The following is a 916834-nucleotide window of genomic DNA, read 5'->3' as shown; positions in this document are numbered from 1 at the left end:
AACGCCACCGCCCGGCCCGTCGTGGTGTAGAGGCCGAACGCGACACCCTCCTTACCGGGCGGCGACATCCGCAGCATCAACGTGCGTGCCGAGGACTGCGTCGGGCCGATGAACAGGCACAGCAGCAGACCGCACACCCAGAACGCCGACGGGCCCGACAGGCTCAGCAGCGTCAGACCGACCGCGATCATCGCGGTCAGCGACACCACGATCACCGGTTTCGAGCCCACCCGGTCGTCGATCAGACCACCGATGACCGCCCCGACCGCGGCCACCACACATGCGCTCACACCGAACAGCAGGACGTCGGCCTCGGAGATGCCGTAGACGCTCACCCCGAGCACCGCACCGAAGGCGAACACCCCGGCGAGTCCGTCGCGGAACACCGCACTGGCGAGCAGGTAGTAGACGATGTTGCGGTCGCGCCGCCATTCGCCGGCGATCTCCGTCCACAGCCTGCGGTAGGCGGCGAACACCCCGGAGGGCTGATCCGGGTCGACCTCGTCGGCGCCGGGCAGATGTGGCGGCACCGTGAGCAGCAGGGGCAGCGCGAAGAGCAGGAACCAGGCGGCGGCAAGCAGCATCGCCGCGCGGATGTTCTGACCGTCGGAAACCGGGATGCCGAGCAGGCCACGGGTGTCGCCGTCGCCGGAGACAAAACCCACGTACACCAGCAGCAGCAGGAAGACGCTGCCGAGATAGCCTGACGCCCAGCCTATTCCGGAGATCCGTCCCGACCGCTGCGGGCCGGCCAACTGCCGCAGCATCGCGTTGTAGGGGACGCTGGCCAGATCGCCGCACGCCGCGGTGCAGGCCAGCAGCACCAGACCCGCCCACAGGTAGCGGTGGTCGTCGCGGATCAGGCTCATCGACGCCGTGAGCAGGACCGCGGTGCCGGTCAGCACGGTCAGCACCACCCGTCGCCGGCGTGGGGCCTGCACCCACACCCCGGTCACCGGGGCCAGCACCGCCACCACCAGACCGGCCACGGTCATCGCGCGGCCCAGCCAACTGGTGGCCGAGGTGTCGCCGGGAAGATCCGAACCCACCGCGCCGGTGAGGTACACCGCGAACACGAACGTCGCGACGATCGCGTTCATCCCGGTGTTCCCGCAGTCCCACAGGGCCCACGCGACGATGCGGGCTCGGCCGGCGGTCGGCGCCGAGGGCGGGGGTTTCGGCGCGTGTTGGGTCACGGTCGCCCACGATATAGACCACGGACGCGAGGTGACCGCGCACGCGGCCGTCCCGATATAGTCCCGCCCATGCCAGTACCCGCACCCCGCCCCGATGCCCGCGCGGTCGTGACCGGCGCGTCCCAGAACATCGGCGAAGCGCTGGCCACCGAGTTGGCCGCGCGTGGACACCACCTGATCATCACGGCGCGCCGCGAAGAAGTGCTCACCACGTTGGCGACCCGGCTGACCGAGCGCTACGGCGTGACGGTCGAGGTGCGCCCGGTGGACCTGGCCGATCCGGCCGCCCGCACCGCGCTGTGTGACGAGCTGGCCACCCGCGAGATCTCCATCCTGTGCGCCAACGCCGGGACCGCCACGTTCGGGCCCGTCGCGCGGCTCGACCCCGCCGACGAGAAGGCGCAGGTCCAGTTGAACGTGCTCGGCGTGCACGATCTGGTGCTCGCCGTGCTGCCCGGGATGGTGGCGCGTCGGTCCGGCGGCATCCTGATCTCCGGATCGGCGGCCGGGAACTCCCCCATCCCGAACAACGCGACCTACGCGGCGACCAAGGCGTTCGTCAACACCTTCAGCGAATCGCTGCGCGGTGAACTCAAGGGTGCCGGTGTGCACGTCACGCTGCTCGCGCCCGGCCCGGTGCGCGAGACCCTGCCCGACGAACACGAGCAGTCGCTGGTGGAGAAGCTCATCCCCGACTTCCTGTGGATCTCGACCGAGTACACCGCCAAACTCTCCCTCGACGGGCTGGAGAGCAACAAGATGCGGGTGGTTCCGGGGGTGACGTCGAAGGCCATGTCGGTGGCCAGCGGGTACGCCCCGCGCGCGATCGTCACGCCGATCGTCGGCGCGGTCTACAAGAAGCTCGGCGGCGACTGACGACGGCTTACCCGCGCCGTCGCCTACTCGCGCCGGAATAAGGTTCCGGTACGCATATGGGCGCCCCGGCGTGTCAGAAGTCTGATGTCGGCGAGGGTGTCGACAACTAACGACGGCGGCGCCGGCGACCGGTGCCGAAGATGCTGCGGGTGATCTCGCGGCCGATGACGGTGCCCGCTGACCGCATCGCGCTCTTGAAGGCCGGGCTGTCCATCACCTTGTCGAACAGACCCGGCTCCGGCGCGGGCGCGGGCATGGGCGGAATATCGTACGGCGGCGGAACCGGCGGCAGGTCCGCGGGCGGCGCGGCCGGCGGCGGCGCCAACCGGGCGGCCAGCCGCTCGTAGGCGGATTCACGGTCGACGGTCTGGCCGTACTCGGCCTGCAGCGGGCTGGCCGTGGCGGCGGCCGTGATCGCCTCGGCGCCGATGGTGTCCATCAGCGACCGCGGGGCCCGCATCCGCGTCCACGCCACCGGCGTCGGGACGCCCTGCTCGGAGAGCACCGTGACGATCGCCTCGCCGATACCCAGCGTCGACAGCGCCGACTGCAGGTCGTAGACATCGGTTTTCGGGTAGGTGCGGACGGTCTTGCGCAGCGCCTTCTCGTCGTCCGGGGTGAACGCGCGCAACGCGTGCTGCACCCGCGCGCCGAGTTGTGACAGCACGCCGTTGGGTACGTCGGTCGGCAGTTGCGTGCAGAAGAACACGCCGACGCCCTTGGACCGGATCAGCTTGACGGTCTGTTCGACCTGTTCGAGGAACGCCTTCGACGCGTCCGCGAACAGCAGGTGCGCCTCGTCGAAGAAGAACACGAGCTTCGGCTTGTCGAGGTCACCGACCTCCGGCAGCGTCGTGAACAGATCGGCCAGCACCCACATGAGGAAGGTGGAGAACAGCACCGGGCGGGCGGCCTGGCTGCCCAGTTCGAGCAATGTGACGACGCCGCGGCCGTCAGCGTGGAGGCGCAGCAGATCGTCGGGTTCGAACTCGGGTTCACCGAAGAAGGTGTCCGCCCCCTCGGCCTCGAGGTTGATCAGCGTGCGCAAAATCACCCCGGCCGTCGTCGAGGACACAGCCCCGAGCGCCTTGAGTTCGGGTTTCCCCTCTTCGCTGGTGAGGAAGTGGATCACCGACCGCAGATCCTTCAGATCGAGCAGCGGCAACCCCTTCTGGTCGGCCCAGTGGAAGATCAAACCGAGCGTCGACTCCTGAGTCTGATTGAGCCCCAACACCTTCGACAGCAGGATCGGGCCGAAGCTGGACACCGTGGCGCGCACCGGCACCCCGACACCGCCGGTTCCAAGGGTCAGGAACTCGACCGGGTACGCCGTCGGAGTCCAGGCGTCGCCGGTGTCGGCGGCCCGTTCGGAGACCTTCTCACCGGGTTCACCGGGCCGGGCCAGCCCGGACAGATCGCCTTTCACATCGGCCATCAGCACCGGCACGCCCGCGGCCGACAACTGTTCGGCGAGCACCTGCAGCGACTTCGTCTTGCCGGTGCCGGTCGCGCCGGCGACCAGGCCGTGACGGTTCACGGTCGCCAGCGGGATCCGCACCCGGGCGGCCGGATCGGCCACGCCGTCGACGACGACGGTGCCCAACTCCAGCGCCTGGCCTTCGGTGGCGTAGCCCGCGGCGATCCCGGCGGCGCGGCCGTCAGTCGACTCACTGGTCATGGCGCTGACCCTACTGGGGACGGTCCGCAGTGACGGGTGTCGGCGCACATCCGCGGCGGGGGCGAATACCCTGATTCGCTGTGCGTGACGAACTGGTGTGGATCGACTGCGAGATGACCGGCCTGGATCTGAGGTCGGATCTGCTCATCGAGATCGCGGTGCTGGTCACCGATGCCGACCTGAACATCCTCGGCGACGGGCTCGACGTGGTGATCCACGCGCCCGACGAGGCGCTCGACGCCATGATCCCGGTGGTGACCGAGATGCACACCCGCTCGGGGCTGATCGAGGAGGTGCGTGCCTCCACGGTCGACCTCGCGACGGCCGAGGAGATGGTGCTCGACTACATCCGCGGGCACGTCAAACAGGCCAAGACGGCGCCGCTGGCCGGGAACTCGATCGCCACCGACCGCGGGTTCATCGCCCGCGACATGGCCAAACTCGACGACTATCTGCACTACCGAATGATCGACGTCAGCTCGATCAAGGAGTTGTGCCGCCGGTGGTATCCGCGGATCTACTTCGGTCAGCCCGAGAAAGGTCTTGCGCACCGCGCGCTGGCCGACATCCACGAGTCGATCCGCGAGCTGAAGTACTACCGGCAGACGGCGTTCGTCGCTCCGCCCGGCCCGTCGACCAGCGATATCGCCGCGATCGCCGCCGAGCTCGGCCCGCCCGGCAAGGACGCGGCGGATACCGATTCGGCCGCAGGGCACACGACCGGTTAAGATCGACGGGCTGCGCGGCCCGGTGGGTCCGCAGCGATGGTGGCTGTAGTTCAGTTGGTAGAGCACCAGGTTGTGATCCTGGCTGTCGCGGGTTCGAGTCCCGTCAGCCACCCGAAGTACGAAGAAGCGCCTCACCTGAAAAGGTGAGGCGCTTCTTTCGTCTCGGGGTCAGACTCCGGCGTTACCGGCCTGCCACTGCTCCCACGGGATGTTCCAGTCGCCGAGACCGTCGGTGCCCGGCAGTACCGAACCGACGGTGTTGACGACCTCGACGATGTCCCCGCGCTTGGTGTTGTCGAAGAACCACTTGGCGTTCGACGGGCTGACGTTGAGGCACCCGTGGCTGACGTTGCTTTGCCCCTGCGAGCCCACCGACCACGGCGCGGAGTGGACGTAGATACCGCTGTAGGACATCTGGGTGGCCCAATCCACCTCGGTGCGATAACCGTTGGGCGAGTTGACCGGCACCCCGTAGGTCGACGAGTCCATCACCAGATGCGAGTACCGGTCGCCGATGATGTAGGTCCCGTTGTTGGTCGGGGTGCTGTTCTTGCCCATCGAGATCGGCATGGTCTTGACGACGGCGCCGTTCCGCCGGACCGTCAGTGTCTTCGTCGAGTCGTCGGCGGTGGCGACGACCTGGTCACCGACGGTGAACTGGGTCTTGACGTTGTCCTGGCCGAACAGCCCGTCACCGAGGTCGACGCCGTAGGTGTTCACCTCGACCTGGACCTTGGTGCCCGGCTCCCAGTACTCCGCGGGACGCCAGCGGACCTCCTGGTTGCTCAGCCAGTAGAACGCACCCTCGACGGGCGGGTCCGTCTTCACCGAGATGGCCCGCTGCGCCGCCAACCGGTTGGTGATGTTCTCGTCGAACCGGATCGCCACCGGCTGACCGACGCCGACGACCTCACCCTCGTTGGGCAGGACGTAGGGCATCGTCAGGTTCTCCGGCGAATGCGTCTCGAACGTCATCTGCCTGCTGGTGACACCGCCGAGGCCCATCGACTTCGCGGTGAGCGTATAGCTCTTGTTGTAGCCGAGCGGCTCGGTGGTGGCCCAGGTCAGCCCGTCCTGGCTCAACTTGCCCGAGACGGCCTCACCGTCCTCGTTGACCATCGTCACCGAGCCCAGGACGCCACCTTCGGCCGCGACGGTGACCGGACTGTCCACCGCGACGCCCACGGCCCCGTCGGTCACCGAAGACGTGAGCTTCGGCACCAACAGGTCACCGAACGGGGTGCCCTTGTCGGTGATGACCTGCTGAGCCTGTTCCTCCGAGTCGCTCGAACACGAGGTGAGCCCCAGCACCATGGCGGGAACCACCAGCATGCCCGCCCACCAGGCTCGTTGCCGCCGCGGACGGGTCACCGAACGGACCTGCCACATTGTCTTCTCCACCTCACACCCAGGGTTCTACTCACACGGATTTCTCAGTGCCACAGTCTACTGGCAGCACCGACATGCAGCCTGCCGGTGAGATCCGTGGATACCCACGCGACGACGCGATTTCACCTCACGGCCGAAGTCCTGTTATCGTCTTCCCCGCGCGCCGTTAGCTCAGTTGGTAGAGCAGCTGACTCTTAATCAGCGGGTCCGGGGTTCGAAACCCTGACGGCGCACCACCACGAAAGCCTCGCCTCGGCGGGGCTTTCGTCGTTTCGGACCGTTGCTTGGCTTGCCCCAGGTCGGTCGGCGCCCAGTACGCGCCGACCGACCCAGTGTGATGCCTTAGGTGCCGTTCGGCCCCTCCTCGCCGTGGTCGCCGGGCGCCCCGGCGGACGTGCCGGAGCCGCCGGTGCCACCGATGCCCGCGCTGCCGCCGCTGCCCGGCTGTCCAGCTAAGCCTGGATTGCCGGGTCCGCCGGGTTCGGCGCCCCACTGGTTTCCCGTTCCGCCCAGCCCCGCCGCGCCGCCGCTCCCGCCGGCGGCGCCGTCCCCGCCGTTCCCGCCGGCCCCGCCCGCGTCGGCGCCGGAGTCGCCGCCGTCGCCGCCCCAGCCGCCATTGCCGCCCGCACCACCGTTACCGCCGTTGTGGCCTTGGCCGCCGTAGCCGGGGGATGTCCCGAACAAGCCGCCGAAGCCGCCGGTGCCGCCGTTACCACCGTTACCGCCTTTGCCGCCGGCGTTGGCGTTGCCACCGGTGCCACCGGCGCCTGCGGGTCCGAGCGCGGAATCGCCGCCGTCGCCGCCCAAGCCACCGCTCCCGCCACGGCCGCCGTCGCCGGCCTTGCCGCCCCCAGATGCTCTGCCGTTGTTGATGTACGCGCCACCGTGACCGCCGTCGCCGCCGAGGCCGCCGACACCGCCGACGTCACCCGCGCCACCGACGCCACCGCTCCCCGTTCCGTGCGCGGCACCGCCGGCACCGCCGGCTCCGCCCCCGGAGGCGTCACCGCCGTCACCGCCCCAGCCGCCTAAGCCGGACATCCATCCTTCACTGGAACCGCCGTCGCCACCTCTGCCGCCGACACCACCGTTGGCGCCGGCCCCGCCGTCGCCGCCGGCACCGCCGTTGCCTGCACCCATGGCCGCTCCGCCGGCGCCGCCGGTACCGGCGAAGCCGCCGGGCCCGCCGTCGCCGGCGCTGCCGCCGTGGCCGCCGTACGTCTCGTAGTTGTCCTCATCGAGTCCGCCCGCTCCGCCGCTACCGCCGGAGCCACCGGCGCCGGCCGCTCCTGCTTTGCCGCCGGCTCCACCGTTGCCCGAGCCGTGAGCCGCACCGCCGGCGCCACCGCTGCCGCCGAAGCCGCCGTGACCGCCGCTCGCGCCGGTGCCGCCATGGCCGGCGTCGGGAGCAACGCCGCCTATAGGGCCGTCCGGGAGCGGCTGATCTCCGTTCTGACCGCCGTGGCCGCCGGCCCCGCCCTTCCCGCCGATGCCGCCGGAACCGCCGACCCCGCCCGCGCCGCCATCACCCGAACCCAATGCCGCGCCACCCGCTCCGCCGACGCCGCCGTCACCGGCGAAACCACCTTCGCCGCCATTGCCGCCTTGCTGGCCGGGGTCGAGGTACCCATCACCCGACTTGCCGTTGCCGCCGTTACCGCCGAGACCGCCGTTGCCGCCGTTGCCGCCGGCACCACCGTTGCCGCCGTTGCCCGACGTCGATCCACCGAGGCCGCCTGCCCCGCCGTTACCTCCATCCATACCCGCCGATCCAGAAGTGCCCGCACCACCGCCTCCGTGGGCAGCGTGAGCGCCCGCCGCGCCGGCCGCGCCGTCGCCCCCGTTGCCGCCGTTGCCGCCGTTGCCGACCGCCCCGCCGTTGCCGCCGTTGCCGCCGTTGCCGACCAGCTCGCCGTCGGCGCCGTTGCCGCCGTTGCCGCCGTTGCCACCGCTCGTGACCGCGGCGCCGTCGACGCCCGCGGCGCCGGCATTGCCGCTGTCGGCGTAGCCGCCGGTGCCCGCCGCGCCGCGCGAGCCGCCCGCTCCGCGGGTGCCCGGGTCGCCGCCGTTGCCGCCGTCGGCACCGTCACCGAAAAGCCCGTTGCCGCCGTTGCCGCCGTTACCGGCCGACCCGGCGTTCCCGCCACGCCCACCCGCGCCGCCGTCGCCGTTACGTCCCGCCTGGCCCGACCCGCCCGCCGCGGTGCCGCCGCCTGCTCCACCCGTGCCGCCGCTGCCGCCGCTGCCGCCGTCGCCGCCATTCGTCCCGTCACCGCCAGCGCGTGGGTTGGGCGCCAGGAAGCTGCTGTCCGCGCCGTGCACTCCATTGCCCCCGGCGCCGCCGTTCCCGCCGGCCCCGCCCGTGCCGCCGGTCCCGCCGGTGCCGCCGTCGCCGGAGATCGAGCCGCCCAAGCCGCCCGCACCGCCGACTCCACCGTTCCCGCCGGCAGTACCGTTCTCCGCGGGGATGACGCCGAGTTGAATGACGTTCTGGGTCAACACAATCGCGTTGGAACCGTTGGTGCCTGCCGCCCCGTTGCCGCCCGCTCCGCCTGCACCGCCGTTGCCGATCGCGCCGCCATGACCGCCCGCACCGCCGTCACCGCCACTGGCCCCGGCGGCAGTGGGACTGAATCCGGCGCCGCCGTCTCCGCCGTTGCCAACCGGGCCGATCACCGCTTCGCCGGCGTCACCACTTGCACCCGCCGTGCCGCCGCCGAGCCTGCGGGTGCCGGCGGCGCCGCCTATTCCGGCGGCGCCCACCGTGCCGGGGTTGCCACCGTTTCCGCCAGCTCCGCCGTTGACGATCACGGCATCGCCGGCCTTGCCGTCCCCGCCGTCACCGGGAGTGCCCGCATCGCCACCCCGCGCGCCGGCGCCGCCGTCGCCGTTGGCGCCGACCCGGCCGAACCCGCGTTGCGCTCCGGCGCTGCCGCCGGCGCCGCCGATCCCACCCGCTCCGCCGCTACCGCCGTCGCCGCCTCGACCGCCTGCGGCGCCCGCGATGGTGGCGTCCGCGCCATTCACCCCGTTGCCGCCCCTGCCTCCGGTACCGGCCGCGCCGCCGATACCGCCGTCGCCGGCGTACCCGAACAGCATGCCGCTGCGCCCACCGACACCACCGGCACCACCGGCGCCGCCGCCGACACCGCTGGTGCCCCACTCACCCGCTGCCACACCGTCGATGCCGTCCGCACCGTTGGCGCCCATCCCACCGGCCCCGCCCGCGCCGCCGGTTCCGTATATCGACAACAACCCGGCGTGACCGCCCGCGCCGCCTGCGCCGCCGTCTCCGCCGCGAACACCGGCTACACCGGCCGCGCCCGCGCCGCCTGCCCCACCGTTGCCGACGAGCAGGCCACCCCTGCCGCCACGCCCGCCTGCACCGTTGTTGCTGCCGGCCTCCCCGGCCCCGCCTGCCCCACCGTTACCGATGAACCCGGCGTTGCCGCCGTTGCCGCCGCGAAAGCCATTGCCGCCGTTGCCTATCAGCAGACCGCCGTGGCCGCCGGAGCACACCGTGCTCGCCGGGCACGTGGTCGCGGTGTAGCTGTAACCGTTGCCGAGCAGCAATCCCGCGTTGGGGCGATCAGCGGTGCCATTGCCGACGAACAGCCCGACGACGTTCCCGATCACGACAGCCGGGTCCTGTCGAGTCAGCGGCTTCGCGGGCGTTCTCGCCGCGGTCGCTGCCAGGACCCGGTTGGCGGCGGGGGCGTCGGCTGAGGGGGCCGCTGGCGCGGTGTCGCCATCGGATGCGGCGCCCTCGTTCGCGGGGCTGCCGGTGCCGGTCGTCCTCGCATCTGAACTGTCGTCCGCCGCCCGCGACCGCGACGCATCCGCGAGGGATTTCTTCAGGTCCCTGATCGACTTCGTGTCGCCGTCGTCGTCCTTCGCGCGGCGAGTGTGTCCGCGCGGTCTCTCGTCGGCGTCGTCGCGATCGATCCTGGAAATCGTCGCGCCGAATCGCCTCTTGCCGTCCCCGTCGTCCCGTGACGACTGATCGCCGTCAGTGGACGCGCCGGTATCGCCCTTGGCCGGCTGTGAGGCTGACGAGGAATCGCTGCCCGAGGTCGAATCGGCCTGCGCCAATCCGGCACCTGCGATCATGGCCGCACCCATCGCGACGGTGACCGCCCCCGCGCTCAGCCACCCCGACACCGGAAGGACGCGTGGCCCCTCCGCCTTGCGTCGGTGCTGCCCCTTGCCACTACTGCGATGTCTGCCCGCCACGAAATCCCTCTCCTATATGACCCGGATCCAGGCGGCTCGAGCCGTGTCCGGTACTGAGCCGCGGCCGGAGCCGCTCACCCATATACGAGATTTGCTGTATGACGCCTCGGGTGAGGGTAAGCGAACAGCGCCTAATTGACGACCCCGTTGGCCGAATTGCCTTAATTTTGGCTGAGAGCCCCACTTCTCCGAGGCAATCGCGCTCGGCCGAGGGCCCGACCTCGCGCCCGCTGCAGGACACCGACGCGGTCGCCACTCGCCACGAGCACCGGTCAGCGACCACGTTCAAGGAGCTAAAGAGTTCGCCGACTGATCCACCGACGCGCGGCGGGCGGCCAGCAGTCAATTCCGCTCGTTCCGCACGGGAACATCGAGTCGACTTCTGCTCCACCCCTGGCCGGTTTCGCCCGCAATGTGCTGACTGACCATAATGCAACTTACTCTGGTACGCCAGCGGACTACCTTAAGGTTGCCGCGGCAAGCGCACATCCCGCAATTTCGGGCAACGAACTGGCCAGTCGCGATCCTGGCAGGTACCGTCATGCGTTAGCTGACGGTTTTGCCACTGCCACGCACCGAAAGATCGAGGACTTAGCTGATGACGCCAGTGCAAATTCCGACCGTGCCGTTCCCGGCACCGGGTGACCGCACCGGCGCGTCCACCCCGGTCGCGGTGGTGAGCTGCAGCCGCATCGGCCTGCGCGCCAATCCGCCGAGGCCGTCCCTCGTCGACTGGCTGCTGCCGTCCCGGCGCCGCTGACGACCGTCAGCGGCGGCGGCGCACCGCCACCACGACGATGAGCAGGGTCACGCCGGCCAGCGACACCGCCACCGGCGGTTGGGACACGAACCGGATCACCTGAGTCTTGATGTCGTCGGCCAACCTGCGTGGGTTGGCCCGCTCGGCCAGCGAATCGACGGTCAGCGCCAACTGGTCGCGAGCAGCGTCGATGTCCTTCTTGATGGCCTCGGGATCCCGGTCCGCCACGTTTGTCCTCCAACTCCCGTGCTGGGTCCCCAGTCTGGTCCCCGTCCTGCGGAACTACCCTAGATCAGCCGGTGTGACGCCGACGGCACCGGTCGACCAGAAGGGACAGCCATGCCTCAGACCCCCCGCCTGGCGGTAGGCGACACCGCACCGGACTTCAGCCTCCCCGACGCCGACGGGAACACCGTCAACCTCTCAAACTACAAGGGCCGCAAGGTCATCGTGTACTTCTACCCGGCCGCGTCCACGCCGGGCTGCACCAAGCAGGCCTGCGACTTCCGGGACAACCTCGCCGAACTCAACGACGCGGGTGTCGACGTGGTGGGCATCTCACCCGACAAACCGGCCAAGCTCGCGAAGTTCCGCGACAAGGAGGGCCTGACCTTCCCGCTGCTGTCCGACCCGGACAAAGAGGTGCTCACCGCATGGGGCGCGTTCGGCGAGAAGACGATGTACGGCAAGACCGTTCAGGGCGTCATCCGCTCGACGTTCCTCGTCGACGAGGACGGCAAGATCGCCGAGGCGCAGTACAACGTGCGCGCCACCGGTCACGTCGCCAAACTGCGCCGCGATCTGTCGGTCTAACTGGCGCCGAGTTTCTCCAGCAGCAGCGCCTCGGCGGTGGCCGCCCGCTCGAGCACACCGAGGTGCAGGCTCTCGTTCACGCTGTGCGCCTGGGTTCCCGGATCCTCGACACCGGTCACCAGGATCGTCGCCTGCGGGAACGCGGCGGCGAACTCGGCGATGAACGGGATCGACCCGCCCATGCCCATGTCCACCGGTGTGGCGCCCCACGCCTGGGTGAACGCCGCACGGGCGGCGTCGTAGACCGGGCCGGCCGCGTCGATCGCGTACGGCTGGCCGGTGTCCCCCGGCGTCACGGTGAGCCGAGCACCCCAGGGGACGTGCGCTTCGAGGTGGCGGGTCAGCGCGTCGAGGTGTGCCTTCGCGTCACCGCCCGGCGCCACCCGCATGCTGATCTTGGCCCGCGCCCGCGGGATCAGCGTGTTCGACGACTTGTCGATCGGCGTGGTGTCGATGCCGATGACGGTGATCGCCGGCTTGGCCCACAGCCGTTGCACCACTGAGCCCGAACCGATCTCGGACACACCGGGTAGCAGTCCGGACTCTTCGCGCACCCAGTCCGGACCGCGGTCGACATCCGCAGCAGAGCCCTCGTGTAGGCCGGCAACCGCCACATTCCCGTCGTCGTCGTGCAGGCTCGCCAACAACCGCACCAGCACGGTCAGGGCGTCGGGCACCACACCGCCCCACAGGCCCGAGTGCAGACCGTGATCGAGGGTGGCGACCTCGACGACGCAGTCGGCAAGACCGCGCAGCGAGACGGTCAGCGCGGGCCGGTCGGTGCTCCAGTTGTCGGAGTCGGCGATCACGATGACATCGGCAGCCAGCGACTCCTTGTGCGCGGCAAGCAGATTCGCCAGCGACGGGGAACCCGACTCCTCCTCGCCCTCGACGAACACCGTCACCCCGACCGGTGGCTTGCCGTCGAAGGCGCGGAACGCCGCCAGGTGGGTGGCGATGCCGGCCTTGTCGTCGGCGGTGCCGCGGCCGTACAGCCGTCCGTCGCGCTCGGTGGGTTCGAACGGGGGCGACGACCACTGGCCGGGGTCACCCTCCGGCTGTACGTCGTGATGGGCGTAGAGCAGCACCGTCGGTGCACCGGGCGGCGCCGGGTGCCGGGCGATCACCGCAGGCGCGCCGCCCTCGGCGACGATGCTGACGTCGTCGAAACCGGCCGCCCCGAGGAGATCTGCCACCGCCCGCGCGCTGCGCTGCACCTCGTCACGGCGCGCCGGATCGGCCCACACCGACTCGATGCGGACCAGATCCTCGAGGTCGGACCGGACCGACGGTAGGACTTCCTGCACCCGGGCCACCACGTCGCTCATGGGCACGAGCGTAGTGGGTCTCCGCTTCACCGCGAGCAGACGCAAATGTGCCCGGAAATCCCCGGCGCGACGGACATTTGCGTCTGCTCGCGGGAAAGGCCGGGCTCAGCTCAGTCGGTCTCCGCGTCCCGGCGCTCCTCCTGCAGCCGGTCCTTGCTGCGGAGCAGGCGCAGCAGCGTCACCAGGCCCAGCCCGCCGACGATGTTGCCGACCAGCGTGTAGCCGAACCACCGCAGCCAGTCGAGATATCCGAACGGCGCGTCACCGGCGATGAACGCGCCGAAGATCAACAGCGAGTCCAGTATCGAGTGGAACATCTGCAGCCCGGCGAGCATGAACGCACCGGCGACGGCCGCGGCGATCTTGCCCAGCACCGAATCGGTGCCGTGCTGCATCCGCGTCATCAGCGTGATGACCATGCCGCCGAGCAGCGCGAGGGCGAAGGTCTTCGCCGACAGCGGTGCGGTGGCGAAGTGGCCGGCCGATTCGATGGTCTGCTCGTGCAATTGGGGGAACGCCGTCATGATCAGGAGCATCAGCACCCAACCGCCGATCAGGTTGGCCGCCAGCGTGCCGCCCCACAGCTTGAACAGCTGAGCGACGCTGGCGCGTTTGGCCGCCACGGTGGTGACGGGCACCAGGAAGCCCTCGGTGAACAGTTCGCTGCGTCCAAGCAGTAGGGCGAGGAATCCGATCGAGAACGCCAACCCCGCCAGCAGCGAATTCTGCGTCTCGTGCAGCACGTACAGGTAGGCCAGCACACCGATGGCGATCTCGGTGCCACCGAAGAATCCGGTGACCAGCACTTCGCGCCAACTCCGGTGCAGCCGCTGGGTGCCCTCGTCCACCATCCGGCGGAAGGCGTGTTCGAGGGCATCCTCGATCGGGCTGTCGGACTCCCCCAGCTGACGCTGGCTGGTTCCACTCACGATGGGTCCTCACGGTAGGCGAACCGCACGGGTACCCGATGTGCGAACCGTCGAAGCGACGCCGCGCCGCTCAGGGCTCCTCGATGACGGCGACGGCCGCCGCCGTATCCCCTTCGTGGGTCAGCGACACGTGAATCGTCGCCTCCCGCAGGTGTTCGGCGATGTCCCCGGTGAGCCGCACCTTCGGCCGCCCCCACATGTCGGTGACCACCTCGATGTCGCGATGGATGCCTTCCGGCAGCGCGGGCCGTTTGGCGAACCGCGAACCCGACCACGCCTTGATGACGGCTTCCTTGGCGGCCCACCGCGCGGCGAGATGCCGCGCCGCCGACGAACTCTTGTCGGCGGCGTCGCGGCGCTCACCCGGGGTGAACGTCTCGGCGAACACCGTGCCGGGACGGTCCACCTGCTCGGCGAAATCCGGAATGGATACCAGATCGATGCCCACTCCCACTATCGCCACGCAGCGACCCTAGCGGACGCCCGGACGCTCTTCGCGCAAGCGCTCATCGCACGTAGACGTCGCCGTCGCCGAGCCGGGATGCCGCGTCGAGCAGCATCGCCGCCTCCTGGCGCTTCTCGGGCTCGTCGTGGCTGAACCGGCGGCCGTCGGGGCGCTCGTACATCGGCCGCCCGCCGGCGATCGCCGACGCCAGCCTGCGCTGACCGGCCAGCGTGCGCTGTTCCGCGCGCGCCACGTAGTCGTCGCGCTGCTCGGGAGCGAGCGTCGACAGGAACGCCTGCGGATGCACCAGTGCGATCAACCCGGAGACGTGGCCGAACCCGAGGCTGGTCACCAGACCGGCCTTGAGCGGGAACTTCTCCCCCATCCGCAGGGTCTCCCGCGGCCAGACGAAGTGCCCGGAGGTGGCCATCTCGTCGTCGACACAGTCCAGGCTGCGGTTCGGCGGGATGACCCCGTCGCGCAGCACCTGGCACAGCCCCATCATCTGGAAGACCGCCGCGCCGCCCTTGGCGTGCCCGGTCAGCGTCTTCTGGCTGACGATGAACAGCGGCGCCCCGTCGGACCGGCCCAGCGAGTCGGCGAGCCGCTCGTGCAGTTCGGTCTCGTTGGGATCGTTCGCCAGGGTCGACGTGTCGTGCTTGTAGATCACCGAGATGTCGTCGGCGCCGACGCCCAGCTTGTTCAACGAGCGGGCCAGCACCGAATCCTTGCCACCGCGACCGGCGCCCAGTGCGCCGAGCCCCGGAGCCGGGATCGAGGTGTGCACACCGTCGGCGAAGCTCTGCGCGTAGGCCACGACCGCGAGGACCGGCAGACCCATCTTGACCGCGAGGTCACCACGGGCCAGCAGGATCGTGCCGCCACCCTGGGCTTCGACGAAGCCCAGCCGGCGCCGGTCGTTGGCGCGGGAGAACTTCGAATCGCTGATCCCCTTGGCGCGCATCATCTCGGTGTCGGCGGTGGCCGCCATGTCACCGAACCCGATGATCGCCTCGAGTGTCAGATCGTCGAATCCGCCCGTCACCACCAATTCGGCCTTGCCGAGCCGGATCTTGTCGACACCCTCCTCGACCGACACCGCCGCCGTTGCGCAGGCGCCGACCGGGTGGATCATCGCGCCGTAGGAGCCGATGTAGGACTGGACCACGTGTGCGGCAACGACATTCGGCAGGACCTCCTGCAGGATGTCGTTCGGCTTGTTCCGGCCGAGCAGGTTGCCGTGGTACATGGTCTGCATCGAGGTCATACCACCCATACCGGTGCCCTGCGTGCTGGCCACCAGGCTGGGGTGCACCCAGCGCATCAGCTCGGTCGGGGTGAAACCGGCCGACAGGAACGCATCCACGGTCGCGACGATGTTCCACAGCGCCACCCGGTCGATCGAGTTGGCCATGTCGGGCGTGATGCCCCACACGGTCGGATCGAAGCCGGTCGGGATCTGCGCGCCCACCGTGCGCGACAGCTTGGTCTTGCGCGGAACGCGGATCTCGGTGCCCGCCTTGCGGATCACCTGCCAGTCCGAGGAATCCGGCACCGGGCGCACCACGGTGTGCTCGGGGTCGAAGTCGACGAATGTGCGCGCCTCCTCCTCGGAGGACACCACGAAGCTGAAGTCCTTGTCGAGGAAGACGCTGACCAGCAGCGGTGAGGCGTGATCGGGGTCGATCGCACCGTCGTCGACGAACTCACGGATACCGCACCGCTCCACGACCGCGTCATGGTAGCGCTCGACGAGTTCCTCCTCGGGCACCAGATCACCGCTGGCGGCGTCGTACCACCCGGGCTTGGGATCGTCCTCCCACTTGATCATGCCTGTGGTCCAGGCCAATTCGAGGACACCGGCGGCCGACAGCTCGTTGTCGACCTCCATCTCGTAGCGGGTGCGCGACGACCCGTACGGGCCGAGTTCGGCGCCGCCGACGATCACCACCAGATCGGCGGGGTCGACGTCGAGGTCAGCCCACTCAGGCGGCGGGGCCGGGGTGTATCCGCGCGGCGGCGACGGCAGCGCGGCGATGGTGCCCGGCGCTGGTGCGTCGGCGTCCTCGTCGGCGGCGTCGGCGGACATCTCCTCGCGGGCCTTGGCGGCCAGCGCGGCCATGTCGAGCTCGATGTCACCGAGGCCGCCGGTCAGATCGGCCTTGATCGGCTCGCGGGCCGCGGCGACCTTCGACTCGATATCGCACAGCGACAGCAGCATCGAGGCCATCTCCGCGGTGGTGTATGTCGTCACGCCGGCTTCCTCGACCGCACCGGCGATGGCGTCGTTGTGCCCCATCAACCCGGTGCCCTTGGTCCAGCCGATCAGCGCGTGCGCCAGCGAAACCCGTTGCGCCCAAGACGTTTCGGCCTTCCACCGGTTGACGAGCGCATCCAGCGAGGCCTTCGCCTCGCCGTAGGCGCCGTCCCCCCCGAACATGCCGCGGTTCGGCGAACCGGGTAGCACGACGTGCAGACGGGAGGCGATGTCACGCTCGGCGCCGATAGACGACAGCCCGCCGATGAGCCGTTGCACGGCCCACAGCAGCACCTTCATCTCCATCTCGGAACGCGAACCGACCTCCGACATGTCCCCGGCGACGCGCGGCGCCGCGAACGGGAACAGCAGCGTCGGGGTCTGGGCGTCCTTGAGGTGGATCGACTGCGGCCCAAGGCTTTCGACCTGCTCCGTACCGACCCACTTCACCAGCGCGTCGATGTCGGAGTACGACGCCATGTTCGCGGGCACCACCCACAGCTTCGCGTCGTAGCGGGCGTTGTCACGGTAGAGCGTCTTGTAGAACGCCAACCGGGCGTCGTCGAGGCGCGACGTGGTCGCGATGACCGTCGCACCGCCGTCGAGCAACTGCCCCACCACGGCCGCGGCAATCGAACCCTTCGAGGCACCGGTGACCACCGCCACCTCGTCGCTGTAGCGCCCCTTGCCGGGGTTCTCCGCGCCGGCCGCGATGCGGCCGAACAGCGACGCGTGCACGTTCCGGCCCGCCGCAAGCGCACGCCCCTGCCACCAGTTCGCCTGCGTGGCAACGACATGGCCGGCGCCCTCGAAACGCTCGGACAGCTTCGGCCAGTCGGTGTCGATGTCGTCCTCGTCGGCCAGCCAGATCTTGACCAGGTCCTCACGTGCGCTGGCCCACCGGTCGTCGAACACCACGGCCTTGCGGCCGTCGAACGCCGGCGCCACCAGACGCGGCCAGTCCGAACCGAGTTCGGCGGTGACCAGGTCGATCAGCTCGGCGTCGGTCGCCGATTCGGACGGGGTGACCGGCGTGTCCAAGCCGAGCTGGCCCAGCACCAGGCGGGCCGCGTTGGCGAGCACACCGTCGCGTCCGGTGACCTGTTCGGCGAACTCGCCGAGCGCCGCCGAATCGACCACGCCGCCACCGCCACCGCCCGCAGAGGGCAGGGAGACCGCGACGCCGCGGCGCGCTGCCACCGCCGCGACGGCGGCGTCGATCACCTTGTCGACGGTCGCCGCGTCGGCCAGGGCGCCGTCGTGCAGACCGCCGAGGCTCCCGCCGCGGACGCTGCTGCCCTCACGGGTGCCCAGCGCCACCTCGACGGTCACGTGCTTGGCCCAGCCGGCGCCGAGTTCCCATGCCTTACCGACGCGTTCGGCGATGTAGGCCGGACGCTTACCGGACGGCCCGAGCACCGTGCGGAGCTGATCGTTGATCGCGTCGCTGAGCACCGGACCGAACGGCTTGTAGGTGCGGGCCAGCTTGGTGACCTGACCCTTGAGGGCACCGAGGTCGGCCTCGGCCGCACCGTCGATGGCGCCGAGGTTCAGCTCCGAACCCAGGTCGACCAGCATCTGGTTGCGCCGCGACGACGCACCGTCGGTGATGGTCTCGATGGAGTCGAGCGCCTCGATCTGGTCGAGACGCATCTTGGCCGACAGCGCGACCAGCGCCACCGTCGCGTCCGCGGCGTCGAACGTGATGTCGTCGGGACGCGGTCCGCCCGACGGTGCGGCGGGTGCGGCCGCGGGTGGCGGGCTCTCCGCAGTCGGAGCGGTCTCGGCGGCCGGCGCCTCGGCTTCGGGTTCCGGATCGACGACCGGATCTTCATCCGTGGCGAACAGCACCGCGGCGTCGCGCTCGCTGTTGAGCACCTCGACCGTGCTGTGCGAGTACTCCGGCAGTTTGAGGGTGTTGGTGGCCAGACCGGCGACCGTCGGGGCCGACTTCACGCCGATCTCGACGAACCGCTCGACCCCGAGTCCGCCCGCGGCCTCCTCGATGAACAGCAGATCCTGCGTCTCGATCCACCGCACCGGGCTGGCGAACTGCCAGGCCAGCAGCTCGATGACGATCTTGCGGCACAGCTCCTTCGGCTTCTCGTTGCGCCAGGTGTCGTAATCGGCGAGCACCTCGTCGAGCGGTTCGGCCGGCACCAGATCCCGGATCTCCTCGACGAAGTCACGGTCCAGCGTGAACGGCCGCGGCACCAGGTTCGGGATGTACTTGCCGATCAGCAGTTCCGGATCGGCGTCGCGCGGCATGACCCGCTCCAGGGATCGGCGGAAGTCGGCGACACCGACCCGCAGCACCGAGGAGTGGAACGGCACGTCGATACCGGGCACGAGGATGAACGAGCGCTTGCCGCCGCTGAGTTCGCGACGCCGTTCGATCTCCTCCTCGAGCGCCTCGAGCCCGCGGACGGTGCCCGCGATGGCGTACTGCGCGCCACGCAGGTTGAAGTTCACGATCTCGAGGAATTCTCCGGTGCGAGCGGCGATCTCGGCGACGAAGTCCTTGACGTCGGCGTCGTCGAGATCGATCTGGCTCGGCCGGATCGCGGCCAGCCGGTAGTTGGACCGGCCCAGCTCGTCGCGGGGCACGATGTCGTGCATCTTGCTGCCGCGGTGGAACACCACCTCGAGCAGTGCCTCGAGTTCGTAGACGCCCGAGACACATGCCAGCGCGGTGTACTCGCCGACGGAGTGACCGCAGGCGATCGCCCCTTCGACGAACGCACCCTGCTCACGCATCTCGGCGACCTGCGCGGCGGCGACGGTGGCCATCGCGACCTGGGTGAACTGCGTCAGGTACAGCACGCCCTCGGGATGCTGGTAGTGCACCCCGGACGCGATGAGGCTGGTCGGGTTGTCGCGCACCACGTGCAGCACGGAGAAGCCGAGCGTCTCGCGGGTGAACTTGTCCGCCGAATCCCACACCTTGCGGGCGGCCTTGCTGCGGGCCCGGACCTCCATGCCCATGCCCTTGTGCTGGATGCCCTGCCCCGGGAAGGCGTAGACGGTCTTCGGCGCCGCCAGGCGGGCGGTCGCCGACATGACCAGATCGGTGCCCACCTTCGCGGTCACCTCGAGCACCTCGGCGCCGACGTCGATACCGACGCGGTCGACGCGGAAGTCGATCTCGTCACCGGGCAGCACCATGCCCAGGAATCGGGCGGTCCAGCCGACGAGACGGGCCGGCGGGACGGCCTTGCCGTCGGTGGCGGTGACGACGTGCTGGGCGGCGGCCGACAGCCACATGCCGTGCACGATCGGCGACTCCAGGCCGGCCAGCAGCGCGGCGGCGCGGTCGGTGTGGATCGGGTTGTGGTCACCGGAGACGACCGCGAACGGCCGCATGTCCACCGGCGCGGAGACCACGACGTCCCGGCGACGGCGACGCGGGGTGTCGGTGGCGTTGTCGGAGATCGCGCCGCCGGCACGCGCCGGATCGCTCAGCTCCGCCGCACCGGTCCGCCCGCGGATCGCGAAGCGTTCCTCGAGCGTGGCCAGCAGGGTGCCGTCGGCGTCGGTGACGGTCACCGACACCGGCACGACCCGGCCGACCTCGGTGTCGGTGGCGGTGCCCGCCGTGGCCGTGACGGTCAGGTCGGTGCGGTCCTTGGGCAGCGCCGCGACGAGCTGGGCGCCGTGGTCGAGGTGCACCAGGCTCAGCAGACCCTCGACGACGGGGAAACCGCTGTCGGTCGCCGCGGAACCGATGGCGGCGAACACGGCCGGCCAGCAGCGGCCGACCAGCGCATCCGGCACGACCGTCAGCGTCGGCGCCAGCGGGGCGCCGAACGTCGCGGTGACGCCGGTGTGGTCGGCGACCAGTTCCGGATCCCAGACGACGGTGGCCGTCGCGGTTCCGTCGTGGACGGGCGGAAGGCCGGACGGACCTTCTTCCACGCCGGCGGCGATCGCCAGCACGGAGCGCATCGCGGTCGCCGCGTCCTCGGTGGTGACCAGCGGGGCGCCGCCGGTCCGGATGACGTCGGTCAGCGTGAAGCGGATGTCGATCCAGGTACCGGACAGCGGGACGCTGAGCACCACGTGCTGGTCGTCGGCCACCTCGAGCCGGGCGCCGGTGGACGCGTGGGTGGCCGTGCGGCCCTCGTCGCGCACCTGCCAGTCGGCGGAGGCGGCGATGCGGTGCACGGGGTTGACCGCGGTGCGGCCGGCCCACAGCACGTCGGGGGCGTCGAGCAGCACGGCGAGCGGACCGACCACATCGGTGCGGCCCTGGCGACGGCTGGTCACCGGCCGGGGTCCACCGTCGGCGGCGAGGACCTCGTCGACCGCCGCCTGCTCGAAGCGGTCGAGCAGCTCACCGACGGGCTCGTCGACGCGGGTGATGCCCGCGACGGCGGCGGTGCCGGGAATGATGCAGACCTGGTCGGCGGTGTAGCGGGCGTCATGCGCCTGCCACAGCGAATCGCTGCGCCACCACCGGCGCACGTCCTTGTCGATGACCGGCACGAAGTTGACCGGTTTGCCGAGCGTCTTGCACAGCTGGACGAAGAACGGCACGTCCGCCGGGTGCAGCAGCACCGTCTCGGCGTCCGGGTAGCGGTTCACCAGCGCGTCGATCGCGGCCTGCGGGGTCTCCAGCAACTCTGAGCCGGCAGAACCAGAAAACACAGTGTCGATCGGACCGTGGTCCTGCGGGTGCAGCCGCGCCTCGGCGCGCTGCAGCATCTGGGCGAACCGGTCGCGCCAGGTGATGTCGAGCCACGGCGAACCGGCGCGGCTGGTGTCGGCGGTGCTGTCGCCCTCGCCGATGGCGAGTTCGACGTAACGGGCCAGCCATTGCAGGTACGTCATCTCCGCGACGTCACCGAAGTAGGGCTTGGCGGTCGCAGCCATCGCGGCGATGATCTCGTCGCGGCGCTCGGCGACCGCGTCGGCGTCGCCGGCGACCTCGTCGAGCAGCCGACCGCAGCGCGACGCGGCGTTGTCGATCTCGTGGATGTCGGCGCCGAGCTGGCTGCGCCCGGAGGCCATCCCGCCCTGCGCCTTACCCGCCCCGACCCACTGATCGGTGCCGGTGGTGTCGACCAGCAGCTGTTTGACCGCCGGTGAGGTGGTGGCCTCCAGTGCGGCCATCGCCGCGGTGCCGACGAGGATGCCGTCGACGGGCATCACCGGGAACCCGTAGGCCTGCGACCACCGGCCGGACAGGTACTCCGCGGCCCGTTCGGGGGTGCCGATCCCGCCGCCGACGCAGATGGTGATGTTCGAGCGCGAGCGCAGCTCCGAGTACGTCGTCAGCAGCAGGTCGTCGAGGTCCTCCCACGAGTGGTGGCCACCGGCGCGGCCGCCCTCGATGTGCACGATGACCGGTTTGGTGGGGACCTCGGCGGCGATCCGGATGACCGAGCGGATCTGCTCGACGGTGCCCGGCTTGAAGACGATGTGGCTGATGCCGATGCCGTTGAGCTCGTCGATCAGGTCGACGGCCTCTTCGAGCTCCGGGATACCCGCGGTGACCACGACGCCGTCGATGGGGGCGCCGGCCTGGCGGGCCTTCTGCACCAGCCGCTTGCCGCCGAGCTGCAACTTCCACAGGTACGGGTCGAGGAACAGCGAGTTGAACTGGATCGCGCGGCCCGGCTCCAGGAGTCCGGCCAACTCGTCGATGCGGGCGTTGAAGATCTCCTCGGTGACCTGCCCGCCGCCGGCGAGTTCGGCCCAGTGGCCGGCGTTGGCCGCCGCGGCGACGATCTTGGCGTCGACGGTCGTCGGCGTCATCCCGGCCAGCAGGATGGGCGAGCGGCCGGTCAGGCGGGTGAACTTGGTGGACAGCTTCACCGAGCCGTCGGGCAGCCGGACGGCGGTCGGGGTGTAGCTCGACCACGGGCGGGCCACCTCGGGCACGGCGCCGACGGTGAACAGGTTGCGCTGGCCGCCGCGGGTGGCGGCGGGCACGATGCCCACCCCGAGTCCGCGGATCACCGGGGCGGTCAGCCGGGTCAGGATGTCCCCCGGCCCCAGGTCGAGAATCCAGCGGGCGCCGGCGTCGTGGAGTTCGGTGACCTCGTCGACCCAGTCGACCTGGTTGACGAGGATGGCCTCGGTCATCTGGCGCGCGAGCGCGACGTCCAGCCCGACCGCCTCGGCCCACCGGCCGACGATGTCGATGCCGTCGGCCAGGCGCGGGGTGTGGAAGCCGACCTCCACCTGGACGGGGTCGAAGGCCGGCGCGAAGACCGCGCCGCCGCGCAGCTTGTTCTTGCGCTCGGCCTCTTCCTTCTCGGCGATCTGGGTGCAGTACAGCTCGAAGCGTGACAGTTGCTCGGGGGTCCCGGTGATGACGACCGAGCGGCGGCCGTTGCGGATCGACAGCACCGGCGGCAGCACCGTGCGCACGTCGGTGGAGAACTCCTCGAGCAATTCGTAGATGCGCTCCGGGTCGGCGTTGGTGACCGAGACCATGGGCGGTCGGTCCCCGAGGACCGTGATGCCCCGACGACGGGCCACCAGCGTGCCCGCCGCACCGATCAGCTGCGCCAGCGCGAGCAGTTCGACGTCCTTGGCGCCCTGGGCGGCGAGCGCCTCGACGGCGAGGACACCCTGGGAGTGCCCGGCGGTCGCGACGGGCGGCGTCTCGAACAGGTCCATGCCCTGGCGGGCCAGCGCGCGTACGGCGGCGACCTGGGTCAGCAGGACACCGGGGACCGACACGGCCGCCGACGTCAGCTGCTTGGCGGTCGGGACCGGTTCCTCGGCGGCCAGCGCGCGCACCCAGCGCAGCGGCTCGAAGCCGATCGGCCGGACGACGACCAGTTCCCTGGCCACGGGCTCGAGCAGCAGCTCGGCCTCACCGGCGAGGGTGGCCAGCTCCGATTCGATGCCGGTCGAGGACACCAGCTCCTCGAGCGTCTCCAGCCACGCACTGCCCTGCCCGCCGAAGGCCACCGCGAACGGTTCACCCGCGGTCAGGCGATCCACCAGTGCATGAGTGGTCTTGGCTCCGGACTCGTCGTCCCAGCTCGTGGAAACCCTGTCATGCTCGTAGATCGTCACTTCGCGTTATCTCCCTCGGTGGTGCTCTCGCGCCCGCGTGTACTGCTCGCGTGGTCGGTGTATCGGGTGGTCGTCTGCGGCCGGCCCGCGCTGCCCTGCGGCGGCCGACGGCGATTCGGCGTCGAATCCGGCTGGTCGCTGTCGCGAGCGGACCTCTCGTGGAGTCCGCCTGCGGACAACCCAGCCCCACTAAGAGTGGCATAAGAAGGAGGGGCTCCCGGGTCGCCGAATCGGTTACTGGCGAGTTCTACGCTCGGGTAACCATCGCTTGGGTAACACCCTGTTCGGAAGGCGCGCACGGCTTCCGGGACAAACGTCCTGCTGGCGGGTGGTTACGGTCGAGTAGCTATAACTACGCTGATCAAAGCATTATCGTTACCAAATCGTTATCTAAATTTTTCGGCGTCCGAATGGCGAGTTCAGGGACGCAAATGGGTCGACAGCACAGGCCGATCTGTTCGGTCAACGCCCGAGCGGACGTCGCCAAGTTTGCTGTGCCTACTTACTGATCGGTAAGGTTTTCAGTCCCACTGGCCGAATTGAGGCCGCAGGATGTGGTTGATGTCGACACCGACGCCCGCGACCGTTCGCGCGTCGATCTCCACCTGATGAAGGTGTGCAGCCGGGTGGGCGACCCGGCCCGGCGAACCCCAGTTGTGTTGCCAGAAGTAGGTGCCGATGCCGTCCTGCAGCGCCCACTCGATCGTCTTCGAGTTGGCGTAGATGCCCACGCGCTGACGACCCAGCACCGCCTCCCACCCCTTGAGGTAGGGCGCCACCTGCTGTTTGTACTGTTCGAAGGTGGGGTCGTCGTCGATGGACGCGTAGATCGGGGCGCCGTAGGAGCCGCCCGCCGCGACGTGCAGTTCCCAGCCGCGTTTGGCGTGCTGGACGCCGGCGTTCTGGCCGCCCAGCCAATCGGCGGTGTCCGCCTTCCCGAACTGGTAGCACGAGACGATCTTCAGCCCGTTCTGGTACAGATCGCGCGCCTCGGATAGCAGGATCGGCTTGCCCAGCATCCATGCCCCGCCCGGCCGACGGTCCGATACGTAGCGGATAGCTCCGATGGCCCCGGAGGCGCGGATGTCGGTGGCTTTGAGCACGCCGGCGGCGTAGTCGAGCAGGACACCCAGGGGTGCGGCCGCGGCCGTCGGCGCCAACGCCGAGGCGACGGCCTGCAAGCCGGCGCTCATGCCGAGCACAGCGGGAGCGGCCGCTTTCAACACCTGACGCCGCGAGATCGACACGCGTCACAGAGTACGACGGGCGCCCCAGGAATCACTTCAACGCCACTGGTCACATCCGTCTCAGTTTGCCCCGTGGACCGGGCGCGGCGGCGCGCTCCGGTCGACGGGCACTTCACCCCGCCACCAGGAGACCTGCGCGTGCAGCGCCTCGTCGAGGTGGCGTGCGACGAGCCGGTTGGCCAGTTCGCGGTAGTCCTGCACCATGCGGTGCATCTCCAGCGGGTCCGGCGTCCGATCACGCCCGAACCGTGCCTCGATGCACTCCTGCAGCGCGTCGGCCACCACCCCGGCAAGGGTGTCGACGTCGCGTCTGGTGGACGCCACGATGCGCACGATGGCCCGGATGTAGAGCATCGGATCCGCCGCCCGGCCGACGATCTCGGCGATCGACGGGTCGAGGAACACCACCCTGCCGTCGACGACCTCGGCGAGGCCGTACGCGACGAGCTCGCCGGCTTCTTCGGAAGACGGATCGAGGTCGAGGTCACGGCCGGCCGAAAGAGTCTCGTCACGGCCGTCCTCGGCGGTGAACAACGAGCGCTGCAGTCCCAGGATGTCGGCGAGGTCGGCGCCTGCCCGCATGCTCGCGAAGAACTCTGCGATGTGCGCGGAGCTGAACCCTCTGCGCAGCAGTTGGTTGATCGTGTCGAGCTGCGCGAGGTGGAAGTCGTTGTAGTAGGCCGACCGTCCCTGACGCCGCGGCGGGTCGAGCAGGCCGCGTTCCCGGTAGGCGCGGATGTTGCGGGTGCTGACGCCAGAGATCCGCGACAGCTCGTTGAGCCGGTACTCGACCACGTCCACGCTCCCTCCTCCCGCGCGTCGTGCCTCGAACCGCGGCACAAATCACTGTACCCGCGGTATGGGAAAACTAGCGAACTCACGTCGACTTCGGCGGAGAATCGGATGCCTGGGCGACCATGCCCGATGATCAGGAACGATATTGATCATCATCGGCGATAACTGACGCGTGTGCGCATTTTCAGCCAACTCGGAGGCGGCGCGCAGCTGTCTCCGCCAGCGCACTCACAGCGAATGTCACAGCTGAGCGGTTCGTCGGTACCGGTCTGCGTGGGACACGATGGAAAGGACACATCAGCCAATCGACGGAGGGTCCGAGTGCGCCCCTGGATCGTGTGGGCCACCGGACTGCTGGCCTACATCGTCGCGGTGATGGACCGCACCACCCTGGGGGTTTCCGGTCTCGACGCCGCCGAACGGTTCTCGGCCACTCCGAGCGTGCTGGCCACGTTCGTCGTGCTTCAGGTCGTGGTGTACGCCGGTGCGCAGGTGCCCGCCGGGGTGCTGCTGGACCGGTTCGGGTCGAAGGTACTCATCGCCGCCGGGGCGGCGTTGATGGCCGCCGGACAGCTCACCCTGGCGGTGAGCGAAGCGTTGCCGGCCGCCATCGCGGCCAGGGCGGTTCTCGGACTCGGGGATGCGCTCACGTTCATCTCGGTGCTGCGCCTCGTGCCGCACTGGTTCACGCCGAAACAGGTCCCGTTGGTCACGCAGCTGACCGGGATCTGCGGCCAACTCGGCCAGGTGCTCTCCGCCGTGCCGTTCCTGGCGATCCTCGGCGTCGCCGGCTGGACGACGGCCTACACGTCGGTGGCCGCGCTGGGCCTGGCATCCCTGGTGCTGACGCTCGTGCTGGTCAAGGACACCCCGTCGGGCAGACACGTACCCGAATCGAGGGGCACGGTCGGTGACACGTTGCGCAGCGTCAAGACCGTGTGGCTGCGGCCGGGCACCCGGCTGGGTTTCTTCACCCACATGGGCACACAGTTCTCGGTGACCGTATTCGCGCTGATGTGGGGCGTGCCGTACCTGACGGTCTCGCAGGGCCTGTCGACGTCGGCGGCCGGCACCCTGCTGTCGGTCTCCGTGGCATCGGCCATCGCGTCGGGCATCGTGATCGGCGTGCTGACCGGCAGGCACCCGCACCGCAGGTCATGGCTGGTCCTCGGGATCATCGGGTCCAACGCGCTGGTCTGGACGGTCGTGCTGGCCCTGCCCGGCCGTGCGCCGCTGTGGTTGCTCGTGACGCTCGTGATCGTCATCTCGGTCGGCGGCCCCGGCTCGATGGTCGGCTTCGACTTCGCCCGCACCTTCAATCCGAGCGCCACGCTGGGCACCGCGCAGGGAATGGTCAACATGGGCGGGTTCCTCGCCTCGCTGCTCGTGATGCAGGCCATGGGCCAGATCCTCGACGCGACGGGCGGCTACTCGTTCGAGTCGTTCCGGTGGGCGTGGACGGCCCAGTACGCGGTCTGGACGCTGGCCACCGTCGGCATTCTCATCACTCGCGGCAAGGCCCGGCGGGTGATGAGACTGGAGCAGGAGCGCATGCTGCTCGAGAGTTTCGAGGCGCACCCCGCGCCGCGCTGTGAGGGTTAACGCTTCCGGGCGGACTCGCGCCGGTTGGCCTTCTTGATCGCCGAGACGAGTTCGTCCTTGCTCATGGTCGACCGGCCCGAGATGTCCAGGCGCCGGGCCACGTCGAGGAGGTGCTTCTTCGACGCGTTGGCGTTGACGCCTTCGGCGGACTCGCCCTTGGGGTTCGGACCGCCGCTCTCGGCGCGCTTGTCCGACGGGCCCTTCTCGTCCTTCGGCTCCCAGTGGTCGCCGACCTTCTCGTAGCTGTGCTTGAGCGCGCTGTACGCCACCCGGTGCGCCCGCTCCCCCTCGCCGTACTCGTCGGCCGCCGAATCGTGGGCCTTGGCGAACGTCCGCTGCGCCTTGGCGTCCGATTTCTTCAGGGTGCTGGGCAACTCACTCTTCTTGGCCTGACCGCTCTTCGTGGTCTTCGGCATCGCGACCTCCCGCGGTCTCTCGACTACTTCGGGGTTTCTCGACTACATCGGGCGAGATACCCCTGGGCCGCCGCGAGCAAACCGGGGTGCAGCCGCCGTGACCGAAGCAGGATCACACCGGGTCGAACGAGGAGATCTTCCAGGCGCCGTCGATCTTCGTCATACCGACTTTCACGCTGCTCGCCGCATACGCTCCGTCGGGATTCTCCTTGCTGGTCGTCGTCTGGTTGATGAACAGCAGCACCTCGGCCGACTCGGGGCTCAGTTGCGACAGGGCGGCCTGGACGACCGCCGCACTGGTCTTCACCTGCTTCTGCTTGGCGGCGGGGGTGACGATCTTCTCGGTGAAGTCCGTGTAGTAGTCGAGGAAATCTCCGGTCAACTGGGTTTTCGCCGCAGCGAAGTCCTTGTCGAGCGTCTCGGGAGAGTAGGTCAGCAGCGATACCGACGCTTGACTCGCCGCATCGATCGCCACCTTCGCCGCCTCGGAATCGGTCTCCTGGTCGGGCCGGAACTGGAAGAAATACAACCAGGCCGTCGCCCCCACGGAGGCGATCAGCGCGATGGCGAGGACAGCCATCCCGACTGCGCCCACGACGCGTCGGCGCGACTGCACCGCGCCTTCGGACTCTCCCGCAGAGGCGTCCTCGAGCGACTCGTCGCGCCTGTCGATCTCGTCGACGGATGGTTCGACGTCGGTGACGCTGGCATCGGTGACGCTGGTATCGGTGACGCTGGTGTCGTCTTTCTCGGTCACGGCACGAACTCGACTTTCGACATCTTGATCTGGTCACCTTCGCGACTGAGCTCCACGGCCAGCCGCCACGCGCGGGGCTCCTGTTTGGCACCGGCGGCATTCGTGACTCGGGACGTCGCCGAGACGAGGACGGACGCCGAATCGTCGGTCATCGACTTGACGGCCGCCAGGTTGACGTTGACCTCGGTGACGACCTTCGAATCCTGGGCGACCTCTGCGAAGGCCTCGGCCTGCTGCTCGAAGTCCTCTTTGAACTGGCCCGTCGAGTTGTCGATGATGCGCTTGACGTCTTCTTGCGCCTTGTTGAAGTCGAGCGACATCAAGGTCACCACGCCCTGCCGGGCGGCAGCGGCGTACTCGGCCCGCTGCTCCCGCTCGGCGACGGCCTGACGGTGGTGCCAGAGCATGTAGCCGCTGGCGGCGAGCGAGGCGCAGATCACCAGCACTGCGATGGTGACCGCAAGTCGCTTCCACGTCAGTCGGGGCAGGCGCAGGCGGGGCCGCCGGCGCGCACCACGCTTCTTGTCGGGTTTCGATGGGATCTCATCGCCGTCCGTTTCGGGCGCGGTCGTCGACTCGACCTCCGGATCAGCTACTGCAGCGGTTTCGGTGACCGACTCGTCCGACTCTTCCGGCTCCCCGTTCGCCGGCTTCCCGTTCGCCGGCGACGCGCTGGCGGCCGCAGCCTCACGGCGCAGTCGGATCGCGCGAGCCCGGGCGCGTGCCGCGGCCGCGGCAGCTTCTGCTTCGGCGGCTTCCGCCTCGGCTTCTTCGGCACGCGCGAGTACGTCAGCGTTATCGGCGTCGCGAGCAGGTTCCTGCGCCGGCGCAGCGACGCGGTCAGCGTCGAGCACCGATGCACGGCGCCTGAATGACGGCACGACGACCTCCTTGGGTGTACGGAGCCCAGTGCTCAGAGAGCGCTGTTCAATGAGAATAACGTTTTCATTTTTCGAGTATGAGGCTGACGATACCGCATCTGCGGGACCCGATCCGTCGCACTTTGCCTGCGGAAATGACGTTTACGGGCTGTGCGCGCGCTCAGCGTAGTTGGTCCTTCATCACCTTGCCGGTGGCGTTGAGGGGCAGTTCGTCGAGGAACTCTACATACCGCGGCACCTTGAATCCGGCCATTCGCTCACGACTCCAGGCGATGAGGCCCTCGGCCGACAGCGGCCCGGCGTGCCCCTCGCGGCGCACGACGAAAGCCTTGCCCACTTGTCCCATCCGCTCGTCGGGGACGCCGATCACCGCGGCCTGCGCGACATCCGGGTGCTCGAGCAGGAAGCCCTCGATCTCTGCCGGATAGGCGTTGAAGCCGCCGACGATGAACATGTCCTTCTTGCGGCCCACGATGCGCAGGCGCCCGGCGTCGTCGAGCGTGCCGAGGTCGCCGGTGTGCAGCCATCCGTCGGGGTCGATCGCTTCGGCGGTCGCCGCCGGATCGTCGAGGTAGCCCTGCATGACGCTGTAGCCGCGCACCAGCACCTCACCGTCGTCGGCGATGCGGACCTCGACGCCGTCGCACGCGGTGCCGACCGTGGTCGCGATGTCGGCGAACGAATCCCCCGGACGCGACAACGTGGCCGTCCCCGCCTCGGTGAGGCCGTAGCCGGTCGCCAGCGTCTGGAACGGCAGCTCCTCGAGCACGCGCCGCACCAGTTCGACCGGGATGTCGGCCGCGCCGGTGACGCCGGCGCGCAAGGTGGCGAGCTTCGACTTGTCCGCGACGGAGAGAAGCGAGTGATACAGCGTCGGCGGTCCGGGCAGCATGGTGATGCGTTCGGCGGCGATCAGGTCCACGACACGGTCGACGTCGAACACCGGCACCGGCACCATCGTCGCCCCGCGGATGAACGACGCGATCAGCCCGGCCTTGTAGCCGAAGGTGTGGAAGTACGGGTTGACCATCAGGTAGCGGTCGCCCTGCCGCAGATCGGCGAGGTTGCACCACTCCTCGTAGAGCCGCAGGTTCTGCCGGTGGTTCATCATCACGCCCTTGGGACGCCCGGTGGTGCCCGAGGTGAAGATGATGTCGGAGATGTCGCTGCTCTCCACGGTGCGACTGAACGGCTCGCCACCGGCCAGGAAGTCCGACTTCAGGTCGATCACCGGAACCCCTTCGGGGGCGGCGTATTCGACCCCGAGGAAGCACTGCTGCACCAGCACCGCCTTGGCGCCGCTGCGCGTGATGACGTCGGCGGCCTCCTCGCCCTTGAACCGCGTGTTGACGGGTACGAGCACACCACCGGCGGTCAGCAGGCCGAACGCCGCGATGATCCACTCGGCGGAGTTGGGCGCCCAGATCGCGACGCGATCACCCTTCCCGATCCCCAGGTCGGCGAATGCGCCTGCAGCACAACGAATTCTGTGGACAACCTCCGCAAATGACAAGCGCAGCGGACCGTCGACGACCGCTTCCGCGTCGCCGAAGCGGTCCGCTGCACTCAGCACCATCTCGGGGATGGTCGACCACTCGGGAACGTACGTCACGTCGTGACGAGACGTCCCAGGTTGCCGCCCATGATCTTCGCCTGATCCTCGACGGACAGGTGCTCGAGCGCAGTCACGTAGTGCGTCGGCTCCGCCAGACCCTCCGGGTGCGGCCAGTCCGAACCGTAGAGCACCTGGTCGACACCGATCAGGTTGATCAGGTCGTCGATGCCCTCCTCGTAGAACGGGCTGACGTAGATCCGGTTCTTGATCTCCTCGATCGGGTTGCCCAGGAATGCCTCGGGAGCCTTCTTCCAGACCTCGGCCATCGAGTCCAGCAGCGGGAACATCCACTTCGAACCGGCCTCGACGATGCCGACCTTGAGCGTCGGAAAGCGGAACAGGGCACCATGGATGACCCACGAGGCCACCGCGTCCTGGATCGGACGCCACTCGTTGAGGATGCCCATCGCGTTGGTCTGGAACGGCAGCATCTCCTGCTGGGCGCCATCCCACTCGGAGGTGTAGCGCGAGTAGCCGCTGTCGCTGGAGTGCATGCCGACGAAGATGTCGTGGTGGACGACCCGCTCCCAGAACGGGTCGAACTCGGGCAGCGCGAACGAACGCGGGCCGCGGAAGCCGGGCACCGGTGCGGGACGGATCAGGATGGCGCGGGCGCCACGCTTGACGGCCCACTCCAGCTCCTCGATCGCCTTCTCCACGATCGGCAGCGTGATCACCGGCGTGGTGAAGATGCGGTTCTGGTAGTTGAAGCCCCACACCTCGTGCAGCCACTCGTTGAGCGCGTGGATGATGACGTGGATGGCGACCGGGTCGTCGGACAGCCGCTCCTCGATCAGGCTGGCCAGCGTCGGGAACATCAGGCTGCGATCGACACCCAGTTCGTCCATCACCTTGATGCGGGGTTCGGGCTCGAAGAACGCCGGGATGGCCTTCATCGGCTCACCGAACAGCTCACGCTTGCTCTTACCGTCGGGGTTGCCGAACTTGAAGTACTCCTCCCACGCCCCCGGCTTGGCGACCACCGAGAAAGTGGGGTTGGGGATGTAGTTGCTGATCTGCCCCTTGAGCGCGATCTTCGTCCGGCCGTTGACCTCGACGTACTGGACGACGTCCTTGTACTCCTTGGGGAGGTACTTGGTCATCGCCTCCGGCGGCTCGTAGAGGTGGTTGTCCGCATCGAACAACGGGAACGGGATGTCGACCCGGTGTGACAGTTGACCCATGGAAAACTCCTTTGCTTATCGGGAGAATCGTATTCTCATTTCGAGAAGGCTGCAATGTCCCGTGTCGGGCTGCATTGACGGATCTGCTCGCGGATGAGCACCTTCTGGACTTTGCCGCTCGCGGTGCGGGGGAAGTCCTCGTCGACCTGATGCAGCTCCTCGGGCCACTTCTGCCGGGCGACCCCGGCGTGCTCGAAGTGCGCGCGGACGTCGTCGAGGGTGGGCATCGGATGGCCGTTCCGCAGCCGCAACACGGCGGCGGCGTGTTCGCCGAGCCGCGCGTCGGGCGCCGCCACCACCACCGCCTCGGCGACGGCCGGCATGCTCAGCAACACCTCTTCGACCTCGAGTGCGCTGATGTTCTCGCCGCCGCGGATGATCACGTCGGCCTTGCGGTCGGTGATGGTCAGGTACCCATCCGCGTCGAGGACGCCGACGTCACCGGTGTGGTACCACCCGTCGTCGTCGAAGGCCCGGTCGGTCAGGGCGTCGTCGGTGTAGCCGAGACAGAGGTCGGGGCCCCGCGAGAGGATCTCGCCGTCGTCGGCGAGTCTGATCTCGACGCCGGGGCGGGGATCGCCGTCGGTGTAGAGGCGTTTGTCCTCCGGCGCGGTGGGCCGTGACCCGGTGATCGACGGGTGTTCGGTGCTGCCGTAGGACCGGAACACGAACAGTCCGAGGTCGGCCAGTCGGCGCGTCACCGCGGCCGGGACCGTCGAGCCGCCGAGCCCCACCGTCGAGAAGCGCGCGATGTGCTCCGGTGTGCAGTCGGAATGGTCGAGCAGGCTGGTGACGAAGTACGGCGGTCCCCCGCCGACGGACAACCCCTCGGTCTCGATCAGGCCCAGCACCTTGCCGGGGTCCCAGACGTCACACAGGTCGATGGGGGCGTTCTCGAGCACCGGGATGAGAAAGGCGCCGACCATCCCGATGAAGTGTCCGACCGGTGTTGCCGTCAACTGGCGGCCGCGGTCGGGGGGATAGTTCTCGAGCAGCTGACGGGTCTCGAAGCCGAGGGTCTGGTGACTGTGGATGACGCCCTTGGGATCTCGAGTGGTGCCCGACGTGAAGGCGATCAACGCCGGCCCGGCCGGATCCGTATGGACCGTATCGGTCATCGGCTCGTCGTCGAACAGTTCGTCGAAGCCGGCCTCGCCGACCAGTCCGACGATCGGCACGTCCGCGCACAGATCGGGCTGGAACGTCATCCGGCCGAACTCGGCGACGGTGATGAAGACCTTGGGGCGCGCCGTCGCCATGATGTGGGCGAGTTCCTTGCGGCCGTAGAAGTGCACGATCGGCACGACCACGGCCCCGAGGAATGCCGAGGCCCAGAACGCCATGGCCGCCTCCGCCCAGTTGGGCAGCTGGAATGCGACGACGTCGCCCGGCCCGACCCCGCGCCGGCGCAGGCCGGCGGCCAGCCGGCGGGCCTGTAGTTCCACGTCGCCGAAGGTGCCGCGGTAGGGCCGCACGTCGGAGTACACGCAGAAACCGGTGTCCGGCCCCGTCGCCAGGTGTCGCGCCAGGAGTTCGCCGAGCGTTTCGGGTGTCCACCACCCCTCCTGCTCGTACCGTTTGATCAGCTCAACCGGGATTTCGCGCATGGTCCCCAAACTGTCGGCGGCAAGCGGTGCGCCGCCGCTGTCGCTCGCGCCGGCGCCCTCTCGGTGATGCTATTCTCCGCAGCCGAGAATGCCAATACCGAACTGGGAGAACGTCTGATGGTCGACCTCGAGATCCAGGACGGTCTGGCCGTCATCACGATCGATCGCCCGCATGCCCGCAACGCGATCTCGCTGGAGACGATGGGGCAGCTGGAGAAGGCGCTCGACGGCGCGCAGGGAGCCAGGGCGCTGGTCGTGACCGGGGCCGGTGACCGCGCGTTCGTCTCCGGCGGGGACCTCAAGGAACTCAGTGCGCTGCGCACCGAGCCCGAGGCATCGGCGATGGCGCTGCGGATGCGCACGATCTGCGACCGGATCGCCGAGTTCCCGGGTCCGGTCGTCGCGGCGCTGAACGGCCACGCACTGGGCGGCGGAGCCGAGGTGGCGGTGGCGGCCGACATCCGCCTCGCGGCCGACGACATCCGCATCGGCTTCAACCAGGTCTCGCTGGAGATCATGCCGGCCTGGGGCGGCGCCGAACGGCTGGCCGGCCTGGTCGGCAAGAGTCGGGCGCTCCTGCTGGCGGGCACCGGCCGGATCCTGACTGCCGCGGAGGCCTACGAGCTGAATCTGGTGGACATGGTGTTGCCGCGCGAGGGATTCGCCGAAGGCTGGCGCACGATCGCCCGTTCATTGGCCGGCCGACCGGCCGGCGAGATCAAACGGGTGATCGACGGCGTGCCCGCCACCGAGGCCGTCGCGGCGTTCGCACGGCTGTGGGTGGCCGACGAACACTGGGCGGCCGCCGACAGGGTGATGAAACGCGCCAAGTGATCCGACCGCCCGGAGGTGCCGGTTCTCTCTAGACGAGAATGGCATTTCCCACTAGGGTCACCGGTGTGCAGGTTCGCGGGGTTGCGGCCTGCCCGGACACGGAGGACGACGCATGGCGAAGGCGCTCGCGCCCGAGATCTCGACCTGGCCCGAGGACCAACCTCAGCTGATCGGCAGCCGCTGCGGACGCTGCGAGGCCACCACCTTCCCGGTGCAGAACCACTGCCCGAAGTGCAGCGCCGGCGAGATGTCACCGGTGCTGCTGCCCCGGCGCGGCACGTTGATCGCCTGGACCACGCAGGGCTTCCCACCCGGAGCGCCCTACAAGGGACCGACCGGCAAGGACTTCGTCCCGTTCGGCGTGGGCCTGGTGCAACTCGGCATCGGAAGTGACGCGGTCATCCGCGTCGAGGGCCGTCTCACCGAGAACGACCCAGCCAGGCTCGAATTCGGCATGCCGGTCGAGCTGACCATGATTCCGTTCACCAAGGACGAGGACGGCGAGGACATCGTCACCTTCGCCTTCCAGCCGGTCTGAGGCCGACGAGAGGAACAGTCGAGACATGAACGACGTAGCCATCATCGGCGTCGGCCTGCATCCCTTCGGCCGGTTCGACAAGACCGCGATGGAGATGGGCGCCGAGGCGATCCAGTTCGCGCTGGCCGACGCGAAACTGGAGTGGAAGGACATCCAGTTCGGCTTCGGCGGCAGCTACGAGGTGTCCAACCCCGATGCCGTCACCCGACTGGTCGGCCTCACCGGTATCACGTTCACCAACGTGTTCAACGCCTGCGCCACGGCGGCCAGCGCGATCCAGCAGACCGCTGACACGATCCGCCTGGGCAAGTACGACATCGGCATCGCCATCGGACTAGACAAACACCCCCGCGGTGCGTTCACCGACGATCCGGCCAAACTCGCCCTGCCACAGTGGTATGCCGAGAACGGTCAGTTCGTCACCACGAAGTTCTTCGGCATGAAGGCCAATTACTACCTCCACAAGCACGGCATCTCCGAGGAGACGCTGGCGCGGGTGGCCAACAAGAACTTCCGCAACGGCGAACGCAATCCGAATGCGTTCCGCCGCAAGGAGATCTCGGTCGACGAGATCATGGCGTCACCGGTTCTGAACTACCCGCTGCGGCAGTACATGTTCTGCGCACCCGACGAGGGCGCCGCCGCGGTGATCATGTGCCGCGGTGACATCGCCCACCGCTACACCGACAAGCCGGTGTTCCTGCGCGCCAGCGAGATCCGCACACGGACGTTCGGCGCCTACGAGGTGCACGCCACCTCGGCGCCGCTGGACGAGGACGCCTCCCCCACCGTCTACGCCGCGCGCGCCGCCTACGAGATCGCCGGGATCGGACCCGAGGATGTCGACATCGCCCAGCTGCAGGACACCGACGCCGGCGCGGAGGTCATCCACATGGCCGAGACCGGATTGTGCGCCGACGGTGAGCAGGAGAAGTTGCTCGCCGACGGGGCCACCGAGATCGGTGGCAGCATCCCGGTCAACACCGACGGCGGCCTGATCGCCAACGGCGAGCCCATCGGCGCATCCGGTCTGCGCCAGGTGCACGAACTCGTCCGCCAACTGCGCGGGGAGGCCGGCGACCGTCAGGTACCCGGCGAGCCGAAAGTCGGTCTGGCACAGGTGTACGGCGCGCCCGGCACCGCCTCGGCGACCATCCTGACGGTCTGACGTCGGTGACGAATCGGAACCCGGCGCGAGACTATCGTTCTAGGATTCGCAAATGAAGCTTTCGCAGACGAACGGGCGGACGCGGCGGTCCGTTTTGCCGACACTGATATCGGCGACGGCGATTGCGGCCGGCGGCGTGCTGTTCACGCCGGCGCAGGCGGGAGCTCAGGGACCACCCCCGCTTCCACCCCTGCACAACGTCAAGTACACGGTGTTCGCAGAGCAACCGTTCTTCGTCGACATCTATTACCGCGACGTCGACCCGGAGAACTGGGCCGCGTACAGCCACAACCCCTACGTGTACAGCCCCAAGGTCGCGGCGCAGGTCGGCCCGGATCAGCAGTGGAACCTCGACGTGCAGCTGGCCAAACCCGACCAGTGGGCAATGGTCACGGCGACCAGCGGTCCCGGCGAGCAGACTCCGAACATCCACTGCGTGCTCGCGGTCGACGGAGTGGTCGTCGCCACCCATCAGGGACCGAAAGGTGCGCTCTGTTCCATTCGGAAGTGGTGATCGCCGGTCGGGGTCACACCGTCGGCGGGAAGCGGTTCGCCTTCCAGCCGACGGATCCACTGCTCGCAGAACGCATACGTTTCCGCGTGGCCGGTCGTCATGCCCAAAGCTCGCTCCACCACCAGGCTCTGCGACACGCTGGTCGCGAAGACAGTCCATACGACGGGCGGAACGTTGGCCGCATCGACCCCGTAGCGCTCGAGCGCGGTGGCGATCGCCTTGTTCTGCTCTTCCCTGAATCTCTCGGCGTAGTAGATGATCTCGGCCCGTAACTCTCGACGATGAGTCGCCAACCCCATGAACTCCATCGTGAGCCGGGTGGCCTCGGGTTGGTTGCTGAACCGCCACAGGGCCCACAACGGCTGCGGCGACGCGAGCGCCTGGGAGAGCACCTCCAGGCCGGCCTCCGCCATGCGGCGGAACACCGCCCGGAAGAGGTCCTCCATGGTGCGGAAGTAATAGTGCACGAGTTGGGGTTTGAGACCGGCCTTCTCCGCGACGCGGCGCGAGGTGACCGCGACGTAGCCCTCCTCGAGAAGCAGTTGTTCGGCGGCGTCGAGCAGCACACCGCGGTTTTTCGCGTCCGGCGCCCCGATGCGTCGCGACTCTCCGGCGCGCGTGGTCATGCGATCACGTTCCTTTCCCGATTCACGAGTGTTCGACACGCCGATCGTAGTGGCGGCCCGCCGCCCATCCTTGACCCTGACGTTCACGCCATGCTAAGCAAGTGCTCAGCACATTGCATAATCAGCTGGCGGCAGCCATGCACAACAACACGCCGGCAAGCGCCGAATATGGAGGGCTTACGACCATGACCGCGGACTTCGATTCGGTTGACTACTTCACCGACCCCTCCCTGGTCCCCGACCCTCATCCGTACTACGACCACATCCGCGAGAAGAACCCCGTGTGCTGTCCGATCAACAACGGCGTGCTCGCGGTCACCGGCTGGGAAGCGGCCAACACGGTCTACAAGGACTCGGAGAACTTCTCGTCTTGCGTTGCGGTCATGGGGCCGTTCACGCCGATGCCCTTCACCCCGGAGGGAGATGACATCTGCGCGCAGCTGGAGGCGCACCGCACCGAGATTCCGATGTACGAGCACATGGTCACCATGGATCCGCCGCAGCACACCGACGCCCGTTCGATCCTGTCACGGCTGCTCACTCCGAAGCGGTTGAAGGAGAACGAAGACTTCATGTGGCGGCTCGCCGACCGCCACATCGACGAGTTCATCGCCGACGGTCAGTGTGAGTTCCTGGCCGCATATGCCAAGCCCTTCTCACTGTTGGTGGTCGCCGACCTCCTCGGGGTGCCTGAGGAGGATCACGAGGAGTTCCGTGAGGCCTTCGGGGCCGAGCGGCCCGGATCCAACATCGGTGGTCTCGACCACGAGGTGATCGCCGCGAATCCGCTGGCGTGGGCGGACGAGAAATTCTCGCGCTACATCGAGGAACGCCGTGAGTCCCCCCGCGACGACGTACTGACCTCGATCGCCACCGCCAAGTACCCGGACGGATCGACACCCGAGGTCGTCGACGTGGTGCGGACCGCGACGTTCCTGTTCGCCGCCGGTCAGGAGACGACGGCGAAGCTGCTCGGCGCCGCAATGCGGGTGCTGGCCGACCGGCCCGACATCCAGCAGCAGCTGCGCGATGACCGCAGCCTGATCCCGGTCTTCATCGAAGAATGCCTGCGCATGGACAGCCCGGTGAAGAGCGTGTTCCGGATGGCCCGTAAGACAACGACTCTCGGCGATGCGGCGGTGCCCGCGGGCACCACGGTGATGGTCAGTCCCGGGGCCGCGAACCGCGATCCGAAGCGGTTCGACAACCCGCACGAGTTCTCGCTCGACCGCAAGAACGTCCGTGAGCACATCGCGTTCAGCCGCGGAATCCACTCCTGCCCGGGCGCACCGCTGGCGCGGGTGGAGGGGCGGGTCTCCATCGAGCGCATCCTCGACCGGATGGCCGACATCACCGTCAGCGAGGAGAAGCACGGGCCGATCGACGCCCGCCGGTACGTGTACGAGCCGACCTTCATCCTGCGCGGGCTCACCGAGATCAACATCGAGTTCAAGCCGGTCGGCTAGGCTCCATCCGCCGAAACTCCGGGCAGAATGCGCCGAGCCCGCATCTGCGCAGTCTGTTCGGAGTCGGCGGGTGACGCTGCTGCCTGCGCCTCGTCCGCCCGTGCGTGGAGTCCGACCGCCCGCCGCCGAGCGCGCGCCGTGGACCGCTCAGCACCACGTTCATCATGTCGAAGCGGTTGGCGTGCAATCACATCCGGCCGCGGTATGGCCACACCGGCCTAGTCGCCGCGCTCCCAGTAGGAACGGCCGTCCTTCGCCACGCAGGTGAGGAACAGGCCATCCGGCGCCTGGGCGACCTCGCCTTCGAGGGCGGGACACAGGTCGAACTGGTTCTTGACGCCGTGCATCTCGGGCGAGCGGAACCATCGGGGTTCGTATCGGCGCGGGGACCCGCAGAACACCAACCGGCCCCATGAGGTCACACCGAAGGCGTAGTAGGTGTTGTTGCTGCAGTAGGAACCGAGGACGACGCCCGGCTGGATGCCGGGTGTGCAGTTGGGATGGTTGCACTCGGCACCCGGCGGTGGCAGCGGTGGGTTCGGCAGCGGCTGCGCTGACGCGGGTGGTGCGGCAGTCACCAACGCGGAGGTCATCAGGGCAGCGAACGCTGCGACAGCGGATCGCACCCCGCCATTCTCGCACAAGCTGAGGACCAGATTCTCGTTTTCAGCAGGGATGTACACCAGCCGCGATAAGCTTGCGGCATGCGAGGATTCGACATCGCCGTGGGCGCGGCGGCAATTGCTCTCGTGGCAAGCGTGGGCGTCGCAACGCCGGCGGCCGCGTCGAATTTCGGTGTCGAACTCAACGGCACCTACAGCGTGATGTCCGACGGCGAGTGGGCGCTGAGAAACGCCGGTCCGTTTGGCATGGGTGGCGCCCAGAGTTTCTTCGACCAGCAGACGGTCGTCGAAACCTGGACAGTGACGACGGAATGCGTCAGCCCGATCGAATGCTTCGGTGAAGTGAAGAGCGATCGGGGCTACACCGCCACTATTCGACTCGAAGATTTCTGGCTGATCGACCACGACGTGCCGAACTGGTTGCCGTGCCCGAACGGCACCTTCGCCCCGGGTCATCAGAAGTTCATTCTCGAGGGAGTCAATCCCGCCCGGAACGAATTCGTCAACAACCCCGACTTCCTGGTCGGCCGGAACGTGACCAAGAGCGCGAGCGGCGCTTGCGGCAGGAACCAGCCCGTCGTCGTCGAGATGCCCGTGAAGATGCAGAAGCTGTCCTGACAACTCCTGCAGCCTCATGTCGAGGCGCAGTGAACCAGAGCTGAAATCGGATTCACGGCCCGACAGACCGGCAACGGCTCGAACTCACCCCGAAGTCGCCCGATCGCCGATTACCGAGGCCACCTCCCTCGATTTCGGCGGTCTCGTTCCCGATACTCGCGCAGCGTGTACCTAAAAGTGTTGCGCAGGAATCGAATCACTTACTCAGGCACCACCTGGCCAGGCCGTCGCCCGGTGGTGGCCGTCGGCCTGATCCACCGTCACTCCCCGACAGCCACCTCAGGTCGGCAACAGGTCCTGCCAGGACTTGGGCGCTCGCAGCGCGGAATTCGTCTGGCGCTCGAGTCGACCATCAGGGGTCAGATACTCGCCGGTGGCCGGGTCGTAGTGCGCCACCGCGAGTGACGGTCCCCCCGTTCCGTTGCCGCCGAAGGCGCTCGGCGCAGCGGGGACCGCACCGCCGCTGGGAGGCACTTCGGCCGCCGCGGGCGGTACAGGCGGAAGGGGCGTCCCGTTGATCGAGTTGCCGGGCGGTGGCGGAGGCGCCACCGCGGCCGGCGCCGCCGCGGGGGCGGGCGGCCCTGCGGGGACCGGCGTCGTGGCCGGGGCCGGCGCGCCGGGCGGAGGGGCGACCGGCGGTGTGCCCGCCGGAACCGCGCCCGGGGGTAGCGGTGTGCCTTGCAGCGGGGCGTAGATCCGGTCCTGGAAATCCACCCGCTCGTCGACCGGGACGCCCTGCGAGACCAGATTCGGGTCGAAGGGATACGGACCAAGACTGTGCTCACGGATCGCGAGTGGCTGATATCCCTTGGGGTCGTTGCAGAGTTCGACCGTCGGCGCCCGCTTGCCGGGGTGCTCGATACACGGGTAGTTACGGGCACCACGGACGCTGATCGGCGAGTCCTGCGGCAACTTGCAGTACAGCCCGTCAGGCGTGTCGACCGTCGTCATGTCCTCCGGGCTCCGCCACTGCGAGGGCGGCAGGAAGCCGACTGTGCACGCCACCGGGTCGCTGATGGTGAGCGCGAAGTCACCCGAAGGGAGGCCGGTGGGATTGTTCTGCGGGAGCCCGAATGACTGCTGTGCGGCGATGATTCCCGGAAAGATCACCAAGAGTTGCTCGAGCGCCGGATTGTAGGTGAGCAGAACCTGAGTCACGCTGGTCAGATTCGCCAGCAATATCGGCAGCGTCGGCTTGATCTGGGTGAGGAGCTGCGAAACCTCCTGCGCGAAGCCGGGTCCCTGCTGCAGGACCGTGCGCAGCTCGGGGTCGTTCTGCACCAGTTGTTCGGTGACCCCGGCGAGGCTGCGCGCCCACGTCCGGATCGCCTCGGTGGATTCCACTTGCGAATCCAACAGTGGCCCAACGTCATCGATGAGCTGTCGCGTCTGGTCGGAGACAGCGTTCACGTCACCCGCCAGCGTCGAGGCCGAGTCCAGAAGCGACTGGAAGTCGGGGCCGGCCCCGTTGAGGGCCTTGAATGTCTCGTCGAGCAGATCGGGGATCCTGTCGCTCGGGATGCTGTCCACCAGCGCGCTCAGCTGGTCCAACATGGGACCCACCTCTTGCGGAATGGTGGCTCTGTCCCTGGAGATTCGCGAGCCGTCCTCCAGGTAAGGCCCCGAGTCGGTTTGGGGCAACAGCTCCACGTACTGCTCACCGACCGCGGACACGCTGCGCACCTCGGCCAGCAGATCTGCGGGGACCTTCGGCGAGGTGTCGAGTGACATCGTGGCCTCTGCGCCGTTCTCGGTCAGGTTCACTCCCATGACCTTGCCGATCTGGACACCCCGGTAGGTCACATTGCTGAAGCGGTAGAGCCCACCGGCCGCAGGCAATTCCAGCGTCACCGTCAAGCGGCCGATGCCGAGCAGGGTGGGAACCTTCATGTACGCGAAGATCATCACCGACACGCCGACGATCGAGGCGATGGTGAAGATGATCAGCTGGGTTCGTACAAAGCGGGTCAGCATCAGCCACCGCCTCCCGGTTGGGCATCGGCCGGAGCCGGCAGTTGGGCGTCGGCCGGAGCCGGCAATTGGGCGTCGGCCGGAGCCGGCAATTGGGCGTCGGCCGGCGGAGCCGGCGGTTGAGCATCCGCCGGCGGAGCCGATTCGGCTCCGTACGGTCCTGCGAAGATCTGCGAAGAGGTACTGACCGGTGCCTGCGGCAGCCACGGCGCAGCCGGCGGGGGTGGCGACACCGGGAGCAGCGGTCCGGACACCGGCGGCATGGTCGCCCCCGCTGGCGCCTCCGCCGGTGGCGGTGCCACACCGATCGACATCGGACTGTACGAATAATTCAAGTAGTAGGGGTCGCCCGGGGCCGGTATGAGTTTGGCATTTTCATCACCCCATCGGGTGCCCAGCAGGAGTGTCTTCTTCAGGCGCGGATAGGTGATGTCGAAGGTGGCGAACAGGTTGATGTAATCGCCACGGGTGATCCGGTCGGCGAACGTGGGGCCGTACGGGAACGCGGACGCCCACAGGAGCGCGAGGTTGAGGTCGGGTCCGATGTCGGCGAGTGCCCCGAGAGCCGGCCCCAGATTCTCCAGATCCTTGACCAGATCGTCACCGGCGTCCTCAACCAGAGCGGTTGCGGTGTCACCCAGTTTCCCGAGCTTGTCCAAAGCGGCCGTCAGCCGGGGCCGTTCGCTGATCAGCACGTCCAACGCCGGCGGAATCTCTTTGAGCGCCCGGTCGATCGTGTCGCGCTGACCGGCGAACGTGCCGGCAACGCGGTTCAACTGCTGGATCGACGCGATGATGTTCTCACGCTGCGCATCGAGGACTCCGACGAAGTTGTCGAGCCGGGTGATCAGTTGGCGGATCTCGGGTTCACGACCGGACAACGCGAGGTTGAAGTTGTGAATGATGTCGCCGATCTGTCCGAGCCCGCCGCCGTTGGCGACGACCGACAGTGACGACAGCGTCCGTTCGGTGCTCGGATAGGTCGACGAGTCACTCAGGGGGATGGTGGCACCGGCTTGCAGTCGACCCTCCGGCGATTCCCCCAGCGGCGGGTTGAGCGCCAGGTGCATCGACCCGAGCAGGCTGGTCTGGCCGACCGTGGCCACCGCGTTGGCAGGCACCACCACGTCGGGTTTGACCGAGATCTGCACTTCGGCATGCCAGTCGTCGACGGTCATCTTGCGGACGCTGCCGACGACGACGTCGTCGATCAGCACCGGCGCATTCGATTCCAGCGTCGCGACATTCGCGATCTCGACCGTGTAGGACGTGGCGCCCGGCCCCGTCCCCTCGGCCCCGGGCAGCGGCAACGAGTTCACCCCCTGAAAGGAGCACCCGGTGAGCGTCAACGCAAGACATGACCCAGCGACCGTCAATCGCTTCATATAGCTCCCGTGGATCATCACGGAGCCTCCGCAGGCAGCGGCGGCCCGCTGGGCGGCGGCGGGTTGGCCGGCGCCGGGGTGGGTGGAAGCAGCATCCCATCGACTGTCTGCGGTCCCGGCGCGATGTTGCTCAACACGTTCGGCGGCGCTGGGATCGGGGCGCCGGGGTACAACGCCGGTGATGGGATGGCCGGCGCGTCGTCGTCCGGCGTATAAAGCCCGGGGGGACCCGGCGGTTGATTCCAGCCCGGAGGCGGCGGGATGTCCCCGGCTCCGAGGTAGGCGGACACCGACGGGAACGGCTCGGGCGGATCGCCCGGTCCTGCTCCCCCAGGTGCGAGCTTCGGGTCGGTGTAGATGATCCGCTCCGGATTGACCGCGGGCCTCAAGTAGGCGTTGATCGGCAGAGGAATGTTGTTGAAGTTGAGCAGGCGCAATGCGGGACCGAGGTACTGCGCGCAGAGTTTCGCCGTCTCGGGTGCGGTGGTGTTGGCGACGCCGCCGATCAGGCCGCAGACGAAGTGCACCGGGTTGGCAAAGTTGACAAGGGAGAACGCACCCGTCACCGCTCCGCCGTTCGGGTAGTAGATGTTCTGGAAATTGGCGATCGCATTGGGGGTGATGTGGAGGACATTCTCCAATGCCGTGCGGTTGTCGACCAGGACCTGAGTGACGTTGGCCAGTCGCTGAATCTGTTCGGCGGTCAGATCGCGGGTGCCCGCGACGAAGCGCTGCACCTCGCCCAGGGCGACCGACAGTTCAGACAGAACCGCGTCCAGATCGGACCTGCTGTCGTCCAACACACTGGTCAGGGTGGCCAGTCGATTCTCGAACTGGACGATCTGCTGCTTGCTGTCGCGTAGGGCGGTGACGAAGATCTGCAGGTTCTTGATGATGTCGACGATGTTCCCGCTGCCCTCGGCGAAAACCCGGGCCACTCCGGAGAGTTGGGCCAGGGTATCCCGGAGTTTCTCGCCGTTGCCATCCAACGCATCGGCCGCGCTGTCGATGAACCGCGAGACGGACGTGTCGGACACTCCGGCCTCCGGCCCCAGCGCGGTAGCCAGGCGCGTCAGCTGTTCCTTCACTTCGTCCCACTCCACGGGAACCGCGGTTCGGTCGCTGGGGATCACCCCGCCGTCGGGCATCTTCGGTCCGTCGCCGGTGCGGTAGGCGGGCGTGAGCGCGACGAAGCGTTCCGCCACCAGATTCTGCGCGACGATCACCGCCTTGGCGTCTGCCGGTACCGGCACGTCGCGGTCGACGCTGAGAAGCATTTTCGTCTCGGTGCCCTCGGGGGTGATGGCCTCGATCTTGCCGACCTTGACGCCCGACACCCGTACCTCGTCACCGGGATAGATTGCCGTCGCGGTGGGGAAGTACGCCGTGATGGTGTTCGGCCCGAAGTACAGCTTTCGCACCAGGAAAACCGCGCCTGCGACCAACACGAGGGCCAACAGGACCGCCGTCCAGGCCGCCAGGCGCTTACGGGGTGCCGTCATCGGGAAGGTCTCCTGGCTGCGGAATGGCGTTGATCGGGAAGGGAAGCTCGGCCCGCGGTCCGGCGTCGTCCGGCGGCTGGCCGGCGTCCATCCCGCGGCGGAATCCGAAGGCGTAATCGAGGAAGGGCTGCAGAAGCTGCGCCGGTTGGATGTTCGGCACCAGCGCGTTGTAGTACGCACCGTTCGACACGATCTCGCCCTGTGTCAAATAGTATTTCGCCGCGCCCGGCAGGATCTTGGCGAGGTTGTCGCGGTTCCTCTCCAGCATCGCCATCACCTCGTTCAGGTGTTTCAGCGTCGGCGCCAGCTCCTGCTCGTTCTCGGCGACCACCCCGGTCAGTTCGCGCGACACCGACGCCGTCGATCTGAGCAGGCTCGTGATCGCGTACCGGCGTTCGTTCAGCACCGCCAGCAGATCGTTGGAGTTGAGGATCAGCGAGTTGACCTGTTGGCTGCGTTCGCTGAAGATCCCGGTGACATCGCCGGCCGTCTTGAGCAACTCGGCAAGGCTTTCGTTGCGGTTGTTGAGCGACCGCGACAACCGGGAGACCCCGTCGAATGTCGGACCGAGCTGTGGGGCGATCTGGTCGAGCGTCTCCGAGAGAGTGTCCAACGATCGGTTGAGCGAATCCGTGTCGGTCTCTGCGGTATTGGCCGTCAGTTCACTGACCGCATCGGTCAACGAAAACGGCGACGACGTACGCGACGTCGGAATGGGCTGGTCGCGGTCCAGCGTGCCGCTCCCCTCGGACTCCAGCGCCAGCACCCGCTCTCCGAGAAGCGTTCCGGTGCGGATGTGCGCGGTGGTGTCGGAACCCAGCGCGTATTTGCCGTCGACCGTGAATGAAACCAGCGCATCGCCGTTGACGAGTTCGACCGACGACACCTGGCCGACCTTGAGGCCGGACACCGTCACGTCGTTGCCGCCGGCGATGCCACCGGCCTCGGTGAACAGCGCCTGGTAACGCAGGGCTGTGGCCCAGGACAGCAGTCGTATCGGCTGCAGCCCGATCATGATGACGAGGATCATCAGGACGACACCGATGATGCCTGCCTTGATGAGTTGGGACCCGCGGTATTTGTCCATCTACTGATCCACACACCTTCCCGTCTCTTGCTTGATCCAGGGGAACACCACGGTGCGGCCCTCGAGATCACTGGCGCGGAAGGTGATTCCGCAGATGTAGTAGGGGAAGAACGCGCCATAGGAACCCACCCGGGCGAGCTTGCGGTAGATCTCGGGTAGGCGCTGCAGGGTTGCGTCCAGGCGCGGTAGATCGGTATTCAGCAGCGGAGCGAGCCGATTCAGCTGGTCGATCGTGTTGTTCAACGGCGGCCGTGCCCGGCCGAGAAGGTCGGCCAGCGACGAGGTTCCGTTGTCCAACGCCTCGATGGCGGTGCCGATCGGATCGCGGTCCGCGGCCAATCCCTCGATCAGCTGATCCAGTCTGTCGATCGCGCCGGAGAACTCCTCGCCGTCTTTGGACAGCGTGTCCAGCAGCGTTCGCAGCTCGTCGATCAACTGCTCGATCACCTGGTTGTTGTCGGCGAGTGAGTTGGTGAAGGACGACGACTTCGAGAACAACGAATCGAGTGTTCCGCCTTGACCCTGCAGGATCTGGACAAGCGACGTGGTGAGGCCGTTCACATCCTCTGGATTGAGGCCCCGGATAACCGGTTTGAGGCCGCCGAGCAGTACGTCGAGGTCGAGTGCCGGTGCGGTGCGAGCCAAGGGAATCTCGGAGCCGGCCGGGAGAATTCTCGTTGAACCGGGGCTGTCGATGAGTTCGACGTACCGATCGCCGACCAGATTGAGATAGCGGATCGCCGCTTTGGTGCTGGTGGTCAGCTTGGTGTTCTTATCGGTGTCGAACTCGACCACGACTTTTCTGTCGGCCCGCAGCGACACGCTCTTGACGGTGCCGACCCGAATGCCGGCGATCCGCACACTCTCGCCCGCCTTCAGCCGCGACGCATCTTCGAAGACAGCCGAATACTTCTCGGTCGCACCGGTCCTCGAGTCACTGAACACCAAGAACAGGAAGGCGGTCAGCACCACCATGATGACGCCGAAGATGAGGAACTTGATCAGCGTGCCAGTCGATCGCGTCATCCCGGCATTCCAATCTGTGCGGTGTTTCGAGGCGGCCCGTCGAGTGGTCCGAAGAGCCAGTTCTTGAGTCCCTCGGAGTTCAGCAGGATTCCCGCGTTGCCATATTGCGCCGGATTGGAGCCGACGTCGCCGACGACCATCGGCGGCACGAACTCAGGGGGTAGTTCGGGCAGTCCGAGTTCCTTGCAATAGTCACGCCCCCCGCTCTTGGCCGCGACCTTCGGCAGGTCACCGGGATACCGGTACCGCTCGACGCCCAGTGTCAGGCCGGCCGAGACCATGATGCCCGAGTACTGCGGTCCTGATTTCGCGAACGGGATGAGGCCGCCGATGCCGCACCACAACGACTTTTTGTAGGTGTTGAGCAACTCGGCGGTGGGCACGAGATTCTCCAGGACGTCACCGAGGGCCTCGCGGTTGCCACCGATCACCTCGTTGCCGATGTCGGCCAGACCGATTGCGCTGACCAGGAACTCGTCGAGGTTCTGCTGCTGGTCGACGATCGTGTTGCTGAACTGTGTCGTGTTCTGCATCGCAGAGATCAGGTCCGGCGCCGCGTCTCCGTAGGCCGTCAGCGTGGGCACGGAGGCCTCGATGTCTTGGGCCAGATTCGGCAGGCTCGGTTCGATCTTGGCGAGCACCGCATTCAGATCGACCAGCGTCTGACCGAACTTCTCGCCGCGGCCGTTGAATGCCGACGAGATCGCACCCAGCGTCTCGTTGAGCTTCGCGGGATCGATCTTGTCCAGCACCTCCACGAGCTGCTGGAACACCGTATTGACCTCGACGGTGACATGCTGGCCTTCGATCACCTGCCCCTTCCGCAACTTCTCCGGAGAGGGGTCCTCCGGCGGGAAGAACCGCACGAACTTGGCCCCGAAGACAGTCGTCGAGGCGATGTCGACGTTCACGTTGGACGGAATGAGGTGGAGCTGTGACGGATTCATCGCCAGATGGAGAACCGCCTTGCCGTCGGGCCGCCGCTCGATCGTCTCGACCCGCCCGACTTCGACGCCGCGCATCTTGACCTCGGCATCGGGGTTCATCACGAGGCCGGCCCGGTCGGACACGACCGTTACGGGAACGGTTCGGGTGAATGTTCCCGCGAACAGACCGATGGCCAGCGCGATGATCAGGCCGATGGCCACGAGCAAGGCCAGCCCTGTCAGCGGACGTACTGCGCTCCCTTTCACCGTTGCTCCCCTATCCCGACAGGTTGAAGTTGCCGTTGCGGCCGTAGACGGACAGGGAGACCAGCAAGGTGACCGACACGACCAGGATCAATGACGTGCGCACCGCGTTGCCGACGGCCACGCCGACACCGGAGGGCCCGCCGGAGGCGAAGTATCCGAAATACGTGTGTACCAACAGGATTGTGATGGCCATCAACACCGCTTGCAGGAACGACCACAACAGATCGATCGGGTTGAGGAACGTGTCGAAGTAGTGGTCGTACAGTCCGGCGGACTGTCCGAACAGCATCACGGTGGTGAACTGGCTGGCCACGAAACTCAAGATCACCGCGATGGCGTACAGCGGGGTGATCGCGATCATCCCGGCCGCGATCCGCGTGGAAACCAGGTACTCGACGGGCCGGATGGCCATCGACTCGAGCGCGTCGATCTCCTCGTTGATGCGCATCGCCCCCAGTTGCGCGGTCACCCCGGCGCCGAATGTGGCCGCCAACCCGATGCCGGCGACCGTGGGAGCGGCGATGCGCACGTTGATGAATGCGGCGAGGAATCCGGTGAGGGCTTCGATGCCTATGTCGCCCAGTGAGGAGAAACCCTGCACCGCGAGCGTTCCGCCCGCGGCCAGCGTGAGGAAGCCGACGATCACCAGCGTGCCGCCGATCATCGCCAGCGTGCCTGCGCCCATGGAGATCTCGGCGATCAGCCGGATGATCTCCTTCCGGAAGTGCAACGTTGCGTGCGGCACCCCGCCGATCGCCCTGATGTAGAACAGCATGTGGTCGCCGAGGCGCCCGAGCACGTCGACCGGCCGGCGCACACCGCGCGCGAGGCGGGGGTAGTTGCTGCGAAGAACTGTCAAGGTACCCATCGATACGCCCCGATCACTCCGACGCCATGTGGATGCCGACCGTCGTGACGAGCACGTTGATCGCGAACAGGGCCATGAACGCGTAGACCACGGTCTCGTTGACCGCGTTCCCCACCGCCTTGGCCCCGCCGCCGGAGACCGTCAAACCGCGATAACAGGCGACCAGTCCGGCGATCAACCCGAAGAGCAACGCCTTGACACAGGAGATGATCATCTCGGGCACCCCGGTCAACAGGGTGATGCCCGCAGCGAAGGCTCCCGGGTTGACGTCCTGGATGAAGACCGAGAACGTGTAGCCGCCCAGGATCCCGATGATCACCACCAGGCTGTTGAGCAGCAGGGCCACCAGGCCCGAGGCCAGCATCCGGGGGGTCACCAGGCGCTGCACCGGGTCGATGCCCAACACCTCCATCGCGGAGATCTCCTCGCGTATGGTCCGCGACCCGAGATCGGCGCACATCGCCGTCGCCCCCGCGCCGGCCACGATCAGCACCGTCACGAGGGGCCCCACCTGCGTCACGGCGCCGAAGGCGGCACCGGCGCCGCTCAGGTCGGCTGCACCCAACTCCCGCAACAGGATGTTGAGCGTGAACGACACCAGGACGGTGAACGGGATCGCCACCAGCACCGTCGGCGCCAACGACACCTTCGCCACGAACCACGACTGCTCGAGGAACTCCCGCCATTGGAACGGCCTGCGGAACACATTCCTGATGGCGTCGGCCGACATGGCGAACAATCCGCCGACCGCGGCCATCGGCCCCGCCAGGTTCTTCACCTGCGGTAGGCCAGGGGTCCACCGCTCCGGCCCGCTACCTCGTGCCATGTGCAGTTCCCTTCGAGATGGTCACAGCGAACACCGGAATCACGGCTTCGCCGCGAAGGTGCGCAGACAAACCGGAGTGGTGCGCGACTCCGGTCGCGCCGGGCGAATGCCCCTTGCTTCCCCGCTCGTGTTCACGGGCAGCTCCCCGCCGTTAGTCGTGACCACCGTTTCGACGAGTTTGTGGTCCCCGAACCTCTCGGCGAATGTCACATCTTCATAGCTCATGCGCCCGATTCCCGTGATTGATTCGTCAACTCCAGCCACATGGATATCTCCAGAAACAAGACCTGCCGTCTCAAACGCCTGCTCGGCCGACGGAGTCGTTCCGACCGAAGATGTGAACGGCATTCAGATCTCCGGGGTCACGTGACGGCGCCGGCCGTCTTGAGCTCGATGATGCGGTCCCAGTCGAGGCCGAGTTCGACGAGGATGTCGTCGGTCTGTTCGGCGAACCCGGGCGCGGCGGCGGTCTGTGGAGCGGCGACGTCGAACTGGACCGGGTTGGCCACCAGTTCCAGTTCGCCGGCCTGCACGATGTACTCGTTGGCCCGGATCTGCGAGTCCTTGGCCGCCTGCAGTGTGTCCTGCACGGGCGCCCACGGACCGGCCAGCGTCGCGAACCGCTCACTCCACTCCGGCAGTGGACGCTTACGCATTGCCTCGGTGAGGATCTCGACGGCGGCCGGGGTGTGCTCGGCGAAGGACTCCGCGGACGCGAAGCGCGGATCGTCGGCGTACTCGTCGAGATCCATGTGCTTGCACACGTCGGCCCAGAACTTCGTCGGCTGCATCATCACGAACGAGATGTAGCGGTCGTCGGCGGTCGGGTACACCCCCACCAGCGGGTTGATCGGCGAACCGTGCACCCCAGGAGGCGGCTGCACCATCAGCTGGTTCAGGTGCGAGGTCAGCGCAACGGTGTGGCCCATCGCCCACAGACCGCTGCCCAGCAGCGAGACGTCGACCACCGACGGCTCACCGGTGCGCTCCCTGCGGAACAGCGCCGCCGCGATGCCGCCGGCCAGATTCGTCCCGGAGATGGTGTCGCCGTACGCCGGTCCGGGCGGGCCGATCATGCCCTCGATCCCCGGCGGGGTGATGGTGGCGGCCGTACCGGCCCGGCACCAGAACGCGGTCATGTCGTAACCGCCCTTCACCGACTCCTCACCGCGCGGTCCGAGCGCGCTGCCGCGGGCGTAGACGATGTTCGGGTTCACCGCACGGATGTCGTCGACGTCGATGCCGAACTTCTGCCGATGTCCGGGCAGGAAGCTGGTCAGGAACACGTCCGCGCGCCGGGCGAGTTCGAGCAGGACCTCCCGGCCCTCGGGCACCGACATGTCCAGCCCGATGCTGCGCTTGCCCCGGTTGGCGTGTTCGATGTTCGGGTTCGGATCGCCCTCCACCCGCAGCGGTCCGGTCTGACGCAGTCCGCGCTGAGGATCGCCGGTCACCGCGTGTTCGACCTTGATGACCTCGGCGCCCCACTCACCGAGCACCGCACCGCACGACGGGACGAACCCGTACATCGCGACCTCGAGGACGCGGATGCCCTCCAATGGCCTGCTCATCAACGCACTCTCCTCTTCGCGCAAGCGCTCATCAGCCCACCACCGTCGCGAATGTCTTGGATTCGAGGAACTCCTCGAGGCCTGCGGTGCCCATCTCGCGGCCGATGCCGGACTGTTTGTAGCCGCCGAACGGGCTGTCGGGGCTGAAGTAGTTGCCGCCGTTGATCGAGAACGTCCCGGTGCGGATGCGGCGGGCGACCGCCAGCGCTCGCTCCTCGCTGCCGAACACCGCGCCGGACAACCCGTAGATGGAGTTGTTGGCGATGCGGACGGCGTCGTCGTCGTCTTCGTAGGCGATCACCACCAGGACGGGGCCGAAGACCTCCTCCTGTGCGATCTCGCTGTCGGGGTCGACATCGGCGAGCAGCGTCGGCGAGTAGAAGTAGCCGGGGTCGACCTTCTCGCCGCCGGTGACCAGTGATGCCCCTGCGGCGACGGCCCTTTGGACCATGCCGTCGACCTTGTCGCGCTGCTTCTCACTGATCAGCGGACCCATGTAGGTGGACGGATCGGCTGGATCTCCGAAGCGCACCAACCCGAAGTTGTTCTTGATCTTCTCGACGATCTCGTCCTTGTGCCGGGCCGGCACCAGCAGCCGGGACGTCAGCGCGCAACCCTGGCCGGCGTGGGTGACCATCGAGAACGCCGAGAACAGTGCCGCGGTGTTGAAGTCGGCGTCGTCGAGCACGATTGCCGCGGACTTGCCACCGAGTTCGAGGAACACCTTCTTGAGCGTCTCGCTCGCGGCGGCCATGATGCGGCGCCCGGTGGGGGTCGAACCGGTGAAGGTGACCATGTCGACGTCGGGGCTGGTGGTCAGCACCGCGCCCACCTCCGGGTCGGCGCCGGAGAGCACGTTGACGACACCGGCCGGGATGTCGGTGTGCTCGGCGATCAACTCGCCGAGGGCCAGGGTGATCAACGGCGTGTCGGGTGCGGACTTGAGGACGACGGTGCAACCGGCGGCCAGCGCCGGCGCGAGTTTGGCCAGCGCGAGTTGGTTCGGATAGTTGTAGGCGATGATCGCCGCCACGACGCCCGCGGCTTCCTTCTCGACCCAGCGGTGGTGCTGCATGCCCCGGCTCTCGATGTTGCCGAGGTCTTCGGTCATCGGGTAGTCGGCGAGCAGGTCGGCGTAGTAGCGCACGATCGCGATCGGCTGGTCGAGTTGCGCGCCCTGGCACAGCGCCTCGGTGGCGCCCACCTCCGCGATCGTCAGTGCGGCCAGTTCGTCGCGATGCTCGACCAAGGCGGTGTGCAACTGGTCGAGGCAGCGCAACCGCAGTTCGACGTTCGTCGCCCAATCGGTCGTGTCGAAGGCGCGTCGCGCCGCGGCCACGGCGGCTTCGGCGTCGGCGACGGTCGCATCCGGCGCGTACCCGAGCACCTGGCCGGTGGCGGGATTGAGGGAGGGAAACACCCGTCCGGTGTCGACCAGCCGACCGTCGATCAACAGCCGCCGATCCGCCTGCACGTCACCGGCCCGGGAGCCGGCGGCACTCTGGCGATCCGCGCTCACCGTGGGCGTCTGAGCCATCATCCTCCTCCGTGCGATGGAAATTCCATTCTCATTCCCGGCGAATCATACATTCGGCACGAGAGAACTCAAGGAAACCTAGAGTGGCTAGTCATGGGCTTGGGGAGCCGGATTGGAGCATAGGTGGGCGCCGAGCGCGTCCGTGCGATTTCTTGCAGAATGATCGACATCGAGAGTACGGTTCTCATAATCGGAAGGATGATTCTTGATGCTTGAGACGACCGAGACAGCCCCGGCCGCCGGACAGGACAGAGCACTGTGAAGACCGCCGTGGTCACCGGCGGAGGGTCGGGTATCGGACTGGCCATCGTGCAGCGGCTGCAGGCCGACGGGCTCCACGTCGCCACGATCGATCTCAAACCGGGCGACGGCGAGTTCGCCCACGCCGCCGACGTGACCGACCGGTCCGCGGTCGAGGCCGCCTTCACCGCGATCCGCAAACAGCTCGGTCCGATCACCGTGCTCGTCAACGCCGCCGGGCTGGACTGCTTCAAACGCTTCAGCGACGTGACCTTCGACCGCTGGCAGAAGGTCATCGACGTCAACCTCAACGGCGTCTTCCACACCATCCAGGCCGTGCTGCCCGACATGCTCGAGGCGGGGTGGGGCCGCATCGTCAACATCTCGTCGTCGAGCACCCACTCGGGCGCCCCGTACATGTCGCCGTACGTGGCCGCCAAGTCGGCGGTCAACGGCCTGACGAAATCGCTTGCGCTGGAATACGGGCCGAGCGGTATCACGGTCAACGCCGTACCGCCCGGCTTCATCGACACCCCGATGCTGCGCGCCGCCGCCGAGCGCGGCTACCTCGGCGACATCGACGCCACGATCGCCGCCACCCCGGTGCGGCGCATGGGCAGACCAGAGGACATCGCCGCCGCCTGCGCGTTCCTCATCAGCGAGGAGGCCGGCTACATCACCGGCCAGATCCTCGGCGTCAACGGCGGCCGTAACACCTGACGGTCATGCATCACCAACGGAATCAACCGGTTACACGAGAGGACAAGCTGTGGGGCGCGTAGAAGGCAAGGTCGCATTCATCACGGGCGCAGCGCGCGGGCAGGGTCGCAGCCACGCCATCCGACTGGCCGAAGAAGGCGCCGACATCATCGCCATCGACATCTGCGCCGACATCGAGACCGTGGGTTACCCGCTGGCCACCCGGGAAGATCTCGAGGAGACCGCCCAGTACGTGGAGAAGGCGGGCCGCAAGGCCGTGATCGCCCAGGCCGACGTCCGTGACGCCGCCCAACTGAAGCAGGCGGTGGACAACGGCGTGGCCGAACTCGGACACCTCGACATCGTCGTCGCGCAGGCCGGCATCGCGGCGATGAAGGGCGCCCCGCCGATGCAGGCGTGGACCGACGGCATCAACACGAATTTCGTCGGGACCATCAATGCCATCCAGGTGGCGCTGCCCCACCTCAAGGAGGGCGCCTCGATCATCGCCACCGCCTCGGCGGCCGCGCTGATGGACGCCTCGAAGAAGGACCGCCCGGGCGCCGACCCCGGGGGGATGGGCTACATGACCTCCAAGCGTCTCATCTCCCAGTACATGCACGACCTGGCGACCGAGTTGGCGGTGCGCAACATCCGCGCCAACGTCATCCACCCCACCAACTGCAACACCGACATGCTGCAGAGCGAGCCGATGTACCGCTCGTTCCGGCCCGACCTCGAGAAGCCCACGCGCGCCGACGCGGAGCTCGCGTTCGGTGTCCAGCAGGCCATGCCTGTGCCGTTCATCGAGCCCGAGGACATCAGCAACGCGGTGCTGTGGCTGGCCTCCGACGAGTCACGCTTTGTCACCGGCATGCAGTTGCGCGTGGACGCTGGCGGCTACCTCAAGTGGTACGACTACCACGTCTGATCCGAACACCGTTGTACCGCAGCGACTTCGAGGAGAGCAGTGAAGGTAAGGGTTGACCCGGACCGTTGTCAGGGGCACACGCTGTGCTCGATGATCGCACCGGATTCCTTCGTGTTGAGCGATATCGACGGCACCGCGTCGCCGGTCAACGAGGTCGTGCCCGACGATCAGCAGAACGCCGTCCGCGAGGCGGCGTCCTCCTGTCCGGAACAAGCGATTTCGATCGAAGACGACTGACTCGGAACGGATGTCTGCAGACCAATGACCCAGGGAGCCAACAACGACGTGAGCAGCGTCGACGATCTCCGCGGCGAGCCCGCCTCCAGTGATCGCAAGAAGAACAGCTACCACTTCGACCGGCACACACCGGAGTACCGGCTGCAATTCGAGAAGATCACCGAGGAGATGCAGACCAAGTGCCCGATGGCGTGGAGCGACACGTACGGCGGGCACTGGGTGGCCGCCGACAGCAGGCACGTGTTCGAGTTGGCGCGCTGCCCGGCGGTGTCCAACCACCACGACATCAGCGGTGAAACGCCGTTCCAGGGCATCACCATCCCCAAGGCGAGTCGGGCCACCGTCGTCCGCGGCGGCATCCTCGAGATGGACGAACCGGAACACAGCGCCTACCGCGGCGCTCTGAACCCCTATCTCTCACCCGCCGCGATCAAGCGCTGGGAACCGTTCGTCGACGAGATCACCCGCGCCGCCCTCGACGAGCACATCGAGTCCGGCCGCATCGATTTCGTCGAGCATCTGGCGAACGTGGTGCCGGCGGTGTTCACGCTGGCGATGATGGGCATCTCGCTGAAGAAGTGGAACGTCTACAGCGAGCCAACCCACGCCTCGGTGTTCACCCCCGAGCACTCCCCCGAACGCGAGAAGATCAACGAACAGCATCGCGAGATGGGGATCGACCTCATCACCAACATGATGGAGATCCGGGAGAATCCGCGTCCCGGTCTGGTGAACGCGCTGGTGCAGTTGCGCATCGACGGTGAGCCCGCGCCGGACATGGAGATCCTCGGCAACCTCGGTCTCATCATCGGTGGCGGTTTCGACACCACGACGGCGCTCACCGCGCACGCACTGGAGTGGCTCGGCGAGCACCCCGACCAACGGGAACGGCTCAGCCGTGAGCGTGCCACGCTGCTGCATCCGGCCACCGAGGAGTTCCTGCGCTTCTTCACCCCGGCCCCCGGCGACGGCCGCACCTTCGCCGACGACGTCGAGGTGGAGGGTCAGCAGTTCAAGAAGTACGAGCGGCTGTGGCTGTCCTGGGCGATGGCCAACCGCGACCCGTCGGTGTTCACCGCACCCAACGAGGTCATCCTCGACCGGAAGGGCAACCGCCACTTCAGCTTCGGTATCGGTGTGCACCGCTGCGTGGGCTCCAACGTGGCCCGCACGGTGTTCAAGTCGATGCTGACCGCGGTGCTCGACCGGATGCCGGATTACGTGTGCGACCCCGAGGGCACCGTGCACTACGACACCATCGGCGTCATCCAGGGCATGCGCAATCTGCCCGCGACGTTCACGCCCAGCAAGCCGCTGGGCCCGGGTCTCGACGAGACGCTGGAGAAGTTGCAGCGCATCTGCGACGAGCAGGAGCTGGCGCGCCCCATCACCGAGCGCAAAGAAGCCGCCGTCATCGACTGATCCGCACTTGCGATCGGCGCCAAGATGTTTTGATGACAGCGGTCAAGTACCGGAAGGGACGACGATGAAGCGCTTCAAACTCTTCGTCGCGGCAGCCGCGATCATGATGGCGGCGGGCGTCGTCGCACCGCCGCCCGCGCACGCCATGATGGTTCTGGGCAACTATGACCTGCAGACCAACCGTTACACGCAGGCGTCATGGGTCTGGTTCGTCACCAACTGCTACCCGGACAAGCAGCCGGACTGCGCCTATGTGCGGGCGAGGCCGCGCCTGAAGTTCTACGCGTACTACGAGGGTACGGCGCAACTGGTCAACGGTCGCTACACCATGACCGTCGACGTACCCGACGGCCTGCGCTGCCCGGGACACAGCATGCCGACCCGCGAGACGTATTCGTGGGACGAGGTGAGCCTCGTCGGGACCATCGACTCGGTGTACAACGTGGGCTGCTTCAACGGCCCGCCCGGAACTCAGTTCTGGACGTTCAAGCTGCAGAGGCTGTAGCGGCCCACGCCGGGGACTCGGCACCCGTCAGGTTTGCTCGAGGGGATGAAAAGGTAACAGTTCCACTGTTATCGTCGATATATCTGCTGTCGGGTGATCTTGTGCCCGGTGAAGCGCTTCGACAAGAGAAATTCCGAGAAAAGGGTGTACGCATGCTGAAGCTGTCGCGCAAGAACATCGCCATCACGCTCGGCGGCCTCGCCGTGGCGATCCCACTTTCGGCAGGCGTTGCGTCGGCGCAACCCAACCTGGGGCCGATCATCAACACCACCTGCACCTATGACCAGGTGATCGCGGCGCTCAACGACCAGCACCCCGACCTGGCCGCACAGTTCGCCCAGCAGCGCAGCGGCCAGCAGGCGGTGCGCAACTTCCTCGCCGCATCCCCGCAGCAGCGGCAGGCGACGGTGGCGTTCCTCCAGAGCAACCCGACCGCACAGGCCTACTTCGGGCCGATCTCGAACGTCGCCGCCACCTGTAACAACTACTGACGCGGTGGCCGCGCGGCTGAACTCAGGCGCGCGGCAACCCCAGTACCTGCGTGGCGATGATGTTGCGCTGGATCTCCGAGGTTCCGCCGGCGATGGTGCCGGAGAAACTGCGGGCGTAGCGCTCGAACCAGCTGGCGAAGTAGTGGTCGAGGTTCATGTGCTCATAGCGCCCGGTCGTCGAGGGGTGCACCAGCCCGGCGGACCCGGATGCCGTCAGCGCCGCATCAGCGGCCCGCATCTCGGCCTCCGAGCCGAACAGCTTGAGCACCGACACCGATGCGGTGTCCATTTCCCCGCGGGCGGCGCGCGCCAGCGCGGCCGAGCCCATCGCCCGCAGCGCCTGATAGTCCATGATCATCGACGCATACTGGTCGCGCTCGATTTCGGTGGTCGGCCGGAAGTCGGCGATCACGTTGTCGATGCGGTCGGCGAAACCGAGCCACATCATCGTGCGCTCGTGACCCAGCGAACCGTTGGCCACCTTCCAGCCCTGGTTCAGCGGGCCGACGAGGTTCTCGGCGGGCACCCGGGCGTCGGTGAAGAAGACCTCGTTGAAGTCCTTGTTCTCCTCGCCGCACAGATCGGCGAAGGGACGGCACACCACCCCCGGCGTATCGGTCGGGATGATCAGCGCACTGATGCCCCGGTGCTTGGGCGCATCCGGATCGGTGCGCACGAACGCCAGCAGGTAGTCGGCGTCGTGGGCGCCGGAGGTCCACACCTTCTGCCCGTTCACCACGAAGTGATCGCCGTCCTGCACCGCGCGTGTCCGCAGTGACGCGAGATCCGATCCGGCGCTGGGTTCACTCATGCCCAGCGAAGCGGTGAGTTCCCCGCGCAGCACCGGCACCGCCCACCGGTGTTTCTGCTCGTCGCTGCCGAAGGTGATCAGCGAGGCGGCGACGATGTTGACGCCCTGCGGGTTGAAGCTGTGGTAGATCCGTCGCCGGCACAGTTCGTCGAGGTGGACGAACTGCTGGAGCACGGAGGCGTTGCGGCCGCCGAACTCCGGCGGCTGTGCGGGCAGCAGCCAGCCGTTGTCGAACAGCAGCCGCTGCCAGTCGCGCGCCCACTGCGGCATGTGCGAGACCGACCGCGGCCGTTCGAGCGTGGCCGATTCGGGCGGCAGATTCTCGTCGAGGAAGGCCGCGAACTCGGCGCGGAACTGCTCGACGTCGGAATCAAAAGTCAGCTGCATGGAATTCCTCCGCGATCGTCGCACGGTGCTCGGCCGCACCGCCCAGCAGCAGTTCGCCGGCCTTGGCCCGCTTCAACGCGAACTGCAGATCGTTCTCCCAGGTGAACCCCATCGCGCCGAAGAGCTGCAGGCCGTGCCGGAACACCAGCGACTGGCACTCCCCCGCCGCCGCCTTGGCCATCGACGCGGCGAGCCGGCGCCGCGGGTCGTCGGCCGCGATGGTCAGCGCGGCGAAGTACGCCAGGGCGCGAGCGCGTTCGACGGCCACGTGCATGTCGACAGCCTTGTGCTGGACGGCTTGGAACGACCCGATGGGCACCCCGAACTGCTGGCGTTGTTTGACGTGGTCGAGGGCCAGGTCGAGGATCCGCTGGCAGGCGCCGACGGTGGTGACCGCGATACCGGTCAGCGCGAGGTGACGCGCCCGTTCGGAGTCGGTGCGCACCCGGTCGGTGTCGGGCACCCGGACAGCGTCGAACGAGACGTCGGCGACGTGCAGCACCGGATCGAAGACCGGGCTGCGGCGTCGGATCGCGACGGCGGCGTCGACGACGAAGACACCGGCGTCGGTGACCACCGCGAGACGGTCGGCGCGGTCACCGTCGAGCACGTAGCGCGCGGCCCCGTCGAGCACCCAGCCTTCGGTGTCGCGCACGGCGCTGATCCCGTCGTAGACTGCCGCACCCGCCTGCTGCGGATCGAACCGGTCCGCCGCCAGCGGCGCGTACTGCGTCATCGTCGACAGGAACGGCGTCGGATCGGTGGCCCGCCCCATCTCCTCGCACACGATCGCCAGCTCGACGGCGTTCTCGGGATCGGTCAGCTCCGTCCATCCCGCGTCGACGTAGCTCTTCCACAGCGGCGTCGGATCGACGCCGTTCTCGGCGATTTCGCGGACCAGCGAGGCCGGGCACTGTTTGGTGACCGCGTCACGCACGGTCTCCTGCCACAGTCGCTGATCCGCATCGAACTCGAGTAGCATCCGGCGCCTCCTGGTGCGGTGTCACGACCATGCGAGAATAGCATTCTCATTATCCGTCCACCCGTTCTCCCTCTCCGACCGTCAAGTTTCCTAAGCGCACCGCTGCGCGACTGACCAGCACATCCGTTCACCTGCGGTGATGGCAGGCAGGGTAATGAGAACTCGGTTCTTGCCTTTGAAGAACTTCGATTTACACTGGCTGTGAGTCCGGTCATCGCCGCACACGCGCGAAGCCGTCTGCGCTCCGGACGAACATCGGAGGACAACCTTGGTCACAACGCATCCGGACGGGACGCGCTCACCCCTGATCGACGCCAGCGTGCACATCTTCGTCAAGTCGAACAAGGACCTGCGACGCAACTTCCTGCAGGAGCCATTCCGGAGCCGCGGGTTCCCCGACTACGAGATGGACTGGTACGGCGCGCCCGGCGGCGAGTACGCCAAGGGCACCGAGGGTCCGGACGGCCAGTACCCCGGCTCGGATCCCGACGTAGTGGCCAAGCACCTGTTCGACGACCGGGGGGTGGACGTCGCGATTCTGCATCCGATGACCCGCGGCATCATGCCCGACCGCCACCTCGGCACGGCGATCGCCGCGGCGCACAACGAGATGATGGTGACCCGCTGGCTGGAGCATTCGCTCCACGGCGACCGCTTCCGCGGGACCATCCGCGTCAATCCCGACGACATCACCGGCGCCCTGCGGGAGATCGAGAAGTACCGCGACCATCCGCGCGTCGTGCAGCTCGGGGTGCCGCTGCAGTCCCGCGAACTGTATGGCAAGCCTCAGTTCTGGCCACTGTGGGAAGCGGCGGCCGACGCCGGATTGCCCGTCGCCGTGCACTTCGAGGTCGGCTCCGGCGTCATGCTGCCGCCCACACCCAACGGACTGACGCGCACCTACGAACAGTTCGTCGGCTTCACCGCGATGAATTTCCTCTATCACCTGATGAACATGATCGCGGAAGGGGTATTCGAAAGGATGCCCGCGCTGAAATTCGTCTGGGCCGATGGCGCCGCCGACCTGCTGACCCCGTTCATGTGGCGGATGGACTGTTTCGGGCGGCCGCACCTGGAGCAGACGCCCTGGGCGCCGAAGATGCCCAGCGATTACCTGCCCGATCACGTCTACTTCGTGGAAGGCAGCCTCGACGGCCCCGGTGACGTCGACTTCGCCGGTGAGTGGGCCGGGTTCACCGGCAAGGACGACATGGTGATGTACGGCTCGAGCTACCCGCACTGGCAGCTCAACGAACTGTCGGTGCCGAGCGCGTACACCGCCGAGCAGCGCGACAAATTGTGCTGGCGAAACGCCGCGCAGCTGTACGGCATCGAGTTGCCGGCAATCCCGGCCATCGCGTCCGCGATTCCGGCACAGTACGTCCGCGATTCCGGCACAGTAGAGGTAACGAGGAGGCCTTCATGACTGTCACAGCCAATCCACGGGTACCTGCCGCCGAACGCATCGCCGTGCGGTGCGTGGACAGCGACGTCCACCCGACCCCCCGTAGCGGCGAACTCGGTCAGTACATCCCCGAGCCGTGGCGCAGTAGGTATTTCGGCACCCACAAGGTGGGCGACCAGATCTACTACGACGCGCCCGACTATGCCCACTCCTACGCGATGCGCGTCGACTCGTTCCCGCCCGACGGCGAATTCGCTTGCAGCGATCCTGATCTGGCGTTCAAGCAGCTGATCATGGAGGCCGGCGCGGACATTGCGATCCTGGAGCCCGCCGCCTACCCCGCGCGCATTCCCGAAGCGCAGCACGCGATGTCCGTCGGGCTCAACGACTGGCAGGCCAATCACTGGCTGGACAGCCACAACAACTGGCACGAGCGCTGGCGCGGGTCGATCTGCCTGGCCATCGAGGAACCTGAGGCGAGCGTCGCCGAGATCGAACGCTGGGTCGGGCACCCCTACATGGCGCAGATCCTGATCAAGGCCGAACCGCGTCCCTCGTGGGGTAACCCCAAGTACGACCCGATCTGGGCGGCGGCTGCCAAACACGACATCACCGTCGCCTGCCACCTGTCGCGCAGCCACTACGACGAACTGCCGATGCCGCCGGTCGGGTTGCCCAGCTACAACCACGATTTCATGGTCACGTACTCGCTGCTCGCGGCGAACCAGGTGATGAGCCTCATCTTCGACGGCACATTCGATCGCCACCCCAATCTGCGCATCGTGTTCGTCGAGCACGCGTTCTCGTGGATCCTGCCGCTGATGTGGCGGATGGACGCGCTCTACGAGGCCCGCAAGTCGTGGCTGGACATCAAGCGCAAGCCGAGCGAGTACGTCAAGGACCACATCAAGTTCACCACGCAGCCGCTGGACTACCCCGAGGACAAGACCGAACTCACCCGTGCGTTCGAGTGGATGGAGTGCGAGAAGATCCTGCTGTTCTCCAGCGACTACCCGCACTGGACGTTCGACGACCCGCGCTGGCTGGTCAAGCACCTGCCCGAACATGCCCGTGAAGCAATCATGTTCCGCAACGGCATCGAGACCTACAAGCTGCCGGACACCGTGCCGGCTCTCGAGGGCCAGGTGCGGGTTTTCTGACACATGGACAAGGACAAGACGCCCCGCCTGGCGCAGGGGCGTGAACACATCGTCGCCACCGTCGACGAGATCCCACCCGGCTCACACAAGATCGTGCCGATCGGCCGCCACGGCGTCGGCGTCTACAACGTCAACGGCACCTTCTATGCGATCGCCAACTACTGCCCGCACGAAGGCGGTCCCCTGTGCCTCGGCCGCGCCCGCGGGCGCACCGTGGTCGACGACGACGTGCCCGGCGACGCGGTGATGGTGCGCGACCTCGAGTACATCTACTGCCCCTGGCACCAGTGGGGTTTCGAGTTGGCGACCGGAACCACCGCGGTCAAACCGGAGTGGAGCATCCGCACCTACCCGGTCCGCGTGGTCGGCAACGACGTGCTGGTGATGGCATGACGACAACCGACGACACCACCGAGCAGGTGGGCCCGCAACTCAAGCGCGGCGAGAAGGTCATCGAGATCAACGGCGGCAGGGTCGTCTACGAGATCCTCGGCAAGACCGGCGATTTCATCGCGCTCACGCCGGGTGGACGGTTCAGCAAGGACATCCCCGGGTTGCGACCGCTGGCACAGGCGCTGGTCAAGGGTGGCTACCGGGTCCTGCTGTGGGACCGCCCGAACTGCGGGAAGTCCGATGTGCAGTTCTACGGCCAGAGCGAATCGCACATGCGGGCCGAGACGCTGTACCAACTGATCACCACGCTCGACATCGGGCCGTGCATCCTGGCCGGCGGATCCGGCGGGGCGCGCGATTCGATGCTCACGACGATGCTGTACCCGGAGATCGTCACCAAGCTCGTCGTGTGGAACATCGTCGGCGGCGTGTACGGGTCGTTCGTGCTGGGCTCGTACTACATCGTGCCGAGCATCCTCGCGGTGCGCGGTGCGGGGATGAAGGCCGTCGCGCAGGTGGCCGAATGGCAGGAACGCATCGCGGAGAACCCCGCCAACCGGGACCGCATCCTGAGCCTGGACGCCGACGAGTTCCTCAAGTTGATGTTGCGCTGGCTCAACGCTTTCGTGCCCAAACCCGGGCAGACGATCCCGGGTGTGGAGGACGAGATGTTCGACGACATCCGGGTGCCCACGCTGATCATCCGCGGCGGGGAGAACGACCTCGACCACCCCAAGCGGACCTCCCTGGAGGTCAGCTGCCTGATCAAGGGCTCGACGGTCATCGACCCGCCGTGGCCGGAGGACGCCTGGGAACGCGCCGGCGAGAAGCGGGCATCCGGGAAGGTCAAGCGGTTCAACATGTTCGACACCTGGGTGCAGGCCGCCCCGGCCATCCTCGACTTCCTGGGCCGGTGAACGTGTCAGACGGTCCGGATGTGCACCTCACAGTTGAGCGAGGCCTCCAGCGCGGTGTGGATGCGGCTCTCCGGGATCCGCTCGAGGTCGGCCTTGCGCAGCGTCACGTGCACGACGTCCCACCCAGCATCGTCCGCGGTGCGGGTGACGTCACCGGCCAGACCGAAACCGGCCAGCACGCCGTGCGCGTCGTCGTCGGTGCCGCGGCTGATGTAGGTGAGCACACCGGCGACCGGTTCGGTGCCGAACGCCTCCGCGCACAGACCGAGCGCCGTCTGGGTGAGACTGCCGGGGTCGTCGCCGGCGATCAGCAGCTCGGCTTCGCGCCGGCCCGGCGGCATGGCGGGCAGGTTGTTGTCCACGATGTCCGCGCCCGCCGCGCCCCCGAGTTCGCGCAGGCGCGACATGCCGTCGGCTAGCTGCGCGGGTGTCAGTTCGCCCGCCGGGTCCACCCCCACCCGCACCACCGCAGTTCTCATGTCGGCCAGCCTATCCGCGAGGACAAAGTAGAAGCAGATGAACCCCACCGCCGCAACCGATCTCACCACCGCCGTCTGGCCGGGCACCACGCCGCGTCTGCTGCACGTGCCCGCCGGGCGGGAGGACTACGCCGACTACGCGCAGTCCGGCGGCTACCGCGAGCTGCCCGACCCCGAACGACTGCTCGAGGAAGTCGAACTGTCCGGCCTGCTCGGACGTGGCGGTGCCGCGTTCCCGATGGCGGTCAAACTGCGCTCGGTGCGCGATCACGGCCGTACCCGCGGCGGCGCCGTCGCGATCGCCAACGGCGAAGAGGGCGAACCCGCGTCGATCAAGGACCGGTGGCTGCTGCGGCACCGCCCGCACCTTGTGCTCGACGGTCTGCGCCTGGCCGCGCGCGTCGTGGAGGCCGAGCGCGCAATCGTCTACGTCTCCGATCCGGAGTCCGCCCGCAGTGTCGAAACCGCGCTGACACAGGTCGATTCACCGGTTCTGGACGGTGTGTCGATCAGCGTCGTGGTCGTCGACCCCGGTTACGTCGCCGGTGAGGAGACCGCCGCCGTCCGTGCCATCGACGGGGGGCCCGCCAAACCGACGGACAAGCCGCCGCGGCCGTTCGAGGAGGGGGTGGGTGGGCTGCCCACACTGGTCAGCAACGTCGAGACGCTCGCCAACCTGCCGTATCTGCACGAGCACGGGGCGCGGGAGTACCGGTCGGCGGGCACACCGTCGTCCCCCGGCACCTTCCTGGCGACCGTCACCGGCGGTGGCGGGCCACCGGCGCTCTACGAGTTGCCGCACGGTGTCGCCCTCGCCGATGTGCTGACCTGGCACGGGATCTCGCCCGATTCGGTCAGCGGCGTGCTGATGGGCGGTTACTTCACCGGGCTGCTCAACCGTGACGTCCTCGACGCGACGCTCGACCACGAGGCGCTGCGCCGCCTCGGCAGCGGTCTGGGCTGCGGGGCGGTCGGGGTGCTGACCGACGAATGCCCGGTCGCGGTGGCCGCATCGGTGCTGGCCTACTTCGACCGCGAGAACGCCGGACAGTGCGGATCCTGTTTCAACGGGACCGCCGCCATGGCGGCCGTGGCTGTGGCGCTGCGCGACGGCGTGGCCTCCGACGACGATCTGGCCCGGCTGGAGCGCTGGTCGGTGGTGCTGCGGGGGCGGGGTGCGTGCGGGACGCTCGACGCGGCCACGAACGTCGCCGCCAGCCTGCTCACCGCGTTCCCGCAGGCGGTGGCCCGGCACCGGGAGGGCAGCTGTGATCGCTGCGCCGTCGACCTGTACGACGTCCGACGACCCTACGAAGTGGAGGCGGTGGTGAGCGCGTGAGGATCCGACTCGATCGCACGATGTGCGACGGCTTCGGCATCTGCGCCAAGCACGCACCGGAGTACTTCTCGCTCGACGACTGGGGTTACGCCTCGCTGATCGGCAACGGCACCGTGCCCGAGGCCGATCGACCCGCAGTGCTGCGGGCGTTGCTGGACTGCCCCGTCCACGCCATCATCGAGATGCACGAAGGAGAGCCGGTGCACGACAGGCCATCCCAACCAACACCGGGTGCGGTATCGGCGGATGACGACGCGAACGGCGACCACGCGGACGCCGTCCGCGACGAGCGCATGCTTCCGGGACTGTAGACATGGCCGACATCCCGGGCCGGCCGCTGCCGCAGGTGACCGCGCAGAACGAGTTCTTCTGGACCGCGGGCGCCGACGGTGAACTGCGCATCCAGCAGTGCCAGGACTGCGAGTCGCTGATCCACCCGCCCCAACCGATCTGCCGGTACTGCCGCAGCCAGAAACTGGGCGTCCGCACGGTGTCGGGGCGGGGCACACTGGCGGGTTTCACCGTCAACCACCGGTTCGGTTTCCCCGACCTGCCGCCGCCGTACGTGGTGGCGCAGGTGGCGATCGACGAGGACCCGCGGGTCCGGTTGACCACCAACATCGTCGAATCCGACCCCGACGGCCTCGAGCTGGGCCAACCCGTCGAGGTGGTGTTCCAGCAGGCCGACGACGTCTGGCTGCCGCTGTTCCGGCCGGTCGCCGGCGACCCGGGCGAGTTGCCTGCCGACGAGATCGCCCCCGAACGTTTCGGCGACCACATCCGGCCGATGCTGCGCACCGAGAAGTTCGAGCAGCACTCGGCGATCACCGGTATCGGGGCCTCGCGGCTCGGTCGCCGGCTGATGGTGCCGCCGCTGTCTTTGACCATCGAGGCGTGTGAGGCCGCGGTCGCCGATGCGGGGCTGACCCTGGACGACATCGACGGGCTGTCGACCTATCCGGGACTCGACGTCGCGGGCATGGGCGAAGGCGGGGTCACCGCACTCGAGGGAGCGCTCGGGCTGCGGCCCACGTGGATCAACGGGGGTATGGACACCTTCGGTCCGGGCGGCTCGGTGATCGCCGCGATGATGGCCGTGGCCACCGGGATGGCGCGGCACGTGCTGTGCTTCCGCACGCTGTGGGAGGCCACGTTCGGGCAGCTGCTCAAGGAGGGCAAGATGGCGCCGCCCGGGGGCGGGCGGACCACCAGCTGGCAGATGCCGTTCGGTGCGACATCGGCGGCCCACACCCTGGCGCTCAACGCCCAACGGCATTTCCACCGGTACGGCACCACCCGCGAGACGCTGGGCTGGATCGCGCTCAACCAGCGGGCCAACGCCGCGCTGAACCCGACGGCGATCTACCGCGATCCGATGTCGATGGAGGACTACCTGTCGGCCCGGCCCATCACCACACCGTTCGGCCTCTACGACTGCGATGTGCCGTGCGACGGTGCGGTCGCGGTCGTGGTCTCGGCGGTCGACGCCGCCCGGGACATGCCGAAGAAGCCGGTGTTCATCGAGGCCGTCGGCACCCAGATCGTCGAACGCACCGACTGGGACCAGACGACACTGACCCACGAACCGCAGGTGCTCGGCCAGTCCGCACACCTGTGGACCCGAACCTCGTTGCGGCCCAGCGATGTCGACGTCGCCGAACTCTACGACGGCTTCACGTTCAACTGCCTGTCCTGGATCGAGGCCCTCGGATTCTGCGGGATCGGCGAGGCGAAGGACTTCCTCGACGGCGGCCACAACATCGCCCGCGACGGCGTCCTGCCGCTCAACACCCACGGCGGTCAGCTCTCCCACGGCCGCACCCACGGGATGGGCCTGATGCACGAAGCCGTCAGCCAGTTGCGGGGCGAGGCCGGGGATCGCCAGGTGGCCGACGCACGGGTGGCCGTGGTCAGCAGCGGCGGCCTGACGCCCAGTGGTGTGCTCCTGCTGAGGAGCGACGCGTGACCGCGCACGTGAGGAGCGAAGACGGCACCGCGCACGCGAGGAGCGAAACAGCACCAGCACCGCGTCCGCGGGTGGTGATGGTCGACGGCGTGCCGATGTCGGGACTGGTGGCCGAGGCCGACGGGCAGCCGCGTGCGGTGGTGGTCGCGCTGCACGGCGGGGCCAGCACGGCGGCCTACTTCGACTGTCCCGGTCACCCGCGACTGTCGCTGCTGCGCCTGGGCGCGCGGCTGGGGTTCACGATGATCGCCCTCGACCGGCCGGGCTACGGCAGCTCCGCCCCGTATCCGGACGCGATCGAACACCCTGAGCAGCGGGTCGCGCTCGCCTACGGTGCAGTAGATGCGATGCTCGGCGAAAAACCGCGGGGCGCAGGTCTTTTCGTGGTCGCACATTCGAACGGATGCGAACTCGCGCTGCGGATGGCCGCACACGACCGCGACGGCCTGATCGGGCTGGAACTGGCCGGCACCGGGCTGCGCTATCAGGACGCGGCGCTCGACATCCTGCGCGACGCGGGTCCGACCCGGCGTCCGCCGGGTCTGCGGCAACTGCTCTGGGAGCCCGCCGACCTGTATCCCCCGGCGGTGCTGACCGGGATCACCAACTCCTCCACGGGCGCACCGTACGAGGCCGCGATGGTGCGGGACTGGCCCGGTCGGGACTTCCCGGCAGTGGCCGCCGGGGTGCGGGTTCCGGTGCGGTTCAGCCACGCCGAGCACGAGCGAGTGTGGTGCTCCGACGCCGAGGCGCTGGCGGGGATCGCGGACGTGTTCACCAACGCACCGCGGTTCGTCACCGCCGAACAGGACAACGCCGGGCACAACCTCAGCCTCGGGGTGACCGCCGCGGCCTATCACCTGAAGGTGTTGTCGTTCGTCGAAGAGTGTGTCGTCTCGCAGGGCGCCGAACAGCAGGTAGCCGAGAAGAAGATGGAGGTGGGTTAGATGCGCGTCGGATTCATCGGCCTGGGCAGTCAGGGTGGCCCGATGGCGCGGCGGATCGTCGAAGGCGGTTACGAGCTGACCCTGTGGGCCCGGCGCCCCGCCAGCCTCGAACCGTACGCCGACACCGCGGCCAAGACCGCGGGCAGCCCGGCCGAGCTCGCCGCCGCCAGCGATCTGATGTGTGTGTGCGTGGTCGGCGACGACGACGTCCGCGAGGTCCTCTACGGCGACACCGGTGTGCTCGCGGGTCTCGCGCCTGGAGCGATGATCGCCATCCACAGCACCGTGCACCCCGACACGTGCAGAGAGATCGCGGAAAAAGCGGCGGCCCAGAATGTTTCGGTGATCGACGCCCCCGTGAGCGGCGGCGCCCCCGCCGTCGAGCAGGGCAAGCTGCTGGTGATGGTCGGCGGTGAGGAGGCCGACGTCGAGAAGGCGCGTCCGGTGTTCGCGACGTATGCCGACCCGATCGTGCACCTGGGGCCGCTGGGCAGCGGTCAGGTGACCAAGATCCTGAACAACCTGTTGTTCACCGCCAACCTCGGCAGTGCGCTGAGCACACTGGAACTCGGCGAATCGCTCGGCATCCCCCGCACCCAGCTGGCCGAGGTCCTCAACGGCGGGTCGGCGACCAGCAAGGCGCTCGGCAGCATCAGCATGTTCGGCGGGACGGTCGAGGCGCTGGCGCCGATCGCCGGTGCGCTGCTGCAGAAGGACGTCCGCCACGCGGCCAGCATCGCGGCGAGGGCGTCGGCCCCCGAGGGCTCCGTCTTCACCGCGGCCGACACCGCCCTGGAATCGATGGACCACCCGAGGTGAGCCGGGTCGGCTTCGTCGGTGCGGGCCGCATGGGCGCACCGATGGTGCGCCGCCTTGTCGGCGCCGGCCACACCGTCACCGCACTGGGCCGCACCCCGGAGAAGCGCGCGGCGGCATCGGATTTGGGCGCCGCCACGGCGGCGGAGCCGGTCGACGTCGCCACCGGCGCGGACATCGTGGTCGTCTGCGTGTTCACCGACGATCAGGTGCGCGCGGTGTGCCTCGACGGCGGCCTGCTCGCGGCGATGGCGCCGGGCGCGACCCTGGTGATCCACACGACGGGCAGCCCGGACACCGCCCGGCTGCTCGCGGCACGGGGACGCGACCACGGGGTGGACGTCGTCGACGCACCGGTGAGCGGCGGACCGCATGACATCGCCGCCGGGGCGGTGACGCTGTTCGTGGGTGGCTCCGAGGCCGCCGTCGAGCGGGCGCGTCCGGTGTTGGCCGCCTACGGCGATCCGATCCTGCACGTCGGGCCGCTCGGCGCCGGGCAGAGCGTGAAGCTGGTCAACAACACGGTGTTCGCCGCGCAGATCGGGCTCTTGCGCGAGGCGGTCCGGCTCGGCGGTGCGCTCGGGGTGGCCGAACCCGATCTGCTGACCGCGCTGACCCACGGCAGCTCGTCGAGCCGCGTGTCGAACATGATCGCCGGGCGCGGATCGGTCGATGCGTTCATCGACATGGCCGGCGCGTTCGTGGGCAAGGACGTCGATGTGGTCAGGGCGATCGCCGCCGCCGCGGGTACCGACCTGGGTCTCCTCGACGAGGCCATCTCGGCGGGCATCGGCGACCGGAACGCCACGCCGACGTGATCGCCGAACTCGCGTCCGGAAGAGACGAAAACTGTTAGCTTTACAGTAAATATGCTTTACGTAACGCTTCCGGCTATCAGCCCGCCGCGAAGGAGGAGCCCATGACCAAGCCACGACTGAAGTTCGACCCGGTCTCGCAGGAGTACTTCGACAACCCGTACGAGATCTACCGGCGGATGCGCGACGAGGCCCCCGTCTACTACGACGAGGCAGAGGACTTCTACGCCCTGACCCGTCACGAAGACGTGGCCGCGGCGCTGAAGGATCACGAGTCCTTCTCGTCGTCCCGCGGATGCGACCTGGCCATGGTCAGGTCCGAAGAGGGACCCGCGAAGTCGATCATCTTCATGGACCCGCCGGAGCACCGGCACATGCGCAGCCTGGTGAACAAGGCCTTCACTCCCCGCGCCATCCAGTCCCAGCGCGAGACGATCACCGAACTCGTCGAGCACTACCTGTCGCAGGTCGATCCCGACGGCTTCGACGTCGTCCAGGACTTCTCCGGCCCGTTCCCCGTCGAGGTGATCACGCGGATGGCCGGCGTGCCCGAGGCGTTCCGCCAGCAGGTGCGGCACTGGATCGACAAGGGCCTGGAACGCAAGCCCGGCCAGCTCGCGTGGTCCGACGAGAACATGCAGGCCAACATCGATTCCGGGGTGTACTACTACGGCCTGGTGCAGGAGCGGCGGCGCAACCCCCAGGACGACATGATCAGCCGGTTGATCGCCGCGGAGATCCCCGGCGAGAACGGCGAGATGCGCAAGCTGGACGATATCGAGATCACCGGCTTCACCTCGTTGCTGGGCGGGGCCGGCGCCGAGACGGTCACCAAGCTGGTCGGCAGCGCAGTCGTGGAGTTCGCGCGCAACCCCGAACAGTGGCAGCTGCTGCTCGACGACCGCAGCCTGATCCCCGCCGCCGTCGAGGAACTGCTGCGTTATGTCGGTCCGGTGCAGTACAACGTGCGGTACACGCTGAAGGAGGCCGTGCTGCCCAATGGCACCGTCCCCGCGCACAAGCCGGTGTTCCTGATGAACGCCGCTGCCAACCGCGATCCGCGGGCGTTCGACAACGCGGAAACGTTCGACATCACCCGTGACCGCGCGCAGGCGCAGAACCTCGGCCTCGGGTACGGCATCCACAGCTGCCTGGGCGCGGCGCTGGCCCGCATGGAGACCGCGATCGCGCTGGAGCATCTGCTCGACTTCATGCCGCGCTACGAGGTCGACTTCGACGGGTTGGAACGGGTCCACATGCAGAACGTCGCGGGGTACCACCATGTCCCGGTGAGGGTGCTGAAGTGACCCGCAGAATAGAGGTCGATTTCGGGCTCTGCGAGAGCAACGGGGTGTGCATGGGCATCATCCCCGAGGTCTTCGACCTGGACGACGAGGACTACCTGCACGTGCTGACCGACGAGGTCACCCCCGAGAACGAAGAACAGATCAAAGAAGCGGTGCGCCAGTGCCCGCGCCAAGCCATTTCAATCCGCGAAGAATGAGATGCATCGCGGCCGACCGGGAGAGTGAATGACCACCCCGAAGACCAATTCCGATCTCGTATTCGACCCGTTCTCCGAGGAGTACTTCAACGAGCCGTGGGAGATCTACCGGCGCATGCGCGAAGAAGCGCCGGTGTACTACAACGAGGAACTGGACTTCTATGCGCTGTCCCGGCACGCCGATGTGGCCGCGGCGTTCAAGGACTATCAGACATTCTCTTCGGCCTATGGCCTAGACTTGTCGATGGTGAAAACCGGTGAACCGGCTCCGTTCAAGATGATCATCCTGATGGATCCGCCGGAGCACCGGCAGATGCGCAGCCTGGTCAACAAGGTCTTCACCCCGCGCCAGATCGCGAAGCTCCAACCGATGGTCGAGGAGACCATCGACTCGTGCTTCCGCGCCGCCGATCCGGAGCACTTCGACGTCGTGCAGGAATTCGCGGCGTTCTTCCCGGTGGAGGTGATCACCCGGATGCTCGGCGTCCCGGAGGATCGCCGCCAGCAGGTGCGCCAGTGGGTGGACACGTCGCTGCACCGCGAACCCGGCCAGGAGGAGATGTCCCCGGAGGGTATGCAGGCCATCGCCGACGCGATGGGTCTGTACTTCGAGCTGATCGCACAGCGCCGGGAGAACCCGCAGGACGATATGTTCACGGCGTTGGTCCAGGCCGAGATCGAACGTGAGGACGGGCGCATGGAGCGCCTCGACGACCTCGAGATCGCGGGTTTCGCAACGCTTCTCGGCGGCGCAGGCGCCGAGACCGTGACCAAGCTGATCGGTAACGCGGCGGTCACGTTCGCCCGTTTCCCCGACCAGTGGCAGAAGCTGCTCGACGATCGCAGCAAGATCCCCGCCGCCGTCGAGGAACTGCTGCGTTACGAGGCGCCGGCACAGTACAACGTCCGTCGGTCGATGCAAGACGTGACGATCCACGGGGTCACCATCCCGGCCGGCAAACCCGTGTTCCTCTTGGGTGGTTCGGCCAACCGCGATCCCGAGGCGTTCACGAACGCCGACACCTTCGACATCGACCGTGACCGCACCGAGGCGCAGAACCTCGGCTTCGGGTACGGCGTGCACAGCTGCCTGGGCGCGGCGCTGGCCAGGATGGAGAGCGCGATCGCGCTGGAACGCCTGCTCGACTTCATGCCGCGCTACGAGGTGCTGTGGGACGAGTGCCGCCGGGTGGCGATGCAGAACGTCGCCGGCTGGTCGCACGTCCCGGTGCGTGTGCTGCGTTAGCGCCATGCGATTCGTGTTCGTGCACGGCGGGTTTCATGCCGCGTGGTGTTGGGAGGACACGATCACCCAACTGCGGGCACTCGGTCACGACGGCGTCGCCGTCGACCTGCCCGGCCATGGTGCCCGAATCGGCGAGGAGTCGACGCTGGCCAACCGCCGCGACGCGGTGGCCGCGGCGCTGACAGACGGCGAGCCGGACAAGAGCGTCCTCGTCGGGCATTCCGGCGGCGGTTTCGACGCCACGCTGGCAGCTGATGCCCGCCCGGATCTGGTCAGCCACATCGTCTACCTCGCCGCTGCACTCCCTCGCGAGGGGCGCACCTATCCGGAGGCGATGGCGATGCGTGACTCCGAGGCGGGCGAATTCGATGCCGATGTCGGAGAGATGTTGAGCTATCTGCGATTCGACGACGACGGCGCGATGTGGTTCGCCGATTTCGACGGTGCCTGGCGCTACTTCTACCACGACTGCGACGAGGACACCGCGCGGTGGGCGTTCGAGCGGCTCGGCCCGGAGCGGTTCGGCGACACGACGGTCACACCGGTTTCGGTGCCGACGTTCTGGGCGGCCGACCTCCCCCGCAGCTTCATCCGCTGCCTTCAGGATCAATCGATGCCGCGCTGGCTCGCCGATACCGTCACCCGCAGGCTCGGCGTGGAACAGTTGACCATCGACGCGTCCCACTCGCCGTTCCTCAGCAGGCCGCGCGAACTCGCCGAACTACTGGTGGACGCGACCGCCACGAAACCGGTCGCACCGCTGCAACCGCACTAGTCGCCCTGGAAGTCGGGCAGCGTGGCGGGGTCGGGGAGCTGCATCTGCAGGTAGACGGCGATGTACCGAATCTTGTTGTCTGCGTTGAACTCGTACACCGAGGCGCTGTTGACCACGCTGCTGAAGTCACCGATCCGACTGCGCTCCTCGAGTTCGAGGAACGCCACGTCGGCCGTCTCGGTGAGACGCTTGAACGAGCAGTCCCAGTCCGAGGACTTCGCCCAGTTGGTGAGGAACTCGACGTACTCGTCCCAGTTCATCACCTCCTTGAAGGGGCCGATGCGGATGAACTCGTCGACCGCGATCAGCTCGGCCAGCGGGGCCCAGCTGTCCACCGAGAATCCGGGATCCTTCGCACTTTTCACCAGACGGCCCATCGTCTGGCTGTACTCCAGCACCGCCCGCGACCGTCCGGTGCTCTCGCCGATGACGTCCTCGATCGTGGTCACACCGTCTCCCCCGCGGCCGCGAGCGTGCGCTCGAGGGCTTCGACGTACTCTCCGGTGCCGTTGAACGGCCCGTGCACACCGATCGCGACGTCGAGGAAGGCGTTGTACTCGTCGTTGACGTGGGTCTCCCACCGGGTGATCTGACCGTCGTCATCGGTCTTGATGAAGCTGTACGAGTAGAAGCCCATCTTCACACCGTCGGTGGTGTGGCCTTCCCACCGCGTCTTCATCACGACGCCGTTTTCGGCAGGCCAGTAGTCGAAGCTGGCCGGCTTCCAATCCGGGAAGCTCAACGAGTACGCCTTCGCCTCCATCGTGGAGGCCTTGGCGGTGTCGGTGGGGAACTCGCTGAGCTTGAACACCTGGTCGCCGGTGAAGTACGGCGATACGTACACGCCGTCCTCGGCGAATTTCCACGCGTCGGCGAAGGCTTCGCCGTCCTTCACACCCTGGCGCAGATAGGCGTCGCGATACGCCTCGGCCATCCGGACGTGGTGGGCGATGCGCTGTTCGAGGTTCAACGTGTCCTGCTTTCCATGTAGCGGTCGACGACCGAGTGGTAGTGGGCGATGACGACTTCTTCCTTGACCAGCGACATGTGATCGAGCCGGTCGTTGCGCAGGCCCTTCTGCTGCCGGGGCATCTGCTCGTAGTCCTGCTGAAGCGCCTCGAAGTACTTGTGGCTTCCCGGCGTGTCCACCACGATCGCCTCGGCCCGGACGGCGTCGCGGAACTCCTGCGGCACATACATGTAGCTGGCCACGTGCCAGATGCATCGGTTCGGGTCACCGTCGGGGTGCGGCGCCGACATGATGACGTGGCATTCGCCGGCGCGCACCGTCATGAAGTAGTTCGGGAACAGCACCCAGCCCTGGTTGTCGACCATCTGGTCATCGGTCAGGGCGCTGACGTCGAGCCCCATACCGGTCAGCACCTCACGGGTGGCCTGCTGCAGCAGGAGACGCGCGGTGACGCCCTCCGGGAAGTCCACGTTCCCGTCCGAATCCTGGTAGGGCGCAATCAGTTCCTGGAAGCGCGGGATCACCGCGACGGTGCCGGGGAAGGTTTCGGGCAACGCCAGGATCCCTGCGACCTGATCCTGCACGCCGGCACCGACGACTTCGAAGGGGGCCATCGCGACGCTGTGGTTCTCGAAGAACCGGTAGCGCGCGGTCCTGGGATTGATGTGCAGCACCTGCAGCAACTGGGGATGGATCCCGTTGATGTGGTAGCCCTCTTCGAAGGCGTCCATCACGACTTTCCAGTTGCAGTCGATGGCCTCGGTGACGTCCATGACCGTGGTGAACTGCTCGATGTTGTACGGCTCCAGCAGGGTGACGACGTCCTCGCCGAGGTACTCCCGCAGTGGTTCCGCATCGGGATCCGGATTGAGGAAGAGGAAGCCGGCGAAGGTGTCGACCGAAACCGGGAGCAGAGAGTTCTCGGTCTTGTCGATCGGCCCGGCGAGGTCTTCGCGCAGCATTCCTTTCAACCTGCCCTCCAGGTCATAGGACCAGAGGTGGTACTGGCAGAGGAATCCGCGCTTGGCGTTGCCGGTCTCGGTGACGCACAGCGCGTTGCCGCGGTGCCTGCAGGCGTTGACGAAACCCCTGAGCGTGCCGTCCTTTCCACGGACGATGATGAAGGACTGATCGAGGATCTGGTACTTCTTCCAGTCGCCGGGCTTCGGCAGGTCCTCGACGCGGCCCGCGATCTGCCAGACGCGCATCCAGATCGCATCCCGCTCGCGCGCCGCGTAGTCCCGACAGGTGTAACGGTCGGTGGGGATGGTCGTGTTGAACGTCCCGGGCTCCACGTCATCCAGACTCGAGCCGAGACCGGATGCGGGATCGAGCCAGTCTCCTGGGCGAGTTGCCGGCAACAAGGTGGTCCTCCTCTGTCGAGGGCTTTGTCGAGGGCTTTGTCGAGGACGCTCCCGGCGGTGGAGGTTTCGTCCGGGCGAGGGCTGCCCGAGGAAGCCTCACGCCGGCTGTCCTGGAGCGAACCAGTGCCCACTGCGTGTGACGCGACTCACTTTATACACTTATGTATCTCAGATACAACGCCGTATGTAAAGTGGTGGAGATCACATCGCGAGGGTGGCCGCATCTGTCGAAAGGCCACACTCGGGCCGGGTCACGGTCACCAACCGTGATGGGAGGATGTCCCCGTGGCTGAACGCTGGACCAAAGAGCGCCGTACCGAGCACACCCGGCAGATCTTGTTGGACGCCGCAGAGGAAGTCTTCGCGCGCAAGGGATTGACCGGCGCGGCGCTCGAAGAGATCGCCGAGGCCGCGGGATTCACCCGCGGCGCCATCTACTCCCAGTTCGGCGCGAAGGAGAAGCTGTTCCTGGCGGTCGTCGACCGCCAGCGTCAGCGGTTCCTCGACGGTTTCGCCGAGGTGATGATGTCGTTTCACCGCCTCAGCGACGTCGACATCGACGAGTTGGCCGAGCGGTGGCGCCAGTTGAGCAGCGGAGCCGACCGAGCGGCACTGGGGTACGAGCTGACCTTGTTCCTGCTGCGCCACCCCGACGCGCGGGAAAGCGTGGCCACTCAACGCCTGGAAACCGTTCGCGCACTGGGCGAATTCATCAGCAAGAACGTCGCCCGGATCGGCGGCACGCTCACCATCGAGGCGGAGACACTGGCCCGGGTCGTCCTGGCCGCCAACGACGGCATCACCCTCGACAGTCACCTCGACGGCGAGGACCTCTACCGCCCCTACCTCCAGCTCGTCATGTCGAGCGTCCGAACGCCGCAGTGACAGACGAAGCGGCCGCTACCGCTATCCCAGGCCGGAAACGATGACCCCGTTGCAGTCGGCCGCCGCCTGGCGCAGTTTCGCGGCCGCCTGGTACTCGTCGGAGTAGTACCACTGCTTCGCGGCGTCGACGGACTCGAATTCCAGCAGCACCGTCTGGTTGCCGTGCCACTGCCCTTCCAGGTTCTCGACCGCCGGACCGAACGCCAGCACCTTCGCGGTGCCCATGGTCTGGCCGGCGAGCTTGCCGTACTCGGCCATACCGGCCGGGTCCTTGACGTCCTCGGTGAGTAGCACGTACGCCTTGGGCACTCTGATTCTCCTTGTCGATCAGTCGATTTCGATGATGGCACGTTCGGGGCAGTTGGCGACGGCGTCGCGGGCCGCGCTTTCCAGTTCGGCTGGAACCTCTTCCGGATCGGCGACCGCCCAGCCGTCGTCGGTCATCTCGAACACGTCGGGACAGAGCGTCAGGCACATCCCGTGTCCGGCGCAGCGGTCCTCGTCGACGCGCACCTTCACGGCTTCTCCTCCGCTTCGACGCCGGTGGTGTCGAACTCCAGGTGCAGCTCTGTGAGGCCGCGCAGGATGTAGGTCGGGATGTAGTCGTACCGGCGTTCGCCGGCAGGGCCGTGGTGCGCCTCGCTGATCCGGATGTCGGTCGTGCGGTCGAGCAGGCGCTCGAGGCCGACGCGGGTCTCCGCGCGGGCCAGCGGTGCACCCGGGCAGCTGTGGATCCCGCGGCCGAACGCCAGGTGCTGGCGCGCGTTCTTGCGCTGCGGGTCGAATGTGTCCGGATCCTCGAAGCGGCGCGGATCCCGGTTCGCCGCACCGTTGATCACCATCACGGTCGTGCCCGCGGCGAGCGTCTCGTCACCGACGGTGGTGGGCACCCGAGACAGCCGGAAGTCACCCTTGACCGGGCTCTCGATGCGCAGGCACTCCTCGATGAAGTTCGGCAGCAGGCTGCGGTCTTCGCGCAGCGCGCGCTGGATCTCGGGCTGGTCCCCCATCACCTTCAGCGCGGTGGACAGCAGTCGCACGGTGGTCTCCTGACCGGCCGAGAAGACGTTGGTCGCCACCCGCACGACGTCACCGACCTCGGGCATGGTGCCGTCCGGGAACGATGCGGTCGCCAGGCCGGTCAGCACGTCGTCGCGGGGTTCGCGCCTGCGGTCCTCCACGTACTCGGCGAACACGTCGTAGAGGTACTCCAACGGCGTCTTCGTCAGCGCCTTGTCGGCGCTGCCCAGCGCGCCGCCGTGCGTGCCCTTCGCGAGCCGTTCGAGGAGTTCGGGCCGGTCCTCGTCGGGCACCCCGAGCAGGTCGGCGATCACCCGCAGCGTGAACGGGGCCGCGAACCCCTTGATGAACTCCCCCTGCCCCGGCGCCAGGAACTCGTCGAGGATGTCGTCGGCCAACTGCCACATCGCATCCTCGTTCTCCTTGAGGCGCTTGGGCGTGATCAACCGCATGAGCAGGGCCCGGTGGTTGGTGTGTGTCGGCGGGTCCAGCGTCGGCAATTGGTCGCTGAACGGGATCTCGTCACGGTGCTTCTCGATGAGTTCGGTGACGTCCCCGTCCTTGAAGTCCTCGAGCGGGATCGGGAACCCGGGGAACGGCCCCGTCACCGAGATGCACGAGGAGAAGGTCTCGGCGTCGTTGTAGACGTCCACGGCCTCCTGCCAGCCGGTGACCATGGTGACGCCGTAATGGTCTTCACGCGTGACCGGGCATTTGTCGCGGAGCGCGGCATAGAAGGGATAGGGGTCGTCGGTCAGACGACCGTCCCGGAAGAAGTCGACTGAGGTGAGATCCTCCGCCATGTGCTGCTCCATTCGATCCAAGAAGCGAGAACGTGATTCTCATCTTTGCGTATCAGGTTTTCACACCGGCGATGCGGCGTCAACGACAGGTCGCTCACACGTCCTCGGGCTCGATGCCGAAGGCGTTCACCGCCACCGCGAGCAATTGGTATCCGCCGATCGTGAACACCAGGTCCATGCATTGGCGGTCGTCGAGGTGACCGCCCAGCGCGGCCCAGGTGTCGTCGGAGATCGTGCTGTCCGACTCGAGTTCGTCGACCACCCTGATCACCAGCCCGTCCAGCCCGTCGCCCATGGCGCCGCTGCGGATGCCGGCTATCTCATCGACCGTCAGACCGGCGCGCTGCGCGAGGACGACGTGGTGGTCCCACAGGTAGTCGCACCGCCGCCACAACACCGCGCGCATCAGCGCCACCTCCCTGATCCGAGGGGTCAGCGTCGACTCCCGCAGGAGGTAGGCGTTGAACTCCAGATAGGCGCGGGTGAGCGGTTGGTGCCGGACGAGCGTGGCCAGCACGTTGCCCGCATCGCGTGGGTTCGCCCGGTCGGCGCCGAGCAACGGGCTCAACGCCCGCCGGACGTCGTCGTCCCAGCGGTCGGGCGGGAGCGGCGTCAGACGCGTCACTGGATCGGTTCGTCGCCGAGCACGGTGGTGCGCAGCATCTCCCGCGGTGAGTTCTCCGGATACGGCGCCGCGCGGTGCAGTACGCCGCGGTTGTCCCAGATGACGGTGTCACCGACCGACCAGGTGTGGCTGTAGACGAGTTCGGGTTGCGTGGCGCGGTCGAGCAGATCGGCCAGCAGGGCCCTGCCCTCGTCGAGGTCCATGCCGACGATGTAGTCGGCGGAGGCACCGAGGACCAGGGACTTGCGGCCACTTCGGTGGGTCCAGACGAGGGGATGTTCATGCGTGGGACGGGACCGCCACCGCGCCAACAACTCCGGCGACGGGTCGGGGGTGACGCGGCGCTGTGAGGCCTCCAGCGAGTGCACCACCCGCAGCGATGCCAACCGCTGCTTCTCGTCGTCGTCGAGGTGATCGTAGGCGCCGTAGGAACTGGCGAACTCGGTCTCCCCGCCACTCTCGGCCACCCGCCGCGCCGAGAGCACCGTCGCCATCTGTGGGTACTCGTCGCCGGTCGGGGTGCACCCGTCGATGTGCCAGTCGAACGTGGCGCGCAGATAGGCCGCCGAGGAGTTCTTCGACTTGTCGAGGGTGACCGGATAGATCCCCGCCACCGGATGGTGTCCGTCGGAGGAGTGGTCGACCTCGCCGAGGCGCCGGCAGAACTCGACCTGTGCCTGCGGGTCGAGGTGCAGACCCGGGAAGACCAGCACACCGTTGTCCTCGAGAGCCTCGAGCACCGCGGCACCCAGTGCCTCGTCGCCGGCCAGCGCATCCGGATCCAGCCCGGTCACCTCCGCGCCGACAGATGCGGTGAGCTTGTTGATCGTCAGCACAGTCATGGTCGTCCCGTCCCGGTTGTCATGGCACCGGCGCGCTGACGCGATGCATGACCGCGTCGGCGGAGTCGGTGGGTTTCTGCGTCCCGAAGATCTCGACGGCCATCGAGACCATGATCATCGAGTAGATGAGGTGCAGCAGGTTCAGCGCGTCGTCGGGCACGTCGTCGAGCGGGAACTTGTCGCAGTAGTCGATCGCCTCCTCGAACCGCGGCGAGAACGCGTCGTAGAACTCGCGGATCTCGGGCATCGGGGTGGCCAGCCGGGTCTCCCACCGCTCGGCTTCGGTTGGCAGGCACCACTTCTCGGCAAACGGCTCGAATTCGGCGAAGGCACTCGGTAGACGGCTCATGCTCGCACCCCCACCGGTGCGCGTTCGGCCCGGTAGTCGTCGACCCACTTGACAGCCTCGTGGTGCAGATGGCGCACCAGAATCTCCTGATCGCTGAGCGGATAGTCGTCGATTATCGGCTCGTCCAGGCCGTACTCCAGCGCCGCCTGCGTGCCGCCGAGCATGCCGGCGTCCTGCAGCGCGAACTCCTTGAGCACGACGGAGGCGACCTCGTGTTCGATCCGCTCGCGCACCGTGCGGGCCGGATGGAAGGCGTTGTACGCCTCGAACTTGTGGGTGTTGTGCGAGGTCGGCCAGTACCGGTACAGCAGGTACCAGCCGTGGTAGATGAGGATCTCCAGGTTCGGGAAGATCTGGAAGTTGGTGATACCCCATGGCTCGATACCGCCCGGGTTCAGACCGGCCGACTGGAGGGTCTCCGGAGTCCGCCATGGCCCCACGAGCCCGCTGCGGGTGATCCGTTCGACGGGGTACATGAATTCCGGGTCGAGCAGCCACCGCCGGGTACCCGCGGTGGACACCAGGCGGTGCGGACCGTCGATCTGGAAGTGCCCGCACTCGAACGTGGCATTGGGTTGGCGCACCGCGCTGGGCACCTGCTGCGAATGCAGCGACGGCACGTGGTAGTACTCCTGGAACGCGTCGGCGAAGATTTTCCAGTTGCTGTTGTTGTGCGCCTCGAACTCGTAACGCTCGGTCATCAACTCGAACGGGTAGTCGTCGAGCGCGGTGATCATCGGGCCGAGGAACTCGCGCAGGCTCCACCGCGGTTCGGGATCGAGGTTGATGAAGATGAACCCGTTCCACACGTCGCACTGCACGGGTGCGAGTCCCAGCTTCTCGGTGTCGAGGTCGAAGAACTCCCCGGGTTGCTGGACGAACTTCAGCGCACCGTCGAGGCCGTAGCGCCAGCCGTGGTATTTGCACGTGAACTGCCGGCAGGTGCCTTTGACCTCCTCACCCGGAAAGTCGTTCCACACCAGTTTGTTCCCGCGGTGGCGGCAGATGTTGTAGAAGGCGCGGATCTGCTCGTCGCGGCCCTTCACCACGATCACCGAGACACCTGCGACGTCGATCTGCTTGGTGAGGTAACTGCCGACCCGCGGCAGTTCCTCGACCCGGCCGACGTTGAGCCAGGCCCGTTTGAACACCGCCTCGCGCTCGAGTTCGTAGAACTCCGGCGAGACGGAATCGCGGAACGAGATCGGTCCGGTGCCGAGTTCGGGATAGTGCTCCGTCCAACTGCCTTCCGGCGGTTTAGGCCAGCGCCCCATGCGAACCTCCCTGTCGTTGCATTGCGTGGTGCGGCATCACAGCACCGATCCGCCGTTGACTCCGAGCACCTGACCGGTGATGAATCCCGCCTCGTTGGAGCACAGGAAACCGACCGCGGCGGCGATGTCGTCGCCGGTTCCGAGGTGGCCCACCGGGATGCTGGCGGCCATCTGCTCGTTGGGCGGCAGGTGACCGGCGGCCTGCGAGTGGTGTTGCATCGGCGTCTCGATACCCGACGGCGGGACGTTGTTGACCGTGATGCCGGTCGGTCCGTATTCGCGCGCCAGCGATTTGGTCAACGAGATCAGCGCACCTTTCGATGCGGCGTAGTGCGCCATCTTGGGCGAACCGCGCTGGGCGCTCGACGACGAGATCATCACGATCCGCCCCCACCCCGCCTCGAGCATGTCCGGCACCGCGACCTGACAACAGTGGAACGTTCCGGTGAGGTTGACGTCGATGAGCTTCTGCCAGGCCTGCGGAGTGATCTCGAGGAACGGTGCGAAATCCACCAGCCCGGCACTGGTGACCAGGATGTGCACCGGGCCGAGTTCGGTGCGTACCTTGGCGAAGGCCTCCTCCACCGCGGCGCGGTTGCTGACGTCGGCGGCCACGCCCAGCGCGGTCACGCCCTCGGCGCGTAGGTCTTCGGTGACACGTTGCGCCGCATCGCCGTTGAGGTCGAGCACGGCGACCCGGTGTCCGCGCCTGCCGAGCTCGTGACAGATCGCCTCCCCCATGCCCGAGGCGCCGCCGGTCACCACCGCTACCCGTGTCATCGCTTCACCTCTACTCGTAGACCACGTGCACTGATCGACTCGTCGGCAGCGATTGGCAGGTCAGCACCCAGCCGTCGGCCACCTCGTCGTCGTCGAGCGCATCGTTGTTGAGCATCCGCGCGCTGCCGGACACCACCTGGGCCATACACGTTCCGCAGGAACCGGTCTCGCACGACGAGGGTGCGCGCAGACCGGCCGTGCGCGCGGTCTGCAGCAGGGTGTTGCCGGACCGGTAGGGCACGGTGGTGGTCTTGCGGTCCAGTTCGATGACGATCTCTTCGGTGGCCTGCGCCTCGGATGCGTCTGCGCCGGCGGGCACCTGCGCCACCTGGAAGCGCTCGAGGTGCACGCGGTCGCGGGGTGCGCCCCTCGTCGCAAGTGCTCCCTCCACCGTGTCCATGAACGGTCCCGGTCCGCAGATGTAGAAATCGGCATCTCCGGCGCCTGCCACGAAGGATTCGATCGCCGCAGGGGTGACGACGCCGCTGTCGTCGTCGTAATGGTGTGTCAGCACCAGTCGGTCGGCGTTGTGTTCGACGAGGCGAGCCAGGTCATCGGCGAAGATGACCGATCCCCGGTTGCGGTTGGCATAGAACAGCCGGATGGACCGCGCCGACGTCGCGAGCGCTGTGCGGATCAGCGACATGATCGGCGTGATCCCGCTACCGCCGGCGAAGGCGACAATCTCGGAGTCGGTGTCGCGCAACAGGAACCGACCCTCCGGCGGCGCGGCGTGGATCTCCGCCCCTTCCGACACGGTGTCGTTCAGCCAGTTCGACACGAGTCCGCCGGGATCGCGCTTGACGGTGATCCGGAGTTCCTCCTCGACCGGAGCCGACGACATCGAATAGCAGCGACGCAACTCCTGGCCGTCGAGGTTGACCCGCAGCGTCAGGAATTGACCGGCCTGGTAGCGGAACCGCCCGGAGCAGTGGCGGGGCACGTCGAGCACCAGCGACACCGCATCAGAGGTCTCACGTACGACCCGCTTGACGCGCAGCGGCGAGAAATCGGCGACTGGTTCGGACATCGTGGCCCACAGTATCAAGTACTTGTCATTGGGATCAAGGGGCCGGCCGTGGTCGAATACCGGCGTGAACGACACACCGCATCATCAGGTCATCGCATGGGGCACCGGCGCGGTGGGCATCGAGATCCTCACCGCAATCATCGACCACCGCACCGACCTCGAGATCGTCGGCGCACACGTCTATTCCGCCGACAAGGACGGCATGGATGTCGGCGCGCTCGCCGGCCGGGATCCGATCGGTGTGACGGCGACCGTCGACGTCGAACGCGTGCTGGCGTTGGAGGCGGACTGCGTGCTCTACACCCCTCGCAACACCGACCTCGATGAAGTGTGCGCGATCCTGTCCAGCGGCAAGAACGTCGTCACGACCGCATTCCTGTTCCACCCGCACCGCGCCAGGACCGCCGACCGGGAGCGCCTGCTCGCCGCCTGCCGGACCGGCGGGACCTCGGTGCACGGGAGCGGCCTGAACCCCGGCAACCTGTCCGGCGTCCTGCCGTTGGCGCTGTCGGGGATGAGCCGCACCATCGACAGCATCACCCTGCAGGAGCGGGCGGACTGGTCGGTGTACGACAGCACATCGATCACGTTCGACAACATGGCCTTCGGGCAACCCGTCGAGGACATCAGCCCCACCGGGACGGAATTCCTGGCCTTCAACAGCGCGATCTTCAGCGAGCAGGTCTGGCTCATCGCCGACGCCCTCCACGCCGGCATCGACGAGGTCACCGCCACAGTGGAGGCCGTGCCCGCCGCCTCGGATCATCAGATCTTCGACCGGCTGCTGCGGGCGGGAACCACTGCGGGACAACGGTGGAAGTGGTCAGGGCGACGCGACGGCGAGACGTTGGTCGAGATCGAGACCCTGTGGACCGTCGGGGGTGAGTACCCAAGGGACTGGCCGCGGCCACAGCACGGGTGGACTCTGACGATCGAGGGCGACCCGTCGATGCGCACCCACTTCTTCTCGCTGGCGAGCTTCAGCCGGGACGCGAGCATGGCCGACCACGTCCGATCGGCCAACGTCGCCACCGCCATGCAGGTGCTGAACGCGGTGCCCGCGGTCTGCGCCGCACCCGTGGGCTTCGCGACGTCGGCCACGCTGCCGCTCATCCGCAGTCACGTCGGATTCGGCAACCGCTGAGGGTCACTCCCCCACGTGGTCGTCGGCCAGCGTGTGTCCGGTGCCCTTCACGACGACCCGGGCCAGCAGGTCGCGTAGCGTCTTCTGTTCGTCGGGGGTGAGCACTCCGAACACCGCTTCGTGCGCGGCGATCGCGTCGCTGACGACCGCGGCGGCGACTCGGCGGCCCTCGGCGGTCAGGTAGGCCTGCAGGATTCGCGCGTGCTGCGGATCAGGTCTGCGCTCGACGAACCCCCGCTGCTCCAGCGCCTTGACCGCCAGCTGGACCCCCTGCGGGGTGATCAGCAGCCGCCGCGCGAGTTCGGCGCCGGACAGGCCGGGTTCGTTCGACAGCTGTCGCAGCACACCGATCTGCGCGGTGCTCACACCGTGCTCGCTCACGGCCTCGTTCACCGTGGTCAGCGAGAAGTAGAACGCCTGTTTGAGCAGCCACAGGATGTTGTCCGTGAGTTCCATGCGAGGCTCCTGGCGCGCGTTCATAGGCCCGACGCTAGCGCTCTCAGACGGTGCCGCGCTTGTGGACGACACCGTCCTTCATCACGAACCGCACGTCGAGCGTGGTCGCGATGTCGCTCGACGGATCGCCGGGCACCGCGATGATGTCGGCGAGATAGCCGGGGGCGAGCCGGCCGAGTTCGCCGTCGGCCTCGATGAGCTCTGCGGACGTGATGGTCGCCGCGCGCAGCGCCTGCATGGGCGTCATGCCCCGGGACACGAGCGCACACAGCTCTTTGGCGTTCTGTCCGTGCGGCACCGCCGGGGCGTCGGTGCCGCACGCGATGCGCACACCGGCGGCGATCGCCTTCGGCAGCATCGCCTGAGCCCGGGGAAACACCTCCTCGGCCTTGCGGCGCAGCTCGGGTGCGATGCGGTCGACCGCCATCGCCTCGGTGAGATAGGTGGTCGAGACGAGGAACGTGCCGTGATCGACCATCATCTGGATCGTCTCGTCCGTGGCAAGGAAGCCGTGTTCGATGCAGTCGATCCCGGCGCGGATACAGGCGCGGATCGCGCTGTCCCCCACCGCATGTGCGGCGACCCGTACCCCGGCGCGGTGGGCCTCGTCGGCGATCGCGGCGAACTCGTCGTCGGAGTACTGCTGCGCGCCGGGGGCGGTGCTGTGCGACATCACCCCACCGGAGGCCGAGACCTTGATCAACTTGGCGCCGTGGCGGATCTGGTAACGCACGCAGGTCCGCACGTCGTCGACGCCGTTGGCGATCCCCTCGGCCACCGACAGCGGCATGATCCCCGGTGCCAGGCGCTGGAAGACCGTCGGATCCAGGTGGCCGCCGTACGGGGTGACGGCGTGGCCGGCCGGGTAGATCCGCGGGCCGGCGTGCCAGCCCTGGTCGACGGCGCGTTGGAGCGCCACATCGAGCAGGTAGCCGCCGGTCTTGACCATCAGCCCCAGATTGCGCACGGTGGTGAATCCGGCGTCGAGTGTGGTGCGAGCGTTCACCGCCGCCCGCAACGTGCGGTACACCGGGTCGTCCTGCACCCCGTGCATCGGACTGGGCAGACCCTCCGGCCCCCCGGGTCCGCCGATGAGCAGGTTCAGCTCCATGTCCATCAGGCCGGGCAGCAGGGTGACGTCGCCGAGGTCGATCTCCTGAGCCGGATTCTGCGGCGGCTCAGCGGGATTCACGGACTGGATGCGGTTACCCTCGATCACCACGACGGCCGGTGCGCGGACGACGCCGGCCTCGACGTCGGCCCAGCGGGCCGCTTTGAGAACGGTCGGACCGGTCACGGAAAGGGCTCGGCGTCGCAGTCGAGCGTGGTGGCCCCCGAATCCGGCACCTTGGGCTGTTTCCAGCATTCGACCGGAAAGGACACCTGGATCATCGAATAGAGCAGGTGCATCAAATTCAGCACGTCGTCGGGCATGTCGTCGAGAGGGAACTTGTCGCAGTAGGAGATCGCCTCCTCCGCCCGTGCGGTGATCGCGTCGTAGAACGCCTGCATCTCGCGCATCGAACTGTTCAGCCGCTTGGCGTAGCGTTCCGCCTCGCTGCCCAGACACCAGTCGGAGAACTGTTCGAGATCGGCGAATTCCGGCGGCAGTTTCGCGGTCGTCGTGGCGGTGTCGGACACGGTCACACCCCCTGCCCGACGTGCTGGGCCTTGCGCTGGTACTCCTCGACCCAGGCCGCGGTCTCCTTGTGCAGGTGGCGGATCAGCACCTCCTGATCGCAGAGCACGAAGTTGTCGAGCACGCGCGACTCGATCATCGACTGGGTGGCCTCCAGGGTGTTGGCGTCCTGCAGGCCGTACTCCTTGAACGACACCGCGGCCAGTTCCTGGGCGATGCGTTCGCGCGCCGTGCGGGGCTGCGGGAAGTACACCGTGCCCTCGAAGATGTGCGTGTTGTGCGACGTCGGCCAGTAGTGGTACGTGAGATACCAGCCCTGCCCCCAGAACAGGACGACGAAGTTGGGGAACAGCTGGAACGAATCCAGGCCCCAGGGATCGCATTTCGCCGGGTTGAGCCCCGCGGGCATCTCCCCCAGATCCGGTTTGTCCCACGGGCCGAACAGCCCGCTCTGGCAGATGTCCTCGATCGGCTTGCGCATCTCGTCGGCCATCTCCCAGGCCCGCACGCCCGAGGTGCTGACCAGCCGATGCGGTCCTTCGATGCGGTAGTGCGGCGCTTCGAAACCGGCTTCGGCCGCGGCCTTCGAGTACGCGGTCGGTGACTGGTTCGCATGCAGCACCGGTGCGTGGTAGAACTCCTGGAACGCGTCCATGTAGAGCTTCCAGTTGGCCTTGACCTCGGAGCGGTAGTGGAACCGCGAGGTCATCCGGTCGAACGGATAGCCTTCGAGATTCGTGATCATCGGTCCGAGGAAGTCGCGCAGTGTCTGCTCGGGCTGTTCGGCGAAGTTGACGAAGATGAAGCCCTCCCACACGTCGCAGTGGACACCGACCAGCCCGTAACGGCTCTTGTCGAGGTCGAAGAACTCGCCCTCCTGCTGCACGAACGTGAGGTTGCCGTCGAGGTCGTAGCGCCAGGCGTGGTACTTGCAGGTGAACTGCCGGCAGACTCCACTCGTCTCTTCCAGCGGCATGTCGTTCCACACCAGCTTGTTGCCGCGGTGCCTGCAGATGTTGTGGTACGCCTTGACCTCACCACTGCCGGTGCGCACCACGATGATCGAGGTGTTCGCGACCTTCAGTTCTTTGGTGAAATAGCTGCCCTTGCGCGGTAGCTGTTCGACCCGTCCCACGTTGAGCCAGGCGCGCTTGAAGACGGCCTTACGCTCGATCTCGTAGAACTCGGGATCGATCGAGTCCTCATAGGACACCGGCCCCGTCCCGAGCTCCGGATAGTGCTGCGTCCAGCTGCCCTCTGGCGGTTTGGGAAACCGGGCCATGTGTCGTCTCCTGTCTAGCGGCAAACAGCTACGCACAGCTGCCTTTTCGGCATTCCGCTCAGAGCGTGCACTGCCGACGGTATATGCTTCACAGGTCAATCGCAAGTAGTTGATATTGCGGGTTCGCGGAGAGGCTGAGACGTTGGCAGTGCGTGGCGACGAGTTGTTCATCGGCGGCACCTGGTGTGCACCGAGCACCGACCGGCGGATCGAGGTCATCTCCCCGCACACCGAGACGACCGTCGGCCACGTCGCCGCCGCCGCACCCGCCGACGTCGACCGGGCCGTGGGCGCCGCCCGGGAAGCGTTCGACACCGGCGGGTGGCCGCGGACGTCGCCGGCAGGCCGGATCGATGCGGTGCGCCGGCTCGCCGCGAACTACGCACGGCGCCGCTCCGAGATGGCCGAGCTCATCACCTCCGAGATCGGCGCGCCGATCAGCTTCTCGCAGCGGGCCCAGGTGGCACTGCCGTGGTCGATGATCAACGCCTTCTGCGATCTGGCGCAGACGTATCCGTGGCGAGAGGCCCGCCCCGGTAGGTACGGCTCCGACATCCAGGTGCTGCGTGAGCCGGTCGGCGTCGTCGGCGCGGTCGTGCCGTGGAACATGCCTCAGTTCCTCATCGTCACCAAGCTGATCCCGGCGCTGCTGGCGGGGTGCACCGTCGTCGTCAAGCCCGCTCCCGAGTCACCGTTGAACGCTCTACTGCTCGCCGAGGTCATCGCCGAGTCCGGCTTGCCGCCGGGCGTGGTCAGCGTGCTGCCCGGCGACGGGAGCGTCGGCGAGTACCTGGTGGGCCATCGCGGCGTGGACAAGGTGTCGTTCACCGGGTCGACGGCCGCAGGCCGGGCCGTCGCCACCGCATGCGCGGCCGACCTGCGGCGGGTCAGCCTCGAACTGGGGGGCAAGTCGGCGGCCATCGTCCTCGACGACGCCGATCCCGTTGTGGTCGCCGCGGGCGTGCGGTCGGCGAGCCTGTCCAACAGCGGTCAGATCTGCAATGCGCTCACCCGCGTTCTCGTCCCCAGGTCCCGCGCCGGGGAGTTCACCGATGCGTTGGCCGCGGAGGTCAGCGCGCTGGTCGTCGGCGACCCCACCGACGGTGCCACCCAGGTCGGCCCGCTCGTGGCCAGACGGCAACAGCAGCGGGTCACCGGCTACCTCGAGCAGGGTGTGCGGGACGGCGCGCGGGTGGTCACCGGTGGCACGGGCATGCCCGACGGACTCGACCGCGGGTGGTACGTCAAGCCCACCGTCTTCGACCGGGCGGACAACTCGATGACGATTGCGCGCGAGGAGATCTTCGGGCCCGTGCTGACGGTCGTCGCCTACGACAACGAGGACGAGGCGGTTGCCATCGCCAACGACTCCGACTACGGCCTGGCTGGATCGGTGTTCACTGCGGACACCGACAGAGGGCTGGCCGTCGGCGCGGCGATCCGCACCGGCACCTTCGGCGTCAACCAGGGCTACACGATGGATCCGTTCGCCCCGTTCGGTGGCGTGAAGTCCAGCGGCTACGGGCGTGAGCTCGGCCGAGAAGGCATCGACGGGTACGTCGACACCAAGTCGATCTCCGTTGCGCCGAAACAGGATCTCGCCACGGCGGCCGCGGGCAAGGGAGCGTGACGCTGTGACGATGCTGGAGACCCGCGAACCGAATTTCGCCCGGCCGGTCGCAACGCACCGGGGCCGCATCTACCTCGCTGTCGGACTGCTGACGGGAGTCGTGTTCCTCGGCATGACGGTCGCCGTCCAGTTCGGAATCATCGCCCCGTCCTTCACCGCCGACGTCATCGCCAACCTGCTCTTCGGTGTGCCGGTGCTGCTCGTTCCGTTCGTCATTCTGTGGAATGCGCCGGGCGAGAACCGGACCCGGCTCGACAAGGCGGCCGAACTGACGTTGTTCTACCTGCCGTTCACCGCATGCAGCCAGATCGGCTACGAATTGATGTTCCTCGTCGGCCACCCACTCGGTTGGTGGACGCCGACGGCGGATCCCGGCTGGAAGTGGCTGTGGTGGCAGTACGCACTCGCCGACACCCGCTACGTCAGCGGGAACCCGTGGATCTTCGCACTCGAGGTGGTCGGCGTGATCACCGGCATCATTGTGTTCACCGTCTGGACCAGGTTGATCCAGGTCGATCTCCCCACGGAGTCGCGAATTCGTTGTCTCTGGGTCGCATTCGCGGGCTGTGCGGTGTTGATGAGCAGCACCGCCGTGTACTTCCTGGCCGAGGTGGGAGCGGGTTTCGAGAACATCGGTCAGGGGGCGTTCGGGCTGGGATTCAAATTCATCGCCGAGAACGTCCCGTTCATCGTGCTGCCACCGCTGGTGCTCTACGCGATATACCTGCAGATCGACTACCTGACGCGGCGGGCGGCCACCGCGGCCGCCTAGATGCGGGCAGGCATGCTGTCCCATCCCCGCACCGCCGATGCCGGTGACATGACGGCGTTGTCGATGTCGACTTCCCAGTCCGGGAAGCGAATCAGGATCTCCTCCAGCGCGATTCGGCCCTCGATCCGTGCCAGCGCGTTGCCCAGGCAGTAGTGTGCGCCGACGCCGAACGTCAGATGCTGGCGCACCGGACGAGAGATGTCGAAGCTCTCCGCGGTCTCGCCGAAGCGACGGCGATCGCGGTTCGCGGCGCCGATGAGCATCAGCATCGCCGAACCCGCGGGCACCGTCTGACCGTAATAGTCGACGTCGCGGGTGACGTAACGCGCCGCCTGCAGCGCCGGCGGTTCGTAGCGCAGAATCTCCTCGATCGCGCCGGGAAGCAGCGCACGGTCCGCCACGAGCTGTCTCCGTTGATCGGGATGGTCGGACAACAACTTGCCGGACCACCCGATCAGCCGCGTCGTCGTCTCGGCGCCGGCGACCGCGACGACGTTCATGAACATGAGGAGTTCGTCGCGGTGCAGCTTCCGGACGGTGCCGGTTTCGTCCTCGAACTCAGCGTGCAGCAGTTCGGTGGTCAAGTCGTCGGCGGGGTGCTCGCGCCGCCAGTCGATGAACTCGGCGAACACCTCCCCGTCGGTGATGGCACCGTCCGGGTTGTCTGTCATCGATCGGCCGTGCTCTACACGGACGTGCTTGTCGCCGTCTTCGGCAACGAGTTTCTGGTAGTCCTCGGGGATCCCGAACAACATCCCGACCACCCGCATCGGCATGACCGAGCCCAGGTGCGTGACGAAGTCGAAGTGGTCCGCACCCACGAGCGGGTCGAGACAGCGTTGGGTGAGCTCACGGATCTTGGGCTCGAGCGCGTTGATCTTGCGTGGTGTGAACGCCCTGGACAACAGGTTGCGGTGGATGTCGTGCAGCGGCGGATCCTCGAAAACCAGTGTGCCTGGTGGGATCTCCATGCCGGACTGGATGATCTCGAGCACCGCACCGCGCGCGGAACTGAACGTCTGGTGATCGACCAGCGCCCGACTCACGTCGTCGAAGCGGCTCAGCGCGTAGAAGTCGTGGTCGGCGTTGTAGTACAGCGGTGCCTGCTCGCGGATCCGGTTGAACATCGGATACGGGTCGGCGTTGAGTTCGACGTTCCACGGGTCGTAATAGATTCCCTCGGTCGCGGTGATGGTCACCGGCGCTCCCTTCGAAGTTCTTGCTCAGTGATCGGGCAGTTTGATCGCGGACATGTACATCTCGATGACCGGCCGGTAGAGGTCGACATCGTCGAGTTCGCTACCCAGCACGACGGAATCGCTGGTCGCGACCAGCACCTGAGCCAGCGTCATGGGCGGAATCAACAGCGCTCCGCCGAGCCTGTCGATGCCCTCGACGATGAATGCGGCGAGCGCCTCGACGACTTCGGACCTCTTCTCGGCCACACGCTTGCGCGCCTCCGGGTTACGGATCAGGTAGAGCGCGAACTCGTGGCCCAGCGCGGCGTGTTCGGCGCCGCGGTCACGGCTCAGTTCGCGCCACCGCGCGGCGATCTCATCGAGTTCGCGCGATCCGACCTGTTCCGATGACGACATCACTTCGGCGAAGTTCTCGAAGTACCGGCGCCAATACCGGTCGCTCACCGCGAGGAAGAGTTCCTCCTTGGTGGAGAAATGCTTGTAGATGGCGCCTTTCGTGTAGCCCGCCGCGTGCGCGATGTCGTCGAGAGTCGCAGGTGCGAAACCCTTTTCGGCGAACACGTCCTCCGCGGCATCGAGAAGCAGCGAGCGCGTGTGCTCGAGACGCCGTTCCCGTGTCCACCGCTCGACCATGCCAAAAGTGTGCCACAGAATCTGAGAATCCATCTGGACATTGAGATACTCGCTGGTATCTTTCCGAGGGTGAGCCGCGGAGGGACGCGGGGATTCCAGGAGGCGTCGTGAGCGATCTGTCGAACAAGAAGCCCGCACTGACCGAGTCGCTCGGCGGGACGGGCGAACTCGGCGCCCAGGTTCAGCCCAAGCCGATGGCGGTCAAGATCTGGGCAACGGTCGGCGCCGCTTTCCTGGCGTACACCCTCTATGTGCTCATCCGGTGGGTCAGCGGACCCTACTTCGAGCCGGTGGCCGGAGGCCCGAGCGAGCCACCGCTTTACATGAAGATCCCGTTGATCGCCAACGCGGTCGTGCTCTGGATCGGCCTGCCAATCGCCCTGTGGTTCTTCATCATCCGGCCCTGGGTGCGGGAGAGGCGCATCACGCTCGACGGCATGCTGCTGGTGTCGATGGCCCTGATGATGTTCCAGGATCCGATGCTCAACTACTACAACACCTGGTGCACGTACAACGCCTGGCTGTGGAACCAGGGTTCCTGGGCACCGCACATTCCGGGCTGGGTGGCACACGAGGAGCCGGGCCATACCGTGCCCGAACCGCTGCTGACCAATATCCCCGGCTACATGTACGGCGTACTGCTGCTCACCATCGTCGGGTGCGCGATCATGCGCAAGATCAAGAACCGCTGGCCGACCATCAGCAATCTACGGCTGATCCTGGTCACCTACGCGATCGCCTTCGTCTTCGACTTCGTCATGGAGGGACTCGTCCTGCTGCCGATCGGCTTCTATTCCTACCCAGGCGCCATCCAGTCGTTGTCGTTCAACGCCGGCACCTACTACCAATGGCCGGTCTACGAGGGCTTGATGTGGGGCGGCGTCCAGGCGGCGCTGTGCTGCCTGCGCTTCTTCACCGATGACCGGGGACGCACCGTGGTCGAACGCGGCCTCGACAGCATCCGAGGCGGATTCGTCAAGCAACAGTTCATCCGCTTCCTGGCGATCTTCGGCGGTGTCAGCGCCTGCTTCTTCCTGTTCTACAACGTTCCCGCGACCTGGCTCGGCATGCACGGCGACCCGTGGCCGGAAGACGTGCAGAAGCGCTCGTACTTCAACCCCGGCATCTGCGGCGAGGGAACCGACCGACCGTGCCCGAATCCTGAACTGCCGCTGCCGACCAAGCACTCCGGCTACATCAACCACGACGGCGAACTCGTACTACCCGAGGGTGCAGAGGTGCCGCCGATCGTTCCCGTCGAACCGGGCAGGTGACGGGCAGGTGAGGTGTCAGGGCATCTTGACGGCCGACACGTACATCTCGACGATCGACTGATAGAGATCGATATCGTCGAGGTGACTGGCCAGCTCGACGGCATCGGTGGTGGCGATGATGATGTGGGCGAACGTCGTCGCGGGGATCAGCAGCGTCGCACCGAGACTGTCGATGCCCTCGACGATGTACGCGGCGAGTTGGTCGACCACCTCTGATCGCTTGGCGGCGACCCGCTCTCGCGCCTCCGGGTTGCGCAACAGGTAGAGGTTGAACTCGAGGCCCAGTGCCGCATGCTCGGCGCCGCGGTCGCGACTCAGCTGACGCCACCGCTCGCCGATGTTCTCGAGCTCGCGCGCCCCGATGTGATCCGACGACGACATCACCTCGGCGAAATTGTCGAAGTAACGGCGCCAGTACCGGTCGCTCGCGGCCAGGAACAGCTCTTCCTTCGTGGCGAAGTACTTGTAGATCGCACCTTTCGAGTACCCGGCCGCCTTGGCGATGTCGTCGAGAGTCGCTGTCATGAAGCCCTTTTCGGCGAACACCTCCTCGGCGGCATCCAGTAGCAGCGAGCGTGTGCGCTCCAGACGTCGCTCCCGCGTCCACGGCTCAACCATGCGGCAAGTTTGCCACAGTTGTTTTTCGGACTATTGGTCATCCAGATACTCGCTGGTATATTTTCGACGCATCGGCCACTTCGGGAGGGAATCCCGAGGTTCATGCGATCGACAAGCGCAGAGGAGACAGTGTCGTGAGCGATCTGTCGAGTAAGAAGAAGCCCGTTCTCACCGAGTCGTTGAGCAGCGCGTCGATCGGCACGCAGCCTCAGAAGAAGATCACCCCGGTGCGCGTCTGGGCCGCGGTCGGCGGACTGATCCTCGCTTTCCAGCTGTACGTGTGGATCCGCTGGGTGACCGGCCCTCACTTCGAGCGGGTTCCACCGGGGCCGACCGACCCACCGACGTTCATGAAGGCGATCCTGTTCACCTGGACCGCCGTGATCGTCGTCGGAATGCCGATTGCGATCTGGTGGTTCCTCATTCGGCCCTGGCGCAGGGAGCGGCGAATCACCCTCGACGGCATGCTCTTCGTGTCCTGTGGCCTGCTCTGGTTTCAGGATCCGCTGCTGAACTACTTCAACACATGGAGTACGTACAACACCTGGATGTGGAACATGGGCTCGTGGGTCCAGGACATTCCGGGTTGGGTGTCATACGGAGAACCGGGCGCCATGATGGCCGAACCGGTCCTGATGAACGCGCCCGGCTACTTCTTCGTCCTGCTGTGCACGATGCTCGGCTGCTGGGTCATGCGCTTGGCCAAGAAGCGGTTCCCCAACATCAACACCTTCGGCCTGATCGGCGTGGTGATCGCCTGGACCTTCTTCTTCGATTTCGTCATCGAGGGCCTGTTCCTCATGCCGATGGGGCTGTTCACCTATCCGGGCGCCATCCAGGCGCTGTCGGTCAATGCCGGCACCTACTACCAGTGGCCGCTCTATGAAGGCCTCATGTGGGGCGGTGTCCAGGCCGGTCTCTGCTGTCTGCGCTACTTCACCGACGATCGTGGCCGGACGTTCGTCGAGCGGGGGCTCGACCAGGTCCGAGGCGGGTTCGTCAAGCAGCAGCTCACCCGCTTCCTGGCGATCTTCGCCGCGTGCAGCGCCTTCTTCTTCGTGTTCTACAACATCCCGGCGCAGTTCTTCGCGATGCACCAGGATCCGTGGCCGGAAGACATCCTCAAGCGCTCGTACTTCCTGATGGGCATCTGTGGTGAAGACACCGATCGACCGTGCCCCGACCCTGCGCTACCGATGCCCCTGACGAATTCCGGCTACATCAACCACGACGGTGAACTCGTCTTCCCGGAGGGCGTCGAGCTACCCACGAACGTTCCGCTCGAGCGAGGAAACTAGATGCTGAACAGTACTGCTGCGGTGACCACCCCCGTGTCGAACGCGCCGTTCTACCGCGCGGTGCGCGACGAGGTGGAGGTCTTCCGCGCAGCAGCCCGCCGCGGCCTGCCGGTGTTATTGAAAGGCCCCACCGGCTGCGGTAAAACGCGATTCGTGGAGGCGATGGCCCACCAGTTGGGCCGGGATCTGATCACCGTGGCGGGCCACGAGGACATGACGTCGGCGGATCTGGTCGGCCGATTCCTGTTGAAGGGCGGTGAGACCGTCTGGGTCGACGGACCGTTGACCCGTGCGGTGCGCGAGGGCGCCATCTTCTATCTGGACGAGGTGGTGGAGGCGCGTCAGGACACCACCGTGGTGATCCATCCGCTCGCCGACCACCGCCGTGAGCTTCCGGTCGACCGGCTCGGCACGACACTGCAGGCGGCACCCGGGTTCCAGCTGGTGATCTCCTACAACCCGGGCTACCAGAGCGTCCTGAAGAACCTCAAGGAGTCGACCCGTCAGCGCTTCGTCGCCATCGAGCTGGGCTACCCATCCCCCGACGTCGAAACCGAGGTGGTGGCCTACGAAGCGGGGATCGACACCCAGACCGCACGTGCGTTGGTCAAGCTCGCATACGCCATCCGGAACCTGGACGGCTCACCGTTGCGCGAAGTGTCCTCCACCCGCATGTTGATCCTCGCCGGCGGCCTCGCGGCCGAAGGTCTGAATCTACGCAGCGCCGTCCACGCGGCCGTCGTCCAGGTGCTCTCCGACGATGAGGACGTCATCCGCGCCCTCGACGAACTCGTCGACACGGTCCTGCCCCGGAGCCGCGGCGGCGGCGACATTCAACCCGAGACGTGACCGACGCCTCCACCCCGGGGAACCCAGACCGGTTCCGGTTCCTCGCCACCTACATCGCCGGCAGGTCCGTCGAAGTCACCGAGGCAGCGGACGGCCAACCCGTGCACACCGACGGCCAGTTCATCTTCGTCTCGGCCGGAGGTTCGATCGACCAGCAACGCCGCGAGATGATGGTCCAGGCCGCACTTCTCGGTGCGGGCAGCCTCGATCCGCGATTGGTGAAGGGACTCCGGGCTCGGGCCACGACGGCGCGCCGTTACCTGACGCTCGAAGGACAGCGCGCTCTCGCCCAACTCGCGCAACGGATTCCGCTCGATGCCGCGCTGCTGGCCGACGGCCGACCCGCCACTGCGACCGCCGAAGAGTCGCTCGAGGTGGCCAAGAGCCGAGCCAAGGTCGCCGACCCCCCGGAATGGTTCGGCGTCATCAAACCCTCCCGGCTGATGGCGGCTCCCGCCGGACCGGGTGGACAGGCCACCAACAAAGACCTCAAACTGCAGTTCGACCCCATCGACATGCCCGAGTCGGATGACGACGACGAGGACCAGGACGATGACGGCGGGAAGTCCGGGGACAGCAAGATCCTCAAGCTGTTCGAGAGTCCGATCTTCAACAACCAGTCGATGTCGGACTACATGCGAAAGATGTTCGGCGGTAAGCGTTCCGAAGGGGAGGGTGCCGCGGGCGCGGAGATGACAGTTCGCTCCACACGGCGAGTACAGGAGATCGGAGCGAATGCCCGTCCCCTGCCCACCCGGATCCAGTTCACCGACGACGGCAAACCCGGTGCGGCGTTGGGCGTGGGAGGCGCCCTCTATCCGGAATGGGACGTCTTCAACGACCGGTACAAGCCGGACTGGTGCCGGGTGATCGACTTCCCACTGACAGTCGCCGCCGACGTCTCGGACGCCGGTGTGGCGCACGACGACGTGTTGCGGCGCCGCCTGGCTCGCGTCGGGCTCGGCCCAAAGGTGCTGCGGGGCCGCGCCGACGGCGACGACCTCGACATCGAGGCGCTCATCGACCTGTTCGTCGACCTGCAGTCCGGCTTCTCCGGTGCCGAACACGTTTATCTGGAGCGCCGTAAGCTCGCCCGCAATCTCGGGGTGCTGATCCTCATCGACGCGTCCGGGTCGGCCGTCGACGCCGATACGGACGGCCTCGCGGTGCACGACCACCAGCGACGGGCGGCCGCCACCTTGGCCGTCACCCTCGAGGAGCTCGGTGACCGCGTCGCCGTCTACGCATTCCGCTCGCAGGGCCGGCACGCTGTCCATCTGCCGGCCATCAAGACGTTCGACCAGAGTTTCGGCGCCGTCGGGCGGGCCCGGCTCAACCAGCTCGAGCCGGCGAGCTACACCCGCCTCGGGGCCGGAATCCGGGGTGCGGGCGAGGTTCTCAAGAACGAGGCCGGCACACCGAACCGACTGCTGCTGGTCCTCTCGGACGGATTTCCCTACGACGACGGCTACGAGGGCCGCTACGCGGAAGCCGACGCGCACAAGGCTCTCGAAGAGCTCCGCACCGAGGGCGTCGCCTGCCTGTGCCTGTCCATCGGCGCCGCCACGGAAACCGATGTGCTCGAACGCGTCTTCGGTTCCGCCAGCTTCGCCAGCGCCGCAGATCTCTCCGAGTTGAGCCCCCAGATGGACGAGTTGTTCATGTCCGCGCTCGCCGAACTCGCCGCGCCGAAACCCGCGCGGGTGTGACCGGTCGGTCCGTCATCCGTCGAGCGAGTCCCAGAACCGGGTGAGGGCCGCGGCACCGGCGGTGGGGTCCTCCACCATCCACCAGTGTCCCAGCCCGTCGAGCACCTCCGTTCGGGCGCCGGCGCGGTCGGCCGCCCGACGCCGCATCTCCTCGGACCCGACAAACGGGTCCTCGGTGGCCACCAGCGACAGTCCCGGCCGGGCTGCGGCGTTCTCGAGTGCCCGCCCGGCATCGGCCAGGGCGGGTTGGCGTGCGGAGCGGTACAGCGCCAGAATCGCCCGGCCCATCTCCGGCCCCAGCGCCGTGGCGAACGACGCCGCGACGTCCGCGGGAACGCCGAAGCCGACCAGCTGTTGCGTCCGGTCCTGTACCGACCCTTCCTGCATCATCGCAACCAGCTGCTCGCCGGTCTCCGCGGTCTGGAACCCCTGGGCCATGTCATGCCACACGTAGTCACGGTCGAACAGGCCGACGACGTCACTGGCCCAGCTGCGCACGAGCTCGGGGCGATGCATCATGACGTTGACCACGTGACCTCCACCCCAGTCGTGTCCGACGAGGTCGACGGGTTCGCCGATGCTCTGCAGCTCTGCGACGAGCCAATCGCGGTACGCGATGAAGGTCGCCGGGAAGCCGCCGGGTAGCGGGGCGCCGAATCCCGGCGGCGACAACCGCACCACATCCGTGCGGCCGAGTGCGTCGACGAGTGGGTCCCAGACCGCGTCGGTCTCCGGATTCCCATGTACCAGAACCACAGTCAAGGCGGCCCTCCTCGCCGAACGACGTGGTGTGGGACCAAGCCGTAGGTACGACACCACACCAGATGGATATCAAGTACTTAACATTTACCACGTGGTGCGATATGACTGGAAGGTGCTCACTGGCGAGAAGATCCTGATCACCGGCGCGACGGGCAAGATCGCCTTTCCGATCGCGCGGGCCCTCGCCCCGAACAACGAGGTGTGGGGTGCGGCCCGGCTCCGGGATCCCGCGGACCGAGAGCGGCTCGAGGCGGCGGGGATCATCCCGCTGGCACTCGACATCAGCACCGGCGACTTCTCCACACTGCCCGACGACTTCAGCTACGTCTTCCACGCGGCGGTCGACACCGGCCAAGGCGACTGGACCCGATGCGTCGACACCAACGCGCAGAAGTCCGGCGATCTGCTCCATCACTGCCGCGCGACCAAGGGATTCGTGTTCTGCTCGACCGGTTCCGTCTACGGCTACCAGGGGCAGCGCCCGTTGCGCGAATCCGACCCGCCGGGGGTCCCACTGCGCGCCAACTACAGCTTCTCGAAGATCGCCGCCGAGGCGGTGTGCACCTGGGTCTCCGAGAGGTACCGGATACCTCTGACCATCATCCGCATCTGTTCGACCTACGGTCCGGAAGGCGGAGCACCCGCCGACCGCCTCGAGATGATGTTGGCAGGCAAGCCGATTCGGCTGCACCCCGACAGGCCGAACAAGTACAACCCGATCTATGAGGACGACTACGTCGAGCTCGGTATCCGCGCCATGGAGGTCGCGTCCACACCGCCGATCGTGGTGAACTGGGCGGGCAGCGAGACCGTGAGCGTCGAGGAGTATTGCGCGTATATGGGCGAACTGGTGGGCGTCGAGCCGGCTTTCGACTACTCCCCCGAGGCGCACACCCCACTCTGGCCCGACGTCACCTACATGCACGACGTGCTCGGGCGAACGAAAGTGCCCTGGCGCGAGGGCATGCGGCGCATGGTCGCGGCGCGCCACCCGGAACTCGTACTGAGCCGACCGTGAGAGGGCACCCGATGGAGCTACCAGGCACACCGTCCGACGACGTGCCGGCCGTGCTCGCCGAAGGCCGGGGAGACATCGGCACGCTGTTCGTGTCGATGGCGACGCGGCATCCGGACGGCGCCGACGCCGACTACCTGCGCTGGCACACCCTCGACCACCGGCCCGAACAACATCGACTGTCCGCTGTGCGCGCCTCGTTGCGGTTGGTCTCGACGCCGGCGTGCCGGTCTGCGCGTGCGGTGAGCACCGGACCCTACGACGCCATCGATCACGTCATGACGTACTTCTTCACCGACCCCGGCGGTATGGAACCGTTCCTCGCGTTGTCCAAGGCGCTGGGCGACGCGGGTCGCAAGCTGCCGCTGCTGCCGCCCGTCGAGCGGGGCGTGTACGAGGTCGGCGCCAAGGCGGCGGCGCCGCGCGTGAAGGTCGGCGCCGATGTGCTGCCGTGGTGGCCGGTCCGCGGCGTGTACCTGCTGCTGGAGCGCGGCGCCTCGACCTCGACGGACCTACTCGGCGTCGACGGCGTCGCCGGCGTGTGGACGGCCACGTCGCTGCCCGTCGGTGCGCGCCTGGCCAGTGCGCCTGCGGGACAGACGCTCTCGTACTGTTTCCTCGACGAGGACCCGGTTGACACCGCGGGCCGCCTCCTCCCGGTGTTGCAGCAGCGCTGGCGCGAACCCGGGGTCACACCGTTGTTCGCAGCACCGTTTCACCCCGTCGTGCCCTACGAGTGGGACCGCTATGTGCCGTGAGTGGAGGATGTGATGCGGATCGGGTTGATGGTCGGCTCCGACCGGGAACGCACACGTGCGGACCGGTTGGACGGGCTGCTCGACGACGGGCGGGCCGCCGAGGCGCAGGGGTTCGCGTCGTTCTGGTTCCCACAGGTGCCCGGTTATCTCGACGCGATGACCGCGGTCGCACTGCTCGGCCGCGTCACCGAACGCATCGAGATCGGCACCGCAGTCGTGCCCATCCAGACGCGGCACCCGCTCGTCATGGCACAACAGGCGGCCACGACCCAGGCGGCCTGCGGCGGACGATTCACCCTGGGGATCGGCCCATCTCACGACTGGATCATCTCCGGGCAGCTGGGGCTGCCCTACGACCGGCCTGCCCGACTGGTGCGCGACCATCTCGACGTCCTCGGCGCGTCGCTGTCCGGTGCGGGTCCGGTCGACGTGGACAACGACAGCTACCGCGTGCACGGCTCGATCGACGTCACCGACTACGAGGTTCCGGTACTGCTCGCCGCACTGGGCCCGGTGATGCTGCGCCTGGCCGGTGAGCGTGCGGGCGGCACCATCCTCTGGATGGCCGACGAGCGGGCGATCGAGAGCCATATCGCTCCCCGCCTCACCGCCGCCGCGTGCGCCGCGGGTCGCCCGGCGCCGCGCATCGTGGCCGGTGTCCCGGTCGCCCTGTGCTCACCAGGAGAGGTCGACGACGCTCGCGCTCATGCCGGCGAGGTGCTCGGCCACGCGGAACTGTCGCCCAACTACCTTCGGCTGCTCGAGCACGGCGACGCCGACGACGTCGGCGACACCATGGCCGCGGGAGACGAGGCGTCGGTTCGCGCCCGGTTCCGGCGCTACCGAGATGCGGGTGTGACAGACCTGGCCGCGCGCGTGATCCCACTCGGTGAGGACGCCGCCGCGCGGCGGGACTCCCGTTGCCGTACAAAGGATTTCGTGGCATCACTGTGCGCGGAGTTCGGTTGAGATCTCAGGTGCGCTGCGGAGGTCGTCGGGGTGATCAGTTCGCTGCTTGGGGTGGGGGTTGGAAGGGTGTGTACCACCACCAGTCGGCGCGCTCGCCGGATGGTCCGCGGTAGAGCGGCACGGTGGGTGGTGGTGTGGTGGGTGGACGCGCCAACGAGCCCGAGTGCAGTTGTCGGCCGGTGGCGTCGGTGACGGTGAGCTTTGATGCGGGTCCGGTGATGGTGATGATGCCGCGGTGGTGCAGGCGGTGGTGGTAGGGGCAGACCAGGACGAGGTTGTCGAGGTCGGTGGGTCCGCCGTCTTCCCAGTGCTGGATGTGGTGGGCGTGCAGTCCGCAGGTGGATTCGCAGCCGGGGACCACGCAGGTGCGGTCGCGGTGTTCGAGGGCGCGCCGCAGGCGGCGGGTGATCAGGCGGGTGGTGCGTCCGGCGCCAATGGGTTGTCCGTCGCGTTCGAACCACACTTCGCAGGTGGCGTCGCAGCCCAGGTAGCGCCGGTCGGCATCCGAGAGTAGCGGGCCGAGGTGGAGGGCGGCGATGCGGTCGTTGATGTCGAGGTGCATGACCACGGTGGTGCGGTCTCCATGCGGGCGGCGGGCGGCTTCGGCGTCCCAGGCGGTGTCGATGAGGTCCATGAACGCGTCAGCCAGCCGCGGCATCGGCGGCCGGCCGAACCCCCGGGCGTCCTTGTGGTCGGTGTCGCCGTGGTCGCCGTGGTCGCGTTTCCATTGGGCGATGAGCCCGTCGAGGCGGGAGTGCAGGGCGGCGTCGACTTTCGCCGCGTCGACGTGGGGCACCTTGATGTGCCAGTGGATGTACTGCTCGTCGGAGGTTGTGGTGATCGAGGGCTGTAGGTCTGCCGGATCGGGGAGGGGTTTCGGTTCGACGTCGGCATCGCTGACAGGTTCAGGTTCGGGTTGGGGTTGGGGTGGGGGTTCGAGTTTGATGGCGGTGCGGAGTTGGCTGACTGAGGCGTGGGTGGCCAGTTCGGCGTAGTGGTCATCGGATCCGGTGGTGGCCCGTTCGGCGATGGCGCCGACTTGATCCAGGGACAGTCGGCCCTCGCGGAGGGCTTGGGTGCAGCGGGGGAACTCGTCGAGTCGGTGGGCGATGGCGGCGATGGTTTTCGCATTCTTCGACGACAGTCCGAGTTTCCATGCCACCAGTGCGGGGATGGAGCGGGCACCGGTGGCGCCCCACAGTTGGTCACGGTCGATCTCGGCCACGATTTCCACGATGCGCCCGTCGATGGCGTTGCGCTGGCCCGTCAGTTCCGCGAGTTCCTCGAAGCACGCCTCGAGCCGCGCAGCGCGAGGTGCGCTGGGAACGAAACCCGGTGCGCTCGAAGGCATGACACCATCATGACAGGACGGTCTGACACGAATCAGCGGCCCGGTCAGCCGAACACACGGATCGGATCGGTGCCGTCCCAGTCGGCCGCCGCGCCGCGGACCATGGCGGCCATACCGTCGAACATGTCTGACCGCTCGGTGATTTCGTAGATCGCCGCGGCGCCCGCCGCGGGCTCGGCAGGCTCGATATAGGCGAAACGGACCCCACCCTCCTCACCACCCGACCACACCACCGGCCACCCGGCGGCCCCGGCACTGCGCACCGCCGCGTCGTAATCGTCGACCCACCAGGCGAGTTGATGAAAACCGCCGTCACCGCCGCCCAGGAACTCAGCGTAGATCGACGGAGCGCCGTCCTCCTGTGCGATCACCTCGATCTGCATGTCCCCGATGTTCGCCAAGCCGATGGAGAGGGTGACGTCGCAGGGCGCGCCGCGATAGGACCCGTGCTGGCGCAGCCCGCGGATCACGAACCACGGGCCGACCCCGGCTGCGATCCAACCCTGCAGCGCACGGTCGAAATCACGGACCACATAGCCCAACTGACGGACCGGGCCGGGGAACGGCGCCGATGCGCGAGACGGATCCATCGCCCGACCATAGGCTCAAAGTTTGTCACGGGTCAACTATTCCCATACGCAGAATTGCCCTGTAGTTTCCGTCTTATGCCTCGCCCCGCCACCCCGATGCCGACTGACCGTGGTCAGCGCCGTACGTCGCTGCAGCAGGAGCGGTCGCGGGAGACCAAGCGGATGCTGGTGCAGGCCGCGATGGCGCTGTGGCGGACCAACGGGTATGCGAACACCACGGTCGCCGACATCTGCACCGCGGCCGGGGTGTCGAAGGCGTTGTTCTACTTCTACTTCCCGCGCAAAGAGGACGTTCTGTTCGAAGTGGGTGTGATGTCCACCCGCTCGGCGCGGCAGACCGCCGATGCGCTGCTGGCCAAGCCCTATGAGGTCCCGGCGGTGATCGCAGCGGCACTGGCCGACCTCGAGAGGTCGATGGCGCGCAACCCACCGGAACTGGTCGTCGCGGCGATACTGGAGGGCTACCGTCACGAGCACCGGATCCTGGCCGGCGCCGAAGCCGTCGAGGACGACGGTGGGATGTTCACCGCACTGTTCGACCGCGCCCAGCGCGACGGCAAGTTGGCCCGGCACATCGATGCCGGCCATCTGGCGTATCTGGCGCACACGCTGGTCAGCGAGGGCGCCCGGCACTGGGCCGTCGGCGCGTTCGGCGACCGGTCGTTCACCGAGGTGGTGGGCGCCGACATCGACGCTTTGATCGCGGGTCTGAGCCGCGAACCCTGAGAAGACGAAGGAGTCACGATGGCGTGGGATTTCGAGACCGACCCCGAGTACCAGAAGGTCCTCGACTGGGCCGATGAGTTCGTGCGGGAGGAGGTCGAACCGCTCGACCTGGTCTGGCCGCACCAGCAGTTCGTACCACTCGACGGCGAACGGCGTCGCGCCATCGACCCGCTGAAGGAGGAGGTGCGCCGCCAGGGCCTGTGGGCCACACACCTGGGACCCGACCTGGGCGGTCAGGGTTACGGCCAACTCAAACTCGCGCTGCTCAACGAGATCCTCGGGCGTTCGCAGTGGGCGCCGATCGTGTTCGGGTGTCAGGCGCCCGACACCGGCAACGCCGAGATCATCGCGCACTACGGCACCGACGAGCAGAAGGAGCGGTATCTGCGGCCACTGCTCGACGGTGAGTTGTTCTCCTGCTATTCGATGACCGAACCGCACGCCGGCGCCGACCCGACGTTGTTCACCACCCGCGCGGTGCGCGACGGTGACCACTGGGTGATCAACGGCCAGAAGTTCTTCTCGTCCAACGCCTCGACGGCCGCCTTCCTCATCGTGATGGTGGTGACCAACCCCGATGTCAGTGCCTACCAGGGCATGTCGATGTTCCTGGTGCCCACCGACACCCCCGGCGTGAACATCGTGCGCGACATCGGCCTCTACGGGGAGGCCGAAGGCCACGGCGGTCACGCGCTGATCCACTACGACAACGTGCGGGTGCCTGCGGACGCACTGCTCGGCGGGGAAGGTCAGGCGTTCGCGATCGCGCAGACCCGCCTGGGCGGCGGCCGCATCCACCACGCCATGCGCACGATCGGGCTGTCCCGCAAGGCGCTGGACATGATGTGCGAACGCGCGCTCAGCCGCCAGACCCAGGGCAGCCGGCTGTCGGACAAACAGTTCGTCCAGGGCTATATCGCCGACTCCTACGCCCAGCTGCTCCAGTTCCGGCTGATGGTGCTCTACACCGCATGGGAGATCGACAAGTACAACGATTACAAGAAGGTGCGCAAGGACATCGCCGCGGTCAAGGTGGTGATGCCGACCGTGCTGCACGACATCGCGTGGCGGGCCATGCAGGTGCACGGCGCGCTCGGGGTCACCAACGAGATGCCGTTCATGGGCATGGTCACCGGCGCGGCGGTGATGGGCCTCGCCGACGGCCCCACCGAGGTGCACAAGACGACGGTCGCCAAACAGGTGCTACGCGATTACCGGCCAGCCGAAGGCACCTGGCCGTCGGAGTGGATTCCTGCCAAACGTGAAGCGGCGCGCGCCAAGTACGCCGATTTCCTCGAGCACGAAGTGCGCAACCTGTGACGCAATCCGATTCTGCTCCTCACGTGCGCGACATCGACACTGCCCGCCTCGCCACGTGGATGGACGAGGCGGCGTTGCCGGGTAAGGGCGAACCGCTGCAGACCTTCTTCCTCTCCGGCGGCACGCAGAACGTCATCTACGAGGTCCGCCGCGGCGAACACCGGTGCGTGCTGCGGATGCCCCCGCCCGGCGCGCCCCCGGACCGGGACAAGGGCATCCTGCGCGAATGGCGGATCATCGAGGCGCTCGACGGCACCGACGTCCCGCACACCGCCGCGGTGGGGGTGTGCGACGACCCCGGCGTGCTCGGCAGGCCGTTCTACCTCATGGGGTTCGTCGACGGGTGGTCCCCGATGGACACCCATGCGCGCTGGCCGGAACCCTTCGACAGCGACCTGTCGGCCCGCCCCGGCCTGAGTTACCAACTGGCCGAGGGCATTGCGCTGCTGTCGAAAGTCGACTGGCGCGCCCGCGGGCTGGCCGATCTGGGCCGCCCCGAAGGCTTTCACGAGCGGCAGGTGGACCGGTGGATCGGGTTCCTCGAGCGGATCAAACGGCGCGATCTACCCGGCCTGGACGTGGCCACGGCATGGCTGCGCGCCCGCAGACCGCTCGACTTCATCCCCGGTCTGATGCACGGCGACTACCAGTTCGCCAATGTCATGTACCGCCACGGCGCACCGGCGCAGCTCGCGGCGATCGTCGACTGGGAGATGGGCACCGTCGGTGATCCCAAACTCGATCTGGGCTGGATGGTGCAGTCCTGGCCGGACGACACCGACGCCCCCGGAGAGTCGGAGATGAGCTACGTGGACATGCGCGGGATGCCGTCGCGTGACGCTGTCGTGGCGCATTACGCCGAGGTGTCGGGGCGCCAGGTCGACGACCTGGACTACTACCTGGTGCTGGCCAAGTGGAAGCTGGCGATCGTGCTGGAGCAGGGCTTCCAGCGCGCCGGCGACGACGAGAAGCTGCTGGCCTTCGGCCCGGTGGTGACCGATCTGATGGCCTCGGCCGCCGAACTCGCCGAATCCAGCGACTACCGGTGAGAGCCGCGGTCTGCGCGGCCCCCGGACCGCCGGAGGGGGTGCGGATCGAGGAGCTGCCGTCCCCCGTGCCCGGACCCGGTGAGGTACTGGTGCGGGTCGGCGCGGCGGCGGTGAACTTCCCCGACGTCCTGTTGATCGCGGGCCGCTATCAGGTCAGCGTGCCCACACCATTCGTCCCGGGCAGCGAGTTCGCCGGCACCGTGATCGGGATCGGTCCGGGGACAGCGGGATTCGCGGTGGGCGATCGGGTGACCGGAACCGGCATGCACGGTGCGTTCGCCGAGGAGGTGGCGGTCGCGGCCGACGCGCTGAACCCGATCGCTGACGGTGTCGACGACCGGACGGCCGCCGCTTCCGGGGTGGCGCACCGCACGGCGTACCACACGCTGCGCTCGGTGGCGCGGACCCAACCCGGCGACGAGGTGGTCGTCCTCGGCGCCGGCGGCGGGGTGGGCCTGGCGGCCGTGCAGCTCGCGGCGCACCTCGGCGCCCGGGTCACCGCGGTGGCCTCGTCGGCCGAGAAGCTGGCCGCGGCAACGCAACACGGCGCGAACCGGGTGATCAACCACCGTTCCGGCCCCCTGCGGGACGCCCTGCGCGACGCGGTGCCCGGCGGTGCGGCGGCGGTGGTCGACCCGGTCGGGGGCGAACTGTCCGAACCTGCCCTGCGTTCACTGCGCCGGGGTGGGCGCTTCGTCACCGTCGGCTTCGCCTCCGGCGTCATCCCCCGGATTCCGCTGAACCTGGTGCTGATCAAGGGCGTGACGGTGCAGGGCTTCCAGTTCGGCGACATCCCCGCCGACGAATTCGAACGTAACGAGCGGGAACTACGGAAGTTGCTCGCCGACAGCATGATTCGTCCGCACATCGGTGAGGTCTACGCACTCGAAGACGTCACCGCCGCGCTGCGGCAGGTGGCCGACGGACGTGCCGTCGGCAAAGTGGTGATCGACCTCTCCGGGCGCGGAGGCTAGCTCGCCGGGATGAGGTCCGCGGCCACCGACGGGCGGGCCATCATGCCGCAGCGGAAGGTCTCGATCTGACCGACGAACGCGGCCTCGATGTCGTTGACCGCGGCGAGCGCCTGCGCCTTGAACGCCCGCGCGGCCGCGCTCAGCTCGTGACGGACCGCGTCCACGTCGTCGTCCAGGTCGGCCGGACAGCGCTCACCCCACAGCGTCACCTCGGTGTAGCCGCTGTCGAGCGCGGTGCGCACATGCCGGCGGACCCGCTCGTCGCAGTCGATGAGGTCGGCCGCCACCGCGACGGTCTGCGGGTGCGGGCGGTCGGTCCACGCCTCGAGGACCGGCTGCAGCGGCAGGACCGTGGCGCCGAGGATCTCCAACGGGCGCACGTCCTCGTCCGCGGCGTCGATCAGCACGGTGACATCCCAGCCCGCCATCGACCGGTCGTAGAGCCAGCCACCGGCGAAGCGCACGGCGTCCCGCACGTTCGGAGAGACGATGTCGAGGCGGTAGCGCATGTCGGGCTGTTCGGTCATCTGATGATCTCCTCGTGCGGCGTCGGAACGGGGCTGAAGTCGCGGGCCAACATGTCGGCGTAGTCCTTGAACACCTCGGCCAGTGGGATCGACGGGTCGAGCAACCACGACGTCTCCATCCCGTTGACGAAGGCGAGAATCTCGACGGCCTTGGTGGCCGCGTTGAGGTCTTGGCGGTACCGGCCGGCGCGCTGTTCGCGCCGGATGATGCTGGTGACTATCGACACCGCGGCCCGCTGACGGTCGAGCAGCCGGTCGTGCAGCGGGGCGTCGGGCGCGATGTTCTCGGCAAGCAGGACGGTGAAGGTGCCGACCAACTCGGGTGCCCGCTCGAACCGCTCGGCCACCCGGGTGATCTGTTCGAACAGGTCGCCGGTGCGGTCGGCGTGGGTGTCGTCGTCGGTGTCGCGGACATCGAGCACCGCGTTGAGCAGCTGTTCCTTGGACTGGAAATGGTGCAGCAGGCCCGCGGGGGTGACACCGGCCTCCCTGGCGATCTGCGCGAGCGACGTATTGCGCCACCCGTTGCGGGCAAGGAGCCGCTCGGCGACCGCGAGTATCCGCTGACGGCGGTCCTCACCCTTTGCCAGCAACGTGGCATAGGGCCTCGAAGACTCCAGCGCGGACACTCAACTCCCTCGGTCGAACCAACCTAGTGAACACACAGTAGGTAGGTTTGGCCGATGTGACAAGGGTCTCAGAGAAATTAGGTTTGGACGCGCGTCACACTGCTGGTCAGGCGCTCAGCAGAGTGCTTAAAGTCCGAGCGATTTGGCGATGATGACCTTCATGACCTCACTCGTGCCCGCGTAGATCCGGGCCACCCGGGCGTCGTTGTACAGGCGCGCGATCGGGTACTCCATCATGTAGCCGTAGCCGCCGAAAAGTTGCAGGCAGCGGTCCACAGCGCGGGCCTGCATCTCGGTGCAGAAGAGCTTCACGCGAGCAGCGTCCTCGCGCGACAACACACCGTCGACGTGGTCGAGCACGGCCCGGTCCAGCATCGTCTGGGCCGCTTCGATCTCGGTGGACACGGCCGCCAACTCGAACTTCGTGTTCTGGAACGACGCCACCGGGGTGCCGAACGCCTTGCGGTTCTTGACGTAGTCGATCGTGGCGTGCAGCGCCGAACGGGCCTGCGCCACCGAGCCCACCGCCACGGTCAACCGCTCCTGCGCGAGGTTGTGGCCGAGGTAGCTGAACGCCTCGCCCTCCTCCCCCAGCAAATTCGCCGCGGGCACCCGGACGTCGGTGAACGACAGTTCGGCCGTGTCCTGCACCTTGCAGCCCATCTTCTCCAGCTCCCGGCCACGTTCGAACCCGGGCATCCCGTCCTCGACGACGATCAGCGACAGGCCCCTGCGCCGGTTCTCCGGATCGGTCGAGGTGCGGGCCACCACGACCACGAGGTCGGCCTGGATGCCGCCGGTGATGAAGGTCTTGGCGCCGTTGACGATGTAGTCGTCGCCGTCCCGCACCGCGGTGGTCCGCACCCCGGCCAGATCCGATCCGGTGCCCGGTTCGGTCATCGCGATCGCGGTCAGCAGGGTGCCGTCGGCCAGCCCGGGGAACCACCGCTTGCGCTGTTCGTCGTTCGCGTAGTGCAGGAAGTACGGCAGGATCACCTCGAGCTGGGTACGCACGGTCGACAGCGTGACCAGCGCCCGGGCCGCCTCCTCCTGCAGCACCACGTTGTAGCGGTAATCGTCGATCCCCGCTCCCCCGTACTCCTCCGGGATCGCCATGCCCAGCATGCCGAGTGCGCCCATCTGCTTGAAGACGTCGCGCGGCATGCGGCCGGCCTTCTCCCACTCCGGGTACTGCGGCACCACCTCCTTCTCGACGAAGTCGCGGGCCAGCTGCCGGAAGGCGTCGTGGTCGTCGGTGAACAGGTCTCGGCGCACGCTCGGGTCCTCCTGGTCGGCGGAAGTGGTCTAGGCGATGAGTTCGACGAGGGTCGCGTTGGCCGTGCCGCCGCCCTCGCACATGGTCTGCAGTCCGTACCGGATGCCGTTGTCACGCATGTGGTGCACCATCCGGGTCATCAGCACCGCGCCGGAGGCGCCGAGCGGGTGGCCGAGTGCGATGGCGCCACCGAGCGGGTTGAGCCGATCCTCTGCCGCACCGGTGTCGGCGAGCCACGCCAGCGGCACCGGCGCGAACGCCTCGTTGACCTCGAACACGCCGATCTCGTCGATGCCGACGCCCGCCTTGTGCAGCACCTTCTCCGTGGCCGGGATGGGCCCGGTGAGCATGAGCACGGGGTCGGCGCCTGCCACCGCGCCGGCGCGGTACCGCACGATCGGCGTCAGCCCCAGCTGGACGGCGTTCTCCGCGGTCATCACCAGCAGCGCCGCCGCACCGTCGGAGATCTGCGAGGAGTTCCCCGCGTGGATCACCCCGTCGTCGCGGAACGCCGGCTTCAGTCCGGCCAGCTTCTCCACCGACGTGCCGCGCCGCACACCTTCGTCGGCGACCACCGGTGCGGTGTCCTCCCCGGTGAACACCGGGACGATCTGCGCGTCGAAAGCCTTCGCGTCCTGCGCCTTTGCGGCCAGCTCGTGCGATCTCGCCGAGTACTCGTCGAGGCGGGTGCGCGAGAAACCCCACTTCTCGGCGATCAGCTCGGCCGAGATGCCCTGGTTGAAGCTGAAGTCGCGGTACCGCTCGAGCACCTTCGGCCCGTACGGCATGCCGGTGGCTCGCGCCGAACCCAGCGGCACGCGGCTCATCACCTCCACACCGCCGGCGACGACGATGTCCTGCTGACCCGACATCACCGCGTGCACGGCGAAGTCCAGCGCCTGCTGACTCGAACCGCAGGCGCGGTTCACGGTGGTGCCCGGGATGTGCTCGGGCCAGCCGGCGGCGAGCACGGCGAACCGGCCGATGTTGCTGGACTGGTCGCCGACCTGGGAGACGCAACCCCAGATGACGTCGTCGACGACATCGGGTTCGATCCCGGCCCGCAGGACCAGTTCGTTGAGGACGACGGCCGACAGGTCCGCGGCGTGCATGCCGGACAGGCCGCCGTTGCGCTTGCCCACCGGCGTGCGGACGGCTTCGACGATGACGGTTTCGCGCATGGGGTGCTCCTGGTTCGTACGCGTGGCGGCTATGACTGTGCCGGACCGACCGCGCCCTGCTCACGCAGCGCGGCGATCTCGTCGGCGGACAGGCCCAGCCCGCCCAGTATCTCGTCGGTGTGCTGACCGAGTCCGGGCACCGCTCCCATGGGTTGTTCGAACCCCTCGATCACCGGGGGCGGCAGCAGCGCGGAGATCTCGCCGTTGGGCGTCTCGACCGGCCGCCAGCGGTCGCGGGCGGTCAGATGCGGGTGGGCGACGACCTCACTCGGCAGGTTGTAGCGGGAGTTGCCGATACCGGCGTCGTCGGCCTTCTTCTGGATGTGCGCGCGATCGTGTTGCGCACACCAGGATCCGATCGCCTCGTTGAGGATGTCGCGGTGTGCGCACCGGTCGGAGTTGCTCGCGAACATCGGATCGTCGGCCAGGTCCCGGCGCTCGATGATCTCCCGAGCCAGCCGCTGCCACTCCCGGTCGTTGGTGGTGCCCAGCACCACCGTCTGCCCGTCCCTGGTCGGAAAGGCGCCGTAGGGCGCGACCGCCGGCGAGCTCATCCCCAGCGGTTGCTGGTCGACACCGGAGTGCTGGGTGTAGGTCAGCTGGTAACCCATGATGTCGGTCATGGTGTCGAACAGGCTGACCGCGACCGCGGGGGCCGGTTCGGCGCCGTCCCCCTTGCGCGCATACAGCAGCGCCAGGATGGACAGCGCGGCGTACAGCCCGGTCGAGATGTCGGCCACCGGTGGACCGGGTTTGGCCGGCATCCCCGGGTAACCGGTGACCGCACACGCACCCGATTCGGCCTGGATCAGCAGATCGTAGGCGCGCTTGTGCGAGATCGGCCCGCCGGCGCCGTACCCGTCGATCTCGACCGGGATCACCCGCGGATGCCGGTGTTTGAGGTCGGCGGCGCCGATGCCCATCCGGGCCGTCGCGCCGGGGGCGAGGTTGGACACCAGCACGTCGGCGCCGTCGAGCAGCCGGTGCAGGATGTCCATGCCCGCGGGCGATTTCAGGTCGAGGCTCAGCGACTCCTTGCCGCGGTTGGCCCAGACGAAGTGGGCAGCCTGACCGTGGACCACGTCGTCGTAGTGGCGGGCGAAGTCACCGCCCTTGGGGTTCTCGATCTTGATCACCCGGGCACCGAAGTCGGCGAGTACGCGCGTGCACATCGGTGCGGACACCGCCTGTTCCAGCGTCACGACGGTGATGCCGGCCAGCGGAGGGAGGGTCTGCATCACATCACCATGCCACCATCCACCGGAAGCACCTGACCGGTGATGTAGGACGCGGCGTCGGACGCCATGAACACGAAGGCCCCGGCAACCTCCTCCGGTCCGGCCCAGCGCTTGAGCGGGATGCGGTTCATCATGTTCGCCGCGAACTTCTCGTTGGTCCGGATCGTCTCTGTCATCGGCGTCGCGGCAAGCGGCGCAAGGGCATTGACGAGGATGTTCTTTGTGGCCAGCTCGCGGGCCAGCGATTTGGTCATCCCGATGATCCCGGCCTTGGCGGCCGAATAGTTGACCTGCCCGAGGGTTCCGGTGATACCGGCGGGCGACGTCACGTTGATGACGCGTCCGGTGCCGTCGGTGGGTAGGTACGGCAGCGCGGCCTGCGTGCAGTGGAACGTGCCCATCACGTGCACGTCGAACGTCAGCCGGAACGCCTCCTCGGTCAGCTTCGGGAACATCGCCGGTGCGGTCACGCCGGCGTTGTTGACCAGGATGTGCAGCGAGCCGCCACCGAGACCGGCGGCCTGTGAGGCGGCGGCGTCGGCGGCGCCGCGGTCGGCCACGTCGAGCGCGCACGAGTCGGCCTTGCCGCCGTCGGCCCGGATGCGCTCGGCGACCGCAGCCGCGGCGTCACCGTCGATGTCGGTGACCAGCACGGCTGCGCCGGCCTGAGCCAGGGCCGCGGCGACCGCGGCACCGATCCCCCCGCCCGCGCCCGCGCCGGTCACCATCGCGGCCCGTCCGGTCAGGTCGAAGTAGCTCATGTCAGTAGCTCCTTGGCAGGCCGAGGACGTGGGAACCGAGGAAGTTGAGGATCATCTCCTGGCTGACGGGGGCGATCTTCATCAACCGCGCCTCACGGAAGAAGCGTGCGACGTGGTACTCCTCGGCATACCCCATCCCGCCGTGGGTCTGCAGCGCGCGGTCGGCCGCGGTGAATCCCGCGTCGGCGCACAGGTACTTCGCCGTATTCGCCTCGCGCCCACAGGATTTGCCGTTGTCGTAGAGCCAGGTCGCCTTGCGCAGCATCAGTTCCGCGGCATCGAGGCGCGCCAGCGAATCGGCCAACGGGAACTGGATGCCCTGGTTCATCCCGATCGGGCGGTCGAAGACGTGCCGGTCATTGGCGTACTTGACGGCCTTGTCCAATGCGATCCGGCCGATGCCGAGCGCCTCGGCGGCGATCAGCATGCGCTCGGGGTTGAGGCCGTCGAGGATGTAGAAGAACCCCCTGCCCTCCTCGCCGACGCGGTCCTCGACCGGGATGCGCAGATCGTCGATGAACAATTCGTTGGAGCTGACCGCGTTGCGGCCCATCTTCGCAATCGGGCGGATGTCGACGTGCGCGCGGTCGAGGTCGGTCATGAACAGCGTCATACCGTCGGTCTTCTTGGTGACCTCGTCATACGGTGTGGTGCGGGTGAGCAGCAGGATCTTCTCCGACTCCAGCGCCTTGGAGATCCAGACCTTCCTGCCGTTGACCACATAACTGTCGCCGTCCCGCTTGGCGAACGTGGTGATGCGCGACGTGTCCAGTCCCGCACCGGGTTCGGTGACGCCGAAGCAGACGTGCAGATCACCACTGGCGATGCGCGGCAGGGTGCGGGCCTTGAGCTCGTCGGAGCCGTGTTTGACCACCGGGTGCATCCCGAAGATCGACATGTGGATGGAACTGGCCGCGTTCATCCCGCCGCCCGATCGCGCCACCGCCTCGGCGAGCAGCGTGGCCTCGGTGATCCCGAGCCCGTGGCCGCCGTACTCCTCGGGAATCGTCATCCCGAGCCAGCCGCCGCCGGCGATGGCGTCGTAGAACTCGGTGGGGAACTCGTGGTTGGAGTCCTTCTCCATCCAGTACTGGTCGTCGAACCGCGCGGCGAGCTCGCTGACCGATTTGTAGATCAGCTGCTGGTCTTCGGTCAGTTCGAAATTCATACCGCCCGACACTTGGTTCTCCTCTGTGTTCGAAAAAGACTGTTGCACAGCAGTTCACCGGCGCGATCAGCTGCCGCCGCCGCACCGGTGAACGTCCCCGCAGATCAGTCGCGGGCGCCGGTGACCGCCTTGGCGTTGGCCTGGAAGTCGGCGAAGCTCGACCCGCTGCGTTCCTTGTGGGCACTGAGCGCACGGATCGACACGTCGTGGCCCTCTGCGGCTTTGCGCAGCGCACCGACCGTGGCCTGCTCCTTGGGGATGTGCTTGAAGGGTTCGAAGTGGTACCAGCGCATGGCGTTCTCGTGGGTGATCTTGTTGATCTCCTCGTCGGTCACCTCGTAGGTGTCGAACACCGCGCCGAGTTCCTCGGGGGCACCCGGCCACATCGAATCGCTGTGCGGGTAGTCCATCTCCCAGCAGATGTTGTCGATACCGATCATGTGGCGGTTCTTCACCCCGACCGGATCGGAGATGAAGCACGTCAGGAAGTGGTCCCGGAAGACCTCCGAGGGCAACTTGTCACCGAAGTTCTGGTGCGTCCACGTCGAATGCATCTCGTAGGTGCGGTCCACGCGGTCGAGGAAGTACGGAATCCAGCCGGTGCCGCCCTCGCTGAGCGCGATCTTGAGCGTCGGGAACTCCTTGATCGGCGCGGACCACAGCAGGTCGGCCGCGGCCTGCACGATGTTCATCGGCTGCAGCGTGATCATCACGTCCATCGGCGCGTCCGGCGCGGTGATCGCCAACTTGCCCGACGACCCGATGTGGACGTTCATGATGGTCTCGGTCTCCACCAGCGCCTCCCAGAGCGGCCGCCAGTGCTCGAGGTCGTGGAAGCTCGGATAACCCAGCGTCGAGGGGTTCTCGGTGAACGTCAGCGAGTGCACCCCCTTCTTCGACACCCGGCGCACCTCCTGGGCGCACAGTTCCGGATCCCAGATGGCCGGGATCGCCATCGGGATGAAGCGGCCGGGGTTGCTCCCACACCATTCGTCGATGTGCCAGTCGTTGTAGGCCTGGACCAGGGCGAGCGAGAAGTCGGGGTCCTCGGTGGCGAACAGGCGGGCAGCGAAGCCGGGGAACGACGGGAAGTTCATCGTCGCCAGCACGCCGCCGGCGTTCATGTCCTTGACCCGTTCGTTCGGGTCGTAGCAGCCCTTGCGGATCTCGTCGAGGCCCTGCGGTTCGAGTCCGTACTCCTCCTTCGGCCGGCCGGCCACCGCGTTGAGCGCGACGTTGGGGATGACCGTGTCGCGGAACTGCCAGGTGTCCGAGCCGTCCGGATTGTGCACCAGCCGGGGCGCATCGTTGATGTACTTCTCCGGCAGGTGGTTCTTGAACATGTTCGGCGGTTCGATGATGTGATCGTCCACGCTGATCAGAATCATGTCGTCGTACTTCACGGCTGCGTCCTTCCGTTGAGCGGCTGCGTGCTCCGGCGAGGTTCTCCCTCTCAGGAAACTATCTTCTCACTACGGGAGAATCAACGTCGGTGAACAATTGACGCAGTCTGCGCCACCTGCCGCCCATGGCCGGTGACCCGCCCGCCGGTGCTCGCGTGTTGACCATCATGCACCTTTGTGGAAACCTCTTAGTCAGAAATGAGAACCTGATTCTCACCCGCGAGAGGAGGCGCCTGTGCGAGTGGCCCCGTTGCCGGCGGATCAGTGGGATGACGACGTGCGCCGCGCGCTGTCGGTCATGCTCCCTGACGAGCGGCTCAACCCGGAGGGGGCGGGAAACCTCCTCACGACGCTGGCCCGTCATCCCCGCCTGACTCGCGCGTTCCTGCGCTTCAACGTCCACCTCCTGTTCCGGTCCACGCTGCCGGCCCGGCTGCGCGAACTGGCGATCCTGCGGGTGGCCCACCTCCTCGGCTCTGAGTACGAGTGGGAACACCATGTCGCGATGGGCCGCGAGGTCGGGCTGAGCGACGCGGCCATCGAGGGCGCCGCACGAGGTGAGGGCGCCGACGAACTCGACCAGGCAATCCTCGACGCGGTCGATCAGCTCCAGGAGAAGGCGAACATCTCCGATCACACGTGGGCGCAGCTCAGTGCCCATCTCGACGAGCGTCAACGGATGGACCTCGTCTTCACCATCGGCTGCTATGGCGCACTCGCCATGGCCATCAACACGTTCGGCGTAGAACCCGACCAGGAGAGGTAACGAACCGTGGCACATTTCCCCAAACCGGCCGCCGGTAGCTGGACCGAGAACTGGCCGGAGCTCGGCACGGCACCGGTGGACTACACCGACTCGATCGACCCGGAGCAGTGGAAGCTGGAGCAGCAGGCCATCTTCCGGAAGCTGTGGCTGCACGTCGGTCGCGTGGAGCGGCTCCCCAAGACCGGCAGCTACTTCACCAGGGAGATGCCCTCCGTCGGACCGGGCACCTCGATCATCGTCAACAAGGACAAGGACGGCACCATCCGGGCGTTCTACAACCTGTGCCGCCACCGCGGAAACAAGTTGGTGTGGAACGACTATCCGGGCGAAGAGGTCTCGGGCAGCTGCCGCCAGTTCACCTGCAAGTACCACGCCTGGCGTTACGCCCTCAACGGCGACCTGACGTTCATCCAGCAGGAGGATGAGTTCTTCGACGTCGACAAGGCCGACTACCCGCTCAAGCCGGTGCGCTGCGAGGTGTGGGAAGGCTTCATCTTCGTCAACTTCGACGACGACGCCGAACCGCTGGAGGACTACCTGGGCGAGTTCGGGCAGGGCCTCAAGGGCTACCCGTTCCACGAGATGACCGAGGTGTACAGCTACCGCTCCGAGATCAAGGCGAACTGGAAGCTGTTCATCGACGCGTTCGTCGAGTTCTACCACGCGCCGATCCTGCACATGAAGCAGGCGACCCCGGAAGAGGCGGCCAAGCTCGCCAAGATCGGTTTCGAGGCGCTGCATTACGACATCAAGGACCAGCACTCGATGATCTCGTCCTGGGGTGGCATGAGCCCGCCCAAGGACCTCAGCATGGTCAAGCCGATCGAGCGGATCCTGCACAGCGGTCTGTTCGGCCCCTGGGACCGTCCCGACATCAAGGGCATCCTGCCCGACGAGCTGCCGCCGGCGGTCAACCCGGCTCGCCAGAAGACGTGGGGCCAGGACTCGTTCGAGTTCTTCCCGAACTTCACGCTGCTGCTGTGGGTTCCGGGTTGGTACCTGACGTACAACTACTGGCCCACCGGTGTGGACACCCACATCTTCGAGGCCAACCTGTACTTCGTGCCGCCGAAGAACACCCGCCAGCGCCTGTCGCAGGAACTCGCGGCCGTGACGTTCAAGGAGTACGCGCTGCAGGACGCGAACACCCTGGAAGCCACCCAGACTCAGATCGGCACCCGCGCCGTCACCGAGTTCCCGTTGTGCGATCAGGAGATCCTGCTGCGCCACCTGCACCACACCGCGCACAAGTACGTCGACGAGTACAAGCTCGAGCAGGCCGCGAAGGCGGCGACGAACGGAAAGGTCAAGGACGAGGCACATGTCTGACACGCAGGAACGTCTGCTGCCCGAAGAGTTCGCCGACCTCGAACGCTTCAGCGATTGGATTCTGCCCACCGAACCGGAGCGCTACGCCAAGCGGCTGGCCTCGACGATGGAGGAGATGCAGGATCTCTATGACGTCGGGATGGCGCGACTCGAAGAGGTCATGACCTACCTCGACGCCCGATTCCCGTTGCACGGCATGCCCGATGACGCGAAACGGCTCATGCACCTGATGCAGTCGGTGGTGATGGTGTCGTTCCCGGTGGAGGTGTGGAAACAGCCCCGCGTCCTCGACAGCGGCGCCGCCTGGGTCGAGATCATCCGGGAGCCGGTGGTCTAGCGGTGCACGGCGCTCTGCACAGACCACGGTTTGTGGGGAAGGTCGCCCGAACTCCGTCGAGCACCGTAGTGTCGGCGCGAACATGCTGACACTGAAGGCGGCCGGGTACGTCGACGTCGATGCCGGGGAGATCATCCGCCCCGGCATCGTCCGTGTCGACGGTGACCGGATCGTCTCCGTCGGCGGATCGCCGGTCGACGGTGACGAGGTGATCGATCTCGGCGACTCGATCCTGTTGCCCGGCCTGATGGACATGGAGGTCAACCTCCTGATGGGCGGCCGGGGCGAGAACCCCGGCCTGTCCCAGGTGCAGGACGACCCCCCGACCCGGGTGTTGCGCGCGGTGGGCAACGCCAGGCGCACCCTGCGCGCCGGGTTCACCACAGTGCGCAACCTCGGTCTGTTCGTCAAGACCGGCGGATACCTGCTCGACGTCGCGCTCGGTAAGGCGATCGACGCCGGCTGGATCGACGGGCCGCGTGTCATCCCGGCGGGACACGCGATCACGCCGACCGGCGGCCATCTCGACCCCACGATGTTCGCGGCGTTCATGCCGGGCGCACTGGAGTTGACGGTCGAGGAGGGCATCGCCAACGGCATCGACGAGATCCGCAAGGCCGTGCGCTACCAGATCAAACACGGCGCCCAGCTGATCAAGGTGTGCGTATCCGGCGGCGTCATGTCGTTGACGGGTGAGGCTGGCGCACAACACTATTCGGACGAGGAACTGCGCGCCATCGTCGACGAGGCGCACCGGCGCGGGCTGCGGGTGGCTGCCCACACCCACGGCGCCGAGGCGGTCAAACACGCAGTGGCCTGCGGTATCGACTGCATCGAGCACGGATTCCTGATGGACGACGAGGCCATCCAGATGCTGGTCGACAACGACCGATTCCTGGTGACGACGCGGCGGCTGGCGGAGTACATGGACGTGTCCAAGGCGCCGCCGGAGTTGCAGGCCAAGGCCGCTGAGATGTTCCCCAAGGCGCGCACGTCGATCAAGGCCGCCTACGAGGCGGGCGTGAAGATCGCCGTCGGCACCGACGCCCCGGCGATCCCGCACGGCCGCAACGCCGACGAACTCGTCACCCTCGTCGAATGGGGTATGCCGCCGGCCGCGGTGCTGCGGGCCGCGACCGTCGTGGCCGCCGATCTGATCAACGTCAGCGACCGCGGCCGCCTGGCCGAGGGACTGCTCGCCGACATCATCGCCGTACCGGGAGATCCGTTGTCCGACATCACCGTCACCCGGCACGTGAACTTCGTCATGAAAGGCGGAAAGGTCTTCAAGAATGACAGCGCCAATTAGCGAATCGCGTCTCGCGGACCACATCGAGATCCAGCAGTTGCTGGCCAAGTACGCCGTCACCATCACCCAGGGTGACATCGACGGGCTGATCTCGGTGTTCACCCCCGACGGCACCTACAGCGCATTCGGGTCCACCTACACGCTGGCCCGGTTCCCCGAACTCGTCGACGCCGCCCCCAAGGGTCTGTTCATGACGGGGACGGCGCTGGTGCATCTGGACCCCGACGATCCCGACAAGGCCACCGGCACACAGCCGTTGTGCTTCATCGAGCACTCCAAACACGACATGCGCATCGGGTACTACAACGACACCTACGTGCGCACCGATGGCGGCTGGCGTCTGCGCACCCGCGCCATGACGTTCATCCGGCGCAGCGGCGAACACGACTCCGGTCGCCCCCACGCCATCGGAAGGCCCGAGGCCGGATGACCGAAGCCGTTCAGTACTCCGATCCCGCCGAGTTCCGGTCTCAGCTGGTGGCCTGGCTCGGCGAGAACGATCTGACCCCACCCGAGGACCATTCGCTGGAAGGCCACATCCGGCAGTTCGCCCGGGTGCAGAGGGCGCTCTACGACGCGGGCTGGATGCGCTACGGGTGGCCCGAGAGCGCGGGCGGCCTCGGCGGACCGGCGATCCTTCGGGCCATCGTCGGCGAGGAGGTGGTCGGTCGCCGACTGGCCGAACCTGGGCCGTACTCGATGCTCGAGGTGCTGGCGCCGACGATGATCGACTACGCCGCCCCCGATCTGGCCGCCGAGATGGTGCCGAAACTGCTCAGCGGCGAAGAGCAGTGGTGCCAAGGGTTCTCCGAACCCGGTTCGGGTAGCGATCTGGCATCGCTGACCACCCGCGCCGTGCTCGATCCCTCATCCGGGGGGAACACCTACGTCGTCAACGGCCAGAAGGTCTGGACCAGCTTCGCGCAGTACTCCCACCGGTGCATCCTGCTGACCCGCACCGGCGATGCGAACACGCCGAACCACGAGGCGATCACCGCGTTCTTCGTCGACCTCGACACCCCGGGTATCACCGTGCGGCCGCTGCGCACCATGCACGACGTCGACGAATTCTGCGAGGTCTACTTCGACGACGTCAGGGTGGACGCGAGCCGGATGCTCGGCAAACCGGGCGACGGTTGGCGGCTGGCGATGGATCTGCTGCCTTACGAACGCTCCACGTGCTTCTGGCAGCGCATCGCCTACCTGTACTCGCGGTTCGACGCGCTCGTCGAGGAAGTCAAGCGGGTCGGTCAGGCCGTGGACACCGACATGGGCGACGTGTACCTGGCGCTGCACACGCTGCGGTGCCGTTCCCGCGCCACCCAGCACCGGCTGGCCGACGGTCAGAAACTCGGGCCGGACACCTCCATCGACAAGGTCCTGCTGGCCGGCGCCGAACAGCTCCTCTACGACACCGCGCGTGATCTGCTGCCCGGCGCCATCGAACTCGACGAGACCGAATGGCGCACCGAGTACCTGTACTCGCGGGCGGCCACCATCTACGGCGGCACCGCCGAGGTGCAGCGCAACATCATCGCCCGCCGCCTGCTCGACCTCGGGAAGGAGTGATCGTGGACCAGCAGTCACTCGAGATGCTCGAAACCTCACTGCGCAAGACCATGCTGTCGACATCGGGGCCCGATCTCGACGCCGCGCTCACCGAACTCGGCTGGGCCGAGATGCTGACCGACATGCCCGATACGGCGGTGCCGCTGGTGTTCCGCCTGCTGGGTGAAACCGGTTCGCACGCATCGGCTCTCGTCGACGTGGTGTTGCACGCGACCGGGAACACGATCGGCGACACCGTGGAACTGCCGCTGCCGTACGCGGGTAACTCGTGGGTGGTGTGGGACCGCGTCGGGACGGCCCCGAACACGACGCTGGGCGGCCTGCCGCTGCGCCGCGAGGAGGAGGGCTACCCGATCCGGGTCGCCGAGGCCCGTCTGGCCGTCGGCTGGTGGCTGGTCGGATCGGCGCGGGCGATGCTGAGGCTGGCCTGCACGCATGCGCGCGACCGGGTTCAGTTCGGTAAGCCGATCGCCCAGTTCCAGGCCGTCCGGCACCGCCTGGCCGAGACGCTGGTGGCCATCGAGGGCGCCGAGGCGACGCTGACCCTGCCCGGATCCGAGAATCCCGACCTGACCGCGCTGCTGGCGAAGGCCGCGGCGGGTAAGGCGGCCTTGACGGCGGCCAGGAACTGCCAGCAGGTGCTCGGCGGCATCGGGTTCACCGAGGAGCACGAGTTGCACGTGCACGTGAAGCGGGCGCTGGTCCTCGACGGATTGCTGGGTAGCGCAAGGGAACTCACCCGTAAGGCCGGAGCGGGGCTGCGGGCCCGCGGCTCGGCGCCGAGGCTGGTCAGCCTCTGATTGCTCCGCGAGCGAGAATTCGGGGCGCTACTGGACGGTGCCCTTCATCTTGTCGAGGTCGACCAGCACCGGCCATCCGCCCACGCTCAGCGCGTTGCCGTGCCCGGTCTGGTGGATGTCGAACACCGACTGGATCGCCGCGTAGAACCCCTGTACGTCGAGGGTCTGGTTGACCGCACGTTTGGCCTGACGCAGGGCGAACGGCGGCATCGCGGCGATCTGCTCGGCCAGCGCGCGGGTCTCGGCGTCGAGATCGTCACGGGGTACGACCCGGTTCACCATGCCGGTGCGTTCGGCCTCCTCGGCGGTCAGCGGCCGGCCGGTGAACAGGATCTCCTTGGCCTTGCGCGCCCCCAATTCCCAGGTGTGGCCGTGGTATTCGACACCGCCGATGCCCATCAGCGCCACCGGATCCGAGAACAGCGCGTCATCGGCGGCCAGGATCAGATCGCAGGGCCAGCACAGCATCAGCCCACCGGAGATGCAGCGGCCCTGCACCGCGGCGATCGACGGTTTGGGCGTATTGCGCCACCGCAGCGTGTACTCGAGGTAGCGCTTGGACTCGTGGGCGATGATGAACTCGAGTGTGATCTTGTCCGGAACCGGCCCGCCGCCCCGCAGGTCGTGACCCGCCGAGAAGTGTTTCCCGTTGGCGCGCAACACGATCACCACCACCTCGGGATCCTCGGCGGCCCGCGTCCACGCGGCGTCGAGTTCGTCGAGCAGTTCGGTGTTCTGCGCGTTGGCCACCTCGGGGCGGTTCAGCGATATGGTCGCGATCTTGTCGGCGACCTCGTAGTCGATGTACACGTTGCTCCTCTAGTTCCTGGGCAGCCCGAGCAGGCGCTGGGCGATGATGTTGCGTTGGATCTCGGAAGTCCCGCCGGCGATGGTCCCCGCGAAGGTCCGGGTGTACCGCTCGAACCACCCGCACGAGTAGGCGTCGAGATTGAGCGGGGTCCACGGCCCGACGGTGGTGGGGTGGGCCAGCCCGTCCACCCCGACCGCCTCCAGCGCGTGTTCGGTGGCCCGCTGCCCGGTCTCGGAGCCGAGCAGCTTGAGCACCGACAGCGCCCCGGCGTCGTCGACTCCCCTGGCGGCCCTGGCGAGCGCGACCGAACCGAGCAGGCGCACCGCCATCGAGTCGATCACCATGGTGGCGTAGCGGTCCCGGTCCAGTGCGGTGTGGGCCGGGAAGTCGTCGATGAGGTCCTGCAGGCGGTCGGCGTAGCTGAGCCACAGCATCGTCCGCTCGTGTCCCAGCGATCCGTTGGCCACCCGCCAGCCGTCGTTCTCGGGACCGATCAGGTTCTCCACCGGCACCTCGACGTCGTTGAAGAAGACCTCGTTGAAGTCGAGTTCCCCGGCGTCGCAGATCGAGGCGAACGGCCGGCGGATCACGCCGGGCGAGTCGGTGGGGATCATCAGCACGCTGATCCCGCGGTGTTTGGCCGCATCCGGATCGGTCCGCACGAAGGTGAGGATGACGTCGGCTTCGCTCGCCCCCGACGTCCAGACCTTCTGCCCGTTGACAACGTAGTGTGCCGCATCCGGTGCGCGCACCGCCCGGGTGCGCAATGATGCGAGGTCGGAGCCGGCCCCCGGTTCGCTCATACCCAGCGCGGCGGTCATCTCGGCGCGCAGGATCGGCACCGCCCACTTCTGCTGCTGTTCGGGCGTGCCGAAGGAGATCAGCGACGCGGCGATGATCCCCACTCCCTGCGGGTTGAAGCTGTGGTAGATGCGGCGCCGCGACAGTTCGAGCTGATAGGCGTACTGCTGCAGGATGGTGGCGTTGCGGCCGCCGAACTCCGGCGGATGGCCGGGCAGCAGCCAGCCGTTGTCGAACAACAGGCGCTGCCAGCGACGGGCCCAGTCTGGCAGGTCGGCCGACGACCGCGGGCGCTGCGCCGTGTCGGCCTCGTCGGGTTGGTTGGCGTCGAGGAATGCCACGAACTCAGCCCGGAAGGCTTCGACGTCGGCGTCGAAAGTCAGTTGCACGGCACTCCCGGGTTTGCTCTCTGGGGAAACGCTTCAATAATGCCCAATCTGAGAATACTATTCTCGCCATGAGGAAGGCACAATCTCCGACACGTGGGCCGCGAGGGGGGCTTCGACCGCAATGCCCAGACATTCTCCGGTACAGTTCATCCATGTTCTCCCGACCCGGCCAGGCTATGAGCTGCCGGTGAGCACCCCCAGCGAAGAGCCGGCCTGGAAGCAGCGGGCCGTCGAACGGTCGATCAAGACCGCCAAACTGCGCGCCGCGCAGCGCGTCCAGCGCTTCCTCGACGCCGCCCAGGCGATCATCATCGAAAAGGGCAGCACCGACTTCACGGTGCAGGAGGTCGTCGACCGCTCGCGCCAGTCGCTTCGCAGCTTCTACCTGCAGTTCGACGGTAAACACGAGTTGCTGCTGGCCCTCTTCGAGGATGCGCTGAGCCGGTCGGCCGACCAGATCCGGGCGGCCACGGCCAGCCACACCGATCCGATCGAACGCCTCAAAGTCGCCGTCCAGCTGCTTTTCGAGACCTCCCGGCCGGACCCCGCCGCGCAGCGGCCCCTGTTCACCGACTTCGCGCCCCGACTCCTGGTGTCACATCCCGCGGAGGTCAAGGTGGCGCACGCCCCGTTGCTCGTGCTGCTCGCCGAGTTGATGGAAGAGGCCAGCGCCGCAGGCCAACTACGCGAGGGCATCAACCCCAAGCGGATGGCCGCGATGACGATGCAGACGGTCATGTTCGTCGCACAGTCCAGCGGCGGCGCCGACGACGGCTCCGTCCACCCGATCACCGCCGACGAATGCTGGGACTTCGTCGCGCACGGTTTCGCCAAGATCTAGCACACCTCCACCGCCCGCCGGCGGCCTCGCCGATGCGCGGCGTGGCCTCACCCGCGGGCCCATCCGTGCGCCCTCGACATTCTCGCGGAAACGTCATTCTCCTAAGCGGACAGTAGAAACTGCCCGATTCGAGTGCGACGTTGACACAATGGAATGCCGGTGGGAAGGTGCTGAGCAGGTGCACAGCGCATGACGAACGAGGAATCGAGGAACCGATGGCAGGACGGGTAGAAGGCAAAGTCGCATTCATCACGGGTGCGGCCCGCGGACAGGGCCGGGCCCACGCGGTGCGACTGGCGCAGGAGGGCGCCGACATCATCGCCGTCGACATCTGTAAGCAGATCGACAGCGTCCGGATCCCCCTGTCGACCCCCGAGGATCTCGCCGAGACCGCCGATCTGGTGAAGGGACTCAACCGCCGCATCTACACCGCCGAGGTCGACACCCGCGACTTCGAGGCGTTGAAGGCCGCTGTGGACGCCGGTGTGGAGCAGCTGGGCCGGCTCGACATCATCGTCGCCAACGCCGGTATCGGCAACGGCGGGGAGACGCTGGACAAGACCAGCGACGGCGACTGGGAAGACATGATCGACGTCAACCTCGGCGGCGTGTGGAAGACCGTCAAAGCCGGCGTACCGCACATCCTCGCCGGCGGGCGTGGCGGTTCGATCATCCTCACCAGCTCCGTCGGCGGCCTCAAGGCCTATCCGCACACCGGCCACTACGTGGCGGCCAAACACGGTGTGGTGGGCCTGATGCGGACGTTCGCCGTCGAGTTGGGGGCGCAGAACATTCGCGTGAACTCGGTGCATCCGACCAACGTCAACACGCCGCTGTTCATGAACGAAGGCACCATGAAGCTGTTCCGTCCCGACCTGGAGAACCCGGGCCCCGAGGACATGAAGGTCGTCGGGCAGATGATGCACACGCTGCCGATCGGCTGGGTCGAGCCGGAGGACATCGCCAACGCGGTGCTGTTCCTCGCCTCCGACGAGGCCCGCTACATCACCGGCGTCACGCTGCCCGTCGACGGCGGCAGCTGCCTCAAGTAACCCACCTCCCACCGACCGGGGACCTCGCCACAGGCGAGGTCCCCGGTTCGCGTTCACGGCACGGGGCGCCCATTCGGGCGAAACATGCGCCACCGTCGCGCCCGGATGGTTGCATGGACTTGCGCAATCGCGGGGATACCTCCTTTACCGGCGGCGAAGACGGAGGTGGGGCGTGAAGCGACTCAACGGCATGGACGCGATGCTGCTGTACAGCGAGACCCCGAATCTGCAAGGTGGCGATCATCGACGCCACCTCCTACGACGCCACGCACGACAGCCCGTACTCCTTCGAGGTGTTCCGCCGCACCATCGCCCGCCGACTGCACCTCCTGGACCCGCTGCGCTACCGACTGATCGACATCCCGTTCCGCTTCCACCACCCGATGTGGCTGGAGAACTGCGATGTCGACCTGGACTACCACGTCCGCACGGTGTCGGTGCCCGCCCCCGGCGGCCGCCGGGAACTCGACGAAGTCATCGGGCGCATCGCCAGCACCCCGCTCGACCGCGACCGGCCGCTCTGGGAGTTCTACTTCGCCGAGGGGATGGCCGACAATCGGTTCGCCCTGATCGGCAAGGTGCACCACACCCTGGCCGACGGCGTCGCGTCAGCGAACTTGCTGGCGCGGCTGATGGATCTGGGCGGTACCGTGACCCCCGAACGCGACGAGTACACCACCTGTCAGCCCCCGACGAAATCGCAGTTGCTCGCCGAAGCCAGCCGCGACCATCTGCAGAAGGTGGCCGAGTTCCCCGGCCTGGTCGGCGAGGCGGTGCGCGGCACCTTCCGGGTCCGGCGGCGCACACACGATCAGCGCGGTGGCACCGACGAGATGGCCAAGATGTTCCGGACGCCGCCCACCTTCCTCAACCACGTGGTGTCGCCCGGGCGAACCTTCGCCACGGCATCGGTGGCGCTGGCGGACATCAAGGAGACCGCCCGGCACCTCGGGGTGACGTTCAACGACGTGGTGCTGTCGGTCAGCGCCGGCGGGTTACGCGAACTGTTGCTGCGCTACGACGGCCGCGCCGACCGCCCCCTGCTGGCGTCGGTGCCCGTGGCCACCGACCGCTCCCCCGACCGGGTAACCGGGAACGAGATCAGCGGGCTGGCGGTGTCGTTGCCCGTCCACGTCGACGATCCGTTGCGCCGGGTGCGGTTGACCGCGTTGGCCACCAAGCGCGCCAAGGAAGTTCACGATCTGATGGGGCCCCGGCTACAAGGGAAGATGATGGAGTACCTGCCGCCGTTCGCGCCCACGGCGTTCCGCTGGCAGTCCGAGCACGCCACCCACAACCGCATCATGAACGTCGCGGTGTCCAGCGTGCCGGGCCCGCGCGAACACGGACACATCGGCGGCGGCGACGTCACCGAGATCTACTCGGTCGGGGTGCTTTCGGCGGCGAGCGCCTTCAACATGACCGTGTGGAGTTATGTCGACCAGGTGGACATCTCGGTGCTCTCCGACGACCAGACCTTCCGCGACATCCACGAGGCGACCGATGCGATGCTGCACGCGCTGGTCGAGATTCGCAGCGCCGCAGGGCTGCCCGCGGAACTCCGCCGGGTCGACACCGCCATGGCGCCGGCGAGCGCCGGCGTCGGCTAGTTCAGGTGGGCGCGCAGTTCGTTGCGCAGCACCTTGCCGGTGCCACCCCGGGGTAGCTCGTCGAGAATCACGATGTCGCGCGGCACTTTGTAATTCGCCAGGTTGTCGCGCACGTGTTCCTTGAGCTCGTCCGGTGTGAGCGCCGCTCCGGCGGCGGGCACCACGAACGCGGCGAGGCGCTGGCCGTACTTCTCGTCGTCCACGCCGAGCACCTCGGCCTCGGCCACCCCGGGGTGCGCGGCGAGGGTCTTCTCGACCTCGATCGGATAGACGTTCTCACCGCCGGAGACGATCATCTCGTCGTCGCGGCCGACCACGAACAGCCGCCCGTTCTCGTCGAGGTACCCGACGTCGCCCGAAGCCATGAAGCCGTCGTGGAAGTCCTTCGTCGACCCGGAGGTGTATCCGTCGAACAGGGTCCCGCTGCGCACGAAGATGCTGCCGGTCTCGCCGGGCGGCAGTTCGCGGAAGTCGGGATCGAAGATGCGGATCTCGGTGCCGTCGGCGGGTGTTCCGGCGGTGTCGGGTGCCGCGCGCAGATCGGCGGGTGTCGCGGTGGCGATCATCCCGGCCTCGGTGGCGTTGTAGTTGTTGTAGATGACGTCACCGAACTGGTCCATGAACGCGGTGACGACATCGGGGCGCATCCGCGAACCGGAGGCGGCGGCGAACCGCAGCGACCGGCCGCTGTAGCGCGCGCGCACCTCGTCGGGCAGATCCATGATCCGGTCGAACATCACCGGCACCACGATCAGCCCGGTGGCCTTGTGCTCGTCGACCAGCGCCAGGGTGGCCTCCGGGTCGAACCGGCGACGGGTGACGATCGTGCACGCCAGCAGGCCGGCGAACAACAACTGGGAGAACCCCCAGGCGTGGAACATCGGCGCGACGATGACGGTGGTCTCCTCGGCGCGCCACGGCGTCCGGTCCAGCACGGCCTTGAGGTCGCCCGCGCCGCCACTGCCCGCAGAACGCTTGGCGCCCTTGGGGGTTCCGGTGGTTCCGGAGGTCAGCAGGATGATCTCGCTGCTGCGTTCGGCGGGCCGGGGGCGCTCGCCGCGGTGCGCCTCGATCAACGCGTCCACCGTGGTCTCGGCGCCTCCGCCTGGCTCGTCGGTCCAGGCGATGATCCGGACGGCGTCGGGGAGACCGGACAGGGCGCGTTCGACGGTCTCGCTGAACTCCTCGTCGTAGATCACGACGTCGGCGCCCTCGCGTTCGGCGACCTCGGCCAGCGCCGGTCCGGCGAAGGACGTGTTCAGCAGAAGTGCGTTGGCGCCGATGCGGTTGGCGGCCAACAGCGCTTCGATGAACCCGCGGTGGTTACGGCACATGATCGCCACGGTGCCGGGGGTGCCACCCGGCAGCCCCTGCAGCGCCACGGCGAGCGCATCCGAGGCGTCGTCGAGTTCGGCGAACGTCAGCATGCCGCGTTCGTCGATCAGCCCCGGCCGGTCGGGGCAACGCTGTGCCGCGGTGGCGAATCCGACCGTCGCCGTCATCCCCACCCTGCGCACGGCCGCACCCATCTTCAGGTAGCGGTCCGGACGCATGGGGGCGATGAGCCGGGAGCGCCACAGTGTCTGCATCAACCCGACGCTCGCGCCTACTTTCGCCGCGGTGTCGCCCAGCACCGGGATCATCCCAGCACCGGGAATCGGCGTTCGCGCGCGAGCTCGTCGAGCGCCTCCTGCATGACGGTGCGCACGTGCGCGTCGACCTCGGCCACGTCTGGATCCTCCCCGAAGTGTGCGGTGATGTCGATCGGGTCGAGCACCCTGGTGACGACCTTGGCGGGCAGCGGCAGGTTCGGCGGGAAGATCGCCGACAGCCCGAACGGGAAGCCGAAGCTGACCGGCAGGATCTCCATCCGGATCTTCTTCAACCCCAACCTCCTGGCCAGCGAGTCCCCGCGGGCGAGGAAGAGCTGGGTCTCCTGTCCCCCGATAGACACCACGGGCACGATCGGCACACCGGCCTCGATCGCGGTGCGCACGTAACCGGTCCGGCCGGCGAAGTCGATCTTGTTCTCCGCGAACGTCGGCCGGTAGGAGTCGTAGTCACCGCCGGGGAACACCAGGACCACCGCGCCGGAGCGGAGCGCGTCGGCGGCGTTCTCACGGCTGGCCTCGATCACCCCGGCCCGGCGCAGCAGGCTGCCCAGCGGCGGGACGAATACGCCGTAGTGTGCCAGCGTGTACACCGGCCGGTCGTAACCGAACTTCTTGTAGAAAGCCGGCGCGAAGATGAGGACATCGGGGGTGAGCATGCCGCCCGAGTGGTTCGCCACCACGAGTGCACCACCGGCGGACGGGATGGCGTCCAGCCCGCGGACCTCCGAGCGGAAGTAGCGCCTGATTGCGGCCCCGGCCGTCTTGGCGATCGCCGCGGTGAACTCCGGATCCCACTTCGCCATCTCGGGCCGGTCGGGCGGCACCCGGGTGTCCTCGCCCCTGTCGTCGTCGCTCATCGGCTCCCCCTGACGGCTGTCGATCCTTCCGGATCAGCGAATACGTTACTCTCGCTAAAGGAGAACACCATAATCACCTGTTCTTGCTGACTGACCTCGTAGGAGAACAATGTCAGATGCGGTGCTCGTAACCGGCGGTTTCGGCCTGGTCGGTTCGCAAACGGTGCGGCGACTCGTCGAACTCGGCCGGCGGGTGGTCGCCACCGACCTGCAGACCGACGCCAACCGGAAGGCCGCCGGGTCTTTGCCCGACGGCGCCGAGGTGCGCTGGGCGGACCTGACCGACTCGGACCAGGTCGACCAGCTCCTCACCGAGGTGGCTCCGTCCGCGATCATCCATCTGGCCGCCGTGATCCCGCCGCCGATCTACCGCAACCCGAAGGTGGCCCGCAAGGTCAACGTGGACGCCACCGCGACGCTGGTGCGGGCGGCCGAAGCGCTGCCGCAGCCGCCCCGTTTCGTGCAGGCTTCGAGCAATGCGGTGTACGGCGCGCGTAACCCGCACCGGCACAAGGCCCCGGTGACCGCGGAGACCCCGCCGAACCCGACCGAGCTGTACGGCGCGCACAAGCTCGAAGCCGAGGAGATCGTGCGCGCGTCGAGCCTCGAGTGGGTGGTGCTGCGCCTCGGCGGTGTGCTCAGCGTCGATCCGAAGGCCATGCCGTTGACCACCGACGCGTTGTTCTTCGAGAGCGCACTGCCCACCGACGGCCGGCTCCACAGCGTCGACGTGCGCGACGTGGCGTGGGCGTTCGCGGCGGCCACCACCGCCGACGTCGTCGGCGAGATCCTGCTCATCGCCGGCGACGACACCCACAAGCGGCGCCAGGGTGAGGTCGGACCCGCCCTCGCCGGCGCGCGCGGGTTGGCCGGCGCGCTGCCGCCAGGCCGTCCCGGTGATCCCGAGCGGGACGACGCCTGGTTCATCACCGACTGGATGGATGCCACGCGCGCACAGGAAGCCCTTCAGTTCCAACATCATTCGTGGCCCGACATGGTCGCCGAGATGAGCGGCCAGATAGGGTTGCTGCGCTATCCGCTGCAGCTGATCGCACCGCTGGCGCGGGTGTTCGTCGCCCGCCAGGGCGCCTACCGGAACAAGCCCGGCAAGTACGCCGACCCGTGGGCGGCGATCCGCTCCCGGCTCGGCGACCCGGGACTCGACCGGCCCCGTTAACCGGGGCCCAGGGTGGCCGCACCGGTCCGCGGATGCCGGTACCAGCCGCCCGCCGCGTGGGTTCCGCCGTCGACGTGCAGCGTCTCACCGGTGATGTATCCGGCCAGATCGGACGCGAGGAACACTGCGGCCCCGGCGATCTCGTCCACGGTCCCGGGCCGGCCCATCGGTATCGCGTCGCCGATTCCGGCGGGCAGCCCACCGGGCGAGAGCGCCACCAACCCTTCGGTGACGACGACGTCGGGCGCCAGCGCGTTGACCCGGATACCGTGCGGGGCCAGTTCGAAGGCGGCCGTCTGCGTGTAGTTGACGACGCCGGCCTTGGCCGCCGCGTAGGCCGCGTAACCCGGGGCGGCGCGGACCCCTTCGATCGACGTCACCGTGATGACGCTGCCGCCCACCCCGGCGGCCACCATCTGCTGCGCGACCCGCTGCGTGCACAGCAGCACATGTCGCAGATTCGCCTTGTACAGTGCGTCCCAGGCGTTTTCGCTGGTCTCCAGCAGCGGTGAGGAGAACGTACCGCCCGCGTTGTTGACCAGGATCGTCACCGTGCCCAGTTCGGCGACCGTGCGGTCGAGGGCCGCCGTCACCGCGGCGCTGTCGCGGACATCGGTGACGATACCGAGCCCGCCGACGGATTCCGCGGCGACCGCACAGCGGTCGGCGTCACGCTCCCAGATCGCCACCCGGGCGCCGAACGCCGCCAGACCCGCGGCGATACCGAGGCCGATACCGGCGCCGCCGCCGGTGACCACGGCGACGCGGTCGGTGAGCAGGATGCCGGACGGGTCGATGGCCATGGCGCCAGTCAACCAGTCAGACGGTGTGGCCGATCACCTTGTCGGCGGCGAGTCGGGCGATGTCGTCCGCGGTGAGGCCCAGTTCGGCGAGAAGCTCTTCGGTGTGCTCCCCGAGCAACGGCGCCGGATGACGGTGGAATCGCTGCGGCCCGGCCGACAGCCGGAACGGCAGCGAACTGTGCGGGGCGGGCGGGTTCACCGGGTGGGCGACCTCTTCGAAGAACCCGCGATGGGTGAGTTGAGGCAGTTCGGTCTGCCGGTGCGGCTGCATGACCTTCGCGACCGGAACCCCAGCCGTCCAGAGGATTTCGACGATGTCGTCGGCGCTGCGCTGACCGCACCACCGCTCGAGCCGTTCGTCGATCTCGTCGTGTGCGGCGCGGCGGCCGGCCTGGGTGGCCAGCGCGGGGTCCGAGGCCCAGTCGGCGGCGCCGATGGCCGCGCACAGCGCATCCCATTGCGCGTCGGTGGCCACCGCGATCGCGACCCAGATGTCGGGACGGCCGAATTCGTCGATCCCATCGCTGAGGTAGAGGTTCTGCGGGGCCGCGGTCGGCCCGCGGTTGCCCGACCGGCCGAGCAGCGCGCCGTAGGCGCTGTACTCGATGACCTGTTCGGCGGCGACGTTGAGTGCGGCGTCCACCATCGCGGCCTCGACCAGGACGCCCTGCCCGGTGCGGCGCCGGTGTTCGAGCGCCAGCAGCAGGCCGTTGAGTGCGTGGATGCCGGCGTTGGGGTCGCCCACCGAGTACGGCTCGTTGGGGTTGCGGTCGGGATAGCCGGTGAGCCAACTGATCCCGGCCGCGGCCTCGATGACGTAGGCGAACGCGGGGTTGTCCCGCCACGGCCCGTCGAGGCCGAAACCCGGCATGCGCAGCATGATCGCGTCGGGGCGCAGCGCCTGGACGGCGGCGAAGTCGAGGCCGAGGTGGTCGAGCACCCTGGGGGTGAAGTTCTCGGCGACCACGTCGGCGGTCTCGATGAGCCGGTTGAGCAGTTCCCGTCCGCGCGGGGTGTGCAGGTCGAGGGTCAGACCCTTCTTGTTGGTGTTCAGCCCGGAGAAGATCGGCGAGCGCTCCCACCACTGCTGCTCGGTGGCGGGGATGCCTGCGATCAGCCGGGTGCCGTCCGGGCGCCGCGCCGACTCGACGTGGATCACCTCGGCGCCGAGCAACGCCAGGATGTGGGTGCACGACGGACCCGCCCAGAACGTCGTCAGGTCGAGCACCCGCAACCCCTCGAACGGCAGCTGTGCGCCCGTCGGTTGCGCCGAAACAGGATTCCCTGCTGCCAAGCCGCCGGCTTGACGACCGGGAATGCTGTTTCGGCGGTAGGTCTCGGTGTGCTCGCCGAGGCGCGGCGCGGGCTGTGGGGTCCGCAGCACCGGCGGGTTGAGCCGGTAGGGCGGGCCGGGCTGGGTGAACCCGTCGCGGGGGTTGGTCACGAACGATCCACGTTCGACGTAGTGGTCGAGGGTCGCCACGGTCTCACCGTTGGCCACCGGCGCGTTGGGGATGCGGAAGGCCGACGCGAGGTCGCGGATCTCGTCGACGGTCTGCTCGGCCACCCAGGCGTAGAGCTCCTTGGCCTTCTCGTTGGCCTGTTCGGTGATCGACAGCGGCGAATCCTCGTCGATCCACTCGTCGTGTCCGGTCATCGCGCACAGGTCGAACCACTGCTGCGCGGTCCCGCAACCGATGTCGACCAGACCGTCCTTGGCGCGGGCGATCCCGGGCACGGTGAGCTTGCGGGCGTCGCGCCACGGCCGGCCCAGCATCTGGTGGTAGGTCACCGGGTAGTAGGTCAGCCCGAGGATCTGGGTCTCGAGCATCGACAGGTCGATCAGCTCGCCGACACCGCGGAGACGGACGGCCAGCGTCGCGGCGCTCGCGTACGCACCGGCGAGGTACTCACCGACCTGTCCGCCGACGTACACCGGCGCCCGGTCCGGGGCGCCGCGGCCCAGTCCGACGATCCCGCCCGACCACGCCTGCAGCGTGAATTCGGTTGCCGGGCGGTCGGTCCACGGTCCGTCGAGGCCGAACGGGGTGATCGCGGTGACGATCAGGCCCGGGTGGCGCCGGTGGATCGCCACGGGCGCCACGTCGGGGTGCTCGGCCAGCGCCGACCCCCGCGACCACACCACCGCGTCGGCCGATGCCAGCAGATCCTCGACGAACGCGATGTCCGAGGATTCGGCGGGGTCGGCCACCACACTGTGCTTGGAGCACGCCAGGTACGAGAACAGTGCGCCGTCACCGCCGGTGTCCGCGCCCGACGCCGACCACCGCCGCAGCGGGTCGCCCTCGGGCGGTTCGACCTTGACCACCTCCGCGCCACCGTCGACGAGCAGCTTCGTGCAGTAGGCGCCCGCGATCCCGGTCGACAGGTCGACGACCCGGAAACCGTCGAGTGGCCCCCGCTGGGGATCACTGTCGACATCCGCTCCCATCGTCACTCCGGTTTCGCGCGGTTCGACTTCGACAGTCTGAAGTCCGGTGGGAACTTGCTGTCGTTGTCGTTCACCGCGTCGGCCAGGCCGCTGTCGATGGCCTCGTGCATGTCGAGGTCGCCGGCGTCGTCGTTGGCGACCCCGCTGCCCATCGACTCGAAGAACGCCGACAGCAGACTGCCCATGTATTCACCCTGGTGCTGTTTGAACACCTCGAAGAACAGCTTCTGCTGGAACACGGTGTCCACCGGCCGGTTACGGGCGCACGCACGTGCGTACTTGTCGACCTCGGCCTCCAGCTGGTCACGCGGCACCACGCGGTTGAGGAAGTTGCAGTCCTTCATCTCCGCGGCGGTGAACGGCCGACCCGTGAACACCATCTCCTGGAACGCCCGCAGGCCCATCATCTGAATCCAGGTCCACATCCGCGGACCCCAGCCGTAGTAACGGAACGACGGGTGCCCGAACAGTGCGTCGTCACTGGAGATCACCAGATCCGCGTCGGCACACTGGTAGAAGTGCCAGCCGTAGCAGTACCCCTTGGCCTCGACGATGCTGATCTTCTTGAGCTCCTGCAGCGGCCGGTTGCCCGCCTGCACGTTCGCATACCACGCGCTGATCGTGGCGCCGTTTCGGAACGTGCCCTTCGGCGGGTACGTCACGTCGCCGACACCCTCGTCCTCGAGGCGCAGTTCGGCCAACCGCAGGTCTGGATTGTCGTTGCCCTCCATGAACTCCGGCAGGTCGGCGCCGCTGCCGAGGTTGTCCCCGACACCACGGATCACCACAACCTTGACGTCGTTGTCGACGGTCGCCGCGCGGCACAGATCGGCGTAGCGCAACCGGGCCGCCGACGTCGGCGCGTTGAGGAACTCCGGCCGGTTGAAGGTGATCGTCGCGATCTTGGTCTTCGGGTCCTTCTCGTAGAGGATGATCTCCTCCGGCTTGGGCCGCTCCGCGGCAGGGGGCTTGGGCCGGTCAGCCATGGACGGCCTCCCCGTAAGCGGGGGCGGTCGAAAGGATTTCGGCGCCGTCGGCGGTGATCAAAACGGCATCGCGGGTGAACACCGCGCCCACCCCCTGTTCCCACACGTAGGCGGTGACCGCGAGCACCATGCCCTCCTCGAGGACGTCGGCTTCCGCGGTCGCGCGCAGAGCCGGTGACACCACCGGCGGGTCGAACCCCAGCCCGAGTCCGTGTGCCACCGGCATCGCAGGCAGACGCTCACCGGCCTGCTCGTAGGCGGCCAGCAACCCGCTTGTCGTCATACCGGGTCGGCAGGCCTCGATCAGCCTTTCCCACAGGCCATCTCGTCGTCGGAACAGCGCGCGCGCGGCGTCTGTCGGCTCCCCGACACAGAGCGTTCGGGCCACCTCGGCGACATATCCGTCGGCCAGTACCCCGGCCGACAACGCCACCAGGTCACCCTCGCGCACCAGGCCGTCACTGTCGGCTCGGCGCCACGGATGCTCCTTCGACGTCACCCAGGCCGCGTCCTGGGTCGCCGGGGTGCTCACCCCACCGGCGGCCTCGGCCTCGAGCATGGCACCGGCGAGCGCCTTCTCCGTGGTGCCCGGACCCAGCGCCGCAACGCCTGCGGCCAGGCCCTCCTCGGCGACGACCAGTGCCCGACGCAACGCCTGCACTTCCTCGGGTGTCTTGATCCGGCGAGCCGCCTGCATGGCCTGCTCGGCGTCGACCAGCTCGGCGTTCGGGAAGGCCATCGGCAACAGTTTCGCGAACGTCGGTGTCAGAGCATCGGTTCCGACCCGCCGAACGGTGTCGGCGCCCTTGATGTTCTGCAGTATGCCGACCAAGGTCATCGGGTTCCACGCGAACCCGTACAGATTCTCGTGCGGGATCTCCTCCGGGATGCCCTCGTCCCACGTGCTGTTGAGGTGGATCTCCCCGGTCGCACGGACGAACTCGCAGATCGGCCCGAACGGGCGGGTGCCCACCACCCACAGCTGCGGGGCACCGGAGATGTAGCGGACGTTGGCTTGCCGGCCGAGCACCAGCATGTCGAGGTCGTAGGCCTCCATCTGCGCGAGGGCGCGCTCCCGACGGCTGTGGCGCAGCGCCCGGCCGTCGGCCTCGATCTCAATTCCCACGGGTCACCTCGTACGGGTCGTATGGATACTCGGTCAGCGGCATCCAGCCGCCCTCGGTGACGACCACGATCTCCTCGCCGCGGTAGCCGCCGGTGCCGTCCTCCCAGACCACCGGCTCGAACACCAGGAGCATGCCGGACGGGAAGACGAAGTTGTCGTCCCACTCCTGACCGAGATCCGTTCCGATCATCGGCATTTCGGCCGCGCTGGTTCCGATGCCGTGGCCCAGGTAGAAGTGCGGCAGCCACGGCTTCTGCCCGCCGGCCGCCGCGGTGGCCGCGCGCCCGAGGTCGCCGCAGGTCGCACCGGCCTTGGTCACCGCGAGCACCGCGTCGACGATCTCGCTCCACCTGTCGAACTGCTTCTGCTGGGCCGGCGTCGGATCCTGACCGACGATCCAGGTGCGTCCGTGATCGGAGCAATAGCCCTGGTAGGCGATGGACACGTCGGTCCACAGGACGTCGCCCTGCTGGATCTCACGTTCGGTCGTCAGCAGGGGCAGGGCCAGATCGCCGGTGGTGGTCCAGGTGCCCTCGGCCTTCGACGCCGGCATGGCCTGCCAGATCGAGTCGAACATGTTGGTGGTGGCGCCGAGTTCGAAGGTGCGGCGCACGAATTCGGCGGACAGGTCGATCTGACGCGCACCCGGGGCGAGCGATTTCTGGATCTCGGCGACGGCCTGTTCGGTGATCTGACACGCCCGCCGGATGCAGGCGATCTGGTCGATGGTCTTCACGATCTTGGCCGCGCCGATCACCGGGGCCGCATCGATCGGCGCGTCGGGGAACAGCGCACTGCCGGCCCGCCGCATCGCCCCGGTCAACTCGTCGGTCGCGACTGTCGCGCCGGCCGGGATCAGGCGGGCCAGGATCTTCGCGAATTCGGCGACGCCTTCGTCGAACTCCAGATAGACCGGCCCGTGCAGGTGGTCGTCGGGCAGGTCCGACTCCATCGCCGCACCCTCGCGGAAGGGCAGGAACAGGTGCGGGTGCTCGTCGTCGGCCAGCACGACCGCCACCGGCCGCTCGACGTGTGACAGGCCGGCATCGGCCAGCGGCCAGCTGATACCGGTGGCGTACATGACGTTTCCGTTGCCCAGCAGAACCAGCGCGTCGACACCCTGTTCGGCCATCGCGGCGTGCAGACGTGCACCGACCTCACTGCGCAGCCGGGTGAAGTCGGGCTCCTGCGGGATGTCCAGCCACGTGTACCCGGTCCGGGCGATCTGGGTGACGCCGGTGTGAGTCGACGTCGTCATCAGACCCCCAGGAACTTCCGCACATTGGTGCTGACGATCTTGACGGCGTTCTCCGGGCCGACCGCGTCGACGACGGTGGCCAGCGACTTCTCCGAATACCCGAACGTCGATTCGTTGTGCGGGTAGTCGCTCGACCACATCACGTTGTCGACGCCGATGCGGTCGATCAGCTGCAGGCCAAGGGGATCGACCATGAACGACGCGCTCATGTGGTTGTCCCAGTAGTGACGCACGTCGTGTTCGAGCTGGTGGTTGAACATGTGCCGGTAGGAGGCCAGCATGTGCTCGGCGTCCTGCAGCGCGGTGGGGACCCAGGCGATCCCGCCCTCGAACCAGCCGATCTTCAGCGACGGATGCCGGTCGAGGATGCCGGAGAAGACGTACTTGGCGAACTGTTCGCGGAACGAGTCGACGTTGACCATCATGCCGACCACGACGCTGTTGTTCTGGCACGGCGTCTTGGGCGGCGTCTCACCGATGTGGTGGCTGACCGGGATACCCGAGGCCTCGATCTCGTCCCACACCGCGTCCATCGCGGTGCTGCCGTAGTCGTAGATGTTGCCCTCGTCGTCCTTGCCGGGGTTCAGCGGCAGCAGGAACGTCTTGAGCCCCAGCGACTTCAGCTCTTCCAGTGTGCTGCGGGTCCCCTTCGGGTCCCACCAGTTGATCAGGCCGACACCGTAGAAGTGCCCATTGCTGCGCTCCTGCAGATCGGCGATGTGCTCGTTGTAGATCCGGAACACCCGCTCGCGCAGCGCCTTGTCCGGGTAGTGAAACAGGGCCAGGACAGCGTTCGGAAACGCGAGCTCCTTGTCGATACCGTCCTCTTTGAGCTCGCGGATGCGCGCCTCGATGTTGTTCGAGGCGGCCCCGGCGAGGTCGTCGTACTGCATGAGCACGCGGCCGAAATCGCCACCGGTCCAGGCCTTGCCCTTCATGCCGACCATGTAGGCGCCGTCCTCGTACCAGATGCGCGGGGCGGCGCCCTTGAGCTCCTCGGGGAAGCGTTCGTAGAAGATGTCGTCGGCGACCGAGATGTGGTTGTCGGCGCTGAAGATCTCGGTGCCTTCGGGTAAGCCGGTCACCGCGCCGGCGGAGTGGCCGTGCCGGTGCTTGGGGGCGCCGAAACCTTCGGGGGGATAAAGGGTCTGAGTGGGGCTGGGGGCTGACATCTTTGGCACTCCAATCGGGCTGTGGGAAACCTGTTACCAGGTCACGGGAAGTTCGTAGACGCCGTAGGCGAGGCGGTCGTGTTTGAACGGCACCTCGTCGAACGGGATGCCCAGCCGCATGGTGGGGATGCGGCGCAGCAGCGTGTGGAAGACGATCTGCAGTTCGGCGCGGGCGAGCTGCTGGCCGACACACTGGTGGCGGCCGTAGCCGAAGCCGAGTTGCTGGCCGGCGTCGCGGCGCAGGTCGAGCTTGTCGGGTTCGGGATAGGCGGCGGCGTCCCAGTTCGCGGGCGCGAGGTCGATGATGATGCCTTCGCCGGCGCGGATGGTCTCCCCCGCGATCCCGATGTCCTCGATCGCGACGCGCCGCTGCCCGTTCTGGATGATCGACAGATACCGCATCAACTCCTCGACGGCGTTGGCGATGGCCTTGGGATCGTCGGTGTCGCGCAGGAAGTCGGCCTGTTCGGGGTTCTCGATGAGCGCCAGGATGCCGATGCCGATCATGTTGGCGGTGGTCTCGTGGCCGGCGATCAGCAGGCCGGTGCCCAGCTGCGCGGCCTCCTTGACGCTGATCTCGCCCGCCGTGACCCGTTCGGCCAGATCGGACACCGCATCCTCGGCCGGATGCGCCATCTTCTTCTCGACGAGGTCGATCAGGTACCGGTGCAGGCTCATCGCACCCTTCTGGCCGTCGGCGGCCGACGCGTAGCGCGCCAGCCCGACGTTGGCGTGGTGCTGGAAGAACTCGTGGTCCTCGTAGGGCACGCCGAGCATGTCGCTGATCACCCGGGTGGGCACGGGCAGCGCGAGTTTGGCGACCATGTCGGCGGGTTGCGGTCCGGCGAGGATCTCGTCGATGCACTCGTCGGTGACCTGCTGGATGACCGGTCGCAGACCCTCGACGCGTTTGAACGTGAACGGTTTGGACAGCATCCGGCGGAAGCGGGTGTGCTCCTCGGCGTCGGAGGTGAACACCGACCGCGGGCGCTTGTTGACCGTCGAGAGCATGTGCTCGTTCCAGTGCGGGAAACCCGACCGGCGGTCATCGACGCTGACGCGGGAGTCGGCGAACAACTCGCGGGCCGCCGCGTGTCCGGTGATCAGCCACGGGGTGCTGCCGTCCCAGATGCGGACGCGGGAAAGCGGTCTGACCGCGCCCATCTCGAGCATCCGGGGCGGCGGTGCGAACGGGCAGGCCGCCGCGCGTTCCATCGGATAGTCCGGGATGTCAGCCGAGACTTCGGCGGTTCCGGTCAACGTGTCCGACACATCACTCCTCGAGGTGGATGGCAAGGGCTGGGCAGGCGGCGGCCGCCCGGCGGACGTCCTCCTCCTGATCGGGGGCTGGGTGGTCGACGAGCAGTTCGACGACCCCGTCGTCGTCACGCTGGTCGAAGACGTCCGAGGCGTTGAGCACACACTGGCCCGACGACACGCATTTGTCCTGATCGACCGTGACCTTCATCAGGGCACCTCGGTGACGGGGGCCTGCCAGAGTCCGACGATGGCGTCGATGAGGCCGGACGCCGCAGCGGCCCAGGATGCGCGCGGCACCGCCGCACCCTCGGCGAGGGCGCGTTCACGTTCGGCACAGCTGTGCATCAACAGGTTTCGGCCCATGACGTTGCGTTCGGCGCGGACGTAGGGCGGCAGGTCGGGCAGGCAGCCGGCGATTCCGTTGATGACCTCGACCAGCGACGCCGACGACAGCGCGTCGCGCACGATCATGCTGTGGTAGGCGGGGTCGGTCATGACCTGCGCGGCGAAGCGCGCGTACCAGCTGGGGTTGCCGAGCTCTGCCAGGTGGTCGGTCAGGGGCCGGACCAGACACGCCACCCAGTCGCGCATATCGGGGGCCGGACCGAGGTCGGCGACCATCTTCTCGCGCAGCCGCTCGATGGGGCCCCGGTGTTTGAACTCGATGGCCCGGACCAGGTCGGTCTTGGTGCCGAAGTGGTAGCCGACCGCGGCGTTGTTCCCCTGCCCCGCCGCCTCGCTGACCTGGCGGTTCGACACGGCGAACACACCGTGTTCGGCGTAGAGACGTTCGGCCGCCCGCAGGATCGCCTCCTGGGTGCTGTTGGCCCGCTCGGCCCGCGCGGTCCTCGCTGTGGTCACGCTCACAGTCAACTCGGCGCACCGGCTTAAGTCAAGCGACTGATTTAAAGTCACGTCTGGGCGCCGTTGACCGTCGCTCCGGGCTCGGCCTTGCGCGGGATGATCTTTCCGGCGATGGTCCCGCCTTCCACGGGCAGCACGATGCCGGTGACGTAGCGCGAGCGATCGGTGGCCAGGTAGAGCGCGGCTTCGGCGACGTCGTCGGGGGTGCCCTCGCGTTTGAGCGGCCGGTCGTTGCGCATCTGCGCGCGGATCCTGGCCTCGAACTTCTCGAGACGTTCGCGGTCCTCCCCGGTGGCCGAGCTCTGCAGGATCGGTGTCGGGATGTTGCCCGGGGCGATGCAGTTCACGCGGATGTCGTAGTGCGCCAACTCGATCGCCGCACACTTGGTGAAGTGCAGGATGGCCGCCTTCGACGCGCGGTACACCGGTACCCCGCCACCGGCCTGGATCCCGCCGATCGAGGACAGGTTGATGATCGACCCGCCGCCGTGCTCGGACATGTACCGCCCCGCATCGCGGGTACCGGCCATGACGCTGAGCAGGTTCACCCGCATCACCCGGTCGAACTCCTCGAGATCCTCGTTGAACAGGCCGCGCCGCAACGGGCTGGAGATCCCGGCGTTGTTGACCATGACGTCCAGCGCCCCGAACCGCTCCACCGCGACGTCCACCAGCCGGCGCATCTGTTCCTGGTCGCCCACATCGGTGTGGTGGAACAGGGCGTTCGGCCCGCACTGTTCTGCCAGCGCCTCGCCGAGTTCGTCCTGCACGTCGGCGATCACGACCTTGGCGCCCTCGGCGACGAACCGTTCGGCGACGCCGCGGCCGATCCCCGACGCGCCACCGGTGACGATCGCGACCCGCCCTTGCAGTTCGTCATTGGGTCTAGTGACCATCAGGCGGACACCTTTCGTTGAGGGACGTCGGCGAAGAATTCGAGGAGCAGATCGGTGACCGCGGCCGGTTGTTCGATCTGCGGGCAGTGCCCGGCGGCCGCGACGACCGCGGACCGCGCACCGGTGATCTGTCCGGCGATCTTGGCGGCCCACCCGGCCGGCAGCAGTTTGTCGCGTTCCCCTTCGACGATCAGCGTGGGCACGGTGATGCGCTCGTACGGCCGGGTGGCCGACGGGGGCGGTGGCGGTTCCAGACCGGGCCTGCGAAACCGGGCTGCCGCCAACGACTCCCAGGCGCCCGGGGCGATCGACGACTCGTAGCGTCGACCGACGTAGTCGTCGTCGGCCGGATACGACGGATCGGCGAACAGCGCGGTGACGATCCTGCGCATCCCGTCCGGCGTCGCGTCGTAGTCGTAGAGGGCGTTGGCGTGTTCGTTGCGCTGGATGGTCCCGCCGCCGCACAGCGCGACGAGGCTGCGCGCGGGCAGCACGGGCGCGCCCGACGTGGCGTCGACGAGCAGGTTGATCGCGCCCATCGAGTTGCCGACGAAATGCGCCGACCCCACGTCGAGGACCTCGCAGAAGCGCGCGATGTGGCGGATGCGCATCCCGCGGCCGTCGGTGAAGTCGACGACCTTCGCCGACCGGCCGAACCCCAGCATGTCGGGCGCGAGCACGTGATACCGCTCGGCCAGTGCGCCGATCACCCGCTCCCAGCCGAGTTCGGCCGACGCGCCGAACTCGCCGCCGTGCAGCAGAACCACCGGATCGCCCTGCCCCGCTTCGAGATACCCGGTGGTCAGCCCGTCGACGGCGACCGACTTCCGGTGGAAGCTCACTTCGCGGTCCGGTGCGCCGCGGCGAACGTCAGCACCTGATTGGCCAGCAGGTCGAGCTGATTGCGCACCGGCTCGTCGACCAGCAGACCGTCGCCGTCCCAGATCGGGTCGGCCGAGTTGATCGCCACGCCGAGCGGGGTCGGCCAGGCCCGCAGCGCATGGCCGATCGAGCGCAGCTGCCCGAGCGTGTTGACCGCCGCCTGCCACCCGTACGCGCAACTGATACAGCCCCACGGCGTGTTGTCGAGGTACACCCGCGGGTCCTCCCGCAGATCCTCGATGTAGTCGAGCGCGTTCTTCACCAGACCCGAGATGGCGCCGTGGTATCCGGGTGATCCGACCACCACCGCGTCGGCGTCCCGAAGCGCCGCAACGAGTTCCAGCGCACCCGGGGTGCGCTCCAGTTGATGCGGTGCGTACATCGGCAGGTCCAGATCGGGACCGGCGAACATCCGGGTGCGCCCACCCTGCCGCTCGACGGCCTCGAGGCAGTACCGCACCGCCCGCTCGGTCGACGAGTTGGCGCGCAGGGTGCCGCCGAGCCCGACGACGAATGGGATCTCACCTGGGTCGGTCATCGTCTCCCCGTCACTTGATCGCGATCGGATTCAGCGGTGCTCCCACCGCACCGGTGACCCGCAACGGCGGTGCGATGAGCTGGAATTCGTACACGCCGTCGGCGGCGCAGTCGGCGGCCAGCGCGCCGAGGTCCCAGTACTCCCCGAGCATCAGCCCCATATCGCGCAGGCACAGCATGTGCATCGGCAGGATCGTGCCCTCGACGCCGGACACCGGGTCCTCGACCATGAGGTTGTCGGCGGCCACCGCGGCGATCTCACGTTCGTGCAGCCACGATGCGCAGCGCCAGTCCAGCCCGGCGTACGGTTCGGTGCCGTCGCCGGCCTCCAGGAACCTGTCCCACCATCCGGTCCGGATCAGCACGATGTCACCGGTGCCGACCGAAACCCCCTGAGCGCGGGCCACTTCGTCGAGTTCGTCCGGGGTGATCGGCTCACCGTGTTCGACGAACACGTCGGCCCCGCGGTGGCGCACCAGGTCGAGCAGTACGCCGCGCGAGGTGATGCCCTTGCCGTCGACCTTGTCGATACCGCAGTGGAAGGCACCCTGGCTGGTCACCGAATCGGCCGGGAACCCGTTGTAGAGCTTGTCGTCGTAGTAGACGTGCGACAGCGCATCCCACTGGGTGGCGGCCTGCAGCGGCATGATGATCATGTCGTCGTTGAACCGGAACGGGTTGTCCACGAAGTACCCGGCGAGCTGCTGGGCGACGGTGTTCTTCAACCACTGCGGGCCGTACTGCACCAGGGTGTTGGCGTCGCCACCGTCGACGGTCATCACGTGCATCGGGTTGGGCCGGTACTGGAACGCACCCTGCGGGCCCGAGGATCCGAAGTCGACGCCGAGGGGAAAGACCTTGCCGTGCCGCACCAGGCGCGCCCCCTCGGCCACCTTGTCGGCGGTGATGAAGTTCAGCGTGCCGAGTTCGTCGGCGTCGCCCCAGCGTCCCCAGTTGCGCAGGGACTCCCCCGCGCGGCGGAACTCGTCGAGTGTGGCCACGTCACTTCCCTTCCGAAGTCGCGTCTAGACTCGCGGCCACCCGGCCGGCGAGGTTCCCACCGTCGACCCAGATGACCTGGCCGGTGATGTAACTGGCGGCGTTGCTGCCGAGGAATGTCAACACCGCGGACTGCTCCTCCGGATCCGACACCCGGCCGAGCGGTTTGGGGATGTCGTCGAGGAAGGCCGGACCGTACGCGGTCCGCAACTGATCGAGGATCGGCGTCTCGGTCACACCGGGCCCCGTGCAGTTGATGCGGATGCCGCGCGCACCCAGCGGGCCGGCGCTGCGCATGGTGTAGAGGATGAGCGCCTCTTTGGCCAACCGGTAGCCGCCGTCGGCGAGCGCCTCGGGATGTTCGGCGCACCAGGCGATCCCGTCCTCCATGGTGGCTGTGCGCACCAGACCGGCGGTGGTCGGCGCGTTGTCCAGGTACGACGCCGCCGCGAGCGAGGAAACGCTGACGATCGACGATCCCGGCCGCATCCGCGGCAGCATCGACTCGGTGAAGTGCCGGGTGCCGAGGAAGTTGATCCGCACCACCAGTGGCGGATCTCCGATGCCCGAGGACACGCCGGCGACGTTGAACAGCACGTCGACGTCACCGCCGATCGCCGCCACCGCGGTGTCGATCGACGCCCGGTCGGAGAGGTCGATCTCGCCGAACTCGTCGAGGTCCGCCGCGGGGCGTCGCATGTCCAGACCCACCACCCGGGCGCCGAGTTCGCTCAGCTGCCGCACGAGGTGCGCGCCGATCCCCGACGCGCAGCCGGTGACGACGACCCGCTTGCCGTCATAGCGCCACAGCTGCTCGATGTGGCTCACGGGTGGTTTCAGCCCGCCTGCTCGCGGGCCCGCTTCTCCGCCTCCGCGGCCTTCACCCGGCCCTCGTTGATCTCGGCCATCGCCTCGGGGATCTCACCCGCGGTGAACTTGCCGCCGCGGCCGGTCGGCAGGCCGCCGAACGAGTAGGTCTCGTCGAACATCGGCGCATCCGACGGCTGGCGGCGGGACTCGACCTTCTCGACGACCGGTTCCAGCCGCTTGGCCTTGTCCTTGACCGCCTTCTCGTCGCGCTCGATGAACTCGGGCAGGATCTCCTTGCCCATGATCTCGATGGACTCCATCGTGCCCTCGTGGCTGCGGGGGTTGAGCAGCAGGATGATCTCGTCCACGCCGCTGGCTTCGTAGCCGCGCAGGAACTCGCGGACCGTGTCAGGCGAGCCGATCGCGCCGCGTCCCGGACCGTAGGCGAGCGTCGGATCCTCCTTGACGGCCTTCTCGTACAGTTCCCACACACCGGTTCGGCCGGGGGTGTGCATACCGGTCAGGTAGTAGTGCATGATCCCGAACGAGAAGAAGCCGCCGCCGATGCCGAGCCGTTTGAGCGCCTCCTCGTCGGACTTGGCGACCATCATCGACAGGTCACCGCCGATGGCCAGCAGGTTCGGGTTGATCGCCGGGGTGATCGGCGCACCCTTCTCCTCGAACTCCTTGTAGTAGCCGTCCACCCGATCCTTCAACGCTTCGGGACCGGTGTAGGCGAAACTCAGTGCGCCGATGGCCTTCTGGGCGGCCATCTGGACCGAGGACGGGCGGGTGCACGCCACCCAGACCGGCGGGTGCGGACTCTGCAGCGGCTTGGGGATCACGTTGCGGGCGGGCATTTCGACGTGCTCGCCCTTGAATCCGGTGAACGGCGCCTCGGTCATACAGCGGATCGAGACCTCGAGGGCCTCCTCCCACTGCGCGCGCTTGTCGGCCGGGTCGATGTTGAAGCCGCCGAGTTCGGCGACCGACGATCCCTCACCCGTGCCGAACTCCACCCGGCCGTTGGACAGGTGGTCGAGGGTGGCGATCCGCTCCGCGATGCGGGCCGGATGGTTGATGGGCGGCGGAAGGTGCATGACGCCGAACCCGAGCCGGATGTCCTTGGTGCGCTGGCTGGCCGCCGCGAGGAACATCTCCGGCGCGGTCGAGTGGCAGTACTCCTCGAGGAAGTGGTGCTCGGTCAGCCAGACCGTCGAGAAGCCCGCCTTGTCTGCGGCCTCGACCTCGTCTAGTCCGTGCTGGAACAACTGGTGCTCGTCATCCTCCGACCACGGCCGCGGCAGCGGGAATTCGTAGAACAGCGAGATTTTCATGTGCTTCCTCCGATGGGTGACGGCCCTGGACTGGGTTGAGCTTGGTGGTCGACGTGCGCGGTGCCGGAATCCGGCTGCGCGGCGGCGTCTTTCGCCGCGATGTGTCTGGCGGCGACGTAGCCGAACGTCATGGCGGGCCCGATCGTCGCGCCCGCACCGGCGTAGCTGCGGCCCATCACGGCGGCCGAGTTGTTGCCCACCGCGTACAGGCCGGGCACCGCCGAATCGTCGTCGCGCAGCACCCGGGCGTACTCGTCGGTGCGCAGGCCGCCCGATGTGCCGAGGTCACCGAGGATGATCTGGAACGCGTAGTACGGCGGCTTGCCCAGCGGGTGAAGGTTGGGGTTCGGCAGCGTCGGGTCGCCGTAGTAGTTGTCGTACGCGCTGTCGCCACGGTTGAAGTCGTCGTCGTGTCCCTTGCGCGCGAGCTCGTTGAACCGTTCGGCTGTCCGGCGCAGGTTCTCGGCAGGCACGCCGATCTTGGCGGCCATCTCGTCCCACGAGTGGGCTTCCTTGACCACCCCGGAATCCAGCCAGGCCCTGGGCACCTTCCACCCGGTGGGCACCGGCGCGAAGGGCACCTTCGGGATGGGCAGGTGCCCGCCCACCACATAGCGGCGGAACGACCGGATGTCGGTGATCAGCCAGCACGGGATGTGCTCCACACCGGACCGCTGGCCGTCGATCATCGCGTGCGCGAAATCCATGTACGGTGCGGCCTCGTTGATGAAGCGCTTCCCGTCGCCGTTGACGACGAACTGCGCGGGCATCATGCGTTCGTTGAGCATGAACTGCAGCCGCCCGTCGGGCCAGCACATCGCCGGGAACCACCACGCCTCGTCGAGCAGTTCGGTTGCGGCGCCGACCTTCTCGGCCGCGCGGATACCGTCGCCCAGGTTGGCCGGGTTACCGAAGCTCCAGTCCTTCTCCAGAACCGGCAGATGCTCTCTGCGCCAGTCCATGTCGTGGTCGAACCCGCCGGCGGCCAGGATGACGCCGCGGCGCGCGCCGATCCGGACCGCGCGCCCGGCCGTCTCGACGACCGCACCGACCACCTCGCCGTCGGGACCGGTGATCAACTCGGTCATCGGCGCGTCGAGCCACAGCGGGATGTTCTCCTGCTTCATGGCCAGCCGCATCCGCGCGGCCAGGGACTGGCCGATGGCGGCCATCCGGTCGCCGAACACCCGCGCCCGCACCATCCGCCAGATCAGCTTGACCAGGACGGCCTTGCCGCGCCAGTTCTGCCGCACCTGATAGAAGAGGCGAAGGTCCTTGGGCGCGAACCAGATTCCCTTCGGCGCCAGCGCCAACGGCTGGAGCAGGTGCTGTTCGTCCTCCTCGAGCCGGCGCAGGTCGATGGCCGGCACGTTGATCGTGCTGCCGAGTTCGGAGCCGCCCGGCAGTTCCGGGTAGTAGTCGGCGTAGCCGGGCTTCCAGACGAATTCGAACCACGGGCTGAGGTTCTCGAGGAACTCCATCATCTGCGGGGCGGCGTCGACGTAGGTGCGCAGGCGCGCATCGCTGACCAGCCCCCCGGTGATCCGCTTGAGATACCCGAAGACCGCGTCCGGGTCGGGTGTGTAGCCGGCCTTGCGCTGCGACGGCGCACCCGGCACCCAGATCCCGCCGCCCGAGAGCGCGGTCGATCCGCCGAAGTGCGCGGCCTTCTCGACCACCAGCGTGTCCAGCCCGCACGAGTGAGCTGTCAACGCGGCGGTCATCCCGCCGCCGCCCGAGCCGACCACCAGCACGTCGACGTGCCTGTCGAAGTTCACGCGAGCACCGCCGTCCGGATCGCGAAACCCGCGATCAACTCGGGTGCGGCACGGTAGAAGCGCAGGCCGGTGCGGTAGTCACCGCCGGCCGCCAGCGCCGCGAAAGCCGCTACCCAGGTGCGGATCTCGTGTGCGGAGTTCCCACCCTCGCGGGCGATGAACGCGTTGGACCAGCCGTCGAGATCCGAGAGCCAGCCCTCGTCGAGGATCTCCAGGAACGTCGCATCCCACGCCGGATTGAGCGGCTGCAGGGGGCTTTCCCCGTGCGCGAACGCGTGCGCCGCGTCGATCACCGCGGACTGCCGGGCCATCCGCTGTTCGGTGCTCATCGGTGCGCCGTGCACGATGCGGTCGAGCGCCGCCGGCGGGGCGGTCGCCAGGGTGGGCACCGGCGGGTCGTGGGACAACCCACCCGAACCGATCACCAGGACACGCTTGTCGAGGGTCGCGAGGTACCGTCCGATCGCCGTACCCAGCGCACGGGTGCGCCGCAGCGGGCCCAGCGGGGTGGCGACGGAGTTGATGAACACCGGGATGACGGGACGGGCCATCGCATCGCCGAACAGATTCTGCAGCGGCTGCACGGTGCCGTGGTCGACGTCCATACTCGCCGAGATCGCCACGTCCACACCGGCTTCCAGTACGGCGGTGGCCAGCTCGTTCGCGAGGTCCTCCGGCACGTCGAGCGGTCCGGCGTGGGTGCCGTAGTCCCCGACGCCCTGCGCGGAGGTGCCGACGCAGAACGGGGGCATGACCTTGTAGAAGAACCCGTTGTAGTGGTCCGGTGAGAAGGTGACCACCAGGTCCGGGTCGAACTCGGTGACGAAATCACGGGCGACGGCCAGCGCCGACCCGATGTCGTCAAGGAGTTCCCGCGACGGTCCCGGAAGGTTCAGTAGCGGACTGTGCGACGTGCAGCACAGGGCGATCTGCGCCATGGTGACCATTGCCTCCTCCCTGGGTCAGATGGAGCACCCCGAACAGGGCGGTGCTCACTTCGGGGGCACGCTGCGCGATGCAGGCGCCGGCGATACAACGGTCGGGGCGCAGGAACAGCACCGATTCGGCGTGGGCGTCGAACCAGCCCTTCAGCGCGCCGGTGCGGTCGCCGATCACGGTGACGTCGGGATCGTCGTGACCGGTCCAGTGCAACTGTGTCAGAGGGCGGGCCGCGACGAATCTGGCACCGAGCGCCTTCCACCGGTCGAAGAGGTCGGCACCCAGGAGTGCGCGCGGGTTGTTGTTCCAGCACAACACCGCGAACCCGGTGCCGAGCACCTCGTCGAGCAACACGTTCTGCGCGTCGCGGCTGTCGACGCGCGGTTGGATGAACAGCGTGCCCGCCGGCGAGGTGGGCGAGGGCGCCTCCGGATGGAAGACCGCGCCCTGCTCGTAACGGGGCATCGGCTTGAACCGCATCTCCAGCACGTAGCGCTTGAGGGTGGGTACCACCGATGCGCCGCGAATCAGCTTGTCGCGCACCGCCGCGACGTGCCGGTTGGTCGGTGAGATGACCCGTCCGACCATGGTGGACAGGTCGATCATCGCCCTGGCGTGTTTGCGGCGCTCGACGTCGTAGGTGTCGAGCAGGGCGTCACCGGCGCGCCCGTCGACCACCGCGGCGAGTTTCCAGCCGAGGTTCGCGGCGTCGCGGATTCCGCTGTTGTACCCCTGGCCCTGCCACACCGGCATCAGGTGCGCGGCGTCACCGGCCAGGAACATCCGGCCCTTGCGGAAGGCGCCGGCGATCCGGGAGTGGTGGGTGTAGACCCGGTGCCGGATGACCTCGACACGTTCGGGATGGGGCACCAGCAGCCCCAGCATCCGGTGGATGAACGCGGGGTCCTCGGCCTGTTCGTCGGTCTCGTCGGCGTGGATCATGAACTCGAAGCGGCGGATTCCGTGCGCGATCGAGATCGATGCGTACGGCCGGGCCGGATCGGCGCCGACCTCACTGTTGGGGTGGCCGAGCGGATCGTTGGCGATGTCGACGACCAGCCAGCGTGTCGGGGAGGTGGTGCCGTCGAAGGACACCCCCATCAGGCGCCGGGTCGCACTGCGTCCACCGTCGCAGCCGACCAGATAGCGCGCCCGCACCGGTGTGGGGTCACCGTCCAGTCGCACCGTCACACCGTCCGCGGTCTCCTCGCATTCGGCCATCCTGTGCCCCCAGCGCACCTCGACGTGGGGGAATCGCGCCAATCCGGCGTGCAGTTCGGCATCCACCATGGGTTGCACGAAACCGTTGCGTTTGGGCCAGCCGAACCGTGCGTCCGGCGGCGCCATCTCCGCGAGCAGTCGCCGGTTGCCGTCGAAGAATCGCAGGATCTGGTTCGGCACGGTGTGCGGCAGGACCTTGTCCACCAGTCCGATCGCCTGGAAGGTCCGCAGCGCCTCGTCGTCGAGCCCGACTCCGCGCGGGTAGTCGATGAGCGTGGCGCGCTCCTCGACGATCATGGTGCGTACGCCCTGGAGGCCGAGGATGTTCGCCAGCGTCAGGCCCACCGGGCCGGCGCCGACGATGACGACGTCGGTGTCGGTGTCGTCTCGTTCGGTGGCCGGGGTCATCAGCGTCCCAGCAGGAAGTCGACGTGTAACCGGTTGAAGGTCTTGGGGTCTTCGTACTGCGGCCAGTGCCCGCAGCCGGGCATCACCTCGAACCGTGCGCCGGGGATCATCGACGCGATCCGCCGGCCCTCCTCCACGTCGGCGGTCGGATCGTCACTGGTCCACACGACCAGCGTCGGCGCGCTGATCGCGCCGTACTGCTCGGGGCCGAGCAGGTTGCGGGCGCGGATCTCCGGATCCTGCAGCGCCATGATGTCGCGCATCGCCGTCACGAATCCCGGTTGGCGGTAGACGCGTTGGCGGCTGGCGACGATGTCGTCGTACGCCTTGCTCTTGTCGGCCATCAGCCACTTGATGCGGGCCTGGACCGTCTCCCAGCTGGGATCCTCGGCGGCCGCCATGGACAGCGTGACGATGCGCTTCATCACCTCGGGATCGGCCTGCGAACCACCGGCGGTGTTGAGCACCAACCGCATCACCCGGTCCCCGTGGTCGGCGGCCAGCCGGGCCGCCACCCACCCGCCGAGCGATTCGCCACTGATGTGGGCCTTCTCGGCGCCGATGGCATCGAGGAACGCGCGCAGATGGTCGACGTAGTGACGGACCTCGAGAGGATGGCCGGGTTTGTCGGTGTACCCGTGCCCCAGCATGTCGATCGACCACGTCGAGAAGTGCTCGGCGTGCGCCTCGAGGTTGCGGACATAGGCCTCGGCGTGGCCGCCGGAACCGTGCAGGAACACCAGCGCCGGCTTGCTGGTCTCGCCGGCGTGCAGGTAGCGCGTGCGCACCCCGCCGGCGTCGAGATAACCCTGCGAGAACGCGACGCCCTGCAGGTCGCTCCAGACGCTTTCGTACTCGGCCACGGGGGCTCGGTCTCCCTTCCGGTGCGGAAATGCCATTCTCGCTCCGCGGTAGCGATGCGTGCTAATATCGCTCACTAATGTGCACTATGTTAAGAGCATCACTCTCGCGATGACGTCTGTCAAGGGATCGGGCGGCACGGGAGGCGGTATGGGAGACGGGAAGGTGCCCGACAAACTCGCGGCGGGATCGCAGACCCTCGCGAGGGGTCTGTCGGCGCTGCAGGCCGTGGCCACCGCGCCGGGCGGGCTTACGGTCCAGCAGGTGGCCGACTACGTCGGCGTGCACCGGACGATCGCCTACCGACTGCTGGGCACGCTCACCCAGTTCCGCTACGTCGCCAAGGGCGAGGACGGCCGGTACCGGCCGGCGGCCGGACTCGCGCTGCTCGGTTCGTCGTTCGACAACAACGTGCGGGCACTGAGCGTGCCGGTGCTGCGCGGGCTGGCCGACGAACTCGGCACCACCGTCTCCCTGCTCGTCGCCGAGGGCGATCAACAGGTGGCGGTCGCGGTGATAAGCCCGACGAATGTGTACTACCACTTGTCTTTCCACGAGGGCAGCCGTTATCCGCTCGACCGCGGTGCGGCCGGTATCGCGCTGCTGGCGAGCATGCCGCCGCGTCCCGGCGAACGGGAACTCGTGCCCCGGGCCCGCGAACAGGGCTGGGTGATCACCCACGGAGAGGTGGAACCCAACACCTACGGCCTGGCCGTACCGGTGCGCCGGCGGCCGCCGTCACCGCCGACGTGCATCAACCTGATCTCGCACCGGGAGGACGTCGTGCTGGACGGGAAGGACGCGGTGATCGCCGCCGCCAAGGAACTCGCCGCCATCCTCTGACCGGGTGTGGCGCCGACAGGAAGGACCTCGCGTGAGCGCTTGGGACCATGAGACCGATGTCGTCGTGCTGGGCAGCGGCGGCGCCGGACTGGCCGCGGCTCTGACCGCCGCCGTACACGGCGCCGCGGTCGAGGTGTACGAGAAGGCTCCGACGGTCGGCGGGACCACGGCGGTCTCCGGCGGGATCGTGTGGATTCCGTCGCACGACAGGGCCGCCGACGAGTTGACCGTCGAGGACGCGCTGGCCTACCTGCGCGCACAGTCACTGGGGGTGATGGACGACGACCTGGTGGAGACGTTCGTGCGCACCGGGCCGCAGATGCTCGAGTTCGTCGAGGCACACAGCGGCCTGCGCTTCTCGGTGGCCGAAGGCTTCCCGGACTACAAACCCGAACTGCCGGGCGGACGCCCCGGCGGCGGCCGCTCACTGTCGGCGGCGCCCTTCGACCTCGCGCGCCTGGGTCCGTGGCGGGACCGGATCACCTCGTTCCCCGCGGATTTCAGCAACGTGGGGATCGACGCCGAGACCCGCGCCCGCATCCACGCCTCGGTGGACGAGACGCTCGAGGATCCCTGCGTCGCCGGGACGGCGCTGATCGCCGGCCTGCTCAAGGGTCTGCTCGACGCCGGCGTCACGCCGCAGACCGAATCCCGCGCCGTCGAGTTGATCGCCACCGACGGGCGCATCGTGGGTGTGCGAATCCAGCAGCGCGACAGAGAGATCCGCGTACATGCCCGACGCGCGGTCATCCTCGGCACGGGCGGGTTCGAATGGGACCGCGCACTGGTCGAGGCGTTCCTGCGTGGGCCGATGCGCGGTCCGGTCTCCCCACCGAACAACACCGGCGACGGTCTGCGGATGGCGATGGCGCACGGCGCCGATCTGGCCAACATGGGCGAGGCGTGGTGGGTGCCGATCGTGCAGATCCCCGGCGACACCATCGACGGACACCCCCGCAGTCGCAGCGTCCGGCTGGAGCGCACCCGGCCGCGCAGCATCATCGTCAACCGGGCCGGTAAGCGGTTCGTCAACGAGGCCGGTGAGTACAACTCGATGGCCGGGGCGTTCCAGTACCTCGACCCCAAACACGGCTACGTCAACGATCCGGCCTGGATCGTGTTCGACTCGCTGCACCTCAAGAAGTACGGATTCCTCGCGGTGGAACCCGATGGCCCCGCCCCGGACTGGTATTCGAAATCGGGCGACCTCGGCGAACTCGGCGAGAAGACCGGGATCGACGCCGACGGTCTGGCCCGCACGCTGGCCGACTGGAACCATCACGTCGCCGAGGAGCGCGACCCCGACTTCGGCAGGGGCGCAAGCGCTTACGACGGCTACTGGGGCGACCCGCAGGCGCCCACGCCTGCGTTGCAGACCCTGGGGCCGATCGACACGCCGCCGTACTACGCCGTGCCGGTGGGCATCGGTGCGATGGGCACCAAGGGCGGCCCCCGCACCGACCGCGACGGCCGGGTGCTGCACGTCAGCGGTGCGCAGATCCCGGGGCTGTTCGCGGCGGGCAACGCCATGGCCGGCGCGACGGGTAAGGCCTACGGCGGTGCCGGCGGAACGCTGGGTCCGGCAATGGTTTTCGGTTACCGCGCCGGCCGGGCGGCCTCCGGGGCATCCTGACGCGGTTCTGCAGGCCGACGGATGTCCTAGGCCGACAGCGCCGCGCCCACGAGATATGTGCCGATCAAGGCGGTTCCGATGAGGACGACCCACCCATCGGTGAGTCGGCACAGCCATGCGGGGGCATGGCGCACCTCCATGAACTCCCGAAAGATGATGCGCACCTTGATGAGCGCGATGACGATCGCGCCGACGGTGACCACACTGCTCGCCTTGAGGGTCCCGTCTTGATCAGCGCCGTGATCCAACCAGACGTACACCACGGTCAGCGCCGACAGCACGACCCAGACGAGCAGCAACCTCATGTTGACCGAAACGCTCACAGCTCACCTCACGACGTAGAGTGACGCAAAGATCAGGACCCACAGGAAATCGACGGTGTGCCAATACGTCGCACCCGTCTCCACCAGCTGCTGGGATCGCCGCAGCGGGCTCCGCAACTGGTACACGACCACACCGAGAACCACGAAGCCGATCAAGACGTGTATGCAGTGGATCGATGTCAGGAAGAAGTAGTGCTGGAAGAACTCGTCGCTGGTGAACGTGTTGCCGATGCCGATCTCCTTGACCCACTCGATCACCTTGGCGACCAGGAACGCCAGCCCGAAGAGGATCGTCAGGAACGCGTTGGTCAACGCCGACCGGTAGGCGCCCGCGCGGGACGCCTGCACGCAACGGGCGATCGCCCACGAACTCAACAGCAGGGCGATGGTGTTGAAGACTCCGATGCGGAGATCCAGATCCGCCTGCGACTGCAGGAAGAGCTCTTGATTGTGTGTGCGGGAGAAGAGGTAGACCGAGAGATATCCGGTGAAGAGCAACGACTCGAACAGCACGAACAACCACATGTCCGGCTGTCCGGGTACGGATTTCACCGGGTCCTGGTCCAACTGACGCGGCCTCGAGCCGGCGAGGTCGGTCATCGGACTGCCTCCACGGTGTCCGAGTCCTCCCGGATGCCTTCAGCCGGCAGGTCGGGTAGTGGGCCGGTGCCGAAATCCTCCCGTTGGATCATCTTGCGCAGCAGCATGATGAATGCCGCGGTGTAGAGCAGGAAGACGACCATGTTGATCCACCAGGCGATCGCCCCGTTCCATGCGAAGACGCCGCGCTGGAACATCCACGCCGGCGCGACGACGACTTCGGTCAGCGCGTTGCAGAGACCGAGGTACCCGAACCATTTGGGCAGCACGCGGTTCTTGTCCAACAGAATCGCGACCATCCAGACCAGCGAGCCGATCAGGAACACCCCCATCGTCCCGCTGAACGACAGGAACGCGAAATCGTAGAGCCAGTGGATCAACTCGGGATCGCGGTCGGGCCGCAGCGCCGCAACGGTCATCGCGATGGCCATCACCAACATGCCCGGGATGGCACTGAGCGCGTACATGGCCAGGTACGAATACCCGAAGATGGGGCTGACCGACATGCGCCGCATCGAGTACGCGAGCAGGGCGTTCATCGGGCCGCACATACCTGAGATGAGGAACACGACGCCGAACCCGGCGAGAATGCCCAGATGACGGTCGTCGAACCACTGAACGACCGTCGGGATGTCCCACGCCGGGCTCGGCGGGGGCTGGACCCGCGTGACGAGGAAGAACAGCACGCCGTACAGCTGGTAGAAGACGACCATCACCCACCACGCGAACCACAACTCCTTCTTGGGGTGGTGGCGGACGTTCCAGAAGAACCGGCCGATGACGGAACTGGGCGGCGGCTCGACAATCGGCGGACTCATGCGACGACCCGCTCTTGCGTCCGCTGGCGTCGGATGGTCTGGGCCACAACGAGTCCCATGACGACGATCCACAAAGCGATGGCGACGTTCTTGAGCCAGAACGACAGCACCCCGTCCCAGGCAAACGGCCCGGTCCAGGCCAGCGCGGTGAAGGCGGCAGGCGCCAGCGCGGCCGCGACGAGGAGATTGAAGTGTGCCACCCACGGTTTGAAGACCGGTTGCGCCTGGTGATCCCAGTAGATCGCGAGGGCCAGCAGCAGGCATTGGGCGATCAGGTACGGAACCAGGATGGTGAAGGTGATCCAGGCGAGATCGTTGAACAACTGCGTCAATTCCGGGGCGCGTTCCGGGCGGAAGGCGCCGAGCAACCAGAACATGTTGGCGACCAGGAAGAGCGTGGGCGGGCCCGCGGAGCAGGCGAGCAAGCTGTAGGACAGGATCGGCGTGCGGTGAGCCATCCTCCGCACCTGCACCACGATGAGCATCACCAGGGGAATCAGGCCCACGCCGAACCAGTTGAACAGGATCATGCTGTACCGGATCCGTGCCGTCTCATCGCGATAGAACGCCGCGACCTCCTCCGCCGACATGGTCGGCGACATCGGGTGGACGAAGCCGGGAAACAGGAAGAACGCCGATACCCAGATGAGCACCACCGCCGGCAAGGTCCACAACAGGATCACTTCGCCGTCAACACGTCTCGTCATCGCAACCCCTCACCCTGAGCACCCGTTGCCCCGACGGTTACCCAGGCTAGCCGATCGGCTACTCGTGTCAATAGCCGATCGGCTATCCTGAGCGGGTGCCTTCCGTGCCGCCCGTACACGACCGCCCGGCGGTCCGACGCAGCGCCGCGCAGATCCGGGTGCTGGACGCCGCGCTGGATCTGATCGCCGAGAACGGGGTCAGCGGCACGTCGCTGCAGATGATCGCCGACCGCATCGGCGTCACCAAGGCCGCGGTGTACCACCAGTTCAAGACGAAGGAAGAGATCGTCATCGCGCTCACCGAGCGGGAGCTCGCGGGGCTCGAGGATGCGCTGGCGGCCGCCGAAGCCGAGGAGAACCGGTCACGTGCGCGTGAGGTGCTGCTCACCCGGGTGGTGGACCTGGCCATCAACCGGCGCCGGGTGGCCAGCGTGCTCCAGTTCGATCCCGTCATCGTGCGGTTGCTCGCGGAGCACGAACCGTTTCAGCGGTTCATCGAACGCCTCTACAGCGCGATGCTGGGCAACGAGACGGGTACCAGGGCCCGTGTCCATGCCGCGATGCTCTCCGGCGTCATCAGCGTGGCGGTCATGCATCCGTTGGTCGTCGACATCGACGATGACACGTTGCGCGACGAAGTGCTGCAGACGATGCGGCGAATCGTCGACCTGCCGGGGTGACTCAGGACTCGATGCGGACCGCGAACAACTGCTCGGCCGCACCGTAGGGATCGTGGGTGCCCTCGGCGACGAGTTCGGCGAGGCGGTCGAGCTCCGGATGGGTGCGCAGCAGGGTGTGCGCCAGCGACAGGATCTGAGTCCTGGCCCGGGCGGTGCGCCGCTGTGCGGTGTCGTCGCGGTGGTGGGCGTCGATCGTGTCGACCAGCTCGGGGACCCCCTCGCCCTGTGCGGCAACAAGTTTGAGGATCGGCACGCTGACCTCACCGCGCAGGTCGCGCACCGTCTGGTCGGCGCCGTCGCGGTCGGCCTTGTTGACCACGACGATGTCGGCGACTTCGAGCAGACCGGCCTTGGCGGCCTGCACCGCGTCACCGGCGCCGGGGTTGAGCACGACGACGGTGGGGTCCGCGATCGCGGCGATCTCGATCTCCGACTGACCGACACCCACGGTCTCGAGGATGATCAGGTCGAACGCCAACGCGGCCAGCAGCCGGATCGCGGCGGGGACCGCGGCCGCCAGACCGCCGAGATGTCCGCGGGTGGCCACCGACCGGATCAGCACATCGGGGTCGTTGATGTGGGCGGCCATGCGGATGCGGTCGCCGAGCAGCGCGCCGCCGCTGTAGGGCGAGGACGGGTCGACGGCCAGCACCGCCACCCGCAGTCCGCGTTGCCGGTACGCGGTGACCAGCGCCGCGACCGTCGTCGACTTGCCCGCACCCGGCGGACCGGTGAGACCGACGACGCGGGCCCGGTGCGGAGCGAGCGCGGCGAGCACCTCGTCGCGGCGCGTGCCCTCGACCAGGCTCAGCAGCCGGCCGGCGGCACGGGTCGACCCGTTGCGCGCGGCGGCGATCAGCTCGTCTACATCCATGTGTGCACCAGCCTAGGGTGCCGGCACCTCGATCACGGTCGCGGAACCCATACCGCCGCCGGCGCACATGGCCGCGACACCGATCCCTCCCCCGCGACGGCGCAACTCGTGGACCAACGTGACCAGCATCCTGGCGCCCGTCGCGGCCACCGGGTGGCCCAGCGAACAACCGCTGCCGCTGACGTTGACCTTGGCCGGATCGATGTCGAGCATCTTGACGGTGGCCACGCACATCGCCGCGAACGCCTCGTTGATCTCGAACAGGTCGACGTCGGAGAGCGAGATGCCCGCCCGCTTCAATGCTTTCGGGATGGCCTCGACGGGCGCCAGTCCGGTGAAGGCCGGATCGACGCCGACCGACGCCCAGGCCTTCACCGCGCCGAGTGCGGGTAGCCCGAGCCGGTCACTGGCCAGCGCCAGCACCGCGGCTCCGTCGTTGGCGCCGCAGGCGTTGCCCGCCGTGATCGAGAAACCCTCGATCTCGGGGTGCAGCGGCTTGAGTGAGGCGAGCTTCTCGATGCTGGTGTCGCGTCGGGGGTGTTCGTCGGTGTCGAAGAGCCCGTAGGGCGTGTCGATGGGGACGATCTCCTCCTTGAAGCGGCCCTCGTCGATGGCCTGGATCGCCTTGCGGTGGGAGTCGAGAGCCCACTGGTCCATCTCCTCGCGGCTGACCCCGGCGCGCACGGCGGCATTCCAGCCCACGGTGATCGACATGTCCATGTTCGGGGCATCCGCACGGTCGGGGTGCGTGGGCGGGAACCAGTCGAGCATCGCGGCGTCTTTCGCGCTGCTGGCACGGCGGGTGAAGCGCGGTGTGGTGGACGCCGAGTTGACCCCGCCTGCGATCACCAGCTGGTCCATGCCCGCGCGGATGCTCGCCGCGGCGCTCTGCACCGCGGCCTGGCCCGCAGCGCAGTGCCGGTTGTTCGACAGGCCCGGCACGGAGATCAGGCCGGCGGTGATCGCGGCGTGGCGGGCGATCACTCCCCCGCCGTAGAGCCCCTCGCCGAGGACGACGTCGTCGATCTGGCCGGTGGGCAGGTCTTCGGCTGCGGCTGCGACGACGTGCTCGGCCAACCGGTAGGCGTCGGTATCGCGGAGCGTGCCCTTCATGGCGGTCCCGATGGGCGTGCGCAGCGCAGAGACGATGACGGCTTCTGGCATGAGTTGACTCCGTTTCGGCGTCGGATGAGAATAGTATTCTCTCAGGACGAGAGTCATCGTTGCAAGAAGGAGAAGCGCATGCAGATTGCCGGTAGCTCAGCGATCGTCGTCGGGGGCGCAGGTGGACTGGGTGAGGCGACGGTGCGCCGACTGCAGGGCGCCGGCGCGAAAGTGGTCGTCGCCGACCTGGCCGACGAGAAGGGTGCGGCGCTCGAGAAGGAACTCGGTGTGCGGTACGTGCGCACCGACGCAACCTCCGAGGAGTCGGTGAACGCCGCGATCGCAGAGGCCGAATCGATGGGCCCGCTGCGGATCTCGGTGGACACCCACGGCGGCCCCGCCAGCGGCGGCCGGCTGATCGGCAAGGACGGTTCACCCCTTGACCTCGACGGATTCAAGAAGACGATCGAGTTCTACCTGACGGCGGTGTTCAACGTGATGCGGCTGACGGCCGCGGCGATCGCGAAGTCCGAGCCACTGGAAGAGGGCGGCCGCGGCGTCATCGTCAACACCGCGTCGATCGCCGGGTACGAGGGACAGATCGGCCAGCTCCCGTACTCGGCGGCCAAGGGCGGGGTGCTCGGGATGACGCTGGTGGCGGCGCGTGACCTGTCACCGTTGGGCATCCGGGTCTGCACGATCGCGCCGGGGACGATCAACACGCCCGCCTACGGCAAGGCGGCCGACCAGCTGGAGCAGTACTGGGGTCCGCAGGTGCCGTTCCCCAAGCGGATGGGCCGCTCGACGGAGTACGCGCAACTGGCGCAGAGCATCATCGAGAACGACTACCTCAACGGTGAGATCATCCGCCTCGACGGAGCGCTTCGGTTCCCGCCCAAGTGAGTCTCGCCGGGAAGGTCGCCTTCGTCGCCGGCGCCAGCCGTGGCATCGGCGCGACGGTGGCGAAAGCCCTCGCCGCAGAAGGCGCCGCCGTGGCAGTCGCCGCCCGGTCCGAGCAGCCGGGCAAGTTACCGGGGACCATCCATACGGTGGCCGAGTCCATCACCGCGTCCGGCGGCCGTGCGCTACCGGTGTCGTGCGACGTCACCGATGAATCGTCGGTGGAAACCGCAGTGGCCCAGACTATTTCGGAATTCGGCGGAATCGACATCCTGGTCGCGAACGCCGGGGTGCTGTGGCTCGGCCCGATCGAGTCGACGCCGCTGAAGCGTTGGCAGCTGTGCCTGAACGTCAACCTCACCGGCGTGTTCCTCGTGACGAAGGCAGTCATCCCCCACGTGCGCGCGCGTGGCGGCGGATCCCTGATCGCGGTGACGACCACCGGCGTGACCATGACCGACCAGGGTTCGAACGCGTACTGGGTGTCCAAGGCCGCCGCCGAACGGCTCTACCTCGGGCTGGCGGCCGACCTGCGGGCCGACAACATCGCGGTGAACTGCCTGAGCCCCTCGCGCGTCGTGCTCACCGAGGGCTGGCAGGCCGGCGGCGCGGGCATGGAGATCCCACCGGAGATGGTCGAGCCCCCGGAGGCCATGGGGCGCGCGGCCGTATTACTGGCGGCCCAGGACGCCAGCGGGATCACCGGAACGATCCAACGCTCCGAAGAGGTTGTGCGCTAGTCGGGTTCGTCGTCGTCTGCCTTGTCGGTCAGGTAGCGGTGGGGGTGGAAGTGGTTGTTGATGCGGGGTTGGCCGGTGTCCTGTTCCTTGGGTGGGGTCCATTGGGTGCGGCCGTTACCGGGCCGGTGGGTGGTCCATCCGGTTTTCTCGATGAGCAGGTTGGCGGGTTGACACGCCAGGGTGAGGTCGTCGATGTCGGTGCGCCCACCCTGGGAGTAGTCGTCGGTGTGGTGGGCTTCGGTCCAGTAGAACGGCACGGTGCAGCCGGGGTGGGTGCAGCCTCTGTCGCGAGCGAACAGCGCGAGGCGTTGGGCGGTCGACGCCGTGCGGCGGGCGCGGCCGAAATACAAGATTTCTTCGGTGTGGTCATCGAACACCGCCAGGTAGTGCCGCGAGTGGGCGGCCATGCGGATCAGATCCCGGATGGGGATCTTGTTGCCGCCGCCGGTGTGGGCCCACCCGGCGGCACGTTCAAGCTCGCTGAGCGTCATCGTCGCGACGATGCTGGCGGGAACGCCGGCGATGTGACCAAGGGACCCCGACTGCACATGGTCCCGCATTGCTCGGGTGAGGGCGTCGTGGTTGCGCTGGCCGGTGGTGCGGTCGTCGCGGCCGGTGTGGGCGTCATCGTGGGGCAGGTTGGTGCCGGGGGCGGCGTATTTGGCGGCGATGACGTCCCAGTGCGCGCGGGCTTCGGGGGTGAGCCAGCCCGAGACCCGGCTCATCCCGTCGGCCTGCTGGCGCCCGACGGTGAACTCACGGCGGCGTTGCTGGGTCTGGTGGTCAGGTTCGGCGCCGTCCTGATCGATGAACCCCAGCAGGGTGTCGGCGACCTTGCGGAAGTCCTCGGGCCGCAGTGCGCTGGCGTGACCGACCAGGTCGCGTTCGTAGCGGTCGCGGCGCTCCCAGGACACCCATGCCGGCAGTTTCTTGACGAACTCCTGAATGATCCGCACATGGGCGGTGCCGATGTCGCCGCGGGCGACCGCATCCGCGGTGTGGGCCAACTCGGTCTGCACCCGCTCCCCGGTCAAGGTGTAGCGCGGCCCCAACTGGCGCGCGTCGGTGAGCCGCTCGCCGGCGGTTTTGTCGGAGATGCGCAGGCTGCTGGTGAGCAGTTTCTTCAACGATGTGGCACCCCAATCCCGGGGGTTGGCCTGATCGACCAGGCGGGCGGTCAACGCGTGGTCGATCGCCAGATCGCGGCGGTGGCCACGTTCGCGCAGTTCGATGACTTCCAGGGTTTGAGCGGCGCTCAGCGAGTCCACCGGCAGCGCGGCGAGTGCGGCGCGGGCGGCTTCGAATTCGGCGAATGCCGCGACGACTGCTGCCCCATCCATACTTCGAACACTAGTTCGAACCACCGACAAAACGGCCGGCGCTGTGACTGTGGAAACCACTGTGACGAAAGAGGTTTCGAGACTCGGCGCGGGTGCGCAACTGCTGCGAAATCCGCGGCGCGTCAGTTGTTCTTGGCGTTGAGCTTTCCGACGATCGTGCGGAAGTCCTCCGTCTGGAACGACTGCTCTTCTGCGGTGTTGGCGTAGTCGAGGCTTGCCAGCACGGCCCGCTCGAGGTGGATGTTGAGCAGCCGCTTCGTCGACTCGAGCGCCTGGCGCGGCATCTGCATCATCTTCTCCGCGCAGGCGATGGCCTCGGCGAGCGGATCCTCGACGATGTGGTTGGCCAGGCCCAACTCGGCGGCGCGCTGCGCCGGGATGCGGGTTCCCGTCATGGCGAACTCCTTGGCCAGCAGCAGGCTGATGTGCAGCGGCCACGTCAGCGGACCGCCGTCGGCGGCCACCAGGCCCACCTGCACGTGCGGATCGGCGAAGTACGCCGTCGGCGCCATGTAGACGATGTCGCTCAAGGCGACCAGGCTGCAACCCAATCCGACGGCGGGCCCGTTCACCGCGGCCACCACCGGAATCCGGGTGCGGGTCATGCCGAGCACGATCTCGCGACCGTGCAGGATGGTCTTGGCCCGCAGCCTCCCGTCCTTACCCAGCTCGTCGAGGTAGGCGAAGTCACCGCCGGCCGAAAACGCCCGTCCCGCACCGGTGATCACCGCCGCCCGCGCGTCGAGATCCTCGTTGAGGCGCGGCCACAGTTGCGCCAGGCCACAGTGCAACGAGTCGTTGACCGCGTTGAGCGCATCGGGCCGGTTGAGCGTGATGATCCGCAGCGGACCGTCCGCGGTCACTTGGATTTCGTCAGGCATGTCGTACATGTCAGGCTCCTCTGCTCTTCGCGCGGGCGCTCATCGCACTCCCAGTCCCAGGATTCGTGACGCGATGATGTTCTTCTGGATCTGCGACGTCCCACCCATCACGCTTTGCGCGCGACTGTAGAGGTAGGCGCTCAACAGGTCCGGATCCTTGGTTCCGCTGACCGAGAGCGCGGCGTGGCCCACCGACTGTTCGGTCCACGTCATCAGCAGCTTGTCCAGCGAGCCCTGCGGGCCGTGGGTGATGCCGTCGAGCTGCTCGGACAGCCGGCGGCGGACGTGCAGCCGCAGCATCTCGGCCTCGACCGCCGCCCACACCAGATCCTCCGGCGGCCGGCCGTCGACCCGGGCGGCCATCTGCCGCACCAGCTTTCCGTACCTGGCCGAATAGCCCAGCGTCGACGGTTCGCGTTCGTGGCTGACGACCGTCATCGCCAGCGCCCAACCCTCCCCCGGCGCGCCGATCATCTGGTCGGCGGGCACCACGGCGCCGTCGAATGCCACCTGTCCGAATTCGGTTGTCACGCCGTTGATCATCTTCAGCGGTCGCTGTTCGATCCCCGGCTGGTGCATGTCGACGATGAACGCCGAGATGCCCTTGTGCCGCGGCACTTCCTTGTCCGTGCGGGCGAGCACCAGACACCAGTCGGCGATGTCGGAGTAGCTCGTCCAGATCTTGTGGCCGTGGATGAGGTAGTTGTCACCGTCGCGCGTGGCGGTGGTGGTCAAGGACGCCAGGTCCGAGCCCGCGCCCGGTTCGCTGAAGCCCTGGCACCAACGCTCGGTGCCGTTGATCATCCCCGGCAGGAACCGCTGCTGCAGTTCCTTGCTGCCGTGGTGTCCCAGGCCGACGACGAGGTAACCCAGGCTGGGCCGCGGCGGGGCGCCGGCGCGTGCGAGCTCCTCGTCGACGATGACGTCGTAGACCGGCGGGAGGTCCTGCCCGCCGAACTCGCGCGGCCACGAGGTGCCGAAGAACCCGGCGGAGTACAGCGCCTGATGCCACTCCCCCTGCCGCGCCCAGTAGTCGTCACCGGAGGCCGCGAAGGCCTTGGCGTTGTCGGTCAGCCAGTTCCTCAACCTGTCCCGGAAGGCTGCCTCTTCGGGTGAATCACGAAAATCCAAGATCGATGTCCTCCAGACGTACCGGCCACAATTCGGTCGAAGTCAGAACGCGCCGCAAGTACACGTGCGCAAGGCATTCCCAGGTGTTCCCGATGCCGCCGTGCACCTGGATCGCGGTCTCGCACACGGTGCGTGCGGCACGGGCGCAGTAGAGCTTGGCGTACCGGCCGGCGCGCACCGCCTCGGCGCCGGGAAGTTCGTCCACCGCCCATGCGGCGTGGCGCTGGATCGACACCGACCCCTCGATCAGCGCGAGGCCCTCGGCGAGCAGATGCGCGATCGCCTGGTAGGACCCGATCGACTTACCGTACTGTTCACGGACTTTCGCATAATCGACGGCCAGCGCGTGGGCGCCCCTGGCCGCGCCGAGGATGTCGGCCGACGTGGTGGCCAGCGCGAGGGCATGCCAGCGCTGCGCGTCTTCCGGGGAGAGCTCGGAGAGTTCGGCGGGCGCTTCGGACACTCCGGCCGCACTCCCCGTCAGGTCGACATCTCCGGGTGCGCCGGCAGGCGTCGACGGTGCGCGGCCCAGTAGCCGGCCGAGGTCGTCGGACAGGGCGGGGCCGAGGAACGGCACATCGACCAGGCCGCGCCCGAATTCCTCCGCCACGACGGCGACTTCGACGCCCGACGCGCCGTCGGAACGCAGCGCCCGCCACCCCGTCGATTCGACCGTCTTCTCCAGACGGGCGAGCCGCGCGGAGTCCGCGAGATCGGCGACCGAGCCCGGCCCGAGATCGTCGGCGAGTTTGGCTGCGGCGTCGCGCAATTGCTGCTGTTCAGCTGTCAGACGTACATCCATGCTGCTCCTTCAACACTCGGCGCAGGACCTTCCCGGAAGGCAAGCGCGGAATCGCCGGGACGAAGACCACCCGGCTCGGTCGCTTGTAAGACGCCAGCGTTCCGGCGACGAGTTCGGTCAACTCGTCGGCGGGGACGTCGCTGTTGGTGGTCACGGCGGCGACCACGGCTTCGCCGTCGGTGGGGTGGGGTTCGCCGAAGACCGCACAGTCCTCCACGGCGGGGTGTCCGTGCAGCACCGCCTCGACCTCGGCCGGCGCCACTTGGAAACCCCTGACCTTGATCATCTCCTTGGAGCGGTCGGTGATCCGCAGCCAGCCCTCGGCGTCGAGGCGTCCGACGTCGCCGGTGCGGTACCAGCCGTCGGCGAACGCCGCCGACGTCGCTTCCCGCGGCAGGTAGCCGGCCATGACCGAATCCGACCGCACCTGGATCTCCCCCACCTCGCCCGGACCCAGTGGCGTGCCGTCGTCGAGCGACACGATCCGCACCCGCACACCGGGCACCGGCTTGCCGACGGTGTCCAGTCGCGCACCGGTGACGGGATTGGCTGCGATGACGGGCAACTCGGTGGTGCCGTAGGCGGCCACCCACTCGACTCCGGTGCGCCGGGTGACGTCGTCGGCGACACTCTTGGTGACCGGCGTGGCGCACCACATGATGTAGCGCAGCGACGACAGGTCGTAGCTCTCCAGCTTCGGGTGCGCGGCCAGTGCCAGCGCGATCGGCGCGACGGCCATCTCGATGGTGATCCGGTCGGATTCGACGTGGTGCAGCATCGTGTCGATGTCGAAGCGGGGGTGCAGGCGGAGCCAGGTGCCCGTCTCGAGCGCCATGACGATGTTGAGAAGGCCGAGGATGTGCGACGGCGGCGTCATGATCTGCATCCGGTCGGCCGACGACAATTCCAGTGCGTCGCGCCAGTGCCGCACCGCGGCCGCGAACGCGCCGTGCGTGTGCCGGACGGCCTTGGGCATCCCAGTCGTTCCGGAACTGAACACGAACAGCGCGTCGGCGCCGGGATCGACGGCGTCGAATTCGCGGCGCCCCGGTGTGACGGGTTCGTCGAGGTGCAGCATCGGCATGTGCTCGGCGAGGACCGGATGGTCACCGACGGCGTGACTGGGCCGGGTCAGCTCCAGCGCGTGGGCGACCTCGGCGTGTTTCCACGCGGGGCTGATGAGTACGGCGGCGGCGCCCAGGTTCCAGATTCCGCGCAGTGCGGCAACGAATTCCGGCCGGTTCGACGACATCATCGCCACCCGGTCGCCCGCCCGGACGCCACGCTGCTCCAGGCTGGTCGCCATACCGCTGGCGAGCGCGTCGAGTTCGTTCAGGGAGTACTCGCGCTCCCCGAAGGCGAGGGCGGCAGCATCCGTCACGTGTCGGCCATCGCTCACCGCCGCCGGACCCCTCCTGGACGCCGTACATTGCACTTGAGAACAGCCTATCATTTCGGGAGAATAGAGTTCTCCATATATCAGAACCACCATGCTCGAAGGAGTCACATGACGGCCGATCCGATGCCCGCGGTGCCCGACGGCGGGGCCGGCACCGAGGTCACCATCGTGCTCGACCGCAAGACGCTGTCGGTGGCCCAGGTGCCCGGCGAAACACTGCTCGAGAGCGCACGCAGGGCCGGTATGTCGCCGCCGTTCTCCTGCGAGGCCGGCAACTGCGGGACCTGCATCGCCAAGCTCACCGAGGGCACCGCCACCATGCGGGTCAACGACGCGCTCGACGACGACGAGGTGGCGGACGGATACGTGCTGACCTGCCAGGCGGTTCCGGACACCGCCAGAGTGTCGGTCACCTACGACGACTGACCGGTGGCCGCCTCCGGAAGTTGTGGCGGCGGGCGGTAATCGGGTCGGTAACCGGCGATGCGGATGGGGCTGCCGACCAACCGGAAGTCACCGGCGGTCACGAGTGCCTCCGGTGTCTCGTCGAGCGCGTCGGGTAACCCGCGAACGGCCGCGGCCGGGATGCCGAGGGGGCGCAGGCGCGCCTCCCATCCCTTCGCGGTGTCCTTCGCGAGCGCCTCGGTGACGACGGCGAGCACCTCCTCACGCTGCGCTGCCCGTTCGGCCATGGTGGGGTAACCCTCGAGCCCGGCCTCGGACGCGAACAGCCGCCAGAACCCGTCGTGGGTGATGAACAGCGCCAGATAACCGTCGGCGGTCGGGAACAGTTGCGCCGGAACGTAGAACGAATGCGCGCCGTTGGGATGGCGACGCGGCGCCACCCCGTCGTTCAGGTATGCCGCCGCCCGGTAGTTCAGCTGCGAGAGCATCACATCGCGCAGGGAGACGTCGACCTGTCCGCCGCGACCGGAGACGATCATCGCGAGCAGACCGAGGGCGGCGGTCAGCCCGGTCGAGTTGTCGGCCGACGAATAGCCCGGAAGCGTCGGGGGGCCGTCGGGCTCGCCGGTCATCGCCGCGACGCCGGTGGCCGCCTGGATCACGTAGTCGAACGCCGGATCGTCCCCGCCGTCCAACCCGAACCCCGTCATCGCCACGCACACGATCTTGTCGTTGTGCTTCCGCAGCGCCTCGTAGGTCAAACCGAGGCGGCGGATCACCGACGGTTTCATGTTCACCAGCAGCGCATGCGATTCCGAGACCAACTCGCCCAGACGTCGTTGCCCGTCGGCGGACTGCAGATCCAGACAGACGCTGCGCTTGTTGCGGTTGAGGCTGGCGAAGTAGCTGTCGCTGACCTGGCGCGAAATCTCACCGCCGGGCGGCTCGACCTTCGTCACCTCGGCACCCAGGTCCGCGAGCATCATCGTCGCGTACGGGCCGGCCAGCATGACACCGACCTCGAGGATCCGGATGCCGGCCAGCGGGCCGTTCACCGGGACCCTCGGCTCTTCGCGCAAGCGCTCATCGGGACCCTCGGCTCTTCGCGCAAGCGCTCATCGGGAGCCTCGGCTCTTCGCGCAAGCGCTCATCGGGACCCTCGGCTCTTCGCGCAAGCGCTCATCGCACCTGCTTGCCGAGCTCGGCGATCACCTCACGGGTGCGGTACTTGGAGGCGATCAACTCGTCACGGGTGTCACCGATCGGCAGCAGCCGCACGGACAGATCCGTGACCCCGGCATCGGCGAACTGCTTGAACCGCGCCAGGATCGCGTCTTCGTCTCCCGCGGCGCACAGATCACCCACGTTGCGCGCGTCGCCGCGGTCGAGCAGCCGCTGATAGTTGGGTGACGTCTCGGCCTCGGCCAGGATGCGATTGGCCCGCTCTTTGGCGGCGTCGATCTCGGAGTTGGCGCACAGGCACACCGGGATGCCCGCGACGATGCGCGGCGCCGGCCGGCCCGCGTCCGCCGCAGCCTTGGTGATCTTCGGGGCGATGTGGTCACCGATCGCCTTCTCGTCGGCCATCCACAGGACCGTGCCGTCGGTGAGTTCACCGGCCAGCTGCAGCATCACCGGACCGAGTGCGGCCACCAGGACCGGCATCGGCGTATCGGCCTGCAGCACAGTGGGATTGTGCACGGTGAAGGAATCGTTCTCGACGTCCACGTCGCCGGGTCCGGCCAGTGCCGCGTTGAGCACCTCGAGGTAGTCGCGCGTGTAGGCGGCGGGCTTCTCGTAGGGCAGGCCGAGCATGTCCCGCACGATCCAGTGGTGCGACGGACCGACACCGAGCGCCAGGCGGCCACCGGCCATGGCGTGTACCGACAGCGCCTGCCGCGCCAGCGCGATCGGGTGCTGTGCCTGCAGCGGCACGACGGCGGTCCCGAGTTCGATGCGCGACGTGTGCGCGGCCATCACCGCGACCATCGTCAGACAGTCGAAGTCGTTGGGCACCTGCGGCATCCATGCGGTGTCCATCCCCGCCGATTCGGCCCACTGGATGTCGGACACCAGTTTGGTGACCTTGCGCGCCATGTCGCCGCGCTCGGCACCGATCATCACACCGAGTCTCATCGGTACTCCTCCGCCGAACGTGCGGTCAATGCGAAAAATCGGCCGAAAAGTCGCAGTGGGCGCACGTTCGGCGCCAGAACCGTCACTGGGCAACCTCACCGGTCAGCTTGCGCACCTCGGTGACCAGCGTCTCCAACGGTGTGCCGGTCGGGAAGACCGCGGCCGCACCGGCTTCGAGCAGCTTCGGCACGTCGGCCTGCGGGATGGTGCCGCCGACCACGACGGCGATATCGCCGGCGTCGGCCGCGCGCAGCGCGTCGACCGTCCGCCGGGTCAGGGCCAGGTGGGCACCGGAGAGGATCGAGAGCCCGACCACCGCGACGTCCTCCTGCAGCGCAATCGACACGATGTCCTCGATGCGTTGACGGATACCGGTGTAGATGACCTCGAAGCCGGCGTCGCGCAGGGTGCGCGCGACGATCTTGGCGCCTCGGTCGTGGCCGTCCAGGCCGGGTTTGGCGACGAGAACACGAGTCGGCATCCAGAACACCCCCCTTCTAAAAGACGACAGGCTGCTGGAATTCGCCCCACACCGCTTTGAGCGCCGAGACCATCTCGCCGACGGTGCAGTACGCCTTCGCGCAGTCGATCAGTTTGTGCATCAGGTTGTCATCACCTTCGGCCGCCCGGGACAGTGCCGCCAACGTGGCCGCCACCGCATCGGCGTCACGGTCCGCCTTGACCTTCGACAGCCGCTTCAGTTGCAGATCGCGGCCTTCGGCGTCGAGTTCGTAGGTGTCGATGTCCGGTGGTGGTTCGTCGGTGACGAACTTGTTCACCCCGACGACGGGCCGCTCTCCGGACTCGACCTCCTGGTGGAGCTTGTAGGCCTCGTCGGCGATCAGCCCCTGCAGGTAGCCGTCCTCGATCGCGCGGACCATACCGCCGTGCGCCTCGAGGTCGTGCATGATCTCGACGATCTTGGCCTCGGTGGCATCGGTCAGCGCCTCGACGAAGTAGGAGCCGCCGAGCGGATCGGCCACCCGGGTCACGCCCGTCTCGTAGGCCAGGATCTGCTGGGTGCGCAGGGCGAGGGTGGCGGACTCCTCGCTGGGCAGGGCGAACGGTTCGTCCCATGCGGCGGTGAACATCGACTGCACGCCGCCGAGCACCGAAGCCATCGCCTCGTAGGCGATCCGCACGACGTTGTTCTGCGCCTGCGGGGCGTACAGCGACGCGCCGCCGGAGACACAGCCGAACCGGAACATCGACGCCTTGTCGCTGGTCGACCCGTAGCGCTCCCGCACGATCGTCGCCCAACGCCGCCGTCCGGCACGGTATTTGGCGATCTCCTCGAAGAAGTCGCCGTGGGTGTAGAAGAAGAACGAGATCTGCGGTGCGAACTTGTCGATCGACATCCGGCCGCGTTCGACCACCGTGTCGCAGTAGGTGACGCCGTCGGCCAGCGTGAACGCCATCTCCTGCACGGCGTTCGCGCCCGCGTCGCGGAAGTGCGCCCCCGCCACCGAGATGGCGTTGAACCGCGGCACCTCCGCGGCGCAGAACTCGATGGTGTCGGCGATCAGCCGCAGCGACGGCTCCGGCGGCCAGATCCAGGTGCCGCGGGAGGCGTACTCCTTGAGGATGTCGTTCTGGATGGTGCCGGTGAGCTTCTCGCGCGGCACGCCGGACTTCTCCGCGGCGGCGACGTAGAACGCCAGCAGGATCGCGGCGGTGCCGTTGATGGTGAAGCTTGTGCTGATCTTGTCGAGCGGGATCCCGTCGAACAGGATCTCCGCGTCGGCCAGGGTGTCGACGGCGACACCGACTCGGCCGACCTCCTCGCCGAACTCGGGATCGTCGGAGTCGTACCCGCACTGGGTGGGCAGGTCCAGCGCCACCGACAGGCCGGTACCGCCCTGATCGAGCAGGTACCGGTAACGGCGGTTCGACTCCTCCGCCGTGCCGAAACCGGAATACTGCCGGAAGGTCCACAACTTGCCGCGGTATCCCGACGCGAAGTTTCCGCGCGTGAAGGGATAGGTGCCGGGCGCGGGCGGTTCGCCGCTCCGATCGCCCGGCCCGTAGACGGGCTCGAGCGGGAGGCCCGAGGAGGTCTGCACGAGGTCGCTCATCAGTGGATAACGTACTTGCAAAAAATGAGAATGCCAATACCGCAATCGGGAAGGGCGAGACAGCGGCACCTGTTCGGCACCCGCCGGCGGTTGACCCCACACCCGTCGACACCCCAGCGCCCACCTGCACCGGCGCATGCGACACAATCGCTGGATACGTCACTTGCAGAAAATGAGAATGGCAATACCATCGAGGTGAGTCGAGGAGGCCCATGCCCAGCGAACAACGGGTGCCCAGCCAACGGACGTTGACTGATCGCACCCTGGTGGTGTCCGGTGGAAGCCGCGGCATCGGTCTGGCGATCGCGATCGGCGCGGCCCGCCAGGGCGCCAACGTCGTCTTGCTCGCCAAGACCGCCGAACCGCACCCCAAACTGCCCGGCACCGTGCACACCGCCGTCGCCGACGTCGAGGCCGCCGGCGGTAAGGCCGTCGCCGTAGTCGGGGACGTCCGCAAGGAAGAAGACGTCGCGCGCGCCGTCGACACCGCGGTCGAGCACTTCGGCGGCATCGACATCTGCGTCAACAACGCCAGCGCCATCGCCACCGAACCGACCGAACAGCTGTCGGCCAAGAAGTTCGATCTGATGATGGACATCAACGTCCGCGGCACCTTTCTGCTGACGAAGGCCTGCCTGCCGCATCTGCGCGAATCGCCCAACCCGCACGTGCTCACGCTGGCACCGCCGCTGAACATGAACCCGCACTGGCTGGGCGCCCACCCGGCGTACACCCTGTCGAAGTACGGGATGACACTGCTGTCGCTCGGCTGGGCTGCCGAATACGCCGAGGCTGGGATCGCGTTCAACTGCCTGTGGCCGGAGACCTACATCGCCACCTCGGCGGTGGCCAACATCGGCGCCGACGCACTGAAGACGTCGCGTGATCCGCAGATCATGGCCGACGCCGCGGTCGAGGTGCTGTCCCGCCCCGCGCGCGAGACCACCGGTCAGTGCTTCATCGACTCGGCCGTGCTCGCATCGGCCGGGGTGAGCGACCTGTCGCGTTACGGTGGCGGAGACAACCCGACCCTCGACATCTTCGTCGACAAGGCACTGGACAAGTCATGAGTATCTCGCTGCTGCTCGAGATGTCGGTCTCGGCCGACCCGGAGCGGACCGCCGTCGTCTCCGACGGCCTGCGGTTGTCCGTCGAAGAGCTGTCCGCACTGGCCGACGGGGGCGCCGGCGTCATCGCGAAGTCCGGCGCGGCGCACGTCGCCTACGTCGGCACCGGCGGAGTCCTGCTGCCGCTGCTGTTGTTCGCCTCGGCCAGGGCCGCGATCCCGTTCACCCCACTCAACTACCGGCTCAGCCGCGAGGGCCTGCACGAACTCATCGCTCGGCTCCCCGATGCCCTGGTGATCGCCGACCCGGAGTACCGGGAGGTCGTCGCGGGTGCGGGCAAGCAGCTGATGGACTCCGAGGAGTTCCTCGCCGCCGCGCGGACGGCCGAACCCACCGCGGAGTTCGCCGACCCCGACTCGGTGGCCGTCGTGCTGTTCACCTCGGGTACCACCTCACGCCCCAAAGCCGTTGAGCTGACCCACAACAACCTGACCAGCTATGTGACCGGCACCGTCGAGTTCGCCTCTGCCGACCCGGAGGACGCCGCGCTGATCTGTGTACCGCCGTACCACATCGCCGGCGTCGGCGCCGCGATGTCGAATCTGTACGCGGGCCGGAAGATGGTGTATCTGCGGCATTTCGACGCGCGCGAGTGGATCCGGCTGGTCAGCACCGAGGGCGTCACCACCGCCACGGTCGTGCCCACCATGCTCGACCGCATCGTGTCCGCGCTGTCCGAGGAGCCGGTGGCGCTGCCCACGCTGCGCAACCTGGCCTACGGGGGTTCCAAGGTGGCCCTGCCGCTGGTGCGCCGAGCCCTCGAACTGCTGCCCGGCGTCGGATTCGTCAACGCCTACGGGCTCACCGAGACCAGCTCCACGATCGCGGTGCTCGGCCCCGACGACCACCGCGCCGCACTCGCCTCCGACGACGCGGCGGTGGCGCGCCGACTCGGCTCGGTGGGTCAGATCGTGCCCGGTATCGAGGTACAGATCCGCGCCGACGACGGCACCGTGCTCGGCCCCGGGGAGACCGGCGAGCTGTTCGTGCGGGGCGATCAGGTCTCGGGTCGCTACACCGACATCGGCTCGGTGCTCGACGCGGACGGCTGGTTCCCCACCAAAGACGTTGCCTCCCTTGATGAGGACGGCTACCTGTTCATCGGCGGCCGCTCCGACGACACCATCATCCGCGGCGGGGAGAACATCGCACCCGCCGAGATCGAGGACGTGCTCGTCGAGCACCCCGACGTGCGTGACGTCGCCGTCGTCGGCCCCGAGGATCCGCAGTGGGGGCAGATCATCGTCGCGGTGGTGGTGCCGGCTCCCGGCGCGGACCCCGACGCCGACGATCTGCGCGCGCACGTGCGCAAGCACCTACGCGGCTCCCGCACCCCCGACCGGGTGGTGTTCCGCGCCGAACTACCCACCAACGCCACCGGCAAGGTGCTGCGCCGCGAACTGATCGAGGAATACGCTGCCGCAGCAAGAGACCCCGAGAAGGAGCCCGCATGATCAAGAACGGCACCCGCCTGAAGAGCCAGGTGTGCGACACCCAGGTGATCGTGGTGCGAAGCGCCGAGAGTCTCGACGATCTGCGCGCCGGCGGTGCGCCGATGGTGCCGCTGGACAGCGCGAACGGGGCCGACCCGTCCGACCTCGCCATCGACCCGGCCCTGTCGGACGGCAACGTGATGGGTAAGCGCTACGTCGACGACAACGGCGCCGAGGTGCTGGTCACCAAGGCGGGCGCCGGCACCCTGTCCGTCGGCACCACCCCGCTCAACCTCAAAGAGGCCAAACCGCTTCCGGCCAGCGACTGACCCACCGGTCGGTGCGCGCCAGGTACGCGGCGGGTCTGGCGACCGCATTCTTGCTGACGGCCGCCGAGGTGACCGCGATCGTCGTCACGCTCGGTGTCGAGCGCGTCGCGGGCGCGGAGGCGCTGCTGACCGCGCGCAACCTGTTCGCGGTGGTGGGTCTCATCGCCGCGGGAGTGCTGGGCACCACGGTGGGGGGTCTGGCCGCGCTGGCACCGGCGTTCCGGCGGTTGTCCGACGGGCGAGACTCGCCCGAATCCCGACGTGCCACGACGAACATCACCGCGCGGCTGTCCGCGGCTCTGCTGACCCCGTGGGCCGTGGCGGCCGGTGTGCTGATCGCCCTCAACCTCCGGGCGGGCGCCGAGCCCCTCCTCGTGATCATCACGGCCGCGATGTTCGGCGCCACCGCCACCGTGTGCACCGGTTTCCTGTTCACCCAGCGCACCCTGCGACCGTTGATGGCCGTGCTGACCACCGAAGTCGACCAGGCCGAGGTGGTACCCGGTGTGCGCGGGCGGCTGGTGCTCATGTGGACCGTGTGCACCGCCCTCCCCGGTGCGGGCATCGTGACGCTGGTGGCCCTGCAGCGCCTCGGCCTGCTGGTCGACGATCCCGCGTCGATCGAGCTGCCGGTGCTGGTGCTGGCGCTCGTCGCCGTGCTGCTCGGCCTGCGGACGTTGATCGTGGTGTCCCGGTCGATCTCGGATCCGGTGCACGACGTGGTCGAGGCGATGGGTGAGATCGAGCGTGGCGGGGCCGGACGGCTGGTCGACGTCTACGACCGGTCCGAGATCGGGCATCTGCAGAGCGGTTTCAACCGCATGGTGATCGGATTGCAGGAGCGCGATCGCCTCCGTGACCTGTTCGGCCGCCACGTCGGACCGGAGGTGGTGCGCCGCGCCGAGGCGGCGACCGGCGCCGAGGGCGGCGTGCGTTACGCGGCAATCCTTTTCGTCGACCTGGTCGGCTCGACCCGGCTGGCCATCGGGCGCGACCCCCAACGGGTCGCCGAGTTGCTCAACGACTTCTTCCAGGTCGTCGTCGCCGCGGTCGACCACCGGCACGGACTGATCAACAAGTTCCAGGGCGATGCCGCCCTCGCCGTGTTCGGCGTACCGCTTGCCATCGACCGCCCCGCCGACGCAGCCCTGGCGACCGCCCGCACTCTGGCCGCTCAGTTGCGAAGCCGGCCATTGGATTTCGGCATCGGCGTCTCGGCGGGCCCGGTCTTCGCCGGGAACATCGGCGCGGAGAACCGCTACGAGTACACCGTGATCGGCGACCCGGTCAACGAAGCCGCGCGCCTGGCCGACCAGGCCAAGGCCTCCGATGAGCGCGTGCTGTGCTCCGGGGCGGTCTGCGAACGTGCCGATCCGCAGGAACGGTCGCACTGGAGCGCGCAGGGTGAGGTGCTGCTGCGCGGCCGGGTGGATCCGACGCCGATCTTCACCCCGTGTGAGAACACACGTTAGTTTCCGGACAAGATCGGGAATGCTCGGTCCCAGCAGTGCTGGGGTCGACGTCGCGATCGAGGAGCAGCCATGGCCACCATCGACGGACACCGCCCGCGGGAGGCAGAACCGCTCGCGGTGCGGCGCGCGGTGCGGGGCGCCGCGATCGGCAACACCGTCGAGTGGTTCGACTTCGCGATCTACGGCTTCCTCGCCACCTACATCGCGGAGAAGTTCTTCCCCACCGCCGATGACACCGCCGCACTGCTCAACACCTTCGCGATCTTCGCCGCCGCCTTCTTCATGCGGCCGCTCGGCGGGTTCTTCTTCGGCCCCCTCGGGGACCGGATCGGGCGTCAGCGTGTGCTGGCCCTGGTCATCCTGCTGATGTCGGCGTCGACGTTCGCGATCGGCCTGCTGCCGAGCTACGACGCCATCGGTGTCGCCGCCCCGCTGCTGCTGCTCCTGCTGCGGTGTCTGCAGGGATTCTCCGCCGGCGGCGAATACGGTAGCGGCGCCTGCTATCTCGCCGAATTCGCACCGGACCGCCACCGCGGGTTCGTCGTGAGCTTCCTGGTGTGGTCGGTCGTGGTCGGATTCCTGCTCGGGTCATTGACGGTCACCGCGCTCGAGGCGGTGCTCGACGAATCGGCGATGGACTCCTACGGGTGGCGCATCCCGTTCCTCATCGCCGGCGTGCTGGGCGGCGTCGGACTCTACATCCGGTTGCGGCTGGGTGACACACCGGATTTCGAGGAGCTCAAGGAATCCGGCGAGGTGTCCACCTCACCGCTCAAGGATGCGGTGAGAACCTCGTGGAAACCGATCCTGCAGATCGCCGGGCTCGTCATCATCCACAACGTCGGCTTCTACACGGTGTTCACCTACCTGCCGAGCTACATGACCGAGACGCTCGACTTCACCAAAACCGATGCGTTCCTCTCGATCACCGTGGCCAGTGTGGTCGGATTGGTGCTCATCCTCCCGCTCGGCGCACTGTCGGACCGCCTCGGCCGCAAACCGTTGCTGATCGCGGGTGCGGTGGGCTTCGCCGTCTTCGCCTATCCGCTGTTCGCACTCTTCAACACCGGATCGCTGCTCGGCGCGATCGCCGGACACGCCGGTCTGTCGGCACTCGAGGCGCTGTTCGTCGCGGGCTCACTGGCCGCGGGCGCGGAGTTGTTCGCCACCCGGGTGCGCTCCAGCGGCTACTCGATCGGCTACAACACGTCGGTGGCGCTGTTCGGCGGTACCGCACCGTATGTCGCGACCTGGCTCACCGACCGCACCGGAAACGAACTCGCACCGGCCTACTATCTGATCGTCGCCGCCGTCATCTCGTTGGCCACCATCCTGACCATGCGCGAAACCGCCACCCGCCCACTACGGATGCGGGTCTGACCGACCCGCGAAAAGCCTTGCCGGGCCGTGGATCGGCCGATAGTGTCCGAATGCATGGCAGCGACCAGTGCCACCGCCACCGTCGGCACGTCGCCGCTGCGGGTCGCGTCGGCCAGTTTCATCGGAACGACCGTCGAGTACTACGACTTCCTGATCTACGGCACCGCGGCCGCGCTGGTGTTCCCCAGACTGTTCTTTCCCGACGTGTCGCCGGCCACCGGACTCCTGTTGTCCTTCGCGACGTTCGGGGTCGGCTTCGTCGCCCGCCCGTTGGGCGGCATCGTCTTCGGCCACTACGGCGACCGGGTGGGACGCAAGCGGATGCTGGTCTACTCGCTGCTCATCATGGGCACCGCGACGGTGCTCATGGGTGCCCTGCCCACCTACGCGCAGATCGGTGTCGCGGCGCCGATCCTGTTGACGCTGTTGCGGTTGGCACAGGGCTTCGCCGTCGGCGGTGAGTGGGGCGGCGCCACCCTGATGGCCGTCGAACACGCCACACCGGACCGCAAGGGGCTGTACGGGGCGTTCCCGCAGATGGGCGCCCCCGCCGGTACGGCCACCGCGACGTTGGCGTTCTACGCCGTCTCGCTGCTGCCCGACGAGCAGTTCCTGTCCTGGGGTTGGCGGATCCCGTTCCTCGCCAGCGCCGTGTTGATCGTCATCGGCCTGGTCATCAGGCTCTCGCTGGCGGAGAGTCCCGAATTCGCGGCGGTGCAGGCCCGTGCCGCGGTCCTGCGGTTGCCGATCGCCGTGGCGTTCAGAAGACACTGGCGGCAGATCCTGCTCGTCGCCGGGGCGTATCTGTCGCAGGGGGTGTTCGCCTACATCTGCGTGGCGTACCTGGTGTCCTACGCCACCACCGTGGCCGGGATCGACCGTGCCCAGGCACTTCTCGGTGTCTGTGTGGCCGCCGTGGTCGCGGTCGTGATGTATCCGGTGTTCGGCCGGGTGTCCGACGCCGTCGGCCGCAAACCGGTCTTCCTGGCCGGCGTGATCGCGATGGGCATGTCCGTGCTGCCGGTCTTCGCGCTGATCAACACCGGTAGGCCGGGGCTGTTCCTGCTCGCGCTCGTGCTGGTGTTCGGGTTGGCGATGGCACCGGCGGCCGGCGTGACCGGATCGCTGTTCAGCCTGGCATTCGACGCCGACGTGCGCTACAGCGGTGTCTCGCTGGGCTATACGCTCTCGGCGGTGGTCGGATCGGCATTCGCACCGACCATCGCCACGGCCCTGTACGCGGCGACCGAATCCAGCGATTCGATCGCCGCCTACATGATCGCGGTGTCGGTGATCTCGGCGGTGTCGGTCAGCCTGATGCCTGGGCCCTGGCGGCAGCCCCGGGTCAGGTGACACCGACTCAGGTGTCGATGTCGGCCAGCGCCTCGGAGGTCTGCAGGTCGGCGTACGCCGCCGAATACCGTTGCGCCAGTGCGATCGCGATATCCGGACGCTGCCACAACTCGCCGGCACTCGCGGTGCACATCCACAGCGTGAGCCCGTGCGCCACCGACGCCCGGTAGCGCAACCAGATCTCCCCGAGTGACGGCAACTCGTCGGCGGGCAGGCCGAGCGCATCGCGGTACTCCTCGAGGAGGTGGCGCTCACTGCGGCGCCGGTCCTCGATCGTCAACGCGCCCTGCAGGAAGTACCCGAGGTCCAGCGACCAGTTCCCGCGCCGGGCGACCTGCCAGTCCAGGAAGCCGACCTCACCGCCGGGCAACAGGTAGGTGTTGCCGATGTGCGGATCGCCGTGCAGCAGGGTCTGCGGCGCCTTGGTCAGGCTACGGATGTACGGCTTCCAGATGTCGTCGATGAGTTCACCGATGGTCAAGGCCATCACGACGTCCGGCGCATCGTCGCCGAGCCGTTTCTGGGCCTCGGACAGCGGCGCCGCGCCCATCCCCTCCCACGGGACGAACGGCTCCAGCCAGTCGAGCGCGGGCTCCTCGAGAACCCTTCTCCCCCAATACCGTCCGTGCATCCGCGCCAAGCCGCGCACGCCCGTCGCGGCCTGTTCCACCGTCAGCGGACGGGTGGCGTCACGCGGATCGGCGTCGCGCGCGGTGAGATCCTCCATCACCAGGATGAAGTCCTCGGCGGCCTCGTCGACCAGCGCGGTGAACACGGTCGGGTGTTCCAGCGGCAGGTCCACCCCGCAGGTGAACAACCGCGGTTCGTGGAACAGACCACTGGTGAGCCGCACGAGATCGCGGTGCGCCGGATCGACCGCCTTGACGAACACCGTCTCCGGACCCGACCCCGCCGAGTAGGTCAGGCGCAGGCGCGCACGCCGGTTGGTGCCGTCGTCGCGCAGGTCGACGCCGACCGAGTCGACGACCGCATCCGGATGGTGCGCTGACAGCGCGGCGGTCATCCACTCCGGGGTGATCTCGTCCCAGTCCTTCGGAACGATCAGTGCGGCACTCGTCATCGCACGACCGCCGGCATCGAATCCCAGCCCCGCACAGTCGATGTCGGGGAGAGCGCGGCGTTGGCCATGTCGACATCCCACTCCGGGAAGCGTTTGAGGATCTCCTCGAGGGCGATCCGCCCCTCCAGTCGCGCCAGCGCCGAGCCGAGACAGTAGTGCGTGCCGACGCTGAACGCGAGGTGCTGGCGGGGTTCGCGGTGGATGTCGAAAACGTCACCGTCCGGCGGGAATTGGCGGTGATCGCGGACCGCGGCCCCGATCAGCATCAGCATCACACTGCCCTCGGGAACCGTCTGGCCGTGGATCTCGATGTCGCGGGTCACGTAACGCGCGACGTGCGGGGCGGGCGGCTCGAACCGCAGCAGTTCCTCGACGGCCTGCGGGATGAGGGCCGGGTTGTCGACCAATTCCCTGCGCTGGTCGGGATGTTCGGCCAGCACCTTGGCCGCCCAGCCGATCAACCGCGTCGTGGTCTCGTTACCCGCGCCGGCCACCACGTTGAGGTAGACGAGCAGTTCCTCGCGCCGCAGCCGACGCACGGTCCCGGTCTCGTCGGCGAACTCGACGTTGAGCAGTTCGGTCATGATGTCGTCGGACGGATTGTCCTTGCGCCAGTCGATGTAGGCCTCGAAGACCTCGCCGGTGACCATGCCCTGCTCGGCCGCCGACATCGGCTTACCCGCCTCGGTGCGTAGCTGGGCGTTGCCGTAGTCGCGGATCATCTCCTGGTCGTCTTCGGGGATGCCGAGCAGCGAGCTGATCACCTTCATCGGCATCTGGGCGCCGAAGTCGGTGATGAAGTCGAAGCGCCCGGCTCCCACCAGCGGATCCAGGCTCTGGGCGCAGAACTCGCGGATCTTCGGTTCGAGCGCGTTGATCTTGCGCGGCGTGAACATGCGCGCGAGCAGTTTGCGGTGCACATCGTGGATCGGCGGATCCTCGAAGATCACCGTGCCCGGCGGGATGTCGATGTTGGCCTTGATGAGCTCGATGATGGCGCCGCGCGCGGAGCTGAAGGTCTCGTGGTCCACGAGCGCCCTGCACACGTCGTCGTAGCGGCTCACGGCGTAGAAGTCGTATTGCGTGTTGTAGTACAGCGGCGCCTCCTCGCGGAGGCGTTTGAACATCGGGTAGGGGTCGGCGTTGAGTTCGACGTCGTAGGGATCGAAGTAGGGATCGAAGTAGACGTCGGGGCTGGCACTCACGGTCACGGACAATCCGCCTCTCTGTACGCGCGGTATGGAGCTTACACGCGTAAGCGTGCCTGGAAGCAACAAATTCGCCGACAGATGTAACGCTCAGGTTGAGGCGCGCTGGATCAGTCCGGCGACCTTGCGGGCGTTGGGCTCGTACTCGATCGGGTAGCCGAGTTCGGCCATCATGGCCGCCACCGCGACGTCGACGATCTCTTTGGCGTCGAAGCCGACCGAGGTCAGCGGCGGACCGCTCACCGCGCCGAGAAGGCGCGCGTCGACGCCCATGACGGCCAGGTCGGCGGGGCACCGCAGACCGGCTTCGCGCAGCCCGTGCAACACCACGAACGCCGTCTCGTCGCTCTGCGCGCACACGGCCGTCACACCCTGTTCGACCCATCCGGTCACCACCCGGGCGGCGTCGCTGCCGTCGGTCGCGAGCATCCCCACCGTGAGTTCGGGCAACCCGTGGTCGCGAGCGGCGACCTGCAGGCCGGCGAGCCAGTAGTCACCCAACGGGCGGAGCTTGTCGACATCGGAGTACGCGAACGCGAGCCTGCGGTGACCGCGGTCCTTCAGATGGGTGATCCGCAGTTCACCGATGGACAGGTGCAGATCACCCAGCGCGCGCAACTGTGCGCTGCCGACATGGATCTGCGGGATTCCCGCCGCGTCGGCGGCGGCGAGCGCCGCACCGGTCAGCGGGAACACGCTCGTGACCGCGACCGGGTTCAGATCGTTGATCGCGTCGACGACGTTGCGGTCGTCGTCGGTCTCGAACTGCAGCGACAGGACGATGCCGTGGCGGGCCAGCGCGGTGGTGAGCCGGCTGCCGACCTCCATCGGCAGCTCGCCGAGCGCGATCCGGGGCACGATGTAGAGCACCACCCCGCTACCCCCGACGGCGAGGTTGCGTGCGGCAAGATTCGGCCGGTAGCCCAGCGTCTCGGCGGCCTTGCGCACGGCGTCGCGGGTGCGCGGCGAGATGCGCTGACTCTCGACGTTGTTGAGGACGTAGCTGACGGTGGCCGTCGACACGTTGGCGAGACGGGCCACGTCGGCCTTGGTGGGCCGCGCCGTTCCCCTACCGTTCACCAGCTCATCGTCGCACGTCAGCGGCCAGTGTCGCGGCCAGCGGCCGGCCGGCGGACTCCCGCAGGGTGAGCAGCGTCGCCAGCGATACGACGGCCGCGACGATCAGGTACAGCGCCGGGGCGAGGTTGTTCTCGGTCGTCGCGGTCATCCACGTGACGACGTAGGGCGTCGTCCCGCCGAACGCCGCGACCGACACGTTGTAGCCGATGGAGAACCCGCTGTAGCGCACCCGGGTGGCGAACAGTTCGACGCCGGCGGTGACCGCGGTCGACACGTAGATCGACTCGATGGCCGCCAGCACGCAGTGCGCGGTGATCGCCGCGGCGAGCGAACCGGAATTCAGCAGCAGGAACAGCGGATACGCGAAGATCACGAACGCCACCGCCCCGCCGATCAGCAGCGGACGCCTGCCGATGCGGTCCGACAGCGCGGCCAGCGGCAGGATCAGCACCAGGGCGACCAGACTGGCCAGCGACATCGAGACGAACGCCGCCGTCTTGCCGAATTCGAGGGTCTTGATGAAGTAGGTCGGCAGGAACGTGAACACCACGTAGTAGCCGACGTTGAACACGATGAACAGGCCGATCACCTGCAGGATCGGCCGCCACGCGGTGGTGGCCGCCTCACGCAGCGGCGACGACGCCACCCGGTCGGTCTCCGACAGCGCCGCGAACTCGGGCGTGTCGTCGAGGCGTAACCGGATGTAGAGGCCGACCAGGCCCAGCGGTGCGGCGATCAGGAACGGGATCCGCCAGCCGTAGCTGTCCATCGCCGCGGTGGGCAACAGCGCCTGCAGCACCGTCACCGTCACCGAGCCGAGCAGGAAGCCGACGACACCGGACCAGGCGATGAACGTGACCGTCAACCCGCGGTTGCGGTCACGGGCGTACTCGGCGAGATAGACTGCGCCGCCACCGTATTCGCCGCCCGCGGAGAACCCCTGCAGGCATCGCAGGAACAGCAGCAGCAGCGGTGCGGCGACGCCGATGCTGGCGTAGGTCGGCAGCAGGCCGATGCCGAGCGTGGCCACCGACATCAGCAGGATGACCACCGCGAGCACCCGCTGACGTCCGATCCGGTCGCCGAGCGGGCCGAAGACGAACCCGCCGAGGGGCCGCATGAAGAAGGCCGCGGCGAAGATCGCGAACGTGTTCAGCAGGGCGGCCGTGTCGTTGCCCGCCGGGAAGAACTTGGCGGCGATGAAAGTGGCGAGGAAGCCGTAGATGGCGAAGTCGAACCATTCGACGGCGTTACCGATCGACGCGCCTGCGACCGCTTTGCGGATGGCCGCCGTCTCGGCGGGTGCAGGCGCGGATGTCTGACTCTCCATGGCGAGAGGCACACTACCGCTTATCCGCGTAAGTAGGTGGTCGTTTCAGTCCGTACGCACGACGAGCGTGGGGCTCAGCCGGTCCGCCGGGATCTCGCGACCGGCGGCCAGATCCCTCTCCAGGGCCTCGGCGTAATCGATCAGACCGGCGACGTCGATGCCGTAGGGGCCGGCCGGCGCCGTCGTCAGCCGCCCGACGGCGCGGCGGAGCAGCGCGCGGGCACCGTCGACGTTGCCCCGCTGCACGTGAGTGATGCCGACCATCAGCTGGGCCAGACCCTGCCAGAGCGCCTTCTCGTGGTCTGGTCCGTCCTTCCACGCCGCCTCGAGCACTTCGTGGGCGTTGAACGCGCGTCCGTCGTCGACGAGACGCTGGGCGTAGTCCAGCGTCTCGGCCGGCGGCAGGTGCAGGTCGTCGGGGATGCGGTCGACGCCTTCGCTCCCCGGTGGCAGCGGCCGGCCGAGCGCATCACGCGGGCGACTGTTGCGGGGCCGCCCGGCCTCGTCGCGGTCACGCCCGGACATGCGGATCCTCCTCGGCCGACGCGCGCCGGCGCCAGGCCGCCCAGGCGCCGGTCGACCACAACGCCCAGACCACGAGGACCGGCTGGAAGAGCAGTCGGACAGCGCGGTCGCGGTCGGAGTCGAGGCCGAACGCGTCGGTGTGGGTGAGGTACTGGGAGATGTTGCCCGGGAACACCAGCACGAAGAACGCGGCGGTGATCCAGCCGAGCGGGACCCGCCACCGATGCAGCACGATCAGCGCGACGCCGAGCGCGATCTCCACGACACCCGAGGCGATCACCACGAGGTCGACGTCCAGTGGCAGCCAGGGCGGAACCTGGGCGTAGAAGTCGGTGCGGGCGAACGTCAGGTGACCGATCCCCGCGAAGAGAAGGGACGCGCCGAGAAGCACCCGGGCGGTCAGGCGGAGGAGTGTCACCAGGCCATGGTGCCTGGTCCGGTGACATGGAGTGCGGGCGGAGGGACTCGAACCCACACGCTCTTTCGAGCACGGACACCTAAAGACCGCGCGTATACCTGTTTCGCCACGCCCGCAGCGTGGCCATCGTACCGTCCGAACGCTACGAGCTGTCGGTGGCGGTCTTTACGCTGTGCCCATTACGAGGGAGGCGATGGTGTGGTCAGCGGCTCAATACGATGCGGCGAAGCGCCTCTTCACAATTGGGAAGAACAACAGTCAGATCGCGCGCGAGTTGGGCATACCGCGGACGACCGTACGCGATTGGCGCCGCGACCAGCGGCGGCCGAGGCTCAGTGACGGCACGCCGTGCGGCACCAGTCATGACTTCACAAGCGTTCTCGCGGAGCCCTACTGCTATCTGCTCGGTCTATACCTAGGCGACGGATGCATTTCCCGGAGTGGGCGCGTATGGCGGCTCCGCATCACCTTGGATGACAAATACCCTTCGATCATCACGCGGTGTCGGGAAGCCATCAACTTACTGATGCCGAGCCAACGCGCTGCTTCGCTGCAACGCGCCGGGTGCGTCGAAGTATCGCTTTACTCAAAACACTGGCCGTGCTTCTTTCCCCAGCACGGTGTAGGCCGGAAACACCAACGGGCCATTGTGCTGGAGCCGTGGCAGCAGACACTCGTCGATCAAGCAACCCAAGAGTTTGTAATGGGTCTGATACACAGCGACGGTTGCCGCGTGGTCGCCAACGACCGCGGCGTCGCCAGTATTCGCTACCACTTCTCTAATAGGTCCGAGGACATCCTCGGTTTGTTCACCGCCGCCCTCGACAGCCTCGCGATTCCATGGACCAGGTCGAGCCCACACATCGTCTCCGTCTACCGGAAAGCCGCCACCGCACGTCTCGATGAGTTCGTCGGCCCCAAGGACCAAGCGGTACCGTGGAACCGTGTCCACTACACGGCGTAGGAGACCGGCGCTGATCCTGCTGGTCGTGGCGGCCGCCGCCGGCTGCCTCGCGCTCGCGTGGTGGCAGTGGACCCGCTGGGAGTCGACGACGGGCTCGTTCCAGAACCTCGGCTACGCGCTGCAGTGGCCCATGTTCGCCGGGTTCTGCGTGTACGCGTACTACAAGTTCGTCCGCTACGAAGAAGCCCCGCCCGAGCAGAATCCGCGCGGCGCCCTCACCGAGATCCCGGCCGATCTGCTGCCCGAACGCGGGACGACGGCCGCCGCCCCCGCCCCGGACGACGACCCCGCGCTGCGCGAGTACAACGCCTACCTTGCTGATCTCGCCGAAGCCGACAACGAAGGCAGGACCACACCATGACCGCACCGGAGACGCCCACTACCGCGCCCGCCGGAGTGTCCATCGAGACCATCGCCAAGGCGGTCCGCAACTACCGCATCCTGGCCTGGGCAACCGGTATCTGGCTGATCGTGCTGTGCGCGGAGATGGTGCTCAAGTACATCGTGAAGGTGGACTGGCCGTTCCTGTGGCTGGTCGCCCCCATCCACGGCTGGGTGTACTTCGCCTACCTGTTGTTCACCGCCAACCTCGCGGTGAAGGTGCGCTGGCCGATCGGCAAGACCATCGGCGTGCTGCTCGCCGGCACGATCCCGCTGCTCGGCATCATCGTCGAGCACTACCAGACCAAGAATCTCAAGGCGCGCTTCGGCCTGTGACCGGCCGGACGCCCCGGCGGGCACCGTCGATGTCGTCGCTCAGCCGAGTGACGTAACCGACCAACGCCTCGACGTCGGCGTGGTCCCAGCCGTCGACCGCGCGGCGCAACCCCGCCACCTTGTGAGACCGCTGCCGCCGCAGGCGATCCCGGCCTCCCACGGTGAGCGCGAAGCGTGGCGTGCGCCCCGACCACGCGGGTGGGCTGTCCTGCGCCACCGGTGCGACGAGACCGTCGCGTAGCATGACGAACGCCTCACTGCCCACCGTCGCGGCATCGACGCCCAGCGCGTCGGCGATCTCCTCGACCGATGCGGGCCCGGCCTCCTCGAGATGGGTCAGCAGCACGTAGGTCCGGCGCCCGAGGAACGGCGTCGACGTGCCGTCGGCGTAGGTGCCCAGTGCGGAATGCCGGCCCAGTCGCGTCAGCACCGCCTCGAGATCGTGCACGGGGGGACCCGGTTCGGAGTGCACCTGCGCGATCGCGGGAGCGGGTTTCGGGATGGCCAGCGCGATCAGCCCCGCCACGCCCGCCGCGCAGGCGGCGATGATCAGCGCGGTGTGGAACCCCTCCAGCGACGGGAGCACCCGGCCGGCGAACGACGTGGTCATCCCGGCCAGCACCGCGCCCATCACGGCGCTGGAAACCGAGGTTCCCAGGGACCGGGCCAGGGCGTTGATGCCGTTGGCGGCGGCGGTCTCCGCGATCGGAACCGCCGCGTTGATCAGGGCGGGCAACGAGGCGAATGCGAATCCGACCCCGACGCTGACCGCGACATTGAGGATCAGCACCTCCACGGGACTGTCCAGGAGTTGGAGGCCGGCCAGGTAGGACACCGAGATGATCGCGCATCCGATGACGAGGGTGAGCCGGGGTCCGGTGACCGCCGCGATCCGCGCGGCGATCGGTGCGGACACCATCATCGCCAGCCCGCCGGGCGCCATCCACAGACCTGCGTGCAGCATCGACTGCCCGAGCCCGTACCCGGTCTGCGTCGGCAGTTCGAGCACCTGCGGTGCGACGAGCGACAACGCGAACAGGCCGAAGCCCACGCCCACCGATGCGAGGTTCGTCGTCAGCACCGGCCGACGGACCGTGGTGCGCAGGTCGACGATCGGTGCGGGCGCACGCAGCTGCCACCAGGCGAAGACCGCGAAGATGACGGGTGAGGCAGCGAACAGGCTCACCGTCGTCGTGCTGGTCCACCCCCAGGTCTGCCCCTTGGAGATCGCCAGCAGCAGCGTGGTCAGGCCGCCCGCCAGACCGACCGCACCGAGCAGGTCCACCCGTTCCGAGGTTCGCGATCCGACCGGCGGGACCAGGACGGCGAAGCAGATCAGGGCCGCCGCGCCGAGCCCGGCGGCGAACCAAAACAGCACGTGCCAGTTGAAGTTCTGCGCGATCACCGCCGACAACGGCAGGCCCAGGGCACCACCCACCCCGAGCGAGGCGCTCATGATGCCCATCGCCGAACCCACCCGGTCGGCGGGGACCGCCGCGCGCAGCACGCTGATCCCCAGCGGGATGATCGGCATCCCGAATCCTTGCAGCCCGCGGCCGACGATCACCGGGATGAGCGAGGTGCTGACCGCCGCGATCACCGAACCCGCCGTCAGCAGCGCCGCACAGGTCATCAGCACGGGTTTGGGTCCGTAGATGTCGCCGAGCCGGCCGAACAGCGGCGTCGCGACGGCCGCGGTGAGCAGTGTCGCGGTGATGGCCCAGGATGCGTTGGCCGGACCGGTCCGCAACAGGGTCGGCAGTTCCGGGATCAGCGGGATGATCAGCGTCTGCATCAGCGACACGCTGATGCCTGCGGCCGCGAGGACGGCGACGAGCACGTTCGGGCGGACCCGGGCGGCCACCGCCGCCGCATCCGCCGCTGACGTCTCCACACCGTGCCGAGCCACGACGGGGATGCTACCCATTAGGTTATCTATCTAAAACCTCGCGGCGGCGTGATCTCAGCCGCCGAGCTCCCGTAGCGCCGGGACCAGCTGGGCGAGCGCGCGACCGCGGTGGGACGCGGCGTCCTTTTCGGCGGGCGTCAACTCGGCGGCCGTGCGATCGGAGTCCTCGGGCAGGAACACCGGGTCGTAGCCGAACCCGCCCTCCCCGCGCGGCGCCCGGGTGATCGCCCCGCGCCACACGCCGCGGACCACCACCTCGTGCGTGCCGTCGACCAGCGCGCAGGCCGAGACGAAACCTGCGCCGCGCCGCTCGTCGGGAACGTCGCGCAACTGCGCGAGCAGCAGTGCGGAGTTCGCAGCGTCCTGCCCATGGGTGCCGGCCCAGCGCGCCGACAGCACGCCCGGCATCCCGTTGAGCGCGTCCACCTCGAGCCCGGAGTCGTCGGCGATGGTGGCGATACCCGTCGCGCGGAACGCGTCGCGCGCCTTGGCCAACGCGTTCTCCTCGAACGTCGCCCCGGTCTCGGGCGCCTCGTCGAACGGTGCGACGTCGTCGAGCGAGAGCAGGGTCAGCCCGGACACCCCCGCGGTGTCGAGCACCCGCCGAAGCTCGGCCAGCTTCTTGCGGTTGCGTGAGGCCACCAACAGTTGCGTCAGCTTCCGAACGCCTTCTTCGGCGGCGACGTCGGCTCGGGGAGCGCACCGGGATACGGCGCGTCGAGGGCTTCGCGTTGCACGACGAACAGCTGGTCGCAGGAGGCGAGCGCGAGGTCGAGCAGCTTGTCCAGCGTCGAGCGCGGGAACGTCGCCCCCTCACCGGTGCCCTGGATCTCCACCAGCGTGCCGGTGTCGGTGGCGACGACGTTCATGTCGACCTCGGCGCGCGAATCCTCCGAGTACGGCAGGTCCACGCGGACCCGGCCGTCGACGACGCCGACGCTGACCGCGGCGATCGCACACGACAGCGGCCGCGGATCGGACAGCTTCTCGGCCGCGGCGAGGTAGGTCACGGCATCGGCGAGCGCGACGTACGCACCGGTGATCGCCGCGGTGCGGGTGCCGCCGTCGGCCTGCAGCACATCGCAGTCGATCGCGATCGTGTTCTCCCCCAACGCATTCAGATCGATGCACGCACGCAGCGACCGGCCGATCAACCGGCTGATCTCCTGGGTGCGGCCACCGACCCGGCCCTTGACCGATTCGCGGTCGGAGCGATCGTGCGTGGCGGCGGGCAGCATCGCGTACTCGGCGGTGAGCCAGCCCTGCCCCGTTCCCTTACGCCAGCGCGGCACTCCCTCGGTGACGCTGGCCGTGCACATCACGCGGGTCTCACCGAACTCGACCAGCACCGAACCGGCGGGATGCGAGGTGAAACCGCGGGTGATGCGCACCGGACGCAACTCGTCGTCAAGCCGACCGTCTTCTCGTCTGGACACGGGCCAACCCTAACCGGTGGCCCCGTCAGCGATGCGTGACGTCGAACGACTCGTTGCACACCACGGCGTGCACGGGACCGTCGAACTCCGCCTTGGCCTCGCTGATCACGTCCTCGCGTGAGGTCCACGGCGGGATGTGGGTCAGCAGCAGTTCGCCGACCCCGGCGAGCGCCGCCGCCCGGCCGGCCTCCGTACCCGACAGATGCAGTCCGGGCGGATGCTCCGGCGAATGCGTCCACGACGCCTCGCAGAGGAACACATCGGCCCCGCGGGCGAGTTCGATGAGCGGATCGCAGAACCCGGTGTCACCGCTGTAGACGAACGTCGCGCCGGACGGGTCGGTCAGGCGCATCCCGTAGGACTCGGTGGGGTGGCAGACCAGTCGCGGCAGCACCGACAGCGCCCCGATCTGCACGGCGGAGTTGTCCGACCAGTTCCGCACCTCGAAGATGTCGGAGATGTCGTCGATCTCGCCGCCCTCCGGTGAGGATGCGGCGCCCAACCGGGCCCACGTGTTGGCCGGACCGTAGAGCACCCCGCGATCCGGAGCCGGCGACGGGTGGTACCTGCGCCACACGAACAACCCGGGCAGGTCCAGACAGTGGTCGGCGTGCAGATGGCTCAGCAGCACGTACACCGAGTTGGGGTCGGCGTGGCGCTGCAGCGCGCCCAGCACGCCGCCACCGAAATCGAGCACCAGCGGCGGGGTGTCGGGCGCGGTCACCAGGTATCCGGACGCCGGCGAATCAGGCCCGACGACACTGCCGGAGCAACCGAGTACGGTGATTCGCACGCCCACTAGCTTGCCATGCCCATTACCCCGTTGACGAAAACATCGCCGGGTTTCCCGTCCCCGGCCACGGGTGCGGCGATCCTCAAGCCTCGATGCGGCGTTGCACGGGCCGCACCCCGTTCAGGCTCGGGCCGAGGAAGCGGGTCGCCAGGGTCGCGAAAGCCTCAGGGTCGCCGGTGGATTCGAACACCCGGGTGGCCGGGGTGGCCCCCGGATCGGCCGGATGCGGGCGAAGCAGGTCCAGTTCGGTCAGCACCCGCAGCAGATCCTTGGCGGTCTCCTCCGCGCTGGACACCAGGGTGACCTGATCGCCCATCGCGAGCTGGATCAGACCCGACAGCATCGGGTAGTGCGTGCACCCGAGCACGAGGGTGTCGACGTCCGCGCGCTGCAGCGGTTCGAGGTACCCCTCGGCCAGTCCGAGGACCTGTCGTCCGCTGGTGACGCCGCGTTCGACGAAGTCGACGAACCGGGGACACGCGACGCCGATGACCTCGATGTCGCGGGCGGCGGCGAACGCGTCCTGGTAGGCGCCCGACGCGATGGTCGCCGCCGTGCCGATCACCCCGATGCGGCCGTTTCGGGTGGTGGCCACCGCCCGGCGCACCGCAGGCAGGATCACCTCCACCACCGAAACCGGCGCGTAGCGCTCGCGGGCGTCGCGCAGACACGCCGACGACGCCGTGTTGCAGGCGATCACCAGTGCCTTGACGCCGCGCTCGACGAGGTCGTCGCCGATCGCGAGGGCATGGGCGCGGATCTGCGGGATCGTCAGCGGGCCGTACGGCCCGTTGCCGGTGTCCCCGACGTAGACGATGTCCTCGTCGGGCAGCTGGTCGATGATCGCCCGCGCGACCGTGAGCCCCCCGACACCGGAATCGAAGATCCCGACGGGCAGCAGCCGATCGTCCACCGCGTCGGTCACGAGGTCAGGTACGGCGGAGCGGTCCGCGACCGGCGAAGTTCGCGGGCCTTGCGTTCCGGACTGGACAGGACGTAGGCGGCGACGACCCCGGCGACCGCACCGCACAGGTGTCCCTGCCAGGACACTCCCGGGGTGCCGGGCAGCACGCCGAGCAGGATGCCGCCGTAGACGAACAACACGATGACCCCGACGACGATCTCCCAGGCCTTGCGCGTGAAGAAGCCGAACACGATCAGGAAGGCCAGCCAGCCGAAGATCAGGCCGGACGCACCGATGTGGTTGACCTCGCAGCGCACGCCGACATAGGGGCAGTGCGTGCCGAGGTTCCCGATCAGCCAGGTGCCGAGGCCGCCGAGGATCCACACGATGGCCGTCGCGTAGATGAACCGGGACAGCCCGGCCAGGGTCATCAGGAACCCGAGCACCAGCGCGGGACCGGTGTTGGCGAGCAGGTGTTGCCAGTCGGCGTGCAGCAGCGGCGAGAAGACGATGCCCCACAGGCCGTCGGTCTCCAGCGGGCGGATGCCGTTCTCGTCGAGCCGGTGCCCGGTGAGCGAATCGACCAGTTCGATGACGTAGAGCAGGACGACGAAGCTGACGATCGTGGCGCCGCCGACGATCCAGGCGGGCCGCTTGCTGGACGGCGCCGGGTACGCGGGAGACCCCGTCGGCCCCGTCACGCCCATAGCTGCCCTTCCAACGCGTCCTCTGCGTCGTCGAGGCTACCGGTGTACGCACCGGTCGACAGATACTTCCAGCCGGCGTCACACACGGTGAACGCGATGTCGGCGCGTTCGCCCGCCTTGATCGCCTTGGCGGCCATCCCCAGCGCGGCGTGCAGGATCGCCCCGGTCGAGACACCCGCGAAGATCCCCTCCTTGGTGACCAGTTCGCGGGTCCGCTTGATCGCGTCGAACGACCCCACGGAGAACCGGGTGGTCAGCACGTCGGGGTCGTACAGCTCGGGGATGAAGCCCTCGTCGATGTTGCGCAGCGCGTAGACGCCTTCGCCGTAGCGCGGCTCGGCGGCCACGATCTGCACACCCGGCACCTTCTCGCGCAGGAACCGGCCGGTGCCCATCAGCGTCCCCGTGGTGCCCAGACCCGCGACGAAGTGGGTGATCTCGGGCAGGTCGGCGAGCAGTTCGGGTCCCGTGCCGTAATAGTGCGCATCGGCGTTCGCGGGGTTGCCGTACTGGTAGAGCATCACCCAATCCGGGTTGGCCGCCGCCAGTTCCTTGGCGTGCGCGACGGCGGTGTTGGAGCCGCCTTCGGCCGGCGAGAAGATGATGCGGGCGCCGTAGAGTTCGAGCAACTGCCTGCGCTCGATCGAGGTGTTCTCCGGCATCACGCAGATCATCTGGTAGCCCTTGAGCAGCGCGGCCATCGCCAGCGAGATCCCGGTGTTGCCGCTGGTGGGTTCCAGGATCGTCGAACCGGGGTGCAGCAGCCCGTCGCGCTCGGCCTGTTCGATCATCCGCAGCGCGGGCCGGTCCTTGATCGAACCGGTCGGGTTGCGGTCCTCGAGTTTGGCCCACAGCCGCACATGCGGTCCGTTCTCGTCGTCATCCCATCTCGGCGACAGGTGCGGGCACCCCACCAGCGGGGTGTTGCCGAGGGCCTCGAGCACCGAGTCGTAACGCGCCAAGGTCACCCACCTGCCACGGCGGGCAGGATCGTCACCGAGTCCCCGTCGGAGATCGGGGTGTCGAGTCCACCCGAGAAACGCACATCCTCGTCGTTGACGTAGATGTTGACGAACCGGTGCAGCTTGCCCGGCTTGTCGGGGTCCACGAGCCGCTCGGAGATGCCGGAGTAGTTGGCCTCGAGGTCGCCGATGACGTCGGCAAGGGTGCCGCCGGAGGCGCTGACGCGCTTCTCCCCGCCGGTGTGGGTGCGCAGGATGGTCGGGATGGACACCGAAACGGTCATGTGACGGACTCCTTCGATTCTCGGTAAGCGTGATTTCAGTAGGTGTCGACGATCTTGACGGGCTCTTCGCTCACCACGCCGTCGACGATGCGGTAGCTGCGTAGTTCGTGTTCGTCCGGGTCGCGGGTGGACACCAGGACGTAGTGGGCGTCGGGTTCGGACGCCAGCGCGATGTCGGTACGGCTCGGGTAGGCCTCGGTGCCGGTGTGCGAGTGGTAGATCACCACCGGCACCTCGTCGGCCTCGTCCATCGAGCGCCACACCTTGAGCTGCTCCATCGAGTCGAACCGGTAGAACGTCGGCGACCGTTCCGCGTTGAGCATCGCGACGTGCCGTTCGGGCCGGTCGGACCCCTCCGGGCCGGCGATGACGCCGCACGCCTCGTCCGGATGGTCGGCGCGGGCGTGCGCGACCATGGCGTCGACCAGATCGGCACGGATCACCAGCACTGCACTCCCCTATCGCTGCACGGACTTCTCACCCGAACGCTCCGGGCAACAGGTCCCGGTACGTCGGTATTCCGGCCGCACCCTCGGCGGCCAGCACGCCGACCATCACGGCGCGGGCCAGACAGTCGGCCGCGGCCGCCCCGATCGCGGTCATCAGCGGCACCTCGGGTGACATCGACGCCGGTGTGGTGGGGTCGGGAGGCACCTCGACGGCACCGGTGGCCAGTGCGAACACCGTATCCCCGTCGAGTGGGGTGTGACACGGCCGCAGGGTGCGGGCCAGCCCGTCGTGCGCGGCGACCGCCACCCGGCGGCAGCCCGCCGGGCTGAGTGCGGCATCGGTGGCGACCACGGCGATCGTGGTGTTGAGCGGGCTGAGCTCCTGATGGCGGCCCGCATAGGCCGCGATCTGGTCGGCGGGCGGGTCGACGAGTCCGAACTCACGCCGGTACTCGGCCATCCACGGCAGTCCGGTCGCGGTGTCGAAGGCCTCGCCGGCCGAGTTGACGACGACGATCGCGCCGACCGTCACCCCGCCGTCGAGGATCACCGAGGCCGTCCCCACCCCGCCCTTGAGGACGCCGGCCCGCGCCCCGACCCCCGCGCCGACGGTCCCCACCGCGACGTCGACACCGGCGCTCGCGGCGGCGGCGTAGCCGAACTCCGCGGTCGGCCGGCACGCCCAGCCGCCGACCGGCAGATCGAAGATCACCGCGGCGGGCACGATCGGCACCACGCCGCCGTCGAGCGCCACCCCGCGGCCCTGCTCCTCGAGCCACGTCATCACGCCGTCGGCGGCGGCCAGCCCGTAGGCGCTGCCGCCGGTGAGCACGACGGCGTCGGCATGGCGCACCGAATTGCTCGGATCCAGCAGATCGGTCTCCCGGGTCCCCGGCGCACCGCCGCGACCGTCGACGGCCCCGACGGTGCCCGGTGGGGTGAGCACGACCGTGGTGCCGCTGGCCCACCCGCTGCCCAGGGCGGCGTCGGCGTCCAAGCGGTCGTGGTGGCCGACCAGGATGCCCCCGACGTCGGTGATCGATCCGCTCATCGCAGGGGTTTCCCCACCAGGCTGAGCACGAGGTACTCCTGCAGCACCGTCAGCCACTGGTACACGTCCACATGTCCGGCCATCGGATGGTCCGGGGGCAGTTCGTCGCTGCCCATGGCGTCGATGTCGAGCATCGTCCCCAGGGCCAGCCGGACGTCGTTGACGGCGGCGGCCCAGGCGTGCGCATCGTCCTCGGTGAGCTCGAACCGCCCGCCGCCGGCCGGCAGGGTGTCCAATAGCCGTTGTGCCGCATCGCGTTTGACGGCCAGGATCTCCGGTTCGTGCAGGCTGCGCAACGCACTGTTGAGGCTCTCCGCGGTACCGGACCCGGCCGGGTGATCGGTGGCCGCACGGAAGAAGTCCGGCAGCAGCCGTTTCATCGTGGCATCCTGCGGCGGTGCGTTGTGCCCCGTGCGCATCCCGGTGATCTCCTCGAGTTCGTCTGCGGGAGCGGACGATTCACGTTCGTCGAGCATGCCCTTCACCGAGCTGACCAGGCTCTGCAGCAGTGCCGCCTCGTGCGGTTCCAGCGCGGACCGGAACCTCGCACCGTCGGCGGTCTGCACACGCTTCCATTTGCGCACTCCAGCGTCCCCGTCAGCGATCCTGCTGCATGGTCGCCCACAGCCCCGCGGCGTGCAGCTTGGACACGTCGACCTCCATGGACTCCCGGCTGCCCGCCGATACGACGGCCTTGCCCTCGTTGTGCACCTGCAGCATCAGCTTGGTGGCGTGCGGTTCGCTGTACCCGAACAGCTTCTGCAGGACGTAGGTCACGTAGGTCATGAGATTCACCGGATCGTCCCAGACGATGGTCACCCAGGGTGCGTCGGTGGCCTCGTCCTGATCCGGCACCGTGGCCACGTCTCGCTGCTCGCGGGTTCCCGGGGCTTTCGCCGGTGTGACCATGCCCGTCAGGATACCGGGGCGGCCATCCGGGTTACGGTGGCAGCTGTGACAGCCGCGCTGCTGACCGACAAATACGAGCTGACAATGCTGGCAGCCGCGCTGCGCGACGGGACCGCACACCGGCGCGCGACGTTCGAGATCTTCGCCCGGCGGCTGCCCGACGGTCGCCGGTACGGCGTGGTGGCCGGCACCGCCCGGTTGGTCGAGGCGTTGCGCGAGTTCACCTTCGACGACACGGCGCTGGCCGCCGTCGCCGACTTCCTCGACGACGAGACCCTGGGGTACCTCGCCGGGTACCGCTTCGGCGGCGACATCGACGGCTACCCGGAGGGCGAGCTGTTCTTCCCGGGCTCGCCGGTGCTGTCGGTGCACGGCACGTTCGCCGAGTGCGTGGTGCTCGAGACGTTGGCGCTGTCGATCTTCAACCACGACAGCGCGATCGCCGCGGCCGCCGCCCGGATGGCCACCGCGGCCGACGGCCGACCGCTCATCGAGATGGGGTCGCGGCGCACCCATGAGCAGGCGGCCGTGGCCGCCGCCAGGGCGGCCTATCTGGCGGGATTCGCCGGCAGTTCGAATCTCGAGGCGCAGCGCCGTTACGGGGTGCCCGCCATGGGGACCAGCGCCCACGCCTTCACGCTGCTGCACACCACCGCCGACGGGCCCGACGAGGTGGCCGCGTTCCGGGCCCAGGTCGAGGCCCTGGGAGTGGACACCACGCTGTTGGTCGACACCTACGACATCACCGCGGGCGTCGCCAACGCCGTCGAGGCGGCCGGTCCGCGGTTGGGTGCGGTGCGCATCGACTCCGGCGACCTCGGTGTGCTGGCCCGCCAGGTGCGCGCCCAACTCGACGGCCTCGGCGCGACCGGGACCCGCATCGTGGTGTCCGGCGACCTCGACGAGTTCTCGATCGCCGCCCTGCGCGCCGAACCGGTCGACTTCTACGGAGTCGGCACCTCGCTGGTCACCGGCTCCGGCGCACCGACGGCGGGCATGGTCTACAAACTCGTCGAGGTCGACGGCCTGCCCGTCGAGAAACGCAGCAGCCACAAGGAATCCCACGGCGGACGCAAACAGGCGGCCCGGCTGGCGAAACCGTCCGGCACCATCGTCGAGGAGGTGGTGCACCCGTTCGGTTCCCCACCTGAGGCCACCGCCGGTTACGACCTGCGCCCGCTGACGGTGCCGCTGGTCCGCGACGGTGAACCGGTCGGCGACGTCGACCTCGCCGCCGCGCGTGAGCGGGTCGTCGCCGGACTGCACAGCCTGCCGTGGGACGGGCTGAAACTGTCCCGCGGCGAACCGGCGATCCCGACCCGCATGATGGCCCCTGTCCGCGGCGCCGGACGACCCTAGGAGTGGCCACGGGTAACGACGACGCCGGCGAAGGCGTCACCGATCTGTTGGCCGCGGCCGTCGCTGCGGTGGGCGGTGCCGAGCGGCCCGGTCAGGTCGAGATGGCCAGGGCCGTGGCGACGGCGTTCGACACCGGCCGGCACCTTGCGGTGCAGGCCGGCACCGGCACCGGCAAGTCGCTGGCCTATCTCGTGCCCGCGATCGCCCACGCGATCGCCGTCGACGAACCGGTCGTGGTGTCGACCGCCACGATCGCCCTGCAGCGCCAGCTCGTCGACCGCGACCTGCCCCGCCTCGCCGACGCCCTGAGCGGTTCGCTGCCGCGCCGACCGCAGTTCGCGTTGCTCAAGGGCCGTGGAAACTACCTGTGTCTCAACAAGATCCACAACGGGAGCACCGGAATCGGCGACGCCCCCGACGACCGGCCCCAGGAGGAGCTCTTCGACGCGGTCGCGGCCACCGCCCTGGGCCGAGACGTGCAGCGGCTGACCAAGTGGGCGTCGGACACCGAGACCGGTGACCGCGACGAACTGCGACCCGGCGTCCCCGAGCGGTCGTGGCGTCAGGTCAGCGTGTCGGCGCGGGAGTGCATCGGCGTCTCCCGATGCCCGTACGGCACCGACTGCTTCGCCGAGAAGGCCCGCGAGAAGGCGGCCGACGTGGACGTGGTGGTGACCAACCACGCGCTGCTGGCGATCGATGCGATCTCCGATGCCGCGGTGCTGCCCGAACACAGCGCGGTGGTGATCGACGAGGCGCACGAACTGGCCGACCGGGTGACGTCGGTGGCGACCGGTGAGCTCTCGGCGACCTCGCTGGGCATCGCCCACCGCCGGGTGGCGCGGCTGGTCGAGGGTGAGCTCGCGGATCGGCTGGAGGCCGCCGTCGCCACCGTGTCGTCGGCCATCCACGACGGCACGCCCGGACGCATCGACCGCCTCGACGACGAGCTGGCCACCTACCTGACCGCGCTGCGCGACGCGGCCGACCGGGCCCGGTCGGCGATCGACACCGCACCGAGCGATCCGAAGGCCGCCGCCGCGCGGACCGAGGCGGTGACCGCGCTGAGCGATGTCAGCGACACCGCCAACCGGATCCTGGACTCCTTCGTTCCGGCCATCCCCGACCGCGTCGACGTCGTGTGGCTGGACCACGAGGGCGGCGGCGCCGGTTCGGTCAGCGCGATCCTGCGGGTGGCGCCGCTGTCGGTGGCCGGGCTGCTGCGCACCCGGCTGTTCGAGCACGCGACCACGGTGCTGACGTCGGCGACGCTGACCGTGGGCGGCAACTTCGAGGCGATGGCCCGGGCCTGGGGGCTGGCCGACACCAAGTGGCACGGACTCGACGTCGGCTCACCGTTCGACCATGCCAAGGCCGGGATCCTCTACGTCGCCGCCCACCTCCCGCCGCCGGGCCGCGACGGCACCGGTTCGGCCGAACAGCTCAAGGAGATCGAGGCCCTGATCACCGCCGCGGGCGGACGCACGCTGGGCCTGTTCTCCTCCATGCGGGCGGCGAAGGCCGCCGCGGAGGTGATGCGCGACCGGCTCGACACGCCGGTGCTGTGCCAGGGTGAGGACACCACCTCGGCGCTGGTGGAGCGGTTCGCCGACGATCCGCAGACCTCGCTGTTCGGCACGCTGTCGCTGTGGCAGGGCGTCGACGTGCCGGGGCCGTCGCTGTCGCTGGTGCTCATCGACCGGATCCCGTTCCCGCGGCCCGACGATCCGTTGCTGACGGCCAGGCAGCGGGCGGTGACCGCACACGGCGGCAACGGTTTCATGGCCGTCGCGGCGTCACACGCCGCACTGCTGCTCGCCCAGGGGGCCGGCCGGTTGCTGCGGCGCACCGACGACCGCGGTGTGGTCGCGGTCCTGGACTCGCGCATGGCGACGGCCCGCTACAGCGGTTACCTACGCGCCTCGCTGCCGCCGTTCTGGGCCACCACCGACCCGGCCCGGGTGCGCGCGGCGCTCGAACGCCTCCGCGCCGGGTCCTGACGTCACTATCCTTCGAACGAAGTGACACGGAAAGGCGCCAGCATGAGCCGACGGCGGGTGTTCGGCGTCCAGGTCACCGCGGCGGCGGTGCTGGTGGTCGCCGGCTGCTCGACCACGCTGCAGGGCCGTCCGGTATCGGTGTTCGACGACCCGTTCCGGGTGGCCGGCATGGTGGCCACCGACGGGCCGACGGGTCTGCGCCCGGATGCCGAGGCCCCCGGCCGCGACGTCGTGGGCTCCGACGGCGGTGACATCGACAAGCTCGCCGCGGCGGCGGTCAGCGACGTCGAGGAGTTCTGGACGCAGGCCTATCCGGAGACGTTCGCCGGTGAACAGTTCACCCCGATCGAGACGCTGATGTCGTGGAACTCAAGCGAATTCGACGGGATGTTCTGCGGCATCGACACCATCGACCTGGTCAACGCCGGGTTCTGCCTCGAGGAGAACACGATCGGGTGGGACCGTGGTGAACTCCTGCCCGCACTGCGGGCCGCGAACGGGGACATGGGTGTGGCGATGGTGCTCGCCCACGAGTACGGGCACACGATCGTGCGCCAGGCCGAGCTCAACGATCCCGACACCCCGGTGCTGGTGCCCGAACAGCAGGCGGACTGTTTCGCCGGGGCCTACATGCGCTGGGTGGCCGAGGGGTCGTCGCCGCGCTTCACCCTGAGCACCGCCGACGGTCTCAACGGTGTGTTGTCGGCCGTCATCGCGTTCCGCGACCCGTTGTTCAGCGAGGGCGATCTGTTCGCCGCGCTCGACGAACACGGTTCGGCGTTCGAACGCGTCTCGGCCTTCCAGTTCGGCTTCACCGACGGCCCGTCGTCGTGTGCGGCGATCGACCTGCGCGAGATCGGCCAGCGGCGCGGCGATCTGCCGGTGCTGCTCGCCGAGGACCAGACCGGCGAACTGCCCGTCACCGCCGAGTCCGTGCGGTCGATCGTCGACGCGCTGACCATCACGTTCGAACCCGCCCGCCCGCCGCAACTCGACTTCGACGCCGACGCCGCGCAGACCTGCCCGGACGCGCGCCCGAGCCCGCCGGTGTCCTACTGCCCGGCCACCGGCAGGCTCGTCGTCGACCTCGCCGAACTGCAGATCATGGGCGCCCCGCAGGAGGAGGTCGACACCAACGGGCTGGCGAACGGCGACAACACGGCGTACTCGGTGCTGATGTCGCGGTATCTGCAGGCGGTGCAGCGCGAGCAGGGTCTGGTGCTCGACACCGCCGAGGCGGCCCTGCGCACCGCCTGCCTGACGGGGGTCGCCACCTCGTTGCTGTCGCGCGACGTCACCACCCCCGACGGGAGCACTATCGCGCTGACGGCCGGCGACCTCGACGAGGCGGTCTCGGGCATCCTGACCAACGGGCTGGCCGCCAGCGACGTCAACGGCGATTCGGTGCCGTCGGGGTTCTCCCGGATCGACGCCTTCCGGGTCGGGGTGCTCGGCGACGAACAGCGGTGCCTGACCCGCTTCCCGTAGGGGTCAGACAACCTTGGTGGTGCCGTACCACGCGAGCACCGCTTCGGACATCTCGGTCTCGTGGGTCAGGATGGCGTATGACCGGATGAACGACTGCCCGACGCAGCCGTCGATCTTGATGCGGAAGTTGCTGACCATCACCCACGGCGCGGCGCCGGTGAACTCCTTCTCGGTCACCGGGACGACGTTGATGATGCCGGGTTTGAGGCCGACGGTGACACCGCCGCCGATGTTGCCGCCGATGCCCGGCAGGATGCCGTCGGGGATCGGTGAGATGACATCGGTCCCGATCACGCCGAGCGACGGGTTCAACCCCGCGGTCCCGGTCAGCGACACGCCGTTGGACGTGCTCATGTCGATGCCGCAACCGATTTCGTAGCCGACCTCGAGGACGCCGGTCGGCGGGTCGGCGGCGTCGGGGCCTGCGAGGTCACCGGAGAAGGTGCCGCCCACGACGTACTCACGCGACGACAGCGCGGTGGTCAGCGGCGGGATCACCGCCTGGGTCTCGTCTTTCGCCGACAGCGTGAGCGTCCAGCCGTCGGGGGTCCCGGTGTGCGAGGGCGGCGTCGAGGGAACCGCACCCTCGGGCGGCGGCGGCGCGGCATCACCGGCCACGGGTTCGGCGGCGGGCTGGGCCCATCCGTATGCAGGTTGGGCGGTTGCCAGCAGACCGCAGATCGCCAGCACCGTGAAGCCGCGTTGCCACACCGTTGTAGCCCCCTAGCTGACTAGACGCACTAACCGAGGAACCTACATGGCGGTGGGTGGAGGTTCGACGTGCGTCCCGGTCAGTCGGGCATCCGCAGGACGAAGCCGGACTCCAGCGCGACCCACAGGCCGCCGTCGGGGCCGAACGCCAGACCGTGCGGTTCACTGCCGGGCGGCAGGTCGAAGGTCTCGATGTCGCCGTCGGCGCTGACCCGGGCCAGCCGGTCGGCGCCCCACAGGCTCACCCACACGCCGCCGGAAGGGTCGGCGACCACGGCGTGCGGCTTGCCGGGCAGGTCGATCTCCTGCAGTGCCCCGTCGAGTGGGATGCGGCCGAGTTTGTCGGCGAGGATCTCGGTGAACCAGATCGCGTCGTCGTGGGTGGCGGTGATGCCCACCGGGCCGGCCCCGCGGGTGGGCAGTTCGCGCATCGTCACCCCGTCGCGGGGATGCAGTCGACCGATTGCGTTGCCCTGGTTGAGGGTGAACCACACCGCGTCGTCGGGTCCGCGGGTGATCATCGACGGGGTTCCGCCGACCGACGCCCACCCGCTGGTCTCGCCGTCGACGGTGATGCGTCCGATACCGCCCGACCCCATCTCGGTGAACCACAGGGCGCCGTCGGCGCCTGCGCAGATGCCGAACGGCGCGCTGCCCTCGCTGAGCGGGAACTCGGTGAGTTCCCCTGCGGTGGTGAGGCGCCCGATCCGGTCGTCGCCGTTGCGGGTGAACCACAGCGCCCCGTCGGGTCCGGCCGAGATCAGCGACGGGCGGGAGCCGTCGGCCACCGGGAAGCGATCGACCGCTCCGTCGGCCCCCACCCGGGCGATCGCACCGTCGTGCACGAGCGTCACCCACATCGCCCCGTCGGGTCCGGCCGCCAGGGCGTAGGGGCCGCCCGCGATCTCGCGGATCAGGCTCACGCCAGCGCGACCAGGCCGAGTTCGTTGTCGGCGGCCAGCAGCCGATGGTGCGGCAGCACGCGAACGGTGTAGCCCACCGGCCCGGCCACCGGCAGCGGCGTCGTCGTCGCGAAGACCTCCCTGCCGTCGTCGGCGGTGCCGGTGTGCTCCATCGGTGCCGTCACCGGATCGAGCAACGTGTCGCTCGCGTCGACGCGGCCCAGGACCGCCTGCACGGACACCTCGTCGGGCCGCAGACCGGCCAGCGCCACCGTCGCGGTCAACGTCAACTCGGAATTGATCAGCGGGGTGTCGGGCAGTCCGGAGCTGTCCACGTCGGTGATCTCGAGCTTCGGCCACGCCGCCTGCACCCGGCGCCGGTAGGCGGCCAATTCGCTCGCCGCGCCGAACGTCACCCCGTCGGCGTCCTCGACGGTGCGCCGCAGCGACTGCGCGGCGGGGGCGTAGTACTTCTCGGTGTAGTCGCGCACCATGCGGGAGGCCAGCACCTTCGGGCCCAGCACCCTGAGGGTGTGGCGGACCATCTCGACCCAGCGGATCGGGATGCCGTGTTCGTCGCGCTCGTAGAACTTGGGGGCCACCGATTGTTCGACGAGGTCGTAGAGCGCGGCCGCCTCCAGATCGTCGCGGCGCGCCTCGTCGGCCAGTCCGTCGGCGGTCGGGATCTCCCATCCGTTCTCACCGTCGAACCACTCGTCCCACCAGCCGTCGCGGATGGACAGGTTCAACCCGCCGTTGAGCGCGCTCTTCATCCCCGACGTGCCGCACGCCTCCAGCGGGCGCAGCGGGTTGTTCAGCCACACGTCGCAGCCGTAGTACAGCTGCCTCGCCATCGACATGTCGTAGTCCGGCAGGAACGCGATGCGGTGGCGGACGTCGTGACGGTCGGCGAACCGGACCACCTGCTGGATGAGCGCCTTTCCGCCGTCGTCGGCGGGGTGCGACTTACCCGCCACGATCAGCTGCATCGGCCGCTCCTTGTCGAGAAGCAGCTTCTCCAGCCGTGCCGGATCGCGCAGCATCAGCGTCAACCGCTTGTAGGTGGGCACCCGGCGCGCGAACCCGATCGTCAGCACGTCCGGGTCGAATGCGGTTGCGATCCAACCCAATTCAGCCTCGGCGGCGCCGCGCTCGAGCCAGGACCGGCGCAGCCGTGCGCGGACGTCGTCGACCAGCGCCCGGCGCAGCTGCGAACGGATCCACCACAGGTGACCCGGATCCACCTCCTGCAGGCGCTCCCACGTGGCGGTCTCGCGCAGCAGTCCGAGGTCGTGGCTGCCGAGGAGTTCGCGACCGAGTTCGAGCCACTGCGGTGCGGCCCACGTGGGGGCGTGCACACCGTTGGTGATCGAGCCGATCGGCACCTCGTTCGGATCGAACCCCGGCCAGAGTTCGTTGAACATCTCCCGGCTGACCTGTCCGTGCAGCAGTGAGACGCCGTTGGCCCGCTGGGCCAGCCGCAGACCCATGTGGGCCATGTTGAACTTCGACGGATCGTCCTCGGCGCCGAACGCGACGATCCGGTCCAGCGGCACCCCCGGCAGCAGGTGCGAGCCGCCGAAGTACCGCTTGATCATCTCCACCGGGAACCGGTCGATACCCGCGGGCACGGGGGTGTGCGTGGTGAACACCGTCGAGGACCGCACGACGGTGAGCGCGGTGTCGAAATCCAGTCCGGCGTCGATCAATTCGCGGATGCGCTCCACCCCGAGGAATCCGGCGTGGCCCTCGTTCATGTGGAACACCTCCGGTGAGGGCAACCCCTCCACCTCGGTGAACGCGCGGATCGCGCGGACGCCGCCGATACCGGCGAGGATCTCCTGTTTGATCCGGTGCTCCTGATCGCCGCCGTAGAGGCGGTCGGTGACGCCGCGCAGTTCGTGTTCGTTCTCCGGGATGTCGGAGTCGAGCAGCAGCAAGGGAATCCGCCCGACCTGCGCCACCCAGACCCGCGCGCGCAGGGTGGCGTCGTCGGGCAGCTCGAGTTCGACGAGCACCTGGTTGTCGTCGGCGTCGGTCAGCAGCCGCAGCGGCAGCCCCTGCGGATCCAGCGACGGATAATTCTCGTGCTGCCACCCGTCGGCGGTCAACGACTGCCGGAAGTAGCCGGAGCGGTAGTACAACCCGACGGCGATCAGCGGCAGCCCCAGGTCGGACGCGGACTTGAGGTGGTCGCCGGCCAGGATGCCCAGACCGCCGGAGTAGTTCGGCAGCACCTCGGCCACGCCGAACTCCATCGAGAAGTAGGCGATCCCGTTGGGCAGCACCTCACCCTGTTCGAGCTGCTGCTGATACCACAGCGGCCGGCTCAGGTAGTCGTCGAGATCGGCGGCCAGCCCGTCGAGTCGGCGCACGAACGATTCGTCGCGGGCGAGTTCGTCGAGCCGGCCCGGCTTCACACCGCCGAGCAGCGCGACCGGATCGCAGCCGATCTGCTGCCACAGTTTCGGGTCGATGTCGGCGAACAGATCCTGGGTCGGTTTGTCCCACGACCAGCGGAGGTTGATCGAAAGCCGCTCCAGCGCGGCAAGCCGGTCGGGAAGGTGTGCTCGGACGGTGAACCTGCGCAGGGCTTTCACGTGGGTTTACCTTACTGACTTCTCCGAGCGCCGCAGCCCCTCGTCGATTCCTTGGCCGGCTTCGGGTTGGGCCGCGCACTACGGTGGGTATAGGGCGCGGAGAAGGTCTACGACAACCGACCGAGACAGAACCAACCGACAGAGTGGCCACATCGACGATGCTGGTGGTCGCGCCGATTCGAAGAGGAGTGGTGGTGGCCGGCCGTATCGGAATCGATGACGTCGCGCCCGTGGTATCCGGCGGCAGGTATCCGGCCAAAGCGGTGGTGGGTGAGGTGGTGCCGGTGAGCGCCACGGTGTGGCGCGAGGGCCACGAAGCCGTCTCCGCAACGCTGGTGGTGCGCTATCACGGCACGTCCTATCCCGAACTCGCCGACGCTCCGGTCGGCCGGGTGAGCACCACCGAGGCCGTGCCGATCGACGAGGTCGTCAACCCTTCGCCGCGGAAGAAGCCGCAGGCGCTGCCGATGAGCCTGGGCCGCACCCCCGATGTCTTCCACGGGCACTTCGTACCGGACGCGGTCGGGTTGTGGACCTACCGTGTCGACGGCTGGGGCGATCCGATCGCCAGCTGGCGCCACAACGTGATCGCCAAACTCGACGCCGGCCAGAGCGAGTCCGAACTGGACAACGATCTGCTCGTGGGCGCGCGGCTGCTGGAGCGGGCCGCCACCGGTGTCCCCCGTCAGGACCGCTACCCGCTGGTGCAGGCCGTCGAACGACTGCGCGAACCCGGCGATCCGTTCTACCGGGCGGGGGCGGCGCTGGCGGCCGACGTCACCGCACTGCTCGACCAGTATCCGCTGCGCGAATTGGTCACCCGCGGTGAGCAATACGGCGTCTGGGTGGACCGCCCGCTGGCCCGCTTCGGCTCCTGGTACGAGTTCTTCCCCCGCTCCACCGGCGGTTGGGACAGCCAGGGCCACCCCGTGCACGGCACGTTCGCCACCGCCACCAAGGCGCTGCCCCGGGTCGCCCGGATGGGCTTCGACGTGGTCTACCTCCCGCCGATCCACCCGATCGGCAAGGTGCACCGCAAGGGCCCGAACAACAGCGTGACCGCGGGCCCGAACGACGTGGGGTCACCGTGGGCGATCGGCAGCGACGAGGGCGGCCACGACGCCGTGCACCCGGAGTTGGGCACCATCGAGGACTTCGACGACTTCGTCGCCGCGGCCCGTGACGAAGGCCTCGAGGTGGCGCTGGACCTGGCGCTGCAGTGTGCGCCGGACCATCCGTGGGCGCGCGAGCATCCGGAGTGGTTCACCGTGCTGCCCGACGGCACCATCGCCTACGCGGAGAACCCGCCGAAGAAGTACCAGGACATCTATCCGCTGAACTTCGACAACGACCCGACGGGGTTGTACATGGAGGTGCTGCGGGTGGTCCGGTTCTGGATCTCCCACGGCGTCAAGGTCTTTCGCGTGGACAACCCACACACCAAACCGCCCAACTTCTGGGCGTGGCTGATCGGGGAGATCAAGAACGAGGACCCCGACGTGCTGTTCCTGGCCGAGGCGTTCACCCGGCCGGCCCGCCTGTACGGGCTGGCGAAACTCGGCTACACGCAGTCGTACACGTACTTCACCTGGCGGACGTCGAAACACGAGTTGACCGAGTTCGGCAGGCAGATCGCCGAACACGCCGACTATGCGCGGCCCAACCTGTTCGTCAACACCCCCGACATCCTGCACGAAAGCCTCCAGCACGGCGGCCCCGGCATGTTCGCGATCCGCGCGGTGCTGGCGTCCACGATGAGTTCGGTGTGGGGGGTCTACTCCGGTTACGAACTGTTCGAACACCGACCGGTGCGGGAAGGCAGCGAGGAGTACCTCAACTCCGAGAAGTACGAACTGCGTCCGCGCGACTTCGACGCCGCCCTGGCCGACGGGGAGTCACTGGAGCCGTTCATCACCCGGCTCAACGAGATTCGGCGGGTGCATCCGGCGCTGCACGAACTGCGGACCATCACGTTCCACTACCCCGACAACGACGCCGTCCTGGCCTACAGCAAGTTCGACCCGGCCACCGGTGATCAGGTCCTCGTCGTGGTCACGCTCAACCCGTTCGGGCCCGAAGAGGCCACAGTGTGGTTGGACATGCCCGCATTGGGAATGGAGCCATACGACAGGTTCTGGGTCCGCGACGAGATCACCGGAGAGGAATACCAGTGGGGGCAGTCGAACTACGTGCGCATCGAACCGGCGAAGGCGGTCGCGCACGTGCTCAACATGCCCCAGGTGCCCGCCGACCAACGCCTCAACCTACTGCGTAGGGAGTGAACACACGCATGGCCAAGACAAAAGGACTGCCGAAAGACACCGCGGTGACCCCCAGCCCGCATCTGCGGCCGCACACCGCCGACCTGAACCGGTTGCTCGCCGGTGAGCACCACGACCCGCATTCGATCCTCGGGGCGCACGAATACGACGACCACACGGTGATCCGGGCGTACCGTCCGCACGCGACCGAGGTCGCGGCCGTCGTCGGCGGCGAACGCCACGTGTTCACCCACCTCGAGGCCGGCGTGTTCGCGGTGACGCTGCCGTTCACCGGCCTGATCGACTACCGCCTCGAGGTCGGCTACGACCACGGCGGCGACCAGCCGCACATCCACCACACCGCCGACGCGTACCGGTTCCTGCCCACGCTGGGCGAGATGGACCTGCACCTGTTCTCCGAGGGGCGCCACGAACGGTTGTGGGAGGTGCTCGGGGCGCATCCGCGCACCTTCGAAACCCCCGACGGCGTCGTCGAAGGCGTCTCGTTCGCCGTCTGGGCGCCCAACGCCAACGGTGTGCAGCTGATCGGCGACTTCAACCACTGGGACGGCAACGAGGCGCAGCTGCGCGTCCTCGGTTCGACCGGGGTGTGGGAGCTGTTCTGGCCGGACTTCCCGGTCGACGGGCTCTACAAGTTCCGCATCCACGGCGCCGACGGCGTGGTGAGCGAGCGGGCCGACCCGATGGCCTTCGCGACCGAGGTGCCGCCGCAGACCGCATCGCGGGTCACCACGAGCAGCTACACGTGGAACGACGACGCGTGGATGACGCAGCGCGCCGCCCAGAACCCGGTGTTCGAGCCGATGAGCACCCTCGAGGTGCACCTCATGTCGTGGCGGCCCGGCCTGTCGTACGTGGAGCTGGCCGATCAGCTGACCGAGTACGTCGTCGAGCACGGGTTCACCCATGTCGAGATGCTGCCGGTGGCCGAGCACCCGTTCGGGGGTTCGTGGGGTTACCAGGTCACGTCGTACTACGCGCCGACCTCGCGCCTGGGCACCCCCGACGAGTTCCGCTACCTCGTCGACCGACTGCATCAGGCCGGCATCGGGGTGATCGTCGACTGGGTGCCCGCGCACTTCCCGAAGGACGCGTGGGCGCTGGGCCGGTTCGACGGCACCGCACTCTACGAACACGCCGACCCCCGCCGCGGTGAACAGTTGGATTGGGGCACATACGTCTTCGACTTCGGCCGGGCCGAGGTGCGCAACTTCCTGGTCGCCAACGCGCTGTACTGGCTGCAGGAGTTCCACGTCGACGGACTACGCGTGGACGCCGTCGCCTCGATGCTCTACCTGGACTACTCGCGGCCCGAGGGCGGCTGGACGCCGAACATCTACGGCGGCCGCGAGAACCTCGAGGCGGTGCAGTTCCTCCAGGAGATGAACGCCACTGTGCACAAGGCCAGTCCGGGCATCGTGACGATCGCCGAGGAGTCGACGTCGTGGCCCGGCGTGACCCGTCCGACCAATCTGGGCGGGCTGGGCTTCTCGATGAAGTGGAACATGGGCTGGATGAACGACACGTTGGCGTTCATCAGCCGCGACCCCATCCACCGCAGCTACCACCACCACGAGATGACGTTCTCGATGCTCTACGCGTTCAGCGAGAACTACGTGCTGCCGATCAGCCACGACGAGGTGGTGCACGGTAAGGGCACGCTGTGGGGCCGGATGCCCGGCGACGACCACCGCAAGGCCGCGGGCGTGCGGCAGCTGCTGGCCTACCAGTGGGCGCACCCCGGTAAGCAGTTGCTGTTCCAGGGCCAGGAGTTCGGCCAGCGCGCGGAGTGGTCGGAGGAGCGGGGCGTCGACTGGTACCAACTCGACGAGAACAGCTACTCGGGCGGCATCCTGCGGATGATCTCCGACATGAACGGGATCTACACCAGCCACCGGGCGCTGTGGTCACACGACACCAGCCCGGAGGGGTACTCGTGGATCGACGCCAACGACTCGACGAACAACGTGCTGAGCTTCCTGCGCTACGGCGACGACGGTTCGGTGCTGGCGTGTGTGTTCAACTTCTCCGGCTCCGAGCACAGCCACTACCGGCTGGGCCTGCCGCACGCCGGGACGTGGCGTGAGGTGCTCAACACCGACGCGGCCGACTACAACGGCGCGGGCATCGGCAACTACGGGGCGGTGCAGGCCACCGACGAGCCGTGGCACGGCCGGCCCGCCTCGGCGGTGATGGTGCTGCCGCCGCTGTCGGCGCTGTGGTTCGAGCCGGTGGCCGCCGAGGCGCCCGTCGTCCAGGAGCCCCCGACTGCGCCGCCGCTGTCCTGACGGCGCTCAGTACAGGGCGTTGGCGAGCTTGCGCCGGCCCGCGATGACCTCGGGATCGGCCGGGTCGAAGAGCTCGAACAGTTCGATGAGCCGGGTTCGCACCCGGGTGCGGTCGTCGCCCGCGGTGCGCTTGACCAAGGCGATCAACCGCTCGAACGCCGCCTCGACCTGCTGCTGGAGGATCTCGACGTCGGCCGCGGCGAACGCGGCGTCGACGTCGTCGGGTGCGGCGTCGGCGACGGTCACCGCGTCCGGGCGCTGCGTCGTCGCACGTTGGAGGAACACGATCTGCCGGACCGCGCCCTTGGCCTCGGCGTGATTCGGCTGGGCGTCGAGGATCGCCTGGTAGGCGCTCAGCGCGGCGTCGAAGTCGCCGTTGTCGAGGAAGGCGCGTGCCTGCGCGACCTCGGGGTCGACCTGCTCGGGCTGGTCGGGATCACCGGATCCGGCGAGCTTGCCTGCCGTCGCTTCGAGGAGCGAGTCGATCCAGCGCCGTAGCTGATCGGCGGGCTGCGGCCCCTGGAAGCTCGAGATCGGCTGGCCTCCGGCGAGCGCGACGACCGTCGGCACCGCCTGCACGCCGAACATCTGCGCCACCCGCGGCGTGGTGTCGACGTTGACCGTCGCCAGCGACCACTTGCCGGCGTCGGCGTTCGCCAGCTCGGCGAGCGTCTGCCCCAGTGCCACGCTGGAGTCGCTGCGGGGTGACCACAGCAGCACCACCACGGGAACCTGACTGGAGCGGATCAACACCTCGGCTTCGAGGTTCGCCTCGGTGATCTCGACTCCGCCCGGGCCGCCTGCCCCGGCGGGCCCGGCCGCCTCGGCGGCGGGGCGTTGTTTGAGCGCGGACAGATCAACCGCACCGGCCAGTGCCGGCCCGATGGAAGGTCGTGGACGTGTCACGCGTGCAAGTCTGTCACGTTGTTTCGGGTGCGGGGCGGCCCGCCCGACCCGCCGCGGAGACGGTGTCGCCGTCGAGCCGACCCGTGCGATCGGCCCATATGAGGAAAATCACAGTTCCGAGCGGGACGATGCTCGCCAGCCCCGCCAGCAACCATGTCCAGGCCCGCCACTTGAGAGTGAACCCGGTCACGACGGCGGCCGCGAGGAACGCGACGAACACGCCGCCGTGGATGGGTCCGAAAATCTTGACCCCGATCTCGGTGCTCGGGCTGGCGAGGTACTTGAAGTACATCCCCAGCAGCAGCCCGACCCAGCTCGCCGCCTCGAGCAGGCCGACGAGCCGGAGCCAGCCGACGGGGTTACGCAGATCGAAAGCACCAGACATGGCCGCCATTGTGCCGGAAGCCGGCCGCGATTACTACAAGCCGTCGTAGAGGCCGGGCCGACGCGTCAGGGGCGACGCAGGATCAGCGCATCGCCCTGACCGCCCGCACCGCAGAGCGCGGCCACCGCGTAACCGGAGCCGCGGCGGGCCAGCTCGAGGGCCGCGTGCAGCGTGATCCGGGCACCGGACATCCCGATCGGGTGGCCGATCGCGATGGCACCGCCGTTGACGTTGACCCGCTCCGGATCCACGCCGAGTTCCTGGGTGGACGCCAACGCGACCGCCGAGAACGCCTCGTTGATCTCGATCACGTCGAGCTGATCGGTCGAGATGCCCTCGCGGGCGATCGCCTTCTTGATCGCGTTGGCCGGCTGGCTCTGCAGGGTGGAGTCGGGGCCGGCGACCACGCCGTGCGCGCCGATCTCCGCGAGCCAGGTCAGGCCCAGTTCCTCGGCCTTGGCCTTGTTCATCACCACCACTGCGCAAGCGCCGTCCGAGATCTGCGACGCCGAACCGGCGGTGATGGTGCCGTCCTTGCGGAACGCCGGCTTGAGCCCGGCCAGCGACTCGGCCGTGGTGTTGGCCCGGATGCCCTCGTCCTCCGAGAACTCGATGGGGTCACCCTTGCGCTGCGGGATCGACACCGGCACCACCTCGTCGGCGTATACGCCGTCCTTCCACGCCGCGGCGGCCTTCTGATGCGAGGTGGCAGCGAACTCGTCCTGCTGGGCGCGGGTGAACTGGTCGACGTCGTTGCGCTGTTCGGTGAGCGCACCCATCGGCTGGTCGGTGAACACGTCGTGCAGGCCGTCATAGGCCATGTGGTCGAGCGCGGTCACGTCGCCGTACTTGTATCCCGAGCGGCTGTTGACGAGCAGGTGCGGGGCCTGGGTCATCGACTCCTGACCACCGGCGACCACGACGTCGAACTCACCCGCGCGGATGAGCTGGTCGGCCAGCGCGATCGCGTCGATGCCCGATAGGCACATCTTGTTGATGGTCAGCGCAGGCACGTCCCACGGGATACCGGCGGCCACGGCGGCCTGGCGGGCGGGCATCTGCCCGGCGCCGGCGGTGAGCACCTGGCCCATGATCACGTAATCGACGGACGACGGTGCCACACCCGCCTTCTCCAACGCGGCCTTGATCGCGATCCCGCCCAGATCACTGCCCGAGAAGTCCTTCAGCGAACCCATCAACTTGCCTACCGGCGTGCGGGCCCCAGCAACGATCACCGACGTCGTCATCAATACCTCCAAGCGGGTTTCGGGCGGTTCCGATGAGGCTATACAGGTGACCTGAAGTGTTCGGAACCGATGCCGTTAGGTTACCTTTGCGATATGACTGCCGAGCAAATTGACGCCCGTCCAGTGCTGGCCACCGCCCTGGTGACCGCGATCGATCACGTCGGTATCGCGGTGCCGGATCTGGACGAAGCGATCAGGTGGTACCACGACCACCTCGGCATGATCGTGCTGCACGAAGAAGTCAACGAGGAGCAGGGCATCCGCGAGGCCATGCTGTCGGTGCGGGGCGCCCCGGTGGGCAGCACCCAGATTCAGCTGATGTCACCGATCGACGACTCGTCGACCATCGCGAAGTTCCTCGACAAGCGCGGCCCCGGCCTGCAGCAGTTCGCCTACCGCGTCAGCGACCTCGACGGCCTCTGCGAGCGGTTGCGCGAGCAGGGCGTGCGGCTCATCTACGACGAGCCCCGCCGCGGCACCTCGAACTCGCGCATCAATTTCATCCACCCCAAGGACGGCGGCGGCGTGCTCATCGAGCTCCTCGAACCCGCCGCCGAGCACTGATCCGCTAGGACCATCTACGCGTCGGGCCCCGCGTGGCCCGGTGCGTCCAGCACGGCGTGTGCCAGTGGCGGCGGTCCTCGACCGCCGACTCCCCCGAATCCGCCGGCCAGACCACGAGATGTGCTGTGCCGGGCCGGATCTCATGATCACAGCCAGGGCACCGGTAAGTCTTCGTCGCGCGCGAGCCGACCACCGGTCGAACCTCGTACTCGTACCCGTCGGGCCCGGTCTCGACCCGCCGTTGCTCGAACACGGCAGGCAGCGGACGCGACCGCCGCGGCGGAGGGCGGCGCCTGGGCATGAGGGCAGTCTAAGCGCTCAGAACAGCCGGTACTCGTCGCTGTCCATACCGCGCATCTGGTCGTAATCGAGTATCAGACAACGAATCCCACGATCGTTGGCCAGCGTGCGGGCCTGCGGTTTGATCTGTTGGGCGGCGAACACGCCGGACACCGGCGCCAGCAGGGTGTCCCGGTTGAGCAGTTCGAGGTAGCGGGTGAGCTGTTCGACCCCGTCGATCTCACCGCGGCGTTTGATCTCCACGGCCACCGAACGACCGGTCTCGTCGCGGCACAGCAGGTCGACCGGCCCGATCGCGGTCATGTACTCACGGCGCACCAGCGTGTAACCGGCGCCCAGCAGCTCGACGTGTTCGGCCAGCAGCTTCTGCAGATGCGCCTCCACACCGTCCTTGACCAGCCCCGGATCCACCCCGAGGTCGTGGCTGGAGTCGTGTTCGATCTCCTCGACGGTGATCCGCAGCTGCTCGCCGGTCTTGTTCTCCACCACCCACACGGGGTGCGGATCACCGGACTCCTCCGACAGCCGACACGGTGGGCTCATCCAGTTCAGCGGTTTGTAGGCCCGGTCGTCGGCGTGCACGCTGACCGAACCGTCGGATTTGATCAGCAGCAGCCGGCGGGCGGACGGCAGATGGGCGGTCAACCGGCCGACGTAGTCGACCGTGCACTGGGCGATGACGAGACGCACCCGCACAACATTAGGGTCTGCGGACCCGCGCAAATTAGGCTGGCGGCACAATGGACGCCACGACGACCGCCAAGAAAAGCGTTCCACAACGCCTGGGCCTGCTCCTGGAGAAGGTGACCAGGCAGAGCGGGCGGCTGCCGGACACCCCGCATTACGGCTCGTGGCTGCTGGGCAAGCCGGAGGAGAACCAGCAGCGCCGGCGCATCCGCATCCAGATCATCCTGACCTTCTTGATCCTCGTCACGAACATCCTGGGCATCGGGGTGTCGTTGCTGCTCAACGCCGTCGCCATCCCGGTGCCGAGCGTCTTCTCCGACGCGCCGGCCTGGCTGACCTGGGGTGTGGTCCCCGCGTACATGCTGGTCGCGCTGCTGTTCGGCACGGCGTGGATCACCTCGCACATCGTCCGATCGTTGCGATGGGCGATCGAGGAGCGCACACCCACCCGCGCCGACCAGTACAACGTGTTCCGGGCGCCGTGGCAGGTGGCGAGGATGCTGCTGCTCTTCTGGGGCGTCGGTACCGCGCTCCTGACGCTGCTGTACGGCCTGCAGGATTCGGCGTTCATCCCCCGGTTCTTGTTCGCGGTGGGCTTCCCCGGAATCGTCGTGGCCACCGCCTGCTACCTCGTCACCGAGTTCGCGCTGCGGCCGATCGCCGCCCAGGCGCTCGAAGCCGGCCGCCCACCACGCCGGCTCGCACAGGGGGTCATGGGCCGCACCATGACGGTCTGGCTGCTCAGCTCGGGTGTGCCCGTGCTCGGCATCCTCCTGCTCGCCGTGTTCTCGCTCTCGATGCAGAATCTGAGTGCCACGCAGTTCGGGATCGCCGTGATGATCATCGCGGTGGTCGCGCTGCTCTTCGGGTTGATCCTGATGTGGCTGCTGTCGTGGCTCATCGCCACCCCGGTGCGCGTGGTGCGCGCCGCGCTCAAGAACGTCGAACGGGGCGACTTCGACTGTCAGCTGGTCGTTTTCGACGGCACCGAACTCGGTGAGCTGCAACGGGGTTTCAACAAGATGGTGGAGGGGCTGCGCGAACGCGAACGGGTGCGCGACCTGTTCGGCCGCCACGTCGGCCGTGAGGTCGCCCTGGCGGCGGAGAAGGAGCAGATCGAGCTGGGCGGCGAGGAACGCCACGCCGCGGTGATCTTCGTCGACATCATCGGATCGACGCAGATGGTCACCAGCAGGCCTGCGTCGGAGATCGTCGAACTGCTCAACCGGTTCTTCGCCGTGATCGTCGACGAGGTGGACCGCCACCACGGCCTGGTCAACAAGTTCGAAGGCGATGCGGTGCTGGCCGTGTTCGGCGCCCCGGTCGCGCTCGACAACGCCGCGGCCGAGGCGCTGGCCGCCGCCCGCGCCATCGCCGAGCGGCTCACCTCCGAGGTGCCCGACTGTGAGGCGGGGATCGGGGTGGCGGCGGGTCAGGTGGTCGCGGGCAACGTGGGCGCCAAGGAGCGTTTCGAGTACACCGTGATCGGCGAACCGGTCAACGAGGCCGCCCGGCTGTGCGAACTCGCGAAATCGGTGCCGAACCGGTTGGTCGCGTCCTCCGACACCGTCAAGGCCGCGACGGACGCCGAACGCGCGCACTGGACTCTCGGCGACACGGTGACCCTGCGCGGCCACGACGAGCCGACGACGCTGGCGCTGCTGGCTGACGCCTAGTTCGCGCGCAGCGTTCCGTCGACGTATTCGGCGCGACAGGCCCGTCGGGCCAGCTTGCCGCTGGTGGTCCGCGGGATGGCGCCGGCGGGGACGAAACGCACGTCGGCGACCTCGACTCCGTGGCGCTGCCGCACCGCGGCGCGGATCGCCTCGACGGCAGGCGCCGGGTCGGCGCGGCGGGTCCCCGATGCGCGCTCGGCGATGATCACCAACTGCTCGCCGGAGACGGTGAACGCGGTGGCGTGGCCGCGGCGCACCAGCGGGGAGGCGTCCGCTGTGGTGGCCTCGATGTCCTGCGGATAGTGCCCGCGCCCGTCGATCACGATGAGGTCCGCCAGCCGGCCGGTGACATAGAGCTCGCCGTCGAGATAGGTGCCCAAGTCGCCCGTGCGCAGCCAGCGACCGTCGTCGGGAACGCCGTCGGCATGACCTCCCGCCCTCGATGTCAGTGCGGCGCAGAATGTCTCGCGAGTCTCGTCGGGTCGACCCCAGTATCCGCGGCCGAGGTTCTCACCGTGCAACCAGATCTCGCCGACATATCCGTCGGGCATTTCTTCACCGGAGTCGGGGTCGACGATCACCGCCCACTGGCTCCGGGCGATCTGACCGCACGACACCTGGGCCACCGCGTCCTGCGCGTCGGCGGCCACGCGGACCGCCCGGCCTGCGGCCAGTTGTGCGCGGTCGAAGTGCGCCACCGACGGTTCCGCGTCCGGGGCGATCGTCGCGACGAACAGCGTCGCCTCGGCGATGCCGTAGGACGGTTTGACCGCCGTCGGCGGCAGCCCGTATTCGGCGAAGGCCGCGGTGAAGGTGTCGATGGCCGCCATGCTCACCGGTTCGGATCCGATGATGAGGACGACGTTGGCCAGATCGATGTCCTCACCTTCGTCGGGCAAGCCCCGCTGGGCGGTCCACTCGAAGGCGAAGTTCGGCGCGGCGGTGACGACGCGGCCCTGCCGGGACCCCTCCGACAGCGCGCGGATCCAGCGCTGGGGCCGGCGCAGGAACGCCGTCGGCGACATCAGCGTGGAGTGCCCGCCGTAGACGGCCGGGAAGCCGATCATCGACAGCCCCATGTCGTGGAACAGCGGTAACCAACTGACGCCGTGGGTGTTTCGGTCCAGCAGGTCGATCGACAGGATCATCTGCAGGAGGTTCGTGCCGACGGCACGGTGGGTGATCTCGACGCCGGCCGGGGGCCGGGTCGCGCCGGAGGTGTACTGCAGGTGCGAGACGTCGTCGACGTCGATCGGCGTGGTCACGAACGACTCCCCCGCGGAGTCGGGAATGTCGTCGATCAGCACGACGTGCGGACGCGTGACGCCCACGAGGTCGGCGAGGAAACCTTCGACGGCGCCGGCCGCCGCCGAGGTGGTCAGCACGACGGTTGGGCGGGCGTCCTCGAGCGCGGTCCGGAGGCGTTCGGCGTGGCCCTGCAGTTCGGGCGCGAACAGTGGCACCGCGATGGTGCCCGCCTTGATCGCGGCGAAGAACCCGGTGACCCAGTCCAGGCCCTGGGGCGCGAGGATCGCGACGCGGTCGCCGCGGGAGGTGAGCTGCTGTATCCGCGCACCGACCGCGCGTAGCCGCACGCCGAGTTCGGTCCAGGTGAGCTCCGCGACCCGCACCTCGTCGGTGCCGGTGTGGTCGAGGTAGCGGTACGCCACGGCGTCGCCGACAGCGGCGATGTTGCGGTCGATGAGCGAGATCAACGTGACGCCCGGCGGGAGCACGATGTTGCCCGCGGCGTCGAGGCAGTCCTCGATCTTCAGCAGACCTTCGTGAACCATCTGCCCGGTACCGCCGCTCATGGTTTCGAGTCTAGGGATGCGGCCGCACGGGCAGCATGGCGCACGACCATGTCGGATTTCCGCCGGTGGTGTCGGTGGCGGCGTGTAAGTCTGACAGCATGTACGACGATTTCGACCGCTGCTACCGGGCCGTGCAGTCCAAGGACGCGCGGTTCGATGGTTGGTTCGTCACGGCGGTGCTGACGACGCGGATCTACTGCCGCCCAAGCTGTCCCGTCCGGCCGCCGTTCGCCCGCAACGTGCGCTTCTATCCGACCGCCGCGGCCGCTCTGGCGGCGGGATTCCGCGCCTGTAAGCGGTGCAGGCCCGACGCGTCGCCCGGTTCTCCCGAGTGGAACGTCCGCGGCGACGTGGCCGCCAGGGCGATGCGCCTGATCGCCGACGGCACGGTCGACCGGGACGGTGTCACGGGTCTGGCCGGCCGGCTCGGCTACACCACGCGGCAGTTGCAGCGCATCCTGCAGGCCGAGGTGGGGGCGAATCCGCTGGCGTTGGCCCGTGCGCAGCGGGCACAGACCGCACGCGTGCTGATCGAGACCACCGACCTGCCGTTCTCCGATGTGGCGTTCGCCGCGGGGTTCTCGAGCATCCGGCAGTTCAACGACACGGTGCGCGCCACCTCCGCGTGCACCCCGACCGCGATGCGGGAGCGGGCGCGACGCCGCTTCGGGGCGGCCACCGCCGGCGCGGGGTCGCTGGCACTGCGCCTGCCGGTGCGTAGGCCGTTCGCCTACGAAGGGGTGTTCGGGCACCTGGCGGCCAGCGCCGTACCGGGTGTCGAGGAGTTCCGTGACGGGGCCTTCCGCCGCACGCTGCGGCTTTCGCGGGGCCACGGCATCGTCGGCCTCACCCCCCGCGACGGTCACGTCGACTGCGTGCTGCACCTCGAGGACCTTCGGGACCTGTCCAGCGCCATCGCGCGGTGCCGGCGCCTGCTGGACCTCGACGCCGACCCGGAGGCCGTCGTCGACGTACTCGGCGCCGACCCGGACCTCACCGCGTTGGTGACGAAGGCGCCCGGGCAGCGCATCCCGCGCACTGTCGACGAGGCGGAACTGGCCGTGCGGGTGGTTCTGGGCCAACAGGTCTCCCTGAAGGCCGCCCGCACGCACGCCGCGCGGCTCGTCACCCACTACGGTCGCCCGATCAGCGATCCACACGGTGGCCTGACCCGCGTGTTTCCCACCGTGGAGGAACTCGCCGACATCGCTGCGCCCCATCTGGCCGTACCGCGCAGCCGGCAGTCCACCGTGCGCTCGCTCATCGCGGCACTGGCGTCGGGCGACGTGCGACTCGATCCCGGATGTGACTGGAACGAGGCACGGGCACAACTCACCGTACTGCCCGGCATCGGCACATGGACTGCGGAGGTGATCGCGATGCGCGGACTCGGCGATCCCGACGCCTTCCCCGTCACCGATCTGGGCGTGCTCACCGCCGCTCGCCACCTCGGCCTGGCCGAGGATGCCCGGGCCCTTGCAGCGCACGGCGCCCGGTGGCGTCCGTGGCGGGCCTACGCGACGCAGCACCTGTGGACGGCGCTCGATCATCCGGTCAACGACTGGCCCCCGAAGGAGATCCGACAGTGACGATTCGATTCCGTACCGTCGACAGCCCGGTCGGTCTGTTGACCCTCGCCGGCCGCGACGACCGGCTCAGGCATCTGCGCATGGTGGATCAGACCTACGAACCGAGCCGCCAGGGTTGGGAGCCCGATCCGACCACATTCGGTGACGTCGTGGCGCAACTCGGCGCCTACTTCGCCGGCGAACTCACGACGTTCGAACTCGAGCTCGACCTGGCCGGAACGGCGTTTCAGCGTCGCGTCTGGGAAGCGCTGCTGACCATTCCGTACGGGGAGACGCGGTCGTACGGCGACATCGCACGACAGATCGGTGCACCGGGCGCATTTCGGGCAGTCGGACTGGCGAATGGCCACAATCCGATCGGCATCATCGTGCCCTGCCATCGGGTGATCGGCGCGAATGGCAGCCTCACCGGATATGGCGGCGGAATCGAACGGAAGCGGATGCTCCTCGGAATGGAAAGGCAATTCCATTCCGCGGTTCCGACACTATTCGATTGATTCCGACTGGGCCGTTGAATAAAAAGGCCGTCAAACAAAAAAGACCTCGGCCCTCCGATTGTGGTCGGAGGGCCGAGGTGTAAAGGGTGTTCGGCGGTGTCCTACTTTTCCACCCGTGGTGGGTAGTATCATCGGCGCTGGCAGGCTTAGCTTCCGGGTTCGGGATGGGACCGGGCGTTTCCCTGCCGCTATGGACCGCCGTAACTTTATTTTCACTCGTTTCTGAGTGCCCCCACAGGTGGTGTGGGGGAAGTGTTTTTGGTGGTGGGGTGTGAATCGTGTCCGATTCTGGTGTGGATGCGTGGTTGCGAGGCGTTTGTGTGCACACCTTTTGTGGGTGTGTGTAAGTTTTCGGCCGGTTAGTGCCAGTTCCCTGCACACATTGCTGTGCTTCTAGGTCTGGTCTATCGATCCCGTGGTCTGCGGGGGGCCTTATCCCACTTAAATGGGTGAGAAGCCTGGTCTTGGAGGGGGTTTCCCGCTTAGATGCTTTCAGCGGTTATCCTGTCCGAACGTGGCTATCCAGCGGTGCCCCTGGTGGGACAACTGGTGTACCAGAGGTTCGTCCGTCCCGGTCCTCTCGTACTAGGGACAGATTTCCTCAAGCTTCTGACGCGCGCGGCGGATAGAGACCGAACTGTCTCACGACGTTCTAAACCCAGCTCGCGTGCCGCTTTAATGGGCGAACAGCCCAACCCTTGGGACCTGCTCCAGCCCCAGGATGCGACGAGCCGACATCGAGGTGCCAAACCATCCCGTCGATATGGACTCTTGGGGAAGATCAGCCTGTTATCCCCGGGGTACCTTTTATCCGTTGAGCGACACCCCTTCCACTCAGAGGTGCCGGATCACTAGTCCCGACTTTCGTCCCTGCTCGACATGTACGTCTCGCAGTCAAGCTCCCTTGTGCACTTACACTCAACACCTGATTGCCGTCCAGGTTGAGGGAACCTTTGGGCGCCTCCGTTACATTTTAGGAGGCAACCGCCCCAGTTAAACTACCCACCAGGCACTGTCCCTGAACCGGATATACGGTTCGAAGTTAGAAGCCCAATACGATCAGAGTGGTATTTCAACAACGACTCCACAACCACTGGCGTGGCCGCTTCACAGTCTCCCACCTATCCTACACAAACCGAACCGAACTCCAATACCAAGTTGTAGTGAAGGTCCCGGGGTCTTTTCGTCCTGCCGCGCGTAACGAGCATCTTTACTCGTAATGCAATTTCGCCGAGTCTATGGTTGAGACAGTTGAGAAGTCGTTACGCCATTCGTGCAGGTCGGAACTTACCCGACAAGGAATTTCGCTACCTTAGGATGGTTATAGTTACCACCGCCGTTTACTGGGGCTTAAATTCTCAGCTTCACCCCGAAGGGTTAACCGGTCCTCTTAACCTTCCAGCACCGGGCAGGCGTCAGTCCGTATACATCGTCTTGCGACTTCGCACGGACCTGTGTTTTTAGTAAACAGTCGCTTCTCACTGGTTTGTGCCACCCCCTCCCGCTGCCCCGGGTAAACCGGTTGACGGTATGGAGGTCCCCCTTCTCCCGAAGTTACGGGGGCATTTTGCCGAGTTCCTTAACCATAGTTCACTCGTACGCCTTGGTATTCTCTACCTGACCACCTGTGTCGGTTTGGGGTACGGGCCGTGTGTGCACTCGCTAGAGGCTTTTCTTGGCAGCATAGGATCACCGAATTCGCCTCAATCGGCTATGCATCACCTCTCAGGATATGTGACATCCGGATTTGCCTAGATGTCTCCCTACAGGCTTACCCCAGTACAACCACTGACTGGTACGGCTACCTTCCTGCGTCACCCCATCGCTTGACTACTACCAACGAAGGTCCCGCGCAGCCCCACAATCCCTCACCCCGAAGGGATCGGTGACCGTGGTTTTGGGCGGTTAGTACCGCTGATTCATCAGGGACGCTCACACACGGGTACGGGAATATCAACCCGTTGTCCATCGACTACGCCTGTCGGCCTCGCCTTAGGTCCCGACTCACCCTGGGCGGACTGGCCTGGCCCAGGAACCCTTGGTCTTTCGGCGGGCAAGGTTCTCACTTGCCTTATCGCTACTCATGCCTGCATTCTCACTCCCACACCCTCCACAGCTAGATCACTCTGCTGCTTCACCGGATGCAGGACGCTCCCCTACCCAACCAGACATATATCTGATTGCCGCGGCTTCGGCGGTGTGCTTGAGCCCCGCTACATTATCGGCGCACAATCACTTGACCAGTGAGCTATTACGCACTCTTTCAAGGGTGGCTGCTTCTAAGCCAACCTCCTGGTTGTCTTCGCGACTGCACATCCTTTTCCACTTAGCACACGCTTAGGGGCCTTAGCCGGCGATCTGGGCTGTTTCCCTCTCGACGCACGGAGCTTATCCCCCGCCGTCTCACTGCCACACTCTCACTTGTCGGCATTCGGAGTTTGGCTGACGTCAGTAACCTTGTGAGGCCCATCGGCCATCCAGTAGCTCTACCTCCAACAAGAAGCATGCAACGCTGCACCTAAATGCATTTCGGGGAGAACCAGCTATCACGGAGTTTGATTGGCCTTTCACCCCTACCCACAGCTCATCCCCTCAGTCTTCAACCTAAGTGGGTTCGGGCCTCCACGACGTCTTACCGTCGCTTCACCCTGGCCATGGGTAGATCACTCCGCTTCGGGTCCAGAACACACCACTACACCACACACTGTTGTGTGGATACGCCCTATTCAGACTCGCTTTCGCTACGGCTACCCCACCCGGGTTAACCTCGCGACATGTCCCTGACTCGCAGGCTCATTCTTCAAAAGGCACGCCATCACCCCACGACAAGTCGAGGGCTCTGACGGATTGTAGGCACACGGTTTCAGGTACTCTTTCACTCCCCTCCCGGGGTACTTTTCACCATTCCCTCACGGTACTAATCCGCTATCGGTCACTGGGAAGTATTCAGGCTTACCGGGTGGTCCCGGCAGATTCACAGCAGATTCCACGGGCCCGCTGCTACTCGGGGACACATCACTACAGAGCACGTGTTTTCACCTACGGGACTCTCACCCTCTACGGTCGGCCATCCCAAACCAGTTCGACTAACACGAGCTTTTCTCACTGCAGCCCAGACCGGCAGATCTGAGAACAATGCACCCACAACACCGCACACACAACCCCTGCCGGGTATCACATGTGCACGGTTTAGCCATCCTCCGCTTTCGCTCGCCACTACTCACGGAATCACTTTTGTTTTCTCTTCCTACGGGTACTGAGATGTTTCACTTCCCCGCGTTCCCCCCCGACACCTATGTATTCAGTGCCGGGTGACACGACATCACTCGTGCCGGGTTTCCCCATTCGGACATCCTCGGATCCACGCTCGGTTGGCAGCTCCCCGAGGCATATCGCAGCCTCCCACGTCCTTCATCGGCTCCCAGTGCCAAGGCATCCACCATGCGCCCTTAAACACTTACAACACAAAACCAAAAAATGAGTCAAAAAAAGAAATTGCATACAAACAGATGACCAACCCACACCAACACACCCACCCCACAAAAGAGGGTGAGCCCATTCGCGCAAGCCGCCATCTAGATGCTCGCAACCACTATCCACAAATCAAACACCACACCCCACCACCAAAGCAGGGCAGCAACACAAACCCCCGAACCAACGCTCGAGAGCCGGCACCCACCCCCACAAGGGAGTGAGCCCGCGGGCCTGTTGCCTCAGGACCCAACAGTGTGTCTGGCAATCCTTCGCATCAACCGGTTTCCCTCCGGCCAACACACGTTTGTTGTGCACCAGACCCGCCCCCACTACAGAGACAGGCCATCTTCACGAATCGCTCAACTCACCGAACCCCACACGATGTGGGCGGGGCCAAGTCTCGTGGTGCTCCTTAGAAAGGAGGTGATCCAGCCGCACCTTCCGGTACGGCTACCTTGTTACGACTTCGTCCCAATCGCCGATCCCACCTTCGACGGCTCCCTCCCACAAGGGGTTAGGCCACCGGCTTCGGGTGTTACCGACTTTCATGACGTGACGGGCGGTGTGTACAAGGCCCGGGAACGTATTCACCGCAGCGTTGCTGATCTGCGATTACTAGCGACTCCGACTTCACGGGGTCGAGTTGCAGACCCCGATCCGAACTGAGACCGGCTTTGAAAGGATTCGCTCCACCTCACGGCATCGCAGCCCTTTGTACCGGCCATTGTAGCATGTGTGAAGCCCTGGACATAAGGGGCATGATGACTTGACGTCATCCCCACCTTCCTCCGAGTTGACCCCGGCAGTCTCACGAGTCCCCACCATAACGTGCTGGCAACATGAGACAAGGGTTGCGCTCGTTGCGGGACTTAACCCAACATCTCACGACACGAGCTGACGACAGCCATGCACCACCTGCACACAGGCCACAAGGGAACTGATATCTCTACCAGCGTCCTGTGCATGTCAAACCCAGGTAAGGTTCTTCGCGTTGCATCGAATTAATCCACATGCTCCGCCGCTTGTGCGGGCCCCCGTCAATTTCTTTGAGTTTTAGCCTTGCGGCCGTACTCCCCAGGCGGGGTACTTAATGCGTTAGCTACGGCACGGATCCCAAGGAAGGAAACCCACACCTAGTACCCACCGTTTACGGCGTGGACTACCAGGGTATCTAATCCTGTTCGCTCCCCACGCTTTCGCTCCTCAGCGTCAGTTACTGCCCAGAGACCCGCCTTCGCCACCGGTGTTCCTCCTGATATCTGCGCATTCCACCGCTACACCAGGAATTCCAGTCTCCCCTGCAGTACTCAAGTCTGCCCGTATCGCCCGCACGCCGAGGGTTAAGCCCCCGGTTTTCACGAACAACGCGACAAACCACCTACGAGCTCTTTACGCCCAGTAATTCCGGACAACGCTCGGACCCTACGTATTACCGCGGCTGCTGGCACGTAGTTGGCCGGTCCTTCTTCTGTAGGTACCGTCACTTGCGCTTCGTCCCTACTGAAAGAGGTTTACAACCCGAAGGCCGTCATCCCCCACGCGGCGTCGCTGCATCAGGCTTGCGCCCATTGTGCAATATTCCCCACTGCTGCCTCCCGTAGGAGTCTGGGCCGTATCTCAGTCCCAGTGTGGCCGGTCACCCTCTCAGGCCGGCTACCCGTCGTCGCCTTGGTGAGCCGTAACCTCACCAACAAGCTGATAGGCCGCGGGCCCATCCCACACCGCAAAAGCTTTCCCCCACCAGGCCATGCGACCAGCAGGGTGTATTCGGTATTAGACCCAGTTTCCCAGGCTTATCCCAAAGTGCAGGGCAGATCACCCACGTGTTACTCACCCGTTCGCCACTCGAGTACCCCGAAGGGCCTTTCCGTTCGACTTGCATGTGTTAAGCACGCCGCCAGCGTTCGTCCTGAGCCAGAATCAAACTCTCCAAACAAAACCCAAAAAGGCCATTCAGAAAAATCTGATCAAACAACAAGACACCAAAAACTGGCATCCAAAAACAACCACACCCCTAAACGGGAAAAAGAGGCGCGGCCAAAACAAAAACAACAAACAAAAACCACCAAACACACTATTGAGTTCTCAAACAACACACCCGCTGAGCAGGCAACCCCGATACTGTACTGCATTGTTTCGAGGAAGTCAACCAGGTTCCTCCCGGGCCTTTCGGCCGGGGGCCTTCGGTATGTCCGTTAGCTTACGCACAGGTTGCGCCGAAGCCAAAATCGCCTGGTCAGAGGCGTGACAACCGCGATTTCCGCGGCGTCAGACCGTCGGCGACTACACCACGCGCTCGATCTCGGCGCCCAGACTCTTCAGGTTCTCCACGAAGAGCGGGTAGCCGCGGTCGATGTGGAACACGTCGTGCACCTCGGTGTCGCCGTCGGCGACCAGACCAGCGAGCACCAGGCCGGCGCCGGCCCGTATGTCCGATGACCACACCGGGGCACTCGACAACTGCGGGATTCCGCGCACCACCGCATGGTGTCCGTCCGTGCGGGCATCCGCGCCGAGCCGGATCATCTCCTCGACGAAGCGGAATCTGGCCTCGAAGACGTTCTCCGTGATCATCGACGTGCCGTCGGCGATCGACGCGAGCCCGATGGCCATCGGTTGCAGATCGGTCGGGAATCCGGGGAACGGCAGGGTCGCGACGTTGACCGCCTTCGGCCGTTCGTACTGCACGACCCGGAACCCGTTGTCGTCCTGGGTGACGGTCGCCCCCGCGTCGTGCAGTTTGTGCAGGACCAACTGCAAATGCTGTGGGTCGACGCCGGTCACCGAGATGTCCCCTTGGGTCATCGCCGCGGCAATCCCCCACGTCGCGGCGACGATCCGGTCCCCGATCACCCGGTGTTCGGTCGGATAGAGCCGGTCCACGCCGGTGATCGTCAACGTCGACGATCCGGCGCCCACGACCTGGGCGCCCATCTGGTTGAGCATCGCGCACAGGTCGACGACGTCCGGTTCCCTGGCGGCGTTGTGGATCGTCGTCACCCCTTTGGCCAGCACCGCGGCCATCAGGATGTTCTCGGTCGCCCCGACCGACGGGAACTCCAGCTGGATCTCCGCGCCGTGCAGTTCGTCGGCCTCGGCGACCACGCAGCCGTGCTCGATGTTGCAGCGCGCACCGAGCTGGCGCAGACCGGCCTGGTGCATGTCCAGCGGGCGCGATCCGATCGCATCGCCGCCGGGCAACGCCACCCGGGCCCGCTTGCACCGCCCGACCAACGGGCCGAGCACGCAGACCGACGCCCGGAACTGGCGCACCGCGGCGAAGTCGGCGTCGTACTTCGGTTCGTCCGGGGAGGTGATGCGCACGACGTCACCGTCGAGCTCCACCGTGGCACCCAGGCCCCTGAGCACCTCGGCCATCAGCGGGACGTCGAGGATGTCGGGGCAGTTCGTGATCGTGCTCGTCCCCTCGGCCAACAGCGATGCGGCCATCAGTTTCAGCACGCTGTTCTTCGCTCCGCCCACCGCGACTTCGCCCGATAACCGGTTGCCGCCGGTCACCACGAATCGCTCGCTCACGCCGGTCAGTGTAAACAGCGGCTCCGGCCGTGTCAGTTTCCGAAAGTCCCCGTGCCTTCCGAAAAGGTCACCTGCCGGGCGCCTAGTACGGTTTGACCCATGGCAGTGCACCTGACCCGCATCTACACCCGCACCGGTGACGACGGGACCACGGGACTCAGCGACTTCAGCCGCGTGAGCAAGAACGACCCTCGCCTGATCGCCTACGCCGACTGTGACGAGACGAACGCCGCGATCGGCGTCGCGATCGCGCTCGGCGATCCGCCCGCGCGAATCGCGGCCGTGCTGCGCCAGGTCCAGAACGACCTCTTCGACGCGGGCGCGGACCTGTCCACCCCGGTCGCGGAGAACCCCGAGTACCCGCCGCTGCGGATCACGCAGCCCTACATCGACCGGCTCGAGTCCTGGTGCGACGAGTTCAACGAGCCGCTACCCGCGCTGACCTCGTTCGTCCTGCCGGGCGGGACACCGTTGTCGGCGCAGTTGCACGTCGCGCGCACGGTGGCGCGGCGTGCCGAGCGGTCGGCGTGGGAGGCGGTGGACGCGCACGGCGACACCATCAGCGTCCTGCCCGCGAAATACCTCAACCGGCTGTCGGATCTGCTGTTCATCCTGTCGCGCGCGGCCAATCCCGACGGCGACGTGCTCTGGAAACCCGGCACCGATCAGTAACTGCGGCGCCGGGCGCGCGGCGACGGCCGCGATTCGAGCCACGACAGGAATGCGGTGAGCGCTCCCCGATCGAGCGCGATCTCGTAACCGCGCCGACGCTCGGGGCTGGTGTCGCGCAGTTCGAGCACGACGATCTCGTGGGTCATGATGTCGAATTCGTCGCCGCGCGGACTGCGCCGGGACACGATCTCCAGACCCCGCCGGCTAAGCCGGCGATCGGGCCACCAGCGCAGGCTGGACAGCCGGTAGAAGCTGGCTTCGCCGCCGCGGTACCGCACGACCCCGTGCCGCCAACCGTGACCGCCGACTGCGGGCACGTCACGCAGGATCGCCGCAGTACCGCCGACCTGGCGCAGCTTCCACAGGCGGTAGGTCAGCGCGATGACGACAAGCAGCAGCACGCCGATGAGCGCGACCATGCTCCACATGGGCGCGCTCATCGGTACCGCTAGTCGATCTGGCCCAGCGCGCGCAGTCGCGCGCGGCCCCGGGCGGCCGTCGCCGGGTCGTCGGACTCGGAGTCGCGACGCGCCTCGTCGGCGTTGATCTCCGATTCCAGCTCGGCGGTCTCGGCGAGGATGATCACGCCGGACTCGGTCACGGACATGAAGCCGCCGCCGACCGCGACCCGCAGGTCTTCCTCACCCTCGCGTTCGACGCGCACCATCGCATCGTCGACGAGCTGAGCCACCAGCGGGATGTGCCGCGGCAGGATGCCGATCTCACCGGAGGTGGTGCGGGTGAAGACGAATGTCGCCTTACCCGACCAGATCTCCCGCTCGACGGCGACGATGTCTACGTCAAGGTCGGCCATCGTTAGGCGTCCTTGTCTGCGTCGTCGCCCTTGTCGTCAGCCTTGGAGTCGCCCTTGCCCTTGTCCTTCGAGTCGCTCGGAGGCGGGGCGCCATCGCTGCCGCCGTCGTCCATCTTGGCGCCCATGCTCTCGGCCTTGCGCTGCAGATCCTCGAGGCCGCCGATGAGGAAGAACGCCTGCTCGGGCAGGTGGTCGAAATCGCCCTTGCTCAGCTTGTCGAAGGCCTCGATGGTCTCCTTGAGCGGAACGGTCGAACCCGGCTGACCGGTGAACTGCTCGGCCGCCATCATGTTCTGGCTCAGGAAGCGCTCGATGCGGCGCGCGCGCTGCACGAGCTGCTTGTCCTCCTCCGCGAGCTCGTCGATACCGAGGATCGCGATGATGTCCTGGAGGTCCTTGTAGCGCTGCAGGATTCGGATGACTTCCTGGGCGACACGGTAGTGCTCGTCACCGACGACCGACGGGTCGAGGATGGTCGAGCTGGAGGCCAGCGGGTCCACCGCCGGGAAGATGCCCTTGGAGAACACCGAACGGCTCAGCTCCGTCGTCGCGTCGAGGTGCGCGAACGTGGTGGCCGGGGCCGGGTCGGTGTAGTCGTCGGCGGGCACGTACACGGCCTGCATCGAGGTGATGGAGCGACCACGGGTCGAGGTGATGCGTTCCTGGAGCTCACCCATCTCGTCGGCCAGGGTCGGCTGGTAGCCCACCGCCGACGGCATACGGCCGAGCAGCGTGGAGACCTCCGAACCGGCCTGGGTGAACCGGAAGATGTTGTCGATGAACAGCAGCACGTCCTGCTGCTTCTCGTCGCGGAAGTACTCCGCCATCGTCAGCGCCGACAGGGCGACGCGCATACGCGTGCCGGGCGGCTCGTCCATCTGGCCGAACACCAGGGCGGTGTCCTTGAGCACGTTCGCGTCGGCGAGCTCGACCCACAGGTCGTTGCCCTCACGGGTGCGCTCACCCACACCGGCGAACACCGAGGTGCCGCCGAAGTTGCGGGCGATGCGGTTGATCATCTCCTGGATGAGCACGGTCTTGCCCACACCGGCGCCACCGAACAGGGCGATCTTGCCGCCGCGGACGTAGGGGGTGAGCAGGTCGACGACCTTGAGGCCGGTCTCGAGCATCTCGGTACGCGGCTCGAGCTCGTCGAAGGCCGGCGGCTTGCGGTGGATGGACCACTTCTCGAAGTCCTTGCCGTAGCCGGGGTCGTCGAGGCAGGCACCCAGGGCGTTGAACACGTGGCCCTTGACGCCCTCGCCGACGGGCACCGAGATCGAGGCACCGGTGTCGGTGACGTCGACGCCGCGAACCAGGCCGTCGGTCGGCTGCATCGAGATGCAGCGCACCAGGCTGTCGCCGAGGTGCTGGGCGACCTCGAGGGTCAGCGTCTTGGCGAGGTCCTTGTAGGAGATCTCCGCGTGCAGTGCGTTGAACAGCTCCGGCACGGACCCGCGCGGGAACTCGACGTCGACGACAGGCCCGGTGACCCGCACGACGCGGCCGACGTTGTCGGTGCCGGTCTTCTCTTTTTGTTCGGTGGCAGCAGTCATTCTCTTATTCGCTTCCTGGCTCTATCGCTGGGCTTCAGGCCGGTTACTTCTTGGCGGCGTCCGCGAGCGCGTTCGCGCCACCGACGATCTCGCTGATTTCCTGGGTGATCTGGGACTGCCGCTCGCGGTTGGCCATCAGCGTCAGGTCCTTGATCAGGTCGTCGGCGTTGTCAGACGCCGACTTCATCGCGCGCCGGCGCGAAGCCGACTCCGACGCCGCCGCCTCGAGCATCGCGGCGAAGATGCGTGTCGACACGTACCGCGGGAGCAGGGCGTCGAACAGCGTCTCGGCACTCGGTTCGAAGGAGAACAGGGTGTGCGGTTCGTTCGTGTCTTCCTCGCTGTACTCCACCACCATCGGCGCGATCCGGCGGGCGATCGCGGACTGCGACAGCATCGACCGGAACTCGGTGAAGACGATGTGCAGTTCGTCGAGGCCGAGTATCCCGTCCGCCCCGGCGTCATCGCCCTCGTCGTCGACGCCGGCCATGAACGCCTTGACCAACGTCTCGCCGATCTCCTGAGCGTGCTCGTACTCGGGCCGCTCGGAGAAGCCGCTCCACGACTCGGTCACGTCCCAGTTACGGAAGCTGTAGTAGGACAGTGCCTTTCGGCCGACCACATACAGGACGGGCTCCTTGCCCTCTTCGCGCAGGAGCGAGAACAGCTCTTCGGACCGGCGGAACACGTTGGCGTTGTACGCACCGGCCAACCCGCGGTCCGAGGACACGACCAGCACCCCGGCGCGCCGCGGATTCTCGCGCTGCACGAGCAGCGGATGGTCCAGGGCGCTGGCGGTGGCGAGTTCGGTCAGCATGTTGGTGATCTCGCGGTCGTAGGGCCGAGCCGCCTCGACTCGGGCCTGCGCCTTGGCGATACGCGAGGTCGCGATCATCTCCTGGGCCTTGGTGATCTTCTTGATCGACCCGGCGGAGCGGATGCGGCCGCGCAGTTCGCGCAGTGTGGCAGCCATGGGTTATGAGCGCCTTACTTCTTCTTCGGGGCGGGCTTGCGGACCTTCACCGATTCCTTCTCGACGTCGTCCTCGGACATGGCCTCGACGTTCTCGTCCGGAACCACGGACTCACCGGAGGTGGTCTCGAAGCCCTTCTTGAACTCGTTGACCACATCGGTCAGCGTCTTCTCGAGTTCGTCGGAGAGCTTCTTGCTCTCGCGGATCTCGGTGAAGATCTCCTCCTTGGACGAACGGACGTGTTCGAGCAGCTCCTGCTCGAAACGCTGCACGTCCTCGACCGGCACCGTGTCGAGGTGACCCCTGGTGCCGAGGAAGATCGCGACGACCTGCTCCTCGACGGGCATCGGGCTGTTCTGCGGCTGCTTGAGCAGCTCGACCAGCCGGGCGCCGCGGTCCAGCTGCGCCTTCGACGTCGCATCCAGGTCGGAGGCGAACGCCGCGAACGACTCCAGCTCGCGGTACTGGGACAGATCCAGTCGCAGTGAGCCCGCCACCTCTTTCATCGCCTTGATCTGCGCGGCGCCACCCACACGCGACACCGAGACGCCGACGTTGATGGCGGGACGCACACCCTGGTTGAACAGGTCGGTCTCCAGGAAGCACTGCCCGTCGGTGATCGAGATGACGTTGGTCGGGATGTAGGCCGAGATGTCGTTGGCCTTCGTCTCGATCAGCGGCAATCCGGTCATCGAGCCGCCGCCGAGTTCGTCGGACAGCTTCGCGCAGCGTTCCAGCAACCGCGAGTGCAGGTAGAACACGTCGCCGGGGAAGGCTTCGCGGCCCGGCGGGCGGCGCAGCAGCAGCGAGATCGCGCGGTAGGCCTCGGCGTGCTTGGTCAGATCGTCGAACACGATCAAGACGTGCTTGCCGTCGTACATCCAGTGCTGGGCGATCGCCGAACCGGTGTAGGGCGCAAGCCATTTGAAGCCGGCCGAATCCGATGCGGGCGCCGCGACGATGGTGGTGTAGTCCATCGCGCCGCCCTCTTCGAGCGTGCGGCGCACGCTGGCGATCGTGGTGCCCTTCTGGCCGATCGCGACGTACACGCAGCGCACCTGCTGGTTCGGGTCGCCCGTCTCCCAGTTCTGCCGCTGGTTGAGGATCGTGTCGACGCAGACCGCGGTCTTGCCGGTCTTGCGGTCACCGATGATCAGCTGGCGCTGGCCGCGGCCGATCGGGGTCTGCGAGTCGATCGCCTTGATACCGGTCTGCAGCGGCTCGCTCACGCCCTGGCGCTGCACCACCGAGGGCGCCTGCAGCTCGAGCGCACGACGATCGGTGGTCTCGATCTCTCCGCGGCCGTCGATCGGCTGACCGAGCGGGTTGACCACGCGGCCGAGGTAACCGTCACCCACCGGCACCGACAGCACCTCGCCGGTGCGCTTGACCTGCTGGCCCTCTTCGATCTTCTCGAAGTCACCGAGGATGACCGCACCGATGCTGTGCTCGTCGAGGTTGAGCGCGACACCCAGGACACCGCCGGGGAACTCGAGCAGCTCCTGCGTCATCACCGAGGGCAGGCCCTCGACGTGCGCGATACCGTCACCGGCGTCGATGACGGTGCCGATCTCTTCCCGCTCGGTGTCGGTGGCGAAGTTGGCGACGTAGTCCTCGATCGCCCCTTGGATGTCAGCAGCCGAGATAGTCAACTCTGCCATGGGTTCGTCTTCCTGCCTTTGTGTTGAGTCTGGTGGGGTTCGGAGTTAGTCGGGCAGCTGGGTTTCAGCCGAAGCCAGCCGCGAAGCCAGTGACCCGTCGATCACCTCGTCGCCCACGGCGATGGTGAGGCCGCCGAGCATGTCGGGATCGATGTGCAGCTGCAGGGATGCCGGGCGACCGTAGATCCGGCCGAGCACCTCGGCGAGCCGGGTGCGCTGTGCATCGCTGAGCTCCGCCGCGGCGTTGACGTGCGCCACGACCTCGCCGCGCCGCGCCACCGCGAGCTCGGCCAGTTCGCGAACCGCCTCGTCGGCGCGTTCGCCGCGCAGGAGCTCGACCGTCTGGGCCAACAGCGCCCTGGTGGTCTCGCCCGCCCGGTCGCCGAGCAGCCGGTCCAGCAGTCCGATCCGGCCGTCGACGGGGGTGGTGTAGTCGCTGAGCACCCCGCTCAGCCGCGACTCGGAGTCCAGGATCCGGCTGAACCGGAACAGCTGGTCCTCGACCTCACTGGTCTCGTCGTTGCGCTCCGCACGCACCAGCAGTGCCAGCCGCGCGGTGTGCCGGACGGCGTAGTCCAGATCGGATTCGTCTGACCACCGTTGGGCCACTGCGGCTTTGACGACCTCGAGCGCGGTGTCGGAGATCTTGCCCGACAGCACCGCTTCCGCGAGGTTCGCCTTCCCCTCGCCGTCCTCGGTGGGTTCACCGAAGTGCTTGCCCAGGACCGGTTCGGTCTTGAGCAGCTTCGCCACGGCGGCGAGCTCGTCACCGAGTGAGGTCAGACCGTCGGCGTCGACGTCGGCGGTCAGCTCGTCGAACCGCGACACCAGCGCCTTGAGTGACTCCCGGCTGGTCGAGCGCATCCGGGATCCCACGGCGTCGTCGAGCGTGGCGTCCGAGGGCGCCATGGCGTCGAGTTCGTCGAGGAATCGGTCCACGGTCGCCGACCGGTTGTCGTCGTCGGAGACGTGATCGCGGACCAGTTCGCGGGCCCGGGCCACCGACTCGGTGCCGAGGTGCGAACGGAGTTCGCGGATCAGCTGCTGGCGCAGCAGCTGCACCTGCGCCTGCCCCTGCACCTTGATGCGCTCGACCTCGGCGTCGGCCTGTGCACGCATCTGCTCGGCGATCTTCTCCGCGTCCGAACGGGCCTCTTCGACCACCCGCCTGGCATCGGCCTTGGCCTCTTCGACCGCCTTGGCGTGCTGCTGATCCGCCTGCGCCACCTTGTTCGCCGCGGTCGAGCTCTCCTCGAGCTGACGGCGCACCGTCTCCTGCTGCGCGGTCATCATGCGCCGCACCGGCGGCACCACGAAACGCACGAGCAGGAACACGATGACCGCGAACCCGACGAGCTGCCCGATGAATGTCGACATGCGCTACCGTCCCTGGCTCGTCGCGGCGGCGCTGGAGATGTCGACCCCGAGGACGCGGCTGGCCAGGGTGGCCGACAACGTCTCGATCGACGACTGCAGTTCGGCCGCGGTCTGCTGGCCCTGACGGGACAGCTCTTCGTTGGTCTTCTGCAGAGTGGCCGCCGACTCCGCGCTGGCGCGGGATCGCATGTCCTCGAGGATCTTGCGACCCTCGCCGCGGGCCTCGTCCCGGATGCCCGAGGCCTCACGACGCGCCTTGGCCATCACCTGCTGGGAGTCGCCCTGTGCGGCGGCGAACAGATCGGCCGCCTTGCGGTTGTCCTCAACCGTCTTGGTGACCATTGCTTCGCGCTCTTGCAGCACCTTGCTGATCGGGGGCACCACCCACTTGGCGATGACGCCCAACACGATCAGGAAGATGAGCAGCACGAAGAAGAAGGTGCCGTTGGGGACGAGGAAGTTACCGCCCCCGCCTTCTTCCGCGGCCAAGATGGTCGTGCTCAGGTCACCCATGACTGAAGATTCCAAACTGACTAAGCGACCGGGGTTGCGAAGACGAACAGCGCCATGAACGCCAGGTTGATGAAGTACGCGGCCTCCACCAGACCGACCGTGATGAAGAACGGCGTGAACAGGCGACCCTGGGCCTCCGGCTGGCGGGCGATACCGGCGATCAGCGCGTTACCGGCGATACCGTCACCGATACCGGCACCGATCGCACCGCCGGCCATGATGAGTCCACCGCCGATGAGCGCGCCGGCAGCGATTGTGGGATCCATTCCTTATCCTCCTTGATATCTGGTAGTCGCCTACCAGGACGTGGGTCGAGCGTTGGATTCGAGCGGGTCGTGCTGGTCAGATGTCCGGTCAGTCGTGGTGGTCGTCGAGCTCCATCGACTGGCTGAAGTACAGGATGGTCAGCAGCGCGAAGATGAACGCCTGGATCGCGCCGACGAAGAGGTCGAAGCTCTTCCAGATCGCGTTAGGCGCCCACATGATCCACGGCGGGAACAGCGCGATCAGGGCGACCAGGATGCCGCCGGCGAAGATGTTGCCGAAGAGTCGCAGTGACAGCGAGATCGGCTTGGCCAGTTCCTCGACCAGGTTGATCGGGGCGAGGATCGCGACGTGGCCCTTCAGCAGCTTCTTCGGGTGGCCGAGCAGGCCACGGCGCCAGAACCCGGCGGCGTGGTAGGCGATGAACACAAACAGCGCCAGCGCCAGCACGAAGTTGATGTCCGAGGCCGCCGGCTTGAGCAGCTCGTGGATGCCGGTCTCGTCGGAGTACTGGACGGGCAGCACCGACAGCCAGTTGGCGATCAGGATGAACGCGAACAGCGTGACGGCCAGCGGGAGCACGAAACCGGCCACCCGCATCCCGATGGCGCTCTCGATCTGATTGCGCATCTGCACCGTCAGCGCTTCCCAGAACAGCTGAACGCCGTTGGGCACCCCGGTCGACGTCACCTTGGCGCGCAGGAAGAACGCCAGCCCGAGCACGATCGCGGCCGCGATCGCGGTGGACAGGATCGTGTCGGTGTTGACCGTCAGCCCGAACCAGTTGGCCTCCGTGTGGTGGCCGACCTGAATACCGCTCTCGGCGGCGAGGAACGTCTGCGTCATTGCTGTGGAGTCTCTCCTTCGAGTCCGTCAGCGGCCTGGGCTTTGAGTTTCTTGACCACCGGCAAAGTCGTGGACGCCACCAGGATCACCTGGAACAGCGCCATGCCGAACACCACGCCGAGCCCCTGGGGCTTGAAGACGTAGGCGATGGTCAGGCCGATCACGGTCATGATCAGCAGTCGGGTGGCCGAGTTCAGGGCCATGTTGCGTTTGAGGGGATGGTCCTTCGAGGTGATCGACTCGACCGAACGCTGGATCATCACGGCGTTGGCCAGACCGAGTCCGAGGCCGATCGCGAAGAACAGACCCACCATCGGGACGCCGAGCAGTGCCGCGGCGACGGCCGCGACGGCGGCCAGAGCAACACAGATGACGAGCAGACGGACAGGCCGGAAGGCCACTGCCGGCAACACCAACGGCGCGTCCTGCGCTGGCGTCGTCACTGCTTCACCTCGATCCGCGGTTCGTGGGGGCACCCGGTCTGATTCCTGTGAGTAACCTGCCGAGCGTATCGGAGGGCTACGGGCTCGCTGGAATCACCCAAGGGGTACTCCCTTTTTGTCGGTCTGAAACGGCCCGAATCGGTGCGAATCCGACGGGCCGGTGGCCGGCAACCCGCGAGGTGTGAAACTTGCCCTGGCTGGGTTCTAGCAGCACGTTACCACATGGTAGGCAGCCCTAAACGGGGCCTACTACTTTTCGTCGTACACGCTCTCCGCTGCCACTTCTCGGCGCCGGACCAGTGGAACGAGGGTCACCACGACGGCCACCGCGGTCGCGCCGAGCATGACCATTCCGGTGTGCCGGGGATCGAAGAATATGGTGCTCGCCGCACCGAGGGCGACGATGCCGACCCACATGTAGATCAGCAGCACCACGCGGCGGTGGGAGTGGCCGATCTCCAGCAACCGGTGGTGCAGATGCATCTTGTCGGGGCTGAACGGGCTGAGGCCCGCGCGGGTGCGCCGGATGATCGCCAGCAACATGTCCAGCGCCGGGACGAACATGACGGCGACGACCAGCAGGAAGGGCGACAGCAACGCGAACACGTCGCGGGCGCCGTACGCCGTCTGGGAAATGGGCCCGGCCGCCGTGGTCGAGGCCGCGGCCAGCATGAGGCCGATCAGCATCGACCCCGAGTCCCCCATGAAGATCCTGGCCTTGTGGAAGTTGTGCGGCAGAAAGCCAAGACAGGCCCCGGCGAGCACCACCGAGATGACCGCGGGCGGGTAGAACAGCACATCGCCGCCGTGATCACGCAACAGCCCGACGGAGAACAGGCAGATGGCCAGCGCCGTGATCAACCCCAGCCCGGCCGCGAGTCCGTCGAGTCCGTCGACGAAGTTCATCGCGTTCACGATCGCCACCGTGAGCGCCAGCGTCAGCAGGATCGAGGCGACCTGGTCGAGCACGATGGTGCCGACGCCGCCGATGGGGATGTACAGCACGCTCCACGCCACCCCCATGGTGACCATCACGCTGGCCGCGGTGAGCTGGCCGGCGAACTTGGTGAGCGCGTCGAGTCCCCACCGGTCGTCGATCAGCCCGATCGCCATGATGAGCCCGCCGGCGACCACGACCGCGGGCATACCGGTGGAGTAGACGAAACCGCGGGTGAGCGCGGGCAGTTGGGAGGCCAGCAGTACCGCCGCGGCGACGCCGACGTACATCGCCAGCCCGCCCATCCGCGGAGTGGGCTCCACATGCACGTCGCGCTCACGCGGGTAGGCCACCGCACCCAGCCGCGTGGCGAGGACACGGACCCACCCGGTGGCGAAGTAGGTGATGATCGCGGCCGTCAGGCCGACGAGGACGAGCTCGCGCAGCGGCACGCCCGCGCCGCGATCGGAGAGCGCAAGGTACTCGACCATCACCGCGAAACGTTACTGCACGCAGCTGTGGTCACTGCGTGAGCAGGCTTTCGGTGTTGACCCCGAGGACCTCGGCGACGGCCTCGGCGGTGACGGGCCCGGTGCGCAGGATGCGTGGGTGGGCGCCGCTGAGGTCGACGATCGTCGACGCCGCCTGCTGTTCGGACGGACCGGCGTCGAGATAGACGTCGACCAGGTCGCCGAGCTGCTCGCGCGCGTCGGCCGCCGACACCGCGGCGGGCCGGCCGGAGATGTTGGCGCTCGACACGGCCATCGGGCCGACCTCGCGCAGCAGCTCGATTGCGACCGGGTGCAGCGGCATCCGCAGCATCACCGTGCCGTGCGCATCGCCGAGATCCCAGGGCAGCGAGGGCGCCTGCCGCACCACCAGGCTCAGCGCGCCCGGCCAGAACGCGCGGATCAGTTCCCGCGCGGTGTGCGGCACCGTGTAGACGAGGCCCTCGATGGTGTGCCACGAGCCGACCAGCACCGGCACCGGCATGTCCCGGCCGCGGCCCTTGGCGGCCAGCAGTGCGGCGACGGCCTCGTTGTTGAACGCGTCGGCGCCGATGCCGTAGACGGTGTCGGTGGGCAACACCACCAGCCCGCCGTCTTTGAGCGCGCTGACGGCGGCCGCGATACCGGTCGCCCGGTTGTCGGGGTCGGTGCAGTCGAACAGTTGGGTCATCGCGCCTCCGGGGTGGCAGTGGTGGCCGGTCGACGCCGGGCGGTGACGAAGCGCGGGCGGCCGGTCAGGTCGGTGTGGGTGGTCACGCCGTCGAAAACAGCGTCCCCGAGAGCAGCGTCCTCGAAAACAGTGCCGGTGCGGCGGAAGGCCGCCGCCGTGAGTTCCGAGGTGGTGTCGTCGTGTTCGACCGCGACGCGGCCGCCGGACCGCAGCCAGCGCTGCGCGAGGCCGACGATCGCGTCGATCACCACCATGCCGTCGGGTCCGCCGAACAGCGCCTGGGGCGGATCGTGTTCGGCGACCTCGGGGTCGAGGGCGGCCCCCTCGGGGATGTAGGGCGGGTTGGCGACGACGAGGTCGACGGCACCGTCGAGGTCCGGGCGCAGGTCGGCCGCGGTGACGTCGGCGTCGAGCAGTTCCACGTCGCTGCCTGCGAGGTTGCGGCGGGCGTAGCCGAGCGCGTCGGCGGAGTTCTCGACGGCGATCACCCGCGCCTTCGGCAACGCGGTCGCGATCGCCAACGCCAGCGCTCCCGAGCCGGTGCACAGGTCGACGATCAGCGGCTCGTCCGGAAGTGCCTGGCGGACAACCCATTCGAAGAGCGCCTCGGTCTCCGGGCGCGGGATGAAGACCCCCGGACCGACGCTGACCTGCACCGGCCCGAACGCCGCCGTGCCGGTGAGGTGCTGCAGCGGGATGCGCTTCGCGCGGGCCGACACGAGGTCGGCGAAGCGGATGCCGAAGTCCGGCGGGAGGTCGGCGAACATCAGTCGCCCGCGGTCGGTGCCCGCCGCGTGCGCGGCCAGCAGTTCCGCGTCCACCCGAGCCGAGGCGACCCCGGCCGCGGCCAGCACCGCCGCGGCCTCGTCGATGACCTGGCGCAGCGATGACGCCGGCGCCCGGGTCATGAGCTCTGCAGTCGCGCCTGTTTGTCGGCGGCCGCCAGCGCGTCGAACAGCGGGTCGAGATCGCCGTCGAGCACCTGGTCGAGGTTGTGCGCCTTGAAGTTGATGCGGTGGTCGGCGATCCGGTTCTCCGGGAAGTTGTACGTACGGATCCGCTCGCTGCGGTCGACGGTGCGGATCTGGCTGGCGCGGTCGGCCGACGCATCGGCCGAGGCCTGCTCCTCGGCGAGCGACTGCAACCGGGCGGCGAGCACCTGCATGGCACGCGCCTTGTTCTGCAGCTGAGAGCGTTCGTTCTGGCAGGTGACGACGATGCCGGTCGGCAGGTGGGTGATCCGCACGGCCGAGTCGGTGGTGTTGACGCCCTGACCGCCCTTACCCGAGGACCGGTAGACGTCGATGCGCAGGTCGGACTCGTCGATCTGGACCTGTTCGACCTCTTCGGGTTCGGGGTAGACGAGCACGCCGGCCGCCGACGTGTGGACGCGGCCCTGCGATTCGGTGACCGGCACCCGTTGCACGCGGTGCACGCCGCCTTCGAACTTCAGCCGCGACCACACCCCGTCGGCCGAGTCGCCCTTGCTGCGGATCGAGAGCGTTGCGTCCTTGTATCCACCGAGGTCGGACGTCGTCTCGTCGAGGATCGTGACCGACCAGCCGTGCCGTTCGGCGTACCGGATGTACATCCGCGCGAGGTCGGCGGCGAACAGGGCCGACTCCTCGCCGCCCTCCCCCGACTTCACCTCGAGCACGATGTCGTCGGCGTCGTGCGGATCACGCGGCGCCAGCAGATCCGACAGCTGGGTCTCGAGTTGGTCGACGGTGGCCTCGAGTTCGGGCACCTCGGCGGCGAACGACGCATCGTCGGCGCCGAGCTCACGGGCCGCCTCGAGGTCACCGCGGGCGGCTTCGAGTTTTCGGTACGTGGCGACGATCGGCGCCAGCTGCGCGAACCGGCGACCGGCCTTGCGCGCCTTGCCGGCGTCGGCGTGCAGCGCGGGGTCGGCGAGCTGACGCTCCAGGTCGGCGTGCTCGGCGAGCAACGCGTCAATCGCTGTGGTGGGAGCACTCATGGCGACCTCCTTCCCCGAAGACTTCCCCGAACGCAAACCGACGCCCGGCCTGCGCGCGAGGCGGCAGAGCGGGCGTCGGAGTGGTAGCTACTTGTCGGCAGAGTCCGTGTTGGCAGCCTTGTTGGCGCCACGCTTGCCGTAGCGCTTCTCGAAGCGCGCGACGCGGCCGCCGCTGTCGAGGATCTTCTGCTTGCCGGTGTAGAACGGGTGGCACTGCGAGCAGACCTCGACGACGATGTTGCCGGTCTTCTTGGTGCTGCGTGTGGTGAACGTGTTGCCACAGCCGCACTGGACCGTGGTCTCGACGTAGTCAGGGTGAATACCCGTCTTCATTGGTGTCCTCTTCGATCGTGGGCCGCCGGGTCGCCCGCTCATGACCTGCGCTGAGGTGGGCGTGAACCGGAACCGAGGGTGTGACTAGCGGTCAATTATGCCAGGTCAACCGCCAACAGCCTAAACGCGCGGCAGCACGGGGCTATTCCGGCCGGACAGAGCCAGCACGATGTCGCGGATCGGGGCGCTGACCAGGCGGCCCTGCCCCACTGAGAAGTCGGCGTCGGTCGCCTCGAGCTGCACCCCGGTGAACCGTCGGCGCGCGTGGAACGGGAAGCCCATCGTCCAGAGCCGTCGGGCGGCCACGACGGCGGGCGCCGGCGGCATCTCCCGGTCGACGCCGAGTGGGATGGCGATGTCCTGGCCGTGCACCAGCACGTCGGTCAGCGGGTCGGCGACCGCGGTGCCGGGCGGCCTGCGCCGGACCCCGGCCATGCCGCGCAGCGCCGCGATGATCTCGTCGGGTCCGCGCGGGTCTTCCCGTGCCACCCGCGACACCATGGTGTTGAACCGGAAACCCGACCGCACGGCCTCGAGCACCATCCGCGGCCAGGCCGTCGTCGACTGGGTGAGGTGGACGGCGACGTCGCGCACCGACCAGTCCGGGCACAGCGACGGGGTGGCCCATTGCTCGGGTGTCAGCGTGTCGAGAAAGTCGGCGAGGTCGGCGCGTTGTGCGTCGATGTGGGTCCAGATCTCGGCGTCGTCCACGACCCCTCCTATAGTCAGCTTCCCTGACTAAATTAGTCAGGGAAGCGTACTAAAGTCAATGGGGTGGCTGAGACCCCGAGCGTCGCGATGCTGATGTTCGTCGCACACCGTGCCGCGGAGACGCGGATCCATGAGGCGTTGCGCGCGGCGGGATTCGACGACCTCACGCTGGCCCAGAGCAGGTTCGGCCAACGGCTGCGTCCCGACGGCATCCGCCTCACCGACCTGGCCGAGGAGGCCCGGGTGACGAAGCAGACCGCCGGCGCGCTGGTCGACGAACTCGAACGCGCCGGTTACGTCGTCCGCAGGCCGGATCCCACCGACGCGCGGGCCCGACTGGTGATGCTCAGCGACCGGGGACAGAAGCTGTGCGCCGCCGCCGCGGCCGAACTCGCCGAGGTCGAACGGGAGTGGCGGGCGCACCTGGGCGCGGAGACGTTCGACCGGTTGCGCGATGCGATGGTGTCGCTGCGCGAGATCACCGACCCGTACCGCTGAGCACCCGATACGAGGTCCGGTCGCGGATCCAGATGTGGCGTCCGCGCGGATCGGTGCCCATGGCGACCAGTTCGCGTTTGAGGATCTTGTTGGTCGCGGTGCTCGGCAGATCGCCGGCGATCCACACGTACCGCGGCCAGCCCTTCGTCGAGAGATCGCGCTGGGCGGCCAGGAACTCCTCGAACTCCTCCGGCGTCAGTTTCGCGTCGTCCTGCAGCACGACGGCCGCCATCACCTGGTCGCCGACGTGTTCGTCGGGCACCGGGTAGACGGCTACCCGGTTGATCGCGGGCAGGCGCAACAGGATCCGCTCGATCGGCGCCGCGGTGAGGTTCTCCCCGTCGACACGCATCCAGTCACCCGTGCGGCCGGCCAGGTATATCCATCCGTCGGCGTCGCGGTAGGCGAGGTCACCGGACCAGTACATGCCGTGGCGCATCCGGTCGCCGGTGGCGTTCGGATCGTTGTAGTAGCCGCGGAACAGTCCGCCGCCGGCGGTGTTGACCAGCTCCCCCACCGCCGTGTCGGCGTTGAGCAACGCCCCGTTCTCGTCGAAGCGGGCGACCTCGCATTCGCGGACCGTGTCGGGGTCGTAGATCGCCACACCCGGGAAACCCTTGCCGATCGATCCGTGTGGGCAGTCGTCGGGCCGGGTGATGATGACCGCGGTCTCGGTCGACCCGAAGCCGTCCCAGACCGTGCAGCCGAACCGTCGGCCGAACGCCTCGATGTCACGGTCGGCTGCTTCGTTGCCGAATGCGATGCGCAGCGGGTTGTCGTGATCGTCGGGCTTCTCGGTGGTCGCCAGGATGTAGGCCAGCGGTTTGCCCACGTAGTTCATGTAGGTGGCGCCGTACCGGCGGATGTCGGACAGGAAACGTGACGCCGAGAACGTCGCCGGGGCCATCGCCGCGCCGGCGCCGACCGCGACGCTCCACCCCGCGTAGACGGCGTTGGAGTGGAACAGCGGCATGGCCAGGTAGCAGACGTCGGCCTCGGTGAGCCCGTAGCGCTCCACCAGCGCGCCACCGGCGAACAGCACCATCGCATGGGGCACCTGGACGGCCTTGGGTTCACCGCTGGTGCCCGAGGTGAAGATCATCATGAAGGTGTCGTCGGGACCCACCTCGCGATGCGGGGTGAGCTCCGGCGCATCGGCCATGCGCTGGGCCCAGTCATCGGTGGAGACGTCGAAGACGGTGACGCCGGGCAGGTCCAGCCCGTCGATCAACGCCCGGTGCTCCGGGTTGACCAGCAGGATCTGACAGTCCACCCGCGCGACGTCGCGGGCGAGCGCCTCGCCCCGACGGGTGGTGTTGACACCGCACAGCACATAGCCGCCGAGCGCGGCGGCGGCCAGCGCGGTGAGCATGTCGGGGCTGTTGCCCAGCAGCACACCGACGTGCAGGGGGCGGGCCGGATCGGCGGCGGCGATGACGGCGGCAGCCTGCCGGGACGCCTCGGCGAGGTGTTCGCGCCAGGTCCAGCTGCGGTCGCCGTAGCGGACCGCGATCGCGTCGGAGTCGGCGCGCTCGCGCAGCAATCCCTGGAGAGTGTCCGGCACGGATCCACCTCGTTCGTTCAGTGAACAGATCTCTGAATCTGTCTACCATGTTCGCCCGGCGCTCCGGACCGGCGCGCCTGTTGGCAGAATGCACTCGTCGCGGTTGTCCGCGCGGCGAAATGCTCGAAGGGGGACCGAAGCCCGGTGACGGCCATGACGCCCGCGCAGTCCGTGCGTGACCGCTTGATGGATGCGGCGGAATCCTGCTTGCGCGCCAAGGGGATTCGGGCCACGACAGTGTCGGAGGTCGCGGAGGTCGCCGGGGTGTCCCGCGGCTGGCTCTACCGGCACTTCCCCGACAAGGTGTCCCTGCTCGGCGCGGCGATCGTGCGGCTCAACGAGGCCTACTGGTCCGAGGCGCACGCCGTTCTCGAGCCCATCGACGGGCTGGCCGAGCAGATCGTGGCGGGCATCCGGCACGGACGGCTGGCCTACGACGACCCCGGTGCCCTGCTGATGAAGCTGCGCCTCGAAGAACCCGAGGAGTTCGCGGCCTGCGCAGGCGCCGGCGTGCAGGGGCTGGTCCCCGACCTCGCCGCCTTCTGGAGCCGCTACCTGCTGGCCGCCCGCGAGCGGGGTGAGATCCATCCGGCCACCGATATCGCCGAGGCGTCGGAGTGGGTGGCGCGTTCGGTGATCTCGCTGGCGACGGTGCCGGGCAACACGCTCGATCCCGCCGACCCGGCGGCCCTGCTCACCCACATCCGCAGGTATGTGATGCCGGGGTTGACGGCCGATCCCGCGGTCTGACCGCGAAAAAGGCCCCCACCTCGACGGCGGGGGCCCTCCTCGTAGCACGGATCAGTCGTTGTCCACCGACCCCGGTGTGTTCTTCGAGACCTGCACCAGGAACTCGTAGTTCGTCTTGGTCTTGCGCAGCTGACTCATCAGCAGGTCGATGGCCTGATGGCTGTCGAGACCCGACAGCACCCGGCGCAGCTTGTGCACGATCGCGAACTCGTCGGGGCCGAGCAGCAGCTCGTCCTTACGGGTGCCCGACGGGTTCACGTCGACCGCGGGGAACACCCGGCGTTCGGCGATCTTGCGATCGAGCTTGAGCTCGGCGTTACCGGTGCCCTTGAACTCCTCGAAGATGACCGTGTCACCGGTCGAACCGGTCTCCACCATCGCGGTCGCGACGATGGTCAGTGAGCCGCCCTCTTCGATGTTGCGTGCGGCACCCAGGAAGCGCTTCGGCGGGTACAACGCGGTCGAGTCCACACCACCGGACAGGATGCGGCCCGAGGCCGGCGAGGCGTTGTTGTAGGCCCGGCCTAGGCGGGTGATCGAGTCGAGGAGCACCACGACGTCCTTGCCCTGCTCCACCAGGCGCTTGGCGCGCTCGATGGCCAGTTCGGCGACCGTGGTGTGGTCGGACGGCGGCCGGTCGAAGGTCGAGGCGATGACCTCACCCTTGACCGAGCGCTGCATGTCGGTGACCTCTTCCGGACGCTCGTCGACGAGCACCACCATCAGGTGGCATTCCGGGTTGTTGCGGGTGATCGCGTTGGCGATGTCCTGCATGATCGTGGTCTTACCGGCCTTCGGCGGCGACACGATCAGCGCGCGCTGCCCCTTGCCGATCGGCATGATCAGGTCGATGACGCGGGTGGTCAGCTTGTCCGGAGAGGTCTCCAGACGCAGCCGCTGATTGGGGTACAGCGGGGTCAGCTTGCCGAATTCGGGACGCTTCCTCGCATCCTCGACCGGCCCGCCGTTGACGCTGTCGAGACGCACCAGCGGATTGAACTTCTGGCGCTGGTTCTGACCGCCGCCTTCGCCCTCCTTGGGCACCTTGACCGCACCGGTGACGGCGTCGCCGCGGCGCAGCCCGTTCTTGCGCACCATGTTCATCGACACGTAGACGTCGTTCGGACCGGGCAGGTAGCCCGAGGTGCGGACGAACGCGTAGTTGTCGAGGACGTCGAGGATGCCGGCGACGGGCTGGACGACGTCGTCCTCGCGGATCTCGGTGTCGCCACCGCCGCCGCCCTCGCCACCGCGCTCACCACGGCGCCGGCGGTCGCGGAACCGGCGGCCGCGGCGGCCACCCCGGCCGTCGCCGTCGTCGTCGCCATCGGCGCTGTTGTTGCTGTTGTTGCTGTTGTTTCGGTTGCCCTGGCCCTGCTGCTGGTCACTGTCGGACCGGTCGTCGGACCTGGTGTCGGACTGATCGCCCCGCGGACGATCGGACCGGCGCTGATCGCCCCTGGACTGCTCGCCCTTCGGCTGGTCTCCCTTGGGCTGCTCGCCGTCGGGCTGCTGCGCCGCGGGCTTCTCGGCCTTGGTGCGGTCGTTCCTGGGCCGCTCGGTCTTGGGCTCCGCAGCGGCCTCTTCGGCCGGTGCATCAGCCTTCACCTCGGGGGCCTTCACCTCGGGGGCCTTGGCCTCGGGGGCCTCTGGAGCCTTGGCCTCGGCGGCGCCGGCCTGACGGGATGCGCTGCGACGCTCACGGCGCGGGGGCGTCTGCGGTGCGGCGGCGCTCTCCGCATTGGCGGCACCGCCGTCGCCGCGGCGTTCGCGGATCGCGGCGATCAGTTCGCTCTTGCGCATGCCGGAGGCGCCTTCGACGCCGATCTGGCGCGCCAGGGCGCGCAGTTCCGGCAGGACCATCGAGGTCAGCGAGGCGGCACGGTCACCCGACGCCACATCGGCGGTCGGGGCGGACTCCGCGGTCGTCGTGGTGACGGCCGGGCCCTCCGACGCCGTGGAAGTTTCGGTGTTCACGACGTTCGGCAACTCTGTTCGCTCAGCGCTGTCGGCCGTGAAGAGGTCCGTATCGGTCACGGATTTCCTTTCTTTCCCTCGCTGATTGCGTTGGCGCGAGGGCTCAAAATGTCCTCGGCGTTCAGCCGATCCGCCGAACGCGAAGGTTCCACCGTCGCCTGTGCAACGGTGATCGCCGGGATTCGCCGCCATGGGGCGAACCGTCGGTCCACGAGTGAAACACGGGAAAGATGAGGATCGTCCTAGTGTCGGCGCAGGCAGAGACGCTGCAATTGCTGGACGAAAGCGAGAATAACCCGCTTACGTGTCGGAAGCAAGAAACCTCCGCAACCCGAGTGACGCGTGTCAACCCTCAGCGGCCGGCGGCCACGCCGGTTGACCAGCGCACACCGTCCCCCACCGCCATCTCGGCGATGGTGAACCCGTTCGCGATGCCGAACTCGACCGCCTCGGCGGGCAGCTCCGGCTCGGTGCTCAGTGCGATCACCGCAGGTCCGGCACCGGACAACACCGCTGCCACACCACAACCTCGAAGCACGCGCAGAAATTCCGCCGACGCCGGCATCGCCGCCGCCCGCTGCGGTTGGTGCAGGACGTCCTCGGTGGCGGCCATCAGCAGGTCGGGGCGCTCGGTCAGCGCCACCACCAGCAGCGCCGCCCGACTGAGGTTGAACCGCGCATCGGTGTGGCTGACCGTGTCGGGCAGCAACACCCGGGTCTCGGCGGTGGAGGACCGCTGCTGTGGGATGGCCGGGAAGAGGTGGATGTCAGGATGCACCCGCAACGGTGCGGCCGCGTAGCGCGCCTGGGCACCCGCACCGTCGGTCCAGGTGACGACCGCCCCGCCCAGCACGGCGGCCGCGGCGTTGTCGGGGTGACCCTCGAACGCCGACGACAGCTGGATCAGCTGCTCCACCGTGAGTGGCGTCCAATCAGTTTGGGAGACAAGGCCATTGGCGGCAGCAAGTCCGCCGACGACGGCCGCTGCCGAGGAACCCAGCCCCCGGGAGTGCGGAATGTCGTTGCGGCACCGCACCACGAGTCCCGGCGCGACGCATCCGGTCGCGCGCAGACCGGCTTCGATCGCCCGCACCACCAGGTGCGACGAGTCCAGCGTGACCTGACCGGCACCCTCCCCCTCGACGGTGACGGTCAAGCCGGAATCGACTGTCTCCACGACGATTTCGTCGTAGAGGCTGAGCGCAAGGCCGAGGCTGTCGAAGCCGGGGCCGAGGTTGGCGCTCGACGCCGCGACCATGGCCGTCGCCGTCAGACCGGCGGGGAGAGTCTGGGTCACCGACACGTCCCGTCAGACCAGACCGAGTTCGGCCGCCACCGCCACCGGATCCACGGCGAGCGGTGTGACGGTGGGCATTCCCTTGAGCGCGGTGTCGGGATCCTTGAGTCCGTTGCCGGTGACGGTGCACACCACGGTCGATCCCTTGGCCACCCAGCCGTCCTCGACGGACTTGAGCAGCCCGGCGATGCTGGCCGCCGAGGCCGGTTCGACGAAGACTCCTTCGGTGCGCGCGACCAGGTGGTACGCCGCCAGGATCTCCTCGTCGGTCGCCGCCAGGAAGCGGCCGTCCGACTGCTGCTGGGCTTCGACCGCCGACGCCCACGACGCGGGGGCGCCGATGCGGATCGCGGTGGCGATCGTCTCCGGGTTCTTCACGGGCTCACCGGTCACCAGCGGCGCGGCCCCCGCCGCCTGGGTGCCCAGCATCCGGGGCAACCGGTCGGACAGGCCGTCGCGGTGGTACTCGCTGTAGCCCTTCCAGTAGGCGGTGATGTTGCCCGCGTTGCCGACCGGCAGAGCGTGGATGTCGGGCGCGGCGCCCAGGACGTCGACGATCTCGAACGCGGCGGTCTTCTGACCCTCGATGCGGTAGGGGTTGACCGAGTTGACCAGTGCGACGGTCGGGAAGTCGGCGGTCAGCTTGCGGGCGAGTTCGAGGCAGTCGTCGAAGTTCCCGTCGATCTGAATGATCTTGGCGCCGTGCATGACCGCCTGGGCCAGCTTGCCCATCGCGATCTTGCCCTGCGGGATCAGCACCGCACACGTGATGCCGGCGCGGGCCGCATACGCCGCTGCCGAGGCGGAGGTGTTGCCCGTCGATGCGCACAGCACCGCCTGCTTACCGCTGGCCGCCGACTCGGTGACCGCGACCGTCATCCCGCGGTCCTTGAACGAACCGGTCGGGTTGAGCCCCTCGACCTTCAGATGCACTGTGCAGCCGGTGAATTCGCTCAACCGCTTGGCGTGTATCAGCGGCGTGCCACCCTCGAGCAGGGTGACCGGCGTCCAGTCGTCGCCGACGGGAAGCCGGTCGCGGTAGGCCTCGATCAGGCCCGGCCAGCGCCGGTGCACCGCGTTCACGGGCGTGCTCATTCGCTTGTTCCTTCCATGCGCAGCACGCTGTTGACGCTCTGCACGACGTCGAGTTCGGCCAGGGCCGAGACGGTTTCGGACAACGCCGCATCGGTCGCACGGTGGGTGACGACGACGATGCGCGCACCGCAGGGCTGTCCGCCCTCGTCGACCACACCCTCCTGGCGCACCTCGGCGATGCTGACCTCATGCCTGGCGAATTCGGCTGCGACCGTGGACAACACGCCAGGACGGTCGGCGACGTTCATGTTGACGTAGTACCGCGTGGGGATGAACCCGATCGGCGACACCGGCAGCTTGGCGTACTTCGACTCCCGCGGTCCGCGCCCGCCCTGGACGCGGTTGCGCGCGGCCATCACGAGATCGCCCATGACCGCCGATGCGGTCGGCGCGCCACCGGCGCCCTGGCCGTAGAACATCAAGCGGCCGGCAGCCTCGGCCTCGACCACCACGGCGTTGAACGCGCCGTTGACCGATGCCAGCGGGTGGTCGAGCGGAACCAGCGCCGGGTAGACCCGGGCCGAGACGCGCTGTTGGCCGTCGTCGGTGGTCAGCCGCTCACAGATGGCGAGCAACTTGATGGTGCACCCGAGCGAGCGGGCGGATTCGAAGTCCTCGGCGGTGACCTTGGTGATGCCTTCGCGGTAGACGTCGTCGGCCGTCACCCGCGTGTGGAACGCGATGGACGCCAGGATCGCGGCCTTGGCCGCGGCGTCGAAACCCTCCACGTCGGCGGTCGGATCCGCCTCCGCGTAGCCGAGCGCACTGGCATCGGCCAGCGCACTGTCGTAGTCGGCGCCGGTGTCGTTCATCGCCGACAGGATGTAATTCGTTGTGCCGTTGACGATCCCGGCCACCCGCAGCACCGTGTCGCCGGCCAGCGACTGGGTCAGCGGGCGGATCACCGGGATGGCACCGGCCACCGCGGCCTCGAAGTACAGGTCGACCCGGGCGGCCTCGGCGGCCTGCGCCAGCTCACCGGTCGACTGGGCCATCAGCGCCTTGTTCGCGGTCACGACCGACTTGCCCTGTTCGAGCGCGGAGAGGATCGCCTTGCGGGCCGGTTCGACCGGACCCATCACCTCGACGACGATGTCGACGTCCTCGCGCGAGACCAGTTCTTCGATGTTGTCGGTGAGCATGTCGACGGGCACCCCGCGGTCGCCGGCCACCCGGCGCACCCCAACCCCGCGCAGTACGAGGGGGGCGCCGACACGCGCCGCCAGGTCGGTCGCGCTCTGCTCGATGATGCGGACCACTTCACTGCCCACATTGCCGAGGCCCAGGACGGCTACGCCCACCGGTGTGTCGCCTACCGATTTGTCACTGTTCATTGACCACTCACTTCCAGACTCAACAGATCGTCGACCGTCTCGCGGCGCAGGATCAGGCGCGCGTGCCCGTCGCGCACCGCCACCACCGCGGGGCGGCCGATCAGGTTGTAACGGCTCGACATCGAATAGCAGTAGGCGCCGGTCGCGGCCACCCCGAGCAGATCGCCCGGTGCCACATCACCGGAGAGCCAGGCGTCCCGGACCACGATGTCGCCGCTCTCGCAGTGCTTTCCGACCACGCGGCTCAGTGCGGGGTCGGCGTCGCTGACCCGGGAGACCAACCGGACGTCGTATTCGGCGCCGTAGAGCGAGGTGCGGATGTTGTCGCTCATCCCGCCGTCGACGCTGACGTAGCGGCGGTACCTGTCCGACGCCACGGCCACGTCCTTGACGGTGCCGACCTCGTAGAGCGTGATCGTGCCCGGTCCGGCGATCGCCCGGCCCGGCTCGACCACGAGTTTCGGGGTGGGCAGCCCGACGGCTGCCGACTCCTCGCGCACGATGGCGCTCAGCTTGGCGGCGAGGTCGGCGACCGGCGGCGGATCGTCCTGCGGCAGATAGGAGATGCCGAGGCCACCACCGAGGTCGACGGTGGACATCTGGGCGGTCTTGTCCACCCCGAATTCGGCGACGACATCGCGCAGCAGGCCGATCACGCGGTGCGCGGCGAGCTCGAACCCCGCGACGTCGAAGATCTGCGAGCCGATGTGGCTGTGCAGGCCGACCAACCGCAGGTTGTCGGTCTCGAACACGCGGCGCACGGCGGCCATCGCGGCCCCGCTGGCCAGCGAGAGCCCGAACTTCTGGTCCTCGTGCGCGGTCGAGATGAACTCGTGCGTATGGGCTTCGACGCCGACGGTCACCCGCACCAGCACGTCCTGGACCACGCCCGCCGCGGCGGCGATCTCGTCGAGGCGTTCGATCTCGATCATCGAGTCGACCACCACGTGGCCCACGCCGGACTTCACGGCCAGCGCCAGTTCGTCCGGCGACTTGTTGTTGCCGTGCAACGCGATCCGCTCGGCCGGGAAGCCGGCGTGCAACGCGACCGCGAGTTCTCCGCCACTGGCGACGTCGAGGGCGAGCCCCTCCTCGTCGATCCAGCGCGCCACCTCGGTGCACAGGAAAGCCTTTGCGGCGTAGCGCACGTACTCGCCGCCACCGAACGCGGCGGAGATCTCCCGGCAGCGCGAGCGGAAGTCGGCCTCGTCGATGATGAAAACCGGCGTGCCGAACTGGGCCGCGATGTCGGTGACGGGCACCCCGGCGATCGACACGACACCGTCGGCGCCGCGAACGGCGTTGCGCGGCCACACATTCGGGGCGATCCGCAGGACCTCGTCGGGTCCGGCGGGACGCGGTGGCGCGCCGCCGTGGTGGATCTCCTCGGCGTGCCGGGGGCCGGCGGGGTGGGCGTTCACATCCGCTCCGGGGCGCTCACGCCGAGGATCGCCAGACCGTTGGCGATCACCTGACGGGTGGCCTGACACAGCGCCAGGCGGGCCTGATGAAGGCTGCCCGGAGCCTCATCGCCCTGCGGCAGCACGCGGCAGGAGTCGTAGAACCGGTGGTAGTCACCGGCGAGGTCCTCGAGGTAGCGGCACACCCGGTGCGGTTCGCGCAGCGCGGCCGCCGACTCCAGCACCCGCGGGAACTCGCCGAGGTTGCGGATCAGCGTGCCCTCTTTGTCGTGGGTGAGCAGGTCGAGGCGCGCGGTGTCGGCGACGACGCCGAGGTCGGCCGCGTTGCGGGCCAGCGCCGACAGCCTTGCGTGGGCGTACTGCACGTAGTAGACCGGGTTCTCGTTGGACGCCGAGGACCACAGCGCCAGGTCGATGTCGATCGGGGTGTCCACCGAGGAGCGGATCAACGAGTACCGCGCGGCGTCGACGCCGATCGCCTCGACCAGATCGTCGAGGGTGATCACGGTCCCGGCCCGCTTGCTCATCCGCACCGGTTGACCGTCGCGCACCAGGTTGACCATCTGGCCGATCATCACCTCGACGGTGTCCGGATCGTCGCCGAGCGCCGCCGCGGCGGCCTTGAGCCGGGCGATGTAGCCGTGGTGATCGGCGCCGAGCATGTAGATGCACAGGTCGAATCCGCGCTGCCGTTTGTCCAGGAAGTAGGCGAGGTCACCGGCGATGTAGGCGGGGGCGCCGTCGCTCTTGATGACGACGCGATCCTTGTCGTCCCCGAAGTCGGTGGTGCGCAGCCAGGTGGCGCCGTCCTTCTCGTAGATCGCGCCGTTCTCCCGCAGCCGGGCGATCGCCTCCTCGACCCGTCCGCTGGTGTGCATCGAGTCTTCGTGGGTGAACACGTCGAAGTCCGTGCCGAAGTCGTGCAGCGAGATCTTGATGTGGTCGAACATCAGGTCGACGCCGATGGCGCGGAAGGTCTCCCGCATCTCGCCGTCGGGCAGTTCGAGCGCACCCGGATCCTTGGCGAGGACCTGCGCCGCGATATCGCCGATGTAGCTGCCTGCGTACCCGTCCTCGGGGGTGGGCTCCCCCTTGGCCGCGGCGATCAGCGAGCTGACGAACCGGTCGATCTGCGCGCCGTGGTCGTTGAAGTAGTACTCCCGCACCACCGCGGCGCCCTGGGTGGCCAGCAGCCGGCCCAGCGCATCGCCGACGGCGGCCCACCGGGTGCCGCCGATGTGGATGGGGCCGGTGGGGTTGGCCGAGACGAATTCGAGGTTGATGTTGCGCTCGGCCAGCGCGGCGGAGTGTCCGTAACGCTCGGCACTCGTGATGATGTCGCCGACGATCACGTTCTGGGCCGCCGCCTCGATGCGCAGGTTGACGAAACCCGGGCCGGCCACCTCGGCCGAGGCGATGCCCGCGGCGGCCGTCAGCGCCTCGGCGAGCCATCCCGCCAGTTCGCGCGGGTTCACGCCGACCTTCTTGCCGACTTGCAACGCCAGGTTGGTGGCGTAATCGCCGTGCTCCGGATTGCGGGGACGCTCCACCGTGACCGTCGCGGGCAGCGCGGCCGTGTCGAGGTCGCGCTCGGTCAACACAGCGGTGGCGGTGGTCCTGAGCAAGTCGGCGAGGTCGGCGGGTGTCACGGGGGTCCATCCTATGGTCTGGGGTGGTCAGTGCCCGAATCCATTCCTCGGGCCGTGATGCGTTACGCTGTGCACGCCCAATGGCGCGGTACGTCTGAACGCGCCCCCGTAGCTCAGGGGATAGAGCGTCTGCCTCCGGAGCAGAAGGCCGCAGGTTCGAATCCTGCCGGGGGCACCAGGTCAGACCCTATTTTTGACTGCGGCGTGCGATATACGTGCAAGATAAGCGTTCAGACGACCGTTGTCCCTGGCGGGAGCCGGACACGCGACGTGACCAGGTTGACGGTGCGCTGCCAGTCATCATGTTGCCGCCAGGCTTAAACGTCGGCGAACGGGCGGCGAGCCGTCGGGCGTTACCCCTAATATTGCTCGGACTGGCAGAGTTTGGGCCAGCGGCGCAGTGAACAGGGGGGTGGATAGTGGCCCGAGCACCCATTGATCCGTCCGCCCTGACGTGGGCGCGCGAGACCAGCCGTGTGACGGTGGACGACCTTGCTCGCGCCATGAACGTCAAACCGTCCCGAGTCATCGAGTTCGAGTCCGGCGACGCGGAACCGACCTTCCGGCAGCTAACCCTCATGGCAGGGAAGCTCGACCGACCATTGGGTTTCTTCTTCGCGCCGCCGCCCGCTGCATCTGATGTGCCGGACACCGCAGACTTCCGAGGGCGGTCCGACGGAAGTCTTCCGCCGGACCTGGCGAAGGAGATGCGCCGGGCGGAGCAACACCGAGATGCGATGCTCGAACTTGGCGGCCGTCCCGAGCGCCGCGTGGAGGTCGGACCCGTCACCTGGGAAACCATCGCTGAGCGCGCATCTGATCTGCGGGGGAAATTCGGCCTCACCGACACATTCGTACCCCCTGAATCCTCCAACAATCAGGTGTTCAGTTTCTGGCGCGGACTACTCGAAGACAACGGAATTCTCGTTCTTCAGACGACGAAAATACCACTCGAAACCTTCCGAGGGCTGTCCGTTCATCATGATGAATTGCCCGTGGTGATTGTTAACGGGGGTGATAGCCCAGCCGGGCGCACATTCACCCTATTTCATGAGGTCGCACACCTAATCAACAGAACTAGCGGGCTGTGTGCGCTACGGGAGACCGTGAACGAGGAGGCGCTCGCCAACAATTTCTCCGCTGCTTTCCTTATGCCGGAGACTGCGGTGCGAATGAACATTCTGGATGACGTGGAACCTGGCAAGGTTGCCGACCACCTGGCGCGGCATTTCAAGGTGAGTGCGTTAGCGGCGGCAGTTCGGCTGCGCAGGCTTGGGTTCATCTCCGACAGCGATCTCGATGGCATCAGAGCGGCGAGCGAAGAACAGTGGGAGCAGGCTCGACAAGCGCAGAAACAGGGCACGGGGTTCGTGCCGCCTTGGCGACTCCGCTATCGCGATCTGGGGCCGAGTTACATCGGCACGATTGCGCGCGCTCTCGAAGATCGCCGGGTCGATCTGGTGGATGCGACCTACCTGCTCAACGCACGTCTGCCGATGGTTGAGCAGATGCTCGATGAGTATTACCGAACCGGCGGCGCTGAATGAAATTCACGCTCGACACGAATATCCTCATCGGTTTGCAACGGAACTATCCGCGAGATATTTTTCCAGGACTTTGGGAGAGCATCGAGGCGTCAGTCTCATCGCAGGATAGCTGTGTATGCGAGGCGGTTCTCCGTGAGATAAAGCGCGGCGGCGACGATCTCCATAAGTGGGCGAAGGACCTACCGGGGTTCGTCTGTGCGGTCTCCGGTGCTGAGTTGACGACGGTTGCAGAAATTGCCCGTGCCCATCCTGGGTGGGTGCAGGGCCAACTCAACGAGGCTGATCCGTTCGTTGTTGCTCACGCAAAGGCGGAGCGGTCAGTCATCGTCACCGAGGAGAGCCGCAAAGGTCCGAACACGGACGACAAGAATCAGAAGATTCCGAATATCGCCGATGAGCACTCAGTTGCAACGATGAAGTTCTTCGACTACGTGCGGACGAATGGCTGGGCGTTCGCCCGCACATAATGCGCACCCTCGGACTCCCGGATAAGACTCAGCCGACTAGGCGACCTCGGTGAACGTCGGCACCCACCCACCGCATTCGTCGCAGCCGCGAAGGCGGACCACCGTCACGTCGCCCCGCGCGTAGGCCACCGCGTCCTGATTCGACACATGGCGTAGTGCGCGCTGAGCCTCGATGTCGGTCAACGGTTCTGGGCAGCATCGGGCGCAGTAGCAACCGGCGGGCTCCGCGGCGGTCGCGGGATGGGTTAAGTCGGTGCGCAGCTTCGCCCGGCCCGCCCTGGCCAGTCCCCCGCCGCCGGACGGGCCGACGGTGCGCGCGGTGGCAATGCAGCCTGTCATCGCCCACCGATCTGGCGCGTCATCCACTGCGGCGGCGGTGGCACCTTGCCCTCCCGCGCGCGGCGGGCGACGTCCATGGGGCTGACGATTCTGATGGGTTCGGTGATGGCGTGGGCCAGTACGTCGTAGGCCACCACCGCCGCCGCCACCCGGTCAGGCTGGTGCTGCCCGGCTTCCCACGTCACGGCCTGCGCCTCGAAGTCCGGCAGGAACCCCGCCACCCGTGCGCGTCCGGTTTCCAGCGCGGCGAGCAGGCCGGTGGAACGGGCCACAGCGTCGCCCTTGCCCCGGTCGGTGCCCTTGGGTGGCCACCCGGTGACGCGGATGGGCCGGTCCACGCGGAACCGGGCCAGCACCTCGGTGACGAGCCGGGTGTAGGTGGCCCGCGCCGCAAACGCCTCCACCGCGATCTCTGACGCACCCACGTCTGCGGCGAGTTGCACGGCGCGCACCGCCCAGGCGTCCGATGTCATCCGGGCCGACACGTCGGCGATGAGCGCCACCACCCCGTCGGCGGTCAGCGCGGCGGCGATGATGCCGGTCTCGTCGCCCTCGCCGGAGTCGGCGGGGTCCACGCCGACGACGATCTTGACCGTCCCCGGCGGGGCGGCGGGCAACCGCCACGTGTCGATCCACGCCGCCTTAATCAGCCCGCCCTCGGGCGTCGTGGGGGTGCCCAAATACATTGCGGCCCATGCCCGCGACCCGACCTCGGACTTGATCTCGCGGAACTGCTCGGCGGTGCGCCCCACCGCGCTGGTCATAGCCACGCCGCTGCGTTCGCGGCCCAGCGCGTCGGGCACCCCGGCGGTGCTGATGGCCGGGATGTTCACACACCGCCACCGGCTGCCGGGTTCGGCGAGCAGCGACCCGGCGAGGTCGTCGGGGTGCCACCGCGTGAGCACGACGATGGCCGACGCGCCGGGCATCAGCCGGGTCATCAGGCTGGCCTTGAACTCGGCGGTGAGCCGCCGCCGGTAGGCGTCCGAGTCGGCCTCCTGCGCACCCTTCACCGGGTCATCGACCAGCAGCACCGACGCGCCGAACCCGGTGGTGCTGGACAGGATTCCGCCCGCCAACATGCCGCCCCGGTGTCCGGCCACCCGCCACCGACCGACAGCCTGCTTGTCCGCCGCCAACTCGATGCCGACGACGGCGGGGTTCTCGGCGATCAGCCGTCGGGCGGCGGCGCTGTGCTCCTCGGCCAGGGCGTCGCCGTAGGACTTCACGATGACCTCGGCGTCGGGGTCGCGCGACAGCAGCCACACCGGGAGCACCTGCGAGGTGAGCACCGACTTGCCGGTCCTGGGCGGCATGGTCACGATCAGCCGGGCGTCCGGCATCTCCACCGCGCGCACCAGTTCGTCGGACAGCAGCTTGATGGCCGGGGTGACCACGTAGCCGGGAATGAGCCGCCGGGCCAATTCCGCCGGGGTCGCGGGCCGCCGCCGTTGGCGCGCTGACGCGATGGCACGGGCGGCGGTCATCGACACGATGGGGTCGCGTCGGCGGTCGGTCGTCGCGGTCACGCGGCCCTCCGTTGCTTGGGATTGAAACCGGCACACTCGGCGGTCCACAGGTCGGCCCGCCGCCACTGGTGCCCGCAGCCGTCGCACACGTAGTCGCACACCAACCCTCTGCCGCCGCGCCAGGTGACGGCATCCGGCTCGGTTTGGGTGGCCAGGCGCACGCAGCGGTCGGCGTGATGACCCGCCGGGTTGCACCGGGGGCAGTAGTCCGGCAGCCAGAAGTCGTGGAACGGGTCAACTGACGGGGTGGCGGTGGGGGTTGTCACGGTGGGCTCCTCGGGTGTGTCGTCGTTGGGTGAGGTGGAGTCCCTGCGTGGTTGTGGTCGTCGGTTAGGTCATGCGGGAACCGGACGCATACCGGCCCGCAGCCCCGCGAGTTGCGAACTGCCCGGCCCGCCGCCGTCGGTGATGCCCAACGCCGCGCACACGTCAGTGTGGGTCGCCTCCCCGGTGTCGTAGAGCCGTCGGGCCACGCGGATGACGGCGGGCCATGTCCGCTCGACCAGCGGGGTGACGGCGTGCCCGAGATGCGTGCCGCCGGAAGCGATCAGCATCCGGTCGTCCTTATAGCCGCCCGCGTTGAGGATCGCGAACACCTGGCGCTGCGTCGGGCGGTTGTCACGGCCACCGGCGCGGAACTTCGCCTGCGCCCACGGCCCCGCATACGCGATCTCGGGGTCACGCCCGTGGGGCGTGTCGGCGAACGAGGCGAGACCATCGACACCCCACACGCGACTGTTGGACACCACCGCGCTGCGGAGTTCGCCGCCGAGGGCGACACCAGCGACGGCGTGGGCCGCTTCGTGAACGCACACTTCGAGGTGATGCCGTTCGCGCGTGGTGAGGTCGGCCATCGTCAACGGGCGTCGGCGGGCATTGGTGGTGCCGGTCATCGGTCTGTCCCTTCGGGTGTGGTGGTCATTGCGGCGCGTCGGAGGTGGTGGCCGACGCCGGGACAGCGGTGCGGAACACATCCGGTCCACCACCGTCCCGACCCCGACCGTTCGCCGACACGGGAGACTCTGAGTCGTTGCGTAGCAACAGTTTCCGCGCGTTCTTCTCGCGCTCCTTGGCCATGCGGACAGCCCACCGCGCCGCGCCCGCATCGAGGTAGGCGTCCAGACACGCCGTGCACGTCCAACCGTGGACCGATCCCTTGTAGGTCAGGCACGGCCCACCGCAGCGCCAGCAGACGGCGATGCCGTCGTCGGTGGCGGTCATCGTGTCGGCTTCGGGTTCGGCGGTCATCGTGGTCACGGCGTCGCCGTCACCGCCGCCACGACAGCCTCGTAACCCACCAGGACGGTGCGTTCGGCGAGGGCGGCGAAGGTGTTGTGCCGCTCGTCAATCGCGGTGCGAACCTGCACCTCGTCGCGCCAGCCGAACGGCTGGCTGGTCGCCACGATAGTGTCGCCCAGCCCGGCGACGTACCCGCCGCCGACGACCCACGTGTGCCCCGACGGCGACAGCCGGGCCGTCCCCGACTTGGCGAACAGCGCGGCCTCGATGGCGGGCAGATGCGCGCCGATGTGGAAGAACCCCACGGTGTTCGTCTCGGCCATCGCACCTTCGAGGTAGGCGACAGCCTCCTTGAGGGTGGGCCGGATGGCGATGCCGCCGGGAAGGTCGGCGGCGTCCACCAGCAACCGGGCGGCGAACTCGCGCTCCACCGTCGGCTGTTCCTCCAACCGGAACACCTGCGCCGCACGCGCCTGCACCTCGGCCCGCGATGGCTCGGTCAGGTCGCACTCGTCATACGCCCACACCGTCATCGGGTCGAACGGGTCCAAGATCGGCGGACGCTGACCCTCCTTGCGCTCGGCGTTGTCGATGGGCGGGACCGAACACCACGGCGCGCCCCACACGCCGGAAGCGTCGGCACCGCCGTAGTTCGGGCCACGGACCTCAACGCCGTTGAGGTGACGCGACGGCTCGCCCGCGCCCACCTCGGTCCAGAACGTCGCGGCGTAGAGGCCGGGGATGGCCGGGTTCACCGCCGGAACCTCGAAATGCGTTGGCAGCATCGCGGTGTGGGTCGTCGCGGGGAAGTCGGGCAGGCCGGTGGTCATGGTGTCACCAAGGGATTCGAGTTCGGCGCGGGCGCGGTCGGCGTCGGTCGAGGCGGTCGGGTGGTGGTCGCCGTGGTCGTCGCGGTCGAGACGCCGTTCCAGCGCCAAGGCGGCGTGGTCGATGGTGCGGGTCAACAGCCGCGCCAGTTGGTCGGAGCGGGAAGGCTGGCCACGCAGCGCGGCGGCGTTGGGCGGATGAGAGTGCGCGAGCAGGTCGGAGAACGCGGCATCGACGGCCATCGCCATCGCCACCACCGCCGCCGCCCACGAACCGGACGCCATGTCCTTGTCGGCGATGTCGGGCAGCGCCGGGCGCGGCGCGAGGTCCACCAATGTGGTCATGGCGTACTTGCGCTTGCCCGGCTCGTCGGCCAGGTGCGCGGTGCGGCGGCGGGCATCCGTCTCGGCCACCCACCCGACGATGACGCCGACCGCCTCGTGGACGCCTTCGGCCAGCCACGGCACCGAGGCAGCGGTGCGCATGAACCGGGTGGGCCGGTCGTCGGCGGCGATCCGCTGCGCCAACGGGCCGACGACATCGGCGATCTCGCGGGCCAGCGACCAGGTGCCGTCGTAGTGGGCGGCGGGCAGCCCGGTGCGCCGCCGCTCGCGGTGTTCGGACGGGGTGTACGTGCGCGGCGGCTGCGGGCGTTGGGCGGCGAGCGCGGCGGGTGTGCGGTTGCGCGCCATGACCCCGGCCTGAATGGCGGTCATCGGGCCACCGCCTCGCGCAACCGGGCGGTCAGAGCGTCGAGGTGGATCGGCGCGATCTGGCCCGCCTCGGCATCGATGGCGCGGCGGGCGCGCCAATAGCTCAGCGCCGCCCGACACGCAATGACATCGGGGTCATCGTTGCCGCGACCGCGCGCCAGGTACGCCGCCAACCGACCCGACCACTGCGCGGGGGTCAGCGACGTAGGGTCGGTGAGGAATGTGGTCTGCATAGTGGCGACCATAGACGCCGACCGTGCACCGACGGTCGAGGCTAACGCCGTCGGCGTGTCCCGAAATATGTTGTGGGATAGGAAGATAACCCGTAAACGTCGGGAAACTGAACGTACCTCCGCCGGGCCGGTTCAAGACTTTCGGGCAGCACCGACGAACAGCATTCCGCCGAGATGTTGCTCGATCCGCGCAGTGCCGTGCAGACCGTGGCGGGCCAGTTCGGCGGCGAACTCGGCTGCGTCGAAACGGTTCTCGCGCGGGTGCACTGTGAAGGTGCGGAACGCCCACGTTTCAAGCATGTGGCGCGGAACCTCCTCGAACAGCAGTTGCCCGCCGGGGCGCAGCACGCGGGCGATCTCGGCTACGGCCTCCTGCCATTGCGGAACGTGGTGGATGATGCCGAAGTCGATCACGGTGTCCTGGCTGGCGGCTGGTTGTTTGATCTCGCAGGCGTCGCCGACTGAGAGCGACACTGGACGGTTGTGTAGGCGTCGGCGCGCAAGCTCGACCATGCTGTCGTCAAGGTCGAATGCGGTGACCCGGTTGGCGTGGAGCCGGTCGAGGATGACCTCGGCCCCGACGCCGCGACCGCACCCGACTTCGAGCACGTCTTGGCCCGCGAGGTCGCCACCGGCAAGACGGCGGAACCACGCCGCTTCCCGGCGGTGTTGGTGGGCGGCGCGGATGGGGTTGTTCATCGCGGCCCGTTCGATGGCGTTGAGCTTCATTGGATACCTCGCCTCATCGGCTGTCGTCGTTATCATCGGCAGAAGTTGATTAATCTCGTTGAGAAGTTATCATCGTGAAATGCCGATGAAAAGTAGTAGCGTCCCTCCGGCCACGCGCGACGACTTAGCGGGCGCGGTCGCGTTGTTCCACGGCCTGTCCGATCCGACCCGGCTGGCCATCGTCGGCCACCTGGCTGGCGGTGAAGCACGGGTAGTTGACCTAGTGCGGGCGCTCGGCCTGCCGCAATCTACGGTTTCGTCGCACCTGGCCTGCCTGCGCGACTGTGGCCTGGTCAACGGACGCCCCGAAGGCAGGCAGATGTTCTATTCGCTTGCCCGCCCCGAGTTGCTCGACCTGCTGGCGTCCGCTGAAACCCTCCTCACCGCGACGGGCAACGCCGTCGCCCTCTGCCCGACCTATGGCACCGACAGGACGACCTGATGAGCACACCCGACACCACGCTGACCGCCGCCGAGACCGAACGGCTCACCCGCCGGGGACTGCGCCTGGCTCAGTTCACGGTCGGCTACAACGTCATCGAAGGCGCTGTCGCCATCACCGCCGGGCTGATGGCCGGGCTGGTGTCGGTGGTCGGGTTCGGCATCGACTCGGGCATCGAATCCATCGCCGCCGTCCTGGTCGCTCTCCGGCTGTCGGCGCGGCTGCGCCACGGCCACGCCGATGAACGCAAGGAGCGCATCGCCCTCAAGCTGGTCGCCAGCACGTTCTTCCTGCTCGCCGGCTACGTCACCATCGAGGGCATCCGCAGCCTGATAGGCGGCGAGGAACCCGAAAGCTCGCCGCTGGCCATCGGTCTGCTGGTGGCGTCGATCATCGTGATGCCAGTGCTGGCTGCCGCCAAGAAGAAGGTCGGTACCCAGCTCAAGGACAACCTGATCCTCGCCGACGCTGCCGAGACCAAAATCTGTGTGCTGCTGAGCATTTCCACGCTGCTCGGCGTCGGCCTGTTTGCGCTCACCGGCGCCGCCTGGCTCGACCCCGTTGCTGGCTTCGTCATCGCCGCGTTCGCCATTCACGAAGGTAGGGAAGCCTGGGAGGGCGAACTGGTCGAGGACGACGACTGAACGGACCGTGCCATGACCCGAGTGACCGACCATAGTCCCGCGTCGCCGGGTAGAGGCGGCTGAACAAAGACGACACTGTCCCGCGCTTTAGGGGCACAAATGCCCTACACCTCCGATTCGACAGTCCGCGACGATTGGACGATGACCGAATCTCGTGAGTCCGGGACAGAACGTGCCGCAGCAGCAGTAGGGGAGCGGCGCGTCTTTGAGTCGCCATCGCCTTACGACGATGGCAGGCGCAACAGGTCGAGCTCGATTTTGGTGTGGGTGGGCATCGTCGCCGGTGTCGTGTTCATCGTCGCTGTGATCTTCTTCTCGGGGTTTTCATCGGTAGGCACTCAGACGGCAATTTCCGTGGTGGATATCACCAGCCGGGGATGATGGGACCGAGTCAGATGGGACCGTACGGCCAGATGGGACCGGGCATGATGGGACCCGGCGGCATGATGGGTCCCGGCGGCATGATGGGTCCCGGCGGCGCGTGGCCGGGTCAGCAGACGCCGACGACCACGGCTCCGACCACCCCTCGGCCATAGGGTTGGTCGTAGTGAGGTCACGATGGCGCAGTTGATGAATCGCCGTGCGGCTCGCCGCACTCGGCGCATTGGCGGCGGGCAGTGTTCTTGGCGTTGGATACGTCATCCGCAACGTGTTCGAACCGCGGACGCCGGACCTCCGGCTCACCAACGGACCCGGCGACGGCGGCATGATGGGCGGGCCAGCGGACATGCGGGTCTATATGGACATGTTCGCTCGGCACAATGAGATCAGGCGCACGGTGGAAGAAATACCAGGTGGCGTGCGCACCACCACCGAATCAGATTCGCCCGACCTTACTGCTCAACTACAGGCGCACGTTTCGAGCATGTATTCCTCGGTGGCGGTCATCGTGTCGGCTTCGGGTTCGGCGGTCATCGTGGTCACGGCGTCGCCGTCACCGCCGCCACGACAGCCTCGTAACCCACCAGGACGGTGCGTTCGGCGAGGGCGGCGAAGGTGTTGTGCCGCTCGTCAATCGCGGTGCGAACCTGCACCTCGTCGCGCCAGCCGAACGGCTGGCTGGTCGCCACGATAGTGTCGCCCAGCCCGGCGACGTACCCGCCGCCGACGACCCACGTGTGCCCCGACGGCGACAGCCGGGCCGTCCCCGACTTGGCGAACAGCGCGGCCTCGATGGCGGGCAGATGCGCGCCGATGTGGAAGAACCCCACGGTGTTCGTCTCGGCCATCGCACCTTCGAGGTAGGCGACAGCCTCCTTGAGGGTGGGCCGGATGGCGATGCCGCCGGGAAGGTCGGCGGCGTCCACCAGCAACCGGGCGGCGAACTCGCGCTCCACCGTCGGCTGTTCCTCCAACCGGAACACCTGCGCCGCACGCGCCTGCACCTCGGCCCGCGATGGCTCGGTCAGGTCGCACTCGTCATACGCCCACACCGTCATCGGGTCGAACGGGTCCAAGATCGGCGGACGCTGACCCTCCTTGCGCTCGGCGTTGTCGATGGGCGGGACCGAACACCACGGCGCGCCCCACACGCCGGAAGCGTCGGCACCGCCGTAGTTCGGGCCACGGACCTCAACGCCGTTGAGGTGACGCGACGGCTCGCCCGCGCCCACCTCGGTCCAGAACGTCGCGGCGTAGAGGCCGGGGATGGCCGGGTTCACCGCCGGAACCTCGAAATGCGTTGGCAGCATCGCGGTGTGGGTCGTCGCGGGGAAGTCGGGCAGGCCGGTGGTCATGGTGTCACTCCAAGGGATTCGAGTTCGGCGCGGGCGCGGTCGGCGTCGGTCGAGGCGGTCGGGTGGTGGTCGCCGTGGTCGTCGCGGTCGAGACGCCGTTCCAGCGCCAAGGCGGCGTGGTCGATGGTGCGGGTCAACAGCCGCGCCAGTTGGTCGGAGCGGGAAGGCTGGCCACGCAGCGCGGCGGCGTTGGGCGGATGAGAGTGCGCGAGCAGGTCGGAGAACGCGGCATCGACGGCCATCGCCATCGCCACCACCGCCGCCGCCCACGAACCGGACGCCATGTCCTTGTCGGCGATGTCGGGCAGCGCCGGGCGCGGCGCGAGGTCCACCAATGTGGTCATGGCGTACTTGCGCTTGCCCGGCTCGTCGGCCAGGTGCGCGGTGCGGCGGCGGGCATCCGTCTCGGCCACCCACCCGACGATGACGCCGACCGCCTCGTGGACGCCTTCGGCCAGCCACGGCACCGAGGCAGCGGTGCGCATGAACCGGTGGGCCGGTCGTCGGCGGCGATCCGCTGCGCCAACGGGCCGACGACATCGGCGATCTCGCGGGCCAGCGACCAGGTGCCGTCGTAGTGGGCGGCGGGCAGCCCGGTGCGCCGCCGCTCGCGGTGTTCGGACGGGGTGTACGTGCGCGGCGGCTGCGGGCGTTGGGCGGCGAGCGCGGCGGGTGTGCGGTTGCGCGCCATGACCCCGGCCTGAATGGCGGTCATCGGGCCACCGCCTCGCGCAACCGGGCGGTCAGAGCGTCGAGGTGGATCGGCGCGATCTGGCCCGCCTCGGCATCGATGGCGCGGCGGGCGCGCCAATAGCTCAGCGCCGCCCGACACGCAATGACATCGGGGTCATCGTTGCCGCGACCGCGCGCCAGGTACGCCGCCAACCGACCCGACCACTGCGCGGGGGTCAGCGACGTAGGGTCGGTGAGGAATGTGGTCTGCATAGTGGCGACCATAGACGCCGACCGTGCACCGACGGTCGAGGCTAACGCCGTCGGCGTGTCCCGAAATATGTTGTGGGATAGGAAGATAACCCGTAAACGTCGGGAAACTGAACGTACCTCCGCCGGGCCGGTTCAAGACTTTCGGGCAGCACCGACGAACAGCATTCCGCCGAGATGTTGCTCGATCCGCGCAGTGCCGTGCAGACCGTGGCGGGCCAGTTCGGCGGCGAACTCGGCTGCGTCGAAACGGTTCTCGCGCGGGTGCACTGTGAAGGTGCGGAACGCCCACGTTTCAAGCATGTGGCGCGGAACCTCCTCGAACAGCAGTTGCCCGCCGGGGCGCAGCACGCGGGCGATCTCGGCTACGGCCTCCTGCCATTGCGGAACGTGGTGGATGATGCCGAAGTCGATCACGGTGTCCTGGCTGGCGGCTGGTTGTTTGATCTCGCAGGCGTCGCCGACTGAGAGCGACACTGGACGGTTGTGTAGGCGTCGGCGCGCAAGCTCGACCATGCTGTCGTCAAGGTCGAATGCGGTGACCCGGTTGGCGTGGAGCCGGTCGAGGATGACCTCGGCCCCGACGCCGCGACCGCACCCGACTTCGAGCACGTCTTGGCCCGCGAGGTCGCCACCGGCAAGACGGCGGAACCACGCCGCTTCCCGGCGGTGTTGGTGGGCGGCGCGGATGGGGTTGTTCATCGCGGCCCGTTCGATGGCGTTGAGCTTCATTGGATACCTCGCCTCATCGGCTGTCGTCGTTATCATCGGCAGAAGTTGATTAATCTCGTTGAGAAGTTATCATCGTGAAATGCCGATGAAAAGTAGTAGCGTCCCTCCGGCCACGCGCGACGACTTAGCGGGCGCGGTCGCGTTGTTCCACGGCCTGTCCGATCCGACCCGGCTGGCCATCGTCGGCCACCTGGCTGGCGGTGAAGCACGGGTAGTTGACCTAGTGCGGGCGCTCGGCCTGCCGCAATCTACGGTTTCGTCGCACCTGGCCTGCCTGCGCGACTGTGGCCTGGTCAACGGACGCCCCGAAGGCAGGCAGATGTTCTATTCGCTTGCCCGCCCCGAGTTGCTCGACCTGCTGGCGTCCGCTGAAACCCTCCTCACCGCGACGGGCAACGCCGTCGCCCTCTGCCCGACCTATGGCACCGACAGGACGACCTGATGAGCACACCCGACACCACGCTGACCGCCGCCGAGACCGAACGGCTCACCCGCCGGGGACTGCGCCTGGCTCAGTTCACGGTCGGCTACAACGTCATCGAAGGCGCTGTCGCCATCACCGCCGGGCTGATGGCCGGGCTGGTGTCGGTGGTCGGGTTCGGCATCGACTCGGGCATCGAATCCATCGCCGCCGTCCTGGTCGCTCTCCGGCTGTCGGCGCGGCTGCGCCACGGCCACGCCGATGAACGCAAGGAGCGCATCGCCCTCAAGCTGGTCGCCAGCACGTTCTTCCTGCTCGCCGGCTACGTCACCATCGAGGGCATCCGCAGCCTGATAGGCGGCGAGGAACCCGAAAGCTCGCCGCTGGCCATCGGTCTGCTGGTGGCGTCGATCATCGTGATGCCAGTGCTGGCTGCCGCCAAGAAGAAGGTCGGTACCCAGCTCAAGGACAACCTGATCCTCGCCGACGCTGCCGAGACCAAAATCTGTGTGCTGCTGAGCATTTCCACGCTGCTCGGCGTCGGCCTGTTTGCGCTCACCGGCGCCGCCTGGCTCGACCCCGTTGCTGGCTTCGTCATCGCCGCGTTCGCCATTCACGAAGGTAGGGAAGCCTGGGAGGGCGAACTGGTCGAGGACGACGACTGAACGGACCGTGCCATGACCCGAGTGACCGACCATAGTCCCGCGTCGCCGGGTAGAGGCGGCTGAACAAAGACGACACTGTCCCGCGCTTTAGGGGCACAAATGCCCTACACCTCCGATTCGACAGTCCGCGACGATTGGACGATGACCGAATCTCGTGAGTCCGGGACAGAACGTGCCGCAGCAGCAGTAGGGGAGCGGCGCGTCTTTGAGTCGCCATCGCCTTACGACGATGGCAGGCGCAACAGGTCGAGCTCGATTTTGGTGTGGGTGGGCATCGTCGCCGGTGTCGTGTTCATCGTCGCTGTGATCTTCTTCTCGGGGTTTTTCATCGGTAGGCACTCAGACGGCAATTTCCGTGGTGGATATCACCAGCCGGGGATGATGGGACCGAGTCAGATGGGACCGTACGGCCAGATGGGACCGGGCATGATGGGACCCGGCGGCATGATGGGTCCCGGCGGCATGATGGGTCCCGGCGGCGCGTGGCCGGGTCAGCAGACGCCGACGACCACGGCTCCGACCACCCCTCGGCCATAGGGTTGGTCGTAGTGAGGTCACGATGGCGCAGTTGATGAATCGCCGTGCGGCGCTCGCCGCACTCGGCGCATTGGCGGCGGGCAGTGTTCTTGGCGTTGGATACGTCATCCGCAACGTGTTCGAACCGCGGACGCCGGACCTCCGGCTCACCAACGGACCCGGCGACGGCGGCATGATGGGCGGGCCAGCGGACATGCGGGTCTATATGGACATGTTCGCTCGGCACAATGAGATCAGGCGCACGGTGGAAGAAATACCAGGTGGCGTGCGCACCACCACCGAATCAGATTCGCCCGACCTTACTGCTCAACTACAGGCGCACGTTTCGAGCATGTATTCCCATATCGGCCAGGGCGACGAGGTCATGTGCATGAGCTCGACGCTGCCGACCCTGTTCCGAAACGCAGGCGGCTACCGACGCCAACTCACGCTCACTCCGACCGGAGTGATTGCCGAGGAAACGGCAGACGATCCCAACCTGATAGAAGTGATCCGCGCACACGCCCGCGAGGTCACTGGCTTCGTCCGTGACGGAATGCCAGCGATGATGCAAGGCATGATGGGACCCGGCGGCATGATGGGACCCGGCGGCATGATGGGACCCGGCGGCATGATGGGACCCGGCGGCATGATGGGACCCGGCGGCATGATGGGACCGCCGCGCTCCTGATGTGGCGCGCCGGTTGACCCGGCACTCCCTGCCTATCCGTGGGAGTCACGCCGCCACTCGCTTGTGGATTCGGGCCACCGTGTTCGGGAACCACTTCGATCCGCCCTGGCCGGTCGGCGTGCCGTCGGCGTTCAGGCTGTCGGCGATGGCTGCCCACGTCGCCCCTGCGGCGCGTTCGCGGGCGATGCGCTCGACCACCGACGGCGGCACGGTGGTCGGGCGTCCGAGCCGCACCCCCTGCGCCTTGCGGACGGCCAACGCCGCCTTGGTCCTGTCGCTGATGAGGCCGCGTTCCAGTTCGGCCACGCTGCCCATGATCTGCGTGGTGAACCGCCCCGCCGCCGTGCTGGTGTCCACCGTGCCATCGACGGCGACGACCACGCCGCCCGCGCGCTGGGTGCGGTCGAGCACGTCGAGGAGGGTGGGCAGGCTGCGGGCCAGGCGGTCGGACTTGGCCACCATCAACACCGCCGCCTGTGCCGACTCCACGGCGTCGATGGCGGCGGTGAGGGCGGGCCGGGCGTCGATGGCCTTGCCGCCGCTGACGCCCTCGTCGGCGTGCCACCCGACGATGGTCCAGCCCCGGCGGTCGCACTCGGCGGCGATGGCGGCGCGTTGCGCGTCGAGCCCGGCACCGCTGGCCGCTTGCTCCTCGGTGGACACGCGGATGTAGGCGACGACGGTGCCGACGGGCGCGGTCTGGACGCGACGGCGGCGGGTGCGGGGCGTGGTCATGCTCCCATCGTATAACGCAAACGACCGTTTGCGTTAAGAGTCGCCGCCCGACATTACGTCGAGTGCCGCCGCCGCACCTTCGAGGCGGGCGCGTTCGGTCGCGGTGGCCTCCAACTCCCCGCGCTCGATGGCGTCGAGGATCAGCCTGACTTGGCGTGCGGTCGTGGCGATGTCGGCGCGCTTCATGTCGTCGTCAGTTCCGCCGGGTGTTGCCCGCCAGCCACGCCGCTGTCGGGTCGTAGTGGTCGGGCCGGGGCGATGTCGGCATCGGGCTGCGCCGTCTCGGGGTAGTGCGCCACGCTGACGAGTGAAACCGGGTCAGGTCGGGTGTCGGCAGGGCCGGGCGTGCCGACCGCCTCACCGGCCCGTTGGCGCGCGACGGCCACCCACTCGGCCAACTCGTCGGCGGGGATGCCGTCGAGGGCGAGCACCTGGCGGGCGATGTCGCATTGCAGCGACCACGCGGGGTCGTCCGGCGCCGCGACGGTGCCGACCATCTCGCGCAACTCGGCGACAGCCTGGTCCTCCAACGCCGACGGCGACAGCGTGCCCTCGGCCACGTCGCGGGCGATTGAGGATGCCGCCTTGATGACGTCCTCGGTCGTGGTGGTGCTCATCGGATTACCTCCGCGTCGATGACGTTGCCGCTGGCGATTGCCGACGGCTGCTCACGCTGGGCGACCAACGCCAGCAGTTCGGACTCCATGCGGTCGATGATGGCGGTGGCGTCGTGGCTGACGTTCACGTCCACCTGCTGGGCGACGGGCACGTGCAACCCGTTGATCTTGGCGTCCTTGTCGATGTTGTCGCCGATGGCGCGGGCGTAGGACACCACCGCCTGGTGGTCGCCCGACTGCTTCGCCTCGGCGAGACCGGCGAACAGCACCGACTTGGTGATGCGCAGCCCGTCGGTGGCGGTGCGGCGCAACGCGGCGGGGTTGTCGGCGGGTTCGGACTCGACCAGGCGGGCCACCGCCAACTGCGCCGCCCGCCGCGACCGGAACCCTTCGGAGTCGGCGATCTGCTGCCACGTCTTGCCGGTGCCGCGCAGCCAGCGCGCACGCTCGGCGCGGCGGCGGCTGTCCTCGCGGCTCATCGCCGGTCCTGGTTTGGCCATGTGGCCATTGTGGGGCAATTAGGTCCGTCTTCGTCAGTACCCGACGTTTACGGGATTGTGGTGTGGCTGCGGTCATTTCGGTGCCACCGCCCGCCCGCACCGCCGCCGCCCGGTCCACTGTCCGCCGCCACTGTCCGCCGCCACCGCGCCCGTCGGATGCGGTGTCGAGGTCGATGTTCGGTTTCGACGGCCACCCTCCAAACCCGGCCCTCTCGGGTGCGTCCCGCTATCCCTATAGCGGGGCCGCGAACACCCGCGAAGCGGGAACTGTTCATCGGCAAAACCGCGAACATACGCGAACCCCAGGTCAGAGGGCATATTTAGAGCACGTCGGCATTGCCGCGAATGCCGTGGACCCCGATTTCGCGGCTCATTTCGCGGTGACCCGATGCCGCGAAGTTGCGATGCTCTGACCTGCGCAAACGCATATTCGACGCGCGCCGGGTGACCGTTGCGCCCATGATTCACCTCCGTGGTTAACATTTAGAATGACGCTGACCAGGTGTTCGCGGGTTGCTGGCTAAGTTCGCGGCTGCGCCGCGAAGTTTGACGTCGACGCTCTGACCGCATGTTTGCTGCGCGCTCAGTCGGTCGGCGGCGGCGTCTCCGGCGACTTCGGGGTGGCCTTCTGCGACGACTTCCCACCGCGCCGCCGTGTCGCCAGGTCCACCACCTCGGCGCTCACGTCGGCGGTGTCGTCGGCGTCGGGCGGAGCCGACTTCGGCGAGTAGGTGCGCCGCCCGTTGGTCGGGTTGACGTGCTGGGTCACCAGACGCCCGTAGTTGTCCTTGGCCAACCGCGCGAGGTGCGTGCCCACCGCGTCCTTGCCGAGTTCGCACCCGCGCGCCTGGGCGCGGCGGGTCACCTCCGCAGGCGACAGCGGGCCGTCGTCGGCGTCGTTGACGACCGCCACCAGAATCTTGTCGTCTTGGGCCAGCGCCGCCGCCACCTTGTCGGCGGTCTCGTTCATCGTCAGCGGGTCGCGCGCGGTGGCCACCAGGGTCGTGTAGCCGTACCCGGCTCGGCCCTCGGTGGGCGGCATCGTCCCGGCCACCTTCTCGACCTTCACCGGGTAGCGCGTGCCGGTGGCCTCGGATTTGTGCTTGTCGATGACGAACTCGGCCTCGTTCGGGCCGGTCGCCTTCTGCACCACCGTCGCGTCGGTGTCGTCCCGCCCCACGCTGGACCCTCGGGCGTGGTCCTGGCCGCGCGCGGTGTGGTGGATGACGATGACCGCCGCGTTCGCCTCCATCGCCAACTTCTGGGCGTTGGCCAGCGCCGCGCCGATGTCGGTGGACGAGTTCTCCTCGATGCCCCTGGTGGCCTTGCGCTGGGTGTCGAACACGATGAGTTTGATGCCCCGCGCCTTCACGAACTCGACCAACTCGGCCATCCACTCGTCGTCGGCCAATTGCACCACGTCGTCCCAACCGAGGAGGTCCAGGCTGGCGATGTCGAGCCCGGCGCGCTGGCACCACGCGGCGACATCCGCGCCCATGCCGTAGTGGCGGCGCTCGGCGCAGAAGTACAGCACCGAGTGCTTCTGCGGCACCTTGAGTTGGTGGGTGAAGTCGCGGCCCGCCGCCACCGAGCACGCCAGTGCGAGCACGGTGAACGTCTTGTAGGTGCCGCCGTCGCCGACCCAGTGAGTGACCGTCTGCTCGTAGATCAGCCCGTCGATGAGGGTGCCGGTCGGCGGGTCGTTGGCCATGTCGGAGACGTGGCGGATGACCTCGGCCAGGGGGTGGCGCGGGGTCGCCATCGCCGCAGCCTTCCGGCGCACCTGTGCCCGGTGGTACTCGCGGATCGCCGCCGCCTCGATCTTCAACGCGCCGATCTCTTCGGGCGTCAGTTCCGGCATCGCGGTGAGGTGGGCGTCGGTCGCGCCCACCTTCACCGCCTTGTCCCCGCTGAACATCACGTCCGGCGCGTCCTTGACCGGATCGCGCCCGGCGTTGCGGCGCGCGATGTCGGCGGCGATTGCGCGCGCCCACGGCTCGGTGCGCCCGTCGAGAATCGACACCGGGTAGCGGCGAGACGCCCACCGTTTCAGCCGTTTCTCGCTGGCCTCCTGCGCCTTCGCAGCGGTGGCGTGCTTGGCGTTGGCGCCCCGGGTGTTGAACGGCTGGTACCCCTCGTCGCCGGGGCGCAGACCGTTTACGTCGGTCTTGCCATCGTCCTCGGCGGCGGGCGGCGCATCGTCGGCCCGCCGCCGGGCGGTGGCCTTGCCGAAGTCGGCGGGCATGGCGGCGAGGAGGGCGTCGGCACGGCTGCGGTGACCGTTGATGGCGGTGGCCTCATCGGTGGCGCCGGCCTGCTTGCCAGTCGGGGAGGTATTCTCGGTCATGTCTCCTACTTCGCGGCGATGGGGAGTCCTTGGAAGTGGTGCCGCACCGGCACATCGCGGGCGAAGCCAAGCACGCGGCTGGTGCGGCACCACTGCGTTACGGGTATGTGCGCGTTGAGTTTTAATGTGTGGCCACTCACCGCGCGGCCTGAATCTCCACAGGAATGACCGGGCGCAGCAGCGCGTTGACATCGGCGACTTTGACGCGCATCGCGCTGCCCGGCTTGTCGCTGATCCGGTAGGCGGGCAGCTCGCCGCTGGCGATCTTCTCGCGGAACGTGAACACCGAGTAGCCGGTGCGCGCGGCGGCAGATCGCAGCGATTCGTACTCGGGGGTGGGTGTGGTTGTGCGGGTGGACACTTCGGGTCTCTCCTCTGACCTCGCCGTAATCCGAGGAGGCCGGGTTGGACGCCTCGGGTCATGGCGGGCCAATCCCGCGCTGTAACGCCGCAAATATAGCGCGGGTTCGCGGGGTTTCGCCACATTCCGCGCGGAACACGCCGAACGAATTAGGTTGTGCGCGTTGGAGTTTAGTTTCCCGACGTTTACGGGTTTGTCGCGGCTAGCGCGGAAAGTTTGTCGGCAAGCGCGGCGGCACGTCCTTCGGCGGTGTGTTGGTAGCGCATGGCCATGTTCGGCGAGGTGTGGCCGAGCCGGTCCATCACTTCGCGCAGCGTTGCGCCCGCCTGCGCGGCCATCACGCCACCCGCATGGCGCAGGTCGTGGAAATGCAACTGCGGCTGCCCGATTGCCTCGCGCGCGGCCTCCCACGCCGTGCGGAACCGCTTCTCCCCGGCGAACGATCCGGTGGACGGTTCGGTGAACACCAGCGCCTCGTCCCCCTCGCCGACGTGGCGCGCGAGGTGGTCCACAACGGCGGGCCGAACGTGCGGCGGCACCGACACCACGCGCCGCGACTCGCGCGTCTTGGTCGGCCCCACCTCGAACTTGCCCTCCCGGTACGTCACGGCCCGTTCGATGCGAACGGTGGACCCGTCGGCGGCTATGTCGCAGCGGCGCAGCGCGAACACCTCCCCCTTGCGCAACGCGCACCACCCGGCCAGCAGCACGGCCAGGCGCGCGTCGTCGGGCATCGCCGCCGCCAACTCGGTCAGTTGGGCGGCGTCGAGCAACACCACCGAGCGCTTGGCGTGCTTCACCTGTGCCGCGCCCTTGATCCGGCACGGATTGCGCTCGATCAGGTCGTCGGCCACGGCGGTGTTGAACACCCCGTTGAGGATCGCGTACGCCTGCGCGTTGCGCGTGTCATGCTCGGTGCCCAACCCGGCGAACCACGTGCGGACGTGCTCGGGCGTGATCTCGGCCAGTCCGAGGTCGCCGAGGACGGGGAGGATGTGGTTGTCGAGGTGGCCCCGGTAGTTGTCGCGGGTGCGGCGCGCCAGCTTCGTCTTGTTGTCCAGCCACGTGTTGGCGTAGGTGCGCAACGTCAGCTTCTCGGCCTGTCGGCGGGCGGCGCGTTCGGCGGGCGGTGTCCACTCCCCCGGTCGGCGGCGGTCGAGGTCGATTAGATCCTCCTCGGCCTGCAACCAATGACCCGCGCTGCTCTTGGTGGGGAACGTGGCCAGCGCCTTATAGACCGCGCCGTTGTGGAGGTAGCTCGCCTGCCACCGGCCCGAGGGCAATTGGCGCATCCGCCCGAACGACCGCCGCGTGCGCTCCGACTTCGCGGCCGCCCGCTGTCCTGCCATGCTCCACTCCCGTCGCCGTGCAATCTCCGTGCAATAGTCATCCTATAGGAACCCGACAGAACCTCGCAGTTCGCAAAGGCGATATCCGCTGGTAAATGCAGGTACGGGCAAGTTCGTGGTGGTCACCGGCAGGATTGCGCGGTGCTGATCGGCAAATTCGAATCCTGCCGGGGGCACCACACCGAAACCGCCATTTACCAGCGGGTCTGAGCCGCAGGCGGCTAGCCGCTTCCGGCGGCAGCGGCCACGCCACCCGGCCGACCTCGTGACACCCACATGCGCCACAAGTAGACAGCCACGCCACCCGATGCGAGCAACGCCAGCAACCCGTCGAGGCGCGTCGCGTTCATGATGAGGATCGTCGCGACCAAGACCGCTCCGATGACGTTCACCGTCAGTGCAGCACGCCGGCCGTCGCGGTAGGACAGGCGCGCGCACGCGATCGTCGCCGCCAGGAAGCTGGCGAAGACGGCCACGGCATAGAAACCCACCAGGCGCTGCTCGCGTCCACCGGCGGCGACGAGGGCCGCTGAGGACACCAAGACCAGGGCGACACCCCACTCGGGTACCAAGAACCTGTTGATTCGCGCGAACCGGATCGGAACCAGGCCTTCGCCGGGCCTGCCGAAACTCGCCAACGCCTTGAGTACGCCCGATCCGGCCAGATACGAGGACGCAGCAGCGGAAAGGAGAAGCAGTGCGCTGCTGGCCTGAAAGGCCGCGAACAGCGGGCCGCCGCCGGTTGCGCGCCGCGCGACTTCGGCGATCAAGGTGGAATCACCCGGGGGAAGATCCGTCCCGAGTCTGACGGCGAGCGCGGCGAAGGAGACCGTCAATGCGCCGACGATCCCGATCATCAACCAGAGCGTGAGGCGTCCGAGCCGGCGCCGTCCGCGATCGTCGAGCTGCGGCAGCTGGGCGATCGCATTCGAGGGCGCCTCGACTCCGGTTGCCAACGCCATACCCAGCGGGATGGCGAGGAGCACAGGGGCCAGTCCCGCGCCGTACAGCATGGGTGTCGTTTCGACGCTGACACCGTCTGGCGCAGGAGAACTCGTCGACGCGGTGACACCGGAAAAGATCACCCACATCGACAGCACGATGAAAGCCAGGGTCGCAACCGCGAAGACGATCCGTCCGGCTTGGCCCAGCAGGACGCCGGCGGCGACCACGACGACGAGCCCGAGTCCGATCGGCATCCTCAGTGAAGCCAGGCCGGGGAGATAGGCGATGAGGGCCGATGCGCCCGCCGCGCAGCTGACCGCCACGGTGAGCGTGAAGTCGACCAGCAGTGCTCCCAGCGGGATGAATGCCCAGCCCTCACCGAAGGCGTGGGCAACGCCGTCCGGACCACCACCTCCCTCGGGGAAGCGTCCGATCAACTGGTGATAGGTCGCGGATATGACGCCGATGATCGCAATGACCGCCGCCATGGCGGGAAGCAGTTGTGCCAGATCGCCGTTCAGCGAACGCAGCGTCGCCTCGATCGCGTAGGCGACGGAGGAGACCGGATCTGCCATCACGGTGAAGGCGAAACCGAGGGTGAGCGTGATGCGGCGCGCCCTCATGCCCGCGATGGTAGGTGAACCGTCACGCACGCGCGGGCGCCGACGAATTCCGGGGAGTTAACTACGCGAGGACGCGCGCGCACGTCGACCCGGTCGCCCACTCGCCCGCATTCGCGTTGATCAGCGTGTAAAAGTGAGCGGGTGGATCCTGATCAGGGGGCGCTGGGAGATCACCGGGTTCGCTCACGAAAACCGGCCGTGGTGTTCGTCGTCGGGTGTCTGTTCGCCGTCCTCGTCGTCGGGTGGCTGTCGCTGGTGACCCAGCCGACGGCGCTGGCCAGCACGGCGTGGTGGCCCGTCGCCGGGATCGCGGTCGGGTTGGGCATCCGCTTCCCGCGCCGTCACGTGTGGGCGCCGGCCGCCGCCGTCGCCGCGATCACCCTTCCGCTCCTGCTCTGGGCGGGACGGCCCGCCGCGCTCGCGACCGCGCTCGCATTCGCCGTCGCCCTCGAGATGGTGATCGCCACCCTCATCCTCAGGGGGCGCCACGATCGCCTGCCGAGCCTGTCGGAGCCGCGCGACCTCGGCCGGTTACTGGTGGCCGTCGGCTCGGCGGCGATCGTCTACGACGTGGTCGGCGCCGGCGCCACCTACCTGCTCGCCGATTCCACCGAGGCGTGGATCCGGTTCGTCACGTCGGCGCCGAAGCACGCGGCCGGGATGCTGCTGCTGGTCCCGCTGTTCATGCACCTGCCGCGCCGCCCCCGGCCTGCGGGTCCGGTCGAGACCGTCGCGCAGGTCGTGACGACCCTGGGCCTGGTCACCTTCGTGTTCGCGTTCAACCCCGGAATGCCGCTGTCCTTCCTCCCCTTCATGCCACTGGTGTGGGTGGCGATCCGACTGACGACCCGGGAACTGATCCTGCTGATGCTGGCGATCGCCGTCATCGCCTCGGCCGGCAGCGCGTACGGCACCGGGCCGTTCGCGTTCAACCTCCTCGCACCGGAGGTGGGCAACCTCGTCCTGCAGGTCTTCGAGCTGTCGATGGTGGTCGTCTTCCTCTCGCTCTCGCTCGCGGTCGGCCACGAGCGGACCACCGCACGGCGCCTCAACGAGAGCGAGGAGTTGTTCCGCCGGATCTTCGAAACGTCGGTGGCCGGGATGCTGATCGCCACCCGTGCCGCCACGGGATGGAAGGTGTTGCGCGCCAACGAGTCCGCGGTGGCCATCATCCCCGGTCTCGCCGACGCGTCGGCCGAGCTCACCGACCTGTTGGGCGAGGAGGCCACCGCCGCGCTCTCGGCGGAAGCCGACGCGCTCACCGAGGGCAACGCGCGCCTGACGCTGACCACCGGCACCGAGCGGATCCTCAACGTCAGCATCTCCCCGATCAGCGTCGACGGGGACAGCAGGACCCTCGCGCTGCAGTTCTACGACATCACCGAGGCGATGCGCGCCCGCAGGCTGGAACAGGAGGAACTCGAGCGCGCCGCCGAAGTGCAGCGTGCCCTCCTGCCCGGGACGCTCCCACCCACCCCCGGGTGGACTTCCGGTGCGGCTTCGGTGCCGGCCAGACAGGTCGGCGGGGACTTCTACGACATCCGGGTTCAGGTCCCGCACGTGGTCCTCAGCCTCGGCGACGTCATGGGTAAGGGCATGGGCGCGGGAATGCTGGCCGCCGCGACCAGAGCCGCGCTGCGCGCCACCGACCCCGAGCTCAGTCCGTCGGCCGCCGTGAGCCACATGGCCGGGGTCGTCGATCACGACCTGCAACGCACCAGCGCCTTCATCACGCTGACCTACGTCCTCGTCGACCTCGTCACCGGCGACTTCCGCGTCGCCGACGCCGGGCACGGACTGCACTTCGTCGTCCGGACCGGATCGGGTCTGGTGGAGCGCACCGCCTCCAGCGATATGCCGGTGGGGCTCGACAGCGGCTGGGGCGAGAAGCGCGGAGCGCTCCAGCCCGGCGACGCGATCCTCCTCGTCAGCGACGGCGTGATGGACCTGTGGGGCGGCTCCGTCGAAGGGCTGTCGGATGCCGTGGCACAGTGCGCCCGGAAGCACGGCACGAGCCCGCAGGCGTTGGTCGACGCCCTGTGCGCGCGGGCGAACGGTGATCTGGACCGCGATGATGTGACGGCCGTCGTCCTGCGGCGGGAACCGGTGGACGTGGCGGCACGCTGACCGCGAACTTCGAACCATCCTGCCCTGAGTTTGCTGAACACCGACACAGTTGCGTTTGTTCGCAAAGATCGGGGCCCACCTGAAAGGGAGGCCTTTGCCCTGCCTGGGCACGGGTGTCGATATCGCGAATCGAGCACATCAACGCTGTTCGCGAGGTGTTTCGCAGAGGTAATCAAGTGCCGGCGTTCGCGGTTCGACGAGGTGGGAAGCCGACACACGATTTGCTCTGAAGCGATACGATCTAAGAGATTTCCTATCCGAGGGGTTGAACGTGGATATCAAACGAGTACTGGCCGGGGCATCGATCGTCGGTGTCGTCGGCCTTCCGGCCTGGTTCCTGGGCGTGGGGGTCGCCTCAGCTGAACCGGTCGCCGGCCAGGAGTGCGCCGACCCGGCCACCTGCGAGCGGGCACCGGAAGAGCAGCCGGCCGAGAAGAAGAACAACGCGAACGAGGCGCCGATCCAGATCCCCGAGTCCTGGTCCCGCGAGGTCGCCAAGAATGTGGCCAACCTGCCGTCGCCGGTCGAGGCGAACGCCAGCGTGCCAATCTCGGTCGGCCTGCCGGACGTGGTTCCGGACATCGGTTTCAGCGCCCCGGTCCATCTGCACCCGCCGGCCCTGGGCGGCATCGGTCTGCCGGCCGTCAGCATGCCCAGCCTGAACCTCCCGGCGCCGAAGCTCGGCCCGCCGAACAACCCGCTGAACCTCGGCCCGCCGACCAATCCGTTCAATCTGCCGAAGATCGGCTTCTGATCCGGAGCTGACAGACGACAGTGCTGACAGACGACAGTGCTGACAGACGACAGTGCTGACAGACGACAGTGGCCGCCTCGCTGATGCGAGGCGGCCACTGTCGTCTCCGGCTTACTTGAACCAGTGCGCCGGCTTGTCCCACTGCCCGGGCGGCGGAACGAACGGCAGTTTCGCAATCTGCCCCGGCGGCGGTACGAACGGCAACTGGGAGATCTGGCCCGGCGACGGCACCGGATCCCACCACCTGAACTCGTCGGCCTGCGCCTGACCCGCACCGAATCCGACGGCGGCGAAGCCGAACGCTCCAGCCATCGCCGTTCCGACCACCAACTTCTTGAACTTCATCGCGACCTCCTCATCGCCTGGCGGCAGCGGTGCTGCCCATGAGTCGATACTGCTTATGAGCCCCCCGATATCTTCATCGCGCCGACGCGGCGGTTCGTTAGCAAAAGAAAACGATTTGCAGACCCTCGTGCCGGTTGGTCGCCAGGCGGCCCAGGGTGCTCGGCGCCTCGACCAGCGGTGCGTAGTCGGTGATCAGATGCGCCTTGATGTCGCGTCCGCGGGCCTGTAGGAAGTCGACCGTCTCCGCGCTCAGCCGGTCGCGGTCCCACAGGTGGGCCGTACCCCGCGGCACCCGGCCGATCTGCGCGCAGCGCACCGACAGCCCGTTGTGGTGGAATTCCTCGCCGAGCCGGACGTCACCGCACCCGTCCTGATAGAAGGCCAGGTCGATGACGGTGCCCTGGGGTCGCAGCAGCCGCAGGGCCAGGGCCAGCGCGCTGCCCCGCCCGCGGCACTGGAAGACCACGTCGGCGCCGCGCTCACCGGATCGGCCCCACTGCTGCTTGACCGCGACCGCCGGGTCGCCGCCGCCCGGATCCAGCGTCGCCAGGTCGAGCCGTTCGGCGATGTCGCGCCGCGCCGCGGTCTCGTCGAGCACGAGCACGTCCGCCGCGCCGTGGTGGGCGGCCAGTAGCGCGGTCAGCAGCCCCACCACCCCCGCGCCGACGACCGCCACCCGCCTGCCGCGTACGCCGTCTCCCAGGGTCCGGACATCGGCGCCCACCACGTCGGCGGCGGCGTGCAGCAGTCCGTTGGCGCAGATCGGCCCCATGTGGGCGACGTAGATCCCCAGCACCGCGTCGAACCCGGCGGGCAGTACGACGAACCGGTCGCGCAGCGCATCCGCGCGGTAGCAGCTTCGGTGGCCGTAGGTCATCGCCACCAGCCGCCCGGGGGCAACCGAGGGCACGCGGCTCGCCGTCACCCGGCCGACCTGCATGTAGCCGAACCGCTCCACGGGGTAACCGGCGTTCGGTTCGCCGGCCAGGAACAACCCGAGGTCGGCATCCCAGTTCTGGTGCAGCGCCGGGTTCGTGCCCTTGACCCAGCTGAGGTCCGTCCCGGCGGACAGTCCGCTGAACACGGTGGCGACGTCGAACTGCCCCTCGGGCAGGGCGCCCTGCGACGGTTGCGCCCTGCACGTCACCACACCGGGCCGCTCGACGACCACGGTGTAACCGGCGTCAGACATGGACCGCCACCGGCCATGCCAGGTGTGCGGATTCCGCTATCGCACAGGCCAGTTCGTGGGTACGCAGGGCGTCGGCGTAGTCGACGAGGATTCCGTCGCGGCCGGCCCCGCGGTCCATCACGGCGTCGATGAACGCGCGGTCTGCGGATCTCTTGGCGTCGTCGGGGTCCAACTCGCGCTGCAGCGGTCCGTCGGCCGTCCGTGCCGTGATCGCGTCTTCGCGGACCGCGACACTCAGCCCGTCCGCGTGGATGTCGATACCGGCGAGGTGCTTCCAGGTCAGGCAGCAGGCGGCGGCAACCGTACCGACCGCACCCGAGGCGAAGCGCAGGGTCGCCGCGGTCGCCCCGTCGATGTCGGCGTCGGGCGCGCTCGGCGGGGCGGCGTTGGCGTAGGCGCTGACCTCGGCGACCTCGCCGACGAGGTACCGCAACATGTCGAGCACGTGCACCGCCTGCTCGACGATCTGCCCGCCCGAAAGGTCCCGTCGGCACCACCACGCCACCGGCGGCACCCGGTCCAGCCACGATGCGACGGCGAGCCGAACGACGCTGTCGCCCAACATGTCCCGTACCAACCCGACGGCCGCCGAATACCGCCAGTGGTGGCCGACGGCGCTGGTGACACCACGCTCGCCGATCAGACCGGCGATATGTCGGGCGGTGCCCGGGTCGGTACCCAACGGTTTCTCGACGAACAACGCGACGCCCGCCTCGACGAGCGACTCCTCGATCGGACCGTGCGCATGCGGCGGAACGCAGACGTAGACGGCATCCGGCGGGTCGGCCAGGAGTGCGGAAAGGTCGGGGACCACCGCCGCGCCGGTGGCCCGCGCGAACGCGTCGGCGGCAGGGCCCGCGGGATCGGTGACCGAGGCGATGGTCACGTCGGGCAGTTCGGCGAGGTGACGGGCATGGCGGACGGCGACACCGCCGGCTCCGACGAACGCGACTCTGCAGTGACCCATGCCAACCTCCCGGTGCTCGCGCTGAATACCCGCGACTTGCGGCGGTATGCACGTTTGACGCATACGTCGATAGGGCCCGGGTACTCGCCTGCCATGTCGCTGACGGTGCTCATCAACGCCGGCCCGTGGCTGACCGTGCCGCCGCACGGGTACGGCGGGATCGAGAACATGATCGCGACGTTGATCCCCGAACTGCGCAGCGCCGGCGTGCGGGTGGTGCTGGCCACCGTGGCGGGCAGCACGGTCGACGTCGACGAGAAGATCGTCGGCTTCGACGAACCGCAGTTCCGGCATCTCACCGAGCCGTACAACCAGGTGATGGGAATCGCCGCGACCCATATGCACCGGCTGGTGACGGAGTTGGCGGCCCGCCATGACGTCGACCTGGTCCATGACCACCTCGAAGCGGTGGGGCCCACGGTGCTCGCGGCGGCCGGCTCCCGGCTACCACCGGTTCTGCACACGCTGCACTGGGATCTGTCCAAACACCCTGGCCTGTACGGGAACCTGGCGGTCGACCACCTCTGGGTGAACGGCGTGTCCGCCGCGCAGATCGCGCTCGGTCCGGCGCGACTGCGGCAGCGCAGCCTCGGTCACGTCCACCTGGCGACGCCGCTGACCCGGATCCCGCACAACCCGGTGCGAAAGCGTCGCCACGTCGCGCTCGTCGCGCGGATCTCGCCGACCAAGGGGCAGCACGTGGCGGCACGGCTGGCCCACCGGGGCGGTTTCGAGCTGGTGCTGGCCGGTCCGGTGGGGCCCTACGCGGACGCCGCGGAACTGGCCGCCGACCCCCACGCGGAGCGGTATCCCGATGTTCGGTACTACCGCGACGCGGTGGCACCGCTCGTCGACGACCGGCGGGTGCGCTGGGTCGGGACCCTCGAGGGCGAGGCCCGTGACCGCCTGGTGGCCACGGCCCGCGCCACGCTCTTCCCCCTCACCTGGAATGAGCCCGGGGGGACCGCGGTGATCGAATCGCTGGCGCTGGGCACCCCGGTGGTGGCCTATCGGCGGGGTGCCTTCCGGAGTTGGTGGCCCCGGACACCGGCCGCCTCGCCGAACCGGGCGACGAGGCGGCGCTGGCCGAATTGCTTTCGCAGGTCGACGAGATCGAACCGGCGCGGTGCCGGGCCGAGGCGCAGCGCCGGTTCTCACCCGCGGTCATGGCGGCCGGGTACCTGCGGATGTACGAGGAATGCGTCACCCGGGGTCGCACATCGGGGCCGCTCAATACGCGTCGTGCAGGCGGATCCACTCGTAGGGCGGTCGCTGGGGCCACCCGGCGGGCGAGTCCTCCCAGGTCTCCTGACGGCCGTACGGGGTGAGGTCGAGCAGGTCGAACACGACCATGAACGGTTCCTCGCCGCGTTTGTAGGTCGACCAGGTGTGGAACACCCGGTCCCCGTCGCGCAGGAACACGCTGATGCCGTGGCGCTCCTCCCCGTCGACCGTCACGTGGAAGTCCTCGTTGAACGTCGACGCGCCGGAGGACACCCACGGCAGATCCCAACCCATCCGGTCACGGAAGGCGAGCAGCTTGCCGAGCGGTGCACGGGACACCAGCACCAACGAGGTGTCCTTGGCGTGCAGGTGCGACAGCGGGCCGAGGTGGTCGGCCATCATCGAGCAGCCCTCACAACCCTGCTCCCAGTCGCGGCCGAACATGAAGTGCTGCACGATCAGCTGGCGCCGGCCGTCGAACAGGTCGATCAGGCCGACCGGGCCGCTCTCGGTGTCGAACACATACGGTTCGACCACCTCGACCATGGGCAGGCGGCGCCGCGCCGCACTCACCTCGTCCTTCAGCCTCATCAGCTCCTTCTCCCGAACCAGCAGTTCGGCGCGGGCGTGCTCCCACTCCGAGCGCGAGACGATCGGAGGAAGGTGGTCGGCGGCCATGGGCTACACCCGGTCTTTCACCACGTCGGCGATCCGGGTCAGCTGCTCGACGTCCGAGCTGGTCGGGATCAGGTGCACCTCGTCGGTACCGATCCGCTCGAACTGCTCGAGCACCGCGAGCAGATCGTCCTCGGTGCCGGCGAACCCCGTCGCCGGGGCCATCGCGTCGACGTACTCACCCGGGATCCAGTTCATGTAGCGGCGCAGATGCCGATGCACCTGCGCCCGCGCCTCGTCCCGGTCACCGAGGGCGAACCAGAACGACGTCGCCAGGTGTGGCCGCGGTTTACCCGCGTCCGCCCAGGCGGTGCGCGCGACGTCGAACAACTCGTTCTGCTTGACCGGGTCGAGGTCGAGGATGGTGCCGGCCATGCCGTCGGCCCACGCCGCCGCGCTGCGCACCGTCTTGGGTCCGATGGTGCCGACCAGCAGCGGCGGGCCACCCACCTGCACCGGCGGCGGCCCCACCGGCAGCACCGACTCTGTCACCTTCTCCCCCGCCCAGACCCGCTTCATCACCGCGACCCGCTCCGCCAGCTGCCGCATGGTCTGCGTCGCCGGATCCGCGCCGACCGCCTCGTAGTCCTCGTGCCTGCCGCCGACGCCGATCCCCACCGTCAACCGGCCACCGCTGATGAGGTCTCCGGTCGCGAGCGCCTTGGCGAGCATGACCGGATCGTGCAACTGGGGCACGATCACCGTCGTCACCAACCGGACGCGCTCCGTCCACGCCGCCACCGCACCGAGCAGGGTCAGGCTCTCGGGGTTGTCGAAGGCGATCCGCTCACCCCAGCACAGCGCGGAGAACGGCCCCTCGTCGATCACCCGGGCCCACGCGCGCAGCGTCGCGGAGTCGAGATCGGGTTCCATCACCGGCAGGGTCATTCCGATTCGCACCCCGCGATTCTGGCATTCGGGGGTTAACCCCCGGCGAGCTCGGCGGAAAACGCTGTGTCGCAGCGGACGCGCACTCCATAGGTTGGACACATGGTCGCAGTCACCGCCAGCCCCCCACCCGCGTCCGTCGCGGTCAATGACACCACGTCACCACCCCGCACCGTCGGCATCGTGCCGACGGCCTCCATGGTGATCGGCGCCGCCATCGGCGTGGTGTGGTTCTGGATCCCGTTGGGCCTGCTGGTACTCGGCACCTCCTCGATCCCGTCGGTCATCGGATTCATCTTGGCGGCAGTCGTTTTCATCTACCTGGTCCGCGGGGTCGACTGGGTCGAGCGCGTCCGCAGCGAAGCGGTGTTCGGGATGCGGATCGGGCGCCCGTTCCGGCGGATGACCCAGTACACCGGATTCCAGGGTTGGCTGCACCAGCTGTGGCTGGACGTCAGCAGCGCCCGGTTCTGGAAGACGTTCGCCCACCACTACCTGCGGATGATCTACGACATCCTGGCCACCGCGCTGGCGTTGGCGCTCCTGGCGTTCGGGTTCCTGGCGCCGGCCGCCGCCCTCGCCATCGACCACAGCGACGATGCGGCGGGTCTGTCGTTCCTCCCGCCGGCACTCGCGTGGCCGCTGGCCGTGGTGGCGGTGGCCGCGTCGGTCGCGATCCTGATCTTCGCGCCCGCACTCGACGCGATCATCGACCGCTGGCTGCTCACCCCGTCTCCCACCGCGACGCTGAAGTATCAGGTCAGCGCGCTCAGCGACGCCCGGGCGGGCGCGGTGTCGTCGGCCCAGACCGAACGTCACCGCATCGAGCGGGATCTGCACGACAGCGTCCAGCCGCGGCTGGTGTCGCTGGCCATGGCGATCGGCCTGGCGCAGACGAAACTCGACAGCGATCTGCCCGCGGCCAAACAGCTGATCGCCGAGGCGCACGACGAGGCGAAGAACGCTCTGGTCGAACTGCGCAACGTGGTGCGGGGTATCGCGCCGACGATCCTGGCCGACCGCGGGCTCGACGCGGCGTTGTCCGCCGTCGTGCAGCGGGCCGACAACTCGGGTGTGCCCACGACGTTGAACCTGCACCTGCCGCGGCGCCTGCCCGAGGAGACCGAATCCGTCGCCTATTTCGTTGTCGCCGAGGCCCTCACGAACGTCGCCAAACACGCCGGGGCCAGCCAGGCCGTTGTCACCGTCCGGTACGACGAGCCGTCGAACTCGCTGTACGTCTCCGTCTTCGACGACGGCCGCGGCGGTGCGGCGATCGCCGACGACGACAACGCCACCGGCCTGCGGGGGCTCGACGAACGGGTGCGCGCAGCGCGCGGCACGTTCACCGTGTCCAGCCCGACGACCGGGCCCACCATCGTCACCGCGGTGCTGCCATGCGCATCGTGATCGCCGAGGACTCCGCGCTGCTGCGCGCCGGAATCGAGCGCATCCTCGCCGACGCCGGCCACGAGGTGGTCGCCGGAGTTCCCGACGCCACCAACCTGTTACGACTGGTCAACGAGACCCGGCCCGATCTGGCGATCCTCGACGTCCGGATGCCGCCGACCTTCACCGACGAGGGCATCCGCGCCGCCGCGCTGCTGCGCAGCCAGAACCCGGAGTCCCCGGTCCTGGTCCTGTCGCACTACGTCGAGCAGCGCTACGCCGCCGAGTTGATCGCCTCGGACACAAAGGGTTTCGGCTACCTCCTGAAGGACCGGGTGGCCGACGTCCCGGCATTCCTCGACGCGGTCGAGGTCGTCGGCCACGGCGGTACGGTGCTGGATCCGGAGGTGGTCTCCCAGATCCTGGTGCGGTCACACCGGCGCGCGGCACTCGACCAGTTGACTCCCCGTGAGCACGAGGTGCTCCAACTCATGGCGGAGGGCAAGACGAACTCGGCGATCGCGAGCGGGATGCACATCTCGGTCGGATCGGCCGAGAAGCACATCGCCTCGATCTTCACGAAATTGAACCTCGCCCCCGACGAGACCGAGAACCGCCGCGTGCTGGCCGTCCTGCGGTTCCTCGAATCCTGAACGTGCGGAAGGACTTCCGATGACAACCATCGCTCCCCCACCCCCACCCCCCGCCCCGGTCGGTCCGCCGCCCGAGCTGTCCCCCGGCGGACGGACCGCATTGCGGGGTGTGCTCATCGCCGCCGCAACCATCCTCGTGGTCGCCGCTGTCGCGGCGCTCGGGGTGGCGGCGTGGGGTCTGAGCACGGTGCGGGTGCTCAGCGACAGCCACGCGCTGCCCTCGGCGATGCGGTCGCTGGTGATCGACACCGCCGACATCCCGGTGGCCGTGCGCATCACCAGTGATCCACGGGCCGAGGAGGGCCGCGCGAACCTGCGCCTGGTGAATACCGCGAGCAGCGGGGAACACCGACTCGCGATGACCACCACCGGGCCGGAGACCCGGATCGTCCTCGAGGGCCGCCCGTCGAGGACGTTCGGCTGGGCCCGGGGCGGGGAGATCACGGTGACACTGCCGCCCGAACAGGCGCGCCGCCTCAGCGTGCGCACCCAGCAGGAGACCGGGGTGGTGCTCGCCCAGGCCGACATCGACCAACTGACCGCGCGCACCACGCACGGCGCGGTCGTGCTGAGCGGGTCGGCCCGCCGGGTCGAGGTGCAGACCGCAGACGGGGCCGTGACGGCGCGGGATCCGATCTCGGTGCGGGAACGGTTCTCGGCCACCACATCCGAGGGCGACATCGCCGTCGACTTCCGCGATGCGGCGCCGCGCACCGTGGAGGCGATCAGCCGCGACGGAGACATCGTGCTCGGGCTGCCCGACCGCGGTCCCTATCTGGTGCGCGCACAGTCCGGCGATTCGACGCGGGTGCGGGTGCCGGAGACCTCCGATCCCGCCGATGCGACGAGTGAGATCACCGCGCGCACGGACAACGGCAGCGTCGTGATCGAGGAGAGCGACGACGGCTGGCGCCGCTGAGGGCATCGATCCTGCCAACCGCCGGTCAATCGCTGCCAGCGGAAATGATTGCCCTGACGTGCTGGTTTGAGGAGACAGAGAACAAAGAAACCGTCCGAACCGCGACGACCGCCACGGCTCGAACACCACCGGAGAGAAGTGAGAGAAATGACGAAGTTCGCAGCCACCACCCTGTTCGCCGGCGCCGCCGCCACCGCCTTCTTCGGACTGGCCGCCCCCGCCCAGGCCGCCCCGGCCGGACCGGGCAACGCCCAGAACACCATCGAGCAACTCGACGACCGCGGCTACGCGGTACGGGTCAACCATCAGGGCATGGTCAAGCCGCTCGATGAGTCCAGCATCGTCGCGGTGCGTTACGACAACGACGACCGCGTCGTCTACGTCACCGTCCGCTGACGCGGCCCACCTGCTTCACTGAGTGGACATGTCCGTCACGTTCAACCACACGATCGTCGCCGCGAAGGACCGCCAGCAGTCGGCCGACTTCTTCACCGAACTGTTCGGACTCCCCGCCGCCCGGGAGTTCGGCCCGTTCCTCGCCGTGGAACTCGAGCACGGCGTCAGCCTCGACTACGCGCAGGTGTCCTCCGGCGAGGACGTCCGGCCACAGCACTACGCATTCCTGGTGTCCGAGGACGAGTTCGACGCCATCTACGGCCGCATTCAACAGCGCAACCTGCAGCACTGGGCGGATCCGCACGGCCGGCAGCCGGGAGAGATCAACCACCACGACGGCGGCCGCGGCGTCTACTTCCAGGACCCCGCCGGGCACTACCTCGAGATCATCACCCGGCCGTACGGGTCGGGTGCTCAGACCTTCTCGTAGGGAACCGGATCAGGTGCCTCATCTGTGCCGGGGGTCACGGTGCCGTTGATCGGACAGCGCGCGGTCTCCGGGACCTTGATCAGCGCCAGCGCACCGATCACACACGCGGCCATCATGTAGTACGCCGGGAACAGCACATCGCCGGTGGTGTTGGTGAGCCATTCGTTGACCGCCGGTGCGGTGCCGCCGAAGAGTGAGGTCGACACGTTGTAGGCGATCGCGAATCCGGCGTAGCGCACCTGGGTGGGGAACATGGCCGGGAAGGTGGCCGAAATGGTCGCCAGCTGCGGTACGTAGAGCAGCCCCAACACCGCGAACCCGATCACCGCCCCGGCCAGGTTGGTGCCCATCAGCAGGAACATCGGCACACCGGCCACGAAGAGGCCGATCAGCGAGAACCACCACAGGGGTTTGCGCCCCACCCGATCGCTCAGCAGGCCGACGAACGGCACGAACACCATCATCGCCAGCATGCCGATGATCGGTACGAGCAGCGACTGGTCCGCCGACAGCCCGATCTGGGTCTCCAGATAGGTCGGCATGTAGCTGAGCAGCGTGTAGTTGACGACGTTCAGCGCCACGACCATGCCGCCGAGCTTCAGGATCGGCCGCCAGTAGCGGGCGAGCAGATCGCGGAACGCCGCGGTCACCTGAGGCTCGGCCTCACCCTTCTCCTCGAGTTCACGGAAGACCGGGGTGTCTTCGAGCCGCGACCGCAAATAGACGCCGACGAGTCCGAGTGGGGCGGCGAGCAGGAACGGCAGCCGCCAACCCCAGTCGTGCATCTGGTCGTCGCCGAGCACCAGAGAGCAGCCCAGCATGAGCAACGCACCGATCGCGAACCCGCCGAGGGTCCCGAATTCGAGGAAGCTGCCGAGCAGTCCACGGCGGCGGTTCGGGGCGTATTCGGCCATGAACGTGGCGGCGCCGCCGTACTCGCCTCCGGTGGAGAAGCCCTGGATCATCCGCAGGAGGACCAGCAGGAAGGGCGCCCACATCCCGATGGCGGCGTATGTGGGCACCAGCCCCACGCAGAAGGTCGCGCCGGCCATCAGCACGATCGTGATCGCGAGCACCCGCTTGCGGCCGAGGCGGTCGCCCAGCGGGCCCCAGACGAAGCCACCCAGCGGTCTGACCAAGAACGACACCGCGAACGTCATCAGCGCGAGCAGCGTCGCGCGCCCGGCCTCCCCGGGGAAGATCGCCGCGGAGATGTAGCTGACGCCGTAGGCGTAGATGCCGTAGTCGAACCACTCGGTCGCGTTGCCGATCGCGGACGCGGCGATCGCCTTCTTCACGACTCCAGGGTCGGGGTGGCCGTCGGCGGTGGTCGGTCGATCATCTTGCCGATCATGTTCGGAATCCACAGGTTCCTCTCGCTGGTCGGCAACCGACGTTACCGCTCCGCGTTTTCACCATCCGAGGGGCCTGCGGACGCCTCGTCGTCGTCGTCCGCCGAATTCTTGACCTTCGGTTCGAGGGCCACGCTCCATGACCGCCGGTGCGGGGTACGTGCCTGCTGCTGGCCGGCGGACGGCCGCAGCGCAACCACATTGCCGATCGCCCGGCGAAGCCCGGGCGGCCCTTCGACGCGCAGGAAGTCGCCGATACGCCCGGCGCGGTAGCGCAGCGGGGAGCCGAGCAACTCGCCCATCACGACACCGGCCCCGATGGCCAGTGCGATGGCGGCGGCACCCAGCGCCTGGGCAATCCCACCGGGGATGTTGCGGTCGACGGCGAAGAAGAACACCGCACGGAACACCGCGAGGCCCGGCAGCATCGGGGTGATGCCCGCGGTGGCGGTGACCAGGGCCGGAGCCTGCCGGCGAATCGAGATCAGGGTGGCCAGCAAACCGACGCCGACGGCGGCGGTCCCGGTGGCGACCACCCCGCCGACCCCGGCTGCGCCCAAACCGATCAGCACCGCCTCCGCCAGGCCCGCCGCGACACCGGCGGTGAGCACCGAGCGCAACCGCGCATAGCTGGCGATCGTCAGGCAGGCGCCGGCAAGCGCGGCGCCCAGCACCGCGAGCAGGATCGGCACCGGCCGGGTCGGCATCACGAACGACTCCGTGGCGTCGACGTGGAGCTCGATCTGGATCCCGGCGAGCGCGGCGACCTGCAGCCCGGCCAGGATGCCGACGACGATGCCCGCGGTGAGGAACAGGACGTCACCGAGGCGGGCCACCGCGGTGACCATGTAACCGGTCAGCGCGTCCTGCACCGAACCCACCAGGGTCAGACCCGCCAGCAGCATGACGATCCCGGTCGCCACCAGGGCGGTGGGCCCCACCCCGGCGTAGAGGTACGCCGCGACGGCGATCATCGTCGCGATGAACGCGCCCGCCGCCTGCTGGAAGAAGAACGGCGTGCCCCACCGGTTGAGCACCCGGCCGACCCGATCGATCAGCGCCGAGGAGACCGCGGCCAGGATCCAGGTCAACCAGCTTCCGCCGAGCAGCATCGCGATGCCCAGGGCGAAACCGGCCCACCCCGCGGTGGCGACCCAGCGTGGATACGGGTGGGGCCGCTCGGTCAGCTCGTCCATCGCCTCGTGGGCCTCGTCGACCGATACGCCGCCGGAGGTGATCCGCCGGACGAGCAGGTCGAGTTCGGCGAGCCGCGAGTAGTCGGTCGAGCGTGCGTGGACTGCCCGCACGATCGTCACCGGCGGGCTGTCGGCGGTCGGCAGCGCCGATACGAAGATGGTGGTGACGAAGACGTCGACGACACAGTCGGTGAGCTGGTAGGCCTGCGCGACGTCCTGCGCCGTCGCGACGACGTCGGCGGTACCCGACCCGGAGGACAGCATCACCTCGGCGAGGCGGACGGTCAGGTCGAGGACCTTGCGGGTGTGCCGCTCGCTCAGCCCACCCGACACCCGCCGGCGCTGGCCCGCACCCGATGCCGGGTCGCGTCGGCCCCGCAGCGCGAGATTCAGTGCGCGCCGACGCCGGGGCGGTCCGTCAGATCGTTCGGAATCCACTGCCACGACGATACTGATGCCGCGAATGAGCTCAGGTGCAGACTATTTCGAGTCCACGCGGTGGTGGTGGCCGCGTTTGCGCTCCTGGTCGAGGTAGTCACCGGCCATCGACGCCACGTGCGCAGGCAGCGCACCGGACGCCACGTCGGCGAGGCTGGTCTGTTCGAGCACCGAACGCATGCTGGCCCGCAGCGCGCGCCACACATCGGTCAGCGCCGCGGTCGGGCCGGAGTACGGCAGGTCGCCGAGGCCGATGTCGCGCACGCTGGCCAACGGGCCGTCGATGCAGCGCAGGACGTCGGCGATGCTGATGTCGGCGGCCGGCCGGGCGAGTTCGTAACCGCCGTCGCGGCCGCGCTGGCTGCGCACCAGCCGGTCGGTGCGCAGATCGGAGAGGATGTCGACGAGGAACTGCGCCGGAATCCCCTGGGCTTTCGCGAGGTCGTCGGTTTTGACCAGCACACCGTCGTCGGCGGTGGCCAGCTGCACCATGGCCCGGACGGCATACTCCGCCTTGGCCGACATCCGCATGATCTGAGGCTAGTCCGGGATGTCCTGCGAACTGGGCACCACCACCGCGAACAGGTCGGCCATCCCGGCCAGACTGGCTGCCTGCATCGCTGCGGCGGGCACGGTGTCGTCGCTGCCGAGGCCCGGCAGCGCGCGGGTCGCGGTCGCCGAGGCCACCACCGTCGGCGCGTAGCCGAGGTTGAACGCGCCGCGCGCGGTGGAGTTCACACACATGTGGGTCATGAAGCCGGCCAGCACGAGGTTCGAGGCGCCGACGGCCTTGAGCCGGTCGTCGAGGTCGGTCTGCACGAACGAGTTCGGGTACTGCTTGACCACGACGGGCTCACCCTCACGCGGGGCGACGATGGGCACGATCGCCCCGGTCTCACCCTCGATGTCGTAGAGCGAATCCGGTCCGTCCGAATGCTGGATGTGGATGACCGGGATCCCGGCGGACCGCGCCCGCTCGAGCAGCGACGCCGCCTCCTCCAGCGCGGCCTGGACGCCCTCGAGTTCCATCACACCGCGGGTGTAGGTGTTCTGGCAGTCGATGAGCACCAGGGTGGACTGGGAGAGGTTGACCGGCTGCTGGGGCAGATCGGCCAGGACGCGCAGGGTTGGATTCGCCACGTCCGCGAGCCTACTCAGCGGGTGACGGCCAGCACCGCCTCGGCCAGTTCCGGACGGCACACCACCAGATCGGGCAGCTTGGGGTCCTCGCGGTTGTAGATCAGCGGTGAGCCGTCGATGCGGGAGCAGTGCAGTCCGGCGGCGCGGGCCACCGCGACCGGCGCGGCCGAATCCCACTCGTACTGTCCGCCCGCGTGCACGTAGACGTCCGAGAGCCCTTGCATGATCGAGGCGACTTTCGCTCCGGCCGAACCCATTTCGACGAGCGTGCCACCGAGTGCGTCACGCACCGCGAGCGCGATGGCGGGTGGGCGGGTGCGCGACACCACGATCCGCGGTGGCCCGTCGAGCGGCCTGGGGGCGGCGACGTCGGGGGTGGCCAGCGTGGTGTTCTGCGCGGGCAGCGCGACCGCCCCGGCCACCAGTTCACCGGACTGCCACAGCGCCACATGGACCGCCCAGTCGTCGCGGTCGAGTTCGGAGAACTCCCGGGTGCCGTCGAGGGGGTCGACGATCCACACCCGCTGCGAGCGCAGCCGCACGGGGTCGTCGGCACCTTCCTCTGACAGCACCGCGTCACCCGGCCGTTGCTCGTTGAGTTCGGCCATCAGGAAATCGTGAGACCGCTTGTCGCCGGCCGCTTTCCGCTCCTCGGCCGAGGTGTCGGCGAACTCCGCACGCACGTCGAGCAGCAGGTCGCCCGCCCGGGTGGCGAGCCGGGCGGCCAGCTCGTGATCGTTCACCGGCTGCCGTCCAGCATGTCGATGACCAGCTGGGCCAGGTCGTCGACGTCGCGGTCCGGGGTCAGCCGCAGGTCCGGGTTCTTCGGGCGCTGGTAGGGGCTGTCGATCCCGGTGAAGTGGGTGATCTCACCGGCGCGCGCCTTGGCGTAGAGGCCCTTGGGGTCGCGCCGTTCGCAGTCCTCCAGCGGGGTGTCGCAGAACACCTCGAAGAAGTCGTAGCCCTGGTCGACGTGTACCGCGCGCGCGAGTTCGCGATGCTCGGCGAGCGGGCTGATCGCAGGAACCAGCACGGTCAGGCCGGAATCGGCCATCAGCGTCGCGATGTGGGCGAGCCGCCGCAGGTTCTCCGCCCGGTCGGCCATCGAGAAGCCGAGGTCGGCGTTGAGGCCGTGGCGCAGATTGTCACCGTCGAGAACATAAGCGGGACAACCCCGTTCGAGGAGCTTCTGCTCCACCCGCACCGCCACCGAGGATTTGCCGGAGCCCGAAAGCCCGGTGAACCACACGGTGCGGCCCCTGGAGAGCCGGTCCTTGGCGCTGACCAGCGACTGATGGCGCACGGTGTTCGGGGTGGCGGTGCGCGCGGCCACCGGGGTGGTGTCGCGGACCATGCCCGCGGCGACCGTGCCGTTGGTGTCCGGGTCGATCAGGATGAACGAGCCCGTGGCGGCGTTGCGGGAGTACTCGTCGAGCAGCAGCGGCTGCTGGGTGCGCAGCGTGACCCGGCCGAGTTCGTTGAGCTTGAGCGCGGTGGCCGATTTGTCGCGGTGCAGGGTGTTGACGTCGAGGCGGTAATCGAGCGACGCGACACGGGCGCGGGTGACCCGGGTGGTGTGCTTGATCAGGTATTCGCGGCCGGGTTCGAGCGCCGAGGCGTCGGCCATCCAGCAGACGGTCGCGTCGAACTCGTTGGACACGTGCGGCTGGTTGTGGACGCGGGCGATCACGTCGCCGCGGCTGATGTCGATGTCGTCGGCCAGGCTGACCGACACCGCCATCGGCGGGAACGCCTCGCCGACCGGACCGGTCGGCGAGTCGATCGCGGTGATACTGCTGGTCTTACCGCTGGGCAGCACGACGATCTCGTCGCCGACGCGCATCACGCCGCTCGCAACGGTGCCGGCGTAGCTGCGGTGGTCGGCGTGGTCGCGGGTCTGCGGGCGGATGACGTACTGCACCGGGAAGCGGACGTCGGTGAGGTTGCGGTCGCCGGCGATGTAGACCTCTTCGAGGTGGCTCAGCAGCGCGGGCCCGTCGTACCACGGGGCCTTGTCCGATTTGGTGACGACGTTGTCCCCGAGCAGCGCCGACATCGGGATGGTGGTGACGTCGTGGATGTCCAGACGTGCGGCGAAGGCGTGGAACTCGTCGCGGATGTCGTTGAACTTCTCCTGATTCCAGTCGATCAGGTCCATCTTGTTGACCGCGAGCACGATGTGCTGCACGCCGAGAAGCGACGCCAGGAACGCATGCCTACGCGACTGTTCGAGCAGCCCGTGGCGGGCGTCGACGAGGACGATCGCCAGCTGCGCGGTCGACGTGCCGGTCACCATGTTGCGCGTGTACTGCAGGTGGCCGGGGGTGTCGGCGATGATGAATTTCCGCTTGGCCGTGGCGAAGTAGCGGTAGGCCACGTCGATCGTGATGCCCTGTTCCCGCTCGGAACGCAGGCCGTCGGTCACCAGTGCGAGGTCGGTGTAGTCGTTACCGCGTTCCTTGGAGGTGCGCTCGACGGCGGCGAGCTGATCCTCCATGACGGCCTTGGAGTCGTAGAGCAGCCGGCCGATCAGCGTCGACTTACCGTCGTCGACGGACCCGGCGGTGGCGATGCGGAGCAGCGTGGTGGTTTGCGTCATCAGAAGTACCCCTCGCGCTTACGGTCTTCCATCCCGGCCTCGGAGATGCGGTCGTCGGCGCGCGTCGCACCGCGCTCGGTCAGCCGCGACACCGCGGTCTCGGCGATGATGTCCTCCACCGTCGACGCGGTCGATTCGACGCACCCGGTGCAGGTGACGTCGCCGACGGTGCGGAACCGCACGCTGGTCTCGAAGACCTCTTCGTCGTCGCGCGGCTGCATGTACGGGTGCACGGCCAGCAGCATCCCGTCGCGCTGGAACACCGGACGGGTGTGCGCGTAGTAGATCCCCGGCAGCGTGATGCCCTCGGCGCCGATGTAGGCCCAGATGTCGTACTCGGTCCAGTTGGACAGCGGGAACACCCGGATGTGCTCACCCTTGCGGTGCCTGCCGTTGTAGATGTTCCACAGCTCCGGCCGCTGCGCCTTCGGATCCCACTGGCCGAACTCGTCGCGGAAGCTGAACACCCGCTCCTTGGCGCGGGCCTTCTCCTCGTCGCGGCGAGCGCCGCCGAACGCGGCGTCGAAGCGGTTCTCGCGGATGGCGCGCAACAGCGTGACGGTCTGCAGCGAGTTGCGCGAGGGCCCGTTGTCGACCACGCGGCCCGCGTCGATGTCCTCCTGCACCGAGGCGACGACCAGGCGGACGCCGTTTTCGGCGACCAGGCGGTCGCGCGTGGCGATGACCTCGTCGAAGTTGTGGCCGGTGTCGACGTGCATGACCGGGAACGGCAGACGGGCCGGCGCGAAGGCCTTGATCGCCAGATGCAGCATGACGATCGAGTCCTTGCCGCCGGAGAACAGCAGCACCGGACGCTCGAATTCGGCGGCGACCTCGCGGATGATGTGGATGGCTTCGGCCTCGAGCAGGCGCAGATGGCTCAGCTCGTATTGGCCCGGCTCCGGAGCGGCTACATGAGCGGCTGTCATCGGATTCCTCGTTAAGTTGGTTGATCTTGCCAGATTTACGCGGATTACCGAAAATTACCGGCGAGACGATGGCGGTGTCAAGGCGGCCCGAGCGCACGCCCCAGCAACGCGGAGATTGTCACCCCGTCGCGGTAGAGTCGAACGCATGTTCGATACGGTGTTTGCGGGGCTGGAGGAGTCCGCGCTTCTTGCTGCGATCGAGCAGTCCGCGCGTGAGGAGGCGCAGGCCGGGGCGCGGAAGTTGGCCGCGATCGCGGAGCTGGTGCATCTGACGGTGACCTGTGACGAGGAGTGCGACGGGTGGGTGTATGACTCGTGGGCTGCGGCCGCCTCCGAGGTCGGGGCGGTGTTGAACATCGGCCACAAGCGGGCGTCGGGGCAGATGCGGATCGCGGTCGCGCTGCGTGACCGGTTGCCCAAGGTCGCGGCGCTGTACCTGCAGGGCCGGTTGAGCGCCCGGTTGATCTCCGAGATCAGCTGGCGCACCCGCCTGGTCGACGACGAGCAGGTACTGGCGCTGGTGGATACGGCGCTGGCCGAGGCGGCGTTGCGGTGGGGGCCGTTGTCGGAGGCGCGGTTGACCCGTGCCCTCGATGCGCTGATCCACCGGTATGACCGGGATGCGGTGATCCGAGCCAAAGAGACCATCAAGACCCGCGACTTCCATATCGGATCCGGTGATGATCCCGACGAGTTGGTGTTGGTCTGGGGTCAGCTGCTGGGCTGTGACGCCGCGGCGTTGTCGGCGCGGATCACCGCGTTGCTCAAAGGGATCTGCGACAACGATCCGCGCAGCGTGGGTGAGCGGCGCTCGTGTGCGGTGGGCGCCATCGTCCAGGGCCACGACCATCTACCGTGCCGCTGCGGCTCCCCCGCATGCGCGGCAGCAGCGCCGGAGAAGTCGAATGTGGTGATCTCGGTGATCGCCGATCCGGCCGCAATCGAGGCGGCCCAGAAGCTGATCGCCGCCGAAGACCAACACCACGCCGAGCCCGACCCCACGCCCGAACCTGCCGGGTCGGAACCCGTCCCGTGCCCGCAGGATTCAGGGGTGGCGTTGCTGCCCGGGGTGAAGCTCCTGCCGATCGTGGCGTTGGCCGAGGCGATCCGCGGCGGGGCGGCGATCAAACCGTTGTGGCTACCCGGCCCGGACCCCGAACCGCACTACCGGCCCTCGGCCACGCTGGCCGCGTTCGTGCGCGCCCGCGACCTGTTCTGCCGCTTCCCCGGCTGCGACGTCCCCGCCGAGCGCTGCGACATCGACCATGTCATCCCGTGGCCGTACGGACCCACCCACGCGTCGAACCTGAACTGCAAATGCCGCACCCACCACCTGGGAAAGACGTTCTGGGCCGGCTGGCATGACGAACAATCACCTGACGGCACGGTGACCTGGACAACCCCGACCGGCAAGCGCCACACCACGGTGCCGGGCAGCCGGCTGTTCTTCCCCGAATGGGACACCACCACCGCCGAGTTACCGCCGCTGGAACAACCGCCCCCCGACCCCGACCGCACCGCGAAGATGCCCAAGCGACGACGCACCCGCGCCGCCGACAACGCCGCCCGCGTCAAAGCCGAACGCGAACGAGCGATGGCCGACCACGCAGCCAACGCGGACCCACCGCCACCCGCGCCGCACCCCAACTACGGCGACGACCCGCCACCGTTCTGACAGAACTCCGATGACATCGTCGGGGCGCCGCGGTCTAGACCGTCACCTCGGTCAGCCGTCCCGTCGCGACGTCGAAGACAAAGCCGCGCAACGACTCGTGCTTGGTGACGAACGGGCTGGCCTCGATCCGCCGGATGGATTGCCGCACATCCTCTTCCAGATCGCCGAAGGACTCGGCCGCCCACTCGGGTTTGATGCCGGTCTCGTCCTGGATCGACCTCTTGAACTCGTCGTCGGTGAAGGTCAGCATGCCGCAGTCGGTGTGGTGGATGAGGATGATCTCCTTCGTCCCGAGCAGCCGCTGGCTGATCGCCAGCGATCGGATCTCGTCGTCGGTGACCACACCGCCCGCGTTGCGGATGACGTGCGCTTCACCGTCGGCGAGGCCGAGGACCCGGTAGACGTCGAGCCTGGCGTCCATGCACGCCACCACCGCGACGTGCTTGCTCGGTGGCAGCGGCAACGGACCGGTGAAGGTCTTCGCGTACTCCTCGTTGTTCTTCAGGTACTCATCGGTGACCGACATGGCGCGACCATAGCAACAACCGTGGCTCGTGACACCGGTCAGAATCAGCCGGATTGCAGGTCGTAGACGGTCGCTCCACCAACCTGAACGGGGGTGAAGTTCTCCTGCACCCACGCGGTGATCTCCGCGGCGGTGCCGTCGCGCCCGAAGCCGGGTGGACCACCCCTGTCACTGCCGATGAAATACCGGACATCACCGTCGGCGACGTACTGCTGGAACTGCGCGAGTGTCGGCGAGGCGTCCGAGCCGGTGAACCCGCCGATCGCCATGATCGAGGCCCCGGAGTCCAACTGCAGACCCGCCGATCCCATCGACCCGACACTGGCTGCCGCCCAACGGCTGTCGACACCTCGGACCAGCTCCGCCACGGCGGCGTCGTCCCGGTCGCCGCGGGGGCCTCCCGGTGGCATTCCTCCGAAGGCGTCGCCGCGTGCGGGACCGGACATGGTGCCGGGACCACTCGCGGGGTGCGCCACGTTGTAGACCGCGAAGGCGGTGGGCGCGGCGAGGCCGGCCAGCGCCGCGGCGACGACGACGGCTGTCGCGGCCCGCTTCAGCCGGTGCGCACCGACCACCAGGATCGCCGCGACCAAAATCGCGAGCGCGAGCACCACCCAGCGCAGCCACGGCAGCCAGTCCGGGGTGCGGACGAGCAACACGAACGCCCAGACGCCCGTCGCCGCCATCATCGCGGCCAGCGCGAGGCGGGGCTGAAGGTAGCGCCTGCCGCGCCAGCACTCCACGACCGCGATGCCGACCAGCGCGGCCACCGCGGGCGACAGCGCCACCGTGTAGTACGGGTGGATCGTGCCGTCCATGAAACTGAACACGACGCCGGTGACCAGCAGCCACCCGCCCCACAGCAGCAGGCTCGCGCGTACCGCGTCGGTGCGCACGGCGCGGCGGGTGAACCAGATGCCGGCGGCCAGGCCGATCAGCGCCGCGGGCAGGAGCCACGAGGCCTCGACACCCATCGAATGCCCGAACAGGCGTCCGATCCCAGGCTCACCGCCGAAGAACAGATTCGCGCCGCGACCCGGTCCGTCCCCCGGACCGCCGCCGGGCCCGCCGCCCGGTCCCCCGCCACCGGCGATTCGCTGGATGCCGTTGTAGCCCAGGGCCAACTGCAGCAGGCTGTTGTCGGTCGAACCGCCGATGTAGGGACGCGACGACGCCGGCCACACCTCGACCAGAGCGATGAACCATCCCGCCGACACCACCATCGACACCGCGCCGACGGCGAGCGTGCCGATCCGCCGCCACAACGCCACCGGCGCCGCCACCAGGAACGCCAGCGCCAGACCGGGCATCACGAGGAAGGCCTGCAGCATCTTGGTGAGGAACGCGAACCCCAACGCGCAGCCGACGAGGACCATCCAGCGCGTACTCGCGGTCTCGATCGCCCGCACCATGCAGTACGCGGCGACGACGAGCAGCAGCACCAGCAGCGCGTCGGGATTGTTGAAGCGGAACATCAACGCCGCCACCGGCATCGTAGCCATCACCGCACCGGCGACCATCCCGGCGCCCGCACCGCTGACCCGTCGCACCGCGGCGAACAGCACCGCCACCGTCGCCACACCCATCAGCGCCTGCGGTAACAGCATCGCAAACGCGCTGAACCCGAACAACCTGGCGGACAACACCATCAGCCAGAGCGAAGCCGGTGGCTTGTCGACGGTGATGGAGTTGCCGGGGTCCAGCGACCCGAACAGCCAGGCCGTCCAGTTCTGGGTGCCGGCCTGCACGGCCGCGGCGTAGTATTCGTTGGCCCAGCCCGAGGAGCCCAGCCCCCACAGGTAGAGCACGGCGGTGGCGGCGAGCAGGGTGAGCAGCGCCGGCCGCTCCCAGCGCGCGCGGCCTCCGGAGGTGGCGGGCGCCGCCGCCGGTGGTGCCTCGGTGGTCACTGTCATTGGGGAGTCCTCGATGTCGGTGGGAGGTGAATTCAGCGGGTGCGCCGCGGGTGGAAGACCCAGCCGCGCAACAGAACGAACCGCATGACGGTCGCGGCGAGGTTGGCGGCCACCAGGACGCCGAGTTCGACCAACCGGTGCGGTTCGGCGGAGACGGAGTGCAGCAGAGCCAACGACCCGCTGGTGATGCCGAGCGCGATCGCGAACACGATGAAACCTTCGAAGTGGTGGCGCGCGGCGCCGCGGCGACCCGCGACGCCGAAGGTGAAGCGCCGGTTGGCCGCCGTGTTGCCGACCGCCGTCACCGCCAGCGCGATCAGGTTGGCGGCCTGAGCGCCGAGCCAGCCGCGGGTCAACATGAACAGCAGTAGATAGGCCAGCGTGGACACCACACCCACCGCCCCGAACCGGACGGCCTGGCGCAGCAGTGATCGGGGTGCCGCCGCCGACCGCGACGGCGCCAACTGGTCGGCGAGCAACTGCACCGGGATCGACCCGTTCGCGAATCCGCGCAGCAGTCGACCGATTCCCTTGAGGTCGGCGGTCGCGGTGGCGACGATGTCGACGCGGCTGTCGGGGTCGTCGACCCAGTCGACCGGGACCTCGTGGATGCGCAGACCGCTGCGTTCGGCCAGGACCAGCAGTTCGGTGTCGAAGAACCATCCGGTGTCGGAGACGTACGGCAGCAGCTGACGGGCGACGTCGGCGCGAATCGCCTTGAACCCGCACTGGGCATCGGAAAAGCCAGCGGCCAGAGTCGATTTCAGGATCAGGTTGTAGCACCGCGAGATGAACTCGCGCTTGGCGCCGCGCACCACGCGCGAACCGCGGCTCAGCCGGGTGCCGATCGCTAGGTCGGAGTGCCCGGAGATCAGGGAGGCGACCAGCGGTGCGAGGGCGGCCAGATCGGTGGACAGGTCGACGTCCATGTAGGCCAGCACCGGTGCGTCGGACTGCGACCAGACCGCGTGCAGGGCACGACCGCGGCCCTTCTCCTCGAGCCGCACCACCCGCACATCGGGCAGTTCGGCGGCGAGCTGCGCGGCGATCCGCGGGGTGGCGTCCACGCTGGCGTTGTCGGCGATGGTGATGCGGGCCGGGAACGGGAAGTGGTCATGCAGATGCCGGTGCAGGCGGCGCACCGACGCGGCCAGCGCGGCCTGCTCGTTGTAGACCGGTACGACGACGTCGAGCACCGGCACACCGGCGGCGCGGGCCGCCTCCACGACGTCGGGACGGGGCCCGAAGCCGGCGCGATCAGCGTCGAGTTCCACGGCGAGTTCTGTCATGAGAACCATGTTCGCGGCGCAGCGTGAGCCCAGGGTGGGGCCGAGCTATGCGCCCGCTGTGAGTCACGCCGGGGCCTCGGTGAGGTCGTAGACGACGACACCGTCGACGGTTCGCCCCGGGTAACGCGCCTGCACCCAGTCCGCGATGTCCGCGGCGGCCCGGCTGCCGCTCTGCTCGGCGCCGCGGCCGAAGCCGAGGGGTGAGCGGCTTTCGATGAAGTAGTGCACATCGCCGTCGGCGACGTGACGCTGGAACTGTTCGAGGGTGGGTGACGGATCGGTGCCGTTGAACCCGCCCAGGGCCATCACCGATGCGCCGCTTGCCAATTGGTAGCCGGCCGCGTTGTTCGACCCGACCACCGCGGCGGTCCACCGGTACGCGTGGGCGTCGCGGGCCAGCAGCGCGGTGAGCTGTTCACCGGGCTCGGGTGAGCTCAGCAGTCCGGGCGGTCCGCCGAAACCCCCGCGCGCCGGCCCCACCGACGGGATGGCGCCGGTGTGCGGGGCCGCCGCGGTGGCGACCGAATAGGCCGCGGGCGATGCGAGACACACCACGACGGCCAGTCCGGCGACGGCGCGGACGACACCGTCGGGCAGCCGGGCCGCCACGATCAGCAGCACCGCAGCACCCACTCCCCCGACCGCGACGGCCGCCCGCAGCCACGGCATCCAGTCGGCGTTGCGCGACAGCAGCACCGCGGCCAGCACCGCGGTGACGAGCACTGCACCGGCCATAGACACGGCACACCACGGTCGGGACCTGTTGCGCCACAGCAGGTGTGAGCCGATGCCGATGACCGCGGCGATCGCCGGTGCCAGCGCGACCGTGTAGTACGAGTGCACGATGCCGTTGGCGAAGCTGAACACCACGGCCGTCACGACCAGCCACCCGCCCCAGCTGAGCAGGGCCGCGCGGGTGGTGTCGGTGCGGGGTGTCCGGCGGGTGAGCAGCAGCGCGGCGCCGAGGCAGATCAGCGCCGCGGGCAGCAGCCACGCGATGTCGAGACCCATCCCGAAACCGAACAGCCGCCCCGCCCCGACGTCGTGGTTGAGGTTGCCCAGCCCACCCGGTTCGTCACCGGTGAGTCGGCCGAGACCGTTGTAACCCAAGGCCAGTTCGACGATGCTGTTGTGTTGCGATCCGCCGATGTAGGGCCGGGAGTCGGCCGGCCACAGCTCGGCGAGCAGCAGATACCAGCCGGCGGCCGCCACCATCGCCGCGGCCGCGCCGGCCAGGTCGAGGATCCGGCGGCCCACCGGACGGCTGCCGGCGAGCAGATAGGCCGCCACGAAACCCGGGAGCACGAGGAACGCCTGCAGCATCTTGGCCAGGAAGCCGAATCCGACGGCCACCCCGGCGGCGATCAGCCACCATCGGCGCGCATCGGGTTCGCAGGCCCGGGTCACGCAGTAGCCGGCCACGACGAGCAGCAGGACCAGCAGCGCGTCGGGGTTGTTGAACCGGAACATCAACGCGGCCACGGGGGTCACCGCGAGCACCGCGCCGGCCAGCAGCGCGGCGCCCGGTCCGCTGACACGCCGCACCGCCGCGTACAGCACCGCGACGGCGGCCACTCCCATCAGGGCCTGCGGCGCCAGGACGCTCCACGAGTTCAGCCCGAACACCCGTACCGACAGGTCCATCACCCACAGCGCCGCGGGCGTCTTGTCGACGGTGATGGCGTTGGCCGCATCGCTGGACCCGAACAGCATGGCCGTCCAGTTCTGGGACCCGGCCTGCGCGGCGGCCGAATAGAACGCGTTGGCCCATCCGCTGGCCGACAGGTTCCACAGGTACAGCACAGCGGTCGCGGCCAGCAGCACGCCGAGCCCGATCCTCGGCGACCAGACAGAGAATCGCGCTCTCGGGCGATCATTCGGGCGATTCTGCGTCTGCTCGGCGTCAAGGGTCAGGGTCACTCGACCCATGGTGGCCACCCGGACTAGGCGCCGGATTGGTCTTCCCTGTGTGTCAGCTGTGCGCCCGGCAGCCTCACGACGAATTCGGTGCGGCCCGGCGCGCTGTCCACCTCGATGGTCCCGCTGTGCGCCTTGACCACCGCCGCGACGATGGCCAGGCCCAGCCCGGTGCTGCCGCCGCGGCGCGACCGCGACGAGTCACCGCGGGCGAACCGCTCGAAGATCTCCGGCTGCAGCGACGGCGGGATGCCGGGGCCGTCGTCGGTCACGGTCAGCACGGCGCCGCCGTCGGCACCGACCGCCAATGCCGTGACGACGGTGGTGCCCGCCGGTGTGTGGACCCGCGCATTGGCGAGCAGGTTGCCCAGCACCTGATGCAGTCGCGCCTCGTCGCCGTCGACCACCACCGGCTCCTCGGGCAGCTCCAGCGACCAGACGTGGTCGGGACCGGCGGCGTGCGCGTCGCTCACCGCGTCGACGACCAACCGCGACAGGTCGACCGGCTCGCGCTCCAGGGGCCGGCCGTCGTCGAGGCGCGCCAGCAGCAGCATGTCCTCGACCAGGCGCGTCATCCGCGCCGTCTCGGATTCCACCCGGTTCATCGCGTGCGCGACGTCGCCGGGCAGCGCATCGGAATGCCGCTGCGCCAGTTCGGTGTAGCCGCGGATGGCGGCCAGCGGGGTGCGCAGCTCGTGGCTGGCGTCGGCGACGAACTGACGCACCCGGGTCTCGCTGGCGTGCCGCGCCGACAGCGCACCGGCGATCCGGTCGAGCATCCGGTTCAGCGACGTCCCGAGCTGGCCGACCTCGGTGTGCGCGCTCGCCGGGTCGACGGTGACGATCGGCGTGGGTAACCGCACCTCGCCGCGGTCGAGTTCGAGGTCGGCGACCTCGCGCGCGGCCGCCGACACCCGCGACAGCGGCGCCAACTGCCTGCGGATGATCCACACCCCCGCCGCGGTGGCGCCGATCAGCGCGATCGCCGCGACCACGCAGAAGATCACGAGCACGGTGAGCAGGGTGTCGTCGACGTCGGACATCGGCAGTCCGGTGACGATCACCTCCGCCGGACCCCGCGCCGGCAGCGCGATCACCCGGTACCGGCCGAGGCCGTCGAGTGTGAGGGTGCGTGGGACCTCGTCGGCGGGCACCCCGGCGAGCTGCCCGGCCGCGGCGCCGCTGACCTCGACGCGTTCGCCGTCGGCGGTGATGACACCGGCGTCGACGGCGGTGCCGCGGTCGACGACCGCACCGACCGTGCGCGCCGCTTGGCCCGGCGCGTTGAGGAACGCCGGCCCGGGTCCGCTGTCGTCGCGGATGATCCGCCGGTGCGGGAAGCCCGGCGGCGGCGGGAACCGCGGCGCGGGCAACATCAGCGGCGGTGGCGGCGGGCCGAACGCGAACAGGCCGACCGACCGGCGGGCCGTCTCGTCGAGCTGGGTGTCGAGCTGGTTGACCAGGAACCGCTGCAGCGCGAGTTCGGTGCCCACCCCGACCGCCGCGCACACCAGCGCGAGCAGCACGATCTGGGTGGCCAGCAGCCGTCCGCGCAGCGACCAGGTGCGCGGCGAGAACAACCGCGTGCGGCCGACCGGCTCAGCGGGCGGCGGGTTTGAGGACATAGCCTGCGCCGCGCAGCGTGTGGATCATCGGCTCGCGGCCGCTGTCGATCTTCTTGCGCAGATACGACACGTACAGCTCGACGATGTTGGACCGGCCGCCGAAGTCGTAGCTCCACACACGGTCGAGGATCTGCGCCTTGGAGAGCACCCGTTTGGAGTTGCGCATCATGAACCGCAGCAGTTCGAACTCCGTCGCGGTCAGCGTGATCGGGTCACCTCCGCGGGTCACCTCATGGCTGTCCTCGTCGAGCACCAGATCGCCGACGACGATCTTCGCCCCGCCGCTCTCGCTCACCCCGGTGCGGCGCAACAGCGCACGCAGCCGCAGCACGACCTCCTCGAGCGAGAACGGTTTGGTGACGTAGTCGTCGCCGCCGGCGGTCAGCCAGGCGATGCGGTCCTCGACCGAATCCTTGGCGGTCAGCAGCAGCAGCGGCAGTCCGGGAATCTGCTCGCGCAGCTTGGCCAGCACGTCGAGCCCGCTCATATCGGGCAGCATGACGTCGAGCACCACCACGTCGGGCGGGTTCTCCCGGGCCAGCGCGATCGCCGTCGCGCCGTCACCCGCGGTCGCGATGTCCCAGCCCTCGTAACGCAGCGCCATCGAGACGAGTTCGGCGAGCACCGGTTCGTCGTCGACGACGAGCACCCGCACCGGGTTGCCGTCGGCGCGGCGCATGACCGACCGGTCGGTGTCGGTCTGGTTCGGGCTCATGGTCTCCATTATTCGCACGGTCATGGGCCCGAACTGTGCGATGTCTATGCGCCCGCTGTGAACGCCTAGACGCGGAATTCACACCCCGCGCACAGCCGGCACCCACACTCCGGAAGCACAGTGGGTCCATGAGCACCGATCAGGTATGGGGTTCGCCCGGCGACGGGCGCTGGAGTCTGCGCGAGACCGCGGCGGCGATCGCCGCGGCCGCCGTCATCGCCGCGCTGGGCGGCGGCGCGATCTATGCGGCCACCGACGGAGGCGCCGGGGTGCCCGGCCCCGGCTCCCACCAGCCGTTCGGTCTGCCGCCCGGCGGTTTCGGCGGGCCGGGCGCCCCGCCGCCGCCACAGCCCTGAGCCTGCGGGCGGGGAGTTTTCTTCTACCCTCTAGCCCATGCAGCCCTGCACCGGCAGTCGCCGATGACGCGGTTCCTCGCGCGCCGGCTGCTCAACTACGTCGTGCTGTTGGCGCTCGCATCGTTTTTGACGTTCACGCTGACCTCGCTGACCTTCGAACCGCTCGACAGCCTGCTGCAGCGCAACCCGCGGCCCCCGCAGTCGACCATCGACGCGAAGGCGGCCGAACTCAACCTCGACAAGCCCATCCCCGTGCGCTACGCGCAGTGGCTGGGTGACGCGGTGCGCGGCGACTTCGGCACCACGATCACCGGGCAGCCGGTCTCCGACGAGCTGGGCCGCCGGATCGGGGTCAGCCTGCGGTTGCTGGTGATCGGGTCGGTGCTGGGCACGGTCATCGGGGTCGTGGTCGGCGCGTGGGGCGCGATCCGCCAGTACCGGCTGTCCGACCGGGTGATCACGCTGTTGTCGCTGCTCGTGCTGTCCGCCCCGACGTTCGTCATCGCCAACCTGCTGATCCTCGGGGCGCTCAACGCCAACTCCTGGCTCGGCGTGCAACTGTTCGAGTACACCGGCGAGACCTCACCCGACGCCGTCGGCGGCCCGTTCGACCAGTTCGTCGACCGGTTGCAGCACCTGATCCTGCCGACGGTCACGCTCGCGTTGGCGGCCATCGCCGGGTTCAGCCGCTATCAGCGCAACGCGATGCTCGACGTCCTCGGCCAGGACTTCATCCGCACCGCGCGCGCCAAGGGTCTGACCCGGCGCCAGGCACTGTTCAAACACGGTCTGCGCACCGCGCTCATCCCGATGGCGACGCTGTTCGCCTACGGGGTGAGCGGACTCGTGACCGGCGCGGTGTTCGTCGAGAAGATCTTCGGCTGGCACGGGATGGGCGAATGGGTGGTGCAGGGCATCGCCACGCAGGACACCAACATCATCGCGGCGATCACGGTGTTCTCCGGCGCCATGATCCTGTTGGCCGGGTTGCTGTCCGACGTGATCTACGCGGCGCTGGACCCGAGAGTGCGGGTGCAGTGATGATGAGCGATTCGACGAGTACGACGGCGCGCTCGGGGCTGGACACCTCGCGGTTCGCCTCGCGCCGGACGCTGGTGACGCGACGGTTCCTGCGCAACAAACCGGCGGTGGGCGCGCTCGCGCTGCTGGTGCTGATGTTCGCCGGCTGCTATCTGTTGCCGCCGCTGCTGCCCTACAGCTACACCGATCTCGACTACTACGCGCTGCAGCAGCCGCCGACCACCGAGCACTGGTTCGGCACCAACGCGCTCGGCCAGGACCTGCTGGCCCAGACGCTGCGCGGTATGCAGAAATCGATGCTCATCGGCGTCGCGGTGGCGTTCATCTCGACGATCATCGCGGCCACCGTCGGCTCCATCGCCGGCTACTTCGGCGGATGGCGCGACCGCACGCTGATGTGGCTGGTTGACCTGCTGCTGGTGGTGCCCAGCTTCATCCTCATCGCGATCGTGACACCGCGGACCAAGGAGTCCGGCACCATCCTGTGGCTGATCCTGCTGCTGGCGGCGTTCAGTTGGATGATCAGTTCCCGCATCGTGCGGGGTCTGACGATGAGCCTGCGCGACCGCGAATTCGTCGTCGCCGCCCGCTACATGGGGGTGCCGCACTGGCGGATCATCGTGCGCCACATCGTGCCCAACGTCGCGTCGATCCTCATCATCGACACCGCGCTCAACGTCGGGTTGGCGGTGCTCGCCGAAACCGGGCTCAGCTTCCTGGGTTTCGGGGTGCAGCGACCCGACGTCTCACTCGGCACGCTGATCGCCGACGGCACCGGTTCGGTCACCACCTTCCCATGGGTGTTTCTGTTCCCCGCCGGGGTGCTGGTGCTGATCATCCTGTGCGCCAACCTCATCGGCGACGGCCTGCGCGACGCACTCGACCCGGGGATCCGCCCGGCCCGGAAAGGGCGGAAGACATGAGCCTGCTCGAGGTCTCCGGGTTGACGGTGACGTTCGCGACCGACACCGAGCGGGTGGCCGCGGTGCGCGGCCTGGACTACCGCCTCGACGCCGGTGAGGTGGTGGCGCTGGTCGGCGAGTCCGGGGCGGGCAAGTCGGCGGGCGCGATGGCCGTCGCGGGGCTGCTGCCCGAACATGCCGAGGTGGCCGGGTCGGTGCGGCTCGACGGCACCGAACTGCTCGGGCTCTCCGACGCCGAGATGTCGAAGATCCGGGGACGCCGGATCGGCACGGTGTTCCAGGACCCGATGTCGGCGCTCACGCCGGTGTACACCGTCGGCGACCAGATCGCGGAGGCCCTGCGCGTGCACAACCGCGACCTCGACCGCCGCGCCGCGCGCACCCGCGCGGTCGAACTGCTCGAACTGGTCGGCATCGCCCAGCCGGAGCGCCGCGCCCGGGCGTTCCCGCACGAACTGTCCGGCGGCGAACGGCAGCGGGTGGTCATCGCCATCGCCATCGCCAACGACCCCGATCTGCTGATCTGCGACGAGCCGACCACCGCGCTGGACGTGACCGTGCAGGCGCAGATCCTCGAGGTGCTGCGCACCGCGCGCGACGTCACCGGGGCAGGCGTGCTCATCATCACCCACGACCTCGGCGTTGTCGCCGAGTTCGCCGACCGGGCGCTGGTGATGTACGCCGGCCGGGCCGTCGAGATCGCCTCGGTGTCGGAGCTGTACACCGAGCGGCGGATGCCCTACACGGTCGGGCTGCTCGGGTCGGTGCCACGGCTCGACGCGCGCCAGGGCGAGCGCCTGGTGCCGATTCCCGGTGCACCGCCGTCGCTGGCGGCCCTGCCACCCGGCTGCCCGTTCGCACCGCGCTGCCCGCTGGCGATCGACGAGTGCCGCGCCGCCGAACCGGAGCTCATCGAAGTGGGGCCGGGTCACCTCGCGGCGTGTATCCGCACCGAACACGTCGCGGGCCGCAGCGCCGCCGAGGTGTACGGCGTGTCGACCGCAGCGGCCGCGTCGCCGCCGTCGGCCGACGATCCCGTGGTGCTCAAGGTGAGCGATCTGGTGAAGACCTACACGCTGACCAAGGGCACCGTGTTCCGGCGCCGGATCGGCGAGGTGCGCGCCGTCGACGGCATCAGCTTCGAACTGCAGCAGGGCCGCACGCTGGGGATCGTCGGCGAATCCGGATCCGGCAAGTCGACGACGCTGCACCAGATCCTGGAACTCGAACCGCCGCAGGGCGGTTCGATAGAGGTGCTCGGCGAGGACGTGGCCGCGCTCGACACGAGGGCGCGGCGTGCGCTGCGCGGTGACCTGCAGGTGGTGTTCCAGGATCCGGTGGCCTCGCTCGACCCCCGCCTACCGGTGTTCGAGGTGTTGGCAGAACCGTTGCAGGCCAACAACTTCGACAAGGCCCGCATCGACGAGCGGGTGGCCGAACTGCTCGGCATCGTCGGGCTGCGCCGTGAGGATGCCAGCCGCTACCCCGCCGAGTTCTCGGGCGGGCAGAAGCAGCGCATCGGCATCGCGCGGGCACTGGCCACCCAGCCGAAGATCCTCGCCCTCGACGAACCCGTCTCCGCGCTGGACGTGTCCATCCAGGCGGGCATCATCAACCTGCTGCTCGACCTGCAGGAGCGGTTCGGGCTGTCGTATCTGTTCGTCTCGCACGACCTGTCGGTGGTGCGGCACCTCGCCCACCGGGTGGCCGTCATGCACAAGGGCGCCATCGTCGAACAGGGCGACGGGGACCGGGTCTTCACCGCGCCGCAACACGACTACACGCGCCGCCTGTTGGCGGCGGTACCCCAGCCGAGCGTCCCGCAACGTTAGAGTCCATATGCATGACGTTGCGACGCCTGATCTCGGCCGCCCTCGTTGCCACCCTCACCCTCGCCGCGTGTTCCAGCGGTGACGAGGAGACCCCGTCGGCCGGCGGTAGCGCGGAGGTGGGCGCCACCAACGACGTCAATCCTCAGGACGTGTCCAACCTGCGCCAGGGCGGCAACCTGCGCTTGGCGCTGACCGCATTCCCGGCGAACTTCAACAGCCTGCACATCGACGGCAACGTCGCCGATGCGGCCGGGATGCTCAGGGCCACGATGCCGCGCGCGTTCCGGATCGCCGCGGACGGTTCGGCGACGCTGAACACCGACTACTTCACCGGCGCCGAGATCACCGGCACCGACCCGCAGGTCGTCACCTGGACGATCAACCCGAAGGCGGTGTGGAGCGACGGCACCCCGATCACCTGGGAGGACATCGCCGCCCAGGTGAACGCCACCAGCGGTAAGCAGGAGGGGTTCGCCTTCGCCAGCCCCAACGGCTCCGACCGCGTCGCGTCGGTGACCCGCGGGGCCGACGACCGGCAGGCCGTCATGACCTTCGCCAAGCCCTACGCGGAATGGCGCGGCATGCTCTCGGGCAACACCATGCTGCTGCCCAAGAGCATGACCGCGACGCCCGAGGCGTTCAACCGCGGCCAACTCGACGCGCCGGGCCCGTCGGCGGGTCCGTTCATCGTGTCGAACCTGGACCGTACGGCCCAGCGGATCACGCTGACCCGCAACCCGAAATGGTGGGGTGAGCCGCCACTTCTGGACAGCATCACCTACTCGGTGCTCGACGACGCCGCCCGAATCCCCGCGCTGCAGAACAACGCGCTGGACGCCACCGGTCTGGCGACCCTCGACGAGTTGACGATCGCGCGGCGCACCAACGGTGTGGCGATCCGGCGGGCGCCGGGCAACAGCTGGTACCACTTCACGTTCAACGGGGCACCGGGGTCGATCCTGGCCGACAAGGCGCTGCGGCAGGCGATCGCGAAAGGCATTGACCGCCAGACCATTGCGGCGGTCACCCAGCGCGGCCTCGCCGACGACCCGGTGCCGCTCAACAACCACATCTTCGTCGCGGGCCAGCAGGGCTACCAGGACAACAGCGGTGTGGTGGCGTTCGACCCCGAGAAGGCCAAACAGGAACTCGATGCGCTCGGATGGCGGCTCAACGGGCAGTTCCGGGAGAAGGACGGCCGCCAGCTGGTGATCCGCGACGTGCTGTTCGACGCGCTGAGCACCCGTCAGTTCGGCCAGATCGCGCAGAACAACCTCGCCCAGATCGGTGTGAAACTCGAACTGGACGCCAAGGGTGCGGCCGGCTTCTTCACCGACTACATCAACACCGGCGACTTCGACATCGCGCAGTTCTCGTGGGTGGGTGACGCGTTCCCGCTCTCGGGTCTGACGCAGATCTACGCCTCCAACGGGGAGAGCAACTTCGGCAAGATCGGCAGCCCGCAGATCGACGCGAAGATCGAGGAGGCGCTGGAGGAACTGGATCCGGCGAAGGCTCAGCAGAAGGCCAACGAGGTCGACAAACTGCTGTGGGACGAGGTGTTCAGCCTGCCGTTGACGCAGTCGCCGGGCAACGTGGCGGTGCGTGCCAACCTCGCCAACTTCGGGGCGTTCGGCCTCGCGGACGCCGACTACTCGAAGATCGGCTTCGTGAAGTAGCCGGGTTCGGGTCCCGCTGATCCAAACGGTGCTGCCCGGCAGGCGGCCTCGGTAGAACCGAGGACATGACGACTGTGGAGAACGCCAGGGCCCTGCCCGGCTCACCGGAATTCGCTGTCCTGCTGGCCCAGATCGCGGCGGGCGCACGCGACCGGGACCGCGACGACGAGAACCCCTTCGACCAGGTGGCCGCACTCAAACGTGCCGGGTTCGGCGCGCTGCGGCTGCCGGAGTCTCTGGGTGGCGCCGGACTGACTGTGCCGCAGTTGTTCTCGACGATCATCGACGTGGCCGCCGCCGACCCGATCGTCGCGCACATCTTCCGCGCCCACTTCTGGTTCGTCGAGGAGCGGCTGCGCACCGCCGACGACCCGGCGTCGCGGCGCTGGCTGGACCGGGTGCTCGACGGCAAGATCGTCGGCAACGCGTTCAGCGAGAAGGGCGGGTTGGCCGTCGGCAGCCTGGTGTTCAACACCCGCCTGCTGCCCGACGGGCAGGGCGGCTACCGGCTGACCGGTGAGAAGTACTACAGCACCGGCACGTTGTTCTCCGATTATCTGACGGTGACCGCGACCACCGACCACGATTCGGTGGCGACGGTGGTGGTACCCGCCGACCGCGAAGGCGTCGGGATCGTCGACGACTGGGACGGCTTCGGGCAGCGCCGGACGGGCACCGGCACCACGACGTTCACCGATGTCGCGGTGGCGGCCGACGAGGTGCTCACCGATGCGCCGTACGACGCCGAACCGCAGCCGACGGTGCAGTTCGCGTTCCTGCAGTTGTTCATCCACGCCGTGGTCGCGGGGATCCTGGAGAACGTGGTGGAGGACGGGGTCGCGCTGTTGGAGTCGCGTGAGCGCAACTTCAGCCATGCGGTGGCGGAGCGGCCGGTCGACGACCCGTTGCTGCAGCGGCAGCTCGGCGAACTGGCCAGCACCGCCTACGTCGCCCGGGCGGCCGTGCTGGATGCCGCCGCGATCATCGGTGCGGCCACCGATTCGGCGGTCGACGGGGTGCCGGACGCGACGCTGGCGCAGGACGCGCAACTCGCCGTCGCGAAGGTGAAGGTGCATCTGGACCGGGTGGCGCCGGACGCCGCCACCCGCCTGCTGGAACTCGGCGGGGCCAGCGCCGCAAGCCGGACACGCAATCTCGACCGGCACTGGCGCAACATCCGCACGATCACACTGCACAATCCGGTCGCGTACAAGGCGCGGGTGGTCGGCGAGAACCTGCTACACGGCACGCCGGTTCCCGCCAACGCATACTTCTGAGGGCTTCGCGCTCTCAGGTGGGGTTGCCGGGGCGCTTGACCGCCTTCTTGGCCGGCGCCTTCTTGGCGGGCGCCTTCTTGGCCGGGGTCTTCTTGGCCGGGGTCTTCTTGGCGGCGGCGGCCTTGGCCGGTTCGACCGCCTTCTTCGCTGGGGCCTTCTTCGCGGGAGCCTTCTTGACGGGCGCCATGTTGGCGGCTTCGGTCTTCGCCGTAGTCGCCTTCACCGCCGTCTTTTTTGCGGGAGCCTTCTTTACGGGAGCCTTCTTTGCGGGCGCCGTCTTCTTCGCGGGAGCCGTCTTCGCAGCCGTCTTCTTGGCCGGGGTCTTCTTCGCCGGAACTTCGATCGGCGCCGCCCGCCCGGAACCCGTCGCGGCTTTCGCACCGGACGGCAAGGCGGCCGGGCCGCCCGCGTCGTCCGACGACGATCCGATACCGACGCGACCGGCCGCTCCCTCCACCGCGTCACGCGCCTTCTGCGCCAAATCTCCCAGCGCCGCTCCGACCGTCGCGAGCAGATCGGTGACGCGCTGTTGCAGCGGCGCACCGTTGTCTCCCGACGAAGCGTTGTCTCCTGATGACACCTTGTCTCCTGATGACGCGTTGTCTCCTGATGACACCATGGCCTCCCGTTTCACGTATGACTCATGGCCCCATACCCGTTTTCGCGAATACCTCACGTATCGCGCGCAACGGCATGCGTCGAGAGGGCGAAAAACGTCGCTCAGACGGTCAACTCGATGTGGTGCGCATCCGGCACCGAGGCGTACCGCTGGGGGCTGCACGTCAGCACGATCACCTGGCCGTCACCGCCGATGACGTCGAAAACCGTGCCCATCTTGGTCAACCGGTCGGGATCGGTGAATCCGAGCGCATCGTCGATGACGACCGGCACCGAGTCCTCCTTGGCCACAAGGGCGGCACCGGCCAGACGGGCCACGATGCCCAACTGTTCCTTCGCCCCGCCCGACAGTGACTCGTAGGGCACCGTGCGGCCGGCGAGTGTGCGGTTGTGGATCCGCAGATCGCTGTCGACCTCGACTTCGAAGCTGTCGCCGAACACCAGCCGCCCCAGGCGTTCGACCTCGCGGCGGTACGGCTCGACATAGCGTTCCCGTGTCGCGGTGCGGTGTCTGCTCATCACCGAGCGCAGCAGATCCACCGCCCGCGCCCGGCGGTGCACCCGCAGGTAGTCGGACTCGGCGTGTTCGCGTTCGCCATGCGCGCTGTCGAGTTGACCCTGTCTGCCCTCGGTGCCGTACACCTTCAGGGCGGCCGTCACTTCGCGCAACGCCTCGGTGGTGTCCTCGTGCCGGGCCTGCAGCGCCCGGTCGCGCGCGGTCACCTCGGCCAGGTGGGCCTCCACCGCCTCGGGCGCGGACTGCGCCAGTTCGTCGCGCAGCCGGGCGGTGCGTGCGACGGCACGCTCGGCCACCTCCCGATCGGCTTCGGCGGCGACCGACAGCGCCTCGTCGGCCACGGTGTCGCGCGCTGCGACCAGTCGCTCGGTGGCGCTGTTCAGCTCCGCCTGGGCGGCGGCGAGCTTCTCCCGCACGACGCCGAGTCGAGTGGCCTTCTCCCCCAGCTTGGCCGACGCCGCGACCGCCACCTTGCGATGCGTCTCGCAGTCGCCGATGGCCCGCTGGTGCGCCGCGACGGCGGCGGCCAGGGCCTCGCGCGCCGCGGCGGCATCGGCCGGGCCGTCGAGTTCGAACAGCGCATCGGTGTCCGGCTGCCCGTTGCGCAGTTCGGCCAACCGTGCCCGCAGTTGCGCCTCGGTGTCGTCGCCGGTCAGTGCATCGACCGTCGCGCGCAACGTGGCCCGGGTCTGGGTCAACTCCCGGCGCCGGTCGTGCAGCGTTCGCGCGGTCGCGACGTCGGCGGCGCCGACGGCCTGCAGCGCAGCCGCCAGATCGGCGTTGGCCTCGTCGAGCCGCGCCTGGGTCTGCGCCGCCGGGGTGCCCGGAACCACGCGCGCCGTCAGCAGTCCGGGGACGGTGATCTCGGTGGGCGTCGTCGCGTTGACCGACCAGCCCTCGCCGGCGACGACCCGCACCAGCTCGTCGCCCACCCGCACGTCGACGTCGGCGACGGCATCGAGTTCGATTCGCGCAGAGGCCAGTTCGGCCTGTCCGGCGGCGCGTTCGACGGCGAGGGCGGCGGTTTCGACGACCCGCATCGAGGTGTCGGTGACCGCGATCCCGGCGAGTTCGGTGTCGACGGCTGCCAGCTCGCGCACCGCCGCGTCGATCTTCGCCAGCCGCGCCGTCAACCGGTCGGCCTCGTCCCGATCGGAAAGGCGTTGCGCCACAGCGCGTGCCGCGTCGACGCGCGCGTGGTGTTCTTCCACCGCGGCCCGCGCCCGCTCCGCAGCCTGCTGCGCCGCCTGGTCGACCGCGCGGGCGGTGGCCTCCTCGTCCACCGCTGCGGCGACCGCGGCCTCCAGATCGGTGATTGCCGCACGGCGTTCGTCGATGTCGGCGCGCAGGCGGCGGCGTTCGGTGACCGCGGCCAGCGACGCCGTGCGGGTGGCCTGAGCCGCCTTCGCGATCACGTCGGCCTCGTCGACCTGCCTGCGCAGCGCCGCCACCGCCTGTGCGGCTTCGCGCGCGGCGGTCACGTCACGAGTGAGCGCGGCCCGCTGCTCGGCCGATTCCGCCAGTTGTCCGGTCAGCGCCGCATGCCGGCGCACCGCCTCGTCGACCTCACCGACCGCGGCCGCGCAGCGCGCCACTTCGGCCTCGGCGGCCTGCAACCGCTTGATCGCCGCGGCCCACTCACCCGTGGGCCGACCGGTCGCGGTGAAGTACCGGCCGTACTCCTCGTCGATGCGGTCGACGAGCAGCGGTTCGGCACCCGAGGTGGTGGCCGCCTCACCGGCGGCCGCGTCGAGCGCACGGGCGAGCGCATCGGAACCGGAGAAGTCGGCCGCGGCGGTGGAGGCGGATTGCCAGACCCGTTGCGCCTGCCACAGATCCATGTCGACGGTCTCTTCGAGGAGGGCCAGCGCGCGCTCGTGCGCCTCGTCACCGGTGAGCTGCTCGCGGTGCGGGGCGAGGATGGTCAGCTCCGTCTCCGCGCGTTTGTGAAAACGCTTGCGGTAGACGAACCGATAAGGGCCTGTGGAGATCTCGGCGCTGATCTCGGCGCCCACGTCGGCGTGGGTGGGTTTGACCTGCTTGACTTCCTTCTTCGTCGAGCGGTCCTTGGCGGCGAAGAGCAGGTCCAGCGCCTCGATCATCGACGATTTGCCGATCTCGTTGGCTCCGCTGATCACCACGACACCGCGATCGGGGAACTCGATCTCGCGACGGCTGATGCCGCGGTAGTTGGTCAACACCAGACGGTGCAGCTTCATGCGACATCGCTCCGTTCGACCAGGCGCAGCAGCAGTGCCAGCGCGGCGCGGGCGTCGTCGGCGCGGTCCCCGTCGGCCCGGGCCGCCTCCACCAACTCGTCGACGGCCGCGGCGGCGAACCCGCCGATACCCAGATCGTCGAATTCCCCGTCGGCGGGCAGGACGGCGATGTCGGTGCCGCGCTCCCACTCCGTCAGCGCCGCGAACAGCCGGGAGTACTTGAGCAGACAGTCATCCAGCGCGGCCTTGTCGGTGACGGTCAGCGACCCCGTCAGCCCGAGGCGGACGACCGTGCGCTCCTTGTCCGGCATGAGATCGAGGTTGAGGTCGAGATCGGCGACGTCGCGGCCGTTGTCGACCGAACGGGTCAGCGTGACGAACCGCCAGCGCCCCAACCGCTCGGGGCGCACCCGCACGGGCCGCCGCGCGTCGTCCTCGTCGATGTCGACGACCAGGGCGTGGCCCGAGTCGGTCTCGATGTCGTCGTAGTTGGTGACCTCAGGCGACCCCGAATACCAGACCCGGCCGGTGGCGCCGACATCGGTGCGGGAGTGCTTGTCCCCCAACGCCACATAGTGCACCGCACCGCGCGCCAGGGCGGCCTCGACGGCGGCCAGCCGGATCAGCGCCGCCTTGTCCTTACCCGGGTCGATGAGGTCCACCGCGCCGTGGCCCACCACGATGCGGGTGACACCGTCGGCGGGTAGGCCGGCGAGCACGTCACCGACCAGATCGCTGGTCGGGGCCTTGGACCGCCACGGGGCCGCGACGAGTTCGAGCCCCGGCCGCACCGGGTGGACACCGGCGCGGTCGAGCACGGTGACGTTGTCCGGGCATTCCGCGGTGAACAACGCGCTGGTGTACACCGAGGAGGCGTCCAACGGGTCGTGGTTGCCGGGCAGCAGATACACCGGGACACCGATGGTCCGCGTCGCCTCCAGCGACTGGCCGACCTCGCGCGGGGAGAGCTGATTGTGTTCGAACACGTCACCGGCGACCACCACGAACTCCGCCTTCACCTCGGCCGCCAGCGCACCGACCGCGACCACGGCCTCACGCCGCGCCGCCGAATACCGGGGCTGCGCCTCACCGTTGAGGAAGTGGCGGGTCATCCCGAGCTGCCAGTCGGCGGTATGCACAAATCGCATGTGGCCCCGTCCCTTTCCCCTCGTCGTCGTGGTGCATGGCGAGTGTAGGACCGGACACCGACAAGTCAGCGGACCTCGTCCGGCATGTGGCCGCGGCACCTAACGTGAAGGGGGTGAGCACGAACATCCGCACCCTGGTGCTGCTCCGGCACGCCAAATCCGACTACCCCGACGGTGTCGACGATCATGAGCGGCCGTTGGCCGCGCGCGGCATCCGCGAAGCCGGCCTGGCCGGCGACTGGTTGCGCACCCACCTGACGCCACTGGACGCGGTGCTCTGCTCGACGGCGACCAGGACGCGGCAGACCCTGGAGCGCGCACGCATCGACGCACCGGTCCACTACGCCGACCGGCTCTACGACGCCACGCCGGGCATGGTGATCGACGAGATCAACATGGTGGCGCGGCGTTTCGACCACCCGGTCGACACGCTGCTGGTGATCGGGCACGAACCGGCGATGTCGCACGTCGCGCTGGGGCTGGCCGCGGTCGAGGTCAGCAACCGTGAGGCCGCCACAGGCATCGCCACCAAGTTCCCGACGTCGGCGCTGGCGGTGCTGCGCACCGAACAGGGGTGGGACCGGCTGGCGCTCGGCGGCGCCGCGCTGGTCACCTTCCACGTCCCCCGCTAGCGTGCGATTTCGGCGTGCGCGGTCGCGCTCAGCGCGACCCAGCACGCCGAAATCGCCCAGCTACGAGTTGGTGGCGAGGGTGAGTTCCATCAGCTTGATCGCCATCCCGCAGGCGTCGATCCCGGGGGCCTGCGGATTGACCCACCAGCCGACCACGCCGCCGGCGTCGCTGGCCACCCCGCACGCGCCGTTCGGATCGCCGGGCCGCATCACGATCGACGGCACACCGGCCACCGACCGGTTCTCGATCTGATACTCCAGCTTCTGGGCCGTCTGCTGCTCGTTGTCGAGGCTGCCTTCCTCGAACCAGAAACGGGTGATGTCGACCAGGCCCGCGGGATTGGCGGCCTGCCAGCGGCAGACGGCGCCCACGAAGGTGCTCTGGATGTCCAGCGGATCGGCCCCGACGGTCTCGGCGAGGATGTCCTCGGTCAACACGTCGCACTCCTTGAGCAGGTTCGGGTACTGCCGTTCGGAGTCGTTGTTGCTGGGCCCGCCGCCGGAGCCGGCGCGCGCGGCCGTGCCCTCGACGGTGCGCGTGCAGCCCAGCAGCATCGTCAGGGCGGCCAGCAGGGCGGCCACGGCGGCCAGAGTCCGTGCGGAGCGGCTCATCGGGAGTTCACAATCGATTGACGGGTGAGCTCTTTGGCGACCTCACACGGATCCGGGAAGGGTTTCTCGGCGAAGCTGACCGACCATTCGATGAAGTCGTTGTCGAACTGGATGCCGATCTCACACAGGTTGGTGCCCAGCGCCAGATCGTCGCCGGTGGCGATGAACCCGTCGTGACCCTCGATGTTGATGTCCTCGACGCTGGTGCGCGACAGTTCCTCGGTCTTGCGCTCACGCCCGATCGGGCTGCCGCGGAAATGGGTGAACGAGAAGTGCGGCCCGACGATGCTGCCGCCGGCCAGCCACTGGCAGCCCACCGATGTCGTCGCGGTGTTCACCAGACCCGGCACCTCGGTGAGCTGGCTCATGGTCTGGTCGCTGATCCCGCCGCACTGCGGGAAGAACGGGCCGTGCTTGATGTCCTGCTGGGCCTGGGTGCTCTGCGGCGACTCACCCGGCGCCGCGGGCTCCGAATCCGACGAACAGGCGGCCAACAGCGGAAGCGCGGCCGCCGCCAGCGCAGCCAGCGCTTTCGCGTGGCGGGTCCGTCCCGTCGTGCGCGTGCTGGGGTTCACGCCATGCACTGTAGCGGCAGCGCTGATCGTGAACCACCGACATGCCGGTTGACCTGCAAGTTTCTTCGGTGTGCGACAGTAGCGAGATGCTCTGGGGCCTGCTGCGGCAGTACGTGCGGCCGTATCGCGGACTGCTCTCCGTGGTCGCCGGACTCCAGGTCGTCAGCACGCTCGCCTCGCTCTACCTGCCGACCGTCAACGCCGCGATCATCGACGACGGCGTCGCCAAGGGCGACACCGGAACCATCGTCGAACTCGGCATGGTGATGCTCGGCGTCACCGCGCTGCAGGTGGTGTGCGCGGTCGGCGCGGTGTATTTCGGGTCGCGGGCCGGTATGGGGTTCGGCCGCGACCTGCGCTCGGCGATCTTCGACCGGGTGACGCGGTTCTCCGCGGAGGACACCGCGCGGTTCGGCGCCCCGTCACTGCTCACCCGCACCACCAACGACGTCGGCCAGATCCAGCTGCTCGTGCAGTTGACGTGCACCATGCTCATCACCGCCCCGATCATGTCCGTCGGCGGCATCTTCATGGCGATCCACCAGGACGCCGGGCTGTCGTGGCTGCTGCTGGTCAGCATCCCGGTGCTGGCCGTCGCGAACTACTGGATCGTGTCCCATCTGCTGCCGATCTTCCGGCGCATGCAGCAGCTCATCGACAATATCAACCGGGTGCTGCGCGACCAGCTCACCGGCATTCGGGTGATCCGCGCCTTCGCCCGCGAGCCACTCGAACGCGACCGCTTCGCCGACGCCAACCAGACGCTGTCGGACACCGCGCTGGACGCCGGCCGCTGGCAGGCGCTGATGCTGCCGGTCACCACGCTGGTCATCAACATCTCCAGCGTCGCGCTGATCTGGTTCGGTGGCCTGCGCATCGACGCCGGCCAGATGCAGGTCGGCTCGCTGATCGCGTTCCTGTCCTACTTCATGCAGATCCTGATGGCCGTCCTGATGGCCACGTTCATGCTGATCATCATCCCGCGGGCGGCGGTGTGCGCCGAACGCATCGACGAGGTGCTCCAGACCCGGCCGGGGATCGACACCCCGCCCGACGCGGTCCGGCCGGACGCGGTGCGCGGTGAGATCCGCCTGGAGGCGGCCACCTTCTGCTATCCCGGCGCCGACCAGCCGGTCGTCGAGGACGTCTCGTTCACCGCCCACCCCGGGACCACGACGGCGATCGTCGGCTCGACCGGATCCGGGAAGTCGACGCTGATCTCACTCATCTGCCGCCTCTACGACGTGACCGCGGGCGCGGTACGCATCGACGGAATCGACCTGCGCGACTACGACATCGAACGGTTGTGGTCGCTGATCGGGTTGGTGCCCCAGCGCGGCTACCTGTTCACCGGCACGGTCGCCGACAACCTCCGGTACGGCAGAAGCGACGCCACCGAAGACCAGATGTGGGAGGCGCTGCGGGTGGCCGCCGCCGACGATTTCGTCCGCGCGCACGCCGACGGTCTGCAGATGCGGGTCGCACAGGGCGGGATGAACTTCTCCGGCGGGCAGCGGCAGCGGTTGGCGATCGCGCGGGCCGTCATCCGGCGGCCCTCGGTGTACCTGTTCGACGACGCGTTCTCCGCCCTCGACGTGCACACCGACGTCCGGGTGCGCACCGCGCTGCGCGAGGTGTCGGCCGAGGCCACCGTCGTTGTCGTCTCGCAGCGGCTGTCGACCGTCGCGCAGGCCGATCAGGTGATCGTCGTCGACGACGGCCGCGTCGTCGGCGTCGGTACGCACGACTCGCTGCTGGCCGACTGCCCGACGTATGCCGAGTTCGCCGAATCGCAGTCCGTCGGCGCCGATGTGGGCGGCCGCCAGTGACCCGGCCGATGGGCGGCCCCATGCGCGGTCTGCCGCAGGCGCCGGCCGAACGCACCCGCGACTTCAAGGGCTCCGCCCTGCGCCTGGTCCGGCGGCTCACCCCGCAGCGCACACTCACCGCGTCGGTGATCGGCCTCGGCGTGGCGGGTATCGCGCTCGGGGTGCTGGGCCCGCGGATCCTCGGACACGCGACGGATCTGTTGTTCAACGGCGTGATCGGCCGTCAGCTGCCCGCGGGGCTGACCAAGGAGCAGGCCGTCGAGGCGGCCCGGGCCCGCGGGGACTCGACCTTCGCCGACCTGCTGTCGGGGATGGCGGTGGTTCCCGGACAGGGTGTGGACTTCGGCGCCGTCGCCCGCACGCTGGCCCTGGCGCTGGGCCTGTATCTCGTTGCGGCGCTTCTGGTGTGGATCCAGGCCCGGCTGCTGAACGTCGTCGTGCAACGCACCATGGTGCGGTTGCGCGCCGACGTCGAGGACAAGGTGCACCGGCTGCCGCTGTCGTATTTCGACACCCGCCAGCGCGGTGAGGTGCTCAGCCGCGTCACCAACGACGTCGACAACATCCAGACCTCGCTGACGATCACCATCAGCCAGCTGCTGACCTCGGTGCTGACGATCGTCGCGGTGTTGGTGATGATGTTGACGATCTCACCGTTGCTGGCCCTGCTCACCGTGCTGACCGTGCCGCTGTCGCTGCTGGCGATCCGCTGGATCACCCGGCGCAGCCAGCGGTTGTTCGTCGCGCAGTGGCGCAACACCGGCCGCCTCAACGCCCACATCGAGGAGACCTACAGCGGTTTCACGATCGTCAAGACGTTCGGCCACCGCGCCGCCGCCCAGCAGAAGTTCCGCGAGCTCAACGACGAGGTCTACCAGTCGAGCTTCGGCGCCCAGTTCTTCTCGGGTCTGGTCTCCCCGGCGACGGGGTTCATCGGCAACCTCAGTTACGTGGCGGTCGCCGTCGTCGGTGGCCTCCAGGTGGCAGGAGGGCAGATCACGCTCGGCAACATCCAGGCGTTCATCCAGTACGTCCGCCAGTTCAACCAGCCGCTGGGCCAGGTCGCCGGCATGTACAACACGCTGCAGTCGGGCATCGCCAGCGCCGAACGCGTCTTCGACCTCCTCGACGCCGAGGAAGAGTCCGCCGATCCGATGCGGGATTTGCCCGCCAGCGGGCGCACCGGACCGGGCCGGGTGGAGTTCGACCACGTGCACTTCGCCTACACGGCAGGCACACCGGTCATCGAGGACCTGTCGCTGGTGGCCGAACCGGGTAGCACGGTGGCCATCGTCGGGCCGACCGGTGCGGGCAAGACCACGCTGGTGAATCTGCTGATGCGGTTCTACGACGTCGATTCCGGGCGCATCCTGATCGACGGCGTCGACATCGCCGCGGTCAGCCGCCACTCCCTGCGCTCACGGATCGGGATGGTGCTGCAGGACACCTGGCTGTTCGCCGGCACGATCTACGACAACATCGCCTACGGCCGACCCGACGCGACCGAGGCCGAGGTGATCGAGGCGGCCAGGACCGCGCACGTCGACCGCTTCGTACACACACTGCCCGACGGGTATGCCACCAACGTCAGCGACGACGGTGGCTCCATCAGCGCAGGTGAGAAACAGCTGATCACGATCGCCCGCGCGGTGCTGGCCCAGCCGCAGCTGCTGGTACTCGACGAGGCGACCAGTTCGGTGGACACCCGCACCGAACTGCTCATCCAGCAGGCGATGGCCGAACTGCGCCGCGACCGCACGAGTTTCATCATCGCCCACCGGCTGTCGACCATCCGCGACGCCGACCTGATCCTGGTCATGGAGGCGGGCCGCATCGTCGAACGCGGAACGCACGAGGAACTCGTCGCCTCGCGTGGCGAATACTGGTCCATGACACAGGTCTGAGCGGCAGGATGCGCGTTATGCCCAGCACCACCGTGCACACCTTCTGCCGTTACTGTCTGGCGTCGTGCGGGGTCGAGGTGACCGTCGAGGACAACCGGGTCCGCAAGATCTCCGCCGACCGGCTCAACCCGCACAGCTGGCACGACTTCTGCGCGAAGGGGCGCACCGCGGCGGAACTCGTCGACCACCCCCGCCGGATCCGCGCGCCGATGCGGCGGGTCGGTGACCGCTACGTCGAGGCGACCTGGGACGAGGCGATCACCGACATCGCCGCGCGGATGAACGCGGCGATCGAGGCCGACGGCCCCGACGCGGTCGGCGCCTACTACGGCAACCCGACCGGGTTCTCGGGGTCCAACGTCATCTTCATGAACGCCTGGCTCGACGCCGTCGGCACCCACAACCGCTACTTCGTCGGCTCGGTCGACCAGAACGCGATGCACGTCGTCGCCGAGGCGATGTACGGCTCGATGCTGATGGCGCCGGTGTCCGACATCGACAACTGTGACTACTTCCTGCTCGTCGGCACGAATCCCGCTGTGAGTGCGTGGAATTGGCTGGAGACGGTGCCCGGCGGGTGGCGGCGGGCGCTGGAGCGCCAGAAGCGGGGCGCGACGCTGGTGGTGGTCGACCCGGTCCGCACCGAGAGTGCCGACCATGCCGATGTGCACCTCGCGGTCCGGCCGGGTCAGGACTGGGCGCTGCTGCTGGCGATGGTGAAAGTCGTTCTGGACGAAGGGCTCGAGCACCGGGGCGACTGCACCGACCTCGCGGTCGGGGTGCCCGAGCTGCGCAGCCTGGTCGCCGAGGCCGACCTGGACGACCTCGCACAACGCTGCGGTGTCGACCGCGCGACGATCGAACGGGTGGCGCGCGACTTCGCGGCGGCCCGGGGCGCGATGGTGGTGACCCGCACCGGGGTGTCGCTGCACGCGGCGGGCACGGTCGCCGAATGGCTCGGCCACGTGCTCAACGTCGTCACCGGCCGGATGGACCGGCCCGGCGGACGGCGATTCGAACCTGGCTATGTCGACGCGCTGCGACTCGCCGCGCTGGCGAAGGGCAAACCGCATGTGAGCCGGGTGGCCGGGCGTGAGATGGTCTCGGGCGCACACGCTTTGGCGGAGCTCCCGGACGAGATCACCACACCCGGGCCGGGGCAGATCAAGGCCATACTGATCAACTGCGGCAACCCGGTGGTGTCCGGTCCGGACGGCGCCAAGCTCGACCGGGCACTGGCCACGCTCGACCTGCTGGTCGTGATCGACCTGGTGCAGCGCGAAAGCCACCGCCACGCGCACTGGCTGCTGCCCGCCGCGCACTGGCTCGAACGCGACGATCTGCTGGCGTTCACCAGCAGCATGCACGACGAGCCGTTCGTGCAGTACGGGCGCCGTGCCGTCGAACCCCCGCCGGGCGCCCGCGAGGAATGGCAGATCTTCACGGACCTGGCGCTCGCGATGGGCCTGCCCCTGTTCGGCGTGCGGGGAATGAACGGTTTCGTGCGGGCCACCCGGCGGGCCGCCGCGCTGACCCGCCGTCCCGCACTGGCGTTCGGGCCGCAGTGGCTCAATCGCATCCTGGTGGCGACCTCACGAAAGGTCAACGGCCGCAAGTTACGTTGGCGCGACGTGGCGAACAGTCCGCACGGGCTGGTGCTGGGGCCGCGCGAGTTCGGGCACTTCCGCGACGCGCTGCGCACGCCCGACAAGAAGGTGCACGCCGCCCCGCCGGAGTTCGTGACGCGGACGCGCGAACTGCTCGCCGCACCGCATCCGTCGGCGCCGGCCGGCTATCCGTTCCAACTCGGCAACCGCCGTCACCGCCACTCGATGAACTCCTGGCTCAACGACCTGCCGGGGCTGCATCCGGGCGGTAAACGCAATGAGGTGGTCATCCATCCCGAGGACGCGGCAGCGTTGGGTGTGGCCGACGGCGACCGGGTGCGGGTCTTCTCCCCCGTCGGCGCCGTCGAGGTGCATGCCACGGTCAGCGACCAGCCGCGCCGCGGCCTGGTGGTCCTCGACCATGGCTGGGGCTCAAGGGTTTTCGACCCGCGCGGGGATGCGGAACCGCAGTCCTACGGCGTCAACCGCAACCTGCTCGTCGACGGCACAGGACTCGATCCACTGTCGCAGACCTCGACGCTGAGCGAGGCGTGGGTCGGGGTGCAGAAGGTCTAGAGCTGCGGGCCTTCGGCGCGCAGATCGTCCACCTTCGCCATCGCGTCGCGCAGTTGAGCCAGCCACTCGTCGGCGTGCTGACCGACCAGCCGCACCGACCAGGCCAGCGCGTCGGAGCGGGACCGTGCCACCCCGGCGTCGACCAGGGTGTCGAGTACCTGACGCTCGGGTTGGCGTAGCCGCGTCATCACCGGAACGGCGATGTGGGTGAACAGGATTCGCTCGGCATCCGCCCCGGACCCGATCTCGACGCCCCAGGCGACCTTGCGGCCGTATCGCGCCTCGGCCTCGTCGGCGATCTGCATGCGCTCCGGGCGGGTCTGCTCACGGAAGCGCGCGGCGCGTCCGGAGGCGCGGGCTTCGCTCTCCTGTTCGGCGGGTTCGGGGAGTCGGCCGATGACGGTGATCTCCTCGCGGTCGACGACGACAGTGGGGTCCCCGGCGAACCAGCCGTCGGGGAGGCGGCCGGCGAACCAGTCCGCGGCGTCGCTCGCGTCGGGTTGCTCGGCCTGTTGCCACCCGCCTGCCCGTCCGGGTCGGCGATGATGATGTGTCTTCATGATTACATGATTACACCGTTGCACAGCAGGTGGTGGAGTGTTCACCACGGGTGAACACGCTCAGCCGGCCTGGGCGGGCCACCCCGGCACGGCGGGTTCGAACGCGGGCGGTTCGGTCGGTCTCGATGCGGCGATGATCCCCATGTCGTGCGGGGAGTCCGGCATCTTGTCGAGGCAGCGGCGATGATTCTCGGCGCTGGTCCGGGATTCGCTCGGGTCAGCGCCGGTGTTCGGCACCCCCTCGAAGCCTCCCCACCGCGCCTTGTTGCCGGCCAGAATCTGCGCGCCGTCGAAGACGTCGTCGGCGGGCGCCGGGTTCGGACCGCGCTGCGGCCCACGCTCCGGCAGCTCCCTGTGGTTGCGCACTTCCACCCGCCACACGAAGACGTAGTCGAATTTCCCGAAGCCCACGCCCTCGGTCGTCTCATACGCGTTGCCCTTCGCCTTCTTGACGAAGAGGTTGTAGCGCCCGTCGCAGACGTACGCGCGGTAGCCCCCGTCGATCGGGTCGAGTTGCAGCAGGTGGAAATACTCGTTGCCGAACAACTGCTTTCCCGCGATGTCGATCCTCGCGTCCGGATAGGCGTCCCAGACCTCCACCGGATCCGGCCCTTTCCACGGGAGGCCGGTGGGTCGCTTCACGGTGCTGCCGAACCCCGGATAGGACTCGAACTGCGTCGGCAGGGAACTGCCTGTCCCAGCCGTGAATTCGGCGACCCGCCGCCCCTCCAGATAGGCCCGGATCGGAACCGCCGCACCGGTGAGGAGGTCGATTCCCGGCTCCGCCGTCCACCGGAACCGGAAGCTGTCGAGCGTCGCCGGCCAGTTCGGGTACGTCTGCCCGGGCGCAGGCGGGCCGGACGGCTCCGGATCGGCGGAACACCCGGCACAAACCAGCGCAACCGCACACACGACGGCGGCGATGCCGCCACGGGGTCCGCTCACGAAACCCAACACTGCCACGCCCCGCGTGTCGGTCGGTGCACTGATTTAGGGTCGAGCACAGCGATTCTCAGGGCGAACAGGAGTGATTCGATGACCGGTCAATGGCTGCCCGACCCCGACGGCCGCCACGAATTCCGCTGGTGGGACGGGCAGCGCTGGACCGACCAGGTGTCCAGCCGGGGTCAGGTGACGCAGGCACCGATGGCCGGGACGCCCGCACAGGCCCCCGCGGGTGGTGACGGATTCGCCGGCATCTCCGGCGATCTGGTCGACGGACGCTTCAGCGAGAAGGAAGCCACCCCGATCGCCAACCAGAACACCAAGATGCTGCGGGTGCGCCTCGGCGAACCGTTCATGGCGCGCCAGGGCGCGATGGTCGCCTACCAGGGCAACGTCGACTTCTCCTTCGAGGGCGGCGGCGCATCGAAATTCCTCAAGAAGGCGCTGACCGGGGAGGGTCTGCCGTTGATGCGCTGTCAGGGCCGGGGCGACGTGTTCCTCGCCGAACGCGCCTACGACGTGCACCTGCTCAAACTCACCAACAGCGGCCTGTCGATCAGCGGTAAGAACGTGCTGGCCTTCTCGGCGGGGCTGGACTGGAACATCGAACGGGTGCGTGGCGGCAGCATCGCCACCGGCGGCCTGTTCAACACCACGCTGCGCGGGTCGGGGTGGGTGGCGCTGACCACCGACGGCCCGCCGGTCGTGCTCGACGCCGCCGAAGCGCCGACCTTCGCCGACACCAACGCCGTCGTCGCGTGGTCGGCCAACCTGCAGACGCAGCTCAAGGCGAGCTTCAAGGCCGGCGCGCTGATCGGGCGCGGATCCGGCGAGGCACTGCAGGTCGCCTTCCACGGCCAGGGTTTCGTGATCGTGCAGCCCTCCGAGGGCATCCAGGTGCCGACGCAGTGACCGACCTTCGACCCCACTGGGACACCGAGGCGTTCAGCGGTGTCTACGCCGGCCACCCCGGCCGCCTCGACCGCCGCGGCCCCGCCACGATCACCGACCTCATCGCGGGCACGCGCTGCTGGACCGACCGTGAGTTCCTGGTCCACGGCGAGCGCCGGATCTCCTATGCCGCATTCCGCGGCGCACTCGGCCCGGTCGGCGCCCATCTCGCCGATCTCGGGGTGCGGCCGCGCGACCGGGTGATGGTCTTCGGCTACAACAGCCCGGAGTGGATCGTGGCCGTGTTCGCCCTCCTTCTGCAGGGGGCGGTTCCGGTGCTCGGCAACCGGTGGTGGAGCCCCGCCGAGGTGGCCCATGCCGCCGAACTGCTCGACCTGCGGCACATCTTCACCGACACCGCGCTCGACACCGATCGCCCGGCCAGCCCGCTCGCCGACCTGGCGTACGCATTCGACGCACCGGCCGGTCCGGCGTCGCACGCCGATGAAGACGTCGACATCGACCAGGTCGCGATCGTCCTGTTCACCTCCGGCAGCTCCGGGCTGCCGAAAGCCGTCGAGCTGTCCCGCCGTTCGGTGATCGCCAACCAGCAGAACATCCTGACGCGCAACGGCAGGCTGCCCCACCTGCTGAACGCCGACTCCCCGCAGGCCGTCAGCCTCGCGAGCACGCCGATGTTCCACATCGGCGGCCTGTCGAGCCTGCTCACGCATTTCCTGACCGGCGGCCGAATCGTGTTGGCGCAGGGCCGGTTCGACCCCGGCCAGGTGATGGCGCTCGTCGAACGCGAACGGGTGCAGGTCTGGGGCGCGGTGCCCACCATGGCCGTGCGCGTCCTCGAACACCCCGAGTTCGGGTCCCGCGACCTGAGCAGCCTGCGGTCGTGGCCGCTGGGGGGCGCTCCGGTGAGCCCCGAACTCCTCGAACGCATCCGCACGCAGCTGCCCACCCTGCGTGAGCGTGGGCTCTCCAACACCTGGGGCATGACCGAGGCCGGCGGCTTCCTCACCGTCGCCGACAGCCGGGACCTGCGCGCGAGGCCGGGCACGGTGGGCAGGCCCTATCCCGTCGTCGAGTTGCGCATCGACCGGCCCGACGACGACGGCGTCGGCGAAGTGCTGGCCCGCTCCCCCACCGTGATGCTGGGTTACGCGGGTCGCGCGGACGACGACACCGTCGACGCCGACGGCTGGTTGCACACCGGCGACCTCGGCCACCTCGACGACGACGGCTATCTCTACATCGACGGCCGCAGCAAGGACGTCGTGATCCGCGGCGGTGAGAACATCGCCTGCCCGCACGTCGAGGCGGCGCTCGCCAGCCATCCGGCCGTCGTCGAGGCCGCGGCCCTGGGCCTGCCCCATCCCGACCTGGGCGAAGAGCTCGCCGCGGTGGTCGTCTACCGCAGCGGTGCACTGCCGCCGACCGACGACGAGCTGCGGCGCCACCTCGCGGGCATCGTGTCGTCGTTCGCCGTCCCGACCCGCTGGCTCATCCGGACCGAACCGCTCCCCACGCTCGCCGGGGAGAAGATCGACAAGAAAACCCTGGCGACCGCATTCGACTGACGACCGCGCGGTTTACCCATACCCCCTATGGGTATATGCTGGGGTCATGAGCCTGAAGCTGGAAGTCGAAGGTATGAGCTGCGCGCACTGCGTCGCGAGCATCACCAAGGCCGTGCAACCGTTGCCCGGTGTCGCCGACGTCTCGGTGGACCTCGAGGCCGCCGCCGTCACGGTCACCGGTGAACCCGACCAGGCCGCCGTCGTCGCCGCCATCGAGGATTGCGGATACGACGTGCGCCCCGCGGCATGAGTTCGGTCGTCCTCGCCGTCGGCGGCATGACCTGTGCGTCCTGCGCGGCCCGCGTCGAGAAGAAGCTCAACCGGATCGACGGGGTCAGCGCGTCGGTGAACTACGCGACCGAACAGGCCACCGTCTCCTATCCCGACACCGTGCGGCCGGAGGATCTGGTCGCCGCGGTCGAGGCGACCGGATACACCGCGACCCTGCCCACCCCCGAACCCGAGGAACCGGAGCCACGCGGGGAACCCGACGAGGCGGCCGCATGGCGACAGCGGTTGACCATCTCGGCGGCGCTGAGCCTCCCGGTGGTGCTGCTGTCGATGATCCCGGCGCTGCAGTTCGACAACTGGCAGTGGTTGGCGCTCACCCTCGCCTCCCCCGTGGTGGTGTGGGGCGCATGGCCGTTCCACCGGGCCGCATGGATGAACCTGCGCCACGGCGCGGCGACCATGGACACGCTGATCTCGGTCGGTGTGACCGCCGCGTACCTGTGGTCGCTGTGGGCGCTGTTCTTCACCCACGCCGGCATGCCGGGGATGACCATGTCGTTCGACCTGCTGCCGTCGGACACCGGCGATGTGCACCTCTACCTCGAGGTCGCCGCCGCGGTGACTACGTTCCTCACCGCGGGCCGCTACTTCGAGGCGCGCGCCAAACGTCAGTCCGGCGCGGCGCTGCGTGCGCTGCTCGACATGGGCGCCAAAGACGTTGCCGTGCTGCGTGATTCCCGTGAGGTGCGGATCCCCGTCGGCCAGCTGACCGTCGGCGACGAGTTCGTGGTGCGGCCGGGCGAGAAGATCGCGACCGACGGGGTCGTGGTGTCCGGCTCCTCGGCCGTCGACCAGTCGATGCTGACCGGTGAATCGGTGCCCGTCGAGAAGGGCCCCGGTGACGACGTCGTCGGCGCGACCGTCAACGTCGGCGGCCGCCTCACGGTGCGCGCCACCCGGGTCGGCGCCGACACCCAGCTGGCGCAGATGGCCCGGCTGGTCAACGAGGCGCAGAGCGGTAAGGCCGAAGTGCAGCGGCTGGCCGACCGGGTGTCGGCGGTCTTCGTCCCGGTGGTCATCGGGCTGTCGCTCCTGACCCTGGCCGGATGGCTGCTGGTCGGCGGACCGGTCAGCGCCGCGTTCACGGCGGCGGTCGCCGTGCTGATCATCGCCTGCCCGTGCGCACTCGGCCTGGCCACCCCGACCGCGCTGCTGGTCGGCACGGGTCGCGGCGCCCAGCTGGGCATCCTGATCAAGGGTCCGCAGATGCTGGAGTCCACCCGCCGCGTCGACACCGTCGTGCTGGACAAGACCGGAACCGTCACCACCGGCCAGATGTCCGTCATCAGCACCCATGCCGACGAGGCGACGATGCGGCTGTTCGGCGCCTTGGAGAGCGCGTCGGAACACCCCATCGCCCGTGCGATCGCCGCGCACGCCGCCGAACGCGGTCAGCTGCCGGCGGTCGAGCAGTTCGAGAACCACGGGGGCAGCGGGGTCAGCGGAGTCGTCGACGGGCACCGCGTCGCGGCCGGGCGGCTGGCCTGGCTGTCCCGGGACACCGCGGCGCCGGTGCCCCCGGATCTGCGCGAGGTCGCCGAGGCGGCCGAGGCGGAGGGACGGACCCCGGTGTGGTTCGCCCTGGACGGGGAGATCTGCGGGGTCGCCGTCGTCTCCGACACGGTCAAGGACCACGCGGTCGACGCGATCGCCGACCTGCGCGCGCTCGGGCTGACCCCGGTGCTGCTGACCGGAGACAACCGGCGCGCCGCGCAGGCGGTGGCCCGGCAGGTCGGTATCGACGTCCGCGACGACACCGTCATCGCCGAGGTGCTGCCGCAGGACAAGGTCGACGCCGTCCGGGCGCTGCAGCGCGACGGCAAGGTGGTCGCGATGGTCGGTGACGGCGTGAACGACGCCGCCGCGCTGGCACAGGCCGACCTCGGCCTGGCGATGGGCACGGGCACCGACGCGGCGATCGAGGCGTCGGACCTCACGCTGGTGACCGGCGACCTGCGCGCCGTGCCGGACGCGATCCGGCTGTCGCGCGCCACGTTGCGCACGATCAAGGGAAACCTGTTCTGGGCGTTCGCCTACAACGTCGCCGCGCTGCCGTTGGCGGCGTTCGGTCTACTCAACCCGTTGATCGCCGGTGCGGCGATGGCGTTCAGCTCGGTGTTCGTGGTCACCAACAGCCTGCGGCTGCGGCGGTTCACCCCGTCGCGGTGAGGTTCACCCGCCGGGCCGGCGGGCGCGGAACAGTTTCACCTCACCCCTGATGCCCTTGAGGTGACGGGCTCCGGCGTAGGACCAGGAGAACCGCTCGTCGTCGCCCACGGCCTCGCGGACCGATTCGGAGACCAGCACCGTGCCCGGCCGGGCGGCCCCGGTGACGCGGCTGGCGAGGTTGACCGGGCTGCCGAACCAGTCCCCCGCCCGGCTGACCGCCTGCCCGACGGCCAACCCGACCCGCAGCCGGGGGAATTCCGCATCGCTGGTGGCGGCGTCGAGCAGGGCCAGCGCCGCCTCGAGCAGCGCCGCGGGATCGGTGCTGACCAGCATCACCGCGTCACCGATCGTCTTGACGAACCGCACCGGCGCCACCGCGAGTTCGCGCGCCAGGTCGCCGAGCCGGCGGGCGAGCTGCTCGAGCTTCTCCGGTGGCACCGCCTCACCGAGCCGGGTGAACCCGACCAGATCGGCGAACATCACCGTCACCTCACGGGCGCCGGGCAGCGGCAGACCCTCGGCCCGCTCGGTCGCCGACACCGCCTCGGTCTCCATCGCGTGACGCAGCTGCAGCAACAGCATGTCCTCGACCATCGGGCCGAGCATCGGGGCGAGTTCCCGAACCAGCGCCTCAGACTTCTTGGCGATCTGCAACTCCGTCGCACCGGGGGTCAACACGGCCGCGAACGCGGTGTACCGCATCACCTCGGCGGCCTTCGCCAGCCCCTCGGACAGCACGCGGACCACCTGGACGACCTGATCCGGGTCGAGGCCGAAGTCGATGAACCGCTGGGCGCGGGCGGCGGCCTCCGCATCGGCGCGCAGGTGCACGACCGCGTCCGGGTCGTCCTCCCGGGACAGACCCATGGCCCGCTGGACGCGCTGCAACAGGTCAAGGTCGATACCGAACTTCTCACTGGTCTCGCGGGCGGAGACGTAGACGCCGTCGTCGCCGACGTGTCGCCGCGAGGCGAGCAGCATCGGGGCGATCGCCTCGTGCACCTCCGCCATGGTGAATCCACGGCCGAGCAGCCACTCGATCAACTCGGCGCGTTCGGAGCGCGCCGTTCCGGTCAACCCGACGAGGAGCCCCTCGATGTCTTCGGTGTCGCGCGCTTCGGTCACGCCACAACGTATACCCAGCCGCGCGTCGGGCATCATGGTCGGCGATGTCCACACCGGACCTGGTGCAGGGTTTCGCACCCATCGTCGGCGGTGCACCCCGGACGCTGGTACTCGGCAATGCGCCGAGCGTGCTGGCCCTGGCGAAGCACCAGTACTACGGCAACCCGCGAAACGCCTTCTGGCGGATCGCCGGTGCACTCTACGGATTCGACGCCGATGACCCGTACGCCGTACGCACCGCCGCGTTGATCGCCCACGGCGTGGCGGTCTGGGACGTGCTGCGTGAGTGTCGCCGCGCCGGCAGCCTCGACTCGGCGGTGCAGCCGGACAGCATGGTGGCCAACGACTTCGGCTCGTTCTTCGGTGAGCACCCGACCATTCGGCGGGTGCTGTTCAACGGCGCCGCCGCCGACCGGAACTTCCGGCGGTTGGTTCCGGGGGCCTTCGAGGTGGAGTTCTCGCGGCTGCCGTCGACCAGTCCCGCGCAGACCATGCGCTACGAGCGGAAGCTGGCCGCGTGGCGCGAGGCGTTGGCGGATTAGTTGTGATGTCCAGGCCGTCGCCGAGACTGCTGCCAGATCAAGGAAATCGGCGAAACGGTGATCTCCGCGCAGTTTCGGCGCAGGTGGGGAACGTCCGACCGATCACTTCCTGCCAGTCGTCGGTCAATCACTGCCAACGGGATGGATGGCGCTGACCTGCAGGTTGATGCAGTCAGACCGGCCAGGAAATCCCTCCAGACCGAACGGACCAAGAAGAGGTACGGAAATGAACAAGTTCGGATTCGCCACCATCATCGCCGGCGGACTGGCCACCGGATTCCTGGCCTTCGCCGCCCCCGCCCAGGCCGCGCCCAGCGGGACAGGCAACGCCGCCGACACCATCAGCTCGCTCGACGACCGCGGCTACCAGGTGCGCGTCACCCAGCAGGGTATGAACAAGCCGCTCGACCAGTCCAGCATCGTCTCGGTCCGCTACGACAACGACGACCGCGTCGTCTACGTGACCACCCGCTGACCAAACCCCGCCGAAACTGCTGGGAGATCACCGAAACTTGCGAAACGGTGATCTCCCAGCAGTTTCGGCGTGTTCAGGCGCCGTGGCGGGAGGCGTATTCGCCTGGCGTGCAACCCAACATCGCGCGGAAGTCGTTGGTGAAGTGGGCCTGGTCGTACCAGCCGAGGCGTGCGGCGAGGTCGGCGAAGTCGACGTCGGGGGTGCTCTCGATCTCCAGCGCCGCCTGCTGCAACCGGTATCGGCACAGCACCCACTTCACCGGTACGCCGACGTAGCGGCGGAACACCCGCTGCACCGTGCGCTCGCTCCACGGCGACGCGGCCACCACGTGCTCGACGCGCTGCAGGCGGTCGTCGTCACGGATCCGGTCGACCAGCGCCGTGAGCACGCGGTAGGTCGGGTCGAGCGCACCCGAACCGGCGCCGATGGCGTCGTCGAGCGCGGCACCGGCGCGCTGGGCGTCGCAGGGCAGCGCCAGCGGACCTCCGAACAGGTCGTCGTTGATCGGGTCGACGCGTCCGGTCAAGGCGGAGGCGTCGCGGTCGAAGCGGGCCGCGAACCCGCCGGGACGGAACCGCGCGCCCACGACGGCGCCACGCTCCCGCACTGTCACGCGGAAGACCCGCTCGACCACGCCGTGCACCAGGGTGGCGGGCAGCCGGTGGCCGTGGCGCACCTCGTCCTCACCCCATTCGCGGGTGAGGTGGACCGACGGGAACGTGATGACCGTGCTGTCGACGGGCGGGCGCCCACGCAGATCCCAGCTGACCGACCAGAAGTGTTCGACGAACACGGCGGCGCGCGGCGACGGCGTCCACCGCCTGAGGTCGTATGCCGACGCGCTGCCGGCGCGGCCGACCACTCCGCGCACCGGAGTCGCTGGCGGGTTTTTCCAAGCCCCCATGCCGCAAGGCTACAAAGCTTTCAGTCATGAGCGTTTCACCCATTCCGGAGGGCTACACCAGCCTGACCCCGTTCCTGGTCATCGACGGCGCCGCCGCGGCGATCGACTTCTACACCAGCGTCTTCGGCGCCACCCTCGTCGAACGGATGGACGGCTCCGACGGCTCGGTCGCGCACGCCGAACTCGACTTCGGTGACGGGCGCCTGCAGCTGTCCGACCCGAACGCCGACTACGGGCTCGCGGCGCCGCCGCGCGGAGAATCGGTGACCCATTCGATGGTGTTGTACTGCACCGACGCCGACGGGGTCGTGGCGCGTGCCGAAGCCGCCGGGGCAACCGTGCGCGAGGCGGTGCAGACGTTCGTCACCGGCGACCGGTTCGGGTCGATCGTGGACCCGTTCGGTCAGCGCTGGGCCGTGATGACCCGGGTCGAGGACGTCTCGGCCGCGGAGCGCGATCGCCGGTTGGCCGACTGGGCCCGCGAGAACGTCTAACCGGTCCGGCTACCGTGGCGGGATGTCCTGTGTGTTCTGCGACATCGTCGCCGGCGACGCCCCCGCCATCCGCGTCTACGAGGATGCGGACTTCCTGGGCATCCTCGACATCCGCCCGTTCGCCCGCGGCCACACGCTGGTGATCCCCAAACGCCACACCGTGGACCTCACCGACACCCCGGCCGACACGGTCGCGGGGATGGCCCGCATCGGACAGCGCATCGCGAAGGCGGCACGTCGCTCGGGATTGCACGCCGACGGCAACAACGTCGTCATCAACGACGGGAAGGCGGCCTTTCAGACCGTGTTCCACATCCACCTGCATGTGCTCCCCCGCCGCAGCGGCGACAAGCTCTCGTTCGCGAAGAACATGGTGCTGCGGCGCGATCCGGACCGGGAGGAGTCGGGCCGGCTGCTGCGCGAGGCGATCGCCGAACTCGACAACGCGCCGTAGACGTCACCACGCGGGTCCGTGCAGGCCGACACCCTACGGGCGCGCAGGCTGACACACTGGGGCAATGAGCCACCTCACCTCGCTCGAACAGGTCGGCGCGCGGCTGCTTAAGTTGCACGACCTGCTGTACAAGAAGACGAACGGCCGCATCGGGCACCATTTCCCCGGCGCACCGCCGAGCCTGCTGCTGCACACCGTCGGCGCCAAGACCGGTCAGGCCCGCAGCAACACCCTCTCCTACGCCCGCGACGGCGAGGACTACCTCATCGTCGCGTCGCTGGGCGGGGCCCCGCGGTCACCGGGCTGGTATCACAACCTCAAGGCGAACCCTGACGTCGAGATCAACCTCGGCACAAAGCGATTCGCGGTGACGGCGCACCCGGTACTGCCGGACGACCCGGACTACGCCCGGTTGTGGAAAATCGTCAACGACAACAACTCCAACCGCTACGACGCCTACCAGAAACGTACGACGCGGCCGATCCCGATCGTCAAGCTGACGCCCTAGAACAGCTCCTTGGCGAGCAGTTCCAGCGTGGTGTCGCGGGCCGGCGCCGTCGCCGGGTCGGTGCCGCGGCGCGCCGAGGCGACCGGGTTGATCATCACCTCGTCGACGTCGAACTCGGCGGCCAACGCCCGCACCTGATCGGCCGCCTCGGTCGGCGACCCGACGACGGCGCGCTGCAGTCCGTGCCGGACGACGGCCTGGGCCTGCGGGCTGAGCTCCTTGGCCTGCGCATCCTCCACGAGGTCGAGCGCGGTCAGCGGCTGACCGGTGCGCAGCTGGGCCATCATGTGCAGGTTCGGCAGCATCAGCGCCATCGCCTCGTCGTGCGTCTCGGCCACGACGGCGTTGACGGTCAGGAACGTGACCGGTTCGGCGGCGACGTCGCTGGGCCGGAACTCCGACCGGTAGGTCGCCAACGCCTCGGCGGTGCCCTGCCCGGAGAAGTGGTGGGCGAACACGTACGGCAGCCCCTTGGCCGCGGCCAGATGCGCGGAGTACATCGACGAACCGAGCAGCCACAGCCGCGGTTCGGTGGTCGCCGCGGGGGTGGCCTTGAGGATGTAGTTCTCGCGCATCAGGTTGCGCGGCAACGAGACCCGCACCCCATGGCGGCTCATCAGCGCCGCGACGTCGTCGAGGTAGTCGGGGAAACGTTCGATGTCGGTGTCGTCGCGGCCGGCGGCGCCGCGCAGGGCCATCGACGTCACCGGATCCGATCCGGGGGCCCGGCCGATCCCGAGGTCGATGCGGCCGGGATGGGCGGCCTCGAGCAGGGCGAACTGCTCGGCGACGGCCAGCGGGGCGTGGTTGGGCAGCATCACGCCGCCGGAACCGAACCGCACCTGCGACGTCTGCGCGGCGAGGTGGGCGATCACGACCGGTGGGCTGGTCGCCGCGACGGCGGGCATGTTGTGGTGCTCGGCGATCCAGTAGCGCGTGTAACCCAGCCGGTCGGCGGTCTGTGCGAGTCGGGTGGTCGCCGCCAGCGCATCCGACGTGGTCTGGTCGGTTCGCACGGGGATGAGGTCCAGGACAGAAAGACGCATGGCAACGTCAACGCATTCCGGCCCGGCTACGTTCCCGGTCTAGCGTCCCGCCAGCTCACGGGCCCGGATGAAGACGGCGTCCATCATCGCCGGGGTCAACTTCCCGGTGAACGTGTTCTGCTGACTGGGGTGATAGCAGCCCATCAGCGTGACGCCGTCGATCGCGGCCTCGGCGAGGTGCCCGAACTGCGGCGCGGGGACCGGCACGGACGCCCCGCCGCGGCGCAGCATGTGCAGTGCCGCCTTCCACGCGAACCCGCCGAGGGCGATCACCACCCGCACGTCCCCGCTGACCAGGCGCCACTCCGCGTCCAGCCACGGTGCGCACGTCGCCCGTTCGGCCGGCGTCGGCGCGTTCGCCGGGGGTGCGCACCGGACCGCGGCCGCGACGCGAACGTCGTTGAGCGACAACCCGTCTGCGGCGTCCACGCACAGCGACTGGTTGGCCAGGCCGGCGCGGTGCAGTGCGGCGAACAGAAAATCGCCGGAGCGGTCGCCGGTGAACACCCGCCCGGTCCGGTTGGCGCCGTGGGCGGCCGGGGCCAGGCCGACGACCATGATGCGCGGATGGGTGTCACCCCACCCGGGTGCGGGCCGGCCCCAGTACGGCTGATCGACGAACGACTTGCGTTTGACGGTCGCAACCTCCTCCCGCCACTCGACCAGGCGCGGGCACGCTCGGCACACCGACACGAGCGCGTCCAGTTCGTCGAGTGACCCGACCGCGGCCGCCAGCGACTCGACCGCAGCGGCGGAGGCGGCGACCGCCGTGGCGGGGGTGGCCGGGTCACCCGGCCACCCGGTGCCCGGCGGCACGGGTGAAGAGAAGGGGACGCCGGTGCGCGGGTGAGGTGATTGCACGCCTCCACTGTGCCGCCCGCTGCTACATTCGGCCGCGATACCCATGATCGCCAGCAAGCGCGTCCCGCTGTACCTCATCTACTTCTCGGCCTTGACCGCCGGAGCGGGTAACGGCATCTCGCTGGTCGCCTTCCCCTGGCTGGTGTTGCAGCGCAACGGCTCAGCGGTCGACGCGTCGATCGTCGCGATGGCCGGAACGCTGCCACTGCTGGTCGCCACTCTGATCGCCGGCGCCGCGGTCGACTACCTGGGCCGGCGCCGGGTGTCGATGATCGCTGATGGTTTGTCTGCCCTGTCCGTCGCGGCGGTGCCCGTGCTGGCGTGGACGTTCGGCGTGCAGGCGGTCAATGTGGCGGTGCTGGCCGGACTCGCGGCCCTGGGTGCGTTCTTCGATCCCGCCGGGATGACCGCCCGCGAGACGATGCTGCCCGAGGCCGCGCACCGGGCCGGGTGGACGCTCGACCACGCCAACAGCGTGTACGAGGCCGTGTTCAACCTGGCCTACATCGTCGGGCCGGGCATCGGTGGTCTGCTGATCGCGACGATGGGCGGCGTCAACACCATGTGGGTCACGGCCGCGGCGTTCGTCCTGTCGATCGGCGCCATCGCCGCGCTGCAGCTCGAGGGTGCGGGACGACCCGACCGCGACCAGCTGCCCGAGCGGGTGTGGTCGGGCATCGTGGAGGGTCTCGGATTCGTCTGGCGCACACCGGTGTTGCGCACCCTGGCGGTGGTGGACCTGGTCGCCACCGGGCTGTACATGCCGATGGAGAGCGTGCTGTTCCCGAAGTACTTCACCGACCGCGACGAACCCGCGCAGCTGGGCTGGGTGCTGATGGCGCTGTCGATCGGGGGGCTAATGGGCGCCCTCGGCTATGCCGCGCTGTCGCGATACGTCAACCGCCGCACGGTGATGCTGGCCGCCGTGCTCACCCTCGGCGTCGCGATGACCGTCATCGCGTTCCTTCCGCCGCTGCCGGTGATCCTGGTGCTGTCGGCGCTCGTCGGGCTGGTCTACGGGCCGATCGCGCCGATCTACAACTACGTCATGCAGACGCGCGCGCCGGCCCACCTGCGCGGCCGCGTGGTCGGGGTGATGGGGTCGCTGGCGTATGCAGCGGGCCCGCTCGGCCTGGTGGTGGCCGGTCCACTGGCCGACGGCGCCGGACTGTCCGTGACGTTCCTCGCGCTCGCGCTGCCGATGCTCGCCCTCGGTGTGGCGGCCGTCTTCCTGCCCGCCCTGCGCGAACTCGACCGGGAACCGGCCCGACCCCTCAGAGGCGAACCCGGGGCGGGGTGAACACCTCGGCGATTTGTCGAACCGCTTCGGGGGCGCCGGCGACGTGCAACCTGCCCGCGGCGACCAGTTCGTCGACGCGGGCGGGGTCGGTGGCGGCGGCCAGCACGTCCACCTCACCGGTCAGCACCACATCCGGGGCGACCTCATCGCCGACCAACTCCACCCGCCGGGTGCCGATCAGGATGGTCGCCCCGCCCTGCGGGGTCGCCAGGCGCAGCACCAGATCGGGTCCGGTCCGGTCGTCACGCACATAGGCGCGCACCGCGCGCGCCAGCCATTCGGGGCGCACCAGATCCGTCGGGGTCCGCGTGAACAGAAGATGCCTGCCCCACCGCACGAACGCGTTGATGACGTCCTCGAGCGCGCGTCCGTCGTCGGTGAGGTCGTAGACGTTTCCCGACCCCGGTTTGGGGAGTTCGCGTTTGACCACCAGCCCGTTGCGCTCGAGATCGCGCAGCCGCCCGGCGAGCATGTCGGTGGCGATCGGCGTGAGGCTGTTCAGCAGGTCCCCGTAACGCCGTGGCCGGTCGAGCAGCTCGCGCACGATCAACAGCGTCCACCGGTCACCGACCAGGTCGAGACTCTTGGCCAGCGCGCAGTGTTGGCCGTAGGAGCGGGACATGCGTCGAAACTAGTGCAGGTCAGCCTTCCCTCAACGCATACTTGTTTTTTCCAAGCGATACTCCTACCGTGAATTCATGACCGCAGCACCGCTGGTCGCCATCGACGCCGAACCCGCCCTCGAGCACCTGCTCGACATCCGCATCGCGTTCTCGGCCGTCGAAATCTTCCAGACCCCGGTCGGAACGCGGTTGACCTACGTCATCGCCGACGGCCGCTGCGAGGGCCCGCGCATCTCCGCCGACGTGCTGCCCGGAGGTGGCGACTGGGTGGTGATCGGCACCGACGGTGTCGCCCGCCTCGACGTGCGGGCGACGCTGCGCACCGACGACGGTGCCCGCATCCACCTCACCAACACCGGCCGGGTGTCGATGTCCGACGCCGCCACGCAACGCTTCTCGGCCGGGGAAATGCTCCGCCACGACGAGATCTACGCCCGGTCGAGTCCCCTGTTCGACACCGACGACGACCGCTACCGTTGGCTCACCGCCCTGCACACCGTGGCGATCAACGAGGTGTCGCTGCGCGCCGTGCACTACCGGGTCTTCGCGGTCCGCTGAGCACCGGTTGCGCACCGACCTAGCATGGCGGACGTGAACTCCGCGCTCGCCGAACTGATCGCCGACCTGTCCGACGGTGTCGTCGTCACCGACCCCGACATCGTGGCGTCCTACCGGCAGGACCGCGCGGCCGATCCGAGCGCGGGAACCGCGCTGGCCGTCGTGCGCCCCACCCGCACCGAGGAGGTGCAGACGGTGTTGCGGTGGGCGTCGGCGCACAAGGTGGCCGTGGTCCCACGCGGCATGGGCACCGGACTCTCCGGCGGTGCGACCGCGCTCGACGGCGCGATCGTGCTGTCGACCGAGAAGATGCGTGACATCACCGTCGACCCGGTCACCCGCACCGCGGTGGCCCAGCCCGGCCTGCTCAACGCCGAGGTCAAGAAGGCGGTCGCCGAATACGGACTGTGGTATCCGCCCGACCCGTCGTCGTACGAGATCTGCAGCATCGGCGGCAACGTCGCCACCAACGCCGGCGGGCTGTGCTGTGTGAAGTACGGCGTCACCACCGACTACGTGCTCGGCCTGCAGGTGGTCCTCGCCGACGGCACCGCGGTGCGCCTCGGTGGGCCGCGCCTCAAGGACGTGGCGGGGCTGTCGCTGACCAAGCTCTTCGTCGGCAGCGAGGGGACGCTCGGCGTGATCACCGAGGTGACGCTGCGCCTGCTGCCGCCCCAGCCGTCGCCGTGCACGGTGGTCGCCACATTCGACTCCGTCGAGGCGGCGGCGGGCGCCGTGGTCACCATCACCGGCAGAATCCGGCCGTCGATGCTGGAGTTCATGGACGCGGTCGCGATCAACGCGGTCGAGGACAAGCTGCGGATGGGCCTGGACCGCAACGCCGCCGCCATGATGGTCGCCGCCTCCGACGACCGGGGCGCCGCCGGCGCCGAGGACGCCGAGTTCATGGCGAAGGTGTTCACCGAAGCCGGTGCGACAGAGGTGTTCTCGACCTCGGATCCCGACGAGGGTGAGGCGTTCGTGGCAGCCCGTCGATTCGCGATCCCGGCCGTCGAGGCCAAGGGCGCGCTGCTGCTCGAAGACGTCGGCGTGCCGGTCCCCCGGCTCGCCGACCTGTGCGCAGGCATCGAGAAGATCGCCGCCGACCGTGACGTGATGATCTCGGTGATCGCTCATGCCGGCGACGGCAACACCCATCCACTGATCGTGTTCGACCCGGCCGACGCGGCGATGGCCGAACGTGCCGAGACGGCCTTCGGCGAGATCATGGACCTCGCCGTCGGCCTGGGCGGCACCATCACCGGCGAACACGGTGTCGGTCGGCTGAAGCGGCCGTGGCTGGCCGGCCAGATCGGGCCGGAGGCGATGGAACTCAACCGTCGCATCAAACAGGCGCTCGACCCCGACGCGATCCTCAACCCGGGCGCGGCGTTCTAGCCAAGCAGTAGAGACCGGACCACGGGCCGTGGTATCCATGAGACATGACGACGAATGTGTCTCATGCGGCCCGGTTCGAATTGGCGACGGCCGAGACGTGGACGAACCCGTGGCCGATGTACGCCGCCCTGCGCGACCACGACCCCGTCCACCACGTGCTCCCGCCCGCGGCCCCTGAGCGCGACTACTACGTGTTGTCGCGTCACGCCGACGTGTGGCGCGCGGCCCGCGACCACGAGACGTTCTCCTCCGCGCAGGGCCTGACCGTGAACTACGGCGAACTCGAGATGATCGGGCTGGCGGACAACCCGCCCTTCGTCATGCAGGACCCGCCGACGCACACCGAGTTCCGCAAGCTGGTGTCCCGCGGCTTCACCCCACGGCAGGTGGAGGACGTCGAACCGGCGGTGCGCGAGTTCGTCATCGAGCGAATCGAGCGGTTGCGCGCCGACGGCGGCGGCGACATCGTCCGCGAACTGTTCAAACCGCTGCCGTCGATGGTCGTCGCGCACTACCTGGGCGTGCCCGAGGCCGATCGGGCGCAGTTCGACGGATGGACCGAGGCGATCGTCGCGGCCAACACCGAATCCGCCGGGGTGACCGGTGCCGGCGATGCGATCGGCGCCATGATGGGGTACTTCGCCGAACTGATCGAGCGCCGCCGCCGCGAACCTGGTGACGACACCATCAGCCACCTGGTGGCCGCCGGCGTCGACGTGCTGCCGGTGCTGGCGTTCACGTTCACGATGGTCACCGGCGGTAACGACACCACCACCGGAATGCTGGGCGGCACGGTCCAGCTGCTGCACCAGCGCCCCGATCAACGCCGACTGCTCGCCGGCGATCCAGGGCTCATCGCCGACGCCGTCGACGAATTCCTGCGGCTGACCTCACCGGTGCAGGGGTTGGCGCGCACCGCGACCCGTGACGTCACCGTCGCCGACACCACCATCCCGGCGGGGCGCAAGGTGCTGCTGCTCTACGGGTCGGCCAACCGGGACGAACGCGAATTCGGCCCTGACGCAGCCGAACTCGACGTCACCCGACGGCCGCGCAACATCCTGACGTTCAGCCACGGCGCGCACTTCTGCCTCGGCGCGGCCGCCGCGCGCATGCAGTCTCGGGTCGCGCTGACCGAACTGCTCGCCCGCTGCCCTGACTTCACCGTCGACGAGGCCGGAATCGTCTGGGCCGGCGGCAGTTACGTGCGGCGTCCGCTGTCGGTACCGCTCGCGCTGTAGATGCTTGCCGACCGTATTCTCGACGCGGCCGAACGGCTGTTCACCGAACGCGACGCCGCGAGCGTGGGCATGAAGGACGTCGCCGAGGCGGCCGGGTGTTCCCGCGCGACGCTATACCGCCACTTCGACAGCCGCGACACCCTGCACACCGCCTACGTGCACCGCGAGGCGCAACGGCTCTACCGCACGCTCACCGAACACCTGGACGGAGTGTCCGACCCGGCCGAACGGCTCATCGAGGGCACGCTGCTCACCCTGCGCAGTGTCCGCGAAAAGCCCGCGCTCGCATCGTGGTTCGCGCCGACCGCGCGGCCGATCGGCGGTGAGTGGGCCGAACGGTCCGAGGTCGTCAGGGCGATGGTCGAGGCGTTCGTGCGGTCGCTGGGCGACTCCGGCGACGTCGAACGACGGGCCCGCTGGCTGGTCCGGGTGCTCACGTCGCTGCTGCTGTTCCCCGGCGGCGACGAGGGCGAGGAACGCGCGATGCTCTCAGAGTTCCTGGTACCGGCCATGATCGGAGTCGCAGCCGGCGGGCTGATCACTGCCGCGACATCGCGATGTTCAGCTTGTCCTCCGCGGTGATCAGGTGGTCGTGGTCGGCGGCGCCGATATCGATCTTCACCCAGTCGATTCGGCCGGTGAAAGCGTTGTCGTGCGGCCCGTAGTCGGGTGACGTCGGCGAGCCGCTGTCCGAGCCGACGTCGCACATCTCGTCGGCGGAGAACGCCATCGGCTCGCTCTGGTCGACCCGCCCCGTCCCGACGGCTTCACCGTCACAGAAGAGCGTGACGGTGCCGCCCTTGCCCAAACCCCCACCGTCGTAGGCGAATTCCATACGCAGGAGGTGATCGCCGGCCGAGAGCGGAGCCTCGGCGGTGACGTAGTAGTACTCGATGCCGAGGAAGTTGTAACAGTATTTCAACCGGCCCTCGTGCGCGTACAGACACCAACCACCGACACCGCCGCCCTGGCTGACCACCACCCCCTGCGCACCGGACTCGGGCACCGACAGCTCGGCCGTCACCGAATGCGACTTGTTCTTGATGTTGAGCACGCAGCTCTCCATCAGCCGCATACCGGGGAAGATCGTCTGGGTGCTGCCGGTGATGAGCACCGGCCGCCCGGAGATGTCCGGGTTGAAGCGCTCGTACGACCTGTCGTCGATCGGCAACACGTCGTACTTGACCGCCTCGATGAGCCAGAGACGCTGTAGTTCGGCGAGTTTCGCCGGATCATCGGCCGCCAGGTCGTGCGCCTGGGTCCAGTCGCCCGGCCCGTACAGCTCCCAGACGTCGTCCTCGAGCGCCGGCTGGTCGGACAGCCACGGCGTCCGGTGTTTGGTGACCGCCGTCCAACCGTCGTGGTAGATGCCGCGGTTGCCGAACATCTCGAAGTACTGCACCCGGTGGGTCTCGGCGGCATCGGCGGCCCGCAGCGTCGACATCATGCTGAAGCCCTCGATGGGCGCCTGCGCGATGCCGTTGACCATCAGTGGTGCGGGGATGTCGGCCGCCTCGAGAATCGTTGGCACGACGTCGATCACGTGGTGGAACTGGTCGCGGGTCTGGCCGACGGCGTCGATCCCCGCGGGCCAGTGCACGATCGTGCCGTTGCGGGTGCCGCCCCAGTGGGAGGCGACCTGCTTGGTCCACTGATACGGCGCGCACAGGGCGTGCGCCCAGCCCACCGCATAGTGGTTGTACGCGTCCGGCGTGCCGAAGTCGTCGATCTTGGACAGCAGGAAATCCTCGGTCTCGATCCCGGCCAGCCCGTTGAGCGTGCACATCTCGTTGAAGCACCCGTTCGGCGTGCCCTCCGCCGACGCGCCGTTGTCGCCGATGATGTAGTAGATCAGCGTGTTGTCGAGTGCGCCGAGGCCGTCGACCGCGTCGATCAGCCGCCCGACCTCGTGGTCGGTCTGCTCCATGAAGCCGGCATAGATCTCCATCTGCCGGGCGAGCACCGGCTTGAGCCGGTCGGGCATGTCGTCCCAGCCGGGGATCTCGTCGTGGCGCCGGGTCAGCTCGGCGTCCTGCGGGATCACCCCGAGTTCCTTCTGGCGGGCGAAGATCTGCTCGCGCAACACGTCCCAGCCGGCGTCGAACTCGCCGCGGTACCGGTCGGACCACTCCCGGGGCACGTGGTGTGGCGCATGGGTGGCACCGGGCGCGAAGTACATGAAGAACGGCTTGTCCGGGGTGAGCGCCTGCTGTTGGCGCACCCAGGTGATCGCCCGGTCGGCGAGGTCCTCGGTCAGGGTGTAACCCTGCTCGGGCGTCTTGGCCGGTTCGACGGGTGTGGTGCCCTCGTACAGTCCGGGGTAGTACTGGTTGGCCTCGCCGCCGACGAACCCGTAGAAGTGCTCGAACCCCGACCCGGTGGGCCACTGGTCGAACGGCCCGACCGGCGACACCTCCCACACCGGGACCTCGTGGCATTTGCCGAACTGACTCGTCGAGTATCCGTTGAGCCGAAGCGTCTCCGAGATCGGCGCCTTGTCCTTCGGCCGGATGCTGCTGTATCCCGGCGCGGACGTCGCGATCTCGGTGACACCGCCCATCCCCACCGAGTGGTGGTTGCGTCCGGTGAGCAGCGCCTGGCGCGTCGGCGAGCACAGCGCGGTGGTGTGGAAGCGGTTGAGTTTCACGCCGTCGGCCGCCAGCCGCTCCGCGACCGGTGTGCGGCACGGGCCGCCGAAGGCCGAACTCGCGCCGAAACCGACGTCGTCGATCAGCACGATCAGCACATTCGGCGCGCCGTCGGGTGGGCGCAGCCGCGTGATCGGCGGATACGTCGTGTTCGGATCCTTCGCGTCGTACGTCGTCAACCCGACGTGCCGGGGATCCGGGATCGGAAGCACGTCACGCCGCACCGCGGCCGCTGCCTGCTGTTCGTTGTTCTGGGGTGACGAATCGGACATGGTCGGCCTCCGCGGTTTCCCGGACCACGCTCTTGGAGCCCGGGTTCGGCCCACCATATGCCGCACCGAGTCGGCGATTCGGGGTTTTCGACGCGGCGTCACACCTGCGCCGGGCCCCTCAGACCTGCCAGTACGCCTGCGCCTTGATGGACTTCTTCGGGATCCTGTAGTCCTCGCGGAACACCCTCGACACCGCGCGGGTGGTCCGGTTGTCGCAGGCCACCCAGCCGAAGTGGTCGGCCGCGTCGAACGCCGCCGCGGCGACGGTCTCGATGAGCGCCTCTCCGGCGTTCTTGCGGTCCACCCAGGTGACGTCGGAGGTGCGCGCGACCGGGAGTTGCTTGTCCTCCTCGTGGCCCGCCTCGAGGAACACCCGCGCCGGGGCGTCACCGATGGCGGCCAGCAGCGAGTTGATCGCGGGCAGCGACGCGGTGTCGCCGACGATCACGTAACCGGCCGGACGCGGTTCGGGCAGTGCGAAATTGCTGCCGAGGACGGTGATCTCGAGGGTGTCGCCGGGCCGCGCGTCGCGCGCCCACTGGGACGCCACGCCGTCGTGCAGCGCGAATTCGATGTCGACGGTGTCACCGGACGGGTCGGGGTTGACCAGGGTGTAGCCGCGCTGATGCTGTTTGTCGCCGTCGGCGAACCACACCCGCACCCACTGCGTCGGGTGTGGCGCGTGCTCGGCGAGCATCCCCCCGGCGGTGAAGCTGAGCCGCAGGTAATAGGGGCCGATCGCACGCTTACCGGTGACCGTGAACGTGTAGTCGCCGGCGCGCATCAGCTTGAGCACGGCGCCGCTGAACCCGCGCGACGGCTTCCTGTCGGCCATACATCCGCCCTTCGTAGACAACTTAGGGCAGCTTAACCTAACGCCGCGGCGGAGCGGGGGGTCCAATCGGCGTAGGGGCGCCGCAAGTTCAGCCCGGGCGCACCCGGGTGAACCGGTGCAGCACCCACGCCAGCGGAACCGTCAGCACCAACGTGCCGACGAACAACCACAGCATCGAACCGGTGTAGATCGGGTAGCGCAGGATCTCCACCATCACAACTTCCATCGTGACCAGGTGGATCAGGAAGATCTCGTAAGAGATCTCGCCGAGGAAGACCATCGGCCGGCTGGCCAGCACCTTCGCGTACAGACCCCGATCGCCCAGAGCCAGCGGCGCCACCGTCAGCGTCGCGATGACCGCGTAGAACGCCGTCTTCACCACGGCGTCGCGCAGCGCATGCGGTGAGGTCGTCGGCTCCCCCGCGATCGGCGTGGACGCGATGAGGTAGCAGACCACCGCCAGCGGGATGGCGGCCAGCGCGTAGACGCGCACCCTCATCGCCTGCAGCACGGCCAGCAGCATGCCGCCGACGAACCAGACCAGATACGTGGGCAGCCAGAGTCGGGCGCCGTCGGGCAGCCAGTCGACGCTGTGCACCAACCACAGCCACAGCGGCGAGACGGCGGCGAACAGTGCGAGCCCCACCAGCAGCACACCCGGACGCCACGCGCGCCGGCACAGCACCACCAGCAGCGCGTACGCCAGTGCGGGCAGCACCACGTAGAAGGCCGCCTCCACCGCGAGGCTCCACATCTGCGTCAAACCCTGGTGCAGGAACGAGTACAGGTAGTCGTCGGTGTAGATCTGCGTGAGGGTGAGGTTGCGGAACAGCCCCTCCCACGTGTGTCCGGGATTCGGACCGGCGGTGCGGAAGTGGTAGACGAGGTAGGCCGCCACCACCGTGACCGCGTAGGCGGGCATGATGCGCCGCACCCGGTGCCAGGCGTAGCGGCGCACCGAGGGCGGCGGACCGCCGCGGGCCGCCGCCTGCACCCACGGGCGGAACAGCAGGAAACCGGAGAGCACGAAGAAGATCGGCACCCCGATCTCCATGCGCGAATAGACCAGACCCGCGAACCCCTGCGGATACTTGCCGGTGGTGTAGGCCGCGTGGGTCAGCACCACCAGCAGCGCGGCGACCGCCCGGATCCCGGTCAGCGATGCGACCCGCTCAGCGGTGGAGACCGATTCCAGTCCGCCCTGGACCGGATCGGCCGAGACGGAGTCCTGCACGCCCCGGGGTGCGGTCACTTGCCCTTGTAGCGCGCCTTCGGCCCGCGATCGGGCTCGAGATTGATCAGCACACCCTGGATGCGTGTGCGCTCGAGCTTCTTGAGGGTGTCCTTCGGCAGGTCGGCAGGCAGCTCCACCAGCGAGTACTCCGGCTTGATCGCGATATGACCGAAGTCGCTGCGGTTCAGGCCGCCCTCGTTGGCGATCGCGCCGACGATCGCACCGGGCATCACCTTGTGCCGCTTGCCCACCGCGATGCGGTAGGTCGCGAGGTCCGACCGCGTGCGGTCGCGCGCCTTGCGTGGGCCGCTCTCATCCCGGACGGGCCGCTCCCGCCGCTTCTCCGGCGGCGGTTCGGTCATCAGGAACTCCTCGCCGTTGCGGGACTGCACGGCCAGCGCCGCGGCGATGTCGGCCAGCGGCACGTTGTTGTCGCGTTCGTAGTCCTCGATGAGGCGGCGGAACAGGTCGATGCCCGGAGCGTTGAGGGCCTCACCGATCGAGTCGCGGAACTTCTCGACCCGCTGGGCGTTGACGTCCTCGACCGACGGCAACTGGATCTCGACGAGCTTCTGCCGGGTGACCCGCTCGATCGAGTTCAGCAGGTGCCGTTCGCGCGGGGTGACGAACAGCAGCGCGGTGCCCGAGCGGCCTGCGCGCCCGGTGCGCCCGATGCGGTGCACGTAGGACTCCGGGTCGTGCGGGATGTCGAAGTTCACCACGTGCGAGATCCGCTCGACGTCCAGACCACGGGCGGCGACGTCGGTCGCGACCAGGATGTCGATCGAACCGTCCTTGAGTTGCGAGATGGTGCGTTCACGCACCGCCTGCGGGATGTCGCCGTTGATGGCCGCCGCCGCGAACCCGCGCGCCCGCAGCTTCTCGGCCACCTCCTCGGTGGCCTGTTTGGTGCGGACGAACACGATCATCCCGTCGCCCTGCTCCGTCTCCAGCAGCCGGGTCAGCGCGTCCATCTTGCGCGGGTACGACACCTGGATGTAGCGCTGCGTGATGTTCTCGGCGGTCTGCGTCTTGGACTTGACCGTGACCTCGACCGGATCGTGCAGGTACTTCTTGGTGATCTTCTTGATTCCCGGCGGCATGGTCGCGGAGAACAGCGCCACCTGCTTGTACTCGGGGGTGTCGGACAGAATCCGTTCGACGTCCTCGGCGAAACCCATCTGCAGCATTTCGTCGGCCTCGTCGAGCACCATGTAGTCCAGGTGCGACAGGTCGAGGCTGCCCTTCTCCAAGTGGTCGATCACCCGGCCCGGGGTCCCGACGACGACCTGCGCGCCCCGTTTCAGCCCGGCCATCTGCGGTCCGTAGGACGAGCCGCCGTACACCGGCAGCACGTTGACCGGCAGATGCGCGCCGTAGCGGCCGAACGCCTCGGCGACCTGCAGCGCGAGCTCACGTGTCGGCGCGAGGACCAGGGCCTGGGTGGCGCGGCTGTTGGGGTCGATCTTCGACAGGATCGGGATGGCGAAGGCCGCGGTCTTGCCGGTGCCGGTCTGGGCGAGCCCGACGACGTCGGAGCCGGCGAGCATCGCCGGGATGGTCGCGGCCTGGATCGCCGACGGCGTCTCATAGCCGACGTCGGTGACGGCCCGCAACACCTCCGGGTGAATCTGCAGATCAGCGAAGGTGGTTTCGGTACCGGGGGCGTCCGGCTCAGGCGACGTCATAACGTGGCAAGTCTAGTGCGCCATCGGACGACTTCTGCCCAGCGCGCCTGTTCGAACCTCACATCCGATCCCGGTACGGTGCGTCGTTGTGAAACGGGTGGTCGTGATGGCGGTCGGGACGGCCGCACTGTCGGCCCTCGTCGGCTGCGGTTCCGGCGATTCGACGGTGTCCAAGACCCCCGAGGCGACCGGACCCTCACCGGCGCCCACCGCCCCCGCCACCCCGAGCATCGCCCCGACCGTCGGGCCGCCGCCGGCCGCCGGGCCGTCGGACCCGTGCGCGGTGAACCTGGCCGCCCCCGAGATCGCCAAGGCCGTCTCCTCGCTGCCGCGCGACCCCCGCAGCAACCAGGCGTGGAGCCCCGAACCGGTGGCAGGCAACTACAACGAGTGCGCGCAGCTGTCGGCGGTGATCGTGCGCGCCAACACCAACGCCGAGAACCCCAACACCCGCGCGGTGATGTTCCACCTCGGCAAGTTCATCCCGACCGGGGTGCCCGACACCTACGGGTTCAACGGCCTCGACCCGGCCGGCACCACCGGCGACACCGTCGCGCTGCGTTACTCCGGCGAGGTCGACGGGCTGGCCAGCATCGTGCGGTTCCGGTGGAACGGCAACGGTGTCGAGTTGATCGGCAACACCGGCTAGCTGTCGGACCGCTGCCCTACAGTGGCTGCGTGTTCGTCGAATCCGTTGGGGCGCACGACGAGGCCATCTACAGCGCTTCGGATCTGGCCGCCGCCGCGCGCTGCGAGTACGCGCTGCTGCGTTCATTCGACGCCCGGCTGGGATGGGGTCCGTCCGTGGCCACCGAGGACGAGCTGCTGGCCCGCACCGCCGACCTGGGTGACGAACACGAGAAGCGCCACCTCGACACACTGAGGACCGACAGCGACCACAACGTCACCGTCATCGGCAGGCCGCCCTACACCGTGGCCGGGCTGACCGCCGCCGCCGAGGCCACCACCCGCGCCGTCGCCCGCCGCGCCCCGGTGATCTACCAGGCCGCGATGTTCGACGGCCGGTTCGCCGGTTTCGCCGACTTCCTGATCCTCGAGGGCGACCGCTACCTGCTGCGCGACACCAAGCTGGCGCGTTCGGTGAAGGTCGAGGCGCTGCTGCAGCTGGCCGCGTACGCCGAGGCGCTGACCGCGGCGGGGGTGCCGGTCGCCGACGAGGTGGAGCTCGTGCTCGGCGACGGGGCCACCGCCCGCTATCCGCTCGAGGAACTGCTGCCGGTGTACCGGCCGCGGCGGGCCGCGCTGCAGCGGCTGCTCGACGACCATCTCGCCGGCGGGACGCCGGTGCGCTGGGAGGACGAGACCGTCCGGGCGTGTTTCCGCTGTCCGGAGTGCAGCATCGAGGTGCGCGCACAGGACGACCTGCTGCTCGTCGCGGGCATGCGGGTCAGCCAGCGCGCCCGGTTCCACGAGGCGGGGATCACCACCGTGGCCGAACTCGCCGCGCACCAGGGTCCGGTGCCGGAACTGCCGGCGCGCACCGTCACCGCGTTGAGCGCCCAGGCCCGGCTGCAGACCGCACCGCGCGTCGACGGCAAACCGCCCTACGAGGTCGCCGATCCGCAGCCGCTGATGCTGCTCCCCGAACCCGACAAGGGTGACCTCTTCTTCGATTTCGAGGGCGACCCGTTGTGGACCGACGACGGCCACGAGTGGGGCCTGGAGTACCTGTTCGGTGTGCTCGACACCGCCGACGGGTTCCACCCGCTGTGGGCGCATGACCGGCCGCAGGAACGGAAGGCGCTCGAGGACTTCCTCGAGTTGGTGCGCAAGCGGCGCAAACGCCATCCGAACATGCACATCTACCACTACGCCGCATACGAGAAGACCGCGCTGCTGCGCCTCGCCGGGCGCTACGGCGTCGGTGAGGACGCGGTCGACGACCTGTTGCGCAGCGGGGTGTTGGTCGACCTGTACCCGTTGGTGCGCAAGAGTTTTCGCATCGGCACCGAGAACTACAGCCTCAAGTCACTGGAGCCGCTGTACATGGGTGGGCAGCTGCGCACCGGGGACGTGACCACGGCCGCGGCGTCGATCACCGAGTACGCCCGCTACTGCGAGCTGCGCGCCGAGGGCCGTGACGACGACGCCGCCGTCGTCCTCAAGGACATCGAGGACTACAACCGTTACGACTGCACCTCGACGCGCAAACTGCGCGACTGGCTGGTGTGCCGGGCCATCGACTGCGAGGTGCCGCCGCGGGGGCCGCAGCCGGTCCGCGACGGCGCCGAGCCCGAACCCGTCGACGCCCTCGACCGCACGCTGTGCCGTTACGCGGGCGACGAACTGGAGGGCCGCACCCCGGAGCAGTCGGCGGTCGCGATGGTCGCCGCCGCCCGCGGCTACCACCGTCGCGAGGACAAACCGTTCTGGTGGTCGCATTTCGACCGGCTCAACAACCCGGTCGACGAATGGGCCGACAGCACCGACGTCTTCCTCGTCGACCCCGGCGGCGCACAGGTCGAGGTGGATTGGCACACGCCGCCGCGGGCCCGCAAACCGCAGCGCCGGGTCCGGTTGAGCGGCGCGATGGCCGCCGGCGGGCTCAGCCGCGACATGTACGCCCTCTATGAACCGCCCGCCCCGGCCGGGCTCGGCGACGATCCGGACCGTCGCGCGGCGGGCAGCGTCACCGTCGTCGAGTGCAACGCCCCCGACGTCCCCACCGAAGTGGTCGTCGTCGAGCGCACCCCACGGGACGGCGGGGTGTTCGACCAGTTGCCCTTCGCGCTGGCGCCGGGGCCGCCGATCCGCACGACCGCGCTGCGTGAATCGATCGAGGCGACGGCCGCCGACCTGGCCGAGCGCCTCCCCCGGCTACCCGAAACCGCGGTCACCGACATCCTGCTGCGCCGCCCGCCGCGGACCCGCAGCGGCGCCCCACTGCCCACCGGGCCCGACGTCTCGGCCGCGATCACCGCCGCGCTGCTCGACCTCGACTCGTCCTACCTGGCCGTGCACGGCCCACCCGGCACCGGCAAGACGTTCACCGCGGCGGCCATCATCGCGACGCTGGTCAACACGCACGGCTGGCGGATCGGGGTGGTGGCGCAGTCACATGCGGTGGTGGAGAACCTCTTCCGCGGGGTCATGGACGCGGGGGTGGACGCGGCGCGGGTGGCCAAGAAACGGGGGCACGGCGACGACGCCAACTGGACCGTACTCGAGGAGGCGGGGTTCCCCGGCTTCGTGGCGGACCGCGACGGTTGCGTGATCGGCGGCACCGCTTGGGATTTCGCGAACGGCAACCGGATTCCGCGCGGCTGCCTCGACCTGCTCGTCATCGAGGAGGCCGGGCAGTTCTGCCTGGCCAACACGATCGCTGTGGCGCCGGCGGCGGCGAATCTGCTGCTGCTCGGTGACCCGCAACAGCTACCCCAGGTCAGCCAGGGCACGCACCCCGAACCGGTCGACACCTCCGCGCTGGGGTGGCTGGTCGACGGTGCGCACACGCTGTCCGCCGAACGCGGCTACTTTCTCGACGTGTCCTGGCGGATGCATCCGGCGGTGTGCGCGGCGGTGTCCCGGCTGTCCTACGACGGGCGGCTGCAATCGAATGAGGCGGTGACCACCGCGCGCACGCTCGAGGGCTGGTCACCCGGGGTGCACGAGGTGACCGTGCCCCACGACGGCAACGCCACCGAAAGCCCGGAGGAGGCCGACGCGATCATCGCGCGGATCGGCAGGTTGCTCGGTTCGGTGTGGACCGACGAGAAGGGTTCCCGACCGCTCGCACAGGACGACGTGATGGTGGTGACGCCGTACAACGCCCAGGTGGTGCTGCTGCGCCAACGTCTCGACGCGGGAAGGCTGACCGACGTGCGGGTGGGGACAGTCGACAAATTCCAGGGCCAGCAGGCGCCGGTGGTGTTCATCTCCATGGTGGCGTCCTCGATCGACGACGTGCCGCGGGGAATCTCGTTCCTGCTCAACCGGAATCGGCTCAACGTGGCGATCAGCCGCGCGAAGTACGCCGCCGTGGTCGTGCGCTCGGAGGCCCTCACCGAGTACCTGCCTTCCACGCCGAAGGGACTGGTCGAACTCGGCGCGTTCCTGTCGTTGCCGAGTCAGGGTGCGGGCGCTGACCCGGATTGAATATTTGCGGCGACGCCAAATAGCAACCTTGGTCCCGACGGTCGGTGGACTTTCGTCCCTCGAGCCGAGTGCTGACCGCCCTATGCGTTCGACCTGCTCAGGAGCAGTGTTGATGGCGTAAGGAAAGCACTTGGGGAATCCAGGGGGAATGATGAAGACCACCGAACTTATTGTCGTGGCAAACAACCCGAACACCCGCTCGCCGACTCGGATGCTGTCACTCCTGGCCGTCGGCCTCGTGATGGTTCTCTCGGTGTTGGGCCATGCCCTGATGAGCGCGCCGGAGGCGTCGGCGGTTCCGGCGTTCTCGGACGAGGATCGCCAGTACATCGAACTGCTCGCCGACGCGGGCATCGATGCGAGGCGCACCTACTACGACGTCGCACTCGAGGGCCGTCAGATCGCCAACGATGTGCGTTGGGGCGCAAGCCCGTTGGCGATCGCGAACGATTACTACTACGGGAGTGACCTGACGTGGTACCAGGCCAAGTACCTGGTGACGGCAGCGATCGTCGTCTACGCCCCCGAGATGCTGCCGCCGTCGGTGGGTGGGCCGTCGGAACTGGCCTGAGTGTGCGGGATGGCCAACGGGTGCGACCCGTTGGCCGTCCCGTTCGTCAGTCGCCGTCGCGGCGTGAATGACGGCCGCCGGAGGGGGTGTCCGTTCCGCGGCGCGAGCGTTCACCGAACTCGCGCAGCCATGCGGGTGCAGCGTCGCCGGCGTCTCGGTATCGCCGGCCCCGTCTGTCGTCGACCGGCGTCTCCTCTCCCTCCACATGGAAACCGTTGTGCGCGAAGCCGATCGGCTCGACCTCGGGCCGGGCCGGCGGCTCCGGTAGCAGTTCGTCGAGCACACGGCGCCACGGATCGTCGGCACCGGACGGCTCGGCGGCCGCCTCCGCGCGGCGGCCCCGCGTTGCGAGCGGCGTCGTGACACTGTCGTCGGCGCCGACCTCAGGACGGGTCGAGATGGGTTCGGTGAACTGAAGATCGTCCCAGCTGACGGCGTACTCGAGGTAGTCGTCGTCGTCATAGCCGTGGCTGTCGTCGACGGAGTCGTCCCGGGGGTCGGCGCGCGCCACCGGCGCGGCGACAACCGGCGCCGATACCTCGCCGAAGCCGCGCAGGAAGATCGCCGCGACCACCCCGATCAACGCCACGAACGCCGGCAGCAGCAGCGACTGCGACATCGCGGCGGCGAACGGCACCTGAAGGAATTCGGGGAGCGCCGACACCGCCCCCTCCCCGCGCGGCGCCCCGCCCTGCGCCGACGGCATCTCCGCGCTGATCCGCGACGTCATGAACGCCGCCATGCCGGCGCTGCCCAGCACCGACCCGACCTGACGCGTCGCGTTGTAGACGCCGGACCCGGCGCCGGCGAGATGCGGTGCCAGATTCCGGGTCGCGGTGGCCGCCAGCGGCGACCAGATGAACGCCATACCGATACCCATCACGAGGAACGGCAGGACCAGCCGCCAGATCGGCGTATCCGGCGTCATCTCGATCGACAACCAGGTCAGCCCGATCGCCAGCGCCGAGAACCCGAACCCGACGATCGGTCGCGGATGGGCGCGGTCGACGATTCGCCCGACCGCGGGTGCCAGCACTCCACTGGCGATGGCCATCGGCGCGGTCAGCAGCGCCGACTCGGTCGGCGACAGCCCACACACCGCCTGGGCGAAGAACATCGCGGGCACGATCATGCCGGTCACCACGAAGCCGATGACGGCGACGCCGAAGCTGGACAGCGAGAAGTCGCGGTCACCGAAGATCCGCAACGGGATCAACGGTTCGTGGGGGTTGACCGACTGCCAGTAGACGAACCCGGCCATCACCGCGACGCCGGCCACGATGACCACCCAGATCCAGGGCTGCCAGCCGTGGGACTGCCCCTCCTGCAGCCCGAAGACGATCGCGAACATCCCGACCCCGGACAGCAGCACCCCGAGCAGGTCGAACCGGTGCGCGGTGGTGGTCAGCGCGGGCACCCGCCAGAACGCCAACGCCAGGCCCGCCACCCCGACCGGCACGTTGACGAAGAAGATCCACTGCCAACCGAGGTGGTCCACCAGCACGCCACCCGCCAGCGGCCCCACCAGCGTGGCCACCCCGGCCGTCGCACCCCACACACTCATCGCCACACCGCGCCGCTCGGGCGGGAAGATGCGGGTGATCGTCGACAGGGTCTGCGGCGTCAGCAGTGCCGCGCCGACGCCCTGGACGACCCGTGCGGCGATCAGCGTGTCGATGGACCCGGCCAGCCCGCACCACAGCGAGGCGGCGGTGAATACGGCCAGACCGACCAGGTAGACGTTCTTGGGCCCGAACCGGTCCCCCAGCCGACCCGCTACCAGCAGCGGGACCGCGTAGGCCAGCAGATAGGCGCTGGTCACCCAGATCACCGCGTCGTAGTCGGCGCCCAGCTTCTCCATGAGCACCGGGTTGGCGACCGCCACGATGGTGGCGTCGACCAGGATCATGAAGAAGCCGACCATCATGGCCCACAGCGCATGCCATGGGTCACCGGTCACCGGTCGCGCTTCGGACGTGGAGAACATATCGGGTCGACTCGCCTATCGAAGGATCCAGCCAGCCGACGCTACGTACCCGGCACCCGAGGAAACAAGTCCACAAGTGGTCGGGTTCTCAGGCGGGTTCGGCGGCGCTCGCCAGGGCCCCGTCGGCGACCTCGACGGCGTCGTCGGTGACCTCGTCGGGGTTGTCGGAGTCCTCGCGGTTGCCGCGCAGCCCCACCGCCATCAGCGCGACCAGCGCCACGACCGTACCGACCGTCATGACCAGGGCGAGCGCGAACTCGTCGTTGCCGAGCACGCCGACCAACGGCGCCACCGCCGCACCGAGCCCGAACTGCCCGGCGCCGAGCAGGGCCGCCGCCGTGCCGGCGGCCTCGTTGTGCCGCGACAGCGCGACGGCCGGCGCATTCGGCAGCACCAGGCCCATCGCGGCGAGGATGGTCCACACCGACACCAGGAACCCGGTCAGACCACCGATGTGGGCGACCGTCAGACCGACGAAGACGACACCGGCCAGCGACGCCACGGCCAGCGCCCACACCATGATCTGCTGCGGTGCGAACCGGCGCAGCAGCACCACGTTGAACTGCGTGGTGCCGATCAGGGCGACCGCCCCGGCGCCGAACACCAGCGCGAAGGTCTGCTGGTCCAGCCCGTAGTCACCCTGCAGCACGAACGCCGCGCCGGCGATGTAGGCGAACAGTCCGGACATGCCCAGTGCCGCCACCAGCACCAGCACCACGAACCGCGGGTCGCGCAGCAGCGAGGCGTAGGTGTCGGCGATGCCGCGCACCTTCAGCGGACGGCGGTGCGCCACCGGCAGGGTCTCCGGCAGCACCAGGGCCGCCACCAGGAGCAACCCGCCGGCGAGGACGACCAGCGCGGCGAACACCCACTGCCACGACGCGTGCAGCAGCACCGCCGCGCCCAGCGACGGCGCCAGCACCGGCGCGACGCCCAGGACGAGCATCAGCCGCGACATCACCGTCGCCGCGGCGGTCCCGGAGAACAGGTCCCCGACGACGGCGATCGCCACCACGGTCGCGGCGGCAGCGCCCATCCCCTGCAATCCGCGCGCCACACCCAACACGGTGATGTCGGGTGCCAGCATGCACAGCACCGACGCCAGCATGTGCAGCACGATCCCGGCCATCAGCGGGCGTCGCCGCCCGAGGGAATCCGACAGCGGACCCACGAGCAGCTGGCCGAGCGCCAGGCCCGCCAGGGTTCCGGTGAGCGTGAGCTGCGCGACCGACGAGGACACGCTCAGTTCGTCGGCGATGCTCGGCAACGCGGGCAGATACATGTCGATGGTGAGCGGACCGAGCGCGACGAGAGCGCCGAGCACCACGATCATCCGCGCCCGGCTCGGCGCGACGGGCACCGGCGCGCTGAGGGCAGGGTTCTCGTCCACGTGCGGGGATGTTGCCATGGACTAGGTCAGCGAGTCGCGTCGATATTTTCTTCCATCAGCCCCCCAACAGTGACCGCGGTCACTGCTCGGCACCCCGCGGCGGTGGCCGTTCGTTGACATCGCGTTAGCCTGGGAAGTCAGGCGGCACGGCAGAGGGAGGCCTCGCAATGAGCGCTCGATCGGACCGCAAGAAGCAACTCGCACTCGTCGGCGCGGCCGACGACGAGAAGCCCGGTGCGGCAGCCAAGGTGCTGTCGCGGATCATCGAACGCAGTTCCCGCGTGCAGGGGCCCGCGGTGAAGGCGTACGTGGACCGCGTCCGCGCCGGCGACCGCACCGCCTCCCCGGCCGAGATCATCACCAAGCTGGAGAAGCACTACATGGCCGCGGTGATGACCAGCGGAGCCGCGGTCGGCTCCACGGCGGCGTTCCCAGGGGTCGGCACGATCGCGGCGATGTCCGCGGTGGCCGGCGAGACCGTGGTGTTCCTGGAGGCGACGTCGCTGTTCGTGCTCGCCGTCGCCGAGGTGCACGGCATCCCGGCCGCCGAACGGGAGCGGCGCCGTGCGCTGGTGCTCTCGGTGCTGGTCGGGGAGGACAGCAGGCAGGCGGTGGCCGATCTCCTCGGCCGCGGCCGCACCAGTGGCGCGTGGATCAGCGAGGGCGCGGCGACGCTGCCGTTGCCGGCGGTGTCGCAACTCAACTCGCGCCTGGTGCGGTACTTCGTCAAGCGCTACACGCTCAAACGCTCTGCGCTGGCGTTCGGCAAGGTGCTGCCGGTCGGTGTCGGCGCCGTCGTCGGCGGAGTCGGCAATCGGATGATGGGCAAGAAGATCGTCGAGAACGCCCGGTCGGCTTTCGGTCCGCCACCGTCGCGCTGGCCGTCGACACTGCACGTGTTGCCCTCGGCACAGCCGAATCCGTGACCACTGTCCATGACCACTACGACCAGAACTCCCCCATGGCGGCATTGCCGTGGTCCGGTGTTGGCCGGAGCGCTAGCCTTTAGGCGGCGCCAAAGCGGGTAACCCGCAGAACAGAACATGAGCGGCGAGCATCCTTGCCATGCTCGCCTGAGACGACGGAATCGAGGCGAGTAGCTGCCGTGAGCAGTTCACCTTCACCATTCGGCCAGAACGAATGGTTGGTCGAGGAGATGTATCGCAAGTTCCGCGAGGATCCCTCGTCGGTAGACCCCAGTTGGCACGAGTTCCTCGTCGACTACAACCCGGAACCGACCACCGACTCCAGCGCGAGCGAGAACGGTCAGCAGACGCGCACCGCGGCGCCCAAGGCCCCGCCGGAGCCGGCGCCCGCCCCGGCGCCGAAGACGCCGGACTCGAAGACGCCGGACTCGAAGTCGCAGGCCCCCAAGCAGGATTCGAAGCCTCAGGAGTCCAAGCCGCAGGCGAAAGCCAAGCCCGCCGAATCGAAGTCGTCGACCAAGCCGGCCGACGCCAAATCCGAGAAATCCGGCAAGTCGGGCACCAACGGCGCTGCCAAACCCGCCGCCCAGCCTGCCGACGACAGCGATCAGAACCAGGTGCTGCGCGGCGCGGCCGCGGCCGTCGCCAAGAACATGTCGGCGTCTCTGGACGTGCCGACCGCGACCAGCGTGCGCGCCATCCCGGCGAAGCTGATGATCGACAACCGCGTCGTCATCAACAACCACCTCAAGCGCACCCGCGGCGGCAAGATCAGCTTCACCCACCTGATCGGCTATGCGATCGTGGCGGCGGTCAAGAAGTTCCCGAACATGAACCGTCACTTCGCCGAGGTCGACGGCAAGCCCAACGCGGTCACCCCGGCGCACACGAACCTGGGCCTGGCGATCGACCTGCAGGGCAAGGACGGTAACCGGCAACTGGTGGTCGCCGCCATCAAGAAGGCCGACACCATGCGGTTCGGCCAGTTCATCGCCGCGTACGAGGACATCGTGCGGCGCGCGCGCGACGGCAAGCTCACCGCCGAGGACTTCTCCGGTGTGACGATCTCGCTGACCAACCCGGGCACCATCGGCACCGTGCACTCGGTGCCGCGGCTGATGCGCGGTCAGGGCGCGATCATCGGCGTCGGCGCGATGGAGTACCCGGCGGAGTTCCAGGGGGCCAGCGAGGAACGCATCGCCGACCTCGGCATCGGCAAACTCATCACGCTGACGTCGACCTATGACCACCGCATCATCCAGGGCGCGGAATCCGGTGACTTCCTGCGGACGGTGCACCAGCTGCTGCTGTCCGACGACTTCTTCGACGAGATCTTCCGCGAACTCGGCATCCCGTACGAGCCGGTGCGCTGGCGCACCGACAACCCCGATTCGATCGAAGACAAGAACGCCCGCGTCATCGAACTGATCGCGGCCTACCGCAACCGCGGCCACCTGATGGCCGACATCGACCCGCTCCGGTTGGACAGCAACCGCTTCCGCAGCCACCCCGACCTCGACGTGCTCACCCACGGGCTGACGCTGTGGGATCTGGACCGCGAGTTCAAGGTCAACGGATTCGCCGGTGCTGAGCGCAAGAAGCTGCGCGACGTGCTCGCCGTGCTGCGCGACGCCTACTGCCGCCACATCGGCGTCGAGTACACCCACATCCTCGAACCCGAACAGCAGCAGTGGCTGCAGGAGCGCATCGAGGGCAAACACGAGAAGCCCACCGTCGCGCAGCAGAAGTACATCCTGAGCCGGCTCAACGCCGCCGAGGCCTTCGAAACCTTCCTGCAGACCAAATATGTTGGGCAGAAACGGTTCTCGCTCGAGGGCGCGGAGACCGTCATTCCGGCGATGGACGCGGTGATCGACCAGTGCGCCGAGCATGCGCTCGACGAGGTCGTCATCGGTATGCCGCACCGCGGCCGGCTCAACGTGCTGGCCAACATCGTCGGCAAGCCCTACAGCCAGATCTTCAGCGAGTTCGAGGGCAACCTCAACCCGTCGCAGGCGCACGGCTCCGGCGACGTGAAGTACCACCTCGGCTCCAGCGGCACCTACCTGCAGATGTTCGGCGACAACGACATCACGGTGTCGCTGACGGCCAACCCCAGCCACCTCGAGGCCGTCGACCCGGTGATGGAGGGCCTGGTCCGCGCCAAACAGGATCTGCTCGACAAGGGCGACACCGAGGACGGATACACCGTCGTCCCGCTGATGCTGCACGGCGACGCCGCATTCGCCGGACAGGGTGTGGTGGCCGAGACGCTGAACCTGGCGCTGCTGCGGGGCTACCGCACCGGCGGCACCATCCACCTGATCGTCAACAACCAGATCGGCTTCACCACGTCACCGGCGGCCGCGAAGTCGTCGGAGTACTGCACCGACGTGGCGAAGATGATCGGTGCGCCGATCTTCCACGTCAACGGCGACGATCCCGAGGCCGCGGTGTGGGTGTCCAGGCTGGCCGTCGACTTCCGGCAGAAGTTCAAGAAGGACGTCGTCATCGACCTGCTGTGCTACCGCCGCCGCGGGCACAACGAGGGTGACGACCCGTCGATGACCCAGCCGTCGATGTACGACGTCATCGACACCAAACGCGGGGTCCGCAAGAGCTACACCGAAGCGCTGATCGGCCGCGGCGACATCTCCATGAAAGAGGCCGAGGACGCGCTGCGCGACTACCAGGGTCAGCTGGAGCAGGTCTTCAACGAGGTCCGCGAGCTGGAGAAGCACGAGATCGAGCCCAGCGAATCGGTGGAAGCCGACCAGCAGATCCCGGCCAAACTCGCCACCGCAGTGGACAAATCGCTGCTGGCCCGCATCGGCGACGCCCACCTGGCGGTGCCGGAGGGTTTCACCGTGCACCCCCGCGTCAAGCCGGTGCTCGAGAAGCGTCGCGAGATGGCCTACGAGGGCAAGGTCGACTGGGCGTTCGCCGAACTGCTGGCCCTGGGCACCATGATCTCCGAGGGCAAACTGGTCCGGCTCAGCGGTCAGGACACCCGCCGCGGCACGTTCACCCAGCGGCACTCGGTGGTGATCGACCGCAAGACCGGCAAGGAGTTCACGCCGCTGCAGCTGCTGGCGACCGACTCCGACGGCAACCCGACCGGCGGCAAGTTCCTGGTGTACGACTCGCCGCTGTCGGAGTTCGCCGCGGTGGGCTTCGAATACGGGTACTCCGTCGGCAACCCGGACGCAATGGTGTTGTGGGAGGCGCAGTTCGGCGACTTCATCAACGGCGCCCAGTCGATCATCGACGAGTTCATCAGTTCGGGTGAGGCCAAGTGGGGTCAGCTCTCCGACGTCGTGCTGCTGCTGCCGCACGGCCACGAGGGTCAGGGCCCCGACCACACCTCGGGCCGCATCGAACGGTTCCTGCAGCTGTGGGCCGAAGGGTCGATGACGATCGCGCTGCCGTCGACCCCGGCGAACTATTTCCACCTGCTGCGCAGGCACAGCCTCGACGGGATCCAGCGGCCGCTGATCGTCTTCACGCCGAAGTCGATGCTGCGCAACAAGGCCGCGGTGTCCGACATCCGCGACTTCACCGAGCAGAAGTTCCGCTCGGTGCTCGAGGAGCCGACCTACACCGACGGCGACGGCGACCGCAACAAGGTCACGCGGATCCTGCTCACCAGCGGCAAGATCTACTACGAGCTGGTGGCGCGCAAGAACAAGGAGAGCCGCGACGACGTGGCGATCGTGCGCATCGAACAGCTCGCACCGCTGCCCAAACGGCGGCTGGCCGAGACGCTGGACAAGTACCCGAACGTCGAGGAGAAGTTCTGGGTGCAGGAGGAGCCGGCCAACCAGGGTGCATGGCCCACGTTCGGGCTGACGTTGCCCGAGATGCTGCCGGACCACTTCACCGGCATCAAGCGGATCTCGCGACGCGCGATGTCGGCGCCGTCGTCGGGTTCGTCGAAGGTGCACGCCGTCGAACAGCAGGAGATCCTCGACGAGGCCTTCGCCCCGTAGGACAGCGCAGCGGGTGCCGGCGGACTACAGGCCGGGGAGCGGAAGCGGCGACTTGCCGTAGGCGAGCGCCGCGACCGCGCCCGGGCAGAACACCTGGATCGCCAGGCCGGTGAACATCGTGGCCGGCCCCAGCGGGCGGCCGATCATGTCGGAGACGTCGGCGGCCACGTTCGCGACGTTCTGCCCCGGCTCGGCCAGCATCGGGCACACCGACTGGCCGACGCGCACCGCGGTGGCCGTGTCGACCCCGGTGACGCCCGAACCGGCCAGTGCGGACAGGAACATGTCGGTGGCCGTGTCGGCACCCGCCGACCCCGTGCCCAGCGACATGGCGGACCCGATCAGACCGGATGCGGCGAGCGACGCGACGGCCGCGCGGTGAAAGCGCTTCATGACAGGACCATCGCGGCACGGTCACGGACCGTTACCCCGCTGCACCGGTACCGCGAGTACCGACTAGCCTCGACGCGAGTCGAACCGACACGAGGAGTGCGTATGCAGGGCTTCGCCGGAAAAGTCGCCGTGGTGACGGGCGCCGGATCGGGAATCGGGCAGGCGCTGGCGATCGAGTTGGCCCGTTCCGGGGCCAGCGTCGCGATCAGCGACGTCAACCTCGAGGGCCTGGCCGTCACCGAGGAGCGCATCAAGGCGATCGGCGCACCCGTGAAGTGCGACCGCCTCGACGTCACCGAGCGTGAGGCGTTCCTGCTCTACGCCGACGAGGTCAAGGAACACTTCGGCAAGGTCAACCAGATCTACAACAACGCCGGCATCGCGTTCACCGGCGACATCGAGATCAGCCAGTTCAAGGACATCGAACGGGTGATGGACGTCGACTTCTGGGGCGTCGTGAACGGCACCAAGGCGTTCCTGCCGCACCTGATCGCCTCCGGCGACGGGCACGTCGTCAACGTCTCCAGCGTGTTCGGCCTGTTCGCGGTGCCCGGCCAGGGTGCCTACAACGCGGCCAAGTTCGCGGTGCGCGGTTTCACCGAGGCACTCAACCAGGAGATGACCGCGGCGGGCCACCCGGTCAAGGTGACCACCGTGCACCCCGGCGGCATCAAGACCGCGATCGCCCGCAACGCCACCGCCGCGGAGGGCCTCGATCCCGAGGAACTGGCCAAGCTGTTCGACAAGAAGCTCGCGAACACCACCCCCGAGCGGGCCGCGCAGGTCATCCTCGACGGCGTCCGCAAGAACAAGGCGCGGGTGCTGATTGGCACCGACGCCAAGGTGCTCGACGCGGTCATCCGGGTCGTCGGGCCGCACTATCAGCGGTTGTTCACCTCGGTGACGTCGAAGCTGCTGCCCCGCCCCCACTGAGGCCCGGTCAGTCCCGCAGCGGGTGCTCCGCCAGCCACTCGCCGGCGACCACCGCGGGATCGTCCCCGGCACGGACCCGGGCGCGCATGTCGGCCAGCGCCGCCGTGTCGAGCACGCCGGCGACCTCGTTGAGCGCGAGCACCTGCGATTCGCCGAGGGTGTTGCGCCGGTACAGCGGTACGACGTTCTCGGCGCGCACCAGCGAGGTGCTGTCGGCGAGCACCACCAGGTCCGGCGGGATACCCGGCGACGCGGTCGTCGTCCATGCGGCGTCGACCTGTCCGGTCTTGACGGCGGCGACCAGCGCCGCGGCGTCCGGGAAGTCGCGGGGGGCGGGCAGCCGGCAGGTGCCGATCGTCGCTGGCGTGCGCGCCCCGCGGACCCGGCCCGGGCGGACCTCACCGCAGTTGCGCACCACGGCCAGGAGGTCCTGACCACCGAGTTCGGCGACGGTGGACTCGGTGACGGCCAGGGCCGGCTTGTCCTCGGCGGCCGTGGTGTAGTCGCCGGCGGCGATGCCCTCCGGCAGCGCCGAGACCATGTCCCGGTACACCTGCTCGTCGGCGCGCGCGGTCGCCTCGGGCTGGAAACGGTCCAGCAGCCGACCGGTGAGGCCCGGCACCACGGCGACCTCACCGGCGTCGAGCGCGGCCAGCGGATCGGCGGTCGGCTCCACCCGGGTGCCGGTGCCGTAGTGGCGCAGCGCCGCGGCATACAGATGTGCGGTGACCAACGACGCGTCGTCCTGCGCGGAGCCGATCGTCAGGGACGGTCCGGCCTGCGGAGCACCGCACGCGGTCAGCGCCACTGCGCACAACGCGATCAGCAGGCGGCGCACAGCGACTCGGCGGCTCAGCCGACCTGCGAGGCCGCACCGACCGCGGCGGCGACCGCAGGGGCCACCCGCGGATCGAGCGCGCTCGGCACGATGTGGTCGACGGCCAGGTCGTCGCCGACCACCGAGAAGATCGCCTCGGCCGCGGCCACCTTCATCCGCTCGGTGATCCGGCGCGCCCCGGCGTCGAGCGCACCGCGGAACACGCCGGGGAACGCCAGCACGTTGTTGATCTGGTTCGGGAAGTCGCTGCGCCCGGTCGCCACGACGGCGGCGTACTTACGCGCGAGGTCCGGGTGGATCTCCGGATCGGGGTTGGACAGCGCGAACACGATGCCGCCCGGCGCCATCGTCGCGATCAACTCCTCCGCGACGACACCGGCCGAGAGTCCGAGGAACATGTCGGCGCCGTCGAGGGCCTCGGCCACACCGCCGGTGCGGCCGGCCGGGTTGGTGCGTTCGGCGAGTTCGGCCTTGAAGGAGTTGAGGTCGTCACGGCCGCTGTGGACGATGCCCTTGCTGTCGAGCACGGTGACGTCGCTGATGCCGGCGGCCAGCAGGATGTTGGCACACGCGACGCCCGCCGCGCCCGCACCGGAGATCACCACCCGCAGCGTGGCCGCGTCCCGGCCGAGGACCCGGGCCGCACCCATCAGCGCGGCGAGTACGACGATCGCGGTGCCGTGCTGATCGTCGTGCATGACCGGGCAGTCGAGGGCCTCGATGACGCGGCGTTCGATCTCGAAGCAGCGCGGCGCCGAGATGTCCTCGAGGTTGACCGCCCCGAACGTCGGGCGCAGCCGCACCAGCGTCTCGACGATCTCGTCGGGGTCCTTGGTGTCGAGCACGATCGGGATCGAGTCGAGGCCGCCGAATGTCTTGAACAGCGCGCTCTTACCCTCCATCACCGGCAGCGACGCGGCCGCGCCGATATCGCCGAGGCCGAGCACCGCACTGCCGTCGCTGACCACCGCGACGAGCCGGTTGGCCCACGTGTACCTCGCGGCCAGGGCCGGGTCTTTGGCGATGGCGCGGCTGACCTGGGCGACACCCGGGGTGTAGGCGATCGACAGGGCGCGCTGCGTGTCCAGCGGTTCGTTCAGTTGCACCGCGAGCTTGCCGCCCTCGTGAGCGGCGAAGATCTCGTCGTCACTGATGACGACCTGTGAGGAACCAACAACAGTTTCAGCCACGAGTGAACACTATCGGACCCCGCGTTCTCACCGACCGGGCTCACCCCTCGGTGAGGTCCGGTGGCCGGGCCGGACGCGTACCATTTCCGGATGCCGTCCTTCCACGTCCCGGTGGCCCGGGCGGTCGTGGACTGCGCCGTGTACTGCGACGGGGAGCGCGTGGCCGGCAGGTTCACCCACGCGTCGGCGCTGCAGCAGGCCCGCGAGTTGGGCAACGAGGGGCGCGCGGCGTTCGTGTGGATCGGGTTGCACGAACCCGACGATCACCAGATGCAGACCGTCGCCGAGGTGTTCGGCCTGCACGAACTCGCGGTCGAAGACGCGGTGCACGCCCATCAGCGGCCCAAGGTCGAACGCTACGACGACACCCTGTTCCTGGTGCTCAAGACGGTGAAGTACGTCGAACACGAGTCGATGGCCAAGGCGCGCGAGATCGTCGAGACCGGCGAGATCATGGTGTTCGTCGGATCCGACTTCGTCGTCACGGTCCGCCACGGTGACCACAGCGGGCTGACCGGCGTGCGCAGACGCCTCGAAGCCTCCCCCGCGGCCCTCGCCCTCGGCCCGTACGCGGTCATGCACGCGATCGCCGACCAGGTGGTGGACAGCTACCTCGAGGTCACCGAGATGGTGGAGACCGACATCGACGCGATCGAGGAGGACATCTTCTCCCCGCGGTCGCGCACGAACATCGAGAACATCTACCTGCTCAAGCGCGAGGTGGTGGAACTGCGCCGTTCGGTCTCACCCCTGACGCCGGCGCTGCAGCGGATCAGCGACTACGACGACCTCATCTCCATCGAGATCCGCCGGTACATGTCCGACGTCCTCGACCACAACATCCGCGCCTCCGACCGCATCAGCAGCTACGACGACCTGCTCAGTTCGCTGGTGCAGGCCGCGCTGGGCAAGGTGGCGATGCAGCAGAACGTCGACATCCGCAAGATCTCGGCATGGGTGGCGATCGCCGCGGTGCCGACCGCACTGGCTGGCATCTACGGGATGAACTTCGACCACATGCCCGAATTGCATTCGCCGTGGGGCTATCCCGCGGTCCTGCTGGTGATGTTGACCATCTGTTCGCTGCTCTACCGCACCCTGCGCCGCAACCACTGGCTCTAGGAGGGGCTGGCGGCCCTTCGGTGGGGATCCAGCACGTCGACACCGTCGGCCGTCCACGCCTCGCGCATCGCGTCGGCGCCCTTGAGGCGCACCCACGCCGCCTCGGTCGGCGTGATGGGGGTGGCGGAGAAGACCGTCACCGCGGGCAGCGGACCGGGTAGCGGGACGTCGTCGATCTCGCTGTCACCCAACAGGAATGCGGTGAACGGTGACTGCTCCCACAGCGGCGTCTCCAGGTCGATCAACGCACCGGCCTCCAGCACCAGGCCTTCGACCGCGGGGGCGGCGGCCAACACGGCGACCGAGCGGGCCAGCCCCGTGGGGGTCGGACCGCGAAGTGCGACAACGACTTCGGCACGCGGCCCGTGGATCGCGTCGGTCACCAGCTCGGTCGGGTCGAACATCGGATGCCGCGAACAGCCCAGGGACACATAGTGTGCGACCCCGTCATCGCCGGGCCCGTACCGCAGTACCTCGATCCGCTCGGTGCCCAGGAACGTGACGCTGGCGGCGGCGGGTTCGGCGGTGATCCCGGCCCGCCGGAAGTGCTCGCCCAGGTGGGCGCGCACCGCGGTCAGGACATCGGTCACTCGGCGGGCTTGGCCGGTTCCACGATCGCCGGCGGCTCCTCGGAGCGCTCGTCGGGGATGGTCAGGTTCTCCCCCGAATCACCGTCGAAGATCACCAGTTTCGAGGTGTCGAGCGCCAGCTCGATCGTGTCGCCCTGCCGGACCGGGGATTCGGTGGAGACCCTCGCGACGAACTCGTTCTCACCCTGACCGGATTCGACGGTGAGCTGCTCGAGCTGGGCGGACCGGGCGCCCGCGCCCTCGGTGCGGAAGTGCACGTACTTCTCCGCGCCCAGCGACTCCACCATGTCGGCGGTGACCTCGAAGTTCAGCGCGCGGATCCGGGCGTAGCCGTCGAGCACCGAGGCGTCCTCGAGGTGTTCGGGCCGGACACCGACGATGATGTTCTTGGGCTTACCCCGCCGGTTGATCAGGTCGTACGCCTCCTGGGTCAGCGTGACCTCGCCGAACGGCAGGCGCACCCCCACGTCGGTCAGCGACGCCGGGAAGAAATTCATCGCGGGCGAGCCGATGAACCCGGCGACGAACAGGTTCGCCGGCCGGTTGTAGAGCTCTTCGGGCGAGCCGATCTGCTGCGCGACCCCGGCGAGCATGACCACGACGCGGTCGCCGAGCGTCATCGCCTCGGTCTGGTCGTGGGTGACGTAGACGGTGGTGGTGCCCAGCCGGTTCTGGAGCCGGGAGATCTCCGAGCGCATCTGCACACGCAGCTTCGCGTCGAGGTTGCTCAACGGCTCGTCCATCAGGAATGCCTTGGGGTTGCGCACGATCGCGCGTCCCATCGCCACGCGCTGGCGCTGCCCACCGGAGAGTTGACCGGGTTTGCGGTCGAGCAGTTCGGTGAGGTCGAGGATCTTCGCGGTCTCCTCGACCTTCCGGTTGATCTCGTCCTTGTTGACCTTCGCCAGCGTGAGCGGGAAGCCGATGTTCTGCCGCACGCTCATGTGCGGGTACAGCGCATAGGACTGGAACACCATCGCGATGTCGCGGTCCTTGGGCGCCTTGTCATTGACGCGCTGCCCGCCGATGCGCAGTTCACCGGAGGTGATGTCCTCGAGTCCGGCGATCATGTTGAGCGTCGTCGACTTCCCGCAACCGGACGGTCCGACCAGGATGATGAACTCGCCGTCGGCGATCGTGATCGACAGTTCCTTCACCGCCGTCGCGCCGTTCGGATAACTCTTGGTCACCTTGTCCAAGACGATTTCGGCCATCGCGCTACCCCTTCACCGCACCGGACGTCAGCCCGGCGACGATCCGTCGCTGGAAGATGAGAACAAAGACAATGATCGGGATCGTGATGACCATCGCGCCCGCCGCGATCGACCCGGTCGGTTCCTCGAATTGCGAACTGCCCGTGAAGTTCGCGATCGCCACCGGCGCTGTGATCGCCCGCTGCGTCGCGGTCAGCGACAGCGCGAGCAGCAGATCGTTCCACGCGAAGATGAACACCAGGATCGCGGCGGTGACGATGCCGGGCGCCGCCAGCGGCGCAATGACTTTCCGGAACGCCTGCGCCGGCGTCGCACCGTCCATCTTCGCCGCCTTCTCCAGATCCCAGGGGATCTCGCGGAAGAACGCCGAGAGCGTGTAGATCGCCAACGGCAACGCGAAGGTGATGTACGGGATGATCAGGCCGGGCCACGTGTCGAACAGGCCGATCGAGCGCTCGATGTTGAAAAGCGGTGTCACCAGCGAAATCTGGGGGAACATTGCGATCAGCAGCGCAACGCCGACCAACAGGCGCTTACCGGGGAACGTCAACCGCGCCACCGCGTATGCGGCCATCCCGCCGACCACCACCGCGATCACCGTGGTGATCAGACCGATGCCGATGGAGTTGATCAGCGCGGACGTGAACGCGTTGCCCTGGAAGATGCCCTTGTAGTTGTCGAAGGTGATCTCGGTCGGGATCAGCTTGCCGTCCTTGACGCTCGACGTCGGCTTGAGCGACAGGCTCAGGATCCACAGCACCGGCAGCAGCGCGTAGATCACCACGAGGATGTTCACGACGGCCCATCCGCTCGCGCGACCGGCGGTCACCCGCTCGTTCATCTAACGCCTCTCCTCGTCCGAGCCGGGCGCAGACGCTCCGAACAGCTTGATGTAGATGAACGCGATGATCGCCACGCACAGGAATATCAAGACGCTGAGCGCCGAGCCGAGCCCGAGGTTGAACGCCTTGAACAAGTTGTCGTAGCCCAGGATCGACACCGACCCGGTGTTGTTGGCGCCGCCGGTGAGGATGTAGATGTTGTCGAAGATCCGGAACGCGTCCAGCGTGCGGAACAGCAGCGCCACCAGGATGGCCGGTTTGATCAGCGGCAGGATGACCTTCACCAGCCGCTTCCACGGCCCCGCACCGTCCATCTGGGCGGCGTTGAGCAGATCCTGCGGCACCAGCGCGAGCCCCGACAGCAACAGCAGCGCCATGAACGGCGTCGTCTTCCACACCTCGGCGAGCACCACGATGGCCAGCGACGGCAGCTGCTCCGTCAGCGGCGCGCTGCCCTCCGGCAGCAGGTTGGCCAGGTATCCGGTGCCGGGCGTCCACGCGTAGTACCAGCTGTAGGAGGCCGCGACGGTGACGATGCCGTACGGGACCAGGATCGCCGTGCGCACCACCCCCTTGCCGAAGATGGTCCGGTGCATCACCAAGGCCAGGGCCATCCCGAGCACGAACTCGATCGCGACCGAGACGACGGTGATCGCCAAGGTGACGGCGAACGCGGTCCACCAGTATTGGTCGCTCAGGACCGTGACATAGTTCGACAACCCGACGAATTCGGTGTCACTGGGTTCGGCGAGGTTGTAGCGCTGCAGGCTGAGCCACACCGCGTACCCGATCGGATAGGCGGTCACCGCGAGCATGAGCACGACCGCCGGGGCGATCAGCATGAAGGCCAGCCGGCGGTCCGAACGGGAGTCGTCGCTGCCGCCGCGCACCTCGGTCGGCGGGGCGGGCGCTGCGGTGGCCGTCACGGGATCAACCCCTTGCCGTCGATGGCCTTCTGGACCTGCTCGGTGAGTTCATCGGCGGTCCGTTCCGGATCGATGTCCGATATCGGTGCCAGCGTCACCGTGATCCGCGTCGACATCGCCTGGTACACCGGTGAGGCCGGCCGGACCGCGGCGTTCGTCAACTGATCGCGGATGATCTCGTACTGCGGGTATTTCGCCTGGAACGCCGGATCGTCGTACAGCGACGCCCGCACCGCGGGCAGTCCACCCTCGACCGAGGTGTACCGCTGGTTCTCGACGTTGCGCAGGCACCGGATCGCCTCGAAGGCCTCGGCGCGGTGCTGGGTCGTCCTGGCCACGGCCAGGTTCAGACCGCCCAGCGTGACCCGCGCCGGGTCGCCGGGTTGCACCCCGGGATACGGCGCGAAGCCGAACACGGGCCGGCTCGCGTCGAAGGCGGTCCGGAACTGCTCGTCGCTCGGTGAGAAAGAGCCCACGTCGTTGATCGCCCCGGTCAGCGACGGGTCCTGATTCAGCGGCAGGAACGGCACGCCACCCTTGACGGCGTTCTCCAGCAGCGACGGCAGCACGTAGGGCCAGTTGACCTCGAGCGCGGCCTTGCCCTGCTCGAGCGCGAGGCGTGCGGTCGTCTCGTCGGTCTGGGTGATCGACGGATCCGCCCCCGGGGCGGTCGCCACAGACTTGATGATCTGCAGCGCCTTGACCGTGGCGGCCCGGTGCTCCGGGGTGTCGGTCAAGGTGACACGCTCACCGTCGTCGGAGAGCACCTGCCCGCCGGCGCTCTCCAGTAGCGTGTTGAACCAGACCATCAGGCCCTCGTACTGCTTGCCCTGCACCGCGATCCAACTCGGACCACCCGCGGCATGCAACCGGGTGGCCTCAGCGACCATCCCGTCCCACGTCGTAGGCGGTTGCGGGATGAGATCGGCCCGGTACCACAACAACTGGGTGTTGGTGGTGATCGGCGCCGCGTAGAGCTTGTCCTGCCATTTCGCGGTCTCAAGGGGTCCGGGCAGCGTGTTGGCGGTGGCATCGGCCTCGGCAAGTCCGGCCGGATCGTCCGAGAGCGGCAGCGCCCAGCCTGCTTCGGCGAATTCGGCGGTCCACACCACGTCGAGCGCCATCACGTCCAGTGAGGTGTCGTTGCCGGTGAGCCGGCGCGCCAGCTGTAGGCGCTGGTCGTCGGCGCCCTTCGGCAGGTTGCGCTGTTCGATCCGGAACCGGCCACCCAGTTCTTCGTTACAGCGGTTGGCGACGGCGGTGAACGTCGCCGCCTCGTTCGCCGGGGTGTAGTAGTTGATGACCAGCCCACCGCCGCCGGATCCACACGCCGAAACCATCGACGCGGTCGTCAGCGCGGTGACTGCTGCAGCACAGAGCCGCCGAGCGCGCACCACCAGCCTCCCGTCTGTTCCCCTCTGGCCGCGTCGAGCGGCCCGGGCGGGGAACTTCCCGCGGGCAAACCGTAGAGGGAGACGCGCGTGATGTGCAACACTTCGACTGGTCCGGCGGTGGATTCACCCCCGATCGTGACCTCGCCGTGTCATCTCAGATCGTCAAGCGCGCCAGCAGATCCCGGCCTTGTTCGGCGTTCTTCGGGTCGCACAACACGTCGTAGCGGCCGGCCACCAACTGCATGGTCGAGCTGAAATCCCTTGTCCCGCGGGCCATCGCGTACGGGATCGCCGAGGTGATGAGGCCGAAGAAGACACCCGCGATCAGGCCCGTGAGCAGTGCGCTCCACGGGTTCGGGCTGAAGAAGCCCAGGATCAGGCCGATGAACAGACCCAGCCACGCGCCGGTCAGCACACCGCCGCCGAGCACCTTCGGCCACGACAACCGGCCCGTCACCCGTTCCACCTGCATCAGATCCACGCCGACGATGGTCACCTGCTGCACGGGGAACTGCTGATCGGACAGGTGGTCGACCGCGCGCTGCGCCTCGGCATACGTCGAGTAGGACCCGATCGGCCACCCCTTGGGAGGCGTGGGCAGCGCGGCGGGCACCCCACGCGCACCCGCGGGTGAGTTGGGCGGCGCGCCCGGTGTCGGCCCGGATTGGAAAGGACTCGTCATCGCTGGTCATTCTCCTCTAGGACGCCGGTTTCGGCAGCAGGTTCCGACTAGATCAACGTCTCGGGCGCCCCATTCGTGCCCACTCGGTGCGCTAGGTTGAGATCATGACGAACCCGGAGCGCGACCCCGAGCCCTCGTCAGCGGCCGAACCCGGTGCGAGCGGCTCCGAACCGCCCGCCGGCGGTTACGAGACACCGGCTTACGGCGAACAGCCGAGCTATCCGCCGCCGCCACCCGGTTTCGAGCAGCCCGGCTATCAGCCACCCCAGTATCAGCAGCCGGACTACCAGCAGCCGCAATACCAGCAGCCCCAGTACCCGCCGCCGCCGCCCGGGTACCAGCCCTACGGCTCGTACGGCTCCCCGTACGACGCCCCCGCCGGGTATCCCCCGCCGCCGCCGCCCGGATATCCGCCCTACGCAGGTGGATACGGTGCGGGCCCGAAGACCAATGCGCTGGCGATCTGGTCGCTGGTGGCGTCGCTGATCGGCTTCGTGTGCTGCCTCGGCTCCGTGGCCGGCATCGCGCTGGGCCTGGTGTCGCTCAACCAGATCAAGCAGAACCAGGAAGAGGGTCAGGGTCTGGCCATCGCCGGGATCGCCGTCGGCGCGGTCTCGCTGCTGGCCGGTCTCGTCATGGCCGTCGTCCTCATGGGCGCCTGACGTTCAGGCGGGCGGCCGGAACGGTTCGCCCTGCCGCGTCATCCCGGCGGCCCGGCCCTTGCCTGCGACCACCCGTGCCATCTTGCGGCTGGCCTCGTCGATCATCTCGTCGCCCAGCATCACCGCGCCGCGGGCGCCGCCGGCCCGCGAGGTGTGCCATTCGTAGGCCTCGAGGATCAATTCGGCATGGTCGTAGTCCTGTTGGCGCGGGCTGAAGATCTCGTTGCCAGCAGTGATCTGATCGGGATGCAGCACCCACTTGCCGTCGAAGCCGAGCGCCGCCGAACGCCCCGCCACCCGGCGGAACGCCTCGACGTCGCGCACCTTGAGGAACGGTCCGTCGATGGCGTGGATCCCGTGTGTGCGGGCGGCGATCAGGATGCGCATGAAGATGTGGTGGTAGGCGTCGCCGACGTCGTATCCCTCGGGTTGTTCGCCGACGACCAGCGTGCGCATGTTGAGGCTGGCCATCAGATCGGCGGGGCCGAGCACCAGTGCCTGCACCCGCGGGCCCGCGGCGATCGCGTCGACGTTGGTCAGGCCGACGGCGTTCTCGATCTGCGCCTCGACGGCGATGCGCCCGACGGGCAGTCCGTGCGTCGTCTCCAGCTGGGTGAGCAACAGGTCCAGCGCGTGGATGTGGCTGACGTCGGTGACCTTCGGCAACACGATGAGGTCCAGGTGCGCACCGGCGGTCGACACCACCTCGATGACGTCGGCGTAGGTCCACGGCGTGGTCCAGTCGTTGACACGAACACCGCGTAACTGTCCGCCCCAACCGGATTCGGCCAACGCCAACGCGACCCGGGTGCGGGCCTCGGCCTTGGCCTCCGGCGCGACGGCGTCCTCCAGATCGAGGAACACCTCGTCGGCAGGCAACCCCTTGGCCTTGGCGATCATCTTGGCACTGCTGCCGGGCACCGACAGACAGGTCCGGCGCGGCCGGGCGGAATCGTCGAGTTCGCGGGGTCGAAGCGCGTGGTTCACGGCTCTACTCTCTACCCTTTGAGTCATGGCGGCGGTGAACAGGGTCTACGCGGCACGACTGGCGGGAATGGTCGTGCTGGGTCCCGACGGTGAGTCGATCGGCCGTGTGCGCGATGTCGTGATCAGCATCAGCATCGTCCGCCAACAGCCGCGTGTCCTCGGCCTGGTCGTCGAATTGCTCACCCGCCGAAGGATTTTCGTCCCGATCCTGCGGGTCACCGCGATCGAGCCCAGCGCGGTCACCCTCACCACGGCCAACGTGTCGCTGCGCAAGTTCGTCCAGCGCCCGGGCGAGGTGCTGGTGGTCGGTCAGGTCCTCGAGACCCGGGTGCGCGTCGACGACCCGGACCTGTCGCAGCTCGCCGGAATCGACGTGGTGGTGGTCGATCTCGGCATCGAGCAGAGCCGCACCCGCGACTGGCTGGTGACCCGCGTCGCGGTGCGCACACAACGGCGCCTGGGCCGGCGGTCCAACATCCACGTCGTCGAGTGGGCGCACGTGCAGGGCCTCACACCGTCAGGTCTGGCGATGCCCGATCAAGGCGTGGCCTCACTGCTCGAGCAGTTCGAGGGTCAGCGGCCGGTCGAGGTCGCCGAGGCCATCCGGGAACTGCCCGCCAAACGCCGCTACGAGGTGGTCAACGCCCTCGACGACGAACGCCTCGCCGACGTGCTGCAGGAACTGCCGATGGACGATCAGGCCGACGTGCTGCGCCAGATGAAGACCGACCGGGCCGCCGACGTCCTCGAGGCGATGGATCCCGACGACGCCGCCGACCTGCTCGGGTCGATGACCCCCGCCGACGCCGAGACCCTGCTGCGCCGCATGGATCCCGAGGACTCCGAGGACGTGCGCCGCCTGCTGAGCCACTCCCCCGACACCGCGGGCGGTCTGATGACCTCCGAACCGGTGGTGCTGGCCCCGGACGTCACGGTGGCCGAGGCGCTGGCCCGGGTACGCGACCCCGATCTGACCCCGGCGCTGGCGTCACTGGCGTTCGTGGCGCGCCCGCCCACCGCGACGCCGACGGGCCACTATCTCGGGTGCGTGCATCTGCAGCGGTTGCTGCGCGAACCGCCCGCCACGCTGGTGAGCGGGATCCTCGACACCGACCTGCCGAGCCTGAGTCCGCAGGATTCCCTCGGCGCGGTGACGCGGTACTTCGCGGCCTACAATCTCGTCTGCGGTCCGGTCGTCGACGAGGAGAACCACCTGCTGGGCGCGGTGTCCGTCGACGACGTCCTCGACCACCTGCTGCCCGACGACTGGCGCGAGCGGGTCACCGAACCCGAACTGACCGGCACCGAAGGGAACTCATGAGCGACCTGTCGGCGCGCGGGCGGCTGGACACGCCGCGCAGCCCGCGTCGCATCTCGTTCAACGTCGACCGGGAGGCGGTCGGCCAGGTCGGTGAGCGGGTCGCCCGTTTCCTCGGCACCGGTCGCTATCTGGCGGTCCAGACGATCATCGTGATCGTCTGGATCGCACTCAACATGTTCGCGATCTCGCTGCAGTGGGATCCGTACCCGTTCATCCTGCTCAACCTCGCGTTCTCCACCCAGGCGGCGTACGCGGCACCGCTGATCCTGCTGGCGCAGAACCGCCAGGAGAACCGCGACCGGGTGTCGCTGGACGAGGACCGCAGGCGCGCCGCCCAGACCAAGGCCGACACCGAGTACCTCGCCCGCGAGCTGGCCGCGTTGCGGTTGGCCGTCGGCGAGGTCGCCACCCGCGACTACCTGCGCCGTGAGCTCGAGGAGCTGCGCGAGATGGTGGCGACGCTGCTGGCAGCGAACGACGTCGACGACCGGCGGTCCAAGCGATCCGGATGACACGGGTTTGTCGCATTGCTGCAACGGACGTGACACGAGGTATGTATGGTGACTTGGTTCACACACCTGGGTCGGGCCAGCGCAGACGCTTAGGACGGTTGGAGTGCACATAGGGGGAGCAGCCGCGGTGGCCGCGGCCCGGCGCCGCGCGGGAAAGGCACTACGCAAGCCTGCCGCCGGGGTCTTCATCCTCGCGCCGCTCGTGCTGGCCGGGGCTGTCGGCGCGACGTCACCGGCGTTGCAGCATTCGGTCAGCAACGCCGCGGTCACGCCGCTGGCGGCCGTCGAGACGTCGCCGCGCAACTCCGCGGGTCCGTCGGTCGTGGCGGTCAAGAAGTCGCCGAGCGCCTTCCGCATCGCCGCGTCCACCGTGTCCTCGCCGCCCCCGGCCGTGGTGGTCAACTCCCCCGGCAGCCTGAAGATCCCCGCGATGGCGCTGAGCGCCTACCGCAACGCCGAGCGGATGATGGCCGCCGCCGTCCCCAACTGCGGGGTGAGCTGGAACCTGCTGGCCGGTATCGGCCGCATCGAGTCCGGACACGCCTCCGGCGGTGCGACGGATTCCCGCGGTACCGCGGTCACCCCGATCTACGGACCCGCCCTCGACGGCACCCTGGCCGGCAACGAGGTCATCGAACTCAGCCGCAGCGCCAACCGGGTGACCTACGCCAGGGCGATGGGGCCGATGCAGTTCCTGCCCGGTACGTGGGCGCGCTACGCCTCCGACGGTGACGGCGACGGCAGGGCCGACGTGCAGAACCTCTACGACTCGACGCTGGCCGCCGCGCGTTATCTGTGCAGCGGCGGGCTGAACCTGCGCGATCCGTCGCAGGTGATGTCGGCGATCCTGCGGTACAACAACTCGGTCGCCTACGCGCGCAACGTGCTCAGCTGGGCGGGCGGCTACGCGACCGGGGTCGTCCCGGTGGACCTGCCCCCGATCAACGGACCCGTTCCCGCGATGGGCGATTCCCACCTGGAGGCCAACAAGGGCCTCGGCCCCGGCGCCCCGGTCAACGCGACGGGCCTGCCCGCCGACGACCCGCTGGCCCTGGTGCCGCTGCTCAGCCGCAACGACGCCAGCCGGATGCCCGGCACCAACGTGCCCGGTTTCGCACCCGGACAGCGGCTCGGCCCCCTGCCCGGCCCGGCCCCGGAGGCGCCGGCGTCCACCGCCCCGGCGCCCACCGCGCCCGCGCCGTGGGTGCCGCCGTGGATGGCTCCGCCCCCGGCACCGCAGCCCAGTTGCGTGGTGTTCTGTCTGGAAGACGCTCCGGCGCCGGCCGCCGCGCCCGCTCCCGGCCCGGTACCGCCTGCGGCACCGGCCCCAGGGCCCGCCCTTCCCGGACCGCCCGCCGCACCCGCGCCGGGTCCCGTCCCGCCGCCCGCTCCCGCCGCGCCGGCAGCTCCCCTGCCGGGTCCGGCACCGACCGGTCCCGCGCCGGGTCCGCTGGCCTGAGCGGCGGCACCGGCCGCGTTTGGGAACCGGCTGTCGGGTCGGCCTAGACTCGCAGGTGATGTCCCAGAATCCCGATGAGCGCCAGACGGCGATCCGTGCCGCACTGGCCAAGGTGATCGACCCCGAACTGCGCCGACCGATCACCGAGCTCGGCATGGTCAAGAACGTCACCGTGGACCCCGGTGATGGTTCGGTCCACGTCGAGGTGTACCTGACCACCGCGGCGTGCCCGAAGCGCAGCGAGATCACCGAACAGGTCCAGCGGGCGGTCGCCGATGTGCCCGGCACCGGCGCCGTCCGGGTCAGTCTCGACGTGATGAACGACGAGCAGCGCGCCGAACTGCGCAAACAGCTGCGCGGCGACTCGCGTGAGCCGGTGATCCCGTTCGCCCAGCCCGGTTCGCTGACCCGCGTCTACGCCGTCGCGTCGGGTAAGGGCGGGGTCGGCAAGTCAAGCGTCACGGTCAACCTCGCCGCGGCGATGGCGGCCCGCGGGCTGTCCGTCGGGGTGCTCGACGCGGACATCTACGGCCACTCCGTGCCCCGCATGATGGGCACCACCGACCGGCCCACCCAGGTCGACTCGATGATCCTGCCGCCCATCGCGCACGAGGTGAAGGTGATCTCGATCGCGATGTTCACCCAGGGCAACACCCCGGTGGTGTGGCGCGGTCCGATGCTGCACCGGGCGTTGCAGCAGTTCCTCGCCGACGTGTTCTGGGGCGATCTCGACGTGCTGCTGCTCGACCTGCCCCCCGGCACCGGTGACGTGGCGATCTCCGTGGCCCAGCTGATCCCGGGTGCGGAGATCCTCGTGGTCACCACACCGCAGCTGGCGGCCGCCGAAGTGGCCGAGCGGGCCGGGGCGATCGCCCTGCAGACCCGCCAGCGCATCGTCGGCGTCGTCGAGAACATGTCCGGGCTGCTGATGCCCGACGGTTCGACGATGCAGCTCTTCGGCGAGGGCGGCGGCCGCCAGGTCGCCGAGCGGCTGACCCGCGCGGTCGGCGCCGACGTCCCGCTGCTCGGTCAGGTGCCGCTGGATCCGGCGCTGGTCGCCGCGGGCGACTCGGGGGTGCCGCTGGTGCTGTCGGCGCCCGACTCACCGGCAGGCAAGGAACTGCGTGGCATCGCCGACGCGCTGTCGGCCCGCAAACGAGGGCTGGCCGGAATGTCGCTCGGCCTGGATCCCGCGGGCCGCTGATCTCTCAGGTGGCGTCGCTGTCGAACGGCGTCGCCGTCGACTCACTCGGCGGTGTGGCCGTCACGGGCGGATTCACCGGGGTGACCGGCTTCTCCTGACCGGCGGCCGGTTTGCCGTTCTGCTGGTCGAACTTGCCGGTGAAGAACGAGTCGTCGCCGTCGAGCAGGTGTTTGGTCAGCGCCGCACGCGGCGTCATACCGCGCAGCTTCTGCAGTTCGGTGATGGGTTCGCGCAGGTCCTCGAACTCGGGACCGAAATCCTGACGCAACTGGGTGGTCGCGCCGCTGACGTAGTCACGGGCCTGGCGCAGCGCGTTGGAGGTCCAGCGGATCGCCCCGGGCAGCCGTTCCGGTCCCAGGATCACCAGCCCGGCGATCACCAGGATCAGCATCTCCCCCCAGCCGATGTTGGCGAACATCAGTCGGTGGCGGCGTCTGGCGTCGGTGTCACGGTGAGCGTCACCGGACGGCCGTCGCGGACGACCTCGATCGGGGCGGGTTCATTGATCTTGAGCTGACGCACCGCGACCACGAACTCGTCGGCGTCCGCGACGTCGCGGTTGCCGACCTTGACCACGACGTCGTTCTCCAGGATGCCGGCCCGCTCGGCGGCGCTGCCCGCCTTGACGTTGGCGACCTGGGCGCCGGAGGCCACGTCGTTGCTGACGGACTTCGCGGTCAGGCCGAGTGTCGGATGCTCGATCCTGCCGTCCCTGATCAACGCCTCGACGACGGTCTTGACCTCGTTGACCGGGATCGCGAAGCCCAGACCGCTGGCGCTGTCGGACAGCGACTTACCCGCGGTGTTGATGCCGATCACGTTGGCGTCCATGTCGATCAGCGGGCCGCCGGAGTTGCCGTGGTTGATCGACGCGTCGGTCTGCACCCCGTCGATCACGGTGTCGGTGTCGGATCCGTCGCCCGACAGCGGAACCGGCCGGTGCAGGGCGCTGATGATGCCGGAGGTGACGGTGCTGCGCAGACCCAGCGGGGCGCCCGCGGCGATCACCTCCTCACCGACCTGCAGTTTGTCCGAGTCACCCATCTTGGCCACGGTGAGGTTGTCGACGTTGTCGACCTTCAGCACGGCGAGGTCGGTCTTCGGGTCGCGGCCGACCAGGTTGGCGGGGACCTCTTTACCGTCGTTGAACACGACGGTCATCTTGTACTTGGCGGGGTTGTTGGCGGCCTCGGAGATCACGTGGTTGTTGGTGACGATGTAGCCGCGACCGTCGATCACCACACCGGAACCCTGGGAGCCCTCCTGGTCGCTCTTGGCCTCGATGGTCACCACGGAGTCGGCGACCGCGTCGGCCACCTTGGTGATGCGTCCCTCGGGCGGGTCCCCGCTGTCACTGGTCTCCAGCGTGACCTTCGACGTGGTGAACGCCTGCACGGTCTCGGCGGTCTTGTTGCCGACCCAGCCGCCGAGCGCGCCGACCATCAACGCGGTGAGCAGCAGGATCGCCAGCCCGACATAGGACACCTTGCGACCGAACAGCACGTCGCGCACACCGAGTTTGCCGGTCTGTGCCGGACCGTGGACGGGTGCGGGTGCCTCGACGGCGGGGGTGCCCAGCGCCACGGGCGCGTTCGGGTCGCGCCACGGATCGGGTTCGACGTCGCCGGTGTCACCGGCCCGTTCGGCGTCGAGCGCACCCGAGTCGGCGGGATGGCGCTGCAGGGAGTCGGCACCGGCGTACGGCGGACGGCCGAACGCCTCGGCGAGCACCGGGTCGGGCGCCTGGTCCTTCGGGGCGTACTCCCCCTGGCCGCGGTGCTGGTCCACGCCGAGGAACGAACCGCTGACCCCCCTGGGCCGGCCGAAGACGCGTTGGGCCGTCGGGTCGACCGGAGGCCGCTCGACGGGGCGAGGTGCCATGCGACGGCTGGCCTGGTCCTGATTGGTCACCGGTGGTATCACTCTCTATCGGAGCACCCGGCATGACCGGGCGCAGTCGCTGCTCGACTCCAGAACCCAGCCTACCGGCGTCTGCGCCGGTCCCGCGTTTGGTCGTCAGCAAACTTCGGCTGATCTGCTTCCTCAACCGGTGAGTGCGGCATGTGCTGAGGGATCTGCGACAACATCCCGAGCAGCGTGTTCGGTATGGCGATCGGCTGGGAGTCCCGCAACGCTGAGCGGGCCTGACTCTGGGCATCGACCTCGGCAGCGCACTGCGGGCACAGCGACAGATGGCTGGCCGCCCGCATGTGCGCGGTCATGCTCAGTTCCCCGTCGACGAAGGCCGCCACTGCCTCGATGGACAGATGCTCCGTGGAGCCGAACTGGCGCGGCGCGCCCACCGGGGCGTTGCTCTGCGAGGCGAATTGAGCGGGAAGCCAGGAGAACGCTCGCCGGAACACATGCCCGGGATCGACCATCACCTGACTCCTCTCGGTTCGTCACCGATTTGTAAGACGCCGCTCCCACGAATGTAGCGCGGACCGGTCCACCAGGACATGGTGATGATCAGGCGGATGTGGCGGCGTCCGGCGCGTGACGGGCCAGGTGGTCACGCAACGCCTGCCTGCCGCGGTGGATCCGGCTGCGAACCGTGCCGAGCTTGACGCCGAGCGTGGCGCCGATCTCCTCATAGGACAGACCCTCGATGTCGCACAGGACGACCGCGGCGCGGAACTCCGGGGGCAGCGAGTCGAGCGCGGCCTGCAGGTCCGGGCCCAGGCGGGAGTCGTGGTAGATCTGCTCCGGGTTCGGATCGTCGGCGGGCACCCGGTCGTAGTCCTCGGGCAGCGCCTCCATGCGGATGCGGCCGCGGCGCCGGACCATGTCGAGGAACAGGTTCGTGGTGATGCGGTGCAACCAGCCCTCGAAGGTGCCGGGCTGATAGTTCTGCACCGACCGGAAGACGCGGATGAAGGTCTCCTGGGTGAGGTCCTCGGCGTCGTGCTGATTGCCCGAGAGACGGTAGGCCAGCCGGTACACCCGGTCTGCGTGCTGACGCACCAGCTCGTCCCAGGACGGCATCGTCGTCCTGTCGCCGGTGGCGTCGAACACTGCCGTCCCCGTGAGCTCGTCGGTCGGCTCGACCCAGTCCGAATCGCTGAACTGTTCGAGATGCGCCATCGAGACGGGAGCGGCTTGGGCTGCCGCAGTCGTGGTGGTCGTCGGATCCTCCAAGTCAGGGCCGGCAGAGTCATGGCCGGCGTCGGTCATGGTCGTCGGCTGGTCATTTCGCGCAACACGATCGGCGGTGTTCCTATTCCCGAAGCGCAGGCGCCTCCCGTGTTCCATGCCAGCCACCGTTCCCGAGCGGGGTGTGGTAGCGATATGAGCAATATGAACGTTCCCTGAGAATGCCGGATACCCGTTTGTTCACCAGGGAAAACAGGCCGAATCGGACGTACATCACACGTTGCCGTGCGGGCGTGTCGCGGACCCGCGCCTCGCGGCCGCGCTCTACAGTGCGGGCATGGCCAGCACCGACGACCCGGCGGGTCAGCGACCGAGCCGCGCCGAGGCGATCGTCGCGCACGCCGAACAGTCCATATCCGAGGACGCGATCGTCGCGGCCGCCCGCGAACGCGCCGTGGACATCGGCGCCGGGGCGGTCACTCCCGCGGTGGGCGCGCTGCTGTCGGTGCTGGCGCGGCTGACCGAGGCGAAGGCCGTCGTGGAGGTCGGCACCGGCGCAGGGGTGAGCGGGCTGTGGTTGCTGTCGGGCATGCGGGAGGACGGCGTGCTGACGACCATCGACGTCGAACCGGAACACCAGCGCATCGCCAAGCAGGCATTCATCGAGGCCGGCATCGGCCCCAGCCGCACCCGGCTGATCAGCGGACGCGCACAGGAGGTGCTGACCAGGCTGGCCGACGAGTCCTACGACCTGGTGTTCATCGACGGCGACCCGGCCGACCAGCCGCAGTTCGTGGTCGAGGGCGTCCGGTTGCTGCGCCCCGGCGGCGCGATCGTCGTGCACCGTGCCGCGCTCGGTGGCCGCGCCGGGGATGCCGCCGCCAACGACGCCGAGGTCAGCGCGGTCCGCGAGGCCGCCCGGCTGATCGCCGAGGACGAGCGGCTGACGCCGGTGCTCGTCCCGCTCGGCGACGGCCTGCTGGTCGCCGCCCGCGACTGACCGACTGCGCCGAAACGAACAAACGGGCGCAAAAGTACGAGTAGTCGCCGCCATTTCGTCGATCTCGCCGAAATCGCGCCACCCCCTTGACCCGCGACTGAACGCGCGTTTAGCCTATTGAACATGCGTTCAGTTGCCGAGGACCGGACCGCCGTCGCCCGCATCCGCGATGCGGCGATCGAGCAGTTCGGGAAGCATGGCTTCGGGGTCGGCGTCCGCGCGATCGCCGAGGCCGCCGGGGTCAGCGCCGCGCTGGTGATCCACCACTTCGGCTCGAAGGACGGGCTGCGCGCGGCATGCGACGACTACGTCGCCGAGGAGATCCGCAGCGGCAAGTCGGCGGCGATCCAGAGCAATGACCCGGCGACCTGGCTCGCCCAGCTGTCGGAGATCGAGTCGTACGCACCGCTGATGGCGTACCTCGTGCGCAGCATGCAGTCCGGCAGCGACCTGGCCAAGATGCTCTGGCGCCGGATGATCGACAACGTCGAGCAGTACCTCGACGAAGGGGTCAGGGCAGGCACGATCAAGCCCAGCCGCGACCCGAAGTCACGCGCCCGCTTCCTCGGGATGGCCGGCGGCGGCGGCTTCCTGCTCTACCTGCAGCTGCACGAGGATCCGACCGATCTGCGCCGGGTCCTTCGCGACTACGCCGACGACATGGTCCTGCCCGCGCTCGAGCTCTACACCAACGGGCTGATGGCCGATTCGACGATGTACGAAGCCTTTCTCACATACCAAGGAGACGGTGATGACGGTCCAGACGAGCAGGTCCCCGCGACGGCCTGAGGGCACCGCTGCCCACGCGATCGAAATCCACGGCCTGGTCAAGACATTCGGGCGCACCCGTGCGCTCGACGGTCTCGACATGAGCGTCTCCCCCGGCGACATCGCCGGCTTCCTCGGCCCGAACGGGTCCGGCAAATCGACCACCATCCGCGTACTTCTCGGCCTGCTGCGCGCCGACGCGGGCACGGTCCGGGTGCTCGGCGGCGATCCGTGGCGCGACGCGGTGGACCTGCACCGCCGCATCGCCTACGTTCCCGGCGACGTCACGCTGTGGCCCAATCTCACCGGTCTGCAGGCCATCGACTTCCTCGCCCGGTTGCGCGGACCCGGCGCACAGGACACCCGTCGCCGCGACGAGCTGATCGACCGCTTCGAGCTCGACCCGCACAAGAAGGCCCGCACTTACTCGAAGGGCAACCGCCAGAAGGTCGCCCTGGTGGCCGCGTTCAGCACCAGAGCCGATCTTTACATCCTCGACGAACCGACCTCAGGCCTGGACCCGTTGATGGAGAAGGCTTTTCAGGGCTGCGTCAAAGAGGTCGCGCACGGCGGGGCCGCGGTCCTGCTGTCCAGCCACATCCTCGCCGAGGTCGAGAAGCTCTGCGACACCGTGACGATCATCCGGGCGGGGCGGACCGTGCGCTCCGGCCCGCTCGACGAACTGCGCCATCTGATGCGGACGACGGTGACCGTGCGGACCCGCCACGACGCCGCGGCACTGAGCAGCGCCCCGTTCGTGCACGACTTCACGGCGGTCGACGGCGGCGCCCGGTTCTCGGTGAACCGTGCGGATCTCGACGCGGCGATGGCGCGGTTGACCGAATTCGGGATCGTCGAGCTCACCGTGACGCCGGCCTCGCTCGAGGACATGTTCCTGCGTGAGTACTCGGGAGCCGGGCGATGACCACCGAAGCGCCCGTCCGCGCACGCGCGGAGACTGCATCCTCCTACACCGGCGTGGGCGAACTGATCCGGCTGGCGCTGCGTCGCGACCGCGTCCGGCTCAGCGTCTGGATCGCCGCGCTCACGCTGATGATGGTGTACGCGCCGAATGCGGTGAAGCTGGCCTATCCGGACGAGCCACAGCGGATGGCCCGCGTGAACCTCATGAAGACCCCCGCGGGAATCATCATGGGCGGCCCCATGTTCGGCGTACGCGAGACCGACCTCGGCACGATGATGGCCAACGAGCTGATGCTGACGCTGATCGTCGCCGCCTCGATCCTCTCCATTCTCACCGTGATTCGCCACACCCGTGCCGAAGAGGAAAGCGGCGCAGCCGAATTGGTGCTGTCCTCGGTCGTCGGCCGGTACGCGCGCACCACCGCGGCGCTGATCCTGGTCGGCGCGGTCAATGCGGTGCTGACCGTCACGATGACCGTGGCCATGTCCGCGTCCGGCTTCCGGCTCCTCGACACCCTCGCGATGTGCCTGGGCGTCACCGCGGTGTCGATGCTGTTCGCCGGTGTCGCCGCGGTCACCGCACAGCTGTGGCGGCAGGCCCGCGCCGCGACCGGGGCGGCGATGGCGGTGCTGGCGCTGGCGGCGCTGGTCCGCGGGATCGGCGACGTCATCGACAACTCCGGCAGTGCGCTGAGTTGGTTCTCCCCCATCGCGTGGGCGCAGCAGATGCGCGCGTTCGTCGAGCTGCGGTGGTGGCCGCTGGCGCTGCTCGTCGCCGTCACGGTGGCGCTCATCGCGCTGGCCGCGCGCCTCGAGAGCCGTCGGCAGTACGACGACGGCACCCTGCCCACCACCGCTGAGCGGCCCGGCGCCCCGCCGATCCGTGGTGTCCTCGGGCTGCACCTGACGCTGCAGCGCGGGCTCACCGTCGGCTGGGGCATCGGCATGTTCCTCGGCGGGCTCGCCTTCGGCTCGATGACGAAATCGCTCATCGACGCCGCGAAGACGAACGAGTTGCTGGCGCGGGTCCTGGCTGCGCAGGGCCACGAGGGCGTCTACACCACGATGACGCAGTTCCTCGCGGCCGCCGCGACGGCGTACGTGGTGAGCGCGGTGTTGCGGGTGCACAACGACGAACAGTCCGGCGCGGGTGAGGCGGTGCTGGCCGGTGCGGTGTCCCGGTGGCGATGGCTGCTGAGCGCGGTGACCGCGGCGATGCTGGGGGCCACGCTGCTGATGGTCGGCGCCGGCCTCGGCAACGGCCTCGGCGCCGGACTGACGCTCGGCGAGCCGGACACCGTCGTCAAGCTCACCGTCGCCGGGCTGGCGTTCGTCCCCGCGCTCGCGGTGGTCGCCGGTGTCGCGGCGTTGGCGGTTGCCGTGCGCCGGCCGTGGCTCGCGTGGCTGGCGGTGGCGTTCATCGTCATCTCGCTGTACCTCGGTGCGCTTCTGCGTCTGCCACGGTGGCTGCTCGACGCCTCACCGGTCGGGCGGACGACGGCGCCCACCGACTATCCGGTGTCCGCGCTGGTGGTGATGTGCGTTGTCGCCGCGGCGGTGACCGCGGCGGCCGGGTGGCTGTACCGCCGCCGGGACGCGGTGTGACGGGACAGGGGCATTTGGTGAAGATCGCACTACAGAGCGCCGCAACGGCAGTGCTGGGTCTGCTCTTCTTCGGTGTCACCCTGTTGGTGCCCGCAGACACGCTTCACTACTGGCAGGCGTGGATGTACATCGCGGTGTTCATCGTCGGGACGATGGGGCCGAGCCTCTACCTCGCGGTGAAGCAACCCGCCGTCCTGCAGCGGCGGCTCAATGCCGGCCCGCTGGCCGAGACGCGGCCCGCCCAGCGGTTCGCGATGTGGGCCACCTTGTTGACGGTCATCGGGGTTCTGGTGATCAGCGCGCTCGATCACCGTTTCGGGTGGTCGTCGGTGCCGACTCCGGTCGTGATCCTCGGCGTGGTGCTGGTTGCGGTCGGCCTCGGGATGACGCAGCTCGTCATCCTCCAGAACGGGTATGCCGCAGCCACGGTGACCGTCGAGGCCGGCCAGCAGTTGACCACCTCGGGTTTGTACGGACGGGGGGCACCCGATGTATCTCGGCGCAGTGGTGATGATGATCGGCACCCCGCCGGCATTGGATTCGTTGTGGGGCCTGGCCGCGTTGGTACCCGGCGGGCTCGCGTTGCGCATCCGCATCCTCGACGAAGAGCAGTTGTTGCGTGAGCAACTCGACGGCTACGACGACTACACCAGGCAGGTGCGCTATCGGCTGTTCCCCGCCGTGTGGTGACCCTAGTCAGGATTCGGGTCCAGGGTTCACCTCTCGAGTTCGCTGTCGCGTTGGCATCACCCCCACCGCCCGCAAAACATTAAATGTTTAGCGATTTATGCTGATGTTCACGCAGGGCCATTGCGGCCGGCCCTGACCAAGCAGCCATCGCCGACCCCCGGTCGATGTTGAAGCCCGCAAGAGCCGCGGCGGAAGGCACATCATGTCGCTCTCAGGAAAGACCATGTTCATATCCGGCGCCAGCCGCGGTATCGGGCTGGCCATCGCCAAGCGCGCTGCCGCCGACGGCGCCAACATTGCGCTTGTCGCCAAGACCGCCGAGCCGCATCCGAAGTTGGAGGGAACGGTGTTCACCGCGGCCAGGGAGATCGAAGCCGCCGGCGGCCAGGCCCTGCCGATCGTCGGCGACGTGCGGGACGGCGACTCGGTGGCCGCCGCGGTCGCCAAGGCCGTCGAGCAGTTCGGCGGCATCGATATATGTGTCAACAACGCCTCGGCGATCAACCTCGGCTCCATCGAGGAAGTTCCGCTGAAGCGTTTCGACCTGATGAACGGTATCCAGGTCCGCGGCACCTACACGGTTTCGCAAGCCTGCATTCCGCACCTCAAGAGCGGGGACAACCCGCACATCCTCACGTTGTCGCCGCCGGTCCGGCTGGAGGCGCGGTGGCTCAAGCCGACCGCATACATGATGGCCAAGTTCGGCATGACCCTGTGCGCACTGGGCATCGCCGAGGAGATGCGCGAATACGGCATCGCCTCCAACACGCTGTGGCCGAGAACCCTGGTGGCCACGGCGGCGGTGCAGAATCTGCTCGGCGGGGACGAGGCGATGGGCCGCGCCCGCCGGCCCGATGTCTATGCCGACGCGGCATACGTGGTTCTCAACAAGCCTGCCCGCGACTACACCGGCCACAGCCTGCTGTGTGAGGACGTACTGCTGGAGTCCGGCGTACGGGATCTGTCGGCCTATGACTGCGTACCCGGCGCTGAACTGGGACTCGACCTGTGGGTCGACTCTGCCAACCCGCCCGGCTACACCGGCCCGCCAGCCTGAGAGCTGCCGGCGATATGCCCTTCGCCTGCTCGCTGGGATTTCGCCAAAGCGATAAATAGTTTACGGTTTAGGGCGTTGGGGCGAATCGAGGAGGCCAAGCGGCGTGCGGATTATTGTCACCGGCGGGAACAGCGGCGTCGGACGGGCGACCGCTAGCGCGATGGCTGCCGAAGGACACGAGGTCGTGATCGCTTGCCGGACGATGAGCAAGGGATACGACGCCGCCGCGTCGATGTCCGGCAGAGTCGATGTGCGTGAGCTGGACCTCGCCGACCTCACCAGCGTCCGTAAGTTCGCCGACACCGTCGACTACGTCGACGTGCTTGTCAACAACGCCGGCGTCCTCGGCCTGCCGTTGACTCGCACCGCCGACGGTTTCGAGGCGCACATGGGCACCAACCACCTCGGCCACTTCGCGCTGACGTGCCTACTGGGCGACCGGATCCGCGATCGGGTGGTGTCGGTCGCCAGCACCAACTACACCACCGCCCGCATGCACTTCGACGACCTCAACTGGCAGCAGCGGAAGTACAACCCGTGGTCGGCATACGGTGAGTCCAAGCTGGCGAACCTGTTGTTCGTGCACGAACTGGTCGCCAGGGGCAAGACCGCGTACGCCTCGGACCCCGGGATGACGAATACCGCGATCACGCGGGACGGCTCGGGGGTGCTGCAGTGGGCCGGCCGCGTCATCTCCCCGCATATCGCCCAAAGTCCCGATGACGGCGCCCGCTCGACCATCCAGGCGATCACCACAACGTTGCCCAACGGAACTTATCTGGCGCCGCGGGGCCTGATGCACCAGTGGGGCAAGCCCAAGCCGACGAAGTTGAAGGCGAAGGCCCGCGACGCCGACAGCGCCCGGCGGCTGTGGGACCTGTCGGCCGAGTTGACCGGATGCGCCTGGCAGGAGGCCTGAGGCGTGGCCGTCGACCGCCTGCTGCCCACCGCCGAAGCACGCGAGCTGATTCAGCTGGCCGCCGATGTCGCCGACAAGGTGCTGAAACCGGTCGTCGATGAGCACGAGAGGTCGGAGACCTACCCCGACGGGGTGTTCGCCGCGCTGGGTGAGACCGGACTACTGACCCTGCCGCACCCCGAGGAGTGGGGCGGCGGCGGACAGCCGTACGAGGTGTACCTCCAGGTCCTCGAGGAGCTCGCCGCCCGCTGGGCGGCCGTGGCGGTCGCTGTGAGTGTTCACGTTCTGTCCTGTCATCCGCTGATCGCGTTCGGCACGACCGAGCAGAAGCAGGCTTGGCTTCCGGCCATGCTCAGCGGACAGACGATAGGCGCCTACAGCCTGTCCGAACCGCAGGCCGGTTCCGACGCGGCCGCACTGGCCTGCAAAGCCACCGCCGTCGCTGACGGTTACCGCATCAACGGCGCCAAGGCCTGGATCACCCACGGCGGCATTGCCGACTTCTACAGCCTGTTCGCCCGCACCGGAGAAGGAAGCGGGGGCATTTCGTGCTTCCTGGTGGAAAAGGACACCGACGGGCTCTCCTTCGGAAAGCCCGAGGAGAAGATGGGCCTGCACGCCGTTCCGACCACGACGGCCCATTACGACGACGCATTAGTGCCCACGCAGCGCCGGATCGGCACTGAGGGCCAGGGTCTGCAGATTGCCTTCAGCGCACTGGATGCCGGTCGGCTCGGCATCGCGGCCGTCGCGGTCGGACTCGCGCAAGCGGCGCTCGACGAAGCGGTCTCCTACGCACAACAGCGTACGACGTTCGGGCGCAAGATCATTGACCACCAGGGCCTGGCATTTCTGTTGGCCGACATGGCCGCTGCGGTCGACTCCGCCCGCGCCACCTACCTCGACGCTGCACGCCGCCGCGACGCCGGCTTGCCGTACTCCCGTAACGCGTCGGTCGCGAAACTCGTCGCGACCGACGCGGCAATGAAGGTGACCACCGACGCCGTGCAGGTCTTCGGGGGCTACGGTTACACCCGGGACTATCGCGTCGAGCGCTACATGCGCGAGGCCAAGATCACCCAGATTTTCGAAGGCACCAACCAGATTCAGCGGCTGGTCATCGGCCGGTCGCTGGGCCGATGAGCAGTACCGTCGCGCACCTGCAGGAGGTCTATCCATGACAGCCGACACCGGATACCAACGGCCCCAGCTGCGGCTGGCACCCAGCCCGACCGCGGAGTCGCGAGCCTTCTGGACGGGGGGCGAGCGCGGTGAGCTTCTGATCAACCGCTGCCACAGTTGCGGGCACTTCTTTCACCCGCCCGGCCCGGCCTGCTGGCGTTGCCGCAGCACCGATGTCGCACCCGAGCCGGTATCCGGGCGGGCGACAGTGGCGGCATACACGGTCAACCGCCAGACCTGGATCCCAGGATTCGAGCCGCCCTACATCGTGGCGATGGTCGAGCTGGACGACGAGCCCGACGTGCGGCTGATCACCAACGTGGTGGGCGTGTCTGAGGACGACATCGAGGTCGGTATGGCCGTCGAGGTCTTCTTCGAGGACTGGACAGCGCTCTCGGGCGAGGAGGAGAGCCGGGTGTGGCTGCCGCTGTTTCGTCCGGTGGATACGGCCGCCACCACCTGATCCCTGGGATTCGGGGATTTCGACCGCGCCGATTCACGTCGCTGTAATGTGACAGTGGACTGTCATATCAGCTTTGTGGAAAAGGATGCCGATGACCAGCCGAGCCCTGCCCGTGACCCTGCAATCCCCCGAGGACCTCACACCGGAGGTGTTGACGTCCCTGCTGCGTCGCCACCAACCGGGGGTGACCGTCACCGACATCCGGGTGCGCAGCACCTGGCAGGGCACCACCTCGCACCTGCACCTCGACGTCGAGTACGCCGAACCCGAAAGCGCGCTGCCCCGACAGCTTTTCGTGAAGACACAGTTGAGCACCGTGCACGATCTGCCTGCTGCCGTCGACGAGTCGCTGTCCCAGGGCGGCGGCGGCACCGTGCTGCTGGACGACGAGACGACGTTCTACCGCGACCTGCGTGGCGACCTCGACGTGGAGACGATGACGACCTACTTCGCCGACCACCTCGACGGTCCGTCGCAGTTTCTGGTCGTCGGTGAGGACATCACGCTGCGGGGCGCCCAGGTCCCCGACGCCGTCGCCGGGCTGTCGGTCGAGCAGGTCGACGAGCTGTTGGCGACGTTGAGCCGGGTACACGCCCCGTTCTGGGACAGCCCCCGGTTGCGCGACAACGGTGATCTCGCCTGGTTGCAGCATCCACTCACCGGCGGCTTCGCGGAGTTCCTGCGCAGCAACGGGTTCAGCATCATTCGCATGTTCCTCGAACTGCCCTACAAGCAGGCGCTGCTGGATGCCACCGGCGAGGACGCGGATTCGATGGAAACGGCATTCTGGAAGCTCCAGGAGTACGTCGCCGCTGACCCCATCACGCTGCTGCACGGCGACCCGCACCCGCGCAACACCTACGCGCTGCCCGACGGCCGGATGGGTGTCCTCGACTGGCAACTGGTGCGGCGAGGTTCGTGGTCACACGACGTCGGCTACGCGCTGGTCGGTGCACTGACACCGGAGCTGCGGAGGGCACACGAGCGGGAACTGCTGGACAACTACCGCGGTCGGCTCCTCGACGCCGGCGTCACCTCGCTGCCCGACCGCGAGCAGATGTGGACCACCTACCGGCAGAGCCCGGCGTGGGGCTTCTGCATGTGGGCGATCACGCCCGACCAGATGTACTCCGTCGAGATCGTGAAGGCGGTGCTGGGGCGCTTCGCCGAGGCCTACTCGGATCTCGGCACCGGCGCGCTGTTGCGCTGACTGAATGCAGTTGCGCACCCTCGTGAGGACGAGGGTGCGCAACCGCCTGACTGAAGTGGCGTGTCGCCCGCAGACGCGCACGCTCGCGGGGATCAGGTCATGTTCATACCGGCGTCGAGCATCAACGTGGTGCCGGTGTAGTACTTGCCGCTGTCGCTGACGAGGAACAACACCGTCTCCGATACGTCGGCCGGTTCGATGACCTGGACGGGTAGCGCGTTGGTCATCGCCTTGGCCAAGTGCTCATGCGCCGCGATCACTTCGAAGAGCGCCGGGTTCTCCACGATCATGGCGGTGTTGACTCCCGTCGGCGCGATCGCCATGACGCGAATGTTCTTGGCCGCCAGCCGTTGAGCGTATGCTCGGACCAGCCCGGTGACGCCGATCTTCGCCGCGGCATACGCGTCCGCACCACCGCTTCCGTCGGTCAGCGCCTTCAACCCGGCCATCGAACTGGTAGCGACGATCGCGCCACCACGGTCGGACTCCACCATGTGGGCGCTGGCGATCTGCAGGGTGTTCCACACCCCGGTGAGCAGCACGCCGATGCCGAGCTCCCATGCCGCCTCGGGGTCGGGCTCATCGACGCGGTTGAGCACGATGCCGGCATTGGCCACCACCGTGTCGATGTAGCCGAACTCCTCGACACCGTCGTCGAACGCGGACTGCAGCGCCTTGCGGTCCCGGACGTCGGCGTGGCGGGCGATCATCCGCCTGCCGGTCTTCTCCACCAGGTTGACGGTCTCGTCCAGGTCCTCGGGGGTTGCCATCGCGTACATCACGCCGTCGAGTTGGCGGCAGATGTCCACGCCCACGATGTCGGCGCCCTCCTCGGCCAGCCGAACGGCGTGCGACCTGCCCTGGCCCTTACCTGCGCCGGTGATGAAGGCGACGCGCCCGTCCATTCTGCCCATGTGGTGCTCCTGGTTCTTACTTGACAACGAATTCGGGGATGCGGTAGCCGCTGTCCCCCAGGTCGACGATCCGCAGCTGGACCTGCTGGCCGATTCGAACGTCTGCCGGATCGGCGTCGATGACGGCGTTGATCCGCAGGCCAGGCTGCTCCGCCAGCTCGACCAATCCGACGACATACGGCGGAATTCGCCCCGGCACGAGCGCCTGTCGAACCACGATGTAGCTGTAGATCGTGCCGTCGCCGCTGACTTCCTCGAAATGCACAGGGCCGCCGGTGTACCGGCTGCGCTCCAACGGTGGATGGATCCACTTTCCGGTGTCGTCGCAGCGGCACAGCATCAGCTTGCCGTCCTTGAGACCCTCCCAGTACGGCGCCGTATCGGGATCCGGCACCGGAACCGGTGGCAGGAGTGCGTGGTTCGTCGCTGCCGTTGATGTCATGGCTTCTCCCTGCTGTAGACGTTCGCGCCGCCGAACGGGCCGCCGCCCGCGGTGACCAGCGCCAGTTGAGCATCGTCGACCTGGCGCACGCCTGCGTCCCGACGCAGCTGCAGCACCGCCTCATAGTGGTGATTCAGCCCGTGGATGTAACCCTCCGACAACAGGCCACCGTGCGGGTTGACCACGACGTCACCGCCGTAAGTGGCGCGTCCGGTCGAGAAGAACTTGCCGACCTCGCCTTTCTCACAGAAGCCGAAGCCCTCCATGGTGGCCATCACCGTGTAGGTGAAGCAGTCGTACATGCAGGCCAGATCCATATCGGCCGGACTCAGGCCAGTCTTCTCCCAGATCTTCGGACCCGCTATGCGGGAATACATCTCCGTGGGATCGTCCCACTCCGTCCAGCCGGAGCCGCCCTGCGAGTTCGACGAACCGACCAACCACACCGGCGGTTTCTTGGCATTACGCGCGATGTCCTCACCGGTGATCAGCACGGCCACCGCGCCGTCCACCTCGGACGTGCAGTCGAGCACCCGGAACGGTTCGTTGATCCAGCGGGCGGCCAAATAGTCGTCCATGGTGAGCGGTTCGCGGCGCAGTGCGTGCTCGTTGGGACCGGCGTGTGCACGTTGGGTGATCGCGATCTGCCCGAGATCCTCACAGGTGGAACCGTATTCGTGCTGGTGCCGACGGGCCCACATGGCGAACCACTGCGGCGGCACCATGTAGCCCGAGGCGGTGTCGAACTGGTCGTGATGCTGCACCTGCATCGGCCCCTCTATGTGGCCGAACCGGTAGCCGGACCGGCCGTTGAGCGAGCGGTACACCAGGACGGCTTTACAGATCCCGGCCTCGATCACGGCGGCGGCCGTGGCGATCTGGTCGGCGACCAGGTTCCCGCCGCCGTACATCGCGTTCGCCCAGGCCAATTCGTCGATTCCCAGTGCCCAGCCGACGAAGATCGGCTGCTCGGAGTCGTTGGCCATGAACGTGCAGATTCCGTCGATGTCCGCCGTGCTGAGCCCCGCATCCTCGATGGCGTCCCGGCACGCGGCAACAGCCATGCCACGAGTGGTGCGGCCGGACTTGCGGCTATAGGTGGTGCGCCCGATGCCGACGATGGCACAGGTCATGTGGTTCTCCGATCTACTTGGGCGCCGGGTCGCGCGGCAGGCCGAGAATGCGTTCCGCGACCAGGTTTCTGACGATTTCCGAGGTACCGCCCGCAATCGTGAGACACCTGCTGAACAGGTAGTCGTGCACGACGGCGGGTTCCTCTCCGACCAGGAGGGCCGGACCAGCGATTCGCAGCGCGAGTTCCGCGACGCGCTGAGCGTGCTCGGCACCGAAGAGCTTGGCGATGTTGCCCTCGATGCCTGGCCCGGAATCGAAGACCGCCCGAGCGGCCTGCCGCAGATTCAGCGCGGCCAGGGTGTACGCCTCGATGAGCAGCGCACCGACATCGCGCGCGAGACCGGTGTCGCCGGAGCGGTGGCGCGCCAGCAGATCGATCAGCGCGTCGGCGGTCATGGTGACCGAACCGCCGCCGATGGACACCCGTTCGTTGCCGAACGCCGCCATCGCCACGGTCCAGCCCGCGTTCACTGCGCCGACCACGTCGCGATCGGGCACGAAGACGTCGTCGAAGAACACCTCATTGAAGAGGGTCTCGCCGGTGATCTCGGTGAGCGGGCGGATCTGCACCGCCGGATCGGCGAGGTCGATGACCATCGCCGTGATGCCCTTGTGTTTGGGCACATTCGGGTCGGTGCGCACGGTGGCGAGACCGCGCTGGCAGTTCACCGCATCGCTGGTCCACACCTTCTGACCGGACACCACCCAGCCGCCGTCGACGCGCCTGGCCTTGGTGGCCACCGCCGCGGCGTCTGAGCCGGCGCCGGGCTCACTGAAGAGCTGACACCAGCGAATCTCGCCCTCGAGGCTGGGCCACATCAGCCGCTCGATCTGTTCGGCGCTGCCGTGCTGCAGCAGGGTGGGCACCACCCATTCGCCCAGCCCGAGGCTCGGCTTGTCCAGACCCTGCAGGACGTCCTCGATGATCAGCTGCTCGACACTGTCGGCACCCCGGCCGTAGGGCTTGGGCCAATGCGGTTGCAGGTAACCGCTGCGCGCCCAAAGCTTCTGGCGGTCATCGGCACCGGCCGTGTCGAGTTCGGCGCGGAAGTCCTCCGCTGCCTGCCGGTACTGCTCGGCTTCGGGCGGCAGGTCCACCGAATGACCGCGCCGCACTCCCCGGGACTGCAGCTCGATGACCCTGTCCCGCAGGGCATCCTGGTCGCCGGCAAAGGCCTGCAGGACCGTGGCGCGCCTGATGTAGAGGTGGGCGTCGTGTTCCCAGGTATACCCGATACCGCCGTGCACCTGGACGTTCTGCAGGGCGACCCGCTGGTAGGCGGGGAGCGCGTGGCCGGCGGCCATGGTCACCGCCAGGTCGGCCTCCGCACCGCCTGCGCGTGCGGCGTCCCAGGTCACCGCCACCGCGAGCTCGGTGTCCACGAGCATGTTGGCGCAGTGGTGCTTGACGGCCTGAAACGAGCCGATCGGCCGGCCGAACTGTTGGCGGGTGGCGGCGTACGCGGCCGCCATCTCGGTGCAGGCGGCCAGCCCGCCGACGGCCTCGGCGGTGGCCAGGAGCCGCAGCATCCGGACGGCCGTGGCGCCCGCGCCGGGGAAGACGTCGGTGACCGCAGCGGAGTCGAGGCGCAGCACAGCGACCGGCTGCAGGAGTTGGTCGACCGAGTCGATGGTCCTCGTGCTCACCCCGTCACCGGCTTGGACGAGCACCAGATCGTCCCCGACCGGAAGCAGGAACACGTCGGCTGCCGCCTCGGCGAGTACGGGCACCGCAGTGGCCGAGACCCGCGAATCCTGCACAGCCGCATCACTCTTCGTCCCGATGCCGGCCACGACATCACCGGACACCAACTGCGGCAGCCAACGCTGACGCTGCTCGTCGGTGCCGATTTCGGCGATCACGGCCGACGCGGCGACCGTGGGCAGGAACGGTCCGCCGATCGCAGCGCGGCCGAGTTGTTCGGCCACAATGGTCAGCTCGGGCAGTCCGTAGCCCTGGCCCCCGAACTGTTCGTCGACGTGCAGACCGAGCCAACCGGTCGACACGATCTCCTTCCACAGCCCGTCGTCGGTCCACCACCGGCCGCCGGTCTCCGGTTCGAGCAGGATGCGGCGAGCGTTCGCGACCCCGCCGCGGCCTGCCACCATCGACTTGGCCACATCGGCCAGCGCGCGGTGATCTTCGGTTATTGCCAATGACATGTAGCGACCTCACTGGTCGGGGAGAATCCGGTCACCATGCGGTGCCGAACTTCTCGCGGTAGGTGACCTCGGTGGCGGGGCGACGACGGGGCGGTGACAGCTTGCGCGCCGGCCGGCCGACGTACACGGCCGCCATCGGGATCAGGTTCTGTGGCAGGTCCAGCAGTTCGCGGACGCGGTCGACTCCGAAGGTGGTCAGGCCGGTGGTGAGACATGACCCGTAGCCGAGGTCGGCGGCGGCGAGCAGCATGTTCTGCACAGCCGGATAGATCGAGGACGGTGCGTAGATCTCTGCGACCCGGTCGGTGTCGGCGCAGACCACCACCACGACCGGTGCCGCAGCGAACCCGCCTCTGGAGAAACCGTATTCGAGGTCGGCGACGAGCACCTTGTCCTCGACGCTCTGCTTGACGAAGTCGCCGCCTCCGGCGTTCCACGTCTCCGTCCACCAGTCCGCCAGCAGTTTCCGGTTCTCCTCGTCGCGGACCACCACGAACGACCACGGCTGGGTGTTCTCGGCGCTCGGTGCGTGCACCGCGATCTGCAGCATCTGCTCGATGTCGGAGTCGAGCACCTTGCCGTCCGGGTCGAATCGCCTGCAGGCGCGCTGCGCCTGCATCACCGTACGGAGTTCGGACATCTCAGTCGGCCAACCGTCGGTCGCCGCGCGGCGTCCAGCCGGTCATCGAGACCGTGGACAGGTCGAGCGTCTCCCCCAGCGACAACTTCCCCGACATCACCCGCTCGAGGAACTCCGCCATCACCACTTCGGGCTCGCGATCGAGCTCGTAGATCACCATGTACCGGTGGGTGGGTGGAGGCAACTGTGCGGGCAGATCCTCGTCGTCGGGGATCTTCAGCTCGGCGATGTCGTAGCGCTGCGCCGCCACCACACCCGGAACATCAAGCACCTCCGGCACATGCACTTCGTCATACCACTTGTTGAAGGAGTCGTCCTGGCCCTCAATGGGATTGCTCAGGACAACGAATCGATTCTCGGCCACGGTCACGCCTTTCTGACAGAGCCCACCCAACTCGGGGCACCGGGCAACAGTATGACAGTCGACTGTCACAGTCAACGAGCGGGGACACCGGTGAACGCGGACCGTTCGATGTAGGCGTAGCCCGTCTCGCCGCCCCACTGCACCTGCGCCCAACTGACGGTGTAGGCGCGCACCGGGTCCATGACTCCATAGGGCAGCCCATCGGCCATGGATATCCACAATGACGAGCGGATGGTGCCGTTGATCGTGTGCCCGCCGTCGAGCGCGAACGTGTACGTCTCGCCGTCGCGGGCCAGTACCGCGGCCGGTGGCGCCGACTCGATGCCGACCTGGTGCAGCGCGCCGCCCTCGACCACGTAGGCACCCTCCAGCGTGGTACGGCCATCGCGGGCCCAGTAGCGGCACATGCCGAATGCCCGTCCGCTCGGGAGAACACCGCCGGTGATGACGTGCCCGCCCCAGTCCTTGAGGGTGTCGGCACCGCGCGGACCACGTGAATGGTCGCGCCAGCCACCGCCGTTGAAATCGGTTGTCACGCCGTCGACGGTCAGCTGACCGGTCACCTGGATGAGTTGCTCGTAATGCTCGCGGGCCCAACTCTGTTCGGCCATGCCGTCTCCGGCGGTCGCGGCGTCCCACACCGGGGTCAGGCATTCCACCTCGAGGTCCAGACGGACGTGGGTCTTGGGGCCGTCGGCCAGCAGACCGGTGCGCATCTCGTCATAGGACGAACGCACGCAGAAGCCGTCGAACGTGATGCGCCACTTGTGAAACGGCTGCTCGCACTGAAACTGCAGATTGGCACCGGCCGGCTGGCGGTCAGGAACCGTGCGGTGATAGGCCCACATGCTGAGCACGCCCTGGTCCTCGGGAAGCGCGATGAGCACGCGGTCTTCCCACATCTCCCACATGTCGGCGACGGTGCCCAGATGCAGCCACATCCCGATGTCGCTGACCGGATCGTACGGAGTGAACAGCAGGTTCTCCGTCCACCCGGGCACATCGGGGCAAGCCCGCACCGTGCTCTCGCTGTCCGGACTCAGTCCGGCGGACATCTGACGTATCCCGCCGCTCAATGTGGGTTCCCTTCCCTATTCGGCCCAGTCATCCGGCTGAGCTATCCGGCCGACCGCGCCAGCACGGCGACCTCGCCGGTGGAGCCGTCGACCCGCACCACATCACCGCTGCGCAACACCTTGGTGCCGTTGCCGGTCCCTACGACGCAGGTGATGCCGAGTTCACGCGCCACGATCGCCCCGTGGCTGGCTGGGCTGCCGATATCGGTGACCAACGCACCCGCGAGTGAAACCAGTGCCGTCCACCCGGGGTCGACGAACTTGCACACCAGAACCTCGCCGTCCTCGAGAACGTCATCGGAATCGGCGTCGAGCACCACCCGGACGGTGCCCTCGACCACGCCGGGCCCGGCCGGCGTGCCGCGCACGCTGCCGTCACCCGTGCCGGCGGCGTCTCCGGCCGCAACCGGTTCCGGCATCCCGGTGAAGATGACCGGGATCTCCAGTGCCCGATACTCGTCGCGTCGCTGCCTGCGAAACGCCACGAGTTCGCGGGCGTTACACGGCAGCGATCCGAGTAGCTCGTCGATGGTGAGGTAGAACGTGTCGTCCGGACGATCGAGCTCGCCGGCCTCGACCAGGTCCCTGCCCAATGTGGCCGCCCCGGCGCGGCACCCGTCGACCGCGGTCAGGAAGGCGGCCTTGGTGAGTTCCACCGACCGCACCTGAGCTCCGGTGAACTGGAGCAGTCGCCGGAACAGCTGCCGCCGCACCGCTGGCAACCCGGCCAGCAGGTCGGATTCCGCCCGCTCCCGGGCGGCCACCGCGCGCTCCGCCCGCACTCGCGGTCGCTCGGCTTCGGGCCTGCCCGCGTGGGCCGCAGCGATGCGGATCACCGCCTCGGGATCCTCCCGCCACGAATGCCCGATGACGTTGCCCTCGTTGGGGCCGTGGAATCCGTGGCGTTCCAGAAACTCGGTGACCGTGAGTTGGCCCTGCCCCAGTGACCACACGTCGTCGGCGAGCCGGGTTTCGATGACGCCCCCGTATCCGGCGAGCAGCGTCGGCACCAGGTCCGAGCGGCCGAGCCGGGCAGTGATCGCCTCCACTTGGGAGCGGAGACCGTTCAGGATCATCCGGGTGCGCACGTGTGCCCGCATGACGGCGGTGAACCGGCGCGACGATTCCGCCAGCAGGGCGCGGGGATCGGCGGGAGCACCCGGCAGAACCTCGGCACGCCACCAGTCCATCTGCTCGTCATGGGTGCGCTGCGGCACCCACCGCTGCCGTATCGCGGTGAGCGGCGCCTTCACCGCCACGAACGGCAGCCGGGTGGGGTCACTCCTGGTGGGGGTGGCATCGGCACGGACCGAGCCCAACAGGTCGCGTTCGAAGTCGTCACCGGTCATCCCGGGGAGGAGTCCGGCCAGCTCGCGGGCGCGCTCGATGTTCATCGCCTGCCTGCCGTAGAAGCACGCGGTCGCCCACTGATTCGGATCGTCGGGGACGAAGATCTCCGAGCGGGGCAGCACGCCGAAGTCGTACAGCCCGGCCCTGGACGCCAGTTCGACGCCGTTGCCCCAGAGGGACCAGCACAAGGGTGAGAGGATGTCCGGCGTCGCCTCGCCCACGTTGGTCAGGGTCCACATCCGGTCCGGCTCGCTGCTCCCCCGAATCGGGTCCGTCAGGTCGGCGGGCACACCGAGGTCCGTCATATTCCTCCTGAGCGACTGATGACAGTTCACTGTCAATATCGAGTTTGAATTCTGACACGGCCGGTCGCCACTCGTCAGGGTTTTACCGATCCCTTCGGCCGCTGTTGACTGTGGCAGTCCACTGCCATAGTGTTCTCGGTCACATGGCCCGTGCGGTCGCGGACGGCGCACGCCACTCGAAGGTCATCTAATCCAAATCGAAAGGCTGACAATGAGATTCACTGTCTACCTGCCCAACTGCATGCATGTCGCCGCCATCACCCAGCCGTGGGAGCATGACCTGGGTGGGCGGGACATCGCGAAAGTGGCGCAACGGGCTGAAGAGCTCGGCTACTCGATGGTCTTCCTGCCCGAGCACTTCTTCACGCCGACGTCTCATGTCGAACTCTCGGGGAACCACTACTTCGACGCCACCACCGCGCAGGCCTACATCGCCGGTGCCACGTCGACGATCACCATCGGGTCGATGGTCACCATCCTGCCGTTGCACAACCCGATCGTCGCCGCGAAGCAGATTGCGACGTTCGACTGGTTCAGCGGCGGTCGTGCGCAGACCACCGTCGGGGTGGGTTGGCTCAAGGAGGAGTTCGACGCCATCGGCGTTCCCTTCAACAAACGCGGCCGGATAGCGGACGAATACCTCGAAGCGATGTTCGAGCTGTGGCACAGCGATTCGCCGAGCTACGACGGCGAGTTCGTCAAGTTCGATGACATCGCGTTCGGGCCGAAGCCGATCTCCAGTCCCCACCCGACGGTGTGGCTCGGCGGGGACGCCGACGCAGTGCTGCGCCGGGCGGCCCGCTTCGGCGACGGTTGGGCGCCGTGGCTGACCAAGCCCGAGGAGTTGCCCGCCAAGCTGGATTACCTGCGCTCGCAACCCGGATTCGACGACCGACCCTTTTCGGTGTTCTACAGCCTGGCCGTCCTGTCCATCGGTCAGGAGCACGCCATCGTCGACGACCCGAATGCGCAGTTCGGCCAGAGTGCTCAGCAGGTCATCGACAACTGCAACATGCTGGCCGAACTCGGGGTCACCGACACGTGGGTGAACCCGCCGCCACTGAACGACTTCAACGCCTACCTTGACCACATGCAGTGGGTGGCGGAGGAGATCATCCCCAAGGTGGGATAGGTCTGGGAGCCCCTGGACGACGAAAAGAGCCCGGCCGAGCAGCCGGGCTCTTCTCGTTGGCAGGGGCTATGCCGGCCGGATGTTCAGCGGCACCGACTGCAGACCCATGGTTCCGGTGGGCCATGGCACCTGCGGCGGATTGCCGTCGACCAAGGTGTATTCGGGAATGCGGGCGTGCCACTCCTCGAGAATGAGTCGCAGCTCCAGGCGGGCCAGGTGGGAACCCAGGCACCTGTGCGGGCCACGTCCGAACGCGAAGTGCACCGCCTTGCTGTCGACGTGCACTTCGTCGACGTCGTCATAGCGCCGCGGATCGCGGTCGGCACTGCCATAGCTCAGCATCACCCTGGTGTCCTTCGGTACCACTCGGCCGGCCACCTCCACCTCCTCGGTGGTGACGCGCGGGGCGAAGGGTACGGGACCGTCGACGCGCAGCAGCTCCTCGATGAAAGCGGGAATCAGCGAGTAGTCGTTGCTGATCCGGCGGCGCAGATCAGCATCTTCGGCCAACTTCGCCAACGAGAACCCGACGGCTGAGGTGACGGTGTCCAGGCCGGCGAGCACGAACATGAAGCACAGCCCGAGAATCTCGTTGTCGTCCATGCCACCCTCGTCGGTGTCGTGGATCAACTGGGTGAGCATGTCACTGCCGGAGGTGTCCGTGCGCCGCTCGGCGATGTGTTCGTTGAGGTAGGTGAACAGCTCGAGCGCATAGGTGAGGACCTCGGGCGTCGGCTCTCCGCTGCCGGGGTCGGTGAATTGCAGGATCGCGTCCTTCCAGTGGACCAGCCTGTCGCGGTCTGCCATCGGCAGTCCGAACAGCGTCAGGAACACCTGCGACGGGAACGGCGTGGCCAGGTCAGCCACCACTTCGCACTCGCCCTTGGCCACGATCGCGTCGATGAGTTCACCCGCCTGCCGGCGCAGCTCGGGCTCACGCTCGGCCATCCTCTTGGGACTGAAGAACGGGTCGAGCATGCGGCGGAACCGGGTGTGGTCGGGCGGATCAATCGCGATGGGCACGAGAGGGACCGGGCTGCCCAACACGTCGAAAGCCTTCGCCGAGGAGAAAATCTGCGGCCTCTTGGCCGCGAATTCCACTGCCTCGGCACTGGTGAGCACAATCTCCTCACCGGACAACACGGCCTCGCCCGCTTCGCGCAGTTCCCGCCACGCGCGCGAACGGTCTTCCGTGAACGGCAGATCGTTGATGTTCAGGGTGCCGTTCACGCTGAGCTCGGTCATGTAGGTGCAGATCCTCTCACGTACGCCAGACTGGCGATCCGAAACAAACTATGACAGTAAACTGTCACATGTGGGAAAGTATCGTCGGCGCGGCGAGCGGTGTCAACGATGTGCCATATCCGCTCTGGTTGTAATGTCAGAACACCCGACACGGCCCAGGAGGATCGCAGATGGCACGGGGTGACCGTTCGCCACGAAACGAGCATGCGGACCGGACCCGGATGGCACTGCTGGAGGCGGCACTGAATCTGTTCAGTGCCAAAGGCTATGACGAGACGACGACGGACGAGATCGCCGCTAGCGCAGGCGTGTCCCCGCGGACGTTCTTCCGTTACTTCCCGACCAAGGAGTCGGTCCTCTTCTTCGGCGAATACGACTTCATCGACGCCGTCGGTGGCGTGTATCTCGCGCAGCCCGAAGGCGCATCCGACTTCGAGGCGATGGCGAACTCGTTCGCGTTGCTTGCTCCGGGGCTCAAGCGCATCCGTAAGCGGATCGCGCAGTATCACGAAGCGGTTGCGTCATCGCTGGTCCTGCTCGGCCGCGAGCGCAAGAACCACGAGGCCAACGCCGAGACCGTGGCGAAGATCATTGCGCAGCGGCGCCACCTGCCGTCGCCCGACAGCGAATGCCGACTGCTCGCATCAGTCGGGATGCTGCTCGTGGAGCGCGCACTCAATCAGTGGTTGGCGGCGCCGGGCCGCGCCCTCGACGACATCATCCGGCAGGAGTTCGCGGCGCTGCCCGCCGTCTTGAAGTAACGAAGCCGCGACCTACTGGTCGTCGAACAGGGTGCCGTCGGGGCAGGCCCGCGGGGTGTCCGGTCCGCAGTACTGCGTGCGCATATAGCTCGGGTAGGTCTCGGTCGGTCCGGCGTAAAGACCGGCGAGGTTCACCGGCAGGTCATACACGCCGATCGCCACCACGTGCAGAAAACCGGTGACCGCCAGCACCCGCAGCAGCGCCTTGACGCGCGGCCCGGCCCAGCGCAGGGTCTCCACGCCCGCCTCCACCCGGATCTGGCCGTTGCGGTTACGGAAGAACATCAGCGCCCCGCTGGAGCTGAGCACAAGGGACCAGAGAATGGGACCGTAGAGCGGTATCTGCACCGTCTGGCCGGCCCACAGCGTGGCACCGGGAATCGACGCCGGATACGCGACCAGGCCGTGGTGCACCGCAAAGATCTCGAGGGGAAACTCGATGACGTACACCGCAAGCCAGCCGGCGAAGAACGTGCGAACCGGCCCCAGCGTCGGCCAGCGGCGGCGCGCCCTACGCATCGCCCACCCGGCCAACTTGCCCATGGCCAGCGGCATCCAGATGTAGATCATTCCGATCATCAGCACCGGCTCGGCCATCAACCGACTGCCGGGGCTCAGCGATCCGGGGACGTTCTCCATCCAGTTGCCGAAGTTGACCAGGCCGGCGTTGTAGAACAGCACCGGCTGAAACCAGTTGATCAGCGGATCGTGCCACCAGGCGATGGCCGACCCGATCACGACGGCGGCCTCGACGCAGAGCTGCCGCTCGCGCAGACTCTTGCGGACGACGTAGACGATCGCGACCAGAGCCAGTGTCGGGCACGCGATTTGGAAGATCGTCATCGCCAATTGGGTGCCGCCGGGGATCGGATCGGGACCCGGGTCCGCCGGCGTCGCGTTCCCAGACACGATCCACGACGTGTAGACGTAGGCGGCGAAAAGGATGCACACCGCACCGACTCCCGACCAGAACAGCACCGGCCGAACGGTTTTGATCTGCGCCGGCTCGACCGCTGACTCGACGCGGCCGACCTCGTCGGGGCTTTTGAGATCTGTCACTGCAACGCCTCCTTTGGCGACGACCTACCAAAGATGGCAGTTCACTGTCACAGTGTCAACGCCTTGTCCGAATGCCGTGGCTATCGGCCTTCGGCAGCACCGCCGCCACCAGTTCACTCAGAGCGGTCGCGTTGGCGTTGATGGTCACACCGTCAGGAAGTAGACGACGATGCCCAGCAGCACGATGCCGGCGACGCAGCCGCCCAGCAACCGCACCGTCTCGGAGATCAACCCTTCGCGGGTCGGCGGGGGTAGGAAACTCATGTGTGTGCCTTCCGGTTGTGTTGGCGTGCGGTCACGGCGCGTAGATGCTGTCGTTGCCGGTGACGACCCGCATGACCACGAGGGGCACCACCAACAGCAGAGCGAAACTCACCTGGAAGACCACGAACCAGGCGCCGAACCGAGCGAGTTCGAACTTCCACCGCGGGATCGTCACCTCGTAGTCCAGGAGATCGTCGTATTCCTGTTGCCTGGAGCGTCGCGTCGACGCTGGGGTGGCGGTCGCGGTCGCGGTCACACCGCCCGAGCCGGCTGTTGACGACAGCGGCGCATCGCCGATGGCTTTGGGCCGGGTGAAGCGCTCGAGTCCGAAGAAGCGCTCGAAGTGGTTCAGGCCACGAACCGGCGGCTTGCCGGCCCAATACGCGATCAGGTTGGGCCAGAAGCACATCAGGCCGATGGTCCACAGCAACGTGATCTGCCCGCCATTGGAGAACGTCATCACCGGGCCCATACCCGGGTCATATGTCCACCAACCCATGGCCGCAGCGATACCCTCGACGAAGAAGTCCCAGGCGTAGTTCACGGGAATCGCCAAGACCACAATGGCTTTCAGCATGCTCCAGCCGAACTTTTTCACGAGTAGCTGGCCGAGCCAGAAGATGACGAGGGCGTGCACGGTCCAGTAGACGGCGTAGGCGAACGGCATGAACATCGGGTCGTACGGCGTCTTGAGCGGCAGCCAGTCCATGACGTGGTGCTGCATGAAGGTGGGGCTGTAGATCAGCTGCTGACCCCAGTCGCCCACCGATTCCATCCAGTAGACCAGCATGCTGTTGACGAGGAACAGCAGTCCCCAGGTCAGCCGCCTTCGACGGACGGAGTCCGCGATGGCGAGCAGGATGACGAGCCCGCCCACGATCGGAATGACCCAGTTGAAGAACCACGTGCCCGACGGGTCCACCAACGCGGGGGGGATCGGCGGATCGGCTAACAGGAGCGTCACGGAACCTCCGTCTCGAGGGGGTTTCAGATCTGTAACCTAGTTCACTATATGTTGCGGGCGCGCATCGTATGCAGGTTCCGGCACACTCCCCGTTTCTGACGTCATGTACATGCCAAATAAAGGCATATGAACAGGGGTTTACCCCACGGCTACTTGTCTTGATCTGACAGCGATGGCACACTCCGGTGTAGCCGGCGTCACAGCAGGCTATCGAGTGCCGCAACCGAATCGAGGACGCGTTTTGACAACCGACTCCCTGCCCAAGGTGTCCACCGAGACCCTTCCGATGCCCGCGGCGCGTGATGAGGCCTGGCGCACGCTGGACGAGCATCCGCTCGTGGAGGTGGAGGACGGGTACGCCGCCACCAGCCGGGACTTCGTGGAACTGGTGCTGAAGAACCCGTCGGTGTTCTCCTCCAAGAGAGCCTTCGACGTGCTGGCCAGTCCTGTACCGCTCGTCCCCATCGCATTCGACCCACCCGAGCAGGCCCGGTACCGACGCATCCTGCAGCCGTTCTTCAGCCCGCGGGTGATCAAGCCACTCGAAGCGGATCTGCGCGCGCAGATGGTCGAACTCATCGAGCCGATCGTGGCGCGCGGTGAATGCGACTTCGTTGCGGAGGTGGCTTCGGTGTTCCCCACGCAGGTGTTCCTCACCCTCTTCGGGCTGCCTCTGGAGATGCGGGACCAGTTCATCGAGTGGAAGAACGCCGTGCTGAACCTGAGTGCTGCCGCGGGGCAGACCACAATCGATGAAGCGGCCCAGGAGGGCATGCTCAAGGCCGCCGAACTGTTCATGTACCTGACCGAGCTGATTCAGCAGCGGCGTGGGGTACCGGGCGACGACGTGCTCAGCCAAGTGCTCAACATCGAGCCACCCGACGCGCTGTCCGACGAAGAAGCCATCGGGCTGTGCTTCCTGTTCATTCTGGCCGGCCTCGACACCGTGATGGACTCGCTGGGCTTCGGCATGCAGCGGCTCGCCGAAAACCCTGACCGGAGAAGGGAAATCGTGGAGGACCCGGCCCTGATTCCGGTCGCGATGGAAGAATTGCTGCGACTGGATCCGCCGGCCCCGTTCATCCCCCGCGTGACCACCCAGGACACACAGGTGGGGGCGCACACCCTGCCGGAGGGCAGTCGCATCACCAGCTACCTCGCCGTGGCCAACCGCGACGAGAAGCTCTTCCCCAACCCGTATGAGATCGATTTCCACCGCAGCGACAACCGCCACATCACCTTCGGCACCGGTGTCCACCGTTGCCTCGGTTCGCATCTGGCCCGTCTCGAGATGCAGGTGGCTTACGAGGAGTGGCACAAACGCATCCCGCACTACCACATCACCGAGGGCACCACACCGCACGTGCACTGGCCGCGGGGCACCGTCGGTCTCGATTCGCTGCATCTGACCGTCGGAGATCCGTCGTGAAGGTCGCCATCGATTCCGACAAGTGCATGGGTCACGGAATGTGCTACGCCTTGGCGCCCGACGTCTACACCGACGACGAGCACGGCTACGGCCACGTGATCGGTGACGGCACTGTCCGGGACGACCAGGCTGAGGCAGCTCGTCACGCCGCGGCCAACTGCCCGGAATCGGCAGTCGCGGTGGATGTCTGACGGCGTTCCACAGACGCGTTCACTGATCTGATGGTCCTGGTCCGGGGAAATCCCCACGTCGTTGGCAGACGTGCACAGTCCTGCAACCACATCGGGTAGCTCAGCCGCACCGCTCCAAGACCCTCAGACGCCCGTCGCAGATTTTTTGCGGAACAACTCGAGGCGAAGTCGCCGGCGAAAGACGGGTTTCGGTGACCGCTACCGTCAACGTGAGGTGTGCAGGTTCGGCACACCGGCTTGCGGCACAGGACGGTGATTCGGTGTGCTCCGTGGACACGACAGCTCATCTAACAGTAGTGTCACTTCCGTGGAGGTGCCAGTATGAGGTCTGATCGGCTGGTTGTGTGCGCAAGCCACAGCCCGGGCAAGGAACGCGATGTCGAGCACGCGTTCGGTCATCGGTTTCGCTCGGCGCTGGCGGCGGCGGCCGAGGACGTGCAGCGCTTCGATCCCGACGTGGTCATCGTGTTCGGCGGAGACCACCGGCGGGCGTTCCGCCATGTGGTTCCGGCCTTCGCCGTCGCCCTGTCAGCGTCGATCCTCGCCGAGGGGGGCCACCCCGCCGGTGGCCTCGACGTCCCGTCGCACGTGGCCCGAGGGTTGTGCGAGCACCTGCTCGCCGCGGGATTCGATGTCGCCGCATGCCGCGATATCGGGCTGGATCACGCGTTCGCGCAACCGGTTCGGGACCTGCTGGGCGAGCTCGCGGTCAAACCGGTGATCCCAGTGCCGGTGAACTGCGCGACGGCTCCGCTCCCGACCGGACGCCGTGTGGCCGAATTCGGAGCTGAGGTCGGGCGTTTCCTCGACAGCATCGACGAGCGGGCACTGGTGATCGGCACCGGCGGGCTGTCGCACTCACCACCGAGCCTGGAGGTCGACACCTACGCTCTCACCGACGACGAGCGGGCGCGGATCATCGCCGACGGTATGGCCGAGGCGCGCAACAAGATCCGACCCGACTGGGACCACGAGGTCTTAGACGCGATGTTGCACTGGGACGTCGAAGCGCTGATCGGGCTCGTCGACAGTGCGCATGCACGCGGGGGCGCGGGTGCCAACGAGGTACGCACCTGGGTTGCCGCGGGTGCTGCGGGCGGCGGCCGGCCGTTGACGCCGCTGGTCTACGAGCCGGTCCCGGAATGGATCACCGGGATGGCGGTGGCGATGTCGGCGTGACCGGCATGGCGCGCGGCGGCGCAGGCGGTGGCGCGGGGGTACGCGAGAAGAGCGGAGCCGGCCCGGGCTGACGGACCCCGTTGACGTCGACGAACACGCCGCGTGCGCTCAGGTGGGAATCCTCCATCGCTTCGGCAATGGTCAGGACCGGCGTCACGCACGCATCGGTGCCTGCGAACACCTCCGACCAGTGGTCACGCGGATACTCCCGGAATCTGTCGGCCAGCAGCCGACCCATGGCCGGCCACCCGGCGCGGTCCCGTTGCGGGCCAAGCGTTTCCGGGTCGATATCCAAAAGCCGCAGCAGCTCGGCGTAGAACTGCGGTTCCAGTGCGCCCACCGCGACGAAGCCCCCGTCGGCGCATTCGTAGGTGCGGTAGAACGGCGCGGAGCCGTCGAAGATGTTGGCGCCCCGCTCGCCGGACCACCGGCCGTCGGCGCGCATGGACCACAGCACGTGTGCCAGCAACGCCGTACCGTTGACGATGGCGGCGTCGATGACCTGACCGCGGCCGGAGGTCTGCCGTTCGACCAGGGCGGCCAGCACGCCGACGACCGCGAACAGCGAGCCGCCGCCGTAGTCGCCGACGACGTTCAGCGGCGGCGCGGGCGGGCGGTCCGGCGCGCCGATGGCGTGCAACAGTCCGGTGAGGCCGATGTAGTTGATGTCGTGGCCGGCCTGCGCGGCACGGGGGCCGGTCTGCCCCCACCCGGTGACGCGGGTGTAGACCAGTCCCGGATTGCGGCGGCAGCATTCATCGGGCCCCAGGCCCATTCGTTCCGTGACGCCTGGACGGAATCCCTCGATGAGAACGTCGGACCGGTCGATCAGCCGGCGCACCTGATCGAGGTCACCGGCGTCCTTGAGATCAGCAGAGACGATCCGGCGCCCGCGTAGCTGGGCGCCGCCACCGCCGCGTCCCGGCCGCTCGACGCGCACCACCTCCGCGCCCATGTCGGCAAGCAGCATCGCGGCGTGTGGGCCGGGCCCCATGCCGGCCAGCTCGACCACCTTGACACCGGCCAGCGGGCCGGCCGGAATTGCAGGCAAGCCGTCTACCACGGCCCCATCCTAGCGCGTATCTGACGGATCGTTCACCTCTGTCTGGCCAGTTATGGCTCAATACAATGAGGTTGAAACTGCTGGTAGTGCATATCTGACAAACATGTCACGAATGCCGAGCGCCGGCACCGCAAATTGACCGAGGCGCCATTGGCCGGCGTCGCCGGCTGCGTCACGACGGCATCGGCGGGTGCGCGCCCACTACGTCGGGAGGCCGAAGAAGCCGCGCCGGATCAGCGTCACCAACAACTCCACGATCTCGTCGTCGTGGATCGGCTCGGGCAGATCCAGCGCGGCCTGCCGGACACGGGTCACCAGTGCGCGCAGGATCAGCGCTGCGACTACCGGGTCGAACGAGTAGGGGCCCGGTCGGCCGGTCAACATCCTTGCCGCGCCGACATCCATCAGGACCTGGCCGTTCTCCCCGATCCCGACGATCGTGGGGTCGTCGGTGGCGCCTTCCGCCCACGCTTCGATGCAGCCGGAGTACCGGTCGTAGAACTCAACGTAGGTGGCCAGCCAGTTCCGCAGCGTCTCCTCGTCCGCCACGGGGTCCACGTCGGCGATGCGCTCGGCGAACGCCATTGCAGCGGTATAGATCTCGGCGGCCACCGCGGCCAGTAAATCCTGCTTGTCGCTGAAGTACTTGTAGAAGGTGCCCCGGGCGACGGCGGCCGCCTCCACGATGTCGTCCACACTCGTGCTGCGGTAGCCGTGGGCACGGAACTGGGCGGCGCCTGCGGCGGCCAACGCCGTCACGGTACTCACGGCTCGCTTGCTGAGGGTGGCGGTGCGATCGCTGATGGACAGTCCTTCAATGTCCGGAGCCGCAGGCACCTCGACGGCGTCCACGTCGGCCGCCGGGTCAGCGCTGGCGCGCAGACGCAGCGACGTCAGCACCGACGGCGGGGTGTCGGGGAACAACGCCAGCTGCAGGAACACCGAAAGCGTGTCGACCGCGTCCTTCGCGCTTCGGCCATAGGCACGGTCGGTGTGCACGAACAGGTTGATGCGGTGCACCAGCGCGGTCATGGTCATGGCCGCCACCTCCGGGTCCAGACCCTGCAGTCCGGACGCGGCCAGCCGCTCGGCGACGCGGTGGTTGTAGCTACGGACGAAGCGGGTGATCTGCGGCCGCACCTTCGTGTCCGACGAGGCGATCGCCGTCCACTGCACGAACATGGTGGAGTACTTCTCGAACACCCAGCTCCACTCGCCCAGCCACCAGTTCAAATTGTCGAAGCCGACTTCGTCGGGGCCGAGTGGACCGATGCGGCGGGCCACCCGGAACAGCGCGCTACCGCACTCGTTGAGCAGCTCGAGGAAGATCTCGTCCTTGCCCTGGAAGTACTGATACAGGGTGGCCCGGGACACACCTGCCGCCTTGGCGATCGCGTCGACCGAGGTGTCGAAGTACCCGAGTCGGCCGAACAGCTCCAGCGACACCTCGGTGATCCGGCTACGCGTGGTGGCGCCGCGGGCACCCACAGCAGGGCTGGAGGGGCCGTAGCTGGCTCGGCGGACGATCGAGGCTTCGGCCATGATGTTTCTAGCCTATGGCCTATCCGGGCCGGCCGCGTCACCCTCGGGCGCGTTTCGGGGGAGGAGAAACTCCGCCGTGCCGGTGATCGCGACGCCGCCCGTCTGCCGGGTCGCCGTCAACTCCACCGTGACCCGGTCGCCGTCCGGTTCCGCGGACACCGCGGTCACGGTCCCCGAGCAGGTCAGCACGTCGCCGGGCCAGACCTGCTCACGAAAGCGCACGCCGAAGCGGCGCACAGGCCGTGCACCCAGCCAGTCGGTCGCGAAGCCGGCCAGCAACGCTGCGGAGAACATGCCCTGCGCGAACACCGACGGGTACCCCGCGGACCGGGCCAGTTCGTCGTCGTAGTGCATGGGGTTCAGATCGCCCGACGCCCCGGCATAACGAACGAACATCTGGCGTGTCAACGGTCCGTACTCGCGGGACGGTGCCTGCACGCCTACGCGCAGCACGGAGGTCGCGGTCATCGTGCGGCCGTCTCGATGAACGTGGCCCTCGCCTCGGCGACCAGCACGCCTGCAGCGTCACGGTATTCGGTGACCACCGTGGCGAAGCGCATCGTCCCGCCCCGCTTGCCCGGTTTGGAGAACCGGTCGACGACCTTCTCCTGTGCAGTCAGCACGTCGCCCGCAGCCGGCAGGTCGCCGTGGAAGGTGTACTCCTGTTCACCGTGCAACAACCGCTTGCGGTCGAAACCGACGCTGACCCGGACTCCGGGCGGCGCCCAGCAGGCGGCGCTCGTCAGGAACGTGGGCGGGATGATCGCGCCGTTTCCCCGGTAGGCCGGGTCATCGGACTGCATGGCCTCGGCGAACTCTGCGATCTTGCCGCGCTCCACCACCAGCTCCCATGGCTGTCCCACGCTCAGGTCGGCGGCGCTGTCGGACGATACGGTCATAGTGACCAATAGTGTCAGAAAAAGTGGTGTAGTGAAACCGGAAGACGGCATCAGCACTAGGAAGGCGGCTTGTCCAAAGATGACATTGCTGCCAGAATCAGTGCCCATGGTCGACTTGGCGGCGAGCTACGTCGCGGGCAAATGGGTGTCGAGCGGCAGCGCAGAGCAGATGGACGTGACGTCCCCCACCACCGGTAAAGTGCTGGGCACCGTGGGTATCGCGGGCAGCGACGAGGTGGACGCCGCCGTGGCGGCCGCTCGCGGGGCGTTGCGGTCGTGGGGACGCACCTCCCCCGCTGATCGCGGCGCCGCACTGGGCCGTCTGGCCGACGCACTGACCGCACGCAAGAGTGAGCTGGCCGATCTGGCCACCGCGGAGATCGGCTCGCCGCGTTCCTGGAGCACATTCGGTCAGGTCATCACCGCCGCCGGCGTGCTGCGCGCCTACGCCACCATCACCCCGGGCCATCCGTTCTCGTCGAGCCGCCCCTCGATGACGGGCGGCAGTGTCGAGGTCCGCCAGCTGCCCGTCGGCGTGGTGGGTGCGATCGTGCCGTGGAACACGCCGCTGTTCATCGCCGCGCTGAAGCTCGGTCCCGCGCTGGCCGCCGGCTGCACGGTGGTGCTCAAGCCTGCGCCAGATGCGCCGCTCGGTTTCGGCGTGCTGATGGAGGCGATCGAGGAAGCCGCGATACCCGACGGAGTGGTCAATCTCGTCAACGGCGGTGCCGCGACAGGCGAGATGCTGACCGAGCATCCGGGCGTGGACAAGGTCAGCTTCACCGGATCGACGGCCGTGGGCGCCAAGATCGCCGCGTCGTGCGGCTCCCGCATCCGCCGCTGCAGCACCGAACTCGGTGGCAAGTCGGCGGCCATCGTGCTGCCCGACGCATCGCTGACGGAGACCGTGACCGGTCTGGTCAGCGGCGTGATGGGCAATAACGGCCAGCTCTGCGCCGCGCTGACCCGAATCCTCTTGCCGCGCAGCCGCTACAGCGAGTTCGTGGACGCACTGACCACCGCGGTCGCCGATCTGACGGTCGGAGATCCGGCCGACCGGTCCACCGACATCGGGCCGCTGATCAACGAGGCTGCACGCAACAGGGTCGAGGGGTTTCTGCAGCGGGCGCGTGCCGAAGGCGCCACCGTGGCGACCGGCGGCGAGCGGCCCGAAGGCACCGGCTGGTTCGTCACCCCCGCCCTGGTCGAGGCGACCAACGACATGGAGATCGCCCGCGAGGAGGTCTTCGGTCCAGTCGCGGTGGTCATCGCGTATGACGACGACGGCGACGACGTGTCGGAGGCGGTGACCATCGCCAACGACTCGCGCTACGGGTTGGTCGGCGCGGTGTGGTCGGCCGACGAGGAGCGTGCGGCGTCGGTGGCGGCACAACTTCACGTCGGATCGGTGGCGGTCAACTCCACGGCCGTGCTGGACTTCGCCAGCCCGTTCGGCGGCTTCAAGCAGTCCGGCATCGGCCGCGAGGGGGGGCCGGAAGGCATCACCGGCTTCATCGAATATCAGGCCATCATCCGCTAGGCGGAAAGGAACAATCGCATGCAGACCCAGGCAGCGGTGCTGTGGGAGCGCAACACACCATGGTCGATCGAGACCATCGATCTCGACCCGCCGAAAGCGACCGAGGTACTGGTCGAGTTGCACGCGTCCGGTATGTGCCACTCCGACGACCACCTCGTCACCGGTGATATGCCGATCCGGCTGCCCTGCATCGGCGGGCATGAGGGCGCGGGGGTGGTCAAAGCCGTCGGCGACCACGTGTCCTGGCTGGCGCCCGGTGACCACGTCGTGTTCAGCTTCATCCCGTCCTGCGGCCGCTGCCAGTCGTGCTCAACCGGCCACCAGAGTTTGTGCGACCTCGGGGCAAAGATCTACTCCGGGATGCAGATCCACGACAACACCGCCCGGCATCACGTCAACGGTGAGGATCTCGCCCTGGCCTGCGGTGTCGGCTCATTCGCACACCACACCGTGGTGCACGAGGCGAGCTGCGTGAAGATTCCGCAGCACTACCGGCTCGACCGGGCGTGCCTGCTCGGCTGCGGCTTCATCACCGGTTGGGGTTCGTCGGTGTACGCCGCCGAGGTGCGGCCCGGCGATACGGTGGCGATCGCCGGAGTCGGCGGCATCGGCGCCGCGGCGGTCCAGGGGGCGCGGCTGGCCGGCGCACGAACCATCACCGTCATCGACCCCTCGGAGTACAAGCGGGGTGAAGCGGTGAAGATGGGTGCAACGCACACCGCTGCGAACTGGGACGACGCGAAAGGCGTTGTGGCCGAAGCCACTTGGGATAGGGGTGTGGACAAGTTCATCTGTGCGATGGGCGTGGGCGACGGACAGCTGGTCGGGCAGGCACTGGCCATGACGGCCAAGCGCGGCAGATTGGTGGTCACCAACATCCACCCGATGTTGGAGCGTGAGATCAGGGCCAACCTGATGGACCTCACGCTGACCGAGAAGCAGATCATCGGAACCCTGTACGGCTCGGGCAATCCGCGCGCGGACATTCCGAAGATCCTGGAGTTGAGCAGTGCCGGACAAGTGGATCTGGATTCCATGGTCACCCGCACCTACCCGCTGGAGAAGGTCAACGACGGCTACGCGGACATGCATGCGGGCGCCAACATCCGCGGCGTGTTGATCTACCCGCCGGCCGAGTCGTCGCTGGGCTGACCGCACGGTCAGGGCAGCGCCCATGCCGCGACCGTTCTGTCTGCTCGGCGTTGGGACCGAGCAGACGGAACGGATGGGTGAGCACACCGGCGACGAAAGTCGCCGGGAAGAGCGCTGATCCGGTCGCGCAGCACCGCTACCCGACGGCCGGCGGCGCTCCGCGCCGATCGGCCGGCCTGGTGGGGTGACCCTCGGGACGAATCGGCCTCGGCGAGTGCCCGCATGGCTTCAGGGGCCGAGGTCACCGACGATGCCGCGGCATCCCCGAGAACACCACCACAGTGCCTCGCGGAGCAGCAGCTCAGACGGTCGGATGCACGGCCTCCCAGCCGCCCCCTTCGGCCGAGCGACGGGCGGCGTCGATCACCGCAAGGGACAGCAGGCCGTCGTCGAACGTGGCCGCGGTGCTCGGGGCGCCCTCGAACGCGGGCAGCCAGTCCTCCAACATCAGCGCCATCGCCCTGCTCGCGTGGCCTGCCAGCCCCTTCGGCAGGTACTCCGGGTGGGCGGGTTCGCGCTCGTTGACGGGCAGCGGGCTCATCCCATCGTCGGCCGCGGCGCCGGCCAGATACTCAGCCGAACGCAGAGCACCGTCTCCGGTGATCGTGCCGTCGGAGCCGAACAGTTCCAGGCGGTAATGGTCGGCGTGGGCACCCATCACCGAAATACTCAGGATGGCAGTCACCCCGGATTCCATCCGCATCAGCAGTGCCGCTGTGTCGTCTGCGGTGATGTGCAGGGTCTCCCCGTCGGGCAGCTCGCGGACCGGATCGCTGGTGCGCACCTCGGCACACACGGACTCCGGACGCCCGAGCACACTGCACAGGAAATCCAAGTCGTGCACCAGCATTCCGGCCAGATACCCACCGCCCTGATCCCGGTCGTACATCCAGCGGGCCTGCGGCTGACGGCTGGGATGCCAATAGGACGCGCTGCGGCTGACGCGCGCGAGGTACGGGCTGCCCAGGAATCCCGACCGCAGCTTGTCGGCGACTGCCAGCCAGTCCGGATTCCACCGGTTCTCGAAGCAGCAGGCGGTGGGCCGGCTCGACTTGTCCGCCGCGCGCACCATGTCGCGCGCCGCGTCGAGATCCCCGGCCAGCGGCTTCTCACACAGGACGGCTTTGCCCGCATCCAGCGCGGCCAGGGTCATGTCGCGGTGCAGCACGGTGGGCGTGGCGACCGAGATGACGTCGAGGTCGTCACGAGTGACGAACGACTGCCAATCGGTGGAGGTCTCGTCGATACCCAATCGACCGGCGACCCGTTCCAGCCGCTCAGGCGTGCGCGCGCACAGCGCGACCGGCTCGAAGCCCTGTGCCGCCCGGAACCCGGGCACCTGCACATGAGCGCCCCACCCCACACCGATGATGCCGACGCGCAGGCTGGTGGGTTCTGTCATGCGTACTCCTACGGTTGTGCGACACCGACAATGGTGACACTGATGTTAGATAACCACGATCACGAGGGGAACACTTTCCACGCAATTGAGGAACTGTCGAGCACCCCGACATTGCCATGAGGTGACACGAGTGCCAGAATCGGTAGTTGTGAGCGCCATCGACATCGATGAACAGCAATTCGCACCGCTGATCGATCTGCGGTGGTGGCAGGACCGACCAGGTGAACGCACCGAGCTCTACCGGCGGCTTCGCGACGCCGGCGGTCCGGTGTTCGTGCGCACCAACCGCCCGGATGCTGCCCGGCCCCGCGGGTTCTGGGCGGTCGGCGCGCATCGCGACATCGCCGACATCAGCCGCCGGCCGGAGGAGTTCAGCTCCGGTCAAGGCACCCAGATCTTCGATCAGACCGCCGAGATGCGCGAGTACCGCGGTTCGATCATCGACATGGACGACCCCGAGCACATGCGGCTGCGCAAGATCGTCTCGCGCGGCTTCACCCCCCGCATGCTCTCCGAGATGCGCGGTCTGGTCGAGGAGACCACCGCAGAGATCCTGGAGGAGATGCCGGCATCCGGCGAATGCGACTTCGTCGCCGCGTTCGCCACGCTGCTGCCGCTGCGGATCATCGACAACATGCTCGGCGTGCCACGCGAGCACGAGCAGTTCATCCTGCAGGCGACCAACGTGGTGCTCGGCGCCTCAGATCCGGAGTATGTGCCCGACCAGAGCGTCGCGGGCATCGAGGCGGCAGTCGCCCGCACCAGTGAGCAGCTCATCGAACTGCTCAAGGGCATTGCCGAAGACCGCATCGCACATCCCCGCGATGACGTGATCAGCAAGCTGGTCACCTCCGACGAAGAGAACCTCACCCCGCAGGAACTGGCGAAGTTCTTCATTCTGCTGATCGGCGCGGGCAACGAGACCACCCGAAACGCGCTCACGCACGGGCTGTTGATCCTCAGCGCACATCCCGAGCAGCGGGAGCGGCTGTTGGCGGACTACGACGAGCTGGCTCCGACGGCGGTCGAGGAGATCCTGCGCTACTCGAGCCCGGTGATTCACATGCGCCGCACCGTGACCCGTGACGGGGTGACGTTGACCGATGGGGCGGGACAGGTCACCCATACCTTCAACGCGGGCGAGAAGGTCGTGCTGTGGTACCCGGCGGCGAACCGCGACCCGGCGGTCTTCGACAACCCCGAGACCTTCGACGTCGCCCGTAAACCCAACAACCACATCGCGTTCGGCGGTCCCGGTCCGCACTACTGCCTCGGCGCGCACCTGGCCCGCCTCGAGCTGAACGTGGCCTTCCGGATGCTCTACGCGCGCTATCCAGACATCACCGCGGCCGGCGAGCCCGTCATGCTGCGATCGAACTTCGTCAACGGCATCAAACACCTGAAGGCCACCTACACACCATGAGCACAGAGGCGGCGGTGCTGTCCGACATCGCGGACGGCGTCATGACGATCACCCTGAACCGGCCCGAGGCGGCCAACGCGGTACGGCCCGACGACCGCGATGCGCTCATCGGGTTGCTGGCCACCGCCGACGCGGACGAGCAGGTCCGCGTGGTGGTGCTGCGCGCCAACGGCAAGCACTTCTGCTCCGGCGCAGACGTGGGGTCGCTGGCCGAGCGACGCGCGCGGGTGGAGAAGCGGGTGCTGGACCCGACCCGACGCATCATGAACGGAGCCCAGAAGCTGGTGGCCAGCGTGCTGGACTGCACCAAGCCGGTGATCGCCGCGGTGCACGGCGCGGCGACCGGCTTGGGCGCCCACGTGGTGTACGCGTCCGACCTGGTGATCGCCACTGAGAACGCCTACTTCGCGGAGTCCTTCGTCAAGCGCGGGCTCGTCGTCGATGGCGGCGGCTGCTACCTGCTGCCTCGAAGAATCGGCATGCAGAAGGCCAAGGAGATGGCGTTCTTCGGCGAACGGCTCACCGCCGCCGAGGCGTTCACCCTGGGTCTGGTGAACCGGGTGGTCGGCGCCGCCGACTTCGACGCCACGGTAGCCGACTTCGCCGGGCGGCTGGCGGGGGCGCCGACCAGCGCGATCGCGTTAACCAAGCGGCTGCTCAACGACTCCCCCGACACCGACCGGTCGGGCGCGTTCGTCGCGGAGGCGATGGCGCAGGAGATACAGTCCTATGCGCACGACTCCACGGAGGGCGTGCAGGCGTTCATCGAGAAGCGTCCGACCGAGTTCACCGGGTGGTGAGGATGGCTCGCGCCGACATTCCCACGATCGACTCCGCCAGCGCTCCTTACTGGGATGCCGCCCGGCAAGGACGACTACTGATCGCTCAGTGCACGGCGTGCGGCAGGGTGCACCACTACCCGCGACCGTTCTGCCCGTACTGCTGGAGCGAGAACGTGGCGCCCGTGCAGGCCAGCGGAACCGGAACGCTTTATACGTATTCGACCGTCTACGTCAACGATCTGGCGCCCTTCAAGGAGCGGCTGCCCTACGTGGCGGCGATCGTGGAGTTGGACGAGGGACCACGCCTGATGACGACGATCGAAGGCGTTGAGCCCGAACAACTCCGGGTCGGCATGCCGGTTACCGCGGTCTTCCGCCCTGTCGACGACGCGGATCCCGACAGCCCCTTTCTGACCATCTTCACACCCGTAGAGGAGCCCGCATGACTGGACTACTGGACGGCAAGGTCGCCCTGGTGACCGGCGCAGGCCACGGCATCGGCCGTGGCCACGCGCTCGAACTGGCCAAGCACGGCGCCACCGTCATCATCAACGACCTGGGCACCAGCCTGTCCGGCGAGGGCAGCGGCAAGGTGGCCGACGAGGTGGTGGCGATCATCGAAAGCCGGGGTGGGACGGCAGTTTCCGACTTCAGCGACGTCGGCGACGAGGAACAGGTCGACCTCGCGGTGGAGCGCGCTTACTCACAGCTGGGCCGGCTGGACATCGTCGTCAACAACGCAGGTATCGTGCGCGACAAAGCGATCTGGAACATGACCGTCGACGACTTCGACCTGGTGATGCGGGTACACGTCCGTGGCAGCTGGCTGACCAGCCGTGCGGTGGCCCGCAAGTGGCGGGCCCAGGCGAAGGCCGAGGGCGGAAAAGTGTACGGCCGCATCATCAACACCACCTCCGGCGCTGGACTGCACGGCCACTTCGGGCAGACCAACTACAGCGCAGCCAAGGCCGCGATCGTGGGACTGACCCAGACCCTGAGCCTGGAGTTGGCATCGATCGGTGCCACCGTGAACGCGATCAGTCCCGGCGGGCGCACCCGGATGTCCGCATCCATGCCCGGGGCGGCCGCGCCGATCGAACCCGACGAGCGCGACGAGGACGACTTCGATCCGAAGGACCCGTCCTTGGGTTCCCCGGTGGTGGCCTGGCTTGCCAGTCCCGAGGCCGGACACATCAGCGGTCAGGTGATCCGCGCGATGGGTGAGAACCTGCAGCTGCTCAAGGGCTGGCATGCGGCTGCGTCGGTGTCCAACGGCCAGAAGCGCTGGGATGCAAACAAGTTGGGGGCGATCATGGCCACCGACATCTTCGGCACCCGCAACACGGGACTGCGTCTGGGCGGCTGAGCCGGTCGGAGTACACGCTCCACGCGTCACCGATTCGGCGAAGCGACTCAGCCCGTCGGCCCGAAGAGCGAGTGGAGCCGGTCGGGCGTGCTGCCGTGCAGTACCAGTTCGTCGGCACCGGCCGCACGGTAGCGCTGGAAAACGTCATGACAGGCGCGTGCCGATCCGATGGCGGCAGCACTGCCGGTCCACGCCGCGGGTAACACCGAAGCGACCTCGACGAGTTCCTCCCGGGTGAGTACAGAGTCCGCCGAACCCCTGATCCCGGCGAGCAGCGGATGGGACCGCAACCGAGCCAACGGTTCCGGATCCCACTCGTTGACTGCCGCCAATCGCTCCCCGAAGCCGGGAATCTGGTAGTAGGTCACCGCCCGCGCACCTACCACGGCGACCTCCTCCGCCGGGGGCAGATCGCACGCGACGACGACGGTGGCGTACACCCGGACGCTGCCCGGCGGCCGACCCGCCGCCCGTTCGGCGGCACGGACGATCTGCACCGACCGTCCCACCGCCGCAGGGGTCAGGAACGGATGCAGCAGCACCCCGTCGAAGTGGCGGCCCGCAAGCCCGAGGCCTTTGGGGCCGATCGCCGCGAACACCAGCGGCGGCACAGGTTGCTCGGGTACGTCGTTGAGCCGCAACGACGGATAGGTGCCCGCGGGTCCGTCGTAGCGCACCTTCTCCCCGCGGCAAAGGCGCCGGAAGATGTCGGCGTGATCGACGATCGAGGCATTGCTGGAACGGGGTAGGCCGACCGCCGTCCACATGGCGTCGACCGAACGTCCGACGCCGAGGACGAAGCGCCCACCCGAGAGCGCCTGCGCCGTCATTGCCAGGGACGCCAGCAGCGCGGGATGCCGGGATTGCAGATGCGTGATGCCCGAGGCGATCCGGATCGTCTCCGTAACCTGGCTTACCGCGCCTGCGATCACCCCGAGGTCCTTGGTCCCCCACCGCTCGCTGAGCCACACCGTGCGCAGGCCGAGGCGCTCGGCCGCACGCGCCTGATCGACCACGGCACCGGGATCGGTGACTCGTCCGGGTAGCACGTAGGCGCCGAGCGGGACGCCGCTGGGCTGGTTGCCGTCCATACCCGCTATTCTGACAGTAGTGTCCAGGTCGGCGGCGAGGGAATCCTGATGGCGTACACATCGGCGCGCGGCGACGTCGGCGACCGGGTGGTCGAGGTGCTGCACACGTGGCTGCCTCCCCGGTTGGCGCCGGCCGGCATGACCACCTTCGATATCTCCGAATTCACCTCGCCTCAGGCCGGCTTTTCGGGCAGGACGGCCTTCTTCACCGCGTCCTGGACCGACCGAACCGGCACACATCACGCGGAGGACCTGGTACTGCGCGCACAGCCCGACGATCACCAGTTGTTCACCGCGCCCGACGCTCCGCGGCAGGCCGAGGTCATGCAGCGGCTTGGCGCACAAGGCATTCCGGTGCCACACGTCGTCGGCATCGAACGCGACGCGTCGATCCTGGGGACGCCGTTCTATCTGATGCGACGGGTGTGGGGGCGGACGCCCTCGGACGTTCCGAGTTGGCACAAGCGGGGCTGGACCGTCGAACTCTCCCCGGCGGAACGGGGGTTGCTGTGCGACAACGGCTTACGCGCATTGGCTGCCGTGCACCGCATCGACGACCCCGACACGCTGCGGTTCCTCCGCGGCGAGGCCGACCCCGATCGGACACCCCTTCAGCGCTATCTGGACAAGCTGCGAGGCTGGCACGACTGGTGCCGTGCCGACCTGACGGTGGGCGCGAACACGCTCACGCAGGCCCTGCGGGTGATCCTCGAGGCGGCCCCTGATACCGATGCCGAGACGGTCGTCTGGGGGGATGCACGGGTCGGGAACATGTGCTTCGGCGACGACCTGTCGGTGGTGGCGCTGTTCGACTGGGAGACCGCCGGGACGGGGCCGCCCGACATCGACCTCGGCTGGTGGCTCATGTTCGAGCGTTTCCTATGTGAATCGCTCGGATTCACCCGCCCACCGGGCGTTCCCGACGATGACGAGACGGTGCGCCGCTACCTGCGGTTCGGCGGCTCACTCACCGGCGACATCGTCTACTACCAGCTGCTGGCCGCGTTCGTCCTGTCGCTTATCAACAATCGGCTCGCCCGGCTGCTGGTCCGCGACGGGTTGGATGCCGAGACGGCCACCAGCTATCCGCGGGCTTCAGTCGCGCTGGTGGAGCGGTACCTCGACCAGATCTGAGGCGTCGACTAGAACTGCGCCATGCCCTGGTCGACGGACAGCCGGGTGGCCGTCACGAAGCGCGACTCGTCCGACGCCAGCCAACACACCGCCGCCGCAACGTCTTCCGGCTCGCAGGCCCACTGCGGCAGGAACGGCGTACCCATGTTGTTGAGCGTGGGATTCGTCTCGATGGCGGAGAACAACGCCGCGATCATGTCCCCGCCGCCCATCGGGGTGTTGACTGGCCCAGGGTGCACGCTGTTGACCCTGATGTCGTGCTTGCCCAGCTCCGCGGCGAAGGCCCTTGCCATCCCGGTCACCGCATGCTTGCTCGCGGTGTAGTGCACCATGTACGGCTGCACCTTCACACCGGCGTAGGAGCTGATCAGGATGATGGATCCACCACGGCCCCCGTCGATGATCCGCTGCGCCCCGGCCATCACCGTGTTCCAGGTACCCGTCACGTTGACGTCGATGATGTCGCGGAACGACTCGGGTGTGATCTCGTTCCACGGCGCAGGGATGCAGATGCCGGCGTTGGCCACGATGACGTCGAGTCGCCCGTAGGCCTCGACGCCCTCGTCGACGGCGGTCCGCAGCGCGTCCAGATCACGAATATCCGCCGCGGTGGCCATGATTCGGCCACCTGCGGCCTTCACCTCCTGCACGGTCTCCTGGAGGTCATCTGGGGTGGCGGACGGGTAGCGCACCGAGTCGGGCAGCGGTCCGGCCAGGTCGACGGCGATGATGTCGGCACCCTCCTCGGCCATCCGCACTGCGTGCGCGCGGCCCTGCCCTCGCGCGGCGCCGGTGATGAACGCGACCTTCCCCGTCAGTCGACCTGTCATCATCGTGTCCTTTCGGTTGTCGAGTCGACGTCATCGAGGGCGAGCGGGCCCTCCCGGACTGCGGTACCCAACAGGCCTAGGCCAACGCGGGCCTCGGCCGCAGCCTCGCGGCACGCCGCGATGTCCTTTCGCAAGAAAGGTCCGGCCAGCTCAGCGAATCGGTCCATGCCACCGATGCGCTCAGCGTGCGCCGCCGCATGGCTACCTGCGCTGCACACCTGCAGCGTGGACAACAGCACGTCCGGGTCGACGCCCAGCTGTGTGCCCAGTTCCGTTGCCGCTGCCAGGAGTTGAGCGTTGGCGGCGAACAACAGGTTGTTGATCAGCTTGAGCGCCAAAGCACTGCCGAGCGTGCCGGTCGGTACCACCGGATCGGCGTAGGCGGCCAGGACTGGCGTCACGGCGGCAACGGCGTCCCCCGGCCCCCCGAGCAGCACGGTCAATGTGCCTGCAGCGATGTCGTCCGCGGTACCGCTGACGGGCGCGTCGAGCACGACCGGGCCGGAGGACGAATGGTCCCGCAACGCCGCGAGGGTGGCCACGGTCCCGGTGGTGTGTGAGACGAACACAGCACCGGGCTTCGCGTTGGCGATGAATCCGTCTGGGCCGAGCCCGGTTTCGCGAAGCTGCGCATCGGAGAACAGGCACGAGATGAGCACGTCGCTTCGGTGGGCCAGGTCGGCGACCGAATCGGCCAGCGCCGCGCCCTTGGCTTCTAGTCGGCGCCGGGCGTCCTCGCGTCTGGCGTACACCAAGACGTCGTGGCCGGCGCCGAGCAGACGCTCGACCATCGGTTCTCCGAGTTGCCCCGCACCGAGGAACCCGACTGTATCGGCCACTGCGCTCCTAAGCGTCGACTGTTTCGCCGACCGGGACGACGGTCGGCACCCATCGAGCGATGCGGTCCCACAGCCGGCTGCGGTGGCTTGAAAAGTTGTGACAGTGCCCCGAATGCGGTACGACGTGCAAGGTCACGTCCGGGGAACCGATGTAGTTGATCGGCTCGGCATGCGGGTTCGGCGATACGTCCAGTGCCGCGCCAAACGCGAGGAAGACGGGCACGTCAAGCTGCGAAGCGTAATTCGCAACGAATCCCGGGGTGGTGACCTCGGCCGCCGCTCGCACCGGTACCCGGCTTTGTGCTGCGGTGTCCGCATCGATGACGTCCTGCGGAACCTCGCCTGCATAGAACAGATCCGCGAGGTACGCCCGAGGCGCGAAGGTGTGGATGTCGGTGGGCTTGGCACCGGTCAACTGACAAGCCGCGGCGATGGTCTGTTGAATTCGAGCTTCCAGATCGGCCTCGTCGGCGGTGTCCTGGTACACGTTGGTGATCTGCACGCCGTAGCCCAGCAGCGCGACGGCGTCGTACGGGTGGCCCATAGCCTGCACCATCGTCGTCAGACAGGCGCCCATCGAATGGCCGACGCCCACCAGCGGGAGGGTGACCGGAAGCTGGTCGTGAATCTCACCGCATCGCAGTCGTTCCCGAACCTGGCGGGCAACTTCGGCATCGCCCTTCGCGAGTAATTCCAGGCCCAGGGATCCCGACGCGATCGGGTCGTCACTCTCCCCGATCCCGAGGTGGTCGACCGCGATCACGACGAACCCCGAGTCGGCCAGGTGTTCGCCGAAGCTGTATCCGGGATGGCCGTCGACATCGAGGTGCCAGTACTGCTTGTCGTACGTGCCTCCGGCCAAACACAGAAGCACGGCACGCGCGTCGTCGGGTCGCTCAGGCAGGAACGCCCACGCCCTCTGTGTCAGCTGCTCGCCGGACCCCACGGCATCGGTGACATCGAATGTCAACGAAAGTCGCATGCGCTGATCTCCGGGGCGAAGCGGGCGACCGCATTCTCGACGGCGAGCCGTACTTCTGGTCTTGGTCCGAGGGTCTCGCCGGAAGCCCGTCGTCGTGCCACATGCGTCCAGCGTGCGCCGCACGCTCGCGTCAGCGCCACGTCAGGTTCAGCGAATCCACGCCGAACACCTGTCCGCCGTGCTCGATGGGCTCCCCAGCGAGTTCGTAGTCCGGAATGCGCTTGTGCCACTCCTCCAGGACGACGGCCAGCTCCTGCCGGGCGAGGTGCGAGCCGAGGCAACGGTGTGGGCCGCCGCCGAAGGACAGGTGACGCGTGACGCCGCGGTCGAGGTCGACTGTGCGGGCGTCCGGGTAGGCCTCCTCGTCCCGGCCTGCGAATGCCAACGAAAAGGACGCCATGTCGCCCGCCTTCACAGGGCAGCCGTGGAAGTCCATGTCCTGAGTGGCTTTTCGGGCGGTCTGCACGATGGGATAGACGCGGAGGATCTCCTCGACCGCTCTTGGGATGAGCTCTGGGTCGGCGACGATCCTGGCGCGGTCGCCCGGATGGGTGGCCAGGTGCAACATCGCGTAGGACAGCTGGTTGGAGACCGTGTCGAGTCCGGCCATGAACAACAGCAGGAGGCAGTTGAGCAGCTCCAGGTCGTTGATCGGTTCCCCGTCGATGGTCCAGTCGATGGCCTTGCTGACGATGTCGTCGGCATCCGGGTCCCGGTTCTCACGGCGCTGTTGAATCAGCTCGGAGAAGTAGCCCATCACGTGCGTCATGCCCTCGAGCCGGGTGGCGTTGACCTCCTCGCCCACGCCGCTCTGATGCAAGATCATGTCCTCCCACGCCAGGAACTTCTCGAGATCCTCGACGGGCATGCCCATGATCGTCAGGAAGACGGTCGACGGGAACACCCGCGCGATCCGTTCCACGAAGTCGCACCCCTGCTCGCTTGCGAGCTGGTCGATGAGTTCGCCGGCCAGCTTCTGCTGTGCCCCGCGCAGACCCTTGACGCGGCCGGGCGAGAAGTACTCCGCCAGCACCTGGCGCCACTTGGCATGGTCGGGCGGGTCGATCATGATCGGGATCCACTTGTAAGGCGGCTCCGGCTCCGTCGGCACGATGACGCTGCTGGACCAGAGCTCCGGATGCTGCAATCCGTCCAGGATCACCGCGTTCTCGGTGAACACCCAGTAATCCATGCCGGCCTCGGTGTTGCGGAAGACCGGCCTGGCCTCGTCCTGACATTCGTCTAGCAGGCGGAAGTGCGTCAGCGCCGGCGAGTCAGGAGTATTCATGTCGATGTTCTTGACGGGACATGCTGCGGTGGGCTGACTCTCGCTCATGTTGTCCTTCCGTAGCGGCCGCGACCGAGCACGATGTCGAAGCTGATTCGTCCGCCATGCTACGGCAGTCGACTGTCACATTTGATCGAAACCAAGGCCGTTGTCAACCCAACGACTCATCACACTAGGTTAGCTATGTCATGTGACCGACGCAATACCCGCCGACTCCACCCGGGATGTCAACGAACGGCGAAGCCGGCGTCGAGCGGCCAGGCCACGCGCCGACGAGGTTGACGTCGATGATGTCTGCGCCGTCCGCCGCGAGTCTGACCGCGTGCGCGCGCAAATCTGGCCGCGGGCGGCTCAGGTGATGAAGGCAACTTTGCCGTTCAGATGTCCCACACGTCCAGCACCTGGTGTCTAGAACGCACTTCCGGTGTGAATGCGGGCCAGCCGCAAGCCTTCCTGTGGATCATCGACTTCGATGTCCCAGTTGCCGCAGGAGCACGTGCAGCGGTAGTGACCATTGAGCGGCAGGATCGCCTGGCCGTCACACGATCCGCCGGTGTTGGCGATACTGGTGAGGAACTCCAGCGGCTTTTCGTGCAGTGCGCTGTCATCGGACATCGAACTACTCCTCAATCCTGTCGGCTGTGCCGACCCGGAACACCGGCAGCATCCACCCGTCGGCGATCGCGGTGAAGTCCACGCGCACCCGCATGTCGATCTGCACCTCGGCGGGTGCGACGTCAATGATGTTGGACACCAGTCGCGCACCCGGGGCGTCGGGCAGGTCGAGCACCGCGGGCACGAGCACGAGATCGGGCATGCCGGGGAATCCGTGCACGACGGCGAAGCTGTAAACGACGGCCTCGCCGCTGAGTTCGACCCAGTTGACGGTCTTCGACTGGCAGGAGGGGCAGAACGGGGTCGGCGGCAGGCGGAAGGTGTGGCAGTCGGCGCACTGCGGCGCGACCAGCCGACGTTCCTTCGCAGCCTGCCAGAACGGCTCGGTGTCCTTGTTGACCGCGATCCGGACGTGCTCGCCGGGGAGCGTGGTGGACCGGTTGACCGCAGCGGTGCTCACGCGGCCTTCCCCAGGATCAGCCCACTGACGGGCAGGCTCGCCGGTCCGCCAGTGACCAGCGCGAGTTCGGCGTCGAGGACCTGATTAACGGCGGTGCCGCGCATCTGCTCGACTCCTTCCATGATGTGGGTCATCCCGATGATGTAGGCCTCGGAGAGCTGACCGCCGTGGGTGTTGACCGGAATCGAGCCGCCGTCATACCGGATGGCGCCGCTCTCGACGAACGCGCCACCCTCCCCCTTGCCGCAGAACCCGTAGTCCTCGAGCTGCATCAGGACCATCGGGCTGAAGTGGTCGTAGAGCAGGGCCACGTCGATGTCGGCCGCGCTGATACCCGCCTGCTCGTAGAGCCGCTTGGCGATGGGCGCATTGCCCGAGGATGCGAAGTATTCGTCGGGCATGCCCATCCAGGCGAACGCCCTCCCCCAGTCGCGAACCCCGCCGTGGGCGGCGGCGACCACCGGCACCGGAGGCTGCTTCAGATCCTTCGCCCGATCAATGCTGGTGGTGATCACCGCGACGGCGCCGTCCGTCTCCTGGCAGAAGTCATAGAGACACAGAGGTTCTGCGATCATCCGCGCGTTGAAGTAGTCGTCCAACGTAAGTGGTTGGCGGTGCATGGCCTTCGGGCGATTCAACGCATTGCTCCGCGTCGAGAGCGCAATCTCGGCGAATGCCTCACGGCGGGTGCCGTAGAGGTGCATGTGCCGGCGCGCCAACACCGACATCAGCTGACCTGGGCCGAACAGTCCCGACGGCTGCAAGAACGAGTTGATCGGATCAGGGTCCATCGCCGAGAACACCGACCCCAACCGCTGTTTGGACTGCTGCAGTGCCATCACCGTGACCACCACCGAGGCATCGCCCGCCACGATGGCCGCCCGGGCCAGCCCGATCGCGCCCGCCGAGCCACCCCCACCGGAGGTCAGCGCGGCGGTGAACCGGACCTCCGGAATGCCCAGGGTCTCAACGAAGTCGGCGGTGTCCATCTTCTCGGTGTAGCCCGCGCTGGCGCCCGAGTAGTACGCGAAGCCGTCGATCTCGGCGGCCGTCAGACCGGCGTCCTGGCAGGCGGCCAAGATCGCCTCGCCGGCAAGCTCGGTGATCGACTTGGGCAACGAGCCGCCCCGCTTGTAGTAGGGCGTAGCACCGATGCCGACGATGGCGACGTCGCGCAAGCCGGTCTTCATTCCGGAAGTCGTCACGGACTCAGAACTTTTCGGCTGGGACGGGCGGGACGTCGGGGAACAGTTCGTAGAACGTGCCCTGGGTGATGCGCAGTCGAGTCTCGTCACTGATGCCGTCGAAGAGTCCCTTCAAGGTGTCCTGGGTGTGACCGAAGGTGCCCTCCATATGCGGGTAGTCGCTGCCGAACATCACGTTCTTGTAGCCCATGTGCTCGAACGCGGCGACCGCGGTCTCGTCGTGCTGGAACGACGCGTAGACCTGGCTGTAGAGGATCTCCTTCGGGTTGCGGCTCAGCTTGGGCCGCACGGCCATGTGGTGCTGCCGGTAGCCCTCCAAAAGGCGGTCACCGAGGAACGGCACCCACGTCGCCCCGCCCTCGGAGATCAGCACCCTGAGGTTTTCGTGGCGGTCCAAGGCGCCGGAGGCCACCATCTTCATCGCCGCCCGCTGACCGGAGAACGTCGTCTCCGCGTAGTTCATGATCGCGCCACCCGGGCCGCGATACACCTGCCCCGCCCCGCCCGATGCGCCGCCCACGGTCATGTCGACGGGGTCGGTGCCGATGTGGAAGGCGATGACCATGCCCGCTTCCTCGGCGGCGGCCCAGAACGGTTCCCACTCCTTGCGGTGCCAGTCCGGCGCGCTGGGATGCGGTGTGGTCGGCAGGAAGACCGCCTTGAAGCCGTTGTCCGCGGCCCAGTGCAATTCCTCGACCGCATCCTCCACGACCAGGGTCGACACCTGTGCGGTCACCACGTACCGCGGCGACACCGCGCAGATCTCCTCCAGGGCCCACTCGTTGCTGGCCCGCATGCACGCCTTGAGGAGTTCGGGGGTGCGGAAAGTGGAGGCCCACATGCCCAACGACGGGAAGATCACCTCCCCCCAGACACCCTCTTTGTCCAGGTCGCCCAGCCGTGCCCTGGCGTCGCGGATGCCTTGCGGCTTCATGCTTTCCTCGATGAAGGCTGTCATCGCCGACGACGGCAGCTTGCGCCGGAAGATCTGGCCGTCGACCGAGACGGTTTCGTACTCGCCGTCGGGATCCTTCTCGGCATGTGGCGTCAGCTCGGCGAGCCGTTTGGGTAGCCGGGACCGCCACAGGTCATCGGGTTCGAGGAAGTGGGAGTCGCCCGAGTTCGTCCAGATCATGCTCATTGATCCTCCGTGGGTCCGGTTGCTCACCTGATGATGTCAGCTGATCCGCCTCAAGTCCAGCATTTCTAATGCATCGACATTATTATTTTGGGAGACGATGAACCGCCGGTAAGACTGAGGTGGACTGGGAGGAAATTCATGACGGAGCTGGGCATTGAATCGGGCGCTGGTGCGCGCCGGCGCAATGCCTCGGGTGAGTCGACGCGGGTGATGCTGATGGAGGTCGCCGAGCGGCTGTTCGCGACGCGCGGCATCGAAGCGGTGACGCTGCGGGAGATACAGCAGGCCGCCGGGCAGTCCAACACCTCGGTCATCCGCTACCACTTCGGCTCTCGCGACGGACTGATCCGTGCGCTCGTCTCATACCGCCAGGCGTCCCTCGGGAAGGATCGCCGCGAAATGCTCGCGACCATGCGTGAGCAGGGCAAGGAAGCCGATCCCCGCGCGGTGGTGTGGCTGCTGGTTCGCCCTATGGCGAACAGCATCGCGAACGGCGAGATGTTCGTGCCTTTCCTGGCCCGGCTGAGCGAGGATCCGCGGGCGCGCAACGACTACTGGCCGGATCACGTGGACGACGATTGGACCCAGGAGAAGCTGGAGGAACTGGTCGACGCCGCGTTGCAGGACCTGCCAGAGCGGGTCCGGCGTGGACGGACGTTCCAGCTGTACATCAGCCTGATCAACGTGCTGGCCGCGGCCGCCCGGTCGGGGCACGGACTCAGTGAGGCACAGCTGCACAACTACGTGGACACCTGGGTCGGCATGCTGACCGCGCCGGTGTCGTACGAGACCCGTGCGCTGATCGCCGACGACCACTCCTGATTCATCAGCTACCGCCGATGACCTCCTTGGCTCTCAGGTCGGCGATCGCGGCCTCGTCCAGTCCCAGCTCACGAAGCACCGCATCGGTGTGCTGGCCGATGGTGCAGCCCGCCTCGGCCTTCGTGCGCGACCGCGAGAACCGGCACAGCGGCGCCAACCGACGGTGCTCCTCGAAGATCGGGCTGACCGCTTCCACCGCGTATCCGGCTTCGAAGTACGGATCGGTCTGCAGCACCAGTTCGGAGTTGGCCTCGACGACCTCGACGCAACCGACGTCCTGAGCGGACAGTTCGCGCTCCCACTCCAGCTTGGTCTTGGTCGCGAATACGGGGGTCAGCGCAGCGACCAGGTCGTCGTCGTGGGCGGCGCGGGAGTCGGCGTCGGCGAAGCGTTCGTCGGCATGGAGGTCGACGTAGGGCGACAAGGCCTTTGCCAACGCGGGCCATTCACGCGGTAGCGGCGCGGCGAGGAAGACGTAGCCGTCGACCGCGGGGTACATCCGGTAGAGCGCGCTCATGCCGAAGAACTGGTCGTCGGCGGCCGGATTCGCCGGGCGCGCGGCATAGCTCGCGTTGTAGGGGATCATCGCCTGCTGCACGGTGCCGAGCATGGTGGTGACCACGTTCGACAGAATCGTTCCGCGACGCTTGGCGTACAGCGCGACCAGCAGAGCCGAGCCGACACCGTGCGCCGCGATGCCATCAGACTGCACGGCCGGGACGGCTCCGCCCGCGTGGAGTTGGACCGCCCGGCGGTGGAGATCGTCGAGGTCGGCGGGAGCATCGCCCGGATCGTGGCTGTCGATGAGCGCAATCCCGGATGCCGCACCGACGGACGGTGCGTAGGCGGCGCGGTGCGCGAACGGCCCGTCGACGCCGTACCCGGACGTCGTCACGAAGGCCAGGTCCGGGTTGACCGCCTTGAGTGAGGCCTCATCGATCTTCGACCGTTCGGCTGCCTTCCCGCGGAAGCACTGCAGCACGATGTCGGACCGCTTCGCAAGTTCGTAGACCAGGTCGAGACCCTCGGGCTTGGTGAAGTCGATCGCGACGCTTTCCTTGCCCTGCAACACCTTTGCGCCGCCGGCTTCGGGGAACGCGACTAGGTTGCGGATGTTGTCGCCCTCAAGCGGTTCGACCTTGATGACGCGGGCACCCAGATCGGCCAACAACGTCGCGCCGTACGGGCCTGCGAACATGCTGCCGAACTCGAGCACCGTCACGCCCTTCAGCGGCGGGTCATCGGGGGCAGAGCCAGGGACACTCGGCACGGGTTCATCCCAATTCGCGACGGACAAGGCCTCGTTGTGCTCGCCGAGTCGCGGAGCCGGTCGAAGCTCGGTCAACGGCCTGCCGTCTGCGTGAATGAGGGTCGACGGCTGGCGCACCGGCCCGAGCTCGGGGTCCGTCACGGTGACTGACCGGCCCTCGTATGCCGTTTGAGGGTGGTCCAGGGAATCCTCGGGAGTGCGGAACAGTTCGCCGCTGAGGTCGGGGTTCTCCGCCATCGCCTGCTGCCATTCGGCGAGCGTGCGCGACCCCACCCGCTCGATCATCATGTCCCACCACTCGGTGCGCAGCTCGGCGGTCGGCAGCATGGGGAAGCCCTGCCACTTCGGGTTGGCGAGTTCCTTCAGCAGGTCCAGCTCGGTGAGCCACGCGCCGATCAACTTGGGTGACACCTGAGCGAACTGCAGCCACCGACCGTCCTTGGTGGGACACACCAGGAGTGCGTAGATGAGGTAGGCCTGGGGCCGGCCCTGATCGTCGTAGGCGGCGTCCATCGGCTCGAAGGCCCCCGGATACCGTTCGAGCACCATCTCGTAGAACCAGTTGTACGGATCCATCGAACCCATGCCGGTGACCAGGTTGGTCTCGACGGCCTGGCCGCACCCGCTGGTCTCCCGCTCGAGAAGCGCGGCCAGCACGCCCTGGACGGCGGCGTGAGCCGCGCCCCAAGACGCGTAGGCGAAGGTGATGTACGCCGGCCCGGGCCGCGGGGCAAGTCCCCGTTTCTCGTGCATGACGCCGGTCTTCGCCATCACCAGGGCCTCCCAGCCCTTGTAGTCGCGGAACGGTCCGGTGGAACCCCACCCGGTGATCGTTGCCACCACGAGTCGCGGGTACGCCGCCGACAACGCGTCGTGGGTGAGGCCGAGGCGCTCCGCCGTGGTGGGCCGCATGGTGTTCACCATGACGTCGGCCCGACCCAGCAGGGTCCGCAACCGGTCCAGGTCGGCGTCGTCGTGCAGATCGAGAGTCACGCTGCGCTTGCCGCGCAACAGTGCGGGCCAACCGGCGAGGTCCCGCAACGGGCTACCGTCCGGCGGCTCCACCATGATCACCTCGGCACCGCAGTCGGCGAGGAACTGCGTCGCCTGAGCCCCTGGCAGGGTCGTCGACAGGTCGGCGACCACCAGGCCGGCCAGTGGACCACCCGACGCCGAGCCGACTTCCGGCATATTCGCTCCCTACGCAGCGCTCGCAGATCTCGTCAGCGTGTTGTGACGCACGCCACGCCAGCATCACAGCGTCCAAGATTAATGTCAATGCATTACTCTTGCGAAAATGACGGATGCGTCCACGCTATGACCGACGAGCACGCCGAACGGGGCGGATTCCCGCCGATCCGGACCTGGCACGAACCGAACCTGCGCAATCCGGGCGGCGGCGCCGAGTACGGCGACATGATCTCCGAACTGCGCGACTTCCTCGACGGTGTGGCCGCCGCAGCGCCGGACACCGCCACGACGGTGGAGTTGACCGAAGACCTCCGACGGTGGGCCGATCGACTGGCCGACGCCGCGGTTCCCGAACGGCGACAGATCTTCGCGCGGCGCCTTGATCTGCCCGGCCGCGGGCAGACCATGTCCCCCAACTTCATTCCGATTGCGGGCGACCACTTGAGCGTGGAGGGCACCGTCACGTTCGGCCGCTACTTCCTCGGTGGCGGCGGAGCCGTGCACGGCGGCGCCATTCCATTGCTTTTCGACGAGGTGCTCGGTCGGCTGGCCAACTCCGGTGATCGGGCGCCGTCGCGAACCGCGTATCTGCACACGGACTTTCGGTCCATCACTCCGGTCGGCGAAGAACTCGCGGTGCGCGGCTGGTTTGTCAGCGAGCAGGGTCGCAAACGCGTCCTCCGGGCGGAGATCACCTTCGGCGACACCCTATGCGCCGAAGCGGAGGGACTGTTCGTGGCCCTGCGCGCCGACCAACCGTGAGCCGCCGAACTCAGCGCACCGCGAAACCGGCATCGAGCGGCCAGGCCACCCCGGTGATGAACTTGGCCTCGTCGGAGACCAACCACGCCACCGCGCCGGCGATGTCCTCTGGCATCAGCACCTGAATGGGCAGAGCATTCTGCATCGCCGAGACGGCCGTGTCGTTGGCCTCGAGCAGCTTGGCCATCGTCTCATTCATCACCATGCCCGTCGCCACGCCGGTCGGGTGGATGGTGTTGACCCGGATCCAGTGCTGCGCCAACTCGTTAGCCCACACCTGCATCAGGCCGACCAGGCCGCGCTTGGCGGCGGTGTAGGCCTGTCCGCCGGCGCGGTCGGTGCCGGTACCCTTCAGACCCGCGCTGGAGCTGGTCAGCACTATCGATCCACCGCGACCGCCGTCGATGAGCGCCGGTAGCGCGGCCTCGACGGTGTTCCACACCCCGATCAGGTTCACGTCGACGATGTCGCGGAAGATCTTGCGTCGGTCCCCGTCGCCGCTCAGCCGGATGATGCCTGCGTTGGCGACCACGATGTCGAGGCGGCCGAACTCGCGGACGCCCTCGTCGACGGCCTGCTGCAGTGCATCGGCGTCGCGGACGTCGGCCTGGTGGGCGATGATCCGCCTGCCCTGGTTCTCGACGGCCTTGATGGTCTCGTCGAGATCGTCGGGGGTGGCGTTCGGGTAGTCCATCGAGTCGATGTCGCGGCAGATGTCCACCGCGATGATGTCGGCGCCTTCAGCGGCGAGTCGGACCGCGTGGGCGCGGCCCTGGCCCCGTCCCGCACCGGTGATGAACGCTACCCGTCCGTCCAGATTCCCCATGGTTGAATTCCTCTCATCGTGTCGGTTGTCGACGTTGAATATCGCTGTCGTGCTTGGTGATCAGCTCGCGCAGTGCGAGCCGGTCCGGTTTGAGCATCGCCGTCAGGGGCAGCTCGTCGACGACGAGAAGTTCGTCGGGCGCCTTGTAGTCGGCCAGTTCTGCGGCCACGTGGGCGCGCAGCTCGGCCAGTGTCGGCGGATCGGCGGCGTCCACCGGGACCACGAACGCGACACCGATCTCGCCGATCACCGGTGCGGGCCGCCCGACCACGGCGGCCTCTCTCACCCCGGGATGGCCGGTCAGCGTCCGCTCCACCTCGCCCGGATGCACGTTGTACCCGCCGCGGATGTACATGTCACCGCGGCGTCCCACCAGCACGAGGTTGCCGTCGTCGCCGAGCACGCCGATGTCGCCGGTGCGCAGCCAGCCGTCGCGCAGCACCTCTGCGGTGAGTTCGGGATTGCGCCAGTAGCCGCGCATCACGCACGGACCGCTCACTTCGACGTCCCCGTCGGGGCCGACGCGCACGGTCATTCCGTCGGCCGGCCGCCCGACGGTGCGGAACTGGACCTCGGCGGCATCGCCGGGTTCGGTGCCGCAGATGGTGGGGCATTCTGTCATCGCGTACCGGACCACCAGCGGGACACCGATCCGTTCGGCCACCCCGCGGACCAGTTCGGGGGGCGCGGGTGCCGTCGCTGATACCCCGACCCGCAAATGTGGCAGAGCCTGCGGGCTCACGCCCTCGAGGTCCAGGAGTTTGGCCCACTGGGTCGGGACTGCGCCTGCCACGGTGACGCGCTCGTCGCGCAGGATGCCGAACATGCCCGGTGCCGACCACGGCGTTGGCGGGATCACGAGCGTGACGCCCCACACCAGCTGATCCCATAGCTTGAACATGTAGCCGGCGTGGGCGAACGGGGTCGACGTGAGACGGCGGTCGTAGGGCGCGCTCATGACGCCCGCTGCCAAGGCGCCGGCCGCCAACCGCTCGGCGTCGAACACCGCGCCCTTCGGTGCTCCCGTCGTCCCGCTGGTGAAGATGAGCGCGACCGGGTCACGCGGCCCGAGGGCGACACTGGGTGGGACGGCACCGGTCGAAGAGGTCGACAACGCGGACCGCCGCAACACCCGCTGACCTCCGGCGGGCAGGTCCGGGAGCTGCTCGTCGACGACGATCAACGCTGGATCTGCCTGCTGCAGAATCGATTCGATCTCCCGACGGCCCAGTCGCGGGTTGAGTCCGGTGGTGATCGCCCCGATCATCGCCGCCGCCGCGTAACACGTCGCGTAGTCGACGCCCGAGGGCAGCCACAGCATCACCACGTCGCCCTTGCCGATGCCGAGGCCGGCGAACTGGGCCGCCACGCTGCGGGCGCGGCCGATCCATTCGGCGAAGGTGGTCCGTGCACCCGGCTCGACGTAGGCCTCCCGGTCGCCGTGGGCCGAGGCGGCCGCCTCCAGCATCGATCGGGTGTCACCGACGTCCGCGCGCAGCGGTGCACGCTCCACCTAGGGCTCCTCCGCGCCGAGAATCATTGTGCCGCTTGAGCAGAACCACCCGCCGGTGCCGCTGACGCAGGCAATCCTCGCGTCGGGTGTCTGCCGCGGGCCGCATTCTCCCCGCAGTTGGCGTACCGCCTCCACCAACAGGAACAACCCGCGTTGACCCGGGTGGCACGCCGAGAGGCCGCCGCCGTCGGTGTTGGTGGGAAGTTCGCCGCCCAATCGCAACGAGCCCTTCTCGACAAAGCCGCCGCCCTCACCCTTCGGGCAGAAGCCGAGGTCCTCCAGCGTGAGCAACAGCATGTAGGTGAATGCGTCGTAGATCTCGGCGACGTCGACGTCGGACGGCGAGACGCCGGCACGGTCGAAGGCCAGTGGCCCGCTGACCGCGGCGGGGCCGACGGTGAGGTCGTCCCACTGCGAGGTGAGCATGTGCGAGGTGGTCTCGGCGGCACCGAGCACCCAGACCGGCTTGCTTCGCAGATCCTTCGCACGCTCCGCGCTGACGAGTACTGCGGCCGCACCACCATCACTGCGAATGCAGCAGTGCAGCTTGGTGAACGGGTCGGCGATCATCGGGCCGTCCAGGACGTCGTCGATGGTGATCGGGTCGCGGTAATAGGCCTCTGGATTGGCAGCCGCATTGAACCGGGCGGATACGGCGACCTCGGCCAGCTGTTCGATGGTGGTGCCGTAGGTGTACATGTGTCGCCGCGCGGCCATGGCGTACTTGGATATCAGGGTGTGGCCGTAGGGCGCCTCCCACTGCAGAGGTCCGCGCGCACCCCAGTTGATGCTGGCGCCCCGCAGTCCCTTCCGGAGATCCGAGCGGGCCGTCGAACCGTATGTGAGCAGCACCACGTCGGCATGTCCGGCGGTGATGGCATCCGCCGCGTGTGCGGCCATCACCTCCCACGACGCGCCGCCGACTGCAGTGGAGTCGATCCAGCGCGGCTGCAGCCCGAGGTACTCGCCGACGTCGACCGGGGGCAGCGTGCCCTGTCCGGTGGAAGCCAGGCCGTCGACGTCGCCGGGGGTCAGCCCGGCATCGGCCAGGGCGCGCCGACTCGCCTGGGCCATCAGCTCATAAGGACCCTTGTCGTCGACGCGGCCGACGTCGGACAGGGCGACGCCTGCGATGGCGACGGTGCCGCTCACTGGGCGCGGTCCTGCGCCAGCAGCTCAGCGAGCACGTCGGTCGGCTCGCCGAAGAGATGCCGAAACACGTGGGCGCGCTTCAGATAGAGGTGCATGTCGTTTTCGAACGTGTAGCCCATCCCGCCGAACACCTGGATGCCCGCGGCGGCGTTGTCGACGGCCGCCGAACCCGCCACCGTTGCGGCGGAAAGCACCTGCAGCAGCGCGTCCGCGCGTCCGCTCGCGAGCGTGATCGCGGCGAACAAGGTCTGTGCCTGGGCGGCCTCAGCCGCGATCTCCATGTCGACGCAGGAATGCTTGATCGCCTGGTGCACACCGATCGGCTTGCCGAACTGCTCGCGGGTCTTGGCGTGTTCGGTCGCCCGCGCCGCTGCCGCCGCGGCGAGGCCGGTGAGGTAGGCCGCAGCCAGTACCGTGGCTCGCGCCCAGATCCACTCGTCCTCGGCGGGCAGCCAGTGTAGGGGTTCGGCGGACTCGACTGTGGCGGAGGCGATTCGGGTGCCCGGGTCCGCCGCTTCCACGCGGGTCAGCGAGCCGAGCGAATCGATGTCGAGAAGTGCGGCGCCGCTGCGGGCCACCACCAGCGCATGCGAGGCGCCTGCCGGGTCGAACAGGTCGAAGGTGCCTTTGACCGGCCGGGCGTCGCCGTCGCCGCGCAACACCGCGAGCGCCACCGAGGCATGTCCGGAACCGATCCGCTCCGCCAGCGCGACGTCCCCGCAGCCGGCGGCCACTCGGGCCGCCAGCGTGCACGCAAGGAACGGGCCGGGCGCGAGTCGCTTGCCGAGTTCGATGAACAGCAGCACCTCGTCGTCGAACGGACGGCCCGACCCGCCGGACTCCTCGTCGAGTCCCAGTGTGAGCAGGCCCATCTCGGCGCCTTCGCGCCAAAGTTCTTCGCTCACTGTTGCTTCCGCGCGTCGACCGGCGCGGATTCGTTCGACAGGCATCCGCTCGGCGAGAAATTCTCCCGCCGCCTGAATGATTTCGAGTTGCTCAGTTTCGGGCAGCAGGTTCACGACCATCTCCTATCATCGCGGCAGTCCCAGCACGCGTTCGCCAACGATGTTGCGCTGAATCTCGGATGTGCCGCCGCCGATGGCCTGGGAGAAGCTGTAGTAGTAGTAACCCACCCAGCCGTCGGCGTCCCAGCGCGACGTGTGCCGAATCGAGGCGGGACCGACGACGTCCATCGCCAACTTCCCGATCTCCTTGGCCAATTCGGCGTACATCAGCTTGACGATCGAGCCACGAGGACCGGGGGTCTCGGTCTTCATCGCCTCACAGATGTTGGTGTAGGTGAGCGCCCTAAGCGAAGCCACCGAGGCGCGTGCCCGCGCCAGCCGCCGCGCGATGTCGTCGTCGGCGATGGCGGGCCTGCGGCCATCCGGACCGACGTGGTCGCGGGCGTAGTCGATGAGATCCTCGATGATCTTGGCCAACCGCACCTGGTTGGCCGTGAACGCGGTGCCGCGCTCGAAGGACAGCGTCGCCATCGCGACCGACCAGCCGCCGCCGAGCTCGCCGACCACGTTGGACAGCGGGATGCGCACGTCGTCGTAGAACACCTCGCAGAACTCCGCTCCACCCTCGATGGTCTCGATGGGTCGCACGTCGATGCCCGGTGTGCGCATGTCGCAGATCACCCAGGTGATGCCGGTGTGCTTGCTCCCGGTGTTGTCGGTGCGCACCAACAGCTCCTGATAATCGGCGACCGTCGCGAAACTGGTCCACAGCTTCTGCCCCGACACCACCAGGTGCTCCCCGTCGATCACTGCCTTGGTCCGCAACGCCGCCAGGTCCGACCCGGCGTCGGGCTCGGAGAACCCCTGACACCAGATCACCTCGCCGCGAAGGATCTTCGGCAGGTGAAAGGACTTCTGCTCGTCGGTGGCACGGGTGATCAGGGTCGGCCCGGCGTGCGAGTTACCGACGAAGCACGCGTCGATGCCTGGGAACCCTCGGGCGGCATATTCCTCGTACCAGATCAGCTGCTGCAGCAGGGTCAGGCCCTTACCGCCGTACTCGGTGGGCCAGGCGATGCCGGCCCAGCCGCCGTCCCACTGCGTGCGCTGCCAGGCCAGGTCGTATTCGCGGATGCCGGCGTCGTCGCGGGGGCGCGGTTCGGTCGGCTTGTTCTCGTCGAGCCAGGTCCGTACCCGGTCACGGAACTCGATCTGATCGGGCGTGAAGTCGAGGTCCATGATCCGAAAGTATAGGTGACACGATAGTCAGAAATAAAGGTCATTGCTCCAATTGCCGATAGGCGGCCGCCAGCCGTTCCGCACCGCGTGCCAGCAGCGTCACGTCGGCGCCCACGAGCACGAAACTCGCGCCGGCCCGCAGGTAGCGCCGCGCCACCGACTCGTTGAACGCGTTCACCCCGGCGCTCTTTCCGTGTTCCACGATCATCGCCAATGCGTCTTCTATGGTGCTCACGACTTCCGGAGACTCCGGCCGGCCGAGTTTGCCCATCGACGCCGCCAGGTCGGCGGGACCGATGAACACCGCGTCCACCCCGTCGACGTCCGCGATCTCGCCCAGCTGCGCCAGGCCTGCGACGGTCTCCACCTGAACGGTCAACGACACCGTCGCGTCGGCGGTGACAAGATAGTCAGAAATGCGGTTCCAGCGGGAAGCGCGCGCCAGGGCGCTCCCGACCCCGCGGACGCCCTCGGGCGGATACCGGGTGGCAGCCACTGCGGCGGCCGCCTCAGCAGGACTGTCGATCATCGGGACGATGAGGTTCTGCGCACCGATGTCGAGCAGTTGCTTGACGAACACTGGGTCGGCCGATGGCGGCCGGACCAGCACGTCGACGTCCGGGTATCCGGCCAGCACCTGCAACTGCTCGAGCGTGGTGCGGAGGTCGTTGGGCGCGTGCTCCTGGTCCAGCAGCAGCCAGTCGATTCCGGACCCGGCGCAGATCTCGGTCACGTAGCCGCTGCCCGAGGCGAGCCACATCCCGAACCGCGGTGCTCCGTCACCGATGCGCTGCGTCCACCGGTTCGTCACGGCGCGTCGCTCCGATCGAACGACACGGACACGGTGCCCAGCAGCCCGTAGTCGGCGACGAAGGTGTCCCCCGGCTCCGCGAACACCGGTTTGGTAAACGATCCGGACAGGATGACCTCACCGGGCTGCAGCGAAACACCGTGCGGCGCAAGCCGATTCGCCAACCACGCGACGCCGTTGCCGGGATGGTTGAGCACGGCGGCGGCCACCCCGGATTCCTCGATCGTGCCGTTGCGCAGCAGGAGCGCCGCCACCCAGCGCAGGTCGACGTCCAACGGCCGGAACACCCGCCCGCCCAGGACCAGGCCCGCGTCCGCGGCGTTGTCGGCGATGGTGTCGACGATGGTGCGCAGGTGACCGGTCTCGGGGTCCGACATCTGGACCCTGGCGTCGAGGATCTCGAGCGCGGGGGTGACGAACTCGGTGGCACGCAATACGTCGAACAACGTGACGCCCGGCCCGCGGAGCGCCTCGCCGAGCACGAATGCCAACTCGACCTCGACGCGGGGCCGGATGAAGCGATCGGGCGGGACACGACCGCCGTCGTCGAAGAACATGTCGTCGAACAGCGCGCCGTAGTCCGGCTCGTCGATCGACACCGCCCGCTGCATCACCTTGGAGGTGAGTCCGATCTTGCGGCCCTTGACAACCCGGCCGTCGGCGACCTTGAGCTCGACGAGCGCCCGCTGCACGGCGTAGGCGTCCTCGATCGTCATGTCCGGAAAGTCCAGTGACAGTTGCCGAATCGGCGTGCGGGTCTGCTCGGCCGCATAGAGCCGGCGCGCTATGTCGGCGAGCTCGGCCTCGGCGGGCCTACCCACTGTGCCTGATCCTCTTCGCGCAAGCGCTCATCGCGTGAGAAACTCGACCGCGGCGGCGTTGAAGGCTTCGGGATCCTCGAAATGCGGCCAATGTCGCACCGACGCCATCTCGAACACCTCGGAGTTCGGGATCAGGTCCGCGATGGTGCGCGCGGTGTCCTGGTACACGCCGTGGTCCTTGCCTGAGGCCACGATCATCACCGGCGCCTTGATGCTGCGCCACTTGTCGTCCGGGATCAGGTTCCGGTGGCGCGCTGTCTCGTCCTGCAGGATCAGCAGTCGGTCAATCGTCTTGCGGGTGTCTTCGCGCCGGTAGACCGCCTGACGCAAACCGATGAGATCGGGCAGCCGATTGCCCTCGTCGGCGATCAAGTGGGCGAACACGGCGTGCAACGACTCCCACGTCGGTTCGTTGACCGCCTTCGTTCGTTCCTCACGAATACGCGCCATGTTCGACGCCGACGCCTCCCGTCCGGCCGGCGACATCAGGATCACCTTGTCCACCCGGTCGGGGTGGCCGACCGTCACGGCCGAGGCGACGAACGCGCCCAGCGACATGGCGACGAAGCTGGCCGAGGGCATGCCGAAGTGGTCCAGCACGCCCAGGACGTGCTCGACGTAGATGGGAATCTCGTAGTCGTAGTCCGGCTTGCCGGAGAACCCGTTACCGACCATGTCGATGGCCACGCAGTGGAAGTGCTCGGACAGCGCGGCGAGGTTGGGCGCGAATGTCTCCCAGTGCCCGCCCGTGCCGTGCAGGAATATCGCGTGCGGTTTGTCGGGCCGGCCCGCCTCGGCGTAGCGGGTGCGCACCGCGGCGCCGTTGACCGTGATGTCGACGAAGCCCTGCCGGAACTCCAGATCCTTCAGAAACATCCAGATGCTGCGGTAGTTCGCGGTGTCGACCACTGCCTCGGTATGCGATGCCTGCGCCTCGGTCATCTCGCCCCTTCAGTCGTTTCTGACAGCGTTGTCAACTTCTGCTGTCATCGCCCAGCACGTGCCTCCATGTTCGCATAAGCGGGAAGTACGCATGTAGGAAACCCCTACACGCCCGCATCGAGTCGTTGTCAGGCCGACGAGCAACAGATGGCGGTCGATTGATTCTGACACTTGTATGCGGTAAGACTTGGAGTGTGAACACCCCGGCGGGACGCCGCGTGCTCGCTGAGTTGGTCAACGAGTTCGCGGCCGTGCGGTTGTCGTTGGACGTCAACGGCAACGGCCCTCGCCTGCTCGTCGAGGACCTCGAAAGCGGCGAGCAGGTCTTTCTGTGCCCGTTGGAGTTGGCCAGCTTCACCCTGGCCACCCCCGAAGACCGCGACGAATGGCTGCGGGTGGGCAACTACCGCGGCGAACGTGGAGGGACGGAGCAGCCTTGAGCGTCCCACACGTCGACCTCGTCGGCCTCGGCATGACGCCCATGTCGTTGCGCCCCGGCAAGACACCCGTGGAACTGGCCACTCAGGCCAGCGGCGCCGCGCTGGCCGACGCCGGCATTGCGCGCGGTGACGTGGACGGCCTGCTGGTCGGCTCCTCGCAGGGCGTGCGGCCGGATCGGCTCGGTGTCGGTTTCGCCGCCCAGGGTGGCTTCGCCGACCTACGCCTGCTCGAACACGTCGAGATCAAGGGCGCCACCACGATTGCCATGATCCAGCGCGCGCGCCACGCGATCGCCACCGGCGAGGCCTCCACCGTGCTGTGCGTATTCGCCGATGCCCCGCTGGTGGCCGGACGGGGTGCCGGATCGACCTACGCGCAGAGCGGCGGCAACAACGGAACGCGCGGCCTGGAGCGGGCCTCCGGCCTGCTCGGCTCGGTGCCGACCTACGCGCTGCTGGCCCAGCGGTGGCTGCACGTCACCGGAACCGGCGCCGAGGCGCTGCGTTCGGTGGCCACCACGGCGCGACGCTGGGCGCAGGACAATCCCCACGCGGTCAACCGTGAACCGCTCGACGACGACGGCTACCAGCGAAGTCCGATGATCGCCGAACCGCTGCGGCTGCTGGACTGCGCAAGACCGGTCAACGGCGCTGTCGCGGTGGTGCTCACCGGTCGAGCTTCGGTCGGCACCACGCGCGTTCGCGTGCGCGGTGCCGGGAGAGACCATCCGGTGCGTCGCCGCCGGGCAGGCGCCGAGTCGTGGTTCGGTGGCGGCGGCCGGGCGGTGGAGGACGCGCTCGACCAGGCCGGCATGTCCCGATCGGACCTCGATGTCGCCGAGCTCTATGACCCGTTCTCGATCGTCACCCTGGTGCTGCTCGACGAATACCGTCTCACCGGCGGCGTACCCGCAGGCGCCTTCGTCCGCGACGGCCACACCGGCCCGGGTGGCACGCTGCCCACCAACACCGGTGGCGGTCAGCTCTCCGGCTTCTACCTGCAGGGCATGACGCCGCTCGCCGAGGCCGTGATCCAGTTACGCGGCGCCGGCGGGCAGCGCCAGGTCCCCGATGCCGCCGTGGCCCTGGTCGGCGGCATCGGCGGCCGGCTGGACCACCACGCCGCACTGATTTTGGAGCGGGCGGCATGAGCACTGCGGCCGACCACGCCGACCAGATCCTCGACGACTGGCTACTGGATCCCTCGCTGGCCCCCGCCGCCGGTGACGAGGTGTTGGCGCCGCTGTACGACGCGGCGCAGCGGGGCGAGGTGATGCTGCCGTTCTGTGCCGCATGCGCGAAACCACTGGAACTCGAGCAGGACATCTGCGACGGCTGCGGGGGCGGTGATCGCAGCTGGCGCGCGGTGGCTCCGCACGGCACCGTGCACGCCGCCACGCTGATGCACCGGCGCGAGCCCGGGCTCGTGCACGCACGTGGCCCCTACCCGATCGTCGACGTCGAACTGGACAGCGGACATCGCCTGGTGATGACGACCGCGCGGCCCACCGATACGGCCCCGCGCATCGGCACCGCCGTGCACATCGCCTTCCGCCGGCTCGGCGACGTCGTGATACCGGCCATCGACACCCTGGAGGAAGACGCGTGACGACTCTCGAAACAGGAAACGCCATCGACGATTTCGATGTGAATTCGATCATCCGGACTGACCGGGTACACGGGTCGGTCTACACGTCGGCCGAGATTTTCCGCCGCGAGATGGACACCATCTTCAAGACCGGCTGGGTATATGTCGCGCACGAGAGCGAGGTGAGCGAGCCCGGCGACTACCTCACCCGGATGATCGGCCGCGACCCGGTGGTGGTGGTACGCGGCAAGGACGGCGTCGTACGCGTGGTGCTGAACCGCTGCACACACCGTGCCAACAAGCTGTGCAACGCCGAGAAGGGCAACGCCAACTCGTTCCGGTGCCCGTATCACGGCTGGACATTCAACAACACCGGTGCGCTGCAGGGTGTTCCGATGCGGGAAGGTTACGGCGAGGCGTTCAACGAGGTCCGCTCCGAACTGGGCCTCGCTCAGGCGCCCCGGGTGGACAACTACGGCGGCTTCGTCTTCGCGTCGCTGGCGGCCGAGGGCGTCTCGCTGCGTGAGCACCTCGGCAACGCGACCCACGCGATCGACCGACTCCTCAACCTGTCCCCTACCCGCAAAATCGATCTGCGGGCCAACTGGATGAAGCACCTTCACCACGCCAACTGGAAGATGGTGGTGGAGAACAACGTCGACGGATATCACGCCCTGTTCACGCACGCCTCGGTGTACGACGCGATCAAGCCCGCCAAGGTGTCACATGTCCCGACCAAGGTCGACGTGCTCGTCCGCGACCTCGGCAACGGTCATTCGGAGATCGATTACAGCGACGAATACCGGAAGCTGGACGAGGAGTTCATCTGGTACGGCCGTATCCCGCGCGCGAAGCTGGCCGGTTACGTCGCCGACCTGGAATCGGCGTACGGTCCCGAACAGGCGCACGATGCGCTGGTGGTGGGGCCGCCGCACACGCTCATCTGGCCCAACCTGTTCCTGGCCGAGATGAACGTCATGTTCGTCGAACCGCAGGCGCCCGATCGGACGGTCGCCTACACCACCGCGGTGCTGATCCCCGGCCAGGACGACCTGAACGTGCGCACGCTGCGGCGCTCCGAGGGGGCGATGGGCCCCGCCGGCTTCCTGATCGCCGACGACGGTGAGATCGGCATGCGCAACCAGGCGGGCCTTGCCGCCGAACTGCCGGAGTGGCTGGTGCTGGCGCGCGGCGTGGAGGGCGACATCACCGACGAGACCGGGATCATCAACCGGGACAAGAGCGCCGAGACGCCACAGCGGGGGTTCTACTCACAGTGGGCGACCGTCGTCGGCGGGAAGGCGTGAACATGACCGCGAACACTGCGCCCCAGACACGGCCCACGCTGCGGCCCCTGCCGGACAACGAGATCCTGTCGTTCCTCTATCTGGAAGCGCGCCTGGCCGACGAAGGCCGCTACTCGGAGTGGGAGGCGCTGTGGGCCGATGACGACGCCGGGGTCGAATACCGGGTACCGATGCACCCAGAGGACGATCCGCGCACCACGTTGGCCTACATCAACGACAACCGACGACGGATCAAGAGCCGGGTTGCCCAGCTCAACACCGGCAATCGCCACTCCCAGACCCCGCCGTCGGTCCTGCGCCGCGTCATCTCCAACAGCGAAGTGGTCGACGAGGGCGCCGATACCGTCACAGTGGAGTCCAATTTCGCGCTGTTCGAATACCGTCTTCGACAACGCTTCTGGGCCGGGCGGGTGAGCCACACCATTCGGCGATCGCCGGACGGGCTGCGGCTCGTCCGCAAGATCGTGCACCTGGTCGACGCCGGTGGACCGGTCGAGACATTGGCCTTCTTGATCTGATGCTGATTTCAGACATCGCCACCAACAACGCGCGCCGCTATCCGAACAAGCGCGCGCTCGTCGAGGCCGACCGGGTGCACACCTGGGCTGAGGTTGACGCGCGGGCCCGGCGGCTCGCTGGTTTCCTCACCGGCCGGGGCCTCATGCCCGGCGACCGGGTGATGGTCATCGCCCGCAACTGCATCGAGTGGCCGGAGATCTCGTTCGGACTGGCCAAAGCGGGACTGATCGCCGTGCCGGTGAACATCCGGCTCGCCCCCGACGAGGTGGCCCACGTCCGCGATGACTGCGGCGCGCGTGCGGTGGTCATCCACGCCGATCACCTCGAGCGGTTTCTCGGCGAACTGACCGACCTCCCACTCGTGCTGGGCATCGGCGCCCGGTCTTCGACCGGTGCCGACGAGGTCGTCACCGACTACGAGACCGCCCTGGCCCAGGCGCAGCCCGCCGCTCCTCGAAGCGACGTCTCACCCGACGACGTCGCGGTGATCCTCTACACCAGTGGCACCACCGGTCGTGCGAAAGGGGTCATGCACACCCACCGCGGTCTGCTCTACCAGGCGGCGGACACGAATCTGGTCACCGAAGCCAACCGGTCGGACGTCATGCTGGCCACCACGCCGTTCTTCACCGCGGGAGGAATGGTACGGACTGTGTCGTGGCTCTACCTCGGCCAGACCATGGTAATTCACCAGCGTTTCGACCCACAGGCAGTGATCGACGAGATCGAGCGCAGCGCCATCACTTTCACGACCTTCATCCCGACGATGCTGCACCGCACGCTGGCGATTCTCGAAGACGGCCCGCCCCGCGACATGTCGAGCCTACGGCGGATCTCCTACGGCTCCGCGCCGGTGCCTCCGGGATTGGCCCGCAAGGCGATGGACCTGCTCGGCTGCGATCTCCAGCAGCGCTACGGGCTCACCGAATGTGGCGGGCAGGCCACCATCCTGACCCCGCAGGATCACCGCGAGATCCTCGCGGGCAGAACCTCGATCGCCACGTCCTGCGGCCAGGAGACGCCGATGTGCGCGATCCGCGTCGTCGACGTCGACGGCAACGACGCCCCGGCCGGGGAGGTCGGCGAGATCGTGATCGTGAGCCCCGCCAATGCGATCGGCTACTGGAACCGGCCCGAGCAGACCGCCGAGACGTTCCGCCCCGACGGGCTGTACAGCGGCGACCTGGGATACCTCGACGAAGACGGGTACCTCCACATCACCGGCCGCAAGACCGACCTGATCATCTCCGGCGGCTTCAACGTCTATCCCGCCGAGATCGAACGGGTGATCGCCCAGCATCCTGGAGTGGACATGGTGGCGGTGGTCGGCGTGCCGGACCCGGAATGGGGTGAGACGCCGGTCGCGGCGGTGATTCCGAAGACGCACGTCGAGGACCGAGACGCGCTGACCGCCGAACTCGTGTCGCTGTGCCGCGCGGAGCTGGCCGGCTACAAGCAGCCACGCCGCTTCGTGTTCCGGAAGGAGTTTCCGCTCGGCCCGGCCGGAAAGATCTTGAAACGCGAGATCGCTAACCAGGTGACCGAAGTCGCCGCCGCCGGTGCGAAGATGCCGGTATCCACCGGATCGACTGAGGAGCGGCCGTGACAGACAAGCCCGACCTGCGCACCATCGAATTCGACGTTGCCGACCACGTCGCCACCGTGACGCTGAACCGGCCCGAGAAGTTGAACAGCTTCACCGAGGAGATGGCGGCCGAGCTCGCGACCGTCTGGGCCCGCGTACGCGATGACGACGACATCCGGGTCGCCGTGCTGCGCGCAAACGGTGAGCGCGCTTTCTGCAGCGGACTCGATGTCTCCGAGGGCACATGGTGGAAGCACCTGCCGATCTTCAATCAGGAGGATCCCGGCGCGTTCCTGGGCCCCAAGGGACACAAGGTGTGGAAGCCGGTGATCGCCGCCCTGCACGGCATCGTCGCCGGCGGTGCGATGTACTTCGTCAGCGAATGCGATTTCGCGATCTGCGCCGAGAACGCCACGTTCTTCGACCCGCACGCCAATGCCGGCATCGTCTCGGCGCTCGAGCCGATGGGCATGCTGGCCCTCGGCGTGCCCTACGGCGAGGTGATGCGCTGGGCATTGCTGGGCAGCGAGGAGCGGATGACCGCTGCGACCGCGCTGCGTGTGGGCCTCGTGACCGAGGTCGTACCCGACGATCAACTGCGCATCCGCGCAGCGGAATTGGCGGCAGAGATCGCCACACGCCGGCCGCAGGGCATCCAGGGCACGGTGCGCGCGATGTGGGAAGCCCGGGACCTCCCACCCAGCATCGCCGCCCGGCATGGGCTGTCCTACACCCACATAGGCAATGCCGGTGCCACCCCCGATTCGCTCAACAACAAGAAGCGACCCCGCACTCGCTGAGGAGGCGGCATGACTGACATCACGACCGAGCAGCTGGCCACATTCGACCTGCTGATCGGCGGCGAACCGGCGGCGGCCGCATCCGGCGCGACCTACGACAGCGTGGACCCGTACACCGGCCGCCCATGGGCGCGTGTCCCCGACGGCGGCAGCGCCGACGTCGACCGCGCAGTGGCCGCGGCGCGCGCCGCGCTGGAGGGGCCGTGGGGCACCCTCACCGCGACCGCCCGCGGGAAGTTGCTGTGGCGCCTCGGCGAGATCATCGCGCGCGAAGCGGAGCAGCTGGCGGAGTTGGAAGTGCGAGACGGCGGCAAGCTGATTCGCGAAATGGTCAGCCAGATGCGTTCGTTGCCCGAGTACTACTTCTACTACGCCGGGTTGGCCGACAAACTGCAGGGCGAGGTGGTGCCCACCGACAAGCCGAATTACCTGGTCTACACCCGCCATGAGCCGGTCGGCGTGGTCGCTGCAATCACGCCGTGGAACTCACCGCTGCTCCTGCTGACGTGGAAGCTGGCCGCCGGCCTCGCCGCGGGCTGCACGTTCGTCGTCAAACCCAGCGATCACACCCCGGCGTCGACACTCGCGTTCGCGAAGCTGTTCGCTGAGGCCGGCTTTCCGCCCGGCGTCATCAACGTCGTCACCGGCTGGGGTCCGGAAACCGGCGCTGCGCTGGCATCCCACCCGGGTATCGACAAGGTGGCTTTCACCGGGTCGACCGCCACCGGCATTCAGGTCGGCAAGGCCGCGATCGAGAACATGACGCGGTTCTCCCTGGAGCTCGGCGGCAAGTCCGCTCAGGTGGTCTTCGACGATGCGGACCTCGACGCAGCCGCGAACGGCGTGATCGCAGGCGTGTTCGCGGCCACCGGCCAGACCTGCCTGGCGGGCTCGCGCCTGCTCGTCCACGAGAGCGTCGCGGACGCGCTGGTCGAGCGCATCGTCGCACGCGCGGCGACCATCAAGCTCGGGGACCCGAAGGATCCGACGACCGAGATGGGCCCGGTGTCGAATCAACCGCAGTACGAGAAGGTGCTGTCGCACTTCGCCTCCGCGCGCGAGCAGGGCGCCACGGTGGCCTATGGCGGCGAGCCCGCCGCCGAGCTCGGCGGCTTGTTCGTCAAACCGACGGTGCTTACCGGGGTGGATCCCTCGATGCGGGCGGTCGCCGAGGAGATCTTCGGGCCGGTGTTGGCGGTGATGACCTTCACCGACGAGGACGAGGCCGTCGCCGCGGCCAACGCCAGCGAATTCGGGTTGGCCGGCGCGGTGTGGACCAAGGATGTCCACCGCGCGCACCGGGTGGCCGCCAAGCTGCGGGCCGGAACGGTGTGGGTGAACGCCTATCGCGTTGTCGCTCCGCATGTTCCGTTCGGGGGCGTCGGATACAGCGGGATCGGCCGCGAGAACGGCATCGATGCCGTGAAGGATTTCACCGAGACCAAGGCGGTGTGGGTGGAACTGTCCGGGGCGACCCGCGACCCATTCACGCTCGGATGAGCGTGCCGACCAGCAAGGAGAAACACATGACGATCGACCTCGCTGCCGCGGACAAGGTCCTGGCCGGTCTGCGGCCGTTCCCGGTGGCGGTCACCACGATCGACAACGGCTTCGCCAACGGCCTGATGTCGCTGTCGGCCGGCTCGGCCAGCATCGTGCCGGAGCTGCCCCGCGCCACAGTCAGCCTGACCAAATACAACAAGTCGCACGACATGCTGGTCAACTCCGGCATTTTCGTGATGCATATGTTGTCCGCCGGCCCCGACGAGATCGACAAGTCGATGGAGATCCTGATGACCCTCGGCGGCAGCTCTGGCCGCGACGGTGACAAGATCGCCAAACTGCGGACGAAACCCGGTGTCACGGGGGCACCGATCCTGCTCGATGCGCACAGCTACGTCGAGTGCAGGATCACTGGCTCACTGGACAACGACGAGAACACCATCTTCGTCGGCGACGTGGTGGCCGCGGAGGTGTTCAGCTCCGAGCAACGGCTGCGAATCGGCGAGGCGTGGGGCAGGTTGCCGCACGAATGGGTCGAGCAGTACGAAGCGAATCACGAGCCGCAGCTGCAGAGTGCACGCGATCTGCGGGCGGCGGCCGCGGCACGGGTCTAGTGGCCGGCGATTCTCCGTCTGGCGCATGGGAGCTGCCGGACGAACTGGTGATGCTGCGCGACACGGTGCGCCGGTTCATGGCTGCGCACGTGCATCCGATCGAGGAGACGCTGGGTCACGACGCGACAGGGCTGCCACTCGAACTGCTCGTCGAGCTGCAGGCGAAGGCCCGCGAGCTCGGGCTGTGGTCGCTGCAGACACCCACGGAGTACGGCGGCGCCGGGCTCGGCGTCCTGGGCCAGGTGGTGGTCGCCGAAGAGGCGGCGAAATGCCGGATGGGAGCATTCTTTCCGGCGCTCGGCGCTTTCGGGGGCAACCCGCCCAACATCATGTTCAAGGCGTCTTGTGAACAGTTCGAGAAATACGCCCGCCCGATCATCGACGGCACAATGTCGAAGGCCTACACCGCGATCACCGAAGCCTCCGGCGGCTCGGATCCGGCGCGGGCGATCCGGCTCAAGGCGACCAGGCACGGCGATGGCTACGTACTGAACGGCTCCAAGATGTGGATCTCACATGCGCCGGGCGCCGACTGGGGAGTGGTGTACGCGCGCACCGGCGAAGGGCGCGACGGTATCTCGGCGTTCATCGTCGAAAAGGACACCCCCGGTGTGACGTTCAGCCGGATTCCGGTGATGGCCTCCTTCGCGCCCTACGAATTGAATTTCGACAACGTGGCGATACCCGCGGAACAGCTGATCGGCGTCGAAGGACAAGGCTTCTCGATGGCCAGTGACTTCCTCATCCACGGTCGGATCATCTACGCCGCCGGGCCGATCGGCATCGCACAGAGCGCGCTGGACTTGGCCTGCCGGTGGGCGAAGGACCGCGACGTGTTCGGCGGAAAGCTCGCAGACAAGCAGGGCATCCAGTGGATGCTGGTGGAGAGCGAGGTGGAATTGCGCGCCGCGCGGCTCCTGATGTATCAGGCGGCGTGGAACGCCGATCTCGGACACAACGTCCGGGTGGATGCGTCGGTGGCCAAGATGTACGGGACGGAAGCGGCGTACCGGGTCCTGGACCGGTGCATACAGATCCACGGTGCGCTCGGCATCTCCACCGAACTGCCGCTGGAACGCTGGTTTCGCGATCTGCGCGTCAAACGCCTCGGCGAAGGCGCCACCGAAGTCCAACGCGAAGTCATCTCCCGGTCACTGTTGAGATAGTCGTAGAGATAGGAACAATGTGCGCTACAACCTGATGTTCCCGATGCGTGCGGTCAAGCACTGGAGCCGATGGTGCGAGGGTGCCACGATCGGCGATGTCGCGAAACTGGTCGAAGAGGCCGGCTTCGACGGTTTCTCGATGTCCGAGCACCCGTATCCCGACAAGACCTGGCTGGCCCACGGCGGCCACCACGCCTTCGACCCGTTCGTCTCGCTGAGCTTCGCCGCCGCCGCGACGAGCCGCATGCGAGTGATGACCTACATCCTGGTATCGGGTTACCGCAGCCCGTATCTGACGGCGAAGGCGGCTGCGAGCATCGATGTGCTCTCCGGCGGCCGCTTCACACTGGGCACCGGGGCGGGCTACCTGAAATCGGAGTTCGAGGCGTTGGGCGCCGATTTCGGCCGCCGCGGCGCGCTGCTGGATGAAGCCATCGGCGCATGGCGGGCGGCCTGGGCGGGTGACGACCACGAGGGCCCGGAGTTCGGGGTGAGTGGACACATCGCGCTGCCGCCACCTCTGACGACCGGCGGGCCTCCGATCTGGATCGGGGGCAACAGCGCAGCCGCGCAGCGCCGGGTCGTCGAGGTGGCCGACGGCTGGATGCCGATGGCTGCATCGGGCGAGATGGCTGCCATCACCCGCGCCCGCCCGCTCGAAGACATCGCGACCCTCGGCGACTGGATCGCAACCATCAACAAGCGGCGCGCCGAACTCGACCGGGCCGCGGCCGACGTGTCGTTTGTCCCGTTCGAGGCCGACCTGCTCGTCAGCGGCGACTGCGCGAAATTCTGCACGTCGGTGCAACCACGCCTGGGCGCCTACGCCGAGGCGGGGGTGACCTGGATTACCATCGAGCCGGCCAGCAGGAGCTTCACCGACTTCCGCACCGACATCGATGTGCTGGCGTCCCAGCTGATTCATCGCTGACCGCACGGAGGGATGGCGCAGCATGGCTCTACCCGACCTCGTCCTCGTCCACGGCGGCGAGCACGCAGCCGACTGCTGGGATCTCGTCCTCGCCGAAATACACCGTCAGGCACCGGAACTGCGCACTCTCGCAGTCGATCTCCCGGGTCACGGTGACAAGCCGGGAGACCTCGCGACCGCCACGATCGGCGAGTGGGTGGAATCCGTCGTCGCAGACATCGAGGCCGCGGGTCTGGGTGACGTCGTGATCGTGGGCCACTCGATGGCCGGGGTGACGGTACCCGGCGTCGTCGCCAAACTCGGTTCCTCGCGGGTGCGGGAGATGATCCTGGCCACCGCATTCGTTCCGCCGCAGGGCCTCTCCATCGCGGACACCCTCGGCGGTCCGTTGGCGGTCTTCGCCCGACATGCCGCACGAATCGGCAGGCCGATGAAGATTCCGGCTCCCGCGGCGCGGTGGGCGTTCTGCAACGGCATGACACCCGCACAACGCCGATTGACGCTGTCGAAGTTGTACGTTGAATCCGCTCGTATACCAGGCGAGCCCGTGGACCGCAGCACACTTCCCGAGGACGTCCCGCGCACCTGGATACTGACCACCCGCGACCGGGCGTTGTCGGTCAAGTCCCAGCATGCGAGCATCGCCGCGCTCGGTGGCGTGCAGGAGGTGATTCCGGTCGACGCCTGTCACGAGCTCATGTTCAGCCACCCCGTCCGCCTGGCGGAAGTCCTCGTCGAGCGGTGCCGGCTGCGGAGCGTCTAGGGCTGACCGGGCAACAATTCGACGAACAACCCTTCGGCGTCTGCGACCGTCACCGTCCCGTCGAGCAACCGTCCCGAGACGAATCGCTTACGCCCGTCGATCCGGTCGAGCGTCGCTTCTATCGCGAGCCTGCGCCCGATGGGAGTCACGCTGCGATAGTTGACGTGGACGTAGGCCGTTCGCGACAGTGGGCGGCCGCCACCGGCACTGAGCCGCCCGAGGATCTCGTTGAACAGCACGGCGTGGGCTCCCCCAGTCGCTGCGCCGTTGCCGCCCAGGTGATAACGGGCGAACGTGACGTGCGCACGCACGCGTGTTTCGGTCCATTCGTCGACGACGTGCGGCGGCAGAAACGGGTGTCCCCGCCCGGGCAGATCCAGCCGCGCACCCGCCGGGGCGTCGAGCGGCGCTACCTGATGAGCTGCCAGAGTGTCGGCGATGTCCGAAAGTTGCTCCAGCACAACGGCTCCGGTTTCCGAGGGCAGTCGGGCACCCACGAATCCGTCCTGCACCCGGCGGAGCTGCTCGACGAGGTCGGCGAAGTGCGGTCCGCCACGTTGCGGCATCGGTCCCTGATGCCGCCAATGATCGGTCTGTCCTGTATCGGTCACAACTCTCCTACGGTGCGCCGCCGTCGGCGTAAATGGTTTGGCCGGTGACGAATCCGCAGACATCGGACAGCAGGAAGGCGATCAGTGCCCCGATCTCGTCGGGCTGACCGGGTCGCTTCAATGCTGCGTCGAAGCCGAAGTCCTCGACCAGTGCGCGCTCCAGCGCTTCCTCGTACGGGTAACCCTTGCTGTCGGCGACATATCCCCGGATCGCGTGCAGAGCGTCGGTCTCCACCGCGCCGGGGGCGATGCTGTTCGCACGGATGCCGTCCTTGCCGTGCGTGCGGGCGATCCCCCTTGTGAACGTGGCCACCGCCGCCTTGAGGCTCGCGTAGGGCAGCCGCGGCTCGTGCGGCGAGCGCGCCGAGTACGCCGCGGTGGTGACGATTGCGCCCCGGGTGGCTGCCAGGTGCGGCAGGGCGGCCTGGACGCTGCGGGTGGTCGCCAGCAGCACGTCGCGGAACGCCTGCTCCCAAGCGTCGTCGTCGGAGTCGATCGGCATCATGCCGGCCGTGCCCATGGTGATCGCGATCCCGTCGAGCCTACCGAGGAGTGCCACGGCCTCTTCGACAGCGGCGACGGCCACGCCGGGCTGGCTGACGTCATGGACGAGGCCGTGCGCCGCCGCGGCGCCGATGTCCGCCACGGCGACTGCCGCGTTCTTCGCCTTGGCCTCGTCGCGTCCGATCAGTACGACGGCGGCGCCTTCGCGGGCGAGTGCCCGCGCGGCGGCCAAACCCATCCCCGCCGTGCCGCCGACGATGGCGTACCCCTTGCCCGCGATCCCCAGATCCACCGACCATTCCCTCCAAACATGACGCGACTGTCAGAAGATTACGCCATTTACACGCCGGGCGAAGTCACCGCGCGCGAAAATCTCCCTGCCGGTGGAATAGCATCGCGTCGCAGCCCTTCGGCAGGTGACACTACTGCCAGATTCAGGTGATCGCGCCTTCGATCTTCAGCTCGACGAGGTCGAGGTCGTCGAGTCCCAGTTCCCGCAGCACCTCGTCGGTGTGCTCGGCGAACATCGGCGCCCGGGTGAGCTGTGCGTCCGCCTCGTCGAATTTCACGGGATTGGCCACCAGCTTGCGCTTGATGCCGTGGACGTCCACCACGTCGGCGATGCGCCCGTTGGCGATCAGCGACTCGTCGTTGGCCACCTCCCAGGCGTCCTGCACGGGCGCCCACTGTCCGCCGAAGGAATTCAGCAGCCGCTTGCACTCATCGAAGGTCCTGGTGCCGATCGCCCCGGAAATCAGCCTCATCGCTTCGTCGGCGTGCGCCGCCAGCGACTCCAGGGATCCGAACCGCTCGTCGTCGGCGGCCCCGAACAGGCCGAAAAGGCGGCACAGCGGAGCCCAATATCGGGTCGGTTGCAGCATCGAAAGCTGAATGTAGCGGCCGTCGGAACAGCGATACGCACCGGTGAGCGGGTTGCCCGGCGCCTGTGTGCGGATGTCGATCTTGGGCAGCGGGCAGCCGTAGAGCATGGCGAGATTGACGCTGAACTGGTTGGCCCATGCTCCCACCGCCAGCAATGACACATCGATGACCGACGTCTGGCCCGTCGTCTGTCTGCCGTACAGCGCTGCGGCCACCGCGCCGGCGATGGTGATGCCCCCGATGTTGTCGCCGAAGCCCCCGGCGGGCATGCCCGTCGGCACTTCGGAGTCGACGGGCGTGACACCCTCGGCGCTGCCCGCACGGGCCCAGAACGCCGTCACGTCGTGCGCACCTGTCTCGCTGTCGGGCCCTTCGCTGCCGAAGCCACTGCCCGCGACGTAGATGATCGCGGGATTGATGCGCCGTATCTCGTCGAGGTCGATGCGGAGCTTGGCCCGTGCCTGGGGCAGGTGGTTGGTGAGGAAGACATCGCTGCGACGGACGAGTTCCTCGAAGACCGGTCGCGACTCGTTGAGCGCAAGCGAGAGGCCGACGCTGCGCTTGCCGCGGTTGGGCGCCTCGATCGTGGGTGCGAACGACACCCCCGGTGCGGTAGCGGACCGTCCCTGAACGCTGACCAGTCCGCGCTGCGCATCTCCGGTCACCGGGTTCTCGATCTTGACGACGTCGGCACCCCAGTCAGCGAGCACCGCACCTGCGGAGGGCACGAAAGTGAACTGGGCGACTTCGAGGACGCGCACACCGGTCATCGGCTTTTGCATTTAGCCCCACATCCATTTTGGTTGCCGGGCTGAATTCGTCCGGCGCCATATGCGCTCATGGATCCAAACCGACTCACCGATGCGACATTGACCGAAGACAGTATCAGTGCTCATCGGGCATGTCGAAGCGTGAAGCACATCGTCACATAGGTTACTAGGTAAGCATTGTCGTGCGAAGCGAACCGCACCGACTGACCGTGTCTCGACACCGCGCCTCCTACACCACAAAGTCGACAATAATGTGGTTCCGGCCACAGGCTAGGTACTAACGTGGTTATGCGTCAAGAACGTCAGCGATGGTCAGGGGTTGAAAGGATGGCGGACATGCCGACGCGGACAGGTGCGGGCCGGGCCGGGTCCTGGGGCACCGATTCGCCCGTGGGCCAAGAGCAGGCCAGGGAGCGACTGCTGGCCGCCGCTGATGCGTGTTACGCGGAGCGCGGGCCGACCCGCACGCGCATGAGTGATATCGCGAACAAGGCCGGCGTGCATCGCCGGACGGTCTACGACTACTTTCCCACCAAGGACGCACTGCTGGCGGCATCCTTCGTGCGCGCGATCAGCGCGGTCCTCGACGTCGCGGAACCTCATTGGCACACCGACGAACCTTTTTTGGAGCAGCTGGTGAACGCGACACTGGTCGGACTGCAGGCGGCGCGCGACTCCCCCGCCATGGCGCTGCTCATCAGTGAGGAGGCCCTCGGACGGACGTTCCGGGCCGCAGAGGCGTCCGAGGCCTGGCGGGAGAACCTCGCCGAGGGGCTCGGCCGACGTATCGAGGTGGCCATGTCTGCCGGCGAGGTTCGCGACGACGTCTCCGCCGACACCATGGCGCACTGGGTGACCCGCATTGCGTTCAGCCTCGCCGCCGAACCTGGCAGACCGGAGGACGGCGGCGACGAGGGGCTCATCCGCGCGTTCGTGCCTGCCTCCCTGGCTCCGCGGCGTGGCACGAGCTAGCCGCCGACCTTGGCGGCATGGATCATCTCGGCGATATCGACGAACTTGAGCCGCGGGCGCGACCCTTCGGCGCCACGCTTGCGTTCCGCGGCGTCTATCGCGCGCCAGCCCCGCCAGTCGACTGGATCGACGCCGCGGTCCTTGAGCAGCTCGCGTAGGGCCGCCCGGTCTTTCACCTCGCGAGACAGCTTGCCGTCGTCGTAGTCCGTCCACAGGTGGGCCACCGTCTCCTGTGCGCATGTCCGGTTGGTCCCGATGACACCTCTGGCCCCACGCTTGATCCACCCCGTCACGTAGGCCCCCGCCACGGGCTGACCGTCGTCGTCGATGACGCGGCCACGGTCGTTGGGCACGATGCCTTTCACTGGATCGAACGGCAGGCCTTCGACGGCAGACCCCTGGTACCCGATCGAGCGAAGGATCAGCGAGGTCTCGATGAGCTCGCCCTCTGCGTCGGGCGAGCCCGTGACGAGTCCGCCGTTCTCGTCGAGGCTGTTGCGCACGACGCGGAGTCCTTCGGCCCGCCCGTCACCGACCACCTCGACCGGCGATCTCAGGAACCGGAACACGATTCGCTTGTTCGCAGGCGACGGTTGTCGGCTCGCATACTCCCGCGCGATGTCCAATTTCAGCGTCGTCTCGACGTCGTCTTCGGAGTTCGCCTCCAACTCGTCGCTGTCGATCACGATGTCGATCCCGGGCAGGTGACCGAGGGCGAGGAACTCCCCCGCCGAGAACGCACTGTCCCGCGGACCGCGCCGGCCCAGGATGACCACCTCTCGGATCTCGCTGCGCGACAAAGCCTCCAAGGCATGTTGGGCGATGTCGGTCTGGGCGAGATCTTCCGGTGCCATCAGAAGTATCCGTGCCACATCCAGTGCGACATTGCCGTTGCCGACGATGACCGCACGGTCGGCTGACAGATCGAATTGACGGTTCACGTGGTCGGGATGGCCGTTGTACCACCCGACGAAGTCCGAGGCTGCATCATTACCCGGCAGATCGTCGCCGGGAATGCCGAGGTCCCGGCTCCGGGACGCACCGACCGCGTAGATCACTGCATGGTGGTGGGCCAGCAGGTCGTCGTGGCTCAGCTGGGAGCCCACCTCCACATTGAGGTAGCAGCCCATCCGCTGATTGCTCAACGCGGCGTCGAAGATGCGCGTGACAGATTTGGTGCGCTGATGATCAGGAGCCACGCCGGCCCTGATGAGTCCGAACGGAGTGGGTAGGCGCTCGAAGAGGTCTACTTCCACGCCATCGACCCGCAGCAGCTCACTAGCGGCGTAGCACGCCGCGGGGCCGGCGCCGACGATCGCCACCCGGAACGAACCGGCGGCGACGCCACCATGTTGGACCGCGGGGGACGAGACTGCCGGCGCCAACGGATGCCGCTGGAAATAGCTGGCGTTGATCTCGCGGAACCTCTCCTGGTCGGCAGGAAGATCCTCGTCGTAATAGATCGCGTCGACCGGGCACTCCTCCAGACATGCCCCGCAGTCGATACACGTCTCCGGGTCGATGTAGAGCATCTCGGTACCGACGAACTGCCCCGCTTCCCCCGCGGGACGGATGCAGTCGACCGGACACACCGGCACACAGCTGGCGTCCTTGCAGCAGTTCTGTGTGATCACGTAGGCCACGGCTGTCCTCTATCGGCAGGTAGGAGCATTCTGCTCGATCTAACATGATTTCTGACGCCATGTACATATTGATGGCGTGCTGATAGCCAGCAAACAATGGTGATTCGGGACAAATATCGGCAGTTGATGCGATGATCTGACGTTGGTGACCACAAATATTTGGAGTGCCGGGGAAGCGAGGCCAGCGTGACGGACGTCAACCGTGATCTGGGTGTGGTGCGTTACGAGCGCGACGGAGCGATCGCCCGCATCGTGCTGAACTGGCCCGAGCGGGCCAACGCGCAGTCCTCCGAAATGGTCGAGCAGGTCGATTGCTGTCTCGACGAGGCACGCCGGGACTACGGGGTCAAGGTGGTGATCGTCAAGGGCAGCGGTAAGGGCTTCTGCGCCGGACACGTGATCGCGCCCGACGCGTACCCCGAGTTCGCCGAGTCGCAGGCCAACATGGGCAGCAATTATCAGGGCAGCAAGGAGTTGTTCCTGTGGCCCACGCTGCGGTATTGGGAGTTCCCGAAACCGATGATCGCCCAGGTCCACGGTTACGCAATCGGCGGCGGCACGTACTGGGCGCTGCTGCCCGAACTCACCATCGCCTCCGACGACGCCTACTTTCAGATGCCGCTGGTGCCCGGTCTCGGCTTCGCCGGTGGCGAGACGATGATCGAGCCGTGGGTGTTTATGAACTACAAGCGCGCGGCCGAATACCTCTACACCGCGCAGACGCTGACCGCCGACGAGGCGCTGCGGATGGGCCTGGTCAATCGCGTCGTCTCCCGCGACGAACTCGAGCCCGTCACGGAGGCGTTGGCGGCCAGAATATCCCGTGCTCCGCTATCGACGTTGATGGCGACCAAGACCATGCTGGTCCGCGCGTGGGAGCAGATGGGCATGCGCCAGCATCTGCAGCTGTCGGCGGACCTGATGACGGTGCTGGAGCAGACCTCCGACGCGCAGGCGCTGCGCGCTGATCTGCTGGCCCGGGGCCGACTCCCCCGCCAGCAGGCGGACGAGCATCAGCGCGAGAGATAGCACGCGACGGCGCTGCGGATCGAGTCGTGGATCGGCGCAGGGTGCCGGTCGAGTTCGCGCTCGGCCTTGCAAGGCGTACATGCCCTTCAAGGGAGCTCTGCGGCCGCCCTGCCGCTATCGCAGGCCCGCCGGCCTGGGAAAATGTTTGGCGCGTAGTTCGGCTTTACGCACCTTGCCCAGGGAGGTGCGGGGCAGTGCGTCGACGATGACCAATCGCTCGGGTACCTTCTGCTTCGCCAGACCCGCGGCGGTGAAGTGGTGCCGCAACGCGGTGAGGTCCAGGTGCGCACCGGTTTTCACGACGACGACCGCTGCGACGACCTCCCCGACCCTGGCATCGGGCGCGGCCACCACCGCACCCTCGGACACCGCGGGGTGGGTGGCGAGCACGTCCTCGACCTGAGCCGACGAGATCGTCTCACCACCGCGGATGATGACGTCCTTGATGCGGTCGGTGATGGTGAGCCTGCCTTGGGCGTCGACGCGACCGAGGTCTCCGGTGCGGAACCATCCGTCGTCGGTGAAGACCTCGTCGTTGAGCAGCGGGTCGCGATAGCCGATGAACTGCTCCGGCCCGCGCACCACCACCTCACCGTCGACGTCGGCGGGTAACTCCACCCCGTCGGGGTCGAGGATGCGCACGACGGACCCTGGCATCGGCTTGCCGTCCGTACCCAACCGTGCCCAGCCGGGCTCGCCGGCGTGCACGCCGCTGACGGTCGGATGCTCGGTTGCGCCGTAGGAGCGGAACGTCGCGATGCCCGCCGCGGCAGCCCGTTCGCCGAGTTCCCGCGTCACGGGCGCGGCACCGACGAGGAACTCCCGGAGCGTCGCGAGTTCGCCTTCACCGCAGCCGAGTTCGAGGATGCTCTGCAGATGAGTGGGAACGCCCGCGGTCGACGTGACCTGGTAGTCGCGAATCACCTCGACTGCGCGCCGGGCGTCCCAGCGCTGGAGGAACACCGTCCGCGCTCCCGACATCAACGCACGCAACATACTGCCCACCCCCGCGATGTGGCCTGGCGGAAAGCTGACCAGCGACACGTCTTGTGGCTCGCCGGCGATCAGAGCCGGCATCGACGCCTGCTCGGCCAACACGGTGTTGTGTGTGTGCTGCACACCCTTGGGTGCCGAGGTGGTGCCCGAGGTGTACATCAGGAGGCACACGTCGTCGGCGTCGACCTCGGGTCGGACGTATTCGTCGCACGGAACCAAATCCGACCAGCTGAGCCATGGTGAAGGCCTCCCCGGCTCGGCGTCGACGAGGACGACGTCGACCACAGCGGAATCCACTGACGCAGCATTGGACTCGTCGGCGGTGATCAGCACCGAGGCCCTCGACTGGGAAACGATGAACCCCACCTCACCGGCTCGGTAGATGTGCACGATCGGCACCAGCACCGCGCCACTCAGCAGCACCGCCTGATAGGCGATGGCGCATTCCGGACGGTTGGTCAGCTGCACGGCCACCGCGTCGCCCGCGCGGACGCCGAGCCGCTGCAGAGCAGCCGCCAGCCCGACCGCGGCATCGTGGAGCTCGGCCACGGACGTCCTGTGCACCGAGTCGGCCGCCACGAAGTCGACCGATACCGAGCCGTGCTCGCGCGCGCCCGCTTCGAAAGCGTCGACACACGTCGTCGACGAGAACCAACCCTCCCGATACCACATGCTGCGTAACGCTGCATAGTCGAAGGACATCAGCGGTACCCACCCACCTCGAAGAACATTGTCAACTACGTTATTCCAGGGGTGCGCCGTCCCGGGCACGGGTTTGCGGGATCGTGGCAGGCGACGCCTCGTCATCGGTCCACAGCGCCCCATCGCCCGGCGAAGGCGCCACCGAAGTCCAACGCGAAGTCGTCGCCAGGGCACTGTCGAAATAGTTATATAGTTATCTAGCTGTCGGTGAATGGGAGTCACGTGCGCTACAACCCGATGTTCCCGATGCGGGCCGTCAAACACTGGAACCGGTGGTGTGAGGGCGCCACGATCGGCGATGTCGCACGGCTGGTGGAGGACGCGCGCCTGGCACAGTTCCTGCTCGAGCGGTGCCGGTTGCGCGGCTGAGGGCCTGACGACCCGGCAGGTAAATGGTTGACGAAAGGTTCTTGAACCCAATGGCATTGCAACCCGGCCCGTCAGTCGGCCATCGGCGAATCCCGTGATCTCCGTGCCGACGTGCTTCTTCGTCACCGACGGCGAACACTATGTGCCAACCCCGTTGGCGCGAGGACCGTGGGGCCCGTCACTCAGCGGTAACTACATCGGCGGGTTGCTCGGGCGTGCGGTCGAGCGGGAAGTCGACGACGATCTCGACATGCAGCCGGCCCGGCTGACGGTCGACCTGCTCAGGCCGGTGGCGTTGCAGCCCGTGCAGCTGCATTCGTCGGTCGTGCGTGACGGCCGCCGACTTCGACTGGTCGACGCGGTCATGACGCAGAACGACGTCATGGTGGCACGAGCCAGCGCCTTGTTCCTTCGCCGCTGCGAGCAAACCGTGGACAGGGTGTGGACGTCACCCGTCACAATGCCCGCGGTCCCGGCTGAACCCGACGAGTTGGCTGATGATCTGCCCATGGTGTTGCGTTCATACGGTCGCGACCCGGTCGAGGGCAGTCCGGGTGTCGGCGTCACCGAGTGGCGACACGACGGGCAGAAATTCGCGTGGCTGCGGGAGACGAAGCTGCTCGTCGACGACGAGCCACTGTCGCCCTTCACCCGCGCCGTCATGGCCGCAGACGTCACCAGTTCGCTAACCCATTGGGGCACTGCTGGACTGCAGTTCATCAACGCCGACTACACGGTCACACTCAGTCGGTTGCCCGAAGGTGTCTACATCGGTTTGGCATCGGTGACGCACTACAGTCACGCCGGAGTCGCCACCGGCGTTGCGGCGCTGTTCGACGAAGCCGGACCCATCGGCAGCGGTCTGGCAACCGCATTGGCGAACCCCGGCTTCACGCCACCGCCGTCCATGGTGTCAACCTGACCGACGCCAGCGGTGCCGACCAATTCCGGCTCAGGTGATGGCTCCATCGATCTTCAGTTCGGTCAGTGCGCAGTCGTCGATGCCCAGCTCCGTAACACCTCGTCGGTCTGCTCGGGCGATCAGCGACCCGTCGTGGGCGACCTCCCAGGCTCCTGCACCGTGGCTCACTGGCCGCACTGCCGATTCAACGCCGCCATCGACGGAATGCTGTTCGGCGGTGTGGGTCAGAGCGGCTCAGGTGGACATCACGGCAAGACCGGGTCGCCGCCCTTCAGCCACTATCGCACCGGCTGCGAATCCCGCCTGCCAGGCGCTATGACCGCGCTCCTGGCGCCGCCGACCTGGCCGCGAGTTGATGCGGTCATGAGCTGGGCGGCGCGCGAACAGGCAGTTCGAATACGCAGGCGGATCGAGCGATACCGACGCGACAACTCGGCAGGACCGCAGCGCGGACACGAGGCATATCCCAGCTGCGGTCGTCACCGCCCCCGAAACTCGGTGGCGCGCCGCTCCCGAAAAGCACGCACACCTTCCCTGAAGTCATCCGTACCGATCAGGGCCACCTGCCCCTCGGCTTCAATTGCCTGCACCGCCTCCAGCTGGTCGAGCGCAGCCGCTGCCAATGCGCGCTTGGTCCAGCCGAACGACAGCGTCGGCCCCGCTGCAACCGACTGCAGTACGTCTTCGAGCACCGCCTGATAGTCGTCCTCGCCGGTCAGGTACGAGATCATCCCCCAGTCGAATGCCGTCGCCGCATGGATTTTCTCGGCGGTCATCGCCATCCGTGTTGCCCGCGCCCGGCCGATCAAGCCAGGCAGCAGCGCGCTTGCCCCGCCGTCGGGCATCAGGCCGACCTTGCTGAATGCCAGCTGGAAGAACGCCGACGGCGCGGCCACCACCAGATCGCACGCCAGTGCCAGCGGGCAGCCGAATCCGGCTGCGGCGCCATGCACTCCGGCGACGACGGGCTTGGGCAGCGCGACGATAGCGCGCACCACCCGGTTGGCCGCCTCGGCGGCACCGGCGGTGTCCCGACCGGTCAGGTCGCCGCCCGAGCAGAACGCGCGTCCGAAGCCGGTCAACAGGACGGCGCGAACCGAGTCGTCGACCGCGGCGGCGCCCAATCGAGCCGCGAGCTCGTCGAGCATCGGAGTGTCGACGGCGTTGAGCTTATCCGGCCGATCCAACCGGATCCGCAGGACCGCGCCGTCCTGCTCAACTGAGATGCCGTTCACCGCAACGCTACAAACCCAGATCGCGACCGATGATGTCCTTCATGATCTCGGTGGTGCCACCGAAGATGGTCATGATTCGGTTGTCCATGTAGTCCCGGGCCACCCGGTACTCGGTCATGTATCCGTAGCCGCCGTGCAACTGGACGCAGCCGTCGATGACCTTCTTGGCGGTCTCGGTGCACCACCACTTGGCCTTGGATGCCTCGACCGCGGTGAGTTCACCGTCTACCACTGCCTGCAGGCACCGGTCGATGTACTGCTCGCCGATCTCGAGTTCGGTGTCCATCTCCGCCAACAGGAACCGGTTGTGCTGGAAGTTGCCGATCGACTGACCAAAAGCCTTGCGGTCCTTGGCATATTGCAGAGTCTGCCGGAAGGTCTCGCGCGCTCCTGCGATGGCGGAGATCGCAATGGACAGCCGCTCCGACGGCAGGTTGTGCATCAGGTGATAGAACCCGCGCCCCTCTTTGCCGAGTAGGTTAGCCGCCGGAACCCGGACGTCCTCGAAGAACAGTTCGGCGGTGTCCTGGTAGTGCAGTCCCATCTTGTCGAGCTTGCGGCCGCGCGTGAAGCCCTCCATGCCGTCCTCGACGACCAGCAGGGTGAACCCCTTGTGGCCGGCTTCGGGATCGGTGCGACACACCACCACGACGAGATCGCAGTTGATGCCCGAAGAAATGAATGTCTTCGAGCCGTTGACGATCCAGTCGTCTCCGTCGCGGACAGCGGAGGTCTTGATGCCGGCCAGATCGCTGCCTGCCCCAGGCTCCGTCATGGCGACGGCGACGATCAGCTCGCCGCTGATGATGCCGGGGAGCCAGCGCTTCTTCTGATCGTCGTCGGCAAGCCCGGAAAAGTACGGGCCGACCACATCGTTCTGCAGGCTCAGCGACGGAGCGGGCCCGCCGTAGCGCGCGATCTCCTCGTCGATCACGGCATTGAACCGGAAATCGTCGACGCCGCCACCGCCGTACTCCTCGGGCATGTTGAACCCGATCAGGCCGTACTTGCCCGCGGCGACATACGCCGAGCGGTCGACGATGCGATCGCTCTCCCACCGCTCGGCGTTGGGCACGAGCTCACGCTCGATGAACTGCCTGACGGTGTCGCGGAACGCTTCGTGTTCGGCGTCCAGAACAAGTCGCTTCATCTGTCTGTCTCACTCTCCGTACAGTCGACGCATCTCGTCGCCGACCCTGCCCGACATCCGCGAGACAACCTGGGCCCCGCGCCTTCTGAGATCCGTATCCGGAACCGGTAACACCACGGCCCCGGTTGTCCTCGACGGTAGCAACACCTTCGCGGTCCCGCGCGTGGTGGCCTCGTCGCGCTGGCTGGTGGCCGAGACGTCGAGTGAGACGACGTCATCGGCGTTCTCTCCCTTGGCCGTCACCTTGCCGGCGCAGCGGTGGACGTCCCCGTGGTAGTTGAACCCGCGCAGCTGGAGATCCAGCTCAGCCAGCCAGCCGTCGTCACCGATCCAGTTCGTCAGCAGGTGACTCACCCACGCCGCGCGCATCTGGCCGTAGTCGTAGGGCGCCGGGATGCCCAGGGCCTGTGCCCGCGCGGCGTCCCAGTGCAGCCGCTGAACGACGTCGGGGACGCCGTACTCATCTGGTTGGTAGAACGCGGGCATCCGCTTGCGCAGTTGGTGGGCGAACTTCAGCGGCCCGACGCCGTAACCGCCCCAGCCCCAACCCATGTGCATGGAGATGATGTCGACGACGGTCAACGGGCCCTTGATGATTCCAGGCAGCTCGTCGCCGACGGACACGTCCTCCCACCACTGCGGGTCTGCGCCGCGACGCTGCTCCGCCTCGTACTCGGCCTCGACCTGGTCGAGTTCCTCGGCGGTCCAGTGTTTGCGCTGGATGTCCTTGAGCTTGCCGGACTTCTTGGAGCCCTGGCGTTCTGCGTTGATGTAGGACTCGTCGCGGGTGGCGATCGGGTTGCCGTCGGTGTCGACGTACAGGTAGCGGAAGGTCTCCTTGACCGAACGCCCACCGGAGAATTCGCTTTCCTTCACTTGGACGTCGAGCGTGTAGTTCTCCACCAGGACCGGTCGTCCCGCGTAGATCGGTCGGTACCACGTCCACTTCACACCCGAGTAGTACTTGCCCGTGCCACGGAACAGACCGCGGAACAACTTCTTGCGCTCCGGATCGGTGAACTTCGGGGTCTGATCCAGGCCTGTCGTGATCGGGAATGTGGGTGGAGCGATCTGCCCGTGCCAGCGGGTGGACGGTCCATAGGTAGGGTCGTAGAACAGTGGGTTGTCGTCGCCGCAGCCGAAGGCGAAGTGTGTGATGGCGTCGGCGGAGGGGAGCTTGTTCCACGCCTCGTCCCGCTGAAATACCGGGATGCCGATCTGCGCCCTGGCCCGTTCGATGTCCTCGTCGGTGATCCGGCCCTCTTCGGCAGCGGCGTCGGCGCCGGACTTCTCGGTGGCGGTCACTGGTTCTCCTAGAACTTCAGCATGGCGCCGGCGTCGACCTTGAACTGCAGGCCGGTTACGAAGCGGGATTCGTCGGAGGCAAGGAAGCAGACCGCGTTCGAGACGTCCGAGGCTTCGACGTACGGCGTGGGCATGGCCTGCATGGCTGGGAATGCCAACAACGCGTCCTCGCGGGTCGGTGATTCCAGGTCAGGCCGGAACTGCCGGTACATCGGCGCACTGTTGAGCATGTCGGTGTTGACGTTCGTGGGATGAATGACGTTGGCGCGGATGGATTGTGGCGCCAGCTGACCCGCAAGCTGAAGGGTGTAGGAGTCCACCAGCTGCTTGGCGTAGCTGTAGCCCGCCCCGCCCGGGCCCTGCGGACCGGCCGCCCCGGGCGGCATCTTGGACGCGATGAGCCCGGCGACCGACCCCGTGGTGATGATCGACGCGCCCTCCTTGAGGTAGGGCAGCGCGGCGTGCACCGTGTTGACCACGCCGACGAAGTCGACGTCGAACGCGTCGGCGAAGGCTTGCACCGGGAGCCCGCCCCCCAGCGGGCAGATGCCCGCGTTGGCCACGACCACGTCGAGCCGGCCGCCGAATTCCGCCACGGCGTTGGCGAGTTCGCGGGCCAGCGCCGAGCGGTCGCGGACGTCGACCTCGGCCGTGTAGGCCTTGCGGCCGGTCTTCTCCACCTCGAGACCGGCTTCTTCGAGATCGCGCGACGTCGCGAGCGGGTACTCGTTGGTCTCGATGTCGTGACAGATGTCGAAGAGGATGACGTCCGCCCCCTCCTCGGCCAGCTTGACCGCGTGGCTGCGGCCCTGACCGCGCGCCCCCCCGGTGACTAGAACCACTTTGTCCTGTACGCGGCCCATTTCAGCGTCCCTTCCATACGGGTTGACGTTTCTGCGCGAAGGCCAACGGGCCTTCCATGGCGTCTTCGGATTCCAGCAACGCAGTGAATTCGCGTGTAGTGCGGTCCCACTTGGGTTCCTCGGTGGCGATGATGTCACCGTCGGCGCCGTATGCCACCCGCTTGCTGGCCTGGACCGACAGCGGTGCGTTGACGGTGATCCGCTCGGCCAGCGCCAGTGCGGCCTCGACCACGGCGCCGTCGGGTGCTACCTGGTTGATCAGGCCCCAACGCAGCGCGTCGGCAGAGGACATCGGCTCCCCGGTGAAGATCAACTCCAGTGCAACCTTGCGCGGCAGTTGCTCGACGATCCGGAACACCCCTCCGGCCCCTGCCATCAGTCCACGCTTGACCTCCGGTAGCCCGAAACTGGCGCTCTCGCAAGCGACGACGAGATCACTGGCCAATGCCAGCTCGGAGCCACCCCCCAGCGCAGTGCCGTTCACCGCGGCGATGGTCGGCTTGTCGATGAAGTGGTGCACATACCCGGCGAAGCCCCATTCCGGGTGCTCGGCGTGGTAGAGGTTCTCGCCGCGCGAAACGGCCTTCAGATCCGCCCCGGCGCAGAACGACTTGTCCCCCGCACCAGTGATGACCACGGCCCACACGTCGGGATCGCCTTGGGCTGCAGCCAGCGCATCGCCGACCGCCGTACTGACCGCGCCGTTGACGGCGTTTCGTGCCTCAGGCCTGTTGATGGTGATCAGGGCGACGTTGCCTCGCCGCTCGACGAGCGCCGCGGGGTTCGTCATGGTGTCTGTCATGAAATGCCTTCCTTTCCATTGCCATTGCGTGATCCGGTTCCGGTGTCGAGTTGCTCCACCATCGCAAGCAGTTGACGACGGTCCACCTTCAGAGCTGCGCCTCGGGGCAACGCGTCGACGACGAGGACGCGGGCGGGCACCTCGTAGGGAGTGAGTGTCGCGCGGCAGTGCTGACGCAGGGTCTCTTCGTCGGCGTACTTGCCCGGGCGTAATTCGACGGCAGCGATTGGGATCTGGCCCAACCGTTGATCCGGGATGGGGGCCACGGCGGCGTCGGCGACGGCCTGATGCGCGCGCAGTGCGCGGATCACGGTTTCCGGTGCCACCTTGAACCCGCCGCGCACGATGACGTCGTCGGCGCGGCCGTCGATGTAGAGGAACCCGTCGACGTCCAGGTGCGCCAGGTCGCTGGTGGTCACCCAGGTGTCGCCCGACCCGCCGGCTTGCAGCGTCGCGACCTGCAGCCTGCCGGTCTGATCGGCTGCCAGCACGGTGCCCTCGTCGTCGACGACCCGCAGCCGGACCCCGGGGAAGGCGCGACCGACGCTGCCCTTCTTGTCGGCCCAGCGCGCGTGGAAGTCCTTGACGGTCCATCCGGCCACCGCGCCGGAGAATTCGGTGGCGCCGTACACGACCAGAATTGGTATGCCGTAGCGGTCAAAGAACGCGTCGACCAGTTCGGGGTCGACCGGGCTGGTGCCCGCGTTGATCGCGCGGATGCTGGCCAGATCCTCGGCCGGGATGTCGGTGTCGAGCACGGATCGGATGGCCGCGGGGGGCAACCCGGCGACAGCGGGCCGGTGCTCTTTGACCGCGGCGTGCCAACCCGGCACCGTGAAACGGTCGAGCATGGCGACCGGACGCGCCGCCACCAGTGATTGCAACAACGACCACAGGCCGCCGATGTGCACGATGGGCAGTGTTACCAGGCCCACGGTGCCCGACAGCGCCGGCCTGGACCGCGACTCGGGTCGTTCGTTGTGCTGCAACGCCGCAGCGAGGGATGCCTCCAATTGCGTACGGGTCAGGGGGATGCGTTTCGGGGCACCGGTGGTGCCCGATGTCAGCATCTCGATGGCGACCGAGTCATCTGCGGGTTCACCGTTCGACACGTCCGTCGTCGCCCAAGTGCGCATGTCGAGGTGACCGGGGTCCAGGCTCCAGCCGGTGGCTCCGAGGTCGGCGACGGCGTCGGCGAAGACCTGTTCGGACCACAACGCAGACGGCGCGAGCACGAACGGCGCAGCCGCCGCAGTCAGGTCGGCGCTGAGCCGTTCCGGGGGTTGCAGCGGACTGACGGTCACCAGCGTGCGTCCGCCGCGGAAGATCGCGATCAGCGCGGCGACGGACTCCATGCGGTTGGTCAGCACGACCGCGACCCGGCCAGTCGGGCCGCACCCGGCGGCGGTGAGCTCCCGGTCGATGAGATCGACCAACGCCCGCACCGAACCCCAGGAGACCCAGTGCCCGTCGCACTGCAGCATGCGCGCGTCGTCGTCGGCATCCCAGAGTCGCCCCAACGCCTCGCTGATGGTGGTCATGGTCACTTCCGAATCGATTCGTGTGGCGGTCGCCGTTCTCCTGAACCTAGATGACATGGTTTACTAGGTCAACCTAGTGGAGGGACTGCAATGGACTTCGGATTGACCGATGAACAGGATCAGCTCGCCGAGGCCGAGCGAGCCTGGCTCAACCGAAACGATCCCGTCGCCCGGGTCCGCGCGACACTGGACTCGGAAGCCATCACCATCGACAGGGCAGCAGTCGCCCACGCTGCGGAATCGGGCCTGTTGGCACTGCTCACCCCGGAAATCGGGGGGTGTCACGTGGATCTCGCCGTCGTGGCCGAGGCGCACGGCGCGGCGGCGAGCTCGCTGCCCATCGCCGACCTGGCGGTCGCCGCCTGGGTGCTCGACAGCGTCGGGATGCCCCACGCGGAGGCCGCCGCCGCGGGCGACACACTGGTCGGCCTGACGTTTGGCCCGACCGTTGCCGCCGACGGCGACGCACTGCACCTCGTCGGCGCGAGCAGTCCAGTGCCCATGGCCCGGGGCATGGACGCCGTGGCCGTGGCCGGACGCGTCGGCGGACGGGAGTACCTGACGGTGCTCACCGCACCCACCTGGTCGGGGATGTCGACGTTCGACCTGACCCGCTCGTGGGCACGGGTGAATCTCGACGCCGCGATCGACGATTGGACGGAGCTGCCGCCGGGGACGCTGGCCATGCTGTGCGACGCGCTTGCAGTGCATCGGGCGTTCGACGCGCTGGGCGCCGCCGCGCGCCTGCTCGACATGACGGTGTCCTACGCCGGGCAACGAGAACAGTTCGGCACCCCGATCGGCTCGTTCCAGGCTGTCAAGCATCACTGCGCCGACATGACCCTCGCCGTGGAGGCAAGCAGGGCGACACTGTGGGCCGCAGCGCTCGCGCTGGACACCTCTTCTGGCACAGCACGATCCCGCGCTGCGTCGGCCGGGGTGGCGTACGCGAAGTCGGCGGCCGCCCGGGTCGCGGGCACTGCGTTGCAGGTGCACGGCGGCATCGGATTCACCTGGGAGCACGACCTTCATCTGCTCCTCCGCCGCATCAAGGTCGACGAGGCCTTCGACGGCACCGTCGCCGAACACCGCGCGGCACTGATCACGGCCTGACTCACCGCCGCTCACGCGGCAGCGCCAGACCCCGCTCGGCAATCAGGTTGCGCATGATCTCCGAACTGCCACCCGCGATCGTGTAGGCCCGGGCGTACAGCCACTCGTCCTGCCAGCGGCCGTCGTCGAGCACGTCTTGGTCACCTTCCACCAGAACGCCTGACTCGCCGCCGAGTTCGACGGCGAAGCGCGCGATCTCGAGGTTCAGCTCGCTGAACATCAACTTGGCCATCGCGGCGTCGTGCATGCGCTCGGCGCCGCGCAACCACCGCGTGAGGTTGGCGTAGGTCAGCGCCGACAGCGCCTCCACCTCGGCGCTGAACTCGCCGATCCGGTCACGGACCCGATCACTGTCGATGGCCGCACGGCCCTGGATGCTCACGCGGCGGGCGAGGTCGACAAGTCCATCAATGGCCAGTCTCAGCTTGACCACCGCAGCGCCCACACTGGTGCGCTCGTGGCCCAGCGTGGCATTCGCGATCGCCCAACCCTGCCCGGGCGTCCCGATCATCGCCTCGGCTGGAACCTCGACGGAATCGAAGAAGACCTCGTTGAAGTCCGAGGTGCCGGTGAGCTCGCGCAGCGGACGAACAGTGAGGCCCGGGCTGGACATGTCGACGATGAACGCGCTGATGCCCTTGTGCTTCGGCGCGTCGGAATCGGTGCGCGCCAACAGATAGCCGTAATCAGCCCAATGCCCGTCGGTGGTCCACACCTTCTGACCGCTGACGGTATAGGTGTCGCCGTCGAGCACCGCGCGAGTACGCAGCGACGCCAGGTCGCTGCCGGCGCCGGGCTCGCTGAACAGCTGGCACCACAACTGCCGACCGGTGCGGATCTCGGGCAGATGCCTGCGGCGCTGCTTGTCGGTGCCGTAGTGGATCAGCGCATGGGAGGCGAGCACGCAGCCGCTGGGCACACCGGGCGCTCCGGCGCGCGCCAACTCCTCGCTGACCACGATGGCGTGCTCAGCTGAGCGGTCGTCACGGCCGCCGAACTCCCCCGGCCAGTCCGCACCGGCGTAGCCCGCGTCGAACAACCGGGCCGTCCAGTCTTTGAGCGCGTCCAGTTCTGCCTCGTTCGCGGCGCTGCGCACACCTGCCCGTCGGGGGACGGGCGGCGCGTGCTCGGCGATGAAGTCGCGCACCTCGGCGCGGAAGGTCTGCAACTCGGGTCCCATACCGTATTCCACGTCGTCGTCTTCCTTGTCGGTGTGAGTCGGTGTCAGTTCGTCAGCGGTTCAGGGTCCGCTCTGGGCGCTTCTGCGTGAAGAGCTGCATCAGTTCCGTAGCGGCGCGGTCGCGCAGCACGTCGGCGCGGCCCACCAGAACAGCGTTGGCCTGCGCACGGCGCAGCAACAGGTGGGCGGGGTGCTCCCAGGTGAAGCCGATGCCGCCGTGGATCTGCAGTGCCCCCTCGGCGGCGGCGAGGCCGGCATCGAGCGCCGCGGCGGCGGCGAGGTCGGCCAGGTACTGCGAGTCCTCGACGTCGGCCTCGGCTGCAGCGAGAATCTGGCTGCGCGCACCCTCCAGCGCAACCAGCATGTCAGCGCACCGGTGGGAGATCGCCTGGAAACTGCCGATGGGCCTGCCGAACTGCTCACGCTCGCAGGCCCAGCCGACGGCCATCGCCAGCGCGCGTGAGCCGACGCCCACCGAGTCCGCCGCCACCGCCAGGAGGGCGTGGCGGCGTGCGCTGCGCAGCGCCCGGCGTGTGTCGGTTCCGACGGCCAGGACCTCGCCGGTGGCCCCTGTCAGTGTCACCGTGCCGATGGTGGCCGTCAGGTCGAGCGGTTGCCGGGCTGCCACCTCGACCCCGTCGGCGGCGGGATCGACGGCCACCAGCACTTCCCCATCGGCGGTGCACGCCAACACGATCAGCACTTCGGCGCTGGGTGCGCCGGCCACGATGGGGACGACGCCGTGAAGGGCCGTCCCGTTCCACTCGGGCAGTTCGGCGCCGCCGGTGATCCAGCCGCCGTCGTGTAATGGCACGGCGAAGGCTGCGGTCGTGCCCGCGGTGATGCGCGCGATCAGATCCCTTGCGCCGCATTGCACGGCAACGTCGAGCGCCGTCACCGTTGGGACGAGCGGTGCAGGCGCAAGCGCCTTGGCGGCTTCTTCGATCGCGGCGTAGAGCAGTCGCGGCCGCGTACCCGCGCCGCCGAGCGATTCGTCCACGGCCAGACCGGGCAGGCCGAAATCGACCAGCGCCGACCACACCGCGGTATCGGTGGCATCAACGGGGCGTTTCCGATCGAGCAGAGTCGACAGGTCCACCTTGGCGTGCAGCGTCTTCGCCAGCACGTCACGCAGTTCGCGTTCGTCCTCCTCGGGGACGGCCAATGGTGCACCGGGGGTGACCGCGGCGGTCCGGGTGCCCTCGCCGCGATGCGACGGCAGTCCGAGCACGCTCTCGGCGATGGTGTTGCGCTGGATCTCGGCGGTGCCCGCGCCGATGGTGGTCGCCCGGCTCATCAGGTATCCGAAGGTCCAGCGGCCGCTGTCCACGGCGTCGGGCGCCCGACTGCCCAGCGCTGCGTGCGGCCCGGTCGCGCGCAGCGCCAACGCATGCATGTGTTGTTCGAACTCCGATTTGACCAGCCGGTTCACCGACGCCACCCCGCCCGGATCCTCGCCACGCAGCACGGCGGCCAGTGCGCGGGCGCTGTTGGCGGCGATGGTGCGCACGCCGGACTCCAGCCGAGCGACGTCTTGGCGAACCAGCGGGTCGGTGTCCAGGCTCCGGGACGCGACCAGTTCGATCACCCGGTCGGCGGTGCGGCGGTATTTGAACTCGTCGGCGAGGAACGCGGTGGCCCGCTCGTGGCCCAGCGAGGTCCGCATGATCGACCAGCCGGCACCCTCGTCGCCCACCCGGTTCTCCACCGGGACCGGCACGTCATCGAGGAACACCTCGGCGAAATGGGCCGCCCCGCTGATGTCGCGCAGCGGCCGCACGGTGATCCCCGGGCTGTTCATGGGAATGAGCAGGTAGGTGATGCCGTCGGTCGAGCGGCCTGCCGGCCCGGTCCGCACCAATGCGAACATCCAGTCTGCCCGGTCGGCCATCGTGGTCCACACCTTCTGGCCGGTCACCCGGTAAACGTCGTTGTCGCGGACCGCGCGGGTGGACAGCGACGAGAGGTCGCTGCCGGCTCCCGGTTCGGAGAACCCCTGGCACCAGAATTCGTCCGCCCGCAGCAGCGGCCGAAGGAAGCGGTCCTTCTGTTGCGGGGTGCCGTGGGCGATGAGCGTGGGCGCGACGATGAACGACAACGGGCACGGGTGCGGCGGTGCGCCCGCGTCCGTCGTCATCCGGTAGTAGTCGAGCTGGTCCTCCAGCGACAGCTCCAATCCGCCGACCGAGCGCGGCCAACCGGGCGCAGCGAGCCCGTGGTCGACGAGCTCGGCATGCCAGGCGCGGGCCGCGTCGATGCGCTCGGGTTTGACCCCCGAACGTGCGGCCTCGTCACGACGACGGCGAAGATCCGCGAGGAGGCGCTCCAGCCGGGGGCGCCAATCACCTGTCTGCATCACACCCCACATAGTAAACCTGGTTAGTTATGTGGAGTGTGACCGTCAAGCTTGCGATTGGCAAGTGCGCCGTCAGTCCTCCTCGAGAACCAGCGCGAGTTCCGGACAGGCGGCGACGCCGTCGCGGGTGAGCTGCTCGTCTTCGGGCCGTACCTCGCGTTCCTCGAGAATGCAATAACCCGAGTCGTCGATGGGGAACAGCTCCGGATCGACGGCGTAGCACTGCGCGTGCCCGACGCACTTCGACTGTTCGAGACGAACCCTCATGCGAACTCCTCCACTTGACCGCCCCAAAATGGGGTGCAGACCGGGTAACTTCCTATGACAGCATCAGACTAAATGATTAACTATTTAGGTCTGGGCGTAAGTCATCGTTAACCAGGTTGGATATGTGGCATGCTACGGACTGTGACACAGGTCATGGGTGAGAACGTGCCGCCGTACCTCCGGCCGCCGGTAGTGCTCCTCGACGGCCACTGCCCGTTGCCCCGCGAGGTGCTGGGCAACAAGGGCCATGGACTCAATCTGATGCGCCGGCTCGGGCTGCCGGTGCCGCCTGCTTTCTGTCTCACCACCGATGTGTGCGCGCAGTTCCTCGCCGGTGAGGACCACGTGCTGGACCGCATCTGGCCCGACGTGCTCGACAATTTGCGCTGGCTGGAACATGAAACGGCACGCACCTTCGGTCAGGGCCCTCGGCCGCTGCTGGTCAGCGTGCGCTCCGGTGCGGCTCAGTCGATGCCCGGGATGCTCGATACCGTGCTGGACCTCGGCATCGACGACGACGTCGAGAGCGCACTGGCGCAGGAGGCGACACCGCAGTTCGCCGCGGACACCCGCAACCGGTTCCGCGCCATGTACCAACGAATCGTCCTCGACGACGACGAGTCCGAACCGGTGCCCGACAACCCGTTCCTGCAACTGCGCGGCGCGATCGCCGCGGTCTTCCGCTCCTGGCACAGCGCCCGGGCCGAGGCCTATCGCCGGCACCACGGACTGGGCGACGGTGGTGGCACGGCTGTCGTCGTACAAGCGATGGTGTTCGGCAACCTCAGCCGCGACTCGGGCACCGGGGTGCTGTTCACGCGCAATCCGATGACCGGCGCCAACGAGCCGTTCGGTGAATGGTTGCCGCGCGGTCAGGGCGAGGACGTGGTGTCGGGCAGCTACGACTGCGAACCGCTCAGCGCGCTGCGCGAGCAACAGCCTGGCGTGTACGCCGACCTCATGACGGCGGCCGAAACTCTCGAGGACCTCGGCCGCGACGTACAGGACATCGAATTCACGGTCGAAGAAGGCAGGCTCTGGCTGCTGCAGACCCGCGCCGCCAAACGGTCGGCCCAGGCCGCCGTGCGGCTGGCCCTGACACTCCTCGACGAGGGGCGCATCGAGGAAGACGAAGCGCTTCGGCGTGTCACGCCGGTGCACGTGCAGACCTTGTTGTCGCCGTCGCTTCAGCCCGAAACCCGGCTCGCCGCACCGCTCTTGGCCAAGGGGTTGCCCGCGTGCCCAGGAGTGGCGTCAGGCCGCGCCTACACCGACGTCGACGCCGCGCTCGATGCCGCCGACAACGACGAGGATGTCATCCTGGTCCGCACCTCGACCAGTCCCGACGACGTTGCGGGCATGCTGGCCGCACGTGCCATCGTGACCCAGATCGGCGGCGCCACCTCCCATGCCGCGGTGGTCAGCCGCGAGATCGGCAGGCCGGCGGTCGTCGGCTGCGGCGCCGGCGTGACGGCCGCCCTTGACGGCCGGTTGATCACCGTCGACGGCAATGCGGGCGAGGTGCGAGAGGGCGTGCTGCCCCTCACCGCGTGGTCGGAGGCCGACAGCCCCGACCTGCGTCGGCTCGCCGATATCGCGCGCAGGCGCAGCCCGCTTCGCGCGCACCGCGCAGGTGACTATCCGGTACTGCCGGCCGGCTCCGATGCCGCGGTGCGCGATGCGTTGGCCGCCGGCCACGCCGACGTGGTGTCGACGACTCCACTGATCACCATGCTGACGGCGTTACGGCTCGTCGGCTGAAGCGTTGAGGACGACGATGGATGAACTGAGCATTTTGCAAGCGACGCGGCTCAAGGGCCGGGTCAGCCCGGAAGCCTTGGCGGCGACGCTGAACCGCGACCAGGCGACCGTGACGGTGGCCATCGCCGAACTCGGCGAGGCGGGTCTGCTCGTCGAGGGCAAGTCCATCCGGCTGACACCGGCGGGTCGCGAGCGACTCAACGACCTGCTGGCTGAGGAGCGCCTGGGCGTCGACGCCTCTGCGATCTCGCACACGTACAACGAGTTCCGCGATGTGAATGCCCGGTTCAAGTCGCTCGTGTCGGAGTGGCAGCTCAAGGGCGGAGAGCCGAACACCCACGAGGATGCCGACTACGACGCCGATGTGCTCGCCAGGCTCGAGCGGGTGCACGACGCCGTGCTGCCGATCATCGGCTCGGCCGCCGAGCAACTTCCTCGGCTGAGCGCCTACGCCGACAAGCTCTCCACGGCGATGGAGAGGGTATCCGCCGGGGAGACGACATGGTTCACCCGACCAATCATCGACTCGTACCACACAGTGTGGTTCGAACTGCATGAAGAACTGATACTGGCCGCCGGGTTGACCCGCGACCAGGAAGCCAAAGCCGGTGCTGCCGAATAGGAGTAGTCGAGTGACTCAGAACTTCTTCGCCAAAACCGTCGGTCGACGGTACCTCGCCAGAACCCGACGGCTCGGCACGCTCGCCGCGGCAGTGACGGCCGCGACGACTGCCGCGACGATCGGCGCAGCTGTCGCCGCAGCGACGCCCGGCGCGGCTGATGTGTCCGGGGAAGGGTTCTGCTCGTTCGAGATGTCGCCGCCGAAACTCATCGAGCTTCCCGGCGGGGGCAAAGCGGTGAACGCGACGATCAACCCCACAGGTTGTACCGGCGACTACGTTTCGCCGCGGTCCGCCACCATCTGCGTGTCGACTCCCGACGGACCGGGCAAGTGCAGTAACGCCCCCGGCTACGCAACGGGAGAGGTTTTCGTCACCGCGACGCGGTACACCGGCACCTTCACCGCCACAGGGCGAGGATGCTGGGCGGTCGTCAACATCCCCAGAGGAGACGTCTGCACACCGCTCGCCCCGATGAGCTCGACGTTCTGACGCCGGACTCCAGCTGTACCCGGTCATGAGGTTGCTCGCAGGCGGCTGAGGGGTGTGAGACCGGCGAAGCAAGGTGGTGCGGGCATTGCGGTGGGTCAGCAGAACCTCCGGGTCGGTGATGGGCCTTCGACAAGCCACACCCCACCCGGAGGTTCTCCTCCCATCGAGCCAACACGCCCGTCACCAGTGTCCTGACCGAGTACGGCTAGCGCGGGAAGTTCAGCATCCGCCTAGCGTTCTCCTCGACGATCAGCGAGCACTCGTCGTCGGGCACGTCGGCGAGCACCTCGGCCGCGCGCTTGCGCGAGTTCGGCCAGTTGGAGTCGCTGTGCGGGAAGTCGATCTCCAGCATGATGCGGTCGACCCCGATGCTGTGCCGGTTGGTCAGGCCGTGCTCGTCGTCGATGAAGCAGCCCCAGAAGTGCTTCCTGAACAGATCCGACGGCCGGGTGTCGAAGTCGATCGCCTGGTAGTAGCGGTGCCGCTCCCACACGTAGTCGGAGCGCTCCAGGATGTAGGGCACCCAGCCGATACCACCCTCGGCCAGTGAGAACTGCAGATCCGGGAACTTTTGAAGCTTGCCGGAGAACAGCAGGTCGACGGTCGTCCACATCAGATTGGACGAGAACAGCGTGGTGGCCACGGCGAACGGGGCGTCGGGGGTCTGCATCTGCCCGGGAATCGGCTTCATCGACGAGAAGGAGAAGCCCGGCACGTAAGACCCGGAGCCGAAGTGCAACGACACCGGCATCTGCGTCTCGGAGCAGACCCGCCAGAGGCCGTCCCAGTGATCAGAATGGAACGACGGCAGGCCCAGCGGGACCGGGCTGTCCGGGAACGACACCGTGCGCGCGCCCTTGGCGGCGACCCGCTGCGCCTCGGCCACCGTCGCGTCGATGTCCCAGACCGGCAGGATGGCGAGCGGGATGTAGCGCTCGGGCGCGGTCGCGCACCATTCGTCGATATAGAAATCGTTCCAGGCCTTGACGCACAACAGCGCCAATTCCTTGTCCTGAGCTCGGATGAAGGTGCCACCGCCGAAGCCGGGGAACGAGGGGAAACAGAGCGCCGACTGCACGCCGTCGAGGTCCATGTCCGCGACTCGTGCAACCGGGTCGTAGCAGCCGGGGATCATGTCCTCGTACCGGACCGGGTCCATGCCCCATTCCTCGGGCGGCTTGCCGGCCACCGCGTTGAGTCCGATGGTCGGAAAGATCTGGCCGTCGTAGGACCACAGATGGTTGCCGTCCTGCTCGACGATCCGCGGACCGGCCTCGCGGAACTTCTCCGGCAGGCGGTCCTGCCACACCCGGGGGTGTTCAACCAGGTGGTCGTCGACGGAGACGATCTGGTGATGATCCTGAAGTGGCATGGCAACTCCCAGTTTCTGACAGCTAGTCTTAGTTTCTGACGCTTCGTCTCAACGCTATATGATGCAAGCCACAATCGTCTAGAGCTGAGAGGTGCGACATGTCCACGACGCAGGATCCCGACGGTCAGGCCAACATCGGCCGGGAAAAGTCGGACGAAGACGACCATGATCTGTTGACCTTCTCGGAAGCAGGCGAACGCCTGAAGGCGGAGATCGCCGCCGCGGCCGAGGCGGTGAAGCGGTTGCGGGCCTCCGGCGACGCCGACGATGTCGAGAAGGCGGACGCACGACTGAGCGCGCTGAAGGCGGCCGCCAAGCGCAACACGGCGCAGCCCATCAACGACGCGAACTTCGAGAAGTTCTTCGGCTATCCCGGGAAGGCCAAGCGCAACCTGCCCGCACCGCCCGCCGCGCAGTGACGGCCGATTCGGCCGACGGTTCGCCGAGGCGGATACTGCACTGATGACGAAGGTGACGCCTCTCGGGGACGGGCTACGCCGCCCCGGGTACGCGCCACCGGCGAGCACGGCGGTCGGGCGACGGGGTCTGCACACCCGTGACCGGATCGTCACATGTGCGGCGGAAGTGTTCCTGTCACAGGGCTTTCACAGCACGTCCATCGACACGATCGCGAAGGCCGCCGGGGCGTCGCGGGCGGCGATCTACCAGTACTTCGCCGGTAAGGAGGACATCTTCGGCGAGCTGAGCAGAATGGCGGAACGAGCGGCGCTAGAGCACGCGGGACAGCTGGGTCGGCTCGGCCCGACGGCTGACGGGTTGGCGAACCTGCGCCGTTGGTTGCACGAGTGGGCGGATGTCTACGACGCCCATGCCGCCGTGTTCGCCGAGTTCCCCGGGATCGGCACGGCCACCGGTCTATCCGTCATCGACGCCGGATCCGTCACCGAGAAGTTCGGCGACCGAGTCGCCGGCCGATTGCTGGCCTCGCCGGCGCCAGGGCTCGAGCACGACGACGCCCTGGCGGCACTCATGCGGATCCCGCACATGGTGAACCTGTACCGGCACCGCGGAATGTTCCCGCTGCCCTCCCGCGAAGGCGTATCCGACTCGCTGGCAATCGCCTTGCAGCTCATGCTCTATCCCGATACACCCGTCGACATCATCTGCGCGGCCTTCCCCGACCGCAGCGGTGGATCGGCCGCGCCCCCCACCGCTGTCGCTCCAGTCGATGGGGCCGTCGAGTCTGCCGGTGACCTGTCACCGGTTCGTCGTGATGTCCTGGCGGCCAGTTCCCAGCTGTTTGCCGAGCACGGCTACTACGCGGTCAGCATGCAAGACATCGCCGCGGCCGCCGGCATCAGCCGGGCGACGCTGTACCGCTACTTCAGCACCAAGGACCGAGTCCTGGCCGAGCTCACCCGGCGGGCAGTGATAGAGACCGCGGGACACGCCGCCGCGCTGCACGGGTTCGCCGGCGAGCAGTTCGACGCCGACCGATTCCGCCGCTGGATGCTCGATTACGTCCGCTTCCACCGCAGCTACCGCGGCGTCATTCGGGCGTGGTTCGACGGGACAGTGTCAGAGCAGCTTTCCGACACGTCGATCGCCCACGGTATCGGCTCGATGCATGGCGCGGTGAGCACGCTGCTTCGCACCGCAACGCTGCCGCCGGGCATGGATCCGGCCGTCGCGGCTGCGGTCTTCCTGGCGACTCTTGGCCGCATGACCGAGCCGACCGATCGCGATCTCGACACCGACCAGCACGCAGCCGAACTCATGGTGATGCTGATTCGGCGGTCGCTCCTACGGGCGGCGTGATGCGCAATATAGATCAACTAGCGGCCGGTCGGTAGCCGGCCGCCGAATTGCGCAACTGCCAGATAAGACTCGGGCACAGCTCCTGTGCGGCCTGGCTGATCAGGTATGACGCTTGGAATTCATCGGAGGTGCGGAAGTCGGCCTTGATATCGCCGACCAGCTGCGCGTATCCCCGGCCCTGGGCGATCTTGTCGCAGATGCCGCGGCCGTAGGCCAGCGCGTGATCGGCATTGGCGAAGTTGTACCCCGGCCGGACCGTCACATTGACCAGATAGGCGACCGTGTCCGCGGCGGCCGTCGGCGCGCCGACCGTCAGCATGCCGCCCATGGTGGCGAATGCGGCGACCAGACCGGCCAACAGCTTCCGATGCGTCATGAAGAGAAATCTTAATTCATTTAGCTCATTTCGAGGTAGTCTCACCCGACATGACAGTGAGTTGCAGAGTCCGACGCTTCGTGGCGGCGCTTCCGGTCGCCGCCGTAGCCGCGGGTATGGTGCTGGCCGCACCGTCGGCGCAGGCCGACAATCGGCGGCTCAACGAAAGCGTCTACAGCAACATCTTCTCCGCGCAGAGCATCAACGGCTGCACGACCGACCCGAAGAGGGACCGCCGACTCGACGAGGCCGCGCGACGGCACACGCTCGACGTCCGCGCCAACCGCAATATCAACGGCGACATCGGTTCGGATGGTTCGACGCCACAGGACCGAGCAAATGCGGCGGGCTTTGTCGGCAAGGTCTCCGAGACCATCGCGATCAACCCGGCGCTGGCCATCAGCGGCCTGGAGATCCTCAATCAGTGGTGGCACAACCCGGTGTCGCGGAGCATCATGCAGGACTGCAGCAACACCGCCATCGGAGTGTGGTCGGAGAACAGCCTCGATCGGACGGTCGTGGTGGCGGTGTACGGCCAGCCGGGAACGCCCAGCTAGCCGCGGGCGAGTTCGGCGCGCAGCAGCTTCTTGTCGACCTTGCCACTGGCCAGCACCGGCAAGGCGTCGACGGTGACCAGCCGTCGCGGCACTTTGTAGCCTGCGAGTCGGCGCCGGACGAACGCCTGCACAGCCTCCAGCGTGACAGTAGCGCCGGTATGCGGCACGACGACGGCGCAAACAGCTTCGCCCCACCGCTCGTCGGGTGCGCCGACCACCGCGCAGGCCGCCACCCCGTCGGCTCTGCTGATGACGTCCTCGACCTCGGGCGAGTAGACGTTCTCGCCGCCGGTGATGATGACGTCCTTCTTGCGGTCCACCAGATACAGCAGGCCATGTTCGTCCAACCGACCCACGTCGCCGGTGTGGCACCAGCCGTCTTGCAGCGTGACCAACGTGGCCGCGTGGTCGTCCCAGTATCCGCGGAACAATGCGTCGGAATGAACGACGATCTCACCGGTCTCACCGGCGGGCACATCGCGGCCATCGTCGCCGAGGATCCGCACCCGCGCACCAGGAAATGGAAAGCCCACGGAGCGCAACCGCTCGGTGGCGCCTGGCGCCTCCAGCGAGTGCATTTCGCGTGGCAGCCCGGACACGATCGCCTCGGTCTGCCCGTAGAGGTTCAGGAAGCCCGCGCCGGGGAGCGTGGCCAGCGCGCGCTGCAACGTAGCCGCAGTCATCGGTGCCGCCGAGTAGACGACTGTGCGCACCGACGCCACGGTGGCGGGGTCGCTGATGTCGTCGAGCAGCGCCTTGAGCATGACCGGCGCCAGGTGCAGCACCGTGATCTGCTCGGCGGCGATCAACCGCACCGCTTCCGCCGTTTCGAACTGCTGTTGCAGCACCACGGTTCCGCCGCGGGCGTGCAGGCCGCCGACGATGGCGAGCGCGCCGACGTGAAACATGGGCATGTTGATCAGACCACGATCGGCACTGCCGCAGCGCATTTCGTTGTTCATGGTGAACGCCACCCGGCGCAGCTCGCGTTGCCCGAGAATGCAGCACTTGGAGGCGCCGGTGGTGCCGCTGGTGAACAGCAGGCAGGCGATGTCGTCGGGCTGGGCGATGAACTCCGGCTCGCCGCCGCGGCCGCTGTCGAGGAACTCCTCGTAGTGCGTCATCCCCGGCTGGCAAGCCCCGCCGATGGTGACCACTCGGGGCGGCGACGGCAACCGGGCAGCGAAGTCGGCGACCACCGGAGCGAATTCGTCGGCGCAGAACACGATCGAGGGGGTGACCCGGCTCAGCACCTCATGCGTCTCGGGCGGCGAGAGCCGGAAGTTCACTGTCGCCATGATGATTCCGCTGAGTTGAGTGGCCGCGACCAGCTCTCCGAACTCGATGCTGTTGCGGCTCAACACCGCGATGCGGTCCTGGCGTCGTACGCCGGCGGCGGCCATCGCCGAGATCAGTCGAACGGCCCTGTCGCGCAGTCGCCCATGGGTGATGCTGCGTCCGCCGTGCCGGTAGGCGGGCACGTCGGCGAACCGCACCGCGTTGTCGGTGATGATGTCGCCCAACGTCATGTCAACGTCGGCGCCGGCCCGCGTCACTGTTCCCCTGCCCGCAGCGTTGCGATCACGGTGTGCACCGGCACAGCAGCGAACGCAGGTCCTTGGTTCCGGTCATCGCCAGGCCTACTCCGGCTAGCGGCTGCTCAGCAGCATCGACCCCGCCACCGGTCCGCCGCCCACAGCCACGGCGACCACCTCGGGAGTACTCGGGACCTGCCGCTCGCCGCCCTCGCCCCACATCTGAACGCAGGCCTCGTGCAGGAAACCCATACCGTGCAAACGGCCGCCCGAAAGTTGCCCGCCGCTGGTGTTGATCGGCAGCGCGCCGTCCAACGCGATGCGCGAACCGTCGTCGAGGAACTCGCCGACCTTGCCGTGCTCACAGAAACCCATCGCCTCCAGCCACATCACGGTCAGGAAGGAGAAGCCGTCGTAGAGCTGCGCCATGTCGACGTCGGCCGGGGTCAGCGTCGTGTTCTGCCACAGCGTAGCGGCCGAATCGTGGGCGGCCATGGTGGTGATGTCCGAGCGCTGATCCCAGGTGGCGCGCTCGAACATGCCGGGGCCGACGGATTCCACCGTCAGCGGGTGGCGGGGCAGGCCGGCCGCGGCGTCGCGGCGCGAAACCACGACCGCCGTCGCGCCGTCGCAAGGTACGTCACAGTCGTAGAGGCAGAGCGGCTCGGAGATCATCCGAGCGCCGAGGTAGTCGTCCATCGTCATCGGCTCGCGGTAGATCGCGTCAGGATTGCGGCCGGCATTGGTGCGCGCGTTGATCGCGATGTAGCCGAGATGCTCACGGGTCAAACCGAAGTCGTGCATGTAGCGCTGCGCCGGCATCGCCAGCCAGTTCGCCGCCGACAGCGCACCGAACGGCGCGACCCATTCCAGGTGCGGCGGCAGCTTCCCACCACCGAACAGCACTGACGCGCGGCCGCCGCCGGCCTGCTGCGCGGCAGTGGACTCCCACACCGACCGGTACACCACGACATGGTTGGCCAGGCCGAGACTGACTGCCATACACGCCTCGATCACCGGCCCGATCTGGCCCGCGGTCTCCATCGCCGAGACATACCACCGGCAGCGCAGCCCCAGCGAGTTTCGAACCTCTTGAATGGTGGCGCCGGAGAATCCGGCGTCGGGCACCCCGGGACCCGGGTAGCTCGCGATGCCGTCGATGTCGTCGACACTGAGCCCGGCATCGCTGATGGCCCGAAGTACCGCTTCGAGGGTGAGATCCAGCCCTGTTCGGCCGAGACGCCGGCCGACCTGGGACTTACCCGCGCCGGTGAGAACGGCCTTTCCGTCGAACGGACCGCCGGTCATTCGACCGCCTCCTTCGGTGCGGCTTCAGCGCCCGTCACCCATGCATACATACTTTCATCGCTTTCATTCGGCGCCGGAGCCATCAAAACACCCACCGGGAGATGAGTTCGACGACGGCTGCCGGTTTGTCGGCGCCGTCGACCTCGACGGTGTGCCGCACGGTCAGGTTAACGGTGTCGTCGGCGACCTTGTCGGCGGCGGCGAGGTGAGAAAGCACCCGGATACGACTGCCCGCCGTGACTGCAGACAGGAATCGCACTTTGTTGAGCCCGTAGTTGATGCCCATCTTCGCGTCCTCGACGCGGTAGTTGTCCTTGCTCAATGCGGGGATCAGCGAGAGGGTGAGGAAGCCGTGCGCGACGGTCGCGCCGTAGGGGCTTTCGGTCTTGGCCTTCTCCACGTCGACGTGAATCCATTGATGATCCATCGTGACGTCGGCGAAGGCGTCGATCCGGCTCTGGTCGATGTCCACCCAACGGCTGACTCCGAGTTCCTCGCCGATCAACGCCAGCGCGTCGTCCACGGACCTGATCACCTTCACTTGCTGCTCCCAACTCCGTCACCCGATATACCGCTATCTATATAACGGTATAGACTAGCCCCGATCACCGGGCACCAGCCCCTGAAACGACTTTGGGAGAAACATGGCCGCATCGACGTCCAAGGCAGTGATCGTCGCCGCTGCCCGCACACCGATCGGAACGTCACGCCGGGGCACGCTGGCCAACATGCCGGCGGTCGAACTCGCGAAACCAGTGGTCACCGCGGTCGTGGACCGGTCCGGCCTGGCAGGCGCCGATTTCGACGACCTCGTGCTCGCCGAGAGCCTCCAGGGTGGCGGTGACAGTGCCCGCTTCATCGCGGTCGACCTCGGCATGACCGACATCCCCGGGATCGCTGTCAACCGCCAGTGTGCGTCCAGCCTGTCGGCGATCGCCGTCGGCGCGGGCCAGATCGCTGCGGGCATGAGCCGCGCCATCCTGGCAGGCGGCATGGAGTCCTGCTCCACCACACCGCTTCTGCGCAAGCGCAAGCCGTTCACCACCGGCAAGTCACCCGAGGACTACCAGGATCCCTGGTTCCCGTTCTCCCATCCCCCCACCGACGATGCTCCCGCCCTCGACATGTCCATCACCGTCGCCCACAACTGTGCGGTGCAGTACGGGATCTCCCGTGAGGCGCAGGACGAATGGGCGTTGCGCAGCCACCAACGCGCCGTCAAGGCCATCGACGCCGGCTCCTTCGTCGATGAGATCGTGCCGGTCGAGGTCCCGCAGGCCGACGGGGGCACGATCACGTTCGCCCAGGACGAGCATCCTCGGCGCGAGTCGACGATCGAGACCCTCGCGGGGCTCAAGGTGCTGCACCCCGAGATCGACGGATTCACGGTCACGGCCGGCAACTCCTCGGGCATCAACGACGCAGCCGCCGTTGTCGCACTCACCACCCCGGACACCGCCAGTGAGGTGCTGGCACATGTGTTGTCGTGGAGTGCGGTCGGCGTGGCGCCGAACCGGACCGGCAGCGGGCCCATCACGGCCATCCCGAAGGCGCTCGAGTTGGCCGGCCGCAAGCTCGAGGATGTGGCGTTGTTCGAGATCAACGAGGCGTTCGCCGCCCAAGCGGTGGCCTGCGCCCGCGAGCTGCAACTCGACGAGGACATCGTCAACGTCTACGGGTCCGGCATCAGCCTGGGCCACCCGATTGCGGCGACCGGTGCACGCATGGTCACCTCGGCAATCTACGAACTGCGCCGCCGCGGCGGTGGCATCGGCGTCCTGTCCATGTGCGCCGGCGGCGGCATGGGCGCGGCGATGGTCATCGAGGTGGCCTGACATGACCGCACTGATCACTGAGGGATTGTTCCGGGTCGACGGCGACCGTGCGGTGTTGTTCGGCTCGCGCCGACGATCGACCGGCGTGGTGAAGTTCCCCGCCGAGCGACCCGAGCTCTTCGATGGGGACGCCGACATTCAGCAGGACATCGAGGCGATCGAATTGTCCACCACGGGAACGCTTTACACCTACACCACCCAGGAGTTCCCGCCGCCGCTGCCGTACAAGGGCAACCGCTCCCCCGACGTGTTCAAGCCCTACGTCGTCGGCTTCGTCGAATTGCCCGAGGGCGTGCTGGTCGAGTCGTTGATCGTGGGCGCCACCCCCGACCAGTTGCAGATCGGTCAGCGGCTGGTGTCGACCACGACCAATCTGGAGACCGAAGACGGCCGGTCGCTGGCGACCTTCGCTTTCCGGCCCGAAGGATAGGCTCCGGGGGTGACCGGCCTGGGCATCCCGTCCCTCGGGCTCCATCCCCTACACGGGGTGCACGAACCCACTGTCGGTAATCCACCGCGTCGGGCCGGTTCCGCGCGGCGCACCACGTCGATCGACATGACCCGCGCCGGGGGGACGCTGGACCCGGTTCACCTCGAGGGTCGAGCCCGCGACGTGCGGACGGCGCAGGACGGTACCGCCTCCGTGCTCGGCGAGGCCGAGATGTCGGCCACCATCGAGTTGGTCGCCCGCGTCGTCCGCCACGTCGAGGTCACACCGCCCGTCGATGGGATATCGCACCTTTCGGGCGCGCCGGCGATGAGCGGTTTTCGCGCCGCGGCCGATAAGGCCGCCCCGGGCTTGCGCGCATCCCGCGACCTGCGCTATTCGCTGCTCGACGACATTCCGGTCGCGACGCTGGTCTCCGGTCATGCGCTCTCGGCCTCGGGTGCGCTCGGCGACGTCTCCAAGTCCGGGTATCTGCCGGTTGCCGATCAGTGCGCGGGCTTCGCGACCGGCGGGTTGCTGATGACCTCGTTCGAGGCCGGCGATCCTGCCGTGGTCACCGGGCCGGTGGCTCCGGACCTCGACCACGATGTCGACGACTGGGCGTGGCACCCGATGAAACCGTTGCCGTTGCATGGCATGCGCCGGCGCCGGCGCATCGACGTCTACGAGGACGGTGACGGGCGGATCGGCATCGACGCCATGTTCCGCGACACCTATGTGCGGACCGACGCCGTGGAGACGATCATCCACGAGTACACCCTGGCCGCGGCTGTCGACGCCGACACCGGAGTGATCCTCGAGTCACACGCCACTCCGCGAGTGCTGCCCTGGCAGGAATGCCCGGGCGCAGTGGCCAGCGCCGAGCGGATCGCCGGAATGACGCTGCGCGAACTGCACTTCCGGGTTCGGCAGGAGTTGTTCGGCACCAGCACGTGCACCCATCTCAACGATCTGCTGCGCAGCGTCGCCGACACCGAGGCGCTCATCGACCAGATGCGCAGCGCCTAGCTCCGTGACGTCCCGGCCGATGTCCGCGGGGCGAGCGATGCCGCGAGCAGATTGCGGAGTATTCCTTCCTCGCCGCCGTCTTCTGCGCCGGCGGGCTCCGACATGAGGCTGAAGTTGACTCGAGTCACCCAACGGGCCAACGTGTCCGGGGAGAGATCATCGCGGACCTCCCCGGCCGCCGCAGCGCCGGCGATGCGCTGACCGAGCGCTTCTGCGAGCTTGTCACGCCATAGCTCTGAGTGCTCGGCCGCGTGGTAAGTGTGCGCCGCTTCGTCGTTGTGAATGAGTAGCCGGATGGCCGGCGATGTGCGGGCTGCGGCATTTCCGGCAAGACACGCCGCGACCAGACGATCGAGGAAAGGCTCGTCTGTACGCCAGCAATGGTCGGCGGCGGCGAGCACGCCGTCAAGGGCACGAACGAACGAGGCAACGAGAATCGCGTCTTTGGTCGGGAAGTAGTAGTACACCGTGGATCGGTTGACGCCCGCCTTCTTGGCGATGTCACTCATCCGGGTGCTGGTCGGTCCGCGCTCCGCATAGCACGCTTCGGCCGCTGCCAGCAGGCGCTCTCGCGCTTGCTCCTCGTTGAGCGGCAGGTCCGCGCCCCAGGCGGCAGCCCGACTCACCTGCGGATGCGCGGTCACGGTTGCAGAGCTTACCTGCAGATATTGACCCTGTCCGACACAGTGGCCTATTCTGTCGGACATCCCACACTGGAGTCATATGTGTCCAACGCGACGTCTTTGGCGGGAACGACTGCGGCAGAGGAGCAGACATGTGGAACGGCTTCGACCAGCTTTCGACGCGGGCGGATCTCATCCCCAAGGATCCGGCACCGGAACTGATCAAATCGACGACGTGGCAAGTCTCCATGCTGGCCGTCACAGTGATCCTGGCAGCGCTGGTCTTCGGCTACGCCATCAGGACGTGGCGCACTACTAGACGCTCCGAAATGTTCTGGATCACGCTCGGAGCGCTGGCCGCGGTATTCTACGAGCCTCTCGGTGACTACATGGTCGACATCACCTATCACCAGTCCGGCGCACTGACCTCGCTGACCGGTTTCAGCGGCACCATCCCGCTGTGGGTGTTGTTCATGTACCCCGTCTTCTGGGGCCCGGCGATCCTGTACTTGGTCACCCGCCTCGAGACCGGCCTTGCCGTGAAGCGGTGGATGGGCCTGTTCGCCTTGGCCATCCCCTTCACGTTGTTCTTCGAGGTGCCGATGCTCCAACTCGGCCTCTACCAGTACTACGGAACGCAGCAGCCCATTGCGGTCTGGGGATACCCCCTCTGGATGGCCTTCTCCAACACCGCCGCCATCTTCGTGGTGTCCCTGCTGGTCCATGCCGCCAGGAAGACCACGCTCGTGCGTGAGCGCCCCGCCTACCTCGTGCTCCTCGTGCCGAGCTTCATCATCGGCGTCGGCGTGACCACCATCGTCCCGATCGGCTTGGCTATGAGCTCCACCACCTCGCTGCTCATCATCAACCTGTGCGCCACGGTGTCAGCGATGCTGTCGGTCGCGTACGCCTGGGTCGGGTTCAAGATGGTCATGCCGTCGACCCGGACGCAGTCGCCGGCCGCCGAGAAGGACACCGTCGCAGCCTGACCGACGCCGAGGGGGACTGTCCAACACAAGTGAGATGATGTTGGACCGTCGACAATATAGATTCTTGTAGGAGCGTGAACGCGCTCGGTGCCTAACGAGCGGGCTTGCGCTACAGCGGATCCCGCGATGCAACGATCATCGTCAACGACGTACGGTGTCGCCGGCGGGTCGGGGCCGACCCGGCGTCAGAATTCGATCCTGATGCGCTCAGAGGCCGGCCGGGCTTGGCATCCCAGCACAATACCGTCCGCGATATCGTCGTCGTCGAGCGCGCCGTGGGTATCCATCTCGACCTTCCCGTCGATCAGAACGCATTGGCATGTGCCGCAATCGCCTTCACGGCAGGAGTAGGGCGCTTCGATTCCCTGATCGACGAGCAGGTCGATCAAAGTGTCTTTCGGTGTCCATGTCAGCGTGTGGGTCGAACCGTTCAGCTCAACGACCACCTCGGCGGTCAGCGGGTCATCGGCAGAATCGCCGATTTGATCGACACTCACCGGCCTGTCGACGAACGGATCCCCGGACAGGGAAACAAAGTTCTCAATGTGGATCTGGGTGCGCGGTGTCCCCAGACCTTCGATCGCACTGCGCGCGCTCTTCATGAATGGTGCTGGGCCGCAGATGAAGACGTCGTGGTCCGCGAATGGTGCGAGGAGCGGCGTCAGGGTCGCGTCATTGGGCAGGCCCTGCACACTCTCCAGCCAATGGATGACTGTCAGCCGATCAGGATGCTCCGCAACGAGTTCGCGCAGCGCCGCGGCGAAGATGATGGCATCAGGGTCCCTGTTGGCGTAGATGAGCACCACTCGCCCGTGACTCTGGACCAACACGGACTTGGTGATCGACATCATGGGGGTGATGCCGCTGCCGCCGGCGATCAGCAGTAAATCCCTGTCCAAGTGGTCGGGACTGAAAACGCCAGCAGGCGGCAAACACTCGAACTCATCACCTGAACGGACGTTGTCGCACAACCAATTCGACGCATACCCCTCAGCCGTACGCTTCACCGTCACAGCCAGCCGCTTGTCGGTGTCCGGCGAGCTGCACAATGAATAGCACCGGGCGACGAACCCCGTCCGCTCGCTCGGCACTCGCAACGTCAGGAACTGGCCAGGCCGGTAACCGACATCGCAACCATTGGGTGGGTCGAACACGATGGTGACGGCGTCGGCGGTCTCGGCGACGACGTCGGCCACTGTGAGTGGCCAATTCGGAATGGGCACTGGGTGTTTGGGCCGAATCAGTGGGCGCCGGAGGGCGCGAGTTTGTCCTCAGCAGGCTCCGCGTCGGGATAAAAGCCACGCGCCCACCGGCGCAATTGCCGGAACCCTGCGGCTTCGGAGGCGGTGAGGCCCGGCGGATCCATGTACACCTGACTGTCCCAAATCGCGATGTCGTCCGGCAGCGCGGCTTGTGCAGCCGTCAGGCGCTCGTCGTAATTGCCGTTGGCCTCGTCAATCCAGTACGTGGAGAATATGTCTGATGTGTGATCGTCGACGGGAGTGGTGCAGATGGCGATGACGCGAAAGCCCTCGCGGGTGTGCTCGCCGTTGAACGATATGCCGAGGCCCGACCAGTAGATCTCCAAGGTGTTGGTCGTCTCGCCCGGCTGGTCGACGCCCCCACTCCACCGTCGGCCGAAACCCACCTTCGCCGACCACGTCACGTCGTCGGTGTCCTCCCGTAGCACGACCGGACTGATCGGGGTCTTGTGCACGAACCGGAAGTGATGCGGATCGACGGCGTTCTCGGCGATGACTTGCGGATGCACGTGGATTCCGGCGAATTTGAGCCGGGCTTCCGGACCGACTGGGAAGTAGTCCCGATCGTGAATGTGTTCGCCGAGCACCCGCAGTCCGTCGGGCACCTCCCACATCGGAGCGCGCCCGGCGGCGTCGTGCCATACGTAGATGGACTCGTTGAGTTCGGTGACCGGCCATGACCGAACCTTACGACCTCGATTCGGCCGGTTCTCGTAGGGAATCCGCACGTTGCGGCCCTCCCCGTTCCACACCCAGCCATGGAACGGACACTGGATACCGTCCTCGACGACGCAGCCACCCTTGGACAGGTTGGCGCCGAGATGCTGGCAGTGGGCATTGAGTACGTGCACCGCCCCCTGCAGGTCTCGAAAGGCGACGAGTTCGACGCCGAAGTAGCGCAACGGGATGACGTCGCCCTCGGCCAGGTCGGCACTCCACGCGACCTGGAACCACCCGGTCGGCTGCATGCTGGGTAGACCGTTCACGATTACTCCTTCATCGATTGGGATACGCCATCGACACTATTTCTCAACCCTAGCGGGAATGGCGTTCCCAGGCAATGATGATGCTACGTTGGAAAATGTATTCGCAGGAAATGGAGCCGCCCCATGAGCGACGACGGTCACCAGCCGGAACGGGATGCGATCCTGCGGGCGGCATACCGGTTGATCAGTCATGGCTCGACCACCGGAACGACGTCGATCGAGAACATCCTTCGAGCCGCCGGGGTGAACCGGCGGATCTTTTACCGGCACTTCGCCTCCAAGGACGACCTGATCATCGCGATGCAGGAGTGGGCAGGCGACCTGATCTTGGCTGACCTGCGCATAGCGGTCGCTGCCGCCGACACGCCAGCAGCGGCAATCACCGCCTGGATCGAGGACTATCTGAGCATCGGCTGGCAGGAGGCACGATTCCGCGATGCCTTGGCGTTCATGTCCACGGAGGTCACGGGAGCGCCGGGTATCGCAGCGGCATTGGAGGCGACGTACGCGCGGCACCGCGAGCCGCTGGCCGCGGCGTTGGCCGCCGGCCTGGCCGACGGCAGCCTGCCCAACGCGCGCCCGGAACTCGATTCGTTCGCCATCCACGCGGTCGCCGTACGTCACCTCGAAGCCCGCATCCGCGGGCGGCTCGACACCGACTTCGACGAGGTGCGCAATCAGGTCGTCGAGCTGATCCTGACGGGGCTGTCCGCCCCTGCGGTGCACCCCAACCCGGCCGGAATCGCTGCTCGGTGAGTGCTGACGAGAGTCTGAACCGCCGTCGACGTTGAGGGCGGCGCCGGTGGTGTAGGTGTTGCGCCGCGGCCCGAGCATCGTGATCGTCGGCGCCACTCCTGGGCAACCCCGCCCGACCGAGCTGACTCAATGCGTCGCCGAACATGTCCTCGAGGATCACGGCCACATCGACGGGGTGTTCGAGGCTGTCCGCCATCATCTGAAAAGGGTGGAAATCCCACTTGCCACCGGTTACTGTCGGACCCTAGCGGGAATGGCGTTCCCGGACAACGTCCCGATTATCGGGAAAGCCATTCCCGACACAGGTCGGAAGCCCGGTTTGACGGCCGATGCACAGCGATCGTCGATGCCAACCACTCGACGAGGAGATGCCGATGTACGGTTTCGAGGGCCCGGCCGAGACGTTTCAAGAGCGCGGTTTCCCACATGCCGACTACCCCACGGGCTGGTTCCAGGCGGGCTGGTCCGCCGGGTACGGCCCTGGGCAGGTCGTGCCCGAGCGATTCTTCGGACAGGACCTCGTCATCTACCGCACCGCTTCCGACGACCAGCCGTCCGGTGGCCGGCTCGTCGCGCTGGACGCGTACTGCCCTCACATGGGCGCCCATCTGGGTCACGGCGGCACGGTGGAAGGAACCTGTGTGCGCTGCCCGTACCACGGATGGGTGTGGGACGCCGACGGCCGGAACGCGGAAATACCCTATGGTGACCGCGACTCGATCAACGCGAGCACTCGTAGTTGGCCCGTGCGAGAACACAGCGGCATCGTCTATATCTGGCACGCCGCCGACGGTTCGGGCCCCAGCTGGGATCCGCCACGCTTCCCCGAGGCCGGCACCGGGGACTTCTACCCGCCCTACCCGTGGGCCACCCATCGCGAACCCATGCGAATGCATCCTCAGTTCGCCGCCGAGAACTTCCCCGACCTCGCGCACATGCGGTACGTCCATCGCTGGGAGGAGATTCCAGATATCTCTCTGTGGCAGGAGGACGGCCCCGTGTTGCGGGTCGACTACGACGGCATGATCTCCACGCCCAAGGGTTCGGTTCGAGTTACCACCGAGAACACCGCCCACGGCGTCGGGCTCAACATCAACCGCGTCAAGGACGGACTGCGGTCGACCACGCTGGGCGCCTTCACTCCGATCGACCAAACCCGCAGCGAGGGTTTCATCACCGTTTGGGTCGCCAACCGCGACCTTGGGTCCGCCGAGCCGGACGGTCTGGCCCGCAGCATTGTTGCAGCCAACACCAAGGAATTGTTCGGGCCGACGGCTGACCGGCGGGTGTGGGAGAACCAGCGCTACCGCGAGCATCCGCTCGCGGTCGGGTACGAAGCGAAGTACACCCGCGCGTTCCGCAGCTGGTCTCGACAGTTCTACCCGGAGCCGTCACTGGCCGAGGTGGTCCACCCATGACAACGGATCGTCGATGGTCGGCCCCCGAGCCAGGCCGCACCGCAGTGGTCTGTGTCGAATGCCAGAACGGCGTGCTGGGACCCGACTCGATGCTGCCTGCGCTGGCGGCCGACGCAGAACCGGCGCTGGCAGTGATCGAGTCACTTCTCACCGGCGCTCGGGGCGCGGGTGTGCTCGTCGTGCACACCCCATTTGCCGGGCGCCTGGGCGGTGACCCGGGAACCACCCCGCTGATGCGTTCAACCGCTCCTGCGACTGCCGAGTGGAGGCCGGGCCACCGTGCAACTCAGGTCCTGCCGCAACTACTCGATCCGTCGGACCTGATCGTGCCCCGACATCAGGGCGTGTCGCCGACGTGGGGTACCGAACTCCTACCGCTCTTGCGCGCCCGGAAGCTCGACACTCTGGTGTTCGCGGGCGTATCGCTGAACGTCGCCATTCCGCTGGCCGTCGGACAAGCGGCTCACGAGGGATTCAACGTCGTCGTCGCCGGTGACGCCGTCGTGGGCACCCCTGCCGAGTACGGCCGCCTGGTCCTGCGCAACACGATTTCCCTACTGGCTCAGGTTGTTTCAGTCGCCGACCTCACACGGGCCTGGCAGCAAGCGATGGACTTGCGCCAAACGCCTTGAGCCACAAGTACTTGACACCCAACCTCCCAGAAAGGCGTGACTTCCAATGACGATCACAGGAGCCCATCTCGAGCACTTCATTCGACGCTGGTACGAATTGTGGAACGACCAGGACAAGCAGGGGTGGCTGCGGCATTGGAAGGACGCCGCGCCAGGCGAACCGACGCTCGAGGACCCGGTAGGAACACCGGTCAAACGGGGCTGGGAACTGGCCGCCGAACTGTGGGATCGCACCGGGCCGAATCACCCGGCCGTCCGCATCGAGCAGATCATCCTCGGCGGATCCGAAGCCGTCGTCGTGTGCCACAACGAAGGCACCTACCGTGGCGAGGCACTCGTCATCCCCAGCGTCGATGTGTGGCGATTCAATGCCGACGGCACCAGCTCCGTGCGCAGCTTCTGGGAGATTCCCGACCACATCCCGTACGGAAAGTGGACCGCGAAAACCGGCAGCGCCCCGGCCAGCTGATCCGAGGATCCGGTCATGGAGGAGATCTGTCGCGAGTGCGGTTTCGATCAGTCCGAGACGCTACCGTCGGACGTCGCCATGGAGTTGTACCCGGCGGTTCGGGCGATCGGCGTCAGCGTCCTCGCCGTCTCTGGTGATGAGCTTCGGCGCAGACCGGCAGCGACGGTATGGTCCCCGCTGGAGTACCTCGGGCACCTACGGGAGTCGATGGCGTTCCACCGCTGGCTGATCGAGCGTGCGCTGTCCGAAGACAATCCGCTGATACCAACGGTGGACCCGGACGAGTCAGTCGTTCAGGCCGCCTACAACGACGCCGATCCGCTCGAACTGCTCGCGCAGTTCGAGCGGCGGATCCAGCGGCTCGCCGATGTGCTGATTGCGTTGGACGACGATTCGGCCACCCGCACCGTGACGCTCGACGGTCGGGAGATCTCAGTTGCGCTCATCGCGCGCAGCGCCTGGCATGAATGCCACCATCACCTCGGTGACATTCGACGCCTGGGAGGTCTTGACCCGTAGAGCTTCTGAGGTTTGCCCGTCAGCGGGGGCCGGGCGTGGCGTCACCGAGTTGGTCCGACTCGGCAGATTCGGGATCGCCGGCGGGGGCCGCGCCTCGTGTGTCAGCGGGGTCGATGTCCTTCAGCGACTTCTCGTCGGCAATCGGCTGACTCGTGTCGAAACCTGACATGTGGTGCTCCTTCGGTGTCCAAATGAGCCGGCGCGAGGCTGGACCGGCGTCGTCTACGGTTCCACGGTTACCCACAGCGGCCGGTGGTTAGACGGCTGATTCCGACGCGCCGAGAACCGCCATCGCCGAGATCATTTCGGCGACCACCGCGATCATTTCGTCGCGGTCGACGGCGACGGTCTGCCTATTCACGGTGTGCCAGGCCCGGTCGAGCAATCCCATCACCGCAACGCCGATGACGTCCGGCGAGTGCGCGCCGGCCCTGGAGATAGCCTGCCCCAACTTCCACGACGCGCGAGTCACCATGCGATTGCGTGAGTTTCGAAACGAATCGTCGTCAGGGGCGGAGTGCGCCGACGCCAGCACGAACGCACCGTGCTGGTCCATGTAGTCGAAGTAGTGGCCCACCCACACCCGGATGTCGGCGGGGCTGAACGGCGCCTCCGCCTCCGCCCATTCGGCGATGACGGCCAGGACGTCGTGATACGCCGTCTTGCCGAGGACGTTGAAGATCTCGCGCTTGTCCTTGAAGTACGTGTAGAACCCGGCGCGCGAGATACCGCATGCCTCGGTGATCGCGTTGATGGGCGTGCCGGAGTATCCGCGCTCGAGAAAGAGGCGCCGGCTTGCTTGCAGGATTGCCGCGCGGGTGCGCTCACCGCGGGTGGCGTCCTGTGGCGACGCGTCAGGAGCACTCGAGGTGACCGCCATGTGGCAACGCTATATGACAACATCGTCAAGTGCAATAAGTACACGTGGAAACAGCTATCGGACCTCCTCTAGCGCAGCACTTGACACAATCGTCAAGTTGCGCCAGGCTCATTGGCAAGCCCGATGTAGAGCAGCGAGAGGCACAACGATGACCCAGTTCACCGACGCACCGATCTTCGACGCCGATCAGCACATGTACGAGACCCCGGATGCACTGCTGCGGCACCTGCCGGAGAAGTACCAATCGAAGGTGCAGTTCGTCCAGATCGGTAAGCGCACCAGGATCGCGATCCTGAACAAGATCACCGATTACATGCCCAACCCGACTTTCGAGCGGGTGGCCGCCCCCGGTGCGCACGAGAAGTTCTATTCCGGCCAGAATCCCGAAGGTCTGACCATGAGGGAGATGTCCGGCCGCGGGATCGACTGCCCGCCCGGCGCCCGTAATCCCGACGACAGGATTGCCGAGCTCGACCGTCAAGGCGTCGACGCTTGCATCAATTATCCGACGCTCGCCAATCTCGTTGAGCACTCCGCGGCCGAAGATCCCGAATTGACGGCGGCGATCATCCACTCGCTGAACCAGTGGATGCTCGAACACTGGGGCTTCAGCCATCAGAACCGGATCTATTCGACGCCGGTCCTCACGCTGGGACTCGTCGACAACGCGCTACGGGAGCTCGAGTACATCCTGGAAAACGGCGCCAGGGTCGCCCTGATCAAACCGGCGCCGGTGAACGGTTACAAGGGCTGGCGCTCACCGGCGCTGCCTGAATTCGATCCGTTCTGGCGGGAGGTCGAGGCAGCGGGGTTGCCGATCGTGTTGCACGCGAGCCAACCGCCGCTGCAGGAGTACATCGAGAAGTGGGAGCCGGCGGAGACGCAGAGCGCCTTCGAGATGTCGGCGTTCAAATGGACGGCGCTCGGCCACCGGGAGATCGCCGACATGCTCACCAGCCTGATCTGCCATGGCACGCTGACTCGGTTCCCGAAGCTGCGTATCGCCAGCGTCGAGAACGGAAGCGCTTGGATCAAGCCGCTTTTCGACGACCTCGCTTCGACGTATCACAAGATGCCGCAGAACTTCCCCGAGCATCCGCATGAGGTGTTCCGTCGCAACTGCTGGGTCAGCCCGTTCTGGGAGGGCTCCGTGGCGGACGTCGTCGAGACCGTCGGATGGGACAGGGTGATGTTCGGGTCGGACTGGCCGCATCCGGAAGGACTGGAAACTCCCAAGGGCTACTTCAAGTACGCCGAGGGAATGGACAAGCGGCGTACCTACGACTTCATGGGTGACAACGCCCGCCGCTTCATGGGACTCCCACTGGCCAACCCCGATCCGGAGGCGGTCAAGCCCCCCGCGCTGGCGAACGCTTGAATCAGTGATCAACTTCTGCCGCGGAATAGCTTGTAGCCCAATACAAGCTATTCCGCGGTTGGGTTGACGACCTCAGTCCGACGTACTCCACTGGGTGACCGACGAAGTGAATCCGTTGCCGAGTTTGGCAAGAATCCACGGCGGCAGACGTTTGGGCATCGGTAGCGGGACCGGTCGGGCCCCACGCTCCTCGAGGAGCGCTTCGTAGGCGGATGTGTCACCGCTGAACGGCTGCCCCTCGCCGGCGATGAACCCGTACAGCTCACAGCCCTGCGGGCCGGCCTCCCACGGGCCGAAAACGTCACCCCACTCCAGCATGATGTGCGTGCCAGCGCGGGCGACGAGGTCGCCACAACGAATCTCACCGGCCAGGATGAAGTTGCTGTGATCGCCGGTGTGGCCGTGCTGCGAGGAGATCGCACCCGGATCCCACTTGTTCCAGAACGCGAAGTAGCGCGGTGTCAGCTCGATCCACTTCTCCCAGATCGACGCGGTGCGACCATCCGCGAACTCGTAGCGCAGCATCTCCTCAGCCGGTACGTCGTCGAGGTGCTTGATCGACGGTCCACCTCTCACGAACACTTCCTTTCTTTTCGCGGACAACAGATGAACTTCACGTTGACATCACCCTGTCAAGCCGAACCTGCCTCATGAGGTGGTGGACTGTCCAGTGACTCAGCGGGCCGCCCGGCCGCCTCACGGATGAGCGCGAACGCTTCGACCATCGCGTCGGTCACCTCGCGTGGGTCGCCGAAGGTCGCGTCGTCGGCGAGAACCGAGATATTGAGTTGGTCGACGTAACTCCAGACCGTGATGTTCAGCCCCACGCCGAAAGTGAGTGGTCCGACTGAGTACAACTCCACCATCGGAGCGCATGCTATCCGGCCGTACTCGCGCGGACCCGGCACGTTGGAGACGGAAACGTTGATCAGCTTGTTGGGCGAGTCACTGGTCGCGATGCGGCGAAACCCCCACTCGCTCAACGCCGGTAGCGCATAGTGCGACCAGCGGCTCACGAGCTCGTTTCCGAGAAGGCGGGCGTTCTCTTTGCCGATCATCGCCCCGGTGTGAGCAAGACGTACCCACTCGAGTGGATCGGCCAGGTGCACGGGCAGCGACACCACAATGGTCCCGATCGCGTTGCCCGAGATGCGCTCTGGTGACGTGTCGATGCTCAGCGGCACCCCGCACAACAACGGCTCGTCGGCGCGACCGTCATACTTCAGTAAAAGGGTGCGGAGAGCGCCCGTACTGATGGCCAGCACCATGTCGTTGATCGTGACACCGAGTTGCTTGCCGATTCCCTTCACCTCATGGAGGTCGAGCTTGACACTTGCGAACGTGCGGCCAGGTGTCACGACATGGTTGAGGAAGGTCCTCGGCGGGCGGAAGTTGCGGGCCTGCCCAGGTACCGAAACGGATTTGCGGCGGACACGCCGGACTCCCGTGACAGTATCCCGCACCAAGCGGGGAAACTCCCGTAACAGGACGATGTGATCCGCCAGCGCTGCCCGGAGCAACTGCGCACCGGAGGGGTGGGGATCACGCCGGTAGTCGTCCCTCTCCAATTGTGAAGAACCAGGCAGGTCCAACGCGCGCGCCATCAAGTTCGCCGACGCGACGCCATCTGCGAGCGCATGATGGACTTTGCCGATGATGGCGAACCGGTTGTCCGCCATGCCCTCCACGAAGTGGAACTCCCACAGCGGTCTGCTCCGATCCAGTGGGGTACTGGCGACCTCACCGATTGCGACATCGAGTTCGCGGTTACTCCCGGGAGGGCTGACCTGCATGCGCCGAACGTGGTAGTCGAGGTCGACGTCGCAGTTCTCCAACCACATCGGATGGTGCATCCTGCCCGGAATGTCGACAAGTTGGTAACGCAGCGGTTCGAGCAGGTGCAGACGCCGCGCCAGCGTCTGCCGGAAGCGGTCGAACCCGAACTCGTCGCACTCCGAAGCATCCACGACCGCGACCTTCAGCGTGTGCTGATGCAGGTTAGGGGTCTCGTTGTACAGCAGTACCGCGTCCCAGCCTCCCAGCCTCTTCACCGCTCCTCCATGCCATGCATCGCTGTTCGATGTGCCGCATTCAAGATATTCGGGTAACCGCCGTGTGCGCTGGATAACATCTAAATGTCTAACGATTTTTACTAGGAGGTCGAGTGAACGCGCCTGACACCGAGCCGTCGGCCATCACGAAATGGGACCCGGCCCTGACCGAACAGTTGATGGGTCTGATCCGCCCGGTGATAAAGGGCTGGCACCGCGCCGAGGTACGTGGACTCGACCAGTTCCCGGCCGGTGGCGCGCTGGTGGTGGCAAACCACTCGGGTGGGCTGTTCGCCATGGACGTGCCCGTGTTCGCCACCGACTTCTACGCGAAGTTCGGCTACGACCGACCGGTCTACACGCTCAGCCACGACATCCTCTTCGCCGGTCCAACCGGCGACTTGTTCAAACGAACCGGGTTCATTCCAGCCAGCCATGAGAACGCCGACAAGGCCTTGCGCGCAGGTGGCGTCGTCGTGGTGTTCCCCGGCGGCGACTACGACGTGTACCGGCCGACCGCCTCGGAGAACACGATCGACTTCGGCGGGCGCACCGGTTACGTCCGGGCCGCGCTCAACGCGGGCGTGCCGATCGTGCCGTCGGTGTCGATCGGTGGCCAGGAGAATCAGCTGTTTCTCTCCCGCGGCGAGTGGCTGGCCAAGGCCGTGCGGCTGGACAAGCTTCTGCGGGTGAAGATCCTGCCGATCTCATTCGGCTTCCCGTTCGGGTTCTCGGCCGTGCTGCCGGTCAACCTGCCTCTACCGACGAAGATCGTCACTCAGGTGCTGACGCCGATCGACATCACCGCGGAATTCGGCGAGGACCCGAACGTCGACGAGGTCGATGCCCACGTGCGCCAGGTCATGCAGCGGGCGCTCGACGAGCTCGCGGCCGAACGTCGGCTACCGGTGATCGGCTGAATCCGATGATGAACCGCCTCCGTAAAACGGCCGGAATCGTCGGCACGATGTACCGCGCAAGAGTGATCGCGCCGCTGCGGCCCGACCGCTACCTCCGCATGGGAGCGGCAGTGCGGCGTGCTGGAATGTCGGTGACCACAGGCTTCGCCCTCGCAGCGCAGCGATGCCCCGACCGGCCCGGGCTCATCGACGAACTAGGCACGCTGACCTGGCGGGAACTCGACAGCCACAGCGACGCGCTCGCCGCCGCCCTCCAGACACTGCCCGGTGGACAGCCGGAGGTCGTCGGCATCATGGCGCGCAACCACCGCGGGTTCGTGGAAGCGCTTGTCGCGGCAAACCGGATCGGTGCCGATGTGCTGTTATTGAACACCTCGTTCGCGGGTCCGGCGCTGGCGGACGTGGTGGCCCGAGAGCAGGTTGACGCCGTCATCTACGACGAGGAGTTCGCGCCCTCCGTCGCCCAGGCGCTCAAGGACCGCCCCAAGGCGGCAAAGATCGTGGCGTGGACGGATGATCCGGACGCGCAGGCCGTCACCGTCGCCGGCCTGATCGACGGGCACATCGGTCAACGACCCTTGCCGTCCGACCGGACATCCAAGCTCATCCTGCTGACGTCGGGCACCACCGGCTCACCCAAGGGCGCCAGACATTCCGGCGGCGGAGCCGATGCGCTGAAGTCAATCCTCGACCGTACGCCCTGGCGGGCCGAAGAGGTGACGGTCATCGTTGCGCCGATGTTCCACGCCTGGGGCTTCGGGCAGCTGGTGTTCGCGGCCATGATGGCCTGCACCATCGTCACCCGCCGGAAGTTCGACCCCGAGGCCACCCTCGCCCTCGTCGACGAACACCGCGCCACCGGGCTCTGTCTGGTGCCGGTCATGTTCGACCGCATCGTCGACCTGCCCGAGGACGTACTCTCCCGCTACAGCGGCCGCACACTGCGCTTTGCGGCCGCGTCGGGGTCGCGGATGCGCCCCGACGTCGTCATCAAGTTCATGGATCGCTTCGGCGACGTCATCTACAACAACTACAACGCCACCGAGGCCGGCATGATCGCGACAGCCACGCCCGAGGACCTGCGCGCCGCGCCCGACACTGCTGGGAAGGCCGCCGAAGGAACCGACATCCGAATCCTCGACAGCGATTTCCACGAACAACCCCGCGGTGAAGTCGGCACCATCTATGTCCGGAACTCAAGCCAGTTCGACGGCTATACGTCCGGTGCCAACAAGAACTTCCACGACGGATACATGTCCTCGGGCGACGTCGGGTATCTGGATGAAGCCGGCAGGCTGTTCGTGGTGGGCCGCGACGACGAGATGATCGTCTCGGGCGGCGAGAACGTGTACCCGATCGAGGTCGAGAAAGCGCTGGCCACCCACCCCGAGGTCAACGAAGCGGCGGTCATCGGCGTCGATGACGAGCAGTACGGCCAACGTCTGGCGGCGTTCGTCGTGTTACGTGACGGAGCCTCCGCCACACCCGAGGATCTGAAGGCGCATGTGCGCGAAAACCTCGCCAATTACAAAGTGCCGCGAAGTATCACAGTGCTCGGCGAATTACCGCGCGGCAGCACGGGCAAGATCGTCCGTCGCGAGCTTCACGCCCTCATCGAACCCGACTGAGCATGGAGCGCGAACCCAGATCCGGCGACTGGTCGTACGGGCGCACAGACCCCGAAGTCAGTCGCTGGCCGGCAGCGGCTTGGCTTCCTTGAGTGTCAGTGCGGTCGTCCCGACGCTGAGCGACCCGACGCCGGCCTTGGTGACCAGCACTTCCGCGCCCCCGTCGTCGACATACCGCTTGCCCATCGCCGCCCCGCCTGCGAAGGCATCGTCGAGGGTGGCCCCGGCGGGTCGTTCTGCGCCCAGCGGCAGCATCGGTTGACCGCCACACCGCAGATCGTCCAGGCTCTCGGCGGTTTTGACGACGATCACCTGCGTGTCACAGACCTGGCTCTGCAACCGCGTGCCGTTCTTGATCATGTTGAGCTCCTTGCTGTTCGGTGGTCAGTCTAGGCAGTCGCCGGCTTGAGGTCGTCGAGGATCTCGCGGCGCAGAACTTTGCCGGTGGCGGTGGTGGGCACCTGGTCGCGGAACACGATGCGATCGGGAGTGCGTGATCCGCGCAAGGTTTTACGAGCGAAGTCGCGCAACTCTTCGGCCATCGGCTCGGCCCCGGGTTCAGGCACGACCACCGCGACGATGATCTGGCCCCATTCTGGGTCGTCCATACCGACGACGACGACCTCACGGACGTGCGGATGCTCGACGAGCACTTCCTCGATCTCCGAGGGGGCGATGTTCTCGCCGCCCCGAATGATCGTGTCGTCAGAACGGCCGCCGATGAACAGGTACCCGTCGTCGTCCAGAGTGGCGATGTCTCGGGTGGGGAACCAGCCTTCGGCGTCGAGCACCGAACCGATCTCGGCGTACCGGCCCGACACCTGAGGGCCGCGGACGAACAGTTCGCCGGTTTCGTTCGGGCCGAGCACCGTGCCGTCCTCGGCCCGGATCTGCACCTCTATGCCGGGCACCGGACGACCGACCGAGCTCAGCCGCCGCGCGACGGCTTCATCGCGCGCGCCGTGCGCCAGTCGATGGTCCTCGGGGGTGAGCACCGCGATGGTGGAGCTCGTTTCGGTGAGACCATAGGCATTCACGAAGCCCACCTGCGGCAACAGGTCGAGCGCCTTGCGCACCAGCGGCTGGGCCACTTTCGAACCGCCGTAGGCGAAGTTCCGCAGCGAAGGCAACTCGACGGGCTCCTCCTCGAGTACCGCGACGATCCGGTCGAGCATCGTCGGCACCACCGTCGCGGTGGTCACCTTCTCTGTACGTACCAGACGTACCCACTCGCGCGGATCGAACCGGCGCAGATAGACGATGGTCCGTCCAGCGTAGAGATTCGACAGCGCAGCACCGACACCGGCGATGTGGTACGGCGGAACGCACACCAGCGCCGCGTCCGCGGGATCGGCCGACGCGAACTCGACGGTTCCGGTGACGTAACTGGTCAAGTTGTTGTGCGTCAGCTCAACGGCTTTCGGCCGCGACGTGGTGCCAGAGGTGAACAACACGACGGCCACGTCGTCTGGATCGGCGAACTCGACCACGGGTTCCGCCGATCCCGCGGCGGCGAGGAACTCCTCGGAACCGGTCAACCGGCCACTCGCGGTCGTCACCGTGTCGCGGTAGTCGTCGTCGACGACGACAAGTGGGTCGGGCAGCCGGTCGATGAGCTGGCCCAGCGCCTCGGGGCTCAGCCGGTAGTTCAACGGAGTGAAGGGGACGTTCGCACGGGCGGAGGCGAAGATCAGCAGAGGCAGCATCGCTCCCCCGGTCCCGACGTAGACAACGTGGGCAGCACCCGACGCGGCGATCACTCCGGCGCCTCCGTCGGCAAGTTCACTCAACCTTGCAGCGGACCACCGAATGTCGCCGTCCATCAGGGCGGACCGATCGGGATCACCTGATGCCGCCATCTCAAGTAGCAATGAAATACTCACACGCCCTCAGCCCTTGTTCGCGAAGTCCGCCGTACCGCCTTTCGGCCGGTGACGTGATTCTAGACTCGAGCCCTAGAATCCGATATATAGTTATAGGCTTAGGAGCATCAAGTCAACGCGCACTCCTGCTGCAGCAGTACTGAGCCGCGCCTGCCGAGAGGAACGCAATGAGCAACACGCCCGATATCGCCATTATCGGTGTGGGACTCCATCCCTTCGGACGGTATGAGGACCGGTCCGCGCTGGAGATGGGGGCGGTCGCGATCAGTAGGGCGGTGCGTGACGCCGGAGTGAACTGGTCGGACGTGGGCAGTCTGTACGCGGGCAGCCTGGAGGTGTCCAATCCGGAGGCGGTGACCGGCCTGGCCGGGATGACGGGAGTGCCTGCGCGCGCAACGCTCAGCGGTTGCGCGACCGGCAACTCGCTGTTGACGCTGGCGGCCCGCGACGTCCAGCTCGGCAACGCCGACATCGCCGTCGGCGTTGGGCTGGACAAACATCCGCGTGGCGCCTTCGGCGCCGACCCGTCGGTGTCGGGCTTGCCCCAGTGGTACGGCGATCAGGGCATGTTCCTGACCACCCACTACTTCGGCACCAAGATCATGCGCTATATGCACGACCACGGCATCAGCGAGCAGACGCTGGCCCGCGTCGCGGCCAAGAATTTCGACAACGGCGCGCTGGCCCCACACGCCTGGCGACGCAAACCGATGAGCATCGAGGCGATCCTGGCTTCGCCGGTCGTCAATGCCCCACTGCGTCAGTACATGTACTGCAACCCGAATGAGGGTGCCGCCGCCGTCGTGGTATGCCGCGCCGATAAGGCCAAGCAGTTCACCGACACCCCGATCTACCTGCGCTCCACCGCGCTGCGCAGCCGCCGCGAAGGCGCCTACGAGTTGCTGCGGACCTCGATCGAGTTGCCGCTGGTGCCGGGCACCACCGCAGAGGCCGCCCGCGCCGCCTACGAGTCGGCGGGCATCGGTCCCGAGGACATCGACGTCGCTCAACTACAGGACACCGACTCCGGCTCGGAGATCATCCACATGGCCGAGACCGGCCTGTGCAAAGACGGCGAACAGGAGGCACTGCTCGCCGACGGTGCCACCAAGATCGGCGGCCGGCTGCCGATCAACACCGACGGCGGACTGCTGGCGAACGGCGAACCGGTCGGTGCCTCGGGCCTGCGCCAGGTGTACGAGCTCGTGCAGCAACTGCGCGGCACCGCAGGCGACCGCCAGGTGCCCAACGATCCACGGGTCGGGCTGGCCCAGCTCTACGGAGCGCCCGGGACCGCGGCAGTCGCCATCCTCTCCAGATAGCCCGACAAAAGGAGCAGTGCCGATGACCGACATCCAGGCCGAATCGCGTCCGCGCGCCGAGGTGGACCTCGATCACCATTCGCCGGAGTTCCGCGAGGATCCACACGGCACTTTCAGGAAGATGCGTGAGTCGGGTTGCCCGGTCGCGTATTCCGACCACTACGAGGGCTTCTGGGCGTTGGTCGACTACGCGTCGGTGTTCGAGGCGGCCCGAGACGACGCCCTGTTCAACTCGTTCCCCTCAGTGGGTGTGCCTGCCAGTGAGCTGCCCCTGCCGATCCTGCCGATCGAATCGGATCCGCCCGAGACGCAGGAGCTGCGCGAGGTCACTCTCAAGCGGTTCTCCCCAGGATCGGCCGAACGGTTCCGCGACGCCGCCATCGCGATGACCGACGAGGCGATCGACGCGTTCATCGAGCGCGGCCAGTGCGACCTGGTGGGTGAGCTCACCACCCCCTTGCCGGCACGGTTGATCCTGCGGCTGCTGAACTTCGACGAATCCCGCGCCATGGACTGGGTGCACTGGGTGCACACCACCGTGCACGACCGCGCGCACGACCCCGAGAAGGCCGGGACCGCCGGCCTGGAGATGTTCGGCGAGATCGTCAAACACATGGAGGAGCGGCGCGCCGAGGGCCTCGGCGACGACCTGTTCAGCGACATCCTGCGTGGCCAGTTGAACGGCGAACCGCTCGACGACGGCCAGATCACCATGTACACGGTGCTGATGATGCTGGGCGGCATGGATACCACCAGCGGCTTCACCGGCAATGTGCTGCTGCGGCTGTGTGAGGACACCGAGCTGCGTCAGAAGTTCATCGCCGATCCGGGTCTGGTCAAGAAGTCCACCGACGAACTGTTGCGGCTGTACACGCCGACCCTCGGGTTGGCGCGGACGGTATCCCGCGACGCCGAGTTCCACGGGCAGCAGCTGTGCCAGGGCGACCGCGCGATTCTGATGTGGGCAGCGGCCAACCGCGATCCCGCGATGTTCGAGAACCCCGACACCCTCGACCTCGATCGTGCGAACGCCAAGAAGCACATGGCCTTCGGGGTCGGAATGCACCGCTGCCTCGGCTCGCACTACGCCAAGATGATGTTCGATGTCATGGTCACCCGGATCCTGACCCGCCTGCCGGACTTCGAGCTGGCCGGCGAGCCGAAGATGTTCGAGGACGCCGGTGAGGTGTTCGCGGTGCGCGAGCTGCCGGTGAAGTTCGCGCCCGGCCCGCGGACGAGTTGACGCCGGCCGGTGAGTATTTCCTCCGCCACGGTGCACGTGGACGGTGCGGCGATCGAGTACACCCAATCCGGCACCGGGTCTCCTGTGGTGTTCGTGCACGGCGCCTACGTGACCGGGGCACTGTGGGACGACGTCGCGCAGCGGCTGTCGGACACACATCGATGCGTTGTCCCCACCTGGCCGTTCGGTGCTCAGCGGAAGCCGGTCGCCGAGCCGGTCGACCTCTCCGTGGCAGCCGCCGGACGGCGCATCCTGGGCTTGCTCGAGGCGCTGGACCTGTCCGGCGTGACACTGGTGGCCAACGACACCGGCGGTGGCATCGTGCTCGCCGCGTTGGGTGACACCACCCTGAACTGGGGCCGGGTGTCACGGCTGGTGTTCACCAATTGCGATAGCTACGAACACTTTCCGCCCAGCAACTTCGCACCGATCGTGCGGCTGTGTCGCAGCCGCCTCGTCGGCGCCGCGCTGATGCGATTGCTGACCACGCCGCCGGGCCTCAGGGTGTTCGCCGGTGCGGTCACCCGCAATGGCATCGACGCGCAGCGCCGCACCGCGATCTTCGGCGGGTTCCTGTCGTCTGCGGCCGTTCGCCGTCAGGCGGTGCGCTTCACCGCCGGACTGCATCCCCGCTACACCCTGGCGGCCGCCCCGGCGATCGAGGCGTGGGCCAAGCCGGTGCTGCTGGCGTGGGGTGATGCCGACAAGATGTTTCCGATGGCCCACGCCCAGCGGCTTGCCGAGGCGTTCGCCGACTCAACGCTGGCGCCGATCCACGATGCTTCGACCTACGTCATGCTGGACCGTCCCGACGAGACCGCAGCGTCGATCCGCGCCTTCGCGGAGAGTTGACATAGCCACGCCCTGATGAGTGACATGTTCATACCTTCTCGAGTGAGGCACGGAGAAACGGTGAAGGCTGGCACGATCGCTGGTCTGCTGGACGGTTGCGCCGCCAGCCGACCGGATCGTCCCCTGCTGCGGGACACCGAAGGCACGACACTGAACGTCGGCGAGGTCGCTGCCTTGTCGTCGGCGGCCACCGGGTGGCTGTGGGATGCCGGCGTGCGACCGGGCATGACCGTCGCCTGGCAGCTGCCGTCGCACGTCGGCGCCGCGGTGCTGATGCTGGCGCTGGCGCGGACCGCCGTCACCCAGGCCCCCGTGCTGCACCTCTACCGGCAGCGCGAGGTGTCCGCGGCCGTAGACGTCGCCGAAGCCGACATCCTCCTGGTGGACGAATCGACCGCGGGGAACGCCGCACCCGGGATGCGCACCGTCGTCGTTCCCGCCGACCTGATCGAGCGGCTCCGCAACTCTGCGGCGGCACCGGCACCCGAATTGAACGGCCCACGCGGAGCTGAGGATTCGCGCTGGGTGTACTTCACCTCCGGCACCACCGGCCGACCCAAGGGCGTGCTGCATTCCGACGCCACACTGCTGGCCGCCGCGCGCGGATACACCGAGCACCTCGGTGTGGGCACTCATCCGCAGGAGCTCGGCACCATCGCCTTTCCCATCGCGCACATCGGCGGGATGGTCTACCTCGCCTGTGCCCTGTTGGGCGACTTCCCGGTGCTGATGATCCCGAAGGTCACCGCCGACAGCCTGCCCCACCTGCTTGCCGAGCACCGGGTGACGGTGACGGGTGCCAGCACCGCCTTCTATCAGATGCTGCTGTCGGCCCAATTAGCTGCTCGGACAACTGATTTACTGATGCCTTCACTGCGAATGCTGATCGGCGGGGGTGCTCCCTGTCCTCCCGAAGTCCACCGGCAGGTACGCGAGCATCTCGGCATCCCCATCGTGCACGCCTACGGGATGACCGAGGCGGCGATGGTCTGTGTCAGCGAGGCGGGCGACAGCGACGAACAACTGGCCAACAGCTCGGGCCGGCCGATTCCCGGATCCGAAGTGCGGATCAACGCGAACGGCGAGATCGAGCTTCGCGGTGACAATCTGACCACCGGATACGTCGATGCCGGCCAGTGGGCCCGAGCACTGACCGGCGACGGCTGGTTCCGCACCGGCGACCGGGGACAGTTACGTGCCGACGGGCGCATCGTGGTCACCGGCCGCACCAAGGATCTGATCATCCGCAAGGGCGAGAACATCGCACCCGACGAAATCGAGAACGAGTTGCTGGCCCATCCCCTCGTCGACGAGATCGCGGTGCTCGGCCAGCCCGACGAACTGCGCGGCGAGCTGGTGTGTGCGGTGGTGCGACGGTCGTCGCGACACCGCGACGTCACTCTCGACGAGTTGTGCGCATTCCTCGACCAACGCGGTTTGATGAAGCAGAAATGGCCCGAGCGGCTGGTGATCGTCGACGAGTTCCCGCTCACCGGGTTGGGCAAGGTCGCCAAATCCGAGCTTGGCCGGCAGATAGCAGGAGGAACCAGATGACGGCGTTGGCAGAAGACGAACGTCAGGAGCTCGCACACTCCGTGCGTTCCGCCTGCGAACGAACCGCGCCAGAGGATCGGGTACGCGAGGTGGCCTACGGCGAGGGTCACGACGGTGGCGGCGACGCCGGGTCCGGCTTCGACACCGCGCTGTGGAACGTGCTGTGCAACCAGGTCGGGGTCGCAGCCATCGCGCTACCCGAGGACCTCGGTGGCGCGGGATACGGCGCCTCGGCACTGGGCGTGGTCGCCCACGAACTCGGCCGCGCCCTGGCGCCGGTGCCCTTCCTCAGTTCCACCGTGCTGGCCACCGGCCTGCTCGTCGCGTTCACCGAGAGTGACCCCGGCGCGGAGAAGCGGATCACGGGGCTCGTCGAAGGCCGCCGTACCGCCGCGGCGGCACTCACCGGCGACGGTGGGCCGTGGCGCCCCGACGCGGTGACGCTCACCGCCGCATGCACCCGCGACGGGTGGCGCGTCGACGGCGCCGTCCGCCATGTCCTGGGCGCCACCGCTGCCGACGATCTGGTCGCCGTTGCCAACGTCGGGGACGGTGAACTGGCGGTGTTCCTCATCGATTCCGCAGCCGACGGCGTCGTCACCGACCCCGAACGGGTGCTCGACGGAACCCGGCCGATGGCCACCCTCACCTTCAGCGGCGCGCAGGCGGTTCGCCTCTCCGGGGACGGCCCCGTCGAGGACGTGATCGACCGAAACGTCAACCTGGCGTTGGCGGTGTTGTCCGCAGAACAGGTCGGCGCGTGCGAGCGGGTGCTGGAGATCGCGACGGATTACGCCCGTACGCGGGAGCAGTTCGACCGCCCGATCGGCAGCTTCCAGGCCGTCAAGCACAAGTGTGCGGACATGCTGGTCGACCTCGAGTGGGCGCGGTCGGCATCACAGGCGGCGCTGCAGGCCCTCGACGGCGACGCGGGACTCGCAGGCGAGGCGGCCTGGCGCGCCAGCATGGCCAAGGCGGTGTGCTCGGAGTCGTTGCGGAGCGCGGCGCACGCGAACGTACAGATTCACGGCGGCATCGGCTTCACCTGGGAAGACTCTGCGCACCTTTACCTGCGCCGGGCGCGTACCGACGAGGTGATGTTCGGTGCGCCCGCCCAACACTGGGACCGACTGGCCGCCCAGGCCAAGCTGCTGTGAAGCGGCCTACGTAGTTACCTGAGTCCACTTGCCTGCCTGACACGCGGGTGACTAGACTCACAAGAAATAACTAAATGTTTTTCTGTTTAGACACCACTACAACCGTCCTTACGAGGAGGCAGCAGTGCCGCTACAGCCCTGGATGGAAATGATTTCCGTCGACGACCACCTGATCGAACACCCGAAAGTGTGGAGCGATCGGCTCCCCACCAAGTTCCTGGAGGCCGGCCCGAAGATCATCGAGTGGGAGCGGCCTGACACCGGCCAGATGTGCCAAGTGTGGGAGTACGAGGGCCGGATCTACCCTTACATCGGCCTGAACGCGGTCGCCGGCAAGAAGCCCGAGGACTACGGCATCGAGCCGGTGCGCTATGACGACATGATCCCCGGCTGCTACGACCCCAAGGCGCGGGTGGCCGACATGGACATCGACGGCGTGCAGGCGATGACCTGCTTCCCGTCGTTCCCCCGGTTCGCCGGCGCCGTCTTCGCCGAGGGTGAGGACAAGGAACTCGCCAGGCTGTGCTCGGCCGCGTGGAACGACTTCGTGCTCGACGAGTGGTGCGCCACGGCACCCGACCGCTTCATCCCGGTAGTCATGCTGCCGTTCTGGGACGTCGAGGCAAGCGTCAAGGAGATCCACCGCACGGCGGGCAAGGGCGCCAGGGCGGTGACCTTCCCGGACCTGCCCGATCGCCTCGGTCTGCCGTCGGTGCACTCGGACCACTGGGACCCGCTGCTGTCGGCGCTCGAGGAGACCGACATGGTGCTCGCGCAGCACTTCGGTTCCGGCGGCTTCCCGCCGCCGATCGCCCCGGACGCACCGTTCGCAGTGTTCGTCACGCTGATGGGCACCATGTCGATGACCGCGATGACGGACTGGCTGTTCTCGCACACCCTCTATCGGCACCCGAAGCTGAAGATCGGGTTGTCCGAGGGTGGCATCGGCTGGATTCCCTACATCCTGGAGCGCTGCGACAGCGTCTGGCGCAAGCACCGGTTCTACAACAACATCAACCAGGACCACCCGCCGAGCTACCTGTTCAAGAAGCACATGCACGGCTGCTTCATCGAGGACGACTTCGGGGTGGAGATGCGGCACATGATCGGCATCGACAAGATCACCTGGGAGTGCGACTACCCGCACTCCGACTCCTACTGGCCGCAGAGCCGGGAGCGCGCCGCTCAAGCGCTGGAAAAGGTGCCCGACGACGAGGTGCATCGCATCGTCGAGTTGAATGCCCGCGAGCTGTACAACTTCCCGCGGGCGGCGTGACCGAGGGCGACGGCGTGGACCGCATCGAGCAGCTTCCACAGTCGGACTGGACCGACCAGGATCTCCTCACCAAAGACGAGGCGCGCGAGCGCCTCGTCGAGGAGATCGGTCGGACCCAGGCCCGGCTCGATGAGGTGAAGGCGCGCACGGGCGACCCGGCGGAGTTCGACGCTGAGATCACCATGCTGGCCCGCCGGCTCAATGCGATGGAGTCGGTCCGCGATGAATACAACGACTATCTCGACGGGAAGTGACTCCGACCCGTCTGCCAAGGAGTGATGGTGCCGGCTTCCTCTGACGTCGTCGAAGATATCGACGCACTACGGGCGGAGATCCGCGCGTTCCTCGACGGCGCGCCGAAGCCGGCAGGCCTGCGCAACTACGGGCCCACGCCCACGGCCGCCGATGTCGAGCCGGGGCGACAGTGGCACCGCTACCTCGCCGATCACGGCTACACCTGCCTGCACTGGCCGCAGGAGTACGGCGGCGCCGATGCCAGCGTGGCCTACCAGGCCGTCTTCGCCGAGGAGTGTGCCCGAGCGGGGGTGCCCCGTCAGCTGAACATCACGGGCGCGGATCTGGTCGGCCCGGTGATGATCAAGTTCGGCAGCCCAGATCAGAAAGAGCGCTACCTGAAGCCGATTCGGCTCGGCGACGCAGTCTGGACGCAGCTGTTCTCCGAACCGGGCGCGGGCTCGGACCTGGCGGGCGTGCGCACCCGGGCCGAGCGCACCGCCGACGGGTGGCGGATCGACGGCCAGAAGGTCTGGAGTTCGGCGGCGGCTTCGGCCGACTACGGTCTGCTACTGGCCCGCACCGGCCCGGACAAGCACCGCGACCTGTCGATGTTCGTTGTCCCGATGGATGCCCCTGGAGTCACGGTGCGGCCGTTGGTCCAGATGGATGGCGAGAGCAAGTTCAACGAGGTTTTCCTCGACGGTGCCGAACTCAGCGACGATGCACTGATAGGTGAGGTCGGACAAGGCTGGGCCGTGGCGATGGTGACGTTGGGCCGCGAACGCCTGACACTGGGCACCCAAGCCGTGGCGATGTTCCAGCTGCATGAGCGGATGGTCAAGGCCGCGCGAGACCACGACCTGCTGGACGGCGTGCTGTCGCGGTCCATGACGAAGTTGTGGGCGCGGATGTGGCTGCTGCGGTTCACCTGGCAACGCGCCATCGACTCGGGCGACCTCACCTCACCGGCGTTCTCGGTGCTCAAGCTGATGACGTCGGAGACCGATCAGGACCTTGGCGACGTGGCCACCGAGGTCCTCGGCACCGACGCCTGCGTCGACCCGGCTGACAACGAAATAGTGCACCACATGCTGGTCGGGCGGGCGCAGACCATCCTCGGCGGCACCAGTGAGATCCAGCGCAACATCCTCGGCGAACGGGTGCTCGGACTTCCCAAAGAACCGCGATGAGCGCTTGCGCGAAGCGCAGACCACCACGGTGACAGCTCCTTTGACCGCAGCCACCCTGTCGAGTGCGCTGCGGCAGGCGGTACGTCCGGGAACGACCGTGGCCCTCGGCGACGGCGTCGGCGCACTGTCCTGTCTTGATGACGGCTCATCGGTGGGCGCTGCACTCAGCGGTGTAGCGCGCGCGGTGGGTTCGGTGCGACTCGTACTCGGCTGGCTGCCCGCCGCGGTCGCCGGCCTCGAGGCCGACGCATTCGGCGAGGTGGCCGCCTTGATGCCCGGGTGGGGCGTCCGTGACCTACTCCGAACCCCGACAGCACGTTTCGTACCCACCCGACTCTCGGCCGTCGGCGCTCTGCTCGCCGGGGCCCTGCGGCCCGGCCTGCTGATCACGCGGGTCGTCGAACGGGGTGGCGAACTGCATTTCGCCACCGAAGTGTCCTGGCAGCATGAACTCGTCAAGGCCGGAGTGCCGGTGCTCGGGATCGTCGACGGCGCAGCGCCGATGGCCAGCGCCCTGCCTGCGCTCGACCCCGCTCAAGTGACGGTGGTGGGGCGCAGCGCCGACGGTCCGGTGCGATTGCCGCCCAAGGCGCCCGAAGCGGTGCACGACGCTCTCGCCGACTCCGTGCTGCGGTTCGTCCCGGAGGGAGCCCGGCTGCAGTACGGGCCAGGCCAATTGGGTACGGCGCTGTTGAACCGCGCAGCGGTGCCGCTGCAGATCGACACGGGGCTGCTCACCGACGCCGTCGTCGACCTCGAACGGCGCGGACTGTTGGCCGCGATGCCGTCCGCGACGTATCTGATGGGCAGCGACGTCCTGTACGACTGGGCAAACGGCAAGCCCATCCTGCGCGGCATCGAGTACACCCATGACTTCGTCCGACTTGCCCATGGCGCACCGTTCATCGCCGTCAACACCGCCATCGAACTCGACCCGTACGGCCAGATCAACGTCGAAGGTGTCGGCGAGAAAGTCGTCGGCGGAATCGGAGGACACCCGGACTACTGCGCCGCGGGCGCAATGAGCCGGGGCGGTTTGTCCATCATCGCCGTGCCGTCCTCGACGAACGGCCGCTCACCCCTGGTGGAGCAACTGAGCCGTCCGGCGTCGACCCCCGCCCACGATGTCGACGTGATCGTCACCGAATCCGGTCACGCCGACCTGCGGGGCGCCGACTGGTCGCAGCGACGGCACCTGATCACCGAATTGTTCTCGAAATGAAGGAGTTGACGAGCGATGCCTGAAGGCCCTCTGACCGGCAAGGTGGTGCTGGTCACCGGAGGCGGACGCGGCATCGGCCGCGGCCACTGCCTCGAGTTGGCCCGCCAGGGCGCGGCCGTCATCGTGAACGACCCCGGGGTTGGCCGGGACGGCTCCAGCGGTGACGGAGCAGGTCCCGCGGCCGACGTCGTCGCCGAGATCGAATCGGCGGGCGGCAAGGCCATCGCGCATACCGGTTCGGTGTCCTCGTGGGACGACGTGGCGGACATGGTCTCCACCGCCGTCGACACGTTCGGCTCCTTGACTGGTGTGGTCAACAATGCCGGCATCCTGCGCGACTCCATGGTCGCCGCGTCCAGCGAGGCCGACTGGGACAGCGTCATCGCTGTGCATCTCAAGGGCACGTTCGCGGTCACCCGGCATGCCTGTGAGTACTGGCGGGCGCAGTCCAAGGCGGGCAATCCGATTGACGCGCACATCGTCAACACGGTGTCCGGTGCGGGCTTGTGGGGCAACGTCGGGCAGAGCGCCTACGGCGCGGCGAAGGCCGCCATCGCGAACCTGACCATCGTCACCGCGATGGAAGCACAGCGCTACGGCGTTGCGGTGAACGCGATCTCGCCGCTGGCCATGTCACGGATGACCCAGGAGGTGTTCGGCGGCCGCGCTGACGACCCCGCCCTGGATCCCGCTCGCAGCTCCCCGGTCGTGGCCTGGTTGCAGTCCGCGCAGTCGTCGTGGCTGACCGGACAGATCCTGCGTATCAATGGCGACAAGCTCACCCGGATCAACGGCTTCACCGAGGCACCCGGCGCCTACCACGCCAAAGACGGTACATCCCTTGCATTTTCGGAGATCGGTCAGGCCGTCAGCTGGCTCTACGGCACCGCACCGCGGGGACTGGCCGGGCCGCTACCCGCTGACTAGCAGCGCCGAACGTGAAGGTATGACCGAGATCTGCGCCGAAGCTGACACATAGGTTCACGTTCGGCGGGGAAGTCCAACGCGTGACGTTGTTGGACGGACCGCCTGTCAAGCAACGACAGCAGGTTCTCGGACCGGTTGATCGTCGAGCTTCGCGTGACGTCCGTACGGAGCAGGCTCGCGTTCCGGAATCCACAGCGCCAGCACGATTGCGCTCACCACGGTCGCGGCAGCCAGAACAAGAGCGGCCTGACTGTGACCGTGAGTGAAGGCGGCTTTTGCCGCGGCGGCGAGTGGTTGAGCAGCAGGTCCCCCGCCCTCGACGACCTCCAGAGCCGCGGCAAGTGAGTCAGAGAACGGACCTCTGGCCTGCGGAGGCATCTGGGTGAGCACCGAGTGGATGCGGCTCGCATACCCAGCCGCCAGCACGCTTCCGGCGATGGCGATGCCGATTGCTGCGCCAACCTCGCGCGCGGCGTCGTTGACCGCCGCCGCCACACCCTGATCCTCCGCCGAAGTCGCGTTGACGATGGCTGTCGTGGCAGGCGCCATGCACAGGCCCAGCCCCGAGCCCATGAGTAGCAAGGGCCACAGGAGGTCGACGTACACCGCGTCGACGGTGATGCGGCTCGTCAGGTAGAGCCCGGCTGCGACGAGAAGGAACCCGGGAACAGTGAGCAAACGGAGGCCGATGCGCGGCCCCAACCAGGGCGCCAGAGCGGACACCGCGACCAGGGGGACGCCGATAGGCGCCATCGCCAGCGCCGATTTCATGGGCCCATAACCGAGGACCAGCTGCACGTACTGCACGATCAAGTAAGCGACGCCGAACATCACCATGAACTGCAGTGCCACTGCCAACGCGCCGCCGCCGAAGCTGCGGTCGGCAAACATCCGCAATTGCAGGAGCGGATGTGCGATGCGCAACTCGACAAGAACGAACACCGACGTGGCGAGCGTTCCACCCCCGAACAACGCCAGGACCAGAGGGTCGGTCCAGCCCCGTACCGGGGCCTCGATGAGAGCTGTCACGATCAGTGCAATGGCCGCCGCCACCAACACCGATCCGACCAAATCCATTGAGTGGCGCGTCTTCTGGCGAGATTCGGGCAACGTGCAGGCAGCTACCAACAAGGTGCATCCCGCTGCGGCGAAACCGATGAAGATCGACTCCCACGACCACCACTGCAGCAACAGTCCGGAACACAGCATGCCGAGCACCGCTCCGGATCCGGCTACACCAGCCCACACTCCGACGGCGCGGCCACGTTGTGCCACTGGGAAAGTCGCGGTCATGATCGACAGCGTCGAGGGCATCATGAAGGCGGCGCCGGCCCCGGCGAGGGCGCGCGCGGCGATCAGCCAGAGGGTCGGAGGCGAACAGCGGGATCGTCGAAGCTGCGGAGAACACGGCCAGCCCGGCGATGAGAACTGCCTTACGCCCGTGGCGATCACCGAGTGCGCCAGCCGGCAGCAGCAGGCATGCAAGCGCCAAGGTGTATCCATCAATGACCCACGTCAGCTGGGTCTGAGTGGCGCCGGTCTCGGCGGCGAGGTCCGCCAGTGATGTGTATAACGCGGCCATCGACCCTACAACGAGCGCGACGGTCAGGCATGACACCACCAAGGTCCACTTCTGCGTCCAGGACAGCTGGGTTGACTCCAAACCACGCTCCCGCCAATCAAGCTACGTTCCGTAGCGCTACGCTACTATCAGTAGCACAGACGCGGAGACGGGAGAAAGTCATCGCCACTGGCACACCCGCGGTCGACGATCACTACGAAGACGTCGATCCGCGGCTACAGCGGTCTCGGGCCCGGCTGCTCGACGCCTCAGCGCGACTGCTGTCCACCGGTGGCGTCGAGGCCGTCACCGTTGATGCCGTCACGCGCGCTTCCCGGGTGGCCAAGACCACCTTGTATCGCCATTTCGGCGGTGCCACGGAGCTTCTCGCCGCGACTTTCGAGCGGATCCTGCCTCAGGTGATCCCCCCGCCCGCGACGGGTCCGCTACGGGACCGGTTGATCGAGTTACTCAGCAGACAGGCCACCCTGCTGGACGAGGCGCCTCTGCATCTGACGCTGCTGGCCTGGGTCTCGCTGGGTCCCGAACAGAGTAGCGATGCTCATCACAGCGGAGCCGTCGCACGTAATTCGCTACGTGCCAAGGTGATCGAGCAGTACCGGCAGCCGTTTGACCAATTGCTCGAGAGCCCGCAGGCCCGCGCCGAACTCGGCGACTTCGACCTCACGCTGGGACTGGCGCAACTCCTGGGACCGCTGCTATTCGGTCGCCTGACCGGTATCCGCGCCATCGACCGCGACGACTGCATCCGGATCGTCGACGACTTCTTCGTCACCCACCAGCCGGGCGCTGCCTCCCGATGACACCGCCCGGCTGCGGCCTAGAGCGACGGATGGCGTGCCACATCCCCGCCGAATCGCCGACGACGTAGCACTTTCCTGTCATCGTTGAGATCCACGGGTCAACTCCCCGACTTGGTGAAGAAGCTCAGCGGCCGTTCGACGAACTCGAAAACCACGCCCTCGGGGGACCGCAGGAACGCGATGTGCAGGCCCTCGATCTTGGTCCCCGGCAGCGGGCACCACACCGGATCACCCATGCGCTCAACGGAGTCAGGCACCTGGGCCAGGGCGTCGTGCACGTTGTCCACCCGAAGAGCGCAGCGATAGAGACCCTGGCGGTTGCCACCCCACGGCACCGGAGTGGGCTCGGTGTCGGGGTGCTGGACCACCACGAGCGAGAACTGGTGCCCGTCCTCCGCCAACGCGTACCGGGCCACCACACAGTCCACCGCGTCGGCCGGCCCGCCAGGTCCGAGTTGTTCACCGGCGACCGGCAGCGTCCGCGGCGCCTGCACCTCCTCGAACCCGATGGCGGTCAGGAACTTCCCGGTGGCGGCCGCGTCGATCGCCGCGATCCGGATCCCGTTGAACAACGAGCCTCTGGACGCGTCCGCGTCGGCGGGCAGCTCGGTCAGCTCGATCACCACGCCGTCGGGGTCAGCCGCAAGCACCGACTTCCGGCCACTGATCAAGCCGTCGACGGGATTCCCCACCGTGCAACCCGCGGCGCGCAATTCGCCCGCTGCGCCGTCGACGTCGGCGACCGCGAGTTGTGCCGAGCGAATCCCCGGCCGCGCCGGATCGGTGCCGGGATCGCGGGCCAGCGGAGGTGAGCGGTATTCGATGGCCTCAAGCGCACAGCCGCCGCGGCCGCCGCGGCCGTCGTAGAGAAACGCGGTGGCACAGTACGTCTCGCCGGCGAGACCCAGAATGGAGCCGTCGGTGGCGACTTGCGGATCGGTGCGCATCCGCGCGGTGAGGCCGAGCACGTCGCCGTACACCCGCTCGGTGGCGTTCAGCGATTCACAGTTGAGGTTGACGTGCAGGAACCGCCGGGCCAGTACCTCCGACACCACTACAACACGACCGAATTGATCTTGAAATCGATGATCTCGTCCTCGCTGAAGCCGAGCTCGGCGAGCAGCGCATCGGTGTGCGCGCCGTGTTCCGGCGCGCACGTCAGCTCCAGCGGCGTCTCGTCGAACTGCACCGGGCTGGCCGCCAACGAGAATTCGTTGTTCTTGGCATCCGTGACGCGGGGCAGGTATCCGTTGGCGATCGCCTGCGGATCGCTGTGCAGCTCGTGGGCGGTGCGCATGACGTCCCACACCCCGTCGAAGCCGGCGAACGCCTTCTCCCAGTGGGCAAGATCCTCGGATTCGAAGCTGCGGCGCAGCTCGGCGATGCAGTCCTTGCGGTTGCCGAAGCGCACCACGGCACTGGCGAACCGTTCGTCGTCGATGAGTTCGGGCCTGCCCAGTCGGGTACAGAAGTCCGCCCAGAACCGGTCGGCCTGCAACAGGACGAACGAGATGAACCGGTTGTCGCGGGTCCGGTAGATGCTGGCCACCGGGTTGGGCATCTCGTCCAAATTGAACTTCGGGATGTCCTGACCGGTGACGCCCGCACCCACGATGTCGGGGCCCAACTGCCAGATGGCGGCGTTCAGGAGGGATACGTCGACGACCGACGGCTCGCCGGTGCGTTCGCGTTTCACCAAGGCCGCGGCGATCCCGCCTGCAATCGCCAGGCCGCCGTAGGAGTCGCCGAACGCCGGCCGCTGGATCGGCGGATAGGAGCCGTCGCCGTCGGAGTACGCGTCGCCGATTCCGCCGCGCGACCAGTACGCAGCGAGGTCGAAGCCGCCCTGGGACGCCTGGTCGCCCTTGATGCCGTACCCGTGCCCGCGCGCGTAGATGATCTTCGGGTTGCGGGCCCGGACCTGCTCGACGTCGATGCCCATCCGCTGACGGGAATCCGGTAGCAGGTTGGTGACGAACACGTCGGCCGTCTCGAGCAACTTCATCAGCAGCTCCAGTCCCGCGGGGGTGGAGGTATCGAGCCCGATGCTTCGCTTGCCGCGGTTGGGCTGCTCGATGAAGTGGTTCACTCCCCCCGCACCGGTGACGATGCCAGAGCTGATGAGCCCCCGCTGGGGATCACCGGTTTCGGGATGCTCGATCTTGATGACGTCGGCGCCCCAGTCGGCAAGTACGGCACCGGCGGCGGGAACGAACGTCCATGCCGCCAGTTCGACGACACGGATTCCGTTGAGAATGTCTGTCATTGGTTCCTTCGATCGGGGTATCAGTCGACGGGGTAGGCGATGACTTTGGTCTGCAGATGTTGCTCGAAACCCTCGGTGCCGTTCTGCCTGCCGATGCCGCTCATCTTGTAGCCACCGAACGGAGCGTCAGCGCCATAGAAGATGGCGCCGTTGACGTTCACCGAGCCGGTGCGGATGCGGCGGGCGACGGCCATCGCGCGCTCGGTGGAGCCCAGCACAGTGCCCGCCAGCCCGTAGATCGAGTTGTTGGCCATCTCGACGGCACCGTCGTCGCCGCCGTCATACGGGGTGATGGTGATGACCGGTCCGAAGATCTCCTCCTGGAACACCCGGTGCTCAGGACTGACATCAGCGAGAACCGTTGGGGCCACGAAATATCCGCGGTCCAGGCCGTCGGGCTTTCCGCCGCCGACGGTGACTCTGGCACCCTGTTCCTTCGCGACGCGGATGTACTCCATCACGCGGTCGCGCTGCTTGGCCGACACCAGCGGGCCACAGAAGTTGGCCGGGTCACTGGGGTCGCCGATGGTGACCGAGGCGAACGTCGCGGTGGCCATCTCCACGGCCGCCTCGTAGTGCTGCCTGGGCACCAGCATCCGGGTGGTCAGGGCGCAGCCCTGCCCCGAGTGCATCAACGCGCCGATGCAACCGGGGACTGTCGCAGCGAGATCGACGTCGTCGAGGAGCAGGTAGGCCGACTTGCCGCCCAGTTCCATCAGATTGCGCTTCATGGTCGAGGCCGTGAGGCGCTGGATCAACTCACCGACCGCGGTGGAGCCGGTGAACGAGATCATGTCCACCCGCGGGTCGGTCAGCAGGCGCTGTGCGACGTCGTTGTCCGAGGCGGTCACGATGTTGACCACGCCCGGCGGGATATCCGTCTTCTCGGCGATGATGCGGCCCCACCGCAGCACGCTCCACGGGGTCTCGATGGCCGGCTTGAGCACCATCGTGTTGCCGGTGGCCAGGATCTGTCCCACCTTGTTGGCGACGATCTCGACGGGGAAGTTCCACGGCGTGATCGCGCCGACGACACCCATCGGCTCCTTGACCACGGCGCGGTGGTAAGGCACGCCCATCTTGGCGTCGACGTCGAGTTGGCGTTCCCAGGCGAACTCCGAGATGTGTTGCGCGGGCCAGCGGATCGCGTCGGCCAGCGGCCAGTCCAGTTGGGCGATGTAGGTCATGCCGAGCGGCGTGCCGGCCTCGGCGACCAACTCGGCGCGCATCTCCTCCTTCTCCAGCTGCAACGCCTCGTGCAACTGCATGAGGCAGTGCTGGCGGAACTCGCGATTGGTCGACCAGTCGGTGGTGTCAAAGGCACGCCGGGCGGCGGCAATCGCCTCGTCCATGTCCTCCGCACCGGCATCCGCGGTGACGCCGAGCACCTCCTCGGTGGCCGGGTTGATGTTGTCGGCGGTCCGACCGGTCGATGCGTCCCGCAGCCGACCGTCGATCAACAGCCGGGTTTCGGGGTGGGATTGGACGGTGGTGGTGGAGACCGGTGAAGCCGTCATTGGCGCTTCCTCTCGCAGAAGTGTCAGCGTGGGCTATTGTAGCCTCTTATAGATAACTGTTTAGCGGATTCGGTCCAGCAACCGGGTTCTGCACGACCATGGAGGGGGATCCGGTTGTCCGCCCCTGTCGAGAGCGCCGTACACGGCGACCGCCAACTCGAATACGTCTCAGACGTTGCGCTGTTCCGTCAAGATTTCCGACGATACCTGCGCGAACTGGATGTGGCCGACGAGTGGCGCACCGCTGCGTTCACCAGCGCCGAGGACGGGCTCACGCACGACGCCCAGGTCATGGCCCGGCTCAACACCGACGGCTGGAACCGCTACGGCTGGCCGGAGGCCGCAGGCGGCCTGGGTGGCAGCGAGATCCACCGCGCGGTGTACTACGAGGAACTCGGCCACGCGATGTTGCCGATTCCCGCGCAACACTGGACCCTGGAAACCCTCGGGCCTGCGCTGTTGAAGTTCTCACCTGGGCTGGCCGCTGCCTACCTGCCGGGCTACCTCAGCGGTGCCGAGTGGTGGGGTCAGAGCTTCTCCGAGCCGGAGTCGGGCAGCGACCTGGCCACCCTGCGCACCCGCGCGGTCGACGACGGCAACGGCGGATTCGTCCTCAACGGCCAGAAGATCTGGACCAGCCAGGGACCGACGGCGACGCGACTGCTCGCGCTGGTGCGAACCGGGGCGCCCGAGAGCCGCCACCGCGGGCTGACCATGATGATGGTCGACGCCGACGCCCCGGGTGTCACCATCCGCCCCATCGCGTTGGCCAGCGGGCGCCGCGAACTGGCCGAGGTGTTCTTCGACGACGTGCGCGTGGACGCCGGGCGTGTCGTCGGCGATGTCGACGGCGGCTGGGCGGTAGCCATGCACCTGATGCAGTACGAACGGGGCATGTACGGCTACGCCGTGCTCAACAAGGTGCTCACCGAGCTGGGCCGGCTGCGGGCGGACATGGTGACCGTCGGCGCGACCGAGGCGCAGCGCCAGCGCTTCGCGCGCGTCTACGTCGACGTGGTGTCGGCGCAGGCTCGCACCGCGACGACGGTCCGTAGGCTGGCCGAGGGCGAGCCGGTCGGCGCGGACAGCAGCATCGACAAGCTTCTGTTCGGCCGGGCCGAGAAGGAGGTCAACGACCTCATCCTGGACGTCACCCGCGACCACATGATCGCCGGGACCGGTCGCGGCGGCGCGGCGCTCGACACCGCCCGCGCCGAGTGGTGGTACTCGCGTGCCGCCACGGTGATGGGCGGAACCGCCGAGGTCCAGCGCGGCATCATCGCCGACCACATTCTCGGGCTGCCCAAAGAAAGGAAGGGCAAGTGACCGACGAATCATGGCCGATGGTCGAAGAGGCGGTATTCCGTCTCTTCGCCGAGCTGGCCGGCAAGACCGGGACCGACGCACATGTGGCAATCGGTCCGCGGCTGGCCGAACTGGGCTGGGCCGACATCGAGGCGGAGTTTCCGGTCGAGGCAAGCGAGCTGCTGTTCCGCGCCCAGGGCCGAACGCTCGCGCACACCGACTGCCTCGACCGGGTGATGCTGGCCGAGCTGGCGGCACGGCTCGGGGAATCCGTGGACGGCATCGTGCTGCCCGACGTGGCCTCGGGCTATACCCCCGGTTCCGATGACCAGCGGGTGTCCGGCATCCTGCTCGGCCCGCTCCAGGGGCGGCTCGCCGTCCCGGTGTCGACACCGACGGGCATGGTGTCTGTCGGCGTGGTCGACGCGTCGCGGCTCGACGGCGAACGGATGGACACCTTCGACACGTCGGCGTTCTGGACCCGGGTGAGCGGACCACTGGACGCCGCTCTCGTCGAGGCATCCACCGAATGGGAACTGGCGATCAGTGCAGCGCACCGGGCCCTGGCCACCGAACTGGTGGCACTGGCCGAGCGAGCGCTGCAGATCGCGATCGACCACGTCACTGTCCGGGTGCAATTCGGCGCCCCGATCGGGTCCTTCCAGTCACCGCGCCACGCCTTGGCCGACGCCTCGGCGGTGCTCGCGGGCGCCCGCGCGTTGCTTGCCGAGTCGTGGCGCTACGGGGGGCGGCTTTCGGCGTTGACCGCCAAGATTGCCGCAGGCCGGGCACACCGTGCGGTGAGCGACGTGGCGCTACAAGTGTGCGGCGCGATCGGTCTGACCGCCGAACACGACCTGCACCGCTATGTCACGCGAGGGTTCCAGGTCGACTCGCTGTGCGGGTCACACGATCAGCTCGAGGCGCGGCTCGGTGAGCGGCTCTTCGAGAGCTACGCTCCCGGCCGCGCGCTACCCGCGGCCATCTCTTGGGCTGAATAGAGGAAACTACATGCGCCGCAACATCTTCGAGGAGATCCACGACGACTTTCGGGCCACCGCCCGGGAGTTCTTCGAACGCGAATGCGTGCCGAACGTCGAGAAGTGGGAGCGCGACGGCAAGGTGAGCCGCGAGGCCTGGCTGGCTGCGGGCGAACACGGCCTGATCGGCTGGGAGTTCGACGAGAAGTACGGCGGCCTCGGGGTCAGGGACTTCCGGTTCAACCAGATCATCTCCGAGGAGATGTTCCTGACCGGATCGGTCGGCATCGGCCTCGGCGTGCAGAACGACATCCTGATGCCGTACCTGAATCACCTCACCACCGACGAACAGAAGGCGCGGTGGCTGCCCAAGTTCGTGTCCGGCGAGTACATCGGCTCCATAGCGATGTCCGAACCTGCGGCCGGATCCGACCTGGCGGGCATCAAGACCACCGCCCGTGACGAGGGCGACCACTGGGTGGTCAACGGCCAGAAGACCTTCATCAGCAACGGCCTGCTGTCCAAACTGGTGCTCACCGCGGTCAAGACCGACCCGTCGGCCCGCCACAAGGGCATCAGCCTGCTGATGATCGAGGACGGCATGGAGGGGTTCACCCGCGGCCGCAAGCTCGACAAGATCGGTCAATACTCCGCCGACACGGCCGAGTTGTTCTTCGAAGACGTCAAGGTGCCCAAGGAGAACCTGGTCGGCGAGCTCAACCGCGGCTTCTATCACCTGGTTTCCAACCTGCCCAGTGAGCGGGTGGGCGTGGCCTGTTATGCACTGCCCGCCGCCCGCCGCGCACTGGAGCTGACGAAGGCGTATGCGCTGGAACGCACCGCGTTCGGCCAGCCGATCGGCAAGTTCCAGGTCAACCGCCATTTCATCGCCGAGATGCAGACCAAGCTCGATGCCGCCCAGACCTACCTGGATCAGTGCGTGCTCTCGGTCAACGACGGCACTCTGACCGATCAGGATGCCGCGGGCCTGAAGTGGTGGACTTCCGAGGTCCAGTGGGAGATCATCGACCGCTGCCTGCAGCTGCATGGCGGCTACGGCTACATCAACGAGTATGAGGTGGCCAGGCTCTGGCGGGACTCGCGAGTGCAGCGGCTCTACGCCGGCACCACCGAGATCATGAAGGACCTCATGGGCCGCGCGATGGGATATTAGCGATGATCTTGCTCACTGCCCCAACGCCGAATACCCGGTCGAAATGCGAATTCGTATAATCTGCCAAATGGTTAGTTGATTCGTGCACAGGCACATACCGGTGGAGGTTGCAATGGAGGTCACCAGTCTTCGGGAACCGAAGATGGCCGATCGGGTGGCCACGGTGCTGCGTCGGATGTTCATCCGGGGCGAGATCTCCGAAGGCACCATGCTGCCACCGGAATCGGAGTTGATGGAGCGCTTCGGGGTGTCGCGGCCGACCCTGCGGGAAGCGTTCCGCGTGCTCGAGTCCGAGTCGCTGATTCAGGTGCAGCGCGGCGTGCGTGGCGGGGCCCGCGTCACCCGTCCCCGGCGCGAGACCCTGGCCCGCTACGCCGGCCTGATCCTCGAGTACGAGGGCGTCACGGTGAAGGATGTCTACGACGCCCGCGTGGCCCTCGAGGTCCCGATGGTCGAGCAATTGACCAAGGACCGGAACCCCAAGGTGATCGCCGAACTCGAGGAGATCGTCGAACGCGAGTCGCAGTTGAGCCCCGGCAGCGAAGCCGTCGACCAGCTCACCGACTTTCACGCCGCCATCGCGCGGTTGTCGGGCAACAGCACCCTGCAGATCGTCAGCGACATGCTGCACCACATCATCGAGAAGGCCAACCGGTCGCTGCAGCCCACCAAGGGTGCCCGCGCCGAGCAGGCCGTCCGTCGCTCGGCCAAGACGCACCGGATGGTGCTGGACATGATCAAGGCCGGCGACGCCGAGAAGGCAGGCGAATTATGGAAACGGCATCTGCAGAAGGCAGAGGAGTTCGTCCTGTCGGGATCGGAAATGTCGACGGTGGTCGACCTTCTCGAATGAGCGGCTTGATTCATCGAGCGACCGACCGCGACATCGAGACCCCGGATTCGATCCAGATTCGTTTCGGCATCGAGTTCCTCGAACAAAACCCGTCAGATGCAACTGCCGTGCTGACCATGCCGATGTCGGGATTCCGTAATCCGTTCACCGGGTCGCCGGCGGTCGGCCCGCTGGCGATCCTGGTCGACGCGGCCGGCGGTATCGTCAATCACTATCGACGCCGCGACGATCAGTGGACCGTTTCGAGCGAGCTGTCTCTGGAACTGAGCTCTCACATCGGATACGACAGCGACGGGCCGGTGGTCGCCACGGCACGCACGCTCGGGCCGACCGGCCCCACCTCGTTGTCGATCTGCACACTCAGCTGCGGTGACATCGTCATCGGCGGCGGCACGGTGAGGTCGTACTACATTCCGACCGACGGCGTCATCCCCGACCGGCCAGAGGAGACGCTGGTGCGGACGGCGCAGACCACTCTGGCTGATCTGATGGCCGTGGCCGTATCGGTGGATGGCGGCGACGACCGCACATCGGTGCTGCGCCAGGGCATCGATCGCAATCTGAACAACGACATCGGAATCGTGCATGGCGGTGTGGCGGCGGCCGGCCTGGAACTCGCGGCGTCGGCGGCGATCAACCAGGGCCGGACCGGCGGACTGCTACAGACCGCCTCGCTGCGGGTGAACTTCCTGCGCCCGTTCTTCGCGGGACAGACTTCCCGGTATGAGGGAGCAGCGTTGCGGGTCGGCCGCAGCACCGCCGTCGGCGATGCGCAAGCTATCGGTGACGACGGCAAGGTGGCGATCACCGCGCGGGTGACCGCCTACCGCTGATCCGAACCCGTCACTTCTTGGAGCGCGCCCGGAAGGCTGCGACCCGCTCCTTGAACTCCGGGGTGGAGAACGACGTCAGCTCCTCGGCGAGTGCGTATTCCAGCACGCCTTGGGCGGCGCGGCTCAGATGCATGTTGAGTGCCACCTTCGATGACCGCAGCGCCTGCGGCGGCAGGGCAGCCATTCGCTCGCCCAGCGCCAGCGCCTCGTCGAGGACGGTGTCATCGCTGACCACCTTGGTGACCAGGTTGAGCTTCTCGGCGATCGGCGCGGTAATCCGATCCCCCAGCAGGACATACTCTTTCGCCTTCATCATGCCGATCAGCAGGGGCAGCATTGCCGCGCCACCGTCACCGGCCGTCAACCCGATGGCGACGTGCGGGTCGGCGAGGTAGCTGCTCTCCCCCATCACCAACAGGTCGGACAGCAGCGCGATTGAACAGCCGAGTCCGACAGCGGGCCCATTGACCGCGGACACCAGTGGCTTGGGGAAGTTGATCACCTCGAGGAAGACCGTCCTGGCCTCGTGGATCTGGAACGTCCGCGCCACCTGGTCCTCGATCAGGCGACCGAACATCACCATGTCGCCACCGGCCGAGAACGCCTTGCCCACACCGGTGGTCACCACCGCGCGCACGTCGTCGTCGGCGTCGAGCACCTTCCAGATGGTTGCGAACGCGTGGTGCACCTCCTCCGTGACAGCGTTGAGCGCTTCCGGCCGGTTGATGCTCACCACGTGCACGTTGCCGCGCTTCTCCACGCGGAGCCACGGCGCAAACTGCTCGTAACCGGCGAGGGTGGCGATCTCAGAGGTCGTCATGTGATGTTCCTGTCAGTTCTTGTCGCTGGAAAGGATGGTGACCGCGGAGACCGCAGTCGGGCCGCCGATGTTGTGGGCCAACGCGACTCGGGCCCCGTCTACCTGATTCTCGGCTTCGCCGCGCAATTGGTTGAACAGTTCGTAGCACTGTGCCACGCCGGTCGCGCCCGGCGGGTGGCCTTTGGCCTTCAGCCCCCCGCTCGGGTTGATCGGTATCGACCCGCCGACGTAGTGCTCGCGGCCCTCGACGAGTTTGTAGGCCTCGTACCGGTTGGCGAACCCGAGATCCTCGTAACTGATCAGTTCGACACCGGTGAAACAGTCGTGCACCTCGGCGACGTCGATGTCGCGGGGCGTCACGCCTGCCATCTTCATGGCCGCCTTCGCGGCGCGCACCGTCGCGGGGAACGTCGTCATGTCCTGCTTGTGCTGATGCATCACCCGGTCCATGCCGAGCCCGACGCCGCGCACCCACACCGGTCGGTCGGTGTAGCGGTCGACGACGTCCTCGGCGGCCAGGATGACCGCTGCGGCGCCGTCACTCTGCGGGGTGCAGTCGTACAGCCCGAACGGTTCGACGACGATCGGGGCGGCCAGCGCTTGCTCGACGGTGATCTCATAGCGCAGTTGGGCTTTCGGGTTTTTCAACGCGTGGAAGTGGTTCTTGACCGCCACCATCGCCATGTGCTCCTTGGTCGCGGGCGACTCGTGGAGGTACCGCATGACGTGCAATGCGAAGTTGGCCGGCGCGACCAGTCCCAGCGGATAGTCCCAGGCGTTGTCGCGGGTCATCGCCGCCCAGTCCCAGAACGTCGTGGTCGAAGACGTCTCGCGGACCTTGTCGGCGCCGACGACGAGCACCACGTCGTAGAGGCCGGACGCGATGGCCATCACTCCGTTGCGAATCGCGTCATTGCCTGTGGCACAAGCGTTCTCGACGCGGGTCACCGGGATATCGGTGAGATCGAGGGTGTCGGCCAGGATGCCCGACGGGAACCCGTCGGTGGTGGACAGCTCGCCGAACCACGCCGCCTCGATGTCGTCCTTCTGGATGCCCTTGTCGACATTTCCGACGGCCTCGGCGTAGGCCATCGGGATCAGGTCCTTGATGCCCAGTTCGAAGTGTTCGGCGAAGGGTGTCATCCCGGCACCGACCATGGCGACGTTTCTCATGCGATTGCTCCTTCGCGCGTGCGACCGGGCCAGAACGCATAACCGTAATCGGGGACGCCTGACCGGTTTGCGATCTTGCGCAACACCACAGATCCCCCCTGTCCGATCGTGGCCTCGCCCGCCGGCACGCCGGTGACCTTGAGCAGCACCCGGACCGGGCTGTCGTCGAGCTGGACGACCGCCAGCGAATACGGGCTGGGCAGGTCGGGTACGGGGATGCGCACGGTGGTGTGCGTGTACACAGTTCCGGTTCGCGGCAACGGCTCGAGGCGGTATTCCCTGGCCAGCTTCCCCGCGTTGTCCACACGCATCCGCGGTGGGAACTGCGGAGCGGAGTCGATACCGGGAGTCTCGTCGAAAATGGCGGCTTCCCAACGGATCTTCGGCTCGAAGGCACGGGAATAGGCAGGCATCGAGATGGGAATCCCGATCCCGTCCGCGGTGCGGGTCTTCGGAAGCTCCCGTGCCGGGAACTCGTCGCGGACGATCTTCGGCGTCTGTCCCTCGATGGTGAGCTCGGCGGCGCTGATGCTGGACTGTTCGACCGCGAGGAGCAGACCTGCCGACCCCGCCTCGACCGCGTCGGCCAGCAACCGGATGGCCGCGGCTGCCGAAGCCGTCGAGTCCCCGACGGCGGCCGAGGTGTCGAAGTCACCGCCGAGATGAGCGAGCGGCACGCCGGCAACCGCGGCCACCGTGGGGGTTCCGGTCAGGCCCAGTCGGGACAGGGTGGAGCGCACCCCGACCTCGCGCTGCAGCCGCGGATCGACGTAGGCGTGGCGGAGGCCGTCCCCGCCGCGGGCGATCAGCGGCAGGCTGCGCGTCTGACGGGCGGCCGGGGCCAGTGCCGCGCCGCCTGCGCCAGTCAGCACCGCCGCTGCCCCCACTGCGACATCGTTGTCGTCAGCGGCGATCACGAGCGTTGCCTCCGCCGCGTTCACCACCTGATCCACCACGGCCGGAGCCCCGCCGAGCACCTCGGCGACCGGAGTGTCGGCAGGCAACGACAGGCCGGCCAGCAGGACCGCGCCGTTGCCGCCCTCCAGCAGTGGGAAGTCCCGCGACACCAGCACGACACGTTGCGCCGTCACATCGGGGTCTGCGGCCCGGCCCGCGGCGACCGCCATGGTCAGCGCATCCTCGTCGGGCCCTTTGGCCCGGCGGCCGCCGACGGTCCATGGCGGCAGATAGGTCCCTATCGAGACGACCTGTGTCATCGAGCCTCGCTTTGGGTGAATGGCCGAGTGACGACCCTCAACTAATGAGCTATATAGTTATAGCATTCGAGGGCCTAGCTCAGCGACACCGGAAGGGTCAGACAACGTGAATACTCCCGATCCTCGCACCTTGAGGAATCGCGTCGTCGTGGTGACCGGAGCCAGCCGCGGCATCGGTGCGGCCATCGCCGTCCGCGCCGGTGCCGACGGCGCGGCCGTGGCGCTGCTGGCCAAGACCGAAACGCCCAACCCCAAGATCGCGGGCACACTGGCCGAGACCGCGGACGCCGTGCAACGCGCCGGCGGGCGGGCGCTGTCGGTGGCCTGCGACGTGCGAGACACCGGCGCCGTGGCGTCCGCGATCGCCAGGATCGCTGAGGAGTTCGGTTCCATCGACATCGTGGTCAACAATGCCGGCGCCCTGGACCTGCGGCCGACCGCACAACTTCCGCCGAAGAACCTGCGTCGGCTGTTGGAGGTCAACGTCGAAGGGCCGTTCGCTGTGGTGCAGGCCGCCCTTCCCCATCTGCGCCAGTCGGGCAACGCGCACATCGTCAACATCTCACCACCGCTGAACCTGGAGCCGAAATGGGTCGGCGCGCATGTGGGACACACCGTCGGCAAGTACGCTGAGAGCCTGCTGACCCTGGGCTGGGCCGAGGAGTTCGCGTCGGTGCCGATCGCGGTGAACTCACTGTGGCCGGCCACCACGATCGCGAGTACCGGCATGATGGTCGCGATGGGAGAGGCGGCGGTTCGCGCGCAGGCCCGCAGCCCGCAGATCATGGCGGACGCGGTGCACGCCCTGGTCACCCGGCCCGCCGCAGCCTGCAGCGGCCACTTCTACACCGACGAGGAGATCCTGCTCGAGGAGGGCGGCGGAGACTTGTCGGACTACCGGCTGGCCGAGCGCGACGAGGACCTCACGCCCAACTTCTACCTCCCGTCGAGCCCGTTGCCCGCCCGATGAGTGACGTGTTGAGCGCCCACGAGCCGGAATTGATCAAGCTGCGGTGCGCGGTGCGTGATTTCCTGCGCTCCGACCGCGCCGAGTTCGGCTGGGCACCTGCCGTCGACTCGTGGCTGGGTGGATGGGACGAGGGGTTCTCGGCGCGGTTGGGCGACGCCGGGTTCGTCGGGCTCACCGTCCCGAAGCGCTACGGCGGCCACGGACTGGGCCATCTGCACCGCTACGTGGTGACCGAGGAATTGATCAGGGTGGGCGCCCCAGTAGCGGCGCACTGGACCGCTGACCGGCAGGTCGCGCCCAGCCTCCTGAACTATGGCACCGAGGAGCAGCGCGAGCGGCTGCTGCCGCGCATCGCGGGGGGCCGCTTCTACTCGTCGATCGGAATGAGCGAGTACGGCGCCGGATCGGATCTGGCTGCGGTGGCGACAAAGGCGACCAGAACCGATGGCGGCTGGCTGGTGTCCGGCACCAAGGTGTGGACCAGCGGCGCCCACCACGCACACCAGGTCGTCGTGCTGGCCCGCACCAGCCCACCGGATGCGCAGCGCCGCCACGCCGGCTTCAGTCAATTTCTGGTGCCCTGTGACGCCGACGGTGTCCGGATCGAGCCCATCCCGTTGATGTCAGGTGCGCATCACTTCAACGAGGTCAATCTCGACCAGGTCTTCGTCCCCGACGCCGACGTACTGGGCGAGGTCGGCAACGGCTGGCATCAGGTGACCGCGGAGTTGTCGTTCGAGCGCAGCGGCCCCGAACGGATTCTGTCCACTGGCCCGCTGCTGTTCGCGGCGATCCGGGCGCTGGGTGCCGGGCCAGCACCTGATGACCGCACGGCCGCCGACGTCGGCGATCTGGTGGCCCGGTTGATTTCGCTGCGTCAGCTCTCGGTGTCGGTGGCGCGCACGCTGGCCGCCGGTGGCGACGCGGCGAATCAGGCCGCGCTGGTCAAGGATCTCGGCACCCGCTTCGAGGCCGAGTCTGTTGAGTTGATCGCCGAACTGCTGGACGGAACGCCGTCGAACCCGCAGCTCGACGCCATGCTGACCACCGCGTGGCTGCACAAGCCGATGTTCACCCTGCGCGGTGGCACCAATGAGGTACTGCGCGGCGTGGTCGCCCGCGGAATGGGGTTGCGATGAGCGCTTGCGCGAAGAGCCGAGGGCCGCGATGAGCGCGCTCGCCGGCGGCGTCTTCGGCGCGGACAGCCCGCAGGACGACAACGTCGAGCTGCGCCGGCTCGTCGACGAGCTGGGGCGGCGCTCGTATGACGCCGGGCTGGGAAGACGCGGCCTGCCCGAGCAGTTGGACGGTGATTTGTGGCGCAACCTCACCGACACCGGGCTCGCGCGGCTGACGAGCACACCCGACATGGGCGCGGGTCCCGAGGAGCTCGCGATCGCGCTCTACGGTGTGGCGCGCCACGCCGGCGCGGTGCCATTGGCCGAAACCGACGCTCTCGCAGGCTGGCTGGGACGGCAGGCCGGCATCGAACTACCCGACGGCCCGCTGACCGTGGCGATCGCCGACGCCGACGCCGACGGTGGGCGGGTCACCGGCACCGCTCAGGCCGTGCCGTGGGCGCGGGCATGCGCGGCGGTACTGCTGGCCGTCAACGGTCGCGACGGCCTGCGGGTCGGTGTGCTCGACGTGACGCCGGACAGCATGCGGGAAAAACACAACCTTGCCGGCGAGCCGCGCGACGACATCGCGTTCGACGTGGCGGCCGACCGACTGCACACCGTTGACCCGACACTGGGTGTCGAGTTGCAGCGGCGCGGGGCGTGGGCGCGCTGCGTGCAGATCGTCGGCGCACTCGACGCCGCGGCAGCGCTGTCGGTGCAACACACCCGCGAGCGCATACAGTTCGGCCGCCCGCTCAGCGCATTCCAATCAGTGCAGCAGACACTGGCCGGCATGGCCGGGGACATCGAACGGGCCCGCGCCGCCGCCGCTTTCGCGGTCGACGCGGCCGCAGCACACGGCTTCGATTCTCGCTACACCGATCACGCAGTCACCGTGGCGAAGGTGTCGGTCGGCCGCGTGGTCGGCCCGGTGACGACCGCCGCCCATCAGTTGCACGGCGCGATCGGGGTGACCCGCGAGCACCCGCTGTGGTTGTTCACGCTGCGTGCGCAGAGCTGGGCCGGGGACTACGGCAGCACTGTGCATTTCGCGCGCCGGCTGGGGCGCCTCGCGCTGACCGCCGACGACCCGTGGGACCTGGTAACAGGCGATCTGACCTAGCTCGAACCCATAGTGAGAAAAGGAGATCTGGTGACGGTACAGCAATTCGAAGGCGCGTCGGCGATTGTCAGCGGCGGTGCGGGTGGTCTCGGCGAGGCGACGGTACGGCGGTTGCACGCCGACGGTCTGGGTGTGGTGATCGCCGATCTCGCCGAAGACAAGGGCAAGGCCTTGGCCGACGAGCTGGGCAGCCGCGCCCTGTTCGTCAGCACCGACGTGACGAGCGAGGTCAGCATCCTCGGCGCCATCGAGCAGGCCAACCAGCTGGGTCAGCTGCGCTACGCAGTGGTCGCACACGGCGGTTTCGGTGTGGCGCAACGGATCGTCCAGCGCGATGGCACCCCGGCCGACATGGGCGGCTTCACCAAGACCATCGACCTCTACCTCAACGGCACGTACAACCTGACCCGGCTGGTGGCCGCTTCCGTCGCCGCCGCCGAACCGCGCGACGGCGGCGAACGGGGTGCCATCGTGATGACCGCCTCGGTGGCGGGCTACGAAGGCCAGATCGGGCAGACCGCCTACGCCGCAGCGAAAGCAGGCGTCATCGGGTTGACCATCGCGGCCGCCCGCGACCTCAGCTCGGTGGGTATCCGGGTCAACACCATCGCACCGGGCACGATGAAGACGCCGATCATGGAGTCGGTCGGCGAGGAGGCCATCGCCAAGTTCGCGGCCAACATCCCGTTCCCGAAGCGGCTCGGCGCTCCCGACGAGTTCGCCGACGCGGCGGCGTTCCTGCTGACCAACGGCTACGCCAACGGCGAGGTCATGCGCCTCGACGGCGCACAGCGCTTCACGCCGAAGTAATCCGCTCCTGCGCCGACCGTCGCGGTCTGGCCAATCCCCCGCTGCCAGACCGCGACGGTCCCAGAACGACTTTCAGAGCCTGCCGTCCACCTGAAGCTCCGGGTGGACCCATGCCGGCGAGTTCTTCTGCTTGAACGCCCGGAAGCCCTCGCGCGCCTCGGGTCCGAAGAGGCTGGTCTGCATGCCGATCCGGTCGAACAGGCCCAGGTAGTTGTCGAGGCTGGCCTTGATCACGCCTCTGGCCGCCGGCGCGGTCCGGCAGCATTGTGCTAGAAGCTCTTTGGCCGTATCGAGTAGGTCGTCGTGGGCGACGACCCGGGCCACCATGCCCCAGTCGAGCGCTTCTTCGGCGGTCAGCGTCCGGCCGGTGAACATCAGGTCCTTGGTGCGCACCGGCCCGATCATCCGGGCCAGCACCTGGCTGTAATAGGTGTCGGCGATTCCGCGGAACAATTCCGGCACCCGGAAGGTGGCCCGATCGCTGACCACCGCCAGGTCACTGCACATCGCAATCTGCAGTCCGCCGCCCTGGCACAGACCGTTGACCGCCGACACCACCGGCTTGGGCGACTGACGCAGGATGTCGAATGGCGTGACATCCATGCCCATGGTGGACGCGAAGTCCATCCAGTTGTCTTCGGCGGCCTGCCCCAGGTCGCCACCGGGTGCGAAGACGTCACCGGTGCCGGTGATGAGCAGACCCGCGAGATCGGGATCGGCGTTCACCCGGCTGATGGCGTACCGGATTCCGAAGTACATCGCGGGCGTCATCGCGTTTCGCGCCTCTGGGCGGTCCAGCGTACAGATCGCGAACGCCCCTTCGCGTTTGAAGGTGAGGTAGGGGGTTCCCAACCAGTCGCCGTCGGGTGGACGCGGACTGCCGTTGTGGGTGTCGGACATGTGGGGACCCTTTCCAGAGCGTCGGTAAGCCTAGTTTCCTCAAATTAGCCAAATAGTTGTACGATTCCAAACTCTCGGCGTAGCATCCACGGCGTGGCGAAATTCACACGCCACTACCGGATGGCCGCCCAACTGGGCGCGGCCACTCGATCACCACCGGAGGAATACGGAATGGGTTCACTCGACGGTCGCGTCGTCTTCATCACCGGAGCCGCCCGCGGGCAGGGCCGCTCGCACGCAGTGATGTGCGCCGAACAGGGCGCCGACATCGTTGGTGTCGACATCTGCGAAGACTTGGACGTCGTCCCCTACCACCTGGGAACCGAGGACGATCTGGAGGAGACGGCCCGTCTGGTCGAGAAGACCGGCAGGCAGATGATCACCCGCAAGGCCGACGTCCGGGACATCGCCGCGCTGCAGGAGGCATTCGACGCGGGTGTCAAGGAGTTCGGTCACGTCGACACCGTGATCGCCAACGCCGGGGTCGTGCTCACCAATGCCGACGAGCGCGACGCCTCCGAAGCCCTGCGGCTGGGGCTGGACATCATGCTCATCGGGGTGTGGAACGCCTTCCAGGTCGCGATCCCGCACATGAAGGAGCGTGGCGAGGGCGGCAACCTCATCGCGACGAGCTCGATGATCGCACTGCTTGACCTGACCGATGGCCGCGGTGGCAGCGACGCCTACCTGATGTCCAAAGTCGCCGTCGTCGGCCTGGTCCGTGCCTACGCGGCGATGCTCGCCCCCGACCGCATCCGCGTCAACGCGGTGGCGCCGACGAATTGTGCGACACCGATGATCACCGAGAACCCGGCGCTGTTCAAGGTGATCGAGGACAACCCCCGCATGGTCAACGCCGTGCAGACCGCGCTGCCGGACCTGCCGTTGATCGAGCCACGCGACGTCAGCAACGCGATCCTGTTCCTGCTCAGCGACGCCGGGCGCTCGTTCACGGGAAGCATGTTGAAGGTGGACGCCGGCATGGACGTGCGGCGGGGCTAGGCGGCACTCGCGATGCACTATGGGATCGACGGCCGCTCGGCGCTGATCGTCGGCGGCAGCAAGGGTATCGGCTTCGAAGTAGCCAAAATGCTTGCCGCAGAAGGTGCACGGGTCGCGGTGATGGCCCGCACCAAGACCGACGTCGATGCCGCCGTCGAGGCGATCCGCGAGCAGAGCGGTACCGCGATCGGCGTCACCGCCGACGTCAGCAACTCCGACCAACTCGGCGATGCCGTGCGTGAAGTGACGGCTCAGCACGGACCGCCGTTGATCGTCGTCGGCCAGTCGAAATATCAGCGACCAGGGGACTTCGCCGACATCACCGACGTGAACGTGTACCGCGAGTCGTTCGAGTCGCACACCATGAGCCAGATCCTGCTCCTCCAGGCGGTGCTGCCGGCGATGCAGGAAGCGGGCTGGGGCCGCTTCGTACACGTCGGCTCGGCCACCGCCAAGGAGCCCGCGGGCAACATCCACCATGCGGTGGCCAACACCAGTCGGCCGTCGACCATCGGAATGCTCAAGACCGTCGCCGACGAGTACGCCCAGTACGGCATCACTGTGAACACCGTTGCTCCTGGCTGGATCGAGACCGACAACGCACTCGCCTACCTCGAGAACCATCTCGGCGCGAGCTCGCAACAAGAGCGGCGCGAGTTCATGCTCAAACAGGCCCGGGTTCCCGCGGCTCGGATGGGGAGACCAGACGAGATCGCTTCGCTGATCGCCTATCTGTGCTCGGAAGCCGCCGGTTACGTCACCGGAAGCTGGATCGAGGTCGACGGCGGTCTGCACCGGTCGGCGTTCTAACCCGCGAGGAGTTCGAGTGGAAACCCATGGCGCCCCGCGACTCGCCTACGCAAGCCTGCCGATGGCCGCCGACCGGCAGGTGGGCTGGAACACGCTGCGCGACGCCGGACCGGTGGTATTCGTCGACGGCTGGTTCTACCTGACCCGACGCGACGACGTGCTCGCCGCCCTGCGCAACCCCGAGCTGTTCTCGTCACGGAAGGCTTTCGACGTCCTGGGGAGCCCACTGCCGCTGGTGCCCATCGCCTTCGACCCACCCGAGCACACCAGGTTCCGGAAGATCCTGCAGCCGTTCTTCAGCCCGCACACTCTGTCCGAAGCCCTGCCCGCCCTGCAGAAGCAGGCGCTCGACATCGTCGAGTCCGTCGCCGCGAAAGGCGAGTGCGAGGCCATGGCCGACATCGCGATTCCCTACCCGTCTCAGGTGTTCCTCACGCTGTTCGGGCTGCCCCTGGAGGACCGCGAGCGTCTGATCGCCTGGAAGGACTCGGTCATTGCGCTGGCGGACCGACCATCACTCGAGGGCGCCGACCTGACGCCGGCACTTGAGCTGTTCGCTTACCTCACCGAGGCGATCAATGCGCGACGCGCCGACCCGGGACCAGACGTCCTGTCCCAGGTGCTCACCGGCGATGATCCGCTCGACGATGCCGAGGCGATCGGCTTGAGCTACCTGTTCGTGCTGGCCGGGCTGGACACCGTCACCTCGGCGATGGGCTCGGCGCTGCTCGCGTTGGCGCGCGACCCCGGGCTGCGGGCCATGCTTCGCGCTGACCCCGGCCAGCTCGGCGTGTTCGTCGAGGAGATCGTCCGGTTGGAGACACCCGCACCACTCGTACCGCGCGTCACCACCGCCGAAGTGACCATCGGGGACATCACCCTGCCGCCGGACACCCAGGTGCGGTTGTGCCTGGGCGCGATCAACCGGGACGACAGCGACGCGATCTCGGCCAATCACGTGGTCATGGACGGCAAGGTGCACCGCCACTGGGGGTTCGGCGGAGGACCGCACCGCTGCCTGGGCTCTCACCTGGCCCGCATAGAACTGACGCTGATCGTCGGCGAATGGCTGCAGCGCATCCCCGACTTCTCGCTGGCCGCCGGCTACGAACCCGAAATCGTGTTCCCGGCCAACACCTTCGCCTTGGACCGACTGCCGCTGCAGTGGGGCTGATCGGTCACGGCGTCGAGTACCTACTGACGAGCGCTTGCTTGTAGAGCTTTCCCGTGTCGGAGCGCGGCAACTGCGCCTCGAACGACAGCGATCGCGGACACTTGTAGTGCGCCAACCGGTCTCGCAGCCACTTCAGCAGCTCATGGCCGAACTCTTCGGTGGCGTCGGCCGGGTCGACGGTCTGCACCACGCCCTTGACCGACTGACCCATCTCGTCGTCGGGGACACCGAATACCGCAGCATCCATCACCTTGGGATGGGTGACCAGTAGGTCCTCGGCTTCCTGCGGGTAGATGTTCACCCCGCCCGAGATGATCATGTGGTGTCGGCGGTCGGTGAGGAAGAGGTAACCGCCTTCGTCGAGATAACCGACGTCTCCGACGGTCACCCAGCCGTGCGCGTCGCGCGATGCCCTGGTTTTGGCGTCGTCCTTGAGGTATTCGAAAGAGTGACCGCCCTCGTAATAGATCTCTCCGATTTCACCTGCCGGCAGCTCAGCGCCGTTCTCATCCAGGATGTGCGGCACGCCGACGAGCGGACGACCGACCGACCCCGGGTGGTCAAGCCACTCCTCGGCCCGGATGAACGAGGCGCCAACTGCCTCTGAAGAGGCGTAATACTCATCGATGATCGGGCCCCACCAGTCGATCATCCGGCGTTTGATCTCGACGGGGCAGGGCGCCGCAGCGTGCACCACTCTGCGCAGGCTGGAAAGGTCGTAGGACTTCCGTACGGCCTCGGGCAGTTTGAGCATCCGCACGAACATCGCTGGAACGAATTGACCGTGCGTGACGCCATAGCGTTCGATGCACTCCAAGGCCCGCTCAGGATCGAACTTTTCCATGACAACCGTGGTGCCGCCCATCGATTGCACCACCATCGACCAGAACGACGGGGCGGTGTGATAGAGCGGTGCCGGACTCAAGTAGACCGATTCGCTGGTGATTCCGACCGCGTTCATCAACGGCATGAGGATGCTCGGCGCGTCGACAGGTGCGAGATGCGGAAGTTCGCGACGGATGCCCTTGGGTCGCCCCGTGGTGCCTGAGGAGTACTGCAGCAGGTCTCCCTCAGACTCGTCGGGAATCGGTGTCGACGGTAGATCGGCAACACATTCCGGGTATCGCTGCCACCCCTCCACATCGTCGTCGGCGAGAAGCAGCAGATCCGGCAGACCACCGGGCAAGTGCTCGGCCAGCCCTTCGCACACCTTTCGCGTGGCGCTGGAGCCGATGACCGCCTTTGCGCCGCTGTTGTCGACGATGTAGGCGGCCTCGGGAGCGGTGAGATGCGTGTTGATCAGCGCGTAGTACAGACCACTGCGCCGTGCCGCCCACATCACCACGTGGACGTGTTCGTTGTTCTCCAGGATCGCCGCCACCGTATCGCCCTCACGCAGGCCGGCACGGCGGAAGAGGTGCGCCAGTCGATTGGCCCGCGCCTCCAGCTCCCCGAAATCGATCACGTTCCCGGAAGGGTAGAGAACAACGGCCGGCTGGCCGGAATCGATGTGCTCGCGGATTTGCATTCGTTCACCATACTTTCTGCCGCGGGGCATCGAGCCGAATCACTTTAGGCGTAAACGGTTTATCTCCCGGGCGACAGAGTCGAAAGTTTTGGCACCCATGTCAAAAATGTTCTAAGTTATGTGCAGCGGACATGCGTCCTGCGCGACAATCAGCGTGACTGGCTGTAGGAGAAGAGAATCCGCGGCCAGCCCACCGCTGCCCGACCACACCGAGGACACCAATGTCACCGTCATCTCGCAACCCCGGGGCCGCATCAACCGTCGCGGTTCTCTGCGTCGAATGCCAAAACGGCGTCCTGGGGCCGGAATCGGTGTTGCCGACGTTAGCCGCCGACAGCGGTGATCTGGTAGGCAACCTCGCTCGTTTGCTCCACGCTGCCCGCATCGCCGGCGCACAGGTGGTTCACGCAACCTACGAGGGCACGCTGGGCGGCGACCATTCTGGCGCCGCGAGGATATGGCGGGCACTGGGACCTGCCACAGCCGACTGGGCGCCGGGAACCGCTGGAACGCAGGTGATTCCCGACCTGCTGGCGGAAACCGACCTGGTGATTCCACGGCATCACGGCCTGTTCCCCACGCTCGACACCGAACTGTTGCCCGTCCTCAAGGGGCTGGGCGTGAGCACAGTCGTCCTGACCGGGGTATCGCTGAACCTGGCGCTGCCGCATACCGCCGGACACGTCACACAAGCGGGATTCCGGCTCGTGATCCCGTCCGACGCGGTCGGCGGCACGCCGGCCAGCTACGCCCAACAGGTACTGGACAACTCGTTGAGCGCGCTGGGCAAGATCACTACCGTCGACAGCCTCATCGCGGAATGGACCGGGCAAAAGTAACTTTCGCCCGGTCCATCAAGCCGCCCGACGATCAGATCGGGTCGAAACCGGAGATCAACCAGCGGTTGTCGACCTTTTCCATACTGATCCGGACCGCTGACGCCGTGTCCGTAGGGGCATCCTTACCCACGATCACTGTCTGGTTCACGAATACCATCACGACAGCGTGATCCGCGTCCGCGGACACCGAACCGGCCGCCGGCACCGTCGCTGTAGCTGAGATCTGCTTCTGCTTGGCGCCCGGTATCACCACTTCGTTGGTCAACTGCGAGTACGAATCCCGGAAGCTACCGGTCAACCGATCCCGTGCAGCGGTCAACTCACGTTCGGCGGTGTCAGGCTTGTACGAAAGAAGGGCGACAGTGGCGTCCTTGGCCACCTGCACCGTTTCGATCCGAGCGACCTCCGCCTGCGTCGCGGCGGTGTCCTGCCATTTCAGGAAACCCGCCACCAACGTCAGCACCAAGGCCAAACCGGGCAGCGCGCCGAAAATCAGTACCCGGCCCCAGTCGATGCGCCTGCGCCCGGCTTTGACCACTGAGCTGTCTCCGGATGTTGCCGCCTCAGCGGCGTTGGCATCCGGCGAAGAGCCGATCTCGTCCGAAGCGGCCGGTGCCTCAACGATCTCAACGACGTCGTCCGCTTCGGACGGTGCCTCAACGATGTCGTCCGCTTCGGACGGGTCGCGCTCTGCTCGGTCGCTGCGGCTCAACTTCAGCTTCATCACGGCACAAACCCTACGTTCGAAACTTTCATGTCCTCGCCCACCTTCTGCACTGTCAGCCGCATTCGCCACGCGCGTGGCTCCTGTTCGGCTGCGCCGACGTTCGAAGTCTTCACCGTCACCGCGACGATCACCTGCGCCTCATCACCGCTCTCGGATTCCAAAGCGGCCTCGGTAATCGTCCCGACAGATTTGGACTGTGCCTGCTTGACGACGTCGAGGAACGGTTGGGACCGCTGCGCGAAATCGTCGTGGAACTGGCCCGTTGCAGACTCCAGTATCCGCTGCACATCGGTGTCCGCGTGCTCGTAGTCGATCGTCGTGAGATTCAGCGCCCCCTGCCGCGCCACCTGCACGAACTCTCTGCGCTGCTTATCGGCTTCGTGCGACTGGTAAGCCTGATAGCCGAGCCACCCGGACAGTGCGCCCAGAACGATCACGAGGCTCAGCCCCGCGACCAACGCCAGCCGTTTGGGGGCCGCGGCCCGTTCGCGGGGGCCATCGATGTCCTCTTCGGTGGCGTCCGCCTCGTCACCGCCGCCCGACGACGCCTCGGACAACTCTTCGGACGAACTTTCGGATTCCACAACTGATTCATCGGGCGCCACGGCGCCACCGCTCGGTGCGCTCGATTCCGTTACTGCCCCGTCGGGGGTATCAGCATTTGTTGCCATGTCTGTTCCTCGTTAGCACTTCTGGCCAGATTCGATTGTGTGTAGACGTGCCCGTCTGGTCCGACGTACGTGCCGGTGGCCGGGTCATAGTCGGCCGCCGCAATCGGCGGCGCAGGGGCGAGTGTAGGTGCTGGCGTGTTCGGCAAACTTCCCGCGGGAGGCTGAGGAATATCCTGCCCGCTCGTTGTGGCGTTGGGGTCGCCCTTCCAGTTGTGACCGTCGTTCAGCGGAACATACTCTTCGTCGCTCTCGCACATCTTCACCGTGGGGGCGCGCTTGCCCGGCCGCGTTACACACGGTGTGTTTCGCGCACCACGCACGTTGAACATCGAGTCCTGCGGAATGCGGCAGTACAGATCCTCGGCGGGGCGCTCGGGCGAGTCGAGCTCCGCAGCGGGCCGCATCTGCTGAACCGGCAGGAATCCTGTGGTACACGGCGGCGGAATGTTGACATTCAGGTTGAACGCCAGGAACGCGCCTTCGAAATCCATCTTGGTGTGCCGGTTCGGCACACCGATCGCCTGCATGATCGAAGTGGCCTGGGGCAACAACACGAGTAGCTGTTCGAGGTTGTCCCGGTAGGTGACCAGCACCGGTTCGATGCTCACCAGGTTGGCCAGCACGATCGGCAGCGTGGGTTGCAGCCGGTCGAAAAGCGCTCGCGCCTCGTCGGCCGCCCCCGGCCCGTTATGCAGGATCCCCTGCACAGCAGCATCGTTGGATTGCAGTTGCTTGGTGACGCCAGCGAGGTGAGAGGCCCACGCCTGGATCGAATCCGACGTGTCGGTCTGCGTATCCAGAATCGGAGCGACATTGTCGACCACATTGGTCAGGTCATCCAGGTTCTTGCGCGCGTCGATCGCCAAGGCGGTAGAGCCCTTGACGAATCGGTTGATCTCCGGTCCGAGACCACCGACTGCCGTATAGGCCTCGTCTACCGCGGTCTTCAGATTGTCGCCGGGGATGGCCTCCAGGCCGCGGTTGGTAGCGTCGAGCAGCGAATTGATATCCGGCGGAACCGTCGTCCTCTCCTGCGATATCACGTCACCGTTCTTCAGCACCGGACCGCCGTCACCTTGCGGGAGCAGTGCGACGTACTGCTCGCCGACCGCGCTCTGACTGTGCACCTCAGCTATGAGGTTCGCCGGGATCTTGACATCGGACTGCAGAGACAACTCCGCCTCCACGTCACCACTCTCGGTCAGGCGGACGCTCTTGACCTGCCCTACCTCGGTGCCGCGGTAGGTCACATTGCCCCGTTCGTACAGTCCGCCGGCCTCCGGCAGCTGCAGTGTGACCGAGTAGCGACCGATGCCGAACAACAGGTTCGGCAACTTCATGTAATTGAATGCCATGATCGAGAAGGCGGTCAGCGCAACCGCGAGGAAGACCCCCAACTGGATCCAGATTCTTCTGGTGATGTGCATGCCTAGGGCCCCTGATCCCAACGGTATGGAACGACAAGCGGATTGCCGGCGGTGTACGGGCTCGGCATCTGACCGATGGTGCGACCCCACTGCATTTCGAGCCTCGTCAACGCCCCCTCGAACCGGGTGCCGGTGAACAGGCCCGCATCAAGGCGGCTCAGGGTCAGGTCGATGACCGCAGAGAGGTTGGCGTAGTCGCCTCGAATCCAGTTCGGAATTGTCTCCTTCTGCCACGGGAGGACAGAGAAGAAGCTCATCGAACGGGTCAGCGCCGGCCCGGCGTTGGCCAGCGACTCCAGCACCGGTCCGAGGTCTTTGAGCTCCTTGACCAGGTTCTCTTTGCTCTGGTTGACCGAGTCGGCGGCCAACGCACTGAACTGGCCCAGCCGGTCGAGCGCATCGGCGAGGGTTTGTCGCTGATCCCGTACCACGGCCAGCGCGTCGGGAATCGTCTTGAGCGCATTGTCGATCACCGGTTTCTGGTCGGCAAACTGACCGACCAGATCATTCAGACTCTCGGTGGCCGCGATGATGTCGTCGGTCTGTTCGTTGGTGTACCGGATGAACGTGTCCAGTTGGCTGATCAGACTGCGCAGATCCTCTTCCCGGCCGCGAAAGGCGGTGCTCAACGCCTGAGTGATGTCGTGAATCTGGCCGATACCGCCACCGTTGAGAATCAGTGACACCGCGGCCAACGTCTGCTCGGTACTGGGGTATCTGCCACCAGACGACAACGGAATCAGCGAGCCGTCGCGCAGCCGGCCTTCCGGCGGGACGGCGGTCGGGCTGGCCAGTTCTATATGCAGCGACCCAAGGAGACTCGTCTGGCCGACTGTCGCGGTCGCGTTGGCCGGAAGGTCGACGTCTTTGTCGATGGCCATGGTCACCAACGCATTCCAGCCCTGCCGCTCGATCTTGGTGACATTGCCAACGGTCACGTCACCGACCCGGACGCGGGAATTGCGCTCAATGTTGTCGACATCGGGCAGTTGCGCCTGAACGGTGTACGCGCCGTCGCCACCACCTTCGGTGCCGGGCAGGGGCAAGGAATTGGCGCCGCGCCAGTCGGCGCAGCCGCTGAGTACCACCGCGGCCATCACGAACACTGTGACACCTGGGGCACCGCGCATCCATGAGCGGCTCATGAGCCGGCTCCCGGCGGCACCATCATGCCCTGGAGACCATCGGACGGATTCGTGGGCTGCGCCTCGGCCGGCAACGGGGGTGCGGCGTCGGTCGGCACCTGTGCAGAGTCACCAGCCGGGGACGCGACCGCCGGCCGCACATCCGCCGGTGGCGGCGGCGATTGTGGCGGAACGTAATCCGGACGCAACCAGTCCTCGCTGTAGGTCAGCTCGTTCGGACGCGCGCTCTGACCGACGAAGGGGTTCGCGCCAATGGGCGGGAAGTTGAACTGGCGGTTCTTGACGATGGGCGCCAGATACTGCACGCACAGCTTCGCCGACTGCTCGGCGTTGAGCCTCGACGCCGCCTGGATCGCCCCGCAGATGAACGAGATCGGGTTGGCGAAGTTGTTCAACGCCAGCGCACCGGTAAGAGCACCCTGCGAGGGTTGATAGATGTTGACGAAGTTCTGGAACGTGGTCGGGGTGAGGTGCAGTGTCTGCTTGATGTCGTCGAGGCTCTGATTGAGGGCCGTCGACACCGACGCCAGCTTGTCCGAGGTGGTGCCCAACGATTCCCGGTTCTCGGCCACGAAGGTCTGCACGTCGCCGACTACCGAGTTGATGTCGGCGAGCGCGGCGCCCACTTCGTTGTCGCCGTTGGCGAGCAATCCGGTCACCGAGGCCAGGCTCTGATTCAGGTCACGCATCAAGTCGGTGCTGCTCTGCAGGGCGGAAACCAGCACTGAAAGGTTCTTGACAGTGGTGAACAGGTCGTCGCTGTGGTCGCCGAGGGCCGAAAACGCCTGAGACAGCTTGATGACGGTTTCGCGGATATTGGCGCCCTCGCCGCGGAGGTTGTCCGCCGCGGTGTTGACGAAGGACCCCAGTGTGCTGACCCCGCCCGGCTCCGTGGGCTGGAGTGTCTCGCTGAGCTTTTCGAGCTGCTGGCGGAAGTCGTCCCACTCCACCGGTACGGCGGTGCGTTGTTCGGGGATTACCGCCCCGTCCTGCATCGCCGGTCCACTCGTGTAGGCAGGCGTCAGCTGAATCGCCCGGACGGACACCAACGACGGTGACAGGATGACCGCCTTCGCGTCCGCGGGCACCTTGTACTTGTCGTCGTAGGACATGGTGATCTTGACCTGCTTAGGTTGCGGCTCGATCTTGTCGATCTTGCCGACGGCCACCCCAAGGATGCGCACCTCGTCGCCGACGAAAATGCCGTTGCTGTTGGCGAAATAGGCGATTACCTGGGTGCGATTGAGCCCGCCCGCCGGTCGCGTTGCGGTCACGACGCCCACGGCCGAAATCACCACCAGCGCCACCGCCAGCACGAGCCGCAAGGTTCGCTTACTCATCATTGACCATCCTCCGCGGGCGCGGGGTCACCGGTCGCCGGTGCCAGGGGTGCCGGCGCGGGTTCCCCAGGGGCCGGCACGCTGCTCGGCCCGGCCCCCGGCAGTCCGGGTATCTGCTCGGTGGGGATCGGCGGGCCGGGCGGCGGTCCGCCGGGAGGCGGCGCGGGCGGCGGCTCCCGATACGGATAGCGCGGATCGCCGGGCTTACCCGTAATGGCGTCGGGGATGGTCATTCTCGGCTCACCGCCCTGGCCTGTGCGCGGGAAGGGGATAGGAAGCGCAGGCGTCGCCTTCTGACCAACCTGCGGATCGACCCGATCGGTCGGCAACAAAACGTTGGGATCGAGGCCCAGATCGGAAAACGCGGCGTCGATGGCCGGCTGCAGGAACTGGCCGGGCAGCAGATTGGCGACGTAGGCCTTGTAGAAGGGTCCCGAGGACACTGCCTCGCCCAGCCCGAGCGCATAGCTGTTCAGACCTTTGATGGCCTGCTGCACCTGTACTTTTCGGTTATCCACGACCGCGAGCACCTCGTTGAGCTTGTCTATCGCGGGCTTGAGCGTCTCGCGGTTCTCCCCGATGAATCCCTTGAGCTGCTGCGTAACCGCCGAGATGTTGCCGGAGATCTGGTCCAGCGCGGCGCTCTGGCCCTGCAGTTCCAGCAAGAGCGCATTGGTGTCGGCGATCAGGCTCACCACCTGATCGCTGCGCTGCGCCAGCACAGCAGTGGCCTTGTTGGCGTTGGACAATAGATTTCGCAGGTGTTCGTCGCGCTTGTTCAGCGTATCCGCGAACCGTGCGACACCCTGGACCGCGACCTTGACGTCCGGCGGAGTGTCGTGGAAGGTATCCGCCAGCACGGCAAGCGATTCCGAGAGTTGATCGGTGTTCAGCCCGCTGATGGTGGTCGTCAGATCACCCAGGGCGTCGGGCAACTGATAGGGCGGCCGGGTCCGATCCATCGGGATGGCTTCGCGCTGCTCGCCGTCCCCGCGGGGGCTTACTTCCAGTATTTTTGCGCCGAGCAAGGTCTTGGTCTTGATCGCCGCCTCGGTGCGATCGCCGAGCCGAACGCCTTTGTCGACGCCGAACTTGATCAGGACCCGCGGGCCGTCCAGTTCGACGCTGGTGACTTCACCCACCCGGAAGCCCGAAACCTGCACCGGCGCACCGGCAATGATGCCACCCGACTCGGCGAAATACGCCGAGTACCCCTTGCTGTCGTCGAAGAAGGGCAACTTGTCGTAATTCAGCGCGGCCACCACCATGCCGGCGGTCAGCGCACAACCGATGGCGCCGATGACGATCGGACTGCGTTCAGAGAACGTCTTCATCGCGGCGCACACCTCCCGGTATCTTGACCGGCCACCTTGATGAACACCGGCTGCCCGCCCTTTCCGTTGACCTTCAGGATCGCGTCGCACAGGTAGAACCCGAAGAAGTCGCCGTACAGACCCTCACGACCGAGAATTCGATACGTATCCGGCAGCGTGTTGAGGAGATTGTCGACGTAGTCCTTGTCAGCCAGCACCGTTGAGGCCGTCCGATCCAGCTCGTGGACGGTCTTCTGCAGCGGCGGCCGTGCCTGCGCCAGGAGGTCACTGATCGAACCGGCAGCCGCGTTCGTATAAGCCACCGAATTGCTGATGTCCTGTTTCCGGCCGGCCAGCGTCGCCACCAACTGCGACAGCGACTCGACCGCCTTGGCAAACTGCGTGCTCTGGTCGCCGAGCGAACCCAGGACCGTGTTCAGGTTTCCGATGACCTGCCCGATCAGTTGATCGCGGTCGGCCAGAGTGTTCGTCAACGCCGCGGTCTGCGACAGAAAGGAACTGATGGTCGCGCCCTGACCCTGGAAGGCCCTGATCAGCTGGCTGGACAAAGCATTGACCTGGTCGGGGTCCAGCGCACGGAACAGCGGGCGGAACCCACCTATCAACGCGTCCAGGTCCAGCGCCGGCGACGTCCTGGCAACCGGAATCGTGCTGCCGGGGTTGAGCTTCTTGGTGTCGCCCACCCCTTCCTCGAGACCGAGGTAACGTCCGCCGATCAAGTCGTCATAACGGATGACGGCCCTGGTGCCTTCGGTGAGCACGACTGTGTCGTCCGCGCTGAACTCCACCAACACCGTGGTGTCCGGCTGGATCGAAATCGCCTTGACCTTGCCGACCTCCACCCCGGCGATACGGACGAACTGGTCCGCCTCCAAACCCGAGACGTTGGTGAACACCGCGCGATATGTCCGCTCGGACTGGAACCGAAGCTGGGCGAAAATGGCGAACATCGCGAACATGCCGAACAGGCACACGACCATGAAGATGGCAAGGCGCCAGATGGCGCCTCCCAAATTGTCTTTCACGGCTTCGGCCTCTCATAGGTTTCAACGGACACGATTTCGGACCGCTCACGGCGACGGTGTGACGGCCTCGGGCAGCAGGGGGGTTGGGGTGGGTTGCCCCAGCGCCGGATGCGGCACGACGAACGGCTCCGCCCCCGGCGGTGGGGGCCCCGGATCCCGCGGCGCCCCCGGCGGTGGAGCCGGCGGCAGACCCGGGTACAGCGGAGTTCCGTCGGGCGCGTACTGCGGTGCGCCGTAGGGCGGGGCACCCGGGTACGGGATCGGTCCCGGCGCCGGGCCACCCGGATAGCGAATGCTCGGCGGTTCGGGCACGCCGCGGGTGACGGGGAAGTAGTTGGCCCACCCGGGGAACCCGATGCCAGGATTGGGCCGCAGGTCCAGCCCGGTGCCCCAGCCGGTGTTGGTGACCAGGTGGCGGACCGGCCAGTCGTCGTCGACGATCGGGAGTCCCCCGCAGCCGGGCTTGCCGCCCGGTCCGCCCTTGGCGCCGACGATCGGGAGGTTGTCGGGGTATCGGTAGGGGTCGTCACCGAGCAGGATGGCGGTGTCCAGAATCGCCGACTTGCCGTTCTGGCCGCCCCCCCACTTGTAGCCGCCGTTGTCCAGGAACCACTTACCTCCGACGAGCGTGCAGGTGAACGACGGGCTGTACTCCATCAACAGGCTCGTCGTCGGCTCGAGCGTGTTGATGGCGGTGACCAGGTTTTCCTTGTTCGGACCGAGCACTTCGATGCCGCTGTTGGACAAGCCGAGCAGATTGACCAGCAGGGCGTCCAGCGCCGGCGCGTTGTTGGCGATCGTCGCACTGGTGGTGCTCGCCGCGTTCAGCACAGTGACGATGTCCTGAGCAGCGACGCTGTAGGTGTCACTGAAGTTGCGCAGCGACTGCCAGTCCCGTTGCACCGTGTCGGTGCGCGAGTTGAGGGCGATGAGGACCTGGTTGGCGTCGGTAGTCGCTTCGCCGATCCGCTCCCCCTGGCCGCGCAGACCCTCCGACAGGGCCGAGAGGACACCGTTGAGCTTGGCCGGGTCGATCTTCTGCAGCACGCCGGTCAGGTTCTGGAAAACGGTGTTGACTTCGGTGCTGACATTCTTCGACGCGACCACGGCCCCGGCGGAGATTCGCTTCGGGCTGGGGTCGCTCGGATAGATCAGGTCGACGTACTTGGCGCCGAACGCTGTGGTAGCCCGAATGCGCGCCTCGACGTTGGCGGGAATGTACTTGATCTGATCGGGGAACAGGTCCAGCTTCAGCCTGACCGGATCGTTGCCACCCGTGATTTCGCTGACCCGGCCGACGACGACACCGCGCAGCTTCACTTTGCCGCCCGGCTCCATCACGAGGCCTGAGCGATCCGAGGTGAGTGTCACCGGCACGAATCGCTTGAACGTGCCCGCGAACATCGCCGAGGTCACCATGACGATGGTGACCAGCACCACGAGAAGGATCAGCGTCCACCATGCCGGGTGCAGTGCGCGGTCGTGTCTCCTGGATTCCACAGCGCTATCCCGAGAGGTTCAGATTGCCGGACTGGCCGTAGATGGCCAGCGATACGAAAAGGGTGACGAACACCGCAGCCACCAAGGACGTGCGCACGGCGCGCCCGACCGCCTCGCCGACGCCGGCCGGCCCACCCGTGGCGGTGAAACCGTAATAGGTGTGCACCAGCATCACCACGACCGCCATGGAGATGGCCTGTAGGAACGAATAGATCAGATCGGTCGGGTTCAGGAACGTATAGAAGTAGTGGTCGTAGACGCCGGTCGACTGCCCGTAGACCAGCGTGGTGCCCGTTCGGGTCGCCGCGAAAGCCGCCAGCACGGCGATGCAATACAGCGGGATGACGACGATCACGCCGGCGAGCACCCGGCTGGAGGCCAGGTAGGCCACCGAGCGAATGCCCATGACCTCGAGCGCGTCGACCTCCTCGCTGATCCGCATGGCGCCCAGCTGCGCTGTGGCGCCGGCCCCGATGGTCGCTGCCAGGCCGATACCCGCCACCAGTGGCGACACCAGTCTCACGTTGAGGAAGGCGGAGGTGAAGCCCGCCAGTGCCTCGACACCGACCTGCTGCAGCTGGGAGTAGGCCTGCACCGCGATGAGTGAGCCGGCGGACAGGGTGAGAAACCCGACGATGACGATGGTTCCGCCGATGACCGCCAGGGCTCCGACGCCGAGGCTCATCTGCGCGATCAGCCGAACGACTTCCGTCCGGTAGTGGACGACGGCGTCCCAGATGCCTTTGATGGTCTCGCCATAGAACTGGGTCTGGGTGCCGATGCGGTTCCAACCGTTGACCCATCCATCGACCTTGCGCCGCAACCGCGGGAACTGTGTGCTCGGGGCGCCCTGCGTCATGTCGTCGCCTTCACGGCAACCGCGGTGGCGATCACATTGATGACGAACAGCGCCATGAACGTGTACACGACTGTCTCGTTGACGGCGTTGCCCACGCCTTGGGGCCCACCTCCGACGGAGATGCCCTTATAACAGGCGATCAAGCTCGCGGCCAACCCGAATATCGCCGCCTTCAGCAGGTTGACGACCACTTCCGGCGTCCCGACCAGCAGGGTCAACCCGGCGGCGAACGCGCCTGGGGTCACGTTCTGGAAGTAAACCGAGAATATGAAGCTCCCGACGATTCCCACCATCGTCACCAACGACGTGAGCATCAGGGAGACGACCGTGGCCGCCACTATGCGCGGTACCACCAGCGCCTGAATCGGGTTGATACCCAGCACCCTGAGTGCATCTATTTCTTCGCGAATCGTCCGAGCACCCAGGTCGGCACACATCGCGGTCGCACCCGCACCGGCGATCACGAGCACCGTGACGATCGGACCGATCTGGGTCACCGCGCCCAGCGCGGCACCGGTGCCGGAGAAATCCGCGGCCCCGATCTCCACCAGCAGCACGTTGATGGTGAAGACCGTGAGCACTGTGAACGGGATTGCCAGCATGATGGTGGGAAACAGCGCCACCCGTGCCACGAACCACGTCTGAAGCAGGAACTCGCGCCATGCGAACGGCGGACGGAACATCTGAACGAAGGCGTCCAGGGACATGGCGAAGAAGCCACCAAGGGCGCGCATCGGCTTGGCGGCCACGCTCTGTGCTACCAAAGCCAACCTTCCGCCAGGCCCCTCATTGGGTTCATAGACTGCGATTCCCTTCGTAAAGCTCGCACGCGCGCCGGTTCAGGCCTGTGATTCAGGGCACAGCGCACTGTGCCGAGAAAGGTACACCACGCTTTCCCGCCGTAGCAACAAGCTTGAATCTTCGTCATCTCCGGAACCTGGCCTACCTAGTTGGATACGTACACTTTGCTCGGAGCCATCGTTGATCGTTTTCTGGCTGCCCACGCCATGCTGTAGCCAGCCGGGCTCGACCCATCTGAGAACGCCCAGCAGACGCCGGAGCTCCATGCTGGACGCTCTCATCCCTGCAGTTGAAGCGTCTATTGACGCGAGCGTCGACACACGGGTTCACGCGCTTCCCAGCGCCCCCGGCGACGGCCCACCCACCATGCCAAGCGTCAGGTGACCTCCGCACACTCAGACGTTGCTACCGATGCTGCACGCGCACTCCGGCGAATTGATCTACAAATTGCTAGCAAGGTCGTTCAATTATTCTGACGACCATTGAATGATGTCGGCGATGTATTCAGAACAAGTGCTCAGAAAGAAATCTATTCAATGCTCGAGAAGAATCTTATTCGCCTCAGTTCGTGGCTTTTTCGGAGCACAATGCGGATCGCAAGATTCTCGCGGCGCAGACCAAGAAATCACACACGAGCCCGGTCGGCAGCCGCCGGGACTGTCCCCGGACAGCCGGCGGTATGGCTGTAGCCTCGGGAAACGGACCGGTCGCATGATGTTGCGGTCACCGAGCCCGCCAGATGCGGCGGATCGTCGAGTGGCCTTCGTTCGCGCACCGACCGGTTGTAGATCCGTCAGTCGGACTCGGGAACTTCCGTAGTCGCCTCTTTCCGGACTGCGAAAATGGGGGCTTGTCGGACGCCGCTTGAGACGCGGAAATAGGTATCTATATAGATAATTGAACGATGTTGCCGGCGACAAATGATTTTCGCCCAGCACACTTCGGAGCGGTCCGGCCTCTGCGGCGGGGGCGTTGCCTATGCAAGTAGACGATCTGCCCTCAGCCAGCGTGGTACCGCGCTCCTGCAGGCCGAATGGCCACCAAGGGGCCGCCGATGGGTCGCCGGCGCGTCAATTGACGGTTCGCCAGAGCAATTCGGTCGCCGCGCCCACCACGGCCGCGCGCGAGGTGGACGAGACCTCGTTGTGGATCACCATCGACCAGGAGCGTTCCAGCATTGCCATGATCACCACCCCTGCGGCCACCGGATCGGAGTCGGGGGCGGTCTTCGAGATCGCTGCGATGCCCTCACCAAGCGCCGCGGCCGTCCGACGATGCGAGCGGGACACCGCCGACCGGAACTTCCGATCCGTCGGCATGTCTTCGGCCGAGCGGACGACGAAGGCGTCGTTGTGGTCAAGGTAGTCGAAGTACCTGCTGACCCGCTCCTCAATATCCTCGCGCGAGGTCCGGCCGCTCAGGCCACGGACAGCTTCGACCACCTCGAGGGCTTGCCGGTAGGTCTGCGTGCCGAGTTCGATGAAGAGTTCTGCCTTGTCCCGGAAGTAGTAGTAGAAGTTCGCGCGCGTGACGGACGCCAGGTCGGTGATGTCACGGGCCACCTGGAACCAGCCGGTGGGCACCATGCTCGGCAATGTCTTCGTCGTCATCAACGCGTCCTTTCCATCGGGGGCGCCGGCTCTCACCACATCGATTTTTTGACATCTGTGTCGAAAAATGACTGTCTGCTATCCTACGTGTATTACTAGGTAATCGATGTAGCTCAGATGGGTTGGCGAAGATATGAAATGGGGTCTGCCGTGGCCCGGGCCTGCCCTCGCGGCGCAGGCCGAGGCTGCCGGGGCCGGTGCGTTCTGCGCCGGCGAATTCGCCGACCTGAGCGCGTATGTGACCGCAACGGAGATGGCACACGAAACTTCGACGGCGATGATCGGCCCGGGCATCGCGTACGCGTTCGCGCGATCGCCGTTCGTACACGCCGCATCGGTGCGTCACCTGTCCAGGCATGCTGCGGACAGGGTCTTCCTCGGCCTCGGGTCGGGCACCGCTCGAATGAACCGGGACTGGTTCGGCGTCGATGCTGCGCGTCCGGCTTCCCGAATGGCCGAGTTGATCGAAGTGATCAGGGCGTTTCTGCAGGCGGAGAACGGCGAACCGGTCCGATACCGCGGCGAGTTCTACACCATCGACGCCGATATCCGGGCACCGGTGCTGGGACGGCTGGAGGTGCCCATCCTCGTCGGAGCATTCAACAAGATAATGCTGCGCACTGTGGGGCGGGTTGCCGACGGGGTGCTGGGCCACGGCCTGTTCACCGATCGCTGGTGGACTGAGATGGTGGAGCCGGAGCTCGCCCGTGGCGCAGAATCGACCGGACGCGACGCCGCGGACCTGCTGCGGTGGGGATGGCTGATCACCGCCATCGACGACGACGACCCACCGCGCGCCGTTCGGGACGCGCGCATGCAGATCGCCTTTTACCTGACCGTGAAGACATACGACTCTCTCGTGGAAATGCACGGCTGGCAGGACCAGGTGGCGGCGATACGGAGGGCGTTCCGCAGTGGGCAACCGGATACGATCGCGGACCATGTCACCGACGACATGCTCTGGTCGATCGCGATATGCGGGAGTACCGAGCAGGCGTGCGAGATGCTCGCCGCCCGCAAGCGGCTGCCCGATCTGGCATTCGTGTCGCCGCCGAGTTTTCTGGTTGGCCGCCGCCGACGCGCCGACTACGACGCCGCGGCCATCCGAGTGGCGTCGCAGCTGCCCTGAGCGATCCGAATTCCGAGTAGGGACACGCTGACATGGTTTACTGAGTAGTACTGCTAAGGATCCACCAGGAAGGTCGCGATGCCTCGACAGGAACCGCTCGCGCCGCTGACCGCACCAGAGACCTCCGCGAATGCCGTCCGGTCGCCCAAGACAGCAGAACTCGTGGCCCATACGTTGCGGAAGATGATCGTCGACGGTCAATTGAAGGACGGTGACTTCCTACCGTACGAGGCCGATCTCATGGCGCATTTCCAGGTCAGTAGGCCTTCTCTCCGGGAAGCGGTGCGCGTGCTGGAGTCCGACCGCTTGGTGGAGGTTCGGCGGGGGTCGCGGACGGGCGCCAAGGTCCGCGTCCCCGGCCCCGAGGTCGTCGCGCGACCCGCCGGCCTGCTGCTTGCCCTATCGGGGACGTCACTCACCGACGTGATGACCGCACGCATCGCTATCGAACCGTACGCAGCCGGACTGCTCGCCGAGAATGGCAGCCAACAAGCGCATCGCGAGCTGCAGCGGCTGATCGACGAGATTCCCACGGCTTGGGAGACCGGGGGGCTCGCGGCGGCGTCTACCGAGTTGCACCGCAGACTGGTGGAATTATCCGGCAACGCAACACTGACCATGATCGCCGGCATGCTTCACGAGATTTTCGAGAAGCACATGACCACCGCGTTCCAGGGTGTCCAGAACGTGGTGCCGAAGGCGCAGTACTCCAAGCTGATGCGGTCCTACGTCCGCCTCGCGGTCCTGGTTTCGGAACGCAAAGGTGCTGAGGCGGAAGCTCATTGGCGTAGACACATGGAGAACGCCAGCGCAGCGCTGCGAAAGGGCTACGAGAAGACCCGGGTCCGAGACATCATTTATTGACCTCACCGGTCGGTCCTGCCCATCGCCGCGAATGTGGCGTGGATCTCCCTTTAGCGAGGCGAGACTGATACTGTCCCCCTAAGAAGTCGCAGATATGCGTCATCGATTGACGATAATCGCAGGCAAGGAGGCGGCGGCGTGGCAACAGGCGAGCGGACCGGAACGGTCCCCGTGGTGACGTTCGATTACACGACGACCGAGGCCGAAGGCACTTGGTTCGCCAGATACGACGAGCTACGACAGCAATTCCCTTGGTACCGGAACGAATTCGGCCCCGGTTTCTGGACGGTGTGCAACTACGAGGGAATCCTGGAGATCATGCAGAACCCGCAGGCGTTCTCCAACAGCGTGGTCACTGCCCTCGAGCCGAATCCACCGGTCAAATGGATCCCCGAGATGCTCGACGGCGACGAGCACAAGCAGTGGCGGCGCCAGCTGGGTTCGCTGTTCTCCCCCGGCGCGGTGGAGCGCCTCGAATCGACGGTGCGGCAACGGGCGATCGACATCATCGACGGATTCGTCGGCCGCGGGTCCTGCGACTTCATGGCCGACTTCGCAACGCGCTTTCCGACCACGATTTTCCTCGAAATGATGGGTCTCCCGGTCGACGAACTCGACCGGTTCCTCGAATGGGAGCACGACATCCTGCATGCCGGGGGCAGTGATGAGGAGAAGCTGCAGAAGCAGATGGCCGCGATGATGGCGGTGATGGGTCGGTTCTCGACGGTCATCGCCGAGCGCCGTGAGGAACCGCGCGACGACATCGTCAGCAAGGCGTTGACCTACGAAATCGACGGAAAGCCGGTCACCGACGAGGATCTGCTGTCGTTCTGTCTGCTGATGTTCATGGCCGGTCTGGACACCGTCTCGGTCACGCTCGGCTGGATGTTTCTTCACCTGGCCCGCAACGACGGCGACCGCGAGCAGATCCTCGCAGAGCCAGTCGTAATCCCCACGGCGGTCGAGGAGTTCGTACGCGCGTACGCGATAGTCATTCCTGCCCGCAAAGTCATGGAGGACATCGAGATTCAGGGATGTCCGATGAAGGCAGGTGACATGGTGAACATCCCGCTGAACGCCGCCACCCGGGACGAGGCGGCCTTCGCCGACGCGTCCACGGTGGACATCAATCGTAAACCGAACAATCACATCGGGTTCGGCGCTGGTCCGCACCGCTGCCTCGGTTCGCACCTGGCCCGCCAGGAGCTGAGAATCGCCATGGAGGAGTGGCACAAGCGGATACCTCACTATCGGGTGGCTCCTGATGCGCAGATGTTGGAAAGCGGTAGTCAGTTGGGCCTCGAGAGCCTGCCGCTGGTCTGGGACCTCTGATGCGCAAGCCACTCAACGGTGTTCGGGTGCTCGAGGTCGCACAGTTCACATTCGTGCCGTCGGCGGGCGCGGTGCTGTCGGATTGGGGCGCCGAGGTGGTCAAGATCGAGCATCCCGTGACCGGCGATGCGCAGCGCGGTCTGGTCAAGGTGCTGGGCACGGCGGCCAGTGCGCCGGGATCGAGCTTCGCACCGATCATGGAGGCGCCCAACCGCGGAAAGCGCAGCGTCGGGCTTGCGCTCGACAACGCCGAGGCCCGACCGGTTCTCGACGAGTTGATCCGCCGAAGCGACGTGTTCCTCACCAACTATTTGCCGTCGGCGCGGGAGAAGTTGGGCATCGACGTCGACGACGTCCGGCGCGTCAATCCCGACATCATCTATGTCGCGGGTAGCGGATTCGGCATGAAGGGGCCCGACCGCGACGCCGGCGCCTACGACGCGACGGCGTTCTGGGCCCGTGGCGGCAGCGCCGACGGACTCACACCGCCCGATGCCGCACACAGCGCGTTCATGCCTGCCGGTGCCTACGGGGACAACATCGGCGGAATCACCATCGCCGGCGGCGTGGCTGCGGCGCTCTACGGGCGGCACGTGACGGGTGAACCGTCGGTCCTGGATGTTTCGCTGCTGGCGGTCGGCGCCTGGACCACCCAGTTCAGCGTCAACATGGCGATGCTGATGGGCGGACCGCTGCCCAAGGTCGAACGCCGGACGCAAGCGCCGGGCAACCCGCTCACCGGGGCTTATCGCACCGCAGACGGCAGATTCGTCCAGCTGTCGATGTTGCAACCGACACGGTACTGGCCGGAGTTCTGCCGGTTGATGGGCCTAGATCAGTATGCCGAGGATCCTCGGTTCGCCTCGCTGGCGGCGATGGCCGAGAACAGCGAGACCGCGTACGGCATCGTGCGGGACCGCATCGCCGAGTTGAGTTTCGACGAGTGCAAGGCCATTTTGAGCCGCGGCACGGGCCAGTGGGCTCCGGTCCAGGATGCCTGGGAGATCGCCAACGACGAAGCGCTGCGCGCCAACGGCCGTATCTCTGAAATCGTTGATGCAGAGGGTGTTTCGCGAGAACTGGTGGCCAATCCAGTGAAGTTCGACGACGACCCGGCGGCACTGGCTCGAGCACCGCAGTTCGCCGAGCACACCGACGACGTGCTGCGCGAGCTCGGCATCGATGACGACCGCCTCATCGAGCTGAAGATCGCTGGTGCGATCACGTAGTCTCAGCGCCGTGACCGCCGGCGACATCAATTCCCGTGACGACGGCAGCGTCAGGGACCGATTGATTCGCGCAGCCGACGCGGAGATCGCGGCCCGCGGAATCAACGCGGTGCAGATGGAGGTGGTCGCCAAGACCGCGGGCGTATCCCGTGCCACCGCGTTTCGCCAACTGGGCAGCGTCTCGGAGATGTTGGTGCAGGTCGCGCTGCTGCGGGCCCGCAGACACGTCGCGGCGGTGGCGGCGGTGATGGCCGCCAAAACCGGGGTCTTCGCCAAGTTGGAAGCGGCTCTGGTGTACACCACCCGTGAGCTGCCGTCCGACCCGTCGATATCGGCACTCATCGCCCAGCACTCCGCGTCGATGCGCGATCCGCGCGTTCATCAGGTCGCGGTGGAGGCGGTCGGACCGGTGCTGCGGGAGGGGCAGACCAGCGGGCAGGTGCGAACCGACATCGAGATCGGCGAGATGGTGGACTTCCTCGTCGAGCAGACCTACCTCGCCGCAGAGGAAATAGATCGCTCAGAAGACGAGGTACGACGTCGCTTCCGTCACTTTGTCATCCCCGGCTTGGCTGCATCAGATGGCGGGAGCGGTGAGCGCGTCTCCCGGACGATGGAGGTCCAGGACGCAGTCGGCGTGGCGATCGAGGCGCTGAGCAACCTCGCCGACCAGTTGCGGCGCGAACACCCGCGGTAAGTGGGTCAGCCGGCCAGGTAGCCGCGGGGCGCGGGCATGTCGAGCACGGAGACGAAGCCCGGCGCCGCTGCGACGAGTTGAGGTATGAAGTTCACCGCGCGGGCGGCGTTGAGCGCCGGCGACGAGTCGACGGGTTGATCGGTGCCTGCGGTCAATTCCAGTTGACAGCGGATCGAGGGGTGCCCGTCGACCTCGACAGTCCAGTTCGGTTCGTCGATCTGCTGGCGCCATCCGGCACCGAGCCCGAGGGCGACGGTCTGTTCGTTGACGACGTCGAGGAACGGATACCCCTCGGCGGTAGTCGTGGTGAACGTCCACCGAACCCCGGCGACTGTGCCCGCGGGCACGGTGAGACCGCTTGACTCCAAGGTGATTTCGACAGGCGTGAGCGCGAATTCTCTCGTGCTGATGGTGGTCTGGCCGTAGGCCGCGCCCAGCCCGGCTGCGACGAGCTTGGCCGATTCGGACTGCGCGGTCAGCCAGATTGCGTCCACAGCGGTGGCGTGCTCGGCCTGCTCCCGTGGGACACCCATCATGAGGTACTCGTGGAGTTGGTGTGCCGACGGGTACTCGGCGACGTGGTTGCGCTGAGTCGCCCGGATACGTCGGATGTTGCCGGTGTAGCCGCTGAGGAACAGCGGCAGCACGTCGCTGATGAGCCCGGGGATGTTCCCGCCGCTGGCCAGGCTGGCGCCGCCGGCCTGGCATGCGGCCCGGAGCTCCTCGTCCTCGGCGAGCGGGACGGAGAAGCCCGCCATGCCGGTGTAGACGTTGACTCCCGACCGCAGGAAGCGGGCTACAGTCTCGCGGTCCCAGGCCGCTCCGTGCCAGAGCGCGCAGTCGGGTCGTAGCGCGAGGATCTGATCGACGTCACAGGTAGCGGCCACGCCGATTTGAGCGGTGTTCGTCAGCTCGCCGACGTCGCGGCCCTCCTTCGCCCGATCGTGGACCAGCACACCGACCAATTCGTGGTCGGGGTGCTCGCCGAGCAGCCTGATCACCTGGGAGCCGACGCCGCCGGTGTAGCAGACAACAACTTTCATTCGTGAACCTTCACTATCGGGGGCCCTCCTCGTCGGCGCGCCGGGCGCGGTAGAAGTCGACGGCTTTTCGGATCGAGTCGACGATGGGCTCGGGGCGCCACCCGAGCTCGCGTTCCGCTTTTCCGTGATCCATCGGCGACATGATGTGCATCAACCGGACGCTCATGGACGAAAGCAGAAGGTCCCGTCGCAGCATCGCGGCCGCGAGGTCACCGGCAAAACCCAACGCATACATGATCTTCAGCGGAACTCCCCACCGCGGGCCCCGGACGCCCGCTGCCGCAGCAGCAGCGGTGTACAGTTCGCGCGCGCTGATGAATCTGTCGGAGATGATGTATCGCTCACCGGGTCGGCCGCGCTCGGCGGCCAGGACGAGGGCGCGCGCAGCGTCCTCGATGCCGACCACCTCCATCGCCATGCCCTTGACGTAGAAGGGCATCTTCCCGGCCGCGGCGGCCGCGACGAGTGAGCCGTGTGGCGTGGGTTGCCAATCCCCCGGCCCGTAGGTGTTCGACACGCACATCGCCACCGCGGGCAAGCCGCGATCCCTTGCGTAGCCGAGCACCAGGTTCTCGGCCTCGACGCGCGAGCGGATGTAGGCGCCGCCCTTGTCGATCCAGTTGAACGGCATGTCCTCGGTGGCTGCACCGTCCGCGTTCAGGGCGATCGTGCCGATGCTGCTGGTGAATACGAACCGGTGCAAGTCTGCCTCGGCGGCGATGTCGAGAATGTGCCGCAGGCCGTCGACATTCGTGCGAAAAAGGGGCGCCGGGTCCCGCAGCCACGCCCTGGCGTCGACGACGCAATAGAACACATCGTCGCAGCCGGTCATGGCCTCGCGGACCGCCTGGTCGTCGAAGATGTCGCCATAACAGCGCTCGACGTCGAGGTCGTCGAAAGCCTTCGTGGAACTGGTGGCCCGAATGAGGACTCGGACGCGCTCGCCGCGTTCGACGAGCTGCCGCACGACGTGTGAGCCGAGGAATCCGCTCGCACCGATCACCAGCTTCGTGCTTCCGGGCACCGCCATCCCTTCTCGCTGTCGTGACCATCGGCAGGCATCTCGCAGTGTGCCACACCGTGATCAGCGTGTCAGATTCACGAACGGCCTGGCGGCGACTTCGATGATTCCCTATTAGTGAGACCGCGTCTTATCGGCGGTCGGGCATGTCCCCGGATGTCAGATTCGACTATGGGTTTGCACCTATGGAAAATACACGATGCATAAGATGACGCGCATGTCAGATATTGCGGAAGTCGAGCGGGAGTTTCGGCGCTATTTCATGACCGGCCCGGTGCTCGAAGACTGGGCGGCCTGGGCCAATCTGTTCACCGACGACGCGACCTACTTCGACCACTACTACGGCACCTTCACCGGTCCACAGGAGATCACCCGGTTCCTCGAGGGCACGATGGGCGCCGCACCCCAGGTCTACAGCCCGCTCGTGTGGTACGTCGTCGATGGCACGCGCGTTGCCTACAAGGTGCTCAATCGAGCTGACAACCCACAGCCGGGCGGACGTCCCATCGACTTTCCGTCATACCAGTTCATCGAGTACGGCGGCGACGGCAAATGGCGTTCCGAGGAGGACGTCTGGGTGCTCGCAGAGATGAAACGATTCGCGCAGCGCTACACCGACGCAGCGACGGAACACCCGCAGTCCTTGCAGCAGAAGTTGCGTCGCGGCGACTGGGGGTCCTGGGTGGACTGGGCGCGGCCAGAACCGGAACACCACGCCGCGCCGTCGTGGCTCGGAAAGAACGGTTTCACTCCGTTCTCCGGCATTCACGACATCGACTTCGGTGTCCGGTCTCATTGACGGAGTATCAGGGGAGCACCTCGGCGGGGCAGACGCGTCTAGCGCATTCCCTTGGTCACACTCGACGGCGAAGGTGCCCGAGGCATCCGGACGGAGACCATAATCGTCGAGTATGAAGCGATGTGCGCCCGGTTTCGATGCGCGGGCGAGCCGGCAAGCTGCCACGCGGGCAGGGTACCGGCCTGCCGATGGGCTGTGAGGTGAAGCTGAGTGACCGTTGACAGCCCGCAAGCCGATGCTGCCGTACGTAAAATCCTAATCGGCACGATGAAGGCGTTGAGCAGGCAAGGCACCCAGAAGCTGTCCGTCAGCGATATCTGCAAGGCGTCACACGTCGCTCGTGGCACCTTCTACCGATACTTCAACAACAAAGAAGAGGTGCTGTCAGCTGTCGGCCGGCATTTCGAGGTCGGCATCACCGCGGCGTTCGAGGCGGCGATTGAGGCGGATCCCGACCCGGGACGACGGGTCGCTGTCGTGCTGAACACACTGATCGACTATCGCGCCTCCGGCGGCGACTTGAACCGAATGCTCGACGTGGCACCGGAGTTCACGCTAGCGCTCATCCGCGACACCTTCCCCAACCTGGTCGACGTGGTCACCGAGGCGCTGGGCCCGGCCGCCGATGAGTCTCCACTGGTGACCAGCGGGGCTCTGACCAAACGTCAGCTCGGCGATCTGTTTCTGCGCAGTGTCATGTCGATGCTGCTGCTGCCGGGTAGTCATTCCGATGAAGTCCCCGCGCTGGTGGCTTCGCTGTTCAACGACCCTCCGGCCGGAAACCCTCGTCCGAGACGTCGCACCGGCGCCGGCTGACGCCCCGGTTTCGTTGAGTCACAGTCGCGCCTCACGGCGACGGCGGCAGCAACATCGACTGCCACGTCTTGTTCTGGTCGGCGCTGTGAGCAAGGTTGGACTGCGTGTAGACCCGGCCATCGGGTCCCAGGTACGTGCCCGTCGCAGGGTTGTACGCCGCTGCCGCTACCGGCGGCGGCGGAGCGGCTTGAAGTGCGGGCGGCGATCCCGGCGGCAACTGCGGAACCGACTGCCCCGTAACAGTGGCGTTCGGGTCGCCCTTCCAGTTGTAGCCGTCGTTGAGGGGCACGTAGTTCTCGTCGCTTTCGCACATCTTCACTGTCGGCGCGCGCTTGCCGGGCACGGTTGTGCAGGGGACGTTGCGCGCCCCGCGGACGCTCAGCGGTGAATCCTGAGGCACCCGGCAGTAAAGGTCGCCTTCCGGACGCTTGGGGTAGTCCACTTCGCTGGCCGGCCGCCGCTGCTGAGCGGGCAGAAAGCCGGTGGTGCACGCCGGCGGCACGTTCAGATTCAGGTTGAAGTCGAGGTAGAAGCCCCGGTAGTCCTGCTTGGCGTGAAGATTCGGTACCACGCCGCCGCCCATGATGGCGGTTCCCTGCGGGAGCAGCACCAGTAACTGCTCAATGTTGTCCTGGTAGGTGATCGCGACATCGCCGACGGTGACGAGGTTGGCGAGCACGATGGGAATGGTCGGCCGCACTCGCTCGAAGAGTTGCCTCACTTCCTCGGCAGCGGGTGGCCCCTTCTCCAGGATGCCCGCGACCGCGCGGTCCTGCTTCTCGAGCTGGCCAGTAAGGTCTGCCAGGTTTGCGGCCCAGGCCTGGATGGAGTCCGCCGACTCGGCCTGGGAGTCCAGTACGGGCGCCGACTGGTCGATCAGGCCGATCAAGGGAAGCAGCTCCTTCCTGGCGTCGATGGCCAGGGTCGTCGACCCCTTCACTATTCGGGAGAGTTCGGGCCCGAGGCCACCGATCGCGGTGTAGCTCTCGTCGACAACGGTTTTCAGGTTATCGAGAGGGATCGCACCCAGCGCGGTGTTGGTCGCGTCGAGCAGCGAATTGATGTCAGCGGGCACCGATGTCCGCTCCCGCGGTATCACGTCACCCTGACGCAGCGGCCGGGCATTGCCATCGCGCGGCAGCAACGCGACATACTGTTCACCAATTGCCGATTGGCTGTGTACCTCGGCGTCGAGGTCGGACGGGATCTCGATGTCGGATTTCAACGAGAGTTCGGCCTCGACACCGGTTCCCGCCACTCGCACGTCGACGACTCGCCCCACCTCGCTGCCGCGGTAGGTGACGTTTCCGCTCTTGTACAGGCCACCGGACTCGGGAAGCTGGACTGTCACGGTGTACTGGCCGACACCGGGCACCAGGTTGGACAACTTGATATAGCCGAAGACTGTCACCGCGACTGCAACAGCTGACACCGCTGCGAACACCGCGAGCTTGATCCGTACTTGACGCTCTAAGCGCATTACGGTCCTTGATCGTGCTGGTAGGGAAAAGTGAGCGGATTACCCGCGGTGTAAGGACTGGGCTGCTGGCCGATCGTGCGACCCCACTGCGCCTCTAGCTCGGTCAAACTGCCCTCGAAGCGGGTGCCGGTCAGCAGCGCCGAGTCGAGGCGGCTCAATGTCAAGTCCAGCACCAGCGTGAGGTTGGCGAAATCGCCGCGAAACCACTTGGGAATCAGTTCTTTCGCCCACGGAAAGGTTGTGAGAAAGCTCAACGATCTGGTCATCGACGGGCCGGCGTTGGCCAGCGACTCAAGCACCGGCCCAAGATCCTTCAGCTCCTGAACCAGGGCTTCCTTGGTGAGGTTCACCGAATCTGCGGCGAGCGCGCCGAACTCACCGAGCTTGTCGACCACTTCGGCCAGCTGTTCTCGCTGCTCCTTCAGGACGGCCAGTGCGTCGGGAAATGTGCGCAGGCCACGGTCCACCACGGGTTTCTGCTCGGCAAACTGGCCGACCAGCTCGTTGACGTTCTCAGTGGCGGCGATGATGTCGTCGGTTTGCGCACTCAGCCGGCCGATGAACACGTCCAGCTGTTCGATCAGACTCCGAAGATCCTTCTCTCGGCCGGCGAACGCGGTGCTGAACGCCGCGGTGATGTCCTGGACTTGGCCGATCCCGCCACCGTTGAGCACCAACGACAGCGCCGCCAATGTCTCCTCGGTGGTCGGGTAGCCGCCCGCCGCGGACAACGGGATCAGCGATCCGCTGTGCAGCCGGCCCTGCGGCGATGCGTCGACCGGGGGCGCCAGCTCGATGTGCAGTGAACCCAGGAGACTGGTCTGACCGATCGTCGCGGTGACGTTGGCGGGCAGCGACACATCACCGTCGAGTCGCATAGTGACCAGTGAGTGCCAGTCCTGCCGCTCGATGGCGGTGACGTTGCCAACCGTCACGTCACCCACCCGCACGCGCGAATTCTGTTGGATGTTCGTCACATCCGGGAGCTGAGCTTTGATCTCGAACGAGCCCGGGCCACCGCCCGCGGTTCCGGGGAGCGGAAGAGAGTTCAGCCCGCGCCAGCCGCAGCCCGAGAGTCCGACGACAGCGGTGAGCACCAGCACCAACCCCGACGCACGGGCGTGACGGGACCGCGTCACGACCCGTCTCCGGAGGGGACCATCAAGCCGGGCAGGCCGTCGGCGGGGTTGGTGGCGATCGTCTCGGCGGGCAGTAACGGAGCGCTGCCCGCTGGCGTTGAGGTGACCGCCGGTGGCGGTGTGTCAGGCACCGGCGGAATGTGACCGGGACGCAGCCGGTCCTCGCTGTAGGTCACCTCGTTCGGCCGGGCCTGGGCGCCGATGAAGAGGTTCTCCCCCAGTGGGGGAAAGTTGTACTGGCGATTCTTGATGATCGGAGCGAGGTATTGCGCGCACAGCTTGGCCGATTGCTCGCCGTTCATCCGTGACGCCGCCTGCACAGCACCACACAGGAACGAGATGGTGTTGGCGAAATTGTTGATGACCAGTGCGCCCGACAAGGCGCCTTGGGCAGGCTGCCAGATGTTGTTGTAGTTGTTGAGCGCCGTGGGTGCAATGTGCAGCGTTTGCTTCACGTCGTCGAGGCTGTCGGTGACCGCCTGGGAGACGGACGCCAACTTGTCCGATGTGACGCCGAGTGCTTCCCGGTTCTCGGCCACAAAGCTCTGGACCTCGCCCACTGCGCCGTTGAGGTCCTGCATTGCAATACCTACCGCTCCCGGATCTGCTGTCAGCAGTGCGGTAACCGCGGCAAGGTTGCCGTTCAGTTGCTGCATCAGATCCGAACTGGCTCGCAGAGCCGCCACCAGAATGGACAGGTTTTTCACGGTGCCGAAGATGTCGGTGCTGTGGTCGCTGAGCGCAGAAATCGCCCGCGAGAATTTGATGATCGCGTCGCGGATGTTGGCGCCCTCACCGCGGAGGTTGTCCGCGGCCGTGTTGATGAAGGCGCCCAGCGGAGCAACGCCGCCGGGTTCGCTCGGCTGCAGCATCTCGGTGAGCGAGTCGAGTTGCGCACGGAAATCGTCCCATTCGACGGGGACGGCGGTGCGATCTTCGGGGATCACGGCGTTGTCCTGCATGATCGGGCCGCCCGAGTACGCCGGAGTCAACTGAACGGCGCGCGCCGTCACCAGCGCCGGTGAGAGGACCGCAGCGTTGGCGTCGGCGGGCACCTTATACCTGGCGTCGTACCAGAAGATCACCTTGACCCGGTCGGGCTGCGGTTCGATCTCGACGATCTCGCCGACCGGAACGCCCAGGATCTGTACCTCGTCGCCGGCGAACAGACCGTTGCTGTTCTCGAAGTACCCGACGACGGTGACCCGGTCGGCGGCCTTCAGCGCGGGCGACACCGTAACCAGGCCGGCGATCAGCAGCAGCACCAGGACCGACGCCAAGCCGATCCTTCTGCCGCGCAACGCGGTCACGCCCCATCCTCGGCAGGCGGTCCGGGCGGTGGGCCCCCCGGCGGCGGTTGTGGGAGCGGTGGACGGTACGGGTAACGAGGATCGCCCGGCTTGCCCGTGATGGCGTCGGGCAGCGTCAAGTTCGGCTCCCCGCCCTGCCCGGTACGCGGATACGGCACCGGCAGGGGCGGTGTCCCCGGCTGGCCCACTGAGGGATCGGAGAGTTCCGATGGCAGCAGGACGTTGGGGTCCAGACCGAGGTCGGAGAAAGCCGCGTCGACGAAGGGTTGGATGAACTGACCGGGGAGCAGATTGGCGACATAAGCCTTGAAGAACGGACCAGCGGCCACCGCCTCACCCAACGACATCGCATACGCGTTGAGTCCCTTAATCGCTTCCTGCACACGCTCTTTCCGATTGTCCACGATCGTCAGCACACCATTGAGCTTGTCCAGCGCGGGCTTCAACTGTGCGCGATTGTCGGCGACCAACCCCGACAGCTGCCGTGACATCGCGGAGATGTTGGATGCAACCGTCTGCAGTGCGTTGCTCTGATTCTGCAGCTCCACCATCAGCGCGTTGGTGTCGGAGATGAGGCTGACGATCTGGGTGCTGCGTTCCGACAACACAGCCGTGACCTTGTTGACGTTGGCGAGCAGGTTGCGCAACTGTGCGTCTCGGGCATCGATCGTCTGCGACAGTCGGGCCACACCCTGTACCGCGACCTTGAGTTCGGGTGGCGTCTCGGCGAAAGTCTGTGCCAACACCGACAGCGAGTCGGATACCTGATCGGTGTCCAGACCGCTGATCGTGGTCGTCAGATCGCCGAGTGCGTCAGGCAGCTGATAGGCCGGCGTGGTCCGATCCAGCGGAATCGTGCCCGCCAGGCGGCCGTCGCCGCGCGGTGTCACTTCGAAGATCTTGGTGCCGAGAAGGCTTTTGGTCTTCACCGCCGCTTCCGTGCGGTCGCCGAGCGTTATCTCCTTGGACACGTCGAAAGTGATCAGTACCTGACGTCCGTCCAGCTCAATGCTCGACACCTGACCGACGCGGGTGCCGAAGACCTGCACGGCGGCCCCTGCTCTCAGACCGCCGGCCTCCGCCAGGTGAGCCGTGTAGGTATGGTTCCGCGTGATGAACGGAAGCTTGTCGTACAGCGTTGCGGCCGTGACGATTCCGGCCGTCAGGGCACAGCCGACGGCGCCGACGATCAACGAATTGCGTTCAGCGAAGGATTTCACTGAGGTGCACACCTTCCGGTTGACTGGCCGGCCAACTTGACGAACACCGGCTGACCGCCCTTGCCGTTGACCTTGACGATCAGGTCGCACAGATAGAAGCTGAAGAAGTCGCCGTACATCCCCTGCCTGTTGAGTTGCTGGTAGGCGTCGGGAAGCGTGTTGAGCAGATCGTCGACGTAGGCATGGTCGGCGACCACGATCCCCGCGGCACGGTCGGTCTGTGCGACGGTGTTCTGCAACGGTGGACGAGCCTGGGTGAGGAGGTCGGCGATCGACGCCGCGGCCGAGTCGATGTTGGCCAGCCCATCGCTGATCTCGCTTCTCCGTTCAGCCAGTCCCGCCACCAGTTCCGACAGTGAATCGACAGCCTTGCCGAACTGGTCGCTCTGACCGGCCAGCGAGCCCAGCACGGTGTTGAGGTTATTGATCACCTGCCCGATCAGATCGTCGCGGTCGGCCAGCGTGCTGGTCAGCGCTGACGTCTGCGCGAGGAACGAGGTGATCGTGGCGCCCTGACCTTCGAAAGCCGAAATCAATTGTCGAGTCAGCGTATTCACCTGGTGGGGGTCCAGGGCACGGAACAGGGGCCGGAAACCGCCGATGAGCGCATCCAAGTCGAGCGCAGGCGCCGTGCGGTCCAGCGGAATGGTCTGCCCGGATTCGAGCCTGGCGGCGGCTCCGGCCCCTTCCTCCAAAGCCAGAAACCGGCCGCCGATGAGGTTGTCGTATCTGACGACGGCCTTGGTGCCCTGGGTGAGAACCACCGAGTCGTCCGTTGTGAACTCGACGAGCGCGAACGCGTTTCGCTGCACCGAAACCTTCTCGACCTTGCCCACCTCGACACCGGCGATGCGGACGAAGTTGCCTCTCTCCAAGCCGCCCACGTTGGTGAATTCTGCGTTGTACTTCTTTTCTGCCTGGAACCGCCACTGTCCGAAGACCGCATAGAGCCCGAACAAGGTCAGGCCGCACACCGTGACGAAGATGGCCAGTCGCCAGATGGCGCCTGCGAAATTGTCTCTCACGGCTGCGGTCCTGACGTGTCCTGCGGAGGTGGTGGCGGGCCGACGGGCAGCGGGAGCGGCCCGGGTGCAGGCGCGGGACCCGGTGCGGGCGGCCCTTCGCCACGAATGCTCGGCGGCTCGGGCACGGCGCGTGTGACGGGGAAGTAGTTGACATACCACGGGTGGCCGATGCCCGGGTTGGGCCGGAATCCACCTCCGGTGCCCCACCCTGTGTCCGTGACCATCTGTCGCACCGGATAGCTCTTGCTGGCGTCGGGGAGGGAGCCGCAGCCCGGCTTACCACCGGGCCCGCCCTTGGCGCCGATGACGGGCAGGTTCTCCGGGTACTTGTACTCGTCATCGCCGAGCAGAAAGGTGCTGTCCAAGATGCCTGTTCGGCCGTCCCCCTCACCGAGGGCATGTCGTCCACCGTTGTCGAGGAACCAGGTGGCGCCGAGAAGCATGCAGGTGTAGGAGGGGTTGTACTTCATCAACAGGTTCGTCGTGGGCTCGAGCCCATTGATGGCTTGGACCAGGTTGTCCTGGTTCGGCGCCAGGAGATCGGTGCCGCTGCGCGAGAATCCGATCATGTTGAGCAGCAGCGCGTCGAGATCCGCGGTGTGAGCGGTGATGGTCGTACTTGTGGTGCTCACCGCCGAAAGGCTTTTGAGGAGGTTCTGCGCAGCCGCACTGTAGGCGGCGCTGAATCCGCTCAGCGACCGGAAGTCCTCACGCACGGTTTCCATTCGCGGATTCACCGCCAGCAGAACCTCGTTCGCGTCGCTGGTCGCCTGCCCGATGATCTCACCCTTGCCGCGAACCCCCTCCGCCAACGCCGTCAGCGTTGCGTTGAGCTTCGCAGGATCGATTTGTCGCAACAGGAGGACGAGGTTTTCGAACACAGTGTTGACCTCGGTGCTGACGTTGACCGCTTGCAGCGCCGTCCCCGCCGTGATGCGTGCGATGGCGGGATCGTCGGGATAGATCAAGTCGACGTACTTGGCGCCGAAGACCGTGGAGGCCCTGATCTGTGCTCTCGTGTTGGCCGGCAAATTCTGCACTTCGTCCGGGTCGATCTCCAGCTGCAGGCTGACCCGTTCTGTCCCTGCGGTCACCGAGCCGACCCGTCCGACCTGTACCCCGCGGAACCTGACCTTGTTACCGGTCTCCATGATCAAACCGGAGCGGTCAGACGTCAATGTGACCGGGACAAACGACCGGAACGATCCCTTGAACAATCCAGCCGACAACAGCATCAGGGCGACGATGACGACGAGCAGGATCGCCGTCCACCATCCCAGGTACCTCTCGCCGCCAGAGGATTCCATGCTCAGTCCCCGACCGAGCTGAGGTCGCCGGCGTCGTTGATCAGAGACACCTCAAGCCCCCGAGAATTGGAAATTGCCGCTTTGCCCATAGATGGCAAGCGAAGCGAACAGAATCACGAACACCGCTGCGATCAGCGACGTACGAACCGCCCGACCAACAGCTTCGCCGACGCCCGCGGGCCCTCCGGACGCGGTGAAGCCGTAGTAGGTGTGCACCAGCATCACGACGAAGCCCATCAACACCGCCTGGAACAGTGACCAGAGGATGTCGGAGGGCTGCAGAAACGTCGAGAAGTAGTGGTCGTAGATGCCAGTCGCCTGCCCGTAATACACGGTGGTGGCGAAGCGCGCGGACATGAAGGACATCCATACCGCGATGCAGTACAGCGGGATGACCACGATGACGCCGGCGATGACCCTGGTCGAAGCCAGGTAGGCGACGGAGCGGATACCCATCACCTCGAGTGCGTCGATCTCCTCGTTGATTCGCATCGCACCCAATTGGGCGGTCGTGCCCGCGCCGATGGTGGCGGACAGGCTGATGACGGCGGTCAGCGGGGTGACGATACGGCCATTAACGTAGGCGGACACAAAACCGGTCAGGGCCTCCACGCCGATGTCGCTCAGCGAGCTGTAGCCCTGGATCGTGACAAGCGAACCCGCTGTCAGCGTGAGGAAACCGACGATGCCCACTGTGCCGCCGATCATGGCGAGCGCGCCGGCGCCCAAGCCCATCTGCGCGATCATGCGCAGGGTTTCGCCCCGGTAGTAGACCAGGGCCTCCCACATAGCACCGAGCGTCTTGGCGTAGAACCGCGCCTGCGCACCGATCCGTCGCCAGCCGGCCACCCAGCCGTCCAAGCGGTGCGTCAGGCCGGGAAACCGCGGGCCGGCCACGCTGAGGCTCATGCCGTCGCCTTGATGCCGACAGCGGTGACGATGACGTCGATGACGAACAGTGACACGAACGAATAGACCACCGTTTCATTCACGGCATTGCCGACGGCCGCCGGTCCCCCACCGACCGAGATTCCCTTGTAGCAGGCGAGGAGACTGGCGGTCAGACCGAAGAGCCCAGCCTTGACCAGAGCTATGCCCAACTCGGGTGCGCCGGTGAGGAGTGTGATGCCGGCGACAAAGGAACCCGGTGTCACGTTCTGGACGAATACCGAAAAGCCGAAGCCACCGACGAGGCCCGTCACGATCACCACGCCGGACAGCAGTAAAGACACCAACGTGGCTGCGAGCACTCGAGGTACCACCAGCGCCTGAACGGGATTGATCCCCAGGACGCGAAGCGCGTCGAGTTCTTCGCGGATGGTGCGGGAGCCGAGGTCGGCGCACATCGCGGTCGCGCCCGCACCCGCGACCACCAGAACACTGACGAGGGGACCGATTTGGGTGACAGCGGCAAGGGCTGCACCGCTTCCGGAGAAGTCGCCTGCACCGAACTCCAGCAATAGGACGTTCAACGTGAAGACCGTGAGCACAGTGAACGGAATGGACAGCATCAACGTCGGAACCAGCGATACCCGGGCGACGAACCAGGTCTGCAGGATGAACTCCCGCCCGGCAAATGGCCGGCGCGGAATCAGCATCATGGTGTCCGCCGCGAGCGCGAAGAAATCCCCGAGTGCGCGGACGGGCTTCGCCGCCGAGTGAGACGAGATCACCGTGACCTCTCTGATGAAACACTGATGACGTTGCTGACACGCAGCGCAAGGTGCTGTCCGGTGACACCGTCCGCGGAGGGCCTCGGTCGCACGGAGAGTGGGCCGCACCGGCGCAGGCGCTGCCAGGAGACATGTGCACGAGACGGGTGAAGTGTCATTGCGACGATACTTTAGTTTCATAACAATAGTGGGTCAAGGGGCGGCGGAGATCTGGAACGCAACACCTGCGCCGGCCACCGCCTGTCCAAGATGCCTCGACGTGACAGCAGGCGCCATACACGTTGTCTGCCAGCGGATTACGTGACGAAGTTCGGGGGATGTCGCTCCGCGAATACGGTCATCCGCAACCATCTCGGACGCCTTCGATCCTCCTTCATAGGGCGCCAGCGTATGGCTGGAACCAGCCGACGTCGGTCGGCATCGCGGGGATCGGCTGCGCTCCCAAGCGCGCGCATGAAGGGATGCCCGACGGGGGCGCCGTAGCAACCGCCGGATAATCCCTCGATGCGATCAGAAGATGTTCGGCCAGGGGCGCGTCTATGTTGCTGAACTGCATTCAGCACAGGCTGAAACGGACTTCACGTTTTGTCATCGGGGACGACATTTGAACATATACCGCTGTATATGTTCATCAGGACGAATTGCGATATTATTCCTGTACCAGGGACTGTTTTCCGCATCCGCGGTGAACTGGACGCGAAAGGCCGATCCGGTGGCAACTAGGGCGACTACACAGGCGCGCATCTTCGACGGCGCCCTCCACGCGCTCGCGCGGCAGGGACCGAGGAAGCTGGCAATGAGCGATATCGCCGACGAAGCCGGGTTGTCGGTCGGCACGCTGTACCGGTATTTCAAGAACAAGGACGAACTGATGCGCTCGCTGGGCGATCATTTCGTCGAGAAGCTGCAGTCAGTACTTCAGCAGACCATCGAAGACAATCCCCGACCGGCTGACCGGCTGCAAATCGTTGTCGACGTCATGCTGCGATTTTGGCTGGAGAATCCGGCGACCGTACAGATCGGTCAACTCGAACCCGGATTCGTACTGGACTACATCAAACTGGTGACCCCCAAACTGTCGACAGTGCTGCACGACGCCATCGAGCCCGTGCTCAAGGACAGCACCGCCGTCCTCAGTGGATCAGTGACCCTGGACGAGGTAGTAGATCTGATTGTGCGCATGGCTGTTTCGCACTACTTCATGCCCTCGAACGATTATCGAGAGTTCCGTGACGTCCTGGTCCTCCTCGGTGCATCAGCCGGGCTCGAACCCAGAAGGGCCCGCGCCAGAACCGCCAACAAAGCCGCCAGCTGAGGCGGTCACAGCGACTTTTCACCCACGATGTTGCGAAGAACGCCCACGCCTTCTACCTCAGCCTCGACGACGTCGCCCGCCTGCAGATATCGGCCATCTTCGAACCCGACACCGTGCGTCGTGCCGGTGAACACGATGTCGCCGGCAGCCAATGGCATCCTGGCGACGACATAATCCAAGCACTCATCGATGCTGAAGATCATCTTCCCGGTGCGATCATGCTGGCGCTGCTCACCGTTGACACGCAGTGAGATACCGACATCGATCTGACCGGATCCGCCGAATTCGTCCTTGGTGGTGATCCACGGTCCCACCGGCGTCGTTCCCCCGAGAGCTTTGATGGAGAACAGATCCAGTCCCCCGCTCATCGGTACGGCGGCATCACGAGCGCTGACGTCGTTGCCCACCGTGTAGCCCAAGACGGCTTCGGTAGGTCGTCCACCGGGGTGACTCACCGACTGCGCCAGCACCACGACAAGTTCGACCTCGAAGTCCAACTGCTCGGTGATGACGGGATTGGCCAGGACGTCACCGTGACCGATGATCGCCGCGCGGGGCTTGAGGAATCCGAGCGTGCTTTTCGGCCGCTCGGTGACGCCCAACTTCTCCAGGTGAGACCAATAATTCATGCCGACTCCCACGACGGTGGACGTCGGCGTGATCGGCGGCAGCAGCCGAACATCGTCCAATTTCAACGGCGGTCCACTGAAATCGAAGGACGCCCGACCTTCCGCGGCTGCCGCACCCCACTCAGCGATGTCACCGAAGAAGGGCTGCACTGTCGCGTTGTCGACGTCCACCACCGCCCAGGAGTCGTTGTCCGGCAGGCCAATCCTGGCGATCTTCAGTGCCCTGTCCCTTCACTCGACGCAGTAGGTGAACCCTCGAGACGAATATCGACGGTGACGGTCTGTGATATCGCTCGGTCGAGGAACTTCGGACGCACCTGGTAGACGAAGCCGAAGTCCCGGCGCAGGAATTCCGCGCGGCCCGTGACGATCGGTCTGGGCCGACCGTCACCGGGAGCGAAGCGCTCCAGTCGAATTCGTAGTGGCACTTGTCTTGTCACGTCCAGGAAAGTGAGCTCGCCAGACATCAGGTACTCACCCGGACCAAGGCCCGCGGCAATACCGGTGGAGCGGTACGTCGCCGTCGGGTGCTTGTCGACGTCGACGAGATGCGCCGAGAGGATCGCGCTGTCACGACCCTTGCTACCAGTTCTCACCGAGCCCAGATCAATGGTGGCGGTTACGGACGAATCGAGCGGGTCCTCGGCCACCACGATCCGACCCCGGACGGCGAGCGTGCCGTGTACGGTGTGCAGACCCAGGTGACCGACCGAGAACTTCAGCTCCGACCGGACCGTGTCCACGGGCCACATTCCTGGCATGTACCCCGGGATTTCCGATGTCGCAGACGACATTGGTACCTCACTTGTGTAATTGCCGGCCAGCTGGACGGCACTCGGCTGTTGTCTCCAGAAATCCGGCTACAGATAGACCGCCAGGTTCTGTACCCCCAGCGTGGCCTGATCGAAATAGATTGTCCGCGCGGCGAGTTTCCACTCATCGCCTACCCGGATTCTGTCCACCCGTCGAGCCGGGAGGAACTCCAGCTGCGGTTCGTCATAGCGGGAGCGGATCAGGACGATCGAGCTGAAGACTTCGTACTCGTCGGCTTTGTCGGTCTCGTAGCTTCGCACCTTGTGCACGATCCGCTGGGTGCGCGACAACGGGTTTTCTGACCAGGCACTGTCGGTCTGGGTCAGCCGCATGAGCTTCAACATCAGGGTCATGATGTTCTCGTTGAAGTGGTACATCTCCGCCTCGAACACCCCCTTCGATCGATGATCGCGGGTGGTGCGTACCGGCGCCCGGTAGATGATGTCGGGCGCCAGCAGGGCCAGCCAGCCAGTCAGATTGTCGTCGTCCAGCAGCGACGACTCGTCTTCGAGCCATTCCACGATCTGGGCATGGCGCGGGTCGGTTGCCGGCAACCGCTTGCCTTGCGGCAGCGGGTAATCGACGGTGCCCAGGCCGGCATGGGCGGGGGGAACAACCTCTTCTCGGGTCGCTTCAGCGGTCACCATGCTCTCCCTTCCATCATCTCGGTGTAGCGGACCCAGAAGTTCCACTGCGTGTCGTCCTTCGGGAACCCGGCATAGATCTCGCCGGGACCCGGCCAGTCATCTGGCTTGTGCTCGCCGGTGATCGCCTGGTACCGCAGCTTCTGGTCCTTGCCGAGGGCACCACGGGCGGCATGGGTCTGCATCGGCCAGGTATCAGTGTCGTCGGCCTCGACGAAACCACTGATGCCGAATGTGGCCGCTGTCATCAGATTCACGGTGTCGCGGAGTTCCTGCGGCGCGTCGCGCTCAACCAGGCTCCAGTGGAAAAGCTCGAAATGCTCGGGACCGCGCGGCACCCATACCCGCCAGCTGAGGAAGGCCGACGGCGTGCCGTCGGGGAACTGGAACGGCATGCAGAGAGCGGCTACGTTCGGCCACAGTTGGCCGACCTGCGGAGTGAACTCCGCAAGGATCTTGAGCTGTCCGTCGTCGAATCGTTCGGCCAGGCCGTCGACCATGTCGGGTGACATCCCTGGCGGCGGGACCAGGTGCAGCCGCTCCATTGGCGTCATCTCAGCGAGGTTCTTGCCTTTGAGGGCGTTGACGTAGTGCTCCTGGGTCAAGTCGAAGCAGCGCACGAAATGGCCGTTGTAGCTGGCGCTCACGCCGGCCATCGCCGGCTCCTGTGTCTCGCCTTCAGTCGACAGCAGCTGCAGTTCCTGCATCGACCGGTGCAGCGACAGGGTATGGAAGATATCGCCGGCGAACTGCTCAGCGGCACTCTTCCAGTTTGCCTTGATGATGAACCGCTGGGGATGACCAAGGACCGTCATACCACCGCGGGTGCGGTTGAACATCAGATCCCAGTAGTACGTCATCGGGCCGAGGTACTCCCGCAGGGTCGGCGCATTATCGTCGAAGGTCACAAAGATCATGCCGCAGTAGGTTTCTACCCGCCCCTTGGCCAGACCCAGTTCGGACTTGGGACGCAACAAGCCGTGCATGTCTTCACGGGCGATGGGGGCCCCGACGAAGGTGCCGTCGGGCTTGTACACCCAACCGTGGTAAGCACATTGAAACGTCTTGGCGTTTCCGGCCTCGAACCGGCACACCTTGGCTGCACGGTGGGCACACACGTTGAGCGCCACCGTGAAGTTGCCGTCCGCCGCCCGGCTGATGATGACCTCGTCCTCGCCGACGTAACGCAGGACGTAGTCGTCCACGTTGGGGATCTCATCCTCGTGCGCCACCGCGGTCCACGCCTTGGCGAAAATATGTTTCAACTCCAGCTGGTAGAGCTCTGGGTCGACCAGGACCCGCAGCGAAACTTCCCTGAAGTCCTTGTCAATCAGCTCCGACAACGGGGTCCCGTCCGAAAGGACCGGTCCGGTCGGGGCGTGTTTCACCTCATCTATGGTCACGCCAACTTCTCCTTTTCCTGTGATTTCATTGCCCGGGACTGGCGGGCGGTGAGTCGAACACCGAGGGATCCGGCGGCCGGGTGTTCAACCTCGGCACATGCAGGCCACCGTCGACCGGAATCGTGGCCCCGGTGATGAAGCGGGCTTCCTCGCTGGCCAGAAAGGCGACCACGGGGGCGATGTCGTCTTCCGGGTCACCCATCCGTCCCATCGGGATCATCATCGGAATCGCCTCCGCGAGTGCGGGGTTGTCGGCCACCATCTGTTCGAAAGCGGCTGAGGCGGCGATCGGCGCGATGGCGTTGACACAGATGTTGTGGCGTGCCCACTGGAAGCCGGCCGTGCGGGTCAGTGCCTGCACACCGCCCTTCGCGGTGTTGTAGTCACCGTGGACCCAGTTGCCGTTGTCGGCGTCGATCGAATAGAAGTTGATGATCCGTCCTCCGCCGCGGGCCTTCATCAGCGGGAACGCGGTCTGCATGCCCCACCAGACACTCCACAATCCGACTTTCATCGTCTGCTCGAGCATTTCGTCCGTCTTGTACTCCAACGGGACGTCCGGCGTCAGCGCGATGGCGTTGTTGACCAGGATGTCGAGTCCGCCGAAGGACTCCTGCGCGGCGGTGATAGCGCCCTCGATATCGGTCTTCCGGGACACATCGGTCTGCACGAACAGCCCTTCGCCGCCGAGCTCACCGATGTCCTCCACCACCTGCTTGCCCGCATCCCGATCTAGCTCAGCGGCAATGACTTTCGCGCCCTCGCGGGCGAACCGGCGAGCGATGCCCCGGCCGATGCCCTTGCCGGCTCCTGTGACGACGGCGACCTTACCGCCCAACCGACTCATTACGCGGTGCTCTCCGATCCGGCTCTGGCTTCGACGACCTCACGGACCCGCGCGCGGAAGTTTGGGTCGTGGGTGTGGCTGAAGTTCACGTTTCCGCTCTCGCCGTCGAACTCATGCAGACCGGTGAGATCGCGGTCACGATCGGCGAAGTCCGCAGCGTAGCCGTTCTCGCGAACCGCCACGATCTCCCACCAGTTGCCGTCGGGATCGGTGAAGTAGAACGACGTGTCCCCATGCATGTGACGGGGCTCGGTGATCTGCTTGATTCCCCACTGGTCTTTGATCTCGACCAACTTCTTGTGCGCGGCGTGGACTTCTTCCACGGTGCCGACGTCAAGCCCGTTGTGCGCCAGCATGGTCATCGTGCTCTCCTTCCCGGTCTCCACCACGGCGTAGGCGTGGTTGGTCCCGAGCCGGATCATCATCGACCTGCTGCTCGGCTGAATCACCTCCAGCCCGAGCACTTCCTCGTAGAAGCGGCGCGCCCTGGCCAGATCCACGGTCTCGAGGGTGCCGTGACCGAGGCGCTGAAGCTTCAGGACAGGTTCACCGGTGAACTTGTCTGTGATTGCGGGCATCAGGGGTTCCTTCTCATCGATGGGAATATCTCTTCGGTCACACCGGGGTCTGCGGACTGGTTTGGAGCGCTTGCATTGCGGTCGCCATCTGGGCTGAGTCCATGTATTCGTCGATCCGTCGAATCTGGCCGTTTACCACGGAGATCCGCTGAATAGCCGGGATGGATGCCGGCTGTCCTCCGGGCAGAGTGATGTGCACGACGTGGCGTTGAACGCAGGCACTGTCCACCAGGTCACGCCCTGCAATCTCGTAGCGGGGCGCAAGCGCCGCCAGTCCGGCGAGTGCCGCCAGCGCCTCTCTGGCCGGCTGCCCGACCTGGTCGTAGTTGTGCCAGATCACTGCGTCGTGCGTGAAGAGGGCGTCGAGAGCGCCTGCGTCGCCCGCCGTCAGCGCGGCGACGAACTTCTCCACGGTGCCCAGAACGTCATGGTGGTTCTCAGCCATGTGACTCGCTTTCGTTGTCCGGCCCGGTCACGGCCATACCTTGGGGGTGAAGATCGGGCGTGCGATCCGTGACGAGATGCGCCAGCCCTCTGCGGTTTTGGTGTAGGTGTCGTGAAACTCGATGACCCGTCCGTTGTCAGTGGCGTAGACCACCGGCCCACCGTCTTCCGCGAGCGGACCGTGATAGACCATGGCGCACACCACCGCTTCTGCGGAGTCGTCGTCGGCCCTGGTCAGGTGGAAGTTCGTCAACAGGTGACGGGTGGTCACCTTCGGCCGCTCGCGCATCCCCTGACGCATCTCCTCGTGGCCGTGATGGACGATTCCGGCCCGGTCGAACACCGCGTCCGGGGTGAACAGCCCGATCATGGAATCGAATTCACCGTTGTCCATGAAGTAGGCGAAAGCGTTGTTGAGGCGGCTGAGCTCCCAGTGGGTGGTCACGGCCTGTGGCGTCATCGTGGCTGTCATGGCGTCGGTTGTCATCCTGTCGGTTGTCCCGGCCGCTAGGCCAAGGCGGCCGGCGGGACGTCCTCTCCGACGAGCAGCGCACCGACGATCGTGTAGATCTCCGCACTGGCGGCGGCGTGCTGCGCCGCCGTCCGCACATCGCGAAGGCGTCGCTGCAGAGTGGACGTGTTGTACATGGCGTTGCTGCCTGCCAGTCCGAACGCCTCGTTGACGATCTCGACACACTCCGTGTGGGCCCGCGCCACCATCGCCCGCTGGCGTGTCGCCTGCAGCGGCGACATGGGTTCACCTGCCGACGCCGCGTCCCACATCAGACGGACCTCCTTCTCGGCCAACGCACGGACCGAGGCCAACCGGATGTCGAGTTGCCCCAGCCGGTATTGGAATACGGGGTCCTCAGCCAGTCGCATGGTGGGGTTGAACGCGGGTCGTTTCGTCTTGGCCAGCGCTCGAAGATCGCCCAGGGCGCCCTCGGCGATGCCCATGACCACCGCGACATGGGTCGGGCCCAGCGCCAAGCGGACAGGCAGCCGAAACAGCGTGGTGTCCACGGTGGCTGGTCCAAAGAAGTTACCAATGTGCTGATCGGGAACGAAGACATCCCTGAGCACGAAGTCGTTGCTGTTCGTCCCGCGCAAGCCAACGGAATCCCACGTCTGAACGAAGTCAGCCTGCTGCGCCGGCACCATCGCCAGCACCATCTGGGGCACCCCCGCGTCGGTCATGACGGGCGCACCTTTCTGCAGCACGATGCAGCTGCCCATCATCCACTGATGCTCATAGCTACCGCTGGCGAGAGGCCACTGCCCGTTGACGACATAGCCACCGTCGGTGCGGATCGCCACCCCTTTGGGGGCGAACGCTCCGCGGGCCATGGTGTCGGGTCCTTCGGGATAGATCTCCCCGTCGAGGACGTGCTGGGGGAAACGGCCGAACACCGGCGCGAAGTCAGCACCGATCATCACAGTCCAACCCGCTGACGCGTCGGCCTTCGCCACCTCCTCGATGACAGCCATGGCATCGAGCATGCTCATCTCTTCACCGCCGTACTGGCGAGGCACGAACATCCTGAATGCCCCTGCGTCCGTGAGCCGCTGGATCAAATCGGCCGGGATAAGCTTCGCCGCCTCGATCTCATTCGCTCGTTCGGCGATCTCGGGAACGATCGCCCGGACGGCGTCCAAGACGGTGGTGGTGTCGGCCTCGACGGCTGTCATGTATGTGTCCTCCAATTGGCCAATCGCCCGGGCGCTTACGCCGGCGTCGGTTAAACGAATAGTTCGCGTTGAACAGTAGTAGTATTATGTGTTCAGTATCACCGCGGCGTCAAGGCATCAGGCGAAGTTCCTTCGCACCGATCCGCGGCGCGCCTCACATCGGACTGCCCGGGGAGCCCGATGCGACCTCGGTGTCCACAGCCACTTCCAGACGGCGAAATGCACTGCCGTGGAACACCAGCGGAGCAACGCCCGGCTCGGTGTGCAGCCGATGAATCTCCAACATGGCGATTGTGTGATCGCCTCCCGGGACCTCATTGAACAGGGAGCACTCCAGCCACACCGAAGCACCTGACACGAATACGGCGCCGTCGGCCGTAGGCACCCAGTCGATGTCGCTGAAGCGATCGCCCTTGCCCGACAGCCGCACGCACGCGTCCTCCTGGTCCTGCGCCAGCACGCTCAATCCGAGTCGACGCAGCCGTCGCAGCCGGGGCCAGGAGGTGGATGTTTTCTGTATGCAGACCGCCACCAGAGGCGGATCCAGCGACAGCGAAACGAACGAGCTCGCCGCCATCCCGACTGGATCGCCGTCTGCGCCCACACCGCACACGGCAGTCACGCCGCTGGGAAAGGACCCAAAGGCCGTACGTAGGACCCGTCGGTCCGTTGATATCGGATCTAGTTCTGTGACACGTTGTTTCGGGTCAGCCAACCTGCGCTCCTCCGGCGATCGCGCTAAGTGCCACCCAAGCGGGCGACATATGCGATTAGGACACAATCTGTATAGACTGTTCAGCACAGGACACTACCTCACAAAGTTTCACTTCCCAGGCCATCGGAGGAGCCGAGCATCATGGCAGACAGCCAGCTACCACTTGTGATCACAGTCGACCGGTCGAAGTGCTGCGGATACACCCTGTGCGCCGCTGAAGGTCCCGACGTCTACACGATCGACGACGCTGGATACGCCGTGGCACCTGAGAGCGTGCCGCTTGAACTCGAGGCGCAGGCCCGCCGAGGAGCGCAGGCCTGTCCTGCCGAAGCCATCACCGTGCGTCGCGCCGAAGCCGGCAAATGATGGCGACGCTTCGGGTCGACTGAGGTTTCAGACCAGGTACAGGTCGGGAGTCCACCGGGCCAGACACGGCAACGCCAGGATCGCCCGGGGCACGTCGGCCAGATCAGGGGTCGGCAACACGTACGCCGACATCACGATGCGGAGGATGAGTTCACTGAGCTGACCACTGGTCACACCCATGGACCGAACGGCACGGGTCATGTTGAGAGCCGGCGCCAGCAGCTCGTCCAGCAGGCAGACGAACTCCGGAAAGATCTGCTGCAAGAAGTCCACGCCGAAGCCCGGTTCAAGGGCGATCACCTGCATGATTTCCGGATGGTCGCGGCCGACGTCGGCCATCGCCTCCACGACCACCCGGACACGAACGTCGAGTTCGGGCCGCTCTTCTACGGCGTTGACGATTCCGTCTTCAAAGAGCTTCACGACTCGTACTCCGACCGCATTCGGGAGGTCTTGCTTCCCACTGAAATAGCGATACAGCGTTCCGCGGGCGATCCCCGCCTCAGCGCTGACGTCGGTCATCGACAGCCTTCTCGCACCGCTGCGTGCCAGCGCCGTAGTGGTCGCGTCGAATATGCGCGCAAGCATGTCGTGGTTCGCCGCCATCGGTCCTCCTCTGCCTTCCACTCTGCAGAGCGTATTCCCGACGTGCAGAAGAAGACGTGGAATCGACAACATTACGCATATCTGTCCTAGGCGGCTCACGGCTGCCTGGTACGGCGGTCCCGTAGATCGACCGCCCGTGCAGCGCGAGAACAGCGAGTACTCAAGTTACGTTTTAGACAGAATCATTCTTAAGTGTCTTGTCGTGCGCCGCGGCCGGTGCTAGCGTCGGCGCTGCGTCGTCATCACCGGGAAGCGGTCCCGCGGGCTCGAGGCATCGACACTCGAGGCCGCCGTGGACGTTTCGGCCGACCGGCGACGACGGGTCGAGCGTGAGCTGCTCCGACTGCCACGGTTTCCTACGAGGACAAGGGATTATGACGACCACACAGGAGTCCGTGTCGGATCTGGCACTGTTCGACAAGAAGCTCGACGAACTGCACCTTCGTGGCCAGTGGCAGTATGACGCGCAGCTGGTCCAGCTCACCGACGGACCCATCCCGGCGGGTGTGCCGTTCCGGTGGTCATGGGAACTCGCGGATCGCGCGCTGACCGAGATGTGCGCGGCGGTGTCGGGCGAAACCGCCCGCAGAAACTTCACTTTCATCAACCCGGCTCCTGACGTCAACGGCACGTCGCAGACCTTGGCAATGGGCATGCAGATCACCCTTCCGGGCGAGATCGCCCCGGCACACCGGCACTCCATCAACGCTTTGCGTTTCGTCGTGGACGGCAGCCCCGACCTGTTCACCGCGGTCGACGGGGAGAAACTGCCGATGGAAGACGGTGACCTGATCATCACGCCGGCCTATTCTTGGCACGATCACCACAACGAAAGCGATAAGCGCGGCGTCTGGGTCGACATCCTCGACGTGCCGCTCATGGGTTATCTGCGTCAGATGTTCTTCGAACCCTTCGGTGGTCGCACGCAGCCATTGCACGAAGACGCTGCCTCCTGCACGAGCACTCGCGCCGCCCATGTACGCCCTGCGTGGGAAGCTCGGCAGAGCTCTCGCATTCCATTCCGGTACGCGTGGAGCGAGGTTCGGGCCGCCTTGGACACACATCGCCACAGTGACGGCAGCCCGTTCGACGGTGTCATCCTGCACTACGCCCACCCGATCACCGGCGGACCGACGCTGCCCACCATCGACTGCTTCGCACAGCTGCTCCGTCCGGGGCTGCGCACCGAACGCCACCGCCACACTTCCAGTGCGGTGTACTACGTCGTGGAGGGCACAGGCACCACAGTTGTAGGTGACGAGGAAATCGACTGGTCTGCCGGCGACTCGTTTGTGGTGCCCAACTGGATGTGGCATGCCCACATGAACCGGTCTTCCGACGTCGACGCCGTGCTCTTCTCCGCGACCGACGCTCCCGTGCTTCAGGCGCTCGGAATGTACCGCGAGGAGCCGCACCACTCATTCGGTACCCAGCCATATCCCATCGTGCCCGGCGATCTCGTATCCGCGGCGAAGACACGGGCATGACCATGGCGATCACCCGTGCGGACATCAGAGGGATCGTGGGCATCGTGCCGACACCTGCGACCGAGGACGCCGATGACTGGCGTTGCCTGAACAGCGTCAATGTCACTGAGACAGAGAAGATGGTCGAGCAGGTCGTCGACGCGGGGATCGATATCGTGATGACCACCGGAACCTTCGGTGAGTGTGCGTCGCTCACTCATCAGGAATGGCTTCAGTTCTCGGCCTGCGTTGCCGAGACGATCCGGGGCCGCGCGCCGTTCTTCGCCGGCGTGACGACGTTGAACACCCGCGACACCATAGCGCGGGGTCGCGAAGCGATCGACGCCGGCGCCGACGGTCTCTTCGTCGGTCGTCCGATGTGGCTGCCGCTCGATGACGCCGGCGTCGTGCGCTTCTATCGCGATGTCACCGAGGCGTTGCCCGGGGTGCCGGTAGTGATCTATGACAACCCCGCCGCGTTCAAGGGCAAGATCAGCGTCGACGCCTACCAGCAACTTGCCGATGCGCCCGAGATCGTTGCGACCAAGCACGCAGGCGGGCCGACTCTGGAGGGCGACATCGAGGCCTTCGGCGACAAGGTCGCCGTGCTGCCCCTCGACAGCGACTGGGTCCGCGTTGCCAAACGCTTCCCGGCCAGGGCAACGGCGTGCTGGTCGGGGAACGTCGCCTGTGCACCCTCGCCGTTGGCCTTGCTCTCGCGCGCCGTGCTGTCGCAGGACTGGGCACAGGCGGACGACATTTCCGAGCAGGTGAACTGGGCATTGGCCCCGCAGTTCGGCGGTGACATGTCGCGCTTCATGGACTACAGCATTCCGGTCGGGCGCGGCCGGTTCCGCGGAGCGGGCTTGATCGACTGCGGGCCCAGCCGGCCGCCCTATACCGATGCACCGGCCGACATGGTCGCCGGCGGTGAGGAAACCGGCCGCCGGTGGGCCGCCCTGGAGGAAAAGTACCGCGCCTTCCGCTGAGCCGAGCGAGTTGTGTGACCGCCGGTGGCCGGTGACACGTGGGGCCCAGGTGATTCGCCGCAGTCCTTCATACGAGTCTGTATCAGTGCTGCCTATCCAGAAGCCACGGCGTGGGCGGTGATGCTCTCGATGTGATCGCCGAACGCGGCGCTGTGGCTGTGCACCGCGATCGCGCGTCACGCCGGCCGGGTCGAGCCGCACCGCTACTGCACACCATCACCCACCTGCTGGGGCTACTCGACGAGAAGTACCTGGGCCCCCCGGAAGGGGCCCCACGGGAGTGAAGCCATCAGCACGCCACAGCCGGGCGGTTGAGGTGGCGGTACCGAACGGCCAGAGCGCAGGAACCAGCCCAACCGTCAGACCGATGTGGCGTGGACCTTGGCGCAAGCAGTGTGAGATCGACCCGCGCCGCATCACCTCGGGCGGGGTGACCGTCGAGCAGTGTGACGGGCTGGAGCCGTGCAATTCTTTGGCGCAGCACACGACCCGCGACCCGCCAATCCCATCAGGAGCTGGAGCTGTTAACCACTTAGTCACTCTGGACGTGAGCGGACGCAATGTCACTGATCGCCATCACAACCGCCTTCGGCTCGGTGAAGAACTCACGGCTGAATGTGCCACCCTCACGCCCGATTCCGGAGTCGCCCACCCCGCCAAACGGCGCGCGAAGGTCGCGAACGAAGAAGCAGTTTACCCAGACGGTGCCCGCGTTCAGCGCGGCTGCCACGCGGTGCGCCCGGGAAAGATTCTCGGTGAACAACATCGCGTTCAGCCCATACGGTGTGTTGTTGGCTGCAGCAATGCCGTCTGCTTCGGTGTCGAAGGGCGCGACGACCGCGACCGGGCCGAATATCTCTTCACGGCAGAGCCGCGCGGTGGCAGGTAGATCCGTCACGACGGTCGGGCGGATGAGCCATCCCTCCCCCGGACCACCCGTGCGCATGGTGCCCCCATCGGCGGGGATCCCCTCGACGTACGAGCGGACCTTCTTCCAATGTTCTTCCGACGCCAGTGGACCGAGCTGAGTGCCGGCGAGTTTGGGGTCACCGGCGATCAGTGATTCGGCAGCATTGACAAAACGGGACAAGAACTCATCGTAGATCTCCCGCTGGACATACAGCCTGCTACCGGCGAGACACACCTGCCCGGCGTTGGAGAAGATCGCCCGGATCGACCAGCTCACCGCGCTGTCGAGGTCGGCGTCGGCGAAGACCAGATTGGCACCCTTTCCCCCCAGTTCCAGGCTCACCGGGGTCAGGTGTGCCGCTGCCGCGGCGGCGATGGTTCTGCCCGTGCCGGTTTCGCCAGTGAAGGTGATCCTGTCGACGCGGGGATCGCCGGTAAGGGCAGATCCCACCGAGCCGGGGCCGTACCCGTGCACGACATTCAGGACGCCATCGGGCATTCCGGCCTGCAAAGCAAGTCGCGCAAGGATGGTCGCGGACGCGGGAGTGTCCTCGGCAGGTTTGAGGACGACGGTGTTTCCCCAGGCGAGCGCCGGTGCGACCTTCCACGTCTCGAGCATCAGCGGGAAGTTCCACGGCGCGATCGCGGCGACGACACCCGCCGGCTCGAATCTGGTGTAGGCGTGGTGACCGGTGTCCATCGGCAGTGCCTCACCGGCTGAGAGCCGCGCATGGTCTGCGAAGAACCGGAAGTTCTGCGCAGACCGCGGCACGTCGTTGCCGCGGGTGTCGGTGATCGGCTTTCCCATATCGGTGGTGTCGGCGAGGGCCAGCTCGTCGCGATGCTCGATGATCAGATCGGCCAGCCGGTGCAGAACTGCACCCCGTTCCGCCAGACCCATTCGTGGCCAGGGCCCGTCGTCGAAAGCGCGGCGCGCCGCCGTTACGGCGCGGGCGGCCTCCTCATGCCCGCCGAGCGCCACCCTGGCCCACGGCTGGCGGGTCCACGGATCTACGGTGTCGAAGCATGCCCGACTGGCCGACTCGGTCTCTTCACCGTCGATGACGTGAGGTATGAGCTCGGTCATGAACCCTTGTTCCGCTCCGCGATGGTCACGTCACCGGCGGCCCAGTGAGTATCGGGAACTTCACGCAGGACCACACGGATGGTGGAGCGCGATGCGCCCAGCGCGGTCTCGACCGCGTCGGTGAGCTCGGTGATCAGCGTACGTAACTGATGCGGCGCGCGGCCCTGGACCAGGGTGACTTCGACTAACGGCATCGCGTTACTTCCCTCCGTGGACGACGAGTGAACCCAGGTTCGAAAAGTGCATTCGCACCGCGGTTTTCGGACCGAGCGCCACCGCGTCGGTCATCCCGCCGGTGAGCACGATCCAGCCGCGCTCGATCACCATGTTCCGATCGGCGAGCACGTTTGCCGCCAACGCCAGCGCCTCGGCGGGGTGGCCCTGAACCGCGGCACCGGTGGCGCTGTCGACGATGACGCCGTCGACTTCGACCAGGCACGCCTCCAGTGAGAGGTCCAGTTCCTCCGGCGGCAAGCCGATCGGACCCGTCACATACCGACCCGATGACGCGTTGTCGGCGACCACGTCGGGCAGGGTGAACCGAAAATCGCGGTAACGGGAGTCGATGATCTCCATGCCCGCGTAGACATGCCCTACCGCTGACATCGCCTGCGCCGCGGTGACACCCGGACCGCTCAACCTATCCTTCATGACGAAGACGAGTTCCGGCTCGACGCGGGGGTGAATCAGCGCGCCCTCCGGTAACGGCGCCCCGGCTGGCAGCGTCATCGCATCGGTCAGCCACGCGACCAGCGGCGACGAGATACCCATTCGCTGCTGCTTGGCCCGAGACGTCAGGCCGAGCTTCACACCCACGACGGTTTCACCACGCTCGACTCGGCGGCACAACGTCTCATCCTGAATTGCGTAGGCCGTCCGCAGATCCAGGTCAGGCCAATCGTCGGTGATCGGGTTGCGGGCAGTTCGCGTGTCCTCGGCGTCGAGCAGCTCGGTCGCCGCTCGGTCAACGGTCCATGTGTTCATGACTGTCCTTCGGCGAAACATGCAGTGACGTGCCCGAGTTGAGCGAACTGTGCGGTCCATACATCGCCAGGGCGCACCGCTTGTGCCGCGGTCACCGAACCCGGTAGCACGACGTCGCCGGCCCTCAGACAGTCGTTCTGCTGACCCAGGGTGTTGGCCAGCCATGCCAGCGATACCACCGGAGAACCGAGCGCCGCTCCACCGGCTCCCGTTGCGACCACCTCGCCGTTGCAGTACAGGTTGCACCCGAGGAGTCGGAGGTTCGCATCCGTGGGCCGAACAGGATGCCCGCCGAGCACGACCCCCCCGGACGACGCGTTGTCGGCGATCGTATCGGCGATGCTGATACGCCAGTCGGCGATGCGGCTGTCGATGATTTCCAGTGCCGGCAGCACGAAGTCCACTGCAGCCACGGCCTGGGCGACTGTCACACCCGGACCGGCGAGGTCGCGCTTCATGATCAGGGCGATCTCCGGCTCGACACGCGGCTGCAGGAAGGCGGTCACTGCGATGGGATCGGACTCCGAGTAGAACATCTCGTCGTGCAGGACACCGAAATCCGGTTGACTCACCCCCATCTGACGCTGCATGGCCGCCGAGGTCAAGCCGACTTTGTGGCCCTTGATGGCGCGGCCTCCGGCCGTCCACCGGTCGACCTGGGCTCGCTGGATGGCAAAGCCCTCCGCAACGGTCAAGTCGGGGATTCGGTCGGTCAGCGGGGCGATCGGGCGGCGCGTCGCATAAGCCGCAAGTAGATCCTCCGCCATCTGACGGCACTCTTCGGTGCGCATCACACGCCGAGCTCAGGCGCAGCGACGGAATGCGGTGCAGTCGAGCGGGCGGCGAGTTGAGGCTGGGAGACGGTTCGCTGGGTCGGCCCCAACCACATATCGATGGAGCCCGGCTCCGCGAGGTCGAACATGCGCGGAGTCCACGCCTCGTCGTCGATCAACTGAACTCCGAATGAGTACTCGTAGGTCAGGTTGTCCGGCCCGAGGAAGTAGATGAAGATGGCCGTCGACGTCGGGTGGCGGCCTGGCCCATGCAGGATCTGCACGCCGTTCTGTTGCAGGAATCGCCAGTTGCGCATCACATCGTCGAGAGTCCCAACTTGGAAGTTGATGTGGCAGAAACCCGGTCCGGCGTCGTTCTGGAAGAACGCCAGCTTGTGATGGACGGGGTCGATACGCATCAGGCAGGCTCCGTCACCGATCCAGTCGGACACCTTGGCGCTGAACACCGTGGACCAGAAGGCGTGCGCGGCCCGCACATCGGGTGCGTCGAGGCACAGGTGGCCGAACTCCGCAATGCCTGCGGCGGGTCGACCGAAGTTGATCGGACGGGCCAGAGTGCTCTGGCCGGTGACCAGTTCGACGTGGTTGCCGAACGGGTCGTCGAAGGCGATGAAGTTGCGGACATGCCGGTGCCGCGCTTCCTGTTCGGAGCCACGCGTTACCGTGCAGCCGTACTGCTGCAACTCGACTTCGGCTGACTCGAGCGCGGCATCATCCCGCAATGAGAACGCCGATGCGAGGACCCCTGGCCGGTTGGATTCAATCAGGGCCAGGCAGTGATGACGGGCGTCGGCCCTCAAGTAGGTGACATCGTGGTCCTCGGCTACCGGATCCAGCCCCACGATGTCCACCGCGAAGCGGGTCGCACGCTGGAGATCCGTCACCCCGGATCGCACGTAAGCGATGTCCTGCAGTTCGATCATCTCCGACCTTCCTGGACCTACCGACGCAACCCGGTCCGCACTACAGTGCCGCACGCGCGCCTCCGGTATTACTTATACTCTTGAACTATATTGCGCACTACCCCTTCGGGTCAAAACCGTCCTGGCACTCCTGCTGAGTCGGCGAGCGCAAAGGGCAATTGGGTAAACTGTTGGTCAGACTCGTCGGATTAATCTGTGCAACAGGTTATTACGTGTCCTGAGCGCGATCGGGCGGCGGGCACTGTAGCGTCCAGCTTCATTGTCCTCCAAAATTATTTTGGAACATGAACTTTCTGGCGGCGTTGGGCACTAGAGTTGCATCAGACAAGTAATACTTCAGGAAGTGAGCATCTGCACGTGCAATCCTCTCTCGATAGCAACAAGACGTATGTCGCGGCCCTGCTCGACCGTGACTGGCGGATGTTGATCGGGGGCGACCGCGTCGCCGCCGGTGACGGCGCGACGATGGAGATCACCGCCCCGCACGACGGCTCCACGATCGCCCGCGTGCCTGCCGCCAGCCCCGCCGACGTCGACGCGGCTGTCGCGGCCGCGGCGGCGGCGTTCCCGCAGTGGCGCGCCACCACCTTGCTCGAGCGCGCGGAGATGATCAGGTCGTTCGCGCAGAGACTGCGCTCCCGGGCAACCGATTTCGGCTTGCTCGACGCCGTCGACACCGGTAATCCCGTCACAGCCATGATCGGCGATGTGATGATGGCGGCCCGGTGGCTCGACTACCACGCAGCGGTGGCGTTCAGCATCACCGGCGACACTCTTCCGTCGATGACGCGCAGCTGGCTGATGACCCGCAAAGAACCGTACGGCGCGGTGGCGCGGATCATTCCCTACAACCACCCGATCCTGTTCGCCGCCGCCAAAGTGGGCGCCCCGCTGATCACCGGTAACACCCTGGTTCTCAAGGTGCCTGATCAGGCTCCGCTGTCCTCGCTGCTGATGGCCGAAGTGGTACTCGAGTCGTTTCCCCCCGGCGTTGTCAACATCATCTCGGGAAGCGGCGCGGTGGCCGGAGATGCCCTGGTGCGGCACCGCGACGTCAAGCGCATCGCACTCATCGGCAGCGTCCCGACTGGCCAGAAGGTGATGGCGGCGGCAGCCGAGGCCGGCATCAAACACGTCACCCTGGAGCTTGGCGGCAAGAACGCGATGATCGTCTGCCCGGACGCCGACCCGAGCGCCGTCGTCGAAGGCGCCGCTTTCGGCATGAACTGTCATTGGAGCCAGGGGCAGTCCTGCGGATCGACTACCCGACTCTTTCTTCACGAGTCACTTCACGATCAGGTGGTCTCCGGCCTGGTCGAGCGATTGAAATCGATCAGGATCGGCCACCCGCTGGATCCGGCGACTGAGATGGGTTGCCTGGTGTCGGAAGCCCAGTTCGACAAGGTGAACCACTACATCGACGTCGCGAAACGCGAAGGGGCCAGGCTGGTCACCGGCGGCGGACGGCCGCCCGGAAAGGAATTCGAGGCGGGCTTCTACGTCGAGCCGACGGTCTTCGCCGACGTCGACATGTCGATGACCGTTGCGCGTGAGGAGATTTTCGGTCCGGTCTTGTCGGTGCTGCGATTCACAGACCTTGACGCCGCCGTCGCTCAGGCGAACGAACTACCGTTGGGCCTGACCGGCGCGATCTGGAGCAACGACATCACCACCGCCGTCTCGGTGGCAGACCGACTCGACACCGGCTACGTGTGGATCAACGGCAGCGGCAGCCACTTCCTCGGTGCGCCGTTCGGTGGTCACAAGAACAGCGGAACGGGTACCGAAGAGGGAGTCGAGGAATTGGAGAGTTACCTCCAGACCAAGACCGTCAACATTCCTCTCCGCTGAGTCGCCCGACCCGCCCGACACCGCGATGATTGGTTGACCTCGATACTGTACAGAGTCAGAACTATCCACCAATTCATCGGGAGGCGACCCCATGCCGCGACGGCCCCGTAACCCACCTTCGATCGCCGAGCAGATCGCAAGGGCGGCCGACCGGGAGGGTCCGGAATTCGACACCGTCGTCCTCGGCCTGACGCTGGCGCTGTTTCGCACCGCGACCGCCTTTGAGCGCGCTCACGTCACCGAACTGGTCCCGCACGACCTGAATATCAGCCAACTCAATATCCTCACGGTGCTCGACCGCGCCTCCGAGCCGCTGACGATGGGGGCGCTGGGCCAGGAGGTGTCCGTGCTGCCGGCCAACCTGACCGGTGTCGTGGACGGGTTGGCACGGCGGGGTTACGTCGAGCGCATAACGAATCCCGACGACCGTCGGTCGTTCCTGATCCGCATCGGGAGACCTGGCCGTAACTTCCTCCGCAAGTTTCTACCCGGACATTGGGCATACCTGCAGACCCTGATGAGCGATCTGACACCCCCGCAGAAGCGTCAGCTGCAGACGTTGCTGGGCAAGTTCCTCGACTCGATCGAACAGAACAGCCAGGCCGTCGCCGATGGCGCTGACGTCAAGCGCCCCCGTCCGAGGCGCCGTGGTGAGGTGTCGTCATGAGACTGTCCGCGTCGGATCAGGCGACAGCGTGATCGACCTGCACACCCACGGGCTGCCGCGCTCCCTGCCCAACTTCGGCCGACGATTCGCGGGTTCATGGCCCGAACTGGTGGAAACCGGCCCGTGCAGCGCTGACATCATGCTGGGCGACCGGCACTTCCGTTCGGTCACGGAGCAATGCTGGAACCTGGAGCGACGACTCGCCGACATGGAGGCTGACGGTGTTGCGCGCCAAGTTATCTCGCCTATACCGATAACCTTCTCATACCACCTGGGCGCCGATGGCGTGGCTGAGCTGGCGCGGGTGCAGAACGAATGGATCGCCGATGCCGTTCGCGCATATCCGACGCGGTTCAGCGGACTGGGCACAGTTCCGCTGCAGGATCCGGACCGGGCCGCAGAGATGGTCGTCGAAATCCGGCAGGTTCTCGGCCTCGCCGGTGTGGAGATCGGCTCGAATGTGTGCGGAGCCAATCTCGACGACCGCGCACTGGATCCATTCTTCGCCGCTTGTGCCGATCACGGCGCGCTGGTCTTCGTGCATCCGTGGCAGGTGCTGGGCTCGGATCGACTCCAGAAGTACGGTCTCGCCGAATCCGTCGGAATGGGCGCTGAGACGGCGACGGCCGCAGCGTCATTGGTGATAGGCGGCGTCTTGGACCGCCATCCCGACCTCGATATTCTGCTCGCTCACGGTGGCGGTGCGTTCCTGGCGCTACTGCCGAGAATCGAGCGATTCTGGGAAAACTCGTCGACAGCATCGGACTGCGGCGACCGCCCGTCGAGTTATGCCGGTCGCTTCTATTACGATTCGCTGCTCTTCGACGCGGACGCGGTTGCGGCTCTGGTCGGGCGCGTCGGGGCCGATCGGGTGGTGGTCGGCACCGATTATCCGTTCGCCATCGCCGAACGACCGGCAGGGGCGGCCCTGCTCGGCGCCGGTCTACCGGAGGCGGTCACTTCGTCGGTCAGCGTGCTGACCGCCGAGAGGATCCTTAGGCTCGCCTGAGCATCAACGGATTCCGTGCGACTATATCCGTGCTGCGCTGACCGTCGACGGTACGAACACGTCCTCGAGTCGCAACGGGCGTTTGCTGAACCCCTGCTCGTGCGCGTAGACCAGCAATGCCCGCAGGGCGGGGAGGTTCTCGGCGACGCCGCACCGGAACGGATCGCCGAGAATATCCTGTTCCGCTTCTGCGTAGGAGGACTCCCAGACCAGGCTGGTCGTGCAGACTGCGGTGTCGATGAGCTCCCGCTGTACGGGTTCGCGGGCCCGTTCGAACGCATCGACGAGATTGTTGGCCACCCAGGGATGAGCGGTGAGCACCGAACGCTTGATGACCACCACATGCATGATCGGAACGACCTGCGTCACGTCGAAATAGGCGCGCTCCGCCGTACGGAAGTCGGGCCACAGCCGTCGAATCCGCGGATCGCCTTGCAGGAACGCCCGTGGGGCACGCGCAGTGATCAGCCCGTCCAGCTCGCCGCGAATCAGCTGGGCGCTGAGGGTGTCCTCGTCGCCGATGTGGGAGACGTCGAAATGGCCGGGAGGTGTCACCGGCGCCTTCTCCTCGCGACCCGGTTGCTCGAGACCACCTGTACGCCAACGGATCGATGCAAGATCGACGCCGTGATGTTCGCCGAGGATGCCACGCATCCACAACGAGGCGGTCATGCTCCATTCGGGGGTCCCGATGACGCCACCGTTGAGGTCGGCCGCCTCGACCACATCCGCGTCGGCGCCGACGTACACGCTGGAGTGCCGGAAGAGCCGCGACGGGAATATCGGGAGCGCGACGAAGGGCCGATCGGGATCGTCGACCGTGGACAGGTATGCACCCATCGAATACTCAGCCACGTCGAATTCGCCGTACTTGCCCTGGCGCCAGAAGAGGTCTTCGATCGCGGTGTGCAGGTAGCGGATCCGAATGCCTTCAGGCGCGACCTCGCCGGTGTAGAGGCGGCGCGTTCTGTCGTAGAGTTCGCCACCGTAGGTCAATTCGAGACGCTCTGAGCTGTTCATGGCAGCATTGCCTCGATCTCGTCGGCGGCCGCATTCAGCTCGCTGAGCACCGTTCTGCGCAAGCTCCTGGTCATTCGGCTCACCGGCACCGAGGCATTCAGGGCGTACGCTCCGCTGCGCAGCGGTACCGCGATGGAGATCACGCCCACCTCGCCCTCTTCATTGCTGATGGCGTACCCGCGCCTGCGCACCTCGGCCAGCGCGGCGTGGAGCGCCGCCCTCGACGCGATGGAGTTCCGCGTCATCTGGACGAGATCCGGCTGGGGATAGAGCCGGTCGAGCTCCTCGGGCCCGAGCGCAGACAGCAGTGCCTTGCCGGTCGACGTGCAGTGCGCGGGCATCGCCACGCCCAGACGATTGGATACCCGCAGCGCCTGTGGGCTCTCGATGGACGCGACGAAGTCGACCTCGGCGCCTTCCAGACGTCCCAGATGCACGGTCTCCCGCAGCGTGGCGTTCAGCTTCTCCAGGACCGGCCGGGCCCGGTCGCCGACATCGAGCCGGCGCAGCACGCTGAAGGCGAGCAGATCCAGGCCCGGTCCTGCGCGGTAGGCCTTGGTTTTCGGATCCTGGCGGATCAGTCCGCGGTACGACAGCATGGCCAGAAGCCGGTGCGCCGTCGAACTGGCGAGGCCGAAGTGAGCACTCACATCGGTGAGCCGCAACTCATTCCGCGTTGCGAGGAGCATGACGATCTGCAAGGCGTTGTCGACCGATTCCACCGGGTACTGGGGTGTCGGCCCGTATGCCCGGGTGACAATCGGTTCTGCTTCCATCGTCATCAGGCGATCACCCTCCGGCTGCGGGCGCGGCCGTGAGCCGCGGTAGGCTTTCCACTTCCGACAGGCAGTCGGCGACGGTCGTTCCCGCGCCGATCATCCGGCGGCACATCATCAGGGCCTTCGGCCAGTTCACGGTCACGGCCGCCGTCAAGATACCGGACTGATCGCCAAACACCGCTGCGCCCTGAGGTCTTTCGGCGTCAAGGTCGCCGACGATCCGATCAAGCACCGCTCGGTGGGGCCGTCCGGCGATCTGAATCTTCCAGTCGTACTGGTCGCTCCAGACGTATTCGGTCGGCGCATAGGAACGTAGCTCGTTGGGGTGGCTGATGTTGTGGGCTACGCAGGCAGCCTGCTCGGCGGCATTGGTCCAGTGCTCGACACGGACGTCTTCCTGATGCCCGGGATGGTGCCAGCGCGCCACGTCACCGACGGCATAGACGCCGGGATGCCCGACTGCGCGGCAGAATTCGTCGCACACCACGCCATCGTCGATTAGCAGTCCTGAGGAGGACAGCCAGCCGTCGTTGGGGATGGCGCCGATACCGACCACGACGGTGGCGGCGGGCAGCGTCTCTTTGTTGGTGAGGGTGACCCGCAGGTCGCCCTCACATCCGTCGACCGACTCGACACCGACGCCGAACCGCGTCTGCACCCCGTGCCGCGCGTGCACGCCGGTGAGGATGGCTCCGAGTTCAGCCCCGACGATCCGGCCGATCGGTGCGGTGAGCGGATCGACGATGGTCACGTTCCGCCCCGCGGCGTGCGCGGTCGCGGCCACCTCGGCGCCGATGAACCCGCCGCCGACGACCACCACCGGTCCGGCGGCCGCCAGCGCGCGAGCCAGGCCACGGCTGTCGTCGAGCGTCCGCAGGAGATGGACGCCGGAGGCCACCGGCCACGGGGACGGTCGCGCATCGGCGCCGGTTGCCACAACGAGGATGTCGAATGGGACGCGCGCGCCGTCGGCGAGGAGCACCGCTCGATCAGCGAGGTCCAGGTGCTCAGCCGCGCTGCCGAGGCGCAATTCGATACCCGCCTCGTCAGCTTGCTCAGCGGTGAGCATCGTCAGCCGGCTCTCATCCCACTGGCCTGCGAGGAACTGCTTGGACAGGGGTGGCTTGTCGTAGGGCAGTCTGCGGTCACCGCCGATCAACACGATCCGGCCGCTGAAGTCCTGGGAGCGCAACGCCTTTGCGGTGCGCACCCCGCCGACGGATGACCCGACGATGACGACGGTCTGCCCGGACATCAGTCGGTCTCGATGCTCAAGGCGTTCACAGGGCAACTGCGCACGGCGTCCTCGATTCGTGAGCGCTCGGGCTCTGCGAAGGTGTCGCGCAACAGCACCACCACGCCGTCGTCGTCGACATCGAAGGTGTCGGCAGCGCCGGTCACGCAGTTGCCGTAGCCCTGGCACGAGGGGTAGTCAGCGTGGAGTCTGGGCATGATGTTCCCTCTCTTCCGATCGTGGGCGCGCGTGCTCAACTGCGCTTTTTCGGTGCCGCGGCGACACTCATGCCTCCGTCGGGGTGGATGACGTCGCCGGTGATGCCGCGGGCGCGATGCGATGCCAGGAACACGTAACTCCACGCGTGATCCTGCGCGGACAACGCGACCTGCAGGGGAACACGCGCCGACATCTCTTCGGCACGACCGGGCACGTTCGAGATGCTGCGGTCCGCCATGCCAAGCCCGGCCAGACCCCGAAGGTCGGTGCCGAGTGTGGCGCCGGGTGCGACACCATTGACCCTGATCTGCGGCGCCAGGTCGTGCGACAGCGCGGTGACCAGTCCGCGGACAGCGAATTTGGAAGCGACGTAGAGGACTCCACCTCGCCCCGCGTAGTACCCGGAGGTGGACTCTGTCAGCACGATGACGGGCCGGGCGGCCTCCCGCAGCGCGGGAAGTGCCGCCTTGACCGAATGCAGATAGCTTCTGACGTTGACACGGAAAATCTCGTCGAATGCCTCGTCGAGCACGTCCGCGTCGATTTCTTCGATGCTGCGGTAGAAGTCGAACACCCCGACGCAGTTGACGAGCACGTCGAGACCACCGAACGCCTCAACCGCGGCGGCGACGGCCTCGTCGTTGGCGGCGCGGAAGCTCGCGTCGCCACACACCACGGGCACATCGGGATGGTCAGCGCTCAGCGCCGAGCACTTCTGCTCATCGCGGTCCAGAACGGCCACGCGCGCCCCCTCATCGAGGAAGGCGTCGACCACCGCCCTGCCGATCCCCGAACCGGCGCCCACGACAAGGGCCCGCCGACCGGTGAGCCAGCCGGTCACCGCGACTCCGGAGCGGACTCGCCGGACCGCTCGTCGACCAGGGATCCGAAGGGGTGTCCGATCATCGCCGAGAATGTCGCGGTCGACTGCCACGTCAGGGCCTCGACTTCAAGAGGGCAGAGCGACACCCACTGCCCCGACTTCTGAGATTCGATCAGCAGCCGCGAGCCGTTGCGGGTGTCGACGCGGGTGAGGCGCACCTCACTGAACTCGTTGCCGATCGTGATCGGTTCGCCGACAACATGTCTGAGCAGCTCACTGCGCACTACGCTCGCCGGGCCCGTCTGCTGTTCCTTGGGAGGCGTCACAGAAACACCGCCAGATTCTGCATGCGGATGACCGACTCATCGACGGAGATGACGCGACGGGCCAGCCGCCACTGCTCGCCCTCGAGCCGCAACAGGTCCTCCCGGCCCGCCGACAGAAAGGCACCCTCCCGAACGTCGCCTCTGCTCCGGAACAGCAGGGTGGCGGACTCGACGATCAGGTGGTCGGGGTCGTCGGTGGCGAAGGTGCGCACGTTCGACAGGTGGTGGCGCAACCGGGACGGCGGATCCTCGGTCCAGGCGTGTTCGGTGAGGAAGCGGGCCACCCGGCGAGACAACGAGTACTTGTCTTCGTCGAAATGCGCCATGCCGGGCGAGGTGTCGTAGCCGGCGGCCAGCGCCGTCGTGACCCTGACCGGCATCAGATAGTGGATGTCCTCGCAGAGACTCTCGAGCCACTCCGAATACGACTGTGCGTCCAGCAGATAGGTCTCGTCGACCAGCCACTGGTGGGCGAGCAAGTGCCGCTTGTCGTCGAATCGCAGCGTCTTGCCGGTACGGGTGACGCGCGATGCCGACCCGCCGAGGCGGGACCGGCTGGAGTCGGTGTCGGCGGCATTGCTCATACGCGCGTCACCGCCCCGTGGTCGCCGTTGACCGTCACACCGTCGGATGATCCGGGACCTACCGTCTCGGCAGAACCGGCTTCGAGGTCATTGGCCCAGCGTCGCAGCAACTCTCGCTGATTGAACTCGCTGTAACCCTGACGGGCGATACCCGGTCCGCTGAATCGGTCGTCAGGCAGTGGAGGCGCTACCTCCGAGTCATCGGCGAGCAGACCCATCCGGCTGTTGAGCAGTAATCGCCGCGCCATCGAGCCGGCCGCCGTGTTGGTCAGCGACACCCAGTTCTCGACATCGTCCTGTTCGAACATGCCGGTACTACCGAAGCACATGAGATAAGCCTTGTAGGACAGCGCCTTGAACTCGTCCGGGGCGTCGGCGTCCACGGCGAACCAGGACAGCACCTCGGTTTCATCTTCGCTGATCGGCTGCCATTGCCGGAGCGTGATGAACGGCAGCACATCGTCGCTGTCGGCGACCTTCGGCCAGTTGTGCACGAATGACAGGTTGGGATACAGCGTTGCGGCACTGAACATGAAGCCGTCGGTGCCGACAATGGCGAGCTGCTCCGGCGACCAGCTCCGCTTCATCCGCTCGATCATCTGGTCGGGATAGCCGACGTACCGAAGCCGCTCCTCCAGCGATCCGTCAGGCAGTTTGTAGGTGGTTCCGCCGCCGTTGCCGGCCCAGTACAGCGCACCCTCTTTGCGCTTCTGCGCGTTGGGCTCCCGGAAGAGTCCGATCTCGACCACCGAAGTGTGCGTTTGGGGCGTGTGGTACATGTCGCCGGCGAAGTTCTCGGCGCCGATCTTCCAGTTCGCCTTGATCCGCCACCGTTGTGGTCCGTGCAACTCGATGCCACTCGAACTCTGCCGCGTGTAGAAGTCGAGGTAGAACTTGAAGTCCCCCAGGTAATCCTCCAGCGGTGGCGCCTGAGCGTTCAGGCTCAGAAAAATCATGCCGTTGTAGATCGCGAGGTTCGGAGCCGGCAACAACCGCTGTCCCTTGCGGGCAAATCCTTCCTCGCCGCCGTAGGCATCCTGGTGGAACGGCAACCCCACAATCCTGCCGTCGTTGCGGTAGGACCAGCCGTGATACGGACAACGGAAGTGTGAGGCGTTGCCCATCTCCGCCCGGCACACCTGCATACCGCGGTGCAGACACATGTTGAAATGCGCGCAGACGGTGCCATTTTCGTCACGGGTGATGATGAAAGAGTCCTCGAGAATCCGCCGCACGACATAGTCTCCTGGCTGTGCGATCTCCGATTCGTGGCCAACGAAGACCCACGCCTTGGCGAAGATGTGCCGCTTCTCCAGCTCAAAGATCTCCCGGTCGTTGTAGATATGGGCCGGGATCATGCCTCGGCGAACGTCGTCGAGTACCCTGGACTGGTCGGTCATGACACCTTTCTTCTGCGCCGCAGTGACGCCCCCTGGTAGCAGGACCGTTCTCTGCAGGCAGAGATGAACCGCAAGTTGAGTCGGATCCTGTGATCGGCAGCTACGTCGAACCACACAACGACGGACTCGATACCCATGAGTGGTCGTAACTCTCCGTTCGTTGGATCCAACGTACGAATCACGTCGGGTCAGCTGGTGAGACGTCTAGTAGAGATAGTACAGATATCCTCATATATGTTCAACAGGCCACTTCCGCCGGGTGCGCTAAAGACGCGAACAGCCCCAGATCGCCAAGGCTCATTGCCTTGGTGTCGGCGTCGACCGTCCCCACCCTGCATTGCGAGTGATGTTCTTGAGCAGCGGCATCGGCCGAAAGGTCAACGGAGTCGTCAGCGCCAGCGTCGTCGTCGAGTGCACAACACCCGGAATGGCGACCACCTGCTCGATCAACTGCTGGAGTCCGGCCTGCGTCTCGGTAGCGACGCGCACCAGAAGATCCTCGCGCCCTGTCGTCGCGTGTATCTCCAGCACCTGAGGTATTCCGACGAGAGCATCCACGATTGAGGAGAGACGACCCTGTTGCACCTCGAGTCCGATGAAGGCCTGCGTGGCGATCCCGGCTTGCGCGAGGTCGAGTTCGGGGCGGTAGCCGGCGACCAGCCCGCTCTCCTCCAACCGCTTCAGGCGCGATTGCACGGTGTTACGCGAGATGCCCAGCCGCGACGCCAGTTCCACGACTCCGACCCGCGCGTCGCGTGCGAGCATCTCGAGCAGGTCGACGTCGAGCCGGTCGATGCTGAACATTCGAGTCACCTCACCACGTTGCCATACCCGCACAAGTGAACCATCAGTTCAGTTAATGCGAGATTAGTTGACCTGAAATCCATTCCAAACCAACCTGATGGGTACTTCGGACCAGATGCCATCGGGCATCTCACCAACCACATGGCGGGGCATCACGATGACAGATCTTCGTTCAGCCGGGCCTGACCGTGACCTCAACGCGCGGTACCGGGCGTCCTCGGGTCCGGTTCTGCTGACCGGAGTTCAGGCGATCGCTCGACTGATGGTGGAGCAGCACGAACGGGACACCCGCGAGGGACGCCACGTCGCTACCTTCGTCTCGGGATACCAGGGCAGTCCGCTTGGCGGACTCGATCAGCTGTTGGCCGGCCTGCCGGAGCTCGAATCCGAACATCATGTCCACCTCCAGCCTGGGATGAACGAAGAACTCGCCGCGACGTCGGTGTGGGGAAGCCAGAATGACCTGCCCTCGGGCACCCGTGACTACGACGGGGTGATCGGCGTCTGGTACGGGAAGGGCCCTGGGCTCGACCGCGCCAGCGACGCCCTGCGTCACGGGGCGATGTACGGGGCAAACCCTGCCGGCGGTGCACTCGCCCTGGTCGGTGACGATCCCGGTGCGAAATCCTCGTCCCTCCCGGTCGCCAGTGAGCGGTCTCTGGCGGCCCTGTCAATGCCGATCCTTTTCCCTCGCAACGCCGAAGAGATCATCGCGTTCGGCATGTACGGCATCGCCTTGTCGCGCGCATCGGGATGCTGGCCTGCCATGAAGATCGTCGCCGACGTCGCAGACGGCGTCTGGACGCTGGACCGCGACTTCTCCGACTTTGACATCACCACCCCGACCATCGAGTGGGACGGCCGGCCCTGGAGCTACCGTCAGCGCATTTGCTCCGCTCCGCCGGACAGCCTGTTCGCGGAGGCCGACCTGTACGGACCCCGCTGGGCGATGGTGCGGGCGTTCAATGCCGCCAACGACATCGACCGTATCGAGGTTGATCCGGCGCAGGCATGGCTGGGCATCGTCGCGGTCGGCACGGCCTACGACACGGTCCGCGAGGCTCTGGTCGACCTCGGGTTGACTGATCGTGATCTGACCCGATCAGGCATCCGAATACTGCGCATCGGGATGCCCTATCCCCTTGACCCGCAGGTGGTTTCCCGCCTCGCAGACGGGGTTGAGCGGATACTGGTGGTCGAGGACAAGTCGGCGTTCGTCGAGACACAGCTCAAAGACATTCTCTACGGCCACCGTGCAGCGCCCGAGGTCCTGGGTAAGCACGCGGCCGACGGGGGCACGCTGATCCCCCCGGACGGCGAACTCACCACCACCCGCCTGCTCGCACCGCTGCGCGCGGTGTTGAAGGACAGGGTGACGCTGGCACCCGCGCCGCCGCCCACGCTCGACCTGACGGTGCTGTCCACCACCCGAACCGCGTACTTCTGCTCGGGCTGCCCACACAACCGCTCTACCGCGGTGCCGGACGGCTCACTGGCCGGCGGCGGGATCGGCTGTCACACGCTGGTCACGATGTCCTCACGAACAGATTCGGCGGTCACCGCCCTCACCCAGATGGGTGGCGAAGGGGCGCAATGGATCGGCCAGGCGCCGTTCACCGATGTCAAACACATCTTCCAGAACATCGGCGACGGAACGTATTTCCATTCAGGACAGCTCGCGGTGCAGGCGTGTGCCGCCGCCGGTGTGAACATCACTTACAAAATCCTCTACAACGGCGCGGTCGCGATGACCGGAGCCCAGGATGTCGAGGCAGGGCTGACGGTTCCCGAACTCACCCACAAGCTCGTCGCCGACGGTGTATCCAAAGTGATCGTCTGCGCCGACGAGCCTGAGCGACAGAAGGGCGCGGTGTTCGCCAAAGGAGTGCTGTTGTGGCCGCGCGATCGCCTCGACGAGGCTCAGTGTCTGCTGCGTGACACCGAAGGCGTCACGGCACTGATCTACGACCAGCAGTGCGCGGCGGAAGCGCGCCGCAAGCGTAAGCGCGGAATGCTGCCGCCCCGGCTCACCCGGGTGGTGATCAACGAGGCCGTCTGCGAAGGATGCGGCGATTGCGGTGTCAAGAGCAACTGTCTGTCGGTTCAGCCGGTTGAAACCGAGCTCGGCCGCAAGACGCGAATCGACCAGAGCACCTGCAACACGGACTACTCCTGCCTGGACGGCAACTGTCCCTCATTCGTGACCGTGGAACTGCCCGCCAAGAACGGCCCGCCCACTGCGCCCGAGCGACCCGTCCCGCCGGATGTGCCCGACCCCGCGGTGACGCCGATGTCGGGTATCTACAACGTCTTTCTGGCCGGCATCGGCGGAACGGGCATCGTGACCGTCAACCAGGTGCTGGCGATGGCCGCGCTGCGCGCCGGTTTCTACGCCGAGGGCCTGGACCAGACGGGCCTGAGCCAGAAGGCCGGACCGGTCACCTCCCACCTACGGCTCAGCACCGAACCCGTCCCCTCATCCAACCGGATCAGCGCCGGGGCCGCCGATTGCATCCTGGCCTTCGACCTGCTCACCGCCGTCGATGCCAAGAACGTCGGCTACAGCAACCCCGATCGCACCGTCGTGATCGCCTCGACGAGCAGGACGCCCACCGGCGACATGGTCTACGACGCCGCCGTCGAGCATCCGAGTGATGAGTCGCTGTTGTCCCGGTTGGACGTCCGGAGTCGGTCGCTGGTTTCCTTCGACGCACTGGCGGCCGCCGAACGACTCTTCGGCAACACCACCACCGCGAACTTTCTCCTGGTGGGTGCCGCGTACCAGGCCGGTGCGCTCCCGATGACCGCCGCCGCGATCGAGGACGCGATTTCGATCAATGGGGTTGCCGTGCACGCGAACAAGGCGGCGTTCCAGTGGGGGCGGGTAGCCGTGGCAGTCCCTGAGGTGTTCCGAACCGCCACGACCGACCCGGCCGACGAACGACCGCCGCAGGTGCCGAGCCATCTCTTCACGACGAGCCCGGTCACCGGCGCCGTGCGTGAACTTCTGGAACGGCGGGCGGCGGATCTTGTCGCGTACCAGGACGACCACGCGGCTGCTCGCCTGATCAATCTGGCGCAGCGTGCGTGGGATCAGGAGCGCAGCCTCACCGACCGCACCGACCTGTCCGAAGCCATAACCCGGAACTTCTTCAAACTCATCGCATACAAGGACGAGTACGAGGTCGCCCGGATGCTCACTGACCCGGCGTTCCTCGCATCGGTGCGAGCACAGGTCCCCGGCGGAGAGAACCTGACCTTCAAGCTACACCCACCGGTGTTGAAGGCACTCGGACGCAAAAAGAAGATCAGCATGGGCCCACGTACCCACGTAGCGCTTCGACTGCTGGCGAAGGCCAAGAAACTCAGGGGAACGCCTCTAGACCCCTTCGGGTACACCGAGATGCGACGGATTGAACGTCAGTTGATCACCCACTACGAAGCAACCATCAACGACCTTCTGCCCTCGCTGACACTCGACTCCTATGAATGGGCACTGGCCGTCGCCTCGGCTCCCGACCTCATTCGCGGCTACGAAGAAGTCAAGGTGCGTAATCTTGGCGTTTACCTTTCACGCCTCGGCGAACTCGGAATCCCCACCGATCTGCTGCCGCTGCCGTGACGTGCTGCCGGCGGCATGTCGTTTGGCGCAGCTGAGTCCGCATGCTGGGACATGACGATGCCGCGGGAGCGGGCGCACCGACGGCGTTCCGGTCAGCTGCGCCGAATAACTTTTATGCTGGTTCCCGAATTTGTTGTGCAACAACATATGTCGAACATCACGCGCGGCGCAGGGATCGTCGCTGGCTGGTACGCAGCGGGTGATGGCTGAAACCTGTTCGTCTCGACACTGCCCGCCACATCAGAGGAGAACCCATGCCTGACAAGGCTGGACGGAAAATGCAGGTCGCCATCGTCGGATCGGGCAATATCAGCACCGATCTGCTCTACAAGTTGTTGCGTTCGGAGTGGCTGGAGCCGCGCTGGATGATCGGGATCGACCCGCAGAGCGAGGGTTTGGCCCGCGCCCGCACGTTGGGGTTGGAGACCTCACATGAGGGTGTGGACTGGTTGTTGGCCAGAGACGAGTTGCCGGACATGGTCTTCGAGGCCACGAGTGCCTATGTGCACCGTGATGCCGCGCCCCGGTACGCCGAGGCCGGTATCCGCGCGATCGATCTGACCCCCGCGGCGGTGGGTCCCGGGGTGATCCCGCCGGCGAATCTGCGTGAGCATCTCGACGCGCCGAACGTGAACCTGGTGACCTGCGGCGGGCAAGCCACGATCCCGATGGTCCACGCGGTGTCGCGCGTGGTCGGGGTGCCCTACGCCGAGATCGTGGCGTCGGTGTCCTCGGCGTCGGCGGGACCGGGCACCCGGGCCAACATCGACGAGTTCACCAAGACCACCAGCAAGGGGGTCGAGACCATCGGCGGCGCGCGTCGCGGCAAGGCGATCATCATCCTCAACCCGGCGGATCCGCCGATGATCATGCGCGACACCATCTTCTGCGCGATCCCCGAGGACGCCGACCAGGACGCGATCACCGCCTCGATCAAAGAGGTGGTAGCCCAGGTGCAGACCTACGTGCCGGGTTACCGGTTGCTCAACGAGCCGCAGTTCGATCCGCCGTCGGTGAACTCCGGGGGCCAGGCGCTGGTCACAACATTCGTCGAAGTGGAGGGTGCCGGTGACTATCTTCCGCCTTACGCTGGAAACCTGGACATCATGACCGCGGCAGCGACGAAGGTCGGCGAAGAGATCGCCGCGAAGTTGGCCGGCGCCAGCCTTTCCGCATCATCAGGAGGCCGATCATGACGAGCGACATCTTCTTCGACCCGATCTGGGACGTGCGGATGACGGATACGTCGCTGCGTGACGGTTCGCACCACAAGCGCCACCAGTTCACCAAGGACGAGGTGGGAGCCATCGTCGCCGCACTCGACACGGCCGGGGTGCCGGTGATCGAGGTGACCCACGGCGACGGTCTGGGCGGGTCCAGCTTCAACTACGGATTCTCGAAAACCCCTGAGCAGGAACTGATCAAGCTCGCAGCCGAGACCGCCAAGGAAGCCAAGATCGCCTTCCTCATGCTGCCCGGTGTGGGCACCAAGGAGGACATCAAGGAGGCGCAGAACAACGGCGGGTCCATCTGCCGCATCGCCACCCACTGCACCGAGGCGGACGTGTCGATCCAGCACTTCGGGCTGGCGCGCGAACTCGGACTCGAGACCGTCGGGTTCCTGATGATGAGCCACACCATTCCACCGGAGAAGCTCGCGCAGCAGGCGCGCATCATGGCCGACGCCGGATGCCAGTGCGTGTACGTCGTCGACTCCGCGGGCGCGCTGGTGCTCGAAGGGGTGCGGGACCGGGTCGCCGCGCTGGTCGCCGAACTGGGGGACGACGCGCAGGTCGGTTTCCATGGCCACGAGAATCTCGGCCTCGGCGTGGCCAATTCGGTCGAGGCCGTGCGCGCCGGCGCCAAGCAGATCGACGGATCCTGCCGCCGTTTCGGCGCGGGCGCGGGCAACGCACCCGTCGAGGCGCTGATCGGGGTGTTCGACAAGATCGGCGTCAAGACGGGCATCGACTTCTTCGACATCGCCGACGCGGCCGAGGAGGTCGTCGCACCGGCCATGCCTGCCGAGTGCCTGCTCGACCGCAACGCCTTGATCATGGGTTACTCCGGGGTCTACTCGAGCTTCCTCAAACACGCCATCCGGCAGTCCGAGCGGTACGGGGTGCCCGCGCACCAGCTGTTGCACCGCGCCGGGCAGCGCAAACTGATCGGCGGCCAGGAAGACCAGCTCATCGACATCGCGCTGGAGATCAAGCGCGAAATGGAATCTGATGCGGCGGGTAGGCAGTCGCATGCTATCGGTGGTTCGCCAAGGAAAGGCTGACTGTTGCGGTCATGACGTTGCAGACACCAATACTGGGTTGAGGCGCACGCAATGCCGGCGTAGACGGCACCGGCTTGTCGGCCCTCTACGGGATGTACGAGACCAGGGAGGGACGCGTGTTCCTTGCCGCGCCCCAGCCAAAGGAGTGGCAACGGCTCGTCGCAGCACTTCGGCACTTCACGGACTTCGCAGACCGTCTGGCCGCTGTCCTCAGCCGGGAATCGACCGCCGCGTGGGAAAAGCTGTTACACGCGCACGGAGCGGGCGGTGTGTCAGAGGCCCAGGGACCCCCGAGAGTTGGAACTCGCCGCGATCCTCCACCGGGGTCGCGCCGACGGCACGTTCACCCATTGCTCACCCGAAGCCGACGCCCTATCCATCCGCGCGGCATTCGAGGCGGCATTCCTGAGACTTCGGCGCGCATCGCGAAAAAGGATCACCGCTCAGGATCCCCGTCAGTCACCCGTCTTGGTGGGTGGACGGTAGAAGATCGCCAATTGGCCGACACCACCGGCCAGCCCGAGCCCGACCGAGATCAGCAGACCCCACCAGCCCCGCAGCAGGTCGTAGAAGCCGGTGCCGTGGAAGAGGGCGTAGTCGAGGCTGAGCCTGCCGGACCCGATGGTCGCGACGGCGACCGCGGCAGTCGCGAGCACCAGGTTGTATTCCCAGCCCTCCTTGACGATGAAGAAGCCGTTGTCTCGGTGCACGGTCCACGCGGCGACGAGCATGAGCGCCACGAAGCCCGCGGCCGGAATGGGAGTGAGCAGGCCGACCACCAGGCCGATGCCCGCGGCCATCTCAGTGGTCGCGGCGATGCGAGCGTGGAACATGCCGGGCTTCATGCCGATGCTGTCGAACCAGCGCGCGGTTCCGGGGATCCGTCCGCCGCCGAAGAACTTGTTGTAGCCGTGGGCGGCCATGGCCAGGCCCAGCACCACCCGCAGGATCAGGACTCCGACGTCGTAGGCAGTCATGGCAGACGAATCTAGGGCATTCCTCGGATGACCGCCGCGGCACCTCGGCCGGCGCGCCGGCAAAGCCGACGCGGCGCTCACGCATCGACCGGGTCGTACACCGGCGTGCGGATCCGGGCTCCTTCGCGCACAACTGACCCGTCTCGAGTCGGCCCACCCTCGATCAGTTCGGCAGATGGCCAGGCACCGGAGGCAACGACTGAGTGAATGACCTCGACCAGCTCGTGAGCCACTGTTTCGACCGCCGGCGGGATTCTCCCGCTGCGCTGCCGGCCCAGCACCACCAGGCGTGACATCGTCGGCGCAGACACCGGCGCGGCGCTCAGGATCCCGCGGGCCACGTCGTCGGCGACGCCGGCGGAAGGCAGAATCGTCCAGCCGTAACCGGCGATCACCAGCTGTTTCTGCAGGCGCATCGAGTTGGTTTCGACAGCCACGTCCAGGCTGACGGTCGCGCGGGCACACGCCTGGTCGATGATGACGCGCAGGCCGTGCCCGGCCACCGGCATCACGATCGGGTGTCTGGCGAGTGCCGCCAAATCCACCGGCTCATCGGTGCGCAGTCCCGCGTCCGGTGGCGCCACCGCCCACATCGCCTCATGCAACAGCGGACGCGCATGCACCGATGATGTACTGCGCATGTTGTACAGCAGAGACAGGTCGACGTCCCCGGCGTCCAGCCACTGCTGCAGATGACCGGAATACGCTGTGAGTAACCGCAATTCGATCCCTGGATGACGTCGGGTGACGGCCGCCGTGAACGGCGCTGCCACGACGTCCAGCACGCTCTCGAGGAGCCCGACCGTCACGATGCCGGTCACGTGGTCGGCCCGCGGCCGAAGCTCGGCTCGGGCGCGCTCCAGTTCGGTCAAGGCTCGCCGTGCCCGCTCCACCATCGCTACGCCCGCCGGTGTCGCACGCATGCCCTGCCGCGTCCGCTCGAACAGGTCGACGCCGAGCTCGTCCTCGAGAGCGCGGATCTGGCGCGTGACCGCCGGCTGCACGAGATGCAGCAGCGCAGCGGCCTTCGTTATGGACCCCACCTCGGCAACCGTGACCAACGCTTGCAACTGTTTGATCTCCACGAGCTGCGTCCTCTCATGCGTTCGCGACATCGCACCATCATCAATCGCTATTTCACATCATGAATCATCAACGACCATGATGGAGCGGCGGGGCGGGTGATGGCGAGGAGCACAAGCAGCGGATGTACACGTTCAACGAAGAAGAAGCCGCGATTGTCGCGCTCGTGGGCCAGTTCGTCGACCGCGAAGTCAAACCCGTGGTCCGGGAGCTCGAGCATGCAAACACCTATCCGGAAGCACTCATCGACCAGATGAAGCAGATGGGCATCTTCGGGTTGGCGATTCCCCAGCCCTGGGGCGAGGCCAATGTCTCCGTGCCCTGCTACGCAGCCGTCACCGAGGAGCTCGCGCGGGGCTGGATGAGTTTGGCCGGCGCAATGGGCGGACACACCGTGGTCGCGAAACTTCTCCTGACCTATGGCACGGAGGAGCAGAAGGACCGTTACTTGCCTCGGATGGCCACCGGCGACATTCGCGCCACCATGGCGCTCACCGAGCCCGGCGGCGGCTCGGATCTGCAGGCGATGACCACCCACGCCCGGCGCGACGGCGGCCACTACGTGATCAACGGCGCCAAGACATGGATCACGAACGCCCGCCGCTCACAACTGATCGCGCTGATGTGCAAGACCGACCGCACCGCGGTTCCCGCGCACCGTGGTGTGAGCATCCTGCTCGTGGAGAAGGGGCCCGGCTTCGAGGTGTCCCGCGACCTTCCGAAACTCGGTTACAAAGGCGTCGAGAGCTGCGAGCTGTCTTTCGACGACTTCCGCGTTCCGGAGACCGCCCTGCTGGGCTCGGAGGAAGGCCACGGCTTCGCGCAGATGATGCGCGGCCTGGAGATCGGCCGTATCCAGGTGGCCTCTCGTGCGCTGGGGGTGGCCAGGGCCGCCCTGGAGGACTCGCTGCGCTACGTCCAGGAGCGCGAGACGTTCGGAAAGCCGATCTGGCAACACCAGTCGATCGGCAATTACCTCGCCGACATGGCAACCCGGCTGACCGCCGCCCGCCAACTCGTGCAGTTCGCCGCGCGCCGTTACGAGTCCGGCGACCGAGCCGACATGGAAGCCGGAATGGCCAAACTGTTCGCCTCGGAGACGGCCATGCAGATCGCGCTGGACGCCGTCCGCATCCACGGCGGCTACGGCTATTCCACCGAATTCGATGTCGAACGGTATTTCCGTGACGCACCGTTGATGATCGTCGGGGAAGGGACCAACGAGATTCAGCGCAATGTCATTGCCCGGGAGCTCATCAGACGACACCCGATCAAGTCATGACGGGACTCGCGCAGCCCCTGGAGGGCATCACGGTGGTCACTCTCGAGCATGCGGTGGCCGCGCCTTTCGCGACGCGGCAGCTTGCGGACCTAGGGGCCCGGGTGATCAAGGTGGAACGCCCCATGGTCGGCGACTTCGCCCGGACCTATGACCGGACGGTGCACGGCGAATCGAGCTACTTCGTCTGGCTCAACCGTGGTAAGGAAAGCGTCGAGATCGACATCAAGGACGCCGCCGATCGCCGATTGCTCGACAACCTCATCGACCGTGCCGACGTCTTCGTTCAAAATCTCGGCCCTGGGGTAGTCGACCGGATCGGCCTGGACGCTTCGACGCTGCGCGCACGCCGCCCCGGCCTCATCCACTGCTCGATATCCGGTTACGGACCCGGCGGCCCATACACGTCGAAGAAGGCCTACGACTTGCTCATCCAATGTGAGGCCGGACTGCTCGCCACCACGGGAACAGCAGACACCCCGTCGAAGGTCGGTATCTCCATCGCCGACATCGCCACCGGTATGTACGCCTACACCGGCATCCTGACGGCGCTCTACACGCGCGGGCGCACCGACGAAGGTGCCACGATCGACGTCGCGATGCTCGATGCATTGGGCGAATGGATGATGCAACCCGTGTACTTCAGCGTCTACGGAAGTCAACCGACGCGACGCACCGGGGCGCGGCATGCCTCGATCGCTCCCTACGGGCCGTATCGAGTGGGCGAAACTTCAACGGTGTTCTTGGGAGTGCAGAACGACCGTGAGTGGAAAGCGTTGTGTGAGCGCGTCATCAACCGCCCGGAACTCGTCGAAGACGAGCGGTTCGCCACCAATACGGCGCGGGTCACCAATGACGCCGAGATCACGGGACTCCTCGAAGAGGCATTCCGCGCGAGCACCGCAGACGATGTGACAGCGCGCCTGGACGCGGCCGGTATCGCCTGCGCGGAGTTGCGCAGCCCGGCCGGCTTCGCCCAACACCCTCAACTCGCGGCCAGGAACCGCTGGCGCGCAGTGGCCACCGCAGGAGGGACGGTGAACGCGTTGCTTCCGCCGGTCACGATCGCCGGGCATGAGGCACCGATGCGGCCGGTGCCGCGACTCGGTGAGCACAACCCCGCCATACGTGCCGAGTTCGGCACGACCCGCTGATATAGGTCGAGGCAGTCCTTCTCAAACGTCGCCGGAGGTTAAAGGAAGGGATCTGTAACTAGATTCCTTTCGTTGTCCGCGTGTTGACGCGCGTGGACCTCCTGACACGCCCCGGAGGTGTCGTTGTGTCTGCGCATGTAGCTCCAGTCACGTCGTCCACGATCAGTTGCCGTCGATGTCGGCAAGACCTGGTACGGACGCCCGGTGACGATCGCGATGTCGTGATCGTGAGGTGGGCGTTTCCTCGATTGACTCTGGCCGCTGGTAGCGGCGGCTCCGATGCTTTGCCAGGCCCACGACGCTGTGATCGCGCGCCGAATTTGACTGCCGACCTGGAGTTGTTGACGATCAGTCACAACCCCCGTCGGTAGTTCCACGCTAAGCAAACGGGACGAAGGGCCGGATCAGATACCGTACCCGCTATGGCGGACCCCCTCGGGTTACGCAGCGTCTAGCTTGGCACGCGACCCGTCGCCTCCATGGCAGCCCGAACGACGCCAGATAACCCACACTGGGGTTGCATACGTCAGCGTGGGCGCCAGGCACCCGCCCCTCAACAGCATCACCACCGACCGCTCGAAGACGACACCCCACGCAGGGGTGTCGACCCACCCACGGCGTCGACCCCTGCCGACTCGACCTACAGCCAGCTAGATCCAGATGCCCTTGCCGACCGCCACGACGCCACCGGCGCTGACCGAGAACCGCTCACGGTCCTTCTCGAGGTCCACCCCGACCATCTCCCCCGGCCCGACGACGACGTTCTTGTCCAGGATCGCGTGCCGCACCACGGCGCCGCGTCCGATCCGGGTGCCGGGCATGATGACGCTGCCCTCGACGATCGCGCCGTCGTCGATGTAGACGTTCGACGACAACACCGAATTGCGCACCGACGCCGCGGAGATGATGCTGCCCGCCCCCACCACGGACTCCTGGGCGGAGCCGCCGTTGACGAACTTCGCCGGTGCCAGGTTCTCCGACTCGCCGCGGATCGGCCAGCGCTTGTTGTAGAGGTTGAAGATCGGGTGCACCGACACCAGATCCATGTGCGCGTCGTAGAACGCGTCGAGCGTGCCGACGTCACGCCAGTAGCCGTGGTCGCGTTCGGTCGCGCCGGGCACCTCGTTGTTGCTGAAGTCGTAGACCGCGGCCATCCCGTCGCCCACCAGGCGCGGGATGATGTCGCCGCCCATGTCGTGGTCGGAGTCGTCGTCGTCGGCGTCGGCGCGGATCGCGTCGATCAGCACCTTGGTGGTGAAGATGTAGTTGCCCATCGAGACGAACGCCTCGTCGGGGTTGTCCGGCGTCCCGGGCGGGTCGGCCGGCTTCTCGACGAAGCTGCGGATGCGACCGGATTCGTCGGCGTCGATGACCCCGAACGCACTCGCCTCCGCGCGGGGCACGCGGATGCCCGCGACGGTGGCCCCCGCACCGCTCTCGATGTGGAACTGCACCATCTGCTCGGGGTCCATCCGGTACACGTGGTCGGCGCCGAACACCACGATGTAGTCCGGATCCTCGTCGTAGATCAGGTTCATCGACTGGTAGATCGCATCGGCCGAACCGGTGTACCACCGCGGCCCGAGGCGCTGCTGGGCCGGAACCGGGGTGATGTACTCCCCCGCCAGGCCGCTCAACCGCCAGTTCTGCGAGATGTGCCGGTCCAGCGAGTGCGACTTGTACTGGGTGAGGACGCAGATCCGCAGGTAGCGCGCGTTGACCAGATTCGACAGCACGAAGTCGATGAGCCGGTAGGCCCCACCGAAGGGAACCGCCGGCTTGGCCCGGTCCGCCGTCAGCGGATACAGCCGCTTGCCCTCCCCGCCGGCCAGGACGATGCCCAGCACGTGTGGCAATTCCCTCATGTCTCAAACCTATCCGCCGGTGGTGACTGGGGCCAGCCATTGACACCATTGATTACGCGTCTGCGGGTGGTAGAACGCGGGTTTCGTCTCCTGAATACCCGTCGGGATTCGTCGCAATCGCGTTCGTGAACGGGATCGCGTCAGCGCGGCGCGACCACTACCGTCGTACTCATGCGGGTGGCGATGATGACTCGGGAGTATCCACCCGAGGTCTACGGCGGAGCAGGCGTACACGTCACCGAACTCGTCGCCCAGTTACGCCATCTGTGCGAGGTCGACGTGCACTGCATGGGCGCACCCCGCGCCGACGCCTTCGTCGCCGCGCCGGATCCGGCACTGGTGGGCGCCAACCCGGCGTTGTCGACGCTGTCGGCGGATCTGAACATGGTCAATGCGGCCGGGCAGGCCACCGTCGTGCACTCCCACACCTGGTACACCGGGCTGGCGGGGCATCTGTCGGCGCTGCTGTACGGCATCCCCCACGTGCTCACGGCGCATTCGCTGGAGCCGATGCGGCCGTGGAAGGCCGAACAGCTCGGCGGCGGCTACCGGGTGTCGTCCTGGGTGGAGAAGACCGCGGTCGAGGCGGCCGACGCGGTGATCGCCGTCAGCAACGGGATGCGTGACGACGTGCTCAAGACCTATCCCGCGCTCGATCCCCACCGGGTGCACGTTGTGCGCAACGGCATCGACACCGACGTCTGGTACCCGGTCGAACCGGATCCGAGGGAGTCGGTGCTCGCCGAACTCGGGGTGGATCCGACGCGGCCGATCGTGGCGTTCGTCGGCCGGATCACGCGGCAGAAGGGCGTGGCCCACCTCGTCGCGGCCGCCCACCACTTCGCCCCCGAGGTGCAGTTGGTGCTGTGTGCCGGGGCGCCCGACACCCCGGAGATCGCCGCGGAGGTGACGTCCGCGGTGCAGCAGCTGGCCCGCGCCCGCACCGGGGTGTTCTGGGTGCGGGAGATGCTGCCGATCGGCAAGATTCGCGAAATCCTCTCGGCGGCAACTGTTTTCGTCTGCCCGTCGGTGTATGAACCGCTGGGCATCGTCAACCTCGAGGCGATGGCATGCGGGACGGCGGTGGTCGCCTCGGACGTCGGCGGCATCCCCGAGGTCGTCGCCGACCACCAGACCGGGCTGCTGGTGCACTACGACGCTGCCGACACCGCCTTCTTCGAGACCCGGTTGGCCGATGCGGTCAACTCACTGGTCGCCGAACCGCAGCGGGCGCGCGCATACGGCGCCGCAGGCCGTGAACGGTGCATCGCCGAATTCTCGTGGGCGCACATCGCCGAGCAGACCATGGAGATCTACCGCAAGGTGTCGGGGTAGCCCGGCCGGCGTCGTGCGGCCATCCGGGAACCGGCGCGGGACCCGAAAGCCGCCGCGCCGGTATTGCCCAAAACCGCTAGCTGGTGACGTTCTTCAGTTCGTCGCCCAGCGCGGCCGCCTCGTCTGGAGTCAATTCGACGACGAGCCGGCCACCACCTTCCAGTGGTACCCGCATCACGATGCCGCGCCCCTCCTTGGTTGCTTCCAGGGGACCGTCACCGGTCCGGGGCTTCATCGCCGCCATCGAGAGCTCCCTCCACACTGAACCAACCGCCAGGCCGCCCACCTCTCGGCGGAACCGGCACTCAACTCCTCTATTGTTCCCTATCCGCGCGACCACGTGTGCAAAGACCCGTTTTAACCGCTGTGTCGAGGCACCTCGACGGCCGGTGGCACCCAGCACGTCGCGATGTGGTCGTCGACCATTCCGGTCGCCTGCATGAGCGCGTAGGCCGTCGTGGGACCGACGAACCGGAAGCCGCGGCGTTTGAGTTCCTTGGCCATGGCGGTCGATTCGGGGGTGACCGCGGGTACCTCGGACAGCCCCGCCGGCCTGCCCCGCCGGGCCGGTGCGAACGACCACAGCAGCTGCGCGAGATCGACCCCGGCGTCGGAGAGGGCGGCCGTGGCGCGCGCGTTGGCGATGGTCGCCTCGATCTTCGCGCGGTTGCGGACGATTCCGGTGTCGGCCATCAACCGCTCGACGTCGCGGTCGGTGTACCCGGCGACGCGGTCGATGTCGAAGCCGTCGAACGCCCGCCGGAAGTTCTCCCGCTTGCGCAGGATGATGAGCCACGACAGACCACTCTGGAAGGCTTCCAGGCTGATCCGCTCGAACAGCGCAGGGGACTCGAGAACCGGTTGCCCCCACTCGAAATCGTGGTAGTCCCGGTAGAGCTCGAAATCCGCTGCGGCAAGCCGGGATCCGTCCAACCAGCCGCACCGGACCCGGCCGTCGTCGACGACCCTTTCCTCGGCGGCGACGGTCACGGGGACTCCTCGGCCAGCTCCGCGGCGGCGCGCACCGCGGCCAGTTCACCGCGCAGCGCGTCGATCTCCTGACCGAGCCGGTCGAGCACCCAGTCGACCTCGCCGGGTTTGTAGCCGCGCAGCGTCTGCGTGAACTTCACCGCGTCGACATCGGCGCCGGTGACGCCGGAGGCCGGCAGCACCGTCGCGGTGGTGGCGCGTGGCAGTGGCGGCAGCGACTCCCCGCGGCCGAACAGCACGCTGCCGACCCCGAACAGCACGACGCCCACCAGGACGAGGACCACCAGGTAAAGCAGTATCAGCGTCACGACACCGATACTGCCTGACCGGTGTGACAGACCTCAGCGGGACTGGCGGCTCTTCGCGCCGGCGCTCAGGGGTCGCAGCGTGGCCATCGGCGGCCGGTCCTCGAGCGAGACGCCCGACGCCCGCGGGGTGAAGCCCTCCCCGTCGGCGAAGAACTGGGTGAGCCCCACACCGGAGTCACCGACGCCGACCCGCGACATCAGCGTCGCGATGACCTGACGGCTCATCGACGCCAGTTCGGTCAGCGGACGGTTGCGGTGGGTGCGCACGCCGAGGTTGACCTGGGCGATGCCGTCGAGGCCCAGCCGGTCGTAGGTGTCGACCACCAGGCCGATCTCCACGCCGTATCCGGGTGCGAACGGCACCGAGGTCAGCAGTTCGCGGGTGCCGGCGTACTCGCCGCCCAGCGGTTGCAGCAGGCAGGTCAGCTCGGGCCGCAGCGACGCCAGCAGTGGGCGGGCCACCAGTTCGGTGACGCGGCCGCCGCCGTTGGCGTCCTCACGCCCGCTCACCTTGAGCGGGCGCCGGTAGAAGCCCTTGACCAGGTGCACACCCGGGGTGAGCAGCAGCGGGCCGAGCAGTTTCGGCACGAACATCGGATCGGGGTCGAGCAGATCGGAGTCGACGAAGGCGATGACGTCGCCGGTCGTCGCGGCCAGCGAGCGCCACAGCACCTCGCCCTTACCGGGTTGCGGCGCCACCTCGGGCAGCGCGGTCTCCCGGCTGACCACCCGCGCCCCGGCGGCCAGGGCCCGGATCGCGGTGTCGTCGGTGGAGCCGGAGTCCAGCACGATCAGCTCGTCGACCAGACCGCCGAGCAGTGGGGTGATCGTCTCGATCACCCCGGCCACGGTCTCCTCCTCGTTGAGCGCGGGCAGGACCACCGATACGGTGCGCCCGGCCTTGGCGGCCTCGAGTTCGGCGATCGTCCACGTCGGACGGTTCCAACTGTGGGTGTCGAACCAGCGGTGCCGCGCGATCGCGTCGGCGGAGTGCAGTTCTGGTGTCTCCAGTTCCGGTAACCGCGAAATAACAGTCATGCCAGTCCCCTCACCGTGCGCGTCGGCGGACGCACGCCTTGGATCGACGCGACCATCTCCAGTACGCGCCGAGTGGGCCCGACCTCGTGCACCCGGAACATCGCCGCACCGGCGTGCGCTGCCAGCGCGGTTGCTGCGAGGGTGCCCTCGAGGCGTTCAGTCAAACCCACACCCAGAGTCTCCCCGACGAAATCCTTGTTGCTCAGCGCCATCAGGACCGGCCATCCAGTTTTTACAAGCTCTTCCACGTGCCGCAACAAACTAAGACCGTGGTAAGTGTTCTTGCCGAAATCGTGCGTCGGATCGATGAGAATCCGGTCCCGCGCGACGCCCGCGGCGACCGCCCGCTCCGCCGCCGAGGTGACCTCGGCGATGACGTCGTCGACCACGCCGCGTTCGGTGATGCCGTAGTTGACGCGGAACGGGCGGGTGCGTGGCACCGCTCCCCCGGTGTGGGAGCAGACCAGCCCGGCGTTGAACTCGGCGGCGACCTCGGGCAGTCCGGGGTCGCTACCGCCCCAGGTGTCGTTGATCAGATCGGCGCCGGCGGCGCAGGCCTGTTTGGCCACCGAGGCCCGCCAGGTGTCGACGCTGATCACCACGTCGGGGAACGTGCCGCGCAGCCATTCGATGAACGACACGACGCGGGCGATCTCCTCGTCGGCGCCCACGGTCTGACCCGGACCGGCCTTGACCCCGCCGACGTCGACCACGTCGGCCCCGTCCTCGACGACGCGATAGGCGGCGGATTTGGCGGCCTCGTCGGTGAACGTCGCGCCCCGGTCGTAGAACGAGTCCGGCGTCCGGTTCACGATCGCCATGATCATGGCGCGGTCACCGGCGACCGGACGTCCGCAGAAGGTCGACTCCACCCTGCCAGGCTACGGGCGGGGTGATTTCGGCGTGTTCGGTCGCGGTGGGCGCGACCAACCACGCCCGAATCGCCGCTACTTCGGCTTCTTGCCTTCCTTGACCTCTTCGGCGTACTCGTCGTAGTACTCGACGTAGCCCTCGTCGCGGCTCTTGAGCACGTACAGCGGATCCTCGATGTGGCTGCCGTGGCCCTCCTTGCGCAGGTCGACCTTGAGGCTCTTGAAGGTCGAGGTGTGCTCGAGTTCGCCGACGACGCGGACGAACAGCGGTACGGCGTACGAGGGCAGCCGGTCGTAGAGGGTCTGCGCCAGCGTCTTGCCGTCGAAGTCGCAGCCCTCGTTGAGCTTGATCGCCGCCATACCCGCCCGGCCGCCTGCGCCTTCCACCTCGACGCCGTAGACCGTGCACTCGTCCACCGTCGGGTCCAACGACAGCGCCGCCTCGACCTCGGTGGTGGCGACGTTCTCCCCCTTCCACCGGAAGGTGTCGCCCAGGCGGTCGACGAACGCAGCGTGCCCGAGACCCTGGTAGCGCATCAGGTCGCCGGTGTTGAACCACACGTCGCCGTCCTTGAAGGCGTCGCGAACGAGCTTCTTCTCGGACTCCTTCTCGTCGGTGTAGCCGTCGAAGGGCTGGAAGTTGCTGACCTTGCTCAACAGCAGCCCCGGCTCACCCGTGCGGACCTTCTTGACCCGGCCCTTCTCGTCGCGGACCGGATCTCCCGAGTCGCCGTCGTATTCGACGAACGCGACCGGGGTCGGGCACATGCCGGTGGTCTTGTCGACGTTGAGGGCGTTGACGAAGGCGGTGTTGCCCTCGCTGGCGGCGTAGAACTCGCACACCCGGTCGATACCGAACCGGTTGGTGAACTCGTCCCAGATCGCCGGGCGCAGACCGTTGCCCGCGATGACGCGGACCTTGTGCTTGCGGTCGGTGTCCTTCTTCGGCTGGTTGAGCAGGTAGGTGCAGATCTCACCGATGTAGACGAATGCGGTGGCGTCGTAACGGATGACGTCGTCCCAGAACTTCGACGCCGAGAACGACTTGCCCAGCGCGAGTGTCGCGCCGGAGTTCAGCACCGACGACAGCGCCACCGTCAGCGCGTTGTTGTGGTACAGCGGCAGGCAGCAGTACATGGTGTCCTTGCTGCTCAGCCGCACACCGAGCCCGCCGAAGCCGGCCAGTGCGCGCAGCCAGCGGTAGTGCGTCATCACGCTGGCCTTCGGCATCCCGGTGGTGCCCGAGGTGAAGATGTAGAACGCCTTGTCCTTGGCGAGGACGGCCGACGCCGATTCCGGGTCGTCGGTCGGGGCGCCCTCCGCGAGCTCCTCGAACTCCTCGATCGTCAGCAGACCGTCGGTGTCGGCGCCGCATTCCTTGATCGGGTCGACGAAGTCGGGGTCGGCGATCACGACCTTGGCCGAGAGCAGGCCGAGGCTGTGCTTGAGCACGTCGCCGCGCTGGTGGAAGTTGAGCATCCCGGAGATAGCGCCGCATTTGACGGCCGCCAGCATGAGCAGCACGGGTTCGGGTGAGTTGCGCAGCATGATCGCCACGACGTCACCGCGGCCGACTCCGCGGTCGGCCAGTACGGCGGCGTAGCGGTTGACCGTCTCGTTGGCCTCCCGGTAGGAGATGTCGCGGTCCTCGAACCTGAGGAAGGTCTTGTCGGCGTACTTGGCGGCCCGCTCCTGGAAGACCTTGCCGATCGACGTCTTCGCCGACGGCCTGGCCCCGAACCCGGTGACGACGCCGCCCAGGATCGTCGGCACGTCCATGAGGAACCCCGGCAACCTCGCGGCGATGTCCAGCAAACCGACGCTGCTACGAGTCCCCGATTTCTCGTCGCTCATGTGGTGCAACCCCTCCGATCGTCGTGCGTGCGCACCACCTAACCACGCTCACTCAGAGGCGAGGGGCGCACGCTGCCATCGCCTCGTCGATGTTGTCGACGACGATCAACCGGTCCAGCGCACTGCGGGCGACGTAACCGCTGTCGACCAAACCGTGCAACCAGGCCAGCAGACCCTCGTAGTGACCGATCGGATCGAGCATCACCACCGGCTTGTCATGCATACCCAAATACGCGGCAGTCCAGGCTTCGAAAAATTCCTCGAGTGTGCCGATGCCCCCGGGTAATGACAGAAACGCGTCGGCGCGGTCCTCCATCACCTGTTTGCGCTCACGCATGGTGTCGGTGACGACGAGCTCGTCGGCGTCGACGTCGGCGACCTCCCGGTGCACCAGCGCCTTGGGGATCACCCCGACCGTCCGGCCGCCGTGCGCCCTGGCGGCGTGGGCGAGGGCGCCCATCGCGGAAACGTTCCCGCCGCCGGAAACCAGCGTCCAGCCGCGGTCGGCGATCGCCTCTCCGACGCGAGCGGCCAGGCTCAGCAACCTCTCGTCGGTCGGGCTGGAGGCGCAGTACACACAGACCGCCCACGGGCGGTCGGGTCGATCGGGCACACGCACAACCTAGACGGTCCTACAATCCGGCGGTGCCTGTCGACTGGGTTGTGGCGCCGCACGAACCGGCACTGGAATCCATCGAGGCGGGCGTCCGCACGCGCTCCGGCGCCGTGGTCATCGGCCCGGCCGGGGTGGGTAAGACGACGTTGTTGCGGGCAGCCGCCGAGCGCCTGGGGCCGGGCGGGTCGGTCACGGGAACCGCCTTCGACGCCGCCATCCCGTTCGGCGCGTTCCGCCGTCTGATCGACATCCCGGCCACCGGCAAGACGGCGGCGATCGTGCGCGCGGCGCGCGAGAGACTGCGCGATCAGGTGCTCTACGTCGACGACGCGCATCTGCTCGACCCGTTGTCGGCGACCCTGCTGTATCAGCTCGGGCTGACCGGCACCGCGAGCCTGGTGGTGTCGGTGGCCGCCGGGACGCCGGTGCCCGCGCCGCTCGCGGCACTGTGGGAGGACGATCTGCTGGCCCGCATCGACCTGCAACCGCCGGGGCACGACGACACCCGGGTCGCGGCGCAGGTCGAGTCCTTCATCGCCGATCTCCCGGCGCCGGCGCGGCACGCACTGGAGTACCTGGCGGTCTGCGATCCGCTGCCGGCGGCCGAGTTGCGTGCGCTGGCCGGTGACGAGGCCGTGGTGGCGGCGACGGCTGCGGGTGCGGTCGCCGTCGAGGGTGACGTGGTGCACGCGGGACATCCGTTGTTCGTCGATGCCGTCCGGGACCGGATCGGCGGACCGGACCTGCGCAGGCTGCGCACCGAGGTCGTCGCGCGGCTGTGGGCAGCCCGACCGACCGGCGTCCTGGAGCGGCTGCAGGTGGCGGCGATGGCGCTCGACTGCGACCACGACGTGCCCGCCGCGGAGTTGACGGCCGCCGCCGAGGAGGCGCTGCGGCTCGGTGACCTCCGGCTGAGTGAGCGCCTGGCGCGCGCGGCGCTGCAGGATTCGGGTGAGCTGCGGGCCCGGTTGGCGCTGGGCTACGCGCTCGGCTGGCAGGGCCGCGGACGCGAAGCCGACGAGGTGCTCGCCGCGGTCGACGAAGCCGCGCTCGACGAGGGCGACCTGATGGCGTGGGCGTTGCCGTGCGCGGCGAACCGGTTCTGGATGCTCTCGGAACCCGAACGGGCGACGGCGTTCCTGCGCACGGTGCGCAACCAGGTGGTCAACCCGGCCGCCAGGACGACGATCGATGCGCTGTCGTCGACCTTCGCGATGAACGCGGGTACCCCGGCCCGGGCGGTGGAGATCGCCTCCGAGGTGCTCGACTCCGCGGACGCCGATGACACGGCGATCGGGTGGGCGGCCGCCGCCGCGGCCCTCAGCTGCGCCCGGATGGGCCGGTTCCTCGAGGTCGACGCGCTGGCGGAGCGGGCCGCGGCCGCCGATCACCCCGGCCTGCTGCGCTTCACCACCGGATTCGGGCAGACGACGGCGCTGATGATGTCCGGTGAGCTGGACCGCGCACAGGAACTGGCCCGGCGGATCACCGAATTCGCCGAACTGCAGCAGCCGGGGCGGGCGATCGGCGAGGTGCTGATCGCCGACGTGCTCATCGCCCGCGGCGACGTGGACGGCGCGGCGGCGCTGCTGCGTGACGCGGCAGCGGCCCTCGCACCGACGGGCTATTCGTGGGGCCCGTTGGCGTGGATGCTCCTCGCGCAGGCGCTGGGCGAGCGGGGCGCCGCCGTCGAGGCCGGTAAAGCGTTGGCCCGCGCGGAGTCTCGGCACGGACTCAAGTCGATGCTGTTCGCTCCCGAACTCGGGCTCGGCCGGGCCTGGACGATGTCGGCGCGCCGCGACACCCACGGCGCGGTCGCCGCGGCCCGCGATGCGGCGCGCACCGCCGAGCGGGGTGGTCAGCTGGCGGTGGCGCTACGGGCCTTGCACGTCGCGGTGCGCCTGGGTGATGCGCGCGCGGCCGACCACATGGCCCGCCTCGGCGTCGACTGTGAGTTCGGGCGGATCGCACTCCTGCACGCCAGGGCGTTCACGGCGGCGGACCCGGTCGGGCTGGACGAGGCCGCCGGGGCGTTCGCTGCGATAGGCCTGCAGGGCTCGGCCGCCGATGCCGAGCGGCAGGCCGACGCCGTGCGGGCCTGAGTTTTGCCGCCGTCCGCCCCACCCGGCGGCACTTAAACTGACCCCATGACCGGTGGGCCGCTGTTCGTGCAGACCGATGGTCTGCGCCAGTTCTCGCAGACACATGCCGAGATCGCCGCGGGAGTATCGCAGCTCGTGGGCGGCGCACCGACCGTCGCGGGTGTCGAGGCCTCCCACGGTCAGATCGCCTTCGCGGTCCAGAACGCCCTCACCGGCCTGCTCGGTGCGCGGCAGGGCACTTTGCAGACCACCGCCCGAAGCGGTGACAAGATCGCCGAGCTGCTGCAGAAGGCCGCCGCCGCCTACGACAAGGGCGACGAGCGCTCGGCGGGCAAGCTGAAGGCCGCGATCGAGGGGGCCGGCGGCCCCGGCGGCCCGGCCAGTGGCGGCGGCGGGGCGAACACGGCAGCCGGTGCGACGGGAGCGATCGGCCAGGCACTCGGGCAGCTCGGCCAGATGGGTCAGCAGGGCAGCGGCGCGGTGCAGGGTCTGGTGCAGGGGTTGCAGCAGGTGCCGCAACAGGTCATGCAGGGAGTCCAGCAGATCGTCCAGGCGGCGACGGGCGCCGCCGGTGCGGGCGAGTCCGAGAGGGCGCCGGTGGAAGAGAACCGCGACGGCGGGCCCGACGCGCCGACCCCCACCCAGCAGGTCTGACCCTCACCTCTCGACCAGCACCCCATCGGCCAGGCGAAGCCACCGGTCCACGCCGATCTGGGCCAGGAACCGCTCGTCGTGGCTCACCACCACGAACGCACCCCGGTAGGCATCGAGGGCCGATTCGAGCTGGCCGACGCTGACCAGGTCGAGGTTGTTGGTCGGCTCGTCGAGCAGGAGCAGCTGCGGCGCAGGTTCGCCGTAGAGCACGCACGCCAGCGTCGCCCGCAGCCGCTCGCCGCCCGAGAGCACCGACACCGGCAGATGGATGCGGTCACCGCGGAACAGGAACTGCGCCAACAGGTGTCGGCTTCTGGTCACGGTCATGTCCGGCGCGAAGCGGGCCAGGTTCTCGGCCACCGACAGGTCGTCGTCGAGCAGGTCCAGCCGCTGGGAGATGTAGGCGGTTCGGCCGTCGGCGCGCTGCACGGCACCCGCGTCGGGCTCGACGGCGCCGGCGATGATCCGCAGCAGCGTGGATTTGCCCGCCCCGTTCGGTCCCGTGAGGGCGGCCCGCTCCGGCCCCCGGAGCGAGAGGTCGATTCCGTTGTCCGCGAACAGCTCCCGGCCGCCGCGGGCGATGCGGAGCCCGTGCCCGGCGAACAGGTTGCGGCCGGCGGGCACCTCGGTGTCGGGCAGGTCGAGCGCGATCGCATCGTCGTCACGCAGCGAACGCTCGGCGTCCTCGACCCGAACCCTGGCGTCACCCACCCGCCTGGCGTGTACGTCGTCGGCCCTGCCTGCGGACTCCTGGGCCCTGCGCTTCCTGGCCCCGGCGAGGATCTTCGGCAGACCCGCGTCGGCGAGGTTGCGCACCGCGGTGTTCGAACGCCGCCCCGCGCGCTCGCGGGCCTCCTGCATCTGACGCTTCTCGCGTTTGAGCTGTTGCTCGGCGTTGCGGAGGTCGCTTTCGGCGGCCTGCTGCTCGGCTGCCACCGCCTCCCGGTAGGCGGTGAAATTGCCGCCGTAGAAGACGATTTCGCCACGGCTCAGTTCGGCGATCCGGTCCATCCGGTCGAGCAGCACCCGGTCGTGGCTGACCAGCAGCAGGGTGCCGGCGAAATCGTCGAGCGCGGCGTACAGCGCGTTCCTGGCGTCGGCATCGAGGTTGTTAGTCGGCTCGTCGAGCAGCAGCACGTCGGGCCGCTCGAGGAGTTTCGCCGCCAGGCCCACGGAGACGATCTCGCCGCCGGACAGCGTTTCGAGGCGACGGTCGAGCGCTACGTGCGCGAGCCCCAACCGGTCCAGTTGGGCGCGGGCGCATTCTTCGGCATCCCAGTCGTCGCCGATGGCCGTGAACACGTCGTCACCGGCATCACCTTCGGCGAGTGCGTTCAGCGCGGCGATCACCGGAGCGACACCGAGCACGTCGGCGACGGTGAGGTCGGCCGCCAGCGGCAGGGTCTGCGGGAGGTGACCGAGTGTCCCGGTGACGCTCACGGTCCCGGCCGACGGCGACAACTCCCCCGCGATCAGCCGCAGCAGAGTGGATTTGCCCGCACCGTTGGGCGCGACCAGGCCGGTGCGGCCGTCACCGAAAGAGGCGGTCAGCTCGCTGAAAACCGTGGTGCCGTCGGGCCAGGCGAACGACAGGGAGGAACAGACGATCGATGACATGCGGGGACTTTCGAGGAGGGTACGAGTACGGACGAGCAGGTTTTCCGGATCACCCGGAGATGTCGTCGTCTCCCCACATGTCTTCGAGGGTAAGTCAGCGCGTCAAGCGGTTAAATACCGGCGCAGCACCTCGGTGGTCGCGGTGATCTGGCCGACGTCGACCCGTTCGTCCGCGCGGTGGGCGAGGTTCGGATCCCCCGGACCGTAATTGACGGCCGGGATCCCCAGCGCCGCGAACCGCGCCACGTCGGTCCACCCGTACTTGGCCCGCGCCTGTCCGCCGGCGGCCTCGACCAGCGCCGCGGCCGCCGGCCTGGTCAGCCCCGGCAGGGCTCCGGCGGCGGCGTCGGTCTGCTCGACGGTGACGTCGAGTCCGTCGAGGACCTCGTGGACGTGGGCCAGCGCCTGGTCGACGGTGCGGTCGGGGGCGAAGCGAAAGTTGACGGTGACCGAGGCGGCGTCGGGGATCACGTTGCCCGCGATGCCGCCGTCGATGCGCACCGCGGAGAGTCCCTCGCGGTAGACGCAGCCGTCGATGTCGATGCTGCGGGCCTGGTAGGCGGCCAACCGGTCGAGGACCGCGCCGAGTTTGTGAATGGCGTTGTCGCCCAACCAGGATCGCGCGGAGTGCGCCCGGGTTCCGGTGGCGCTCACCACGACTCGCAGCGTGCCCTGGCAGCCGGCCTCGATGAAACCGCCGGACGGTTCGCCGAGGATCGCGACGTCGGCCTGCAGCCACTCGGGCAGTTCGCGTTCGATGCGGCCGAGCCCGTTGGCCGACGCCTCGATCTCTTCGCAGTCGTACATCACCAGCGTGAGGTCGTGTGCGGGGTCGGCGACAGTGGCGGCGAGGTGCAGGAACACCGCGTCCCCGGACTTCATGTCGGAGGTGCCGCAGCCGTGCAGCTCGTCACCGACCCGGCGGCTGGGGACGTTGTCGGCGGCGGGCACGGTGTCGATGTGCCCGGCCAGCAGCACGCGTGACGGGAGCCCCCGGTTGGTGCGGGCCAGCACCGCGTCGCCGTTGCGGATGATCTCGAAACCGTCTGTCTGTTCGCGCAGTGCGGCCTCGATCTCGTCGGCGATGCGCTGCTCGTGGCGCGACTCGCTGGGGATGTCGACGAGTGCGGCCGTCAGCTCGACCGGGTCACCACGGAGATCCAGCGATGAGCCGCTTGCGCGAAGAGCCGATGATGGGGCCATGAGGTCAACGGTAATCTCTAGCTCCGTGACTTCTGCTGCAGGAATCGGCCTGGCCACCATCGCCGCCGACGGAACCGTCCTCGACACCTGGTACCCGGCGCCCGAACTGGGCGCCGACCTCGGCGAGTCCGGGACCGTCCGCCTGTCGGTCGCCGAGGTTCCGGCCGAACTCGGTGAGCTCACCGGCCGCGACGAGGACCGCGACGTCGACATCGTCGTCGTGCGCACGGTCATCTCCTCGCTGGAGGACAAGCCGGCCGACGGCTATGACGCCTACCTGCGGTTGCACCTGCTGTCCCACCGGCTGATCCAGCCGCGCGGCGCCAACCTGGACGGCGTCTTCGGGGTGCTGGCCAACGTGGTGTGGACCAACTTCGGGCCGTGTGCGGTCGAGGGCTTCGAGACCGTGCGCGCCCGGTTGCGGCGCCGCGGGACCGTGACCGTGTTCGGGATCGACAAGTTCCCGCGGATGGTCGACTACGTGACGCCGACCGGTGTGCGGATCGCCGACGCCGACCGGGTGCGCCTGGGTGCGCACCTCGCGCCGGGGACGACGGTGATGCACGAGGGTTTCGTGAACTACAACGCGGGCACGTTGGGCTCGTCGATGGTGGAGGGCCGGATCTCGGCGGGCGTGGTGGTCGACGACGGATCCGACGTCGGTGGCGGCGCGTCGATCATGGGCACCCTGTCCGGGGGCGGCAAAGAGGTCATCTCCGTCGGCAAGCGCTGCCTGCTCGGCGCGAACGCCGGGCTGGGCATCTCGCTGGGTGACGACTGCGTGGTGGAGGCGGGGCTGTACGTCACCGCGGGCACCAAGGTGCAGACGTCAGACGGGCAGACGGTGAAGGCGCGTGACCTCTCCGGTGCAAACAACCTGCTGTTCCGCCGTAACTCCGTCTCCGGTGCCGTCGAAGTGGTCCGGCGCGACGGCACCGGTGTCACGCTCAACGAGGCGCTGCACGCGAACTGAGCGGCAACTGACCGGCGTTGCCGAAGTCGTCGTCGATCAGCACGACATCGTGGCCGGCGCGGTCGAGGTACGACGCCGCGATGGACGACCGGTAACCCGAGGCGCAGTGCACCCAGATCGTTCCCGCGGGAACCTCGTCCAGCCGTTGCGGGAGTTCGTGCAGCGGGATGTTGACCGCGCCCCGGACGTGGTCTTCCTCGTATTCGCCGTGCTGCCGCACGTCGAGTACCGCCACCGTGTCATCGTCCAGATGCTCTGCCAGACCGGCGAAGTCGGACACTGCATAGCTGCCGACCTCGGCCCCGTCGCGCAGTTCGTCGATGTCGCCGGTGGCCGAACCGGTCAGGCGGTCCACCCCGATGCGCACCAGTTCCCGTTTGGCGTCGGCGATCTGGTCCTGCGACTCCCCGATCAGCGTCACCGGGGCGCCCCACTCGTAGAGCCAGCCGAAGTAGCTGACGAACGATCCGGACAGCTCGAAACCCAGCGTCCCCTGCAGATGTCCTGCGGCGAACGCGGTGCGGTTGCGCAGATCGACCACCCACTCACCGGCCTCGATCCGGCGGCGTAGTTCGGCCGGATCGACCGGTGCGGGCGGTGTGAGGTCCACCGGTGCAGGGCCTTCGCGGTTGATCACGCCCATGTGCGCGTAGTAGGCGGGGTACGCCTCCAGTCCGGCGAGCAGTTCGTCGACGAAGCTCTGTTCGTCCTTGGTGAGCGCCGGATTCGCCTGCCACTGTTCGCCGATGGTCGACGCGTCGCCGGAAGCCGGTGTCGCCGAGCAGAAACTGCCGAATCCATGGGTCGGGTAGACGACCGTGTCGGCGGGCAGCCGGTCGGCGATCTTGCGCACCGAGTGGTATTGCGCGTGCGTGAGCTTCTCGGTGTCGTCGGGCCCGACGAGATCGGTGCGTCCGGTGGTGCCGAACAACATCGAGCCTCCGGTGAAGACGCCGTGGACCGTTCCGGTGTCGTCGCTCAGCACATAGCTCACGTGGTGGTGGGTGTGCCCCGGTGTGTGGAGGACCTCCAACCGGATCGGCCCGGCATCGATGACGTCACCTTCGGTGACGGCGCGCCTGGGGTAACCGACGTCGTCGCCCGCGGGCACCACGTATTCGGCACCGACCGTGCGGGAGAGCTCCAGGCCCCCGGTCACATAGTCGTTGTGCAGGTGGGTCTCCAACACATGGGTGATCCGCGCCTGGCGCTCGTCGGCGAGTGCGAGTACCCGGTCGATGTCGCGCTGCGGATCGACGACGACGGCGGTGTCGCGGTCGCTGATCAGGTAGCTGCGATCCCCGAGGCCGGAGGTTTCGATGATGGAGACGTGCATGTGATTTCCCTTTCTACGTCACTGTAGGAAGACGGTGTCGACGATTACGTATGCGGCAACGGCGAATACGAGGTAGGCGAACCACCGCTGCAATCGGGTGGTGTCGACCTTGGTGCCGAGATGTCCGGCCACCAGCGACGCCGCCATCGCGGCGGCGACGAACACAGCGATGACCGTCCAGTCGACGGTGATGGCGCCGAGATGCGAGAAGATGCCGGCGACGGAGTTGGCGGTGATGATCAGCAGCGATGTGCCGACGGCGACTGACATCTCGACGCCGAGCACCACCACGAGCGCGGGGATGATGAGGAACCCGCCACCGACGCCGAACAGGCCGGTCAACAGTCCGACCAGCAGGCCGGCGCCGATCGACCGGGGTGCGCAGCGGCGCCAGTTGACCCGGCCGGCTTCGACCTCGCATGCCGTGCCGGTGTTCTCCTGGTCGGTGAGCATGCGGATCCCGGCGAACACCATCACCGCCGCGAATCCGATCATCAGCGCCGGCTGCGGTAGATGCCTGCTGATCGCGCTGCCCGCGACGGTCGCCGGGATGCCCGCCGCCGCGAAGATGCCGGCGAGCCGCCACTGCACCTGTCCGGCACGGATTTTCGGCAACGCCCCGACTGCGGAGGCGGTGGCGACGACGATGAGCGAGATGGGGATGGCCTGTTCGATCCCGAGGCCCATCCCGTAGACCAGCGCCGGAACGGCGAGGATCGAACCGCCGCCGCCGAGCAGCCCCAGCAGAACGCCGATCAGCGCACCGAGGCCCAGGCCTATCGCCACCGCCATATGACTCCCTCTACCCGATCACCGGCGCCAGAACCGGCCGGCGGTCCGGCGTGGGGTTTCGGTCACTCGCTCACAGCGACAACGGTCCGCGGTCGGAACCGACCGCATCACGTCGTCGACGTGCTGGCCGCAACCGTCCCACGTGGTCTTGCCGCAGGACGGGCACGTGACGGCGTAACACATCTGCCTCTCCTTCTCTGGTCGGACTGGTCGCCGGGGCATCCTGCAGCGTTCGCCCATGGATACCCCGATCGGTATGTTCTACAATACCCCATAGGGTATTTATTCCGGGCCCGGTCCGCGCTATCCGCGGTCGCCGTCCCGCCGGCGGTGCGCTGACCTGGACGTATACCCCCACCGGTAACATGGAGCGACGGAACGAAAGGAACAGCCATGGTCGGCGACCAAGAAGCCATCGACGCGGTCCTCAATCGGCTCCGCCGGGCCCAGGGCCAACTCGGCGGCGTGATCTCGATGATCGAGCAGGGCCGCGACTGCAAGGACGTCGTGACACAACTCGCGGCGGTGTCTCGCGCACTCGACCGCGCCGGATTCAAGATTGTGGCCACCGGATTGCGGGAATGCGTTGCGGGTGAGGGTGCCGACGGGAGAGACCCGATGTCGGTCGCCGAGCTCGAGAAGTTGTTCCTCGCACTGGCCTGATACATCGACAAAGGACGACAAAGGAGTCGTAGATGAGTATCGCATTGTCCACCAGCCTGAAGACGAACTTCGACGACGCGGTGACCCGCACGCGGGAAGCGTTGTCGGAACAGGGTTTCGGTGTGTTGACCGAGATCGACGTCAAGTCGACGCTGAAGGCCAAGCTCGACGAGGACATGGAGAACTACCTGATCCTCGGCGCCTGCAATCCCCCGCTGGCCCACCGTGCGATCGGCGTCGACCGGCAGATCGGCCTGCTCCTGCCGTGCAACGTGGTGGTGCGCAGCGATCCCGACGACCCGCAGACCACGCTGGTCGAGGCGATGAACCCACAGCTGCTCGTGGACGTCACCGGCGAACCGCAGCTGCAGCCGATCGCCGAAGACGTCACCAAACGGCTGCAGGCGGCGATCGACGCGCTGGCCGCCGGCTGACGGCGCTTCAGCTCTGCGCAGCGAGCACGCAGAACTCGTTGCCCTCGGGGTCGGCCAGCACCACCCAGCTCTGCTCGCCCTGCCCGATGTCGACGCGGCGGGCGCCCAGTGCGAGCAGCCGGTCGACCTCGGCCTGCTGATCGTCGGGGGTGAGGTCGACGTGCAGGCGGTTCTTGACCACCTTCTCGTCCGGCACGGCGAGGAACAAGATGTTCGGGCCGGCACCTGAGGGCGGCCGCAGGATCACGTCACCGTCGTCGGTGACTTCCTGGGCATATCCGAGGACCTCGGCCCACCAGCCCCCGAGCGCGTGGATGTCGGCGGCATCGACACACAGATCGGTGAACCTCAAACCCATTGCGTCAGCTCCTTCTTGAGCACCTTGCCCATCGCGTTGCGGGGCAGGCTGTCGACCATGCGGACTTCCCGGGGCCGCTTGTGCACCGAGAGTTGTTCGGCGACATAATCGATCAACGCCTCGGGTGTCGCATCACCGACGACGAACGCGACGATGCGCTGGCCGAGATCGTCGTCGGGCATCCCGACCACCGCGGCCTCGGCGACGCCGTCGTGGCCGAGCAGGACCGTCTCGATCTCACCGGCCCCCACTCGGAAGCCGCCCGTCTTGATCAGGTCGACCGACTCACGGCCGACGATGCGGTGCATACCAACCCCGTCGACAACAGCGACGTCACCGGTGCGGTACCAACCGTCCACACCCAGCACATCGGCCGTCGCATCCGGCCGGTTCAGATATCCGTCGAACAACGTCGGGCCGCGAACCTCTAGGCGCGCAATGGTTTCGCCGTCGTGGGGCACCGGTGCGCCGTCGTCGCCGACCAGGCGGGTCTCCACCCCGGCCAGCGGGAGTCCCACCCAGCCGGGCCGGCGCTCCCCGTCCGCGCGGGTGCTCAGGGTGATCAACGATTCGGTGCTGCCGTAGCGCTCGACCACCTCGTGGCCCGTCGACGCCGCCAACCGGTCGAACACCGGGACCGGCAGCGGCGCACTGCCCGAGACGAGCAGCCGCGCCGTCGCCAGTGCGCGGGCGGCGTCGTCGTCGGCGGCGATGCGGGACCAGACCGTCGGCACCCCGAAGTACAGCGTGCCCTGCGCCTGTGCGTAGGCCTCGGGGGTGGGCCGACCGGTGTGGACGAACCGGTTCCCGATGCGCAGCGAACCGAGAAGTCCGAGCACCAGCCCGTGCACGTGGTAGAGCGGCAACCCGTGGACGAGGGTGTCCTCGGCGGTCCACTGCCACGCCTCGGCGAGCGCATCGAGGTCGGCCGCGATCGCGCGGCGGCTGATGACGACGCCCTTGGGCGGGCCCGTCGTGCCGGAGGTGTAGACGATCAGCGCGGCCGAGTCGGGATGCGGTTCGGCGTAGCGGTGCCAGGACCGGGCGTGCAGGCGGACGGGGATGTGCGGCAGCTCAGTGTCCTCGGGCTTGTCGCCGAGCCACGCCTGCGCGCCGGAATCGGTGAGGATGTGGCGGCGTTCGGCCACACCCACGTCGGCGGGCACGGGCACGACGGGCACGCCGGCGATCAGGCAGCCGGTGATCGCCAACACCGTCGCGGGCGTCGGCGTTGCCAGCACCGCGACCCGCTGCGCACCGCCGACCCGCTCGGCGACCGACGTGGCCGCCCCGACCAGATCGCTACGGCTGAGCACCGCCTCCCCGATCGTGACGGCGTCGGCGATATCGGCGCCTGCGGCGACCGCGGCGGGGTTCAGCGAGGTCAGCAACACGCCGACGAGGCTACTCGTCCGGGCTGGGCAATACTGGTCGCGTGGATTCGATCCGGCAGGTGTCGTCGCGCGAGGTGTACCGCAACGACTGGCTGACGTTGCGCGAGGACGACATCCAACGCCCGGACGGCAGTGACGGGATCTACGCCGTCGTCGACAAGCCGAACTATGCGCTGGTGATCGCCTGTGACGGTGACCGGCTCAAGCTGGTGGAACAGTTCCGCTACCCGCTCGGGTTGCGCCGGTGGGAGTTCCCGCAGGGCACCGCCCCGGGGCGGGCCGATATGGAGCCGCTCGACCTGGCTGCGCGGGAGTTGCGGGAGGAGACGGGACTGCGGGCCGGGACCGTCACCACGCTGGGCCTGCTCGACGTCGCGCCGGGGATGAGCAGCCAACGCGGCTGGGTCTTCCTCGCCACCGACCTGACCGAGGGCGACCACGACCGTGAACACGAGGAGCAGGACATGCGCAGCGCCTGGTTCACGCGCGACGAGTTCGAGCGGATGGTCGCCGACGGAGAGATCACCGACGCCCAGAGCATCGCGGCGTACGGGATGCTGCTGCTTCGGGAGCGCTTACTCGGCTGAGTCATCCCGGTTGTCCCCAGCGGTGAATTCATCCACAGGCGTGGGGTTTTCGGGGGTTGCGTGTCAGACCCGTCTGTCAGAATCGAAGACATGTTCGATGGTTCGTTGCCCGGGATCGGCGACTTCTCCGCGCTCAGTGACGCGGAGTTGGTGGCCGCCTCGGCCGGCTGGGGACGCGCCGAAAACGCGGCCGCCGCCCGCAAACTGGCCGCCATGGCCGAACTGTTCCGCCGCCGCACCGGCTGCGACACCGCCACCGACCGCCACAACTGGTTCGTCGACCCCGACGCCAACGCCGTCAGCGAACTGGCCGCCGCCCACAACATCACCGAACGCCTGGCCATGTTCCAAACCCACCGCGCCGTCGCCCTGGCCGACCGACTCCCCCAGGTCGCCGCCCTGTTCACCGCCGGACTGATCACCGACCTGCTGGTCCGCGCCATCGTGACCCGCACCGCCCTGATCACCGACCCCACCCTGATGGCCGCCGTCGACACCGACCTGGCCGCCCAGATCACCAGCTGGGGACCCCAATCAGAAAAGAAGACCCTCGCCGCCATCGACGCCATCGTCGAAACCCACGACCCCGGCGCGCTACGGCGGGTCAAAGACGCCGAAAACGACCGCGGCCTGCAATTCGGCTTCATCAGCGACGCCGCCGGCTTCATGACCGTCTGGGCCCGCATGTACGCCCCCGACGGCGCCGCCTTCGAACAACGCGTCACCGACATGGCCCACACCGTCTGCGACGAGGACCCCCGCACCGCCGACGAACGCCGCAACGACGCCCTGGCCGCCGTCGCCACCGGCACCCACCTGCGCTGCGAATGCCCCAACCCCGACTGCCCCGGCCACCGCGACACACAACCCACCAAAGACGTCGTCGTCCACATCGTCACCACCGAAGAAACACTCGACGCCGCCCGCACCCAAACCGAAACGCAGCCCGAACCCGAAGCGGAACCGCACGCGGAGACTGAGCCCCAGCACGAGCCGGAGGCCGAAGACGAGGCGCAGCCGGAGCCCGAGGCGGAGCCGCAAGCGGAGCCTGAGCCAGAGCCGGAGGCCGAAGCGGGGCCGACCCCCGAGGCGGAGGCTGAAGCGACGCCGGAACCGGAAGCGACCCCCGAGGCGGAGGCGGCGCCCTTGGCCGAGGCCGCTGCGCAACCACCGTCGGCCCCGCAGCAGTCAGCCTGCCGCGCACCGGCATTCGTCATCGGCGCCGGAGTCACCAACCCCACCGTGCTCGCCGCCTTCCTCCGCCGCGCCCGCCTCCGCACCATCCAGCACCCCGGCAACGCGCCACCCGAACCCCACTACCGACCCTCGGCAGCCCTGCAGGACTTCGTGCGCTGCCGCGACCTGACCTGCCGATTCCCCGGCTGCGACGCCCCGGCCACCCGCTGCGACATCGACCACACCGTGCCCTGGCCGGCCGGACCGACCTGCGCCGCCAACCTCAAATGCCTGTGCCGAAAACACCACCTGCTCAAAACCTTCTGGACCGGTGAAAACGGTTGGCGCGACGAACAGTTCACCGACGCCACCATCGTGTGGACCTCCCCGAGCGGGCAGACCTACACCACCCGCCCCGGCAGCGCGCTGTTGTTCCCGACCCTGTGCACCCCGACCGCCGAGGCGCCGATCCAACCCACCGAGACCACCACCACCGACCGCGGCCTCAAAATGCCCAAACGCCGCCGCACCCGCGCCCAAAACCGCGCCCGCCGCATCCAAGAAGAACGCCGACTCAACGACGACCTCGTCGCCGAACGCAACAAACCACCCCCGTTCTGAGGTTCGGCGATGACTTACACCCGGCCGCCGGGTCATATCGGTATGAGCACCGAGACAACGATCCGCCAGCTGATCACCCGATGGGTCGACGCCGTCGCGGCCTGCGACATCGACGGCGTGCTGGCCGACCACGATCCTGACATCGTGATGTTCGACGTGCCGCCGCCACATACCGGCGTACGCGGCCTCGACGCCTACCGCGGCACCTGGCCGGACTTCTTCGAATTCCTCCGCGGCGGCGCCAGGTTCGAACTCCTCGAACTGCACGTAACCGCGGGCACCGACGTGGCGTTCGCATACGGCCTGCTGCGGTGCGGCACCCAGGAGATGTGCGACCAGAACCCCGACACCCGGCTGAGGATGACCATCGCTCTACGCCAGCACGACGGTCGCTGGTACGTCACCCATGAACACCACTCCTTCTGCATGACGTGACCCCCGACGCGGTAACAAGATCGACAATTTCGGGTAACAGCGCAGGTCAGCCTGAATTCCACTGCTACGCTGGCGCTTCCGGCATGAAGAGTGTCATGAAGAGTGCGAGGCAGACGATGGCTACCCGTCGAGCGTTAGTGGCGTTGTCGACCGCCGCCGTCGTGTTGCTCGCCATGGTCGGTACGCTCGTCGGCCCGTTGGACACCGCATCCGCGGCTCCCGTCGGCCAGATCTGGACGGGCAGGTTCTCCGTGGTGAGCTATGCCTCGCAGAAGGCCGGCACCAGCCCGGCGGCCCAACAACCCGAAGCCGACTTCACCGGTCAATACGTCTTCAAGACCGACTGCTCGAGTGGGGTGTGCATCGCCACCGTGGTCAGTGGTCCACGCTCGTCGAATCCCACCGTTCCGCAACCGCTTCGCTACACGTGGGACGGCGCCCGTTGGACGCAGTCCTACGACTGGCAGTGGGACTGCTTCATGGGCGACGGCGTACCGAAGGTATGGGCGCCCGCGCGCAGTTTCGTCTACTACGTGCCGCAGCGCGACGGTTCACTCGAAGGCAGTTGGCGCACCGACATCCTCGGCGGCCCGTGCAGCGGCAACGTCACCATGGCCGTCGCGGCCTTCCCGGTGTGGTGACCCACCTGACGGCGCCCGTGGCCTGACCGACTCCACCGCGTTCCCCCGAACCCAAGGCGGGCACGGCCAGACACGGCGCCGATCATGATCATGACAGACGTGTCAGCGACCCGCCAGGGCTCTCAGGAAGAACGCCATGTTTGCCGGCCGTTCGGCGAGCCTGCGAACGAAGTAGCCATACCACTGCGTGCCGAACGGAACATACACGCGAACAACGTTTCCGGCATCGGCCAGCCGTTGCTGCTCCTGGTCACGGATGCCGTACAGCATCTGATATTCGTAACTCCCGGATGCCCGTCCCTGCGCCGCCGCCAGCCCCGGCACCGCGTCGATCACCACCGGATCGTGTGACGCCACCATCGGATACCCGCGTCCTGCCATCAGCGTCTCCAGACAGCGCAGATAGTTGTCCGTGACCTCGTCCGCATCGCGGAACGCCACTGAAGCCGGTTCGTCATACGCCCCCTTGCACAACCGGATCCGCGCCCCGGAGGCGGCGAACTCCGCACAGTCGGCCTGCGTGCGGCGCAGGTAGGCCTGCAGCACCGTGCCCAACCAGTCGAACTCCGAACGCAACTCGCGCACGATCGACAGCGTCGAGTCGGTGGTCGTGTGGTCCTCGGCATCGACGGTCACCCACGCACCGACGCGTTGGGCGTGCGTGCAGATCGTGTGCGCGTTCTCCAGTGCGATCTTCTCGCCGTCCCGCGGCAGCGCCTGACCCAGCGCGGAGAGCTTCAGCGACACCTCCAGCGGCCTGACGGCACCGGCCGGCTCGTCCCGGCGGCCAAGTGCGTCGAGCAGTTTCACGTACGCCTCGACGGTCGCGTTCGCGGTGTCGACGTCGGTCACATCCTCGCCGAGGTAGTCGACGCTGACCATGCGGCCCGAGTTCCGCAGTCCCGTAACGCAGTACATCGCCTCTTCGACGCTTTCGCCAGGTACGAAGCGGTGCACCACATTCCGTGTCACCGGCAGCCGCTCCGCCGTGTGCCGCAGCGAGTCCGACCGGGCGGCCGCCAGGATCACCGGACGTGCTACGCGCTGGAAGGCACCCATTGCTCACACCTCCATGTGGGGATAGTCGTGGTCGGTCGGCGGGACGAAGTTCTCCTTGATCGACCGCGCCGACGTCCACCGCAGCAGGTTCATCGGCGACCCCGCCTTGTCGTTGGTGCCCGATGCGCGCGATCCGCCGAACGGCTGCTGACCCACCACCGCGCCGGTCGGTTTGTCGTTGACGTAGAAGTTGCCCGCGGTGTGGCGCAACCGCTGCTGGGCGGTAAGCACCGCGCTGCGATCGTCGGCGATCACCGCGCCGGTCAACGCGTACTTCGCTCCGGTGTCGACGACGCCGAGGATGCGCTCGTAGTCGTCGTCGGGATAGACGTGCACCGACAGGATCGGCCCGAAGTATTCGGTGCTGAACGACTCGTCGGACGGATCGTCGGAGAGCAGCACCGTCGGCCGGACGAAATAGCCCTCGCTGTCGTCGTACTCGCCACCGACCGCGACCGTCACCGAGGATGCGCTCTTCGCCCGCTCGATCGCCGCGACGTTCTTGGCGAACGACCGCGAGTCGATCAGTGCCCCACCGAAGTTCGACAGGTCGGTGACGTCGCCGTAGCGCACCGCCTCGGTGGCCGCGAGGAAGTCGTCACCCATCCGCTGCCACACCGAGCGAGGGATGAACGCCCGAGAGGCCGCCGAGCACTTCTGCCCCTGGTAGTCGAACGCGCCACGGATCAGCGCCGTCCGCAACACGTCCGGTTGTGCGCTCGTGTGTGCGACGACGAAGTCCTTCCCGCCGGTCTCCCCGACCAGACGCGGATAGCCGTGGTAGCGCTCGATGTTCGCACCGACCTCACGCCACAGATGCTGGAACGTGGCCGTCGACCCGGTGAAGTGGATGCCCGCCAGCCGCGGATCGGCCAGGGCCACATCGGACACCGCCCTACCGTCGCCGGCCACCATGTTGATCACGCCGTCCGGCAGGCCCGCCGCCTCGAGCAGCTGCATCGTCAGGTACGCGGCGAACGTCTGCGTCGGCGACGGCTTCCACACGACGGTGTTGCCCATCAACGCCGGCGCCGTCGGCAGATTCCCGGCGATCGCGGTGAAGTTGAACGGGGTGATCGCGTAGACGAACCCCTCCAGCGGCCGGTAGTCGGTGCGGTTCCACACCCCTCGGGCGCTCACCGGCTGCTGTGTGAGGATGCCGCGGGCGAACGCCACGTTGAACCGCCAGAAGTCGATCAGCTCGCACGCGGCGTCGATCTCGGCCTGATAGGCCGATTTGGACTGGCCGAGCATGGTCGCCGCGGCGAGCTTCTCCCGCCACGGCCCGGCAAGCAGATCGGCCGCGCGCAGGAAGACCGCCGCGCGCTCGTCGAACGGCGTCGCCTCCCACGCCGGTTTCGCGGCGAGCGCGGCGTCGACGGCGGCGCGGGCGTCGTCGTGCGAGGCGTTGGCGAACGTGCCCAGCCGCTCGGCGTGCCGGTGCGGCTGCACGACGTCCATGCGCTCGCCGTCACCCATGCGGTGGTGGCCGCCGATGACGTGCGGCAGATCGAGGGGTGTGGCGGCCAACGCGTCGAGGGCGTCGGTGAGGCGGGTGCGTTCACCCGACCCGGGGGCGTAGTCGTGCACCGGCTCGTTGGCCGGCAGGGGTACGTCGGTGATCGCGTCCATGGCTCAAGAATCCCCGAGACGAGACCTGCGTCACTTAGCCGATCGGCCAAAGAAACACCGCCAGGCCATTACGATCGGACAATATGCGCGCCGCCCGGATCCGGCTCGGCGAGCTGCTGCTGGCGCTGGATCGCACCATGGTCACGCTGCAGCAGGCGCCGCGGGGTCTCGACCTGCCGGTGGCCTCGGTCGCGCTCGTCGACGCCGACGACGTGCGGCTCGGCATCGCCCCATCGGCGGGTAACGCCGACCTGTTCTTCCTCCTCGGCGTCCCGTCGGACGACGCCGTGCGCTGGCTGGCCGCGCAACCACGCCCCCCGGTGGCGGTGTTCGTCAAGGACCCGGCGCCCGAACTCGTGCGGCACGCGATAGCGCGCGGCGCGGCCGTCGTCGCGGTCGACCCGCATGCCCGCTGGGAACGGCTGTACCGCCTGGTCAACCAGTTCTTCGACCACCGCGGCGACCACGGCGATCCGCCGCTGCCCGGCGGCACCGACCTGTTCGGTCTCGCGCAGTCCATCGCCGACCGGGCCCGCGGCATGGTCAGCATCGAGGACGCACAGTCGCACGTCCTCGCGTACTCGGCGTCCAGCGAGGAGGCCGACGAGCTGCGCCGGCTGTCGATCCTCGGCCGCGCGGGACCGCCCGAGCACCTGGCCTGGATCGGGCAGTGGGGCATCTTCGACGCGCTGCGAGCCGGTCGCGACGTGGTGCGGGTGGCCGAACGGCCCGAGCTCGGGCTGCGCCCGCGTATGGCGGTCGGCATCCACCTGCGATCGGGGGCCCGTCGCACACCCACGTTCGCCGGCACCATCTGGCTGCAGCAGGGTTCGGCACCGTTCGCCGACGACGCCGAGGAGGTGTTGCGCGGCGGGGCGGTGCTGGCGGCGCGGGTGCTCGGCAGGATGGCGGCGACCCCGTCCACGCACACCCTGCGGGTGCGGGAGTTGCTCGGGCTGTCCGACACCGACACCGACATCGGCGCCATCGCCCGCGAGCTGGGCGTCGACGCCGACAGCCGCGCCGCGCTGATCGGCTTCGGCACAGCGGCGCCCACTCCTCCCGCCGATGTCATCGCGCTGAGCGCCACGGCATTTCGCGCCGACGCCCAGGTCGCCTCGGCCGGTGACCGGGTGTACGTGGTGCTCCCCGAGATCGGCGCGCCGTCGGTGACGTCATGGGTGCGCGGCGTCGTGGGTACGCTGCGCCGTGAGGCCGGGTTGACGCTACACGCGGTGATCGCCGCGCCGCTGCCCGGGCTGGCCGACGTCGCGGCCTCGCGAGCCGAGATCGACCGCGTATTCGACAGTGCCGCACGCCATCCCGGCGCCATCGGACAGATCACCTCGCTGGCGGACGCCCGTGCCACGGTGCTGCTGGACGAGATCGTCGCGCATGTCGCCGGCCGTCCCGGGCTCGTCGACCCGCGGGTGCGGACCCTCCGTGAAAAGGATCCGCTGCTGGCCGAGACGCTGCACGCCTACCTCGACGGCTTCGGCGACATCGCGGCCGTCGCAAGTCGGATGCACGTGCACCCCAACACGATTCGCTACCGGGTCCGGCGCATCGAGACGCTGCTCGGCACCTCGCTCGACGACCCCGACGACCGGCTGGTGCTCGCCCTGGGTCTTCGCGCCACCGAAAGTGCTCAGCCGCTGAACGCGCCGTCGACCAGCTCGTCGAACCGCTCCAACGCCTCGTCGCGATCGTCGTCGATACCGCGCAGCGGGCCGGGATCGTCGAGGTAGCGCCGGGCATACAGCCGGGCGACCAACGCTTTCCGCTCACCGCCGCGTTCCGCGCGTTCCCACGCCGCCTGCTCGGTCAGCAGAGCGCCCGCATACACGTCGGCCATGAACTGCGCCAGCGGGAACAGGCGTGCCTCGGCGACCGCACCGTGGAGCTTCGTCCAGGCCGTGATCGCGGCGTCGAGATCGTCGACGCGCCGGGACACCAGCGCGGTGGTCGCCTCGTCGTCGGACACCGACACCGCGTCGTGCAACCGGCTCAGCAGCTGTTCGTGCGCGTGAGCGCGCCGGATGCCGCGCGCGACGTCGAGGCACAGGATGTTGTCGGGGCCCTCCCAGATGGTGTTGACCTGTGCATCGCGCAGCAACCGGGCCACCGGCCAGTCCTCGATGTAGCCGTTGCCGCCGTGGATCTCGACCGCATCGGACGCGGCCGTGATGCCGAGCCGGCACACCTTGAGTTTGGTGACCGGCACCGCGATGCGCTGCCGCACGCGCCGCGGCTGACGGTGATTGGCCAGCCCCGTGCAATCGAACACCAGCGCCTGGGCGGCCTCGACGTCGACGATCATCTCGGCGAGTTTGCGCCGCATCAGCGGTTTGTCGATCAGCGCGGACCCGAACGCGTGCCGATTCCGCGCATAGGTCAGCGATTCGACCAGGGCGCGTCGCGCATTCCCGACGGCGAACAGTGCGATGCCGAGGCGGGCGGCGTTGGTGAGTTCCATCATCCGGCCCAGCCCCTTGCCGTCGGACGGTCCCGCCTCGGTGCTGGGCTCACCCGAGAGCAGGAACGCCTCGGCGTCGACGAACTCCACCTCTCCGGAGGCCACCGAACGGGTGCCGAGTTTGTTCTTCAGCCGCCGGATGCGCACCCCGTTGCGGGAGCCGTCGCGCCGGGTGCGCAGGACGAGGAACGAGGCGACACCGCGCCCGGAGTCGGGCGCTCCCTCGGGTTTGGCCAGGACGACGAAGGCCTCACCGTCGCAGTTCGACGCGAACCACTTGAACCCGTCGAGCCGCCAGGCATCGCCCCGGCGGGTCGCCGTCGTCTCCAGCGCGCCGAGGTCGGAACCTCCGGTGCGTTCGGTGAGCATCTGGGCCGTCTCCCCCGCCCACTCACCGGACTCGAACTTCGCGAGCACGTGGTCGCGTACGTCGGCGGGTGCATACGCGGCCACCAGGGCAGCCACCATGCCGCCACCGGTGCCCAGCGCGCAGCCCAACCCGATGTCGGCCTGGTTGAGCAGGTAGTTCGCGGCGAACATCGGGATCGACGAGCGGCCCCCGGCGGCGCGCATATCGTCGCGTAGCGCCTGTTGGGCGTCGAGCACCGCGCGCTTGGCTGCGGTGAACGACGGTGGCATGACGACCCGGCTGACGTCGTGGCCCCACTTGTCGTAGCGCTCCAGCCGCGGCGGGTTGCGGTCGGTCTCCTCGGCCCATCGGGCGACCGCACCGCCCATCAACTCCCCGATGCGCGTCAGATGTGTTTCGGCAACGGGCAATTGGTCCGGCGGCACGTAGTAGGCGAGCGTGAACTGCAGCGTGGGATCGGTCGTGTACCAGTTCAGGCCGACGGCCCCGGCGAAGCGCTCGGTGCGGTAACGCTCGGCTTTGTCGGCGGTACTGAACGGAAGCCGGTCCACGGCATCGACGGTATTACGGGTGCCGGCGGGCTAACCCTGATTCGCCGAAAGCCGTTCGGCGGCGGCGGCGATCCGCTCGTCGGTGGCGGTCAGCGCCAGTCGGACGTGCTGTGCGCCGCGTGGTCCGTAGAACTCCCCCGGCGCGGCGAGGATCCCGAGCCGCGCCAGCCGGTCGACCGTCTGCCGGCACGGTTCAGCGCGGGTGGCCCACAGGTACAGCCCGGCCTCGGAATGGTCGACGGTGTAACCGGCGGCCTTCAGCGCGGGCAACAGCACCTCGCGGCGGCGCGCATAACGCTCGCGTTGCTCGCGTTCGTGGGCGTCGTCGTCGAGGGCGGCCACCATCGCCGCCTGCACCGGGGTCGGCACCATCATCCCGGCGTGCTTACGCACCGCGAGCAGTTCGGCGATGACCGCCGGGTCGCCTGCGACGAAGCCGGCGCGGTAGCCGGCCAGCGACGACGTCTTGGACAACGAATGCACGGCCAGCAGGCCGGTGTGGTCGCCGTCGCAGACCGAGGGGTGCAGCACGGAGACCGGTTCGGCGTCCCAGGCGAGGCCGAGGTAGCACTCGTCGGAGGCGACGAGCACCCCGCGGTCGCGGGCCCAGCCGACGACCTTGCGGAGGTGGTCGACGCCCAGCACCCGTCCGGTCGGGTTGCTCGGCGAGTTGAGGAAGATCAGCGCCGGCCGCTGCGGGCCCAACTGGGTGAGCGAATCGGCCCGGATCACCTGGGCTCCGGCCAGCCGGGCGCCGACGTCGTAGGTGGGGTACGCGAGTTCGGGCACCACCACCAGATCGTCCGATCCCGCCCCGAGCAGCGTGGGCAGCCACGCGATGAGCTCCTTGCTGCCGATGACGGGCAGCACGGCGTCGTCCCCCAGGCCGGTGATGCCGTAGCGGCGTTCGAGCGCGGCCTTCGCCGACGCCCGTAGCTCGGGTGTTCCCGCGGTCGTCGGATACCCGGGCGCGCCACTGGCCGCCGCGAGCGCCTCACGGATGACGGGCGCCACCTCGTCCACAGGGGTGCCGACCGACAGGTCGACGATGCCGTCCGGGTGCGCGCGAGCCTGCGCGCCGGCCGCCGCCAGCGTGTCCCAGGGGAACTCCGGCAGCTTCGCGGAGACCGCCCGGCGGGCTACCTCAGGGGCGGGTTCGTGCGGAGGCGTGTCAGTCCTCGCCCTGCGGGGGCAGGTCCTTCACGGCCTGCGGATCGTTGTCGGTCTGGCCGACCTTGGACGCACCGCCCGGGGAGCCGAGCTCGGCGAAGAAGTCCGCGTTGTACTGGGTGTAGGCACTCCACTGGTCCGGGACGTCGTCCTCGTAGTAGATCGCCTCGACGGGGCACACCGGTTCGCAGGCTCCACAGTCGACGCATTCGTCGGGGTGGATGTACAGCATGCGTGCGCCCTCATAGATGCAGTCGACGGGGCACTCCTCGATACATGCCTTGTCTTTAACGTCGACACAGGGTTCGGCAATGGTGTACGTCACCGGATTCTCCTCAGTGTTCCTCGGTCTAACTGTCCAGTGGGCTGCCGGATCAGGTCGGGCGCCCCGAGGCAGTTCCGCCGATCCGCCTGGAAGTATCCCAGCCGATACCTGGACGGTTGTCTCAGTGTGCCCTAACTTTCACGCGCCAACCCGGACTGGAGCCGCGCGTGGTTACTGATACTAAACGTCGCAGATACAAACCTGCCACCCGCCACACCTGATGCGCGTAAGCGATTGTGCGCTGGGACAACGCGTGGACAGAAACGACGCCACGGTGTCGTACACCGTGCGGCACCGTGGCGTCGGGAAGTCGGTATCAGGCCTGCTTGAGGGCTTCGATTTCGAGGGTGACGGTGATCTTGTCACCGACGACCGCGCCGCCGGTCTCCAGCGGGGCGTCGAAGTCGATGCCGAAGTCCTTGCGGTTGAGAACCACGGAGGCGTCGAATCCGGCAACCTCGCCGTGACCCATCCCCGGGTTGGTGCCGTTGAACTCCAGGTCGAGGGTGATCGGCTTGGTGACGCCCTTGAGGGTGAACTCGCCGTCGATGACGTAGCCGTCGCCGTCGGCCCGTACGCCGGTCGAGGTGAAGGTGGCGACCGGGTGGTTCTCGACGTCGAAGAAGTCGGCCGCGCGAAGGTGGGCGTCACGCTGTTCGTTGCGGGTGTTGACCGAGGCGACGGCGATCTCGGCGGTCACCGATGCGGTGCCGTCCTCACCCACCGTGATGGTCCCGCTGTAGTCGTCGAAGGTGCCGCGCACCTTGCTCACCATGAGGTGGCGGACGGAAAAGCCGATGGTCGAGTGCACCGGGTCGATGGCCCAGGTGCCTGCGCTCAATGCCGTGGTGGTTGCAGCGGTCATGTGTGTGTCTCCTCCGGTCGCGCGCCGGCCCGGTGCCGGCACTCCCCCGGTGAAACGGACCATGGTCCGGTTGTATTCCACCGGCTCCGCCGAACGTGCGTCCACTGCGAGATACCGGCCCGGAATTCGCAGTCAGCGCACGTTCGGCGCGAAGGCCTACTGCCCCGACGATCAGGCCGCCAGGGGTGCGTACGTGGTGGTGCGTTGCCGCGCCGGCCTGCCGATCCCTTCGGCGATCGCGACGAGTTCGGCGACCGTCTTGGCCGAGCCGTTCTCCGAACCGGCCATCCGCGAGATGGTCTCCTCCATCAGCGTCCCGCCGAGGTCGTTGGCGCCGCCCTGCAGCATCACCTGCGTACGTTCGACGCCGAGCTTGACCCAGCTGGTCTGGATATGAGAGATCCTGCCGTGCAACATGATTCGCGCCAGCGCGTGGACCGCCCGGTTGTCGCGGTGCGTCGGTCCCGGCCGGGCGCCGCCGGACAGGTACAGCGGTGAGGACTGGTGCACGAACGGCAGCGGGACGAACTCGGTGAACCCACCGGTGCGGTCCTGGATCTCGCGCAGCACCCGCAGATGACCGACCCAGTGCCGGGGCTGGTCGACGTGGCCGTACATCATCGTCGAACTCGACCGCAGCCCGACCTCGTGGGCGGTGGTGACCACGTCGATCCACATCGACGTCGGCAGCTTGCCCTTGGTCAGCACCCAGCGCACCTCGTCGTCGAGGATCTCCGCGGCGGTGCCGGGGATGGTGTCCAGACCGGCTTCGCGCAGCGCGGTCAGCCATTCGCGCACCGACAGACCGCTCTTGGTCACGCCGTTGGCGATCTCCATCGGCGAGAAGGCGTGCACGTGCATGGACGGCACCCGCTTCTTGACCGCCCGCACCAGGTCGGCGTAACCGGTCACCGGCAGTTCGGGGTCGATCCCGCCCTGCATACACACCTCCGTGGCACCGGCGACGTGCGCCTCCCAGGCGCGGTCGGCGACCTCGTCGGTGGACAGCGAATACGCGTCGGCGTCACCCTTGCGCTGCGCGAACGCGCAGAACCGGCACCCGGTGTAGCAGATGTTGGTGAAGTTGATGTTGCGGTTGACCACGAACGTCACATCGTCGCCGACGGTGTCGCGGCGCAGCGAATCAGCAAGCGCGGCAACGGCTTCCAGAGCAGGCCCGTCGGCGGTGGCCAACGCCAGGTAGGCGTCGTCGGACAGCGACGCCGGGTCGCGCTCGGCGGCGCGCAGTGCCGCCAGCACATCGGTGTCCACCCGCTCCGGCGCGCGTGCGGCCAGTTCGTGGACCTTCTCGCGGATCGACTCCCAGTCACCGAAGGCGCTGCCGAGGTCACTGCGGGTCTCGGTGAGCCGCCCCTCGCTGTCGATGGCCTCGTGCAAGTCGATGCGTCCCAGCGACTGCAGTGCCTCGTCGGGCTCCTGCCACGGACGGCCCTCCGGGTTGACGTCGAGGGCGAGCCCGGTCTCCGGATCGGCGAGCGCGTCGACGTGGCCACGCACGCGCGGATCGATCCACGCCGCACCGGCCTGTACGTACTGCGGTTGCGCGGTGAGCCGCTGCACCAGGTCGTAGCCGGCCTCGGCGGTCACGTCGGACAACTCGTCGAGGGCCGGCCACGGCCGTTCCGGGTTGACGTGATCGGGGGTCAGCGGTGAGACGCCACCCCAGTCGTCGACCCCGGCGGCGATCAGGGCCAGGCACTCGTCGCGCGACACCAGGTTCGGGGGCGCCTGGATGCGCATCTTCGGGCCGAGCACGAGGCGGGTGGTCGCGACCGTCGCGAGGAAGTCGTCGATACCGGCGTCCGGTGTAGACGCCATCGCGGTGTGATCCTTGGCCCGGAAGTTCTGCACGATCACTTCCTGGACGTGACCGAATTCCTTGTGCGACTTGCGAATCGCATGCATGGTCTCGGCCCGCTCGGCGAGCGTCTCGCCGATCCCGACGAGCAGACCCGTGGTGAACGGGATCGAGAGCCGGCCGGCGTCGTCGAGGGTGCGCAGCCGGACGGCCGGATCCTTGTCCGGGCTGCCGTAGTGCGCCAGCCCCTTGGTCTCGAACAGACGCCGCGACGTCGTCTCGAGCATCATCCCCATCGACGGCGCAACGGGTTTGAGCCGCGAGAGCTCCGACCAGCTCATCACGCCGGGGTTGAGATGCGGAAGCAGCCCCGTCTCCTCGAGCACGCGGATGGCCATCGCGCGGACGTAGTCGAGTGTGGAGTCATAGCCACGCTCGTCCAGCCACTGCCGCGCCTCGTCCCACCTGGCCTCAGGGCGGTCACCGAGCGTGAAAAGCGCTTCCTTGCAGCCCAATTCGGCGCCGCGACGCGCGACCTCGAGGATCTCGTCGGGCTCCATGTACATACCCGCACCCTGGGCGCGCAGGCGTCCGGGCACGGTGACGAACGTGCAGTAGTGGCAGGTGTCGCGGCACAGATGCGTGACCGGGATGAAGACCTTGCGGGAGTAGGTGACCGGCAGCCGCCCGGCGGGTCCGCGGCGGCCCGCCGATGTGAGCCCGGCATCGCGCACCCGCGCGGCGCTGGCGCAGAGATCGGCCAGATCCTCGCCGCGCGCGGTCATCGCGATCGCGGCTTCATCGACGTTGAGGGCGACGCCGTCCCGGGCCCGGCGCAGTACGCGCCTCATCGCGGCGGGGGTGGGCACTGCAGACTTCGGCGGGACCGCCGGGCTGGGAAGATCAGCGCCGTGCTGGGGGTTCAGGGCCACTCCCCTGTAACCCCGGCGATGGCAACTTTCATCCGCGTGTCTCACATCCTGGAAGCACTGGGTCCGGCATATCGGCCACAGTAGTCCGCGACCGGACGAGTCGGGCGTGGGCGGGGAGGTTTCAGCCGGTGCGGAGGCCGCGGCGCCAGAGCAGCCAGGCGGAGGGAGCGACGCCGACGGCGGTGTAGATCAGAACGCCGAAAGCCATGACGTCACGGCCTCCGAAGACGACATCCCCGCCCGGACCCCCGACCGTCAGGACGGCCAGGGTGGCCAGCCAGGCCCAGAGCGGTAACGCCGCGAGCCGGCCGGAGTCGGTCCACTGGAACGCCGCCCACACCAGCGCGGCGTTGACGGCGCCGACGACGAAGGCGCTCAGCGGGAACGGCGCGACGCCGATGCGCAGGGGCAGGAAGAAGGCACCGAGGACGGCGGTGAGCACACCGTCGAGGGTGAGCAGCGCCAGGATGACGCCACGGAGCAGACCTGCGGCCCGACGGGAGCCGCGCGGCGGTGCCGTCAGGTCGGGATGCTGTCGAGCAGCCCCACGAACGAACCGACCACCCACTGGAAGTTGTCGAGGCGGTCCTGCCAGTGCTGCAGGTTCGGATCAAGGTCGGGATCCATGAATGCCCCTTCGATGTCGCCGGATGCCGTGGAGCTTACCGCGCGCCGAATTCGCTACGCCAGGTTCACGCCGGCGAGCAGGTCGGTTTCCCAGCCGCGTGCGTCGCGTGGGCCCGGCGCACCGGAGACGAGTACATAGTGCTCCACGCCGGGGATCGGCATCGCGATGTTGTTCGACAGCGCGCAGGACTGGCCGTTGGGCGCGACCGAGATCTGCGTGGCGTGGGCGCGCATGGCGGCGACCTTCGCCTCGATGCTGTCGCTGACGTCGACGACGGCGTCGATCCGGTCGTCGGTATAGAGGAAAGGCACGTCGTCGACGCTGACCTGCAACCACTCCTCGGGGACGTCGCGGGCAACGGCGAAGGCGTCGCCCATCCCGCTCTTGGACATGACGGTCCAGTAGAACTTGGGCACCTGCCACTGCGCACGCTCGACGGCCGCGGTGGTGACGCGGTGGGTCTGGACGTGGTCCGGGTGTCCATACCCTCCGTCGGGGTCGTAGGTGACCACGACGTGCGGGCGGAAGTCGTCGAGGATCGCGGCGAGCAGGCCGGCGGCCTCGGCCATGTCGGCGTCGACGAAGCGCGGCTGGTGGCGCGCCGGGGTGTCGGCCATCCCGGAGTCGCGCCAATGGCCGGGGCCACCGAGGAAATGCGGTGCGTCCACTCCCAGCGCGGCGAGCGCGGCGGTGAGTTCGGCGATCCGGTAACCGCCCAACTGGTCGGCGTGGTCGACGGCGAGCTGGGCGTACTGCTCCCCGATCACCTCACCTTCCTCGCCGAGCGTGCAGGTGACCACGCGAACGTCCGCACCGCGGCGGACGTAATGAGCGATGGTGCCGCCGGTCGTGAGCGTCTCGTCGTCCGGATGGGCGTGGACGAACAGCAGGCGAGGGACGAGTTCTGACATCAGCGGTGAATCTACGCCAACGGCCCGCAGCGCCGAGATGACGCACGCGACCGCCGAATCGGCGAACATTTACACCCGACGACCCGCCCTATTCGCCGGATGTTCCTTGAATACGGATGTTCGCCCTTTTCGCTGGTAAGGCGGGCCGGCTGCGCGTGAGGCACAAATGATTGTCTTTTCGCAATCATCGACATCTGCAATCACAGCAATGTTCCGTCGGCACACGATGCCTCATGATCGAGACGTGAAGGGAGATCAAGGATTTCGAGACGATCAACCGACGCCGAGCGGATGACCCGGCAACCGCCCTGCACGCGAGCCCGCGCCGGTCGGTTTCTAAACGTGTGCAGCGACATTCTCAGGAAAGAACCATTTCATGCTGCTGTATTCTCAGGTCAGTCTCAGCTACTCTTTACCGATTGAACGCTGCGCACGTGGGGAGGGCGCCATGCGGCGGGCCATCGCCCCTTTTCTGGCCACCGGGGTCGTACTGTCCGGTGCGGCCGTGGTCGTGGCCAATCCCGTGGTCCCACTCCCCAGCGATATCCGCGTCTCCGCGTCGGACTTCACCGCCGACGGTGACCGGCTCGACGTCCTCGACCCCGAGTTCCTCGAATCCATCGGCGCCATCCGTCAGGACTGGCTGAGTTCCATAGAAGAACTGCAACGCCTCTTCAACGACGTGTCGAACACCGGCCGCGATTCCGTGATCTCCGCTTTCAGCGCCGGCGTCAGTGTCACCGAACCATCCGTCGCGCTGCCGGTCGAAGAGTTCACCGCGGCCCACGAGCGGACGCTCGTCCCCAACACAACGATTCCGCCCGGTGTCCCCAGCGAGACGCTCGAGGGCGTCGTCGGAGCGCTGACCGACATCGGCACCAGCTTCGGCGAGGCCGGCATCACGTTCGTCAAGCAGGTCACCCTGGTTCCTGCGGTGGCGTTCGTGCTGATGAAGCAGGTTGCGACGGGGTTGCTCACCGGGGAAATGGGGCCGATCGAGGCGCTGCACCGACTCATCGTCGAACCGCTCAGCGCTCTCCTGGTAGGGGATCCTGAACTCACCGGCATCGAGGCGATCGACAAGGCCTTCGCCGAGAGCGCGCTCAAGCCGCTCATTCGCGCGTTGATCCGGAATCTGCCGAAGCCACTCGGTAAGGAAGGCGGCCTGATCGATCAGGTCGACCAGACCGTGGACGGCGTCGTGGTCGACATCCGCGACGGCGTCACACCGCCATCGGCAGTCGGCGCGAAACCCCAGCAGGTGGAGTCCGGTACAGACCTGGAGGTGCCGCTACCGGCACTCGAGGTCGATCCCGACGGGGAGTCCGACACTCCGAGTGCGACGACGCAACCGGGAGCTCCCAAACTGCCGAAACCCGGTGAGTTGGCGCGTGAGCTCGGCGTCCGGGTTCAGCAGGGCGTTCAGCAGGGCATCGACAACTTCCACTCGACGATCAAGCGGTTCACCACTGGCGGCAAGAAGACCACCCCCGCCAAAGACGGCGACCAGGCCGGCGACGCGGGCGGACAAGGCGACACCACCGGCGGCAAGCAGCCCACCCCCGGATCCACGAATGACGCGTCTTCCCCGGCTGACGACAAGACAACGGTCGACCGCGAGACCGACTCTGAAAAGTAAGTAGCCGTCTCGAATCGTCACTGTGACGACTCGCTGTGCCGTGCGCGTGTTGGCTCCCGCGCGGGCCCGGAGCGGCCCCCGACGGAGCGCACCCGGACGTTCAGCAAGCCCTCGTGAACGCGTTTGTGCCGCCTACCTGACTGTTCGCTGCGTGCGGCTAAAAGAAGTTAACTGAGCGACTCAGCTGCTTCTCAGATTCGGAGATCTTTGACAAGGTGGCTAATCCATTAAGCGAGCAGAATTTGCCCGTCAGCTACCTGCCAGCAACGTCTTCTCAATAGCGCCTCAGCGGGCGCGAACTTGGAGCTTCGACACGAGGCACATAGACCGAACCGACAGGATAAACCTCCCCCTCCGGGTGCCGCCATGCGAACGAAGCGCTGGACAGATACCCACTTTCGTCGGCGTCAAAACACGTCCGCTAGCAGCAGCATCACGAGTGGAATCGACGGCGGGTCGCGTCGCGTTACGCCCGTCGGCGTGCTTGCAGCACCCACCCCGTCGGGCCGGCCGGCGCCGCATCGGATCCGCCGCGGGGCCATGTCGCCAACTCCCCGGTAACCCGAGAATCAGCGAAGAGCTGCGGAAACGCCCACATCCGCGACGGACCCTTGCTGAAACGCCGCATTCGCGAGCGCTCCGGACCCACGCCTGGGATGCCGCACCGGAAGTGTGCATCAGAACACAGATTCGGCAACAGCGCCTGTCGGTCACACTGGCGCCACTGTACTGGTTAAACTTCCCCATTCAACGATCTCAGCAATCTTGGCGACCGCTGTTCACGTGGCGCGTTCCGTAGCATCCGGAGACGGCCCGGATCCCGTCGGAATTTGCCGTTCACGCCTTGATTTGCTTGCCATCACCGTCGAGGCTAATTCGCATCGCGAAGGGTCAGGCAAACGCTGTCCAGCTCCTTAGAAAACAGTCATAGAAAAAGGCGTAGATCGCTTTGTTACTTAGGTAGTTCTCAGGTATGTTTTGCTCCGTCGGGCTGTTTTTGACTCTGAGGGGATGTCATGGAAGTTGCTGTTCGGTCATACTTGACCGCCGGTGTGGCTGTTGTAGGCGCTACATCGATCGCGTTGGCTCCGGTCGAAGTGCTGCCGCCGGACTTCCAGATTCGTGGCGACCGGATGGTCGCGGTGCTCGAAGATGTCTCGCTGTCCTCACTGGCTGATCTGATCGCCGCCGCGCAGGCTGCGTGGGCGCCGGTCGGCGGTGCGGTGGACAGCGCCTCTCAGGCCGCCCAGGCCGCCATCGTCGGGCTGGGTGGGGCCCTCGAAGCGGCACTCGTGAGCGCCGTCGAAGAAGGCAACAACGCCTTCCAGGCGGTCGTCGAAGGGCTGCTCGACGGCGGCAGTGTGCTCGCGACCGCAATCGACAACGCGATCGCCAACTTCCCGTCGCCGCAGGCGTTCGTCGATGCCGTGGTGTCGGCCTTCGCCTCCGTCAACCTCGATCTCGCGGGCGTCATCGAGGTCGCGCTCGAGGCCGCCCTCGAACTGGGCATCGAGATCGACGCCGGCGCCATCGGCGAGGCGTTCCTCGAGGCCGGGGCCGCGCTGGAGGCCGCGTTCAACGCCGCCCTGGCCGCCTTCCCCACGCCCGAGGAGTTCGTCGCCGCATTCGAGGCCGCGCTCGGTGATGTGATCCCGGGCTTCAACGCCGTCGCCACGGCCGCGGTCGAGGCGTTCACCGAACTCTCGGCCGAACTCGCCGCCGCGATCGATGCGGGTATCGCCGCGGGCGTCACCGCATTCGACGCGTTCGTCGCAGGCCTGCTCGACGCCGGTGGTGAACTGGCCGCGGCGTTCAACGCCGCACTGGAAGCCTTCCCGACCCCCGAGGCGTTCATCGACGCCCTGGTGTCGGCCTTCGGCGCCATCGACGTCGACCTCGGGGCTGCCCTCGACGTCGCACTCGAGGCGCTCGTCAACCTGGGCATCGAGATCGACGCCGGCGCCATCGCCGACGCGTTCATCGAGGCCGGCGCCGATCTGGCGGCCGCCTTCGAGGGAGTCTTCGAGGGCTTCCCGACCCCGGCCGAGTTCTTCGCCGCCTTCAACGCCGCGATCGCGGGCGTCCTGCCCGGGCTCAACGCGTTCGCCGAAGCCGCCGCCGCATCGCTCACCGAGCTGTCGGGTGCGCTGGCCGCGGCCATCGACGCGGGCGCGGCTGCCGGCATCGAGGCGTTCGACGCGATCGTCACCGGCCTGCTGGACGCGGGTAGCGATCTGTCCGCCGCGTTCGCCGCGGCGATCGAGGCCTTCCCGACACCCGAGGCATTCCTCGACGCGCTGGTGAACGCGTTCGCCGCCATCGACGTCGACCTGGGTGCCGCGCTCGACGTCGCACTCGAGGCGCTCGTCGACATCGGCCTCGCACTCGACACCACGGCCATCGCCCAGGCTCTCATCGAGGCCGGCGCCGACCTGGCCGCCGTGTTCGAGGGTGCGATCGAGGGGTTCCCGACCCCGGCCGATTTCTTCGCCGCCTTCAACGCCGCCATCGCCGGACTCGTCCCGGGCTTCAACGCATTCGCCGAAGCCGCCGCCGAGGCGTTCACCGAACTGTCGGGTGCGCTGTCGGGCGCCCTGGAGGCCGGTTTCGCCGCGGGTCTGGACGCCTTCGAATCCGTCATCGCCGCGCTGCAGGACGCCGGGGGTGAGCTCGCCGCCGCGTTCGCCGCGGCGATCGAGGCCTTCCCGACGCCCGAGGCGTTCGTCGACGCCCTGGTGTCGGCCTTCGGCGCCATCGACGTCGACCTCGGCGCCGCGCTCGACGTCGCGCTCGAGGCGCTCGTCGAGCTCGGCATCGACCTGGACGCCGGTGCGATCGCCGACGCGCTCCTCGAGGCCGGGGCCGACTTCGCCGCACTGTTCAACGGTGTGCTGGAAGGCTTCCCGACTCCGGAAGAGTTCATCGCCGCCTTCAACGCCGCCCTCGAGGGCGTCGTCCCGGGCTTCGACGCGCTCGCCGCGGCCACCGCCGAGGTGATCGCCGATCTCTCGGGCGCCCTGACGACGGCGCTGGAGACCGGTTTCGCCGCCGGAGTGGAGGCGTTCGACGCCATCGTCGCGGGTCTGCTCGACGCGGGCAGTGAGCTCGCGGCGGCGTTCAACGCGGCCATCGAGGCCTTCCCGACGCCCGAGGCGTTCATCGACGCCCTCGTCACGGCCTTCGGGGCCATCGACGTCGACCTGGCCGGCGCCATCGACGCCGCGCTCGAGGTCTTCGTGGAGCTGGGGCTCAACCTGGACGCCACCGCGCTCGGCGAGGCCCTCGCCGAAGCGGGTGCGGAGCTGGCGGCGATCTTCGATGCCGCGCTCGAAGGCTTCCCGTCACCCGCGGAGTTCGTCGCCGCCTTCGAGGCGGCCCTGGAAGGTGTGATCCCGGGGCTGACCGCGCTGGCCGATGCCACCGGCACGGCGATCGCGAACTTCTCGAGCGCGCTGACGGCCGCGATCGAAGCCGGCATCGAGGCCGGCGAGACGGCCTTCGAGGCGGTCATTGCCGGACTGCAGGACGCGGGCGGCCAGCTGGCCGCGGCGTTCGAGGCCGCGCTGAGCGCGTTCCCGACGCCGGAGGCGTTCGTCGAGGCCCTCGTCAGCGCACTGGGTGCGATCGACGTCGACCTCGGCGCCTCCCTCGAGGCGGCGCTGGAGCTCATCGTCGACCTCGGCATCGACCTGGACGCGGGGCTCATCGCCGACGTGCTCCTCGATGCCGGAGCAGAACTGGCAGCTGCCTTCAACGCGGCGTTCGAGGGCTTCCCGACCCCGGCGGAGTTCGTCGCCGCGATCGAGGGCGCCATCGAGGCTTTCGCACCCGGCTTCAACGCGATCGCCGATGCGACTGCCGAGGCCATCGGCAACCTGTCGGCCGCGCTGACCGCCGCCATCCAGTCGGGCATCGACATCGGCGGCGCCGCGTTCAGTGGCTTCCTCGAGGCCCTGGTCGAGGGCGGTGGCACCCTGGCCGCCGCGTTCGAGGCCGCCCTGGAGAACCTGCCCAGCCCGGAGGTCTTCATCAGCGCCCTGATCGAGGCGTCCGCCTCGCTCGGACCGGTGCTGGCCGACCTCGGCGCCTCACTGCAGGCCGGCCTGGAAGCGGGCCTCGACCTGGGTGCCGCAGCGCTGGAGGGCTTCGCCGAGATCGGCGGAGAGATCTCCGCCGCGATCGGCGCGAGCCTGGAAGGCCTGCCGACGCCCGCCGAGTTCGTCGGCTCCTTCGCCGAAGCCGGTGCGCAGTTCGGTGCGGCGGCGGATGCCATCACCGAGATCGGTGTCGACGCGGTCAACAACTTCGCCGCGGCGGCCGACGCCGTCGTCGAAGCGTTCCGCGCCACGGCGGTGTCGGCCCTGGAGAACGGCAACGATGCGCTCCAGGCCATCGGCGCCGGTATCTACGCCGCGGTGAACGCGTTCGCCGAGGCCGCGAGTGACGTCAACATCGGCGGTGCCATCAGCGCCGCGATCAGTGGCGCCATCCGCGGGGCGCTGGGTGGTTTCGGTGGCAGCATCGGCGGTGAGCTCGGCGGCGGGATCAACACGCTGAGCGCCGGTACGGGTGAGGTCGCGTCGCCGGAGGTCACTTCGACCCGGATCGCGCCGGAGTCCCGGACGTTGTCGGTGGCCACGGCCCCCGTCGAAGAGAAGGCACCGGCCGCCGAGGCGAAGCTGCCTGAGGTGAAGGTCAACCCGGTGTTGCCGGCTCCTCCCGCGCCGGTGGCCGACCTGCAGAAGCAGATCCAGAAGGGTCAGGTGCAGCTGCGCGAGGCCTTCGACACCGCGGGCAAGCAGGTCAACGACGGTCTCAACCAGACCCGCAAGAACCTCGAGGGGGCCGCGGAGCAGACCCGCAAGAACCTCGAGGGGGCCGCGAACCAGACCCGCAAGAACCTCGAGGGAGCGGCGAACCAGACCCGCAAGAACCTCGACGGGGTCCGGAAGAACATCGAGAACGCTGTCGGCGGTAGCAAGAAGCCGGCCGGCGAGTCGACGAAGAAGGAATCGGCTGACACCTCCTCGAAGAAGAAGGAGTCCGCCAGCTCCAGCTCCGCCTCGGAGTAATCAGTAGCACCGACGCAGGCGGCCCCGGACATCAGTCCGGGGCCGCTCTGCGTTGTCACCGGTCGGTGTCTTTGCCGGTCGACGCGGAGGTTGCCGTCACACGGGACTGACATCGGACGAAGCCGCCCACTCCGCAAAGGTCCTGCCAGCTAATTAACGGCCGCGTCACCTGCGAAATCCGCGAGGTATACGTTCGTATAGCAAAACTCTTTGTTTGCTCAAACGAATTATAACGATCTTGAAATTGCCAGCTACTGACATATGACATGGACAGACACCATGTGGCCGCATCGATTCCAGCGTTGATCATGGCTCTACCTGCGTTTTACTTTGTTCTCCAACAGGCGTGCGGGTTCATCGCAAAGCCTTTGCGTCAGCGCAAGAAGTTTGCCAATTCATGATCATGTGATCTTACTGAGAGGTAAGTTGTGGAACGGAAAAGATTTACCTCGATGTAAGGAGACCCATGCAAATCGCAGCCCGTTCGTATCTCTCCGCCGGCGTGGCGCTGGTCGGAGCCGGAGCGATCGCGATCAGCCCGATTGCGCCGCCGTTGCCCGATGCGAAGGTGCCGACGCTGTCGACGATCGGCGTCGAGCTCAACGCCGCCGTCAACCCGATCCAGACCTGGATCGAGGTCTTCGGCCAGGCGGCGGAGAACCTCGCGGTGCTCGGGCAGACGGTGGCGCAAAACCCGGCACCGATTCTGCAGCAGGTGTTCGAGAATCAACTCGCGAACATCGAGACGCTGGCGCCGGCGCTCGAGGAGTTCTTCACCGGGGTCGTCGCCTCACTCGATCCGACCAACCCCGACGGAATCCCGGCAAATCTACGGGAGGCGTTCGAACTGATCGTCGGCGGTAACCCGGCCGAGGGGATCCCGGCGATCATGCAGGCCTTCCTGCAACCGATCCTCTTCCCGTCGCTCGCACTCCTGATGCCGGTACAGGGCATCATCACGCAGACGGCGCAGAACGTCCTCGACGTCGCCAATCAGGCGCTCACGGTTTTCGCGGTCGGCGCGATCGCAGTGCTCACCCCGGTGTTCAGCGGGTTCAATGCGGCCGGAGCCGCAGCACAGGCCGTGGTCGACGCCGCCAACGTCGGAGACATCGCGGGCGTGATCACCGCGGTGCTCGACATCCCGGGCGTCGTGGTCGGCGGTGTGCTGAACGGTTTCGGGTTCGACGGCGGGCTTCTCACCCCGGAATCCGGCACTGTCGCTGCGTTTTTGACCCTGCGCCAGATGATCGCCGACGCGCTCAAGCCCGATCTGCCGGCGTTGCGCGTCGCCGACGTCTCGTCGACGAAGACGGAGGCCACCGAGACGGTGACCCTGGACCTCACCGATTCGGGCGTGACTCCGGCCGCGTTCAAGACCGAGGTAGCCGGTGGCGAGGAGGCTCAGAGCCCGGGCGCCGAGCCGGGCGACGGTGTTCCCGTCGTGGACGAGAAGTCCGGCGATGAGGTCGTCGACGAGACGCCTGCCGAGGAGGCTCCCCAGGAGGAAGCGCCCGACGAGGATGCTCCCGAAGAAGAGGAAGCCCTCGACGAGGAGACGCTCGAGGACACGCTCGAGGAGGACGCATCCGAAGAGGAGACCGGAGGCGACGACACCACCGAGCAGGAACCGTCCGAAGAACAGAACGCGAACGATGACAACGCCAACGACGACAACGCGAACGACCCCGGTGAGAAGGAGACCGGAACCGAGAACACCGGCGGCGACGCCGGAGGCGCCGAGGCCTGATCCGACCACCAACGGGCCCTCACCCTTCGGGGTGGGGGCCCGTATGCGTCACTGCGGGGTTTTCACCCAACTGCCTGCATCGCCGACGATGCCGACCGGCACGGCCCCCGTGAGGCTCACGTTGCGCACGCTCGGCCCCGCCGCGACGATCGTGGTGTCCTGCAGGATCGGCAACACCGTCCACATGTTCCACAGCCGTGGCTCGACGGCGTCGATCACCTCGGCGATCGGTTCGCTGCCGTCGAGGGCCGCGTCGATCTTCGGCTGGATGCTGCGGTCACACACTCCGGTGATGTTGCTCGGCGCCTGCACCAGCGCGCCGGATTCCGGTGCGGGGCTGGGTGTGGTGGTGGGGGTGGCCGTCGGGGTGGCGGGAGCCGTCGTCGCCGGAGCCGCGGTCGTGGTCGGCCGCGACGATCCGGGCGGCGCCGCAGGCGCGGTCTGCACGGGCGTCGCCTCCAGCGCGGGACAGCCGTACCGGGAGGCCAGCGCGGTGGCCAGGTCTCCCCCGGCCTGGTGCCACCCCACGACGGCGTCGACCCGGTTCTCGGCCAGCGCCTCCCCGTAGAGCTTCACCGGATCCAGCGCCAGCACCGACGCCTCGATGCCGACACTGCGGAGTTGGTCGGCGGCGGTGTTCGCCACGGCGACCGACGTCGGATCGTTGGCGGCCACCCCGAGCACCAGGGTGAGCGGGGCACCGTCTTTCGAGAGGCGTCCGCGACTGTGGTCCGGTGCGGGAGCCCCCGGTGCGCCATCCCCCACCGGCGCCATCTGATAGCCCGCCTCGGCCAGTAGTTCGAGGGCCGCCTCGGTGCCCAGCGCGGGTGGGGCCGTCGGCACATACCCGGGATCGGACGGTGAGCGCACCTGCGCCTGGGCCAGGGTGACGGTGTTGTCGTCGCCGGCACCCACCGACGCCAGCAGGTCGACGTCGAGCAGGCCGAGGATCGCCCGGCGAACCGACGGATCGGCGAGTTTGGGCAGCTGACCGCGCAGCGTCACCTGCATGACCCGCGGCGTCACGATGCGGGCCGTGCGCACATCCGGGATCGCGCTCAGTTGCGCGAAGGTCGCTGCGCCGCCGTGCACCTGGGCGACCTGGGTGTCACCGTTGCGGATCGAGTCCGCCAGCGCCGCCGGGGCACCGCCGCGGCGGAACAGCACGAGGTCGGGTTTGGCGGGTGCACTCCAGTACCGGTCGTTGCGGGCCAGCAGGATCTCGTCACGCTGCGGATCGATGCTCTCCACCCGGAACTGTCCGCCCGTCACCGGCATCGCCTCGGCCAGACCCGCTCCGAAACCGCCGGGCACGTCCTTGACGATGTGCGCGGGCAGGATGTTGTTGAACAGCTCGCGCCACGCGGGGTAGGGCTGGGAGAACGTGACGACGACCTGCTTGGCGCCCTCGACGGACTGCACCCCGGTGATCAGGTCGTAGCCGGCGGGGTCCACGACGCCGGGCTGGCTGACCATCTGACGCCACAGATACCAGTAGTCGTCGGCGCCGATCGGCGCGTTGTCGGTCCACTGCGCCTCGGGCCGGATGTTGTAGGTGACGGTGAACGGGTTCTCGTTGGTCACCTCGGCCGATTCCAGCAGCGTCGGGTCCAGCTCCCACCGCGATCCGGTCGGCGTGTTCGGATCCGGGATCGGCCGGAACGAACTCGGCAGCACCAGGGCGGCGATCGCCGCGTTGACCGGCGACTGATCCGACAGCAGATGCGGGTTGAACCCCGGACCGATCGAATCGATCGCGACGATGATCTGGGTGGCCTTGGGCGCCGGCGGCGGGGTGGTCTGCGGCGTCTCGGTGCTCTGCGGTGCCGGCGGCGGGCTCACGGTGCACCCACCGAGCAGCAGTGCGACGGCAGAGACTAACGCCCCCAACGTCACGCGGTGGCGGCGGGGACGGGTCGGCACGCTCCTCAGAGTATCGACCGCTGAAGCTTGATCAGTTCCGCGCCTTCGCCCGCGAGCGCGCGCGGGCCCGCAGGGTGGCGTCGAGCTCGACCTTGCGCACCCGCACCACCTCGGGGGTGACCTCGACGCATTCGTCCTCGGCGCAGAACTCCATGGCCTGTTCGAGGCCGAGCTCGAGCGGACGGGCCAGCGTCTCCATCACGTCGGCGGTGGAACTGCGCATGTTGGTCAGCTTCTTCTCGCGGGTGACGTTGACGTCGAGGTCCTCGGCACGCGGGTTGATACCGACGACCTGTCCCTCGTAGGTGTCGTCGCCCGGCTCGACGAAGAACTGGCCACGGTCGGAGAGCTGAATCATCGCGAACGGCGTCACCGAGCCGCTGCGGTCCGACACCAGCGAGCCGGTGTGGCGGGCGCGGATCTCCCCCGCCCACGGGCGGTAGCCGTCGAACACCGCGTTGGCGATGCCGGTGCCGCGGGTCAACGTCAGGAAGTCGGTGCGGAAACCGATCAGGCCACGGCTCGGGACGATGAAGTCCATCCGCACCCAGCCCGCGGCATGGTTGGTCATCTCCTCCATGCGGCCCTTGCGGGCGGCCATCAGCTGGGTGATCGCGCCGACGAACTCCTCTGGGCAGTCGATCGTCAGGGCCTCGAACGGCTCGTGCAGCTTGCCGTCGATCGTGCGGGTGACCACCTGCGGTTTGCCGACGGTGAGCTCGAAGCCCTCGCGGCGCATCTGCTCGACGAGCACCGCGAGCGCCAGCTCGCCGCGGCCCTGCACCTCCCAGGCGTCGGGCCGGCCGATGTCGACGACCTTCAGCGACACGTTGCCGACCAGTTCGGAGTCCAACCGCGACTTCACCATTCGTGCGGTGAGCTTGTGACCGGACACCTTGCCTGCCAACGGTGAGGTGTTGGTGCCGATGGTGACCGAGATGGCGGGCTCGTCGACGGTGATGCGCGGCAGTGCGTGCGCATGGTCCGGATCGGCCAGCGTGTCGCCGATCATGATCTCGGGGATCCCGGCGACGGCCACGATGTCCCCGGCGACGGCTTCGTCGGTGGCGGTGCGCTCGACGCCCACGGTGACGAGCAGTTCGGTGATCTTGGCGTTGGTCACGACCGGGTGGCCGTCGACCTCACGCATCCAGGCCACCTGCTGACCCTTGCGGATGCGCCCCTTGTAGATACGGATCAGCGCGAGACGGCCGAGGAAGGCCGACGCGTCGAGGTTGGTCACCAACGCCTGCAGCGGCGCCTCCGGATCGCCCTGCGGCGGCGGGATGTGCTCGAGCAGGACGTCGAAGAGCGGGTCGAGGTTCTCCCCGTCGGGGTTCTCACCGTTCGCGGGTTCGGTGGTGCTCGCGATACCCGCGCGGCCGGAGGCGTAGAGGACCGGCAGACCGAGCGCCTCCTCGGCGGCCTTCTGCGCCTCGTCGTCGAGGTCGGAGGCGACGTCGAGCAGCAGATCGTGGCTCTCGGAGACCACCTCCGCGATCCGGGCGTCGGGGCGGTCGGTCTTGTTCACCACGAGGATGACGGGCAGGTGCGCGGCCAGTGCCTTGCGCAGCACGAAGCGGGTCTGCGGCAACGGCCCCTCGGAGGCGTCGACCAGCAGCAGCACGCCGTCGACCATGGACAGCCCGCGCTCGACCTCGCCGCCGAAGTCGGCGTGGCCCGGGGTGTCGATCACGTTGATGACGGTCATCGTGCCGTCGGGGTGATGCCGGTGCACCGCCGTGTTCTTGGCGAGGATGGTGATGCCTTTTTCCTTCTCCAGATCCCCGGAGTCCATCAGGCGTTCGACGGCATCGTCGCCGCGGTGACTCAGCGCACCGGACTGCCGCAGCATCGCATCGACCAGCGTCGTCTTGCCGTGGTCGACGTGGGCGACGATGGCGACATTGCGGAAGTCATTGGGTAAATCCACGTCGGTGATTGTCGCAGTGCGGTGACTCGATCGCGAAATGCACAGCCGGGCACGCGAGGGAGGCCACCGCGGCCCGATCGCGCCGTGGCAATGTAATGGCGCCCGAGCCCGCCCGTCCCCAGCCTCCGTCAGGATCCCGTCCGCACCGTGAAGTCCAGCAAGTTCGCCGAGCTCAAACCGAAGAAGAAGTGCTGCCGCAGCAAGCCGCGGTGCAAACGGTGCCCGCTGGTGGTGCACAAGGTGCTCAAGGCCGAGCACATGGGCATCCGGGGCAAGGAACTGGAGAAGGTGTACAAGCGGGCGCGCAAGGCCTGAGAGCGCCGTTGACCTGCCGCGACAGCGGTTCGGCGAGTACCGTTGGTGTCATCCGTCGAGATCCGTCGTACAGGCTTGGAGGTGCGATCATGGCGGTTTACGAGGCACTCACCGTCGCCTTGATCATCGTGTTGGCCATGGCCTCGATCGCCGCGCTCTACATTGGGTTGATGAACTGGGCCGGCGCCGCACACGTCGTGCGGTGCAGCACCTGTCATCACCTCACGGTGGCGTCGGCCCGACAGCCGCAGCAATCGTGCCCGCACTGCCGCCATCCGGTGTTGACGCATCCGCTGTATGCGGTACATCACGCGCGCGGCCCCGAACGCGTGCGGGTGATCGACGACCGCCTGCGGTACTGACCGCCCGCTATCCGGCGCCGTTGCGCAGCGCGTGACCGAGCGCCCCGAGCCAGGCCCGGTCCGCGGGAACCCACGGCAGGTCGTCGAGTTCGTGCACCGCGACCCAGCGCAGGGCGCGGTGGTCGATCGGCCGCAGGTCCCCGCCGAGGTGGGTGACCAAATACGCGCGCAGCACGGTCGTCGCGCTCAGGGCGATGTCGTCGCCGATTCGTGGACCCACCGCGACGTCGATGCCCAACTCCTCCTGCAACTCCCGCGTCAGCGCCGCCGAGTCGCTCTCCCCACGCGCGACCTTCCCGCCCGGGAGTTCCCACAACCCGGCCAGCTCGGGTGGCCGGTCGCGCTGCGCGACCAACAGTTGCGACCCGGTGATCAAGGCTCCGGCCACGACGATCTGCTCTGCCATCAGCGGTGACGGTATACCGTCGAAGGCATGGCTGTGTTGACCGACGATCAGGTGGACGCCGCACTGCCGGAGCTGGGCGGCTGGGAGCGGGCCGACGGGGTGCTGCGCCGCTCGGTGAAGTTCCCGGCGTTTCTCGACGGCATCGAAGCGGTGCGCCGGGTGGCTGAGCGCGCCGAGGCGAAAGACCACCATCCCGATATCGATATCCGTTGGCGGACAGTGACTTTCGTACTCGTCACACACTCAGAGGGCGGTATCACGGAGAAAGATCTGCAGATGGCTCGGGAGATCGACGAGATCCTCGACCGGTAGCGCCGGTAGTCGCCAGCCACGCCAGCGTCACCAGCGTGGCGACGATGTAGATCAACCCGGCCCAGGCCAGGTACCACGGCCGGCCGATCTCCCAGATCGTCGGCTGGGCGAAGCTGAGCAGCCACGGCACCCCGATCAGGGTCAGCGCCAACCAGCCCCAGCGCAGCGCCCGCGCGCCGGCCCGGCGCCGCAGCGGCCCGTGCCACAACCAGATCATCAGCGGCAGCACCCACACCCAGTGGTGGGTCCACGAGATCGGCGAGAGCAGCAGGCCGAACAGTTGGACGATGACGATGGCGCCCAAGCGATCCGCGCTGCCCCCGATCGCCCGCCACGCCAGTAGCGCGAGCACCGCGGTGACGAGGATCGCCGCCACGACCAGCGGACCGTAGCCGGCGTCGTGCCCGACGATCCGGGAGATGCCACCGCGCCAGGACTGGTTGAACGACGTGCCGATCGGGCCGACCCGGTCGGCGTCGCCGAGCAGGTCGGTGAAGTAGTACCGCGCCTGCGGACCGACCACGGCCACGGACACCGCCACGGTGCCGGCGAACACCACCGCCGAGAAGACCGCTGCCTTCCAGCGCCGCGCACCGACGAAGTACAGCCCCGACACCGCGGGGGTGAGTTTCACCCCGGCGGCGAGGCCGACCAGAAGTCCCGACCACCACCACCGCGAACTGTGCACCGCGGCCAGCACCGCCAGCACCAGCAGCACGTTGACCTGCCCGTAGTCGAAGGTGCTGCGCAACGGTTCGAGCCAGATGCCGATCGCGGTCCACAGCATGGCGGTCCTGCGGTCGCCGCCGTCGGCGAGTAACCGCTGGCTGAGGCGCACCACGCCGTACAACGCGGCAACGATGCCGATCTGCCAGGCGAAGGCGACGACCCCGAACGGCAGCAGGTGCAGCGGGTAGAAGAGCAGCGCGGCGAACGGCGGATAGGTGAAGGGCAGCGGGAAGTCCGGCGTCTGGTCGGCGTAGACGTAGTCGTAGAGCGTCCCCGGCGCGTCGAGCGCACCCGCTCCGCCGACGTAGACGTGCAGATCGACGAAGTTGGCGCCGTTGGCGGCGAGATAGGTCCACGCGAGCCGCGCGGCGATGCTCAGGACGAGCAGCACGGGCGCCGCCGCAGCCAGTCGGCCCGGCAGTCGGGTGGGGTTCGCCCCGTCGGCGGTGGCGGCGGGGGCGGCAGTGGAGTCGCTTATCGGCCCGACTCTACTGATCCGGTAACCGATTCCCGTCACCTCCGTAACGGTTGAATAAATGCCACACATGTCACTTGAGTAACACCAGTAACTGCGTAGCGTCGGTCGCAGACGTGCTGTCAACGGATTGGGAGATCCATGAAACTCACCAGAAAAACCCTCGTGACCAGCGTGATTGCTGCGGCTGGGGCGGTTCCGATCGTGCTGGCCCTCAGTGCGCCCGCCGCTGCCCAGCCGGCGGCCCCCGCACCGCCCGCGCCGGCCATTCCGTTCCTCGATCAGCTCGGCAACGCGCCGCAGTTGCTGCAGACCTTCGCCTCGGCCCTGACCGGCAGCGGGATGCCCGCCGCGGCACCCGCGGCACCCGCCGCGCCGGCCACCGCACCCGGTGCGACGGCGTCGATCACACTGCCGCAGACCCCGGCCCTGCCCGGTACCGCGTCGGCGCTGCCCGGCACGCCGGCCGCCACGTCACCGCTGCCCGGGGTGAACGTGCCGACCGGACTGGCCTCGCTGATGCCGGCGGGCTCACCGCTGACGAGCCTGCTGCCCGCGGCGACGCCGGCCGCACCGCCCGTCGGCGCACCGCCTGCGGGAGGACCGGCGGCCCCGGCGATGGCGCCGACGATCTTCCCGGTCTCGGCCCTGCCCTGATCACCGCTGTCGATCGTCTGTGCCCTGACCGAAACTCGCGAGGAGTGACATGTCACCGACTCGAACTCTGTTGACGACCGCGGCCGGGGTCGGCGCGTCCGTCGCACTGCTGTTCAGCAGTGCGATGGCCACCGCCGAACCCGCACCCGGGCTTCCGATCGACACGCTTCAGGCGCCCGGTCTGCCCGCGATGGAAAGCCTCGGTCCGGTCATCCAGCAGGCGGCGGCGGATCCGAACAACGCCGCCTCGATGCTGATGGCCGCAGCCGCCGTGTTCGCCGGAGATGCGGCGGCGCCCGCGTCGTCGCGCGATGTGGCCTCGGCGGTCAACCAGTTCGTGGCCGACCCGGCGGCGCATGTGCCCGCACCGGGTGCGGTGCCGGGGACACAGGCGCACCTACCGGCCGGGGTCAACCCGGCGCACGCGGTCGGACCGCTGCCCGCGGGCGCCACGCCGCCCGCACCGGGTCCCGAGGTGGCCGCCGCTCCGGTGGTCGATCCGGTCGCCGTCCCCGCGGCCGCACCGGCACCCGTCCCCGGGGCTCCGGTCGCCACGCCGGTGGCCGCTCCGGTTGCCGCTCCTGTTGCGGAGGCCGCCGGAGCGCTGCCCGGACCCGCGCCCGCGCCTGCGCCGGCCCCCACCCCGGGTCCGCCGGGATTCGGTCCGGACGCCCCGCCCACGCAGGACTTCATGTATCCGTCGATCAGCAACGGATGCCTGAAGGACGGCGGAAACGTCCTGGCGACCGCGATCTCGGTGGCCGGCCCGGCCAAGATCCCCGCACCAGGACCGGGACCCGGTCAGACGGCGTACGTGTTCACCGCGGTCGGCACGCCGGGACCTGCGGCCGAGCAGAAGCTCCCGCTGAACGTGACGTGGGTGAACCTGACCACCGGTAAGTCCGGCAGCGCGACGCTCAAACCGCGGTCGGACATCAACCCGGAGGGGCCGACGACGCTGACCGCCATCGTGGACACCGGATCGGGCAGCATCATGTCGACGATCTTCGGCCAGGTCACCACCACCGAGAAGCAGTGCCAGTTCATGCCGACCATCGGATCAACGGTCGTGCCCTGACGCTCAGACGACAAATCCCCGGTCGCGGTTGCGGCCGGGGATTTTTCGTTTGTGGGCTGGTGCGTCGAGTTCTACGTCAGGGTCGTCGATCGGCGATCGGCACAGCCCTGGTGTCGAACTCGGGGAGGCAGGGTGGCCTAGTAGGCCATGAACAGGATGGCGTCGCGGTCGTATTCGCGGCCGGGATGCGCCTCCGACAGGTGCTTCTGCGCCTTCTCGACCAGATCCTCTTCGTCCTTACCGGTGATCGCCTCACCGCACGGACAGTTCAAGTGTGTCTTCATGTGCCTCAGCCTATTCGCACGTCGGCATATGAGTCAGCGAGACTGCGCACAGATCGCGAATTCGTCGAGAATCGCGATCTGGCAGCAGTCTCGGCGTCAGTTCTTCGCCTGATCCTTCGCGGCGGCCTTCGCCTGCTTCTTGTACGAGCGCACCTTTTCGAGTGCGCCCGGATCGGTCACGTCGGCGATCGACATGTACGTCCCGGCCTTGCCGTAGTCGCCCGCGGCCTCCCGCCAGCCCTGCGGTGTCACGCCGTACTGCTTGCCCAGCAGCGCGAGGAAGATCTTGGCCTTCTGCTCGCCGAACCCCGGCAGCGCCTTGAGCCTGCGCAGCACCTCGGCGCCGTCGGGATCGCCCGAGGTCCACAGCGCGGCGGCGTCACCGTCGTAGCGGTCGACGATCAGTTGGGCCAGCGCCTGGATGCGTTTGGCCATCGACCCGGGAAACCGGTGCACCGCAGGCGTCGTCGAGCAGAGGGCGGCGAACTTCTCGGGGTCGTACTCGGCGATCTCGCGGGCGTCGACACCACCCATGCGGTCGGCGATCTTCTTCGGCCCGGCGAACGCCGCCTCCATCGGGTACTGCTGATCGAGCAGCATGCCGACCAGCAGCGCGAACGGGTTTGATTCGAGCAGCGCGTCGGCCGCCGGATCCTGGACAAGCTGCAGTTTCGCCACCCCGCCAGTTTAAGGTGGCCGAAAACCCGTGAGGTGACGCGGACGCGAGGAGCACCTACAGCAGATGTCCGGCGAGCTCGCGATAGTCCTGGCGGCGGTGCTGATCGTGACAGCCGTGGCCGCCGCGGTCGTCGTGCGCACCCGCCGGGTGGTGGCGACCCCCACCGAACGCGCCGTCCACGCCGCGTTGCACACCGCATCGCTGGCCGCGCGCGCGTTGCGCCAGGGTCTCGACACCACCTCGGCCGAATCGGCGGCGCCGTTCCTGCGCGAGCTCACCGGCACCGACGGGATCGCGCTGTTCGACGGCGAAGGCCGGCTGCTCGCCCGCGAACCGGAGGACGACGCGATCTGGACGTCCGACGTGGTCGACGACGCGGCACGCACCGTCCGCGAGTCGATCGCCGGGGAGCGCCGCGTGCTCACGTCCGTGCGCGCGGCCACGGTCATCGCCCAACCCCTGCTGACCGATGCCGGGGACCTACTCGGGGTGCTCGCCGTCGTCACCACCCGCGATCCGGGGCCGGGCATGCTCGGCGCGGTCGGCGAGGTCGCGCGCTACGCCGCAGGCCAACTCGAACTCGCCGAACTCGACGCCTCCCGCGCCCGCCTGGACCGGGCCGAAGTGCTGGCCCTGCGCGCGCAGATCAGCCCGCACTTCATCTACAACGCGCTCAACACCATCGCCTCGTTCGTGCGCACCGATCCCGACCGGGCCCGCGAACTCATCCTGGAGTTCGCCGATTTCACCCGCTATTCGTTCCGCGCCGCCGGGCAGTACACGACGCTGGCCGAGGAGTTGCGCAACATCGACCGCTACCTGACGCTCGAGCGGGCCCGGTTCGGGACGTCGCTGGACGTTCGCCTGCAGGTGGCCCCCGAGGTGCTCGGGGTCGTGGTGCCGTTCCTGGCGCTGCAACCGCTCGTCGAGAACGCCGTGCGGCACGGGCTGGCCGGGCGCGGCGGCGGGTCCATCGAGATCATCGCCCGCGACGAGGGTTCCGACTGCGTCATCACCGTCGAGGACGACGGTGTCGGGATGGACCCCGCCGCCCTGCGCACCGGGCCGGGTGACGCGCTGGGCGGTGACGGTTCCCCCGCCCCCGGCGACAGCGCGCACGTCGGCCTGACGAATGTCGACCATCGCCTGCGGGCGGCGTTCGGCAACGATTACGGTCTGGTGGTCGAGACGGCGATCGGGGCGGGCACGAAGGTCATCATGCGGGTACCCAAATTCCGGTCCGGCGTGCGGGCCGGCGGAGGTGCGTACGGGTGAACAGGTCCGGCCTGACCGTGCTCGCCGTCGACGACGAGATGCCCGCCCTCGACGAGCTGGCCTACCTGCTGGGCCGCCATCCCGACATCGGCGAGGTGCTGCGCGTCAACGACGCCACCTCGGCACTGCGCGAACTGAACCAGCGCACCATCGACGCGATCTTCCTCGACATCAACATGCCCGGCCTGTCCGGTATCGAATTGGCCGGTGTGCTGGGCAATTTCGCTCAGCGGCCGGCCATCGTGTTCGTCACCGCCCACGACGACAAGGCCGTCGCCGCCTTCGACGTCGGGGCGATCGACTACCTGCTCAAACCCATCCGGCAGGATCGCCTCGACGAGGCGGTCCGGCGGGTGGTCGCGGCGCGCAGCGCCGAATCGGCCGGTGCGGCGCGCAGCGCCGAACCGGCCGCCGACGAGGAACCCGACTCCGACGTCGTACCCGCAGAACTCGGCGGGATCACCCACCTGGTCCCCCGCGACAGCATCGGCTGGGTGGAGGCCGAGGGCGACTACGCCCGGCTGCACTCGGCGTCGGGATCACACCTGGTGCGCATTCCGCTCAGCACCCTCGAAACCCGTTGGCGGGAGCGGGGTTTCCAACGCATCCACCGCTCCTACCTGGTGGCGCTGCGGCTGGTGACGGGGCTGCGCACGAGCGACGGCGCGGTGCTGGTGCGGTTGCGCGCCAACGGTTCGTCGCCGGCCGTCGAGTTGCCGGTGAGCCGCCGTCAGGCCCGTGAGCTGCGTGACCGGTTGGTGCGCGATCCGTTGCGGCATCTGCGACCCGCCGGCGGCGATGACTGAGCCGGGCCGCCCGCAACGCGAACGGGTGGTGCTGGCCCACCGTCGCGGTGCGCGCATGGTGCGCACCAGGGTCGAGGTGCAGGAGCAGACCCAGGTGGGTGACGCGCTCGTGCGGGGTCTGGTGCGCGCACAGCTGGGGCTGGCGCTGCGGCTGGCCACGGTGGTGGTGTGCGTGGTCGCGGCGATCCCGTTGCTGACGGCGGTGTTCCCCGGCTGGGCGGCCCTCACCGTCGCGGGCATCCGGCTCAACTGGCTGGCGCTCGGGCTGCTGGCGTACCCACTGATGTACGGGGTGGGCAGGCTCTACGTCCGATTGGCCGAACAGGCCGAGCGCGACTTCGTCCGCGTCATCGACAGCGAGCCATGACCGGTTCGGCGTTGACGGCGGCCGCGCTGCTCGCCGCGGCGGTGGCCACCATCGCGATCGGCGCCTACGGTGTCCGGTTCTCCCGCACCACCTCCGACTTCCTGGTCGCCTCCCGCACGGTCGGGCCGCAATGGAACGCGGCCGCCATCTCCGGCGAATACCTCTCCGCTGCATCGTTTCTCGGCGTCGCCGGGCTGATCGCGAAATACGGCGCCGACGCGCTGTGGTATCCGGTCGGTTTCACCGCGGGCTATCTGGGCCTGCTGCTGTTCGTGGCGGCGCCGCTGCGTCGTTCCGGGGCCTACACGGTGCCCGACTTCGCCGAGTTCCGGCTCGGGTCACGGCGGCTGCGCAAGGTCGCGATGCTCGTCGTCATCGTGATCTGCGTGGTGTATCTCGTCCCGCAGTACCAGGGCGCCGGCCTCGCACTCAAGACCCTGCTGGGCATGCCGGTGTGGATCGGGCCGGTGGTCGTCGGCGGCATCGTCATCACCAACGTGGTCGCCGGTGGCATGCGCTCGATCACCTTCGTGCAGGCCTTCCAGTACTGGCTGAAACTGACGGCGATCGCCATTCCCGCGATCGCGCTGCTCGGACTGTTCTTCACCGACCGGGGCGAACTGGGTGGGCCGCTCCCGCCGTCCGTCACCCAGGACACGACCGTCGCCATCGAGACCGACGTCGTCGTGCAGGTCACCGAACCGGCCGGCATCACGGTGACGGGCACGCTCGACGGCCGGCCGGTCATCGCCGCACCCATCGGCGCGCCCGGGGAACATGAGTTGGGCGCGGATTCCACGATGACGCTGGCCGACGGCGCGGCCACGCCCGTGCTGGCGGGCACCCCGGCGGCCGGCGGTGAATGGCTCGCCTCCGGCGGCGGCCTGGGTGGCGCGCATCCGCTCTACCAGGTCGTCTCGATCATCGTGGCGACGTTCCTCGGCACGATGGGGCTGCCGCATGTACTGGTGCGCTTCTACACCAACCCCGACGGCAGGGTCGCCCGGCGCACCGCGCTCGCGGTCATCGCGCTGCTGGGGTTGTTCTACCTGTTCCCCACGCTGATCGGCGTGTTCTCCCGGCTCTACGTACCGCAGCTTCTCATCACCGGCGCCGCCGACGCAGCGGTCCTGCTCGCCCCCGCCGCCGCGATCGGCGGGGTGTTCGGGCAGCTGCTCGCCGCACTCGTCGCCGCCGGGGCGAGCGCGGCGTTTCTCGCGACGTCGTCGGGTCTGCTGGTGAGCATCGCCGGTGCGTTGGCGACCGACGTGCTGCGTGGCCGGGTGCGGGACTTCCGGATCGCCGCGCTCGTCGGCGGGCTGATCCCGATCCCGTTGTCGCTCATCACCTCCGGACTGGAGTTGTCGCGCAGCGTCGGGCTGGCGTTCGCGGTGGCCGCATCCACGCTGTGCCCGCTGCTGGTGCTGGGCATCTGGTGGCGGGGGCTGACCGCGGTCGGTGCGTCCTGCGGCCTGGTGGTCGGCGGGGCGGCCTCGGGGACGGCGGTGGCCCTCGCGATCGCGGGTGCGGTCGACGAAGCGGCGCTCGGCGGGTGGGCCGCGGTGGCCGTCGGCTATCCCGCCGCGATCACCGTCCCGCTGGCCTTCGTCACGATGATCGCCGTCAGCCGGCTCACCCGGCGCAGCGTCCCGCCCGATGTCGCCCAGATCTTCGCGCGGATGCACGTGCCCGAACGGCTGGGCATGGGCATCGAACGCGTACCCGGCGACTGACCTCGCGCCTGCGCGGGCGCCGCCGTTCGTCGCCGGCATCCGACCGCTCACCGCACCGCTGTCGGCCTTCACCGTGTGACCTCCCCGAGGTGCGGGTATGTGACCTGCATCTCATCTAGTTTCAGTCGAGAACTGGTTCACACGACGAGGTCAGGAGTCACGGTGTCCGAGACGGATCTTCCACCGCGGGAGGCAGCGATGCCCAGCGGTGACGAGTATCTGGCCATGCAGGCCAGCCCCGAATTCCAGGAGTTGCGGAAGAGGTTGCGCGGCTTCGTGTTCCCGATGAGCGCGGCGTTCCTCATCTGGTACACCACCTACGTGCTGCTGAGTACGTTCGCCACCGACTTCATGGCGATCCGGGTGTTCGGCAACGTCAACGTCGGGTTGCTCATCGGCATCGGTCAGTTCATCACCACATTCCTCATCACGGGGATCTACGTCCGCTTCGCCAACAAGGTGATCGACCCGCGCGCGGCGGCCATCCGCGCCGAACTGGAAGGCCACGCACCGTGACCGTGCTCGCCGCCGAGACCATCGGCAACCCCGTCGCCAACATGTCGATCTTCGCCCTGTTCGTCCTGGTGACGCTCTTCATCGTCATCAAGGCGAGTAAGAAGAACGCCACCGCCACCGAGTTCTTCACCGCGGGCCGCGCCTTCACCGGTCCGCAGAACGGCATCGCGATCAGCGGTGACTACCTGTCGGCCGCGAGCTTCCTCGGCATCGCCGGCGCCATCGCCGTCTACGGCTACGACGGGTTCCTGTACTCGATCGGATTCCTGGTCGCCTGGCTGGTGGCGCTGCTGCTGGTCGCCGAACTGCTGCGCAACACGGGAAAATTCACCATGGCCGACGTGCTGAGCTTCCGGCTCAAACAACGTCCGGTGCGGTTGGCCGCGGCCACCAACACCCTGGCGGTGTCGTTGTTCTACCTGCTCGCCCAGATGGCCGGCGCCGGCGTGCTGGTCGCACTGCTGCTCAACATCGAAAGCGACCTCGGACAGTCGATCGTGATCGCCGTCGTGGGCGTGCTGATGATCGTCTACGTCCTGGTCGGCGGGATGAAGGGCACCACCTGGGTGCAGATCATCAAGGCGGTCCTGCTGATCGGCGGCGCGGGGATCATGACGATCATGGTGCTGGCGAAGTTCAACTTCAACTTCTCCGAGATCCTCGGCAGCGCACAGGCGATGGTGAGCAGCAGCGAGGACGCCAAGGTCGCCTCGCGCGACGTGCTTGCCCCCGGCGCGCAGTACGGCGCGTCGCTGACCACGCAGATCAACTTCATCTCGCTGGCGCTGGCCCTGGTGCTCGGCACCGCCGGCCTGCCGCACGTGCTGATGCGCTTCTACACGGTGCCCACCGCCAAGGAGGCCCGCCGGTCGGTGGTCTGGGCGATCGCGCTCATCGGCGCGTTCTACCTGTTCACCCTGGCCCTGGGTTACGGCGCCGCGGCCCTGGTCGGACCCGACCGCATCCTGGCCGCCCCCGGTGGGGTGAATTCCGCTGCGCCGCAACTGGCGTTCGAACTCGGCGGCGTAGTGCTGCTGGGCGTCATCTCCGCGGTGGCGTTCGCGACGATCCTCGCGGTCGTCGCCGGTCTGACCATCACCGCGTCGGCGTCCTTCGCGCACGACATCTACGCCAGCGTGATGAAGAGCCATCAGGTCACCGAGAGCGAGCAGGTCAAGATCTCGCGGATCACCGCGGTGGTGCTGGGCACGCTGGCGATCGGGTTGGGCATCCTGGCCCGCGAGCAGAACGTCGCGTTCCTGGTGGCGCTCGCGTTCGCGGTGGCCGCCGCGGCGAATCTGCCGACCATCCTCTACTCGCTGTACTGGCGGCGTTTCAACACCCGCGGTGCGCTGTGGAGCATGTACGGCGGGCTGATCTCGACGATCGTGCTGATCGTGTTCTCACCCGCGGTCTCGGGCACGGCGACCTCGATGATCAAGGGCGCCGACTTCGCCTGGTTCCCGCTGGCCAACCCGGGCATCGTGTCGATCCCGCTGGCGTTCATCCTCGGCATCGTCGGCACTCTGACCTCACCGGACGACGAGGATCCGACGATCGCCGCCGAGATGGAGGTGCGCTCGCTGACCGGGGTGGGTGCGGAGAAGGCCGTCTCGCACTGAGGCCGGCCCGCTGAGCCCAGGACGTCTCGCGCCGGGTGTGTGAATAACGAGGCCGCCGAACGGCGTTGCACCTCGCATGTCCCACACTCGGCGCGAAGCCGTTGTCGACCGTCCCCTACCGTCGGATGCCGTGCCGCGTCCCCTGAGCCGATACGCCTTCGCGTTGCTGGCCTACGCGTTCGCGGTGACCATGGTCGGCACCACGGTGCCCACTCCGCTCTACGCCCTCTACGCCGACCGGATGGACTTCGCGGTGTTGACCACCACGGTCATCTATGCGGCGTACGCCGGCGGCGTGCTCGTCGCACTGCTGGCCTTCGGGCGGTGGTCGGACGCCGTCGGCCGACGCCCCATGCTGTTGGCCGGTGTGGGGTTCGCGATCGCCAGCGCGCTGGTGTTCCTGGTCGCCGATTCGGTGGCGGTGTTGCTGATCGGGCGGGTGCTGTCCGGTCTGTCGGCGGGCGTCTTCACCGGGACGGGAACGGCGGCCGTCATCGAGGCCGCCCCGCAAAGCTGGCGCTCCCGGGCGGCCGCGGTGGCCACGGTCGCCAACATCGGCGGGCTGGGCGCGGGCCCGTTGCTCGCCGGCCTGCTCGTCCAGTACGCACCGCAGCCCCTGGATCTGGTGTTCGCCGTCCACATCGCGATGGCGGTGCTGGCCGGTGTCGCGGTGTTCGTCGTCCCCGAGACCTCACCGCGCAGCGGCCGCATCGGGCTGCAGCGGCTCTCGGTTCCGCCCGAGGCGCGGTCGGTGTTCGTGATCGCCGCCCTGGCGGCCTTCGCCGGCTTCGCGGTCACCGGGTTGTTCACCGCCGTGGCGCCGTCGTTCCTCGCCGACGTCGTCGGCATCGAGAACCATGCGGTGGCAGGCGCGATCGCCTGCTCGATCTTCGCCGCCTCGGCCGTCACCCAGGTGGCCGCCAACCGGGTCGCCCCGTCGCGGGCGGTGGCCGCCGGTTGCGCCATCCTCGTGGCCGGGATGGCGGTTCTGGCTGTGGCGCTGCACTTCTCGTCGCTGCCGGGTCTCATCGCCGCGGCGGTGATCGCCGGTGTCGGTCAGGGGATGAGTTTCAGTCGCGGGCTGGCCGCGGTCGCCGAACGCACCCCACCCGAGCGGCGCGCCGAGGTCAACTCCACCTACTTCGTCGTCGCCTACGTGGCGATCTCGCTGCCGGTGATCGGTGAGGGTCTGGCCGCGCAGGCGGTGGGGTTGCAGACCGCGGGCGTGGGCTTCGCGATCGCCGTCGCGGCGCTCGCCACGGTGTGCCTGATCGCCATCCTGTTGCGGGAGAGGACCCGCGCGGGTTAGCCGCTCTTACGGCGGAATTCGCGGCGGTTCTCCACCGGGCCGTGGCCGTGCGCCTTGGCCTGCTGCGGTCCGCCCTTGCGCTGACCCGCGGAGTCCGTCGAGTGGGCCTTCTTACGTTCGAGGGCTTCCCGGAACTTGCGCTTGGTGTCGTCTTCCGGTTGTTCAGCCATGCCGGCAGCGTAACGCGTCCGAGTGCCTGCCGCCCCTGTTCAACTCGCCCGGTTCACCGCAGGCCCGGCGGCATCCCGTACAGGTGGGTGATCGGCAGGGTCAACAGCACCCGGCGGTCGTCGACCATCGCGCGCCGGTAGTCGTCCCAGTCGGGGTGTTCGCCGGCGATGTTGCGGTACAACGCGATCAGCGCCTCGACGGTGTCGTCGTCCGGTGAGGCGGCCGGTGGGGTGAGGATCGCATCGCCCTCGGCGACGGCGTATGCCCATCCATCGTCGGCGCTGACGTGGATCGACGCCCGCGGATCGCGGCGCAGGTTGCGCGTCTTGGCGCGGGGTTCGGTGATCGACACTTCGATCGCGACCGCCCTGGGGTCGAAGTGGTAGGAGACGTTCGACAACTGCGGTCGGCCGTCGCGTTTGATGGTGGCGAGCACCCCCAGCGAGTTACCGCTGATCACGGCCAACAACTTGTCGTCGAACACCTGGCGCACCATTCTGCGAGCCTACGTTCCTCGGTACCGTCGCGTCATGACACGTTTCGTGGCGTTCCTGCGCGGCGTCAACGTCGGCGGCGTCAACCTCAAGATGGCCGAGGTGGCGGCGGCGTTCGAAGACGCCGGATTCACCGCGGTGAAGACGATCCTGGCGAGCGGCAACGTGCTGCTCGACAGCGACGGCGACGTGACGACCGTGCGCCGCACCGCCGAGCAGGCGCTGCGCGAGCGATTCGGCTACGACGCCTGGGTGCTGGCCTACGACGCCGCCACCGTGGCGGCGGTCTCGGCGGGGTACCCGTTCGAGCGCGAAGTCGAAGGCCACCACTCCTACGTCACGTTCGTCACCGACGAGCAGGTGCTCGACGAACTGGCCGCGTTGGCGGCCGACGCGGGACCCGAGGAGAAGATCGAGCGCGGCGAGGGTGTCGTGTACTGGCAGGTGCCGAAGTCCGCCACGCTGGACACCACCATCGGCAAGACGATGGGCAAGAAGCGCTACAAGTCCTCGACCACCACCCGAAACCTGCGCACCCTGGACAAGGTGGTGCGTTCGGTAGATTCGGCGAGGTGACGAACACACCGCCGAAGGTGGACGGCAGCGCGCTGACCGGGGTCTCGGAGACGGCGTTGCTCACCCTGCAGGTCCGGGCCAACGAGGCCCGCCGCCGGGACGCGCTCATCGACGACCCGATGGCGATCCGGTTGGTCGACTCGATCGATTTCGACTTCGGGAAGTTCGGCCCGAGCCGCCGCCAGGACATGGCGCTGCGGGCGAAGGGGTTCGACGAGTACACGCGCCGCTATCTCAGCACGCATCCGAGGGCGACCGTCGTCGCGCTCGCCGAGGGACTGCAGACCAGCTTCCACCGGCTCGACGCCTCCGGGGTGGGCCACGAGTTCCGGTGGCTGACCGTCGACCTCCCGCCCATCGTCGAGTTGCGCACCAAGCTCCTGCCGCCGTCGGAGCGGGTCCGGGTGTGCGCGCAGTCCGCCCTGGACTTCACCTGGATGGACGAGGTCGATGACTCCGAGGGCGTGTTCATCACCGCCGAGGGACTGCTGATGTACCTGCAGCCCGACGAGGCCATGTCGCTCATCCGGGCGTGCGCGCAGCGGTTCCCCGGCGCTCAGATGATGTTCGACCTGCCGCCGTCGTGGTTCGCCTGGTGGGCGCGCCAGGGTATGCGAACGTCGTTGCGCTACAAGGTGCCTCCGATGCCGTTCAGCCTCACCCCCGGTGAGGCCGCCGCGCTGGTGGACACCGTGCCCGGCATCCGCGCCGTACACGACGTGCCGCTGCCCGAGGGTCGCGGACGGGTGCTCAACGCGCTGCTGTGGACGGTTCAGCGGATTCCGGTGTTCGATGCCGTGCGCCCGGTCTGGACCCTGCTCGAATTCGGCTGACCGACGGCGGAGAGCGTCAGTCGAACGCGGACTCCACGTACCGCAGCGCCGCCGACTTCTCGACGCCCAGCGCCCGCGCCGTCTCGACGTAGTTCTGCGCGGCGGTCGCCATCGCCGTGTCGGCTGGGTCGACACGCGAGACGAAGGTGCCGAACCGTCCACGTGTCTCGAGGACCCCCGCCGTCTCGAGTTCGCGGTACGCCCGCGCCACCGTGTTGACTGCGAGGCCCATCTGGCCGGCGAGTTCACGCACCGTCGGGAGCCGGGTCCCCGGCGAGAGTCTGCCGTCGCGGACGGCGTCGATGATCTGGGTGCGCAACTGGTCGAACAACGGCCGGGCCGCTCGCGCGTCGAGCGACACCCACTCCGCCAAACCGGCCACGTGCCCAGTATCTCCCACACCGGCTAAATTGGTCATGTGCAGGTGACGGTGCTCAGCGGGGCCGGCATCTCCGCGGAGAGCGGGGTGCCGACCTTTCGTGACGTCGAGACCGGGCTGTGGGCCAAGGTCGATCCGTACGAGATCTCCAGCGCCGACGGATGGCGGGCCAACCCCGAGAAGGTGTGGGCCTGGTACCTGTGGCGCCATTACATGATGGACGCGGTGCAGCCCAACAACGGCCACCACGCGGTCGCGGCGTGGCAGGACCATGCCGACGTGCACGTGGTCACCCAGAACGTCGACGATCTGCACGAGCGGGCCGGCAGCCGCAACGTCTACCACCTGCACGGCAGTCTGTTCGAATTCCAGTGCGACGCTTGCGGTTCCCGCTTCGAAGGCAATCTGCCCGCCATGCCCGAGCCGGTCGAGGCGGTCGATCCGCCGCAGTGCCCGTGCGGTGGGCTGATCCGCCCCAACGTCGTGTGGTTCGGCGAGGCGCTGCCGGAGGCCGCCTGGCAGCGCTCGGTCCACGCGGTGCTCACCGCCGACGTGGTGGTCGTGGTGGGCACGTCCTCGATCGTCTACCCGGCGGCCGGTCTACCCGAGATGGCACTGGCCCGCGGGACGGCGGTCATCGAGGTCAACCCGGAACGCACACCGCTGTCGGACAGCGCGACGGTGTCGCTGCGCGAGACCGCCGTGGGCGCGCTGCCCACCCTGCTGCAACGCCTCCCCGATCTACTGCCGTAGGACGCCGGCGCTCAGGCGGGCCGCACCGCCCGGCCCACCGCCAACTCCGACACCGGCAGCGGCACCCACGGCGGGAACATTCGTTCCCGCCGGGCGTCCTCGACCCGGAAGCCCGCCACGGTGATCGCCGTCTCGGTGTGGCGGTGGGTATGGCAGTTGCCCAGCATCCTGGGCCACACCGTCGCATCGGCGACCTTCTGCAGCCGCGCCCGCGCACCGGTCTCCGCGATGTGCTCGAGGTAACGCAGTTCGCCGCCGGGCCGCAACAGCGAGAACAGTTCGCGCAGAACGCCGTCCGGGTCGTCGACCGAACACAGCACGAGCGAGCACACGACCGCGTCGAACGGTTCTGCGGTGCTGAAGTCCTCGACGCTGTCCATGGTGACCGTCACCGGAACGGGGGCGTGCGCCGCGGCCTCGCGGGCGTGCGCGGCCAGGCGGCGTTCCGGTTCGATGGCGACCACTTCGGTCACCGACGGCGGATAGTGCGCGAAATTGGTCCCGGTGCCGGCGCCGATCTCGAGCACCCGGCCCGTCAGGCCGGCGAGGTTGGCCGCGCGCAGTCGCCGCATCTCCTCGGTCTCGTGACCGGACATGACCGTCCACAGGCGGGCGAAGAACGGGTTGTCGACGTCGGCGCTCACCGGCCCCATCCTCCGCTCAGGCCGGGCGCGCCGCCACCGGTTCGGCGTACTCGGGTTCGGCCGATTCGCTGATGCCGAAGCGTTCGTGCAGGCGTGCCAGCGGCTTGGGTGCCCACCAGTTCCAGCGGCCCATCAGATGCATGAAGGCCGGCACCAGCAGCATGCGGATCAGCGTCGCGTCTGCGAGCACGGCCAGCGTGAACCCGACGCCGAACATCCGCATGAACGACACCTGCGCGGCGATCAGCGCGGCGAACGAGATCGTCATCAACAGGGCGGCGGCGGTGACGACGCGGCCGGTGCGGGCGAGGCCGAGCGCCACGCTCTCGTCATTGCGGACGCGAGGAGCAGGTACGGTCCCGTCTGAGCGGGTGCGGCCGGACTTCAGCCAGAACTCCCGGATCCGCGACATCAGGAAGACCTCGTAGTCCATCGACAGACCGAACGCGATACAGAACAGCAGCACCGGCATGTTGGCGACCAGCGTCCCCGTCGGCGTCGTGCCGAGCGCCCCGAGGTGGCCCTCCTGGAAGATCCAGACCAGCGCACCGAACGCGGCCGACAACGACAACACGTTGAGCAGCAGCGCCTTGAGCGGGAGCACCACGCTGCCGGTCAGCAGGAACAGCAGTACGAAGCTGATTCCCGCGATGATGCCGAGCACAAGCGGCAGCCGCGAGGTGATCGACTCCGAACTGTCGCGGTTGATCTGAGCAGTGCCGGTGAACTGGACGGCAGTCCCGCCGGGTGGCGCGACGGCGTGAAGCGCGTCGAGTTGTCGTTCCGACTCGTCGGAGAACAGTTCGGTGTTCGTGGCGACGGTGAGGTAGGCGCTGCCTGCGCCCAGCCCGCTGGCCGCCGAGGGCGGGCCGACCCGGGCGCCGGTGACGTAGGTGCCACCCGGGGCGGCCACGCTCAGCACGTCCGGGACACGCGAGAGGTCCGCGGCGTAGCGGTCGATGTCCGCCGGTGTCAGTCCCCCGGTGTCCGGGACGACGACGGTGACGTCGGTGGCGGTGTCGACGGCGAAGTTGGTGCGCAGTTCGTCGCCGACCTGACGCGCCGACGAGGACTGCGGCAGCACCCGGTCGTCGGGGAAGCCCCACTTGATGCTGAGGAACGGTGCGCCGAGCACCAGCAGCAGCGCCACGATCGCCACGCCGATCGGGATGGACCGGCGCTGGACGTACTTCGTCGACCGGTACCAGAACGTCTCCTCGACGGACTTGGGCGTGGGCTCGGGTCTGCCGAGCAGGCGGCGCGCGAGCCGGCGCACGTCGAAGTCGTCGAGCCGGTTTCCGAGCAGCGCGATCGCGGCCGGGGCGACCACGATCGCGGCCGTCGCGGCGAACCCGACGACCGCCAGCCCGGCGTAGGCGAACGACTTCAGGAAGTACATCGGGAACAGCACCATCGTGGCCATCGACAGCGCGACGGTCAGCGCGGAGAACAACACGGTCCGGCCCGCGGTCACCATGGTGCGGATCAGTGCGCGGTCCCGGTCGACACCGTCGGCGAGTTCGTCGCGGAACCGGCTCACGATGAGCAGGGTGTAGTCGATCGCGAGGGCGAGACCCATCGCGATGGACAGGTTGAGCGCGAAGATCGACACGTCGGTGACCATCGTGAGCAGCCGCAGGACGGCCATCGTGCCGACGATCGCGAACAACCCGACCACCACCGGCAGCGCCGCGGCCAGCAGCCCGCCGAAGACCCACACCAGCACGGCGAAGCTGAGCGGGATCGCGATCAGCTCCATGGTCAGCAGGTCTTTCTCGGTCTGCCTATTGATCTCGACGTAGGTCATGGCCTCGCCGCCCGCGCGCACCGTCACGCCGTCGCGGTCGTACACCAGCCGGTCGGTGAGCTCCTTGGCGTGCTTCTGCGCACCGCTCTCGCCGCCGGTGATCCCGGCGATGATCAACCCGGTCTTGCGGTCCTTGCTGAGTAGCGCCGGCACCGCCTCGCGCGGTGCGGTCCACGTGGAGGCCACGCCGGCGACGTCCGGTGAGGCCTCGAGTTCGGCGGCGATGGCGGTGCCGACCGCGGTGGCCGCCGGGCTCTGGGCGCCGTCGTCTGAGGTCACGCTGATGATCAGGTCCATGTCGCCCTGGTCGAACTTCTCGACGAGCGTCTGGGTGGCGCGCGCCGACTCCGACGTCGGGTCCTGGAAACCGCCCGCGGACAGGGTCTGGCTCACCGGAAGGCCGAGCAGCCCGGCCGCCGCCATCACCAGCGCGGCGACGAACAGGATCCGTTTCGGCGAGGCGATCGCCGACCTGGCAATTCGTGACAGCAACGTCCGCGTCCTCTCGCCCAACCGATTCGCTACTTGTAACCACGAAACGGGCCCGAGAATCTTTCAAACCGGTGACGCCGCTTCTGGCGATGAGAAATGACGCGCTGGCCGGTCTAGACGATGATGGGACCGGCGCCCAGGTAATCCACGGCACGAGGTACGGAGACCATGGCCAGCACAGATGTGAGAACCACCGTCACCACCCCCACGTCCACCGGCACCGACATCGCCCTGTTGGTGCTGCGGATCGGCGTCGGAGCCACCATGATCCAGGCGGGGCTGCGCAAGGCCGTCGACTTCGACACCGTCGTCGGTTTCATGGAGGCCGGCGGGTGGCGGCTGCCCGGCCTGGCGGCGTTCATGGTCACCGCGTCGGAGACGCTCGGCGGCATCGGCCTGGTGCTCGGGGTGCTCACCCCGCTGGCGGCGACCGCGGTGATCGCCGCGATGCTCGACGCCTGGGCGGTCAACGTCTCCGGTGCGGCGTTCTGGTCCGAACCGTTCAACGTGCCGTTCCTGGTGGCGATCGGCGCGACGGCGCTGTTGTTCGCGGGGGCGGGCGCCTACTCGGTCGACGCGCGGGTGGCGACCCGGATCCGCTGGTCGACGCGCATCGCGGTGATCCTGCTGGCGGTGGCGATCGTGGCCGCCGTCGTGACCTGGATCGCCCTCAACGGGACCAATCCCATTCACCTCACGACACCTACTGGCTAGAAACCTACCCAAAAGTAGGATTGCCACCATTTTCCGAATCGTGACTCAATGATTCCTTAAAGGTGACTCATAGGCTCAGTGCCATGTGGATCGACGACACCAGTGCCGATGTCATCAAGGTTGATTTCGAGGCTCTCTACCACGGCGATTTCCTCGTCGAGGGAGACACCTCCGAACAGTTCGACGACTGGAGCCCGCTCGCTCAAGCCGGATGAACACGCGCGCCAGTTCCGGCGCGCGTGTCCATAGGCTGTTTGCTGACCCTTGCAGGGTCAACGGTTGACCAGCGTCAGACCGCAACCGGCTCTTCTGCGGGCTTAACCAGCCCGGCCAGCCGATCGGTGATGAGCTGTTCGGCCTCCTCGACCATCCGACTCACCAACTCACCACAGGTTGGGATGTCGTTGATCAATCCCATCGACGTGCCGACACTCCAGATGCCGGCATCCAGGTCGCCGATCTCGTAGACCTTCACGCCGCGCTTCCCGGCGACCAGATCCTTCACGTCCTCGAACTGACCGCCCCGGTTGAGGATTTCCACGACCTCACGGGAGACGGCGTTACTCGCCACCCGCGCGGTGTTGCGCAGCGGCCGGAAGATGAGTTCCGTGTCGAGTTCGGTGCCCGCGACGATCGCTTCCTTGACCTTCTGGTGGATCGCCGACTCCTCGGTGCACATGAACCGCGAGCCCATGTTGATACCGTCGGCCCCGAGCGCCAGCGCCGCGACCAGGCCGCGGGCGTCGGCGAATCCGCCGGAGGCAATCATCGGGATGTCGATCTTCGACGCCGCCGCCGGAATCAGCACCAGGCCCGGGATGTCGTCCTCGCCGGGGTGACCGGCACATTCGAAACCGTCGATGCTGATGCCGTCGACACCGAGGCTCTGCGCCTTCACCGCATGGCGCACCGAGGTGCACTTGTGCAGCACCTTGATGCCGTTGTCGTGGAACATCGGCAGGTGCGGCGCCGGGTTGGAGCCCGCCGTCTCGACGATCTTGATGCCGGCGTCGACGATGACCTGGCGGTACTCGTCGTACGGCGGCGGGTTGATGGTCGGCAGGATGGTCAGGTTCACACCGAACGGTTTGTCCGTGAGGTCCCGGCAGCGGGCGATCTCGTTGGCCAGGTCGGCGGGGGTGGGCTGGGTGAGCGCGGTGATGAAGCCGAGCGCACCGGCATTCGCCACGGCCGCGACGAGTTCGGCGCGTCCGACCCACTGCATCCCACCCTGGACGATCGGGTGTTCGACACCGAAGGTCTCGGTGAACTTGGTGTGCAGGGTCATTGCGGCTACCTCGGCCCTTTCTCTTCGCGCAAGCGGCTCATCGGGGTTGTCTCCTCTTCGCGCGAGCGCTCATCGGGGCGCCATCCGGATCGCGCCGTCCAGGCGGATCGTCTCGCCGTTGAGCATCGGGTTCTCGACGATGTGGACGGCCAGCGCGCCGTACTCGTCCGGATCGCCTAGCCGCGCGGGATGCGGGACCTGCTGGCCGAGCGACTTCTGCGCCTCCTCGGGCAGCGAGCCCAGCAGCGGGGTCTTGAACAGACCGGGGGCGATGGTGCAGACGCGGATGAACTCGCGCGACAGGTCGCGGGCGATGGGCAGGGTCATGCCGACGACGCCGCCCTTGGACGCCGAGTACGCGGCCTGGCCGATCTGGCCCTCGAACGCGGCCACCGAGGCGGTGTTGATGATGACGCCACGCTCACCGTTGATCGGTTCGGTCTTGGCGATCCGCTCGGCGCTCAGCCGCAGCACGTTGAAGGTGCCGACCAGGTTGACCTGGATGACCTTGTTGAACTCGTCGAGCGGGAACGCGCCGTTCTTGCTCAGCGTCTTGATCGCGTTGCCGATACCGGCGCAGTTGACGTTGATGCGCAGCGGGCCCATCTCCTCCGCGGCGTCCAGCGCTGCGCTGACCTGCTCGGGATCGGTGACGTTGGCCTGCACGAACTTGGCGCGGTCGCCCAGTTCCTTGACGGCCTCTTCACCTTTGAGGTCGATGACCACGACCGAGGCGCCCCGGTCGAGCAGCCGCTTCGTGGTGGCCAGGCCGAGACCCGATGCTCCGCCGGTGACGACGGCGGCGGCGTCTTTGATTTCCACTCGCACATACCTTTCTGTTGGTTGAGATCGACCGTTCGAATCAGACCTTGAGATCAGACCCAGTCGTTGAGGACCGCTTCGGTGTCGGCGCCGGGCACGCCGGGCGGCGTCGGCGTCGTTGTCGTGGTCCGGGAGAACCGCGGCGCGGGCGCCGGGAACAGGAAGTCGCCCTCGCGGTAGAAGGTGTCGCGTTCGGTGTTGTGCGGTTCGGCTTCCACCTCGCCGAAGGACAGCACCGGCGTGACGCACGCGTCGCTGCCGGTGAACACCTTCGCCCAGTGGTCGCGGTCGTGTTCGGCGAACGCCTTGGTGAGCACGGCGCGAAGTTCGGGCCAGCGGCTCATGTCGTTCTGGTCGGGCAGTCCGGCCGGATCGAGGCCGAGTTTGTCGAGCATCTCGGCGTAGAACTGCGGTTCGATCGCGCCGACCGCGACGTAGCGGCCGTCGGAGGTCTCATAGGTGTCGTAGTAGGGCGCACCGGTGTCGAGCATGTTGACGCCGCGCTCGTCGGACCACATGCCCATCGCGCGGAACGCCCACATCATCTGCGCGAGCACGCTGGAGCCGTCGACCATGGCCGCATCGACGACCTGACCCTTACCGGAGCGTTCCCGCTCCCACAGCGCGGCGAGGATGCCGACGAGCAGGAACATGGACCCACCGCCGAAGTCGCCCGCCAGGTTCAGCGGCGGCACCGGCCGCTCGCCGGCGCGGCCGACGGCGTGCAGCACACCGTTGAGCGAGATGTAGTTGATGTCGTGACCGGCCTGCTGACTGCGCGGACCCGTCTGACCCCAGCCCGTCATCCGGCCGTAGATCAGGCGTTCGTTGACCTTCGCGCAATCCTCCGGGCCCAGTCCGAGGCGCTCGGTGACACCGGGGCGGAAGCCCTCGATGAGCACGTCGGCCTTGGCGATCAACCGCAGCACCAGCTCGCGGCCCTCGTCGGTCTTGAGGTTGGCGCCGACCGATCGACGGTTACGGAGCAGTTGGTCGCTGCCCTTCGTCGGGATACCGGGTCCCTTGCCGGGGCGCTCGATGCGGACGACGTCCGCACCCAGGTCGCCGAGGATCATCGCCGCGTGCGGACCAGGACCGATACCGGCCAATTCCACGACACGCAGTCCCTGCAGTGGTCCCGCCATTTCTACCGCCCCTTCGGAGTAGTTGACCGCGACATAGCTTACTTGTATAACCTTCTCGACCGGCCACGGGCTATCGGCCCCTCATGCGAAGGTGTAGCCATGACGACCACCGACTCCGGTACCGGCACCTACGTCAGCATCGACGACCTCATCGTGCGGCTCGACGACGGGGTGCTGTCGGTGACGCTGAACCGGCCCGACAGCCTCAACTCGCTGACCGCCGACATGCTCAACGGCGTGGCCGATGCGCTGGACCAGGCCGCCGGCGATCCCGCCGTGAAGGTGGTGCGACTCGGTGGTGCCGGGCGCGGTTTCAGTTCCGGTGCGGGCATCAGCGAAGACGATCAGACGAAGAAGGCCGAGATCGGGATCAACGCCGTACTCGATGCGGCCAACCGCGCGGTGCGCGCCATCGTCGCGGCGCCCAAACCGGTGGTCGCCGTGGTGCAGGGGCCGGCGGCCGGGGTCGGGGCCTCGCTCGCGTTGGCCAGTGATGTCGTGATCGCCTCGGAGAAGGCGTTTTTCATGCTGGCGTTCACCAAGATCGGGTTGATGCCCGACGGGGGTGCGTCGGCGCTGTTCGCCGCGGCGGTGGGCCGGATCCGTGCGATGCGGATGGCGCTGCTGGCCGAGCGGATCTCGGCTGCGGAGGCCTATGACTGGGGCCTGGTGACCGCGGTGCATTCCGCCGAGGGGTTCGACGCCGAGGTCGACAAGGTGTTGGCTGCGCTGAAGGCGGGTCCGGCGGTGGCGCTGCGGAAGACCAAGCAGGCGATCAACGCGGCGACGCTGACCGAGCTCGAAGGCGCGCTGGGTCGGGAGAGCGAGGGTCAGCTGGAGCTGCTGGCGTCGCACGACTTCCGCGAGGGCACAAGGGCTTTCCAGGAGCGCCGCAGCGCCTCGTTCACCGATCACTGAATCGCGCTGGCGGCACCCACCCCCTCCGAGATCCGATATCACCCGCGATAGCTGATAGCGCCCGCGACATCAGATCTGACAAGCACCACACACCCGGAGCCGCGAAACCCGCGCCGCAGACCGCCGTGTCGGACCCTCGCGCCATGATCGGCCCATGCCCTCCTACACCTATCGCGCCGAATGGTCCCCGCGCCGTGGCGAATACGAGGCTCGGTGTCTGGAATTCCCCGGCCACTTCTGCCACGCCCCCACCCCGGCACATGCCGTCGAAAACCTCGAGCGCGAAATCAGCGACAGCGTCGCCGAGCGCCTCGCCGGATCTGCACAGCCGTCTCTCGGTCGAAGCAGCCGAACAGGGCGTGTCGCTGAACCAGTGGGCGATCACCAAACTCGCCGGCAGGCTGCCGTCCCTCGACGACCTCTTCTGACCCGAAAATCGTTGGACTGAGGCCGACTCCGTCGACGACCATCGAGAGATGAGTACGCCGACCCTCGACCAGAAGCCAGCGCGTGGCGCCGGTCGATGGCGCGTGCTCGCCCCGTTCGCCGTCCGCGAGTACCGGCTGTTGATGGCGGCGGTCTCGCTGTCGATCTTCGCCGAGGGCATGTGGACGGTCGTGATGGCGCTGCAGGTCATCGCCCTCGACAACGACCCCGCCGCGCTGTCGCTGGTCGCCACCTGCCTCGGCGCCGGCTTGGTGGCGTTCGTCCTCGTCGGCGGGCTGGCCGCCGACCGCTTCAGCCAGCGCGCCATCATCATCGTCGTCGAAGCGGTGAACTTCCTGACCGTCGGCATCGTCGCCACACTGGGATTGATTGACGCCCTTCGCATTTGGCATCTGGCCGTCGCCGCCGGGGTCCTCGGCATCGCCGCCGCGTTCTTCTTCCCCGCCTACAGCGCGATCCTCCCGCGCATCCTGCCCGCCGAAGCGCTGCTCGCCGCCAACGGCGTCGAGGGTGTGGTGCGGCCGGTGTTCCAGCGGTCGGTGGGACCCGCGGTCGCCGGCATGGTGGTCGGCGCCACGCTGCCCTCGGTCGGGGCACTCGTGGTCGCCGCCCTGTTCGGGCTCGGCCTGCTCCTGTTGGTCGCGACGCGCCCGGCGCACGCCAGGCCGAAGGCCGCGAGCACACGTGTCCTGCACGACCTGCGCGACGGTTTCCGGTTCGTGCTCCGCACCCCGTGGCTGCTGTCGACGCTGCTGTTCGCCAGCATGTTCGTCCTCGTCGTGCTCGGACCGATCGAGGTGCTGCTGCCGTTCATCGCCCAGCAGCGCTTCGCCGACGGCGCACGCGCCTACGGATTCATCCTCGCGTTCTTCGGCGTCGGCAGTGCGCTTGGCGCCCTTGCCGTCTCGTCGGTGCGGATGCCGCGGCGCTACCTCACCGTCATGATGACGATGTGGGGGGCGGGCTCGATCCCGCTCGTCGTCGTCGGGACGACGTCGTCGTTCCCGGTGATGGCCGCGGCCACCTTCGCGATCGGGGTGACCGACGGTGCCGGCATGGTGATCTGGGGGACGCTGCTGCAGCGCCGGGTGCCGACCGACATGCTCGGCCGGGTCTCCAGTCTGGACTTCTTCGTCTCGCTGGCGTTCATGCCGGTTTCGTTCGCGATCGTCGGCCCGCTGTCGAAGGTCGTGTCGATGGAGACCATCTTCATGGTCGCGGGTATCGCGCCGGTGCTGCTCGCCGCGGTTGCGGTGACGGCAGCGCGGATGCCGCGCGACGAAATCGCCCATCCCCTCGGTTGAGGGGTCAGACCCCGAAGATCGGGGGCAGTGCGAGCACCATGACCAGGCCCCAGAAGAAGTGGGTGAGCATGGGTGCGAGCACTCCCCCGGTCGCACGGCGTTCGAGCGCGCACACGGTGCCGAGCACGATCGCCGCGATGGCCAGCATGAAGTTCTGCGTGCTCACACCCGTCACCACGACGTACACCGCCGTCGACCAGAGCACCGCCCACCACCCGTTCCAGCGGTTGCCCAGTGAGGTGTACAGCGCGCCGCGGAAGAACAGCTCCTCGGCCAGGCCGTTGACCACGGTGATCACGACGACCAACCACAGCGCCCCCTGGTTGGCGTGTTCGAGCACCCGCACGGCGTACTCGGCCATCAAAGGGATCTCCCGGGCCACCAGGGCCGCCACCACGAACGCACCGCCGAGCGCCAACCCGACGACGGTGCCGGTGATCACCGGCCGCTGGTTGCGACTCCGATAACAGATTCGGCCCAGGTGAAGTGGGCCGGAGAGGAACGCGCCCGCGGTCCAGAAGACGGCGAGTCCCGCGGTGAACCAGTAGAAGTCGGGGTCCCCCGGCGGGATCGACAGCGAGTAGCCGAGCAGACCGAAGCCGATCACGACGAAGATCGCGACGATGATCCGGCGGCGACGGATCACCGCCGGCCACTCACCGGCCGGGGCGGCGACGCTCATCACGACGCCGCGTGCCTCCCGGAGAAAACCGGTCCGTTCGTCGCACGGCGCGGGGGTCGGTGACGATCGGTCGGTTTCGGTCATGCCGAATTCCCTTTCGGTACCAGGTTGACGAGGGTGTCCAGGCCGGTGCGCATCGCGGCCGCCACCGGTCCGGGGACCAGACAGAGCAGTCCGAGCGCCGGCCGGGCGATGGGCGGGGTGACGGTCCGCACCAGCCGCGTGATGCGTTCGTTGTCGCCGCCGGCCCAGTCCGGATCGGTGTCGGCGAGGTGGTGCACGTCGACCAGCCGGTTGACCGGTCGCGGGCGTTGCGGGGACAGGGAACGCCGGATCGCCTCGTCGATTCCGGTCAACCCGCCCGCCGGATCCTCGACGAAGTCGCGCAGCCCCTCCTTTGACGCGGTCATCGGGTGGTCGAGGCTCTCGATGAGGTCGCCGGCCAGCCCGCCGGGCACAGGCAGCACCAGCCCGCTCAGCTGCGCGACCACCGACGTGTCGATGCCGCGCACGGGCAGCGGGGCGCGCCACCTGCCGGCCAGCCGGGCGTACTTCTGCAGCAGCTCCCCGTAGGTGGTGGTGTCCGGGCCGTGGATGTCGTAGGCGCCCGCGGGCACCTTGTCGATGTCAGCGGCCGCCACCAGGTAGTGCAGGGCGTCGCGGATCGAGATCGGGTCGATCGGGTGGGCCGCCCACTTGGGCATGGGCAGCACCAGGAAGCGGTCGGCGACGTAGCGCAGCATCTCGAACGACGTGGACCCCGCGCCGATGATGATCGCCGCCCCCAGCCACACGACGTCGGGACCGCCCGGGACGGTGAGCGCCTCGGCGACCTCGGCACGCCCGGCCAGATGCTCGGAGAGCGTCTCGTCGGTGGGGACGAAGCCGCCGAGGTAGACGATCCGTTTGACGCCGGCCTCCCGGGCGGCTTCGGCGACGTTGGTGGCGGCGCGGTTGTCGGTGTCGCGGAAGTCCGGTTGACCGATCGCGTGCACCAGGTAGTAGATGACGTCGACGGGTCCCGCGTCGGCGAGCGCCTGCTTGACCGACTGGGGTTGCTGGGCATCGAGTGCGACCGAGGTCACATCGTCGTACCACCCGAAGGAGCGCAGCCGGTCGGGGGTCCGGCTCGCGACCACTACGTCGGCGCCGACGTCGACCAGGGCGCTGACCAGGCGGGATCCCACATATCCCGTGGCGCCGGTGACCAGGACTCGCACGTTTTTCACCGTGTCTAGGTACCCAGGTCGGGCGAACGGGAACCCCCCGGTCTCCGTTTGCTGACGACGAACACACCGGCGGCAACGGCGGCAACGGTGGCCGCCACGGCCCGGTCGGCGTCGCGCGTGCTCAACGGTGTCGTGGTCGTGAGGAACTGGTAGTACAGCGGCGCGGACAGGTGGCGGATGACGGCTGCGCCGTCGGTGCGCGTCGGCGCCTCCCCGCGGGCCACCGCATCGGTGACGCATGCGGACCACTCCGCGACGCGGCGGTCGTAGAACCGCTCGAGGGCCTGCGCCGTCCGCGGGTCGTAGGTCGCTGCGGCGATGACGGCGCCGAAGAGCCGGCCCTGGCGGGGATCGGTCAGCGTGCGTCGCACGAGGCGGGCATTGGCCCGCAGATCGCCGCGCAGCGTGCCGGTACGGGCCCGAGACACGGACTGTTCGGCCATCTCGTGCAACACGTCGGCGACGAGGACCGGCACGGTCGACCAGCGGCGGTAGACGGTCGACTTGCCGACCCCCGCCCGCTCCGCCACCGCGGTCAACTCCAGCGCGTGCAGACCACCCTCGACGAGAAGGTCTTCGGCGGCCCGCAGCACGGCGGCGCGCACCGCCGCGGTGCGTCCGCCGGGTCGCCGCACCGCCAGCTCCGTCACCCCACCACCCTAACGGGAATGGATTCCCATCAAGACTCGTTGCGGCTCTATCGAGACAATCGTTTCATTAAGGAGGATTCATGGAGTATCGACGGGTTGGCGAATCGGGTCTGACGGTGTCGGAGATCAGTTTCGGCGCAGCGACATTCGGCGGGGTCGGCGACTTCTTCGGCGCCTGGGGCGATACCGGCGTCGAGGGCGCGCGTCGCATCGTGGACATCTGCCTGGAGGCCGGTGTCACGCTGTTCGACACCGCGGACGTGTACTCCGACGGCGCCTCGGAGGAGGTGCTCGGCGAAGCCCTACGCGGCCGGCGCGACCGGGTGCTCATCTCCACCAAGGCCGCGCTGCCCACCTCGACCGGGTGGGGCACCTCACGCGCCCGGTTGCTGCGTGCGGTCGAGGATGCGCTGCGGCGGTTGCGGACCGATCGCATCGACCTGTTCCAACTGCACGGCTACGACGCGGGGACGCCGATCGAGGAAGTCGTGGCGACCCTCGACACGCTGGTCACGCAGGGCAAGGTGCGCTACACCGGCGTGTCGAACTTCTCCGGATGGCAGCTGATGAAATCGCTGGCGGTCGCCGACGGCGCGCACCGCACCCGCCACATCGCCCATCAGGTCTACTACTCGCTCGTCGGGCGGGATTACGAATGGGAACTCATGCCGCTGGGCCTTGCCGAGGGCGTCGGCGCGCTGGTGTGGAGTCCGCTGGGCTGGGGACGGCTCACCGGCCGGATCCGGCGCGGACGACCGCTGCCCGAGCGCAGCCGCCTGCACGCGACCGCTGACGCGGGTCCGCCCGTCGACGAGGATCGCCTCTACTCCGTCGTCGACACCCTCGACGACATCGCCGCGGAGACCGGACGCACCGTGGCGCAGATCGCGCTCAACTGGCTCCTGCGGCGGCCGACCGTCGCCTCGGTGATCATCGGAGCCCGCAACGAGGAACAGCTGCGCGAGAACCTGGGCGCCGTCGGCTGGCGACTCGACGACGAGCAGATCGCCCGGCTGGACGCGGTCAGCGCCCGGGAGGCGCCGTATCCCTACTTCCCGTACCGCAGGCAGGAAGGTTTCGCACTGCTCGATCCGCCGGTGGCGGGTTAGCGGTGCATGTCCACCAGGTGCTGATAGAGCGTGGCGTTGGTGCGGTTGCCGTCGACCTCCGCCTCGCTGAGTTCGCGCCGAACCTTGCCCGGCACGCCGGCGACGAGTGATCCGGGCGGAACCTCGACACCCTGGGCGACCACCGCCCCGGCGGCGACCAACGAACCGCGACCGATGCGGGCTCCGTTGAGGACGACGGCGCCCATGCCGATCAGGCAGTCGTCCTCGATCGTGCATCCGTGCAGCACCGCGTTGTGCCCGACGCTGACGTTGGCGCCGACGGAGGCGGGGAAACCCGGGTCGACGTGCATGGTGACCCCGTCCTGGATGTTGCTGCCGGCGCCGATCTCGATGGGCTCGGCCTCGGCGCGCAGGGTGGCGCCGTACCAGACGCTGGCCTTGGCGGACAGTTTCACCCGGCCGATCACGGCGGCGTTCGGCGCCACCCATGCGGTGTCGTGCAGTTCGGGTGCGTGCTCGCCCACGGCGACAATCAGCGGTTCCGGCATGGCGTCATCGTAGGGGGCGGACGGAACTGTGAGACAACCAACGTTACAAACCTCATCACCGCAGGTCACCGCCGTTCCGACGGCTCCGCGGCAAGGGTCCGAGTTGGCCGTGACCAATTCGTGCCCTTACGATCCGAGACGGCGCCGCATAGGTAGCCGGCCCGACGCCGCCCATCGGCAGGCGTCCTGACGAGCTGAGGAGCCGATCGTGAAGACCCGTACCAGGACCCTGGGCGCAGCCGTGGGCATCGCCGCCATCGCCGTGTCGCTGCCCCTTTCGGTCACCGCCAACGCCGAGCCGGCGACGGTGGAAACCCCGCTGCCCAACCTCGAGGGCGACTGTGATCCCTTCCGCGCCGAGGTACCGAACTGGAAGACCTTCGTCAACCAGCCGGTCAGCCAGGTGCTCGCCCAGATCCCGGACATCAGCACCTTCAGCGCCGCGGTCTCCGGTGGGCTCAACCCCGCCGTGAACGTCGCCTCGGTGCTCGACAACGGGCCGTACGTCGTGTTCGCCCCGACCGACGAGGCGTTCGCGAAGCTCCCGCCGGAGCAGCTCGAGGCGCTCAAGTCCAACCCGGCCGCGTTGACCGACCTGGACTACTACCACGTGTTCCTCGGCCTGCTCGGCCCGGCCGACGTGAAGGGTCAGCGCGCCACCCAGCAGGGCGCCGACATCAAGGTCGTGGGCACCAACGGCGACATCAAGGTCAACGACACCGCCAAGGTGATCTGCGGCGGCATCGCGGCCCAGAACGCCCGCATCTACCTGATCGACACCGTGCTCGACCCGGCGGCCGCGCCGGATGCGGTCAGCCCGTCCGGCACCTCGACGACGGCGACCACCTCGTCGACGGAGAGCACGCCGACGACGGAGCCCACCCCGCTGCCGGCCGAGCAGACCCCGGCCGCGGCGGCCGACATCCCCGCCGCGGACGCGCCGATCGGCTGAGTTACAGCCCAGCAGTCCCCCGCAAGCGGGAGGCGCCCCGTACAGAATCGCCCCTTTTCCGAGGAAAAGGGGCGATTCTGTGTCTGCTGGGCGGAGTCAGACGCCCAGGTCGCGGCCGATGATCTCCTTCATGATCTCGGTGGTGCCACCGAAGATCGTCTGGATGCGGCCGTCGACGTAGGCGCGTGCCACGCGGTACTCCAGCATGTAGCCGTAGCCGCCGTGCAGCTGCACGCAGTTGTCGACGATCTTCTTGGCGGTCTCGGTCGCCCACCACTTGGCCTTGGCCGCCTCGACGGCGGTCAGCTCACCGTCGACCACGCCCTGCAGGCAGCGGTCGATGTAGTTCTCGGTGACGTCCAGCTCGGTTTCCATCTCGGCGAGCAGGAAACGGTTGTGCTGGAAGCTGCCGATCGGCTGACCGAAGGCCTTGCGGTCCTTGCAGTACTGCAGCGTCTCGTCGAACACCGCGCGGGCACCGGCGATCGCCGAGATGGCGATCGACAGCCGCTCCGAAGGCAGGTTGGTCATCAGGTGGTAGAAGCCGCGACCTTCCTTGCCGAGCAGGTTGGCGTTGGGCACCCGGACGTTCTCGAAGTGCAGCTCGGAGGTGTCCTGGCTGTGCAGGCCCATCTTGTCGAGCTTGCGGCCCCGGGTGAAGCCCTCCATGCCGCGCTCCACCACGAACAGGGTGAAGCCCTTGTGGCCGGCTTCCGGATCGGTGCGCGCAACCACGACGCACAGGTCGCAGTTGATGCCCGAGGAGATGAACGTCTTGGACCCGTTGATGATCCAATCGTCACCGTCGCGCACCGCCGAGGTGCGGATGCCCGCCAGGTCGCTGCCGGCGCCGGGCTCGGTCATCGCGATCGCGATGATCAGCTCGCCGCTGGTGATGCCGGGCATCCAGCGCTGCTTCTGCTCGTCGTTGGTCAGCTCGTTGAAGTACGGGGCGACGACGTCGTTGTGCAGGCTCAGCGCCGGACCGTGCACACCGGCCTTGGCGATCTCCTCGTCGATGATCGCGTTGAACCGGAAGTCATCCGAGCCACCGCCGCCGAACTCCTCGGGCATGTTGAAGCCGATGAGCCCGTACTTGCCGGCCGCGGTGTACGCGGACCGGTCGACCAGACGCTCGGTCTCCCACTTCTCCGAGTTGGGCACGAGCTCACGCTCGATGTAATCCTTGACGGTCTGGCGGAAGGCTTCGTGCTCCGCTTCGTAGATCGTTCGCTTCATCTTCTGTTCCTAACGTCTTGTCGTACTTGGCTTACTTCGCCTTCCAGACCGGCTCGCGCTTCTGCGCGAATGCCAGCGGTCCTTCCATGGCGTCCTCGGTCTTCAGCAGCGTCGAGAACTCGCTGAACGTCTGCTTCCAGAACGGCTCGTCGCTGCCGACCACACCGTCGACGGCGCCATAGGACACCCGCTTGCTGGCCTGCACGGCCAGCGGCGCGTTGCAGGTGATCCGCTCGGCGAGTTTGAGCGCGGCGTCCACCACGGTGCCGTCGGGCACCACATCGTTGATCAGACCCCAGCGCAGCGCATCGGCCGCACTGATCGGCTCACCGGTGTAGATCAGCTCGAGCGCGACCTTGCGAGGGAGCTGCTCGACGATGCGGAATACGCCGCCGGCACCGGCGATCAGGCCCCGTTTCACCTCGGGCAGACCGAATTTCGCACGTTCCTCGGCCACCACCAGATCGCTGGCCAGCGCGAGTTCGGTGCCGCCGCCCAGTGCTGTGCCGTTGACCGCGGCGATCGTCGGCTTGTCGATGAAGTGCCGCACGTACCCGGCGAAGCCCCACTCCGAATGCTCGGGGTGGAACAGGTTCTCACCGCGTGAGATCGCCTTGAGATCGGCTCCGGCACAGAAGGACTTGTCTCCGGCGCCGGTCAGGATGACGGCCCGGATCTCCGGATCCTCCTGCGCGGCCTGCAGGGCGTCGCCCACGCCGATGGACACCGACGCGTTGACGGCGTGGCGGGCCTCGGGGCGGTTGATCGTGATGATCAGCACGTTCCCCCGGCGCTCGGTGAGAGCGCCGGGGGCGGTTGCCGTTTCGGTCACAGCAGTTCGAGGATGGTCGCGTTGGCCTGGCCGCCGCCCTCGCACATCGTCTGCAGGCCGTACTGAATGTTGTTGTCGCGCATGTGGTACAGCAGCGTCGTCAGGATTCGCGCACCGGAGCCACCGAGCGGGTGGCCGAGCGCGATCGCGCCTCCGTTGGGGTTGAGCTTGGACTCGTCGGCCCCGATGTCCTTCAGCCAGGCCATCGGCACCGGCGCGAAGGCCTCGTTGACCTCGAACGCGCCGATCTGGTCGAGGCTCAGACCCGACTTCTTCAGCGCCTTCTGGGTGGCCGGGATCGGCGCGGTCAGCATGATGACCGGGTCGGCGCCGGCGAGCACCGCGGTGTGCACCTTGGCCAATGGCTTGAGGCCGAGGTCCTTGGCCTTCTCCGCCGACATGATCAGCAGCGCGGCCGAACCGTCGGAGATCTGGCTGGAGTTGCCGGCGTGGATCACGCCGTCCTCACGGAACGCGGGCTTGATCTTGGCCATCGACTCGACGGTGCCGCCGCGGCGGATACCGCCGTCCTCGAGCACGACGGTGTCGTTGCCGTCCGCGTCCTTGGTCTCGATGCCGACGATCTGGTCCTTGAAGGCACCGGAATCCTGTGCGGCGGCGGCCTTCTCATGCGAACGCAGGGAGAACTCGTCGAGCTCGGTGCGGCTGAAGCCCCACTGCTCGGCGATCATCTCGGCGCCGACGCCCTGGTTCGGGGTCTGGCTGTAGCGGGCCTTGAACGACTCGCCGTACGGGTTTCCGCCGTTGGCCAGCGAGGAACCCATCGGGGTCCGCGACATCGACTCGACGCCGCCGGCGACGACCACGTCGTAGTGACCCGCCACCACGCCGGCGACGGCGAAGTGCAGCGACTGCTGGCTGGAACCGCACTGGCGGTCCACGGTCACACCGGGGACGGTCTCGGGCCAGCCTGCGGACAGCACCGCGGTGCGGGCGATGTCGAGCGCCTGCTCACCGGCCTGCATGACGCAGCCCCAGATGACATCGTCGACCAGCGCGGGGTCCACCCCGGCGCGCTCCACCAGGCCGTTGAGCACCTGAGCGGACAGTTCGGCCGGGTGCACCCCCGACAGACCGCCGTTGCGCTTGCCGACGGGCGACCGTACAGCCTCGACGATGACGGCTTCAGCCATGACACTTCTCCTTCGAAGTCGGATACCGCTCCACACACTTGGACACGACGGTAGAGGACAAGGTTTACTAGGTCAACCTACTGGTTGGTGGGGTCAGCCTCCGGCTGTGGACCCCCCTCAGATGGTTTACTGAGTTGTACAGCTGGCCGTCGGCCGGCGTGGCGCGGACCCGGGAGATCAGGTGGCTCGAACGACACCGCTGGCCCCCATGATCGGGGCGAGCCCTTCGACGACCGCTGTCCGCTCCCCCAAGACCGCGGAACTGGTCGCCGGCACCCTGCGCCGCATGGTGGTCGACGGCAAGCTCAAAGAGGGCGACTTCCTGCCCAACGAAGCCGAGCTGATGGCCCACTTCGGCGTCAGCAGGCCGACACTGCGCGAGGCCGTGCGGGTCCTCGAATCCGAGCGCCTCGTCGAGGTGCGCCGCGGTTCGCGCACCGGCGCCCGCGTGCGGGTGCCCGGTCCGGAGATCGTCGCCCGCCCGGCGGGTCTGCTGCTGGAACTGTCCGGCGCGACGATCGCCGACGTGATGACCGCCCGCTCCGGCATCGAGCCGATGGCGGTGCGGCTGCTCACCGAATCCGGCGACACCGCCGCCTTCGACGAACTCGAGCAGACCCTCGACGAACAGGTCGCGCACAGCTGGCAGTCGGGCCGGCTCGCCGAGACGACCGGCGACTTCCACCGCCGCATGGTCGAACTCTCGGGCAACGCCACGCTGACCATCATGGCGGGCATGCTGCACGAGATCACGGTGCGCCACACCGCGTTCGCGATGAAGGAGAGCAATCCGCCGTCGAAGGCCGACTACGAGAAGCTGATGCGCTCCTACCGCCGGCTGCTGCAGTTGATGCGGTCCGGGGACGGCGCCGCGGCCGAGGCGCACTGGCGTAAACACCTCGACACCGCACGCGCACTGCTGCTTCAGGGCCTGGAGGATGTCAAGGTCCGCGACGTCATGGGCTAGCGGCTCGCCGAAACTGCTGGGAGATCACGTCATTGCGCCGATTCGCGATCTGACCGCAGTCTCGGCGCATCGTCGCCGTCCCGCCGCCACGTCACGTGCACCGGGATGTCGTCGGTCCACGGCTGTCCGGTCACCATGTCGGACACGTTCACGTAGCCGCGCTCGAATTCGCCGGGGGCGGCGTCGACCAACCGGTACTCCTGTCGCTGCCGGTGAATGGGTTGCGCGTCGAGGAGGATGACACGCACCTCACCCGGTTCGAACTGACAGCGCCGCTGCATCGCCGCGATCAACTGCTCGTTGTGCATGTGGCCGTCGCCGAAGTTCCAGCCGACGGCGGTGCTGCACAACCGTTCACCCTCGGTGATGACGTAGTCGTCCTCGTTGCGGCCGGCGAGCGCGTTGTGCACCAGCGTCAACAACGCCTTGCCGTGAGAGTTGAAGCCGCGGAACGCATATCCCTTGTACAGATAGATCATCGCCTGTTCCGGGCTGCCGTAGACCTTCTCGAGCTGGGAGGCGGGCATGCTCGCGATCGCCACGAGTCCGCGCTCGATCTTCTCGTTCGCCGACGGTTTGATGCACCACCACGTGGTGTCCCAGTTGCCGGCGTAGTACCGCATACCGGGCAGGAAGGAGATCTTGCGCGGGAACAGGTTTCCGAGCGCCACGGTGAGCGCCAGAACGGCGAACAGCACCACCGGCAGCGGTGTGCTCAGCTCGGCCAGACCGAGATCGGCGTGGCCGACGAAGAGCGTGATGACGCAGAACATCATGAAGACGTTCCACTCCAGTGGGACCCCCATCGGGATCGCCGACAGGATGCCGAAGTGGAAGACCAACATGACGAAGGCGGCGATCGCCGTCGGCCAGCCGCCATGGGAGAACAGCAGCACCAAAGGCACCAACATCTCGATCGCGGTGCTGAAGTGGGCGATGACCCTCGAGACCCGGCCCGGTCGCAGGTCGTCGGGGAACTTCTCGAAGAACCTGCGCTTGAGCGACTTCGTCCGGATCAGCGGATTGTTCGACATCATCGTCGAGATCACGAACGGAAAGTGCTTGTTGAGCTTCGAGGTCGCCGCACCCATCCAGATCGCGACGCAGACGAGTTTCGCCGCCAGGAGCATGTCGACGCCGTAGCCGACGAAGAGGAAAGCCACGGTGAACGAGCCGTAGACCTCGCCGCGGGCGGCCAGGAAGATCACCTTGTCGCGCAGGCCGAGCACCGCCAGCAGTCCCAGGATGGTCCAGATCTGCCACAGCGGCAGGACGCCGATCTCGGTGCCGAGCGCCGGCACCGGACCCGTGCCGTCGGAGAACAGCGCGACCAACAGCACCACGAGCAGCGCCCCGTACAACGCGGCATCGAAGGGCGTGCGGGTGTCGCCCTTCGTCAAGGGCACCCGGTCAGGCCAGGGCGGCAGGCGGATGGTGCCCGGGCGCAGCCAGTACAGGATCGATCCCATCGGCGGGAAGAACCGGTTGTTGAGCGGTCCGAATCCACAGCCGAGGCCGACCACCTCGAACAACATCGTGTACAGCACGACCTTCTGGAACACGATCGGTTCGGTCCACCACTGCGCCACGTCGGTGAAACCGTCGACACCGTGGGTCGCCAGTGCGAACAGCCAGCCGCCGAGGATGTAGAGCAGGATCTTCACCACGTAGAACAGGTGCATCACCACGGGGGTGCCGAACCCGACCTCGGCCCAGTGCCGGGCCATCGGCCGGATCTTCTCCGAGCGCGTGCCCTTGCTCCACTCGGCGAAGTCGACGACGGGCATGTCGGGCTTGAGAAATCCCATGCCCAAAGACTAGAACGCGTTCTAGTTCCGGGGGAAGGGTTGGCGTCAGGCGCCGGTCTTGGCCGGCGGGCGGTAGAAGATCGCCAGCTGGCCGATGCCACCGCCGAGGCCGAGGACCAGCGCGATCACCAGACCCCACCAGCCCTGCACCAGATCCCATACGCCGGTGCCGTGGAACAGGGCGTAGTCCAGGCTGAGCTTGCCCGGGCCGATCGCGGGGATGGCGACGGCCGCGGCGGCGAGGACGAGGTTGTACTCCCAGCCCTCCTTGACGATGAAGAAGCCGTTGGCACGGTGCACGGTCCACGCGGCGACCAGCATCAACGCCACGAATCCGGCGGCAGGCACCGGGGTCAGCAGGCCGACGGCCAGGCCGATGCCCGCGGCCATCTCCGTGGTGGCGGCGACGCGGGCGTGGAACATGCCCGGCTTCATACCGATGCTGTCGAACCAGCCGGCGGTGCCGGGGATCCGGCCGCCGCCGAAGAACTTGTTGTAGCCGTGGGCGGCCATGGTCAGGCCCAGCACCACTCGCAGGATCAGAACGCCGACATCGTAGGCAGTCATGCAACAGAATCTAGGCCATCTGTTAAGTCGGCGCCCACCCCCCTGTGCCTATTCGGGTGCCTATTCGGGCCGGTCCAGCGCGGCCGCCAGCCGGTCGACGTAGGCGTCGATGTCGCCGACGGCCGACTCGGCGGCGTGCACGCTGACCGCGACGGTGTCACCGATTCCGTGCACGCCGTGGGTCAGGCCCTGCATCGGCGACAACGACGGACAGCCGGTCGTCAGCACCACCGGCGCCCCGCCGAAGTGCAGGTCGGCGGCCCCGCGGTGGACACTCGACACGACGGTGTTGCCGATCGCCGTCGGTGAGCGGACCGTCGGGTCGAACGCCGCAACCCCCCACCGCATGAGCGGCGCCGGAACCGCGGCCGACGCCAGGGTGGCCGCCCGCATCGCGGGGTGGGCGGCCCGCTGTCTGCGTCGCGCCAGTTCCGCGGCGATGCGGGAACTGCGTTCGGCGTGCGGCAGATCCGGGTGCAACCCGACCCCGACGTTGCCGAAGTGGTTGTGCGCCCGTCGCGGACCCGGACTCGCCATCGGCACCTCGGCGCCGAGCGTGGACGGATCGTCGCCGAGTTCGCGCAGATGGTCGGCCAGGGCACGCGAGACGGCGGCCAGAACCGACACGGTGACGGTGCCTGTCGGCAGGTCGGCGCGACGGCGCACCACGGTGCGCAGGTCCCGGGCGCCGTCCGGGCGGGCGTTGCTGCGTAAGGCGGGACGCGAACCTGCCTGCGCCGCAACGGTTCCGGCTGTCACGTCGCGCATCAGCTGCCGGTGTGCGCGCGCCGCGCTGACCGCGCGCAACGGCAGCGTCGCCGACTCCCACGGCGCCACCGTCACCGCGTCGACCGGCGCAGGCCTGCCGAACAGCCACGCCGCCAACGCCGCGGACCGCAGCCCGTCGGCGAGCGCATGCGACACCTGCACCACCGCCACGGTGCCCGCACCCTCGACGCCGGGTATCGCCCGCACGGGGCTGAAGACATGCAGCCGCCAGGCGGCCGTCCGCGCGTCGAGTTGGTCGCCGGTCAGCGCCGTGACCGCGGCCAGACACTCCGACCAGTCGTCGGCCGCATGCGTGCGCACCTGGGCGTCGTCGACACCGCCGTCGACCCACTCCGGATACCTCAGCCGACCCCGGTCGCGCACCCGCAGCCGCAGTTCTCCGCAGGACGGGGCCCGCTCGAGGATCGCGGCGATGGTGCCCGGCAGGTCTCCGGGTAGCCCGGCGAAGCCGTAGACCAGGAACTGGTCGTCAGGCATCTTGGCCGACATCCACAGGTTCTGGGCGTCGACCGCCGCGAGCCGGCGCGCCGTCATAGCGTCCGAGGTTAAGCTTCGCCGCATGCTTCCGGCCAGCAGCAGCACCGGGGTGGCGCTCGTCACCGGCGCCTCGTCGGGGATCGGCGAGCAGATCGCCCGCGAATTAGCAAGGCGCGGATACGGTTTGGCGCTGGTCGCCCGTCGCGGCGATCAGTTGCGGGCGCTGGCCGACGACCTCGGCCCGCACGCCCACGCGCTGCCCACCGACCTGTCGCGCCCCGATGAGCGCGCCGCGCTGCCCGCCCGGATCGCCGCACTCGGCGCCGAGGTCGACATCCTGGTCAACAACGCGGGTATGGCGAACCTCGGCCGCGTCGCCGCATCCGATCCCGCCGCCGAGCTGACGCTGGTGGAACTCGACGTCGCGGCGGTGGTCGACCTGTGCAGCCGCTTCGTTCCCGGCATGGTCGCGCGCGGCCGCGGCGCGGTGCTCAACGTCGCCTCGGTCGGCGCGTTCGGCCCGGTGCCGGGGCAGGCCACCTACGGTGCGGCCAAGGCGTTCGTGCTGTCCTACACCCACGCGTTGCGTGAGGAGTTGCGCGGTACCGGCGTCTCGGCGGCGACCCTGTGTCCCGGACCGGTCCGTACCGGATTCGGCGAGCAGGCGGGTATCCCCGACGACGAGGCGGAGAAGATGTTGCCGAAGTTCCTGTGGGAGCGCCCGGACACGGTCGCGAAAGTGGGACTCGACGGGCTGGCCGCGGGCCGGGCGGTCATCGTGCCCGGCACACCGAACCGGGTCGCCGCGGCGCTCAACCACCTCACGCCGCGGCGCCTGCTGCTGCCGATGCTGGGCCGCGCCCACCCCGGGATGAAGCGCTCCTAGCGGGCGGTCCCGATGAAGTCGACGATGTGGCGGCCGACCACGTCGGGCTGTTCGAGCGCCAGGAAGTGCCCGGCGTGCTCGACGACCGCGACCGCACTCCCCTCGGGCAGCACCCGTTGCACCCAGGGGGTGAAATTCGCTGTGGCGCAGCCGTCGTCGTGGCCGTGCAGGTACAGCGTCGGCAACACCGGCGCCGACAGCCAGTGCCGGTGCAGTTCGGCGTATTGCGCCGGTGGCCGCGAGTTGCGGACGGTGGCGCGGTAGTAGCCCAGCGCGGCCCGCCACCGCCGGCGCACCCCGATGGCGGCGTCGACGTGTCGCAGGTCCTCGGCGGCGTGGTAGCCGGGCGACCACTGCCGCCACAGCCAGGGCACCACCCATGACGCGGACCGGTCCGGCAGCCAGGGCAGCTGGAAGTAGAAGATGTACCAGCTGCGCAGCATCTGCCGGGGCAGCTCGGCGGCCAGCCGCCACCTGTCCGGTACGCGGCCGAGCGGACGGAACGCCGCGGCCGGCGGCACCGACATGATGACCGCCCGTTCGAAGGGGCTGTCGGGCATCGCGGCCAGACCGGTGCCGGCGATCGCACCCCAGTCGTGTCCGATGATGACGTCGCGACCCGTCGGCCCCGCCGCGGCGAGCACGCGCAGGGCGTCGTCCATCAACGCCCCGACGTGATAGCTGCGGTCGGACGGGACGGACGACGGCACGTATCCACGCATGAACGGCGCCACCACCCGCCATCCGGCAGCGGCGAGCGCGGGGGCGAGTTTGCGCCATCCGTAGGCGGTGTCGGGGAAGCCGTGCAGGCACAGCGCGACCGGACCGTCCTCCGGACCCCAGACCAGCGCCCGCAGCTGCCCGGCCGGGGTCGCCACATCCAACCAGCGCGGCGTCATCAGATCGGCTGGAACTCGGACACGCGCCACTGGTCGCCGACCTTGTCGAGGGTGACCCGGACGCTGGAGGCCGTATTGGTCGGGGGTTCCGAGCCGACGGTGACCGTCTGGTTGACGAACAGCAGCACCACCGCGTGATCGGGCTCCGCGCTGACCGACGCGGCCGCGGGGACGTCGGTGACGGCCGAGATCTGTCGCTCCTTGGCACCCGGTACGACGACGGTGTCGATCAGCGAACTGTAGGTGTCGCGGAAGGTTCCGGTGAGCTGCTCTTTGGCGGCCCCGAGTTGCTGTTCGACGGACTGCGGCTCGTAGGTGAGCATCGAGATCGCGATGCTGCGGGCCGCGGCGACCGAATCCTCCCGCGCCTGCTCCGCCGCGTCGGCGGTGTAGTTCCGCCAGAACAGGTACCCGCCGGCGACGGCGAGCACGAGGGCGAGCGCGGGCACGACGCCGTAGGCGAAGACCCGCTCCCACGGGATCGAGCGGCGCGTGGCGACCGCCGGGGCAGCCGCGGGCTCGTCGGCCGTCGACGACTCGGCAGTGGGTTCCTCGACGGCGGTCGCCTCGGGTTCGAACTGCTCGACCGTCGTCTGCTCCTCTTTCGGGGTGTCGGTCACTGCACGAACTCCACCTGTGAGACCTTCGCGCGGTCGTCGACCCGCTGCACGGTGAGCCGCATCCGCCACGCGCGCGGGGGCTGCTCCGGCGCGCCGGCGTTCGACGACTTCACCGTCACCGCCACCAGCACCTCCGCCGTGTCGCCGGAGACCGACTCCAGCCCGGCTTCGCCGAGGGTGCCCACCGACTTGGACTTCGCCTCCTTGACCACCTGCAGGAACGGTTCGGCCCGCTTCTGGAAGTCGTCGTAGAAGGTGCCGGTCGCCACGTCGAGTACGCGCTGCACGTCGGCGTCGGCCCTCTCCCAGTCGATGGTGGTCAGGTTCTGTGCGGCCTGGCGGCCCACCTCGAGGAACAGGTTGCGCTCCTTGGTGTCCTGGTCCGACCGGTAGGCCTGGTAGCCGAACCAGCCGGTCACCGCGGCCAGGACCACGACGAGCGCCAGCCCCGCGAGGAGCGCCTTCCGCACCGGCGAGCGGTCGGCCGGGCCGGCCTCACCGGTCTCATTAGCCTCATCGGCCTCAGAGGTCTCGGGGTTCTCGGGGTTTTCGGGGTTCTCGACGTCGACCGCGGTCTCGTCGTCGACGGTCACGGTCGGTTCGCCGTCGGGGGCGGGGGCGGGGGCATCGTCTGCCATGTCTGCTCCTCTGCGGCACCCGGGATCACCTCATCCCGGCCTTCCGCCAAACGTTACGTGGCGGGCCGCAGGCGTCAGTCGGCGACGTACCGCACCGCTGAGGCCACCCGATCACATGGCGACGACGGCCTCCTCCAGTTCGGCGATGATGATCTTGCGCATTCCGAGCATCGCCTTCGACGCGGCCGCCGCGCGCACCGGATCGGGGTCGTCGAGCAGTTCGGTGAGGCGGTCGGGCACGATCTGCCAGCTGACTCCGAAACGGTCCTTGAGCCAGCCGCACATCGACTCCTCGCCGCCGTCGACCAGCCGGTCCCAGTAGTAGTCGACCTCCTCCTGGTCCTTGCAGGCCACGGTGAACGACACCGCCTCGGTGAACGGGAACTGCGGTCCGCCGTTGATGCCGATGAACCGGGTGCCGTCGAGGACGAACGTCGCCGACACCACCTCACCGGTCGGCCCCGGACAGGCCTCGGTGAAACGGCTGAGGCTCTCCACCGTGGAGTTGGGGAAGATCGACGTGTAGAAGGCGACGGCCTCCTCCAGGTCGTCGTCGAACCAGAGCGACGGGGTTATCTGGGGCATCGGAGTTCTCCTTGCTCGTGGACTACTGCGATAACGACCGCCTGCGGTGGGCGAACTCATCGCGATCGGCCCGATCGGCCGCGAGTAACGTGACGCCCGTGTCCGTGAGTACCGCAGAGACCGTGTCGTTCCGGGGTGCAGAAGGGCTCACCCTGGTGGGCGACGAATGGAACCGCGGCGCGGAGTCGGCCGCCGACCGGCCCACCGTGCTGATGCTCCACGGCGGCGGCCAGAACCGCTTCTCGTGGAAGAACACCGGGCAGATCCTGGCCGACGCGGGGTTGCACGTCGTGGCGCTGGACAGCCGCGGCCACGGCGACAGCGACCGGTCCCCGGAGGCCAACTACTCGGTGGAGATGCTGTGCGCGGACACGTGCGAGGTACTCGACCAGATCGGGCGGCCCGTGGCCCTGATCGGCGCCAGCATGGGCGGGCTGACCGGCATCCTGGTCGCCCGGGAGGCGGGGCCGCAGCGGGTCACCCAGTTGGTGCTCGTCGACGTGGTGCCACGCTTCGAGAAGGACGGCAGCGCCCGCATCCGTGACTTCATGTTCAACCACGTGCACGGTTTCGACACCCTGGAGCAGGCCGCCGATGCGGTGGCCGCCTATCTGCCCCACCGAACCCGGCCGAAGAGCCACGAGGGCCTCAAGAAGAACCTGCGCCATCGCGACGGGCGGTGGTACTGGCACTGGGATCCGGCGTTCCTGACCAAACCCGGTGACGACCCGTTCGTCCGGGCCGACAAACTCGAACAGGCCGCGGTCGAGTTGACCATTCCGATCCTGCTGATCCGTGGCAAGCTCTCCGACGTGGTCAGTTCCGAAGGCGTGCAGGAGTTCCTGCGCAAGGTCCCCGGTGCCGAGTTCGTCGAGCTGTCCGATGCCGGCCACACCGCGGCCGGTGACGACAACGACGCGTTCACCGAAGCCGTCGTCGGTTTCGTCAGCCGGTGACCGCAGGACGTCGCACCGCCGGGTTCGACTTCCTCGAACAGCCGGCGCTTCCCGCCCCACGGGTCAGCGAAGCCGAAGCGCAGGGCATTCTCGCCACCCACTACGGCATCGAGGGCGATGCCGTCTCCCTGGGCAGTCAGCAGGACAAGAACTTCCTGGTGCGCCGCACCGGCACCGGTGAGGTCGCGGGCGTACTGAAGGTGGCCAACCCCGCGTTCACCGCCGTCGAACTCGCGGCGCAGGACGCAGCGGCGACGCTGATCGCCGAGGCCGAACCGGGCCTGCGGATCGCGGTGCCGCTGCCCAACGCCGACGGCGCGGAGGTGACGACGGTCGACGGGCTGTTGGTCCGGTTGCTGCGGTACCTGCCCGGCGGCACGCTGATCGACGCCGATCACCTCGGTCCGGCCGCGGTCGCGGGGCTCGGCGAGGTGGCGGCGCGCGTCAGCCGGGCGCTGACGGGCTTCGAACACGCGGGTCTCGACCGGGTGCTGCAGTGGGATCTGCGCTACGGCGCCGACGTCGTCGCCGCCCTGATCGGCCACGTCGCCGATCCGGTGCAGCGCGAGCGGCTCTCGACCGCCACCCGCGACGCCGCGGAGCGCATCGGCCGCGTCGCCGACGCACTCCCCCGCCAGGCGGTGCACCTCGACATCACCGACGCGAACGTCGTCGTGTCGCGGGCGGCCGACGGCACCCGCCGACCCGACGGGGTGATCGACTTCGGCGATCTCACCGACACCTGGGCGGTGTCGGAGTTGGCGATCGCCGCCTCGTCGGTGCTGGGGCACAGCGGCACCGAACCGGTCTCGATCCTGCCTGCGGTGCGCGCGTTCCACGGCATCCGGCCGCTGACGGTCGAGGAGATCGACGCACTGTGGCCGATGGTGGTGCTGCGGACGGCGGTGCTCATCGTCAGCGGAGCCCAGCAGGCCGAACTCGACCCGGACAACGCCTACGTCACCGACCAGTCCGACGGCGAGTGGCGGATGTTCGAACAGGCGACGTCGGTCCCGATCGACGTGATGACCGCGGTGATCCGGGCCGATCTCGGATTCGCCGCACCACCCGCCGATGTCACGGCCACCGTGCCGATGATCGCCGGTGTGACCGCCGAAGACGTTGTCACACTTGATCTCTCACCGACATCCGACGCCTACGACTTCGCGTTCACACCAGGGGGCTGGCTGCCGCCGGACGTCGACGACCGGCTCGCCCGACGCGCCGTGGGTGACGGTGCGGCCGTGGTCGTCACACGATTCGGCGAGCCGCGACTCGGTCTGGCGCCCGCGCTGAGCCAACGCAGCGGCGACGTCGTGCCGACCGGTGTCCGGCTCTGGCCGGCGCAACCGCTGACCCTGGTGGCGCCGTGGGACGGTGAGGTCGGCAGCGACGGCGCAGGCGACACGGTGACGGTCCGCGGCGACGCCCACGAGGTCACGCTGACCGGTGTGCGCCCCGTGGGCGGCGCTTCCGCGGTGCGGGCCGGTGACCCGATCGCGCAGGCCGACGCCGCGCAGTGGGCGGACGTCGCGGTGCGCCCGGTCGGCGGGGTGACGGCCCCACCGCTGGTGCGTCCCGAGGTGGCGACGGGCTGGTTGGCGCAGGCGCGCGATCCGCGCCCGGTGCTCGGCCTGCCGCCGGACGCCGTCACCTCCCCCGCCGCCGACCTGGTCGAGCGGCGTGACCGCAGCTTCGCGCCGGTGCAGGAGCACTACTACCGCAGGCCGCCGCAGATCGAGCGCGGCTGGCGGCACTATTTGATGTCGACGGCGGGGCGCTGCTACCTCGACATGGTCAACAACGTGACCGTGCTCGGGCACGCCCACCCCCGGGTGGCCGACACCGCGGCCCGCCAACTGCGCAAGCTCAACACGAATTCGCGGTTCAACTACGCCGCGGTCGTCGAGTACAGCGAGCGGCTCGCCGCCGAACTGCCCGATCCCCTGGACACCGTGTTCCTGGTCAATTCCGGTTCGGAGGCAAGCGATCTGGCGATCCGGCTGGCGCTGGCCGCCACCGGCCGCCGCGACGTCGTCGCGATGCGCGAGGCGTACCACGGCTGGACCTACGGTACGGATGCGGTGTCGACGTCGACCGCCGACAACCCCAATGCGCTGGCCACCCGGCCGGACTGGGTGCACACCGTCGAATCGCCGAACAGCTTCCGCGGCAAGTACCGCGGGGCGGAGGTGGGCCGCTACGCGACCGAGGCCGTCGCGCAGATCGAACGACTCGTCGCCGACGGTCGCGCCCCGGCCGGGTTCATCTGCGAGTCGGTGTACGGCAACGCCGGCGGGATGGCGCTGCCCGACGGCTATCTGCAGCAGGTGTACGCGGCGGTGCGCGGCGCCGGCGGGCTGGCCATCGCCGACGAGGTCCAGGTCGGTTACGGCCGTCTCGGACACTGGTTCTGGGGGTTCGAGCAGCAGGGCGTGGTGCCCGACATCGTCTCGATGGCGAAGTCGACGGGCAACGGCTATCCGCTCGGCGCGGTGATCACCAGCCGTGAGGTGGCCGAGGCGTTCCGCTCCCAGGGATACTTCTTCTCCTCGACCGGCGGCAGCCCGCTGTCGTGTGCGATCGGCCTGACCGTGCTCGACGTACTGCGCGCAGAAGACCTGCAGGGCAACGCCGTCCGGGTGGGCGGACACCTCAAGGCGCGGTTGGAGGCGCTGGCCGACAGGCATCCGATCATCGGCACCGTGCACGGGGTCGGCCTGTATCTCGGTGTCGAGATGGTCCGCGACCGGCAGACGCTGGAACCGGCGACCGAGGAGACCGCGGCAATCTGCGAGCGGATGCTCGAACTCGGCGTCGTCATCCAGCCGACGGGCGACCACTCGAACATCCTCAAGACCAAACCGCCGTTGTGCATCGACACCGAATCCGCCGACTTCTACGTCGATGCGCTGGACCGGGTGCTGACCGAGGGGTGGTAGTCACGTGACCGGACCCGAGATCGCCGCCGTGGTGCTCGCCGTCGTCGCGGTGGCCGAGGCGGTCGGCCTCGTCACGCTGTGGGTGCTGTTCACCCGCGCCCGCGGTGAGGCCGACGAACTGCGCGCCCGCGTCGACACGAGGAACATGCTGCTCAGTGGTGGACGGGAAGCGGTCAAACATGTGTGGCAGACGGCGAACCTGGTGCGGGAGAAGGGTTTCGGCGGCGCGATCACGTCATCGATCGAGGATCTCGCCGACTGGTTCGAGGTGGAGCGCCCCGACCTCGCGCGGCTGGCGCCCCACGGCCGGGTGGCGATCCTGTTCTCCGACATCGAGGATTCGACGGCGCTGAACAACCGGATCGGTGACCGGGCGTGGGCACGGCTGATCGGCCGTCACGCCCGCTCGGTGCAGCGCCACGTCAGGGAGCACGACGGGCATGTGGTGAAGAGCCAGGGCGACGGTTTCATGGTGGCGTTCGCCTCACCCGAGAACGCGGTGCGCTGCGCGATCGCGCTGCAGCATTCGCTGCGGCGGCGGCCCAACGGGATTCGGGTGCGCATCGGGATCCACACCGGTAAGTCGGTGCGGCGCGGGGAGGACCTGTTCGGCCGTAACGTCGCGCTCGCGGCGCGGGTGGCCGCCGAGGCCGACGGCGGCGAGATCCTGGTCAGCGAGGCGGTGCGCGATGCGGTCGCCGGCGCGGACGGGGTGTCGATCGGCGACGGCCGGGAGGTGTCGCTCAAGGGCTTCTCCGGCAAGCACCACCTGTACGTGGTGAGCGCTCAGCGCGGCGGTTCGGATTCGTCGAGCCGCTGATGCAGCCGCGCCCGGATGTCGTCGGGCGTATACGCCCGGCGCCGGCGCTGATCGCGCGCCACGAGGGCGCCGCCGGCGACGACACCGGCGACACCGGCCAGCCCGACCCACTTCCAGATGCTGCGCATGCCATGAGTGTGCCTAAGCTGCGCTGGTGAACGCGAACTCCGTGTCGCTGGCCCGGGCGCTCGACGACACCCGCACCGGGGACATCTGGCTGTTCCGCGGGGCGTCGGGACCCGACCGGGCGATCCAGGCGATGACGAATGCGCCGGTCAACCACGTCGGCATGACCGTCGCCGTCGACGATCTGCCGCCGCTGATCTGGCACGCCGAACTGGGCGACAAGCTGCTCGACCTGTGGACGGGCACCCATCACCGCGGTGTGCAGCTCAACGATGCCCGCGAGGCCGTCGAGCGGTGGATGCAGACGTACGGGCAGCGGTGCTGGCTGCGGCAGCTGACGCCGGATGTGACCCGCGCACAGGAGGACCGGATGCTGCGGGTGATCGCCCGCATGGACGGCACGCCGTTTCCCAGCACGGCGCGGCTGACCGGACGCTGGCTGCGCGGACGCCTGCCCGTGGTCAGCGACTTCACCCGCGGAATCCCCTACGTGCACCGCAGGGTCCGCGAATCGGCCGAACGCGCCAAGGCCCGCAAGCGCACGGCGCTGCAGACGGCGTACTGCGCGGAGACGGTGGCGATCACCTTCGAGGAGATGGGCCTGCTGTCCACCGAGAAGCACGACAACTGGTTCGATCCGGGCTCCTTCTGGAGCGGTGACGCGCTGCCGCTGGCCGACCCGTACCGCCTCGGCCCGGAGATCGCGGTCGTCGGCTAACGGCGCCGCCCCGCGAGCAGCAGCGGGAATCGCACCACGGCGAGAAGCTGATTCATCCGGCGCCGACGGGCGCGCACCTTGAGCATGACCCGCACCCCGATACCCAGCGCGGCGACCACCACGACGATCCACAGAGTCGCCGCCACCAGATAGATCATCTCGACCACCGCCACCCCAACGAGCGTTCACGGTCCCCGTCGCGGTCAGGTCACAGGTGCGACACACGTCGGCGGCTGATGTTCATCCCAGCGACAACCCGGCGTAGATCTGCTCGAGCATCGGGGCCAGCATCGCCTGGGCGGTGGTCCGGCCGTCCGGCGACAGCGTGAGGTTCGTCCAGATCACCAGGGTCACGTCGTTGTCCGGGTCGTAACCCATGAACGAGTTGAAACCGGGCAGTTCCCCGCCGTGGTAGTACATCGCGGCGTTCGGGCCGAACCGCTGATAGGAGATCCCGTACCCGTACTGCTGACCGTCGGGGGCGGCCGGGTCCTCGGGGCGCAGGCTGGCCTTCCACTGGCGGTGGTGGTCGGCGTCGAAGACCTTCCCGGTGACGAGCGCCTTCATCCAGGTGGCCAGATCGTCGGCCGTCGAGATCGCGCCACCCGCGGCGGTCGCGTACGAGGAGTTCTGGTTGGTGTAGTCGACGGGCTGCAGTGTCCCGGCGCGGGCGGCGGCCTGCATGTCGGCGGGATACGGCTCGTCGGCCAGGGCGTAGAAGCTTCCGCCGTACATGTAGCCGTGCGAGTAGGGCGTGGGCATGGTGGTGTCGTCGGCGGCGGGCAGGGACGTCTGGGTCAGGCCGACGGGGCCGAACAACCGGTCGCGGAACTGCCGGGCCAGCGGTTGGCCGCCGGCCTTCTCGGCGATCAGGCCGAGGAGCGCGTAGTTGGTGTTGCTGTACTCGTAGGCGGAGTCGGGCGCGAACTGTGGCGGATGCCGGAAGGCGATGGCCAGCACTTCCGCCGGCGTCCAAGGCTTTTGGGGGTCGGCGTCCATGGCGGCCGACAGCGCCTCGTCGCCCGTGTAGCCGTAGAGACCGCTGCGCATGGTGAGAAGCTGTGCGACGGTGATGTTCTCGCCGTTCGGCACGTCCGGGACCCAGTCGGTGACGGGGTCGTCGAATCGGACCTTGCCGTCCTGGGCGAGCAGCACGATCAGCGCCGCCGTCATGGTCTTGGTGTTGGAGGCGATGCGGAAGTGGGTGTCGGCGGACGGCGGATCCTGCGCGCCGAGTTCGGTGGTGCCGGCCGCGGCGGTGAAACGGCCCTGCGGGGTGTGCACGAGCACAAGAGCGCCGGGCACCGTCAGTTCGCGCGCGAGTCCGTCGACGACCTGCTGGAGCTCCTGCGGGTCGATCGTGCGCAGTGCCTGCGGTTCCGGGGAGGAGCAGCCGGCGAGCAGGAGGGCCGTCACCAGCGCCGCAAGGCTCAGCAGGTGCCGGGTACCCCTCTTCATCACGCCACCGCCTCGGTGATGGACCCCCTCAGCCGGACCTTAACCCCGGCGCGCGCTCACCGTCGGGTTTCCACACAGGCGGCGAGGTTGGCGAGCGAGGAGTCCATCCCCTCCGCATGGTCCTCCGCCGAAATGCCGGGCGGGACACCGTCGGCACGGAAGTCGACCCGGGTTCCCGCGTCGACGGCGGTCACCGACCAGGTCATGGTCATCGTTCCCGCGAAGCGCGGATCGTCGGATTCGAAGGCGACCTCCTGGACGACGCGCTCGTCGGGAGCGATGTCGAGGAAGCGGGCCTCCACGACATCGGAGTCCGCGCCCGACTTGCCGCCCGCCTCGGGCGCCTCGAGATAGGTCAACCGCAGGCGGTACGACCCGCCGGCGCGGCCGTCGAAACGCTCGAACTCGCCGCGCATGCCGCGTGGCGGCAGCCATTCGAGGAGCGCGTCGGGGTCGACCAGCGCGCTGAAGACCCGGGTGAGCGGCGCCGCGATGATCCGGGAGGCGCGGTCCGTGCGCCGGGAGACCTGTTCGCGGACGTTCTCTATGTCGATGAGGGACCAGACATCGGCGATCCGCCGGTCGGTGAACCGGTAGAAAACGTGCTCCGCGAACGCGATTCGCGCACCGGTCGGCTCGAAACCGAGGAACTCCTGTTGCGGGGTGCACTCGAAGAAGAGCCGGCAGGCCACGATGCGAGCGTCGGCCAGCAGGATCTCGGGGACGTACCGCAGGTCGGGTATCGCGCGGGTGTCGGCTTCGAGCATCGAGCGGTAACCGCTGAGCCCCACAAGTTCTCCGTTGTAGGAGACGTCGTCGGCCACGAACTGCCCGAGGTCGTCCCACCGGCGCTCATTCAGGCAGGCCAGGTAGGCGCGGTAGACGTCACGCAGGTCGCCGCCGTTCATTCGGTCCATACTGCAGGGCGGCTACACCCGATTGCTATCTCCGGTTGACCCTGACCGCCTCTTGGATCAGCGCCTTGAACGCGTCCGGGTCCAACTCGTCGTCTTCACGAAGGTCGATGAAGCGCCCGACGGGCGCCTGAAGACTCGCGTTGAACAAATTGTCCGGGTCACTGATGGACGATCCCTTGGCGAAGTTCACCTTGACCTTGCCCTTGTACATCTCCAGTGTGCAGATCAGACCATCCAGCGAGAACGCAGGCACTCCGTCGGGATTCGACGGCTTGCGCCACTTGATCTCCTCGACCACGTCGGGCTCGGCCTGCTTGATCAGCGACCGAATCTCATCGACCCGGTCGATGCGCCAATCTCCAGTCACAGCCCCGAATATACGACCGCGTCTCGCGCACGACGTCACCAATCTTCACGCCCGCTCGTCGCATCATCCCTTATTCAAGTATTACATTGAATAGGTGAACAGCACCACGACGGCTCCGAAGCGCGCCTTCAAGGACCGGCTCTACACGGAATTCGCCCGGATCGGTAAGGCCGTGTCCAGCCCGCACCGACTCGAACTCCTGGAAGTCCTCGCACAGGGCGAACGCACCGTCGAGTCGCTCGCCGGTGAGACGGGGCTGTCGGTCGCCAACACCTCGCGTCACCTCCAACAACTCCGGCAGGCCCAGCTCGTCATGACCCGTCGGGAGGGCCTCTTCGTCCATTACCGCGTCGCGGGCCCGGAGGTGGTGGCGCTGATCGTGGCCCTGCGCCACACGGCAGAACAGCACCTGGCCGAGGTGGACCGCGTCGTGCACGACTTCTTCGGTGACCGCGACGGGTTCGAACCCGTGACGCCCGATGAACTGTCGCGGCGCATGAGCAGCGGAGACGTCGTGTTGCTCGATGTGCGACCGGAACAGGAATACGTCTCGGGGCACATCGCCGGCGCCAGGTCCATGCCGGTCGCCGACATCGCTGCCCGCATCGACGAACTGCCCGGCGACGGCGAGTACGTCGCCTACTGCCGCGGCCCCTACTGCGTGTACGCCGACGATGCGGTCGCAGTGCTGCGGGCCCATGGCCGGAAGGCCACCCGCCTGTCCGAGGGCTACCCCGAGTGGTGGCTGTCGGGGCGTCCCGTGCAGACCGGCGTCTCGACCGATCACCAGAGTGTCCCGTGAGCACCGCGGGCGAACCCCGACTCGGATTGCGCGCCAACCTCGCTCAGTTCTCGCTGCTGGTCGCGGTCAACGCCCTGGTCGGCGGAATGGTCGGCCAGGAGCAGACCGTGCTCCCCCTGCTGGCCGAACAGCAGTTCCATCTCCAGGGCTACACGTTCCTGCTGACCTACGTTTTCGCCTTCGGGGTCACCAAGGCGGCCACCAACTATTTCGCCGGTACCTGGTCGGACCGGTTCGGGCGGAAACCGGTACTGCTGGTGGGCTGGCTGCTCGCCATTCCGGTACCGCTGCTGCTCATCTGGGCACCGTCGTGGACCTGGGTGATCGTCGCCAACGTCCTGCTGGGCATCAATCAGGGCATGACGTGGTCGACCACGGTGATCATGAAGATCGACCTCGTGGGACCCCGACAACGCGGCCTCGCGATGGGGTTCAACGAGGCCGCCGGCTACGTCGCGGTGGCCCTGACTGCGCTGCTGGCCGGACACCTCGCCGCCCGGTTCGGACTGCGGCCGGCGCCGTTCCTGCTCGGCTTGTCCTACGCGCTCATCGCCGTCGGACTCACTGCGGTGTTCGTGCGGGAGACGCGTGGCCACGCGGAGCTCGAAGCGACCACCCACGGCGACAGCAAGGCCGATGCCGCACTGACCAACCGGCAGATCTTCGTCCGCACCAGCTTCACCGAACCCGCCCTGTCGTCGGCCAGTCAGTCCGGCCTGGTGAACAACCTCAACTTCGGCCTGTCGTGGGGACTGTTCCCGATCCTGTTCGCCACCACCGGAATGCCCGTGGACCGCATCGGGATCCTAGTGGCCGCATATCCGGCCGTGTGGGGTATCGGGCAGTTGGCGACCGGTGCGTTGTCCGACCGGTGGGGCCGCAAGCACCTGATCACCGCGGGGATGTTCACCCAGGCCGGTGGGCTGGCGATGATCGCGACCGGCGACACGTTCCTGTGGTGGCTTGCCGCGGCGTCGCTGCTGGGCGCGGGCACCGCCATGGTGTATCCGACGCTGCTGGCCGCGGTCGGCGACGTCGCCCATCCACGGTGGCGCGCCCGCGCAGTCGGCATCTACCGACTGTGGAGAGACAGCGGATACGCCGCCGGGGCTGTCGTCGGTGGCGTCACCGCCGATCTGTGGGGTCTGCGTGCGGCGGTCTGGGCGGCCGCCGCCATCACCGTGGCCTCCGGCCTGATGGTCGCCGCCCGGATGTACGAAACCCACACGGAGAGAGCGTCGTCGGGCACGGGATGATCCCGCACAAAGCTAGACGTTGAAGCAGAAGTCCGAACGTCGCCGTCACACAGTCCCGCGGGCGGCCCACGCGTTGGCGGTAACCCTGAACGGCCCACTACCCAGGCGGTCGCGAGCCACGGATTCGAGCACCGCGCGACGCTCGTCATCGAGTCGCTGGACGTAATCGCCGGCAGGACCCACTCCGAACGTGTAGGGCTCCCACCACTCCTCGAATGTCGGGTGCACGACCTCGGCCGCAATCGAAGCTTCGTCCACATTGCGCAGGCCGGCCGCTTCGAAAAGCTCAGTCAGGTGCCCCATGTGCGCGCCCGAAAGCAGCGCCTCGTCCTCAGCTTCGGGATCGATCACGTGAACCGCATCCCAGAACGGCGCCAGTGCGCCGGTCGGCCCGTCCCACACGCAGGCTGCAATGACACCGTCACGGCGAGTCACACGCGCCATCTGTCTGATGGCGACCACCGGATCCGTCATGAAATGGACCACCAATTGCGCGAGGGCAGCGTCGAAAGCGCCGGTGTCGTACGGCAATTCCTCCGCCGTACCGAGACGCACGTCAATGTCCGGGAAGCGTGTACGAATCGCGTCGATGAACGGTGGTGATGGATCGATTGCTGCGACCTCGGCTCCGACCGACAACAGATGAGCCGTCAACGCGCCTGGCCCGGAGCCGACGTCGAGCACACTGTCGTCCGCGCCGACCCCGGCGAACGCCACGAAGACCTCCGCGAGAGGCTCGGCGTATCGGCCCATGAAACGGGCATAAGCCTCGGGCGAAACAACAAAACTCACCGCAGAATTTTACGACGACGGCCCCGTCACGCGGCCAAATCGGCTTGGCAAGGTCCACCACGTCACCGTTGGTTGATGAGGTTCCGTCGGGGTCTCGGAACAACAGCGCACGGTTCCCCCATACAGCGGAGACTCCGGTAACCGTCTCATGAAAGTCGACGAGTCGATTCACGTCGGCCGTGATGACGCGGGTTGAGGCGAACTTCATCGGGAAGTCTCCGGACACACCCCGACAAGTCTGTGCGGTCAAGCTTCCCTCTGCTGGCCAGACGTTGGTTGGAACCGGACTCCACCACGTCGCAGCGAAACTTGATGTGCGAGGCGGCATGATTACCGCCATGAGCGTCTTCGCTGCGATAGCCGCCGTCGTGGCCTTGATAATCAGTGTCGTCAATTTCGGGTTGGGTTTTTACGACCGCCGTCGGGCGACTATACGGATCGATGACGCGGCGCGGCGCAGCGTGCGCATGGAGAACCGGAAGAAGCTGGACGCGGTGCTCGAACAGGCAAGGCAGGTTGTCACCGAACTAAAGAAACAGGTGGGACCGGCTGGCGCACCGGTGCCGGAACCCTTTCCTGAGCCCGATGAGGACAAGATGGATGCCGTGTCGGCGGGTTTCGCAGCTCACCAGACGGTAGTGAACCCCGACTTAAAAGCGCCGACAATCAACCTGCTTCATCCGCCTCTCTACCGGTTGAAGCGAGATTGGACGCGTGCTTGGAATGTTGCTCAGCGCATTGGGCCGCGCAACACGAGTTCGGATTGGAAAGAAGCGTCCGACAGGCTTCGCCAACGTTTAGAGACATGTACGAGGGAGATTGACGACTTGCAGGCCTGGTTGGCCAGCATGGGCTAGGCAGACGCCAAGACTGCCTAAGCCTTGCTTCTAGACGTTGAAGCGGAACTCCACCTGGTCAGCCTTCACCCGCAGCGCTCGCTTCGATCCAATTCGAGAACTCGATGGCAAGGTGCCAACGGTGCCCACGGAGGATGGTTGGCAGAGTGAGAGCGGGAAACTCGACTGTCAGCAGAGCGCGGAACCCTTCCCCCTCGTCGCGGAACTGGTGTCGCACCCCGCCGATCGCCAAACCGTCTCGCAATCGTGCCACGCCCGCGAGCTGGACGGGATACTCGCGATCCACAGGAGTCTGCAGCGACGACGTGTCGTCGTAGTCGATGAAGAACCTCGCCGCCAGGGGTGATCCCCCGTTGGTCTCCCACACCTCCTGACGACCCTCCGCATCTGTGCGGAACAGGAAGTGGTCTGGATGAGCGGCGAGCATGGCTGCCTCGTCATCCGCGCTGGTGCGTTTTTCGAACCAATCCACGAAGCCGTTCGCCGATCCCTGCGAAGCAACCATCTCGATCGTGCTCAGCGCTCGGCGGCCCCGCGACGCTGTCGCGGTCAACCGCGCCACTCGGGTCGACCAGCGAACGTCACGGCCGAGCGCCCCTTCGATACCGCTGTGACCCAGTTCCGCCTTACGCTGGCGGAGGGCCTCACGGAGTTGGTCGACTTCTGCAGAGGAGACTGGCGCGCCCAGCTTCGAAAGTGCGCGTCGCGCCCGCTCACGTTCTCGTTCGAGGACATCCAAACGCGTGAAGCGGCTACCGCCGAGGATCGCGGTGATCTCGGGAACTCTCGCCATCCGCGCCTCCGGGTGTCGACGTAGTCGGGAATACCGCGCTAAGCCTTGGCTTTCGACGTAGATGGTTGTCCATGGCGGAACTCCACCACGTCGCCGTCGGCCATCACGTAGTCCTTGCCCTCCATGCGGACCTTGCCGGCCGCCTTCGCCGCGGCCATCGAGCCTGCCTCGGCCAGATCGTCGAACGAGACGATCTCGGCTTTGATGAAGCCCTTCTCGAAGTCGCTGTGGATCACGCCCGCGGCCTTCGGTGCGGTGTCGCCCTGGTGGATCGTCCAGGCGCGCGCCTCCTTCGGGCCCGCGGTGAGGTAGGTCTGCAGTCTCAACGTGTGGAACCCGGCCCGCGCCAGCGCGTCCAGACCGCGCTCGGTCTGCCCGATCGACTCGAGCAGCTCGGCGGCCGACTCGTCGTCGAGCTCCTGCAGTTCCGCTTCGATCTTCGCGTCGAGGAACACACAGTCGGCGGGCGCAACGAGCTCCCGCAGTTCCGCCTTGCGCGCCTCATCGGTCAGCACGGACTCGTCGGCGTTGAACACGTAGAGGAACGGTTTGGTGGTCATCAGGTTCAGCTCACGCAGCAGGCTGACGTCGGTACCGGCCGCGAACAGCGTCTTGCCCGAATTGAGCACCTCCTGCGCGGCGAGGGCCGCGTCGAGGACGGGTTTGCGGTCCTTGTGGGTGCGGGCTTCCTTCTCGAGCCGCGGCACGGCCCTCTCCAACGTCTGCATGTCGGCGAGGATCAGCTCGGTCTCGATCACCTCGATATCGGATTTCGGGTCCACCTTGCCGTCGACGTGGACGACGTCGTCGTCGGCGAAGACGCGCACGACCTGGCAGATCGCATCACATTCGCGGATGTTGGCGAGGAACTTGTTGCCCAGTCCCGCCCCCTCCGAGGCGCCCTTGACGATGCCGGCGATGTCGACGAACGTCACCGGCGCAGGCACAATCTTCTCGGAATGAAAGATCTTCGCGAGCGCCTCGAGCCGGGGGTCCGGCAGCGCGACCACACCTTCGTTGGGCTCGATCGTCGCGAACGGGTAGTTCGCGGCGAGCACGTTGTTGCGCGTCAGCGCGTTGAACAGGGTCGACTTACCGACATTCGGCAGTCCGACGATTCCCAGGTTGAGCCCCACAGGGATGACAGTCTGCCAGAGTCCGGCGGGCACGCCCGCGCGCGCTGGGCGCGCACACTCCGGATCAGCCGGTACGGTCTACCTGTGTCCGGACAGCGCGCACGGTCGGCAGTACCGGCCGACCACCGCTCTGTGCACCCACTCTTTCCAGGCCTGCCGTGGTGGGGTGCGGTGGTGTTGGCATTCACCGTCACCGCCGTCGGCTTCGCCTTCGACGCCGGTTCCGGGAGCCGTGAACTCGGTTCGGTCTTCTCCGCGTGCTACGTGCTCGGCTGCCTGCTCGCCGTCCTCGCGGTCCGTCAGGCAGGCCTGTTCACCGCGGTGATCCAACCGCCGCTGCTGCTGTTCGTCACGGTGCCCGGCGCGTACTTCCTGTTCCACGGCTCCGAGATCCACGGCCTCAAGGATCTGGCGATCAACTGCGGCTACCCGCTCATCGAGCGGTTCCCGCTGATGTTCTTCACCTCGGCGGCGGTCCTGCTCATCGGCATGGGCCGCTGGTATCTGGGGATGTCGTCGCGCCACGCGACGGGCACCTCGGCTCCCGCGGCGAAGGGGGCGAAGGGGACCACCAGAGACGTTTCCAAGGGCGCTTCGGCCGCCGCGGCGGCCGGTGGTCTGGTCGCGGCGCTCAAGACCAAGGTGTCCGGGCTCCTCTCCGCGCCCGCCGCGACCGACGATGGGCATGGGCAGGACGAGGAGCCGCCGCGCCGCAGGCGCAGCTCCGAACGACCGCGCCGGGCGGCCAAACCGGCCGCCGAGCGGACCCGGTCGAGCCGTGACGCCGCCCGCGGCGCCGCGGCGCGCAAACCGGCCAAACGCGCCGCCACCCCGTCACGTTCGCGGCACAACCGCCCGCCCGAGACCGAGATCATCGAACCGGTCGTCGACCGGCCGCGCCGGTCCCGCTCCACGCCGCGCACCCCGGAATCCCCCGAACCGCGCCGGCGGTCCCGTACGCAGGCGCCCCGCGAGGCCCGCGAACCGCGGGAGACGCGCGATGCCCGCAAGCTGCCGCCGCGGGAACGGCGCTCGTCGTCCTACGACCGGCCGGAACGCCGTCCCGAACGCTCGCGCCGCCTCGACGACTACGAGCCCTACGAACCGCTGGAGCCGCACACCCGCAACGGCAGCTCCAGCCACCACCCGATCTCCCGGGTCCGGTACCGCGGCGCCGACGAGGACGATCAGCGCAGCGAGTACCGCAGCCGTCCGCGCGTGCGGCGCAGCTGGGATGCCGACGCCTGGGAGTACGACGTCTAGCTCAGAGGGCGACTGACGTGCCGCAGACGCCGCACACCTCGAACTGACGCCGCTTCCACCGCGCGACCGGGATGAAGAACAGCGTGAACTGCTTGAACTGACGCATCTGCGTCCACTGGGTGGTGTTGTGACAGCGCGGACAGGTGCGGGTCTGCCCGGCGCCGAGGTACTGCTGCTTGGTGGACAGGCCGAACAGGAAGAAGAACACGCCCCCAGCGTAGGGAAGCGACTCAGCTGCGAGCGGGCCGGATCTCCCTGGGCAGCGCGAACACCAGTGTCTCGTTGGCGGTCGTCACCGGCTGCACGGTTCCGTACCCGTATTCGGCGAGCCGGTCGAGCACACCGCGCACCAGGACCTCCGGCACCGACGCGCCCGAGGTCACGCCGACCGTGGTGACACCATCGAGCCAGGTCGGATCGATGTCCTCGGCGTAGTCGACCAGATGTGCCGCGTCGGATCCGGCGCCGAGGGCCACCTCGACCAGCCGCACCGAGTTCGACGAGTTCTTCGAGCCGACGACGATGACGAGTTCGCACTCCGGCGCCATCGCCTTGACCGCGACCTGGCGGTTCTGGGTGGCGTAGCAGATGTCGTCGCTGGGCGGGTCCTGCAGCGTCGGGAACTTCTCCCGCAGCCGGCGCACCGTCTCCATGGTCTCGTCGACGCTCAGCGTGGTCTGGGACAACCAGATGACCTTGTCGGGGTCGCGCACGGTGACCTTGTCGACCGCGTCGGGGTTGTCGACGACCTGAACGTGGTCGGGCGCCTCACCGGCGGTGCCGACGACCTCCTCGTGGCCTTCGTGGCCGACGAGCAGGATGTCGTAGTCGTCGCGGGCGAAGCGTTTGGCCTCGTTGTGCACCTTCGTCACCAGCGGGCAGGTGGCGTCGATGGTCTTCAGGTTGCGCGCGGCCGCCTCGACGTGCACGGTCGGCGCCACGCCGTGGGCGGAGAACACGACGATGGCGCCCTCGGGCACCTCGTCGGTCTGTTCCACGAACACGGCGCCGGCCTTGGCGAGCGTGTCCACGACGTAGCGGTTGTGCACGATCTCGTGGCGTACGTACACCGGAGCGCCGTGCTTCTCGAGCGCACGCTCGACGGTCTCCACGGCGCGGTCCACCCCTGCGCAGTATCCGCGCGGCTCGGCCAGCAGAACTCGCTTACCGGAGACACCGCCCGTCACCGAGCTGGACGCACCCGGAATCCCCATGTTGATCGTCGGCGGCATGACTCCAAGGGTACTGACCGATGCCACCGTCCGCCCAGCCGTAGGCTGTCGGCATGGCTACCGCACCCTATGGGGTTCGTCTGCTGGTCGGCGCCGCCGTCACCGCGGTCGAGGAAACCCGCAAGCTGCCACACACCATCCTGATGTATCCGATGACGGTGGCCAGTCAGGTCGCCAGCATCGTGATCCATTTCCAGCAGAACCTCGCCGACCTGGTCAACAAGGGTGACGAGACGCTGGAGAACCTCTTCCCGCCCAAGGACGAGCAACCGGAGTGGGCGACGTTCGACGAGGACGACGGCGCGGCGCCAGCCACCGACGGGGAGCGGCGCACCGAGGGGCGCTTCGCACTGTTCTCCACCGGTGAGCCGGAGACCACAGACACCGGGGACACCGGCACGCGGCAGGCCTCGGCCGCGTCCGAGACCCCGGCGATCGTCACCGAACTGGATTACGAGTCGCTGACCCTGGCACAGCTGCGCGCGCGGCTGCCGTCGCTGAGCGTCGACGACCTCGAGGCGCTGCTCGCCTATGAGGGCGCCACCCGGTCACGCGCGCCGTTCCAGACCCTGCTGGCGAACCGGATCACCCGCGCCACCGCGAAGTGACCACCCCGGCCGACGACCAGGGCAAATCCCCTGAGAATCCCTGGCCGGTCCGGGCTGTGGCCACCCGTGTCGCCAAGTACATCGACCGGCTCGGCATGGTGTGGATCGAGGGCCAGCTGACCGAGCTCAAGATCCGCCAGACGACGGCCTGGATGGTTCTGCGCGATCCGGCCGCCGACATGTCGCTGTCGGTGAGCTGCCCGCGCGACCTCGTCGCGAACGCGCCGGTGCCGCTGTCGGAGGGCACCCAGGTCATCGTGCTGGGCAAACCGCAGTTCTACACCCGCAACGGCTCGTTCAGCCTGCGGATCAGCGAGATCCGCGCGGTCGGCATCGGCGAACTGCTGGCCCGCATCGACCGCCTGCGTCGGCTGCTCGACGCCGAGGGCCTGTTCGATCCCCGGCTCAAACGGCCCATCCCGTTCCTGCCCGGCACGATCGGCCTGATCACCGGCCGCGCCAGCCATGCCGAACGGGACGTGATGACCGTCGCGGCCAACCGGTGGCCCGCGGTCCGCTTCGCCGTCCGCAACACCATCGTGCAGGGCCCCAACGCGGTGCCGCAGATCGTCGGCGCGCTTCGCGAACTCGACCGCGACCCCGGTGTGGACGTCATCGTGCTGGCCCGCGGCGGCGGCAGCGTCGAGGATCTGCTGCCGTTCTCCGACGAGACGCTGTGCCGGGAGATCGCGAGTTGCACGACCCCGGTGGTCAGCGCGGTCGGCCACGAACCGGACAACCCGCTGTGCGACCTGGTCGCCGACCTGCGCGCGGCCACCCCGACCGACGCGGCCAAACGCGTCGTACCCGACGCCGCCGCCGAACAGGCGTTCGTCACCGACCTGCGCCGGCGCAGCGCCCGCGCGTTGCGCCAGTGGGTGCACCGCGAACAGCACCACCTCGACCAGTTGCGCAGCCGCCCGGTGCTGGCCCGTCCGCTGCAGGCGATCGATGCGCGCGCCGACGAGGTGCACCGCGCCGTGGCCGCGGCCCGTCGCGACGTGCGCCGGATGGTGACGGTGGAATCCGAACGCGTGGGCCATCTGTCCGCCCGGCTGACGACGCTCGGTCCGGCCGCCACACTCGCTCGTGGCTACGCGGTCGTACAGACCATGCCCGATACGAACGTTCTGCGGACGACTGCCGATGCGCCGGCGGGTACGCGCCTGCGCATCCGGGTGGCCGACGGCGCGATCACCGCGGTGAGTGAGGGGACCGATGAAGCCCATTAGTGAGATGGGGTACGAAGAGGCGCGCGACGAACTGATCGCCGTCGTGCAGCAGCTCGAACAGGGCGGTCTCGATCTGGATGCGTCGCTGAAGTTGTGGGAACGCGGCGAAGAGCTGGCCCGATGCTGCGAGGAGCACTTAGCCGGAGCTCGTCAGCGCATCGAAACGGCGCTCGGCGAGCGGGACGCCGACGACGGTTGACTCGGCAACCGAAATCCGACCAAGGGGTTCTGAACTAGAACACGTTTCAGTTATAGTCGCGCCATGGCTGATGCAACGCTGACCACAGAACTGGGCCGCGTGCTGGTGACCGGTGGGTCCGGCTTCGTCGGCGCGAATCTCGTGACCGAACTGCTCGAGCGCGGCCACCACGTGCGTTCGTTCGACCGCGCCCCCTCCCCGCTGCCGCCCCATCCGCTGCTGGAGACGCTCGAAGGCGACATCTGCGATCCGGAGACGGTGGCCGCCGCGGTCGCCGGCGTCGACACCGTCTTCCACACCGCGGCGATCATCGACCTGATGGGCGGGGCGTCGGTCACCGACGAGTACCGCCGCCGCAGTTTCGCGGTCAACGTCGGAGGCACCGAGAACCTCGTGCGTGCGGGCCGCGCCGCCGGGGTGAAGCGGTTCGTCTACACCGCGTCCAACAGCGTGGTGATGGGCGGACAGCCGATCGTCGCCGGCGACGAGACCCTGCCCTACACCGACCGGTTCAACGACCTCTACACCGAGACCAAGGTGGCCGCGGAGAAGTACGTCCTGGCGCAGAACGGGATCGACGGAATGCTGACGTGCTCGATCCGGCCGAGCGGCATCTGGGGCCGCGGCGATCAGACGATGTTCCGCAAGGTGTTCGAATCTGTCCTGGCCGGACACGTCAAGGTTCTCGTCGGGAGCAAGAACGTCAAACTCGACAACTCGTACGTGCACAACCTCATTCACGGTTTCATCCTCGCCGCCGAACACCTGGTGCCCGGCGGCACGGCACCCGGTCAGGCGTATTTCATCAACGACGGGGAGCCGGTCAACATGTTCGAGTTCTCCCGCCCGGTCGTGGAGGCGTGCGGTGAGCGTTATCCCCGGCTGCGGGTGCCGGGCCGGCTCGTGCACTTCGTGATGACGGTCTGGCAGCAACTGCACTTCCGCTTCGGGCTGCCCAAACCGTTGCTGGAACCGCTTGGCGTGGAACGGATCTACCTCGACAACCACTTCTCGATCGCGAAGGCGGAACGGGATCTGGGCTACCGCCCGCTGTTCACCACCGAGCAGGCGATGCAAGCCTGCCTGCCGTATTACGTCGAACTGTACGAGAAGATGAAGGCCGACGGAGCGGAAAACCCTGCCGTACAAGCGGTGCGGACCACACCGCCGGCGGGTTGATCCCGCCGGTCAGCTCGCCCCGGTGTCGGCGGTCAGATCGCCGTCGTCGACGAACTCCAGACCACCGTCGTCGAGTGAGACCGCCCAGCGGCGCGCGGCGTCGGCGATGTGGTGCTCACCGATCTCGACCGCTTTCCCCGCGACGTCGGCGAAATCCTCGACGACGACGCCGCGCTTTTCATGATCGGTTCCCGGATGGACCAATACCCGCGAATTGATGGCGATCTGCGAATCGCCATTTCCGGCGTCCCCCTTGTCGCGTTTCGCCATCCCCGCACCTCCGAGCGCATCTGAGTTCTTAAATGAAGTGAACCACGCCGCCACATGCACAGCGCCGTTTCCTGTTATTCGGCGCGCGGCGCAAAAACGCTACGAATTGATATCGACTGCGGCCCGTATAACGCCTACGGCCGTGCGAGGCCGCTCGCCTCTTCTTCCGGAATGTTCCACCGCACGGAGGTCACCCGCGCGTCGACCGCGAGCACTCCGACGATCTTCTCGAGCACCGCGTCGTCGCGCGCCAGCGCCGACACCCCGGCCGCGATCTGGAGCTTCCCCCCGTCGGCGGCGACCGACCGCAACGACGTCAACTGCAGGTGGGAGTCGATGACCGCCTGCACGAGCAACGCCCGGATATCGGTGTCGTGGTCTTCGCGACAGACCACCGTCAGCAGATAGTGCACCGGCGGATGCTCCCTGCCGCCCCAGTTCTTGCGGCGGTCCATCGCCTCCGCCAGCGGGTGCAGCGCCAGGTTGACCGCGACCACGATGACCGCGCTGGCGAGCGCCTCCCGCCACAGCCAGGCGCCGGCCAGCGCCCCCACCGCGGCCGTCGACCACAGCGTGGCCGCGGTGTTGAGCCCCGTCACCGACAGGCCCTGCTTCATGATCACGCCGGCGCCGAGAAAACCGATCCCCGAGACGATCTGCGCGGCCACCCGGGTCGGGTCGGCGTCGGGGAAGCTGTAGGCACCCAGGATGAGGTACAGCGCCGAGCCCGTACTGACCAAAGCCATGGTCTGCAGGCCGGCCATCCGCGAGCGCCACTGCCGCTCGAGTCCGATCGCCACGCCCAGCACGGTCGCCAGCCCGACACGGGTGAGCAGGTCGACGGCGAGCATGCTTGGGATTGTCGCCGGTCCAGCGCCGTGCGGGCACTCGGACACGCAAAAAAGTGACGGTTGAGTGATAGCCGAGACGGCGCGATGCGGCACTTCTACGATCGGAACCTACGCAAAGGCAAGGGAGCCGCTGTACCCGGCGGTGCACCCGACATCGACCGCATCGCCGCCGAAGGCATGCGGTTCCCTCCGCAACAGGAGCCCGGTGGCTTCACCATCGACCAAGCGGTCGTCGACTCGAGGTGTTTCTCCGCAAGGGTTGACACTCCCGCCTCCCGAACTCGGCCGCACAGTTCAAGAAAGGGCCTTGCACATGCCGAACGGACAGCCCAACATCCTCGTGATCTGGGGTGACGACATCGGGATCAGCAACCTCAGTTGCTACAGCCGCGGGATGATGGGCTACCGCACACCCAACATCGACCGGATCGCCGACGAGGGCATGCTCTTCACCGACTCTTACGGCGAGCAGAGCTGCACCGCGGGCCGGTCGTCGTTCATCACCGGCCAGAGCGTCTACCGCACCGGCATGAGCAAGGTCGGGATGCCCGGCGTCGACATCGGACTGCAGAAGGAGGACCCGACCATCGCCGAGCTGCTCAAACCGTTGGGTTATGCCACCGGGCAGTTCGGCAAGAACCACCTCGGTGACCTCAACAAGTACCTTCCGACCGCCCACGGGTTCGACGAGTTCTTCGGCAATCTGTACCACCTCAACGCCGAGGAGGAACCCGAGAACGCCGACTACCCGACCGAGGAGGAGGCACCGGTGATGCGTCGGGCATTGTTGCCGCGCGGCGTCATCCACTCCTGGGCCACCGAGGAGGATTCGGACGAAGTCGATGACCGGTACGGCCCGGCGGGAAAGCAGCGCATCGAGGACACCGGACCGCTGACCAAGAAGCGGATGGAGACCATCGACGACGAAACCACGGACGCCTGTGTTGATTTCATCACCCGTGCGCACGGGACCGGCACCCCGTTCTTCGTGTGGATGAACATGACGCACATGCACTTCCGGACGCACACCAAGCCGGAGAGCCTGGGACAAGCCGGGCGCTGGCAGTCGCCGTACCACGACACGATGATCGACCACGACCGCAACGTCGGTCAGCTACTCGACCTGCTCGACGAACTGGGTATCGCCGACGACACCATCGTCATCTACTCCACCGACAACGGCCCGCACGCCAACAGCTGGCCCGACGGTGCCACCACACCGTTCCGCAGCGAGAAGGCCACCAACTGGGAGGGCGCTTTCCGGATCCCGGAACTCATTCGCTGGCCCGGCAAGATCGAACCGCGCAGTGTGTCCAATGAGATTGTGCAGCATCACGATTGGCTTCCGACCTTCCTGGCCGCCGCCGGTGACCCCGACATCGTCGACAAGCTCAAAGCCGGGCACACGATCGGGGACATCACCTACAAGGTGCACATCGACGGGTACAACCTGGTGCCCTATCTGACCGGCGAGGTGGCCAGGAGCCCGCGCCGCGGAATGATCTACTTCTCCGACGACTGCGACGTACTCGGTATCCGCGCGGAGAACTGGAAGGTGGTCTTCCAGGAGCAGCGTTGCCAGGGAACCCTGCAGATCTGGTTCGAGCCGTTCACCCCGCTGCGGGCGCCGAAACTGTTCAACCTGCGCACCGATCCGTACGAGCGCGCCGACATCACGTCGAACACCTACTGGGACTGGGTCATCGACCGCATCTACCTGGTGCTCTACGGATCTGCGATCGCGACTCAGTTCCTCGAGACGTTCAAGGAGTTCCCGCCGCGCCAGGAACCGGCGTCCTTCACCATCGACCACGCGGTCGATGAGCTCAACAAGTTCCTGTCCACCCGAGGCGGCTGATGCTCGACACGTGGACCGACGGGCCCACGCAGTCCGCCATCGTCGATTTCGTCAACCGGGCAGCCGCCGACATCCCACCCGAGGAGCGCGTCGCGGTGTTCGACAACGACGGCACGCTGTGGTGCGAGAAGCCGATGTACATACAGCTCGACTTCATCGTCCGCCGGCTTGCCGAAAGAGCATCGGCCGAAAGCACTTTGGCGTCCCGGCAGCCGTATCAGGCGGCCAGCGCGGGCGACCTGAGATGGTTCGGCAATGCCATCACGAACCACTATCAGGGCTACGACTCCGACCTGACGATCCTCGCCGAGGCGGTGATGTCGCTGCACCAGTCGATGTCGGTCGAGGATCACGCCGCACTGGTCGCGGACTTCTTCGCCGAGGCAACCCACCCGACGCTGAACCGGCCCTACCAACGCTGCACCTACGTGCCGATGGTGGACCTGCTGCGCTATCTGGAGGACAACGACTTCACCTGTTACATCGTCTCGGGCGGTGGCCGCGACTTCATGCGTCCGATCACCAGCACCATCTACGGAATCCCGCCCGAGCGGGTGGTCGGCAGTTCCCAGGGACTGAAGTTCGACGGCCGAGACGGCCACGGGGATCTGCTGATCCAGCCCGCGCTCGACGTCTTCGACGACGGGCCCGAAAAGCCCGTGCGCATCTGGAACCGGATCGGCCGCAGACCCGTTCTGTCCGCCGGGAACTCCAACGGAGACGACGAGATGCTGCAGTACGGCGGGCGCCCCGGGGCGGCGGCGTTGCGGCTGCTGATCCTGCACGACGATGCCGATCGCGAATTCGCCTACACCGCAGGCGCCGAACGCGTGCTGGCGCATGCCGACGCCTGGGGGTGGACGGTCGTGAGCATGAGAAACGATTGGGCGACCATCTTCGGTGACTGAAGACCTCGTCCGGATTCCCGCGCAGAGCGCGACGATCGGTTCCGACCGGCACTACCCCGAAGAGGCGCCGGCCCGCGACGTGACCGTCGACGGTTTCTGGATCCAGGCACATGCGGTCACCAACGCCGAGTTCGCCGCGTTCGTCGACGCCACCGGCTACCGGACCGTCGCCGAACGCCCCCTCGACCCCGCGAACTATCCCGACGCGCCGGCACAGAATCTGCAACCGGGGTCGATGGTGTTCCGCCGCACCGCCGGACCCGTCGATCTGCGTCACCTGAGCCAGTGGTGGTACTGGACGCCAGGCGCGTCGTGGCGCCACCCGATCGGGCCGGGCTCCTCGATCGTCAACCGAGCCGACCACCCCGTCGTGCACGTCGCCTACGACGACGCCGAGGCATATGCGTCATGGGCAGGGCTGGAACTACCCACCGAGGCGGAATGGGAGGTCGCCGCTCGGGGCGGGCTGTCCCGCGCCGGCTACACGTGGGGCGACGAGCCCGAGGGGCCGGGGCACAAGCTCGCCAACTATTGGCACGGCGAGTTCCCCTGGCGTCCCGACCGGGGCTATGGCCGCACCGCCCCCGTCGGCAGCTACCCACCCAACGGCTACGGGCTGTACGACATGGCGGGCAACGTGTGGGAGTGGACCACCGACTGGTACACCGACACCGGTGGTTCCGCGTGCTGCGCCGAGGACAGCTACGACCCGGCCCAGCCGCAGTTCCCGGTGCCGCGCCGCGTTGTAAAGGGAGGGTCGTTCCTCTGCGCCGACTCGTACTGCGCCCGCTACCGTCCCGCGGCGCGGCGCCCGCAACCCGTCGACACCGGTATGAGCCACATCGGCTTCCGCTGCGTGCGCCACTGAGATGGTGCGTTTCGACGACGGCGCCTGAAACCTGTTCTAGTTTGAGTGATTGTGACCATCAACCGCAACGCCGTCGTGATCGGCGCCGCCTCGGGTATCGGCTGGGCGACCGCCCGGGCGCTGGCCGCCGACGGTTTCCGCATCGTCCTGGCCGACCGCAACGCCGACGGCGCCCGTGAGCGTGCCGCCACCCTCGGCGAACCCCACACATCGGCCTACGCCGACGTCACCGACGAGGCGTCGGTGCAGCGCGTCTTCGACCAGACCGGCCCCCTCGACGCGGTGGTGAACTGCGCCGGGTTCAGCAACGTCGGCCTCATCACCGACATGCCGGTCGACCAGTTCCGCGAGGTCGTCGACGTCTGCCTGACCGGAGGCTTCGTCGTCGCCAAACACGCCGGCAGGCAGCTTCGCGAAGGTGGTGTGCTGGTGCAGATCTCGTCGCTCAACGGCCGCCAGCCGGCCTCCGGGATGAGCGCGTACTGCGCCGCCAAGGCCGGCCTCTCGATGCTGACCCAGGTGGCGGCGCTGGAGATGGCGCCGCGCGGCATCCGGGTCAACGCCGTCGCCCCCGGCTTCGTGCACACGCCGCTGACCGATCCCGCGGCCAGCGTGCCGGGTGTGGTCGAGGAGTACCTCGAGAACACCCCGCTCGGCCGGGCCGGGCAACCCGAGGACGTCGCCGCCGCGGTGGCGTTCCTTTGTTCACCCGGTGCCTCGTGGATGACCGGGGAGGTACTCGACCTCAACGGCGGGGCCCACCTCAAGAGGTATCCCGACATCCTCAGCCACGTCATGAAACTCGCGGGGGCATAAATGGACTTCGCGGGCAGGCAGGCGATCGTCACCGGCGCCGGTTCGGGCATCGGCGCCGCACTGTGCCGGGCACTGGTGGCGGCCGGGGCCGAGGTGCTGTGCACCGACATCGACGCCGACGCCGCCGAGGCGACCGCGCGTGGGCTCGGCGCCCGCTGGTCTCCCTTGGACGTCACCGACGCCGCCGCGGTGCAGCGGACCGTCGACGAGGTGGTGGCGCGCGCCGGTCGACTGGACCTGATGTTCAACAACGCGGGTATCTCCTGGGGCGGTGACACCGAACTGCTGACCCTCGACCAGTGGAACGCGATCATCGACATCAACATCCGCGGCGTGGTGCACGGAGTCGCCGCGGCGTACCCCCAGATGATCCGCCAGGGGCACGGCCACATCGTCAACACCGCCTCGATGGCGGGCCTCACCGCCGCGGGCCTGATCACCAGCTATGTGATGACCAAACACGCGGTCGTCGGCCTGTCACTGGCGCTGCGCTCGGAGGCCGTCGCACACGGTGTGGGGGTGCTCGCCGTCTGCCCGGCCGCGGTCGAGACGCCGATCCTCGACAAGGGCGCCGTCGGCGGGTTCGTCGGTCGCGACTATTACCTGCAGGGCCAGCGGGTCAAGGCCCCCTACGACGCCGACCGGCTGGCGCGCGACACCCTGCGCGCCGTGCAGCGCAACAAGGCCGTGCTGGTCAAACCCCGGCAGGCCCACGCCGCATGGGTTTTCGCGAGGCTCGCGCCCGGGCTGATGCAGCGGATGGCCGCGCGGTTCGTCGCCGAACAGCGGGCCGGGCAGCGGGCACAGACCGTCGGCACCGGGTAGACCGCGTGTCCGACGACGTGTCCGGTGATGTGGAAACCGGTTTCACCACCACCCAGAAGCGTGCGCTCAGCGTGGTCACGCTGCTGGCCGTGGCGTTCGGGGCCTACTTCCTGCGCGGGTTCTTCATCCTGATCGTTGTCGCCGCCGTCGGCGCGTATCTGTTCGCCCCGCTCTACGAGCGGCTGCGGCGCCGCTTCGGCACCGGGCTGTCGGCGACGCTGACGCTGTTGGCGGCCATGCTGACGGTGATCATCCCGGCCACCCTGGTGGTGTTCCTGGCGATCGTGCAGATCACCCAGATGGTCACCACCGTCAACCAGTGGATGGCGACCACCGATGTCAGCACCCTGGGTGACCGGGCGATGACGTTCGCCAACGACCTCATCGAGAAGGTGCCCTTCCTCGACTTCCGGCTCACCCCGGACACACTGCGCGACGGTGTGGTCACGGTGTCGCAGCGCGTGGGCGAATGGCTGCTCGGGGTGTTGCAGGGTGCGGTCGGGGGCGTGCTCGGCGCGCTCGCGGCCACCGTGATCTTTCTCTACGTGTTCATCTCGCTGCTGGTGAACCGGGACAAGATCCGCACGCTGATCCGCAGGCTCAACCCCCTCGGCGAGGACATCACCGACCTGTACCTGGCCAAGACCGGGGCGATGGTGAAAGGGACCGTCAAGGGTCAGTTCGTCATCGCGCTGTGCCAGGGCGTCGCCGGCGCCATATCGATCTATGTCGCCGGTTTCCACGACGGCTTCTTCTTCTTCGCCATCGTGCTCAGCGCGCTGTCGGTGATCCCGCTCGGCAGCGGGATCCTGAGCATTCCGTTCGGAATCGGCATGGCGTTGTTCGGCAACGTGATCGGCGGGGTGTTCGTGGTCGCGTTCCACCTGCTCGTCGTCACGAACATCGACAACGTCCTGCGTCCGATGCTGGTGCCCAAGGCGGCCCGCCTCGACCCGGCGCTGATGCTGCTCGCCGTGTTCTCCGGCATCGCGATGTTCGGCTTCTGGGGCATCGTGCTGGGGCCGGTGCTGATGATCATCATCGTCACGACGATCAGCGTGTACCTCGCGGTCTACAAAGGTGTCCCGCTGTTGAAGGACGAGGACGTCGAGACGAGACCGCCCGGCAAACCGGCGTGGGTGCGCGCGATCACGAACCTGGTGCGCCGCCGCAGGCCGGTGGCTACGCCTCGACCAGCCGCTGAGTGAGGAATTCGACGACGCGCTTGCGGGCCTCGTAGGCGGGGTGGCCGTCGACCTCGCGGATCTGGTCGGTCAGCACCGAATGCGCGGTCGGCGAGATTCCGTGCGGATTCCCCTTGGCGGAGTCGATCTCGATGACCTCGAACGCATCGCCCAACCGCGCCTTGAGCGTCTCGAACCGCTCGGCCGGCGACATCCAGTCCTTGCTGAAGCGCAGGGCCAGCGCGCACAGCCCGTCCTCGGCGGCACGCCGCTCGATGGTCCGCAGTTCACCTTCGGACAGGCCGGGGTCGCGTTTGTGCTTGGGCGTGACCGGCAGCGGCAGCGACGGCTGGCTGAGCACCGGCGCGAGCACGCTGTCGTCGACGGCGGCGGCCAGCGCGAAGCCGCCGGTGAAGCACTGCCCGATGACGCCGACGCCCTTGCCCGGGGTGCGGGCGTTGAGGTCGCGGGCCAGGGCCCGCAGGTAGTGCGCCACCGGGCGGTCGGCGTTGGTGGCGAACGCGGCGAACTCCTTCGACACGCAGCCCTTGAGCAGGACGGGCAGCGCGCCGGGTCCGAGCGGGGGTTTCATCGGCGTGCCGAACAGCGAAGGTGCGGCGACGGTGAACCCGTTGTCGACCAGGTGGTTGCCCAGCGCCAGCACGTGCGGGTGCAGCCCGGGCATCTCGGGGATGAGGACGACACCGGGTCCGTCGCCCTTGCGGTACACGTCGTGGGTGTAGCCGGCGGCGGTGAAGGGTTCGGCGGTCCAGCCGCTCAGGTCTGCGGCCGGAGCCGCCCCGGCGGCGACATCGGGGTTGCGTGCGGTCATGCGCCTACCTCGGGGTCAGTGGCTGCTGCTTCTGGGTCGCGGCGGCCAACGTGCGGTACTCGTCGGTGCTGCCCGCCCCGGTGATCGCGATCTGTACGTTGCCGGGCAGCCGTGTGGTCCACACGGGCTCCACCCCTTCGCCGCCCTGATAGACCACCCAGCTCACGCCGTCGACATCCTGTGCACCGGCCGGGATGAGGCCGGGGCTGATGGACTCGACGAGTTTGTCCTCGTCGGCGTTGCTCTGGGTGAGGCTCAGGTACTTACCGCTCGGCGCCAGGTAGCCCACCCGCGAGACCACCGCACGCGTGGGCGCCCCGGTGCCGGGGTCGGCGGCGCCGCCCTCGATGCCCGACCGGCCGCCGGAGTTCGACCGCCAACCGTCGGGCAGCGCGGGCAGCCGGATCGGGATCTTCAGTGCGTCGGCGTCGGCCTGCAGCGCCGACGCCGCGTCGTGGGCCGGTGCAGGACCCTCCGTCGGGCCGCGGCCCTGGAACGAGCACATCCCGAGCAGACCCGCCAGCACGACACACGCCACCACCAGCGGGGCGAGCGACCAGAACATGTCCCGGCCGTCCTGCAGCACCCGCGGTTTGGCCTCCTTGGGCGCCGGCCCGGACCACTCCTGCGGGGGCGGTTCCGGCTGGCCGGGGTCGACGGTCATGACAGCCAGTATCCCAGCCTCCCGACGGTGATCGGCTTCTGGGACAATCTGCGCATGCCAGCTGACCCTGATGCTCTTCGCGCAAGCAGCTCATCGCGCCGCAGAGAAGCCCCCGACCGCAACCTCGCCCTCGAACTCGTCCGCGTCACCGAGGCCGGCGCCATGGCGGCGGGCCGCTGGGTGGGGCGCGGGGACAAGGAGGGCGGCGACGGCGCAGCGGTCGACGCGATGCGCGAACTGGTCAACTCGGTGTCGATGCGCGGCGTCGTGGTGATCGGCGAGGGCGAGAAGGACAACGCGCCGATGCTCTACAACGGCGAGGAGGTCGGCAACGGCGACGGGCCGGACTGCGACTTCGCCGTCGACCCCATCGACGGCACCACGCTGATGAGCAAGGGCATGCCGAACGCGATCTCGGTGCTCGCCGTGGCCGAGCGCGGCGCGATGTTCGACCCGTCGGCGGTGTTCTACATGAACAAGATCGCCGTCGGTCCGGACGCCGTCGACGCCATCGACATCACCGCGCCGATCGGCGAGAACGTGCGCGCCGTGGCCAAGGTCAAGGGGCTGTCGGTGCGCGACGTGACGGTCTGCATCCTCGACCGGCCGCGTCACGAACAGCTCATCGCCGACGTCCGCGACGCCGGCGCCCGCATCCGGCTGATCTCCGACGGTGACGTCGCGGGTGCGATCTCGGCGTGCCGGCCGAATTCGGGTACCGACATGCTGGCCGGTATCGGCGGCACCCCCGAGGGCATCATCACCGCCGCCGCCATCCGCTGTATGGGCGGCGCCATCCACGCCCAGCTCGCCCCCAAGGACGACGAGGAACGCCAGAAGGCCATCGACGCCGGCCACGACATCGATCGCGTCCTCAAGACCGAGGATCTGGTGTCGGGCGAGAACGTGTTCTTCTGCGCGACCGGCGTCACCGACGGCGACCTGCTGCAGGGTGTGCGCTACAGCGGCGGCGGGTGCACCACCCAGTCGATCGTGATGCGGTCGAAGTCCGGCACGGTCCGCATGATCGAGGCCTACCACCGGCTGTCCAAGCTCAACGAGTACTCCGCTGTCGACTTCACCGGCGACAGCAACGCCGCCTATCCCCTGCCGTAACCGATCAGAAGGGCATCCATGACCGCCGACAGCGCTGTCGACCAGAACACCGAGTACCGCATCGAACACGACACCATGGGCGAGGTCCGGGTGCCCAAGGATGCGCTGTGGCGGGCGCAGACCCAGCGCGCCGTCGAGAACTTCCCGATCTCGGGCCGCGGCCTCGAGCGCACCCAGATCCGCGCGCTGGGACTGCTCAAGGGCGCCTGCGCGCAGGTGAACAAGGATCTCGGCCTGCTCGCTCCCGAAAAGGCGGATGCGATCATCGCCGCGGCCGCCGAGATCGCCGACGGGCGTCACGACGACCAGTTCCCGATCGACGTGTTCCAGACCGGTTCGGGCACCAGCTCGAACATGAACACCAACGAGGTCATCGCCTCGATCGCGGCGGCGAACGGCGTGACCGTCCACCCCAACGACGACGTGAACATGTCGCAGAGCTCCAACGACACGTTCCCGACGGCCACTCACATCGCGGCGACGGAAGCCGCTGTGCGCCACCTGATCCCGGCGCTCGAGGTGCTGCACGAATCGCTGGCCGGCAAGGCGCGGCAGTGGCGCACGGTCGTGAAGTCCGGCCGCACCCACCTGATGGACGCGGTGCCGGTGACGCTGGGCCAGGAGTTCGGCGGTTACGCCCGTCAGATCGAGGCCGGTATCGAACGGGTCAAGGCGACGCTGCCCCGACTGGGTGAGCTGGCCATCGGCGGTACCGCCGTCGGCACCGGGCTCAACGCGCCCGACGGTTTCGGCGCCAAGGTCGTCGAGGTGCTCGTCGACCAGACCGGTCTGGGCGAATTGACCACGGCCAAGGACTCTTTCGAGGCGCAGGCCGCCCGCGACGGGCTGGTCGAGGCGTCCGGCGCCCTGCGGGTGATCGCGGTGTCGCTGACCAAGATCGCCAACGACATCCGCTGGATGGGTTCGGGCCCGCTGACCGGCCTGGCCGAGATCCAGCTGCCGGATCTGCAGCCGGGCAGCTCGATCATGCCGGGCAAGGTGAATCCCGTTCTGCCCGAAGCCGTCACGCAGGTCGCCGCCCAGGTGGTCGGCAACGACGCCGCCGTCGCATGGGGTGGCGCGGCCGGCGCGTTCGAGCTCAACGTGTACATCCCGATGATGGCGCGCAACCTGCTCGAGTCGTTCAAGCTGCTGACCAACGTGTCGCGGCTGTTCGCCGAGCGGTGCATCGACGGCCTGGTCGCCAACGAGGAGCACATGCGTGAGCAGGCCGAGTCGTCGCCGTCGATCGTGACGCCGCTGAACTCGGCGATCGGTTACGAGGAGGCGGCCAAGGTCGCCAAGGAGGCGCTCAAGGAGAAGAAGACGATCCGCCAGACGGTCATCGACCGCGGGCTGATCGGCGACAAGCTCTCCGAGGAGGAACTCGACCGCCGCCTCGACGTGCTGGCGATGGCGAAGGTCAAGCAGGGCAAGTAGCGATTTCGGCGTGCGCGGTCGCGCTGGACGCGACTGCGCACGCCGAAATCACGGGACTTTGCGGTCGGTGATCGGGCCGGCGCGCAGATCCCGCAGCACGCTGGTCAGCGGGCCCCGGTAGGACAGCACCGGGCTCTCGGTGTCGGCGCAGTTCTTGAACCCCTCGCCCATGTCGACGAGGGCTTCGATCGACGTGCGGACCGGCTTCCAGCCGAGCTCCGACTGCGCGCGGCCGGTGTCGAGCAACGGCACGCTGAACGCCATGTCCAGCCAACCCTCGTCCATCGGTTGCAGCCGCGCCCGCCACGACAGCGCCACCGCCGGACGCAGCAGACTCGACGGCACGTGCACCGGATACGCACCGAGGGCCTCGGCGAGATCGTCACGGCGCACCGGGGGTTCGGCCATCAGGTTGAACGGTCCCGCAGCGCGGCGCTCGACGGTCCGGGCAATCGCGTCGGCGACGTCGTCGGCGTGGATGATCGGCACGACCAGGCCGCGGTCGAGCGGAAGCACCGGCAGGAACCGCAGCCACCGCGGCTCGATGAACGCGGGCAGCGTGTAACGACGCAAACCCCCTGCGGCGCTGCGCTGCACGATGAACCCGGGCCGCATCCGCGCGATCGTCAGACCGTCGCGGTGGCTGCGCTCGTAGTCGTCGAGCAGCGCCTCGGCGGCGGACTTCGCGCGGCTGTAGGGCGAGGTGTCGATACCCGCGGTCGACCAGGTCTCGTCGACGTACTGCCCGTAGCGCCCGGCGGCATAGGTGCCCACCGACGACATGTGCACCAGCTGGCCGACGCCGGCGACGTCGGCGGCGCGCAGCACCGCCCGGGTGCCCCCGACACCGACGGCGTCGAGGTACTGCACGTTGCGGGTCGGCTGGAACCCCCAGGCGAGGTGGACGACGGCGTCGGCGTCGCCCATCACGGCCTGCAGCCTGGTGGTGGCGTCGTGTTCGGCCAGGTCGAGCTGACGCCACTGCGCGGAGCGGTAGATGCCGGACTCGGGAGGCTTGCGGCGGGTCACCCCGGTGACGGTGTAGCCCCCGGCATCGGCGAGCCGCTGCAGCAGGGCGGTTCCGACGTTTCCGCTGGCTCCGGTGATCACGAGGCGTGTGGACATACTCGGGTGACTACCCGGCGTCTTCCCGATCAATCACGCGTTCGGGCCTTTGTGCCCTACCGACGCGCCGCCCGCCGCGTGAACCTGGGAGGGTGACCAGCTTTCCCGACGCGGACACGCTGCGGGCGGCACTGGCGTCGGCCGTGCGGGCCCCGTCCGTGCACAACAGCCAGCCGTGGCGCTGGCACGTCGGCGCCGACCGGCTGGATCTGTTCGCCGTACCCCGCCTGCATCTGCGTCACATCGACCCCGACGGTCGCGACTTCCTGCTCAGCTGTGGCGCGACGCTGCACCACGCCGTCGTCGCGCTCGCGGCGCTGGGCTGGCAGGCGCGGGTGCAGCGGTTCCCCGATCCGTCGGACACGAATCACCTTGCGGTGCTGACGCTTTCGCCGCAGGCACCGACCAGTCAGGAGCTGGCGCTCGCCGCGGCCATCCCGCGCCGCCGCACCGACCGCCGACGCTACAGCAGCCGTGAGGTCTCCCCCGCCGACATCGCCGTGATGGGGGCACGCGCAGCCCGGTTCGGAGTGTCGCTGCGCCGGGTGGAGTCGCTGACCGGTCTGCGCGCCGCGGTGGACCTGGCGGTACGCGAACACCTGCACGACGACGCCTATCTGCGCGAGCTCACCGCGTGGACCGGCAGGCACGGGTCGGTGGCCGGGGTGCCCGCGACCAACATTCCGCCCGCCGACACCGCCGCGGCGGTACCGCCACGGGTGTTCGCCGGCACCGCCATGGCGCAGCCGTCGGGCTCCGCCGACGATGCCGACAATGCGGCGGTGCTGGCCCTGGGCACCCGCGACGACGATGCGCCGGCCCGGTTGCGCGCCGGGGAGGCCACCAGCGTCGTCCTGCTCACGGCGACGTCGATCGGACTGGCCAGCTGCCCGGTCACCGAACCGCTGGAGATCGCCGCGACCCGGGCGACGTTGCGCGAGGAGATCTTCGAAGTGCAGGCGCATCCGCAGATGCTGCTGCGCGTCGGCTGGCTGCCCCGCGACGCGGTCGCACTGCCCGCCACCCCGCGCCGCCCGCTGCCGGACTGATCACGCCAGAGGAGCACACCACCGCAGCAGCGTTCCGCCGCCGGCGCTCTCACCGAGGGTCAACGTGCCGCCGGCGTCCTCGGCCCTCGCGCGCAGGTTGCCCAGGCCGCTCTCGGTGATCGACCCGTCGATGCCGCAGCCGTTGTCGGCCACCTCGATGCACAGGTCGTCGGCGACGGTGACCCGCACCGTCAACTCGGTCGCCCTGGCGTGCCGGACGGCGTTGCTGACCGCTTCGCGCACCACCGCCTCGGCATGGTCGGCCAGCGTCGCGCCGACCACCGACAGCGGTCCGACGAACTGCGCGGTGGTGTGCAACCCGGCGCCGGCGAACTGCCCGATCGCCTCGTCGAGGCGTTGGCGCAGGCGGGTCGCGCCGGACGAACCGCCGTGGAGGTCGAAGATCGTGGTGCGGATCTCCTGGATCACCGCCTGGAGGTCGTCGACGTTGCCCGCCAACCGCTGCTGCACGTCGGCGTCGCGCACCCGGGCCAAGGTGCCCTGCAGCGACAGACCGACCGCGAACAGCCGTTGGATGACGTGGTCGTGCAGGTCGCGGGCGATGCGGTCGCGGTCGGTGAGGATCTCGAGTTCCTGCATGCGACGCTGCGAACTCGCCAGCTGCCATGCCAGCGCCATCTGGTCGGCGAACGCGGCCGTCACGTCGAGTTGTTCGGCGGTGAACTCCTGGGCGCCGGGAACCCGCGCCGCCACCAGCACACCGGCGACCGTGTCGGCGGCGCGAAGCGGAAGCACAAGGGCCGCACCGCATTCCGCCGATCCCAGGGTGAGCCGGTCCACCCGCACCGGGGTGCGCTTGCGGAACGCCAGCCCGATCGGGGATTCGTCGAGCGCGACGGTGACCGCGGCACCGGTGAACATTCCCGCGGACTCGACCACCACCAGGTCGTGGACCTGGTCGGGTGGGGCCTCGGTGTCGCCGGGCACCGCGACCAGCGTGCCGTCCGCGCCGGTGAGCGTCAGCGCCTGATCGACCACCCTGCGGAACACGGTGGCCGGGCTGGCTCCGGAGAGCATCTCGGTGGCGATGTCGCGCGTCGCGGCGATCCACGCCTGCCGCGCCCTGGCCTGTTCGTAGAGCCGGGCGTTGTCGATGGCGATACCCGCCGCGGCGGCGAGCGCCTGCACGAGCACCTCGTCCTCCTCGGTGAACGGCTGCCCGCCGACCTTGTCGGTCAGGTAGAGGTTGCCGTACACCTCGTCGCGGATCCGCACCGGCACACCGAGAAACGTCCGCATCGGCGGATGGTTGGCCGGGAACCCGACCGACGCGCTGTGGTGGCGGATGTCGTCGAGCCGGATCGGGCGCGGATCGTCGATGAGCACGCCGAGCACGCCGCGCCCCTCGGGGAGGTGCCCGATCAGGTCGCGGGTGCCGTCGTCGATGCCCTCGTAGATGAATTGGACGAGATCGTGGCCGTGCCCGCGCACCCCGAGCGCGCCGTAGCGGGCATCGACGAGCTGGATGGCGGTGTGCACGATGGTGCGCAGTGTGACGTCGAGTTCGAGGCCCGCCGTGACGACGAGCATCGCGTCGACCAGGCCGTCGAGGCGGTCGCGGCCCTCGACGATCATCTCGATGCGGTCCTGCACCTCGGTGAGCAGTTCGCGCAGCCGCAGCCCCGACAGCGTGTCGCGCAGCGGACCCGGCCCGCGCGGCTCGTCGGGACCGATCGGCTCGGTCATCCCGCCAACCTAGCTGTCACGCTGCCCGGGGCGGTCGAGCTTCGATACGAACACCGCGGCCTGGGTGCGCCGCTCCATCCCCAGTTTGGCCAGCAGCCGGGACACGTAGTTCTTGACCGTCTTCTCGGCCAGGAACATCCGCGCGGCGATCTGCTTGTTGGTCAGACCCTCCCCGAGCAGGTCGAGCAGCACCCGCTCCTGGGCGGACAGTCCCGAGAGCGGATCGGAGCGTTCGACGTCGCCGCGCAGCTTGGACATCAGCGCCGCCGCGGCGCGGTTGTCCAGCAGCGAACGGCCGGCCCCGACGTCCTTGATCGCCTGCGCCAACTCCATCCCCTTGATGTCCTTGACGACGAATCCGCTGGCCCCGGCCAGGATCGCATCGAGCATCGCCTCGTCGGAGGTGAACGAAGTCAGCATCAGGCACCGCAGGTCGGGCAGCCGGGACAGCAGGTCGCGGCACAGTTCGATGCCGTTACCGTCGGGCAGCCGCACGTCGAGGACCGCGACGTCGGGTTGCAGGGTGGGGATGCGGGCCAGCGCCGAGGCCACCGAGTCGGCCTCGCCCACCACGTCCAGTTCGGGATCGGCGCTCAGCAGGTCTATGAGCCCGCGACGCACCACCTCGTGATCGTCGACGAGAAAGACCCTGACCATGGTCGACAGTCTCACAACCGATGCTGCCGATGGCAAGTGAGCAGCGTGCATCCGGCCTCCCGCAGCACCGACCGTCCGCGCGGGTCGGTGAACTCGCCTGGGCCGCGCGCTCTTTCAGCACCGACGACGACGAGCTGCACCCGGCCTGCGTCACCGGCCAGAAAGTCCACAACCCCGTCGTCGCTGGTCAACAGGTCGATCTCGAGATCGGGATGGCGTCGTCGCCAGCCGTCCAGGGTGCGGGCCGCCGGCGCTCGCGCCGACTCCGAGCCCGGCGTCAACACCCGTAGCGGAACGCGGCGCAGCAGCGCCTCGTCGACCGCATGGCGCAGCACGGCGCCGCTGTCGGACCAGTCCTCGACCTCGGCCAGGACGTAGCCGTCGGTGTTGTGGCGCACCAGCGCCACCGGGCAGTGCGCCGAACGCGCCAGCGTGGCGGCGGTGGAGCCGATACGGCCCGGGATGGCGTCCTGTAGACCGACCGCGCCGACGCACACCAGCGCCGCCGACCGGGACGCCGACGCAAGTGCCCGCACAGCGCTGTCCTGCACGATCTCCACCTCGATGCGAACCGGACGCTCGGTCGCCTGGATGGCGGTGAACACATCGCGCACGGCGAGGTCCGCGATGGCGAGTCCACGCGCCGCCGCCGCGACATCGTGGTCGGCCGGTTCGATGGCGTACAGCAGCCGCAGCGGGGTGTCGCGGCCGACCGCCGCGTCGACCGCCCACAGCGCCGCGTCCAGTGCGGCCCGGGATCCGTCGATGCCGACGACCACCGGGTGACGCTCTGTCATGGCGGCCTCCTAACCGAACTGCAGGACCTCCTCGAGGGCCCTGCGTGGCGTGGGCGGGGGCACCTGTTCGATCGCGGGTGCCAGCCCGATGCGTATCAGTACCTGTGGCCGCGCCTCCCGCTCGAGCAATCCGCCGACGAGCGCGCGACTGGACTCCAGTTCGGTGACGTGGGTGACGGTGCAGGTGGCCAGCCCGGCCATGGTGGCCTCGAGCAGCACCGCGGACATCGCCTCACCGCTGCGCAGCGCGTCGAGGCGGTCGTCGCCATCGGTGGACAGCACGACGATGGTGGCGCGGTCCTCGTCGATGGCCGCGCGCCGCTCCGCGCCCCGGGTGACGGGGAAGCTCCGGCCGAGGTCGACCCGTTCGCTCTCTTCGGCGGACACCAGCGCACTCTGCGGGATACCCGCGCTGATCTCGAACGGCGCCGTCCACCAACTGAGTTCGGCGTGGTACGACGAGTCGTAGAGGCGCAGGGCCTCGGTCATGTGAGAGGTCTCGGCGAGCCGGGGGCGGGCGTGGTCGGCCAGCACGTCGAGTTGGACGTCGGCCTCCAGGCGGGTGCGCATCCACTGTTCGAAGGACTCCCAGGCCGGCGCGGCCGCCATCGGGAGACGGTCGGTGCGGCGCAACAGGATCGCGTCGGCACGCCGCCGGTGGGCCTCGGTGACGAAGTCCATCGACGTCACGGTGACCGTCGCCAGGTGGTCGCGGTGGTTCGGGTCCGGCAGCCGGTCGACGTGGGCGGCAAATCCCGCGGCCGCCAACGCGACCCGAAGATGGTGAAGTACCGCGCCGCAACTGATCACGGCCTCGCGGCCGGAACTGTCCGCCGAGAACATCAGCCGCGCGGGGTCGAGGAACAGCTTCAGCCCGTCGGTGTCGACGACCCAGCGCCAGGGTTGGCTGTTGTGCAATGACGGCGCACGGCAAGCCAATTGGACAGCGCCCCGGATGACCTCGCTATCGACCATGGTGTCCGACATGACTCCAGCATGGCCGACACCGAAGCAACTGCCTAGGGCCTTAGGTCCTGTGATTTCGGCGTGGTTGGTCGCGCTGGGCGCGACCAACCACGCCGAAATCACCACGTCACGGCAGCGCGCCGGGGCTGATCTCCTCGAGCATCTCGGTGACCAGTGCGGCGATCGGCGAGCGTTCGCTGCGCTGCAGGGTGATGTGGGCGAACAGCGGGTGGCCCTTGAGCTTCTCGATCACCGCCGCCACGCCGTCGTGACGCCCGACCCGCAGGTTGTCGCGCTGGGCGACGTCGTGGGTGAGCACCACCCGCGAACCGGCGCCCAGGCGGGACAGCACCGTCAACAGGACGTTGCGCTCCAGCGACTGCGCCTCGTCGACGATCACGAACGAATCGTGCAGCGAGCGACCGCGAATGTGGGTGAGCGGCAACACTTCGAGCATTCCGCGCGCGAGCACCTCTTCGAGCACCGCGGGGCTGGCCAGCCCTTCGAGGGTGTCGAAGACGGCTTGCGCCCACGGACCCATCTTGTCGCTCTCGCTGCCCGGCAGGTAGCCCAGATCCTGTCCGCCGACGGCGTAGAGCGGGCGGAACACCACCACCTTGCGCTGGGTGCGCCGCTCGAGCACCGCCTCGAGGCCCGCGCACAGCGCCAGCGCCGATTTACCGGTGCCCGCCTTACCGCCGAGTGAGACGATGCCCACCGATTCGTCCTGCAGCAGGTCGAGGGCGACGCGTTGTTCGGCGGACCTTCCCCGGAGGCCGAACACTTCGCGATCACCCCGCACCAACTGCACGCGCTTGGCGGCGTTGACCCGCCCGAGTGCGTGCGAGCTACCGCCCAACAGCCGAACGCCGGTGTGGCACGGCAGATCCCGCGCCGCGGCCAGATCGATCTCACCGTCGGCGAACAGCGCGTCGACCTCGTCGGTCGTCACGTCGATCTCGTCCATGCCGGTCCAGCCGGACACCACGACGTCCTGGGCGTGGTACTCGTCGGCGGTCAGCCCGACGGCACCGGCCTTGACGCGCAGCGGGATGTCCTTGCTGACCAGCGTGACGCATTTCCCCTCGGCGGCGAGATTCGCTGCGACGGTGAGGATCCGGGCGTCATTGCTGTCGTTCCGGAAGCCGGCGGGCAGCACCGACGGGTCGCTGTGGTTCAGCTCGACGTGCAGCGTCCCGCCTTCGGAGCCAACGGGTATCGGCTGATCGAGGCGACCGTGTTCGAGGCGGAGGTCGTCGAACAGGCGCAACGCCTGCCGGGCGAACCAGCCCAACTCGTGGTGGTGCCGTTTGGCTTCCAATTCACTGATGACCACCAGCGGGACGACCACCTCGTGCTCGGCGAACCGCGTTGTTGCCCAGGGATCGGACAGCAATACGGAGGTGTCGAGCACGTAGGTCCGGAGAGGCGAATCGGTCACGTAGCGCTCCTGGTATCCGCGGGTCCCCCGCGAACCTGTCGGCGGACACTGCGGCACCAGGGCCGGGGCCGGCCCTCTCGTGATCGCAACGATCGGGTACCGCCCGGACAGCAGAGCAATTCGCTAGCCATCGGAGCCGACGCTACTCCCGTCGCAGGGACTGCGCCGCGCAGGCGCGCCGGTGTGTGGCGCGCGCCAGGTTAAGCGTTCGTGAACTCCTGCAACACCGGTTCACCGGACAGTTCCCAGGCGCTGATCCGGTCGGAGATGACCTTGCGCAACTGGGCCTCGTCGAAGATGCCGTGTTCGGCCATCGCGGCCACCTTGTCCTGGTAGGCGTCGATGTCACCGCCGACCACCCCGAGTTCGCGGGCCCGCGCGGCGATCGCCGCCACGGTCTCGTCGCGGTGGGTCTGCAGGCAGTGCGCGACCAGGTTGGCGAAGAACACCTCGTGGCGCTCCTCGTCGGCGGCGACCCGGCCGACCAGTCCCTTGAGGACCGGCTCGGCGATCTGCGCCTCGAGGTTGCGGGTGAACACGGCGTGGGACCGCTCGAAGAACGCCATGAACACCAGCGTCTCGATCTGGCTGAAGCGGTCGGCGCGGTAGCCCTTCATGACGTGCTCGACGCGCACGTCCTCGTTGGCGACCGGGTCCACCTCGCGGGTGACGACCAGGTAGTTGCGCAGCGCGACGGCATGCAGATGTTCCTCGGCGGTCCAGCGGCCGATCCAACGGCCCCACTTCTCCTCGAGGATGAAGTGCTCGACGAGTTCGCGGTGGTAGCCGGCGAGGTTGTCCTTGGTGATCAACAGGATCTCGAGCGCGTCGGTGACGTGTTTGGGCAGCGTCACCTGCGACGGGTCCCAGTCCCGACCGCCGAGGAACGCGAAGTTCTCGCCCTGGTCGAACGGCACGTAGTCGTGCGCGAACCAGAGGTCCTCGGAGTCGAGGTGGCGACGCAGTTCGTCCTTGACGACCGGCTCCAGCTCGAGGGTCAGCGCGTTAGGGACAGGTTTCTGTGCCATGCGGTTACAGTAACCCAATCCTGTGGGAATCGTAAAATTCCCGCGGCGCGTCGCGTCAGAGCGTGAGACCCGGATACAGCGGGTTGGCGTCGAGCATCTCCGCCGACGCCGCGTGGACGCGTTCGGCGGTGCCGTCGGCCAGCGTGTACTTGGCCTTGGAGAACCCAGTGGGTCCGGTCGAATTGGGCTGGGTGTTGTTCAGCACGTCGACGACCAGTTCGGCGACCCGGTCGAACTCCGCGGCGCCGAAGCCGCGGGTGGTCAGTGCCGGGGTGCCGAATCGGATGCCGCTGGTGTACCAGGCGCCGTTGGGGTCGGCCGGGATCGAGTTGCGGTTGGTCACGACGCCGGCGTCGAGCAGCGCCGACTCGGCCTGCCGGCCGGTCAGACCGAAGCTCGTCACGTCGAGCAGCACGATGTGGTTGTCGGTGCCGCCGGTGACCAGCCGGGCGCCCCGCTTGAGGAAACCCTCGGCGAGCGATTTGGCGTTGTCGGCGACGCGCTGGGCGTAGGCCTGGAACGACGGCTGACGCGCCTCGGCGAGCGCGACCGCCTTGGCGGCCATGACGTGCGAGAGCGGACCGCCGAGCACCATCGGGCAGCCCTTGTCGACGGCGTCGGAGTACTCGGGTTGGGCCAGCACCAGACCGCCGCGCGGGCCGCGCAGCGATTTGTGCGTGGTGGTGGTGACGACGTGGGCGTGCGGCACCGGATCCTCGTCACCGGTGAAGACCTTGCCGGCGACCAGACCGGCGAAGTGGGCCATGTCGACCATCAGGGTGGCGCCGACCTCGTCGGCGATCTCGCGGAGCTTGGCGAAGTTCACCCGGCGCGGGTAGGCGGAGTAGCCGCCGACGAGGATCAGCGGTTTGAACTCGCGGGCGGCGGCTGCGAGCTTGTCGTAGTCGAGCAGCCCGGTCTCCGGATCGGTGCCGTAGCTGCGCTGGTGGAACATCTTGCCGCTGATGTTGGGGCGGAAGCCGTGGGTGAGGTGCCCGCCGGCGTCGAGCGACATGCCGAGCAGCCGCTGGTTGCCGAGCTTGTTGCGCAGGCTCTCCCAGTCCGCCTCGGACAGGTCGTTGACGTGTTTGGCGCCGAGTTCGGCCAGTCCGGGCGCCTCGACGCGGGTGGCCAGGATGGCCCAGAAGGCGACCAGGTTGGCGTCGATGCCGGAGTGCGGCTGGGCGTAGGCGTAGGGCGCGCCGAACAGTTCGCGGGCGTGTTCGGCGGCGACGCTCTCGACGACGTCGACGTTCTGGCAGCCCGCGTAGAACCGGTGGCCGATGGTGCCCTCGGCGTATTTGTCACTCAGCCAGGTGCCCATGGTCAGCAGCACGGCCGGGGAGGCGTAGTTCTCGCTGGCGATCAGCTTGAGTGAATCCCGTTGATCGGCCAGCTCTTTGCGGGTGGCCGCCGCGATCCGGGGTTCGACGGACTCGATGACCTGGAGCGCGGCCTGGTAGGCCGTGCTCGCGGTGGCGGCGTACTCGGCGCCCGGAGCGGCCGCCGACGAGGTCACGGAGTCTGCAGTCATGCTGTCGAGCGTAATCGCGCAGGGCGCCGGGGCAGAAATCGCCCGCCATCTGCGCCGAGTGTGCGAACTGATACGCCCCACCCCGCGTGTCGCGGATGAAATCGCACACTCGGCGAAAGTCAGGCCACGCGCAACGCCGACGGGATCAACGGCTCGTCGAGCAGCCGGCCGAACCGCTCGGTCAGCCCGACCCCGGCGGGCCGCGCGTCGAGCCATCCCCGCAGCAGGCGGTACCCCTCGACGTAGGTGCTGGTGTACGCCCGCCACAGCGGCGACGACAGGAACCGCAGCATCTGCCGCGCCCGGTCGTCGTCGACCAGCAGCCACCGCTTGAGGAACGCCACGACGTCGTCGACCGGGCGGTGTTCGTCGTGCAGCATGATCGCCGCGTCCTGACGCACGTCGGCCAGCGCCGTCGTCGCCGCCGACACCGCCTCGGCGCGCGCCCCGTCGAACCGCAGCCCGAGGTCGGCGTAGATCTCCGCGGCCCAGCTCCCCCAGCCGTGCCCATCCCCCGTCGCTTCGCTCGCCCTGTCCCCCATCGCCGCGTACAGCGCCAGATCCGCCAGCCCCTCTGCCATCAGGCACTGCGGCGTGTTGACCAGGAAGATCGTCTGCTCGGCCTGGCCCTTACCGTCGACCAGCCCGAATTCCTTGCGGCAGTGCTCGGTGTGGTGACCCGGATACGACTCGTGGGCGACCAGTCGCGGCAGGTTGGCCATCTGCTGTTTGAGGTCGGCGTTCACCGCGACCGTCGACCGGTAGTTGCCCAGGTAGTAGTTGAACCCCGACCACGGTTTGTCGGTGACGACCTCGTAGGTGATGGTCTCGGTGTCGGGCAGCGGATACGTCGCCCGCACCCGGTCGCGCAGCGCGCTGGAGAACGCGTGGATGCACTCCTCGAGACGCTCGGGCGGGATCTCGTCGGCGGTGCGGTGCGCCTGGATCCGCTCGGCCAGCGGTCCACTGCCGCCGAGCGCCTCGTCCAGCGCGACATGCGCCTGCCGATAGGCCTCCGGATCGCCCTTGGTGATCCGCACGTCGAAGTACGCCTCGACTTCGTCGACGAACCCGACGTCCTCACCGGCGAACTTCCGGCCCGCCAGCGCCAGCGCCCGCAGGTGCGCGGCCAGGTAGTCGGCGCGCGCCTCGTCGAATCCGCCGGTACGCGGGGTGTCGGGCACCGCGGCCAGCAGCCGGTCGGCCTGGCGGGCGAGATCGGCGGGGTCGGGTGCGGGCTCGTCGGCCACCGCGCCCCGCAGCGCGGGGTCACCGGTGAAGGAGTCGACGTAGCCGTCCTCGACGCGGTCGAAGCGCAGACCGAGGAGCAGATATTCGCGGATCAGGGTGTCGGGCTCCATGCCCGCAACGCTAATCTCCTCGCCCCAGGCGTTCACCCCGGAGCCCGTACTGCAAGACTGATCCCATGGCGCGGCTGAGCGAACCGAGCCCCTACGTGGAGTTCGACCGCACCCAGTGGCGTGCGCTCCGGATGTCTACGCCGCTGAAACTGACCGAGGACGAGCTCAAGAAGCTCCGCGGTCTCGGCGAGAAACTCGACCTCCTCGAGGTCGAGGAGGTCTACCTCCCGCTGGCCCGGCTGATCCACCTGCAGGTGGCCGCCCGGCAACGGTTGTTCGCCGCGACGTCGGAGTTCCTCGGCGAACCGCAGCAGAACCCCGACCGGCCGGTCCCGTTCATCATCGGCGTCGCGGGCAGTGTGGCCGTCGGCAAGTCCACCACCGCTCGTGTGCTGCAGGCGCTGTTGGCGCGGTGGGGTAACCACGCCCGCGTCGACCTGGTCACCACCGACGGGTTCCTCTACCCGAATGCGGAGTTGGGCCGCCGGAACATCATGCACCGCAAGGGTTTTCCGGAGAGCTATGACCGCAGGGCGTTGATGCGCTTCGTCACCGCGGTGAAGTCCGGCGCCGATTACGCCTGCGCGCCGGTGTATTCACACCTGCTCTACGACATCGTGCCCGGCGAGAAGCAGGTGATCCGTCATCCCGACATCCTGATCCTCGAGGGTCTCAACGTGCTGCAGACCGGCCCGGCGCTGATGGTCTCGGACCTGTTCGACTTCTCGGTCTACGTCGACGCGCGCCTCGAGGACATCGAGGGCTGGTACATCTCGCGGTTCCTGACGATGCGGTCGACGGCGTTCGCCGATCCGGCGTCGCACTTCCATCACTACGCGACGCTGACCGACGAACAGGCCGTCTTCGCTGCCCGCGACATCTGGCATTCGATCAACCGGCCGAACCTGATCGAGAACATCCTGCCGACCCGGCCGCGGGCGACGCTGGTGCTGCGCAAGGACGCCGACCACGCGATCAACCGGTTGCGCCTGCGCAAGCTCTGACTCACCGCCCCCCGCGAGCAGACGCAAATGTCCCCGACAGCTCGGCGTGTCGGGGACATTTGTGTCTGCTCGGCAAGTCAGAGGCGGCGCCAGCCCACGTACTGCAGCTCGGCGAACACCGCGGTGTAGACCCCGGTGGCCAGCGTCAGCACCACGCCGACGGTCGTCATCGACCACACGTCGCTGACGACCACGACCACCGCGGCGACGGTGTAGGCCAAGTTGGCCGCGATCACCGCCAGACCCGCGCGGTGCAGCGACGGCAGCGTGGAGAGCCCGAACACCACGAGGCCGTAGACGATGAAGAACGCGGCGAGCGAGTACTCGATGGTCGTTGTGGTGCCGGACCATTCGGCCGCGGTGTCGGCCAGCGGGACCGCGGCGACACCGACGAGACCGGTCAGCACGGCGTCGGCACGCATGGCCAGTCGCAGCAGGCGGTCCCGGGTCTGGGTGGGGGCGGTGACGGTCATTTCTTCTCCTTCGGTGGTGGGTTCATTCGTGAGATCAGGGGGGCCGGGTGCGGGCGTCACACCAGACGGCGCACTCCGAGGTACTGCAGGTAGGCGAGGGCCAACGTCAGCGCGGCGAACGTGGCGGTCATGGCCACCCCCGCCGGGGTCAGCGGCAACCACCCGCCGATGAGCACGGCCGCGACGGCGATCGCGAAACCGACGTTGCCGGCCAGCGCACCGACCCCCACGCGGCGCACGTCGGGTACGGCGGCCAGCACGTAGAGCAGGGCGCCGTAGCCGACGAGCAGTGCGCCGCCGATCCATTCGGCGGTGGCCGACAACCCTGAGAGCCGCGACAGCGGATCGGCGGCCATCGCGACGAACAGGCCGAGCGCCGCGCACAGGGTCGCGTCGGCGCGCAGCGCGAAACGCAGCAGCGAATCGGTGGAGTCGGACAGCGGGCGGGTGAGGACGGAGTTGTGGACGGCGGTCATTGCTGGCTCCTCGGCGTTGAGGCTTCCTCGGACACCACCGATGCTGCGAGAAGCGCACTGCCAGATCGACACCGAACGCTGCCGACTACTGCCAACCGCAGGTCAGCGGGTTCTTGTCAGCCGCGGGCGCTGACCAGATCGCTGCGCAGATCGGCGGCGATCACCTTGGCCGCGGCGGTCTGCCAGTTGTGCAGGGACCGCTGCGGCACCTCGGTGACGAACCACTGCCAGGCCCGCCGGGCGACGGGGTCGAGTCCCGCGGGCGTGGCGTTCTGGGCGTAGGCCCGCACCCCGGCCACGTAGGGGAAGTACAGCGAGTTGTAGTGCCGCCACTGTTCGGTGGTGCCGAAGTCCTCGCCGTCGCGCGGTTTGAGCCGGGCGATCCGCTCGGCGAGCAGTGCGCGCAGTTCGTTGGCCCGCTCCAGCGGCTGATCGGGCGCACCCCGTGCGGCGAGCCGCTCGTCGATGACGGGCAGCGCCGTCAACGGGTTGGCCATCAGCTTGGCGAGGTCGCCGTAGTGCCCGAGCGCGCGGCGGGTCAGCCGGGCGAAGGTCTCGTCGTCGACGTCGTCGAGCGGGTTGGCCGCACGCCGCGGCAGCGCAGCCTCGGTGCGGCGAAGCACCGCCCGGTCGGCGCGCAGGTCCGGGGAATGGGAGAACGCCAGCCGGTCCAGCACCCCGGCCAGCGGATCGGCGAGCACGTTGACCGCGATCGCCAGCGCGAGGCTGGTGAACAGCAGCACCACCAGCGCGGTGCCCGGACCCGCGAGCACCATCCCGACGAGCACCTGACCGCCGAACAGCAGCGCCACCGCCGTGGTGGCGACGAAGGACCGTCGCATGTCGGCCCGCAGCGCCTGCCCCTCGTCGAACGCATCCCAGATCGCCACGGCGACACCGAGCAGGGCCACGTCGAAACCCGTTGACGCCAACGCCAGCCAGCTCGGCACCAGGCCGAGCGGTATCACCAGGATCGCGTTGCCCAGCGCGAAGAACAGGGTCGCGATGACGAGGAAACCCACCACCGGAACGGGTTTCACACCGCGGCGCACCGCGAGCACCATCGCGGCGAGCGCGGAGACCGAGACCGCGGCGAACATCACCCAGTGCCCGGGCCGCAGCGGACCCTCGACGCTGCCGGCCATCGCGGCGCCGGCCAACGCCGCTGCCGCCACGCACAGCACGGCGATCAGCTCACCGGTCCGGCCGCGGGCGGTGTCCGGCGGCCGCGACAGTTCGAGCAGCACCGCGAACCACGCGACGCCCGGTACGACGACGAGGTAGATCTCGACCCGGCCGAGCACGTCGGCGCCGCTGGCCACGCGCACGGCATCGAGGGCCACCACGACGGCGAACCCGGTCAGCCCGACCGCGGCCGACAGCAGGACCGGCTTACGCGGGTTGCGCGCGAGCAGGTACAGCCCCAGCCACCAGCTCAGCGCGAAGACCACGGCGGACAGCGCAGCCATGGCACAAGTGTGGCACGCGTCTCAGGTGCCGTAGCGGCGATCCCGGCGGGTGTAGTCGCGCAGTGCGCGCAGGAAGTCGACCCGCCGGAACGCCGGCCAGTACGCCTCGGTGAACCACATCTCCGAATAGGCGCTCTGCCACAGCAGGAACCCCGACAGCCGCTGCTCACCGGAGGTCCGGATCACCAGGTCCGGATCGGGCTGACCGGAGGTGTAGAGGTTCTCGGAGATCGCCTCGGCGGTGACCGCCTCGACCAACTGCTCCCCCGTGACTCCGTCGGCGAGCTTCTTGCTGAGCAGCGCGCGCACCGCGTCGACGATTTCCTGCCTGCCGCCGTAGGCGACGGCGACGTTGACATGAAAGGCAGTGCCGTTGCCCGTCGTGGATTCCACCGCGTCGCGCAGTCGCCGCGCAGGTTCGTCGCCGAGCAGCGAAAGGTCGCCGACGGTGCGCACGCTCCACCGGTTGGCCGGTGCGCAGATCTCCTCGACGACACCGGTGATGATCTCGATGAGCTCGGCGAGTTCGTCGGCGTCCCGTTGCAGGTTCTCGGTCGACAGCAGATAGACGGTGGCCATCTCGATACCCGCGGCCTGACACCAGCGCAGCATCTCGGCGATCTTCGCCGCACCCACGCGATAGCCGTAACTGACGTCGTCGTGACCGGCGTCACGCGCCCACCGGCGGTTGCCGTCACACAACACCGCAATGTGGCGCGGCAGTTGTGATTTGGACCGCATCAGCTCCTGACGCAACCGCATCTCATAGAGCCGGTATGCAGGCTCCTTGAGACCGCGGGGAATGATGTCCATGAGTATTCAGACTACTGTGGCGGCCGAGTGCCCCAACCGAGTTGACGGAGGTGACATGACGACCCCGTCCACACCGATCGACGCCGACGAGCCGCGTTCGCCGGCCGATCCGGAGGACTTCCCCGAGGCAGTCGCCGAACGGGTGGCACAGTTCATCGGCAAGCCGCGGGCGCGCGGCTGGATCCACGTCTACTCCGCCGTCGTCGCGGTGATCTGCGGGGCGACGCTGGTGTCGGTGTCGTGGGCGGTCGTGTCCACCCGCGCGGGGATCGCGACGCTGATCTACACGCTCACGATCGTGGCGATGTTCGCCGTCAGCGGGACCTATCACCGGGTGAACTGGCGTTCCCCGGTGGCGCGCAAGTGGATGAAACGCGCCGACCACTCGATGATCTTCATCTTCATCGCGGGCAGCTATACACCGTTCGCCCTGCTGGCCCTGCCCGAGGGCAAGGGCATGGTGCTGTTCTGGATCGTGTGGGGCGGTGCGCTCGCCGGAGTGCTGCTCAAGATGTTCTGGCCGTCGGCCCCGGCGTGGGTCGGGGTGCCGCTGTACCTGCTGCTCGGCTGGGTGGCGGCCTGGTTCATCGGCCCGATCATGGACGGCGCGGGGGTCTCCGCGGTGGTGCTGCTGATCGTCGGCGGCGCGCTCTACAGCATCGGCGGGGTGCTCTACGGGCTGAAGTGGCCCAATCCGTGGCCGACGACCTTCGGCCATCACGAGTTCTTCCACGCGTGCACCGCCGTCGCGGCGATCTGCCACTACATCGCGATGTGGTTCGCGGTCTTCTCGAGCTAGGCGATTTCGGCGTGCGCGGTCGCGCCCAGCGCGACCCAGCACGCCGAAATCACAGCTGGGTGACGTCGTCCGGACCCCAGTAGGCCTTCATCGAGGCGATCTGCCCGTCATGGTTGAACGTCATGATCTCGATCGGTTCGATGCGCATGGCGCCGCCGACGGTGATCGCGAACAGGAACGCGGCCTCGTTACCGCCGACGCGGATCGTCAGCAGTTCGGTGCTGATCTCGACGCCGTCCGTGTTCTTGTAGAAGCCGGCGATCGCGTGCCGTCCGATGTGCACCTCGCCTCCGCCGACGGGGTCCTCCAGCGTGGCGTCCTCGGCGTACAGCGCGGCGACATCGTCGGCGGTGCCGGAGGCGACGGTGTCGAGGTAACGCTGAACCAGGGCTTTGGGGTCGACGGCCATGTGCCGCAGGTTACACGGTGAGCGCGGCGGCCAACTCGTCTTGGGTCGTCACCGGGAGGTCGCACACCCGGCCCCGGCAGACGTACGCGGCGTCGGCGCCGCGGACACGGTCACGGTCGGTCAGCAGTTCCGACGAGCCCACCGGACCGCCCACCACGATCGCCCCACCCGGTGCGAGTACCCGTGCGGCAGCCAGCAATTCGGAGGCGGCCGGGTCACAGGCCACCGCGATCTGGATCGGTCCGCGGACGGCGGCCTCGGCCACCGCGAGCCAGTGCCCGCCGGATCGCGGCGCCCGTTCGAGGATCAGCGCCGCGGTGGCCAGCGTGGCGTCGGCGGCAGCGCCGTACCGCCCGGCCCGCGACGGCGGCGCCAGGTGCGCGGCCAGTTGCAGCGCCTCGGCGATCAGCGACGCACCCGACGGTGTCGCACCGTCAAACGGATCCGAGGGCCGCAGCACCAACGCCTCGGCGTCGTCGGCGGTGTCGAACCAGTACCCGTCGCGCTGCGGGTCGGCGAAGTGGTCCAGCGCGACATCGACGAGGTGCAGACCGGTCTCGAGCCACCGCGCTTCCCCGGTCGCCTGGTGGACGGTGAGCAATCCGGTGGCCAGCGCGGCGTGGTCTTCGAGGATCGCCGCGCTCTCCCCCACCCGGCCGCCGAGGCTGGCGCGGCGCAACCGGCCGTCGACCACGTGCAGATCGACGACGGCACGTGCGCAACCCGTTGCGGCGTCGAGCAATTCGGGGTCCCCGAGGGCGACGGCGGCCTCGGCGAGTGCGGTGATCGCCAGCCCGTTCCACGCGGTGACGACCTTGTCGTCACGGCCGGGCTGCGGACGGGTCGACCGCGCGGCCCGCAGCGCGGTGCGCACCCGTTCCAGGCGCGCCGGGTCGTCCGCGTCGGCAAGTAGTTGCAGCACCGAGGTGCCGTGTTCGAACGTCCCGGCGTCGGTGACACCGAAAACCGTTGCGGCCCAGCTTCCGTCGTCGTCGCCGAGCACGTCGCGAAGCTGCGCGGGTGTCCACGCATAGGTGAGGCCCTCGACGCCATCGGCATCGGCGTCGAGCGACGAGGTGAACATCGCGTCCGCACCCAGGTCGTGGATGAGGAACCGGGCCGTCTCACCGGCCACCCGGCGGGCCAGCGGAGCACCCGTGCGACGCGCCCAGTGGGCATACGCCCGCAGCAGCAGCGCATTGTCGTAGAGCATCTTCTCGAAGTGCGGCACCACCCATTCGGCGTCGACGCTGTACCGCGCGAAGCCGCCCGCCAACTGGTCGTAGATACCGCCGCGGGCCATCGCGGTCGCGGTGCGCTCCACGGTGGCGAGCGACTCCGGCGACCCGGTGCGCTCGTGGTGGCGCAGCAGGGCCTCCAGCAGTGCCGACGGGGGGAACTTCGGCGCATCCCCGAAACCGCCGCGGGCGGTGTCCTCGTCGCGCAGCACCGCGGCGACCGCGGCGTCGCAGAGTTCCGGCCGCACCGGCGGTCCGCCCCCGGGGAGCCCGCCCGCCATGTTGCGCAGTTCGCCGGCGATGCGGTCGGACGCCTCCTCCACCTCACCGCGACGTTCCCGCCACGTTTCGGCGACGGCGGCCAGCAACTGCAGGAAGTTCGGTTTCGGGTAGTACGTGCCGCAGAAGAACGGCCGCCCGTCGGGGGTGAGGAAACACGTCATCGGCCAACCGCCCTGACCGGTCAGCGCGACGGTGGCGTTCATGTACACCGCGTCGAGGTCCGGCCGCTCCTCGCGGTCGACCTTGATGCACACGAAGTCGGCGTTGGCGGCGGCCGCGACCTCGTCGTCCTCGAACGATTCATGGGCCATGACGTGACACCAGTGGCAGGCCGCGTATCCGATGGACAGCAGGATCGGCACGTCACGTTCGGCGGCCTCGGCCAGCGCGGCCGGGGTCCACTGACGCCAGTGCACCGGGTTGTCGGCGTGCTGGCGCAGGTAGGGGCTGGTGGCCCCGCCGAGTTCGTTACCCGCCGGACTCACGCGGGGGGTTCCCGTTCTCGGCAACGCTGCGGGGGCCCGCGCCGGGATCGCCACCGAGGTCGACGGTGCCGTCGTCCACGGCCTGATCGGGTTCGGGATGTTCGGGGTCGAACGACTCCGGTAACCGCTTGAGGTGCCGGTTCATCGACCACACCAGCAGGAAGACCGCGACCAGAAGTGCCGCGACGATGAGCAGACCGAACGGGCTGGCCTTGCCGAAGTCCGGGCCGGTCTCGCGGGGCTGCTCCTGGGCCAGCCATTCCGTCGCCAGCAACACCGTCTCGATCATCGGTCCACCTCGACGCCCTCGAAGAGATCGGTCTCGGGCAGGGTGACCGGAATGCGTGAGCGGGCCAGTTCGAACTCCTCCGTCGGCCAGAGCCGTTCCTGCCACTCGAGCGGCGCCGCGAAGAAGAAGCTGTTCGGGTCGATCTGGGTGGCGTGTGCCCGCAGCGCATCGTCACGCTGCGGGAAGTACTTCGCGCACTCCACCCGGGTGGTCACCCGCTTGGCGAAGATGTCGCGGTCGGGGTTCCAGTGCTCGAGCCATTTCGCGAACGGCCCTTCGAGCCCGTGCTTGGCGAACTCGTCCTGCAGCGTCTGCATGCGATCCCGCAGGAACCCGTGGATGTAGTACAGCTTCGACACGTTCCACGGCTCACCCGCGTCGGGGTACCGCAGGTAGTCGCCGGCCGCCTCGTACGCGGCCACCGACACCTCGTGGCAGCGGATGTGGTCCGGGTGCGGATAACCGCCCGTCTCGTCGTAGGTCGTCATCACGTGCGGCCTGAACTCCCGGATGACCCGCACGAGCGCCTCGGTGGACTCCTCGAGGGGAGCCAGCGCGAAACAGCCGTCGGGCAGCGGCGGCAGCGGATCACCCTCGGGCAGTCCGGAGTCGACGAATCCGAGCCAGCGGTGTTCGACGCCGAGGATCTCGGCGGCCCTGGCCATCTCGTCACGCCGGATCTCGGCCATCCGGCCGTGCACCTCCGGAATGTCCATCGCCGGGTTCAGGATGTCGCCGCGCTCACCACCGGTCAGCGTCACCACCATCACGCGGGCGCCCGCGTCGGCGTATTTGGCCATGGTGGCGGCACCCTTGCTCGACTCGTCGTCGGGGTGCGCATGCACCGCCATCAAGCGCAGTTCACTCATCTCATCTCATCTAACTACGGCATCGTCGCGACTATGCCCCGGGCAGTTTCGGGCCCGGGCTCGTCTTCGAGGTCGCACCCGTTGCGCTCTATAGTCTCAGTCCTGACAGAGCACGCCGACCGACGGGCACCCCAAACGCATGATCGAACGTCCCGCCGCCCGTTACGGGCGGCAGCGGGTCTCACGCCGGACGCGTCGGCTGGTGGCCGCCGTCCTGGCCGCCGGCGTGGTCGTCGCGGGGGTGATCCTGGCGATCGTGGCCTCCCAGCGGTTGGGCACCCAGGAGGTCGAGGGTGAGCTCGGGGCCTACCGGATCATCGACGACCGCACCGTCGAGGTGACGGTCAGCGTCACCCGCGAGGACCCTTCGCGACCCGCGGTGTGCATCGTGCGGGCGCGGTCCAAGGACGGGAGCGAGACCGGCCGTCGCGAGATCCTCGTGCCACCGTCGGAACAGGCGACGGTGCAGGTCACGACGGTGGTCGAAGCCAGCAAACCGCCGGTGATCGGAGACGTCTACGGATGCGGGCTCGACGTGCCGCCCTACCTGGTGGCACCGTAGCGCGTGGCGCCCGGCGAACGAACGACAGCGAAATCGTGAACGTCCGCTGACGCGTCGGTGGTAGGATCGACCGGTACACGGTTCCGGCTGGGGCCGTGTATTGCTGCATTTACACGCATCTTCGTGCCGGGGGAGGCACGAGTCGGGGGCTGCAGCGATACACGCCACGAGCGCCCGGCCCTCGACCCCAAAGACTTCGTACGCGAACACAGCGCGAGACAACGACGACAGGAGCGCGAAGGACATGACTGACACTCAGGTCACGTGGTTGACCCAGGAGTCATACGACCGGCTGAAGGCGGAGCTGGACCAGCTGATCGCCAACCGCCCCGTCATCGCCGCCGAGATCAACGACCGCCGCGAGGAGGGCGACCTCCGCGAGAACGGCGGCTACCACGCCGCCCGCGAGCAGCAGGGTCAGGAAGAGGCGCGCATCCGCCAGCTGCAGGAGCTGCTCAACAACGCCAAGGTCGGCGAAGCGCCCAAGCAGTCGGGCGTCGCACTGCCCGGCTCCGTGGTCAAGGTGTACTACGACGGTGACGAGAAGGACACTGAGACGTTCCTGATCGGCACCCGTGAGCAGGCCGTCAACGACGGCAAGCTCGAGGTGTACTCCCCCGCGTCGCCGCTGGGCGCCGCGTTGATCGACGCGAAGGTGGGCGAGACGCGCACCTACACCGTCCCCAGCGGCAGCACGGTCGAGGTCACCCTCGTCAGCGCGGAGCCGTACCACTCCTGACGGTCCATGGCGCGCATCGCCGAAGACCTGTTACTGCTGCTGCTGGACAACGCGTCCGCGCAGCCGTGCCTGGACAAGCCGCGCCGCGAGCGGGTACTCGCCGCCGCGGTGCTTCTCGACCTCGCACACGCGTGCCTCATCCGGCCCGCCGTCGACGGTGACCCCGCGCCGGCCGGCCGGCTCGTCGCCTTGACGCCCCGCGGCCCGCTCGACCCCGTCGCCGAACCGGCCTTCCGGCTTCTGCAGCGCCGCGCCCTGCGCCCGCCGGTGGCGATCGACCGACTGCGCAGGCACACCGAGGACGCGCTGCTCGCCCACCTGGAGGCCACCGGCCAGATCGGTCGGGTCGAACTGCCCGGTAAGCGGAGTAAGCGGATCGGCCACCAGTACGGGTGGCCGGTGGCCAACCGCGACCGGGCCGCGCACTCCCGCTCCCAGGTGCTCTCGGCGCTGTTCGACCGCACACCGCCCACCCCCTCGACGGCGGCGGTCATCACGCTGCTGCACGCGGTGGACGGGCTGGGCGCGCTGCTGAGCCTCAACGACCGGGGCTGGCGGTGGGTGCACGGCCGGGCCGGTGAGATCTCGCTCGGCAGTTGGGTCGACGAGTCGCCGACCGGGCTGGCCGAGGTGAACCTCGCGGTCACCGCGGCGGCGCTGCGCGCGGCGTTAGGCTAGCGCCTGCTCCAGGTCGGCGATCAGATCCGCGCGGTCCTCGATGCCGACCGACAGCCGCACCAGATCCTCGGGCACCTCGAGTTGGGATCCGGCGGTGGACGCGTGCGTCATCGCACCCGGATGCTCGATCAGCGACTCCACCCCGCCCAGCGATTCGGCGAGGATGAAAATGCCTGTGCGGGCGCAGAATTCGCGAGCCGCCTTGGGCCCGCCGTGTAGCCGCACCGACACCATGCCGCCGAACCCGCTCATCTGCTTGGCGGCCACGTCGTGGCCGGGATGGCTGGGCAGACCGGGATAGAGCACCGTGTCGATCGCCGGGTGGCCGTCGAGGAATTCGGCGACCGCCGCAGCGTTCTCGCTGTGTCGCTGCATCCGCACCACCAGCGTCTTGAGTCCGCGCAGGGTGAGGTAGGCGTCGAACGGTCCTGGGACGGCGCCCGATCCGTTCTGCAGGAAGGCGAACGCCGTGTCGAGTTCCTCGTCGTTGGTCAGCAGCGCGCCGCCGACCACGTCGGAGTGTCCGCCGATGTACTTCGTGGTGGAGTGCAACACGATGTCCGCGCCGAGCAGCAACGGCTGCTGTAACGCGGGCGAGGCAAAGGTGTTGTCCACCAACACCTTCAGCCCCGATTCGGCCGCGATGCCTGCGATACCGGCGATGTCGGCGATCGACAGCAGCGGGTTGGTCGGCGTCTCGACCCAGATCATCTTGGTCTGCGGGGTGATCGCCGCCCGGACGGCGTCGAGGTCCGACAGCGCGACCGCCGTGTAGCTGATGCCCCACTGGGAGAACACCTTGTCGATCAGCCGGAACGTGCCGCCGTAGGCGTCGTCCGGGATGACGAGATGGTCACCGGGGCGCAGCACCGCGCGCAACGCACAGTCGGTGGCGGCCATCCCGGAGGCGAAGGCCCGGCCGTACCCGGCTTCCTCCACCGCGGCCAGCGCCGACTCCAGGGACTGCCGCGTCGGGTTGCCGGTGCGGGCGTACTCGAAGCCGCCCCGCAGCCCTCCGACACCGTCCTGGGCGAAGGTCGAGCTGGCGTAGATCGGCGTGTTGACCGCACCGGTGCGGGGGTCGGGGGCGTACCCGGCGTGGATGGCCTTCGTGGCGAGTCCAGTGGCGAGTCCGTGGGCGGGTCCGTGGGCGCTGCGCTGTTCAGTCATAACACCGTCGAGCCTATCGAAGCGCCGTGTAGACATGGGTTCATGACGGTACGTATCGACGATCTGCTGGACACCGACGCCATGCTCGCCCCCGAGGAACGCGAGCTGCGTCAGACCGTGCGCCGCTTCGGTGAGCAGCGCCTGCGCCCCCACGTCGGCGAGTGGTTCGAGGCCGGTGAGGTGCCGGTGCGCGAGCTGGCCTCCGAGTTCGGCAAGCTCGGTCTGCTCGGCATGCACCTCGAGGGGTACGGCTGCGGTGGGTCGACGGCCACGGCCTACGGGTTGGTGTGCCAGGAACTCGAGGCCGTCGACAGCGGGCTGCGCAGCATGGTCTCGGTGCAGGGTTCGCTGGCGATGTTCGCGATCCACAAACACGGAAGCGAGGAGCAGCGCAAGCAGTGGCTGCCCGCGATGGCCACCGGCGACGTGATCGGTTGCTTCGGCCTCACCGAACCCGATTTCGGATCGAATCCCGCGGGGATGCGCACCACCGCGCGCCGCGACGGATCCGACTGGATCCTCAACGGGTCGAAGATGTGGATCACCAACGGTTCGGTCGCCGACGTCGCGGTGGTCTGGGCGCGAGCCGAGGAGGGCATCCTGGGGTTCGTCGTCCCCGCCGGCACCGAGGGCTTCTCGGGGCGGGAGATGAAGCACAAACTGTCCCTGCGGGCGTCGAACACCTCGGAACTGCACCTCGACGACGTCCGGCTGCCCGCCGAGGCCCAGCTCCCCGACGCGCGCGGGCTGTCCGGCCCGTTGGCGTGTCTGTCGGAGGCGCGGTTCGGCATCGTGTTCGGCAGCGTGGGCGCGGCCCGGGACTGTCTGGAGACGACGCTGGACTACGTCGGCAGCCGCGAGGTGTTCGACAAACCGCTGGCGGCCTACCAGCTGACCCAGGCCAAGATCGCCGACATGGCCGTCGAACTGGGTAAGGCGCAACTGCTCGCGCTGCACCTGGGCCGGCTCAAGGACGAGGGGCGGATCCGTCCCGACCAGGTCAGCTTCGGCAAGCTCAACAACGTCCGCGAGGCGCTGGCGATCGCACGCCAGTGCCGCACCCTGCTGGGCGCCAACGGGATCACGCTCGAGTATCCGGTGCTGCGCCACGCCAACAACCTGGAGTCGGTGCTGACCTACGAGGGCACCTCGGAGGTGCACCAGATGGTCATCGGGGAGGCGCTGACCGGGGTCAGCGCCTTCCGCGGATGACGTGGGCTACTGCTTGGGTGCGACCTGACCGCCGGTGAGGACGCGGTAGGTGTAGACGAGGATCAGCGTGGCGACGGGGGCGGCCACCAGTAGGCCGACACCGCACAGCAGGGCTCCGACGAACACCGTCACGACCATCACCAGCCAGGCCAGGAAGACGCTTCCGAAGTTCCCCTTGCTGATGTCGAAGCTGGTCTTGACGGCCTCGATCGGCGCGAGGTTGCGGTCGAGCAGGCTGACCACCGTGAACATCAACATGATGCTCGCGATCAGGCCGGGGATGACGCACAGCAGGAAACCCACCGTGGTGATGACGCCGACGATGAGGCCCGCGATGATGACGCTGCCGATGTTGCGCGGCCGGAAGAAGGACCCGATGGAAACCTCTCGCCCGTCGGCGATGTCGAGCATGCCGCCGAGGTAAGCGGATTGCACGGCCGCGGCGACCACGAGTGAGATCAGCCAGCCGATGAACGCGACGATGATCCCGGCCGGGCTGTCGATGGTGTAGGAGAACTCGAAGCCGCTGCCGTCGGACATGTAGTTGGTGGAGTCACCCGGATCCACCGCCGCCGACAGCGTATTGGTCAGCGCCTGGATGACGATGATGATGAGGCCGTAGGCCAGGGTGGCGACGAGGAGCGGAACGGCGTTCTTGCCGAACTTGTTCCACGCCCACGAGAAGGCCTCGCCCACGCTGTAGCCACCGGGCCCGAAGCCGGCGGGCGGGTAACCACCCTGGGGCCCAACGGGATAACCGGCAGGCGGGTAGTTGCCCTGTGGGGGTGGCGGATACCCGCCCTGCGGCGGCGGCGGTGGCGGGTAGCCACCGGGGGGCGGCGGCGGATAACCGCCCTGGGTGGGCGGAGGCGGGTAGCCACCGGGCGGCGGGGGCGGCGGGTAACCGCCCTGAGGCGGCGGCGGATAGTTTCCGGGCGGTGGGGGAGGTTGGTCGGTCATGGTCGCTCTCCGATGTGCGGTCAGCTGTGAACGAGCGAGCTAACAGTACCGAAGATCACGCCCGGCGCACCGGATTCACCACAACGGCAGAAGGCATGGCCGCCATGGCATCCCACTAACGCCGCGTGCTGCCGTCCGACAGGAAGCCGAGCAGGTCGTGGCGGGTGACCACACCGACCGGTTTACCCTCCTCGACCACCATCAGCGCATCGCATTCGCGCAGGGTCTTGGCGGCGGTGCTGACCAACTCGCCCGCCCCGATGAGCGGCATGGGCGGGCTCATGTGCTCGGCCACCGCATCGGCCAGCTTGGCGCGGCCTTCGAAGACCGCCGACAGCAGCTCGCGTTCCGAGACGCTGCCCGCGACCTCACCGGCCATCACGGGTGGTTCGGCGCCGACGACGGGCATCTGCGAGACGCCGTACTCGCGCAGGATCCCGATGGCGTCGCGCACCGTCTCCGACGGATGGGTGTGCACCAGGTCGGGCAGCTCACCGGACTTGCCGCGCAACACATCTCCGACGGTCGGCTGTTCGATCGACCCGTCCAGCCGGTTGCGCAGGAATCCGTAGGACGACATCCACGAGTCGTTGAAGATCTTCGACAGGTAGCCGCGGCCGCCGTCGGGCAGCAACACCACCACCAACGCGTCCGGACCGGCCTTCTGCGCGACCTCGATCGCGGCCACCACGGCCATCCCGCACGAGCCGCCCACCAGCAGGCCCTCCTCGCGGGCCAACCGGCGCGTCATGTCGAACGAGTCGGCGTCCGAGACGGCGATGATCTCGTCCGGCACGGCGGGGTCGTAGGCCGACGGCCAGAAGTCCTCGCCGACACCCTCGACCAGATACGGGCGACCGGTGCCTCCGGAGTACACCGAGCCCTCGGGGTCGGCGCCGATGACGCGGACCTTCCCGCCGGAGACCTCCTTGAGGTACCGCCCGGCGCCGGTGATGGTGCCGCCGGTGCCGACGCCGGCCACGAAGTGGGTGACCTTGCCGTCGGTGTCGCGCCAGATCTCCGGCCCGGTGGTCTCGTAGTGGGACTCCGGCCCCATCGGGTTGGAGTACTGGTCGGGCTTCCACGCGCCCTCGATCTCGGTGACGAGGCGGTTGGAGACGCTGTAGTAGCTGTCCGGATCGTCGGGGGCCACCGCCGTCGGGCACACCACCACGTCGGCGCCGTAGGCGCGCAGCACGTTGCGCTTGTCCTCGCTGACCTTGTCGGGGCAGACGAAGATGCACTTGTAGCCGCGCTGCTGGGCGACCAGCGCGAGCCCGACGCCGGTGTTGCCCGATGTCGGTTCGACAATGGTGCCGCCCGGTTTGAGCTCACCGCTGGCCTCGGCGGCGTCGATCATCTTGACCGCGATCCGGTCCTTGGAGCTGCCGCCGGGGTTGAGGTATTCGATCTTCGCCGCGACCGTGCCAGCCCCCTCGGGGACAACAGAATTCAGCTGTACCAGAGGGGTGTTGCCGATGAGCTCACTGACGTGCTGGGCGATGCGCATGACTCCATCGTCCCAGGCGCGCCGAACGACTACCAGGTGGCCTCTCGTATGTACTCACCGATCTGGCGCAGCGAACGCTGCGCCTCCGACACCAGCGGCGCCCCGAGCTGGAAGACGTGCATCTGCCCCGGCCACACCCGGACCTCGACCGGGACGCCGGCGGCGGCCAGCAGACGCGCCGCCTTACGGGCGTCGCTGATGAGCACCTCGGAGCCGGACACGTGGATCAGCGTGCGCGGCAGCCCGGGTTCGATGTGGTCGAGCGGTTCGTACACCGGCTCGGGACGGCCGTCGACGAGATGCTTCTCGGCGGCGTGCTCGATGAGCTCGACCAGGGCGTGGAACGCCCGCTGCGGGAACATCGCGTCGCTGCGGACGTTCGGGTGGTTGGCGCGGGCCTCGTTGTCGAGCTCGAACAGCGGGGACATGGTGACCACCGCGGCGGGGGTCTCGTCCTCGAGCTGCAACCGCTCGGCGAGGGCCAGCGACAGGTATCCACCCGCCGAGTCACCGGCCAGCACGATCTGGTCGGGTTCGTAGCCCTTGCGGCGCAGCCACAGGTAGGCGTCGTAGCAGTCGTCGACGGCCTGACCCACCGAATGCTTGGGGATCATCCGGTAGTTGACGACCAGCGCCGGGCTGTCAGCGAACTTCGACAGCGCCGTCACGAGCCGGCTGTGCGAGTTGACGCCACACGTCAGGAAAGCGCCGCCGTGCATGTAGAGGATCACGCTGCGCTTGCCGTCGGCCGGCAGGACGCCGGGCGCCCGCACCAGCTGGGCGGTGCAGTTCTGCAGGCCGATGGTGGCGCGGACGGTGCCCGGGGCCGGGCGCAGGGCGCGGCAGGCAAAGTCGACGGCACCCCACGGCCAGGGCATCTTCGGTGCGAGGCTACCGATCGTCAGCGTGGGCTTGATCGTCATCATCGCCGCCAGCGACATGAGTCGCGCGGGGATGCTCGGGCCGTCTTCGACCACCTCGACCGTTGCGCCGTCGCTGACCGGGAAGCGCCGCGGCTTCTGCGGTCGACCCGCCCGGAGGCCAGCATACGAGGAGCTCGGGACCCTACTCGGTGCCGTCATCGCCACCACCTTCTACGCCGTTGTAGTGCCAGGTGTGCTCAGCTACTCAGCCGATCTCCGTAACTCAGCTTCGCACTTGTAACCGATATCACAATGGTCTAAACAAATTTCGTACCGGGTTTGATACCGCACCGTGATCGCCGGTCGGGGGTCGCCACGCGGGCGGTCCCTAAACTGTCAACTGTGCGCGCATCACGCGGTGCCCTGGCGGCTGCGGTGGCGGCCACGCTCGCATCGACTGGCTCCGCCTACATCGGGGTGCGAAACCTGCTCACCGGACAGGCCGACCAGGCCCGCCAGGTCATCCCGAAGTCCTGGGACGTGCCGCCGCGCGCGGACGGCGTCTACTCCCCCGGCGGTGGTCCCGTCGAGAAGTGGCACCGGGGTGACCCGTTCGACCTGCATCTGATGATCTTCGGCGACTCCACCGCGACCGGATACGGCTGCCGCACCGCCGACGAGGTGCCGGGCGTGCTGATCGCGCGCGGCCTGGCCGAGCAGTCCGGTAAGCGCATCCGGCTGAGCACCAAGGCGATCGTCGGCGCCACCTCCAAGGGCCTGTCCGGTCAGATCGACGCGATGTTCGTGGCCGGACCGCCGCCGGACGCCGCCGTCATCATGATCGGCGCGAACGACGTCACGGCGCTCAACGGCGTCTCGCAGTCGGCGAGCAGGCTCGGCAAAGCCGTCGCCCGCCTGCGGGCCAGCGATGCGGTCGTCGTCGTGGGCACGTGTCCGGACTTCGGCGTGATCACCGCCATCCCGCAGCCGCTGCGCACGGTGGCCCGGGCCAAGGGGTTGCGCCTGGCGCGGGCACAGGCGGCGGCCGTACGCGCCCAGGGTGGCGTCCCGGTGCCGTTCTCCGACCTGCTCGCACCGGAGTTCTACAAACAGCCCGACGTGCTGTTCTCCGACGACATGTTCCATCCCTCGGCGGCGGGTTATGCCCTGGCCGCCAGCCAGTTGCTGCCCGCGCTGTGCGTGGCGCTCGGGGAGCACAGCCCGACCGGGGCGTCGGAGCAGGCGTTGCCGACCCGGGCCGCGGACGTCAGCACATTGCTGGCCAAGCTGGGCGGGATCACCCGGCTGTGGCGGCGCACCACCGGGGTGCCCGCTCCGGTCATCGCATCCCCAGGCTAGGTTTCACCTAGCCAGCGAAACGAGGAGCCGTCATGCCTGAAGCCGTCATCGTCTCGACCGCGCGTTCGCCGATCGGCCGCGCCAACAAGGGGTCGCTGGTCGACATGCGGCCCGACGACCTCGCCGCCCAGATGGTGCGCGCCGCGTTGGACAAGGTGCCCTCGCTGGACCCGCGCGACATCGACGACCTGATCATGGGCTGCGGTCAGCCCGCAGGCGAGTCCGGCTTCAACATCGGCCGCGCGGTGGCCGTGCAGCTGGGTTACGACTTCATGCCGGGCACCACCGTGAACCGGTACTGCTCGTCGTCGCTGCAGACCTCCCGGATGGCGTTCCACGCGATCAAGGCCGGCGAGGGCCACGCGTTCATCTCGGCGGGCGTCGAGACGGTGTCGCGCTTCGCGAAGGGCAACGCCGACGGCTGGCCCGACACCAAGAACCCGAAGTTCGCCGAGGCCCAGGAACGGTCCAACCAGGCCGCCGCCGGGGGCGACGAGTGGCACGACCCCCGCGAGGACGGCAACCTGCCGGACGTCTACATCGCGATGGGCCAGACCGCCGAGAACGTCGCGCTCTTCACGGGCGTCAGCCGCGAGGACCAGGACCACTGGGGGGTGCGTTCGCAGAACCGCGCCGAGGAGGCCATCAACAACGGCTTCTTCGAGCGGGAGATCTCGCCGGTGACGCTGCCGGACGGCACGGTCGTGTCCAAGGACGACGGCCCGCGCGCCGGTACCACCTACGAGAAGATCAGCCAGCTCAAGCCGGTTTTCCGGCCCAACGGCACGATCACCGCCGGTAACGCCTGCCCGCTGAACGACGGCGCCGCCGCCGTGGTCATCATGAGCGACGAGAAGGCCCGCGACCTGGGCCTGACGCCGTTGGCGCGCATCGTCGCGACCGGGGTGTCCGGGCTGTCGCCGGAGATCATGGGCCTGGGTCCGATCGAGGCCGTCAAGAAGGCGCTGGGCAATGCCGGGATGGGCATCGCCGACATCGACCTCTACGAGATCAACGAGGCGTTCGCCGTCCAGGTGCTGGGCTCCGCGCGGGCGCTGGGCATGGACGAGGACAAGCTCAACGTCTCGGGCGGCGCGATCGCGCTGGGGCATCCGTTCGGTATGACCGGCGCCCGGATCACCGCCACGCTGCTGAACAATCTGCAGACCCACGACAAGCAGTTCGGTCTGGAGACGATGTGTGTGGGCGGCGGTCAGGGCATGGCGATGATCATCGAACGGCTCTCCTAACCCTTTTCGTTGACTCTGCGCTCACGGCGCAAACGTGCGAGTGGCGAATGCCGTCAGCGCAGAGTCAACTGGTGCGTAGCCGCCAAGCGCGGGTCACGCGGCGGATCACGTCGGCTTCCCGGCTGCGCGCCGCCACCCTGACGACGTGCCAACCCGCCGCCGCGATGTCCTCTGCACGCTGGATCTCGTAGGCGAAACGGTCCTTCGTCGTCCGGTGGTGGTCACCGTCATACTCGACGGCCAACTCGAGGTCTTCCCAACCCATGTCGAGGTAGTAGGTGGTGTGGCCGTCGGGGGCAGGGACCGGGATCTGGGTTCGCGGGCGTGGAAAGTCGTGGCGGATCAACAGCAGGCGTAACCACGTCTCCTTCGGCGATTCGGCGCCGACGTCCACGAGATCGAGCGCCTTCTCCAACTGGCGCAGGCCCCGCGTATGGGGATGCGCTGCGGCGAGCGCCTCGATGTCGCCGACCCCGACATCGGTCGCCCGGATCAAGGCGTCGAGCCGGGCCACTGCCGCGGTGAGCGGACCCCGCCGGCCGAGGTCGAATGCGGTGCGATCGGCAGTCGTGACCGGCAGACCGTCGAGTGTCGCAACCTCGCCGTCGAGAAGTGCGTCCGCGCGGGTGACGACGCCCGGTGGGGTTCGTGCATTTCGCCAGATCAACTCGACCGGGACGTCGTCGTCGATCCATTTCGCGCCATGCAGCGCGGCAGCTGGCAGTCCCGCGACGACACCTTCGCGCCGCGTCCACAACCATGCCGACACCGTGCGTTGACGCAGCGACGGCTCCGCCCGCCGATCGACGTAGACGTCCGGCATGATCGCCCGGTGGTAGCGGCGAAGCTCGTACCGAGTGAGCCGTCCATCCGCCAACGCCTCGGATCCGATGAAGGGCAGATCGTCCATGGCCGAAGTGTCGTGACGGCCGCCGACGCGCCGTTCGTCGTTTCACAGCCCACAGCTCGGCATGTGGACGAATCGCGCACTGTGCATACCGCCCCGCGTCGACTCTGCGCTGGAGGCGCGAAAGTGCGGGTGGCGAACGCCGTAGGCGCAAAGTCAACGCCATGCAATAGCAGAAAGCCCGGCACCACCGGTGCCGGGCTTCCCTAGAGGGCTGCTAGTCGTTCTGGAAGTAACTGAGCAGCCGCAGGATCTCGATGTACAGCCAGACCAGCGTGACGGTCAGGCCCAGGGCGACGCCCCACGCGGCCTTCTCCGGCGCACCGGCGCGGATCATCTGGTCGGCGGCGTCGAAGTCGATCAGGAAGCTGAACGCCGCGAGGCCGATGCAGACCAGCGAGAAGATGATGGCGATCGTGCCGCCGCTGCGCAGGCCCATGCCCTCGCCGCCGCCCACACCGAACAGCGCGAGCACGAAGTTGCCGAGCATCAGCACCAGCACGCCGAACAGGCCGGCGACGATCATGCGGGTGAACTTCGGGGTGACGCGGATGGCGCCGGTCTTGTAGACGACGAGCATGCCGAAGAACACACCGAACGTGGCGAGCAGCGCCTGGGTGATCAGCGCGCCGGCATTACCGCCGGCGACGATGACGTTGCCGAACAGCCACGAGATCGCGCCCAGGAACAGACCTTCCAGGCCCGCGTAGGTCAGCACGACGCCCGGGTTGTCCTGCTTGCGGCCGAAGGTCGCGATCAGGACGACCACCAGGCCGCCGATGGCGCCGATCATGGTCAGCGGGCCGGCCAGCGCCGGGTTCATGCCGACGAGGAAGTAGGAGACGACGGCGACGGCCGACAGCACGGCCAGCGTGATGCCGGTCTTGGTGACGACGTCGTCGATGGTCATCGGCCGGGCGACGCCGGTCTGCTCCGGGTACTGCGTCGTATACGGCTCAGCGTGTACCTGCTGGGCACCGTAGCCGGCGGCTCCGGTACCGAATGTCGCGTATCCGCCCTGCGTCTTCGGCAGGGAGCGGAATACCGGGTTGCTGCTCTCGCGCACCGTCGGGTCCTCTCATAGGTGGTTCGATGACGAACACACGATCAACGATCGACGGTCCGGCATGAGTTCCCGAAATCGGTGTCAAGATCTCACAGGAACTTCCCAGGACAGTCGAGCGAAACCTTACCCGTCGTGCGCCGGGCACGGGCGACGATCTACATTGCTTCCCGTGGCGGAAAACGAGGATGTCCTAGTTTCTGTGGAGAACGGCGTTGGCCTCGTCACGCTGAACCGGCCGAAGGCGATCAACTCGCTGACCCACGGCATGGTGACCACGCTGGCCGACGCGCTGCACGCCTGGGAGAAGGACGACGGTGTCCGGACCGTCCTGCTCACCGGCGCCGGCGAACGGGGTCTGTGCGCGGGCGGCGACGTGATCGCGCTCTATCACAGCGCCAAGGCCGGCGGCGCGGACGCGCGGCGGTTCTGGTTCGAGGAGTACCAGCTCAACTCCTACATCGGCGGCTATCCCAAACCGTATGTGGCGGTGATGGACGGCATCGTCATGGGCGGCGGCGTCGGGGTCAGCGCGCACGGCGACGTGCGGGTGGTCACCGACACCACGAAGATGGGCATGCCGGAGGTCGGCATCGGCTTCATCCCCGACGTCGGCGGCACCTACCTGCTCTCCCGCGCCCCCGGCCTGCTCGGCCTCCACGCCGCGCTCACCGGCGCCCCGTTCTCCGGGGCCGACGCGATCGCCATGGGGTTCGCCGACCACTTCGTCCCCCACGACCAGCTCGACGCCTTCAAGGCCGCGGTCGTCGCCGACGGGGTCGACGCCGCGCTGGCCGCCCACACCACCGAGCCGCCGCCCAGTCAGCTCCTCGCCCAACGTGACTGGATCGACGAGTGCTACGCGGGTGACACCGTCGCCGACATCATCGCCGCCCTGCGCGGCCACGCCGCCGGCCCGGCCAACGACGCCGCCGACCTCATCGCGTCGCGCTCGCCCGTCGCGCTGGCCGTCACGCTCGAATCCGTCCGCCGGGCAGGCCGACTCGACACACTGGAGGACGTGCTCCGCGACGAATACCGCGTCTCGTGTGCGTCGCTGCGCTCACACGACTTCGTCGAGGGCATCCGCGCCCAACTGGTCGACAAGGACCGCAACCCGAAGTGGTCGCATCAGTCGGTCGACGAGGTCACCGCCGCGGACGTCGACGCCTATTTCGCACCCGCCGATCCCGAACTCACCTTTCCCTGACGACCCCTAAGGAGCAGCCATGGACTACGAGACCATCCTCGTCACCCGCGAGGGCCGGGTCGGCACGATCACGCTGAACCGCCCCAAGGCGCTCAATGCGCTCAACTCGCAGGTGATGGCCGAAGTCACCACAGCGGCAGCCGAATTCGACTCCGACGAGGGTATCGGCGCGATCGTCGTCACCGGCAGCGAGAAGGCCTTCGCGGCGGGCGCCGACATCAAGGAGATGGCGAGCCTGTCGTTCGCCGAGGTGTTCACCTCGGACTTCTTCGCGCTGTGGGGCAAATTCGCCGCCACCCGCACCCCGACCATCGCCGCCGTGGCGGGTTACGCCCTGGGCGGCGGATGCGAGCTGGCGATGATGTGCGACATCCTCATCGCCGCCGACACCGCGAAGTTCGGCCAGCCCGAGATCAAGCTGGGCGTGCTGCCCGGCATGGGCGGATCGCAGCGGCTGACCCGCGCGATCGGCAAGGCCAAGGCGATGGACCTGATCCTGACCGGCCGCACGATCGGCGCCGAGGAGGCCGAGCGCAGCGGTCTGGTGTCACGGGTGGTGCCCGCCGACCGACTGCTCGACGAGGCCAACGAGGTGGCCGCGACGATCGCGGGGATGTCGCGCAACGCATCCCGGATGGCCAAGGAAGCGGTCGACCGTGCCTTCGAGTCCACGCTGACCGAGGGCCTGCTCTACGAACGCCGGCTCTTCCACTCCACCTTCGCGACCGAGGATCAGAAGGAAGGTATGGCGGCGTTCAGCGAGAAGCGCCCGGCCAACTTCACGCATCGCTAGATTGCACGGGTGACCGACACCGCGCAGACCGTCGAGGAGACGCCTCCGCAGGAGACCCCACCGCCGAAACGGGCCTGGTGGCTGCGGCATTACACGTTCTTCGGCACGGCCACCGGCCTGGTGTTCGTGTGGTTCTCGCTCACCCCGTCGCTGCTGCCGCGCGGTCCGCTGTTCCAGGGCCTGGTCAGCGGCGGCGCCGGTGCGGCCGGCTACGCCATCGGCGTGTTCGCGGTGTGGCTCACGCGTTACATGCTCTCCCGGGACACCAGCCCGCCTGCCCCGAAATGGGCGTGGGTGGCACTGGTCGTGGTGGGCGTCGTCGGCCAGGTGCTGATGATCGTGTACTTCCACGTCTGGCAAGACCAGATCCGCGATCTGATGGGTGTGCCGCGGATGGGCTTCTGGGACCATCCGTTGACCGCGGTGCTGGCGATCGTCGTGCTGTTCGCCCTCGTCGAGGTGGGTCAGCTGATCCGGCGTCTGGTCGTCTTCCTGGTCCGGCAGCTCAATCGTGTTGCCCCGCCGCGGGTCTCGGCGGTGGTCGTGGTGGCCCTGCTGCTCGCGCTGTCGATCGCGCTGCTCAACGGCGTCGTGGTCCGCGGTCTGATGAGCGCGATCAACAACACGTTCGAGACGGTCAACGACGAGACCGATCCCGACACCCCCGCGCCGGAGAGCCCGCTGCGTTCGGGTGGTCCGCAGTCGTTGGTCAGCTGGGAGTCACTCGGTCACCAGGGCCGCGTCTTCGTCTCCGGGGGGCCGACGGTCGCCGAGCTCAGCGCCTTCAACGGTGCACCGGCGATCGAACCGATCCGCGCGTATGCCGGGCTCAATTCGGCCGACGGCATCCGGGCGACGGCCCGGCTGGCCGCCGAGGAACTGCTGCGCACCGGCGGGCTGAACCGCGCGGTCGTCGCGGTCGCCACCACCACCGGCACGGGGTGGATCAACGAGGCGGAGGCCTCGGCGCTGGAGTACATGTTCAACGGCGACACCGCGATCGTGTCGATGCAGTACTCGTTCCTGCCCAGCTGGCTGTCGTTCCTCGTCGACAAGGAGAACGCCCGACAGGCCGGACAGGCGTTGTTCGAGGCGGTCGACGCGTTGGTGCGGGAGATGCCCGAAGCCCAGCGCCCCCGCCTCGTCGTCTTCGGTGAGAGCCTCGGATCCTTCGGCGGCGAGGCGCCGTTCCTCGCCCTCAACAACCTGATCGCGCGGACCGACGGTGCGCTGTTCTCCGGGCCCACGTTCAACAACACCATCTGGAACGAGCTGACCCGGCAGCGCGATCCCGGCTCACCGCAATGGCTGCCGATCTACGACAGCGGGGAGAACGTCCGGTTCGTCGCCCGCCCCGACGACCTCGACCGGCCCGACCGGCCCTGGGGCACACCGCGGGTGGTGTACCTGCAGCACGCGTCCGACCCGATCGCGTGGTGGAACCCCGACCTGTTGTTCGCCCGGCCGGACTGGCTGAAGGAGCCGCCCGGTTACGACCGCACCGCCCGGATGAAGTGGATACCGGTGGTGACGTTCCTGCAGGTGTCGGCGGATATGGCGGTGGCCGTCGACGTCCCGGACGGACACGGCCACGTCTACGTCAGGGACGTCGTCAACGGGTGGGCGGCGGTGCTCCAGCCGCCCGGGTGGACGCCGGAGAAGACCGAGCGGCTTCGGCCGGTGCTGCACTCCGACGAGAACAGTTAGACGAGAACGCCTTCGGCCTCGAGCGCGTGGTAACCGCCGACGACGTCGGTGGCCCGGTGCAGGCCGAGGTCGAGCAGCGACGCCGCGGCGAGGCTGGACGTGTAACCCTCCGAGCACAGCACCACCCACTCGACGTCGTCGTCGACGGCCTGCGGTATCCGCGCGTCGCTGGTGGGGTCGCAGCGCCACTCGAGCACGTTGCGCTCGATCACCAGCGCGGCGGGCACCTCGCCTTCGCGAGCACGCTGGGCCTGCGGGCGGATGTCGACGAGCACCGCGCCGCGGGCGAGCGCGGCGGGCACCTCGGCGGCGGGCATCCGGCGCAGCCTGGCGCGGGCGTCTTCGAGTATCCGGTCGATGCGGCTGGTCATGTCAGCCCTCCGGGGATTCGGTCAGCTCGGTCCGGTTGCGCCGCAACGTCTTCCGATCGGTGACCTCGTAGTAGGACATGGCGGTCAACGGCGGTGAGTAGGCGTGCACGCTCAGCGTGGGGCCGGTGGTCGTGTCCGGCGCCCACACCACGTCGTGCACCCAGCCGAGCGGGAACGCGGCCTGATCGCCGGCCGCGAGCCGCCGTTGCCGCAACCCTTCACCGTCCCAACGGGTTTCGGACAGCGACCCGGACAACACGGTGAGCGCACCGAGTGAACCGCCGTGGTCGTGCAGTTCGGTCGACCGTTCGGGCACCCAGCTGATCAGCCAGATGTCGAGTTCGTCGTCACCGTGCAGCCGCGTGTACCAGCGGTCGTCGGTGGGGACGCCGCCGCGCGGCAGCAGGTGGTCGTAACGCCCGTTGAGCACGTCGTCGGCGCCGCGGTCGGTGGCATGCAGCAGATCGGGCAGGCGCAACCGGGTGGGGGCGGAGACAGCGGGAACGGCAGGGGCAAGGGTGTGCACGGACATGCGGGAAACTCCAGGAGGCAGACGGGTCTGAGGGTGGGCGTCAGGCCCGACAACACTCCAGAACCGCGGTCCGCTCCATCACGGCGGCCAGTGTTGCATAGATTGGGCGCATGCGCAGATGCCTGCCCCGCCTCTTCGCGGCCGCCACCCTCGCCGGCGCTCTGGCGCTCGCGGCCTGTTCGTCCGGCGGTGACGACGCCTCGACGCCATCGTCATCGCAGGCTTCCTCGCAGGTGGAGGCGTCGCCGACCACGACGGAGGCCCGTAGTGCGGCGCCCGGCGCGGTCGAGGTCTCCCCCGGCGGGGTGACGACGGCAGTGGGCGCCCCCGCCGAGTCCACCGAAGATGAGTACTTCCAGGCGTGCAACACCGCCCGGCAGTGGATGGCCGGCCGCGGCGGTGACCTGAAAGCCCAGCTGGAGCCGTATCTGGCCGAATTGCAGGGCACCGACTCCGCGGGTCCGGGAACGTTCGGCACACCGTGGTCGAAGCTCCCCCCCGGACGTCAGTCAGCGGTGATCGTGGCCGCGGAGGCCGCCGCCGACGAACTATGCGGCTGACTTCGAATCACGGTGCACGAAAAGGGCGGAGAATGACGCCATGACCAAACGCGTCGCTCTCGTGCTCGGAAGCGGCGGGGCGCGTGGGTATGCGCATGTCGGCGTCATCCACGAACTGCGGGACCGCGGTTATGAGGTCGTGGGCATCTCGGGCTCCTCGATGGGCGCACTGGTCGGCGGGTTGCAGGCCGCGGGCAAGCTCGACGAGTACGCCGAGTGGGCGAAGTCGCTGACTCAGCGCGCAGTCCTGCGCCTGCTGGATCCGTCACTCACCGCGCCGGGCGTACTGCGTGCGGAGAAGATCATCGACGCGGTCCGCGAGCTGCTCGGCGACGTGTGCATCGAGGACCTGCCGGTGCCGTATACGGCCGTCACGACGGACCTGATCGCCGGCCGGTCGGTGTGGCTGCAGCGCGGGCCGGTGGACGCGGCGATCCGCGCGTCGATCGCGATCCCCGGCGTCATCACACCCCATGTGCTCGACGGGCGGTTGCTCGCGGACGGTGGCATCCTCGATCCGTTGCCGATGGCGCCCGTCGCCGCGGTGAACGCCGACGTGACGATCGCGGTGAGCCTCGGTGGTAGCGAGTCCGGTGGCGGCGAACCCGACGACGACGCGGCACATTCGACGGCCGACTGGCTGAACCGCTTGCTGCGCAGCACTTCTGCGCTCCTGGACTCGAAGTCCGCGCGCGCGGTCCTCGACACCCCGGCGGTGCGGTCCATGATCAGCCGCTTCGGCACCACCCCCGAGGACGAGGACGGGGAGAGCACCGGCGAGCCCGAAACAGAAACCAGCGCCGACCAACTCGTCGACTCCGCCAAGGAGTTGGCGCTGCCGAGACTGGGCAGTTTCGCCGTGATGAACCGCACCATCGACATCGCCCAGGCGGCGCTGGCCCGCCACACCCTCGCGGCCTATCCGCCCGACCTGCTCATCGAGATTCCCCGATCAGCTTGTCGCAGTTTGGATTTCCACCGCGCAGCCGAGGTCATCGAGCTGGGCAGGCAGTTGGCCGTCGAGGCGCTCGACCAGTTCGAGCAGCCGCAGGCGGCCTCGCTGCTTCAGACCTGACCCGCCAGGAAGTCGGTGACGCCGGCGGCCACCCGGCGGCCCTGCGCCCGGCCGGCCTGCGCGGACGGTATCCGGCACGCCGGGTCGAGCGGGTTCGCGCCGAACGCGGCCAACGCCTCGTCGTCGGCGAAGACGCCCAAGGTGGGAACCGGGAAACCGTCCACCTCGGCGACCGCCCCGCTGCCGAACGGCGACGGCGAGGACCGGCCGGAGGGCACCAGCACCATCGCGGCCTCACAGTCCGCGGCGACGGCCAGGTTGACGGTGCTGCCCACACCGCCGTCCATGAAGCGCCGTGGGCCGATCGTCACCGGCGGCCACACCCCCGGGACCGCGCAACTGGCGGCCACGGCGTCGACCAGGCTCACACCCGCGGTCCGGTCGAAGGTGACCAGTTCGCCCGTGGCGGTGTCGATCGCCGTCACCCGCAGATCGCGGTCGGGCCAGTCGTGGCTGGGCAGCCGCTGTTCGATCACCGCGCGGCGCACGTGCTCGGCGACGGTCGGCGTCGACAGCGCGATCTCGCCGATGCGTTGCAGCTTCTGGGTGGTCGTCGCGTCCGGATCGGTCAGCGCGGCGAGGAAGACACCGGTGATCGTGTCGATGCTGACCCCGGGGTCGATCTCGGCCGACGCCGCCGCCAGCTGCCGGTCGTAGAGCGCGTCGATGCCCAGACCGCTGCCGATCTGCGCGGCCACCGTCGACCCGGCCGAGGTGCCCACCAGGACGTCGGCGGTCAGCAGTGCGCGGGCGGTGTCGGGCGCTTCGTCGGCGATGCCGCGCAGCACCCCGGTCTCCCACGCGATGCCCGCGATACCCCCACCGGCCAGCACCAGTGCTCGCTTCGTCACAGGCAGGCAGTGTGCCAGGTGTGAGTGCAGCCGGCCGCCCCGCATCGCCCTAACCTGTAGCGGTGTCCCGCGTGCTAAGTGTCAACGTCGCCCGACCCCGTCCGAACCCCGCCCGCGCGTCGAAGGTCACCGGGATCGACAAGGTGCCGACCGCCGATGCGGTGCACGTGCGGGCGCCCGGGCCGCTGCGCAAGGGGCTCGGCAGCGGTCTGACCGGCGACGTGATCGGCAACATGAAGCTGCACGGCGGCGACGATCAGGCGGTGTACGCCTACGCGCGCGAAGACCTCGACCGCTGGCAGACCACGCTGGGACGGTCGTTGGCCGACGGCAACTTCGGTGAGAACCTCACCACCTCCGGTGTCGAGGTGACCGGCGCGGTGATCGGCGAGCGGTGGCGGGTGGGCGCCGGCGGTCTGCTCCTCGAGGTCACCTCACCCCGGACGCCGTGCCGCACCTTCGCCGCGCACCTCGGCGTCCGGGGCTGGATCAAGACCTTCACCGAGGCGGCGGTTCCCGGCGCCTATCTGCGGGTCATCGAATCCGGACCGGTGCGGGCGGGCGACGGGATCGAGGTGGTCGACCGGCCCGACAGCGACGTCACCGTCGGACTGGTGTTCCGCGCCCTGTTCGGCGAACCGGATCTGCTGTCCCGGCTGCACGACGTCGAGGCCCTTCCCGACGAGATCAGAAAGCGCGCCGCCCGAGTCTGATTCAGCGCAGCCGCTGGGCCGCGCGGCCGCTGATCAACGGCAGGTCGAGGTAAGTGGCGATGCCCGGCGCGGCGGCGCAGACGGCGGGCACGGAGTTCACGCAGTGTGCCGCGGTCGCCACGATGCCGTTGTTGCTCTCCAGACCCGCCTCGACGCTGTCGGGCTGAAATCCCTTGACCGTCACCGTGAAATCCGGATTGCCGTGCACTTCCATCTCGTAGCGCTCCCCCGCCTCGCCGAACTCCCAGGCGGGGTCGAGGTTCTGCTCACCCATCAGCCAGTTGACGGTGACGCGGACGACGACCTCGCCGTCGACGGTCGCCTCCCAGTGGAACCGCCGCGCCGCCACCTGCCCGGGTTCGATGGCGCCGATCGGTGACTCGATCGGGGCGGTCGCGACGGCGATCTCCTGAGACGAGCGGATCACGGGGTCCGCCCGAAATCCCATCTTGTCGACGACCATCTTCACCGACTGGATGAACCCGCCGTCGAGCAGTTTCTGCATCGGCCCCGAGAGCGCCTTCTCCGGGGTGTCGCCGAAGCCCATCACGTAACGCACCACATCGGGGGCGTCGTAGGTGCGCAGATCGGAGAACTCCTCGGCGCGTACGAACGTCACGCCCGTGGACATGATCGACATGACGAGCGGGAACTTCTCGCTGATCCCCCCTGGTGCGATGCCCGTGCCGTGCAGGGTGACGCCGCCTTCCAGCGCGGCGGCGCGCAGGGGCGCGGCCTCCTTCTCACCGGGGTAGAACCAGCCGACGGGGGTGACGACGTTCTTGCCCGACCGCAAGAGGGCGGCGACCTCGTTCGGGTCGGGCAGCAGCGGCGAGTAGATCACCGCGTCGGCGTCCATGGCGAGGATGTCGTCGACGCTGTCGGTGGCGGTGACACCGAGGTGGTCGGTCCCGATCAGTTCCCCGACGTCCCTGCCCGCCTTGGCCTTCGAATGCACCCAGCAGCCGGCCAGTTCGAGCTCGGGGTGTTCGAGGACACCGTTGATCGCGGCGACGCCGACACCGCCGGTCGCCCACTGCACCACCCGTAACGCCACGACGCCTCCTTCACGGCTCACTAGAACACGTTCTATTGTGGTCTACACCACATCGGGCCGTAAGCGAAGGGAACGCCATGAGGGGAAACCGCGTGTTCGTCGTCGGAGTCGGGATGACGAAGTTCGAGAAGCCGGGCTCTCGTGAAGGCTGGGACTACCCGCAGATGGCGAAGGAGTCGGGGACCAACGCGCTGGCCGACGCCGGCATCGAGTACTCGGCGGTCGAGCACGGCTTCGTCGGGTACTGCTCGGGTGACTCGACCTCGGGTCAGCGCGCGCTCTACGAACTCGGCATGACCGGCATCCCGGTGGTCAACGTCAACAACAACTGCTCGACGGGTTCGACGGCGCTGTATCTGGCCGCCCAGACGATCCGCGGCGGGTTGGCCGACTGCACCATCGCGCTGGGCTTCGAGAAGATGCAGCCCGGATCGCTGAGCGGCGGGGCGAGCGACCGGGAGTCGCCGATGGGTCGCCACATCAAGGCGATGGCCGAGATCGACGAGTTCGCGATGCCGGTGGCGCCGTGGATGTTCGGCGCGGCCGGCCGAGAGCACATGCGCCGGCACGGTTCCACCGCCGAGCATTTTGCGAAGATCGGCTACAAGAACCACAAGCATTCGGTCAACAACCCCTACGCCCAGTTCCAGGAGGAGTACACCCTCGACGACATCCTCGGCTCCCGGATGATCTCCGACCCGCTGACCAAGCTGCAGTGCTCACCCACCTCCGACGGTTCGGGTGCGGCGATCCTGGCCAGTGAGGCGTTCGTCGACGAGCACGGGCTCGCCGACCGCGCCGTCGAGATCGTCGGCCAGGCGATGACCACCGACTTCGAGAGCACCTTCGACGGCACCGCCAAGAACCTGATCGGCTACGACATGAATGTCAAAGCGGCCCAACAGGTCTACGCGCAGTCCGGACTGGGTCCCGCCGACTTCCAGGTGATCGAGCTGCACGACTGCTTCTCGGCCAACGAACTGTTGCTGTACGAGGCGCTGGGCCTGTGCGGTGAGGGTGAGGCGCCGAAGCTGATCGACAACGACGACACCACCTACGGCGGACGGTGGGTGGTCAACCCGTCGGGCGGACTGATCTCCAAGGGCCACCCGCTGGGCGCGACGGGCCTGGCGCAGTGCGCCGAGCTGACGTGGCAGCTGCGGGGAACCGCCGACGCGCGTCAGGTCGACAACGTCAGCGCGGCGCTGCAGCACAACATCGGGTTGGGTGGCGCGGCGGTGGTCACCGCCTATCAGCGCGCCGACCGCTGAAACCGTCGTTGAACCATTCCGGTCGCCACGTCGTTTCCACCACAGATCTCTGGTACGCGGGAAGTTTTCCTATATCGCCCGGGGTTCTAGCGGACGACAATGGGGACAGAGGAACGGAGACGAGCCATGCGTACGAAGTGGGCTCTTGCGGCAAGCGCCGCGGTGTGCGGGGTCATCGCGGCACCGGCAGGTCTGGCGTCGGCGGACGATTCGGCACAGGACACCATCAACCGGTTGCAGCGTGAGGGCTACACGGTCAACATCGACCGCGTCGGTTCGGCGCCGCTGAGCGAGTGTGTGGTGACCAACGTCCGCAATCCGCGGACCGTCACGTCGTTCTCGCCGATCGACCGGATCGGTATCGACGACGACTACAACATCAACGCGTTCAATCCGATCGTCGTCGGCCGGTCGGTCTCGGTCACGCTGAACTGCACGGCCTGATACGCGCCGGAAGACCCGACCGGGACGGGACACCGGTCGGGTCGTTCCGGTCGTGCCCTACGCCGGTGCGGGCACGCGCTCCTCGGCACGCCGGGTGTCGGCGGCATGGTCGTCGACCATGGTGAGCTCGTCGAACGGATCGTCTCCGCGCAGCACCGCATCCACCCGGTCGCGGTCGAGGGTCTTGGTCCACGACCCGACCAGGATGGTGGCCACCGCGTTGCCCGAGAAGTTCGTCACCGCACGGGCTTCCGACATGAACCGATCGATCCCGACGATCAGGCCGACGCCGTCGAGCAGGTCGGGACGGTGGCTCTGCAGACCGGCGGCGAGCGTGGCGAGCCCCGCACCGGTCACCCCGGCAGCGCCCTTGGAGGCGACGATCATGAACACCAGCAGACCGATCTGCTCGGGCAGTGACAGCGGATCACCCAGCGCGCCTGCGATGAACAGCGATGCCATCGTCAGGTAGATCGCGGTGCCGTCGAGGTTGAACGAGTAGCCGGTCGGCACGACGACGCCGACGGTGCTCCGCTCGACCCCGAGGTGTTCCATCTTCGCGATCAGCCGCGGCAGCGCCGACTCCGAGGACGAGGTCGACACGATCAGCAGGTATTCGCGGGCCAGGTAGCGGACGAGCTTGAAGATCGAGACGCCTGCCACCGCCCGCATCAGGGCGCCGAGCACCCCGAAGACGAACACCGCGCAGGTGAGGTAGAAGCCGAGCATCAGTGTGAGCAGTTGTGTGACTGCGGCCCAACCGGTTTGGCCGACGACGTTGGCGATCGCGCCGAACGCCCCGATGGGCGCCAGCCACAGGATCATCACCAGGATCTTGAAGACCAGCTTCTGCAGGTGCTCGACGCCGCGCAGGATCGGCTCACCGGAGCGTCCCATCGCCTGCAGCGCGAAACCGACCAGCAGCGCGACGAACAGCGCCTGCAGCACACTGCCCGCGGTCAGCGCCGAGACCAGGGTGTCGGGGATGATGCCGTGTACGAAGTCCAGCAGTCCGCCGGACTCGTGGGCCTTCTCGGCCAGTTCGGCGCCCTTGCCCGCCGTGCTCTCCGACAGGTTCATCCCGGTGCCGGGGTGCAGGATGTTGCCGACCACCAGGCCGATCGCCAGCGCGAAGGTGGACATCACCAGGAAGTACACGAACGCCAGACCACCGACCTTGCCGACGGTGGCGGCCTTGGCGACCGAGCCGATGCCCAGCACGATCGTGCAGAAGATGACCGGTGCGATCATCATCTTGATCAGGTCGACGAACATGCTGCCGAGCACGCCGACGCTCTTGCCCACCTCGGGCGCCAGTATTCCGACCGCCACACCGGCCACCACGGCCACGATGACGGCGATGTAGAGCCAGTGGGTGCGGTCGCGCCGCTTGGCGGCGGGTGCCTCGGGCGGTGGGTCGAGGGTGACGCTCATGAATCCTCCAGGTCGACATCGGGTGCGGTCTGCAAGTAGGTTCGGCCAGGACGTGAGCCAGGTCACGTTTTAGTTCATTTCGTTCAACGGAGGTGCCGGTGCCCCGTCCCTGGTCCGAGTGGATAGGCCGCTCGCGGCCCCGCTCCCTCGCGGGGCAGGCCATCGCGCTGCAGATTCTCGTGATCGCGGTCATCGTGGTGGCCGGCAGCACGCTCGCGCTGATCGACGCGCGCCGCGACGGCGACGAGGCGGCGCGCCAGCAGGTCGTCGGTATCGCGACCGCGCTCGCGGATTCGCCGTCGACCGCTGCGGCCATCGAATCCGGAAGGGCGACAGAGCTTCTGCAACCGGTCACCGAAGCGGTCCGCACCCAGACCGGGATCGCGTTCATCACGATCATGGCGCCCGACGGGGTCCGGTTCACCCACACCGATCCCGGGCAGATCGGCGGCCGCTACCTCGGGACCACCGAACCCGCCCTACGCGGTGAGACGTTCAGCGAGGTCTACACCGGCACGCTGGGTCCCTCGATCCGCGCCGTCGCGCCGGTTCGGGACGGCGACCGCATCGTCGGCCTGGTGTCGGCGGGGATCACGCAACAGACGCTGGCGCAGCGGTGGCGCTCGCAGGTTCCCACGATCGCGGCGGTGACCCTTGCGGCAGTGGTCGTTTCGTCGATCGGCATGTGGCTGATCCGGCGGCGCCTGATGCGCCAGACCCACGGCCTGCGGCCCGACGAACTGCGCGTGATGTACGAACACCACGACGCGATCCTGCATTCGGTGTCCGAGGGTCTGGTGGTGCTCGACCACGACGGGGTGGCGCTGGTCAACGACGAGGCGCGCCGCCTGCTCGGATTGCCGCCCGGGCCGATCGACCGCGCGGCCCTGCCCCCGTTCCTGCAGACCTCCGATCCCGGGGTGCGCGACGAGGTGCACGTCACCGACGAACGGGTGCTGGTGGTGAACCGTTCGCGGGTCGCCGGCTCCGAGTCGGAGGTGGTGACGATCCGTGACCGCACCGAATTGCAGGGCGCGCTGGGCGAACTCAGCTCGCTGCAGGTCCTCACCGACTCGCTGCGGGCGCAGGCGCACGAGGCGGCGAACAAGCTGCACACCGTCATCACGATGGTGGAGATGGGCCGTCCCGAGGACGCGGTGCGCTTCGCGACGCACGAACTCGAATTGTCGCAGCGCCTCGTCGACCGACTGTCGGAGGCCGTCGCCGAACCCGCGCTGGTGGCACTGCTGCTGGGCAAGACCGCGCAGGCAGACGAACGGGGCATCGCGCTGACCGTCACCGAGGACACCCATCTGCCGTCGCACAGCGAAGCGCTGTCGGGCCAGGAGATGGTCACGGTGCTGGGCAATCTCGTCGACAACGCGATGGACGCCTGCGACCGCGACGACCCGTGGGTGGAGGTGACGGTCAACCAGGACGAGACCCGGTTGTTGATGCGGGTGGCCGACAGCGGCGCGGGGATGGATCCGGAGACGTTCGCGCGGGCGATGCAGCGCGGCTACTCGACGAAGCCGGGTGACGGGAAGGCACATCACGGGCTCGGACTGGCGCTCGTCGCGCAGGTGGCGGCCAGGCACGGCGGTACGGTCACCGCCGACGTCACCTACGGTTCGGTGGTGACCGTGACGGTGCCGCTGGGAGTCTCGTGAGCACTCGGCCGATCTCGGTGCTCATCGTCGAGGACGATCCGCTGATCGCCGAGGCCCACCAGACCTACCTGTCGCGCCTGACCGGTTTCGCCACCGCGGCGGTCGCGCACACCGCGCGCGACGCGATGCGGGCGGCGTCGGAGGCGGCGACCGGTGAGCACCCGATCGATCTGGTGTTGCTCGACCTCGGCCTGCCGGACGCCACCGGGATCTCGCTGGCCTCGGCGCTGTCGGGGCTGCGCCCGGCACCGGACATCATCGCGATCACCTCGGAGCGCGACCTGGAGATGGTGCGGGCGGCGGTATCGCACGGCGCGCTGGCGTACCTGCTCAAACCGTTCACCTTCGCGGCGTTCCGGGACCGGTTGGAGCGCTACCGGCGCTACCGCGACGCGCTGCCCGCGGGTATCGACGCGGCCAGCCAGACCGAGGTCGACCGGGCCCTCGCCGAACTCCGGGGTTCCGCCGACCGGGCCACGGCACCCAAGGGCACCGCACCGGGCACCAATGACGAGATCGCCAGGGCGGTGCGCGATTCCGCCGACGGGCTCACCGCGGACCAGGTCGCCTCACAGGTGGGCGTGTCCCGGGTGACGGCATGGCGCTACCTCGAGCGGCTTGCCGACGACGGCACCGTCACCCGCCTCACCGACTACGGCAGGGCGGGGCGGCCCAAGACGCGTTATCAGTGGCGTTAGACGGCGGGCGACAGTTCCCGCATGTCGGGCCGGACGATCGGATCGGTCGCCGCGAAATGCTTCCGGGGCGTGGCGAGTGACGTCATGGCGCCGGCGTGGTCGGCGACGTAGATCCGGCGGCCGTCCTCACGCACGGCCACGCACGCCGGGGATCCCTCACCGGTGATCTCGTCCACGACCTCACTGGTCATCGCGTCGAACACGGCCACCCGGTCGTAGTCCACGACGTAGGCACGCGAACCGTCGGGGCTGACGGTCAGCTGCGTGGGCGCGCCGCCGATGGCGACCGAGTCGATGACCACGTTGGCACCGAGGTCGATGACGTCGATGCTGCCGCCGTAGCGGCGGTCGGAGCGCAGCACGTAGGCCAGCCCGTCGCGCCCGAGGGCGAGATCGCGGATCGGCGACGGCAGCCGCAACCGGCGCACCACGCGAGCGGTCTCGATGTCGACGGTGAGCAGGGCGCTGCCCGCCAGACCCGTCGTGGCCACGTACAGCCGACGGCCCGCGGCGTCGACCCGGACGGCGTCCACGGTGGTCCCGGGCCGGTAGCCGATGCCGATGGTGCCGAAACGTTCCGCCGCCGTGTCGAGCACCGCGACGTCGACGTCCTGGTCACCGGTGCGGCCGATGTACACGCGCTTGCCGTCGGGGCTGATGGTCATCGCCGTGGCCGTGAAGGCGAGCGGGTAGCGCGCGATGACGGTGCCCACCCGCGTGTCGACCACGGTGACCGCATCGTCGTGCAGCGAGGACGTGGTGACGTAGGCGCGGTCCTCGGCGACGGCGACGAGGCCGGGGGTGCCGCCCACCGCCACCACCCTGGCCGAGCCGAGGGTGTCGGCGTCGAACACGGTGATCGAACGGTCCGCGGGGTTGGTCGTGACCACGAAACCGGATGCGCTGTCGACGGCGAGGTCGCCGACCGGTCCGCGCGGCAGTGCAGCCACGTCGAGCACCGCGACCTGCGGATCCTGTGCGGTCATAGCCGTAACCTTCGGGGCGGCTACGGGGGGTTTCCTACGCGTGAAAATATTTGCCATGAGTCTCGGCACCTCCGCCGGTATGGCGTGCACCGGCCGTTGTGTTCAGTCGTTCATCGCGCCGGGATGGCGCGGTCCGATCCGAGTCTAGCGACAGGGCAACCCGGCTTTTCCCGGCGTTTTCGTCCTAAGTCCACCCGCGCCGGAGAGACTCTCAGAGCATACTTAGGAAACTCTTCGTTACGCAGTCGTGACCTTTTTGTGGCGAATTGGCACACCTCGGTGGCCTGCATGTTAACGATTCCGGCAAAGCGGCCATGATCAAACATCGGAATGCCCGAAAGCGCGAGTTCTTACCTTTGCGCCGAAAAGTGAGCGGGAGATCACACCGGGACACGCCAGCAAATTCCCCGCCCCTGTCCGTTTCGGGGTCGCCGCCACCCCGGTCCGGCCATCGGATCCGACGGCATCGTGGGGCCGGCCACGGCTACTGGTGGCCGGATATTCGCTGGCGGCCCGTTTCGGGCTATCGCGCCGCCACACCCAGAGCCGCGGCGGTGGCCGGCCCGACGATGCCGTCGGCAAGCAGACCCGGGGTTCTGCGCTGGAACTCACGCACCGCCGCCTCGGTTTCCGGCCCGTACACACCGTCGATCTCGAGATGTCCGGCGTAGCGCCGGTAGGCGTACTTGAGCCGTCGCTGCGCCTCGGCGACGTGCGCGTCGGCGAAGCCGATCCGCGCCTGGATGTCGGCACGCAGGGTGTCCAGGTCGATCGCGCCGGGGTCCCACTTGCCCTGGACCCCGCCCGCGTACTCCCGGTGGCCGATCGTGCGGGCGGCGCCGAACCCGAGGCGCCGCATGATCGCCGCACAGCAGCGCACCAACGCGAGGTACTGGGCGTCGGGCCAGTTCGTGCGGTGGGGTGCGGTGGGGCCGGTCCCGGTGTTGGCGCATTCGATGCCGATGGTGTGCCGGTTCCCCGTGTTCGCCGGCAGCCACCGATACCGTCCGGCACCCGCATGCCAGGCGACCCCGGCGGCGACGACCGTCACCGTGCCGTCGCGGGCGATGTGCAGTTGCGACAGCGGCCCGGCCAGGTCCGGGCGGCCGTCGGCGATCGAGGCGGCGGTGGCGGTGTCCGATCCGGTGTGGTGCACCATCACCCCGCGGATGTCGTCGAAATCGCCGTGCCCGCGCTGCGTCCACCCCGGGTGCTCGACCACTGAAAGGCCCTCTGCGCGTACGACATCGGCGAGCCAAACCGGATCGCCGGACCGCAGGGCTACTTTCGGCACACGTCGGGCGAGTCGCCGCGGGCCGGTGCACCTGTGGGCACCGTGTAGGTGGCGACGACGTGGGCGTCGTGGGGGGCGGTGTTGGCGACCCGGTGTGCGAGGCCTGCCGGGATGAACACGGCCTGCCCCGCCCCGTAGGGGACGACGGCGCAGTCGGCGGCGGTCTGCAACTCGACCGTCCCGCCGGTGATCACCGAGTGCTCCGGGCCGGGATGGGTGTGCCAGCCACTGCTCGAGCCGGGGCGCATCTGCAGGTCCTGCACGAGCAGCGAGCTGCGCTCCCCCGGCGCCGTGGTGATGGACACCGGCTGGTCCGTCTCCCCCTTCGCGAGGTCCGTGCGCACCACGTCGCCTTCGGCCGGGGTGGCGGCGGCGGAGCCGGGTAGCACCGCCAAGCCGATCACCGCTGCGGGTACGACACCCCAGCCCCGATGTACGTCCATCGCTTCCCCCTTAGGCGGTCAGGCTCCGGGCAGTGCGGGCGCCGGCGGGACGGGCGCCGGTGGGACGGCCGGTGCCGGGAGCGCCGGAGGCACGGGTGCGGCGGGCGGGGGTGGCGGCGGAGCGACCCCCACCCCGAGCACCCGCAGCAGATCCGGCTTCATCGCCTGCAGCTGCGAACCCCAGTATCCCCAACTGTGGGTGCCCTTCGGGGGGAAGTTGAACACCGCGTTGTGCCCGCCGGCGGCCAGATACTTCTGCTGGAACTCCTTGTTCGTCGAGACCGTGATGTTCTCCAGGTATCCCGCGCTGAAGTTGCCGCCGAAGTCGCTGCCGGTGTCCAGATCCGAAGCCACCCCGCCACCGCAGTAGATCCACAGCGCGGTGCCGTTGGCGGCCAGTCGGCCGACGTTGACGGTCGGGTCGTTGCGCCGCCAGGCGACGTCGCTGGTGGGTCCCCACATGTTCTGCGGGTTGAAGCCGCCGGCATCCTTCATCGCGAAGCCGATCAGCGTGGGCCAGAGCCCGGCGGACGGGTTGAGATAGCCGGACAGGGAACTCGCGAAGATGAACTGGGTCGGGTACCAGGTCGCCAGGTTCAGCGCAGCACCGCCCGACATCGACAGCCCCACAACGGCATTGCCGCGCGGGTCCTGACCGCGGTTGGCCGCCAGCCAGCCCGGCAGTTCCTGGGTCAGGAAGGTCTCCCACTTGTAGGTCACCACACCGGCGCTGTTGGCGGCGGGCTGGTACCAGTCGGCGTAGAAGCTCGACTGTCCGCCGACCGGCATCACGACCGACACTCCGGATTCGTAGAACCACTCGAACGCCGCGGTGTTGATGTCCCAGCCGTTGGCGTCCTCCTGGGCGCGCAGCCCGTCGAGCAGGTACACCGAATGCGGTCCGCCACCCTGGAATTGGACGCGGATGTTGCGCCCCATCGCCGCCGACGGCACCTCGAGCGTCTCGATGGGCAGCCCGTCGCGGGAGTACGCGGTCGCGCTGGGCGCGATCGACGGCGACAGCGGCAGCAGTGCGGTGAGCAGCACCGCACCCAGTACCCATGTCCAACTCCACCCGCTGAATCGCTGCGCCACCGCGTCTCCGTCTCGTCTCGTGGAACTCGGCGACGCTAACAGCGGTCGGTCGGGGCGCCGCCGGCGAAGCGCGGGCCTTGACCCGCTTGTTATCAGACCTTGCGGAGACCGTGAGGTTCCGGTTCGACGGTCCCGGTGAGGCCGAGGTCGCCCAGCGCCTGGGTGACGACGTCGCGCAGCGCGTCCTTCGTGTTCTCACCGCCGGGACGCCAGGCCGCGACGGTGACGGTGACCAGGCCGCCCAGGCGGCTGGACCCGAGGAACAGCAGCCCGCCCGACCGGTCGAGGATCGTGGTGGTGATCTTGGGTTCGACGATGCGCGGCGCCATGAAGGCGGCGTCCGTGCCGTCCGGCCGGTTCACCGCGGGGTCGATGTCGCCGAGGTTCGAGCATCCGATCGGAGCGCCCCGCTCGACGATCATCGACTCCAGTCGGCGGACGAGCAGCCGCGGTGTGAGCGGGGTCAGCGGCAGCGGTGCGAGCAACTCGTTGGGCTTCTCCCGCAGGGCGGCGAATTCGCGTTTCATGGTGGCGCGCAGTTCGGTGAGGTCGGTGGTGACCCGCGTCGGGTCCGCCTTCATCCGCGCCTCGGTCAGGGCGTTGCCGCGGGTGTCGCCGGGCACGCGTTCGCTGACCGGGTAGGACAGCGTCACCAGACCGGCGTCGTCGGTGCGGCCGAGCAGCAGGCCCAGGCGCGCGGCGAAGCCGGCCAGCAGCGAGTTGCTGTTGCCGCCAAGCTCTTTCGCGCGTGCATCCCACTGGGCGGTGTCGACCAGCGTCACCACGCACGGCGCCACCACCGTGCGCGCCTCACCGGTGACCGGCTGGGCGCGCGCCGAGGACATCGACGACGCCAATTCGTCGCGTTGCGATCGGGCCACCCGCACGGTCGCCGCCACGGCCCGGCCCATGTCGGGGATCGCGCGCACCGCCTGGCGGGCGTCTTCGGCCATCGCCTGTCTGCGGGCGCGCGACGACGGCGGCGGATAGCCGAGATCGCGCCGCACCCCGTTCACCGCATCGGTCACCGCTTCGCAGATGGCCAACCCGTCACCGGTGGTGTGCGACACCACCAGGCTGACGGCCGCACCGCCGCCGATCAGCGGTTGGACCCCCAGATGCCACTGCGGTCCGAACTCCGGGTCGATGGGCATGGCGGCCCGCTCGTCGGCCCAGGTCCACACGTCGCGGCGCGGCAGGTCGGCGGCGGCGATGTCGAGGTCGACGGGTCCGGTGGACGCCACCCAGCGGTGCCGGCCGAACGGCAGCGGCGAACGTTCGACGAGGCGTCCCAACAGGCCGTGGCCCAGGTTGCAGTGGAACCGCCGGAGGCCGTCGATGTCGACGGCGCGGTCATAGATCCAGGTGAACTGGATCAGTGGCCCCCGGCCGAGCGCCCGCAGTCCGAGAAACGATGCCTGGTCGATGTAGGCGAGCGTGTTGTCCACCCACGTCACTCTAATCACGACGGCTCACCGTAAGTCGGACATCACCGATGAGTTGTCAATCAGGTTGTGTCGCTTGGCCTCAGACCGAGGCCGACCTCGCAGACCTCAGTCGTGATCCCCCAACCGCTCGGCCAGCGGTGCGAGGTCGGCCAGTTGTTCGCTCATCCGCTGCAGCGTCTCCGTGACCGGCGGAATGCCACGGTGTTCGTCGCGGGCCTTCTGCCACCCCAGCCGCCACATGCGCGCGGCCACCAAATCCCCGGTGTAGGGGCAGTCGATGGTGTGGGGGTACGCCGCTCGCCCCTCGCGATAGATGCGCACAAGTCGGTGACTCATGGGACGGACGTTAGCGCCATCCGGTGACATCACTTCTGCAGTTGCCGCCCGCGGATCGCCTCCAGTGCGAGATAGGTACCCGCCGCGGCGATTCCGCCGGCCAGCCACGACAGGTCGACGCCGCCCAGCGCGCTCGCGACCGGACCCTGCAGCAGCGGTGTCATGCCGTACATGAACATCCAGGTGAAGAGGATGCCGACACCCAGTGCCACCAGGGCGGTCGGCCGCACCGTCGGCAGCAGCCCCGCGCCGGGCGGCGCCAGGAGCGCCTCGGGGTCGACCTCGCGGCGCGCGATCACGAACCAGTGCACCAGAACCACCGCGGCCCACGGCGCCACCCAGCCGACGATGCCGACCAGCCAGCTGTCGATCATCAGCGCGAAGTCGCCGTTGAGCACGAAGAGCACGACCCCGACCATGGCGACGGCGCCGATGACCAGGTTGAGGATGCGGCGGTTGATGTGGATGTCGAGCGCCTGGGTCGACACCGTGCACGTGTAGATGTTGAGGATGTTGGTGGCCAGCGGTCCATGGACGACGAGCAGCAGGACCGGGATGGCCAGCGCGCCGTAGGCGTCGACGATGATCTCGCCCGGATCCGCGGACGAGCTGAGCGTCGCCAGCGTCGCCCCCAGGGCGCCCAGCCAGAGGACCGGGATGAACTGGCCCAGCGCACTGGCCACGAAGAGTTTGCGGGCGGGCACGGTGGTGGACACGAACCGCGAGTAGTCGCCGGCGTAGCCGAACCAGGTGATGCCCCAGCCGATTCCGATGGCGGTCATCACGGCCGACAGGGCGGCGATGTGCTCTCCGGTGGTCAGTGCCGCATCACCGGCGTAACCCCATTCGACGTCGAGGCCGAACCAGGCGACCGCCGTCATCGCGACCAGGATCGCCACGGTCGGCGGCACGGTCCAGCGTTCGAACGCCGCGATCACCCGGTAGCCGAACCAGGCGATCACCACCTGGATGACCATGATGACGGCACCCACCACGATCCGCGGACCGTGTGCGGTGCTGTCGGGATCGGCGATGCCGATGCGCCCGAGCAGCGCCATCACCAGGTCGAGCACGATCCAGGTGTTCACCGCGCACCACCCCATGCACACGACCGCCTGGACGGCGGCGGGCACGTAGGCGCCGCGGCGGCCGAAGATGGCCCGGGACAGCACCATTCCCGTGACCCCGGTGCGCTGGCCGATCACGACGAAGATGCCGAACAGCGACATCCCGATCAGGTTGCCGACCGCGAGCACGGCGATCGTCTCCCACAGACCCAGGCCCATCGTGACGCCGAGGGCGCCGAGGACCCAGTTGATCGGCGCGATGTTGGCCCCCGCCCAGATCCAGAACTGACCGCGTACGTCGGTCGTCCGTCCGGACTCCGGGATGACGGTGAGGTCGGATTCGAGGCGCTCGGTGACCTCGGGGGCCGGTTCACCGGTGGCGACAGCGGACATGGCGGTTCCTGTTCTCCGAAAGAGGTCAGCCGCGCCGTTGCGGTGTCCATCCTTGAGCGATGTGGTGACAATCCCCGATAGTTTTACATCGCACGTTCACTTTCTGCTCACCGTGACGCAGCGCGATGCCCGCCGTGGTGTTGCAATGGGCACATGCCGAAAACACTGAGGGGTGTGCTGGGGATCGTGTCCGCCGCGGTGCTGGCGGCGGTGGCGGCGCCGGTCGCTTCGGCCCAGCCCGAACCGACGGCCCCGGCGGACTTCGTCTCGCTCACCGACGTCGACCCGTCGATCCTGCTGGACGTCCGCTACATCACGCCGCACAACTTCACCGGTGATCCGGTCGACGGGTACCGGGCGCCGCTGTGCCTGCTCACCCGGCCGGCGGCCGAGGCGCTACGGCGCGCGCAGCAGGAGTTCGTCGAACAGGGCTACTCGCTGAAGGTCTACGACTGCTACCGGCCGCAGCGCGCCGTGAACGATTTCGTGGCGTGGGCGAAGAACCTGCCCGACCAGCGGATGAAGGCCGAGTTCTACCCCCGAGTGGACAAGACGCAGCTGTTCGCCGACGGGTACATCGCCGAGAACTCGGGGCACAGCCGCGGCAGCACCGTCGACCTCACGCTGGTCGCGTTGCCTGCCAAGGAGCAGCCGGCCTTCGTGCCGGGCCAGCCACTGGTCGACTGCGCCGCACCGGTCGCGGAACGCTTCGGCGACAACACCATCGACATGGGCACCGGTTACGACTGCTTCGACACCCTGGCGCACACGCTCGACCCGCGGATCCAGGGTGAGCAGCTCAAGAACCGGCTGCTGCTGAAGGACGGGCTCGAGAAGCAGGGGTTGGAGAACTACGAGAACGAGTGGTGGCACTTCACGTTCAAACCCGAGACGTACCCGGACACCTACTTCGACTTCCCCGTCGACCCGTCCTCGCTGACGGGTTAGGCCACCGGTAGGAGCACCGCGCGGGTCGACTGCCACAGCGACACCGGGATGAGCGTCGGCCGTGAGGTCGCGACCGCGCTGCCGAGGACCCTCGCGGTGGCGCGGCCCTTGCCGGTCGGGATCTCGACCCGCGACCCGGGTGGCCCATAGATGCCGGTGCACTCGGCACCGGCGCAGGCCCCGGTGTCGGCGTCGATCCGGTCGGCGAACATGTCGTTGATCCAGCCCGCCATCAGTTGTTGTGCGGCGGGCGGATTCTGGGGCTTCGGGAACCCGGCGACCACATAGGCGGACAGCTGGATGACGGGGTTGCCGCCCAGCATCGAGTCCATGTGCACGCCGCCGTCGAGTTCGACACCGTGGAACTTGCCGGCGCGGCCCGCGTTCAGCGCCTGGGTGATGTTGCTGGTGGAGTTGAAAAGGTTGGTCGGCGCGTGCAGCTCGAGGAACGGAATGTAGGTGCCGGTCGCGTCGAGCGCCGCCAGTGAGTTCTCCACGATGTCGTTGCGCGGCGGGACACCGTCGAGCGAGATGACACCGGCGAGGTGGTTGGATTCGCCACTGGCGGTGACGAATCGGGCGTAATGACCGGAGGCACCGGCGACCAGGCCGCCGCCGAGGGAGTGGCCGACCAGGACGAAGTCGCTGGGCAGGGTGGCGGTGGCGCCGTAGCGGGTGGCGTAGCCCGCGGCGGCCGCGCTCGCGTTGAGCGCCTCGCGGTCGCCGGTGAACAGTTCGGCGACGGCGCGGTACATCGGGTCGCCCCCGAGCCAGAAGTCGTCGGCCCGAAACGGGTTCGAGGTCAGAGTCGGCGCGACGACCACACTGTTGGTGCGCTCGGCCAGGTAGGCGGCGGTGTGACTGTACATCGTGCCGTTGGCGAGGAAACCGTGCTGCAGGTAGATGATCCGCGTGGGCGGTTCGTCCGTGTCGGGGAAGTACCAGTCGGCGCTCACGCGGCGGCCGTCGGCGATCTCCAGAGTCGACGTGCGGACGGTGACGGTGCTGCCGGGCGGGAGTTGCGGTGGGCCGGTGATGAACTTCGTGACGGCGCCGAGGATGTCGAACACGACCGACCCGAACGCCTTGACCACCGGGGGAAGCTGCTGCACGAACCCGAACGGTGAGGGCAGCGGCGTCGGCAGCGCGGGGACCGACAGTGCCGGAGCCACGAAATCGCTTGTCGTGATGTCTTTTTCGTCGCCCTGCCGGCTCATCATCGCGGCGGTGGTGGTGAAGCCCGCTTCGGGGGCGGCGTCGTCCACGGGCGCAGGTTCGGTGACCGTCACCGGAACCTCCACGTCGGTGGCGGCCTCTTCTTTCTTGGCGTCGGTGGCTTCGTCGCCGGTGGCGTCGGTGGGCTCTCCCCCGGTGTCGCCGGCGGCGCCCGGGGTGGGCACCGTGACGTCCTCGAGCTGTTCCTCGAGCTGCTCGTCGACGGCCTCGTCGACCGGCTCCTCGGTGGGATCGTTCTCGACAGGGTCTTCGCCGAGTTCCTCCTCGACCTCCCCGACCTCCTCGACCTCGTCGCCGAGTTCCTCCTCGAGACCTTCGTCGAGGTCCTCGTCCTCGGGACCGGGCTCGGGTTCCGGTTCGGCGTCCTGAGGAGTCGTGTCGTCGGCGGGGGCGTCCGCCGCGGGTCCAGGATCCGCCGGTTCGGAGTTGGAGGCCGCCGGAGACGGGCCGGAGCCGTCGGATTCGGTCTCGGCCGCGGCCGCCCCGGCGCCGGCGAGTGCGGCCGCCGAAACACCGGCGGCCACCGCACCGATCCCGAGCCACATCGGAATGCGTTCCATCGTCGAACCCCCGTCTCGCGGCTGTCGCCGAGACGGATCGTGGCACAGTTCGGCGTCGTCAGAGGGCGGTTTCGCCGGGTGCCCCGTCGCGTTCGGCCTCGCAGCAGTTCGCGGCGTCGCGCGGTGGCGCGGCGCAGCAGGCCTCCCCGCGCCAGGCTTCGCGTCCCTCCTTGACCGCGATGGCGGCGATCACCAGCGCGGCCACCGAATCGGCCCAGGACCACCCGAAGGCGCTGTTGAGCACCAGCCCCGCCAGCAGCACCGCCGAGAGATAGGTGCACAGCAAAGTCTGCTTCGAGTCGGCCACCGCCGACAGCGACCCCAACTCGCGGCCGGCCCGGCGCTGCGCCCAGGACAGCACCGGCATGACCGCAAGGCTCACGGCCGCCAGCACGATGCCGACCGTCGAGTGCCGGGCCTCACCGATACCGAACAGTGAGCGGACGGCGTCGACCGTCACGAACGCCGCGAGCGCGAAGAAAGAGAACGCGATGACGCGCAGCGCGACCTTCTCCCGCGCTTCGGGATCGCGGCCGGCGAACTGCCAGGCCACCGCCGCAGCCGAGGACACCTCGATGACCGAGTCCAGGCCGAAGCCGATCAGCGCCGAGGACGACACCCGCGAGCCTTCGGCGAGCGCGACGATCGCCTCGACGATGTTGTAGGAGATGGTGGCCGTGACGAACCACCGGATGCGTCGCGAAAGTGTCTCGCGCCGGTGTGCGGTCAGGGCTCGATCGGCGGCCATCAGCAGCACCTGCATCCGTCGCCGTCGTCACCGGTGCAACAGCAGTTCGGGTCGACCGCCAGCACCAGCCCCATCAGATCGTCGAGCGCCGCGCCGATCCGCGGGTCGGCCAGTTCGTAGCGGCTGCGCCGGCCCTCCGGTACCGCCACCACCAGGCCGCAGCCGCGCAGACAGGCCAGATGGTTGGACAGTATCTGCCGGCTGACCCCGAGTTGTTCGGCCAGGTCGGAGGGGTATCCGGAGGCCCGGCTCAGCCGCAGCAGGATTCGCGCGCGGGTGATGTCCGACAGCGCGTGGCCGAACCGCGCGAGGGCATCGGTGTGGGTCAGCGTCAGCACCGTCCGACAGTACATCAGAATCTGTACTGTCGTCCACGATCGGTCGGCGGGGCGCGACAGCCTTTGGTAACAATTCGATAACGTTGCCGTGACGCAATGAAGTCCCCTGCGCAAGGGTCTCGACGCTGGTCAAGAGCGGATCAGGCATCAGCCACCCGTGGATCGACCCGAGGACCTCGCTTGATTTGGCTTCGTTAGCTGTCTTAACGTCGCGTCACCGATGACGCGTAACTGACGAAACTCGATGACTAGTTCGGTGGTGACTTCGACCAACACCCATGCATGCCTTGAACACCGATCCCCGCGCCACAACCTGGACGACGGGGTCAGATGACACTGTCAGACAACGAAATTCGTGGCTTCGATATCTTCGCCGCCCCACCAAGTCCGATGCGATCGCCATGCACCGCCTGGTTTCCGAGACCGGGGTACTCGACGTCAACTCCACCTACGCCTACGTCCTACTGGCGACGGACTTCGCCGACACGTCGATCGTTGCCGACCGTGGTGACGATCTGTGCGGCCTGATCACCGCGTACCACCCGCCGACCCGGCCCGAGGTGCTGTTCGTCTGGCAGGTCGCAGTCACCTCCGCCGCCCGCGGCACCGGACTGGCCGGGACGATGCTCGACGCCCTGGTGCACAGGGTGAGAAAAGACCGGCACGGGCACCCGATCACGGTAGAGACCACGGTGGCGCCTTCGAACGCCCCCTCACGTGCGCTTTTCGGTGCATTCGCCCGGCGTCACCGCGTCCCCATCGCCGAGCAGCCGCACTTCTCCGCAGCGCACCTCGACGCTGACGAGGCCCACGACGACGAGCCGCTACTCCGTATCGGCCCCCTCACCACAACCCTCGCCGATTGACACCTCTTCTGGAAAGGAACCATGTCAACCCTTGCGGACACGACTGCCGTCGCAGTATCCGACCTACCCGAGGTGTACTCCGCGGTCGAATCCGAGGTACGTAGCTACTGCCGGGGGTGGCCCACCGTCATGGCCAACGCCTCAGGCTCGTGGGTGACCGACACATCGGGCCGCCGGTATCTCGACTTCTTCGCCGGCGCAGGCGCATTGAACTATGGACACAACAACCCAGCTCTCAAGAAACCGCTCGTCGAGTATCTGACCGGTGACATGATCGTGCACTCGCTCGACATGGCGACGACCGCGAAAAGTGATTTCCTGCAGGCATTTCAGGAGCTGATCCTCGAACCGCGCGGTCTCGATTACAAGGTGCAATTCCCCGGCCCCACCGGCGCGAACTCGGTGGAGGCGGCGCTCAAGCTCGCCAGAAAAGTGACCGGTCGCGAAGCGATCATCAACTTCACCAACGCCTTTCACGGGATGACGCTGGGAGCACTGTCGGTGACCGGCAACTCGATGAAACGTGCCGGCGCGGGCATCCCACTGGTGCACACCACGCCGATGCCCTACGACAACTACTTCGGCGGTGTCACCGAGGACTTCCACTGGTTCGAGCGTGTACTCGACGACTCCGGAAGCGGGTTCAACCGCCCGGCTGCGGTGATCGTGGAAACCGTGCAGGGTGAAGGCGGGTTGAACGTCGCACGGGCGGAATGGCTTCGGGCGCTCGCGGAGTTGTGCCGGCGGCGGGAGATCCTGCTGATCGTCGACGACGTGCAGATGGGGTGCGGGCGCACCGGTGCCTTCTTCAGCTTCGAGGAGGCCGGCATCGTCCCGGACATCGTCACGCTGTCGAAATCCATCAGTGGCTACGGCCTCCCGATGGCACTGACGCTGTTCCGCAGAGACCTCGACGTGTGGGCCCCCGGTGAGCACAACGGAACCTTCCGCGGCCACAACCCCGCCTTTGTCACCGCCACCGCCGCGTTGAAGACCTACTGGCGAGACGGCGAGTTCGCGGAGCAGACGTCGGCCAAGGGGGCCATGGTCCGTGATCGGCTGGAAGCCATCGCCTCCGAGTACGAGGGGGTCAGCGCTCGGGGACGCGGGATGGCGCAGGGCCTGAAGTTCACCGACGCGCCCGTGGCGGCCACGGTGTGCCGCAAGGCGTTCGAGCGGGGCGTTCTCATGGAGACCAGCGGCCCCTCGGACGAAGTGGTCAAACTGCTTCCGCCGCTGACCACGTCGACAGCCGACCTCGAGGCGGGGATCTCCGTCCTGGCTGAGTCCGTCGCGGCCGCACTGTCGTGACCCACATGCACCGAGAGGAAGGATTCACCCGATGATCGTGCGTACCACGCAGGCCATCACCGGTACGGAGCGCGATGTCGCGGCCAAGGACTGGAGATCCAAGCGGATCGTTCTCGCCGACGACGGCGTCGGCTTCTCGTTCCACGAGACCACCATCAACGCGAACTCGGTCAGCGAGTTCCACTACCGCCACCACGTCGAGGCGGTCTGGGTCGTCGAGGGTTCCGGCACGCTGACCGATCACGAGACCGGAGAAGAGTTCCCGCTCCTGCCGGGCACCATGTACCTGCTCGACGGTCACGAGCGCCACCGTGTCACCTGTCACGAACAGCTCCGCATGCTGTGCGTGTTCAACCCGCCGGTCACGGGTCAGGAGGTCCACGACGAGTCCGGTGCCTATCCGGCGCCGGTGGCGAGTTGATGGCGGTCGACACGGCGCACCGGGTGCGCGACCACTACCCCACCAGACTCGACCAGCCTACTGAGCCCATCACGCGCGCCGAACCGACCGTGTGGGGTCGAGAGCCCGACGGTCCGCTCACCGGAGCTGACCTACGGACGATGGCCGGTGCCGGCTACCTCGTGCGGCCCGACACGCTGGACCCCATCTGGTTAGCGCCACTGCAGGATGAGCTGGCCCGGATCAGCACCGTGGCCGACGCGGGTGACCCGCGCATCATCCGGGAGCGCACCGGAGGCATCCGGTCGGTGTTCCAGCCGCATCTGTTCAGCGAGGTCATCGCCGAGGTCATCTCGCTCGACACCGTCCTCCCCGTGGCGCGCCAGATCCTGGGCAGCGACGTCTACATCCATCAGGCGCGAATCAACGTGATGCCGGGGTTCACCGGTGGCGGCTTCTATTGGCACTCGGATTTCGAGACGTGGCATGCGGAGGACGGCATGCCGGCGATGCGCGCGGTCTCGTGTTCCATCGCGCTGACCGAGAACTTCCCGTACAACGGGTCGCTCATGGTCATGCCGGGTTCACATGAGGTGTTCTACCCGTGCGTCGGCGCGACGCCCGCCAACAACCACGAATCCTCACTGATCCGTCAGGAGGCGGGCGTGCCGGACCGCAACACGTTGACCGCCGCGGCCGAGCGATTCGGGATCGACCAGGTGACGGGTCCCGCGGGCACCGCGCTGTGGTTCGACTCGAACCTGATGCACGGGTCGGGTTCGAACATCACCCCGTTTCCGCGGTCGAACATCTTCCTGGTGTTCAACTCGGTGGAGAACCGGTTGTCGGAGCCGTTCGCGGCGTCGAGGCCTCGCCCGGAGTACCTCGCCGCCCGGGATATGCGGCGAGTCGGTAACTGACTGTCCCGAGTTCGACCCGGCCCGGTTCTGGGTATGCGGTCCCAAACGTGAGGTCGACGGGAGGCGCGCGATGGTGGTGCTGGGTGTGTTGTTGCTGATCTTGGCCGCCGTGGCCGTGGTGGTCGGGCTGGTGTTCTACGGCAACGGCATGGGAACGGTGCCCGACGAGCCCATGCGCGATACCGGCGCCACGCGACGTGGTGTGTCACGCATCGCCTGGTCGGAACTCTTCGGGACGATGAAGACCTCGGTCAAGGGGGCCACCAGAAGTGACGACCGGCGCCAACGGGCGGCCTCGATGGGCGCGTTCCTGGTGATGGTCGGACTGATCCTGGTGGTGCTCGCGGTCGTGTCGTTCCTCACCGCCATGCTCTGAGGCGCGGCCGAACCCGATCAGCCCGCCGGCGGAGTCGGGCTCTCCGGGCTGGTGGGCACGGTGGTCGTCGTCGGCGGCGTGGTCTCGGAGACCGTGGTGGTTGCCGTGGTGGTCGGGCTGGGGCCGGTGGTCGGCGGCGTCGTCGTCTCGGTGACGGTGGCGGGCGGGACGGGCGCCACCGTGGTGGTGACCGTCGACGTGGAGGTCGACGTCGACACGGACGTCTCGGCGCTGGCCGGGCTGATCACACCGCAGGCGATGCGGGTGTCGACCCCTTCGGTCGCACCCGGCATGTCGGCGCCCTGGTGCAGGAGGATCGACGATCCGTCGGGACCCTTCAGTTGGTCCTCGGTGAACGCGTCGGTGGTTACGACGAGCTTGCCGGCTCCGTCGGAACGGACCAGCAGGGGCGGCAGATCGCCGCTGGCCGGCATACCGGTGTTCCCCTCGGCCTGGAAGTGCTCTCCGGACGAGGCGAAGTCGCCCGTCGGTCCGCCGTTGGGGGCGGGCGAGTTCGGCTCACAGCGGCCGAATTCGTGGATGTGCAACCCGTGGAAGCCCGGAGAGAGGGTGCCGTCGCCGACGGTTTCGACGGTCACGGTGGCGTATCCGCCGGTGAAGTCGATTGTGGCATCGGCGACCGCCTTCCCGTCGACGGTCTTGAGTTGTGTCGTCATGACCTGCGGACTGGCTGCTCCGGATGTCGTTGAGGTGGCTTCGCTATCCCCGGATTCGTTGGAACAGCCGCTCAGGACGGCGGCGGGCGCGGCGAGCAAAGCGATGGCGACGGTGACATGCTTGTTCATGCAGGCCTCGTACCCTTGCGTCCCCGCAATGAAACGGGGAAACCTTCCTGCGCAACATGTCTCGCAGAGCGAGATCGCGCAGTGGTCACAACACGGTGTCAAGTCGGCGGCCTGATGGACGAATCGAAATCCGCTGTTAGGGTCGGGGCCATCGTGCGGTTCAACGATGCGGTTCTCCAGAAGCGATGGCGCCCAGCCGTCGCGCTGATGCTCGCGCTCTGGCTGGTCGCGGTCGGTTTCGAGTGGACCCAGCCCGGAGCCGGTCATCCACACCACGGGCCGCACGCGCTGGCTGCCGGCCCGCACGGCGACCCCGCTGCGATGACCGACCACGCGCACTTCGAGAACGGCTCGATCCCGGTCTCCCCCGACACCTACGCCGACGCCGTGCGGCCCCGCGCCACCGTCGCCCTGTTGGCGCTCGGCCTGCTCGCCGCGATGGTCGCGGTCGCCGTGTTCTACCGGGGCGCGCCGCTGGCCCTCATCCGCGGCCCACCCCGCGGACTGGGCGAGGTTCTGACCGGTCGGGTCCTGCTGACCCGGCTCTGCATCGCGCGCCGCTGATCGGCAGCGCCGACCCTGCTCACCCGAGCGTGGTCGGTCGACGCTGCCCCTCGTCAGCGGCTGCGCGGCACCCGTCGCGGCCCCGAAAAGAAGCGACGCTCCCCCATGAAAGCTGCCCTGTCCCTGCGTTCACCCCACCCGTCCCCGTCCCGTCACCACCGACTCGGCCGCTACGAGCGGCCGGGCACCATGGTGGGCAACACCCCCGTGCTGCGTATCGCGGCACCCTTCACGTCCGACGAACGCGGCTTCTGGGCCAAACTCGAAGGCTTCAACCCGGGCGGGATGAAAGACCGTCCCGCCATGCACATGGTCGAGCGCGGACGTGCCTGCGGCGCCCTGCGCCCCGGTGCGACCATCGTGGAATCCACCAGCGGAACGCTCGGCCTCGGGTTGGCCCTGGCCGGCACGGCGTACGCGCATCCGGTCACCCTGGTCACCGACCCCGGTATGGAACCCCTCATCGCGCGGATGCTGTCCGCGTACGGCGCCCGCATCGAGATGGTCACCGAACCGCATCCCGACGGCGGCTGGCAGCGGGCACGCCAGGACCGGGTGCAGCAGATCCTCTCCGCCGATCCGCACGCCTGGTATCCCGACCAGTACAACAACCCCGACAACGTCGAGGCCTACCGGCCGCTCGCCCTGGAACTGCAGGCCCAACTCGGCCACATCGACGTCCTGGTCTGCTCGGTGGGCACCGGCGGGCATTCCGCAGGGGTGGCCCGAGTCCTGCGGGAGTCGAACCCCGCCCTACGGTTGATCGGCGTGGACACTATCGGGTCGACGATCTTCGGTCAGCCCGCCAGCACACGCCTGATGCGCGGCCTCGGATCGAGCATCTATCCGGGCAACGTGGACTACGGGGCGTTCAGTGAAGTGCACTGGGTGGCGCCCGAGGACGCCGTCTGGGCGTGCCGCACACTGGCCGCCACGCACTACACCAGCGGAGGGTGGAGCGTCGGAGCGGTCGCGCTGGTGGCCGGTTGGGCCGCGCGCACACTGCCGGACTCGAGCACGATCGCCGCGATCTTCCCCGACGGACCACAACGCTACTTCGACACCGTCTACAACGACGACTACTGCCGGGCCCACGGACTGCTCGACCACACGCCGCCCGCCGGACCCGCGGTGATCGGCCACCCGCGCGAGCGAGTGGTGTCGTCGTGGACGCGCTGCACCGATGTCGTCGACCCGATGGCGGTGCTGCGGTGACAGGCCTTCTGACACAGTTCCGCAGCTTCGGCTGGCCCAGCCGGCTGCTGATGATCAACCAGTTCGGCATCAATCTCGGCTTCTACATGCTGATGCCCTACCTCGCCGGATACCTGGCCGGGCCGCTGGGACTGGCCGCGTGGGCCGTGGGCCTGGTGTTGGGTGTCCGCAACTTCTCCCAGCAGGGCATGTTCATCGTGGGCGGCACGCTGGCCGACCGGCTCGGCTACAAACCGCTCATCGTGGCCGGATGCCTGTTGCGGACAGCGGGTTTCGGCCTGCTCATCTTCGCCGAATCCCTACCGGCGGTGTTGATCGCTTCGGCGGCAACGGGATTCGCCGGGGCGCTGTTCAACCCTGCGGTGCGCGCGTATCTCGCCGCCGATTCGGGGGCGCGACGGGTCGAGGCGTTCGCGCTGTTCAACATCTTCTATCAAGCCGGCATCCTGGCCGGTCCGCTGGTCGGGCTGGCGCTGTTGGTGCTCGACTTCCGCGTCGCGGCGGCGGCGGCGACAGCCGTCTTCGCGGTGCTCACCGTCGCCCAACTGTTCGCGTTGCCGCAGCACAGCGCCTCCGCGGCGACCGAGAAGAGTTCGGTGCTGGCGGATTGGCGTGTGGTGGTGGCGAATCGGTCGTTCCTGTTGTTCGCGGCGGCGATGATCGGCTCGTACGTGTTGTCCTTCCAGGTGTATCTGGCGCTGCCGCTGCAGGCCGGGATGCTCGCTCCGAACGACGAAACCCTGATCGTCGCAGGAGTGTTCGTGGTGTCCGGCCTGGTGGCGGTGTTCGGTCAAATGCGCATCACGCGGTGGTTCAGCGCCCGCTGGGGTGCGGGACATTCTCTCGTGGTGGGCCTGGTGATCCTGGCGGCGGCGTTCGTCCCGCTGATGGCGGTACCGGACGGCGGCCGATTCGGGGGTGGCGCGGCGGTCGCCGCGCTGCTGGTGGCCGCGGGCGTGCTGGCGGTCGGTTCGGCCGCGGTGTTCCCGTTCGAGATGGACACCGTCGTCTCACTGGCGAACGACCGGCTGGTCGGCACGCACTACGGCTTCTACAACACCATCGTCGGGGTCGGAATTCTCGTCGGGAACCTCGCGACGGGATCGCTCATGCAGGCCGCGCGCGACGCCGGCATGGCCGGGTTGACCTGGGCGGCGCTGGCCGCGATCGGGCTCGCGTCGGCAGCCGCGCTGTACCGACTCGACCGGACCGGTCGGCTGCGGCCCGCACCGACGGCCGTCACCGGGGTCTAGATGCCGGTCAGCGGCCGCCCGTCGGCCTGCCATGCCCGCATACCGCCGCGCAGTTCGACGACGTGGGTGTAGCCGAGGTCGCGGAGCGATTCCGCCGCGGTCGTGCTCATCGGCCCGGACCGGCAGTAGATGGCCAGCGCGGTGGACCGGTCGGACGGGAGGCGGTCGGCCTGGTCGGCGATCCGGTCGAACGGTATCGACAGATCCGTACCGGCGATATCGCCTTCGAAGGGCACGTGCACGTTGATGGTCAGCCGGTCGGGTTCAGCCACTGCGGCGGCGAATTCGGCGGGATCCACCAGACGGGCGGCGGACACCTCCGTGGGTGTGTCGGTTCCGCACGCCGACAGGGCCAGCACCGCGCACGCACCGGCGACTGCGCCGAGCACGCGGCGCGGCGGGCGACGTCGACGGTCGAGCATGGTCTTCAACGTACCCGTATCACCGCTTCGCTCGGGGCAACATCCGCTCCCGCAGGGAGTCGTAGATGGGCGGTGATCCGGTCAGTTCGGCGGCCAGCACGGCCGCGGCGGTGGCGGCGAGCATCGGGATGGCGACGGCCGTCGTGGCCGTCATCTCGATGACGACGACGATGCCGGTCACCGGTGCCCGCACCGTGGCTCCGAAGAATGCGGCCATCCCGACCAGCGCCATCGGAATGCTCAGCGCGGCAACGTCACCGGGCAACAGGGGGCCGCTCACCCCGACGAAGAGCAGCCCCCACAGCGCGCCGACCGCCAGCAACGGCGCGAACAGGCCACCCGGGACGGCGGCCGAGTAGGACAGCGGGCCCGCGACGAAGCGCACCAACAGGTATCCGACCACCACCGGGAGCACGATCTCGTGGCCGCCGAGGATCAGCTGTGTCAGTGTGTCGCCACCCCCGACGGCCTCTGGGTAGACGAACATCGCGAGGCCGATGATCGCGCCGATCACCGCGGCCTTGGCGATCGCCGGTACGCGTCGCATACCGCCGACATGGTCGAGGAACCACAGCACCAGCCGGTTGTACGCCGCACCGAGGCATCCGGTCAGCAGCCCGAAGACCACGAAGAGGGGCAACCACGCCAGCGCGGGGGTGTCCACCGAGGTGACGAAGAAGTCCGGTTCGTTCCCCAGGATGAACCGCATGCAGCCGACCGCGGCGGCGGCCGCGAAGAGCGTGGTCAGCACCGTCGGCAGCCGGAACGATTTGGTCACTTCCTCGAGCGCGAACAGGGTGCCGCCGATCGGCGCGTTGAACGCGACCGCGAGGCCGGCGCCGCCGACGGCCGTCTGCATCATCCGGATGTCGGGGTCGGGAAGTCGAGCGCGGCGGGCCGCCTCGGCGCCGATCGCCGCGCCCATGTGCACCGTCGGCCCCTCGCGCCCGAGCACCAGTCCGGATCCGATGGACAGCACACCGCCGACGAACTTCGCGGGCAGCAGGATCAGCAGCGGCGCGCGGGCGTCGCCGCGATAGACGGCCTCGACGTGCTGGATTCCGCTGCCTGCGGCCAGGGGCACCCAGCGCACGATCAGGGCGGCCAGCGTCGCGCCGAGCGCCGCGGCGGCCATGGGCGCCAACCATCCTGGGCCCGCCAGATCGTGTGCCCAGTCGACGAAGTCGACTCGCAACCGGTCAGCGGCCTGAAGGCACCAGCGGAAGGCGCCGCCGATGAAACCGATCGCCACACCGGCGACGACGGCGGTCGCGCAGAGGTAGACCCATCGGCGCCCGGATTCAGCGGGCTGGTCGCGGTCGACGGCCGGATCGGTCATGGCGCATCAGTCTCGCAGACTGAGGGCCTCGTGGCGGCCTGTCCGCTCAGCGTTTCACGGGTCCCCACGTCACGGGGAGTGCGTAGACGCCGTAGGCCCGTGTGTTGTTCTTGAACTCGATCTCGTCGAGGCTGGTCGCGAGCCGCAGATCGGGTATCCGGCGCAGCAGGGTGTCGAACACGACCTGCAACTCGACGCGCGCCAGCTGCTGGCCGATGCACCCGTGCGGCCCGAAACCGAAGGCCAAGTGGTGATTTCCCTGTCGGGTGACGTCGAGGCGTTCCGGCTCGGCGAAGGCCCCGCTGTCCCAGTTGGCGGCGGGAAACCCGGAGACGATCCCTTCGCCTGCCCGAATGGTCTCGCCGGCGATTTCGATGTCCGCCAGCGCCACTCGGCATTTCGAGTTGCCGGCGACGGCGAGATAGCGCAACAGTTCCTCGATGGCGCCGACGGTCACGGTGGGGTCCTCGGACGCACGCACGATCGCGGCCTGATCGGGATTCAGCAGGAACGCCAGCGTGCCGAGACCGATCATGTTGGCGGTGGTCTCGAAGCCACCGCCGAGCACGCTGGTGGCCATGAAGATGGCGGTGTCCATGGTGACGTTTCCCGCCCTGACCTGTTCGCCCAGTTCGGCGCAGATGGTGTCCGCCCCGGTCGGGTGCTCGACCTCCCGGGTGACGAACGTGCGCAGGTAGTCGAACAATTCGGCCATCGCACGCTGGCCTTCCTCGGCCGGGACGCTGCGGTCGACGCCGGTGGAGATGTGGCGCTGGAAGGTCTCGTGGTCTTCGTAGGGCACGCCGAGCAGCGCGCAGATGGCGATGGTCGGCACGGGAAGCGCCAGGGCGGTCATCAGGTCCACCGGCCGCGGTCCGGCCAGCATCGCGTCGATGCACTCGTCGGTGTGGCGCTGGATCATCGGCCGCAATGCGTTGGCCCGCTTGACGCTGAACGAGCGCGTCAGCATCCGGCGGTAGCGGCGATGCTCGTTTCCGTCGGTGTTGAGGAAGGTGGTGGGCCGCCGCTTCGATTCGCGCGCCTCGGTGGGGCTCCACTGGGGGACGGCGTAGTGGACGTCGTCGGCGCTGACGCGGGAATCGGTCAGCAGGGAGCGCAGCTCGGCCGGTCCGGTCACCAGCCAGGGAGTGCTGCCATCCCACCACCGGACGCGGTGCAGCGGCTTCTCGGCGGCCAGCGTGCGGATCTGTTCGGGCGGTGCGAACGGGCAGCCCTGCTCGCGCGGCTGGGGGTAGTGCGGAAGGTCGGCGTCGCCGCCGGAGCGGACAGGTGACAGGTCGTGCACGGTCATGGCGTCACTCCTCGATGTCGATGGCCCGGGCCGGGCAGGATTCGACCGCGCGGCGGGCATCGTCGTGCTGGTCGGCGATCGGCTGATTCAGCAGCACGACGACGCCGTCGTCATCACGCTGGTCGAACAGGGCGGGCGAAGTGAACGCGCGCTGGCCGGCGGATACGCACATGTCTTGATGCGCAACAACTTTCATGAGTCCCTCACACGAGATCGAACGTCCGGTACCGCGTCCGCACCGCACAAGGCCCGCGGACCGGCACTATGGAACAACCGTATCTTATGGAACACTTGTTCCCTAACGCACAGGATATAACTGTGAGATGGCTTTCATGTCGGCGCCCGCCCCCGCCCGGGACCGTCGCGTCCGTCGGTCGCGCGCCGCGCTGATCCAGGCGGCGATCGACGTGGTCACCGGACGCGACACCGCCTCGGTCGCGCTCAGCGATATCGCCGAGGCCGCCGGCGTCACCCGCAAGGTGGCCTATCAGCAGTTCGGCGACCGCGATGCGCTGCTGATGGAAGCGGCGCTGGATCTGATGCGCCGGGAAGTGGTGCCGCAGGTGATCAACCTGCCGCCGGGCAAGCCACGTGCCCTGGCTGCGCTCCGCCACTTCGCCGACCACCGTCGCTTCTACCGGGCGGTGCTGACCGGCCCGAACGCGGTGAGCCTGGGCGCCGGGCTGGCGGATCTGGTGCTACCGCGCACCCGGGACCGCATCCGCGACCTCCACGGCGACGACCTCGACCCCCAGTTGGTGGCCGATCTGGCCGTTCAGATCAACGGCGGCATCCTCGCGATGATCACCGCGTGGTTGATCGAGGGCGATGACCCGTTGGACCCCGACGACTTCGCCGAACGGATGTTGCGGGTGCAGTACTTCTTGATTCCCGAGGGCAGGCGTGATGCCGACGAGGGGCGTCGTTGACGAGACTGTCGACGCGACCGAGCAGTTGATTGCCCTGCCGAGTATGGAATCCGCTCGCGGCGTCTGCGCATTGGGGCCGGGCATCGAGAAGTCCCAGGTTCCTTCGGTGATGTCGGCAAGTCAGGCCGACCTGGTCGTAGTCGGCTCACCGCTCGACAGCAACGCGAAACTTGATCATGTGATAGCCGTTGATAGTTCAGCAAAAGTGTCAAGGTAAGACATTTTCCTTGTGACCTTCAATATCAGTACCTAAAGTCGCTGACAGCAGTCTGACTTGAGATAGCTGTAGCTTCCGTTCAGTTCCCGATCGGGAGTTTCAAACAGACGACACTAGATGCCAGGGGGATCTCTTCATGATGAGCAAGAAGATGACGATCACGACACTCCTCGGTGGCGCCGCAGTCGGTGCCACGCTGCTTATCGGCGCGCCTATTGCTAGCGCCGACCCGGACGGCCCCAGCTGGGGATCAGAGGTCAAGGGCTGCGTAAAGAACAGCAGCTGCTACGGCGGCGGCACTCGCGGTGAGTACGTGCGGGCTCAAGCACGCGATAACGAGACACCCGGCTACGGCAATGAAATTCACCGGCTGGCCAATCCAGGGGCTTCCGATCCGAGCGGCGCCGTGACAGGTACTAATCCAAGCGGAGACCGCCCGTCTGGGAACTGACCAGCGCCGCTCGGAAAGGCGATTGTCAATCGCGCCGTTCTCGAAGCTATTCGCGGTCACGATTCCGCGCTGGCCGACCCCGCGAACGCCAGCGTCGCCCTGCAGATCAGCTTCCGGGATTCCGAACACCGGTGCCGGATAATCGTCCGACATCACCCATCCCTGGCGGTCATCGCGTACTACCTCACCTATGCGCCGTCCATGTCCCGAGGTGATCGCCCGATCAGTAACCGCGCCTCGGCGTGCGCCAGAGGACCTCACGGACATGTTGCGAATGTTAAGAGGAGCGCGGGATCGACTGTCGTATAACCGATCTGGACAGTCACCGTGATGCGGAGTTGCGAACCTGCCGCGATGCCGAGCGCGCGCGACCCGAGCCTCACGCGGGCGTCAGACCCTCTCGTGGGTGGTCGTCATTCTTCACGGCGACCGCGAAATCGCCGATCAGCGCGGTCACTTCGTCGGCCAGTTCGATCTGCGGAAAGTGGCTGCTTCCCGGCAGGATCGCCTGTCGAGATCGGGGCACGTGGCTGCCGACCAGATCCAGCCAGGGCGATGCCACGCCCGGCGCCAGCGAGACCCGCTCGCGGGCGGTGTCCATGGTGGTGCTCTGGATGGCCAGGAGGGGAACGTCGACCGCGTCGAGTGCGCCCTCCACATCGCCCGCGTCCCAGCGAGCCAGATCCGTCAGCAAGGGTCTGCCCAGCGCCGCGGGGAAGCGCAGGGCACGGTCGACGATCGCTTGCCTGATCGCGGGATCACTCGACGGTACGAACATCGACTCGAAGAAACTCCGCATGAATCGCAGGTAGCCGTCACCGACGAGTTCGTCGGCCATGGACTGACCGGCGGCCTCGGAATCACCGGCGCCGATACGGCTACCGTCCACAAGCACCAGACCCGCCACGGCCTGAGGTCGCCTCCGGCTCGCCGCGAGCACCACCCGGCACCCCATGCTGTGGCCGACCAGGACCGCCGGGGGCACATCGAGCGCGGCCAAGGCCTGGGCGACCGCGGTGCCGTAGGCCTCGATGGTGCACTCGGCCGGCGTTCCCGGACTGAGGCCGTGGCCGGGCAGGTCGCACGTCACGACCGTCATCGTGGGCTTCAGCGTCCGGACCTGTGCGCGCCAGTCCGTCCCGTCGCAGGCCAACCCATGCACGAAGAACAACGGAGGATCCCCGGTACCGACCCTGGTGATGTGCATGCTCCGAGCCCCTCCCGGGCCGCCACTGCGGTGAACCAGAATCGTGTCACGTCAGCGTCCGGCGCGGCGAGGAAAGTTGCGTCGCGGGTGGACCGGCCAGCGGTACTAGCCCGCGCAGTTCAGCGACACCGAAATGGACCGGGACACGACGACCGGAACCAGGCGGCCGTGATCGTCATCGTCACCGCCGAAGCCAAAGGGTCCGTCATGGTGTTCGACCCGCGCCAACTCGGTGACGGTCTGCGGGTTACGGACGCTGGTGACGACACACTCCTCCAGCGGAGCGCTGCCGACCCGGTCGATGTTGACGGTGTAGCCCGCGGCCTCAAGCGCTGCGATGGTCTCGAGTGCTGTTTCGGCCTGGGCGGGGATCGCCGGCGCGACCAGCACAGCACCGACGGAGAGCAGCACAGGGGCCAATATCGATGTTCGGCGCATATCTTCGATCCGTTCTACGAAACCCCGTCATCGATTTATCGCCGCGGCGGATCGGTTCGTTTCCCCAGGCTGATCGCCCTCGGACTACGTCTCGTCGGCGACCCCGTGGCGGCTCTGGTGGGCGCCGGGGGCGTCCGAGTCGCCATGTTGATCATCGAGCTGCTCTTGCGTCTCTCGCTGCTCGTCGGTTGCCTGGGTGGCGTCGACGGGCTTGGCGGGCGGATCGTTTGGCTGACTCATGCCTCAGAGTCACCCGATAGGACGGCGGCCAAACCGTTTCAGCCGGCCGGACCGGAGGCCCGAAGTGCTCCCAGCACCGCGGTCACGGGTCACGCGCAGTTCAGCGAGACGGTGATGGTGCGCTTGACCACCACCGGAATGAGCGCTCTGTCGTCGTCGCGGCCCTCCACCAACGTCAGACGCCTCCGCTCCTGCGGCCGGCCGATCTCGGTGATCCGGCATTCCTCGAGCGGTGCGCTACCGATGCGGTTGAGCCTCACGTCGAACCCGCTGGCCTCCAGCTGGTGGATCGTAGCGGCCGCCGAGTCGGCATGGGCCGGCGACGCCGGGCCGAACATGATGGCTCCCACGGCGGCAGCCCCGGCGAACGTGGAGAGCGCGATGGCCCGCAGGACCGGGGCGTGGATGGTGATGGCGTTCATGGCGAGAACCCTTCTGTAGGTGTTGATTCCGAAGAACCGCTGTCATCTGACTGACACAGATCGTGTCGCAGTCGCGCCCGCGGTACTTGGAGGTTGTGTGGAGAACACGTGGAGATCGTCCGCGGGGGTTTCCCCGTGGGACCCCGGCATCGTCGAGCCGGAGCTTGCCGCGGCACGAACGGAGGACCTCCCGTTGGAAATCACCGGCACAAGCGACGATCGAAGATCCGTTGAAACCGCCGCAAAGCCGATACCGTGGGTGGGCCGGCCGCGACAGTACAAGCTGTTCAGAGCGCGCGTGGACCGCTCGGCTGAGAAGGGATGTCTACGTGACGCGGACTTTCGGCACCATCACCGCAGATTCCGGGCGGAGGGTTCACCTCCCATCCCCCTTCGCCGACTCGCAGCATCCGCCTCGGGCGCACCCCTGGCGCAAAGCACGCCAGATGCGCTTGCGGACAGCAAGATACAGACCAACGCCAACACGCTGTCGGCTCGCTGGGACGGCTGGGCCGGGATTGTCGCTGGACCTCGATTCGGCCGGACTTTGAGGTCCGCGGCTAGGAACACGTGATGGATTCCGAGCAGATCATCCGCATCGCGCTGACCATCGTCACGCCGATTGTGACCGCTGGAATCGGGATACTCGCTCTGGTTGTCGGGGACTGGCGCGAACGCCGAACACAAACCGGCCGCCGGAAGCTGGCGGTGGAAGATGCCTGTAGGCAGGTAGGGTTCGCCGCGGATTGGTTCAGCGCCAGCAAGCTGATCAACGACTCACCCGAGGTGCAACAGCAGGCGGCGGCACAAGCACAGGCGTGGCTTGACGAAGCCGCGGAGCTCCTCAGCGAATCCACGCCACCGCCGTCTGCCGAAGTGACGAAATCCGTCACTGCCCGACGCCTCCTGCTCGCCTACCCGATGCACCGTCGAGGGGCGAGGGTCCTTCGGGGCCTCTATTACTTCTTCCTGGGCGTAGTGGTCCTCCAGTTCAGCGGGGCACTGGGCGCCGCTTTCGGTAGGACGGACACGCTGGGTGTCCCCAATTACTTCTCGGGCGGGCTCATCTACACCGACCTTCTCGTCATCTTCCTGTACACGCTCGTCGCGATGGGATTTCGCTTCTGGTCGCTGCGTGTCGAGGAATCACGAGTTACCGCTGCGCCGCGAATGACCATCCGGCGTGCATTGTTGCTGTACAGGTTGAGAGGGCTGCGGGCCATCCTGGCCCGCTTTCTCTTTCACTGCTGGGTCGCGTTGACAGTGCTGATTGCCGTCCTGACGGTGGTCAGCGCCATCGATGACCCGAGGGTATTGCCGTCGAACCTGGTTGCGATCGCCGCGCTGGTCGGGTGGGCGATCGCTCTACGGTATTGGGCGGTTTCGAAGGATTCGCAGCTGCCGCCGTCGGGTTCAGTTCCACCTCTGTGACATGGCGGCTGGCACCCCCTGGAAAAATAGCAGAGCAATGATCAGAACCTGTGGATGACCCTCGGTGGGGCGGCATGAAAGTGGGCGCACCTTCCCGGGGATGATCTGAAGTCCAAGGTTCTCTGATCAAGACCGGCGTTGACGCGCTGGTTGGGAAGGTACGCCCATGCTCACCGTAGTTCACGACACCGATGAGGCCAACGCCAATGACGGCGGTGGTCGGTCGTTGTTGGATGAGATCGTGCGCGACGGCGCCCGGCAGATGCTGGCCGCGGCGCTGAAGGCTGAGGTGGCCGCCTACATCGATGCCCACGCCGGTGAGCTCGATGAGAGCGGTCGCCGGCTGGTGGTCCGCAACGGCTCCCACGCCGGGCGTGAGGTGTTGACCGCCGCGGGCGCGGTGGCGGTGACCGCGCCGCGGGTCAACGACAAGCGTATCGACGCCGATACCGGTGAGCGGCAGCGGTTTTCCTCGGCGATCCTGCCGGCGTGGGCGCGCAAGTCCCCGCAGATGACTGAGGTGCTGCCGCTGCTGTACCTGCACGGCCTGTCGACCAGTGACTTCGGGCCGGCCTTGGAGCAGTTCCTCGGGTCCAGTGCCGGGCTCTCGGCGACGACGATCACACGGCTGACCAGCCAGTGGCAGGAGGAGGCCAAGGCCTTCGGGGCCCGGGATCTGTCGGGCACTGACTTCGTCTACCTGTGGGTCGACGGCATTCACCTCAAGGTCCGCCTCGAGCAGGAGAAGCTGTGCCTGTTGGTGATGATCGGGGTCCGCTCCGATGGCCGCAAGGAACTCGTCGCCCTGGCCGACGGGTATCGAGAATCGACCGAGTCGTGGGCCGATCTGCTGCGGTCGTGTCGCCGCCGCGGGATGATCGCCCGGTGTTGGCCGTCGGTGACGGTGCACTGGGCTTTTGGAAGGCGATGCGCGAGGTGTTCCCGGCTACCCGCGAGCAGCGCTGCTGGTTTCACAAACAGGCCAATGTCCTTTCCTGCCTGCCCAAATCGGCGCAACCCGGTGCGGTCGCGGCGATGCGGGAGATCTACAACGCCGAGGACCTCGACCACGCGCAGGTCGCGATCAAGGCCTTCGAGATCGACTACGGCGCCAAGTACCCCAAGGCGGTCGCCAAGATCGTCGACGACGCCGACGTGCTGTTGGAGTTCTACAAATACCCAGCCGAACACTGGATCCACTTGCGCACCACGAATCCGATCGAATCAACCTTCGCCACCGTGCGATTGCGGACGAAGGTCACCAAGGGGCCGGGATCCCGCGCGGCCGGAATTGCCATGGCCTACAAGCTTATCGACGCCGCACAAGCCCGGTGGCGGGCAGTCAACGCACCCCACCTGGTCGCCCTCGTCCGTGCCGGCGCCGTCTTCCACAAAGGCAAGCTACTCGAACGCCCCGCCGACATCACACCGCCCGAGCCGGCCGAATCAACCGAAACGGAGGTCGCCTGAAACACCCCGATCCACAGGTATTGACAATTCCTCAAAATAGCAGCCGTAATCTTCTTGCGTGGCAACCTCCCGCACAGGCCGCCGACTCCACGGAACGCCGTAGCCGATCGGCAGGGCTCGCGCGGGCCTGAGATCACAGCTACCCTGCAAACGACCCCAGGCCTCTTGCGTGGGCAACTAATTCCGGGAGCCTGCGGTCGTCAGCAGCAGAGCTGCCTCGTTGTAGGGAAACGCTCGGTAGAGCAGCCGGGAACGCGGTGTGACGAGGGCTGCGGCCTCGGCCTTGCTCACCACCCGCGGGTTGACGAGCGCGACAGCCCGTCCACGCTTGCGCAGCACCGTCGGTCCTCCGGCCAGCACATTCTTCAACCAGTCCGTCTGCGGGCCGTAGCCGATGAGGATGGCGTAGCCATCATGGGTCTCGAATACCAAGAGGGGCGTTCGGTATCGCTTACCCGACTTCCGCCCGACGTGCTCGAGCGTCCCGAGGCCGGGAAGCCACGGGGTGATCGTGCGAGCCACCGGATTGGTGACTCGCTTGTTGAACTCTGCGATTCGTCGAGGGACTCGCATTCTCGGAAGTCTAGGTGTCGTCAGGTGACCGACACCAAGTACTCGCCGCGGAAGCGCAGGGTCCCGTCGTCGGCCTCATTCACATCGGTGGCCCAACCGAGGTAGGTCTCGCGCACCAGTTCGTCGCCGAGTTGGGCTCGCATGGCGATCAACGGAGGGAAGCTTGCCAGCATGAAATCGACATAGCTCTCGGGCGAGGGTTCGTCGAAATCGACGTTGTGCCGCTCGAATTCGACTGATTCACCGAGCAACTCACGCACATGCTCTTCGGTGCCCCACAGCACCGGTGGCTGGAAGCCCTCCGGCGGCGCGGGAGAAATCGCGCCTAGGCGCTTGAACATCTCGCCGATGGCGCCCTGCGGCGTCCAGCAGGCGACCGCAATGCGACCCTCGGGCCGGCAGACACGGAGCAGTTCATCCGCGGTGCGCTTGTGGTCGGGCGCGAACATGTGTCCGATCGCGGAGATGACCCGGTCGAAGCTGTCGTCCTCGAATGGAAGGGACTGGGCATCGCCTACCCGCCAGTCGATCTCCACGTTGGCGTCGGCGCCGCATTGCCGTGCAATCGCGATCAGGCCCGGCGAGAAGTCCAAGCCGCATACTCGCGCCCCCAACTTGGCCGCAGGGATCGATGCGTTGCCGGTGCCGCACGCGACGTCAAGCACGGCCATCCCGGCTTCGATGCCCGCCCGCCGGACCAGCACGTCGGCGATGGACGTCACCTTCTCTGCTACTGCTCGATAGTCCCCTGTCCCCCACATGTCATCAGTCATGACCATCAGCGTCCGCCGATTCCGGCCGACAGGGAAGGGGCTCTTGCATCGGTACGGCTGGAGGACCGGAACACCGTCGCGGAGATTTCGGCGCACGGCTGGGTCTTGCGACCGGCTCGCCTCCCGGCCGGCACGTACCGTCGAGGTCATGGTGTTGGCGCGGGAACTGGGTGCGATCAGGAGCGGTCTGGGCAGCGCACTGTTCGGGATGGTCGCCGGGCCGGACGGGCCGGACAACCGCGCACGTATCCACGGCACGCCGGGTCCGCGGTGGTTCGCCGAGGATCGACCGATCCGCCGCGTCCACGCCGACGCATCGATGTTCGTCGGAGGACTGCGCGCGCTGCTTCTGCAGTCGCTGCATCCGCTGGCCATGGCCGGCGTCGCCGGCCACTCCGACTACCGCGGCGATCCCTGGGGACGTCTACAGCGCACCAGCACCTTTCTCGCCGTGACGACCTTCGGCCCGGCCGCCGACGCGCAACGCGCTGTCGACAAGGTCCGCGGCATTCACCGCCGCGTACGCGGTGTGGCGCCGGACGGCACACCCTACGACGCCACTGATCCCCACCTTCTCGAATGGGTGCACATCGCCGAGATCGACAGCTTCCTTCTGGCGCACCAGCTCTATGGCGCACAGCCTCTTGATCAGACCGGCCGCGACGCGTACGTCGCCGACACCTCCCGCGTCGCAACCGCTCTCGGAGTGCTGAATCCGCCACGCACCGAGGATCAGCTGCGCGAACGGATCGAGGCATACCGACCGGAACTGCGCAGCACAGCGGCCGCCCGCGACGCCGCGCGATTCCTGTTGTTGACGCCGCCGCTGCCATTGTCCGCTCGGGCTCCCTACGGGGTGCTCGCCGCCATCTCGGTGGCGATGCTGCCGGGATGGGCCCGTAAGCCGTTGCGGCTGCCGTACTTTCCGCCTCTCGAGGCGACTGCTGTGCGGGTATCCGGACGGGTGCTGGTCGGTGGGATTCGCTGGGCGATGACAGCCAGTCAGGAGGAGCGAACTACTGCTCGCTCAACCCCATCAGCTCGGTGACGTGATGATCACGGCCGGCCAGGTAACCGCCGTCCACCACCAGCGTCTGCCCGCTGACGAAGCTGGCGTCCGCCGAGAGCAGGAAGGCGGCGACGCCGGCCACCTCGGCCGCTCGGCCGAACCGTCGCAGCTTGTGCTCGTGACGTAGGCCCTCGCGCGGTCGCTCCATGCCGGGCATGCCGACAACGGCGTCGAACAGCGGTGTCTCGATGAAGCCGGGACAGATCGCGTTGACCCGAATCCCGCTCGGCCCGTAGTCGATTGCCGCGTTCTTGGTCAGCAGCACGACTCCGCCCTTCGAGGCGTTGTAGGAGCTGCCGCCCGCAGTGCCCTCCAGCCCCTCGATGCTGGACAGGTTGACGATCGCGCCGCGTTCGCCGTCGACACGGTCCTGCTGCAGCATCTGGGTCAGCGCGGCGCGGTTGACGACGAAGGTGCCCTTGAGGTTGACGTCGACCACGCGGTCCCATTCTTCGTCGGGCAGCAGGTGGATGGGTCCTCCGCCTGCCACCCCGGCGGAGTGCACCACGCCGTCGAGCCGCCCCGCTTCGGCCACGACGGCAGCCACCGCGTCAGCGACCGCTTGCCCGTCCAGGATGTCGGCGCGGCGGTAGGCGTATCGATCGGCGACGCGGTCAGCCTCGGGAAGGTCCAGCCCGACGACGTAGGCCCCTTCCTCCAGGAGTCGCTGCACCGTCGCCTGCCCGATTCCCGACGCCGCTCCGGTCACCAGGACACCCTTGCCGTCAAACCTGTTCACTCGCCACCCGTTTCGCGACCGCATACGGCGACAAAGTCTGCCGCTGACATTGACCATCCAGTGGGCCCAGTATGTATGGTCAGCCGTCGTATCCGATGGGGATTGCACGACAAGCGCAGCCCAGACTCGGGGCGACCGGCCGACGGCCGGAGCCCGGCGAGCGTGAGGTCAGGCAGACGTGGCCAGCACTCGACTGTCCTCCGCAGCGAAGGTGTCCTCCAACTGCAACGGTGAGTAGTCGACGTCGATCTCTGCCAGGGCGCGGCCGCGAGCGCTGCTGATGGTGCCGAACCGGCGCATGCCCTTGTCGGCGGCGTACTGCTGAAACTCCTCCTTCGCGAAGCCGAACGGAATTTCGTCGTACAGCGCGAAGGAATCGTCGGTGTTGCTGAGCGCGAGAGGGATCAGCTCGTTCATCCGGTTCTCGAACACTTCCCAGTTCGCGTCGTCGGCCGCGACGTGCCGCCGGCAGGTGAAGGTACCCCACGCCATATGCCGACGCTCGTCGTCACCGATGCGGCGGACCAGCTCCTGCATACCCGGCAGCACCTTTCGATCTACGCAAATCCGGTGCCAGGCATAGTATCCCGTCAAGGCCATCATGCCCTCGATGACGTGGTTGTAGGTCGCGGACGCGCGCACCTGAGCCGCCGGCGACGGGTCGGTGGCCAGGGCCTCCAACGATGCGGGCAGTTCCTCGTAGAACATCTGCCGGTAGGACGGCAGGTCGTCGAGGTAGCACTGGAGGTCGTCGGTCATCCCGACCGCGTCGAGCCACATGCGGAACACCTGCGTGTGCTTGGCCTCCTCGAACGCGAACTGCGTCAGGTACATCTCGTCACCGAGCCGGCCCTCGGCGCGCATCGCCGCCATGAACGGCTGGATGTCCTGGGTGACCGCCTCCTCACCGGCGATGAATTGAGCGCACAGGCGAGTGGCCCAGTCCCGCTCCAGATTCGACAGCGATTCCCAGTCAGCGCGGTCCTTGGAGAAATCGATGTCGGCGGGGTCCCAGAATTTGGCGTTGCCGCCGGCGAAGAGCTTGAGGGGCATGCTGTCCCAATTCAGCCCGCCTGCGGCGAGCGAGTCAGAGCGTGTCCTGGTCATGGTGTTACCTCCTGGGCGGACGTTTCCGGTGAGGGCTGCACCGGGACGGTTTGGAAGGCCGCCGACAACACGGCGACGTATCGGCGCACGGCCAGGGCCGGCTGTTCGGGCGACAGTTCGTCGAGTCCGAGGATCGGATCGAGGCCGCGGACATAGGGCGCCAGCGCGAGGTGAGGCAGGATCATCAGCAGTAGCGAGACCAGGGTCTCGGTGTCCGCGTCATCGCGCAGATCCCCGCGAGCCCGCGCGTCGTGCACCAGCGGACGCAGCACCTCCAAATAGTGGCGGTGGACGACGGCACGCACACTGACCCGGGCGTCAGTCTCGACCTCGAAACTCGCAGCGGCGTGCAGTGATCGCTCTCTGGGATGTTCGGCGAAGTAGGCGACCCATGCGTCGAGGAGGTCGACGAGGAACGGGAAGAACGGCCTGCTCGCGTCGAGTTCGCGGATCTGCGTCTCCATGTACGACCGCACCCGCTGACTTGCCACGTCGGTGATGAACGCGTACAGGTCGCGTTTGTCGGCGAAGTACTGGAAGAGGCTGCCCTTGGCGACGCCCGCGCGGCGCGCGATGACGTTGAGGCTGCCGTGCGAGAAGCCGTGCGCGGCGAACTCCGCCTCCGCGGCCGCCACCACCGCCGCCCGGCGCTCGCCATCGAGTCGGGCCCACGTCACTGTCGGCATCGAGCCTCCACATCACATATGACCACTGGTCACAATACTGTGATCCGGCCCATAGTCAATGGGGTGGGTGGACGACGTTGGGCGACCCTGTCAGCCCGTTCGTAGACCCGCGGCGACACCGCGCGGCCCGGCTACCGCCACCGTCGGAGTTCGTTCGGCGCCCAGCCGGGATCGCCCGTCGTCGCGAATCGCACCCACGCACCGTGCATCGCGCCCACCAGTTCCGGCGGGACATCGCCGTCCCCGAGTAGCCCGCGCGGTCCCCGCAACACATCGACGTCCGTGCGGTCGAAGACGAACGGCAGGTCCACCGCGTGCGCCGCACCCAGCTCTCCCCCGACGCCGGTTGACCGCCAGCCGAACTCGTAGCGATACGTCGGCGCCGAGGCCTGCCTCTCGAGGGCGAAACGCTCGGTGCCGGTGCGGAACAACGCGTCGCCGAGGATCGTCGAGCGCAGTGCACCCCAGCAGGCCCGCGGGTGGCGAGTCCGGTAGTCCTGCACCAGCGTGTCCGGATCGGGGTGCACCCGCGCCGCGAGCGCGTGGACGTCTTCTTCCGTCGAGATGTCCAGGTGCCCCTGCGGCACCAGATACAGGTTGCCCTCTTCGGTGGTCGTACCGATCAGCACGCCGACCTCGGGATGCGCTGTCGGGTCGGTCTGCCGGTCGGAGACGAGGCTGAACGGACTGAGTCCGACCAGCGGGTCGAATCGGTCGCCGACGCGCAGGTCCAGTCCTCCCAGTTCGGCAGCGACGCCGACCAATATCTCGTCGGGGATACCGGCCAGGTCGTCGACCGTCGGTTCCACGCCGAGCGCGTCGGCGACCGCCCGGCTCACCCGTTCCGCTTGGTCCGGGGAGAACGCCCCATAGGGGTTGCCGCTCTGCATGATCGCGCGCCGGATCAGTGTCGGCGCCTGCGCTTCGGCGAGGACGCCCGCGGTGGTCGTCGCGCCGGCCGACTGACCGAACAGGGTCACGTTGTCGGGGTCCCCGCCGAACGCCGCGATGTTGTCGCGCACCCAGGCTAGCGCTGTGAGCACATCGAGCAGGCCGCGGTTTCGCGGCGCACCCGCGATGTCGAGGAACCCCGCGATGCCCAGCCGGTAGGTGACGGTCACCAGGACCACGCCGTCGCGCGCGAACGCCGACCCGTCGTAGAGCGGTGTGCGCGTCGAACCGGCGACGAAACCCCCGCCGTGCACGAACACCATGACCGGATAGGGTTGCCCTGCTGTGGCATTCGCGTGCGGCGTCCAGATGTTGACCGTCAGGTAGTCCGGATCGCGCACCCACCCGGGCCCGAAGAACGGTGACATGTCGAGGCGGCCGAAGCCGTCCCGCCGAGGCTGCGGTGCCGTCGGTCCCGGCATGGTCGCGTCCCGGATCCCTGGCCACGGCGGGTGCGGTTCCGGCGCGGCGAACCGCGCCCGCCCTTCTGGGGCGGCGGCGTAGGGAATGGCATAGAAGACCTGGGAATCAGCGAGCGTTCGACCGCGGACGGCCCCGGATCCGGTCATGACGACGGGGTCAGACACGGGCTGTCACCCGATCGAACGGTGCCCACTTCGTGATGGTGAACCGGTCGCCGTCGCGGGCGAGTTCGGCGGCTCCGTGTCCGCCGAGGTGAGCGGGTACCACCAGCGTGTTCGTATCGGCTGCCCAGCCGAACACCCGGCGGCGGGTCGCGCGGGCCTGCGCGGGATCTTCGCAGAAGCAGCTGTTGACGTCTGGTTCGACGAATTGCAATGGGGTGTGCAGCATGTCCCCGACGAACACCGCCCGGTCGGTGCCGGATTCCAGCGTCACCACCGACGAGCCCGGCGTGTGTCCCGGCGCGGTCTGCAACCGCACGTTCGCGTCGACGGCGAAGGTGTCCTCCCACAGCACCGTCTGCCCGGCGGCGTGCACCGGAGCCACGCTGTCCAGGAAGAGGGTTCGGTGGTCGGGATTTGCGGACTGCCGGTTGGCGGGGTTCCAGTAGTCGAAGTCGGCCCGCGGTATCAGGTAGGTCGCGTTCGGGAAGGTCGGTTCCCAGTGTCCGTCGACCAGACGGGTGTTCCAGCCGACGTGGTCGACATGCACGTGGGTGTTGATCACGTAGTCGGCGTCCTCGGGTCGCACCCCGGCGGCGGCGAGGTTGTCGAGGTAGTCGGTCTGCAGCCGGTGCCAGACCGGCGTGTTGGGCCGTTCCTTGTCATTGCCGACACCGGTGTCCACCAGGATGGTGGCGCCGGCGCTGCGCAGCACCCAGGTCTGGATGGCCGAGACGCAGACGTCGGCGGCCGGGTCGAGGAAGTCGGGGGCCAGCCAGTGCTCGTTGTGCCGCCAGGCGGTGGGGTCGGCCTCCGGGAAGAACGTCTGCGGGGAGAGCCGCACCGAACCGTAGTACTCGAGAACCCGGGTGACGGTGACGTCGCCCAACACGATTTCGTCCATGCGCCCAGCGTGGGTCGCCGGTGGCGGGCGGACCAGCCCCGCGTTTGCCTACCCCTGTCAGGGTCAGGTAGCCCGGCCGCGTGTGACGCATAGTGGGGTATGGCCTCTGAACGACTCGGCGAGTTCCTGCGGGCGCGTCGTGCGCAGGTGAATCCGGAGGACGTCGGGTTGCAGCATTACGGTGAGCGCCGACGGGTGGCCGGACTGCGTCGCGAGGAACTCGCGCAGTTGGCGGGTGTGAGCGTGTCGTACTACACGCGCTTGGAGCAGGGGCAGTCCGTGAACGCCTCGGCAGCGATCCTGGATTCGCTGGCCCGCGCCCTGCAGTTGAACGAATATGAGCGACAACATCTTCGAGACCTCGCCACCCGGCGGACCGAGCCGGTCCGGCGGCCGCCGGCCGAACGTGTCAACACGCTCACCCGCGACCTGTTGCGTTCCCTCGGCGATCTTCCCGCGGTCGTGGTCGGCCGGCGCACCGATGTCCTGGCCTGGAACGACGTCGGTCACGCACTGGTGGCCGGCCACATCGACCGCGAGGCGGTGGAACGGGCGACCGAGCGCCCGAATCTGGCCCGGATGATGTTCCTCGACCCGCACACCCGCGAGCTGTACCTGGACTGGCCGCGTAAGGCGCGGGCGGTGGTGGGGAACCTGCGTCACGTCGCGGGCCGCCACCCCGAGGACGCGCTGCTGTCCGCGCTGATCGGTGAACTGACGGTCAAGAGCCCGGAGTTCGTGTCCCTGTGGGCCGATCATCGGGTCAAACGCTGTGAGGCCGATACCTACGACCTGCATCACCCCCTGGTCGGCCCGCTCACCGTCACCCAGCAGAACCTCACGCTGGCCCGCTCCCCCGAGCAGGCGTTGTCCGTCACGACCACCGCGGAAGGATCCGCGTCGGCCGACACGATGCAACTGCTGATCCGTTCGGTCCGCGGCGATCACCCGGCGCCGCAACGGGTCTGACCTCGTTTGCGGTCAGCGCGCGGAGTCTGCACGCGTCAGGAGCAGGGCCGCCTCGTTGTAGGGAAACGCCCGGTAGAACAGTCGGGAACGGGGGGCGACGAGGGCCGCGGCCTCGGCCTTGTCGACCACCCGCGGGTTCGTGAGCGTGACGGCGTGTCCGCGCTTGTGCAGCACGGTGGGACCGCCGGCCAGCACGTTCTTCAGCCAGTCGGTCTGCAGGCCGTAGCCGACGAGGATGGCGTAGCCCTCCTCGGTCGGGAAGACGAGGAGCGGGGTTCGGTAGCGCTTGCCTGACTTTCGGCCCACATGCTCGAGCGTCCCGAGGTTCGGAAGCCACGGCGTGATCGCCCGCGCCGCCGGATTGGTGACCCGCCGGTTGAACTGTGCGACTCCCCGAGGCATGCGCATGGTCAGAGTCTAGGTGTGCCGTTTAGGCCATCTTCTCGGCAATGATGTCCCGCAACCTTTCACCGAGAGTCTTGCTTTCGAACAATTGCCCCCAGTGATCCCACTTGATCGGTAGAGCCCAAGGCTCAGGGAGCGGTGGTTTCGAGAACATCTTCTGGTGGGGTGGGACAGTGCTGCTGTAGACGTCCCCGGTGGTCGCAACGAAATAGTGCGTCGGGTGCATGTCGTAACGTCCCGGGTCGTGCTTGATCGTCCACCCCTGCATCGCGGGGACGCGGACCTTCTTCGTCCCTCCGCTGTCGCGGATGCCGACATTGGACCAGAACGTCTGCTTGGTGGGCGCCACGCCCAGGCGAGTCATTGCCTCGACGAATTCTTTGAGTTGCGCACGCTGCTGTTCCGCCAACCGCTGATCAGCTCGTTCTTCCGCACTGGTCTGCGACCGTTCCGCAGCCTTCTTCGCTGCGGCATCTTCCCATAAGGACATTCCCGCGCACCTCTCGTAACATACGGCGATCAGTTCGAGATCCTCCCAGACCGGCCGGCCATATGCGGGCTTCGCCGACGTGGGTCGACCTGTCAGCAACCGAATCATCCGTTCGGCGGACACCTTTTCGGCGGAGGCTTGCGGCCAAGGGAAACGCTCACGTCAAACCCGACTCCCGCCGAATCGGATACGGCGGTCCGTCCCGGGCGTGGCCCATAGGCGTCGGCTGTGCCCCCAGTCGGACTCGAACCGACACTGGGCGGATTTTAAGTCCGCTGCCTCTGCCAATTGGGCTATGGGGGCTTCTGCAGGTGGAAGCATACTGAGGCCGGTTCGCGGCTCCGGGACGTCCTCGGAAGCGCGGCGATCCGGTCAGTCTCGCCGGCGCCGGGAATGAGTCGAGGTCGCCAAAGCCGTGACCGCGGCGACGGCTGCGACCGCACCGAGCGCGAGGAACATCGCCGCGTAACCGCCGAGGATGCTCGCCAGGGCCGCACCGACGAAGGGCCCGATGGCGGTGGCGATCATCACCGGTGCGTTGAGGATCCCGCTGAGATGGCCGTAATGGGTTGCGCCCCAACGCTCGGTGACCGCTGTCGCCTGAAGCAGCGTCATGATTCCGCGCATCACGCCCGCGCCGATCGCGACCGCCAGCAGGGCGGCGTAGCCGGTGAAGACCCCCAGGAGCGCGGTCGTGGCCGCGATACCGGCCATGATCACCACCGTCCGCGTCACGACACCGACGCGGCGCACCAGGGTCTGATAGCCCAGTCGGCCCATAACCTGCCCGGCGCCGCCGAGCCCAAGCGCGACCGCCGCGGCGCCCGTGCTGATGCCGCGCTCGGCCATCAGGGGCACCAGGTTGATGATCACCGCATACGACGCCACCCCACCGAGGGCGAACACCGCCACCAACGCGATGAACGCACCACTGCGCGCCGTGCGCGTCGGGGACTCCACCGCGTGGGCGGTCACCACGGCCGGCCAGGGTCGCCGCAGGCCGAAGAAGTGCGCGGGGATCGTGATGACCGCCATCACCACGGCCAACACCAGATAGGTGCTGCGCCAACTCAACTGCGCCGACAACGCGGCGGTCAGCGGTGCGAACACGGTGCTGGCGAAGCCGGCCACCAACGTCAGGACCGTCAGTGCCCGCACGGCGTCGGCGCCGAAGAACCGGGTGAGGGCGGCGAACGCCGGTGCATAGAAGACCGCGCTCATCGCCACACCGGCGAGCACCCACGCCGCGACGAACCAGGCGTACGACGATGCGGCCACCACTGCGACCACGGAAACGCAACCCAGGGCCGAACCGGCCGTCATGATCCAGCGTGGACCAACCCGGTCCAGCCACCTGCCGACCGGGATACCGACGAACGCCGAGGTCACCAGTCCCGCCGAGAACGCTGCGGTCACCGCGGGGGCCGACCATCCCGTCTCGGCGGTGATCTGGTCGGAGAGCACGGTGAAGGCGTAGTACAGCACCCCCCAACTGGTGATCTCGGTGAGCACAACGCCAGCAGGACCCAGCGCAATCGGTGCGATCGGGCGGGCGCCTGCGTGCGATTCGAGCTCATTCGCCAATCGCCTTGAGCGCCAACGCCATGCCCACCCCTCTTCATCGGGACGCTGTTCGACCGACCCTCAGGCGCCGAGTCCCCCGATCAGCAGGTCGACCACATCGCCGGCCAGCGCGCGAATCTCCTCGTCGGTCTGACCGTCGATCCTGCGATACCAGACATCGACGGCGTTGAGGTTACTGAGCAGGGTCCGGGTCGCGAGCGCTTCGTCCACTTTTCGCAGTGACCCGTCGGCGATCCCCTCGGCGATGACTCGGCGGAACATCCGCTCGTAGTCACGTCGTAGCTCGTTCAGCGCGGTCAGTGCGTCCCGCTGCCGCACCTTCAACGCCGTCGAATCCTGATGGCGGACACCCTGATGCACCACGTGGTGGTAACCCAACTCGGTCATGAGGTTCTCCAGGTGCGCGACGGACATCGCGTGCAGCCGCTCGAAGCCGGTACCCGGTGCGGTCGAATGCGGTTCGACGCGTTCGCGCACCCGGCGCATCCCGTCCTGATAGACCGCGAGGAAGATGTCGAACTTCGACCGGAAGTGGTAGTAGATCAGCCCCTTGGTGGCACCCACCTCATCGGCGATGTCGTCGATGGTGGTGTTCGCGAACCCGCGCGCCATGAAGGCCTCGGCCGCGGCATCGAGTATCCGACCTTTGACATCCGACTCCAGTTCGGCGCTCGCGCTCACCTCGACCTCATCTCCGCGTCCGCGACGCTCACGATTGACACCCATTGTGACCCTCGTTACGATAATACTCAGTAGTATCCCTGGTGAGGGCGTTTCACGCCACTCGGTACACGGCAAATCAGCTCTCCCACGCGCGACCGTGACGCAACCAAAGGAGCCATATGAGCATCGATTCTGTGCTCGCATCGGCGGACGAACTGCACAAGCGCGCCACGCGCAAGGCCGTTCTACGCCTGCTGCCCGTCATGTGCGCGGTCTACTTCATGGCCTACATCGACCGCACCAACGTCGCGCTCGCGAAAACCCACCTCGAAGCCGACGCGGGCATCAGCGCCGCGGCATTCGGCTTCGGCGCGGGCATCTTCTTCATCAGCTACGCGTTCCTCGAAGTCCCGAGCAACCTGATCATGTATCGCGTCGGGCCGCGGCGGTGGATCGCCCGCATCGCCGTCACGTGGGGCACTTTGTCGGCGCTCATGATGTTCGTTCAGGGCGACCTGTCCTTCTACATCATGCGATTCCTGCTCGGCGCCGCCGAGGCCGGCCTTTACCCCGCCCTGATGTACATGGTCACGGTCTGGTTCGCGCAGAGCTACCGCGCCACCGTCGTCGGGTTCATCTACCTGGCGCCCACCATCGCGCTCGTCGTCGGCGGCCCCATGGGCGGCGCGCTGATGGAGCTCGACAGCGCATTCGGCCTGCACGGCTGGCAGTGGATGTTCCTCATCGAAGGCCTCGTGACCGTCCTCGTCGGCGTCCTGGTGTGGTTCAAGCTTCCCCAGGTACCCAGCGAGGCGCGGTGGCTGTCCGCCGACGAGGCGCAGATTCTCACCGAACGCGCCGCGGGCGCCCACCACGACACCGCGACCCGGATCCGCGGCAACGTCAAGGAGGCCTTCGGCCGACCCTTCGTCATCGTGGTCGCGCTGATCTACTTCTTCAACCAGATCACCAACGTCGGAATCGTTTTCAACATCCCCGCGATCGTCGAGGATCTCGACATCAGCGGTTCGTTCCTCATCGGGCTCCTGTCCGGCAGCGCGGGAATCGGCGCGACGATCGGCGTGCTGGTGATCCCCCGCCTGTTCGCCCGGTACCCGCGCGAGGCGAGCGCCGTCGGCATCCTGGCCGCCGCCACACTGGTCACCTCGATCGCGTTCATGCTCTCCTCCAGTGCGTTGGCCCGCATCCTGCTCATCGCGATCTCGATGATCTTCGTGTTCGGCACCCTGCCGCTGTTCTGGTCGATCGCGATGGCCCGCATGTCCGGACTGATGGCGGCGGCCAGCCTGGCGTTCATCAACACCATCGGACTGATCGGCGGGTTCGTCGGGCCCTACCTGTTCGGGCTGGCCGAGACCGCGACCAACAATCCGTCTGCCGGGTTCTACGTCGTCATCCTCGCCTCGATCATCGGCGTCGCGCTGGCACCGGTGCTCGGCCACGCCATCAAGCGCGAGGACGCGAGCACGTGAAGGGCTGAAGCAGGATCGATGGCCGCAAAAGTGCTCTGCGACAGGAGATCTGCCGACCCACTTGCTGACCGGGCGTGCCCCCCATATGTTGACGCGGCACGTCGACACCACAGGAGCGCAGATGCCGATCACCCCGATCAACCCCGAAGGCCTTCCCGCCGTGGGCCTGTACCACCAGGTCTCCGTGGCCACCGGGTCCAAACTCGTCTTCATCGCCGGCCAGGTCGCCCGCGACGCCACCGGAGCCGCCGTCGGTGAGGGCGACCTCGCCGCCCAGGTCGAGCAGTGTTACCTCAACATCGGCGCAGCGCTCGCCGCGGCCGGCGCCACCTTCGACGACGTCGCGAAGCTGACCGTCTACCTCGTCGACTGGACGCCCGAGAAGATGCCTGCCTTCGCGGACGGCCTCGCCCGCGCCCAAGCCACGCTCGGCATCACCGCGGCTCCCCCGCTGACCGGTATCGGCGTCGCGGCCCTCGCCGAACCCGACATGCTCGTGGAGATCGAAGCGACCGCGGTCATCGACTGAGTTCTACACCAGGGTCGTCAAGCGGCGGCTTTGACGACCCTGGTGTAGAACTCGGCGACGAAGACAGCTCAGGACTCCACCAGCGCCGCCGCGTGCAAGGAGAGCACCAACGCCGGCCGCGGATACCGCAGCCGGGCACACGCCTCCTCCGCCGCCAACTGCAGATGATGCACCCCGCGCCGCAACTCCTCCGGCCCGGCGTCACCTCGCCCGTACCCCGACAGGCACGCCCGGGTCAGGATCACCCCGTGCTTGCGGCGCAGCCGCGCCATCTGTTCGATCATCCTGCGCACCGCGTCGCGCGCCTCGGCCTCACCTGCCCCGACGCGGCAGCGTAACCCCACCACGTCCAGCCGGCCCATCGACATCACCGACGCCGCCAACCGCTCACCGCTCCCCTCGCTGACATCGACGACCACCCGATGCGCACCGTCTCGCCGACCCGCCAACAACAGCACCTCGGCCCACCCGCCGATCACGAACCGCCCGACCGCTGCAGACACCGCCGCCTCGACCGCCTCCACATCGCGGCACTGTGCTGCCACCCGCGACGCGGGCAGACCCGCCTGCAACGCCACCCGCAGCTCCTCGGCGGAGCCCACGTCGACGCCCAGGCCCCGCCGGCGCACCCACTCCGCCACCGGAGCCGTCGTCAACAACTCCGCGGGCACCTGCAGCGGCGTCCCGCGTAACGCCCGGTGGCACACGGTGTGGCGGGGCAGCGTTCGAGAACGGCGAATGCGAATCATGTCCACGATGGTGTCGCCGCGACCTCACACCAGCCTGTCCAGAAGCTGAGAGCCTCCCGCGAGTGCTAAGCGTCCGTAAAGGTGCGCCACCGCCCCGTCAAGAAAACGTCAAGACCCTCGGCAACGGTCACCACCGCGCCGATGCTGGTCGACGGCCACCGAGAGCCGGTGGCGCAGATACGGGAGACGGAATGTCTGTGCTCGTTTACGTCCTGCTGACGGTGGCGGTCTTCGCGCTGCTCGGCCTCGTCCAGAAGTGGGTCGAACAGCTGTGATCGCGAACATCGTCGGGCTGGTCCTGGCCGCCGCGATCGTGGTGTTCCTCTTCGCCGCGCTGCTGTTCCCGGAGAGGTTCTGAGCGTGAGCACCACCACCGCGGGCATCCTCTTCGCCCTCAGCCTGGCCCTCGCCCTCGCCGCCGTCCATGTGCCCCTGGGCGACTACATGTACCGCGTCTACGCCTCCGAGAAGCACTGGCGCGCAGAGCGAGTGGCCTACCGCCTCATCGGCGCCGACCCCGCCGCCGAACAGGGCTGGGGTTCCTACGCCCGTAGCGTGCTGGCCTTCTCCGCCGTCAGCATCCTGTTCCTGTTCGGCCTCCAGCTGCTCCAGGGCCGGCTGCCTCTGCACCTGAACGACCCCGCGACCGAGATGACGCCGGCACTCGCGTGGAACACCGCCGTGAGCTTCGTGACCAACACGAACTGGCAGGCCTACTCCGGCGAATCCACCCAGGGCCACCTCGTCCAGATGGCCGGCCTGAGCGTGCAGAACTTCGTGTCGGCCGCCGTCGGGATGGCCGTCGCGATGGCCTTCGTCCGCGGCCTGGCCCGCCGCGACACCGGAGAGCTCGGCAACTTCTGGGTCGACCTCATCCGAGGCTGCCTGCGGATCCTGCTGCCGCTCAGCATCATCGGCGCGATCATCCTGGTCTCCGGCGGGGTGATCCAGAACTTCGCCCTGCACGACACCGTCGTCTCGACACTGTCGGGCGCCCAGCAGACCATCCCCGGCGGTCCCGTCGCCAGCCAGGAGGCGATCAAGGAACTCGGCACCAACGGCGGCGGATTCTTCAACGCCAACTCCGCGCACCCGTTCGAGAACCCGACCACCTGGACCAACTGGGTGGAGATCTTTCTGCTGTCCTGCATCGCGTTCTCCCTGCCGCGGACCTTCGGGCGCATGGTGGGCAGTCGCAAACAGGGTGCGGCGATCCTCGCGGTCATGGCGGTCATCGCCACGCTCAGCCTCTCGCTGATGATGCTGTTCCAGTCGCAGGCGCACGGCACCGTCCCCACTGCCGTCGGCTCGGCGACCGAAGGTGTCGAACAGCGCTTCGGTGTCGCCGACTCCGCCGTGTTCGCCGACCTGACCACACTGACGTCCACCGGTGCCGTCGACTCGTTCCACGACTCCTACACCAGCCTCGGCGGGCTGATGACGCTGTTCAACATGCAGCTCGGCGAGGTCGCACCGGGCGGCGTCGGCTCGGGGCTCTACAGCATGCTGGTGCTGGCGGTCATCACGGTGTTCGTCGCGGGCCTCATGGTGGGCCGCACCCCGGAGTACCTCGGCAAGAAGATCACACCCCGCGAAATCAAGCTCGCTGCAACCTATTTCCTGGTGACGCCGCTGATCGTGCTGATCGGCACCGCGGTGGCCATGGCCCTGCCCGGACAACGCGACGGCATGCTCAACACCGGCCCGCACGGCCTGTCCGAGGTGCTCTACGCGTTCACCTCGGCGGGCAACAACAACGGATCGGCGTTCGCGGGCCTGTCGGTCAACACCGAGTGGTACAACACCGCGCTCGGCCTGGCGATGGTGTTCGGCCGCTTCCTGCCGATCATCCTCGTCCTCGCCCTGGCCGGATCCTTCGCCCGCCAGGGACGGACGCCGGCATCGGTCGGCACCTTGCCCACCCACCGACCGCAGTTCGTCGGCATGGTCACCGGCGTCACGTTGATTCTCGTCGCGCTCACCTTCCTGCCCGTGCTCGCACTCGGTCCCCTCGCTGAAGGACTTCACTGACATGACCCTCACCACCATCGACGCGCGCACCGCCCACCCCGACGATCCGACGCCGCAGAAGATCCGGGGCGGCCTCCTCGACCCGGCGATGCTGTGGCGGTCGACACCGGCGGCGCTGCGCAAACTCGACCCCCGCACACTCTGGCGCAACCCGGTGATGCTGATCGTCGAGATCGGCGCTTTGTGGAGCACCGCACTGGCACTGATCGACCCGACCTGGTTCGGCGGGCTGACCGTCGCGTGGCTGTGGCTGACGGTCGTGTTCGCCAACCTCGCCGAAGCCGTCGCCGAGGGCCGCGGCAAGGCGCAGGCCGAGACCCTGCGAAAGACCAAGGCCGACACCATGGCCCGACGTCTCATCGGATGGGCACCGGGCCACCCCGGTACCGAGGAGGAGGTCGCCGCACCACTGCTACGCCAGGGCGACGTCGTCGTGGTCGAAGCCGGCGAGGTCATTCCCGGCGACGGTGAAGTGGTGGAAGGCATTGCCTCGGTGGATGAATCGGCGATCACCGGCGAATCCGCCCCGGTCATCCGCGAATCCGGCGGTGACCGTTCGGCGGTGACGGGCGGCACCACGGTGCTCAGCGATCGCGTCGTCGTGCGGATCACGCAGAAGCCGGGCGACAGCTTCATCGACCGCATGATCGCGCTGGTGGAAGGCGCCAACCGGCAGAAGACACCCAACGAGATCGCGCTGAACATCCTGCTGACGTCACTGACGATCGTGTTCGTCATCGCCGTCGCCACCCTGCAACCGCTGGCCATCTACGCCAAGGCCGGTAACCCCGGCGTCCCCGACAGCCTCGCCCTGGACGGCGACGGCATCACCGGGATCGTGTTGGTCTCGCTGCTGGTCTGCCTGATCCCCACCACCATCGGGGCGCTGCTGTCCGCGATCGGAATCGCCGGGATGGACCGCTTGGTGCAGCGCAACGTACTGGCCATGTCGGGCCGGGCCGTCGAGGCCGCGGGGGACGTCAACACGCTGCTGCTCGACAAGACCGGCACCATCACGTTGGGCAACCGGCAGGCCGCCGAGTTCGTCCCGCTCACCGGCGTCACCACCGCCGAACTCGCCGACGCGGCGCAACTGTCGAGCCTCGCCGACGAGACACCGGAGGGACGCTCGATCGTCGTGTTCGCCAAACAGCAGTACGGGTTGCGCGCCCGCACACCCGGTGAACTCGCCGACGCGCACTGGGTCGAGTTCAGCGCCACCACCCGGATGTCGGGTGTCGACACCGGCGGTCACCGGCTGCGCAAGGGAGCGGCCAGTTCGGTGGCCGAGTGGATTCGCTCCGAAGGTGGTTCTGTCCCAGCTGAACTCGACGCCATCGTCACGCGGATCTCCGTCGCCGGAGGCACCGCACTCGTCGTCGGACGGGTGAGCGACGGGCGCGCCGACATCCTCGGCGTGATCCACCTCAAGGACGTCGTCAAACAAGGTATGCGGGAACGGTTCGACGAGATGCGCCGCATGGGCATCCGCACCGTGATGATCACCGGCGACAACCCGTTGACCGCCAGGGCGATCGCGGACGAGGCCGGCGTCGACGACTTCCTCGCCGAAGCCACCCCCGAAGACAAGATGGCGCTGATCAAGAAGGAGCAGGCCGGCGGCAAGCTCGTCGCGATGACCGGTGACGGCACCAACGACGCACCCGCGCTCGCGCAGGCCGACGTCGGCGTCGCGATGAACAGCGGTACGCCGGCGGCCAAGGAGGCCGGCAACATGATCGACCTCGACTCCGATCCGACCAAGCTCATCGAGATCGTCGCGATCGGCAAGCAACTGCTGATCACCCGGGGTGCGCTCACCACCTTCTCGATCGCCAACGACATCGCGAAGTACTTCGCGATCATCCCGGCGTTGTTCGTCGGACTCTTCCCCGGCCTCGACCTGCTCAACGTGATGCGCCTGCACAGCCCGCAGTCGGCGATCCTGTCCGCCGTCGTGTTCAACGCACTGGTGATCGTCGCGCTGATCCCGCTGGCGCTGCGCGGTGTGCGCTACACCCCCGGCGGCGCGTCGAAACTGTTGAGCCGCAACCTGTCCGTCTACGGCGTCGGCGGCATCGTCGCACCGTTCATCGGTATCAAACTCATCGACCTCGTCGTCCAACTCCTCCCGGGAATGTGACCGTGAAACTCTCCAGCATCCTCCGCGGGCACGCCGCGGCATTACGCGCGCTGCTCGTGCTGACCGTTGCCGTCGGCCTCGCCTACCCCGTCCTGATCTGGCTGGTCGCACAGCTGCCGGGCCTGCGGGACCAGGCCGACGGATCCCTCCTCGAACAGGACGGAAAGCCGCTGGGCAGCAGCCTCATCGGCCAGCTCTACACCGACGCCGACGGCAACCCGCTGCCGCAGTACTTCCAGGGCAGGCCGTCGGCGGCCGGCGACGGTTACGACCCGCTGTCGTCCGGGGCCACCAACCTGGGCCCCGAGGACATCGTCGACACCCCGGACCGGCCCAGCCTGCTCACCCAGGTCTGCGCACGCAGCCTGGCCGTCGCGCGTCTCGAGGGCTTGACAGACGATGCCGGGGCACGCCCGTTCTGCACCGGCGGCGGGGTGGGAGCGGTGCTGTCGGTCATCGGCCCCCGCGACACCAACGGGCTCGTCACCCGTCCGGTCCGGGTGACCAGCGTCAACGAACCCTGCGCGAGCACGGATCGGCCGTTCCTCGACACCTACGAAGGCGTGCGCGTCGAATGCGCCAGAGACGGTGAGGACTACGGCACGGGCCAGATCGTGCCGATCCGGGGCGGCGCCCCCGCCGACCCGCCGGTCCCGGCCGACGCCGTGACCGCCAGCGGCAGCGGCCTGGATCCGCACATCTCCCCCGCCTACGCCGAACTGCAGGTCGCGCGGGTGGCGGCGGCGCGTGGGCTGAGTCCAGAGCGGGTGCGCGCACTCGTCGCCGCCCACACCGAGGGGCGCACGTTGGGGTTCATGGGCGAGCCGCGGGTCAACGTCCTCGAACTCAACCTCGCCCTGGACGGTGGATGATGAAGGCGTGACGGTGGCCAACGGCCCGAAACGCGGGGAGCTGCGCATCTACCTGGGCGCAGCTCCCGGCGTCGGCAAGACCTACGCGATGCTCGGCGAAGCGCACCGGCGCCTGGCGCGCGGCACCGACGTGGTCGCCGCCGTCGTCGAGACCCACGGCCGCGCCAAGACCGCCGAACTGCTCGACGGCATCGAGGTGCTCCCCCCGCGTCACGTCACCTACCGGGGCGGCCGGTTCCCCGAACTCGACGTCGACGCCGTCCTCGCCCGCCGTCCCGAGGTCGCCCTGGTCGACGAACTCGCGCACACCAACACCCCGGGTAGCCGCAACGCCAAACGCTGGCAGGACGTCGAAGAGCTTCTGGCCGCGGGGATCACGGTGATCTCGACGGTCAACGTCCAGCACCTCGAGAGCCTCAACGACGTCGTCACCCAGATCACCGGTATCGAACAGCGCGAGACGGTCCCCGACGAGGTCGTCCGGTCCGCCGATCAGGTCGAGCTGGTCGACATCACCCCTGAGGCGTTGCGCCGCAGGCTTTCTCACGGCAACGTCTACGCCCCCGAACGCATCGACGCGGCGCTGTCCAACTACTTCCGGCGCGGCAACCTCACCGCGCTGCGCGAGCTGGCGCTGCTGTGGCTGGCCGATCAGGTCGACGCCGCGCTGGCGAAGTACCGGGCCGACAACCGGATCACCGACACTTGGGAGGCGCGTGAACGCGTCGTCGTCGCGGTCACCGGTGGACCCGAATCCGAGACGCTGGTGCGCCGCGCCTCACGTATCGCGTCGAAGTCGAGCGCCGAACTGATGGTCGTACACGTCGTGCGCGGCGACGGTCTCACCGGTGTCTCGGCACCCGAGATGGGCCGGGTGCGCGAACTCGCGGCCAGCCTGGGCGCCACCCTGCACACCGTCACCGGCGACGACGTGCCCACGGCGCTGCTGGATTTCGCGCGCGAACGCAACGCCACCCAGCTGGTACTCGGCACCTCCCGGCGGTCCCGCTGGGCACGCATCCTCGACGAGGGCATCGGCGCGGCCGTCGTCCAGCGGTCCGGCAAGATCGACGTCCACATGGTCACCCATGACGAGGCGCACCGAAGCCCGACGGCGTCGCCCCGCACCCGGCGGGCGGCGTCGTGGCTGGCCGCTCTGGCCGTACCCGCCGCGATCTGCGCGCTGACGGTGCTGCTGCTCGACCCACTGCTCGGCGTGGCCGGCGAGAGCGCGGTGTTCTTCGTCGGGGTCCTGCTCGTCGCACTGCTCGGCGGCGTGGCGCCGGCGGCGCTGTCGGCCGTGCTGTCCGGTCTGCTCCTCAACTACTTCCTCATCAACCCCCGCCACACCTTCACCATCGCCGAACCCGACAGCGCACTGACGATCGTGGTGATGCTCGCCGTCGCGGTGGCCGTCGCGGCCCTGGTCGACGGTGCCGCCAGCCGGCGCCGCGAGGCGCGCCATGCCGCGCGGGAAGCCGAACTGCTCGCCCTGTTCGCCGGCGCCGTCCTCCGGGGCGCGGACCTGACCGTCCTGCTCGAGCGGGTCCGCGAGACCTACGGCCAACGGGCGGTCAGCCTGCTGCGCGAGAAGGCCGGGGTCGTCGCCTGCGTCGGTGCGGACCCGTGCGTCGACGTCAACACCGCCGACACCGCCATCGAAGTCGGCGACGACGAGTTCTGGCTGCTGCTGGCCGGGCGCAAACTCGCCGCCCGCGACCGCCGCGTGCTCTCGGCCGTCGCCGGGCAGGCCGCCGGTCTGGTCCGCCAGCGCGAGCTCACCGAAGAGGCCGGCCGCGCCGAAGCCATCGCCCGCGCCGACGAGTTGCGCCGGTCGCTGCTCTCTGCGGTCAGCCACGACCTGCGCACCCCGCTGGCGGCGGCCAAAGCCGCCGTGTCGAGCCTGCGCTCCGACGAGGTCGACTTCTCCGCCGACGACCGGGCCGAACTCCTGGCCACCGTCGAGGAGTCGGTCGACCAGCTGACCGCCCTGGTCGCCAACCTGCTCGATTCGTCGAGACTGGCCGCGGGGGTGGTGCGTCCACAGCTGAGTGCCGTCTACCTCGAGGAGGCGGTGCAGCGCGCCCTTCTCGGAATCAGCAGGGGGGCCACGGGTTCCGGAGACATCGGGATCGACCGGGTCGAGGTGGACGTCGACGGGTGCGTGGTGGCCGCGGACAGCGGTCTGCTCGAGCGGGTGCTGGCCAACCTCATCGACAACGCCCTGCGGTACGCGCCCGACGGCCCGGTGCGTGTGACGGCCGGACGCGTGGGTGAGCGGGTGCTGATCGCCGTCACCGATACCGGGCCCGGCATACCGCCCGGCGGCCAGGACAGGGTGTTCGGCGCCTTTCAGCGGCTCGGTGACCAGGACACGACCAGCGGCGTCGGGCTCGGGCTTTCGGTGGCCCGCGGATTCGTCGAGGCGATGGGCGGTACGGTCACCGCGAACGACACCCCGGGCGGGGGCCTGACCGTCGAAATCGACCTCGCCGCACCGCAGGAGGCCCACGCGTGACCCGCGTGCTCGTCGTCGACGACGAACCGCAGATCCTGCGGGCGCTGAAGATCAACCTGTCGGTGCGCGGCTACGAGGTGACCACCGCCGCCACCGGCGCCGAGGCGCTGCGTTCGGCCGCCGATCACAAACCCGACGTCATCGTGCTCGACCTCGGACTGCCCGACATGTCCGGCATCGAGGTGCTGGCCGGCCTGCGCGGGTGGTTGTCGGCACCGGTCATCGTGCTGTCCGCCCGCACCGACTCCTCCGACAAGGTCGAGGCGCTCGACGCCGGCGCCGACGACTACGTCACCAAACCCTTTGGGATGGACGAGTTCCTGGCCCGGTTGCGGGCCGCCGTGCGCCGCGCGACCAAAGAGTCCGACGGCGACGAACCGGTGGTGGTGACCGGATCATTCACCGTCGACCTGGCCGCCAAGCGGGTCGTCAAGAACGGCGCGGAGGTGCACCTCACCCCGACCGAGTGGGGCATGCTCGAGATGCTGGTGCGCCACCGCGGCAAGCTCGTCGGCCGGGAGGAGTTACTCAAGGAGGTGTGGGGTCCGGCGTACGCGAAGGAGACGCACTATCTGCGGGTATATCTCGCCCAGCTGCGCCGCAAACTCGAAGACGACCCGTCCCGTCCTCGGCACCTGCTCACCGAGGCGGGTATGGGGTACCGGTTCCAGCAGTAGCGAATCCCGCCGAGCAGACGCAAATGTCCCGATTCAGGGCTGTTTTCGGGCACTTTTGCGTCTGCTCGCCGAGGTCGGGGCCGGTCGGTATAGCGTGCCGGTATGAGCGGCTATCGAGACCTGTTCAGGGCCAGCATCGACGATCCCGAGAAGTTCTGGGCGGAGGCCGCCCGAGCGGTCGCCTGGACCAGGGAACCCACCCGCGTCCTCGACGACTCCAACCCGCCGTTCTACCGCTGGTTCCCCGACGGTGAGCTCAACACCTGCGCCAACGCCCTGGACCGCCACGTCGAGGATGGCCGCGGCGAGAAGGCCGCGCTGATCTACGACTCCCCCGTCACCGGCGTCAAAGGCACCTACACCTACCGCGAGTTGCTCGATCAGACCGCACGGTTCGCCGGGGCGCTGCGCGAGCTCGGCGTCGAAAAGGGCGACCGCGTCGTCATCTACCTGCCGATGGTCCCCGAAGCGCTGATCGCGATGCTGGCGTGCGCACGCCTGGGCGCGGTGCACTCCGTGGTGTTCGGCGGATTCGCCGCCCACGAACTGGCCGCCCGCATCGACGACGCCCGCCCCACGGTGGTGGTGTCGGCGTCCTGCGGTGTCGAGCCGACCCGCACCATCGAGTACAAACCGATGCTCGACGCCGCCCTCGAGATGGCCGAACACAAACCGGTCGGATGTGTGATCCTGCAGCGCGAACACCACCGCTGCGAACTCACCGACGGCCGCGACCACGACTGGACCGAACTCGTCGCCGGCGCCGACGCCGTCGACCCCGTACCGGTCGCCGCCACCGACCCGCTCTACGTCCTCTACACCTCGGGCACCACCGGCAAACCGAAAGGCATCGTCCGCGACAACGGCGGGCACGCCGTCGCCCTGCTGTGGAGCATGCGCAACATCTACGACACCCAGCCCGGCGATGTGTACTGGGCCGCCTCGGATGTCGGCTGGGTGGTCGGCCACTCCTACATCGTGTACGCACCGCTTCTCCTCGGCGCGACAACCGTTCTCTACGAAGGCAAACCGGTCCACACCCCGGACGCCGGCGCGTTCTGGCGGGTCGCCGCCGAGTACGGCGTGAAGGCGCTCTTCACCGCGCCGACGGCCATCCGCGCGATCAAGAAGGAAGATCCGCATGGCCGCGAGATCGGCCGCTACGACCTGTCGAAACTCGAATACCTCTTTCAGGCCGGCGAGCGCCTCGACCCGGACACCTATCAGTGGGCGGCCGACAAGCTGGGCATCCCGATCGTCGACCACTGGTGGCAGACGGAGACCGGGTGGGCCATCGCGGCCGACCCGATGGGCGTCGAACCCATGCCGGTCAAGCCCGGGTCGGCGACAGTGCCCATGCCCGGTTACGACGTCCGGATCCTGCACCCGGACGGCTCGGAATGCGGTCCGAACGAGGAGGGCGCGATCTGTGTGAAGCTGCCGCTGCCTCCGGGCACGCTGCCGACGCTGTGGGGTGACGACGACCGCTACATCGCCTCGTATTTGCGCGCCTTCCCGGGTTACTACCTGACCGGTGACGGTGGCTACGTCGACGACGACGGCTATCTGTTCGTGATGGGCCGCACCGACGACGTGATCAACGTGGCCGGCCACCGGCTGTCCACCGGGTCGATCGAAGCGGTGCTCGCCGCGCATCCGGCCGTCGCGGAGTGCGCGGTGATCGGGGTGGCCGACGAGATCAAGGGACAGGTGCCGCGCGGGTTCGTGGTCCTCAAGAGCGGGGCCGACGCCCAGGGGCTCGAGGCCGAACTCGTCGCGGCCGTACGCGACAACATCGGCGCGGTGGCGTGCCTGAAGCAGGTCGACGTGGTTCACGCACTGCCGAAGACCCGCTCGGGCAAGATCCTGCGCAAGACGATGCGCGGCCTCGCCGAAGGTCGTGACGAACCGCTGCCCTCGACGATCGAGGACCCGGCAGTGCTCGACAAGCTGCATCCGGTGCTGCGCGAGAAGAGGTAACCGCCTCCCCTCAGACTGCTCGAAACCTCTTTCGTCACAGTGGTTTCCACAGTCACAACCTCAGCGGTTTTGTCGGTGGGTCGAACTAGTGTTCGACGTATGGATGGGGCAGCAGTCGTCGCGGCATTCGCCGAATTCGAAGCCGCCCGCGCCGCACTCGCCGCGCTGCCGGTGGAGTCGCTGAGCGCCGCTCAAACCCTGGAAGTCATCGAACTGCGCGAACGTGGCCACCGCCGCGATCTGGCGATCGACCACGCGTTGACCGCCCGCCTGGTCGATCAGGCCAACCCCAGGGATTGGGGTGCCACATCGTTGAAGAAACTGCTCACCAGCAGTCTGCGAATCAGCGACAAAGCCGCCGGTGATCGGCTTTCTGACGCGCGCCAGTTGGGGCCGCGCTACACCCTGACCGGGGAGCGGGTGCAGACCGAGTTGGCCCACACCGCCGATGCGGTCGCCCGCGGCGACATCGGCACCACGCATGTGCGCATCATCCAGGAGTTCGTCAGGAAACTTCCGGCATGGGTGTCCTGGGAGCGCCGCGACCACTACGAACGCGACCTGGTCGGCCACGCCAGCGCACTGCGGCCCGAGGACTTCCGCAAGGTCGCCGACACCCTGCTGGGGTTCATCGACCAGGACGGCACCGAACCCGACCACCACACCCACCAACGCCGCCGCGAGTTCACCGTCGGCCGCCAACAGGCCGACGGCATGAGCCGGGTCTCGGGGTGGCTCACCCCCGAAGCCCGCGGGCACTGGGACCTCATCGCCGCCAAATACGCCGCCCCCGGCACCAACCTGCCCCACGACGACACCCACACCGGCCGCGACGACCGCACCACCGGCCAACGCCACCACGACGCGCTCACCACCGTCCTACGCGACGCGGTCACCTCCGGCTCCCTCGGCCAGGTCGCCGGCGTTCCCGCCAGCATCGTCGCGACGATGACGCTCAGCGAGCTTGAACGTGCCGCCGGGTGGGCCCACACCGGCGGCGGCAACCGCCTGCCCATCCGGGATCTGATCCGGATGGCCGCCCACTCCCGGCACTACCTGGCGGTGTTCGACGACCACACCGAAGAGATCCTGTATTTCGGCCGCGCCCGCCGCACGGCGTCGACCGCGCAACGCCTGGCCCTGTTCGCCCGCGACAAAGGCTGCACCCACCCCGGCTGCACCGTGCCGTTCTACTGGACCGAAGCCCACCACACCCACGACTACTCCCGCGGTGGGCGCACCGACATCGACGACCTCACCCTGGCGTGTCAACCCGCCAACCTGCTCATCGAGAAAACCGGATGGACCACCCACCGGCCCGGCAACGGCCGCACCGAATGGACCCCACCCGCCGACCACGACACCGGCCAACCCCGCATCAACAACCACTTCCACCCCCACCGCTACCTCACCGACAAGTCGGAGGGGGATGACCCGCCCGGGTAGGAGGCGCGAATGAGGAACGCCGACCGGCGCGGCTATTGCACGCGTTGCTCGGCGTGGCCTGAGCCGTCGAGCACCCGCTCACGCAGCGAAATCCGGGTACCGGTTAATCGTCCCGCCGCACGGGTATTGCTCCTGTGCAGGTCAACGGGAGGCGAGCGATGGCGAGAAGACCCACGTTGATGGCCGTCCAGGGTGCGGCACTGATCGTCGGCACCGGATACCTCCTCCTCGGCGCCCTCGGCTTCCTGCCCGGCGTCACCACAAACTACGAACGCCTCGAATGGATCGGGCACCAGTCCGATGCCCTGCTGTTCGGGGTGTTCGCCACATCGGGACTGCACAACGTGCTCCATCTCCTGCTCGGCGCGGCCGGCATGTTCTGCGCCCGCACGTATGCCGCGTCGCGGGCGTATCTGCTCGCAGGCGGGGTCGCGCTGCTCGGCGTGTGGTTCTACCGCGCCGGCTCCGGCCACAGCGGTATCGCCGAGGTCTTCCCCCTCAACCGCGCCGACAACTGGCTGCATTTCACGCTCGGCGTCGTGATGCTGGTGCTGGCGCTGACCCTTGCCGCACAACACGATCCGACGAAGCCCAGATCGCGCCCACGCGCCAAGTCCCGCGCCTAGCCTGTGCTCGGCGCGCTGCTCTGGGGACTGGTCGCCGCCTCCTCCTTGATCGTCGGCGCATTGGCGGGTGTCGCGCGCGACTGGAACCGCCACCTCATCGGTCTGGTCCTCGGCTTCGGCGCCGGCGCGCTGGTCGCCGGCATCTCGTTCGAGTTGGCGGAGGAGGGATTCCGCGTCGGTGGCGCCCTATCGGTATCCCTCGGTCTGGCCGCCGGAGCGGTGACGTTCTTCATCGCCGATCACCTGGTGGACCGCGTCGGCAACGGGAAGAAGACGACGGCGGGCATACCGCTGCTACTCGGCGCCCTGCTCGACGGCATACCGGAACAAGCCGTCCTCGGCATCGGAATCGCCGCCGGCGGCGCGGTCAGTCCGGCGCTGCTGACGGCGATCTTCGTCTCGAACCTGCCGGAGGCCGTCGGGTCGGCGAGCGATCTGCGCGGCGCCGGTCACCGGGTCAAGGGCATTGTGCTGGGCTGGACGGCGATCGCACTCCTCTGCGCTGCCGCCACCGTGGGCGGATACCAGTTGCGGGAGATCGCGGGCGCATCGCTGCAGGGCGGGATCGACGGATTCGCGGCCGGTGCGCTGCTCGTCATGCTCGTCGGGTCGATGATCCCGGAGGCCACCGAGAAGGCGCGCGAACAGGCAGGTCTGGCAGCGGTCCTCGGGTTCGCGCTGGCCGCCGGACTGTCGTTGGCCGCGTGAGCCGTTGCGCACCCGGTGACCGGGCCGCTACATTCCGCCGATGACCCCCGAGTGGCACCTCGGCCCCGTCGCGGTGCCGGTGCACGGCGTCTTCATCGGCCTGGGGGTCCTCGCCGCTCTGGTCGTCTTCGTCGCCGAGGCCCGTCGACGGGGTGCGGTCAACGAACAGTCCGTCGTCGCGGCCTCCGGCGCCCTCGTCGGCGGCGCGATCGGTATGCGACTGTCGGGGTGGGCCCGCCACCTCGACCTCACCGCCAATCCCAGCCTCGCGGAGGCATGGCAATTCGGGTCCCGCAGCGTTCTCGGCGGCCTCCTCGGCGCCTACCTCGGAGTCCTTGTCGCCAAACGCATCGGCGGTTACCGCGGCAAGACCGGCGACCTGTTCGCCCCGGCGGTCGCCCTCGGCATCGCCGTCGGACGCATCGGCTGCCACCTCACCGAAGCGCCCGGACGTCCCACCACGCTGCCCTGGGGAATCCACGCACCGGCCACCACCCCCGACTGCCCGGGCTGTCTCACCGGCCAGGCCATGCATCCGTCATTCCTCTACGAAATCGCCTTCCAGCTCGCCGCTTTCGTCATCCTGCTGTGGCTTCGTGACCGGATCCGCCACCCCGGGGAGCTGTTCGTGCTCTACATCGCCGGCTATGCCACCTTCCGCTTCCTCGTCGAGTTCACCCGCGCCAACGAGACCGTGTGGCTCGATCTCACTCGGCCGCAGTGGTTCCTGCTGCCGTCGCTGCTCCTCATCGGGATTCGACTGTGGTACGGCCACCGTCGTGGTTACTATCGCTCCGCAGCCCACCAGCAGGAAGTGCGTGCATGAACCATCCGCCAGGCCCGCCGAATCCCGGCGGCTACGGCTACCCGGCGCCACCGCCGCAACCGCCGAAGAAGATCTCGATCGGCATGGTGTTCGTCGGCGCACCGGTCTACATCGCGCTGAACTCGCTGCTGGGTTTCCTGGCGTTCATCATCGCCAGCTCGTCGACGGACTCGGCGAACATCATCCTCGGAGCCGCCGCGGTCATGCTGGCGCTCATCGCCTTCGGTGGCGGCGCCGCGCTGCTGACGGTCCGCAACCCACAGGCCAAGGGCATCGGCCTCGGCCTGATGGTCGGCTGGGCGCTGGTGTCTCTGGTCACCGTCGGGATCTGCACCGGCATCAACCCGTCCCTGTACGCGACATGACCGCCGGCATGGGTCTGCGCGGTGACCGCTTGCACCGCTACGTCACCGCCTACTGCCCGCACTGCCACGACGAGGCCCCCGAACGCCCACTGGCCGACGTGGAACGGCTCAGCGGCCGACTCGTCGAACGCGACGGCCGCGTATGGCTCGAACGGGGCTGCCGCAGCCACGGTCTGGTACGCACGCTCTACGACGAGGTGCCCGAGATCCTGTCCTACCTGGAGGAGTGGACGGCGCCGACGAAGGTCCACACCCCCGACGTGCCGGGCAACTTCGACCCGATTCCCCAGGCGTACCTGCGCGGTCTGCCGGAGATGCAGACCCAGCACACCTGCATCCTCCTGCAGGACATCTCCGACACCTGCAACCTACGCTGCCCCACCTGCTTCACCGAGTCCTCACCCGACCTGCGCAACGTGGTGCCCGTCGCCGAGGTGCTGGCCAACGTCGATCAACGCCTGCGGCGCGAGAACGGCCGCCTCGACGTGGTCATGCTCAGCGGCGGCGAACCCACCCTCCACCCCCGGCTGGCCGAGCTGCTCACCGAACTCGTCGACCGCCCGATCACCCGGATCCTGGTCAACACCAACGGTGTCCGCATCGCCACCGACGACGCCCTGCTCGACCTGCTGACCGCCCACCGCGAACGTGTCGAGGTGTACCTGCAGTACGACGGGCTCTCCGAGGCGGCGCACCGGCACCACCGCGGCGGCGATCTGCGCCGGATCAAACGTGCGGCGCTGCAACGCCTCTCGGAGCGGGAGATCTTCACCACGCTGGTCATGACGACCGCACTGGGCGTCAACGACGACGAGATCGGGGACATGGTCCGCCTCGCACTGGCCACCCCGTACGTCGGCGGGTTGACCATCCAACCGCAGTTCGGTTCCGGCAGATCGGGTGACATCGACCCGCAGCACCGCCTCACCCACACCGGTGTGCTCAGCCGACTCGGCCCGCAGACCGGCGGTGCGGTGACGTGGCGGGATCTCACCGCGCTGCCGTGCTCACACCCGCATTGCTGCTCCGTCGGCTATCTGATCCGCGACGACAACGACCAGTGGCGCTCGCTCGTCGCGCTCATCGGGCACGACAACCTCAAGGAGAAACTCGGCCTGGTGGCCAACCGCATCGCCGACTCCGAAATCCCCCGGCAACTGCGGATGGCCGTGCAGGAATCGCTGCTCGGCCTGCTGTCCGAACAGTCCTCGCTGTCACATCCCCAGATCGGCGACATCTGGCAGATCATCTGCCAGAGTTGCGATCTCGGCATGTCGACGCTGCTGACCCTGGCCTCCTCCGCGCTCCCCGGGCGACGGCGCAAGGTACGGCGCCTGCTCGGTGAGCGCGTCGTCCGGATCACCGTCAAACCCTTCATGGACATGTCGACGATGATCGAGGAACGCCTCGTGCAGTGCTGCGTACACGTCGGCACCCGCAGCGCACAGGACCAGTGCGCCCCGTTCTGCGCGGTGCAGGCGTGGCCGGCCCTGGCGCGCCAACGGCTTTCGGCCACCGCCGGTGCGGCGCTGCCGATCGTCGCGGTGCGCTAGGCGATCGACAGCGCGATGCCGTCGAGGATGTCGTGTTCGCTGACGACCAGTTCGTTGATCCCGGCCCGCTCGCCGAGTTCACGCGCCAGTTCCTCGACGATGATCGCGCCGCCGCCGATCACGTCGACGCGCCCCTCGTGCATCGGACCCAGCGCCGCCCGCTGCTGACGCGTCATCGCGATGAGCTCGTCGCACACCTCCAGCAGTGAGCGAAAACCCACCCGCGACAGGTGAATTGCCTCGGAGTCGTACGTCGTCATCCGATGCGCCAGCGCCGCGAGCGTCGTCATGGTCCCCGCCACGCCGACCCAGGTCCGCGCCCCCTGCACGGGCACCTGCTGCAGCGCCTCGTCGAGCGCGCCGCGGATGAACTCCCGCGCGGCCGACACCTCCTCGGCCGTCGGCGGATCCGAGTGCAGGCACCGCTCCGTCAGCCGCACACAGCCGATGTCGGCCGAGAAGCTCGCGTCCACCCGGTCCCGGCCCACCACGACCTCCGTCGACCCGCCGCCGAGGTCGACGACGACGAACGGCCCGTCCGCCGGGTCGAGTTCGGCCACCGCGCCGCGGAACGACAACTCGGCTTCCTCGGTGCCCGTGATGACCTCGGCCACCGCCCCGTCGACCACCTCACCCAGCACGTCGGCGGTCATCTGGAAGAACGCATCGCGGTTGGCGACGTCGCGGGCCGCCGACGTCGCGACCATCCGCACCCTCGCCACCTCGTAGGCGCGCATCAACTCCGCGTACGCGGCCAGCGCACCCTGGGTGCGGGCCAATGCGTCCGGCGCGAATTCGCCTGTGGCGTCGACACCTTGGCCCAGCCGCACGATGCGCATCTCCCGGTGCACATCGGTCAGCCGGCCCTCGGCGGCATCGGCGATCAGCAACCGGATCGAGTTGGTCCCGCAGTCGACCGCCGCCACCCTAACCACGCAACCTCCACACGTCCGCGTCCAGAATTCCCTGCATACCCGGTTCGGCGGCCAGGATCGCCAGCGCCTCGTCACCGAACGGGTTCACGCCCGGCCCCTTGGCCAGCGAGTGCGCGATCACCACGTGCAGACATTTCACCCGATCCGGCATCCCGCCGCCCGAGAACGTGGTGCCCAGCGGTTCGATCGCATCGCGTTCGGCCAGGAACGACTCGTGCGCCCGCCGGTACGCATCGGCCAATTCCGGGTCCTCAGAGAGCCTTTCGGTCATCTGCCGCATCAGGCCCGACGACTCCAGGCGACTGGCCGCCGCCGTCAGCACCGGATGGGTGAGGTAGTACAGCGTCGGGAACGGGGTGCCGTCGGGTAGCCGCGGTGCGGTCTTGACGACACCGGGCTCTCCGTTGGGGCAGCGGTAGGCGATCTCCAGGACACCTCGCGGCTCACGGCCCAACTGCCGCGCGACGGCGTCCAGATCACTGCGCTCAACCACCGGGCGGCGGGGGTGGTGCGGGCGGAGGCGGCGGCCCCGGCGGAACGGGGGGCGGAGCGGGCGCCCCGTGCGGTTCGTCGGCGATCGTCTTCCACAGCGAGGTGTACCAGGGCTGCCCGGACGGGGCGTTCGGCTGCTCGTCGGCCGGTCGGCTGCCGGGTGCGACCGCCCCGGGCGGCAGTTGCACCTGGAACGGGATGTCGCCGGGCATCACGAAACCCAGCCGCTCACGCGCCTGCGCGGCGATGAACACCGGGTCGGCCAACTTCACCTTCTGCTGCTCGAGTTCGGCGATCTGTTCACGCAACTGCTCCTCGGTGGCCTTGAGCTGCTTCATCTCCGTGCGCTGGGAGAAGTAGGTGCGCACCGGCCCGGCGATCGTCAACGTCAGCACACACACCACCGCCGCCAGGATCGCCGCGCGCCGCGCCGCCGAACCGAACCGCTGTTCGGACTGCTCGACGGCGAGCTGTTCGGCCCGCCGCACGATCGCATGGCCGACCGATTCGGCGTCCGGCTGTTCGGACGCCGGCTTGGCCTCGATGGCGCGCGGTTCCCGGCGCGGAGTCGACGTGCCCTTCGGACGGCCCCGGTTCGCACCGCCGGGCTTACCCGGCCGGGAGGCCGGGGACCGACGTTTCGGATCGGGCCGCTTCGATTCGGGCATCGTCTTTCAGCGCACCATGCCTATTTGGTCTCCAGGGCGAAGCGCGGGAAGGCCAGGTCGCCGGCGTAACGGGCGGCGTCACCGAGGGTCTCCTCGATGCGCAGCAGCTGGTTGTACTTGGCGACGCGCTCGCTGCGCGCCGGTGCGCCGGTCTTGATCTGACCGCTGCCGACCGCGACGGCGAGGTCGGCGATCGTGGTGTCCTCGGTCTCACCGCTGCGGTGGCTCATCATCGTGCGGTACCCGCTGTTGTGGGCCAGCGCGACGGCGTCGAGCGTCTCGGTGAGGGTACCGATCTGGTTGACCTTCACCAGCAGCGCGTTGGCCGCGCCGCGTTCGATGCCCTCTTCGAGGCGCTCGGGGTTGGTGACGAACAGATCGTCGCCGACCAGCTGCACCCGGTCACCGATCTGCGTCGTCAGCGACACCCAGCCGTCCCAGTCGTCCTCGGACAGCGGATCCTCGATCGACACCAGCGGGTAGGCGTCCAGCAGCGAGGCGTAGAACTCGGCCATCTGCTCGGCGGTGCGGGTCTCCTTCTCGAAGCTGTATCCCGTGCCCTCGGTGTAGAACTCGGTGGCCGCGACGTCGAGCGCCAGCGTCACATCGGTGCCGAGCTTGAAGCCCGCGGCCTCGATCGCCGACGAGATCAGGTCCAGCGCGGCCTTGGTGCCCGCCACGTCGGGCGCGAAACCGCCCTCGTCACCCAGCCCGGTCGACAGTCCCTGCTTCTTGAGCACCGACTTGAGCGAGTGGTACACCTCGGCGCCCCAGCGCAGCGCCTCCTTGAACGACGGGGCACCGATCGGGGCGACCATGAACTCCTGGACGTCGACGCCGGTGTCGGCGTGCGCGCCACCGTTGAGGATGTTCATCATCGGCACCGGCAGGATGTGGGCATTGGGTCCGCCCAGGTACCGAAAAAGGGGCAGACCGGCCGATTCGGCCGCGGCCTTCGACACCGCCAGCGACACCCCGAGGATCGCGTTGGCGCCCAACCGGGACTTGTCCGGGGTGCCGTCGAGGTCGAGCAGGGCCTGGTCGATGAGCCGCTGATCGTCGGCGCTCATGCCGATCACCGCGGGCGCGATGTCGTCGAGCACGGCCTGCACGGCCTTGTCGACGCCCTTGCCGCCGTAGCGAGATCCACCGTCGCGCAGTTCGACGGCCTCGTGCTCACCGGTCGACGCGCCCGAGGGCACCGCGGCCCGGGCGAAGGTGCCGTCGGTCAGCGCCAACTCGACCTCGACCGTCGGGTTGCCGCGGGAGTCGAGGATCTCGCGGGCTCCGACCTGCTCGATGATGGGCACTGGCGTCTCCTTCGGGGGGCTGTGCGGACGTCGCCTCAGCCTAAAGGCTGCCTGCTGCCACGGCGTGACCAGAGGCCGGTTTAGAGTCGGCGGCCGTCGGCGTACGCGGTGGCCCAGTCGCGCACCGTGCGGGCGTACTGCTCGGAGTAGTTGTAGGCGCGCAGCCCGTTCATCCAGCCGCGCGGGGTGGAGAGGTCCTTGCCGGTGTAGCAGAGGTAACCGGCCGCGGACAGCGCCGCATCGTCGATGTTGTCCGGATCGGACTTGCCGTCGCCGTTGGCGTCCACGCCGTACAGCCGCCACGTCTCGGGGATGAACTGCATCGGCCCCATCGCGCGGTCCAACTCGTCGTCGCCGTCGAGGAGACCCGAGTCCGTGTCCACGATCTCGAGGTTGCCGCTCGAACCGTCCAGGCGCATCCCGCGGATCGGCGGGGTGACCTCACCGTTGGCGGCGACCATCGCACCGCGGTAGTTGCCGTGGTGGCTCTCGACCATGCCGATCCCGGCGAGCGTGGTCCAGGTCAGATGGCAATCCGGATTCTCGACCTCGGCGACCCGGGCGGCGTAGGCGTAGGCCTCCAACGCGGTCACCGGGATGCCCAGTTGCGGCGCCCGTTCGGCGGCCCATTCGCGCAACGCATCGGCGGGGCGGCCGTCGGCGTAGGTGTCGACCGCGGGGACGGGGTCACCGGGGGGCGGCGGGACACCCTCCGGAATGGGGATGCCCATCTGCCATGAGCAACTCGAGGCCAGCACCAGGATCGTCGCGACGACGACGGCAGCCACCGTCATCCAGCGAGCTTTCGTCCGGGTAGACAGGCTCCCCTCGTCAGACAACGCACTCCCTAAACCGACGGTCGTCGCTCCATACTCCCATGCGACGGTACGTAACCGGCCGTTTCACAAGCCGTGGCGAGGTTGCCGCAGCGCGTCGACAGGCGGCCTCCAGAGTATCGACTCGCGCGGAGTGCGACCGTCGCCTCGGACGCCCCGGGGCGAATTTTTAGGTATGCCTACCCTGTCGGTCGGGCTGCAGGGTAATGTTCGGCTCCGATCAAGGGAGGTCCGATGGGACGGCATATCGCCTGGCAGGTACCGGTGGTGGCATTGGCTGTGGTTCTGGCCGGCTGTTCGAGCAACGGCGAGGGCGGCGATTCCGAGACGTCGTCGACGACTTCGGGGACCTCGGAGTCCTCCGCGGCCGCCGCGGCGCCCAGCCCCGAGGCCCAGAAGGCGGCCACCGAGTACAAGGCGTACGCGATCGCCCAGGCCGACGAGCTCGTCGGCGCCGTCAAGACGCTGACCGACGCGGTGCGGGCGAACAACCTGCAGGCCGCCCAGGACGCCTTCGCCCCCTCGCGCCTGCCCTGGGAGCGCATCGAGCCGCTGGCCGGCCTCGTCGAGGAGATCGACGGCAAGGTCGACGCCCGCGTCGACGACTTCGCCGGCGTCGACGACCCGGCGTTCACCGGCTGGCACCGCCTCGAGTACCTGCTGTTCTCGCAGAACACCACCGAGGGCGGTGCGCAGTTCGCCGATCAGCTCGACGCCGACGTCGCGACGCTGCAGAAGCAGCTGCCGACGGTCGACGTGACGCCGGTCGACGTGTCGACCGGGGCGGCCGAACTCATCGAAGAGGTGTCGGAAGGCAAGATCACCGGCGAGGAGGACCGCTACTCCAAGACCGACCTGTGGGATTTCGAGGCCAACCTGCAGGGTTCTGAGGCCGCGGTGAACCGTCTCTCGCCCGCGCTCGTGAAGGCCGATCCCGCGCTGCTGGGCAAGATCGAGGCCGGGTTCTCGGAGATCTTCGCGACCCTGGGCCCGCTGCGCCGCGGCGACGGCTTCGTGCTGTTCTGCACCGAGAACGACCCGTACCCGTCAGCGCGCTGCCCCGAGGTGACCGTCGACCCCGCGACGATCGACAAGATGAAGGCGCAGTTGGCCGGTCTGTCCGAGAACCTCTCCCAGGTGTCGGGAGCGTTGAAGCTGACGTGACCGGAGGTTCGCGGCGTACAGGTCTTTCGCGCCGGACGTTCTTCGCCGGCGCGCTGGGCACCGGCGCCGCGGTCGGCGTCGGTGCGGCGCTGTCCGGATGTTCGGACGCACGGCCTGCTGCGCCGGTGTCCGGAGCGCGTTTCGTCCCGTTCGACGGCCCGCACCAGACCGGCATCACGTCGGTGCCGATCCCCGAGCAGGGGCTGATCGCCTCCTTCAACGTGTTGTCGAAGGACCGGGCCGGGCTGGCGGCGACGCTCGCCGAATTGACCGACGAGATCCGGGGCCTGATGGCGGGCAGACCGCCCGAGGTGCGTGACCCCGCCTATCCCCCGGTGGACTCCGGGATCCTCGGGGAGAAACCGCCGCCGGACAACCTGTCGGTGGTCGTCGGTGTCGGCGCATCGCTGTTCGACGACCGGTTCGGTCTGGCCGACCGCAAACCCCGCGAACTCGAGACGATGCCGTTCCTGGCGAACGACCGGTTGGATCCCAAGCTCTCACACGGGGACGTCTCGATCATCCTGGAGGCCGGCCACACCGACACCGTGCAGTTCGCGCTGCGACAGCTGATGCGCCGCACCCGCAGCCACCTGGTCCTGCGCTGGATGGTCGACGGCTACGCCCGCGGTATCGGCGCCGGGCCGGCGTCGGAGGCGGCGACACCGCGAAACCTGTTGGGATTCAAGGACGGGACGTCGAACCTCGACCCGGAGGACGACGCGCTGATGGACCGGCACGTGTGGGTGGGGCCCGACGACGGCGAACCGGACTGGGCGGTCGGCGGCTCGTATCAGGCCGTCCGCATCATCCGCATGTTCGTCGAGTTCTGGGACCGCACCCGACTCGCCGAACAGGAGGCGATCTTCGGGCGGCGCAAGGTCAGCGGCGCACCGATCGGGATGACCGACGAGTTCGCCGACCCGGACTACGCCGAAGACCCGGACGGTAAGCGCATCAAACTCGACGCGCACATCCGGCTGGCGAACCCCCGCACGGCCGAGACCGAGCAGAATCTCATTCTGCGGCGCGGCTTTTCATACTCACGGGGTTTCGACGGCGCCGGCCGCCTCGACCAGGGGTTGGCGTTCGTGTCCTACCAGCGCAGCCTCGAGAAGGGCTTCCTGACCGTCCAGCGGCGACTCAAGGGCGAACCGCTCGAGGAGTACATCCTGCCCGTCGGGGGCGGGTTCTTCTTCATGCTGCCCGGCGTGACCGGCGAGGACCGCTTCCTCGGCGACCGACTGGTCGACTGAGTCACACGCGCACCAATCTCCAGGTGGTGTGTCCCTTCGAGATTCGATATCGCCCGCGCTATCAGCTAGCACCGGCGATATCGCATTCGGGACTCACACATACCCGCCGGATGCGACGCTAGCGCGGGTCTTCGGCGGACCTTGTCGGCCAGTGCGCCCGCCACTCCTCCTCGGTGATCCGGGTGGCCGGTGTGCTGTCGAGTTCGTCGGCGACGTCCTCACCGCGACGGGCGGCCGCGACCGCGCGCTCGACACCGCGCACCGTGTCCATGAACTCGAGAACGTCTGCGCGCAGCGCGTTCTCGGCGTCGTGATCCCCCGACACCTGCACCGTGGTGAGCGTGGCGGGGATCAGGTCTTCGGGCAGCCCCGCGGCGGTCACGCGCGCCAACACCTTCTGCGCCAGCGCCAACGCCGGCTGGGCGGTCGGCACGTCGTCCATACACGACGCACGCGTCTTCTCGAGGGCCTTGCGCTCCTCCCACTGCGCCAACTGCTCGTCGAGCGAAACCGATTCTCCCGCAAGCACCGCCGGCACGCGGTTGCCGAGTTTGCGGATCAGGGATTCGGCCACGTCGTCGATGGTGAACGCATGCTGGGAGGCGTCTTCGGCGATGCGGGCGTGGAACAGCACCTGCAGCAGCACATCGCCGAGTTCGGCCCGCAGTTCGTCCGCGTCGCCGCTGCGCACCGCGTCGAAGAGTTCGTAGGTCTCCTCGAGCAGGTAGCGGCGCAGCGACGCGTGGGTCTGCTCGCTCTCCCACGGCCCCGAGGTGCGCAGCTTGTCCATCATCGCGACCGCGTCGACGAGGCGTTCGCCGGGCTGCGGATCGGGTGCCGAGATCAGCCGGTCACCGGCCGCCAGCCGGGACCTGACCGCGGGGTGGTCCGGATCCGACGACAGCAGCACCGGCGCCCTGTTGTCTTCGGGGTCACCCGCGAAGCATGGCCGCGCCGCAGGCAGCGACCACGGCACCTTGATCGGCATCTCCTCGGTGTATTGCAGGTCGCCGGCGAGCAGTCCGATCGCCTCGACCGGGACGAGTGAGGGGCGGCGGGGATCGACCAGGACAACCGTCATGCTCGTGACCCCCCGAACTTCGCCGTATCGATCTGCGCCTGCGGTTTTCCATTGAGCGCGAGAACCAAACCGGCCACCATCGCGACCAGTTCGGCGTCCCGGATGCGCGGTGCGCCGACGCTGTCGGTGGCGCGCGGGATGGGCACCGACACCGTCCCGGTCGTCGCCCGGTAGGTGGCCCCGGGATACATCCGCTTGAGCCGCAACTGCGCCGAGTCCGGCAGCTCCATCGGCGACAGCTTGACCGTCGACGCCGACACCGAGCTGACGTCGGTGATGCCGTACTCGCGGCACACCAGCCGCAGCCGCGCGACGCCGACCAGGCGCTGCGCCGGTTCGGGCAGCGGTCCGTAGCGGTCGACGAGTTCGTCGATGACCGCGTCGACGCCGGCGTCGTCCTGGGCGGCGGCCAGCCGCCGGTAGGCCTCGAGCCGCAGCCGGTCACTGCCGATGTAGTCCGGCGGCAGGTTCGCATCGACCGGCAGGTCGATCCGAACATCCTTCGTTTCCTGCGGTGTCGCAACGGTTTTCCCGTCGGCGGCCGCTCGATAGGCCTCGACGGCCTCACCGACCAGGCGCACGTAGAGGTCGAACCCGACCCCGGCCACGTGACCGGACTGTTCGGCGCCGAGCACGTTGCCCGCCCCGCGGATCTCGAGGTCCTTCATGGCCACGGCCATACCCGCGCCGAGTTCGTTGTTCTGCGCGATGGTGGCCAGCCGGTCGTACGCGGTCTCGGTCAACGGCTGCTCGGGCGGATACAGGAAGTAGGCGTATCCGCGTTCGCGGCTGCGGCCCACCCGGCCCCGCAGCTGGTGCAGCTGCGACAGGCCGAAGGTGTCGGCGCGCTCGACGATCAGCGTGTTGGCGTTCGAGATGTCGAGGCCGGTCTCGACGATCGTCGTGCACACGAGGATGTCGTACTCGCGGTTCCAGAACCCCTCGACCGTGCGCTCCAGCAGTTCCTCGGGCATCTGGCCGTGGGCGACGACGACCCGGGCCTCGGGCACCAGCGCGGCGATCTTCGACGCCGCCTGATCGATGGTGCGCACCCGGTTGTGGATGTAGAACGCCTGCCCGTCGCGCAGCAGTTCGCGCCGCAGCGCCGCGGCGACCTGTTTGTCGTCCTGCGGCCCGACGTAGGTCAGCACCGGGTAGCGCTCCTCGGGCGGCGTGAGGATCGTCGACATCTCGCGGATACCGGCCAGGCTCATCTCCAGCGTGCGCGGGATCGGCGTGGCGCTCATGGTCAGCACGTCGACGTGGGTGCGCATCGATTTGATGTGCTCCTTGTGCTCGACGCCGAACCGCTGTTCCTCGTCGACGATGATCAGCCCGAGGTCCTTCCACACCACCCCGGTCTGCAGCAGGCGGTGGGTGCCGATGACGATGTCGACCGAGCCGTCCTTCATGCCCTCGAGCGCGGCGCGGGACTCGGCGGGGTCGGTGAAGCGCGACAGGCCTTTCACGGTCACAGGGAAGCCGGCCATCCGCGCGGTGAACGTCTGCAGGTGCTGGTCGGCCAGCAGCGTGGTCGGCACGAGCACCGCCACCTGCTTACCGTCCTGCACCGCCTTGAACGCCGCGCGCACCGCGATCTCGGTCTTGCCGTAACCGACGTCGCCGCAGATCACCCGGTCCATCGGGACCGGCTTCTCCATATCGGCCTTGACCTCCTCGATGGCGGTGAGCTGGTCGACGGTCTCGGTGAACCCGAACGCGTCCTCCATCTCGTTCTGCCACGGGGTGTCCGGGCTGAAGGCGTGGCCGGGCGCGGCCTGCCGTTTGGCGTAGAGCGCCACCAGCTCGCTGGCGATCTCCCGCACGGCCCGGCGCGCCTTGGTCTTGGTGTTGGCCCAGTCGCTGCCGCCGAGTTTGGACAGCGACGGCGCCTCACCGCCGACGTAGCGCGACAGCTGGTCGAGGGAGTCCATCGGCACGTAGAGCCGGTCGGACCCGCCCCCGCGTTTACTCGACGCGTACTCCAGCACCAGGTACTCGCGGCGCGCACCGCCGACGACGCGTTCGGTCATCTCGACGAACCGGCCGATGCCGTGCTGATCGTGGACCACCAGGTCCCCCGCCGTCAGGGCCAGCGGGTCGACGACGTTGCGCCGTTTGGCGGCAAGGCGTTTGCCCTCGGTCGCGGTGACGCGGCTGCCGGTCAGATCGGCCTCGGTGACGATCACCAGGTTCGCGCCCGGCAGCACCACCCCGTCGTGCAGCGGCCCCTTCAGCACCCCGACGACACCGGCCTTCGGCTCCTCGCCGGGCTCGAGCATCGTTGCGGGCGTGTCGTTTTCGCCGAGCTGCTCGACGACGCGGTGCGCGGTGCCCGCACCGGGGGTGACGACCGCGCCGTAGCCGCCGGTCGCCACGTGCGCGCGGAGCATCGCGAAGATCTCCTCGACCGACGACTGCTGCCCGCGCGCCGACGGCGCCGACCGGATGTCGAGTTCGATCGCCTTCTCGTCCGACAGCTGGCTCAGCGTCCACCACGGGTGGCCGCCGGCCCGCGCGCCGGTGCGCACCTCCTCGAAACCGAGGAAGCCCGACGCGCCCATCGCCTCCAGGTCGATCGGCGCGGCACCACCGACGGCGGCCGTCGACCACGACGCCTCGAGGAACTCCCGACCGGTCTTGATCAGATCCCCGGCGCGGGTGCGCACCTTCTCCGGATCGCACACCAGGATCGGCGCGCCGTCCGGCAGGTGGTCGGACAGCATCGCCAAATCGGTCGGCCGCAACAGCGGCAGCAGCGCCTCCATCCCGTCGACCGGGATTCCCTCGGCGAGTTTGGCCAGCATGTCGGGCACGCTGCCCGGCACGGAGTTCTCGTGGGTCGGGTGCTCCGCAGCGAGCACGGCAGCACGACTTCTCACCTCGTCGGACATCAGCAGCTCGCGGCACGGCACCGCGATGACGGTGTCGACCTCGATCTCGGGGATGGACCGCTGATCGGCGACGGCGAACATCCGCATCTCGGAGATCTCGTCACCCCAGAACTCGACGCGCACCGGATGTTCGGCGGTCGGCGGGAACACGTCGAGGATGCCGCCGCGGACCGCGAACTCGCCACGCTTGGCCACCATGTCGCAGCGCGTGTAGGCCAGATCGACCAGCCGCTTGATGACGCCGTCGAAATCCATCTCGGCGCCCACGGTCAGCGTCACCGGCTCGACCTCTGCCAGACCCGGCGCCATCGGCTGCACCAGTGAGCGGGCCGTGGTGACCACCACCCGCAGCGGCGGGCCGAGGCGGGCGTCATCGGGATGCGCGAGCCGGCGCAACAGCATCATCCGCGCGCCGACGGTGTCCACACCGGGTGACAACCGCTCGTGCGGAAGCGTCTCCCAGGACGGGAACAGCGCCGCGGAGTCGCCGATCACCCCGCGCAACTCCGCGGTCAGATCGTCGGCCTCCCGGCCGGTGGCGGTGACGACGAGCAGCGGGCCGGCCTGCGCGAGCGCGGCGGTGACGAGGAGCCGGGCACTGGCCGGACCCACCATCGCGAGATCGTCGGGTTTGTCGGCGGCGCGTGCGGACAGATCGGCCAGACACGGATCGCGCAACGCCAACTCGATGAGCCCCGCAATCGGGGTCTGGACATGATGAAGCCCCGATACGGTCATGATGACCCCATTCTAGGCGCCTGCGCGGGAATCCCGGATCTGCCCGGCGCACCGCGATGCACGCCGACTCCCGGACGTTGCCCAGCACATTTTTCGGAACTGCGGCGAGATTTCGTTGATATCGATAATATCCGTCTACGCTTCCCGAGAAGCCCTGGGCACCAGCCGCTCCTGCACGACAGGCGAAGCCCGATCCATTGCCCAAGCCACCGGTCCGGCAGCACGAGCAACGCTGACGGCTTGTCTGTCGTCACCGTCCGTGATCACAGGCGGTGCACACTCGAAAGGTCACGATGGCGCGCACGCCGGTCGGTCGAATCGCGGTACTCACCGCTGCCCTCGGGGTCGGTCTCACCCCGGCCTTCGCGGCCCACGCCGCCACCCCTCCGACACCCGGCCACCTCGCCATCTCGATCAACGGCGAACTCAAACACCAGGAGGGCACCGCCACGGCCAGCTCGATCGGCACGGGGGCGGACGATTGGTCGCACAACAACTGGGCGACGGCCAAGGGGGCGAACGCCAGGGCGGAAGTGCGCGCTGACCGGTCGGTCGCCGAAGCCACCGGTGACGGGGCCGTCGCCGTGGTGACCGAGGAGCGCAGCCTGGCCTACGTGACGGGAACCGGCAGCCGCGCCACGGTCAACAGCTCGGACAGCCGAGCCACGGTCGAGGGAGACGGCATCTCCGTCCTGATCGACCTCGGGCGCGTGAACCACGTCAACGCCGAGGGCTCGAATTTCGTCTTGTCGGTCCTGGGATATCAGAACAGCGTCGACTACCGGGATGTGCACGGCGGCACCTACCACCTCAGGGGTGACCGGCAGGTGTTCTGCCGCAACGGCACGGTCGCGTGCTCGCCGGCATCCGACCCCGGGGTGCACGGACGTCAGACTCTCGCGCTGACAACCCTGACAACCCTCACGTCCCGCGGACCCATCCTCGGTCTGTTCGGCGACGGGGTCGACGCCGCGCGAGACTGCACCGGCACGGCCTGTAACGGCGGCCGCGGCGGCCTGCTGTGGGGCAACGGCGGCGACGGCGCCAACGGTGGCGTCGGCGGCGCGGCCGGGTTGATCGGCAACGGCGGCCACGGCGGTAGGGCGACGGCCACCGCCGCGGCGGGTGACGGCGGTCGCGGTGGCCTCCTGTTCGGCAACGGCGGTAACGGCGGCATCGCCAGTGCGGAATTCGTCGACGCGGGCAACGGCGGGAACGCCGGCTGGTTCGGCAACGGCGGCATCGGCGGCTTCACGGGCTTCGACTACGGGACCGGCGGGAAGGGCGGCCGGGGCGGAGAACTCGTCGGCAACGGCGGCGACGGCGGCATCGCCATCGGCGACTACGGCGTCGGCGGCGACGGCGGCGCCGCCGGGCTGGTGGGCAATGGCGGCGCGGGCGGCCGCGGCGGACAGTACGACGAGGTCGCCTACGGCGGTGACGGCGGCAACGGCGGACGACTCGCAGGCAACGGCGGCCGCGGCGGCGACGCGTATGCGATCTCCACCGCCGTCGCCGGCTGGGGCGGACACGCCCACGGCATCGGCAACGGCGGCGCAGGCGGCGACGCCGAGATCGTCGCCGAGGACTCCGACGACGGTGTCGCCGTCGGCGGTGACGGGGGCGACGGCGGGCGGATCGGCGACGGCGGAGACGGCGGCAAGGCAACCGGCACCTTCGCCGGCATCGGCGGTGACGGCGGCGCGGGCGGCAGCATCGGCGGCAACGGCGGCCGCGGCGGTGACGGCATCGGAAGCGACGTCGACGGTATCGGCGGCGGCGGCGACGGCGGTGACGCAAAGGGCTTCGGCAACGGCGGGAACGGCGGCGACGGCACCGGCTGGTCGGGATCCGGCGGCCGCGGCGGCGACGGTGGCGCCAAGGTAGGAAAGGACGGCAAAGACGGCGCCGACGGCAGCAGCGGCACCGGCGCCGACTGAGTCACTCCTCGTCCTGCAACCGCGGGTCGGCCTCCAGATGGGTCAGGCCGTTCCACATCAGGTTCACCAGATGCGCGGCGACGACCTCTTTCTTGGGCTCACGGGTGTCGAGCCACCACTGCGCGGTCATCGACACCGACCCCACCAGGGCCTGGGCGTACAGCGGCGCCAGCTCCGGATCGAGCCCCCGGCGGGAGAAGTCACCCGCGAGGATCGAGCTGACCTGGTTGACGGCGTCGTTGAGCAGGGTCGAATAGGTGCCCGAGGTGATCGCCGCCGGTGAATCCCGGATCAGGATGCGGAAGCCGTCGGTGCGCTCCTCGACGTAGGTCAGCAGCGCGAGCGCGACCCGCTCCACCCGCACCCGCGAGCGGTTGTTGGTCAGCGACGAGGTGATGCCGTCGAGCAACGCCGACATCTCGCGGTCGACGACCACGGCGTAGAGCCCTTCCTTACCGCCGAAGTGTTCGTAGACCACGGGTTTGCTCACGTTGGCGCGCTGCGCGATCTCCTCGATCGAAGTGCCCTCGTAACCGCGCTGGGCGAACAGCGACTTGGCGATCTCGACGAGCTGTTGGCGCCGTTCACTGCCGGTCATCCGGGCGCGGGGTGCGCGCACTTCCTTGTCAGGCGCTGCCATAAGGCGAGCGTATCGGCTTCGACTACCATCTCGAGGTGATCGATCCGTCGTGGTGTAATCGGCAGCACCTCTGATTTTGGTTCAGATAGTTCAGGTTCGAGTCCTGGCGACGGAGCAATATGACCTCTTCGACGACCTCTTCGACCGATACTGCAGTTCTCGTGCTGGCCGCGGGCGCGGGCACCCGGATGCGCTCGGACATCCCGAAGGTGCTGCACACCCTCGGCGGCCGCAGCATGCTCGCGCACGCCCTGCACACCGTGGCGAAGGTGGCCCCGCAGCACCTGGTGGTGGTGCTCGGACACGACCGCGAACGCATCGCCCCCGCCGTCGAGGCGCTGGCCACCGACCTCGGCCGCCCGATCGACGTCGCGATCCAGGATCAGCAGCTCGGCACCGGCCACGCCGCCGAGTGCGGGCTCGCGGCGCTGCCCGAGGACTTCACGGGGGTCGTCGTGGTGACCGCGGGCGACGTCCCGCTGCTCGACGCCGACACCATGGCCGACCTGCTGGCCACCCACGGTTCGGCCGCGGCCACCGTGCTGACCACGACCGTCGACGACCCGACCGGGTACGGGCGCATCCTGCGGACCCAGGACAACGAGGTCACCAGCATCGTCGAACAGGCCGACGCCAGCCCGTCGCAGCGGGCCATCCGCGAGGTCAACGCCGGCGTCTACGCCTTCGACATCACCGCGCTGCGTTCGGCGCTGCGCCGCCTGCGGTCCGACAACGCCCAGCACGAGCTGTACCTCACCGACGTCATCGCGATCTTCCGGCAGGACGGCCTCAGCGTGCGGGCCCGGCACGTCGACGACAGCGCCCTGGTGGCCGGCGTCAACGACCGCGTGCAGTTGGCGGCGCTGGGCGCCGAGCTCAACCGCCGCATCGTCACCGCCCACCAGCGCGCCGGTGTCACCGTGATCGACCCGGGCTCCACCTGGATCGACGTCGACGTGACCATCGGCCGCGACACCGTCATCCGGCCCGGCACCCAGTTGCTCGGCCGCACCCGCGTCGGCGGGCGTTGTGACGTCGGACCGGACACCACGCTGAGCGACGTCACCGTCGGCGACGGCGCCTCGGTGGTCCGCACCCACGGCTCGGAGTCCCTCATCGGCGCCGGCGCCACCGTCGGCCCGTTCACCTATCTGCGGCCGGGCACCGCGCTGGGCGCCGAGGGCAAACTCGGTGCATTCGTGGAGACGAAGAACGCGACGATCGGTGCAGGCACCAAGGTGCCGCACCTGACCTACGTCGGCGACGCCGACATCGGCGAGCACAGCAACATCGGCGCGTCGAGCGTCTTCGTCAACTACGACGGCGAGACCAAGAACCGCACGACCATCGGGTCGCACGTGCGGACCGGCTCGGACACCATGTTCGTCGCGCCCGTGACCGTCGGGGACGGCGCCTACACCGGTGCGGGCACGGTGATCCGGCGCAACGTGCCGCCGGGCGCGCTGGCGGTCTCGGCCGGGTCGCAGCGCAACATCGAGGGCTGGGTGGTCCGCAAACGCCCGGGTTCGGCCGCGGCACGCGCGGCGGAGCGCGCATCGGGTGAAGCAGCGGAGCAGGCGCTCGGCCACCACGACGACTCCCAGGGGTCGTGACCTCGACCACTTCTGTTCTCGATCCGGTAACCCGGGCACGAACGACCAGAAACGCTACGTACGATTGGGCCGACACGATCCCCGACCGGCGAGGGCGCACAGTGGGCACCGAGTGGACCGACAACCGCAAGAATCTGATGCTCTTCTCGGGCCGCGCGCACCCGGAACTGGCTGAACAGGTCGCCAAGGAGCTCGACACTCCGGTGACCGCGCAGACCGCGCGCGACTTCGCCAACGGCGAGATCTTCGTCCGCTTCGACGAATCCGTACGTGGCTGCGACGCATTCGTCCTGCAGTCCCATCCGGCACCGCTGAACCAGTGGCTGATGGAACAGCTCATCATGATCGACGCGCTCAAGCGCGGCAGCGCCAAGCGGATCACCGCGATCCTGCCGTTCTACCCGTACGCGCGGCAGGACAAGAAGCACCGCGGCCGCGAGCCGATCTCGGCCCGTTTGGTCGCCGACCTGCTCAAGACCGCAGGCGCCAACCGGATCCTCACCGTCGACCTGCACACCGACCAGATCCAGGGGTTCTTCGACGGACCCGTCGACCACATGCGGGCGCAGAAGCTGCTGACCGGCTACATCGCCGAGCACTATCCCTCCGAGGACATGGTCGTGGTCTCCCCCGACTCGGGCCGGGTGCGCGTGGCGGAGAAGTGGGCCGACTCGCTCGGTGGTACGCCGCTGGCCTTCATCCACAAGACCCGCGATCCGCTGGTGCCGAACCAGGTGGTGTCCAACCGCGTGGTCGGCGACGTGCGCGGTAAGACCTGCGTGCTGACCGACGACATGATCGACACCGGCGGCACCATCGCCGGAGCGGTGAAGCTGCTCAAGCAGGAGGGTGCGGGCGATGTGATCATCGCCGCGACCCACGGGGTGCTGTCGCATCCGGCGCGCGAACGCCTCGCCGAATGCGGCGCCCGCGAGGTCATCGTCACCAACACCCTGCCCATCGGCGAGGACAAGCAGTTCCCGCAACTGACCGTGCTGTCCATCGCCCCGCTGCTGGCCAACACGATCCGCGCGGTGTTCGACAACGGTTCGGTGACAAGCCTTTTCGACGGGTCGGCGTAAGTGGCATCGACTGACGGGCGGCCCGCCGCCGTGATCTACCACAACCCGAAGTGCTCGACGTCGCGTAAGACCCTGGATCTGTTGCGCGAGAACGGTATCGAGCCCGACGTGGTGCAGTACCTCAAGACACCGCCGTCACGCGCCGAACTCGCCGCGATGATCGAGGCCGCCGGGATCGACGTGCGCACCGCGGTCCGCAAACGCGAAGCGCTGTACAACGAACTGAATCTGGCCGACGCGACCGACGACGAGTTGCTCGACGCGCTCGCCGAGCACCCGATCCTCATCGAGCGGCCGTTCGTGGTGACCGACAAGGGCACCCGGCTGGCCCGGCCGATCGACGCGGTGCGCGAGATCCTGTGACAGCCCGCCGCGTCACCGCGGCCGCGGCCGCGCTGCTGGTCCTCGCCATCGGCGGATGCGGCGCGGAAACCCCTGACTACCAATCGGTCTGGAGCACGTCGAGCAGCGCTGCGCCGTCGCCGGAGACACCCACCGAGACGCCGGTGCCCGTCGCGCAGTACCTGGAGGAGGCCGGCGTCACCGGCCGGACCGTCGCGCCGGAGAAGCTGCCCGACCTCACCGTCAGCATCCCGACACCGCCGGGCTGGCAGCCGTATCCCGGCACGCAGTTCGAACCGGGCACCCGGGTGATCGCCAAGGGTGACACGTACCCGATCGCGATGCTCCTGGTGTTCGAGCTGACCGGTCAGTTCGACCCCGCCGAGGCGATCAAACACGGCGACGACGACGCGCGGCTGTCGGAGAACTTCAAGGAACTCAACGCCTCGCAGGAGAACTGGCGCGGGCTGCCGTCGGCGATGGTCGAGGGCACCTACGACCTCAACGGCCAGCGCATGCAGACCTACAACCGGATCGTCATCGCAACCGGGTCACCGCCGGCCAACCAGCGCTACCTCGTCCAGCTGACCGTCACCAGCTTCGCCAACGAGGCCGAGAAGTACGGCAAGGACATCGAGGCGATCCTCACCGGCTTCACCGTCGCCCCGAAGAAGTAGCCGCACCCGCCGATACAGTGGCAACCATGAGTGACTGGACCGCCGCCGACCTCCCCTCCTTCGCCGGCCGCTCGGTGATCGTCACCGGAGCCAACAGCGGCCTCGGCCTCGTCACCGCCCGCGAACTGGCCCGCGTCGGCGCCGACGTCGTCCTCGCGGTGCGCAACACCGCCAAGGGCGACGAGGCCGCGGCCACCATGACCGGCAACGTCACCGTCCGCAAACTCGATCTGCAGGACCTCGCGTCGGTGCGCGAGTTCGCCGCGGGCACCGACAGGGTGGACGTGCTGGTCAACAACGCCGGGATCATGGCGGTGCCCTACGCACGGACCGTCGACGGGTTCGAGAGCCAGATCGGCACCAACCACCTCGGCCACTTCGCGCTGACCAATCTGCTGCTGCCCAAGATCACCGACCGCGTGGTCACGGTGTCGTCGTTCATGCACGTCCTCGGGCGCATCAACCTCGACGACCTCAACTGGAAGGCGCGGCCGTACTCGGCGTGGCTGGCCTACGGCCAGTCGAAACTGGCCAACCTCCTGTTCACCAGCGAACTGCAGAACCGGTTGCGTCGCGCCGGTTCCCCGGTGCGTGCTCTGGCGGCCCACCCCGGGTATTCGCACACCAACCTGCAGGGTCAGTCCGGCCGCAAGCTCGGCGACGCGTTGATGGCCTTCGGCGGTGAGTACTTCGCGACCGACGCCGACTTCGGCGCCCGCCAGACGCTGTACGCGGTGGCCCAGGACCTGCCCGGGGACACCTTCGTCGGCCCGAAGTTCGCGATGCGCGGGCCGACCGGTCCGGTGTGGCGCACGCCGCTGGCCCGCGACATGAAGACCGCCGCGGCGCTGTGGGAGCTGTCCGAGCAGCTCACCGGCACCCGGTTCCCGCTCTAGGATTTCCGCCGGACCGTCCGGGTGCGGTAACCTCGACGCCGCATCACGGCGAGGGTGGCCAGGCCACCGTTATCGACGGGAACACACTGTTCACGCTGTTGTCCTCCCCTGCCGTGTCCACCACCGGCATACAGGAGCAACACATCATGGCCAAGAATGCGCCGAACAAGCTGACCGCCGCGGTCCGCACCGAGACCGGTAAGGGCGCCTCCCGCCGCGCCCGCCGCGAGGGCAAGGTGCCCGCGGTCCTCTACGGCCACGGCACCGATCCCCAGCACCTCGAGGTCAACGCCCGCGACTTCGCCGCGGTGCTGCGCCACGCCGGCACCAACGCCGTGCTGACCCTCGACATCGACGGCACCGAGCAGCTCGCGCTGACCAAGTCGCTCGAGATCCACCCGATCCGCCGCAACATCCAGCACGCCGACCTGCTGGTGGTGCGCCGCGGCGAGAAGGTCACCGTCGAGGTCAACGTCGTCGTCGAGGGTGACGCCACGCCCGGTGCGCTGGTCACCCAGGAGGCAAACGCCATCGAGATCGAGGCCGACGTGCAGTCGATCCCCGAGCAGCTGACCGTGTCGGTCGAGGGCGCCGAGGAAGGCACCCAGATCACCGCCGCCCAGGTCGAGCTGCCCTCGGGCGTCACGCTGATCTCCGATCCCGAGACGCTGGTCGTCAACATCGTCAGCGCGCCGAGCGCCGAGGAACTCGAATCCGAGGGCGGCGGCGCGTCGCTCGAGGAGCAGGCCGCCGAGGTCGCCGAAGCCGAGGCCTCGGAGGAGGCTGCCGAGGCCGGCGAGGAATCGGCCGAGTAAGTCGACATGGCCGAGCCGTTGCTGGTGGTGGGCCTGGGCAACCCCGGGCCCAACTACGCCAAAACCCGCCACAACGTCGGCTTCGTCGTCGCGGATCTGCTGGCCGGGCGGATCGGTTCGGGATTCAAGGCGCACCGGAAGTCCGGCGCCGACATCGCGACCGGTCGCCTGGCGGGCAGAGCCGTCGTGCTGGCCAAGCCACGCACGTACATGAACGAGTCGGGCCGCAACGTCGGGCCGCTGGCGAAGTTCTACTCCGTGGCGCCCGCCGACGTGATCGTCATCCACGACGAACTCGACATCGACTTCGGCCGCATCCGTCTGAAGTTCGGCGGCGGCGTCGCGGGCCACAACGGCCTCAAGTCGGTGGCGGCGGCGTTGGGCACCAAGGATTTCCAGCGCGTCCGGGTCGGGGTCGGTCGCCCGCCCGGGCGTAAGGACGCGGCGACGTACGTGCTGGAACCGTTCACGTCCGTTGAACGCCCCGAGGTGCCGACCATCTGTGAACAGGCCGCCGACGCCACCGAACTGCTGATCGCCCAGGGTTTGGAGCCGGCTCAGAATCTCGTTCACGCCTGGGCGTGACTCCCCCGCTTCCCCGCGCGAGCAGACACAGAATCGCCCAAATCCTGGTGGATTCGGGCGATTCTGTGTCTGGTGGCGAAAGGTGGTGGGCATGCTGTTGACCGCCGGACACGGACGGCTCTCGGGAGCCGAGCTGACCGACCTCCTGCGCGGTGCCGGAGTGACCTCGCTGATCGACATTCGGCGCTTCCCGGGCAGTCGCACCAACCCCGACATGTCGCGCGATGCCATGGCGTCCTGGCTGCCTGCGGCCGGGATCGGCTACCGGTGGGAGGCACGCCTCGGCGGCCGGCGAAGGCTCACCGCCGACGAGCCCCGCGATGACCCGTGGTGGCAGGTCGAACAGTTCGCCGCCTATGCCGCGCACACCAGGACCGCCGAGTTCGATGCCGCACTCACCGAGGTGCTCGACGAAAGCGGCTGCCGCACAGTGCTCGTCATGTGCAGTGAGAGTGTCTGGTGGCGGTGCCACCGGCGGCTGGTGGCCGATGTCGCGGTGCTGCGCTTCAGCGCGGCGGTCAGCCATCTCATGCACGACGGCAGGTTGACACCCCATCCGGTCGCGGCCGGCGCGCGCCTGCGCGACGACGGCTTCGTGGTCTGGGACGGCGCGGTCCAAGACGGTTAAGTGAGCCCGCGGATGCCGCTGTCGACGACCTTGACCGGCTTGTGCGGATACCGCCGTTCGGCGTGTGCCTTCGCCGCGGAGTTCGGCAGCACGTAGAGCGTCTCCTTCTTGTCCTGCAACGGTTTGAGCACCAGATCCATGAAGCCCCTGCGGTCTTCGAGGTAGGGCTCGATCACGTCCTCACCGGCCGGGCACACCGCCAGGCAGTACGCCGCCTTGTAGTTCGCCTTGAACGACAGGCTCTGCCACATCGAGGCGTTCTCCGAATCGCTGACACGTGAGCGGAAGTCGTCGGCGTCGGCACTGTCGGCGACGGTCTGCGCCCAGTCGGTGAAGCCGCCCATGAACTCGCGGTAGTTGTGCACCGAACACGCGACGAAGTCGAAGTCGCCGTTCTTGCCGATCGCCCCCACCGGACACGCCGCGACGCACAGCTTGCACTCCAGACACGGTGAATAGTCCAGCGGTGCACCGTATTCGCTGATCTCGGCGTCGACGAGCACGGTGGCCAGCAGGATGAAGTTGCCGAACCTCGGGTGGATGACGTTGCGGTGGATACCCATCACGCCCAGGCCGGCGGCCACCGCGACGGGTTTGTGGGCCACCACCCAGATGCGCCCGGGATAGCGGTCCATCTCCATCGGGAACGTCGCCGACGGGTTGAGCGCGCGGTGACCGGCGTCCTGCAACGCGCGGGTGATGCGGTGGGCGGCCTCGTTGATGATCTCGCCGCTGCGGTGGAACTCCTGGTTGGCGACACTGCGCGCGGTGGAGCGCACGTTGTCGCGGTTCATCCGCACCACGAGCGAGATGTAACTCCGCGCGCCGGGAAGCGCCGCCTCGACGTGCTCGCGTTCGGAGGCGAGGTCCGGGTTGTCGACCGACGCGAACGCCACGTCGTCGGCGCCGGAGTCGAGGCACAGTGTGCGTAGCCAGGCGGCGTCGACGATCCCGGGCGTCACCTTCGGTCGCCCGGCCACCGCCCGCACAGTGGGGTGCTCGGCGAGGCGTGCGGGGAGCTGCTGCATGCTAGGTATAGTACACAATACCCAGAGTCGATGGCACGGGACGTTCGAAACCCGCCGGACCAGACCAACGGCCCTATCAGCCAGGTGGGCACAGCCCTAGCGTGAAAGCATGGCGGCACCCGAACACCACGACACCGACAACACCCAGCCACCACCTCCCGTGCGGTCCATCCCGTCCGGTGGCGCACTGGGCACTGTGTTCGGCCCACTCGAGCGCACCGGCCGGTTCTACGCGGAATCGTGGCGCGACTACCTCGATCGGTCCGACCGGACGGTTCCGGTCGCGCGGCCGACGCTCTCGCTGGCCAGCCACGCGCTGCGGGATGAGATCGTGCTCCTCGGATTGCGGGCGCGCCGCCCGCTCAGCGACCCGGGCACGTTCTCGCGCATCACCCGTGAAGTGGAGGCGGCGGTCGACTTCTACGGGGAGAGGGGCTGGCTCGACGATCCGACGCGGTTCTTCGCACCGCCGCCTCCGTTGACCGACATCTCGATTCAGCGGGTGAAATCCGCCAGACACACTCACCAGCGCCTGGTGTTCGACAGCGGATACGCACCGCATCCCGGGGAGCCGGGCGCCGAACGCTGGCAGACCTATACCGCCAACCGGCGCTGCTACGGGTTGATGCTGCGCCACCGGGAGCCCCGGCCCTGGCTGGTGTGCATTCACGGCGCGGAGATGGGCCGCGCCGCGCTCGACCTCACCCTTTTCCGGACGCGCTGGCTTCACCACGACCTCGGCTTGAACGTCGTTCTGCCGGTACTGCCGATGCACGGTCCTCGTGCGCGCGGCCTGCCGAAGGGGGCCGTGTTCCCCGGCGAGGACGTCCTCGACGACGTGCACGCCGCGGCCCAGGCGGTCTGGGATGTCCGACGGCTGTTGTCGTGGATCCGTAGCCAGGACCCCGACGCGCCGATCGGCCTCAACAGCATCTCGCTCGGCGGCTACGTCGCATCGCTGGTCGCAAGCCTGGAGGACGGCCTGACCTGCGCCGTGCTCGGTGTCCCCGTCGCCGACCTCGTCGAGCTTCTGGGCCGTCACGCCGGATTCGGACGCGATGACCCGCGCCGGGCCACCATCAAACTGGCCGAACCGCTCGGCCGGATGACCTCGCCACTCAGCCTGAACCCCCGCGTGCCGATGCAAGGGCGGTTCATCTACGCCGGGCTGGCCGACCAGCTGGTCCATCCAAGGGAACAGGTGGTGCGCCTATGGGAGCACTGGGGTCGGCCCGAGATCGTCTGGTACCGCGGCGGCCACACCGGGTTCTTCCAGGCGCGGCCCGTGCAGCGGTTCGTCGAGGCCGCCCTCGTCCAGTCGGGCCTCGTGGACGGAGCTGCACGGTCTCGGGAGAGGTGACATGGACCTTCTGGATCCGCTCGACGCGGCGATGATGACCGGAGAGGTGATCGCCAGCCCCCTGCACGTCTCCGCGGTGCTGATCCTGGAACCGCCCGCCGATGCCGGGCCGGGATACCTCGACGACATCTACCAGCGGGCGCGCACTCCCTCGGTCGCCGTGGACCGGCGGCTTCGTCGCTATCCCCACGTCGGCACCGACACCGGTGGATTGTGGACCTGGCGCGAGACCGACACCGTTGACCTGGGCCGGCATGTCACGCGCCGGACACTGCCCGCCGGTTCAGGCCGAAGCGCACTGTGGCACCTGGTGGGCCGGCTGCACGCCGAACGCCTCGACCGATCCGGCCCGATGTGGTCCGGGTGTCTGATCGACGGCCTCGACGACGGGCGCTTCGCCTGGTTCGTGAAGGTGCACCACACCGTCATGGACGGGGTCGCGGGCCTTCAGCTGATCATCGACGGTTTGAGCGCTGACCCGGAGCGCCGCGACATGCCGCCGTTCTACGCCGCCTCCGGCGCGGCGGCCGGCCGGTCGAACCCTGTTCGTTCCCCCGGCCCCTTGGGGCAGCTGCGGTCGATCGTCGGCGCCAGCGCGTCAAGCGTCGAACTGACGGGACGTCTCGTCGGTGGCGAGCTCTCCGATCTGATGCACTACGTCACCGGCGACACCACCGTGGCGCCGTTGACTGCTCCCTACACGCGGCTCAACCACCGGCTCGGTGACGAACGCGCCGTCGCGGCGGCCACCGTAGCCAAGACCCGCATCAAGGCCGTCCAGTCCCGGGCGGGAGCGACCGGCAATGACGTCGTCACCGCCGTTGTAGCCGGGGTCTTGAGAGGCTGGCTGATGGATCACGATGAGCTGCCAGGCCGCTCACTCGTGGCGCTCTGCCCGATCACCGTGCGGGGCCGCGAACACGGAACCCCCGAGAGCGGCAACGCGTTCGGCGGATGGCTGTGTCCGCTGGGCACCGACATGGACGATCCCGCCGCCCGACTGGATCTGATCCACCGGTCGATGGCCGAGGGTAAACGTCAGGTCGGGAAGCGGGGCGCCGGCACCTCCATGCTCCTGCTGGCGCTGAGCATCGCACCGACCCTGCTGACGCCGCTGCTGCCGCTCGTGCCGCGGCTGCGTACCGGGTACAACCTGCCGATCTCCAACGTCCCGGGGCCGCGCACCGAAATGTATTGGAACGGAGCCCATGTCGAAGAGATCTACCCGGTGTCGGCGGTGTACGGCGGGCAGGCGCTCAACGTCACGGTGTGCTCCTACGCGGACCGGGTCTGCTTCGGCTGGGTGGCCGGGGCCGAGGTGATGCCCGACATCGCCACGGTGACAGAACGTACCGAGCGGTCACTGGCCGAACTGGAAGCAGCGGTTGGCGCGCGCGGCTAACCCCCCGTGCGCCTCGCGTAAGCGCGCAGGGCGAACGGGGCGAACACCGCCGTCAGCACCAGGGACCACAGCACCGTCGCCAGCACCGGATGGTGCAGCGGCAACTGCGCATCCGGTGCCGCCGGGCTGCCGTTGCCCCACAGTTCCCGCATCGCCTGCGCCAGCGAGGAGACCGGATTCCACTCGGCGATCACCCGGAGCCAGTGCGGCATCGGCTCGGTCGGCACGAAGGTGTTGGCCAGGAACGTCATCGGGAACAGTGCGGTGAACATGACGCCGTTGACCGCCTCGACGGTGCGCATCAGCGAGCCGATGAGGATGCCGAACCAGATCATCCCGAACCCGAACAGCAGCAGCAGCGCGAACGCCAGCACCGCCTCGCCCACGCTGCCCCGGATCCGCCACCCGATCGCCAGACCGGTCAGCGCCATCACGAACACCCCGAGCGACGAGTGGATCACGCTGGCGATGCTGCGTCCGATGAGCACCGAGGACCGCGAGATCGGCAGCGACCGGAACCGGTCGATGATGCCCTTCTCGACGTCGGCGGTGATGCCGGAGGCCACCACGAACGCCGAGAACACGATGGTCTGCGCCTGGATGCCGGGCAGCAGGAACTCCCGGTAGGACGCGCCGCCGGTATTGGTGATCGACGCCCCGAACACGAACGCGAACAGCAGCACGAACATGATCGGCTGCGCGGTCACGTCGCTGAGCATCTCCGGCATCCGCTTGGTGTGGATCATGTTGCGCTTGACCATGATCCATGACTGCTGCACCAGGTTGGTGCGGTGTGTGAGCGGCCGGCGGGCCTGGTCGGACTGCCGTGATTCGACGGCGGTCATGCGGTGGCCTCCTCGTCCTCGGTGCGATGGCCGGTCAGCGACAGGAACACGTCATCGAGGCTGGGCCGCGACAGTCCGATGTCGTCGACCTCGATGTCACTGTCCCGCAGCCAGCCTGCGACGCGGACCATGTCGGCCAGCCCGTCGGCGGCCGCGGTCAGCCGGCGGGCGCCGCGGTCGACGAACACCTCCGCGCCCGTCTTCGCCAGCAGCGCCTGGGCCGCCGGGAGATCGTCGCCGTCGGCCACCGTCACCACCAGGCTGGCGTTACCGGCCTGCCGTTTCAGCTCCAGCGGCGAACCCTCGGCGATGATGCGGCCCTTGTCGATCACCACGATGTCGTCGGCCAGCTGGTCGGCCTCCTCGAGGTACTGGGTGGTCAGCAGCAGCGTGGTGCCGCCCTCGACGAGGCCGCGCAGCACGTCCCACAGCTCGCTGCGGCTGCGCGGGTCGAGGCCGGTGGTCGGTTCGTCGAGGAACAGCACCGGCGGCGCGGCGAGCAGGCTGACCGCGAGGTCGAGCCGGCGGCGCATGCCACCGGAGTAGGACTTCACCACCCGGTCGGCGGCGTGGCCGATCGAGAACCGTTCGAGCAGTTCGTCACCCACCCGGGCCAGTTCCCTGCGCCGGATGCCGTAGAGCCCGCCGATCATCCGGATGTTCTCCCGGCCGGTGAGCAGTTCGTCGACCGTGGCGACCTGACCGGTCAGGCCCATGTTGCGGCGCACCTCGTCGGGCTGGCGGACGACATCGAACCCGGCCACCCGGGCCGTACCGCTGGTGGGTTCGGTCAGCGTCGTCATCATCCGCACCGTGGTGGTCTTACCCGCGCCGTTGGGGCCGAGCAGCCCGAGGACCGTACCCGCGGGCACGGCGAAACTCACGCCGTCGACGGCGGTCTGTTCGCCGAACCGCTTCACCAGGTCGATCGCTTCGATGGCCGGTGTCATGCCACGACGGTAACCGCGCCGACCGACAGCGGGCGAACGAGTTTCGGTGCGCGAGCAGACACAAATGTCCGCAACACGCCGACGTTTCGGGGACTTTTGCGTCTGCTCGGCAGGATTAGGTGACCAGCGAGACCGAGTTGGCGCGGCGCAGCTTGCCCGACGAGGTCTTCGGGATGCTGCCCGGTCCGAGAACCACGACATTGCGCGGACGCATCTCGACCTCCGCGACGACCTCGTGGGCGACCTGATGCTCGATTCGGCGCACCTCGGCGGGATCCTGCCAGTTGTTGGACTCCACCGCCACGGCGAACGTCTCACGCGAGTGTCCGGCATCGAGTCGCACCGCGACGGCACAACCCGGCCGGACACCCTCGACGCGGCCCGCCGCGCGTTCGATGTCGGTGGGGTAGATGTTGCGCCCGGCCATGATGATCACGTCCTTGACGCGGCCGCAGACCACGACGTGACCCTCCTCGGTGATGTAGCCGAGGTCGCCGGTGTCGTACCAGCCGTGGTCGTCCTGGGCCGGGATGAATCCACCCATGGTCATGTACCCGGGCGTGACGCATTCGCCGCGCAGTTCGATGACGCCCACTCCGCGAGGCGGCATGACATTGCCGTTCTCGTCGATGACGCGGGCTTCGAGATCGGTGAGCAGCGGGCCCAGATCGGCCAGCCGCTTGGTGTTGCCCTTGGTGGCGGGCACGGCGCGGCGCAGCGCAGCCAGTAGGTCGGCGTCGACCTCGTCGACGACGAGACCGGCGCCGCACGGCGAGAACGACACGGCGAGCGTGGTCTCGGCCATGCCGTAGGCGGGCAGGATGGCCTCCGGCTTGAGGCCGAACGGCTTTCCGGCGTCGATCAGGTCCTCGACGTCGGCGGGTTCGACCGGCTCGGCCCCCGAGAGCGCGAATCGCAGCGTGGACAGGTCGAAGTCGCCCGGTTTGGCCTGGCGGCGCAGCCGCTTGGCCAGCAGCGCGTAGGCGAAGTTCGGCGCCGCCGTCATCGTGCCCTTGTACTTGTCGATGAGCTTGGCCCAGAGCAGGGTGTCGCGCAGGAAGTCCATCGGCGTGACCTTGACGAGCTCGGCGCCGAAGTACATCGGGATGGTGAGGAAGCCGACCATGCCCATGTCGTGGAAACAGGGCAGCCAGCTGACCATGACGTCGTTCTCGACGTCGTACTCCGCGCCGATGAACATCGCCTCGGCGTTGGAGTGGATGTTGCGGTGCGTAACCTGCACGGCCTTCGGGGATCCGGTCGATCCCGACGTCAGCTGCATCAGCGCGAGATCGTCCTCGCCCACCTCGATGGGGTCGATCGGCTCGGCCGCCAGTAGGTCACTGACGGTGAGGACCTTGATCCCCTTCTCCTCGAGCACCGGGATGGCGACCACGAACGGCTCGGAGACGATGACGGCCTTCGCCTCGATCATGCCGATGACGTTCATCGTGTCTTCGGCCCACATCGCGAGGTCGGTGCGCGGCGTCGGCTGGTGCAGCATGGTCAGGCTCGCGCCGCGCATCCACAGGCCCTGCGCGGTCGGGGCGATCTCGACCGGGAAGCCGGCCAGCACACCCACGGCGTCGCCGTGGCCGACACCGGCTGCCGCGAGTCCGCCGGCGATGCGGCGGGCCCGCTCGTGCACCTCACCCCAGGTGTGGCGGATGGGTTCGTGCGGCTCGCCGGTCACCATGCCGGTGCTCACGGTTCGCGCGTTGCGGTACATCTTCTCGGTGAACCTGCTCACGACATCCTCCTGTGGACCGGCGCCACTGCCCGGCTTTTTATGCTCCGCCTGTCCACGAGCGTTGCCGAGTAGGCACGCGCACACGATTCAGGAGCAGTTGGGTATCGAAACGGTGATGAGGCGGCCGGCCCTGCGCTCCGCTGCGGTCGGACCGGGTCCTGCGGGTTTACATCGGCGCCCGCCGACGGCGCCGGCGGGAAAGGACACGCGTCAACTTCTCGACCGCTAGCTTTCACCGCCGACCATCTTAAGAGACCCTTAAGTAACTGCCAAACTCTCGGGCCGATTGAGGCGTGCGTCACACTTTCCGGACGCAATGACCTCATCCTCACACCGACGGCGAGGGTGCGGGGACCACCCGCGCACCCTGCACGGGTCCACTGGCCACCCGCACGGTCCGGCACACCCCGGCACCGGCCAGGCGGGCGCCGACATCGATCGCCTGCGGCGACGAGGCGCACAGGAACGCGCACGTCGGCCCCGACCCGGACACGATCGCGGCCAGCGCACCCGCGTCCAGTCCGGCCCGCAGCGTCCGCCGCAGGTCCGGGCTCAGGCTCAGCGCGGCCGCCTGCAGGTCGTTGCCGAGCAGCGGCGCCAGTTGCCGGGCATCCCCGGACGCCAGCGCGGCCAGCATCGGCTCCGGATCGCCCAGCCGGGCGGGTTCGGCCCTGGCGCCACCAGCCGTGGCACGCAACCGGTCGAGCTCACGAAACACCTTCGGCGTCGAGAGGCCCTTGTACGCGAAGGCGAGCACCCAGTGGAACGTGCTGCGGGCCAGTACGGTCGCGAGCTCCTCGCCGCGACCGGTGCCCAATGCGGTACCGCCGTGCAGCGCGAACGGGACGTCACTGCCCAGTTCGGCGGCCATCGCGTGCAGATCGCGTCGCGGTACGCCGATCTCCCAGAGGTGATTCATCGCGACCAGCACCCCCGCGGCGTCGGCGCTGCCCCCGGCCATGCCGCCGGCCACCGGAATCGACTTCTCGATCGAGATCGCCACATCGGGTGATCTCCCGACGTGCTCGGCCATCAGTTCGGCCGCTTTCCAGGCGAGGTTGCGACGATCGGCGGGCAGCGACTCGGCGCCCTCGCCGGCCAGATCCAGCGACAGCGTGTCGGCGGTCGAGACGGTGACCTCGTCGAGCAGGGATACGGCGTGGAAGACCGTCGTCAGATCGTGGTAGCCGTCGTCGCGCAGATCACCGACGCCCAGGAACAGGTTGACCTTGCCGGGCACCCGCACGGTGACCGACCCGGTGGGAACCCACTCGGAGGCGGTGTTGCCGTTGCGCACCGCTCGACACTATCGCCGCATGTGGACGGTGCAAACTCCAGCGGCAGGCCAGACCGGCACTACTGGACGCGGACCTGTTCCTCGGCTTCGCCGGAACGCTGCAGCAACCGGACGAAGTCCGCGATCGCAAGGGTCTCACCCCGTCGCGACGGGTCGATGCTGGCGGCCAGGAGGCGGCGGGCGGATTCGTTACCGGACCCGGCCCACTCGGCGAACGCGTTGCGCGAGGTCTTGCGGCGCTGCGCGAACGCGATGTCGATCAGATCGAAGACCTGGGCGCGGAAATCGGCGTCGGTCGGCCACGGCGAGGTCTCGTAGCGGTCGATGCGGACCAGTCCCGAATACACCCGCGGGATGGGCCAGAACACCGTCGGCGAGACCATCCCGTAGCGGCGGACGTTGCCGTAGAACCGCACCTTCGCGCTCGGCACGCCGTAATCCTTACCGCCCGGATCGGCGGCTAGGCGCTCGGCCACCTCGGCCTGAACCATGACCATCACCGAGCGGATCGTCGGGAACTCGGCGAGCAGATGGAGCAGGGCCGGCACCGCGACGTTGTACGGCAGGTTGGCGACCAGCGCTGTCGGCTGGTTCTCCAGATCCGACGGCATCAGCGTCAGGATGTCCTGGTTGAGGACCGTCAGACGGTTGATCTCGCTGTGCGAATGATCGGCGATCGTCGTGGGAAGCTGTTGCGCGAGCAGCGGATCGATCTCCACCGCCGTCACATGCGCCCCGCGATCGAGCAGCGCCAGCGTCAGCGAACCGAGGCCGGGACCCACCTCGAGGACGTGGTCATGGCGGTGCACACCGGAGGCCGAGACGATCCGGCGCACGGTGTTGGCGTCATGGACGAAATTTTGCCCGAACGACTTGCGCGGGCGAAAATCGATGTCCTTCGCAAGGCGCCGGATCTCGGTGCGCCCGAGTAGTCGGATTGTCACGACGCCCCCAACCTTCCACTACACGTGGGCCAGGCTCCCCAGCCTTGCCTCGCCCGCGTGACCTCAGCAATCGCGATCTGTTCTTCTCTTGTTGCCAGATCTGCCCTCGGAGCATACCTCAGACCCCCATTGCGCTCCCAGGTGTTTTGATCAAATTGGACCCCACCGAAATAACCGTTACCGGTATTGATGGACCAATTACCTCCGGCTTCGCACTGAGCGAGGGCATCCCACGTCCCTCCGGCGCGCACCGGGGGCACCTCGGTGCCGGGTTTGGCACCCACCCGCAAAACGGCGTTCTTTGCAGGTGAAACAACGACATTGGCTACTGGCAGCCTGCCCGTTTCCACACCGTTGACCTTCGAGATAGCAAAAGTCACGTCCTGAACACCGGGACTCCCCGGATTCTCGACGATCTGGCGGCTCATGTTGAGGTTGACGTCCTCGATGCGGGTGTTCGCCGGGTCCAGCGGCAGCCGCTCGGTGACCTTCTCGACCCGGATCCGAGTTATCTGGATCTGCATCCCGTCGACAACTGGGGCCGAGGCGGCCGGCACGACCTTGTCGCGCTGCTGCAGCGGTGCGCCCGCGGCCTCGAGCAGACCGCCCACGTTCGGCGCGGCCAGCCGGACGGTGCGGATCGCCCCGCCGTCGTCGATCTGGACGGTCTTGGGGGTGACCACCGGAAGCGACATCCCGCCGAGCGGCACCCGGCTGGCGCGCGATGCGGCGGCGGGGGCGCTGTCGGTCATCTGCAGCTGCGCCAGCGCCTCGTCGACGGTCGACGCCGTGGTCCACACCTGCTGGGTGTGCTGACCGTCGAGGGAGATGTCCAGCGGCCTGCTGCGCCGCAGCACGATGGTCTGCGACTGGCTCACCTCGGCGTCAGCGGCCGGGAAGAGGTCGTCGCGGTCACCGACGTCGAAGCCGTTCTCTTCGACGACGTCGATCACGCGCGACTTCATGGTGGACACCGTGGTCTCGGTGCCGTCCACGGAGAGGGTCACGGTCTTGTGGGCGGCGACGGCGTAACCGCCGGCGAAGGTCAACGCCACCAGCAGTGCGCCCACGACGATGCGCAGCATGGGCGAACGCGCCTCGTGCAGCCTGTTCAGAGCAGTCAAGTGGTCGAATCCCTGTTATTGGTACAAACGTTTCAAAAAAAGCGGAGCTAAGTCCGCTTACGATCACAAGACGGTAACGAACTCCTTTACTGAGATCAACCCGTACGGAGTGCGTACGCGCGGATCGCGTTGTCGGCGGTTTGCTGAGCCAGCTCCTCGGCCGGCTCGCCGCGGACCTCGGCCAGGGCGCGGACGGTGTACGGCAGGCAGTACGGCTCGTTGGGGGCGCCGCGGTACGGGTGCGGGGTGAGAAATGGTGCATCCGTTTCGACGAGGAGCTGCTCGCCGGGGATCAGCTGCGCCGCCTCCCGCAGGGCATGCGCGTTCCGGAAGCTCACCGTGCCCGAAAGGCTCAGCAGCCAGCCGGCGTCCACACAGGTGCGGGCCATCTGCGCATCCGAGGAGAAGCAGTGGAAGATCACCGTCTCCGGCGCGCCCTCGGCGGCGAGTACGTCGAGGACGGCCGCGTCGGCATCGCGGTTGTGGATCATCAGCGGCTTGCCGGTGCGCTTGGCGAGGTCGATGTGCCAGGCGAACGCCTCCCGCTGCACCTCCGGCTCGGCGCAGCCGTCGAGCTTGCCGGGCCAGTACAGATCCAGCCCGGTCTCCCCGACCGCCACCACCCGCGGGTGGGCGACGAGCCGTTCGATCTCGACCTTCGCCTCGTCGGTCAGCGCATCGGCGCGGGTGGGGTGCAGGGCCACGGCCGCGTAGACCCGGTCATCCCAGTCGGCGGCCCGGGTGGCCCAGTGCGCCGAGGCCAGATCGTCGGCGATCGTCACGACCGCGCCCACGCCGACCGCGCCCGCCCGGTCCAGCACCGCCCGCACGTCGTCACCGTCGCGCGCACCGCAGGCGTCGAGGTGGGTGTGCGCATCGATCAGCGGCGTCAACGGCTCGGGAGCCGGCGGTGCCGGACGGTTCGATCGACTCACGTCCCACACCATAAGGTGAACCCAAATGAGTCAGCCGTTCTACATCACCACCGCGATCGCCTACCCCAACGGCGATCCGCACGTCGGCCACGCCTACGAGTACATCGCCACCGATGCGATCGCCCGGTTCAAGCGGCTCGACGGATATGACGTGCGCTACCTGACCGGCACCGACGTGCACGGGCAGAAGATGGCCGAGACGGCGACGGCGCTCGGTGTGCCGGTGGCCGACCTCGCACGGCGCAACTCCGATGTGTTCCAGCGGCTGCAGGAGAAGCTCAACATATCCTTCGACCGGTTCATCCGGACCTCGGACACCGACCACTACCGGGCGTCCGAGGACATCTGGCAGCGGATGAACGCCGCCGGCGACATCTATCTCGACGCCTACTCCGGCTGGTACTCGGTGCGCGACGAACGGTTCTTCACCGAGGGTGAGACGACGCTGCGCGAAGACGGGGTTCGTATCGCCACCGAAACCGGCGCCCCGCTGACGTGGACCGAGGAGCAGACCTACTTCTTCAAGCTGTCGGCCTACACCGACCGGCTGCTCGCCCACTACGAGGCCCATCCCGAGTTCATCCAGCCCGACGCCCGGCGCAACGAGATCGTCAGCTTCGTCTCCGGGGGGCTGCGCGATCTGTCGATCTCCCGCACCACGTTCGACTGGGGGGTGCCGGTCCCCGACCACCCCGACCACGTCATGTACGTCTGGGTGGACGCGCTGACCAACTACCTCACCGGGGTGGGCTATCCGGACACCTCGTCGGAGGAGTTCCAGCGGTACTGGCCCGCCGATCTGCACATGATCGGCAAGGACATCATCCGGTTCCACACCGTCTACTGGCCCGCATTCCTGATGTCGGCGGGACTCGAGTTGCCGCGCAAGGTCTTCGCGCACGGCTGGCTGCTCAACCGCGGCGAGAAGATGAGCAAGTCGATCGGCAACGTCGTCGACCCGGTGAACCTCGTCGACACCTTCGGCCTCGACCAGGTGCGCTACTTCTTCCTGCGCGAGGTGCCGTTCGGCCAGGACGGCAGCTACAGCGAGGACGCCATCATCGGCCGAATCAACGCCGACCTGGCCAACGAGCTGGGCAACCTGGCGCAGCGCTCGCTGTCGATGGTGGCCAAGAACCTCGGCAGTGCGGTCCCCGAACCCGGCGAGTTCACCGCCGAGGACCTCGCGCTGCTCGACGCCGCCGACGCGCTGATGGACCGGGTCCGCCGCCATTTCGACGAGCAGGCGATGCATCTGGCGCTGGAGGCGATCTGGTCGGTGCTCGGCGCGGCCAACCGGTACTTCTCCGCGCAGGAGCCGTGGGTGCTGCGCAAATCGGAGGCCGTCCACGATCAGGTGCGGTTCCGCACCGTGCTCTACACGACACTCGAGACCGTGCGGATCGCGGCGTTGCTGAGCCAGCCCGTCATGCCGGATTCGACCGCGACACTGCTCGACCTGGTCGGCCAACCCGCCGACCAGCGCACCTTCGCCGCCGTTTCGACCCGCCTCACCCCGGGCACCGCACTGCCGAAGCCCGTCGGGGTGTTTCCCAGATACCAGGTGGATTAGAGATACAGGTGGCCTGAGCATGAACGGACTGCACGAGAACCTGCAGGGCATCTTCGAAGAGGTGGCGCGGCGCAACCCCGGCGAGACGGAGTTCCACCAGGCCGTCTACGAGGTGCTCCAGAGCCTCGGACCGGTGGTGGCCAAACACCCCGAGTACGCCGACAGCGCGATCATCCGCCGGCTGTGCGAACCGGAGCGCCAGATCCTGTTCCGCGTGCCGTGGGTCGACGACAGCGGCGCGGTCCAGATGAACCGTGGGTTCCGCGTCGAGTTCAACTCGGCGCTGGGCCCGTTCAAGGGCGGCCTGCGGTTCCACCCGTCGGTGTACCTCGGCATCATCAAATTCCTCGGCTTCGAGCAGATCTTCAAGAACTCGCTGACCGGGATGCCGATCGGCGGCGCCAAGGGCGGTTCGGACTTCGACCCGAAGGGCCGCTCGAACGGCGAGATCATGCGGTTCTGCCAGTCGTTCATGACCGAGCTGTACCGCCACATCGGTGAGTACACCGACGTGCCCGCCGGTGACATCGGCGTCGGCATGCGCGAGATCGGTTACCTGTTCGGCCAGTACAAGCGCATCACCAACCGCTACGAATCCGGCGTGCTCACCGGTAAGGGCATCACGTGGGGCGGGTCGCTGGTACGCACCGAGGCCACCGGCTACGGCACCGTCTACTTCATCGCCGACATCCTCAAGTCGCGTGGGGAGTCATTCGAGGGCACACGTGCCGTGGTGTCCGGTTCCGGCAACGTCGCCATCTACGCGATCGAGAAGATCCAGCACCTCGGCGGCACGGTCATCGCGTGTTCGGACTCCGACGGCTACGTGGTCGACCCCGACGGCATCGACCTCGCGCTGCTCAAGGAGGTCAAGGAGGTCCAGCGCGGCCGGGTGGCGGACTACGCCGAGATGCGCGGCGGCCGAGCACGTTTCGTACACGGCAACGTGTGGGACGTGGAATGCGACATCGCGGTGCCCAGCGCCACGCAGAACGAGATCAACGGCGCCGACGCCGCGGCACTGGTCAAGGGTGGCTGCCGCATCGTCGCCGAAGGCGCGAACATGCCGTGCACGCCCGAGGCGGTGAAACTCTTCGCCGAAGCCGGCACCGTCTTCGCCCCCGGTAAGGCCGTGAACGCAGGCGGGGTGGCGACCAGCGCGCTGGAGATGCAGCAGAACGCGTCCCGCGATTCGTGGACCTTCGACGAGACCGAGGACAAGCTCGCCGAGATCATGGGCCGCATCCACGACCGCTGCCTGCAGACCGCCGAGGAATACGGTCAGCCGGGCAACTACGTGGCCGGTGCCAACATCGCCGGCTTCACCCGGGTGGCCGACGCGATGCTGGCCCTCGGAATCATCTGAGTGACCTAGCTCACATTCGCGGCCTGCGGCGTGACGTTTCCGTCGCGGGCGGTGTCTTGAGGGGCATCACATCCCCGAGACACAAGGAGGCACCATGAGCATCCACCGTCCGCACGTCGTCGTCATCGGCGGCGGATACAGCGGGACACTGGCGGCCAACCATCTGCGGATGCGCGCCGACGTCGACGTCACGCTGGTCAATCCGCGGCCGAGATTCGTCGAACGGATCCGGCTGCACCAGCTGGTGGCGGGCACCGGCGAAGCCACCGTCGACTACGGCGATCTGCTCGGTGAGGGCATCCGGCTCGTCGTCGACACCGCGACCCGCATCGACACCGGCGCCCGATCGATCGAACTGGCATCGGGCGGCGCGCTCGGCTACGACTACGTGATCTACGCCGTCGGCAGCACCGGCGCGGTGCCGGAGTCGGTTCCCGGCGCGGCCGAATTCGCTCATCCCGTCGCCGAACTCGAGCAGGCCCAGCGCCTGCGCGCGATCCTCGACGAACTGCACCCGGACGCGCCGGTGACGGTGGTCGGCGGCGGGCTGACCGGGATCGAGGTGGCCACCGAACTCGCCGAGCAGAACCGCAGGGTGACGCTCGTATGCGGCGGCCGGCTCGGCCCGTCGCTGTCGGATCCGGGCCGGCGGTCGATCGCCAAGACGCTGGCGAAACTGCACATCGCCGTGCTGGAAACAGATGTGGTGACCGAGGTGCGCCCCGGCGCGGTGGTCTTCGCCGACGGCGCCGTACGCCCGAGCGCCCTGACCATCTGGACCGGTGGGTTCGGGGTGCCCGGCCTGGCGGCGCAGAGCGGGCTCAGCACCGACGGGATGGGCCGGTTGCTCACCGACGAGACACTGACCAGCGTGGACGACCCCCGCATCATCGCCGCCGGTGACTGCGCGGCGCCGTCGGGTGAGCCGCTGCGGATGTGCTGCGCGTCCGCATCCCAGCTCGGCCCTCAGGCCGCCAACACCGTGCTGAGCCGCATCGCCGACGAACAGCCCGCCGTGTTCGAGTACGGCTTCGCGGGCACCTGCACGAGCCTGGGCCGCCGCGCGGCCATCGTGCAGTTCGGCCGCAGGGACGACACCCCGCTCGACGCCTACCTGGCCGGCCGACTCGCCGCGCCGCTCAAGGAGCTCATCTGCAGGGGGACGGTCTGGAGTCTGCGCCGCGAGGCCCGCAAACCCGGTTCGGCGTTCTGGCTCAAGGGTGGGCCGCGGCCCCGGGTGGCCGAGTTGGTCGCAGAACCGTGACCACCGAGCATGCCGAGCGATTCACGTCACTGCGACCGCTGCTGTTCACGATCGCCTACGAAATCCTCGGCAGCGCAACCGAATCCGACGACGTACTGCAGGACAGCTTCCTGCGCTGGGCCGACGTGGACCTCGCGACGGTCCACGACACCCGGTCCTACCTGGCGCAGTTGGTGACACGGCAGGCCCTCAACGCGGTGCGCACGAACGCCCGCCGCCGCGAGGACTACGTCGGACCCTGGCTGCCCGAGCCCCTGCTGGTCGACGACGGTGACGCCGCGTCGGACGTGGTGCTCGCCGAGTCGGTGTCGATGGCGATGCTGGTGGTGCTGGAGACGCTCACCCCCGACGAGCGGGCGGTGTTCGTCCTGCGCGAGGTGTTCGGGTTCGACCACGCCGAGATCGCCGAAGCCGTCGGCAAGTCCGTGGGTGCGGTGCGCCAGATGGCGTACCGCGCCCGCGAACACGTGCACGCGCGGCGCACGCGGTTCGGGCCCGCCGACGCCGCCGACGCGGCGAAGGTCACCGAGCAGTTCATGACGGCCGCCGCCACCGGCGACGTGGAGGGTCTGCTGGCGCTGCTCGCCCCGGACGCGGTGTGGATCACCGACAGCGGCGGACGCGCCAAGGCGATCCGGCGGCCGGTGCTGGGCGCGAAGAAGGTGGCGGCCCTCATCGCAGGGTTCTTCCGGGCGGCACCGAAGCAGGTGCCGGACCTCCGACTGGAGACGGCGACCTACAACAACACCCCCGCGGTCCTGGTGCGCAGCGGCGACCGCGTGGAGGGGATGATCCTGATCGACGTCGTCGACGGCCGGATCGCGAACTTCTACGCGATGGCCAACCCGGACAAACTGACCGGGATCGGCGTCGCCCGGACGATCCGCCGTCAGTGACCTGCAGCACATATCGCGCCGGAGTGTCACACTTCCGGTGTGCGTGGTGTCTCGAGGACAGACCGGCGAACGGAGCCGGATGACCGAAGGAGACGAGAATGACCGAAGCCAGGACCCACCGCACGCGACGAGGACAGAAAACCCACGTCGTCGTGATCGGCGGCGGCTACGCCGGTGTGATGGCCGCCAACCATCTGCGCCTCGACGACGATGTCGCCGTCACGCTCATCAACCCGCGACCACAGTTCGTCGAGCGAATCCGCCTGCACCAGTTGGTCACCGGGTCCGATGACTCGGTCGTCGACTACGACACCGTGCTCGGTGACGGCATCACGCTGGTCGTGGACGCCGCCGATCACATCGACGCGGCGGCCCGGCGGGTCGAACTGGCCTCCGGGACGACGCTCGACTACGACTACCTGATCTACGCGGTCGGCAGCACGGGCGCCGCCCTCACCGTTCCGGGTGCCGCGGAGTTCGCCCACCCCATCTCCGAGTACGAACACGGCGAACCACTGCGCGCCGCGCTCGCGGCGGCCGCCGGCGATGCGCCGATCGTCGTCGTGGGCGCGGGGCCGACGGGCATGGAGGTGGCCGCCGAACTCGCCGAAGGCGGCCGCCGGGTGACGCTGGTGTGCGGCAGCGTGCTGGGCCCCTACCTGAGCACCGCGGGACGCCGGACGGCCGCCAAGCGGTTCGCCCGACTCGGCGTGACGGTGCTCGACGGGCCCGACGCCGTGGTCGCCGCCGTGCACCCGGATGCGGTCACGCTGGCCGACGGGCGCCGCGTGCCCAGCGCCGTCACCGTCTGGACGGCCGGCTTCGGCGTCCCCGACCTCGCCGCCCGCAGTGGCCTGACCACCGACCGCATCGGCCGGTTGCTCACGGACGAGACCCTGACCAGCGTCGACGACGACCGCATCGTCGCGGCCGGTGACGCCTCGGCGCCGTCGGACCTGCCGCTGCGCATGAGCTGCCAGGCCGCGATCCCGCTGGGCGCCCAGGCCGCCAACACGGTGCTGAGCCGGATCGCCGGCACCGAGCCGAAGGCCATCAACCAGGCCTTCACCGGCCAGTGCATCAGCCTCGGCCGCGACGCGGGGCTCATCCAGATCGCCCACCTCGACGACCGGGCCATGCGGCTGCACATCGGCGGACGCCTCGCCGCGTCGATCAAGGAGCAAGTCTGCAGGGGCACGATCTCGTTCCTGTCCCGCGAGGCGCGCAAACCGGGAAGCTACTTCTGGCTCAAGGGCGGTAAGCGCAGGCAGCGCCTGGCCGAGGCCCTCCCGGTCCGATGAGCACCACGACCGAGCACGCCGAGCGGTTCACAATGCTGCGGCCGCTGCTGTTCACGATCGCCTACGAGATCCTCGGCAGCGCAACCGAATCCGACGACGTGCTGCAGGAGAGCTACCTGCGCTGGGCCGAGGTGGACCTCGATACGGTGCACGACACCAAGGCCTACCTCGCCCAGCTCGTCACCCGGCAGGCCCTCAACGCGCTGCGGGCGCAGTCCCGGCGGCGGGAGGACTACATCGGGCCGTGGCTGCCCGAACCGCTGCTGGTGCAATCGAAGGACGCCGAGGCCGATGTGGTCCTGGCCGAATCGGTGTCGATGGCCATGCTCGTGGTCCTCGAGACCCTCACCCCCGACGAGCGGGCGGTGTTCGTGCTGCGCGAGGTGTTCGGCTTCAGCCATGACGAGATCGCCGCCGCGGTCGGCAAGTCGACGACGGCGGTGCGGCAGATGGCCCACCGCGCCCGCGAACACGTCCAGTCACGCCGCAAACGGTTCGAACCGGTCGATCCGAAGACGTCGACGGAGATCACCATGCGGTTCTTCGCCGCGGCGTCGACCGGTGACCTCGACGGGCTGATGGAACTGCTGGCACCCGATGTGGTGTGGACCGCCGACAGCGCGGGCAAGCGCAGCGCGGCGCGCCGGCCCGTCACCGGCGCCGAACGGGTCGGCAGGCTGGTCCTGGGCCTGCTGCGGGCCGCGGGCGAAGCCGGGCGGATCGAACCGGCCGTGTACAACAACGCGCCCGCACTCAAGCTCTTCCTCGGGGACAGCTTCGAGGGCATCGTGACCGTCGAGATCGTGGACGGCCGGATCAGCCACTTCTACGCGATGCGCAACCCCGACAAGCTGGTCGGCGTGGACGTCCCGCGGGAGATCACCCGCACGGTCTGAGAAGCTGAGGCGGTGCGGATCGAGCGGCTCGGCGACCTCGGCGATGCGCCCACGGTGCTCGCCGCGGTCGCCTCGGCCGGTGCCGCGCAGGGACTCCCGCCGCCCGCCGCACTGCTCGGGGACTGGTTCGGGTCCACGGCCGTCATCGCCCCGTCGGTGACGATCGCACCCGTCGCGCAGATCGACGTGTTCGACGTGCCGCCCGGCGCCGGGAACGCCGTCGGCGGAGGGTGGTTCGGATACCTGTCCTACCCGGATCCCGGCGCCGACGGCGCCGGCCCGCGCATCCCGGCGGCGGCGGGCGGGTGGTCGGACCGTGTGCTGCGCCGCGACCGCGAGGGCTGCTGGTGGTATGAAAGCCTGAGCGGCACAACGGCTCCCGCCTGGGCGCTCGACGCCATCAGGTCCCCCGGGGCGCCGTCGGCCCACGAGATCGGCTGGACGCCACCGGATCGCGACACCCACCGCCGGGGGGTGACCGACTGCCTGGCCGCGATCGCGGCCGGCGAGGTGTATCAGGCCTGCGTCTGCACACAGTTCACCGGACGGCTGCGCGGATCGCCGCTGGACTTCTTCGTCGACACCGCCCGGCGCACCACCCCGGCCCGCGCCGCATACCTGGCCGGCGACTGGGGTTCGGTGGCGTCGCTGTCCCCGGAACTGTTCCTGCGCCGCCGCGGCACGGCGGTGACGTCCAGCCCGATCAAGGGCACGCTGCCGTCCTCGGCGGATCCGCTCGAGCTGCGGGCCTCGGTCAAGGACGTGGCGGAGAACATCATGATCGTCGACCTGGTCCGCAACGACCTCGGCCGGATCGCGCGAACGGGGACGGTGACGGTGCCCGAACTGCTGGCCGTCCGCCCCGCACCCGGGGTCTGGCATCTGGTGTCGACGGTCACCGCGGAGGTCCCCGTCGACCTCCCGATGTCCGACGTGCTCGACGCGACGTTCCCGCCGGCGTCGGTCACCGGCACCCCGAAGGGCAGAGCGCGCAGCCTGCTGCGGCACTGGGAACCGAAGCGACGCGGAATCTATTGCGGCACAATCGGGCTCGCCTCTCCAGCGGCGGGGTGCGAATTGAACGTGGCGATCCGGACGGTGGAGTTCGGCGCCGACGGGTCGGCCGTGCTCGGCGTCGGCGGCGGCATCACCGCCGACTCCGATCCCGACCGCGAATGGGACGAATGCCTGCACAAGGCCGCATCCATCGTCGGCCCCTGTTCGCCGGCGCCGAGCGCCGAACTGATCGCGACGACGCACTGGTCGGCCACCGCCGAAGAGCCCTAACCGCGCGAGCGCACCACCGCGTCGTAGAGTTCGCGCCGCGACGGGGCCCCCGGATGGGCGGCGATCACCTCGGCGCACGCATCCTTCACCCGGGCGCCGGCCGCGACGCGGTCGTTGACGTCGGCCACCAGGGTGTCCAGGTCGGCCGACGGCACCGCACCCGCGAGCACGACGGTGATCTCCCCCAGCACACCGTCGGCGGCCCAGTCGGCCAGTTCGGCCAGCGTGCCGCGTTTGACCTCCTCGTGGGTCTTCGTCAGCTCGCGGCACACCACAACCCGGCGGTCGCCGCCGAGCGCATCGGCGGCGTCGCGCAGGGTGTCGGGCAGGCGGCGGGGTGATTCGAAGAACACGCAGGTGCGCTGCTCGGCGGCCAGTGCCTGGAACCAGGCCAGCCGGGCGGCGTGCTTACGGGGTGGGAAACCCTCGAAGCAGAACCGGTCGGACGGCAACCCGGAGACTGCCAGCGCCGTCGTCACCGCGGAGGGGCCCGGCAGACAGCTGACCGTCAGCTCGGCCTCCACACATGCGCTGACCAGGCGGTAGCCGGGATCGTTGATCAGCGGCATCCCGGCGTCGCTGACCACCAGCACCGTCGCCCCCGACTTGATCGCCTCGACCAGCGCCGGAACCCGCGACGCCTCGTTCTGGTCGAAGAAGCTCTGCACCCGGCCCACGGGCCGCACGCCCAGCGACTGGGCGAGCTGGCGGACGCGACGGGTGTCCTCGGCGGCCACGATGTCGGCGCGGGCGAGTGCGTTCACGAGCCGCTCGGAGGCATCGCCGGGTTGGCCGAGGGGGGTGGCGCCGAGCAGCAGACGACCGGCGGTCATGCCCACAGCCTACGATCTGAAGACGTGACCGCCCCCGCCACCGAAGCTCCGCGCGCGGTTCCGGTCATCAGCCCCGCCCCTCTGGTGCCGGTGGCCGACTTCGGACCCGTCGACCGGCTGCAGGGCTGGGCGATGACGGCGGTGATCACCGCGCTCGCCGCGATCACCCGCTTCCTCAACCTCGGTTCCCCCACCGATGCCGGCACGCCGATCTTCGACGAGAAGCACTACGCCCCGCAGGCCTGGCAGGTCCTGCACAACCACGGCGTCGAGGACAACCCCGGTTACGGGCTGGTGGTGCACCCGCCCGTCGGCAAGCAGTTGATCGCGATCGGTGAGGCGCTGTTCGGCTACAACGGGCTGGGCTGGCGGTTCTCCGGCGCGGTGTGCGGTGTGGTGCTGATCCTGCTCGTGGCGCGGATCGCGCGGCGGATCAGCCGGTCGACGGCCGTCGGCGGTATCGCCGGGCTGCTGCTGATCGCCGACGGCGTCACCTTCGTCACCTCCCGCACCGCCCTGCTCGACGGGTTCCTCACCTTCTTCGTCGTCGCGGCGTTCGGCGCCCTGATGGTCGACCGCGATCAGGTCCGCGAGCGGATGCACGTGGCGCTGCTCGAGGGCCGGATCGCCGAGACGCCGTGGGGGCCGCGGCTCGGGGTGCGGTGGTGGCGGTTCGGGGCGGGTGTGCTGCTCGGCCTGGCGTGCGCGACGAAGTGGTCGGGGCTGTACTTCGTGGCGTTCTTCGGTGTCCTGACGCTGGCGCTCGACATCGCGGCGCGGCGGCAGTACCGGGTGCCTCGGCCGTTCGTCGGCGCGTTCCGGCGGGATCTCGGGCCGTCGCTGTATGCGATGGTGCTGATCCCGTTCGCGGTGTACCTGGCGTCGTACACGCCGTGGTTCGCCTCCGAGACCGGGGTGAACCGGCACGAGGCCGGGCAGTCGATCGGCGAGGACAGCGCGTGGCCGATCCCCGATGCGGTGCGCTCGCTGTGGCATTACACCTACGCCGCCTACCGGTTCCATTCCGGGCTGACCAACTCCGACGGCAACCACCACCCGTGGGAGTCGAAACCGTGGACGTGGCCGATGTCGCTGCGACCGGTGTTGTACGCGATCGACAACCAGGACGTGCCGGGCTGCGGGGCGCAGTCGTGCGTGAAGGCGGTGATGCTCGTCGGCACGCCCGCCATGTGGTTCATCGCGGTGCCGGTGCTCGGGTGGGCGGTGTGGCGGGCGTTCGTCAAGCGCGACTGGCGCTACGCCGTTGTGCTGGTCGGCTATTCGGCGGGCTTCCTGCCGTGGTTCGTCGACATCGACCGGCAGATGTACTTCTTCTACGCCGCGGTGATGGCGCCGTTCCTGGTGATGGCGATCGCGCTGATCCTCGGCGACATCCTGCACGCGCCACGGCAGAACGCCGAGCGGCGCACGCTCGGACTGATCGTCGTCGCGGGCTATGTGGCGCTGGTGATCACGAACTTCGCATGGCTGTTCCCGATCCTGACGGGCATCCCGATCAGCCAGTCGACGTGGAACATGCAGATCTGGCTGCCCAGCTGGCGCTGAGTCGCTGGCGTTGTCGCCTTCGGCGGCGAAACAGCATTCCCTGTCGTCAAGCGCGCCTGTTGACAACCCTGGTTACTGCCTCGCGGTCTGTCGGCGGGGCTGAGCATCATCGGCGCATGGGAACGATAATTCTGGGCAGTGAAGCAATCGATCGCGGCGAGGTCTCGCGCCAAGGTCTGCGGTCGGCCTACCGGGCCATTTTCCCGGATGTGTACATGCCGAAAGTCGCGGAGCCGTCGCTGTACGCCAACACCGTCGGCGCGTGGCTGTGGTCGAAGCGTCGCGCCGTGATCACCGGTAAGGCTGCAGCGGCACTGCACGGCGCTGAGTGGGTCGACGACGACTCCCCGGTCGAGTTGATATGGCAAAACAACCGTCCACCGCACGGAATCGTGACGCGCAACGACCGATTCACCTGTGAGGAAGTCGTCGAGATCTACGGCCTGGCGGTCGCGTCGATCCAGCGCACCGCATTCGACCTCGGGCGATTCCTTCCCCGCGGCGAGGCCGTCGCGCATCTCGATGCGCTCGCACGGGCGACTGGTCTTGCGGTCGAACACGTGCTCCCCTTGGTCGAACAGTACCGGGGCGCGCGCGGGGTTCAACGCTGCCGAGAGGCACTCCGACTGATGGACGCCGGCGCCCAGTCTCCCAAGGAGACGTGGCTGCGGCTGTTGCTGATCGACGCCGGATTCCCGCGGCCGACCACGCAGATCCCGGTCCTGGACGATTACGGCGACCCGTTCGCCCACCTCGACATGGGCTGGGAGAGGCTCATGATCGCCGTGGAATACGACGGCAAGGAGCACCAGAACGACCGATCACGGTATGTGTGGGACCACAAGCGGTTGACCATGCTTCGACGCCGCGGCTGGTTGCACATTCGGGTGATCAACGAGGATCGCCCCTACGAGATTCTGCGGCGGGTGCGCGAGGCGTGGACCCAACGCGAGACAGCACAGAGGGTCGTCAACCGTTCGGCTTGACGACCGGGAATGCTGTTTCGCGCTGACGCGACGGCCCCGCAGGCCCGCAGGCTACAGCGGGTCGCGGGCGGCCGGGCAGGACATACACCGCGGCCCGCCGCGGCCCGTACCCAGCTCCGAGGCGGCGATCGGCAGCACCTCGATACCCGAATCCGCCAGCCGGGCATTCGTTTCCGTGTTGCGTTCGTAGGCCGCCACCACACCCGGGGCGAGGGCGAGCGTGTTGTTCCCGTCGTCCCACTGTTCGCGTTCGGCGGTGACCGGGTCGAGCCCGGTGTCGATCACCCGCAACCTGTCGATCCCCATCGCCTCGGCGGCGGCGGTCACGAACGGCGCGGCATCGTCGATCCGCACACCGCCGTCGCCATTGCGGCGAATCGTGAACGCCGACAACGTGTCCACCACGTTCGGGTACATCACCACGGCGTCGACGTCGACCATCGTGCACACCGTGTCGAGGTGCATCTGCGCCCGCTCCTGGGCGATCGGCACGGCCAGCACGGTGTGCGCGAGATCATCGTCGAACAGGCTGCGCGCCAACGCCTCCGCACCCGCAGGCGTCGTCCGCTCCCCCACTCCGACCGCCACCACTCCCGGTGCGAGCAGCAACACGTCACCACCCTCGACGGGGGCCGACCGCGATTCGTAAGCCCGCCGCACACCGAGGAACCGCGGGTGGTGGGCGTAGATCAGGTCGGTCAACGACGTCTCCCGCGACCGGGCGGGCAGCGCCAGCGACGTGATCGCCACCCGCGGACCGATCCAGAACGACGAGTCCCGCGTGAACAGCAGATTCGGCAGGGGGTCGATCACGAAGTCCCCGCCGTGGTGCATCCGACGCACCAGCGACACGTCACTCGCCGCGAACGGCAACTCGTTGAACGTCATGCCGGCGACGAGCACATGCGCCAGCGGGGCGGCCGCCAGCGTCCGCAGATACGCCGATAGTTCTTGCGCGAGGGGCAAACCCAAACGCCGCGGGTCGACGGCCGCGGCGATACCGTGCATCCGCGCCGCCCCGCTGGTCAGCGCCTCGGTCAGCAGATCCGCCAGCAGCAGCACCTCGACGCCGCGCGACCGCAGCAGTTCGGCGAACGCATCGTGTTCGTCCTGCGCGCGGGACACCCACGGCAACCCGTCGAACAGCAGGGCGTCGTTGTTTCGCGGGGTCAGTCGCTGCAGTTCCGCGCCGGGGCGGTGCAGGATGACCACACGCAGCGTGCCGACCTCGGAATCGCAGCCCAGTGTCACATCTAGCACCGTAGCGCCAACGCCTCCGCGTCGAGACCTGAAGTATTGTTCAGGTCATGGACGGCCATGAGCTGACCCCGAGTGAGATGTCGGCCCGCAGCGGTGTCGCAGTCTCGGCGCTGCACTTCTACGAGCGCGAAGGGCTCATCACCAGCCGGCGCACCGCGGGCAACCAGCGCCGCTATGCGCGCGAGACGTTGCGGCGTGTGGCGTTCATCCGGATGTCCCAACGGCTGGGCATCCCGCTGGCCCGTATCCGCGCGGCGCTGGCCACCCTGCCGACCGACCGCGTGCCGACGAGCAAGGACTGGGCGAAGCTGTCCGCGAGTTGGCGCGAGGACCTCGACGAACGGATCCTGCACCTGCAGCGTCTGCGCGACAACCTGGCCGGGTGCATCGGCTGCGGCTGTCTGAGCCTCAAGACCTGCGCGCTGGCCAACCCCGGCGACGTTCTCGCCGGAAGCGGTCCGGGACCGGTTCGCCTCTGAGAAGTCGAACGCGTGTGCGATACACTCGCGGCCATGGAGCTGGCTCTACAGGGCTCGCTTTTCGAGCACGCAGAGCGCCGCACACTCGGCAACGGCGCATGGCTCGACGTCCGGTCGGGCTGGCTGACCGATGCCGACACCCTCTTCGACGAACTGCGTGAGCGCATCCCGTGGCGCGCCGAGCGCCGACAGATGTACGACCGGGTGCTCGACGTGCCGCGGCTGCTCAGCTTCCACAACCTCGTCGAGGACGAGGCGCCGCATCCACGCCTCAAACAGATGCGCCGACGGCTCAACGACACCTACGGCGGAGAACTCGGCGAACCCTTCACCACCGCCGGCCTCTGCCTCTACCGCGACGGCAACGACAGCGTGGCCTGGCACGGCGACAACATCGGCCGCAGCAGCCGCGAGGACACGATGGTCGCGATCGTCGGCCTCGGCGCCACCCGGGTCTTCGCGCTGCGGCCGCGCGGCGGCGGCCCGTCGCTGCGCATCCAGCACCACCACGGCGACCTGCTGGTGATGGGTGGATCCTGCCAGCGCACATGGGAACACGCGATTCCGAAGACCACCCGGCCGACGGGTCCGCGGATCAGCATCCAGTTCCGGCCGCACGACGTGCGCTGAGCAGTTTCGCGTCACGCGCATCCGAGGTGCGACAGCGTCAGCCCTGCACTGCGGCGACGGCGTCGACGAGCAGCCGGCGGGCCCGTTCGGTGTTCACCGGCGCCACCGGCTTGTCCGGGATCACGAGTGGGTTCGCCGTCACGATCACCATGTACGTGCCGAACCGGGCGGTGTAGTTGTACAACTCCCCGGTCCGGGGCGCGCCGGCCACCACGGTCTGCAGCACGCGATGGGTGGCGCTGGTCTGCACACCGTCGATGTGCGGCGCCTCCACCACCTCGACGGCACCGCGTAGTCCCGGCCCGCTGAACTCGACCTTCTTGCAGCTGTCTCCCGGTTCGGTCACCGGCACCGGGGCGTTGGTCTCGACCGCGAGCGCGATGAACCGGTTGCCCTCACCCTCGGCGGTGGCCGCGGCCATGTTGCCCTTCAGATCGGCCTCGGGGAGCCGGCCCTCAGCGAACTTCGCGCACTCCGGAGGCTGAAACGTCATGCCGGCGGGCATCTTCTGCGGTTGCAGGAGTTTCGGGTCGATTCCGGTCGGCGCGATGTCGCGGTATTGGTACTGCTCGCCGAACGTGGCCTTGACCTCGGAGACCCGGGCGATGTCGGCGTCTTCAGGGGAGCCGCAGGCGGCGAGCAGTCCGACGCCCGCGACGGCCGCGATCTTCTTCGGGGTGGACATCGCCGCCAATGTACCGGGCGACCGGCGCTCAGCTCCGCAACGCCGCCACGGTCCGCGTCAACAGATCGGCGGCGAAATCGTCGCCGAGTGCGGGATGCGGTGAGCCGGGGTCGGTGACGACGGTGACGTACACCAGGCGTGCGTCCTCATGGGCGACGAAGGTCTGTGCGTGCGAACGGGTTTCCGTCCCACCCTCGACGACCGTGACGGTGTCGGCGACCAACCCCAGGCCGACGGCCCCGGTCACCGGCGGTGGGTCGGCGAGGCGCACCGCGCCGGTCGTCGGCCCGGCCGTCATGGTCCACCGGCCGCACTCCTCGAGCAGCGCGGGGTCTGCGGGCACGGCGCCGCCGGCCGCCACCGCGTACACGATGCCGCCTTCCCCCGAGGCCGAGAATCCGCGCACCGTCGACGAATCGACCGCAGGCTCGGCGAGCACGCCGCACTGTGGTGGCTGCGCCGACCAGTTCTCGCCGTATCCCCATTGGGCCAGCGGTGTGACCCGACCCTGCAATTCGGCCACCTCATAGCCCGGCGGCAGTTCGTAACGGGCCCGGTTCATCCGCGACGGGTCGATGGGTCCGGCCGCTTCGGTGGTCAACGTCGCGGGAGATTGCGGCGACGGTTGACCGCAGGAGCAGACACAGACGGCGGCGGCCATGATGACCGCGAAGCGGCGCACGTCGCGTTGATATCACAACGTGCGCCCCGCGTCGGTCAGGCTGCGTCCGGGTCGCTTTCGGCCGCCGGAGTGCCGCCGGACTCATCGTCGCCCGAGTCGTCGGGCCGCTCGGCTCGGTGGCCGGTCACGCTCTCGACCACACGCCGCACCAGGCGTTCGCCCGGCGGACGAATCGACGGCAGCTTGGGCGCATCGGCCTCCTCGCGGTCACTCAGCCCACGGAGCAAGGGCGAGAGACGGCGTTCCTTGACCTGTTCGGGGGCCGGTGGGACGGGAGTCGCGTTGCTCAGCTGGCCTGTCTTGTCGCCTTGCCGTTCGCTCGGTTGACCGCTGACCACCGGTCCATCGGTCAGCGGTTCGGCAGCCGGCTCCGACGCGGTCGTCTCTGTCGGCACGGCGGCAGTACGGAGGTTGTCCTCGGTGACGGAGTCACCCGGCTGGGGCAGGTCTTCACCGCCCACGCCGTACGGCCGGAAGACGTCTTCCGTTCCGAGCGCCCGGCCGAGTCCGGCCTCTTGCAGGCCGTCGTCGATGCCGACGGGAACCGACTTGGCGAGGTTCACCAGGAAGCGGAACGGGTCGCCGATGGGTAGCAGCCTGAACTGCACGTGCTCACCAGGGCTGCTCTCGCGGTCGTAACCGGCCTCGACGATGACCCGCAGCGGCGCATCGAGGACGGCCAGGATGGGTGCGGGGACACCCGCCTGCTCGAACGGCATGAGCAGCGGTAACCGCTCGGCCGGGATCAGGTAGTAGTCGGTATCGCCCCACTCGCCCTGGTAGATGACGTTCGGGTCGTCGAGGGACTTGGCCGGAACCGCACCGTGCAGGTAGTAGTACGCCGCCAGCGAGTTCGCCATCGCCACGACGTTGAGCGGCGCGACAGGGGCGTCGCCCCCCATGAAGTCGTACTGCTGGGCGACGTCGACCGTGCGGTAGCAGGGCCCGCCTTCCTCACACGAGTCGGTCGGCGTCGGGCCGTGGAAGGTGACGCCGAGAATGGGAATGGTCATGCCTTCGAAGCCGCGCGCCAGGATGCCGCCGTTGGGCCGCATCGCGTTGGAGAGGAGCACGAAAGAAACACCGTCGGCCTCCGAGGGAGGCGTCTGCATCAGGTCACGTTTGACGAGCGAGGCGATGACGGCGCTCTGCGAGTAGCCGAAGACGATGAAGCTGTCGTCTGGCATGGGCGCATCGGATCCGAGCGCCTCACTCTCGTTGTACTCGCACGACGGGGTTCCAGCCACGCACTCGTTGAGATTGTCCCGTCCCTCTTGCACCGAGTCGTCGAACGTCATCGACCCGAACGTGGGGAAGAACTGCTCGGGCGTGATGACCGCGACTTTGTTGACGGATGGGCCTGTGTCCAGCCCGGGATCGATGTAGTTGTCCACCGCATCGGCCATGTAGCCGTCGACGAAGGAGATGGTGTCCGGCGGCGTCGACAACGGGTGGTCTGTGCCGCCCATGATCAACGCCGTCGTCGCCAGAAGCTGAACAATTCCTGTGAGCATTCCTGAGAATGCCAACAACACCACACCGGCTATTGCGGTGAACACGGCTAGCAGCGAACCGACAGGACCACGCATGAAAAGAACCCCTCCGATATCCCCAGATCTGCCGAGATGACATTTCCGATAGCTGTCGCGCCGACAGACAATCGTCTGCAATCTCTTATCAGCAGCTCACAGGAATTTTGCCGGTGCGAGGCGAACCAGTCGAGGTTCTCCGAGCGCGAATTTTCGAGTAATTCCTCAGTCAATCATCGACCGTTGCCCTATCAACGTTTTTACGTCTCAGCAAACCTTAGAATCTAATTGTTCATGCAACCAATCTGATTGCGGGAACAAGCAGTACACTCGACGCGAAGCCGTTCACGCTGCGCAAACCCGTAGGAAATGCGCTGCGGGGACAAGCAGCAATCCGATGCCGCACCATCTGAAATGGCGGCGTTGCGTCTAGTGCCAGATGCGTCCGGGCCGTAGGCTCGATCCGACTTTTCTTGATCGAGGGAGAGACCGCCATGGCAACGTCACTGCGGGTAGGCGGCGTCACAGCCCTCGCCGTCACGCTCGGCATCACGCTCGCCGGATGCGGTTCCGATTCGTCATCCTCCGAGGAGACGGGCACAAGCGAGCAGACCTCGACCAGCGCCCCGCAGACGCCGGCCGCCGCAGAGTCCACCGCACCGGAGCAGCCCCCGGGGCCCGCCTACACGATCGTGGACTACATCCGCGACAACAAGATCGAGGAGGCGCCGGTCAAGCGCGGTGCTCCCGGCGCGCCGACGGTCGACCTGCCGCTGCCACCCGGATGGCAGGACGCCGGTGACCGCGCGCCCGAATGGTCTTACAGCGCAATGATTTTCGCGGACCCAGCGATGGCCGAGGACCCGCCGACGATCATCGCCCTGATGTCGAAGCTCACCGGTCCCGCCGACCCGGCGAAGATCCTGGAGTTCGCCCCGAACGAGATCAAGAACCTGCCCGGCTACGAGAACCTCGGCGACGGGAGCGAGAGCGAACTCAGCGGCTTCGCCGCATATCAGATCGGCGGCGCCTACACCCGCGACGGCGCCAAGCGCATGATCGCGCAGAAGACCGTCGTGATTCCGGGCGACGGTGGCCTGTACGTGCTGCAGATCAACGCCGACGGTCGCGAGGATCAGATCGGGCCGCTGATGGACGCCACGGCGGCGATCGACGAACAGGCGAAGATCACGCCCTGAGACCGGTCAGTCCCGGCGGGATATCGCCGACGCCTCGGCGACCTGCTCCGGCGTCGGCCGCACCCCGGTGTAGCGCTCGAACTGCTCCGCGGCCTGCAGTGCCACCACCTCCGCACCGGTGATCACCGCGACCCCTGCCTGGCGCGCGGCGGTGATCAGCGGCGTCTCGGCGGGCGTCGCGACGACGTCGAATACGGTGTGCGCCTGCGCGATCGTGTCGGCGTCGAACGCCTGCTGCCGCTCTTCGGGACCGCCGGCCATCCCGATGGGCGTGACGTTGACGATCACCTCGGCGGACCGCGATCCGACCTCGGCGGCGTAGTCGTAGCCGAGGCGCTCGGCCAGGGCACGCCCGGTGGTTTCGTTGCGTGCCACCACCGTCCCCGTCGCGAAGCCGCGGTCGCGGAAGGCCGCGCCGACCGCGGACGCCATGCCTCCGCTGCCCAGGACCATCACCGAGCGATCGGGTTCCAGGCCGTACTGGTCGATGAGGCGTTGCACGGCCAGGTAATCGGTGTTCGACGCGGTGAGATGCCCGTCGTCGTTCACAATCGTGTTGACGGCGTTGATGATTCGCGCGGACGGCTCGACCTCGTCGACGAGGTCGAGTACGTCCTGTTTGAACGGCATCGACACCGAACACCCGCGGATGCCCAGCGCCCGTACGCCGCCGATGGCCGCGCCGATGTCGGTGGTGGTGAACGCCTTGTAGAGGAAGTCCAGCCCGAGGACCTCGTAGAGGTGGTTGTGGAACCGGGTGCCGATGTTGCTGGGTCGCCCGGCCAGCGAGATGCACAGCCGGGTGTCCTTGTTCAGCGGCGGCCGCCCCATCAGCCGACGGCCCGGATGACCTGGCGGGTGACGTCGCGGATCCGGCCGGTGAGTTCCGGCGGGAACGGCAGCGTGGCCGGGTCGGGCACATCGACGGTGGTGGTCACCACGCCGAGATCGTCGCGCTCCCAGTGCGCCCCGAACTTGTCCAGGATCCTGCGCATCGCGTAATTGTCGGTCAGCACGCGGGCGGTGAACCGGCGGACACCGTCATAGCTCGCCGCGACGACGAGCGCGTACATCAGGACCGTGCCGATACCGCGGCCCTGATAGTCGTCGCCCACGGTGAACGCCACCTCCGCGGTGGTGGGGTCGCCCTCGTCGCGGACGAACCGCGCATCGGCGACGACCGGTCCATGGGCGCCGTCGGTCATCACCCAGACGAAGTGATCGGCGTAGTCGACCTCGAACAGGTAGGCCATCAGCCGCGGTGTGGGCTTGCGGGCGGATTGGAACCGCCGGTAGAGCGTTTCGCTGGAGAATTCGACCGGACCGTTGATCGTCCGTTCGTTGTCGCCGGGCAGGACGGGCCGGATGAACAGTTCGGTGCCGTCACGCACCGTGAGCGGAATCGGCGCGACGAACGCCGCGAGGCGTTGGCGGGCGAGGCGGACGAGCTTGTCCATCATGCCCGGGACTTCGAGCATGGTGGCGAACGCGTCGTCGGTACCGACCCAGCCGGTCACCTGGTCGAGCGCGATGACCGTCGCGGTGCGCGGGGCATCGCGCATCAGGGCGATCTCGCCGACGATCATGCCGTGGTGGACGTCGACGACCGCGTGCAGACCTTCGGCACCGGTATGGCTCACCTGGACCCGGCCCGCGCCGATCAGCAGGAACGACACCGCCTGTTCGCCCTGGCGCATCAGGATCTCCCCGGGCGCCGCGCTCAGCGGCCGCAGCTGAGCCGCCAACGGCTCCAGGTTCTCGGTGGAGCTTCCGGCGAAGAAGTCCAGCGCCGCGAGCTCATCCGCGCGGGCGGCAGTCACACCGGCCATGGCTCCGAGGCTACGGCGAATCCGCCGAGCCCGACAAGGAAAGGTCCGGTGACGTCTTGCGGACAACGAAAAGCGCCCGGTGTCCGTCGAAACGGAACCGGGCGCTGTTCGTTGATGCAGAGCGGCTGGGCCGGGGTTACCAGTCCCAGATCGGTGCGCCGGCACCGCCGAACGGACCGAAGTCGATGTACTGACCGATTCCGCCGGTGATGGACGGCACGGCGCGCAGCGAGTCCTTCGACTCACCGCCGGCCGGCGGCAGCGGTGCGCCGATGTCGGCCGCGCGCACCTCGGAGGCACCGGCGTTCACGACGCCGGGATCGGCGACGCGGATGCCGTCTTCGGCGACGGGGAACGCGGACGGCGCCGCGGGATCACCCTCGACGTCCTCGACGTCGGCGCCTGCGGTTCCGGCTCCGAACGCCAAGAAGGCTCCGGTGACGGCGACCGCACCGAATCCCATGATGCCCAGCTTCTTCGTTTTGCGGACGAGGGCTTCGGCGTGTTCGGCCATCTGCCACCCCTTTCTCTGCGGGATCAGCTCCCGGACCTGTTGACGTCAAGCGCGCTGACGAAGATTATCAGGGAAGGGAGTACCCCGCACCTGCACGGACGTAGCAGATTCTGTGAATTTCAGGGGTCGGATTCCGGCATCGAGATGAAGTCGATGTGACGGGGCCGATGAACGGTCGCCGAAGCGCCTGTGAAGTGGAGCTAAGGGGAATCGAACCCCTGACCTACTCGATGCGAACGAGGCTATCTCGGCGTTTGCGACGTCAAGCTGTGTTGAAGGCGTCAACAACTGCCTGCTCAGAGGGTTGGTTTCGTTGACGCCGAAAAGCCGTCGCTAATCCTGCTGCGTACTGGCTGCGTACTGGACAGCGCGTTGCCCCAACGCCAGCAACTCGTTCACTGGAGATCAGAGGGCTATGGTCGGATCGCGCCGACTCTAAACTGAGCCACGGAGTTGCTCGACGCCACAAAGGTAAAATCCGACTCGGCTGACCGCGGAATCGCCAATGCAGCAGCCGTCAATTGCAGCTGCATACAAAGTCACCTAACCGCGCCGCGCTGACCTTTCCGCATCGGCGACATCGAATGTGGTGCGGAGCGTCAGGTAGCGACGGGGCAGTCAACGGCCCGAGATAGTCCGGCCCGCGTTCCTTAGCGAATGCCTCTGCTTCCTCGAACTGCACGGGGTCCAGCCGAGCCCACTCACCTTGATGCTATCTCGCTTCGGCCGCCCAGTTGCGCCAGAAACACGCTCGACAGGTCGGCTCACCGTAGCGATTCTTTTCGAGCGTGTATGCGAACCGATAGTGCGCCTGAACAGTGCAGATTAGACATTCTGTCAGCTGCCAGTCATTCGGATGGCTGAAGGCTTCGAGCGGTTTGACTCCACCTTGCCACTGCAGCTCCGCTATGTGTTCGTCGCACCAGGTCGGCTTCGATCGCGTTCTGAAGGCTGCGATGCTTGAACATCCCGTGAAGCTACAGAGCTGGTCTGTCGTGACGACGCGCTCTCGCCGTAGCGGTCGAGGAGGCGTAGGCGGCTTCGGGGGGTTCTGGCACCGGGCGCTCAGCTAGGGCCACCTTGCGGAGGCGACCCGGGATAACGTTTCCCGTGCCGCCTTCCTGCTGACCCTCCGCAACCGGCTGCACGACCGCATCGGCGCTGACCAGCGGCTTGCCCTCGAGACACCGTAGAAAGTCGTCTTCCGTCATGACTTCGATGTCTTGTCCGAGGTCTTGCAGTTCGAAGGCTCTGCGAGCCTTCTCGGTCAGGTTCGATCCGGGGCGTAGCACTGCTGGGTTGACGTCGCTCACCACTAGTACATTCGTGCGCTTGGTTGTTGACCTCTCGGCAATTGCTCCAACGCGAGACCACTCGTCCCAGGCAATCTGTCGAGTCATCGACAGCAACGTTCCCGTGAACACCACAACACGCCCGTACAAGTAGCCCTCCGAGTCAGCGTCGGAGTTCAGCTCGCATTGAATGAGCCGCGAACCGCCGCCGCTCAGGGTTGCAAGGCTGCCCCTGTAAGTGCCGGCACGCATTTGACCGATGCAGACACCGACCGACCGGGCGAGCGCGTCGAGGTCGTCGATCTGGTTCGCGCAGGCGAGGCCGCGGATGACATCTGTTACGCCCCCAGCATCCGCGAGCGCGTCATGATGATCGGCGAAAGTCGAGCCGAACGCATCAACGACAAATGGCAAGCCGTAGGACGGCAAAGAGAGCGCGCGGCGCGCAAGAACCATAGTGCAAAGGAATCGCAGCTCCGGCCATTCAATATTGTCAACCGCGCACGCGTAGCGGATGACGCCAATATCGAAGCCAGCATTGTGGGCGACCATGACATCATCACCGATAAAGTCGGTGATCGTCGGCAGAAGGTCCTTCCAACGTGGTTCATTAGCCACCATGTCCGCAGAGATCCCGTGAACAATGGTGTTGAACGCATCGAAGTGATCAGCGCCTTCGGGCGGACGCATCAGCCAGCGGCGTTCGGCTACGGGAACACCGTTCCGGACGCAGACTAGACCGACCGCGCAGGGCGAGCCTCGATAAGAGTTCGCCGTCTCGAAGTCGAGCGCAACATAGTCCAGCATCACGCCACCCATTCGGGCTTGACCAGCGGCTCCGGCTTTACAAGTCGCGAGAATTCCGGAGGGAACTCTGCAAGAGTTGGGCTTCCCCGCTCGTCAGGCAGGATCCATGGAGTTGTACCCGTGCGAGGGTTGATCGTTCGGCGCACACGCTGCTCGTCAGTGACGAGCCACGCCGACCAAGCATCCCTCGCGTAGTGGCGACAGATAGTGCCCGGTATGCAGGTTCGTCTCGCTCGTCAGCATCCAGGCGGGGGGTGGCTAGAGAACTCAGGCGTCACGAGGTTCCGATTTCTGGCTTCGGAGGCATATCGCGTAACCGCATCGGCTATGCGCCGCTGGAAAGCAGCCGTCTCGTCGATGAGGTCTTCGAACGCGTCTGGAGTGAGCGTCTGCCTGAAAGACCATGGCGGAGCCGACCCATGGGTTAGGACAATGGCTCGGTCCGCGGTGAGGTTCCAGACTGTTGCGCCGTGCCGGTCGTCGTCGCCGGGAATGACGACAGCGTTCGTGTGCCCTACGCGCACACCTTCGAGGTGGCCCGTCAACCAGATGACGGTTTGATCCGCTGCTGCTTGCCTGTCGACGACTGCGAATCCGCGCATCGAGATCCCCCCAGATCGTTAGCTGTGCCGATTAACTTACGGCACGCCTGCAAACTTTAAGGCGGCATCCCGACAAACTCGCGCAGACGTCTGCGGCGCGCGTTGCTCGAAATTCGACACCATTGTCGAAAGGCAAGGTCGCTCGGCTGAGACATCCGAACTGCGGCTTACCAAGCAGTGAGGCGCTCGAGTCGCTCTGCCCGCTTACCTTCGGCAGGCGGGTTGACGGTGTATCCGAGCGCCTCAAGCTCCGCGATAGCGCACTCTGGTGAATCACGGACGACTGCGCGCGTCTGAATGCGTCGCCAGCGGGCTCGGCCATCGCGGATGGTTTGCTTCCAGTTCGCGGTGCCCTGGAACCCGCAGTCGCGGATGAGGAACTCGACGACGTCCTCCAGGCACGGCCGGAAGCGCTCACCGCCCAGGGGCACGTGCAGCGACTCGATGCTGTGCGGTGTCTTGTGTTCGAGCCGAGACAGAATGTGCGACAACGCGCCTCGATGTGCGGTGATCTGTACGTGCGAGCGCGGCTTGTTGTTGGGCTTGCGGTCGTAGTCCCAGCGCATGATCGGCGCGCGGTCCAGCTTTGCCTTCAGCGTGAACGACGAGTGCTCAACCGCGATGTGCGTCGAGTACGAGTCGACACAAAGCTTGTAGTTGGCCGCCAGTTCGGCCAGTACCTCCTCCGGATGGTCGTTCGACCCGCGTAGGCCCAGCCTCAGATCAACGACCGACCGCAGGCGATCAGCCTCGGCCATCGTCGCGTCGAGAACCCATTCAGTGCTTACGAGACAGGTCGCGGCTTTCGCTACGTCCTCGACAAACGCATTCACCTCACCGTTGAACTCGTCGTGCGTCAGCGCCATTAGCAGCTAGGTCAGGCGCGGGTCTCTCCTAATAGGAATGCGATCGATTCGAGCTGCTCCCACGCCTCGTGCTCCTCCCCCGCGAGAGCATAGCTTCTGGCGCGGTCGCGAAGTTCCTCGAGAGACATGCCGAGCTTCTCGAGGATCGCCGTACGGCGCGCTCGCAGTTGATCGTCGGATAGGGCCGCAATCTTCGTCATCTGACCTCTCCACCCCTCAGCCAGGACTCGATGCCATCAGTGTGACACTCGGCGACTCGTGCAGATCGCACATCCCTTGCGCCTGTCATAAGTTCATTCTCCGGAACGGACCGACAACCGATGCAAGGTGCCCTGAACTGCGGAGATGCGAGTCCGCGACGTGCTCTGGCCTGCGGCTGTGTCCTCGTCAGACTGATCCAGCCCTTTCGGCGATGCCGCCACGGCCCGCCGCTGGCATCGTCCAGTTCACTCTTGTGCGAATAACTGCGCAGCAGCGACGATCGCCGGACTCGGTTGAACTTGAACACGTCGCGGTGATCGGCGATTGCTTCCAAATTCGGAGCGCCCAGCTGAGGGGTTGCGCGATGCGGCACTCGCCCGGCGGCGGCAGAGTCGCGTCTCAACCGATCTCGTCGAAGATCTCCCGTAGTTCGTGCGGCAACAACCCAGCGGCCTTGCCTAGTTCTACCTCCGTGACGTCATTGCGGACGTTAGCCCTGAACTAGCAGCTCACGGAGCTTCGCGATATTTTCCCCGTGGAGCGCGACCGCGCCTTCGTGCTTATTCCGTCCTGAACCGCCCTTCGCGCCGAAATCTGCAGTCTGTTCGACCGCAGACTTGCTCCGTTGCCAAGCAGCGCGCGTTCGGCCGACGGCCTCGAGGAACTCTTCCTTCGTCACTGCCCCTCCTCAAAGTTCGTCCGCACAGTATCTGCGTTGTACGCCATTGCTGACCCCGCTTCAAAAGTTTGACCTCTAACGGACGGCAACGGTGCTTCGTGAGTCGTGTCGCTCCGCTTAGTCTCAGGGCATGCGGGGTCGCGACACTACTGATGCAGAGCTGCGGTTAGTGGCACCGATCCGTCGAGCGGTTGTCGAAGGCGGAGGACGTGCGCCCACCATTCGCGCAGACGAGCTGCTCGACGAACGATTGCCCTATGACTTGGCGCAGGCGGTGAACGAGGCCAGCCGATGAAGCTGCGCTATCTCCTGGTCCCTCTCGGAGTAGCTCTATTGTTTTTCTACATCGGTTACGTCACCGGTCGATGGCAGGAAGTACCGGGCGAGACCGATTCTTGGAAGGACCTCGCACAACCGGTCGCGGTGGTGGGCGCAGGGTTCCTAGCTCTTCTCGCCGGCTTAGCTGGTCTCTTCGGTGTTTTGGAATCGAGCCGACGAGTCCAAGAGGACAATCGCCTCTCTCGCGAACGGATCGAAGAAGACAACAGACTTTCCCGAGAGCGGATAGAAGAAGACAACCGTGCATCACGGGAGCGGATCGAAGAGGACAACCGCGCATCCCGTGAACAGATCGAGACTGAGAATCTCGCGACTCGAAATCGTGAGGAACGCAGCGAGCGGTTGAATCGCTGTTGGGAGAGGTTCACGTGGGTGGTCGAGCACACGTCCGGTCACGGTCAGGGTTCGGAGATCTTTCCGCCCGAATCAGTAAGTGAGGTGGTTCACACCTTGGTCGAGGAAGCCAGGATGCTGGATGACGGCACCCTTGTGGCGGCGTTGACGGAGTATCAGAAAGTAGTTGCCGAGGAGTTCGCGGCAAGTCTCGACCTAGCGTCCGAACCTGCGGAGACGCAGAATGGTAGTGAAGATGAGATCTAGCACACTTCGCCAACAGATCGATGATCTCGAACCGCTCAGGTATGCCCGAGCGGCGAAGCGCGCTGCAACTCTCGCGAAAGAGTTAGCAGAGAAAGCGGGGACTGATGTATCGCCCGCCGTTCGTCATCTGGCTGAAGCCCCGGTGGAGCAGATCGCGGCCGAACGCATGCGGCGTCGGAGTTCGCCCTCGAAAGGACTGTCTTCCGATCCGTCTCGTGGTGGCGGCTCGCCAGGGTCGACGACCGTTCGGAGCAGCACGCCACTCGACCCCGAGACTGAGCGGCAAGTTCATGAGAGCGTCCGAGACAGTGTTCGCAAAAGCTTGGCCTATACAACCGAGACCATGCAAATGAGGATCGCGGAACTTATCTCGGAGACCATGGCTCCCCTTACCCGGTCCTTGCAGGACATGACGAAACTTTCGGACGCGATCGAGCAGAGCACGTCATCTCTCAATCAGCTCACGGACGCAATACGCGTTATCAAATCTGCCGGTCCGGCGCGTCAGTGGGAGGAGTCCTTCCAAACGCAGATTGCTCCGATCGGGGGCGGAATCACGATCGGCAACGTCCGTTCGACGCCTACTCCGGCTGGCGCTTGGACTATCAGCAATCCGGGACTCTCTAAGTTCATTCGAGGCTCGACATCTGGAAGTCCGATCATCATCACCCGCGAATTTGAGCACGGATGGTCAGACCTCGCACAATTGCTGACCGCATGGGAGATCCACTTTCCACGGGACCTCTTGACAGACGGTCCGACCTTAGAAAAGGGCGACCGGCTCACGTCGCTGGACTTTAAGTGGTCCGCCGGACGCCAAATCGAAGACGGCGACCTATTCGTGTCGGTTCGGGGGCAACAACCGTGGTGGGCGCCTTTGGAAGACGACGACATCGTGCGCGTAGATAGGACTGGGGGCTTTGTACTGATTGAAAGCCGACATCGTAGGCCTCGCTGGTTGGCGACAGTGCTTCACCGGCAAGCCGTAGATACCGACTTCTTCAGGGATGGCCTAATTCTGCTGTTGCGCATCGGGACGACCGCTGACATATCGACCTGGGCGTCCGGCGAAGCTCCGACCACGATCGAATTTCTCGGCCTGTTCGACAGACCAACCACAGATAAAGACGATCCGAACCAGCTAGCAATTCCGATGGAGCCCTTCAAACCGCCATCACACTAGCTGCGCAGCCAATTCGCCGCGCTCGTAGGCGTCAAACTCGGCGCACGGCAGCTAAACTTCGAGCCTGTCTGACATCGCCTAAAGTGCAATTTGAGTGGCCGAAAAATAAAAATTGAGACTCACCGCGTGGGGAGTCTTGCCACCCCTGGTCCAGAAAAATGGCACCCGCACCGCTGACCGACAACGACGAGGGACGAATCAGTGTCGACGGCGATTGGTGTCGGGCAAGCCGCCGCGGAAAGCTCTAACACTCGTGCTACGGGCTTCATCGATGGGTGGCGAGGTGTAGTTTTTCGGCTTCTCTTCCGGCTTCACTCCTCCGAGTTGGAGAGGATCTTCATGAGAGTCGCGCGAGATCGCTGGCTTCGCCGAGGCTGGACACAATTCAGTGGACTCAGGTCTTGTGTGGGCATACGCCAAGCCGGTCCGGCGGTTCGCCCGGGTACGACGGCCGCACTCTGGGCAGTCCCAGGTAACGGCGCTCGGATTTGGTGGCCTCAACTTGTGACTCCTCGAGTGTGGTGCATCTCCTCACGGCCAGGATAATCGCGCACCGGACATTGCCTCTGCCGTTAGGTGGTTGGCAGCGCAGCATCCGGAGGAATTGTCAATACCTGTGGATCGGGGTGTTTCAGGCGACCTCCGTTTCGGTTGATTCGGCCGGCTCGGGCGGTGTGATGTCGGCGGGGCGTTCGAGTAGCTTGCCTTTGTGGAAGACGGCGCCGGCACGGACGAGGGCGACCAGGTGGGGTGCGTTGACTGCCCGCCACCGGGCTTGTGCGGCGTCGATAAGCTTGTAGGCCATGGCAATTCCGGCCGCGCGGGATCCCGGCCCCTTGGTGACCTTCGTCCGCAATCGCACGGTGGCGAAGGTTGATTCGATCGGATTCGTGGTGCGCAAGTGGATCCAGTGTTCGGCTGGGTATTTGTAGAACTCCAACAGCACGTCGGCGTCGTCGACGATCTTGGCGACCGCCTTGGGGTACTTGGCGCCGTAGTCGATCTCGAAGGCCTTGATCGCGACCTGCGCGTGGTCGAGGTCCTCGGCGTTGTAGATCTCCCGCATCGCCGCGACCGCACCGGGTTGCGCCGATTTGGGCAGGCAGGAAAGGACATTGGCCTGTTTGTGAAACCAGCAGCGCTGCTCGCGGGTAGCCGGGAACACCTCGCGCATCGCCTTCCAAAAGCCCAGTGCACCGTCACCGACGGCCAACACCGGGGCGATCATCCCGCGGCGGCGACACGACCGCAGCAGATCGGCCCACGACTCGGTCGATTCTCGATACCCGTCGGCCAGGGCGACGAGTTCCTTGCGGCCATCGGAGCGGACCCCGATCATCACCAACAGGCACAGCTTCTCCTGCTCGAGGCGGACCTTGAGGTGAATGCCGTCGACCCACAGGTAGACGAAGTCAGTGCCCGACAGATCCCGGGCCCCGAAGGCCTTGGCCTCCTCCTGCCACTGGCTGGTCAGCCGTGTGATCGTCGTCGCCGAGAGCCCGGCACTGGACCCGAGGAACTGCTCCAAGGCCGGCCCGAAGTCACTGGTCGACAGGCCGTGCAGGTACAGCAGCGGCAGCACCTCAGTCATCTGCGGGGACTTGCGCGCCCACGCCGGCAGGATCGCCGAGGAAAACCGCTGCCGCTCACCGGTATCGGCGTCGATACGCTTGTCGTTGACCCGCGGCGCGGTCACCGCCACCGCGCCCGCGGCGGTCAACACCTCACGCCCGGCGTGGGAGCCGTTGCGGACCACCAGCCGGCGACCGCTCTCATCGAGCTCACCGGCGTGGGCATCGATGTAGGCGGCCACCTCAGCCTTCAGCGCCGCGGCCAGCATCTGCCGGGCGCCGTCGCGCACGATCTCATCCAACAACGACCGACCACCGCCGTCATTGGCGTTGGCCTCATCGGTGTCGTGAACTACGGTGAGCATGGGCGTACCTTCCCAACCAGCGCGTCAACGCCGGTCTTGATCAGAGAACCTTGGACTTCAGATCATCCCCGGGAAGGTGCGCCCACTTTCATGCCGCCCCACCGAGGGTCATCCACAGGTTCTGATCATTGCTCCAGCATCCGCCCCACCGAAGACGACGGACACTGCGCTGCTGCGCGACGAGATGACCTGTCGATCGTCGCGAGTCTTCAGAACGGATCTCGCGGTGACCACGGTCGCCGCGGCGGCGTTGCCGATTAGACCGGTGGTTGGAGGCCTTGAACGCACCCGTTCGCGTGATCTTCGGGTGTGTATGAGCGTGTGCCGCAGGCACAGCGGCGTAGCTCGCGCGGCCATAGGGGTTCGGCTTCGGTGCTCGCTGGCTCATCATCGGGCTAGGCCGGTGAGCTTCTTGGCGCAGTGCGGCTTGTTCACCGCGAACGCGGGTACGGCGTACGACTGGACCCAGCTGGTCCGGTTCTTCGGCTCGCGCCAGGTCTCGGGCCGCAAAGTCTGCTCAAAGCCGCACAGGCCGACCTGTCCGCGCTGCACGACCCAAGCGGTACCGGGCGTCAGATGGACGTAGGAGAACATAGCGACCCCGAGGCTGTCGAGCATGCCCTTGAGGCCTTGGCCGTACACGACGGTGAGGCTGAACCTTTCCTGCGGATGGACCAGCAGCGTGTCGTATCGGACGTTTCAGACGCTCTTGCTCGCCAGCCAGAATCGCGGCGGCAAGGTCGGCTGCTGGCATGTCGGCGTTCTGGGTAATGGACTCCGGCGGCCCGACTGAAACCGCCGTCTGCCAGTTGTTTCCGGGGATTGTGTTTTCGATGCCGCCGGCCCTCGCGTCGAGCACGGCAAGCGCCCGCAAGTTGACCCGCTCTATGATCGTGTTCGCGAGTTGCAGGGTTTTGATCCGAAAGGTATTCCTGATCGTTGCGCAGGACGGCTTTACCGCTCAGCGAGAACTTGCCGCCCCAGTCCTTGGGGTAGGCGAGCTCGGGCCGTGGGGCCACACCCCACACCCTTCGCCACCGGGTACTCATCGCCGGGCCCGCGCTGCTTGATGGTCCGGTCTTCCCGCAGTAAGAAGTCGCTGGCTCGAACGGAATTGAACAACATCGCTCCGCCGACGAGCGGCTGGCCGAGCGTGTGGAAGATCTTGTCGAGGATCATCTGCTCGCCTGCGAGGTTGGCGATTCGCTCGGTGATCCTGGCCGGCTCGCACATCATCGTCGAGACGGTGAGGTTCGATCCGACCAGCCCCGTCGATCACTCCCCATGATCTGCGGCACACCGCGGCCAGTTTGGCGATCAGCGCAGGCGCGAATGTCAAAGCAGTGCAACGGATGCTCGACCACGCGAAGCGTCGATGACGCTCGACTTCTACGCCGACCTGTTCGACGACGATCTCGACAGCGTCGCGACGAACTTGGACACAGCAATCCGATCTGCTGCTTACCGGCTGCGTACTGGCTCGAACGGCTTCGAGCAGCTAACTGCGTTCGGCAGTCTAGCTGGTCGTTCTCGTGTGGAGCTAAGGGGAATCGAACCCCTGACCTACTCGATGCGAACGAGTCGCGCTACCAACTGCGCCATAGCCCCTGATACCGGTACGAAAGGCTACCAGCCGTCACGCACCGGTCGAAATCGACCTACTGCCCGGCAGCCTTGGGCAGATCGAAGTGCCGGGCGAACGCGACCTCGTCGAGGTGCTCGAAAATCGGGTCCTCGTCGTCGATCTCCAGCACCGCCGCACCTGGTCGACGCAGACGGGCGGGCACCACGTCGAGTTCGGGGTCCTCGGTGTTCTCCACGCCCAGCCGGGAACGGCGGATGCGCTGCGCACGCCTGCGCCGTACCTGCTCCTCGATACGGGTCTGCCTGCGGAGGTAGCCGAGGTAGAGAACGGTCACCGCGCCCACTGCGCCGCACAGCCACCACGCCCACGGCGCGACGAGGTACGCCGCGACGGCCGACGCCAGCAGCGCCACCGCCATCGACGTCACCATCCGCTTGCGGAACAGGTACTTGCGGGCGCTGACGGCCTCCGCGGTCTTCGACTCGTAGCGGCGTCGGCGCGCGGCACCGAGCGCATCGCCGGCCGGTTCGGCGCGTTCGTCGTCGGCGGGGGTCTCGATCCCCGACGAGTCCGGCACGTACTCGTATTCGTCTTCGGTGCCGTCGTCGACGGACTCGGCATCATCCGATTCCGCTGCGACATCGTCGGTTTCGTCGTCGACGTCATCCTCGAGCTCGGCGTCGAACTCGGGCGCCCCGGCCGCTGTCGGCAGGATGTCTTCGAATGGCTGATCGGCGGCGGAGCCGATGGGCAGCGCACCGGAGTCCTCCTCGACGATGTCGACGTCGAGGTAGTCCGGCTCGGCGTCACGCTGCGGCGCGGCGGCCAGGACCACGGCTCCCTCGGGCTCCGCGTCACGGGTGTCGCGGTCGTCGACGGGTTCGTCGTCGAGCTCGTCGGCGGACGGGCGCCAATCCGGATCGGAGTGGTGGCCGGCCGCGGGACCGGACCGACGGAGCAGTCGAGCGCTCTGCCCTGAGTTCAGCACGCGGGTGGCCAGCGCGACATCGCTTGTGCGCCGGACAGCTTCGCGCTTGCTCACCAGCATGGGCACCAGCACGAAGAGCCAGAGCACCACGAGCGAGATCCACAGCAGAGATTGGGGGATGCTTGGCATTCGCCTGCTCCTTTCCCCTACAGGCTAGGTCGGTTGACCAGCGCACCTGGGGGCGACGCGCCGAGACAATTACACACCTGTAATTCGCTTGTGACAAGCACCACTAGTCACACGTGTCACATCAGTAACAGCGATCAGGCCCAGTCGGCGCGGCCCGAGCGCACCAGCGTCGACGACGCCGACCCGCTGAGTTCCTCGACCGTGATCGCCACGAGCAGGTGGTCACGCCACGCGCCGTCGACGTCGAGATAGCGTTTGAGCAGACCCTCCTCGCGGAAGCCGACCTTTGCCAGCACCCGCCGGCTCGGTGCATTCTCCGGTCGTACGGTGGCCTCGACTCGGTGCAGCATCACCGGCCCGAAGCAGTGGTCCACCCCGAGCGCCAGCGCCGCGGTCGCCACTCCCCCGCCGATGCGCTCACTGGCCACCCAGTAGCCGATCCACGCCGAGCGCAGGGCGCCGTGGGTGACGTTGCCGATGGTCAACTGTCCCGCGAACTGCCCGTCGACCTCGATCACATACGGCAGCATCCGCCCTTTGCGGGCCTCCGACCGCAGCGTCGAGCAGACCGATGGCCACGACGAGAAGGCATGCCGCAGTTGCCAATCCACGCCGGTGACCGGTTCCCACGGTTCCAGATGGGCACGGTCGGCCAACCGGATGCGGCTCCACTGTGCGGCGTCGCGCAGCCGAACCGGGCGTAGTCGCACCACACCGGCGGGCACCCGCAGCGGGCCCGCCGGCATCGGCCATCCGGGGTGGAGAGAACTCGACCGCAGCAGGTTCACCTCGACTCGGGTCAGCCGCGTTGGGCCAGGAAGGCGACGTCCACGGTCTCGCCGGTACGGACCTCGTCGACGTCCGTGGGGACGATCACCAGACAGTTTGCCTCGGCCAGCGTGGCGAGCAGATGCGACGAGGCGCCCGGGGCGCCGCCGAGCGCCTGCACGAGGTATTCGCCGGTGTCCTGATCGCGCATCAGCTGACCGCGGAGGTACCCCTTGCGGCCGGCCACCGAGGTGATCGGCGACAGGGCGCGGGCCTCGACGATGCGTCGCATAGGTGCCCGCTTGCCCAGCGACAACCGGATCAGCGGCCGCACCATCACCTCGAACACCACCAGCGCACTGACGGGATTGGCCGGCAACAGGAACACCGGGACCCGGTCGCGGCCGAGCTGACCGAAGCCCTGCACCGAACCGGGGTGCATCGCGATCCGGGAGACCTCCATCTCCCCCAACTCCGCGAGGACCGTGCGGACCGACTCGGCCGCCGCGCCGCCGACCGCGCCGGCGATCACCACGATCTCGGCCCGGTTGAGCTGTCCCTCGACGATCTCCCGGAGCCGGGCGGGGTCGGTGTCGACGATGCCGACCCGGTTCACCTCCGCACCGGCGTCGCGCCCCGCAGCGGCCAGGGCGTACGAGTTCACGTCGTAGACCTGGCCGTTGCCCGGGGTGCGTGAGATGTCGACCAGCTCACCGCCGACACTCATCACCGAAAGCCGCGGCCGCGGGTGCACCAACACGCGCTCCCGTCCGACCGCCGCCAACAGACCCACCTGCGCCGGGCCGATGATGGTGCCCGCTCGCACCGCCACGTCACCGGGCTGTACATCGTCACCGGCGCGGCGAACGTACGCACCGGAGCGCACCCCGCGCAGCACGCGCACGCGATTCGCGCCGCCATCGGTCCACCGCAGCGGCAGCACCGCATCGGCCAACGTCGGCATCGGCGCACCGGTCTGCACCCGGGCGGCCTGCCGGGGTTGTAAGCGGCTCGGGGTCCGGGCACCGGCCTCGATCATGGCCATCACCGGAAGGCTGACGTCACGACCGTCGTGGTCATCGGCCCCGGGACCGCCGCCGACGCCGAGGACGTCGACACTGCGCACCGCGTAACCGTCGATCGCGGCCTGATCGAATCCGGGCATCGGCCGCTCGGTGACCACCTCTTCGGCGCACATCAGGCCCTGGGATTCGGCGATGGCGACCCGTACCGGTCGCGGAGCCACCGCGGCGGCCGCTATCCGAGCCTGCTGCTCCTCAACCGAACGCACAACACGCCTTTCTCCACCTCTGTCGGGCCTGTCGCGCAGATCTAGTTCTCGGTCAGGCCCAATCGCTCGACCAACCACTGCCGCAGCTCGGGGCCGTAGTCGTCGCGTTCCAACGCAAAGTCAACCGCAGCCTTGAGGTAGCCGCCGGGATTTCCCAGGTCGTGTCGGGTTCCGCGGTGGACCACCACGTGCACCGGATGGCCCTCCTCGATCAGCAGCGCGATCGCGTCGGTCAACTGGATCTCGTTGCCCGCACCCCGCTTGACCCGTCGCAGCGCGTCGAAGATCGCTCGGTCCAAAACGTAGCGGCCGGCCGCGGCGTACGGCGACGGGGCATCCTCGGCCTTCGGTTTCTCGACCATCCCCTTGACGCGCAGGACGTTGGGGTTGGTGGCGTCGGGCACCTCTTCGACGTCGAATACGCCGTAGGCGCTGATCTTCTCGGGCGGCACCTCGATAGCGCACAACACCGAACCGCCGCGTTTCGCGCGCACCTTCGACATCGTCTCGAGAACACCGGTCGGCAGCACGAGGTCGTCGGGCAGCAGCACCGCGATCGCATCCTCGTCGTCGGACAGCGTGGGCTCCACGCAGCTGACGGCGTGACCGAGGCCGAGCGGTTCGGCCTGGACCACCGATTCCACCTTGATCAGCGCGGGCGCGCGCCGCACCTTCTCGAGCATGGTCTTCTTACCGCGGGCCTCGAGCGTCCCCTCGAGCACCAGGTCCTCGACGAAGTGCGCGACCACGCCGTCCTTGCCCTCGGACGTGATGATGACGAGCCGTTCGGCGCCCGCCTCGGCGGCCTCGGCGGCCACCAATTCGATCCCGGGGGTGTCCACGACCGGCAGCAATTCCTTGGGCACCGTCTTGGTGGCGGGGAGGAAACGCGTGCCCAGGCCTGCGGCGGGCACGACAGCGGTATACGGAATGGGTACTTCTGGCCGACTCATCGCAGACAGATTAACCGTTGGGCGCAGGTTAAACCCGTTATGGCGGCACCTCGATGTCGCGGACGGGATGACATCGTGGAGGTGTGACGTCGCCGACGAAGTCCGAGATGCGCGCGCAGGTGTTGCAGGCCCGCCGCAAAGTGACGCCGGAGGCGCAGGAGCGTGAGGCCGCCGCGCTAGCCGCGCACCTTGCTGGAATCGCCGCGCCCGGTCGAACCGTGTGCGCCTACGTGCCGATCGGTTCCGAGCCGGGGTCGCTCGCGATGCTGGACGAACTGCTGGCGCGCGGCGCGCGGGTCCTGCTGCCGGTGGCTCGGCACGACGGGGCCGGCGTCCCGACGCCGCTGCGGTGGGGTGAGTATCGTCCGGGGCGGCTCGTCGACGCGCAGTTCGGACTGCGCGAACCGGCGGCACCGTGGCTGACGGCCGATGCGGTGGCCGAGGCCGACGTCGTACTCGTCCCGGCGTTGGCGGTGGACCGCTGCGGGGTGCGGCTGGGACGCGGCGCCGGGTTCTACGACCGCTCGCTGGGGCGGGCGGATACGGCGGCGTTGCTGGTGGCGGTGGTGCGCGACGAGGAAGTCGTCGACCGGGTACCGGGGGAAGCCCACGACGTGCGGATGACGCATGCGCTGACGCCGGGGTGTGGACTGGTCGCTCTGCGGGAATCACAGTGACCGCGTAGCGGTTCTAGCACTTGAGCCGGTAGAGTGCTAACAAGTTTGACGACCTCGGAGGTTTTCGTGCCTACCTATTCCTATGCGTGCACCGAATGCGCCAATCGATTCGATGCCGTGCAGGCGTTCAGCGACGATGCGCTGACCGAATGCCCCCAGTGCAGCGGACGGCTCCGCAAGCTCTTCGGGAAGGTCGGAGTGGTGTTCAAGGGCAGCGGCTTCTACCGGACCGACAGCCGAGAGTCCACGAAGACGTCGAGCAACGGCTCGGCCAAGAGCTCTTCGGAGTCGACGAGCTCCTCGGAGAAGTCCAGCTCGTCGTCGAGCGATTCCTCGTCGAGTGCTTCGTCGAGTTCTTCGTCGAGTTCGTCGTCGAGTTCCACGCCGGCCGCGGCCGCCTCCAGCTGATCCGGGAGTTATCCACAGGCCCGCGTTGACCAGGCGCGCGGGATGGCGCTTACTGCCTAGCGTGGTGGTGTGGGCGAATCCCTCGATCCGGCACCGCTCGCGCGGCTGACCGGTTTGCGGCCGGACTGGAGCCGCACTGTCACCGCGCGCCGGATCGCCGCGGCGATGCTTGTAATACTCGCCGCGGTGGCGGCGGTGCGGTCCGATCCCGACGGCGACCAGGTCGACGTCGTCGTGGCCGCGACCGACCTCACGCCCGGCATGGATTTGGCCGAATCCGATGTGCGGGTCGAGCGTCGCCCGCTGACGACAGTTCCCGACGGCGCCGCGACGGACCCGACCGCGGTGATCGGCATGACGGTCGCCGGACCCACCCGGCGCGGCGAGGTGCTCACCGATCTCCGACTGCTCGGTCCGCGGATCGCCGAGGCCGCCGCCGGGCCCGACGCCCGCATCGTGTCACTGCAGTTGGCCGACGGGGCACTGGTGGATCTGGTGCGCACCGGCGATGTGGTGGACGTGCTGGCGGCACCGACGTCGGACACCGGCGCGGACGCGCGGCCCCGGGTGATCGCCACCCGTGCGGTGGTCGTGCTGGTTTCGGAGAAGCGACAGGGACCCGGCGCGGCCGGTGAGCGCGCGGTTCTGGTGGCGCTGCCGGCGCAGGCGGCCAATGAAGTTGCGGGCGCATCCTTGACGCAGGCAGTCACGCTGACCTTCCACTGAGGAGCCCGAGCGAGGTCTAACGTTGCCGACTATCAGAGTCCAGCAATGAATAAGGAGCGCCCCGCATGTTGAAAGGGTTCAAAGAGTTCCTCGCACGCGGCAACATCATCGACCTGGCCACCGCCGTGGTCATCGGCACCGCGTTCACCGGGCTGGTCACGGCGTTCACCAATGCCGTCATCGAACCGCTGATCAACCGCATCGGAGCGGGTGGTGAAGCGGAGTACGGGATCCTGCGGATCGGCATCGGCGGCGGTCAGACCATAGATCTCAACTTGGTGCTGTCGGCCATCATCAACTTCCTCCTGATCGCCGCGGTGGTGTACTTCGTGATCCTCATGCCGTACAAGAAACTGCGCGAACGGGGCAAGGTGGAACAGGCCCAGGACACTGAGCTGAGCCTGCTCACCGAGATCCGCAACATCCTGGCCGACACCAGCGGTACGCCGAGGCAGGTCACCGGCCCGGGTACCGGTCCCAGCCCGGACACCGCGGAGACCACCAGCGCGGACAGACGCTGAACTGCGGAAACGAGACAGCCCCCGGAACTCGGCGGTTTCGAGGGGTCGTCGCAACACTGCTGGTTAATTGGTCAGTAGTAGATCACGCAGGCGCTCGGCTGGGGTATCCCAGCCGAGCGTTTTGCGTGGGCGGCCGTTGAGTTCTTGGGCGACGTGTTCGAGGTCCTCGGGTCCGTAGATGCTCAGGTCGGTGCCTTTGGGGAAGTACTGGCGCAGCAGGCCGTTGGTGTTCTCGTTGCTGCCGCGCTGCCAGGGACTGGCCGGATCGCAGAAGTACACGGCCATATCGGTGGCCATCGTGAACTGCTTGTGCCCTGCCATCTCGCAGCCTTGGTCCCAAGTCAGTGAGCCACGCAGATGCGCCGGAAGAGTGCTGATAGTCGCAATTAGTGCATCCCGTACCGATTCGGCGTCGTGCCCGCCTGGCAGGTGCACCAGCATGGTGTAGCGCGTCGATCGCTCGACCAGAGTGCCGATCGCGGTCTGGTTCTTCTCCCCGGTGATCAAATCCCCTTCCCAATGCCCGGGAACCGCACGGTCGTCCACCTCGGCTGGGCGGTCGCTGATCATCACCATCGGGTCGGTGAAGCGCTGATAGCGCTCGCCTTCTTTGCGGTGTGGTTTGCGTCGGGTGCGCCCGGTTCGAAGTGCTTGCTGCACTTCCTTTTTGAGGCCACCGCGCGCCTGGAAGTAGAGGGCTTGGTAGATCGTTTCGTGGCTCACCTGCATGCTCTCGTCGTCGGGATGATCCCGACGGAGGCGATTGGAGATCTGCTCCGGTGACAGCTTGCGCGACAGGCCTTCTTCAACCGCTCCCCGCAGGACCACGTTGACCACCAGTTTGGACTGCTTGGGCCGAGCCCGGGCCGAGGCAGCCGCCCGATCGGCGTGATACGGCAGATAGCGGCCATCAATGCTGCGCGCACGAATCTCCCGCGACACCGTGGAAACGTTTTTGCCGATCCGCCCGGCGATCGTCCGTAACGACTCCTTCCCGAGGAGGCCATCGGCGATCGCCACTCGGTCCTGGACCGACAGATACCGGTCATCGATGGCCGGCCGTCCGGTGTCATCGCAGATCAGGTTGCTCACCGACTGTTTGTAGACGGTCCGGTCGGTGTAGTCCACGACCCGACCATCGGGGTGAACCCGCGTGTTGTTGGTGTGCCGGATCCCCTTGCGCCAGTCCCGCGCGGTCCGCACGTTGACACCGACCTCCCGCGCCGCTGCCCCGGTGGACCAACCCTGCTCGAACAGCTCCAAGCACCGACGTTTCGCCTCGGGCTTGCCCCACGGGATCTTCCCGCTGGTCACCAGCCCCTCGGCGACCAACAGTTTGCGTGCCGTCGAATGCGACACCCCACACGCTGTGGCCGCCTGCAGGATCGAACCGGTGTCCTTGAATACGGCCACGACCACACCCAGGTCGGCCACCCCACGCTGATCAGCGCGCTCACCCCGACCACGGGCCTGCCCGACAGGCCGGCCGATCGCCCGCAGAATCGCATAACACCGGTCACGCGAAACCCCAGTAGCGACCGCCGCCTCCTTCACCGGCACCCCGGCATCAACCAACCGCGCTAGCCGATCCCCAAACCGGACACAGTCCTCCGAAAACGACACGGTCGCCGCAACCTCTCAAATGAGAGCGTTGCGACGACCGTGTGAACCCGCTTTTCTCCGGGGGCTGTTCGCTGTCGTGATGGAACTCAGTTCATGTTCCAGGGTTCGCCGTAGGTGGTGACGCTGTCACCGGTCGAGGCGATCAGCCGGGCGTAGGGACGCAGCAGCACGCCACCGGCGGCACCGGTCACCGTGCCATGCGCGTTCGAGACCGCAACCGCACCCTCGGCACCCTCCACGTCGACGGCGAAGGTGGCCACCTCCTGGATGCCCGGGCCGTTGCCCAGGTCGGCGCTGATCGACACACCCGGGAACAGCGGCGGGGTCACGATGCCGGTGAACTCGTCCCCAATGCCCGGCGTGAAGAAGCCGGCGCCTTCCAGGCCGTCGAAGGCGATGTTGGGGGTGGTGTAGCTGAAGTTGATGCCCACACCCAACGACCAGGGGAAGCCGATCTGGTAACCCAGCTCGAGTGAACCCTCGAAGTCCTCGGCACCCTCACCGGCCACGATGTACTTCGCCCGACCCGAGTGGAACCACTCACGGGTGAGCCGGTTGCGGTCCAGCGGGAACACCCCGTTGAGGAACGTGTCCCACTGCTGAATCGTCAGCGTCCGGCCCTGCCCGTCGACCAGGCTGAGCTCGTTGTCCAGACCTGCGTTGGAGGTGCCCGTGCTCGTGAACAGAGCCGCGATGGCCGCCACCAACGCGATCAGCACCCGACTGATTGCTTTCATGATCTCCCTAGCTGTCGCGCCGAATATTGTCTTCGGGCGCCTGGTCGCCTGGAGACCACACACCCATGAGCCAACATGTGACTGCGATGAGAATCCGCACCAGTTGTCTCATGCGTATCTCATCGTCAGTGACGCGCAAAACATAACAGGGCGGCTAAGAACCGACAACAGATAGCGCGCGAACGTCCGGTCACGCCGTCTATCTGCGGAAACGCTGGCCTATCGGGCCGGCTCGGGTTACCGGGTCCTTAACGAGAAGAAGCCCGCGGGTTAAGTGACCCGCGGGCTCCTTCTGCGATGGACCAGGCTCAGTTCATGTTCCAGGGTTCGCCGTAGGTGGTGACGCTGTCACCGGAGGAGGCGATCAGCCGGGCGTAGGGACGCAGCAGCACGCCACCGGCGGCGCCGGTCACCGTGCCGTGCGCGTTCGAAACCGCAACCGCTCCGTCGGCACCCGTGACGTCGACGGCGAAGGTGGCCACTTCCTGGATGCCCGGGCCGTTGCCCAGGTCGGCGCTGATCGACACACCCGGGAACAGCGGCGGCGTCACGATGCCCTCGAACGGTGAAAGAACTCCACCCTCACCCACGATCACCGTGTCCAGGCCGTCGAAGGCGATGTTGGGGGTGGTGTAGCTGAAGTTGATGCCCACACCCAACGACCAGGGGAAGCCGATCTGGTAACCCAGCTCGAGTGAACCCTCGAAGTCCTCGGCACCCTCACCGGCCACGATGTACTTCGCCCGACCCGAGTGGAACCACTCACGGGTGAGCCGGTTGCGGTCCAGCGGGAACACCCCGTTGAGGAACGTGTCCCACTGCTGAATCGTCAGCGTCCGGCCCTGCCCGTCGACCAGGCTGAGCTCGTTGTCCAGACCTGCGTTGGAGGTGCCCGTGCTCGTGAACAGAGCCGCGATGGCCGCCACCAACGCGATCAGCACCCGACTGATTGCTTTCATGATCTCCCTAGCTGTCGCACCGAATATTTCGTCGGGCGCCTGGTCGCCTGGAGACCACACACCCATGAGCCCAACATGTGACTGCGATGAGAATCCGCACCAGTTGTCTCATGCGTATCTCATCGTCAGTGACGCGCAAAACATAACAGGGCGAAAAAGAACCGACAACAGATAGCGACAAGCCATTCTTTTGGGCCTCTGACCTGGGTTTTTACGGCCTTCGAACCATTAACTATTTAAAAAAGAAAACAGCCCAGCCGTGTCGAGTTGGCGAGGCTTTTTGCGATCAGAAACAAATTGAATTTGCGGTCGTTGCGCAGACTTTTTCCATTCGCAAACGTTTCGTCGGCCTGATCCGACGCCTGGCGGCACGAGAGGGAGGTGGCGGTTCGGCTGCCGGCGGGACTTCGACGCCGTCGCCCGCGCCGGTGGAGAACAGCGCCGGCAAACCGGAGGCAGACACGAAAGAGCCCCGCGGGTACGTGACCCGCGGGGCTCCTTCGGTCTACCGGGAACTCAGTTCATGTTCCAGGGTTCGCCGTAGGTGGTGACGCTGTCACCGGTCGAGGCGATCAGCCGGGCGTAGGGACGCAGCAGCACGCCACCGGCCGCACCGGTCACCGTGCCGTGAGCGTTCGAGACCGCGACCGCACCCTCGGCGCCCTCCACGTCGACGGCGAAGGTGGCCACCTCCTGGATGCCCGGGCCGTTGCCCAGGTCGGCGCTGATCGACACACCCGGGAACAGCGGCGGGGTCACGATGCCGGTGAACTCGTTACCGATGCCGGCGTCGAAGAAGTTGGCGCCTTCCAGGCCGTCGAAGGCGATGTTGGGGGTGGTGTAGCTGAAGTTGATGCCCACACCCAACGACCAGGGGAAGCCGATCTGGTAACCCAGCTCGAGTGAACCCTCGAAGTCCTCGGCACCCTCACCGGCCACGATGTACTTCGCCCGACCCGAGTGGAACCACTCACGGGTGAGCCGGTTGCGGTCCAGCGGGAACACCCCGTTGAGGAACGTGTCCCACTGCTGAATCGTCAGCGTCCGGCCCTGCCCGTCGACCAGGCTGAGCTCGTTGTCCAGACCTGCGTTGGAGGTGCCCGTGCTCGTGAACAGAGCCGCGATGGCCGCCACCAACGCGATCAGCACCCGACTGATTGCCTTCATGTTCTCCCTAGCTGTTATGGCCGGTGACTGCTCACCGAGTTGTTGTTGGGTGCCTGGCCCTTACCGCTCCACCACACACCTTGCAAGTTCAAAATGTGGGGCAAATTAGAAACCCCACAGATTGCTCTTACGCCTAGCTCATCGTTGACACGAGGAACATATAGGGGACCCTTCGGGGCGGCAACGCAGACGGTGCGGCCCTAGTGGCGAGGTCACGCGAAGATCAAGATTTGCTGAGTATTCGCTGACGATCGGCGAAGCGGTGGCATTGCGACGACGGTGCCAGCGGCCGCCGACGGAGTGGACATCGACGGCGGCGCGCGAACGTCATAAGTCAGGTTACTTGACTGGGGTAGAAACCCGCAGTTGGCGATGAAGCGCCATATCAACCGTGGTGAGGCGGAATGTTGTCGCGCAGCCATCGATCATGCTGGGCCTCGTCCTCGAACGCCCGGTCGTCGCGTTCGTCGGACGACGTCTCAGGCAGGGTCTCGCCGAAGATTTTGTTAACTGAATCGGGTGCGGGCTTCGATTGCTTCGTCACGAGATTCCTTGCCTGTGATCAAGATCACAAATGGTGTGGGATTACTGTTCATATGCCCGTAACACTGCAGACAGTCGCCGTAACGGGCGCAAACGAAGAAGACGCCGAGGCGACGCTGTGAGGGCGTCGCCGCGGCGTCTTGCCAGGACGAATCGACGTCAGATTTCCAGACTTGATAGCTGTCCGATGATTTGCACGGCCAACGGGCTCAGCGTGGCCATGCCGTCGCGCACCGCCGCGCGGGATCCGGCGATGTTGACCACCAGGGTGCTGCCCGAGATACCGGCCAGCCCGCGCGACACCCCGGCGTCGACGATGCCTGCGGACAGCCCGGACGCGCGCAGCGCCTCCGAGATGCCGAGGAGTTCACGGTCGAGGATGTCCCGCGTCGCCTCCGGCGTCACGTCGCGCGGCGTCACGCCAGTGCCGCCGACCGACACGACGAGGTCCACCCCGCCGATCACGGCGGTGTTCAGCGCGTTGCGGATCTCCACCTCGTCAGCGGACACCACCACGACACCGTCGACGACGAAACCCGCCTCACCGAGAAGCTCGGTGACCAACGGACCGCTGTGATCCTCTTCGTCGCCGTGGGCGGTGCGGTCATCGACGACGATGACGAGCGCACGGCCCACCAACTCCCCTGGCTGCTCCATGACCTCAACCGTATATGTGGGCACGGACAGCGACGCAGCCACTCGCAGTGTTCCCGGTCCGGTCCCGGTGGTCACTGCTGCATCTTCCCGAGAGTCACCTGCACGCTCTGCGGCTTGCCCGACGGATCGAGATAGGTCAGCGTGACCTTGTCGCCGGGTGCCTTGGACCGCACCGCCGCCACGAGCGCATCGGCGCTGTTGATCACCCGGTCGTCGACCTTGGTCACCACCACGCCGCTGGGCAGACCCGCCGCCGCCGCGGCGCCACCCTGGTTGACCTCGACGATCTTCGCGCCGTCGGTCGCGGCGTCGTTGCTGACCTGCACCCCGAGCGACGCGTGTGAGGCGCTGCCGTTCTGGATCAACTCGTCGGCGATGCGCTTGGCCTGATCCACGGGGATCGCGAAGCCGAGACCGATCGAACCGCTCTGCGCCTGCGCCGAGTCACCGCCCATGGTGGCGATGGCCGAGTTCACGCCGACCAGCTCACCGTTCATGTTCACCAGCGCACCACCCGAGTTACCGGGGTTGATCGCGGCGTCGGTCTGGATGGCGTCGAGAACCGTGTTCTGGTTGCGCGTATCGCCGCCGGCGGCGACCGGCCGGTTCAGCGCGCTGATGATGCCGGTGGTGACCGTCCCCTCGAGCCCGAGCGGCGAACCGATCGCGACCACGTCCTGACCGACGCGCAGATCGCTCGACGAACCCAGCGTGATCGGCGTCAGGCCCGAGACCTTCTCGGCGCGGACCACCGCGATGTCGCTGCTGGGATCGGTGCCGACGACGGTGAACGACGTGGTGCGGCCGTCGGAGAGGATCACCTTGGTCTGGGCGCCGCCGGGGGCCCCGGGACCGTCGGCGGCCGCGGCCACGACGTGGTTGTTCGTCAGGATCAGACCGTCGGAGGTGAGGATGATGCCCGAACCCTCCTCCGACGCCCGGCCCAGGTTCGTCTCGAGCTTCACCACACTCGGCACCACCTTGGCGGCCACCTGCTCCACCGAGCCCGCGGGCAGCGCGGCGGCGGGCACGCTCGGCGCCGCACCCGTGATAGAGCTGCCGAAGGACGGGCGGTCCTGCTGGACCATCGTCGCCACACCGCCACCGATACCCGCCGACACCACGGCCACCGCCAATGCGCCGACCGTCAATGCGCCTGCGCGCGAACGCTTTTGCGTAGGGCGCGGCTGCGGCATCACAGCGGTCGGCTGGGCGGCGCCCCGGTAGGGGTCATACGGCGCGCGGAACTGCTGCTGCGGTTGCGCCGCGTACCTCCAGTCGTACGGCTGCTGCTGCGAGTAGGGGTCCGCGCCCTGATACCCCGTGTCCGGGCCTACCGGGCGGTGACCCGGCTGTTGTTGCGGCGGCGGCGAATACCTCGGGTGGTTCGTCATGTCGCTTCGATGCTCTCCTGGTGAGTGGTCCGACAGTTCGTTTAACGAAGTACTTGTCCTCACAGTGCCCAGATGGACTGAGAATCCACTTAGAGTTCCTTCGAAGCGGACCGAGACTTGCCGTTCGTCTCAGTGTTCTTGATCACCCGTCGGTCCGCGCGCGAGCCGGCCGAACGCATGTCGGGGTCGAACTGCGCCGCCGGCACCGGCGCGGTTCCGTTACCGCCCGGGGTCAGCGGACGGCCCGGCAGCATCACGTAGAACGAGGTGCCCGGCGGGTTGCCGCCCGGCACCGTGTCCTCGACCCGCAGTGCGCCACCGTGTTTGAGGACGACCTGTTTGACGATCGCCAAGCCGAGTCCGGAGCCGGGCATCGCGCGCGCAGCCGTCGAACGGTAGAACCGCTCGAACACCAGCCTGCGTTCGGCTTCCGGTATCCCCGGGCCCCGGTCGGATACGACGAGTTCGGCGTGGACCGGATCCGTCTGGGTCAAGCGGACTCCGACCCGACCACCGGGCGGGCTCCACTTCGCCGCATTGTCAAGGAGATTGAGCACGGCCCGGGCCAGCCCCGCGGCGTCGCCGTAGACCTGCCAGCCGACGACGTTGACGTCGAACTCGATGTCGTTGCGCCGCCGCCGAACTCGCTCGAGGCTGCGGTCGACCACCTCGGCCATGTCGACGGTCTCGTAGACCACCCCGCCCGCTTCGTCGCGGGTGAGGTCGACCAGATCGCCCACCAGCGTGGACAGTTCCTCGATCTGGGCGATCACATCGGCCCGCAGCCCGGCCATCTCCTCCTCGGGCAGCCGGGGCGCGCCCGGCGCCTGCGAGGCCATCAGCAGTTCGACGTTGGTGCGCAGAGACGTCAGCGGGGTGCGCAGCTCGTGGCCCGCGTCGGACACCAACCGCGCCTGCCGTTCGCGCGACTCCGTCAGCGCCCGCAGCATCATGTTGAACGCCTCGGTGAGACGGGCGAGTTCGTCGCTGCCGAAGACCGGGATCGGCCGCAGATCGTCGGTGCGGGCCACCCGTTCGGCCGCCTGGGTCAAGCGGCCCACCGGCCGCAGCCCCGCCCTGGCGACCATCCCGCCCGCGATGGCCGCGACCGCCACCCCGACCCCGCCGACGATCAGCAGCACCGTGCCGAGGCGGCCGAGCACCTGACCCGTCGGCGCCAGGCTCTTGGAGATGAGGAGCGAACTGCCGTTGGTGAGATGCACGGCGAGGATGCGCTGATGGTTCGCCGTCCGCAGCGACAGCAGCAGCTCACCGGAGATGACGTCCTTCTCGGCCTCACCGAGCGGAAGCGTCTGCCCCTGCTGGTTGGCGGTGTAGATCGACCGGCCCGGGTTCACCAGCATCGCGTTGACGTCCGAGTACGCGGTGCCCTCGATCGCCTTACCGGGGTCGGCGGCCAACGAGCCGCTCTCGATCAGCAGGCGCGCGCGGCTGTGCAGTTGGTTGTCGATGTCGTCGTAGAGCGCCCGGGACACGACGGCGTACACGGCGACCGACATCAGCACCACGACCATCGCCACCATCGACATCGCCAGCAGCATCACTCGCCACCGCAACGACAGGGAACTGGTGTTGCGCGGGGGTTTCAGCCGCGACGGTTGAGGTGGCAGGGTCATCAGGGGGGCGTCTCGCGGAGCACGTACCCCACACCGCGCACGGTGTGGATCAGTCGCGGCTCCCCGGACGCTTCGGTCTTCCGGCGCAAATAGCCGATGTACACCTCGAGCGCGTTCCCCGAGGTCGGGAAGTCGAAGCCCCACACTTCCTCGAGGATGCGGCTGCGGGTGAGCACGCGGCGCGGATTGGCGATCAGCATCTCCAGCAACGCGAACTCGGTGCGGGTGAGGCTGATCTGCCGGGACCCGCGGGTCACCTCGCGGGTGACCGGGTCCAGGGTCAGATCGAGAAAGGTCAGCGCCGGGGAATCGGGGCCCTCGTCGGGCGAGGTGCGGCGCAGCAGGGCCCGCATCCGCGCGAGCAGTTCCTCGAGCGCGAACGGTTTGGGCAGGTAGTCGTCGGCGCCGGCATCGAGTCCGGCGACCCGCTCGGACACCGAGTCACGGGCCGTCAGCACCAGGATCGGCAGGTCGTCGCCGGTGCTGCGAAGCTGCCGGCACACCTCGAGGCCGTCGAGCCGGGGCATCATCACGTCCAGCACCACGGCGTCGGGCCGGTTGTTGGCGATCAGGTCGAGAGCTTCGACACCGTCCTGGGCCAACTCGACCGAATATCCGTTGAAGGACAGGGACCGGCGCAGGGATTCTCGCACCGCGCGATCGTCGTCGACGACAAGTATGCGCACAGGCACAGTTTCACCTCAACGCCTGAGAGAGCGCTGAGAGGCGCGCCGCTGACGTCCCGAAGTCGTCTAGCGACGATCGAGGTCGATGAGCCCGAGACGGGCGGCCTTGAGCAGGCGACGAGGCACCTTGTGCTGCTGGCCGGCGACGGTCACACCGACGAGTTCGGTGGGCTTGGCCTTCCACTGCGCGCGACGGCTACGAGTGTTCGAACGCGACATTCTGCGCTTGGGCACAGCCATGATCGAGCTTCTCCTCTGACGGGTACGGGTGCCACGCGAAACCCGATCAAGGGCGGGGCGCCGGCAAGTGCTCTTCAGGATAGCCGGTGAGCTGCGCCGCCTCCAAAACGCGGGCGCTCACCGCCGCGACCTCCGGTCGCGCACCATGCCGACGATGATCGGGGCGCCGAACACGATGATGCTGGCCCCCAGGACGCCCAACCACAGCAATGCGACGTTACCCGAGGTGAAGCCCCACCAGATGCTGCCGAATCCCGCCAGCGCAGTGATGACGATGGACAGCGGGACCACGACCGCGGTCCGACGGTCCGGTTCACGGCCGCTGGCGTGCCGAGGGCGCCGCGTGGGGTCCCTCGGCGGATCCGCGGTCCGACGGAACCCGCTGATCAGCAGATACACGCCGAAAGCCGCGAAGAACCAACCCGCCACCGGCGTCGACGCTCCCCTGCCGGTCTCGCTCAGCGGCGGGCTGAGCCCGATGACGACACCGCCCACCGCCCACACCGCCCCGAACAATGCCTGCGTGACCCACGACACCGGTCAAGTATCTGGGCGGCCCCGGCGGCGCCGGCGCACCAATCGCGCGCGAATCCTTGACGTGGAACCGGCAGTACCGGCTAACCTACCGGTTGGTTGGCCGTCGACGACGATTGGAGCCGGCATGGGAGCACGGGTTGGCTGATCCGGTGCGCATCGGCAACTGCTCGGGCTTCTACGGAGACCGCCTGGCCGCGATGCGGGAGATGCTCACCGGCGGTGAGCTCGACTTCCTCACCGGCGACTACCTCGCCGAACTGACCATGCTCATCCTGGCCCGCGACCGGGCGAAGAACCCCGACCGCGGCTACGCCAAGACGTTCCTCACCCAGCTCGAGGACTGCCTCGGCCTCGCCCTCGACCGCGGGGTCCGCATCGTCACCAACGCCGGCGGGCTCAACCCGGCCGGGCTGGCCGCCGCGGTGCGCACACTCGCCGAACACCTCGGCCTGTCCGTCAACGTCGCCCATGTCGAAGGCGACGACCTGATCGCCCGCGCCGGCGAACTCGGCTTCGGCACGCCGCTGGCCGCCAACGCCTACCTCGGCGCGTGGGGCATCGTCGACTGCCTCGACGCCGGCGCCGACGTCGTGGTGACGGGTCGTGTCACGGACGCGTCGGTCACGCTCGGACCCGCCGCCGCCCACTTCGGCTGGGGGCGCACCGACTACGACGCGCTCGCCGGAGCCGTCGCCGCCGGGCACGTCATCGAATGCGGTGTGCAGGCCAGCGGCGGCAACTACGCGTTCTTCACGGAGCTACCCGACCTCACCCACCCCGGCTTCCCGCTGGCCGAGATCCACGCCGACGGATCGTCGGTGATCACCAAGCACCCGGGCGGCGGCGCGGTCACCGTCGACACCGTCACCGCACAGCTGCTCTACGAGATCTCCGGCGCGCGCTACGCCAACCCCGACGTCACCCTGCGCGTCGACTCCCTGGACCTGAAGGCCGACGGACCCGACCGGGTGCGGATCAGCGGCGTCCGCGGTGAGCCACCACCGCCGACGCTGAAGGTATCGCTGAACAGCGTGGGCGGCTTCCGCAACGCGATGACGTTCGTGCTCACCGGACTCGACATCGAGGCGAAGGCCGACCTCGTGCGCCGCCAACTCGAAGCCGGGCTGACGACGAAACCCGCCGAGCTCGAGTGGACGCTGGCCCGCACCGACCATGTGGACGCCGACACCGAGGAGACGGCCAGCGCACTGCTGCGCTGCGTGGTGCGCGACCCGGACCCGGCCGCCGTCGGACGGCAGTTCTCCTCTGCTGCAGTCGAACTCGCACTGGCGAGCTACCCCGGCTTCCACGTCACCGCCCCGCCGGGCGATGGCCAGGTCTACGGTGTGTTCACCCCCGGTTACGTCGAGGCCGCCGAGGTGCCGCACGTCGCGGTGCACGCCGACGACACGCGTACCGAGATCCCCGCCGCCTCGGACACCCTTGAGCCGGCGCCGGTCGACGAGCCCGCGCTGCCCGAACCGCTGCCGCCGGGACCGACGCGACGGGCGCCCCTGGGTCTGGTGGCCGGTGCGCGCAGCGGCGACAAGGGCGGCAGCGCCAACATCGGGGTGTGGGTGTGCGCCGGGGCGAGCGAAGCGACGGGAAACAAGGCAGATGCGCAGTGGCGCTGGCTCGCGCACACCCTGACCGTCGACCTCCTGCGCGAACTCCTCCCCGAGACCGCCGACCTGCCGGTGACCCGTCACGTGCTGCCGAACCTGCGGGCGGTCAACTTCGTCGTCGACGGCATCCTCGGCCAGGGCGTGGCCTACCAGGCCCGGTTCGACCCGCAGGCCAAGGGGCTCGGCGAATGGTTGCGCAGCCGTCATCTCGAGATCCCCGAGGAGGTGCTGCCCCGGTGAGCATCTGGGACACCCCCGAACGCGACCAGTTGCGAAAGACGGTGCGCGCGTTCGCAGACCGCGAGGTGCTTCCGCACGTCGACGAGTGGGAGCGCGCCGGCGAGCTGCCGCGCGAATTGCACCGCAAGGCCGGTGCGGCAGGTCTGCTCGGGGCGGGTATGCCCGAATCGGTCGGCGGTGGTGGCGGTGACGGCGCCGACGCGGTCATCATCTGCGAAGAGATGCACTACGCCGGCGCCCCCGGCGGAGTGTTCGCCTCGCTGTTCACCTCCGGCATCGCGACCCCGCACATGACCGCCTCGGGCGACGAGCGGTTGATCGACACCTACGTCCGGCCCACGCTGCACGGTGAGCTGATCGGCTCGCTGGCGATCACCGAGCCGGGCGGCGGCTCCGACGTCGGGCACCTCACCACCCGCGCCGAACGCGACGGCGACTCGTATGTGGTCAACGGGGCCAAGACCTACATCACCTCGGGCGTGCGCGCCGACTATGTGGTGACGGCGGTGCGCACCGGCGGCCCCGGCGCCGGCGGGGTGTCACTGCTCGTCGTCGACAAGGGCACCCCCGGATTCGAGGTCACCCGCAAGCTGGACAAGATGGGCTGGCGGTCCAGCGACACCGCCGAGCTGTCCTACACCGACGTCCGCGTTCCGGCCGCCAACCTGATAGGCGCCGAGAACACCGGCTTCCTGCAGATCGCGGGCGCGTTCGTCTCCGAGCGGGTGGGCCTTGCGGCGCAGGCGTATTCGAGCGCGCAACGCTGCCTCGACCTGACCGTGCAGTGGTGCCGCGACCGCGAGACCTTCGGGCGGCCGCTGATCTCCCGGCAGTCGGTGCAGAACACGTTGGCAGAGATGGCGCGCCGCGTCGACGTCGCGCGCGTGTACACGCGCCATGTGGTGGAACGGCAACTGAGCGGGGAGACCAATCTCGTCGCCGAGGTCTGCTTCGCCAAGAACACCGCCGTCGAAGCCGGCGAATGGGTGGCCAACCAGGCCGTCCAACTGTTCGGCGGAATGGGTTACATGGCCGAGTCCGAGGTCGAGAGGCAGTACCGCGACATGCGGATCCTCGGAATCGGCGGCGGGACCACCGAAATCCTCACCGCACTGGCCGCCAAGACGTTGGGATACCAGTCATGAACATGCCGAATGTGCACTCAGCGCGAAAATCGGCCGCGACAATCGCGGTGACTTCACACTCGGCGCCGGAGGCCGCGATATGGCGCTGAAGTCCACGCTCGATCCGTCGTCGCCGGGATACGCCGCGGCCGCCGACGCCATGGCCGCCAAGCTGGCCGAACTGGAGACCGAACACGCCAAGGCGCTCGCCGGCGGCGGCGCCAAGTACGTCGAACGTCACCACGCCCGCGGCAAACTCACCGCCCGCGAACGCATCGAACTGCTCCTCGACCCCGACTCCCCCTTCCTCGAACTGAGCCCGCTGGCCGCCTGGGGCAGCGAGTTCACCGTCGGCGCCAGCGTGGTCACCGGGATCGGCGCGGTCAGCGGTGTGGAATGCCTGCTCGTCGCCAACGACCCCACCGTGAAGGGCGGCACCAGCAATCCGTGGACGCTGCGAAAGATCCTGCGCGCCAACCAGATCGCGCTCCAGAACCGGCTCCCGGTGATCTCGCTGGTCGAGTCCGGCGGGGCGGACCTGCCCACGCAGAAGGAGGTGTTCATCCCCGGCGGGCAGATGTTCCGCGACCTCACCCGGTTGTCCGCGGCCGGGATCCCGACGATCGCCCTGGTCTTCGGCAACTCCACCGCGGGCGGCGCGTACGTGCCGGGCATGTCCGATCACGTCGTGATGATCAAGGAACGCTCGAAGGTGTTCCTGGCCGGGCCGCCGCTGGTGAAGATGGCCACCGGTGAGGAATCCGACGACGAATCGCTCGGCGGCGCCGAGATGCACGCCCGCACATCGGGTCTCGCCGACTACTTCGCGCTCGACGAACTCGACGCCCTGCGGATCGGCCGACGCGTCGTCGGACGGCTCAACTGGCGCAAGCAGGGACCCGCTCCGGCCCCGGTGACCGAGCCGCTGTTCGATAGCGAGGAACTGCTCGGCATCGTCCCGGCCGATCTGCGGATCCCGTTCGATCCGCGCGACGTCATCGCGCGCATCGTCGACGGTTCGGAGTTCGACGAGTTCAAGGCGCTCTACGGGTCGTCGCTGGTGACCGGCTGGGCGCGGCTGCACGGGTATCCGATCGGCATCCTGGCCAACGCCCGCGGTGTGCTGTTCAGCGAGGAGTCGCAGAAGGCCACGCAGTTCATCCAGCTGGCGAACCGCTCGAACACCCCACTTCTGTTCCTGCACAACACGACCGGATACATGGTCGGAAAGCAGTACGAAGAGGGCGGGATGATCAAACACGGCTCGATGATGATCAACGCCGTGTCGAACTCGACGGTGCCGCACCTGTCGCTGCTGATCGGCGCCTCCTACGGCGCCGGGCACTACGGTATGTGCGGACGGGCCTACGACCCCCGCTTCCTGTTCGCCTGGCCCAGCGCGAAGGCCGCGGTGATGGGCGGTACGCAACTGGCCGGCGTCATCTCGATCGTCGGCCGCGCGGCCGCCGAAGCGCGTGGCCAGGTGGTGGACGAGGACGCCGACGCCGCGCTGAGGGCGGCGATCGAGGCGCAGATCGAGGCGGAGTCGCTGCCGATGTTCCTGTCCGGCCGGCTCTACGACGACGGAGTGATCGACCCGCGCGACACCCGCACCGTGCTGGGGATGTGCCTGTCCGCCATCGCCAACGGTCCGATCGAGGGGACGTCGAACTTCGGCGTCTTCCGGATGTGAGGCCGTCGATGCTTGCG

The 916834-nt window shown here is 67.8% G+C and carries 892 protein-coding genes, 7 tRNA genes, 3 rRNA genes and 8 pseudogenes (1 of these 910 running past the window's edge); 387 read left to right on the top strand and 523 right to left on the bottom strand.

Translation table 11 applies throughout. The annotated features are described in order from the left end of the window. On the bottom strand, positions 1–1196 hold the 5' portion of the coding sequence (locus G6N49_RS04755; RefSeq protein WP_011561019.1) for an MFS transporter. It extends 169 nt beyond the left edge of the window; 1196 of the gene's 1365 nt are visible here — the first part of the coding sequence; it begins with the start codon at positions 1194–1196; the stop codon falls past the left edge of the window. A gap of 69 nt (positions 1197–1265) precedes the next feature. Between G6N49_RS04755 and cmrA the strand changes: the two genes are divergently transcribed. Further along, on the top strand, positions 1266–2072 hold the full coding sequence (gene cmrA / locus G6N49_RS04750) for a mycolate reductase (RefSeq protein WP_083045429.1): 807 nt from the start codon (positions 1266–1268) through the stop codon (positions 2070–2072). A gap of 106 nt (positions 2073–2178) precedes the next feature. Here the strand turns inward: cmrA and G6N49_RS04745 are convergent, their stop codons facing one another. Further along, on the bottom strand, positions 2179–3750 hold the full coding sequence (locus tag G6N49_RS04745) for a helicase HerA-like domain-containing protein (protein ID WP_011856196.1): 1572 nt from the start codon (positions 3748–3750) through the stop codon (positions 2179–2181). Positions 3751–3830: 80 nt separating this feature from the next. On the opposite strand from G6N49_RS04745, the gene orn reads away from it, so the two are divergent. Continuing rightward, the gene (gene orn / locus G6N49_RS04740; RefSeq protein WP_011561022.1) at positions 3831–4478 is read left to right on the top strand and encodes an oligoribonuclease; all 648 of its coding nucleotides are present in this window, start codon (positions 3831–3833) and stop codon (positions 4476–4478) included. 39 nt (positions 4479–4517) lie between these two features. Then, positions 4518–4590 (top strand) — tRNA-His (locus G6N49_RS04735). A 56-nt stretch (positions 4591–4646) separates the two neighbouring features. On the opposite strand, the gene G6N49_RS04730 is transcribed toward G6N49_RS04735, so the two are convergent. Continuing rightward, positions 4647–5867, bottom strand: coding sequence for a L,D-transpeptidase (locus G6N49_RS04730; RefSeq protein WP_011561023.1), 1221 nt, complete (start codon positions 5865–5867; stop codon positions 4647–4649). A gap of 160 nt (positions 5868–6027) precedes the next feature. On the opposite strand from G6N49_RS04730, the gene G6N49_RS04725 reads away from it, so the two are divergent. Continuing rightward, positions 6028–6103, top strand: a tRNA-Lys gene (locus G6N49_RS04725). 106 nt (positions 6104–6209) lie between these two features. Here G6N49_RS04725 and G6N49_RS04720 read toward each other — a convergent pair. Beyond that, on the bottom strand, positions 6210–10100 hold the full coding sequence (locus G6N49_RS04720) for a hypothetical protein (protein WP_011856205.1): 3891 nt from the start codon (positions 10098–10100) through the stop codon (positions 6210–6212). A 598-nt stretch (positions 10101–10698) separates the two neighbouring features. Here G6N49_RS04720 and G6N49_RS04715 point away from each other — a divergent pair. Next, positions 10699–10860: a hypothetical protein gene (locus G6N49_RS04715; RefSeq protein WP_163647398.1), complete on the top strand. Its 162-nt coding sequence runs from the start codon at positions 10699–10701 to the stop codon at positions 10858–10860. A 6-nt stretch (positions 10861–10866) separates the two neighbouring features. Here G6N49_RS04715 and G6N49_RS04710 read toward each other — a convergent pair whose 3' ends face one another. After that, a complete protein-coding gene (locus G6N49_RS04710) occupies positions 10867–11088 on the bottom strand; it encodes a DUF3618 domain-containing protein (RefSeq protein ID WP_011561025.1) in 222 nt (73 codons plus the stop codon). 111 nt (positions 11089–11199) lie between these two features. Here G6N49_RS04710 and bcp point away from each other — a divergent pair, with 111 nt between their 5' ends. Further along, positions 11200–11673 (top strand): thioredoxin-dependent thiol peroxidase, encoded by a 474-nt coding sequence (gene bcp, locus G6N49_RS04705; RefSeq protein ID WP_083045538.1) that lies wholly within the window; start codon positions 11200–11202, stop codon positions 11671–11673. Here bcp and G6N49_RS04700 read toward each other — a convergent pair. The 6 genes from G6N49_RS04700 to G6N49_RS04675 all read right to left on the bottom strand — a co-directional run bounded on the left by G6N49_RS04700 (position 11670) and on the right by G6N49_RS04675 (position 25712). After that, positions 11670–13001, bottom strand: a complete 1332-nt coding sequence (locus tag G6N49_RS04700) for a dipeptidase (RefSeq protein WP_179967727.1) — start codon at positions 12999–13001, stop codon at positions 11670–11672. The genes bcp and G6N49_RS04700 overlap by 4 nt on opposite strands. A 110-nt stretch (positions 13002–13111) precedes the next feature. Next, positions 13112–13930, bottom strand: a complete 819-nt coding sequence (locus tag G6N49_RS04695) for a formate/nitrite transporter family protein (RefSeq protein ID WP_011561028.1) — start codon at positions 13928–13930, stop codon at positions 13112–13114. A 70-nt stretch (positions 13931–14000) separates the two neighbouring features. Next, positions 14001–14393 carry a holo-ACP synthase AcpS gene (gene acpS, locus G6N49_RS04690; protein ID WP_011561029.1) on the bottom strand — a complete coding sequence of 131 codons (393 nt, stop codon included), beginning with the start codon at positions 14391–14393 and terminating at the stop codon, positions 14001–14003. Positions 14394–14436: 43 nt separating this feature from the next. Continuing rightward, complete coding sequence (locus G6N49_RS04685; RefSeq protein ID WP_011856206.1) at positions 14437–23664, bottom strand: type I polyketide synthase; 9228 nt, start codon at positions 23662–23664, stop codon at positions 14437–14439. A gap of 521 nt (positions 23665–24185) precedes the next feature. After that, a complete protein-coding gene (locus tag G6N49_RS04680; RefSeq protein WP_179967726.1) occupies positions 24186–24911 on the bottom strand; it encodes a DUF1906 domain-containing protein in 726 nt (241 codons plus the stop codon). A 60-nt stretch (positions 24912–24971) separates the two neighbouring features. Next, positions 24972–25712: a MerR family transcriptional regulator gene (locus G6N49_RS04675; protein ID WP_234786820.1), complete on the bottom strand. Its 741-nt coding sequence runs from the start codon at positions 25710–25712 to the stop codon at positions 24972–24974. A 315-nt stretch (positions 25713–26027) separates the two neighbouring features. Between G6N49_RS04675 and G6N49_RS04670 the strand changes: the two genes are divergently transcribed. Further along, positions 26028–27308 carry an MFS transporter gene (locus G6N49_RS04670; protein ID WP_083045537.1) on the top strand — a complete coding sequence of 427 codons (1281 nt, stop codon included), beginning with the start codon at positions 26028–26030 and terminating at the stop codon, positions 27306–27308. On the opposite strand, the gene G6N49_RS04665 is transcribed toward G6N49_RS04670, so the two are convergent. The 6 genes from G6N49_RS04665 to G6N49_RS04640 all read right to left on the bottom strand — a co-directional run bounded on the left by G6N49_RS04665 (position 27305) and on the right by G6N49_RS04640 (position 33768). After that, positions 27305–27724 carry a ChaB family protein gene (locus G6N49_RS04665; RefSeq protein ID WP_083045536.1) on the bottom strand — a complete coding sequence of 140 codons (420 nt, stop codon included), beginning with the start codon at positions 27722–27724 and terminating at the stop codon, positions 27305–27307. The genes G6N49_RS04670 and G6N49_RS04665 overlap by 4 nt on opposite strands. Positions 27725–27836: 112 nt before the next feature. Continuing rightward, entirely contained in the window at positions 27837–28481 is a 645-nt protein-coding gene (locus G6N49_RS04660; protein ID WP_083045535.1) for a flagellar basal body-associated FliL family protein, read from the bottom strand. Continuing rightward, positions 28478–29362 (bottom strand): Rv1363c family protein, encoded by an 885-nt coding sequence (locus G6N49_RS04655; RefSeq protein WP_083045534.1) that lies wholly within the window; start codon positions 29360–29362, stop codon positions 28478–28480. The genes G6N49_RS04660 and G6N49_RS04655 overlap by 4 nt, the downstream gene beginning before the upstream one ends. A gap of 160 nt (positions 29363–29522) precedes the next feature. Further along, positions 29523–30938 (bottom strand): FadD3 family acyl-CoA ligase, encoded by a 1416-nt coding sequence (locus G6N49_RS04650; protein WP_235679603.1) that lies wholly within the window; start codon positions 30936–30938, stop codon positions 29523–29525. 32 nt (positions 30939–30970) lie between these two features. Continuing rightward, positions 30971–32161, bottom strand: coding sequence for an amidohydrolase family protein (locus tag G6N49_RS04645; RefSeq protein ID WP_011561038.1), 1191 nt, complete (start codon positions 32159–32161; stop codon positions 30971–30973). A gap of 35 nt (positions 32162–32196) precedes the next feature. After that, positions 32197–33768 carry an AMP-binding protein gene (locus G6N49_RS04640; RefSeq protein WP_083045532.1) on the bottom strand — a complete coding sequence of 524 codons (1572 nt, stop codon included), beginning with the start codon at positions 33766–33768 and terminating at the stop codon, positions 32197–32199. Between the two features lie 117 nt (positions 33769–33885). Here G6N49_RS04640 and G6N49_RS04635 point away from each other — a divergent pair, with 117 nt between their 5' ends. The 4 genes from G6N49_RS04635 to G6N49_RS04620 all read left to right on the top strand — a co-directional run bounded on the left by G6N49_RS04635 (position 33886) and on the right by G6N49_RS04620 (position 36822). Next, positions 33886–34602 carry an enoyl-CoA hydratase/isomerase family protein gene (locus G6N49_RS04635; RefSeq protein WP_083045531.1) on the top strand — a complete coding sequence of 239 codons (717 nt, stop codon included), beginning with the start codon at positions 33886–33888 and terminating at the stop codon, positions 34600–34602. 112 nt (positions 34603–34714) lie between these two features. After that, positions 34715–35140 carry a Zn-ribbon domain-containing OB-fold protein gene (locus G6N49_RS04630; RefSeq protein ID WP_083045530.1) on the top strand — a complete coding sequence of 142 codons (426 nt, stop codon included), beginning with the start codon at positions 34715–34717 and terminating at the stop codon, positions 35138–35140. A 25-nt stretch (positions 35141–35165) separates the two neighbouring features. Beyond that, the gene (locus tag G6N49_RS04625) at positions 35166–36308 is read left to right on the top strand and encodes a thiolase family protein (RefSeq protein WP_011856218.1); all 1143 of its coding nucleotides are present in this window, start codon (positions 35166–35168) and stop codon (positions 36306–36308) included. Positions 36309–36360: 52 nt separating this feature from the next. Next, entirely contained in the window at positions 36361–36822 is a 462-nt protein-coding gene (locus G6N49_RS04620; RefSeq protein ID WP_083045529.1) for an Rv2576c family protein, read from the top strand. On the opposite strand, the gene G6N49_RS04615 is transcribed toward G6N49_RS04620, so the two are convergent. Continuing rightward, positions 36780–37448, bottom strand: coding sequence for a TetR/AcrR family transcriptional regulator (locus G6N49_RS04615; RefSeq protein ID WP_083045528.1), 669 nt, complete (start codon positions 37446–37448; stop codon positions 36780–36782). The two genes, G6N49_RS04620 and G6N49_RS04615, sit on opposite strands and share 43 nt — an antisense overlap. Before the next feature lie 185 nt (positions 37449–37633). Here G6N49_RS04615 and G6N49_RS04610 point away from each other — a divergent pair, with 185 nt between their 5' ends. Beyond that, on the top strand, positions 37634–38914 hold the full coding sequence (locus tag G6N49_RS04610) for a cytochrome P450 (protein WP_011561045.1): 1281 nt from the start codon (positions 37634–37636) through the stop codon (positions 38912–38914). Between the two features lie 218 nt (positions 38915–39132). On the opposite strand, the gene G6N49_RS04605 is transcribed toward G6N49_RS04610, so the two are convergent. Beyond that, positions 39133–39540, bottom strand: a complete 408-nt coding sequence (locus G6N49_RS04605; protein ID WP_041310242.1) for a hypothetical protein — start codon at positions 39538–39540, stop codon at positions 39133–39135. 78 nt (positions 39541–39618) lie between these two features. Between G6N49_RS04605 and G6N49_RS04600 the strand changes: the two genes are divergently transcribed. Next, positions 39619–40155, top strand: coding sequence for an Rv2253/PknI dimerization domain-containing protein (locus tag G6N49_RS04600; RefSeq protein WP_011561047.1), 537 nt, complete (start codon positions 39619–39621; stop codon positions 40153–40155). A 279-nt stretch (positions 40156–40434) separates the two neighbouring features. Here G6N49_RS04600 and G6N49_RS04595 read toward each other — a convergent pair whose 3' ends face one another. The 11 genes from G6N49_RS04595 to G6N49_RS04545 are packed head-to-tail and all read right to left on the bottom strand — an operon-like array spanning position 40435 to position 53121. Further along, complete coding sequence (locus G6N49_RS04595) at positions 40435–42129, bottom strand: MCE family protein (protein ID WP_083045527.1); 1695 nt, start codon at positions 42127–42129, stop codon at positions 40435–40437. Beyond that, positions 42129–43511, bottom strand: coding sequence for an MCE family protein (locus G6N49_RS04590; RefSeq protein ID WP_163647397.1), 1383 nt, complete (start codon positions 43509–43511; stop codon positions 42129–42131). Before G6N49_RS04590 ends, G6N49_RS04595 begins: the two co-directional genes overlap by 1 nt. A 17-nt stretch (positions 43512–43528) precedes the next feature. After that, positions 43529–45013, bottom strand: a complete 1485-nt coding sequence (locus G6N49_RS04585; RefSeq protein ID WP_064873182.1) for an MCE family protein — start codon at positions 45011–45013, stop codon at positions 43529–43531. Beyond that, the gene (locus G6N49_RS04580) at positions 44997–46100 is read right to left on the bottom strand and encodes an MCE family protein (RefSeq protein WP_083045401.1); all 1104 of its coding nucleotides are present in this window, start codon (positions 46098–46100) and stop codon (positions 44997–44999) included. Before G6N49_RS04580 ends, G6N49_RS04585 begins: the two co-directional genes overlap by 17 nt. Beyond that, complete coding sequence (locus tag G6N49_RS04575; RefSeq protein WP_011561052.1) at positions 46101–47126, bottom strand: MCE family protein; 1026 nt, start codon at positions 47124–47126, stop codon at positions 46101–46103. Next, entirely contained in the window at positions 47123–48319 is a 1197-nt protein-coding gene (locus tag G6N49_RS04570) for an MCE family protein (RefSeq protein WP_083045402.1), read from the bottom strand. The genes G6N49_RS04575 and G6N49_RS04570 overlap by 4 nt, the downstream gene beginning before the upstream one ends. Positions 48320–48329: 10 nt before the next feature. Beyond that, positions 48330–49187, bottom strand: a complete 858-nt coding sequence (locus G6N49_RS04565) for an MlaE family ABC transporter permease (protein WP_011561054.1) — start codon at positions 49185–49187, stop codon at positions 48330–48332. A 13-nt stretch (positions 49188–49200) separates the two neighbouring features. Next, positions 49201–50013 (bottom strand): MlaE family ABC transporter permease, encoded by an 813-nt coding sequence (locus tag G6N49_RS04560; protein ID WP_011561055.1) that lies wholly within the window; start codon positions 50011–50013, stop codon positions 49201–49203. A gap of 39 nt (positions 50014–50052) precedes the next feature. Beyond that, on the bottom strand, positions 50053–50361 hold the full coding sequence (locus G6N49_RS04555; protein WP_131811366.1) for a thiolase C-terminal domain-containing protein: 309 nt from the start codon (positions 50359–50361) through the stop codon (positions 50053–50055). A gap of 14 nt (positions 50362–50375) precedes the next feature. Further along, complete coding sequence (locus G6N49_RS04550) at positions 50376–51584, bottom strand: CaiB/BaiF CoA transferase family protein (RefSeq protein ID WP_011561056.1); 1209 nt, start codon at positions 51582–51584, stop codon at positions 50376–50378. Between the two features lie 31 nt (positions 51585–51615). Further along, a complete protein-coding gene (locus G6N49_RS04545; protein ID WP_011561057.1) occupies positions 51616–53121 on the bottom strand; it encodes an aldehyde dehydrogenase family protein in 1506 nt (501 codons plus the stop codon). 258 nt (positions 53122–53379) lie between these two features. Between G6N49_RS04545 and G6N49_RS04540 the strand changes: the two genes are divergently transcribed. From G6N49_RS04540 to G6N49_RS04515, 6 genes are all read left to right on the top strand, one after another. Beyond that, positions 53380–54081 (top strand): SDR family NAD(P)-dependent oxidoreductase, encoded by a 702-nt coding sequence (locus tag G6N49_RS04540; RefSeq protein ID WP_011561058.1) that lies wholly within the window; start codon positions 53380–53382, stop codon positions 54079–54081. A gap of 49 nt (positions 54082–54130) precedes the next feature. Next, positions 54131–54991 carry a mycofactocin-coupled SDR family oxidoreductase gene (locus G6N49_RS04535; protein WP_011561059.1) on the top strand — a complete coding sequence of 287 codons (861 nt, stop codon included), beginning with the start codon at positions 54131–54133 and terminating at the stop codon, positions 54989–54991. Positions 54992–55030: 39 nt separating this feature from the next. Continuing rightward, positions 55031–55228, top strand: a complete 198-nt coding sequence (locus G6N49_RS04530) for a ferredoxin (protein ID WP_011561060.1) — start codon at positions 55031–55033, stop codon at positions 55226–55228. A 48-nt stretch (positions 55229–55276) separates the two neighbouring features. Continuing rightward, positions 55277–56650: a cytochrome P450 gene (locus tag G6N49_RS04525; protein ID WP_011561061.1), complete on the top strand. Its 1374-nt coding sequence runs from the start codon at positions 55277–55279 to the stop codon at positions 56648–56650. A 64-nt stretch (positions 56651–56714) separates the two neighbouring features. After that, complete coding sequence (locus tag G6N49_RS04520; protein WP_011561062.1) at positions 56715–57155, top strand: hypothetical protein; 441 nt, start codon at positions 56715–56717, stop codon at positions 57153–57155. A gap of 152 nt (positions 57156–57307) precedes the next feature. After that, entirely contained in the window at positions 57308–57646 is a 339-nt protein-coding gene (locus tag G6N49_RS04515) for a hemophore-related protein (protein WP_011561063.1), read from the top strand. Between the two features lie 22 nt (positions 57647–57668). Here G6N49_RS04515 and G6N49_RS04510 read toward each other — a convergent pair whose 3' ends face one another. Together G6N49_RS04510 and G6N49_RS04505 are read right to left on the bottom strand one after the other, a co-directional pair. After that, positions 57669–58844: an acyl-CoA dehydrogenase family protein gene (locus G6N49_RS04510; RefSeq protein WP_083045403.1), complete on the bottom strand. Its 1176-nt coding sequence runs from the start codon at positions 58842–58844 to the stop codon at positions 57669–57671. After that, entirely contained in the window at positions 58828–59826 is a 999-nt protein-coding gene (locus G6N49_RS04505) for an acyl-CoA dehydrogenase family protein (protein WP_011561065.1), read from the bottom strand. Before G6N49_RS04505 ends, G6N49_RS04510 begins: the two co-directional genes overlap by 17 nt. Positions 59827–60094: 268 nt before the next feature. On the opposite strand from G6N49_RS04505, the gene G6N49_RS04500 reads away from it, so the two are divergent. The 4 genes from G6N49_RS04500 to G6N49_RS04485 are packed head-to-tail and all read left to right on the top strand — an operon-like array spanning position 60095 to position 63701. Next, positions 60095–61252 carry an amidohydrolase family protein gene (locus G6N49_RS04500; protein ID WP_083045404.1) on the top strand — a complete coding sequence of 386 codons (1158 nt, stop codon included), beginning with the start codon at positions 60095–60097 and terminating at the stop codon, positions 61250–61252. Further along, the gene (locus G6N49_RS04495; protein WP_011856233.1) at positions 61249–62391 is read left to right on the top strand and encodes an amidohydrolase family protein; all 1143 of its coding nucleotides are present in this window, start codon (positions 61249–61251) and stop codon (positions 62389–62391) included. Before G6N49_RS04500 ends, G6N49_RS04495 begins: the two co-directional genes overlap by 4 nt. Before the next feature lie 3 nt (positions 62392–62394). Next, positions 62395–62784, top strand: a complete 390-nt coding sequence (locus tag G6N49_RS04490; protein WP_011561068.1) for a Rieske (2Fe-2S) protein — start codon at positions 62395–62397, stop codon at positions 62782–62784. Then, the gene (locus tag G6N49_RS04485; protein ID WP_083045405.1) at positions 62781–63701 is read left to right on the top strand and encodes an alpha/beta fold hydrolase; all 921 of its coding nucleotides are present in this window, start codon (positions 62781–62783) and stop codon (positions 63699–63701) included. The genes G6N49_RS04490 and G6N49_RS04485 overlap by 4 nt, the downstream gene beginning before the upstream one ends. 5 nt (positions 63702–63706) lie before the next feature. On the opposite strand, the gene G6N49_RS04480 is transcribed toward G6N49_RS04485, so the two are convergent. Continuing rightward, positions 63707–64180 (bottom strand): hypothetical protein, encoded by a 474-nt coding sequence (locus G6N49_RS04480; RefSeq protein ID WP_011768321.1) that lies wholly within the window; start codon positions 64178–64180, stop codon positions 63707–63709. 37 nt (positions 64181–64217) lie between these two features. Here G6N49_RS04480 and G6N49_RS04475 point away from each other — a divergent pair, with 37 nt between their 5' ends. From G6N49_RS04475 to G6N49_RS04430, 10 genes are all read left to right on the top strand, one after another. After that, positions 64218–65519 carry an NADH-ubiquinone oxidoreductase-F iron-sulfur binding region domain-containing protein gene (locus G6N49_RS04475; protein WP_011561071.1) on the top strand — a complete coding sequence of 434 codons (1302 nt, stop codon included), beginning with the start codon at positions 64218–64220 and terminating at the stop codon, positions 65517–65519. Then, complete coding sequence (locus tag G6N49_RS04470; protein WP_011561072.1) at positions 65516–65830, top strand: ferredoxin; 315 nt, start codon at positions 65516–65518, stop codon at positions 65828–65830. Before G6N49_RS04475 ends, G6N49_RS04470 begins: the two co-directional genes overlap by 4 nt. A 2-nt stretch (positions 65831–65832) precedes the next feature. Then, positions 65833–67485 carry a thiolase C-terminal domain-containing protein gene (locus G6N49_RS04465; protein WP_011561073.1) on the top strand — a complete coding sequence of 551 codons (1653 nt, stop codon included), beginning with the start codon at positions 65833–65835 and terminating at the stop codon, positions 67483–67485. Further along, complete coding sequence (locus G6N49_RS04460; protein WP_011561074.1) at positions 67482–68432, top strand: alpha/beta fold hydrolase; 951 nt, start codon at positions 67482–67484, stop codon at positions 68430–68432. The genes G6N49_RS04465 and G6N49_RS04460 overlap by 4 nt, the downstream gene beginning before the upstream one ends. Next, the gene (locus G6N49_RS04455; RefSeq protein ID WP_083045406.1) at positions 68433–69251 is read left to right on the top strand and encodes an NAD(P)-dependent oxidoreductase; all 819 of its coding nucleotides are present in this window, start codon (positions 68433–68435) and stop codon (positions 69249–69251) included. Next, a complete protein-coding gene (locus tag G6N49_RS04450) occupies positions 69248–70066 on the top strand; it encodes an NAD(P)-dependent oxidoreductase (RefSeq protein ID WP_011561076.1) in 819 nt (272 codons plus the stop codon). The genes G6N49_RS04455 and G6N49_RS04450 overlap by 4 nt, the downstream gene beginning before the upstream one ends. Before the next feature lie 101 nt (positions 70067–70167). Further along, positions 70168–71370 carry a cytochrome P450 gene (locus tag G6N49_RS04445; protein ID WP_011561077.1) on the top strand — a complete coding sequence of 401 codons (1203 nt, stop codon included), beginning with the start codon at positions 70168–70170 and terminating at the stop codon, positions 71368–71370. Then, positions 71367–71567, top strand: a complete 201-nt coding sequence (locus tag G6N49_RS04440) for a ferredoxin (RefSeq protein ID WP_011561078.1) — start codon at positions 71367–71369, stop codon at positions 71565–71567. The genes G6N49_RS04445 and G6N49_RS04440 overlap by 4 nt, the downstream gene beginning before the upstream one ends. A 28-nt stretch (positions 71568–71595) precedes the next feature. Then, the gene (locus G6N49_RS04435) at positions 71596–72813 is read left to right on the top strand and encodes a cytochrome P450 (RefSeq protein WP_011561079.1); all 1218 of its coding nucleotides are present in this window, start codon (positions 71596–71598) and stop codon (positions 72811–72813) included. A 4-nt stretch (positions 72814–72817) separates the two neighbouring features. Next, on the top strand, positions 72818–73588 hold the full coding sequence (locus G6N49_RS04430; protein ID WP_011561080.1) for an alpha/beta fold hydrolase: 771 nt from the start codon (positions 72818–72820) through the stop codon (positions 73586–73588). On the opposite strand, the gene G6N49_RS04425 is transcribed toward G6N49_RS04430, so the two are convergent. The 3 genes from G6N49_RS04425 to G6N49_RS04415 are packed head-to-tail and all read right to left on the bottom strand — an operon-like array spanning position 73585 to position 75922. Beyond that, the gene (locus tag G6N49_RS04425) at positions 73585–74037 is read right to left on the bottom strand and encodes a hypothetical protein (RefSeq protein ID WP_011561081.1); all 453 of its coding nucleotides are present in this window, start codon (positions 74035–74037) and stop codon (positions 73585–73587) included. The genes G6N49_RS04430 and G6N49_RS04425 overlap by 4 nt on opposite strands. Beyond that, positions 74034–74558 carry a hypothetical protein gene (locus G6N49_RS04420; protein WP_011561082.1) on the bottom strand — a complete coding sequence of 175 codons (525 nt, stop codon included), beginning with the start codon at positions 74556–74558 and terminating at the stop codon, positions 74034–74036. Before G6N49_RS04420 ends, G6N49_RS04425 begins: the two co-directional genes overlap by 4 nt. Continuing rightward, positions 74555–75922: an aromatic ring-hydroxylating oxygenase subunit alpha gene (locus tag G6N49_RS04415; RefSeq protein WP_011561083.1), complete on the bottom strand. Its 1368-nt coding sequence runs from the start codon at positions 75920–75922 to the stop codon at positions 74555–74557. Before G6N49_RS04415 ends, G6N49_RS04420 begins: the two co-directional genes overlap by 4 nt. A 285-nt stretch (positions 75923–76207) precedes the next feature. Here G6N49_RS04415 and G6N49_RS04410 point away from each other — a divergent pair, with 285 nt between their 5' ends. Then, positions 76208–76807, top strand: coding sequence for a TetR/AcrR family transcriptional regulator (locus G6N49_RS04410; protein ID WP_011561084.1), 600 nt, complete (start codon positions 76208–76210; stop codon positions 76805–76807). A gap of 21 nt (positions 76808–76828) precedes the next feature. On the opposite strand, the gene G6N49_RS04405 is transcribed toward G6N49_RS04410, so the two are convergent. From G6N49_RS04405 to G6N49_RS04365, 9 genes are all read right to left on the bottom strand, one after another. Next, positions 76829–77116: a DUF1330 domain-containing protein gene (locus tag G6N49_RS04405; RefSeq protein ID WP_011561085.1), complete on the bottom strand. Its 288-nt coding sequence runs from the start codon at positions 77114–77116 to the stop codon at positions 76829–76831. A gap of 18 nt (positions 77117–77134) precedes the next feature. Beyond that, on the bottom strand, positions 77135–77326 hold the full coding sequence (locus tag G6N49_RS04400; RefSeq protein ID WP_011561086.1) for a ferredoxin: 192 nt from the start codon (positions 77324–77326) through the stop codon (positions 77135–77137). Then, entirely contained in the window at positions 77323–78630 is a 1308-nt protein-coding gene (locus tag G6N49_RS04395; protein ID WP_011561087.1) for a cytochrome P450, read from the bottom strand. Before G6N49_RS04395 ends, G6N49_RS04400 begins: the two co-directional genes overlap by 4 nt. A gap of 94 nt (positions 78631–78724) precedes the next feature. Beyond that, positions 78725–79255, bottom strand: coding sequence for a carboxymuconolactone decarboxylase family protein (locus G6N49_RS04390; protein ID WP_011561088.1), 531 nt, complete (start codon positions 79253–79255; stop codon positions 78725–78727). Then, entirely contained in the window at positions 79252–80097 is an 846-nt protein-coding gene (locus G6N49_RS04385) for a TauD/TfdA dioxygenase family protein (protein WP_011561089.1), read from the bottom strand. Before G6N49_RS04385 ends, G6N49_RS04390 begins: the two co-directional genes overlap by 4 nt. A 19-nt stretch (positions 80098–80116) precedes the next feature. Continuing rightward, the gene (locus G6N49_RS04380) at positions 80117–80446 is read right to left on the bottom strand and encodes a hypothetical protein (protein ID WP_011561090.1); all 330 of its coding nucleotides are present in this window, start codon (positions 80444–80446) and stop codon (positions 80117–80119) included. Further along, complete coding sequence (locus G6N49_RS04375; RefSeq protein WP_011561091.1) at positions 80443–81720, bottom strand: aromatic ring-hydroxylating oxygenase subunit alpha; 1278 nt, start codon at positions 81718–81720, stop codon at positions 80443–80445. Before G6N49_RS04375 ends, G6N49_RS04380 begins: the two co-directional genes overlap by 4 nt. A 36-nt stretch (positions 81721–81756) precedes the next feature. Further along, positions 81757–82500: an SDR family NAD(P)-dependent oxidoreductase gene (locus G6N49_RS04370; protein ID WP_011561092.1), complete on the bottom strand. Its 744-nt coding sequence runs from the start codon at positions 82498–82500 to the stop codon at positions 81757–81759. A gap of 10 nt (positions 82501–82510) precedes the next feature. Next, a complete protein-coding gene (locus tag G6N49_RS04365; RefSeq protein WP_011561093.1) occupies positions 82511–83530 on the bottom strand; it encodes a ferredoxin--NADP reductase in 1020 nt (339 codons plus the stop codon). Between the two features lie 64 nt (positions 83531–83594). Between G6N49_RS04365 and G6N49_RS04360 the strand changes: the two genes are divergently transcribed. Continuing rightward, positions 83595–84674 carry an NAD(P)H-dependent amine dehydrogenase family protein gene (locus G6N49_RS04360; RefSeq protein ID WP_011768322.1) on the top strand — a complete coding sequence of 360 codons (1080 nt, stop codon included), beginning with the start codon at positions 83595–83597 and terminating at the stop codon, positions 84672–84674. A 3-nt stretch (positions 84675–84677) separates the two neighbouring features. Here the strand turns inward: G6N49_RS04360 and G6N49_RS04355 are convergent, their stop codons facing one another. From G6N49_RS04355 to G6N49_RS04340, 4 genes are read right to left on the bottom strand one after another with little or no spacing between them, the layout of a single operon-like run. Further along, positions 84678–85130, bottom strand: a complete 453-nt coding sequence (locus G6N49_RS04355) for a MarR family winged helix-turn-helix transcriptional regulator (protein ID WP_011561095.1) — start codon at positions 85128–85130, stop codon at positions 84678–84680. Between the two features lie 43 nt (positions 85131–85173). Continuing rightward, positions 85174–86427: a metal-dependent hydrolase family protein gene (locus G6N49_RS04350; protein ID WP_011561096.1), complete on the bottom strand. Its 1254-nt coding sequence runs from the start codon at positions 86425–86427 to the stop codon at positions 85174–85176. Further along, positions 86424–86777 (bottom strand): hypothetical protein, encoded by a 354-nt coding sequence (locus tag G6N49_RS04345; protein WP_011768323.1) that lies wholly within the window; start codon positions 86775–86777, stop codon positions 86424–86426. Before G6N49_RS04345 ends, G6N49_RS04350 begins: the two co-directional genes overlap by 4 nt. Next, positions 86774–88051: an aromatic ring-hydroxylating oxygenase subunit alpha gene (locus G6N49_RS04340; protein WP_011561098.1), complete on the bottom strand. Its 1278-nt coding sequence runs from the start codon at positions 88049–88051 to the stop codon at positions 86774–86776. The genes G6N49_RS04345 and G6N49_RS04340 overlap by 4 nt, the downstream gene beginning before the upstream one ends. 148 nt (positions 88052–88199) lie before the next feature. Between G6N49_RS04340 and G6N49_RS04335 the strand changes: the two genes are divergently transcribed. Together G6N49_RS04335 and G6N49_RS04330 are read left to right on the top strand one after the other, a co-directional pair. After that, positions 88200–89681 (top strand): aldehyde dehydrogenase, encoded by a 1482-nt coding sequence (locus G6N49_RS04335; protein ID WP_083045407.1) that lies wholly within the window; start codon positions 88200–88202, stop codon positions 89679–89681. A 10-nt stretch (positions 89682–89691) separates the two neighbouring features. After that, positions 89692–90453, top strand: coding sequence for a hypothetical protein (locus G6N49_RS04330; protein ID WP_011768325.1), 762 nt, complete (start codon positions 89692–89694; stop codon positions 90451–90453). Here G6N49_RS04330 and G6N49_RS04325 read toward each other — a convergent pair. Then, a complete protein-coding gene (locus G6N49_RS04325) occupies positions 90450–91652 on the bottom strand; it encodes a cytochrome P450 (RefSeq protein ID WP_064873194.1) in 1203 nt (400 codons plus the stop codon). The two genes, G6N49_RS04330 and G6N49_RS04325, sit on opposite strands and share 4 nt — an antisense overlap. 24 nt (positions 91653–91676) lie before the next feature. Further along, positions 91677–92285: a TetR/AcrR family transcriptional regulator gene (locus G6N49_RS04320; RefSeq protein ID WP_011856259.1), complete on the bottom strand. Its 609-nt coding sequence runs from the start codon at positions 92283–92285 to the stop codon at positions 91677–91679. Positions 92286–92392: 107 nt separating this feature from the next. Between G6N49_RS04320 and G6N49_RS04315 the strand changes: the two genes are divergently transcribed. After that, on the top strand, positions 92393–93559 hold the full coding sequence (locus G6N49_RS04315) for a spirocyclase AveC family protein (protein ID WP_083045408.1): 1167 nt from the start codon (positions 92393–92395) through the stop codon (positions 93557–93559). Between the two features lie 15 nt (positions 93560–93574). On the opposite strand, the gene G6N49_RS04310 is transcribed toward G6N49_RS04315, so the two are convergent. After that, positions 93575–94177: a TetR/AcrR family transcriptional regulator gene (locus G6N49_RS04310; protein WP_011561105.1), complete on the bottom strand. Its 603-nt coding sequence runs from the start codon at positions 94175–94177 to the stop codon at positions 93575–93577. Between the two features lie 134 nt (positions 94178–94311). Between G6N49_RS04310 and G6N49_RS04305 the strand changes: the two genes are divergently transcribed. From G6N49_RS04305 to G6N49_RS04295, 3 genes are read left to right on the top strand one after another with little or no spacing between them, the layout of a single operon-like run. After that, positions 94312–95475 carry a spirocyclase AveC family protein gene (locus tag G6N49_RS04305; RefSeq protein ID WP_011561106.1) on the top strand — a complete coding sequence of 388 codons (1164 nt, stop codon included), beginning with the start codon at positions 94312–94314 and terminating at the stop codon, positions 95473–95475. After that, on the top strand, positions 95476–96324 hold the full coding sequence (locus G6N49_RS04300; RefSeq protein ID WP_083045409.1) for a CbbQ/NirQ/NorQ/GpvN family protein: 849 nt from the start codon (positions 95476–95478) through the stop codon (positions 96322–96324). Next, positions 96321–98033, top strand: coding sequence for a nitric oxide reductase activation protein NorD (locus G6N49_RS04295; protein WP_083045410.1), 1713 nt, complete (start codon positions 96321–96323; stop codon positions 98031–98033). The genes G6N49_RS04300 and G6N49_RS04295 overlap by 4 nt, the downstream gene beginning before the upstream one ends. Before the next feature lie 12 nt (positions 98034–98045). Here the strand turns inward: G6N49_RS04295 and G6N49_RS04290 are convergent, their stop codons facing one another. Next, complete coding sequence (locus tag G6N49_RS04290) at positions 98046–98795, bottom strand: alpha/beta fold hydrolase (protein ID WP_179967725.1); 750 nt, start codon at positions 98793–98795, stop codon at positions 98046–98048. 94 nt (positions 98796–98889) lie between these two features. Here G6N49_RS04290 and G6N49_RS04285 point away from each other — a divergent pair, with 94 nt between their 5' ends. The 3 genes from G6N49_RS04285 to G6N49_RS04275 are packed head-to-tail and all read left to right on the top strand — an operon-like array spanning position 98890 to position 101537. Further along, entirely contained in the window at positions 98890–99813 is a 924-nt protein-coding gene (locus tag G6N49_RS04285) for an NAD-dependent epimerase/dehydratase family protein (protein ID WP_083045412.1), read from the top strand. An 11-nt stretch (positions 99814–99824) separates the two neighbouring features. Beyond that, complete coding sequence (locus G6N49_RS04280) at positions 99825–100568, top strand: hypothetical protein (protein ID WP_011561111.1); 744 nt, start codon at positions 99825–99827, stop codon at positions 100566–100568. Between the two features lie 12 nt (positions 100569–100580). Beyond that, positions 100581–101537: a TIGR03564 family F420-dependent LLM class oxidoreductase gene (locus G6N49_RS04275; RefSeq protein ID WP_011561112.1), complete on the top strand. Its 957-nt coding sequence runs from the start codon at positions 100581–100583 to the stop codon at positions 101535–101537. Positions 101538–101571: 34 nt separating this feature from the next. Here the strand turns inward: G6N49_RS04275 and G6N49_RS04270 are convergent, their stop codons facing one another. Both G6N49_RS04270 and G6N49_RS04265 read right to left on the bottom strand, forming a co-directional pair. After that, a complete protein-coding gene (locus G6N49_RS04270; RefSeq protein ID WP_163647396.1) occupies positions 101572–102888 on the bottom strand; it encodes an HNH endonuclease signature motif containing protein in 1317 nt (438 codons plus the stop codon). 44 nt (positions 102889–102932) lie between these two features. Then, on the bottom strand, positions 102933–103478 hold the full coding sequence (locus G6N49_RS04265; protein ID WP_083045239.1) for a VOC family protein: 546 nt from the start codon (positions 103476–103478) through the stop codon (positions 102933–102935). Positions 103479–103553: 75 nt separating this feature from the next. Here G6N49_RS04265 and G6N49_RS04260 point away from each other — a divergent pair, with 75 nt between their 5' ends. From G6N49_RS04260 to G6N49_RS04245, 4 genes are read left to right on the top strand one after another with little or no spacing between them, the layout of a single operon-like run. Beyond that, a complete protein-coding gene (locus tag G6N49_RS04260) occupies positions 103554–104204 on the top strand; it encodes a TetR/AcrR family transcriptional regulator (protein WP_011561115.1) in 651 nt (216 codons plus the stop codon). A gap of 18 nt (positions 104205–104222) precedes the next feature. Further along, entirely contained in the window at positions 104223–105524 is a 1302-nt protein-coding gene (locus tag G6N49_RS04255) for an acyl-CoA dehydrogenase family protein (RefSeq protein ID WP_083045238.1), read from the top strand. 59 nt (positions 105525–105583) lie between these two features. Further along, entirely contained in the window at positions 105584–106573 is a 990-nt protein-coding gene (locus G6N49_RS04250; RefSeq protein WP_085975484.1) for a phosphotransferase family protein, read from the top strand. Further along, entirely contained in the window at positions 106570–107547 is a 978-nt protein-coding gene (locus G6N49_RS04245; protein WP_011561118.1) for an NADPH:quinone oxidoreductase family protein, read from the top strand. The genes G6N49_RS04250 and G6N49_RS04245 overlap by 4 nt, the downstream gene beginning before the upstream one ends. Here G6N49_RS04245 and G6N49_RS04240 read toward each other — a convergent pair. The 8 genes from G6N49_RS04240 to G6N49_RS04205 form a co-directional block, all read right to left on the bottom strand. Further along, on the bottom strand, positions 107544–108074 hold the full coding sequence (locus G6N49_RS04240) for a hypothetical protein (protein ID WP_083045237.1): 531 nt from the start codon (positions 108072–108074) through the stop codon (positions 107544–107546). The two genes, G6N49_RS04245 and G6N49_RS04240, sit on opposite strands and share 4 nt — an antisense overlap. After that, the gene (locus G6N49_RS04235) at positions 108071–108703 is read right to left on the bottom strand and encodes a TetR/AcrR family transcriptional regulator (RefSeq protein ID WP_011561120.1); all 633 of its coding nucleotides are present in this window, start codon (positions 108701–108703) and stop codon (positions 108071–108073) included. The genes G6N49_RS04240 and G6N49_RS04235 overlap by 4 nt, the downstream gene beginning before the upstream one ends. 126 nt (positions 108704–108829) lie before the next feature. Next, complete coding sequence (locus G6N49_RS04230) at positions 108830–109978, bottom strand: acyl-CoA dehydrogenase family protein (protein WP_083045236.1); 1149 nt, start codon at positions 109976–109978, stop codon at positions 108830–108832. 30 nt (positions 109979–110008) lie between these two features. Then, positions 110009–111160 carry a thiolase family protein gene (locus G6N49_RS04225; protein ID WP_083045235.1) on the bottom strand — a complete coding sequence of 384 codons (1152 nt, stop codon included), beginning with the start codon at positions 111158–111160 and terminating at the stop codon, positions 110009–110011. Positions 111161–111189: 29 nt separating this feature from the next. Next, a complete protein-coding gene (locus tag G6N49_RS04220; protein WP_083045234.1) occupies positions 111190–112398 on the bottom strand; it encodes a CaiB/BaiF CoA transferase family protein in 1209 nt (402 codons plus the stop codon). Beyond that, the gene (locus G6N49_RS04215) at positions 112398–113159 is read right to left on the bottom strand and encodes an SDR family NAD(P)-dependent oxidoreductase (RefSeq protein WP_083045233.1); all 762 of its coding nucleotides are present in this window, start codon (positions 113157–113159) and stop codon (positions 112398–112400) included. The genes G6N49_RS04220 and G6N49_RS04215 overlap by 1 nt, the downstream gene beginning before the upstream one ends. 1 nt (position 113160) lies before the next feature. Beyond that, positions 113161–114327, bottom strand: a complete 1167-nt coding sequence (locus G6N49_RS04210; protein ID WP_041309760.1) for an acyl-CoA dehydrogenase family protein — start codon at positions 114325–114327, stop codon at positions 113161–113163. Positions 114328–114431: 104 nt separating this feature from the next. Beyond that, the gene (locus G6N49_RS04205) at positions 114432–115730 is read right to left on the bottom strand and encodes an amidohydrolase family protein (protein WP_011561126.1); all 1299 of its coding nucleotides are present in this window, start codon (positions 115728–115730) and stop codon (positions 114432–114434) included. Positions 115731–115965: 235 nt separating this feature from the next. Here G6N49_RS04205 and G6N49_RS04200 point away from each other — a divergent pair, with 235 nt between their 5' ends. The 7 genes from G6N49_RS04200 to G6N49_RS04170 all read left to right on the top strand — a co-directional run bounded on the left by G6N49_RS04200 (position 115966) and on the right by G6N49_RS04170 (position 121840). After that, complete coding sequence (locus G6N49_RS04200; RefSeq protein ID WP_011561127.1) at positions 115966–116496, top strand: carboxymuconolactone decarboxylase family protein; 531 nt, start codon at positions 115966–115968, stop codon at positions 116494–116496. A gap of 6 nt (positions 116497–116502) precedes the next feature. Beyond that, the gene (locus tag G6N49_RS04195) at positions 116503–117825 is read left to right on the top strand and encodes an SRPBCC family protein (protein WP_011561128.1); all 1323 of its coding nucleotides are present in this window, start codon (positions 116503–116505) and stop codon (positions 117823–117825) included. After that, positions 117818–118162, top strand: a complete 345-nt coding sequence (locus G6N49_RS04190) for a hypothetical protein (RefSeq protein ID WP_011561129.1) — start codon at positions 117818–117820, stop codon at positions 118160–118162. The genes G6N49_RS04195 and G6N49_RS04190 overlap by 8 nt, the downstream gene beginning before the upstream one ends. An 82-nt stretch (positions 118163–118244) precedes the next feature. After that, positions 118245–119471, top strand: a complete 1227-nt coding sequence (locus G6N49_RS04185) for a metal-dependent hydrolase family protein (RefSeq protein ID WP_011561130.1) — start codon at positions 118245–118247, stop codon at positions 119469–119471. Further along, positions 119455–119901: a nuclear transport factor 2 family protein gene (locus tag G6N49_RS04180; protein ID WP_011561131.1), complete on the top strand. Its 447-nt coding sequence runs from the start codon at positions 119455–119457 to the stop codon at positions 119899–119901. The genes G6N49_RS04185 and G6N49_RS04180 overlap by 17 nt, the downstream gene beginning before the upstream one ends. Beyond that, positions 119898–121040, top strand: coding sequence for an acyl-CoA dehydrogenase family protein (locus G6N49_RS04175; RefSeq protein WP_011561132.1), 1143 nt, complete (start codon positions 119898–119900; stop codon positions 121038–121040). The genes G6N49_RS04180 and G6N49_RS04175 overlap by 4 nt, the downstream gene beginning before the upstream one ends. 23 nt (positions 121041–121063) lie before the next feature. Next, positions 121064–121840 (top strand): acyl-CoA dehydrogenase family protein, encoded by a 777-nt coding sequence (locus tag G6N49_RS04170; protein ID WP_179967825.1) that lies wholly within the window; start codon positions 121064–121066, stop codon positions 121838–121840. Between the two features lie 27 nt (positions 121841–121867). Here the strand turns inward: G6N49_RS04170 and G6N49_RS04165 are convergent, their stop codons facing one another. Beyond that, complete coding sequence (locus tag G6N49_RS04165; RefSeq protein ID WP_011856278.1) at positions 121868–122650, bottom strand: enoyl-CoA hydratase; 783 nt, start codon at positions 122648–122650, stop codon at positions 121868–121870. Positions 122651–122659: 9 nt separating this feature from the next. Beyond that, positions 122660–123841, bottom strand: a complete 1182-nt coding sequence (locus G6N49_RS04160; protein WP_011561135.1) for an acyl-CoA dehydrogenase family protein — start codon at positions 123839–123841, stop codon at positions 122660–122662. A 121-nt stretch (positions 123842–123962) separates the two neighbouring features. Between G6N49_RS04160 and G6N49_RS04155 the strand changes: the two genes are divergently transcribed. The 3 genes and pseudogenes from G6N49_RS04155 (at position 123963) to G6N49_RS04145 (ending at position 127344) form a co-directional block, all read left to right on the top strand. Further along, positions 123963–124682, top strand: a complete 720-nt coding sequence (locus tag G6N49_RS04155; RefSeq protein WP_011561136.1) for a TetR/AcrR family transcriptional regulator — start codon at positions 123963–123965, stop codon at positions 124680–124682. Between the two features lie 215 nt (positions 124683–124897). Further along, a complete protein-coding gene (locus G6N49_RS04150; RefSeq protein WP_011561137.1) occupies positions 124898–125734 on the top strand; it encodes a mycofactocin-coupled SDR family oxidoreductase in 837 nt (278 codons plus the stop codon). Positions 125735–125906: 172 nt separating this feature from the next. Then, a pseudogene (locus G6N49_RS04145) lies at positions 125907–127344 on the top strand (WS/DGAT/MGAT family O-acyltransferase). Here the strand turns inward: G6N49_RS04145 and fadD12 (G6N49_RS04140) are convergent. Together fadD12 (G6N49_RS04140) and G6N49_RS04135 are read right to left on the bottom strand one after the other, a co-directional pair. Continuing rightward, positions 127341–128987, bottom strand: a complete 1647-nt coding sequence (fadD12, locus tag G6N49_RS04140; protein WP_011856281.1) for an acyl-CoA ligase FadD12 — start codon at positions 128985–128987, stop codon at positions 127341–127343. The pseudogene G6N49_RS04145 and the gene fadD12 (G6N49_RS04140) overlap by 4 nt on opposite strands. Then, positions 128984–129814 (bottom strand): lysophospholipid acyltransferase family protein, encoded by an 831-nt coding sequence (locus tag G6N49_RS04135; protein WP_011561140.1) that lies wholly within the window; start codon positions 129812–129814, stop codon positions 128984–128986. Before G6N49_RS04135 ends, fadD12 (G6N49_RS04140) begins: the two co-directional genes overlap by 4 nt. A 109-nt stretch (positions 129815–129923) precedes the next feature. Between G6N49_RS04135 and G6N49_RS04130 the strand changes: the two genes are divergently transcribed. Then, positions 129924–130991: an NAD-dependent epimerase/dehydratase family protein gene (locus G6N49_RS04130; protein WP_083045232.1), complete on the top strand. Its 1068-nt coding sequence runs from the start codon at positions 129924–129926 to the stop codon at positions 130989–130991. On the opposite strand, the gene G6N49_RS04125 is transcribed toward G6N49_RS04130, so the two are convergent. Genes G6N49_RS04125 through G6N49_RS04035 form a run of 19 tightly spaced genes read right to left on the bottom strand, consistent with a single transcriptional unit; the run spans position 130988 to position 151582 of the window. Further along, entirely contained in the window at positions 130988–131794 is an 807-nt protein-coding gene (locus G6N49_RS04125) for an SDR family NAD(P)-dependent oxidoreductase (RefSeq protein WP_011561142.1), read from the bottom strand. The genes G6N49_RS04130 and G6N49_RS04125 overlap by 4 nt on opposite strands. A gap of 16 nt (positions 131795–131810) precedes the next feature. After that, positions 131811–134246 carry a CaiB/BaiF CoA transferase family protein gene (locus G6N49_RS04120; protein ID WP_083045231.1) on the bottom strand — a complete coding sequence of 812 codons (2436 nt, stop codon included), beginning with the start codon at positions 134244–134246 and terminating at the stop codon, positions 131811–131813. A 2-nt stretch (positions 134247–134248) separates the two neighbouring features. Then, positions 134249–135232 carry an enoyl-CoA hydratase/isomerase family protein gene (locus G6N49_RS04115; protein WP_011856285.1) on the bottom strand — a complete coding sequence of 328 codons (984 nt, stop codon included), beginning with the start codon at positions 135230–135232 and terminating at the stop codon, positions 134249–134251. Further along, positions 135225–136358, bottom strand: a complete 1134-nt coding sequence (locus tag G6N49_RS04110; protein WP_011856286.1) for a M24 family metallopeptidase — start codon at positions 136356–136358, stop codon at positions 135225–135227. Before G6N49_RS04110 ends, G6N49_RS04115 begins: the two co-directional genes overlap by 8 nt. Beyond that, positions 136348–137616, bottom strand: a complete 1269-nt coding sequence (locus G6N49_RS04105; protein ID WP_011856287.1) for a M24 family metallopeptidase — start codon at positions 137614–137616, stop codon at positions 136348–136350. Before G6N49_RS04105 ends, G6N49_RS04110 begins: the two co-directional genes overlap by 11 nt. After that, positions 137616–138788 (bottom strand): amidohydrolase family protein, encoded by a 1173-nt coding sequence (locus tag G6N49_RS04100; protein WP_011561147.1) that lies wholly within the window; start codon positions 138786–138788, stop codon positions 137616–137618. Before G6N49_RS04100 ends, G6N49_RS04105 begins: the two co-directional genes overlap by 1 nt. Positions 138789–138821: 33 nt before the next feature. Further along, positions 138822–140060, bottom strand: a complete 1239-nt coding sequence (locus G6N49_RS04095) for a cytochrome P450 (RefSeq protein ID WP_011856288.1) — start codon at positions 140058–140060, stop codon at positions 138822–138824. A gap of 1 nt (position 140061) precedes the next feature. Next, entirely contained in the window at positions 140062–140256 is a 195-nt protein-coding gene (locus G6N49_RS04090) for a ferredoxin (RefSeq protein WP_011561149.1), read from the bottom strand. Beyond that, complete coding sequence (locus tag G6N49_RS04085) at positions 140256–140963, bottom strand: TetR/AcrR family transcriptional regulator (protein WP_011856289.1); 708 nt, start codon at positions 140961–140963, stop codon at positions 140256–140258. Before G6N49_RS04085 ends, G6N49_RS04090 begins: the two co-directional genes overlap by 1 nt. Next, entirely contained in the window at positions 140960–141808 is an 849-nt protein-coding gene (locus tag G6N49_RS04080; protein WP_011856290.1) for an SDR family NAD(P)-dependent oxidoreductase, read from the bottom strand. The genes G6N49_RS04085 and G6N49_RS04080 overlap by 4 nt, the downstream gene beginning before the upstream one ends. Beyond that, positions 141808–142650, bottom strand: coding sequence for an alpha/beta fold hydrolase (locus tag G6N49_RS04075; RefSeq protein WP_011856291.1), 843 nt, complete (start codon positions 142648–142650; stop codon positions 141808–141810). The genes G6N49_RS04080 and G6N49_RS04075 overlap by 1 nt, the downstream gene beginning before the upstream one ends. Then, a complete protein-coding gene (locus G6N49_RS04070; protein ID WP_011561161.1) occupies positions 142647–143228 on the bottom strand; it encodes an NADPH-dependent FMN reductase in 582 nt (193 codons plus the stop codon). Before G6N49_RS04070 ends, G6N49_RS04075 begins: the two co-directional genes overlap by 4 nt. A gap of 10 nt (positions 143229–143238) precedes the next feature. Then, a complete protein-coding gene (locus G6N49_RS04065) occupies positions 143239–144228 on the bottom strand; it encodes a cyclase family protein (RefSeq protein ID WP_011561162.1) in 990 nt (329 codons plus the stop codon). A gap of 1 nt (position 144229) precedes the next feature. Next, on the bottom strand, positions 144230–145054 hold the full coding sequence (locus tag G6N49_RS04060; protein WP_011561163.1) for a coniferyl-alcohol dehydrogenase: 825 nt from the start codon (positions 145052–145054) through the stop codon (positions 144230–144232). A gap of 8 nt (positions 145055–145062) precedes the next feature. Beyond that, positions 145063–146373, bottom strand: a complete 1311-nt coding sequence (locus G6N49_RS04055; RefSeq protein WP_011561164.1) for an LLM class flavin-dependent oxidoreductase — start codon at positions 146371–146373, stop codon at positions 145063–145065. Further along, positions 146370–148097, bottom strand: coding sequence for an FAD-binding protein (locus tag G6N49_RS04050; protein ID WP_235679602.1), 1728 nt, complete (start codon positions 148095–148097; stop codon positions 146370–146372). Before G6N49_RS04050 ends, G6N49_RS04055 begins: the two co-directional genes overlap by 4 nt. 50 nt (positions 148098–148147) lie before the next feature. Beyond that, positions 148148–149089, bottom strand: coding sequence for a 3-carboxyethylcatechol 2,3-dioxygenase (locus G6N49_RS04045; protein ID WP_011856293.1), 942 nt, complete (start codon positions 149087–149089; stop codon positions 148148–148150). Further along, positions 149013–150719 (bottom strand): bifunctional 3-(3-hydroxy-phenyl)propionate/3-hydroxycinnamic acid hydroxylase, encoded by a 1707-nt coding sequence (locus G6N49_RS04040; RefSeq protein ID WP_011856294.1) that lies wholly within the window; start codon positions 150717–150719, stop codon positions 149013–149015. The genes G6N49_RS04045 and G6N49_RS04040 overlap by 77 nt, the downstream gene beginning before the upstream one ends. Beyond that, the gene (locus tag G6N49_RS04035) at positions 150719–151582 is read right to left on the bottom strand and encodes an alpha/beta fold hydrolase (RefSeq protein WP_011856295.1); all 864 of its coding nucleotides are present in this window, start codon (positions 151580–151582) and stop codon (positions 150719–150721) included. Before G6N49_RS04035 ends, G6N49_RS04040 begins: the two co-directional genes overlap by 1 nt. Before the next feature lie 148 nt (positions 151583–151730). Here G6N49_RS04035 and G6N49_RS04030 point away from each other — a divergent pair, with 148 nt between their 5' ends. Both G6N49_RS04030 and G6N49_RS04025 read left to right on the top strand, forming a co-directional pair. Beyond that, positions 151731–152423: an IclR family transcriptional regulator gene (locus G6N49_RS04030; RefSeq protein WP_085975417.1), complete on the top strand. Its 693-nt coding sequence runs from the start codon at positions 151731–151733 to the stop codon at positions 152421–152423. A gap of 31 nt (positions 152424–152454) precedes the next feature. After that, on the top strand, positions 152455–154056 hold the full coding sequence (locus G6N49_RS04025; protein ID WP_011856297.1) for an FAD-dependent oxidoreductase: 1602 nt from the start codon (positions 152455–152457) through the stop codon (positions 154054–154056). A 26-nt stretch (positions 154057–154082) separates the two neighbouring features. On the opposite strand, the gene G6N49_RS04020 is transcribed toward G6N49_RS04025, so the two are convergent. Genes G6N49_RS04020 through G6N49_RS04005 form a run of 4 tightly spaced genes read right to left on the bottom strand, consistent with a single transcriptional unit; the run spans position 154083 to position 156504 of the window. Continuing rightward, the gene (locus G6N49_RS04020) at positions 154083–154379 is read right to left on the bottom strand and encodes a cytochrome C oxidase subunit IV family protein (RefSeq protein WP_011561171.1); all 297 of its coding nucleotides are present in this window, start codon (positions 154377–154379) and stop codon (positions 154083–154085) included. Between the two features lie 3 nt (positions 154380–154382). Beyond that, on the bottom strand, positions 154383–154979 hold the full coding sequence (locus tag G6N49_RS04015) for a cytochrome c oxidase subunit 3 (RefSeq protein ID WP_011856298.1): 597 nt from the start codon (positions 154977–154979) through the stop codon (positions 154383–154385). Continuing rightward, positions 154976–155797, bottom strand: a complete 822-nt coding sequence (locus tag G6N49_RS04010) for a hypothetical protein (RefSeq protein WP_011856299.1) — start codon at positions 155795–155797, stop codon at positions 154976–154978. The genes G6N49_RS04015 and G6N49_RS04010 overlap by 4 nt, the downstream gene beginning before the upstream one ends. Continuing rightward, a complete protein-coding gene (locus tag G6N49_RS04005; protein WP_011856300.1) occupies positions 155794–156504 on the bottom strand; it encodes a hypothetical protein in 711 nt (236 codons plus the stop codon). Before G6N49_RS04005 ends, G6N49_RS04010 begins: the two co-directional genes overlap by 4 nt. Positions 156505–156608: 104 nt before the next feature. Here G6N49_RS04005 and G6N49_RS04000 point away from each other — a divergent pair, with 104 nt between their 5' ends. After that, a complete protein-coding gene (locus G6N49_RS04000) occupies positions 156609–157184 on the top strand; it encodes a TetR/AcrR family transcriptional regulator (RefSeq protein ID WP_011856301.1) in 576 nt (191 codons plus the stop codon). Between the two features lies 1 nt (position 157185). On the opposite strand, the gene meaB is transcribed toward G6N49_RS04000, so the two are convergent. Both meaB and G6N49_RS03990 read right to left on the bottom strand, forming a co-directional pair. Then, entirely contained in the window at positions 157186–158058 is an 873-nt protein-coding gene (gene meaB, locus G6N49_RS03995) for a methylmalonyl Co-A mutase-associated GTPase MeaB (protein ID WP_011561176.1), read from the bottom strand. 12 nt (positions 158059–158070) lie between these two features. Further along, a complete protein-coding gene (locus tag G6N49_RS03990) occupies positions 158071–159222 on the bottom strand; it encodes a thiolase family protein (protein WP_011561177.1) in 1152 nt (383 codons plus the stop codon). Between the two features lie 78 nt (positions 159223–159300). On the opposite strand from G6N49_RS03990, the gene G6N49_RS03985 reads away from it, so the two are divergent. Further along, positions 159301–160065 carry an SDR family NAD(P)-dependent oxidoreductase gene (locus tag G6N49_RS03985; RefSeq protein ID WP_011768330.1) on the top strand — a complete coding sequence of 255 codons (765 nt, stop codon included), beginning with the start codon at positions 159301–159303 and terminating at the stop codon, positions 160063–160065. Next, on the top strand, positions 160062–160802 hold the full coding sequence (locus tag G6N49_RS03980) for an SDR family NAD(P)-dependent oxidoreductase (RefSeq protein WP_011856302.1): 741 nt from the start codon (positions 160062–160064) through the stop codon (positions 160800–160802). The genes G6N49_RS03985 and G6N49_RS03980 overlap by 4 nt, the downstream gene beginning before the upstream one ends. Here G6N49_RS03980 and G6N49_RS03975 read toward each other — a convergent pair. The 5 genes from G6N49_RS03975 to G6N49_RS03955 form a co-directional block, all read right to left on the bottom strand. After that, a complete protein-coding gene (locus tag G6N49_RS03975) occupies positions 160799–162142 on the bottom strand; it encodes an HNH endonuclease signature motif containing protein (RefSeq protein ID WP_083045230.1) in 1344 nt (447 codons plus the stop codon). The genes G6N49_RS03980 and G6N49_RS03975 overlap by 4 nt on opposite strands. A gap of 122 nt (positions 162143–162264) precedes the next feature. Continuing rightward, the gene (locus G6N49_RS03970) at positions 162265–163032 is read right to left on the bottom strand and encodes an enoyl-CoA hydratase/isomerase family protein (RefSeq protein ID WP_011856304.1); all 768 of its coding nucleotides are present in this window, start codon (positions 163030–163032) and stop codon (positions 162265–162267) included. A gap of 30 nt (positions 163033–163062) precedes the next feature. Next, positions 163063–164154 (bottom strand): acyl-CoA dehydrogenase family protein, encoded by a 1092-nt coding sequence (locus G6N49_RS03965; RefSeq protein WP_041925103.1) that lies wholly within the window; start codon positions 164152–164154, stop codon positions 163063–163065. After that, positions 164141–164956 carry an acyl-CoA dehydrogenase family protein gene (locus G6N49_RS03960; protein ID WP_011561200.1) on the bottom strand — a complete coding sequence of 272 codons (816 nt, stop codon included), beginning with the start codon at positions 164954–164956 and terminating at the stop codon, positions 164141–164143. Before G6N49_RS03960 ends, G6N49_RS03965 begins: the two co-directional genes overlap by 14 nt. Next, positions 164934–166355, bottom strand: coding sequence for a class I adenylate-forming enzyme family protein (locus tag G6N49_RS03955; protein WP_011856305.1), 1422 nt, complete (start codon positions 166353–166355; stop codon positions 164934–164936). Before G6N49_RS03955 ends, G6N49_RS03960 begins: the two co-directional genes overlap by 23 nt. Positions 166356–166463: 108 nt before the next feature. Here G6N49_RS03955 and G6N49_RS03950 point away from each other — a divergent pair, with 108 nt between their 5' ends. After that, positions 166464–166781 (top strand): 2Fe-2S iron-sulfur cluster-binding protein, encoded by a 318-nt coding sequence (locus G6N49_RS03950; protein ID WP_011561202.1) that lies wholly within the window; start codon positions 166464–166466, stop codon positions 166779–166781. On the opposite strand, the gene G6N49_RS03945 is transcribed toward G6N49_RS03950, so the two are convergent. From G6N49_RS03945 to G6N49_RS03930, 4 genes are all read right to left on the bottom strand, one after another. Beyond that, positions 166769–167815, bottom strand: coding sequence for a CaiB/BaiF CoA transferase family protein (locus tag G6N49_RS03945; protein ID WP_011856306.1), 1047 nt, complete (start codon positions 167813–167815; stop codon positions 166769–166771). The two genes, G6N49_RS03950 and G6N49_RS03945, sit on opposite strands and share 13 nt — an antisense overlap. A 124-nt stretch (positions 167816–167939) precedes the next feature. Then, a complete protein-coding gene (locus G6N49_RS03940; RefSeq protein WP_011561204.1) occupies positions 167940–168896 on the bottom strand; it encodes an LLM class F420-dependent oxidoreductase in 957 nt (318 codons plus the stop codon). 82 nt (positions 168897–168978) lie between these two features. Further along, positions 168979–169377, bottom strand: coding sequence for a cobalamin B12-binding domain-containing protein (locus G6N49_RS03935; protein ID WP_011561205.1), 399 nt, complete (start codon positions 169375–169377; stop codon positions 168979–168981). Between the two features lie 16 nt (positions 169378–169393). Next, positions 169394–170971: a methylmalonyl-CoA mutase family protein gene (locus G6N49_RS03930; protein ID WP_041925105.1), complete on the bottom strand. Its 1578-nt coding sequence runs from the start codon at positions 170969–170971 to the stop codon at positions 169394–169396. A gap of 212 nt (positions 170972–171183) precedes the next feature. Between G6N49_RS03930 and G6N49_RS03925 the strand changes: the two genes are divergently transcribed. The 6 genes from G6N49_RS03925 to G6N49_RS03900 all read left to right on the top strand — a co-directional run bounded on the left by G6N49_RS03925 (position 171184) and on the right by G6N49_RS03900 (position 178065). Next, the gene (locus G6N49_RS03925; RefSeq protein WP_011561207.1) at positions 171184–172041 is read left to right on the top strand and encodes an SDR family oxidoreductase; all 858 of its coding nucleotides are present in this window, start codon (positions 171184–171186) and stop codon (positions 172039–172041) included. Continuing rightward, positions 172038–173552: a class I adenylate-forming enzyme family protein gene (locus tag G6N49_RS03920; protein WP_011856308.1), complete on the top strand. Its 1515-nt coding sequence runs from the start codon at positions 172038–172040 to the stop codon at positions 173550–173552. Before G6N49_RS03925 ends, G6N49_RS03920 begins: the two co-directional genes overlap by 4 nt. Further along, complete coding sequence (locus G6N49_RS03915) at positions 173549–173860, top strand: hypothetical protein (RefSeq protein WP_011561209.1); 312 nt, start codon at positions 173549–173551, stop codon at positions 173858–173860. The genes G6N49_RS03920 and G6N49_RS03915 overlap by 4 nt, the downstream gene beginning before the upstream one ends. 11 nt (positions 173861–173871) lie before the next feature. Continuing rightward, positions 173872–175332 (top strand): adenylate/guanylate cyclase domain-containing protein, encoded by a 1461-nt coding sequence (locus G6N49_RS03910; protein ID WP_011561210.1) that lies wholly within the window; start codon positions 173872–173874, stop codon positions 175330–175332. A 69-nt stretch (positions 175333–175401) separates the two neighbouring features. Further along, on the top strand, positions 175402–176712 hold the full coding sequence (locus G6N49_RS03905) for an MFS transporter (RefSeq protein ID WP_011856309.1): 1311 nt from the start codon (positions 175402–175404) through the stop codon (positions 176710–176712). A 54-nt stretch (positions 176713–176766) separates the two neighbouring features. Next, on the top strand, positions 176767–178065 hold the full coding sequence (locus tag G6N49_RS03900) for an MFS transporter (protein WP_011561212.1): 1299 nt from the start codon (positions 176767–176769) through the stop codon (positions 178063–178065). Positions 178066–178072: 7 nt separating this feature from the next. Here the strand turns inward: G6N49_RS03900 and G6N49_RS03895 are convergent, their stop codons facing one another. From G6N49_RS03895 to G6N49_RS03865, 7 genes are all read right to left on the bottom strand, one after another. Further along, positions 178073–179146, bottom strand: coding sequence for a phosphotransferase (locus tag G6N49_RS03895; RefSeq protein ID WP_011561213.1), 1074 nt, complete (start codon positions 179144–179146; stop codon positions 178073–178075). Further along, complete coding sequence (locus tag G6N49_RS03890) at positions 179143–180357, bottom strand: cytochrome P450 (protein WP_011856310.1); 1215 nt, start codon at positions 180355–180357, stop codon at positions 179143–179145. The genes G6N49_RS03895 and G6N49_RS03890 overlap by 4 nt, the downstream gene beginning before the upstream one ends. Positions 180358–180444: 87 nt before the next feature. Beyond that, positions 180445–181434: a LacI family DNA-binding transcriptional regulator gene (locus G6N49_RS03885; RefSeq protein WP_011856311.1), complete on the bottom strand. Its 990-nt coding sequence runs from the start codon at positions 181432–181434 to the stop codon at positions 180445–180447. Positions 181435–181438: 4 nt separating this feature from the next. Further along, positions 181439–182764 (bottom strand): MFS transporter, encoded by a 1326-nt coding sequence (locus G6N49_RS03880; protein ID WP_011856312.1) that lies wholly within the window; start codon positions 182762–182764, stop codon positions 181439–181441. Positions 182765–182809: 45 nt separating this feature from the next. Then, positions 182810–183289 (bottom strand): DUF309 domain-containing protein, encoded by a 480-nt coding sequence (locus tag G6N49_RS03875; protein WP_011561217.1) that lies wholly within the window; start codon positions 183287–183289, stop codon positions 182810–182812. Then, the gene (locus G6N49_RS03870; RefSeq protein WP_011856313.1) at positions 183276–183707 is read right to left on the bottom strand and encodes a DoxX family protein; all 432 of its coding nucleotides are present in this window, start codon (positions 183705–183707) and stop codon (positions 183276–183278) included. The genes G6N49_RS03875 and G6N49_RS03870 overlap by 14 nt, the downstream gene beginning before the upstream one ends. Positions 183708–183739: 32 nt before the next feature. Beyond that, positions 183740–183823 (bottom strand) — tRNA-Leu (locus G6N49_RS03865). A 77-nt stretch (positions 183824–183900) separates the two neighbouring features. Here G6N49_RS03865 and G6N49_RS03860 point away from each other — a divergent pair. The 3 genes from G6N49_RS03860 to G6N49_RS03850 are packed head-to-tail and all read left to right on the top strand — an operon-like array spanning position 183901 to position 185388. Then, the gene (locus G6N49_RS03860; protein ID WP_011561219.1) at positions 183901–184671 is read left to right on the top strand and encodes a helix-turn-helix domain-containing protein; all 771 of its coding nucleotides are present in this window, start codon (positions 183901–183903) and stop codon (positions 184669–184671) included. Further along, positions 184652–185032, top strand: a complete 381-nt coding sequence (locus G6N49_RS03855) for a hypothetical protein (protein WP_011856314.1) — start codon at positions 184652–184654, stop codon at positions 185030–185032. The genes G6N49_RS03860 and G6N49_RS03855 overlap by 20 nt, the downstream gene beginning before the upstream one ends. Then, on the top strand, positions 185029–185388 hold the full coding sequence (locus G6N49_RS03850) for a DUF3817 domain-containing protein (RefSeq protein WP_011561221.1): 360 nt from the start codon (positions 185029–185031) through the stop codon (positions 185386–185388). The genes G6N49_RS03855 and G6N49_RS03850 overlap by 4 nt, the downstream gene beginning before the upstream one ends. Here G6N49_RS03850 and G6N49_RS03845 read toward each other — a convergent pair. From G6N49_RS03845 to clpS, 12 genes are all read right to left on the bottom strand, one after another. After that, complete coding sequence (locus G6N49_RS03845) at positions 185366–187297, bottom strand: MFS transporter (protein ID WP_011856315.1); 1932 nt, start codon at positions 187295–187297, stop codon at positions 185366–185368. The two genes, G6N49_RS03850 and G6N49_RS03845, sit on opposite strands and share 23 nt — an antisense overlap. 54 nt (positions 187298–187351) lie before the next feature. After that, positions 187352–187954 carry an RdgB/HAM1 family non-canonical purine NTP pyrophosphatase gene (gene rdgB, locus G6N49_RS03840; RefSeq protein WP_041925106.1) on the bottom strand — a complete coding sequence of 201 codons (603 nt, stop codon included), beginning with the start codon at positions 187952–187954 and terminating at the stop codon, positions 187352–187354. Continuing rightward, a complete protein-coding gene (gene rph / locus G6N49_RS03835) occupies positions 187951–188733 on the bottom strand; it encodes a ribonuclease PH (protein ID WP_011561224.1) in 783 nt (260 codons plus the stop codon). The genes rdgB and rph overlap by 4 nt, the downstream gene beginning before the upstream one ends. 25 nt (positions 188734–188758) lie before the next feature. Further along, positions 188759–189532 carry a cyclic nucleotide-degrading phosphodiesterase gene (locus tag G6N49_RS03830; RefSeq protein ID WP_011561225.1) on the bottom strand — a complete coding sequence of 258 codons (774 nt, stop codon included), beginning with the start codon at positions 189530–189532 and terminating at the stop codon, positions 188759–188761. 76 nt (positions 189533–189608) lie between these two features. After that, positions 189609–190439, bottom strand: coding sequence for a glutamate racemase (gene murI, locus G6N49_RS03825; protein WP_085976303.1), 831 nt, complete (start codon positions 190437–190439; stop codon positions 189609–189611). Positions 190440–190447: 8 nt separating this feature from the next. Further along, positions 190448–191137 (bottom strand): rhomboid family intramembrane serine protease, encoded by a 690-nt coding sequence (locus G6N49_RS03820; RefSeq protein ID WP_011561227.1) that lies wholly within the window; start codon positions 191135–191137, stop codon positions 190448–190450. Continuing rightward, positions 191128–192099, bottom strand: coding sequence for a PLP-dependent cysteine synthase family protein (locus G6N49_RS03815; protein ID WP_011856318.1), 972 nt, complete (start codon positions 192097–192099; stop codon positions 191128–191130). The genes G6N49_RS03820 and G6N49_RS03815 overlap by 10 nt, the downstream gene beginning before the upstream one ends. 2 nt (positions 192100–192101) lie before the next feature. After that, positions 192102–192383 carry a MoaD/ThiS family protein gene (locus G6N49_RS03810; protein ID WP_011561229.1) on the bottom strand — a complete coding sequence of 94 codons (282 nt, stop codon included), beginning with the start codon at positions 192381–192383 and terminating at the stop codon, positions 192102–192104. A gap of 35 nt (positions 192384–192418) precedes the next feature. Beyond that, positions 192419–192832 carry a M67 family metallopeptidase gene (locus G6N49_RS03805; RefSeq protein ID WP_011561230.1) on the bottom strand — a complete coding sequence of 138 codons (414 nt, stop codon included), beginning with the start codon at positions 192830–192832 and terminating at the stop codon, positions 192419–192421. 28 nt (positions 192833–192860) lie between these two features. Then, entirely contained in the window at positions 192861–193883 is a 1023-nt protein-coding gene (locus G6N49_RS03800; protein WP_011561231.1) for a P1 family peptidase, read from the bottom strand. Further along, positions 193880–194467: an oxidative stress transcriptional regulator AosR gene (gene aosR, locus G6N49_RS03795; RefSeq protein ID WP_011561232.1), complete on the bottom strand. Its 588-nt coding sequence runs from the start codon at positions 194465–194467 to the stop codon at positions 193880–193882. The genes G6N49_RS03800 and aosR overlap by 4 nt, the downstream gene beginning before the upstream one ends. Before the next feature lie 13 nt (positions 194468–194480). After that, positions 194481–194792 carry an ATP-dependent Clp protease adapter ClpS gene (gene clpS, locus G6N49_RS03790; RefSeq protein ID WP_041309779.1) on the bottom strand — a complete coding sequence of 104 codons (312 nt, stop codon included), beginning with the start codon at positions 194790–194792 and terminating at the stop codon, positions 194481–194483. Between the two features lie 36 nt (positions 194793–194828). Here clpS and G6N49_RS03785 point away from each other — a divergent pair, with 36 nt between their 5' ends. From G6N49_RS03785 to G6N49_RS03775, 3 genes are read left to right on the top strand one after another with little or no spacing between them, the layout of a single operon-like run. Beyond that, positions 194829–196151, top strand: coding sequence for a nicotinate phosphoribosyltransferase (locus G6N49_RS03785; protein ID WP_011561234.1), 1323 nt, complete (start codon positions 194829–194831; stop codon positions 196149–196151). Between the two features lie 2 nt (positions 196152–196153). Further along, complete coding sequence (locus G6N49_RS03780) at positions 196154–198151, top strand: ATP-dependent DNA helicase (protein WP_011856319.1); 1998 nt, start codon at positions 196154–196156, stop codon at positions 198149–198151. Between the two features lie 42 nt (positions 198152–198193). Next, positions 198194–199639, top strand: a complete 1446-nt coding sequence (locus tag G6N49_RS03775) for a neutral zinc metallopeptidase (RefSeq protein ID WP_083045560.1) — start codon at positions 198194–198196, stop codon at positions 199637–199639. Between the two features lie 3 nt (positions 199640–199642). Here the strand turns inward: G6N49_RS03775 and G6N49_RS03770 are convergent, their stop codons facing one another. The 3 genes from G6N49_RS03770 to G6N49_RS03760 all read right to left on the bottom strand — a co-directional run bounded on the left by G6N49_RS03770 (position 199643) and on the right by G6N49_RS03760 (position 203852). Then, a complete protein-coding gene (locus tag G6N49_RS03770) occupies positions 199643–200350 on the bottom strand; it encodes an MspA family porin (protein ID WP_011856321.1) in 708 nt (235 codons plus the stop codon). An 80-nt stretch (positions 200351–200430) separates the two neighbouring features. Next, positions 200431–201273 (bottom strand): virginiamycin B lyase, encoded by an 843-nt coding sequence (locus G6N49_RS03765; RefSeq protein WP_011856322.1) that lies wholly within the window; start codon positions 201271–201273, stop codon positions 200431–200433. After that, positions 201270–203852, bottom strand: coding sequence for a glycosyltransferase family 1 protein (locus G6N49_RS03760; RefSeq protein WP_011856323.1), 2583 nt, complete (start codon positions 203850–203852; stop codon positions 201270–201272). The genes G6N49_RS03765 and G6N49_RS03760 overlap by 4 nt, the downstream gene beginning before the upstream one ends. 194 nt (positions 203853–204046) lie before the next feature. Between G6N49_RS03760 and G6N49_RS03755 the strand changes: the two genes are divergently transcribed. Next, positions 204047–206134, top strand: coding sequence for an alpha-1,4-glucan--maltose-1-phosphate maltosyltransferase (locus G6N49_RS03755; protein WP_011856324.1), 2088 nt, complete (start codon positions 204047–204049; stop codon positions 206132–206134). An 8-nt stretch (positions 206135–206142) separates the two neighbouring features. Then, positions 206143–208422, top strand: coding sequence for a 1,4-alpha-glucan branching protein GlgB (glgB, locus tag G6N49_RS03750; RefSeq protein WP_011856325.1), 2280 nt, complete (start codon positions 206143–206145; stop codon positions 208420–208422). A gap of 6 nt (positions 208423–208428) precedes the next feature. On the opposite strand, the gene G6N49_RS03745 is transcribed toward glgB, so the two are convergent. Genes G6N49_RS03745 through G6N49_RS03735 form a run of 3 tightly spaced genes read right to left on the bottom strand, consistent with a single transcriptional unit; the run spans position 208429 to position 210960 of the window. After that, the gene (locus G6N49_RS03745) at positions 208429–209328 is read right to left on the bottom strand and encodes a tetratricopeptide repeat protein (RefSeq protein WP_011561242.1); all 900 of its coding nucleotides are present in this window, start codon (positions 209326–209328) and stop codon (positions 208429–208431) included. A gap of 13 nt (positions 209329–209341) precedes the next feature. Next, a complete protein-coding gene (locus tag G6N49_RS03740; RefSeq protein ID WP_011856326.1) occupies positions 209342–209722 on the bottom strand; it encodes a DUF3817 domain-containing protein in 381 nt (126 codons plus the stop codon). A 56-nt stretch (positions 209723–209778) separates the two neighbouring features. Further along, entirely contained in the window at positions 209779–210960 is a 1182-nt protein-coding gene (locus G6N49_RS03735) for an acetyl-CoA C-acetyltransferase (RefSeq protein ID WP_011856327.1), read from the bottom strand. Positions 210961–211053: 93 nt separating this feature from the next. Here G6N49_RS03735 and mce point away from each other — a divergent pair, with 93 nt between their 5' ends. Further along, positions 211054–211524, top strand: a complete 471-nt coding sequence (gene mce, locus G6N49_RS03730) for a methylmalonyl-CoA epimerase (RefSeq protein ID WP_011856328.1) — start codon at positions 211054–211056, stop codon at positions 211522–211524. A 4-nt stretch (positions 211525–211528) separates the two neighbouring features. Here mce and G6N49_RS29405 read toward each other — a convergent pair whose 3' ends face one another. Both G6N49_RS29405 and nucS read right to left on the bottom strand, forming a co-directional pair. Beyond that, complete coding sequence (locus tag G6N49_RS29405) at positions 211529–211825, bottom strand: Rv1322 family protein (RefSeq protein WP_011561246.1); 297 nt, start codon at positions 211823–211825, stop codon at positions 211529–211531. 17 nt (positions 211826–211842) lie between these two features. Further along, a complete protein-coding gene (gene nucS / locus G6N49_RS03720) occupies positions 211843–212514 on the bottom strand; it encodes an endonuclease NucS (RefSeq protein ID WP_011856329.1) in 672 nt (223 codons plus the stop codon). Between the two features lie 50 nt (positions 212515–212564). Here nucS and G6N49_RS03715 point away from each other — a divergent pair, with 50 nt between their 5' ends. Next, positions 212565–214187 (top strand): adenylate/guanylate cyclase domain-containing protein, encoded by a 1623-nt coding sequence (locus tag G6N49_RS03715; RefSeq protein ID WP_011561248.1) that lies wholly within the window; start codon positions 212565–212567, stop codon positions 214185–214187. Here the strand turns inward: G6N49_RS03715 and G6N49_RS03710 are convergent. After that, a complete protein-coding gene (locus G6N49_RS03710; RefSeq protein ID WP_011856330.1) occupies positions 214184–216001 on the bottom strand; it encodes a fatty acyl-AMP ligase in 1818 nt (605 codons plus the stop codon). The genes G6N49_RS03715 and G6N49_RS03710 overlap by 4 nt on opposite strands. Positions 216002–216099: 98 nt before the next feature. Here G6N49_RS03710 and G6N49_RS03705 point away from each other — a divergent pair, with 98 nt between their 5' ends. Together G6N49_RS03705 and G6N49_RS03700 are read left to right on the top strand one after the other, a co-directional pair. Beyond that, on the top strand, positions 216100–217590 hold the full coding sequence (locus G6N49_RS03705; RefSeq protein WP_011856331.1) for a DNA-3-methyladenine glycosylase 2 family protein: 1491 nt from the start codon (positions 216100–216102) through the stop codon (positions 217588–217590). After that, a complete protein-coding gene (locus G6N49_RS03700) occupies positions 217587–218087 on the top strand; it encodes a methylated-DNA--[protein]-cysteine S-methyltransferase (protein ID WP_011856332.1) in 501 nt (166 codons plus the stop codon). The genes G6N49_RS03705 and G6N49_RS03700 overlap by 4 nt, the downstream gene beginning before the upstream one ends. A gap of 88 nt (positions 218088–218175) precedes the next feature. Here G6N49_RS03700 and rrf read toward each other — a convergent pair. The 4 genes from rrf to murA form a co-directional block, all read right to left on the bottom strand. Further along, positions 218176–218290 (bottom strand): 5S ribosomal RNA (gene rrf / locus G6N49_RS03695). 136 nt (positions 218291–218426) lie between these two features. Then, positions 218427–221550, bottom strand: a 23S ribosomal RNA gene (locus tag G6N49_RS03690). A gap of 427 nt (positions 221551–221977) precedes the next feature. Further along, positions 221978–223497 (bottom strand): 16S ribosomal RNA (locus G6N49_RS03685). The 16S, 23S and 5S rRNA genes sit together here, the layout of an rRNA operon. Before the next feature lie 347 nt (positions 223498–223844). Continuing rightward, positions 223845–225098: a UDP-N-acetylglucosamine 1-carboxyvinyltransferase gene (murA, locus tag G6N49_RS03680; protein WP_011561252.1), complete on the bottom strand. Its 1254-nt coding sequence runs from the start codon at positions 225096–225098 to the stop codon at positions 223845–223847. Positions 225099–225197: 99 nt separating this feature from the next. On the opposite strand from murA, the gene G6N49_RS03675 reads away from it, so the two are divergent. Then, a complete protein-coding gene (locus tag G6N49_RS03675; protein WP_011856333.1) occupies positions 225198–225770 on the top strand; it encodes a cob(I)yrinic acid a,c-diamide adenosyltransferase in 573 nt (190 codons plus the stop codon). Here G6N49_RS03675 and G6N49_RS03670 read toward each other — a convergent pair. From G6N49_RS03670 to G6N49_RS03595, 16 genes are all read right to left on the bottom strand, one after another. Continuing rightward, positions 225764–226210, bottom strand: coding sequence for a DUF2550 domain-containing protein (locus G6N49_RS03670; RefSeq protein WP_011561254.1), 447 nt, complete (start codon positions 226208–226210; stop codon positions 225764–225766). The genes G6N49_RS03675 and G6N49_RS03670 overlap by 7 nt on opposite strands. Before the next feature lie 8 nt (positions 226211–226218). Further along, a complete protein-coding gene (locus G6N49_RS03665) occupies positions 226219–226584 on the bottom strand; it encodes a F0F1 ATP synthase subunit epsilon (protein WP_011561255.1) in 366 nt (121 codons plus the stop codon). 2 nt (positions 226585–226586) lie between these two features. Continuing rightward, a complete protein-coding gene (gene atpD / locus G6N49_RS03660) occupies positions 226587–228140 on the bottom strand; it encodes a F0F1 ATP synthase subunit beta (protein WP_011856334.1) in 1554 nt (517 codons plus the stop codon). Between the two features lie 43 nt (positions 228141–228183). Next, entirely contained in the window at positions 228184–229113 is a 930-nt protein-coding gene (locus G6N49_RS03655; protein WP_011561257.1) for a F0F1 ATP synthase subunit gamma, read from the bottom strand. Positions 229114–229127: 14 nt separating this feature from the next. Then, complete coding sequence (gene atpA, locus G6N49_RS03650; protein WP_011561258.1) at positions 229128–230774, bottom strand: F0F1 ATP synthase subunit alpha; 1647 nt, start codon at positions 230772–230774, stop codon at positions 229128–229130. A gap of 45 nt (positions 230775–230819) precedes the next feature. After that, positions 230820–232151: a F0F1 ATP synthase subunit B/delta gene (locus tag G6N49_RS03645; protein ID WP_083045387.1), complete on the bottom strand. Its 1332-nt coding sequence runs from the start codon at positions 232149–232151 to the stop codon at positions 230820–230822. A 3-nt stretch (positions 232152–232154) separates the two neighbouring features. Further along, on the bottom strand, positions 232155–232664 hold the full coding sequence (locus tag G6N49_RS03640; RefSeq protein WP_011561260.1) for a F0F1 ATP synthase subunit B: 510 nt from the start codon (positions 232662–232664) through the stop codon (positions 232155–232157). A gap of 20 nt (positions 232665–232684) precedes the next feature. Further along, the gene (locus G6N49_RS03635; protein ID WP_011561261.1) at positions 232685–232930 is read right to left on the bottom strand and encodes a F0F1 ATP synthase subunit C; all 246 of its coding nucleotides are present in this window, start codon (positions 232928–232930) and stop codon (positions 232685–232687) included. A gap of 88 nt (positions 232931–233018) precedes the next feature. Next, on the bottom strand, positions 233019–233774 hold the full coding sequence (gene atpB / locus G6N49_RS03630) for a F0F1 ATP synthase subunit A (RefSeq protein WP_011561262.1): 756 nt from the start codon (positions 233772–233774) through the stop codon (positions 233019–233021). Beyond that, positions 233771–234217 carry an ATP synthase subunit I gene (locus G6N49_RS03625; RefSeq protein WP_011561263.1) on the bottom strand — a complete coding sequence of 149 codons (447 nt, stop codon included), beginning with the start codon at positions 234215–234217 and terminating at the stop codon, positions 233771–233773. Before G6N49_RS03625 ends, atpB begins: the two co-directional genes overlap by 4 nt. A 249-nt stretch (positions 234218–234466) precedes the next feature. Then, positions 234467–235645: a glycosyltransferase family 4 protein gene (locus G6N49_RS03620; RefSeq protein WP_049771623.1), complete on the bottom strand. Its 1179-nt coding sequence runs from the start codon at positions 235643–235645 to the stop codon at positions 234467–234469. A gap of 31 nt (positions 235646–235676) precedes the next feature. Beyond that, positions 235677–236333 carry an L-threonylcarbamoyladenylate synthase gene (locus G6N49_RS03615; RefSeq protein ID WP_011561265.1) on the bottom strand — a complete coding sequence of 219 codons (657 nt, stop codon included), beginning with the start codon at positions 236331–236333 and terminating at the stop codon, positions 235677–235679. Next, positions 236330–237241, bottom strand: coding sequence for a peptide chain release factor N(5)-glutamine methyltransferase (gene prmC, locus G6N49_RS03610; RefSeq protein ID WP_059090010.1), 912 nt, complete (start codon positions 237239–237241; stop codon positions 236330–236332). Before prmC ends, G6N49_RS03615 begins: the two co-directional genes overlap by 4 nt. Further along, positions 237238–238311, bottom strand: a complete 1074-nt coding sequence (gene prfA, locus G6N49_RS03605) for a peptide chain release factor 1 (protein WP_011561267.1) — start codon at positions 238309–238311, stop codon at positions 237238–237240. The genes prmC and prfA overlap by 4 nt, the downstream gene beginning before the upstream one ends. Positions 238312–238398: 87 nt before the next feature. Further along, positions 238399–238644 carry a 50S ribosomal protein L31 gene (rpmE, locus tag G6N49_RS03600; RefSeq protein WP_011561268.1) on the bottom strand — a complete coding sequence of 82 codons (246 nt, stop codon included), beginning with the start codon at positions 238642–238644 and terminating at the stop codon, positions 238399–238401. 120 nt (positions 238645–238764) lie between these two features. Further along, the gene (locus tag G6N49_RS03595; protein ID WP_083045388.1) at positions 238765–239355 is read right to left on the bottom strand and encodes a maleylpyruvate isomerase family mycothiol-dependent enzyme; all 591 of its coding nucleotides are present in this window, start codon (positions 239353–239355) and stop codon (positions 238765–238767) included. 63 nt (positions 239356–239418) lie between these two features. Here G6N49_RS03595 and G6N49_RS03590 point away from each other — a divergent pair, with 63 nt between their 5' ends. Continuing rightward, complete coding sequence (locus G6N49_RS03590) at positions 239419–239853, top strand: MarR family winged helix-turn-helix transcriptional regulator (RefSeq protein WP_011561270.1); 435 nt, start codon at positions 239419–239421, stop codon at positions 239851–239853. On the opposite strand, the gene fadD1 is transcribed toward G6N49_RS03590, so the two are convergent. Beyond that, positions 239834–241417 (bottom strand): fatty-acid--CoA ligase FadD1, encoded by a 1584-nt coding sequence (gene fadD1 / locus G6N49_RS03585; protein ID WP_083045389.1) that lies wholly within the window; start codon positions 241415–241417, stop codon positions 239834–239836. The genes G6N49_RS03590 and fadD1 overlap by 20 nt on opposite strands. Before the next feature lie 153 nt (positions 241418–241570). Between fadD1 and G6N49_RS03580 the strand changes: the two genes are divergently transcribed. Next, positions 241571–242167, top strand: a complete 597-nt coding sequence (locus G6N49_RS03580) for a TetR/AcrR family transcriptional regulator (protein ID WP_011561272.1) — start codon at positions 241571–241573, stop codon at positions 242165–242167. Positions 242168–242218: 51 nt separating this feature from the next. Here the strand turns inward: G6N49_RS03580 and rho are convergent, their stop codons facing one another. The 6 genes from rho to argS form a co-directional block, all read right to left on the bottom strand. Then, positions 242219–244204 carry a transcription termination factor Rho gene (rho, locus tag G6N49_RS03575; RefSeq protein WP_083045390.1) on the bottom strand — a complete coding sequence of 662 codons (1986 nt, stop codon included), beginning with the start codon at positions 244202–244204 and terminating at the stop codon, positions 242219–242221. A 292-nt stretch (positions 244205–244496) separates the two neighbouring features. After that, positions 244497–245441, bottom strand: coding sequence for a homoserine kinase (gene thrB, locus G6N49_RS03570; protein ID WP_083045399.1), 945 nt, complete (start codon positions 245439–245441; stop codon positions 244497–244499). Between the two features lie 12 nt (positions 245442–245453). Continuing rightward, positions 245454–246536 carry a threonine synthase gene (thrC, locus tag G6N49_RS03565; RefSeq protein ID WP_011856336.1) on the bottom strand — a complete coding sequence of 361 codons (1083 nt, stop codon included), beginning with the start codon at positions 246534–246536 and terminating at the stop codon, positions 245454–245456. Continuing rightward, positions 246533–247870, bottom strand: coding sequence for a homoserine dehydrogenase (locus G6N49_RS03560; protein ID WP_011856337.1), 1338 nt, complete (start codon positions 247868–247870; stop codon positions 246533–246535). Before G6N49_RS03560 ends, thrC begins: the two co-directional genes overlap by 4 nt. After that, positions 247867–249291: a diaminopimelate decarboxylase gene (gene lysA, locus G6N49_RS03555; RefSeq protein WP_011856338.1), complete on the bottom strand. Its 1425-nt coding sequence runs from the start codon at positions 249289–249291 to the stop codon at positions 247867–247869. The genes G6N49_RS03560 and lysA overlap by 4 nt, the downstream gene beginning before the upstream one ends. Further along, on the bottom strand, positions 249288–250940 hold the full coding sequence (gene argS / locus G6N49_RS03550; RefSeq protein ID WP_011856339.1) for an arginine--tRNA ligase: 1653 nt from the start codon (positions 250938–250940) through the stop codon (positions 249288–249290). The genes lysA and argS overlap by 4 nt, the downstream gene beginning before the upstream one ends. Positions 250941–251042: 102 nt before the next feature. On the opposite strand from argS, the gene G6N49_RS03545 reads away from it, so the two are divergent. From G6N49_RS03545 to G6N49_RS03535, 3 genes are all read left to right on the top strand, one after another. Then, positions 251043–251118: transfer RNA gene (locus tag G6N49_RS03545), tRNA-Arg, on the top strand. A gap of 241 nt (positions 251119–251359) precedes the next feature. Beyond that, on the top strand, positions 251360–252487 hold the full coding sequence (locus tag G6N49_RS03540) for an XRE family transcriptional regulator (protein ID WP_011856340.1): 1128 nt from the start codon (positions 251360–251362) through the stop codon (positions 252485–252487). After that, entirely contained in the window at positions 252484–252954 is a 471-nt protein-coding gene (locus tag G6N49_RS03535; protein ID WP_011856341.1) for a DUF4411 family protein, read from the top strand. Before G6N49_RS03540 ends, G6N49_RS03535 begins: the two co-directional genes overlap by 4 nt. A 36-nt stretch (positions 252955–252990) precedes the next feature. On the opposite strand, the gene G6N49_RS03530 is transcribed toward G6N49_RS03535, so the two are convergent. The 8 genes from G6N49_RS03530 to G6N49_RS03490 form a co-directional block, all read right to left on the bottom strand. After that, entirely contained in the window at positions 252991–253293 is a 303-nt protein-coding gene (locus tag G6N49_RS03530) for a hypothetical protein (RefSeq protein ID WP_011856342.1), read from the bottom strand. Continuing rightward, the gene (locus G6N49_RS03525; protein WP_011856343.1) at positions 253290–254780 is read right to left on the bottom strand and encodes a terminase large subunit domain-containing protein; all 1491 of its coding nucleotides are present in this window, start codon (positions 254778–254780) and stop codon (positions 253290–253292) included. The genes G6N49_RS03530 and G6N49_RS03525 overlap by 4 nt, the downstream gene beginning before the upstream one ends. A 38-nt stretch (positions 254781–254818) precedes the next feature. Then, positions 254819–255088, bottom strand: a complete 270-nt coding sequence (locus G6N49_RS03520; RefSeq protein WP_011856344.1) for a hypothetical protein — start codon at positions 255086–255088, stop codon at positions 254819–254821. Between the two features lie 69 nt (positions 255089–255157). Beyond that, a complete protein-coding gene (locus G6N49_RS03515; RefSeq protein WP_011856345.1) occupies positions 255158–255715 on the bottom strand; it encodes a hypothetical protein in 558 nt (185 codons plus the stop codon). Positions 255716–255740: 25 nt separating this feature from the next. Further along, complete coding sequence (locus tag G6N49_RS03510; protein ID WP_011856346.1) at positions 255741–256070, bottom strand: hypothetical protein; 330 nt, start codon at positions 256068–256070, stop codon at positions 255741–255743. Between the two features lie 5 nt (positions 256071–256075). Further along, positions 256076–257605 (bottom strand): hypothetical protein, encoded by a 1530-nt coding sequence (locus G6N49_RS29750; RefSeq protein ID WP_322790257.1) that lies wholly within the window; start codon positions 257603–257605, stop codon positions 256076–256078. Further along, positions 257602–257835, bottom strand: coding sequence for a hypothetical protein (locus G6N49_RS03495; protein ID WP_041925108.1), 234 nt, complete (start codon positions 257833–257835; stop codon positions 257602–257604). Before G6N49_RS03495 ends, G6N49_RS29750 begins: the two co-directional genes overlap by 4 nt. Positions 257836–257967: 132 nt before the next feature. Further along, positions 257968–258564, bottom strand: coding sequence for a class I SAM-dependent methyltransferase (locus tag G6N49_RS03490; protein WP_011856350.1), 597 nt, complete (start codon positions 258562–258564; stop codon positions 257968–257970). A gap of 85 nt (positions 258565–258649) precedes the next feature. Here G6N49_RS03490 and G6N49_RS03485 point away from each other — a divergent pair, with 85 nt between their 5' ends. From G6N49_RS03485 to G6N49_RS29810, 3 genes are all read left to right on the top strand, one after another. After that, positions 258650–259006 (top strand): ArsR/SmtB family transcription factor, encoded by a 357-nt coding sequence (locus G6N49_RS03485; protein ID WP_011856351.1) that lies wholly within the window; start codon positions 258650–258652, stop codon positions 259004–259006. Next, entirely contained in the window at positions 259006–259650 is a 645-nt protein-coding gene (locus G6N49_RS03480; protein WP_011856352.1) for a cation diffusion facilitator family transporter, read from the top strand. The genes G6N49_RS03485 and G6N49_RS03480 overlap by 1 nt, the downstream gene beginning before the upstream one ends. A gap of 141 nt (positions 259651–259791) precedes the next feature. Next, entirely contained in the window at positions 259792–260031 is a 240-nt protein-coding gene (locus tag G6N49_RS29810) for a hypothetical protein (protein ID WP_407665035.1), read from the top strand. Positions 260032–260570: 539 nt separating this feature from the next. On the opposite strand, the gene G6N49_RS03470 is transcribed toward G6N49_RS29810, so the two are convergent. From G6N49_RS03470 to G6N49_RS03455, 5 genes are all read right to left on the bottom strand, one after another. Beyond that, a complete protein-coding gene (locus tag G6N49_RS03470) occupies positions 260571–261386 on the bottom strand; it encodes a hypothetical protein (protein ID WP_011856347.1) in 816 nt (271 codons plus the stop codon). Next, positions 261383–261799 (bottom strand): hypothetical protein, encoded by a 417-nt coding sequence (locus G6N49_RS29395; protein ID WP_235679490.1) that lies wholly within the window; start codon positions 261797–261799, stop codon positions 261383–261385. The genes G6N49_RS03470 and G6N49_RS29395 overlap by 4 nt, the downstream gene beginning before the upstream one ends. Next, the gene (locus tag G6N49_RS29390; RefSeq protein WP_235679489.1) at positions 261727–262101 is read right to left on the bottom strand and encodes a hypothetical protein; all 375 of its coding nucleotides are present in this window, start codon (positions 262099–262101) and stop codon (positions 261727–261729) included. The genes G6N49_RS29395 and G6N49_RS29390 overlap by 73 nt, the downstream gene beginning before the upstream one ends. Beyond that, a complete protein-coding gene (locus G6N49_RS03460; protein WP_041925108.1) occupies positions 262098–262331 on the bottom strand; it encodes a hypothetical protein in 234 nt (77 codons plus the stop codon). Before G6N49_RS03460 ends, G6N49_RS29390 begins: the two co-directional genes overlap by 4 nt. Positions 262332–262463: 132 nt before the next feature. Further along, on the bottom strand, positions 262464–263060 hold the full coding sequence (locus G6N49_RS03455; protein WP_011856350.1) for a class I SAM-dependent methyltransferase: 597 nt from the start codon (positions 263058–263060) through the stop codon (positions 262464–262466). A gap of 85 nt (positions 263061–263145) precedes the next feature. Here G6N49_RS03455 and G6N49_RS03450 point away from each other — a divergent pair, with 85 nt between their 5' ends. The 4 genes from G6N49_RS03450 (at position 263146) to G6N49_RS03435 (ending at position 265353) form a co-directional block, all read left to right on the top strand. After that, complete coding sequence (locus G6N49_RS03450) at positions 263146–263502, top strand: ArsR/SmtB family transcription factor (RefSeq protein ID WP_011856351.1); 357 nt, start codon at positions 263146–263148, stop codon at positions 263500–263502. Next, a complete protein-coding gene (locus G6N49_RS03445) occupies positions 263502–264146 on the top strand; it encodes a cation diffusion facilitator family transporter (RefSeq protein WP_011856352.1) in 645 nt (214 codons plus the stop codon). Before G6N49_RS03450 ends, G6N49_RS03445 begins: the two co-directional genes overlap by 1 nt. A gap of 141 nt (positions 264147–264287) precedes the next feature. Further along, the gene (locus G6N49_RS03440) at positions 264288–264683 is read left to right on the top strand and encodes a hypothetical protein (RefSeq protein ID WP_083045392.1); all 396 of its coding nucleotides are present in this window, start codon (positions 264288–264290) and stop codon (positions 264681–264683) included. A 22-nt stretch (positions 264684–264705) separates the two neighbouring features. Further along, a complete protein-coding gene (locus G6N49_RS03435; RefSeq protein WP_163647395.1) occupies positions 264706–265353 on the top strand; it encodes a hypothetical protein in 648 nt (215 codons plus the stop codon). Positions 265354–265398: 45 nt separating this feature from the next. Here the strand turns inward: G6N49_RS03435 and G6N49_RS03430 are convergent, their stop codons facing one another. From G6N49_RS03430 to G6N49_RS03395, 9 genes are all read right to left on the bottom strand, one after another. Continuing rightward, positions 265399–266088, bottom strand: a complete 690-nt coding sequence (locus tag G6N49_RS03430; protein WP_011856355.1) for a recombinase family protein — start codon at positions 266086–266088, stop codon at positions 265399–265401. A gap of 33 nt (positions 266089–266121) precedes the next feature. Next, positions 266122–266274: a hypothetical protein gene (locus G6N49_RS29170; protein WP_165760735.1), complete on the bottom strand. Its 153-nt coding sequence runs from the start codon at positions 266272–266274 to the stop codon at positions 266122–266124. Continuing rightward, positions 266271–266705 carry a hypothetical protein gene (locus G6N49_RS03425; protein WP_011856356.1) on the bottom strand — a complete coding sequence of 145 codons (435 nt, stop codon included), beginning with the start codon at positions 266703–266705 and terminating at the stop codon, positions 266271–266273. Before G6N49_RS03425 ends, G6N49_RS29170 begins: the two co-directional genes overlap by 4 nt. Further along, the gene (locus tag G6N49_RS03420; protein ID WP_234809672.1) at positions 266702–267205 is read right to left on the bottom strand and encodes a hypothetical protein; all 504 of its coding nucleotides are present in this window, start codon (positions 267203–267205) and stop codon (positions 266702–266704) included. The genes G6N49_RS03425 and G6N49_RS03420 overlap by 4 nt, the downstream gene beginning before the upstream one ends. Before the next feature lie 320 nt (positions 267206–267525). Continuing rightward, positions 267526–267666 carry a hypothetical protein gene (locus G6N49_RS03415; RefSeq protein ID WP_163647394.1) on the bottom strand — a complete coding sequence of 47 codons (141 nt, stop codon included), beginning with the start codon at positions 267664–267666 and terminating at the stop codon, positions 267526–267528. A gap of 122 nt (positions 267667–267788) precedes the next feature. After that, positions 267789–269552, bottom strand: a complete 1764-nt coding sequence (locus G6N49_RS29680) for an AAA family ATPase (RefSeq protein WP_011856358.1) — start codon at positions 269550–269552, stop codon at positions 267789–267791. A 136-nt stretch (positions 269553–269688) separates the two neighbouring features. Beyond that, positions 269689–269913, bottom strand: coding sequence for a MerR family transcriptional regulator (locus G6N49_RS03405; RefSeq protein ID WP_011856359.1), 225 nt, complete (start codon positions 269911–269913; stop codon positions 269689–269691). A gap of 185 nt (positions 269914–270098) precedes the next feature. Beyond that, entirely contained in the window at positions 270099–271262 is a 1164-nt protein-coding gene (locus tag G6N49_RS03400; protein WP_083045394.1) for a tyrosine-type recombinase/integrase, read from the bottom strand. A 221-nt stretch (positions 271263–271483) separates the two neighbouring features. Beyond that, a complete protein-coding gene (locus tag G6N49_RS03395; RefSeq protein ID WP_083045395.1) occupies positions 271484–272830 on the bottom strand; it encodes an APC family permease in 1347 nt (448 codons plus the stop codon). Between the two features lie 141 nt (positions 272831–272971). Between G6N49_RS03395 and G6N49_RS03390 the strand changes: the two genes are divergently transcribed. Continuing rightward, a complete protein-coding gene (locus G6N49_RS03390; RefSeq protein ID WP_083045396.1) occupies positions 272972–274957 on the top strand; it encodes a SpoIIE family protein phosphatase in 1986 nt (661 codons plus the stop codon). A 271-nt stretch (positions 274958–275228) separates the two neighbouring features. Beyond that, positions 275229–275711 (top strand): hypothetical protein, encoded by a 483-nt coding sequence (locus G6N49_RS03385; protein ID WP_083045400.1) that lies wholly within the window; start codon positions 275229–275231, stop codon positions 275709–275711. Positions 275712–275822: 111 nt separating this feature from the next. Here the strand turns inward: G6N49_RS03385 and G6N49_RS03380 are convergent, their stop codons facing one another. The 4 genes from G6N49_RS03380 to G6N49_RS29380 form a co-directional block, all read right to left on the bottom strand. After that, positions 275823–276056, bottom strand: coding sequence for a hypothetical protein (locus G6N49_RS03380; protein ID WP_011561282.1), 234 nt, complete (start codon positions 276054–276056; stop codon positions 275823–275825). A 97-nt stretch (positions 276057–276153) separates the two neighbouring features. Then, entirely contained in the window at positions 276154–277248 is a 1095-nt protein-coding gene (locus G6N49_RS03375; RefSeq protein WP_083045397.1) for a zinc-dependent alcohol dehydrogenase, read from the bottom strand. Next, positions 277241–278215 carry a Gfo/Idh/MocA family protein gene (locus tag G6N49_RS03370; protein ID WP_083045398.1) on the bottom strand — a complete coding sequence of 325 codons (975 nt, stop codon included), beginning with the start codon at positions 278213–278215 and terminating at the stop codon, positions 277241–277243. The genes G6N49_RS03375 and G6N49_RS03370 overlap by 8 nt, the downstream gene beginning before the upstream one ends. Next, entirely contained in the window at positions 278131–278514 is a 384-nt protein-coding gene (locus G6N49_RS29380; RefSeq protein ID WP_235679488.1) for a hypothetical protein, read from the bottom strand. Before G6N49_RS29380 ends, G6N49_RS03370 begins: the two co-directional genes overlap by 85 nt. On the opposite strand from G6N49_RS29380, the pseudogene G6N49_RS29375 reads away from it, so the two are divergent. Beyond that, a pseudogene (locus G6N49_RS29375) lies at positions 278423–279184 on the top strand (glycosyltransferase); the annotation flags it as partial. The gene G6N49_RS29380 and the pseudogene G6N49_RS29375 overlap by 92 nt on opposite strands. Positions 279185–279445: 261 nt before the next feature. On the opposite strand, the gene G6N49_RS03360 reads toward G6N49_RS29375, so the two are convergent. After that, positions 279446–280117: a DUF899 domain-containing protein gene (locus G6N49_RS03360; RefSeq protein ID WP_011856367.1), complete on the bottom strand. Its 672-nt coding sequence runs from the start codon at positions 280115–280117 to the stop codon at positions 279446–279448. A 3-nt stretch (positions 280118–280120) separates the two neighbouring features. Beyond that, on the bottom strand, positions 280121–281002 hold the full coding sequence (locus G6N49_RS03355) for an LLM class flavin-dependent oxidoreductase (protein WP_011856368.1): 882 nt from the start codon (positions 281000–281002) through the stop codon (positions 280121–280123). 102 nt (positions 281003–281104) lie between these two features. Here G6N49_RS03355 and G6N49_RS03350 point away from each other — a divergent pair, with 102 nt between their 5' ends. From G6N49_RS03350 to G6N49_RS03330, 5 genes are all read left to right on the top strand, one after another. Beyond that, a complete protein-coding gene (locus G6N49_RS03350) occupies positions 281105–282412 on the top strand; it encodes a sensor histidine kinase (protein ID WP_011856369.1) in 1308 nt (435 codons plus the stop codon). Continuing rightward, positions 282400–283044, top strand: coding sequence for a response regulator transcription factor (locus tag G6N49_RS03345; protein WP_011768338.1), 645 nt, complete (start codon positions 282400–282402; stop codon positions 283042–283044). Before G6N49_RS03350 ends, G6N49_RS03345 begins: the two co-directional genes overlap by 13 nt. Positions 283045–283063: 19 nt before the next feature. Then, positions 283064–283963 carry a DUF4097 family beta strand repeat-containing protein gene (locus G6N49_RS03340; RefSeq protein ID WP_011561290.1) on the top strand — a complete coding sequence of 300 codons (900 nt, stop codon included), beginning with the start codon at positions 283064–283066 and terminating at the stop codon, positions 283961–283963. Positions 283964–284110: 147 nt separating this feature from the next. Then, the gene (locus tag G6N49_RS03335; RefSeq protein ID WP_041309784.1) at positions 284111–284359 is read left to right on the top strand and encodes a hypothetical protein; all 249 of its coding nucleotides are present in this window, start codon (positions 284111–284113) and stop codon (positions 284357–284359) included. A gap of 28 nt (positions 284360–284387) precedes the next feature. Continuing rightward, positions 284388–284789 carry a VOC family protein gene (locus tag G6N49_RS03330; RefSeq protein ID WP_011561292.1) on the top strand — a complete coding sequence of 134 codons (402 nt, stop codon included), beginning with the start codon at positions 284388–284390 and terminating at the stop codon, positions 284787–284789. Here the strand turns inward: G6N49_RS03330 and G6N49_RS03325 are convergent. The 7 genes from G6N49_RS03325 to cysD are packed head-to-tail and all read right to left on the bottom strand — an operon-like array spanning position 284774 to position 292443. Further along, positions 284774–286156, bottom strand: coding sequence for an MFS transporter (locus G6N49_RS03325; RefSeq protein WP_011561293.1), 1383 nt, complete (start codon positions 286154–286156; stop codon positions 284774–284776). The genes G6N49_RS03330 and G6N49_RS03325 overlap by 16 nt on opposite strands. Before the next feature lie 29 nt (positions 286157–286185). Further along, entirely contained in the window at positions 286186–287775 is a 1590-nt protein-coding gene (locus tag G6N49_RS03320; RefSeq protein WP_179967724.1) for a threonine/serine exporter family protein, read from the bottom strand. A 42-nt stretch (positions 287776–287817) separates the two neighbouring features. After that, positions 287818–288306, bottom strand: a complete 489-nt coding sequence (locus tag G6N49_RS03315; protein ID WP_011561295.1) for an Rrf2 family transcriptional regulator — start codon at positions 288304–288306, stop codon at positions 287818–287820. 9 nt (positions 288307–288315) lie between these two features. After that, positions 288316–288915 (bottom strand): cysteine hydrolase family protein, encoded by a 600-nt coding sequence (locus G6N49_RS03310; protein ID WP_011561296.1) that lies wholly within the window; start codon positions 288913–288915, stop codon positions 288316–288318. Positions 288916–288929: 14 nt separating this feature from the next. Further along, on the bottom strand, positions 288930–289658 hold the full coding sequence (locus tag G6N49_RS03305; RefSeq protein ID WP_011856372.1) for a 3'(2'),5'-bisphosphate nucleotidase CysQ: 729 nt from the start codon (positions 289656–289658) through the stop codon (positions 288930–288932). After that, on the bottom strand, positions 289655–291514 hold the full coding sequence (gene cysN, locus G6N49_RS03300; RefSeq protein WP_011856373.1) for a sulfate adenylyltransferase subunit CysN: 1860 nt from the start codon (positions 291512–291514) through the stop codon (positions 289655–289657). The genes G6N49_RS03305 and cysN overlap by 4 nt, the downstream gene beginning before the upstream one ends. Then, positions 291514–292443, bottom strand: a complete 930-nt coding sequence (cysD, locus tag G6N49_RS03295; RefSeq protein WP_064916471.1) for a sulfate adenylyltransferase subunit CysD — start codon at positions 292441–292443, stop codon at positions 291514–291516. The genes cysN and cysD overlap by 1 nt, the downstream gene beginning before the upstream one ends. A 145-nt stretch (positions 292444–292588) precedes the next feature. On the opposite strand from cysD, the gene G6N49_RS03290 reads away from it, so the two are divergent. Continuing rightward, positions 292589–294118, top strand: coding sequence for an HNH endonuclease signature motif containing protein (locus G6N49_RS03290; RefSeq protein ID WP_163647393.1), 1530 nt, complete (start codon positions 292589–292591; stop codon positions 294116–294118). 34 nt (positions 294119–294152) lie between these two features. Here G6N49_RS03290 and G6N49_RS03285 read toward each other — a convergent pair whose 3' ends face one another. From G6N49_RS03285 to G6N49_RS03260, 6 genes are all read right to left on the bottom strand, one after another. Continuing rightward, complete coding sequence (locus G6N49_RS03285; protein WP_011561301.1) at positions 294153–294644, bottom strand: beta-class carbonic anhydrase; 492 nt, start codon at positions 294642–294644, stop codon at positions 294153–294155. Between the two features lie 44 nt (positions 294645–294688). Continuing rightward, positions 294689–296557, bottom strand: coding sequence for an ArnT family glycosyltransferase (locus G6N49_RS03280; protein ID WP_011856376.1), 1869 nt, complete (start codon positions 296555–296557; stop codon positions 294689–294691). 32 nt (positions 296558–296589) lie between these two features. Beyond that, positions 296590–297846 (bottom strand): bifunctional glycosyltransferase family 2/GtrA family protein, encoded by a 1257-nt coding sequence (locus G6N49_RS03275; RefSeq protein WP_110807736.1) that lies wholly within the window; start codon positions 297844–297846, stop codon positions 296590–296592. A gap of 63 nt (positions 297847–297909) precedes the next feature. Further along, positions 297910–299775, bottom strand: coding sequence for a glycosyltransferase family 39 protein (locus G6N49_RS03270; protein ID WP_083045448.1), 1866 nt, complete (start codon positions 299773–299775; stop codon positions 297910–297912). A gap of 14 nt (positions 299776–299789) precedes the next feature. Then, positions 299790–301388, bottom strand: a complete 1599-nt coding sequence (locus tag G6N49_RS03265; protein ID WP_011856379.1) for a sensor histidine kinase — start codon at positions 301386–301388, stop codon at positions 299790–299792. Next, on the bottom strand, positions 301363–302067 hold the full coding sequence (locus G6N49_RS03260; RefSeq protein WP_179967823.1) for a response regulator transcription factor: 705 nt from the start codon (positions 302065–302067) through the stop codon (positions 301363–301365). Before G6N49_RS03260 ends, G6N49_RS03265 begins: the two co-directional genes overlap by 26 nt. A 164-nt stretch (positions 302068–302231) precedes the next feature. Here G6N49_RS03260 and G6N49_RS03255 point away from each other — a divergent pair, with 164 nt between their 5' ends. The 6 genes from G6N49_RS03255 to G6N49_RS03230 all read left to right on the top strand — a co-directional run bounded on the left by G6N49_RS03255 (position 302232) and on the right by G6N49_RS03230 (position 309211). Beyond that, entirely contained in the window at positions 302232–302459 is a 228-nt protein-coding gene (locus tag G6N49_RS03255; RefSeq protein WP_064874241.1) for a hypothetical protein, read from the top strand. A 63-nt stretch (positions 302460–302522) separates the two neighbouring features. Next, a complete protein-coding gene (locus G6N49_RS03250) occupies positions 302523–303500 on the top strand; it encodes an oligopeptide ABC transporter permease OppB (protein WP_011561308.1) in 978 nt (325 codons plus the stop codon). After that, positions 303500–304423, top strand: a complete 924-nt coding sequence (locus G6N49_RS03245; protein ID WP_011561309.1) for an oligopeptide ABC transporter permease OppC — start codon at positions 303500–303502, stop codon at positions 304421–304423. Before G6N49_RS03250 ends, G6N49_RS03245 begins: the two co-directional genes overlap by 1 nt. Continuing rightward, positions 304420–306255 carry an oligopeptide ABC transporter ATP-binding protein OppD gene (locus G6N49_RS03240; protein WP_083045446.1) on the top strand — a complete coding sequence of 612 codons (1836 nt, stop codon included), beginning with the start codon at positions 304420–304422 and terminating at the stop codon, positions 306253–306255. Before G6N49_RS03245 ends, G6N49_RS03240 begins: the two co-directional genes overlap by 4 nt. Positions 306256–306266: 11 nt before the next feature. Further along, positions 306267–307934 (top strand): oligopeptide ABC transporter substrate-binding protein OppA, encoded by a 1668-nt coding sequence (locus tag G6N49_RS03235; RefSeq protein ID WP_064874245.1) that lies wholly within the window; start codon positions 306267–306269, stop codon positions 307932–307934. Positions 307935–307999: 65 nt separating this feature from the next. Further along, positions 308000–309211, top strand: coding sequence for an acyl-CoA dehydrogenase family protein (locus tag G6N49_RS03230; RefSeq protein WP_011856384.1), 1212 nt, complete (start codon positions 308000–308002; stop codon positions 309209–309211). A gap of 13 nt (positions 309212–309224) precedes the next feature. Here the strand turns inward: G6N49_RS03230 and G6N49_RS03225 are convergent, their stop codons facing one another. From G6N49_RS03225 to G6N49_RS03215, 3 genes are all read right to left on the bottom strand, one after another. Continuing rightward, positions 309225–309791 carry a histone H1-like repetitive region-containing protein gene (locus G6N49_RS03225; protein WP_235679487.1) on the bottom strand — a complete coding sequence of 189 codons (567 nt, stop codon included), beginning with the start codon at positions 309789–309791 and terminating at the stop codon, positions 309225–309227. 140 nt (positions 309792–309931) lie between these two features. Then, positions 309932–312565, bottom strand: coding sequence for an AAA family ATPase (locus G6N49_RS03220; RefSeq protein ID WP_083045444.1), 2634 nt, complete (start codon positions 312563–312565; stop codon positions 309932–309934). After that, positions 312562–313713: a metallophosphoesterase family protein gene (locus tag G6N49_RS03215; RefSeq protein ID WP_011856387.1), complete on the bottom strand. Its 1152-nt coding sequence runs from the start codon at positions 313711–313713 to the stop codon at positions 312562–312564. Before G6N49_RS03215 ends, G6N49_RS03220 begins: the two co-directional genes overlap by 4 nt. A gap of 113 nt (positions 313714–313826) precedes the next feature. Between G6N49_RS03215 and G6N49_RS03210 the strand changes: the two genes are divergently transcribed. Next, a complete protein-coding gene (locus G6N49_RS03210) occupies positions 313827–314345 on the top strand; it encodes a SixA phosphatase family protein (protein ID WP_041925110.1) in 519 nt (172 codons plus the stop codon). Between the two features lie 60 nt (positions 314346–314405). Here the strand turns inward: G6N49_RS03210 and G6N49_RS03205 are convergent, their stop codons facing one another. After that, on the bottom strand, positions 314406–314957 hold the full coding sequence (locus G6N49_RS03205; RefSeq protein ID WP_011561317.1) for a DUF3558 domain-containing protein: 552 nt from the start codon (positions 314955–314957) through the stop codon (positions 314406–314408). Next, the gene (locus G6N49_RS03200) at positions 314954–315541 is read right to left on the bottom strand and encodes a DUF3558 domain-containing protein (RefSeq protein WP_011561318.1); all 588 of its coding nucleotides are present in this window, start codon (positions 315539–315541) and stop codon (positions 314954–314956) included. Before G6N49_RS03200 ends, G6N49_RS03205 begins: the two co-directional genes overlap by 4 nt. 77 nt (positions 315542–315618) lie before the next feature. Between G6N49_RS03200 and G6N49_RS03195 the strand changes: the two genes are divergently transcribed. Genes G6N49_RS03195 through G6N49_RS03185 form a run of 3 tightly spaced genes read left to right on the top strand, consistent with a single transcriptional unit; the run spans position 315619 to position 321448 of the window. Then, positions 315619–317361, top strand: a complete 1743-nt coding sequence (locus G6N49_RS03195; protein WP_085975421.1) for an ABC transporter ATP-binding protein — start codon at positions 315619–315621, stop codon at positions 317359–317361. Positions 317362–317369: 8 nt separating this feature from the next. Beyond that, entirely contained in the window at positions 317370–319265 is a 1896-nt protein-coding gene (locus tag G6N49_RS03190; protein ID WP_011856389.1) for an ABC transporter ATP-binding protein, read from the top strand. 17 nt (positions 319266–319282) lie between these two features. After that, positions 319283–321448: a molybdopterin-containing oxidoreductase family protein gene (locus G6N49_RS03185; protein WP_011856390.1), complete on the top strand. Its 2166-nt coding sequence runs from the start codon at positions 319283–319285 to the stop codon at positions 321446–321448. On the opposite strand, the gene G6N49_RS03180 is transcribed toward G6N49_RS03185, so the two are convergent. Together G6N49_RS03180 and G6N49_RS03175 are read right to left on the bottom strand one after the other, a co-directional pair. Continuing rightward, positions 321445–322008: an ATP-binding transcription factor AbmR gene (locus tag G6N49_RS03180; RefSeq protein ID WP_041309792.1), complete on the bottom strand. Its 564-nt coding sequence runs from the start codon at positions 322006–322008 to the stop codon at positions 321445–321447. The two genes, G6N49_RS03185 and G6N49_RS03180, sit on opposite strands and share 4 nt — an antisense overlap. Positions 322009–322068: 60 nt before the next feature. Beyond that, positions 322069–322953, bottom strand: a complete 885-nt coding sequence (locus tag G6N49_RS03175; protein ID WP_235679486.1) for a hypothetical protein — start codon at positions 322951–322953, stop codon at positions 322069–322071. A 90-nt stretch (positions 322954–323043) separates the two neighbouring features. Between G6N49_RS03175 and G6N49_RS03170 the strand changes: the two genes are divergently transcribed. The 4 genes from G6N49_RS03170 to G6N49_RS03155 are packed head-to-tail and all read left to right on the top strand — an operon-like array spanning position 323044 to position 327893. Then, positions 323044–323865: an AIM24 family protein gene (locus tag G6N49_RS03170; RefSeq protein ID WP_011856392.1), complete on the top strand. Its 822-nt coding sequence runs from the start codon at positions 323044–323046 to the stop codon at positions 323863–323865. After that, the gene (locus G6N49_RS03165) at positions 323862–325433 is read left to right on the top strand and encodes a class I adenylate-forming enzyme family protein (protein WP_083045442.1); all 1572 of its coding nucleotides are present in this window, start codon (positions 323862–323864) and stop codon (positions 325431–325433) included. The genes G6N49_RS03170 and G6N49_RS03165 overlap by 4 nt, the downstream gene beginning before the upstream one ends. A gap of 46 nt (positions 325434–325479) precedes the next feature. After that, positions 325480–325683 (top strand): heavy-metal-associated domain-containing protein, encoded by a 204-nt coding sequence (locus G6N49_RS03160; RefSeq protein WP_011561326.1) that lies wholly within the window; start codon positions 325480–325482, stop codon positions 325681–325683. Further along, positions 325680–327893 carry a heavy metal translocating P-type ATPase gene (locus G6N49_RS03155; protein WP_083045441.1) on the top strand — a complete coding sequence of 738 codons (2214 nt, stop codon included), beginning with the start codon at positions 325680–325682 and terminating at the stop codon, positions 327891–327893. The genes G6N49_RS03160 and G6N49_RS03155 overlap by 4 nt, the downstream gene beginning before the upstream one ends. A gap of 3 nt (positions 327894–327896) precedes the next feature. Here the strand turns inward: G6N49_RS03155 and G6N49_RS03150 are convergent, their stop codons facing one another. After that, entirely contained in the window at positions 327897–329018 is a 1122-nt protein-coding gene (locus tag G6N49_RS03150) for an adenylate/guanylate cyclase domain-containing protein (protein ID WP_011561328.1), read from the bottom strand. A gap of 44 nt (positions 329019–329062) precedes the next feature. Between G6N49_RS03150 and G6N49_RS03145 the strand changes: the two genes are divergently transcribed. Then, positions 329063–329560, top strand: coding sequence for a DNA-deoxyinosine glycosylase (locus G6N49_RS03145; protein WP_083045440.1), 498 nt, complete (start codon positions 329063–329065; stop codon positions 329558–329560). Positions 329561–329786: 226 nt separating this feature from the next. Continuing rightward, on the top strand, positions 329787–330035 hold the full coding sequence (locus tag G6N49_RS03140) for a hypothetical protein (RefSeq protein ID WP_011561330.1): 249 nt from the start codon (positions 329787–329789) through the stop codon (positions 330033–330035). Positions 330036–330108: 73 nt separating this feature from the next. Here G6N49_RS03140 and G6N49_RS03135 read toward each other — a convergent pair whose 3' ends face one another. Continuing rightward, a complete protein-coding gene (locus G6N49_RS03135; RefSeq protein ID WP_083045439.1) occupies positions 330109–330939 on the bottom strand; it encodes an AraC family transcriptional regulator in 831 nt (276 codons plus the stop codon). A 26-nt stretch (positions 330940–330965) separates the two neighbouring features. On the opposite strand from G6N49_RS03135, the gene G6N49_RS03130 reads away from it, so the two are divergent. From G6N49_RS03130 to G6N49_RS03120, 3 genes are all read left to right on the top strand, one after another. Further along, the gene (locus G6N49_RS03130) at positions 330966–331433 is read left to right on the top strand and encodes a VOC family protein (protein WP_083045438.1); all 468 of its coding nucleotides are present in this window, start codon (positions 330966–330968) and stop codon (positions 331431–331433) included. A gap of 22 nt (positions 331434–331455) precedes the next feature. Then, positions 331456–331887 carry an HIT family protein gene (locus G6N49_RS03125; protein WP_011856396.1) on the top strand — a complete coding sequence of 144 codons (432 nt, stop codon included), beginning with the start codon at positions 331456–331458 and terminating at the stop codon, positions 331885–331887. Between the two features lie 64 nt (positions 331888–331951). Beyond that, a complete protein-coding gene (locus G6N49_RS03120) occupies positions 331952–332395 on the top strand; it encodes a nitroreductase family deazaflavin-dependent oxidoreductase (protein WP_011856397.1) in 444 nt (147 codons plus the stop codon). On the opposite strand, the gene G6N49_RS03115 is transcribed toward G6N49_RS03120, so the two are convergent. Both G6N49_RS03115 and G6N49_RS03110 read right to left on the bottom strand, forming a co-directional pair. Continuing rightward, positions 332392–333441: an LLM class flavin-dependent oxidoreductase gene (locus G6N49_RS03115; RefSeq protein ID WP_011856398.1), complete on the bottom strand. Its 1050-nt coding sequence runs from the start codon at positions 333439–333441 to the stop codon at positions 332392–332394. The two genes, G6N49_RS03120 and G6N49_RS03115, sit on opposite strands and share 4 nt — an antisense overlap. Positions 333442–333480: 39 nt before the next feature. Next, entirely contained in the window at positions 333481–334302 is an 822-nt protein-coding gene (locus G6N49_RS03110; RefSeq protein ID WP_064874271.1) for a uracil-DNA glycosylase, read from the bottom strand. 43 nt (positions 334303–334345) lie between these two features. Here G6N49_RS03110 and G6N49_RS03105 point away from each other — a divergent pair, with 43 nt between their 5' ends. After that, positions 334346–335602 carry a multidrug efflux MFS transporter Tap gene (locus tag G6N49_RS03105; protein ID WP_011856399.1) on the top strand — a complete coding sequence of 419 codons (1257 nt, stop codon included), beginning with the start codon at positions 334346–334348 and terminating at the stop codon, positions 335600–335602. On the opposite strand, the gene G6N49_RS03100 is transcribed toward G6N49_RS03105, so the two are convergent. After that, on the bottom strand, positions 335577–336224 hold the full coding sequence (locus G6N49_RS03100; RefSeq protein WP_011856400.1) for a winged helix-turn-helix transcriptional regulator: 648 nt from the start codon (positions 336222–336224) through the stop codon (positions 335577–335579). The genes G6N49_RS03105 and G6N49_RS03100 overlap by 26 nt on opposite strands. 76 nt (positions 336225–336300) lie before the next feature. Between G6N49_RS03100 and G6N49_RS03095 the strand changes: the two genes are divergently transcribed. The 4 genes from G6N49_RS03095 to G6N49_RS03080 are packed head-to-tail and all read left to right on the top strand — an operon-like array spanning position 336301 to position 340004. After that, a complete protein-coding gene (locus G6N49_RS03095; protein ID WP_083045437.1) occupies positions 336301–336783 on the top strand; it encodes a DUF3237 domain-containing protein in 483 nt (160 codons plus the stop codon). Between the two features lie 24 nt (positions 336784–336807). Beyond that, complete coding sequence (locus tag G6N49_RS03090) at positions 336808–338181, top strand: FAD-binding oxidoreductase (RefSeq protein WP_011561340.1); 1374 nt, start codon at positions 336808–336810, stop codon at positions 338179–338181. A 44-nt stretch (positions 338182–338225) separates the two neighbouring features. Beyond that, positions 338226–339422, top strand: coding sequence for a cytochrome P450 (locus tag G6N49_RS03085; RefSeq protein ID WP_083045436.1), 1197 nt, complete (start codon positions 338226–338228; stop codon positions 339420–339422). Next, complete coding sequence (locus G6N49_RS03080) at positions 339423–340004, top strand: TetR/AcrR family transcriptional regulator (protein WP_011561342.1); 582 nt, start codon at positions 339423–339425, stop codon at positions 340002–340004. On the opposite strand, the gene G6N49_RS03075 is transcribed toward G6N49_RS03080, so the two are convergent. From G6N49_RS03075 to G6N49_RS03060, 4 genes are all read right to left on the bottom strand, one after another. Beyond that, on the bottom strand, positions 339961–342342 hold the full coding sequence (locus tag G6N49_RS03075) for an arylsulfatase (RefSeq protein ID WP_064874273.1): 2382 nt from the start codon (positions 342340–342342) through the stop codon (positions 339961–339963). The two genes, G6N49_RS03080 and G6N49_RS03075, sit on opposite strands and share 44 nt — an antisense overlap. Positions 342343–342460: 118 nt before the next feature. Continuing rightward, complete coding sequence (locus G6N49_RS03070; RefSeq protein WP_083045435.1) at positions 342461–343177, bottom strand: siderophore-interacting protein; 717 nt, start codon at positions 343175–343177, stop codon at positions 342461–342463. A gap of 88 nt (positions 343178–343265) precedes the next feature. After that, a complete protein-coding gene (locus G6N49_RS03065) occupies positions 343266–344429 on the bottom strand; it encodes an acyltransferase family protein (protein ID WP_083045434.1) in 1164 nt (387 codons plus the stop codon). Next, positions 344426–346099: a DEAD/DEAH box helicase gene (locus tag G6N49_RS03060; protein ID WP_011561346.1), complete on the bottom strand. Its 1674-nt coding sequence runs from the start codon at positions 346097–346099 to the stop codon at positions 344426–344428. Before G6N49_RS03060 ends, G6N49_RS03065 begins: the two co-directional genes overlap by 4 nt. Before the next feature lie 106 nt (positions 346100–346205). Here G6N49_RS03060 and G6N49_RS03055 point away from each other — a divergent pair, with 106 nt between their 5' ends. From G6N49_RS03055 to G6N49_RS03045, 3 genes are all read left to right on the top strand, one after another. Further along, a complete protein-coding gene (locus G6N49_RS03055) occupies positions 346206–346748 on the top strand; it encodes an LppP/LprE family lipoprotein (protein ID WP_163647444.1) in 543 nt (180 codons plus the stop codon). Between the two features lie 29 nt (positions 346749–346777). Continuing rightward, on the top strand, positions 346778–350215 hold the full coding sequence (locus G6N49_RS03050) for a TM0106 family RecB-like putative nuclease (protein ID WP_083044706.1): 3438 nt from the start codon (positions 346778–346780) through the stop codon (positions 350213–350215). A 151-nt stretch (positions 350216–350366) separates the two neighbouring features. Next, positions 350367–350786, top strand: a complete 420-nt coding sequence (locus G6N49_RS03045; protein WP_163647392.1) for a DUF732 domain-containing protein — start codon at positions 350367–350369, stop codon at positions 350784–350786. A 46-nt stretch (positions 350787–350832) separates the two neighbouring features. Here the strand turns inward: G6N49_RS03045 and G6N49_RS03040 are convergent, their stop codons facing one another. Continuing rightward, positions 350833–352773: a DHA2 family efflux MFS transporter permease subunit gene (locus G6N49_RS03040; RefSeq protein ID WP_083044707.1), complete on the bottom strand. Its 1941-nt coding sequence runs from the start codon at positions 352771–352773 to the stop codon at positions 350833–350835. Positions 352774–352861: 88 nt separating this feature from the next. Continuing rightward, positions 352862–354181: a multidrug effflux MFS transporter gene (locus G6N49_RS03035; RefSeq protein WP_083044708.1), complete on the bottom strand. Its 1320-nt coding sequence runs from the start codon at positions 354179–354181 to the stop codon at positions 352862–352864. A gap of 149 nt (positions 354182–354330) precedes the next feature. Here G6N49_RS03035 and G6N49_RS03030 point away from each other — a divergent pair, with 149 nt between their 5' ends. After that, positions 354331–355089, top strand: coding sequence for a hypothetical protein (locus tag G6N49_RS03030; protein WP_011561351.1), 759 nt, complete (start codon positions 354331–354333; stop codon positions 355087–355089). Positions 355090–355268: 179 nt separating this feature from the next. After that, on the top strand, positions 355269–359078 hold the full coding sequence (locus G6N49_RS03025) for a multifunctional oxoglutarate decarboxylase/oxoglutarate dehydrogenase thiamine pyrophosphate-binding subunit/dihydrolipoyllysine-residue succinyltransferase subunit (protein ID WP_011561352.1): 3810 nt from the start codon (positions 355269–355271) through the stop codon (positions 359076–359078). A 24-nt stretch (positions 359079–359102) separates the two neighbouring features. On the opposite strand, the gene G6N49_RS03020 is transcribed toward G6N49_RS03025, so the two are convergent. After that, the gene (locus G6N49_RS03020; RefSeq protein ID WP_011561353.1) at positions 359103–359471 is read right to left on the bottom strand and encodes a DUF732 domain-containing protein; all 369 of its coding nucleotides are present in this window, start codon (positions 359469–359471) and stop codon (positions 359103–359105) included. Between the two features lie 102 nt (positions 359472–359573). On the opposite strand from G6N49_RS03020, the gene G6N49_RS03015 reads away from it, so the two are divergent. Then, on the top strand, positions 359574–360404 hold the full coding sequence (locus G6N49_RS03015) for an SDR family NAD(P)-dependent oxidoreductase (protein ID WP_011561354.1): 831 nt from the start codon (positions 359574–359576) through the stop codon (positions 360402–360404). 7 nt (positions 360405–360411) lie between these two features. Here the strand turns inward: G6N49_RS03015 and G6N49_RS03010 are convergent, their stop codons facing one another. Both G6N49_RS03010 and G6N49_RS03005 read right to left on the bottom strand, forming a co-directional pair. Beyond that, positions 360412–361242: a glycine betaine ABC transporter substrate-binding protein gene (locus tag G6N49_RS03010; protein WP_011561355.1), complete on the bottom strand. Its 831-nt coding sequence runs from the start codon at positions 361240–361242 to the stop codon at positions 360412–360414. Positions 361243–361256: 14 nt separating this feature from the next. Next, on the bottom strand, positions 361257–362432 hold the full coding sequence (locus G6N49_RS03005) for an NAD(P)-dependent malic enzyme (RefSeq protein WP_011561356.1): 1176 nt from the start codon (positions 362430–362432) through the stop codon (positions 361257–361259). Positions 362433–362522: 90 nt separating this feature from the next. Between G6N49_RS03005 and corA the strand changes: the two genes are divergently transcribed. After that, positions 362523–363554, top strand: a complete 1032-nt coding sequence (gene corA / locus G6N49_RS03000; protein WP_085975494.1) for a magnesium/cobalt transporter CorA — start codon at positions 362523–362525, stop codon at positions 363552–363554. Here the strand turns inward: corA and G6N49_RS02995 are convergent. From G6N49_RS02995 to G6N49_RS02970, 6 genes are all read right to left on the bottom strand, one after another. Next, complete coding sequence (locus G6N49_RS02995; RefSeq protein WP_011561358.1) at positions 363551–364144, bottom strand: suppressor of fused domain protein; 594 nt, start codon at positions 364142–364144, stop codon at positions 363551–363553. The genes corA and G6N49_RS02995 overlap by 4 nt on opposite strands. After that, the gene (locus G6N49_RS02990) at positions 364141–365358 is read right to left on the bottom strand and encodes an ABC transporter ATP-binding protein (protein WP_011561359.1); all 1218 of its coding nucleotides are present in this window, start codon (positions 365356–365358) and stop codon (positions 364141–364143) included. The genes G6N49_RS02995 and G6N49_RS02990 overlap by 4 nt, the downstream gene beginning before the upstream one ends. Positions 365359–365362: 4 nt before the next feature. Beyond that, the gene (locus G6N49_RS02985) at positions 365363–366187 is read right to left on the bottom strand and encodes a carbohydrate ABC transporter permease (protein ID WP_179967821.1); all 825 of its coding nucleotides are present in this window, start codon (positions 366185–366187) and stop codon (positions 365363–365365) included. A gap of 12 nt (positions 366188–366199) precedes the next feature. After that, complete coding sequence (locus G6N49_RS02980) at positions 366200–367126, bottom strand: carbohydrate ABC transporter permease (protein ID WP_011561361.1); 927 nt, start codon at positions 367124–367126, stop codon at positions 366200–366202. Beyond that, positions 367123–368520 (bottom strand): ABC transporter substrate-binding protein, encoded by a 1398-nt coding sequence (locus G6N49_RS02975; protein WP_011561362.1) that lies wholly within the window; start codon positions 368518–368520, stop codon positions 367123–367125. The genes G6N49_RS02980 and G6N49_RS02975 overlap by 4 nt, the downstream gene beginning before the upstream one ends. Positions 368521–368674: 154 nt before the next feature. Further along, positions 368675–369202: a YflT domain-containing protein gene (locus G6N49_RS02970; protein ID WP_011561363.1), complete on the bottom strand. Its 528-nt coding sequence runs from the start codon at positions 369200–369202 to the stop codon at positions 368675–368677. Between the two features lie 104 nt (positions 369203–369306). Here G6N49_RS02970 and G6N49_RS02965 point away from each other — a divergent pair, with 104 nt between their 5' ends. After that, positions 369307–369864 (top strand): DUF4190 domain-containing protein, encoded by a 558-nt coding sequence (locus G6N49_RS02965; protein ID WP_011561364.1) that lies wholly within the window; start codon positions 369307–369309, stop codon positions 369862–369864. 3 nt (positions 369865–369867) lie between these two features. Here the strand turns inward: G6N49_RS02965 and G6N49_RS02960 are convergent, their stop codons facing one another. After that, on the bottom strand, positions 369868–370851 hold the full coding sequence (locus G6N49_RS02960; RefSeq protein ID WP_011768341.1) for an HpcH/HpaI aldolase/citrate lyase family protein: 984 nt from the start codon (positions 370849–370851) through the stop codon (positions 369868–369870). Positions 370852–370876: 25 nt separating this feature from the next. Here G6N49_RS02960 and G6N49_RS02955 point away from each other — a divergent pair, with 25 nt between their 5' ends. The 4 genes from G6N49_RS02955 (at position 370877) to G6N49_RS02940 (ending at position 375347) form a co-directional block, all read left to right on the top strand. Further along, entirely contained in the window at positions 370877–372172 is a 1296-nt protein-coding gene (locus G6N49_RS02955) for a magnesium transporter MgtE N-terminal domain-containing protein (protein WP_011768342.1), read from the top strand. Next, the gene (locus G6N49_RS02950; protein WP_011561367.1) at positions 372169–372684 is read left to right on the top strand and encodes a DUF1003 domain-containing protein; all 516 of its coding nucleotides are present in this window, start codon (positions 372169–372171) and stop codon (positions 372682–372684) included. Before G6N49_RS02955 ends, G6N49_RS02950 begins: the two co-directional genes overlap by 4 nt. 127 nt (positions 372685–372811) lie before the next feature. Further along, positions 372812–374143, top strand: coding sequence for a lytic transglycosylase domain-containing protein (locus tag G6N49_RS02945; RefSeq protein WP_011561368.1), 1332 nt, complete (start codon positions 372812–372814; stop codon positions 374141–374143). Between the two features lie 58 nt (positions 374144–374201). Beyond that, positions 374202–375347: an Mrp/NBP35 family ATP-binding protein gene (locus G6N49_RS02940; RefSeq protein ID WP_011561369.1), complete on the top strand. Its 1146-nt coding sequence runs from the start codon at positions 374202–374204 to the stop codon at positions 375345–375347. 4 nt (positions 375348–375351) lie between these two features. Here G6N49_RS02940 and tatB read toward each other — a convergent pair whose 3' ends face one another. The 4 genes from tatB to sigE all read right to left on the bottom strand — a co-directional run bounded on the left by tatB (position 375352) and on the right by sigE (position 378599). Beyond that, positions 375352–375765 (bottom strand): Sec-independent protein translocase protein TatB, encoded by a 414-nt coding sequence (tatB, locus tag G6N49_RS02935; RefSeq protein ID WP_011561370.1) that lies wholly within the window; start codon positions 375763–375765, stop codon positions 375352–375354. Next, positions 375765–377258: a serine protease HtrA gene (htrA, locus tag G6N49_RS02930; RefSeq protein WP_041309797.1), complete on the bottom strand. Its 1494-nt coding sequence runs from the start codon at positions 377256–377258 to the stop codon at positions 375765–375767. Before htrA ends, tatB begins: the two co-directional genes overlap by 1 nt. Positions 377259–377329: 71 nt before the next feature. Further along, positions 377330–377728: an anti-sigma E factor RseA gene (gene rseA, locus G6N49_RS02925; protein ID WP_011561372.1), complete on the bottom strand. Its 399-nt coding sequence runs from the start codon at positions 377726–377728 to the stop codon at positions 377330–377332. 88 nt (positions 377729–377816) lie between these two features. After that, on the bottom strand, positions 377817–378599 hold the full coding sequence (sigE, locus tag G6N49_RS02920) for an RNA polymerase sigma factor SigE (protein WP_083044709.1): 783 nt from the start codon (positions 378597–378599) through the stop codon (positions 377817–377819). A gap of 178 nt (positions 378600–378777) precedes the next feature. Between sigE and G6N49_RS02915 the strand changes: the two genes are divergently transcribed. The 10 genes and pseudogenes from G6N49_RS02915 to G6N49_RS02870 all read left to right on the top strand — a co-directional run bounded on the left by G6N49_RS02915 (position 378778) and on the right by G6N49_RS02870 (position 388258). Continuing rightward, positions 378778–379440 carry an O-methyltransferase gene (locus G6N49_RS02915; RefSeq protein WP_041925339.1) on the top strand — a complete coding sequence of 221 codons (663 nt, stop codon included), beginning with the start codon at positions 378778–378780 and terminating at the stop codon, positions 379438–379440. 123 nt (positions 379441–379563) lie between these two features. After that, entirely contained in the window at positions 379564–380229 is a 666-nt protein-coding gene (locus G6N49_RS02910) for a TetR/AcrR family transcriptional regulator (protein ID WP_083044711.1), read from the top strand. Next, a complete protein-coding gene (locus G6N49_RS02905; RefSeq protein ID WP_083044712.1) occupies positions 380192–381133 on the top strand; it encodes an ABC transporter ATP-binding protein in 942 nt (313 codons plus the stop codon). Before G6N49_RS02910 ends, G6N49_RS02905 begins: the two co-directional genes overlap by 38 nt. Beyond that, on the top strand, positions 381130–382737 hold the full coding sequence (locus G6N49_RS02900; protein WP_083044713.1) for an ABC transporter permease: 1608 nt from the start codon (positions 381130–381132) through the stop codon (positions 382735–382737). Before G6N49_RS02905 ends, G6N49_RS02900 begins: the two co-directional genes overlap by 4 nt. A 17-nt stretch (positions 382738–382754) precedes the next feature. Further along, positions 382755–383427 (top strand): annotated as a pseudogene (locus G6N49_RS02895) (methyltransferase family protein). 202 nt (positions 383428–383629) lie between these two features. Beyond that, a complete protein-coding gene (locus tag G6N49_RS02890) occupies positions 383630–384484 on the top strand; it encodes an SDR family oxidoreductase (RefSeq protein WP_011856419.1) in 855 nt (284 codons plus the stop codon). Positions 384485–384587: 103 nt separating this feature from the next. Then, on the top strand, positions 384588–385403 hold the full coding sequence (locus G6N49_RS02885) for an SDR family NAD(P)-dependent oxidoreductase (RefSeq protein WP_011856420.1): 816 nt from the start codon (positions 384588–384590) through the stop codon (positions 385401–385403). A 3-nt stretch (positions 385404–385406) separates the two neighbouring features. Beyond that, positions 385407–386546, top strand: a complete 1140-nt coding sequence (locus G6N49_RS02880) for an acyl-CoA dehydrogenase family protein (protein ID WP_011856421.1) — start codon at positions 385407–385409, stop codon at positions 386544–386546. A 34-nt stretch (positions 386547–386580) separates the two neighbouring features. Further along, on the top strand, positions 386581–387048 hold the full coding sequence (locus tag G6N49_RS02875) for a Zn-ribbon domain-containing OB-fold protein (protein ID WP_011856422.1): 468 nt from the start codon (positions 386581–386583) through the stop codon (positions 387046–387048). 91 nt (positions 387049–387139) lie between these two features. Next, positions 387140–388258, top strand: a complete 1119-nt coding sequence (locus G6N49_RS02870; protein ID WP_083044785.1) for a phosphotransferase — start codon at positions 387140–387142, stop codon at positions 388256–388258. Positions 388259–388350: 92 nt separating this feature from the next. Here G6N49_RS02870 and G6N49_RS02865 read toward each other — a convergent pair whose 3' ends face one another. The 8 genes from G6N49_RS02865 to G6N49_RS02830 form a co-directional block, all read right to left on the bottom strand. Beyond that, a complete protein-coding gene (locus G6N49_RS02865; RefSeq protein ID WP_011856424.1) occupies positions 388351–389172 on the bottom strand; it encodes a mycofactocin-coupled SDR family oxidoreductase in 822 nt (273 codons plus the stop codon). A gap of 16 nt (positions 389173–389188) precedes the next feature. Further along, positions 389189–389614: a Zn-ribbon domain-containing OB-fold protein gene (locus G6N49_RS02860; protein WP_011856425.1), complete on the bottom strand. Its 426-nt coding sequence runs from the start codon at positions 389612–389614 to the stop codon at positions 389189–389191. Then, complete coding sequence (locus G6N49_RS02855; RefSeq protein WP_083044714.1) at positions 389611–390747, bottom strand: thiolase C-terminal domain-containing protein; 1137 nt, start codon at positions 390745–390747, stop codon at positions 389611–389613. Before G6N49_RS02855 ends, G6N49_RS02860 begins: the two co-directional genes overlap by 4 nt. Positions 390748–390760: 13 nt before the next feature. After that, a complete protein-coding gene (locus G6N49_RS02850) occupies positions 390761–392911 on the bottom strand; it encodes an acyl-CoA dehydrogenase family protein (protein ID WP_011856427.1) in 2151 nt (716 codons plus the stop codon). 31 nt (positions 392912–392942) lie between these two features. Then, a complete protein-coding gene (locus G6N49_RS02845) occupies positions 392943–393551 on the bottom strand; it encodes a nitroreductase family protein (RefSeq protein ID WP_011856428.1) in 609 nt (202 codons plus the stop codon). Between the two features lies 1 nt (position 393552). Beyond that, on the bottom strand, positions 393553–393915 hold the full coding sequence (locus G6N49_RS02840; protein WP_011856429.1) for a DUF4286 family protein: 363 nt from the start codon (positions 393913–393915) through the stop codon (positions 393553–393555). Between the two features lie 71 nt (positions 393916–393986). Then, a complete protein-coding gene (locus tag G6N49_RS02835) occupies positions 393987–394970 on the bottom strand; it encodes a DUF7064 domain-containing protein (RefSeq protein ID WP_011856430.1) in 984 nt (327 codons plus the stop codon). Between the two features lie 62 nt (positions 394971–395032). Continuing rightward, the gene (locus G6N49_RS02830; RefSeq protein ID WP_083044715.1) at positions 395033–396646 is read right to left on the bottom strand and encodes a PEP-utilizing enzyme; all 1614 of its coding nucleotides are present in this window, start codon (positions 396644–396646) and stop codon (positions 395033–395035) included. Between the two features lie 211 nt (positions 396647–396857). Between G6N49_RS02830 and G6N49_RS02825 the strand changes: the two genes are divergently transcribed. Then, entirely contained in the window at positions 396858–397778 is a 921-nt protein-coding gene (locus tag G6N49_RS02825) for a TIGR03619 family F420-dependent LLM class oxidoreductase (protein ID WP_011856432.1), read from the top strand. A gap of 66 nt (positions 397779–397844) precedes the next feature. On the opposite strand, the gene G6N49_RS02820 is transcribed toward G6N49_RS02825, so the two are convergent. After that, on the bottom strand, positions 397845–399023 hold the full coding sequence (locus tag G6N49_RS02820; RefSeq protein ID WP_011856433.1) for a cytochrome P450: 1179 nt from the start codon (positions 399021–399023) through the stop codon (positions 397845–397847). Positions 399024–399244: 221 nt separating this feature from the next. On the opposite strand from G6N49_RS02820, the gene G6N49_RS02815 reads away from it, so the two are divergent. Then, positions 399245–399784 (top strand): TetR family transcriptional regulator, encoded by a 540-nt coding sequence (locus G6N49_RS02815; RefSeq protein ID WP_456320103.1) that lies wholly within the window; start codon positions 399245–399247, stop codon positions 399782–399784. 12 nt (positions 399785–399796) lie between these two features. On the opposite strand, the gene G6N49_RS02810 is transcribed toward G6N49_RS02815, so the two are convergent. The 3 genes from G6N49_RS02810 to G6N49_RS02805 form a co-directional block, all read right to left on the bottom strand. After that, entirely contained in the window at positions 399797–400843 is a 1047-nt protein-coding gene (locus G6N49_RS02810; protein WP_163647391.1) for a spirocyclase AveC family protein, read from the bottom strand. A gap of 144 nt (positions 400844–400987) precedes the next feature. Further along, a complete protein-coding gene (locus G6N49_RS29905; RefSeq protein WP_423226875.1) occupies positions 400988–401107 on the bottom strand; it encodes a DUF7156 family protein in 120 nt (39 codons plus the stop codon). Positions 401108–401138: 31 nt separating this feature from the next. Continuing rightward, positions 401139–402071 (bottom strand): spirocyclase AveC family protein, encoded by a 933-nt coding sequence (locus tag G6N49_RS02805; RefSeq protein ID WP_235679485.1) that lies wholly within the window; start codon positions 402069–402071, stop codon positions 401139–401141. 241 nt (positions 402072–402312) lie between these two features. On the opposite strand from G6N49_RS02805, the gene G6N49_RS02800 reads away from it, so the two are divergent. The 3 genes from G6N49_RS02800 (at position 402313) to G6N49_RS02790 (ending at position 404870) form a co-directional block, all read left to right on the top strand. Then, complete coding sequence (locus tag G6N49_RS02800) at positions 402313–403500, top strand: cytochrome P450 (RefSeq protein ID WP_197913479.1); 1188 nt, start codon at positions 402313–402315, stop codon at positions 403498–403500. Further along, a complete protein-coding gene (locus G6N49_RS02795) occupies positions 403497–403691 on the top strand; it encodes a ferredoxin (protein WP_011856439.1) in 195 nt (64 codons plus the stop codon). Before G6N49_RS02800 ends, G6N49_RS02795 begins: the two co-directional genes overlap by 4 nt. A 321-nt stretch (positions 403692–404012) precedes the next feature. Beyond that, entirely contained in the window at positions 404013–404870 is an 858-nt protein-coding gene (locus G6N49_RS02790; RefSeq protein WP_179967723.1) for a 3-carboxyethylcatechol 2,3-dioxygenase, read from the top strand. Here G6N49_RS02790 and G6N49_RS02785 read toward each other — a convergent pair. The 4 genes from G6N49_RS02785 to G6N49_RS02770 form a co-directional block, all read right to left on the bottom strand. Beyond that, positions 404839–405921, bottom strand: a complete 1083-nt coding sequence (locus tag G6N49_RS02785; RefSeq protein WP_083044789.1) for a CaiB/BaiF CoA transferase family protein — start codon at positions 405919–405921, stop codon at positions 404839–404841. The two genes, G6N49_RS02790 and G6N49_RS02785, sit on opposite strands and share 32 nt — an antisense overlap. Positions 405922–406134: 213 nt before the next feature. After that, positions 406135–407475, bottom strand: a complete 1341-nt coding sequence (locus tag G6N49_RS02780) for a TetR/AcrR family transcriptional regulator (protein ID WP_083044717.1) — start codon at positions 407473–407475, stop codon at positions 406135–406137. A gap of 12 nt (positions 407476–407487) precedes the next feature. Further along, positions 407488–407943: a MaoC/PaaZ C-terminal domain-containing protein gene (locus G6N49_RS02775; RefSeq protein WP_011856443.1), complete on the bottom strand. Its 456-nt coding sequence runs from the start codon at positions 407941–407943 to the stop codon at positions 407488–407490. Next, on the bottom strand, positions 407940–408374 hold the full coding sequence (locus tag G6N49_RS02770) for an FAS1-like dehydratase domain-containing protein (protein WP_011856444.1): 435 nt from the start codon (positions 408372–408374) through the stop codon (positions 407940–407942). The genes G6N49_RS02775 and G6N49_RS02770 overlap by 4 nt, the downstream gene beginning before the upstream one ends. A 79-nt stretch (positions 408375–408453) precedes the next feature. Between G6N49_RS02770 and G6N49_RS02765 the strand changes: the two genes are divergently transcribed. Beyond that, positions 408454–409914, top strand: coding sequence for an aldehyde dehydrogenase (locus tag G6N49_RS02765; protein WP_083044718.1), 1461 nt, complete (start codon positions 408454–408456; stop codon positions 409912–409914). Positions 409915–409932: 18 nt separating this feature from the next. Next, entirely contained in the window at positions 409933–411066 is a 1134-nt protein-coding gene (locus G6N49_RS02760) for a Zn-dependent alcohol dehydrogenase (protein ID WP_011856446.1), read from the top strand. Between the two features lie 301 nt (positions 411067–411367). Here the strand turns inward: G6N49_RS02760 and G6N49_RS02755 are convergent, their stop codons facing one another. Further along, positions 411368–412468, bottom strand: coding sequence for a Gfo/Idh/MocA family protein (locus G6N49_RS02755; RefSeq protein ID WP_083044719.1), 1101 nt, complete (start codon positions 412466–412468; stop codon positions 411368–411370). Between the two features lie 148 nt (positions 412469–412616). Here G6N49_RS02755 and G6N49_RS02750 point away from each other — a divergent pair, with 148 nt between their 5' ends. From G6N49_RS02750 to G6N49_RS02735, 4 genes are read left to right on the top strand one after another with little or no spacing between them, the layout of a single operon-like run. Next, positions 412617–413891 (top strand): cytochrome P450, encoded by a 1275-nt coding sequence (locus G6N49_RS02750; RefSeq protein ID WP_041925113.1) that lies wholly within the window; start codon positions 412617–412619, stop codon positions 413889–413891. Next, a complete protein-coding gene (locus tag G6N49_RS02745) occupies positions 413888–414691 on the top strand; it encodes an enoyl-CoA hydratase/isomerase family protein (protein ID WP_011856449.1) in 804 nt (267 codons plus the stop codon). The genes G6N49_RS02750 and G6N49_RS02745 overlap by 4 nt, the downstream gene beginning before the upstream one ends. Before the next feature lie 2 nt (positions 414692–414693). After that, positions 414694–415119: a Zn-ribbon domain-containing OB-fold protein gene (locus tag G6N49_RS02740; RefSeq protein WP_011856450.1), complete on the top strand. Its 426-nt coding sequence runs from the start codon at positions 414694–414696 to the stop codon at positions 415117–415119. Next, positions 415116–416039 (top strand): SDR family NAD(P)-dependent oxidoreductase, encoded by a 924-nt coding sequence (locus G6N49_RS02735; RefSeq protein ID WP_011856451.1) that lies wholly within the window; start codon positions 415116–415118, stop codon positions 416037–416039. The genes G6N49_RS02740 and G6N49_RS02735 overlap by 4 nt, the downstream gene beginning before the upstream one ends. Before the next feature lie 47 nt (positions 416040–416086). On the opposite strand, the gene G6N49_RS02730 is transcribed toward G6N49_RS02735, so the two are convergent. Continuing rightward, positions 416087–417130 (bottom strand): TIGR03857 family LLM class F420-dependent oxidoreductase, encoded by a 1044-nt coding sequence (locus G6N49_RS02730; RefSeq protein ID WP_083044720.1) that lies wholly within the window; start codon positions 417128–417130, stop codon positions 416087–416089. A 48-nt stretch (positions 417131–417178) separates the two neighbouring features. Between G6N49_RS02730 and G6N49_RS02725 the strand changes: the two genes are divergently transcribed. Beyond that, on the top strand, positions 417179–418264 hold the full coding sequence (locus tag G6N49_RS02725; RefSeq protein ID WP_011856453.1) for a phosphotransferase family protein: 1086 nt from the start codon (positions 417179–417181) through the stop codon (positions 418262–418264). Positions 418265–418272: 8 nt separating this feature from the next. Here G6N49_RS02725 and G6N49_RS02720 read toward each other — a convergent pair whose 3' ends face one another. The 8 genes from G6N49_RS02720 to G6N49_RS02685 all read right to left on the bottom strand — a co-directional run bounded on the left by G6N49_RS02720 (position 418273) and on the right by G6N49_RS02685 (position 425624). After that, positions 418273–419094, bottom strand: coding sequence for a mycofactocin-coupled SDR family oxidoreductase (locus G6N49_RS02720; protein WP_041925345.1), 822 nt, complete (start codon positions 419092–419094; stop codon positions 418273–418275). After that, positions 419094–419933 carry an NAD(P)-dependent oxidoreductase gene (locus tag G6N49_RS02715; RefSeq protein ID WP_083044721.1) on the bottom strand — a complete coding sequence of 280 codons (840 nt, stop codon included), beginning with the start codon at positions 419931–419933 and terminating at the stop codon, positions 419094–419096. Before G6N49_RS02715 ends, G6N49_RS02720 begins: the two co-directional genes overlap by 1 nt. 7 nt (positions 419934–419940) lie before the next feature. Continuing rightward, positions 419941–420807 (bottom strand): alpha/beta hydrolase, encoded by an 867-nt coding sequence (locus G6N49_RS02710; protein WP_235679599.1) that lies wholly within the window; start codon positions 420805–420807, stop codon positions 419941–419943. Positions 420808–421045: 238 nt separating this feature from the next. After that, positions 421046–422203, bottom strand: a complete 1158-nt coding sequence (locus tag G6N49_RS02705) for a cytochrome P450 (protein WP_083044723.1) — start codon at positions 422201–422203, stop codon at positions 421046–421048. A 408-nt stretch (positions 422204–422611) separates the two neighbouring features. Then, on the bottom strand, positions 422612–422818 hold the full coding sequence (locus G6N49_RS02700; protein WP_011856458.1) for a hypothetical protein: 207 nt from the start codon (positions 422816–422818) through the stop codon (positions 422612–422614). 4 nt (positions 422819–422822) lie between these two features. Beyond that, a complete protein-coding gene (locus G6N49_RS02695; protein WP_011856459.1) occupies positions 422823–423278 on the bottom strand; it encodes a Zn-ribbon domain-containing OB-fold protein in 456 nt (151 codons plus the stop codon). Beyond that, positions 423275–424468 carry a thiolase C-terminal domain-containing protein gene (locus G6N49_RS02690; protein ID WP_011856460.1) on the bottom strand — a complete coding sequence of 398 codons (1194 nt, stop codon included), beginning with the start codon at positions 424466–424468 and terminating at the stop codon, positions 423275–423277. Before G6N49_RS02690 ends, G6N49_RS02695 begins: the two co-directional genes overlap by 4 nt. Positions 424469–424487: 19 nt before the next feature. After that, on the bottom strand, positions 424488–425624 hold the full coding sequence (locus tag G6N49_RS02685; protein ID WP_011856461.1) for an amidohydrolase family protein: 1137 nt from the start codon (positions 425622–425624) through the stop codon (positions 424488–424490). 138 nt (positions 425625–425762) lie between these two features. On the opposite strand from G6N49_RS02685, the gene G6N49_RS02680 reads away from it, so the two are divergent. Further along, the gene (locus G6N49_RS02680; RefSeq protein ID WP_011856462.1) at positions 425763–426446 is read left to right on the top strand and encodes a TetR/AcrR family transcriptional regulator; all 684 of its coding nucleotides are present in this window, start codon (positions 425763–425765) and stop codon (positions 426444–426446) included. A 4-nt stretch (positions 426447–426450) separates the two neighbouring features. On the opposite strand, the gene G6N49_RS02675 is transcribed toward G6N49_RS02680, so the two are convergent. Further along, positions 426451–428907: a CaiB/BaiF CoA-transferase family protein gene (locus tag G6N49_RS02675; protein ID WP_083044724.1), complete on the bottom strand. Its 2457-nt coding sequence runs from the start codon at positions 428905–428907 to the stop codon at positions 426451–426453. A 225-nt stretch (positions 428908–429132) separates the two neighbouring features. Between G6N49_RS02675 and G6N49_RS02670 the strand changes: the two genes are divergently transcribed. Beyond that, positions 429133–429669: a hotdog domain-containing protein gene (locus G6N49_RS02670; RefSeq protein ID WP_083044790.1), complete on the top strand. Its 537-nt coding sequence runs from the start codon at positions 429133–429135 to the stop codon at positions 429667–429669. 10 nt (positions 429670–429679) lie between these two features. Here G6N49_RS02670 and G6N49_RS02665 read toward each other — a convergent pair whose 3' ends face one another. From G6N49_RS02665 to G6N49_RS02630, 8 genes are read right to left on the bottom strand one after another with little or no spacing between them, the layout of a single operon-like run. Next, the gene (locus G6N49_RS02665) at positions 429680–430495 is read right to left on the bottom strand and encodes a mycofactocin-coupled SDR family oxidoreductase (RefSeq protein ID WP_083044725.1); all 816 of its coding nucleotides are present in this window, start codon (positions 430493–430495) and stop codon (positions 429680–429682) included. A gap of 13 nt (positions 430496–430508) precedes the next feature. Then, entirely contained in the window at positions 430509–432008 is a 1500-nt protein-coding gene (locus G6N49_RS02660) for a class I adenylate-forming enzyme family protein (protein ID WP_110807618.1), read from the bottom strand. Then, on the bottom strand, positions 432009–433160 hold the full coding sequence (locus G6N49_RS02655) for an acetyl-CoA acetyltransferase (RefSeq protein WP_083044726.1): 1152 nt from the start codon (positions 433158–433160) through the stop codon (positions 432009–432011). Continuing rightward, the gene (locus G6N49_RS02650; RefSeq protein ID WP_083044792.1) at positions 433157–434179 is read right to left on the bottom strand and encodes an acyl-CoA dehydrogenase family protein; all 1023 of its coding nucleotides are present in this window, start codon (positions 434177–434179) and stop codon (positions 433157–433159) included. The genes G6N49_RS02655 and G6N49_RS02650 overlap by 4 nt, the downstream gene beginning before the upstream one ends. Before the next feature lie 12 nt (positions 434180–434191). After that, positions 434192–435364 carry an acyl-CoA dehydrogenase family protein gene (locus tag G6N49_RS02645; RefSeq protein WP_011856469.1) on the bottom strand — a complete coding sequence of 391 codons (1173 nt, stop codon included), beginning with the start codon at positions 435362–435364 and terminating at the stop codon, positions 434192–434194. 40 nt (positions 435365–435404) lie between these two features. Then, a complete protein-coding gene (locus G6N49_RS02640; protein ID WP_271035536.1) occupies positions 435405–436175 on the bottom strand; it encodes an aldolase/citrate lyase family protein in 771 nt (256 codons plus the stop codon). Beyond that, positions 436172–436996: a 2-oxo-hept-4-ene-1,7-dioate hydratase gene (hpaH, locus tag G6N49_RS02635; RefSeq protein WP_083044727.1), complete on the bottom strand. Its 825-nt coding sequence runs from the start codon at positions 436994–436996 to the stop codon at positions 436172–436174. The genes G6N49_RS02640 and hpaH overlap by 4 nt, the downstream gene beginning before the upstream one ends. Before the next feature lie 27 nt (positions 436997–437023). Beyond that, positions 437024–437938 (bottom strand): alpha/beta fold hydrolase, encoded by a 915-nt coding sequence (locus G6N49_RS02630; RefSeq protein WP_083044728.1) that lies wholly within the window; start codon positions 437936–437938, stop codon positions 437024–437026. Between the two features lie 194 nt (positions 437939–438132). Here G6N49_RS02630 and G6N49_RS02625 point away from each other — a divergent pair, with 194 nt between their 5' ends. The 12 genes from G6N49_RS02625 to G6N49_RS02570 are packed head-to-tail and all read left to right on the top strand — an operon-like array spanning position 438133 to position 449154. Continuing rightward, positions 438133–438378 carry a hypothetical protein gene (locus G6N49_RS02625; protein ID WP_011856473.1) on the top strand — a complete coding sequence of 82 codons (246 nt, stop codon included), beginning with the start codon at positions 438133–438135 and terminating at the stop codon, positions 438376–438378. Positions 438379–438410: 32 nt separating this feature from the next. Further along, entirely contained in the window at positions 438411–439529 is a 1119-nt protein-coding gene (locus tag G6N49_RS02620) for a thiolase family protein (RefSeq protein WP_083044729.1), read from the top strand. Then, positions 439526–439987, top strand: coding sequence for a Zn-ribbon domain-containing OB-fold protein (locus G6N49_RS02615; RefSeq protein WP_011856475.1), 462 nt, complete (start codon positions 439526–439528; stop codon positions 439985–439987). The genes G6N49_RS02620 and G6N49_RS02615 overlap by 4 nt, the downstream gene beginning before the upstream one ends. Next, positions 439984–441273 (top strand): aromatic ring-hydroxylating oxygenase subunit alpha, encoded by a 1290-nt coding sequence (locus tag G6N49_RS02610; RefSeq protein ID WP_083044730.1) that lies wholly within the window; start codon positions 439984–439986, stop codon positions 441271–441273. Before G6N49_RS02615 ends, G6N49_RS02610 begins: the two co-directional genes overlap by 4 nt. Positions 441274–441275: 2 nt before the next feature. Continuing rightward, positions 441276–441791: an aromatic-ring-hydroxylating dioxygenase subunit beta gene (locus G6N49_RS02605; protein WP_011856477.1), complete on the top strand. Its 516-nt coding sequence runs from the start codon at positions 441276–441278 to the stop codon at positions 441789–441791. Beyond that, complete coding sequence (locus G6N49_RS02600) at positions 441791–443398, top strand: class I adenylate-forming enzyme family protein (RefSeq protein ID WP_110807620.1); 1608 nt, start codon at positions 441791–441793, stop codon at positions 443396–443398. Before G6N49_RS02605 ends, G6N49_RS02600 begins: the two co-directional genes overlap by 1 nt. Continuing rightward, entirely contained in the window at positions 443395–444177 is a 783-nt protein-coding gene (locus G6N49_RS02595; protein WP_011856479.1) for an enoyl-CoA hydratase/isomerase family protein, read from the top strand. The genes G6N49_RS02600 and G6N49_RS02595 overlap by 4 nt, the downstream gene beginning before the upstream one ends. 9 nt (positions 444178–444186) lie before the next feature. Next, positions 444187–445677, top strand: a complete 1491-nt coding sequence (locus G6N49_RS02590) for an aldehyde dehydrogenase (protein WP_083044732.1) — start codon at positions 444187–444189, stop codon at positions 445675–445677. A 26-nt stretch (positions 445678–445703) separates the two neighbouring features. After that, positions 445704–446294 carry a flavin reductase family protein gene (locus tag G6N49_RS02585; protein ID WP_011856481.1) on the top strand — a complete coding sequence of 197 codons (591 nt, stop codon included), beginning with the start codon at positions 445704–445706 and terminating at the stop codon, positions 446292–446294. 50 nt (positions 446295–446344) lie between these two features. Continuing rightward, entirely contained in the window at positions 446345–447460 is a 1116-nt protein-coding gene (locus tag G6N49_RS02580) for an acyl-CoA dehydrogenase family protein (RefSeq protein WP_083044794.1), read from the top strand. 34 nt (positions 447461–447494) lie between these two features. Beyond that, entirely contained in the window at positions 447495–448391 is an 897-nt protein-coding gene (locus G6N49_RS02575) for a TIGR03619 family F420-dependent LLM class oxidoreductase (RefSeq protein ID WP_179967818.1), read from the top strand. Positions 448392–448413: 22 nt separating this feature from the next. Then, entirely contained in the window at positions 448414–449154 is a 741-nt protein-coding gene (locus G6N49_RS02570; protein ID WP_083044734.1) for an alpha/beta fold hydrolase, read from the top strand. Here G6N49_RS02570 and G6N49_RS02565 read toward each other — a convergent pair. The 3 genes from G6N49_RS02565 to G6N49_RS02555 form a co-directional block, all read right to left on the bottom strand. After that, positions 449151–449720, bottom strand: a complete 570-nt coding sequence (locus G6N49_RS02565) for a hypothetical protein (protein ID WP_083044735.1) — start codon at positions 449718–449720, stop codon at positions 449151–449153. The genes G6N49_RS02570 and G6N49_RS02565 overlap by 4 nt on opposite strands. Positions 449721–449772: 52 nt before the next feature. Further along, complete coding sequence (locus G6N49_RS02560) at positions 449773–450549, bottom strand: SDR family NAD(P)-dependent oxidoreductase (RefSeq protein ID WP_041925347.1); 777 nt, start codon at positions 450547–450549, stop codon at positions 449773–449775. Between the two features lie 154 nt (positions 450550–450703). Then, a complete protein-coding gene (locus G6N49_RS02555; protein WP_083044736.1) occupies positions 450704–451933 on the bottom strand; it encodes a CaiB/BaiF CoA transferase family protein in 1230 nt (409 codons plus the stop codon). A 324-nt stretch (positions 451934–452257) separates the two neighbouring features. Between G6N49_RS02555 and G6N49_RS02550 the strand changes: the two genes are divergently transcribed. Continuing rightward, the gene (locus tag G6N49_RS02550) at positions 452258–452893 is read left to right on the top strand and encodes a TetR/AcrR family transcriptional regulator (protein WP_225892041.1); all 636 of its coding nucleotides are present in this window, start codon (positions 452258–452260) and stop codon (positions 452891–452893) included. Here G6N49_RS02550 and G6N49_RS02545 read toward each other — a convergent pair. Further along, positions 452890–454536 carry an FAD-dependent oxidoreductase gene (locus tag G6N49_RS02545; protein WP_083044737.1) on the bottom strand — a complete coding sequence of 549 codons (1647 nt, stop codon included), beginning with the start codon at positions 454534–454536 and terminating at the stop codon, positions 452890–452892. The two genes, G6N49_RS02550 and G6N49_RS02545, sit on opposite strands and share 4 nt — an antisense overlap. 186 nt (positions 454537–454722) lie before the next feature. On the opposite strand from G6N49_RS02545, the gene G6N49_RS02540 reads away from it, so the two are divergent. Next, positions 454723–455565, top strand: a complete 843-nt coding sequence (locus tag G6N49_RS02540) for an enoyl-CoA hydratase-related protein (protein ID WP_083044795.1) — start codon at positions 454723–454725, stop codon at positions 455563–455565. A gap of 114 nt (positions 455566–455679) precedes the next feature. Here the strand turns inward: G6N49_RS02540 and G6N49_RS02535 are convergent, their stop codons facing one another. Continuing rightward, positions 455680–457263 (bottom strand): class I adenylate-forming enzyme family protein, encoded by a 1584-nt coding sequence (locus tag G6N49_RS02535; protein ID WP_083044738.1) that lies wholly within the window; start codon positions 457261–457263, stop codon positions 455680–455682. 207 nt (positions 457264–457470) lie between these two features. Here G6N49_RS02535 and G6N49_RS02530 point away from each other — a divergent pair, with 207 nt between their 5' ends. Together G6N49_RS02530 and G6N49_RS02525 are read left to right on the top strand one after the other, a co-directional pair. Beyond that, complete coding sequence (locus G6N49_RS02530) at positions 457471–457632, top strand: hypothetical protein (protein ID WP_235679483.1); 162 nt, start codon at positions 457471–457473, stop codon at positions 457630–457632. Between the two features lie 103 nt (positions 457633–457735). Beyond that, the gene (locus G6N49_RS02525; RefSeq protein WP_083044796.1) at positions 457736–458554 is read left to right on the top strand and encodes a thioesterase family protein; all 819 of its coding nucleotides are present in this window, start codon (positions 457736–457738) and stop codon (positions 458552–458554) included. Between the two features lie 30 nt (positions 458555–458584). Here the strand turns inward: G6N49_RS02525 and G6N49_RS02520 are convergent, their stop codons facing one another. The 7 genes from G6N49_RS02520 to G6N49_RS02490 all read right to left on the bottom strand — a co-directional run bounded on the left by G6N49_RS02520 (position 458585) and on the right by G6N49_RS02490 (position 465450). Beyond that, positions 458585–458722 (bottom strand): hypothetical protein, encoded by a 138-nt coding sequence (locus G6N49_RS02520; protein ID WP_163647390.1) that lies wholly within the window; start codon positions 458720–458722, stop codon positions 458585–458587. A gap of 311 nt (positions 458723–459033) precedes the next feature. Further along, positions 459034–459789 (bottom strand): enoyl-CoA hydratase-related protein, encoded by a 756-nt coding sequence (locus G6N49_RS02515; protein WP_083044739.1) that lies wholly within the window; start codon positions 459787–459789, stop codon positions 459034–459036. A gap of 7 nt (positions 459790–459796) precedes the next feature. Then, complete coding sequence (locus G6N49_RS02510; protein WP_083044740.1) at positions 459797–460939, bottom strand: acyl-CoA dehydrogenase family protein; 1143 nt, start codon at positions 460937–460939, stop codon at positions 459797–459799. Positions 460940–460948: 9 nt separating this feature from the next. Next, positions 460949–462244 carry an FAS1-like dehydratase domain-containing protein gene (locus G6N49_RS02505; protein ID WP_083044741.1) on the bottom strand — a complete coding sequence of 432 codons (1296 nt, stop codon included), beginning with the start codon at positions 462242–462244 and terminating at the stop codon, positions 460949–460951. Between the two features lie 8 nt (positions 462245–462252). Continuing rightward, positions 462253–463107 carry a mycofactocin-coupled SDR family oxidoreductase gene (locus G6N49_RS02500; RefSeq protein WP_083044742.1) on the bottom strand — a complete coding sequence of 285 codons (855 nt, stop codon included), beginning with the start codon at positions 463105–463107 and terminating at the stop codon, positions 462253–462255. A gap of 1 nt (position 463108) precedes the next feature. Continuing rightward, positions 463109–463909: an enoyl-CoA hydratase-related protein gene (locus G6N49_RS02495; RefSeq protein ID WP_083044743.1), complete on the bottom strand. Its 801-nt coding sequence runs from the start codon at positions 463907–463909 to the stop codon at positions 463109–463111. Beyond that, positions 463906–465450: a class I adenylate-forming enzyme family protein gene (locus tag G6N49_RS02490; protein ID WP_083044744.1), complete on the bottom strand. Its 1545-nt coding sequence runs from the start codon at positions 465448–465450 to the stop codon at positions 463906–463908. The genes G6N49_RS02495 and G6N49_RS02490 overlap by 4 nt, the downstream gene beginning before the upstream one ends. 90 nt (positions 465451–465540) lie before the next feature. Between G6N49_RS02490 and G6N49_RS02485 the strand changes: the two genes are divergently transcribed. Continuing rightward, entirely contained in the window at positions 465541–466563 is a 1023-nt protein-coding gene (locus G6N49_RS02485) for an acyl-CoA dehydrogenase family protein (protein ID WP_083044745.1), read from the top strand. Between the two features lies 1 nt (position 466564). Here G6N49_RS02485 and G6N49_RS02480 read toward each other — a convergent pair whose 3' ends face one another. The 3 genes from G6N49_RS02480 to G6N49_RS02470 form a co-directional block, all read right to left on the bottom strand. Next, positions 466565–467755, bottom strand: a complete 1191-nt coding sequence (locus G6N49_RS02480) for an acyl-CoA dehydrogenase family protein (RefSeq protein WP_083044746.1) — start codon at positions 467753–467755, stop codon at positions 466565–466567. A gap of 40 nt (positions 467756–467795) precedes the next feature. Further along, positions 467796–470099, bottom strand: a complete 2304-nt coding sequence (locus G6N49_RS02475) for an acyl-CoA dehydrogenase family protein (RefSeq protein WP_083044797.1) — start codon at positions 470097–470099, stop codon at positions 467796–467798. A gap of 72 nt (positions 470100–470171) precedes the next feature. Next, positions 470172–470366 carry a ferredoxin FdxE gene (locus G6N49_RS02470; protein ID WP_011856502.1) on the bottom strand — a complete coding sequence of 65 codons (195 nt, stop codon included), beginning with the start codon at positions 470364–470366 and terminating at the stop codon, positions 470172–470174. Between the two features lie 129 nt (positions 470367–470495). Here G6N49_RS02470 and G6N49_RS02465 point away from each other — a divergent pair, with 129 nt between their 5' ends. The 3 genes from G6N49_RS02465 to G6N49_RS02455 are packed head-to-tail and all read left to right on the top strand — an operon-like array spanning position 470496 to position 473239. Further along, the gene (locus G6N49_RS02465; RefSeq protein ID WP_083044747.1) at positions 470496–472127 is read left to right on the top strand and encodes a pyruvate, phosphate dikinase; all 1632 of its coding nucleotides are present in this window, start codon (positions 470496–470498) and stop codon (positions 472125–472127) included. A 16-nt stretch (positions 472128–472143) separates the two neighbouring features. Then, a complete protein-coding gene (locus tag G6N49_RS02460) occupies positions 472144–472749 on the top strand; it encodes a helix-turn-helix domain-containing protein (protein ID WP_083044748.1) in 606 nt (201 codons plus the stop codon). A 10-nt stretch (positions 472750–472759) separates the two neighbouring features. Then, the gene (locus G6N49_RS02455) at positions 472760–473239 is read left to right on the top strand and encodes a hypothetical protein (RefSeq protein ID WP_083044749.1); all 480 of its coding nucleotides are present in this window, start codon (positions 472760–472762) and stop codon (positions 473237–473239) included. Positions 473240–473444: 205 nt separating this feature from the next. On the opposite strand, the gene G6N49_RS02450 is transcribed toward G6N49_RS02455, so the two are convergent. After that, positions 473445–474611 carry an amidohydrolase family protein gene (locus tag G6N49_RS02450; protein ID WP_011856506.1) on the bottom strand — a complete coding sequence of 389 codons (1167 nt, stop codon included), beginning with the start codon at positions 474609–474611 and terminating at the stop codon, positions 473445–473447. Between the two features lie 98 nt (positions 474612–474709). Here G6N49_RS02450 and G6N49_RS02445 point away from each other — a divergent pair, with 98 nt between their 5' ends. Together G6N49_RS02445 and G6N49_RS02440 are read left to right on the top strand one after the other, a co-directional pair. Beyond that, positions 474710–475030 (top strand): hypothetical protein, encoded by a 321-nt coding sequence (locus G6N49_RS02445; RefSeq protein ID WP_011856507.1) that lies wholly within the window; start codon positions 474710–474712, stop codon positions 475028–475030. 43 nt (positions 475031–475073) lie between these two features. Next, on the top strand, positions 475074–476390 hold the full coding sequence (locus tag G6N49_RS02440; RefSeq protein ID WP_083044750.1) for a TetR/AcrR family transcriptional regulator: 1317 nt from the start codon (positions 475074–475076) through the stop codon (positions 476388–476390). 13 nt (positions 476391–476403) lie between these two features. Here G6N49_RS02440 and G6N49_RS02435 read toward each other — a convergent pair whose 3' ends face one another. Further along, complete coding sequence (locus tag G6N49_RS02435; RefSeq protein WP_110807622.1) at positions 476404–476766, bottom strand: DUF732 domain-containing protein; 363 nt, start codon at positions 476764–476766, stop codon at positions 476404–476406. Between the two features lie 50 nt (positions 476767–476816). Here G6N49_RS02435 and G6N49_RS02430 point away from each other — a divergent pair, with 50 nt between their 5' ends. Further along, positions 476817–477323 (top strand): CAP domain-containing protein, encoded by a 507-nt coding sequence (locus tag G6N49_RS02430; protein WP_083044751.1) that lies wholly within the window; start codon positions 476817–476819, stop codon positions 477321–477323. Here the strand turns inward: G6N49_RS02430 and G6N49_RS02425 are convergent. The 3 genes from G6N49_RS02425 to G6N49_RS02415 form a co-directional block, all read right to left on the bottom strand. Then, positions 477320–478852 (bottom strand): class I adenylate-forming enzyme family protein, encoded by a 1533-nt coding sequence (locus G6N49_RS02425; RefSeq protein ID WP_165760714.1) that lies wholly within the window; start codon positions 478850–478852, stop codon positions 477320–477322. The genes G6N49_RS02430 and G6N49_RS02425 overlap by 4 nt on opposite strands. 120 nt (positions 478853–478972) lie before the next feature. Continuing rightward, positions 478973–480166 carry a thiolase family protein gene (locus G6N49_RS02420; protein WP_011856512.1) on the bottom strand — a complete coding sequence of 398 codons (1194 nt, stop codon included), beginning with the start codon at positions 480164–480166 and terminating at the stop codon, positions 478973–478975. 82 nt (positions 480167–480248) lie between these two features. After that, entirely contained in the window at positions 480249–480707 is a 459-nt protein-coding gene (locus G6N49_RS02415; RefSeq protein WP_011856513.1) for a MaoC family dehydratase, read from the bottom strand. Positions 480708–480810: 103 nt separating this feature from the next. On the opposite strand from G6N49_RS02415, the gene G6N49_RS02410 reads away from it, so the two are divergent. The 3 genes from G6N49_RS02410 to G6N49_RS02400 are packed head-to-tail and all read left to right on the top strand — an operon-like array spanning position 480811 to position 483457. Then, positions 480811–482001: a thiolase family protein gene (locus G6N49_RS02410; RefSeq protein WP_083044753.1), complete on the top strand. Its 1191-nt coding sequence runs from the start codon at positions 480811–480813 to the stop codon at positions 481999–482001. Position 482002: 1 nt separating this feature from the next. Beyond that, entirely contained in the window at positions 482003–482431 is a 429-nt protein-coding gene (locus G6N49_RS02405; protein ID WP_011856515.1) for an OB-fold domain-containing protein, read from the top strand. A gap of 9 nt (positions 482432–482440) precedes the next feature. Next, positions 482441–483457, top strand: a complete 1017-nt coding sequence (locus G6N49_RS02400) for a DUF2889 domain-containing protein (protein ID WP_011856516.1) — start codon at positions 482441–482443, stop codon at positions 483455–483457. Here the strand turns inward: G6N49_RS02400 and G6N49_RS02395 are convergent. Then, on the bottom strand, positions 483454–484101 hold the full coding sequence (locus tag G6N49_RS02395) for a TetR/AcrR family transcriptional regulator (protein ID WP_235679482.1): 648 nt from the start codon (positions 484099–484101) through the stop codon (positions 483454–483456). The genes G6N49_RS02400 and G6N49_RS02395 overlap by 4 nt on opposite strands. A gap of 131 nt (positions 484102–484232) precedes the next feature. Here G6N49_RS02395 and G6N49_RS02390 point away from each other — a divergent pair, with 131 nt between their 5' ends. Further along, on the top strand, positions 484233–485069 hold the full coding sequence (locus tag G6N49_RS02390; RefSeq protein WP_011856518.1) for a hypothetical protein: 837 nt from the start codon (positions 484233–484235) through the stop codon (positions 485067–485069). 185 nt (positions 485070–485254) lie between these two features. Here the strand turns inward: G6N49_RS02390 and G6N49_RS02385 are convergent, their stop codons facing one another. Together G6N49_RS02385 and G6N49_RS02380 are read right to left on the bottom strand one after the other, a co-directional pair. After that, the gene (locus G6N49_RS02385) at positions 485255–486265 is read right to left on the bottom strand and encodes a ferredoxin--NADP reductase (protein WP_271035537.1); all 1011 of its coding nucleotides are present in this window, start codon (positions 486263–486265) and stop codon (positions 485255–485257) included. Positions 486266–486309: 44 nt separating this feature from the next. Further along, positions 486310–487317 carry a Rieske 2Fe-2S domain-containing protein gene (locus G6N49_RS02380; RefSeq protein WP_011856520.1) on the bottom strand — a complete coding sequence of 336 codons (1008 nt, stop codon included), beginning with the start codon at positions 487315–487317 and terminating at the stop codon, positions 486310–486312. Between the two features lie 123 nt (positions 487318–487440). Here G6N49_RS02380 and G6N49_RS02375 point away from each other — a divergent pair, with 123 nt between their 5' ends. The 5 genes from G6N49_RS02375 to G6N49_RS02355 all read left to right on the top strand — a co-directional run bounded on the left by G6N49_RS02375 (position 487441) and on the right by G6N49_RS02355 (position 491111). Next, a complete protein-coding gene (locus tag G6N49_RS02375; RefSeq protein WP_011856521.1) occupies positions 487441–488073 on the top strand; it encodes a TetR/AcrR family transcriptional regulator in 633 nt (210 codons plus the stop codon). A gap of 374 nt (positions 488074–488447) precedes the next feature. Then, entirely contained in the window at positions 488448–489491 is a 1044-nt protein-coding gene (locus G6N49_RS02370) for a Rieske 2Fe-2S domain-containing protein (RefSeq protein WP_163647389.1), read from the top strand. Next, the gene (locus G6N49_RS02365) at positions 489488–490123 is read left to right on the top strand and encodes an isochorismatase family protein (RefSeq protein WP_011856522.1); all 636 of its coding nucleotides are present in this window, start codon (positions 489488–489490) and stop codon (positions 490121–490123) included. The genes G6N49_RS02370 and G6N49_RS02365 overlap by 4 nt, the downstream gene beginning before the upstream one ends. A gap of 46 nt (positions 490124–490169) precedes the next feature. Further along, positions 490170–490592 (top strand): nuclear transport factor 2 family protein, encoded by a 423-nt coding sequence (locus G6N49_RS02360; protein WP_011856523.1) that lies wholly within the window; start codon positions 490170–490172, stop codon positions 490590–490592. A 15-nt stretch (positions 490593–490607) separates the two neighbouring features. Beyond that, complete coding sequence (locus G6N49_RS02355; RefSeq protein WP_083044756.1) at positions 490608–491111, top strand: DinB family protein; 504 nt, start codon at positions 490608–490610, stop codon at positions 491109–491111. A gap of 19 nt (positions 491112–491130) precedes the next feature. Here the strand turns inward: G6N49_RS02355 and G6N49_RS29165 are convergent, their stop codons facing one another. Then, a complete protein-coding gene (locus G6N49_RS29165) occupies positions 491131–491280 on the bottom strand; it encodes a hypothetical protein (RefSeq protein WP_165760715.1) in 150 nt (49 codons plus the stop codon). Positions 491281–491367: 87 nt separating this feature from the next. Then, positions 491368–491991 (bottom strand): TetR/AcrR family transcriptional regulator, encoded by a 624-nt coding sequence (locus G6N49_RS02350; RefSeq protein WP_083044757.1) that lies wholly within the window; start codon positions 491989–491991, stop codon positions 491368–491370. A 148-nt stretch (positions 491992–492139) separates the two neighbouring features. Between G6N49_RS02350 and G6N49_RS02345 the strand changes: the two genes are divergently transcribed. Further along, positions 492140–493369, top strand: coding sequence for an amidohydrolase family protein (locus G6N49_RS02345; RefSeq protein ID WP_083044758.1), 1230 nt, complete (start codon positions 492140–492142; stop codon positions 493367–493369). A 72-nt stretch (positions 493370–493441) separates the two neighbouring features. Here the strand turns inward: G6N49_RS02345 and G6N49_RS02340 are convergent, their stop codons facing one another. Together G6N49_RS02340 and G6N49_RS02335 are read right to left on the bottom strand one after the other, a co-directional pair. Continuing rightward, complete coding sequence (locus G6N49_RS02340; RefSeq protein ID WP_179967720.1) at positions 493442–493945, bottom strand: hypothetical protein; 504 nt, start codon at positions 493943–493945, stop codon at positions 493442–493444. A 56-nt stretch (positions 493946–494001) separates the two neighbouring features. Then, positions 494002–495420 (bottom strand): WS/DGAT/MGAT family O-acyltransferase, encoded by a 1419-nt coding sequence (locus G6N49_RS02335; RefSeq protein ID WP_083044759.1) that lies wholly within the window; start codon positions 495418–495420, stop codon positions 494002–494004. A 113-nt stretch (positions 495421–495533) separates the two neighbouring features. On the opposite strand from G6N49_RS02335, the gene G6N49_RS02330 reads away from it, so the two are divergent. Then, the gene (locus tag G6N49_RS02330) at positions 495534–496340 is read left to right on the top strand and encodes a 1-acyl-sn-glycerol-3-phosphate acyltransferase (protein WP_083044760.1); all 807 of its coding nucleotides are present in this window, start codon (positions 495534–495536) and stop codon (positions 496338–496340) included. A 5-nt stretch (positions 496341–496345) separates the two neighbouring features. Further along, positions 496346–497968, top strand: coding sequence for an acyl-CoA ligase FadD12 (gene fadD12 / locus G6N49_RS02325; protein WP_011856530.1), 1623 nt, complete (start codon positions 496346–496348; stop codon positions 497966–497968). A 57-nt stretch (positions 497969–498025) separates the two neighbouring features. On the opposite strand, the gene G6N49_RS02320 is transcribed toward fadD12 (G6N49_RS02325), so the two are convergent. Continuing rightward, positions 498026–498328 (bottom strand): hypothetical protein, encoded by a 303-nt coding sequence (locus G6N49_RS02320; RefSeq protein ID WP_011856531.1) that lies wholly within the window; start codon positions 498326–498328, stop codon positions 498026–498028. Between the two features lie 29 nt (positions 498329–498357). Further along, on the bottom strand, positions 498358–499851 hold the full coding sequence (locus G6N49_RS02315; RefSeq protein WP_011856532.1) for a class I adenylate-forming enzyme family protein: 1494 nt from the start codon (positions 499849–499851) through the stop codon (positions 498358–498360). 167 nt (positions 499852–500018) lie between these two features. Between G6N49_RS02315 and G6N49_RS02310 the strand changes: the two genes are divergently transcribed. From G6N49_RS02310 to G6N49_RS02265, 10 genes are all read left to right on the top strand, one after another. Beyond that, complete coding sequence (locus G6N49_RS02310) at positions 500019–501173, top strand: thiolase family protein (protein WP_011856533.1); 1155 nt, start codon at positions 500019–500021, stop codon at positions 501171–501173. A 22-nt stretch (positions 501174–501195) separates the two neighbouring features. Beyond that, positions 501196–502416: a cytochrome P450 gene (locus G6N49_RS02305; RefSeq protein WP_011856534.1), complete on the top strand. Its 1221-nt coding sequence runs from the start codon at positions 501196–501198 to the stop codon at positions 502414–502416. Between the two features lie 9 nt (positions 502417–502425). Further along, positions 502426–503268, top strand: coding sequence for an alpha/beta fold hydrolase (locus G6N49_RS02300; RefSeq protein ID WP_011856535.1), 843 nt, complete (start codon positions 502426–502428; stop codon positions 503266–503268). A gap of 60 nt (positions 503269–503328) precedes the next feature. Then, positions 503329–504822, top strand: a complete 1494-nt coding sequence (locus G6N49_RS02295; RefSeq protein ID WP_179967719.1) for a class I adenylate-forming enzyme family protein — start codon at positions 503329–503331, stop codon at positions 504820–504822. Then, the gene (locus G6N49_RS02290; RefSeq protein ID WP_083044761.1) at positions 504819–505979 is read left to right on the top strand and encodes an acyl-CoA dehydrogenase family protein; all 1161 of its coding nucleotides are present in this window, start codon (positions 504819–504821) and stop codon (positions 505977–505979) included. Before G6N49_RS02295 ends, G6N49_RS02290 begins: the two co-directional genes overlap by 4 nt. Before the next feature lie 124 nt (positions 505980–506103). Beyond that, a complete protein-coding gene (locus G6N49_RS02285) occupies positions 506104–507255 on the top strand; it encodes an amidohydrolase family protein (RefSeq protein ID WP_110807624.1) in 1152 nt (383 codons plus the stop codon). Then, positions 507252–507509: a hypothetical protein gene (locus tag G6N49_RS02280; protein WP_011856539.1), complete on the top strand. Its 258-nt coding sequence runs from the start codon at positions 507252–507254 to the stop codon at positions 507507–507509. Before G6N49_RS02285 ends, G6N49_RS02280 begins: the two co-directional genes overlap by 4 nt. Positions 507510–507536: 27 nt before the next feature. Then, positions 507537–508682, top strand: coding sequence for an acyl-CoA dehydrogenase family protein (locus G6N49_RS02275; protein WP_406540093.1), 1146 nt, complete (start codon positions 507537–507539; stop codon positions 508680–508682). 40 nt (positions 508683–508722) lie between these two features. Beyond that, positions 508723–509904 carry an acetyl-CoA hydrolase/transferase C-terminal domain-containing protein gene (locus G6N49_RS02270; RefSeq protein ID WP_110807626.1) on the top strand — a complete coding sequence of 394 codons (1182 nt, stop codon included), beginning with the start codon at positions 508723–508725 and terminating at the stop codon, positions 509902–509904. A gap of 15 nt (positions 509905–509919) precedes the next feature. Further along, positions 509920–510831 (top strand): SDR family NAD(P)-dependent oxidoreductase, encoded by a 912-nt coding sequence (locus G6N49_RS02265; protein WP_083044764.1) that lies wholly within the window; start codon positions 509920–509922, stop codon positions 510829–510831. 105 nt (positions 510832–510936) lie between these two features. Here G6N49_RS02265 and G6N49_RS02260 read toward each other — a convergent pair. Next, positions 510937–512452: pseudogene (locus tag G6N49_RS02260) on the bottom strand (MFS transporter). A 32-nt stretch (positions 512453–512484) separates the two neighbouring features. Here G6N49_RS02260 and G6N49_RS02255 point away from each other — a divergent pair. Beyond that, the gene (locus tag G6N49_RS02255) at positions 512485–513216 is read left to right on the top strand and encodes a TetR/AcrR family transcriptional regulator (RefSeq protein WP_179967718.1); all 732 of its coding nucleotides are present in this window, start codon (positions 512485–512487) and stop codon (positions 513214–513216) included. A 98-nt stretch (positions 513217–513314) separates the two neighbouring features. Here G6N49_RS02255 and G6N49_RS02250 read toward each other — a convergent pair whose 3' ends face one another. Genes G6N49_RS02250 through G6N49_RS02240 form a run of 3 tightly spaced genes read right to left on the bottom strand, consistent with a single transcriptional unit; the run spans position 513315 to position 516999 of the window. Continuing rightward, a complete protein-coding gene (locus G6N49_RS02250; RefSeq protein WP_083044765.1) occupies positions 513315–514271 on the bottom strand; it encodes a VOC family protein in 957 nt (318 codons plus the stop codon). After that, positions 514271–515482: a CaiB/BaiF CoA transferase family protein gene (locus tag G6N49_RS02245; RefSeq protein WP_083044766.1), complete on the bottom strand. Its 1212-nt coding sequence runs from the start codon at positions 515480–515482 to the stop codon at positions 514271–514273. The genes G6N49_RS02250 and G6N49_RS02245 overlap by 1 nt, the downstream gene beginning before the upstream one ends. Positions 515483–515502: 20 nt before the next feature. Beyond that, positions 515503–516999 (bottom strand): aldehyde dehydrogenase family protein, encoded by a 1497-nt coding sequence (locus G6N49_RS02240; RefSeq protein ID WP_083044767.1) that lies wholly within the window; start codon positions 516997–516999, stop codon positions 515503–515505. Positions 517000–517113: 114 nt separating this feature from the next. Here G6N49_RS02240 and G6N49_RS02235 point away from each other — a divergent pair, with 114 nt between their 5' ends. From G6N49_RS02235 to G6N49_RS02215, 5 genes are all read left to right on the top strand, one after another. Next, positions 517114–518325, top strand: a complete 1212-nt coding sequence (locus G6N49_RS02235; protein ID WP_083044768.1) for an acyl-CoA dehydrogenase family protein — start codon at positions 517114–517116, stop codon at positions 518323–518325. Between the two features lie 17 nt (positions 518326–518342). Beyond that, positions 518343–519305, top strand: a complete 963-nt coding sequence (locus G6N49_RS02230; RefSeq protein ID WP_083044769.1) for an acyl-CoA dehydrogenase family protein — start codon at positions 518343–518345, stop codon at positions 519303–519305. A gap of 10 nt (positions 519306–519315) precedes the next feature. Beyond that, a complete protein-coding gene (locus tag G6N49_RS02225) occupies positions 519316–520458 on the top strand; it encodes an acyl-CoA dehydrogenase family protein (protein WP_083044770.1) in 1143 nt (380 codons plus the stop codon). A 112-nt stretch (positions 520459–520570) separates the two neighbouring features. Beyond that, positions 520571–521311, top strand: coding sequence for a FadR/GntR family transcriptional regulator (locus tag G6N49_RS02220; RefSeq protein ID WP_083044771.1), 741 nt, complete (start codon positions 520571–520573; stop codon positions 521309–521311). Further along, positions 521308–522144, top strand: coding sequence for a PaaI family thioesterase (locus G6N49_RS02215; protein WP_083044772.1), 837 nt, complete (start codon positions 521308–521310; stop codon positions 522142–522144). The genes G6N49_RS02220 and G6N49_RS02215 overlap by 4 nt, the downstream gene beginning before the upstream one ends. 10 nt (positions 522145–522154) lie before the next feature. On the opposite strand, the gene G6N49_RS02210 is transcribed toward G6N49_RS02215, so the two are convergent. The 3 genes from G6N49_RS02210 to G6N49_RS02200 are packed head-to-tail and all read right to left on the bottom strand — an operon-like array spanning position 522155 to position 525354. After that, the gene (locus G6N49_RS02210; protein WP_083044773.1) at positions 522155–522964 is read right to left on the bottom strand and encodes an enoyl-CoA hydratase/isomerase family protein; all 810 of its coding nucleotides are present in this window, start codon (positions 522962–522964) and stop codon (positions 522155–522157) included. Positions 522965–522976: 12 nt separating this feature from the next. Further along, positions 522977–524137: a thiolase C-terminal domain-containing protein gene (locus G6N49_RS02205; RefSeq protein ID WP_083044774.1), complete on the bottom strand. Its 1161-nt coding sequence runs from the start codon at positions 524135–524137 to the stop codon at positions 522977–522979. After that, on the bottom strand, positions 524134–525354 hold the full coding sequence (locus G6N49_RS02200; protein WP_083044775.1) for a Zn-ribbon domain-containing OB-fold protein: 1221 nt from the start codon (positions 525352–525354) through the stop codon (positions 524134–524136). The genes G6N49_RS02205 and G6N49_RS02200 overlap by 4 nt, the downstream gene beginning before the upstream one ends. A 106-nt stretch (positions 525355–525460) precedes the next feature. Between G6N49_RS02200 and G6N49_RS02195 the strand changes: the two genes are divergently transcribed. The 4 genes from G6N49_RS02195 to G6N49_RS02180 are packed head-to-tail and all read left to right on the top strand — an operon-like array spanning position 525461 to position 529378. After that, positions 525461–526324 (top strand): SDR family oxidoreductase, encoded by an 864-nt coding sequence (locus G6N49_RS02195; RefSeq protein WP_083044776.1) that lies wholly within the window; start codon positions 525461–525463, stop codon positions 526322–526324. Continuing rightward, positions 526321–527463, top strand: a complete 1143-nt coding sequence (locus G6N49_RS02190; RefSeq protein WP_083044777.1) for an acyl-CoA dehydrogenase family protein — start codon at positions 526321–526323, stop codon at positions 527461–527463. Before G6N49_RS02195 ends, G6N49_RS02190 begins: the two co-directional genes overlap by 4 nt. 28 nt (positions 527464–527491) lie before the next feature. Beyond that, complete coding sequence (locus tag G6N49_RS02185) at positions 527492–528568, top strand: acyl-CoA dehydrogenase family protein (RefSeq protein WP_011856558.1); 1077 nt, start codon at positions 527492–527494, stop codon at positions 528566–528568. Positions 528569–528598: 30 nt separating this feature from the next. Next, positions 528599–529378, top strand: coding sequence for an SDR family oxidoreductase (locus tag G6N49_RS02180; RefSeq protein ID WP_011856559.1), 780 nt, complete (start codon positions 528599–528601; stop codon positions 529376–529378). 72 nt (positions 529379–529450) lie between these two features. On the opposite strand, the gene G6N49_RS02175 is transcribed toward G6N49_RS02180, so the two are convergent. Then, positions 529451–530278 (bottom strand): enoyl-CoA hydratase/isomerase family protein, encoded by an 828-nt coding sequence (locus tag G6N49_RS02175; RefSeq protein ID WP_011856560.1) that lies wholly within the window; start codon positions 530276–530278, stop codon positions 529451–529453. 171 nt (positions 530279–530449) lie between these two features. Here G6N49_RS02175 and G6N49_RS02170 point away from each other — a divergent pair, with 171 nt between their 5' ends. The 3 genes from G6N49_RS02170 (at position 530450) to G6N49_RS02160 (ending at position 533264) form a co-directional block, all read left to right on the top strand. Beyond that, the gene (locus G6N49_RS02170) at positions 530450–531280 is read left to right on the top strand and encodes a mycofactocin-coupled SDR family oxidoreductase (RefSeq protein ID WP_011856561.1); all 831 of its coding nucleotides are present in this window, start codon (positions 530450–530452) and stop codon (positions 531278–531280) included. Positions 531281–531292: 12 nt separating this feature from the next. After that, positions 531293–532090 (top strand): SDR family oxidoreductase, encoded by a 798-nt coding sequence (locus G6N49_RS02165; protein WP_011856562.1) that lies wholly within the window; start codon positions 531293–531295, stop codon positions 532088–532090. Positions 532091–532151: 61 nt separating this feature from the next. Next, complete coding sequence (locus G6N49_RS02160) at positions 532152–533264, top strand: cytochrome P450 (protein ID WP_179967816.1); 1113 nt, start codon at positions 532152–532154, stop codon at positions 533262–533264. A 4-nt stretch (positions 533265–533268) separates the two neighbouring features. On the opposite strand, the gene fadD4 is transcribed toward G6N49_RS02160, so the two are convergent. Then, positions 533269–534792 carry a fatty-acid--CoA ligase FadD4 gene (fadD4, locus tag G6N49_RS02155; RefSeq protein WP_041925125.1) on the bottom strand — a complete coding sequence of 508 codons (1524 nt, stop codon included), beginning with the start codon at positions 534790–534792 and terminating at the stop codon, positions 533269–533271. A 221-nt stretch (positions 534793–535013) separates the two neighbouring features. On the opposite strand from fadD4, the gene G6N49_RS02150 reads away from it, so the two are divergent. Beyond that, entirely contained in the window at positions 535014–535631 is a 618-nt protein-coding gene (locus tag G6N49_RS02150; protein ID WP_011856565.1) for an isochorismatase family protein, read from the top strand. A gap of 31 nt (positions 535632–535662) precedes the next feature. Here the strand turns inward: G6N49_RS02150 and G6N49_RS02145 are convergent, their stop codons facing one another. The 11 genes from G6N49_RS02145 to G6N49_RS02095 form a co-directional block, all read right to left on the bottom strand. Next, on the bottom strand, positions 535663–536355 hold the full coding sequence (locus G6N49_RS02145; protein ID WP_011856566.1) for an Rv1363c family protein: 693 nt from the start codon (positions 536353–536355) through the stop codon (positions 535663–535665). Then, on the bottom strand, positions 536355–537029 hold the full coding sequence (locus G6N49_RS02140; protein WP_041925126.1) for an Rv1363c family protein: 675 nt from the start codon (positions 537027–537029) through the stop codon (positions 536355–536357). The genes G6N49_RS02145 and G6N49_RS02140 overlap by 1 nt, the downstream gene beginning before the upstream one ends. Then, the gene (locus G6N49_RS02135) at positions 536993–538456 is read right to left on the bottom strand and encodes an MCE family protein (protein ID WP_011856568.1); all 1464 of its coding nucleotides are present in this window, start codon (positions 538454–538456) and stop codon (positions 536993–536995) included. The genes G6N49_RS02140 and G6N49_RS02135 overlap by 37 nt, the downstream gene beginning before the upstream one ends. A 2-nt stretch (positions 538457–538458) precedes the next feature. Continuing rightward, complete coding sequence (locus tag G6N49_RS02130) at positions 538459–539601, bottom strand: virulence factor Mce family protein (RefSeq protein WP_011856569.1); 1143 nt, start codon at positions 539599–539601, stop codon at positions 538459–538461. Then, complete coding sequence (locus G6N49_RS02125) at positions 539598–540944, bottom strand: MCE family protein (protein WP_011856570.1); 1347 nt, start codon at positions 540942–540944, stop codon at positions 539598–539600. Before G6N49_RS02125 ends, G6N49_RS02130 begins: the two co-directional genes overlap by 4 nt. After that, positions 540941–542275 carry an MCE family protein gene (locus G6N49_RS02120; RefSeq protein ID WP_011856571.1) on the bottom strand — a complete coding sequence of 445 codons (1335 nt, stop codon included), beginning with the start codon at positions 542273–542275 and terminating at the stop codon, positions 540941–540943. Before G6N49_RS02120 ends, G6N49_RS02125 begins: the two co-directional genes overlap by 4 nt. Then, the gene (locus G6N49_RS02115; RefSeq protein WP_011856572.1) at positions 542272–543300 is read right to left on the bottom strand and encodes a virulence factor Mce family protein; all 1029 of its coding nucleotides are present in this window, start codon (positions 543298–543300) and stop codon (positions 542272–542274) included. Before G6N49_RS02115 ends, G6N49_RS02120 begins: the two co-directional genes overlap by 4 nt. A gap of 45 nt (positions 543301–543345) precedes the next feature. Next, positions 543346–544800, bottom strand: a complete 1455-nt coding sequence (locus G6N49_RS02110) for an MCE family protein (protein WP_011856573.1) — start codon at positions 544798–544800, stop codon at positions 543346–543348. A gap of 4 nt (positions 544801–544804) precedes the next feature. After that, positions 544805–545659, bottom strand: a complete 855-nt coding sequence (locus tag G6N49_RS02105; protein WP_011856574.1) for an ABC transporter permease — start codon at positions 545657–545659, stop codon at positions 544805–544807. After that, the gene (locus tag G6N49_RS02100; RefSeq protein WP_041925128.1) at positions 545656–546423 is read right to left on the bottom strand and encodes an MlaE family ABC transporter permease; all 768 of its coding nucleotides are present in this window, start codon (positions 546421–546423) and stop codon (positions 545656–545658) included. The genes G6N49_RS02105 and G6N49_RS02100 overlap by 4 nt, the downstream gene beginning before the upstream one ends. Positions 546424–547530: 1107 nt before the next feature. Continuing rightward, on the bottom strand, positions 547531–548070 hold the full coding sequence (locus G6N49_RS02095) for a TetR/AcrR family transcriptional regulator (RefSeq protein ID WP_011856576.1): 540 nt from the start codon (positions 548068–548070) through the stop codon (positions 547531–547533). A gap of 133 nt (positions 548071–548203) precedes the next feature. Between G6N49_RS02095 and G6N49_RS02090 the strand changes: the two genes are divergently transcribed. The 5 genes from G6N49_RS02090 (at position 548204) to G6N49_RS02070 (ending at position 553321) form a co-directional block, all read left to right on the top strand. Then, complete coding sequence (locus G6N49_RS02090) at positions 548204–549199, top strand: LLM class flavin-dependent oxidoreductase (protein WP_011856577.1); 996 nt, start codon at positions 548204–548206, stop codon at positions 549197–549199. Between the two features lie 78 nt (positions 549200–549277). Further along, entirely contained in the window at positions 549278–550063 is a 786-nt protein-coding gene (locus tag G6N49_RS02085) for a FadR/GntR family transcriptional regulator (protein ID WP_011856578.1), read from the top strand. A gap of 138 nt (positions 550064–550201) precedes the next feature. Further along, positions 550202–551395 (top strand): cytochrome P450, encoded by a 1194-nt coding sequence (locus G6N49_RS02080; RefSeq protein ID WP_011856579.1) that lies wholly within the window; start codon positions 550202–550204, stop codon positions 551393–551395. Further along, complete coding sequence (locus G6N49_RS02075) at positions 551395–552624, top strand: CaiB/BaiF CoA transferase family protein (RefSeq protein ID WP_011856580.1); 1230 nt, start codon at positions 551395–551397, stop codon at positions 552622–552624. The genes G6N49_RS02080 and G6N49_RS02075 overlap by 1 nt, the downstream gene beginning before the upstream one ends. Before the next feature lie 10 nt (positions 552625–552634). Then, positions 552635–553321: a TetR/AcrR family transcriptional regulator gene (locus tag G6N49_RS02070; protein ID WP_041925129.1), complete on the top strand. Its 687-nt coding sequence runs from the start codon at positions 552635–552637 to the stop codon at positions 553319–553321. 5 nt (positions 553322–553326) lie between these two features. Here G6N49_RS02070 and G6N49_RS02065 read toward each other — a convergent pair whose 3' ends face one another. Both G6N49_RS02065 and G6N49_RS02060 read right to left on the bottom strand, forming a co-directional pair. Then, positions 553327–554364: a dihydrodipicolinate reductase gene (locus G6N49_RS02065; RefSeq protein ID WP_011856582.1), complete on the bottom strand. Its 1038-nt coding sequence runs from the start codon at positions 554362–554364 to the stop codon at positions 553327–553329. Positions 554365–554377: 13 nt separating this feature from the next. After that, the gene (locus tag G6N49_RS02060; RefSeq protein ID WP_041925130.1) at positions 554378–555394 is read right to left on the bottom strand and encodes an NAD-dependent epimerase/dehydratase family protein; all 1017 of its coding nucleotides are present in this window, start codon (positions 555392–555394) and stop codon (positions 554378–554380) included. Positions 555395–555602: 208 nt separating this feature from the next. Here G6N49_RS02060 and G6N49_RS02055 point away from each other — a divergent pair, with 208 nt between their 5' ends. Together G6N49_RS02055 and G6N49_RS02050 are read left to right on the top strand one after the other, a co-directional pair. Continuing rightward, on the top strand, positions 555603–556184 hold the full coding sequence (locus tag G6N49_RS02055; RefSeq protein WP_041925358.1) for a nuclear transport factor 2 family protein: 582 nt from the start codon (positions 555603–555605) through the stop codon (positions 556182–556184). A 210-nt stretch (positions 556185–556394) separates the two neighbouring features. Next, entirely contained in the window at positions 556395–557000 is a 606-nt protein-coding gene (locus G6N49_RS02050) for a TetR/AcrR family transcriptional regulator (RefSeq protein ID WP_011856585.1), read from the top strand. Positions 557001–557031: 31 nt separating this feature from the next. Here G6N49_RS02050 and G6N49_RS02045 read toward each other — a convergent pair whose 3' ends face one another. The 8 genes from G6N49_RS02045 to G6N49_RS02010 are packed head-to-tail and all read right to left on the bottom strand — an operon-like array spanning position 557032 to position 566082. Further along, a complete protein-coding gene (locus tag G6N49_RS02045; protein WP_011856586.1) occupies positions 557032–558480 on the bottom strand; it encodes an MCE family protein in 1449 nt (482 codons plus the stop codon). Beyond that, a complete protein-coding gene (locus G6N49_RS02040; protein WP_011856587.1) occupies positions 558480–559619 on the bottom strand; it encodes an MCE family protein in 1140 nt (379 codons plus the stop codon). The genes G6N49_RS02045 and G6N49_RS02040 overlap by 1 nt, the downstream gene beginning before the upstream one ends. Beyond that, on the bottom strand, positions 559616–560929 hold the full coding sequence (locus tag G6N49_RS02035; RefSeq protein ID WP_011856588.1) for an MCE family protein: 1314 nt from the start codon (positions 560927–560929) through the stop codon (positions 559616–559618). The genes G6N49_RS02040 and G6N49_RS02035 overlap by 4 nt, the downstream gene beginning before the upstream one ends. After that, positions 560926–562149, bottom strand: coding sequence for an MCE family protein (locus G6N49_RS02030; protein WP_011856589.1), 1224 nt, complete (start codon positions 562147–562149; stop codon positions 560926–560928). Before G6N49_RS02030 ends, G6N49_RS02035 begins: the two co-directional genes overlap by 4 nt. Next, positions 562146–563174, bottom strand: coding sequence for an MCE family protein (locus G6N49_RS02025; RefSeq protein ID WP_011856590.1), 1029 nt, complete (start codon positions 563172–563174; stop codon positions 562146–562148). Before G6N49_RS02025 ends, G6N49_RS02030 begins: the two co-directional genes overlap by 4 nt. Next, positions 563171–564481, bottom strand: a complete 1311-nt coding sequence (locus tag G6N49_RS02020; RefSeq protein WP_011856591.1) for an MCE family protein — start codon at positions 564479–564481, stop codon at positions 563171–563173. The genes G6N49_RS02025 and G6N49_RS02020 overlap by 4 nt, the downstream gene beginning before the upstream one ends. A gap of 51 nt (positions 564482–564532) precedes the next feature. Continuing rightward, complete coding sequence (locus G6N49_RS02015; protein WP_011856592.1) at positions 564533–565390, bottom strand: ABC transporter permease; 858 nt, start codon at positions 565388–565390, stop codon at positions 564533–564535. Then, the gene (locus G6N49_RS02010; RefSeq protein WP_221222622.1) at positions 565387–566082 is read right to left on the bottom strand and encodes an MlaE family ABC transporter permease; all 696 of its coding nucleotides are present in this window, start codon (positions 566080–566082) and stop codon (positions 565387–565389) included. The genes G6N49_RS02015 and G6N49_RS02010 overlap by 4 nt, the downstream gene beginning before the upstream one ends. A gap of 589 nt (positions 566083–566671) precedes the next feature. Here G6N49_RS02010 and G6N49_RS02005 point away from each other — a divergent pair. Beyond that, the gene (locus tag G6N49_RS02005) at positions 566672–567469 is read left to right on the top strand and encodes a TetR/AcrR family transcriptional regulator (protein ID WP_083044780.1); all 798 of its coding nucleotides are present in this window, start codon (positions 566672–566674) and stop codon (positions 567467–567469) included. A 5-nt stretch (positions 567470–567474) separates the two neighbouring features. Here the strand turns inward: G6N49_RS02005 and G6N49_RS02000 are convergent, their stop codons facing one another. The 10 genes from G6N49_RS02000 to G6N49_RS01955 all read right to left on the bottom strand — a co-directional run bounded on the left by G6N49_RS02000 (position 567475) and on the right by G6N49_RS01955 (position 575231). Next, positions 567475–568302, bottom strand: a complete 828-nt coding sequence (locus tag G6N49_RS02000) for a fumarylacetoacetate hydrolase family protein (RefSeq protein ID WP_083044781.1) — start codon at positions 568300–568302, stop codon at positions 567475–567477. An 11-nt stretch (positions 568303–568313) separates the two neighbouring features. Beyond that, the gene (locus G6N49_RS01995; protein WP_235679480.1) at positions 568314–568850 is read right to left on the bottom strand and encodes a YceI family protein; all 537 of its coding nucleotides are present in this window, start codon (positions 568848–568850) and stop codon (positions 568314–568316) included. Between the two features lie 108 nt (positions 568851–568958). Then, entirely contained in the window at positions 568959–569558 is a 600-nt protein-coding gene (locus G6N49_RS01990; RefSeq protein ID WP_011856597.1) for an aromatic-ring-hydroxylating dioxygenase subunit beta, read from the bottom strand. Beyond that, positions 569552–570958 (bottom strand): aromatic ring-hydroxylating oxygenase subunit alpha, encoded by a 1407-nt coding sequence (locus G6N49_RS01985; protein ID WP_011856598.1) that lies wholly within the window; start codon positions 570956–570958, stop codon positions 569552–569554. The genes G6N49_RS01990 and G6N49_RS01985 overlap by 7 nt, the downstream gene beginning before the upstream one ends. A gap of 25 nt (positions 570959–570983) precedes the next feature. Beyond that, complete coding sequence (locus G6N49_RS01980) at positions 570984–571805, bottom strand: SDR family NAD(P)-dependent oxidoreductase (protein WP_011856599.1); 822 nt, start codon at positions 571803–571805, stop codon at positions 570984–570986. Beyond that, positions 571805–572383: a VOC family protein gene (locus tag G6N49_RS01975; RefSeq protein WP_011856600.1), complete on the bottom strand. Its 579-nt coding sequence runs from the start codon at positions 572381–572383 to the stop codon at positions 571805–571807. Before G6N49_RS01975 ends, G6N49_RS01980 begins: the two co-directional genes overlap by 1 nt. A gap of 37 nt (positions 572384–572420) precedes the next feature. After that, positions 572421–572828: a nuclear transport factor 2 family protein gene (locus G6N49_RS01970; RefSeq protein WP_011856601.1), complete on the bottom strand. Its 408-nt coding sequence runs from the start codon at positions 572826–572828 to the stop codon at positions 572421–572423. 27 nt (positions 572829–572855) lie between these two features. Continuing rightward, positions 572856–573299 carry a nuclear transport factor 2 family protein gene (locus G6N49_RS01965; protein WP_225892039.1) on the bottom strand — a complete coding sequence of 148 codons (444 nt, stop codon included), beginning with the start codon at positions 573297–573299 and terminating at the stop codon, positions 572856–572858. Between the two features lie 35 nt (positions 573300–573334). After that, on the bottom strand, positions 573335–574516 hold the full coding sequence (locus G6N49_RS01960) for an acyl-CoA dehydrogenase family protein (protein WP_011856603.1): 1182 nt from the start codon (positions 574514–574516) through the stop codon (positions 573335–573337). Between the two features lie 154 nt (positions 574517–574670). Beyond that, the gene (locus tag G6N49_RS01955) at positions 574671–575231 is read right to left on the bottom strand and encodes a flavin reductase family protein (RefSeq protein WP_011856604.1); all 561 of its coding nucleotides are present in this window, start codon (positions 575229–575231) and stop codon (positions 574671–574673) included. Between the two features lie 141 nt (positions 575232–575372). Between G6N49_RS01955 and G6N49_RS01950 the strand changes: the two genes are divergently transcribed. Beyond that, positions 575373–575597: a ferredoxin gene (locus G6N49_RS01950; RefSeq protein WP_011856605.1), complete on the top strand. Its 225-nt coding sequence runs from the start codon at positions 575373–575375 to the stop codon at positions 575595–575597. Positions 575598–575624: 27 nt separating this feature from the next. Here the strand turns inward: G6N49_RS01950 and G6N49_RS01945 are convergent, their stop codons facing one another. Next, entirely contained in the window at positions 575625–576203 is a 579-nt protein-coding gene (locus G6N49_RS01945) for a TetR/AcrR family transcriptional regulator (protein WP_083044782.1), read from the bottom strand. Positions 576204–576577: 374 nt separating this feature from the next. Between G6N49_RS01945 and G6N49_RS01940 the strand changes: the two genes are divergently transcribed. The 3 genes from G6N49_RS01940 (at position 576578) to G6N49_RS01930 (ending at position 578942) form a co-directional block, all read left to right on the top strand. Further along, a complete protein-coding gene (locus tag G6N49_RS01940; protein ID WP_011856607.1) occupies positions 576578–577690 on the top strand; it encodes a cupin domain-containing protein in 1113 nt (370 codons plus the stop codon). Beyond that, positions 577687–578658 carry a dihydrodipicolinate synthase family protein gene (locus G6N49_RS01935; RefSeq protein WP_011856608.1) on the top strand — a complete coding sequence of 324 codons (972 nt, stop codon included), beginning with the start codon at positions 577687–577689 and terminating at the stop codon, positions 578656–578658. The genes G6N49_RS01940 and G6N49_RS01935 overlap by 4 nt, the downstream gene beginning before the upstream one ends. A gap of 110 nt (positions 578659–578768) precedes the next feature. After that, positions 578769–578942: a hypothetical protein gene (locus G6N49_RS01930; RefSeq protein WP_163647388.1), complete on the top strand. Its 174-nt coding sequence runs from the start codon at positions 578769–578771 to the stop codon at positions 578940–578942. A gap of 248 nt (positions 578943–579190) precedes the next feature. On the opposite strand, the gene G6N49_RS01925 is transcribed toward G6N49_RS01930, so the two are convergent. From G6N49_RS01925 to G6N49_RS01905, 5 genes are read right to left on the bottom strand one after another with little or no spacing between them, the layout of a single operon-like run. After that, entirely contained in the window at positions 579191–580654 is a 1464-nt protein-coding gene (locus G6N49_RS01925; protein WP_011856609.1) for an aldehyde dehydrogenase, read from the bottom strand. Beyond that, positions 580651–580848 carry a tautomerase family protein gene (locus tag G6N49_RS01920; RefSeq protein WP_011856610.1) on the bottom strand — a complete coding sequence of 66 codons (198 nt, stop codon included), beginning with the start codon at positions 580846–580848 and terminating at the stop codon, positions 580651–580653. The genes G6N49_RS01925 and G6N49_RS01920 overlap by 4 nt, the downstream gene beginning before the upstream one ends. Positions 580849–580852: 4 nt before the next feature. Beyond that, positions 580853–581638: a 2-keto-4-pentenoate hydratase gene (locus G6N49_RS01915; RefSeq protein WP_011856611.1), complete on the bottom strand. Its 786-nt coding sequence runs from the start codon at positions 581636–581638 to the stop codon at positions 580853–580855. Then, a complete protein-coding gene (locus G6N49_RS01910; RefSeq protein ID WP_011856612.1) occupies positions 581635–582429 on the bottom strand; it encodes a 2-keto-4-pentenoate hydratase in 795 nt (264 codons plus the stop codon). Before G6N49_RS01910 ends, G6N49_RS01915 begins: the two co-directional genes overlap by 4 nt. Continuing rightward, entirely contained in the window at positions 582429–583355 is a 927-nt protein-coding gene (locus G6N49_RS01905; RefSeq protein ID WP_041925134.1) for a VOC family protein, read from the bottom strand. The genes G6N49_RS01910 and G6N49_RS01905 overlap by 1 nt, the downstream gene beginning before the upstream one ends. 357 nt (positions 583356–583712) lie before the next feature. Here G6N49_RS01905 and G6N49_RS01900 point away from each other — a divergent pair, with 357 nt between their 5' ends. The 3 genes from G6N49_RS01900 (at position 583713) to G6N49_RS01890 (ending at position 586882) form a co-directional block, all read left to right on the top strand. Beyond that, the gene (locus G6N49_RS01900; protein WP_011856614.1) at positions 583713–585206 is read left to right on the top strand and encodes an aldehyde dehydrogenase family protein; all 1494 of its coding nucleotides are present in this window, start codon (positions 583713–583715) and stop codon (positions 585204–585206) included. A gap of 91 nt (positions 585207–585297) precedes the next feature. Next, on the top strand, positions 585298–585873 hold the full coding sequence (locus tag G6N49_RS01895) for a MarR family winged helix-turn-helix transcriptional regulator (RefSeq protein WP_011856615.1): 576 nt from the start codon (positions 585298–585300) through the stop codon (positions 585871–585873). A 28-nt stretch (positions 585874–585901) separates the two neighbouring features. Beyond that, positions 585902–586882, top strand: a complete 981-nt coding sequence (locus G6N49_RS01890) for an amidohydrolase family protein (RefSeq protein ID WP_041925135.1) — start codon at positions 585902–585904, stop codon at positions 586880–586882. 21 nt (positions 586883–586903) lie between these two features. On the opposite strand, the gene G6N49_RS01885 is transcribed toward G6N49_RS01890, so the two are convergent. The 9 genes from G6N49_RS01885 to G6N49_RS01845 form a co-directional block, all read right to left on the bottom strand. Further along, entirely contained in the window at positions 586904–587902 is a 999-nt protein-coding gene (locus G6N49_RS01885; RefSeq protein WP_011856617.1) for a substrate-binding domain-containing protein, read from the bottom strand. Further along, positions 587899–588684: an IclR family transcriptional regulator gene (locus G6N49_RS01880; protein ID WP_011856618.1), complete on the bottom strand. Its 786-nt coding sequence runs from the start codon at positions 588682–588684 to the stop codon at positions 587899–587901. Before G6N49_RS01880 ends, G6N49_RS01885 begins: the two co-directional genes overlap by 4 nt. 7 nt (positions 588685–588691) lie before the next feature. Then, the gene (locus G6N49_RS01875; RefSeq protein WP_041925136.1) at positions 588692–589936 is read right to left on the bottom strand and encodes an NAD(P)/FAD-dependent oxidoreductase; all 1245 of its coding nucleotides are present in this window, start codon (positions 589934–589936) and stop codon (positions 588692–588694) included. Further along, on the bottom strand, positions 589936–590133 hold the full coding sequence (locus G6N49_RS01870) for a ferredoxin (RefSeq protein WP_041925137.1): 198 nt from the start codon (positions 590131–590133) through the stop codon (positions 589936–589938). Before G6N49_RS01870 ends, G6N49_RS01875 begins: the two co-directional genes overlap by 1 nt. Positions 590134–590168: 35 nt before the next feature. Continuing rightward, positions 590169–590975 (bottom strand): 3-(cis-5,6-dihydroxycyclohexa-1,3-dien-1-yl)propanoate dehydrogenase, encoded by an 807-nt coding sequence (gene hcaB, locus G6N49_RS01865; RefSeq protein WP_011856620.1) that lies wholly within the window; start codon positions 590973–590975, stop codon positions 590169–590171. Beyond that, the gene (locus G6N49_RS01860; protein ID WP_085976265.1) at positions 590972–591241 is read right to left on the bottom strand and encodes a hypothetical protein; all 270 of its coding nucleotides are present in this window, start codon (positions 591239–591241) and stop codon (positions 590972–590974) included. Before G6N49_RS01860 ends, hcaB begins: the two co-directional genes overlap by 4 nt. Before the next feature lie 38 nt (positions 591242–591279). Then, the gene (locus tag G6N49_RS01855; RefSeq protein ID WP_011856622.1) at positions 591280–591867 is read right to left on the bottom strand and encodes a 3-phenylpropionate/cinnamic acid dioxygenase subunit beta; all 588 of its coding nucleotides are present in this window, start codon (positions 591865–591867) and stop codon (positions 591280–591282) included. Then, on the bottom strand, positions 591864–593267 hold the full coding sequence (locus tag G6N49_RS01850) for an aromatic ring-hydroxylating oxygenase subunit alpha (protein ID WP_011856623.1): 1404 nt from the start codon (positions 593265–593267) through the stop codon (positions 591864–591866). The genes G6N49_RS01855 and G6N49_RS01850 overlap by 4 nt, the downstream gene beginning before the upstream one ends. 297 nt (positions 593268–593564) lie before the next feature. Then, positions 593565–594071 (bottom strand): Lrp/AsnC family transcriptional regulator, encoded by a 507-nt coding sequence (locus G6N49_RS01845; RefSeq protein ID WP_011856624.1) that lies wholly within the window; start codon positions 594069–594071, stop codon positions 593565–593567. Between the two features lie 157 nt (positions 594072–594228). On the opposite strand from G6N49_RS01845, the gene G6N49_RS01840 reads away from it, so the two are divergent. From G6N49_RS01840 to dmpG, 3 genes are all read left to right on the top strand, one after another. Beyond that, complete coding sequence (locus tag G6N49_RS01840) at positions 594229–597693, top strand: indolepyruvate ferredoxin oxidoreductase family protein (RefSeq protein ID WP_083044804.1); 3465 nt, start codon at positions 594229–594231, stop codon at positions 597691–597693. Positions 597694–597947: 254 nt separating this feature from the next. Next, complete coding sequence (locus G6N49_RS01835) at positions 597948–598889, top strand: acetaldehyde dehydrogenase (acetylating) (RefSeq protein WP_011856626.1); 942 nt, start codon at positions 597948–597950, stop codon at positions 598887–598889. Further along, positions 598883–599977, top strand: a complete 1095-nt coding sequence (dmpG, locus tag G6N49_RS01830) for a 4-hydroxy-2-oxovalerate aldolase (RefSeq protein ID WP_179967814.1) — start codon at positions 598883–598885, stop codon at positions 599975–599977. The genes G6N49_RS01835 and dmpG overlap by 7 nt, the downstream gene beginning before the upstream one ends. 455 nt (positions 599978–600432) lie before the next feature. Here the strand turns inward: dmpG and G6N49_RS01825 are convergent, their stop codons facing one another. From G6N49_RS01825 to G6N49_RS29370, 3 genes and pseudogenes are all read right to left on the bottom strand, one after another. Continuing rightward, complete coding sequence (locus G6N49_RS01825) at positions 600433–600954, bottom strand: DoxX family protein (protein ID WP_011856628.1); 522 nt, start codon at positions 600952–600954, stop codon at positions 600433–600435. Positions 600955–601031: 77 nt separating this feature from the next. Continuing rightward, positions 601032–601775: a LysR substrate-binding domain-containing protein gene (locus G6N49_RS01820; protein WP_235679597.1), complete on the bottom strand. Its 744-nt coding sequence runs from the start codon at positions 601773–601775 to the stop codon at positions 601032–601034. 141 nt (positions 601776–601916) lie between these two features. Continuing rightward, positions 601917–602069 (bottom strand): annotated as a pseudogene (locus tag G6N49_RS29370) (helix-turn-helix domain-containing protein); the annotation flags it as partial. 92 nt (positions 602070–602161) lie between these two features. On the opposite strand from G6N49_RS29370, the gene G6N49_RS01815 reads away from it, so the two are divergent. Together G6N49_RS01815 and G6N49_RS01810 are read left to right on the top strand one after the other, a co-directional pair. After that, positions 602162–603319, top strand: coding sequence for an acyl-CoA dehydrogenase family protein (locus G6N49_RS01815; RefSeq protein ID WP_011856630.1), 1158 nt, complete (start codon positions 602162–602164; stop codon positions 603317–603319). Beyond that, positions 603316–604470, top strand: coding sequence for a CaiB/BaiF CoA transferase family protein (locus tag G6N49_RS01810; RefSeq protein ID WP_011856631.1), 1155 nt, complete (start codon positions 603316–603318; stop codon positions 604468–604470). The genes G6N49_RS01815 and G6N49_RS01810 overlap by 4 nt, the downstream gene beginning before the upstream one ends. A gap of 650 nt (positions 604471–605120) precedes the next feature. Here G6N49_RS01810 and glgC read toward each other — a convergent pair. Then, on the bottom strand, positions 605121–606335 hold the full coding sequence (gene glgC, locus G6N49_RS01805) for a glucose-1-phosphate adenylyltransferase (protein WP_011856632.1): 1215 nt from the start codon (positions 606333–606335) through the stop codon (positions 605121–605123). 171 nt (positions 606336–606506) lie between these two features. Between glgC and glgA the strand changes: the two genes are divergently transcribed. Next, positions 606507–607670: a glycogen synthase gene (gene glgA / locus G6N49_RS01800; protein ID WP_083044784.1), complete on the top strand. Its 1164-nt coding sequence runs from the start codon at positions 606507–606509 to the stop codon at positions 607668–607670. Between the two features lie 76 nt (positions 607671–607746). On the opposite strand, the gene G6N49_RS01795 is transcribed toward glgA, so the two are convergent. The 7 genes from G6N49_RS01795 to G6N49_RS01765 form a co-directional block, all read right to left on the bottom strand. Further along, positions 607747–607914, bottom strand: a complete 168-nt coding sequence (locus tag G6N49_RS01795; protein WP_005059648.1) for a DUF3117 domain-containing protein — start codon at positions 607912–607914, stop codon at positions 607747–607749. Positions 607915–608027: 113 nt separating this feature from the next. Further along, entirely contained in the window at positions 608028–608660 is a 633-nt protein-coding gene (locus G6N49_RS01790) for a DNA-3-methyladenine glycosylase I (protein WP_011856634.1), read from the bottom strand. Next, entirely contained in the window at positions 608657–608968 is a 312-nt protein-coding gene (locus G6N49_RS01785) for a DivIVA domain-containing protein (protein ID WP_011561382.1), read from the bottom strand. Before G6N49_RS01785 ends, G6N49_RS01790 begins: the two co-directional genes overlap by 4 nt. Before the next feature lie 33 nt (positions 608969–609001). Beyond that, entirely contained in the window at positions 609002–610006 is a 1005-nt protein-coding gene (locus tag G6N49_RS01780) for a glucosyl-3-phosphoglycerate synthase (protein WP_011561383.1), read from the bottom strand. Then, positions 610003–610878, bottom strand: a complete 876-nt coding sequence (gene folP, locus G6N49_RS01775; protein ID WP_163647387.1) for a dihydropteroate synthase — start codon at positions 610876–610878, stop codon at positions 610003–610005. Before folP ends, G6N49_RS01780 begins: the two co-directional genes overlap by 4 nt. A gap of 75 nt (positions 610879–610953) precedes the next feature. Beyond that, positions 610954–612732 carry a long-chain-acyl-CoA synthetase FadD6 gene (fadD6, locus tag G6N49_RS01770; protein WP_011856636.1) on the bottom strand — a complete coding sequence of 593 codons (1779 nt, stop codon included), beginning with the start codon at positions 612730–612732 and terminating at the stop codon, positions 610954–610956. A gap of 52 nt (positions 612733–612784) precedes the next feature. Beyond that, positions 612785–613351: a cytokinin riboside 5'-monophosphate phosphoribohydrolase gene (locus G6N49_RS01765; RefSeq protein WP_011561386.1), complete on the bottom strand. Its 567-nt coding sequence runs from the start codon at positions 613349–613351 to the stop codon at positions 612785–612787. Between the two features lie 26 nt (positions 613352–613377). On the opposite strand from G6N49_RS01765, the gene G6N49_RS01760 reads away from it, so the two are divergent. Both G6N49_RS01760 and G6N49_RS01755 read left to right on the top strand, forming a co-directional pair. After that, positions 613378–615450 (top strand): ATP-binding protein, encoded by a 2073-nt coding sequence (locus G6N49_RS01760; RefSeq protein WP_011856637.1) that lies wholly within the window; start codon positions 613378–613380, stop codon positions 615448–615450. Positions 615451–615495: 45 nt separating this feature from the next. Continuing rightward, positions 615496–616104 carry an ESX-1 secretion-associated protein gene (locus G6N49_RS01755; RefSeq protein ID WP_011561388.1) on the top strand — a complete coding sequence of 203 codons (609 nt, stop codon included), beginning with the start codon at positions 615496–615498 and terminating at the stop codon, positions 616102–616104. A gap of 3 nt (positions 616105–616107) precedes the next feature. On the opposite strand, the gene G6N49_RS01750 is transcribed toward G6N49_RS01755, so the two are convergent. Continuing rightward, positions 616108–617721 carry an ABC-F family ATP-binding cassette domain-containing protein gene (locus G6N49_RS01750; protein ID WP_011561389.1) on the bottom strand — a complete coding sequence of 538 codons (1614 nt, stop codon included), beginning with the start codon at positions 617719–617721 and terminating at the stop codon, positions 616108–616110. A gap of 102 nt (positions 617722–617823) precedes the next feature. Beyond that, positions 617824–618924 carry a succinyl-diaminopimelate desuccinylase gene (dapE, locus tag G6N49_RS01745; protein ID WP_011561390.1) on the bottom strand — a complete coding sequence of 367 codons (1101 nt, stop codon included), beginning with the start codon at positions 618922–618924 and terminating at the stop codon, positions 617824–617826. A gap of 25 nt (positions 618925–618949) precedes the next feature. On the opposite strand from dapE, the gene dapD reads away from it, so the two are divergent. After that, positions 618950–619897, top strand: a complete 948-nt coding sequence (gene dapD / locus G6N49_RS01740) for a 2,3,4,5-tetrahydropyridine-2,6-dicarboxylate N-succinyltransferase (protein ID WP_011561391.1) — start codon at positions 618950–618952, stop codon at positions 619895–619897. Here the strand turns inward: dapD and G6N49_RS01735 are convergent. Together G6N49_RS01735 and G6N49_RS01730 are read right to left on the bottom strand one after the other, a co-directional pair. Further along, positions 619872–621233: an MBL fold metallo-hydrolase gene (locus G6N49_RS01735; RefSeq protein WP_011856638.1), complete on the bottom strand. Its 1362-nt coding sequence runs from the start codon at positions 621231–621233 to the stop codon at positions 619872–619874. The two genes, dapD and G6N49_RS01735, sit on opposite strands and share 26 nt — an antisense overlap. Before the next feature lie 18 nt (positions 621234–621251). Then, the gene (locus G6N49_RS01730; protein ID WP_011561393.1) at positions 621252–622025 is read right to left on the bottom strand and encodes a sulfite exporter TauE/SafE family protein; all 774 of its coding nucleotides are present in this window, start codon (positions 622023–622025) and stop codon (positions 621252–621254) included. A gap of 393 nt (positions 622026–622418) precedes the next feature. On the opposite strand from G6N49_RS01730, the gene G6N49_RS01720 reads away from it, so the two are divergent. Together G6N49_RS01720 and G6N49_RS01715 are read left to right on the top strand one after the other, a co-directional pair. Beyond that, positions 622419–622688: a metal-sensitive transcriptional regulator gene (locus tag G6N49_RS01720; protein ID WP_011561395.1), complete on the top strand. Its 270-nt coding sequence runs from the start codon at positions 622419–622421 to the stop codon at positions 622686–622688. Positions 622689–622720: 32 nt separating this feature from the next. Next, on the top strand, positions 622721–623122 hold the full coding sequence (locus G6N49_RS01715; RefSeq protein WP_011561396.1) for a DUF302 domain-containing protein: 402 nt from the start codon (positions 622721–622723) through the stop codon (positions 623120–623122). A gap of 7 nt (positions 623123–623129) precedes the next feature. On the opposite strand, the gene G6N49_RS01710 is transcribed toward G6N49_RS01715, so the two are convergent. Next, positions 623130–623480 carry a VOC family protein gene (locus G6N49_RS01710; RefSeq protein ID WP_011561397.1) on the bottom strand — a complete coding sequence of 117 codons (351 nt, stop codon included), beginning with the start codon at positions 623478–623480 and terminating at the stop codon, positions 623130–623132. Beyond that, positions 623471–624874, bottom strand: a complete 1404-nt coding sequence (locus tag G6N49_RS01705; RefSeq protein WP_011561398.1) for an acyl-CoA synthetase — start codon at positions 624872–624874, stop codon at positions 623471–623473. The genes G6N49_RS01710 and G6N49_RS01705 overlap by 10 nt, the downstream gene beginning before the upstream one ends. Positions 624875–624915: 41 nt before the next feature. Here G6N49_RS01705 and G6N49_RS01700 point away from each other — a divergent pair, with 41 nt between their 5' ends. From G6N49_RS01700 to G6N49_RS01685, 4 genes are all read left to right on the top strand, one after another. Further along, the gene (locus G6N49_RS01700; RefSeq protein ID WP_011561399.1) at positions 624916–625461 is read left to right on the top strand and encodes an NUDIX domain-containing protein; all 546 of its coding nucleotides are present in this window, start codon (positions 624916–624918) and stop codon (positions 625459–625461) included. A 90-nt stretch (positions 625462–625551) separates the two neighbouring features. Continuing rightward, positions 625552–627258 carry a DUF222 domain-containing protein gene (locus tag G6N49_RS01695; protein ID WP_197913478.1) on the top strand — a complete coding sequence of 569 codons (1707 nt, stop codon included), beginning with the start codon at positions 625552–625554 and terminating at the stop codon, positions 627256–627258. 9 nt (positions 627259–627267) lie between these two features. Continuing rightward, complete coding sequence (locus G6N49_RS01690) at positions 627268–627693, top strand: YybH family protein (protein ID WP_011561401.1); 426 nt, start codon at positions 627268–627270, stop codon at positions 627691–627693. Between the two features lie 116 nt (positions 627694–627809). Further along, complete coding sequence (locus G6N49_RS01685) at positions 627810–628334, top strand: Rv2253 family sensor-like surface protein (RefSeq protein WP_011561402.1); 525 nt, start codon at positions 627810–627812, stop codon at positions 628332–628334. A 102-nt stretch (positions 628335–628436) separates the two neighbouring features. On the opposite strand, the gene G6N49_RS01680 is transcribed toward G6N49_RS01685, so the two are convergent. After that, positions 628437–629393 (bottom strand): proline dehydrogenase family protein, encoded by a 957-nt coding sequence (locus G6N49_RS01680; protein WP_011561403.1) that lies wholly within the window; start codon positions 629391–629393, stop codon positions 628437–628439. Between the two features lie 3 nt (positions 629394–629396). Beyond that, the gene (pruA, locus tag G6N49_RS01675; protein ID WP_011561404.1) at positions 629397–631025 is read right to left on the bottom strand and encodes an L-glutamate gamma-semialdehyde dehydrogenase; all 1629 of its coding nucleotides are present in this window, start codon (positions 631023–631025) and stop codon (positions 629397–629399) included. An 83-nt stretch (positions 631026–631108) separates the two neighbouring features. On the opposite strand from pruA, the gene G6N49_RS01670 reads away from it, so the two are divergent. Further along, complete coding sequence (locus G6N49_RS01670; protein WP_011561405.1) at positions 631109–632773, top strand: PucR family transcriptional regulator; 1665 nt, start codon at positions 631109–631111, stop codon at positions 632771–632773. On the opposite strand, the gene G6N49_RS01665 is transcribed toward G6N49_RS01670, so the two are convergent. The 7 genes from G6N49_RS01665 to mshB form a co-directional block, all read right to left on the bottom strand. Then, the gene (locus tag G6N49_RS01665) at positions 632674–634422 is read right to left on the bottom strand and encodes an acyl-CoA dehydrogenase family protein (RefSeq protein WP_011561406.1); all 1749 of its coding nucleotides are present in this window, start codon (positions 634420–634422) and stop codon (positions 632674–632676) included. The genes G6N49_RS01670 and G6N49_RS01665 overlap by 100 nt on opposite strands. A gap of 30 nt (positions 634423–634452) precedes the next feature. Continuing rightward, on the bottom strand, positions 634453–635538 hold the full coding sequence (gene dapC, locus G6N49_RS01660; protein WP_083045198.1) for a succinyldiaminopimelate transaminase: 1086 nt from the start codon (positions 635536–635538) through the stop codon (positions 634453–634455). 55 nt (positions 635539–635593) lie between these two features. After that, on the bottom strand, positions 635594–635917 hold the full coding sequence (gene fdxA / locus G6N49_RS01655; RefSeq protein ID WP_011561408.1) for a ferredoxin: 324 nt from the start codon (positions 635915–635917) through the stop codon (positions 635594–635596). Positions 635918–636233: 316 nt separating this feature from the next. After that, positions 636234–636782 carry a YceI family protein gene (locus G6N49_RS01650; RefSeq protein ID WP_011561409.1) on the bottom strand — a complete coding sequence of 183 codons (549 nt, stop codon included), beginning with the start codon at positions 636780–636782 and terminating at the stop codon, positions 636234–636236. A 171-nt stretch (positions 636783–636953) separates the two neighbouring features. Next, entirely contained in the window at positions 636954–639533 is a 2580-nt protein-coding gene (locus G6N49_RS01645; RefSeq protein WP_011856642.1) for a bifunctional FO biosynthesis protein CofGH, read from the bottom strand. Positions 639534–639654: 121 nt separating this feature from the next. Beyond that, on the bottom strand, positions 639655–640101 hold the full coding sequence (locus G6N49_RS01640; RefSeq protein WP_011561411.1) for a hypothetical protein: 447 nt from the start codon (positions 640099–640101) through the stop codon (positions 639655–639657). Positions 640102–640214: 113 nt separating this feature from the next. Next, the gene (gene mshB, locus G6N49_RS01635; RefSeq protein ID WP_406540109.1) at positions 640215–641075 is read right to left on the bottom strand and encodes an N-acetyl-1-D-myo-inositol-2-amino-2-deoxy-alpha-D-glucopyranoside deacetylase; all 861 of its coding nucleotides are present in this window, start codon (positions 641073–641075) and stop codon (positions 640215–640217) included. A gap of 445 nt (positions 641076–641520) precedes the next feature. On the opposite strand from mshB, the gene G6N49_RS01630 reads away from it, so the two are divergent. From G6N49_RS01630 to G6N49_RS01620, 3 genes are all read left to right on the top strand, one after another. Continuing rightward, the gene (locus G6N49_RS01630; protein ID WP_225892165.1) at positions 641521–642711 is read left to right on the top strand and encodes a hypothetical protein; all 1191 of its coding nucleotides are present in this window, start codon (positions 641521–641523) and stop codon (positions 642709–642711) included. Between the two features lie 1082 nt (positions 642712–643793). Then, positions 643794–647783, top strand: a complete 3990-nt coding sequence (locus G6N49_RS01625) for a hypothetical protein (RefSeq protein ID WP_235679478.1) — start codon at positions 643794–643796, stop codon at positions 647781–647783. A gap of 466 nt (positions 647784–648249) precedes the next feature. Beyond that, the gene (locus G6N49_RS01620) at positions 648250–649533 is read left to right on the top strand and encodes a hypothetical protein (protein ID WP_011561416.1); all 1284 of its coding nucleotides are present in this window, start codon (positions 648250–648252) and stop codon (positions 649531–649533) included. A 48-nt stretch (positions 649534–649581) separates the two neighbouring features. On the opposite strand, the gene G6N49_RS01615 is transcribed toward G6N49_RS01620, so the two are convergent. Both G6N49_RS01615 and typA read right to left on the bottom strand, forming a co-directional pair. Then, entirely contained in the window at positions 649582–651456 is a 1875-nt protein-coding gene (locus G6N49_RS01615; RefSeq protein ID WP_011561417.1) for an ABC transporter family substrate-binding protein, read from the bottom strand. A gap of 31 nt (positions 651457–651487) precedes the next feature. Continuing rightward, positions 651488–653389: a translational GTPase TypA gene (gene typA / locus G6N49_RS01610; protein ID WP_011561418.1), complete on the bottom strand. Its 1902-nt coding sequence runs from the start codon at positions 653387–653389 to the stop codon at positions 651488–651490. 147 nt (positions 653390–653536) lie between these two features. Between typA and G6N49_RS29155 the strand changes: the two genes are divergently transcribed. Both G6N49_RS29155 and G6N49_RS01605 read left to right on the top strand, forming a co-directional pair. Beyond that, positions 653537–653704 (top strand): hypothetical protein, encoded by a 168-nt coding sequence (locus tag G6N49_RS29155; protein ID WP_011561419.1) that lies wholly within the window; start codon positions 653537–653539, stop codon positions 653702–653704. A gap of 89 nt (positions 653705–653793) precedes the next feature. Beyond that, positions 653794–654066, top strand: coding sequence for a hypothetical protein (locus G6N49_RS01605; protein ID WP_041925138.1), 273 nt, complete (start codon positions 653794–653796; stop codon positions 654064–654066). A gap of 7 nt (positions 654067–654073) precedes the next feature. Here the strand turns inward: G6N49_RS01605 and G6N49_RS01600 are convergent, their stop codons facing one another. Further along, positions 654074–654472, bottom strand: coding sequence for a (deoxy)nucleoside triphosphate pyrophosphohydrolase (locus tag G6N49_RS01600; protein ID WP_011856646.1), 399 nt, complete (start codon positions 654470–654472; stop codon positions 654074–654076). Positions 654473–654499: 27 nt separating this feature from the next. Between G6N49_RS01600 and G6N49_RS01595 the strand changes: the two genes are divergently transcribed. After that, positions 654500–654784: a 4a-hydroxytetrahydrobiopterin dehydratase gene (locus G6N49_RS01595; protein ID WP_011856647.1), complete on the top strand. Its 285-nt coding sequence runs from the start codon at positions 654500–654502 to the stop codon at positions 654782–654784. Here G6N49_RS01595 and G6N49_RS01590 read toward each other — a convergent pair. Then, entirely contained in the window at positions 654729–656060 is a 1332-nt protein-coding gene (locus G6N49_RS01590) for a mannosyltransferase (protein WP_011856648.1), read from the bottom strand. The two genes, G6N49_RS01595 and G6N49_RS01590, sit on opposite strands and share 56 nt — an antisense overlap. A gap of 69 nt (positions 656061–656129) precedes the next feature. On the opposite strand from G6N49_RS01590, the gene G6N49_RS01585 reads away from it, so the two are divergent. Together G6N49_RS01585 and G6N49_RS01580 are read left to right on the top strand one after the other, a co-directional pair. Beyond that, positions 656130–656645 (top strand): hypothetical protein, encoded by a 516-nt coding sequence (locus G6N49_RS01585; RefSeq protein WP_011561424.1) that lies wholly within the window; start codon positions 656130–656132, stop codon positions 656643–656645. Between the two features lie 49 nt (positions 656646–656694). Beyond that, positions 656695–657723, top strand: a complete 1029-nt coding sequence (locus G6N49_RS01580) for an Rv1157c family protein (RefSeq protein ID WP_011856649.1) — start codon at positions 656695–656697, stop codon at positions 657721–657723. A 137-nt stretch (positions 657724–657860) separates the two neighbouring features. On the opposite strand, the gene G6N49_RS01575 is transcribed toward G6N49_RS01580, so the two are convergent. Both G6N49_RS01575 and G6N49_RS01570 read right to left on the bottom strand, forming a co-directional pair. Next, positions 657861–658007: a DUF1059 domain-containing protein gene (locus G6N49_RS01575; protein ID WP_011561426.1), complete on the bottom strand. Its 147-nt coding sequence runs from the start codon at positions 658005–658007 to the stop codon at positions 657861–657863. A gap of 96 nt (positions 658008–658103) precedes the next feature. Then, on the bottom strand, positions 658104–658685 hold the full coding sequence (locus G6N49_RS01570) for an HhH-GPD-type base excision DNA repair protein (protein ID WP_011561427.1): 582 nt from the start codon (positions 658683–658685) through the stop codon (positions 658104–658106). Positions 658686–658749: 64 nt separating this feature from the next. On the opposite strand from G6N49_RS01570, the gene G6N49_RS01565 reads away from it, so the two are divergent. The 7 genes from G6N49_RS01565 to G6N49_RS01535 all read left to right on the top strand — a co-directional run bounded on the left by G6N49_RS01565 (position 658750) and on the right by G6N49_RS01535 (position 666314). Further along, positions 658750–659961, top strand: a complete 1212-nt coding sequence (locus G6N49_RS01565; protein ID WP_083045199.1) for a sensor histidine kinase — start codon at positions 658750–658752, stop codon at positions 659959–659961. Next, positions 659958–660767: a LytR/AlgR family response regulator transcription factor gene (locus G6N49_RS01560; RefSeq protein WP_011856650.1), complete on the top strand. Its 810-nt coding sequence runs from the start codon at positions 659958–659960 to the stop codon at positions 660765–660767. Before G6N49_RS01565 ends, G6N49_RS01560 begins: the two co-directional genes overlap by 4 nt. Then, positions 660760–661134, top strand: a complete 375-nt coding sequence (locus G6N49_RS01555) for a hypothetical protein (protein WP_011561430.1) — start codon at positions 660760–660762, stop codon at positions 661132–661134. Before G6N49_RS01560 ends, G6N49_RS01555 begins: the two co-directional genes overlap by 8 nt. After that, positions 661131–662867 (top strand): sodium/solute symporter, encoded by a 1737-nt coding sequence (locus G6N49_RS01550; RefSeq protein WP_083045200.1) that lies wholly within the window; start codon positions 661131–661133, stop codon positions 662865–662867. The genes G6N49_RS01555 and G6N49_RS01550 overlap by 4 nt, the downstream gene beginning before the upstream one ends. Before the next feature lie 162 nt (positions 662868–663029). After that, positions 663030–663383, top strand: a complete 354-nt coding sequence (locus G6N49_RS01545) for a DUF485 domain-containing protein (protein ID WP_234786905.1) — start codon at positions 663030–663032, stop codon at positions 663381–663383. Between the two features lie 41 nt (positions 663384–663424). Next, the gene (locus tag G6N49_RS01540; protein ID WP_049771625.1) at positions 663425–665005 is read left to right on the top strand and encodes a monocarboxylic acid transporter; all 1581 of its coding nucleotides are present in this window, start codon (positions 663425–663427) and stop codon (positions 665003–665005) included. 76 nt (positions 665006–665081) lie between these two features. Further along, the gene (locus G6N49_RS01535; RefSeq protein WP_083045201.1) at positions 665082–666314 is read left to right on the top strand and encodes an MFS transporter; all 1233 of its coding nucleotides are present in this window, start codon (positions 665082–665084) and stop codon (positions 666312–666314) included. On the opposite strand, the gene G6N49_RS01530 is transcribed toward G6N49_RS01535, so the two are convergent. Then, a complete protein-coding gene (locus G6N49_RS01530) occupies positions 666311–666484 on the bottom strand; it encodes a DUF5302 domain-containing protein (RefSeq protein WP_011561435.1) in 174 nt (57 codons plus the stop codon). The two genes, G6N49_RS01535 and G6N49_RS01530, sit on opposite strands and share 4 nt — an antisense overlap. Positions 666485–666537: 53 nt before the next feature. Continuing rightward, positions 666538–666981, bottom strand: coding sequence for a PPOX class F420-dependent oxidoreductase (locus G6N49_RS01525; RefSeq protein ID WP_011561436.1), 444 nt, complete (start codon positions 666979–666981; stop codon positions 666538–666540). Positions 666982–667015: 34 nt separating this feature from the next. Here G6N49_RS01525 and G6N49_RS01520 point away from each other — a divergent pair, with 34 nt between their 5' ends. Together G6N49_RS01520 and G6N49_RS01515 are read left to right on the top strand one after the other, a co-directional pair. Next, complete coding sequence (locus G6N49_RS01520) at positions 667016–667555, top strand: DUF1697 domain-containing protein (protein ID WP_011856654.1); 540 nt, start codon at positions 667016–667018, stop codon at positions 667553–667555. Then, the gene (locus G6N49_RS01515) at positions 667552–668388 is read left to right on the top strand and encodes a class I SAM-dependent methyltransferase (protein WP_083045202.1); all 837 of its coding nucleotides are present in this window, start codon (positions 667552–667554) and stop codon (positions 668386–668388) included. The genes G6N49_RS01520 and G6N49_RS01515 overlap by 4 nt, the downstream gene beginning before the upstream one ends. Before the next feature lie 16 nt (positions 668389–668404). Here the strand turns inward: G6N49_RS01515 and G6N49_RS01510 are convergent, their stop codons facing one another. Further along, complete coding sequence (locus G6N49_RS01510) at positions 668405–668770, bottom strand: Rv1152 family transcriptional regulator (RefSeq protein WP_011561439.1); 366 nt, start codon at positions 668768–668770, stop codon at positions 668405–668407. A 36-nt stretch (positions 668771–668806) separates the two neighbouring features. On the opposite strand from G6N49_RS01510, the gene G6N49_RS01505 reads away from it, so the two are divergent. Beyond that, a complete protein-coding gene (locus tag G6N49_RS01505; RefSeq protein WP_011561440.1) occupies positions 668807–669520 on the top strand; it encodes an NAD-dependent deacylase in 714 nt (237 codons plus the stop codon). An 11-nt stretch (positions 669521–669531) separates the two neighbouring features. Here the strand turns inward: G6N49_RS01505 and G6N49_RS01500 are convergent, their stop codons facing one another. Continuing rightward, entirely contained in the window at positions 669532–670164 is a 633-nt protein-coding gene (locus tag G6N49_RS01500) for a class I SAM-dependent methyltransferase (RefSeq protein WP_083045227.1), read from the bottom strand. Positions 670165–670180: 16 nt separating this feature from the next. After that, entirely contained in the window at positions 670181–672463 is a 2283-nt protein-coding gene (locus tag G6N49_RS01495) for an MMPL family transporter (RefSeq protein WP_083045203.1), read from the bottom strand. A gap of 168 nt (positions 672464–672631) precedes the next feature. Here G6N49_RS01495 and G6N49_RS01490 point away from each other — a divergent pair, with 168 nt between their 5' ends. Next, complete coding sequence (locus G6N49_RS01490; protein ID WP_011856659.1) at positions 672632–673177, top strand: DoxX family protein; 546 nt, start codon at positions 672632–672634, stop codon at positions 673175–673177. 83 nt (positions 673178–673260) lie between these two features. Then, positions 673261–673392 carry a hypothetical protein gene (locus G6N49_RS29675; RefSeq protein ID WP_110807696.1) on the top strand — a complete coding sequence of 44 codons (132 nt, stop codon included), beginning with the start codon at positions 673261–673263 and terminating at the stop codon, positions 673390–673392. Positions 673393–673466: 74 nt separating this feature from the next. Here the strand turns inward: G6N49_RS29675 and G6N49_RS01485 are convergent, their stop codons facing one another. The 3 genes from G6N49_RS01485 to G6N49_RS01475 form a co-directional block, all read right to left on the bottom strand. Beyond that, positions 673467–674465, bottom strand: a complete 999-nt coding sequence (locus G6N49_RS01485) for an NAD(P)H-dependent flavin oxidoreductase (protein WP_011561445.1) — start codon at positions 674463–674465, stop codon at positions 673467–673469. A 69-nt stretch (positions 674466–674534) separates the two neighbouring features. Beyond that, positions 674535–675287, bottom strand: coding sequence for a 3-hydroxyacyl-CoA dehydrogenase (locus G6N49_RS01480; RefSeq protein WP_011561446.1), 753 nt, complete (start codon positions 675285–675287; stop codon positions 674535–674537). 53 nt (positions 675288–675340) lie between these two features. After that, positions 675341–676432: a CaiB/BaiF CoA transferase family protein gene (locus G6N49_RS01475; protein WP_011561447.1), complete on the bottom strand. Its 1092-nt coding sequence runs from the start codon at positions 676430–676432 to the stop codon at positions 675341–675343. A 99-nt stretch (positions 676433–676531) separates the two neighbouring features. On the opposite strand from G6N49_RS01475, the gene G6N49_RS01470 reads away from it, so the two are divergent. From G6N49_RS01470 to tet(V), 3 genes are all read left to right on the top strand, one after another. Beyond that, positions 676532–677350, top strand: a complete 819-nt coding sequence (locus G6N49_RS01470; RefSeq protein WP_083045204.1) for an enoyl-CoA hydratase — start codon at positions 676532–676534, stop codon at positions 677348–677350. 260 nt (positions 677351–677610) lie between these two features. Continuing rightward, entirely contained in the window at positions 677611–677778 is a 168-nt protein-coding gene (locus G6N49_RS29365; RefSeq protein ID WP_235679477.1) for a toxin-antitoxin system HicB family antitoxin, read from the top strand. A gap of 48 nt (positions 677779–677826) precedes the next feature. Then, the gene (gene tet(V), locus G6N49_RS01460) at positions 677827–679101 is read left to right on the top strand and encodes a tetracycline efflux MFS transporter Tet(V) (protein WP_083045206.1); all 1275 of its coding nucleotides are present in this window, start codon (positions 677827–677829) and stop codon (positions 679099–679101) included. 4 nt (positions 679102–679105) lie between these two features. Here the strand turns inward: tet(V) and G6N49_RS01455 are convergent, their stop codons facing one another. The 3 genes from G6N49_RS01455 to G6N49_RS01445 are packed head-to-tail and all read right to left on the bottom strand — an operon-like array spanning position 679106 to position 681662. Then, positions 679106–679867 (bottom strand): CPBP family intramembrane glutamic endopeptidase, encoded by a 762-nt coding sequence (locus tag G6N49_RS01455; RefSeq protein WP_011768346.1) that lies wholly within the window; start codon positions 679865–679867, stop codon positions 679106–679108. After that, complete coding sequence (locus tag G6N49_RS01450; protein WP_083045207.1) at positions 679864–681012, bottom strand: NAD(P)H-binding protein; 1149 nt, start codon at positions 681010–681012, stop codon at positions 679864–679866. The genes G6N49_RS01455 and G6N49_RS01450 overlap by 4 nt, the downstream gene beginning before the upstream one ends. Before the next feature lie 5 nt (positions 681013–681017). Further along, the gene (locus tag G6N49_RS01445; protein ID WP_083045208.1) at positions 681018–681662 is read right to left on the bottom strand and encodes a TetR/AcrR family transcriptional regulator; all 645 of its coding nucleotides are present in this window, start codon (positions 681660–681662) and stop codon (positions 681018–681020) included. An 80-nt stretch (positions 681663–681742) separates the two neighbouring features. Here G6N49_RS01445 and G6N49_RS01440 point away from each other — a divergent pair, with 80 nt between their 5' ends. Further along, positions 681743–682771 (top strand): aldo/keto reductase, encoded by a 1029-nt coding sequence (locus G6N49_RS01440; RefSeq protein WP_083045209.1) that lies wholly within the window; start codon positions 681743–681745, stop codon positions 682769–682771. On the opposite strand, the gene G6N49_RS01435 is transcribed toward G6N49_RS01440, so the two are convergent. Then, on the bottom strand, positions 682768–683280 hold the full coding sequence (locus tag G6N49_RS01435) for a gamma carbonic anhydrase family protein (protein WP_011561454.1): 513 nt from the start codon (positions 683278–683280) through the stop codon (positions 682768–682770). The genes G6N49_RS01440 and G6N49_RS01435 overlap by 4 nt on opposite strands. A 208-nt stretch (positions 683281–683488) precedes the next feature. Here G6N49_RS01435 and G6N49_RS01430 point away from each other — a divergent pair, with 208 nt between their 5' ends. Continuing rightward, positions 683489–684232 (top strand): fasciclin domain-containing protein, encoded by a 744-nt coding sequence (locus G6N49_RS01430; protein WP_083045210.1) that lies wholly within the window; start codon positions 683489–683491, stop codon positions 684230–684232. A gap of 96 nt (positions 684233–684328) precedes the next feature. On the opposite strand, the gene G6N49_RS01425 is transcribed toward G6N49_RS01430, so the two are convergent. From G6N49_RS01425 to G6N49_RS01415, 3 genes are read right to left on the bottom strand one after another with little or no spacing between them, the layout of a single operon-like run. Further along, positions 684329–685471 carry an acyl-CoA dehydrogenase family protein gene (locus tag G6N49_RS01425; RefSeq protein WP_011561456.1) on the bottom strand — a complete coding sequence of 381 codons (1143 nt, stop codon included), beginning with the start codon at positions 685469–685471 and terminating at the stop codon, positions 684329–684331. Between the two features lie 31 nt (positions 685472–685502). Continuing rightward, positions 685503–686303, bottom strand: coding sequence for a crotonase/enoyl-CoA hydratase family protein (locus G6N49_RS01420; RefSeq protein ID WP_179967716.1), 801 nt, complete (start codon positions 686301–686303; stop codon positions 685503–685505). Beyond that, on the bottom strand, positions 686300–687457 hold the full coding sequence (locus G6N49_RS01415; RefSeq protein ID WP_011856664.1) for a thiolase family protein: 1158 nt from the start codon (positions 687455–687457) through the stop codon (positions 686300–686302). The genes G6N49_RS01420 and G6N49_RS01415 overlap by 4 nt, the downstream gene beginning before the upstream one ends. Positions 687458–687638: 181 nt before the next feature. Between G6N49_RS01415 and G6N49_RS01410 the strand changes: the two genes are divergently transcribed. Continuing rightward, positions 687639–688424: a FadR/GntR family transcriptional regulator gene (locus G6N49_RS01410; RefSeq protein WP_011561459.1), complete on the top strand. Its 786-nt coding sequence runs from the start codon at positions 687639–687641 to the stop codon at positions 688422–688424. 29 nt (positions 688425–688453) lie between these two features. On the opposite strand, the gene G6N49_RS01405 is transcribed toward G6N49_RS01410, so the two are convergent. The 3 genes from G6N49_RS01405 to G6N49_RS01395 are packed head-to-tail and all read right to left on the bottom strand — an operon-like array spanning position 688454 to position 692122. After that, positions 688454–690232, bottom strand: a complete 1779-nt coding sequence (locus G6N49_RS01405; protein ID WP_083045211.1) for a DUF3556 domain-containing protein — start codon at positions 690230–690232, stop codon at positions 688454–688456. A 45-nt stretch (positions 690233–690277) separates the two neighbouring features. Continuing rightward, positions 690278–690799 (bottom strand): DoxX family protein, encoded by a 522-nt coding sequence (locus tag G6N49_RS01400; RefSeq protein ID WP_011856666.1) that lies wholly within the window; start codon positions 690797–690799, stop codon positions 690278–690280. Positions 690800–690859: 60 nt separating this feature from the next. Beyond that, positions 690860–692122 (bottom strand): WS/DGAT domain-containing protein, encoded by a 1263-nt coding sequence (locus G6N49_RS01395; protein WP_083045212.1) that lies wholly within the window; start codon positions 692120–692122, stop codon positions 690860–690862. Between the two features lie 25 nt (positions 692123–692147). Here G6N49_RS01395 and G6N49_RS01390 point away from each other — a divergent pair, with 25 nt between their 5' ends. Beyond that, positions 692148–692951: an SDR family NAD(P)-dependent oxidoreductase gene (locus tag G6N49_RS01390; protein ID WP_083045213.1), complete on the top strand. Its 804-nt coding sequence runs from the start codon at positions 692148–692150 to the stop codon at positions 692949–692951. Here the strand turns inward: G6N49_RS01390 and G6N49_RS01385 are convergent. From G6N49_RS01385 to G6N49_RS01370, 4 genes are all read right to left on the bottom strand, one after another. Further along, positions 692948–693850, bottom strand: a complete 903-nt coding sequence (locus G6N49_RS01385) for an alpha/beta fold hydrolase (RefSeq protein WP_011561464.1) — start codon at positions 693848–693850, stop codon at positions 692948–692950. The genes G6N49_RS01390 and G6N49_RS01385 overlap by 4 nt on opposite strands. Further along, positions 693850–694470, bottom strand: a complete 621-nt coding sequence (locus G6N49_RS01380) for a hypothetical protein (RefSeq protein ID WP_064915687.1) — start codon at positions 694468–694470, stop codon at positions 693850–693852. The genes G6N49_RS01385 and G6N49_RS01380 overlap by 1 nt, the downstream gene beginning before the upstream one ends. Next, positions 694467–695108 carry an Rv1363c family protein gene (locus G6N49_RS01375; protein WP_083045214.1) on the bottom strand — a complete coding sequence of 214 codons (642 nt, stop codon included), beginning with the start codon at positions 695106–695108 and terminating at the stop codon, positions 694467–694469. Before G6N49_RS01375 ends, G6N49_RS01380 begins: the two co-directional genes overlap by 4 nt. 111 nt (positions 695109–695219) lie before the next feature. Beyond that, the gene (locus G6N49_RS01370; RefSeq protein ID WP_083045215.1) at positions 695220–695693 is read right to left on the bottom strand and encodes a VOC family protein; all 474 of its coding nucleotides are present in this window, start codon (positions 695691–695693) and stop codon (positions 695220–695222) included. 89 nt (positions 695694–695782) lie between these two features. On the opposite strand from G6N49_RS01370, the gene G6N49_RS01365 reads away from it, so the two are divergent. Genes G6N49_RS01365 through G6N49_RS01355 form a run of 3 tightly spaced genes read left to right on the top strand, consistent with a single transcriptional unit; the run spans position 695783 to position 700411 of the window. Continuing rightward, positions 695783–696649: an alpha/beta fold hydrolase gene (locus G6N49_RS01365; RefSeq protein WP_406540095.1), complete on the top strand. Its 867-nt coding sequence runs from the start codon at positions 695783–695785 to the stop codon at positions 696647–696649. Then, positions 696646–699591, top strand: a complete 2946-nt coding sequence (locus tag G6N49_RS01360; protein ID WP_083045216.1) for an aminotransferase — start codon at positions 696646–696648, stop codon at positions 699589–699591. The genes G6N49_RS01365 and G6N49_RS01360 overlap by 4 nt, the downstream gene beginning before the upstream one ends. Positions 699592–699595: 4 nt before the next feature. Beyond that, entirely contained in the window at positions 699596–700411 is an 816-nt protein-coding gene (locus G6N49_RS01355) for an adenylate/guanylate cyclase domain-containing protein (protein ID WP_083045217.1), read from the top strand. Here the strand turns inward: G6N49_RS01355 and G6N49_RS29150 are convergent. Continuing rightward, positions 700378–700539: a hypothetical protein gene (locus G6N49_RS29150; protein ID WP_085975423.1), complete on the bottom strand. Its 162-nt coding sequence runs from the start codon at positions 700537–700539 to the stop codon at positions 700378–700380. The two genes, G6N49_RS01355 and G6N49_RS29150, sit on opposite strands and share 34 nt — an antisense overlap. Positions 700540–700580: 41 nt before the next feature. Between G6N49_RS29150 and G6N49_RS01350 the strand changes: the two genes are divergently transcribed. Next, positions 700581–701255 (top strand): hypothetical protein, encoded by a 675-nt coding sequence (locus tag G6N49_RS01350; protein WP_011561471.1) that lies wholly within the window; start codon positions 700581–700583, stop codon positions 701253–701255. On the opposite strand, the gene G6N49_RS01345 is transcribed toward G6N49_RS01350, so the two are convergent. The 4 genes from G6N49_RS01345 to G6N49_RS01330 form a co-directional block, all read right to left on the bottom strand. Beyond that, positions 701252–701428: a hypothetical protein gene (locus tag G6N49_RS01345; RefSeq protein WP_163647385.1), complete on the bottom strand. Its 177-nt coding sequence runs from the start codon at positions 701426–701428 to the stop codon at positions 701252–701254. The genes G6N49_RS01350 and G6N49_RS01345 overlap by 4 nt on opposite strands. Before the next feature lie 67 nt (positions 701429–701495). Next, the gene (locus tag G6N49_RS01340; RefSeq protein WP_083045218.1) at positions 701496–702713 is read right to left on the bottom strand and encodes a serine hydrolase domain-containing protein; all 1218 of its coding nucleotides are present in this window, start codon (positions 702711–702713) and stop codon (positions 701496–701498) included. Between the two features lie 56 nt (positions 702714–702769). Beyond that, complete coding sequence (locus G6N49_RS01335) at positions 702770–703621, bottom strand: ester cyclase (RefSeq protein WP_235679476.1); 852 nt, start codon at positions 703619–703621, stop codon at positions 702770–702772. Positions 703622–703655: 34 nt separating this feature from the next. Beyond that, entirely contained in the window at positions 703656–703997 is a 342-nt protein-coding gene (locus G6N49_RS01330) for a DUF1801 domain-containing protein (protein ID WP_235679475.1), read from the bottom strand. A gap of 94 nt (positions 703998–704091) precedes the next feature. On the opposite strand from G6N49_RS01330, the gene G6N49_RS01325 reads away from it, so the two are divergent. Together G6N49_RS01325 and G6N49_RS01320 are read left to right on the top strand one after the other, a co-directional pair. Then, positions 704092–704799: an ArsR/SmtB family transcription factor gene (locus G6N49_RS01325; protein WP_011561475.1), complete on the top strand. Its 708-nt coding sequence runs from the start codon at positions 704092–704094 to the stop codon at positions 704797–704799. Further along, on the top strand, positions 704796–706055 hold the full coding sequence (locus G6N49_RS01320; RefSeq protein WP_011856676.1) for an MFS transporter: 1260 nt from the start codon (positions 704796–704798) through the stop codon (positions 706053–706055). Before G6N49_RS01325 ends, G6N49_RS01320 begins: the two co-directional genes overlap by 4 nt. A 45-nt stretch (positions 706056–706100) precedes the next feature. Here G6N49_RS01320 and G6N49_RS01315 read toward each other — a convergent pair whose 3' ends face one another. Then, positions 706101–706847: a class I SAM-dependent methyltransferase gene (locus tag G6N49_RS01315; protein ID WP_083045221.1), complete on the bottom strand. Its 747-nt coding sequence runs from the start codon at positions 706845–706847 to the stop codon at positions 706101–706103. A gap of 338 nt (positions 706848–707185) precedes the next feature. Between G6N49_RS01315 and G6N49_RS01305 the strand changes: the two genes are divergently transcribed. Further along, positions 707186–707704, top strand: coding sequence for a hypothetical protein (locus G6N49_RS01305; protein ID WP_235679474.1), 519 nt, complete (start codon positions 707186–707188; stop codon positions 707702–707704). Positions 707705–707762: 58 nt separating this feature from the next. Here the strand turns inward: G6N49_RS01305 and G6N49_RS01300 are convergent, their stop codons facing one another. Both G6N49_RS01300 and ychF read right to left on the bottom strand, forming a co-directional pair. After that, positions 707763–708497, bottom strand: coding sequence for a hypothetical protein (locus tag G6N49_RS01300; protein WP_011561479.1), 735 nt, complete (start codon positions 708495–708497; stop codon positions 707763–707765). Between the two features lie 38 nt (positions 708498–708535). Then, entirely contained in the window at positions 708536–709633 is a 1098-nt protein-coding gene (gene ychF, locus G6N49_RS01295; protein ID WP_041309812.1) for a redox-regulated ATPase YchF, read from the bottom strand. Between the two features lie 84 nt (positions 709634–709717). Between ychF and G6N49_RS01290 the strand changes: the two genes are divergently transcribed. Next, positions 709718–710896 (top strand): DUF6542 domain-containing protein, encoded by a 1179-nt coding sequence (locus G6N49_RS01290; RefSeq protein ID WP_083045222.1) that lies wholly within the window; start codon positions 709718–709720, stop codon positions 710894–710896. Between the two features lies 1 nt (position 710897). On the opposite strand, the gene G6N49_RS01285 is transcribed toward G6N49_RS01290, so the two are convergent. Further along, on the bottom strand, positions 710898–711104 hold the full coding sequence (locus tag G6N49_RS01285; protein WP_011561482.1) for a zinc-ribbon domain-containing protein: 207 nt from the start codon (positions 711102–711104) through the stop codon (positions 710898–710900). 22 nt (positions 711105–711126) lie between these two features. Then, on the bottom strand, positions 711127–712128 hold the full coding sequence (locus G6N49_RS01280; protein WP_011856681.1) for a 4-hydroxy-3-methylbut-2-enyl diphosphate reductase: 1002 nt from the start codon (positions 712126–712128) through the stop codon (positions 711127–711129). A gap of 53 nt (positions 712129–712181) precedes the next feature. On the opposite strand from G6N49_RS01280, the gene G6N49_RS01275 reads away from it, so the two are divergent. From G6N49_RS01275 to G6N49_RS01260, 4 genes are all read left to right on the top strand, one after another. After that, positions 712182–712736, top strand: coding sequence for a lipid droplet-associated protein (locus G6N49_RS01275; protein ID WP_011856682.1), 555 nt, complete (start codon positions 712182–712184; stop codon positions 712734–712736). Beyond that, a complete protein-coding gene (gene xseA / locus G6N49_RS01270; protein WP_064872862.1) occupies positions 712733–713968 on the top strand; it encodes an exodeoxyribonuclease VII large subunit in 1236 nt (411 codons plus the stop codon). Before G6N49_RS01275 ends, xseA begins: the two co-directional genes overlap by 4 nt. Continuing rightward, positions 713955–714167 carry an exodeoxyribonuclease VII small subunit gene (locus G6N49_RS01265; protein ID WP_064872864.1) on the top strand — a complete coding sequence of 71 codons (213 nt, stop codon included), beginning with the start codon at positions 713955–713957 and terminating at the stop codon, positions 714165–714167. The genes xseA and G6N49_RS01265 overlap by 14 nt, the downstream gene beginning before the upstream one ends. 63 nt (positions 714168–714230) lie before the next feature. Further along, positions 714231–715346, top strand: coding sequence for a 3-beta-hydroxysteroid dehydrogenase (locus tag G6N49_RS01260; RefSeq protein WP_064872866.1), 1116 nt, complete (start codon positions 714231–714233; stop codon positions 715344–715346). Between the two features lie 9 nt (positions 715347–715355). Here G6N49_RS01260 and G6N49_RS01255 read toward each other — a convergent pair whose 3' ends face one another. Together G6N49_RS01255 and G6N49_RS01250 are read right to left on the bottom strand one after the other, a co-directional pair. Further along, entirely contained in the window at positions 715356–715616 is a 261-nt protein-coding gene (locus G6N49_RS01255; protein WP_221222670.1) for a hypothetical protein, read from the bottom strand. Between the two features lie 134 nt (positions 715617–715750). Further along, positions 715751–716467, bottom strand: a complete 717-nt coding sequence (locus G6N49_RS01250) for an MgtC/SapB family protein (RefSeq protein ID WP_011561489.1) — start codon at positions 716465–716467, stop codon at positions 715751–715753. A 313-nt stretch (positions 716468–716780) separates the two neighbouring features. Here G6N49_RS01250 and G6N49_RS01245 point away from each other — a divergent pair, with 313 nt between their 5' ends. From G6N49_RS01245 to G6N49_RS01220, 6 genes are read left to right on the top strand one after another with little or no spacing between them, the layout of a single operon-like run. Then, the gene (locus G6N49_RS01245; RefSeq protein ID WP_064872867.1) at positions 716781–718325 is read left to right on the top strand and encodes an arylsulfatase; all 1545 of its coding nucleotides are present in this window, start codon (positions 716781–716783) and stop codon (positions 718323–718325) included. Next, positions 718325–719233 carry an HAD family hydrolase gene (locus tag G6N49_RS01240; RefSeq protein WP_064872869.1) on the top strand — a complete coding sequence of 303 codons (909 nt, stop codon included), beginning with the start codon at positions 718325–718327 and terminating at the stop codon, positions 719231–719233. Before G6N49_RS01245 ends, G6N49_RS01240 begins: the two co-directional genes overlap by 1 nt. Continuing rightward, on the top strand, positions 719226–720101 hold the full coding sequence (locus G6N49_RS01235; protein WP_064872871.1) for a formylglycine-generating enzyme family protein: 876 nt from the start codon (positions 719226–719228) through the stop codon (positions 720099–720101). The genes G6N49_RS01240 and G6N49_RS01235 overlap by 8 nt, the downstream gene beginning before the upstream one ends. Before the next feature lie 45 nt (positions 720102–720146). Next, positions 720147–720917 (top strand): SDR family NAD(P)-dependent oxidoreductase, encoded by a 771-nt coding sequence (locus tag G6N49_RS01230; protein WP_011856691.1) that lies wholly within the window; start codon positions 720147–720149, stop codon positions 720915–720917. Further along, positions 720918–721742: an SDR family NAD(P)-dependent oxidoreductase gene (locus G6N49_RS01225; RefSeq protein ID WP_011856692.1), complete on the top strand. Its 825-nt coding sequence runs from the start codon at positions 720918–720920 to the stop codon at positions 721740–721742. Between the two features lie 29 nt (positions 721743–721771). After that, a complete protein-coding gene (locus G6N49_RS01220) occupies positions 721772–722950 on the top strand; it encodes an AI-2E family transporter (protein ID WP_041925371.1) in 1179 nt (392 codons plus the stop codon). Here G6N49_RS01220 and G6N49_RS01215 read toward each other — a convergent pair. After that, positions 722925–723758 carry a dienelactone hydrolase family protein gene (locus G6N49_RS01215; protein ID WP_011856694.1) on the bottom strand — a complete coding sequence of 278 codons (834 nt, stop codon included), beginning with the start codon at positions 723756–723758 and terminating at the stop codon, positions 722925–722927. The genes G6N49_RS01220 and G6N49_RS01215 overlap by 26 nt on opposite strands. A gap of 4 nt (positions 723759–723762) precedes the next feature. Beyond that, positions 723763–724422, bottom strand: coding sequence for a DUF4245 domain-containing protein (locus G6N49_RS01210; protein ID WP_011856695.1), 660 nt, complete (start codon positions 724420–724422; stop codon positions 723763–723765). A gap of 54 nt (positions 724423–724476) precedes the next feature. On the opposite strand from G6N49_RS01210, the gene glpX reads away from it, so the two are divergent. Together glpX and G6N49_RS01200 are read left to right on the top strand one after the other, a co-directional pair. After that, positions 724477–725538, top strand: a complete 1062-nt coding sequence (gene glpX, locus G6N49_RS01205) for a class II fructose-bisphosphatase (RefSeq protein WP_064872885.1) — start codon at positions 724477–724479, stop codon at positions 725536–725538. Positions 725539–725556: 18 nt separating this feature from the next. After that, on the top strand, positions 725557–726978 hold the full coding sequence (locus tag G6N49_RS01200) for a class II fumarate hydratase (protein WP_011856697.1): 1422 nt from the start codon (positions 725557–725559) through the stop codon (positions 726976–726978). Between the two features lie 48 nt (positions 726979–727026). On the opposite strand, the gene G6N49_RS01195 is transcribed toward G6N49_RS01200, so the two are convergent. Continuing rightward, the gene (locus G6N49_RS01195) at positions 727027–728103 is read right to left on the bottom strand and encodes an NAD-dependent epimerase/dehydratase family protein (protein WP_011561501.1); all 1077 of its coding nucleotides are present in this window, start codon (positions 728101–728103) and stop codon (positions 727027–727029) included. Between the two features lie 92 nt (positions 728104–728195). On the opposite strand from G6N49_RS01195, the gene G6N49_RS01190 reads away from it, so the two are divergent. Then, positions 728196–729152: an Acg family FMN-binding oxidoreductase gene (locus G6N49_RS01190; RefSeq protein ID WP_083045223.1), complete on the top strand. Its 957-nt coding sequence runs from the start codon at positions 728196–728198 to the stop codon at positions 729150–729152. On the opposite strand, the gene G6N49_RS01185 is transcribed toward G6N49_RS01190, so the two are convergent. The 8 genes from G6N49_RS01185 to G6N49_RS01150 all read right to left on the bottom strand — a co-directional run bounded on the left by G6N49_RS01185 (position 729153) and on the right by G6N49_RS01150 (position 738643). Further along, positions 729153–730859: a sensor histidine kinase gene (locus G6N49_RS01185; protein WP_083045224.1), complete on the bottom strand. Its 1707-nt coding sequence runs from the start codon at positions 730857–730859 to the stop codon at positions 729153–729155. Between the two features lie 9 nt (positions 730860–730868). Continuing rightward, positions 730869–731516 (bottom strand): hypoxia response regulator transcription factor DosR/DevR, encoded by a 648-nt coding sequence (gene dosR, locus G6N49_RS01180; protein WP_011768347.1) that lies wholly within the window; start codon positions 731514–731516, stop codon positions 730869–730871. A gap of 11 nt (positions 731517–731527) precedes the next feature. Next, on the bottom strand, positions 731528–732313 hold the full coding sequence (locus G6N49_RS01175) for a universal stress protein (protein WP_083045225.1): 786 nt from the start codon (positions 732311–732313) through the stop codon (positions 731528–731530). A 9-nt stretch (positions 732314–732322) separates the two neighbouring features. After that, positions 732323–733300, bottom strand: a complete 978-nt coding sequence (locus G6N49_RS01170) for an Acg family FMN-binding oxidoreductase (protein WP_083045226.1) — start codon at positions 733298–733300, stop codon at positions 732323–732325. A gap of 106 nt (positions 733301–733406) precedes the next feature. Next, positions 733407–734720 carry an RNA 5'-3' helicase PhoH2 gene (locus tag G6N49_RS01165; RefSeq protein WP_041310288.1) on the bottom strand — a complete coding sequence of 438 codons (1314 nt, stop codon included), beginning with the start codon at positions 734718–734720 and terminating at the stop codon, positions 733407–733409. Between the two features lie 200 nt (positions 734721–734920). Beyond that, entirely contained in the window at positions 734921–735748 is an 828-nt protein-coding gene (locus G6N49_RS01160; protein WP_083045629.1) for an acyl-ACP desaturase, read from the bottom strand. 55 nt (positions 735749–735803) lie between these two features. Then, positions 735804–737282: a glycine hydroxymethyltransferase gene (locus tag G6N49_RS01155; RefSeq protein WP_011561509.1), complete on the bottom strand. Its 1479-nt coding sequence runs from the start codon at positions 737280–737282 to the stop codon at positions 735804–735806. 119 nt (positions 737283–737401) lie between these two features. After that, complete coding sequence (locus G6N49_RS01150) at positions 737402–738643, bottom strand: DUF885 domain-containing protein (RefSeq protein WP_083045630.1); 1242 nt, start codon at positions 738641–738643, stop codon at positions 737402–737404. Positions 738644–738708: 65 nt separating this feature from the next. Between G6N49_RS01150 and coaA the strand changes: the two genes are divergently transcribed. Next, positions 738709–739647, top strand: a complete 939-nt coding sequence (gene coaA / locus G6N49_RS01145; protein ID WP_011561511.1) for a type I pantothenate kinase — start codon at positions 738709–738711, stop codon at positions 739645–739647. Between the two features lie 77 nt (positions 739648–739724). On the opposite strand, the gene G6N49_RS01140 is transcribed toward coaA, so the two are convergent. From G6N49_RS01140 to G6N49_RS01125, 4 genes are all read right to left on the bottom strand, one after another. Next, positions 739725–740120, bottom strand: coding sequence for a hypothetical protein (locus tag G6N49_RS01140; RefSeq protein ID WP_011561512.1), 396 nt, complete (start codon positions 740118–740120; stop codon positions 739725–739727). Positions 740121–740176: 56 nt separating this feature from the next. Next, a complete protein-coding gene (locus tag G6N49_RS01135; RefSeq protein ID WP_011561513.1) occupies positions 740177–740596 on the bottom strand; it encodes a hypothetical protein in 420 nt (139 codons plus the stop codon). Positions 740597–740712: 116 nt separating this feature from the next. Beyond that, on the bottom strand, positions 740713–742065 hold the full coding sequence (locus tag G6N49_RS01130; protein WP_083045631.1) for a hypothetical protein: 1353 nt from the start codon (positions 742063–742065) through the stop codon (positions 740713–740715). A gap of 21 nt (positions 742066–742086) precedes the next feature. Then, positions 742087–742878, bottom strand: coding sequence for a (2Z,6E)-farnesyl diphosphate synthase (locus G6N49_RS01125; protein WP_011768349.1), 792 nt, complete (start codon positions 742876–742878; stop codon positions 742087–742089). Between the two features lie 55 nt (positions 742879–742933). On the opposite strand from G6N49_RS01125, the gene trhA reads away from it, so the two are divergent. After that, on the top strand, positions 742934–743677 hold the full coding sequence (gene trhA, locus G6N49_RS01120; RefSeq protein ID WP_011561516.1) for a PAQR family membrane homeostasis protein TrhA: 744 nt from the start codon (positions 742934–742936) through the stop codon (positions 743675–743677). 49 nt (positions 743678–743726) lie between these two features. On the opposite strand, the gene G6N49_RS01115 is transcribed toward trhA, so the two are convergent. Genes G6N49_RS01115 through mca form a run of 4 tightly spaced genes read right to left on the bottom strand, consistent with a single transcriptional unit; the run spans position 743727 to position 747249 of the window. Continuing rightward, positions 743727–744086 (bottom strand): nuclear transport factor 2 family protein, encoded by a 360-nt coding sequence (locus G6N49_RS01115; RefSeq protein ID WP_011856705.1) that lies wholly within the window; start codon positions 744084–744086, stop codon positions 743727–743729. Positions 744087–744096: 10 nt separating this feature from the next. Beyond that, positions 744097–746091 (bottom strand): thioredoxin domain-containing protein, encoded by a 1995-nt coding sequence (locus tag G6N49_RS01110; RefSeq protein ID WP_011856706.1) that lies wholly within the window; start codon positions 746089–746091, stop codon positions 744097–744099. Then, complete coding sequence (locus G6N49_RS01105; protein ID WP_011561519.1) at positions 746075–746380, bottom strand: hypothetical protein; 306 nt, start codon at positions 746378–746380, stop codon at positions 746075–746077. Before G6N49_RS01105 ends, G6N49_RS01110 begins: the two co-directional genes overlap by 17 nt. Next, the gene (gene mca, locus G6N49_RS01100) at positions 746377–747249 is read right to left on the bottom strand and encodes a mycothiol conjugate amidase Mca (RefSeq protein WP_011561520.1); all 873 of its coding nucleotides are present in this window, start codon (positions 747247–747249) and stop codon (positions 746377–746379) included. The genes G6N49_RS01105 and mca overlap by 4 nt, the downstream gene beginning before the upstream one ends. A gap of 139 nt (positions 747250–747388) precedes the next feature. Between mca and G6N49_RS01095 the strand changes: the two genes are divergently transcribed. The 3 genes from G6N49_RS01095 to G6N49_RS01085 all read left to right on the top strand — a co-directional run bounded on the left by G6N49_RS01095 (position 747389) and on the right by G6N49_RS01085 (position 749228). Further along, positions 747389–747811 (top strand): DUF4307 domain-containing protein, encoded by a 423-nt coding sequence (locus G6N49_RS01095; RefSeq protein ID WP_011561521.1) that lies wholly within the window; start codon positions 747389–747391, stop codon positions 747809–747811. A 244-nt stretch (positions 747812–748055) separates the two neighbouring features. Next, the gene (greA, locus tag G6N49_RS01090; protein ID WP_011561522.1) at positions 748056–748550 is read left to right on the top strand and encodes a transcription elongation factor GreA; all 495 of its coding nucleotides are present in this window, start codon (positions 748056–748058) and stop codon (positions 748548–748550) included. 6 nt (positions 748551–748556) lie between these two features. Further along, positions 748557–749228, top strand: a complete 672-nt coding sequence (locus tag G6N49_RS01085; RefSeq protein WP_011561523.1) for a GOLPH3/VPS74 family protein — start codon at positions 748557–748559, stop codon at positions 749226–749228. Here G6N49_RS01085 and G6N49_RS01080 read toward each other — a convergent pair. Continuing rightward, positions 749220–750398, bottom strand: a complete 1179-nt coding sequence (locus G6N49_RS01080; RefSeq protein WP_011561524.1) for a cystathionine gamma-synthase — start codon at positions 750396–750398, stop codon at positions 749220–749222. The two genes, G6N49_RS01085 and G6N49_RS01080, sit on opposite strands and share 9 nt — an antisense overlap. A 42-nt stretch (positions 750399–750440) precedes the next feature. Between G6N49_RS01080 and G6N49_RS01075 the strand changes: the two genes are divergently transcribed. Next, the gene (locus G6N49_RS01075) at positions 750441–751610 is read left to right on the top strand and encodes an acyl-CoA dehydrogenase family protein (RefSeq protein ID WP_011768350.1); all 1170 of its coding nucleotides are present in this window, start codon (positions 750441–750443) and stop codon (positions 751608–751610) included. Between the two features lie 6 nt (positions 751611–751616). Here the strand turns inward: G6N49_RS01075 and G6N49_RS01070 are convergent, their stop codons facing one another. The 3 genes from G6N49_RS01070 to G6N49_RS01060 all read right to left on the bottom strand — a co-directional run bounded on the left by G6N49_RS01070 (position 751617) and on the right by G6N49_RS01060 (position 755162). Beyond that, complete coding sequence (locus G6N49_RS01070; RefSeq protein ID WP_163647384.1) at positions 751617–752570, bottom strand: DUF2189 domain-containing protein; 954 nt, start codon at positions 752568–752570, stop codon at positions 751617–751619. A 115-nt stretch (positions 752571–752685) separates the two neighbouring features. Then, positions 752686–754080, bottom strand: coding sequence for a cystathionine beta-synthase (locus G6N49_RS01065; RefSeq protein ID WP_011856708.1), 1395 nt, complete (start codon positions 754078–754080; stop codon positions 752686–752688). 29 nt (positions 754081–754109) lie between these two features. Next, entirely contained in the window at positions 754110–755162 is a 1053-nt protein-coding gene (locus G6N49_RS01060) for an alpha/beta hydrolase (protein WP_011856709.1), read from the bottom strand. A gap of 183 nt (positions 755163–755345) precedes the next feature. Here G6N49_RS01060 and G6N49_RS01055 point away from each other — a divergent pair, with 183 nt between their 5' ends. Both G6N49_RS01055 and G6N49_RS01050 read left to right on the top strand, forming a co-directional pair. Continuing rightward, the gene (locus G6N49_RS01055) at positions 755346–756302 is read left to right on the top strand and encodes an SGNH/GDSL hydrolase family protein (protein WP_011856710.1); all 957 of its coding nucleotides are present in this window, start codon (positions 755346–755348) and stop codon (positions 756300–756302) included. A gap of 32 nt (positions 756303–756334) precedes the next feature. After that, positions 756335–757552 carry an acetyl-CoA C-acetyltransferase gene (locus G6N49_RS01050; RefSeq protein ID WP_011856711.1) on the top strand — a complete coding sequence of 406 codons (1218 nt, stop codon included), beginning with the start codon at positions 756335–756337 and terminating at the stop codon, positions 757550–757552. Between the two features lie 64 nt (positions 757553–757616). On the opposite strand, the gene G6N49_RS01045 is transcribed toward G6N49_RS01050, so the two are convergent. Then, positions 757617–758462: a putative endonuclease domain-containing protein gene (locus G6N49_RS01045; protein WP_011856712.1), complete on the bottom strand. Its 846-nt coding sequence runs from the start codon at positions 758460–758462 to the stop codon at positions 757617–757619. 214 nt (positions 758463–758676) lie between these two features. Further along, positions 758677–759525 (bottom strand): Bax inhibitor-1/YccA family protein, encoded by an 849-nt coding sequence (locus G6N49_RS01040; protein WP_011561532.1) that lies wholly within the window; start codon positions 759523–759525, stop codon positions 758677–758679. Positions 759526–759694: 169 nt separating this feature from the next. Here G6N49_RS01040 and G6N49_RS01035 point away from each other — a divergent pair, with 169 nt between their 5' ends. Genes G6N49_RS01035 through G6N49_RS01025 form a run of 3 tightly spaced genes read left to right on the top strand, consistent with a single transcriptional unit; the run spans position 759695 to position 763232 of the window. Next, a complete protein-coding gene (locus tag G6N49_RS01035) occupies positions 759695–760732 on the top strand; it encodes an enoyl-CoA hydratase/isomerase family protein (RefSeq protein ID WP_011856713.1) in 1038 nt (345 codons plus the stop codon). 19 nt (positions 760733–760751) lie between these two features. Continuing rightward, the gene (locus G6N49_RS01030) at positions 760752–761525 is read left to right on the top strand and encodes an enoyl-CoA hydratase (RefSeq protein WP_011561534.1); all 774 of its coding nucleotides are present in this window, start codon (positions 760752–760754) and stop codon (positions 761523–761525) included. A 9-nt stretch (positions 761526–761534) separates the two neighbouring features. Further along, positions 761535–763232, top strand: a complete 1698-nt coding sequence (locus G6N49_RS01025; RefSeq protein ID WP_011768351.1) for an alpha/beta hydrolase — start codon at positions 761535–761537, stop codon at positions 763230–763232. Here G6N49_RS01025 and G6N49_RS01020 read toward each other — a convergent pair. Beyond that, positions 763229–763603, bottom strand: coding sequence for a rhodanese-like domain-containing protein (locus G6N49_RS01020; protein ID WP_011561545.1), 375 nt, complete (start codon positions 763601–763603; stop codon positions 763229–763231). The two genes, G6N49_RS01025 and G6N49_RS01020, sit on opposite strands and share 4 nt — an antisense overlap. Position 763604: 1 nt before the next feature. Beyond that, a complete protein-coding gene (locus G6N49_RS01015) occupies positions 763605–764135 on the bottom strand; it encodes a cysteine dioxygenase (protein ID WP_011561546.1) in 531 nt (176 codons plus the stop codon). A gap of 110 nt (positions 764136–764245) precedes the next feature. Between G6N49_RS01015 and G6N49_RS01010 the strand changes: the two genes are divergently transcribed. Together G6N49_RS01010 and G6N49_RS01005 are read left to right on the top strand one after the other, a co-directional pair. Further along, the gene (locus G6N49_RS01010; protein ID WP_011561547.1) at positions 764246–764695 is read left to right on the top strand and encodes a lipoprotein LpqV; all 450 of its coding nucleotides are present in this window, start codon (positions 764246–764248) and stop codon (positions 764693–764695) included. Positions 764696–764735: 40 nt separating this feature from the next. Further along, entirely contained in the window at positions 764736–765770 is a 1035-nt protein-coding gene (locus G6N49_RS01005; protein ID WP_011561548.1) for a patatin-like phospholipase family protein, read from the top strand. Here G6N49_RS01005 and G6N49_RS01000 read toward each other — a convergent pair. Further along, positions 765761–766666 carry a patatin-like phospholipase family protein gene (locus G6N49_RS01000; RefSeq protein WP_011856714.1) on the bottom strand — a complete coding sequence of 302 codons (906 nt, stop codon included), beginning with the start codon at positions 766664–766666 and terminating at the stop codon, positions 765761–765763. The two genes, G6N49_RS01005 and G6N49_RS01000, sit on opposite strands and share 10 nt — an antisense overlap. A gap of 26 nt (positions 766667–766692) precedes the next feature. Between G6N49_RS01000 and G6N49_RS00995 the strand changes: the two genes are divergently transcribed. Beyond that, entirely contained in the window at positions 766693–767334 is a 642-nt protein-coding gene (locus G6N49_RS00995; RefSeq protein WP_011856715.1) for an MOSC domain-containing protein, read from the top strand. A 1-nt stretch (position 767335) separates the two neighbouring features. Here the strand turns inward: G6N49_RS00995 and G6N49_RS00990 are convergent, their stop codons facing one another. Beyond that, entirely contained in the window at positions 767336–768391 is a 1056-nt protein-coding gene (locus G6N49_RS00990) for an NAD(P)H-dependent amine dehydrogenase family protein (protein ID WP_011561551.1), read from the bottom strand. Positions 768392–768468: 77 nt separating this feature from the next. Between G6N49_RS00990 and G6N49_RS00985 the strand changes: the two genes are divergently transcribed. Together G6N49_RS00985 and G6N49_RS00980 are read left to right on the top strand one after the other, a co-directional pair. Further along, positions 768469–769662 carry a lipid-transfer protein gene (locus G6N49_RS00985; protein WP_011856716.1) on the top strand — a complete coding sequence of 398 codons (1194 nt, stop codon included), beginning with the start codon at positions 768469–768471 and terminating at the stop codon, positions 769660–769662. A gap of 126 nt (positions 769663–769788) precedes the next feature. Next, complete coding sequence (locus G6N49_RS00980) at positions 769789–770106, top strand: hypothetical protein (protein ID WP_011561553.1); 318 nt, start codon at positions 769789–769791, stop codon at positions 770104–770106. A 57-nt stretch (positions 770107–770163) separates the two neighbouring features. On the opposite strand, the gene G6N49_RS00975 is transcribed toward G6N49_RS00980, so the two are convergent. Beyond that, positions 770164–771540, bottom strand: a complete 1377-nt coding sequence (locus tag G6N49_RS00975; protein ID WP_011856717.1) for a C4-dicarboxylate transporter DctA — start codon at positions 771538–771540, stop codon at positions 770164–770166. Positions 771541–771632: 92 nt separating this feature from the next. Here G6N49_RS00975 and G6N49_RS00970 point away from each other — a divergent pair, with 92 nt between their 5' ends. Beyond that, complete coding sequence (locus G6N49_RS00970; protein WP_011856718.1) at positions 771633–773210, top strand: sensor histidine kinase; 1578 nt, start codon at positions 771633–771635, stop codon at positions 773208–773210. Beyond that, on the top strand, positions 773207–773908 hold the full coding sequence (locus tag G6N49_RS00965; protein ID WP_011561556.1) for a response regulator: 702 nt from the start codon (positions 773207–773209) through the stop codon (positions 773906–773908). The genes G6N49_RS00970 and G6N49_RS00965 overlap by 4 nt, the downstream gene beginning before the upstream one ends. Here G6N49_RS00965 and G6N49_RS00960 read toward each other — a convergent pair. From G6N49_RS00960 to G6N49_RS00930, 7 genes are all read right to left on the bottom strand, one after another. Next, positions 773905–774894 carry an MmpL3/TtfA transport complex stabilizer gene (locus tag G6N49_RS00960; RefSeq protein ID WP_225892072.1) on the bottom strand — a complete coding sequence of 330 codons (990 nt, stop codon included), beginning with the start codon at positions 774892–774894 and terminating at the stop codon, positions 773905–773907. The two genes, G6N49_RS00965 and G6N49_RS00960, sit on opposite strands and share 4 nt — an antisense overlap. A gap of 523 nt (positions 774895–775417) precedes the next feature. Beyond that, positions 775418–776188: a peptidoglycan recognition protein family protein gene (locus tag G6N49_RS00955; RefSeq protein WP_170314011.1), complete on the bottom strand. Its 771-nt coding sequence runs from the start codon at positions 776186–776188 to the stop codon at positions 775418–775420. After that, the gene (locus tag G6N49_RS00950; protein WP_011561559.1) at positions 776176–776631 is read right to left on the bottom strand and encodes a cupin domain-containing protein; all 456 of its coding nucleotides are present in this window, start codon (positions 776629–776631) and stop codon (positions 776176–776178) included. The genes G6N49_RS00955 and G6N49_RS00950 overlap by 13 nt, the downstream gene beginning before the upstream one ends. 18 nt (positions 776632–776649) lie before the next feature. After that, positions 776650–777726 carry an esterase family protein gene (locus G6N49_RS00945; RefSeq protein ID WP_011856719.1) on the bottom strand — a complete coding sequence of 359 codons (1077 nt, stop codon included), beginning with the start codon at positions 777724–777726 and terminating at the stop codon, positions 776650–776652. 92 nt (positions 777727–777818) lie between these two features. Continuing rightward, positions 777819–779174 carry a hypothetical protein gene (locus tag G6N49_RS00940; RefSeq protein WP_234786916.1) on the bottom strand — a complete coding sequence of 452 codons (1356 nt, stop codon included), beginning with the start codon at positions 779172–779174 and terminating at the stop codon, positions 777819–777821. Between the two features lie 105 nt (positions 779175–779279). Further along, positions 779280–779510 (bottom strand): ribosome modulation factor, encoded by a 231-nt coding sequence (locus G6N49_RS00935; RefSeq protein WP_221222668.1) that lies wholly within the window; start codon positions 779508–779510, stop codon positions 779280–779282. A gap of 29 nt (positions 779511–779539) precedes the next feature. Continuing rightward, positions 779540–780970 (bottom strand): cytosine permease, encoded by a 1431-nt coding sequence (locus tag G6N49_RS00930; protein ID WP_011561563.1) that lies wholly within the window; start codon positions 780968–780970, stop codon positions 779540–779542. Between the two features lie 153 nt (positions 780971–781123). Between G6N49_RS00930 and G6N49_RS00925 the strand changes: the two genes are divergently transcribed. Then, positions 781124–781918 carry a M15 family metallopeptidase gene (locus tag G6N49_RS00925; RefSeq protein WP_082947976.1) on the top strand — a complete coding sequence of 265 codons (795 nt, stop codon included), beginning with the start codon at positions 781124–781126 and terminating at the stop codon, positions 781916–781918. Here the strand turns inward: G6N49_RS00925 and G6N49_RS00920 are convergent. The 3 genes from G6N49_RS00920 to G6N49_RS00910 are packed head-to-tail and all read right to left on the bottom strand — an operon-like array spanning position 781915 to position 784815. After that, complete coding sequence (locus tag G6N49_RS00920) at positions 781915–783714, bottom strand: alpha/beta hydrolase family protein (protein ID WP_083045459.1); 1800 nt, start codon at positions 783712–783714, stop codon at positions 781915–781917. The genes G6N49_RS00925 and G6N49_RS00920 overlap by 4 nt on opposite strands. A 58-nt stretch (positions 783715–783772) precedes the next feature. After that, on the bottom strand, positions 783773–784462 hold the full coding sequence (locus G6N49_RS00915) for a cation efflux transmembrane domain-containing protein (protein ID WP_064916315.1): 690 nt from the start codon (positions 784460–784462) through the stop codon (positions 783773–783775). After that, positions 784462–784815, bottom strand: coding sequence for an ArsR/SmtB family transcription factor (locus tag G6N49_RS00910; RefSeq protein WP_011561567.1), 354 nt, complete (start codon positions 784813–784815; stop codon positions 784462–784464). Before G6N49_RS00910 ends, G6N49_RS00915 begins: the two co-directional genes overlap by 1 nt. Positions 784816–785078: 263 nt before the next feature. Here G6N49_RS00910 and ectA point away from each other — a divergent pair, with 263 nt between their 5' ends. From ectA to G6N49_RS00885, 5 genes are all read left to right on the top strand, one after another. After that, complete coding sequence (gene ectA, locus G6N49_RS00905) at positions 785079–785666, top strand: diaminobutyrate acetyltransferase (RefSeq protein ID WP_011856729.1); 588 nt, start codon at positions 785079–785081, stop codon at positions 785664–785666. A gap of 21 nt (positions 785667–785687) precedes the next feature. Further along, positions 785688–786977: a diaminobutyrate--2-oxoglutarate transaminase gene (gene ectB / locus G6N49_RS00900; protein ID WP_011561569.1), complete on the top strand. Its 1290-nt coding sequence runs from the start codon at positions 785688–785690 to the stop codon at positions 786975–786977. A 31-nt stretch (positions 786978–787008) separates the two neighbouring features. Then, positions 787009–787398 (top strand): ectoine synthase, encoded by a 390-nt coding sequence (locus G6N49_RS00895; protein WP_011561570.1) that lies wholly within the window; start codon positions 787009–787011, stop codon positions 787396–787398. Continuing rightward, the gene (gene thpD, locus G6N49_RS00890; protein ID WP_083045458.1) at positions 787398–788297 is read left to right on the top strand and encodes an ectoine hydroxylase; all 900 of its coding nucleotides are present in this window, start codon (positions 787398–787400) and stop codon (positions 788295–788297) included. Before G6N49_RS00895 ends, thpD begins: the two co-directional genes overlap by 1 nt. 70 nt (positions 788298–788367) lie before the next feature. Then, on the top strand, positions 788368–788673 hold the full coding sequence (locus G6N49_RS00885) for a hypothetical protein (protein ID WP_011561572.1): 306 nt from the start codon (positions 788368–788370) through the stop codon (positions 788671–788673). 17 nt (positions 788674–788690) lie between these two features. Here the strand turns inward: G6N49_RS00885 and G6N49_RS00880 are convergent, their stop codons facing one another. Then, complete coding sequence (locus tag G6N49_RS00880; protein ID WP_179967715.1) at positions 788691–789479, bottom strand: superoxide dismutase family protein; 789 nt, start codon at positions 789477–789479, stop codon at positions 788691–788693. 153 nt (positions 789480–789632) lie between these two features. Here G6N49_RS00880 and lpqS point away from each other — a divergent pair, with 153 nt between their 5' ends. From lpqS to G6N49_RS00865, 3 genes are all read left to right on the top strand, one after another. Next, on the top strand, positions 789633–790043 hold the full coding sequence (gene lpqS, locus G6N49_RS00875; protein WP_235679473.1) for a putative copper homeostasis (lipo)protein LpqS: 411 nt from the start codon (positions 789633–789635) through the stop codon (positions 790041–790043). A 105-nt stretch (positions 790044–790148) separates the two neighbouring features. Further along, positions 790149–791258, top strand: a complete 1110-nt coding sequence (locus G6N49_RS00870; RefSeq protein ID WP_083045456.1) for a PLP-dependent cysteine synthase family protein — start codon at positions 790149–790151, stop codon at positions 791256–791258. Further along, the gene (locus tag G6N49_RS00865) at positions 791255–792511 is read left to right on the top strand and encodes an MFS transporter (protein ID WP_083045455.1); all 1257 of its coding nucleotides are present in this window, start codon (positions 791255–791257) and stop codon (positions 792509–792511) included. Before G6N49_RS00870 ends, G6N49_RS00865 begins: the two co-directional genes overlap by 4 nt. Here G6N49_RS00865 and G6N49_RS00860 read toward each other — a convergent pair. From G6N49_RS00860 to G6N49_RS00845, 4 genes are read right to left on the bottom strand one after another with little or no spacing between them, the layout of a single operon-like run. After that, entirely contained in the window at positions 792508–792933 is a 426-nt protein-coding gene (locus G6N49_RS00860) for a rhodanese-like domain-containing protein (protein ID WP_011561577.1), read from the bottom strand. The two genes, G6N49_RS00865 and G6N49_RS00860, sit on opposite strands and share 4 nt — an antisense overlap. 19 nt (positions 792934–792952) lie before the next feature. Then, on the bottom strand, positions 792953–794272 hold the full coding sequence (locus tag G6N49_RS00855; protein ID WP_011561578.1) for a H(+)/Cl(-) exchange transporter ClcA: 1320 nt from the start codon (positions 794270–794272) through the stop codon (positions 792953–792955). A gap of 46 nt (positions 794273–794318) precedes the next feature. Next, a complete protein-coding gene (locus G6N49_RS00850) occupies positions 794319–795584 on the bottom strand; it encodes a cytochrome P450 (protein WP_011561579.1) in 1266 nt (421 codons plus the stop codon). Between the two features lie 4 nt (positions 795585–795588). Further along, positions 795589–795780, bottom strand: coding sequence for a ferredoxin (locus G6N49_RS00845; protein ID WP_011856737.1), 192 nt, complete (start codon positions 795778–795780; stop codon positions 795589–795591). A 127-nt stretch (positions 795781–795907) separates the two neighbouring features. On the opposite strand from G6N49_RS00845, the gene G6N49_RS00840 reads away from it, so the two are divergent. Together G6N49_RS00840 and G6N49_RS00830 are read left to right on the top strand one after the other, a co-directional pair. Continuing rightward, entirely contained in the window at positions 795908–796513 is a 606-nt protein-coding gene (locus G6N49_RS00840) for a TetR/AcrR family transcriptional regulator (protein WP_011561581.1), read from the top strand. Between the two features lie 356 nt (positions 796514–796869). Beyond that, entirely contained in the window at positions 796870–797181 is a 312-nt protein-coding gene (locus G6N49_RS00830) for a hypothetical protein (RefSeq protein WP_235679472.1), read from the top strand. 379 nt (positions 797182–797560) lie between these two features. On the opposite strand, the gene G6N49_RS00825 is transcribed toward G6N49_RS00830, so the two are convergent. The 4 genes from G6N49_RS00825 to G6N49_RS00815 form a co-directional block, all read right to left on the bottom strand. Further along, positions 797561–798388, bottom strand: coding sequence for an alpha/beta fold hydrolase (locus G6N49_RS00825; protein WP_011561584.1), 828 nt, complete (start codon positions 798386–798388; stop codon positions 797561–797563). A gap of 105 nt (positions 798389–798493) precedes the next feature. Next, positions 798494–798826 carry a hypothetical protein gene (locus G6N49_RS00820; RefSeq protein ID WP_011561585.1) on the bottom strand — a complete coding sequence of 111 codons (333 nt, stop codon included), beginning with the start codon at positions 798824–798826 and terminating at the stop codon, positions 798494–798496. Positions 798827–798910: 84 nt separating this feature from the next. Beyond that, positions 798911–799066 carry a hypothetical protein gene (locus G6N49_RS29145; RefSeq protein WP_165607546.1) on the bottom strand — a complete coding sequence of 52 codons (156 nt, stop codon included), beginning with the start codon at positions 799064–799066 and terminating at the stop codon, positions 798911–798913. A gap of 89 nt (positions 799067–799155) precedes the next feature. Next, positions 799156–799488: a hypothetical protein gene (locus G6N49_RS00815; RefSeq protein WP_011856739.1), complete on the bottom strand. Its 333-nt coding sequence runs from the start codon at positions 799486–799488 to the stop codon at positions 799156–799158. Positions 799489–800061: 573 nt separating this feature from the next. Between G6N49_RS00815 and G6N49_RS00810 the strand changes: the two genes are divergently transcribed. Both G6N49_RS00810 and G6N49_RS00805 read left to right on the top strand, forming a co-directional pair. Next, positions 800062–800919, top strand: coding sequence for a hypothetical protein (locus tag G6N49_RS00810; protein WP_011856740.1), 858 nt, complete (start codon positions 800062–800064; stop codon positions 800917–800919). A 166-nt stretch (positions 800920–801085) separates the two neighbouring features. Further along, a pseudogene (locus tag G6N49_RS00805) lies at positions 801086–802389 on the top strand (IS256 family transposase). Positions 802390–802566: 177 nt separating this feature from the next. On the opposite strand, the gene G6N49_RS00800 reads toward G6N49_RS00805, so the two are convergent. Further along, positions 802567–802962: a nitroreductase family deazaflavin-dependent oxidoreductase gene (locus G6N49_RS00800; protein WP_011561588.1), complete on the bottom strand. Its 396-nt coding sequence runs from the start codon at positions 802960–802962 to the stop codon at positions 802567–802569. A gap of 20 nt (positions 802963–802982) precedes the next feature. Continuing rightward, positions 802983–803684, bottom strand: a complete 702-nt coding sequence (locus G6N49_RS00795) for a class I SAM-dependent methyltransferase (protein ID WP_234789210.1) — start codon at positions 803682–803684, stop codon at positions 802983–802985. Positions 803685–803883: 199 nt separating this feature from the next. On the opposite strand from G6N49_RS00795, the gene G6N49_RS00790 reads away from it, so the two are divergent. Then, entirely contained in the window at positions 803884–804783 is a 900-nt protein-coding gene (locus G6N49_RS00790) for an oxygenase MpaB family protein (protein WP_011856742.1), read from the top strand. Here the strand turns inward: G6N49_RS00790 and G6N49_RS00785 are convergent. From G6N49_RS00785 to G6N49_RS00765, 5 genes are all read right to left on the bottom strand, one after another. Continuing rightward, positions 804752–805567 carry an SDR family NAD(P)-dependent oxidoreductase gene (locus G6N49_RS00785; RefSeq protein ID WP_049771840.1) on the bottom strand — a complete coding sequence of 272 codons (816 nt, stop codon included), beginning with the start codon at positions 805565–805567 and terminating at the stop codon, positions 804752–804754. The two genes, G6N49_RS00790 and G6N49_RS00785, sit on opposite strands and share 32 nt — an antisense overlap. 144 nt (positions 805568–805711) lie before the next feature. Continuing rightward, positions 805712–806650, bottom strand: a complete 939-nt coding sequence (locus G6N49_RS00780; protein ID WP_011856744.1) for a R2-like ligand-binding oxidase — start codon at positions 806648–806650, stop codon at positions 805712–805714. Continuing rightward, complete coding sequence (locus G6N49_RS00775) at positions 806647–807336, bottom strand: TetR/AcrR family transcriptional regulator (RefSeq protein WP_011856745.1); 690 nt, start codon at positions 807334–807336, stop codon at positions 806647–806649. The genes G6N49_RS00780 and G6N49_RS00775 overlap by 4 nt, the downstream gene beginning before the upstream one ends. Before the next feature lie 131 nt (positions 807337–807467). Continuing rightward, a complete protein-coding gene (locus G6N49_RS00770; RefSeq protein WP_011856746.1) occupies positions 807468–808874 on the bottom strand; it encodes a carboxylesterase/lipase family protein in 1407 nt (468 codons plus the stop codon). After that, positions 808867–809775, bottom strand: coding sequence for an MBL fold metallo-hydrolase (locus tag G6N49_RS00765; protein WP_011856747.1), 909 nt, complete (start codon positions 809773–809775; stop codon positions 808867–808869). Before G6N49_RS00765 ends, G6N49_RS00770 begins: the two co-directional genes overlap by 8 nt. 99 nt (positions 809776–809874) lie before the next feature. Here G6N49_RS00765 and G6N49_RS00760 point away from each other — a divergent pair, with 99 nt between their 5' ends. Continuing rightward, entirely contained in the window at positions 809875–810744 is an 870-nt protein-coding gene (locus G6N49_RS00760; protein WP_011856748.1) for a helix-turn-helix domain-containing protein, read from the top strand. Between the two features lie 12 nt (positions 810745–810756). Here G6N49_RS00760 and G6N49_RS00755 read toward each other — a convergent pair whose 3' ends face one another. The 5 genes and pseudogenes from G6N49_RS00755 to G6N49_RS00735 form a co-directional block, all read right to left on the bottom strand. After that, positions 810757–811152 (bottom strand): nitroreductase family deazaflavin-dependent oxidoreductase, encoded by a 396-nt coding sequence (locus G6N49_RS00755; RefSeq protein ID WP_011856749.1) that lies wholly within the window; start codon positions 811150–811152, stop codon positions 810757–810759. Between the two features lie 22 nt (positions 811153–811174). Continuing rightward, complete coding sequence (locus G6N49_RS00750; protein ID WP_235679471.1) at positions 811175–811747, bottom strand: hypothetical protein; 573 nt, start codon at positions 811745–811747, stop codon at positions 811175–811177. Between the two features lie 121 nt (positions 811748–811868). After that, positions 811869–811942, bottom strand: a tRNA-Leu gene (locus tag G6N49_RS00745). A gap of 69 nt (positions 811943–812011) precedes the next feature. Beyond that, a pseudogene (locus G6N49_RS00740) lies at positions 812012–813216 on the bottom strand (MFS transporter). Positions 813217–813283: 67 nt separating this feature from the next. Next, positions 813284–813949, bottom strand: a complete 666-nt coding sequence (locus tag G6N49_RS00735) for a transcriptional regulator DarR (protein WP_011561600.1) — start codon at positions 813947–813949, stop codon at positions 813284–813286. 116 nt (positions 813950–814065) lie between these two features. Here G6N49_RS00735 and G6N49_RS00730 point away from each other — a divergent pair, with 116 nt between their 5' ends. Together G6N49_RS00730 and G6N49_RS00725 are read left to right on the top strand one after the other, a co-directional pair. Next, entirely contained in the window at positions 814066–815379 is a 1314-nt protein-coding gene (locus G6N49_RS00730) for an MFS transporter (RefSeq protein WP_064916294.1), read from the top strand. A 121-nt stretch (positions 815380–815500) separates the two neighbouring features. Continuing rightward, positions 815501–815908: a RidA family protein gene (locus tag G6N49_RS00725; RefSeq protein ID WP_083045567.1), complete on the top strand. Its 408-nt coding sequence runs from the start codon at positions 815501–815503 to the stop codon at positions 815906–815908. A gap of 68 nt (positions 815909–815976) precedes the next feature. Here G6N49_RS00725 and G6N49_RS00720 read toward each other — a convergent pair whose 3' ends face one another. Further along, the gene (locus tag G6N49_RS00720; protein ID WP_083045568.1) at positions 815977–816657 is read right to left on the bottom strand and encodes a type III PLP-dependent enzyme domain-containing protein; all 681 of its coding nucleotides are present in this window, start codon (positions 816655–816657) and stop codon (positions 815977–815979) included. 256 nt (positions 816658–816913) lie between these two features. Between G6N49_RS00720 and kdpF the strand changes: the two genes are divergently transcribed. The 13 genes from kdpF to G6N49_RS00655 all read left to right on the top strand — a co-directional run bounded on the left by kdpF (position 816914) and on the right by G6N49_RS00655 (position 832402). Then, complete coding sequence (gene kdpF / locus G6N49_RS00715; protein WP_064875485.1) at positions 816914–817015, top strand: K(+)-transporting ATPase subunit F; 102 nt, start codon at positions 816914–816916, stop codon at positions 817013–817015. A 2-nt stretch (positions 817016–817017) separates the two neighbouring features. Next, the gene (gene kdpA, locus G6N49_RS00710) at positions 817018–818688 is read left to right on the top strand and encodes a potassium-transporting ATPase subunit KdpA (protein WP_083045563.1); all 1671 of its coding nucleotides are present in this window, start codon (positions 817018–817020) and stop codon (positions 818686–818688) included. Between the two features lies 1 nt (position 818689). Further along, positions 818690–820831, top strand: coding sequence for a potassium-transporting ATPase subunit KdpB (kdpB, locus tag G6N49_RS00705; RefSeq protein WP_083045564.1), 2142 nt, complete (start codon positions 818690–818692; stop codon positions 820829–820831). Between the two features lie 2 nt (positions 820832–820833). Continuing rightward, positions 820834–821703, top strand: a complete 870-nt coding sequence (locus G6N49_RS00700; protein WP_011561606.1) for a potassium-transporting ATPase subunit C — start codon at positions 820834–820836, stop codon at positions 821701–821703. Between the two features lie 7 nt (positions 821704–821710). Continuing rightward, complete coding sequence (locus G6N49_RS00695) at positions 821711–824221, top strand: DUF4118 domain-containing protein (RefSeq protein ID WP_083045569.1); 2511 nt, start codon at positions 821711–821713, stop codon at positions 824219–824221. Then, positions 824218–824898, top strand: coding sequence for a response regulator (locus G6N49_RS00690; RefSeq protein ID WP_011561608.1), 681 nt, complete (start codon positions 824218–824220; stop codon positions 824896–824898). The genes G6N49_RS00695 and G6N49_RS00690 overlap by 4 nt, the downstream gene beginning before the upstream one ends. A gap of 102 nt (positions 824899–825000) precedes the next feature. Next, positions 825001–826878, top strand: a complete 1878-nt coding sequence (locus G6N49_RS00685) for a propionyl-CoA synthetase (protein WP_083045565.1) — start codon at positions 825001–825003, stop codon at positions 826876–826878. A 99-nt stretch (positions 826879–826977) separates the two neighbouring features. After that, complete coding sequence (locus G6N49_RS00680; protein WP_179967714.1) at positions 826978–828324, top strand: HNH endonuclease signature motif containing protein; 1347 nt, start codon at positions 826978–826980, stop codon at positions 828322–828324. Between the two features lie 158 nt (positions 828325–828482). After that, positions 828483–828950, top strand: a complete 468-nt coding sequence (locus G6N49_RS00675) for a DUF4383 domain-containing protein (RefSeq protein WP_083045329.1) — start codon at positions 828483–828485, stop codon at positions 828948–828950. 3 nt (positions 828951–828953) lie between these two features. Next, complete coding sequence (locus G6N49_RS00670) at positions 828954–829658, top strand: ZIP family metal transporter (RefSeq protein WP_011561612.1); 705 nt, start codon at positions 828954–828956, stop codon at positions 829656–829658. 40 nt (positions 829659–829698) lie between these two features. Beyond that, positions 829699–830484, top strand: coding sequence for a prolipoprotein diacylglyceryl transferase (locus tag G6N49_RS00665; RefSeq protein WP_083045330.1), 786 nt, complete (start codon positions 829699–829701; stop codon positions 830482–830484). After that, positions 830481–830849, top strand: a complete 369-nt coding sequence (locus tag G6N49_RS00660) for a hypothetical protein (protein WP_064874795.1) — start codon at positions 830481–830483, stop codon at positions 830847–830849. The genes G6N49_RS00665 and G6N49_RS00660 overlap by 4 nt, the downstream gene beginning before the upstream one ends. Then, complete coding sequence (locus G6N49_RS00655; RefSeq protein ID WP_110807726.1) at positions 830846–832402, top strand: radical SAM protein; 1557 nt, start codon at positions 830846–830848, stop codon at positions 832400–832402. Before G6N49_RS00660 ends, G6N49_RS00655 begins: the two co-directional genes overlap by 4 nt. On the opposite strand, the gene G6N49_RS00650 is transcribed toward G6N49_RS00655, so the two are convergent. The 5 genes from G6N49_RS00650 to G6N49_RS00630 form a co-directional block, all read right to left on the bottom strand. Beyond that, the gene (locus G6N49_RS00650; protein ID WP_064874793.1) at positions 832399–833337 is read right to left on the bottom strand and encodes a Ppx/GppA phosphatase family protein; all 939 of its coding nucleotides are present in this window, start codon (positions 833335–833337) and stop codon (positions 832399–832401) included. The two genes, G6N49_RS00655 and G6N49_RS00650, sit on opposite strands and share 4 nt — an antisense overlap. Further along, entirely contained in the window at positions 833330–833830 is a 501-nt protein-coding gene (locus tag G6N49_RS00645; protein WP_064915769.1) for a DUF501 domain-containing protein, read from the bottom strand. Before G6N49_RS00645 ends, G6N49_RS00650 begins: the two co-directional genes overlap by 8 nt. Beyond that, a complete protein-coding gene (locus tag G6N49_RS00640; protein WP_083045331.1) occupies positions 833823–834497 on the bottom strand; it encodes an FtsB family cell division protein in 675 nt (224 codons plus the stop codon). The genes G6N49_RS00645 and G6N49_RS00640 overlap by 8 nt, the downstream gene beginning before the upstream one ends. A gap of 20 nt (positions 834498–834517) precedes the next feature. Next, complete coding sequence (eno, locus tag G6N49_RS00635) at positions 834518–835807, bottom strand: phosphopyruvate hydratase (RefSeq protein WP_011561618.1); 1290 nt, start codon at positions 835805–835807, stop codon at positions 834518–834520. Positions 835808–835887: 80 nt separating this feature from the next. Next, positions 835888–836601, bottom strand: a complete 714-nt coding sequence (locus G6N49_RS00630) for a lytic transglycosylase domain-containing protein (RefSeq protein WP_041309835.1) — start codon at positions 836599–836601, stop codon at positions 835888–835890. A 276-nt stretch (positions 836602–836877) separates the two neighbouring features. Between G6N49_RS00630 and G6N49_RS00625 the strand changes: the two genes are divergently transcribed. Both G6N49_RS00625 and efeB read left to right on the top strand, forming a co-directional pair. Next, positions 836878–837807, top strand: coding sequence for an EfeM/EfeO family lipoprotein (locus G6N49_RS00625; protein WP_011768359.1), 930 nt, complete (start codon positions 836878–836880; stop codon positions 837805–837807). Further along, a complete protein-coding gene (gene efeB, locus G6N49_RS00620) occupies positions 837804–839063 on the top strand; it encodes an iron uptake transporter deferrochelatase/peroxidase subunit (RefSeq protein WP_011561621.1) in 1260 nt (419 codons plus the stop codon). Before G6N49_RS00625 ends, efeB begins: the two co-directional genes overlap by 4 nt. Before the next feature lie 118 nt (positions 839064–839181). Here efeB and G6N49_RS00615 read toward each other — a convergent pair whose 3' ends face one another. Together G6N49_RS00615 and mfd are read right to left on the bottom strand one after the other, a co-directional pair. Continuing rightward, positions 839182–840144, bottom strand: coding sequence for a nucleoside triphosphate pyrophosphohydrolase (locus G6N49_RS00615; RefSeq protein WP_083045332.1), 963 nt, complete (start codon positions 840142–840144; stop codon positions 839182–839184). Further along, the gene (mfd, locus tag G6N49_RS00610; protein WP_011856900.1) at positions 840141–843776 is read right to left on the bottom strand and encodes a transcription-repair coupling factor; all 3636 of its coding nucleotides are present in this window, start codon (positions 843774–843776) and stop codon (positions 840141–840143) included. The genes G6N49_RS00615 and mfd overlap by 4 nt, the downstream gene beginning before the upstream one ends. A 293-nt stretch (positions 843777–844069) precedes the next feature. On the opposite strand from mfd, the gene G6N49_RS29670 reads away from it, so the two are divergent. Then, the gene (locus tag G6N49_RS29670; RefSeq protein WP_011561624.1) at positions 844070–845716 is read left to right on the top strand and encodes a PGRS repeat-containing protein; all 1647 of its coding nucleotides are present in this window, start codon (positions 844070–844072) and stop codon (positions 845714–845716) included. 1 nt (position 845717) lies between these two features. Here the strand turns inward: G6N49_RS29670 and G6N49_RS00600 are convergent, their stop codons facing one another. Further along, positions 845718–846356, bottom strand: coding sequence for a TetR/AcrR family transcriptional regulator (locus G6N49_RS00600; RefSeq protein ID WP_011561625.1), 639 nt, complete (start codon positions 846354–846356; stop codon positions 845718–845720). Between the two features lie 43 nt (positions 846357–846399). Here G6N49_RS00600 and G6N49_RS00595 point away from each other — a divergent pair. The 9 genes from G6N49_RS00595 to G6N49_RS00555 all read left to right on the top strand — a co-directional run bounded on the left by G6N49_RS00595 (position 846400) and on the right by G6N49_RS00555 (position 852994). Next, positions 846400–846471, top strand: a tRNA-Gln gene (locus G6N49_RS00595). Positions 846472–846475: 4 nt separating this feature from the next. Further along, on the top strand, positions 846476–847969 hold the full coding sequence (gene glmU / locus G6N49_RS00590; RefSeq protein ID WP_011561626.1) for a bifunctional UDP-N-acetylglucosamine diphosphorylase/glucosamine-1-phosphate N-acetyltransferase GlmU: 1494 nt from the start codon (positions 846476–846478) through the stop codon (positions 847967–847969). 101 nt (positions 847970–848070) lie between these two features. Then, positions 848071–849051: a ribose-phosphate diphosphokinase gene (locus G6N49_RS00585; protein WP_011561627.1), complete on the top strand. Its 981-nt coding sequence runs from the start codon at positions 848071–848073 to the stop codon at positions 849049–849051. Next, positions 849052–849414, top strand: coding sequence for an arsenate reductase (glutaredoxin) (gene arsC / locus G6N49_RS00580; protein WP_011561628.1), 363 nt, complete (start codon positions 849052–849054; stop codon positions 849412–849414). Continuing rightward, entirely contained in the window at positions 849411–850070 is a 660-nt protein-coding gene (locus G6N49_RS00575) for an LpqN/LpqT family lipoprotein (RefSeq protein ID WP_011561629.1), read from the top strand. The genes arsC and G6N49_RS00575 overlap by 4 nt, the downstream gene beginning before the upstream one ends. A 26-nt stretch (positions 850071–850096) precedes the next feature. Beyond that, complete coding sequence (locus tag G6N49_RS00570; RefSeq protein WP_011561630.1) at positions 850097–850966, top strand: oxidoreductase; 870 nt, start codon at positions 850097–850099, stop codon at positions 850964–850966. Positions 850967–851112: 146 nt separating this feature from the next. Further along, positions 851113–851781, top strand: a complete 669-nt coding sequence (locus G6N49_RS00565; RefSeq protein ID WP_011561631.1) for a 50S ribosomal protein L25/general stress protein Ctc — start codon at positions 851113–851115, stop codon at positions 851779–851781. Positions 851782–851787: 6 nt separating this feature from the next. Next, the gene (gene pth / locus G6N49_RS00560) at positions 851788–852366 is read left to right on the top strand and encodes an aminoacyl-tRNA hydrolase (protein WP_011561632.1); all 579 of its coding nucleotides are present in this window, start codon (positions 851788–851790) and stop codon (positions 852364–852366) included. Positions 852367–852457: 91 nt separating this feature from the next. Further along, a complete protein-coding gene (locus G6N49_RS00555; RefSeq protein WP_011561633.1) occupies positions 852458–852994 on the top strand; it encodes a DUF488 domain-containing protein in 537 nt (178 codons plus the stop codon). Here the strand turns inward: G6N49_RS00555 and G6N49_RS00550 are convergent. Next, on the bottom strand, positions 852991–854022 hold the full coding sequence (locus G6N49_RS00550; protein ID WP_083045333.1) for an epoxyqueuosine reductase: 1032 nt from the start codon (positions 854020–854022) through the stop codon (positions 852991–852993). The two genes, G6N49_RS00555 and G6N49_RS00550, sit on opposite strands and share 4 nt — an antisense overlap. Before the next feature lie 109 nt (positions 854023–854131). Here G6N49_RS00550 and G6N49_RS00545 point away from each other — a divergent pair, with 109 nt between their 5' ends. Both G6N49_RS00545 and G6N49_RS00540 read left to right on the top strand, forming a co-directional pair. Then, entirely contained in the window at positions 854132–855382 is a 1251-nt protein-coding gene (locus G6N49_RS00545) for an alpha/beta hydrolase family protein (protein ID WP_083045334.1), read from the top strand. A gap of 1 nt (position 855383) precedes the next feature. Continuing rightward, positions 855384–856784, top strand: coding sequence for a wax ester/triacylglycerol synthase family O-acyltransferase (locus G6N49_RS00540; protein WP_083045335.1), 1401 nt, complete (start codon positions 855384–855386; stop codon positions 856782–856784). On the opposite strand, the gene G6N49_RS00535 is transcribed toward G6N49_RS00540, so the two are convergent. The 7 genes from G6N49_RS00535 to G6N49_RS00505 form a co-directional block, all read right to left on the bottom strand. Further along, positions 856781–857629, bottom strand: coding sequence for an ABC transporter permease (locus G6N49_RS00535; protein ID WP_064916975.1), 849 nt, complete (start codon positions 857627–857629; stop codon positions 856781–856783). The two genes, G6N49_RS00540 and G6N49_RS00535, sit on opposite strands and share 4 nt — an antisense overlap. Continuing rightward, a complete protein-coding gene (locus G6N49_RS00530) occupies positions 857626–858579 on the bottom strand; it encodes an efflux ABC transporter ATPase subunit, DrrA-related (RefSeq protein WP_064916974.1) in 954 nt (317 codons plus the stop codon). The genes G6N49_RS00535 and G6N49_RS00530 overlap by 4 nt, the downstream gene beginning before the upstream one ends. 115 nt (positions 858580–858694) lie before the next feature. Beyond that, a complete protein-coding gene (locus G6N49_RS00525) occupies positions 858695–860329 on the bottom strand; it encodes a fatty acyl-AMP ligase (RefSeq protein ID WP_011856901.1) in 1635 nt (544 codons plus the stop codon). A 328-nt stretch (positions 860330–860657) separates the two neighbouring features. Then, a complete protein-coding gene (locus G6N49_RS00520) occupies positions 860658–861626 on the bottom strand; it encodes a 4-(cytidine 5'-diphospho)-2-C-methyl-D-erythritol kinase (RefSeq protein WP_083045336.1) in 969 nt (322 codons plus the stop codon). 59 nt (positions 861627–861685) lie between these two features. Continuing rightward, a complete protein-coding gene (rsmA, locus tag G6N49_RS00515) occupies positions 861686–862570 on the bottom strand; it encodes a 16S rRNA (adenine(1518)-N(6)/adenine(1519)-N(6))-dimethyltransferase RsmA (RefSeq protein ID WP_011768360.1) in 885 nt (294 codons plus the stop codon). Then, the gene (locus G6N49_RS00510) at positions 862567–863694 is read right to left on the bottom strand and encodes a resuscitation-promoting factor (protein ID WP_011561642.1); all 1128 of its coding nucleotides are present in this window, start codon (positions 863692–863694) and stop codon (positions 862567–862569) included. The genes rsmA and G6N49_RS00510 overlap by 4 nt, the downstream gene beginning before the upstream one ends. A gap of 95 nt (positions 863695–863789) precedes the next feature. Continuing rightward, entirely contained in the window at positions 863790–864641 is an 852-nt protein-coding gene (locus tag G6N49_RS00505) for a TatD family hydrolase (RefSeq protein ID WP_064876315.1), read from the bottom strand. Positions 864642–864654: 13 nt separating this feature from the next. Here G6N49_RS00505 and metG point away from each other — a divergent pair, with 13 nt between their 5' ends. From metG to G6N49_RS00470, 7 genes are all read left to right on the top strand, one after another. Beyond that, entirely contained in the window at positions 864655–866202 is a 1548-nt protein-coding gene (gene metG, locus G6N49_RS00500) for a methionine--tRNA ligase (protein ID WP_011561644.1), read from the top strand. A 19-nt stretch (positions 866203–866221) separates the two neighbouring features. Then, complete coding sequence (gdhA, locus tag G6N49_RS00495) at positions 866222–867568, top strand: NADP-specific glutamate dehydrogenase (protein WP_064876317.1); 1347 nt, start codon at positions 866222–866224, stop codon at positions 867566–867568. 94 nt (positions 867569–867662) lie between these two features. Then, positions 867663–868832: an NAD(P)/FAD-dependent oxidoreductase gene (locus G6N49_RS00490; protein WP_083045337.1), complete on the top strand. Its 1170-nt coding sequence runs from the start codon at positions 867663–867665 to the stop codon at positions 868830–868832. Further along, entirely contained in the window at positions 868829–869728 is a 900-nt protein-coding gene (gene sigJ, locus G6N49_RS00485) for an RNA polymerase sigma factor SigJ (RefSeq protein ID WP_083045338.1), read from the top strand. The genes G6N49_RS00490 and sigJ overlap by 4 nt, the downstream gene beginning before the upstream one ends. A gap of 98 nt (positions 869729–869826) precedes the next feature. Next, positions 869827–871029 carry an NAD(P)/FAD-dependent oxidoreductase gene (locus G6N49_RS00480; RefSeq protein ID WP_083045339.1) on the top strand — a complete coding sequence of 401 codons (1203 nt, stop codon included), beginning with the start codon at positions 869827–869829 and terminating at the stop codon, positions 871027–871029. Continuing rightward, positions 871026–871925, top strand: a complete 900-nt coding sequence (locus G6N49_RS00475; protein WP_083045340.1) for an RNA polymerase sigma-70 factor — start codon at positions 871026–871028, stop codon at positions 871923–871925. Before G6N49_RS00480 ends, G6N49_RS00475 begins: the two co-directional genes overlap by 4 nt. 12 nt (positions 871926–871937) lie before the next feature. Beyond that, positions 871938–873212 carry an aminodeoxychorismate synthase component I gene (locus G6N49_RS00470; RefSeq protein WP_083045341.1) on the top strand — a complete coding sequence of 425 codons (1275 nt, stop codon included), beginning with the start codon at positions 871938–871940 and terminating at the stop codon, positions 873210–873212. On the opposite strand, the gene rsmI is transcribed toward G6N49_RS00470, so the two are convergent. Continuing rightward, entirely contained in the window at positions 873209–874045 is an 837-nt protein-coding gene (gene rsmI / locus G6N49_RS00465) for a 16S rRNA (cytidine(1402)-2'-O)-methyltransferase (protein WP_083045342.1), read from the bottom strand. The genes G6N49_RS00470 and rsmI overlap by 4 nt on opposite strands. A 24-nt stretch (positions 874046–874069) precedes the next feature. Between rsmI and G6N49_RS00460 the strand changes: the two genes are divergently transcribed. Both G6N49_RS00460 and G6N49_RS00455 read left to right on the top strand, forming a co-directional pair. Further along, positions 874070–875611, top strand: a complete 1542-nt coding sequence (locus G6N49_RS00460; RefSeq protein ID WP_041925156.1) for a dolichyl-phosphate-mannose--protein mannosyltransferase — start codon at positions 874070–874072, stop codon at positions 875609–875611. A gap of 116 nt (positions 875612–875727) precedes the next feature. Next, positions 875728–876597 carry a putative endonuclease domain-containing protein gene (locus G6N49_RS00455; protein WP_011856906.1) on the top strand — a complete coding sequence of 290 codons (870 nt, stop codon included), beginning with the start codon at positions 875728–875730 and terminating at the stop codon, positions 876595–876597. Positions 876598–876648: 51 nt separating this feature from the next. Here G6N49_RS00455 and arcA read toward each other — a convergent pair whose 3' ends face one another. Then, complete coding sequence (arcA, locus tag G6N49_RS00450; protein WP_011561654.1) at positions 876649–877848, bottom strand: arginine deiminase; 1200 nt, start codon at positions 877846–877848, stop codon at positions 876649–876651. A gap of 56 nt (positions 877849–877904) precedes the next feature. Here arcA and soxR point away from each other — a divergent pair, with 56 nt between their 5' ends. Together soxR and G6N49_RS00440 are read left to right on the top strand one after the other, a co-directional pair. Beyond that, the gene (soxR, locus tag G6N49_RS00445; RefSeq protein ID WP_011561655.1) at positions 877905–878336 is read left to right on the top strand and encodes a redox-sensitive transcriptional activator SoxR; all 432 of its coding nucleotides are present in this window, start codon (positions 877905–877907) and stop codon (positions 878334–878336) included. 33 nt (positions 878337–878369) lie between these two features. Beyond that, positions 878370–878966 (top strand): alpha-ketoglutarate-dependent dioxygenase AlkB, encoded by a 597-nt coding sequence (locus tag G6N49_RS00440; RefSeq protein ID WP_083045343.1) that lies wholly within the window; start codon positions 878370–878372, stop codon positions 878964–878966. Positions 878967–879003: 37 nt separating this feature from the next. Here G6N49_RS00440 and G6N49_RS00435 read toward each other — a convergent pair whose 3' ends face one another. Genes G6N49_RS00435 through G6N49_RS00425 form a run of 3 tightly spaced genes read right to left on the bottom strand, consistent with a single transcriptional unit; the run spans position 879004 to position 881847 of the window. Continuing rightward, a complete protein-coding gene (locus G6N49_RS00435) occupies positions 879004–879651 on the bottom strand; it encodes a DUF5642 family protein (RefSeq protein WP_011856908.1) in 648 nt (215 codons plus the stop codon). 28 nt (positions 879652–879679) lie between these two features. Continuing rightward, positions 879680–880333: a DUF5642 family protein gene (locus G6N49_RS00430; protein WP_083045344.1), complete on the bottom strand. Its 654-nt coding sequence runs from the start codon at positions 880331–880333 to the stop codon at positions 879680–879682. A gap of 35 nt (positions 880334–880368) precedes the next feature. After that, positions 880369–881847: a PE-PPE domain-containing protein gene (locus G6N49_RS00425; protein ID WP_235679469.1), complete on the bottom strand. Its 1479-nt coding sequence runs from the start codon at positions 881845–881847 to the stop codon at positions 880369–880371. Between the two features lie 509 nt (positions 881848–882356). Between G6N49_RS00425 and lpqN the strand changes: the two genes are divergently transcribed. Next, positions 882357–883061 carry an envelope biogenesis lipoprotein LpqN gene (lpqN, locus tag G6N49_RS00420; protein ID WP_083045346.1) on the top strand — a complete coding sequence of 235 codons (705 nt, stop codon included), beginning with the start codon at positions 882357–882359 and terminating at the stop codon, positions 883059–883061. A 6-nt stretch (positions 883062–883067) separates the two neighbouring features. Here lpqN and G6N49_RS00415 read toward each other — a convergent pair whose 3' ends face one another. From G6N49_RS00415 to G6N49_RS00385, 7 genes are all read right to left on the bottom strand, one after another. After that, positions 883068–883892: a shikimate 5-dehydrogenase gene (locus G6N49_RS00415; RefSeq protein ID WP_083045347.1), complete on the bottom strand. Its 825-nt coding sequence runs from the start codon at positions 883890–883892 to the stop codon at positions 883068–883070. Then, entirely contained in the window at positions 883892–884890 is a 999-nt protein-coding gene (locus G6N49_RS00410; protein ID WP_083045348.1) for an acetyltransferase Pat, read from the bottom strand. Before G6N49_RS00410 ends, G6N49_RS00415 begins: the two co-directional genes overlap by 1 nt. A gap of 136 nt (positions 884891–885026) precedes the next feature. Next, positions 885027–885404, bottom strand: coding sequence for a hypothetical protein (locus tag G6N49_RS00405; RefSeq protein WP_011856914.1), 378 nt, complete (start codon positions 885402–885404; stop codon positions 885027–885029). Positions 885405–886381: 977 nt separating this feature from the next. Next, a complete protein-coding gene (locus tag G6N49_RS00400) occupies positions 886382–887503 on the bottom strand; it encodes an exonuclease domain-containing protein (protein WP_163647382.1) in 1122 nt (373 codons plus the stop codon). 769 nt (positions 887504–888272) lie between these two features. Further along, positions 888273–888971, bottom strand: coding sequence for a hypothetical protein (locus G6N49_RS00395; RefSeq protein WP_235679468.1), 699 nt, complete (start codon positions 888969–888971; stop codon positions 888273–888275). 11 nt (positions 888972–888982) lie between these two features. Beyond that, positions 888983–889171: a hypothetical protein gene (locus tag G6N49_RS00390; RefSeq protein WP_083045350.1), complete on the bottom strand. Its 189-nt coding sequence runs from the start codon at positions 889169–889171 to the stop codon at positions 888983–888985. Positions 889172–889662: 491 nt separating this feature from the next. Further along, positions 889663–889851, bottom strand: coding sequence for a hypothetical protein (locus G6N49_RS00385; RefSeq protein ID WP_133056660.1), 189 nt, complete (start codon positions 889849–889851; stop codon positions 889663–889665). Positions 889852–890142: 291 nt separating this feature from the next. Between G6N49_RS00385 and G6N49_RS00380 the strand changes: the two genes are divergently transcribed. Next, positions 890143–890790 carry a hypothetical protein gene (locus tag G6N49_RS00380; protein ID WP_133056661.1) on the top strand — a complete coding sequence of 216 codons (648 nt, stop codon included), beginning with the start codon at positions 890143–890145 and terminating at the stop codon, positions 890788–890790. A 343-nt stretch (positions 890791–891133) separates the two neighbouring features. Beyond that, positions 891134–891973: a hypothetical protein gene (locus G6N49_RS00375; RefSeq protein WP_083045352.1), complete on the top strand. Its 840-nt coding sequence runs from the start codon at positions 891134–891136 to the stop codon at positions 891971–891973. Between the two features lie 631 nt (positions 891974–892604). On the opposite strand, the gene G6N49_RS00370 is transcribed toward G6N49_RS00375, so the two are convergent. The 3 genes from G6N49_RS00370 to G6N49_RS00360 all read right to left on the bottom strand — a co-directional run bounded on the left by G6N49_RS00370 (position 892605) and on the right by G6N49_RS00360 (position 895142). Continuing rightward, a complete protein-coding gene (locus tag G6N49_RS00370; RefSeq protein ID WP_006242318.1) occupies positions 892605–893909 on the bottom strand; it encodes an IS256 family transposase in 1305 nt (434 codons plus the stop codon). Between the two features lie 387 nt (positions 893910–894296). Then, entirely contained in the window at positions 894297–894551 is a 255-nt protein-coding gene (locus G6N49_RS00365) for a hypothetical protein (protein WP_083045385.1), read from the bottom strand. A gap of 312 nt (positions 894552–894863) precedes the next feature. Next, positions 894864–895142, bottom strand: coding sequence for a hypothetical protein (locus tag G6N49_RS00360; protein ID WP_163647381.1), 279 nt, complete (start codon positions 895140–895142; stop codon positions 894864–894866). 35 nt (positions 895143–895177) lie between these two features. On the opposite strand from G6N49_RS00360, the pseudogene G6N49_RS00355 reads away from it, so the two are divergent. Continuing rightward, positions 895178–895368 (top strand): annotated as a pseudogene (locus G6N49_RS00355) (tyrosine-type recombinase/integrase); the annotation flags it as partial. A gap of 76 nt (positions 895369–895444) precedes the next feature. On the opposite strand, the gene G6N49_RS00350 reads toward G6N49_RS00355, so the two are convergent. From G6N49_RS00350 to G6N49_RS00330, 5 genes are all read right to left on the bottom strand, one after another. Further along, positions 895445–895517, bottom strand: a tRNA-Ala gene (locus tag G6N49_RS00350). A gap of 50 nt (positions 895518–895567) precedes the next feature. Further along, positions 895568–896611 carry a divisome protein SepX/GlpR gene (gene sepX, locus G6N49_RS00345; protein ID WP_083045383.1) on the bottom strand — a complete coding sequence of 348 codons (1044 nt, stop codon included), beginning with the start codon at positions 896609–896611 and terminating at the stop codon, positions 895568–895570. A gap of 134 nt (positions 896612–896745) precedes the next feature. Beyond that, positions 896746–897399, bottom strand: coding sequence for a GNAT family N-acetyltransferase (locus tag G6N49_RS00340; protein ID WP_011856916.1), 654 nt, complete (start codon positions 897397–897399; stop codon positions 896746–896748). A gap of 11 nt (positions 897400–897410) precedes the next feature. Then, complete coding sequence (gene glp, locus G6N49_RS00335) at positions 897411–898670, bottom strand: molybdotransferase-like divisome protein Glp (RefSeq protein WP_011561667.1); 1260 nt, start codon at positions 898668–898670, stop codon at positions 897411–897413. A 41-nt stretch (positions 898671–898711) separates the two neighbouring features. Further along, positions 898712–899623 (bottom strand): UTP--glucose-1-phosphate uridylyltransferase, encoded by a 912-nt coding sequence (locus tag G6N49_RS00330; protein WP_011768363.1) that lies wholly within the window; start codon positions 899621–899623, stop codon positions 898712–898714. 83 nt (positions 899624–899706) lie between these two features. Between G6N49_RS00330 and G6N49_RS00325 the strand changes: the two genes are divergently transcribed. From G6N49_RS00325 to mscL, 4 genes are all read left to right on the top strand, one after another. Further along, positions 899707–900300, top strand: coding sequence for a 5-formyltetrahydrofolate cyclo-ligase (locus tag G6N49_RS00325; RefSeq protein WP_083045382.1), 594 nt, complete (start codon positions 899707–899709; stop codon positions 900298–900300). Between the two features lie 66 nt (positions 900301–900366). Further along, complete coding sequence (locus G6N49_RS00320; RefSeq protein ID WP_011856918.1) at positions 900367–900708, top strand: FmdB family zinc ribbon protein; 342 nt, start codon at positions 900367–900369, stop codon at positions 900706–900708. A 69-nt stretch (positions 900709–900777) separates the two neighbouring features. Continuing rightward, positions 900778–901434, top strand: a complete 657-nt coding sequence (locus G6N49_RS00315; protein ID WP_083045381.1) for an SAF domain-containing protein — start codon at positions 900778–900780, stop codon at positions 901432–901434. A gap of 65 nt (positions 901435–901499) precedes the next feature. Next, positions 901500–901955 (top strand): large-conductance mechanosensitive channel protein MscL, encoded by a 456-nt coding sequence (mscL, locus tag G6N49_RS00310; RefSeq protein ID WP_011856920.1) that lies wholly within the window; start codon positions 901500–901502, stop codon positions 901953–901955. 63 nt (positions 901956–902018) lie between these two features. On the opposite strand, the gene G6N49_RS00305 is transcribed toward mscL, so the two are convergent. The 11 genes from G6N49_RS00305 to G6N49_RS00260 all read right to left on the bottom strand — a co-directional run bounded on the left by G6N49_RS00305 (position 902019) and on the right by G6N49_RS00260 (position 912135). Then, positions 902019–903212 (bottom strand): IS30 family transposase, encoded by a 1194-nt coding sequence (locus tag G6N49_RS00305; RefSeq protein ID WP_165760734.1) that lies wholly within the window; start codon positions 903210–903212, stop codon positions 902019–902021. Between the two features lie 452 nt (positions 903213–903664). Then, a complete protein-coding gene (locus G6N49_RS00300) occupies positions 903665–904315 on the bottom strand; it encodes a porin MspA (protein WP_083045380.1) in 651 nt (216 codons plus the stop codon). Positions 904316–904623: 308 nt separating this feature from the next. Next, on the bottom strand, positions 904624–905274 hold the full coding sequence (locus G6N49_RS00295; protein ID WP_083045379.1) for a porin MspA: 651 nt from the start codon (positions 905272–905274) through the stop codon (positions 904624–904626). Positions 905275–905790: 516 nt separating this feature from the next. Next, the gene (locus G6N49_RS00290; RefSeq protein ID WP_083045378.1) at positions 905791–906441 is read right to left on the bottom strand and encodes a porin MspA; all 651 of its coding nucleotides are present in this window, start codon (positions 906439–906441) and stop codon (positions 905791–905793) included. A 385-nt stretch (positions 906442–906826) separates the two neighbouring features. Then, positions 906827–906985: a hypothetical protein gene (locus G6N49_RS29140; protein WP_165760733.1), complete on the bottom strand. Its 159-nt coding sequence runs from the start codon at positions 906983–906985 to the stop codon at positions 906827–906829. A 158-nt stretch (positions 906986–907143) separates the two neighbouring features. After that, on the bottom strand, positions 907144–907689 hold the full coding sequence (locus G6N49_RS00285) for a MogA/MoaB family molybdenum cofactor biosynthesis protein (RefSeq protein WP_167535214.1): 546 nt from the start codon (positions 907687–907689) through the stop codon (positions 907144–907146). A 23-nt stretch (positions 907690–907712) separates the two neighbouring features. Beyond that, positions 907713–909035 (bottom strand): trypsin-like peptidase domain-containing protein, encoded by a 1323-nt coding sequence (locus tag G6N49_RS00280; protein ID WP_011856924.1) that lies wholly within the window; start codon positions 909033–909035, stop codon positions 907713–907715. An 89-nt stretch (positions 909036–909124) separates the two neighbouring features. After that, complete coding sequence (locus G6N49_RS00275; RefSeq protein ID WP_083045377.1) at positions 909125–910672, bottom strand: HAMP domain-containing sensor histidine kinase; 1548 nt, start codon at positions 910670–910672, stop codon at positions 909125–909127. Continuing rightward, a complete protein-coding gene (locus G6N49_RS00270; RefSeq protein WP_041309847.1) occupies positions 910672–911358 on the bottom strand; it encodes a response regulator transcription factor in 687 nt (228 codons plus the stop codon). Before G6N49_RS00270 ends, G6N49_RS00275 begins: the two co-directional genes overlap by 1 nt. Positions 911359–911424: 66 nt before the next feature. Continuing rightward, positions 911425–911598, bottom strand: a complete 174-nt coding sequence (rpmF, locus tag G6N49_RS00265) for a 50S ribosomal protein L32 (RefSeq protein ID WP_011561680.1) — start codon at positions 911596–911598, stop codon at positions 911425–911427. A gap of 117 nt (positions 911599–911715) precedes the next feature. After that, complete coding sequence (locus G6N49_RS00260) at positions 911716–912135, bottom strand: hypothetical protein (protein ID WP_064872390.1); 420 nt, start codon at positions 912133–912135, stop codon at positions 911716–911718. A gap of 149 nt (positions 912136–912284) precedes the next feature. Here G6N49_RS00260 and G6N49_RS00255 point away from each other — a divergent pair, with 149 nt between their 5' ends. The 3 genes from G6N49_RS00255 to G6N49_RS00245 all read left to right on the top strand — a co-directional run bounded on the left by G6N49_RS00255 (position 912285) and on the right by G6N49_RS00245 (position 916817). Then, positions 912285–914000 (top strand): acyclic terpene utilization AtuA family protein, encoded by a 1716-nt coding sequence (locus G6N49_RS00255; protein WP_110807732.1) that lies wholly within the window; start codon positions 912285–912287, stop codon positions 913998–914000. Continuing rightward, a complete protein-coding gene (locus G6N49_RS00250) occupies positions 913997–915145 on the top strand; it encodes an acyl-CoA dehydrogenase family protein (RefSeq protein ID WP_083045376.1) in 1149 nt (382 codons plus the stop codon). The genes G6N49_RS00255 and G6N49_RS00250 overlap by 4 nt, the downstream gene beginning before the upstream one ends. Before the next feature lie 79 nt (positions 915146–915224). Further along, on the top strand, positions 915225–916817 hold the full coding sequence (locus tag G6N49_RS00245; RefSeq protein WP_064916942.1) for an acyl-CoA carboxylase subunit beta: 1593 nt from the start codon (positions 915225–915227) through the stop codon (positions 916815–916817). Positions 916818–916834: the final 17 nt, after the last annotated feature.

It is taken from the genome of Mycolicibacterium monacense (assembly GCF_010731575.1).
GTDB lineage: Bacteria > Actinomycetota > Actinomycetes > Mycobacteriales > Mycobacteriaceae > Mycobacterium > Mycobacterium monacense.
Note: the sequence above shows the minus strand (reverse complement) of the source record. Positions and strands in the feature narration are given on the sequence as shown.

Coding starts and splice junctions, on each gene's coding strand:
- G6N49_RS01670 (WP_011561405.1), top strand. CDS start 631,109: ATGCGCGCCGCCCGGATCCGGCTCGGCGAGCTGCTGCTGGCGCTGGAT.
- G6N49_RS02140 (WP_041925126.1), bottom strand. CDS start 537,029: ATGGCAACAAATGCTGATACCCCCGACGGGGCAGTAACGGAATCGAGC.
- G6N49_RS01920 (WP_011856610.1), bottom strand. CDS start 580,848: ATGCCGTTAGTCGAAGTCACCCTGGTCCAGGGCCGCGCGCCGCATCAG.
- G6N49_RS03190 (WP_011856389.1), top strand. CDS start 317,370: ATGGGCGGCCCCATGCGCGGTCTGCCGCAGGCGCCGGCCGAACGCACC.
- G6N49_RS03480 (WP_011856352.1), top strand. CDS start 259,006: ATGAGCACACCCGACACCACGCTGACCGCCGCCGAGACCGAACGGCTC.
- G6N49_RS03255 (WP_064874241.1), top strand. CDS start 302,232: ATGAGCACCGATCAGGTATGGGGTTCGCCCGGCGACGGGCGCTGGAGT.
- G6N49_RS04180 (WP_011561131.1), top strand. CDS start 119,455: ATGACAGCGCCAATTAGCGAATCGCGTCTCGCGGACCACATCGAGATC.
- G6N49_RS01885 (WP_011856617.1), bottom strand. CDS start 587,902: ATGAACAGCTCAGAGCGTCTCGAATTGACCTACGGTGGCGAACTCTAC.
- G6N49_RS02745 (WP_011856449.1), top strand. CDS start 413,888: ATGAGCACAGAGGCGGCGGTGCTGTCCGACATCGCGGACGGCGTCATG.
- G6N49_RS01005 (WP_011561548.1), top strand. CDS start 764,736: ATGACCAAACGCGTCGCTCTCGTGCTCGGAAGCGGCGGGGCGCGTGGG.
- G6N49_RS02780 (WP_083044717.1), bottom strand. CDS start 407,475: ATGGCCGAAGCCTCGATCGTCCGCCGAGCCAGCTACGGCCCCTCCAGC.
- G6N49_RS02700 (WP_011856458.1), bottom strand. CDS start 422,818: ATGTCCGATGACAGCGCACTGCACGAAAAGCCGCTGGAGTTCCTCACC.
- G6N49_RS00655 (WP_110807726.1), top strand. CDS start 830,846: ATGACCGCCGGCATGGGTCTGCGCGGTGACCGCTTGCACCGCTACGTC.
- G6N49_RS02510 (WP_083044740.1), bottom strand. CDS start 460,939: ATGAAGCGACTTGTTCTGGACGCCGAACACGAAGCGTTCCGCGACACC.
- G6N49_RS02680 (WP_011856462.1), top strand. CDS start 425,763: ATGACGGAGCTGGGCATTGAATCGGGCGCTGGTGCGCGCCGGCGCAAT.
- fadD6 (WP_011856636.1), bottom strand. CDS start 612,732: ATGAGCGACGAGAAATCGGGGACTCGTAGCAGCGTCGGTTTGCTGGAC.
- G6N49_RS03070 (WP_083045435.1), bottom strand. CDS start 343,177: ATGGCCGACAGGAAGCCGTCGCGCGGGTTCAGCGGCGCCGTGCTCAAG.
- G6N49_RS02965 (WP_011561364.1), top strand. CDS start 369,307: ATGACGAACCCGGAGCGCGACCCCGAGCCCTCGTCAGCGGCCGAACCC.
- G6N49_RS00440 (WP_083045343.1), top strand. CDS start 878,370: ATGGAGCTGGCTCTACAGGGCTCGCTTTTCGAGCACGCAGAGCGCCGC.
- G6N49_RS01565 (WP_083045199.1), top strand. CDS start 658,750: ATGTCCGGCGAGCTCGCGATAGTCCTGGCGGCGGTGCTGATCGTGACA.
- G6N49_RS03615 (WP_011561265.1), bottom strand. CDS start 236,333: ATGACCCAACTGTTCGACTGCACCGACCCCGACAACCGGGCGACCGGT.
- G6N49_RS02345 (WP_083044758.1), top strand. CDS start 492,140: ATGACCCAGTTCACCGACGCACCGATCTTCGACGCCGATCAGCACATG.
- G6N49_RS04125 (WP_011561142.1), bottom strand. CDS start 131,794: ATGGCCATCGACCCGTCCGGCATCCTGCTCACCGACCGCGTCGCCGTG.
- G6N49_RS03290 (WP_163647393.1), top strand. CDS start 292,589: ATGTTCGATACGGTGTTTGCGGGGCTGGAGGAGTCCGCGCTTCTTGCT.
- G6N49_RS03195 (WP_085975421.1), top strand. CDS start 315,619: ATGCTCTGGGGCCTGCTGCGGCAGTACGTGCGGCCGTATCGCGGACTG.
- G6N49_RS03530 (WP_011856342.1), bottom strand. CDS start 253,293: ATGACAGGCTGCATTGCCACCGCGCGCACCGTCGGCCCGTCCGGCGGC.
- G6N49_RS00880 (WP_179967715.1), bottom strand. CDS start 789,479: ATGAACAAGCATGTCACCGTCGCCATCGCTTTGCTCGCCGCGCCCGCC.
- G6N49_RS00425 (WP_235679469.1), bottom strand. CDS start 881,847: ATGCTCACAGGAATTGTTCAGCTTCTGGCGACGACGGCGTTGATCATG.
- G6N49_RS29905 (WP_423226875.1), bottom strand. CDS start 401,107: ATGAGTTTCCTACCCCCGCCGACCCGCGAAGGGTTGATCTCCGAGACG.
- G6N49_RS04215 (WP_083045233.1), bottom strand. CDS start 113,159: ATGAGCTACTTCGACCTGACCGGACGGGCCGCGATGGTGACCGGCGCG.
- G6N49_RS03950 (WP_011561202.1), top strand. CDS start 166,464: ATGACGGCCGATCCGATGCCCGCGGTGCCCGACGGCGGGGCCGGCACC.
- G6N49_RS01880 (WP_011856618.1), bottom strand. CDS start 588,684: ATGACGATGGAAGCAGAACCGATTGTCACCCGGGCATACGGGCCGACA.
- G6N49_RS04380 (WP_011561090.1), bottom strand. CDS start 80,446: ATGAGCCGTCTACCGAGTGCCTTCGCCGAATTCGAGCCGTTTGCCGAG.
- G6N49_RS00660 (WP_064874795.1), top strand. CDS start 830,481: ATGAACCATCCGCCAGGCCCGCCGAATCCCGGCGGCTACGGCTACCCG.
- G6N49_RS04050 (WP_235679602.1), bottom strand. CDS start 148,097: ATGACCGCCGCGTTGACAGCTCACTCGTGCGGGCTGGACACGCTGGTG.
- G6N49_RS00930 (WP_011561563.1), bottom strand. CDS start 780,970: ATGTCCGCTGTCGCCACCGGTGAACCGGCCCCCGAGGTCACCGAGCGC.
- G6N49_RS02850 (WP_011856427.1), bottom strand. CDS start 392,911: ATGTCATTGGCAATAACCGAAGATCACCGCGCGCTGGCCGATGTGGCC.
- G6N49_RS00950 (WP_011561559.1), bottom strand. CDS start 776,631: ATGGACGTACATCGGGGCTGGGGTGTCGTACCCGCAGCGGTGATCGGC.
- G6N49_RS04150 (WP_011561137.1), top strand. CDS start 124,898: ATGGCAGGACGGGTAGAAGGCAAAGTCGCATTCATCACGGGTGCGGCC.
- G6N49_RS04255 (WP_083045238.1), top strand. CDS start 104,223: ATGGCGTGGGATTTCGAGACCGACCCCGAGTACCAGAAGGTCCTCGAC.
- G6N49_RS04210 (WP_041309760.1), bottom strand. CDS start 114,327: ATGAATTTCGAACTGACCGAAGACCAGCAGCTGATCTACAAATCGGTC.
- G6N49_RS03140 (WP_011561330.1), top strand. CDS start 329,787: ATGAACAAGTTCGGATTCGCCACCATCATCGCCGGCGGACTGGCCACC.
- G6N49_RS01915 (WP_011856611.1), bottom strand. CDS start 581,638: ATGAACACATGGACCGTTGACCGAGCGGCGACCGAGCTGCTCGACGCC.
- G6N49_RS01275 (WP_011856682.1), top strand. CDS start 712,182: ATGGCTACCGCACCCTATGGGGTTCGTCTGCTGGTCGGCGCCGCCGTC.
- G6N49_RS02390 (WP_011856518.1), top strand. CDS start 484,233: ATGTGGAACGGCTTCGACCAGCTTTCGACGCGGGCGGATCTCATCCCC.
- G6N49_RS03120 (WP_011856397.1), top strand. CDS start 331,952: ATGAGCCACCTCACCTCGCTCGAACAGGTCGGCGCGCGGCTGCTTAAG.
- G6N49_RS02760 (WP_011856446.1), top strand. CDS start 409,933: ATGCAGACCCAGGCAGCGGTGCTGTGGGAGCGCAACACACCATGGTCG.
- G6N49_RS02225 (WP_083044770.1), top strand. CDS start 519,316: ATGCGCCGCAACATCTTCGAGGAGATCCACGACGACTTTCGGGCCACC.
- G6N49_RS02500 (WP_083044742.1), bottom strand. CDS start 463,107: ATGGGCCGCGTACAGGACAAAGTGGTTCTAGTCACCGGGGGGGCGCGC.
- G6N49_RS01965 (WP_225892039.1), bottom strand. CDS start 573,299: ATGACAGCCACGATGACGCCACAGGCCGTGACCACCCACTGGGAGCTC.
- G6N49_RS04555 (WP_131811366.1), bottom strand. CDS start 50,361: ATGCCGTTCACATCTTCGGTCGGAACGACTCCGTCGGCCGAGCAGGCG.
- G6N49_RS01835 (WP_011856626.1), top strand. CDS start 597,948: ATGCCTGACAAGGCTGGACGGAAAATGCAGGTCGCCATCGTCGGATCG.
- G6N49_RS02445 (WP_011856507.1), top strand. CDS start 474,710: ATGTCCACGACGCAGGATCCCGACGGTCAGGCCAACATCGGCCGGGAA.
- G6N49_RS04005 (WP_011856300.1), bottom strand. CDS start 156,504: ATGACGAGACGTGTTGACGGCGAAGTGATCCTGTTGTGGACCTTGCCG.
- G6N49_RS01990 (WP_011856597.1), bottom strand. CDS start 569,558: ATGGTGACCGCTGAAGCGACCCGAGAAGAGGTTGTTCCCCCCGCCCAT.
- G6N49_RS01720 (WP_011561395.1), top strand. CDS start 622,419: ATGGTCGGCGACCAAGAAGCCATCGACGCGGTCCTCAATCGGCTCCGC.
- G6N49_RS02940 (WP_011561369.1), top strand. CDS start 374,202: ATGTCCCAGAATCCCGATGAGCGCCAGACGGCGATCCGTGCCGCACTG.
- G6N49_RS04375 (WP_011561091.1), bottom strand. CDS start 81,720: ATGGGGCGCTGGCCTAAACCGCCGGAAGGCAGTTGGACGGAGCACTAT.
- G6N49_RS04615 (WP_083045528.1), bottom strand. CDS start 37,448: ATGACCACGCGCGCCGGAGAGTCGCGACGCATCGGGGCGCCGGACGCG.
- G6N49_RS01210 (WP_011856695.1), bottom strand. CDS start 724,422: ATGACCGTCGACCCCGGCCAGCCGGAACCGCCCCCGCAGGAGTGGTCC.
- G6N49_RS02265 (WP_083044764.1), top strand. CDS start 509,920: ATGCCTGAAGGCCCTCTGACCGGCAAGGTGGTGCTGGTCACCGGAGGC.
- G6N49_RS03495 (WP_041925108.1), bottom strand. CDS start 257,835: ATGCAGACCACATTCCTCACCGACCCTACGTCGCTGACCCCCGCGCAG.
- G6N49_RS02420 (WP_011856512.1), bottom strand. CDS start 480,166: ATGACCGGCGGTCCGTTCGACGGAAAGGCCGTTCTCACCGGCGCGGGT.
- G6N49_RS02665 (WP_083044725.1), bottom strand. CDS start 430,495: ATGGGGAATCTGGACGGACGGGTAGCGTTCATCACCGGTGCGGGACGG.
- G6N49_RS02555 (WP_083044736.1), bottom strand. CDS start 451,933: ATGCAAAAGCCGATGACCGGTGTGCGCGTCCTCGAAGTCGCCCAGTTC.
- fadD12 (WP_011856281.1), bottom strand. CDS start 128,987: ATGATCCCGGTGCTGGGCGACACCGCGGCGAAAGTAGGCGCGAGCGTC.
- G6N49_RS03315 (WP_011561295.1), bottom strand. CDS start 288,306: ATGCGGATGTCGGCCAAGGCGGAGTATGCCGTCCGGGCCATGGTGCAG.
- G6N49_RS00910 (WP_011561567.1), bottom strand. CDS start 784,815: ATGTACTGTCGGACGGTGCTGACGCTGACCCACACCGATGCCCTCGCG.
- G6N49_RS01255 (WP_221222670.1), bottom strand. CDS start 715,616: ATGGCGAAACGCGACAAGGGGGACGCCGGAAATGGCGATTCGCAGATC.
- G6N49_RS01300 (WP_011561479.1), bottom strand. CDS start 708,497: ATGGCGAGAGTTCCCGAGATCACCGCGATCCTCGGCGGTAGCCGCTTC.
- G6N49_RS00415 (WP_083045347.1), bottom strand. CDS start 883,892: ATGGGGCGGCCGCCGCTGAACAAGGACACCCGGCTGTGCATCTCGCTG.
- G6N49_RS02490 (WP_083044744.1), bottom strand. CDS start 465,450: ATGACCACCATCAGCGAGGCGTTGGGGCGACTCTGGGATGCCGACGAC.
- G6N49_RS01405 (WP_083045211.1), bottom strand. CDS start 690,232: ATGGGATTTCTCAAGCCCGACATGCCCGTCGTCGACTTCGCCGAGTGG.
- G6N49_RS04620 (WP_083045529.1), top strand. CDS start 36,361: ATGAAGCTTTCGCAGACGAACGGGCGGACGCGGCGGTCCGTTTTGCCG.
- G6N49_RS02290 (WP_083044761.1), top strand. CDS start 504,819: ATGACGGCGTTGGCAGAAGACGAACGTCAGGAGCTCGCACACTCCGTG.
- G6N49_RS02620 (WP_083044729.1), top strand. CDS start 438,411: ATGACGCCCATGTCGTTGCGCCCCGGCAAGACACCCGTGGAACTGGCC.
- G6N49_RS03940 (WP_011561204.1), bottom strand. CDS start 168,896: ATGAGACTCGGTGTGATGATCGGTGCCGAGCGCGGCGACATGGCGCGC.
- G6N49_RS00885 (WP_011561572.1), top strand. CDS start 788,368: ATGGTGGTGCTGGGTGTGTTGTTGCTGATCTTGGCCGCCGTGGCCGTG.
- G6N49_RS29670 (WP_011561624.1), top strand. CDS start 844,070: ATGGCGCGCACGCCGGTCGGTCGAATCGCGGTACTCACCGCTGCCCTC.
- G6N49_RS00845 (WP_011856737.1), bottom strand. CDS start 795,780: ATGAAAGTTGTTGCGCATCAAGACATGTGCGTATCCGCCGGCCAGCGC.
- G6N49_RS02950 (WP_011561367.1), top strand. CDS start 372,169: ATGAGCGACCTGTCGGCGCGCGGGCGGCTGGACACGCCGCGCAGCCCG.
- G6N49_RS01590 (WP_011856648.1), bottom strand. CDS start 656,060: ATGTGTGGCATTTATTCAACCGTTACGGAGGTGACGGGAATCGGTTAC.
- G6N49_RS02770 (WP_011856444.1), bottom strand. CDS start 408,374: ATGACCGTATCGTCCGACAGCGCCGCCGACCTGAGCGTGGGACAGCCA.
- G6N49_RS01540 (WP_049771625.1), top strand. CDS start 663,425: ATGTCGATCTTCGCCCTGTTCGTCCTGGTGACGCTCTTCATCGTCATC.
- G6N49_RS01715 (WP_011561396.1), top strand. CDS start 622,721: ATGAGTATCGCATTGTCCACCAGCCTGAAGACGAACTTCGACGACGCG.
- G6N49_RS00825 (WP_011561584.1), bottom strand. CDS start 798,388: ATGCACATCACCAGGGTCGGTACCGGGGATCCTCCGTTGTTCTTCGTG.
- G6N49_RS01600 (WP_011856646.1), bottom strand. CDS start 654,472: ATGGCAGAGCAGATCGTCGTGGCCGGAGCCTTGATCACCGGGTCGCAA.
- G6N49_RS01130 (WP_083045631.1), bottom strand. CDS start 742,065: ATGGCTGCGCTGTCCGCCGTGGTCTTCGCGCTGAGCTGGTGGCTGGGG.
- G6N49_RS03035 (WP_083044708.1), bottom strand. CDS start 354,181: ATGGCAACATCCCCGCACGTGGACGAGAACCCTGCCCTCAGCGCGCCG.
- G6N49_RS04185 (WP_011561130.1), top strand. CDS start 118,245: ATGCTGACACTGAAGGCGGCCGGGTACGTCGACGTCGATGCCGGGGAG.
- G6N49_RS03075 (WP_064874273.1), bottom strand. CDS start 342,342: ATGTCCGATTCGTCACCCCAGAACAACGAACAGCAGGCAGCGGCCGCG.
- G6N49_RS02075 (WP_011856580.1), top strand. CDS start 551,395: ATGCGCAAGCCACTCAACGGTGTTCGGGTGCTCGAGGTCGCACAGTTC.
- dosR (WP_011768347.1), bottom strand. CDS start 731,516: ATGGTCAGGGTCTTTCTCGTCGACGATCACGAGGTGGTGCGTCGCGGG.
- G6N49_RS02230 (WP_083044769.1), top strand. CDS start 518,343: ATGGTCGAAGAGGCGGTATTCCGTCTCTTCGCCGAGCTGGCCGGCAAG.
- G6N49_RS04595 (WP_083045527.1), bottom strand. CDS start 42,129: ATGCTGACCCGCTTTGTACGAACCCAGCTGATCATCTTCACCATCGCC.
- G6N49_RS01620 (WP_011561416.1), top strand. CDS start 648,250: ATGCAAATCGCAGCCCGTTCGTATCTCTCCGCCGGCGTGGCGCTGGTC.
- G6N49_RS03240 (WP_083045446.1), top strand. CDS start 304,420: ATGAGCCTGCTCGAGGTCTCCGGGTTGACGGTGACGTTCGCGACCGAC.
- ectB (WP_011561569.1), top strand. CDS start 785,688: ATGTCAACCCTTGCGGACACGACTGCCGTCGCAGTATCCGACCTACCC.
- G6N49_RS02705 (WP_083044723.1), bottom strand. CDS start 422,203: ATGAATACTCCTGACTCGCCGGCGCTGACGCACTTCCGCCTGCTAGAC.
- G6N49_RS02245 (WP_083044766.1), bottom strand. CDS start 515,482: ATGACAGACATTCTCAACGGAATCCGTGTCGTCGAACTGGCGGCATGG.
- G6N49_RS02215 (WP_083044772.1), top strand. CDS start 521,308: ATGAGCGGCTTGATTCATCGAGCGACCGACCGCGACATCGAGACCCCG.
- clpS (WP_041309779.1), bottom strand. CDS start 194,792: ATGGTCACACCGGCGAAAGCCCCGGGAACCCGCGAGCAGCGAGACGTG.
- G6N49_RS01935 (WP_011856608.1), top strand. CDS start 577,687: ATGACCATGGCGATCACCCGTGCGGACATCAGAGGGATCGTGGGCATC.
- G6N49_RS00435 (WP_011856908.1), bottom strand. CDS start 879,651: ATGTCCACCCCGAAGAAGATCGCGGCCGTCGCGGGCGTCGGACTGCTC.
- G6N49_RS03155 (WP_083045441.1), top strand. CDS start 325,680: ATGAGTTCGGTCGTCCTCGCCGTCGGCGGCATGACCTGTGCGTCCTGC.
- G6N49_RS01245 (WP_064872867.1), top strand. CDS start 716,781: ATGCCGAACGGACAGCCCAACATCCTCGTGATCTGGGGTGACGACATC.
- G6N49_RS04265 (WP_083045239.1), bottom strand. CDS start 103,478: ATGGATCCGTCTCGCGCATCGGCGCCGTTCCCCGGCCCGGTCCGTCAG.
- G6N49_RS00505 (WP_064876315.1), bottom strand. CDS start 864,641: ATGGTGTGGGACGTGAGTCGATCGAACCGTCCGGCACCGCCGGCTCCC.
- G6N49_RS00980 (WP_011561553.1), top strand. CDS start 769,789: ATGCGTACGAAGTGGGCTCTTGCGGCAAGCGCCGCGGTGTGCGGGGTC.
- G6N49_RS00545 (WP_083045334.1), top strand. CDS start 854,132: ATGGCGGCACCCGAACACCACGACACCGACAACACCCAGCCACCACCT.
- G6N49_RS01710 (WP_011561397.1), bottom strand. CDS start 623,480: ATGGGTTTGAGGTTCACCGATCTGTGTGTCGATGCCGCCGACATCCAC.
- G6N49_RS00405 (WP_011856914.1), bottom strand. CDS start 885,404: ATGGCCGAACACGCCGAAGCCCTCGTCCGCAAAACGAAGAAGCTGGGC.
- G6N49_RS01910 (WP_011856612.1), bottom strand. CDS start 582,429: ATGCGCACCGAAGAGTGCCGTCAGATGGCGGAGGATCTACTTGCGGCT.
- G6N49_RS02835 (WP_011856430.1), bottom strand. CDS start 394,970: ATGTCCGCCGGACTGAGTCCGGACAGCGAGAGCACGGTGCGGGCTTGC.
- G6N49_RS01400 (WP_011856666.1), bottom strand. CDS start 690,799: ATGACTGCCTACGATGTCGGCGTTCTGATCCTGCGAGTGGTGCTGGGC.
- G6N49_RS02845 (WP_011856428.1), bottom strand. CDS start 393,551: ATGTCCGAACTCCGTACGGTGATGCAGGCGCAGCGCGCCTGCAGGCGA.
- G6N49_RS00675 (WP_083045329.1), top strand. CDS start 828,483: ATGGCGAGAAGACCCACGTTGATGGCCGTCCAGGGTGCGGCACTGATC.
- G6N49_RS04730 (WP_011561023.1), bottom strand. CDS start 5,867: ATGTGGCAGGTCCGTTCGGTGACCCGTCCGCGGCGGCAACGAGCCTGG.
- G6N49_RS01530 (WP_011561435.1), bottom strand. CDS start 666,484: ATGGCTGAACAACCGGAAGACGACACCAAGCGCAAGTTCCGGGAAGCC.
- G6N49_RS01105 (WP_011561519.1), bottom strand. CDS start 746,380: ATGATCGAGACGGTGTTGCTGGCGACGGAATGGCTGGCCCAGGAGCAG.
- G6N49_RS03450 (WP_011856351.1), top strand. CDS start 263,146: ATGAAAAGTAGTAGCGTCCCTCCGGCCACGCGCGACGACTTAGCGGGC.
- G6N49_RS02095 (WP_011856576.1), bottom strand. CDS start 548,070: ATGACGACGAAGACATTGCCGAGCATGGTGCCCACCGGCTGGTTCCAG.
- G6N49_RS00680 (WP_179967714.1), top strand. CDS start 826,978: ATGGATGGGGCAGCAGTCGTCGCGGCATTCGCCGAATTCGAAGCCGCC.
- G6N49_RS01535 (WP_083045201.1), top strand. CDS start 665,082: ATGTCCCACACTCGGCGCGAAGCCGTTGTCGACCGTCCCCTACCGTCG.
- rsmI (WP_083045342.1), bottom strand. CDS start 874,045: ATGACCGCCGGTCGTCTGCTGCTCGGCGCCACCCCCCTCGGCCAACCC.
- G6N49_RS01755 (WP_011561388.1), top strand. CDS start 615,496: ATGACCGGTGGGCCGCTGTTCGTGCAGACCGATGGTCTGCGCCAGTTC.
- G6N49_RS03245 (WP_011561309.1), top strand. CDS start 303,500: ATGATGAGCGATTCGACGAGTACGACGGCGCGCTCGGGGCTGGACACC.
- G6N49_RS00935 (WP_221222668.1), bottom strand. CDS start 779,510: ATGAGTCACCGACTTGTGCGCATCTATCGCGAGGGGCGAGCGGCGTAC.
- G6N49_RS03810 (WP_011561229.1), bottom strand. CDS start 192,383: ATGACCGTTTCGGTGTCCATCCCGACCATCCTGCGCACCCACACCGGC.
- G6N49_RS02305 (WP_011856534.1), top strand. CDS start 501,196: ATGACCGACATCCAGGCCGAATCGCGTCCGCGCGCCGAGGTGGACCTC.
- glgC (WP_011856632.1), bottom strand. CDS start 606,335: ATGAGGGAATTGCCACACGTGCTGGGCATCGTCCTGGCCGGCGGGGAG.
- G6N49_RS01030 (WP_011561534.1), top strand. CDS start 760,752: ATGGACTACGAGACCATCCTCGTCACCCGCGAGGGCCGGGTCGGCACG.
- G6N49_RS01415 (WP_011856664.1), bottom strand. CDS start 687,457: ATGGCTGAAGCCGTCATCGTCGAGGCTGTACGGTCGCCCGTCGGCAAG.
- G6N49_RS02630 (WP_083044728.1), bottom strand. CDS start 437,938: ATGACCGAGGCGCAGGCATCGCATACCGAGGCAGTGGTCGACACCGCG.
- G6N49_RS01695 (WP_197913478.1), top strand. CDS start 625,552: ATGTTCGATGGTTCGTTGCCCGGGATCGGCGACTTCTCCGCGCTCAGT.
- G6N49_RS01455 (WP_011768346.1), bottom strand. CDS start 679,867: ATGACCGAAACCGACCGATCGTCACCGACCCCCGCGCCGTGCGACGAA.
- G6N49_RS00830 (WP_235679472.1), top strand. CDS start 796,870: ATGAGCAAGAAGATGACGATCACGACACTCCTCGGTGGCGCCGCAGTC.
- G6N49_RS03220 (WP_083045444.1), bottom strand. CDS start 312,565: ATGAAGCTGCACCGTCTGGTGTTGACCAACTACCGCGGCATCAGCCGT.
- G6N49_RS03970 (WP_011856304.1), bottom strand. CDS start 163,032: ATGTACGACATGCCTGACGAAATCCAAGTGACCGCGGACGGTCCGCTG.
- G6N49_RS29145 (WP_165607546.1), bottom strand. CDS start 799,066: ATGAGTCAGCCAAACGATCCGCCCGCCAAGCCCGTCGACGCCACCCAG.
- G6N49_RS02150 (WP_011856565.1), top strand. CDS start 535,014: ATGTCACCGTCATCTCGCAACCCCGGGGCCGCATCAACCGTCGCGGTT.
- G6N49_RS04080 (WP_011856290.1), bottom strand. CDS start 141,808: ATGGTCACTAGACCCAATGACGAACTGCAAGGGCGGGTCGCGATCGTC.
- G6N49_RS00565 (WP_011561631.1), top strand. CDS start 851,113: ATGGCCAAGAATGCGCCGAACAAGCTGACCGCCGCGGTCCGCACCGAG.
- G6N49_RS03420 (WP_234809672.1), bottom strand. CDS start 267,205: ATGGCCAAACCAGGACCGGCGATGAGCCGCGAGGACAGCCGCCGCCGC.
- G6N49_RS00860 (WP_011561577.1), bottom strand. CDS start 792,933: ATGCTCGACCGTCGACGTCGCCCGCCGCGCCGCGTGCTCGGCGCAGTC.
- G6N49_RS04510 (WP_083045403.1), bottom strand. CDS start 58,844: ATGCAGCTGACTTTTGATTCCGACGTCGAGCAGTTCCGCGCCGAGTTC.
- G6N49_RS00800 (WP_011561588.1), bottom strand. CDS start 802,962: ATGCGAGTCCCTCGACGAATCGCAGAGTTCAACAAGCGAGTCACCAAT.
- G6N49_RS01680 (WP_011561403.1), bottom strand. CDS start 629,393: ATGGGTGCCTTCCAGCGCGTAGCACGTCCGGTGATCCTGGCGGCCGCC.
- G6N49_RS01225 (WP_011856692.1), top strand. CDS start 720,918: ATGGACTTCGCGGGCAGGCAGGCGATCGTCACCGGCGCCGGTTCGGGC.
- G6N49_RS02020 (WP_011856591.1), bottom strand. CDS start 564,481: ATGGAATCCTCTGGCGGCGAGAGGTACCTGGGATGGTGGACGGCGATC.
- G6N49_RS03285 (WP_011561301.1), bottom strand. CDS start 294,644: ATGTCGGTCACCGATGAGTACCTGAAGAACAACGAGGAGTACGCGAAG.
- sepX (WP_083045383.1), bottom strand. CDS start 896,611: ATGCCAAGCATCCCCCAATCTCTGCTGTGGATCTCGCTCGTGGTGCTC.
- G6N49_RS03080 (WP_011561342.1), top strand. CDS start 339,423: ATGCTTGCCGACCGTATTCTCGACGCGGCCGAACGGCTGTTCACCGAA.
- G6N49_RS01020 (WP_011561545.1), bottom strand. CDS start 763,603: ATGACCAGCCGCATCGACCGGATACTCGAAGACGCCCGCGCCAGGCTG.
- G6N49_RS02220 (WP_083044771.1), top strand. CDS start 520,571: ATGGAGGTCACCAGTCTTCGGGAACCGAAGATGGCCGATCGGGTGGCC.
- G6N49_RS01525 (WP_011561436.1), bottom strand. CDS start 666,981: ATGGTGCGCCAGGTGTTCGACGACAAGTTGTTGGCCGTGATCAGCGGT.
- G6N49_RS03270 (WP_083045448.1), bottom strand. CDS start 299,775: ATGGGTCGAGTGACCCTGACCCTTGACGCCGAGCAGACGCAGAATCGC.
- G6N49_RS03455 (WP_011856350.1), bottom strand. CDS start 263,060: ATGAAGCTCAACGCCATCGAACGGGCCGCGATGAACAACCCCATCCGC.
- G6N49_RS02685 (WP_011856461.1), bottom strand. CDS start 425,624: ATGAGCATGATCTGGACGAACTCGGGCGACTCCCACTTCCTCGAACCC.
- G6N49_RS02485 (WP_083044745.1), top strand. CDS start 465,541: ATGGACTTCGGATTGACCGATGAACAGGATCAGCTCGCCGAGGCCGAG.
- G6N49_RS02860 (WP_011856425.1), bottom strand. CDS start 389,614: ATGACATCAACGGCAGCGACGAACCACGCACTCCTGCCACCGGTTCCG.
- greA (WP_011561522.1), top strand. CDS start 748,056: ATGACTGACACTCAGGTCACGTGGTTGACCCAGGAGTCATACGACCGG.
- G6N49_RS03655 (WP_011561257.1), bottom strand. CDS start 229,113: ATGGCTGCCACACTGCGCGAACTGCGCGGCCGCATCCGCTCCGCCGGG.
- G6N49_RS00300 (WP_083045380.1), bottom strand. CDS start 904,315: ATGAAAGCAATCAGTCGGGTGCTGATCGCGTTGGTGGCGGCCATCGCG.
- G6N49_RS03275 (WP_110807736.1), bottom strand. CDS start 297,846: ATGACAGAACTCGCCGTGGAACTCGACGCTGATCGCGCCGGCTTCGGG.
- G6N49_RS00850 (WP_011561579.1), bottom strand. CDS start 795,584: ATGACCGTGCACGACCTGTCACCTGTCCGCTCCGGCGGCGACGCCGAC.
- G6N49_RS01340 (WP_083045218.1), bottom strand. CDS start 702,713: ATGAAGAGGGGTACCCGGCACCTGCTGAGCCTTGCGGCGCTGGTGACG.
- G6N49_RS01305 (WP_235679474.1), top strand. CDS start 707,186: ATGAGCGTCTTCGCTGCGATAGCCGCCGTCGTGGCCTTGATAATCAGT.
- G6N49_RS29165 (WP_165760715.1), bottom strand. CDS start 491,280: ATGTCAGGTTTCGACACGAGTCAGCCGATTGCCGACGAGAAGTCGCTG.
- G6N49_RS04330 (WP_011768325.1), top strand. CDS start 89,692: ATGCTGGAGACCCGCGAACCGAATTTCGCCCGGCCGGTCGCAACGCAC.
- G6N49_RS01605 (WP_041925138.1), top strand. CDS start 653,794: ATGGCGGTTTACGAGGCACTCACCGTCGCCTTGATCATCGTGTTGGCC.
- G6N49_RS00360 (WP_163647381.1), bottom strand. CDS start 895,142: ATGTGCGAGCCGGCCAGGATCACCGAGCGAATCGCCAACCTCGCAGGC.
- G6N49_RS04070 (WP_011561161.1), bottom strand. CDS start 143,228: ATGACCGACCCAGGTGAGATCCCATTCGTCGTCGGGCTCGGCGGCACC.
- G6N49_RS01750 (WP_011561389.1), bottom strand. CDS start 617,721: ATGTCATCGATCGTCTGTTCCTCCCTGTCGTTCGCCTGGCCCGACGGC.
- G6N49_RS00290 (WP_083045378.1), bottom strand. CDS start 906,441: ATGAAGGCAATCAGTCGGGTGCTGATCGCGTTGGTGGCGGCCATCGCG.
- G6N49_RS03895 (WP_011561213.1), bottom strand. CDS start 179,146: ATGACGAGTGCCGCACTGATCGTTCCGAAGGACTGGGACGAGATCACC.
- G6N49_RS02475 (WP_083044797.1), bottom strand. CDS start 470,099: ATGCAGACAGGTGATTGGCGCCCCCGGCTGGAGCGCCTCCTCGCGGAT.
- G6N49_RS02970 (WP_011561363.1), bottom strand. CDS start 369,202: ATGACGAGTCCTTTCCAATCCGGGCCGACACCGGGCGCGCCGCCCAAC.
- G6N49_RS01685 (WP_011561402.1), top strand. CDS start 627,810: ATGGCTACCCGTCGAGCGTTAGTGGCGTTGTCGACCGCCGCCGTCGTG.
- G6N49_RS00785 (WP_049771840.1), bottom strand. CDS start 805,567: ATGCGGTCGCGAAACGGGTGGCGAGTGAACAGGTTTGACGGCAAGGGT.
- G6N49_RS00375 (WP_083045352.1), top strand. CDS start 891,134: ATGCAAATGAGGATCGCGGAACTTATCTCGGAGACCATGGCTCCCCTT.
- G6N49_RS03260 (WP_179967823.1), bottom strand. CDS start 302,067: ATGCGCCGCGCCGACGGCAACCCGGTGCGGGTGCTCGTCGTCGACGAC.
- G6N49_RS03280 (WP_011856376.1), bottom strand. CDS start 296,557: ATGACAGTGACCACCGAGGCACCACCGGCGGCGGCGCCCGCCACCTCC.
- G6N49_RS00735 (WP_011561600.1), bottom strand. CDS start 813,949: ATGGGTGTCAATCGTGAGCGTCGCGGACGCGGAGATGAGGTCGAGGTG.
- G6N49_RS03665 (WP_011561255.1), bottom strand. CDS start 226,584: ATGGCCGACCTTGACGTAGACATCGTCGCCGTCGAGCGGGAGATCTGG.
- G6N49_RS02320 (WP_011856531.1), bottom strand. CDS start 498,328: ATGATCAAGAACGGCACGCGGTTGCAGAGCCAGGTCTGTGACACGCAG.
- kdpB (WP_083045564.1), top strand. CDS start 818,690: ATGACCCTCACCACCATCGACGCGCGCACCGCCCACCCCGACGATCCG.
- G6N49_RS02170 (WP_011856561.1), top strand. CDS start 530,450: ATGGGTTCACTCGACGGTCGCGTCGTCTTCATCACCGGAGCCGCCCGC.
- G6N49_RS03355 (WP_011856368.1), bottom strand. CDS start 281,002: ATGACCCTGCCGGTGATGGAACCCGATCTCGACTCCGCGACGCTGCGC.
- G6N49_RS01060 (WP_011856709.1), bottom strand. CDS start 755,162: ATGACGGCACCGAGTAGGGTCCCGAGCTCCTCGTATGCTGGCCTCCGG.
- G6N49_RS04455 (WP_083045406.1), top strand. CDS start 68,433: ATGCGCGTCGGATTCATCGGCCTGGGCAGTCAGGGTGGCCCGATGGCG.
- G6N49_RS29365 (WP_235679477.1), top strand. CDS start 677,611: ATGCCGTCGAAAACCTCGAGCGCGAAATCAGCGACAGCGTCGCCGAGC.
- G6N49_RS04030 (WP_085975417.1), top strand. CDS start 151,731: ATGGGAGACGGGAAGGTGCCCGACAAACTCGCGGCGGGATCGCAGACC.
- G6N49_RS03350 (WP_011856369.1), top strand. CDS start 281,105: ATGGTCGCAGTCACCGCCAGCCCCCCACCCGCGTCCGTCGCGGTCAAT.
- G6N49_RS04495 (WP_011856233.1), top strand. CDS start 61,249: ATGACTGTCACAGCCAATCCACGGGTACCTGCCGCCGAACGCATCGCC.
- G6N49_RS02190 (WP_083044777.1), top strand. CDS start 526,321: ATGAGTGACGTGTTGAGCGCCCACGAGCCGGAATTGATCAAGCTGCGG.
- G6N49_RS00960 (WP_225892072.1), bottom strand. CDS start 774,894: ATGACCGCACAGGATCCGCAGGTCGCGGTGCTCGACGTGGCTGCACTG.
- G6N49_RS02175 (WP_011856560.1), bottom strand. CDS start 530,278: ATGTCCGACACCCACAACGGCAGTCCGCGTCCACCCGACGGCGACTGG.
- G6N49_RS02365 (WP_011856522.1), top strand. CDS start 489,488: ATGACAACGGATCGTCGATGGTCGGCCCCCGAGCCAGGCCGCACCGCA.
- G6N49_RS02410 (WP_083044753.1), top strand. CDS start 480,811: ATGGCCGCATCGACGTCCAAGGCAGTGATCGTCGCCGCTGCCCGCACA.
- G6N49_RS00725 (WP_083045567.1), top strand. CDS start 815,501: ATGCCGATCACCCCGATCAACCCCGAAGGCCTTCCCGCCGTGGGCCTG.
- G6N49_RS01250 (WP_011561489.1), bottom strand. CDS start 716,467: ATGCTCGCCGTCGACCTGCTCACCCGTGTCGGGCTGGCGACCGTGCTG.
- G6N49_RS03715 (WP_011561248.1), top strand. CDS start 212,565: ATGGACGCCACGACGACCGCCAAGAAAAGCGTTCCACAACGCCTGGGC.
- G6N49_RS03425 (WP_011856356.1), bottom strand. CDS start 266,705: ATGAGCACCACCACGACCGAGGACGTCATCAAGGCGGCATCCTCAATC.
- G6N49_RS03380 (WP_011561282.1), bottom strand. CDS start 276,056: ATGAAGTTCAAGAAGTTGGTGGTCGGAACGGCGATGGCTGGAGCGTTC.
- G6N49_RS02350 (WP_083044757.1), bottom strand. CDS start 491,991: ATGGCGGTCACCTCGAGTGCTCCTGACGCGTCGCCACAGGACGCCACC.
- G6N49_RS00400 (WP_163647382.1), bottom strand. CDS start 887,503: ATGCTGGACTATGTTGCGCTCGACTTCGAGACGGCGAACTCTTATCGA.
- G6N49_RS02870 (WP_083044785.1), top strand. CDS start 387,140: ATGACCAGCCGAGCCCTGCCCGTGACCCTGCAATCCCCCGAGGACCTC.
- atpB (WP_011561262.1), bottom strand. CDS start 233,774: ATGACGCAGACGTTCCTCGCCGCCGAGAGCGGTATTCAGGTCGGCCAC.
- G6N49_RS02830 (WP_083044715.1), bottom strand. CDS start 396,646: ATGACGGACCTCGGTGTGCCCGCCGACCTGACGGACCCGATTCGGGGG.
- G6N49_RS02720 (WP_041925345.1), bottom strand. CDS start 419,094: ATGACAGGTCGACTGACGGGGAAGGTCGCGTTCATCACCGGCGCCGCG.
- pruA (WP_011561404.1), bottom strand. CDS start 631,025: ATGGACGCGATCACCGACGTACCCCTGCCGGCCAACGAGCCGGTGCAC.
- G6N49_RS03360 (WP_011856367.1), bottom strand. CDS start 280,117: ATGGCCGCCGACCACCTTCCTCCGATCGTCTCGCGCTCGGAGTGGGAG.
- G6N49_RS01370 (WP_083045215.1), bottom strand. CDS start 695,693: ATGCCCCAGATAACCCCGTCGCTCTGGTTCGACGACGACCTGGAGGAG.
- G6N49_RS00775 (WP_011856745.1), bottom strand. CDS start 807,336: ATGCCGACAGTGACGTGGGCCCGACTCGATGGCGAGCGCCGGGCGGCG.
- cmrA (WP_083045429.1), top strand. CDS start 1,266: ATGCCAGTACCCGCACCCCGCCCCGATGCCCGCGCGGTCGTGACCGGC.
- G6N49_RS03430 (WP_011856355.1), bottom strand. CDS start 266,088: ATGACCACGCCCCGCACCCGCCGCCGTCGCGTCCAGACCGCGCCCGTC.
- G6N49_RS00535 (WP_064916975.1), bottom strand. CDS start 857,629: ATGACCGCCGTCGAATCACGGCAGTCCGACCAGGCCCGCCGGCCGCTC.
- cysN (WP_011856373.1), bottom strand. CDS start 291,514: ATGACGCAAACCACCACGCTGCTCCGCATCGCCACCGCCGGGTCCGTC.
- G6N49_RS04490 (WP_011561068.1), top strand. CDS start 62,395: ATGGACAAGGACAAGACGCCCCGCCTGGCGCAGGGGCGTGAACACATC.
- G6N49_RS03145 (WP_083045440.1), top strand. CDS start 329,063: ATGTCCACACCGGACCTGGTGCAGGGTTTCGCACCCATCGTCGGCGGT.
- G6N49_RS02375 (WP_011856521.1), top strand. CDS start 487,441: ATGAGCGACGACGGTCACCAGCCGGAACGGGATGCGATCCTGCGGGCG.
- G6N49_RS04640 (WP_083045532.1), bottom strand. CDS start 33,768: ATGCGCGAAATCCCGGTTGAGCTGATCAAACGGTACGAGCAGGAGGGG.
- G6N49_RS01435 (WP_011561454.1), bottom strand. CDS start 683,280: ATGCCGGAACCGCTGATTGTCGCCGTGGGCGAGCACGCACCCGAACTG.
- G6N49_RS02310 (WP_011856533.1), top strand. CDS start 500,019: ATGAGCAACACGCCCGATATCGCCATTATCGGTGTGGGACTCCATCCC.
- G6N49_RS02735 (WP_011856451.1), top strand. CDS start 415,116: ATGACTGGACTACTGGACGGCAAGGTCGCCCTGGTGACCGGCGCAGGC.
- G6N49_RS04610 (WP_011561045.1), top strand. CDS start 37,634: ATGACCGCGGACTTCGATTCGGTTGACTACTTCACCGACCCCTCCCTG.
- G6N49_RS00895 (WP_011561570.1), top strand. CDS start 787,009: ATGATCGTGCGTACCACGCAGGCCATCACCGGTACGGAGCGCGATGTC.
- G6N49_RS03130 (WP_083045438.1), top strand. CDS start 330,966: ATGAGCGTTTCACCCATTCCGGAGGGCTACACCAGCCTGACCCCGTTC.
- G6N49_RS01690 (WP_011561401.1), top strand. CDS start 627,268: ATGACTTACACCCGGCCGCCGGGTCATATCGGTATGAGCACCGAGACA.
- G6N49_RS00920 (WP_083045459.1), bottom strand. CDS start 783,714: ATGGAACGCATTCCGATGTGGCTCGGGATCGGTGCGGTGGCCGCCGGT.
- G6N49_RS04445 (WP_011561077.1), top strand. CDS start 70,168: ATGACCAAGCCACGACTGAAGTTCGACCCGGTCTCGCAGGAGTACTTC.
- G6N49_RS02010 (WP_221222622.1), bottom strand. CDS start 566,082: ATGATGCTGATTCCGCGCCGGCCATTTGCCGGGCGGGAGTTCATCCTG.
- G6N49_RS03400 (WP_083045394.1), bottom strand. CDS start 271,262: ATGGCAGGACAGCGGGCGGCCGCGAAGTCGGAGCGCACGCGGCGGTCG.
- G6N49_RS04715 (WP_163647398.1), top strand. CDS start 10,699: ATGACGCCAGTGCAAATTCCGACCGTGCCGTTCCCGGCACCGGGTGAC.
- G6N49_RS02740 (WP_011856450.1), top strand. CDS start 414,694: ATGGCTCGCGCCGACATTCCCACGATCGACTCCGCCAGCGCTCCTTAC.
- glpX (WP_064872885.1), top strand. CDS start 724,477: ATGCCAGCTGACCCTGATGCTCTTCGCGCAAGCAGCTCATCGCGCCGC.
- prmC (WP_059090010.1), bottom strand. CDS start 237,241: ATGACCCGGGCGCCGGCGTCATCGCTGCGCCAGGTCATCGACGAGGCC.
- G6N49_RS01905 (WP_041925134.1), bottom strand. CDS start 583,355: ATGATCGAACTGCAGGACATCGCTTACGTGCGATCCGGGGTGACGGAT.
- G6N49_RS00915 (WP_064916315.1), bottom strand. CDS start 784,462: ATGGCCGCCGATCGAGCCCTGACCGCACACCGGCGCGAGACACTTTCG.
- G6N49_RS02755 (WP_083044719.1), bottom strand. CDS start 412,468: ATGACAGAACCCACCAGCCTGCGCGTCGGCATCATCGGTGTGGGGTGG.
- G6N49_RS04625 (WP_011856218.1), top strand. CDS start 35,166: ATGAACGACGTAGCCATCATCGGCGTCGGCCTGCATCCCTTCGGCCGG.
- G6N49_RS01735 (WP_011856638.1), bottom strand. CDS start 621,233: ATGCACGTCTCCATCATCGAAACCTCCGGCCTCGGGGATCGCAGCTAC.
- G6N49_RS00750 (WP_235679471.1), bottom strand. CDS start 811,747: ATGATTCGGTTGCTGACAGGTCGACCCACGTCGGCGAAGCCCGCATAT.
- G6N49_RS00625 (WP_011768359.1), top strand. CDS start 836,878: ATGGGACGGCATATCGCCTGGCAGGTACCGGTGGTGGCATTGGCTGTG.
- G6N49_RS01185 (WP_083045224.1), bottom strand. CDS start 730,859: ATGACCGAGCCGATCGGTCCCGACGAGCCGCGCGGGCCGGGTCCGCTG.
- G6N49_RS03905 (WP_011856309.1), top strand. CDS start 175,402: ATGGCCACCATCGACGGACACCGCCCGCGGGAGGCAGAACCGCTCGCG.
- G6N49_RS01160 (WP_083045629.1), bottom strand. CDS start 735,748: ATGGCACAGAAACCTGTCCCTAACGCGCTGACCCTCGAGCTGGAGCCG.
- G6N49_RS04430 (WP_011561080.1), top strand. CDS start 72,818: ATGCGATTCGTGTTCGTGCACGGCGGGTTTCATGCCGCGTGGTGTTGG.
- G6N49_RS01440 (WP_083045209.1), top strand. CDS start 681,743: ATGGAGTATCGACGGGTTGGCGAATCGGGTCTGACGGTGTCGGAGATC.
- G6N49_RS04155 (WP_011561136.1), top strand. CDS start 123,963: ATGCCCAGACATTCTCCGGTACAGTTCATCCATGTTCTCCCGACCCGG.
- G6N49_RS02580 (WP_083044794.1), top strand. CDS start 446,345: ATGCTGCGCGACACGGTGCGCCGGTTCATGGCTGCGCACGTGCATCCG.
- G6N49_RS03265 (WP_011856379.1), bottom strand. CDS start 301,388: ATGTCCTCAAACCCGCCGCCCGCTGAGCCGGTCGGCCGCACGCGGTTG.
- G6N49_RS01140 (WP_011561512.1), bottom strand. CDS start 740,120: ATGACCGTCACCGCCCCCACCCAGACCCGGGACCGCCTGCTGCGACTG.
- pth (WP_011561632.1), top strand. CDS start 851,788: ATGGCCGAGCCGTTGCTGGTGGTGGGCCTGGGCAACCCCGGGCCCAAC.
- G6N49_RS01335 (WP_235679476.1), bottom strand. CDS start 703,621: ATGAACGGCGGCGACCTGCGTGACGTCTACCGCGCCTACCTGGCCTGC.
- G6N49_RS03635 (WP_011561261.1), bottom strand. CDS start 232,930: ATGGATCCCACAATCGCTGCCGGCGCGCTCATCGGCGGTGGACTCATC.
- G6N49_RS04745 (WP_011856196.1), bottom strand. CDS start 3,750: ATGACCAGTGAGTCGACTGACGGCCGCGCCGCCGGGATCGCCGCGGGC.
- G6N49_RS03880 (WP_011856312.1), bottom strand. CDS start 182,764: ATGGAGAGTCAGACATCCGCGCCTGCACCCGCCGAGACGGCGGCCATC.
- G6N49_RS02470 (WP_011856502.1), bottom strand. CDS start 470,366: ATGAGGGTTCGTCTCGAACAGTCGAAGTGCGTCGGGCACGCGCAGTGC.
- G6N49_RS00295 (WP_083045379.1), bottom strand. CDS start 905,274: ATGAAAGCAATCAGTCGGGTGCTGATCGCGTTGGTGGCGGCCATCGCG.
- G6N49_RS03560 (WP_011856337.1), bottom strand. CDS start 247,870: ATGAACAGTGACAAATCGGTAGGCGACACACCGGTGGGCGTAGCCGTC.
- cysD (WP_064916471.1), bottom strand. CDS start 292,443: ATGACAGCCGCTCATGTAGCCGCTCCGGAGCCGGGCCAATACGAGCTG.
- G6N49_RS03705 (WP_011856331.1), top strand. CDS start 216,100: ATGTACGACGATTTCGACCGCTGCTACCGGGCCGTGCAGTCCAAGGAC.
- G6N49_RS02815 (WP_456320103.1), top strand. CDS start 399,245: ATGGCACTGCTGGAGGCGGCACTGAATCTGTTCAGTGCCAAAGGCTAT.
- G6N49_RS04190 (WP_011561129.1), top strand. CDS start 117,818: ATGTCTGACACGCAGGAACGTCTGCTGCCCGAAGAGTTCGCCGACCTC.
- G6N49_RS01945 (WP_083044782.1), bottom strand. CDS start 576,203: ATGGCGGCGAACCACGACATGCTTGCGCGCATATTCGACGCGACCACT.
- atpA (WP_011561258.1), bottom strand. CDS start 230,774: ATGGCAGAGTTGACTATCTCGGCTGCTGACATCCAAGGGGCGATCGAG.
- G6N49_RS04010 (WP_011856299.1), bottom strand. CDS start 155,797: ATGAGTCCGCCGATTGTCGAGCCGCCGCCCAGTTCCGTCATCGGCCGG.
- G6N49_RS04580 (WP_083045401.1), bottom strand. CDS start 46,100: ATGGACAAATACCGCGGGTCCCAACTCATCAAGGCAGGCATCATCGGT.
- G6N49_RS03860 (WP_011561219.1), top strand. CDS start 183,901: ATGGTGTGGTCAGCGGCTCAATACGATGCGGCGAAGCGCCTCTTCACA.
- G6N49_RS00870 (WP_083045456.1), top strand. CDS start 790,149: ATGAAAGCTGCCCTGTCCCTGCGTTCACCCCACCCGTCCCCGTCCCGT.
- G6N49_RS01075 (WP_011768350.1), top strand. CDS start 750,441: ATGACGGTACGTATCGACGATCTGCTGGACACCGACGCCATGCTCGCC.
- G6N49_RS29750 (WP_322790257.1), bottom strand. CDS start 257,605: ATGACCGCCATTCAGGCCGGGGTCATGGCGCGCAACCGCACACCCGCC.
- G6N49_RS04250 (WP_085975484.1), top strand. CDS start 105,584: ATGGACGAGGCGGCGTTGCCGGGTAAGGGCGAACCGCTGCAGACCTTC.
- G6N49_RS04310 (WP_011561105.1), bottom strand. CDS start 94,177: ATGGTTGAGCCGTGGACGCGGGAGCGACGTCTGGAGCGCACACGCTCG.
- glgA (WP_083044784.1), top strand. CDS start 606,507: ATGCGGGTGGCGATGATGACTCGGGAGTATCCACCCGAGGTCTACGGC.
- G6N49_RS01925 (WP_011856609.1), bottom strand. CDS start 580,654: ATGACCGAGCTCATACCTCACGTCATCGACGGTGAAGAGACCGAGTCG.
- G6N49_RS04280 (WP_011561111.1), top strand. CDS start 99,825: ATGGAGCTACCAGGCACACCGTCCGACGACGTGCCGGCCGTGCTCGCC.
- G6N49_RS01425 (WP_011561456.1), bottom strand. CDS start 685,471: ATGAAGCGAACGATCTACGAAGCGGAGCACGAAGCCTTCCGCCAGACC.
- G6N49_RS02765 (WP_083044718.1), top strand. CDS start 408,454: ATGACATTGCTGCCAGAATCAGTGCCCATGGTCGACTTGGCGGCGAGC.
- G6N49_RS03060 (WP_011561346.1), bottom strand. CDS start 346,099: ATGACGTCGCCTGAGCCGGACGCCCCCGGTACCGAAACCACCTTCGCT.
- G6N49_RS04665 (WP_083045536.1), bottom strand. CDS start 27,724: ATGCCGAAGACCACGAAGAGCGGTCAGGCCAAGAAGAGTGAGTTGCCC.
- G6N49_RS00570 (WP_011561630.1), top strand. CDS start 850,097: ATGAGTGACTGGACCGCCGCCGACCTCCCCTCCTTCGCCGGCCGCTCG.
- G6N49_RS02855 (WP_083044714.1), bottom strand. CDS start 390,747: ATGACCTGTGCCATCGTCGGCATCGGGCGCACCACCTATAGCCGCAAG.
- G6N49_RS01815 (WP_011856630.1), top strand. CDS start 602,162: ATGTACACGTTCAACGAAGAAGAAGCCGCGATTGTCGCGCTCGTGGGC.
- G6N49_RS01215 (WP_011856694.1), bottom strand. CDS start 723,758: ATGACCGCACGCAACCCCGATGTCGCCGCCGGGGCGGCTCCGGCCGCA.
- G6N49_RS03105 (WP_011856399.1), top strand. CDS start 334,346: ATGATCGCCAGCAAGCGCGTCCCGCTGTACCTCATCTACTTCTCGGCC.
- dapE (WP_011561390.1), bottom strand. CDS start 618,924: ATGGCCCCATCATCGGCTCTTCGCGCAAGCGGCTCATCGCTGGATCTC.
- metG (WP_011561644.1), top strand. CDS start 864,655: ATGAGTCAGCCGTTCTACATCACCACCGCGATCGCCTACCCCAACGGC.
- G6N49_RS00600 (WP_011561625.1), bottom strand. CDS start 846,356: ATGGCAGCGCCTGACAAGGAAGTGCGCGCACCCCGCGCCCGGATGACC.
- rseA (WP_011561372.1), bottom strand. CDS start 377,728: ATGGTCGATCCCGGGCATGTGTTCCGGCGAGCGTTCTCCTGGCTTCCC.
- G6N49_RS02005 (WP_083044780.1), top strand. CDS start 566,672: ATGTTCGGCCAGGGGCGCGTCTATGTTGCTGAACTGCATTCAGCACAG.
- G6N49_RS02675 (WP_083044724.1), bottom strand. CDS start 428,907: ATGCCGGAAGTCGGCTCGGCGTCGGGTGGTCCACTGGCCGGCCTGGTG.
- G6N49_RS01555 (WP_011561430.1), top strand. CDS start 660,760: ATGACTGAGCCGGGCCGCCCGCAACGCGAACGGGTGGTGCTGGCCCAC.
- G6N49_RS00245 (WP_064916942.1), top strand. CDS start 915,225: ATGGCGCTGAAGTCCACGCTCGATCCGTCGTCGCCGGGATACGCCGCG.
- G6N49_RS00730 (WP_064916294.1), top strand. CDS start 814,066: ATGAGCATCGATTCTGTGCTCGCATCGGCGGACGAACTGCACAAGCGC.
- G6N49_RS02460 (WP_083044748.1), top strand. CDS start 472,144: ATGGATGAACTGAGCATTTTGCAAGCGACGCGGCTCAAGGGCCGGGTC.
- G6N49_RS00550 (WP_083045333.1), bottom strand. CDS start 854,022: ATGCAGCAGCTCCCCGCACGCCTCGCCGAGCACCCCACTGTGCGGGCG.
- glgB (WP_011856325.1), top strand. CDS start 206,143: ATGGCCAAGACAAAAGGACTGCCGAAAGACACCGCGGTGACCCCCAGC.
- G6N49_RS02890 (WP_011856419.1), top strand. CDS start 383,630: ATGTCGCTCTCAGGAAAGACCATGTTCATATCCGGCGCCAGCCGCGGT.
- G6N49_RS02145 (WP_011856566.1), bottom strand. CDS start 536,355: ATGAAGCTGAAGTTGAGCCGCAGCGACCGAGCAGAGCGCGACCCGTCC.
- G6N49_RS02590 (WP_083044732.1), top strand. CDS start 444,187: ATGACTGACATCACGACCGAGCAGCTGGCCACATTCGACCTGCTGATC.
- G6N49_RS03975 (WP_083045230.1), bottom strand. CDS start 162,142: ATGGATGGGGCAGCAGTCGTCGCGGCATTCGCCGAATTCGAAGCCGCC.
- G6N49_RS03710 (WP_011856330.1), bottom strand. CDS start 216,001: ATGAGCGGCGGTACCGGGCAGATGGTTCACGAAGGTCTGCTGAAGATC.
- G6N49_RS03030 (WP_011561351.1), top strand. CDS start 354,331: ATGAGCGCTCGATCGGACCGCAAGAAGCAACTCGCACTCGTCGGCGCG.
- G6N49_RS03920 (WP_011856308.1), top strand. CDS start 172,038: ATGAGTATCTCGCTGCTGCTCGAGATGTCGGTCTCGGCCGACCCGGAG.
- G6N49_RS00395 (WP_235679468.1), bottom strand. CDS start 888,971: ATGGCGCTGACGCACGACGAGTTCAACGGTGAGGTGAATGCGTTTGTC.
- G6N49_RS01810 (WP_011856631.1), top strand. CDS start 603,316: ATGACGGGACTCGCGCAGCCCCTGGAGGGCATCACGGTGGTCACTCTC.
- G6N49_RS03640 (WP_011561260.1), bottom strand. CDS start 232,664: ATGGGTGACCTGAGCACGACCATCTTGGCCGCGGAAGAAGGCGGGGGC.
- G6N49_RS03850 (WP_011561221.1), top strand. CDS start 185,029: ATGACCGCACCGGAGACGCCCACTACCGCGCCCGCCGGAGTGTCCATC.
- G6N49_RS01850 (WP_011856623.1), bottom strand. CDS start 593,267: ATGACCGACCAGTCCAGGGTACTCGACGACGTTCGCCGAGGCATGATC.
- G6N49_RS01385 (WP_011561464.1), bottom strand. CDS start 693,850: ATGACGCCGCGCTGGTTGGATGTGGCGACCCCGGCCGGGCAGCTGCGG.
- G6N49_RS01265 (WP_064872864.1), top strand. CDS start 713,955: ATGAAGCCCATTAGTGAGATGGGGTACGAAGAGGCGCGCGACGAACTG.
- G6N49_RS02910 (WP_083044711.1), top strand. CDS start 379,564: ATGCGTTCAGTTGCCGAGGACCGGACCGCCGTCGCCCGCATCCGCGAT.
- G6N49_RS02645 (WP_011856469.1), bottom strand. CDS start 435,364: ATGGACCTCGACTTCACGCCCGATCAGATCGAGTTCCGTGACCGGGTA.
- G6N49_RS04630 (WP_083045530.1), top strand. CDS start 34,715: ATGGCGAAGGCGCTCGCGCCCGAGATCTCGACCTGGCCCGAGGACCAA.
- G6N49_RS01280 (WP_011856681.1), bottom strand. CDS start 712,128: ATGCCGCCGACGATCAACATGGGGATTCCGGGTGCGTCCAGCTCGGTG.
- G6N49_RS04645 (WP_011561038.1), bottom strand. CDS start 32,161: ATGGGTCAACTGTCACACCGGGTCGACATCCCGTTCCCGTTGTTCGAT.
- G6N49_RS00755 (WP_011856749.1), bottom strand. CDS start 811,152: ATGCGCATGCCTCGGGGAGTCGCACAGTTCAACCGGCGGGTCACCAAT.
- G6N49_RS01475 (WP_011561447.1), bottom strand. CDS start 676,432: ATGGCGGGACCACTGCAGGGACTGCGTGTCGTGGAATTGGCCGGTATC.
- G6N49_RS03185 (WP_011856390.1), top strand. CDS start 319,283: ATGCCCAGCACCACCGTGCACACCTTCTGCCGTTACTGTCTGGCGTCG.
- thrC (WP_011856336.1), bottom strand. CDS start 246,536: ATGAGCACGCCCGTGAACGCGGTGCACCGGCGCTGGCCGGGCCTGATC.
- G6N49_RS02160 (WP_179967816.1), top strand. CDS start 532,152: ATGGCCGCCGACCGGCAGGTGGGCTGGAACACGCTGCGCGACGCCGGA.
- G6N49_RS00840 (WP_011561581.1), top strand. CDS start 795,908: ATGGCTTTCATGTCGGCGCCCGCCCCCGCCCGGGACCGTCGCGTCCGT.
- G6N49_RS04635 (WP_083045531.1), top strand. CDS start 33,886: ATGGTCGACCTCGAGATCCAGGACGGTCTGGCCGTCATCACGATCGAT.
- G6N49_RS00540 (WP_083045335.1), top strand. CDS start 855,384: ATGGACCTTCTGGATCCGCTCGACGCGGCGATGATGACCGGAGAGGTG.
- G6N49_RS01375 (WP_083045214.1), bottom strand. CDS start 695,108: ATGGCAGACGATGCCCCCGCCCCCGCCCCCGACGGCGAACCGACCGTG.
- G6N49_RS03800 (WP_011561231.1), bottom strand. CDS start 193,883: ATGAGCGGATCGATCACCGACGTCGGGGGCATCCTGGTCGGCCACCAC.
- G6N49_RS02900 (WP_083044713.1), top strand. CDS start 381,130: ATGACCACCGAAGCGCCCGTCCGCGCACGCGCGGAGACTGCATCCTCC.
- G6N49_RS02570 (WP_083044734.1), top strand. CDS start 448,414: ATGGCTCTACCCGACCTCGTCCTCGTCCACGGCGGCGAGCACGCAGCC.
- G6N49_RS00720 (WP_083045568.1), bottom strand. CDS start 816,657: ATGATTCGCATTCGCCGTTCTCGAACGCTGCCCCGCCACACCGTGTGC.
- G6N49_RS04225 (WP_083045235.1), bottom strand. CDS start 111,160: ATGCGCGAAACCGTCATCGTCGAAGCCGTCCGCACGCCGGTGGGCAAG.
- G6N49_RS00275 (WP_083045377.1), bottom strand. CDS start 910,672: ATGACCCTGCCACCTCAACCGTCGCGGCTGAAACCCCCGCGCAACACC.
- G6N49_RS03445 (WP_011856352.1), top strand. CDS start 263,502: ATGAGCACACCCGACACCACGCTGACCGCCGCCGAGACCGAACGGCTC.
- G6N49_RS03670 (WP_011561254.1), bottom strand. CDS start 226,210: ATGAGCGCGCCCATGTGGAGCATGGTCGCGCTCATCGGCGTGCTGCTG.
- G6N49_RS02120 (WP_011856571.1), bottom strand. CDS start 542,275: ATGAAGACGTTCTCTGAACGCAGTCCGATCGTCATCGGCGCCATCGGT.
- G6N49_RS00760 (WP_011856748.1), top strand. CDS start 809,875: ATGGCCTCTGAACGACTCGGCGAGTTCCTGCGGGCGCGTCGTGCGCAG.
- G6N49_RS02440 (WP_083044750.1), top strand. CDS start 475,074: ATGACGAAGGTGACGCCTCTCGGGGACGGGCTACGCCGCCCCGGGTAC.
- G6N49_RS03460 (WP_041925108.1), bottom strand. CDS start 262,331: ATGCAGACCACATTCCTCACCGACCCTACGTCGCTGACCCCCGCGCAG.
- G6N49_RS02670 (WP_083044790.1), top strand. CDS start 429,133: ATGATCTCCGAACTGCGCGACTTCCTCGACGGTGTGGCCGCCGCAGCG.
- G6N49_RS01085 (WP_011561523.1), top strand. CDS start 748,557: ATGGCGCGCATCGCCGAAGACCTGTTACTGCTGCTGCTGGACAACGCG.
- G6N49_RS02790 (WP_179967723.1), top strand. CDS start 404,013: ATGAGGTCTGATCGGCTGGTTGTGTGCGCAAGCCACAGCCCGGGCAAG.
- G6N49_RS03045 (WP_163647392.1), top strand. CDS start 350,367: ATGAAGACCACCGAACTTATTGTCGTGGCAAACAACCCGAACACCCGC.
- G6N49_RS03135 (WP_083045439.1), bottom strand. CDS start 330,939: ATGGGGGCTTGGAAAAACCCGCCAGCGACTCCGGTGCGCGGAGTGGTC.
- G6N49_RS02465 (WP_083044747.1), top strand. CDS start 470,496: ATGCTACGGACTGTGACACAGGTCATGGGTGAGAACGTGCCGCCGTAC.
- G6N49_RS03395 (WP_083045395.1), bottom strand. CDS start 272,830: ATGAGGGCGCGCCGCATCACGCTCACCCTCGGTTTCGCCTTCACCGTG.
- G6N49_RS04175 (WP_011561132.1), top strand. CDS start 119,898: ATGACCGAAGCCGTTCAGTACTCCGATCCCGCCGAGTTCCGGTCTCAG.
- G6N49_RS02355 (WP_083044756.1), top strand. CDS start 490,608: ATGGAGGAGATCTGTCGCGAGTGCGGTTTCGATCAGTCCGAGACGCTA.
- G6N49_RS02865 (WP_011856424.1), bottom strand. CDS start 389,172: ATGGGCAGAATGGACGGGCGCGTCGCCTTCATCACCGGCGCAGGTAAG.
- G6N49_RS03935 (WP_011561205.1), bottom strand. CDS start 169,377: ATGCCGACTCGTGTTCTCGTCGCCAAACCCGGCCTGGACGGCCACGAC.
- G6N49_RS03675 (WP_011856333.1), top strand. CDS start 225,198: ATGGCAGTGCACCTGACCCGCATCTACACCCGCACCGGTGACGACGGG.
- G6N49_RS01065 (WP_011856708.1), bottom strand. CDS start 754,080: ATGCGCATCGCCCAGCACGTCAGTGAGCTCATCGGCAACACCCCTCTG.
- G6N49_RS04120 (WP_083045231.1), bottom strand. CDS start 134,246: ATGGGAGCGGATGTCGACAGTGATCCCCAGCGGGGGCCACTCGACGGT.
- G6N49_RS02200 (WP_083044775.1), bottom strand. CDS start 525,354: ATGACACAGGTCGTCTCGATAGGGACCTATCTGCCGCCATGGACCGTC.
- prfA (WP_011561267.1), bottom strand. CDS start 238,311: ATGAGTGCTCCCACCACAGCGATTGACGCGTTGCTCGCCGAGCACGCC.
- soxR (WP_011561655.1), top strand. CDS start 877,905: ATGGACGGCCATGAGCTGACCCCGAGTGAGATGTCGGCCCGCAGCGGT.
- G6N49_RS02825 (WP_011856432.1), top strand. CDS start 396,858: ATGAGATTCACTGTCTACCTGCCCAACTGCATGCATGTCGCCGCCATC.
- G6N49_RS01070 (WP_163647384.1), bottom strand. CDS start 752,570: ATGACCGACCAACCTCCCCCACCGCCCGGAAACTATCCGCCGCCGCCT.
- G6N49_RS03515 (WP_011856345.1), bottom strand. CDS start 255,715: ATGACCGGCACCACCAATGCCCGCCGACGCCCGTTGACGATGGCCGAC.
- G6N49_RS01000 (WP_011856714.1), bottom strand. CDS start 766,666: ATGCGGGGCGGCCGGCTGCACTCACACCTGGCACACTGCCTGCCTGTG.
- fadD12 (WP_011856530.1), top strand. CDS start 496,346: ATGATGAACCGCCTCCGTAAAACGGCCGGAATCGTCGGCACGATGTAC.
- G6N49_RS04585 (WP_064873182.1), bottom strand. CDS start 45,013: ATGACGGCACCCCGTAAGCGCCTGGCGGCCTGGACGGCGGTCCTGTTG.
- G6N49_RS00665 (WP_083045330.1), top strand. CDS start 829,699: ATGACCCCCGAGTGGCACCTCGGCCCCGTCGCGGTGCCGGTGCACGGC.
- G6N49_RS04105 (WP_011856287.1), bottom strand. CDS start 137,616: ATGACGACGTCGACTCACACCGGCGTCACCCAGATCGCCCGGACCGGG.
- G6N49_RS00370 (WP_006242318.1), bottom strand. CDS start 893,909: ATGCTCACCGTAGTTCACGACACCGATGAGGCCAACGCCAATGACGGC.
- G6N49_RS03740 (WP_011856326.1), bottom strand. CDS start 209,722: ATGGCGGCCATGTCTGGTGCTTTCGATCTGCGTAACCCCGTCGGCTGG.
- G6N49_RS03820 (WP_011561227.1), bottom strand. CDS start 191,137: ATGGGCGTGACGGGGCCGACGGGGTCTCCCGCGTACCCGGCGCCGTCC.
- G6N49_RS02185 (WP_011856558.1), top strand. CDS start 527,492: ATGAGCGCGCTCGCCGGCGGCGTCTTCGGCGCGGACAGCCCGCAGGAC.
- G6N49_RS00765 (WP_011856747.1), bottom strand. CDS start 809,775: ATGGACGAAATCGTGTTGGGCGACGTCACCGTCACCCGGGTTCTCGAG.
- G6N49_RS02915 (WP_041925339.1), top strand. CDS start 378,778: ATGGCCAGCACCGACGACCCGGCGGGTCAGCGACCGAGCCGCGCCGAG.
- G6N49_RS04370 (WP_011561092.1), bottom strand. CDS start 82,500: ATGACACGGGTAGCGGTGGTGACCGGCGGCGCCTCGGGCATGGGGGAG.
- G6N49_RS04520 (WP_011561062.1), top strand. CDS start 56,715: ATGAAGCGCTTCAAACTCTTCGTCGCGGCAGCCGCGATCATGATGGCG.
- G6N49_RS03735 (WP_011856327.1), bottom strand. CDS start 210,960: ATGACGACGTCGGTGATCGTTGCTGGGGCCCGCACGCCGGTAGGCAAG.
- G6N49_RS03095 (WP_083045437.1), top strand. CDS start 336,301: ATGACCGCAGCACCGCTGGTCGCCATCGACGCCGAACCCGCCCTCGAG.
- G6N49_RS01780 (WP_011561383.1), bottom strand. CDS start 610,006: ATGACTGTTATTTCGCGGTTACCGGAACTGGAGACACCAGAACTGCAC.
- G6N49_RS03490 (WP_011856350.1), bottom strand. CDS start 258,564: ATGAAGCTCAACGCCATCGAACGGGCCGCGATGAACAACCCCATCCGC.
- G6N49_RS02045 (WP_011856586.1), bottom strand. CDS start 558,480: ATGCGCTTAGAGCGTCAAGTACGGATCAAGCTCGCGGTGTTCGCAGCG.
- G6N49_RS03250 (WP_011561308.1), top strand. CDS start 302,523: ATGACGCGGTTCCTCGCGCGCCGGCTGCTCAACTACGTCGTGCTGTTG.
- G6N49_RS04170 (WP_179967825.1), top strand. CDS start 121,064: ATGCTCGAAACCTCACTGCGCAAGACCATGCTGTCGACATCGGGGCCC.
- corA (WP_085975494.1), top strand. CDS start 362,523: ATGCCGTCCTTCCACGTCCCGGTGGCCCGGGCGGTCGTGGACTGCGCC.
- G6N49_RS03375 (WP_083045397.1), bottom strand. CDS start 277,248: ATGTCTGACGCCGGTTACACCGTGGTCGTCGAGCGGCCCGGTGTGGTG.
- G6N49_RS03415 (WP_163647394.1), bottom strand. CDS start 267,666: ATGGGCGCAACGGTCACCCGGCGCGCGTCGAATATGCGTTTGCGCAGG.
- G6N49_RS01155 (WP_011561509.1), bottom strand. CDS start 737,282: ATGACTGCAGACTCCGTGACCTCGTCGGCGGCCGCTCCGGGCGCCGAG.
- G6N49_RS03335 (WP_041309784.1), top strand. CDS start 284,111: ATGACGAAGTTCGCAGCCACCACCCTGTTCGCCGGCGCCGCCGCCACC.
- G6N49_RS03055 (WP_163647444.1), top strand. CDS start 346,206: ATGGCGGTCGGGACGGCCGCACTGTCGGCCCTCGTCGGCTGCGGTTCC.
- G6N49_RS04475 (WP_011561071.1), top strand. CDS start 64,218: ATGAACCCCACCGCCGCAACCGATCTCACCACCGCCGTCTGGCCGGGC.
- G6N49_RS02550 (WP_225892041.1), top strand. CDS start 452,258: ATGCCGACGCGGACAGGTGCGGGCCGGGCCGGGTCCTGGGGCACCGAT.
- G6N49_RS01975 (WP_011856600.1), bottom strand. CDS start 572,383: ATGCCCGCAATCACAGACAAGTTCACCGGTGAACCTGTCCTGAAGCTT.
- G6N49_RS03525 (WP_011856343.1), bottom strand. CDS start 254,780: ATGACCGCCGCCCGTGCCATCGCGTCAGCGCGCCAACGGCGGCGGCCC.
- G6N49_RS04015 (WP_011856298.1), bottom strand. CDS start 154,979: ATGACCGACCTCGCCGGCTCGAGGCCGCGTCAGTTGGACCAGGACCCG.
- G6N49_RS01840 (WP_083044804.1), top strand. CDS start 594,229: ATGACAGATCTTCGTTCAGCCGGGCCTGACCGTGACCTCAACGCGCGG.
- G6N49_RS03230 (WP_011856384.1), top strand. CDS start 308,000: ATGACGACTGTGGAGAACGCCAGGGCCCTGCCCGGCTCACCGGAATTC.
- G6N49_RS04550 (WP_011561056.1), bottom strand. CDS start 51,584: ATGAGCAGGCCATTGGAGGGCATCCGCGTCCTCGAGGTCGCGATGTAC.
- G6N49_RS02730 (WP_083044720.1), bottom strand. CDS start 417,130: ATGGACGGCAACCAGCCCAGCGGCGTCCCGCTCGGCGCCTACGTGCTA.
- G6N49_RS04385 (WP_011561089.1), bottom strand. CDS start 80,097: ATGACTGTGCTGACGATCAACAAGCTCACCGCATCTGTCGGCGCGGAG.
- G6N49_RS01050 (WP_011856711.1), top strand. CDS start 756,335: ATGCCTGAAGCCGTCATCGTCTCGACCGCGCGTTCGCCGATCGGCCGC.
- G6N49_RS03370 (WP_083045398.1), bottom strand. CDS start 278,215: ATGGGTCACTGCAGAGTCGCGTTCGTCGGAGCCGGCGGTGTCGCCGTC.
- G6N49_RS03340 (WP_011561290.1), top strand. CDS start 283,064: ATGACAACCATCGCTCCCCCACCCCCACCCCCCGCCCCGGTCGGTCCG.
- G6N49_RS02565 (WP_083044735.1), bottom strand. CDS start 449,720: ATGCCGCAACGTGGCGGACCGCACTTCGCCGACCTCGTCGAGCAGCTC.
- G6N49_RS01845 (WP_011856624.1), bottom strand. CDS start 594,071: ATGTTCAGCATCGACCGGCTCGACGTCGACCTGCTCGAGATGCTCGCA.
- G6N49_RS04320 (WP_011856259.1), bottom strand. CDS start 92,285: ATGGTCGAGCGGTGGACACGGGAACGGCGTCTCGAGCACACGCGCTCG.
- G6N49_RS01960 (WP_011856603.1), bottom strand. CDS start 574,516: ATGACAGCCGTCGAGGCCGACACCACCACCGTCTTGGACGCCGTCCGG.
- G6N49_RS01580 (WP_011856649.1), top strand. CDS start 656,695: ATGTCACCGACTCGAACTCTGTTGACGACCGCGGCCGGGGTCGGCGCG.
- G6N49_RS03990 (WP_011561177.1), bottom strand. CDS start 159,222: ATGCCAGAAGCCGTCATCGTCTCTGCGCTGCGCACGCCCATCGGGACC.
- ectA (WP_011856729.1), top strand. CDS start 785,079: ATGCATGCCTTGAACACCGATCCCCGCGCCACAACCTGGACGACGGGG.
- G6N49_RS03125 (WP_011856396.1), top strand. CDS start 331,456: ATGTCCTGTGTGTTCTGCGACATCGTCGCCGGCGACGCCCCCGCCATC.
- G6N49_RS02085 (WP_011856578.1), top strand. CDS start 549,278: ATGCCTCGACAGGAACCGCTCGCGCCGCTGACCGCACCAGAGACCTCC.
- bcp (WP_083045538.1), top strand. CDS start 11,200: ATGCCTCAGACCCCCCGCCTGGCGGTAGGCGACACCGCACCGGACTTC.
- G6N49_RS29810 (WP_407665035.1), top strand. CDS start 259,792: ATGACCGAATCTCGTGAGTCCGGGACAGAACGTGCCGCAGCAGCAGTA.
- G6N49_RS01045 (WP_011856712.1), bottom strand. CDS start 758,462: ATGGACGATCTGCCCTTCATCGGATCCGAGGCGTTGGCGGATGGACGG.
- G6N49_RS02990 (WP_011561359.1), bottom strand. CDS start 365,358: ATGGCCGAAATCGTCTTGGACAAGGTGACCAAGAGTTATCCGAACGGC.
- G6N49_RS00280 (WP_011856924.1), bottom strand. CDS start 909,035: ATGACGAACCACCCGAGGTATTCGCCGCCGCCGCAACAACAGCCGGGT.
- G6N49_RS04270 (WP_163647396.1), bottom strand. CDS start 102,888: ATGCCTTCGAGCGCACCGGGTTTCGTTCCCAGCGCACCTCGCGCTGCG.
- G6N49_RS00390 (WP_083045350.1), bottom strand. CDS start 889,171: ATGACGAAGATTGCGGCCCTATCCGACGATCAACTGCGAGCGCGCCGT.
- G6N49_RS01650 (WP_011561409.1), bottom strand. CDS start 636,782: ATGACCGCTGCAACCACCACGGCATTGAGCGCAGGCACCTGGGCCATC.
- G6N49_RS04240 (WP_083045237.1), bottom strand. CDS start 108,074: ATGACCGAACAGCCCGACATGCGCTACCGCCTCGACATCGTCTCTCCG.
- G6N49_RS03040 (WP_083044707.1), bottom strand. CDS start 352,773: ATGTTCTCCACGTCCGAAGCGCGACCGGTGACCGGTGACCCATGGCAT.
- G6N49_RS04300 (WP_083045409.1), top strand. CDS start 95,476: ATGCTGAACAGTACTGCTGCGGTGACCACCCCCGTGTCGAACGCGCCG.
- G6N49_RS01895 (WP_011856615.1), top strand. CDS start 585,298: ATGCCGCGACGGCCCCGTAACCCACCTTCGATCGCCGAGCAGATCGCA.
- G6N49_RS03085 (WP_083045436.1), top strand. CDS start 338,226: ATGACGACGAATGTGTCTCATGCGGCCCGGTTCGAATTGGCGACGGCC.
- G6N49_RS01730 (WP_011561393.1), bottom strand. CDS start 622,025: ATGGCGGTGGCGATAGGCCTGGGCCTCGGTGCGCTGATCGGCGTTCTG.
- G6N49_RS00985 (WP_011856716.1), top strand. CDS start 768,469: ATGAGGGGAAACCGCGTGTTCGTCGTCGGAGTCGGGATGACGAAGTTC.
- G6N49_RS02135 (WP_011856568.1), bottom strand. CDS start 538,456: ATGCACATCACCAGAAGAATCTGGATCCAGTTGGGGGTCTTCCTCGCG.
- G6N49_RS03160 (WP_011561326.1), top strand. CDS start 325,480: ATGAGCCTGAAGCTGGAAGTCGAAGGTATGAGCTGCGCGCACTGCGTC.
- G6N49_RS02775 (WP_011856443.1), bottom strand. CDS start 407,943: ATGACCGCGACCTCCGTGCTGCGCGTAGGCGTGCAGGCACCGTCCCGC.
- G6N49_RS02575 (WP_179967818.1), top strand. CDS start 447,495: ATGTTCCCGATGCGTGCGGTCAAGCACTGGAGCCGATGGTGCGAGGGT.
- G6N49_RS02875 (WP_011856422.1), top strand. CDS start 386,581: ATGACAGCCGACACCGGATACCAACGGCCCCAGCTGCGGCTGGCACCC.
- G6N49_RS04480 (WP_011768321.1), bottom strand. CDS start 64,180: ATGAGAACTGCGGTGGTGCGGGTGGGGGTGGACCCGGCGGGCGAACTG.
- G6N49_RS02065 (WP_011856582.1), bottom strand. CDS start 554,364: ATGAAAGTTGTTGTCTGCTACACCGGCGGCGTCGGCTCCCAGGTGATC.
- G6N49_RS04505 (WP_011561065.1), bottom strand. CDS start 59,826: ATGCTACTCGAGTTCGATGCGGATCAGCGACTGTGGCAGGAGACCGTG.
- G6N49_RS04340 (WP_011561098.1), bottom strand. CDS start 88,051: ATGGCCCGGTTTCCCAAACCGCCAGAGGGCAGCTGGACGCAGCACTAT.
- G6N49_RS00855 (WP_011561578.1), bottom strand. CDS start 794,272: ATGACCGATCCGGCCGTCGACCGCGACCAGCCCGCTGAATCCGGGCGC.
- G6N49_RS02495 (WP_083044743.1), bottom strand. CDS start 463,909: ATGACAGACACCATGACGAACCCCGCGGCGCTCGTCGAGCGGCGAGGC.
- G6N49_RS01200 (WP_011856697.1), top strand. CDS start 725,557: ATGACCGCCGACAGCGCTGTCGACCAGAACACCGAGTACCGCATCGAA.
- G6N49_RS03330 (WP_011561292.1), top strand. CDS start 284,388: ATGTCCGTCACGTTCAACCACACGATCGTCGCCGCGAAGGACCGCCAG.
- G6N49_RS01015 (WP_011561546.1), bottom strand. CDS start 764,135: ATGTCCGTGCACACCCTTGCCCCTGCCGTTCCCGCTGTCTCCGCCCCC.
- G6N49_RS00925 (WP_082947976.1), top strand. CDS start 781,124: ATGCCGAAAACACTGAGGGGTGTGCTGGGGATCGTGTCCGCCGCGGTG.
- G6N49_RS02535 (WP_083044738.1), bottom strand. CDS start 457,263: ATGTCCTTCGACTATGCAGCGTTACGCAGCATGTGGTATCGGGAGGGT.
- G6N49_RS03090 (WP_011561340.1), top strand. CDS start 336,808: ATGGCGGACGTGAACTCCGCGCTCGCCGAACTGATCGCCGACCTGTCC.
- G6N49_RS29170 (WP_165760735.1), bottom strand. CDS start 266,274: ATGAAGCGCGCCGACATCGCCACGACCGCACGCCAAGTCAGGCTGATC.
- G6N49_RS02905 (WP_083044712.1), top strand. CDS start 380,192: ATGACGGTCCAGACGAGCAGGTCCCCGCGACGGCCTGAGGGCACCGCT.
- mfd (WP_011856900.1), bottom strand. CDS start 843,776: ATGACCGTATCGGGGCTTCATCATGTCCAGACCCCGATTGCGGGGCTC.
- G6N49_RS03440 (WP_083045392.1), top strand. CDS start 264,288: ATGACCGAATCTCGTGAGTCCGGGACAGAACGTGCCGCAGCAGCAGTA.
- G6N49_RS04355 (WP_011561095.1), bottom strand. CDS start 85,130: ATGGAACTCACGGACAACATCCTGTGGCTGCTCAAACAGGCGTTCTAC.
- fadD4 (WP_041925125.1), bottom strand. CDS start 534,792: ATGCAAATCCGCGAGCACATCGATTCCGGCCAGCCGGCCGTTGTTCTC.
- coaA (WP_011561511.1), top strand. CDS start 738,709: ATGGCGCGGCTGAGCGAACCGAGCCCCTACGTGGAGTTCGACCGCACC.
- G6N49_RS02450 (WP_011856506.1), bottom strand. CDS start 474,611: ATGCCACTTCAGGATCATCACCAGATCGTCTCCGTCGACGACCACCTG.
- atpD (WP_011856334.1), bottom strand. CDS start 228,140: ATGACTGCTGCCACCGAACAAAAAGAGAAGACCGGCACCGACAACGTC.
- G6N49_RS04485 (WP_083045405.1), top strand. CDS start 62,781: ATGACGACAACCGACGACACCACCGAGCAGGTGGGCCCGCAACTCAAG.
- thpD (WP_083045458.1), top strand. CDS start 787,398: ATGGCGGTCGACACGGCGCACCGGGTGCGCGACCACTACCCCACCAGA.
- rpmF (WP_011561680.1), bottom strand. CDS start 911,598: ATGGCTGTGCCCAAGCGCAGAATGTCGCGTTCGAACACTCGTAGCCGT.
- G6N49_RS02125 (WP_011856570.1), bottom strand. CDS start 540,944: ATGATGAGTAAGCGAACCTTGCGGCTCGTGCTGGCGGTGGCGCTGGTG.
- G6N49_RS29150 (WP_085975423.1), bottom strand. CDS start 700,539: ATGCGCAGCATCTGGAAGTGGGTCGGGCTGGCCGGTGTCGCCGGTGTC.
- G6N49_RS03915 (WP_011561209.1), top strand. CDS start 173,549: ATGATCAAGAACGGCACCCGCCTGAAGAGCCAGGTGTGCGACACCCAG.
- G6N49_RS03580 (WP_011561272.1), top strand. CDS start 241,571: ATGACGCCCGCGCAGTCCGTGCGTGACCGCTTGATGGATGCGGCGGAA.
- G6N49_RS04575 (WP_011561052.1), bottom strand. CDS start 47,126: ATGACGCGATCGACTGGCACGCTGATCAAGTTCCTCATCTTCGGCGTC.
- G6N49_RS03900 (WP_011561212.1), top strand. CDS start 176,767: ATGGCAGCGACCAGTGCCACCGCCACCGTCGGCACGTCGCCGCTGCGG.
- sigE (WP_083044709.1), bottom strand. CDS start 378,599: ATGGAACACGGGAGGCGCCTGCGCTTCGGGAATAGGAACACCGCCGAT.
- G6N49_RS01630 (WP_225892165.1), top strand. CDS start 641,521: ATGCGGCGGGCCATCGCCCCTTTTCTGGCCACCGGGGTCGTACTGTCC.
- G6N49_RS00455 (WP_011856906.1), top strand. CDS start 875,728: ATGGGAACGATAATTCTGGGCAGTGAAGCAATCGATCGCGGCGAGGTC.
- G6N49_RS29390 (WP_235679489.1), bottom strand. CDS start 262,101: ATGACCGCCATTCAGGCCGGGGTCATGGCGCGCAACCGCACACCCGCC.
- G6N49_RS00490 (WP_083045337.1), top strand. CDS start 867,663: ATGAGCATCCACCGTCCGCACGTCGTCGTCATCGGCGGCGGATACAGC.
- G6N49_RS02055 (WP_041925358.1), top strand. CDS start 555,603: ATGTCAGATATTGCGGAAGTCGAGCGGGAGTTTCGGCGCTATTTCATG.
- G6N49_RS02015 (WP_011856592.1), bottom strand. CDS start 565,390: ATGAGCCTCAGCGTGGCCGGCCCGCGGTTTCCCGGCCTGACGCACCGC.
- G6N49_RS03930 (WP_041925105.1), bottom strand. CDS start 170,971: ATGAGCGACCTCGTGCAGACCTCCTCGGGCCTCCCGCTCGAGCCCGTC.
- G6N49_RS01395 (WP_083045212.1), bottom strand. CDS start 692,122: ATGACGGCGCGCCGGCTCGCGGCGGTCGACGCCCAGAACCTGTGGATG.
- G6N49_RS03485 (WP_011856351.1), top strand. CDS start 258,650: ATGAAAAGTAGTAGCGTCCCTCCGGCCACGCGCGACGACTTAGCGGGC.
- G6N49_RS03620 (WP_049771623.1), bottom strand. CDS start 235,645: ATGGTCGAGTACCTTGCGCTCTCCGATCGCGGCGCGGGCGTGCCGCTG.
- lpqN (WP_083045346.1), top strand. CDS start 882,357: ATGGCAACGTCACTGCGGGTAGGCGGCGTCACAGCCCTCGCCGTCACG.
- G6N49_RS02405 (WP_011856515.1), top strand. CDS start 482,003: ATGACCGCACTGATCACTGAGGGATTGTTCCGGGTCGACGGCGACCGT.
- G6N49_RS01950 (WP_011856605.1), top strand. CDS start 575,373: ATGGCAGACAGCCAGCTACCACTTGTGATCACAGTCGACCGGTCGAAG.
- G6N49_RS01940 (WP_011856607.1), top strand. CDS start 576,578: ATGACGACCACACAGGAGTCCGTGTCGGATCTGGCACTGTTCGACAAG.
- G6N49_RS01980 (WP_011856599.1), bottom strand. CDS start 571,805: ATGAGTCGGTTGGGCGGTAAGGTCGCCGTCGTCACAGGAGCCGGCAAG.
- G6N49_RS02370 (WP_163647389.1), top strand. CDS start 488,448: ATGTACGGTTTCGAGGGCCCGGCCGAGACGTTTCAAGAGCGCGGTTTC.
- gdhA (WP_064876317.1), top strand. CDS start 866,222: ATGAACGGACTGCACGAGAACCTGCAGGGCATCTTCGAAGAGGTGGCG.
- G6N49_RS01490 (WP_011856659.1), top strand. CDS start 672,632: ATGGCCAGCACAGATGTGAGAACCACCGTCACCACCCCCACGTCCACC.
- G6N49_RS04100 (WP_011561147.1), bottom strand. CDS start 138,788: ATGTCAGCCCCCAGCCCCACTCAGACCCTTTATCCCCCCGAAGGTTTC.
- G6N49_RS01595 (WP_011856647.1), top strand. CDS start 654,500: ATGGCTGTGTTGACCGACGATCAGGTGGACGCCGCACTGCCGGAGCTG.
- G6N49_RS03015 (WP_011561354.1), top strand. CDS start 359,574: ATGCAGGGCTTCGCCGGAAAAGTCGCCGTGGTGACGGGCGCCGGATCG.
- G6N49_RS04560 (WP_011561055.1), bottom strand. CDS start 50,013: ATGGCACGAGGTAGCGGGCCGGAGCGGTGGACCCCTGGCCTACCGCAG.
- G6N49_RS00685 (WP_083045565.1), top strand. CDS start 825,001: ATGAGCGGCTATCGAGACCTGTTCAGGGCCAGCATCGACGATCCCGAG.
- G6N49_RS03645 (WP_083045387.1), bottom strand. CDS start 232,151: ATGTCGACATTCATCGGGCAGCTCGTCGGGTTCGCGGTCATCGTGTTC.
- G6N49_RS29675 (WP_110807696.1), top strand. CDS start 673,261: ATGTGGATCGACGACACCAGTGCCGATGTCATCAAGGTTGATTTCGAG.
- G6N49_RS04565 (WP_011561054.1), bottom strand. CDS start 49,187: ATGGGTACCTTGACAGTTCTTCGCAGCAACTACCCCCGCCTCGCGCGC.
- G6N49_RS01240 (WP_064872869.1), top strand. CDS start 718,325: ATGCTCGACACGTGGACCGACGGGCCCACGCAGTCCGCCATCGTCGAT.
- G6N49_RS04545 (WP_011561057.1), bottom strand. CDS start 53,121: ATGGCTCAGACGCCCACGGTGAGCGCGGATCGCCAGAGTGCCGCCGGC.
- G6N49_RS00630 (WP_041309835.1), bottom strand. CDS start 836,601: ATGACGGTGGCTGCCGTCGTCGTCGCGACGATCCTGGTGCTGGCCTCG.
- G6N49_RS01390 (WP_083045213.1), top strand. CDS start 692,148: ATGCTTCCGGCCAGCAGCAGCACCGGGGTGGCGCTCGTCACCGGCGCC.
- G6N49_RS01825 (WP_011856628.1), bottom strand. CDS start 600,954: ATGACTGCCTACGACGTCGGAGTCCTGATCCTGCGGGTGGTGCTGGGC.
- G6N49_RS04395 (WP_011561087.1), bottom strand. CDS start 78,630: ATGGCGGAGGATCTCACCTCAGTCGACTTCTTCCGGGACGGTCGTCTG.
- G6N49_RS04135 (WP_011561140.1), bottom strand. CDS start 129,814: ATGAGCGACGACGACAGGGGCGAGGACACCCGGGTGCCGCCCGACCGG.
- mscL (WP_011856920.1), top strand. CDS start 901,500: ATGTTGAAAGGGTTCAAAGAGTTCCTCGCACGCGGCAACATCATCGAC.
- G6N49_RS02105 (WP_011856574.1), bottom strand. CDS start 545,659: ATGACGCAGGGCGCCCCGAGCACACAGTTCCCGCGGTTGCGGCGCAAG.
- G6N49_RS01135 (WP_011561513.1), bottom strand. CDS start 740,596: ATGACCGCCGTCCACAACTCCGTCCTCACCCGCCCGCTGTCCGACTCC.
- G6N49_RS01470 (WP_083045204.1), top strand. CDS start 676,532: ATGACGACCACCGACTCCGGTACCGGCACCTACGTCAGCATCGACGAC.
- G6N49_RS03960 (WP_011561200.1), bottom strand. CDS start 164,956: ATGGATGTACGTCTGACAGCTGAACAGCAGCAATTGCGCGACGCCGCA.
- G6N49_RS02360 (WP_011856523.1), top strand. CDS start 490,170: ATGACGATCACAGGAGCCCATCTCGAGCACTTCATTCGACGCTGGTAC.
- rpmE (WP_011561268.1), bottom strand. CDS start 238,644: ATGAAGACGGGTATTCACCCTGACTACGTCGAGACCACGGTCCAGTGC.
- G6N49_RS02165 (WP_011856562.1), top strand. CDS start 531,293: ATGCACTATGGGATCGACGGCCGCTCGGCGCTGATCGTCGGCGGCAGC.
- G6N49_RS00780 (WP_011856744.1), bottom strand. CDS start 806,650: ATGACCAGGACACGCTCTGACTCGCTCGCCGCAGGCGGGCTGAATTGG.
- G6N49_RS04515 (WP_011561063.1), top strand. CDS start 57,308: ATGCTGAAGCTGTCGCGCAAGAACATCGCCATCACGCTCGGCGGCCTC.
- G6N49_RS04115 (WP_011856285.1), bottom strand. CDS start 135,232: ATGGCTGACCGGCCCAAGCCCCCTGCCGCGGAGCGGCCCAAGCCGGAG.
- G6N49_RS02690 (WP_011856460.1), bottom strand. CDS start 424,468: ATGAAGACCGGCTTGCGCGACGTCGCCATCGTCGGCATCGGTGCTACG.
- G6N49_RS29680 (WP_011856358.1), bottom strand. CDS start 269,552: ATGACCGAGAATACCTCCCCGACTGGCAAGCAGGCCGGCGCCACCGAT.
- G6N49_RS01855 (WP_011856622.1), bottom strand. CDS start 591,867: ATGAGCAATGCCGCCGACACCGACTCCAGCCGGTCCCGCCTCGGCGGG.
- G6N49_RS00530 (WP_064916974.1), bottom strand. CDS start 858,579: ATGACACCGGCCATCGAAGCGATCGACCTGGTGAAGCGGTTCGGCGAA.
- G6N49_RS01575 (WP_011561426.1), bottom strand. CDS start 658,007: ATGAAGACACACTTGAACTGTCCGTGCGGTGAGGCGATCACCGGTAAG.
- G6N49_RS04365 (WP_011561093.1), bottom strand. CDS start 83,530: ATGTCCGAACCAGTCGCCGATTTCTCGCCGCTGCGCGTCAAGCGGGTC.
- G6N49_RS00615 (WP_083045332.1), bottom strand. CDS start 840,144: ATGACGGTTGTCCTGGTCGATCCCCGCCGCCCCTCACTCGTCCCGGTC.
- G6N49_RS01485 (WP_011561445.1), bottom strand. CDS start 674,465: ATGACCCTGCACACCAAGTTCACCGAGACCTTCGGTGTCGAACACCCG.
- G6N49_RS03205 (WP_011561317.1), bottom strand. CDS start 314,957: ATGAGCCGCTCCGCACGGACTCTGGCCGCCGTGGCCGCCCTGCTGGCC.
- G6N49_RS01795 (WP_005059648.1), bottom strand. CDS start 607,914: ATGGCGGCGATGAAGCCCCGGACCGGTGACGGTCCCCTGGAAGCAACC.
- G6N49_RS01550 (WP_083045200.1), top strand. CDS start 661,131: ATGACCGGTTCGGCGTTGACGGCGGCCGCGCTGCTCGCCGCGGCGGTG.
- G6N49_RS04090 (WP_011561149.1), bottom strand. CDS start 140,256: ATGAAGGTCACGGTCGATCAGGACAAATGCGTGTCGTCGGGCCAGTGT.
- G6N49_RS01170 (WP_083045226.1), bottom strand. CDS start 733,300: ATGTCGGACACCATGGTCGATAGCGAGGTCATCCGGGGCGCTGTCCAA.
- G6N49_RS03435 (WP_163647395.1), top strand. CDS start 264,706: ATGGCGCAGTTGATGAATCGCCGTGCGGCGCTCGCCGCACTCGGCGCA.
- G6N49_RS04220 (WP_083045234.1), bottom strand. CDS start 112,398: ATGCAGACCCTCCCTCCGCTGGCCGGCATCACCGTCGTGACGCTGGAA.
- G6N49_RS03925 (WP_011561207.1), top strand. CDS start 171,184: ATGCCCAGCGAACAACGGGTGCCCAGCCAACGGACGTTGACTGATCGC.
- G6N49_RS04435 (WP_011561079.1), top strand. CDS start 71,596: ATGACCACCCCGAAGACCAATTCCGATCTCGTATTCGACCCGTTCTCC.
- G6N49_RS04045 (WP_011856293.1), bottom strand. CDS start 149,089: ATGGCGCAGATCGCCCTGTGCTGCACGTCGCACAGTCCGCTACTGAAC.
- G6N49_RS02205 (WP_083044774.1), bottom strand. CDS start 524,137: ATGAGAAACGTCGCCATGGTCGGTGCCGGGATGACACCCTTCGCCGAA.
- G6N49_RS01520 (WP_011856654.1), top strand. CDS start 667,016: ATGACACGTTTCGTGGCGTTCCTGCGCGGCGTCAACGTCGGCGGCGTC.
- G6N49_RS02435 (WP_110807622.1), bottom strand. CDS start 476,766: ATGACGCATCGGAAGCTGTTGGCCGGTCTGGTCGCCGCATTCGCCACC.
- mca (WP_011561520.1), bottom strand. CDS start 747,249: ATGAGTGAACTGCGCTTGATGGCGGTGCATGCGCACCCCGACGACGAG.
- G6N49_RS03535 (WP_011856341.1), top strand. CDS start 252,484: ATGAAATTCACGCTCGACACGAATATCCTCATCGGTTTGCAACGGAAC.
- G6N49_RS03775 (WP_083045560.1), top strand. CDS start 198,194: ATGAGCCGACGGCGGGTGTTCGGCGTCCAGGTCACCGCGGCGGCGGTG.
- G6N49_RS00810 (WP_011856740.1), top strand. CDS start 800,062: ATGGATTCCGAGCAGATCATCCGCATCGCGCTGACCATCGTCACGCCG.
- G6N49_RS00820 (WP_011561585.1), bottom strand. CDS start 798,826: ATGCGCCGAACATCGATATTGGCCCCTGTGCTGCTCTCCGTCGGTGCT.
- G6N49_RS00790 (WP_011856742.1), top strand. CDS start 803,884: ATGGTGTTGGCGCGGGAACTGGGTGCGATCAGGAGCGGTCTGGGCAGC.
- G6N49_RS01995 (WP_235679480.1), bottom strand. CDS start 568,850: ATGTGGCCCGTGGACACGGTCCGGTCGGAGCTGAAGTTCTCGGTCGGT.
- G6N49_RS03020 (WP_011561353.1), bottom strand. CDS start 359,471: ATGAAGCGCTTTCACCGCGCGGCCGTCGCGTCGCTCGCCGCATCCGGT.
- tatB (WP_011561370.1), bottom strand. CDS start 375,765: ATGTTCGCCAACATCGGCTGGGGGGAGATGCTGATCCTGGTGATCGCC.
- G6N49_RS04275 (WP_011561112.1), top strand. CDS start 100,581: ATGCGGATCGGGTTGATGGTCGGCTCCGACCGGGAACGCACACGTGCG.
- G6N49_RS01585 (WP_011561424.1), top strand. CDS start 656,130: ATGAAACTCACCAGAAAAACCCTCGTGACCAGCGTGATTGCTGCGGCT.
- G6N49_RS03235 (WP_064874245.1), top strand. CDS start 306,267: ATGACGTTGCGACGCCTGATCTCGGCCGCCCTCGTTGCCACCCTCACC.
- G6N49_RS00555 (WP_011561633.1), top strand. CDS start 852,458: ATGCTGTTGACCGCCGGACACGGACGGCTCTCGGGAGCCGAGCTGACC.
- G6N49_RS03115 (WP_011856398.1), bottom strand. CDS start 333,441: ATGCGTCTTTCTGTCCTGGACCTCATCCCCGTGCGAACCGACCAGACC.
- G6N49_RS01260 (WP_064872866.1), top strand. CDS start 714,231: ATGGCTGATGCAACGCTGACCACAGAACTGGGCCGCGTGCTGGTGACC.
- G6N49_RS01870 (WP_041925137.1), bottom strand. CDS start 590,133: ATGCCCAGACTCCACGCTGACTACCCCTCGTGCCAGGGCTACGGCAAC.
- G6N49_RS02585 (WP_011856481.1), top strand. CDS start 445,704: ATGACGATCGACCTCGCTGCCGCGGACAAGGTCCTGGCCGGTCTGCGG.
- mce (WP_011856328.1), top strand. CDS start 211,054: ATGACTGCCGAGCAAATTGACGCCCGTCCAGTGCTGGCCACCGCCCTG.
- G6N49_RS00480 (WP_083045339.1), top strand. CDS start 869,827: ATGACCGAAGCCAGGACCCACCGCACGCGACGAGGACAGAAAACCCAC.
- G6N49_RS29405 (WP_011561246.1), bottom strand. CDS start 211,825: ATGCCCAGGCGCCGCCCTCCGCCGCGGCGGTCGCGTCCGCTGCCTGCC.
- G6N49_RS02600 (WP_110807620.1), top strand. CDS start 441,791: ATGCTGATTTCAGACATCGCCACCAACAACGCGCGCCGCTATCCGAAC.
- G6N49_RS02060 (WP_041925130.1), bottom strand. CDS start 555,394: ATGGCGGTGCCCGGAAGCACGAAGCTGGTGATCGGTGCGAGCGGATTC.
- G6N49_RS00475 (WP_083045340.1), top strand. CDS start 871,026: ATGAGCACCACGACCGAGCACGCCGAGCGGTTCACAATGCTGCGGCCG.
- G6N49_RS02605 (WP_011856477.1), top strand. CDS start 441,276: ATGACCGCGAACACTGCGCCCCAGACACGGCCCACGCTGCGGCCCCTG.
- G6N49_RS03215 (WP_011856387.1), bottom strand. CDS start 313,713: ATGCGATTTGTGCATACCGCCGACTGGCAGCTCGGGATGACCCGCCAC.
- G6N49_RS02955 (WP_011768342.1), top strand. CDS start 370,877: ATGGCGGCGGTGAACAGGGTCTACGCGGCACGACTGGCGGGAATGGTC.
- meaB (WP_011561176.1), bottom strand. CDS start 158,058: ATGGATGTAGACGAGCTGATCGCCGCCGCGCGCAACGGGTCGACCCGT.
- G6N49_RS01125 (WP_011768349.1), bottom strand. CDS start 742,878: ATGGACATCATTCCCCGCGGTCTCAAGGAGCCTGCATACCGGCTCTAT.
- G6N49_RS04130 (WP_083045232.1), top strand. CDS start 129,924: ATGTCAGATGCGGTGCTCGTAACCGGCGGTTTCGGCCTGGTCGGTTCG.
- G6N49_RS02430 (WP_083044751.1), top strand. CDS start 476,817: ATGACAGTGAGTTGCAGAGTCCGACGCTTCGTGGCGGCGCTTCCGGTC.
- G6N49_RS02425 (WP_165760714.1), bottom strand. CDS start 478,852: ATGACGTTGGGCGACATCATCACCGACAACGCGGTGCGGTTCGCCGAC.
- G6N49_RS00815 (WP_011856739.1), bottom strand. CDS start 799,488: ATGAACGCCATCACCATCCACGCCCCGGTCCTGCGGGCCATCGCGCTC.
- G6N49_RS00640 (WP_083045331.1), bottom strand. CDS start 834,497: ATGCCCGAATCGAAGCGGCCCGATCCGAAACGTCGGTCCCCGGCCTCC.
- G6N49_RS04600 (WP_011561047.1), top strand. CDS start 39,619: ATGCGAGGATTCGACATCGCCGTGGGCGCGGCGGCAATTGCTCTCGTG.
- G6N49_RS00410 (WP_083045348.1), bottom strand. CDS start 884,890: ATGGCCGGTGTGACTGCCGCCCGCGCGGATGAGCTCGCGGCGCTGGAC.
- G6N49_RS04055 (WP_011561164.1), bottom strand. CDS start 146,373: ATGAAAATCTCGCTGTTCTACGAATTCCCGCTGCCGCGGCCGTGGTCG.
- G6N49_RS00330 (WP_011768363.1), bottom strand. CDS start 899,623: ATGAGTCGGCCAGAAGTACCCATTCCGTATACCGCTGTCGTGCCCGCC.
- G6N49_RS02820 (WP_011856433.1), bottom strand. CDS start 399,023: ATGACCGAGCTCAGCGTGAACGGCACCCTGAACATCAACGATCTGCCG.
- G6N49_RS02130 (WP_011856569.1), bottom strand. CDS start 539,601: ATGAGCCGCTCATGGATGCGCGGTGCCCCAGGTGTCACAGTGTTCGTG.
- G6N49_RS02615 (WP_011856475.1), top strand. CDS start 439,526: ATGAGCACTGCGGCCGACCACGCCGACCAGATCCTCGACGACTGGCTA.
- G6N49_RS03345 (WP_011768338.1), top strand. CDS start 282,400: ATGCGCATCGTGATCGCCGAGGACTCCGCGCTGCTGCGCGCCGGAATC.
- G6N49_RS00380 (WP_133056661.1), top strand. CDS start 890,143: ATGAAGCTGCGCTATCTCCTGGTCCCTCTCGGAGTAGCTCTATTGTTT.
- G6N49_RS04260 (WP_011561115.1), top strand. CDS start 103,554: ATGCCTCGCCCCGCCACCCCGATGCCGACTGACCGTGGTCAGCGCCGT.
- trhA (WP_011561516.1), top strand. CDS start 742,934: ATGACGACCCCGTCCACACCGATCGACGCCGACGAGCCGCGTTCGCCG.
- G6N49_RS01080 (WP_011561524.1), bottom strand. CDS start 750,398: ATGACTGAACAGCGCAGCGCCCACGGACCCGCCCACGGACTCGCCACT.
- G6N49_RS03180 (WP_041309792.1), bottom strand. CDS start 322,008: ATGAAGACACATCATCATCGCCGACCCGGACGGGCAGGCGGGTGGCAA.
- G6N49_RS04040 (WP_011856294.1), bottom strand. CDS start 150,719: ATGACCCCGGCCACCGAACGAGACGACACCGACACCGACGTCGTCATC.
- G6N49_RS01150 (WP_083045630.1), bottom strand. CDS start 738,643: ATGGAGCCCGACACCCTGATCCGCGAATATCTGCTCCTCGGTCTGCGC.
- G6N49_RS04650 (WP_235679603.1), bottom strand. CDS start 30,938: ATGGTGCTGAGTGCAGCGGACCGCTTCGGCGACGCGGAAGCGGTCGTC.
- G6N49_RS01195 (WP_011561501.1), bottom strand. CDS start 728,103: ATGTCCACACGCCTCGTGATCACCGGAGCCAGCGGAAACGTCGGAACC.
- G6N49_RS03470 (WP_011856347.1), bottom strand. CDS start 261,386: ATGACCACCGGCCTGCCCGACTTCCCCGCGACGACCCACACCGCGATG.
- G6N49_RS04700 (WP_179967727.1), bottom strand. CDS start 13,001: ATGAGCGACGTGGTGGCCCGGGTGCAGGAAGTCCTACCGTCGGTCCGG.
- G6N49_RS04590 (WP_163647397.1), bottom strand. CDS start 43,511: ATGAAGCGATTGACGGTCGCTGGGTCATGTCTTGCGTTGACGCTCACC.
- G6N49_RS01010 (WP_011561547.1), top strand. CDS start 764,246: ATGCGCAGATGCCTGCCCCGCCTCTTCGCGGCCGCCACCCTCGCCGGC.
- G6N49_RS03170 (WP_011856392.1), top strand. CDS start 323,044: ATGACCGGTCAATGGCTGCCCGACCCCGACGGCCGCCACGAATTCCGC.
- G6N49_RS01970 (WP_011856601.1), bottom strand. CDS start 572,828: ATGGCTGAGAACCACCATGACGTTCTGGGCACCGTGGAGAAGTTCGTC.
- G6N49_RS01875 (WP_041925136.1), bottom strand. CDS start 589,936: ATGTCCGGGCAGACCGTCGTCATCGTCGGGTCATCCGTCGGCGGGGTG.
- G6N49_RS02210 (WP_083044773.1), bottom strand. CDS start 522,964: ATGACGACCTCTGAGATCGCCACCCTCGCCGGTTACGAGCAGTTTGCG.
- G6N49_RS00975 (WP_011856717.1), bottom strand. CDS start 771,540: ATGAGCGTCACCCTCGACCCACCGCCCGAGGCACCCGCCGCCAAGCGG.
- G6N49_RS03510 (WP_011856346.1), bottom strand. CDS start 256,070: ATGACCGCCGAACCCGAAGCCGACACGATGACCGCCACCGACGACGGC.
- G6N49_RS02725 (WP_011856453.1), top strand. CDS start 417,179: ATGGCGTACACATCGGCGCGCGGCGACGTCGGCGACCGGGTGGTCGAG.
- G6N49_RS02090 (WP_011856577.1), top strand. CDS start 548,204: ATGAAATGGGGTCTGCCGTGGCCCGGGCCTGCCCTCGCGGCGCAGGCC.
- G6N49_RS01175 (WP_083045225.1), bottom strand. CDS start 732,313: ATGACAGAGCGTCACCCGGTGGTCGTCGGCATCGACGGATCCCGGGCC.
- G6N49_RS01115 (WP_011856705.1), bottom strand. CDS start 744,086: ATGGCCGTCGACCCCAAAGCCCTGGTTCAGCGTTACCTCGACACCGTC.
- G6N49_RS03985 (WP_011768330.1), top strand. CDS start 159,301: ATGCAGATTGCCGGTAGCTCAGCGATCGTCGTCGGGGGCGCAGGTGGA.
- G6N49_RS02240 (WP_083044767.1), bottom strand. CDS start 516,999: ATGACGGCTTCACCGGTCTCCACCACCACCGTCCAATCCCACCCCGAA.
- G6N49_RS03100 (WP_011856400.1), bottom strand. CDS start 336,224: ATGTCCCGCTCCTACGGCCAACACTGCGCGCTGGCCAAGAGTCTCGAC.
- glmU (WP_011561626.1), top strand. CDS start 846,476: ATGACCTCTTCGACGACCTCTTCGACCGATACTGCAGTTCTCGTGCTG.
- G6N49_RS01095 (WP_011561521.1), top strand. CDS start 747,389: ATGATCGAACGTCCCGCCGCCCGTTACGGGCGGCAGCGGGTCTCACGC.
- G6N49_RS03875 (WP_011561217.1), bottom strand. CDS start 183,289: ATGTCCGGGCGTGACCGCGACGAGGCCGGGCGGCCCCGCAACAGTCGC.
- G6N49_RS04465 (WP_011561073.1), top strand. CDS start 65,833: ATGGCCGACATCCCGGGCCGGCCGCTGCCGCAGGTGACCGCGCAGAAC.